A 922,746-nucleotide genomic window follows, 5' to 3' on the forward strand; every position below is an offset into this window, starting at 1 on the left:
GAACGAAATGCCGTCGATGACGCTGATGATGTCGGCGATCTTCTTGGACGAGGCTTCGATGCCGGCCATGGTGCCCACGACCTTGCTCACGATCTCGCCGCCTTGCGAGGCCACGCTTGCCGCACCGATCGCCAGCTGATTGGCCTGGCGTGCATGCTCGGCATTCTGGCGAACGGTGGAGGTGAGCTCTTCCATCGAAGCGGCGGTTTCTTCCAGGTTGGCCGCTTGCTGTTCGGTACGGTGCGACAGGTCCTGATTGCCGGCGGCGATTTCGCTGGCAGCCGAATTGATGGAGATTGCCGAGTGCTGAATGCGCCCGACGATTTCCGCCAGCTGCGCGGCGGTGGTGTTGGCGTCATCACGCATCTGTGCGAACACGCCATTGAACTCGCCGCTCATGCGCGCCGTGAGGTCGCCTGCGGCGATGGACTGCAGCAATGCAGACAGCGATTGCAGGTTGCCGTCGGCGGTGGACATCAGGTGATTGAGGCTGGTGACCATGGTACGGAAATCATGCTGGAAGCGCTCGGTGTCGCCACGCACGCTGAAGTCCCCGGCTGCCGCTGCCGAAGCCAGGCGGCTGATTTCCTGATTGATCGCCTGCAGATTCTGTTTGACCTGATTCATCGTCTCGGTCACCACCGCCTTCTCGCCCGGCAGCCGATCCATCTCATCGGAGAGATCGCCGATGGCGTAGCGCCCGATGATCTGTGTCAGGCGCATCGTCATGGCGATATGCGAACTGGCCAGGGCATTGGCATCGCGCACCATGTGACCGAACTCGCCAGGAAATGCATTTTCGTCCATGCGATAGCTGATCTCGCCAGCATCGTGCCGGCGTGCCATTTCCAGCTGCGCGGCGATGACGCCTTGCAGGCGATCGCGGATGCGATAGACCGCACTGGCCAACTGCACGGTTTCGTCCTTGCCGGTGACCTTGATATCGACATCGAGTACGCCGCGCGACAACTGCTCGACGGCGGCAACTGCCCGCTGGATCGAGCGTGAAATCGCGTTCCCCAGGAGCATCGCGATGCTCACGCCCGCCAGCGCGATCAACCCCAACGCGATCGCCGACAAGGTGATGGCGCGTGTGTTGGTGGCCTGTTGCTGCTGATAGCGCAGCTTGGCAGAGGCGGCCAGTTCGTCACGCAAGGTGGCAAGCCCGGCAAAGGTGGCGTTGGCGTTGTCCTTGACCTGGGTCCGATTGACTTCGGCGCCGCCGGCGATATCGCCTGCTTCGATCAACTCGATCTGGCGCTGCATCCCCGCTTGCATCAGCGCATAGCTTGCCGTGATCTTTTGCAGCTGGGCGGTGTGCTCGGCTTCCTGGCTCAGCAACTGCTTGAGTTCCACGATGCTGGCCGCGACTTGCGTGAAGCGCGTTTGGTTTTCCTGCTTCCATTGAGTGATCAGCTCGGGCGTGCCGATGGCGATCATGCGCAGGATGTTGATATCCACCCGGGTCAGCTGACCGTCGATGCTGCTGGCAAGCGCAGAGCCGGTGAAGTCGCGATTGTAGAGCGTGCCGACATTGTTCTTGGAGGTGTGCAGGCTGTTCAGCAGGAACAGACACAGCAGGATGCTCGGAATCAGCGTTCCCAACAATGCCAATATAAATTTGCTCTTGATCGTGGGTAGCATGCTGGGACCTGGGGAAGAAGCGGAGGAGTGGGAGGAGCCGGCGAGTGACTGGCCTGCCCGAGCAACCTGAGGCGTTGTCGCCAACGTCGACCGGCTTGCCTGATTCGCTAGCGCTTGCCGAGGTGTCTCAATCCGTTATCGGCAGATTTCACGAAATCTTGACTCGATGACGAGCTGAGTAATCGCTCCGTCAGGCCGGGCATCGGTTTTAGTGGCGGCAAGTTCGCAGCTGAGATCTTTCATCGAGTCGAAAGCCGTCTCGCCTTCAAGGGAAAGCGATCTTGCCAATGCACTGTCGGCAGCGCTCGGTGATGAAAAGCATCGCTTCGGAGATTCGCGCAACGCCTCCGCCATACGGTTCAGTAATGTCTTGGCGAATCTTGCGCGCAGCCGGTACAAACCCGTGCATTGCGGATAGCCTGTGCATCTTGAAAGGGATTGCGTGCGGAAATGACGGAGCAGTTGACCGAGCAATGGATGACGGCAGTGACCGATGCGCTGAGCGAATTGCAGGCATCAAGAGTCGCGCAAGGGGCGATGCTGGAAGCAATGCTTGCTTCGCATCCCGAACCGGCCTTGCTCAGACTGTGCTGGGATCGCCTGGCGGCATCGCTGATTGCCACAGTGGCGCACCGCAAAGCGTCGTCGACAGTGGAAAAACCCATTGAGTCGCACACGTTGGAGCAACTCGCCTTCTGGAACGAGCGGCTCACCCGGTGCTTCCCGACTGCTTAGGCGGCGGCTACTGCACGTCGGCCCTGATCGAGGCAATGCGCATCGAAGCGCACGTGCCCATCGCTGGAGACCTCGCACATCGCCATCCACTGCCTGGCGTGATCATGCGCGGCAACGCGGTCGGCGAACGCATCGCCCGGCACACGGTATCGCTGCAAGGTAATGCCGCCGGATTTGCTGAGCAGCAGTTCAGCCGAAAACTGCCCTTGGCCGGGCGTGACATGCGCGGTGAGCTGATAGTCGCCCACGTGCCGAATCGATGACATTCCCAATCGTGATCCTCCTTGACCTTGGTTAATTAGCGCTTTTGGCGTCCATGCCTGCGGGCCGACGCCGATGGTCCATCAGCCTGCAGGCCGCCGATTCTGCCAGAAAACCACTCGCATCGCTGTCAGGAACCAGGAGCGGGGCCGTAAGGGAATTCCTTCACTACAACAACGGCACCCGCTTGGCGAAGCGCTGCGCGCCGACCAGTGCCCAGGCGTGGTCGCTGATCTTGTTGGTCGCGATCACGCAACAGCCGCTGTCGAGACAGTCGTTCCAGTTGTCTTCGCTATTGGCTAGATACGCACGGATGATGACCTCGGGTCTGCCGACACAGGCCTTGAATGTCTTCATCCATTGATCGCGATCAGAATGGAAGATGTGGAAGTTGAAAAAGACCCGGTGAGGATCCGAGGGATTCTCGTCGGCATCGGTGTCTTTGTCGGCGAAGCATAGCCGCGATTTCGGCGCGGTTTCCGCATAGGTCTGCTTGTCCTGCTTGTTGCCGGTCACGCAGACAAGAAACGTGTTCTTCAAGTCTTCAATGAAGGGCCAGCCATTCCTTTCGGCGCCAAGTGCCAGCGTCTCTTGTGACCCCATCAGTTCGCCAGGTGTATAGATGCGCGGCAGCCTGTCCTTGAGATACGCATCCAGTTGATCAGGGAAGTCTTTGGTCGCAGTGTGTTTGAGGTCCAGGTGCAAGGTGATCACGTCGTGGCCGTCATTTTCTTTCGACCACACCGCCAGGTCGCTCAAAAAGCCGGAGAGCTGACGGTAGTGCTTATCGTAGGAACCCTTGTGGCCAACCGACCAATCCAGACCATCGTCGGATTGGGCAATATCCAGTTCCAACCCGCCACACCCGCAGTCGTAGTGATTTTTCGGGTTCCAGGTGATCTGCTCGCGCAGGGTTTCGTCGCGCTGATAACTGTTGTGCGAGGCCTTCATGGAGACTTCGTTGTAACGCAACCGGCCGATGCTCACATCCACCAGGGTGACGTCGATCCGTCTCAGATCGGCGTCGCCGGGCGAGCTGCGATGGCCCACTGCCGCAATCTGCAGAGTGGCCGTTTTCGATGTGCCGGCCAGGCCGCTGCCGTCCTGCGGGTCCTTGATGCTGTTGATGTTGAGCGTCGCGATGACAGTGGAGGTCGCGCTATCGATGAGGTCGATGTCCAACTCACCATGGTGGGCGGTCTTGGCCTTCACGGTATAGGTCTGTTTCGAGTCTGCTTCGATGGTTTTGCCATCGATGGAGTCGCCGTCGCCTTCCACCCAGTAATCCCGGGTTACGTGGGTGACGATGGTGTAGCTGGTGCGGTTGTCGATTGTGACCTTGGCCGGGCTGGACATGGGAATCTCCACCGTGACGCTGGGACGGTCGACTCTACGCATGAATCGGCCTCGATGTCGGGTGCTGGCTTTTGGTAATCGATCGCTAGAAGACGCCTGTTTAGGCATACATCGAAATGACATCGATTGCAGAAAGTAACTTCCTGAAGAACCCCGATAGCACGCTTCGTGATTTCCTTGCCCATGGTCAGGAACCTCCTGATTGAGCGCATCGCCGATGGTGGTCATAGTTATGGCCATGATCGAGCGAGCACCATGACCACGACACATCCTCAACTCATCGGCGCACTTCTCAAGGGCATGCGCCGCGCCGAGTCCGCACACGCCGCATCGGTTGCTTACAGCGCCGGCATCGCCAGGCAGATGAATAGCGGCTACGGCACGCCGGCCGATGCGGGCAGGGTGCTGGAGATGTTTGCGCTCGACCCGGAACAGATTCGAGAGCTGGGCCTGGTGGGGGTGGAGGAGCTGGGCGAGACGGTGTGCCACGCCTGGTCGATCAATGCCGGGGAGCCGGAGCGGGTGATGCAGTGGTTTTCCGCGCCCAGGGTCGAGTTCGTGGGCAAGCACTGCAGCGAGTTGATCCGCGCCGGGCGGATCGGGCCGGTGCTGAGCATGGCCCGGGAGCATGCCCTGCTGCGCCCTCGCTGACCGCTTCCAGACTCGCGTAGGCCACAGCGCTTTACGCTAGCCGGCGCAACGGCAATACTCGTTGATCCGCCCAACCTCAGTTTTGCCAATGCGCCAGGTTCCGCCTGCTTCACCCTCCGCCGCCGCCAAAGCCCAATTGCTGGAAGAGCTGCGTAAGCTCGAACAGGAAGAAGCCCAGCTGAAATATGCCCAGACGCTGGAAGCCTTCGACCAGGTCGTCGAAGTGCTGACCCAGTTTGGTGGCCGCTTCAACGCAAAACAGAAAAGCCAGATCGCGTCCCTCGCAATGACCGGCAAGTCCAAGGGCCCGCTATCGTCCACCGGCGAAGTCGTGGCCAAGTACTGGATTCCGCATTCCGGCGAGACCTGGTCCGGACGTGGCCGTACCCCGCGCGCCTTCAAGGCCTGGGAAGGCACCAGTTCGTACAAGGAATGGAAAGCCAATCATCCGGACAAGCGGTTTCCGCTCTATCCAGGTTGAAGGTCTGTTCCAGCTTGAGCGCTGCTTGGTTTGTCTGTTTGTTCGATAAAAGCTTTTGTTAGCTGTTGCAATGATTGATTAAAGTTTGCTGCGCCGATCTTGAGCTGCTTTGTTTAAAAGTGTTCAAAGAGAGCGGATCACCGATATTCTCGCGTGCCTTGATCAGGCTTCCGTCACCGTATCAGCGAGGCTGAACATGGATAAAAAAACGTAGAAATAGGTTTGTTGGCCGCTCTGAACGTCCTCCATTTTGATCCAGGCATCTTTGATATAGCGGGTTTTTAAAGCGCACAAAAAAGCTCGCTGTCTGCAAGATATCAGCAGACAGCGAGCGTGTGTCACCTCTTGAACAACGTTACTGGTCGCTCTTGCACTCGAATACCGACACGCTGCGTGGCGGAGCCAGGAACTCGCTGGCGCCGGCCGGCATCATGTCCACTTCCAACGCTTCGTCGGTGGAGAGCACCAGCTTCCAGTGCACCGGTTCATCGGACGAGGGCAGGGTGAAGGTCACCCCTTCGTGGTAGGCATTGATGACGATCAGCAAGGTGTCGTCGTTGGCCAGTTCCTTGACGCCCGAGGTCTGCGCCTTGCCTTCCAGCAGCAGGCCCACCGAGCGTGCACCGGCATCGGTCCAATGCGCGTCGTCCATCTCGGTGCCGCCGGGATTGAGCCAGGTCAGATCGCGCAGGCCGGCCTCTTCGTTGTACTGGCCGTTGAGAAAGCGGCCGCGCGACAGGATCGGGTAGCGCTTGCGCAAACCGGTGAGCGCCTTGACGAATTCGGTCAAACGGCCATCGGTCGGGTCGTTTTCCCAATCCAGCCAGGTGATCTCGTTGTCCTGGCAATAGGTGTTGTTGTTGCCGCCTTGCGACTGTGCGCGCTCGTCGCCGCTCAGCAGCATCGGCGTGCCTTGCGAGAGCAGCAAGGTGGCGAGCAGGTTTTTCATCTGCCGCTCGCGAATCTGCAGGATCTCGGCGTTGTCGGTCTCGCCTTCTTCGCCGTAGTTGCACGAGCCATCGTTGGACGAGCCGTCGCGGTTGTCCTCGCCGTTGGCGATGTTGTGCTTCTCGTTGTAGCTCACCAGATCGCGCAGGGTGAAACCGTCATGCGCAGTGATGAAGTTGACCGACGCCCACGGGCGGCGACCGCGCCGATCGAACAGATCGGCCGAACCGGTAAAGCGGGTGGCAAACTCGGCGAGCTTGCCCTCTTCGCCCTTCCAGAACTCGCGCGCATTGTCGCGGAATTTGTCGTTCCACTCCGACCAACCTGGCGGGAAATGACCCACCTGATAGCCACCGGGGCCGCAATCCCACGGCTCGGCAATCAACTTCACTTCCGTGAGCAACGGGTCCTGGTTGCAGGCATCCAGGAAGCCGCCACGCTGATCGAAGCCGCTCGGCTCGCGCCCCAGGATGGTCGCCAGGTCGAAGCGGAATCCGTCCACATGCATCTCGCCGGCCCAATAGCGCAGCGAGTCGTTGACCATCTGGATCACCCGCGAATTGCTCAGATTCAGCGTGTTACCGGTGCCGGTGTCGTTGATGTAATAACGCTTGTCTTCGGCAAGGCGATAGTAACTGGCGTTGTCGATGCCCTTGAACGACAGCGTCGGGCCCAGCTCGCTGCCTTCGGCGGTGTGGTTGTAGACCACGTCCAGAATGACTTCCAGACCCTGCTTGTGCATGGCCTTGACCATGACGCGGAATTCATCGCGGTGGCCGCTGGAGAGATAACGCGACTTCAGCGCAAAAAAGCCGATGGTGTTGTAGCCCCAGTAGTTGCGCAGGTCCTTGTCCAGCAGATGCTGGTCGTCCAGATACGCATGCACCGGCAACAACTCGACGGCAGTGACGCCAAGGTCCTTGATGTACTGCAGCACCTGCGGCTGCGCCAGGCCGGCAAACGTACCGCGCACCGCCTCCGGCACCTGCGGGTTGCGCATGGTGTAACCGCGCACGTGGGTCTCGTAGATCACCGTTTCGTTCCACGGCTTGAGCAGACGTGCGTCGTCTTCCCAGTCGTAGGTGTCTTCGACCACCACGCACTTGGGCATGAAGGGCGCACTGTCGCGCTCGTCGAAGCTCAGGTCGCCATCCGGGTGACCCACGGTGTAGCCGTAGAGTTCGTCCGCCCAGATCAGATCGCCATCTAGCTCGCGCGCATAGGGATCCATCAGCAACTTGTTGTGGTTGAAGCGATGCCCCTCGGTCGGCTCGTACGGGCCATGCACGCGGTAGCCGTAGCGCTGGCCCGGTTTGACGTCGGGCAGATAGCCGTGCCAGATCTCGTTGGTGTATTCGGGCAGATCGACCCGCGTCTCGGTGCCCTGTTCGTCGAACAGACACAGCTCCACGCGCGTGGCATGCGCAGAAAACAGCGCGAAATTGGTGCCTGTTCCATCGAAGAGCGTGCCACGCGGGAACGGGCGCCCCTGGCGGATGCGGGAGGGGTTGGCATAGGCCGCGCTTGCTGGACGTCGCATTGAGAGTCTCGGGTGCGCCGGCATGCCGGCATTAGGGGACTCAAGCATTGCGGTTTTGCCTGTGCAAAACGCGTCACGGCCACAGGGGCACGGCGTGAGGGCAGCATGCGGCAGCCGCTGCGCTCGCCTTATTCACTGCGCAGCGCGGCTGGACGTGGGCGTGCCCACGCAACGCTACGCCGAGATGAGTCGAGCAGCACTGGCGTCGGTGCTAGTTGACGCATTCGGCACAGACATAGGCATAGATAGGGTGCATGCGCGCAGCATCTAGCGCAACGCATGTGTGCATTGCTTGAGCGCCGCGCGGCCGCCCTGCTAGCATCCAGACCACTGAGGTTGCGCAACACCTGCGTCGCTTCAACAGCGTTGCCGAGCAGCTTTCGCCTTCCCCTCCTCGGGCCGTCGCACACCAGTTGGATCGAAGCGTGCAGGGCAGGGTTGCAGCCCGCACGCGCGATCGACCGGCAGACGTACGGACTTGGGTCACTTCGTCACTAGACTCCGACCATGTCCAGGCCGCGCCGCGCACCCTCCGCGATGAAAATCGCCATCCTTTCCCGCAACAGCAAGCTGTATTCGACCCGCCGGCTCATCGAGGCCGGGCGCAAGCGTGGGCACACGGTGCGCATTCTCGACCCGCTGCGCTGCTACATGCGTATCGCCGCCGATGGCTTCAGCCTGCACTACAAGGGCAAGCCGATCACCGGATTCGACGCGGTGATTCCGCGCATTGGCGCCTCGGTCACGCGCTATGCCACTGCGGTGTTGCGCCAGCTCGAATTCATGGGCAGCTACACGCCCAATCCCTCCGACGCCATCCTGCGCTCGCGCGACAAGTTGCGCGCGCATCAACTGCTGGCCGCCCAGGGCATCGATATGCCAGTGACGGTGTTCGGCGACAACCCGGACGACACCCAGGACCTGCTCTCCATGCTCGGCCCGCCGCCGCACGTGGTGAAGTTGAACGAGGGCACCCAGGGCGCCGGGGTGATCCTTACCGAGAAGGCCAGCGCCTCGCGCGGCGTAGTCGAAGCCTTGCGTGGGCTGTATGCCAACTTCATCGTGCAGGAATTCATCGGCGAGGCCGAGGGCGCCGACCTGCGCTGCTTCGTGGTCGGCGACCGGGTGGTCGCCTCCATGCGTCGCCAGGCCGCCGAAGGTGACTTCCGCTCCAACCTGCACCTGGGCGGCACCGCCGCAGTGGCCGAAGCCACGCCGCAGGAGCAGGAGGTGGCGGTGCGCTCGGCGCGCGCGCTGGGTTTGGCGGTGGCCGGCGTGGACCTGATCCGCTCCAACCGCGGCCCGCTGGTGCTGGAGGTCAATTCCACCCCCGGCCTGGAAGGCGTGGAAGGCGTCTGTGGCGTGGATGTGGCCGCCGCAATCATCGAGCACTTGGAGCAGACGGCCCGTTGATCGGGGATTTAACATTTTTATCAAAAAAATAACGAAACCCTAATCCTTGCCCCGCTAGCCTCTCCCGACCGTAGCTCCGCTCTCGGCAGTGACGGTGATCGGGATGCATTTTTAGCCCGGGTGCTTAGCGGCACCTGGGCCTTTTTGTGATGGCTCACTTGCTCCGCCCATGAATTCGCGTCACAGTCGGGAGTGTTAAATAGTCCAAATGACAAGGAATTAGCATGTCCATGCGCAACGTTCTGCACTTGGTGGCACTGATGGCTGTTGTCTCCACTGCACAAGCGGCAACCTCTACTGCAGTCGATGTGAAAAAACCTTTTGCAGAGCAGGCCAAGGAAATTCGCAGGGAGTTGAGCAGTGGCACTAAATATTCCGAAATTAGTCAGGAAGACAGCGCCAAAGTGCTCGGGGCTCTTACTCGTATCGAAATTGCGGTCGCTGAGCAAGGTGGTGTAGAGACGCTTACGCCAGACCGAAAAGTGGCGGTATACAACGAGCAGGAGCTCGTTAACACAATTCTCACAAGGGCGGGCGAGGAAAGCCGTTTGATTTGCCAGCGCGAAAAGGCGACAGGCTCTCATCGCAGCAGCACAGTCTGCCAAACTGTCGCTGAGCGTCGTCGCTCCCGAGATCAAGGTGAGCGCGATTTGACTACAGCTCAGCGTGTGCCAAAGATTATTGATTCAAACCGCTAGTTCATCCCGACTTTCGAGCATTGAGGCTTAAGTGCGCATTCTAGTAATTGAAGACAACAGCGATATCGCCGCCAATCTTGGCGACTATCTGGAAGACCGCGGCCACACGGTGGATTTCGCCGCCGACGGCGTCACTGGCCTGCATCTGGCCGTGGTGCACGAGTTCGACGCCATCGTGCTCGATCTCAACCTGCCCGGCATGGATGGCATCGAGGTGTGTCGCAAGCTGCGCAACGAAGCGCGCAAGCAGACGCCGGTGCTGATGCTCACCGCGCGCGATTCGCTGGACAACAAGCTGGCCGGCTTCGACTCCGGCGCCGACGACTACCTGATCAAGCCGTTCGCGCTGCAGGAAGTGGAAGTGCGGCTCAACGCGCTGTCGCGTCGTGGCAAGGGCGTGCACACCCGTGTGCTGGAAACCGGCGATCTGGAATACAACCTGGACACCCTGGAAGTGCGCCGCCGCGGCAAGCTGCTGCAGCTCAACCCCACCGCGTTGAAGATCCTGCAGTCGCTGATGGAAGCCTCGCCGGCCGTGGTCACCCGCCAGGAGCTGGAGACCCGCGTCTGGGGCGAAGAACTGCCCGATTCAGACTCGCTACGCGTGCATATCCACGGCCTGCGCGCGGTGGTCGACAAGCCGTTCGACGTGCCGATGATCCAGACCCGTCACGGCATCGGTTATCGCATCGCCTCGCCCGATGCCTGAAAGCAATAACGGCGCGCGGCCCGCCCGCAGGCGTGGCCGCTACCGGCGGCGCCTGCGCAGCCGCATCATCCTGTCGTTCGTGCTGTTGGGCTTTTGCCTGACCACGCTGTTCGCCTTCGCCACCAACTGGGCGCGCTCGCGCGTGGAAAACCAGTTGGTCGAAGACGTGATGAACCGCAATATCGACGCCTTTGCGCAGCGGTTCTATTCCGACCCGTTGCGTAACCCCGATCTGCCGGTACAGCAGATGCGTGGGCGGGTGGTCAAAAGCGACAAATTCGAAGCGCTGCGCCTGGAGCAACCCGAGTGGTACCAGCTGCCCGACGGCATCCACACCATCTCCGGCGTGGACGAGGGCGGCAACGCGTATTCGTACAAACTGGCCGTACGCAAGACGCCGAGCGAGTGGTTCTTCCTCGCCTACGATATGACCCAGACCCTCAAGGGCGAGATTCAGCTCAAGCGCACGCTGATGCTCTCGGTGTTGGTATTCAGCGGGTTTTCGTTGGTGATCGGCTGGTGGTCCGCCTCCAAGGTGATGCGCCCGGTGTCCGATCTGGCCGCGCGCTTGCGTGCCTACCGCGGCGGTACCAGCGAGCCCAAGCCGTTGGCCGCGCACTTCCCCGATGACGAAGTGGGCCAGCTCGCAGAAGCCCTGGACGATTACTCGGCCCGCCTCACCGAAGTGGTGCAGCGCGACCGCGAATTCAACGCCGACGTCAGCCACGAACTGCGTACCCCGCTGGCGGTGATTCGCGGCGCCACCGAACTGCTGCTCAGCAAACCCAATCTCGACGAAAAGATGCTGCAACGCCTGCAGCGCATCCAGCGCGCCGAACTGCAGTGCAGCGACCTGATCGGCTCGCTGCTGCTGCTCTCGCGCAACGAACGCGGGCAGGGCAGCAGCAATGTCGCCAAGGTGGCCGAACAACTGATCGACGCGCACCGTGCCCAGCTCGGCGGCAAACCGCTGGAACTGCTGTTGGAAGGCGAACGCGATCTGGTCATCGACGCACCCGAATCCGCATTGTCGGTGGCGCTAGGCAACCTGATCGGCAACGCGGTCAAATACACCCAGGACGGCCAGGTGCGTGTGCGCGTGCTCAGCGATGCAGTAGAGGTGATCGACTCCGGCCCCGGCCTGAGCGAAGAAGACGCCGCCAAACTGTTCCAGCGCGGCTACCGCGGCACCCACGCCGGCCACTCGCAAGGCGGCGGCATCGGCCTATCGATCGTCAGCCGGCTGTGCGATCTGTACGGCTGGCGCGTCAGCGTGCGCCCAGGCCAGGAGCGCGGCGTCATCGCAACACTAGCTTTCCATCGCTAACCAAACACCCGCGCTTTTGTAGGAGCGCACTCGTGCGCGAGGGCTTGACGCATAACGCCCTCCCCACGACAGCGCCTCCAGAGAATAACCGCACCCAAAACACAGCTCAGCGCTCTACCACCGTCACAACCAACTCGCCCTCGCGCGCAGTGATTTGCAGCTTGCAACCAACCGCAAGCCCCAACTGCTCCAGCCACAGCCCACGCAAGCGCACGCTGGGAATCCGCTGGCTGTGCGGCCGGCCAGGCTCCGCCTCGTAGAACGCATAGCCCACCGTGCAGCGCGTGGGCGTGCGAGCCTTGCGCGGTGGGCGCGGCGGCAGATCGTCCACGCGGCGCCTGGGGCGACGGTCGAAGTCGAGGTTGTCCACATCGAACGTGGGCGACGGAACCAGCCGCACGGGCTGTGCATCGATCGCGCGCTCAGGCGGCTTGGCGCTAGCGGTGCGTTTGGCATCCGGCTTGGACCGCTTCGAGGTTGGAGGCTGCGCCCGGCTCATCGCCTCACCTCCGCCAGGACCATGGAGCGACGATGCTCACTCACCTGCAAGATCGATACATTTGCCGTGACAACGCCTCCTTCGAAGAACAGGCACCGTCGCCGGCCGGCGACGGGATGTCGGGAGGTTAGAAACCGCTCATAGCCGGCGGGCGTATTTCTCCCGAAGGAGTGTTGTATTAGCCGCCCTCTCGACGCAGGTATCGCGTCGGCTTGCGCCTGCAGGCAGGCACAAAAACCCCACCGGTTTGACGGAGATGGGTGCCGCTATGCACGGAGTTTCTACGCTCCTTGAGGCAGGGGTTGCTACTGGTCGTTTGCAATGTCAATTGCAGGGAAGTAAATCAGGCAAAATGTGACTTTCCTGATTCGGCATTCGAATGCATCACGCTATTAGTGGCGCATGCCACATGTACCGGCAGGCCTGCTGTGCAGGAATATTGGATTCCATGCATTGCATCCAAATCATTTTTCACCGATGTGATGGTGGCCGTGCAGCCGTGGCGCATATCGCATACGGGAGTATCAAACGTTAGTTCTCGATTCGATGGATTTGAAGCGCCGCTCTGTAAGTCGCATCCAGCCGTTGCGCGTGCTGCGCCAACTGGTCCGTATTGCCTTCATTGCGTGCTACATCATCGGCAATGGCCAGCCGTTGTGCGCGAGAGCTTTGTGCTGCAATCATCTGATCGGCAAGGGCTGACGTACTGCCGTCGCGTTGCATCAGGCGGGCGTGTTGAAGCGCAACCGGTACATCGACGACCAGGATGCGGTCGAGCCAGGGATAGGTCGCCCGTGCCCCTGCTTCAGCGAGTAATGGAATTGCCACGATAGCGTAGGGATGATTAGCCGCTTTCGCCGCGCGCTGCAGTTCGGTGCGAATGGCAGGATGGGTGATCGCTTCGAGCGCTTTCCGCTCGGCTGGATCCGCGAAGACGATTTTGCGTAAGGCTTGCCGATCCAGCGTGCCATCCGGCAACAAAATGCCTTGGCCAAAGCGGTTTGTGATGGCATCAAGTATGAGCCCAGGCGCCACCACCTGCCGCGCAACCATATCGGCATCGATCACCGGCACGCCCAGCTTCTCGAACTCGGCAGCGAGGGCGCTCTTGCCGGAGGCGATGCCGCCAGTGAGGCCGACGATGAAGTCGCTCATCGCCGTGCCCCGGTCAACGCAGGCCTGCGAAGTGCAGGTAGCCGTCCACCAGATCGTTGCCCCAGAAGAACACCACCCAGCCGGCAATGGCCAAGTAGGGGCCGAACGGGATCGGGGTGGCACGGTCGCGGCCCTTGGCCACCAGCCAGATCGAGCCAAGGATGGCGCCGACCAGCGAGGAGATCAGAATGATCGGCAGGATGCCTTTCAGCCCGCACCACGCGCCGAGTGCGGCAAGTAGCTTGAAGTCGCCATGGCCCATGCCTTCCTTGCCGGTGAGCTGCTTGAACAGCCACCACACAGTCCACAGTGAGACATAGCCGACCGCCGCCCCCAGCAGGGCGGGTTTGGCCGGCATGTAAAGGTTGTCCATCGAGCCGACCAAGCCCAGCCACATCAGCGGCAAGGTCAGCTGGTCCGGCAGCAGCTTGTGGCGCAGGTCGATACCGGACATCGCCACCAGGAAGCAACTCAGCACGATCGCGCCAAAGCCCTGCCAGCCAAAGCCGAAACGCCAGACGCTGGCCACGCACAGGATCGAGGTCAGCAACTCGACCAATGGGTATTGGATGGAGATCGGCTTGCCGCTGTAGCGCGACTTGCCGCGCAGCATCAGCCAGCTGAAGAGCGGGATGTTCTCCCACCACCTGAGCTTGTCGCCGGTCACCGGATCGTGCGACGGCTCCACCACGATCCCCGGCGGCGGCGGCTCATAGATGTCCGGCAGCTCCAGGATCTCGCGCGCATCGCGCCGCCACTGCCACTCCATACGCTTGGGCAAGCGCAGGATTACCACGTTAAGGAAGCTGCCGATCAGCAGTCCCAGTCCGGCCGCGGCGGGAAAGCCGAGACCGGGATGCTGGTCGAGAAATGCCATTTGTTTGTCAGACCACCGAAGCGAGTTTGAAGATGGGCAGGTACATGCCGATCACCATGCCGCCAACAATGGTACCAATGAACACCATGATGAGCGGCTCCAGCAGACTGCTGAGAGCATCCACGGCGTTGTTGACTTCCTGCTCGTAATACTCAGCGACCTTGAACAGCATCGCGTCCAAGGCGCCGGCTTCTTCGCCGATGCCGGTCATCTGAATCACCATGTGCGGGAAGATGTTGACCTGCTTCATTGCCGTGTTGACGGGGTAGCCGACGGAGACGTCATCTCGCATGCGTAGCACAGCTTCTTCGTACACCATGTTGCCGGTAGCGCCGGCAACGATGCCAAGCGCTTCCACCAATGGCACGCCGGCTTTGAACGTTACTGCAGTAGTTCTGGCAAAGCGGGCGATCGCGCTGTTGTGCATGATCTGGCCGATTACGGGTACCTTCAGGATCAAGCGATCCATGGCGTGCTGCATTCTCGGCGAGCGCTTGTAGGCGAAGATGAATCCCACTACAGAACCGACGCTGACTATCAGAATCAACCACCACCATGAGACCATGAAACGCGACATTGCGACGATCATCTGGGTAAATGCCGGAAGCTCTGCGCCGAATCCTCTGAACACGTCCTCGAACTGCGGAACCACCCAAATCAGCAGAATGGAGCTCACGAGAAGAGCGACTACAACGACCATGGTCGGGTAGAAAAGGGCTTTTTTGATCTTGCCCTTCAACGCCTCTATGTTCTCTTTGTAGCTGGCAACGGTGTCCAGCACGGTTTCCAGCACACCGGCACCTTCGCCGGCCCTGACAAGGTTGCGGTAGAGTTCGTCGAACTGGACTGGATGCTTGCTGATCGCCTCGTAAAGCGATGAGCCTCCCTCGATGTCGGTGCGGATGGTGTTGACCATCTTCTTCATCCGAGGGTTTTTATGGCCCCCGCCAATGATTTCCAGCGATGAAACGATAGGGACGCCAGACTTCATCATGGTTGCCATCTGACGACTAAAAAAAGCGATGTCCTTCGGGGAGATTTTGCTCCCAGCTGCGCCAAATAGTGATTTTGGCCTTGGCTTGACTACGCTAGGCACGATGCCTTGGCGGCGCAATTCGGCGCGCAACATATTCGCGTTCTTGGCGGGCTGTTCACCCTTCATCTTGATGCCGCGCTTGTCGACCCCCTCCCAGACAAACGGCTGCAGCTCGCTGGTGCTGCGGGCCACGGGGTCTTTCTTAATTGCACTACGGCTGACAGACATACAGGCTCCCCAGCCACGCCATCCCCAGGCGGGCTATCTGTGCCGAATGGTAGCTGGTTCTGGGGTCGCATGGCATCCCGTCTTCCAGGTCATCATCGACCCCCCATCTGCCAGAGTCGGTCATAAAGTGACGCTGTGTGTCGCATTTCCGGTCCGCTCTCAGATTTCGGTCACGGGGGTTCCATTCCTGAGGACTGCTGCCATCATTGCGCCGGAGATTGCTGGGGAGCGTTGGTAAGATGTTGGCATGCAATTTGCTTGATTCTAACTGCGCAGGCGCCTGCCTTGCTCAAATGTTGATGTCTGCCAGCCTCCGGCCCAGTGTCTACACTTTTATCTACCTCTAGGGGATTTATTCATGAAGAAGCAGCAAGGCTTTACCCTCATCGAATTGATGATCGTCGTTGCGATCATCGCAATCCTGGCAGCCATCGCGCTTCCGGCTTATCAGGACTACGTTGCACGTGCACAGGTCTCCGAGGCCATGACGCTAAGCTCTGGCGCAAAGACGGCTGTTACCGAGTACTACGCTGACAAGGGTGCTTTTCCGACTACCAATGCCATGGCCGGTCTCGCATCCGCGTCCTCAATCAATGGTAAGTACGTCGCCAGTGTTGGCGTCGGTACTCTTGGTGCGATTACCGCGACTCTGAAAGGCTCCGGCTCTGTTAGCGCCAAGGTGGCCGGCAAGACTTTTGTGTTGAGCCCGAGTGATTCTGGTGGTTCCATCATCTGGGATTGCAAGACAAACGGCACCATTGCCGCCAACTACCGTCCGTCCTCCTGCCGTTAATTGCAGGATAAATGTAGCTGTAAAAAAGGGCCGCCTAGCGGCCCTTTTCTTTTGGACGAGCCGAAGAGAGGGGATCGTGGCAGAAGCTCAAAGTCGTTCGCGTATTCGCTGGCTAGTTGCACTGGCCGTCCTGTCGCTACCTTTGCTTGGCTGGTTGATACTGGCACCCGGACTCGGCGGCGGGTTCCTGTTCGACGATCAGCCCAATTTAGTCGACGATCCTGATTGGAAGCTGGACCATCTTTCATGGTCTGCTCTCACTCAATTATTCGGTACCGGGATTGCCAGTAAATTTGGCAGGCCTCTGGCCTTGCTGAGTTTCGCTCTTAATCATGTGTTTACCGGGATGGACCCTGTTCCCCTGAAGGCAACAGGTCTGGCCATCCATCTGTTCAACGGATGCCTAGTGCTTCTGCTCGTCCGAAGACTGATCGCCATAGCGACCTCTTGGGGCGACAAGGTGGCATTGGGTGCCGCATGGGTGCTGGCATTCGCCTGGATGGTCCACCCGATACAAGTGTCAAGCGCCCTCTACATTATTCAGCGAATGGAGGTTGGCGCGGCATCGGGCATTTTGCTCTCCTTGCTGAGCTACCTGCGTGCGCGAAGCGCAATGCGCGAAGGTGCCCTGGCTTGGCCTTGGTGGGCGAGTTTTGTCATATCAGCAATTGTTGGATTTGGTTTTAAAGAAACAGCTCTGTTGGTCCCTGGCTATACATTGATGCTGGAACTCTTCCTGTTGCGTTTTTCCGCTGCCAGCGTACTGCAACGACGGGTTCTGATCATCGTCTACAGCATCGGTTCGCTCCTGTGTGCAGTGGTGTTTTTCGGATGGGTACTGCCCACTGCCCTAGCACCGGCTACCTATTCGGCGCGCGACTTCACTTTGCCGGAGCGGCTGTATAGCCAATTGTCCGTACTGGTGCTTTATCTGCGGCAGATGGTGTTGCCATGGCCCGAGAGCTTGTGGTTTTACTATGATAACTATCCTGGCTCGGAAGGATTGCTACACCCAGCAACTACGTTATTGCACGCATTGCTTTTATTGTCATTTGCGATGTTCGGATGCCTGGTTCGTCGTCGTTGGCCGATGACCGCTCTTGGGATTGGATGGTTTTTTACCTCCCATGCACTAACAAGCAATGTCATGCCGCTCGAACTGGTGTTCGAGCATCGAAACTATCTCGCATTGCTGGCAGTACTGCTTGCGCTTGTGCAGCCGCTTCATGCCATGTTGGCGCGGTTCACCAGTGAAGCACGCGTCGTCATGCTCGCGGTACCGCTGGCATACATTGCCGGTATGGGTTTCATGCAGGCGGTAAGCTGGAGTACGCCGCTTGGCCTCGCATTGACATTGACCACCCGTAATCCTGATTCTGCCCGTGCTGGCTATGAATACGGCAGGACTTTGATTGGGCTCGCTGATAACAATAAAAGTTCGCCGGCGTGGGGGTTGGCGATCAAGGAATTCGAGCATGCGGCTGCGCTGCCTAAATCATCACCGCTTCCCGATCAAGCTCTGATCATCCTGGGAAGCCAAGCAGGAGGGAGGATTTCTGACGACGTCTGGCGCCGATTTAGTGACAAACTGCTGAGACGTGTAGCGGGCCCACAAGAGCTCAGTGCGCTTGAAGGTGTTGTTGAGTGCCGGATCGCAGGTCATTGCAAGTTTGGCAACGAGCAGAACCTGTTCACGCTTTTGGCTAAGATGAGCCAGCGCAATCCCAATTCCTCTCGACTACGTGCGATGTATGCGAACTACGCATTCAATGTGGTCGGAGACCGCAGACTGGCAATGAGAATGATACGGGAGGCCGTGGCAATCGACCCGTCGGATGTCGCTTATCAAAGTGGACTGGTCAGGATAGGGTTGGCATCAAACTTGCTTTCAGTTGATGAGGCTGAGGAGGCGTTGGCTCAGTTGCGCAAAGCCAGCATTCGGGGAACCTACGAAGAGGACATCGCGCAACTGCAGCAATGGCTGTATGCAAAGCAATCAAATTAAAGGAAATTAATGTGAACCAGCGCGGCTTTACGTTGATCGAATTGATGATTGTTGTGGCGATTATCGCAATTCTTGCTGCAATCGCGTTGCCGGCGTATCAGGATTATGTAGCGCGTGGCCAAGTAGCTGAAGGTTTATCGCTGTCTAGCGGTGCCAAGGAAGCCATAGCCACCTACTACTCTGATCATGGTGATTTCCCCTCGGGAAATCTGGCGGCCGGCATGGCTGCACCGGCCTCTGTCAATGGAAAATTTGTTCGTTCGGTAAGTGTTGGTACACGCGGAAAGATTGAGGTTGAATTTTCGGAATCGGCCAGTTCCAAGATTGCCCATCAGGTTCTGACGCTTGCAGCTACGGACTCCAATGGCAGCATCACTTGGAGTTGTGGCGGGCTTGAGGCAAAGTATCTCCCTTCATCCTGCCGTTAGAGTTACAGCCCTGTTATCCATCAAGCGGAGCAGTAGCTGTTGTGTTGTTTCCGAGCGCTCCCGCCAACTCTTAATGGAGGTAAATTGCGTGCGTACGGGAACTTGCAAGTACTGAATCAGAGCCTGGGCAAGAAGTATTGGGCTGCCTGGTGGGTATGTTAGACCGTCACTATGCGGCAGTAGCATGGGTACGTCGCCTACCGCCGCTGCGACTATGGGCACGCCGCAGGCCATCGACTCGTAAAGTTTCATTGGGAAGCAGTATCGGCCGAAACCAGAGTCGAGGTTGCATACAATCGAGGCATCTAGACTGTTGATTAATACAGGTATTTGCTGCGGCGGCATTATACCCATATCGATAATGCGTGGGTGCCGGTAGCGTCCTGGTGTTGCATCACGGGGGCCTGCAAAGACCAGGTGCAGATCCGGAAAGGTGTCCGCCAGGTGCAAGAAAGCTTGAAACATGTCGTCAATGCCGCGGCTGGCGTCGATCGCGCCCGCACATCCAACCAGCTTTGCATCCACCGGAAGCCCAAGCCGCTCTCGGCACTCGCGCCGATCTATGGGGTGAAAGAGTTCCATATTCACTCCGTTGCCGATCACGCTGACCAGTCCGCCGGGAGCCAGTGTGTTGCGCAAGTGTGCCGCTAGTGTTTCGCTGACAACGCTGAGGGCTGATGCTTGGCGGCAGGCTTGATGAAACGCATGCGTGACGCCCGGAATGCGGCTCAGACCAAAGTAGTCGTAGTTGTCGTATAGATCTAGCACCAGAGGTACTTTGAGATATTGGGCGATGCGCATACCGAGAATGCACTGAAGTGCGTCTGAGCTGGCCCAGACTACGTCCGGGGAGGCCGCTCTACGCATCTGTCTGACTGCATTTGCAATGCACAGAGGTCCAAATGGTACTGCATTGATCGATTGCCAGTTCACCCCTTCAGGGGAAACATCGCAACGGCGTGGCCGGTGTCGATAGCTCACGGTGAGCCCGCTTACCAAGTGGCCCAGCCGGGCTAGTCCCTCTGGGATTTCATATAGTCGCCCATAGCGGTCATCCAAAAGATCACGCGAGGTGTATTGGCGCTTGCAGACAATAAGTACATGCATGAGTAAAGCGGTCCGGACTATGTTGCAATAGACGCTACGATGATTGGACGCTTGAGGTCCGACGCTACTTGAATCAGGATCTAATGATGAATTTTCTCAAAATACTGCGTAAGGTTGGGATGAGACTGCGTCTTGGCCGGGAGCCAAGTGTAGTCCAGGTCCTGTTACGCAGGATATTTCGCGTAGCGAAAGGTCGGCAGGAGGTCAAGGACTTTGATGGAGGTCTGATCATCGAGCTGGACCTGTCGGAGCACATGCAGCGACGTATCTTCTGGATGGGATATTACAATCTCCGTCTGGTTGCACTGCTGAATCGTGTTCTGGCACCAGGCATGGTGGTTGTTGATGTCGGTGCGAACATCGGTGAAGTCAGCCTGGTCTGTGCAAATCGTGTGGGCCCGGAGGGCCGGGTGATTGCCTTCGAGCCAGTCGATGCGATTGCTGAAGAGTTGAGGCGTAACATTCGTCGTAATCGATTGGAGTCCGTAGTCCAGATACGTAAGCAGGGCTTGGCTGACTTGGCAGGCCAATTTACGATGTATGAATCGTATGGCCAATCTGCTGCCAGTGATTGTAACCGCGGACTTGGCAGTCTCCATGGAGATCCGCGAAAGGATCGCGTGCTCGGTGCAGTTGAGGTGGTCACGCTCGACGCAGTCGTAGAGCATTTAAAGCTTCAGCGCCTGGACCTTTTGAAGGTGGACATAGAGGGGGGAGAATTGTCCTGTCTGAGGGGGGGCTTGCGTACATTGCGACGTTTTCGTCCCGTCATTGTCGTGGAGGTTCAGGAGCAGGCTGCTATGGCCGCAGGATATCGAGGTCGCGACATTCTTGACCTATTGACGCCCTTGGGCTATTGCTTTCACAGATTAGAGGAAGAAGGAAAAATCGTTCGAATCAGTGCGGAGAGTCTGGGTGATTACCAAGACGTCGTCTGTATCGCGGGAGCAGAAGATGCTTCAGTGCTGGCCCGTCAATGATCTCCCTACTACTCAGCCGTGTTGAGGCCGGAGGCCTGGAACGGGTTCAGTTCAATCTGTGGGAGGAGTTGCAAAGGCGCGGGATTGCGGTCGAAATGGTGGCGGGTCGCACGATGATTGAGCGACAGGGCTCACCAGCTGTTCAGTACATAGCACCTAGAGGCACTTGGCAGTTCATATGGCGTGTACTTGTATGGATGCGCCAAACCCAGCCTGAAATACTTGTCACGACCTCTAGCGACGTCGCGGTGTGGATGCTGCTATGGCGACGTTGGCTGTCTACTCGCACAGCGGTAGTTATTACCCAGCATCAAGCAGTTTCCGGTCCTCTCAATAGTGCTGTTGGGCTACGCAGGATGAAGCTGCGATTCTTGCGTCAAGCGATGCGTCGACTGCTGCCGTCGGCCGATGCGATCATTGCGGTTTCTGCGGCGGTTGCCGCCGATATGTGCAAGGAGCTTAGTCTTCCGCCAGTAAAGATCAGAGTCATCCATAATCCGGTTGTACAGACCGAGAGTGCCGGCGCGTTCAACACGGATCATCGCCGGCCCAGTAATTGGCCGTATCCCCAAGATGACGTGCCGACTTTGATATTTGTTGGCCGGCTTTCCGTGGAAAAACGTCTTGATCTTTTATTGGATGCCTTCCTTCAGGTCCGAGCCGCTCGTAACGTGCGCTTGATCGTTTTGGGGGATGGCCCTATGCGCGAAACGTTTGCACAATGGATCCAACAGTACGATATTGTGGCTGTCTGTCGAATGTTGGGTCATGTTGAGGATGTGCTTCCATGGATACAGCATAGCAATGTGCTTGCATTGACATCGGATTACGAGGGATTCGGAAACGTCCTTGTAGAAGCCATGCTGTGCGGCACGCAGATCGTTGCGACCGATTGTCCGAGTGGGCCCAGTGAGGTGCTGCAGGCTGGTGTCTACGGTCAGCTTGTTCCGGTGGGGGATGCGCTGGCAGTTGCTGCCGCGGTACTACGCAGTTTGAACGGAAGCTTTTTAGTAGATCCGCAAGCGTTGCGGCGCCGTGCTTCTGAATTTACCGTTAAACGCGCAACGGATGCCTACATTGAAGTCTTCAATGAGGCAATATCCTGCCATCATTCGAACTGGCGGCGCTGAGTGATAGGGTCAGCCAACCAGCAGTAGCCATGGCCGCTTCTGCAATAATAATCATTGCAATAGCTCCGGTCAGGCCGTATTGCGGGACTAGGATCGTACAGAGAACAGACATCGCAAGGAGGCCCCCACCTTCGATGAAGGTCTTGCGCAGCTTCAAGCCACGTCCCACTAATGCCTGGCAAGCGATCTGCCGCAGGCTGTAGGCAAGAATGAAGAAGCCCATCCAGCGTAATGCTGGGACTGCGTTAGCGAATTCGAAACCAAGCAAATAAGGCAGCAGTGCCGCGCTCCACCACAACAGGGCTATGATGAAAGTAGAGTAAGCGCCGGCTACGACAAGCATGGCAAATAACAAACGACGGACTCTTCCGTTGTCCCCATGCGCGCGGAACAGCCGGGGCATTGCAGCCATCACCATTGCGTCCAATGGCATTGCCGCGACTGATGCGAGGCGGTAACAGGCTGCGTACAAGCCTGCCGTGGTGTCACCACCTGCATGAAGTACGAAAGACTTGTCTAGCGTCGTTACCGATGTAGCCGACGTCCAGCTCACCGCGTGCCCGACTCCGTGGTAAAGGTCATTACAATCCACCTGCATTGGATGCCATTGAGGGGTGAGCAATCTCTTGACAGCTATCAAAGCAACTGCAGCACCGCAGATTGATGCTACTAGGTGAAGCAGTAGATAGTGATCAAGGTCGCGATCAATCGGTAGGACGCCGAACATGGCTATGGCGGTCAAACGGAAAAACGCTGTGATGGCCGGTAGTGCCGCTGCCCAACCCATGCGTTCGTTTGCCGAAAACGCAAAGGCAGCATTAGTAATGTAGGGAGTTGTGAGGATCTCGGAGGAAGCGATCAATGCAACTTCGAGCAAAGAGATCGAATCACTGGTCGATGTTGACGAGAACAGCAGCAACGCCAGCGCCAGCGGAAGCGAGGACAGCGCGCACAGCACCCGCGTCTGTTTCCAGTAGCGCCCGAAGCGCGAGCGATCAGATGCGCTGTACTGATACATCAGCATGCCACTGCCCAGGCCGACCAGTCCAGCCAATGCCGAAGCTATGCCGACGATGCCTGAAAAAACGCCGTAATTTTGCGCGCCCAAAGTGCGCGCGGCCACAACGATCCAGCCGGCTAGGCAAATCAATCGCACTCCCTGCCACAACATCACTTTGAGCGACGTCCGAGCCAACGAACCTGCGGGTAGTGACAATTTCATGCGCGCGCCTCCCCGTGCGGGAGGTCGGAGATGAGTGACGCCAGTTGTGCCGCATAGCCTGCCGCGACCACCTCATGATCGAAGCGCGCTATTAATAAAGGGCGCAGCCTTTCTACCCACATCCGGCCGGCCTCTGGATTATCAAGTAGGGCATTTACCTGCGCGGCAAGCGAGACCGGGTCACCGGGCTCTGCAACATAAGGCGGCCATCGCCCGTTGTGCAATTCTTGTATGGCCGGCAAGCGAGTGGTCACCACAGGGCAACCGCAGCCGAGTGCTTCGACCATAACCAATCCCAATCCTTCCTGGTCGCCTGAGCCCGCCTGCACGAACGGAGTAATCAACATGCTGCTGCGCCTGTAAAGCTCCGGAAGCGCGGTTTGCGACATGGGGCCTAGAAAATGCACATTAGCCTGAAGGCGCAGCCTGTCGACCTGCCGCTGGCATCGCGTCAATTCAGGGCCGAAACCGACGATGTTGAGCGTCGTTCCTGGATGGCGTTCAAGAATTTTCGGGAGCGCATCAAGTAGATGAGTCAGCCCCTTCTTTTCGACCAGCCGACCGACGAACAGCAATTCATTGCGCGATCGTGGGCTCTGCGAGTCGGGCGTGAACCGATGTTGCAGATCCACACCCATAGGGGCGACGGTAAGCGCGTCTGCGTGCGCTCCAAGCGCCAACATGGGCTCAAGCATTGCGCTGCTGACAACGGAAGTGGCCTGCATCCGACGAATGGTGAACCGCTTGAGCCACATCGGCAGGCGGCCACGCAGGGCGAAGAGATCGGCACCATGCGAAGTCACCAGCGTCGGTGGTGTACGCGCACCGATGAGCTGCAGCAGCGCGATCATCCATGCCTGGGGCAGGATCCAATGTGCATGGATCACATCCGGTCGGACTAAGCGCAGCAGGCGCTGGAGCGCCCACAGGTGCCCGAGCAGGAAGGTGGGGAGCAGCAGCGCGGTCCAGGGGCGGTGCCGAAGGTTGCTCACGATACCGCCGCCATTAACCAGCCTTTCCCATCGCTCTGGTGCGTAGCCGTACCGCACGATGTCAACGCCATCCATCCGTTCTTGCGGAAGTGCTCCCTTCGAATGGGGGCACAGCACGACGACGTCGAAACGTGCGGTCAAACGCTGGCTCAGCTCATGCACGAAACCGGGTTCAGGATCGGCCTGCCAACGGGGGTACGTTGAAGCTAGGACCAGCAGTTTGGGGCGACACTTGGCTGCGCGGTTTGCAGCCGAATCGTTCATTCCTTCGTCCGTCCATCCCGCGCTGCGAGATACGTCAGTCCCGTGATTTGCTCGGAAATCAATCCGATCAAGAAAATGATCACTGATGCGCTGAACAATAGCGCGCTCATGTTGGTGAACCGGTGCATGGTGGCAAAGGTGTAACCGTAGTACCCCATGCCGATAACAAAGAAACCCGCAGCAATTGGCGCAAACAGCTTTAGTGGCGAATATAACGTGGCGATCTTGAAAATGATCAATAGGAAACGGATGCCATCCTTGATCGGGCGAATATGGCTACCGTTGCCAACGCGCTTGGCGACAGGAATTGGCACATAGGCCACCGGATAGGCGCTGCGGAAAAACGCCATTGTGCTGGTGGTCGGATAGCTGAATCCATTGGGCAGCAAATGAAGAAACTGGCGAAACCGATTCGCGCGCGCGGCACGGAAGCCTGAGGTAAGATCCTGAATCCTGAATCCAGTCATGCGGCTGGCCAGCCAGTTGTAAAAACGATTGGCCATGCCACGATGGACGTTGGCCTGACTACTGCTGTCACGTGCACCTACCGCCATATCATAGCCCTCGGAAAGCTTGCCAAGCAGGGCCTGGATGTGAAATGGGTCGTGCTGACCGTCGGCGTCCATGAACACCAGAATATCGCCGCTAGCAGCGCGGGCACCGCGCTTGATCGAAGCCCCGTTTCCCATGGAATAAGGGATGGAGAGCACAGTGACTCCTTGGTCGCGGCCGATCTGGGCTGTGGCGTCGGTCGAGCCATCGTCAACGACGATGATTTCCGCATGCGGATAAAGCTGACGTAAGGCTGGCAGAGTGAGAAGTAGGCCCTCGGCTTCGTTCTTGGCCGGCAAGATGATGCTGATACGTTCCACAGTATTTCCCCAATTTCCCCGGCACAATGGTAACCCGAGGTCAGTAGCGTTGGGGGGGGCTGGGCAACTTTGCGCGTTCCTCAGGATCCAGCCCAGCCCCCTTTGCAGTAGTCTTTAACCCTAAGATGGGGAGCCAGCAATCAAATGAATGCCTTAGTAACTGCCAATCTTGTCGGAATCACCGGCATCGCGCGTCGGTTGGTTCAGGACGGCGCACTTGAAGAAGCTATTGCTCGGTCTGCCATGGACCAAGCTGCGGCAGCGAAGATCCCGCTGCCTCAATGGTTTGCAGAAAGGAAATTAGTCAGCGCGGCTCAACTTGCAGCAGCTAACGCCGTCGAGTTTGGCATGCCCTTGATGGATGTGTCCGTGTTCGACGCCGGCCAGAACGCGGTTAAACTGGTCAGTGAAGAGTTGCTCCAAAAGTACCAGGTGCTGCCCCTGTTCAAGCGCGGCAACCGGTTGTTCGTGGGGGTGAGCAACCCGACCCAGACCAGGGCGCTGGACGACATCAAGTTCCACACCAATCTTGTGGTCGAGCCGATCTTGGTCGATGAAGACCAGATCCGTCGCACCTTGGAGCAGTGGCAGGCAAGCAATGCTTCCCTCGGGTCTTCGTTAGGTGACGACGACGACGAGATGGGGGACCTGGACGTCTCGGCCGGGGACGAGGACATGGGCGCCGGTGGGGATTCCGGGGTCGATGCCAAGGGCGACGACACGCCGGTGGTGAAGTTTGTCAACAAGGTACTGGTGGATGCGATCCGGCGGGGAGCCTCCGACATCCATTTCGAGCCGTATGAAGACGATTACCGGGTGCGGTTGCGGATCGACGGGCTACTGAAGAACGTGGCCAAGGCGCCGGTGAAGTTGAGCCAGCGCATTGCGGCGCGCCTGAAGGTGATGTCGCAGCTGGACATCGCTGAGAAGCGGGTGCCACAGGACGGGCGTATCAAGCTCAACCTGTCCAAGACCAAGCAGATCGACTTCCGTGTCAGCACCTTGCCGACCCTGTTCGGTGAGAAGGTGGTGCTGCGTATTCTGGACGCCAGTGCGGCCAAGCTGGGGATCGAGAAGCTGGGCTACGAGGCGGATCAGCAAAAGCTGTTCCTGGATGCGATCCACAAGCCCTATGGCATGGTGCTGGTGACCGGGCCGACCGGTTCGGGTAAGACGGTGTCGTTGTATACGGCGCTGGGCATCCTCAACGATGAGACGCGCAATATCTCCACGGCCGAGGATCCGGTCGAAATCCGCTTACCTGGTGTCAATCAGGTGCAGCAGAACGTCAAGCGCGGCATGACCTTCGCGGCGGCGTTGCGCTCGTTCCTGCGCCAGGATCCGGACATCATCATGGTCGGCGAAATCCGCGACCTGGAGACGGCCGAGATTGCGATCAAGGCGGCGCAGACCGGTCACATGGTGTTGTCGACGCTGCATACCAACGATGCGCCGCAGACCATCGCGCGTCTGATGAACATGGGCATTGCGCCGTACAACATCACTTCGTCGGTGACCTTGGTTATTGCGCAGCGTCTGGCACGGCGTTTGTGCAACAACTGCAAGCGCAAATCGACCTTGCCGGAGCATGCGTTGCTGGCGGAAGGGTTCACTGCGGAGCAGCTCGCTGCGGGTATCGAGCTGTACGAGGCGGTCGGCTGCGACGAGTGCACCGAAGGTTATAAGGGCCGTACCGGTATCTACCAGGTGATGCCGATGACCGACGAGATCGGTGCGATCGTGCTGGAAGGCGGCAACGCGATGCAGATCGCCGAGGCGGCGCAGAGGATCGGCATCCGCGACCTGCGTCAGTCGGCGCTGGTCAAGGCCGCGCACGGGGTGACCAGCCTGGCCGAGATCAATCGGGTGACGAAGGACTGAGCGCAGATGCAGCGGTACCGCTGCTGCGCGTGCTTAACCGACGTGCCGGAGACGATTTTAGGTTAATGCCGTGTCATTGGATCAGCAGTGCCATCGGCAGCACGACCGGCAGTGTGGGCAGTCGCACATTTGACTCTGTAGATGTCTTGAATTCGACAATGTCACATTGACAGGCCTACGCCATAGGGCAGTTTGTGAGTGAGCGATCACAAATAACTTCCTGCTGACCTTTTTTGCATTGACAGTAGCTAAGCTGCGTTCAAATAATTCTTTCGATAGCAACTGTTTTTACAAGTCATTTTTGCTGATCTGAGGTTTCTTCGACTGGCGTGGTCCTGAAGGAGTTGCGTAATGATTAGGCTGAAAGTCTGTAGTTTCGTCGCCCTGGTGTGCGGATTGGCCTGTTTTGGTTCGGTGAATGCTGCGGTTCAAACCATTACGGCCAGTGCTCGCAATGGTGGTTCAACACAAGGGAATGCGATAGCGTCAACGTTATCCGTTGTGACCTGCACGCAGGCAACAGGTGGGGGACAAGCAGGCACATTTTGCTCGGTGCAAGCTCCAGGGTGGAATGGCGTCCTGTCAGTAGGTGAGTCTATAGGTACCAATGCACCAGGCAATGTCGTCCTCAATTGCATCGGTTCCTACGCAGCGAGTGGTGGTGGTCTGAACTGCGCAGCAAGGATTGATGACACCACATGCTCACCGGAGCAAACGATCTTTGGCTCTGCACGTAATGGCAGCTCGTTCCGCGGCTTGGCTCCCGTCAAATCTGCAGCCATCATCCAGTGCACTCAGGCGTCGGGCAGCGTTACAGGTACCACCTGCGGCATACAGTCCCCGGGCTACAGTGGAAGTCTGACTCCTGGTCAGTCAGTTGCGTCAAATGGCCCGGGAACCGTGTCGCTATCGTGCGGTGGGCAATATTCGGCAAATGGTGGAGGCTTGTCCTGCTCTGCTCAGGTGAGCCAAGTTTGTCCTTGATCCATGAGTGGAGCTTTCTGTAGGCGCCCTCAAGATGGTTGATCCGACAACGTTATTTTCATCCACTACGAATGCAGGGCGTAGTTCATAGGAGCTCAGGGCTCGGTGGGCCTGAGCTCCAATCCTGGAATTCTGCCGATATCAACTGGATCCCACGATATGGCCCGCGCGCCAGTGGTTGATCGATGTTCTTGCTCGGTTGAGCAGGAGCCTACTAGCCTGCATCAACGGCTCGATAGTGTTTCCCGCTGAGTAGTCTGCAGCGGCTCGTTCGTGTCACGTGCAAGAGACTCAAAGCGTTTCGCGCCCGAGATTCACGTGAGGGTGTTGTGGTACACCTGCTCGTCTTGTAGCCCTAGCTGCGGAATCGTTCGGAAGCAGGCGTAGCAATAAAGCAGCAGCTACTCCATCCCCAACTTCTTGAGCTTGTAACGAAGCGCACGAAACGTGATGCCCAGCTGCGCGGCGGTTCTGGTCTTGTTCCAGCGGTTTTCTTCCAGCGCTTTCTGGATCGCGGCGCGCTCGAGTTGCTCGATGTAAGAGGGCAGGGCGGCCGAGGCGGGGTCGATGTCGACCACCGCTTCGCGCGGTTCGATGGCGGCGCTGCCGGGGCTGGCGGCGAGGCGGTGGCCGCCGTGGGCGGGCAGGCGCAGGTCGCTGGCGCTGATCTGGTCGTCTTCGGCCAGGGCTAAGGCGCGTTCTAGGATGTTTTCCAGTTCGCGCACGTTGCCGGGGAAGCCGTATGTGTCCAGCGCGTCGAGCGCGGATTGGGTCAGTAGCGGAATCGGGCGGCCGTGGCTGCGTGCCAGGCGCGCAATGATGGCCGCGGCCAGTTGCGGCAGGTCGCCACTGCGTTCGCGCAGTGGGGGGACGCGCAGTTCGATCACGTTGATGCGGTAGTACAAGTCGTGGCGGAAACGGCCGTCGGAGACCAGGTCACCGAGGTCCTTGTGGGTGGCCGAGAGGATGCGCACATCCACCAGCGATTCAGTGGAGGCGCCGACCGGGCGCACCGATTTCTCTTGGATGGCGCGCAGCAGTTTGACCTGCATCTGCAGCGGTAATTCGGCCACTTCGTCCAGGAACAGCGTGCCGCCATGCGCGGCCTGAAACAGGCCGGGCTTGTCGGCATGCGCGCCGGTGAAGCTGCCTTTCTTGTGGCCGAAGAATTCGCTCTCCATCAGTTCGGCGGGAATGGCGCCGCAGTTCACCGGCACGAACGGACCGGCCGCGCGTGCGCCTTGTTCATGGATGGTGCGCGCGACCAACTCCTTGCCCACGCCCGATTCGCCGACGATATAGACCGGCGCCTGGCTGCGCGCGACCTTGCCGATGGTGGCGCGCAGGCTTTCCATCGCGCTGGAGTCGCCGAGCAGGCGGCTGGCCTGTTCCGGCGGTGGCGGTGGCGGGGCGGGGCGGTCGCGGTTGTTCAATTCCAGCGCATGCTTGACCAGGCCGCGCAGCACGCTGATGTCCACCGGCTTGCTGACGAAGTCGAACGCGCCGGCCTTCAGCGCTTCCACCGCCAGGTCCATGCTGCCGAACGCGGTGATCATCGCCACCGGGGTCTGCGGATATTGCTTTGAGATTTCGGTGACCAGTTCGATGCCGTTGCCGTCTGGCAGGCGCATGTCGGTCAGGCACAGGTCGTAGGGGTTGTTGGCCAGCAGCTCGCGCGCTTCGGCCAGGTTGGCAGCGGTGCTGATGCGCAGGCCCATCCGGCCCAGGGTGAGAACAAGCAACTCGCGGATATCACGCTCGTCATCGACAACCAGGGCACTTTTGGGTTCGCTCATGGTGCGCACGATAGCCCAGCGCGATGACGGACGACAATTGTCGTCGGGGTTTGGACCCACGCAGAGCCACCACACACGTCCGTCCATCAATGCGTCGCGCCATCACCTTGGATCCGCGTTGCAGACACTGCAGGGCAGCAATCACTCACTTCCCAAGCAAGCCATTGGGCCCCTGCAACAGGATCCGGAAACACGCGCCGCCGCCCGGCACCGAGACGTAATCCAGTTGCGCCTGGTTGGCGCGGCACAGCTCCTGGGCGATGTACAGGCCGAGCCCGGTGCCATGTTCTGAGGTGGTGTAGAACGGGCGGAACAGTTGTGCGGCCACCGTCTCCGGAATGCCGGGCCCGCGGTCGATGACATCGATCACCGCCATGCGCTCCAGGCGCTCCACGCGCAGCTTGACCCGCGCCGGTTCGTCCATGACCCGGCCGTACTTGAGTGCGTTGTGCACCAGTGCGGTCAGGATCTGGTGCAGATGCTTGGGGTCGACCAGCGCATGCACCGAGGCGCCCTGGATGCTGGCCTCCAGGATGTCGGTTTCCATCGACAGGGTCTGCCGGTACTCGACCACGAAGCGGCGCACGAATGCGGCCAGGTCCAGATTGTCCGGGTTGGCGCGCTCGCGTCGGGCCAGCGCGAGCACGCTTTCGACGATGCCGTTGGTGCGTTGGCATTGCTGGTGGATGATCTGCAGCAGGCGGCGGTCGGCATCGCCGATGTCCGGGGATTCTTCCAGCAGTTGCGAGGCGTAGCTGATTGCGGCGAGCGGGTTGCGGATTTCGTGCGCCAGGCTGGCCGAGAAGCGTCCCATTGCCGACAAGGTGAGCGATTCGGCGCGCCGCGACACCACCGTGGCGTCGTCCAGAAAAATCAGTACCAGGTCGCTGTCGGCGAGCAGGCGCACGAAGCGCGGCTGCACTTCCGGGCGGTCGGCGCCCAGTTGTAGTGGGGCCTCTTCCTCGCGCCAGCCGCTGCGCCAGCGTTGCAGGCGGCGCGCCAGTTCCGGGGTGAGTGCGGCCAGCGACAGGTCGGCCGGGGCGTTGCGCTGGTCGCCATCGCCCAGCAGCGCCAGCGCCGCTTCGTTGGCCAGGGTGATGTGGTTGTGCGTATCGACCACCAGCACGCCGGTGCGCATGCGGCGGATGATCAGTTCATTGATTTCGTAGAGATTGGCCACCTGCGCGCCGCGTTCTTCCGCCAGCACCTGGTTGCGGCGCGCGCGCGAGCCGATCTGTTCGCAGATGAAGGCCACCGCGACGTAGCTGGTGGCGAACATGGCCAGTTCGGCCACCGGGCGGGCAGCGCCGCCGCCTTCGAGCAGGGTCCACAGGTATTCCAGCACGATGGCGCCGCTGGCGAGCACCGCGATGCTCATGCCGTAGCGCAGGCGCAGCAGCAGCGAGGCGGCGGCGACATTGAACAGCAACATCATCGCGATGCCGGCGCTGGCGCCGGGCAGGGCGTGCGTGGCCAGGGTGGCGGCAAGGATGTCGGCCAGTACCGAACAGAACACGGTGGTGGTCAGGCGGCGCTCGCTGCGGCCCCAGAACAGCAGCGGCACGGCCATGCAGAGATAACCGATCGCGACCCCTGCTGCCAGCCGCGGGTAGCGCGGCTCGGGGATGGCATCGGACAAGGGGCTGAACACCAGTGCGGCGATCAGGCCCGCCACCAGCACCCGGTACAGCGAAAAAAAGTACAGCTCGCGCTGCGGCGCTGACTGGAACCGGTCGATAAGCGATGCGCTGGATGGCAAACCGATTCCCCCGCTGGAACGAGCCGCGAGTATAGGCAGGTGCGCGGTGTGCGCAGCACGTGTGCACACTGCGGTGCTGCGTGCAAGCGCTGCAATCGGGCCGGCACGATCGCCGAATTTTGCGCCGCACGGCGCGGTCAGCCACAATAGGCGGCCCGTTCGCGTCTCTTGACGTGCCGCCCTGGCGGTCTGCGTTGCACGCAGCGGTCGTTTCCTTTTCCCACGGTGACGCATGAATTTCCACGAATACCAGTCAAAACAGCTGCTTGCCGAGTACGGCATTCCCGTCCCGGCCGGTAAGGTCGCGGCTACTCCGGACGAAGCGGTCGAAGCCGCCAATTCCCTGGGCAAGGGCCCCTGGATGGTGAAAGCGCAGATCCATGCGGGCGGCCGCGGCAAGGCTGGCGGCGTCAAGTTCTGCAAGACCACCGACGATGTGAAGGCCGCAGCAGCCAAGATGCTCGGCACCAAGATGTCCACCTATCAGACCGCCGGCGTCGAGCTGCCGATCAACCTGGTGCTGGTGACCACCGCCGGTGAGATCGTCAAGGAGCTGTACCTGTCGGTGCTGGTCGACCGTGGCACCAAGACCATCACCTACATCGCTTCTTCGGAAGGCGGCGTGGAAATCGAGCAGGTCGCTGCCGAAACCCCGGAACTGATCCACGCGCTCAACGTCGATTTCGTCGAAGGCGTGCAGGGCTACCACGGTCGCGATTTCGGCTTCAAGCTCGGCCTGACCGCCAAGCAGGCCGGCCAGTTCGCCAGCATCATGGTGAACCTGTACAAGCTGTTCAACGAAAAGGATCTGGCGCTGGTTGAAATCAACCCGCTGGCGATCCTGGACGACGGCAACCTGTATGCGCTGGACGGCAAGTTCGACAGCGACGACAACGCCGCGTTCCGTCAGAAGCAGTTGGTCGCCATGCGCGACAAGACGCAGGAAGACGAGACCGAAGTGACCGCGTCCGAGCTGGACATCAACTACGTCACCATGGACGGCAACATCGGTTGCATGGTCAACGGCGCAGGCCTGGCCATGGCCACCATGGACGTGATCAAGCTCAACGGCGGCGAGCCGGCGAACTTCCTGGACGTGGGCGGCGGTGCCAACAAGCAGCGCGTCATCGAGGCGTTCAAGCTGATCCTGTCCTCGGACAAGGTCGAAGGCATCTTCGTCAACATCTTCGGCGGCATCGTTCGCTGCGACATGATTGCCGAGGGCATCATCGCCGCGGTCAAGGAAGTGGGCGTCAAGGTTCCGGTCGTGGTGCGCCTGGAAGGCACCAATGTGGAAGAAGGCAAGCAGCTGCTGCGCGATAGCGGCATGGCCATCATCCCGGCCGACAACATCAACGACGGTGCCAAGAAAGTCGTTGAAGCTGTCAAGAACGCCGCCTGATTCACGACACCGAAGGAACTATCCATGTCCGTTTTGATTAACAAGAACACCAAGGTGATCGTGCAGGGCTTCACCGGCCAGCAGGGCACCTTCCACGCCACTCAGATGATCGAGTACGGCACCCAGGTCGTCGGCGGCGTGACGCCGGGCAAGGGCGGCACCACGCATATCGACCTGCCGGTGTTCAACACCGTGGCCGACGCTGTGTCTGCCACCGGCGCTGACGCGTCGGTGATCTACGTGCCGCCGCCGTATGCGGCCGATGCGATCCTGGAAGCGGCTGCGGCCGGCATCAAGGTCATCGTGTGCATCACCGAGGGCATCCCGGTGCTGGACATGCTGCGCGTCAAGAACGTGCTGACCCGTGCCCATCCGGACACCGTGCTGATCGGGCCGAACTGCCCCGGCGTGATCACCCCGGGCGAGTGCAAGATCGGCATCATGCCGGGCCACATCCACAAGCCGGGCAAGATCGGCATCGTGTCGCGTTCGGGCACCCTGACCTATGAAGCGGTCAAGCAGACCACCGAAGTGGGCCTGGGCCAGAGCACCTGCATCGGGATCGGTGGCGACCCGATCAACGGCCTGAACTTCGTCGACTGCCTCAAGCTGTTCAACGAAGACCCGCAGACCGAAGGCATCATCATGGTCGGCGAGATCGGCGGCGACGCCGAGGAAGCCGGTGCCGAGTACATCAAGCAGTTCGTGAAGAAGCCGGTCGTCGGCTTCATCGCCGGTGCCTCGGCTCCGGCCGGCAAGCGCATGGGCCATGCCGGTGCGATCGCATCGGGCGGCAAGGGCACGGCCGAAGGCAAGTTCGCGGCGATGGAAGCTGCTGGCGTCAAGACCGTCCGTTCGCCGGGCGATCTGGGTGCGGCGATTGCTGCGCTGGTGAAGTAAGAAACACGCATCGCGCGCAAGCGTGTGAGTGTGAAAGAGGCCACCTTCGGGTGGCCTTTTTTATGGTGGCGATATTGGATTGCCACATCCGATGGCTAATTGCCGCGTTGTGGCAGCGTCTTCGTGGCCGCCGTCGCCTGTTGTGGCTTATCGGCTAATTCGCTTGGCTTGCAGCGTTCGATTTAGAGGGCGTGCTGCTGCGCCGTCTGCTCAAGCAATACATCCACGAACGCGCGCACCTTTGCCGGTCGAAAGCGCGTTGCCGGGAACACCGCGTGGATGCCGCCGGACGGCAACTGCCACTGCGGCAGCACATGCAGCAAGCGACCGGCGGCCAGATCGTCGGCGACCACATAATCCGGCAGTACCGAGATTCCCGCGCCTTGGCATACCGCTTCGCGTACGGCGAGGGTGGCGTCGAGAAAGATGCCGGGCTGCACGTCCACACTCTGCGGCGCGTGCGTGGCATGCGCGAAGTGCCAGCGCTGATGATCGCGCAAGGCCGTGTTGGCGACGAACGGCAGTGCGGCGATGTCCTGCGGCGCGGTGAGCCCGGCCAGTTGTGCGGTCATCGTGGAAGGCGCGACCAGCAACTGCCGGAACGCACCGATCTTGCGTGCCTGCAGGCTGCTTTCGGCCAGCCAGCCCACGCGGATCGCAAGCTCGATGTTGGCCGTCATCAGGTCCAGGGTCTGGTCGCTGAGGATCGCATCGACCTTGCAGCCCGGGTAGCGCCGGGTGAAGGCCGCGATGGCCGGCACCACCACGCGTACGCCGTAGTCCAGCGGTGCGGTGAGCCTGAGCAGGCCGGACGGTTCGGCGGCGGTGTCGGTCAGTGCATCGAAGGCATCGTCGGTATCGCGCAGGATCGCCGCGCAGCGCTGATAGAACGCCTGCCCGAGTTCGGTGGTGCGCACCTTGCGGGTCGTGCGTACCAACAACGAGGTGCGGCATTCGCGTTCCAGGCGGGCGACCTGCTGGCTGACCACCGCCTTGGTGATGCCCAGGCGCTCGGCCGCTGCCGTAAACGAGCCGGTTTCCACCACAGCGACGAAATACGCCAGCCGGCGCAGATGACCCAGGCCACCGGGGCCGGACTCGGTTCGATTGTGTGTTGTTGGCATACGGTATGTTTATTGCGGATGGATTTAAGAGTCAACGGAAGCGGCCTAGGATGCATCCATCGCCACTGGATGCCGCTGCCATGTCCACCACTGTTCACTACCTCTATGACCCGCTGTGCGGCTGGTGCTACGGCGCGACGGCCGTGGTCTCGGCGTTGCAGGCGCGGGCCGATGTCACCCTGGAATTGCTGCCCGCCGGCCTGTTCCTGGGCGCTGGCGCCAGGGCAATGGACGACACCTTCGCCGGCTATGCCTGGTCCAACGATCAGCGCATTGCGCAGCTGACCGGCCAGGTTTTCAGCGAGCAGTATCGTCAGCGCGTGCTCGGCGATCGTCAGCAGCGCTTCGACAGCGGCCTGGCGACGCTGGCGCTGACGGCGGTGGCGCGCATCGACCCCTCGCGCGAGTTGCAGCTGCTCGGTGCCATCCAGCAGGCGCGTTATGTGGAGGGCGATGATGTGACTGCGTTGGGTACGCTGATTGGCCTGCTGGAATCGCTTGGTTTAGTGCAGGCGGCGGAGCAGATCGCCGCGCCGGATGCGCAGCTGCTTGCGCTGACGCAGGCGCGTATCGACAAGGCGCAGTCACTGCAGCAGGAGTTCGGTGCGCGTGGCGTCCCGACCTTGGTTGCGCAGTCGTCCGGTGCGCGCTGGTTATTGGATGTTGGGGCGGGTTATGGGAACCCCGATTTAGTCCTGCGGCAGTTGGATGCTGGGCATTTTTAGGCGGCTGGGTGACTGGTTTCTCGTTGCGGGGTTGGCTGTCTCGCAGCGGACCTTCACCCACACACGTCTCCAGTGAATGGGCTGTCTCCCGCCGCACCATCACCCCAACCCCCGCTCCGCGCCAGTGGCGCGGGCGCACCAAGGCACACGCGCCAGTGGCACGTAAGCCGTGCCCTGGTGCCCCGGCGGGAGAGGGGCTCTCGCTCCCTTCTCCCATCGGGAGAAGGTGGCGCGTAGCGCCGGATGAGGGTACGGGCGCACGTGCTGCGCCGGCCCAGGCGTTGCTTTGTACGCGCGCTGATCAACGCAATCCCAGCCTATTCCAACTCAACTTCCAATCCATCACTTTTCAAGAGGCCCCAACCAATGCCAACCCGACGAGACGTCATCAAAACCCTGGCTGTTGCGAGTGTCGCGACGGCCGTCCTTGGAGCGAATACCGCCATGGCTGCACAGACCACACTGACCTATCATCATTTCCCCGCCGGCGAACATGGGTTCTTCCGCGCGCCGGTGCTGATTTCAGGCGCACGCGATGCAGTGCTGATCGATGGCGGCTTTACGCTGCCCGACGGCAAGGCGCTGGCCGAGGCGATCCGCGCCAGCGGCAAGACGCTGACCACCATCTACATCAGCCAGAGCGACCCGGACTATTACTTCAGCCTGGCGCCGATCAAGGCCGCCTTCCCCAAGGCGCGCGTCATCGCCGCCTCGGCCACCATCGCGGCGATCAAGGGCAATGTCGAAAAGAAGCTGGCCACCTGGGGCCCGCAGCTGAAGGAAAACGGCCCGCAGACCCTGGCCGACATCGTGATGCCGGAGGTCTTCGACGGCCATACGCTCACCCTGGAAGACCACGCACTGGAGATCGTCGATGCCGACGGTCTGGCCAATCGACGCTACGTGTGGGTGCCGGCGCTCAAGGCGATCGTCGGTGGCGTGCTGGTGTTCTCCGGCACGCATGTGTGGACGGCCGACACGCGCGGTGCCGAAGGGCGTGCCGCCTGGCGCAAGACGCTGGACAGCATGGCGGCGCGGCAGCCATCGGTCGTCGTGCCCGGGCACATGGTGCCGGGCGCGCCAATCGATGTATCGGCCATCACCTATACGCGCGACTATCTGCTGGCCTTCGAGGAAGAGCTGGCCAGGCACAGCAATAGTGCCGACCTGATCAAGGCCATGACCGCGCGCTATCCCGCTGCCGGTATGGCCGTGGCATTGCAGATCGGTGCCAAGGTCGCCACCGGCGAGATGCAGTGGGGCTGATGCAATGACGACGCCGCTGGAGATCATCCGCAACACCTACGAAAACGCGCCGGCAGAAAACGCCAGGCACCTACGCGCTGCGTTAGCGGCCGATGCGCACTGGACCGAAGCGGCCGGGTTCCCGTATGCGGGCACCTACGTTGGCGCGGACGCCATCTTCGCCAATGTCTTCGCGCGGCTGGCAACCGAGTGGGAGGGGTATCAAGCGAAGGTGCATACCTACCTGGCCGATGGCGAGTGGGTGGCTGTGTTCGGTGTGTACTCCGGGCGTTATCGCAAGACCGGCAACACCATGCAGGCCGCGTTTGCGCATCTGTACCGCTTTCAGGACAGCAAGATCGTGCGGATGGAGCAGGTAGTGGATAGCGCGATGGTGGTACGGGCACTGCAGGCGGACTGAGCCCGTTGCTGCTGTGTGCCGAACGCGCAGCATCGGTGCGCGTTCGGTTTTTGGGATTAGCCATTGCAGGACCGGCACACCGTGGTGAGCCATTATCGGTTCGGTGTGCGCGGCGCGCGCAGCATCCGCCATGCCCGCGTCGCGCTGCGCATTCCGTAACGCGGCCCCACATCTACCCGACAGTGCGCACCGTCTGATTGAGTGATTGCTGCTGGATGCAACGCAGGTCGCGCTATGCGGCGTGCTACGCGCACACGCATGGAATGCGGCCGAGGTCATCACCGGCTCGCCGGTCGCTGGGTCGTTCTGGTCGTCGAAGCGCGTCACTATTTGGGTGCGGCTTACCGAAACGCACTGGCGCAGCGGCGGACCGCGGCAGGTTCGCGCGCTTCTGGAATAATGCAGGCTTGGCGGCAACGCCGATCTGCATCTCGGGCTCTTGCGGGATGCGGCACAGCCACGCTTCTCCAGTTGCATCCGCATAGGCCTTCCCATGTCCCAGACGCTTCGCATCGCCATGGCGCAGTTCGACTTCCCGGTCGGCGCCGTGGCGCGCAATACCGATCGCATCATCGAGTTCATCGCGGCAGCGCGCGACGAGTTCGGGGCAGATATCGTGCTGTTTCCCGAGCTGGCGATCAGCGGCTACCCACCGGAAGATCTGCTGCTGCGGCCCGGTTTTCTGGCGCATTGCGAAGAAGCGCTGGCACGCATCGCTGCCAACACGCGCGGGATCGTCGCGGTGGTCGGCTGGCCGCAGAGTGCCGGCAGCGTGGTCTACAACGCGGCCAGCGTGTTGCGCGACGGGCGCATCGCGGCGACCTACCGCAAGCGCGAGTTGCCCAACTACGCGGTGTTCGACGAGCGCCGCTATTTCGACGTGGATCCGGATGGCGACAACTGCGTGGTCACGGTCAAGGGCGTGCAAGTGGGCGTGGTGATCTGCGAGGACCTGTGGTTCGCCGAGCCCTTGGCCAAGACCGTGCAGGCTGGCGCCGAGCTGGTGCTGGTGCCCAATGCTTCGCCGTACGAGCGCGGCAAGCACGCGCAGCGCGATGCCTTGCTGGCCGAGCGCACCCGCGAGAGCGGGGCGGCGATTGCCTATCTCAACGTGGTCGGCGGGCAGGACGCGCTGGTGTTCGACGGCGCATCGGTGGTGGCCGATGCAGACGGCACCGTGCATCCGGCCGCTGCGGCCTTCGTCGACCAGTGGCTGGTGGTGGATTACGCCGCCGGCGAACGCAGCTTCACCCCGGTGGTGTGGGTGGACGATGGCGACGAGAGCATGGACGCGCTGGCCTGGCGCGCGGTGGTGCGTGGGCTGCAGGACTATTGCCGCAAGAACGGCTTCAGCAAGGTGTGGCTGGGTTTGTCTGGCGGCATCGATTCGGCGCTGGTGCTGGCGATGGCGGTCGATGCGCTGGGGGGCGACAACGTCACTGCGGTGCGGCTGCCGTCGCGCTACACCGCCAATCTCTCCAACGATCTGGCCGACGAGCAATGCCGCGCGTTGGGCGTCAAGCTGGAAACCATCGCGATCGAGCCGGCATTCGAAGGCCTGCTCGCCGCACTCGGCCCACTGTTCGAAGGCACCCAGCCGGACATCACCGAAGAAAACCTGCAGTCGCGCAGCCGCGGGGTGATCCTGATGGCGTTGTCCAACAAGTTCGGCGGGCTGCTGCTGACCACCGGCAACAAGAGCGAGTACGCGGTGGGTTACGCCACCATCTACGGAGACATGTGCGGCGGCTACGCCCCGCTCAAGGACCTGTACAAGACCGAAGTGTTCGGCCTGGCCAAGTGGCGCAATACCGTGGGCGGCGCGCCGGTGATCCCGCCGGCAGTGATTTCGCGCCCGCCCTCGGCCGAGTTGCGCGACAACCAGACCGATCAGGATTCGCTGCCGCCCTACGACGTGCTCGACGGGATCCTGTACCGCTACGTCGATCAGGAGCAGTCGCGCGACGACATCGTTGCGGCCGGCTATGCCGCCGATACGGTCGAACACGTGCTGCGGTTGGTGCGGCTCAACGAATGGAAGCGCCATCAGTCTGCGCCCGGGCCGAAGGTGTCGCGGCGCGCCTTCGGTCGCGAGCGGCGTTACCCGATCACCAATGGCTACTCCGGTCAGTAGCCCGATTGGCTTATTCCGGTCAGTAGCCGGGCGCGCCGGCTGCCGCTGCGGTGGCCGGCGGTTGCGCGAAGCGGGTGAGCAGGTCCAGGGTCGGCTTGGGCCGCGCCAGGTCGTACATCAGGCCGAAGTGGCCTTCGGCGCCCTGGATCGTGGTCTGGTCCAGCAATTCGTACACGTTCACTTCGGACACCACATCGGCATAGTTGGTTCGCACGTTGCTTAGCAACTGCGCCAGGCTGTCGTAGCAACCGCGGTCGCCTTGCGCCCCGCCGGTGGTATTGCCGGTGTAGATCTCCGCGCAGTTCAGCTCGTTGAAGAACACCGGCGTGTTATACGTTTGCGCGGCAGTGCGCAGCTGGCCCAGATACAACTCGGTCCAGTAGCCGGCGTCGCGGTGGAAGGCGTAGTAGTGGAAGCTGATGTGGTCGAAGTTGAAGCCGGCCGCCTTGGCCTTGGCCAGAAACCACAACGAGCCATTGCGATCGCCCGGGCAACGCGCGTTGGCGCTGCGGTCGTCGCTGTTGCAGGCGGTGATGTTGATGGTGAAGCGCAGGCCCGCGCCCAGTTCGTTGGAGGCCTGGCGCATGCCCAGATACATCGTGGTCATTGCGGCGATGCGGGCATCGGCCTCGGCGCGCACCAAATCCTGTTCGTTGCCGATCTCCCAGACCTTGATGTCGGCCGCATAGCGACGCGCCAGTTGATAGCCGATCTCGCGCGACATCGGGTAGACCATCGGGCGCAGCGTGATGCCGTACTGACGCGCCAGCGGGACCAGGGCGTCCAGCGTTGCGTAATCGCGCGGGTCCACATCGAATCGGTAGCTGCGCAGGTTGCGCGCGGCCAGCAGTTTGAAGCGTGCCTCGGCCTGGGCCATGGGGTAGCCGGGGCGATTGTCGTGGGCGTTGACGCCGTAGACGATGGGCGCCGCAGTGGCAGTCGCGGTCAGTGTCGCCAGCAACAGCATGAGCATCAATGGGACGATGGAGCGAGACATGCGGCCTCCTTGGCTGGCACCTGTGGGGGAGTCGGATCTTCTTCGAGGCGAGTATAGGCAGCACGTGCGGGCGGTTCGGTGATCTGGCGCCAGGTCTGGTGACGTGCTCGCAAGTGCCGCAGGCGGGCTGCGAGAACGCGCGGGGTGCCGGCGCGAAGCTACGTCATGCTGGGCGGTCGGTTGCCCGGTGGATCAGACGTGACCGTGGTCTGGCACTGCAAGGGCCTGCGGCAATCGGCACGCCGCCGTCGCAAGCGTGCTGCTGCATCTGCAATGACGCAATAAAAAAGGGGCCTTGCGGCCCCTTTGGGTATTCAGCTGCGTCCGCTGTCTCAGTCGCGACTCATCTGCGAGTTGCGCTCGCCGCTGGCAGCGGATTTCTCGCCAGCGAACGGGTTGAGCTTGCGGATGGCCCACGGGTACTTCGGCCAGTTGCCGGTCAGCCACGGATGCTGCGGGCTGTTGAGTTCCAGCACGCGGCGCGCGTCGGCGGCCAGGGTCTTGTTGCCCAGATGCGTGTAGGCCTCGGCCAGCACCGCGACCGCGTCGTACTGGTAGGCGCTCTGCGGATAGGTTTCCAGCAGGTAATTGGCACGACCAGCCGCCGAGACCCAGGCATTGCGGCGCAGGTAGTACAGCGCGTTGTCCAGCTCATGCTGGGCGAACACGTCGCGCAGTTCGATCATTCGCTTGCGCGCATCCGGCGCGTAACGGCTGTTCGGATAGCGGTCGGTGACGGTATTGAAGTCGTTGTAGGCCTGCTGCGGCGAGGACAGATCGCGACGGCTCGGGTCCAGCGACCACACGCGGCGCAGGAACACCGTGTCGCGGTTGCTGTTGGCCAGACCACGCAGGTAATACAGATACGAGATGTTGCGATGGGTCGGGTAGGTACGGATAAAGCGGTCGACGCTGGAGACGGTGTCGTCGTGCTTGCCGGCCTTGTACTGCGCATACGCAGTCTCGATCATCGCCTGCTCGGTGTACGGGCCGTACGGGTACTGGGCGATCAGGCGCTTGTAGCTGGCTTCGGCGCCGGCCCAGTTGCCTTTCTCCATCAGACCGTGGCTCTTGCCGTACAGCTGCTCGACCGGCATGCCCTCGTCGGGATTCTTGTTCTTGGCGCCGCGGTGGCAACCGGTGACGACGAACGCCATCACCAGCATGAGGGCAATCAGGCGCGCAGGCGCGGAAAACGTGGACCGTCGGATCATGGGTCTGGGCAGGACGCATCAGGAAAACGAGAGCGCGATGATAGCCTAGTGGCCTGTCCGGCGACTGACTCCCGCCGCCCGGACCCCAAATTCCCGCTTTTGCCTGAGTGCCTGTGTCCATGTCCGACCCATCTGCCGAACCCCTCGACCCGTCCATCCGCCAGGCCATCGTGCCCGACAACGCCGCAGGGCGCCGTTTCGACGCGGTGCTGGCCGAGCTGTTCCCCGAATTCTCGCGCTCGCGGCTGTCGGAGTGGATCAAATCCGGCGATGCGCTGCTGAACGGCGAAATGGCGCGTCCGCGCGACACCTTGCGCGGCGGCGAGAGCGTGCAGGTGCAGGTGGTGTTGGAAATCCAGACCCATTCCGAGCCGCAGGACATCCCGCTGAGCGTGTTGTACGAAGACGACCAGGTGCTGGTGATCGACAAGCCGGCCGGGCTGGTGGTCCACCCGGGCGCCGGCAACCCGGACGGCACCCTGGTCAATGCGCTGCTGTTCCGCGACCCGGCGCTTGCGGCCGTGCCGCGTGCCGGCGTGGTGCATCGTCTGGACAAGGACACCAGCGGCGTGATGGTGGTGGCGCGCACCGTGCAGGCGCAGACCGCGCTGGTGGAGCAGCTGTCCGCGCGCGATGTGCATCGCCAGTATCTGGCGGTGGTGGTGGGCGCGCTGGTCTCCGGCGGCACCGCCAATGCGCCGATCGACCGCCACCCGCGCGATCGCCTGAAGATGGCGGTGCGCGACGACGGCCGCGATGCGGTCACCCATTACCGCCTGCGCGAGCGCTTCCGTGCGCACACCGCGCTGGAATGCCGCCTGGAAACCGGGCGTACCCATCAGATTCGCGTGCATATGGCGCATCTGAAATCGCCGATCGTCGGCGACCCGCTGTACGGCGGCGCGCTCAAGTTGCCCAAGGGCGCCAGCGACGAATTGGTGCATGAATTGCGCACCTTCAAGCGCCAGGCGTTGCATGCCGAAACCCTGGAATTCCTGCATCCGGTCAGCGGCGAGCCGGTGCGCGCCAGCGCGCCGGTGCCGGTGGATCTGCAGCGGTTGATGACCGCGTTGCGCGAAGACAGCGTGCGCGCCGCCGAGCAGGCACGCCGCTAAGGTGGCAGCCGTCGCGCCGTTCGTGTTGCCGGCCAACTGGCCGGCACCGCCGCGCATCCACGCACTGACCACGCTGCGTTACGGCCTGGGCGAATCGCAGGCGCCGTTCGACACACTCAACCTCGGCAATCGCAATGCTGCCGACGGCGACGTGCCGGAACGGGTGGAGCGCAACCGAGCGCTGCTGGTCGAGGCGCTGGCACTGCCCAGCACGCCGCACTGGCTGCGCCAGGTGCATGGGGTGGAGGTGGTGCGCTTCGCTGCGCCGCCGGTTGCGACCGGCGAGCCGATCAGTGCCGCGGACGATGTCGCGCCGGGTGCGCGGGAAGCGGTTGCCGATGCTTCGGTGACCGACGTGCCCGGCGTGGTGCTGGCGATCCTCACCGCCGATTGCTTGCCGGTCGTGCTCGCCGCCGGCGATGGCAGCGAAGTCGCCGCCGCACATGCGGGTTGGCGCGGGTTGGCCGACGGCATGCTGGAGCGCAGCGTGGCGGCCATGCGCACGCCGCCGCAGCACATGGTAGCGTGGTTGGGGCCGGCGGCGGGGCCGCAGGTGTACGAAATCGGGCAGGACGTGTTCGACGCCTTCGTCGCGCACGATGCGCAGGCGCAGAGCGCGTTTGTTGCCACGCGCCCAGGGCATTGGTTGATGGATCTGTATGCCTTGGCGCGTCAGCGCCTGCAGCAGGCCGGTGTGCCGGCTGGCGCCATCCATGGTGGTGGGTTGTGCACCATTTCCGACCCGCAACGCTTCTTCTCGCATCGTCGCGATCGCTGCAGCGGGCGCATGGCCACGCTGGCCTGGATCGCGCCCTGAGCGTGCCGTTGTTCGTGCTGGGGCAGGGCGCGTTCGCGCAGCTGCCTGTGCCTGTGCCTATGCCGGTGCGTGCGCTGCATTCTGTGCAGCAACGGCAGACCTTTGCCGGTAGGGCGCAGATCCAGCGCGGTCGCCATCTGTTGGTGCCAGTGCTGGCGTTGCTGAGCCGGTTGCCGCGCAGCGGCGAAGTGGAGGTCGAAGTGGAATTTCTTGCCGACGCGAATGGCGAGCGCTGGCATCGCTGTTTTGACGGCCTGCCGATGCATTCGCGCTTGTGGCGGCACGGCAACGGCTTGCGCGAACATCTGGGCGCGGTGCGCTTCGAATTCGCGCTGCACACCGATACGCAGTCGCTGTGCTGGCAGGCCACCCGTGTGTGGGCGTTCGGCTGGATTCCGCTGCCTGCGCGCTGGTTCGAGCAGGTGCGTTGCCGCGAGCATGCCGACGCTGGCCGCTATGGATTTCTGGTCGACGTGCACCTGCCGCTGGTCGGCCCGTTCATTCGCTACGAGGGTTGGCTTGAACCGCGTTGATCCACCGCTCGTTGAAGTGCCTCACGTGGAGCTGCCTCACTCGGAGCCTTCTCACTCGGAGCCGCCTCGGGTGGAGCCGCCCTGCGGTAAGCCAGGCCAGGCGCCCGCGACCATCGTCTTCGATGGCGTGTGTCTGCTGTGCAATGGCTGGGTCAAATTTCTGCTGCGTCACGATCGGCGTGGGCGTTATCGCTTTGCCGCGATGCAGGGCCAGGCCGGACGCGCGTTGTTGTTGCAGCACGGTCTGGATCCGGACGACCCGCTGTCGTTTCTACTGGTGGATGCCAGCGGTGCGTGGACCGACAGCGATGCGATCGTGCGGGTCCTGGCTGGCTTAGGCGGCATCTGGCGGCTGGCCACTGTGTTGCGTGTGGTGCCCAGCGGCGTGCGCGACATCGGCTATCGCCTAATCGCACGCAATCGCTATCGCTGGTTCGGTCGCACCGAGCATTGCATGTTGCCAAGCCCCGAGCAGCGTGCACGGTTTCTTGATTAGCGCTTATCTCAGCGAGCGAGCTCCGCGTAGGAGCGCACTTGTGCGCGATGGGCGTTACCGGTAACGCCCATCGCGCCCAGGTGCGCTCCTACGGTGATTCCGTGACGGCCGCTTACGCCGCCGCGTTTCCAAAACTTGCACGCACTACGTTTGCGTTGCCGTTATGGGCAGGCTGCAGGCGGAAAATCGACACCGCATCGGCCAGCTCCACTGCCTGTTCTTCCAGGCTGCGTGCAGCGGCGGTGGCTTCTTCCACCAGCGCGGCGTTGCGTTGGGTGACTTCGTCCAATTGCGCGACCGTGCGGTTGACCTGTTCGATGCCGCTGGATTGCTCGGCGCTGGCGGCGGTGATCTCGCTCATGATGTCGGTGACGTGCTTCACCGAGCCGACGATCTCGCGCATGGTCGCGCCGGCGCGGTGCACCAGGCCCGAGCCCAGTTCGACCTTGTCGGTGGAGTCGGCGATCAGCGTCTTGATCTCCTTGGCCGCATCGGCCGAGCGCCTCGCCAACGCGCGCACTTCCGAGGCGACCACGGCGAAACCACGGCCTTGCTCGCCCGCGCGTGCGGCTTCCACTGCGGCGTTGAGCGCCAGGATATTGGTCTGGAAGGCGATGCCGTCGATGACGCCGATGATCTCGCCGATCTTGCGCGAGGCGGTGCTGATCTGGCTCATGGTGGACACCACATCGTCCATCACCTTGCCCCCGCTCTGCGCCACTTCGCCGGTGCCCACTACCAGACGATTGGCCTGCAGCGCGCTTTCCGCATTCTGCTTCACGGTGGAGGTGAGTTCTTCCATGGAGCTTGCGGTTTCTTCGAGGTTGGCGGCCTGCTGCTCGGTGCGTTCGGACAGGTCGGTGTTGCCGGCAGCGATTTCCACCGCGGCCTGGCGAATGGTGTCGGAGGCAACCTGGATACCGCCGATGATTTCGGTCAGACGGAGTACGGTCTGGTTGGTGTCGTCGCGCAGGCGCGCAAAGATGCCGTGCGCATCGCCCTCCACACGCTGGGTGAGGTCGCCTTCGGCCATGGCGCCGATCACGCGTGCCAACGCGGCCAGGTGGGTTTCCACCGAGTCGTAGATGCGGTTGATGCCCTGGGCCAGCGACAGCAGCACACCGTCCATGCCGTCCATCTGCATGCGCCGGCTGAAATCGCCGACGGCGGCGGCATCGATGATCTGGATCAGCGCCTGCTCGGCATTGACCTGCGCGGTGACGTCCATCCACTGCGCGATGGTGCCCAGCTTGGTGCCGTCGGCGGCAATGATGGGGCTGTAGACGAAGTCGATCTGGCGGCCGAAGAATGGCGCGCGCACCGCTTTGGAAGCGGTCAATGCGCGCATGCGGTCGATCGCCGCCTGGCTGTCCGGATAGATGTCGCCGATGCTGCCGCCGACGAAGCCTTCGGCATGGAAGCTGGGGCGGAAACTCTGCACATCCGGCTCGATCAGCTTGAGCATCGCGAGCAATTTGCGATTGGCGAACAGCACCTGGCCGTCGTCGTCGGCGATGCGGATCATGGTGTCCAGATCGTCCAGCGCCTTGATCACGAACTGGCCATGGCGCAGGCCTTGTTCCATCACGTCGATGCGGATGGCCAGCTTGTCCTGGGTCGCCTGCAGCGCATGCAGCAACGGCGCAAGCTCGCCGGATGCGTTGCGCAGCTCCACGCGCTGAAAGCGCTCATCGCCCATCGCCGCGACCACGCCGATTGCCTGCTGCAACTGTGCGCTGGTGCGACGGCGCGACCACCACCATAGCCCTGTACTGGCGATGCCCACCACCAGCAGTGCCGGCAACATCCGTCCCAGCCCGCTCCAAAAACCACCGGGCACCAACGTGGCGGCGTAGAGCGTCAGCAGTACCAGCAGCCCGATGTGCGCAGCGGCGGGAAGCCAGGCCATTCCGGTGGCACGCGCAAGGCTCCTGCCGGCAGATGGGCGGGGGACAGCGGTGGCATCGTGTGAAGGCAACATAGGCTGGGTCCGACTAGGTGATCTGGGATGGGTCTGCGTCCGGCAGGAAATACGCTGCATTGGGGGTATCGGCGGCTGAGCCCGAATCATGACGGCGTGAAATTGCCGTTCGTCGGAATGTGGGCGCTAAGCGGACGAAATCGCCGATGTGATTGATTTGGAAGCGGTTTCAGTGCGGTTTGGTACGTGATGGAATGGTTGTGCGGCGTCGGGATCTGAGTTTTTAAATGTAAATTTCGAGTGAAATATCATGGGCTGATTAACGCCGGAATCGTGTCTGCGGCGGGCGTCTTAGAAGCGCGCGCACGCCTCCCATCAGCCGCGACACTCGCAACCGCTCTTACGATTCCCACTTCCAATCCCCACAAAAAAACCGACCGTCTCGCGACGGTCGGTTCAATCTGTTGCACTCACTAACGCAGTGTCGGCCGATTACTTGGCCGGCGTGGCCTGCGCATCGTCCGGCAATGCCCAGGCGATGACGCTGTCGCCGGACTTGGTTTCCATGCGGTCGTGTCCACCCACGGCGGCCACGATGTACTGCTTGCCGTCGATGGTGTAACTCAGCGGGGCTGCCTGCGGGCCGGCCGGCACGCGGGTCTCCCAGACCTGCTTGCCGGTGCGGGTGTCAAAGCCGCGCATGAAGTCGTCCAGGGTCGCGCCGATGAAGGTCACGCCACCAGCCGTGGCGAGCGAGCCGCTGTTGTTGGGCGTGCCGATTTCGAACTTGGTCTTGGACGGGATGCCCATCGGGCCCTGGTCGTAGCCGGTGCCCAGCGGACGGCGCCAGATCACCTGCTGCGTGCGCAAATCCACGCCGGAGATGTAGCCCCATGGCGGTGCCACGCACGGCGTGTTGAGCGGCGACATCCACGGCTCCTTGCGGGCGCCGTAGGCCAGGCCCTTCTGCGCCATGTAGCCGGGGGTCTTGCTCTTGCCGTCGAACACCGAGACCACGCCCAGCTCGTTCATTTTCTCGCGGGTATAGACCTGCAAGGTGTACGGCAGGCGATTGCTGTTCATCACCATGATGCCGCGCTGCAGATCGACCGAGACGCCGCCCCAGTTGATGCCGCCGTGGTTGCCGGTGAACGCCAGCGAGCCTTGCAGGGTCGGCGGGGTGAACATGCCTTCGTAGCGCAGCTGTTTGAACTGGATACGGCAAGCCAGCTGGTCGAACGGGGTCATGCCCCAGGCATCGGATTCGATGATGGTTTCGTACTCGCGGCTCGGCGCGCCCACGGTATTGGGCATGCCCGGCGAGATCGGCTGCGTGGCAGCGGTAAAGTCGCCGTGATCGGTCCCTTGCGGCACGGCGATCTGCTTGACCGGCATGATCGGCTCGCCGGTGGCGCGGTCCAGCACGAACACCTGGCCGGACTTGGTGGCCTGGATCACCGCAGGACGGGTACCGCCGCCAGCGACCGGCCAATCGACCAGATTCGGCTGCGGGCCGATGTCGTAATCCCACAGGTCGTGGTTGACGGTGCGGAAGTGCCAACGCTCCTTGCCGGTGGCCGCGTCCACGGCGACCAGCGAGGCGGTGTATTCCTCATCCTGCGGCGTGCGGCCCTTGCCGAAGAAATCGCCCGAGGCATTGCCGGTGGGTAGATAGACCAGGCCCAGCTCGTCGTCGGCAGACATCAGCGACCACACGTTCGGGGTCGAGCGGGTATAGGTCTGGCCGGCCGGCGGCTCGGCGGTGATCGCCGGGTTGCCCAGGTCCCAGGCCCAACGCAGCTGGCCGATGAGTGCATCGAAGCCACGCACCACGCCCGAGGGCGCATCGCCTTCCTGGCCGTCGCGCACCTGGCCGGTGGGCTGGATCACCACACCGCGCATCACCACAGGCGGCGAGGTCGGGCCGACGAAGCCCGGCTTGGTGTTGCCGGTGCCGGCATTGAGATCGACAAAGCCGTTGTTGCCGAAGCTGGTGCACAGCTTGCCGGTCTGCGCGTCCAGCGCGCCGAGGCGGCCGTCGACCATCGGCCAGAAGATCCGGGTCGGGCACTCCGCGGTGCCTTCCGGCGCCTGGTAGTACGACACGCCACGGCAGGTGGTGGCGGCAACGCCGGCCATCGCCTTCGGGTTGGTCTGCGGGTCGAAGCGCCAGCGCTCCTTGCCGTTGGCCGCTTCCACCGCGATCACTTTCTGGGTCGGGGTGCAGATGTAGAGCAGGTCGCCGACCTTGAGCGGGGTGTTCTGGAAGGCGTAGCCCAGCTTGGAGCCGGCCGGCTTGAGATCGCCGGTATGGAATTCCCAGGCCACCTTCAGGTCCTTGGCGTTTTCCGGGGTGATCTGCGCGCCGGGGGTGTAATGGTTGGACAGGTTGGAGCCGGCGTACGACGTCCAGTTGCTGGCATCGTGGTTAGCCGCGACGTTGCCGTCCGGGCTGGGCACGTTGGCGCGGCTGAACGGCGTTGCGTTCTCGGCCGGCAGCTTGGAGGCATCGGCCAGTTCGACATTGCGCGGTACCAGCAACGGCCACAGGATCAGCGCTGCGCCCAGGATCGGCAGCACGCCGGTCACCAGCACATAGCTCAGACCCGACAATGGCTGCATGCGCCGACGCGCCACGCCCCAGAACGGCAGCAGCACCAGGCCGAGCACCGACATCATGGCCAGACGCGGGACCAGGCCCCAGCCATCCAGGCCCACTTCCCACAGCGCCCACGCGATGGTGGCCGCCAGCGTGGCGCCAAACAGCCACAGGCCGGCACGCTTGCCCAGCGCCAGCAAGACGCCAGCCAGGAACAGGCCGATGCCTGCCAACAGGTAGTACCAGGAACCGCCAACGGCAACCAGGCGGCCGCCTTCGTAGGCGAGCACCGCACCGAGCACGGCGATCACCACCGCATAGGCCACCAGCAACCAGGTGCCTAGCCCACGTTTTGAGGATTGATCAGTCATTTTGAGATGTCAGGAAGGACCCAGGCACCAGCAAACGGTGGCGAGTCGTGGAGGGAGAAAGATCACAGGCTGGCAAAGGGCGGCCCCGATCTAAAGAACAACGCCCTAAACAAGAACGTCAGGATATGAACGCGCAGCCCCTCCCAGGGTCCTCAGCGCTAATCATGTGAATATTTTAGACCGCAAATACCCGCGTGTCCGTGACGGAATGAGAACCAGCGTTCCAACCTGTGTGGATGGAGTGCTGAAAATGCTCAAATCGGAAGGAATAGAGTGCTGTTGGTGCCAGACGGTCTTGGTGGCATTCGTGTGCGGCGACGAATGCATGATGCTGCCATAGCTCTATTTCGCTATTGACTCGATCGGCTGAGCGAGGATTCGGGATTCGGGAATGGAGATTCGTAGAGCTGAGGATTTTTCACTCTTACGTGCACACGTACCCTCATCCGCCCTTCGGGCACCTTCTCCCGATGGGAGAAGGGATGCGCCAGTGCGCGACGCATCTGTGTGCTGGTAGCGCGTGTGCGCTGGTCGCTCGGGAAACCAGATTCAAATATCGGCCAGTGCCTGCAAATACCGCTGGCGCCAGTGATTGATGTTGTTCTTGCGCAGGTGATCCATCATTGCCCGCCAGCGCTCGATGCGCGTGGCCAACGGCATGCTCGCCGCAGTCGCAATCGCATCGGCTACGCCATCCAGATCGTGCGGATTGACCAGCAGCGCTTCTTTCATTTCATCGGCTGCGCCGGCCAACAGCGACAGCACCAGCACGCCCGGATTTTCCGGATCCTGCGCCGCCACGAATTCCTTGGCGACCAGATTCATGCCATCGCGCAACGGCGTGACCAACCCCACCGAAGCGGCGCGATAGAAACCGGTCAACGTGGCATGGCTGAAGTTCTGATTGACGTAGCGCAGCGGCGTCCAATCCGGCTCTGCATGGCCACCGTTGATGTGGCCTGCGATCTGCTCCAGCTGCCCGCGCAACTGGCGATACTCGTTGACGTCGCCGCGCGACACCGGCGCGATCTGCAGATAGGTCAGGCTGCCGGATTGCTCCGGATAGCGCTCCAGATAGCGCTCGAATCCCTGGAAGCGTTCCGGCAGGCCTTTGGAATAATCCAGACGATCGACACCGATCGCCAGCTGACGGCCGCGCAGACTTTCGCGCAGATCACGCACCGCCTGCTTGCCAACCGAGGCCTTTGCCTGGTTGGCGATCAACTCGGTATCGATGCCGATCGGGAAGGAGGCGGCGCTGAAACGGCGCCCGCCAGGGCCCTCGACGATGTCGCCTTCGAGAATGCGCCCACCGCCGAACAGACGCACGTACGCCTTGAAGCGCTCCGCGTCGCGCTGGGTCTGAAAGCCGACCAGGTCGTACGCATAGAAGGTGCTGAACAAACGCGCGTGATCGGGCATGGCCTGCATCAGGTCGGCCGAGGGCATCGGCACGTGCAGGAAGAAGCCCATCTTGCAGCCCACACCCAGCTCGCGCAGCATCGCGCCCAGCGGAATCATGTGGTAATCGTGGATCCACAGCGTGTCGCTGTCTTTCAGCAACGGCGCCAGTTTTTCCGCGAACAGCCGATTGACGCGCATGTAGCCTTCGCGCGTGGCGCGGTCGTAATCGACCAGGTCCAGGCGGAAGTGCAGCAGCGGCCACAGGGTGCGATTGGCGAAGCCGTTGTAGTACGAATCGATGTCGCGTTTGTTGAGGTCCATGGTGACGAACTTGATGTCGCCATCGGTCTGCTCATGCATGCCGCCGCTGTCGCCGCGCACGGTCTTGCCGCTCCAGCCGAACCACACCCCACCACGCTCCTTGAGCGCGGCCAACAAGCCAACCGCCAGGCCGCCCGCACGGTTTTCGCCGGGCACTGCAACGCGGTTGGATACCACCACCAAACGACTCATGACGCCTCCTGCCAGCTCCGCGACAAGCGCATTGCTGCAATGATCAAACCCACATGCGAATAGGTCTGGGGGAAATTCCCCCAGGCTTCGCCGTCTTCAAACGATAGATCCTCGGACAGCAAGCCGAGGTGATTGCGGCGCGAGAGAATGCGCTCGAACAGTTCACGTGCCTCGTCCTTGCGACCGATCGCGGCCAGCGCGTCGATGTACCAGAACGTGCAGATGGTGAAGCTGGTTTCCGGCGCACCGAAGTCATCCGGTGCGATGTAGCGATACAGCGCATCGCCATGCTTGAGCACGCGACCGACGGCTTCCACGGTGCGCACGAAGCGGCTGTCGTCGTTGCCCACGATGCCGATATCGGCCAGCAACAACAGCGAGGCATCCAGGCGGTGACCACCGAGCGTGTCGGTGAAATGGCCGTGTTCGTCGCTCCAGGCTTCCGTCAGCACGCGCTCGCGAATGCTGTCGGCACGTTCGCTCCAATACACGCTGCGCTCCGGCAGCACCAGGCGGTCGGCGATCTTGGACAGGCGATCGCAGGCGGCCCAGCACATTGCAGCGGTGTAGGTATGCACTTCGGCGCGGCCGCGGAATTCCCACAGGCCGGCATCGGGGACGTTGTGCAGCGCGAATGCGCGCTCGCCCAGCGGCTCCAGGCGACGGAAAGTATCCGCATCGCCCTGATCCTTCAGACGCAGATCGAAGAACAGCTGCGTCGAAGCCAGCACCACGCTGCCATATACATCGTGCTGCTTTTGAATCCAGGCCAGGTTGCCGCGTCGCACCGGGCCCATGCCGCGGTAGCCGTCCATGGTGTCGACTTCGTGCTCTTCCAGCTGCGATTCGAAACCGATGCCGTATAGCGGCTGCAAGGTGCCATCGCTGGTGGCGATGTTGAAGATATAGCCGATGAATTGCTCCATCGTGCGCGTGGCGCCCAGGCGATTGAGCGCGCGCACCACGAAGGCGGCATCGCGCAGCCAGCAATAGCGGTAGTCCCAGTTGCGTGGGGTATTGGGCGCTTCCGGAATCGAGGTGGTCATCGCCGCGATGATGGCGCCGCTGTCTTCGTACTGGCACAACTTGAGTGTGATCGCGCTGCGGATCACCGCCTCTTGCCAATCGAGTGGAATCGACAGATAGCGCACCCATTCGCGCCAGTATTCTTCGGTGCGTTCCTGCGCTTCCTGCACGTAACCGGTGAGCGAGCGGGTGAGCGATTCGTCCACGCCCAACACCAGATTGACCGGGTGGCTGAGCACGAACGGCAAGCCATCGCGCACGAAGCGCACCGGTACATCGGTGGTCAGGCGCAGGGTGAATTCCGGCAGTACCCAACGGATGTGATTGCTGCCCCAGGTGGTTTCCGGGGTGCGGCCGCCCCAGTCGGCCAACGGGCGTGCGCGCACCACGATGCGTGGATTGCCAGCCAGCGGGCGGATTTGCCGGATGATGCTCACCGGCCGATAGAAACGCCCGTTGTTGCGCCAGCGCGGCGCGAAGTCGATCACTTCCACTTCGCCGCCGTGGATGTCGCGCAACACGGTGCGCAGCACGGCGGTGTTGGGCAGGTAATGCTGCTCGCTACTTTCGAAGTCCTCCAGCTCAACGGCAAAGTCGCCGCCTTCGCCCTTGGGCGAGAGCAGCGAACAGAACGCCGGGTCGCCATCGAAAGCCGGCAGGCAACTCCACACCACACGTGCCTGCCGATCGACCAATGCACCGAAACTGCAGTTGCCGATGACGCCCAGATCCAGGTTTGGCTCGGTCATGGAGTGCGAACGATCCTTTTTGAAGAGAAGAGGGGAAGGCGCGCGGCTCTCAGGCTGGGCGCGCGTTGCGTTGCAACCACGCATGCACATCGGCAGTGCCAGCGACGCGGAAGCGCGCGCTGGTCTGCGCGCGATCGCCGACCAGCACGCTCCAGCCGCCGAGGCGATTGGCAGCTTCGAAGCCGAATTCATCGGTGAGGTCGTCGCCGACGAACACCGGTGTGCGGCCGGCGAATGCGCCGTGCTGCATCAGTTGTTCGACCGCCAGGCCCTTGTTGCTGCCTTCGGGAACGAATTCCACGACGTGGTCGCCAGGCTGCAGGCGATAGCCGGAAAGTTGTGCGATTTCCTGTTGCGCGAAGGCCAGCACATCTGGGCCGGCGAGCGGCTGTGCGCGCCAATGCAGCGCAACGCTGACGCCTTTGTCTTCGACCAGCACGCCGGGGTGTTGATGCGTGAGTGCGGCGGCGCGCTGATGCAAGCCGTGCAGCCATTCGGAGGTGTCTTGCGGCATCGCGGCGCGTGCGGCGATATCGCTGCGTAGCTCATGGCCGTGCAGGCCGGCAGCCGGGAGCAGCAGCGGCGCGAACAAGGCGTCCAGTTGCGATAGCGGTCGCCCGCTGACCAGTGCGACTGCACCATTGAGGCGATCGCTCAAACGCCCGATGGCCTCGCGGACCTCGGGCAAGAGCCGCACAGCCTCGGGGCTGTCGGCAAAGTCGATGAGGGTACCGTCCACGTCCAGAAACAATGCGCAGGCATCGTCCAGCAATGGCGGCAACGGAAGGGGGGAATACACGTCTGCCATCACGCTAGTGTGCGCAAAGCGGTGTGATATTCAGGTTATGCAGTAGCGGGTGCGGTCCCTTCTCCCCTCGGGAGAAGGTGCCCCGCAGGGGCGGATGAGGGTACGAGCGAAGCCTCGTGCAGTTGGAACGCCACGAGGGCTTCGCTCCGTACCCTCACCCCAACCCCTCTCCCGTAGGAGAGGGGCTAAAGCAGCCTATCTGAGGAAGAGAGGTTTTAAGCTCTGCGCTGTTGCTCAGAAGCTATACCGCACCCGCCCATACCAATACGCGCCATTGCTGCCGATCGGCGAGAGCACGTCGTAGGGCAGGTTGCCGAAGTAGGCGATGTCGTCGATGGAGCGGTCCGAGTAGTTGTCCAGGATGTTCTGGCCGCCGATCGCCAGCGTCCACTGCGTCCCCAGGTGGTACTCGGCTTCCAGATCCAGCTGCCACTCGGCGCCGTAGGTCTGGCGTGGCACGAAGCCGCCGCCGAAATCGAACACGCGGGTGGCGCTGCCGTAGCGATTGACGCGCGTCTGCAGGTTCCAGTGCTCGTTGTTCCAGTTGGCTGCCAGGGCCGCGCGTGTGCGTGGCGCGGCATCGGTGAGCGTGTTGCTCTCTTCCACCCCGAACAGCACGTAGTCCGGGTTCAGTGCCAGCAGCTGCGCCGGGGTGCCGATGACGTTTTTCAATTCGGTCTTGGCGTAGCTGTAGGTGCCGGTCAGCAGCAGGTCGCCGCCGAAGGCGTACTGGCGCCAGTTGCCGACCAGCTCGGCGCCGCGGGTGCGGGTGTCGGCGGCGTTGAGGAAGTAGCTGGCGCTCTGCACGCCGGTGACGCCGAAGTTCTGCTGCACGAAGTCGGTCAGCGTGTCGCCGGTGATGTCTTCGGACAGCGCGATGCGGTCGTCGATGTCGATCTGGAAGAAGTCCAGCGACAGGTCGAAGTGATCGCCCAGCTTGCTGGTGAAACCCAGGCTGTAATTGAGCGACTTTTCCGGCTTCAGGTCGGTGGCGCCGAGCGCGCGTGCGATCGGGTTGTTGACCGACAGCAGGCGGCCCTGGGTCAGGCGACCGGCGGCGTCGTAGCCGGTGGAGGTGGCCTCGTAGCCGATCTGGCTGAGCGAGGGGGCACGCACGTTGTTGGAGATCGCGCCACGCAGCGCGAACGCCGGTGCGAACGCATAACGCGCCGCCAGCTTGCCGGTCCATTGGCTGCCGAAATCCTGGTAATGCTCGTAGCGGCCGGCCAGGTCGGTGGAGAACTTGTCGCCGAACTGGCTCGACACGTTGGCGTAGGCGCTGGCCACATTGCGGGACAGATCGGCCTCGTCCTGCGGGGTGAGGCCGCCGCCGGCCTGCGAGCCGGTGGGACGATCGGTGAACGGGCCGGCCGCATAGCTGGCCGGGTCGCCAGCGTGGGTGCGGTATTGCTCGCGGCGGAATTCGGCACCGGTGCCGAAGGTGTGGGTGGCGCCGGCGGCATCGAACACGCGGGTAAGATCCAGATTGCCCACGGTCTGCGCGAAGGCGAAATCGCCGGTCTTGAAGCGGGTGGTGCTGCCGGGGCCGAGCGAGGCATTGAGCGAGTTGCGCAACCGGTAGGTGAAGTCGTTGCGGCCGTAGTTGACGCTGGCGTCGTAGTCCCAGTTGCCCAATTGCCCACGGGCGCCGGCGACGATCTGCAGATCGCGATTCTCGCCTTCGGAAATCGGGCGGTAGCCGTTGGGGTAGATCTCGCGCCAGTTGGCGCTGCCATCCGGGTAGCGGAAATAATTGGCGCCTTCGGTGTCGCGCTGGTTGTAGGTGCCGAAGGCGTAGAACTCGCCGTTGGCGCTGAAGGGAATTTTGGTGTTGAGCCAGGCGTTCAGGCCTTTGGTGGCGCCGTCGCCGAGCACGTAATTGCGCTGGCCGGCCAGCGCCAGATTGGCTGGGGTCTGTTCTTCGAACGAGGGAATCTGGTCGAAGCCGGCGCGGTTGGTGGCCTCGCGATTCTTCAGCTCCAGGCCCACCTTGAAAAAGCCGCCGTCATCGCCGAGCAGGCTGCCGACCTTGGCGCTGGCGTAGCTGGTCTGGCCATCGGTGACGCGGCGATTGATCGGCTCCACATCGGTGTTGTAGGCGCCGAAGCTGGCTTCCAGCTCGCCGCGCTCGGGGTTGTCGTCCAGGATCACGTTGATGACGCCGGCGATCGCGTCCGAGCCGTATTGCGCACCGGCACCGTCGCGTAGCACTTCGATGCGCTTGATCGCATTGATCGGGATGGAATTGAAATCCACCGGCGTGGTGCCCTTGCCGATCTTGCTGTCGGTATTGACCAGCGCCGAGGTATGCCGGCGCTTGCCGTTGACCAGCACCAGCACCTGATCGGGCGAGAGCCCGCGCAGCTGCGCAGCGCGGATGTGATCGGCGCCGCCGGAGTTGGACTGGCGCGGGAAGTTGAACGAGGGCAGCAACGCCTGCAGCGCGCTGCCTAGCTCGCCATTGACCACGCCGGCCTTGCGGATGTCTTCGGCGGTGAGCACGTCCACCGGCACGGTCGATTCCAGTACGGTGCGGTCGCTGGCACGGGTGCCGGTGACGATCACCGTGTCCAGCGTGGGGGCGCCGGGGGCGGCCTGCTGGGCCTGTGCGTTGGCGCTCAACACGGCTGCCACGGCCAGGCCGATAGCCGAAAGGGTGGGGCGGGTCATTTCTCTCTCCTGCGACTGCAACTGCAAACGCGCCGCGCGGTCGGCATCCGGCCGGGCAGGGGCGCAAAGGGGTTCGGATCGTCCACATTCATCCGGATAGAGAGATGTTATCGCGTTGTTCAGACGCGTGCGAGATGGCACAGTGCGCGCACGCCGGCATCAGCTGATGCCCGGCCTGCATGAGCCTGCCCAATACGCGTTGTAAAAATATCCGTTGTGGAGAAGTCGATGAAGTTGCTGCCGTCCTGCTTGCTTGCCGCCATGTTGGCGTTGTCCGCCTGTGCCACCACTCCCGGCGGCGCGCCGGGCTCGACCACTGCCAGCCTGCAAGGCGATGCGGCGCGGCCGGCGACCGCCCGCGGCTGGGTACGCAGCGAGCTGTACTTTGGCGTGGGCGAGGAAACCGGCCCGGCCGATCGCCCGCAAACCCGCACCATCGACGAGACCCAGTGGCGCGCGTTCCTGGACAAGGAAGTGACGCCGCGCTTCCCGGATGGGCTGACCGTGTTCGACGCCTACGGCCAGTGGCTGTTCCGCGGCGCCAAGGAGCCGAACCGGCTGGGCACCAAGGTGCTGGTGATCCTGCACGAGGACACCCCGCAGCGGCGCAACGATATCGAGGCGATCCGCCTGGCCTGGAAGCAGGCCACCGGTCACCAGTCGGTGCTGTGGTCGCGGCAGGCGGTTGAGGTGTCGTTCTGAGTCTGCTGACCATGCGCCTTGAATCTCTGCGCCGAATGCGTGTGAGGGCTGCGCGCGCGCTGTTATTCGCCGCGCTTGGCGGGCTGTCGTTCGCGTCCTTGGCACGCGACACCAGCGTGCAGGTGCAGATCGACGCGCACACGCGTGCCACCGCCACACTGGTCGGCGCACGCCTGCAGGTGGTGTTTAGCCCAGGCGGCAAGGAGCAATGGTTCGACGCGAACGTGGACGACGGCGAAGGCGGCACGGGCGTGGACAGCGACGACTACAACTTCGATGGGCACCCAGATCTTGCGGTGTCGGCAATGCTCGGCCAGGTCAACGAGGCGGTGCTGGTGTTTGTGTTCGATCCGGCGCAACGCCGCTTTCGTGCACTGACCGTGCCCACGCGCCCGGCGGTGCAATGCGAAGGTTTCTTCAATCTGACGCCCGACAAGCAGCAGCGCAGCTTGACGAGCTCCTGCCGCAGCGGGCCGATGTGGTACGCCGACGTCTATCGCTACGCCGCCGATGGGCGGCTGTATGTGGCCAGGACGCAGCAGCCGATCGCCTCGCCCGACATCCAGACCTTGCTGGATCCAGGCACCGACGATGGCATGCCGCTCTCGGTGTGGCCGCGTTATGACGCGCGCGGGGCGAAGGTTTCAAGCGAGATCGGCACGACGCTGGAGGCACCGATGCCGGTGCAGCTGCGTGTGCAGGTGGCGCGCCTGCCGCTGTACGCCACGCCTAATTCGACCAGCACCAAGCGCTATCTGGTGCAGGGCGATCGGGCCGACGCGCTGGATGTCAGCGCTGATGCCACGCGCGTGCAGGTGCGCTATCGCAGTGCCGGCCGCAGCGACAGCGTCGGCTGGATCGAGGTCGCTGCAGCGATGCAGGAGCGGACGCAGTAGCGCTTATGGGCGGCAGCGTGCCGGCAAGCGCCGGACGGGCGCACCCTTGCATCGACCAGCGCAACGACACGCTCTGATCCATCGCGCCGCTGTCGCGCATGCGGGGCAGCGGCTACCATCGGGCGATCCCCACGCTTCCTGGCTCCCATGTCGGCCTCTTCCTCGCGTACTGCGGCATCGCCGCGCTGGTTCGTCGCCGGCGACCTCAATGGCTTCTTCGGCCTGGTCGTCGACAATCTCTCCATCCTTGGCTTCATCGCGATGGCGCTCATCGGGATATTCCAGTTTCCCGCTGACGTGATATTCGAACGCATGTTTCCTGGCACCGCGTTCGGCGTGCTGGTTGGCAATTTGCTCTACACCTTGATGGCGCGGCGGCTGGCCGCACGCAGCGGACGCGACGACGTCACCGCGATGCCGCTGGGCCTGGATGCGCCCACCAGCATCGGCATGGCGCTGCTGGTGCTCGGCCCGGCGTTCGTCGGCTTCAAGGCGCAGGGGTTGGACCCGCAGGCGGCCGCCATTGCCACCTGGAAACTCGGCATGGCCTCGCTGGTGGTGATGGGCCTGCTCAAGCTGGTGCTGTCGTTTGCTGGCGAGGCGGTCACGCGCGCGCTGCCGCGGGCGGCGCTGCTCGGTTCGATCGCGGGCATTGCGTTGGTGCTGATGGGCTTGCTGCCGCTGCTGGAAACGCTGCGTTCGCCAGTGGCCGGCTTTGTCACCTTGGGCCTGCTGTTGTACGTGCTGCTGGCCAAGGGCCGGTTGCCGACCAAGTTGCCGGGTGTGCTGGTCGCCTTCGTCATCGGCACCGCGTTGTATTACGGGCTGGGACTGGCCGGACTGGGTGCGCCGGGTTTTGCCGTGCCGGACTGGGCGACGCCCAAGATCGTGTTGCCGCTGCCGAACCTGGGCTTTATCGAAGGACTGCCGGCCACGGTGGCGTACCTGCCGTTGCTGCTGCCGTTCGGTCTGTTGATGGTGGTGGGTGGCATTAATGTCAGCGAGAGCGCACGCGCTGCGGGCGATGACTACCGCACCCGCGACATTCTGTTGGTGGAAGCCTTCGCCACCCTGGTCGCAGGCGTGTGCGGCGGCGTGGCGCAGACCACGCCGTACATCGGCCAGCCTGCGTACAAGCATATGGGCGCGCGTTCGGGCTATACGTTGCTGACCGGGTTGTTCGTCGGCATCGGCGGCATGCTGGGTGTGATCAGCGGGCTGGTGCAATGGGTGCCGCTGGCGGTGCTGGCACCGATCATCGTGTACGTGTCGATCGACATCACCACGCAAGCGTTTCAGGCCACGCCCAGGCATCACGCGGGCGCGATGGTGTTGGGCTTTCTGCCTTCGGTGGCGTACCTGCTGACCATCAAGGCGCCTGGCTGGATCCCGCCGGAGCAACTGGTCGCACTCACCACCAAACTCGATGGTCACGGCTTGCCGGAGTTGGCGGTGATCTTCGCGCTGGGCAATGGTTTCATCATCACCGCGATGCTGTGGATCGCAGCCGTGGCGGCGATGATCGACGGCCGGCTGCGACGTGGCGCGGTGTTTTTGTTGGTGGCCGCTGGCCTGACGTTGTTCGGCCTGATCCATTCGGTGGACCCGCGCGGCGGCATCTATCTACCGTGGTCGCTGCAAGGCCTGGCGCGGGTGATCAGCTGGCAGTTCGTCGGCGCCTATGTCGCGCTGGCGGTGACGTTGTTGCTGCTGTCGCTGCTGCCTGCACGCAAGGAGGCGTTGCAATGAACTATCGCTCGGCCGCGGTGCGGATAGTGGTTGGTGGTGCCCTGTTGCTGGGTGCAAGCGGTGCCTGGGCGGCCTCGTTCGATTGCAAGCAGGCGAGCACTGCGGTCGAAAAACGGCTGTGTGCGGTGCCGGCGCTCGGTGATCTGGACGATCAGCTGGACGAGTCCTATCGGGCGCTGGTGGAGACCACGCCGCGCAGTTCGGTGGCGAGCGTGCGCGATCAGCAACGGGCGTGGCTGCGGCAGCGCAATGCCTGCGCGCAGGACGCCAAGCTGGACGACTGCCTGCAGCGCTCATTGAAGGCCAGAGCCGATGTGCTGGCCAAGGCGCTGACTGCGCAGCAACAGGCACTGGATCGCATCATTGCCAGCATTCCCACGGCGCCTGCCGACGCGGCGCGCCAGTTGCAGGGCTACGACACGCCGCTGGCCTCGGCGTGGCTGGCTTACTTGCATCAGTTCGTGCCTGCGGCGGGGGTGGATGCGGCGCTGGCCAATGCGCGGTTCGAGAGTGCGCGCAAGGCATTGCGCAAGGTCGACACGTTTGCGGCCTCGTTGCTCGACGATGTGGATGGCATGCCTGCCATGCAGGCACCAGAACGCGTCTTGACGTTGCTACGCTTGTGGATCGAGCGCGACGACAGCGATCAGCGTCCTTACGTGCATTGCTTCATCTTCGCTGCGGTGGGTGAGCCGGCATACGACGCATTTGGCTCGCTGTATGGGTCGACACGCGACGGGTTTGCGCCGATCTGCAAGCCGCCGGGCGGTCTGTTTGCATTGGCCAGCTGGAAGCAGCTGGATGCGGGCTTTGCCGGGTTGATCGAGGCATTGAGCAAGGATGCCGGCACCATTCGCTACGCCAGTTACGCCGAGTGGAAAATCATCGCGCTACGCGCGTCGGTGTCGCCGTTGTTGTATCTGACGCCTGCACTGCGCAAGAGCTACGGCGACGATCCGGACAAGGCGATTGCGGCCTGGAGCGGGGAAGACAGCGAGTGGCCGGCGGCGCAACGCAAGGCCGTGCGCGCGTTGCTGCCGAAGGTGCGTGCCGATACGGCAGCGTGGCTGATGCGCGAGAAGCGCCTGCCTGCGAAACAGGCCGATCAGGTCGCCGCCGCCATCGTGGCGGCTTGGGTGAATGCGCGGTTGGATTTCGCAAGCTGAGCGCGGCGGGCACACCTACTTCGCGGGTATGAGACGGCTGGCGTTGTTGCTTGATGCGGCAACGCCAGGCGTCCTTGTCCGAGACTAGGTAATGTGGATAAGCCGAAGCCTGCGGTCTGCGGCTTGGCTGCAGGGCCCTTGCCCGCCCACCATCGCGGGACACGCCGCAAGTACGTCCATGTAGGCTCTTACGCGGCATCCATGCCGCGTAAGGTCCCGCGACGGTGGGCGGGCAAGGACCAATCGAGATGGTCGGTTTGCATGGTTGCGAGCGATGCATCAGTGCGTTGTTTGGATAACGGTGTGTCCGGTCATCTTCCCAACGCAAGTCGAGCATCGGGAATGCTTTTACCTGGGCCACCGACCAAAGTGCTGGAGCGGTGAGGGCACCGCGCGCTCGATCGACTCAGCTTTTGACTGCATCCACATGACACGACAATTCGATAACTTGGTTGTCTTGAGTGGTTGGACAGCGCGGATAGATTCAGGTGTAGAGCGGCTGATCTGCAGCTTGGCTGCAGGGCCCTTGCCCGCCCACCATCGCGGGACACGCCGCAAGTACGTCCGTGTAGGCTCTTACGCGGCATCCATGCCGCGTAAGGTCCCGCGACGGTGGGCGGGCAAGGACCAGTCGAGTTGATCGGTGTGTATGGTTTTAAACAAAGCAACCGATCAACTCTCTGGTGCGGTGTCCTCGCCGATTGCGGGACCGTGTGGCGGCATGGATGCCGCCGCCGAGCCCCCAGGGATGGGTTCACGGCGTGTCCCGCGAGCGGTGAGGGCACCGCGCCCTCGACCGACTAAATCGATGGAACCACGGCGCCATCTCATGGTCACACCATGGATGTTGTCGATGTAAGGAGTTTCACGATGCAATCGAAGTCTTCGCGTTGGCCGTGGCTGCTGGCGGTGCCAGTGGTGGCCGGTGCCGCCTGGTGGCTGTTTGGCGGGTCATCCACTCCGCCGGGCGCGTTGCCTGCGCCGATCAGCCAGACCGCAAGCGCCGTGGCAGCCGCTGTGACCCCCGCGCCGCCTCTGCCGGCCGGGCCACGGCATCCGGTGCAGGCGCCCTCGGTCGATGCCGCCGACGCTGCGATTCCTGCGCTGGCACAGAGCGATGCGGCTGCCTGGCAGGCATTGCTGGACCTGGTGCAGGACGATGGCGCGTTGTCGATCGTGGTGCGCAAGCATCTGATCGAGCGTGTTGTGGTAATGATCGACAATCTGACCCAGCCCAGCATCAGCCGTCGTGTCTCGGTGCTGCAGCCGGTGCCCGGTGAGTTGCAGGTCTTCGACGCCGCTGGCGCTGTTGTGATCGATCAGGCCAATGCGGTGCGTTATGCGCCTTACGTGGCGGCATTCACCCAGGTGGATGCGCAGGCGTTGGTGCGCAGTTATGTGCGCTTCTACCCGCTGTTTCAACAGGCATATGCTGATCTCGGCGCACCGGATCGTTACTTCAACGACCGCGTGATCGATGTGATCGATCATCTGTTACGCACGCCGGATCCGGCTCAACCGATCAAGGTGGTGCGCGACGAACGTGGTCGCTATCGCTTTGTCGATCCTGCGCTGGAAGCGCTGTCGGTTGGGCAAAAAGCCGTGTTGCGGCTGGGGCCGACGCAGGCCGCTGCGGTGAAGGTGCAGTTGCAGCGAATTCGTACGTCATTGCTGCAGGGACGTTGAGGCGGCTTGCGATCGACGCAAGGATGACGCCGCACTGAGTGCGGCCTTGCATGCTGCAGTGGCATGCATCCGGTGTCGGCATCGGAGCAGGTAATTTCTGTGCCACGTGCGTCGCGATGCAGGAGACGCAGCCGTATCGATTACGCCGCATCCAGCTCCGGATAGTGGCGAAAAATGCCATTGGTGTTGAACGCTACACGTCGCTCGGATGCGAGATAGGCGGCAATCCGCGGACGCTCGGCCACGTGCTGCTGCAAGGCCTTGAGGCCGGGCAGATCGGTCGACAGCGTTGCCATGCGCTTGGGAAACATGTATTCCAGCCCGCTGATCAGCTGAAACAGCGACAGATCCACATACGAGTGCGTGCCCAGTACGTGGATGCCGCCGGCCTGCTGCAGCACCTGCTCGAAGTAGCCCAGGAATTTGGGCAGGCGGTTGTCGCGCAGATCCTTGGCACGCTTGGCCGCTTCGGCTTTCTGGTCTTCGTAATACAGCCCGGTGGCGATCGGATGATGGGTGTCGTGCACTTCGGCCGCCAGGTCGGTGATGGTCAGCTGCAATTGCAATGCCTGGATGCGTAGTGCATCCGATTCCGGTACCAGCTTCAGCTGCGGCCCAATGAAATGCAGGATCGCTGCGACCTGCGCAACCACCGTGCCGCCGGCCTTGAGGAAGGGTGGTGCGAACGGCTGGGCGCCGGCTTGGTGACCTTCCAGAAAGGCATTCATCACGTCATCGCCTTCCACGCGCGCCACGTCGGTGTAGTCGGCGCCGGCATCTTCCAGTGCGAGGCGGACGAATTCGCCGCGGCCTTGCAGGCCGGTCCAGTAGTAGAGCTGATAGTGCATGCGCTGCTCCGCGGTTGATGGCGGTGCAGCGTAGAAAACACACGGCTAGGCGGGCGTGATCGATGCGTCATCGAGCTGTGACTCGGCGCCGTCGTGTGCTTGCGCCAGCAACCAGGCCAGCTTGCGCGCGCGCGGTTGCTGCTTGAGCTGCCACTCTGCGCGCGAGGCGGCGGCGCGGTCCGCATACGGGTGGCTGGCAAGCACTTCCAGTGGTGGATTTGCGCGTGTGTAGCGCGCGCCGGTGCCACGCAGATGCGCCTGGAAGCGCCGCTCCAGATCGTTGGTAATGCCGGCGTAATAGCTGCCGTTGCGACACAGCAGCAGGTAGAGGTGCCAGGGCTTGGGTGCATCCATCAACCCATTATCGCCACTTGACTCGATGTTGTGCATCGGTGGTCTTCGAGCGCGCTTGGCGCCGGCTATCCGCACGCACTGCGGTGCGTGAGTGAATAACCACCTAAACATTGGTTATTTGACGCTCGCGGCAGCTGCAAACAGCATGCGCTATTGCATTGCACTGCCTTCTCGGCCTGCGCTGCGCCCTGTTCGCCGTGCGTGCACGGCGCTCTCGAACAAACGAAATCCACAAGCGCTGCGACAAGACAGCCGACGCCACGAAAGGACATACATGCCCGCGCGACACCGGACCCCTGCAAGGATCTTTGCTGCTACGAGATGGTTGGCTAAGCCGCAGGTGTTGGCATGGAGTCTGGCGTGGGCATGTACGCCGGTGCTGGCCGATGAAGTGGGCGAGGCGGCTGCAACGCCGGACCGCGCCGCGCAGACCTTGGGCGCGGTGACGGTGACCGCCACACGCCGCGAAACCACCTTGCAGCAAGTGCCGGTGGCCGTGTCGGTGGTGCAGGGCGAAACGCTGGAGCGCGAAAACCGCAACAGCGTGGCCGACCTGCCGGCGCTGGTGCCCAGCCTGACCTTTCGCACCGGCGCCTCCAACAAGGACACCTCGTTGTTCCTGCGTGGCGTGGGTACCATCTCCACCTCGCCAGGCGTCGAGCCCAGCGTGGCCACGGTCATCGACGGTGTGGTGCTGGGGCGGCCGGGCCAGGCGACGCTGGATCTGCTCGATGTCGAACGTATCGAAGTCCTGCGCGGGCCGCAGGGCACCTTGTTCGGCAAGAACGCCTCGGCCGGCGTGCTCAATATCGTCAGCAAGCCGGCGCCGGATGTGTTCGGCGGCTATGTGGATTACGCGTACTTCGGTGGCGGCGACGAAGACCGTGTGCGTGCCAGCCTGGGCGGCACGCTGGTGCCGGAGGTGCTCAAGGCCAGCGTATCGGCGTTGTGGGCCGAGTACGGCGGCAATGTGCGCAATGTGGCCGACGGCCAGACCGTCAATGGTTACCAGCGCTCCGGTGCGCGGCTGCGGCTGGATCTCACCCCGAACCCGAGCTTGAACGCGACGCTGCTCGCCGACTACCTGCAGTCGCGCAGCGATGCGCCCAGCGGTGTAGTGGTGGCCAGCACGCGTGCGGACTTCGCTGCGGCGCTTGCGCCAGTCACTGCCAGCGCCGACAACCGGCAGATCAACAGCGATTACCGCACGCATCTGGACGACATCAACAAGGGCGCCTCGCTGCAGCTGGATCAGCACATCGGCGAGGCGCTGCTCACCTCGATCAGCGCATGGCGGCAATGGGATAACACCCAGTTCCAGGATGGCGATCGCACTGCGCAACGCAGCGTGGCGTTTCCGTCCTCGCACGACCGTGGCGATCTGGGTTACACACAGTATTCGCAGGAAGTGCGCATCCAGACCCCGCGCGACCGTGCAGTGGAAGCGGTCGCCGGGCTGTATTACCTGCACGCGCGCAACGACGAAACCTATCGCCGCACCGTGACGACGCCCACCGCCAGCAACGTGGGTATGGCCGATTACGGCACGCGTGCAGAAACGTATGCGGCGTTCGGCGAAGCGACCTGGCATTGGCGGCCGGATCTGCGTGCGTTGCTGGGCGCGCGCTTCACCCGCGACACGCTCGACTATCAACATCGGCGCGTGTCCAGCTCCGCAGCCGCAGTCACCGGTATCCAGCCCTCCACGGCGAGCAGTGGCAGCACTGCAGAAAACGGCGTGTCGGGTCGCGCCGGCCTGCAATACGATTTCGATGCGCAGACCACCGGCTACCTCACCTATTCGCGCGGCTACAAGGGCCCTGCCTACAACGTGTTTTTCAACATGCAGCCGCGCGATACGCCGGCGCTGAAGCCGGAAACCTCCAATGCCTGGGAACTCGGCTTGAAGGCGCGTGCGCTGGACGATCGCCTCAGCGCCAACGTGGCGTTGTTCCATACCGAGTACGCCAACTATCAGGCCAACTTTTTCGACACCGTGGCCGGGCAGGTGGTGACACGCTTGATCAACGCCGGGCAGGTGCGCACGCAAGGCCTGGAACTGGATCTGGAGTATCGGCCCACCGAGCGGCTCAGCCTGGCCGCATCGCTGGCCTACACGCAGGCGCGCATCCAGCGGTTTGCCTGCCCCGCCGCAGCAGCGGCCAACTGCAATGTCGATGGCAGGCCGCTGCCGTTTTCACCGGACTGGAAAGGCAATCTGCGCGCCGGTTACCGGGTACCGTTACGCGGCAGCCTGGCGCTGGAATTCAACGGCGATGTGAGCTGGCAGGACAGTCTGCAGTACGACCTCAGCCAGACCCCGCAGACCATCCAGGGCCCGTATGCGATCTGGAACGCCAGCATCGCGCTGGCCGACGATGTGCATGGCTGGCGTGTGGCAGTGCTTGGCCGCAACCTGGGCGATCGTTCGTATGCGCCGCTGCTGGCCAATGCCACCGGCAATGTATACCGGCTGGTGCCGCGCGACGATCAGCGCTATGTCGGGCTGCAGTTGCACAAGGATTTTTGACGATGCCGGTGATGTGTTTCGACAGTGATTTAAGCAATGCAGGCGCGACGCAGGGTGGGCTGCGATGAGCGCTGCACGACAGCTTTCGCTCGGGGCATTCCTGATGGCCACCGGCCATCATGTGGCCGCATGGCGGCATCCGCACGCCAGTGCCGATCCGCTGGTGTTCGATCATTACCGGCAGATGGTGCGCATCGCCGAGGCCGCCAAGTTCGATGCGGTGTTCGTCGCCGACAGCCTGGCTGCGGCCGGCGGCCCGGTGGCATCGCGGATGGCGCGCTCCAGCCTGTTCGAGCCGCTCACGTTGCTGAGCGCGTTGGCGGTGGTGAGCGAGCGCATCGGGTTGATCGCCACCATGACCACCAGCTACAACGAGCCGTATCACGTGGCACGCAAGTTCGCCTCGCTGGATCATCTGTCCGGTGGGCGTGCCGGCTGGAATCTGGTCACCTCCGATGCCGCCGACGAGGCGCTGAATTTCAACCGCGATGCGCATTACGTGCATGCCGAGCGCTATGCGCGGGCGCGCGAATTTCAGCAAGTGGTCACAGGGCTATGGGACAGCTGGGACGACGATGCCTTCATCGCCGACACTGCCGCTGGCATGCACTACGATCCCGCACGGCTGCACGTGCTTGACCATCGCGGCCCGCATTTTCAGGTGCGCGGTCCGCTCAATATCGCGCGGGCGCCGCAGGGGCATCCGGTGCTGGTGCAGGCCGGCTCGTCCGAGCCAGGGCGTGCGCTGGCCGCCGAAACGGCCGAGGTGGTGTTCACCGCGCAGTCGTCACTTTCCAAGGCGCAGGCGTTCTACGCCGACATCAAGGGGCGGCTGGAACAATTCGGGCGCTCGCGCGATGCATTGAAGGTGATGCCAGGCGTGTTCATCGTGGTTGGGCAAAGCCAGGCCGAAGCGCAGGAAAAGTTCGAGCAGTTTCAGGAACTGGTGGAGCCTGACGTCGGCATCGCACTGCTGTCGCGCATGTTGGGCAACTTCGACCTGTCCGGCTATCCACCCGATGGCCCGTTGCCGGAGTTGCCGCTCACCGAAACCGGCCAGCGCAGTCGCCAGCAGTTGTTCACCGAGTTGGCCGGGCAGGAGCAGTTGAGCATTGCCCAGCTCGGTCGGCGCATCGCGGGCGGGCGCGGGCATTACAGCCTGATCGGCACACCGACGCAGATTGCCGATGAGTTGCAGACCTGGTTCGAGCAAGACGCGGCCGATGGTTTCAACGTGCTGGTGCCGCATCTGCCCGGCGGCCTGGCCGATGTTGCCAATCACGTGGTGCCGGAGCTGCAGCGACGCGGGCTGTTCCGGCGTGACTATGCAGGGCGCACGTTGCGCGATCATCTGGGGCTGGCACGCCCCGCCAATCGCTTCAGCGCACGCTGATCTACCGGACATTCTGATGACCTATCTCGCACATCCCGATCGTTACGACCGTCTCGCCTACCGCCGTGTCGGCCGCAGCGGCCTTGTCCTGCCTGCGCTGTCGCTGGGCCTGTGGCACAACTTCGGCGACAGCACGCCGATCGACACGCAGCGCGCCTTGCTGCGCACCGCGTTCGATCTGGGCATCACCCATTTCGATCTGGCCAACAACTACGGCCCGCCGTATGGCAGCGCGGAAATCAACTTCGGCCGTTTGCTGCGCGAGGATTTCAAGCCGTATCGCGACGAGTTGATCATCTCGACCAAGGCCGGCTGGGACATGTGGCCAGGCCCGTACGGGCAGGGCGGCAGTTCGCGCAAGTACCTGCTTTCCAGCCTGGATCAGAGCCTGCAGCGGCTGGGCGTGGACTACGTGGACATCTTCTACTCGCACCGCTTCGATGCGGACACACCGTTGGAAGAAACCGCCGGCGCATTGGCCAGCGCGGTACAGCAGGGCAAGGCTTTGTACGTGGGCGTGTCGTCGTACTCGGCGGCGCGCACGCGCGAGATCGCCGCGCTGCTGCGCGAGTGGAAGGTGCCACTGTTGATCCATCAGCCGGCCTACAACCTGTTCAATCGCTGGGCCGAGCAGGAGTTGTTCGATGCCACGGACGAGGTGGGTGCCGGCGTGATCGCGTTCACCCCGTTGGCGCAGGGCTTGTTGACCGGCAAGTACCTCAATGGCGTGCCCAGCGATGCGCGGGTGAATCGTCCGGGTGGGCAGTCGCTGCGGCCGGAACATCTATCCGAGGACAATCTGCAGCGCGCACGCGGGCTGGATGCGATCGCACAGCGGCGGGGGCAGAGCCTGGCGCAGTTGGCGTTGGCCTGGGTGCTGCGCGATCCGCGCGTGAGCTCGGCCTTGCTGGGTGCCAGCCGCCCGGAGCAGTTGATCGAAAACGTCGCGGCCTTGCAGTCGCCTGCGTTCAGTGCCGACGAGTTGGCCGAGATCGATCGCTTTGCGGTCGAGGGTGGCGTCAACCTCTGGGAAAAACCGTCCACCGATTGGCAATGAGGAGGAGTTCGATGCGCTACCGCTTTTTGTTTGTTGCGTTGCTGTTGTCCAGCATCGCGTGGCTGCAACCCGCATGGGCGGCCGAGCCAGCGCAGTTGCGTATCGGCTATCAAAAAGCGGTGTCGAGCCTGGTGCTGGCCAAGCAGCATCGTTTGCTGGAACAACGCTTCCCGCGCACCAAAATTACCTGGATCGAGTTTCCTGCCGGGCCGCAATTGCTGGAAGCCTTGAACGTGGGCAGCATCGATCTGGGCGGTGCCGGCGATATTCCGCCGTTGTTCGCGCAGGCTGCCGGTGCCGATCTGCTCTACGTGGGCTGGGTGCCGCCTACGCCCAAGGCCGAGACCATTCTGGTGCCGGCCAAGAGCACGCTGCGGCGCGTGGCCGATCTCAAAGGCAAGCGGGTTGCGTTTCAGAAAGGGTCGAGTGCGCACAACCTGCTGCTGCGGCTGTTGGCCAAGTCGGGCCTGAGCATGCGCGACATCACGCCGCTGTATCTGTCACCGGCCAATGCACGTGCAGCCTTCGCTGCAGGGCAGGTGGATGCCTGGGCGATCTGGGACCCGTGGTATTCGGCCTTGACGCTGGATGGCAGTGCGCGCCTGCTCGCCAACGGCGAAGGGCTTGGATTGACCGGCGGCTTCTTTCTCTCTTCGCGGCGCTATGCCACCGCGTGGGGCCCGTTCGTGCAGCAGGTGATGGGGCAGCTCAATCAGGCTGACGGACTATTGGAACGCGATCGCGCCGGCAGCATTCGCGTGCTGGCGCAGGAGAGCGGGCTGCCGCCTGCGGTGGTCGAGCGCACGCTGGCCCATCGCCCGCCGGCCAGCGTGCAACCGCTCAGCGCCGAGGTCATCAAGGCGCAGCAGGCCACCGCCGATCTGTTCTACGCGCAGCGCCTGTTGCCCAAGCGGGTGTTGGTGGCACCGGCGGTGTGGCGCGCGCCAGCGGTTGCCGTTGCATCGCCGGCGGGCAAACAGGCGGCGGGCAAGTGATGCGCGGGACCAGAGATGCAAACGGGATCGGGATCGGGTGCCGGGTCCCCGGAAACGTGCACATACGCGCTGTCGTTTTGATGCGTCGCTACACCATCAAGGTGCCGCGATGAGCAACGGCTCGCGTCGTTTTGGCAACGCGCTGGTGCCTTGGCTATTGCCTTTGGCCTTGTTGCTGGCGTGGCAAATCGCCGCCTCCGGTGGCTGGTTGCCGCAGCGGATTCTTCCTGCGCCGGACGCGGTGCTGCGTGCAGCCATCACGCTCGTGCAAACCGGCGAGTTGTGGCAACACCTGGCGATCAGCGGCTGGCGCGCGGCAGTGGGCCTGGCGATCGGCGGCAGCATTGGCTTCGCGCTGGGCCTGCTCACAGGCGTGTCGCGCGTGGCCGAGCGCCTGCTCGACAGCGCCTTGCAGATGCTGCGCAACGTGCCGCATCTGGCGCTGATTCCGCTGGTGATCCTGTGGTTCGGCATCGACGAGGGCGCCAAGTTGTTTCTGGTGGCGCTGGGCACCTTCTTCCCGATCTATCTCAATACCTATCACGGCATCCGCAGCGTGGACCCGGCACTGATCGAGATGGCGCGCAATTACGGCTTGCGTGGCCCGCAGCTGTTTGTCGATGTGTTGTTGCCGGGTGCGTTGCCGTCGATTCTGGTCGGGTTGCGCTTTGCGTTGGGCCTGATGTGGCTGACCTTGATCGTGGCCGAGACGATTTCCGCAAGTTCCGGCATCGGCTATCTGGCGACGAACGCGCGCGAATTTCTGCAGACCGACATCGTGGTGGTGGCCATCTTGTTGTACGCATTGCTCGGCAAGCTGGCCGATCTGGCTGCACGCGGATTGGAAGCCTGGTGGTTGGGCTGGCACCCGGCGCAGCAACAGCGTGCGGAGCTGCGCCGATGAGCGCGGTCGAGACCGGCCTGCCGCTGACCTTGCGCGGTATCGGCAAGCGTTATGGCGATGCCGAGGTGTTGCGCGGCATCGATCTGGACATCGCGCCCGGTGCCAGCGTGGCAATTGTCGGGCGCAGCGGCTGCGGCAAGAGCACCTTGCTGCGCGTGATCGCCGGGCTGGAAGCGGCCGATACCGGCACGGTCGCCAGCGGGCACGCGCCGTTGGCTGCGCAGCGCGATGCGGTGCGCCTGATGTTTCAGGATGCGCGGCTGCTGCCGTGGAAGCGGGTGATCGACAACGTGGCGCTCGGCCTGGGCCGTGCCGGGCGTGCCCAGGCGCAGGCCGCACTGGACGCGGTGGGGCTGGGCACGCGCGGCGGCGATTGGCCGGCGACGCTGTCGGGCGGTCAACGCCAGCGCGTGGCCCTGGCGCGTGCGCTAGTGCATCGGCCGCGGCTGTTGCTGCTGGACGAACCGCTGGGTGCGCTGGATGCGTTGACGCGCATCGAGATGCAGCAGCTGATCGTGCAGCTGTGGCGGCAGCATGGTTTCACCCTGGTGCTGGTCACCCATGACGTGGCCGAGGCGAGCGCGCTGGCCGATCGCATCGTGCTGATCGAGCACGGCCGGGTCGGCCTGGATATGCAAGTGCCGGTGCCGCATCCGCGTGTACCAGGCGCACCGGCGCTGGCGGCGATCCAGGCGCAGGTGTTGTCGCGTCTGCTGGGGACGGCGCAGCTGCCGGCGCCAGCGGCCACGGAGAACGCCGAGGACGCCAAGGATGTCGATGCGCGGCAGGGCGCTGCGCCGCACGCCACTGTGCCACTGCGGCGGATCGTCTAGCGGGCTGGTCGTCGGCCCGAGTCTGTCTAAGCCAACGCCTACGCCAATGCGCAAGGCAAACCCGTTTCTCCAACATCGTGCAGCCCCACACCAAGCAACGTGAGCCGGCCCTGATGCCCCTCATCTGCACTTGCCGCACCCGCTAAACCTTGAAACCCCGCACAGCAGCCGCATCTGCACGGTATCGCCGGAGACACCGGCCACCAGTTCAGAGGATTTCCCCATGCGGATGGACAAGCTCACCTCGCGGTTCCAGCAGGCGCTGGCCGACGCGCAGTCGCTGGCCGTGGGCCGCGACCACAACATCATCGAACCGGTGCACGTGCTCGCCGCGTTGCTCGACCAGAGTGGCGGTAGCACGCGCCCGCTGCTGTCGCAGGCCGGCGTCAACGTGCCATTGCTACGCGAGCGGCTGGGCGAGGCACTGGATACGCTGCCCAAGGTGTCGGGGCAGGAAGGTAACCTGTCGATCGGCAACGATCTCAACCGCCTGCTCAACCAGACCGACAAACTGGCCCAGCAACATGGCGATGCCTTTATCGCCAGCGAGTGGTTCGTGCTGGCCGCGGCCGACGATGCCAGCCCGCTGGGCGTGGCCTTGCGCGCGGCCGGTGGCGACAAGAAAAAGATCGAGGTTGCCATCGACAAGCTGCGCGGCGGCGAAACCGTGCAATCGGAAAATGCCGAAGAGCAGCGCCAGGCGCTGGAAAAATACACCATCGACCTCACCGCGCGTGCGGAGAGCGGCAAGCTCGATCCGGTGATCGGCCGCGACGAAGAAATCCGCCGCACCATCCAAGTCTTGCAGCGGCGCACCAAGAACAACCCGGTGCTGATCGGCGAACCCGGCGTGGGCAAGACCGCCATTGTCGAGGGCCTGGCCCAGCGCATCATCAATGGCGAAGTGCCCGAAGGCCTGCGCGGCAAGCGTGTGCTGTCGCTGGACATGGGCGCGCTGATCGCCGGCGCAAAGTTCCGCGGCGAGTTCGAAGAACGGCTGAAGGCGGTGCTCAGCGACCTGTCCAAGAACGAAGGCCAGATCATCCTGTTCATCGACGAGCTGCACACCATGGTCGGCGCGGGCAAGGCCGATGGCGCGATGGACGCGGGCAACATGCTCAAGCCGGCGCTGGCGCGTGGCGAGCTGCATTGCATCGGCGCCACCACGCTGGACGAATACCGCAAGTACATCGAAAAAGACGCGGCGCTGGAGCGGCGTTTCCAGAAGGTGTTCGTGGGCGAACCGACGGTGGAAGACACCATCGCGATCCTGCGCGGCCTGAAGGAGCGCTATGCCGTGCATCACGGCGTGGAGATCACCGACCCGGCGATCGTGGCCGCCGCCACGCTGTCCAACCGCTACATCACCGACCGCCAGCTGCCGGACAAGGCCATCGATTTGATGGACGAGGCGGCATCGCGCATCCGCATGGAGATCGACTCCAAGCCGGAGGAACTCGACCGCCTGGAGCGCCGCCTGATCCAGCTCAAGATCCAGCGCGAGATGCTGAAGAAGGAAAAGGACGACGCCTCGCGTCAGCGCCTGGCCGATCTGGAAACCGACATCGACAAGCTCGAGCGCGAGTTCTACGACCTCAACGAGTTGTGGAAATCCGAGAAGGCTGCGCTGCAGGGCACCACCAAGGTCAAGGAGCAGATCGAGCACGCCAAGCTGGAACTGGAGGCCGCGCAACGGCGCCAGGACTACGCCAAGATGAGCGAGATCCAGTACGGCGTATTGCCGCAACTGGAAAAGCAGATGGCGCTGGCCAACGAGGTTGAACATCACGACTTCAAGCTGGTGCAGGACCGTGTCACCGCCGAGGAAATCGCCGAGGTGGTGTCGCGCTGGACCGGCATTCCGGTCAACAAGATGCTCGAAGGCGAGCGCGACAAATTGTTGCGTATGGAAGACGAACTGCATCACCGCGTGGTCGGCCAGAACGAGGCGATCAAGGTGGTCTCCGATGCTGTGCGTCGTTCGCGCGCGGGCCTGTCCGACCCCAATCGTCCTAGCGGCTCGTTCCTGTTCCTGGGACCGACCGGCGTGGGCAAGACCGAGTTGTGCAAGGCGCTGGCGGACTTCCTGTTCGACAGCACCGAAGCGATGATCCGCATCGACATGAGCGAGTTCATGGAGAAGCATTCGGTCTCGCGGTTGATCGGTGCACCTCCGGGTTATGTGGGCTACGAAGAAGGCGGCTATCTCACCGAGGCAGTGCGTCGGCGCCCGTATTCGCTGATCCTGCTGGACGAAGTGGAGAAGGCGCATGCCGATGTCTTCAACATCCTGCTGCAGGTGCTCGACGATGGACGCCTCACCGATGGCCAGGGCCGCACCGTGGACTTCCGCAACACCGTGATCGTGATGACCTCCAACCTGGGCTCGCACCAGATCCAGGAGCTGTCCGGCGACGGTAGCGCCGAGGCCTATACGCAGATGAAGGCCGCGGTGATGGGCGTGGTGCAGGCGCATTTCCGCCCGGAGTTCATTAACCGGCTCGACGACATCGTGGTGTTTCATCCGCTGGATAAGGCACAGATCAAGTCGATTGCGCGCATCCAGTTGCATGGGCTGGAGAAGCGTTTGTCCGAGCGCGGCCTCAAGCTGGATCTGGACGATGCTGCGCTGGAATTGCTGGGTAATGTCGGCTTCGACCCGGTGTATGGCGCACGCCCGCTCAAGCGCGCGATCCAGTCGCAGGTGGAGAACCCGCTGGCGCAGCAGATCCTCTCGGGGCATTACCTCAGCGGCGATACCGTGCGCGTGCGTGTCGAGGGTGGGCGTCTGGCATTCACCAAGGGCTGATGTTTGGCGGTACTTGTGTGCCGCATCGGTAGTCAAGGTTGAAAGGTAACCAACGGGCACTGCGCAGGCAGTGCCCGTTTGCGTGATATGGATGGCGCATGCTGGGCATCGTTGCGCTCACAACGCGGCGGCATAAGCTCATTACCGCTCGTCTGCAATCGCAGGCGCATGCCCGGCTATGGTCGGCACTCTGTCCGAGAGCGAGCCGCGCCATGACCGATCCGCAGTGGAAGCCTGAAACCATCGCCGTGCACGGCGGCTACACGCCCGACCCGACCACGCGTGCGGTGGCGGTGCCGATCTACCAGACCGTGGCCTTCGCGTTCGACGATACCCAGCACGGCGCGGACCTGTTCGACCTCAAGGTGCAGGGCAATATCTATAGCCGCATCATGAATCCGACCAACGATGTGCTGGAGCAACGCGTGGCTGCGCTGGAAGGCGGCATCGGCGCGTTGGCGCTGGCGTCCGGGCAGGCGGCGGTGACGTATGCGATCCAGACCATTGCCGAGGCTGGCGACAATATCGTCTCCTCCAGTGCGTTGTATGGCGGCACCTACAATCTGTTCGCGCATACATTTCCGCAGTTCGGCATCAGCACGCGCTTTGCCGATTATCGCGATCCGCAGGCGTTTGCCGGCTTGATCGATGAACGTACCAAGGCGGTGTTCGTGGAGTCGATTGGCAATCCGCGCGGCAATATCACCGATATCGAAGCCGTGGCCGCGGTGGCGCATGCGCATGGGGTGCCGTTGATCGTGGACAACACCGTGGCCACACCTTCGTTGTTGCGGCCGATCGAGTTCGGCGCCGACATCGTGGTGCATTCGCTGACCAAGTATCTGGGTGGCCATGGCAACAGCATCGGCGGGGCGATCGTGGACAGCGGGCGCTTCCCCTGGGCGGCGCACAAGCAGCGGTTCCCGCGCCTCAACGAGCCGGATGTGAGCTATCACGGTGTGGTCTATACCGAAGCGTTGGGTGATGCGGCGTATATCGGTCGTGCGCGCGTGGTGCCGCTGCGCAACACCGGTGCGGCACTATCGCCGTTCAATGCGTTTTTGATCCTGCAAGGCATCGAAACGCTGCCGTTGCGGATGGAGCGCATCAACGCGAATACGCTGGCGATTGCGACGTATCTGCAGGGGCATGCGCGGGTTGCGTGGGTCAACTATGCCGCGCTGCCGGATCATCCCGAGCATGCGTTGGCGCAGAAGTATCTGGGCGGGCATGGCTCGGGTGTGTTGACCTTCGGCCTGCCCGGTGGACGCGCGGCAGGCGCGCGGTTTCTGGATGCGCTGCAGTTGTTTACGCGGCTGGTGAATATCGGCGATGCGAAGTCGCTGGCGACGCATCCGGCATCAACCACGCATCGGCAGTTGGGCCCGGCCGAGTTGGAACATGCCGGGGTGAGTGAAGACACCGTGCGGCTGTCGATCGGCATCGAACACATCGACGATCTGCTAGCGGATCTGGAGCAGGCGCTGCAGGGGGCGTGAGGTGTCGATAGCCGTTTGAGGGTACGCGTTCTCCGGGCACCGCCAAGCACGCGGTCTGTTCTGGCTTCGGTCAGGACGTCAGCGCGGCCGGGTATTGGCTCCTCGGCTCGGTCAGATGTCCTGTCTGACTCGCCGCCGCGGCACATCCCTGTGCCGCTCTCCGCCAATCCCCGGCCACGCTGCCGCCTCGGTACATCGCTTCCATGACCTAGAATTCTTGAACAAGCCGATGAAGCGTGGCTTGAAGCCCCTCTCCCGTCGGGGCGAGGAGGAACAGCTTGCGCGCCATGGGCGCGTGCCTTGGAGCGCCCGCGCCGCAAGCGCGGGCCGGGGCGCTGAGCGGGGGTTGGGGTGAGGGTACGGGTTCTCCGGGCACCGCCAAGCACGCTGTCTGTCTGTGACTATGTCTCTGGCTTCGGTCAGGGCGTCAGCGCGGCCGGGGATTGGCTCCTCGGCTCGGTCAGACATCCTGTCTGACTCGCCGCCGCGGCACATCCGTGTGCCGCTCTCCGCCAATCCCCGGCCACGCTGCCGCCTCGGTACGTCGCCTCCATGACCCAGAAATCTTGAACAAGCCAATGAAGCGTGGGTAGAAGCCCCTTTTCCCGCCGGTGACAGCTAGCCCCTCTCCCGTCGGGAGAGGGGTTGGGGTGAGGGTACGGGGCGAAGCCCACTCACACTTACTACGTCAAGCTCAGCGCCGCACTTGGCTAAAAGTTGCATGCACTTTCTTCAGACATGGCATGAGGCTTCGCCCGTACCCTCATCCGCCCCTTCGGGGCACCTTCTCCCGATGGGAGAAGGACAGCTTTAGCCCCTCTCCGTCGGGAGAGGGGTTGGGGTGAGGGTACGGTTGACCAAATATTTCTCAGTAGCCGCACTCTCATCCGGCGTTGCGTGCCACCTTCGCCGGGCGGGAGAAGGGATTGGGGATTCACCATCCAGGCGCGTGGCGACGCGCTGCTCTTGGCCGGTTGCCGGAGACCGCTGAGGCCCCAGCCAATCCTGCTACCATGCGCGCCCCTGAGGTGACTGCTGCTTTACCGGTGGTTTAAACGGGAATCCGGTGCGCGCATCGCCTTGGCGAGTTGCAATTCCGGAGCTGCCCCCGCAACGGTGGGCGAGGTCAGATGCCGCATTACGCCACTGTGCAGTCGCATGGGAAGGCGCGGCATCGGGGGCGCAGGCCTCCACTCGCGAGCCCGGAGACCGGCCTTGAGGAATTGACCCGGCACGCGGTGGGCGTGGCCTTGATCGTCTGGCGCTGCGGCCTCGGGCGCCTGGCCCGTTGCTGTTTGCCGCCCCATTGCCCCCGCGCGGGTAGGCGCGGTTCCAGGAGCAGCAGTCGATGTCCCGTTCTTCCGTTTCGCCGCGCCGCGCGGTGTTGGCCGTGTGCCTGTCGTTGTGTGTGGTCAATGTGGTCCATGCCGAAGCCGCCATCGATCTCGACCAGGTCGTGGTCACTGCTTCGCGCACCGCGCAGACACAGGACCAGACGCTGGCGCCGGTCACCGTGATCGACCGAGCGCAGATCGAGCGTCGCCAGGTGAACTCGCTGCAGGATCTGCTGCGTGGCGAAGCCGGCGTGTCGCTGGCCAATAACGGTGGCCCAGGCAAGCCGACCTCGCTGTTCCTGCGCGGCACTGAGTCCGACCAGGTGGTGGTGTTGATCGACGGCGTGCGCATCGGTTCGGCCACCTCGGGCGGCGCGGCGCTGCAGGACCTGCCGATCGAACAGATCGAACGCATCGAAATCGTGCGTGGCCCGTTCTCCAGTTTGTATGGTTCCGAAGCGCTGGGCGGTGTCGTCCAGATCTTTACCCGCCGCCCTCAGGGAAGCTTCGTGCCCACCTTCAGCGCGGCGGCCGGCAGCGACAACGCGCGCCGCTACAGTGCAGGTGTGGCCGGGCGCAGTCAGGGCGATCTGAGCGAGCGCGGCGGCTGGTATTCGGCCAACGCGGTGCATGACGAGACCGATGGCATCAACGCCTATCTGGACACCAGCTCCAGCGACTACGATCCGGATCGCGATGGCTATCGCAACGATTCGCTGAGCGTGCAGGGCGGCTGGCGCTTCAATCGCCAGTGGGATGCGGACGTGCACGCCTTGCGCGCGCAGAGTCGCAACGAATACGACGGCTCGGCCTTCGGCGGTAACCTGTCCAAGGGCGTGCAGCAGGCGGTCGGCGGCCGCGTGCGGTATGCGCCGACCGATGCGCTCAAGCTCACTGCCAGCGTCGGCAGCAGTTCCGATTTGAGCGATGCGTATTACGAAGGCGCGTATCTGTCCACCTACGACACCCGCCGCAAGCAAGGTTCGTTGCAGGCCGATATCGATGCCGGCGCTGGCCTGCTGACGGTCGGCTTCGACTGGCAGCGCGATGCCATCGCCAGCAGCGACAATTACAATTCCGATAGCCGCATCGACCGCGCCGCATTCGCGCAGTGGCAGCAGAGCTTCGGCACGCAGTCGTTGCAGGCCAGCCTGCGTCGCAATGACAACAGCCAATTCGGCGGCAAGACCACCGGTAGCCTGTTGTGGGGCTGGGATTTCGCCGAGCACCTGCGCCTGACCGCCAGCTACGGCACCGCGTTCAAGGCACCGACCTTCAACGAGTTGTATTACCCCGATTTCGGCAATCCGTTGCTGGGGCCGGAGACCTCCAAGAGCGCCGAGCTCGGTCTGCGCGGCAACTACGACTGGGGCACCTGGACGCTGAGCGCGTTCCAGACCCGCATCGACGATTTGATCGCCTACGACGCGTCGTTGGTGGATGCGGCGCATCCGTTCGGGCAGCCGAACAATATCGATCAGGCGCGCATCCGCGGCGTGGAAGCCGGTTACGACACCGAGCTGGCCGGCTGGACCGTGCGCAGCGCGTTGACCTGGTTGCAGCCGGAAGCAGATGGCAGCGTCAATCAAGGCAACTGGTTGCCGCGGCGCGCGCGGCAGAGCGGGCGTATCGATGCGGACCGCAGCTTCGGTGTGTTCGGCGTCGGTGCCAGCCTGTTCGGGTCCGGCAAGCGTTTCGACGATCTGGCCAACACCGAGCGCCTGGCCGGTTACGGTCTGCTGGATCTGCGCGTGAGTTATGCAGTGAATGCGGAGTGGAAGGTGGCGCTCACTGCCAACAATGTGTTCGATCGCCAGTACGAAACCGCACGCTGGTACGCGCAGCCGGGGCGCAATTATCTGCTGACGCTGCGTTATCAAGCAGCGCAGTAAGCGCGGCGATCACACCGGCCGTGCTCACCGTCGGGCGAGTCATACTGCAGCCCTACAAGCAATTGCATCGCGTGCACGGGCGGCTTGCATTGAACGACGCGGCGGTGAGCGGCTACGCGATCCACTGCGGCATCAGCACGGGCGCTGCGTTGACGCGGCCATTGCTGCAACAGGACGACGGCCGCGCCATTGGACGATGAGATGCGCGCACGCATCGCGCATCACCGCAGCCAATGCCCGCCACATTGGCCGTGCGTGGAAGAACCCATCGCGTTGGCTGCCAGCTTGCAGGCACTGGCCGCGCCCGACCGCTGCGTGCTGGTGGATTGCCTCACGCTGTGGCTGAGCAGCCTGCTGGGCGACCCGGATGCCGGCGTATTCGTGCTCGAGCGTTAAGCCTTGCTCGGCACCCTGCCGCAGTTGCCGGGGCAGATCGTGCTGGTCGGCAACGCGGTCGGGCAGGGCATCGTGCCGTTGGGTGAACCGACGCGCCGGTGTGTCGACCAGGCCGGTCTGCTGCATCAGGCATTGGCGGTACAGTGCGAGCGCGTGGTGTTTGTCGTGGCCGGCTTGCCGATGGTGCTGAAAGGAGACGCGGTGTGAGTATCGATTGGATCCAGGGTGCCTGTGCGGTGCCGGATGCACGTGTGCGGGCAGCGGCGCTGGCCCGGCAGGGACAACTGACCAAGCCGCCTGGTGCGCTGGGTCGGCTGGAGCATCTGGCCGTGCAACTGGCGGCCTGGCAGCGCAATGAATCCCCCACCGTGCAGCGGATCTGGATTGCGGTGTATGCCGCCGACCACGGCGTCGCGGCCGAGGGCGTGTCTGCGTTTCCGCAGGCGGTCACCGGCGAGATGGTGCGCAATTTCGCCCGCGGTGGCGCCGCCATCGCAGTGCTGGCGCGCGAGCTCGGCGCACGCCTGGAAGTGGTGAATCTGGGCGTGGTCAACGACCCGGGCGAGTTGCCGCGGGTGCGTCGTGCCTGGATCGCGCCGTCCAGCGCCAACATCTGCGAGCAGCCGGCGATGACATCCACCCAGTTGCGCGATGCCCTTGCCGCAGGCGTCGAAAGCATTGCGCAGGCAAGGAGTTGCGATACGCAGCTGTTTGTCGGCGGTGAAATGGGCATCGGCAACACCACTGCTGCCGCCGCGCTGGGCTGCGCGCTGCTGTCGCAGTTTCCGCAGGCCATGGCCGGCGCCGGTACCGGGCTGGATGCCGAAGGCATCGCGCACAAGGCGACCGTGATCACCCGCGCGCTGGCCCTGCATGCCGATGCCTCCACGCCGCTGGAGCGGTTGCGCCGGCTAGGCGGTTTCGAGATTGCCGCCCTGGTCGGTGCCTATATCGCGGCCGCGCAGGCCGGGATTCCGGTGCTGGTGGATGGCTTTATCAGTACCGCCGCGGCGTTGGTCGCCACCCATCTCAATGGCGGCGTGCGCGAATGGCTGTTGTTCGGGCACCGCTCGCAGGAGCGCGGCCATGCCGCGTTGCTGCGCGCGCTGGATGCCGAACCCTTGCTGCAACTGGACCTGCGCCTGGGCGAAGCCAGCGGCGCAGCGGTCGCCATTCCGCTGTTGCGTCACGCTTGCGCACTGCACAACGGCATGGCCACCTTCGCCGAAGCCGGCGTGTCCGACGGCTGAATGCGCAGATCAGCATGTTGCGACACGGCGAGACCGGCCAGCGCAGCATCGCGGGTAGCTCGACGACCCACTTACCGCGTTGGGCTGGCAGCAGCTGCGCACGGCCACCGCCGAGGCGTCTGCGATGTGGTGGTCGCCTCCACGCTGCAGCGCTGCGCATTGTTCGCCACCGAATTGGCAAACGCGCGGTGTGCCGCCTGGCTGCAGTGCAGCCGATTGCGCCGCCCCCACTGCGCAAGATCGGGACCGCGCGTCACGCCGATCTGCGCGATGCTGGGGCCGCCAACAAGGAATCGTCCATGCCAGCAGCCTCCGTGAGTTTCAATCGGCAACGCAGCGTCGAGCGCGTTGTGGCACATCTGCAGGCCAGCATTCGCGCTGGTGAGCCGCTGCCGGATCTGGCCGCACTGGCGGCGGTGGCGCAGCAATCGCCGCATCATTTCCATCGGGTCTATCGCGCGCTGGCGGGCGAAACCCTGGGGCAGACCATCGCGCGGCTGCGTTTGAGTTATGCGTTGCATCTGTTGGGCGAGCAGGCGAGCTCGGTGACCGAGGTGGCGCTGGCGGTGGGCTATCAGACCCCGCAGGCGCTGGCACGCGCGTTCCGTGCCGTGTTGCAGGCCAGCCCGAGTAGCCTGCGCAATACACCGTCGCTGCGCGCACAGAAACTGCAGCAACTGGCCGTGCCCTCGATGCCGTCGCAGCTGTCCGGCGCACCGTTGCAGGTGATGGTGCAAGTGCTCGATCCGCTGCAAGTGGTGGTGCTACGCCAGCGCGGCGCGTTCGACGATCTGGACCGTGGTTTCGGCCGCATCGCTGCCTGGGCCGAGCGGATCGGTGCAATCGAGCAGCTGCAGTCGCTGATCGGCCTGCCGCTCAGCGACCACCGCGATGTGCCGGCGCACCTGCATCTGTTCGAATGCGGCATGGCCTTCGACGCCGCACTGTCGCCGCCGGCGCCGTTGCACCTGCGCCAGCTCCACGGTGGCGCGCACGCGGTGCTGCGTCATGTAGGGTCGTATGCAGGTATCGAAGACGCGCTCGACCGCGTGCTCGCGCAGTGGCTACCCGACAGCGGCTACGCGCTACGCGATGCGCCGCTGCATTACCTCTACCTGGACGATCCGGAAGCAGTGGCAGAGGGCAAGCTGCGTGCAGACATCCGGGTGCCGGTGCGGCTTTCCACGGAAGCGGATGCGGATGCAGTTGTCTGAGCCGCCACCGGCAAAAACATCATCTGCGGCGGTGGATGCATCAGGAACTGCTGATGCGAAATATTCCACGCATACGCACCGGCCAGCGGGAAGGCCAGGCAGTCGCCCGGCGCCAGGGTCGCGATAGGCTGGTCGCGTGCCAGCACGTCCTTGGGCGTGCACAGCTGCCCGACCAGCGTCACCGGCATGTCGCGCAGCACTGGGGCACGCGCGCCACGCAACACACGGAACGGGTGATCGTGACCTTGTGCGGCCGGAGTGCGGAAGTGATGGGTGCCGCCGCGGGCGATCGCAAACCAGGCGCCGTGGCTGCGCTTGAGGTCCAGCACTTCCATCAGATACCAGCCGCAGCTGGCACTGACATAGCGCCCCGGCTCCAACCGCAGACGCAGTGCGTCGCCATGTTCGCTTAGCAACGCAGGCAAGCCGGCGCAGAAGCCGGCCCAATCGAACGACGATTCCGGCGCCAGATAATCCACACCGAAGCCACCGCCTGCATTCACCCGCAACGGGCCAAGCCCGTAGCGTTGCCGCCACTGCTGCACGGTGCGCAGATAGGCAGCGATCAGGTGCAGCTGCGCGCCGGCATCGCGCTGGTGCGACATCAGATGGAAATGGAACCCTTCCAGGCGCAGCGAGGGGCTCGCACGCAGCCGATGGATCGCCGCATCCAGATCGTCCGGGTCCAGGCCGAACGGCGAGGGTTGCCCGCCCATCATCAGACGCGTGCTCTGCGCCCCGGGCACGGCGATGTTCATGCGCAGGAACACCGGTACGCAGCGGCCCGCCTGCGCCGCGATGACGGCCAGGCGTTCCAGTTCGCCCAGGCTTTCCACGTGCACGGTGCAATCGGGCAGCGCAGCGGCCTGGGCAAGTTCGCTATCGAGCTTGCCGGGTCCGCCGAACAACAACGCGGCCTGCGGTTGTTGCTGATGCAGCCAGGTGAGTTCGCCGCCGGAGGCCGCTTCGAAGCCATCCATGTGCGGGGCGAGCGTGCGCAGGATCGGCGGCTCCGCATTGGCTTTTGCCGCGTAGAACAGCTCGCACCCGGCCGGCAATTGCGCGCGCATCCATGCCGCATGCGCGTGCAGTGTGGCCAGGTCGTAGACGTAGGCGCAGAGCGGGCCATCGCTGTGTTCGCGCAGGTGTGGCAACGCCTCCATCACTGCGGCGGTATCGATGTGCAGGCTCATGCCGCCACCTGGCGCGCGGTCGCGACGCGTGGAATGGGATTGGGCAGCGCGGTGTAATCGGATTGTCGATCCGCGCGTTGCCACAGCCGCGTGCCCAGATTGTTCTTGCCGGGCAACGGCGCGCCGTCGATCAGGCCTTGCAGCGCGGCCTGCGCACCATGACGTTGCTGCCAGCGTGCGGCGAGCTCGCCCACGCACTGCCACAGGCGCGCTTCCAGCGCGGCATCGCCTTCGGTGAGATGGAAGATCGCCTCGGCCAGGTTATTGACCAGCGCGCAATACGCCACACGATTCCAGCCCTGTTCCGGCGTGTAGTACAGCGATTGCCGTGCGCGCTCGCCCACGCCCTGCAAACGCGTGGCGGGCCAGTGGTGTGCGAGCAGCTTGGTGCCTTCCAGATCGCGGATCCATACCCGTGTCGGCCAGCCATCGGCGAAGCCGATCACGGTGTTCTGCAAGTGCGGTTCCAACGCGATGCCGTGCTGGAACAAGGCACTCCACACACCATCCAGCAACAAGCCGGCATAGGCGCGGAACCACAGCAACGTGGCGGTGTGGCGATCCATCTGCGCGCTGCCCAAGGCCTGCAACTTCGCCGCACACACGCTGTTGCCCTGCGCATCGCAGGTGAACAACGCGGCGGCCACCTGCGGCTGCCAACGCGCACGTTGCGCGGCAGGAAGGGTCTGCCGATACAGGATGCCGAAGCTCTCCGATAGCGCGCGTGCCGCAAGCGGATCGGCATCGTGCAGTGCCGGGTCCACCTGCCCGATCTCCAGCGAGGTGGCCGCAGGCTCCAGCATCACATCGAAGCCGGGGACCTGCACCGCCAACGCACGCCAGCTCGGCGCCAGCAGCTCGGTGAGGGCGACCGCACTTTCCAGCTCGTACCAGGCGTTCTTGCGCACGCAGTTGGTCAGCCGCACATGCACCGAGCACTTGAGGAAATAATCCAGCTCCGGGTGATACAGCGTGCGCACCGAGGAGGTTGGCCGCAGTGCATCGCCCAGCATGCCGACCGGCTCGATCACGCCGCGCGCTTGCAAGGTGCGCAGCAGCGGGTCGTCGAGCAGCCGCTGCGCTTCCCACGGATGGCAGGGATACAGGTCCTCGCTGCCGGACAGCTGCCGCAAGGTGGCACGTACATCGCGGCCCTGCATGCGCAAGAGCCGTGGGTCGATGCGGAACCAGAACAGCTGGAACGCCGCACGCGCTTCCGGCGCGCAGGCCATTACCTGCGCAAGATCGATGCCTTCGCGACTCTTAGGCGTGGGATGCAAGGCATGCCCCCACAGCATCGATTGCTCGGCATCGATCATCGCCTCACCAGTCGGCAAGGTGCCTTGTGCCTGTCGCAACAACGCAGCAGTGATCGCCACGCTGTTGGCGCTTTGCGCGAGCAGTTCCGGATTGACCGCCTGCGTGCTGCCCAGCGCCTGCAGCAGGCAACGCGCCAAGGCATGCGCATCCAGGCTCTGCCACGGTTGGCCGGCGCTCTTGAGAAACGGCGTGGAGGCGAAGCGGCAGCGGCCCAGGCGATCGGCATAGGCAATGCGCACGCACAGCGCGCCGGTGTCGCCCAGATCGATGCGTAGCCAGCGCTGCTCGGCCACGCGCGGGCCGGGGCGATCCAGCCCGCGATAATCGAAGTCCACTGCGCGTTGCGGAATCGCGAATTCGCGCAGGTAGCAGTTCAACCAGCAGGTGCAGGCCTGCGCGTCGGCCATGCTGTCGTACCAGGGGTCATGCATCGTGTGCGGCGACATCGGCGGATCTCCTCGAAGGGAAGCGCACCAGAACGGTGAGCGCAGCGGCCGCCGCAGCCAGCGCGGCAGCCAGGAAAGGGGTGGCAGGGCCGGCCGCCTGGGCCAGCGCGCCGGCAGCGGCACCGGCGAACACGCCGGCCCATTTGCCGCAGGCATCGAAGCGGCCGAACAAGCGCCCGGCGCCGTGCCCGCTGGCGACCATGGCCAGGCTGCGGTTGAGCCCACGCAGGCCGAACAACATGCCGAACCCGAACAGCACACGCGCAACTGCCAGTGCGACGGGATCGTGCAACAACGCCTGCCACACGCAGGCCACGGCGAACACCACCAGGCCGGGCACCAGCCACGCCTCGCCATCGCCGCGACGCCACCACGGCAGCACCACCAGATAGACCAGATGCGGCAGGCTGTAGAGCAGGCCGGCCAGCGCGTCGTGGCCGGCGCCGCGCGCCAGCGCATACGGGATGAAGTAGGGGAAGGTCACCACCATCGCGAAGCAGAACAGGAATTGCGCGATCAACAGTGCAGGCCACAGTGGGTTGGTCGTTGTGGTTGTCTGTGGTGAGGCCGACTGCGCCGACTCAGCTGCGTGCCTGGACGGTGTCGACGTCGCAGTGGAAGCTGTCGGCCGCACCGCAGGCCGATCGGCCGGCAAACACCAGGTCAGCGCGAACGCCAGCAGCGGCAACAGCGCGAGCGCGCGATACAGCGACTGCGCCGGGCCAAGCGCCAATGCCAGGCCCAACAACGCAGGCGCGCTGACCATCGCCAGGCGCGCCGAATACTGCGTCCAGTCGAGCGCACGCGCCAACGGGCCGGCCTGCGGCTGGCTGGCCAGATACGCATTTGCCGCCGCCAGCGAGCCGCCGCAGGTGCCTTGCACGATCAGCCCGAGTACCAGCCAGGTCAGCGACGGTGCGAAGCCGGCGATCGCAAAGCCCACTGCCAGCCCCAGTTGCGCACGCAACAGCGAACGCTTGCGTCCATAGCGGTCGGCCAAGCGCCCCCAGGTACTCGCCGTCAACGCCGTACACAGCGTCGGTAACACGTACAGCACGCCGCTCCAGCCAACCGCGGCCGACGGCGCCAGTTCGGCCAGCACCTGCGGCAGAAACAGCGGCATGCCCAACGCGGTGAAGGCGGCCAGGTAGTGCGCCGCCAGCACCGGGCCCAGAACACGCTTCATCGCTGAGCGCCCGCCTGCCGACGCAGCGTGTGTTGCGCGCCAGCGAATGCCTCGCCGAAGGGATTAGGCGCGCTATTGCCGTAGAACTTGTTGATGTCGCGCGCACCGGTGAGCTGTTTGCTGAGCAGGCTGCCGGCGCTGAGCAAGTACTTCACCGGCAGCCGCGGCGCGGCCAGCAAGCGGCGCGCGGGGCTGGTGTCGATGCCATCGACATCCAGCTGCGCCAGCGTCAAGGCGAACTGCGTCTGCAACTGCGTGTACAGCGGCGCACGCAGCGCGGGCTGCCATTCGGCCAGGCCTTCCAGCACCGCCTGCAGATCCAGTTGCAGCACGATGGTGCAGAACATCTGCGCCAGGGCGTGCGGATCGTCCACCGCGATACGCGCATCGTGCAGCGTGCCCAGTGTGTCGAGATCCGGCAGCTGCGCGCGCAGCTGCGGCATCGCGATGCGCGCGGCGTCGTTGTCCTTCATCAGCAGCCGCGTCGCCTGGCCATCGGCGTAGACCAGTACGCTGTTCTGCTGATTGGCTTCCAGCGCGATGCCGTAGCGCAGCCACAGGCGCAGATGCACCGCCAGCATCAGCTCGGTGTACTCGCGCCACCAGCCGAGCACATCGCCCTGCGCAAAGCGCTCGGCCAGATGGATCGCCATCGGCCGGCCATCCGGCAACAGCGCGCACAGCGCAGCAACCGGCACCAACGTGGCGTCGTCCAGCGGCGGATAACGCCGCACCAGATAGGCCAGATGACGCGTCTCACCCACGTGCCCGCCATGCGATTCGTCCACGAACACGCAGCGGCCGCGCAGTGCCGGGTCCAGCGCATCGATGCGGCGCAACGCCCGCTCCAGCCAGTGGCCGTCGTACAGCGTGGAGGGCTTGATCAAACGCAGATTGAGCGCGCCCAGCGTGCGCATCGGGATCGGCAACTTGAAATGCAGCTGCGGATGCAGCAGCGGCACCAGCGTGCGCACCGACAGGGTAGGGCGTACCTCCAGCCAGGCCTGCGGTGCACGCAAGCTGCCTGCAGGCAGCGCGAAGCCGTCCTGCTCCAGCCGCGCCCACACCAGCGGATGCACCGGCCAGGCGATGTGCGTGTCGGCCAGTTCGGGCGGCAAACCCAGCGTGGCGAAGTCCGGCCACAGCTCGGCCGGTAACGCGCTGGTACAGGTGACCTGCGCACGCGGAATCGCCAGCCAGCGCAGCGTAAAGGTGGGCGCGAATTCGGGCGCGTAATCGCGCAGTTCCGATGCATCCAGCCCGGCCTTGGCGCGTGCGGTCGGATAGAACGGATGGTCGCGATAGCTCGCCAGTTGATCGCAGCGATACGCGCGCTCGGCCGCATCTTCATGCTGCAGCGCGTTGAGTAGCGCAGGTGCCTGTGCATCGTAGGCCTGACGCGCCAGGCCGAGGTGGGCGGCGGCGCACTCGGCTTCTTCGGCATAGGCGCGATGCAACTGCTGCGTGTCCATGTCGAGCTGCGCGCTCATGCGTTGCAGCCATGTCTGCGCACCGCGTTCGACATGCACACCGTCAGCACGTTGCACAATCCAGCTATCGCCACAGGCGCTGATGTCCTGCAGGTAGCCCTGCCGGTGGATCGGCAACCACACCGTGCCATCGGGCAGGTGCGCGATGCGCCACCAGCCTTCCACCGGGCTGGGGTCGGTCCATGCCGCCAGCAGCGTTGCATCAGGTGTTGCGGCACTGCCACGCGTGGCGATCCCGCGCAGGTCTTCGCGCAGGCAGGCATCGATGATGCGGGTGGCGATATAGCGTTGGTCCGCTGTACTGCTCATGCGCGCAGCTCCGCGCTGTCGATCCGCCATTGCAAGCCCGCTTCGGCATGCACCACCGCCTGCTCCAGCGCCTGCGCATCGCTGGCCAGCGCGCTCAGCACACCCAGGTAATCCTTGTTGGAATGGCTCAGCCGGATGCGTTCGCCCGGCGCGCGCATGCGCCGGTACTGCACATCGCTGTGCGCAGTGTGATGGCGGCGGTCTTCGCTGGCGGCCACCAACTCGCCGTCCTGTTCGGCGACGTAGTAACGCAGCAAGGCATGTGCGCGATCGCTTCGTAGCTGCGGCAGCGGCAGGCCCAGATGCGGCGCCAGCGCGGCGTTGAACCACTGCTTGCCGAACATGCTGTCGAGCAGGAATTCCCGGCGGTCGCCGATGCTGCGGTAGTTGATCTCCACCAGCACCGGGCCATCGGCGGTGAGGATGAATTCGCTATGGCATAGCCCGAAACCGACACCAAAACTGCGCAGCTGCTCCAGCGCCTGCGCAATCACCGGCGTGTCCACGCGAGCATCCCACTGCGCTTCGCATTCCACAAAATGCGGAGGTGGCGACAGCCGCACCTTGAAGCCGCCCAGCGCCTGCAGCGTGTGGCCGTCGCCCAGCGTTTCCAGCGTAAATAGCGTCCCTTCCAGCATGCCTTCCAGCAACACGGTGCGCTGCGGATGGCGCTGCCACACATCGTCCAGATAGGCCTGCAATTGCACGGCATCGGCGCAGTGGCGCACGTCCAGGCTGGCGACGCCTTCGCGCGGCTTGGCGACCACCGGCCACGCAATGTCGGCCGGCAACGCTGCGCCCGGCGCCAGCGTGCAGAACCACGGCGATGGCAGTCCGCGCGCGCGCAAACGCTGACGCATCGCCGCCTTGTTCTTGGCCGCGTAGCACACCTGCCAATCCTTGCCCGGCAGGCCCAGACCGGCAGCGACCAGCGCAGTGCTGGTCTGCAGATGATCGCTGTTGCTGAACACTGCGCGCGGCGACACATCGGCGTCGTGCAGCACATCCAGCACGCCGAGCGGATTGAACACATCGCATTCGATCACCCGCTGCGGTGCTTGTGCCGGGTGCTCGCGGAAATAGCTGAGGTGATCGAGTCGGTGATCGGTCAGCAGCCACACCGGCAGGCCCAGCGCGTGCGCGGCAGGCAGAAAGCCTTCGGTGATGGCCGGATGGCAGACATGGGTGAGGATCACCAACGGTGCAGCGGATGTCGCAGTCATGGCAGCTCTCGATTCAACAGGACGGTGGAAAAACCGGTACTGAAACGGGCTGCCTGACGCCGCGGGGCGTTGGGTGGCCTGCGATGCGTTGATCGCATGCCGCATGCTGCGGCGGTGGTGCGTGCGTCATGCACGCCGTGTTGTCTGCGGCGCTCGCCAGCGCGACCGCCGTTGCCCAAAGGCGCGACCGAGGCCCCTGTGCATCGGTCGTTTGCAGCAGTTAATTACTGGCGCAGGTTTAAAACGTGTATTCCAGCCCGGCGGTCACGGTGCGCGATGGCGCTGCCTGGCGGCCCCACGGGCTGGTATCCACACCACGGAACCAGTACTGCCGATCGAACAGGTTGTTGATCGCCAGCGATGCGCTGAATTTTTGTCCATCGCGTTCGAACAAGGTATGGCTTACCTGCGTGTTCCACACCATGTAGGCCGGCAACTGGCCCACCGAGGCGATTGCGTTCTCTTGCACGGTATTCGCCGCATCGCTGTAGGCCTTGCTGAAGTAGTAGCTCGACAGTGCGACAGTGGTGTGACCGAGCGTGTAGTTGCCGCCCAGCGTGATCTGGTTGCGTGAGGTGTAAGGCACGCGGAAGCCGCGAAACGCGCCCGATTCCTGGCTGGCATCCAGATACGCATAGCCGGCGTTGAGGGTGAGCGCACGCAGATTTTCCGGGCTCCATTGCAGCTCCAGCTCGCCGCCTTGATGGCGGGTCTTGCCGAGGTTGCGGAACACACGCGTGGTGTTGTCCAGCTGGATCTGCTGATCGAAATCGATCAGATAGCCACCCAACTGGATGCGGGTGCGATCGTTGGGCTGATAGCGCGTACCGGCTTCGTAGTTCCAGGCCAGTTCGGCATCCAGATTGTTGCCGAAGATGATCTGGGTGACCTGCGGCGCACGCATCGAGCGTTGCCCATCGGCATAGAAGAACCACTGTGCGTTGGCCTGGAAACCGACCGTCAGACCCGGCAACACATCGCGGGTCTGGTTGAGCGTGCTAACGCCGGTAGCCCGATTGAAATAGCGCGAATCCAGCCGCTCGTAACGCAGGCCCGGGGTGATGGTGAAACGTTCGTCGGGAAGGGTGATCGCGTTGCTGACGTAAGCGGCCAAGGCGCGATCTTCGAACTGCCAATCGCGCACGCTGGTGAACAGGCCATCGCGCAGGCGCAGATTGCCGACCAGAAAATCGATGTCTTCGTGCACGGCGCGCACACCGGCGGTCCACTGCTGACGCACGCCACCGGCATCGCCCATGCTCCAGCTCAGACGTGGCTCGCTGCCGACCACGCGGAAGTCGCGCGGTGCGGTCTGGCGCAGTTGCGGCGGCAGGTCCGAACGCCAGGTTTCGGTGGCGGCCTGACGCATGCCGACGATGAAGTTGCGGCTGCTGCGTGCGCTGAAGTTGGTCCAATCCAGGCGCACATCCTTCATCGGGCCCCAATCGCCCAGCAACTGCTCATAGCTCAAGGAGGCACGCGTGGTGCGGCCGTTGAAGCTGTCCAGCGGGCGCGTGGATTGACGCGGGTCGCGCCGGTAATCGTCCGGGCTGAGCGCACCGGCCAGATCCATGTCGACCAGATAACGCTGCACGCTGGCCTTGAGCAACTTGGTGTCGTCCAGCCACCACTCCGCACGCACGCGCAGATTGCTGATATCGGTATCGCTGTGCGCGCGCCAATACTCGCCATAGGTGCGATTGGCATCGATCTGCATGCCGAAGTTGTCGGTGAGATAACCACCGCTGCTGAGCGCGCTGTCCTGCAGAAACTGGCCCTGGCCGCCGGCGGTGATCTTGTGCGCCAGCGTGGTGCTCCACGCACTGGGGATGTCCTTGCTGACCAGATTGATCACCCCGCCCACGTTGTTCGGCCCGTACTGCACGGCCGCACCGCCGCGCACGATATCGATGCGGTCGATCTGATTCAGCCCCACCGGAAACAGCGACAGACTGGTCTGCCCATACGGCGCCAATGCCAGCGGAATGCCGTCTTCCAGCACCTGCACACGGCCACTGCGGCTTTCGTACAGGCCGCGCAGCATCAGCTGCGGCAACGCGCCGGTGCCGGTTTCGTCGAAGATCTTGATGCCCGGCACGCGTTGCAGCGCATCGTCCAGCGAGCGGTTGCCACCGTTGCGCAGCTGTTCGCGATCGATCACCTGGCGGCTGCCGGCATACCGCTGCACATCGTCGGGTTTGGAACGCCCGAGCAGGCTGCCCTGCACCTGGATCGCATCCAATGCGCGGATCGGCGTTTGCGCATCGGCGGCATCGGCATCCGGCGACTCGATGGCGAACGCCACCTGCGGCAGGGTCACAGTGATCGCAGCGATGGCGATGGCCAGGGCGTGGAAACGGAACGTCGACATCTACGGCGTGCTCCTGCAGGCGGGTGGTGAAGTGGGTATGGCGAATGTGGCCAGGTGGCTGCGCAGTGCACGTTGCATCAGTGCGCGGTCTTCGCCGGCAAGCAGCCAGCGCAGATCGGGCTGTTGCAGCCAGTGCGCGCGTTGCGCATCGGTGCGCGGATTGGGGCAGAACGGCACCTCGGCAGCAACGCATTGCGCATGCAGTTGCAGCAGCAGTTCCCACACCTGTGGATGGGTCGGTTGCGGGCCCAGGCCCAGATCCAGCGCAAGATCCAGTGCGCCTTCCATCACCAGCGCCACGCCGGGCACGGCAAGCATCTCGGGCAGCGCAGCAACACCGGCCGCGCTTTCGATCATCGGCACGATGCGGATATCGCGATTGGCTTGTGCGATGTAGCTGGGCAGATCGAGGTTGCCAAAGCCGGTGACACGCCCGCCGGTGATACCGCGCCGGCCCAGCGGCGGAAACCGCGCCGCAGCGATGGCGGAGGCCAGTTGTGCCGCTGATTCGGCGCGCGGAATCACGATCCCGCGTGCGCCGGCATCGAGCACGCGACCGATCAGTTTTTCGTCCACCTCCGGCACGCGCACCCAGGCCTCACAGCCGGACAGCTCGCATGCGCGGATGGCGTGTTCCAGCTCGTCCGGCGCGCGCAGCACATGCTCCAGATCCAGCACCACAAAGCCATAGCCGATGCGGCCCAGCAGCTCGCACAGCTGCACGCTTGGCAACGCATTGAGAACGCCAACCGCAAACGTCATGGATGAGGCCGCCAAGGAAACGGGCGCTCATCCTGCTCTTGATGGGAATGATTATCAAGTGTGTCTGGAGGGCAGTTCGTGGTGCCCTGGTCGCAGTTTGATCAAGGCGCTGCCGCAGACCTTTCCGTACTGAACAAGCTGCGGGCAACAAAAAACCCGCAGGTAGCGCCGGCGGGTTTTTTGTTTCGTGCGGTGTTGCCTGATGCTGCGCTGCAGCTTACGAGGCCGGAACGCGCAACGCCCGATACGGTGGGGTCGACATCACCATTTCGGCCAGCGAGTAGGCTAGTTCGCGTTCGGCCAGCACCGCGCCGTCGGCGCCGTGAGCGAGTAGATGCTTGACCTCGGCATCGCTGTGCGCACGCGCCAGCAGCGTGAGCGAGGGATTGATCGCACGCAGCTTGGCCAGCGCTTCGCCGGCTTCGAGCGGCTGCGGGATCGCAAGAATCGCGATCTTGGCGTGCTCCGGGCGCGCCTCGGCCAACACGCGGTCGGCCGCCGCGCTGCCACGGATGCCGGGGATGCCGGCCGCATGCGCCTTGGCCACATGATCGCCGTTGTCGTCGATCACCAGCACCGGCACGCCACGGCTACGCAACAACTGCGCCAGCGCGCTGCCCACGCGCCCGTAGCCGATCACGATGGCATGGCCGTCCAGCTGCAATGGCGGGCCGGGCGGCAGCTCCGGCTCCACCGTGGCGGGCGCGTCCTGCGCCTGCCTGGCCTGCCAGCGGTCCAGCCACGAGAACAGGAACGGGTTGGCGATGATCGACAGCAGCGCGCCGGCCAGGATCAGGTCGCGCCCGGTTTCGGGCAGGATCGCCAGCTGCACGCCCAGCCCGGCCAGGATGAAAGAGAACTCGCCGATCTGCGCCAGGCTGGTGGAAATGGTCAGCGCGGTACCGGTGGGGTGGCCGAACGCACGCACGATCACAAACGCGGCCAGCGACTTGCCCAAGGTCACGGTCAGGAACGTGGCCAGCACCTGCCACGGATGCTCGACCAGGATCATCGGGTCGAACAACATGCCCACCGAGACGAAGAACAGCACCGCGAACGCATCGCGCAACGGCAGCGAATCGCTGGCGGCCTTGTGGCTGAGCTCGGATTCCTTGAGCAACATGCCGGCGAAGAATGCGCCCAGGGCGAACGACACGCCGAACAGGGTGGCCGACACGAACGCCACGCCCAGCGCGATGCCGAGCACCGCCAAGGTGAACAACTCGCGCGAACCGGTGGCAGCGACTTTTTCCAGCGACCACGGAATCACCCGGCGCCCGATCACCAGCATCACCGCCACGAACGCCACCATCTTGAACAGCGTCAAACCGAGCGCGGCCAGCAGCGAGGTGGATTCGCCGTCATGCGCGGCAGCTGGCGCGCCGGTGCCGAGCACCTCGGCCAATGCCGGCAACATCACCAGCGCGATCACCATCACCAGGTCTTCGACGATCAACCAGCCCACCGCGATGCGGCCGCGCTGGGTTTCCAGCAGGCGGCGTTCTTCCAATGCGCGCAACAGCACCACGGTACTGGCCACCGACAGCGCCAGACCGAACACCAGGCCATGCATCAACGGCCAGCCCATGCTCCAGGCCAATGCCCAGCCCAGCAGCGTGGCGACCACGATCTGCGCCAGCGCACCGGGGATCGCGATCCACTTCACTTCCATCAGATCGTCGAGCGAGAAGTGCAGGCCCACGCCGAACATCAGCAGCATCACACCCAGCTCGGACAGCTGGTTGGCCATGGTCTGGTCGGCCACGAAGCCGGGCGTGAATGGCCCGACGCACACGCCTGCCAGCAGATAGCCGACCAGCGGCGAGAGCTTCACTTTCTGTGCGAGCGTGCCCAGCACGAAAGCGACCGCGAGGCCGACGGCGATGATGTCGATGAGGCTGGTGTCGTGATGCATTCCAATCCGTTGTGAGGTTGTCCAAGAATAGCGAGGGCGACCCAGCCAACGGCACTGCGCCGGGCATCGCCTGCGGGCATTGTGTGGTCATGGCTGGAGTCCGGCGAGGGGAACAGGACCGCGTTGCAGGTCCGGTTGGCCGGACGCCCATAGTACACAGCGCTTGATTAACGCGATGCGACACGTGGCGCATGCATGCAAACGGATGCACGCGTTGGGCGCGGCATGTGGACTGCATGAGCGTGCGTGCGCCAGTGCGACAGCGAGATGCACTGCACAGACAGGCAACGCGGAATCAACTTTGACGACAAGGCTTCGCGCCTGGGCAAGGCACGTGCGCGATGTGGGTCGACAATTGCCGCTGACAAATTGCCTCTGACAATCAGCGATTCCCTGTTGAAGAGCCTGCGTTCTTCATCAGGTCCAAGTCCTTATCGCCCCAGCCCCCATCGCCCATCTGCGGATGGTGATGCCATACGAGCCAGGCCATGCACCTCAGCGATTTCGCAACACCCGTCTTTCGGCACGATCCTTATCCGACCTACGCACGCTTGCGTGCCGAAGGGCCGCTGGTGCAGGTGGCCGAAAGGCGACTGATGTCCGGCCACTACAAGGTCGTGGACAGCCTGCTCAGCGATCGCCGGGTGGGCCGCGATTATCTGGAAAGCATCCGCCTGCGCTACGGCGAGGCAGCGGTGCAAATGCCGCTATTTCAGGGCCTGAGCCGCATGTTTCTGCTGCTCAACCCGCCCGTGCACACCCAGTTGCGCGGATTGATGACACAGGCCTTCGGTGCGCGGCAGATGGACTCCATGCGCGAAGTCGCCCGCGACACCGCCGCCGGCTTGATCGAGACGTTTCAAGCCAGGGGCCACTGCGATCTGCTGACCGAGTTCGCGTTTCCGCTGCCGATCGCCATCATTTGCCGGATGCTGGACATCGATGCAGCCGATGTTACCGTGCTGAGTCACGCGACCAGCGCGCTGGCAAAAGTCTTCGATCCCATGATGACGCCTGTGGAATTGGAGGCCACCAGCGCTGCCTTCATCCAGCTGGAAACCTATTTCAACGCCGTGATCGAGCAACGTCGCAACAATGGCGGCGAGGATCTGATTTCGCGTTTCATCCAGGCCGAAGACGAAGGCCGCCGCTTGAGCGATGAGGAGATCGTCTCCAATGTGATCCTGCTGTTTTTCGCCGGCCACGAAACCACCTCCAACATGATCTGCAATGCGCTGGTCGCCTTGCACCGGCATCCGCAGCAACTGCGCCTGCTGCAGGAAAACCCGAGCCTGATGCCGAATGCAGTGCTCGAATGCCTGCGCTACGACAGCTCGGTGCAGATCGCCACGCGCACCGCGTTGCAGGATTTCGAGATCGATGGGGTGGCCGTCTCCAAGGGCACGATGTTGTATCTGATGCTGGGCGCGGCCAACCACGACACGCTGCAATTCACCGACCCGCAGGTGCTGGATATCCGGCGCCAGCAGGGCCGCGCGCTGTCGTTCGGTGGTGGCATCCACCACTGTCTGGGCAATCGGCTGGCGCTGATCGAAATGGAAGCCGCGCTTGCCGCATTGCTCGAGCATCTGCCGGCACTTCGCCTGCCGCAGCTCGACGCGTTGAGCTGGAACGACCGCGCCAACCTGCGTGGTGTGGATGCGCTGCTTGCCTGCTGGTGAGGTGAGCGGCCAAGAGTAGCCAACGAAACCTCTTGGCCGCTGTATCGATAACGGTAACGTGTTGGCCCACGCGCCTTTGTTGACGCGTGGAGTGATGTCGGGAATTGCAATGACTCGACCGGATCGAAAGGAACTGATCAAACCGCCCCTCATCGTATTGCCGCGCACCGCTCTCAACCGTATACACCGACCATCGCGACTGGTCCTTGCCCGCCCACCGTCGCGGGACCTTACGCGGCATTGATGCCGCGTAAGAGCTTACAAGGACGTACTTGCAGCGTGTCCCGCGACGGTGGGCGGGCAAGGACCCTGCAGCCAAGCCGCAGATCATCCGCTCTAAAACCGACGTACTCGCACCGTTCCATCACCTCTCAAGCCGAACCAGATCCGAGCTTCAGCGTCGCTTGAATGTTCCCAAGCCGAGCTGGTCGAGGGCGCGATGCCCTCACCGCTCGCGGGACACGCCGCAAGTACGTCCATGTAGGCTCTTACGCGGCATCCATGCCGCGTAAGGTCCCGCAATCGGTGAGGGCATCGCACCTGCCAACTTGGTCGGGTGCTGGTGGTAACTGCACTGCCGGCCGTGCCTATCAGGCGGTGAGTGCAGTCTTTTTGTTGGCCGCTCTTGGCGATGCACTGTGCGCCATCAATACGGAGTTCAACGGGACAAACATCATTGCGGCAGATGGCTAAGAGGCGCTGGATGTTGCGATGCCCACAACGACAAACACCGCCGAGCGATCGGCGGTGTTTGCGTGATAGATGCGCTGATCGGGACTTTCGATCAGCACTTTACGATCAAGCGTCGCTACTCAGAACCGGTAGGTAACCCGGCCATACCAGTAGCGCCCGTTGAAACCGAATGGCGACAACGACGAATACTGCAGGCCGCCGGCGCGGTCGTCATAGGCGGTGTTCAATTGCGCCTTGGTCGGATACTGGTTGGTGAGGTTGTCCGCGCCCACGGTGAAGGTAAACGCGTTCCAGGTCTGGCTGGCGGCCAGATTTAACAACCAGCGCGCGTCGTAGGTCTGGTCCTGGCTGCCATCGACCGGGTCGCTGATGCGCTTGATCGATCCGTAGCGGGTGGCGTTGAAATTGAGCCCGAATCCGCCGAAGGTCCAGTCCGCCGCCGCCATGTACTTGGTGCGTGGCGTGGCGTCGGTGAGCAGGCCCTGGCTGGCGCGGCCGAAGTTGGGGTTGGTCAACTCCAGGATGGTGGTCTTGTTGTAGTTGGCGCTGGCACTGAGATTGAGCTTGCCGTAGTTACCCAGATCGGCCAGGTAGCTGTTGATCCAGTCCACGCCACGGGTGCGGCTGGTGGCGCCGTTGACGAAGAACTGCACCGCCGCCACCTGGCCGATCGGCTGCGCCAGCTGCAACTGGTCCGAATACAGAATCTGGTCCCAGATGCGGATCTGGTAGACGTCCAGGCTGGAGGTGAAGTTGGCGGTCGGCTGCCACACACCGCCCAGACCGTAGTTGGTGGATTTTTCCGGACTCAGCGGTTGTGCGCCCAGCGCCACGGCAACCGGATCGGAGGTGCGATAGGTGCCCACCTGCACCAGCTCGCCGTCCTGGATCAGCGTCACCACCGAGGCATAGTTCTGCTGCGCCAGCGAGGGCGCACGGAAGCCGTTGGAGATGGTGCCGCGCAGCGAGAAGGTATCGCTGAAGGCATAGCGCGCCGACAACTTGCCCGAGCGCGTGGAGCCGGCGTCGCTGTAGTTTTCATAGCGCCCGGCGATACCGCCGGAGAGCTTGTCGGTGATGTCCGCTTCCAGGTTGGCGTAGACCGCGTTGCTGTGGCGCCCGAACTTGCCGGCCACCGACGGCTCCAACCCCGAGAATACCTGTGCACCGCCCGGATAGGGCGCGCCGGTGTCGGGGTTGATGGTATTGGGGTCGAAGAAGTACGACTCCGGCGAACCGGCGCTGATCTGGTAACGGTCCTGGCGGTGCTCGGCGCCGAAGGCCACATTGACCGGATACGCCAGGCCCCAGTCGAACGCCTTGCTGACGTCCAGATTGACCGTGCCCTGCTCGGTTTCGAAGCCGCCGGAATTGAAGTTGGTCGGCGAGCTGCCGGTGCTCCAGAAAAGATTGGTGTTGATGCTGTTGAGGATGTTGAAGGTCATGTCGTTCTTGCCGTAAACGGCCGACAGGTCCCAGTTCCACTCGCTTTCGGTGCTGCCCTTGATGCCCAGCACCGCCGAGCGATCGTTGGTGGGGTTGTAGATCTGCGGCAGAAAGCCATTCGGGTAGATCGCCTGCACATTGCGCGCGGTGTTGTCGGCAGCGCGGTAGTAACCGTTGGAGGTGACTTCGCGGCGGCTCATGCTGAGGTGGCCGTATAGCTCCAGGTTCGGCGAGAACTCGTAACCGAAGGCGGCCAGCCCCTGATAGAAGTTGGAGGCCGGGTCGCCATGGCGCTGATACGGCACACCGCCCGGATTGGGCGTGCCCGGCACGGTGGTGGCGCGGTTGGTGTTCTCGCCGCGGTTGGTGCTCATGGTGTTCTGGTAGTTCCAGGACAGCCGCACCCAGCCTGGTGCCGTATCACCGCCGGTGCCGCCGAAAGGCATGCCGACCGAGCCGTCGATGCCGTTCTGCTCGCCATCGCCCTTGTCCATGATGCCGCCGTTGATCGACACGGTATTGCTGCCGGTATCGGCGCCATGTTTGAGCACGATGTTGACCACACCGGCGATCGCATCGGAGCCGTATTGCGCCGAGGCGCCATCACGCAGCACTTCGATGCGCGCGATCGCCGACATCGGCAGCGAGTTCAAATCCGCCGGTGCCGAACCACGGCCCACGTACGGGTTGTAATTGATCAACGACGAGGTGTGATAGCGCTTGCCATCCACCAGCACCAGCACCGCATCCGGCGACAGGCCGCGCAGGGTGGCCGGGCGCGCGGCATCGTTGCCGTCAGAGATCGCCGGACGCGGGAAGTTCAGCGACGGCAGCAATTTGCCCAGCGCGCTGGCGATATCGGTGGCGCCGGTGGCCTGCAGCGATTGCTCGGTGATGATGTCGATCGGCGATTCGGATTCGGCCACCGTGCGATCGCTCACGCGCGTGCCGGTGACGATCAGGGTATCCAGGGTTTTCTGCGGCTGGGTCGATTGCGACTGCGCACTGGCGGCGAACGTGCAGACGGTGAGTGCGACCGAAATCGCAAGCGAAAGTGCGTTGGAGGTGTGCATGGAATGAAGGCTCAAAGGGGATGAAGGACGCAGGAAGGAAATGCGCGTGTTGCTCGGGGGAGTGCGACTGCGTACTGCGTGGCCCGTCGTGCTTGCGCGCCAGATGTGTTCCGCGTGGCGGAGACGGCGTGTGCAGCAATGACGTCGGCCGGTGACGCAGCCATGCTGCTGCGTTGCGCATCCTTGCTGAAGAAGAGCGTTGATCTCCCCCTCGCGCATCGATGCGAGAGGGGAGCGATGCTGCGGCGTTACCTGCAGCGCCCCAGCGCTGCGTGGTGTGTGGTGTGTTTTGCGAGGTAGGACAAGCGCTGGCCGTTGCCGACCAGCGCGCAGCGCTTTACCACTTGTAGCTCACGTTGGCGTACACCAGCGCACCGTTGAAGCCGAACGGCGAGGAACCGCTGTAGGGCAGGTAGGTGCGCGTGCCGAGGCCGGCCTGCTGACGGTCCGGATATTCGTTGAGCACGTTGTCGCCGCCGATGGTGAAGTTCCAGCTGTCCAGCTTGTAGGACGCGGCCAGGTCCAGCGTCCACTTGGCCGCATAGGTCTGGTCGCTGCCGGCGTTGGTGCCGAAGGTGGTGAACTCGCCCCAGCGCGTGGCGGTGCCGGTGAACGACCAGTTGCCCGGTGCCCAGGTGCCGCCCAGGAAGAACTTGTCGCGCGGCGTGCCTTCGGTGATGCGACCGATTTCGGCACGGCCGATGCGCACCGCGTTCGGATCGATCGCCACCAGCGCTGCCGGGTTGTCGGCGATCTTCTCCACTTCGGTCTTGTTGTAGTTGTAGCCGGAAGTCAGCTCCACGCTGCTGCCGTCCAGATTCCAGCGATAGGTGCCGACCACATCCACGCCCTGGGTCTTGGTGTCGACCGCATTGGTGAAGTAACGCCCGCCACCGATGCCCGGGAAGCCGTTGGCCTGCAGATAATTGCGCGCCGCGGTCGAGGTGAGGTTCTCCGACAGCACAATGCGGTCATCGATATCGATGCGATACGCATCGACGGTGACGTACAGATTTTCCACCGGCTGCAACACCACGCCCAGGCCGTAGTTCTTGGATTCCTCGGCCTTCAACGGCTCGGCGCCGAGCGCGATCGCTGCGGCATTGTCGGTACGGAAGGTGCCGATCTCGAACGGAATCGCCGTCACCGTGCCGTTGGGCTGGGCCACGTTGAGGAACTGCGTGGCGATCGATTGGAAGTTCTGCTGCTGCAACGACGGCGCGCGGAAGCCGGTGGAGGCGGTGGCGCGCAGCGCGACCTTCTCGGTGAAGGCATAACGCAACGACAGCTTGCCGGTGGCGGTGTCGCCGAAGTCGCTGTACTTCTCGTAGCGCCCGGCCAGACCGGCCGACAGCTTTTCGGTCAGATCCGCTTCCAGGTCCACGTAGGCGGAGTGGCTGTTGCGGTTGTAATAGCCCGAGTCGGAGATCTTGAAGCCAGGAAACACCTGCGCGCCTGGGATCAGCGAGCCGTTGGCCGAGGGAATGCCGCCATTGGCCGAGGATGCCGCATCGCCGGGCGACTGGTTGAACTTCTCGCCGCGCCATTCCGCACCGAAGGCCAGCGTGACCGGGTAGGCCAGGCCCCAATCGAGCGTCTTGGTGAAGTCGGCATTGAGCACGTTCTGGGTGACTTCCAGCGTACCGGCGTGGAAGTCGGTAGGGCTGGCCAGCCCCAGGCTGTTGTTCAAGCTGTTGCGCACATCGAAGGTGAGATTGTTCTGGCCGTAGTTGTAGCTCAGATCGATGTTCAAACCGCCTTCGGTGGAGGTCTTCAACCCGCCCACCCACGACACGTCCTTGCTGACGTTGTAGATCTGCGGCAGGAAGCCATCCGGATAGATTTCCGGGCGGTTGCGGTTGTCGCCGGCAAAGCGGAAGTAACCGTTGGACAGCACTTCGCGACGGCTGACCATGCCGAACGAGTAGAAGGTGAGGTAATCGGTGGGGCTGTATTCGCCATTGAACGACACCGCGCCCTGGTCGATGTCCGGGTCGCCGTAGCGCTGCTCCACGCGGCCCTGGAACGGCAACGCGCGGTTGGTCTGATCCGAATGCCCGGCCTGCGCGGCCAGATGCACCTTGCCGGTGCCGGCGAAGCTGAAGCCTGCATCGCCGGACAGCTGGTACTGCTCGCCGTCGCCGGCGCTGTACTTGCCGTAGCGGCCGCTGATGCTGCCACCTTCGCCGCTGCCCTTGAGCACGATGTTGATCACACCGGCGATGGCGTCCGAGCCGTATTGCGCCGAGGCGCCGTCGCGTAGCACTTCGATGCGCTCCACGGCAGCGATCGGAATGGTATTGAGATCGGCCGGCGAAGAACCTCGGCCCTGGGTGTCGTTGAGATTGATCAGCGCGGTGGTGTGGTAACGCTTGCCGTTGACCAGCACCAGCACCTGATCGGGCGACAGGCCGCGCAGCTGCGCCGGGCGCACCGCGTCCGAGCCGTCGGAGATGGCCGGGCGCGGGAAATTCAACGAGGGGATCGCGCGTGACAGCGCGGTAGCCAGCTCGGTGGTGCCGGTCGATTCCAATGCCTGCGGCGAGATGATGTCGATCGGCGATGCCGATTCGGCCACGGTGCGATCGGCCACGCGCGTGCCGGTCACGATCAAGGTATCGAGGGTTTTCTGGGTGGGAGCCTGTGACTGCGCGGATGCGCTTGAAGCGGAAAACGACAGTGCAAGAACAACGGCAACTGCGAGTGGACTGGTCTTGCAATTCATGCGGTGACAACTCCGAGTGGGGAACGGATGCATCGCAGGGGGCCCCCTCCCGGGCCGCGTCCGTTGCGGCAGCTGCGGTGCGTTCCCAACCATTAACCACGTGTAACCACATGTCAAATTTTGGTTATGTTGCGCGTGCAACCGTCATCGAGGATGTGCTAATGGCATCGTTGTCATCGTGCACCAAAGTGATGCGTTGCTTGCACCAGAGCTGCTGTGGCACGGCCTTGCTTGCACCATCTTGGACATCGATACCAGTTATGAAACTTCTGCATCAGAACGTGATTTACCCCGCATGAGTGCGGTATTGCGCAGGAGAACGAGACGGCCGCGCCGGTGTCGCGCTCGGACTCACGCATACGTGTGTGGCGGTATGTCTCACGTGGCTGCTGATTGGAAGCAGCGTCGTTGCACTCGCGGCCAACGCAACAACCGCTGCTGCCATGTCTTGAAACGCACACGCCCCGGACTGGCCGGGGCGTGTGGTCAAGCCTCAGACTGTGCAGCCGCAGAACTTACCAGCGGTAGTTGATGCGCCCGTACACGTACGCACCGTTGAAACCGAACGGCGACAGATTGCTGTACGGGAACTGCCCGCTGGTGGAATTGGCGAAGTTGTTCTCGTCCGGATATTCGTCCAGCAGATTGTCCGCACCCAGCGTCAGCGTCCAGCGGTCGACCTTGTAGCTGGCCGATGCATCCACCACCCACTTGGCGCCAAAGGTCTGGTCGTTGATCGCCGCGGCCGGACGGGTGCTGTATTTGCCATAGCGCGTCGCACCCAATGCCAGCGTCCAGTGCTCCAGATTCCAGCTACCGTTGATCAGGAATTTGTCGCGCGGGAAGCCTTCTTCGATGCGACCACGCTCGGTGCGGTCGATGCGTTCCAGGCTCAGTCCGTTGGCCGACAGCGCGGCCGGGTTGGCCGCCACGTTGCGGACTTCGGTTTCCGAATAGTTGTAGCCGGCGGTCAGGTCCACGCTGCTGGCGGCCAGCTGCCAGCGGTAGCTGCCGACCACGTCCACACCGCGCGTGCGCGTATCCACCGCATTGGTGAAGTAGCGCCCGCCGTTGATGCCGAAGATGCCCTGCGCTTCGAGCAGATTACGCACGCCTGTGCCGGTGAGGTTGGACGACAGCACGATGCGGTCGTCCACATCGATCTGGTACGCATCCACGGTGAGGTAGAGCGCATCGGTCGGCTGCAACACCAGGCCCAGGCTGTAGGACAGCGAGGTTTCCGCATCCAGCGGCTCAGACCCAAGCGCACGCGCCACGGTGCTGTCGGCGGGGAAGGTGCGGATCTCGAACGGGTTCGGATTGCCGGCCAGGAAGGTGGTGCTGGTGGACTGGAAATACTGCTGCGCCAGCGACGGCGCGCGGAAGCCGGACGACACCGTGCCGCGCAGCGCGATCTTGTCGGTGAAGGCATAGCGCCCGGACAACTTGCCCGAGGCCTGGCTGCCGAAATCGTTGAAGTCCTCGTAGCGCCCGGCCAGACCGGCGGAGAACTTGTCGGTGAAATCGGCTTCCAGATCTGCGTACAGCGCGTAGCTGTCACGCGAATACTGCCCGGACACGCTCGGCGCGAATCCGCCGAAACCCTGTGCACCGCCGGCCAGCGTGCCGGACTGGAAATACGAGCCCACTTCGCCCGGCGACTGGTTCCACTTTTCGTTGCGGTATTCGGCACCGAAGGCCACCGTCACCGGATACGCCAGGCCCCAGTCGAAACCGCGCCTGACGTCCAGGTTGACGATGTTCTGCGTGGTCTCCAACGCGCCATCGTAGAACGAGGTGGGCGAGGTCGGGCCCAGGCTCACGTTGAGCGTGTTGCGGGTGTGGAAATCGATCTTGTTGTAGCCGTAGTTGTAGCTGGCATCCCAATCCCAACCGCTGGCGGTGGAACCGCGCACGCCGGCCACCAGCGAGCGGTCCTTGGCGTAGGTCTGGATTTCCGGCAGGAAGCCCTGCGGATAGACCGACAGGATGTTCTGGGTGGTGCTGCCCGGCGCGCGGAAGAACGCGAACGAGGTGATGTCGCGGTTGCTGGCGGTGGCGAACGCATAGCCGGTGATGCTGTCGCTGAAGGCGAATTCGGTATTGGCCGACACCGCCTGCGCGTTGACGTCCGGGTCGCCGATCTTGAACGCCTTCTGGCCGACGGCCGGCTGCGAGGCGCTGGGTGCGCCGGCATACCCACGCGCACGGTCGGTGGGGTCCTGCTGATTGAGCTGGGCCGCCACATGCAGCCAGCCGCGATCGCCGCCATAGGCCACGCCGGTATCGCCGGACAGCTCGTAGTTGCTGCCGTCGCCGGCCGAGTACTGGCCGAAGCCGGCCTGCAGGCTGCCGCCCTTTTCAGCGCCCTTGAGCACGATATTGATCACGCCGGCGATGGCATCGGAGCCGTATTGCGCCGAGGCGCCGTCGCGCAGCACTTCCACCCGCGCGATGGCCGCGACCGGAATGGTGTTCAGATCCACCGCTGCCGCGCCACGCCCGATGGTGCCGTTGAGATTAAGCAGCGAAGAGGTGTGGCGGCGCTTGCCGTTGACCAGCACCAGCACCTGATCCGGCGACAGGCCGCGCAACTGCGCAGGACGGATCGCACTGGTGCCATCGCTCAACGCCGGCCGCGGGAAGTTCAGCGAGGGCAGCGCACGCGCCAGCGCGGTGGCCAGTTCGGAGGTGCCGGTGGCCTGCAGCGATTCGGCGCTGATGATGTCGATCGGCGACTGCGATTCGGCCACGGTGCGGTCGGACACGCGGGTGCCGGTGACGATGACCGTATCCAGCGTATTCGCGGGCGCATCAGCTGGGGCTGTGGCCGGCGCGGTGGTCTGGGCGAGGGCGGGGGAGGCGAGCAGCGCCGCAACGACGGCGGCTGCGAGCGTGGACAACGGGTAATTCATGACAACTCCGAAACATGGGTCCAAGCAGGACCGGCAAGACTGGGCAGGGTCTGGGCGCAAAAAGCCAATCGCGAATGAAGCCAGCGGCCAGCCTGAAGGCGCTAATTATTCGTTAACGCTAGAATGGCGTCGCAGGAATGCTGCTCATCTGCTCATTCCTTTTCGTTCTATCGGACTGTCCATCAATGATTTCCCTGCGCAACTTCTCCATGCGACGCGGCGAGCGTCTGCTGTTGTCCAACGTCGACCTGACCATGCATGCCGGCTACCGCGTCGGTGTGGTGGGCCGTAATGGCACCGGCAAGTCGAGCCTGTTCGCTGCGGTGAAGGGCGAACTGGAAGCGGACAAGGGCGATGTCGACCTGCCCGGCAAGGTGCGCACCGCCAGCGTTTCGCAGGAAACCCCCTCGCTGCCCGATCCGGCGCTGTCGTTCGTGCTCGGTGGCGACATCGAGGTGTCGGCCATCCTGCAGGAAGAGGCGGCGGCCACCGCGCGCGAGGACTGGGAAGCGGTCGCCAACGCGCACCAGAAGATGGCGGAGCTTGGCGCCTACGACGCCGAGGCACGTGCCGGCAAGTTGCTGCACGGCCTGGGCTTCCCGGCCGAGACCCATCACCGCGCGGTGTCCTCGTTCTCCGGTGGCTGGCGCGTGCGGTTGAATCTGGCGCGCGCGCTGATGATGCCCAGCGACCTGTTGCTGCTCGACGAACCGACCAACCACTTGGACATGGACGCAGTGCTGTGGCTGGAGCAATGGCTGCTCAAGTACCCGGGCACCTTGCTGCTGATTTCGCATGACCGCGAGTTCCTCGACAACGTGGCCACCCACACGCTGCATCTGCATGGCGGCACCGCCAAGTTGTACGTCGGCGGCTATACCGATTTCGAACGCCAGCGCATCGAACACCTGCGCCAGCAGCAGATCGCGCACGAAAAGGGCCAGGCTGAGCGCGCGCATCTGCAGAGCTTCATCGACCGCTTCAAGGCGCAGGCCAGCAAGGCCAGCCAGGCGCAAAGCCGCATGAAGCGGCTGGCCAAGATGGCCGGTACCGAAGCGGTGCGCGCCGAGCGCGAATTCCGCATCGAATTCGCACAGCCGAATCGGCTGCCGTTTTCGCTGATCCGGCTGAATCATCTGGATGCCGGCTACGGCGCGGATTCGGTGATCCTGCACGATGTCGGGTTCGGGTTGGAGGCGGGTGACCGTATCGGCTTGCTCGGTCCCAACGGTGCGGGTAAGACCACGCTGGTCAAGACCTTGGTGGGTGAGTTGGAGCCGTTGTCTGGCGAACGCAGCGCGCATCCGGATCTGCGCATCGGCTACTTCGCCCAGCACACGGTGGAGTCGCTGCACGAAGGCCAGTCGCCGATGGACCACTTCCGCGAGCTATCGCCGGACGGTTCCAATCAGGCGTTCCGCGACTTCCTGGGCAAGTGGAACTTCGCCGGCGACCGCGCCTTCGAAGTGGTGGATGGTTTCTCCGGCGGCGAGCGTGCGCGTCTGGCGTTGGCGTTGATCGCCTGGCAGCAGCCGAACGTGCTGCTGCTCGACGAACCGACCAACCACTTGGACCTGGAAATGCGCGAGGCGCTGGCCGAGGCGCTGAGCGATTTCGAAGGCGCCATCGTGATGGTCTCGCATGACCGCCATCTGATCGGCCTGGTCTGCGACAGCTTCTGGCGCGTGGCCGATGGCGTGGTCGAACCGTTCGCCGGCGACCTGGACGAATACGCCGCCTGGCTGCGCAGCCGCCCGGCCGCGCAAGGCACCAAGCAGAAGCTGGCCGAGGTCGCCCCGACCCCGCCACCGCCGACCAAACCGCTACCGCCGAAGAAGGTCGTCAATCCGCACAAGCTGGCCAGCGCCGAGAAGCGTGTGGGCGAGCTGGAAGCGGCATTGGCGGAACTGGACCGGCAACTGGCAAATCCGGCCAACTACCCCGACAGCGAGAAGATGGCCGTGCTGGGCCGCGATCGCGAGGCCACCGCGCAGTTGTTGGCGGCCGCGGAAGCAGCGTGGATGGAGCTGATCGACGGCGCTGCCTGATCGCGCGCTGCGGCTGCAGCCATGCCCGCAGGCTGATCCTGCCAGCCAGTTTGTCGCGCCGTCATGCAGTCCGCGCGAGCGTGCAGCGCTTGGCAACGCCAAGCGCTTCTCCTCATTGAATGAGCAGCCGCAGCATGGACCGGACCGGTGACCAGTATGGCCTGGCGGTGCGATGACGCGATCAGCGTGCCCGCAGCCGCGCTAGCAAAGCGCTGCTGGCATACCCGTCCTGCGGCAACTGTTGGCTGCGCTGGAATGCACGGATTCCCTGGCGAGTTCGCGCCCCCAGCGCACCGTCGACGCCGCCCACGTCGAATCCCTTGTCGGTCAGCCGCTGCTGCAGCTCGGTGATCTCTGCCACGCGATTAAGCGGCGGATCGTCTTTTGGCCAGGGCTGCTCGACCCCGGCTCCACCCGCATAGCCATCGGCCAGCAGACCGACCGCCAGCGCATAGGCGGTGGAATTGTTGTAACGCAGAATGCTGCGGAAATTGTCGAACACCAGGAAAGCCGGGCCGCGATACCCTGCGGGCAAAAGTACCGATGCCTGTTCCTGGGCCAGTGCGGGTGCAATCGGCTTGCTGCCACACACCACACCCTGGCGCAGCCATTGGGCAACGGTTTTCTTGATCGTCAGGTCGGCCTGCGCGTAGTCGAAGCCGGCTGGCAGATGCACTTCCTGGCCCCAGGGAACAGCGCTGCTCCAGTTGCTCTGCTTGAGGTAATTCGCGGCAGAGCCCAAGGCATCCGCACTGGAATTCCACACATCGCGTTTGTGGTCCCCATCGTCGTCGACGGCGTAGTCACGGTAGGTGCTCGGGATGAATTGCGTCTGTCCCATGGCGCCGGCCCATGAGCCCACAAACTGCGATCGATCGACGCCTTTTTCCGTCTGCAGGATCTGCAACGCCGCAAGCAATTGCGTATTTCCATACTTGATGCGCCGACCCTCATGCGCCAGCGTCGCCAGCGAACGGATCACGTAGCGGTCGCCGATCTGTTTGCCGTACTCGCTTTCCATGCTCCAGATGGCTGTCAGGATGCCCGGATCCACACCGTATTGCTGCTGCAACTTTTGAAAGAGGGCGCGCTGGCTGATCAGCAGTTGCTGTCCTTCCTGGATGGCGGACGGTGTGACACGGTCGTCGAGATAATCCCAGAGATAGCGGGTGAATTCGGGCTGCTGCTGATCCAGTGCCTGCACCGATGGATCGGGTGTGACGCCAGCGAATGCGGTGTCTAGCGTGGTTGTTTCAATGCCGGCAGCAAGCGCACGCTGGCGGAAGTCGACCAACCATTGTTCGAAGCTGGGCGTGGGCGCGGGATCTTGCTGGGCAGCGGCGTTCGTTGCGGGAGACGAGGTTGTTCCCGGGGCAGTGGCTTGCGCTGTTGCGTTGGCGGCAGCAACACATGCGCCGATACATAGCGAGAAACGAAGAAGGTGCGAAGGCGTGATCATGGGCCTGCCCGATGCGGGATGGGAGCCCAACGTAGCCCTCAGTTTCTGGGAATAAAACTATTGCAGCTATTCGTTTTCATCACTTCTTTCATCTCTAAAACAAGCGGCCAACAGCGAATGTGTCGGCGTGCCGCCTTTGGCGCCGGCCCAGAGGGAACAGGCGCCACTGGACTGCTCATGCGGAAATGGTCTGCGCTAGCCAGCGGTGAAAGCTGAGCGCGGCGGCTCCGGCCGGCCGCGAACGCAGATGGGTGAGCCAATAGCGTCCAGCGTCGATCCTGATCGGGAACGGGCACACCAGGCGCCCTGCATCCAGATCCTGGCGAAACATCGGCAACGGCAACAACGCCACCCCGGCACCTGCCGCCGCGGCGCTGGCCAATGTCAGCGACGAATCGAACATCGCACCGCGCGCTGCGACCTCGGCTGCACCCGCCGCGCGAAACCACTGCGGCCACTCGTCCAGTCGATACGAGCGCAGCAACTGCACCTGCGCCAGATCGGCCGGCGTGCGCAACGCGCGCGCCATTGCCGGCGCGCAGACCGGTGCAAACGGCGCCTCCATCAGCGCATGGGCGATCTGCCCGTGCCAGTCGCCGTCGCCGAAACGGATCGCCAGATCCAGCCCTTCGCCAGCCAGATCGACGCGGTTGTTGTGGGTCGACAGACGCAGCTCGATCTCCGGATGCGCCGCATGAAAGGCATCCACGCGCGGCAGCAACCAGCCGGTGGCGAAGGTGCCGACCACACCGACACTGAGCACCTCGCGATAGCGGCCATCGGCAAAGCGCTCAAGGGTGGCAGCGATGCGGTCGAAGGCCTCGCCCAGCACCGGCGCCAACGCCGCGCCCTCGTCGGTGAGCGCCACGCCGCGTGGCAGGCGGTGGAACAGGCTGGTGCCCAGCTGCTGCTCCAGCGCCTTGATCTGGTGGCTGAGTGCGGCCTGGCTCACGCACAGCTCGCCGGCCGCGCGGGTCAGGTTCTGATGACGCGCAGCGGCCTCGAAAGCGCGCAGGGCATTGAGCGGGAGGCGGGGCCGGGGCATACGTAGAGATTAGTTCAATTCATGCCTGGAATCGAAACATCGCGATGGTCGGCTGCTTCGCCTGCATCGATACTGCGGGCTCTCCCAATGAGGTGGCCCCATGTTGAACCGACGGCAGTTCCTGTCCGTGACCGGTGCGAGTGTGTTGCTTGCGGCGTCCAAATCCGCATGGCCGCTCTCCCAGGTGGCGACATTGCACGAGCCAACGGGCGATCTGCTGCGGGCACGCTGGGCCGAGATCGAACGCGGCACCGGTGGCCGCCTGGGTATCGGCCTGCTCGACAGCGCCACCGGCAAGCGCGTCGGGCAGCGCGAAGATGAGCGCTTTCCGATGTGCAGCACCTTCAAATTTGTATTGGCTGCGGCAGTATTACAGCGGGTGGACCAGGGCAAGCTGACACTGGCGCAACGGGTCAAGATCCGTGCCTCGGACATGCTGTCGCATGCGCCGGTGACCGAGCGCCATGTCGGCGGTTCGCTGAGTGTCGGCGAGCTGTGCCGGGCCACGATGATCTACAGCGACAACCCGGCCGCAAACCTGTTGTTCCCGCTGGTCGGCGATCCGCAAGGCCTGACTGCTTTCCTGCGCGGCATCGGCGATACCCAGACCCGCAGCGACCGTCACGAGCCGGAAATGAATCGGTTCGCCCAGGACGACCCGCGCGACACCACCACCCCGGCCGCGATGGCTTTAACGCTGCGCACGCTGCTGCTCGGCGATGCCTTGCAACCGGCCTCGCGCAAGCAACTGAGTGACTGGATGATCGACAACCGCACCGGCGATACCTGCCTGCGCGCGGGCCTGCCGCGCAGCTGGAAGATCGGCGACAAGACCGGCAGCAACGGCACCGACACCCGCAACGACATCGCCATCCTCTGGCCACCGAAGGGCAGGGCACCACTGCTGCTCACCACATACTTGAATGGCGCCAGCGTCGACAGCGATGCGCGCGATGCGGCGTTAAAAGCAGTGGCGCAGGCAGTGGCGAGCTACGTGTCTGCTTGATGCGTGCGCGGCGGGCTCTGGAGCGGCCCGCTTCACAACGCGATCGAATCGCCGCTCTGCAAGCCGCGAACCAGCGTGGTCGGCTGTTGGAGGTCGACTCAGTGTCTGCAGCGGACTGCAGTTGCAGCACTCCGCCTCAAGGCCATGTCTGCAAGCAGCGCGGCGGGCGTTTTTTCGACGCCAGTGACTAAGAGCGGCTAACAAAACCTAGCGAGCGAGCGCCTGAAAGTGAGTGCAGTGGTTTTGTCGGCCGCATCTTGGTGGATGCAGTCAAAAGTCCAGATCAAACGCTGCGTGGGTCGAGGGTGCGGTGGCCTCACCGCTCGCGGGACACGCCGCAAGTACGTCCATGTAGGCTCGGTGGCGGCATCCATGCCGTCACACGGTCCCGCAATCGGTGAGGACACCGCACCAGAGAGTTGATCGGTTGCTTGTTTAAAACCATGCATAACGACCATCTTGACTGGTCCTTGCCCGCCTACCGTCGCGGGACCTTACGCGGCATGGATGCCGCGTAAGAGCCTACACGGACGTACTTGCGGCGTGTCCTGCGATGGTGGGCGGGCAAGGGCCCTGCAGCCAGGCAGCAGATCAGCCGGCCTGCAGTGGACTGGCGTAAAGTAGTTTTGTTAGCCGCTCTAAGTCCTGATCAAGCGCGATGCCGATACTCAAAGTGCGCGAAAGCCTGTCGGCCGACAGGCGTCGAAGAGATCATGGCCGCAGTGGAGGATCTCGACATCGACGGTCTGGCCAATCCGGCTATCCACTCAAGCCACAGCATCGAGCACTCAAGATCCCGGCGCATCGGCCAATTCGGTCTGATACAACTGTGCCGGCCCACCCATCGCCGGATCGCTCACGCTATCGGCGCCGGTTTCGACGCGACCTGCCAGGCGTTGACGCGCACCGTCCTGCTCCAGCCATAGGTCGTACCAGCCGCCGCTTGCTGCGGCCTTCCAGCTGCGTCGCTGGGTGGTGCCCGGCGCCACGGTCAGTTGCTCGCGTGGCTGCGCAATCGCATAGGCCGCTGGTTGCAACGCCACCTGCACTGCGGTGGTGCCGGGATTGTGCAGCAAGAGCGACAACGCGGCTGGATCGTTGGCGTCCTGCGTGATATCGGCCACCAGCAGCGCAGCACTAAGATCGCCGCGATAGTGACGATGGAAGCCATTGGGGCCGAGCAACCACAGATCGTAGCGACCGTCGTAGGTGCTCCAGCTGCCTTCCAACGTGGCGCCGTTGCCGAGCGTGTAGCGACGCGGAATCGCCGCCAGGTCGTAGCGGTCGTAGATGTGCAGCACGACCGCAGCACGGCTGTTGGACATGCGCAGTACCACGTCGCCGCGCTCCTGCACATAAGTCAGTTGCACAGTCGGGCGATACGGCACTGCGCGCGAACGCCGTATACCGAATGGCTGCTGCGGCGCTTGCAACGAAACAGGCAGCGGCGGCAACGTGTGCTCACGCATCGCCGCCGCGCGCGCTGCAGCGGCGCTGACATCTGGCAATGCAGCGACGAACGGGCGCGCATCCGCGGTACTAAAATCGAATGCGGTGGTGAGATCGCCGCAGACTGCACGCCGCCATGGCGTGATCTCCGGCGCCGGCACGCCGAAGCGGCGTTCCAGCAGGCGCAATACCGAGGTGTGGTCGTACACCTGCGAATCCACCCAGCCGCCGCGGCTCCATGGCGAGATCACGTACAGCGGCACACGCGGGCCCAGTCCATAGGGGCGGCCACGCAGTTCCGGTAGATCCACTTTTTGCTCGCCGGGTGCTGGCTGACGGTGGTATTCGTCGTCGGTGGCAATGCTGGATGCACCAGCAAAACCGGCGGCCGCACGCGGATCCGGCGACGGTGGCGCCGGCGGCGGCATGTGATCGAAAAAGCCGTCGTTCTCGTCGAACATCAACAGCAGTGCGGTGCGGCTCCATACCTTTGGATCGGCGGTCAGCGCATCCAGCACGCGTGCGGTGTAGGCCGCGCCTTGCGCAGGGCTGGAGGGATCCGGATGTTCGCTGCCGGCGGCATCGGCAATGATGAAACTCACCGATGGCAGTTGCCCGCCAAGCACATCGGCACGTAATTGCTCCACATCGCGCGTGCTCACGCCACGCGCGCGCAGTTGCGTATCGTGCCCCGGCGCAGCACTGAACGCCTGCCGAAACGGCGCGAAGCCTGCCAGCGGGTTGTCGGTGAAGTTGTCGCGCATGTCCTGATAGATCTGCCAGGACACACCCGCTTTCTGAAGATGTTCGACGTACGTCGTCCAGCGATACGGCTCGGCGAAACCGCCCAGCTCCGGGAAGTTGTCGTGCGAGTTACCGATCACCGGCCCACCGGCGCGCGCCTGCGGGTCGTTGCCGCCGCTCCACAAAAATACGCGATTGGAGTTGGTGCCGGTCTGGATCGAGGCGTGGTACGCATCGCAGATGGTGAAGGCGTCGGCGAGCGCGTACTGAAACGGAATATCCGCGCGCCGGTAATAGCCCAGCGCATGGTTGTGCTTGACGGCGGCCCAGTGCCCGAGCCGGCCGTGGTCCCAGGCGCGTTGCGCATCCACCCAGCTATGCGGGGTTCCTTGCACGCGCATGAAGCCGAACTGCGCCGCAGTATCCAGCGCAAACGGCGTCAGCCACTGGCTGCCATCTTCGCTGGGCTGCAGCCACACCGTGCGTGCAGGCGCACCTGGCAGTGGTGGAGCAGGAATCGGAAAACGATCGCCGAACCCGCGCACGCCGGGCAGCGCGCCGAAATAATGATCGAAGGCGCGGTTTTCCTGCATCAGGATCACCACATGCTGCAGGTCTTCCAACGTGCCGCTGCGACGGTCCGGCGCGATGGCCGCGGCGCGCGCGATGCTGGGCAATAACGCGGCCGCAGCACCGGCGAGTCCGGTCTGCAACACGCGGCGGCGGGGAAGATCGATCATCGTGTCACCTGGTTGGCGCGCCAATCCTGTCTGCGCTGGAGCGGGTCGAGCGTACCCAACTTGTCAGCGCGTGTGTTCTCTTGCCTGCCTGCAAAACTGCCGGTCATGTCCCTTTGCACTTGTGCAGGAGGCGAGGCAGGGAGCGGATCGGGTAGCGTGCCTTTAGCCGACCCGATCCCTGCACGTCGCAAAAACCATCACGCGCAGATCGGCAATACGCCGTCTACGCTAGAGATCCAGCGTCAACGTCAGCCCGACCGTGCGCGGTGCGCCGATAAACGCGCTGTCGCTGCCGTCCACACCTTCCAGATAACGCTTGTCGGTGAGGTTGCTGACATTGAGCGCCAGTTGCAGGCCCTGCAGCTGCGACGTCAGTTGCGACAGTTCCACGCCCAGATTGGCATCGAAGGTGGTCACGCCATCGAGTGCGGCGCGATTGGAGGCATCCAGATAGCGCTTGCCCAGATAGCGCCCGGACACACCGAAGCGCCATGCCTGTCCGCGCCAGTCGGCTGACAGGACCAAGGTGTTGCGCGGTTGGCCGATCACCTGCGCACCGGGCGTGATCTCCAGCGCAGCATCGCGCGCGGCATCGCCGCTGCCCAGGTAATCGGCCTTGTTATAGGTGTAGGCACCGTTGATGCGCCAGCCGTTGTCCCAGCCATAGCCCAGCGCTGCCTCCACACCGCGTGCATGCACGCCGCCGAAGTTTTCGTACACGCCATCGGTCTCGCCCAGGTAATCGATGCCGGTGACGAAGTTGGCCGGCACATACACGATGCGGTTATCGAAACGGATGTCGTACAGCGTCACGCTGCCGGTCAACGGCCAGCGGCTGATGCGCAGGCCAAGCTCGAAGTTGTCCGCGGTTTCCGGCTGCACGCGGCTCAGCGCGACCGGGTCGGTTTCGCCGAGCACACCGGACGGAATCGCGGCGAAATTCTGCGAGTAACCGGCAAACGCTTCCAACCCTTGAACCGGGGTGGTCCAGGTCAGGCCGGCCGACAGTAGCGGGTCGGAGTGCGAATCCGATTCAACATGCTGCGCATCGCCGATTCGGCGGTCGCGGGTCTGGTCGACGAAGAACTGCTTGACGCCCACCCGCCATGCAAATGCGCCATAGCGCATCACGTCTTCCACGTAATACATCTGCTCGTCGGTCTGGTATGCGTCCTTGAACTGCACCCAGTACGGCTGATGATCGAAGCTGATATTGGTGCCCACATTGAGCAGGCGATGCCAGTCGCGGGTGACGCTACGGTCGTAACGTTCCAGCCACGCACCGGCACGCACGGTGTTGTCGATGGCGCCCAGATCCGCGCGCCATTCCACATCCGCCATCGCGCCGGCACGGTGGTTGTCGTAGTGGCTGTGGCGATACGACTGCACCGGCACCGAGCCGGCCGGGTAGCAGGCCGGGTTGGATTCGGCCGGTACTGCATCGCTGCCCGCGCAACCGGCCAGCATCGTCGCGGCGGCGCCGCCCGGAGTGAGGTAATACAGCTTGCCCAGGTCGCTGCCGGCATACACGGTGTTGCCGCCACGCGCTTCCGATTCCGGCGCGCCGGCACCGTCGTTGGTGACGTCCACCAGGTACGGCGGAATCCAGTCGCCACGGCCTTGCATGCGGTGCGCGTAGCCGGTCAGCGTGGTCTTGAAGCCGTTGCCGCCATCGAAGGCGCCGCGCAGATAGCCAAACGTATTCTTGCGCAAGGCGCGTGAGCCGGAGCGGTAGTTCTGGTCCAGATACGGAATGCCGGTGAGCGTGCCGGTCAACAGATCGTGCTCGGGATCGCGTGCGAACTGCTCCGGCGTCACGCTGGTGTATTCGGATTCGTCGGCATCGTCGTACGACAGATAGCCGCTGAGCGTCCACTTGTTCAAGGTGCTGACGAATTTGCCGGCCAGGTGATCGCGGGTGGTGTGGCCGCTGCCATCGATCCAGTCGTCGTTGCGTGCGGACGAGCCGCTGACCCAGGCTCGCGTGTTGCCGCCGAGCACCCCGGTGTCGTAGCGCGCGTAATACTTGCGCCCCTGGTTGTCGCCGATGCCGCCGATCACGCGCACGCGCTGTGTTTCCAGCGGCTCGCCGGTGAGGTAATTCAAGGTGCCGCCCAGCGCCTCATTGGAGCGCGATGCAATGTCGGCGGTGCCCTGGCTGACTTCCACCGTTTCCAGATCCGGCATGTCGATGAAACGGTTGGCCTTGGAGCCGCCGCCATACGCCGAGCCGCCGTTGGGCACGCCGTCGATCGTGGTGCCGATCTGCTGCGTATCGCGATTGCTGACAAAGCCACGCATGCTGATCTGGGTACCCCAGTCCGACGAGCCGAACGCATCGGCTTCGGTCACCACCACGCCGGGCAGTTCGTTGAGCGCATCGTTGACGCTGCCGAGCACGAACTGGCGGTCCAGCATTTCCTTGCTGACGGTGGTCTTGGAATAGGTCATCGCCTGGCCCACCACCTGCACCTGATCCAGCGTGGACAACTGTTCGCCAGTGTTGTTCGGTTCGGCCGCGGCCGGGCCAGACGCTGCGCCATCCGGGACCTGCTGTGCGTAGGCGGGCAGGGTGAGCGGAACCAGCAGCAGCGCGAGCGTGGCCGGATGGCGCATGCGCGATGAAGACGTCGAATCCATTGCAATCCAACAAGCAGGGAGGGAGTCTGCAAAGACTCCCGCACTTGCGTTGCGTGATGATGACCGCGCTACAGGTGGGGCCGCGATCACGGGTAGATGGGTAAAACCTCACTGCCAGGACGACGACGATCTGGCGGTGTTTGGATATTCCAGGTCAGGTTGGTTTCAAAACACCCCGAATGTCGTGCGGCAGCGTGGTCTATTCACTCCAAGACGATAAATTTGGAATCGTTGCGCCTTTGTAGATGCAGTCAAGGGCTTAGATCAAAGGCATGGCTAGTCGAGTGCGCGGTGCCCTCACCGCTTGCGGGACACGCCGTGAATCCGTCCCTGGAGGCTCGGTGGCGGCATCCATGCCGCCACACGGTCCCGCAATCGGCGAGGACACCGCGCCAGAGAGTTAGTCGGTAGCTGGTTAAAAAGGCTGGCCTTCTCGCGAGTTGCCTTGGCTTGCCAATGCTGATCGCATAACTGCATGTGAACTAGCGAGCTAGAAGCACGCGATGCACTGCTTGCACCATGCACACCGACACTCTCGACTGGTCCTTGCCCGCTCACCGTCGCGGGACCTTACGCGGCATGGATGCCGCGTAAGAGCCTACATGGATGTACTTGCGGCGTGTCCCGCGATGGTGGGCGGGCAAGGGCCCTGCAGCGAAGTCGCGGACCAGCGGTTGACCTGCAGCCAAGCGGCAGATCCTCGGCTCTGCAATAGACCGACGCGACGTAGTTAATTTAACCACTTCTAGTGTGAGGCGCCGCTTCGGTCTGCTGCGTTTCCGGCATCAATTCCAGTGCCGATGGCGTCGTACGCAGCATCGGGCGGAAGGAGATCGGATGGGTGCGGCGGCGCGTGAAGCGCAGCAAGCGCGCCAGGGTGAAGCCGGCCAGTGCCAGCAGCATCACAGCGAAGTACACCGGCAGTGCTGCCGGGCCGAATTTCTGCATCGCGCCGCCGGCCAGGGCCGGGCCGATCGCCGCGCCCACGCCATGCACCAGCAACAAACTGCTGCAGCCGGAGAGCAGATCTTCGCGCGGCAGATAATCGAGCATGTGCGCCACCGCAAACGGATACAGCGAGAATGCCAGCCCGCCATACACGAAGAACAACACGAACAGCATGGTGGTCTGCGCCTGCACCATCGGCACCGCGGCGGCAATCGCAATGCCGGCCGCCAGCACACTGACCGTGACCAGCCCGATGCGCCGGTCATGGCCATCGCTGATGCGCCCGATCGGCCACTGCAATACCGCGCCGCCAATGATGGCGGTGAGCATGAACATCGCTACGCCATCGGCATCCAGCCCGATGCGGTTGGCGTACACCGGCAACAAGCCCCAGAACGCGCCCATTGCCAAGCCCGACAACCCCGCGCCAATGGTCGCCACCGGCGCCAATGCGTAGAGCGTTTTCAGGCGCAAACGCGAGACGTGCGGCACCTCGGGCGGAATCAATCGCGTGGTCATCACCGGCATGACCGCCGCGCAAATCAGGATCGCCGTCAGCGTGAACATCGCCGGCGCAGTTGCATCGCCGGCCGTGAGCAGGATCTGGTCCAGCGCCAACGCGGACAGATTGATCGCCATGTACACCGAAAACACCCGGCTGCGTCGGCGCGCATCCGGCTCGGCGTTGAGCCAGCTTTCGATCACCGTGTACAGGCCGACCAAGGCCGCGCCGGTGACCAATCGCAGCAATCCCCAGCCCCAGGCGTTCAACCAGATCGGATGCAGCAGCACCGCAATGGCGGCCAATGCCGCATAAAAAGCAAACGCACGGATATGCCCGATGCGGCGAATCAGTGGCGGCGCGAAGAAGGTGCCGAGAAAGAAGCCGGCAAAATACCCGGACATGATCAGGCCCAGCGCACGCGCATCGAAGCCGGCCTGACCACCGCGCACGGCAAGCAAGGTGCCGAGCAGCCCGCTGCCGGTCAGCAACAGGGCCACGCCCAGCAATCCAGCAATAAGGCGGTCAGTCGCAACATGGATGCGGCTCTTGTGGGGGAAAAGGCGCGTCGATCACGTGTTCGAGTGTAGCAGGCCGCTGTGTGGCGGCCTGATCGAAACGTGTGGTGCAGGCTGATTCAATTGGCTCCTCTACGACTCCCGACAGTCGCCGGTAGTCGTCAAGTCGGCGCAACGTGCCAGTTGTCTGCGCGCTGCAGGACAAACGCTGTATTCCGCGCAATCTCGCTGGCCTGACAACGACTCGTCTTGTTTGCTCGAGACTTCGGTATGCGCAGTTGGCGTTTGCATCTGCAGGCGGCAACCGCAGCCTTGAACGTGCGCGGTCAGCGTGCAGCTGTGACAAAGCGACGATTGATCGATGCCTGTCGCCCGCAACCAGCTCCCGCGTGCCCGCCGCGCAGACGGTTGCTGCACCTGCTTGCCCGCATACGACTAGAATCTGCGCCCCTGCATCATCATCAGCTGATCCTGCCATGCCCATCTACGGTTTCCAGTGCACCACCTGCGGTCACGCTTTCGACCGCCTGCAGAAGATGGCCGATCCCGATCCGCAGACCTGCCCGGCCTGCGCGGCGGCCACGATCAAGCGCCAGATCACCGCGCCCTCGTTCCGCCTGTCCGGTAGCGGCTGGTACGAAACCGACTTCAAGTCGGCAGGCGAGAAGAAGAAAAACCTCACCGAGAGCAGCAGCGGTGGCGAAGCCAAGCCGGCCGCAGCCGCCGAGAGCAAACCCGCCGCCAAGCCTGCGTCCAAGCCAGCATCCGATCCGGCATGATCCACGGCCGCACGCGCAAGCCGGAGAGCGGCCCGACGCTGAGAACAGCGCTCGCTCACCGCGTTTCGTTGGCCACTCCGGGGTTGGCCGTGCTGATGCTGGTCGCCGCCGTGACCGGATGCGCCACTTCTTCCAGGTCCAAGTCCACGTCTGCGACGTCGCCCACACCGATGAGCGCCGTACCCGCCGAGCGCTTCCTTGCTGCGCTCGCCACGCACTGCGGACAAGCCTTCGCCGGCCGCGTCCTCGTCGATACCCCGGTCTCCGCAACGCCAAGCGCGTTCGCCGGCAAGCCACTGGTGATGCATGTGCGCGGCTGCGACGACCCTGCGCATGAGTTGCGCGTGCCGTTCCATGTGGGCGACGACCACTCGCGCACCTGGGTACTGACGCGCACCGGCACCGGCCTGCGCCTCAAGCACGATCATCGCCATGCCGACGGCAGCGCGCACGCACTGACCCAATACGGCGGCGCTACCATCGATGCAGGCAGCGCGAACCGGCAGGAATTCCCGGTCGATGCCGAATCCATCGCGCTATTCAAACGCCTTGGCTCGACCGCTTCGCTGAGTAATACCTGGGCGATGGAAATCCAGCCCGGCCGCAGCGTCGTCTACGAATTGAGTCGTCCAGGCGGGCGGCTGTTCCGGGTCGAATTCGATCTCACCCAGCCGGCCGCATTACCACCCGCGCCTTGGGGAGGTTGAACCGGTCGATTGGCCGGGCAGTCGGCATCGTTCGAGTTTCAGAGCCCGCGTCTCCGGCCGAAAACCTGATCAGACAGAGTCGCAGTAGCGCAAGCTTCCGCCGGGAACGCGTGTTATCCGCCAATGCGATCGATGACAGGTTGAATGCGCAGGCCGATCCCGCTCCAGGACTGGCCCGCGCACGCATTGCTTCAACGCGCAGTCTCTCAACGCGCCTCGAACCGCGCCCGGCAACCGTCATTCACCCACACCGTCGCGCGGCGCTCGTCGTAGCCCCAGCTGCGGCCCTCTTCGCAGCGGGTGTCGGACAACTGGCGGGTCAGCACCGGGCGGCCGTTGCGGCCATCCCAGGCGCAGGTGCGCAGGCGGCGGTCGTCGCTGGCGCAGCTGATGGCGTAATCGTTACGCGGGCGGTCGTCGCGGCCGCCGTAGCCGCCATCGCCACGGTCCCAACCGCCGCCGCGCGCTTGCGCAAACTCGCCCCGGCAGCCGTCGTCCACCCAGATCCGACCCCCGTCCTGGCGCCAGTTGCGGCCTTCCACGCAGGGCGTGTTGGAGAGCTGGCGCACCAGCATGGCGCGGCGCCAACCGGTATCGCAGATCTTCTGGCGCTGGTCGTTGCTCTCGCAGCGCACCGTGCCGGCCACCCCGCCAGCGCCGCCGCCGTTGTTGCCGCCCCAGCCGCCGCTCCCGTTGCGGCCATCCACAAAGCGCGCGCGGCAGCCGTTGTCCACCCACACGCGGCCGCGGTCGCTGCCCCAGTTGCGGCCTTCGATGCAGCGCGTGCCGGAGATGTTCTCGACCAGCACCGCGCGGCCGCGGAACGGCGTGTCGCACTCGCGGCGGCGGTTGTCGTTGCTGGAGCAGGTGATGCTGGGGCCGTTCCAGCCACGGTCCTGCGCGGCGGCAGGGGCGCTGGCGAGCAGGCCGGTCAGGGAGATCAGGCCGAAGCCGGAGAGCAGCAGGGCAGTGCGCAGCATCGTGTCGTCCTTGGTGCGGGAGGGGCGTTGCGCCTATTCAGCCGGGCGGCGACTTAAGCGACCATGAGCGCCCGCGCATTTGCTCCTGTCGCCCGCCGGCCCCAGAATATCCGGCTCTCCGGCGCTGTCCTGCGTCGGGTTTTCAGCGGAGCTTTCGATGCGTACCCACTTCTGCGGCCTGGTCGACGAGACCATGATCGGCCAAACCGTCACTCTCGCCGGCTGGACCGACGTGGCCCGCAACCTGGGCGGCGTGTGCTTCATCGACCTGCGCGACCACGAAGGCATCGTGCAGGTGACGGTGGAACCGGAGAACGCCGAGGTGTTCCCGGTCGCCGCCAGCCTCGGCTACGAAGACGTGCTGCAGGTCGAAGGCGTGGTGCGTGCGCGACATGCGGTCAACGACAAGCTGCGCAGCGGCAAGGTCGAAGTGATCGCCACCCGCATCACCATCCTCAACAAGGCTGCGCCGCTGCCGTTCCACGCGCACGAAAATCCGGGCGAAGAAACCCGCCTGAAATACCGCTATCTGGACCTGCGCCGTCCGGAAATGCAGCGCATGCAGCGCACCCGCATCAAGCTGGTGCAGGCGCTGCGCCGGCATCTGGATGCGCGCGATTTCCAGGATATCGAAACCCCGATCCTGACCAAGGCCACTCCGGAAGGCGCACGCGACTTCCTGGTGCCGGCGCGCATGCATCCGGGCGAGTTCTACGCCTTGCCGCAGAGCCCGCAGCTGTTCAAGCAGATCCTGATGGTGGCCGGCTTCGACCGTTACTACCAGATCGCGCGCTGCTTCCGCGACGAAGCGCTGCGCGCCGACCGCCAGCTGGAATTCACCCAGCTCGACATGGAATTCGCCTTCGTGCGCGAGCGCGACGTGCAGGATTTTGTCGAAGACATGATCCGCGCCATCTTCAAGGAAGTGGTGGACGTCGAGTTGGCCGCGCAGTTCCCGCGCATGACCTGGGCCGAGGCGATGCGTCGCTACGGCTCGGACAAGCCGGACCTGCGCATCGCGCTGGAATTGGTCGATGTGGCCGAGCTGGTCAAGTCCAGTGAATTCCCGGTGTTCACCGCCGCCGCCAACGATGCCGACGGCCGCGTGGCCGCGCTGCGTATCCCCGGCGGTGCCGCGCTGTCGCGCAAGCAGATCGACGAATACGCCGCGCACGCCGCCAAGTACGGCGCCAAGGGCCTGGCCTACATCAAGCTGTCGGAAACCGGCGAAGTCAGCTCGCCGATCGCCAAGTTCTTCAGCGAAGAGGCCTTCGCCGCGCTGCTCGCGCACGTCGGTGCCGGCAACGGCGACATCGTGTTCTTCGGTGCCGGCGGCTACAACACCGTGTCCGATTTCATGGGTGCATTGCGTCTGAAGGCCGGCAAGGATTTCAAGCTGGTCGCCGACACCTGGGCGCCGCTGTGGGTCACCGACTTCCCGATGTTCGAATGGGACGAGGAGGCGCAGCGCTATGTGGCCCTGCATCACCCCTTCACCGCGCCGGCGGTGGACGATATCGCCGACCTGCGCGCCAATGCCCGCACGGCCGTGTCGCGCGGTTACGACATGGTGCTCAACGGCAATGAAATCGGCGGCGGCTCGATCCGTATCCACCGCCCGGACATGCAGAGCGCGGTGTTCGAGTTGCTCGGCATCGGCGCCGAGGAAGCGCGTGCCAAGTTCGGCTTCCTGCTGGATGCGCTGAACTACGGCGCACCGCCGCACGGCGGCATCGCCTTCGGCATCGACCGCATCGCTGCATTGATGGCCGGCACCGAATCGATCCGCGACGTGATCCCGTTCCCCAAGACCACTGGCGCGCAGGATCTGATGACCGACGCCCCGTCGCCGATCCCGGCCGAGCAACTGGCCGAAGTGCACGTGCAGGTGCGTCCGAAGCAGGTCTGACCTGCGCTAGCAGATGGCCATGCCGCGTGCGTGGTCATCTGTACAAGGCGCCCAGCGCAGCCAGCGCTGCGCGCTTTGGTGGAACCGTCAGCGCCAGGGCTGGGTGTTGCGCACGGGGCACCGCCGTCCAACCGCCGCCTATCACCGGCGGCAGTGTGTCCTGCAGGTCCGTCCCAAGCGCGCCTGAGCTCCGCAAGTAGATAGCCATCCCTCGCAGTGCTTATCTTTCCTGCGCGGTGCCATGCGGAGCCGGTCGTGCGCGCTTGGTTGAACCCGTCAGCGCCCATGCCGAATCCTGCACACGCGGAATCCACGCATCGCAGATGCTTTCCCGATTCCCGATTCCCGATTCCCCAATCCCCAATCCCCAATCCCCAATCCCCAATCCCCAATCCCCAATCCCGCTTGCGGTAGCGCATCTGCATGCGAGAAGCTGCCATGTCCACCTGGCACGAGAGGCCCCGCATGACCCGCATCCGCCGCGCCACACCGGACGATGCCGAAGCGTTATCGCTGCTGGCCGCACAGACCTTTACCGAAACCTTCGGGCATCTGTATCCGGAAGAAGACCTGCGCGGTTTTCTCGAAGAGACCTACGCGGTCGAGCGCGCGCGCATCGTGCTGGCGCATCCGGACTATGCGATCTGGCTGCTGGAGATGGACAACCTGCTGGTCGGCCATGCCGCCGCCGGCCCGTGCGGGCTGCCGCATGAAGACGTACGCCCGGGCGATGGGGAGCTCAAGCGGCTGTATCTGTTGAAGGACTACCAGAACAGCGGCTGGGGCAGCCGCCTGTTCGAAACCACGCTGGAATGGCTGGAACGCAACGGCCCACGCACGCTGTGGATCGGCGTGTGGTCGGAAAATTTCGGCGCGCAACGCTTCTACGCCCGCTACGGATTCGAAAAAGTCGGCGAGTACGACTTCCCGGTCGGCAAGATTGTCGATCGCGAGCACATCCTGCGCCGCAAGCCGATCGTCGCGGCCGACTGAGTGCATGCAGGCGCCGTCCGCAGCAGCCCGGCGATCGCGCGCCACGTTCTGGAAACCGCGCTGATGCCCAGCAGCTCCTCCGCATTTCCAGCTGCATCCAGACGCACCGCCCGCACTGCACCGACCACCGCAACCGCCGACGTACTGCTGGTGCACGGCATCTGGAATACCGCGCACTGGCTGCTGCCGCTCGCGCGCCGACTGCGTGCAGAGGGTCTGGCGCCGGCGCTGTTCGGCTACGCCAGCGTGCTTGGCGGTCCCGCACAGGCGGTGCCGCGGCTGATCGAACGCCTGCAGACGACCGGCGCGTAACTACTGGTTTGTCACAGCCTGGGCGGGCTGATGGCGTTGCAGGCTCTGCGCGCCGCGCCCGAGCTGCCGGTGCGCCGCGTGGTCTGCCTGGGCTCGCCGTTGTGCGGCAGCGCCGCCGCGCGCGGCCTGGCCCAACGTGGCGGGCTGTGGGCGTTGGGGCGGAGTGCGGGCTTGCTGCAGCAGGGGTTTGTGCAATGGGAGGGCGAGGCCGAGATTGGTCAGGTCGCCGGCAATGTCGCGCGCGGGGTCGGGCGCTGGCTGGCGCCGCTGGACGGCGGCTCGGACGGCACCGTGGCGCTGGCCGAAACCCGCCTGCCCGGGCTGCGCGACCATTGCGTGGTGCCGGCCAGCCATAGCGGTCTGTTGCGCTCACCCGAGGCCGCGCAGCAGGCGCTGAGCTTCCTGCGGACCGGCCGATTTCGCCACTGAGTTCGCCACTGAACGCTGCCGCCCCGGTGCGGGCGAGCAATCAGGTAAAATCCGCGCCCTGTCATCCAAGCCAGTCTGGAACCACCCATGGGTAGAGGCCCCTCGATCGAAGGCCGCAAGAACGCCTCCGACGCCAAACGCGGCAAGATGTTCACCAAGATCATTCGCGAGATCAGCGTGGCTGCACGCGGCGGTGGCGGTGATCCGGCAAACAATCCGCGCCTGCGCGTGGCGGTGGACAAGGGCTTGTCGTCGAACATGTCCAAGGACGTGATTGAACGCGCCATCAAAAAAGCCACCGGCGAGCTGGAAGGTGTGGAATACGAAGAAGTGCGCTACGAGGGCTATGCCCCCGGCGGCGTTGCAGTGATCGTGGACTGCCTCACCGATAACCGCGTGCGCGCGGTGGCCGATGTGCGCCATGCCTTCAGCAAATGCGGCGGCAACATGGGCACCGACGGCTCGGTGGCCTTCATGTTCAAGCGCCTGGGCGTGCTCAGCTTTGCTGCCGGCACCGACGAAGACACCCTCACCGACGCGGCGATCGAAGCCGGCGCCGACGACGTGGTGGTGTACCCGGAAGACGGCGCCATCGACGTGCTGACCGCCCCGGACGCCTTTGCCCAGGTCAAGCAGGCACTCGCCGCCGCCGGCCTGGAGCCGGTGCATGCGGAAATCACCTTCCGCGCCGAAAACGACATCGCCGTCGACGGCGACACCGCCCTGCAGGTCCGCAAGCTGCTCGACATGCTCGAAGACCTGGACGACGTGCAGGACGTGTATTCGAACGTCGATCAAGCGGCGCTCGGCGCCTGATGATGGCCGGGATGGCGGGATTCGTGATTCGGGATTTGCAACAGCAACGCGATCGCCGCACTGCAGGTGCATCCCCAATCCCAAATCCCAAATCTCCACTCCCGGCCCCTCGATGACCCGCATCCTGGGCATCGACCCCGGCTCCCAGCGCACTGGGGTTGGCGTCATCGACATCGACGAGAGCGGTCGCAGCCGGCATGTCTATCACGCGCCACTGGTACTGCTGGGCGAGGGCGACTTTGCGCAGCGGCTCAAGCGCCTGCTGCACGGGCTGGGCGAGGTGATCGACACCTACCAGCCGCAGGAAGTGGCGATCGAGAAGGTCTTCATGGGCAAGAGTGCCGACTCGGCGCTCAAGCTCGGCCACGCGCGCGGCGCGGCGATCTGCGCGGTGGTGCTACGCGACCTGCCGGTACACGAGTACGCTGCCACCGAGATCAAGCTGGCGCTGGTCGGCAAGGGCGGGGCGGACAAGGTGCAGGTCCAGCACATGGTCGGCATCATGCTCAACCTGAAAGGCAAGCTGCAGCCCGACGCCGCCGACGCACTGGCAGTTGCCATCACCCACGCCCACGTGCGCGCTACCGCGCAGCGCCTGGGCGTCAATACCCAACAGGCCTGGAGCCGCAAGAAATGAGAATCGGGAATCGGGAATCGGGAATCGGGAATTGCAAACGCAGGGTCCAGAGCAGCACGCGCTCTTGCGATTCCCCATTCCCGACTCCCGATTCCCGGCACCGCCAAGGCGGTGCCCAATGATCGGCCGCCTGCGCGGGATCCTGGCCTACAAGCAGCCGCCATGGCTGGTGATCGATGTCGGTGGGGTGGGCTACGAGCTGGAGGCGCCGATGAGCACCTTCTACGACCTGCCCGATGTCGGCCGCGACGTGATTCTGTTCACCCACTACGCGCAGAAGGAAGACAGCGTTTCGCTTTACGGCTTCTTGCGCGAAGGCGAGCGGCGGCTGTTCCGCGACGTGCAGAAGGTCACCGGCATCGGCGCCAAGATCGCGCTGGCGGTGTTGTCCGGGGTCACCGTGGACGAATTCGCCCGCCTGATCACCAGCGGCGACATCACCGCGCTGACCCGCATCCCCGGCATCGGCAAGAAGACCGCCGAGCGCATGGTGGTGGAGCTGCGCGACCGCGCCGCCGATTTCAGCAGTGGCGCGCCGATCACCGGCCAGCTCGGCCCGGATGCGGTGTCCGAAGCCACGGTGGCGTTGCAGCAACTGGGTTACAAGCCGGCCGAGGCCGCACGCATGGCACGCGAGGCCGGGGCAGAAGGCGACGAAGTCGCCACGGTCATCCGCAAGGCCCTCCAGGCCGCACTGCGTTAAGGGCGACTAGCAAAACGACTGCGCGGTCGCCAGGCGGGCGCGGCCGGTGCTCGGAATCGGCATGTACCACTCGTACACTGCGGCTCCTGCGCGCCGCCCGCACCCAGCTGCCCCCCCCCCGCTCGCTACGTTTTTAGTTACTCAACGCCGCGCCGTCTTCCTCTCCTTCACGCCACTTGGCGATACCCTGCCCACTTCATGTCACAGACCCCCACTTCCGCAGCTGGCCACGGCCATGCGCCTGCCAATAGCCATATGGCCTTGGTCATCGGCGCCATCGGCGTCGTCTTCGGCGACATCGGCACCAGTCCGCTGTACACCCTCAAGGAGGCGTTCTCGCCGCATTACGGGCTGACCAGCGATCACGACACCGTGCTGGGCGTGCTGTCGCTGGCGTTCTGGGCGCTGATGGTCACGGTGACGCTCAAGTACGTCACCATCATCATGCGCGCCGACAACGAGGGCGAGGGCGGCATCATGGCGCTGATGGCGCTGACCCAGCGCACCATGCGCAACGGGTCGCGCTCGGCGTATGTGGTCGGCATCCTGGGCATCTTCGGCGCCTCGCTGTTCTTCGGCGATGGCGTGATCACCCCGGCCATCTCGGTGATGGGCGCGGTGGAGGGCCTGGAAATCGCTGCGCCCAGCCTGCATCCCTTCATCGTGCCGATCACCGTGGTGGTGCTGCTGGTGGTGTTCATGGTGCAGCGTTTCGGTACCGAAAAGGTCGGCAAGGTGTTCGGTCCGATCACCTGCCTGTGGTTTCTGTCGCTGGGGGCGATCGGTATCTGGAACATCGTCGATGCGCCGGAAGTGATGAAGGCCTTCAACCCGTGGTGGGCGATCCGCTTCTTCATGCAGCACGGCTGGCACGGTGTCTTCATTCTCGGTGCGGTGGTGCTGGCAGTGACCGGCGGCGAAGCCTTGTACGCGGACATGGGCCATTTCGGCGCCAAGCCGATCCGCCACGGCTGGTATTTCTTCGTACTGCCGATGCTGCTGCTCAATTACCTGGGGCAGGGCGCGCTGGTGCTCAACCACCCGTCCGCGCTGAAGAACCCGTTCTTCGAAGCGGTGCCGAGCTGGGCGCTGTATCCGATGATCATCCTGGCCACGCTGGCGGCGGTGATCGCCTCGCAGGCGGTGATCACCGGTGCGTATTCGGTGGCGCGTCAGGCGATGCAGCTGGGCTACATCCCGCGCATGCTGATCAAGCACACCTCGCGCACCACCATCGGTCAGATCTACGTGCCCGGCATCAACTGGCTGTTGATGGTGATGGTGATCGCGCTGGTGCTGATCTTCCGCAGCTCCACCAATCTGGCCGTGGCCTACGGCATCTCGGTGTCGATGACGATGCTGATCGACACCTTGCTGCTGGCGCTGGTGGCGCGCTCGCTGTGGCCGCGCTGGCGCAACTGGGTGCTGCCGCTGTGCGTGGTGTTCTTCATCATCGAACTGGCCTTTGTCATCGCCAACGGCGCCAAGCTGCTGCAGGGCGCCTGGTTCCCGCTGGCGCTGGGCATCGTGGTGTTCACCCTGATGCGCACCTGGCGCCGCGGCCGCGCGCTGCTGCGCGAGGAAATCCGCAAGGACGGCATCCGCATCGACAGCTTCCTGCCGGGCCTGATGCTGGCGCCGCCGGCGCGCGTGCCGGGCATGGCGGTGTTCCTCACCGCCGACCCGATGGTCGTGCCGCATGCGCTGATGCACAACCTCAAGCACAACAAGGTGCTGCACGAGCGCAACATCTTCCTCAACGTCGATACCTTGCCTATCCCGTATGCGCCGGCCGACAAGCGCCTGCAGATCGAATCGATCGGCGACGAGTTCTATCGCGTCTACGTGCGCTTCGGCTTCATGGAAACCCCCGACGTGCCGCTGGCATTGATGCGTTCCTGCGACCAGGGCGGCATCCATTTCGACCCGATGGACACCACCTTCTTCGCCAGCCGCGAGACCATCGTGGCCAGCGCCAACCGCGGCATGCCGATCTGGCGCGACAAGTTGTTTGCGCTGATGCATCGCAACGCCGCGCCGGCGACAGGGTTCTTCCGCATCCCCGGCAACCGCCTGGTGGAGCTGGGCGCGCAGGTGGAGATCTGAGCCGCCTGCGGTGGCCGGGATTCGGGACTGGAGAGTCTGGACTAGCAAGAGCGTAGCGCCGGAGGCGCCTCGCAGCCCATACTAGTGGGCTGCAAATCCCGAATAACGAATCCCCAATCCCGGCTCTCAATGGACCGCATCATCGCCAGCAGTGCCACCCGGGAAGACGATGCCGCCGATGCGAGCATCCGCCCCAAGCGACTTGCCGATTATCTCGGCCAGCAGCCGGTGCGCGAGCAGATGGATATCTACATCCAGGCGGCCAAGGCGCGCGGCGAAGCGATGGATCACGTGTTGATCTTCGGCCCGCCGGGCTTGGGCAAGACCACGCTCAGTCACGTCATCGCCAACGAACTCGGGGTGAGCCTGCGTTCGACTTCCGGCCCGGTGATCGAAAAAGCCGGTGATCTGGCCGCGCTGCTGACCAACCTGCAGCCGCACGATGTGTTGTTCATCGACGAGATCCACCGGCTCTCGCCAGTGGTGGAAGAAGTGCTGTATCCGGCGATGGAAGATTTCCAGATCGACATCATGATCGGCGACGGCCCGGCCGCGCGCTCGATCAAGATCGACCTGCCGCCGTTCACCCTGATCGGCGCCACCACCCGAGCCGGCCTGCTGACCGCGCCCTTGCGCGACCGCTTCGGCATCGTGCAACGGCTGGAGTTCTATTCGCCGGAAGAGCTGACCCGCATCGTGATCCGCTCTGCCGCAATCCTGGGCATCGACTGCACGCCCGATGGCGCCGCCGAGATCGCGCGCCGCGCGCGCGGCACCCCGCGCATCGCCAACCGGCTGCTGCGGCGGGTGCGCGACTTCGCCCAGGTCAAGGCGTCCGGTCATATCGATTTGCCGGTGGCGCAGGCAGCGATGCAGATGCTCAAGGTCGACCCGGAAGGCTTCGACGAGCTCGACCGGCGCATGCTGCGGGTGATCGTCGATCATTTCGACGGCGGCCCGGTCGGGGTCGAATCGCTGGCCGCCTCGTTGTCGGAAGAACGCGGCACGCTGGAAGACGTGATCGAGCCCTACCTGATCCAGCAGGGCTTTCTGATCCGCACCGCGCGCGGGCGCATGGCCACCAACAAGGCCTATCGCCACCTCGGGCTCAAGCCCAAGGCCGCGCCGGCACCGGACCTGTTCGTGGAGGACGAGGATGTCGGTTGATCCCCGATTCAGTTGGCCGACACGCGTGTATTGGGAAGATACCGACGCCGGTGGGGTGGTCTACCACGCGCGCTACGTCGCTTTCATGGAACGGGCGCGCACGGAATGGATGCGCGCACTCGGTTATGAGCAGGAACGCCTGCGCCAGCAGCACGATCTGGTGTTCGCGGTCCGCTCGATGCAACTGGATTTCCTCAAGCCGGCCCGGCTCGACGACGCGCTGTCGGTGTCGGCGGTCCTGATCAGATGTAAACGTGCCAGCCTGCTGTTCGCGCAGTCGGTGCGTCGCGAGGGCGAAGTGCTGCTGACCGCGCAGGTGCGCATTGCCGCACTCAGCGCCAGCGACTTCCGCCCGCGCGGCATGGACGATGCGCTATACGACGTGTTGAAAGCTTTAGAAACCACAGAATCAGAAGACTGAGGAACAAACGGATGTCGATTGCATTGCTCCTGGCCCTGCAGGACACGGTAGTGGAAGCACTACCGCAGGACGTTGCCGCCGCTGCGGCACAGACCGCCAGCGTGGCGCACAACAGCGGCATCAACTATGTCGAGTTGATCCTGCGGGCGAGCATCCCGGTCAAGATCATCGTGCTGCTGCTGCTGATCGGTTCGTTCATCAGCTGGGTGATCATTTTCCGCAAGGCGCGCGCCTTCAAGCAGGCCAACCGCGAGGCGGACGAGTTCGAAAACCGCTTCTGGTCCGGCGCCGATCTGGCCAAGCTGTACGCCTCGGCCACCGATCGCAACCGCACCGTCGGCGGCCTGGAGTCGATGTTCGAAAGCGGCTTCCGCGAATTTTCGCGCCTGCGCGATCGCCGCCGTCTGGATGGCCGGGTGCAGCTGGAAGGCGCACAGCGCGCCATGCGCACCGCCTTCACCCGCGAAGTCGACCAGCTCGAGCGCAATCTCGAATTGCTGGCCAACATCGGCTCCACCGCGCCGTATGTCGGTCTGGTGGGCACCGTGTTCGGCATCATGGTGACCATGCACGACATGGTCAGCAGCGGCGAACAGGCCGGTATCGCTGCGGTTGCACCGGGTATCTCCGAAGCCTTGTTCGCCACTGCCATCGGCCTGTTCGTGGCGATTCCGGCAGTGTGGGCCTACAACCGCTTCACCACCCGCGTGGAACGGCTGTCGGTGCGTTACGAAACCTTCGCCGACGAGTTCAGCTCGATCCTGCAGCGCCAGGCCGGCGCCGACGAGTGATGCCGCTCCCTCGCAAGAGCCGGCTTGCATGCGAGTGCCTCGCAGACGCCCGCACCTTCGTGTGCGGGGACAGGATGGGCGAGTCCCTCGGAGCAGTCCGCACATGCATGTGCGAGGGATTAATTAGGAACGTGTCGCGATGATTTCCAGTATTTCCCGCCGTAAGAAGCGCAAGCTCAAATCCGACATCAACGTCGTGCCGTACATCGACGTGATGCTGGTGCTGTTGATCATCTTCATGGTGACCGCGCCGCTGTTGACCCTGAGCACCGACGTCAATCTGCCGAGCTCGCGCGCCAAGGCGTTGGAGAGCAAGCAGGATCCGATCGTGGTGGTGGTGGCCGCCGATGGCCAGCTCGCACTGCAGTTGCCCAAGGGCAAGCCGCAGGCAATGGACGTGGCCGCGCTGCAGGCGCAGCTGGCCGCCATCGTGGCGCAGGACAAGGAGGCCCGCGTGGTGGTGGCCGGCGATCGCGCCGCCCCCTATCAAAAGATCATGGATGCCATCGACGTGCTCAAGCAGGCCAAGGTCGAAAAGGTTGGCCTGATTTCCGACTCCGGCGGTGCTGCAGGCAGCGATGCACGCTGACGCACTCCCCACGCAGACCGCGCGCGAGGATGGCTGGTTGCGACCAGTCGTGCTGGCCTTGGTCGTGCACGTCCTGGTCGCGCTGGTGTTCATCGCCGGCTGGCTGTGGTCACCCGAGCGTTCGGTCGAGCCGGCCGCTGGCGATCCCAGCATGGAAGCCTCGCTGGACGTGTCCGCAGCCGAAGCGCGCGTTGCGCGGCAGGCGTTGAAGGCGACCCCGGTGGAGACGCCACCGCCACCGCCCGCACCGGTGCCCGAACCCGCGCCGGAAGAAAGCGTGCCGCCACCGCAGCCGATCCCCGAGCCGCGCCCGCAGGATGCGCCCACGCCGCAACAGGCGCAGGCCCAGGAGCGCGTGGCCCAGCCGGACAAGGTCGATCAGGAGCGTGTCGATGCGCTTGCGCTATCGGCGGAAAAGGCCAAGCAGGAGCAGGAAGCCAAGCGCCGTCAGGAGCAGATCGACCTCACCGAGCGCAAACGCCAGGAAGAGGCCGAGCAGAAGCTGCGCCTGGCCAAGCAGCAGGAAGAGGCCGACGCCAAGAAGAAGCAGGCTGCCGCACAGCAGGCCGAAGACGCCGAACGCCAAAAGAAGATCGCCGATATCCGCCGGCAGCGCGAACAGGCCACCAAGGAAGCCGCACTGGCCGAACAGAAGCTGCGCCAGGTGGCCGCCGCACGTGCGCAACAGGCGTCTTCGGCCGCCGCTGCCACTGCCCAACCGACTGCAGGGCAGGGCGGCACCAACACCGACCTGTCGGCCAAGTACGCCGCCGCCATCCAGCAGAAGGTGTTGGGGCAGTGGGTGCGCCCGCCGTCGGTGCCGCCGGGTCAGAAATGCACCATCAACATCCGCCAGTTGCCGGGCGGGCAGGTGATGGAAGCCAAGGTTGCGCCGGGCTGCCCGTACGACGAGGCGGGTCAGCGCTCGATCGAGGCCGCCGTGTTGAGCGCGCAGCCGCTGCCGTATCGCGGCTATGAATCGGTGTTCCAGCGCAATCTGACCTTTGTATTCACTGCGCAGGATCAGTAACGGCCGGTCTGGACGACCGGTCGGTTGGCAATACAGAGGTGTCGTGCTGTCTGCGGCCACTCGCTCCACTTTCACGCTGTCTCGTTCACGATTGCGAGTATGTTCACTCGTTGATTGGTATCTCTTGCACACTTTTCCTGCCCGATCCGAGCCGTCCATGAAAAAACCGCTGCGTTGGTTAGCTGCCCTGACCGCTTTGTTGCTTCCGCTGAGTGCCTTCGCGCAGCAGCAGGGGCTCACTATCGATATCGTCGGCGGTAGCGCTTCGGCTACGCCGATCGCTGTCATCCCGATGGCTTACCAAGGCTCCGGCACCGCGCCGCAGACCGATGTGGCGGCCGTGGTTGGCGCCGATCTTGACCGCTCCGGTCAGTTCCGGACCTTGCCGGCCGCGCAGATCGTCGAAAAGCCGACCCGTGGGACCGAGGTGCAGTTCCAGACCTGGCGCACGCTCAAGCAGAACTACATCGTGGTCGGCCGCGTGATGGATGCCGGCGAAGGCGCTTACCGCGTCGAGTACGAACTGTTCGACGTGGCCAAGGGCGAGCGCCTGCTTGGCCTGGCGATGACCGCACGCGCCAATGCGATGCGCGATGTATCGCATCAGATGGCCGATGCGATCTACGAAAAGATCACTGGTGTGCGCGGGGCGTTCTGGACCCGCATTGCCTATGTCACTGCCAGCGGTAGCGGCGGTTCGATGCGTTTTGCGCTGATGGTGGCCGATTCCGATGGCTACAACCCGCAAACCATCGTGCGTTCGGCCGAGCCGTTGCTCTCGCCGAACTGGAGCCCGGACGGCAAGAAGCTGGCCTATGTGAGCTTCGAGCGCGGCAATTCCTCGATCTATCTGCAGGACATCTCCACCGGTGCGCGTGAACTGGTCTCCAGCTTCCGCGGCATCAATGGTGCGCCCTCGTTCTCGCCCGATGGCCGTCGCCTTGCGCTGGCGCTGTCGCGCAGCGGCAACCCGGAGATCTACGTGATGGATCTGGGCAGTAAGCAGCTGACCCAGCTGACCAACCACTTCGGCATCGATACCGAGCCGACCTGGGCGCCGGATGGCGGCAGCATCTACTTCACCTCCGATCGCGGCGGTCGCCCGCAGATTTATCAGGTGGCTGCAAGCGGCGGCAGCGCCAACCGCGTGACTTTCCAGGGCAATTACAACGCCACTGCCAGCGTCTCGTTCGACGGCAAGAAGGTCGCCGTGGCGCAGGGCAGCGGCAATACCTACCGTATCGCCATGATGGATCGCAGCCTGGGTTCGCCCAGCTGGAGCACGATTTCGCCGGGTTCGCTGGACGAGTCGCCGAGCTTCGCGCCTAACGCCAGCATGATTCTGTATGCCGCTCGCGAGGGTGGCCGGGGCGTGCTTTATGCCGTCTCTTCCGACGCTCGGGTACGCCAGCGTCTGGTCCTGGCCGATGGTGATGTAAGAGAACCTGCATGGGGGCCTTACCGAACCGCGCATTAATGTTAATATTTCGCTGCGTTAAACCCCATTGGCCCAGGAGCCACCATAGGTATCCCATGAACAAGTCCACCCGCGTCTTGCTTGTCTCCCTGCTGTCTGTTGCCGTGCTGGCTGGTTGTTCGAAAAAGGTGAAGGAAACTCCGCCTACTCCGACCGACACCACCACCGGTTCCTCCGTTCCCACCGGCCCGGCAACCTCAGGCCTGTACGGCCCGGGCGACCTGGATACCGATGCCTGCCTGCGCCAGCGCGTTGTCTACTTCGATCTGGATCAGGACTCCCTGAAGCCGGAATTCCAGGCCATCATGGCTTGCCACGCCAAGTACCTGCGTGACCGTCCTTCCTCGCGCATCACCCTGCAGGGTAATGCCGACGAGCGCGGCTCGCGTGAGTACAACATGGGCCTGGGCGAGCGTCGCGGCAATGCCGTGTCGTCGTCGCTGCAGGCTGCTGGCGGTTCCGCCAGCCAGCTGACCGTCGTCAGCTACGGTGAAGAGCGTCCGGTCTGCACCGAAACCAGCGAAAGCTGCTGGTCGCAGAACCGTCGCGTCGAAATCGTGTACACGGCTCAGTAATAAGCGATGCGCTTTCGAGTGACATCTCTGTTCGTCGCGGCGGCCCTTGTGGTCGCCGCGCCGGCTTACGCGCAGCGAGCCAGTCTCGCTGATCGTGTTGCCGTTCTCGAGCAGCAGCAGGCCAACAGTCAGGCCAACAACGATCTTCTCAATCAGCTACAGCAGGCGCGTTCTGACCTGCAGGGATTGCGAGCGACGGTGGAACAGCTGCAGCACGACAACGAACAACTCAAACAACAGTCCAAGGACCAGTATCTAGACCTGGACGGGCGTCTGAATCGGTTGGAAGGGGCAGGTGGTGCAACGCCGCCATTGCCACCGGCTACCGGCAGCGTCACCCCAGCCCCAGCCCCGGCTCCGGCCGCGCGGCCTGCAGCGGCGGCAACTTCCGAGAAGCCGCCCAGTGTGCATGGCGACTCCGGCACGCTGACCGCCAGTAACGAAGAACGCACGGCTTACAACGTGGCGTTCGATGCGTTGAAGAACGGCAAGTACGACGATGCGTCGCAACTGTTCCTGAGCTTTCTGGAGCTCTATCCGAACGGCGTCTACACCCCCAATGCGTTGTATTGGCTGGGCGAAAGCTATTACGCCACCCGAAATTTTCAGCTGGCCGAGGCGCAGTTTCGCGATCTCGTCGGCCGCTATCCCACGCATGACAAGGCCGCTGGCGGCTTGTTGAAGCTCGGCCTGTCGCAGTATGGCGAAGGCAAGAACGACGAAGCCCAGCAGACCTTGCAGCAAGTTGTCTCGCAGTATCCCGGCTCCGATGCGGCGCGTGTCGCCCAGGAACGCCTGCAGTCCATCCGTCTCGGCCAGCAACTGCGCTGAGCCCGCGCGTCGGTGCCTTTGGGCGCGGCGCATACTTTGCCTATGAACGCCGCCGCCGTCCCCAGCGAGATCGTCCAATCGCCATTGCCGCGATTGAAGATCACCGAAATCTTTTTGTCGTTGCAAGGCGAGGCCGAGGCCGCCGGTTGGCCGACCGTATTCGTGCGCCTGACCGGCTGCCCGTTGCGCTGCCACTACTGCGACACCGCTTACGCCTTCCATGGCGGTGAGTGGCACGATATCGATGCGATCGTCGCCGAGGTTTCCAGCCACGGCGTGCGCCACGTCTGCGTGACCGGCGGCGAGCCGTTGGCGCAGAAGCGCTGCCTGGTGCTGCTGCAGAAACTCTGCGACGCCGGCTTTGATGTCTCGCTGGAGACGTCCGGTGCATTGGACGTGTCGGCCGTGGATCCACGCGTCTCGCGTGTGGTCGACATCAAGACGCCCGCCTCCGGCGAAGAACAACGCAACCGCTGGGACAACTTGCCATTACTGACCGCGCGCGACCAGATCAAGTTCGTGATCTGCAGCCGCGCTGATTACGAATGGTCGCGCGAGATTGTCGCCACACATGCGCTGGACCGTCGTTGCACGGTGTGGTTTTCGCCCAGTAAAAGCGAAGTGACGCCTCGGCAGCTGGCAGACTGGATCGTTGCCGATCGTCTGCCAGTGCGGTTCCAGATGCAGTTGCACAAGTTGCTGTGGAACGACGAGCCAGGGCGCTGACGCCCGATTGCCAGGCGCTGCTTGCTAATAAGAGCCTCTGACAAAGCTATTGCGCAGACGTGAGGCGGGCACGGCGGTTGCTCGGAATCGTACTCGTTGCACTCCGGTTGCAGTGCCGTGACCACCGCTCGCTACGTTTTGTCAGCCGCTGCAAGCAATCGCCCGCGTTTCTACGCTGCGATCTTGTTCAATGCGTCCACTGCATCGGCCGGAAGTTTCAGCTCGGCTGCAACTAGATTCGCGCGCAGATGCGCCACCGACGACGTCCCTGGGATCAGCAGGATGTTGGGTGAGCGCTGCAGCAGCCATGCCAGTGCCACCTGCATCGGGGTTGCGGCCAGGCGCTCGGCAACAGCGGCAAGCGTGGACGATTGCAACGGCGAGAAACCGCCAAGCGGGAAGAACGGCACGTAGGCGATGCCGTCGCGCGCGAGCGCGTCGATAATTTCATCGTCGTGTCGATGCGCGATGTTGTACATGTTCTGCACACAGACGATGTCGGTGATGGCGCGCGCCTCGGCCACCTGCGTTGCAGTGACGTTGCTGATGCCGATGTGCCGCACCAGGCCATCGCGCTGCAGGTTGACCAAGGTCTCCAACTGCTCGGCAATGGAGCCTTCTGCCGGCTCCTGGGCCTTGAACATCACGCGCAGGTTGACCACATCCAGCACGTCCAGGCCCAGGTTGCGCAAGTTGTCGTGCACGGCCTTGACCAGCTCCTGCGATGAGTAAGCCGGCAGCCACGCTCCATCCGTGCCACGCGCTCCACCGATCTTGGTGACGATGGTCAGATCGTGCGGATACGGATGCAGTGCTTCGCGGATCAGCTGATTGGTGATGTGCGGCCCGTAGAAATCGCTGGTATCGATATGGTTGACGCCCAGCGCAATGGCTTCGCGCAGCACCGCCAACGCCGCATCGCGATCCTTGGGCGGGCCGAACACACCAGGCCCGGCAAGCTGCATTGCGCCGTAGCCAACGCGGGTGACCTGACGGTCACCAAGGAGAAACGTTCCGGCTTTGTCGATGTTGGTCATGGCGTTGCGCTCGCGTGTCGTTGAGCCAACAACGATAGGAAACGTGGCGCGGCTTGTGAATTCGCGTTTGATGTGGCCCTGGCTGATCGCTGCCGAGGCTTGCACTGCATGGGCGCAGGGGCGTCGATTGAGATATTTATGCGGCCGGAGGTGCTGGTGTTTCAGGTTTTGATGGCTTCAGTGTGGTGTTCTAAGCTGGAATGGCGAGAAATCTCTTCCTAGCAATTAGCAACCGTTATCACTTTTCAATGCGACGAGAGCCGTCCTCGGGGCCGCTTGTCGGCTCATCTAGTAGGCCCTCCCTGACTTGGATCACCCATGCCACGCGCCAGCTCCTGTTGCTGTGTCAACTCTTTCTGCTGCGCGATGGCCTGATTGGCTGCTAGTAGCTTTTGGTCCGAATGCTCTACCGGGGTATTGATGGCTTCATCAAGCTGCACATGCGCACGCTTGTGAGCTGGGTCGTCCTGCCGGCCTTGCACAGCGAAGAGATTGCCGTTCTTGCCCATCACGACCAGGTCTACGCGGTTCAGCTCATTTCCCGCTAGCGAATAGTCGGGCTTCTCCGGATATGCTTCGCGGTTGTCCTTGCAGGCAGCCAACAGGCTCCGGCTGACTCGCTCGCTCATGTCGTCGTAGGGCTTGCCTACACTCTCGTCGATCTTGCGCACGCCGCTACGAATCTGCTCAAGCATGTCGTGATTGGGATGGCCCGTGTCGTCTGGACTCAAGGGACCAACCGCCGCCGGAGAAGACGGCGTACCTGGGGCAGCCGGCACCACTGGCACGTAGGTATGGTTGTGCGCAGGATTCACGCTTCCGTCCTGCGTGTGGTCGAACTGGTGCAAGGTTGCCGGTGTGGTGGTGCTGTCGTAGTAAGGCCGTGGCGTTTTGTTGATGCCTAGATCCAGACCCTCGTTTTCGATCAGATGCTCGCTTAGCCCCAGGCCTGCCATATCGATGGTCACCCTGGGTCTGGCACCTTGGTACAGCACATTGGCCCGATCCTCAGCTCGGACGATCTGCTCCACCGCCCAGGCTCCGTAGTAGTTAGCGTAGTCGGCAGTGGGCTGGAGATTGCCGGCCTGGTCTACGTGCTCGCCAAGTCCAACGGGGCGCTGGCCAGGCTGCGCATAGACCGGTGAAGGCCGATCGAAGTAGTGCTGGCCCATCGCGGCAACGTTGCCTGAGGTCTGCGAAAGGCTACCGTCCTGATTGAATGCCAGGCCAGGTCTTGTAATGGCCTTGGGAATGGCGGATGTGGGATCTCGCTCAATGAAGTCCTCCGTTCTGCTGGTAGTCGTGGTCAACATCAAGTCCACGCCGTTGGCATTTGGATTGCCCTGCCTTTTCAAGCTCAGCAGTGCATTCCATCCAGCGATTTCTGCTTTTGCTTCGTCCTCGCGCCCAGCTTGTATGTAGGCGCGCAATTCGTTGGTGTAATCGTGTACTGGGCCTTTTACCTTCGCCTGATTTCCAATGTCAGACAAGAATGTAGAAGTGGCTTGGCTCTTTGCTGCGTGATTGAAACTGTGCTGGATCTCATGTCCCAACACGAAGGTCGTGGAATCCGCGTTGAAGCTCCCGCCAGGATTGGCAGCAGTTCTGGTCTGCAAGCCGATAGGCGGCAAGTTCATTATTTTTTGATTGCCGTCGTATGTTCCGCCGGCAGCTTGGCCAGGACCAACGAATCCGAAGCCCTCAAGGTTTGCACGCTTCGGATTGTGCGTATCTGACGCGTCGATCGTAGTCGCAGCCTTCTTGATTTCATCTGCCAGGAAGGGCGAGTTGTTGATGCTGGACTGAAGATTGCTGACCATATCCTGTGTAACAGGATGACTGGTACGCGCCGCATCTTGGTAGGTGCTGTGGGCAAATGCGACCGACATCTGCTGGATCTGCAGGGTGCCCCTCAGGTCACTGCTCGCAGTCGTTCCAGAGGGTGGCAAGCTTGCCAACGGCAGCGTGACGACTCCGCTTTGGATGTCATAGGTCCCCGCTAGATTTGGCGTACTGCCATTAACCGATTGCAAGGCAAAACCTCGCAAGTTTCCAGCCTGTGCCTGCTGATCAAACTGCGCCAACAGAGCAGGATCCGCTTTGAGCGCATTGCGTAATTGCACAAGCTGATCTTGCGTCACACCCTGCTGCTGCCCGAACTGGGCAAGCGCTGCTTCGAGTTGGGGGCCAGGGCTTGCCATATGCTTGCTCTTCCTTGATTAGCCTAGAGTGCTAATGGATTTGACACAGAGCCGAGTAGCGGATCCTGCAACCACGTTTTGCGGAACGATAGAAACAACAATGTCTCCGCCCACCTGATTTGCTGCAGCTTTCACATAGTGAATATCTTCCAGCTGACCGATCGGGCCATGTGTCGGCGCACTGACAAAACCCATGCGCTTGAGCGATTTATCGTAATAGTCGAAGTCGAGGCTGCAGACGGCAGTCATATCGGCGAAACGGTCTGCAGTGTTGACGAATGTCAACTTGACCCCTTTCGAGTTAGAAGGCGACTCAGGAAAGTAATCAAATACATACCGCCAACCGCCTCCCAGATCACTGCTCGGGAACCCGACGCCTGGTGCGCCTGGCTCAAGCTTCAGGGAGATGTGCATCACCTTCCGAATTCTGTCTAGGCTTATCTCGTCTCGAGAATTCAGTCCTTCAATCATCGCTAGAAGCCGCTTGCCGATCTCCTCGGCACTGAGCGTGGGATTGCTGACCGTCTCGGCTTCATGCGTAGTCATGGTGGTGTGTTCCTTCGGAGGCGGCTGCATGGAGCCAGCCTGGGTATGCGCGCAAGCACAGAGGGTAGTTCCGCAGAGGGCGGCGATGATTAAAAATGGGGCGGCTCTGGTGGACCTCATTGACGCATTCCGTGCGGGTGACGAACGGAACTTAGCCAAGGCCACATGAACGGCCGGTTAAGTTTTGTAACGGTCATTGGGTTGATTCGAGTGTCAAGACTGGTCCGTTATCACGCAAGAGAGCAAGGGCAGGAACTTGCTCTCAACGTGCTATGTTGAGTACTCAAGCAATTTGTCATCCACTAGGCGTCGACGCCACCTGCTGCAAGCGGGTTTTGGATAAATGCACAGATAGATAAAACGATTGGAGAGGAGCATGAAGACTCTAATTTGGCTTCAATAGATTAGGCTTGAGATTTTTCTGGTGGCCTCCTGTGAAAGCGTTGTTGCTAGCAAAAACTGGTTTTACCCAGTATTCGCTAACAACGAGTGGCGTGATTTGATAGCTTTTATTTAAATTCGATTGGGTTGGTGCATTATTTGTGCTCTTGAAGAAATTTCTAACTTTAGATCTGCGCGCATACCTTATGACTGTAAGCCAGCAAACAGTTTAAAGTGGATGCGCACATATCTGGCCTCGTTATGAGCGTTCGTCCATTGCGGAGAAAATTTCTCCAAGCTCAATAGGCAGGAATTGCGACCATTCAGCGATGACCTCGGATAATGGACCCTTCAGTGCGTTATCTCCGGATTTATTGCGCGTTATCGCACTTGTGAGAGGGAATTTTTGCCTGACAAGTTGTTCATACTCATGCCCGTTGTGCATCAGGAATTTATATGGATATTTAATATTAAAGCCATTTTCCAGTAATGCCTCGCTTAATTCACCTTCACCTAGTCCAGTAGTTGCAAGGAAGTTATCTACAAGAGTTTGACATTCCGTATTCGTCAAAAACTGTATATCAGTATACTGACTTCGCCCGCTAACACCGAATTCAGCAAAGGTCGCTACTTTGAATCTAACTAAAGCAAATACCATATACAACGGATCTAGTAGGTAGCTCTCGATAGAATAGCGTTTGCCCTTGCCAATTACTAAGAGTGAATTTCGCGTTGTGTTGACCCCATCAAAATCAATGATACCCCAGACTTGGTCATTGCCTGCTCCTCTAAGCTTGTTAACAATGCTTATTACATCAGTACAATTTGATGATCCGCTATGAGGCTCAATGAAAATTGGCTGATAGGAGTATTCGTATTTACGGTTCAGGGCCTCGAAAAGAATCTCGTAATTAATCACGTCGTATCTGCTTTCGACAAATATTTGACGTCTCTTCTCGTATGAAACGCGCAAAAATCCTATGCCTTCCGTGAGGATCGATACAGCTCTCCCGTTACTGATCATTACTGGCAACTTAGTGTCACGGTTCATTTCAAATAGAGAATTATCTGGCGCCATGGCTGCGGTTGTAGGTGAGTGCGTTGTCATCACCACCTTTACGCCTGCGCCCTTTACGATAGTTTCGCTGATCGTATCAATGAGAAGTTTTGAGAATTGCGGGTGCAAGGGTGCATCTGGCTCGTCTATAAGAAGCAACTCTGGGCGGCTTCCTTCTTCTTTGGTGTTGTAGATGGCAAGTGCAAGAGACATCAACACCTTTTCGCCAGAGGAAAGGTCATTGACTGAGATGCTTGTTCCGGTCGACGCGTCCTCAAGTTTCAGAGTGAATGGAAGGTCAGCACTGCTGAGCGGAGGGTGTGGAAATTGGTAAGGCAGACCAGCTCTATTCAAGACCTGATTGATCAAGTCCCAGGGGGCAGGTCCGTGTTTTGTTACGAATTCATCATCGCTGAGAAATGAGTTGCCCTCGGTGTACCCCTCGGATACTAAGAACTTTTTTAGCTTATTTTCCCGCCACCTGAGCTGATATCCTTTAAATATCATGGCGCATTGCGAGAAGAATAGGTTGCCGCCGGAGTTTTCCGAGTAACTTATATTGTCATAGATATCAGTCTCCGTAATTTTTCCGAAGGTCTTGCCGGTTTTTTTAAGGACGGTTCTCAGCACTGCATCCCGCGCAGGATTAACTCCAAAATGCGGGTTGATAAAATCACGAAAAATGTCTTGAAAATCGTCTGCAGAACGGCCTTGGGAACGTACGACATTCAAAATATTCTGTGTCTCATTCCACCACTGGCTCGCCTGCCCGGTAATTTGTGCGGACTCACATCGCTCATCGACCTGTGGATTTAGACCGTTATAGGGCACGTGAATAATAGATGTACAGATCACGTTGCTTATGGTTACCTGCCCAATATGAGGATGAGCCATAGCTTCAAGTAGGTGTGACTTTCCAGATCCATTTCGTCCTGTCATGATGCTGAAATCGGGAAGATCGAACTCCAGTTCAGAAGGAATTGACTTGTGTTTTTGGAGAGTTTTTATTTTCACTTTCGCTCCATCCTTGATTATTTTAGTATTTTCTATACATGAATTGCTCAACAGCTGGATTGGACGCCAAAATTGTAAGGGTTCATCAGCTCGACCTGTACCTCCCAAATGCACTGTGTTCGTTGATTTTTCAAAATTTTTTGGTCGGCTCGACTATGTGATGGATTGGTATTAACTATAAGGATCTCTCCGCTACGGTGTCATCCACTTTCGATCAGATGCGGCCGTGTCGAGCTCAAGTAATCTATCAACTCAATGAGTAGCTAGCGACTTTCATCCAACCTTGTGCAACTACCTGCGAACGTATCAAGCGCGAGACCATCCGTCTTACAGATCGCACCGGCTCATTCGGTGGACTTGAAATCGGCAGTTGCTTGCCAGTCGGTGGACAGCAGAACTGGCGAACTTTCCATGATCGCGCGCATTCGGTCAGCCTTAGATATCTCTACTTCAGGTGTGAGCGTTTGACGCCGATAAAATCGGCATGAGTTGCGCGACACTGCTACACGGATGCCTCCGAAGAGGTAGGGGAAAAGGGTTGTGACCGGGTGCAGGTCGCTGCTGGCGTAGGGCAGATCAGTTAGAAGCACGTTGAACGAGCTCGCTTCTAGCCTTTGCAGGACAGTCTGAGCCTCGCGCTGCGACGGGTGGTTTTCGTTGACATGCCACGGGATCGGAGCGAGTATCCGGTCGTCGCCGCACAATCAGCGACCGGGATTGGCGTCCCGAATCAAAAGGCGCACCAGCGCCCATCGACCGATGCATGGCGCTTTTTTGTTGCCCGCATCGTCGCGGGCGCATGCCGGCCAGCTTTATGGCGGGCGGTGCGCGGGGGCCGCAAGGCTCACCGGTTCCTTTTGGCCGGCACGCCAACCGCGTACCGTCCGCCACCCCGATTGGCGTCTGGGTGGCGGATTCCAAAACACAAAAGGAATCCAGCATGTCTTACGACACCCAAGAAATGCTCGCGTTTGCGGCGCGTCAGGTCGCCCATCATTTCGATCTGACCGCCATCGTCTTCGAATGGAACGAAGCCGCTTCGCTCAACGTGACGCCGAGCCTCGAAGGCATTGGCAAGCCCATCCAAGTCCTCACGCCTGCCGATGTGGATGTAACGATCGTTGCCGTTTATGGCTCGTTTGCGGAGGCTCAGCGATGAGCGCCAATAAGCAATTCCGCGTCTGCGCGGGCGTCGTCCTCAGCTTCGAGATAATGCAGGGCTACTTGCTGGCGATGCTGCATTCGGACGCGCAGCAAGAAATGGCACCCGTCCTGATCGCCTGCGAGGCGACCGGTCTTGAAGAGGTCTTGCTGGGCGGCGATGCGCAGAGCGTCGTACTGGGGAGGTTGCATGTCTGCATGCGTGTCGATTCTGCGCTTGAAGTCCTCACTTGGTTGCGCAAGCAAGCACGGGCCAGCGGAGGCGCACGACGAACATGAAGGGTGCAATCGCTTATCCAGTAGATGCGGACCACGTGATTCTGTGTGGCCCTGGGCAGGCCTCGGTCGAAAACACGGCTGCGTCCGCCGAGCCATATGACCTGCAAGATGACGCAATGTGATCTGTAAGGGTGTGCCGGAGGTGCAGGCACCACACCAGCCGGCGCATGCCATCCGACTTCGTGGCCGTGGGGCATGCTCCGCGGCTACTCATCTTCCCGGTAATTTTTCTAAAGGCACAAAAAAAGCGCCTTAGGCGCTCTTCAAGTGACTGATTTGATTGGTGGGCCGTGATGGATTCGAACCATCGACCAAAAGATTAAAAGTCTTCTGCTCTACCGACTGAGCTAACGGCCCACTGTCCCGGCAGTGCGCCGGGGTGCGCATTCTACCCTACACCGGCGTCAAGACGAAATGGCGTAGTGGGTGGGGTCCGCGACGCCGGCGTCGGCGAAACCGGCAGCACGCAGGCGGCAGGCGTCGCAGTGGCCGCAGGCGCGTCCGTCGGCGTCGGCGCGGTAGCAGGACACGGTCAGGCCGAAGTCCACGCCCAGGCGCACGCCTTCGCGGACGATATCGGCCTTGCTGAGGAACTGCAGTGGTGCATGCACGCGCAGGCCGGCGCCTTCCACGCCTGCCTTGGTGGCCAGGTTGGCCAGCACTTCGAAGGCGCGGACGAACTCGGGCCGGCAGTCGGGATAGCCCGAATAGTCCACCGCGTTGACGCCGCAGAACAGGTCGTTGGCGCCGATCACCTCGGCCCAGCCCAGCGCGAGCGACAGCATGATGGTGTTGCGCGCAGGCACGTAGGTAACCGGAATGCCGTCGCCGCCGGCATCGGGCACGTCGATGTCGGCGGTGAGCGCCGAGCCGCCGATGCTGCGCAGGTCCACGTCGACCACCTTGTGGGCGATGACGCCTTGCGCGGTGGCCACACGTGCGGCCGCGTCCAGTTCGGAAGTGTGGCGCTGGCCGTAGCGCACGCTTAGGGCGTGCACGGCAAAGCCCTGTTCCTGCGCGAGCGCGACGACGGCGGCGGAATCCATGCCACCGGACAAGAGGACTACGGCTTTTTTCATGACGGAATCAGGCTGTAACAACGGAAGCGGAGAGGCTAGCAGGGTCGGCGTTGCACGGCGACAGCGCGCTATTGCCGCATGGTCCTGCCAAGGAGTTCTGGCATCCGGTCGAGGCCTAGGGTTTGAATGTCTTGAGCGCTTGTTTATTGACGCTATGCCGCTGCGAGAGATAGTGCATGGCTCTCTGCACGCCGCATCGTTACACCGCCCAGCCAGTGAACGTTGCAGTGGCGGCCGCATGATTTTTTGTTCACGGTTACCGGTTTATTGTGCGGATCGAATCCGGAGTCCATGACGTGATGGCCGACCAGCAGGAAGACGCCGCGAAATCGCGTATCTACAAGGCGCTGTTACAAGCGACCCCGGACCTTCTGTACGTGTTCGACATCCAGCATCGTTTTATCTACGCCAACGAGGCATTGTTGACGATGTGGGGGATGCGCTGGGAAGAGGCGCACCTCAAGACCTGCCTTGAAATTGGCTACGAGCCCTGGCACGCGGCGATGCACGATACCGAAATCGAGCAGGTGAAGGCGACCGGCCAGCCGCTGCGAGGCGAGGTGCCGTTTCCGCATACCACCAAGGGCCTGCGTGTGTACGAGTACATCTTTACACCGGTCTTTGGGCCTGATGGGGAGGTGGAGGCGATCGCTGGCGCCACGCGTGACATCACTGAACACAAACAGCATGAGCAGCACCTGCAGTTGCTGATCAACGAGCTCAATCATCGCGTCAACAATTCGCTGATCATGGTGCAGTCGCTGGCTCGCCAGTCGTTCAATAACGCGACCAGCCTTGCGGATGCGCAAGAAAAGATCGATGCGCGTCTGCTGGCGCTCTCCAGAGCCCATGACACGCTTACCCGCGAGAACTGGGTCAGTGCCGATATCCTCGAGCTGACCCGCGATGCTGCCGCACTATATGAATCGCACGATGGCGTGCGCTTCGCGCTGCAGGGCCAATCATGCCGGCTCGATCCTCGGCGGGCGTTGGCGCTATCGATGGCGCTGCACGAGCTGTGTACCAATGCGCTCAAGCACGGCGCCCTGTCTGTTCCGGAAGGCAGCGTGCTGATCGCGTGGGAACGCAGAATGCAGGATGCAGACGCGCAGCTCGAACTGATCTGGCAGGAACGCGGCGGGCCGGCTGTCCGCCCACCAACGCGCAAAGGCTTCGGCTCCCGATTGCTGGAACGTGGTTTGAAGCACGACCTCAAGGGCGATGTCGAACTCGTTTTCGACCCTGCGGGTGTTTCGTTCCGTGTCTGTATGCCGCTGCCGGCCGAGCTGGTCGAGGCGCACACGTGACCGGGCGCGTCTTGTTGGTCGAAGACGAGTCCGTGGTTGCCATGCTGCTGGAAGACTGCTTGATCGAACTGGGATACGAGATCGCGGCGACGGTGGGTGACGTGGATGCCGGGCTTGAGGAAGTGAAGAAGGGGAATCTTGATCTGGCGCTGCTGGACGTTAATCTCGGCGGCAGCTATTCCTTTCCGATCGCCGAGGAACTGGATGCCCGCGGAGTGCCGTATATTTTTGTGACTGGTTATTCTGTGGGTGGCATCCCCGAGAAATTCCAGCATCGGCACGGTTTGCAGAAGCCCTTCCACTTGCGTGATCTGCAGGCCGCATTGGCGCTGCCGCAGCAGACAAGCGCCGGCTAGTCCGCGCTTTTGCATAATTGTCGAGGCCAGCCAAAGCGAGTGAATAACGCTTTGCCGGATTGAGGCATCGTGCGGATGCACGCTACGGCAAAAGCTACTGCCTGCCGCCAAGCAAACTGGCAGCTGCCGCCTTACTCAGTGCCTGACTGAGATGGTGCAAGGCGCTTGAGCGCACTGCCGCGCATTGCCAGTACAGCGGCACATCGAGCCAGCGCGTGGGATCGATGATGACCACCTGCTTGTTCTGGACTGCCGGAGTGACCATCGAGTCCGGGGCCAGACACCATCCAAGTCCACGCGCGGCAGCTTCGATGAAGCCGGTGGAGGTGGGGAGATAGTGCACCGGTGGCGCCACCTGCGCGCGCGTGATGCGGCGGACGAAGCGGGCTTGTAGCGTGTCTTTTCGGTTGAAGACCAGCATCGGCGCACGCGTCAGCGCCGTAGCGTTGAAACCCTGCGCGAAATACCTTGCAACGAAGTCGGCCGATGCGATGGCGTGGTAACGCATCACACCCAATGCGTCGACATTGCAGCCTTGCAGCGGCTTGCGCTCCGAGGTGACGGCGCCAAGCACGGTGCCGGCACGTAACAATTCCAGGGTGTGGTCCTGGTCGTCCACATGGACGTCGAAGAGAAACCCATGCGTTTGATGCAAGGACGCCAGTGCAGCCAGGAACCAGGTCTGCAGTGAATCGTCGTTGACGGCGATGGCAATGCTGCGTGGATGTCCAGCTGCGTGGTCGCCGGGCAGGAAGTCGGCCATTGCCTCGGCTTCGAGTACCTGCATCGGTCTTACCCGACGTAACAGGCGTTCACCCGCCGGGGTAGGGCGGCAGGGTGCTTTTCGGATCACCAGCAACTGGCCAAGCCGGTCTTCGAGTGCCTTGATGCGCTGCGAGATGGCCGAGGGAGTGACCGACAGCCGATACGCAGCAGCATCGAAGCTGCCTTCTTCCAGCACGGCCGCGAACGCCGCCAGCTGTGGATGCAGCAGATCCATGGCATCTCTTCACTGGATTAGAAGTTCTAACTAGCCTACAGAATATTTAGTTTTCCTGAATCGCTTGCTGCCATCACGATGCAGGCCTGGTCTCGGGAGATGCATATGATCCTTCAGGCAGCAGCGGCCGGCTTGATCGCTGGCGCAGGTCTCATCATTGCGATCGGGGCACAAAATGCGTTTGTGTTACGGCAGGGGCTCAAGCGTCAGCATGTGGGCCTGATCGTGCTGATCTGCGCAGCCGGCGATATCGCGCTGATCGTGCTGGGTGTCGCCGGGATTGGTGCGTTGGTGAAGCAATGGCCGGGCGTGCTGCAAGTTCTTCGCTATGCCGGCGCTGCGTTCCTGGCGGCGTACGGAATCCTGGCTGCACGCAGGGCCTGGCATGGCAAGGGAGCACTGGCACCGGCAGCAGGCGGCGCGCAATCCTGGCAGCGCGCCATGCTGACCTGTCTGGCATTCACGTTTCTCAATCCGCACGTCTATCTCGACACGATGGTGCTGCTGGGCAGCGTGTCTGCGCGCTATCCAGGCCAGCTGCGCTGGGCGTTTGCGTCGGGTGCGTGCCTTGCCAGTGTTACCTGGTTCTCCAGCTTGGGATATGGCGCGCGTTTGCTGCAGCCGGCCTTTCGTGATCCGCGCGCATGGCGCGTCCTGGACGCATTGATCGCGGTGTTCATGCTGGTGCTGTGCGCCTTGTTGCTGCTGCCATCGCATGCTGCGCTACTCTGACGCCCCCCTATGACTGGAGTCACTGTCATGCCGCCGTTGCGCATTACCACCGACACGTCCGAGCTCGATGTGCCGATGATCCACCGCTATCTGTCGCAGCACACCACGTGGGCCAGGGACATCCCGTTGTCGCTGCTGCAGCGCTCCATCGCCAATTCACTGTGCTTTGGCGGGTTTGTGGAGCGCGTGCAGGTGGCGTTCGCGCGGGTGGTTTCCGATTACGCAACCGTTGCATATCTGGGCGATGTCTTCGTGCTGCCCGAGCATCAAGGCAAGGGCTATAGCAAGCTGCTGATGGATGCGGTCATGGCACACCCCGAGCTGCAGGGATTGCGCCGTTTCAGCCTGGCCACCAGCGATGCGCACGGGTTATACGCGCGCTACGGGTTTACGTCACCGTTGTATCCACAGTCGCTGATGGAGCGTTACATCCCCGGGATATATACCCGCGACCGCGCCTAGCAACTGATCAGGCCTGCAGTTGTGGACGTGATCTGCGTGGCCGCGGTTTAAACGGTCGGAAACAACGAAAAGCGCCTTGCCAGACGCTTTTCGTAGACGACATTCCGAGGGCGGATCTATGCAAGCCTCAACCAGTGCCGTCAGTGGAACCACGCCGACGACGCTGTTGAGGGCAGCGCTGGGTTCACCGCCAATTCCTCAGGCGCTACGGACCTTGTTCAACAGATGCGCGACCGGTGCTGCCGCGCGCGTCTGTGCCTGGCTTGTCTGCCGTGCATCGATCTTGAAGATCGCCACCGCGTCGGTGAGCTGCACAGCCTGTTCTTCCATCGAGCGTGCGGCGGCCGTGGCTTCTTCCACCAGCGCGGCGTTTTGCTGGGTGGCCTCGTCCATATGCGTGATGGTCTGGTTAACCTGCTCGATGCCGGCGGACTGCTCCTGCGAGGCCGCAGAGATCTCGCTCATGATGTCGGTCACGCGTTGCACGCTGGCCACCACATCGCCCATGGTCTTGCCGGCGCTGTGCACCAACGCCGAGCCTTCGGCCACACGCTGCACCGAATCGTCGATAAGGCTCTTGATTTCCTTGGCCGCGCCAGACGAACGCTGTGCGAGCGTGCGCACCTCCGACGCCACTACTGCAAAGCCGCGTCCCTGTTCCCCGGCACGCGCGGCTTCCACCGCGGCGTTTAAGGCAAGGATGTTGGTCTGGAATGCGATGCCATCGATGACGCTGATGATGTCGGCAATCTTTTTGGACGAGGCTTCGATACCGGTCATGGTCTGGACGACCTTGCCCACCACCTCGCCGCCTTGCGAGGCCACGCGTGCGGCGCCGATCGCGAGCTGATTGGCCTCGCGTGCGCTCTCTGCATTCTGTTTGACGGTGGACGTCAGCTCTTCCATCGAAGCAGCAGTCTCTTCCAGGTTGGCCGCTTGTTGCTCGGTGCGTTGCGACAGGTCCTGATTGCCGGCAGCGATTTCGCTGGCAGCCGAGTTGATCGAGACCGCCGATTGCTGGATGTTGCCGACGATCTGCGCCAACTGGCTGGCGGTGGCGTTGGCATCGTCGCGCATCTGTGCAAACACGCCGCGGAACTCGCCACTCATGCGCGCGGTGAGATCGCCGGCGGCGATCGACTGCAGCAACGACGATAGCGACTGCAGATTGCCATCGGCGGTGGACATCAGATGATTGAGGCTTTCCACCATGATGCGGAAATCGAACTGGAAACGCTCGACATCGCCACGGGCTGTGAAGTCGCCATTGGCGGCCGACTGTGCAAGGTGCTTGATCTCGTGATTCATCGCCGACAGGTTGAGCTTGACCTGCGACATGGTGTCGCTGAAAGCGGCTTTTTCGCCCGGCAGTGGCTGCATGTCTTCGGAGAGTTCGCCGATGGCGTAACGCCCCATGATGCGGGCCAGATCGTTTTGCACCGCCACATGCGAGGCGACCAGCAAATTAGTGTCGTTGGCCATGCGCCCGTAATCGCCGGGGAATGCCGAGGCATCGATGCGGAAACTGATCTGGCCATTGTCGTGATGCTTGGCCATATCGGTCTGCGCGGCGATCAGGTTGCGCAGCTGCAACTGCATCTTGTCCATTGCCTGCAACAGGCGGCCGGTTTCATCGGTGGCGGTGGTGTGCACGTCGTTCTGCAGATTGCCGGCTGCAATGGCCTCGGCAGTGCGGGTGGCCTGGCTGAGCGGCATGGTCAGGCTGCGCGTGATCATCCACGCAAGCAGGGCGCTGATGGCCAACGCGGCAATGCCGCCACTGGCGAGCGTGACCTTGCCGCGATGCATCGATGCCACCGCTGCGGCATAGGCCTGTTTGCTGAGGCGGCTTTCCAGTGCTGCGTTGGCGCGAATGGCGGCTTGTTGTTCATTCATCGCCACAGCGGCGGCGCCTTGCAACAGCGCCTGCGCCTCCTGGTTCTGATCATGAATGCCGTATTCGAGAATCTGGTTGTTGTACTTGACCGAGATGTCGCGTTTTTCCTGCACCAGCTTGAGCGCGTTCTTTTCGCCGTCGGTGCTTGGCATGGCTGCCAGTGCATCGTGCGCGGCTTTATAACGGGCGCGGTTGCTTTCGATCATCTCCATTGCGCTGCGGTTGGCAGCATCGCCAGACACCATGACGATATCGCGCAGACCGATCGCCACGTTGGTGTTGGCGTCCAGCATGTCGGTGGAGAGTCTGATCCGCTCCATGTTGTTGTTGACGATGGTGTCCAACTCGAGGCGGGCGGTGGACATGGTGACCAGGCCGGTTGCCACAAGCAGGCCGGACAATAAGATCAAGATGCCGAAGGCCACGCCCAAGCGGCGGCCGACATTGAGGTGTTGCAGATATTGGTTCATCACCGCATCCAGGTTGTGCAGCTGAAGGGCTCAGTGAATGCGGGGTGCATCCACTCAAGCGTCTTGCCCAGCTAGCGGCCTGAGAGTGAGGAGCTAAAGGCTTGTATTCGGAAATACTTATGACGTATTCATGACGTGGAAGAAATTTCCCGACAGCTGTCCGCCGCTACCTGACATCCCACCAAAAACGCCTTGTTTAATGCGTCATTGCTGGATCGAAGCGTGCCAATGGCAGGACGATTCTCCGACGTTTTACCGACGCACTGAAGTGGATAACGCAGCGCGCACAGCCAACGATTGGAACTGACGAATGGTCGAGTTCGCTGACGTGTGCGGTATGGGCGGATGAGAACCGCAAGATTGCTGCGAATGCATCAATGCCGCGAGCGATTCGGTTGATGCTGGGCAGCAGTACAGCCTGCCCGTGCACATCGCGAGCCGGCCTGCGCCGGCTACTTTTTAGCTAGCCATTGATCCATCGCGCCGTCGCGCGCAGCAAGCATGGCGCGATGGGTGTTGTCTTGCGCTCAACTCTCCAGCGCGGCAAGGACGTTGGCGTAAAGCTGTTCGGCATCGGCCTCGTTGTTGAAGCGTGCGAAGACCTCGTCGCCGGAGATCAGGCCGACCCGTACCGAGTGGCAATACGAACCGAAGCTCTCGCCGGCGTTGAACGGGTCGTTGACGACGGAGATATGGGCAAGGCGGATCCAGGTTGTGCCGAATTTGATGAACATCTTCAATCTCCTATGTGAGCGCTCAGTTTCCCACTTTGTCGTGCGCCGCAGAAGCGCGATGGCAGCGACGTGACGGGCGAAGCTTGTATGGGGACCCAAGCGACGGCGCTGCTTCGTGGGTGTTCACAGGGGACGCCGACGGACCGCCAGGTGTTGGCAGAGCCTCAACGCCGCGCCAGTGAGGCCAACCTCGCGCATCCACGGACCCAGCACGTACACTGCCGTCCCCTGATGCTGAGCTCGTCCGATGTCCGAACCGATCCGTCTCGACAAATGCGTTGCCGCGCTGTTCGGCTGCTCGCGTGGCGAGGCTCAGCAGTACATCGAAGGCGGCTGGGTCAGCGTGGACGGTGTGGTGGTCGAGGAGCCGCAGACATTGGCTACTGCGCCGCAGGTGACGCTGGCAGCCGATGCGGTGCTGGAGCCTGCCGAGCCAGCCACGTTGCTGCTGCACAAGCCTGCCGGAATGACGGCCGAGGCCGCGTTGGGGTTGGCCGCGCCGGCCGCGCGCAGCAGTCTGGATCAGGCCAACGTACGCGTGCTGAAACGGCATTTCCTGCGTCTGAGCGCGCCGTTGCCGCTGGAGGATGAGGCCAGCGGTTTGCTGGTCCTGAGTCAGGATGGCCGCGTGCTCCGCAGGCTCAGCGCCGATGCAACCCCCATCGAGCAGGAATTCCTGGTGGAAGTCAGCGGCGAGCTGCGCCCCTACGGCATGGCACGGCTTGCGCACGGCCTGGTCTATCAGCAGCGCAGCCTGTCGCCGTGCAAGGTGAGTTGGCAGAACGAAGAGCGGCTGCGCTTTGCGATCAAACATGTGCAGCCCGGGCAACTGCGCTTCATGTGCAAGGAAGTCGGGCTGGACGTGGTAAGCATCCGGCGCTTGCGCGTGGGCCGCATCTCGCTGGGCAAACTGGCGATCGGCGAATGGCGCTACCTGCCGGCGGGCGAGCGTTTTTGAGTGTGCCGCTGGCGTTCAACGCTGGCGGCAACCTGCAGGCAATGCGACGAGTCGCTGCCTTCGAACCGGTGCCCGGGTCGCTTACTTCTTGTTGCGCTTCTTCTTGGCACGCGTCACCAGCCAGAAAACCACGCCGATGATCGCAACGACCAAGATGATGAAAGCCGGTGACAGAAACGAGTTGTCGCCCATGGGGATCTCCTGAGTTCTTTGGCAGCAAAGCGCTGCATTCGAACCAGCCTAGCGAGCGGCGTGCTTGATCGCGTGAAATACGACGTATGCGTGGTTCAAATGTTCTTTGCACGTTGCATTCGTCAGGCGTCATGCGATGGACGTTCGGTGTATTGGTGTCGAAGCGCAATGTCTGGCGCAGATCGTGCAAGCAGACCCTGCAGCGTTTGGCTGACTGAGCGGCTTTTGCAGGCGGGCGATGGCGCCGCATCCTTGGCACAAACGTGTGTTGATCAATCCCCGTGGCCGGCGCATGGCGCGACGGCTGGCATTTCATACCGGGATTGTGGGCCGCCGTCCAGTGGCGGCCGCCGCCGTCAGGCCACCGGGGTGGGAAGCACCCGGTGTTTGGCCATCACGCTGCGGATGGCGGTCAGCAATTGCTCGGGGGTGTAAGGCTTTTCCAGGAAGGCCACGCCGTCGGGCAGGATCTCTTCCACGTACTCCACCGCCAGGCCGGAGGTGAGCAATACCGGAAGCTTGTATGGCGCCTGCGCGGTCTTGACCGCCAGATCCACGCCGGTCAGGCCGCCCGGGAAGTGGATATCGGAAAACAGCACATCGATGCGCGGGTCACTTTCGATCAGGGTCAGCGCTTCTTCGACCGAGCCTGCACTGCGGCAGGTGAACCCATAGCTCTCCAGCACAAGGCAGCTGAGTTGTCGGGTGCCATCGCCGTCTTCGACGACGAAGACAACTGGCCGTTCCTTGTTCTGTGACATGAGCGCGTCTCGTAAGGCAAGCCGCATTCTCAGCGATGCAGGGGTGAACCCTCCGTCAACGCAGACGGGGCCGTATGGTTACCAGCCGAACGGGCCGGGACCGTAGCCGCCAGGCCCATAACGCGGGCCGAAAATCGGGCCTTCGCCTCGCCCGACACTGATGCTGACGCCAATCTGGTGCGCCTTGCCGTCGTCGTCGTAATAGGTCTTGCAAGAATTCAGATTGACCGCCTGCCAGTTGCTGTTGCCGCCGCGGCTGGCATAGCCCATGCCGGTTTCGACTGCGCCATGCAGCTTGCCCTGGCATTGCTCGGCGCGTTCGGCGGCGATAGCGGCGGCACTGGGCCGGCTCAACGCAGGCTGGGGACCGCTTTTGTCGCCGTAAAAGGTGCCTGGCGGATCGGTGGGGACCTCGGGATCGGAGCGGTACTGCACCGGTGCCTGTGGAATGCTCAGATCGAGCGAGCGCGCCGTGACCGGCTCGGCACTGCCGTCGCCGGCCTGGGCGAGCGCGCCGCCAGCGGCAAACAGAGTGGCCAGGAGAAGCAGGCTGCGTTTCATCGATTGGACTCTACATGAGGGACTGACAGCGCGTGCCAGATCGCCTTGTGAAACTAGCAACGGCTGATTGAATGCGCGCTGTCGATCTTGCGGATTTTTGTGCCAGCGTTGGTATGCCGATGACACACGCCGTTGCATCAGCCTTGTTCGCGCACGATCTCGATCAGCTGCGCCCCGTAGCGGGCCAGTTTGCCGCCACCGATGCCGCCGATATGCGATAGCGCATCGATGCTGGTTGGCCGTTGTTCGGCGATGTTGCGCAGCGTGCTGTCGTGGAAGATCACAAATGCCGGCACGTTCTGTTCCTTGGCCAGCTCTGCGCGCAAGCCGCGCAAGGCGTTGAACAACACCAGATCCTGCGGTTGCACCGGCAGGCCGGTGCGTTGCGTGCCACGCTCACGCTCGCGTCCGGCAGCCGGGTTCTCGCGGCGCATCATCACCTGTCGCTCGCCCTTGAGTACCTGGCGGCTGGCATCTGTAAGCCGCAGACCGCCATGGCCTTCGCTGTCGACCTCCAGCAGGCTGGCGGCCACCAACTGGCGGAACACGCCGCGCCAGGTGCGCTCGTCCAGATCGCGGCCGATGCCGTAGGTGCTCAACTGGTCGTGGCCGAGCTGCTTGATGCGCTCGTTCTCGCTGCCGCGCAGGATGTCGAGCAGGTGGCCCACACCGAAACGCTGCCCGCTGCGGTACACGCAACTGAGCGCTTTTTGCGAAGCCACCGTGGCATCCCAGGCGGCCGCCGGGGTGAGGCAGTTGTCGCAATTGCCGCAGGGCTTGGGATAGGTCTCGCCGAAGCCGGCCAGCAGCACTTGGCGACGGCATTGCATCGATTCGCAATAGCCCAGCAGGTGATCGAGCTTGGCGCGCTCCAGGCGCTTGCGCTCTTCGGCCGCTTCGCCCTGTTCGATCATCTGCTTGAGCAGCACCATGTCGCCCAGGCCGTAGCAGAGCCAGGCCTCGGCCGGGTCGCCATCGCGGCCGGCGCGGCCGGTTTCCTGGTAGTAGCCTTCCAGCGATTTGGGCAGATCCACATGCGCCACGAAGCGCACGTCGGGCTTGTCGATGCCCATGCCGAAGGCGATGGTGGCGGTCATGATGATGCCGTCTTCGCGCAGGAAGCGGCGCTGGTTTTCCGCCCGCACCTCGGCCGGCAAACCGGCGTGGTAGGGCAGGGCGTTGAAGCCTTGCGCACACAGCTGCTGCGCGGTTTCTTCGACCTTGCGCCGCGACATGGCGTAGACGATGCCGGCCGAGCCGCGATGGCGGCCCAGGAACTCCTGCAGCTGCTTGCGCGCGTTGTCCTTCTGCACCACGGTGTAGCGGATGTTGGGGCGGTCGAAGGAGCTGACGAAGTGGCGCGCGTCGACCAGATCCAGACGCTCGGCGATCTCGCGCTGGGTCGGCGGGTCGGCGGTGGCGGTCAAGGCCATGCGCGGAATGTGCGGCCAGCGCTCGTGCAGCACGGTGAGCTGGCGGTATTCGGGGCGGAAGTCGTGACCCCACTGCGAGACGCAATGCGCCTCGTCGATGGCGAACAGCGCGATGCGGCTGCGCTCCAGCAACGACAGGAAGCGTGGCGTCAGCAAGCGCTCTGGCGCGACGTAAAGCAGATCCAGATCGCCCGAGAGCAAGGCGCGCTCGACCCGCTGGGTGTTTTCCGCATCCAGCGTGGAATTGAGGAATTCGGCGCGCACGCCGAGCTGGCGCAAGGCGTCGACCTGATCCTGCATCAATGCGATCAGCGGCGAGACCACAATGCCGATGCCATCGCGTAGCAGCGCAGGCACCTGGTAGCACAACGACTTGCCGCCACCGGTGGGCATCAGCACCAGGGCATCGTTACCCGCGGCGACGTGTTCGACAATGGCCTGTTGAGGACCGCGGAAGTCGTCGTAACCGAAGACGCGGCTGAGCAGTTCGTGGGCGGGGGAAGACATCCGTCTAGGATACCGCGCGGGTCACGTCTTGGCCGGTGTCATGCCGGCGTTGTTGCGTAATGCGGTGTCGGGGATCGCCGCGATGTGGTGGGTGTGCCTACGAGTGCTGATGCGGACGTTGCTGGATATGGGTCGTGTGGCGTGGAAAACGGCCGGTGGCCGAGCGTTGCTTAAGGCTACTAGAGCTTCGCTCCGTACCCTCACCCCAACCCCTCTCCCGAGGGGAGAGGGGCTTTGTGTCCCGCGCCTGACAATGCCGGCGCGTGGAGAGAGGTGCTTACTGCAGTAGTGACCGCAGCATCCACGCGTACTTTTCGTGGGTCTGCAGGCGCTGGGTCAGCAGGTCCACGGTCGGGTCGTCGCCGGCGTCGTCGGCGGTGCCTAGCACCTTACGTGCGGTGCGGCAGACCGCTTCGTTGCCGCTGACCAGCTGGCGCACCATCTCGCGCCAGTCGGCGCTATCGCTCAGGCCCTGTTCTTCCGGGATCGAAGTCAAAGCGACGAACTCGCTGTAGGAGCCCGGCGCGTTGTAGCCCAGGGCACGGATGCGCTCGGCCACTTCGTCCAGTGCGGCCCACTGCTCGGTGTACTGGGTTTCGAACATGGTGTGCAGCGAGTTGAACATCGACCCGGTGACGTTCCAATGGAAGTTGTGGGTTTTCAGATACAAGGTGAAGGCGTCAGCCATGTAGCGGGCCAGACCGTCGGAGATCTTCTTGCGATCGCCGTCCTTGATCCCGATATCGATGTGTGGGGCCGATGCGGCGGCAACCGGTAAGGCGTCTGGTCCGTCAATGATGACGACGGGCTTGTTGGCGTTCTTTTTCTTGGACATGGGAATGGTCCTCCTGAGGGAACAGATATCGGGTCACAATAGTCACTCTAAAGGATCACTCGTCATTCAATCTTTCACATTTTTTCATCAATGAGCGCTATCGATACCGACCTGGCCACCACCTTGCGCGAGGGCCGTAGCGCCGTCGATGGCGGCATGAGCCGCGACCGGGGCCGCTTGCTCGGCCTGTGGTCGCGCTGGCAAGGCAAACCCGGCAACGTGCAGCTGCGCCAGGCCTTCGAGCAGGCGCTGGCGGCGTCGCAGGCGCAGCGCAAGGCCCGCGCCGAGCAGCAGCCCGCCATCACGCTGGACACGCAACTGCCGATCGCGCGCGAAGCCGAGCGGATCATCGCGTTGATTCGCGATCATCAAGTGGTGGTCATTGCCGGCGAAACCGGCTCGGGCAAGACCACCCAGCTGCCCAAGCTGTGTCTGGCGGCCGGGCGGGGCGCCGCAGGCATGATCGGCTGCACCCAGCCGCGCCGGATCGCCGCACGTGCGGTGGCCGCACGCGTGGCCGAGGAGTTGAAGACGCCGTTGGGCACCACGGTGGGTTTCCAGGTGCGCTTCACCGACCGGGTTGGTGAAGACTCGCGGATCAAGTTCATGACCGACGGCATCCTGCTGGCGGAGATCGCCAGCGACCGTTGGTTGTCGGCCTACGACACCATCATCGTGGACGAGGCGCACGAGCGCAGTCTCAACATCGATTTTTTGCTTGGCTATCTCAAGCAGTTGCTGGTCAAGCGCCCCGATCTGAAGTTGATCGTGACTTCGGCCACCATCGACACCGAGCGTTTCGCGCAGCATTTCAACGATGCGCCGGTGATCAGTGTGGAAGGACGCACGTTCCCGGTCGAGGTGCGCTATCGCCCGCTCGAAGGTGATGCGGGCGATAGTGGTGACGGCGAGCAAGGCAACGGCCGCGATGGCGAGCGCACCGTCAACGATGCGATCGTGGCGGCGATCGACGAAATCACCCGCATCGACCCGCGCGGCGACGTGCTGATGTTCCTGCCCGGCGAGCGCGAAATCCGTGATGCGCATCAATCGCTGGAACGGCGCAAATATCGCGAGACCGAAGTGGTGCCGTTATACGCGCGGCTGTCTGCGCAGGATCAGGACCGTGTGTTCAATCCGGGCCCGCGTCGCCGCCTGGTGCTGGCCACCAACGTGGCCGAGACCTCGCTGACGGTGCCGCGCATCCGCTATGTGGTGGACCCCGGGTTTGCGCGCATCAAGCGCTATAGCCCGCGGCAGAAGCTGGACCGTTTGCATATCGAGCCGATCTCGCAGGCCAGCGCCAACCAGCGCATGGGCCGTTGCGGGCGCATCGCCGAGGGCATCTGCTACCGCCTGTATGCCGAAGCCGACTTTGCCGCCCGGCCAGCGTTTACCGACCCGGAAATCCGGCGCGCGTCGTTGTCGGGCGTGATCCTGCGCATGCTGCAACTGGGTCTCGGGCGGATCGAGGATTTCCCGTTTCTGGAAGCGCCGGACGAGCGTGCAGTTGCCGACGGCTGGCAGCAGTTGCTGGAGCTGGGCGCGATCGATGGCGAGCGCCGCCTGACCGCGACCGGCCGCCAGATGGCGCGCCTGCCGGTGGACGTCAAACTCGCGCGCATGCTGGTGGCCGCACAGCAGCACGGCTGCCTGCGCGAGATGATCGTCATCGCTTCATTCCTGGGAATCCAGGATCCGCGCGAGCGCCCGCCCGAAGCGCGCGAGGCAGCCGACAACGCGCATGCGCTGTTTGCCGATGCGCGCTCGGAATTCGTCGGCATCCTGCGCTTGTGGGAAGCGTACCGACAGGTGCACGAAGAGCTCACCCAGTCCAAGTTGCGCGATTGGTGCAATCGACATTTTCTGGGCTTTTTGCGCATGCGCGAGTGGCGCGAACTGCATCGGCAGTTACGCTTGCTGTGCGAAGAACTCGGTTGGAGCGAAGAGCCAGCCGGGGCGATGATGGCGCCGCTACTGGCCGGTGCCAGCGCACCGCCGCGCGAGGATGGGCACAACGCCAACCGGCCCACGCGCGGGCAGCTGCATCGCGCCGCGCGTCTGGCGCGCGAAGGCAAGCCGGAGCCAAGTGCGGCACCTGCACGCACCACCTCTGCAGCTGCGAACAAGCAGGCCGAAGCCGCCGAGGTGTCGGCGCGCACCAGCGAGCGCGAACGCGCCGCGGCGTATCAGGCACTGCACCGCGCGCTGTTGGCCGGCCTGCCGACGCAGATCGGCCATCGCACCGAAAAAGGCGATTTTCTCGCCGCACGGCAACGCCGGTTCGTGCCGTTCCCCGGCTCGGCGTTGGCGCGCAAACCGCCGCCGTGGATTCTGGCCGCCACGCTGCTGGACACGCAAAAAGTCTGGGGCATGACCAACGCCGCGATCGAGCCGGATTGGGCGATCGCCGAGCTGGGGCATCTGCTGGCGCGCAAGCATTTCGACCCGCATTGGTCGCGTGCGCAGGGGCAGGTGGTCGCCTCCGAGCAGATCAGCCTGTTCGGGCTGGTGCTGGCGCCGAAAAAGCCGGTGCATTTCGGCAAGATCGACCCGGCCGCCGCGCACGATCTGTTCGTGCGTCAGGGCCTGGTGACGGGCGAAATCAATACGCGCGCGGCGTTCGTGGCCGACAACCTCAAGGTGCTGGAGCAGGCGCGCGAAGAAGAAGCTAAGTTGCGTCGCGCCGGCATCGTGGCCGACGAAGAGTGGCAGGCACGTTGGTATCTGGATCGCATTCCGTCCGAACTGCATTCGGCCAGTGGCCTGGATGCGTGGTGGAAAACCTTGCCGCCTGACAAACGCCGCAGCCTGCATTGGTCGTTGAACGATCTGCTGCCGGGCGAAGGCAGCGAGGCCGATCGCTTCCCGAAGTATTTCCCCCTTGGCGATGCGCGGCTGCCGTTGCATTACCGCTTCGAGCCGGGGGCCATCGATGACGGCGTCACCCTGGATGTGCCGTTGCATCTGCTCAATGCGCTGGATCCAACGCGGCTGTCGTGGCTGGCGCCTGGCTTTGTTGCCGACAAGGCATCGGCATTGATTCGTAGCCTGCCCAAGGCGCAGCGCCGTAACTATGTGCCGGCGCCGGATTTCGGGCGCGCGTTCTACGAGGCCTACAGCATTGCGTCGGCCGACGATATCCGTGGCGAGCTGGCGCGCTTTCTGAGCAAGGCCACCGGCACGCAGGTGGCGGCGCTGGATTTCGACGAAGAGGCGCTGGACACGCATCTGCTGATGAACCTGCGCCTGCGCGATGACGACGGCAAGGTGCTGGCCGAGTCGCGCGATCTGGACGGGTTGCGCGCACGGTTCGGCGAGCGTGCGGGGCAGGCGTTTGCCGCGCGTGCCGGCCGCGCGCTGGCTGCGGAGGGCTTGCGCGATTTCCCGGCCACCCCGATCCCCGAACAGGTGTCGGGCGAGGCCGGTGTGCCGGCATATCCGGCGTTGGTGGATCAGGGCGAAGACGCAGCGCTGCGCATCTTTGCCGACCGCAACGAAGCGGCGCAGGCGCATCCGCGCGGCGTGCGCCGGCTGCTGGAAATCGCGCTTGCCGACAAGATCAAGCAGGCGCGCAAGCAATTGCCGGTGTCGCCCAAAACCGGGTTGTTGTACGCGGCAATCGAGTCGCAGGAGCGGCTGCGCGGCGATCTGGTCGATGCCGCGCTCAATGCGGTGTTGGCCGAAGGTTTGGGCGCGATTCGCGACGCGGGTGCCTTTGCGCAACGCCGTGACGATGCGATCAAGCGCTTGTTCGGCGAGGCGATGGAGCGGTTGACACTGGCCGAAAGCATTCTCGGTGCCGTGGCCGAACTCAAGCCCTTGCTGGAAGCGCCGTTGATGGGCTGGGCGCGGGGCAATCTGGACGATATGGAGCAGCAGTTGCGCGCGTTGGTGCATGCCGGCTTCCTGCGCGAGACCCCGGCCGAGGCGCTGGCCAACTACCCGCGTTATCTCAAGGCGATGATCCTGCGCACCGAGCGCGCCAAACGCGATCCGGCTCGCGACCAGACCCGCATGCTCGAACTCAAACCATTTGTGGATGCGTTGGGCGATGCCGCCGCACGCGGTTTGCAGCAGCGCCCGGAGTGGGAGTCGCTGCGCTGGGATCTGGAAGAGTTGCGTGTCTCGGTGTTCGCGCAGGAGCTGGGCGCCAAGTCGGGCGTGTCTGCGAAAAAGTTGTCGCAGCGGGTGGCTGCGTTGCGCGCTTGAATGGTGCCGGATGCGCCAGGGTCGAGGTGATCACCAGACGCGCTGATCCATGCGGATCGACATCCACTGGCCGCTCCGACAGATCGCATCGGAGCGGCCAGCGCATGCAGCCACATGACGCCTCTAAAAAACCTGCTGAGCGCTTGTCAGACAGGTGCGAGCGGCATACCTGGAGCCCGCCGCGTGGGTTGGTCCATGCTGCCCGGGCGCAGCTTGCTGACGCTGCGCGCGGGCTTTGGTCATACCCTCAGAACTTCACATGCAGGCTCGCCATATAGCGGCGCCCGCTCTTGTAGCGGCCAGCCAGGTGTTGCTTGTCGCCGAGATACTGCAGGTATTCCTCGTCCAGTAGGTTCTGTGCATCGATCTGCAGCGACCAGTTCGGGCTGAATGCATAGCCGACACTCGCGCCCAGTTCGGCGTAGTCATCCACGCTCGCCGGTGCCGCACCGGCCACGTAGCCGCCGGCCAGGTAGCTATCGCGCCAGTTGTAGGTCAGCCGTGCATTGAGCGGGCCTTTCTCGTAGTACGGACTGAAGGCAACGCTGTTACGCGACTGGTAAGGCAGCGCATCGCCGGTGTTGTTTTCGCCATTGGCGTAGGTGTAGTTGGCGGTCAGGCCAAAGCCGCTGTCGCCGAACGGTTGCTGGAACGCGATGTTGAAGCCCTTGACCTTGCCGTCGCCGGCATTGCGCGGTCGCTGGATGCTGTAATCGCAATAGCCATCTGCGCTGCAGCCATTGCTGCCGACCAGTTGCGCCCAGCTCTGCGGTGCGGTGTCACGCAGCGCATTGTATTGGCGCTCCACGCTGGCGCTGGTGTCGATGTAGTTGTCGATCTTCTTGTAGAACACCGACCACGCCACCACCGACTGCTGTGCGAAGTAGTACTCGGCCGATAGATTGAAGTTCCATGATTCGTACGGCGACAGCTCCGCATTGCCGCCGCTGCCGGTCAGCGTGGTGTCGTTGAGGAAGGTGTTGTTGACCATCTGGTTGTACGGTGCCCAGGCGATCACCTTGGCCGCAGCGAAGCGAAACACCCAGTCGTCTGCAGCCTCGTAGGCCAGCGTGAGCGAAGGCAGCAGAAAGTCTTCCTTGCGGGTGCGGGTCTGCCACAGGCTGTCGGCATTCAGCAGCGACGGCGTGCCGCTGTAGACAAAGCCGCTGCCTTCGGTCTTGGAGTCCACATAGCGCAGCCCGAGATTGCCGCGCAAACCGCCGCCGGAGAAATTCAGCTGTGCGTACGCCGCGTTATTGGTCTGCTGCAGCGCCCAGGTGTTGTTGAGATAACTGGACGGGTCCGGCGCGCCGTAGTCGACCGGGCTGTTGCGGATCCAGTTCAGCACATTGTTGCGACCTGCCTGCACATGCTGCCCATGATCGGGATAGAAGTCCTGCAGATCGGTCAGCCCGATCGTGCCCACATCGGCCAGCGTGCCCGGCGTGACGCCGCCATAGACATTGAGTTCGAATCGTTCCTCGTGCTTGCCGTGGCGCACGCCCAGCAGCAACTGATTGAACACGCTGTCGAACTGCACAGCGAGATCCAATTGACCATAGGTGTCCTTGCTTTCGGTCGAAAAGATGCCGTTATTGCCGAACCAGCCACCTGCCGAGCCCCAATTGGCCGGGTCGCGCGCGCGCGCCGGATCGTCGAAGCGAATACCACGCTGCGTATCCCAACTGAAGCCGCCGTTGTAGAACGGCTCGATGAAGTATTGCGAGAGGTCCTTGTTCTCCGACTTGCTCTGGCCGAGCTGCCCGCTCAGGCCCCAGCCATCGCCGCGAAACGCGCCGCGCAGGTCCAGGCCCTTAGTGGTCACCTCCGATTCGCGCACGTTGTTGTCATAGATCACCGTGCCGCCGAGCGGGTCGGCATTGGCGCTGGAATGCCCGCTGGTCACCACCCCGTTGCGCAGCCCCCCGAGTTGGTCCACTGCCGCCACCGTGCCGGGATTCCAGGTCAGAAAGCTGTACATCGACTGGTTGTAGTTGTCGAAGTTCTCGTTGATGTACAGGCCGCTGAGGTTGAACTCCAGCGCATCGCTGGGCTTGAGTTGCAGGTTGACCACCGCGCTGTCGCGTTCGCGATCCTGCTGAAACCAGGCCGCATTGATCGAATTGGGCACGTCCGCGTCGGCGGGGACACTGCCTGCCGCATTGGCGAAGCTGCTGGCCGGTGCGTAGCCGAACACTTCCATGCCGCGGCGGTCGACGCGTTCTTCGTAATGCTGCGCCGACACCGCGATACCGAAGGTGTCGGCGGCGTTTTTCCAGCTGTAGAGCAGTGCCGCATTCGGTTTGCCCTGGCTGGCTTGCGCGCTGTAGCTGTAGCCGATGGAGGCAGCGACCTCGTTGACCTCCAGATCGAGCGGTTGCCGTGTGTGCATCAACACGGTGCCGCCCAGGCTGCCTTCGGTCAGACGCGCTTCGGAGGATTTGAGAATTTCCACACGCCCCAGGATCTGCGGTGCCAGCAAGGTGTAATCGAAACCGCGGCTGGGTTGCTCGCCATACAACCAGATCGCCTGCGCCACCGGATGCCCGTCCAGGAACGACAGATTGAGGCTGGGGTCGGTGCCGTCGATGCTGACCCGTTCGCCCTGGCCAAAGCGGCGGTCCAGGGTCACGCCGGGAATCTGCGACAGCGCTTCGGCCACATTGGTGCTGGGAAACTTGCCGATGTCTTCGGCGGTGATCGCTTCGGAAATACCGGTGTTGTTGCGTTTGGTGTCGAGCGATTTTTCCAGGCTCGCGCGGATGCCGACGACTTGCACGGCGTCCAGGTCGGTGGCTTGCGGGTCACCGTTGTCCTGGGCTTGCGCCGCGAATGCCAGCGACAATGCGATCGCGCTGGACAGCAGGGTGGTGCTGTATTTCATGATGTCTCTCCTCATCACGCACAGGGATGGACGGCGAGCGACAGCTCGCCGGATGCGGGTCTTGATGTCGCGCGTTTTGCGGGGAGCACAAACGCGTGGTGGATCGCTTACGACACGTGGACGTGTTGTTGCAGATACCAGTTGGCCGCGCCGAGCACGCCCAGCTGCCCGTGCTCGACCAGCTTGACCGGGATGCGCTCGAGCAGCGCACGCATGTTTCCCTTGGCTAAAAAACGTTCGCGAAAAGTGCTGTTGGCCAGAAACTGCCCGATCGTCGGCAGGATCCCGCCGGCCAGATAGATGCCGCCGGCAGCGCCGTAGGCCAGCGCCATATCGCCGACCGCGCTGCCCAGCAATGCGCAGAAGCTGTGCAGGCAGTCGCGCGCCACCGCATCGTCTTCGTGCAGGGCTGCATGCGTGATCGCAGCAGGCAGGCGATGGCGTGGCGGCACCGCGTGCAGTTCGCACACGGCGTTGTAGAGATTGAGCAGGCCGGGGCCGGACAACACATGCTCAAGGGGCAGATAGGGCTGGCCGCGCAGCAGAATCCGCAGCAGTTGCAGCTCCCTGTCGTCGGTGCTGGCCAACGCGACCTGGCCGGCCTCGGTGGCGAGCACGATCGGACGAGGCTTGGCATCGATCCACACTGCAGCACCAAGCCCGGTGCCGGGACCGACCACCAGGATCGGACCGGCGGCGCGCGCATGCCGTGGCGTCGGCCCGCTGAGCTGCAGCACGGCGCGTTGTTGCATCTGTGGCGCAGCGTAGGCAACCGCTTCGAAATCGTTGACCAGATGCACGCTGCGCACTGCAAGCGCGTGACGTATCTGGCTGGGCGAAATTGTCCACGGCAAGTTGTTGCTGATGAAGCTGCCATCGTCCAGCGCAATACCGGCACTGGCGATCACCACCGCATCGACGCCGCGCACCTGCTGCAGAAAGTCGCCGAGGATCGCCTCCAGACTGGCGTGCTCGCTGCCGCGATAAGTGCGGTAGTGCGACACCTCGATCTCTGCGTTGCCCGCATACGCCACGTGGCCGACACGCACATGCGTGCCACCGACATCGGCAGCGATGAAGCCGGTGGCAGCGGGGCAAGTGGGCAAGACAGCAGTGTGAGCAGAACGCGAGGTCGCAGCCACATTCAATCCTCAAAGGTTCGCCGAGCGTCCGATGCCGTCGGCGAGTACGGGCCTGTGTAGGAGTTGGTGACAACGATGTCAATGGATCAGTCGGGTTGGATCGATCTTGTTGGCGCACTCAAGCGCTAAACAGGCGGTCTTGGACGTGTCTGTGCGGACTTCAATGCGCAAACAGGACAGGCGCTCCCAGCGTGGGCAGCGCCTGTTTGTCGGTGGACTGTATTTGTAGCCGAAGCCTATTTGGACAAGACGGCGCTGTCGGCTGCCAGCGTGTGCGATCGCTCGACAGTCTGGGCCGCAGTAGCGGTGGTCGTGACGCCCGGCAAGGTGCTGCAGGCGCTATCGTCGGTTCCATACGCCGACCACGCGCGCTTGGTTGCGGCGTAGTCGCCAGTCAGCCCCGCTTACTTGACCCGACGCACCTTGGCAGGCGTGTTGTAGCCCTCAATCTGCAGATACCACACGCCGACCAGGCCGGGCTTGATCTTGACCTTGGGCGCATCCTTGCGAACGCCGGCCAAGCTGGCGGCGTCGGTCTGCTCCCAGTCCTGACCATTGGCCAGGGTGTATACGCGACCCTTGGAGAAGCCCTTGAACTCGCCAACGATCGTGCTTTCGATCGGCTCCTTGCTGCCGAAATCGAAGAAGCCGCGGTTCTTGACGATCACTTCCTGGCGGCCGGCTTCCTTGGCTTGTTCGACCACCACGGCCGCTTCCTTGGCGACCTTGCCTTGCAGCCAGTCGTTGAGCGCGGCCAACTCGCTGGCATTGAGCTTGTCCAGGCCGGCTGCCTTGAACTGCTCGGCGCTCATCTGCGACTGTAGATCGCCCTGCACGGCGCGCTGCGCCAGGGCCGGGAGAGCGGTCAACGCGAAGGTCAGGCCGACCAGCAGGGGAATGCGGCGCGCGAGCGACATGGAGGCGATCCGGAAGACGAAGAGGCCGTTAGTGTAGACGCTGGCGCGCATCGTGCAGCTTGGCCTACGGCGCGCGCTGGTGGTGTTTGCCTCCACAAGCTACAGGCCCTTTCGCACCGCATCGAGAGATTGCAGGCAGATGCGCAGAAAGGCCCAAGCTGCTGCTGTGAATTACTCCTCGTCTACCGTCGCTACGGTCGCGCGCGCAGCACGTTCGGGACGGCGGTAGACAAACTCAGGTGCGGGCGCGGCGGCCTCGCGTTCGGCGGTGGCGCGCACCTCGGCGTGCACCGGCGATCGTTCGCACACGGGGTCCAGCGTGGCGGCATCGCCGGCCAGCGCCAGGGCCTGGCAGCGGCAGCCGCCCCAGTCGATCTCGCGCTTGGGGCAGCCCTGGCACACCTCCGGCATCCACGCCGTGCCGCGGAAGCGCACGAACGCCTCGCCGTTGTTCCAGATGTCGGCCAGCGAGCGCTCGCGCAGATTGTCGAAGCGCATGCCCTCGATGGTTTCGGCCGCGTGGCAGGGCAGTACATCGCCACGCGGGGAAATATTGACGAAGCGCTGGCCCCAGCCGCCCATGCAGGGTTTGGGTTGGCGCGCGTAATAGTCGGGCGTGACGAAGTCGATCGCCAGGCGGTCGCCGAGCTCGCGGCGTGCGGTTTCCACTGCCGTAATCGTGGCCATCAGTTGCTCGCGGCTGGGCATCAGCGCGGCGCGATTGCGCAGGCCCCAACCGTAATACTGGGTGTGAGCCACTTCGATACGCTCGGCTTGCCATTCCAGCGCCAGCGCAATCATGCCCGGCACGCGCTCGGCGTTATGACGGTGCAGTACCGCGTTGAGCGTCAGCGGCAGGCCACGCGCACGCACGGCGGCAGCGAACTCGCGCTTTTTCGACAGACTGTTGCGATAGCCGGCGATGCGATCGGCACCGGCCGGGTCGACGTCCTGCACGCTCAGTTGCACGTGTTCCAGTCCGGCAGCCTTCAATTGGTCCAGCATCGGCTCGCCGCCGGCCACGCCGGAGGTGATCAGATTGCTGTACAGCCCGAGCGCGCGCGCATGCGCCACCAGCTCGGGCAGGTCCTTGCGCAGCATCGGCTCACCGCCGGAAAAGTGTGCCTGCAGCACGCCCATGTCGGCAGCCTGCTGCAGCAGCAAGCGCCAGCCGGCGGTGTCCATTTCCTCTCGCAGCGCCGCCAATGCGATCGGGTTGGAGCAATACGGGCAGGCCAACGGGCAGCGATGGGTCAGCTCCAGCAGCACCGACAGTGGCGGCGGGGCGATGCTCATGGCCGCAGCAAACGCTTCTGATGCAGGGTGTTGGTGAGTTCGATCACATCGACCTCGATGTCTGCCGCGTCGGCATCGAATTCGGCAGCCAGTTCCTGCGCGATCTGCGCCAGCGAACGCACGCCGTCGTAGCGCTGCGCCACCACCAGCGCGATCTCGTCCAGCTCGACCACGCGTTCTGGTGCCAGCAGCACCCACTGATCGCGTGCGCGGTCGTGCTGCAGGCGTACGCCCGCGCGCAGGGCTGGCTGGCTGTCGCGGGTGATGCTGCTCACGCAGCGGCCCGGCTGGCGTCGCGGTCGGGCACGAACGCATCCGGCCACACGATGCCCGGGGTGACGTAAGCCACGTGCAAGGCATCCAGCTGCGCCCACAATACCGAGCACTTGAAATGCAACGCGGCCTTGACCAGTTCCTGCTTCTCGACGGTATCGGCGTGCTGCTTGACGTAGTCGAGTGCGAAATCCGAATCGCGCGGCGCCTCGGTCAGGCGATGCTCGAAGTAGGCCAGCGCCTCGGGCGAGACGAAGTCGTAATGCTTGAGCATGCCGGCCACGCGCCGGCCGATGATGTTGGGGGCAAACAACTCGGTGAGCGAAGAGGCGATCGCTTCGAGCAGGCTTTTTTCGCGCACGAACTGCAGGTAGGCCTGCACGGCGAAACGGGTGCCGGGCAGTAGCGCACGGCCGGACTCAACCAGTGCGCGATCCAGGCCCAGCGCATCGGTCAGGTGCAGCCAGCGCGCGATGCCTCCATCGCTGGGACTGTTGCCATCGTGATCGAGAATGCGTTGACGCCAGATCCGACGCAGCGCCGGGTCTTCCATGCGCGCCAGAATCGCGGCGTCTTTCAATGGAATGCAGCGCTGGTACTCGAAGCGATTCAGCGCCCAGGCCTGGACCTGGCCGCGATCGAGCTTGCCGTCGTGCAGCAGCGCGTGGAACGGGTGCTGGTCGTGGTACAGACGGGCGCCGATGGCGCGCAGATCCGCTTCCAGTTGGTCCGGGGTGAGCAGGGCGGTCACAGGGTGATCTCCAGGCCGTCGTGCGCGACCTCCCAGCCGCTGGCACGCGCGCTGGCGTACTCCGGCGAGTGGGTGTCGAGCACGGGATTGGTGGTGTTGAGATGGATGAAGATCTTGCGCGCCACATCCAGCGGGGCGAAGGCGGCGATGGTGCCGTCGGGGCCGTCGATGCTCATGTGACCCATGCGCTGGCCGGTTTTCTGGCTGATGCCCAGTTGCACCATCTCGTCGTCGCGCCACAGCGTGCCGTCGAAGAACACCAGTTCGGCGCCTTGCAGGCGCGCACGCAACGCATCGGTCATTGCCGCGCAGCCGGGGATGTAATGCACGCGGTGCTGGCCATCGTCGATGGTGAGCCCGAGGGTTTCTTCGTTGGAGCCGGCCAGATCGCCGCCGCTGCGCGATTCCATGAACAATGGCACCTTGCCGGGCACCGAGAATGGTGTGAGTTGCAGGCCCAGCAGCGACACCGGTGTGTCCAGCGCAAACGGCTGGCGCTCCACGTAGGCAGGATTGACCGCGTCGAAGATGGGGTTTTGCGACAGCAGATCCAGTACGCGGTTGCTGGCATGCAGCGAGAACGCCTGGCTTTCGCGCATCGACAGCAATCCGGCGATATGGTCGATCTCGCCGCTGGTCAGCAGCACTGCTTCGATCGGCGAATGGCGCAGGCCGTGCTGCGGCCAAAGCGCAGGCGTTGCGAGAACTTGTTGACGGAAATCGGGTGAGGCGTTGATCAGCACCCAGCGCTCGCCATCGGCGCTGACGGCGATGCTGGCCTGTGTACGACGTTGGGCACCGTCAGCTTGTTGCCATGCCCGCTGACTCGCGGGGGTGTGGCAATTCCACTGCGGGTGCCCACCGCCGGCCGCCGATCCCAGAACGATGATGCGCATGGAGAACTGTTACCTATCTGCCGGCGACTGCCGGTCATGCATCGGGAGGAAGGGCGGCAGGTGAGCTCAGAATTCGCCGGAGACGTAGCAGTTGATCTCGGCGCCACAATTGACTTCACGAACGACAGGCTTCTTCCAGGTCTTCATCGGCTACCTCGCAGTTGGTTGGAATGACGTCGCCGCAGCACTGGGCAGCGACGACGCCAAGGGAGCATAGGCAGCCGGTTTGGCTGAATTGTAAAGGGCATGTAAAAAGCCGCCGATGAAGCTGATTTCATGGACGCAACGGCATCGGATTCCGCACAGAGCGGTTGCGAATCAAGGCGTTGGCGGGTGAACCGGGCATAAGCGCGAAGGCATCGGATTTCTGTGACTGCGCTGCGATTGCGCGTTGTGGAGAAGGTGACGCGCACGTTACCGTAGCTGTCAGACCATTGTTGTTGCCCACGCCCGTGTCCACCGCTGTGACCAGTTCCTCATTCGACCGCCTGCATGCCGTGCTGCAGCGTCCTGCTGTCGCGTCGATCGCGCCTGCCTTGCGCGACGCATTGGCGCAGGCCTGGCAGAACGTGCCGTCAGCGCAAGCCGAGGCCGTGCCGTGGGCGCTGCTTGCCGACACGCTGGATGCGCTGGCGCTGCTGGCGGCCGATGAGGCCACCTTGATTGCTGCATTGCTGTTCGATCTGCACGCATTGCGCGGCGTGGTCGCGAGCCTGCCATGGCAACCGGCCGAACGGCGTGTGGTGGTCGAAGGTTTGCTCGATGGGCTGGACGCGGCCGACCAGGTCTGGGCCCTGCATGCCGGGCGCGAGGCCGGGCGCAACAGCGAAGGCTTGCGGCGGCTGCTGCTGTCCATCATCCACGACCTGCGGGTGGTGCCGATCCTGTTGGCGCGGCAGCTGGCGCGCATGCGCGTGGCCGACCGCCTGAGCGAAGAACAACGCCGCGCGCTTGCCCAGCTCACTCGCGACATCCACGCCCCGCTGGCCAACCGGCTGGGCATCTGGCAGGTGAAGTGGGAGCTGGAAGACCTGGCGTTCCGGCATCTGGAGCCTGAGACCTACCGCCGCATCGCCCGCGAGGTGGACGAAACCCGCGTCGCGCGCGAGCGCTATCTCGAAACGGTCAAGCGCACCTTGTCGACGACGCTGGCCCAGCAGGGCCTGCGTGCGGAAGTGAGCGGGCGGCCCAAACACATCTACAGCATCTGGCGGAAGATGCAGAAAAAGCGCCTGTCGTTCGACCAGCTATACGACATCCGCGCGGTGCGGGTGATGGTCGACGACGTGGCCGCCTGTTACGCCGCGCTGGGTGCGGTGCACTCGCTGTGGGCACCGGTGCCGAGCGAGTTCGACGACTATATCGCCCGGCCCAAGGCCAACGACTATCGCTCGCTGCACACGGCAGTGCTGGGCCCGGAAGGGCGCACGATCGAAATCCAGATCCGTACCCACGAGATGCACGCGCAGGCCGAACTCGGGGTTGCGGCGCATTGGAAGTACAAAGAGGGCGGCAAGGGCGCCGAGAAGGCGTTCGACCGCAAGATCCTGTGGATGCGCCAACTGCTGGAGCAGGTGCAGGAGGGCGATCACGGCGAACTGGCCGGCGCGCTGGATGCCGAGCTGATCGAAGACCGCGTGTATGCGCTGACGCCCAAGGGCGAGGTGATCGATCTGCCGCAAGGCGCCACGCCGCTGGATTTTGCGTATCACGTGCACACCATGGTGGGGCATCGCTGCCGCGGCGCGCGCGTCAACGACCGCATCGTGCCGCTGACCTACCGGCTGCGCAGCGGCGACCGCGTGGAGATCATGACCGCCAAGGAAGCCGACCCGCGCCGCGACTGGTTGCTGGCGTCCAACGGATTCCTGGCCAGCGGGCGCTCGCGCGATAAGGTGCGCGCGTGGTTCCACAAGCTTGACCGCGCGCGCAACGTGCACGCGGGCAAGGAGTTGCTGGATCGCGAGCTCAAGCGCCTGGGCCTGCAGCACTCCGATCTGAGTGTGGCGACGCGTAAATTCCACGCCGAAAACATCGACGATCTGTATATCCAGGTGGCGCTGGGCGATACCGGGCCCAACCAGGTCAGCCGTGCCTTGCTGGAAGCCGAGCGCGCCGCCTCGCAGCCTGCAGTACCGGCGCCGCCACGGCCCACCGCGCGGCGCGAAGGCCTGGGCAAATCCAAGTTCACCGTGCAGGGCGTGGGCAATCTGCTGGTGCAGCTGGCGCGTTGCTGCCAGCCGGTGGCGGGCGAGCCGATCGCCGGCTATCTGACCCGTGGCCGCGGCATCACCGTGCATCGTACCGATTGCGCGGCGCTGTCGCGTCTGGCTGCCGCGCATCCGCAGCGCGTGCTGCCGGTGGAGTGGGGCCAGGCCGGCAGCGGCTACGAAGTGGATGTGCAGGTGCGCGCGGTCGACCGACGCTGGCTGCTCAAGGACATCACCAACCTGATCGCGCAGGAAGACGCGCATGTGCTGGAGATCAACAGCGACAACGTGCGCGACACCGGCCGCGCGCAACTGCGTTTGCGTTTGAAGGTCAGCGATTACGACCAGCTGTCCGGCTTGCTTGGCAAGCTGGACGCCTTGCCCGGGGTGAGCGAGGTGCGGCGACTCGGCTAGGCGCGCCGCACACCTCGCCAGCGCCAATCGATTTGAAACAGCTGGCACACACAGCAAGCAAGGTGTGCTTGCCTGACGAATCCCGAATCCCGAATCCCGAATCCCGAATCCCGAATCCCGAAGCGCACATCGTCTTCGCAGCGGCCGGCTACCATAGCGGGGTGAACGCGTCCCCGTCAGGTCGCGCCAAGGATGGACGCCACCGCATGCTCCCGCTTCCGCGCTGGGCCAGATCGCCCCGCCTCTGGGCGCCGTTGCGCAGCCGTGCGCTATGGCGCGTGGCATTGGTGCTTTGCGCATGCCTGCTGTTGACCACGATCGTAGTGCGCAAGCCGCTGGCCGATTGGCTGTGGCCTGATACGCGTATCCAGCAGCTGCTGCAACGGGGCAATGCGGCCTTGTCACGCGGCCAACTCAGTGCAGCCGATGGCAATGGCGCGCGCGAACTGTTTGCTGCCGCGCTCGCCTTGGACAGCGACCGCAGCGAAGCCCGTGCCGGACTGGCGCGCACCGGTGCCGCCGCAGTGGTGCAGGCGCGTGCGGCAATCGCGGCCGGGGACGCCGCCGGAGCGCAACGCACACTGGCGCTGGCGACTGCGCTGGAAGTGCCGCAAGCGCAGATCGCGCCAGTCACGCTGCGCTTGCGCGCGCTGCAGGCACGTCGCGCCGGGTTGGATGCCTTGTTCGCGCAGGCCGTGGCCGCGCAGCAACAAGGACGCCTGGATGGCACACCGGACAGTGCATTGCCGTTGTACCAGCGCATCCTGACCCTGGCGCCGGACCGCACCGATGCCTTGGAAGGGCGCGAAGACGCCTTGACCGATCTGCTGGCGCAGGCCCGCCATGCACTGGCGCGCGACGCGCTCGGCGATGCTGGGATGTTGCTGGCCGCTGCCAAGCGCTACGACGCCGGGCATGCCGATGTACCGCTGACCGAAGGCCACTACCACCGCGTGCTGGAGCAGCGCCGTCAACGCGCGGAAGGCTTGTTGCGGCGTGGTCGCCTGGCGCCGGCCGCACGCGATTTCAACGCCGTGCTGGCGGCCGAGCCAGACGACGCCGCAGCGCGTCGCGGGCTCGATCAGGTCGCGAGCGAATACGCCGCGCAGGCCAGCCGGCAGGCGGCGGATTTCCACTTCGACGCTGCGCTGCAATCGCTGCAGGAGGCGCGCGCCCTGGTGCCGGGCGCTGCATCGATCGCGCAGGCAGAACAGGCGATTGCGCGCGCACGCGATGCACAACGCAGTCCCGAAACCGGCTTGTCGCGTGGTGCACGTGAGCGCCGTCTGCGCGCGCTGCTGCAACGGGTGACAGATGCCGAAGCGCAGCAGCAATGGATGACCCCGCCCGGCGCCAGTGCCTACGACGCGGTGCGTGCAGCGCAGGCGCTGGCACCGCGCGATCCGCGCGTGCTGCAGGCCGCTGCGCGGGTGGCGCCGGCGAGCCAGCGCTGTTTCGAGGACGAGTTGCGCAACAACCGTCTGCGTGCCGCGCGCGGTTGTCTGGATGCGTGGCAGGCACTGACGCCGAACGGCGAGGCGCTGATCGGCGCGCGCCGACGTCTGGCCCAGCGCTGGATTGCGGTGGGCAGCGAGCGCCTGGGGCAGGAGGATGCGGCGTTCGCGCGGCGCGCGCAGGACGAGGCGCGTCAGCTGGATCCGGGGCTGCCGGAATTGATCGAGTTCACGCGCCGGGTCAAGGCGGTAGCTGAGCAGCGTTGAGGTGGAGGCCGCTTTTGACGGCGCTTCCTTGAGCGCGATGCCTGAGCGGCGCGCGGGGAATGGCGGCTCTGGCCACCAACTCCCGCTACGTGCCCGGCCCACGCTGGCAGCGCGGGTGTACCAAGGCACGCACGCCAGTGGCAGGCAACTCAAGCCTCGATAAACAACGCGCGTACCGTGCTACGCGCGGCATCCAGCGAAAAATGCTGCGCCACGTTGCGCAAGCCGTTGTCGGCCAGGCGCTGCCACAGCGCTGCATCCTGATGCAGGCGCACGATCGCAGCGGCGAATGCGTCGGCGTTATCTGCAACGCATACATCTTCGCCATCGCGCAGATGCATGCCTTCCACGGCGCAGGTAGTGCCGACCACTGGCTGCCCATGCGCCATGCTCAGATTGATCTTGCCCTTGACGCCGGCGCCGAAGCGCAATGGCGCCACCGCGATGCGCGCAGTGTCCATATACGGCACCAGATCCGGCACATGTCCGTGCAATTGCACGCCCGGGCACTCGGCGGCCAAGAGCTTCAGTGCCTCCGGCATATCCGCACCGATGCAGTGGAAGATTACGTCCGGCAACTGCGCACGCACCTGCGGGAAGATCGCGCTGATGAACCATTGCACCGCATCCACATTAGGCGGATGCCGGAAGCCGCCGACGAACACCAGGTCGCGACGTTGCGCGAAGGGATGACCGCTACCGGCCACTTCATGCAGATTGGAGAGCAGGGCGGTGCGGATCTGTGGCGCGTCCGCCTGCAACTGCGCCTGTTCGGCCGCCGAGACCAGCAAGGTGACGTCGGTGGCGGCCATGATCTCCAGTTCGCGCAGGCGAGTGCGCTCTGCCGCGCGCAGCAGATTGGCATCGCCAGCCAACTCCCCACCGCGGCGTTCGCGCAGGTAATGCAGATCGACGGTGTCGAACAGGGTGCGCGCCTGTGGTGCGTATTGTTTGAGCAACGGTAGGCAGGCATGCGCAACGTGATGGCGTACCAGCAGCACCACCGCAAAGCGCGCGCCATGTGTGCGTAGCCAGCTGCCGATGCCCTCCAGAAACGGCGCGTACCAGACTTCCACACCCAGTTGCTGCAGTGCCTGCGTATGTCGCCCGGCGTGTTCGCGGCGGGTGGGCACGAACACCACATGCGCGCCTTCTTCGCACAGCAGGCGGATCAGATTGAACTGCCGCAACGAGCCGGAATCGCGGTCCGGCTGCGGCACGCTCTCGTCCAGGATCAGTACCTGACGTTGGCCGCGATGCAGCAGCGCAGGCGCAGGCACCGTGCCGACCGGCAACTGCATTGCCAGCGCCTGCTGCCATTTTTCGGCGAACACGGCTTGATTGCGGACCTGATACGCCTTCACCCCGGTGCGAGTGTCGGTGCCGTTGCTGGTGCCTTCGTCATGCACCACCACACTGGCCGGCTGCACCAGCACCCGATACCCGGCCGCACGCACCGCAAACGCCAGATCGGTGTCTTCGTAGTACGCAGGCATGTAACGGCGATCCAGCCCGCCTAGCGTCTGCAGCAACGCGCGTGGCAGCGCAATTGCGGCGCCCGAGCAGTAGTCCATCGCACGCACATACGCGTAACGCGGATCGTCGGCCGATTCGAAGCGGCCGTAGCTCCAGGCGCTGCCATCGGCGAACACCACGCCGCCGGACTCCTGCAGGCGTCCGTCCGGATACACCAGTTGCGCGCCCACCAGACCGGCGCTGGGATGCTGCGCAAACGTGTTGATCAGCCGATCCAGCCAACCGGGTTGCGGAATGGTGTCGTTGTTGAGCAGCACCACGAAATCGCCACGCGCCAGCGCGATGCCGTCGTTGCAGGCGGCGATGAAACCGCCATTGCTGGTGCGCCGGTGGTAGTGCAGGCCCTGTACCTGCGTCAGCTGCGCTTCGGTGGCATCGCTGCTGCCGTCGTCCACCACCACAATTTCCACATCCAGCTGCGGTGGATGTGCGGCCAGCGCGCGCAAACAGGCAAGCGTGTGTGCGATGTGGTTGTAGACCGGAATCACCAACGTCACGCGCGGCGCGGCGCTATGCGGCACCGCAAACGCGGCAAAGGGTGCGGGGCCCGGCAACCACAGCGGCGTGCCGAGCGCGACCGGCGGCGCCTGCGTGTGCACGCGAATGCGCTGCCAGGTGGCGCGCCAGCCGCGTGTGCGCATGCTCGCCACGCTGCGGTGGATCAGCCCAAGCACGCGATTGAACAGATAGCGTGCATCGGCCAGGGACATCGACATCGCGTTGAAACTCCAGCTTAAGTCAAAGGGTCCGGCTGACCACAACCACCACAGCGCTGCGCTAGACTCGCCGGACTCTACATTCTCGCATCCCTGTGCCCCGACGCCACGACGACCACGACGCTCCCGACGATTTCGAGGACGACACCAACGAGCAAGGCTCCCGCTGGCAACGCAGGCTGATTGTCTGGGCCTTTGCGGCATTCGCGCTGGCGCTTGGTTTTCTGATTCCCTACACGGTGTATCTGAACAAGCAGGTCACCCAGCGTTTCGGCGAGCTGCGTTGGCAGATCCCGACCCGCGTGTACGGGCGGCCATTGGTGCTGGTGCCCGGCGATGCGCTGGATGCGGCCACCTTGAAGACCGAGCTGGATGCAGCCTCGTACCGTGACGATGGTCAAGCCAAACTGGCCGGCACCTATCAGCAGGACGGCAGTCGCTTCACCATCGCCAGCCGCGGCTATATCGATGTGGACGGGCGCGTGCCCGCGAAGCGCGTGGAAGTCAGCCTCTCCGGTGGGCGTGTGGCCAGCCTGCGCGATGCCGGCGACCGCAAGGCGCTGAAGAGTGCGCGCCTGGATCCGGCGCGCATCGCCACGCTGTACGGGCAGAAGCAGGAAGAGCGCCGCCTGGTGCGCATGGAAGAAGTGCCCGAGCTGCTGGTCACCGGCCTGCAGGCGGTCGAGGACCGCGACTTCAACAGCCACCACGGCATCGACCTGAGCGGCATGGTGCGTGCGGCCTGGATCATGGCGCGCTCCGGCGGCCAGGTGCGGCAGGGCGCCAGCACCTTGACCCAGCAGCTGGCACGCAGCGGCCTGCTCGGCATCGGCAAGGAACAGACGATTACCCGCAAGTTCAACGAAATTCTGTATGCCGTGATCATGGAGGCGCGTTACGACAAGCGCACCATCCTGGAGGCCTATCTCAATCAGGTGTATCTGGGACAGCGCGGCGGGCAGGCGATCCACGGCGTGTCCTCCGGTGCGGAGCTGTGGTTCGGCCGCGAGCTCAACTCGATGACCACCGAGCAGATCGCGCTGCTGATCGGGTTGGTCAAGGGGCCGTCGTATTACGACCCGCGGCGTAACCCGGAGCGTGCGCTGGATCGACGCAATTTCGTGCTGGGCAAACTGCACGAAAACAACCTGATCGACGCGGCCGAGTACAAGCGCGCACTGGCCGAACCGTTGGGCGTGCCCAAGGAACCCGGTCTGGTCGCCGCCAATCGCTTCCCGGCCTACGTGGATCTGGTGCGGCGCCAGCTGGCGCACGATTACCCGGAAGGCGTGCTGCAAGGCGCCGGCATGAGCGTGCTCACCGGCATGTCGCCGTCCGCGCAGGCGTACGCCGAAGGCGCGGTGACCGGCACCATCAAGCGGCTGGACAACAAGAAGCGCCCGCCGCTGCAGGCCGGCCTGGTGCTCACCGATGTGCATAACGGCGATGTGCTGGCGGTGGTCGGCAGCCGCGATGTGGCCAAGCCCGGCTTCAATCGCGCCGTCGAAGCACAGCGGCAGGTTGGCTCGTTGCTCAAGCCGTTCGTGTATTTGCTGGCATTGGCCTCGCCGGATCGCTGGGCGTTGTCCAGCTGGGTCGACGATGCACCGGTGACGGTGCAGCTCAGCCGTGGCAAGACCTGGTCGCCGGGCAATTCCGACAACCGCAGTCACGGCACGGTGCGGCTGATCGATGCGCTGGCGCATTCCTACAACCAGGCCACGGTACGCGTGGGCATGCAGGTCGGCCCGGAGCGCATCGCGCAGCTGATCCAGGTGCTGGCCGGCATCAAGGCCGACACCAATCCCTCGCTGATCCTGGGTGCCACCGATCAGAGTCCGTACGGCATGGCCCAGCTGTATCAGTTCCTGGCCGCCGGTGGCGAGATCCAGCCGCTGCATGCGGTGCGCGGCGTGCTCGACCCGCAGGGCAAGCTGCTCAAGCGCTACGACAAGACCCCGGCCCCGGCGCAGGAAGGTGATTCGGTGGCTGCCAACCTGATCAGCATCGCCTTGCAGCAAGTGGTGAGCGGCGGTACCGCGCGGCAACTGCTGGGCGATGGCCTGGGCCGGCTGTCGCCGGCCGGCAAGACCGGGACCTCCAACGACGGCCGCGACAGCTGGTATGCCGGCTATACCGGCGACCACCTGGCGGTGATCTGGATGGGCAACGATCAGAACGAGCAGACCGGCCTGTACGGTGCCACCGGCGCGATGCGGGTGTGGTCGAGCATCTTCGCGCGGCTGCCGAGTGCGCCGTTGAAGGTCAGCGGCAAGGGCCTGGATTGGCAGTGGGTGGATGCGGCCGGCACCGGCGTGACCGACCCCGGTTGCCCGGGCGCGCGCCAGTTCCCGTTCGTGGTCGGGTTCACGCCGGCCTACGCCCCGTGTGCCGGCAATGCACCGTCGATCGAAGGCGCGCCCGGCGATCCTGAAGCGCCTGCCGAACAATCCGGCGGGGGTGGCTGGCGCCGCTTCTTCGGTCTGGACAAAAAGCCGGAAGAACCCGCGCAAGCGCCTGCCTCGCCCCCGCCCGCGCATTGAATTGGAGTGACCTCATGAACCGACTGCACCGCCTCCTTGCCCTTTTCGGCGTGCTTGCCGCGCTGTCTGCCTGCGTCAGTGCGCCGCCCGCGCCGCCGCCGCCGACACCTGTGGACCCGACCACCCCGACACAGCGGCTGTTGCTGATCGAACGCGAGGCCGGCGTCGACGACACCGAACTGTCGGTGCAGCCGCTGCGCGACCCGCAGGTGGACGATCTGCGCGAGACCGCCAAGGCCAAGCGCCAGGCTGGCGATCTCGCCGGCGCCGCTGCGGCGCTGGATCAGGCGTTGGGTCTGGTCGCCGGCGACCCGGCGGTGCTGCAGGAGCGTGCGGAAGTTTCCGTGCTGCAGGCCGATTGGCCGGCCGCCGAGCGCTTTGCCAAACAGGCCATCGAACTGGGTTCCAAGACCGGCCCGCTGTGCCGTCGTCACTGGGCCACCATCGAGCAGTCGCGGATTGCTCGTGGCGAAAAAGAAAATGCCGCCTCGGCCAAGGTGCAGATTGCCGGGTGCACGGTGCCTGGTGTGAAGCGGTACTGATTGCAGTAATCAAGCCGGCTGCGCTCACCGCCAGGCGGGCGCGGTCGGCGCTTGGTGCAGCTGGTGTCACTGGCGCGCATCGGTGGTTGGAAAGCTGCCCCCTGCTGATGTGAATGCTGCTCGCTGCGTTATGCAGGCCGTCTGAGGTGATGCAGGCACGGGAGGGTGGCTGTTGCTGGCGCAATGGCGCTAGTCCGCACTCCATAAAGCGCAATCCAGGCAGCATCACTGCACACGCGCTAGGCTGTCTCGCTTCTGTATCCCGTCTCTGTTCGGTCTCATGTCCCAACTTGCCACTGCCAGCATCGAGGCGCTCAGCGAGGGCGGGGCGCTTGCGCGTCAGCTCGATGCGTTTGCGCCGCGTGCCGCGCAGTTGCGCCTGACCGGCGCCATCGCCGAGGCGTTCGAGCAGCGCGATGTGCTGTTGGCAGAGGCCGGCACCGGGACCGGCAAGACCTACGCCTATCTGGTGCCGGTGCTGCTGTCCGGGCTCAAGACCATCATCTCGACCGGCACCCGCGCGCTGCAGGACCAGTTGTTCCATCGCGATCTGCCGCGCGTACGTGCCGCGTTGGGCATTGGCCTGCGCAGCGCACTGCTGAAAGGGCGCGCGAATTATCTGTGCAAGTACCGCACCCAACAGGCGCGCGGCGAACCGCGTCTTTCTACGCCCGAACAGGTCTCGCAGTTCCATCGCATCGTTGCCTGGAGCGGGCGTACCCAGTTCGGCGACATGGCCGAGATGGAAGCCCTGCCGGACGACTCGCCACTGCTGCCGCTGGTGACTTCCACGGTCGACAACTGCCTGGGCACCGAATGCCCGTTTTACAGCGAGTGTTTTGTGGTGCAGGCGCGTCAGCGCGCGCAGGCCGCCGATCTGGTGGTGGTCAATCATCATCTGCTGCTGGCCGATCTGGCGCTCAAGCAGGAAGGCTTCGGCGAGATCCTGCCCGGCGCGCAGGCCTTCGTCATCGACGAAGCGCATCAGCTGCCGGAACTGGCGGCGAACTTCTTTGGTGAAAGTTTCGGCATGCGGCCCTGGCAGGAGCTGGCCCGCGATTGCATGGTCGAAGCGCGACTGGTGGCCGGCGCGCAGGCAAGCTTGCAGGAACCGATTCTCGCCCTGGACGAAGCGTTGCGCGGCCTGCGCTCAGGCATGGAAGGCCTGCCGCCACGCGGCACCCAATGGCGCGCGCTGGCCAAGCCGCAGGTGCGCGAGGGCTTCGATGCAGTGCTGTCGTCGCTGGCGCGGTTGGGCGAGGCCTTGCTGCCGTTGCGCGAGGCATCGCCCGGGTTCGATGGCTGCTCTGCACGCGCGCAGGAAGCGCTCGCGCGGCTGTCGCGGTGGCTGGGCGAAGACGCGCCGGTGCTGGATTTTGCGCAGGAATTGCCAGACACCGTCGACAACGATGTGCTGTGGTACGAGCTGAGCCCGCGCGGTTTCCGCTGCCAACGCACGCCGCTGGATGTCTCCGGCCCGCTGCGCGAACACCGCGAAAAATCGCACGCGGCGTGGGTGTTCACCTCGGCCACGTTGGCGGTGGGCGGCGAGTTTGACCACATCGCGCAGCGCCTGGGCTTGAGCGATCCGGTGACCTTGCTGCAGCCCAGTCCCTTCGATTGGGCGCGCCAGGCGCTGTGCTATCTGCCGCCGCATCTGCCCGATCCGGCAGCGCGCGGCTTCGGGACGGCGCTGATCGCCGCGCTGACGCCGGTGCTGGAAGCCTCCAATGGCCGCGCATTCCTGTTGTTCGCTTCGCACCGCGCGCTGCGCGAAGCGGCCGAAGCATTGCGCGGTGCGCCGTGGCCGTTGTTCGTGCAAGGCGAAGCGCCGCGCGCCACGTTACTGCAGCGTTTCCGCACTTCCGGCAACGGCGTGCTGCTGGGGTCGGCCAGCTTCCGCGAGGGCGTGGATGTGGTCGGCGATGCCTTGAGCGTGGTGGTGATCGACAAGCTGCCGTTTGCCGCGCCCGACGACCCGGTGTTCGAAGCGCGCCTGGATGCGATCCGCCGCGAGGGCGGCAACCCGTTCCGCGACGAGCAATTGCCGCAAGCGGTGATCGCGCTGAAGCAGGGCGTGGGCCGGCTGATTCGCAGCGAGACCGATCGCGGCGTGCTGGTGCTGTGCGACCCGCGGCTGTTGAACAAGGGCTACGGCCGCACCTTCATGAACTCGCTGCCGCCGTTTGCGCGCACCCGCGAGATCGGCGATGTGCGCGCGTTTTTTGGCGTCGCCGAGCCGGTGGGCGACAATGTCGTGCTCGCGTTGCCGTTCGGCGACGCGTGAGCTTCCCCTTCCTGCCTGCGGTCCTGTCATGAAAGTCCTCGCATTCGAGACCTCCACCGAAGCCTGTTCCGTCGCGCTGCATGTGGATGGCCGCGTGCTTGAGCGCTTCGAACTGGCGCCGCGCCGCCACGCCGAGCTGGCGCTGCCGTGGGCCGAGCAACTGCTGGCCGACGCAGGCATCGCGCGCCGCCAGCTGGATGCGATTGCGGTCGGCCGTGGCCCCGGTGCCTTCACCGGTGTGCGCCTGGCGATCGGCATCGCGCAAGGCATCGCCCTGGGCCTTGATGTACCGGTGCTGGCCGTCTCTACGCTGCAAGTATTGGCCTTGCGCGCACCCGCCGATGCGACACAGGTACTGGCCTGCATCGATGCGCGCATGGGCGAGGTGTATGCCGGCGTGTTCGAGCGCCGCGGCGACACGCTGCTGGAACTGGCGCCGGAAGTGGTCTGTGCACCGGACGCCTTGGTTCTGCCGAATACGCTTCAACGTTTTGCCGGTGTGGGCACCGGATTCGCCGCTGCCGAGGCACTGCTGCAACAGCGATTCTCAGCGCAGCTGACCAGCGTCGATGCAGCCGCGCTCCCGCACGCCGCCGATCTGCTCACGCTCGCCGTGCCGGCGCTGCTGCGTGGCGAAGGCGTGGCACCGGAGCGGGTCGAACCAGCCTATCTGCGCGACAACGTTGCGCTGACCCTGGTCGAGCAGCAGGCCGCACGCGCTGCAAAGGCAGCCGGCGCCGCGCCGTGACGACAATGGATCCCCAGCGCGCACGTTTCCGCGGCTGCCTACTGGGCCTGGCGGTGGGCGATGCGCTCGGCACCACGCTCGAATTCTGCGCGCCGGGCAGTTTCACGCCGATCGACGACATGCGCGGCGGCGGCCCGTTCGCACTGCGCGCCGGGCAATGGACCGACGACACCTCGATGGCCTTGTGTCTGGCGCACAGCCTGCTATATCGGCAGGGATTCGACGCGGCCGACCAGATGAATCGCTATTGCAACTGGTACCAGCACGGTTACCTCAGCAGCACCGGCGCCTGTTTCGATATCGGTGGCACCGTGCGGCAGGCGCTGGAGCGCTATCTGGATGGCGGCCCGGCCTTCAGTGGCAGTGCCGATCCGCGCTCGGCCGGCAATGGCTCGTTGATGCGGTTGGCGCCGGTGGCCATGTATTACGCGCACCACCCCGGCGAATTGGGCGAGCGCGCCGCCGACAGCTCGCGCACCACGCATGCCGCTGCCGAGGCAGTGGATGCCTGCAGGTTGTTCGCGTTCCAATTGCGTGCAGCGCTGCTCGGCCGCACGCGGCAGGCGGTGCTGCAGACGCCGTGCGCGGCATTGTCGACACCGGCAGTGCGCGCGCTGGCAACGCGCGATCATGCGGCCGTTTCGGCAGCGCAGATCCGTGGCACGGGCTACGTAGTCGATTCGCTGTCGGCGGCGTTGTGGTGCTTTGCCACCACCGACACCTTTGCCGATGCGGTGCTGCGTGCGGCCAATCTTGGCGACGATGCCGACACCACGGCGGCCATCTGCGGACAGCTGGCCGGTGCGTTCTATGGCATCGACGGAATTCCCGTCGCCTGGCGCGAGCGTGTGCAGGATGCGGGCGAGATCGTGGCGTTGGCCGATCAGCTGTATGCAGCTGCGGTGGTCGGGTAACGGTATGGGCAGCGCAGCTGTCTAACGCAGTCCGCTGAAGCAAGCCGTAGAAAAACGCGTTTCGATCAAACGCGAAACACCTCAGCGATCGTCGTGCAGCTCGCCGCCGGGCAAAAACAACCATGTGCGCGTGACCTGCAGGATATCCACATCGTCCTTGGTGTTGGGTAGCGGCGGGAACGGTTGCGCCAGCTGCACCACGCGCAGCGCCGCGGCATCCAGCGCCGGGGTGCCGCTGGAGATCAGCACGCGGCTGCTTTCCACGCTGCCGTCGCGGCGTACGCCCACGCTGATGACCACCTTGCCGCCGAGTCGGCGCCGGCGCGCTTCATCCGGGTAATTGAGATTGCCGACGCGCTCGGCGCGGTCCACCCACGCACGCAGATAGTTGGCGTACGCATATTCGCGCGTGCTGGCCGAGACGAACTTGCGATTGGGACGCTTGGCGTATTGCTCCGAGCGCAGATGCACCTCTGCCGCGAGCCGGGCCATTTCCGCGTCGCGCTGCACGCGTTGCGCGTCGGCCGGGGTGAGTGGGTCGGTCTGCGGATTCGGTTGCGGGGTCGGCACGGTCTGCTCGCCGCGGCGACTGGCGACCACGCGCGTCTGCGTTGGCTCGGGCGCCTGCACCGTGGTGGCGCGCTGCGCCTGCGCTGCCAGCCCACTGCGGTCCTGCGGCACCACGCCGGGCTGGCTGTCGCGTGGGCGCTGCGCGGTGGCGTGATTGCCGCCGCCCTGCTGATTGGCCTGGGCCAGGAAATCGGCCTGCTTGGGCGTCAGCGGGGTGCTGGTCTGGCTGAAGATCACATCCAGCGTCGGCACCAGCGGCGCGTCTTCGCTGACCGCAAAGCCCACGCCCAGGATCAGCACGCCGTGCAGCAGCAACGAGATCACCAGCGTCGTGGTCAGCCGCCGGCGCTCGTCCATGGGGGCCGGCAGTGCTGCAACCGCGCTCATTGCGCAGCGCCGGCCTCGATCGCGTCGAACAGCAGCCCGGCGATGTTCAAACCGAACTGCGCATCCAGCTCGCGCACGCAGGTCGGGCTGGTGACGTTGACCTCGGTCAGGTAATCGCCGATCACATCCAGGCCGACGAAGCGCATGCCGCGGCGGCGCATTTCCGGGCCGACCTGCGCGGCGATCCAGCGGTCGCGCTCGGACAGCGGCCGGCCTTCGCCACGTCCGCCGGCGGCCAGGTTGCCGCGGAATTCATCGCCCTGCGGAATCCGCGCCAGGCAGTAGTCCACCGGCACGCCATCCACCAGCAGGATGCGCTTGTCGCCAGCGGTGATGTCGGGGATGAAGCGCTGCGCAAGGGTCAGGTTGCGGTTGCCGTCGGTCAACGTCTCCAGGATCACGTTGAGGTTGGGATCGCCGGTGCCGCTGCGGAAGATCGAGCGCCCGCCCATACCGTCCAGCGGCTTGAGCACGGCTTGCCCATGTTCCAGCACGAAGGCCTTCAGCGCCGCCGCATCGCGGCTGACCAGCGTCGGCGGGCAGCATTGCGGAAACAGCAGCGCAGCCAGCTTCTCGTTGTAATCGCGCAGACCCTGCGGGTCGTTGACCACCTGCGCGCCAGCGCGCTGGGCGACGCTCAGCACCTGGGTGTCGTAGATGAACTCCGCATCCACCGGCGGGTCCTTGCGCATCAGCACCACCTGGCCGGGACCGAACGCCAGCTCGGCGAATTCCCCCAGCGTGAACCAGCTGGCGGTGTCTTCGCGCACGCTCAGGGGTGCGACCTGCGCCACCGCGCGTCCGTCGCGCAGGCTGAGTCCGCCGGGGCGCACATACTGCAAACGGTGGCCACGGCGCTGGGCTTCCAGCAACATGGCGAAGGTAGTGTCTTTGGCGATTTTGATGGAGGCGATGGGATCCATCACCACAACGACGTCGAGCGACATGGGACTAAACCTTTCGAACAGACTGCCGATGGTAACTTCAAGCGGTGGGCGATGGCGCGCCTGGCGGGTCGTAGTGCGCGACTAGCCGGTCTTGACGCACCCAGACGCGGTCGGAACGTCCGCCTGGCGGGGCCCCGGCAATGCGCCCTTGACAGTCAATGCGGGTCTTGGGATATACATGCAGTTTCGTAGCGACGACGGAAAGGAAGAAGCGTTGCACGTCCGGGGATATTTGCATGAGTGAACACATTGCTGCGGGTGGGGAACTCGCAGGACTGAAGGTGATGGTCATCGACGATTCGAAGACTATTCGCCGCACCGCCGAAACGCTGCTCAAGCGAGAAGGGTGTGAAGTAGTGACAGCAACGGATGGTTTCGAGGCACTGGCCAAAATTGCAGACCAGCAACCTCAGATCATTTTTGTCGACATCATGATGCCGCGCCTGGATGGGTACCAGACGTGCGCGTTGATCAAGGGCAACCAGCTCTTCAAGTCGACGCCGGTGATCATGTTGTCGTCCAAGGATGGCCTGTTCGACAAGGCACGCGGCCGCATCGTCGGCTCCGAGCAATATCTGACCAAGCCATTCACCCGTGAAGAATTACTGAGCGCGATTCGCACGTACGTCCACGCCTGACCAGGGGGAAAGGCAACATGGCTCGAATTATATTGATCGAGGACTCGCCCACCGACCGGGCAGTCTTCAGTCAATGGCTGGAAAAAGCAGGCCATACGGTCGTCGCCACCGACAACGCCGAAGCGGGACTTGAGCTGATTCGCAGCCAGGCGCCCGATCTGGTGTTGATGGATGTGGTGCTGCCCGGCATGAGCGGCTTCCAGGCAACGCGTGCACTTGCACGCGACCAGGCCACCAAGGACATCCCCGTGCTGCTGGTCAGCACCAAGGGCATGGAAACCGACAAGGCCTGGGGTTTGCGACAAGGTGCCAGCGACTACATCGTCAAGCCACCGCGCGAAGACGATCTGATCGCCCGCATCAAACAACTGGTGCGTTGATGCGTTCTCCATTCGACATTCTTGAAGACTACGAGCGTCGTAGTCTCGCGCACGCCACCGCGCTGCCGGAACGCCAGTTCTCGGCCGATATCTGGCGAGGCGTCGGGTATCGCGTCGGTACCCGGCGCCTGGTCTCGGATTTCCGCGAAGTGGCGGAAATCGTGCCGATGCCGCCGGTCACCCCGGTGCCGGGTGCACAGCCCTGGCTGCTGGGCGTGGGCAACCTGCGCGGCAATCTGTTTCCGGTGATCGATCTGAAGCAGTTCCTGGAGGGCCGGCGCACGGTGCTGCAGGAAGGCCAGCGTGTGCTGATCATGCGCCAGAGCGGTGGCGACGTCGCACTGACCATCGATGAGTTGTACGGCCAGCGCAGCTTCGAGCAGGTCCAGGCGGTCGAACCCGGCGAGTTGGCGCAAGGCCGCTACGCCCATTTCATTGAACGTGCCTTTCGCAACGAGACGCAGGACTGGGGTGTGTTCTCCCTGGCGTTGCTGTCACGCACTCCTGAATTCCGGCAGGCCGCGGCCTAAGCCGCGACCCCGCCACGTCATACAGATCGAGGTCGAACCATGAGTACCGCCCCGGACGCCCGCAAGACCAACAAGCTCGGCAGCGTCAGCACCAGCTTCTGGCTTGGCTTGCTGGTGTTGTCGATGATCGTGTTTGGCGCCAACACCGGCGTGGCCACCTGGCAGGGCAGCCGCCTTGCCGGCGCCGGCACCGGTGCGGCCGATCTGCAGGTGCTGTCGCAGCAGCTGGCCAACCAGGGCCGCGAAGCGGTCTCCGGTGATGCGAAGGCATTTGCCACGTTCAAGGAGACCAAGAGCCGCATCGACAGCACGGTCAGCGAACTGGATGGCCGTTACGGCCAGGAAGGCTCGGTGGCCAGCTCAATGGCGCAGCTCAAGGCGACCTGGGTGCCGCTGAGCAAGAACGCCGATCAGATCATCGCCAGCGAACCGGCGGTGCTCGGTCTGGCCGGCAACGCCGAGCGCTTCTCCGGCAGCGTGCCGCAGTTGCAGGCGCAGTTGAACGAAGTGGTGCGCGCGATGACGGTCAGCGGCGCGCCGGCCTCGCAGATCTACAACACGCTGCAGCAGGTGGTGGTCGCCGGCACCATGGCGCGTCGGGTCACCGAAATGCGCGCCGGTGGCGCCAATGCGGCGGCCTCCGGCGATGCGCTGGCCCGCGACTCGGTGGTGTTCACGCAGATGCTCGAAGGCCTGCGCACCGGCAACGACGAACTGGGCATCGCTGCGGTGCGCAACCCGGCCGCGCTGTCGGCGCTGGAGCAGTCGCAGGCGCAGTGGACGACGATGAAGAAGGACATCGACGCCATCCTCGCCACCTCGCGCAATCTGTTCGCCGCGCAGTCCTCCGCTGCCGCCCTGACCGTCGGTTCGAACAAGATGCTCGACGACAGCAAGAAGCTGTTCGACGCGTTCTCGGCGTTCGGGTCGGTGCGCGACACGCGCCTGTTCCCGAATTTCTGGCTGGGTGTGGTGTCCGGCCTGGTGGCGTTGCTGGCCATCATCGGTTTCGTCTGGAGCTCGGTGCGGGTGCGCTCGCGCGAGCAGGACGTGCGCTACCAGGCGCAGGTGGAATTCAACAGCCGCAACCAGCAGGCGATCATGCGGTTGCTGGACGAAATCAGCTCGCTCGGTGAGGGCGACCTGACCGTCAAGGCCTCGGTGACCGAGGACATGACCGGCGCGATCGCAGACGCCATCAACTACGCCGTGGACGAGCTGCGCCACCTGGTGACCACGATCAACGACACCTCGGCGAAAGTGGCCGTGTCGACCCAGGAAACCCAGGCCACGGCGATGCAGCTGGCCGACGCGGCCGGCCAGCAGGCCAACCAGATCACCACTGCCTCCGAGCGCATCAGCGAAATCGCCGCCAGCATCGAACAGGTCTCGCGCAACTCCACCGAGTCGGCCGAAGTGGCGCAGCGCTCGGTGGTGATCGCCGCCGAAGGTGCCGGCGTGGTGCGCGAGACGATCCAGGGCATGGACCAGATCCGCGACCAGATCCAGGAAACCTCCAAGCGCATCAAACGGTTGGGCGAATCCTCGCAGGAGATCGGCTCGATCGTGGAACTGATCAACGACATTTCCGAGCAGACCAACATCCTGGCGCTCAACGCCGCGGTGCAGGCGGCCTCGGCGGGCGAAGCCGGTCGCGGTTTTGCCGTGGTGGCCGACGAAGTGCAGCGTCTGGCAGAACGCACCTCCGGCGCGACCCGGCGGATCGAAGGCCTGGTGCAGACCATTCAGGCCGATACCAACGAAGCGGTCAGCTCGATGGAGCAGACCACCTCCGAAGTGGTATCCGGTGCACGCCTGGCCGAAGACGCCGGTACCGCGTTGACCGAAATCGAGCGCGTGTCCAACGCACTGAATAATTTGATCAAGAACATCTCCATCGCCGCGCACCAGCAGTCGGCCGCAGCGACGGATATCACACAGACCATGGGCGTGATCCGTCAGATCACCAGCCAGACATCGCAGGGTGCGGAGAAGACAGCCAAATCGATCGGCAACCTGGCCGAGCTCGCTGCCGACCTGCGCCGTTCGGTCGCCGACTTCAAGCTGCCGGCGTGACCACGACGCGCAACGGGAAAGGATCACAGCAGATGGCGCGTAGTCGCGTTACGTCGATGCAGGAACAGACCGGTCGCCGCGTGAGCGGTGTGTCGGTCGTAGGCAGGGGGCTGCAATGAGTGCGCTTCGCGATGCGATGAGTCACGCCGCGCTGGGCTGGGTCAAGCCGGAGTTGGACGAGACGTTGCGCCAGGCGCGCAACGAGATCGAGTATTTTGCCGAAGAACCGTCCGACACCAGTCGGATGCGCTTCTGCGCCGGCTATCTGCACCAGGTGCAGGGCACGCTGCGCATGGTGGAGTTGTACGCCCCGGCCATGGTGGCCGAGGAGCTCGAACTGCTGGCCCAGGCCGTGCAGGTGGGCGAGGTGGCCGACCGCGACGAAGCCTGCGCCATGCTGATGCGCGGCACCGTGTTGCTGCCCGATTATCTGGAGCGCCTGCAGAACGGCCATCGCGATATTCCGATCGTGCTGCTGCCGTTGCTCAATGAGATCCGTGCCACGCGTGGTCAACCGGGCCTCAACGAGAGCGTGCTGTTCGCGTTCGATCCGCAGGCCGGTGTCGCCACCGAAGCCGAACTGGATCACGCGCGCGGCAGCCTGAGCGGGCGCAATCGCGAGTTGCTCGACACCGTCGGCAACGCAGTCAAGGAAGAATTGCTGCGCGTCAAAGACGCGTTGGATCTGCACCTGCGGACCGGCGGCGACATTGCCGAGCTGCAGACCCAGGTCAAGGATCTCGGCAGCGTTGCCGACACCCTGGGCATGATGGGCCTGGGCGTGGCGCGCAACGTGGTCGTACAGCAGCGCGATGCGCTGGCACGCGTGGTCGACGGCCATGTGCAGATGGACGAAGGCGTGCTGCTGGATATTGCCGGCGCGCTGCTCTATGTGGATGCCTCGCTGGACGACCAGGTCGCCAGTCTGGGCGCCGACTTCAGCGAAAACGAAGACGGCAGCAGCGGCGCCACCTCCGCAGAAGTGCGGCGCACGGTGGACGTGCTGGCACAGGAAGCGATCGCCAATTTCGGTGCGGCGCGCGAGCATTTCGTCGCCTTCATCGAAACCAATTGGGATCACGCGCGTCTGAGCAATGTGCCGCATCTGCTGGGCGAAGTCGGCGGTGCCTTGCGCATCCTCGAATTGCCGCAGGCGGCCGATTATCTGGAAGGTGTGCGTCGTTACGTCGATCTGGAATTGATCGGCAAGCAGCGCGTGCCCAGCGGGCGTCAGCTGGACACGCTGGCCGATGCGATGGCCAGCCTGGAGTACTACCTGGAAGCCCTGCGCGAGCGCCGTCCCGGCCGCGAAGAGATTCTGGACATCACCCGCAACAGCCTGGAAACGCTGCGCTATTGGCCGCTGCCGTCGGGCCAGCCGTCCGAATTGCCGGTGGGTGCCGACCAGCCGGGCGACGTGGTCGAGCCGCAGCCATCCGCCGCCGCGTTCGCACCGCTTGCCGCTGCGCCGGGCGTTGCGGCCGCCAACGATACTGCGCCTACGCCTTCGCTGGAATGGGCCAACGAAACCGTGACCGAGGCGCCGTTCGCGGCCAGCGTGGTGCACGACACCGGCGCTGCCGCCACCGATACGGTGTTCTCGTTCGACCCGGTTGCTGCCGAAGAAACCGTGTCCGGTCAGGCGCATGTGCCGTTTACGGTCGCGCCGCTGGACCTGTCCGACGATGGCGCGCAGGCGCCCGGCGACTGGCAGCTGGAAACCACCGAGCAAACCGCCCCAATCGCCACCTCCGCGTTCGACCCGGTGTCGGCCGAGCAGGACGGCACGGTGCCGGCCGAGCTTGCGCAGGTCAGTTACACGGTGGATCTGAGCGCGCTGGAGCAGGACGACATCGCAACGCCGGTGGTTGCCGAGCAGGGGCCGCTGCAGATCGAGCAGATCGATCTGCCGGGCGATGCGGATCAGACCGAAGTACCTTTGGACTTCATCGCCGAGGCCGAGGCCAACCCCCGCCGCGCGCAGACCAGCATCGACGATGCGTTCTCGCCGCCGCCGTTGCCGCCACTGCCGCCGCAGGAACCGGACAACCCGTTCGTCGACGCCGAGCCAGAGCCGCAGGCTCCGCCGGTGGAAGACACCGCAGAGTCGAGCCCGCCGCGCGTGCAGCAGGCAGTGGTCAGCGAGTTCGAACTGGACGACGCATCGGCCGCGTTCCTGGCCCAGCTCGACGCTGCCGCTGCGCAGTTCGACGTGAATCGTCCGCAGGCGCCGTTGACGACCAAGACCACTTCCTACGCTGCCGCCGACACCCACGCAGAGCCAGACACTGCGCAAACAGCGCCGGTGCAGACGCCGAGCGAATCCGTGCAGGGCACTGCGGACGCCGGCATCTTTGGCGGCTTCGGCGACAGCGATATCGATGACGATATCCGCGACGTGTTCCTGGAAGAGTTCGACGAAGAACTGGTCAATCTGGGCCAACTGTTGCCGGTGTGGCGCGCCGCCCCGAACAGCCCCGAAACCATGCGTCCGATCCGCCGCGTCTTCCACACCTTGAAGGGCAGTGGTCGGCTGGTCGGCGCGCATGTGCTGGGCGAGTTCAGCTGGAAGATCGAGAGCATGCTCAACCGCGTGCTCGACAACTCGCGGCCGGCCAGCCCGGCGGTCGTGGCGATGGTGCAACTTGCGTATGACGTGTTGCCGCAATTCAATGCGGCGCTGCGCGACCAGGGCCGCATCAGTGCAGATCTGCCTGAAATCCAGGCCGTTGCCGAGCGCGTTGCCGCCGGCGAAGAACTCTATTACGTGCCTGCGCCGGCGACGCCAGCGACGGCTGGTGTTGCAGATGTCGCAGCCATTCCAGACATTCCGGCCATTGCAGGCGTGCTGCCCGCAACCGGCGGCACACCCGCGTCGGTAGACAGCGTGCTGCGCGAAATTCTGGAAGCAGAAGTCGCCACCCACCTGGAAACCGTCAACGCCTGGCTGCAGGCCACGCAGGTCGAGCCGCAGCTTGTCAGCGAAGAAGTGCTGCGTGCCGTGCACACGATGAGTGGCGCGTTCGCGATGACCGACGTGCCGGAAATCACCTTGGTGACCACGCCGGCCGAAAGTTACGTCAAGCGTCTGCTCGCCGCCTCGGTGACGCCATCGGCCGACGGCATCGATGCCATCAAGGCGACCGCTGCCGCGATCGCCACCACCGTCACTGCGTTGCGCGCCGATGCGCCGCTGATTCCATCGTTTGCGCCATTGACCGAGCGCCTGCGCGCGTTGGCGGATACGCTGCCGGAAGCGCAGTGGCCACCGCAGGTGTTCCTGGAGGAGTTGGACGATCTCGACGCGACCAGCGACGAGGCAATCAGCAACGACACGGCGGTCGAGCTGACCGGCATGCAGGATCTGTCGCAGTATCTGGATGCGAGCGCATTGTCGTCGCATCCGGCTGATACCGCCGCGCCCACCCCTGTTGCCGATGAGGCGACGCAGGATGCCGATGCGCAGGCCGCTGTCGATGCCGATGCACCGATCGCGGTCGACGAGCTGGCCGAAGCGGAAGCCGAAGACACCTCGGCGCTCGCGTTGGAAGCGCCTGCGCCAAGCGAAGCACACGAGACCGCCGATGTTGTGTCGGCAGAGCAGGGTGTTGCATCGGCAGAGCAGAGTGGTGATGTGGCCGAGACCGCGCATGCAGTGAGCGATGATGCGTTCGCATCTGCCGCCGAGTCGGAGCAGGTCGTTGACGCGTGGCAAGGCGATGTTGCGCAGCACGAGCGCATAGACGAAAGCGCATCGCACACTGCCGAAGCGCACGCCCCTCCGGCCGATGAGCCGGTGGTCGAAGCCGACGCCTGGGATGCGACCGAACTGCAGCACGCTCCGATTGCCGACACGGCGTCGCATGACGACGAAACACGCGATGTGCCGGAAGCGACCGAGCACGTTGCGGTGGACGAGTTGGCCGACGCAGAAGCTGCGTTGGGTGATGCGCAAACGCTTGTTGCGCCGGACGCTGAGCTGGCAGATGCCGAGCGCGCAGAGGCAGAACATGTAGAGGGCGAGCAGCAGGCGCTGACTGAGCACGCGGCCGTGCATGACCAGCACGATCAGCACGCCCAGCTCGATGGCGACGCACCGGCGCAGGATGCCGGCGCGCACTTGGTCGACGGCACACCGTCTGCTGACCAAGCGCCTGTCGAGACCATCGAAGCGTTGCAAGCGGTACACGATGAGGCCCCGGTGGCCGATGAGATGCCTGCATCGATGGCCGAAGACTGGACGCCGGAAACCGCAGCGCTGGACAGCGTATCGACCGATCAGGACGAACAGGTTGCCGCAGCGCATGACGATGCTGCCGTGGCCACGGAAGACAGCGCGGAGCAGCCTGCTGACGAGCGAGTGCAGCAGAGCGATGCAGCGTTGCCGCACGATGCTGCCGCGCAAGATGGCGAACAGCTTAGTTCGGAAGACAGAGCACAGCTGGGCGAGCAGACCTATTCGGAACAACACGCCCAGTCTGGCGAACAGGTGCACTCGGAAGAGCTCGCGCCTTCGTATGAGCATGCGGAAGCTGAAACGCATGTTCACTCCGACGCGCAGACGGACGATCAGGCGCGTTCGGAAGAACACGCCCACTCGAACGAACAAGTGCTGTCGGACGCACAGGCGCACGAGCATGCTGCCGAAGAACATGCTGGAGAAGTCGAGCAAACTGCCGAAGTCTTACCCGAGCACACCATCGAGTCGGTGCAGGCTTTCGAGATGGCGCAGGTGGCCGATCAAGTCGAAGAGACCGGCGATCCGCAGTCCGAGATCGCACCGGAGCTGTATGCCAATGCGACTGCAGATGTCGATGCGGATGCCGACAAGGACGGCAACACCGATGCCGACGCTCGACACAGCGACGAACACGTAAAGCGCGACACGACCGTGGCAACGGATCATGTCGAACCCACTGAGTACTTGGATCACACTCAACAAGCCGAACACATCGAGCACATCGAACCGGCCAGCGAAGAGTCGGCTAGCGAACCAGACGCCAGCGAGCAGGAAGACCCCACAGCCGCAACCTTCAGCGCGCCGGTGGAAGAAGCCGCACCGGCCGACACCACCGCCAACGATGCCGGCGCTGCCTTCGATATCGGCCAGCTCAACTTCGATCAGCTCGATGGCGAATTGGTCGACATCTTCGTCGAGGAAGGCCGCGACCTGCTGGACCATTGCGATGGTCTGATCGCCCGCATGCGCGAAGTGCCAGAAGACCGCGATGTCCTCAACGGACTGCAGCGCGATCTGCACACGCTCAAGGGCGGCGCGCGCATGGCCGGCATCAACGCCATCGGCGACCTCGGTCATGCGATCGAATCGCTGCTCGAAGCGGTGGCGGCCAACCGCACTGACATCGATCGCGATGACGTGCGCCTGTTCGAACGTGGTTTCGACCGGTTGCATCAGTTGTTGACCCGCACCGGCATGCACCGCGCAGTGGCGATGCCGACCGACCTGGTGGAAGCCTTCGAAACCCGTACCCGCGGCCGCAATGCTGCACCGCCCAGCGACGCCGATGTGCGTGCGATCGCCAAGGCGTCGGTGGAACCGGCACCGCTGTCGGCGCCGATTCCGGTCGAGGGCCAGGTCGAGGAAGAACTGATGCCGCGCGCGCAGCAGGAACAGGTGCGCGTGCGTGCCGACCTGCTCGACCGGCTGGTGAATCACGCCGGCGAAGTGGCGATCTACCGCTCGCGGCTGGAACAGCAGATGGGCGCCTTCCGTGGCGCCATGGGCGAACTGGATCGCACCAACGCCCGTCTGCGCGACCAGTTGCGGCGTCTGGATCTGGAAACCGAAGCGCAGATCGTGGCGCGTTATCAGCGCGAGCAGGACCACGGCGACCGCACCTTCGATCCGCTGGAACTGGACCGCTTCTCCACCCTGCAGCAGCTCAGCCGCGCGCTGAACGAATCGGCGGCCGACTTGGGCGGTTTGCAGGGCGTGCTGGAAGATCTCTCGCGTCAGTACGACGGCCTGCTGCAACAGCAGTCGCGCGTCAGCTCCGAGCTGCAGGACGGCCTGATGCGCGCGCGCATGGTGCCGTTCGACGGACTGGTGCCGCGTCTGCGCCGTGTGGTGCGCCAGGCGGCCACCGATACCGGAAAGCAGGTGCATCTGGTGCTGGAAGGCACCCAGGGCGAACTCGATCGCAACGTGCTCGATCGCATGGTCGCGCCGTTGGAACACATGCTGCGCAACTCGGTGGCGCATGGTCTGGAAACGCCGGAACAACGGCGCGATGCGGGCAAGCCGGAAGAAGGCAGCATCGCGATCCGTCTGCGCCGCGAAGGCTCGGAAATCGTGCTGGAAGTGGCCGACGACGGCGCCGGGCTGGACCGCGAGGCGATCCGTCGCCGCGGCGAGCAGCGTGGCCTGATCGAGCCGGGCCAGGAGCTCAGCGAGGTCGAACTCGATGGCCTGATCTTCGCCTCCGGGTTCAGTACCTCCGAGCAGGTCAGTCAGCTGGCCGGCCGTGGCGTGGGCATGGACGTGGTGCGCAACGAAGTGCGTCAGCTCGGCGGCTCGGTGGATATCCACTCGGTGCGCGGCCAGGGCGTCACCTTCACCCTGCGCCTGCCGCAGACGCTGGCGGTTACCCAGGCGGTATTCGTGCGGATCGGCGAAACCACCTTCGCGGTGCCGGTGGGTTCGGTCAGCGGTATCGGCCGCATCTCGCGCAGCCGTTACGAATCGGGCGAGGGCGGTTACCACTACGCCGGCGAGGAGTACGTGCTGCACGATCTCGGCTCGCTGGTCGGCCAGCCGGTTGCGCGTGCCGATGGCCAGGCGCAGGTGCCGTTGTTGCTGGTGCGTGCGGGCGACCTGCGCGCGGCGGTGGCGATCGATCAGGTGCTGGGCAACCGCGAAATCGTGGTCAAGCCGGTGGGTCTGCAGATCGCCTCGGTGCCGGGTATCTACGGCGCCACCATCACCGGCGATGGCCGCGTGGTGGTAATCCTGGACGTGGCGCCGCTGGTACGTCGTTACCTCAGCCAGCCGGCGCGTCCGGCGCTGGAAACGCCGGCCGAAGCGCAGCGCCAGGTGCCGTTGGTGATGGTGGTGGACGATTCGCTGACCATGCGCAAGGTCACCAGCCGCGTGCTGGAACGTCACAACCTGGACGTCACCACCGCCCGCGACGGCGTCGAGGCGCTGGAACTGCTCGAAGAGCGCGTGCCCGACCTGATGCTGCTGGATATCGAAATGCCGCGCATGGACGGCTACGAGCTGGCCACTGCGATGCGTGCCGACCCGCGCTTCAAGGCGGTGCCGATCGTGATGATCACCTCGCGCAGTGGCGAGAAGCATCGCCAGCGTGCCTTCGAGATCGGTGTGCAACGTTATCTGGGCAAGCCCTACCAAGAGTTGGATCTGATGCGAAACGTGTATGACCTGCTGGGGATCGCCCGTGTCCGAGAATAATGGCGCAATGGGAACGCCGGTCGCCCTGCTGGGCCGGCCCGGTCCGGCGCGCGAGCGCCTGCGTGAAGCGCTCGGTCTGGCCGGCGCGCAGGTGGTGCTGGAAGACGATCCCTCTGCGGTGGACGTGCAGATGCTGCGCGATGCCGAGCCGGTGGCGGTGCTGGTCGCGCTGGAGCCGTCGATCGAAGACGCACTCGAAGCGCTGGAGCCGGCCTTCAACATGCCGGGCGTTACGGTGATCTTCGACGAGGCCGAGCTGACCGTGCGCCGCGAGGGCTGGGAAGCGCAGCGCTGGGTACGCCATCTAGCCGCCAAGTTGCACGGCCATGCCGACGTGTTGCCGCCGGGTACCGAGAGCGAACCGTCGCTGCAGCCCGAGCCGGGCCTGGAACTGGCACCGCGGCAGCATTCGGATCTGCAGCTCGATCAACATCTGGAAGCAGCCGCGCAGATCTTCGAACGCATTCCTGGCGATGGATTTTTCACGCGTTCCGGCAGCACTGATGCCGCTGCGGTTGTTGACGACAAACCTGGCCTATCGCTGGGCGATTCCAGCACCTGGGGCCTGGTCGATGAGGTCGCCGTGGTGGTGCGCCCGCGTGCCGAGCTGGACGTGGCGGCGCTGTCGACCGGCGGTTTGTCGCTGGTGGAGCTGGACCACACTGGCGAGACCACCGGTGCGGTGCTGGTGATGGCCGGTATCGGTGGCCCGGATGCGATCCGTCGGCTGCTGGGCGCGTTGCCGCCGCAGTTTCCGCGCGCCGTGCTGGTGCGCATGACGCTGGACGGTGGGCAGTACGGCAACCTGGTGCGGCAGATGGGGCGCGTGTCTGCGCTGCCGGTCGAACTGGCTGAAGTCGGCCAGGTGATCGTGGCCGGCAAGGTGTATGTACTGCCCGAAGAAGTCGGTGTGCAGCAGCATGCGGGCGCCCTGGCCTTTATCGCGCACACCGATCCTGCCGCGCTGGTGGCCGCGTTGCCGCCGGCCGACAGTGCGGTGCTGATGCTCAGCGGTGCCAACGAGGCGCTGGTGGATGCGTCGCTGGCACTGGCGGAACAGGGCGGTTGGTTGGCGGGTCAGTCCGCCGACGGTTGCTACGACCCGGCTGCGGCAGCGCGTCTGGCACGCCAAGGCATTTTGACCGGCGACCCTGCGCAATTGGCGCAGGCGTTGGCACAGCGCTGGCCGGCGTAAGCCGGGCGCTTCCTCTCAGATCGGAACATGTGCGATGAGCTATGCCAACAATGACGAAATCCGCGGCGTCCTGATCCAGGCCGGACAGGAGCGCGTGCTGCTGCCGAATGCCACTGTGGCAGAGGTGATGTCGCGGGTAGCGGTCGAGCCGATGGCCGACATGCCGCGCTGGGTGGTTGGGCGCATCGACTGGTACGGCTGGAAAGTGCCGTTGCTGTCGTTCGCGCGCCTCAGCGGCATGGGCGAAGAGCCCGCCGCAGTCAACAACAAGGTGATCGTGCTGAAGGCGCTCGGTGGCGATCCGGCGCTGCCGTATTTCGCGCTGCTCACCGCCTCGTTCCCGCAGCTGATCTCGGTGCCGCGCGACGGCCTGCTGGCCGACGCCTCCGAAGACGCGCTACCCGACGGCGTGCACATGCGTGTGCTGCTGGGCGAGCAGAGCGCACTGCTGCCGAACCTGGATGCGATCGAAGCGCAGGTTGCGCAGGCGCTTGCGGCGGTTGCTGCTTAAGCGCGGCTGGCTAGACGACTACGCGGCGGCATCTGTACTACTCGCACTGTCATGAGCCTTCCCGTCTTCGCGCCAGTTGATCATGCAGACGGTGTGGTGCTGTGCGATCTGGCGGTGGTCGATCCGGCGGCGATGGCCGAGTACCACACCCGTAACCGCGAACATCTCGCCGGTGCCATGCCAATGCGGCCGCCTGCGTTCTACACCACCGACGGCTGGCGGCGGCTGAGTATCGCTTATCGCACCGCGGTGCCCGGCGAGCGCGAGTTGCAACTGGTGTTGTTGCGCGATGCACAGGTGATCGGCACGGTCGGCTTCACCCAGATCCAGCGTGGCGCCTTCCAGGGCTGCCATCTGGGCTACGGCCTGGATGCGCAGCAGCAGGGACGCGGGTTGATCCAGTGGGCGGCCACACAGGGCATCGCCTTCGCATTCGGCCCGCTTGGCCTGCATCGAGTGATGGCGCAATACGTCCCCGACAATCTGCGCAGTGCGCGTGTGCTGCAACGCCTGGGTTTTCAGATCGAAGGTTATGCGCAGCGTTATCTGCAATTGAACGGCGTCTGGCGCGACCATGTGTTGACCAGCAAATTGCGCGATGACGACCAGGCTGTTGGCGCTTAGAGCGGCTAACAAAACTACTTCACGCCAGTCCACTGCAGGCCGGCTGATCTACTGCCTGCCTGCAGGGCCCTTGCCCGCCCACCATCGCAGGACACGCTGCAAGTACGTCCTTGTAAGCTCTTACGCGGCATCCATGCCGCGTAAGGTCCCGCGACGGTGGGCGGGCAAGGACCAGTCGAGATGGTCGTTATGCATGGTTTTAAACACAGCAACCGATCAACTCTCTGTGCGGTGCCCTCGCCGATTGCGGGACCGTGTGGCGGCATGGATGCCGCCACCGAGCCCCCAGGGACGGGTTCACGGCGTGTCCCGCGAGCGGTGAGGGCACCGCGCATTCGACCCACTCAGCGTTTGATCTGCGCTTTTTTGACTGCATCCACCAAGATGCGGCCGACAAAATCGCTGCACTCACTGACAGGCGCTCGCTCGCTAGGTTTTGTTAGCCGCTGTTAGTGCCTGTGGTGTACGCGTTGAGTTGCTGATGCGCGCGGTCGATTTGCTTAGCGTTTATTCGCGATGTGCTGTGCAGCGCCTGACGTTTGAGAGACGACTGATCCACAAAAGGTCAGGGCTTACACAACTGCGCGCGTTGCCCAGTGGCGCTACCTTGCGTTGATGTCTGCGTTGATCGCAGCATTGTGCTGAAAGGGGGCGCCCTTATTGCGCAGTGTCGAATGGTTCAAGGCGTAGCTGGTCAGCGGCCAGATGCGTGTCTTGCACGATATCCACCTGCGTCGACCAGCCGCGTTGCTTGAGTTGATCGCGCAGTTGAGTGGCCCAGCTCTGCACCTCAGGCGCATCCGCTGTGGCGGCCCGGAGGCGGATCTGGGCAGGCGTTCGATCGACCGACAGTGCGTAACGCGCAAGCCAGTCGCGTGGTGAAGTGGAAATCGGTAGCGGACCGGCCTTGGGGGGCATGCTACCTTTTGCCTGGTAGACCGTTGCGTCCGGCGCGGCTGCGCTTGCGGCTGGTTTGGATGATGGAGATGCATCGCGATAGGCATCGAGGTGCAGTCTGGGTGCATTGCGCACGCGCAGCGGAGCAGCCTGGCCTGCGACAGGCGCAGCGCGGGAGATCAGTGGTGTGTCTGCTGCATACGCGTTTGTCTGTGCCCGCTCGACCAGAGAGGTTTGCGCTGGCGGCGATGCAGGTGCCGATGCCGCGTTTGCTGCAATTGATGCGGGTGCGGGTGTGCTGCGATCTGCGGTTGCGGCAAGCGAGCCGCTGACGAACGCATCGGCCGGGCTTGCGGCGATGGGAGCGGGCGGCGGGGGCGCTGCTGGTGCCTGCGCGTCGATGGATTGCGCATCAACATCTGGCGCGGGTTCGGCGACGCTCATGGCTGCAAGTGCAGGCGCAGCAGCAGGTGCCGCAGCAGGAGGTGCAGGTGCGGGTGCGGGTGCGGCAGCAGGAGTGGGCGATGGCGCACTGACTGATTCCGAAGCGACGACCCGGGCTGGCGATGGCAGCGCGGGCGGCAGTGACGACTGCGATGGTCGTGGCGTTGTGGAAGGCGCCGCCGCATTGGGTGCCTCGGCATACGTCGGTGCCGGCAGTGCAGGCATGTCGGATGTGCTGTCTGCTGTGCGATCCACCTGGTGGGCGTCGCGCGTTGCCTGTTGAGTCTTTTGCGGTTCTGCCCATGCCGTATCAGGCGTCGTAGCCGTCGGCAGCTCCAGCGTGGGTTGACTGGCCTGCCACTGCAGGCCAATGCCAACGGCCAGGGTGATCGATGCAGCAAAGGCGAGCGTCGGCATCCAGCGCGGGCGCCGGCTGCTGCGCCGGGAGGCGGCTGCGTGGCTGGTTTGAGTAGAGGTTGCGCTTGATTGGAGTACTGGCAGTGTTGATGCCTGAGCCTGAGCAGCAGACGCATACGCAGACGCAATTTCAGGCGCAGATGGGGCGCGCGATGCAGCTCCAGATGTATCCACCGCTTCATTCGAAGAAGCCGACAGATCCGCAGCTATCGACGCATCTTTAGCTAGAGATAAATTCGCAGCCATCGAAGTATCTTTAGCTATCAATACCTCTGCAGCCACCGACACATCTGCAGCGGAGGGCACATCCACACTCGGCCGCATAGCTGCCTTGTCAGTGCGCGCTTGCTGCTCGATCCACGCACGCGCAGATGCGCTCAACACCGTCCCCAATGCCTGATCGGCACGCTCGCCCTGCGCAAGACGCGCCTGCATGGCAGCGCGCTGTGCTGCCTGCGCGTGTTCGGCTTGCGCTGCGGCGGCGGCAAACACGGCTGCCATCGTGGAGGGTGCTTCGAATTGCAATCCGTCCTGTGCTGGAGTCGCTGCATTGCGTTCGGCATCGGCAGTGCGCGCGGCCTGCGCAAACCATGCATCCATGGACGCAGGCGGTGCATGCGACGGCAGGGCACGCAGCAGTGCGGCAAGGCCATCGCTGCCCGCGAGAAAGCGGTCGAATGCGCTACTCATTGCGTCGCATCCAGGCTCAGGCGCAGTTTTGCGAACGCATAGCGCAGCCGGCTCTTGACGGTCTCGAAGCCTTCGCCGATCACCTGGGCGATTTCTTCCATGCTGAGTTCGGCAAAGAAGCGCAGCACCACCACTTCGCGCTGTGCGTCGGGCAATGCCATCACTGCGGCGCGCACGCGATGTTGCTGCTGGCCGAGCACGGCCAACTGCTCGGTGCTCAAGTCGTCGTCTGGCAGCTGCAGATGCGCATCGTCCAGCGCAACCGAGGTGGTGTGATATGCGCTGCGGCGGATGTCGATCCAGCCGTTGCGCGCGATCTGAAACAGGAAACTGATGAACGTCGCCTGCCCGGGTCGATAGTCGCTGCAGCGTGTCATCAGCTTGACCCAGGTCTTCTGCGCGAGATCTTCCGCTTCGCTCAGGTTGCCTTCGCACAACCAGGCCAAAAAATTGAACAGGGCGCGGTTGTGGCGCGTGAACAACTCGGTGGCCGGTTGTTCGACAAACCCATTGGCGACGAGGAGCATGAGCTCCTCGTCGGGAAGGTGCGCAAGATCGGCAGGTTGCATGCGCGCAGTATAGGCAAGCGCCGCGTGCATCAGTCGGTGTTGGCGAGTGGCCGGGTGCTCAGGGTGTCGGCCTGCTGCACCATGCGCAGAAAATCGGCGCGGTAGCCGAAGTGGTCGCTGCCCAGGCTGCCGGCAGCCAAGGCGCGTACCTGCGGATAATCCCAGCCACGCAACTGACTGCCGCCACGCAGGCGCTGGCCGAACCCGGCCACTGCGGCGGAAAAGCGGAAAGCATCGCTGGTGGCGTTCAAGGCGCGGCGTTGCTCGCTGCGGACCACCGTGTCGAGCAGCTGGCTACGCTGTGCGTCGGGCAGTTTGTAGCGCAATTTGACGTGCGCCAGTTCGTTGTCCACCGCACGCTGCTGTCGAGGCGCGGTGGTGGTGGCATAGCGTAGCGGGTCCACCGATGCGTGGCCGTCGGTCGGAGTGATTTCATACAACGCGGTGACGGTGTGGCCTGCGCCGATCTCGCCTGCATCGACCTGGTCGTTGTTGAAATCCTCGCGTTGCAAGGCACGGTTTTCGTAGCCGATCAGGCGATATTCCTTGACCGTGTCGGGATTGAATTCGACCTGGATCTTGACGTCTCGGGCGATCGTGGCCAGCGTCGCGCCCAGCTCGTGGGTGAGTACCTTGCGTGCTTCCAGCGGCGAGTCGATGTAGGCGTAGGCACCGTCGCCGGCATCGGCCAGCTGCTCCATCAAGGTGTCGTTGTAGTTGCCTGTGCCGAAGCCGAGCGTGGACAACGCCACACCGGAGCGCCGCTGCTCGGCGACCATGCCCTTGAGCTGATCGAAGTCGGTGACGCCGACATTGAAGTCGCCGTCGGTGGCGAGCAGGATGCGGTTGATGCCGCCGCGCAGATAGCCTTGCTGTGCCGCCTTGTAGGCCAGTTCGATGCCGCTGGCACCGGCAGTGGAACCGCCCGACTGCAGGGCGTCGATCGCTTCGATGATGCGGCCTTGCTGGTCGCCGGGCGTGGGCGGCAGTACGACCGCGGTGTTGCCGGCGTAGGTCACCAGGGTGATGCGATCTTTCGCACGCAACTGGCGCACCAGCAGCTTGAGCGAGGACTGCAGCAGCGGCAGTTTGTCGGGCGATTCCATCGAGCCGGAGACATCGACCAGAAACACCAGGTTGGCCGGCGGCAAATCGGCAGTGGCGATAGCGCGACCGGCGATGCCGACGCGCAGCAGCAGGCTGTCGTTGTTCCAGGGGGTGGGCGCCAGTTCGGTGCGCACCGCGAAGGGTTTGCCGTCGGCCGGTGCGGGATCGTCGTAGCGGAAGTAGTTGATCAGTTCTTCCACGCGCACTGCGTCGACCGGCGGCAGCGTGCCCGCACTCAGGAATCGACGCACATTGCTGTAGCTGCCGGTGTCCACGTCGATGCTGAAGGTGGACACCGGATTCGCCGCGGTCTGCACGATCGGGTTGTCGCTCAGCGTTTGATAGGTTTCGCGGTTGTCGGCGGGTGCCGGCAGGATCGGCGGCATCGGCATGAGGTTGTCGAGCATTGGGCGACGCGCGACCAGTTTGGCGGCCGGTGCGCGTTGTGTAGCGGAGGCTTCAAGTGCGATGGGTGCCGCTGGCATCGGCATCGGCGATGGCATCGCTGATGGCGATACCGATGGTAATGACAATACCGGTGGTGGGCTCGGCACAGGCGGCTGCTGCATGGGGTATGCGTGGACAGGCGCTGCGAGATTGCCCTCGATCTGCGGCGTTGTCGAAGCGGTGGGGTGTGACGGCTGCGCGGTTGCAGGCAGCGTGGCGGTGCGCGAGCTGTCGTTGTTCGGCTCGGTCGGCTCGTGCGAGCAGGCGCTCAGCAGTAAGGCGAGCGCAAGAAGGCTGTGACGTGGCATGGGAATCCTTTGCGTGGCGAAGAGGGGATGGGTGAACAACGTGACAGCCCGAGGTCGCCGTGCACTGCGCCTCTGTTGAGTAAACGGGCCAGTGCGGCGAATGGGGTTAAGTGAGTCGAAGATTTTTTCGGTCGCTGGTGGGTGCTGCTGTTTGCAGCGCCAGCGGGGGGAGATTCTTCCCTTCTCCCATCGGGAGAAGGTGGCGCGTAGCGCCGGATGAGGGTACGGCTGGGCAGGGCGCTGTCGGTCGCCCCGTACCCTCACCCCAACCCCCGCTCCGCGCCCCGGCCCGCGCCAGCAGCGCGGGCGCTCCAAGGCACGCGCGCCAGTGGCGCGCAAGCCGTGCCTTCTCGCCCCGCAGGAGAGGGGCTTTGCAGCCATTACCGTGCGTTATGCGCGGATCCGCATTGCTGGGCGCCGCAATACGGTTTATCCGTACGCGGCGCTGCCGCATGATGGAAGGCTGCCGCCGCGCGGTGTGGCTGCCTGTTTCCTTCATGGAGTTCCCGGATGATCCAACGTCGTCACTTCCTCAAGAGCGCCACGCTTGGTGCGATCGCTTCCGGCCTGGCCGGGTGGGGCGCGCGTGCGCAGGCGGCGGTCGGTGCCAGTACGCCAGGCCGCGTTGCGGTGTTGCCGCGCGGCGCGGCGCGGGTGATTTCCACCTGGGATTTCGGTATCGCCGCCAACCAGGAGGCCTGGAAAATTCTCAGTACCGGCGGCATCGCACTGGATGCGGTGGAAGCCGGCGTGCGCGTGCCCGAAGCGGACCCGAGCAATCCCACCGTGGGGCTGGGTGGTTACCCGGATCGCGATGGGCGGGTGACGCTGGATGCCTGCATCATGGATCACCTGGGCAATTGCGGTTCGGTGGCGGCACTGGAAGATGTGGTGCATGCGATCTCAGTAGCGCGCGCGGTGATGGAGAAAACCCCGCATGTGATGCTGGTTGGCGATGGTGCGCGGCAGTTCGCGTTGGAGCAGGGCTTTCCAAAGACCAAGCTGCTCACGCCGAGTTCGGAAGCGGCGTGGAAGGAGTGGTTGAAGACGTCGAAATATTCGCCGGAAGCCAACATCGAAAATCGCGCCTGGCGCGATGCCAAATTGCCGGGAGGCAAGGACAATCACGACACTATCGGCATGCTGGCGCTGGATGCGCACGGCAATCTGTCCGGTGCGTGCACCACCAGCGGCATGGCGTGGAAGATGCACGGCCGGGTCGGCGACAGCCCGATCATCGGTGCGGGCCTGTATGTGGACAACGAGGTCGGTGGTGCGACCTCGACCGGCGTTGGCGAAGAAGTGATCCGCAATGTCGGTAGTTTCGCGGTGGTGGAAATGATGCGCCAAGGCAAGTCGCCGGCCGATGCCTGCCGCGAGGTCGTCATGCGGCTGATACGGCGCAAGCCCGAGCTCACTCGCACGCTGCAGGTGGGATTTCTGGCGATGAACAAGCGGGGCGAAGTGGGTGCATTCGCGATCCAGAAGGGTTTCAGCTACGCGGTCTGCGATGCGCAGCGGCAGGATCTGCTGGTGCCCGGTGAAAGCCACTACACCACTGAGCCTGCGGCATGAGCGCGTTGGGGCTGGAAGTGGCTGCCGATTCGGTGGGTTCGGCATTGGCTGCGCAGGAGGGCGGTGCGATGCGGGTCGAGCTCTGCGGGGGGCTGGATGGCGGCGGGCTGACGCCGTCGTTCGGCACGCTGGCGGTGGTGCGTGAGCGACTGCAGATTCCGCTGTATGTGTTGATCCGTCCGCGCGTGGGCGATTTCGTCTTCGATGCGTCAGAGGTCGAGGTGATGCGGCGCGATGTGGAGCTGTGTGTGCGGCTGGGCTGCGATGGCGTGGTGTTGGGCGCGCTGGATCCGCATGGGCAGGTCGACATACCCACGATGCGGGTGTTGATCGAGGCGGCGGGATCGCTGGGTGTGACCTTCCATCGTGCGATCGATGTCAGTGCCGATCCGGGGCGCGCGCTTGAAGATGCGATCACGCTGGGTTGCGAGCGAGTGCTGACGTCGGGTGCGCGTGCGAGCGCGCTTGAAGGTGTGGACACCATTGCGGCACTGGTGCGTCAGGCCGGCGATCGGATCAGCGTGATGCCGGGCGCTGGTGTGTCCGAAAACAATGTACTTACGCTGCGTGCCAAGACCGGTGCGCGCGAGTTTCATGCCTCTTCACGTGGGCCGGTTGCGGCGCAGGTGCATGCGCGGCATGCGTATATCACCGATCTGGGCGGCGATTACCAGCGTACCGATGTGGCACGTGTGCGGCGGATAGTGGGGTTGTTGCAGGGGGCATGAGTTTGGAAGCTGCTCAGTTGCAGAGCGGATGATCTGTGGGTTTGCTGCAGGGCCCTTGCCCGCCCACCATCGCGGGACACGCCGCAAGTACATCCCTGTAGGCTCTTACGCGGCATCCATGCCGCGTAAGGTCCCGCGACGGTGAGCAGGCAAGGACCAGTCGAGGTGGTCGGGGTGCACGGTCAAGAGCAGTGCGTGACGTGCATTTTGGATAATGGTGTGCCAATCCAAATGCCGATGCGCCTGGCACGAAAGCAGCTTTTCACGCGACCACCGACCAACTTCCTGGTGCGGTGCCCTCGCCGATTGCGGGACCGTGTGGCGGCATGGATGCCGCCACCGAGCCTACATGGACGTACTTGCGGCGTGTCCCGCGAGCGGTGAGGGCACCGCGCCCCGACCTATTCCTGACTATGCAGCAGTGGCTATGGCGTCGTGCTATCCGCGTTGCCGCCAAGTCGCGCCGGATCGATCACCACATGCTTGATGCGCTGCCGCTTCCAGGTGTAGCTGATGTGCACCAAACCATCGCGGGTCTGGATCACGGCAGGATAGGAAAACTCGTCTTTTTCGCTGTTTTCCAGTGTCAGTACGCGCTGCCAGTGCACGCAATCAGTCGATAGCGCGACCGCAAGCGTGCCGCGGCCGTCCCACCAGTCCTTGCCGGCGATGCCGGGGTTGTAGACCAGCAGGGCGCGGCCGTCGCGCAGCATCACGGCGTCGGTGCCGGAGTTGGGGTTTTCTACGTCCAGCAATTGCATCGGTTGCCAGTGCAGGCCGCCATCATTGGAGAACGTACTGAAAAGCTTGTTCTGCTGGCTCCGGCCCAATATCTGCACGCGGCCATCTGCATGCAGCAACACGCTGGGCTGGATCGCGCCGATCACTGTCGGATCATTGAGCGGCATGCCGCGTTGCCAATGTGCGCCGTCGTCGTCGCTCCATTCCAGATGCGCGCGCCAGCCACGGTCTTCGCTGCTGCTGGGTGCGAGGATGCGGCCGTTCGGCAATTGCACTGGCTTGTTCTTGATCGGCCCGAGAATGCCGTTTGGCAGGCGCTGCGGTGGCGACCAATGCGCACCGTCATCGGTCGATGTAATGCGCAGGCCCCACCAGTCGCGCGGATTCGGGCCGAGCTTGTAGTACAGCTGCACCGGCCCGGTGCGGGACTGAAACAGCACCGGGTTCCAGGCCGGTAGGGCGGCACCATCTACGCCTGCGTGCGCGCCGTCGGCGATGCGGCGCGGGGTTTGCCAGTGCTGCGGGCCGCGTTGGGCGAGCCAGATACCGACATCGGCCGCACCTTCGTGCGTGCCGCCGAACCAGGCCGCCAGCAGCGTGCCGTCGCGGGTTTCCAATAGCGTGGAGGCGTGCGCTTGCGGCGTCGGTGCCGGGTCGGCAATGAACTCGCTGAGCACGATCGGTGAGGGCGGCGGCATGGGCGATTTGGCTTGAACTGCGTAGGCAGCAAGGCTCGCAACAAGGCAGGTCAGCAGGCGTGACAGCGGCATTGTGGTCCAGTCCTGTGTAGGTTTTAAAGATACCTATTTATCATCTATTAAATACCATGTGCTCTGGTCAACCCAGGCGGCCGTGGTCGCCGACCACTGCGAGGACCCGCGATGTCGTCACACCCGCTCTCCCCATTGCGCTGACTGGCCGCACTTGGCCTGACCGCGTTGACCCTGCCTACCGCCATCGCGCAGAACTTCGCTGCGCCTGTGACGTGCATTGCGTAGTGGTGTTGTGGGGATTCAGTCGCACGCGCGCGGGCCGTTATCGAGATGACACGGTGTGCGTGGGCTGCTGCATGGTCAGCGCACCGCGCGCAGTAGGCAGGTGCGGTTGGCTTCCAGCGCAGATCGGTCTGCAAACGCGCATGCCGTGTATCCGTCCACTCAGGAGCGCGTACATGGCTTTTCCAACCGCAGTCAACGATCACATCACCGATGTCGTCACGCAGACCAACGTCAAGGTGATCGGCGAAGCGCCTGCAATGGCGATGGGTACGATCTACCAGAGCATGGCGCATGCGACCGGCACCCTGTTTCAGAACGCGGCGCAACAACAGCAATACACCTTGGCGCAGGCAGCAACCACGCAGGGCGTGATGCAGATCTATAGCCTCGATACGACCGCCTCGGCGGCGGATGTCGAGAAGGTCGCGCAAGCGGGCGTCGCCGACAATTTGACCAGTCTGCTCACCGTGCTCAATGCATTCAACGGCGGCAAGTAATGGCGATTGGCGACAGCTGCAGTGCTGTCGCCAATGTTGCTGTTGCTGACGCGAGCGCGTCGTCTCGCTCAGGCCGCGTCGTCGTCGCGCGCTTGCGGCGGCAGCAGGATCTGCGGCTGTTTGGCCGAGTGGGTCTGGCACAGGAACGTCATCAGGTGCGCCGCTTCGGTGCTGCCGATCGGCTGGCTGGGCGCGGGCTTGCTGTGGACGTGTTCGGCAAAGGCGTGCTGGGTCTGCTCCGGAACCGCGGAGACAGGGTCTTGCGTAACGGTGGACGACGACATGAAACGCTCCTGGAACTCACCAACCGACCGTCGCTCGATGGAACGACGGGAATGCGCCACTGCCTTCCACAACGGCGTGAGCCGGTGATCTTGCCTGGAATGCCATCCGTTCGATACAACAATTGGTAGCAGACGCTGCGCAGGCGGCGGACGTCCAGATAACGGCGGGCGCGCGGCAGTCTGAAGTCCCGGCAGTCCCAGGAGTGCTATTCGGGTTGCCTGGCAGTTGGTTTTACCGCCTGCCAGCTGGCCCGCAGCTCATCAGACACCCGCACAACGCGCACTGCTCTCAACCATGCACACCGACCATCTTGACTGGTCCTTGCCCGCCTACCGTCGCGGGACCTTATGCGGCATGGATGCCGCAGAAGAGCCTACACGGACGTACTTGCGGCGTGTCCTGCGATGGTAGGCGGGCAAGGACCCCGCAGCCAGGCCGCAGATCAGCGGCTCTGCAACCGACGCATTCACACCATCCAACCCTCCCAAGACAACCGAGATCTCACAGTCTTGAAAGTAGCCGACACAACGTAGCGAACCGTCGGCAGCTGGGGATGGACGGCGCACTTGGAGCGACATGTACGGGTGGTACACGCCGCACCGAGCAACCGCCGCGCCTGTCCACGGCCGTCACGTAGTTTCGAGAGCTGCTCTTATTCCTTCGGCGTAATCCACACCTGCTGCTGCAAGCCGCGCACGCTGGGCTTGGCGGTGTTGTCCAGATCGAACACCACCACGGCGTTGTCGCCCTTGCGCTGGAACGGGGCCGGGAAATACAGCGCACGTTGCGGGCCGATGGCCCAGTGGCGGCCGAGGTTGACGCCGTTGGCCCATGTCACGCCCTTGCCGAAGGCGCGCATGTCCAGATAGGTATCGGTGGGTGTGCCGATGCGCAGGGTGCCGCGATGGAAGGCCGGGCCGTCGACGTGATTGCGGGTCCAGCCGCGCAGGCTGTCGGGCGAGCGCATCGGTAGCGGGAAGGCCTGCCAGCCGGTCAGTTGCCGGTTGTCCAGCAGCACCGGGTCGACCAGGCCGGCGCGGCCGTCGGCCATGCGCGGGCCGTAGTTGATGCGGCCGCTGTTTTCCACCAGCACATCGAGCGTGTGTTCGCCGGCCGGAATATCCACGTTGGTGGAGACCTGCTGCAGGCGACGTTCGACGCTGCCGACCGGCTTCTTGTCCAGATACACGCGCGCCACATCGCGCACCTCGCCCAGGTACAGCGCGCCCTTGCGCGGGCCGGTGACGGTGGTGCGGTAGAGGATGTAGCCGTAATCCTGGCCGAAGTGCTCCATCGGCTGCGGGGTGTCGATGGCGATCGGCGCGGGCAGGTTGTCCCACAGCGAGGCCGATTCGCGCAGTTGGGTTTCCGGCAGGGCGGCGATGGCGATCGGCGCCGGCAATGCAGGCGGTTGCACGCCGGTGACGCGGGTGATGGCATCGCGCATCAATGCGAACTTGGGCGTGGGGCGACCGGCCTCGTCGAGGATGGCGTCGTAGTCGTAGCTGGTGGTTTGCGGGGCGTAATGGTCGCTGGGATTGCCCTGGAAATTGGCACCATTCATGAAGCCGAAACTGGTGCCGCCGATGAACATGTAGAGATTGGCCGAATGGCCCTGGCGCAGGATCCACTCCAGTTCTTCGGTCTGTTGCTTGGCATCGGTGCTGGCGTGCGGCTTGCCCCAGTGATCGAACCAGCCTGCCCAGTATTCGCCGACCATGCGCGGTTGGTCGGGGCGGAACTTGATCAGTTTGTCGAAGGCGCTCTTGGCTTCGCCTGGCGCAAAATTCACTACCGCCAAGGTATCCGGCAAGGTGCCGTTGGCGAGCATGTCGGCGCCGTCGGAAGTAAACAGCAGCGCGTCGTCGAAACCAGCCTTGACGTACATGGCGCGGTTGTCGACCATATAGGCATGGTCGTCGTCGTAGGAGCCGTATTCGTTCTCGACCTGCACGGCGATGATCGGCCCGCCGTTGTGGTTGAGCAGCGGATGCACCTGTTTGGACACGGCATCCAGATAGGCCTGGCTGGCAGCGAGAAAGCGCGGGTCGCGGCTGCGCACGCGGATATTGTCCTTGCCGAACAACCACGCGGGGTAGCCGCCGGCTTCCCACTCGGCGCAGGTGTAGGGGCCGGGGCGCAGGATCACGTTGAGGCCTTGCGCGGCGGCTTCGCGCACGAATGCGGCCACATCGTTGTTGCCGGCAAAATCGAACTGACCTTGTTGCGGTTCGACCAGATTCCAGAACACGTAGGTCTCCACCGTGTTCAAGCCCAGTGCGCGTGCCTTTTGCAGGCGGTCCTTCCAGTATTCGTGCGGAATGCGCTGGAAATGGATGGCGCCGGAGAGAATCTGATACGGCTTGCCGTCGCGCACGAACTGCGTGCCTTGGGTGCCGAAGCTGGGCCAGGTGTCGGTAGTAGCGGCAATCGCGGTGACGGGAAGTGCGAACGCGAGGGCCAGAACGAGCGGTGCAAGGGTGGTGCGCAACATGGGAAATTCTCGGCGGTGACGAGTGACTTGTAACGAGTAAGAACGAGCATCAACCAAACGAAGGCGGCAGATCTTCCTTGTTCGCACCGAAGGACGGATTCGGCTTGGCACCCATGGTGAATTCCAGCGTGCCGCCAGCAGCCAGATCGGCATGGCGCATCCAGCTGCGGTTGATCGGTTTGCCGTTCCAGGTCAGCGATTGCACGTATACGTTTTGCGCGCTGCTGTTGTTGGCCACGATGCGCAAGGTGCGGCCGTTGCCGACATCCAGTTCTGCGCGCTTGAACAGCGGGCTGCCGAGGATGTAGTTGCCGCTGACCGGATCCACCGCATACAACCCCAGCGCACTGAGCACGAACCATGCGCTCATCTGACCGCAGTCTTCATTGCCGGACAGGCCATTGCGCGCGTCGTGGTATTGCTCGCGCAGCAGCCGGCGCACCATCGCCTGGGTCTTGTACGGTTGGCCGGCGTAGGCGAACAGATACGCCACGTGATGGCTGGGTTCGTTGCCGTGCGCGTACTGGCCGACCAGACCGTCGATATCCGGCGGTGCATCGGCAGGCAGTTCGGAGCTGGTGGAAAACAGTTCGTCGAGTTTGGCGACGAAGCCGTCGCGGCCGCCGTACAGGTCCATGTAGCCGTACAGGTCGTGCTGGTTGAGGAAGGTGGCCTGCCAGGCATTGGATTCGGTGAAATCGCGCCATTGGGTGAGGTGGCCCATGCCGCGCGGGTCGAACGGTGTGGCCCAGCTGCCGTCTTCCAGCCGCGCCTGCACGAAGCCACTGTCGCGATTGAACACGTGGCGGTAGTTACGCGAGCGCTCGCGCAGTGCGCGTGCATCGTCGGGGGCACCGGCGGCCTGCGCCAGATGTGCACAGGCCCAGTCGTCGTAGGCGTATTCCAGCGTGCGGCTGACCGCTTCGTCCACCTTGTCGGCGGGGATGTAACCGAGCTTGCGGTAGTACGCCAGGCCGTGGGTGGTGTCGTCCATCGCGCGCTTGCGGTACGCCGGCCAGGCGGCTTTGTAGTCGATGCCGGTGAAGCCCTTGGCATGCGCTTCGGCCAGCACCACCGCCGAGTGGTAGCCGATCATGCAGCCGGTTTCCACGCCTTGTAGCGGCCAGATGCCCACGCCGTCCGGGCATTCGTTGGCGCCGCGCACCAGGCATTGCACCAGGTCCGGCACGCGCTCGGGCTGCACCAGGGTGAGCAGCGGGTGCGCGGCGCGGTAGGTGTCCCACAGCGAGTAGGTGCTGTAGTTGTGATAGCACTTGGGCGCGGTGTGGATCTGCAGATCCATGCCGCGGTAACGGCCATCCACGTCGCTGAAGAGCGTGGGTGCGAGCAGGCTGTGATACAGGCCGGTGTAGAAGATGCGGCGTTGCGCGTCGTCGTCGCTGTCGATACGGACGCGTGCGAGTTCCTTTTCCCAGGCGGCTACGGCTTGCGCGTGCACGCGTGCGAAGTCGAAGTCCGGCAGTTCGGCGTCCAGGTTGGCCAGCGCGTTGTCGGCGCTCACCGCCGAGATGCCGACCTTGATCAGCAGCGGCGCGTCTGCTGCATCCGGGTAATGCAGTGCGGCCTTGAGATGCAAGCCATCGGCGCTGCGCGTGCCTGCGGCCAGCGGCTGGTCTTCGTTGTACAGCTGCACGTGTTTGAACGGCCGTGACAGGCGCATGGCGAAATAGATGTAGCGGCCCTGCGCCCATTGATAGACGCGCCGGCCACCGGTGAGGGTGCGTTCGTCCACCACGCGCAGCTGTGCGTCGGTGATGCGGGTGGGGATGCCGGGTTTGTCCTGCATGCCATGGCACAGGTCCAGCAGCACGTGCGCCGGCTTGCCCTTGGGGAAGTGATAGCGATGCAGGCCGGCGCGCGCGGTGGCGGTGAGTTCGGCATGCACGCCGCTGTCCTTGAGCCGCACGCGGTAGTAACCGGGGGATGCGGCTTCATCGGCATGGTCGTAGCGCGAGCGGTAGCCGCTGTCCGGTGCGTCGAGCGCGCCGGGCACCAGCTTCACCTCGCCGGTGGCGGGCACCAGCAGGAAATCCAGCATGTCGCCGATGCCGGTGCCGGACAGATGCGTGTGCGAGAAGCCCATGATCGAGCCGTCGGACTCGTGATAGCCGGAGCACGAATCCCACACGGCGTTGTAGGTGTCCGGGCTCAGTTGCACCATGCCGAACGGCAGCGTCGCGCCGGGGAAGGTGTGGCCATGGCCCCCTGTGCCGATGAAGACATCGACGTGACGGGTGAGGTCGGCGCGGGTGCGCGCATCGGCCGGCAGTGCGTAGTTGCCGGCGCGTGCGCGGGCGAGGCCGGTTGCCAGAGCACCGCTACCGAACAGTGCCGCTGCGATGGCGCCTTGGAGAAAACCGCGTCGTGTTGCCATGTGGTGTGGTCTCTGATGTCACGAGGTGGGTGCGCCGTACCCTCATCCGCCCTTCGGGCACCTTCTCCCGGCGGGAGAAGGGAAGCGTCGAACGCTGTGCCCTTCCGGTGGGGAATCAGGCGCTGCGCAGCAGCTGTGGTTTGCGTTGGTGCAGGTCGATGATCAGTTCGCCGAACAAGGTGTTGGCCCAGGCGAACCAGTCGCGGGTGAAGGTGCTCGGGTTGTCCTTGTCGAAGGCTTCGTGCATGAAGCCGGTGCCGGCATGGGTGGTTTTCAGCCACTGCAGGCACTGGCGCAGTTGTGCGTCGTCGTCGCTGACCAGCGCGTACTGGATGATCGACATCGGCCAGATCGTGCCCATGCCGCTGTGCGGGCTGCCGACGCCTTCGGCTGCAGTGCCGCGCGAGAAATACGGGTTGCGTTCGCTCCAGGCCAGCTGGCGGGTGCGCAGGAACACCGGGTCGGCGCGGTCGCAGCAGCCCAGGTAGGCCAGGCTGAGCAGGCCGGGGGCGTTGGCGTCGTCGATGAACAGCTGGTTGCCGTAACCGTCCACTTCGAATGCCCAGTACGCCTGCCCATCGGCGTCGCGTTGCTGACCAAACTTGCGTGTCGCCGCTTCCACTTCATCGGCCAGTGCGGTGCAGTCGGCGGCAAACTCGGTATCGCGGTGCAAGGCCGTGCTCATCGTCGCCAGCTGACGCAGCGAGGCCACCGCGAACAGGTTGGCCGGCACGAACAGCGGATACACGCAGGCATCGTCGGAGGGGCGGAACATCGAGTGGATCATGCCGTTGGGTTTGGTCGGCTGGCCGTAGCCTTCCAGCACCAGGGTTTCGGTCGCCAGCGGCGAGGGCCGCTGGAACACGTACGGGCCGCGATTCTCTTTGCGCTGCTGCTCGCGGAAGGTCTTGACCACCACGTGCATCGCCGCGCGCCAGTCGTCGTCGAACGGGGCGGCATCGCCGGTGGCGCGCCAGTATTCGTGCGCGATGCGGATCGGGTAGCACAGCGAATCGATTTCCCATTTGCGCTCGCCCACACCGGGCTTCATCTCGGTGATGTCGTTGAGCGACCACTTCAGGCGCTGGGTCTGGCCATCGGGCAGAAATGCATTGGCATACGGGTCGAGCCGGATGCACGCGGCCTGGCGCTGGATCAGGCCATGGAACATGCGCCGCAAGGCGTGGTCGCGCCTGGCCAGCGGCACATACGGGTGCACCTGCGCGGAGGAGTCGCGCAGCCACATCGCGTGGATGTCGCCGGTGATGACGAAGGTGTCCGGCTTGCCGTTGCGGGTGCCGGTTTCCACCGTGGTGTCTAGCGTGTTGGGGTAGCAGTTTTCGAACAGCCAGGCCAATTCCGGGTCTGCGATGCGCGACTTGATCTGCACGATCTGCTGCTCGACCGCCTTGCTGACGAAGCGGCGCTGCGCCTTGGGCGGGCGCTTGCTGACGAAGTTGCCGGCGGCCGTGGAGGTACCGGCGGCGGGCGCGGCGGCGAAGGCGGGCAGTGCGCCGGCCAGCAGGCCGGCGCCCGCGCTGGCGCCCAGCAACTGAAGGATGTCGCGGCGGGTGTGCATGACCTGGAGGCTCCTTGGATTCTGCAAGCGGTCTGCACAGCGGCACCTCCGCATCAGCGGCGTTGCGCGCCGGACCGACGATGAGACCTATGCAGGACCAATTCCCGATGACCATACAACGTGTGCGCCGAATGTGCATAGTGCGTTCGCACAATTCGGCGCCGTATGCGTGGGTTGCGGCCAACAGCCGACACGGCTCCCCATCAACCAGCCGCATGCGCACGCCAATGCGCCGGCCCCGCGCAGTGGCCATCGTCGTGCTCATGCCCGAACAGCTCATCCAGCATGCGTCGCGACGGGCTCCACTCGCCGATCGCCGGGTGGATCAGCATCGCCTTGCAGGCGTCCAGATGGCTGCCGCTGAGCGCTGCCTCGATCGCGGCATGTTCGTAGGCCTTGAACGAGCGCACCAGGCCTTGCACCGCGCTGGGCAGCGGCGCGGCCGGGATCGGCACGATGCGGTCGCGGTCGATGTCGGCTGCGATTTCCACGATGTCGTCGTCGGCCAGCTCGGCCATCGCGCCCTGGTTGCGCACATTGACCACGTGCCGGCTGGGGCGGGCGCCGGTCAGCGCGCTCATCACGTCCACCGCGATGCGGTGATAGCCGGTGCTGGCGCGGAACGGGTCCGGCTGCGGCGCCAGGTCCGGGGCGAAGGCCGAGCCGGCCTCGGCCTCCAGCTTCATGTACGAGCCGGAGCGCTGCGCCAGATAGGCCGCATAGGTCTGCACCGCACCGGTGGTGTCGCCGGCGTCCAGGCGGCTGCGCAGGTCGGCGATCAGGCTGCGGTTGAGCCGCTCGATCTCGCCGCCGCGGCTGGCCCCGCTGGCGCGCTGGTTGTCCAGGGCGCGGCGGCGTTCGTAGAAGAAATACAGGTACTCGGTGGGGATCAAGCGCAGCGCACGCAGCATGTCGAAGTCGAACAACGGCGCCAGGTAGAGCTGCCGCAGGATGGCGTCGTCGGCCAGCACGCGATCGATGATGTCCACGCCGCGCAGGCGCACCGCGCGGATCCAGCCCAGGTGGTTGAGGCCGACGTACTCGCACTCCACATCTTCTGCCGGCTCGCCGAGTGCGCGCGCGATGTTGTGGAACAGCTCCACCGGCGTGTCGCAGATGCCGACCACGCGGGCGCGGGTGTGTGCGCTGATGGCCTGGGTGATCAGCCCGGCCGGGTTGGTGAAGCTGACCAGCCAGGCATCCGGGCTCAGGCGTTCGATCATGCGCGCCTGTTCGATCGCTACCGGCACCGTGCGTAGCGCCTTGGCCACGCCGCCGGGGCCGGTGGTTTCCTGGCCGGAATAACCGTGGCCGATGATGGTTTTCTCATCGGAGGCGCGCTGCGCGATACCGCCCACGCGGATGCTGTTTAGCACGAAATGCGCGCCTTCGATTGCCGCTTCCAGCGATGGCGCGGCGTGCACCTGCAACGCGCCGCCGGACTCGGCGACGATGGCGCGGCCCATCGCCACCATCAGCGCCAGGCGCTCCTGGTCGGGGTCGTACAGTACGATCTCGCGCGCGCCGAGGGCTTCGGCGGCTTCGTTGACGCCGTACACCACCAACGGTGTACGCACGCCGCCGCCGCCGATCAGGGTCAGTTTGCGATTGTCGACAGAACTGCTCATAGAACGTCCTCGTGTGTGGGGGGAGATAAAAGAAAAAGGCCGTCGAGCGCGCCGAGTGCGCTGCAGCAGGCGGCGCCGGCATGGCAGCCGTGCTGTGCGCTTTCGTCCAGCGTCAGGCCGCGCAGCTGGGCCGCCAGAAAGCCGGCATCGAACGCATCGCCGGCGCCGGTGGTGTCGCGCACCGGTACGATGGGCGCGGCGATCGGGCGTGCGCCGTTGTTGTCGATCACCATGGCGCCCGCAGCGCCGCGCTTGATCACCGTCTGGCGCAGGCCGAGCGCACGTGCCCAGGCCAGGCAGGCATCGGCGCTGTCGCCGCATCCCATCAGCGCAGCTTCCTTCTGGTTGGGCAGCAACCAGGTCACCGCGCGGCAGGTGGCGTGGTTGGCCGGGTCGGTAAGCCATGCCGGGCTGAAGCCGACGTCGAGCGAGGTGGTGCAGCCGGCGCGTGCAAGGCGCGGCAACAACGTGGTCGCCAATGTGGCTGGCAACGGCATCGCAAAATGCACATGCGCGGCCGCGCACAGTGTGGCGATGATGTCCTCGCGCACTAGTAGTGCATCTAGTTCGGCATTGGCGCCGAGATAGGTGAAGAACGAACGGTCGTCCTGGAGCGACACGCTGGTGGTCACGCCAGTGCCGGCGGTCGAGTCGATCAAACCATCGGCCGAGACACCGAACTCGCCCAAACGCTGTGCGAACACCGGGCGGTCCGGCACACCGATCGCACCGAGTACGCGCACATTGCAGCCCAGCCGCGCCAGCGCGCAGGCGGTGATGATCGTGCCGCCGCCCAGCTCCCGCGTGTAATGGCGCGCCAGCGCTTCTTCGCCCGGCGTAGGCCAGCGATCGAAGCCGCTGAAGATGTGGTCCAGATAGACCTCGCCGACCACTACGAGTTGCGCAGTGTTCATTGCAGCTGGAACGGCCATGCGCGCTGCCTCCGTGCCTGGATCAGATACAACACGCTGCCCACGCACAGCGCCACCACGGCTGCGAGCAGGCGGCGTCCCGGGCTGGTCGCCAGCAGATAGAGCCAGCCGAGCACGCTGATCAACAGCGGCCACGGATACAGCGGCATCGCAAAGGCACGGCGGCGTCGCTTGCGTCGCAACAGCACCACCGCCAGACATTGCGCCAGAAACTGAAACAGGATCTGGATGATCATCAAGGTGGCGATCAGGTCGTCCAGCGACAGCAGGCAGGCCAGTGCCGAGGTCGCGCCAACGAACAGTAACGACACGGTGGGAAATCCGCCGCGCGGATGCAGCCGTGCGAACACACCGAAGAACTGCCCGGCCGCCGCGGCTGCATACGGCACCCGCGAATAACCCAACTGCACCACCAGCGCCGAGCCCCAACTGGCGACGACGATCAGCGCCACCGCCACGGTGCTGCCGATGGGGCCGTAGATGGCCTGCATGAAATCGGCCATCACCGCTTTGGATTGTGCTGCCTGCTGCCAGGGCAGCACACCGAGCAAGGTGATGTTGAGGCCCAGGTACAGCAGCGCCACGATCGGGATCGAGATCAGCACCGCGCGTGGAATCGTGCGCCGCGGCTTGCGGATTTCCCCACCCAGCATGCACACGTTGTTGTAGCCGCCGTAGTCGTAGACCGCGATCAACGCCACCGCACCAAAGCCCAGCCAGAAGCCATGCGGCGACGCGGGGCGCGCGTGCAAGAACGCCGATGCAATGCCGAAATCGAAATGCAGCACGCCGCTGAGAATGATCCACACGCAGGCGCCGATCACCACCGCACTGACCAGCAGCGACAGCACTTGCACCGAGCGCACCTTGCGATAGAGCAGCAAGGTATTGAACGCGCACAGCGCCATCGCGATCGCGGTGAGCTGGGTATGGCCCAGCCCCGGCATCAGGAACGCCAGGTATTGCACGCAGCCCACCGCCGCAGAACCCACTGACAGCGGTGCGGTCAGCAGGGTTTGCCACAGATACAGAAAGCCGAACAAGCGCCCCCAACGTTCGCGGCCGTAAGCCTCGCGCAGATAGTGATACGGCCCGCCCGAGCGCGGAATCGCCGCGCCCAACTCGGCCCACACCAACCCGTCGCATAGACACAACAGTGCGCCTGCGACCCAACCGACCAGCACCGCCGGCCCGGCCAGCGCCGACAGCGCCAGCGGAATGGTGATGAACGGCCCGATGCCGATCATGTTGAGCAGGTTGGCCGACAGCGCGCTCCAGAAACCGAGCGTGCGCGGCGGTGCCGAGGCCTGTGGATTCGCTGGCAACACGGTGGGTGCGGTCAGCATGCGTTTGGCTCTGCATGCGCGACTGCCGCTGATGTGTTCGCAGTACGTGTCGCAATGCGTGTCGATGTCAGCCCGTCAGCGCAGTGAATCGCGGTGGGTTGCAGCTGATGCAGATCCAGCACCAGCACTGCGTTGTTGCCCTGCTTCAACCACGCGCCCGGGCAGAACAGACATTGCTGCGGGCCGATCTCCCAGTAACGCCCCAGCAGCCGTCCGTTGATCCACAGATAGCCTTTGCGCCACTGGCTCATGTCGACGTAGATGTCGCCGACCGTTTCCAGCGCGATGTCGGCCGCGAAGAACAGGCCGGGCCGTGTGGGTGGTGCCTGCAGCGGGCGTAGCGTGGGTGCGTTGTCGCCATCCAGCGGCAAGCCATGTACCTGCCAGTTGCGCAGCTCCTTGCCATCGAGCCGCACCGGGCCGAGCAATCCCTTGGCATCGCCCAGGGACGGGCCGAAATTGATATGCCCGAAGCTGTCGACCAGCACCTCCAGCGTCCGCTCATTGGATGTAGCGCTTGGAAGTGGCAGCTTTGGCGTGCTGTTGAGGCGCGCATGTTGCACGCGCGAGACATGCCCGATCTCGTCACCGTCGAGTTGCACCACGGCGTAGTCGTGCACCTGCCCGAGATCCAGCTGCGTGCCGGCCGCGATGCGGCGCCGGTACACCACCAGCCCCAGGTTCTGCTTGAGCAGGGTCTGGTTGTCGGTTGGCCGCTCAGCGTGTACGGGGCCGACACTCAAGTTATCCCAGAGTGCGGCGACCGGACGTGCAAGGACCGATGCAAAGCGCGCGCGCGGTGGCGCGCCCGGGATCGATGGCAGCGCGGTGCTGGTGTGCTGGGCGATGATCTTGCGCAGCGCCATGTACGCAGGCGTGGCGCGGCCGCCTTCGTCGATCGGTGCGCTGTAGTCGTAGCTGGTCAGTGCGGGCTGGAAGTGAGAGCCGTCGTCGTCGGCATTGGCACCGGCGCTCAAACCGAAATTGCTGCCGCCGTGCACCACGTAGAGATTGAACGAGTATCCGGCGGCCATCAGCTGTTGCAGCATCGGCGCGTAATCGCGCTGCGCAAACGCGTCTTCGCCCCAGTGTGTCAGCCAACCGGGATAACCTTCGGCCACCCACGCCGGTGCATCGCCTGCGATCTGTTTTGCTTCCTGCAGTTCAGCCAGATCGGCGCCATCCAGTCCCAGCGCGGCGTCGGGCAGATAGGCCTTGCGCCGGCGCAGATCCTTCATGCCTTCGGCCAATGAGAACGGACCATCGATACCGTGCTGGCGCCACAGCGCGGCCAATGCCTGCAGATAGCCCACATCGCTGCCCTGCATGCTGTATTCGTTTTCGATCTGCAGCATCAGCACCGGCCCGCCGGCGCTGGCCATCAGCGGTGCGATACGCGGCGCCACGGCGGCGATGTAGCGCTGCACTGCTGCCATGTAGCGGGCATCGTTACCGTCGCGCAGGCGCATGCCCGGCTCACGCAACAGATACGGTGGCAGCCCGCCCAGCGTCCACTCGGCGCACACGTACGGGCCGGGTCGCAGATACACCCACAGCCCTTCCTGCTGGCACAGCCGGATGAAGGCAACGAAATCGCGTTCGCCGGTGTCGAAATCGAAGTGCCCCGGCTCGCGTTCGTACGCATTCCACATCAGATACAGCGCGATGGTGTTCAAGCCCATCGCCTTGGCCATGCGGATGCGCTGCAGCCAATCCACACGGGCGATGCGCAGCGGATGCATCTCGCCGCTGCGCAATTGCCACGGTTGCTGATCCAGCACGAACTGGCCGCGTTCGAATCCAAACGTATGCGGGCGGCCGTCCGGCACCGGCGCATGCAGCGACGACAGCACCGCCGGCGCGGCCGCAAGGCCGAAGGGCGCGAGCAGGCCGAACGTACACAGGCTTCTGCGTTTCATCGCTTCTCCAGGGAAATGGAAGGAGTCGTCGCACTGCGCAGCGAGTGGCAGTGAAAGGCGGCGCGTAGTGCGGCGGCGTTAGAACGCGTACTTGACCGTGAACAACGCAGTACTGCCGGCATCGACGATGTCGGAGATCGCCAGATTGTTGCGGCCCACATGCGCCCAGTAGCTGTATTCCTTGGTCAGGTTGGAGATCGACAGATCCATGCTCAGGCCGTTGTCGAAGCGGTAGCCGGTGTGCAGATCCACGCGCCGAGTCGGGCGCGCCCACAGGTCGTTCCACGGTGCGCCTTCATGCAGGAAGTCGTAGCCCAGCAGGTACGAGCTGCTGAAGTGGTAGCTCAGGTTCAACGAGAACCCGTTGTGCTCGTAGAACAGTTCCAGATTGGCCATCGCCGACGGCGCAGATTGCATGTGCTCATTGTCGAAACCATCCAGCCCAAGGTCGGCACGCGCATGCTGGCGGGTGGCGTTGGCGCTCACGCCCAGGCCGTCGAACGGCGCGGGCAGATCCTGAAACTTCTGCCGCGCGCTGAGTTCCACACCGTAGATCTTGCCGTCGCCGCCATTGGTGGGCATGTGGTACAGCACCGTGCCGCTGCCGCTGGTGTTGCCATTGGCCTGGGCCGAGCCGGCGTCGTAGATGTAGTTGCGCAGTTGCTTGTAGAAGCCGGCCAGCGAAAAGAACCCGCCGCGTTCGGTGGACCATTCGCCGGACAGATCCAGGTTGGTCGATTCGATCGGCTTCAGATCGGGGTTGCCTTGCGTGATCGTGGTAACGCCGTTGGAGATGTCGATCTGGCTGCCGCCGCCTAGTTGCACGAAGGCCGGGCGCGTGTAGCTGGTCCACAACGATGCGCGATATGCGGTGCGCAGATCCGGCCGCCAGGTCAAAAACACGCTAGGCAACGGTTCGTTGTAGGAAGTGCTGTTGTGATCGAAGTAGCCCACGATCTCGTTGCCGTCGGCATCCACCGGACTTACCCAGAAGGTGTTATCGATGGCGGTGTGCTCGAAGCGCACGCCGGGCACGATATCCAGGTTGCCCACGGTAAACGTCGCGGTGGCGTAGGCCGCGCTGACGGCCTCGGTGCCGCGCATGGTGTTGCAGTTGTAGTTGTTGACGTAGAACGCGCTGCCGCAGGTGTCCAGGTCATCGTCGGTGAGGTGCTGGGCGATCACACCGGCCACCGCCGCTTCGCTCACGCGCGGCGTGTTCCAGTCGTATTTACCGGGGAAAATCGAGGCATAGGTGCCGGTGAAGATGCCCAGATCGCCCAGCGTGGTGGTGCCGTCCACGCCGCCGGTATACCAGTCGCGATTGGTGTAGCGGCGGCTGCTCTTGCTGTACTTCACCCCGAGCTGCACTGACCGCAGCGCGCCATCTTCGAAGTCGTAGCGGGTATCGAAGCGCGCGCCGCCTTTTTTCTGGCCGGAGTAAATCTTGGTCTGCTCGCCATAGCTGCTGGCAAACAACGCCGGGATGTTGTTGACCTGCGCCAGCAGTGCGGGTGTGAGCTGTGGATAGGGGAACGCACCGCCGCCATAGCGCACGAACGTGTTGCCGGAATAGGCGTAGTTGTCCTGAGTGAACTTGTCTTCGCGCCCGTCGATTTCGACATGGTCGGGTCGGTCGTTGTTGCCAAAGCTGTAGAACAGGTTGGGCATGAAGGTCCAACCGCCTGCGGTCTTTTTTGCGCCGATCTGGAAGGTGGCCAGGTCGGCGATTTCCGGGTTGGTCTCGTACCAGAAGCGTGAAGCGATGCGGCCGATGTTCGGTGTAAACACGCCCGGCGTACCGGTCGGCACGTAGCTCACATCCTGCGGCAGCAGCTGCACGAAGGTGGTGCCTTGCTCGGTCTTGGCATAGGCGTAGGTCATGCGCGCGTACAGCGACAGGCTGTCGTCCACATGCCAGTCGAACGAGGCATTGCCGCCGTAGCGGCGCTCCCAACCGGCAGCGATGCCCACATTCATGCCGGTACTGGTGAGGTTGTGCTGCGGATCGAAACCGGCGGCGTTGCGGCCATCGGCATCGGTGTTCAAGTATTCCCACGAGCCGTCGTTGAGCGCGCTGGTGGCGGCGGCCACTTCGCTGTTGGTGGTGGTGCGGTAGTCGTAATACGCGCTGGCATACACGCCAAACTGTTGCGCATCGCCGAACTTGTGCTGGAACTCGCCGCCGAAGCCGCCGCCCAGGCCGTCGCCGCCGTAATCGCGCGCACGGCTTTCCACCCGGCCGCTGCCGGTGATGCTGCCGCTGGTGGTGTCCTTGTAGTCGTAGGCGGTGGGCGTGCGGAAATCCAGCGTGCCGCCGATCGCATCGCCGTCCATGTCGGCAGTGGAGGTCTTGTTGGCGACGATGGTCTGCAGGCCGCTCGGCGGCAACAGGCTGAGCTGCACGCTGCGGCTGTACGGCATGCCTTGCGCCACGGTGACGCCGTCGATCATGTTGACGTTGTATTCGGAGGGCAGCCCGCGCACCGAGGCGAACATGCCTTCGCCGCGCGCTGCACCATCGATACCGCCGAAGTAGCCCGAGCCGGTGCTGGTGATGTTGATGCCGGCGATCAGGCCGAGCGCTTCGGCCACGTTGTGCACGGCGGTGCGTTGCAGGTCGTTGGCCGACAGCACGTCCACCGTGTTGGCGGCGTTGATCTTCAGGTCGCTGGCGTCGTAGCGGTTGCTCACCACGCTGACTGCCTTCAGTTGCTTGACCTCCTCCAGCGCGATGGCCACCGATGCGGTGCCGCTGTCGCCGACCTGGATACTGGTTTCGGCTGCGCTGAAGCCTGGGTAGTCCAGATTCAGTGCGTACTGCCCGGCAGGCACATCGCGGATGACGAAGTGCCCGCGCGCATCCGCGACCGCGCTGTAGGCGGTACCGGCGATGCGCACCTTCGCATTGGCTGCGGGTTTGCCGCTGCTGCTTTCTTTCAGGTCTCCCTCCACGGTGCCGGCCATTGCGGCCGCGGCCGAGGCCATGCCGGTCACGGTCAGGATTGCCACGATCCATTGCTTGCCGTTCGTACGCTCGCGCTTTTCCACGTGCCACCTCGCCAGATGCTGGGCAACGTTGCCGATGGCAACGCCCTCCGATGCCTTGCTCTTGGGCAGACGGTCTGCACGGCGATGTGCGCGCACGGCATGGCACAGCACGCGATCAACGCGTGTGCGAGTTACCGAACGGGATTGCGCCGGAGCGTCTGCCAGCTTGGACAGCTATGCAGGCGTCAGTGGCGAGGCGGGGAGTACCCGGCGATGCACTTGGAGCGCGAGCGCATCGCGCTCAATTTGTAATGCTTGGTCATGACGGCTGCACCAGCGTGACGGCAGCGTGGCATGCGTGAGTGCGATGCACTGCAAGAGCTGCAACACGCAAGCGCTGGTCGGTACGACGATGCTGCATCCAACCATCTCCCAGTGCAGGTGCTGCGTGGAAACGCTGTTGCCATCAAGGTGAGTCGAGCGCATCGCCGATGGCGCGTGTTGCCGACTGAGGTCAGTGATAGACCTCGTTTTCCCGTCTGTCAAGCAGGTGTGAAGTGTGTGCGGAGATCATCGTATTGCCTGCGGATAGATCACCAATTCGATATGGCACAGGCGCGATGCAAGTGGTTTGCGATGCACCGCAACACGCGCGCGTAACGCAACAGGCGCCGGCCATGACAGCCGACGCCTGTTGATGTGCTGCAGTCGAACTTCTTACTTCGGCAACGGTGAACGCCCCGAAATCGAAAACGCCGCCGCCTCGCCAACCGCGCCGGTCCCCGGCTGGCCACCACCGACAAACAGCGTGTAATCGCCGGCTTCCACCGCACGCTGTCCGGTGCGATCCACATCGCTCAGGGCGCGCGCATCCAGGGTAAAGGTGAGCGTGCGCTGCTCACCTGGTTTTAGATGCACGCGTTGAAAGCCGACCAGGCTGCGCAAGGGAGATTGCGGGCGATCCGGATACTGCAGATACACCTGCGCCACTTCATCGCCGGCGCGCGTGCCGGTGTTGCGCACCGTGGTGGTCACCTGCAAGGTGCTGCCGGCTTGCAGCGTTGTGGTGGACAACTTAGGCGCTGCGTAGGCAAAGCTGCTGTAGCTCAAGCCGTAGCCGAACGGAAACAGCGGCTCGCCCTTGAAGTAGCGATAGGTGCGGCCCTTCATGTCGTAGCTGACGTAAGGCGGCAGGTCCTTGGTGGAGCGATAGAACGTCACCGGCAGGCGCCCGCCGGGGTTGTCGTCGCCGGCCAGCATGCGCGCGATCGCGGTGCCGCCGGACTGCCCCGGGTACCACGCCGCCACGATTGCGTCGGCATGCGTCTTGGCCCAGTTCAAGGCCACCGCACTGCCGCTCATCAACACCACCACCAGCGGCTTGCCGGAAGCCTTTGCCCGTTCGAGCAGCGCTTGCTGCGGGGCGGGCAGGGCGATGTCGTTGCGGTCGCCGCCGTCGAAGCCAGGCACGTCGATGCGCAGTTCTTCGCCTTCCACATCCGGCGACAGGCCGACGAAGGCCACCACCGCATCGGCCTGCGCCACCGCCTGTTCGGCTTCGGCCAACTGCGCGGCGGCCGGTGCCAGCCACTCCAGACGCAGGCCCTGGTCCTGGCCGCGATGCTCCATTTCCAGACGGATCTTGCGCGGGCGGGTGTCGTCGAAATGCAGCACGGTCTCCACGCTGCGGCCATCGGCGTTGTGCATGCCGGCCGGCACGTGCTTGTCTTCGGCATTGCCGGCGACCACCAGCTTGTCGTCGATGTACAGCCGAACCGGATCGTGGCCGGCGCAGTCGAAACAGCGCGCCACCCGCACCGCCAGCGTGTAATCGCCCGCGCTCGGCGGCATCAACTCGCCGCTCCAGCGCACTGCATAGCGATCGGCCGGCACGCCCTTGGCCGGGCTGACCTGGTCCCAGTTGAAGCTGATGACGCGGTCCTGTCGCACTACGCGCGCCGCACCTTCCATGTCCACATTGTCGAAATATTCGCCACGCAATCCCGGCTTGCCATCGCTGCGCAGCGCGGTTTCCGGAATCATGCCGGGCACGCCCGCCGCCAGCGGTGCACCTTGTGCGTAACTCACCTGCTGCGCGCCGAAGCGCTGGCGCAGGCCGAGCAACGGGGTGACCGGCGTGGACGAGGTGCCTTGATAATTGGCTTCCAATGCCGCCAACGCATCGGCATTCGGGCCGATCACTGCCAGCCGCGTGCCATCCTTCAACGGTAGGGTGTTGGCCTCGTTCTTGAGCAGCACGATCGATTCGGCAGCGGCTCTCAGCGCCAGCGCACGGTTGGCCGTGTTGTCGATATCCTTGGCACCGAGCTTTGCATACGGATCCTTGCGCGGCGCTTCCAGCTCGCCCAGGCGATAGCGCGCGGCAAACAGGCGCACCAGCGATTGGTCGAGCAAGGCTTCGTCCACTTCGCCGCGTTCGATCGCCGTGCCGAGTTCGCGATAGGCATGCCCGCAGTTGAGATCGTGCCCGGCCTTGAGCGATGCGGCCGACGATCCGGCATTGTCGGGGCGGAAGTAATGGAACTGGGTCATGTCGTCCACCGCATCACAGTCGGACACCACAAAGCCCTTGAAGCCCCAATCGCCACGCACGCGGCCGTTGAGCAACCAGTCGGCCGCGCAGGCCGGGGTGCCGTGCAGCGAGTTGTACGCACACATCACCGAGCCGGCCTGGCCGTCGATCAATGCGGCGCGGAAGGCGGGCGTATAGGTCGCTTCCACATCGCGTGGGGACACGTCCACATCGAAGCTGTGCCGGCCGGGCTCCGGCCCACTGTGCACGGCAATGTGCTTGGGCGTGGCGATGGTGCGCGGGTGATCCAGATCGTCGCCCTGCAGCCCGCGAATGAAGCCCACTGCCAACTGCCCGGTGAGGAAGGGATCCTCGCCGTAGGTCTCCATGCCACGGCCCCAGCGCGGGTCGCGGAAGATGTTGATGTTGGGCGACCAGATGGTCAGGCCCGCATAACGCTTGTGGTCCTTGCCCGGGCCGCCGGCCTGATTGAACTTGGCACGCGCCTCGGTGGAGACCACCGTGCCTACCTGCTGCATCAGCTGCGTATTCCAGCTGGCGGCCAGGCCGATCGCCTGCGGAAACACCGTGGCGTAGCCATTACGCGCAATGCCGTGCAGGCCCTCGCTCCACCATTCGTAGGCGGGGATGCCCAGGCGTGGAATCGCCGGTGCATCGTTCATCGCCTGCGCGACTTTTTCCTCTCGGCTCATTTGCGCCACCAACGCGGCGGCGCGTTGTTCCGGCGCTTCATTGGTTGATTTTGCGGCAAATGCCGGCGCGCCAATCAGCGGCAGGCCCAGACCCAGACTCAGCGCAACGGCCAGGCGGCATGGAAATACGGACAACGACATCGATTCACTCCTGCGCCACGGTACTGGCCGTCACGCGTTGTTCTTGGATTGCCCGCAGTGACATTGCGGGCAGCGGTGATTGCTGAGCTGTTGCTGGATCGTGGGCGATAGGCGTTGCAGCACGCAGACGATGCGCAACGCGCTGTCTTCGCGGATAGCGCAGCGCCCTGATGTGAGCGCTGCGCCATCATTTGACGCCTTCTCCGAGCGGCTTACTTCGTCTCGGCAGGCTCTGGCGGTGCACCGGCCAGCGTGCTCGCAAGGTCGCGCACCTGCAGCGTGGACTGCAACTGCGCCAGCGCAGCTTTGCTGCTCACGTGCACGGTCAACGGCTCGCCCGGCAACAGGTCGAAGGCGTTGTCCGACAACGTGGCATCCACATCGCCGAACGACAGCCACACCTCGCGCGCCAGCGTAGGGCTGGACAGCGTCAGTGCATAGCCATCGCCATCGGCGCGCCACTGGCTGTCGATCTTCGCGCTCGGCAAGGCCACTTGTTTGGCGGGTGCGAAGAACACCACTTCGCGCGACAACAGCGTCTCGCCGTCCAACAATTCGAACACCGCATAGCTGCGCTTAGGATCGGCGCTGCCGAGCAATTGCTTGTCGCTGAAGTTGCCCACCTGCAGGCTGCTCAGCGGCTTGACCGTGGTCTTTTCTTCGCGCTTGCTCAGCAGCTTGCCATCCATGCTCATGACGCGCATGCGCCAGCGTGCGGCCAGCGGGGTGGTGCGGTCGGACACCAGTGACACCTCGGTCTGGCCCTTGTCGTTACGCAATGCGGCAATCAGTTCGGGCGCATAGAAGCGGCGTGCGTGGTAGTGCAGCGCCTTCCAGCGGCCGTAGTAATCCACGCTGGACCACGACGCACCGGGCCACACATCGTTGAGCTGCCAGTAGAGCGAACCCATCGATTGCGGGCGCGAGGCACGCAGATGCGAGGCGGCCAGGTTGATGCCTTCGGCCTGCATCAGCTGGCTCAAATAGACGAAGCTCTCGAAGTCCTTGGGCTCGCCGAATTCGCGCCGGATGTACAGCATCAGCCGCTTGTTGCCGTTGCCCTTGTCGAACTTCTGATGCACGCGCATCACCGGCGATTCCGGATCCATGTCGCCGGGCTCGGCGAAGGCACGCACGGTGCGCATGTCCGGGAACGACTGCAGGCCGTATTCGGACATGAAGCGCGGGGTGACGTTGAGGTATTCGGTGACCGGCAGTGCAGGGCCGCCCCACACCTTCCAATAATGCATGTCGCCATCGTTGGCCTGATCGGCGGCGCCGTCGAAATTGGTGCCCGGCGAGGTGGACCAGTACGGCACGTCGCTGTCGTAGGTGGCCACCACTTCGCGGAACACGGTGCCGAACAAGGTGGTCATGCCGCGCTCGATGCGGGTGCGTTCTTCCGGGTCCACCGACTGCTTGAACTTGACACGGTCGCCCCAGTTTTCCCAGCCGGTCTGCACTTCGTTGTTGCCGCACCAGAGAACAATACTGGGATGGTCGCGCAGCCGCTTGACCTGTTCGATCGCCTCCTGCCGGGTGTTCTCGCGGAACTCCACGTCGTACGGCGGTACCGCGCCACCGAACATGAAGTCCTGCCAGATCATGATGCCCAGCTCGTCGGCCACCTCGTAAAAATGGTCGTCTTGGTAATGCCCGCCGCCCCACATGCGCAGCATGTTCATGTTGGCATCGCGCGCGTCCTGCAAGGTGCTGCGCATGCGCTCGGGGCTCACGCGCGCGGGGAACGCATCCAGCGGAATCAGGTTGGCGCCCTTGGCGAAGATCGGGATGCCGTTGATCACGATCTCCATGCTCTTGCCGAACTTGTCCTTTTCGCGACGCAACTCCACCGAACGCAGGCCGGTGATGCGCTTGATCTGCTGGCTGTCGCCATCGGCATCGCGCACGCTGGCCACGAAGGTGTAGCGGTCCTGCGCACCATAGCCGGCCGGAAACCAGCGCTTGGGTTTGGCGATGCGCACCGGCAAATCGATACGGTTCTGGCCCGGGTCGACCACCGCCTGCTGGGTGAACTGGCCGACACTCTTCCCATCCGGCCCAAGCACATCCAGCGTCACCTGCACCGGCCCGCTACGGCCGGCCTGCAGTTCCAGCTGCGCCTGCAGTTGCGCACTCTCGGCGTCCACACGTTGCTGGGCGATATGCAGCCCATCCACGCGCACCGCATCCCAGGCTTCCACGCGCACGTCTTTCCAGATGCCGGCATTGACCATGCGCGGGCCCCAATCCCAACCGAAGTTGTACGGCGCCTTGCGCACGTAGGTGGAGCTATGCCGCGACTCGGGCTCGTCGCCGAATGCCGAATCGTAGGCACCCGGCAGCGCGTACGGCTGCTTGGCCAACCACGGCTGGATCTTCTTGATCGGCGAGAACAGCTTGACCTCGAGCAGGTTGTCGCCGCGCTTGAGCAGGGATTTCGCATCCACCCGCCACTGCCGGAACATGTTGTCGGCGCTGAGCAGCGGCTTGCCGTTGAGGGTGACCTCGGCAAAGGTATCCAGGCCATCGAACACCAGTTCGACATGCTCGCGTTTGAGCGTGGCCGCATCAACGTTGAAGCGTGTTTGATACTGCCAATCGCTCAGGCCCGCCCACTGGATCTTGCCTTCGTTATCGCGATAGAACGGGTCCGGCACGATCTTGGCGGCGATCAGATCGGTCTGCACCGCGCCCGGCACCTGCGCCGGCAACCATGCCGCTGCTTTCGGATAGGTCTTGGCCTGTTCCTGACCCGGCACCAGCCGCACCTGCCAGCCGGTGTCCAGGGTCGTTGCCGTGGGCGGCGCGGCCCAGGCCTGCGAGATAGCGAAGGCCAGGGCAAGCCCGAGACGGGCGGGGGCGGGGACGAAACGATGACGGGACAGGGGCATGGGTGACTCTCCTTGGATGGATCAGCGCGTGGCGGCGGGGGGCGCCTGCGCGGTGGTTTCAATCAATTGGACGCTGCCGATGGCATACAACGGGCCGCGAATCGGTGCGGTGAAACGCAGACACAGATCATGGACGCCGGTGCGTGCAGGCAATGGGGTTTCCAGGGTGAGCTGCTCGCCCACGGTGTCGCCCTGGGGCAGACGTACGCTGGCCAGCAGTTCGCCCTCGCAGCCTTGTCGCACTTCCAGCTCACCGCCGCGCGATTTGGCCGGGTACTGCACGACCTTGGATTGTTCATGGGCCAGACCGAAGTTGTTCGGCAGACGTGCGGCCTCGACCCTGATCGCACCGATGCCGTCCAGGCGCGCCTGCGGATAGAGGCGGCAGGCATGGAACAGATCGACGCTGTAGACCGGCGTATCGGCAGCGGTCATCTCCGGTAGCAGCGGCAAGCGCAGGCCGAGTGCCCCTGTTTCGACGCAATCGCGCAGGCCTTGCGTATCCACGCGCAACAACCCGGCACGATCGAAGCTGCGGCTGCGCGTGGCGGCCAGCGCCGTGCCATCGGATTCGAATGCAGTGGCCTTGACCGTGGTCGGCAGCTGGATCGTAAACGGCGCCTCATAGCGCGGCGATGCCGGCGTGGGATCGCTGCCGTCGGTGCTGTAGTGCAGCGTACCTGCGCCAGTCTGGGTGCGGAGCGCCACCTTGGCCGGGCCACCGGCCAGCACCGGGTTGGGGCCGGATTCCAGCGCGATATCGGCGGCGAATGCACCGTCGCTGTAGTCGATGCCCAGCGCCTTGTAGCGCTGCAATTGCGCCGGCAGGCGCGCCAGAAAACCCTTCCAGTTGCGCGCAGCCACCGGCGACCACGTCACTTCCGCAACGGCAGACAGGCGTGGGAACAGCGCGTGATCGATATGCCACTTCGATGGAATGTATTCGGACCACAACGCGCCCTGCGCACCGAGGACATGCGTGGCCTGCTCGGCGCTGAGTTCTTTTGGTACCGGGTCGAACGCGTAGACCTTCGATAGCGGCAGGATCGTCAGGCGGCCGTTGGGCTCGTCGCTGCGCGTGGTCTGCAGATTGTCCAGATACAGCCAGTCGCCTGGTGCAAGCACTACATCGTGACCTTGCTTTGCCGCCACCACCGCGCCTTCGACGCCGCGCCACGACATCACCGATGCACTGGCCGGCACGCCGCCTTCCAGAATTTCATCCCAGCCGATCATGCGCCGGCCGTGCTGGGTGAGGTACTGCGCCAGCTGTTCGTTGAACCAGCCTTGCATCGCGTGCGCATCCTTGACCCCGAGCTTGCGCATCTGCGCGCGCACCGCAGGCGAGGCTTCCCATTGGTCCTTGACCGCCTCATCGCCACCGATGTGGATATACGCCGACGGGAACAATGTCAGCACTTCATCCAGCACGTTGGTGATGAAGCTCAGGCTGCGCTCGCTGGTGTTGAACAGATACGGGTTGACGCCCCAGTTCACACCGACCTGCGTGCGCTGGCCGGGCACGCCCACCTCTTCCGGATACGCCGCCACTGCGGCCTGCGCATGCCCGGGCATGTCCAGCTCGGGCAGCACGGTGATGTGCAGACGCGCCGCATAGGCAACGATCTCGCTGATCTGTTCCTGCGTATAGAAACCGCCGTAACGCTCGGGTGTGCCGTGCCGGCCGGCACCAGGCGGGGTGCGCCATGCACCGACCTCGGTGAGCTTGGGATAGCGCTTGATCTCGATACGCCAGCCCTGGTCGTCGGTGAGATGCCAATGCAGCACATTGAGCTTGTGCGCGGCCATCGCATCCAGCACATGCTTGACCGTGGCCACGTCATGGAAATGGCGGGCCACATCCAGATGCTGACCACGCCAGCTGAAACGCGGCCAATCGCGGATCGCCACCGACGGCACCTCGACCTCGCCCTTGCGCGCGTCCGGTGTCATCAGTTGCCAGGCGCTGATCGCACCATAGAACAGGCCGGCACCATCGCGTGCGGCAATGCGGATGCCCTTGGCATCCACGTCCAGGCTATAGCCTTCCTTGTGCGCCACCGGTGCCTGCGGTGTGCGCTCCAGGCGGATGCTGTGCGGCGAGGCGTTGTTTTCAGTGCGCACTTCCAGGGTAAGGCCGCGCGTGCGCTGCAGCAGGCTGGCCAGCGTCTCAGCGCTGCGGCGTACTTCGGCGTTGCCGGTGGGAATCGAGATCACCGTGCCGGTGCCGACGCGAAAGCTGCCACTGCCGCGCCTGGCTTCGGCCGGGGCGGGAATCAGGGGCAGCGGTGCATTGGTCGCAGGCAGTGTCGAGGCGCTGCCGGGACTGGCCGCAGCCGGCGTGCTCGCTGCATCGCGTTGGCCGCAACCAGCCACCACCATCGCGGCAAACGCCAGCGCAAGCAGGCGCGACGACTGCATGCGCAACGACCGCATGCTCGATGATGGCTTGCGCAGCGACAGCAGTCGCGATAACGACAAGTGCAAGCCAGGTGCGGAGTTCGACTTCATGCAATCACATCCCGATGTGGCGGCGAGAACACGGCAGCCACGCACAGTAGCAAAGCCATGCCGGATGACGCAGGGACTGGCGCACGCTTCGTTGGGGTGCGCGCAGTGTGCAAGGGGTGTTGTAGAACGGCGAATGCACATCGCAAGCAGCAACAAAACGGGCGCGGGCGGTGCCGGAATCGTCGGTCTCTCCCGATTCAAGCACCGAGCCGCGCCCGCCAGGTCGTGCAACGTTGCGACAACGCGCTTAGCGCTGCGCGCTCGGCAACTCGTCCCACACCTTCGGGTCTTCGGCGCCCAGCACCCAGCAGCTGAAACCTTCCAGACCATACTGCTTCACCATGTCGTAGCGCGCCTTGAAGCTGCGCGCATCCGGGCGGAACACCCACTCGCGCATATCGTCGCGATAGAAGTAGAACCACGATTCCTGCTCGACCGGATCCCACTGCACGGTGGCGTTCTGTTCGATCGCCAGCGGAAACGATTCGTCGGCATCGATGTAGGTGGCCGCGATGTTCGACGCTTCGGTGCCGTCTTCCTTCACCGGGTTGCCGGTGTACCAGCGGTAGCCGTAGGTGGCGATGCCGAGCGAAAGCTTCTCTTTCGGCACCTGGGTGATGGCGTAATCCAGATGCTTCTTCATCCACACCATGCCATCCACCGGGCCGGGCGTGGTCCAGCGGGTGTGCTGGTCGTAGGTCATGATGCTGACCAGATCCGCGGCCTGGCCCAGCGCCTTGAGGTCATACGCGCCGCGCCAGTATTCCCACATCCACTTGGAGAACTGGCCGCCTTCGGCATGGCCTGGCGCATTCGGCACCACCGCCACCGACATCTTGAAACCGGCCTTGTGCAGCGCATCGGCGGTCTGCTTGACCATCAGCGTGTAGGCGTCGCGGTCGGTCCAGGCGATGTTTTCGAAATCGAACTGAAAGCCGTAGTACTTGTTTTGCTTGCCGTGGATCAGCAGCGACTCGATCATGCGCTTCTTGGCTGCTTCGTCGTGCATCAGCTTGTGGAAGCCGTCGCGGCCGGTGGTCATCGACAGGATCGGCATCACCCGCAGCTTGTTCTGCTTGGCGATGTCGTAGAGGTAAGTGTTGGGGGTGCCGTTGACCAGGCCGTTCTGGTCCACACCGTACCAGGTCGGCACCACCACATCGATCTTGTCGACGTTGGCGATGAACGAGTTGGTCGATTTCTGCGTGTTCATCAGATAGAACAACGCCGTGGGGTTTTTGGCCAAGGCAGGCGCGCAGGCAAACGCCAGCGCGAGCAGTATCCAGGTCAATCGCTTGCTCATGAAAACAGCATCCGTCAGGGAGTGGAGGAAGAAAGGTCGATGCGGAAAACGTAGGCGTGTTCGCCCACCGGCTTGGCAGGCAGGCTCAGATGCAGGCCGTCGGCTTGCTGCTCGAACGGCACCTTCTTGCCGTTGGCCAGCAGCGTCACGCTGCGCACGCCATCGGTGGGGGTGAGCGAGCGGATCACCGCCTTGCCGCCGGCCGGCCAACCGAGTTCGATCGCATACAGCGCGCCATCGCGCGTGGTGAAACGGAAATCTTCGGCGGTATACGGCTTGGTCTTGACGTCCTGGAAGGTGCCGCCCACCACTTCAGTCGGGCCTTCGCCATACACGCGCCACGGCTTGCTGTCGTAGATCGCGCCGCCATTGGTCTTGAGCCACTTGCCGATCGCAAGCAGGATGCCGCGCTCGGTCTCGGGGATCGAACCATCCGCACGCGGGCCGATGTTGAGCATCAGGTTGCCGTTCTTGGCCACCACATCGGCCAGCATGTGGATGATGAAGGTCGGCGATTTGTAGGTGTCGTTTTCGATGTAACCCCACGACGCATTGCTCACCGAGGTATCGGTCTGCCAATGGGTGGGATGGATGCCGGTGAGCTGGCCGCGCTCGATATCCAGCGTGCCGGCGCCTTCCGGAAACGCGCCCAGCTTGTAGTTCACCACCACGCCGCGATCGGCCTCGGTCCGCGCCGCGCCCTGGTTGTAGTAATACGCCAGCATGGTCGGCAGGCTGCTGCGGAAGGTGGGGTGGGCGATCCACCAATCGAAATAGATCAGGTCCGGCTGATAGGTATCGATCAATTCGGTGGTGCGTGCCAACCAATCGTCCAGCCACGCCTGCGACACCGGCGTCCAGTCGTTGGCCACATCGGCATCGTCCTTGCCCGGCAAGCGCACCTGCGCCGGGCCGTACAGCGCCGCATAGCGCGGGTCGTTGACGTCCGAATCGAATTTACGCCCGCCGTCGAAGAACCAGTTGTGCTCGGCGCGATGCGAGGACAGCCCGAAGTGCAATCCCTGCGCGCTGATCGACTTTGACAACTCGCCCAGCAGATCGCGCCTGGGCCCCATCTTCACTGCGGTCCAATCGGAGAGCTTGGAGTCGTACAGCGCAAAGCCGTCATGGTGCTCGGCCACCGGCACCACATAACGTGCGCCGGACTCGCGGAACAGTTTGGCCCAGCCATTCGGGTCGAACTTGGGCGCGGTGAACTTGGGAATCAGATCCTTGTAGCCGGAACTCGCCTGCGGGCCATAGGTCGCCACGTGGTGCGCGAACTCCTTGGAACCTTGCAGATACATATTGCGCGAGTACCACTCACTGCCGAACGCCGGCACCGAGAACACGCCCCAATGGATGAAGATGCCGAACTTGGCGTTGTCGTACCACGCCGGCGATTGATAGGCCTTGAGTGCAGCCCAATCGGGACGGAACGGGCCCTTGCGTGCGCCTTGTTCTGCCTCATGCACCAGACGCTCGCGCTCGGGTGCGTACTTGGCGGTGGCGCTGAGCCACTGCTGGTCGATCTGTTCGGGGCTGAGCGTGGCGGCGGTCGGCGCAGTCGGCGATTGCGCGTGCAACGACAGCACCGGGCAGGCCACCAGCAGAGCGAGCGCGAGCGCGCGACTCCTGGGTGCAGCTCCGGCGTGGCGGCGGGATGGAGCCGCGTAGTGGCGGCTATCGGTCGTCATGGGAACTGCACTCCTGTAAGCGAAACGTGTTGGCAAGACGGCAACCGGCACGTGGATGGCGGAAGCGGGCCTGGCGATAGTCCTTCAAGCGCGAAGGGATATGGCCAGTGGCACTTCTGCATACAACCGATGGCCTGGCGCTGCAGGCGCAACGACAGGCAAAAAAAAGCGCGCCACCGTGGAGGGACGGTGGCGCGCCGGGACTACATCAGAACTTGAAGTTCAACTGGGCCTGGTAGCCGCGGCCGTTCTTGTAGAACGCCGTTGGCGTATCGCGCGTGTTGCTGAAGACCCGGTAGGTGGAATCCAGCAGATTGGTCGCGCCGAAGGTGATGCCCATGTAATCGGTGATCTGATACGAGGCGTTCAAATCCAGCTGCTTGTAGGCATCTGCAAAGTCACGCGACTGCAGGCGACCGATCTGGGTGAAGTACTTCGAGCGGTAGCTGTAGTTCACGCGCACCGTCCAGTCGCCGTGTTCCCAGTACGGAATCACGTTGTAGGTATCGCGCGACAGGTACGGCAGGTTCAAGCCGGAGCTGGAATCGGATTCGGCAAAGGTGTAGTTGGCCTGCAAGCCAAAACCCAGACCGAAGGTCTGCTGGTAGTTGACCGACACGCCGGTGACCTTGGCGTCCGACACGTTGACCGGCGTGGTGACCTGATACAGGCCGGCAATGGCCGGCGGTGCCGGATTCAGCTGCTGGCTGGTGGTGGTGCTGACGATGTAGGAGCTGATGTCGCGATAGAACACTTCACCGGACAACATGCTGGACGGGGCGAAATACCACTCGGCCGCCAGATCGTAGTTGGTGGATTCGTACGGCTTCAGATCCGGGTTGCCGCCGTTGGCAGTCAGATCGCCGGTACCGCTGTTGATGGTGAAGGTGCCGGCCAGATCGGCGTAGCGCGGACGCGCGATGACCTTGGCTGCCGAGAAGCGCAGCACGGTGTCGTCGGTGATGTCGTAGGCGATGTTGAAGCTCGGCAGCGCCTTGCGATAGTCGTTGGTCTCGGCAACACGGTCGAAGTTGGTGCCGCCATCGTTGCTCTGCCAGAACTCGGACTTGTCGGTGGTGTCGACCAGGCGCACACCCACGTTACCGCGCCACTGGCCGGATTCGAAGTTCAACTGCGTGTAGACGTTCTGGGTGATTTCCTTGACCTGGAACGAGGCGCCGAAATCGGTGCGGTACGGGCCCTGCGGCTGCGACAACAGATAGTTGCGCACCGAGTTCAGGCTGGCGGTCGGCCAGGTGGTCAGGTCGCCGCTGGCGCCGAGGCCGTCGTACAGGCTGCTCGGCGTGCTACCCGGATTGAACTGCGTCAGCGACACCGCGTCGGTGGAGTTGATGCGGTTGCCGCGTGCGTCCACGCCGTTGTTGTGGTTGATGTACTTGTAGCCAAACTGCAGCTTGGTGAACGGGCCCCACTCAAGATCGCGCGAGGCATCCCACTGGAAGTACTTTTCTTCGTCCTTGCTCTTCTGGTACGCGATACCGCCGGCCTGCATGATGCCGGTGTTGGTGCCGGGGACATTGCCCTGCTGGCCGGGAGCCAGGCCCGCCGGATTGCCGGGCAACACCCAGTTCGAGGCGCCGCCGTTGTCGTAGTTCACTGCGGTGTTCTGACCATCGAAGGCGTAGTTGTAACCGCCGTCCTGCATCAGGAACTTCATCAGGTATTCGGGGTTCTTGCCGCCGGTCGCTTCGGTGTTGCCGACCTGGGTGGTGAACACCCACTTTTCACCGGACCAGTCGTGACGCAGGTTCAGGCTCTTGGTGGTGACGGTGCTCTCACGGTAGTTGGCATCCAGCTGCGCGTACGGCTGGCCGGCTGCGCCATCGCTGACCGTGGCCGAGGTCACCACGCCGTTCTGCACATTGGCCTGGGTGACCTTCTGGAGGTCGTCGTTACAGGCCGGGCACACATAACGCGCCTGGCTGAAGTTGTTGTACTTGCCCTTGATGTACAGGCCGGTCAGGTTGAATTCGTTCTGCTCGTTCGGCTTCCACTGCAATGCGCCCTGCAGGCCGCTGCGCTCGCGGGTCTGCTGGAAGAACGCGCTGCTGATGCCGGCCGGCACGCGGGCGGTGGCCACATCGCTGCCGTCGCCGGTGATGGTGGCTGTCGGCGGAATGCCCAGGCCTCTATCGTTCCGGCCGGTGGTGTAACCGAAGTATTCGATACCGGCGCGCGCCAGGTCCTGCTTGTCATGCGTGGCGGAGATCAACGCGCCGAAGGTCTCGTCGTCGTTCTTCCAGCTCCACAGCGCCGAGCCGCGCGGATTGCCTTCTTCCGAACGGTCGTTGTAGTTGTAGCCGATCGAGCCGCGGATGGTGTTCTTGGGCAGGTCCAGCGGCTTGCGGGTATGCACGATCACGGTGCCGCCGATCGAGCCTTCGTCGATGCGTGCCTCGGGGGTCTTGTAGACCTCCATCAGGCCGATGATTTCCGGCGACAGCAGGGTGTAGTTGAAGGTACGGCCGCTGGTGTCGGTCGGGTTGCCGCCCCAATCGCCCGAGGCGATGGTCTGGCCGTTGAGCAGCACGCGGTTCAAGGCCGGGTCGGTACCGTTGATGCTGACCTTTTCGCCTTCGCCGAACTGGCGATCGACGCTGATGCCCGGCAGGTGCGACAGCGATTCGGCGGCGTTGATGTCCGGGAACTTGCCGATGTCTTCGGCGCTGATCGCATCGACGATCGAGTTGGCCGAGCGCTTGACCGCCTGGCTCTTCTCAAGCGAGGCGCGGTAGCCGGTGACGGTGATGGTGTCCAGCTCGGTGGTGGCCGAGGGCGCACTGGGAGTGGCCTGCTGTTCTTGTCCGGCAGCCATGGCAGAGCCGGAGCAGTACAGAGCGGCGGTGATACAGAGTGCTAACGTCGTGGTGCGGCTGTGCATGGCTAAACCTCATTGGTTAGTGCTTTGAGCGCGTCTGGCCCGTAGTGGGGCGCAACGCGCTCGGCGTGGCCGGCAAAACAACACGCCCTGACCGATCGCGGTGATTGCGCTGGCGCGCGTCGTGAGAAGCGGGTCCAGGCGATTCGCGTGGTAGAGGAGGTGTCCCCCGTGTGGTGAAGCGGTGTGGCGAATGCGACTTCAGCGAGTCGAACGTCGGGTGACGCACCACTCACGAATCCGGAATCGGCAGGCGAGGGAATGGCCCGATGTTCAGTCCCGAACAGTCCATGGCCCCTCCTGCCAGAACCCTGATTTGGATCGAGTCTCGCGTAGCGTTGACAGCGTTGTCAACACATCGTCACAGATCTCTGAAGTGCCTGCGATTGCGCTGCAATGCAGCAAATTTGCGACAGGGTTCCGTTTGCGCCGATGCAGTTGCGCAGCACGGCGTGAGAACGTGCGCATCGCGATTCGCTGTTTCTATGGTGAATTCGCAATGCAATGCGTCCCAACGCTGATTTGTGCGGAAATCGCTGCCACAGATGCGGATTTTTGGTGGATGATGAAATCAACAGCGCCCTGCATAAATCGTGATCGCGACGGTTGCGTTACAGGGCGATTGCTGACAACGTTGTCTACCCGTTACCGTTCGTCGGCTAACGGGACATGACACCGGCCCGCTGCCATTTATCAGGAGAACGCGTGAGCGCAAGCAGCCCAATGGACGCGGTGTCTTTTCCGCGCACCGAAACCTTCGTTGCCGCAGATGTGGGCGGGACGCATGTGCGCCTGGCGCTGGTGTGCGAAAGCATCGATCCACGCAAGCCGGTCACTGTGCTGGACTACCGCAAGTACCGCTGCGCCGATTACCCGGGACTGGCCGAGATCATGGCGGCATTCTTCGCGGAGCTTGGCTGTGCACCGGTGAAGCGTGGCGTCATCGCCAGCGCCGGGTACGCATTGGAAGACGGCAGCGTGATCACCGCCAATCTGCCGTGGGTGCTGGCACCGGGACAGATCCGCAGCCAGCTCGGCATGCAGGCCTTGCATCTGGTCAACGATTTCGAAGCGGTCGCCTATGCGGCCAATTACATGGTCGGCAATCAGGTCCTGCAGTTGTCTGGCCCGCCGCAAGGTGCAGCGGGTCCGGCGCTGATCCTGGGCCCAGGCACCGGGTTGGGCGCAGCGTTGTGGATTCCCAACGGCACCAACGCGGTGGTGTTGCCGACCGAAGCCGGCCACGCCGCACTCGCGGCAGCCAGCGATCTGGAAGTGGCGTTACTGCAGCAACTGCGCCGCGCACGCACGCACGTGGCTACCGAACATCTGCTTTCCGGCCCGGGCTTGTTGAATCTCTATACCGCGCTGGCCGCACTGCGCGGCGAGCCGGCCGTGCACGCCAGCCCGTCCGATGTCACCGCCGCCGCATTGGCCGGTAACGACACGTTGGCACGCGATGCCTTGCAGGCGTTCTGCGGTTTCATGGGGAGCGTGGTCGGCGACATGATCCTGCTGTACGGCGTGCGCAGCGGTGTGTATCTGGCTGGCGGCTTCCTGCCGCAGATCGCCGCCTTCATTGCCGAAAGCGACTTCGTCGCGCGCCTGCTCGACAAGGGCGCCTTGCGTCCGGCGCTGGAGCAGGTGCCGGTCAGCATCGTCGAACATGGCCAGCTCGGTGTGATCGGCGCGGCCAGCTGGTTTTTGCAGCACGGGCGCTGATTCGATCGAATTCCGCATTCCCGTAGGAGCGCCCTTGGGCGCGATGGGCATTGTCGATAACGCTTCATCGCGCCCAAGGGCGCTCCTACGATGTAGAGCGGGCATCAGATGACCCGCAGCATCGCCCTATAGATCCCCAAACCGCGACTGCAGCGCCGCAATCGCCGCAAGTCCTGCGGTTTCGGTGCGCAGAATGCGTGGACCCAATTGCAACCCGCTGAAACCAGCCTCGCCGAGGATTGCGCGGTCGCGCGGCGACCAGCCGCCTTCCGGCCCGATCGCCACGATCACAGCCTGTTGCGCGGCGACCGGCAGCGTGGCCAGGCGATGCTCGCCATGCGGGTCCAGCGTCAGCCGTAGCGCATGCGGGTCGCTGGCCTGCGCCGCGTCCTGAAGGCCCAGTGGCGCAGCGACCGTGGGCACGCGTGCACGCCCGGATTGCTCGCAGGCCGAGATCACCACGCTGCGCCAGTGCGCCACGCGTTTTTCCATCCGCGCCGGATCCAGCTTGACCTCGGTGCGCTCGGCGTTGACCGGCACGATCGCCGCAACCCCCAGCTCGGTTGCCTTCTGCAGGATCAGGTCCATCTTCTCGCCGCGTGCAATCCCCTGGATCAGCGTGATCGACAGCGGCGATTCGTTGCACAGCGGCTGCGCACGTTCCACCAGTGCGCGCGCCTCGCGCTTGCCTGCCAGCGTGATACGCGCGTGGTAGTCGCTGCCGTCGCCGTTGAACAGGATGCAGGCATCGCCCTCGCGCAGCCGCAGGACACGCAGCAGGTGATTGGCCGACTCTTCGGGCAGCGTCACCTCTTGATCGCAGTGCAGTGGTAGCGCGACATGCGAGCGGGTCAGGCGCATGCAACGGCCTCTTCGATGGCATGGCGGGTGGTGGTGGCCAGCAGCGCAAGCTGTGCTTCGTCCACGCAATACGGCGGCATCCAGTACAGCACATCGCCGAGCGGCCGCAGCACCACGCCCTTGTCGAGGGCTGCGCGATAGGCCTTCAGGCCCACCCGCGCCGCCGCCGGGAACGGCGTGCGTTTGTCGCCGCCCTGGGTGAGCTCGAACGCCACGATCATGCCGGCCTGGCGCACGTCCGCCACGGCCGGGTGTTCGCCGATCTGCGCGGCCAATGCGCTCATGCGCGCGGCCGTGTGCTGGTTGCGCGCAATCACATCGTCGTCTGCAAAAATCTGCAACGTGGCCAGCGCCGCCGCACAGGCCAGCGGATTGCCGGTGTAACTATGCGAATGCAGAAACGCACGTTCGCGCGAATCATCGAGAAAGGCGTCGTACAACTGCTGCGTGGCCAGCACCGCCGACAACGGCAGAAAGCCACCGGTCAATCCCTTGGACAGACACAGCAGGTCAGGCATGACACCGGCCTGCTCGCAGGCGAACAAGGTGCCGGTGCGGCCGAAGCCGGTGGCGATCTCGTCGGCGATCAAGAACGCGCCATGCGCATCGCACAGTTCGCGCGCACGCCGTAAGTAAGCCGGGTGATACATGCGCATGCCGCCTGCGCATTGCACGCGCGGCTCCAGGATCAGTGCGCAGATTTCGCCTGGCGATTGTTCAAACAACGCCTGCAACGCATCGGCGGCCTGCAGCGCATAGTCTTCTGCGCTCTGTCCGGGCTCGGCCAGATACGCATCCGGCGAAGGCGCAAAGATCGATTCCAGCAGCAGCGGCGCATACACGCGCCTGTACAGCGGAATGTCGCCGACCGACAGCGCGCCGATGGTCTCGCCGTGGTAGCCGTTTTCCAGCGCCACGAAGCGGGTGCGGCGATGCTCGCCGCGGTTGTGGAAATAATGGAAGGCCATCTTCAACGCCACTTCCACGCCGGCCGACCCGTTGTCGGCATAGAACACTTTGGACAATGGCGCGCGGCCGGCCTGACGTGGCGCAATCGCCAACAGGCGCTCGGCCAGTTGCACTGCCGGCGCGTGGGTGAAGCCGGCCAGCATCACCTGCTCCAGCTCGCCGGCCTGGCGCGCGATGGCCGCGCCGATGCGCGGTTCGGTGTGGCCGAACAGGTTGGTCCACCAACTGCTGACCGCATCCAGATAGTGGCGGCCGTCGTAACCGACCAGCCACGCACCGTCGCCACGCGCGATCGGCACCAGTGGAAGTGTGTGCGGGTGCTCGCGCATCTGCGTGCAGGGGTGCCACAGCACCTCAAGATCGCGTTGCCGCCAATGTTCGGCAGCTTGAGAGGCTGCCGGGTCTGCTAGGATTTCGGGCTCATGAACATGTCGATGCATACGCCTATTCTATCGGTCGCCCCCGCCCCTGCGTGTCACGCATGAGCCCGCGTCTGCCGACCATCCACAAGATCACCGATCTCGGTGACGGGCCGTTCCGTCGCCAGCAACTGGATCTGGAATTTTCCAACGGCGAGCGCCGCTTGTACGAACGCCAACTCAGCCAGGGCCACGGCGCGGTGGTGGTGGTGCCGATGCTGGATGCGCAGACCGTGCTGCTGGTGCGCGAGTACGCCGCCGGCGTGCATCGCTACGAGCTGGGTCTGGTCAAGGGCCGCATCGATGCCGGCGAGACGCCGGAGCAGGCGGCCGACCGCGAACTTAAGGAAGAAGCCGGTTACGGCGCGCGCCAGGTGCAGGTGCTGCGCGCGATGACGCTCGCTCCTACTTATATGAGTCACCAATCCTGGTTGGTGCTGGCACGCGATCTCTACCCCGAACGGCTGGTTGGCGACGAGCCCGAAGAGATGGAAGTGATTCCCTGGCCGATTGCCCGTCTGGACGACTTGATGCTGCGCGACGATTTCTCCGAAGGCCGTTCGCTGGCTGCCCTGTTCATTGCGCGCGAGTGGCTGGAGCGCAATCCATGATCCGCATTCCGATGGAACTGCGCGAAACCGTGATCGCCATCGCCCGCGAGGCGGGTGATGCGATCATGCAGGTATACGCGCAGGACTTCGCGGTGCAGATCAAGGACGACGCCAGTCCGCTGACCCAGGCCGACCTGGCCGCCAATCGCGTCATCGTCGATGCGCTGCGCCGGGTCACGCCGGACGTGCCGGTGCTGTCGGAAGAATCCGCGCATATCGCCTGGGAAGAACGCCAGTACTGGACCAGCTACTGGTTGGTCGACCCGCTCGACGGCACCCGCGAGTTCGTCAAGCGCAACGGTGAGTTCAGCGTCAACATCGCGTTGATCCACATGGGGGCGCCGGTGCTCGGCGTGGTGCAGGCGCCGGTCGATGGCCGGGTCTGGTACGCGGCGCGTGGCGAGAACGCCTACCGCCGCGATGGCCATCGCGACGAAATGCTGCAGACGCGCACGCCCGCCGCCACGCCATTGCGGGTAGCCGCCAGCCGCTCGCATCGCGACGCGCGCACCGCGGCCGCACTGGAGCGCATGGGCGAGATCGATGTGGTGGCGCAGGGCTCGTCGTTGAAGTTCTGCCGCATCGCCGAAGGCGATCTCGACGTCTATCCACGCTTCGGCCCCACGTCCGAGTGGGACACCGCTGCCGGCCAGTGTGTGCTGCATGCCGCCGGCGGCGTGTTGCTGGCGGGGGGCTCCGGCAAACCGTTCCGCTACAACCGCCGCGACACCTTGCTCAACGGTGATTTCATCGCGCTGGGCGATCCGAATCTGCCGTGGCGCAGTTGGCTGGTATGAGCGTCGCTATGCCCCAGACCCCGCCGACCGGCGACATCCAGCGCCTGCTGCAGTTGATGGCGCGTCTGCGTGATCGCGAGCACGGCTGTCCCTGGGATGTGGAGCAGACCTTCGCCAGCATTGCGCCGTACACGATCGAAGAAGCCTACGAAGTCGCCGACGCCATCGATCGCACCGACCTGCCGGGCTTGCGCGACGAGTTGGGCGACCTGCTGCTGCAGGTTGTCTTCCATGCACAGATGGCAGCAGAGCAGGGCGCATTCGACTTTGCCGACGTGGTCGCCACGCTCAGCGACAAGCTGGTGCGTCGCCACCCACATGTCTTCGCCGATCAACAGCTCGACGGCGCGCAGGCCGTGAGCGCCAACTGGGAGCAGATCAAGCGCGAAGAACGGCGTGCAGCCGGCCATCAGGACGACTCCGCACTTGCCGGCATCGCACGCGGCCTGCCGGAGTGGCAGCGCTCCACCAAGCTGCAGTCGCGCGCGGCGCGGGTCGGCTTCGATTGGCCCGGCCCGGCACCGGTGCTGGAAAAACTGCAGGAAGAAATCGAAGAGTTGCGCGTGGAGTTCGCACGCGGCCCGGTCGCCGACAACCAGGCACGGCTGGAAGACGAGCTTGGCGATGTGTTGTTCGTCTGCGCCAACCTGGCGCGGCACGCCAAGGTCGATGTGGGCGCCGCACTGCGCCATGCCAATCTCAAATTCGAGCGCCGCTTTCGCGCCATGGAAGCGCTCGCGCAGACCGCAGACACCAACCTGGCAGCACTGTCATTGGACCAACAGGAAGCGCTGTGGCAACAGGTCAAGCGCGGCGAGCGAGGCGAGGATCCGGCTGCTTTCGACCCGCTGGCCGCCGGCAAACCTGCCACCTATCAGTCAGTCGTCGGCGAGCAAGGTCTCGATGCCTCCGACCCGCATCAGGCAAACCGCGACCAGCAAGATTTGAACAAGCCAGATTTCGATAAGCCAGACCGCGCATGAATTCCGCACCGACCACGCTGTTGCTGTTCGCAGCCACCGCGGTCGCCGAACTGGTCGGTTGCTACCTTCCTTATCTATGGTTGCGCAAAGACGGCAGCATCTGGTTGTTGCTGCCGACCGCGTTGAGCCTCGCCATCTTCGTATGGTTATTGAGCCTGCATCCCGATGCCAGCGGGCGCGTGTATGCGGCCTATGGCGGCGTCTACATCGCCAGCGCCTTGTTGTGGTTGTGGTGGGTGGACCGGGTGACGCCGACGCGTTGGGATCTGTTGGGCGCCGCCTGCTGCCTGCTTGGCATGGCCATCATCATGTTTTCGCCGCGCAGCGTCTGATCGCGCGCATGGCGAGGTCGTGCGGCTGACGCAGCGCCACGCTGGCGACGCACCGAGCATCGCAACGTGCGGATGCAGCGACTCGATGGCAGCTCACAGGAGTGGCTACGCAAATTGCTGCGGCGCGGCGAACACGTCGTTCCCGCAAGCGCGGCCGGGCGGCGATAATGGTCCTCTTTCCCTTGGACCGGCGCGCATGACCCAGAAGACCATCCTCAACGACACCCATCGTGCGCTCGGCGCCAAGATGGTCGACTTCGGCGGTTGGGACATGCCGATCCATTACGGCTCGCAGCTGGACGAGCACCATCAGGTGCGTCGCGACGCCGGCATGTTCGACGTCAGCCACATGACCGTGGTCGATCTGCGCGGTGCGCGCGTGCGCGAATTTTTGCGCTACCTGCTGGCCAACTCGGTGGACAAGCTCAAGGTCTCCGGCAAGGCGCTGTACACCTGCATGCTCAATCCGCAGGGTGGGGTGATCGACGACCTGATCGTCTACTTCATGAGCGAAGAGTTCTTCCGCCTGGTGGTCAACGCCGCCACCCGCGAAAAGGATCTGCAGTGGATCGGCGAGCAGGCCGCGCGCTTCGATGTGCGCGTGGAAGAGCGCAGCGATTTCGCGATGATCGCCGTGCAAGGTCCCAACGCACGCGCCAAGGTCATCGAGCTGGTGGATCCTGCCGACAGCACTGCAGCCAGCAAGCTCGGCCGTTTCGCTGCACTGCAGACACATTCGCGCGATGGCATCGCACTGTTCCTCGCACGCACCGGCTACACCGGCGAAGATGGTTTCGAAATCGTGTTGCCGCAGGACGCGGCGGTCGCGTTCTGGAACGCGCTGCTCGCGCAAGGCGTCAAGCCGGCCGGTCTGGGCGCGCGCGATACCTTGCGTCTGGAGGCAGGCATGAATCTCTACGGGCAGGACATGGACGACGCGGTCACGCCTTATGAGGCTGCGTTGGCGTGGACGATCACATTGGACGAAGGCCGCGACTTCATCGGTCGCGCCGTGCTCGAAGCGCAAAAGGCGCAGGGCGCGCCGCGTCAACTTATTGGTGTGGTGATGGATGAGAAGGGCGTGCTGCGGCACGGCCAGAGCGTGTTCACCGCCAGCGGCGAAGGCGAGATCCTGTCCGGCACCTTCTCGCCCACGCTCGGCAAGGCGATCGCATTCGCGCGCGTGCCGGCCGGCAGCATCGACGACCTGCGCGTGGACATCCGCGGCAAGCAAGTGCCGTTGCGCGCGGTGAAGTTTCCGTTCGTGCGCGATGGCCAGGCACAGCCCGGCGTGCTCGGACAATGAGTCAAACGCTGCCAGGCGTGCAGACGGTCGGCAGCGCGCAACATCGGTAGCAACCAAGCAGTCCTGCGCGCGCGTGCACCTGTCTTGTCGCGCGGTCTAAACTAGCCACCTGTCCCTAACCCCAGTTTCCCCGGAGCATACATGAGCGAGATCCCTGGCGACCTCAAGTTCCTCAAATCCCACGAGTGGGCCCGCGTCGAAAACAGCGGCCGTGTGACCGTCGGTATCTCCGACCACGCGCAGGGCTTGCTGGGTGACCTGGTCTACGTCGAACTGCCGGGCGTCGGCGACACCGTGCAGGCCGGCAACGGCGCGGCAGTGGTGGAGTCGGTCAAGGCCGCCTCCGACGTCTACAGCCCGGTCAGCGGTACCGTCGTCGAGGTCAATAGCGCACTCAGCGACAAGCCGGAAACCATCAACGAAGACGCTTACGGCGACGGCTGGATCTTCGTGGTCGAACTCGACGACAAGGAAGAGCTCAACGATCTGCTGTCGCCGGACGACTATGCCGAGCTGCTGGAAGAAGACGCGCACTGATCGCGCCTGGCACATCGCAACCTCGGATGGCCGCTCCTGGAGCGGCCATTTTTTTTGCACGCTAGGCTGCGCCGGCGCGCCGGTATCGATTGCAGTGGCCAGCGAACTGCCGCGTTGCCGAGTTCTCGAACATGCCAGGTGCCGGTCTCCATCGCCGCGCTCGGCGGCCGAGCGAAAAACACCGCACGCGCCATGCACGCATCACCGCCACCGCGTCGAAGGATGTCCGCATGCAGGCGCGTCGGATTTCTGGCGTGAGCCAATCGTGAGGGCGCGGCGTGTGTGTGGTGAAAAAAACTGGCGCTCGCATGCGTCGATGGTCGATCGTTGGACGCGATGCAAGGCATGCATGCATGCATCGAGTCGTCCATGCAGACGCATGCAAGGCGATCGAAGTGCGCAATAAGTTTGCGCATTTGTGCTGATGCGACGCCCCAAGCGCAGTCGTTGGATAAAAAATTTTCAGCTGGCGGACAGGCGACGCGAGACATCACTGCCTTGCACCTTGCGACGCGTCCGTCATGCCGATCCAGTCGCTGCATTTTTGACCGCTTCAAAAAAACAGCACAAAAGAAGTGGTTTTCTGAAAACCCGATTGCACGAATGTGCGCGTCGCTCGCACGCGCATGCCAGTGCAAGGCCTGTCTGGATCACCTCGACGCGGCGCATTGCGATGGCTGGCTGAAAAAAAATTGCAAAAGAGTGTTGACAGTAAAAAAAAGCGTGATTAGGTTTCGCCCAGCAGACGTTGCTGCGAAAGAGAGTGAGCAGAATCGACATCAAGCCGACACGCTTGTTCCAGATGTCCACCGAAGCGCTATCCACGGTGGAGTCGGGTCCGCTTCTCTCCAAGAAAGCAGCAGTCGTTCCGATCACGCACCCGTGTCGCCGTTCGATGCGGGTGTTTCTGTATCCGTCCCGTCGCGCATCACCTGCGGATGGTTCCCGACGACGGCATGCCGTCGCGGGGTTTGGTTCAACTGGGCGTTTCACCTCCATAGTTCACTGACGAGGAGCCAATTACATGGCCACTAAAAAAGCTGCAAAAAAGAAACCCACCGCCAAGAAGGCAGTGAAGAAGACTGCCGCCAAGAAGGCAGTCAAGAAGGTCGCCAAGAAGGCAACCGCTAAGAAGGCAGTGAAGAAGGCTGCTACCAAGAAGGCCGTCAAGAAGACTGCCAAGAAGGCAACCGCCAAGAAAGCAGTGAAGAAGACTGCCAAGAAGGCAGCCAAGAAGGCAGTGAAGAAGACCGCAAAGAAGGCAGTGAAGAAGACTGCCAAGAAGGCGACCAAGAAGACGGCCGCCAAGAAAGCAGTCAAGAAGACCGCCAAGAAAGCAGCAGCTCCGAAGAAGGCGACCAAGAAGTCCGCCACCAAGAAGACTGCCGTAAAGAAGGTCGCCAAGAAGAAGCCGGCCGTTCGCAAGAAGAAGGCCGCTCCGGTCGCGCTGCCCGCAACTCCGGCGCCGCTGATCTGATCTGCAACACCCGATCGCCGTAAACATCGAGCTCTCTCCCCGACGCCCAGCGGGGAGGGAGCTTTTTTATTGGGTCGCTCTCAACAATCGCGAACGCCAAAAACAACAAAGGCGACCGAAGCCGCCTCTGTCTTGAATCGCTGCAAACGCCAACTCAGCGCGGCGATGCCACCGACTTGCCGGACGAGGCACCCTTGCCTGCAGGATCGGGACGCTCGGCCAGCATGTTCTCGCTGCCGAAGTCGCCATCCACATCGATGTCCAGCCAACGCTTGGCCGGCAGGCCGAGTGCGCGATCCAGGATGGTCGGCAGCATGCCCGACGGCAGACCGCTCTCGCCATTCCACATGATCGCGATGCCAAGGTCGCGCTCGGGCAGCAGCGCGACCAGGCCGCGATAGCCCTGCACCGCGCCGGCATGGAAGATGACTTGATGGCCGGCGTAATCGAACACGCGCCAGCCCAGCGCGTAGCTGGCAGCGTCCACACGCTCGTGGCGCCAACCCGAGCGCATCTCGCCCGGTGTGGAGATCAACGGCGCGTGCAGCGTCGCCAGCAGCGGCGCAGGCAGCACGTCGGTGCGGTGACCGGTGTGTGCGAGCAGCCACTGCGCCATGTCGCTGGCGCTGGCGTTGACGCCGGCAGCGGGCGCCAGGCGGTAGTAGGTCGGCTTGGGCGTCAGTGCCACCCAACCGCCGCGGCTGCGCACATGCGGGCGTGCCGCATGCGGGCTGGCCTGGATGCCGGCCAGGCCCATGCTCGCGTCATTCATGCCCAACGGCTTGAAGATGCGGCGCTCCACCGACTGCTCATAGAAACTGCCGGAAGCGGCGAACACCACATCGCCGACCAGGCTGAAGGCCACGTTCTGATACGCATAGCAATCGCCCGGCGCGCAGCGCAAGGGCGCAGCGGCGAGCTTGTGGCTGAGCGAGTAGTAGTCGACGTTGGATTCGATATCGCGGTCATAGGCGTTACGGGTCAGGCCAACGCGGTGGCTGAGCACCTCGGCAACGGTGAGCTGATGAGTGGCGACGTTATCGCTGAGCTGGAAGCCGGGCACGTAATCGACCACCTTGCTGTCCCAACGCAGCACGCCGTCGTTGACCAGCAGGCCGGCCATGGTGCTTGCGAACGCCTTGGACAGCGAAGCAAGACGGAACACGGTGTGGCCATCGACCGGCTGCGGATGATTGACGTCGGTGACGCCATAGCCGCGCGCGCTGAGCACCTTGCCGCCCTGCACGATCGCCATCGCAATGCCGGGCACGCGGTTGCCGTAGGTCAACTGATTGGCCATGGACTCAAACGCGGCCACATCGAAGCCGGCCGCCGGTGCCAGCACACTGCTGGCCGGGAGCGAGGCGCGATACTGCAGCGGAGCGGTGGGCGACTGTGCGGGGGTGGCCGGCTGCAGCGCTGAGGCAGCTGGCGCGGGCGTCTGCGCGGTGGAAGAGAGGGCCAGGGGCAATAACGCCCCGAGCAGCCCGATGGCCAACGGACGAAACCGTCGGGGCCTGCGCATTTCAGTCATGGTTGTCCCGCCTGTTCCACTGCCTCCGGCGATTCTAGCGCCGCGCTTCGCAATAGCACAAACTGCCAGAAGATGAATGGGCATCATATTGATCCTATTGATGATTTTAGGTTCAGAAATCGGGCGGCGCGGAGCGCTTCGAGTGCGCCTCGGCACTTATGCAGATGTGGCTGCAAGTGGCGTGCCGTCTGGATGCACGATCAGTCCGTTGTGTTCTGCACCGCGGCGCTGGTGGTGCTGCGCCGCATCGGCTAACTTGCGCGCTTCCTTCGCGGGTGCCGCCGCTGCCATGTCTACGCTGTCGGGCCCGTTTGTGCAGGCGATTTGTTCACCATGACCAGCCGATTTTCTTCGTCGCAGGCTGCGGCTGGCCGTTTGAGCGGCGCGTTGCGCAGCTCGCCGCCGCTGGCGTGGAGTTTTCTGTATTTCTTCTGCCTGCTCAGCGGGTATTACGTGCTGCGCCCGGTGCGCGAGGCGATGAGCGCCTCGGCGGATGTGGAAGCGATCTTTCCCACCGGCATGATCGCCTTCTTCGCCGCGCATGGCATGCCGCTCAAGGACTTCACCCTGCAGGTGCTGTTTACCTGCACCTTCCTGATCATGGTGTTGCTGCAGCCGGTCTACGGCGCATTGGTCAGCCGCTATCCGCGCCGGGTGTTCCTACCGGTGGTGTATGGCTTCTTCATCGCGACCCTGTTGCTGTTCTACGTGTTGTTCGACAGCGGCGTGCCCGGGCGCGGCATGGCGTTCTTTTTGTGGGTAACCGTCTTCAACCTGTTTGCGGTGGCGGTGTTCTGGAGCTTCATGGCCGACGTCTTCAGCAATGCCGAAGCGCGCAGTTACTACGGTTACATCGGTGCGGCCGGAACGCTGGGCGCGTTTCTCGGGCCGATCCTCACCCGCACCCTGGTCGAGCGCATCGGCATCGCGCATCTGATGCTGGTGTCGGCCGGGTTTCTGACGGTGTGCGTGGTCTGCGTGCTGCGTCTGCGCTTGTGGGCGGTTGCGCGCGAGCAGGAGCGACAGCTGAGCTCGGGCGAAGTGCCGATGGGCGGCGATGTGCTCGGCGGGCTCAAGTTGATCGTGCGCGAGCCGTTGCTGCGCTGGTTGGCCTTCATGGTGTTGTTCGGTGTGGGCGTCGGCACCTTGCTCTACAACGAGCAGGCAGCGCTGGTACGGCGTCTATACACAGACGCAGCGGCAGCCACCGCCTATTACGCGAGCATCGATCTGGCGATCAACGCGCTCACCCTGGTGCTGCAGTTGCTGGTGACGCGCGCGCTGTTGTCGCGTTTCGGTATCGCGCCGGCGCTGTTGATTCCGGGCGTGGCGATCACGCTTGGCTATGCCGTGCTGACGGCCTCGCCGTTGCCGATGATGATCGCGATCGTGCAGGTGATCACCCGCTCCAGCGAGTTCGCACTGGCCAAGCCGGCGCGCGAGACCTTATACACGCGCGTCGACCGGGAATGGCGTTACAAGGCCGGCGCGGCGATCGACACCGTGATCTACCGCGGTGGCGACCTCACCTTCGTGTGGGTGCACAAGCTGGTATCGGCATTCGGCTCCAGTGCCGTGTTCGGCGTCGGTCTGCTGGTGGCCTCGGGCATGACACTGGGCGCATTCGGTCTGCTGCGCGAGGCGCGCAAGCTGCCTGCCGAGCGCGATGCGCAGACCGCTAAGCAGGCGTCCGACTAAGAGGGGCTGGCAAAACTATTTGCAACCATCAGGCGGGCGCGACTGTTGCTGGGTACGGCGTGTACCACTGATACAGCTGGTTCTGAGAGCGCCGTGCATATCTGCCTGCTCATTACTCGCGACGTTTTGTCAGCCACTTCGAGGCAGCGAAATCTCTGTTGCCTTGGAGTAGTTGGACAGTGTTGATAGCTCACCTGCAGAACGGATGATCTCAGGGCTGGAGCGGCTGATCTGTTGATTGGCTGCAGGGCCCTTGCCCGCCCACCATCGCGGGACACGCCGCAAGTACGTCCATGTAGGCTCTTACGCGGCATCCATGCCGCGTAAGGTCCCGCGACGGTGGGCGGGCAAGGACCAATCAAGAGTGTCGGTGTGTAGGGTGCAAGCAGTGCATGACGTGCTTCCAATTCGCTAACTCTCATGTAGATGCGGCCTGCATTCAGCAGGCCGATGTAACCGGAGAGATGGCCCGCTTTTCACAAAGCTAGCGATCAGCTCCCTGGTGCGGTGTCCTCGCTGATTGCGGGACCGTGTGGCGGCATGGATGCCGCCACCGAGCCTACATGAACGTACTTGCGGCGTGTCCCGCGAACGGCGAGGGCATCGCGCCCTCGACCAACGCGGCTTGGGACCATCCAGATGACGCGAAGAGCGGCAACAAAATACTGCGCTCACCTTCAGGTTGGCGCGGTTTGTGTTCGGCGAGGTATGTAGCACCGGGGCACTCCGATCCTGAGCGCGCCCTACGTGCCACCGGTCGAGAGCTCGCGACCTTCTATCAGCCACTCAAGGAGCAGGCAGCAAGCCACTGCGCGGCTGTCAAACAGCGGCTGTCAAACATACGTAGCCGGTGCGCGCATGGCAGCGCTTTACTCGTACACGCAGGTCTTGCATCTCTTCCGCCCGTCTTGCGGCAGCATGAGGTTTGATCAGCTGCTTCGGACCGGATGACTGCAATCGCGACTATGCTGGCTGCCACGTTCATTACGCCAATCTGCCATGTCCCTGTTCGCCATCGTCGCCGGCCTGTGCATCGCCCTGCTGCACGTTTACATCCTGGTATTGGAAATGGTGCTGTGGACGCACCCGCTGGGCTTGAAGACTTTCCGCAATACGCTCGAGAAGGCTCAGGCCACCCGCGTGCTGGCAGCCAACCAGGGCCTCTACAACGGCTTCCTGGCCGCCGGTCTGTTGTGGGGCGCGTTGCAGGCCCGCACCGACGTGCTGAGCTTCTTCCTTGGCTGTGTGGTCGTGGCGGGTTGCTACGGCGCCTATAGCGTCAACCGTCGCATCTTCTTTGTGCAGGCGTTGCCCGCGCTGATTGCGTTGGCGTTGGTGTGGTTGCCGCGCTGAGGTTCTGCCGGCAGCGTCTTCGCTTCTCGTAGGAGCGGGCTTGCCCGCGATGAAGCATTACCGGTAACGCTTCATCGCGGGCAAGCCCGCTCCTACGAAGGTGCAGCCGCTGGGAACTGGTCGACAGACCAAGGCTGCTGGCAGCGTATTCGCGAGCTAGCCGGTCTCCACAAACAACGACGGCGGGCCGAAGCCCGCCGTCGTCTACTGTCACCTTGGCCTGCGCCTTACGCCGCTTCGCGCGGCTGCTGTGCCTGCGGCTTGTCGTAGTAGCTGGCCGCACGCAACTCATGCGGATCGAAGTCGTCGACGGTGATGGTATCCATCATGATCGCGCGCAACTCTTCCAGCTGCTTGCGCTCGTCGATGGTGATCACGCCTTCGGCCACGGCCTCATCCAGCTGCGCGGGGAAATCCAGTGCCTCAATGCCCTTGGTCTTGAGCGCCTTGAGGAACTTGCGTTCCACCGGTTCGGCCAGCACGGCCTTGGCCAGGTAGCTGGCGATACGGCCGCCGGGATTGTTGGCACACGGGGTCAGGAACACGCCCTGGCCCAAGCGATCGCGTGCCTCGTTCGGCGTCATCAAAATCGACGCCACGCGGTGCCCCAGGCGGTCGCCCGGCGCTTCGGCACGACGGCCCAGCGGGAAGATCAGAACCCACATCAGCCAGCCAACTGGGCGGATCGGGAAGTTACGCAGCGCGGCCGACAGCGCGGTTTCGATCTTGTGCACGCTGTCGTGGAACGCCCACGCCAGCAGCGGCTGATCGGCTGCCGGTGCGCCTTCGTCGTGATAGCGCTTGAGCATCGCGCTAGTCAGGTAGATGTGGCTCAGCACATCGCCCAGGCGACCGGACAGCGATTCCTTGAACTTGAGCTTGCCGCCCAGCATCAGCATCGACACGTCGGCCATCAGCGCCAGGTTGGCGGAATAGCGATCCAGCTTGCGGAAGAACCGACGCGTATACGCATCGCCCGGTGCAGCGCCGATACGTGCACCGGTCAGGCCGAACCAGAACGAGCGCACCGCATTGGAGATGCCGAAGCGGATGTGACCGAACAGGCTCTGATCGAAGTCTTCCAGACCGCGACGCGTATCCGGATCCTGCGCCGCCTTCATTTCCTTCATCACCCACGGGTGGCACAGGATTGCGCCCTGGCCGAAGATCAGCAGGCTGCGGGTCATGATGTTGGCGCCTTCCACGGTCACGCCGATCGGCGCCGACTGCCAGGCACGGCCGGCGAAGTTGCGCGGCCCCAGGATGATGCCCTTGCCGCCGATCACATCCATCATGTCGCTGACTACTTCGCGGCCCATGGTGGTGCAGTGGTACTTGGCGATCGCCGACGGCACGGATGGCACATCGCCACGGTCCACCGCCGCCGCAGTAGCCTGCGACAGCGCACTGATCGCGTAGGCCTTGCCGCCGATCCGTGCGAGCGCTTCTTCCACACCCTCGAAGCGGCCGATCGACAGACCGAACTGCTTGCGGATGCGCGCATACGCACCGGTCACCACCGCTGCGTATTTGCCGCCGCCGCTGGCCGTGGAGGGCAGGGTGATCGAACGCCCCACCGCCAGACACTCGTTGAGCATGTTCCAGCCCTTGCCGACCATGTCAACGCCACCGATCAACTGGCTGAGCGGGATGAACACCTCATTGCCACGGATCGGGCCGTTCTGGAAAGTAGAATTCAGCGGGAAATGCCGGCGGCCGATTTCCACTCCCGGCGTCTCGCGCGGCAACAGCGCCAGGGTGATGCCGATGTCCTTGTTATCGCCGATCAAGCCTTCCGGGTCATACATGCGGAACGCCAGGCCGATCAGCGACGCCACCGGTGCCAGAGTGATGTAACGCTTGTCGAAGGTGAGCTTGACGCCAAGCACGTTGGCGCCATTCCACTCGCCCTTGCAGACGATGCCGTAGTCCGGGATCGAGGTCGCATCGGAGCCGGCGAACGGGCCGGTCAGACCGAAACACGGCACTTCGGCGCCGATGGCCAGACGCGGCAGGTAATAGTCCTTCTGTTCCGGCGTGCCGTAATGCAGCAGCAACTCGCCCGGCCCGAGCGAATTGGGCACACCGACGGTGGAGCTGACCACGCTGGAGATCGAGGAGAGCTTCTGGATCACCTTGTGGTGCGCCAGCGCGCTGAAGCCCAGGCCGCCGTATTGCTTCGGAATGATCATGCCGAAGAATTTCTGCTTCTTGATGTAGTCCCACAGCTCTGGCGGCAGATCGGCATGGACGTGGGTGATCTCCCAGTCGTTGACCATCTTGCACAGCTCTTCGACCGGACCATCCAGAAACGCCTGCTCTTCGGCGGTCAGCTGCGGCTTGGGGTAGTTGAGCAGCTTCTGCCAATCCGGATCGCCGGTGAACAGCTCGCCTTCGAAGCCCACCGAGCCGGTTTCCAGCGCAATGCGCTCGGTCTGCGACAGCGGCGGCAGCACCTTGCGGAAGAAGCCCATCAGCGGCGTGGTCAGCAGCGGCTTGCGCAGGAACGGCAACAGCACCGGTGCCGACACCAGCACGACCAGCACGGCAGCGACGATGGTTGCGGTGAGATTGGCACCCAGCAACCAGCAGGCTACCAGCACACAGGCGCTCAGCGCGACCCACGTGGCAAGGCGCATGCGGTGGTAGGCAGCGATGCCCGCCGCCAGGATGACGAGGAGGAACGGTGCAACGATGCTCATGGTCTTGCTCCAGTGACATGCTCGGTAATGTTGGACGCTGCGATGGTGCCAACCGAGGGCAGTGCATCCAGATAATGCAACACGGTGGCGGTAAAGGTGGTGTTGTCGTCGCCGGCCAGCATGTGCGTGGCATCGGGCAACTGCACGTGCTGCGCATGCGGTGCGATCGACAGGAATTCGCTGATGGTGCCCGGCGTGACCAGATCGCTGCGCCCGCCGCTGATCAGCAGCATCGGGCAACGCACCTGGGACGCGGCGTCCAGCAATGCCTGCTGCTGCGTATGCGGATCCTGCCCCGCCAGTTCGTCGACCAGGCGCGGGTCCCAATGCCAGTGCCAACGCCCGTCGGCACGCTGCCGCAACAAGGCCTGCAACTGGTCTGCGGTCTTGCGCGGACGATGCGGCAAATATGCGGCAATCGCGTCTGCCGCGGCATCCAGCGATGCGAATCCGCCGGGATGCGCAGTCATGAACCTCAGGATGCGCTCCACGCCCCGCGTGTCCCAGCGTGGTGTGATGTCGACCAGCACGATCGCCCGAAACAAACCCGGCCAGCGCGCCTCTGCCAGCAGACCAAACAGCCCACCCATCGACGCGGCGACCAGCACCGGCGGCTCGGATTGCTCACCGGCGAGCACGATCAGATCGTCGGTGAATTGCGTGGCCGAGTAGGGCACCTCAGCATCGTTGACGCTGGAATCGCCATGCCCGCGTGCGTCGTATGACAGCGCCCGGTAGCCGGCTTCCGCCAAGGCGGTGGCCGTGCCTTCCCATGCGTATCGTGTCTGGCCGAATCCATGCGCGAACAGCACGGTCGGTGCGCGTTCTGCGCCCTGCGCCGACACCGCAAGCAACGTCTCACCAATACGGATGTTGGTGACAGACGTAATGCAGGCGAGGCTAGAGGAAGAGGTGACCATACCTAATGGTATGGATCTAGTGCGCTCACTGTCAATACTCAGTGGTATGGATGGTTAAGCCATTGAATCATGGCGGTTGTGCCTGCATTTCATGATGCATACTGCAACTGACTCTAGCGTATGGTTAAATCGTCACAATGAACGACATCACCGATTCCAGCCCCACCACGCCCCGCGCCAGTTCCGGTCGCGGTCAGCGCCTCAGCGCAGACGATTGGGCACAGGCCGCGCTGGACCTGATCGCCGAACAAGGTGTCGGTGCAGTCGCCGTAGAACCACTGGCGCGTCGACTCGGCGTCACCAAGGGCAGCTTCTACTGGCACTTTCCCTCGCGTGATGCGCTGCTGCAGGCAGCCCTCGAACGCTGGGAGATCTTCGAACAAAAAGAAGTGTTCGGCAGCCTGGAAGACGTCCCGGATCCCAGTGCACGCTTACGCGCGCTGTTCCAACTGGTCGCGCACGAAGTCAAACCGCATGTCATCTACAGCGAACTGCTCAAGGCACTCGACCACCCGGCCGTGCGCCCGGTTATCGACCGCGTCTCGCAACGCCGCCTCGACTACCTGATCGCCTCGTTCCGCCAGGCCGGCCTCACTCGCACCGACGCCCAACACCGCGCCCGCCTGGCCTATGCCGCCTATGTCGGCTTCCTGCAGCTGTCGCTGCAACTACAGCAACCCAAGCAGGCCCGCGAAGACTTCGAAGCCTATGTCGAGCATGTGATTCAGACGTTGATTCCCGGGTGAGCTAAACAGTAGATAGCGAGTTGCTCGCTTCTTGAAGCCCAGACATGACTACGGCCCCGATTGGGGCCGTAGTTACTTTATGCAGCTGGTTTTATCAGCTGTTTCGATCAGAAGCGCTGACGGTACTGCATGTACATATAGCGGCCCGGCACGTCGTACTGCGGGTCGAACCTGTTGGCCGACGTGCTGTACGAAACCGGCGGATCCTTGTCGAACGCGTTGTTTAAGCCAAGCGATACGGTCGCATTCCAAGGCGTGCTGTAACGGAACTGGATGTCGTGATACGTCGTCGCGCCAATGTGGTTGCGCGGTTCAGCACCATCGGCCGTGACACGATCAGGATCGGAGCAGTAAGCCTGCGCCAATGCCGCTGACAAGGGGCAGGACTCCGCCATACCGGACTTGTAACGCAGGCCCCAGTTGATACCGAAGTCACCCAACGACCAGTCGACATACAGGTTGGAACGGATGCGCCAGTAAGGATCCTGGTTCAGGTAACGACCCTGGAACTGTTCGAGTTCGGAATCGGCAGTTGCCTTGGTTTCCCAGCTCGACAGATAAGTCGAATCCCAGCTGATGGTGAACTGGCCGAATGCCGTTTCCGGCAAGCGGTAATTGATGGCCAGATCCCAACCTTCCACCTTGTACGACGACAAATTCAACAGTGGCATGTTGATGTTGGTGACGGTGTAAGCGCCATCGGCATAGTTCGGGTCGCGCGTGATGAGCGCGCAGTACTCGGCCTGCTCACCCGCACTGCCGCCATAGCACTTGTCCAGGATGAACTGGGATTCCGGACGTGTGATCGCGTTTTCGATCTCGATCTGCCACCAATCCAGGCTCACATTCAGGCCTTGCGCGAAGCTCGGACTGAACACAAAGCCCAGCGTGCGGCTGGTCGAAGTTTCAGGCTGCAGCTGATCGTTGGAGGTCCAGGTGAACGGCTCAAGGGTCTGCTTGGCACCATTGCCTGCACCAGGCTGCACGAAGTTCGCAGGCACGCCTGCCGCTGCACAGTTCTGCGCCACCACCGGGTTGCTCAGCTGGCCGGACTGGCTCGAGCACGGATCGGCGTAGGTCTCGAACGAATCGGAATTGCCTGCGAACAGATTGTTGATGCTCGGGGCACGGAAGCCTTCGCTGTAGTTACCGCGGATCATCAAGTCCTGAATCGGCTTCCAGCGGAAGCCGAACTTGTTGTTCACGGTATCGCCGAAGTTGCTGTAGTCCGAGTAGCGGGTCGCCAGGCTGAAGTCCAGCAACTGTGCACCCGGCAGATCGGCCAGAACCGGAACCGACAGTTCGAGGTAGAACTCGTCGAGGCTGTAGGAGCCGGCCGTCGGGCGCGCGCCATTGCCCGTACTCAGGCCTGCGGCAATGAAGGCGTCCGGATCGAACTGGCCACTTTCCTTACGGTATTCGTAGCCAGCAGCGAAGGCCAGCGGGCCTGCCGGCAGGTCTACGATATCGCCGCTGATGTTTGCGGTATAACCCTTCGATTCGACCATCGACGAATCATGCGCAGTGAAACTGGTGTAATCCAGCGCATCCTGAGTGATCGAGCCGCGGGGTCCCAGTGGATTGACCGGCACGCAGCCCGGAATCACGTCGCCGCCCGGACCGGAAACGCAGACCGGCACGCCATTGCGCAGCTCAGACGGCCCGTAGGCATTGTTTAGATTGGACAGGTTGAACAAGCCATAGGTCAGGACATTTTCATCCGACTTGTCGTAGCGATAGCCCACGTCCCAGTCGAAGCTGCGATCGGCAAATTCAAAGAAGCCTTCAAGGCCACCATAGAAGTGCCAGTTCTTCACATTCTGATTGAAAGAGCGGCCACCGGACTCGATGAAGCGACGATTGACGCCGGTCAGATCCTGACCAAACGGGTTGTAAAGACTATCTGCACTGAGCGTCAGGCCAGTGATTGGCATTGCTGCGAGCAGCTGCTCAGACTTGCGCTCGTTGTACATCGCCTCGGTGCGGAACGTCACGTTGTCGGTGAAGTTGAAGCTACCTTGGGCAAACAGCGAGGTGCGCTCCTGCGGAGTGAGCAGATAGTTGTCCGGTGCAGTGTTGTAACCGTGAACATTGGCAACGTACGGAGTTTCGACGCCATTGATCAGAATGTTGCGTGAGCCATTCCGGATATACGAACCCGGGAAGCCGGTGCCGCTCTGGCCGCTGAAGAACGGCGGGCCGCCGGCAGAGATCTCCCGATCGCCCGCCATCACCGACTCTTCCTGGACATAGGAAGCGCCGATCAACAGGCTTGCGCGATCGGTGGTGGTGCCGATGGTGAAGTCGTATGCCTGACGCTGGCCGTCGCCATCGCTGTACTGACCGACGTTGACGCCAGCTTCGGCGCCGTCGAAGTTCTTGCGGGTAATGATATTCACCACGCCGGCAATGGCGTCGGAACCGTAAATCGTGGAAGCGCCATCCTTCAGGATGTCAATGCGCTCGACCATCGCAGTCGGAATGGTGTTGAGGTCGACGCTGCCGTCCAGGCCGGTGGTCCAGCGGCGGCCGTTGACTAATACCAGCGTACGCGCGCTGCCCAGGTTACGCAGCGCAATGCCGGAACTGCCGTCGCCGCCGTTGTTGAAGGTGCGATTCAGGGCTGCGCCGTTGGCCGCGACACGCTGCAGCACATCTGCAACAGAGGTGACGCCCTGCTTATCGATGTCCTGGCGAGTCAACGTCAGAACCGGCTGCGAGGTTTCAACGTCTGCGCTCTTGATGCGCGAACCGGTCACTTCGATCTTGTCGAGGTTGGTGGTGCCGGCTTCCTGCGCGACGGCGGTACCGGTACCGGCCACGCCCACGACAAGCGCGAGGACAACTGCATCGCGCAGCTTGTTGGACTTGCAATTCATTAGCTCTCTCTCCAAGTGATCTTGGGTACTGCCAAGGGTTGTTTGCCTGTCGGGGGTTCCGAAAGAAGCGGATCCAAAACGTCAGGGTGAACCGATGGTATATGCGTTGCGCGAAGAATTAAAGTCCCGTTAACGAAAAAGAAGAAAGACGTGAAACGGAGATGCGCGGCAACATCCAGAACGAAAAACGCCACCGGCTACTAACCGGTGGCGTTCTGGGAAAGTACTTTTGAATCAGTAGCTTACAGGTCTTGTTCGTACCGAACGTACGGAATCGTGCCGTCGTTATTGCTTTCGTTGTTCGGGGCAAAGGGGTTCTTGCCGCGGGAGATGACATTTTCCGCGCCGACTGTCAACTGTCCGCTCCACGGGGTGCGCCAGGTCAGACCGAGGCCCAGGCCTTCCCATTTTTCCGGCTGGCCGGGAACGTCGACCACGCGGCCGATGACGTTGGCGCTGAAGGCACCATAGCCGCCGCCGACGCTAAGGGTCTTGGTGTCCCACTGGTCTGCGATGGCCCGGGAGACGTCTGCCAAGGGCACCAGCCGCGCGCGGGCATAGGTGCCGCCGATCGAGACGAAGCCTTCGCGGCCGATGTTCTTCTGGCCGAACACGGTCAGGTCGTTCTGTTCGACGCGGGTCAGCGGTGCCTTGCCGGCGCCGATCAGCCAGGCGGGCAAGGTGTCGCGGCCGGTGCCGGCGGTGACGCCAGCGCGGGCGCCAGCACGATTGAAACCCAGCGTGGCCGAGACCCGGCGCGATGCGGCAGCGCTGTCGTCTTCTTCGTCACCGATTCCGGCAAGCAGGCAATGGCTGGCCAGACCATTGATGTTGGTGCCGCGGCTGCTGTTGCAGATCAGGCCCAGCGAGTCGCCGGAGGTCAGGCCGAAGGCCGCATCCAGCGAATTGCGGCCGAAATGCCAGCGTGCGCCTGCCTTCTGCTCGCCGGTCGGCTCCAGATATAGAAAGGCTTCCACCTTGCCGCTGCCCTTGTTCCACACCGGCAGGATGGTGCTTTCGCGCAGCTGCTGGGAGGCGGCCGACTGCGCGTGCACACCCGTGGCTGCCGCAAGGGCAACCAGCAAAGCAAGCGGAAGGCGCAGGAGGTGTCGCATACCAGAGTTCAGACCCAGGAGGAGTTGTTAAGTTCCCGAGAGCGGGCGACGAGAATGCTAGGGTGTTTATGATTATTTAACAAGTGGGTGCGTTCCCCAGAAAGCACCCGTCAAACCTTTCTACTGCAACCTTTCCGGCGCTTCCAGCGAAGGTTGCGCTGCGCTGAAAAGTACGTCGAGGGCGGTCAACGGAAAGTGATACTCACGCCCGCAGAATTCGCAGCGCACCTCGACTTCGCCAGTCGCCTCCGCCGCTGCGCGGGCTTCTTCTTCGCCCAGGGACTGCAGCATCGAAGCGACCCGCTCGCGCGAGCAGGAGCAGCCGAAGCTGAGCGGCTTGTCGCCGAGCAACTGCGGCTCCTCTTCGTGGAACAGGCGGTGCAGCAGGTCTTCGCCAGCCACCGACAGCAGTTCCGGGGCACCCAGGGTGTCGAACAACGCGCCGATGCGGGTCCAGCCGTCGTTGTCGCCCTCGTCGCCGGGCAGTTTCTGCAGCAACAGGCCGGCCGCCTGGTCCGGGCCTGCGGCCAGCAACAGGCGGGTCGGCAACTGTTCGGACTGGTGGAAGTAGGTCTCGAAGGCTTCGGCCAGATCCGGGGCCTGCATGCCGACCAGGCTCTGGTAGCGCTGCGGTTCGCGCGGGTCCAGGCCGGGATTTTCGATGGTGATCGCGAGTAGTGCGGCCTCGCCCAGTTCGCGCAGGTCGGTGGGTGCATCGGCGCCATCGGCCAGTTGCACGATGCCGCGCAAGGTACCGGCCGCGGTGCATTCGGCGAACAAGGTGCGCAGTGTTTCATTGCCGCGCAGCTGTACCGACAGACGTCCGTCGACCTTGGTATGGCCGGTGAACAATGCCGCAGCCACCGCCGCTTCGCCGAGCAACTGGCGGGCGGCCGGCGGGTACTCGGCTGCGCCCTGGATGTCGTGCCAGGCCTGGGTCAGGCGCACGTGGACGCCGCGCACGCCGGCGGCAGGCAGCAGGAAACGGGAAAGCTGATCGTGATCGGTCATGGGAACATCGGACGTAAGGGACGCTAGTTGCCGGATAATGCGGCAGGCATCGGGATGATAGGTCGTAGCAAACAATGGGGACGGATGCATTGGATGGCAAGCAGGTAGCGCCACCGCGGCGCGCTCGGCGCTGGCTGCGCTGGGTGTTGGCGGCACCGTTGTTGTTCGCCGCCGCGAGCGTGTTGCAGGTGCTGGTGCTGCGGGTGGTCGATCCGCCGATCAGCAGCATGATGGTGGGGCGCTATCTGGAAGCCTGGGGCGAAGGCGACTGGAATTTTTCGCTGCATCAGCAATGGCGCGACTACGACAAGATTGCTGCCAGCCTGCCGATTTCGGTGGTGGCTGCGGAGGATCAGCAGTTCCCGGTACATCACGGTTTCGATCTGCAGGCCATCGAGAAGGCGCGCGATCACAATGCGCGCGGTGGGCGCGTGCGTGGGGCGAGCACGATCAGTCAGCAGGTCGCCAAGAACGTGTTCCTGTGGCAGGGCCGCAGTTGGGTGCGCAAGGGCCTGGAGGCTTGGTACACGGTGCTGATCGAGCTGTTGTGGCCGAAGCAGCGCATTCTGGAGATGTATCTCAACGTGGCCGAATTCGGCGATGGGGTGTATGGCGCGCAGGCCGCTGCCCGGCAGTTCTGGGGCAAGGACGCGGCAGGGTTGTCGCCGACCGAATCGGCGCGTCTGGCTGCGGTGCTGCCCTCGCCACGTCGCTATGACGCACGGCGCCCCGGGGCCTATGTGCAGCGGCGCACGGCATGGATCCAGCGGCAGGCGCGCCAGTTGGGCGGTCCTGCGTATCTGCAGGCGCCATGAGCATGAGCGCGTTCGAAACAGCGCAACTGCCGGCTGCAGCAGATCGCCTCACGGTGGTAATTGCTGCCTACAACGAAGAAACCAGCATTCCTTTGCTGCATCCGCGTCTGTGCGCGGTGCTCGCGGGATTGAGCGGATTGCACACGCACGTGCTGTATGTCGACGATGGCAGCACCGATGGCACCTGGACTGTGTTGCAGGCACTTGCCGAGGCCGATGCGCAGGTGAGTGCGGTGCGGTTGTCGCGCAATTTCGGCAAGGAAGTGGCCATTTCTGCGGGGCTGGATCATGTGTTACCCGGCGCGGTGGTGCTGCTCGATGCCGATGGGCAGGACCCGCCGGAGTTGATCCCGGAGTTCGTTGCGCTGTGGCGCGCCGGTTACGACAACATCTTCGGCACGCGGATTTTTCGCGAGGGCGAGAGCTGGTTGAAGCGCAGTGCGGCGCATGCGTTCTATCGGGTGATCCGGCAGTTGTCGCGCACGCCGATTCCGGCCGATACGGGGGATTTCCGGTTGTTGTCGCCGCGTGTGGTGCAGGCCTTGCAGCAGCTGCGCGAGCGCCACCGTTTCATGAAAGGCCTGTTCGGCTGGGTCGGGTTTCGTCAGGTGGCATTGCCGTACCGGCGTGCGCCGCGGCTGTCGGGGCGCAGCAAGTTCACGGTGTGGCGGTTGTGGAATTTCGCGCTGGATGGCATCACCAGTTTTTCCACGGTGCCGTTGCGCGCGGCGACCTATCTCGGTTTGCTGACCGCACTGGTGGCGTTCCTGTTCGGTGGCTGGGTGGTGATCAAGGCGGCCTTGCTGGGCGACCCGGTGGCGGGTTGGCCGACCATGATGTCGGTGATCCTGTTTCTGGGCGGGATCCAGCTGATTGCGTTGGGCTTGATCGGTGAATACCTGGGCCGGCTGTATGACGAGGCCAAGCAGCGCCCGCTGTATCTGGTCGATACCCACTGCGGCGCGGTGGGAGTAGTCTGCGATCACCAGACCAAGCGCGGAGCGGGCCATGCAGACCGTACGACAGCTGTTGGGGACCAAACAGGTTGAGGTGTTTGCGGTTGCGGCCGACGCCGCAGTGATCGAGGCGATCCGCTTGATGGCCGAGAAGGGCATCGGTGCGGTGTTGGTGATGGACGGGCCGCGCCTGATTGGCATCGTCTCCGAGCGCGATTACGCGCGCAAAGTGGTATTGCGCGATCGGGCCTCATCGACCACCAGCGTTGCCGAGATCATGAGCAACGAAGTGGTGACAGTATCGCCATCGGACACGGTAGACCGTTGCATGCAATTGATGACCGATGGACGCTTCCGGCATCTGCCGGTGGTCGAAAACGGCCGCGTGCACGGGGTGATTTCCATCGGCGATCTGGTCAAGGCAGTGATCGAGAACCAGCAGCGCGATATCGATCAGTTGCAGCGTTATATCGCCAGCTAACGCCGCGCTGGCTGAAGCCTTGCAGCCAAGAGTGGCTACAAATTTACTGCGCCCACCGTTAGGTTGGTGCGGCCGACTTTTTGGTTAAACACGACCACATTGCGAGGTGCGATGTTCTCAGCGCTTGCGGTACCTTGTGGCGGCATGAATGCCTTTACGGAGCTCCATGGATGGATGCATCGGGTGTTCCGGAAGCGGTGAGAGCATCACGCCCGCAATCCGCTTGGTTTGGGAACATTTATCGGTTTGGGAGCATTCAAACTGCGCTGAAGCTCTCGTCCGGCTTGCTAGGGGAATGAACGGTGCGGATGGCTCGGTTTTAGAGCGGATGATCTGCGGCTTGGCTGCAGGGCCCTTGCCCGCCCACCCTCGCGGGACACGCCGCAAGTACGTCCGTGTAGGCTCTTACGCGGCATCCATGCCGCGTAAGGTCCCGCGACGGTGGGCGGGCAAGGACCAGTCGAGATGGTCGGTGTGCGGCGTGGTCGAATAGTGCACGCCGCGCGTGCGACCGATGATGGTGCGGTCTGATCAGCTCAGTTCGATTCGACCGACGTCACTGCTATTTCCGATACTTCACTCGTCAGCGAAGGCGAGTGCGGCGAAGATTCTGCCGCACTGCATACAGCGCTCGAGCTGTTTTGTTAGCCACTTCAAGTCGCGCAGTTGGGCTACTTTGCGAACTTGCCGCCGCAGTCGCTGTCCTTGCCGGGGCCCGGTTCGAAGGTCGCGAGCAATGCTGCGGGCGGGGCGATCATGCCCAGGCCGACGGCAAGCGCGCCGCGCAGTCCCAATGCTTTGAAGTCCGGCCGGAAGCTGGGGTCTTTGAAGGTGCCGCCGATTCGCAGCGGCGAGCGCAGGCTCAGGATACTGCGGTCCTTCGGACGTGGACGAAGCAGCAGATCCAGCGTTTCGTCTTTGAGGCTGATGCTGCCTTCGCCAATGATGATGGTGTCGGTGCTATCGAAGGCCAGGGCGCGCGATTGCATCAGGCCGTCTTGCACACCGAAGTCGCCGAAAATGCAGCGCACCGGAATCTGACGATCCTTGGTGAACAGATATTTGAGCGACTCGGCAATGTCCAGGCCAGCCAGCTCCATGATCAGATTGCCCACATGACCACGGCCCATGCCAACGCCGATCGTGCCATCGGCGGTGCCGAGCATCGCGGCGATCGAGTTGCCGCGACCACGCAGATCGAATTCGCCACCGATGGCGCCCGAGGCTTGTTTTGCGAGCGCGGTGTCGGGGAATAGCTGATCCAGCCGAATCCCGCGAAGGCCGGCCTTGAGTTGCGTGGTGATCACTTCGTTGCGCGCATCCATGCGGATGGTGGAGCGGATATCGCCGCCGGCAACGCCGAAGTTGAGCGGATCTAGTTGCAACAGGCCGTCCTTCAACGTCAGCGAGGCATCCATGTCGTCCAGCGGCCACGATGGTGCGTTGATGCGCTGTGCGCGCCAACGCACCTGCGCATCCATCGCGCGCAGTTTGGACAAGTCATAGGGCGTGCTGGGCAACACACGCGCACTGGCGGCAAGTTGTGCAGCCTGTTTTTTCTGTTCGTCATTTGCCGATTCATTCGTGCCGGTCTTCGGTGGCGCACCGATGAAGCCGGCCAGATCGTCGAAATCCAGACGTTTCGACGCCAGATCTGCGCGCAGGAACGGACGCTTGTTGCGTAGATCCACTTCGGCAGTGCCGGCAAGATCGCTGTCGCCAGCGGTGCCGGTAAACTTTTCGTAGCGCCAGATCTCGCCGTTGCGGCGCAGATGTCCGTCGAGTTTGTACGGCGGCGTCGACGGCATGGCCACGCCGGTCAAGGGATACAGGTCCTGCATGTCCTGCCCACTGAGCGCCATCTGCAGATCGAAGACCTGGAACTGGAAGGGATTCGTCAGCGTGCCGCGGACGTGCGTACGGGTGGCGCCAGCGCTGCCGCGTAGATCGATGCGGAAGGGATGCTCGCTCTGGCTCAGCTCCAGCGGCGACGCGGTGTCGCCCTTGAGCGTGAAGGGGTAGCCCTTCCAGCGGCCTTTGCCGTCGATGCCGATCGGCGCTGCACGCTGATCGCTGCTGGGCGGTGCGAGACTGTTGATCGCCACATCCACATCCGAGCGGTTGGCGGCATCGATATATTGCAGCCGCCCGTTATGGACCAGCAGGCGCCCAAGCCGTGGCAGCGTGCCGTCGCCATCGTCCTGATCGAACACCCAGTTGCCCGGATGCGTGTCGTCGCCCGCTTCCAGCAGTACTTTCGGGTGATCCAGGCGAATTTCCGGCAAGCGCACATTGCCGCGCAGCAATGGCCACAACTCGACATCGATCTCGGCCGAATTCAGTTCGGCCATCGGGCCGCGCTTGGACCACTGCGCATTGGCCAGGCTCAGTCGGTTGCCACGCACGGTGGTAGTGCGGCCCAGTTTCACATCCAGATAGCCCAGATGAAATTCGCGACCGGTCTTGGCACTGACCACGCGCTCGACCGGGCCACGTAGCCAGTTCCACTCGAACAGCAGCACGAAGATCACCACAAGCACGGCGGCGATGCCGAACCCGATCAACCAGCGTCGACGACGTGATGTGCGGGGAGGGGGCGTAGCAGAGGTGTTGGTCACAGTGTTCACGCGGGCCATGGTTGGCGATGCCTCGTGCACGGCGCGCGAACGCGCCATCAATCGTCCATCACAGCACCTGCGCAGATCACACCACTTGCGCGATCACCGCGACAAAGTGGCAAGCACTGCCGGCAAGCACGAACAGATGCCAGATCGCATGGAAATAGCGTTGGGTGTCGCGCTGATAGAAATACGTACCCAAGGTATAGAAGAGCCCGCCGGCCAGTAGCCAGCACAGCGACCAGGTATCGACCGAGCGTAACAGGGGCTGGATCGCGACCAGGATCAACCAGCCCATCGCCAGATACAGCACCGTGGACAGCAAGCGAAAGCGTCCGGTGAAAAACAGTTTGAAGATCACCCCGGCGGCGGCAATCGTCCAGATGGCGGCGAACAATCCCCAACCCCAGGAGTCGCGCAGATTGATCAGCGTAAACGGCGTATAGGTGCCGGCGATCAATAGATAGATCGCGCAGTGATCCAGTATCTGCAGCCGTGCTTTGGCACCGGGATGCGGTATGGCATGGAACAAGGTAGAGGCGACGTAGAGCAGCACCAGGGTGGCGCTGAAGACGATGGAAGTGGCCAGCTGCCAGCCGTCGCCATAAATGGCGGCCAGCGTGATCAGCACCGAACCGCCGGCCAATGCGGCAATTGCGCCCAGGCCGTGGGTCACGGCACTGGCTATCTCGTCGCGCAGGTCGGTCGAGGGGGAGGCGTCTGCGTTCATGCCAAAAATGTACCGTAACTGCGAGCAATTCGCATCGCCAGCAGTTGCATTTTCATGCGTCGGTTCAAGCAGCGGTCAATCGATCGCCTTGGCATGCGCATGCTCGCGCGTTGCGGAAAAGCGCACGTCTGGTGCGCGTTCCTGGGCCAGCTGCAGATTCACCCGGGTCGGTGCCAGATAGACCAGCTGGCCGGCCGCATCGATGCCCAGATTGCCGGCATTTTTCTCGCGGAACTCTTCCAGCTTCTTCGGGTTGTCGCAATGCACCCAGCGCGCGGTGGTGACGCCCACCGGTTCGAAGATCGCATCCACGCCGTACTCGTCCTTGAGCCGGTAGGCCACCACGTCGAACTGCAGCACGCCCACCGCACCAAGAATCAGGTCGTTGCTCATCAGCGGGCGGAAAAACTGCGTGGCGCCTTCTTCGGACAGCTGCGCCAGACCCTTTTGCAGCTGCTTGAGCTTGAGCGGGTCGCGCAGGCGCGCGCGGCGGAACAGCTCCGGTGCGAAGTTGGGGATGCCGGTAAACGACAGCGATTCGCCCTCGGTAAAGGTGTCGCCGATGGAGATGGTGCCGTGATTATGGATACCGATGACATCGCCCGGCCAGGCTTCGGCAGCGATCTCGCGATCGGAGGCCATAAAGGTCAGCGCGTTGGCCAGCTTCACATCCTTGCCGCTGCGCACGTGCAGCGTTTTCATGCCGGCGGTGAACTTGCCCGAGCACACGCGCATGAAGGCGACGCGGTCGCGATGCTGCGGGTCCATGTTGGCCTGGATCTTGAAGACGAAGCCGCTGAGCTTGGCTTCGGTGGCCTCGACGCGACGGCCGGTGGTGTCGCGTGCCTGCGGCGGCGGTGCGTGTTCGATGAAGAAATCGAGCAGCGGTTGCACGCCGAAGTTGTTGACGCCCGAACCGAAGAACACCGGGGTCTGCTTGCCAGCGCGATACGCCTGCAGATCGAATGGATTGCTGGCACCTTGCACCAGTTCGAGCTCGTCGCGCAGCTCGGCCAGCATCTGCGTGCCGATCTTTTCGACCAGACCAGGCGCATCCACCGACGGGAAGATGGTCGAATCCTGGCGGGTGAAGTTGCGGCCCTGTTCGTACAGGTGCACCTCGCCGGTGATCAGATGCACCACGCCCTTCAGGCGCTGGCCCATTCCGATCGGCCAGGTCACCGGCGCGCACTGGATGCCGAGCACGGTTTCGACTTCATCCAGCAGATCGATCGGGTTCTTGCCCTCGCGATCGAGCTTGTTGATGAAGGTCATGATCGGCGTGTCGCGCAGCCGGCAGACTTCCATCAATTTGATGGTGCGTTCTTCCACGCCCTTGGCCACGTCGATGACCATCAGCGCCGAGTCCACCGCGGTAAGCACCCGATAGGTGTCCTCGCCGAAGTCGGCGTGGCCGGGGGTGTCGAGCAGGTTGATCACCTTGCCCTCGTACGGGAACTGCATCACCGAGGAGGTCACCGAGATGCCGCGCTCCTTTTCCAGCGCCATCCAGTCCGAGGTGGCATGGCGGGCGGCCTTGCGGCCTTTCACCGAGCCGGCCATCTGGATCGCACCGCCGAACAGCAACAGCTTTTCGGTCAGCGTGGTCTTGCCCGCATCGGGGTGGGAAATGATGGCGAAGGTGCGGCGGCGCGCGGCTTCGTTGGAGACGTCGGACATGGGCTGAGCGCGCCCGGTCGGACGCCTGCGGAAACTGAGGAAGCCGGTGATTATAGCGGCTTCGCTCCGGCACGCCTTTCATGACCGGGTCGAGCCAGTTGGCTCTGGCGACGCCACCATCCTGGCGCCTGCGGGTCAGGGCGCCGGCGATGGAAACTGCAGCTCGCCTTGCGGGCCCATCATCCGGAACGGCAGTGAGATCAGCTGCATCCCGGCATTGTGCTGAAGCGCGAAATGCAGGTGCGGGGCGGTGCTGAAACCGGTGTTGCCCGCGCTGCCCAGCCGCTCGCCGGTAGCCACGACCTGGCCGGCGCGCACTGCCACGCCATCGGGAGCCAGGTGCGCGTACACCGCCATGCTGCCGTCGGCATGCAGCACCCGCACCAGGTTGCCGCCGCCGGCCGCCGGACCATGCGGGCCGTCTTCGGTGCTGTCGCGCTGCACCTGCATGACCACGCCCTCACGCGCTGCCAGCACCGGCGTGCCGTGCGGCAGCGCGAAGTCCACCGCATACCAGTTGGGCGCATCGGTATGGCTGAAGTGCCCACCGAAGCCCTGGTCTACCTGCACCGGCACATCGCGGAATGGGAGTTGGTAGCGTACGGGCTGGGCGCGTGCCTGTGGGGCGCCGGGCACGATGTCGAGCTTGAGTCCAAGCCCGCCCAGGGTGCGCTGGTTGCTGGCCGGATACAGCCGGGCGAGCAGGCGGCGTTCGTGCGCGGCCAGTTCTACCGTCAACGGTAACTGCGGCACGGCGCGGTAATCCTCGCTGGGCGGTGCGCTCAGTCGCACCTGCGCAGGTCCGGCCAGCGGGTTGCCGACCCAGGCCAAATAGACTGGCGCCTGCCATTCGAGCTGCAGCAATGGGGCTGTGTCGCCGGCGTCGAGTACAGACGGGGTTGCCGAAGTTCCAGGCCCGGTTGCCGCCGCAGCGCCGGGCCAGTGCCAGCGCTGCTGGGCGCTGGCAGGTGCAGCGCAGGGCAGCATCAGGGTCATCGAGACCGATGCAAAGACGCGCAGGGCGGCGCGAGACACCTGGTGGGGCACGCGATTGGCTCGAACGGGAAAGACCTCAAGTATGCGGCCCATCACAGGGGGCAGTGGTATCGGATGAAAATATATCTTTCTATCCGCATGAAGAGATTGACATCGCAAAAAGGCGGTGGCATCTTAGCCTCACCATCGAGACCGGCGGAGGGACAGGCCCTTTGATGCCGGGGCAGCCAGCGGAGCGCGCAAGCGCCCGCGTTTGGTGCCAAATCCTGCGGGGACCTGCGCGTCCGCCGAAAGATGGTTCGATTTGTGCCTTGTGCACGTCGAACGCGAGCTCCCGCGAAGCTCGATGGCCGATCCACCCCGGATATCGCCATGAGCCTCGTGAATACAGCATCGCCTTCTACTACCGACTACGCCTATACGCCCGCCGCCACCGACGACGGCTCGATTGCCGTGCGCGGCGATCTTGTCATCGCGCTGCCGATGCGGCATGCCGGCATGCGCGAGCTGCGGTTGCGCTATGAGCTGGTTGGCGCGGCCAATGCGCCGGTGGTGTTCGTGGCGGGCGGAATTTCTGCGCACCGCCATCTGGCCGCCAGTGCGCTGTTTCCCGAGAAAGGCTGGGTGGATGGCCTGGTTGGCACGGGCCGCGCGCTGGATCCGGCATCGCGCCGGCTGTTGGCATTCGATTTTCTCGGTGCCGACGGCACGCTGGATGCGCCGATCGATACCGCCGACCAGGCCGATGCGATCGCCGCGCTGCTGGATGCATTGGGCATCGCGCGCCTGCACGGTTTTGTCGGTTATTCGTATGGCGCTTTGGTCGGTCTGCAATTCGCCACCCGCCATGCCGCCCGTGTCGGCACGTTGGTGGCAGTGAGCGGTGCGCATCGCGCGCATCCGTATGCCGCAGCGTGGCGCGCACTGCAGCGCCGCGCGGTGGCGCTAGGCCAGCTGCAATGCGCAGAACATCATGGGCTGGCGCTGGCACGGCAGTTCGCCATGCTCAGCTACCGCACGCCGGAAGAATTCAGCGAACGCTTCGACGCGCCGCCGGAAGTGATCAATGGCCGCGTGCGCGTGGCGGCCGAAGACTATCTGGACGCCGCTGGCGCGCAATACGTGGCGCGCACGCCGGTAAACGCGTATTTGCGGTTGTCCGAATCCATCGACCTGCATCGTATCGACCCCGCGCAAGTGCGTGTGCCCACCGTTGTCGTTGCGGTGGAGGGCGACCGCCTGGTGCCGCTGGCCGACCTGGTCACGCTGGTCGAAGGCTTGGGCCAGCGCGGCAGTCTGCGCGTGCTGCGCTCGCCGTATGGCCACGACGCCTTCTTGAAAGAAATCGATCGCATCGACGCGATCCTCACCACTGCCCTTCGCATCACCGGAGAAACCGCATGAGCTTTCGTGACCCCACCGACGCCCCTTGTACCGCTGCCACTGCCGCTGTCCGCGCCGGTATCGATCGCGACACTGCCTATGGCGCGGTAACGCCGCCGATCGTGCTGTCGTCGAACTTCTCCTTCGATGGTTTTGGCAACAAGCGCCAGTACGACTACACGCGCAGCGGCAATCCCACCCGCGATCTGCTCGGCGAAGCGCTGGCCGAACTGGAAGGTGGCGCCGGCGGGGTGATCACCTCCACCGGCATGGGCGCGATCAATCTGGTGCTCAATGCGCTGCTGCAGCCGGGCGATACGCTGGTGGTGCCGCACGATGCCTACGGCGGCAGCTGGCGCCTGTTCAATGCGCTGGCCAAGAAAGGCCACTTTGCGCTGATCACCGCCGACCTCACCGACCCGCGTTCGCTGGCCGATGCACTGGCGCATTCGCCCAAGCTGGTGCTGATCGAAACCCCTTCCAATCCGCTGCTGCGCATCACCGATCTGCGCTTCGTCATTGAGGCAGCGAAGAAGGTTGGCGCGTTGACGGTGGTGGACAACACCTTCCTGTCGCCGGCACTGCAGAAGCCGCTGGAGTTCGGTGCGGATCTGGTGCTGCATTCCACCACCAAGTACATCAACGGCCACAGCGATGTGGTGGGTGGTGCAGTGGTGGCGCGCGACGCGGAGCTGCATCAGCAGCTGGTGTGGTGGGCCAATGCACTGGGACTGACCGGTTCGCCGTTCGATGCCTTCCTCACCTTGCGCGGTTTGCGCACGCTGGATGCGCGTCTGCGCGTGCATCAGGAAAATGCCGACGCCATCGCTGCATTGCTAGATGGGCATGCGGTGGTCAATCAGGTGTATTTCCCCGGCTTGGCGACGCATCCGGGGCATGCCCTGGCGGCGCGCCAGCAGAAGGGCTTCGGCGCGATGATGAGCTTCGAGCTGGAAGGTGGCGAAGCGGCAGTGCGCGCGTTTGTCGATGGCTTGCGCTACTTCACGCTGGCCGAGTCGTTGGGCGGTGTGGAAAGCCTGATTGCGCATCCGGCATCGATGACGCATGCGGCGATGACGGCTGAGGCACGTGCTGCCGCAGGCATTTCCGATGGGTTGTTGCGGTTGTCGATCGGTATCGAGTCTGCAGAAGATCTGTTGATCGATCTACGCGCCGGCCTGGCACGTGCCGAAGCGACGCTGACCACCGCAAGCCGCAAACAGGTCGACGCGTGAGCACTGTGCTACCTGCTTCGCGTCGCGCTTCAGCGGCCGCGGTGACACCGACGCCACGTCTGGCCTTGCTGGGCACCGGCACCGTGGGGCGCGCGTTCGTGACGCGCTATACCGCGCTGCAGGAACGTCAATTGCGCCTGCCGCGCTTCGATTGGCTGGCCAATTCGCGCATTGCCCACGACTGCGGCACCAGTGCGGAACAGGCATTGCGGCAGGCCAATGCAGCGCCGCGCGGCCAGGCGGTGTTGCAGCCGTGGGCGGAAACCACTGCGCTGCGTGCCGGCGATGTGCTGGTGGACGCCACTGCCAGCGACGTGGTGGCCGATTGGCATGTGGAATGGTTGCTGCGTGGTGTGCATGTGGTCACCGCCAACAAGTTGGGCCAGGGCACCGCGTTGTCGCGTGCGCAGGCGCTGCACGCGGCGCGTCACGCTAGTGGTGCGCATTATGGCGATAGCGCGACGGTGGGCGCGGGATTGCCAGTGTTGAGTAGCGTGCGCGCGCTGGTGGCGGGCGGCGACCATATCCATTCGATCGAAGGCGTATTGTCCGGATCGCTGGCGTGGCTGTTTGATCGCTATGACGGCAGCGGCGCGTTTTCCGATTGCGTGCGCGAGGCGATGGCGGCCGGTTACACCGAGCCGGATCCGCGTATCGATCTGTCCGGCGAGGATGTGCGGCGCAAGTTGCTGATCCTTGCGCGTGCGGCGGGCTGGCAGCTGGAAGCCGAGCAGGTGCATGTGGAATCGCTGGTGCCCGCAAGCATTGCGCGGCTGCCGCTTGACGCCTTGGATGCGCAGCTGGGCGCGCTGGACGAGGTGGTGGGCGCGCGTTGGCAGCAGGCGCGTGCCGCAGGGCGTTGCCTGCGTTTCGTGGGGCGTGTGGATGCGCATGGCGCCAGCGTCGGCCTGCGCGAATTGGCGTTGGATCACCCGCTGGCCGGTGGTGCCGGCACCGATAACCGCGTTGCGATCAGCAGCGATCGCTATCGCGAGCAGCCGTTGTTGATCCAGGGCCCGGGCGCGGGTGCGGAAGTGACTGCGGCGGCGTTGCTGGATGATGTGCTGCGGATTGTGGCGGGTTGATCGAGTGATTGTCGTTGTTTGAAGCATCGCACAGGCCAAGCCTCTGGCTTGATCAGGTTGCAGCAGGCCAACTGCCTGGCAATCGTGTGCTGAGAGACGCGGCATCAGATACGCATCTGACGCGCATCCAGCCGCAGCTCGCATGTCAGCGAGCTGCGGCTTTCAGATCAGCGTAGGTCAGGTGACACCGTGCGACCGGCCCGCCGCTTACTGCGCAATCGCCTTCAATAACGCAGCATTGAAGCGCTTCGGGTCCTGCACCTGCGGCGAATGTCCGAGGTCGGCGAACTCGATCAGCTTCGCATTCGGAATCGTCTCGGCCGCACGTTTCCCCAGCTTGGTGTAATCGCCGACGCGTGCCTTGACCTCGGGGGGGGCGGTGTCCTTGCCGATCGCGGTGCGGTCCTTGAGGCCGATGAACAGCGTGGTCGGCACGGCGAGTTTGGGCAGTTCGTAGACCACCGGTTGGTTGAACACCATGTCGTAGGTCAGCGCCTGATTCCAGGCAACGGCCTGCTTGCCGTTGCCCAGCGACATGCCGGCCTGCATGCGCGCCCAGCGTTCGAACTCGGGCTTCCACTGGCCGGCGTAATAGACCTCCATCTGATACTTTTTGATGCGCTCGAAACTGATCTTCAGTTCGTTGTCGTACCAGGCATCGACGCTACGCCACGGGATGCCTTCGGCCTTCCAGTCTTCCAGGCCGATCGGGTCGACCAATGCCAACTGCTCGGTGGCCTTCGGATACATCAGCGCATAGCGGATGGCGAGCATGCCGCCCATCGAATGACCGACCACCACGGCACGTTCGATGCCCAACTTTTTCAGCAGCGCCTGTGTGTTGTCGGCCAGCTGCGCGAAAGAAAATTGATAAGCCGCCGGCTTGCTGGATTTGCAAAAACCCACCTGGTCCGGCGCGATAACGCGGTAGCCGGCGGTGCTCAACGCGGCAATGGTCTGCTCCCAGGTGGCAGCGCAGAAGTTCTTGCCATGCAGCAGCACGGCGGTGCGTCCGTTGGGCTTGCCGGTGGGTGTGACATCCAGGTACGCCATTTCCAGCGGCTGCTGTTGCGAAGTGAACGCGAAGGTCTTGACCGGATACGGGTACTCGAAGCCTTCCAGGCGCGGGCCATAGCTGGTTTCCTGCGCCATCAATGGGCCGCAGGCCAGGGCCAGGGCGAGAGTGCAGACAAGCTGTCGCATCGCGATCTCCGTGGGAATTCAGCCTTCGACAGTACACACGTGCATGTGGTGATCGCGTTCAACGTGGCAACCCGCGTGCGGGAACGCTTGCTGTGTCGGATCAGTTCGCTGCGTTTGATGTCTGTTGCGATGCGCCAGGCGCGCGGGGTGGCCGCAAATCTCTTATTGCAGCCGATGAGGCATGGCAGCTAACGCCTTGTCGCACTCAGGCACGCCTTCACGATCGCGCGCAGTTGCCTGCCAATGCAGCCGAGCAGGACCCGCCACCGCTTAGCATTCGATGACGTTCACTGCCAGGCCGCCGCGGCTGGTTTCCTTGTACTTGTCCTGCATGTCGCGGCCGGTGTCGCGCATGGTCTTGATGACCTTGTCCAGCGATACCTTGTGCTTGCCGTCGCCGCGCATGGCCATGCGGCTGGCATTGATCGCCTTCACCGCGCCCATCGCATTACGTTCGATGCACGGGATCTGCACCAGGCCGCCGATCGGATCGCAGGTGAGGCCAAGGTTGTGTTCCATGCCGATTTCCGCAGCGTTTTCGATCTGCCCCGGGTTGCCGCCGAGCGCGGCGACCAGGCCGCCTGCCGCCATCGAACACGCCACGCCCACTTCGCCCTGGCAACCGACTTCGGCACCGGAAATCGAGGCGTTTTCCTTGTAGAGAATGCCGATGGCCGCAGCGGTGAGCAGGAAGTCGAAGATGCGTTGCTCGGATGCGCCGGGGCAGAAGCGATCGAAGTAATGCAGCACCGAGGGAATGATGCCGGCCGCACCGTTGGTGGGTGCGGTAACGACGCGGCCGCCGGCGGCGTTTTCTTCGTTGACCGCGAGCGCGTAGAGATTGACCCAGTCCAGCGTGGTCAACGGATCGCGCATCGCCGCTTCCGGTTTGGACGACAGTTCGCGATACAGCGCCGGCGCGCGACGCGAGACGTTCAGGCCACCCGGTAGCGTGCCTTCCTGGCGAATGCCGCGTTCCACGCACGACTGCATCGCCGCCCACAGTTCGCGCAGGCCGGCGCGAATTTCGTCTTCGCTACGCCAGCTCTTTTCGTTTTCGAACATCAGTGCTGCGATGCTCAGACCGCTGCGTGCGCATTGCGCGAGCAGTTCGTCGCCACTGAGGAACGGGTAGGGCAGTGGCGTCTCGTCGGCCACGATACGGTCGTCGGCGGCATCGTCCTGGTTGACCACAAAACCGCCACCGACCGAGTAGTAATCGCGGGTGGCGATCACGGCGTCATTGGCGTCGTAGGCGGTGAAACGCATGCCATTGGTGTGGTACGGGAGCTTCTGCCGTTTGTTCATCGGCAGGTCGCGTTTTTCGTCGAAGGCGATGGTGTGCTGGCCCATCAAATTGATGCGCTTGCTGGCGCGGATGCGCTCGAGCGTGGCGGGGATGATGTCCGGGTCGATCAGGTTGGGGCGGTTACCTTCCAGGCCGAGTAGCACGGCCTTGTCGGTGCCATGGCCGCGGCCGGTCAGGGCCAGCGAGCCGAAGACCTCGGCGCGGATGCGCACCACGTCCTGCAGGCGTCCGGCGTCGAGCAACCAGCGATGCACGAAGCGTTCGGCCGCGCGCATCGGCCCCACGGTATGGGAGGAACTCGGACCGATGCCGATCTTGAACAGGTCGAACGTGCTGACAGCCATGCTTGCCGGAGAGGTGAGCGTAAAGGCGGCTATTCTAGTCTTTCGGCGATTGCGGCACGGCTGCAGCGCAGCATTGAGAGCTTTGCGATGGCTTTGATCCTGTACCAACGCGACGATTGCCACCTGTGCGACCAGGCCGTGGCGGTGCTGGCGCAGACGCGCGCGGGCGAATTCAGCAGCGTGTTCATCGATGGCGATGCGGCGCTTGAGTCTGCTTACGGCGAGCGCGTGCCGGTGCTGCGCGATGCGGTTGGGCGCGAGTTGGGGTGGCCGTTCGATAGCCGGCGTTTGCTGGAGTGGTTGAATTCCGGCACGCGCTGATGTGGCGCTCGTGGACCCGGTACGCGCCAGATTTTGGATTTAGAGCGGCTTAAAACGACTTCACGCCGGTCTGGTGCGGAGCGGATGATCTGGGCCTTCGCTGCAGGGCGGCCGATCTGCGGGTTTGCTGCAGGGCCCTTGCCCGCCCACCGTCGCGGGACACGCCGCAAGTACGTCCGTGTAGGCTCTTACGCGGCATCTATGCCGCGTAAGGTCCCGCGACGGTGGGCGGGCAAGGACCAGTCGAGATGGTCGGTGTGCATGCTTTTGAACAAAGCAACCGAACAACTTTCTGGTGCGGTGTCCTTGCCGCTTGCGGGACCGTGTGGCGGCATGGATGCCGCCACCGAGCCTACATGGACGTACTTGCGGCGTGTCCCGCGAGCGGTGAGGGCACCGCGCGCTCGACCAACTCAGCGTTTGACCCGGGCGTTTGACTGCATGTAACAAGATGCGGCTAACAAAATATTCTTGTCGGCCGCCCGTTCAAGGTGTCAGCCGCTTTGATTCAACGGCACCATTGCTGCTCGCAGGGCACGCCATCGTGGTCGCCGTCCATTTCGGTATTTGGGCAATGCTGCAACACGTAAGTGGCATCGTCGCAGGAGGTCATCTGCGAGCAGTGCGTGCGTCCGCCACAGCTGTATTGCGCGGTGGGCGCAGACGCAGGAGTTGCTACGGGCCGCGTTGGCGACGACATTTGCTCTAGTGCCGGTGCCGGGGTGAATACATCGATCAAGTAATCGCGCTGCTGATAGGCGAACGCCCCGCCACCGAGCACCAGCATCATGAGCAAGACCTTTCCAAGCCCGATCTGTCTTTTTGCCGGCGCCATGCGTGCCGTGTTGCGTCGCACAGGCGCGTCATGCTTGGGCGCACGCGCTCCGGCGCGCATCACGCGCACCGCTTGCTGTCGCCCATCCTTGCCTGGTTCGATCTCGAAGGAAATCAGCTCGCCGATACGCGGCGCATCTGCGCTTCTGGGAAACGCGGAAATATGCACGAACACCTCATCGCCCGGCTGAGCCGGGGTAATGAAGCCGAAGCCGCGATCGGGATTCCAGCGGGTCAACGTTCCGTGTGTGCGCATCGTCGGCGTCCTTTGGATGAGTGCCGAGTCTAACTGTCGCGCGGTGTCATCCAATCGCCAGACACAAAAAAACGGCGGACCCGACGAGGTAGTCCGCCGTTTAGTGGCCGCGTCCGGTTGCGGCCGGTGGCGTTACTTCGCCTTGAACACGACCTTGGTGCTGATCGCGGTTTCGTTGGGGATGGTCTTGGTGTCGGCCCAGTCGCCGCCGCCCACGCCGAAGTCCAGGCGCTTCACCACTGCCTTGCCGGCCAGCACCGGCTGTGCGCCGGGTGTCCAGGTGAAGGTCAGCGTGACCGGCTTGCTGATGCCGCGCAATTCCAGCGTGCCGTCGGCGGCGTACTGGTTGCCGCCGATTGCGCGGAACTTGTCGGCGCGGTAGCGCGCGGTGGCGAACTTGGCCACGTTGAAGAAGTCCGGCCCCTGCAGGGTCGAATCACGGTCGCCATTGCCGCTGACGGCACCTGCCAGCGGGATGCGCACGTCGAGCTTGGCACCGGCCAGATTGGCCGGATCGAAACTCAGCGTGGTGTCGAACCCGGGGAACTTGCCGGTGAAGACTTCGCCGTCGTACTTGCTGGCAAACACCAGCGACGAGCCGGGTGCCTGCACGTAATCGGCAGCGAGGACCGGGGCGGCAGCGAACGTGGCCACCAATGAGGCGGCGACCAGCAGGGGAGAGGCGAACAACCTGGACGACATGGGGAATCCTTTAGGTTTTGGAAGAGAGCCAACCGCGCGGCAACATCCGCACCAAGGTGGCGTCACGCTGGAACAGGTGGTGGTAGAGCGCAGCGCCGGCATGCGCCAGCACCACCGCAATCAACAACCAGAAGCCCCACTCGTGGATGAAATGCGCAATCACGCGCAGTTGTTCGTCCGGCGGGCTGAGCTTGGGGACGGCAAACAAGCCGAACCAACGGAACGGGCGCAGGCCGCTGGTGGAGTCGTACAGCCAGCCCGACAACGGCATGGCGAAGATCATGGCGTACAGCAGCCAGTGCGTGAGCCCGGCGATGCGTTCCTGCCAGCGCGGGGTACCGCTTACCGGCGGCGGTGCGCCTGCATAGATGCGCCAGCCCAGCCGCACGATCACCAATGCCAGCACGGTCAGACCCACCGACTTGTGCGCGGTGTAGACCCAGAAATATTTCGGGGTCTTGGGCAGGTTGCCCATGATCAGGCCAACCACGCCCAACGCCAGAATCAGCAGTGCGATCAGCCAATGCAGGGTCTGGCTGACACCGCCCCAACGTTCGATGTTCTTCAGGCTCATGCTCAGGATTCCGGGCTGGTGGCAGCGTCAGGGGCGGCGGGTATGTTCTGCGGTTGCGGTGCGTCGTCTTCGGCACGGCCTTCGCGCACGGCTTCCGCTTCGATGCGCAGTTCCACCGAGTCGCCGATCATCGACTTCCACGCGTCGATTCCGAACTCGGCACGGCTCAGCGTGGCGGTGGCCGAGAAACCGGCAGTGCGCCGGAACGGCGGCAGCGGATGGCGTTTGAGCGCGTTGAGGGTGACGTCCAGGGTGACCGGGCGGGTGACGCCGTGCAGGGTCAGGTTTCCGCTGACCTTGGCGTGGTCTTCGCCGCTGGCTTCGACGTGCGTGGAGACGAAATGCGCGTCGGGAAACCGCTCGGCGTCGAGCAGGTTGCGCGCCAGCGTGGCCTCGTTCCACTTGGCATCGCCCAGGTCGGCGCGGTGCAGCGGCACGTTGACATCCAGCCGTGCGGAGGCCCAGTCGTCCGGGTCGAACACCAGCGTGCCGCTACTTCCGGAAACGGTGCCCAACGCCTTGGAAAACCCGGCATGTTCGACTGCGAACAGCACCCGCGTGTGCACCGGATCCAGCGCGTAACGCACCGGCGCGGCGGTTGCGGCAAGGCTGGTCGCGACCAGGGCGGGAAGCAGCAACAGGCGGGCGAGGATTGTCATGGGCGGATTCTAGGCATTCCCGCTGCGCTCCGCTTGGCTTGCGCTCGCAACGATCCGTTGCGAGCATGCGGGCTGGACGTGGAAAGGATGCCCACATGCGTGCGCTCATCGTTGTGCTTGTCTTGCTGCTTGGCGCTTTGCCATGTGCGGCGAAGATTCCCGAGATTCCCCGTTTCCGCATTGTAGGGCCTAGCGATGGACTTCCATCGACCATGGTGGTTGCGATCCACCAGGATCGTGCCGGTTATCTGTGGCTTGGCACCCTGGATGGCCTGGTGCGTTACGACGGCGCGGGATTCAGGACCTGGAGACACGATCCGAACGACCCTGCGTCGTTGCCCTGCAATGCGGTCCAGGCGCTGCATATCGATGCGCTGGACAGGATATGGATCGGCTGCGGCAAGACGCTGAGCGTCATGGATGCCGGACGACGCCACTTTCGCCACTATCGCACTGCGGACTATCCTTTGCTGAAGGACGGCGAGATCTACAGCATCGCTGCGTTCGACGGCGATATCTGGGCAGGGACCACGTCCGGCGCGCTGGTCCGCATCGATGCTGGTGGGACGATGTCGTCGGTGGATCTGGGCGCGGTCGATGGCGATCTTGACCAGGCCATGATCATGAATCTTGCAGCGGACAACCGGCAGCGGCTGTGGATCGCAACCAGTAATGGACTGGCTTATTACGACGGGAAACATCTGCGTCGCGAATATGTCCCAGACGAGCCGAACCGGCAGTCGGCCATTTTCGGTCTGCAATGGACCGGCGACCGTCTGTGGCTGGGCAGCGAGTCTGGATTGCATGTCATGGGGTCCAACGATCAATGGCAGCCGCTTCCCTGGGGAACGATGTTCGGTAGCGGCAACGAGTTCTGGGGCGCAGTGGCTGCTCAGGACGGCGAGTTCTGGCTAGGGAGCGGACGCGGTCTATGGCGGACGCGTGGCGAGCGTCCACCGGTCCCTGCCTTCAGCGGTGAGGGTCCGTTGTCGCGCCGTAATGTGGTCGGTCTGCTGGGAGCGGCCGATGGGGGGCTTTGGGTTCCGATGCATGGCACTGGCCTGGGGTATTTGCCGGCGGATTGGAAGCGCAGTGCCGTGCTCAAGCCCGCCGTGCCGACCGGCGATGCCATTTATTGCAATCTGGCACCCGCCACACGGTCTGGTGGTTTGTGGCAGGTGGATACAGACGGTCGCTTGTTGCGCGTTGATCCGAGCACGGGCGACACGTTTCAGACAGGATTGCAGTCGCCGCATCTCAAGGGCATGGAGCTGGTGTCGGCGTTGGAGGATCGTCTGCAGCGTGTCTGGCTGGGCAATTTGAGCTTTGGTCTCTCGCGGATGGATCTGCGCACTGGTGAGTTCATCCACTGGCCGTCCGATGGTCCCGAACCGGCATCCGCGCTGTCGGCGCCGGACTGGATCATCGAGCAGGGCGACACGGTGTGGATGGCATTCCTCGACATGGTGCAGCAGCGCGATTTACGTAGCGGCCGCGTCTTGCAGCGCATCACTCAGCAGGACCTGCATGGCCTCAGCGACATCGCTGTACAGCAGCTTGAACAAGGCCCCGACGGGCGTGTCTGGGCTGCGGGCGAGGGCGGCATGTTTGCCTGGGACGACACCTCTCGCCGCTTTGTGCCGGTTGCAGGTCTCGAAGGAACCCCGATCCAGGCGTTTGCCAGCCAATCGCCGGAGACGGTGTGGGTATACCGGGCCACCGGTGCGGAACAATGGAAAAAAACCGCAACAGGCTGGACGCGTGTGCGCCACGTGGGCGAAGCCGACGGGCTGGCCGGATTCGACGCCTCTGCAATGCAGATCGACCCGCATGGCAGGGTCTGGATTTCCAGCTTGCGTGGGCTCTGGCGGATCGATCCCTCGGTGACGCCGGCACGGCTGCGCAATATCGGCACGCGCGATGGGTTGACCAGTCAGGAATTCGTCCAGCATTGCCTGCTGATGGCGGGCGACACCTTGATCGGGGCGACAAGCGATGGCTCCACCGTGTTGCTGGATACCGCAATGCCCGATATCGCACCGTTTGTGCCCGCATTGCAGTTGGAACATCTCAGCGTGCTGCGTAATGGTGCACGCATCGCGTTGCCGATGGATCGCCCGTTTCAGCTGGGTCCCGGGGACCGGCAGTTGCAGATCGTCAGTCGTCTGCTGTCGTATAGCGATCCGCTTTCCAATCGTTATCGCAGTTTCTTGAAAGGCTTCGATACGGAGTGGCAGACCTCGGGCAACGCGGGGATCCGCGAATTTGCCAGTTTGCCTGCCGGCAACTACGAGCTCGCGCTGCAGGGTGTAGACCCCTTGGGTAATCGCTCGCCAGTGCGCACCCTGCGATTTACGGTCAATCCACCCTGGTGGCGCAGCGACGTCGGTATCGCGCTGATCTGCCTGCTTGGATTGCTGCTGAGCGCATTGCTTGCCGCCGCCTATCGCCGGCGTGTGCGCATGCGTGCGCAATGGCAACTTGCGCAGCACAAACGCGAGCTTGCCGAGCAGGCGTCGCAGGCCAAGACGCGGTTTCTTGCGACATTGGGGCACGAGGTGCGTACGCCGATGACCGGTGTGCTGGGGATGAGCGAGTTGCTGCTGCAAACACCGTTGGATGGACGTCAGCAGGGCTACGCCAGCGCAATCCAGTCGGCGGGCAAGCATCTGCTGCGGCTGGTCAACGATGCGTTGGATCTGGCGCGGATCGAGGCCGGTAAGCTGCCATTGGATTACCGCGATTTCGATTTGCGCCAGCTGATCAGGCAAGTGGCCGAGCTGGTGCGCCCGACTGCCGAGCAGAAGCAGTTGGTCTTCGAGTGCGAGCTGGAGGATGCGTTGCCGCCGGCACTGCACGGCGATGCCAGCCGGGTGCAGCAGATCCTGCTCAATCTGTTGTTCAACGCGGTCAAGTTCACTGAGCGCGGCAGTGTGAGTTTGCGTGTCTCAGTGCTGCCGCAAGGCCACAAGCAAGGCATCCGGATGGAGGTGCGCGATACCGGCCCCGGCATGAGTGCAGAACAGCGCGGGCGCCTGTTCCAGCGCTTCGAGCAGGCCGAAGGCGCACTCACGCTTGCGCGGCATGGCGGCAGTGGCCTGGGGCTGGCGATCTGCCGCGAATTGGCAGCGGCCATGGGCGGTGAAGTGACAGTCAGCAGCGAACTGGGGCAGGGCGCGTGTTTCGTGGTCGAACTGCCGTTGCGCTGGGTGGCTGCGTTACCTGCAGTGACGCCGAATGTGGCACGCACAACGCCGCTTCACGATCAGGCGCCGCTGCAGCTGCTGCTGGTCGAAGACGACCCCACCGTGGCGCAAGTGATTGTCGGCCTGCTGCAGACGCGCGGGCATCAGGTCACGCATGTGTTGCATGGTCTTGCGGCACTGGCCGAGGTGAGTACGCGCAGCTTCGATGCCGGCCTGTGCGACCTGGACCTGCCCGGCATCGACGGCGCGGCACTGGTGGCGCAGTTGCGCGCGCGCGGCGTGCGTTTTCCGATCGTTGCGGTGACCGCACGCGCCGACGCCGATGCAGAACCGCAGGCAATGGCGGCCGGGTGCAATGGGTTCTTGCGCAAGCCGGTCACCGGCGACTTGCTTGCGCAGGTACTGGCGCGCGCGCTTGCTGACGCCAGCGACGCACAGGAAGACCCGGTTGCCGACTAGGGGCGGCCGTGGCCAAGCAGGTACAGTGCAGTCCCGCCAGGGAGCGCGCGCAAGCGTGCAGGTGGCGATGGGGACAAGGATGAAGATGAAGAAGGTGCTGCTGTCGTTGCTTGCGCTCTTGTTGCTGCTGATCGGTGTGGATGCGTTGGCGGTGAACCAGATCGAGACCCCGCGCATGCGCCGGTTCGGGCCGGTCGAAGGCCTGCCTTCGCGCATGGTGCTGGCCTTGGCGCAGGACCGGCAGGGTTATATCTGGGCGGCCACCAGCGACGGTCTGGCGCGCTATGACGGCATCGGCTTGCAGGTGTGGCGGCATGATCCGGCCGATCCGCGATCGATTCCCGGCAACCAGGTGGAAACGCTGCTTGTCGATGATCGCGACCGGGTCTGGATCGGTGCCAATGGCTCGCCGGTGGGCATGCTGGATGCAGGGCGCAAGGATTTCGCGCAGTTTCCCGAGATCACCGAAACCTGCGTGGGGCAGGTGTGGTCGTTGGCGCAGGCGCAAGGAGCGATCTGGATCGGCACCAGCGATGGTGGCTTGTGCCGGCGCGAAGAAAACGGCCGCATCACCGCATTTCATGCAACGCCCGATGCAGCGGACGGTTTACCCAGCGACACCATTCTGAGCATGGTGACCGACGCGCGCGGCCGGCTCTGGATTGCCACGGCCAGTGGTCTGGTGATGCGCGACGGCGAGCGCTTCGTCCGCATTGCGCCGACGCAATTGAGCACGGCCGTGCTCAAGCTGAGCAAGGATCCCGACGGTACGCTGTGGGTAGGCAGCAGCAAGGGTTTGTACCGCGTGACAACGGCAGGTGTGCTGGAGCCGGCGCCCTGGGCCGGGTCGGCCGCCGTGCGTGCCGGCACTGTGGTACACGATGTCCATGGCGGTTACTGGGTCGGCGCAGCCGATGGTTTTTTTCGAGTAGCACCCGGCGAAACTGCGCTGCGAGTGATGGAAGGCGATCGTGGTAGTGGGTTTCTTACCGCGCACAGCGGTGTGCTCGATGTCATGCAGGACCGCCAGGGCGGCCTGTGGCTAGGGATGATCTCGCAAGGTATGGCGTACCTGCCGCCGGATTGGCAGCGCTTCTCGACATTCTTCGAAACACTGGGAAAACCTCTGGAAAGCCTGTATCTGGTGAACGTTGCCGCAGATGGTGAACGTTTTCTGGTGACCACGGGCGAGGGGGTGTATCGGGTCAGCGAAGACGGTGCAGTAGTGCCGGTGGTGCATAGCGATGCGCTGGGTGGCGGTTCGGTGCAATCGGTGCTGCCGGCAGGCGATGGCAATCTGTGGATCGCAATGCGCGAGGGCATCACGCGCTATACCCCTGCCACGGGCGCGCGCCGCGACTTTCCTGTGGATGTCGGCACGCCCGATATCCACCGCGTGGAGCTGATGGCAGCCGGTATCGATGGCGAGTTCTGGCTATCGATCGTGCAGGGCGGCGTGCAGCGACGTGCGGCGGATGGACATGTGCTGGCGACATTCCGTTTCGGCGCCGATCTGGGCATGGACGACGACATGGTGCAGCAGTTGTTGGTGCGGCCGGATGGGAGTGCATGGGCGGCGACCGGCTATGGACTGTGGGTCTGGCAGGGCGAACGCTTTCGCAAAGTAATCGGCGATGGACATGAGGTCTACGCACTGGCTTTTGTATCGCCACACGAGTTCTGGGCGGGGCGCTCTGGCGCGTTGGAGCGCTACAGCTGGGATGGATCGCAGGCGCGGCTACTGGAGCGCATCGGGCGCGCGCAGGGGATTCCGGCAACGGACATCCGTGGCTTGGCATTGGGCGGTACAGACACGGTGTGGGCCACTACTTCACGTGGCCTGCTCGCCTATCGGCGCGGGCAGCCGCGGATCCACATGTTCGGCCAACGCGATGGCCTGCCCGACAGCGAATTCTCGATGCGTCCACCGGTCACCGGCCCCACTGGACAAGTATTGGCGCTGACCACCAGCGGCATCGTGCTGTTCGACCCATCGCGGCCGTTTTCCGCCGCGCCATCGGCACGGCTGGTGATCGAATCGGTGCAGGTGCGCCGTAACGATGCCGAGCGCTCGCAGCCGGTCTCTCACAAGGTGCCGATGGTGCTGCAGGCGCGCGATCGCGATCTGCGTATCAGTGCGCGATTGCTGTCGTTCGTCGATCCGGCCTCTGCGCATTATCGTTACCGCATCGACGGCTACGACGAACGCTGGGTGGAGCAGGGCGCTGGCGGCGAACGCGTGATTTCGCGCTTGCCGCCCGGCGACTACCGCATCGAAGTGCAGGCGCGTGCCGGCGAGGGCGACTGGGTCGCTGCACCGACGTTGCAGCTGGAAGTTCGCCCGCCGTGGTGGCTGAGCACACCGGCGCAGCTAGTGGCCGCGTTGCTGTGCGTGCTGCTGTCATGCCTGGGTGTGTGGGCCTGGCGGCGCCGCGTGCGGCGCCAGCAGGAATGGGTGCTGGCACAACAACGCCAACAGCTTGCCGAGCAGGCCTCGGTGGCCAAATCGAACTTTCTTGCCAACCTGGGACATGAAGTACGCACGCCGATGACCGGTGTGCTCGGCATGAGCGAACTGCTGCTGGCCACGCCACTGGATGCCAAGCAGCGCAGTCACGTCGACGCGATCCGCAAGGCCGGTGCGCATCTGCTGCGGTTGGTCAACGATGCACTGGATCTGGCGCGTATCGAAGCCGGCAAACTGGAGCTGGTGCAGCAGCCGTTCGACCCGGCGCAACTGACCCAGGAACTGGCCGATTTCATGCATCCGATCAGCGAAGCGCGCGGATTGCGCTTTCACTATCGCAATCAATTGCCTGCGCAGTTGGTCGTGCTGGGCGACGCGACGCGGGTACGCCAGATCCTGATCAATCTGCTCGGCAACGCGATCAAGTTTTCCGAACGCGGCGAGGTTTCTCTCACGGTCAGTCGGCATGGCGAGGTGCTGCGTTTCAAGGTGCGCGATTCCGGGCCGGGCATCGGCCCGGAGCAGCAGAAGCGCTTGTTTCAGCGATTCGAACAAGCCGATGGCGCGCGCACCAGCGCTCGCTACGGCGGCAGCGGCCTGGGGCTGGCGATCTGCCAGGAACTCACCGTGGCGATGAAGGGCGCGATCCGCGTGCGCAGCAGGCTCGGCGTCGGCACCCAGTTCAGCGTGGACCTGCCGTTGCCGATCGACCGCTCCGGCGTGCGCATCGCTTCTGGCGAGCTGGGCGCGGTGGCCGGTGAGTCGTTGCGCATCTTGCTGGTGGAAGACGACCCGACCGTGGCCGAGGTGATCTCCGGCCTGCTGATGGGCCGTGGGCATCGGGTGGTGCATGCCGCGCATGGGTTGGCGGCGCTGTCGGAGGCGGTCGATGGCGGTTTCGACATCGCGCTGCTGGATCTGGATCTCCCCGGCCTGGATGGATTTGCGCTGGCATCGCAACTGCGCCGGCTCGGGCATGGGTTCCCACTGCTCGCAGTCACCGCGCGTGCCGACGGCGATGCGGAGCGCCAGGCGCAGGCCGCAGGTTTCGATGGATTCCTGCGCAAGCCGGTCACCGCCGATATGTTGGTTGACGCGATTGCGGCGGCGCGGGTACGCGCCGATACGCAGCCGATGCCCTTGAGCGGTTGAGATAGCTGGCTAGTGGTAACTGTCTTAGACCAACCCCGCCGCTGCGCTTCAGAGTAAAAGCTCGAACACGACGCCTGTCCAATGACCTAGATTGCCAGGATCGCAGCTTCGCGTGTTGCCAGCATCGCGCCCGGTCCGCACTATGCGTTCAAAGGAAAAACAAGAAGGCATGCTGCAACCACGCTCTCCCTTCCGTCGCATGCTTGCGACCAATCTGATTGCGCGCTGCAGGCTGCTGCTGTGCCTGGTTCTGATATGCGGCTGGCCGACGTTGGTGCTGGGCGGTGTGCCGGCGTTGCCGCAGCCGCGTCAATTGACGGTGGCCGATGGGCTGCCATCCAACGTAGTGTATGGGTTCGACGAGGACGAAAACGGCTATCTGTGGTTGGCCAGTAGCGATGGGCTGGCCCGCTACGATGGCCGCAATTACCGCATCTGGCGCATCGAAGAAGGGCTGCGTGATAACCAGGTCTGGGCTGTCCACGTCGACAAGCGCAACCGTGTCTGGATCGGTACCGGCATGGCCGGTCTGGCCATGCTGGATTCCTCTCGTAGCGCCTTCACCTTCTACGATGGCGCGCGCTACCCGGAACTGCGTGGCGCGGCAATCTGGAATATCAAATCTACCGAAGATGGCAGCATCTGGTTCGGTACCGAAATAAACGGGCTGTATCGACTGCAACCGGATGGATTACTGGATCATTTCGTCCATCGCGCTGACGATCCGCGCAGTGTGCCCAATGACGCCATCTATCGACTCGAAGTGGACGCGAAGGGCACCTTGTGGGTTGGCACAGCCGATGGCGTTGCGCACTGGACCGGCAAGGATTTCGAACGGCAGGTCTTTCCGGATGGTACTGAGCAAATCATCACGCGGCTCACTGCAGATCGGGATGGCAGTGTCTGGATCGGCACCAGCGACGACAAGCTGTTTCGGCGTGACCCTAATGGCAGCTTGAGTCCGCATCCCTGGACCGCGCCTTCGCAATATCCGGTCCTTGGCGTATTACTACGGGATCAAGACGGCAGTTACTGGCTCGATACATTGGCCGGGCTAGGTCACGTGATCGACAAGGATGTGCGCAATGTGCCGTTGTATAGCCTCTCAGCGCATGGTCGCATCCGTCCCAATTGGGAGTCCGCTTATCAGGACCGCGAAGGCGGAGTGTGGTTTGCCAGCCCCAATGGTGGACTCTGGCATCTGCCGTCGAACTGGCGCCGTTTTGCAGTGGTATTCAACCTCATGGACGATGGCGGCCAGGGCGGAAATCTCGCAACGCAAGCTGCGGCCAAGTCACGGGATGGCCGGATGTGGCTTGTGGGCACGGCGGGCGTGCTTGAGCGCGTTGATCCGGGCATCGGCAAGATCGAGCGGGTGCTGGCGAGCTTCGGCACGGAGAGCTGGGCCAACAGTGTGCTGGAGGATCGCAAAGGCAGGGTCTGGGTTGGTCAATACGCCGAGCTGGCGCGTTTCGATCCGGCAAACGGCCAATTGCTGAGCTGGAAAGACGGCGCAAGCGGGGCGCGCTCCGAGAGTAAAGATGCCGCCTTAGATGCCTCGCAGGACATTTTGCAGCAGACCGGCGACGGACACATATGGATAAACACCGCAGTGGGGTTGCAGGAGCGCGACGAGGACGGGCATGTCATACGGACCGTGCTGCGTGGCAGTCACGGACTGTATCGCGATCAGGTCGTGCACGAACTACAGACCGGCCCGGAGGGAAACCTATGGCTTGCGACTAATCGCGGTTTGCTCCAGTGGAATGCGAGCAACGCGCGCTTCGAAACGATTTCGGGCGCACCCAATGAACAAATTTTCACTCTCCGCTTTAGCGATAATCAAGTCGCCTGGTTGGCCGGCCTGGGGAAACTGCACCGCTATCTGTTGAAAAATGGGGCGCTGCAGCACCTGGATACCGTCGGTGCCGAGCATGAGTTTCCGGCGCTGGCGCCGAATGGTTTGGTGATCGATCGCGATGGCGTGGCGTGGTTGTCCAGCATGCGCGGGCTGATTCGGGTGGATTCAGCGACCCATGGCGTGCGTGTATATGGCGTACATGACGGCTTGCCCAATCCGCAGTTTGCGCCACGCTCGTTGGTGCAATCTGCCAAGGGTTTGATCGTTGGAGCAACGCCGGACGGGCTAGTGATCTTTGACCCGGCTGAGCTGAAGCCGAGTGATCGCCGTGTACCGCTGGTGATTGAACGGGTGGGCCTGCGTCGCGGCGAGCGCGGGCTGGACCTCAGCCATATCCAGCCGCTGGTGGTCGAAGACGGCGATCGCGATCTGCACTTCGTTGCACGGCTGCTCAGTTTCGCCGACTCCGAATCCAACAGCTACCGCTTCCGTTTGAGCGGCTACGACCCGGACTGGATCGACGTTGGGCCGAGCGGCGAGCGGCTGTTTTCGCGGTTGCCCTCAGGGCATTACACGCTAGAAATACAGGGGCGCACTGCCGAAGGCATCTGGTCGGCGAGCCAGACGCTACGCTTTCAGGTGCTGCCGCCGTGGTGGCTGGCGCCCTGGGGACTGGTCTTTTTGGGTCTGCTCGCGCTATGCGTCATCGCCGCGGCGGTGCTGTGGTATCGCCATCGCCTGCGTCGCTTGAATGCCTGGCAATTGGCCGTGCACAAGCAGGAACTGGCTGAGCAAGCCTCGCTCGCCAAGACACGTTTCCTGGCCACGCTCGGCCACGAAGTACGCACGCCGATGACCGGCGTCCTTGGCATGAGCGAGCTGTTGCTCAAGACTTCGCTGGACAACAAACAGCGTAGCTACACCGAATCGATTCGCCGCGCCGGTGCGCATCTGTTGCGGCTGGTCAACGATGCGCTGGACCTGGCGCGGATCGAATCCGGGCGTCTTGAGCTGGATCTGCAGCCGTTCTCGGTACGCCAACTGATCGCGGAAGTCGAAGGCTTGATGTCACCGCTGGCGCAGGAGCGCAGGCTGCGTTTCAGCCTGGAAGTGGGCCTGCTCGGCGACATCACTGCCAGCGGCGATGTCACCCGTATCCGGCAGATTCTGCTCAATCTGCTCAGCAACGCGATCAAGTTCACCGAGCGCGGCGTGGTCGGTTTGAAGCTGACCACGCTGGGCTCGTATCAGGGCCTGCGTTTCGAGGTAGCCGATACCGGGCCGGGTATCAATGCCGAGCAAAAGGCACGTCTGTTCCAGCGTTTCGAACAAGGTGATGGCGCCAGGACCACCTCGCGCTACGGCGGCAGCGGCCTGGGCCTGGCGATCTGCCGGGAACTGGCGGTGGCGATGGGTGGGCATATCGAAGTGATCAGTCGCCTTGGCGCCGGCACGCGCTTCGTGGTCGATCTGCCGCTGCGTTGGGTCGCCTCGAATGCCACGCTCAGCAGTGAAGTGGAGCGTGCTCGTGCTGCAATCGATCCGCTGCGCATCCTGCTGGTGGAAGATGACCCCACCATCGCCGAGGTCATCGTCGGCCTGCTGCGTTCGCAAGGCCACTCGGTGGTGCATGCGGCACACGGGCTGGCCGCACTGACCGAGGCGGCCGACAACACTTTCGACCTTGCCTTGCTGGATCTGGATCTGCCGGGCCTGGATGGCTTCGCGCTGGCGCGTCAGCTGCGCGTGTTCGGCTACGACATGCCGCTGGTTGCAGTGACCGCGCGCTCTGATGAAGCCGCCGAGCCGACCGCCGAGCAAGCGGGATTCGACAGTTTCCTGCGCAAGCCACTCACCGGCGACATGCTTGCCGACACAATTGCCGAGGCGTTGCGAAGCGTGCGTCCGCGCGGGGACGGATAGAGCGGATGCCCAGTCAGTGGAGACAAGTGGTGTTCGGGCGTCGTGCGGCGCCTTCGTCGGGTAACGGGCAGCTTGAACAGCGATGCGTCGTGCCGGCGATCTTCCGGGGCGTCCGGGTCGTTTCGGCTGGACGCAGTCCTGTGCGCCGACTGCGGCAGACAGCGGATGGACCTGTGACGCTGCCGTATCGGTTGTGGGCATGGGAAAGATGAGCAGCAGTGGAGCTACAAGCGGGCCCGGGCTTGCCCGCACTGCGCTTGGCCCGCACTATGCGGCGACTTGTCGTGAAACGTGTCCAGTGCGCCTTTTTCTGTGTTTTTCCTATTGGTTGATTGCTGCGGTGGCGCTGCTTCCGTGCGTTACAGTGCGACCTGCACTTGCGACCCCGGGCGCGCTGCTCACGCCGGTACCCAGCCAGGTCACGGTCGCCGACGGGCTGCCGTCGGACACCATCAGTGAACTTGCCGAAGACAAGCAGGGCTATCTCTGGCTCGCCAGCGATGACGGACTAGCTAGATTTGATGGGCGCAACTATCGCATCTGGCGGATGGAAGACGGGCTGACCAGCAACGCGATCTGGACCATTTGCGTCGATGGCGACAATCGGGTGTGGATGGGTTTCGAGAATGGCGGTGCCGGCTTTCTGGACGCCAAAACACGCGCGTTCACACGCCTGCAGAATGCGCAATTCCCGGAGTTGGCCGAAATTACGGTGTGGGCGCTGGCACAGACTCCGAACGGCGACATCTGGCTTGGCACCGCTGCCCACGGACTGTACCGGTGGCGTCCCGATGGCAGCATGCAGCGATTTTCCAACGTGCCCGGCGACTCCGCCAGTCTGCCGTCCGACAGCGTGAACGGGTTCGAGGTCGCGCCCGACGGGACCTTGTGGATTGGAACCCCTGGAGGGCTGGCTCGCTGGGATGGTGCGCATTTCGAGCGAGTGCCGCTTCCTGGAACCACGCAAGCCGTCAATCGGTTGTACATGGAGCGCAGTGGCGACACGCTTTGGATCTCGGATATCGCAGGTGACGCGTTTAGCATAAACGCCAACGGCCAGGTCAGCCTTCAGCCATGGAAAAACGCGGCCAGCAAGCAGCGTGTCCTGGGTATCCTGCTGCATGATCGTGGCGGGCGTTACTGGCTGGACACTAACGGCGGCATCGCCCTGTCTTCTGCAGGAACCGACTTCAGCAGCGTGCCGATCTACAGCTTGTCGGCGCATGGTCTGGTCAGGCGAAACTGGATCACAGCTTACGAAGATCGGGAGGGCGGGCTGTGGTTTGCGGCGCTTGAAGGCGGTCTGTGGCACCTGCCTCCGCATTGGGACACCTTTGCGGTGCTTGCGCACTACAGCGATGATCCGCAGTCGCTGGCCAATCCCTCCGTGCTGTCGACAGCGCCTTCGTCTTCGGGCGGTGCCTGGTTAGCTGGTAGCCGGGGCGTGCTGGAATATCTCGATCCGACCACCGGCCAACTGCAGAAGCATCTGGCGAAAATCGACGGAGTTCGTCCGCCAGACTCCATGCTCGAAAGCAGGCGCGGGTTCGTCTGGATCGGGGTACAAGGATCGTTGGTCCGCTACGACCCGCGGACGCGACAAGTCAAACGCTGGCAACTGCGGGAAGATGTGGAACCCGATCCCGACGGTGCTGCGGACCGACCGAGTTGGATGGCAGAGGACGCGCAGGGCCGACTGTGGGTGACTGTGCTGGAGCATGGTCTTCAAATCCGGAACGAAGATGGACAGTTGCTTCGGACCATCGTCAATGGCAGTCATGGACTGGAAGCATTGACCATTCTGGACATACGCCTTGGTCCCGACGGTCAGATATGGCTGAGCAATAACGCCGGTCTAAGGCGCTGGGACCCCGCTGCCGACCGATTTATCCCCGTCGACGGTGCGCCGTCCGTGCCGACCTATCTCTTCCGGCTTGGCGAGGGCGGCGTGGTCTGGACCGGGTTGGCGGGCGAGATACGCCGATACCTGTGGGATGGAAAGCAGCTCAAGCACCTGGACACCGTTGGAAAAGATCAGGAGTTTCCGATGGTGGCGCCCAATGGAATGGTGGTCGATGCCAGGGGAGTGGCCTGGGTGTCCAGTCAGCGCGGCCTGATCCGGATCGATCCTGGCAGCAGATTGGTGCGTGTGTATGGGGTGCACGATGGGCTCCCCAATCAGCAGTTGCTAATCAACACACTGGTGCAGGCGGGCAGCGGGCAGATCGTTGGCGCTGCGCCTGACGGCGTCGTGGTGTTCGATCCGGCCACGATGCGACCCAGCACACGCAGGCCGCCATTGATTATCGAGCGAGTGGGCTTGCGGCGCGGGGAGCGTGGGCTGGATATCACCGGACAGGAGCCGCTCACAATGCAGGACGCCGATCGCGATCTTCACATCGTTGCGCGCCTGCTCAGCCTGGCTGATTCCGAGTCCAATAGTTACCGCTTCCGCCTCAGCGGCTACGACCCGGACTGGATCGACGTCGGGCCCAGTGGCGAGCGGCAGTTTTCGCGTTTGTCGCCGGGCCACTACACGCTGGAAATTCAAGGGCGCACCGCCGAGGGCATCTGGTCGGCGAGCCAAACGCTACGCTTTCAGGTGATGCCGCCGTGGTGGCTGGCGCCCTGGGGATTGGTCTTTTTGGGTCTGCTCGCGCTATGCGTCATTGCCGCGGCGGTGCTGTTGTATCGCCGTCGCCTGCGTCGCTTGAATGCCTGGCAATTGGCGGTGCACAAGCAGGAAATTGCCGAGCAGGCCTCGCTCGCCAAGACACGTTTCCTGGCCACGCTCGGCCACGAAGTACGCACACCGATGACCGGTGTGCTGGGCATGAGCGAGTTGTTGCTGAAGACCTCGTTGGACACCAAGCAGCGCAGCTATACCGAGTCGATCAGGCGTGCCGGCGCGCATTTGCTGCGGTTGGTCAACGATGCGCTGGATCTGGCGCGGATCGAATCCGGGCGCCTGGAACTGGATCTGGAGCCCTTTTCGGTGCGCCAATTGGTGGCGGAAGTGGAAGGCCTGATGGCGCCACTGGCGCAGGAGCGTGGTCTGCGTTTCAGCCTGGAAGTGGGCCTGCTCGGCGACATCACCGCCAGCGGCGATGTCACCCGTATCCGCCAGATTCTGCTCAATCTGCTCAGCAACGCGATCAAGTTCACCGAGCGCGGCGTTGTCGGGCTCAAGCTGACCACGCTTGGCTCGTATCAAGGTCTGCGTTTCGAGGTGGCCGATACCGGGCCGGGCATCAATGCCGAGCAAAAGGCGCGTCTGTTCCAGCGTTTCGAACAAGGCGACGGTGCCAGGACCACCTCGCGCTACGGTGGCAGCGGCCTGGGTCTGGCGATCTGCCAGGAACTGGCAATGGCGATGGGGGGGCATATCGAAGTGATCAGTCGCCTCGGCGCCGGCACGCGATTTGTCGTCGATCTACCGCTGCGCTGGGTCGCCTCCAACGCCACGCTCGGCGGCGAGGTAGCGCGTGCCGGTGGAGCAGTCGCCCCGCAGCGTATCCTGCTGGTGGAAGACGACCCCACCATCGCCGAGGTCATCGTTGGCCTGCTGCGTTCGCAAGGCCACTCGGTGGTGCACGCACCGCACGGGCTGGCCGCACTGACCGAAGCGGCCGACAACACCTTCGACCTGGCGTTGCTCGATCTGGATCTGCCGGGCCTGGATGGCTTTGCGCTGGCGCGGCAGTTGCGCGTGTTCGGCTACGACATGCCGCTGATTGCAGTCACCGCGCGCTCTGACGAAGCAGCCGAGCCTACTGCGGAGCAAGCCGGATTCGACAGCTTCCTGCGCAAGCCACTCACTGGCGACATGCTTGCCGACACCATTGCCGAGGCGTTGCGAAGCAAGCGGCCGCGCGAGGAGATTTAAAGCGACTATTAACTACTGCGCAGTTGCCAGGCCGGCACGGCCGGCACTCGGAATCGGCATGTACGCTTCTACACACCAGTCCCTCCGCACCATCCGCACTCACATCTGGCGACTGCTCGCAGCGTTTTGTCAGCCACTCGTTGGGCTGTGTGCTGCGGTTGAAATCGTGCGCGGCCATCCGCACGCGCATTGCGCCGGACGCTGCAGCACACGCATGGCTACTCGGCAACTTCTTCCACATGTTTGGGGTGCGGCCGCGTCTCGGCCAGCTGCCAGAAGATCAATGTCGACGACAAGGTGATGCCGCCGACGCACAGGAAGGTGGCATGCAGCGCTGCGGTGGCGCCATGGCTGTCGCCCAGATGCGTGTTGAACGCGGACAGCAGACTGCCCGCAGCCGCCGCGCCGAAGCCGGTGGCCAACATCATCACCATCGACAGCAAACTGTTGCCGGGGCTTGCCTGTTCGCGGTCCAGATCACGCAGGGTCACGGTATTCATGACGGTAAACTGCAGCGAATTCACCGCGCCAAAGCACGCCAGCTGCAGCAAGCGCAGCCAGAGCGGTTGACCGACATCGATCAAGGCGAAGCTGGCCATCGCCAGTCCCACCAATACGGTGTTGAGCATCAGGATGCGGCGGTAACCGAAGCGGCCCACCAACTTGACGGCGGCGCGTTTGGCGGCCATGCCGGCCAGCGCCACCGGCACCATCATCAGCCCCGCATGCATCGGGCTCATGCCCAGGCCCACCTGCAGCAACAAAGGAATCAGGAACGGCATCGAGCCGCTGCCCACGCGCGCAAACAGATTGCCCAAAATACCGATGCGAAAGCTGGCCACCTTGAACAAGGCCAGCGGAAACAACGCCGCTGGCGCGCTGGCCGCATGCAGCCAGTAACCGGCCAACGCGGCCAGCCCGCCGATCGCCAGCAGCATCACGAAGGCGTGGCGCAGGCCGAGTTCGGAGATGCCGTCCAAGGCCAACGACAGCGCCACCATGCCGAACGCCAGCATCAGATAGCCGATCAGATCGAAGCGTTTGCGCGCGTCGCCATAGTGATCCGGCATGATCTTCAGTGCAGCGATAAACCCGATCGCGCCGATCGGCAGATTGATCAAGAACACCCAGTGCCAGGAGGCGACTTCGACCAGATATCCGCCCAAGGTGGGGCCGATCAGCGGACCGATCAGTGCCGGAATCGCGATGAAGCTCATCGCACGCAGGAAGTCGGCGCGCGCCACCGTCTTGAGCACCGCCAGGCGGCCCACCGGCAGCAACATCGCGCCACCGATGCCCTGCACCACGCGTGCGGCCACCAGCTGCGGCAACTGCTGCGCGGCCGCGCACAGCAACGAGCCCAGCGTGAACACGATGATCGCAGCCAGGAAGGTACGCCGCGTACCGAAGCGGTCCGCAATCCAGCCCGATGCGGGAATGAACATCGCCACCGCCAACGCATAACTGAACACCACCGACTGCATCTGCAGCGGGCTTTCATGCAGGCTGCGCGCCATCGACGGCAACGCGGTGTTGACGATGGTCGCATCCAGCATCTGCATGAAGATCGCCAGCGACACCAGCCACAGCAACGGCTTGATGCTGTCGTAGGCACGTAAGACGGGAACGGGCTGAGACATGAGCATCGTCGTAGGGAGGACGACGCATTATCCCCGCGCCACTGTGCAGAAAGTCGCAACGGCATGCGGTACGCCGTTGCTTGAGTCCGTCGCAGCGATGTATCGCTGCATCGGCAACGAATGAGACGAACCTCACCCAATTGAATGTCAGGCCAGCCACATGTCACGAATCGTCGGGACAGGGCAGTGGCGGCGTGCTAATGCCCGATATGGCTTGCGACAAGCGGTTGATTCGCTGGCGAATCTCTTACGCCTCAAACGGGTCCAGCCAAGGCAAGCAAGGGTTTCCCTGCGTTGCGATGGATCGATCGAGCGGGAGGCGAGGGGAGCGTTGAATCTAAAGAGCGGAATTCATTTCTTGGAGCTTTGCCGACGGTCTGGTCAGGGATGGCGCGACTTGGGTATGGCCGCCTTCTGAGCGCGCCAGTGATCAGGTCGGAAACTCCATGGAAAAGCAGATCTTCAATGTGTTACAGCGCGCCTATCTCTCGGGAGATCCCTTGACGAAAATGCTCGGCAAAATCGCTGCGGAACTATCGCAGAGCGAGATATTGAATGGCGCGATATGCGAGTTCGTTGGAGTAGAGGGAAGCGATCCGCTTGATCCGGATCAGGCGAACAACCAGGCAACGATGAAGCGTTGTTTTCCCGTCCAGCACGTCAGGCAAGTGCTCGGCACGCTGCACGTGACCCTGGCCCACGGCGACATGACCATGCAAGCGATGACGCTGTGTCAGCAGGTCGCAAAGTGCTGTGCTTATCTGATCAAGCGCGATGCAGCGCGGAGGTTGGCGGAAGACCGGCTTGCTCGATCATTGATGCTGACGGGGGTTAGCGAAGACGTCTGGATGATCGATGCGTTCATCGAGCAGGCCGCAGACAGTCGCTTGCCAGTCATCGTGCGCGGCGAGTTCGGTACCGAGAAGGAGGAAGTGGCGGTTTTGCTGCATGCAACTGCGCCCTGGCGAGGGGGGGCGTTCGTTGCGGTCGACTGCGCCGCGCCCGACGACACGCCGGCAACATGGTTCGAGCGCGCAATGGCAGGAACGCTGTTCCTGCAGGGCGTGGACGAACTCGACGAAGCGCTACAGCGTCAGCTTGCTGGGCATCTTCGGGGTAGATACACACGATGGGCTGTGTCGGGCTGCGAGGCCTTGCCGCGGGTGATCGCCTCCACGACCGCCGATCTGTCGCGCCGCGTGCGTGCGGGGCGCTTCTCACGCGCGCTGCTGTCGCAACTGGATGTCCTGGCAATCGAGCTCGCGCCGTTGCGCAAGCGGCGGGCAGATATCGGCTTTCATGTCGAGCGCGTGCTGGATCGGCATGGCCTGGATCACGGTCAGGTGGTCACCGAAGTGCTGATGGACGCTTTGACCCACTACCCATGGCCGGAAAACCTCCAGGAGCTGGAGCGGGTGGTGCTGCGCCTGGCGGTCATGACCGCCGGCAGGCCGATCAGCAGCGCCGACATCCAGCGCCACGCACCGCGTCTGTTGGAAGGCCGGGCGCAAGAAGCGCAGCGCGATGCATGCGCCACGGTGTCGCAACAGGCGGATCCTCCGGCCGAGCCCACGCCGCCGGAAACGCCTGTCGACTGGATTGACGGCCTTCCGCATCGCCCCGGCCAACGTCTCGCCACCCTGCACGACGCACTGCGGCGCGCCCTGGTACATCTGGGCGACCATTATGCCGAGCCGCTGACCCTGGGCGAATTGGCCCGGCAGGCGCACGTCAGCCAGTCGCATCTGGGCTTCCTGTTCCGCGACGAACTCGGTACCCCGTTCAAACCGATGCTGCAGCAGCTCCGCATCGAAAAGGCCAAGGAGCTTTTGCAGCGGCAACCGAAGCTGCGCATCACCGAAGTTGCGCTGAAGGTGGGCTTCGGCGACCTGAGCCATTTCGAAAAGAGCTTCCGTAGGTTGGTGGGGGTTAGTCCGCGTGAGTTCCGGAATGCCGATAGAGCAGGTGGGATCGACTAGTCTTTAGACGTAAGGTCCTCAGGAACTTCGTGCTGGGTCCCTGGGATTGCCCAGCACGAAGTTCTGTATTCCGTGCAGTCGACGGCTTTACGCCCTCTGATTTGGCGAGGCAGACCTGGAGGAATCTTAAGTTGCTACTTGAAGGTGGCAGTCTGCATTCCGCCTCCGGGCGCGTATACCAGACTTACGATAAGCCCGTCGTGTGATTCGGGCCCGAGAGGCTGTACGTGTTGCCAACGATCAGATCGTCATTGGGATAGGGCGCGATTTGCGCTACGAGATACTGTATGGGATTGCCTGCCGGGACTTGTCTGCTATTGCCAGCCGCGATGGTGTTAAAGCCAGGCACTTCTTTCACGGCGGTAGCCATGATGCATGTCCTCCAGTGCTGTGAGGCAAGATGGGCGGCCTCGTTACGCTCTTGGGTGTGGATATCCTTTGCAAGAGTTGCGTCCACCGGATCAGCACAGCTGCCTCAGTCGTCTTCATTGTCTTCGTTCTGATTGGCCGTGCATGTGTCAATTATGTCTTGGACTGCTGATTTAAAGTTGCTAGGTAACGCTAGGTCCGTTGGGTAGATCGCGGCAGCCAGTGCATCGGGATTGTCGTCGCGAATGTTGAGCTCGCTGACCAATATGTCTAGTCCATTGCCGAGACTTTCTTCGATGTCCTGCGAGACCGGAGTCCTGCATACAGGGCAAGTTGGATTGGCGGCGTTTGCTAGCCATTGGCCAAGACAAAACGGATGCATTGGACTTTGAATTCCATTAAAGGCTCCCCCGTGTCCGCAAGCTAGAGATAATAGGGTTGCAGCAGGCCCAAAAATGAAGTCGCGCAGATAACACAGGTTGGCGGGTTTTCTGGATCTGGATTTTGTAGGGAATTCCAGTTTCTTATATTGGGCGTGTAAGGCATGATTCCTCCGGGAATATTTTGAAGCTCTGAAAGTCTAAAGTTGCTAATGCAGCGCTGTGTGGAAGGTTAATTTTTTGACTCGCGTGTGTTATGGGCTCTGAGAGATTCCTGAGGCGTTGCTGGGTATGAAGATGGTAAAAGCAACGAAATGCAGGGCAGTCGGCCTCATTGAGAGGGAAGTAATGCGCATATTGCATCGTGCTGTTTTGCCAATCGTGTGCGCACTACATAGTCTTCGGTCAGCGCGGCGGCTGCTTTTCTCTGTTCGTCCATATCAAGAAGGGATGCGTAGCGAATCGAAGGGCGAAAGGGATCGTTGCGAAATGGTGCTTCAGCGGCACTTGCTGTGGTGAGTGTTATAAAAGCAATAATCTTGCTGCTTCTGAAGATTACAAGCGTTACCTCGTAGCTGATGCCGCCTGTCCGTAGCGTATTGTGAGAATGAAATTTTATCGAAATGTCCTTGGTATCAACTAGTCTGTTCAGTTCTGCGGAGAGCTGGACAGGATCCAGGCTGATTAAGTCATCGTATTCAACTCTCACCACCGCAGCCATATCCACGCCTGTGAATTTTAGTTTCTTTACATCCATGTGCGTATCTTTTTTCAAGGATTCATACAGGGCGAGGTCATCACTGTAAGCCGTGGCGAGTGGCGGATTGCGAGGGAATGATATTGCAAGCATGTTAATAATTCTGAATAAATCAATCCTGGCGGTCTGGTCGAAGCGCGCCGCAGCGATCCGTTGACGTGTCGCACTAATGACTTGAGTGTTCAGGTCATGCACATATTCGGATTGTGCATTCACCGTGCGCAACCTTACATTATCCATTAGTTTGCGTATGAGTTCGGTTGGGGGGTCGGTAATCTGGGCTATTTTTGAGCCTGCCATTTCATTGACCATATTACGAAAATCCTGTTCCCTGCCCATCGATAGGTAGTGGGCGTAAATTTCTTCTATCCTCTCTTCGCGTCTTCGTCGTTTGTCTCTGTGTCGAGAGGTTTCATCGGCGATCTCGCAGAGCATGATGAGATTTTCGCGTAAATGGTAGCTTAGGCTGGGTAATGGTAAGTTTTGGATTTGATCAGTCTTTGGGAGTAATTGATGTCTACTTTCTATTTCGGCCCAGACAGAAATGGCTTCAATCGTATTTCGGCGTGGCAATGTGATGTCAAGAATTTCCATCAAGATCGGGCGCGACGTGAGCTCTTGTCTAGTTTCTGCAAGGGCAAGGCGGCCATTTTGCATTACGAGGGGATGTTGAACTAGGCGTTCAGTTGGCTTGAAGTGCCATGTGTAGCCAAGCCGATACAGTGCAAATGGCTTGATCGCATCGTTCAATAAAATGCTTGGAGGCTGTACCCCGTATGGGCTGCGCTGATCGCCGATATATGTGGTGAGTTGTCGGCCGATCTCGCGACGATCGTCGGTCCACAGGCCGAGGAGGTCGTGATCGAATATTTGGCGTATTGTCTGTATGCGGTCGCAGATTACCTCAAATTCTTTGTCAAGTGCGGCCGTGCCGTCTCCGTTCCTTGGTAAGTTATTTCCTTCAATCTGTATTCTTTCAATCTGCAGCAGTGGCGATTCGCCAGATGGCGCAAGCGCGAGCGCTACGTCGATGCCGGTCTTGCGCATTTCGTCCAGAACAATCTCTTCTATCTCGGCGTAAAATGCGTCCTGGGCCGCTCGTGGTAACCAGGGATTGACCACGATTTGCGTATCCCAATCAGAGTTTCCTAAGTGAAGTGGGTCAGAGCCATCGTCCTTGCATGCCTCAAAAGCATTGCCCCCTTTCAAATAGAACGCTACGAATTTACCAGGGCGCAGAAGATACTTTTCGGCTATCGAGCCTTGTCCATCCGAGTTGAGTTGGTTGATTTTTTCATCCAGCCTTACCAGGGCATTGAGTACCACATCGCGAACTCTAGGGAACTCGTTTGCGTCATTTATGAGTTTTGTGAGTTTCTGGCTAACTGCACGGCGCTCTTCGCGTTCCAGATTAGATTCTTTCATGTTGGACTTGCCTCAAAGTCAGAGCTGGGTTTTTCTCATGAAGCGCTTGGGTCCGCGGCAGTGGAGTAACTCAGGTCGATCTCCAGCCCATCGCACGGCGTACCCGGAAGCGACAGCACCGCATCCTGTTCGTATTGCCAGAGCGAAGCCTGGGAATAGCCGCAGCCTGCCGGGTCGGCGGCCTGGATGTGCAGGATGTCACCGGCATAGTGGTGACGCCCTGCCGTCGAGACGCGCCAGGCCCAGACCCGCGGGGATGGGCCGGGGCCGATGCGCGACAGCAATTCCACTGCGCGCGCGTGCGAGCAGTACAGCCCTGGCGAGTAGCCATACTCCACCAGCGCGGCGATCCACATGCGGATGTAGTCGATGGCTTCTTGGGGTGGGCTGCCGCCATCTTCCCAGTCGAGATAGACGACGGCGCCGTCGGGGAAGCCTTCCGCGCGTACCAATGCTGCGGCCTGTGCGCCGTCGATGCTGCCCTGTCGGGCGGTGACGTCGTGCGAACCCGGTCCGATTGTCTGCTGACCCAAGTAGACCGGCGCCAGGCCCCAGCCCTGCGCGGTCAACGCGTCGCGCTGGCCCATCCAGCCCGTATTGGCATGGCTTGGCGCCGGTGCCAGGTAGTAGCCGCACCATGCCAGGCCGGTCTCGTTCTTGAGCCAGTCGAGGGCGGGGAGTCCGGGGAATTGATCGGTGTCGAAGCCTGTGTAGAACGTCATGTCGGAATTCCTTCGGATCGGGCGTTGGCTGGGCCGGGTCGAGAATGGGCCGGAGCGAATGGGCTGCACTGCTGATCGACGTTGCGGCAGGGAATCGGGTGGCCGGTTCCCTAGAGAACCGGATGGTTCACCGCAAGAACCGGCATCACCGCAACGCCGAAGCGCATCGATCCGTCAGCTGGCTGTTCCGTCATCGGCGTTCGGATTCGTCGGCGACGTGGCCGCCATCGCCTGCTCGGTCTGCTGCTGTGCGGCGGCAACCGCAGCGGCAGCGGCTTGGTCGGCCTGCTGCAGTGCCTGGTTTGCGCTATCGGCAGCCTGGCCGTTGCCGGCCGCGGCGGTCGCTGCGGTTGCGGCCTGCATGGCCGCCTGCACTGCCCTATCGCTGGCCGCCATGGCCTGGTCGATCTGGGCTTGCGCCGCTTTTAGCGCGGCTTCGATCTGCGACGATCCTGGAGATTGCGCTGTGGTGGCTGGTGTCTGGTTCGGAGGCGTGGGCAGGGTATCGTCGGACATGATGGTGTCTCCTGAAATGGAAGTGGGATGGAGTGGGGCAACGGCATCGGTGCGCGATGGCTGGATCGGGACCGTAAGTGTTGCGGTCTCGGGCGGGCGCTGCGCTGCGAGCGTGCGCAGCATTTCACCCAGTGCGTGTTCGGCGTGGTTCATGGTCTGGCGTGCGGCCGCCAGGGCGGCTGCGAGTCCTGCGTGGACTGCGTCGCGAGCTGCGTCGGCGGCGCTGATCGCAGGCGGGGCCTGATCGGTGGCCGCGGGAAGCGAGCTCGATGCGTTCATTCCGAGGCCTCCGTCTCCGCAGCGGGCGGCGTGCTGTTGGGCGCGGGCGCCGCACCGAAATCGCGCAGCGAGATGACGCCGTTGTTGACCTGCAGCAGCGCAGCCAGGGCGTCGTTGTGCATGGAGAACATGCAGCTGCTGCCATCCTGGCCCAGCACCCCACGGCTGGGCCGGTTGGCCGCCAGGAATGCCTGTGCCGACTGCAGGTAGAGGCGGATCGCGTCGCCTGCCGCCTGGTCGTCGCCGTCGCCTCGGTAGCGTGTGTGCTGGACGATCTGCTGGGCCGCCAGCGATAGCCGCGCGAAGCCGATCTGGCGACCGCGTGCCAGCCATTCGGCAACGCTGCGTTCAACCTCGTTGGGCGAAGGCAGCCCCTGGACCTGTGGGCAATCCAGGGTGGTGAACAGCTGCGGCAACAGCGTCTGCAGTGCCGATGCTGCCGCATGCGCGCGTTCGTCCACAGCTGCGATCGTGGCGGTGCAGGCCAGATAGAAGCGGTAGTAATCGCAGAATTCCAGCGGCGTCCGCGCCTGCTCGATAGCGAATGCTGCTGCCTCCTGCTGCAGTGCCGGCGTCACGTTGGCTGGCGGCGCGTCTGCGGCCAGTTGGCGTAGCGCCAGGCTTTCTTCCAGGTCCAGCGACTGGAACACGCCGGCGCCATCGACCTTCAACTGTGTCAGCAGGCTGCGGCCTGCGGCCAGGTCGCTTGCGGTGTACAGGGCGTTGTCGCGAAAGATCCGCTGCAGCTGCGCCTTGACCACCGAACCGGTGTCGCCGGCTTCGGCTTGCGCCAGCGTGCCCAGGTCGGTCGGGCTCAAGGTCATCAGCTTGACCGGGCTGACCTTCAGCTCCAACTGTGGCAACAAGGCCAGGCGCGAGCCATGCAGGCCTTGCTGCACTTCGTCGAGCAAGCTGCTCTCGTCGGGAAAGTCGTAGCGCACACCGGGCGACTGGATCGCCCAGGCCAACCATTGCGTGCCTCCATCGATGAAGGCCAGGCACTGCCTGCCCAGCGTCGAGAGCATCGTGGGCATCGAGATCAGGCGGCCTGCGATCGAAACGGACATTGCGTGACTCCTTGTAAGTTCAACCAGCGGGGAAATTCTTCAGCACCAGCCCGGCCGCCGAACCGATCCTGGCAAAGTCGTCGGTGGCGCCCTGCATCAGCTCCTGCGCCTTGGTAAGTGCAGTGACGTACTTGTCATCCCCGGTGGCCAAGTACTGCGCCATCGCCACGCCGACCGCGGTGGTCGCGATCGTGGAGACATTGCGCAACGCGTCGGTGGCGTCCTGCACCGCGATGGCGGTCGACTGCGCCACCGATTGGTAGGCTTTGCCGGCTCCGCTGGTCAGCACGACCTGCGGGCTCATGGTCGCCAGCTGCACCTGGTTGATGACATCGATGACCTGCGCATTGACCTTTGTCGGTTCCATCTTGGTTCCCATGGAATGATCGGCCGCCTTTCAATGAGGCCTGGTGGTAGGGGGGGATGACCTCATCTCTGCAGACGGCCTAGGACTGAGCAGGCGGCGCAGGTGCAGGTGCAGGGATAGATGCAGATGCAGGTGCAGCAGGAGCAGCAGATGCAGATGCAGGAACAACAGGGGGTGTGCCAGCAGCTGCAGTTGCGGGTGAAGTTGCGGGTGCAGCAGCAGGAGCATCAGGAGTGGCAGCATCATCGGGGCCGGCGCCGGAGGCGGGAGGAGTAGCGGGCAGGGGCGGCGGTACGCTCAGTGCATGCACTTCCAAGAGGTCGGCGGTTGCGGTCGCGGCATCTGCCGAGGCGCCCTGCGCTTGCGTTTTCAGCACGTCGACGGCCACCTTGGCTTCCGCTGCTGCAGCGGCGATGAGTGCTGCAGGCGGGGGCGGTACGGGGGGCGGGCCGGGCAACGGCGCGACCGTCGGTGGTGGTCCGGGTGGTGCAGGCGGTGGTGGCGGCGGAACCGGGAACGGTGCCGAGATCATCTTGGCGCAGGCGGCGGTGATCGCTGCTGCATTGATCATGCCGGCGCCTTGCTGCCGGTTGACGGCGTTGTGCATCGCCATGCCCAGCGTCTCCAGCATCACGGCATCGAGCATGCCGAGCGCCTGTGCGGGTGCCTGACCGGTGGTCAGCGTCACGATGCTGCTCACCGCATCGACGACCTGGCTGTTCACGCTACTGTCGTCGATCATGACGAAGTCGCTCCCTTCTGGATGATTAAGGCAAGGATTTGAGTAAGGGCTGCATCGGCAAGCACCTGTCCGCGCTGCTGGTTGGCGACTGCGTTTTCCATTGCGAGGGCGATGGAATCCGACAGCGCCAGATAGGTCGCTCCCATTGCAAAGGCCGGTGCCTGCCCGATGGCCATCGCCGCACCTGTGGCGGCATTGCCCACCAGACTGGCAACGCTTGCGGCATGCGCGCTTGGCTCCATGACGGGGCATTGGCGTTGGCGTCCTAAGCCAACGACGGCCTGCGCTGTGCGACGCCAGCCGACGCCGAGAACATGACGGTGTTTTGTGGCGCGTGTTTGCACGCGTACTGCAAGGCCACGCCATCGGGCACGCGCTCGAGGAATGCAAAATTGCCGTGCGGCACGTCGATCACGCGGTCCAGCTTCTGGCGATAGATCAACGGCTGCGCTCCGGGAATCACAGGCAGGATGCCGTCGAACTCGACGTTGATCACCGCCTTTTGGTGAGGCGCGAACGTCGCCACAATGGTGCGGCCCCTGATCAGTCTCACTACGACGTCCAGGGTGTTGGACGTGGGAATATGGCGTAGTTGCAGCATGAGGCGTCCTTTCTCGATTCGACCAGCGAACTGCGTGGTAGTTACAAGGGCATCGCGTATCGAACCAGGCGCCGCCCGCGCTGTGGCAGCGGCGCCTGGCTGCCGATTACCGGAGCCCGGCGCTCAGGATTTCCCTGGTAGCGACGCCGTCGGACGCGGTGTCGATCGAATACAGCGTAGACACGCCCTGCGTCGTCGATGCCTGCATCGTCACGTAGGACTGCTGCTGGTTGTTGGTGGCGTTGTGCGCGGCGTTGGACAGCGCCTGGCTGGTGGCGACGAACAAGTTGCCCATTGCGATCGCCGGCGCATCGCCGAGGACCTTGGTGTTGACCTGAGAAACGGAATCGGTGATCTGGCTGTTGACGGCAGTCGGAAAGGCCATGGTGAAAACTCCTTGAGGTAGTGAAAGAACGAAGAGCCTGCGGCGTTAGCGGTTAGCCGAGCATCTTCTTGGTGGCGGCACCCGTGGCGCCGGTATCGAGCGAGTACAGCAGCGAAACGCCCATGGTGGTTGCTGCCTGTGCGGTGACATACATCTGTTGTTGCGCGAGTGTTGCGTTGTGGGCTGCGTTCGCCAGCGCCTGCGCGGTGGCCTGGTACAGATTGCCCATGGCTGCGGCAGGGGAGCTTCCCAGCACCTGCAGGTTTGCCTGGGTGACCGAGTCGGTGATCTGGTCGTTGACGGCGGTGGGAAATGCCATTGGCGAATGTCCTTGGCGTTAGCCGGGCCGTCAGACGCCCAGGATCTGCTTGGTGACGACGCCGGTGGTGGCGGTGTCGATGGAGTACAGCGTCGCCACGCCCATCGTGGTGGCCGATTGCGCAGTGACATAGCTCTGCTGTTGCGCGTTGGTTGCGTTGTGGGCGGCATTGGCCAACGCTTGCGCAGTTGCCTGATACAGATTGCCCATCGCGATCGCCGGTGCGTCGCCCAGAACCTTGGTATTTACTTGGGTAACGGAATCGGTGATCTGATTATTGACTGCGGTCGGAAATGCCATTGCTTGCTCCTTGTGTGCCAGAAATCACGATTGACTTAGCCCAGGCCCTTCACGCCAGTGCTCAGAATCTGCTTGGTCGCTACCCCGGTGGTGGCGGTATCGATGGAGTACAGGGTGGCGACACCCATCGTGGTTGAAGACTGCGCAGTGACATAACTCTGCTGTTGTGCGTTGGTCGCGTTATGGGCTGCATTGGCCAGCGCCTGTGCGGTGGCCTGGTACAGATTGCCCATGGCGATGGCCGGGGCATCGCCCAGCACCTTGGTATTGGCTTGTGTGACGGAGTCGGTGATCTGGTCGTTGACGGCGGTTGGAAATGCCATGCTTTTCTCCCTGTTTCTCGAATGAGTGAAGCGCTTGAACAAACGTGACGATGTCAAGGTTCGGCAGGCGGCCTGCCTGTCCGGAGATGTGTTGCAGTGGCACCGCATCACCGTGGAGAAACAGTAGATCTCCTTGGTCCGGAAAAATTGGTTTAAACGACGGCAATGCCGGGTTTATCGACGTGAAGCCCGATCCGCTTTAGAGCGGCATTCGTAGCGATGCGGCGATTTGGAACGCCGTGCGGGGAATTCATGGGTGAATCGCAACGGCGTTTGCATAAACCCGCTGCACAACATCAGTACCGTCCGATTATCTCAGCCCGGGCCCGATAGCTCGCGTCCGCTTGGTCGTGTGTGACGCCCGCCCTATCGCAACGACGTGTTTCCGTTGCGCGGTCAGACTGTGCTTGGCTGACGTGCGGAAGAGGAGAGGGTGCGCTGTCTACAAATGCTTGAAGGGCTATAGCGAGCTGACTTGCTGTCGCAGCGAGCCGGGCAGCGAGCTGTCCGCAACGGTGTGCGGTATCGCCTGGCGTGGGCTTATCGGCGGCGCTGCGTGCCAAGCGTGGGTGGCAATGACCAGCCGCCGCTCCGGTGGAGGTCGTATGCAGAGGCATGGCGCACCTGCTTCTAGTGCACGGCCTCCTGACGGTGCACGGCTTCGCCAAGCGTCTCGGCCTGAGCGATTGACAGAGAGAGTTCAACGACGTCTGCGTCGTATCGCATCGATGCAGGCAGGATGACAAGCTGACTGCTGCACGAAGTCGGTGGGATGCGCTTGGTTTAGGGCAACTCATTGCATCACCGTGCGACCGCCTGACGGGCGCGGCCGATGCTCGGCAGGCACACGCGGACAATGCAATTTCTCCGCGCCCATCTGACGGCCGCTGGTGACAACCTGCGGTCGCTCTTGAACACAATTCGCAGCAGATCCGCAGCTGCTGCGGATGCCCTTGCGAGATACTCTCACGGCAGTGCGCGCCGGGTTTGCCGGCGGTGCAGAGCGCCTGCTTGAGGGCGCTGCACGCCAAGGTCGGCAGGCAACTCGAGGTGCTCCGGCGGTCCCGCGCTGCATCCGCTCATGCACCAATCAGCAAAACGCCGCGCAGTTGATGAGCCGATCGCGTACGCGCGCTGCGTGGCGATCGACAGCACGTGCGGGTGCTGTCGATCGCGCGGCGCATTACCGCTTGCTCAGCGTCTGCACCGCTTCCACCAGCACGCCGACATGTTCGGGATTCATGTCCGGCGACATGCCGTGGCCGAGGTTGAAGACGTGGCCTTCGCGCGAGCCGCCGTTGCCTTGGGCGTAGCTGTCCAGGGTCTTGCCGACCTCGGCGCGGATCGCCTCGGGCGAGCCGTACAGGGTGGCCGGGTCCAGGTTGCCCTGCAGGGCGACGCGGCCGCCAGCGCGCTGTGCGGCGTCGGCCAGCGAGATGGTCCAGTCCACGCCCACCGCTTCGGCGCCGCTGGCGGCCAGTTCGCTCACGTAGGCGCCGTTGCCCTTGCCGAACAACACCAGCGGGGTGCGCTCGGCGCCGTCGCCACGCTCCAGCTCACGCGCGATGCGGGTGAGGTAGGGCAGCGAGAATTCGCGGTACATCGCCGGCGACAACACGCCGCCCCAGGTATCGAACACCTGCAGCGCCTGCGCACCCGCCGCGCGTTGTGCCGACAGGTAGGCGATCACGGCATCGGTGACGGTGCTGAGCAGGTGATGCAACACCTCCGGCGCGTTGAAGGCCATTGCCTTGATGCGCGCGTATTCCTTGCTGCCGCCGCCTTCGATCATGTAGCAGGCCAGCGTCCACGGGCTGCCGGAGAAACCGATCAGCGGCACCGCACCATCCAGCTCGTGGCGGATCAGGCGCACCGCATCCATCACGTAACGCAGCTCGGTTTCCATGTCCGGCACGCCCAGCCGATGGATCGCGGCCGCATCGCGTACCGGGTGGCGGAACTTGGGGCCTTCGCCTTCGACGAAGTACAGCTCCAGGCCCATCGCATCGGGAATTGTCAGGATGTCGGAGAACAGGATCGCCGCGTCCAGCGGAAAGCGCTGCAGCGGCTGCAGCGTCACTTCGCAGGCAATCTCGGGGTTCTTGGCCATGCCTAAAAAGCTGCCGGCGCGCGCGCGGGTGGCGCGGTATTCCGGCAGATACCGACCGGCCTGGCGCATCAGCCACACGGGCGTGCGGTCGACGGGCTGGCGGTTCAGGGCACGCAACAGGCGATCGTTCTTGAGCATGGTGTTCCTCAGCGCGGCGCGTCGGCGCCGCCGGTGATGAGTTGGAAGCCGCGTTTGAGGTGGGTGTCGCGTGCCTTGTCGAAGGCCCGGTCCGCCTCATCCTGCAGCAGATATTGGTCGCGTCGCAGCTGCGAGCGTCCACCGATCTCGCCGCTCTCGCGCAGCAGCTCCCAGCCACCGAACAGATCCGGTTGCAGGGTCAGCTGGACATAACGCAGCGGCGCATTGCCGCCGGGATCGTGTTGCAAGTGGATACGCATGGCGCCGATTGTAGCCGGGCGGTGCTGAAGGCTGGGAGCAGTGGGCGCGCCGGGTTGCTCCGCTTGCGAAGGGAGCGTTGGCAGGCAGTGCGTAGGAGCGCACCTGGGCGCGATGGGGATTTACCGACAAGGCCCTGTCGCGCCCGGGGGCGCTCCTACGAATGCGCCGGAGACTAGTGAGTGATGGCGTTGCTCAGCCCGCCAGAATCTCCAGCACCGCGGCCTCGTCCACATCGGGCACCACCTCGGCCTTGCCGATGCCGCGCCACAACACCAGGCGCAGGCGGCCGGCGATGTTCTTCTTGTCCAGACGCATGCGCCCCAGCAGCGCTTCCGGCGACAGGCCGGCCGGGATCTCGGTGGGCAGGTCGAAGTCGTGCAGCAGGGCGCGCAGCGCCTCGGTGTCCTGCGCAGTGCTCATGCCCAGCGCGGCCGAGAGCCGTGCGGCCAGCACCATGCCCACCGCCACGGCTTCGCCATGGTTGAGGTTGTCGTTGCCGGGCGCGCCGTAGCCTTGTTCGGTCTCGATCGCGTGGCCGAAGGTGTGGCCCAGGTTGAGCAGGGCGCGCTCGCCTTTTTCCAGCGGATCGCGCGCCACGATCTCGGCCTTGTGCTCGCAGCTGCGCGCAATGGCCTGGGCCAGCGCTGCGGCGTCGCTCTCCAGCAGCGCGCGGCGTTCGGCATGCAGCCACTGGAAGAACAACGGGTCGCGGATGGCGCCGTACTTGATCACCTCGGCCAGACCCGCACGTAGCTCGCGCGGTGGCAGGGTGCGCAGGGTGTCGGTGTCGGCAATGACTGCGCGCGGCGGATGAAACGCGCCGACCAGGTTCTTGCCCTGCGGGATATCCACCGCAGTCTTGCCGCCGACCGAGGAATCCACCATGGCCAGCAGGCTGGTGGGCAACTGCACGCAGTCCACCCCGCGCATCCAGCAGGCCGCTGCGAAGCCGGCCAGATCGCCGACCACGCCGCCGCCGAGTGCGAACACGCAGGCGTCGCGGGTGGCGCCCAACTCGGCCAGCGCGGCGATCGCAGCGCTGAAGTTATCCAGCGTCTTGGAGGCTTCGCCGGCGGCGATCACCAGCTCGCCGAGCTGCAGGTCCGGGCGCGCCTGCAACAGTGCGCTGCGCACCGCGGCTGCGTAATGCGGGGCCACCTGCGAGTCGCTGAGCAGCAGCACGTGGCGGCCGCGCACATGGCTGGCCAGGCGCGCGCCATCGGCCAGCAGGCCGGGCGCAATGGTGATGGTGTAGGGCTGCGCACCGTCGACATCGACGCTGCGCGAGGAACGGGGAAGTGTCATGCGGGGGTACTCGACATGCGCCATTGCGCGGCCAGGCGCAGCACCAGCTGCGCGGTGGCCTCGGCGGGGGAGAAATGATCGGTTTCCAGGCTGAGGTCGGCGACCTCCTGGTACAGCGGGGTGCGCTGCGCGGCCATCGCGTGCAGCACCTGCTCGCGGTCAGCGCGTTGCAACAGCGGGCGATTGCGGTCGCGCGCCAGCCGCGTCAACTGCGCCGGCACGCTCACATGCAGATAGACCACAAAGCCGCGCTCGCGGATGCGCTGGCGGTTGAGCGGATCCAGTACTGCGCCGCCACCGGTGGAAATCAACTTGTTGTCCTGCTCCAGCAGTGCCTGCAGGGTCTCGAGTTCGTGCTGGCGGAACCGCGCTTCGCCGTGCTGTTCGAAAATGGCGGGGATGCTCTTGCCCGCCTGCTCGACGATGGCCTGATCCACATCGACGAACTCCAGCCCGAAGCGCTCGGCCAGACGACGGCCGATGCAGCTTTTTCCGGCGCCCATCGGGCCGACCATCACGAGATTGGGAGCGGGGTTCATGCGCAGGGATCGTAGCATTCACGCCTGCGCGCCGGGCCGATTGACGCGGCCTGAAACCATTCGTGCGGTGTGACTTGCGACTGCGTGCCTCGGCATCGACACCTGCCGCCGCCGCAGGCAGACCGATGGCTGCGACAGTGCGGACATAGGCGAAGCACACGCGATGCGCCCACAATAGGCGCCAATCTTGCTGCCCACGCACCGTCATGACCGATCTGTACGCAGAAGCCCTTGCCACCTTCACCGCGTTGTATGCCGAGGCACAGAACAGCGCCGAACTGGAAGCCAGCGCGATGACCGTAGCCACCGCCAGCGTGGACGGCCGGCCTAGCGCGCGCACTGTGTTGCTCAAGGCCTTCGATGCGCGCGGCTTCGTGTTCTATACCCATCTGGACAGCGCCAAGGGCCGCGATCTGCAGACCCATCCGCAGGCGGCATTGCTGTTTCTGTGGCGCAGCCTGCGCGAGGCCGGCATCCAGGTGCGCATCGAAGGTGGCGTGCAGTTGGTGAGTGCGGACGAATCCGATGCCTATTTCGCCTCGCGCCCGCGCATGAGCCAGATCGGCGCCTGGGCCTCGCTGCAATCGCAGACGCTGGGCTCGCGCGAAGAGTTCGACGCGGCCATCGCCAAGGTCGAGGCCACGTTCGAGGGCCGCGAGGTGCCGCGCCCGGACGGCTGGGGCGGGTTCCGGGTGGTGCCGCAGGCGTTCGAGTTCTGGTACGGCGCCAAGTTTCGCCTGCATGAGCGCTGGCGCTACGAGGCCGATGCGGCCAGCCGCTGGAGCAAGCGGATGCTGTATCCGTGAGCGCGCCAGCCGGGTGGCGGGTGCGTGCGGCGGTCGGCGCCGATGCGCAGGCCTTGCTGGCCTTGCGCCTGGCCTTGTGGCCCGATGCCGATGATGGCGTTGCCGACGACAGCGTTGCCGAACTGCAGGCCGCGCTGGTGCAATCAGATGCCGGCCACCTGCTGGTGGTGGACGACGCGGATGCGGCGCTGGGGTTTGCCGAGGTGTCGGTGCGCCACGAGTACGTCAATGGCACCGAAAACACGCCGGTGGGCTTTCTGGAAGGGTGGTATGTGATTCCGGCCTGGCGCGGCCGCGGGCTCGGTCGTGCCCTGGTGGCGGCGGTCGCGTGGACGCGTGATCAGGGCTGCGCAGAGCTGGCCTCCGATGCGCGGCTGGAAGACAGCGGCGCCCAGGCGGCGCATGCGGCGTGTGGCTTCGAGCCAACTGAACGGGTGGTCTGCTTCCGCCTGCAGCTGGCCTGACCAGCTGACTTCCGGCCCTTTCTGCCGGTCGCGGACAGTCTGTAGTATGTCCGCCCATTGCATGAGCATTGCTGCATCACCGCAGCTGCTCGACCACCGCTGCATGACCAAAGGACAGGACATCGTATGACGCAGTACACCACTGTCGAATTGCACGGCCTGCTGGCCGAGCGCTACCGCGATCAGCCGATCGAGGTCGAGCTGATCGACGGGCTGGAACCGGCCATCAACCTCACCCTGGCCGACCACGGCGACATGCAGATCCAGGTCGCCGCCTCCGGCTCGCAGGTGTTCGTTTCCACGCTGCTGGCCAATGCCGACCAGGTCAGCGACCGCGCCGCCTTCAACGACGCCTGCCTGCGGCTCAATCCGCTTAATCCTTTATCCAACCTGGGCCTGGTGCAGGTCGACGGCAAGGACACCTATGTGGTCTTTGGCGAGCTGTCGGCGTCGTCCACACTCGACCAGATCGACGAGGAAATCCAGACCCTGGCGGCCAATACGCTGGATGCCGCCGAATCTCTCAAGCCGTACTTTTCTTAAAGGCGCGTTGTCATGAGTATCTTTTCAAAGCTGATCACGCTGCTGCGTGGCACTGCACACGAAACCGGCCAGAAGGCGGTCGACGCCAATGCGCTGCGCATCCTGGACCAGGAAATGCGCGATGCCGGCGCCCAGCTCACGCGTTCGCGCGAAGAGCTGACCAAGCTGATGGCACAGAGCAAGCTGGCCCAGCAGAAGATCGACGCGCGCGCCGGCAAGATGGCCGAATACACGCGTTATATCGAAGGTGCGCTGGCCAAGGGCGACGAATCGCTGGCCCACGATGTGGCGACCAAGCTCGCCGCGCTGGAAAGCGAGGACGCCGGCGACAAGGCCTCCAAGACCTCGCTGGACCAGTCGGTGGTGACGCTCAAGGCCACCATCCAGAAGACCGAAAACCAGCTGCGCGGCATGCGCCAGCAGATCGATACGGTCAAGGCCACCGACGCGGTGCAAAAGGCGCAGGCGGCGATTGCGGCGCGGCATTCCGGTGCCAGCAGCAAGATGGGCTCGGCGCTGGAATCGCTTGAGCGGATCAAGGCGCGTCAGGCCGAGACTTCCGCACGCATCGAATCGGCCGAAGAGCTCGAATCGTCCACCGGCGATGGCGATCTGAACCGGCGTCTGGCTGCGGCCGGGTTGATGGAAGGCGAGTCCAACGCCGCCGCGGTGCTGGCGCGCTTCAAGAAGCCGGCCCAGCTCGGCCACGACACCGCCAGCGGCACTGCGCCGTTGATCGGCCAGGTGCGCGACGTGCAGCAGGTTCCGCGCAGCGACAGCTGATCCACCGCACGGCACAGGACGCGCCATGATCATCGTCGGACGGTTGTTCCGGGTACTGCGGCGCCACGTGCGCCGCATCAGTTGGGGCATGGTGGCGCTGGCCCTGCTGGCGCACATGGGGCTGAGCTGGGCGCTGTTACGCATGGCTGGCGAGCACAAGCTCGTCGGCCTGGACGCGTTTCCGTACTACTACATGACCACCGCCACCACGATCGGCTACGGCGACCTGTCGCCGGGCTCGGTGGCCGGGCGCTATATCGCCGCGTTCGTGTTGATGCCGGGCGCGGTGGCGCTGTTTGCCACGGTGCTGGCCAAGACCAGCGGCGTGCTCATCACTTTCTGGAGGCGCCACTACATGGGCAAGATGGCTTACGCCGATCTGCGCGGGCACACCATTCTGATCGGCTGGCAGGGCGCCGCCTCCGCGCGTTTGCTGGAACTGTTGCTCTCGGACACCGCCACCGACGACGAAGGCGTGGTGCTGATCGCCGAGGGCGTGGCCGAGAACCCGATGCCAGACCACATGCGCTTCATCGCCGCCGAGTCGTATACGCACACGGACGTGTATCTGCGTGCGGGCATCGCGGGCGCGGCGCGGGTGATAGTCAATCCGCCATCCGACGATCAGACCCTGGCGGCAGTGTTCGCGCTGATGGCGCATGCGCCGCGTGCGCACATCGTGGCGCACTTCGATTCGGGCAGCGCCGCGCGGCTGGTCAATTGCCACTATCCGGCCATCGAATGCACCCGTCCGATGACCGCCGAGATCCTGGCGCGCGCTGCGCAGGATCCGGGCAGCGCGGCGATCACTGCCGAGCTGCTGTCGGTGGACGATGGCCCCACCCAGTTCAGTCTTGCGGTTCCGGCCGATGTAGGCCCGCTGGATTACCGCATCGTGGCGGCCGACTTCAGCCAGCGCGGCGCCTTGTTGCTGGGCCTGCGCGCGCCCGATGGTGCGTTGCGGTTGAACCCGCCCGCACACACCGCTGTGGCGGGCGGTGCCATGCTGTATTACCTGGCCGAGCAGCGCGTGCCCGTGCACGCCATCGCATGGCACGCCCTGCGCACTGCTGCCGTTCCCCATTCCCCATCGCCACAAGGTGCATGACGATGAGTTTTTTCAGCAAGTTGTTCGGTCAACCACAACCGCCCGCGGCGCCCACGTCCGGCACCGGCGCGATCGGCCACACGCTGCCGCTGGGCTTGCGTGTCGGTGGCCAGGTGGAGATCGACACCACCCTGTATCGCATGGCGCCGGAGGCCATGACCGCCGAGCTGCCGGGCGGCCATCAAGGCATCCCGTGCTATGGCCACGTCAATCTGGGCGATGGCTATTCCCTGCATCGTTTCTACCTGGACGACGATGCGTTCTTGCAGGTCACCACCGTGGGCGGCGATCTGGAAGCGATGAAGGCGTTTGTGTATTGCGAGACGGTCAATCCGCCCAGCAAGCAGGCGTTTCAGGAGTTCGTGATGCAGCATCCGCATCTGGGTGCGGCGCAGATCGACTACGCCGGCAAGCGCTGGGAGCGTGCCACCCAGTCCACCGATGATATGGCGCGGATTCCGCCGATCGCCTACGACGAAGTGCTGTACCGCTATCAGCCGCCGCGCCGCGATGGCGATCTGACCCACTACGCCATGCTCTACAGCCGCGACGTGCCGGAGCTGCAGCGTGAGGAATTCCTGCTGGTCACCGGCGAGGATTCCGGCCCCAACGAATTCTGCGTCACCTATGCGGTCGGCATCGATGTCACCGTCGCCGATCTGGATATCACCTGAGCGCGCGCGCTCGTCTTCCACTTACCTTGGTCCTGTCATGAACCCGATCAACCTGCAGAGTTTTCTCGCGTTTCTTTCCTACTTCGGCACCGGTCTGGGCGTGTTGATCGTCGCGGTGGTGCTGGTGACCCTGGTCACCCCGCACAAGGATTTCACCTTGCTGCGGCAGGGCAACGTGGCTGCGGCCACCGCACTGGCCGGCAACTTCATCGGTGTGGCATTGCCGCTGCATTCGGCCATCACCCATTCGGTGAGCCTGGTCGATGCGTTGATCTGGGGCGCGGTCGCCTGCGGGATCCAGATCGTGGCGTATCTGCTGGCCAACATGGTCGCCGGGCGCATCTCGCGGCAGATCACCGACAACGTCGCTGCGGCAGGCATCTTTTCGGCTGGCGTGTCGATCGCGGTCGGGCTGATCAATGCTGCGGCGATCACGCCGTAACGGAGTACAGGCATGAAGCGCTCACGCAATCTCAAGCTCACCTTGATGGCCGCCTTGCCGGCCGCCCTCGTCACCGGTTGTGGTTCCGAACCAGAGACAGGTGTGGTGCTGCAGTCGGCCTCCGACTGCTACCAGATCAAGCAGGAACAGACCGACATCCAGCAATGCCTCAAGGCTTACGACGAGGCGGTGGCCAAGCATCAGCAGGCCGCGCCGCGCTTCAATTCGCGCTACGAGTGCGATGCGCAGTTCGGCAGCTGCACCGAGGTGCCGGGGCAGACCCAGGGCCAGCACAGCTGGATTCCGCCGATGGGCGGGTTTCTGCTGGGCTATGCGCTGGGCAACATGAGCGGTGGCGGCGGCTACCGCTACGGCGGCGCGATGCCGCTGTATCGCGATTACCGCAGCGGCGGGTACTACAAGCCCAACGGCGATCTGGCCAGCAATCGTATCGGCACCGTGCGTGGGCGCAGTGGCGCCATCGACATGCCGTCGCGTGCGATCACCGTGTCGCGCTCGGGTTTCGGCTCCAGTGCGGCGGCGCGCAGTTCGTTCGGCAGCGGCGGGCGCAGCTCCGGATACGGCGGCTGACATGCAACGGATCGCAATCGCCGAACGCCCGGATTGGCGCGAACAGGCCGAGTCGCTCGGCTTCCATTTCCACACCATCGACGGCGAACCGTATTGGGACGAAAACGCGTATTACGCGTTCTCGCTGCGCCAGATCGAGGACGACATCGAGGCGCCCACCCAGGAACTGCACGATATGGCGATGCAGTTGGTGGACGAGGTGGTGGGCTCGGAACGGCTGATGACGCAGCTGGCGATTCCGCCGTTCTACTGGGACTGGATCGCCAACTCGTGGGAAGACCGCGACCCGCATCTGTACGGCCGCATGGATCTGGCCTACGCCGGCGACGGCCCGGCCAAGTTGTACGAACTCAATTACGACACGCCGACCTCGCTGTACGAATCGGCGTATTTCCAGTGGTTGTGGCTGGAGCAACAGATCGCCGCCGGCGTGCTGCCCAAGGGCACCGACCAGTACAACCTGATCCAGGATCTGCTGTGCGAAACACTGGGCGCGCTGGCGGTGGAGGGTGCAATCGGGCCGCAGATGCATTTTTCAGCGGTGCGCGATTCGCTGGAGGATCGCGCCACGGTGCGGTATCTGCGCGATTGCGCGCATCAGGTGGGCATCAGCACCGAGGAAGTGGCCATCGAAGACATCGGCCTGAGCGCCGATGGCTGGTTCACCGATGAGCAGGACCGGGTGATCCATACGCTGTTCAAGCTCTACCCGCTGGAATTCATGATGGAAGAGCGCTTCGGGCCGGCATTGATTGCCAACCGTGTGCGCCTGATCGAGCCGGCATGGAAATCGGTGCTGAGCAACAAGGGCATCCTGCCGCTGCTGTGGGAGCGGCATCAAGGCCATCCCAATCTGCTGCCTGCACGCTTTGCGCAAGCCGGCGAAGCGCCGACGGCAGGCTGGGTACGCAAGCCGCTGCTCTCGCGCGAGGGTGCCAATATCTCTCTGGTCACCGCACAGGGCGATGCTGCGCAGACCGATGGGCCGTATCTGGATGGGTCGGCGATTTTGCAGGCGCACCGTCCGTTGCCGGTGTTCGACGGGCGGCATGCGCTGGTGGGCAGTTGGGTGGTGGCCGATCGCCCCGCCGGGCTGGGCATGCGCGACGACGATGGCCCGATCACCCGCGACACCTCGCGCTTCGTACCGCACGTGATCGTGGATTGATGCAGTAGTGAGTGCGCATCGCCACCGCAAGGTGGCGGTGTTGCGATTGCCTCAGCTGTGACCGTTGGTGAGGTTTGCCGGCTACGTGGCTGCGCTCTGCGCAATGGTTCCGCCCTGCACAGCGCAGACAACGCGCTTCATCGCCTTACACACGCCTTGGTTGCGCGCAAGCCCTTCACTGCAGGCCGAGCAGCGCAGGTTTTCCACACCCCCTGTGGATGGAAGTTGCACAAGGCTGTGGACAAGTGAGCGCAGGCCGCGGCCTGCAACGCTGTCAAGATGGGTGGCGAAAAAATGACCAACTGCGCGCGGATGATTTTTTTCACTCTCGATCGGAGCGATCTCGGCAGGATCGGCAAAGTCGGTTGCACAGCCATCACACCCGCCGCGCCACGAAAAAGCTCGCCACCGCCAGCAGCCACGCCAACGCGAACACGCTCAGGTATGCGGCCAACGTCGAGGAGGCCAGCAGCGCGGCGAACAAGGCGCCGGCCAGCGCCAGCATGCCGGCCACCGCAATCGCTTCGCTCAACTGCAGAGCCGAACTGTGCGCGCCTTGTTGCGCCGGTGGCGACAACGACAACGTCAACACCGACAGACTCGGATACAGCAGGCCCATGCCCAGGCCTGCCAGCGCCCAGCCGGCAATCGCCACTGGCACCGGAATGAGCGGCCACACCGCGCCCGCGCTGATCACGATGCCCAGCGACATCAACAACGCACCGGTCTTGAGCAGGCGTGGGCGCGACCAACCGGCGCGGCTATGACCCTGATACCACGAGCCGCTGAACCACCCCAGCGCACCCACGCTGAGCGCCACGCCGGCCAGCAGCGGCGACAGGCCGCGTTCGCGCGACAGCAGCAACGGCAGAAACGCCTCGAACCCGAAGAAGGCCGCCGCCGCAATGCCGCGCAGCGCGATCACGCTGGGCAGCCCACGCGCAAGCCGCAGCGTGCCGCTCGGCAACAGGTGCCAGGCGCAGAACAGCGTCAGCAATAGCGCTGGCGTCATCGCAAGCAACGCCAGCATGCCGTGCAGCTGCCCGCCCAGATACACGCCGAGCACGCCCAAGGCCGCACCGATCGCCCAGCCGAACGCGGCGTTGGAGTCGGCGGACGGTTCGCCCGACCATGCGCGCCCGCGGATGGCCGGCCACAACATCAGCCCGGCCGGAATCGCCAGCAACGGCACCGACAGAAATACCCAGCGCCATCCCACATGCTGCACGATCAGCCCACTGATGCCGGGCCCGATCAACGAGGGCACCACCCAGCCGGCGGAAAACGCGGCAAACACGCGCGGCCGCAACGCTTCCGGATACAGGCGCCCGACGATGACGTACAGCGCCACCGAATACGCCCCGGCACCCAGGCCTTGCAGCAAGCGCCCTGCGATGAGTAGCGGCATGCTTGGCGCCAACCCGGCGATCAACAGCCCGATCACAAAGCACAGCAGTCCCGCACCCAATGCGCCGCCCGGGCCGCGCCGGTCGCTCCAGCGCCCGGCGGCGGTCATGCCGACCACGCTGGTCGCCAAGGTGCCGCCGAAGGCCAGCGCGTACAGCGGCAGCCCGTTCAATTCGCGCGCCACGGTCGGCATGGCGGCGGCAACCGCCAGCGATTCGAAGGCATTGAGCGATACCAGCGCGACCATGCCCAGCGTTGCGGCGCGATACGGCGCGGCGAGAATGGAAGTGGGTTGCGTGGCGCCCAGTGGCGTGGCGGGCGTGGTGATTGCGGTAGGCATGTCGGTGGGCATCGAAGATCCAGGAACGAGCGTGAGCACAGCCATGACATCGGTACTTGCACCGGTCATGGCCGCGCAGCATCCTGCCTCAACCAAGGTTGAGGTCAAGGCAATGCAGCGTGAGTTGTCCGTGGGCGAAGTGGCCAAGCGCAGTGGCGTGGCGGTGTCGGCATTGCATTTCTACGAGCGCAAGGGCTTGATCCGCAGCCTGCGTACCGCAGGCAACCAACGCCGTTATGCGCGCGATGTGTTGCGGCGGATTGCGGTGATCCGCGTGGCGCAGCGGCTTGGCGTGCCCTTGCAGCAGGTGCTGGAGGCATTCTCGGTGTTGCCGGAGCAGCGCACGCCCACACGTGCGGAGTGGGCGCGCATGTCGGCGCGCTGGCGCGGGCAACTGGATGCGCGCATTAGCGAACTACAGGCGCTGCGCGACCAGCTTACCGACTGCATCGGCTGCGGGTGTCTGTCGCTGCGCCGCTGCCGGCTGAGCAATCCGGGCGACACCCTGGGCCACGACGGTGAGGGGGCCTTGCGACTGGGCAGCTTGATTGCGGAATAAGAGTGGCTAACAAAACGTCGCGAGCGGGCGCCTGGCGGTGAGTCTGGTGTTGTCGGCCGCGTCTTGGTGGATGCCGTCAGAAGTCCAGGTCAAACGCTGAGTGGATCGAGGGCGCGGTGCCCTCGCCGCTCGCGGGACACGCCGCAAGTACGTCCATGTAGGCTCGGTGGCGGCATCCATGCCGCCACACGGTCCCGCAATCGGTGAGGACACCGCACCAGAGAGTGAGTCGGCTGCTTTGTTGAAAACATGCACACCGACCATCTCCCCTGGTCCTTGCCCGCCCACCATCGCGGGACCTTACGCGGCATGGATGCCGCGTAAGAGCCTACATGGACGTACTTGCGGCGTGTCCCGCGATGGTGGGCGGGCAGGGCCCCGCAGCCAATCAACAGACCAGCCGCTCTGCGGTAGTCAGGCATGGGTTAGTTTTGGTAGCCGCTCTCAGCATCACCGGCATGGCCGTCGCGTAGATCGTTCGAGCGGAGCGCTGCTGCCGCGGAATCGTGTAGCGCCATCCGGGACCAATGGCATTCCCGCGCGCGGCGAGGCGCGCCGTAGGATGGGAGTCCCCCACGCCGCAGGATTTTGCATGACCCCCACCGTGCGCCGATCGCTTACCGTTGCACTGTCACTGGCGTGCGTTGCCGCGCCCGCACTTGCCGCTCCCGCACCAGCCAGTTCCGCAACCGCAGCACCCGCTCCGGCCAGCCCTTTCGATCCGCTGGCCTTGTTTGCGCCACTGCAACTGCCCGATGCACCCAACGCCTACCGCAGCGGCAGCGGCGTACCCGGCCCGCTGTTCTGGCAGAACCGTGCGGATTACGACCTAAAGGCCAGCATCGACCCGGCGACCCACACGCTCACCGGCGAGGCGGCGATCCGCTACACCAACCGCAGCCCCGACACGCTGGGCGTGCTGTGGCTGCAGCTGGACCAGAACATCTACCGCGCCGATGCACGCGCTGCCGCCAGCCGGCCATCGCGCCGCACCCAGTTCACCGACGGCATGCAGATCGCCAGCATCGAGATCGACGATGGCGGGCGCCGCCAGCCGGCCCACTTCGTCGTCGACGACACCCGCCTGCGTGTGGACCTGCCGCAGCCGCTGGCCGGGCAGGGCAAGGCGCTGACCGTGCATATCCGCTACCGCTACACGATTCCCGGTACCTGGGGCGGGCGCACCGCGTTCAGTGCCAGCAAGCAGGGTGAGATCTACGAGATTGCGCAGTGGTATCCGCGCATGGCGGTGTACGACGATCTGCGCGGCTGGGACACGCAGCCGTATCTGGGCTCGGAGTTCTATCTGGAATACGGCAACTTCGACTACGCGGTGACCGTGCCGGAAGGCTTTCTGGTCGCCGGCTCCGGTGCGCTGACCAATCCGGCCGAGGTGCTCAGCCGCACCGAGCAGCAACGCCTGGAGCAGGCCCGCGGCAGCGATCGCACGGTGCTGATCCGCACGCCTGACGAGGTGACTGCACGTGCGGCCAAGCCGACGGGCAAGGGCACGCAGACCTGGCGCTTCCATATGGACAACACCCGTGACGTGGCGTTTGCTGCATCGCCTGCGTTCGTCTGGGATGCCGCACGCATCAAGCTGCCGGGTGGCAAACAATCGCTGGCAATGTCGGTGTATCCGCTGGAAGGCGTAGGCGCGGACAAGTGGAACCGCTCCACCGAATACGTCAAAGGTGCGATCGAACATTTCTCGCAGTGGTACCCGTATCCGTGGCCGGCCGCGATCAACCTGGGCGGGTACGGCGCGGGCATGGAGTATCCGGGCATCGTCTTCGATGGTTTCGAAGACAGCGGCAAGGAGTTGTTCTGGATCACCGCGCACGAGATCGGCCATACCTGGTTCCCGATGATCGTCGGCTCCAACGAGCGGCGGCATGCGTTCATGGATGAAGGCTTCAATACCTTTATCGACGTGTACGCATCGGATGCCTTCAACAAGGGCGAATACGCGCCCAAGCGCGATTCGGAATATGCGCCCAAGGGCGGAAACCCGGTCGACGAAATCCTGCCGTTGCTGGCCGACACCAGCGCGCCGACGCTGATGGACAACGCCGATTCCACCAGCGAGACCTACCGTCATTCGTTGACCTATTTCAAGGGCGCGTTGGGGTTGGTGCTGCTGCGCGAGCAGATCCTGGGGCCGGAACGCTTCGATCCGGCCTTTCGCAAGTACATCGCCACCTGGGCCTATAAACATCCCACACCGTCGGATTTCTTCCGGTTGATGGAAAGCGAGAGCGGCGAAGATCTGGCCTGGTGGTGGCGCGGTTGGTATCTCAACAACTGGCAACTGGATATGGGCATCAGCGAGGCGCATTACGTGGATCACGATCCTGCCAAGGGCGTACAACTCACACTGCGCAGCAGTCAGAAACTGGTGATGCCGGCCACCGTGCGCGTGGAGCTGGCCGACGGCAGCCACCTCGATCGTCGCGTGCCGGTGGAAACCTGGCTGCAGAACACCGCACCCACGCTGACGCTGCCGACCACACAGAAAGTGCTGCATGTGCGACTGGATCCGGATCACGTGTTGCCCGATGCACAGCGGGGCGACAACCAGTTGGACGTGATCGGCTAGCGGCGCCGATGCAATCGTCCGCGCTGCAAATGGCGCGGATGCGCGAAGTGCAGCACACGACAGACGCGTACCGAATAACGGCGCAATCGATTTCAGCGATTGCGCCGTTTTTTGTATCTGCTTGCATGGCCATCGAAGCCGCGCGTTGCTGTAACGGATGTGCTCGCATGGTTGCGCGATGGTGTTGCCTTGCAGCGTCAACAGTGCCGTTGTGCCGCGCTTGCGTCGTGCGATCGCAATAACACTTTGCGCAACTTCTGACAGCGGCGTTATGGCGATCATCGCCCCGGCCTGAAGCGCCAATATCAAAGCGCAATCACTGCAGCCGCTGCTGATAACGCTTACAGCCACGGCAGGTCTGCGTATGCCGTACGGGCTCAAGCGCGCGTGTTGTTGAGTGCCTGGATGTGTCACCGCGTGTTTGTTGCAACGCAGGGTGACAAGCACCGACACGCATGACTAGTCTGCGCCGCGTGGTAGCGCTATCACGCTTGATGGAGCGGTAGCAGCCGATTGAACGCCGTGGCACACAGGGGCTGCGGCGGCAATAGATCCAAGGGTAGGGAAGGCAGTCGCACGTGCTGTACAGATCGTCGCAGGCAGCGTCCGTCATGGACGTGGCACGCTCACGGTTGGCATCAGGGGGATCCGCCGTTGGTTCGATGCGGGGGATCAGATGACGTTCTGCAACGGAAGGTATGTCGCGTGCCATGCAAGGCGCGTGGCCAGACAATCGCCGCGTCGCATTCCGCGACTACGGCCGTGGGTGTTGGACTCCAAACCCGAGGATAGATCGATGCGTCGTACGTTGAGCAATTTCAAGTCCAAGGCCATGTTCACCTTCGTCGGTGGCCTGTTGGTCATCAATCCGGCCTTTGCGCAGGACGTTCCCGCGCCGCCAGTGCCGCCGCCGCAATCCAGCGCGCAAACCGCCACCACGCTCGATGCGGTCAACGTGACCGGCATTCGCAGCAGCCTGGATCAATCGATGGGCATCAAGCGCGATGCCGCAGGCGTGGTGGATGCGATCAGCGCCGAAGACATCGGCAAATTTCCCGATACCAATCTGGCCGAGTCGTTGCAACGCATCACCGGTATCTCGATCGAACGCCGCGATGGCGAAGGCGCGCAGGTCACCGCGCGCGGCTTCGGCCCGCAGTTCAATACGGTCACGCTCAACGGCCGGCTGATTCCCGGTGCCGACGCATTCGGCGCACCCGGCCAGACGCCGATCGGCGGCGTGGATGTGGGCACGCGCGCCTTCAACTTCGCCCAGCTCGCCTCCGAGGCCATCACCGGGATCGAGGTCTACAAGACCAGCCGCGCTACCGCGCCCAGCGGCGGGATCGGCGCGACCATCAACATCCAGACCGACAAGCCGTTCAATCACTCCGGTGTGGTGGCCAATGCCGGCGCCAAGATGGTGTCCGACCGTTCGCAGCCGTTCGGCGATTCGCTCACCCCGGAAGTGTCGGGCATTTTTAGCTACACCAATCCCGACAAGACCTTCGGTATCGGCTTGAGCGGCAGTTACCAGAAACGCCACGGCGGCTCGGTGCAGGCCACCGAAAACACCTGGAACATCCAGCGCTGGACCGGGACCGACCCGGCGCTGCGCCCGGATGCGGTGGTGACTAACGCACCGGCGATCGGCCAGTTGTACGGCATGCCCAACGACCTGCGTTATGCATTCGCCGACTTCCAGCGCGAGCGCACCAACGGCCAGGCAGTGGTGCAGTTCGCACCCAGCGACAGCCTGACCTTGACCCTGGATTACACCTATTCGTCCAACGAGATCCGCGAAGAGCGCGGCGAGCAGGGCATCTGGTTGCAACGCGCCAACAGCTTCACCGATCTGACCTTCGATACCGGCCAGGCGGTGGCAACGCCGATCTACCTGCGCGATGTGCCCAACGGTGCCAAGGACTTCGGCATGGAGCAACAGCGCAACGAGCAGAAGTACACGCTGGGTTCGCTGGGGTTCAATGCCGATTGGCAGGTGAGCGACCGCTTTCAGTTGTCGTTCGATGCGCATAACTCGAAAACCAAGAGCATGCCCAACGATCCGGTCACCGGCGGCAGTGCCACCTACTTCAGCTTCGCCGGCACCAACAACTGCGTCAACGGCCCGTCCTGCGGCGGTCAATGGGGGCAGGAGCTGTCGTTCAACAATTCCTTGCCGATCGGCGCACGCACCTGGTATCCCACCGCTGCCGATTCCCTGGCTGGCACCAACGGTGTGGTCAATCCGGACTTCACCCCCGCCGAGCTCGGCTCGCAGGTGCTGCGTATCTACTATCAATCGCAGGTGACCGAGATCAAGGAAGGGCGCATGGATGGCACCTTCGACTTCGACGACGGCCGCTTTCAGTTCGGCGTGAGCAGCGCCAACACCACCATGAACCGGCTCACCAGCGACACCAACTCCACGCTTGGCGACTGGAGTGTAGCCAATGCCGGCAACGAGCCCGGCATGCAGGCGTTGCTGCGGCCGGTGAGCATCACCGGCATGTTCAAGGACTTCAACGCCAACGGTGCGGCGCCCAATGCGTGGCGCGGCGATGCTGATCAGCTGGCCCTGTGGGGTGGCAGCCAGTACGGCGCCACCACCCGCTACAACCCGAACTACAGCGCCGACAATCAAGTGGAAGAGAAGACCCGCGCCGCCTACGTGCAGTTGGAACTGAAGGGCGATATCTCCGGCATGACCACCAACACACGGCTGGGCTTGCGTTACGAGCGCACCGATGTGGAATCCACGTCGCAGGTGGCCACGCCCACTGCGTTGCTCTGGCAGGCCAACAACGACTTCCAGTTGTTGCGCTCCACCGAGCTGCAGCCCTTCAGCGAAAAGACCAGCTACAACTACATCCTGCCCAATCTCGATTTCAGTATCGACATCACCGATCAGCTGAAAGGACGCGCCGCATTTGGCCAGACCATTGCGCGTGCGCCCTACAACAACCTGATCGCCGGGCCGACGCCGAATACACCGAGCGGTTCGATCCTGATCAACCCTTCAACCCGTGCCTCCGGCAGCTCGCAGAGCCCGACGCTGGATCCGCTGGAATCGGACAACCTGGATCTGGCGCTGGAATGGTATTTCGCCGACGCCAGCTATGTGTCTGCCACATTCTGGAACAAGCGCGTCAGCAACTTCATCGGCAACACGGTGTCGCGCGAATCCCTGTACGGATTGACTGATCCCACCTCGGGGCCGGACGCGCAATCGGCCCTTGCCTTCCTGCAGAGCGGTGCCTGCGCTGCGCAGGTTGGCGCCTCCGGTAACGACGTTGCGGGCGCCTGCTCGGCCAACGACACCTCGCTGTTCGCGGCGATGGCGTTGTTGCGTAACGCCGCGGCCACCGGTGGATTAGCTGCCTATAACGGCAGTTCCGCGCAGAGTCTGGCCCTGGAGAATGCCTACGACATCGTTGGCAATGCCTCCGACCCGCTGTATCAGTTCGATGTGTCGCGGCCGGTCAACCAGAACAAGGCCAACATCCATGGTTGGGAACTGGGCGGGCAGTACTTCTTCGACACCACTGGCTTCGGTATCTACGCCAACTACACCATCGTCGAAGGCGATGTGGGCTTCGACAACACCGTGATCGATCGCGACCAGTTCGCACTGCTCGGTTTGAGCGACACCGCCAACGCCATGCTGATGTACGAAAAGTACGGTTGGAGCGCACGTCTTGCCTGGAACTGGCGTGACGAGTATCTGATCGCGGCAAACCAGGATGGCGCCAACCGCAATCCTTACTACGTCGAGGCCTACCAGCAGTGGGACCTGAGCGTGAGCTACAGCTTCAGCAAGCAGCTGTCGGTAGGCTTTGAGGCGATCAACCTGACTGGCGAAGACGTGCGTTGGCACGGGCGTTCTGACAAGCAGATGATCCGCCTGATCGACCAGCAACCGCGTTACACGCTGGGTGTGCGTTATGCGTTTTGAGCGCGACTGACAAGCCGCTGCGCGCACCTCAGGTGCGCGCTGGCCAGTGTGCGGCGGGGTGGAAATGCCCGCGCGCATGCTGCTCAGAGCGCACCGTTCGTGCGCTCCGACGGCAGCGCATTGGAGTTGGTTGGCCGCTCCGTGCAGATGAGTAAGTCGTGATGTCTGCGCGGCCACTGATCCGGCTGGCGGCCGCGACCGCACTGCGAGGCTGGATGCCCAGACGCATCCGCTGCGATCGCAGACACGCAAACTGCCGCCATTACGATGGTGGCTGGGGCATCACCGCGACGCTGGTTGTGCAGGCCTGCCACCAATGCTGCTGTGCCGCTTGCCGGCTCCCTACTTTTTGGCAATGCTCGACTCCAGCTGGCACGGCATGTCGCTGCATGACCGACTCATATCCCCGTAATGCAGTGATCCATTGCGGATGACCGCTGGAGTTCTAGATGACGCGATACGCAGTGCTCAACAACGTGGCGCATCACGACATCCGCGTCATCCTGCGCTTTGGCGCCGAGTTCGGTGATGCGCTCGGCCTGGTGCCGGCCTTCGTCACCGAATTCGCCGAGCTTCAACGCGAATACCCGCTGTTTTTTCGCAAGGATCCTGCCACTGGCGCCTACCAGGCGGTGGCGCTGCTGGGCTTTGCACAGGACGAGAATCTGTTTCTGCAGGACGGGCGCTGGACTGCCAGTTACCTGCCGGGCATCGTCGCCAAGGGGCCGTTCCTGATTGGTTTCCAGGAGCAACGCATCGATGGCGCCCTGGTGCAGGAGCCGGTGATCCATATCGACCTGGAGCACCCGCGCGTCAGCCGCGACGAGGGCGAGGCGGTGTTTCTGCCGCAGGGCGGTCATAGCCCGTATCTGGAGCACATCGTCAGTGTGCTGCGTGGCATTCGCGACGGCGTGGACGCGGGCCAGGCGATGGCGGCCGCCTTCGATGCGCTGGGTCTGATCCAGCCGGTGCAGCTGGACGTGACGCTGGATGCCAACCACGCCACCCATCTGCAAGGTCTGTTCGCGATCGACCGCGAATGGCTTGCCGCGCTCGATGCGCAAGCGCTGCATCAACTGCATCAGGCCGGTTATCTGGAAGGCGCATTCTTGATGCTGGCATCGCTACATAACGTGCGTCGGCTGATGGCAGAGAAGCAACGCCGCCTGCAACACACGCAGGCCGCGCCCGCTGCTGAAGCGTATGCCTGAGCGCATGGCTGTGAGCGCCTCCATCATGTCTTCAATTGCCGCAATCGCGCCCATCGCAGAGCGTACAGACTGCCGACCTGACGCGCTGCCGCTTTCTGCGCTCTGCGCCGCCGCCGAACCAGTGGTATTGCGTGGCATCGCACGCGCCTGGTCACTGGTGCAAGCCGGGCTGCGCAGCCCTCACGAGGCGATGGCGGTGCTGCGCGCGCACGACAGCGGACATGCCTTGCAGTATTCCCATGGCGGCCCGGAAATCGCCAGCCGGCCGTTTTACACCGACGACTGCAGTGCGCTGAATTTCGATGTGCAGCGTGGCACGCTGAGCACCTTGCTGGAGGCCATCGCCGCGCATCGGGATGACCCACAGCCGCCTACGTATTATCTGGCGTCGTTGCCGGTCGACAACCACCTGCCCGACCTGCGTGCAAGCAACGATCTGGATTTCGCCGCCAGCGGCATCGCCGTGCAGCCCAGCATCTGGATCGGCAATCGCGTCATCGCTTCGTGTCATTACGACGCGCCCAACAACCTGGCCTGCTGCGCAGTGGGGCAGCGCCGCTTTACGCTGTTTCCGCCGGAGCAGGTGGCCAACCTGTATCCCGGTCCGCTGGATCCCACGCCGGGCGGGCAGGTAGTGAGCATGGTGGATATCGCCAACCCGGATCTGCAGCGTTATCCGCGATTTGCCGCTGCGCTGGCGCATGCGCGCACCACCGTGCTGGAACCAGGTGATGCGTTGTTCATTCCCAGCATGTGGTGGCACCACGTGCAATCGCTGCAGCCGTTCAATGTGCTGGTCAACTACTGGTGGAGCAGCGCACCCGCGCAGTTGCCGGCGCCGATGCCTGCGCTGTATCACGCGCTATGGGCGATTCGTGACCGGCCCGCGTCCGAAAAAGACGCCTGGCGCGCATTGTTCGATTACTACGTCTTCGGTCCCGCCGAGCGTGCTGGCGAACACCTGCCCGAACAGGCGCGACATGCGTTGGGCCCGATCGACCCGATCCTCGCGCGACAGCTGCGCGCGATGCTGATCGGCAAGCTCAACCGCTGATGGTCCATACCGCCCTAAATGCATCCCACAGGAGTGCGCAGTGATCCAGGCCCCGATTCGCAAGGTCGTTATCGTCGGTGGCGGCACTGCCGGCTGGATCGCTGCCTGCGCGCTGTCGCACCAGTTCCGCGAGCTGCTCGAGATCACCCTGGTCGAGTCCGAGCAGATCGGCACCGTGGGCGTGGGCGAGTCCACGGTGCCGCCGATCCGCACCTTTCATCGCTTCCTACAGATCGACGAGCAGGAGTTTCTGCGCGCAGTGGCCGGCACCTTCAAATTGTCGATCTCCTTCGAGCATTGGCGTCGCCAGGGCGAGCGCTATATCCATCCGTTCGGTATCACCGGGCAAAGCACGCTGGTGTGCGCCTTTCACCATCTATGGCTGGAAAGTCAGCGGCGTGGCATGCCTGGCACGTTCGGCGATTACTGTCTGGAAACCGTGGCCTCGCGCGTGGATCGCTTCGCACTGTTGCGCGAGCCTGCGGTCAATTACGCCTACCACCTCGACGCGGCGTTGTATGCCAAGTTTCTGCGCGCACGCAGCGAAGCGTTTGGCGTCAAGCGCATCGAAGGCAAGATTCAGCAAGTGACCCTGCAACCGGACAGCGGGGACGTCGCCACGCTGGTGCTGGAAGACGGGCAGGTCCTCGATGGCGATCTGTTCATCGATTGCAGCGGTTTTCGCGGCTTGCTGATCGAGCAGGCGTTGCACACCGGTTACGAAGACTGGAGCCACTGGTTGCCGTGCGACCGCGCGGTGGCGGTGCAGACAGAAGCCGCCGGTCCGCCAGTGCCATACACCCGCGCCATCGCGCACGAGGCCGGCTGGCGCTGGCATATCCCGCTGCAGCATCGTGTCGGCAACGGCCTGGTGTTTTCAAGCCGCCATCTGTCCGATGATGAAGCCCACGCCAAGCTGCTGCGTGACGCCGCTGCGCCTGCGCTCAAGGATCCCTGGCTGGTGCCGTTCCGCACCGGCCGCCGGCGCAAGGCCTGGAACAAGAACGTGGTATCGCTGGGTCTGGCCAGCGGCTTTATCGAACCGCTGGAATCCACCAGCATCCATCTCACCATCGCCGCGGTGGTGCGCCTGATCAACTTGTTCCCCGCAGAAGGCATCGCACCCTCGCAGGTGCAACTGTTCAACGACATCAGCCGCGCCGAAATGGAACACGTGCGCGACTTCATCATCCTGCATTACCACGCCACCCAGCGCGACGAACCGCTATGGCGCCAATGCCGCGAGATGGAACTGCCCGAATCGCTTGCCTTGCGCCTACGCGCCTGGCGCGAACGCGCGCATGCCTGGCAAGGCGCCGATGAATTGTTTCGCGTCGACTCCTGGACCCACGTGTTGATGGGGCAGGGCCTCATGCCCGAGCAGCATCACCCGCTGGCGCGCGCAGTGTCCGATCGCGATCTGCATCGCCTGCTGGACGGCATCGCGCAGCCGATCCAGCGCGCGGTGGAACAGATGCCATCGCAGCAGGCGTTTATCGATGCGTACTGCAAAGCTGGCGCAAGTGCGTGGGGCCTACGCAGCCCGGTGGTGGCGTAGTGTCCATCTGGCCAGCTACAACCGCATCAAATCCTTGCCGACCACGATCGGCCCGGCATAGTGCTTGCGCGCGCCCTCGCTCCACATCGCATCGGTGATCGTCGGGTCGCCGCCGGGGACGAAGTGATTGAGTACGAGCATTTTTGCGTTGGCCGCTGATGCGATCTTGCCCACTTCCTCGCTGGTGGAATGGCTCTTGAGCAGATGGTCGAGCAAGGTCGGCGCGTTGTCATTGGTCTTGAGCATCTTTTCCAGCGCGGGCAAATACATCACCTCGTGCACCAGGATGTCGGTGTCTTTCGCGAACTCGGCCAACGCGGGCAGATAGCGCGTATCGCCGGAGAACACCACCGTGCGGTCGCGCGCGGCGAAGCGGTACGCAAATGCAGGTTTGAGCGTGTAGTGATCCACCAGCGTGGCGGTGACGGTGACCTGGTCGTTCTGCAGCACCGTGCCGGGCTGGTCGAACTCGTGCACCTGGATCAGCTGCTTGAATGGCGGGCGGCCTTCTTCACGAATGCGCGCATCGATGTCGATGGCATTCATCTCGACAAACGCATCCACCATCCTTGCGATACCGGGTGGGCCATACAGATGCACCGGCGTCTGCAGCCCGCTTGCCCACGCCAGCCACACCACGTTGAGCAGGTCGGCATTGTGATCGGAGTGATGATGGGTGAGGAAGATGTCGCGTAGCGCAGGCAGGCGGATGCCGGCTTTGGCCAGTTGCTGCGCAACCCCATTGCCGCAATCGATCAGGTAGGGCTGCCCGTCGATGACCAGCGCATTGGCGGCCGCCGCGCGCAGCGGTGAGGGCGTCGGGCCGCCCTTGGTGCCGAGCAGGACCAGCACGCTGCCGTTGGCCGGGAACGGCGCTGGCGAGAGCGGATCCGATGACGAATCTACATCCTTCTGCCCGCCGCGGATTGCAGCACCGAGCTGGCTTGCCATGCTCAGCGTGCCCGCAGCCAGCGCGATGCGCAGCACCTCGCGACGGGAACGGCGTGTAGAAGGTGCGGGCATTGCGGCTCCTGTCGAAGCATGGAGTAAGTGTGCTGGGGCTGTATCAGACTAGCGCGAGCCCGTCAGGCGTGCGACGACGCAAGACAAGTCAGAGTGTTTGCGCAATGAACTCGCTCAGTGCAGGCGAACGATAGAAGCCCATGCATTGCGCAAAGATCCTGTTGAACGGGCCTAGCCGCGCTTCGTCCTTCATCGGTACTTCGGCGCGATAGAAGTCCGCCGTCTGCTCGGCGACATAGCGATGCAGGCGGTCGGTGGCGCCGGCCTTGGCATTGTCCAGCGCATAGGTCGTCAGCAGATACGAGCGATCGCGTAGCTGATCGGAAGCATATTTGCCGCTGCGCTCGTAGTTGTTGTCCAGGCACAGCTGCAGCGCGTATGCCTTGACCTCTTCGCGATTGGCGGGCTTGCCGGCTGCGCTGGCGGTGACCTGCAGCGACAAGGTCGCCAGTGCAAGTGCGGCGATGAGAGAGCGATTGCGTTGAACGGGCATGCCGATCCAGGTGAAGGACGAGCTGCCAAGTCTGCATCATCAAGCCGATGCAGATGAAGTGCTGTACGCCCGCCAAGTGCAGCTGCACGTGGCAGACGAGACACCGCCTGCCACGTGCAGCAACCGCTTACGGGCCGAAGTAGGTGGAGATGCTGGAATACACGTCCGAGAAGCGCGAGTAGTAGTCTGGATCGGTCTGCGCGCTGCAGAACGAGTAGCCGCCGTACAGGCCGCCGCGCAGCTGGTACGCACCACCGCTGGCGACGGTGAACAGGCCCGAGCCGGACGAGCCGCCTTCGGTCACGCCATCGTTCCACACCACGCGGTACAGCGGGCTCTTGCCATCGATGGAGGTGCTCAGCCCATTCACGCTGCCCAGCGAATACTTCTTGACGTCGCCGGCTGGGTGATGGATGCCGACAATCGCGGTACCGGTCGCACCGATCGCCGCGCTGTTCCAGGCCGCGTAGAACGCGCCGCTCGGCGGTGCGGTCTTCAGTTCCAGTAACGCGGTGTCACGGGTGGTATTGGCGTGACGCAGGAACGCACCGCCGGTCAATGTGGTCGCCTGCGAACTGGCGGTGTTGCCGTTGCAGCTGGCCGCATCGTAGAACCAGTAAGTCTGCAACGAGTTGGCAACGGTCTGCGTGCTGATGCAGTGCGCCGCAGTCCAGAATAGATTGCGCTTGGGCGAGTTGGTGTTGTTGAGCAACGTGCCGGTGCAGTAGAACGAGCCCTCGCTGGTGGTGAACACCATGCGTGCCACCGCTTTTGCCGCACTGGTGAAGCCGGCGGTGGGGTTGGCACGGCAGACGATATCGTTCTGGCAGGAATCGCTCTCGCCAATGGCAATGGTCATCATGTCGCGCGCGCTGGCGGTGGGGCTGATATCCAGATGCGACAGCTGCGGAATGCTCAGGCTGAAGTTCTCCGGATACTGGCCGGCCGGCAGCGAAAGTTCGACCAACAGGTTCTCGCCACTGACGGTCGGCGACCAGCCGATGTCGTTGCCGCTGGTAACGAAGCTTGCACCGGATTGCTCGAACACGCGGCCGTCGTCGCCGGCAAAGCGCAGCGTCACCTTGGACGGATCGCCCGGCGTTGCGCCGGTACCGCGCAGTGTCAGGGATGCACGCAAAGACGCCGCCTGTGCAGAGCTGACCTTCAGGGTTGCAACGCGCGAGCCATCATTGGCCATCTGCCAATCGAGCGTGCCCAGATTCACCAAAGGTTTGGCAACTGCGCGCGAAAAACCGATCTGCAACGGCTGCCCATGTTTGACCTGTGCAATGCGGCGCTCACGCACGCGACTGATCTCGGTGCTAGTGGGCGCAGTGAGTTGCACCACGCGCGTGGGCAGGATGCCACCACGCAGACTTGCCGATTGCAATGTTGCCGCGCCGAGCTTGGCCGCTTGCGGCGCAGTGCTCACCGGCGCTGCGTCCATCTCGGTCGGCGGCGCTGCCAGTGCGGAGCCGGAAAGGGCGGAAAACAGCGCCAGGTACAACGCATTCTTGCGATTCATGGGTAGTCCTTACTCGTCAGGGAACGACAGGCTGCGGCGGGGGCCGCAGCGTGCGGGCGCCATCAGTGGCGCCGAACGAGACTAGCGAATGTTTACATCTGAATATGTGCTGAAAATCTCGTTCAGAGGTCGGCAATCGATAAAAATATGATCGCTTTCGGGAGCGTCGCTCCGTTTCATCACGCACGCACCGTGTGACGCGACGCGCCTGAAAAGGTGTTATCGACCTGGTGGCGTAAACGAGGCATGCGGAAGCATCCAGCGCGGCGCGGCGCGGCAGCGCAAGGCAAATAGCATGCAGACCCATGCGCGCTGCACGACCCGATGCTCAAGGTCGATTGCCGACGAGCAACTGCACAGCAACGCATTGCTGCACAGCGACACCGGCAGCAGCGCTTATTCCAACGCGTCGCTGGCGCGAAACTCGGTGGAACGACCGCTGACTTTCAGGAATGCCAACACCAACAGACCCACCGCCATCCACGCGGTGCCGCCGAGTTGCGCGTGCCGGTCGGCATTGATCAACACGTAGCCCAGGATCACGATGCCGATCAACGGCGTCGCACCATGCAATAGCAGGCTGCGGCCGTGCCCACGGAAGTGCCACAGCACCGCAACGTGCAACAGAATAAAAGCGGTGAGCGCGCCGACGTTGCACAACGAGGACAGCAGCGCGATCTGGCCAACGAATACTTCGCCCAGCACCATGCTCAAACCCGCCACCAGCAGGATGGCGCGCTGCGGCACGCCGGTACGCGGATGGATGTAGCGCAAGAACCCCGGCAGCTGACGGTCTCGCGCCATGGCGAACAACAGGCGCGAGGTGGCCGCCTGTGCAACCAGTGAATTGGCAATCGCAGCGCTGATCGCCACCGTCAGCGCGATGACGATCTGCAGCCACGGCCCGGCAATAAGCCGCCCGATCTCGAAGAACGCATCGTTGGAGGCCTGTGCGTTGGGGTAGCGCTGCAGGTTCGGCTGCAGCAGCGCCGCCAGCCAGGTCTGCAGCACGAACAGGCCGGCCACCATCAGCAGCGCCATCAAGGTGGCGCGCCCGACCACACGGTTACCGCCACGGGTTTCTTCCGACAGCGTGGAGATCGCGTCGAAGCCCAGAAACGACACCACCGCCACCGACAACGCACTGAAGATCAGTTGCGGCGAAAACGCCTGCGGGTTGTAGAACGGACGCAGGTTCCAGTGCGCACCGTTGACGCCGCGCTGGATCGCCAGGCTCGCCAGCACCACAAACACCGCCAGCACCAGCAACTGCGCATACAGAAAGAAACGATTGGCCCGCGCAGTGGTTTCGATACCGCGCAGATTGACAACGGTATTGAGCACCACGAAAAACGCGATCCACGCCGGCTGCGGTACCGCCGGCAACACGTTGTGCATCGCATTGGCGCCAACCACGTACAGCAGCGTCGGTACCAATAGATAGTCGAGCAGAATCGCCCAGCCGGCGAGAAACCCCGTGCCGCTGCTCAATCCGCGCCCCACGTACGCATACACCGAACCGGCCACCGGAAACGCTTGCGACATCTGCTGGTAGCTCAAGGCGGTGAACAGCATCGCCACGAAGCCGACCAGGTAGGTCAGCGGCACCATCCCGGCGCTGATATCGAATACGCCACCGAAGATGGAGAACGGCGCGGTCGGCACCATGAACACCAGCCCGTAGATCAGCAGATCCTTGAGCGTGAGCTGTCGCTTGAGCTCCTGGGTGTAGCCAAAGCGTTCCAGCGTGGCCGCGTCGTCGCGGCGTGGTGTGTCGGTCATGCAGGTATCCGCTGAGAGGAAGGCCGGGTCGCACGACAGGCGCGGTGGGGCGCTTGTCCGTGAATGCTGCGTTGCAGCTAGCTGACCGGCATTGTGACGATAATGTGGCCGGCAAGCCCATCCATTGGTAAAAGTGCTAGGTTTTCCATGCTGGATGTCGTCCAGCGGCACCTGCTGTCATCGAAGGACCCACCATGTTCGACACGCTGGCCAGCCTGGGCCGAGATTTGCAGGCGCTGCATACGCTCAATGCCTGCCTGGATCGAGTGTTTCGCGACGTCTGTGCGTTTGGTTTCAAGTCGCTGGTCTACGACTACGCGCCTGTTCCGCTGAGTATGGAGGGCGCGCTGATCACGCCATCGGTGTTCATGCAGCGCAACGCGCCGGGCGATATGCGGCACGTCTGGTGCGAGCATGGTTACTACCAACATGACCCTGTTCAGCAGCGTGCGACGCGGCGCATGACGCCATTCGTGTGGTCGTACCGTACCGACGGCAATCAGGAAGGTGTGGAATATGTTGGCGGCCAGCATCGGCAGGTGACGCGTTATCTGTGCGATAGCGGCATGGGAACCGGTGTCACCGTGCCCCTGCATTTGCCTGGCGGTGCATTCGCGACCTTCAGTGGCGCGGTCGATGCGGTTGCGGCCGAGGCACCACGGCTGGCCGAAGCGCAGCTGTCGCCCTTCTTGTTACTGGCACACGCGTTTCAGGCCCGCGCGCAGGAACTGCTGGATCCGCAGGAACGCCGCTGTCACCACATCGCATTGACCCGCCGCGAGCGCGAGTGCCTGCAGTACTCGGCCAAAGGGCTGACCGCCAAAAGCATCGCGGCCGCGCTCAATCGCTCTACCGCCACGGTGAATCTGCATCTGAACTCGGCCGCACGCAAACTGGGCGCGCGTAATCGCGTCGAGGCAGTGGTGCGCGGGATGCATTATCGATTGCTGGAACCTTAAACCAAGCCTGCGGCTATCGATCACAGCGTGCGATCGGCGGGCTGGATGCGTCGCCCGGTGCACACACTATGGCGCGCGCAACCGCGCATCTGAAACTGCTGCGAACCTGAGAGTTTTACCAGTTAGCGTGCGCGGGCCGGGTCGCTAGGCTGAGCGCTCACTATTGCCGTAGGCAGGCGCAGGTCATGCAGTCCACTGAGGGTTACGTCGAATTCCGTGGGTACCGTACCTGGTACCGCATCACCGGCGACCTGCGCAGTGACGCCTGCCCGCTGATCGTCCTGCACGGCGGCCCCGGCTGCACCCACGACTATGTGGACAGCTTCAAGGACCTGGCTGCCAATGGCCGCGCGGTCATCCATTACGACCAACTCGGCAACGGCAAGTCCACCCATCTTCCCAATGCCGACCCCGGCTTCTGGACGGTGGGGCTGTTTCTGGATGAGCTACAGACCCTGATCACCCAGCTTGGGCTGTCGCAGTACGCGTTGCTGGGGCAATCCTGGGGCGGGATGCTGGCGGCCGAACATGCGGTGCGCCGGCCGGCCGGTCTGCGTGCGTTGGTGATCGCCAACTCGCCGGCATCGATGGGCTTGTGGCGCGCTGCCGCATTGCGCTTGCGTGCGCGTCTGCCGGAAGACATCCAGGCGGCACTGGACGCACACGAAGCCGCCGGCACGCTGGAGCATCCGGCCTACCGCGCCGCAAGCCAGGTGTTCTACGCGCAGCATGTGTGCCGGCTGCTGCCGTGGCCTGCGGAAGTGGCGCGCACCTTCGCCGCCATCGATGCCGACCCCACCGTCTACCACGCGATGAACGGCCCGACCGAATTCCACGTGGTGGGGAGCCTGCGCAATTGGAGCATCATCGAACGTCTGCATCGCATCACCGCACCTGCGCTGGTGTTATCGGGCAAATACGATGAAGCCACGCCGGAAACCGTCGAGCCCTACGCACGCCTGATTCCGGACGCGCAGTGGCATGTGTTCGCCAATTCCAGCCATATGCCGCACGTGGAAGAACGCGCTGCCTGCATGCGGCTGGTCGGCAACTTCCTCGACGACCACACGCCGTGGCCCGGCGAGCAGCTGGTGCATGCGTCGGCGCTGGCCAGCCGCGCGGTGTGAGCTGATGGTGTGCGGGTGCGTGTGAGTAAGTGCTCGCGAGCTTCTCTCCGCGCTGCGGTCGAACACCGTCTGATGCATGACACTGTCGTGCTGAAGCAACGCGGCCTTGTCGATTGAGGCGGCGTGCACCGCCAGCGTTCGCCCACTGTGGCGATTGATTTTCAGATGCACTCACGCATCGCCTCCAGCAAAGTAGCGCGCCATCGCTCCCTATCTGCAAGCATATTTGTGCAGTAGCGCTCTGCGGCTGCACATCGATGTCGCCAACAACTTCGCCAACACATTCGACAACGTGCGGTCGTGTGCGGCTTCCTACGTGCATCACTACGTTGTGCGTGCGCAAGCGTGAGAAACGCATTTGCCGGTACCACGCGTAGTCGAACACGCGTGTGAGCAACCACAGCATCGGCATGCGTTTGCATACATAGAAAAAACATCGCGCACATCACCGCAGTGTCCTGTCCTGCGTGTCTCTCGCTGTCTCTTTTGCATGTCCTGCGAGGAGAACACAGTGCTGCGTCAAAGTTTCAGAGATGGATAATTGTTTTATGTTTTAAACCGCGCGAAGAATGCGGCCCCCACGCACCGCTTTGCCACCGTCGATGCAATCGCGCCGACGCCACGCATCGCTTTTCGATTTCATTTGGGAGAGGCTGCATGATCATCAAGACACTCACTGGCGCACTCGCGCTTGCACTGTCCGCTTGCGCCGCGAGTGCCATCGCCGGCCCGGTCGGGTACGGTGCCGCCACCACTGGCGGCGGCAACAAGACCCCGGTCAACGTCGCCACCTTCGAAGCGATGCAGGCCGCCATTGACAGCTATTCCGGCAGTGGCGGGCTGGTGCTCAATTACACCGGCAAGTTCGACTTCAGCACCATCAAGGACGTCTGCGCGCAGTGGAAGTTGCCGGCCAAGACCGTGCAGATTAAGAACAAGAGCGATGTCACCATCAAGGGCGCGAATGGCTCGGCGGCCAACTTCGGTGTGTGGGTGGTGGGCAACGCCAACAACATCATCATCCAGAACATGACCATCGGCTTGCTGCAAGGCGGCGAAGATGCGGATTCGATTTCGTTGGAAGGCAATTCCAGCGGCTCACCGTCCAAAATCTGGGTCGATCACAACACCGTGTTCGCCTCGTTGACCAAGTGCTCCGGTGCCGGCGATGCCTCCTTCGATGGCGGCATCGACATGAAGAAGGGCGTGCACCACGTCACCGTGTCCTACAACCACGTCTACAACTATCAAAAGGTCGCGCTCAATGGATTCAGCGACAGCGACACCAAGAACTCGGCCGCGCGCACCACCTATCATCACAACCGCTTCGAGAATGTCGAGTCGCGCGTGCCACTGCAGCGGCGCGGGCTGAGCCATATCTACAACAACTACTTCAACAACGTCACCACCTCCGGCATCAACGTGCGCATGGGCGGCGTGGCGAAGATCGAATCCAACTACTTCGAGAACATCAAGAACCCGGTGACCTCGCGCGACAGCAGCGAGATCGGCTACTGGGACCTGATCAACAACTACGTCGGCAGCGGCATCACCTGGGGCACGCCGGATGGCAGCAAGCCCTACGCCAACGCCACCAACTGGATCACCACCAAGGTGTTCCCGGAACCGCTGGGCTACACCTACAGCATCACCCCGGCCGCGCAGGTCAAGGCCAAGGTGATCGCCACTGCAGGTGCGGGCAAGAACCTGGCGGAATGATCGGCCACAAGACGTTGCAGTGACACCGATCCCCGGCTTGCCGGGGATCTTTGTGTGCGGCATGCAGCGTGCGGCGGATTTGCCCACCAGCTGCGTGCAGTGAAGCGGGTCTGGAGCGTGTCACGCACCTGGAGGCCAGTGCGAACGACCTGCTGATACGATGAGGCAAGGCGCGATTGCCTGGCTTGTCCACTCTTTCGCCAGGCCCGCGTCAAGAGGCGCGGCAGGCGCCGCGACGCGGTATCGTGTCGCGATTCCATCTCTTCAAGCCCGTCCATGCCGCTTCCGACCGATCCCGTTGCTGAGAACGCTCCGTCCGCCGCGCCCGCGTTGCGCCATGCGCTGAAACCGCGGCAATTGATGATGATGGGCCTGGGCACGGCGATCGGTGCCGGGCTGTTTCTGGGCTCGGGCGTGGGCATCCACGCGGCGGGGCCGGCGGTACTGGTGTCGTATCTGATCGCCGGGGCCCTGGTGATCATCGTGATGAATGCGCTGGGCGAAATGGCCGCGTCCAAGCCGACCAGCGGCGCGTTTTCGGTGTATGCGGCCGATGCGATGGGGCCGACCGCCGGTGCGACGGTGGGCTGGTTGTGGTGGCTGCAGATCGTGGTGGTGATCGCCGCCGAAGCGGTCGGCGCGGCAGGCTTGCTCGCTTCGGTGTGGCCGGCGTTGCCGGTGCCCCTGCTGGCGGTGGTGTTCATGGCGACCTTCACGGCGATCAATCTGCTGGGTGTGCGCAACTTCGGCGAGTTCGAATTCTGGTTCGCCATCCTCAAGGTCGTTGCGATCGTGGTGTTCCTGCTGATCGGCGTGGCCTTGCTGGCAGGCTGGTTGCCGGGTGTGGTGTCGCCGAGGCTGTCCAACTTCACCCAGCACGGCGGATTCGCCCCGAAAGGTCTGGTTGGCGTCGGCTCGGCGTTGCTGGTGGTGGTGTTCGCCTTCGGTGGCACCGAGATCGTGGCGGTGGCCGCCGCGGAAACCGCCGATCCGGGCCGCAGCCTGGCACGCACCATTCGCACCGTGGCCTGGCGCATCCTGGTGTTCTACATCGGCTCGATCAGCGTGATCGTGGCGGTGGTGCCGTGGACCAGCGCGGCGCTCAGCTCGCCGTTTGCCGCGGTGCTGGAAGTGGCGCGCATCCCCGGCGCGGCCACCGCCATCACCCTGGTCGCCGTGGTGGCCTTGTTGTCGGCGCTCAACGCCAATCTGTATGGCGCCTCGCGGATGATCTTTTCGCTGGCGCAACGCGGCGAAGCGCCGCGCCTGCTCGGCAGGACCAGCGGCGAGCAGGTGCCGCTGGTGGCGGTGATCGCCAGCGTGTTGTTCGGCTTCGCGGCGGCGGCGCTGGAATTGCTGTATCCCAACAAGGTGTTGCCGATGCTGCTCAACATCGTCGGCGCCACCTGCCTGCTGGTGTGGACGATCTCGTTGCTGTCGCAGCTGATCCTGCGCGCACGCGCCGACCGCGCCGGCATCACGTTGCCGTTCCGTATGCGTGGGTATCCGTTTCTGACCCTGCTGGCGCTGGCGATCCTGGCGGTGATCTTCGTGCTGCTGGCCTCGTCGGCAGACACCCGTGCGCAGTTCCTGTCGATGGTCGGTTTGACTGCGGTCATTGCGGTGGTCAGCGAAGTGGCGCGACGCGTCCGTGGCCGGACGTGACCATCCGGGTCCACGTGCGGAGCGCATGATCGTGCCGCAGCGGAAACAGGCCGCAGTGCGCTCGTGCACACCGTCGAAACGAGAAACACGCTAGCAATCTTGCGGTTTGCTTGCTGTCAGACAGGCGATCTTCTGGATCTGCTGATCCAGTTCAGTTACTGTCCTTTGGCAGCTGCTGTTCGTTCCACCAAGTTGATTAAGAGAATATCGACTTAATAATCACTAACGATAAAAACGCATTGTTTTAGAGTGGCTAACAAAACGTAGCCGCCTAGTAGTTTTGATGCCCGCTCTTTTTCTTTGATTTTTTCAGGAGTCATCGCCGGGGTTCGTGCATGAGTGCCGTTTCGTCCGAGGATTTTGCTGCCTTGCCTGCCGCCCACACGCTGGAAGAAGTGCATGCGCTGGCCTATCCAGTCGACACACATCTGGACTCCCTGTATCTGTCGCGCGTGGCCGGTTACGATTTCTGGAAGGGCGACTGGAAAGCGCATCGACGCTCGCTGATCATCTGGCTGATGTTCAAAACCTCGCCGAGAGGTCGCAATCAACCGCTGATGCACCACGTGAGTGGCCCGGACTTTCTCGCGGGCGGTTACGGAGGTGCGTGTTTCAGCGCCCACGCGCTATGGGAAAACCTGATCGGCGCGCCTTTTCTCGATCCCTGGAAGCACTGGGTGGATCACCAGCACTATGTCGAGGCGGTGGTGGCGGCAAGCAACGGTCGGATGCGGCTGGCACGCAGCGCCGCTGAGCTACGCGCGATTCGGGCCGAGGGTCTTTGCTGCGCCATCCTGTCGCTGGAAGGCGCGCATATGCTTGGTCCACGCGGCATCCGCACCCAGGCGCTGCGATTGGAGCGCCTGGGCATCGCTGCCAAGGCCGGGGCCGCCTATGTGACGCTCAATCATTTCAGCCATACCGACATTTCCCAGTCCGGCTATGCGCCGCTCAATCCGTGGCGCGGGATCGAGGGCGCGGGGCTGTCGGAGTTCGGCAGGGAGGTCGTGGAGCGCTGTATCGAGGTGGGACTGCTGGTGGATCTTTCGCATACGTCGAGCCAGGGAATACTCGATGCGTGCGCCATTTGCGCGCGCCGCAACGTACCGGCCTTCGCCTCGCATGGCGCATCGCGCAGCATCACCCGTGGTGCGCAGACGCGGCCGTCGCGCCATCTCGACCGCGGGCTCGACGACGCGGCCATCCGCGCCATCGTGCAGACCGGCGGCTGCATCAGCGTGATTCTGGCGCCGTACTTTCTGCAGCATTCCTATCTGGCGGACGGCAAGCCGAACATGGATGCCGATCTGGCGTTTGTCATCGGCTATTACGAAGCCTTCGCCCGACAGATCGCCGACATGGGGATTGTCGAAGATCCGTGGAAACACTTGAGTTTCGGCAGCGATTTCGATGGCGGCATTTCCAGCTTGCCGACCGGGATGCGCAGCGGTGCGGATCTGCCCAGGCTCACGCAGGCGATGATGGATGCCGGCTGGCCCACCCAACGCATCGTCGATGTGTATAGCGGCAATTTCCTGCGGGTCTGGGAGCGGACGCGGCCGTAGCGTTTTCCAGCACACCTGCATTCGGATGGGAGAGTGAGAGGGTAGGTCTGCGGTGTTGCGTGCCTTACGGTAACGGCCGTCGGGATGCGGCGGCGCTGCCAGCGTCGTCGGCAGGCACCTGCGCGCGGTTGCTGTCGACGGTCGGCTCGACTGCGCTCAGTGCGCTGGTCAGCGACGTGGCGGCTTGCTGCAACAGCCTCGCTCCGATCCCATTCGCGCCCAGGAAATCCGTGCTGCATCGCACGCCAGGCGTAGCATCGCGTTGCAGCGCAAGCGCGGCAATTTGCCGCAGATGCGACGCCGTGTCGCATCGGGAACGAGCACGACCGTCCTTATGATGATCCCGTAGCGCAGACGTTGCGATCGAACACCGCACTGTCTTGTGGCGATTGACCTGCCGTCTGCGCGCGGATGCTTCCTCACTTTCCAGGAGGGCTCTCCATGGATGCCTTGCTGTTATCGCGAATCCAGTTCGGGTTCGTCATCGCGTTTCACGTGCTGTTTCCGGCATTCACCATCGGGCTGTCCAGCCTGCTGGCCTTTCTGGAATGGCGCTGGCTGCGCACCCGCCTGCCGGTGTGGCGCGAGCTGTATTTCTTCTGGCAGAAGATCTTCGCGGTGTCGTTCGGCATGGGGGTGGTCAGCGGTATCGTGATGGCCTTCCAGTTCGGCGCCAACTGGCCGGAGTTGAGCCGGATCGCCGGCAGCGTGATCGGCCCGTTGCTTAGCTACGAGGTGCTCACCGCGTTCTTTCTGGAAGCCAGTTTCCTGGGCGTGATGATGTTCGGCTGGGGGCGTATCTCCGAACGCCTGCACTTCTTCGCCACCTGCATGGTAGCGCTGGGCACGATGTTTTCCACATTTTGGATCCTGTCGTCCAACAGCTGGCTGCAGACCCCGGCCGGGTATGAAGTGGTCGACGGCATCGTGCATCCGCAGGACTGGCTGCAGATCATTTTCAACCCGTCGTTCCCGTACCGGCTGACGCACATGGCGCTGGGCTCGTTCATCACCACCTGCTTTGTGGTGGGTGCGGTGGGTGCGTGGTACCTGCATCGCGGAGTGCATCGTGAGTCCGGCCTGCGCATGCTCAAGCTGGCGGTGGCCTTCGCGGCGATCACCGTGCCGCTGCAGATCTTCGTCGGCGACATGCATGGCTTGAACACGCTCAAGCACCAGCCGATGAAGATCGCGGCGATCGAAGCGCATTGGCATGACGAAGCGCAGGGCAAGGGTTTCCCGCTGGTGCTGTTTGCGCTGCCCAATGCGCAGGCAGAGCATAACGATTACGAGGTGGCGATTCCGCGCCTGGGCAGTGTGCTCCTGACCCACAGCCTGGACGGCAGCATCGCGCCATTGACTTCGGTGCCGGCGGCCGATCGCCCGCCGGTGACCCCGGTGTTCTTCGCCTTCCGCATCATGGTGGGGATCGGCTCGTTGATGTTGCTGGTGGCCTGGGTGTCGGCGTTCGCGTGGTGGCGCGGCAAGTTGCTGCAGTGGCGCTGGCTGCTGGCGACCTGGCGCTGGATGTTGCCGAGCGGCTTTATCGCGCTGGTGTCGGGCTGGTTCGTCACCGAGATGGGGCGGCAGCCGTACGTGGTCTATGGGCTGTTGCGTACCGCCGACGCGGTGGGCCCGCAGTCGACGCTGATGACCGCGATCTCGCTGACGGTGTACGTCGCCGGTTATGCGTTCGTGTTCGGCTGGGGCATCTGGTACCTGGTCAAGATCGGCAAGATCGGGCCGACCCCGCACGACGCGCCGCAGCTGGACCACGGGGAGCACACGCCTGCACGGCCGCTGTCGGCGGCCGATGAACCGATCGACGGAGCCGCATGATGGACATGACGAGTGTTTTGCCGGTGGCGTGGTTCGCGGTGATCGGCTTCGGGGTGCTGATGTACGTGGTGCTGGATGGCTTCGTGCTCGGCATCGGCATCCTGGCGCCGTTTCGCAAGGACGAGGCGCAACTGGATCTGATGATGAATACCGCCGCGCCGATCTGGGACGGCAACGAAACCTGGCTGGTGTTGGGCGGGGCAGGGCTGCTGGCCGCGTTTCCCAAGGCGTATGCGGTGATTCTGTCGGCGCTGTATCTGCCGGTGTTGTTGATGGTGATGGCGCTGGTGTTCCGCGGGGTGGCGTTCGAGTTCCGCTTCAAGGCGCAGCGCTCGCGGCGATTGTGGAGCAATGCCTTTGCCGCCGGCTCGATCCTGACCACCTTTGCGCAAGGGGTGATCCTGGGCGCGCTGGTGCAGGGCTTGCCGATCGAGAACGACCGCTATGTCGGAGGCATCTGGGGCTGGTTCAGTCCGTTCGCGATGCTCACCGGTGCGGCGCTGGTGTTCGGCTATGCCTTGCTCGGCAGCACCTGGCTGATCCTCAAGACCGAAGGCCATGTGCAACAGCTCGCGCGTCAGTTGAGCCGGCCGCTGACCATCAGCGTGTTGATCTTTATCGGCCTGGTCAGCGCCTGGCTGCCGTCGCTGCAATCGCATGTGATGGAGCGCTGGTTCAGCGGCTCGCATTATCTGTGGCTGATGCCGGTGCCGGTGCTGGTCGCCCTCGTGGGGTTCGCGCTCTGGCGTTCGACCGAGGCGGGGCGGCCGGATACGCCGCCGTTTCTGTTGGCGATGGGCTTGTTCGTACTCGGTTTTACGGGCCTGGTGCTGGGCATGTGGCCGTATCTGGTGCCGCCGGTCTACACGATCTGGCAGGCCGCTGCGCCGCCGTCTTCGCAGATGTTCGCACTGGTCGGCCTGGTGGTGTTACTGCCGCTGATCCTGGGCTACACGGTGTGGTCGTATCGCGTGTTCCGCGGCAAGGTCACGGCGGACACCGGGTATCACCATTGATGGCTGGAAGGTGCGGCGTTACTGCGCCGTGTCTCCGGATCGGGCTGAAACGGAAACGCAGTGCGTATGGCAGCGGTGGGAGCGCAGACAGCCTTCGCTCGATGAGCAATCCGCTCACGCTCAGCGCAGGCGCTGTTTGAACATCCATTCCCACATCGCCTGGTCGGCGTAGGTGGCATCCCAGGCGTTGTGGTTGCCCTCGGGATATTCGCTGTAACGCACATTGGCGCCGATGCCTTTGGCGGCGCGATACAGCGCACGGTCGTCGTGCGGCGGTACCGAATCGTCCCTGGCGCCATGAAACATCCAGATCGGCACGTGCTTGAGCTGGGTGACCGCGGCGGTGTACGGGTCGGCTTCCTTTGCCACCAGGCTGACGTACAGCGTGCGGCGCTCATCGCGCGGTGCCTTGAGCGCGCCGCAGATCGGCACGATCGCCGCGAAACGCTGCGGCTGCATCAGCCCGATTTCCCACGCGCCGTAGCCGCCCATCGAGATGCCGGTGAGGTAGGTGCGCTGCGGGTCGGCAGCGAACTCGGCGCTGGTCGCGTCCAATGCAGCGATCGCCATGCGTGCATTGATGCCCAGCCACTCTTCGTCGTCGGGCACCTGCGGCAGCACCACCAACGCGGGAAACTCGGCCGTGTGTTCGCTCAGGTAAGGGCCAACGCCCACTTCGGCCTGATCGCGCCCGTTGTCGCCGCGCTCGCCCGAGCCATGCAGAAACAGCACGATGGGCAGCGGCTGCGGCATCTTCGAGGCCGGCACGAATACCTGATAGCGGTACAGCCGTCCTTCGATCTCCAGCGTGCGGGTGACGAAGTGGCCACGGCGCGCATCGTGGTGGCGCTCACCCATGCTGGAACAGCCTGCAAGCACCAGCGCGAAGACCACAAGAACAAGGCAGCGACGAATCACGCAGCACTCCTGACCGAACCGATGACATGCCCGCAGTATCGCCGCACGCAGGTGCGCTGGCATGCCGCGGTGCGGCGATTTTGTGTTGCAGTGTCATCCCAACGTGCACAGCACGCGCTACGGCAGCAGAATCAGCGTGGCCAGGCCGAGGAAACTCAAGAAGCCCATCACATCGGTCAGCGTGGTCAGAATCACGCCGCCGGCCAGCGCCGGGTCGAAGCCCAGGCGTTTCAACGTCACCGGCACCAGCACCCCGCCGAACGCTGCGGTGAGCATGTTCAAGGTCAGCGCAGTGCCGATCACCAGCGACAGCATCGGTTGTTGGAACCAGGCCAGCACGATCAGCCCCAGGCTCACGCCCAGCACCACACCGTTGATCAGCGCCACGGTCAGCTCTTTCTTGAGCAGCGTCATCACGTTGGACGAGCCGATCTGGCCCAACGCCAGGCCGCGCACCATCAGCGCCAACACCTGCGTGCCGGCGTTGCCGCCCATGCCGGCCACGATCGGCATCAGCGCCGCCAGCGCCACCAGTTTTTCGATGGTGCCTTCGAACTTGCTGACCACGCTGGAGGCCAGAAACGCAGTGCACAGGTTGATGCCCAGCCAGATCAGGCGGCGGCGGAACGCACGCCGCGCCGGGCTGAACATGTCCTCGTCTTCGTCCAGACCGGCCGCGCTCATGGCCTGGTGCTCGGCCTGCTCGCGGATGATGTCGACCACGTCATCGATGGTGATGCGGCCGAGCAGGATGTTGTTGTCGTCCACCACCGGCGCGGAGATCCAGTCGTGATCCGAAAAGCGCCGTGCGACCTCGTCGGAGCCATCGCCCACATCGATCGCCGGTTGTTCGTCGTCGATCAGGCGATTGACCGGTGTGTTGTCCTCATGCGTGACCAACGCGGCCAGCGACACGCGGCCCAGGTATTGATGGCGCCGGCTCACCACGTACAGATGATCGGTGTGGTCGGGCAGCTCGCCGCGCAGGCGCAAGTAACGCAGCACCACATCCACATTGACGTCGGCGCGCACCGTCACCACGTCCGGGTTCATCAATCGCCCGGCGGTGTACTCCGGGTACGACAGCACCTGTTCGAGCCGCTCGCGGTTCTCGCGGTCCATCGACTTGAGCACTTCGTCGATGACGGTGTCGGGCAGGTCTTCGACCAGATTGGCCAGATCGTCGATGTCGAGGTCTTCGACCGCGGCCACGATCTCGTCGGTGTCCATGTCGGCTAGCAGGCTTTCGCGCACTTCGTCGCCGACATGCAGCAGCACTTCGCCGTCGTCTTCCGGGTCGACCAGTCCCCACACCACTTCGCGCTTGCCGGGCGGCAGCGACTCGAGCAGGTTGCCGATCTCCGCCGGCGCCAGCGTATTGACCAGCCGGCGTACCGGCCCAAGGCGCCCGCTATCCAGTGCGTCGGACAGCAATCGGAGCTGGCGCGCGGTCTTGTCGTGGCGGACGGCTTCGGCCATGCGCAGCTCCCTTGAAAAGTAGACACGTCCCTAGTGCAGGACGCGGTGCTGAGTCAGCACGGCATTATCGCTTGCGCATGGTGACGAAACATACAGTGCCGCGCGCAACGCGCTGGAACATCGCCTGCGCGATGCAGCCGCCAAGCCGGAGCGGCTGAAAAAAACCTGGCGAGCGGTCGTCAGCTGGAGAAGGGGCGGCGCGCTCGGAGCCGGCGTCTATCCGCGATACATGAGGATGCCGAGTATCGGCTGCACCCGTCTGGCGGTAAGCGCAGCAGGTTTGCTGGTGCTCTCAGCGCAGCAAACCCTGCGCAACGGCCGCCAACCACTTCTCGATGCCCTTGCGGTCGCGTGCGCGCAGCAGTTTTTCGCCCTGCACGCGCAACTCGCCCAGGTGGATGTCGCGCACTGCACGGCGCACTTCCAGCAACGTGGCCGGATGCAGGCTGAACTCGGTGAGCCCCAACGCCAGCAACATCGGCACGAAGCGTGGGTCGCCGGCAATCTCGCCGCACACCGCCACCGGTTTGCCATACGCGCGCCCGGTGGCGATCACCTGCGCGATCAAGCGCAGCACCGCCGGATGCAATGGCGAATACAACTCGCCCAAGGCCTCGTTGTTGCGATCCACTGCCAGCAGGTACTGCACCAGATCGTTGGTGCCGATCGACAAAAAATCGATATCGTCGATAAAGCAGTCCAGCGCCAGGGCCGCAGCCGGCACCTCGATCATCGCACCCAGCGGAATGTGCTCGGCGATCTCGTGGCCTTGTTCGCGCAATTGCATGGCCAGCTTCTTGATCTGCCGCCGCAGCAGCTGGATTTCCTCGCGGCCACTGACCATCGGCACCAGAATGCGCACCGGCCCGTAGCCGGAGGCACGCAGGATCGCGCGCAATTGCGCCTGCGCTACCGCAGGGCGGGCCAGCGACAGCCGCACGCCGCGCAAGCCCAGCGCCGGGTTGTCTTCGTCGCTCAGGGTCAGGCCGGTGCGGTCGGCCTTGTCGGCGCCCAGATCCAGCGTGCGGATGGTGACCGGGCGGCCACTCATGCCCAGCACGGTGTCGCGATAGGTGTGGAACTGTTCCTCTTCGTCGGGCAACTCGTTGCGCTGCAGAAACAGGAATTCGGTGCGATACAGGCCAAGGCCGCTGGCGCCGAGCGCATGCGCTTTTGCCACGTCTTCCAGCGATTCGGCATTGGCCAGCAGCGTGATATCGACATTGTCGCGCGTGCGCGTGGGTTTGGAACGCAGCCGACCCAGCTCGCGCTGTTCCTTGGCCAGCGCGCGCAGACGCTCGCGGTAGTCGCGCAGATGTTCGGGTTTGGGATCGACGATCACCTGGCCCGAACCGGCATCGACGATCAAGACATCGCCATCGTCGATGCGCTGCAGCGCATCGCTCACGCCCACCACCAACGGCAGATGCAGGCTGCGCGCCAGGATCGCGCTGTGCGACAGCGTATTGCCGGCGGTGGTGACGATGCCGACCACGCCCTGCGATTGCAGCTGCGCCAGTTCGGACGGCGCCACGTTGTCGCAGACCAGGATCTCGCCGGCCACGCCCTTGAGGTCGGGCGCGCGCTTGTGCAAGAACGCGTGGATGCGGCCGATCACATGATCCAGATCGTCCATACGGCTTTTGAGGTACGCATCCTCCATGCCGTCGAACACCGCCGCCAGCCGGTCGCGCTGCACGCGCAAGGCGTAGTCGGCGCTGTAGCGGTGGGTGCGGATCAATTCGTCCAGACCTTGCAGCAGCTCCGGGTCGTCGAGCAGCAATGCATGCAGCTCGAGGAATTCGCCGACCTCGCGCGCCAGCGCGCCATGCAGGCGGTCGCGCAGTTGCTGCATTTCGGTGCGCGCCGCTTCGATGGCCACATGCAGGCGCTGCAGCTGCGTTTCCACCTGGTTGGCGGGCACGCGCTGCTCGGCGATTTCCAGCATGTGGCTCTGGCGCACGCGTGCGCGCCCGAGTGCGTTGCCGCGCGAGGCACCGTGTCCGCGCAAGCGCAGACTCATGCGCGGCCTTGGCGCAGCCGCGTGGTGTCCGTGTGCACCGCAGCGAGGTGGCGCATGCTCAGCTGTCCTCGTCGAAGCGACGCTCGAACAGGTCCACCAGCGCCTGCAAGGCCTCGGCTTCGTCCTCGCCATCCAGGCGCACCACCACGCTGGTGCCTTGGCCGGCGGCCAGCAACATCACGCCCATGATGCTCTTGGCATTCACCTCGCGGCCCTTGGCCGCCAGGGTGGCGTTGCTGCGATAGGACGACAGCGTCTGCACCAGCTTGGCGGTTGCCCGCGCATGCAGTCCGAGTCGGTTGGAAACTATGAGTTCGCGTTCAAGCATCGTCGATGATCGCTCCGTTGCGGGTGCCTGCCGCCGCGGTGGCGGGCAGCTCCTGCAAACCTTGTTCGGGGTAGTTCATCACCCGCAGCAGCATCGGCAGGCTCAGCGCGGACACCCGGCGAACCGGCGTGCCCAGCTTGGCCAACCGGTTGGCGAGATTGCTGGGGCTGGCGCCATACAGGTCGGTCATGACCAGCACGCCGTCGCCACTGTCGACCCGACGCATCGCAGATGACGCCTGGGGCAGCAAGGCGTCCAGGTCTGCATCCAGCGGTACATCGAATGCTTCGGTCTTCAGCGGCAAATGCCGCAACAGCCCCGTCGCCACGTTCAATAACGCCGCGCCGATGCCGGGATGAGTAATGAGGAGAATGCCACAGGCCATGCCGAAACGTTAACAGGTCGGCATGACTGCGCGATAGCGTTTGCCGGCACCGATGTGTTGCGAGATGAATAGCCGTTTAGGCGAGCGCTGCAGTTCGCCTCTGTTGGGCAGCAGCATCGGAATGTATTGGGAAGTTGCAGCGACGACCTAATTTTTGCAGACCTCGCAGAACTGCAAGGCACCGCTTTAACGAATCCCCAATTCCAAATCCCGAATCCCGAAAAAACTCAATCCTGCTCGCGATGAAACGTCGCCACTTCCGGCCAACCTTGTTCGCGTGCATGCCGCGCCATGCGCTCGGCCAGATACACCGAGCGGTGCTTGCCGCCGGTGCAGCCGAAGGCGATGGTCACGTAGCTGCGGGTGTCGTTGCGCAGCCGCGGCAGCCAGGTATCGAGCAGGTCCACGATCTGCGCGCTGTAGCGCACCACATCGGGCTCCTTGTCCAGATACTCGCGCACGCCGGCATCGCGGCCGGTGAGCGGGCGCAGCTCCGGGTCCCAATGCGGATTGGGCAACACGCGCGCATCGAATACGAAATCGGCCTCGGCCGGTACGCCGCGTTTGTAGGCGAAGGATTCGAACAGCAGCGAGAGCCGGTCGCTGGTGCCGAGCGCGAACTCGGTGACCACGCGGCGACGCAGCTGGTGCACGTTGAGCGCGCTGGTGTCGATGATGGCATCGGCCTGCGCGCGCAGCGGTTCGGTCAACTGACGCTCGCGGGTGATCGCTTCCGGCAACGCCAGGCCGAGGTGGCTGAGCGGATGGCGGCGGCGGGTGTCGGCATAGCGCTTGATCAGCGCTTCGTCGCTGGCTTCGAAAAACAGCAGCCGTGCTTCGATGCCGTATTCCTGCGCGGCCTGGCGCCATTGCGCCAATTGGGTGAGATCGCTGCGGCTGCGCACATCGATGCCTACCGCAAGTCGCTGATCGCCGAGCGGGTTGCCACGCAGCCGGCTGCGCACGAAATCCGGCAGCAGCTCCACCGGCAGATTGTCCGAGCAGTAGTAGTCCAGATCTTCGAAGGTCTTCAATGCGACCGATTTGCCCGAGCCGGACAGCCCGCTCACGATCATCAACGTGGAGGGCGCGGTACTCATGGCGTGCGTCGCTCCAGCAGGTTGCTATGGCGGGCGATGAACATCGCCGCCGGGTCGATGCCCTTGGTGCGCAGGATATGCAGCCGCGTCGCTGCCTCGGTCAGCACCGCCAGGTTGCGGCCGGGCATCACCGGCAGGGTGATCAGCGGTACGTCCAGATCCAGCACGTGACGGCTGCCGGAATCGCCGGTCAGACGCTCGTAACCGGACGGCGTGGGCTCGGTCATCGGGCGGGTCAGGTGCACGATCAGGCGCAGGTACTTGTTCTTCTTCACCGCGGTGTCGCCGAACATGTCGCGCACATTCAACACGCCCAGACCGCGCACTTCCAGCAGGTCCTGCAGCAATTCAGGGCAGGTGCCATCGAGCACATCGGGGGCGATCTGGGTGAACTCCGGCGCGTCATCGGCCACCAGGCGGTGGCCGCGGCTGAGCAGTTCCAGCGCCAGCTCGCTCTTGCCCGACCCCGCCTCGCCGGTGATCAGCACGCCGATCGAATAGATCTCCATGAACACGCCATGCAGCGTGACCCGTGGCGCCAGCGTGCGCGCCAGGTGGTAGGACAGATGATTGAGCAGTTCGTGGCCGCGCTTGGGCGAGATCCACAATGGCGTGCCGGATTCGTCCGCGGCCGCGCGCAGGTCTTCCGGGCACGACTGATTCTTGCTGAGCGCCAGCGCCAGCGGCTGCACCTGGATGATCTTCTCGATCGTCTCCCAGCGCTGGCGTGCATCCAGCGAGTCCAGCCAGGCCAGCTCTTCGGTGCCCAGGATCTGCACCTTGTTGGGGTAGATCACATTGAGGTAGCCGGCCAGCGACGGACGCCGCGCATTGTTGCTGCCGGCTTCGATCTCGCGGTGTTCGCCTTTCTGGCCGGCCACCCAGCGCAGCGCCAGCTTGTCGCGCTGCTGGTCGAACAGTTCGCGTGCGGTGATGCTGGTATTCATGCGGCGCTGGCCTGTGGTGGCGGCGCGTCGATGAGCAACGCCATCAAGGCGTCCGCATTGGGTGCGGCGCGCAATTGCAGACGAAATTCCGCATCCGAGAAGCGCTCGGCCAGTTCCGACAGCAGCATCAGATGTTGATGGGTGTAATGCGCAGGCACCGCCATCGCGAAGATCAGGTCCACCGGTTCATCGCCGCCGAAGGCCACCGGCGTATCCAGCCGCAGCAGCGCGCCGCGTGGCTCGGTGAGGTTGGGGCAGCGCCCATGCGGAATGGCGATGCCGTGGCCGATGGCGGTGCTGCCCAGCGCCTCGCGTTCGCACAGGTTGGCGTAGAGCTCGTCGGCGCCGGCCTGACGACAGGACAGCAGATCGGCAGCGGTATGCAGGACAGTGTCGCGATCGGCGGCCGGCGACACCACGGTGCGCACGGCCGCCATCAGATCGGTTAAAGGCATGAGGGCATCAAGCGAGAAGCGTCATGCGAGATTGTCGCGCACCTCGCGTGCGTGGTGGTTACATTTCTTTTCTTTGTGCTTGAGCACCAGGCGGTCGAGCTTGTCGACCAACAGGTCGATGGCCGCATACATGGTGGAGCCGCTGGCATCTGCGTGCAGGGTGCGACCGGGAAGGTTGACGGTGGCGACCACATGGTGGTCTGGCTTGCGAACGGCCAGCTGCGTTCGAACTTCACAGTGCTGGTCGAAATGGCGCTGCAGTCGCTGCAGCTTGCTTGCCACGTACTCCCGCAGGGCGGGGGTCACTTCAAGCTGGTGGCCATACGTCTCGATACGCATCGGATACCTCCATTGGTCGGTGGGCCAATGAACCTTTCCGGTGGTCCGACAAACCCGGCACAGGCCGGCGTTGCGGTGGTTGCAACGTCAGGCGATGCGCACGCGTTCGTGGGAGGCGGAAATGTTCATGGCTTCACGATACTTCGCAACGGTGCGCCGCGCTACAGGTACGCCGGAAGTTTTCAGCAGATCTGCCAACTTGGCATCGGATAACGGCTTGCGCGGGTTTTCCGCATCGATCAGGCGCCGGATCATCGCCTGAATGGCGGTGCTGGAGGCCTCGCCGCCGCTGTCGGTGTCGATGCCGGAGGCGAAGAACGAGCGCAGCGCAATGGTGCCGCGCGGGGTGCGCACGTATTTGCGCGCGATCGCGCGGGAAATGGTCGATTCGTGCAGGCCGAGCTCGCCGGCGATCTCGCGCAGGGTCAACGGACGCAAGGCCTGCGCGCCGAATTCCAGAAACCCGGACTGGTGCTTCAGCAAACAGCGCACCACCCGCAGCAGGGTTTCGCCGCGCGCTTCCAGGCTCTTGAGCAGCCAGCGCGCCTCCTGCAGCTGCCCACGCAGATAGCCGGCATCTGACTCGCCACAGCTGCGGATCAGGTTCTCGTAGCCGCGGTGGATGGTGACCTTGGGCTGCGCGCGGCCGGCCAGCGAGGCCCGCCACACGCCGCGCTGGCGCCAGATCACGCAGTCCGGCACCACGTAGGTGTCCTGCGACAGGTCGCCGATCTGCTTGCCCGGGCGCGGGTCCAGCGAGCGCACCAGTTGCACCGCCTGGTCCACGTCGGCGGTGGAGCGCTTGAGTTCGTGGGCCAGCCCGGCCACACCGCTGCGCGGCAGACGCTCCAGCGGGCCGGCGACGATCTGCAATGCCAACTCGCGTCCTGGCGTGGCGGGGTCGAGCACGGCCAGTTGCAGCGCAAGACATTCGCCCAGCGTGCGCGCACCCACGCCCACCGGGTCGAAGCGCTGGATCTGGTGCAGCACGGTGAGCACTTCGGCCTCGTCCACCGCTGCGCCGAGCGCGAGCGTTTCGAGAATGGCCGACAGCGGTTCGCGCAGGTAGCCGTCTTCGTCCAGCGCGTCGATCAGCATTGCGCCGATCTGGCGGTCGCGTGGCGACAGTGGCGACAGATGCAGCTGCCACAGCAGGTGATCGGCCAGTGTTTCCGACTCGGCCACCCGCTCGGCGGCATCGCCGGACTCGTCATCGTCGAAGCTGCCGCCGCTGCCCGAGCCGGTCCACTGCAGTTCGTCCTGCGACCAGTCGTCGTCGCGCTCTGCAGGCGTGGGGTCTTCGCGTGGGGTGTCGTCGGTGGAGGAAGCCGACGACGATGCGATCGGTGATTCGCTGGCCGCGTGCGCGGCCTCGTCGGCCCACTCCAGCAGCGGATTGGTCTCCACCGCTTCGGCGATTTCCAGTTCCAGCTCGGTGGTGGACATCTGCAATAGCTTGATCGCCTGACGCAATTGCGGCGTCATGACCAACTGTTGTCCTAGCGATGTCTGAAGCCGGGCTTTCATGCAGGCACTGACTGAGAAAATCGATGGCGCGGCGACGCGCTCAAAGGCGGAAAGTTTCCCCCAGATACACGCGACGGACGTCGGGATTGGCTAGCAATGCATCTGGTGCCCCCTGCGCCAGCACGCCCCCCTCAGCGAGAATATACGCGCGATCGCAGATTCCCAAGGTTTCGCGCACGTTGTGATCGGTGATCAACACGCCGATGCCGCGTTCCTTGAGGTGGATGATGATGCGCTGGATCTCGCCGACCGAAATCGGATCCACGCCGGCAAAGGGTTCGTCGAGCAGCATCATGCGCGGCTTGGCGGCCAACGCGCGCGCGATTTCGCAACGGCGCCGCTCACCACCGGACAGGCTGGCGCCCAACTGGTCGGACACATGGGTGATCTGCAGTTCTTCCAGCAGCGAGGTCAGTTCCTTCTCGCGCCCCGCACTGTCCAGGTCTTCTCGCAGCTCCAGCACCAGGCGGATGTTGTCGGCCACGGTGAGCTTGCGGAAGATCGAGGGCTCCTGCGGCAGATAACCGACGCCCAGTTTGGCGCGCGCGTACATCGGCTCGGCGGTGAGGTCGCGGCCGTCCAGCTCGATACGCCCGGCATCGGCCTCGACCAGGCCGACGATCATGTAGAAGCAGGTGGTCTTGCCGGCGCCGTTGGGGCCGAGCAGGCCGACCACTTCGCCGGCCTCGAGCGTGAGGCCGAATTCCTTGACCACTTCGCGTTGCTTGTACTTCTTGCGCAGACCGGTGGCGACCAGCATTACTTCTTCCCCTGCGGCTTGGCCGCGGCGGGCTTGGCGGCAGGTGCCGGAGCAGGCGTCGCCGCCGCAGGCGCCGCATTCTTCGGCTGGATGATGGTGCGCACGCGGCTGCCGTCGCCGCCGCTCTGCATGTTGCCGGTCTTGGTGTTGTAGACCATGCGCTGGCCGGCGTTGGTGCCCTTGGGCGAGTCGACCTTGTAATTGCCGGTCAGCACGATGACTTCGTTGGCAACCTGGTATTCGATGTTGTCGGCCTGGCCGTTCATCATCGCGCCGTCGTCCATCTGCTGCTTGAGCGTGGCCTGCTTGCCGACCAGCACCACACGGTCGGTCTGGCCGTTTTTCTGAAAGATATCGGCGGTGTCGGCGTGGATTTCCAGCGTGCCCTGGGTGATCACCACATTGCCGCTGAAGCGACACTTGCCGCTGTCGTCGAGCATGTTGCAATCGTTGGCGTTGGAATCGATCGCCATCGGCTGATTGCGGTCGCTGGTCTTGGCCATCGCAAGGGCGGGCAGCAGCAGCGCGGCAAACGCCAGTTTAGCGGGCAGCATTCGGTTCATAGCGGGTCTTGACCTGAGAAAGGAGCTTGTACTGGCGTGATTTGAGGTCGGCCTCGAAGCCGACCCCGCTCTGCATGATACCCGGCCGGCTCATGCTCACCGGGGCGGCGGTCTTGGCGAGGTTCTGCTGCGGGAACACGTCCAGGCTCTGGGTGCGGAACGTGGTCGGCGGCGTCGCGCCGGTGGTGGGGCTGTCGCCGGAGACATCGCCACGCAGGCGTAGTTCGTCGCCCTTGGGGCTGATCCAGCCGGTCTTGGAACGTAGCGTCCACGGTTGGTTGGCGTTGTCGGGCAGCAGAAACACGGGCGTGGTGATGTCCGAGGTCTGGTCTGCGCGGTTGCGGTGCATTTCCGGCGCACGCAGCGTCATCGATTCCTTGCCGGTTTGCTTGTCCAGCGCAATCAGTTCGAAATCGCGCAACACGTAATCGGCGCGCGAATCGTCGACCGCCGCCGCGACCGGGCGGGCGCGCTGTTGCCATGCCGACCAGCCGGAGATCACGGCGGCGACGAACAGCACCACGCCCAGGGTGGTGCGCCAGTTCCAGCTCATGCGGAAAACCTTTCGATGATGCTCTCGACCTGGCCTTGCGCAGCCAGCACCACATCGCAGACTTCACGCGCGGCACCTTCGCCGCCACGGGCCTGGGTGTGCCACTGCACGCGCTCGGCGATCCACGGATGCGCGTTGGCGGGTGCCACCGGCAGGCCGACCGCCAGCAAGGCGGGCAGGTCGGGCAGGTCGTCGCCCATGAACAACACCTGGTCCAGCGACAGGCCGTGCTCCTGGCACAGGGCCAGCACCGCCAGGCGTTTGTTCTTGACCCCGATCTGCACATGCAGGCCCAGATCCTGGCCGCGCTTTTCCGCCGACAGGCTGGCGCGCGCGGTGATCAGCGCGACATGGATGCCGGCGTGGTCGAGCTGCTTGAGCCCCTGGCCGTCCAGCACGTTGAAGGATTTGCTCTCGTTACCGGCGTGGTCGTAATACAGGCGGCCGTCGGTCAGAGTGCCGTCGACGTCGAAACAGGCCAGACGGACGCGCGCGGCGCGGTCGATCAGCTCGGCGGGCAGGTGCTGCAGTGGGGAATAGGGCATCGGCACGAATCGGTAAGAACGGGATTCCAACGTTTGAAACTGAACCTGTTAAACCACCTTGGCGCGCAACAGGTCGTGAATGTTCAATGCGCCGACCGCGCGCTGCTGCGCATCGACCACGATCAAACCGTTGATCTTGTAATCCTCCATCAGCCGCGCGGCCTCGGCGGCCAGCTGGTCGGCGCCGATGGTGCGGGGGTTGCGCGTCATCACCTGCGCAATGCCGGCGCTGCGCACGTCGATGTCGCTGTCCAGCGCGCGGCGCAGGTCGCCGTCGGTGAACAGACCGATCAGCCGCCCCTCGTTGTCCACCACCGCGGTCATGCCCAGCCGCTTGCGGCTCATTTCCATCAGTGCCTCGCTCAGGCTGGCGTCCTCGCGCACGCGCGGCAGGTCATCGCCGCTGTGCATCACATCGGTGATATGCAGCAGCAGGCGCCGGCCCAGGCTGCCGGCCGGATGCGAGCGCGCAAAGTCATCGGCGGTGAAGCCGCGCGCATCGAGCAGCGCCACGGCCAGCGCATCGCCCATCGCCAGCGAGGCGGTGGTGCTGGAGGTGGGCGCCAGATGTAGCGGGCAGGCTTCGGCGGAGACGCTCACGTCCAGATGCACATCGGCAGCCTGGGCCAGCGAAGAGCTCGGCCGGCCGGTCATGGCGATGATCGGGTTGCCCTGGCGCTTGAGCACCGGCAGCAGCATGCGCACTTCGTCGGATTCGCCCGAGTACGACAGCGCCAGCACGATGTCGGCCTCGGTGATCATGCCCAGGTCGCCGTGCCCGGCCTCGCCGGGATGCACGAAGAACGCCGGGGTGCCGGTAGAGGCCAGGGTGGCGGCGATCTTGCGCGCGATATGCCCGGACTTGCCCATGCCGGTGGCCACCACGCGCCCACGCGAGGCCAGTACCAGCCGGCAGGCCGCGGCGAAGTCGCTGCCGATCCGCGCGCCTACGCCGGCCAGCGCCTCGCGCTCGATCTCCAGCACACGCTGGCCACTGGCGACCAGGCTGGCGTCGCTGACGGTGGCGGTGGGCAGGTGCGAGACGGCCATGCGGGACTCGGGTGAAGAGTAGAATGTGCGCTCATTTTATGAGGAAACGCCCTTTGGACGCCGAAACCATCCGTAAACTCATCGAATCCGGCTTGCCCGAAGCCCGCGTCGACGTGCACGGCGACGACGGCGTGCACTTCGAGGCGACCGTGATCAGCCCCGCATTCGCCGGCAAGGCGCCGTTGGCGCGCCACCGCATGGTCTACGCGACCCTGGGCGAGTTGATGGGCGGGGCGATCCATGCGCTGCAGCTCAAGACGCTGACCCCCGACGAAGGCTGAGCGTTTGTCGGGTCTTGGCTGGTCGGGCTGCTCATCCGCCTCGATCGCAAGCGCCCGACAGGCTCCCGGCGACCCATCTCATTCCCCCCGACATCCTTTTCAGATTCCCTGAGATCCCATGGCAAAAATCGTAGTGACCGGCGGCCAAGCGCTGCACGGTGAGGTCAATATTTCCGGCGCCAAGAACGCGGTGCTGCCAATCCTGTGCGCGACCCTGCTGGCCGATGCGCCGGTGGAGATCAGCAACGTGCCACACCTGCACGATGTGATCACCACGGTGAAGCTGCTCAGCGAGCTCGGCGCCGAGGTCACCATCGACGAAGGCACGCTGGCCAAGGGCCGCTCGATCCTGGTCGACCCGCGTTCGGTCACCCATCAGGTCGCGCCCTACGAGCTGGTCAAGACCATGCGCGCCTCGATCCTGGTGCTCGGTCCGCTGCTGGCGCGTTACGGCAACGCCGAAGTGTCGCTGCCTGGCGGCTGCGCGATCGGCTCGCGTCCGGTCGACCAGCACATCAAGGGTCTGCAGGCGCTGGGTGCGGACATCAACGTGGAAAACGGCTACATCAAGGCCACCAGCAATGGGCGTCTGAAGGGTGCGCGCTACGTGTTCGACATGGTCAGCGTCACCGGCACCGAGAACGTGCTGATGGCTGCGGTGCTGGCCGAAGGCACCACGGTGCTGGAGAACGCAGCGATGGAGCCGGAAGTCACCGACCTGGCCGACTGCCTGATCGCGCTCGGTGCGCAGATCGAAGGCGCCGGCACGCCGCGCATCGTGGTGCAGGGCGTCGAGCGCCTGGGTGGCGGGCACCACGCGGTGCTGCCGGATCGTATCGAAACCGGCACCTTCCTGGTCGCCGCAGCGATGACTGGCGGCAGCGTCACCGTGCGTCGCGCGCGTCCGGATACCCTGGATGCGGTGCTGGACAAGCTCACCGAAGCCGGCGCGACGATCACCACCACCGCCGACAGCATCACGCTGGACATGCATGGCAAGCGCCCGCGCGCAGTGAGTCTGACCACTGCGCCGTACCCGGCGTTTCCGACCGACATGCAGGCGCAATTCATGGCGCTCAACTGCGTGGCCGACGGTGTGGGCGTGATCAACGAAACCATCTTCGAAAACCGCTTCATGCACGTCAACGAACTGCTGCGGCTGGGCGCGGATATCCAGGTCGAAGGCCACACTGCGATCGTGCGCGGCGCCGAACGCCTCAGCGGCGCGCCGGTGATGGCAACCGATCTGCGCGCGTCGGCGTCGTTGATCCTGGCCGGTCTGGTCGCCGACGGCGACACCACCATCGATCGCATCTACCACCTGGACCGTGGTTACGAAAACATCGAGGAGAAGCTGGGGGCGCTGGGCGCGACCATCCAGCGCACCGCATGATCCTGCGCGGACGCTTCACCACCCGCCGCAAGGTGCTGCTCGGCGTGATCGTGCTGATCCTGGCGTGGCTGGCCTACGCCTGGTCGGTGGGCATGGCGATCACCCAAGGCGTCGAGTTCAAGGACATGGACTGGAACAACGACGGCACTGCCAGCCGTGATGAGATTGCGCAGTCGTTCTACGCGGTGGCGGTCAAGAAGACCGTCGAAGGAAAGCGCCATTGCGACCTGTTCTACTGGCGCAGCACCGATGCGCAGATCCGTGTGGATTGCCGCACGGTGTTTAGTACTGGCGATGACAAGGCTGCGGCCAAGCCCTAAGGCGTGACTAGGTCGGCGCGGATGGATCACTTTTGCAGCAAGTGATAGGTCCGTGCGGATAGACCACTTGTGGAGCTGCTGATCTGGGACTTCGTTGCAGGGTCCTTGCCCGCCCACCCTCGCAGGACACGCCGCAAGTACGTCCGTGTAGGCTCTTACGCGGCATCCATGCCGCGTAAGGTCCCGCGACGGTGGGCGGACAAGGACCAGTCGAGAGGGGCGGTGTGCATGGTGCAAGCAATGCACGATGCATGTTGTTCGGATAACGGTGAGTTTGGTCAGCTTCCAACGCAAGCCGAGCAACCAACAAGCTTTTAAGAAAGCAACCGACTAACTCTCTGGTGCGGTGAGGGCACCGCACGCTCGACTAACTTGGCTTTTGACCTAAGCATTTGACTGCATCTATGACGACGCGCCGACTCGAAAGATTGGTTGGCTTTGAGTAGTTGGACAATGCGAATAGATCGCTTCTAGAGCAGATGATCTGCGGCTTTGCTGCAGGGCCCTCGCCCTCCCACCATCGCGGGACACGCCGCAAGTACGTCCGTGTAGGCTCTTACGCGGCATCCATGCCGCGTAAGGTCCCGCGACGGTGGGCAGGCAAGGCCCGTCGAGATGGTCGGTGTGCAAGATGCAAGCAATGCATGAGGTGCTTCTAATTCGCCAACTCTCATGTAGTTGCGACCCGCAGCAGCAAGCCAATGCAACTAACGAGATGGCCCGCTTTTCACCGAGCTACCGACCAACTCTCTGGTGCGGTGTCCTTACCGATTGCGGGACCGTGTGGCGGCATGGATGCCTCCACCGAGCCCCCAGGGAAGGGTTCACGGCGTGTCCCGCGAGCGGTGAGGGCACCGCGCCCTCGACTCAGCAAGCGTTTGACTGCACTAAACGACTCTACCAACTGCACTAAACAACTTTACGACCGGAACTACGCTGGCAACTAAGCCTCTGGTCGAAGGTTTGGCGCGCTCAGCGCAGCGCCTTGATGGTCAGGTCCAGTGCGTCCTGGCCCTTTTCCTTCTGCAGCAAACGTGCCGGGACCGGCAGGTCCTTGACCACCCAGGCGATCAGTTCCTTGTCGCCGTCCACGCGCGACACCTTGGTCGCCTGTTCCTGTTTGCCGTTGACGGTGATGGTTTCCTTGCCGACAACCTTGTAGCTCATCGGCTTGATGCGGCCTTCGTCCACCATGCGGTAGTTGAGCGGCTTGCCGGCGGCCAGGTCGCGGGTGATCGCCAGGTTGATCAGCAACGCGTCCATGTCGCCCGGCTGCAGTTTGACCGGGCCGCGACGGTCCGGCTTGATGTCGCCGCCCCAGGTCGCCTGGCTGGTCTTCCAGTCGTAATTGGCAGTGACGTTGCGGCGCTTGACCATCATCGACGAGGTGTCGTTGCTGCTGACCGGGCGCAGTTGACCGTTGCTCTCTTCGAACACGGTGCTCTGGGTCAGATTGGCCAGCTGGTTCTGGATGGTGAGCGTGTAGCGCCACTGCTTGTCGCCGGCCGCGGCCAGGGTCATGGTGCCGTTGGCCTGCATGCCCATGTAGTTGGCCGAATAATCGGCCTGGAACGGCTGCACGGCGAGTGCGGGCAGGCTGGCCGCGGCCAGTGCGGCAGCGGCAATCAGCGAAGATGTGCGGGAAATGGATTTCATGGCTCAGGCTCCTTGGTATTCGACCAGGCGCAGATCGACCTGATCCTCACCTTTGTCACGTTGCAGGATGCGCACCGGCGTAGGAACCCCGTTGGCGATCCAGAGGATGGTTTCGTTGTCGCCGCTGTTGACGCGGTACACGCGCAACGCGTCGTAGCTCAGATCGCCGACCTGCACCACTTCGGTGGCATCGGCGACCTTGTAATCGTATTTGCGCACCCGGCCGACATCGACGTAGCGATAGCTCAGGCTGCGCCCGGGTTGCGCGTCGCGCATTAGCGACAGGTTCAACGACAGCGCGCTCTGGTCGCCACGCTGCAGCGGAATCGGCTGTTGGCGCTCTTTCTTCAGATCACCGTCCCACTGCGCGCTGGCGGTCTGCCAGTTGTAGACGCCGGTGACCTTCTTGCCGAAGAACATCGCCTTGCGCACGGTGCTCTGGCTCAGCGGCACATAGGTGTCGCCATCGACCTGGAACACGGTGCTCTGTTCCAGGTTCAACCCCAGGATGCTGGCAAAACCCTTGCGGCCGCGCACCGACATGTCGATGCGCCACTGGCTGCCCTCGCCGTGGCTGACCTGCATGGTGGCATCGCCGGCTTCCTTGCCGCGATAAAACGCCTGGTAGGTCGCAACGAAGGGTTGCAGTGGCGGTGGCGTCCAGGTGCTGGCAGGCAGTGCAGCTGCAGAGGCCGGCGCAGCCGGCGGTGCCGCAACCGGGGCAGGAGCAGGAGTAGCTGGCGCAGGCACGGCAGGGGCCTGTTGCGCACGGCCGGTACCGGCTTGGGCGAGCAGGGCGGTGGTCAACAGCGCGGCGGCGATCGGGATGACGTTCATGCGCTGAGAGCGGGGCACGGGGCCCGCGAGGATGTCCGAGGAAGGATGAGGAGGGCGTATCCGCATTCAGGCGAGTGCGGTGTCATCGGACTCTAGTCGCAGTGGCGTAAACAGGCACTGACCGTCGATGTGGACGCTATCGCCGTGCACCGCCACGCGCCCGCTGGCGAGCAGGTTCAGCGTGGCCAGCAGCAACGGGTGTTCGCGCGCGAGCACGCGGGCGGCCAGCTGCTCGGCGGTGTCGTCGGGTAGCACCGGCACGCGCGCCTGTGCGATCACCGTGCCGGCATCCAGTTCCGGCACCACCAGGTGCACGCTGGCGCCATGCTCGGCATCGCCGGCCTCCAGTGCACGGGCGTGGGTGTGCAGGCCGCGGTACTTGGGCAGCAGCGAGGGGTGGATATTGAGCATGCGCCCGGCGAAGCGACGCACCAACGGCTCGCCGAGGATGCGCATGTAACCGGCGCAGATCACCCAATCCGGCTGCGCGGCGGCGATGGCATCGCCCAACGCGGCATCGAAGGCAGCGCGGTCGGCGAAGTCGCGCGGGCTGGCGCTCCAGCGCCGTTCCTCGCCCACCTTCTGCAGGACCGGCGCCTGCGGGCGATCGGAAAATACCCCGACCACCTCTGCCTGCAGGCGGCCGCAGGCGATCGCATCGAGGATGGCTTGCAGATTGCTGCCGCGGCCGGAAGCCAGCACGGCCAGACGCAGACTCATTCGGTCGGATTCGCTGATGTCATGGGGGCAGTGCGTGTCACGCTGCAGCGGCGGTCGGAGCGAACAAGGTCTTGACCTGCGGGCGCAGCAGCACCACCAGGGTAAACACGCCGACGACGGTGCCGAACGGCATGAAGGAGCAGGAAATGCCGGCCACAATCAGGCACAGCAGATGCCGTCTGCGCTGGGTAATGCAGCGGCCCGCGTAGGCCATGAACGCCGCCAGCGTCAGGCCGCAGCCAATGAACACAGCCGCGAACGCCACGAAGAACCAGCCGAACAATCGCGGATCCATTGATGGTGCGTCCGCATTGGCATTTGTCATGGGCAGGTGCCCGGTGATGATTGCAATGCCCATGAATAGATGGATCAACGGGAAAAGCGAAAACAGGGCAGTGATGGCGGCCAGCACATAGTGAAAGATCGACAGCAGTTTCAGATGCTGGAGATCGTCAGCGCTGGCCGATGCCGGCAGTGCGCGTGGGGAAGCGTCCATGCAGCTCTCCTCGATCAACCGATCCGCACGCGCTCGTCGCCCTGTGCCGGGACCACCTGGCCGATGCGCCAATGCGCCAGCGACTGCGCATCCAGCGCCTGCTCCAGCGCGGCGGCCTGCTCGGGCGCGGCGATCAGCACGAAGCCGATGCCGCAGTTGAAGGTGCGCCACATTTCGGCATCGGCCACCGCGCCTTCGCGCTGCAGCCAGGCGAATACCGGCGGCAACGTCCAGGCCTTGGCGTCGATGTCCAGGCCCAGACCATCGGGAATCACCCGGATGATGTTTTCGGTCAGCCCGCCGCCAGTGATGTGCGCCATGGCGTGGATCGTCGGGCCGTGCGACTTGAGCAGCGCCAGGATCGGCTTGACGTACAGCGCGGTCGGCGCCATCAGCGCATCGATCAGCTTGACGCCATCCTCCAACACCAGCTCGGCCGGGGCGCCGGCGCGCTCGTAGATCTTGCGGATCAGCGAATAGCCGTTGGAATGCGGGCCCGAAGAGGCAATGCCGATCAGCACGTCGCCTGCGCGCACCTGCGCGCCATCCAGCAACTGCGATTTTTCCACCGCGCCCACGGTGAAGCCGGCCAGGTCGTATTCGCCCGGCGGATACATGTCAGGCATCTCGGCGGTTTCGCCACCGATCAGCGCGCAACCGGACAACTCGCAGCCGCGCGCAATGCCGCCGACCACGGCCGCGGCGGTGTCCACATCCAGCTTGCCGGTGGCGAAGTAGTCCAGAAAGAACAGCGGCTCGGCGCCCTGCACCAGCACGTCGTTGACGCACATGCCGACCAGGTCAATGCCGATGGTGTCGTGCCGGCCCAGCTGCTGCGCCAGCTTGAGCTTGGTGCCGACGCCATCGGTGCCGGACACCAGCACCGGCTCCTTGTACTTGCCCGACAGGTCGAACAAGGCGCCAAAACCGCCCAGGCCACCCATCACCTCCGGCCGGAAGCTGCGCTTGACCAGCGGCTTGATGCGTTCGACCAACGCGTTGCCGGCATCGATGTCGACACCTGCCTCACGGTAGGTCATGGGCGAGGGATTGGAAGGCGTTGGGCTGGTCACGGGCGGGGAGGGCTCGGCTGTAAAGGCGGCGATTTTAGCAGCCACGTTGGCGCTGGCGTCCCATTCGGGCAACAATTCACCCGGATACGCTTAAGTCATGGAACCGTCGATGCGCCGCAGTCTCGCTTTCTTTCTCGCCCTCGTGGTCGCCGCGCCCGTGCTGCCGGCCTTCGCACAGGCCGATCTGCGCACCGAAGGCGATGTCGCCAAGGCGCAAAGTGCCTACGATGCCGAAGTGCCGGTCAACAGCCAGAGCGAGTCCGATCGCCCTGGCGCCCTGGCGCGCGCGCTGGGCGCGGTACTGGGCAAGGTCTCCGGCGACCGCGGCGCGATGAGTCGCCCCGGGGTGTCGCAGGCGTTGCGCAATGCGCCCAACTACGTCGAACACTACGACTACCGCCAGGATCAGGGCACCTCGCGCACCGGCGCGCCGACCTTCCGTACCACCCTGGTGGCGCGCTTCCGGCAAACCGATGTGGACAGTCTGATCGCGGCGCTGGGGTTGCCGGTGTGGCCGCTGCCGCGTCCCAAGCCGGTGCTGTGGTTGGCCATCGACGACGGCAGCGGCCCGCGTCTGGTCAGCGTGACCCAGGCCAATGCCGCGCGCAGCGTGCTGGACCGGGCCATCGAGCGTGGCTACCGGCTCGGCCTGCCAAGTGGCGCGGCCGCCGAGCAGGCACTGGCTGGCGCGATTTGGCGTAAGGACACCGCTGCGGTGTCGCGCGCATCGGCCAAATACAGCCCGCCGATGCAGCTGATCGGCAAGCTCTACCGCACCGACGCCGGTTGGACTGCCGACTGGGTGTTCGTCGACAACGGCAACGTGCTGTCCAGCTGGACCAGCAACGACGGCGACGCGCGACGCGCGATGGCCGCCGGTGCCGACGGTGCGGCTGATGCCTTGGTCAAGCGCTATGCCAAGCGGGTGGACTCGGGCGTGCCCGGCGTCTATCGCGCGGTGATCACCGGTATCACCAGCGCCGACGATTACTTGCGTGTCTCGGCCGCGCTGCAGGGCGTGTCGGTGGTGCGCAGCATCCGCCCGGTCAGCGCCAACGGCGACCGCATGGAAGTGGATCTGGAATTGCTCACGGGCATTTCCGGCCTCAACCGTATGCTCGGCGACAACAGCCCGTTGGTACCAGTGTCGGTACCGACCGAGGGCCCGATCATTCTCGAAAACGAGCACGCCGAGTACCGCCTCAAATGACTTTGACTCCCGAAGCCGAAATTGCCCTGTTCCTGCGCCGCCTCAAATGGGTGGCGGTGATTGTCGGCGTGCTGTGGGTGGTCTCGCTGCTGTCGCCGATCCTGACGCCGTTCGTGCTGGCGTTGCTGCTGGCCTGGCTGGGCGACCCGCTGGTGGATCGCATCGAGCGTGCCGGACGCTCGCGCAACATGGCGGTGTCGTTGGTGTTCGTGCTGGCGCTGCTGCTGTTCGTGCTGGCGCTGATGATTCTGGTGCCGATGATCGAGCGCCAGATCATGACCTTGATCGACGCGCTGCCGCAGATGCGCACCTGGGCGATCAGTACCGCGATTCCGTGGCTGGAAGCCAAGACCGGCGTGGAGCTGATGGGCTGGCTGGACCCGGAGCGTCTGATCGACTGGATCCGCAGCCATTGGGAGCAGGCCGGCGGCGCCGCAAAGACGTTCTTCGGTTACGTACAGCGCTCGGGCTTTGCGATGGTGACCTGGGTGATCAACCTGGCGCTGCTGCCGATCCTGGCGTTCTACTTCCTGCGCGACTGGGACCGCCTGGTCGAGCGCGTGGCAGCGGTCATCCCGCGTGCCTACATCGGCACCGTGAGCCGGTTGGCGCTCGAATCCAACGACGTGCTCGGCGGCTTCATCCGCGGCCAGTTCCTGGTGATGCTGGCGCTGGGCGTGATCTACGCCACCGGCCTGTCCATCATCGGGCTCAATCTGGGGCTGCTGATCGGCATCATTGCCGGCTTCATCAGCTTCATTCCGTATCTGGGCGCCACCACCGGCATCGTGCTCGCCTTGCTGGCGGCCGTGGTACAGGCACAGGGTCTGGATCTGAAGTTGCTGATCGGCGTGGGCGTGGTGTTCACGGTCGGCCAGTTGCTGGAAAGCTATGTGCTGACCCCGCGTATCGTCGGCGACAAGATCGGCCTGCATCCGGTGGCGGTGATCTTCGCAGTGATGGCGGGCGGCCAGTTGTTTGGTTTCCTCGGCATGCTGCTGGCGCTGCCGGTGGCAGCGGTGGCCAACGTGCTGCTGCGCTACGCACATGAGCAGTACACCCACAGCGATCTGTACGCAGGCGAGCGCGCCGGCATCGTGCTGCAATCGGGTACTACCGAGCGCAGCGTGATCGTCGAACCCGGCAAGGACGCAGATCGGTTGTGAGTGTTCCGCAATTGCCACTGGCGTTGCGCGCGCCGCCCGATCAGCGCTTCGATAGTTACATCGCCGCGCCCGAGGGGTTACTCGCGCAATTGCAGGCCTTGGCTGCGGGGCAGGTGAGCGACTGGCTGTATCTGGCTGGCCCCGCCGGCACCGGCAAGACGCATCTGGCACTGTCGCTGTGCGCGGCGGCCGAGCAGGCCGGCCGCGCTTCTGCCTATCTGCCGCTGCATGCGGCGGCAGGTCGATTGCGCGATGCGCTCGAAGCACTGGAAGGGCGTAGCCTGGTCGTGCTGGATGGTCTGGACACCATTGCCGGGCAGCGCGACGACGAAGTGGCCTTGTTCGATTTCCACAACCGAGCGCGCTCTGCCGGTACGACGCTGCTGTACACCGCGCGGCAGATGCCCGATGGCCTGGCGTTGGTACTGCCGGATCTGCGCTCGCGGCTGTCGCAATGCATCCGCATTAGCCTGCCTGTGCTCGACGATGCGGGGCGTGCTGCGGTGTTGCGCGATCGTGCGCAACGGCGCGGGCTGGCATTGGACGAAGCGGCAATCGACTGGCTGCTGACCCATAGCGAACGCGAACTGGCCGGGCTGGTGGCCTTGCTGGATCGGCTGGATCGCGAATCGCTGGCTGCCAAGCGCCGTATCACGGTGCCGTTTTTGCGGCGGGTGCTTGAGGATCGTGGGTCTTAGAGCGGCTGAGAAACGACTGCGTTTACCGCGTGTTCCGAGGGGTGCTGAACGCTACTGATAGATCAGTTTCAGAGCGGCTGATCTGGTGTTTGGCTGCAGGGCCCTTGCCCGCTCACCATCGCGGGACACGCCGCAAGTACGTCCATGTAGGCTCTTACGCGGCATCCATGCCGCGTAAGGTCCCGCGACGGTGAGCGGGCAAGGGCCAGTCGAGATGGTCGGTACGCATGGTTGCAAGCAAGGCATGACGGGTGCTGTTTGAATAATGCCGCGTCCGATCAGCTTCGCAACGCAACGAGATCAACAGGCAGGCTTTCAACAAAGTAACCGGCTCACTTTCTGGTGCGGTGTCCTCGCCGCTTGCGGGACCGTGTGGCGGCATGGATGCCGCCACCGAGCCTCCACGGACGGATTCACGGCGTGTCCCGCAAGCGGCGAGGGCACCGCGCACTCGACTGACCATGCTTTTGACTTACAACGTTTGAATGTATCTAAACAACATAAGTCGATATCTTTGTTGCTGTGAGCTGATTGAACGGTATTGATGCGTCGGTTGCAGAGCGCTTGATCTGCGGTTTGTCTGCAAGGCCCTTGCCCGGCCACCATCTCGGGACACGCCGCAAGTACGTCCATGTAGGCTCTTACGCGGCATCCATGCCGCGTAAGGGCCCGCGACGGTGGGCGGGCAAGGGCCAGTCGAGATGGTCGGTGCGCATGGTTGCAAGCAAGGCATGGCGGGTGCTGTTTGAATAATGCCGCGTCCGATCAGCTTCGCAACGCAACGAGATCAACAGGCAGCCTTCCAAGAGAGTAACCGACTCACTTTCTGGTGCGGTGTCCTCGCCGATTGCGGGACCGTGTGGCGGCATGGATGCCGCCACCGAGCCTCCACGGACGGATTCACGGCGTGTCCCGTGAGCGGCGAGGGCACCGCGCACTCGACCGACTAGGCTGTTGGCCCAAGCATTCGACTGCATTTAAACGCCGCGACGACTTGAAATCTCGGCGGCCAACACGTTGCCGCCATGGATACAGCCTTCAAGAGGTTTTGTCAGCCACTCTCGATTACGGATTTTTGCAGCTGTATGGTGCGATCAGCTGCCGTCGTGCAGCAGTTGCGCATCCAGTTCCGCCAACCGCTGCGGTGTGCCCACATCGGTCCAGCGCCCCGGATGGTGGATGCCGTCGATCAAGCCTGCCGCCATCTGCGCGCGCAGGATCGGTGCCAGCGCAAACCGCGGTGCTGTGCCGGTCTGCTCTGGTAGCTGGCCGATGACCGATTGCCAATCGCGTAGCAGCGCAGGCCGATAGACACCGATGCCGGCGTAAGTGTGGGTTGCAGGCAGATCGGCGCTGACCTTGCCATCAGCCTGCAACGCGAAATCCGCTCGCGCCGCATACGCAGGTTGATCGACCAGCACCAGTTGCGCCAGTCCTGCCGGCGCGCTCGACAGCCGCGCGAAATCGAAGTCGGTCCAGATATCGCCATTGACCAACAGAAACGGGGCATCGCCCAGCAACGGCAACGCATGCAGCATGCCGCCACCTGTCTCCAGCGGTGTGGCGCCCTCGTAGGAATAGGTCAGGCGCAGCCCGAACGCACTGCCGTCGCCCAGCACTTGCGGAAATTGCTCGGCCAACCACGAGGTATTGATCACTACCTCGTCCACGCCCAGCGCGGCCAGCTTGCGCAGATGCCAGACGATCAGCGGCGTGCCGCCGACCTTCAACAACGGCTTGGGCGTGCGTTCGGTGAGCGGCCGCATGCGCTCGCCAAATCCGGCCGCGAAGATCAGGGCCTTCATGCGCCGGCCTGCGTGGAGCGCGCCGCCAAGGCAGGTTTGACCCGGTCTTCCAGTAGCCCGATCAGCGGCGCCAGTTCGCTGTAGCGCGGCAGCACGTCGTCCAGATAGGCGATGAAGCGCGGCACGTTATCCAGATACCAATGCTTGCCGTCGCGATGGCTCAGGCGCGAGAAGATGCCCAGATTCTTCAGGTGCCGCTGCACGCCCATCCAGTCCGCATCGCGCAGGAAGTGCGCCAGCGGCGGCACCGGTAATCCGGCCGCTAGGGCACGTGCGTGATAGCGCTGCAGCCAACTATCCACGCGTGCGATCGGCCAACTCACCGAGGTGTCCTTGAACAGACTGATCGGGTCGTAGGCGATCGGGCCGATCACGCAGTCCTGAAAATCCAGCACCGCCGGTCCATTGCTGACCGGCATCAGATTGCGCGGCATGAAATCGCGATGGGTGAACACGCGCGGCTGCGCCAGTGCGTTGTCCATCAAACGGCGCTGCACCAGTTGCAGTTGCTCGGTGTGCTCGCAGCCCAGCTGCAGCCCCAGATGGCGACCGAGAAACCATTCTTCGAACAGGCCGGCATCGCGTTGCAGCAGCGCCTCGCCGAATACACCGCTGTCGGCGGGCGGTGGAATGCGCTGCAGCAGCAACAACTGATCGATCGCGTCATCCAGCAATACATCGGCATTGGCGTCGGTCAGTACCTGCGCCAGCGTCGGTACGCCCAGGTCCTCCAACAGCAAGAATCCGGTTTCAAGATCTTGCGCAAGCACTAGCGGCACGCGCACGCCGTGCTCGCCGAGCAGTGCATGCATGCGCAACCACGGCGCCACATTTTCCAGCTCGGGTGGCGCATCCATCAGGATGCGATCCATGCCGCTCCCTTGGGTGCGCCAATAACTGCGAAATCCCGCATCGACCGACGCACGTTGCAGGGTGGCCTGCGAATCATCCAGCGTGTGCCGCGCCCATTGCAGACGGAGCGCATCGCGCGCGGTATCGGGAAGCAACGATGACGTCATGAGTAAATGCTGTGTCGTGAAGTGAGGCGCCGCCACGTCAGAGTGGCGGCGGGTCGATCAACGCTTGCTGCCGCTGAACAGCCGCAGCAGTGCCAGGATCGCGATCGCACCCAGCAACGCGCCGAGGAAACCGGCCGGTTCGCCTGCGTGGTACCAGCCCATGTAGCGCCCGAACCAGCTGGCCACCACTGCACCGGCGATGCCCAGCACGATGGTCAGCAGGCAACCCAGGCGCTGCGTGCCCGGCGTAATGAAACGGGCCAGCAGCCCGACCACGAAGCCGACCAGAATGATGTAAAGCCAGCTGTCGCTACCGAAGAGATTGTTCATTGCAGGCACTGAGGTAAGTGGGATCGGCAGACTAGCACTTCACTAAGCGCAAGCCCCTCTCCCACTAGCACTTCCATCAGTCAACGCAGGCCAATGGCATGCATCGGTTAAACCGCCAACTCAGCAGCAGCCATGCCCGCCATGACGGGTGCCGCTGTCGGCGGCCACCGGCGAGCCGCTGGTCTCGCCGCGCAGGCAGGCGGCGTGATGCTCGGCAATCACCTTGGCCACGCAGGCAGTCACGCGCTTGCCCATCGGGATGTGCAGGAACTCGTTCGGGCCATGTGCATTGGAATGCGGGCCGAGCACGCCGGTGATCATGAACTGCGCGCCGGGGAACTTCTCGCCCAGCATGCCCATGAACGGGATCGAGCCGCCTTCGCCCATGTACATGGCCGGCTTGTCGAAGAACGCCAGGCTGGCGTCGTCGATGGCTTTTTCCAGCCACGGCGCCATCTCGGGCGCATTCCAGCCGGACGATGCCTTTTCCAGTTCCAGGGTCACCTGCGCGCCGTTGGGCGGGTCGCGCAGCAGCGCTTCCTTGAGCAGTTCGCCACAGGTTTTGCCGTCGGCAGTCGGCGGCAGACGCAACGACAGCTTCACAGCGGTTTGCGGGCGCAGCACATTGCCGGCCGAAGCCAGCGGCGGCATGCCGTCCACACCGGTGATCGACAGCGCAGGGCGCCAGGTGCGATTCAACACCAGCTCGGTGAGGTCGTCATGCATCGGCACCAGGCCATCGACCATCGGGAATTTGTCGAAGATGGCCGTATCCAGTGTCGCCGCCGCGGCCTTGGCTTGCGTGAGTCGTTCGGTCGGCACCTCCACATGCAGGCCTTCCAGCAGGATGCGGCCGCTGGCTTCGTCCTCGATGCGCGAGAGTAGCTGGCGCAGCAAGCGGAAGCTGGACGGCACCACGCCGGAGGCATCGCCCGAGTGCACGCCTTCCTCCAGCACCTTCACGCTCAGGTTGCCGCCGGTCAGCCCGCGCAGCGAGGTGGTGCACCACAGCTGCTCATAGTTGCCGCAGCCCGAATCCAGGCACACCACCAGCGACGGCTTGCCGATGCGCTCGGCAAGGTGGTCCACGTAGGCCGGCAGATCGTAGCTGCCGGATTCCTCGCAGGCTTCGATCAGCACCACGCAACGCGCATGCGGCAGCCCCTGGGTGCGCAGCGCCAGCACCGCCGCCAGCGAACCGAAGATCGCGTAGCCATCATCGGCGCCACCGCGGCCGTACAGCTTGTCGTCGCGCAGCACCGGCTCCCACGGGCCGAGGTCGGCGTCCCAGCCGGTCATTTCCGGCTGCTTGTCCAGGTGGCCGTACAGCAGCACGGTGTCGTCGCCCGATTCGGCGCCGGTGGCCGGAATTTCGATGAAGATCAACGGCGTGCGGCCTTCCAGGCGCACCACCTCGACCTGCATGCCGTCGATCGCCTGCGCCCGCGCCCAGGTTTCCATCAGGGTGACCGCCCGCTCCATGTAGCCGTGCGCGACCCAATCGGTGTCGAACATCGGCGACTTGTTAGGGATGCGGATGTAATCGACCAATTGCGGGACGATCTCCCGATCCCACGTGTCGCTGATGAATTGGTCGATCTTGGCGCTGTCCATGAAGACTCCGAATGCGTGAAGTAACGGCACATTCTACGCCGGGGCCTGATGGTCGCCTTTGCGAGGGGAGGGGGTAGGTATTTCCCTACAAGGCGGCGCGCAGTTCACCTGCTGTGTGAAAAGTTCGTTGGCGATAGGATTGCTGCATGTGGCGCGGGACACTGGCTCCGCCGGCAGGAATGCTGGCTAGGACCATCACCCAAGCCACAAGGAGCGTTGCAATGAAGTCATTTACCGTAGTCCTGAAGTCCCTGCTACTGGCGTTGTTGTTGTCCTCGAATGCGTATGCACTCGACAAGGTCGATATCAACACCGCGTCTGCTGAGGAATTGGACAAAGTGCTGACGAATGTCGGGCGATCAAAAGCCGAGGCAATCGTCGAGCACCGTCAGGCAAACGGTCCCTTCAAAAGTGCCGAGGAACTGGCACTGGTCAAGGGCATCGGACTCAAGACGGTCGAACGGAATCGAGACCTGATCGAAGTAGGAGCCACGATGGCTCCCGCCAAGAAGGCTGCCAAGGGGGCGGCGGTGAAACCGGTGGGACGGCGTTAAGGGGAAGGGATCCGAGATACGGTTCGACGCGAGGATGCGTGGCCGCAACCTAACTGGACAGGATGTCCGGGGGATGGCTGGAAGCCGACAAGGACGTGGAATCGCCCGGTGTTGCACTTGGATGTGCAGCCGGGCGTTTTTCGTTTTGGGGGCGCATGAGTTGCGAGCGTACACATGCGTAGGTGACTGCAGGGAAGTGGCGGTTGCAGCATGCGGCGCTAGTCAGAGCGTGAAGCGTAAGTCACAGCATCTAGCGTGAGGTATAGGTCGCTGTGCGTGTACTGCTCATGCGCATAACGCAGCGGCACGTTGGTCACACATGACGGCCTCAGCGCAACGCTTGGGGCACAATGCGCCAATGCAGCTGACAGACCTGAGCAGCCGGGTAATTCCGGCCACCGACTACCGGCGCGAGCGATGGCGCAATCAACTGGGCTGGACGCGCGAGATCCTGCGCCTCGGCGATGCCGACGCGTGGTCGCTGCGCTTGTCGATCGCCGAGATCGAGCAGGATGCGGCGTTTTCTGCTTTCCCAGGCATCGATCGCGAATTGGTGTTGTTGCATGGCAATGGCATGCGGCTACGGTTTGGCGATGCTGCGAGTGTCACCGGCACTGGCAGTAGCAACAGTAGTAATGGCAGTGGCAATGAAAGCGATGGCGGCGGTAGCAACGACGGCAGCGGCGCGGACCACGGCGGCCATGATGTAGGCGCCGACGGCGGCACCGATGCGCCCGGCAGTAGTTATCGCAGCTGCGACTTGCTGCCGCCCTACCAACGCGTCCGATTCGCTGGCGAAGAAGCGGTCAGCGCAACGCTGCTCGACGGGCCGACCCAGGATTTCAACCTGATGTGGCGGCGCGATGTGCTGAAGGCTGAGCTGCTGCATCGTCCGCTGGTCGGCACCATGCTGTTCTTTGCAGATCCGGGCAGCGCCTGGGCGCTGCATCTGCTCGCCGGTCAGGCCAGCTTTGGACGCGATAGCGGCTTGCCGCCTTTGGTGGCCGGAGATACTGCCTGGCTGAGCGCCTCCTCGCGCACCCGCTATGTGCTCGATGGCGGTGGTGAGTTGCTGGCTATCCGGGTGAGTCCGGTTTAGTTGTCGGTCGTGCGTGCGATCACGCAGTGTCCGTGTATTGATCGAGTTCTGGTTTGAGAGCGGCTGATAAAACTACTTCAGGCCGGTCTATTGCAGAGCAGCTGATTTGCCGCTTGGCTGAAGGGCCCTTGCCCGCCCACCATCGCGGGACACGCCGCAAGTACGTCCGTGTAGGTCCTTACGCGGCATCCATGCCGCGTAAGGTCCCGCGACGGTGGGCGGGCAAGGACCTGTCGAGATGCTCGGTGTGCATGGCTATTTGAAATGCCGCTTGGTGTGGAAGTGATTGGACAGTGCGGATAGATCAGTTGCAGAGCGGTTGATCTTCACTTGGTTGCAGGGCCCTTGCCCACCCACCGTCGCGGGACACGCCGCAAGTACGTCCGTGTAGGCCCTTACGCGGCATCCATGCCGCGTAAGGGCCCGCGACGGTGGGCGGGCAAGGACCAGTCGAGTTGATCGGTGTGCATAGCTTTCAATAAAACAGTCAGCAGACTTTCTGGTGCGGTGTCCTCGCCGATTGCGGGACCGTGTGGCGGCATGGATGCCGCCACCGAGCCCCCAGGGACGGGTTCACGGCGTGTCCCGCGAGCGGCGAGGGCACCGCGCCCTCGATCAACCAGACTTTGACGTTTTGTTAGCCGCCTTAGTGCCAACCAACGCTACTCGCGATTCCGGGCAGCATCCATTCTGGACATCTAGGACATCGACGGATACTCCGTCGGTAGCCGTTCGTCAGGTGGTGTTAGCCACCTTCAATACACGTCGCGGCGATAGCGCCCTTTGCGCAGCAGGTCTTGTCTGACATCGGTGCCGAGAATTGACTCAAGCGTCTGGTCGACTTCGGGTGCCATGCCGCGCAGGCTGCCGCAGACGTAGATGCAGGCGCCTTGATCGACCCACAGACGTAGGTGGTCTGCGGAAGCGGCCAGTGCGTGTTGTACGTAGCGCACTGACTGTTGTTGATCGCGCGAGTACACCAGATCCAGACGGTCGATCCAGCCATCGCGTTGCCACTGCTGCAGCTCGTCGGCATAGAGCGCGTCGTGGGCGGCATTGCGTTCGCCGAACAGCAGCCAGTTGCGACGTGCGCCGGCTGCGATACGGGCGCGTAGATGGGCGCGCAGTCCGGCGATGCCAGTGCCGTTGCCGATCAGCAACATTGGTTGCTCGGGTGCAGGCGGGTGGAAACCGGAGTTGCTGCGCAGGCGCAGCGCGATGGGCGCGCCGATCGGTGCATGGATGCAGAGCCAACCACTACCCAGACCCAGGCTGCCGTCGGCGTGCCGGTGCTCGCGCACCAGCAGTTCGACGTGGCCTTCTTCGGGAATGGATGCGAGCGAATAGTCGCGATGGGGCAGGGCGGCAAGGCGGCGCACCAATGCATCTGCGTCTAGCGATGAAGTTGTGCTTGTAGCTGCACCTGTATCAGTGGCTGTGACTGTGTCAGTACCTGGGCCGATTTTGACTTTGGCATCGGCATCGGCATCGGTGCCAGCACCAGCACTTGGGCCGGGGCCGGCAATGGCACCCACATCGACATCGACATCGACATCGACGGGAAGTTGCGCGCCGCTGAGCCAGTCGCGCAGCGTGCGGCCGTCGATGTGTTGTGCGCCATCGCGTTGGTTGCGCTGCAGCCAGGACTCCACCGCGCTCGGTGCGTTATGCGGCGCGATTTCTGCGATATCGCCTGCGCTCCATTGCGGCAATGGCCCGTCGCACGGCGTCAGGCGAAGGCGGTAAATCGGTGCGCCCGCACTGCCTGGATTGACGTGGACACGCTCGCGTAGCTGCAAGGCGGTGTAGGCCGGCAGGCTCCAGTCGGGTTGTGTCGCAAGCGCTGGCGCCAGCTCTGCCAGACGCCGTTGCCATTGCTGCAAGGCGCGCGGGTCGGCATTGTCGACCTCGATGCGTTGGAACAAACGGGTGGCGCCGCGTGCCTGCAGGCGATCGTCGATGCGTCGGCCAAATGCGCAAAATTGCGTATAGCCACGGTCACCCAGCGCCAGCACGGCGTACTGCACGGCCATCAGATCCTGCGCATCACCGGCCAGCCAATCGTGCTCGGCTGCTTGCGCATGATCGGGTGCATCGCCTTCGCCGGTGGTGCTGACGATGCACAGCAGCCGCGGCACACGTGTGAGTTGATCGACATCGACGGCGTCCAGTGGCAGTGCGTGCGCGCCGATGCCTGCCGACTGCAGCGCGGCCACGCTGCGTTCGGCCAGTTCACGCGCAAATCCGGTCTGGCTTGCCCAGACGATCAGCACGCCGCTGGCGTCTGCGCGCTCTGCACGGACGCGCCGGCGCGCGCGCAACAGCACGACCGCGCACAGGCCCAGGTAGAGCGTCAGCCCAAGACCTGCCAACTGCCAGCGATGCGGTGTCGGTGCGCTCCACCATGCACCAGCATGCAAGCCGCCCAGCCAGCCGACGATGGCTGCAAGAGCAAGCAGAACCAACCCGTTGCCAAGCCACACGCGGAGGTTATTGGCGGTCATGACGCAGCCAACTGTTGCTCGAAGGCCGGACTCATGGATTCAAGCAGAACGCCGTCCTTGCGCGTAAGAAAACGCGCGGCCAACGCTGCAGTGCGCGCATAGGCAAGCCCGGCATCGGCGCCAAGCACGGTCATCGCAGTGGCCCAGGCATCGGCCTGCATCGCATTGCGTGCGAGCACGGTGACTGCTGCGGGCGCATGCGGAACGGGCGCGCCGATGCGTGGGTCGAAGGTGTGCGCATAGCGGGTGCTGCCGTCATCGAAGCGGTGCCAACGATCACCGGACGTGGCGACCGCCAGTCCGTCCAGCGACAGCACACGTGGCGGCAATGCAGCACCGGCGTCTTCGTCGGGTGCGGATTCGACCAGCACGCGCCAGGCACTGCCATCGGGCTTGCGTCCATAGCCGAACAGTTCGCCGCCCACTTCGATCAATGCGCTGTCGATGTCGGCCCGCAGCAGCGCGCGATGCACGCAGTCCACACCGAATCCCTTTGCAATGCCGGATAGATCCAGCGCCAGTGCGCCAGGCTGCAGCACGCGCATGCCGTCCAGTTGCAGACGTTGCCAGCCGCAGCGCGCGCTAGCCAAGGCGATCTGATCGGCTGCAGGCACTTGCCGTCGCCCGCCCGAGGCACCGAAGCCCCATAGCTCGACCATCGGGCCGACTGTGGGGTCGAAGGCACCATCGCTGGCTTGTGCGATCTGCAGTGCTGCGCTCAGCACTGCATGAAATTCATCAGGTAGGGTCTGCCACTGACCAGCGGCAGCGCGGTTGTAGCGGCTGATGTCCGAATCCGCTTCCCAGGTGCTCATCTGCGCGACCACCCGATCGAGCGCGGCCTGGATGCAGGCATGCAACGGGTGCAGGTCGCGCCCGCGCGGCGCGATCAGCTTCACGCTCCAGGTGGTGCCCATACTGCGGCCGCCGAGAGTGGCGATGGCGTGGTCGGCGGAAGACGATGCAGGCATGGAGAAATCTTATGAAGGCAGTGCGGCAGGATGCACGCTGCGTGCAATCCTGCCGCGTGCGTGCGGATTACTGCGGCAGCACTTCCAGCGTGGCGACGTAACCCAGACGACGCTGTTTGGCTTGCGGCAGCGAGGTTTTCTTGTCTTCGGTGGTGGTTTCCAGCCAGTACATACCGGCTTCCGGCCAGGTCACGCTGAAGCCGCCCTTGGCATCGGTCTTCAGCTTGATCTCGTTCTGCGCATCGCGATAGCGGGTGCCGCCGCGCACGATTTCGATCTCCAGCCCGGCTGCCGGCTTGCCATCCAGTTGCAGCGTGAACTGCGCCGCCTCGCCGACGACCAGATCGTTGGGATGGGTCACCGGGATCAACTCGATGCCCTTGCCGCTGGGCTTGAATGCCTTGGTGGTAGGGGCACCGCGGGTGACGAAGGTTTCCACGCGATTGAAGGACTGCGAGACCTGCAAATCCTGCGCGTTCTTCGGCACCTCGGTGGCGAAGCGGGCTTCGTCGCCGCGCCAGCGCTTGGGCTTGCCGTCTTCTTTCCAGTTGGCGAACAGGCCGGCGTTGACGATGCTGAGCTTGTAGGTGCCGGGCTGGGTGAGTTGCAGGTCGAACACGCTGCGGTACTTGCCGGTGGCCGGATTTTCCGGCTTGAGCGCGCTGCCATCCGGCGCGGTGATGCTCAAGTTATCCAGGCGCAGCGGCACGTGATTGAAGTAGAACAGGTCGTTGGAGACCGCTGCATCCACCGTGATCCACGGCGCTTCACCGGCGATGACGGTCTGCGACGGCAGCAACCAGGCCTTGTGGGCGAGTGCACTGACGGGCAGTGCGGCGAGCATGGCGATCAGGACGAGAGAACGTTTCATGACAACTCCTTGAAGGACGATGAGGACGATGAATCACGTGTCTGATCAGCGCGAGGGTGCGGCGCTGCGTGGATGCGTGGGAAGCGATATGTCTTTGCCAAAGCGATGAAGCGCGCGTGCGCCGTTACTTGCAGCGCACGCTCCGTGCGGCTGCCAACAACAGCGCAACGCTCAGGGCTTTGCCACCAGGCTGACGGCACCGAGCTCGCTGCTGCCGCTGGCCTTTGCGGTTTGCGAAGTCGTCGCCGGCCAGGTGAAAGGCACCTTGACCAACTCGCGTCCGCCCACTTCGCGCGCGGCTTCCACCACCAGCGTGTACTGGCCGGCCGGCAGCGACTTCAACGCGCCCTTGGTATCGGAGAACGACAGCGCGTGTGCGCCGGCAGGCCGGGTCGGGCCGGTGACGCCGTCGACCGGCACATCCAGGGTACGACCGCTCTTGCGCCACCATTGGCGCAGGTCCGGCAGCCACTTGGTGCCGTGGCCTTCGGCGGTGTCCTTGGATTGATACCAGACCGCCAGATTGGCAGCGACTTTCTGGTCTGCACCTTCCAGCCAGATCGCCACATACGGGCGGTGATATTCGGCGACGTTGAGCTTGGGGATTTCGACATTGATGTCGAGCGTGGCCGCATACGCCGGCATGGCGAGCAGGCCGCTCAGGGCGATGGTCAGGGTGGCGCGCATGGTCGTCTCCGGTGGGAAAAAGTCAGTGGATCAACAGCAGGGCGAGTAGCAGCGGAATCAGCAGACCCAGGCCGACCAGCGGCCAGGTCATCCGGCGCTGGCGCGCATGCAGGTGCAGCAGGAACAGCCCGGTGATGCAGAACACCAGGCAGGCGATGGCGAACACGTCGATGAACCAGCCCCAGGCCGGCCCCGCATTGCGTCCCTTGTGCAGATCGTTGAGATAGGCGATTGCACCACGTCCGGTGCGTTCGTACTCGATCGCACCGGTGCTGCGGTCAAGGCTCAACCACGCATCGCCACCTGGCCGTGGCAACGCGAGATACACCTCGTCGGCCGACCATTCGCCGCTGCGTGTGCCGACGCTGATATCCAGTTCGCGCCCCAGCCATTGCGCCACCCGCGGCGGCAGCGGTGCATTGCCTTCCTGCCGATCGCCCAAGGTTTTCAGAAGCGCAGGCGGCAGCGTGAGCGTGCGCTGCTCGGTCGAAGGGCTGGCTTCGATGCGCGCGGCGTGATTCAAGGTCAGCCCGGTGAGGGTAAACAGCAGCATGCCGATCAGGCACAGCGCCGAACTGATCCAGTGCCATTGATGCAGCATGCGCAGCCAGAAACCGCGACGTTGCTGGGTGGTGGCAATGGTGTCGTTGGAGGTCGACATGCTGCGCTCAGGCCGCATTCGCTGCGGTGGATACCTGCAGCAGCACTTGCCGTGCAGCGATTTCGCTCAGCAATGCCTGCAAGCGTGGATGGCGCGCACTCGCCAGCAGCGGTGTGAGTTGTTGCAGAAAGCCGGCATGCCCGCCTGCGATCGCACGCCGCATCCAGTGCTCGGCCTGATCGAGGTCGCCACCATCTGCCAGCAAGGTGGCGTAACTGGCCTGGCCGCGGAAATCGCCTGCTTCGGCGGAACGGCGATACCAGTCGCGCGCAGCGATTGGATCGGCATCGCAGGCCAGTCCTTCATCCAGATAACGCGCCAGAAAGTTCATCGATCTAGCATGCCCGCGCTCGGCAGCAGTGCGATACAGCGCCAACGCCTGCGCGTGGTCCTGCGCCACGCCACGGCCGGAGCCGTACAGATGCGCGAGGTTGTACATGCCCCAATCCAGCCCGTGCTCGGCGGCGCGGCGATACCACAGCGCGGCCAATACGATATTGCACGCGGTGCCGAAGCCGAGTTCGTGGCAACGCCCCAACTGATTCATCGCTTCCGCATGCCATGCATTGGCGGCGACTTCGTACCACAGCATCGCCATGGCCGGATCGGCCGCGACGCCGCGGCCTTCGGCATAGATCTGCGCGAGCAGCAGTTGTGCTTCCACGTCCTGGCGCGCAGCGGCCTTGCGCAGCAGTGCAAGCGCTTGATCGGGTTGCGTGCGCAGCAGGTCGATCAGCTGCGCGGTATCCAGTGCGGGCTCAGACATCGGCCCATTGCCGCAACAGGTTGTGATACACGCCAGTGAGCTGGATCAGCGAGGGATGGCCGGGGGTGTCTTGCGTCAGCCGGCGGATCGAGACATCCAGCTCGAACAACAGGCGGCGCTGCGCATCGTCGCGCAGCATGCTTTGGGTCCAGAAAAAACACGCCACGCGGGTGCCGCGGGTCACCGGCATCACCCGATGCAGGCTGGTGCCGGGATAGATCACCAGATGCCCGGCCGGTAGCTTCACCGATTGCGTGCCGTAGGTGTCTTCGATTACCAGCTCGCCGCCGTCGTAGCTGTCCGGGTCGCTAAGAAACAACGTGGCGGAAACGTCGGTGCGCACAGGGTCTGCGCCGCCGCGGCTGCGGTCGTAGCGGATTGCATTGTCGACGTGATACCCGAACGATTGCCCGCCGCTGTAGCGATTGAACAATGGCGGATAGATGCGCCGTGGTAACACCGCCGAAAAGAACGTGCTGCTGCGCGCCAGCGCCTCCAGCACCAGCGCGCTGGCGGCGCGCGCAATGGCGCTGTCTTCGGGCAGTTGCGCGTTGTCCTTGGCCTGCGCGGATTGATGTCCGGCGGTGATGCGGCCGTCTGCCCAGTCGGCCGCGTCCAGCCGCGCACGCAACTCGCTGAGTTGCGCGGGAGTGAGGACATCGGGAATGGGCAGCAACATGCGCAGATCTCCACGTCGCCCGCACTGTGCGGGCGATGTGCCGGAGGCTTAGAAACTAAAGGTGGCGCTCAACACCGCCGAGCGACCATCGCCCGGCAGCGCCCAGCCATTGCCGGCAGTGACAGTGCCTGCCGCGTTGACGGTGAGGTTGTTGCGGATGCTGGTGTAGTACTCCTCGTCGAACAGGTTGTTGACGTTCAACTGCAGGCTGAGCCAGTCGTTGACGCGCAGGCCGACCATCGCGCGGTGCACCCAGTAATCGTCGGTCTTGACGTAGCCGGCCGCCGACGAATTATTCGGATAGAAGCCGCCTTGGTAGGTGACGCCGTAGCCGAAGGTCCATTGGTTGAGCTGATAGGTGGTCCAGATGTTGCCGGCATTGCGCGGCGTCTGCACCAGCTCGCGCCCGGCGATGGGATCGCCGGTGAGGCTTTCGGTGCGGTTGGACACGCTCTGCAGCACTTCGCTATCGAGGAAGGTGTAGTTGGCGAAGATCGACCAGCGCTCGGTCAGGTAGCCGGCCGCGCCCAGGGCGATGCCGTCCACACGGGCCTTGCCGTCAAGCACCTGCTCGGGGATCAGCGGGTCGCCGCTGTTGACCTTGTAGTTTTCGCGCTCGTTGCGGAACACCGCCGCGGTGAGCGCCAGACGCTCGTTCAACACGTCCCACTTGCCGCCCAGTTCGATGTTGACCGCGCTTTCCGGCTCGACATTGCAGTTGGCGCCCGCCGTGGCGGTGGCGATCGGCGTGCAGGAGCCGTTGACCGAGGCCTTGGACGGCGTCTTGCTGTTGGCGTAGGACAGATACAGGCTGGCGTTCTCGACCGGCTTGAACACCAGACCGGCGCGATACGAGAACAGGTCCTCTTCGCTGCCGGCCGGGAAGCCCGGGGTCACACCGGTGACATTGCCGGCGGCGTTGACGGTGTAGGTGGTGCTGTCGCCTTCGTTGTGCTCATAGCGGCCGCCCAGGTTGAGCATCCACTGCTCGTTGAACTGCAGCGTGTCGAACAGATACACCGCCTGATTGGTCAGGCTGCCCTTGCTGCGACCGGTGCGGAAGTAGTTCTGCGGGCCGGTCCAGATGTTGTACGGATTGTCGAACGACTGCAGCGGATAGGTGATGCCGGTAGTGGAGCCATCGGCGTTGCGGAAGATCGAACCGCTATTGAGTTCGAAGTCTTCCTTGCTGAAGGCGATGCCTGCGACCAGGCGATGCTCGATCGCGCCGGTATGCAGGGTGGCGGTCAGATCGGTCTGGCTGTGCGCGATGAAATTTTCGGTCTCACGCACCAGGCCGCGCGGGCCGCTGTTGGGGTTCCAGGTGGCCGGTGGCTGGCCGACGCAGGCGCGGCCGGTGTAGGCGTTGGTGTTGTTGGGCAGGCACCAGGTGCCTTCCGGCGCAGTCGCGCTGGTGGTCTGATCCACGCGCTGCACGCGCGCCAGGCTGCGCAGTTTGACGTTGTCGTCGAAGTCCATTTCCAGCACGCCGGTCAGCATGTCCACGTCGATCTCCTGACGCGCCACGTTGCGGTAGCCGTAGTAGGTCTCGCGGTCCACACCCGGCAGCGGGCCGTTGTTGAACGGGCTCAGCGCGAACGGCACGCCGTACTGCGGCAGGTTGTTGTCGTGCTGGTGCAGGTAGCTCAGCGTAAAGCGCGTATCCGAGCCCAGGCCGAACGCCACCGACGGCGCAAAGCCCCAGCGGTGACGGAATTCTTCATCGCGGCCCGGCACGTCCTGGGTATGGCCCATCGCGTTCAAGCGCACGGCGGTGCCGTTTTCGAAGTCGTAATTGCTGTCGGCAGTGAGCCGGCCGTAGCGGTCGCTGCCGCCACCAACGACGACATTGGTGAAGTCGCCCTGGCCGGCGGTCTTGGTGACCAGATTGATGTTGCCGCCGACCGAACCGGCGCCGGACATGGCGGAGTTGGCGCCGTTGATCAGCTCCACCGCTTCCAGGTTGAAGGTGTCGCTGCGGCTGTACTGCGCGCTGTCGCGCACGCCGTCGGTGGTGATGTCGCTGCTGGCGGTGAAGCCGCGCAGGTTGATGCTGTCGCCATAGCCGCCGCCGCCTTCGCCCGCGCCGAAGGTGATGCCGGGCAGGGTGCTCAGCACGTCGCGCAGCGACAGCAGGTTCTGCTGGTCCATGGTCTGCTTGGTGACCACGGTGATCGTCTGCGGCGTGTCGCGCAGGGCCTCGGTGTACTTGGGCGAGGATGGCTTTTGCGCGCGTTCCTGCTGCACCCGGATGGCATCCAGATCGACCGCGCCCGGAGGCGCCGGCGCATCGCCAGGCTGGGCGAAGGCAGGAGCGGACAGCGTCAGCAGCACGGCCGAGGTGAGCGGGGAAATCCTGGGAGTCATGAGGCGTCTCGAAGAGGAAAGCGAGGCTCCGGCCTGGCGATGGCTCGGCGGATGCGGGGATGGGGTGAGGATTGAAAAAGGTGGATCGACAGTGCGCGCCGGCTAGCCCGATGCGATGTGCTGGCATGACCCGATGTCGCATACGTCAAGGCGCCGCGCGGAAGGGCGCAGGCGGGGCGAACGCAGGAGAAAACGGTCTGGCAGAGCTGGGCGCATGGGATCGCAGGGCAGGCCAGTTGTTAAGAAGGCCTGAAGGGCTGCGATCTTAAATGCAAATCATTCTTCTTTGCAATCTTTGTTGTTGGCCGACGTCGCGCGGTTGTGGCAGAAAGGTTTGTGCGCTATTTCAATTGGCGGACCGAACTACTTCATGAAGGTTTGCTGCAAGGGCCGCTGATCTGCTGTTTGGCTGCAGGGCCCTTGCCCACCCACCATCGCGGGACACGCTGCAAGTACGTCCTTGTAAGCTCTTACGCGGCATCCATGCCGCGTAAGGTCCCGCGACGGTGGGCGGGCAAGGACCAGTCGAGGTGGTCGGTGTGCATGTTTTCAAGCAACCAGCAATCTGTCTGGTGCGGTGTCCTTGCCGCTTGCGGGACCGTGTGGCGGCATGGATGCCGCCACCGAGCCCCAGGGACGGGTTCACGGCGTGTCCCGCGAGCGGCGAGGGCACCGCGCGCTCGACTCACTAGGCTTTTTAACCTTGGCTTCTACGGGCAAAGCCACGATCACAGCCACAGCCGACCTGCCGCACTCACTGATCTAATCGCTCTCAGCGGTCGTCGCGTGCCCAGATGCCGCCGTGTTCGCGCTTGACCGGAAATTTGGGCACGGCGGTGTAGGCGGGTGCGCACAACGGGCGGCCGTCGCGGATATCGAAGCGGGCGCTGTGCAGCAGGCATTCGATGGTGCCGGCCGCTGGGTCGAAAGCCCCAGGCGACAGCTCGTAGTCTTCGTGGCTGCAGCGGTCTTCCAGCGCATACAGCTCGCCGTCGAGGTTGAAAACCACGATCGGGGCGTCTGTCACCTCATCCCAGACGGTCTGCAACTCGCCGGGCAGCAGCGCCTCGCTGGCGCAGACGAAGGTCCAGGTCTCGCTCACAGCGCTGCGCCGCCGAGCGGTTTTTCCAGTACCTCGAAGCGCAGGTCCTGGCGCAGCGGCACGCCGAAACGCACGTCGCCATACGGAAACGGCTTGGTGATGCCGGTGCGGCGATAGCCGCGTCGCTCGTAAAAGGCGATCAGCTCATCGCGGATGTCGATCACCGTCATGCGCATCACCGGCAGCTGCCACTCGTTGAAAGCGATGCGTTCGGCTTCGGCCAGCAGCGTCTTGCCGAGCCCGCTGCCCTGCAGCGAAGGATCGACGGCAAACATGCCGAAGTAGCCGGCGCCGTGGTCGTCGGCGATATGTGCGCAGGCCAGCAGCCACCCGTCCTGTTCGACCAGCAGCACCAGGCTGCGGTCACGCAACAGGTCTTCGCGCAGCACGGCGGGATCGATCCGCGCGCCGTCGAGGAAGTCGGCTTCGGTGGTCCAGCCAACGCGGCTGACATCGCCGCGATAGGCCGAAGTCACCAGCGAAACGAGGGCGTCGATATCGTCGACGGTGGCGGTGCGGAAAGTGGTGGTCTGCATGGGGAGCAGTTTAGCGAGAATCGGGGATTGGTGATTTGGGATTGGCTGGAGCTTGCTCGTTGCGCTTAGAGATGCACTACATGCTTCTCCGGTACGCGAAATCCACTGAGTTGCACACCGTCAGTCAACGCAGAAACGATCGATCCGGGATCGAGCCCCTCTCCCATCGGGAGAGGGGTTGGGGTGAGGGTACGGAGCGAAGCTGCAGTGGAGCAGGATTACACGAGGCTTCGCACGTACCCTCATCCGTCCCTTCGGGGCACCTTCTCCCGGTGGGAGAAGGAACTGCGATGTCTTGGAGCTCGAAGGGTTCAGTACTTACGAATCACGAATCACCAGCTAAAAATCCCGCATCACAATCCCGAATTACCAATCCCCACTCCCGGCCCCACATTCACCCCAGCAACGTCCGCACCTTCTTCAACGCAGCAACAAAACGCTCGATCTCGTCGTGCGTGTTGTAGAACGCCAGCGAGGCGCGGCAAGTGGCGGCAACGCCGTAGTACTGCAGCAATGGATGCGCGCAATGCTGGCCCGAGCGGATGGCGATGCCTTCCAGGTCGAGCAGGGTGGCCAGATCATGTGCATGCGCGCCTTCGACCAGGAACGACACCACTGCGGCCTTGTCCGGCGTGGTGCCGAAAATGCGCAGGCCCTCGATACGCTGCAGTTCTTCGGTGAAGTGTGCGAGCAACTCGGTTTCGCGTGCTTCCACGTGCGCCAGCCCGACCGACTCCAGGTAATCCACTGCCGAGCCCAGGCCGATGAAACCGGCGATGTTGGGCGTGCCGGCTTCGAACTTGTGCGGGGCATCGTTGAACACCGTGCCCTCGAAGCTGACTTCCTTGATCATCTCGCCGCCGCCTAAAAACGGCGGCATTGCCTGCAAGTGTTCGCGACGTGCCCACAGCGCGCCGGTGCCGGTCGGCCCGCACATCTTGTGGCCGGTGATGGCGTAGAAATCGCAACCGATGCCGGCCACGTCGATACGCCGATGCGGCGCGGCTTGCGAGCCGTCTACCACGGTGACGATGCCGCGCTTGCGCGCCTCGCGGCAGATCTCGCGCACCGGGTTGACCGTGCCCAGCACATTGGACACGTGCGTGATCGCCAGCAGCTTGATCTCCGGCGTCATCGCCTTGCGCAAGGCATCCAGATCCAGCGCGCCGTCTGGGGTGATCTCGGCCACGCGGATGGTCGCACCGGTGCGTTGCGCCACCAGTTGCCACGGCACGATGTTGGCGTGGTGCTCCATGCGCGAAATCAGGATCACATCGCCGGCGCCCAAACGTGGCAGCGCCCAGGAATAAGCGACCAGATTGATCGCAAAGGTCGTCCCGCTGCACAGCACCAGCTCGTCGGCGCGCACATTGAGAAAACGTGCGAGCTTGCTGCGCGCGCCTTCGAACGCATCGGTGGCTTCGGTGCCCAGCGCATGCACCGCGCGGCTCACATTGGCGTTTTGACGACGATAGAACTCGTCGGTCGCGGCAATCACCTGCAGCGGCTTCTGGCCGGTGTTGGCGTTGTCGAAATAGATCAGCGGCTTGCCGTGCACCTGCCGCATCAACAACGGGAAATCCGAGCGCACGCGCTCCCAATCCGGCGCGGCCAGTTGCGGGACGGCGGGCGCGTTCATGCCACGCCTGCCGAGGTCAGTGCGCGGTCCAGCTGCAACGCCAGTACCGCAGTCAGCGCGGTGGGCAGCACACGCAGCGGTTCGTGGCAGAACGCGGCGCTCAGCAACCGCTGTGCATCAGCCTGCGGCAGACCGCGCGAGCGCAAATAGAACAAGGCGTTGTCGTCGAGCTGACCGACGGTGGCACCGTGCGCGGCCTGCACTTCTTCGGCATCGATCACCAGCACCGGCTGGGTGTCGATCTCGGCATTGGCCGACAGCAGCAGATTCTTGTTCGACAGCCGCGCGTCGCTGCCGTCGGCACCGGGACGAATGTGGATGCCGCCATGAAACACCACCCGGCTGCGATCGGCGCCCACGCCGCGCCAGACCAGCTCGCAGCTGGTATCGCGTGCAATGTGCTGGATACCCAGACGCGTATCGACATGGCGGCGGCCGTTGCCGAGCAGTACGCCATTGGCGGTGAGCTGCGCGTTGTCGCCTTCCAGGCGCACGTTGAGCTCGTGCCGCGACAGGTTGGCGCCCAGTTCCAGATCCACGCGCTGGTAGCGCGCATTGCGCGCCAGCACGGCATCGGTACGCAACAACGAGGTGGCGTGCGCACTGTCGGCCTGCACGCGCGCATGCGACAACACCGCATCCTGGGCCAGATGCACATGCATCAGGCTGTTATCCAGATGCGCGGCATCGCCGACATGCAGGTGATGCTCGACCACGTTCAGCGCAGCGCCGGCACGTAGTTCGATCAAGTGGCGGTGGTGCCAGGACAGGTCGTGCTCGCCGGCCACGCTGATGAAGACCAGCTGCAGCGGAATATCGATCTGCGTGCCTTCCTGCACGCGCACCAGCACGCCTTCGTCGGCAAGCGCGGCATTCAGACGGGCGAAGATTTCATCGCTGCCTTCGAAACGGCGACCGAGCAGCTGCTGCGCGTCATCGCTGGCAGCCAGCGAGGCAGACAAGGTCTCCAGCTGCACGCCGTCGGGCAGCGTGGACAGGTCGCTCAGTGCGTCAGACGGGCGCCCGTTGACGAACACCAGCCGTGGCGAGGCGATATCGTCCAGCACGGAGGCATCGACCAGCGTCGGTACCAAGGGCGCCGTCTGAAAACTGCGCCGCTCCAGCTGCCGCAGCGAGGTGTATTTCCAGGCTTCGGCGCGCGGGCCGGGCAGGCCGGTCTGCAGCGCGGCATCGAGTTCGGCACGCCGTACATCGTTGCCGCAGAAACCGCGTGCGAGGGATTCCAGCAGGGCGCTCATCAGGCAGCCGCCTCGGGCACCACGCGGTCCTTGAGGAAGTGGTAGCCGTGTTTTTCCAGCTCCAGCGCCAGTTCCGGGCCGCCGCTCTGCACGATGCGGCCTTCGGCCAGCACATGCACCACGTCCGGGGTGATGTAGTCGAGCAGGCGCTGATAATGGGTGATCACCAGGAACGAACGCTCCGGCGAGCGCAGCGCGTTGACGCCGTCGGCCACGCTCTTGAGTGCGTCGATATCCAGGCCCGAATCGGTTTCGTCCAGGATGGCGAGCTTGGGCTCGAGCACGGCCAGCTGGAAGATCTCGTTGCGCTTCTTTTCGCCACCCGAGAAGCCTTCGTTGACGCCGCGATGCAGCAGCTCGTCCTTCAGATGCAGTACCGCCAGTTTCTGGCGCACCAGCTTGAGGAACTGCATCGAATCCAGCTCTTCTTCGCCACGCGCCTTGCGCTGCGCGTTGAGCGCGGCACGCAGGAAATAGGTGTTGTTGACGCCGGCGATTTCCACCGGGTACTGGAAGGCCAGGAACAGGCCGGCGGCGGCACGTTCTTCCGGCGGAAGGTCGAGCAGGTCCTTGCCTTCGAACTGCACGCTGCCTGCGCTGACTTCGTAGCCATCGCGCCCGGCGAGCACATTGCCCAGCGTGGATTTGCCCGCGCCGTTGGGCCCCATGATGGCGTGCACCTGGCCCGGCTTGATGTCCAGCGACAGGCCTTTGAGGATTTCTTTGCCGGCGATGCTGGCGTGGAGATTGTTGATCTTGAGCATATTCGTATCCAGTGATTGAGCCCCTCTCCCGCCGGGAGAGGGGTTGGGGTGAGGGTTCGTGCGAAGCAGCGTGCTGTTTGGGTGCACTTGGCTTCGCCCGTACCCTCATCCGGCGCTGCGCGCCACCTTCTCCCGAGGGGAGAAGGGGAAAGGTGTCAGCCGACGCTGCCTTCTAAGGAAACTTCCAGCAGTTTCTTGGCTTCCACTGCAAATTCCATCGGCAGTTCGCGGAACACCTGCTTGCAGAAACCGTCGACGATCAGCGACACCGCATCTTCCTGGCTGATGCCGCGCGCGCGGCAGTAGAACAACTGGTCGTCGCTGATCTTGGAGGTGGTGGCCTCGTGCTCGACGGTGGCGCCGGGATTCTTCACCTCGATGTACGGGAAGGTATGCGCGCCGCACTGCTTGCCGATCAACAGCGAATCGCACTGGGTGTAGTTGCGCGCGCCATCGGCGTTGCGATCCACCTTGACCAGACCACGATAGGTGTTCTGGCCACGCCCGGCGCTGATGCCCTTGCTGACGATCTTGCTCTTGGTGCGCTTGCCGATGTGGATCATCTTGGTGCCGGTATCGGCCTGCTGACGATGATGGGTGAGTGCCACCGAATGGAATTCGCCCACCGAGTCGTCGCCCAGCAGCACGCAGGACGGATACTTCCAGGTGATCGCCGAGCCGGTTTCGACCTGGGTCCAGGTGACCTTGCTGCGGTCGCCACGGCATTCGGCACGCTTGGTGACGAAGTTGTAGATGCCGCCAACGCCGTTTTCATCGCCCGGGTACCAGTTCTGCACGGTCGAATACTTGATCTCGGCGTCTTCCAGCGTCACCAGCTCGACCACCGCTGCATGCAGCTGGTTTTCGTCGCGCATCGGCGCGGTGCAGCCTTCCAGATACGACACATACGCCTTATCCTCGCACACGATCAAGGTGCGCTCGAACTGGCCGGTATGGCCGGCATTGATGCGGAAATAGGTGCTCAGTTCCATCGGGCAGCGCACGCCTTTCGGGATGAACACGAAGCTGCCATCGGAGAACACCGCCGAGTTGAGCGCGGCGAAATAGTTGTCGCCAACCGGCACCACGCTACCCAGATACTGTTTGACGATCTCCGGATGTTCCTTGATGGCTTCGGACATCGAGCAGAAGATCACGCCCTTTTCGGCCAGTTCCTTGCGGAACGTGGTGCCGACCGAGACCGAATCGAATACTGCATCCACCGCCACGCCGGCCAGCCGGGCACGCTCGTGCAACGGCACGCCAAGCTTGTCGTAGGTATCGAGCAGTTCCTTCGGCACGTCGTCCAGCGAGGCGTACTTCGGGCCCTTGGGCGCGGAGTAATAGCTCAACGCCTGGAAATCGATCGGGGAGATCTGCAACTTCGCCCATTCCGGCATCGGCATCTTCAGCCAATGCCGATACGCCTCAAGACGCCAGTCGGTCATCCATTGCGGCTCTTCTTTCTTGGCCGACAAGGCACGGATGACGTCTTCGTCCAGGCCGGGCGGGAGCGAGTCCGATTCGATGTCGGTGATGAAGCCTGCGTCGTAACGTCGGCCCAGCCGTTCGATAATCTCGGCGTTCTGCGGGGGAGCAAGTTCGGTGGCCATCGGGCTGCCTACAGGTCAGGTGGTCGCGACGCGTGCGGCGATGGAACGCCGACTGCCGTCGCCAGGGAGAGAGAGGGGCTGCAACATCTGTGCGAGCGTGACGCGACGCAATGCATCGCCGACCACGTCGTTGATCAAACGCCAGTTGGAGCGCACGCCGCATGTCTGCGCGATGCCGCACTGGCCGTGGTCCTGGCTGCATTCGGTGATCGCCAGCGGGCCTTCCATTGCCTCGACGATTTCAACGAGTGTGATCTCGCTGGCCGCGCGCGCAAGCCGGTAGCCGCCATGCACGCCGCGCAAACCTTCGACCAGGCCCGCTTGCGACAACGGTTTGAGAATCTTGCTCACGGTCGGTGCTTCCAGGCCGGCCTGCTCGGCCAGCTCGCTCGCGCTGAGCACCTGATCGCCGCGTGCAGCCAGTACGGTCAGCACGACGGTGGCGTAATCGGTGAGTTTGGTGACGCGCAACATGAGAAGGCCAGGTAAATCCTAAAGCGGACCGAAATTGTACTCTTTCGAGCGGGGCAGGGCCAACCGCGCGGTTCAGCCGCCGGCAAGCGTTGGACGTTGCCGTTGGCAATGCGCTTGTGCTTGGCGCATCGCCGCGCTGCGGTCACAATGAGCGGCCCCATCACTGGACCCCGTTCATGTCGCGCAAAGTTGCCGCCCGCAAGTCACGTATCCACGGCAATGGCATGTTCGCCCTCGCCGCGCTCCGCAAGGGCGAGCGCATCATTCAATACAAAGGGCGCCTGCGCACGCATGCGGAAGTGGATGCCGATGACACCGGCGATGTGGAAAGTGGCCACACCTTCCTGTTCACGCTCAGCGACGACTACGTGCTGGATGCCAACTACGAAGGCAACGTGGCACGTTGGATCAACCACAGCTGCAAGCCCAATTGCGAAGCGGTGATCGAAGAGGCCGAAGGCGACGATCGCAGCAAGGACAAAATCTTCATCGAGGCCAAGCGTGCGATCAAGGCCGGCGAAGAGCTCACCTATAACTACGGCATCACGCTGGCCGAGCGCCACACACCGCGTTTGAAGAAGATCTGGGAATGCCGCTGCGGCTCCAAGAACTGCACCGGCACGATGCTGCAGCCCAAGCGCTGAGCACGCGCGTACCGGCATCGCGATGATGCGATGCGCACTCTCTTTGAGGAGTGCGCAACCGGGAATGCGCAATACGCGGGTTCGACCTGCATGCTGACGCAGTCGATTCACTTGTTAGTGGATCGCTTCCAACAACAGCATTGCCGTCTTACCAGACGTCTTTCGCAACAAAGGCCCGGCGATCGATGCGCCGGGCCTTTGTGTGTGTGTGCAACGCCTGTCGCGCAGTGGCACCGGTCAGCGAGCCCCGCGCTGGCGCAGCGCGGATCGTCTACTTGCCGGAAAGCGCTGTCGCCGGCACCAGTTGCTCGATGTTCTGATTGAAGTTCACCGCCACTCGTCCGTTCTGGATGCCCACCGACTCCACCTGCACATTGCCCATCACCGCCGCGATGGCCGGGTCGATGCGATAGATCGGCTCCTTGCGCGCGTAATCGGCCAGCCAGGCATTGAGCAACTGGCGGGTGCTGTGATCAAGCTTGGCGCCGGCATTGGCAGGGCGGAAGTCATCGATGGTGGGTTGATCAAGATAAAAGCCTTGCTTGGCCACGTCGTAGCGCAGCGCACTGGTCAAGGTCACGTTGCCGACCGGTGCCGGCGCGCCGCCTGCGGTGGCCAGGGCCAGATCAAAGGCCATCTTGAGCCGGTCGCCCGGCGGCAGCGACAGCGCCGGATTGCTGACCGTCATTTCGACCAAACCACCCAGTGCGTCATGCGTCTGCGGGAAGCGGCCACCCAGGAATTGCTGCAGATCGCTGCCCTGCACGCTGATTTGGTGCCCCTGGATCTGCGGCGTGGCCCAGGCACTGCTGATGGGCATTGCCAGGGCAAGAGCGAGCATGGATCCGGCAAGCGAACGCAGTTTCATCGGGTGACTCCGGTGGCAGATGACATCACCTTAGTCTGCGCCGGTGAACCACGGGTTAGCGCAGCACCGGCTGCAGCGTCGCCGAATAGATCTCCCATGTGTCGCTGCCGGCACGGGGTTGGAGTCGATACGCACCGACCAGACGCTGCGTGCCGGCGGTGGTGCGCACGGTCAGTTGCACCGGTACTTCGATCAGCTTGGGCGGATGCTGCTGGTCCAAGGCAATGGGTGGGTCGTTGTTGATGCGCATCGATTGGATATTGGTGATGCCGCGTAGCGCTGCGTCATCCGGCACCGGTGAGGGACGACCGCCGGTCCACAGCGCATCGGCATCCGCGCGTGCCGTACCGGGCAGTGCGCCCAGATACCGATGCACGGTGGCGCTTGCTTTGGCGAAGTTGCTGCGCGCTGTGGCGTCGTTGGGGTCCGGTGCCGGCACCAGTGGTGCAGGCGCTCCAGCGTTGGTGACTGTGCCTGGAGTGCCTGTCACAGCCTCGGTTGGCGACGAGGGCGCAGCAACAGGCGTGCGTTTGTCTTCGGTGCGCTGACAACTGCAGCCAGCGATTGCAGCGGCAAATACCACGATTCCAGCCCAGCGCATGGCGCGTCCCCATCCCCGATGCGCGCAGTGTAACGGTCCGCGCAATGCGGCGATGCAGGCCTCAAGCGCCTGGCGTTGGGTGCACGCGCTGCAGGCGCTCCAGCAGCAGTTGCAGCTTCGGTCGCAATACATCCAACGCATCGCTGGGCTGCGCGCGCGGGCGGGCGGCCAGATCTTCCAGCAGCTGCGAGCCGACTGTCAGCGCGGCGCATTCGTCGCTGCTCAGGTCGCGGCGCAGGTGCAACTCTTCGAGCAGCCGCATCCAGTCGGCGCGCGAGCGCTGTTCGAACTCGATGGTGCAGCGGTCGTCGCAGGGGCGGCCATCGCTTTCGATGGGCGTGACCGTAATGCGATAGCGTTTTCGGGGCATGGAGATGGCGTCGTTGCTGGGCTGTCTCCACCATAGGCGCAGCGTGCGGTGGCCTCGATAGGGCAGGCCATGACGCAGTGTTCCAACATGTTCACTGTGCCGGCTGTGGTGCGGGTTTGCGCAGCAGCGGCAGCGGATCGTACGCACCGTTGCGCCCATAGACCCCATAGTGAAGATGCGGCGGCGTGCCGCGCGCGTTGCCGGTGGTGCCGACCATGCCCAGCGGTGTGCCGGGCTCGACCACATCGCCCACCTCCAAGCCTGCGGCCCAGTCGTCCAGATGCGCATAGTAATGCCGCTGCATGGCCGGCCCCAGCACCCAGACCTGCTTGCCGCCCAGGCCTTGATCGCGAATGGCGCTGACCACGCCGCGGGTTGCAGACAGCACCGGCGTGCCGCGTGGCGCGAAGATATCTACACCGGCATGGCTGCGATCGCGGCCACGCGGCGCGCCGAAGGTATCGGCGATGCGGCGCGCCTGCACGCCTTCGACCGGGATCTGCAGAGACGTCGGCGGCGGCATCCGTGACAGCTCCCAGCTGGTGCGCAGCTGCTCGGCGATCGGCAACTGCCAGGCCCAGCGTGCGGCGACACCCAAGGCGCACAGCAGGGCGACCGACACCAGCAGGCGGCGCACGCGGCGTGCGGGGCTGCGGGCGGTGGACGGCGGTGTAGTCGATGGAGGGTGGGGCGATGGATCGGTCACATGCACCTGCTGGGTTGCGAATCAGCACGCAGGGTAGGCAAGCGGCGATGAGCGGCATGTGGGTAATCACGCATGCGGTATCGCGCGCGCAAAAAAAAAGACGGCCCGCAGGCCGCCTTCGTTACACCGGATGCGTGCTCGATTAGAGCGCGGCATCCTTCAACTTCTTCAGCAAGCGAGCCTTGACCTTGAAGCTGGCCGGCTTTGCGGCAAAGGTCTGCTCTTCCTTAGTGAAGGGGTTGATGCCCTTGCGCTTGGGCTTGGCCGGCACATGGACGCTGGTCAGCTTCAGCATGCCCGGCAGAGTGAACGAGCCGGCGCCCTTTTTGCTCAGCGAGGAATGTGCAACGGATTCCAGCGTCGCCAGAACGGCGCGGACGTCCTTCGGAGCCAGCTGGGTGGATTCGGCGATGTGCGCGACCAGGCCGGTCTTGCTCAGTGCTTCCTTGATCGGCTTCGGCGCGGCGGACTTGGCAGCGGCGGCCTTCGCCGGCTTTGCGGTCTTGGTGGCGGCGACCTTTTTCACTGCCTTTTTGGGGGCAGCCTTCTTAGCGGCGGTTTTTGCCATGAGTTATGTATTCCGTATTCGTAGGTGGTGTTGGGTCTGCCGACCCAGTCGGCAACGCGAAATGTAGGGCAACTGCTGCGCGCCGCCAATAGGCAAACGATGAAACAACGCGAAAAAAGCGTCTTTCGACGGGGATTCGTTCACCAGCGGCAGAAAACGCGTACGAAACGCATTGTCGAGTCGGTTGCGATGTGCGCGTTGACGAAGCGTCTGACGCAGAGCAGCAGGTCTTCAGCGCGAGCTTGCATGCATGATCGAGCCGGCGATCTGGTGTTGGGTGTTGCCGAAATCTGCGGCTGGCTGATGGCGTTGGTCGGCATGGCCAGCGCGGATGGATCGCCGTTATGCAGGATCTCTGTAGTGCCGACAGATCGACTGCATACCTGCGATCAGCTTTGGTTGCGAGGAAATCCTGCGCTTCTTCGATAGTGGATTCGCTAATCGTTGGCGGCCGACAGGCTACGGCCGCGCTCGGTGGCTGCGGCGATTGCGCTTGCGGTGAGCGCTTCGAAGCCGCCGGCCTGGAATGCCTCGATCGCAGCCTGCGTGGTGCCGTTGGGCGAGGTCACGCGGTGGCGGAGCTGCTCCGGTGCTTCGCCGGATTCTGTCAGCATGCGCGCGGCGCCAAGCAGGGTTTGCAGCACCAGCGTGCGTGCGGTGTCGGCGGGCAGACCCTGCGCTTGCGCAGCAGCCTCCATCGCTTCGGCCAGCAGAAAGACATAGGCCGGGCCGCTGCCGGAGACGGCGGTCACCGCGTCCATCTGCGCTTCGTCGTCGATCCACACGGTGACGCCGGCGCTGTCCAGCAAGCGGGTCGCCTGCACGCGTTGCGCGTCGGAAACGCGCGCAGTGGCGTACAGCCCGGTGACGCCGGCGCCGAGCAGGGCGGGCGTGTTGGGCATTGCGCGCACTACTGCCACGTCACCGCCCGACCAGCGCTGCAGTTGCGTTGCAGTGATGCCGGCAGCGATGGACAGCAGCAGCGGCTGCTGCGCCTGCGCAAGGTCGGCCAGCTGTGCGCACACCGAAGGCAGCACTTGCGGTTTGACTGCCAATACCCAGATGGCCGCGCCGTCCACAGCAGTGCGGGCGTCTTCCACGGCGTGCACGCCGAAGTCGCGCGATAACGCCTCGCGCAATTCGGCAATCGGCTCGGCCACGCGGATGCTGGTTGCGGGCACGCCTTGCCGGATCAGCCCGGCAATCAGGCTGCGCGCCATGTTGCCGCCACCGACGAACGCGGTGATTGCAGCGTTGGTATGCGAAGACGCGGACGAAGAGGGCAGAGTCATTGCAGCACCTTGGTCAGAAAGATCAGTGGTCGGCACGCGAGGCCGATCAGGACGCGGCGGCCGGCGACGAGGCGCGTTCGCCAAACAACGCGGTGCCGACACGCACCATGGTGGCACCGGCCGCGATCGCTTCGGCGAAATCCGAACTCATGCCCATCGACAAGGTATCCACCTGCGGATAGCGGCCCTTGAGGTCTTCGAATAGCGCCTGCATGCGCGTAAACGCAGCCGCGCGCCGTGCCTGCTCGGGAAACGGCGCGGGAATCGCCATCAGCCCGCGCAACTGCAGACGCGGTTGCAGCGCGATGTCACGGGCCAGCGCATCGATCGCCTCCGGCGCGCAACCGTGCTTGCTGTCCTCGTCGTCGATATTGACCTGGATCAGCACGTTCAACGGCGCGCGATCGTCCGGGCGGTAGCGCGCCAGCAGCGGGATCAGTTTGGCGCGGTCCACGGTCTGTATCCAGTCGAAGCAGTGGCTGGCCAGTTCGGCCTTGTTGGATTGCAGGTGGCCGATCAGATGCCATTCCAATCCCAGCGCATGCAGTTCGGCGATCTTGGCCTGCGCCTCCTGCACATAGTTTTCGCCGAACGCCTGCTGGCCTTGCGCCGCCAGCGCCTGGATTGCGCCGGCGGACTGGGTCTTGGAGACCGCCAGTAGCCGGGCGGGACGCCCAGCGGCGTTTTCCGATGCGACTCGGATGCGGTCGAGAATCTGCTGCAGCGACGAGGCCGGCACGTGGCGCCCTTGGCTTGAGGGAGGGCCGCCTATAGTGAGGCCAGCGCCCTGGTCCTTCCAGCAGGTGGTGCATTCGGGGCAGCGCATGGGCGCCGATGTCCGGTCTGTTGGCCACCGGACATCGGTTTGCCGCACGCGATCTATGCAGGTGCCGGGTCAGTTGTAGTACCAGGCCTTGCCGAGATTCTGGTTGAAGTTCTTGTCGATGAAAGGAACGTTGGCTGCACCGAAGTTTGTATAGGTCAATGCATCCTTTACCCATTGATCCATCGATTCCCATGCGATCAGCGGCTGCATGCCACCGACGGGGTTGTAGGGCCCGATGAACATCTCATGGTTGGTCGGCCAGGTACTGCCGTAGACCACCTTGGGGTGATTGTCGCGCAGGCTGGCAGCGGGATTGCGCAGGTAGGAGTAGTTGCCATGTGCCGAGTAGGAAAGGGCATACACCGTCGGCCGCGGCACCGATGGATTGTTGATCCAGACGACGATGCTTTCCCAATCATGGCGATGTCCCAAACCACTGGATGGCGAGTCTTTCGGGAAGTACCAGCTGTACATGATGGCCCAGACGCCCCGGTACCAGCCCGAGCGCACGTAGACCTGGCCGGGACTGTGGCTGCAGCCGCCATTGGACGCCCCGGTGGGCTTCAAACCCTTGCTGGGATGCCCCCATTGGTCGACTGCAGGAAACGGCACGCAGCCGTTGTGCACGAACAGGTACGGTCGGTAATCCCAGTCGCGCTGGCCGATCGGGCCTGCGGGAACCTTCTCGGGGATGGGTTTGATGTCGTCGTGGTTCCAGGCTTCGTTCGCATGTGTGACAAAAGGGCAAAGCAAAGCGACGACGCTGGCGATCAGCAGCGATTTCATGGTGTTTCACTCATTGGGGAGGGCGCTGCAACGGATGCAGGAGCGGTCGCCAACGTGTGCCACGGGCTGTACATGTGCCGGCCCCGGGGCAACGCGTCATCGTTCAGTCCGCTCCGCCTGCGCCATTGTGCGCAGCCGGATTGCGTCACGATGTTGTGTGGATGACAGCTTGAATTTCAGGCATAACTGCGCGGCCGGACGGTGCGTTTGCGCACAATCGGCGTGTAGCTGGATCGCGCTGCGTCGTACGGCGATCGGCGCTTGGCCGGCGCTTGCGCAAGCTGGAGATGATTGCGGGGTCTCGAGAACCGGCCTCGCAGCTTTACCGTTCATGCCGGCATGGCAGCCGGCGCGACGATTGCTGGGCGTAGGCAGGTTCTGCCGTGAATCTGGCGGGCTGGGCTGGCCGCAGTGGACGCCGGCAGCAGGCGGCCAGTTCGTTGCAATGAAACCGATGCGCGGGCTCTTCCAGGGCGGGGGCAGAACGCTATACTGCCGCTCGGGGAGTACCTTCCAATCGCAGCCTAGGGGAAAAGCAGCGCATGGATATCGCTGAACTATTGGCGTTTTCTGTCAAAAATAAGGCATCGGACCTGCATCTGTCGGCCGGCTTGCCGCCGATGATCCGTGTCGATGGCGATGTCCGTCGCATCAATATTCCGGCGTTGGACCACAAGCAGGTGCATGCGCTGGTGTACGACATCATGTCGGACAAGCAGCGCCGCGATTACGAGGAATTCCTCGAGGTCGATTTCTCGTTCGAGATTCCCTCGCTGGCGCGCTTCCGCGTCAATGCGTTCAACCAGAACCGTGGCGCCGGTGCGGTGTTCCGCACCATTCCCTCCGAAGTGCTGACGTTGGAAGACCTGGGCTGCCCGCCGATCTTCCGCCAGCTGATCGACCAGCCGCAGGGGCTGATCCTGGTCACCGGGCCGACCGGTTCGGGCAAATCGACCACGCTGGCCGGCATGATCGACTACATCAACAAGAACGAATACGGCCACATCCTCACGGTCGAGGATCCGATCGAATTCGTGCACACCTCGCAGAAGTGCCTGATCAACCAGCGCGAAGTGCACCGCGACACGCACGGCTTCAACGAGGCGCTGCGCTCGGCCTTGCGCGAAGACCCGGACATCATTCTGGTCGGCGAATTGCGCGATCTGGAAACCATCCGCCTGGCGCTGACCGCTGCGGAAACCGGCCATCTGGTGTTCGGTACCCTGCACACCAGCTCGGCGGCCAAGACCATCGACCGTATCGTCGACGTGTTCCCGGCCGGCGAAAAGCCGATGGTGCGCTCGATGCTGTCCGAATCCCTGCGCGCGGTGATCTCGCAGGCACTATTGAAGAAGGTCGGCGGCGGACGCACCGCCGCCTGGGAAATCATGGTCGGCACCCCGGCGATCCGTAACCTGATCCGCGAGGACAAGGTGGCGCAGATGTATTCGTCGATCCAGACCGGCCAGCAATACGGCATGCAGACGCTGGATCAGCACCTGCAGGACCTGGTCAAGCGCAGCCTGATCACGCGCAACCAGGCGCGCGAGTACGCCAAGGACAAGCGGATATTCGAGTAGCCGGGATTCGGGATTCGGGATTCGCAATGGCGATCTCCCGGACCGGACCCCGCTCTTGCGAATCCCGAATCTCCCATCCCGAATCCCTGCTCCAAAGGAGCACGCCATGAGCACTATCGACTTCACCTCGTTCCTCAAGCTGATGGCGCACCAGAAGGCGTCGGATCTGTTCATCACTTCGGGCATGCCGCCGGCGATCAAGGTCAATGGCAAGATCAGCCCGATCACCCAGACACCGCTGACGGCGCAACAAAGTCGCGATCTTGTGTTGAACGTGATGACGCCATCGCAGCGCGAAGAATTCGAAAAGACGCACGAGTGCAACTTCGCCATCGGCGTGTCAGGGGTCGGGCGTTTTCGTGTGAGCTGCTTCTATCAGCGCAACCAGGTCGGCATGGTGCTGCGCCGGATCGAAACGCGCATCCCCACGGTGGAAGAATTGAGCCTGCCGCCGGTGATCAAGACGCTGGCGATGACCAAGCGCGGCATCATCATTTTCGTCGGCGCCACCGGTACCGGTAAGTCGACATCGCTGGCGGCGATGATCGGTTACCGCAACCAGAATTCCACCGGGCACATCATCACCATCGAAGATCCGATCGAATTTGTGCACAAGCACGAAGGCTGCATCATCACCCAGCGCGAAGTCGGCATCGATACCGACAGCTGGGAAAATGCGCTGAAAAATACCCTGCGCCAGGCGCCGGACGTGATCATGATCGGCGAGGTACGTACCCGCGAAGGCATGGACCACGCGGTGGCATTCGCCGAAACCGGCCATCTGGTGCTGTGCACCCTGCACGCCAACAACGCCAACCAGGCGATGGACCGCATCATCAACTTCTTCCCGGAAGATCGCCGCAATCAACTGCTGATGGATCTGTCGCTCAATCTCAAGGGTGTGGTCGCGCAGCAATTGATTCCGACTCCGGACGGGCGCAGCCGCCGCGTGGCGATGGAGATCATGCTGGGCACCCCGCTGGTGCAGGATTACATCCGCGACGGCGAGATCCACAAGCTCAAGGAGATCATGAAGGAGTCCACCAACCTGGGCATGCGTACCTTCGATCAGAGCCTGTTCGAGCTGTATCAGGCCGGCGAAATCAGCTACGAAGACGCGCTGCGTTACGCCGACTCCCAGAACGAAGTGCGCCTGCGCATCAAGCTCTCGCAGGGCGGCGACGCCAAGACCCTGGCGCAGGGGATGGATGGTGTGGAGATTGCCGAGGTTCGGTGAGTCGCGCAGGACCGCTGCGCCATGGTGCATTCCGGTGCATGGTCGTGGCGTAGCACGCTGAAGAAATTCACCTGCACAAGGTTGCCGGAACTTGGCGCGTCATCTCTGCACGCAGGCGTCTGCTGCAAAAAGACAGGGTAAAGACCGCGCTGTGGTCGATGAACATGCAGCGCAGCAGTGCGCGCCTGCGGTGACGTTTCAGATGTAACCAGGCGGGCCGATAGTGTCTAATATCGCACCCCATTGCAGTGCCCGAACCTGTGAGCCTTCCCGATTCCGATCTGCGTCCGGAGCAAGAACCGCTGCCCGATGACGGCGCTGTGGTCACCTCCGGCCCGTTGACGCCGCCGCCGGATTCGGCCGGCACCGCGGCCGACGATCATGCCTATCACCACTCGGTGGCCGAAGACGCGCAAGGCATGGTGCTGGCGACGCTGGTGGCCTCGTTGGGCCTGGCGATCTTCGCCAAGGGCGGCTTGATGATCGGTGGCATGGCCGGTGTCGCATTCCTGCTGCATTACGCGTTGCACTGGAATTTCGGTCTGGTGTTCGTGCTGGTCAATTTGCCGTTCTATTGGCTGAGCGTGCGCCGCATGGGCTGGGAATTCACCTTGAAGACCTTCGCCGCAGTGGGTGCCTGCGGTGCGCTCACCGACCTGATACCGCGCTGGGCCGAGTACGCGCATATCAGCACGCTGTTTTCGGCCATCGTCGGCGGTGCGCTGGCGGGCCTGGGCATCCTGTTTTTCATCCGCCATCGCGGCAGTTTGGGCGGCATCGGCATCCTGGCGGTGTACCTGCAGCGCGAGCGCGGCTGGAGCGCGGGCAAGGTGCAGATGAGTTTCGATGCGATGCTGATGCTGGTGGCCTTCACCATCCTCACCCCGGACAAGGTGCTGTATTCGGCGCTGGGTGCGTTGATGCTGAGTTTGGTGCTGATGTTCAACCATCGCCCGCACCGCTATATGGGCGTGTGACTCAGGCGATGGCTGGCGTGCCGCTGGCGCAACCGTGCTAGGCAACTGCATGCTATGCATCCCGGGCGGCATGTAATCCATCGGCACTGCCACGTATGCTGCATGCCTCTATCTGCCGGCATGCGCTCGATCCTCGTGCCGCTACGCGTTTTCGCTCAGCATCCACGGCGGCGACAGTGCCTGGATATGCGCAAACACCGGGCAATCTTCATGATGCGCGCCAGGTAGGTAACCCAGGCTCATCAGAAATTCGCCGGTGATTTCGCCGCCGGTGAAGCGAAAGGTCTTCTTGAACAGCTTGATCCAGTCTGGCTTGGCGAGCGGATGCTGTGCATCCAGCCAGTGCGCGAAGCTGCCGTGCGAGGCGCGCAGCGTCTGGATGACCTGCGCGTTATGGATCGCCGCCAGCACCTTGAGCCGGTTGCGGATGATGCCGGCATCGCCCATCAGCCGGGCGATCTCCGTCTCGCCGTACGCGGCAACCGTGTCTACATCGAAACCGTCGTAGGCGCGCTGGAAATTGCTGCGCTTGCGCAGGATGGTTTCCCAGCTCAATCCGGCCTGATTGATTTCCAGCACCAGCCGCTCGAACAGCTCGCGTTCGTCGCGCTGCGGGAAGCCGTATTCGTACGCGTGATAGTGGCCGTGGACCGGATGGCCTGGGGCGATGCTGCAATAGCCGCTCATGGGGGTGCCTGTGATGTGCGCCTGGTGGTGGGCCGGCGCGATGGAAAGATGGGTCAAACCGTGTGAATACAGCGCCGTCCAGCGCCAAGTCTGGATGGACAAGCTAGCAGCGCACACTGCGTCGCACGAGTCCGGGGTTGCATCGCCAGCGACAACCTGAACGCGCAGGTCAGAAACGGCACCGGCACCGCGTTCGCAGTCCGGTCCATCGTCAGCATCGGCCGCCCACAGCGCCAGGCAAGCGCCAAGTATGGCAGCGGCTCTGCGCGCGGCGGAGCGAACGGCTAGAATGCGGCCATGTCCGTTTTGCCCACGCCTCTGGCCAACCAACTGCTGATTGCGCTTCCGGCGCTGTCCGACCCCACCTTTTCGCGCAGCGTCGCGCTGATCTGTCAGCACGACGAGAACGGCGCGATGGGCGTGCTGGTCAATCGGCCCTCCGAATACACGCTGGGCGAAGTCCTGTCGCAAATGGGCATCGACACCGTCGACGAGCACCTGCGCGAGCAGATCGTGCTCAGCGGCGGGCCGGTGCATCCGGAGCGCGGCTTCGTCATTCACGACGATGCGCGCGAATGGGATTCCTGCCTGGAAGTGGGGCAGGGCGTGTTCCTGACCACCTCGCGCGATATTCTCGAAGCCATGGCGGCCGGCGACGGCCCGCGCAATGCGCTGGTGGCGCTGGGCTGTGCCGGCTGGGGCGCGGGGCAGCTCGAGTTCGAACTGGGCGAGAACAGTTGGCTCACCGCGCCGTCGGATGCCAACGTGCTGTTCGCCACCGCGCTGGAAGATCGCTGGCAGACTGCTGCCGGGCGCATCGGCGTGGATCTGTTCCGGCTGACGGATTATTCCGGGCATGCCTGAGGCGGGCGCGATCCGCCCGGATGGCACGGTGCTGGGCTTCGACGTAGGGTCGCGCCGCATTGGTGTGGCCGTTGGCACCGCGCTCGGTGCCGGCGCGCGCGCGGTCGCCGTCATCAACGTGCATGCCACCGGTCCCGACTGGGCCGCGCTGGATCGTGTGCACAAGGAATGGCGGCCCGACGGCCTGGTGATCGGCGACCCGCTCACCCTTGACGATAAAGACCAACCCGCGCGTAAGCGTGCGCACGCCTTCGCCCGCCAACTGCGCGAGCGCTATGCGCTGCCGGTAGTGTTGATCGATGAGCGCTCCAGTTCGGTCGAAGCCGCGCAGCGTTTCGCGCGCGAGCGCGCCGATGGACGCAAGCGTCGCCGCGATGCCGAAGCGCTGGACGCGATGGCGGCCGCGGTCATTGTCGAACGCTGGTTGGCCGCGCCCGACCAAGCCACTCTTCTTTCCTGATATTTCCCGACCTGCGATGACCACCATGCAACTCGATTCGGACGGACGCCTGCGCCACCTGCTCACCCTGGAAGGACTGCCGCGCACCACGCTGCTGCAACTGCTCGATCGTGCCGGCCAGATTCGCGATGCCGCGGTAGGCCGCGTCGGCAAGCGCAGCGTGCTGGCCGGGACTGCGGTGTGCACATTGTTTTTTGAACCCTCAACGCGCACGCGCAGCTCGTTTCATCTGGCCGCGCAGCGGTTGGGTGCAGACGTGCTCAATTTCGATGCCTCCACTTCGTCCACCCGCAAGGGCGAGACCGCGCGCGACACCTTGAAGAATCTCGAGGCGATGGGCGTGCGTGGCTTCGTGGTGCGCCATCCCGACGACGGTGCGGTGGAAGCGCTGGCCGAGGCTGCAGGCGAGGGCACTGCATTGATCAATGCCGGCGACGGACGCAGCTCGCATCCCACCCAGGGCCTGCTCGACATGCTCACCCTGCGCCAGGCCAAGGGCACCGATTTTTCCAAGCTCAAGGTGGTAATTGTCGGCGACGTGAAGCACTCGCGTGTAGCGCGTTCGGACCTGCACGCGTTGCGCACCCTGGGCGTCGGCGAGATTCGTGTATGTGGTCCGGCCAGCCTGCTGCCCGACGACGACATGCTGGACGGCTGCTTGGTCGGCGAAGATTTCGACGCGATGCTCGAAGGCGTCGATGCGCTGATGATGCTGCGCCTGCAACGCGAGCGCATGGAAGAAGGCCTGGTGCCGTCGCTGGAGCAATACCACACCGATTACGGGCTCACCCGCGCGCGACTGGCGCGTGCCGGCCGCGATGCCGTCGTGCTGCATCCAGGCCCGATCAACCGTGGCGTGGAAATCACCGACGAGGTCGCCGACGGCGCGCAATCGTGCGTGCTGCGCCAGGTCGCCAACGGCGTCGCCGTGCGCATGGCCGTGCTGGAAACCTTGCTCGGCTAAGCAAACGCAGCAACGCGACCGCGTAGCCATAGTGCGCGGTCGTTGTTCGGATAGGCATCGCAAGCACCTAGAACCTTGCTGCCAAGATCGCGCAGCGCGCTTCGCCTTTGCGAATCCCCAATCCCCAATCCCAAATCCCAAATCCCGGCACCAAGCCGTAACACCCACTGGCCTATCGTGGCAGCTCCTTTCATCGCAGGAGATCGCAATGGGTATTTCACGTCACGCCACCGCTCACTGGGAAGGCGACCTCAAGACCGGCAAGGGCCAGCTCAGCACGCCACAGAGTGGGTTGCTGGAAAACACGCGTTATGCCTTCAGCAGCCGCTTCGGCGACGAGAAGGGCACCAATCCGGAAGAACTCATCGCGGCCGCACATGCCGGCTGCTTCACCATGGCGTTGTCGGCACAGCTGACCGAGGCCGGCTTTCCGCCGACCTCGCTGGATACGCGCGCCGACGTGGATCTGTCGATGGAGGGCGGCCCGCAGCTGTCGCAGATCCGGCTCAAGCTCAAGGCCGTGGTGCCAGGGATCGATGAAGCCAAGTTCCGCGAACTGGCCGATGTCGCCAAGAAGAATTGCCCGGTGTCCAAGGCGCTGAGCGCAGTGCCGATCAGCCTGGAAACCGAATTTTCCAGCTGATGCATACAGGGCTGCGCTGCGCCGGTGTTGCATGCCGGCGCACGCAGCTGGCGGCAACCTGAATAGGGCTTTGCAGGGCCGGTCAGGTTCAGGGCGGTTTCACTGGCGCAGGCCGAGCATCGGCAGCGTGTCCTCCCTGTAGAAGTGCCGCGATGAAAACTCTTGTGCTTGGTGCTCTGGTGATGGGTCTGGCGGTTGCGGGCAACGCAACGGCGCAGCGCTATGACAGCGGCTACCGCGATGGCGGTCGTAGTGGGTATGAGGACGGTCGTTACGAATACGCACGCGTGGTGCGTGTCGATCCGATCATCGTGACCGATTCGTATAACGAACGCAGCAGCGAACGCTGCTACAACCGTCCTTCCAACGGCTACTACACCAGCAACGATGGCTACTATCGCGATGGTGGTGGTTATGGCCAATCGGGCGTGTCCAATCGCGGTGTGGCCAGCGTGATCGGCGGTATCGCCGGTGCGGTGCTTGGCAGCCAGGTTGGCGGCGGCAATGGCCGCTTGGTTGGTACTGCGGTCGGCACCATGGCCGGTGTTGCGGCAGGCCGCTCGATCTACGAGGCCAACAATCGCAATTATCAAGGCAACGTCAGCGTGTGCGAGCCGGTCTCCTACCGTCGCGAGAGCGACCGTGTGGAAGGTTACGATGTGACCTACGAATACGCCGGCCGTACCTATCACACGCGTAGCGACTACAACCCTGGCGATCGCATCCGTGTGCGTGTGGACGTGCGTCCTGACTGATCGGTGCGAGAAGGCGTAGCGTGTGTCGATTGACGGACGCTGCATTGTCGAAAACAAAAACGCTGCGATCGTTCGCAGCGTTTTTTATTGCGCAAACCACAGTGCGCATGCAATGCCGTGTGCGATGACTCGATCAAGCAATCAAACAATCAAGCCCAATCCAGCGTCCCGCGAATCACCGTCTGCACCTGGCCGCCAGACCACACATCGCCGTCGGCATCGATGCGCAATTCCAGCAAGGCATCGAAGCCGATTTCACGGCCCTGGCTGACCACATAGCGTCGCGCCTTGCCCGGCAGTGCCTGGCGGCTGTCCAGCCATGCGGCGAGCACCGCATTGGCTGCGCCGGAAGCCGCATCTTCGAAGCGGCGGCCGTTGCCGACGAAGGCGCGGACGGCGAGGTCGTAGGCGCCCGGCGCGGCGGCGCGGGCGTAAGCGAACACGCCCATGCTGCCGGTGGATTCGGCCAGCGCAGCGATCGCCTCCCACTCCGGTTGCAGGCCACGCAGCGCGGCCTCGCTGGCCAGCTCCACCACCCACCAGGTGCGGCCGCCGTCCATCAGTGCAGGCGGCAGTCTGCCGAGCGGCCAGTCACGCAAGGCATCGCGCAGGCGCGGGTCGTCGGCCTCCACCTGCTCGGCCACGCGCGCGCGCGGGGTGCGGATGGCGATGCTGCGGTGATCGTCGATCTGCTCCACGCGTAGTGGTAGCTGGCCGGCGATGCCGTCCTGGATCAGCACGCCATCGTGCGGCGCGGCCAGGCCGGCCTCCAGCACCGCATGCGCGGTGCCGACGCTGGGGTGGCCGGCAAACGGCACCTCTTTTTGCGGCGAAAACATCCGCAGCCGATAACTGCTGTGCGCATCCGGTGCCGCAAACACGAAGGTGGTTTCCGGCAGCTTGGTCCAGCGTGCGATGGCCTGCATCGCCGCATCGTCCAGGCCTTCGGCATCGAGCACCACGGCCAGCGGATTGCCGCTGCCGGGGCGGGCGGAGAACACATCCAGTTGCAGGAAACGGCGGGTGGTCATGGTGGCTGATCTGCGGACAGGGCGCGGCAGCTTACCAATCGATACGACCGTCGATCACTTGTCGCGTCGTTCCGCCAATCCACACTTCGCCTTCGTCATCGACGTCGATGTGGACGCGCCCATCGCGGCCGACCTCGCGGCCCTGGCTGGCGACATAGCGCGACCCGGTGCCCGGCAAGCGACCTTCGCCGTGCAGGCGCGCGGCGATGCAGGCGTTGGCGCTGCCGGTGACCGGATCTTCCGGAACGCCATCACCGGGGCAAAATGCGCGCACGACCAGGTCGGCGTCGCCATGGGTATCCGGCGCGTAGACGACCAGCCCGGTGGCTGCGCTTGCCTGGCTCAGACGGGTGATGGCGGCCAGATCGGGCAGCGCCTGGCGTACCGCCTGTGCATCCGCTAATTCCAGCAGCCACCAGTTGGGGCCATTGTTCCAGAGTGCAGCCGGGCGATCGGCCGCGTGCAGGCCAATGCATGCTTCGTGCAACGCTGCGGCATGCACTTCGCCGGTCTCGATCGCCCGCGCACGCGGTGCCCGCAGCCGCACCAGCAGTGCGCCATGCCGGTCGATCACCTGCACCGGCAGCACGCCCGCACCGCATTGCTGGCGCATCCGGCCATCCGGCTTGAACGCGACCAGCCCGTGCGTTGCCGCCGCCCATGCCGCACCCACGCTGGGGTGGCCGGCGAACGGCAGCTCGGCGCGTGGCGTGAAGATGCGGATGTGGTAGTCCGCATCGGGCGCGCTGACTGGCAGGAAAAAGATCGTCTCCGACATGTTCAGCCACGCGGCAATCTGCTGCATCTGCTCTGACGACAAGGCGTCTGCCTCGAGGACCACGCCCAACGGATTGCCGTTGCCGTGTTGGCCGCCGAAGACATCCAGTTGCAGGTAGCGGTACTTGCTCATGGGGGGGAATTCCGGTCGAGGGAATGCGCGGCGATGGTTGCAGCGCAAACCGTTACGGCAGTGGAAGCAGCGCTCGGCGTGCTGTGATCGCACCCGGGGTCATGCGGGCGATATTGGCAGTAGAATCGGAGGTTCCGCCCGGCGTACCGGGCATCTTTCCCCCATTCTAAACGCCTATCTCAATGTCAGCTCCCCACACTACCGATCGTTGGATCGTCCTCAAGTTCGGCGGCACCTCGGTGTCGCGTCGTCATCGCTGGGACACGATTGGAACACTGGCGAGCAAACGGGCGAACGAGACCGGCGGCCGCGTGCTGGTGGTGGTGTCTGCGCTGTCGGGCGTGACTAACGAACTCACCGCGATTGCCGATGGCGCCGCCGACAGCGCACAGCGCGTGGCCGCGCTGGAGCAGCGTCATCGCGAATTCCTGGCCGATCTGGAACTGGACGCCGATGCGGTACTGGGCGAGCGACTCGCCGCGCTGCATGCCTTGCTGGGCGATGCGCGCGCGGCAACGCGCACGCTGGACTGGCAGGCTGAGGTGCTGGGGCAGGGCGAGTTGCTGTCCTCCACCATCGGCGCGGCGTATCTGCACGCCAATGGCCTGGACATGGGCTGGCTGGATGCGCGCCAGTGGCTGTCGGCGTTGCCGGCGCAGCCCAATCAAAGCGAATGGTCCAAGCGTTTGTCGGTGTCGTGCCAGTGGCAATCCGATGCCGATTGGCGTGCGCGTTTCGATGCGCAGCCCACGCGTTTGTTGATCACCCAAGGCTTCATTTCGCGGCACGCCGATGGCGGCACCGCGATTCTGGGGCGTGGCGGTTCGGATACTTCGGCGGCGTATTTCGGTGCGCTGCTTGGCGCCAGCCGGGTGGAAATCTGGACCGACGTGCCCGGCATGTTCAGCGCCAATCCGAAGGAAGTGCCGGATGCGCGGCTGCTGACCCGCCTGGACTATTACGAGGCGCAGGAAATCGCCACCACCGGCGCCAAGGTGCTGCATCCGCGCTCGATCAAACCATGCCGCGATTCCGGCGTGCCGATGGCGATTCTGGACACCGAGCGCCCCGATCTACCGGGCACCAGTATCGACGGCAATGCCGAGCCGGTGTTGGGCGTCAAGGCGATCAGCCGCCGCAACGGGATCGTGCTGGTGTCGATGGAAGGCATCGGCATGTGGCAGCAGGTCGGCTTCCTGGCCGATGTATTCACGCTGTTCAAGAAGCATGGTTTGTCGGTGGATTTGATCGGTTCGGCCGAGACCAATGTCACCGTGTCGCTGGATCCGTCCGAGAACCTGGTCAACACCGATGTGCTGGCGGCGCTGTCGGCCGATCTGTCGCAGATCTGCAAGGTCAAGATCATTGTGCCGTGTGCTGCGATCACCCTGGTCGGGCGCGGCATGCGCTCGCTGCTGCACAAGCTGTCGGACGTGTGGGCCACGTTCGGGCAGGAGCGCGTGCACATGATTTCGCAGTCGTCCAACGACCTAAATCTGACCTTCGTCATCGACGAAGCCGATGCCGATGGCCTGCTGCCGATCCTGCATGCGGAGTTGATCGACAGCGGCGCGATGCCGGTGAGCGAAGGCGAAGTGTTCGGCCCGCGTTGGCGCGAGATCATCGGCTCGGTGCGCCCGCGGCCCACACCGTGGTGGCATGCCGAGCGCGCGCATCTGTTGTCGCTGTCAAAAGCCGGCACGCCACGCTATGTGTATCATCTGCCCACCGTGCGTGCGCGGGCGCATGCACTGGCGCAGATTGCTGCAGTGGACCAGCGCTATTACGCGATCAAGGCCAATGCGCATCCGGCGATCTTGATGGCGCTGGAGCAGGCCGGTTTCGGGCTGGAATGCGTTTCGCACGGCGAGCTGCGCCGCGTGTTCGACACCTTGCCCGAGCTGTCGCCGCGGCGTGTGTTGTTCACGCCGAGCTTTGCGCCCAAGGCCGAATACGAAGCCGGCTTTGCGCTGGGCGTGACCGTGACCGTGGACAATGTCGAAGCGCTGCAGCGCTGGCCGGAGGTGTTCCGCGGCCGCAACGTGTGGTTGCGCATCGACCTGGGGCATGGCGACGGGCATCACGAGAAGGTCAACACCGGCGGCAAGGCGTCCAAGTTCGGGTTGTCGTCCACGCGGGTGGATGAGTTCGTGGAAGTGGCGCGCACGCTCGAGGTCACCATCACCGGTGTGCATGCGCACCTGGGCAGCGGTGTGGAAACCGGCGAGCACTGGCGGATGATGTACGACGAACTGGCCGGCTTTGCGCGCCGCATTGGCACGGTGGAAACCATCGACATCGGCGGCGGCCTGCCGATTCCGTATAGCGCCGAAGACGAGCCGTTCGATCTGGATGTCTGGGCCAAGGGATTGGCCGAGGTCAAGGCCGTGCATCCGGGCTATCGGCTGGCGATCGAGCCGGGGCGTTATCTGGTGGCCGAAGCCGGCGTGTTGCTGGCGCAGGTGACCCAGGTGATCGAAAAGGACGGCGTGCAGCGCGTGGGTCTGGATGCGGGCATGAACACGCTGATTCGCCCTGCGCTGTACGACGCCTGGCACGACATCGAAAACCTCAGCCAGCTGGACGCGCCTGCCGATGGCGCATTCGATATCGTCGGTCCGATCTGCGAATCCTCCGATGTGTTCGGCAAGCGTCGTCGTCTGCCTGCCGCCACCGCGCCGGGCGATGTGATGCTGGTGGCCGATAGCGGTGCCTACGGGTATTCGATGGCCAGCACCTACAACCAGCGCGAATTGCCGCGCGAAGAGGTGATCGATGCGCCCGCAGGCTGAGTTCATCGCGCTCAGCACGCTGGCCGGTGGTGTTGCGATGATGTTCGCCACCGCGCTCCAACAACTGAGCTTTGGCATGCTGTGGTCCGATACGTTCAAATGGGCGCTGCCCGCGCTGGTCGCCGCCGGTATCGGTGCGTGGTTGGCCTTGCGTTGGCAACGTCGAGGCGATGCGCCGGTTCCCACGCGTCGCAGTGGTGGAATGGCGGTGCGCACGGTGCTGTTGAGTGCGCTGAGCTATGTGCCGGCGGTGGCGCTGTATCTTGCAATTGCCTTCGCGGTGTCTGGCGGTGCAACGGCCGGACGTCTGGATGTGCTGTTGCTGGCGGTGCTGTTCGGGTGCCTGCCCCTGCTGTGGGCCGCGGTGCCGTTTTCCATGATTGAATATGTCCTGTGCCGACGTTATCTGCGTCGCGTACGTGTTCCTGCAGGTAGTCCATGAGCGCTTTCGACAAACACCAGATTTCCACCTTTCGTTTCGTGCGTTGCGCACTGGATGCGCAGACCGGCGTGGCGACGCTGGTGTATGCCTTCGATCAAGGCCCGGAGCTGGTCGAGACCGTCGCGGTGCCGGGCGCACCGTTCGCGCTGGACGGTGCGCACGCCACTGCCGTGCAGCAGGCGCTGCGCATCCTGCATCTCATCGCGGGCGTGAGTTACTTCAAGGCTGCCGTGCCGCCGACCATCCAGATCGATGAGTATGCGATCGATGCCGACACCGCTGCGCTGGTGGAGAGCGTCTATCTGCATGGATTGGGCGAGTTCGCCTATCGCAATGGCTTGAACCTGCACGGCAAGATCAACTTTCCGGTCGGCACACAAACTGCTGGCGATGCGCCTGCGATCGGCCTGCGCGAGCATGCCTTGGTCGCCATCGGTGGCGGCAAGGATTCGCTGGTCAGTATCGAAGCGCTGCGGCATGCCGGCATCGAGCAGACCGTGAGCTGGATCGGTGGCTCGCAGCTGATCCGCGCCTGCGCCGAGCGCACCGGTTTACCGGTGCTCAATATCGGCCGCGTGCTGGCATCGGAGCTGTTCGAACTCAATCGCCAGGGCGCGTGGAACGGGCATATTCCGGTCACTGCGGTGAACTCGGCGATTCTTGTGCTGGCTGCGTTGCTCAACGGCGTGGATCAGGTGGTGTTTTCCAACGAGCGTTCGGCCAGTTATGGCAGCCAGATTCCCGGCACCGGCGAGGTCAATCATCAGTGGTCCAAGGGCTGGGCGTTCGAGCAGGCGTTCGGCGATTACGTGCAGCGGCATGTTGCGGCGGATCTGCGTTATTACTCGTTGCTGCGGCCGTTGTCGGAGTTGGCGGTGGCGCGTCAGTTCGCCAAGACCGACCACTACGACGCGCATTTTTCCAGCTGCAACCGCAACTTCCACATCATGGGCGAGCGCCCGGTGCATCGCTGGTGCGGGGTGTGCCCCAAGTGCCATTTCGTGTTTCTGGCGTTGGCCCCGTTCATGCCGAAGACGCGCCTGGTCAATATCTTCGGTCGCAATCTGCTCGACGATCCCGCACAGGCTGGCGGCTACGATGCGCTGCTGGAATTCCAGGATCACAAGCCGTTCGAATGCGTCGGCGAAGGCCGCGAATCGCGCGCGGCAATGGCGGTGCTGGCCAGCCGTGCCGAGTGGAAGGAAGACGCGTTGGTGATGCGCTTCAGCCGTGAGATACAGCCGCAACTGGACCAGCAGGAGCTGCAGCTGGAGCCGTTGATGGCCATCGATGGCGAGCACCGTATTCCGTCGGCGCTGTGGGAGCGCGTGCGTGCGAATTTCGCAGCTTGAGGGCAGGGCGGTTGCGTTATGGGGCTGGGGGCGCGAAGGACGCGCGGCGTATCACGCGCTGCGCGCCGTGCTCCCCACGCAATCGCTGACGGTGTTCTGCAACGCCGAAGAAGCGCGCGAGCTCGATGCGCTGGCCGACCCCGCGTTGCATGTAGAAACCGATGCCAGCGCGCAGGCGCTGGGCCGGTTCGAGGTTGTGGTGAAGTCGCCCGGTATCAGCCCGTATGGCGCGCAAGCGCAAACTGCGGCAGCCGAGTACGGCACGCAGTTCATCGGCGGCACCGCATTGTGGTTCGCCGAACACGCGCAGCCTGATGGCAGCGTGCCCGGCGCCATCTGCGTCACCGGCACCAAAGGCAAGAGCACCACCACCGCATTGCTGGCGCATCTGCTGCGCGCGGCCGGGCACCGCACCGCCTTGGTCGGCAACATCGGTCAGCCGCTGCTGGAAGTGTTGGCGCCACAGCCGCCACCGGTGTATTGGGCGATCGAGTTGTCCAGTTACCAGACCGGCGAAGTCGGGCGCAGCGGCGCGCGTCCGGAACTGGCGCTGGTGTTGAACCTGTTTCCCGAGCATCTGGACTGGCATGGCGACGAGGCGCGCTACGTGCGCGACAAGCTGTCGCTGGTGATCGAAGGCCGCCCGCGCATCGCCTTGCTCAACGCCACCGACCCGCATCTTGTCGGTTTGCAACTGCCCGACAGCGACGTGCGCTGGTTCAACCATCCCGATGGCTGGCATCTGCGCGGCGATGTGGTCTATCGCGGCGAACAGGCCATCTTCGATACCGCCGACGTACCGCTGCCGGGCGAACACAATCGGCGCAATCTGTGTGCAGTGTTGGCTGCCGTGGAAGCGCTGGGTCTGGACGCTGCAGCACTGGCGCCGGCCGCACTGACGTTTCGCCCATTGCCGAACCGCCTGCAGTTGCTTGGCAGCGTGGATGGCGTCAGCTACGTCAACGACTCGATCAGCACTACGCCGCATGCCTCGTTGGCGGCGCTGACGTGTTTTGTGCAGCGTCGCGTGGCCTTGTTGGTCGGTGGACACGATCGCGGGCTTGATTGGCATGAGTTTGCCGAACAGATGGCGCAGCACGCGCCGCTGGAAATCGTGACCATGGGAGCCAACGGGCCGCGTATCCATGCGCTGCTGGCCCCGTTGGCGGAAGCCGGTCGCTTCGGTTTGCATGCTGCCAACGATCTGGAGCACGCCATGCAGTTGGCGCGCGATGCGCTGGGCGAGCAGGGCGGGGTGGTGTTGCTGTCGCCGGGTGCGCCCAGCTTCGGCGCGTATCGCGATTACGTCGCGCGCGGCCGGCACTTCGCGCAGTTGGCGGGGTTCGACCCGGCCGTGATCAGTGCGATTCCTGGATTGGGTGTGCAGTAGGTTTTATCGGCACCGATCAGGTGCCGATCAGCGCATCACAACATTCGCACCAGGCGCGGTTTCGTCCATCCGCTTCACTCTGGCGAGTGCGTTGGCGCCGTGTGCCTGTAGGGCCTGCGCGCAGCCAACTACGCATTCCCTGCGCTAGAAGATTTCTTCAACGAAGGCGTTGGCGACCGGTGCGGCGCCAACGCCGCTCGATCAATGCGTGCGTTCCACGGCGTAACGCGCCAGGCCGCGGAGTGCGGCAACCGCAGAGCTGGCTGGCAAGCCGTCCAATGCCTGTTCGGCAGCGGCGGCATATTCGGCGGCACGTTGACGGCTGTAGTCCAAACCACCGGTGGCATGAATCGCCGCCAGCACTTCGGGCATTGCGCCGGCATCGCCTTGTTCGACGATCTGGCGCAGGCGCTCCCTGGTGGTCGCATCCGAGTGCGCCATGGCGTGGATCAGCGGCAAGGTGGCCTTGCCCTCGGCCAGATCGTCGCCCAGGTTCTTGCCCAGGTCGCTGGCGTCGGCGGCATAGTCGAGCACGTCGTCGGCGATCTGGAAGGCAAAACCCAACTGCATGCCGTAGTCGTACAGGCGTTGCTGCACGCCGGCATTCGCGCCCGAGGCCAGTGCGCCCAGGCGCGTGCCGGCCGCGAACAACACCGCGGTCTTGCGCTCGATCACGCGCAGATAGGCAGCTTCGTCGGTGTCAGGGTTGTGCACGTGCAACAGCTGCAACACCTCGCCCTCGGCGATGCGGTTGGTGGTGTCGGCCAGGATCTGCATGACTTCCATGCGGTCCAGCTCGACCATCAGCTGGAAGCTGCGCGAATACAGAAAATCCCCCACCAATACGCTGGGCGCATTGCCCCACAGCGCGTTGGCGGTGCTGCGGCCACGGCGCAGATCCGATTCGTCCACCACATCGTCGTGCAGCAGCGTGGAGGTGTGGATGAACTCGACGATCGCCGCCAGCTGATGGTGTTGCGGGCCGGAGCCGCCGGCGGCGTGGCCGGCCAGCATCACCAGCATCGGACGCAGGCGTTTGCCGCCGGCGGAGATGATGTGATCGGCAATCTGGTTGATCAGCACGACGTCCGACGCCAGACGACGGCGGATCAACGCATCCACCGCAGCCATGTCGGGCGCGGCGAGGGACTGGATCTGGGGCAGGCCCAGAACGGTGGGGAGGTCTTCGGCGATGGTCATGCGCAGGCGTTCGTGATGTACGTGGATTATAGGTGCCTGGGCCAGATCCGTCCCGCCGGCGCTGTCGCCGGCCTTCACATCGGTCGCAAACCCTTGTGGCGCTTGATGCCGGCATGGCTCGGAGATGCCGGATCCCGACCTGTCCGCGCGGTATTCCCCGGCCCGCAGGTGCGCCAACGCGCCGGTGTCGGGCGCGGGGAGTGCGGTAACATTGGCGCCAAGACATTCACCGCCGCGCCCCATTGGCGCCGGCGCACCATCTCGGAACTATCTATGGCCCGCGGCATCAACAAAGTCATCCTCGTCGGCAACCTCGGCAACGATCCCGACACCAAGTACACCCAGGCCGGCATGGCGATCACCCGCGTGAGCCTGGCCACGACCAGCATGCGCAAGGACCGCGAAGGCAACAACCAGGAGCGCACCGAGTGGCACCGCGTGGTGTTCTTCGGAAAGCTGGGCGAAATCGCCGGTGAGTACCTGCGCAAGGGCTCGCAGGTGTACGTCGAAGGCGAGTTGCGCTACGACAAGTACACCGGCCAGGACGGCGTGGAAAAGTACAGCACCGACATCGTCGCCAACGAGATGCAGATGCTCGGCGGCCGTGGTGAGGGTGGCGGTGGCGGCGGCATGGGCGGCGATCGTCCGCAGCGCGCGCAGGCGCCGCGCCAGCAGCAAGGTGGCGGCGGTGGCGGTCAGGGCGGCGGTCAGGATTACGCCCCGCGCCGTCAGCAGCCGGCCCAGCAGCAGTCCGCGCCGCCGATGGACGACTTTGCGGATGACGATATCCCGTTCTGAGGAATACAACGCTCTTGGGCGCATTATGGGACTCGAGCGTGTCAGCTAACATGTAGGGTGACACCCCGTAAACATTGGCCAAACGATGTTCCGAAGGAGAAAAGATTTTCGTCTTTGGCTATCTGACGCTGGCAATAAGCAGATGCCGCAGCGCTGGCGTGAATTCCGCGCGATCGCCTGCCAGCAAACAGGCATGTTGTAAACTCGAGGTTTCCAGCTTCTGCGGTGTCTAGGAGTTCGCTTGAGATCCGTAATTTCGGGCGAACTTAAGCAGGGGTGTCACATACCAGTACACGATGGGGGCGCTTCTCGTTATAGAGGCGCCGCAAATTTTTGAGCTTGCTCCGTGTCTCGTTCATCGACAAGAACCATTTCTCCTGAGACGCTTCCTGCCGCAGGCGTCCGTTGAAGCTTGCTGCTAAAGCGTTATCGTCAGCGTAAGGCGCCGGTAGAAATTCAGTGCCCCCTGTTCTCATATGCTCAGCGATTAAATACGTTGTCGGCAACTTACCTTTGGCGCGCAGGCGATTTGCTTGACGTGCTTACCGCGGGAGCACAGGCGCTGTTTGAGTGCGCGTACCATTGGTTTGTAACGCATGCCCACCGATACCTGCATGTACAGTCGGCGCACAGCTGCGCTCAGGCTGCGCGAGAGATGCATGCCTTGCCCTGATGCTTGCCCGAGTCCTGCAGTCGTGGGTTGAGGTCGGCAAAGGAAGTTACCGCGCCTGCATCGGCAAAGCCCTCCACTTAGCATAGCTCGGCAAACAATAAGACGTCGCTGGTAATACCATGCCGTTGATGCTGATCAAAAACCTGCGCTGCTAAAGCAAATCCGGGTCCTGTTCGACGTGATCGTCGATGGCCTGTTCAATCTCGGCAACCCGAGTTTGCAGATGCGCCACGAGATTCTGGATGGAGTGCTGCACATCTGCCGGTGCAACTTCCTGGCGGTTGCGTTCCATCTGCAGAATCAGGGATGTATAGCATCCGGACATCAAATGCTTGAGCTTACGATTTTCCTCTTGCCACAGCTGGAATGTGCTTGAGCTCAGACGTCCCAAGTCAACCAAACTTCTTGCGCCACGCTAGCCTCCGCTATGCCATGTCCAGCGGGATTCGCCAACCACAATTCCCAGTTCGGCTTGCGTTAGCGCATCAGCAATTTGCCTCTTGGTAGAGCTTGGTGGCTTCTTCATCGCTTGACGCTTTTAGTGACGATGAGAGGGGCGGGCATGCCGGCGACGTCTCTCGCTATGACAAAATCTTCAGTGGATAGCGTATGTTCAACGGTCTGTCGTACCGTGGATCTAGATGGCAAGCTTGAGAGCGGTTGATGGAGGTAGTTCTATCTTCTACCTGACTAAGTCACATGAACACATTTCATGTATGCACTCTCTGTGTCACGCAACATCGCTAGAATTTTCTATTCATGAGTAATTGTGATGCCTGTCTCAATACCAGAGTGCGCTATTCGCTGCCGTGTTGAGTTACCATCCAGGGGAAGACGGAAACTTGGAGCCGCGCCTGCGCATGCGTACTGCGATGTCCGTTGGTAAAAAGAAGGTATGGAGAACCCAGAACGATGTTGCGCGTTTTGTGAATATCATAAATTGTTCAGGGCGACCCGTCTGGAGTTTTCCGCATTTAAGTGAGGGTAACCACGTCGTTTAGTTCCACCTGGGTGATTGCATCTAAACGCGCTAGCGATATTGATCGCTGCGGCTCGGCTAGGGAAAGAGATTCAGCTAGGGAAAGGCTGGGGAACCGATGTGAGGCAATACCCACTACTACTGCGATTCACCCTGTTTATAGCCATTCCGTTGCTGATATTGGCAGTTTTGGGTGCTTTGATTGTTAGGTCCAGCCTGCCTCAGCAGAGCGGAACTCTCACCCTGCCTGGATTGCGAGCGCCGGTAGACATACACCGCGACGAATCAGGTGTCACCAGTATTTCTGCTGACAACGACCGCGACGCTTTTTTCGCTCTTGGCTATGCACATGCGCAAGATCGGATGTGGCAGCTCGAACTGCAACGGCGCATTGCCAGCGGTCGCTTGAGCGAAGTCTTCGGAAAGGACAGTATCGATCAAGATATCTGGTTCCGAACGTTGGGGTTGCGACGCTCGGCTCATGATGCGTGGAAAGCATTGAGTCCCCAGGCGCAGGATTCGTTACAGGCCTATGCAGACGGCATCAACGCTTGGCTGGCAGGAAATCCCAGCCTACCTTTGGAATTCTTAACGCTGGGAATCGAACCCGAACCATGGTCGGTGTACGACTCGCTGGCGTGGATCAAAGTGTTCGCGCTCAATCTTGGCGGCAATTATCGTCAGGAGGTTGAGCACATGCTGGCTCGGCAAATGCTCGATCAGCATAAGTTCGCCACGCTATACCCGAACCTTCAAGCGGAGCCGTCGGTACAGTCCCCGCTTGCGATTGCGTCGGTTGAAGCATCGCTGCAACGCATGGCAGGCTTCCAAGAACGTCTGGAGCGCGATTTCGGTCTCGGTGGGCGCTATGTAGGTAGCAATGCCTGGGCCGTGTCAGGGCGTCTGACCGGTAACGCTGGAGCAATGCTGGCGAACGATCCTCACCTGGGGTTACAGATGCCCTCGCTCTGGTACATGGCGGCAATCAAGGGCGACCGCATCGACGCACGCGGTGCGACCATCGTGGGGTTGCCAATGGTGATCTTTGGCCGAAATCAGCATATCGCCTGGGGTGGCACCAATTCCATGGCGGATGTGCAGGACCTGTACTTCGAGCAAGCAGACCCCAGCGATACGAATCGCTATCGTACCGAAAAAGGTTGGGAAAACTTCAGCAGCACGACCGAGCTGATCGCAATACGGCAGGATTTTCCTGCAATCCTCAGTCCCAAGCTGCGGCCGCTGCGTATCCAGGTCCGCAGCACGCGTCACGGCCCGGTGGTGAGCGACCTGTTCAAGGTGTTCGACTATCCAGTGTCGATGCGGTGGACTGCCCTCGACGCTGACGATACCTCCTACGAAGCATTTTATCGGCTCAACTACGCGGAGGATTGGGACGGCTTCCGCCAAGCGCTCGCGCCGCTGGTTGCGCCTGCATTAAACCTGCTCTACGCCGACGGTTCAGGCAACATCGGCCTCCTTACAGCAGGGCGCATCCCGATCCGCCCTGCGGGTGGGGGTGAGGTACCCGTCCCCGGCTGGGGTGGGCACCATGCATGGAGCGGATTCATCGATCCAGATGCAATGCCGCGTCGCTATAACCCGGCCAGCGGCGTACTAGTGTCGGCGAACGAAAAATTCTTCGGATCTGATTATCCGTATCCGTTCAACGGCGAATGGGCTCCACCAGATCGTTCACTTCGGATCGAACGCCTGCTGCTCGCCCTGAAAGACAAGCACGAACCACTGACGCCGCAGGCCATGGGTCGTATTCAGAAAGACACAGTAAGTGAGCCGGCGCGTCGGCTACTAGCCCGCATGCTGCGCCTGCAGCCCTCAAACGATCAGCAGCGCAGGGCGTTCTCGCTTCTGCGCGCCTGGAACGGAGACATGTCGCGTAGTAGCCAGGCGGCCAGCATCTTCAATGCCTGGGTACATACCCTCCGTCGCGAGTTAATGGCCGACGAGCTGCGCGGAAACTGGAATCAGGAAGTGCAGAATCGTTATGTCAAGAGCGTTGCTGGCGACGTCAACCTCGATACTTTGGGGGCAATGCTAGTGGATGGACCCGACAGCTGGTGTCAGAGCCTGGAGACGCCGGAACCCGATACTTGCGACGATGTACTCGACAGCTCGCTCAACGATGCCCTGTGGGAGCTTCTGAAGATGACCGGCGATTCTTCCATGGACAATTGGAAGTGGGGAGAGTTGCACGCTATGGTTTACAAGCACACTCCCTTCAGCAATATCAACGTGCTGCGCAGCGTGTTCGAGCGCAGAATAGCTAATGGTGGTTCGCCGGATACCATCAACGTGGCGTCTTACCGCTATGATCGTTCCGGGCAGTTTACTCAGGATTTTGGTGCCGGTTTTCGTCAGGTTATGGCGCTGGGTGACAAGGATGAGATGCACTTTTACATGAACTCGACCGGCCAATCGGGAAACATCGCAAGTACCCATTACGACGACATGGTCGAGCCTTTCCGAGATGGGGTGTTGCGTGCCTGGCCGCACTCCCATGCGGGTGAGGTACTCCATCTGACGCCGGCGCTATCCGGTAACTCGGAGGCCGCACGATGAAGTTGCTGGGCACCTTCGCCAAGCGTGCACCGAATCGTGTCTTTCTCTCCATCCTGCTGGGAGCCTTGGCTGGGGTTTGCTACGCGCTGATCATCCCGCTGGTGCTTAATGCCATCGATCCGAGTAAGGATCAGTTCGCCAAAGTCGATCCGGACATCGCGGTGTTCCTCATATGGCAGGTGTCCAATTACCGTTATGCCGTTCTGTTTACTCTGGTTTGCGTGCTCATATTGATCGCACGCACAGCTTCCCAGGTCATTCTCACGCGCATTTCGATGGATGTGACCACTGATTTGCGTACCCGGATGTACCGCCGGATTTCCAGCGCACCGATCGCCGAACTTGAACGCGTCGGCATGCCGCGATTGATCGCATCGATCACCGCCGATGTTCCGGTGATCATCGCCGGGGCTCGCTTGCTGCCCGAGTTGCTGACCAATGGCGTCACCTTGGTCGGTATGCTCGGTTTTTTGTTGTACTTGAATTCGGGCGTATTCTGGTTTGTCCTGGGCTGCATCGGTTTCGGCATCGTGACGTATCAGTTGCCGATGATGATCGGGCGCCGCTATCTGGTTCGCGCGCGGCGCAATCTCGACGACCTGCATGAGTCAATTCGTGGCCTGGTCCACGGCGCCAAGGAACTGAAGCTCAATCGCGACAAGCGCGTGGATTACTTCGAACGGGTCCTGGCATACAACGAGACGCGTGTTAGAGAAACGGCAAAAACCGGCCACTCGATCATGGGCGTGGCGGTGAACTACGGCGGACTGATTGTTTTCTTCGTGATCGGTGCAGTCAGCTTCGTGTTCGTCAACCATCACGCGATTGATAGCCAGGAACTAAGCGGGGTGATTATGGCACTGCTCTATGTTACCGGCCCCGTGGGTGCACTCCTCAATTTCGTTCCGCAGTTCGCTACGGCACAGATCGCTTTGAAGCGCTTCAATGCGTTATTCGACCGCATTCCCGAGGAGTCTATTGACCATGCCGCCCCTAAGCGCAGTGGCTGGTCGAGCCTGCGATTGGAAAGCGCAACCTACCATTACCCAGATCGTGGCGAAGACAGGGGTTTCACGGTTGGTCCTTTGGATCTGGAAATCCGCCGCGGTGAGATTACCTTCATTGTGGGCGGTAACGGATCGGGAAAATCTACGCTGAGCAAGCTCATCACGTTGCATTACCTGCCCGATAGCGGTAGCGTGTACTTCGACACCGAGCGCGTAGACCGGGACAACATTTCTGGTTTTCGCTGCGGTATTTCCGCAATCTATTCCGACTACTTTCTGTTCGACCGTCCTTTGGGGGTTGATCTGGAGCAGGCGCGTCCGGAGATAGATGACTATCTGCGCGAATTTTCACTTGATCACAAGGTGCGTTTCGAGAATGGACGCTTCTCCACGCTAGCGTTGTCGGATGGGCAGAAGCGTCGCCTCGCACTAGTAGTGGCGATGATCGAGAACGCCGAAATGTATCTATTCGACGAATGGGCCGCTGATCAAGACCCTGCGTTCAAGAACGTTTTCTATAACCGCATCCTGCCAGAACTGAAGGCACGCGGCAAAGCGGTGGTTGCGATTTCGCACGACGACCGCTATTTCCACCTAGCCGATCAACTGATCGTGATGCGCGAGGGCCTCGTCATTCCCGACGAGGCTCTCGCGCGCACTTGGGCGTACGAATCGTTGCTGGCCGAGCGATAAGGGAGACAGGATCGTCTTATGAGAAGAGCCGAAATCGCTGCATTTCCACTGACCCTTGCGCAGTCGGATATCTATCTCGACCAGCAGCGTTTTCCTGCCGATCCGGTCTATAACATCGGTGGCTATATCAGCCTGCAAGAAATCGACCTGGCGCGGCTGCGCGAGGCGCATCGACTACTTGTTCGCGACAACGACGCCTTCGGTCTACGCATGCGAGCCGGTCGCGAAGGAGTACTGCAGTACGTATCAGCACAGCGAAATGCTGAATTGCCCGAGATCGACTTCTCTGCATTCGTCGATCCCGAGAGTCAAGCGAAGGAATGGATGCAAGAGCGCTTTCAGCGCGTGTTCGACCTGCACGATAGCGAGCTATACCTGGCTTGCGTGCTGCGGATCTCTGCGCGGCAGCACTGGTATTGTGTGATTGCGCATCACTTGATCATTGATGGGTGGGGTTTTGCCAATCTTGCGCGCTGCCTGGCAGGGCATTATCGCCGCGAAGTCCAGGCGTTGTCGCTGACATGGCGTGATATGGCAGAAGAGGACCAGGTCTATCTGGCGAACGGACGCTATGCCGCGGACCAGGATTACTGGCAGGCGCGCATAGGTGCAGTGCCGGTTCCGTTGCTGCAGCCATATCATAGGCGGCGTTTTGAACCCGGACGAGCGACGCCTAGCGGCCGTGAAACAATCGTCGTACAGGTCGCAGACTATGCTCGCTTGGCAGATCTGGCTGCGCACTATCGCGTGGGACTGCCGCAACTATTGCTCGGCGCGTTCGCGGTGTGCGTTGCACGCCTAGCTGACAGCGAGGAGGCGGTGATCGGCCTACCGGTGCACAATCGGCGTGGGCATGCGCAGAAGCAGGCCATTGGCGTATTCACGGGAATGATTCCCCTAGCGTTCAACCTGCCGGGTGAAAGCAGCTTCGCTGCACTGCTGCAGGTGATCACAGAACGACAGCGTAGTGATTATCGTCGCCAGCGCTATCCAATCGGGCACCTCGGCCGCGATCTTGGCGTTGCCGGTAGCGGGCGTCATTTGTTCGACGCTAGTTTTAACTATCTGAAGCTCGACAGCCGCTTTCAGGTGGGCGAACGAAGCGCCGAGATCTATTACCTTAGTCACGGCTATAGCCAAACCCCGTTGACGCTTACAGTGTGGGAATACGGGCATTTGCAGCCGATCGAATTCCATTTTGACCACAACTTGGCATACCTTGATGCGGTTGAGGCTCGCATGTTCGCTGCACGTTTCCAGACAGTGCTGCAGCAACTGATCGAAACGCCAGGGATTACTCTGGACGACGTTGCCGCGATGCCCGAAGACGAGGCGGCGAGTTGCGTGCGCCTGGCGCTCGGGCCGTGTGCGAGGACTCCGGCTTTAGCTTACGCCCACCAACTGTTTCGTGCTCAGGCATTGCGTCGACCCGAGGCGATCGCGGTGGTCGACGACCATCGTCGCGTGTCTTACGGCGAGCTTGAGGGGCGTGCCAATCGTTTGGCCCGGACGCTGCGCGAATATGGTGTGGGTCCAGACGATCGAGTTGCGTTGTGCGGTGAGCGTGACTGGAGCTTGATACTGGGTGTACTAGGCATTCTTAAGGCCGGCGGTGCCTATCTGCCAATCGATCCGTCCCAGCCAGATACACGTATTGCTGCGATACTGGCGGATGCCAATCCCGTGCTTTGCCTGACCAATACGGTGCTCTCCGGGCGCATCGCCAACTTGGGCAGCACGCCGGTGCTGGCGTTGGAGGCGTTCATCGACGAGCGTGTGCAGGATGCGGGCGAAGGGTTGGATCCTGAAGCGATCGGCTTGCGTCCCGGGCATCTGGCCTACGTGATCTATACATCTGGTTCGAGTGGAACACCCAAGGGCGTAATGCTAGAGCACGCCGGCTTGGCGCATCTAACACAGTCCCTTCAAGACACCTACGAACTCGGCGTGGACGATCGAGTGCTGCAGTTCTCCTCGATCGCCTTCGATGCTGCGACCTGGGACTGGGGCCGTGCATTCGCTGCAGGGGCAACCCTGTACATTTGTCCGGAGCACACGCGCAGTTCCGGTGAAGGCTTAGGGCGCTATCTTCTCCAACAAGGCATCACCCATGCCTTGATTCCTCCGGCGGTCCTCGCTCATCTCGACATCCGGCCAGAGTACGCGTTGCGTTCGCTGATCATCGGCGGCGACGTGTGCGAAGCACGACTTGCAGACGCGTGGTCGCGCAAGTGCCGGCTGTTCAACGCCTACGGTCCGACAGAGGCGACCGTGGTCGTCTGCCAAACGGAGTTGACCCCGGAAGCGCCGGTGACGATCGGTTCGGCGCTACCGGGCTACGTATTGCACGTGGTTGATCGTGCCGGTCGTCTTGCGGCGATGGGCGCGCAGGGCGAACTGTGGATTGCCGGACCAGGCTTGGCGCGTGGCTACCTCGGGCGCCCGGACCTGACCGCGGCAAGCTTTGTCGAAGGCTGCGGCGCATTAGCCGGGCAGCGCTGGTATCGCAGCGGTGACCGTGTCCGGCGCAATAGCGACGGTGCGCTTGAGTTTCTTGGTCGCGTCGACGCACAGGTCAAGATCCGTGGTTTGCGTATTGAACCGGGCGAGATCGAGGCCGCCTTGCATCAATGTGCGGAGCTGTTATCGGCCTTCGTAGGCACGGTGGGCGAGGGCGCAGATAAGCGTCTGGTGGCCTGGGTCGTCCCCGTCGCCGATAACGGTCTGGACCATGCTGCGTTGTTCGCGACACTACGGGAGTTCCTGCGGCGCGATCTGCCCGAGTACATGATTCCGGCTGCATGGGTGCGGTTGGCCCGGATGCCGCTGAACACCAGTGGCAAGGTCGATCGGAATGCACTGCCGATGCCCGTCGCGACCGATGCCGAGCCGGAGAGTGCGCCCGTCACTGAAGTGCAACGACGCATCGCCGGATTGTGGGGCGAGATCCTGGGAATTGCCCACGTGGACATCGACAGTGATTTCTTCGCGCTAGGTGGACATTCGTTGCTGGCCTCGCGTCTGGCGGTTGCGTTCACGGAGGAGTTCGGGCGTAGCTGGACACTGCGCGACGTATTCGAACATCGCACCATCCACGATCAGGCAATTTACCTGGAGCGGACTGCGGTGGCATCCGAGCCCATCATGCCAGCGCCCGCCGGCATGTCGCCACCATTGTCGTTCCAGCAGCGGCGATTGTGGCTGACCGACCGCATCGAAGGTGCCGGCGCGCACTACAACATTCCGGCAGCCCTGCGCTTGCTGGGTGAGTTGAATCGCAGCGCCCTGGCCGTAGCTTTAGAGACCGTGGTTCAGCGCCATGCTGTGCTGCGCACGATCTACGCCGAACGCGATGGCGAACCTGTTCAAGTGACGCTGGCGCGGACGGTCGTGCCGCGCATCGTCGATGCTTCCTCCATTCCGGAACATGCGCGCAACGAGGCGTCGCTTGCATATTGGCGAACCGAGGCTTCGACGCCGTTCGACCTTGCCGCCGAACTGCCACTGCGCGTGGTCCTGGTGGTGTTCGCGCCACATGACCACACCTTGCTGCTGACCATCCATCACATCGCTGCAGATGGCCGGTCGATCGAGATCTTGGCGCGCGAGTTTGGTGCCGCCTATGCCGCGGCAGCGCGAGGTGATGATCCCGGCATGGCCTTGCGAGCGCCGACTGTGCAGTACGCCGACTATGCCGTCTGGCAGCGGAGAACGATTACCGACGAAGTGCTGGCACCGTCGCTGGATTTCTGGCGCAGTGCCTTGAATGGTGCGCCAGCATTGCATGCGCTTCCGTTGGATCGGCTGCGTGCGCCGCAGGCTGAGGCATTCGGTCGTCATTTCCTCACCCGCATCGCGCAGCCGTCCGCCGCAGCGCTGCACGCATTGGCACAGGGTCAAGGCGCGACCTTCTTCATGGCACTGCGCGCCATGCTGGGTGCGTTGTTGTGGCGATGGAGCGGAGAGACCGATCTGCTCATCGGCGTGCCCGTTGCCGGCCGCGACCGGCCAGAGACCGAGCCTCTGATCGGCTTTTTCGTCAATACGCTGGCGCTGCGCAGCGATGTATCTGGCGATCCGACTTTCATGCAGCTGCTGGCGAGAAGCAAGACGGAAGTGCTGTCCGCCTTCTCACACCAAGCGCTGCCGTTCGACCGCCTGGTTCACGAGGTGGCGCCGGCACGGGTTCCGGGCGCTTCGCCGCTCTACCAGATCATGTTGTCTTTCGGCACCGAGTCGATTCCGGCGTTCGACCTCCCCGGCGTACAGGTGCTGCGGTACGAGGCAGATGCGCAGCTCATTCCGTTGAACGTCGATCTCGACATCTCTGTCGAGCGCGACGGAGATAGCTATACGGTCCGTTGGCACTATCGCGCCGAGTTGTTCGATGCGGTCAGCATGGAACGTCTAGCCAGTGCCTTCCATCGGCTGTTGGACGCGGTCGTGGCACATCCGCAACAACGTATCAGCGCATTGCCGTTGCTCGGCGCCGACGATTCGGCCTTGCTCGACGCCTGGGAGGGCAGTGGGTATGTCATCGCCGATGGCGAATGGGCGCACGAGCGCATTGCCGCGTGCGCCACGCGTGCCGGTGCGCATCCTGCGTTGATCGATGGCGATGTAATGCTCGATTACGCCACGGTGGAGGCTCAGGCCAACCGCCTGGCGCAATGGTTGCGTGCCCGCGGTATCGGCGAAGGCGCCTGCGTTGGTGTGTGTCTGGCGCGCGGCTGGCGCCAGCCGCTGGCCGCCCTGGCGGTGCTGAAGGCAGGCGCGGCCTATGTGCCGCTGGATCCGGCGTATCCGCAAGCGCGCCTGCGTGATGCGGTCGAGGATGCTGGCATCGCGTTGGTACTGAGTACGTCTGATCTTGCGGCTGAGCTTGCCTTTGATGGTGTGGAGACGACGACGCTGGATGCGCCAGCGTTCATGGCGGAACTGGAGGCGATGGCGGCGCATGCGCCGCAGGTGGTGGTGACCGACGCGACGCCTGCGTATGTGATCTTCACCTCCGGCTCCACCGGCCGGCCCAAGGGTGTGGTCATCGGCCATGGCGCGCTTGCCGCGTATCTGGATGGACTGCAGGCGCAGTGCAATATCGTGCCCGCTGACAGGTTGCTGCAGTTCGCCTCGTTCGGCTTCGACGTCTATGTCGAGGAGTGTTTCATGGCCCTATGCCATGGTGCGACGCTAGTGCTGCGCGACGAGGAGACGATCACCGATGGCGAGCGCTTCTGGTCCTGGGTCGTGCGCAAGCGCATCAGCGTACTGAATTTGCCGACCGCGTTCTGGCACGCGCTCACGGAGACGATGTCGCCCGACGTGGCGCGCATGGCCGCGGGTGTGCGCTTGTGCACGATAGGCGGCGAGGCGGTGCAAGCTGCGAACGTGCTGCGCTGGAATGCGACCATGCCGCCTACGCTGCGACTCCTGAATGGGTATGGCCCCACCGAAGCGACGGTGACCGCCACGACGGCGGACCTGGACTCTCTGGATCCTGCCTGCGTAGCGGTGCCGATCGGACGTCCGCTGCCACATGTGCGCTGTCGGGTGGTGGGAGTCGCGAGCGAACGGGTACCGATCGGCGTGGCCGGCGAGTTGTATCTGGGCGGCGCGAGTCTGGCGCTCGGCTATCTGGGACGCGAGGCGCTCACCGCCGAGCGTTTCGTACATCTGGACGGTGAGCGGTGGTACCGCACAGGCGACCGGGTGCGCTGGCGCAACGACGGGCAGCTGGAGTTTCTGGGTCGACTGGACGACCAGGTGAAGCTGCGCGGTTTCCGGATCGAACTCGGAGAAATCCGCCTTCGTCTGGAAGCGCAGGCCGAGATCGCGTCGGCGTTCGTGCAGGTGATCGAGCACGGCGGCGAGTGCCGCCTGGCGGCATGGGTGGTGCCCAGCGCGCCGGTGGCTGACACTGCCTCGCTCGCGGCCCAATTGAGGCTGCGCCTTGGCGAAAGCTTGCCGGGCTACATGGTGCCCTGGCAGATCGTGCCGATCGATGCATTCCCATTGACGCCCAGCGGCAAGATCGACGCGCGCGGATTGCCGGAACTGGTGGTGGAACAGGCCGACTTTGTTGCGCCGTCCACCGGCACCGAGCGGGTGGTCGCGGAAATCTGGCGCGAGTTGCTCGATTGCGGACCGGTCGGCGTCGACGATGATTTCTTCGAACTTGGCGGACATTCGCTGTTGGCGATGCGCCTGGTTGGCCAGCTTGGCCGGGCACTGCATAAGCGTGTCACTTTGCGCGCGCTGTTTGAACATCCCAGCGTGCGCCGTCTGGCGGCCTGGTTGGACACGACTGCGACGGCCGAGGTCGATAGCATCGGTCCGGTCGAACGTTCCGGTAGGCTGCCGCTGTCTTCGGCGCAAGAACAGCTCTGGTTCCTGGCCCAGTTGACTCCCGATTCGACGGCTTACCACATGTCCGCCGTCTTGCGTCTGCATGGTGCGCTGAGTTGCGATGCGCTACGGGCGGCGTTCGTGGCGGTAGTTGCGCGGCACGAGGTGTTGCGCACTGCGTTCGTCGATGTCGACGGTGTTCCGATGCAGGAAATCCGTTGCGACGCGGGCTCGGCCTTGTGCTGGAATGAAATCGCCGCCGCCGATTCCCTCGCGCTTGAGGCGGCGGGGCGCGCCAATCACAACACATCTTTCGATCTCGGTCGCGATCCACTGATCCGCGTTTGCCTGATCCGCGAAGCGGGCGATCGGCATGTGCTGCTGGTGACCGTGCACCACATCGTGTTCGACGGTTGGTCGATGGCCGTGCTGATGGATGAGGTGGCGGTTTTCTACACGGCACTACGCGAAGGACGCGCGGTGTCGCTGCCGCCATTGCCGATCCAGTACGTCGACTTTGCCGTCTGGCAACGCGCGCAAGCGGATACGGCGCATGATGCCTGCGCGGACTATTGGAGGCGTGCGCTCGACGGCGCTCCACGGTTGCTGGAATTGCCGACCGATCGTCCGCGGCCGGTGCAACAGGTGTTGGCCGGCGACAGCGTGCCCGTCTTTCTGGACGCCGAAATAACGGCTGCGTTAAAAGTGTTGGGGGCGCGTCACGGCGTCACCTTGTTCTCCACCTTGCTGGCGGGCTGGGCTGCGCTGATGGTTCGCCTGAGCGGTCAGGAAGATCTGGTGCTCGGTATCGCCAGCGCCAACCGCGAGCGTCAAGAACTCCAAGGCTTGATCGGATTTTTTGTCAATTCGCTGGCACTGCGCTTCGATGCTTCGGGGAGTCCCACGGTTGCGCAATGGCTCGAACACACGCAGGCGCGCGTGATGGAGGCACAGGCACAACAGGAGCTGCCGTTTGATCGCGTGGTCCGGCTGGTCACGCCCACGCGAAGCCTGACCCAAAGCCCTGTGTTCCAGGCCTTCTTCGCCTGGCAGGACGGCGATATTGCCGACCTGGTCCTACCGGGGTTGCGGATAGAACCGATGACGAGCAGCGCGGGTGGGGGGGAGACCAAGTTCGATCTCTCGATGGCATTGCATGAAACTGCATCGGGTGGTGTCGACGGCGTGCTGGAATATGCCACGGCCCTGTTCGACCGTGAGACAGTGCAGCGTTTTGTGGCGTCCTGGCGGACCTTGCTGTGCGCGATGGCGAGCGATGACGCCCTGGAATTGGCCGCGCTTCCGCTGTTGGGCGACGAGCAGCGCCTGCGCTTGTTGCGCGATTGGTCGGGGGAGATGCTGCCCTACCCGAACGAGGAAAGACTCGAGCAATGCTTCGACCGTATTGCTGCATCGACACCGGATGCAATTGCGATCGTCGACGGTGACTGCACGTGGTGCTATGCCGAACTCGCTACGCGCGCGCGCGCGCTGGCCGAGCGCTTGCGTGCGCACGGAGTCAGATCGGGCGATCGGGTGGCAATCCAATCGCCGCGTTCGGCACTCCTGGTATCGGCACAGCTCGCCGCGCTGTACTGCGGTGCGATCTACGTGCCACTGGACTCGAATGCCCCGAGGGCGCGGCGCGATTTCATCCTGGAAGATAGCGCGGCCTGCGTGTTGCTTGTGCCGACTGCCGAAGCGACCGAGTTTGAACTGTCTCCACTGGTCCATGCATCGCAAGCAATGCCGGACGAGGGGATCGATGCGATCGCCTATGTGATGTACACCTCCGGTTCCACTGGCAGACCGAAAGGTGTGGCGGTGTCGCACAGAGGCATCCGTCGCCTGGTTGTCGGCAGCGGTTACGGAGATTTCAGTGCATCGGACCGCGTGGCTTTTGCCGCAAACCCGGCGTTCGATGCGAGCACGCTGGAAGTGTGGATGCCACTGTGCAATGGCGGTCGCCTTGTAATCGTCGATCAAGACACGCTGTTGGAGCCGCTACGGCTGGCCGCGTTGCTTGAGTACGAAGAGGTGACCGTTTTGTGGATGACGGTCGGCCTGTTCAACCATTACGCTGACCAAATCGGTGCGGCATTGGGGCGGTTGCGCGTATTGATGATCGGTGGCGATGCATTGGATTCCGCGGTCGTCTCGCGCTTCCTGGCCTCGCGTCCCCAAGCTCGCCTGCTCAACGGCTACGGTCCGACCGAGACCACGACGTTCGCACTGACACATTCCATCACTGCGGCCTCGCCAGGACAGCGTATCCCTATCGGACGGCCAATCCGCAACACCCGTGTCTATGTGCTGGATGCGCGGCGTGAACCGGTGCCGGTGGGCGCGGTGGGCGAACTCTACATCGGCGGCGACGGTGTGGCTGCCGGTTATCTTAATCTTCCCGAGCTGACTGCCGAACGCTTCCTGCCCGATCCCTTCGCCGCAAGCGGGCGCATGTATCGTAGTGGCGATCGGGTGCGCTGGCGCAACGATGGCACTCTCGAGTTTCTTGGGCGCGCGGATCGGCAGGTCAAGATCCGTGGCTTCCGCGTCGAACTGGGCGAGATCGAAGCATGTCTGCGCGAGCATCCCGGAGTGCGGGGAGCAATGGTGGTTGCGCAGCCTGAGTCGAGCGGACGTGCGCTGACGGGTTACGTCATACTCGATGCGTCGCTGCCGCATGGCGATGCGGTAGCGACGCTGCGCGGATATCTTGCCGACCGCGTGCCGGACTACATGCTGCCAGAGGCCTTCGTCGCACTCGAGTGCTTCCCACTTACCGCCAACGGCAAGGTCGACCTGCGTATGCTGCCGCAGCCGATGGATGCCAACGACGGCATTCACGTTCCGCCGGCGACCCCGACCGAGCAGGTACTGGCCGAGATCTGGCAGCGCCTGCTCGGTCGCGAACGGATCAGTGCCAGCGATGGCTTCTTCGCGCTAGGCGGCCATTCCCTGCTGGCCACGCGTGTTGCGGCTGAGATCGGGCGCCGTACTGGCGTGAAAACGCCGGTGCGCATGTTGTTCGAGCTTCCGGAATTGCGTGCACTCGCCACCTGGCTCGATGGGCAGGTGGCGACGGGCGATGCGCCGATCGCGCGGGCAGACCGCTCCGGTATGCTGCCGCTGTCCTCCGCGCAAGAGCGGCTGTGGTTTCTGGCGCAGGTCGAGCCGGAATCGATCGCGTATCACGTTCCATTGGGGCTTCGCTTGCGCGGCGAACTGGATCGTTCGGCGTTGCGCGCGGCGCTAGAGCGCGTCGTGGCAAGGCATGACGCGTTGCGTACTGTGTTCATCGATATCGAGGGTACGCCTGCGCAGGTGGTGACCGCGTCCGCGCCTGCTGCGTTCGAGTGGGAGTATTTCGACGTCCGTGATACAGGCGACGCTACCGCGTGCCTGGTCGCCTCTACTCGGAAAGCCTTCGATCTTGCCCGCGGACCGCTGTTGCGTGCCTGTGTGGTACGCGAGGCGGATGCATGTTATGCATTGCGGGTGACGGTGCACCACATCGTCTTCGATGGCTGGTCTGTCGGCTTGCTGATCGACGAGATTGCGACGCAGTACGTGGCCCTGCGCGCAGGCGATGCGGACCCCTTGCCACCGCTGTCGGTCCAATATGCCGACTACGCGGCGTGGCAGCGCTCCCAACTGGAAAGGCCGGAACAGCTCGCACATGCAGAGTATTGGCGCCATACGCTCGCTGGCGCGCCCGGCCTGCTGGAATTGCCGACCGACAGGCCGCGCCCTGCGCAACAGTCCTCTACCGGGCAGACTTTGCCTTTCATCTTCGATACCGGGCTGACGTCCGCGCTGAAGGCGTTGAGCAAGCGCTGCGGCACCACTTTGTTCACCGTCCTGTTGGCTAGTTGGACGGCATTGATGGCGCGCCTGAGCGGGCAGCAGGACCTAGTGCTCGGCATCGCCAGCGCGAATCGCGGGCGCGAGGACATCCAAGGTCTGATCGGACTGTTCGTCAACTCGATGGCGCTGCGCTTCGATGTCTCCGGCACACCGATGGTTGCGACCTGGATCGAGCAGGTGCGCATGCGCCTGCTCGATGCCCAGGCACATCAGGATCTGCCGTTTGATCGCGTGGTCGAGTTGGCCGCACCCATGCGTAGTTTGGCGTACAGCCCGCTCTTCCAGGTCTTCTTCGCCTGGGAGGACAGCAACGCAACCGATGTATCCCTGCCTGGACTTCGTGTCGAAGCGCTGACCGACGATGTGGGTGGGGAGGCCATGTTCGATCTGAGCGCGGCATTGGGCGAAGTCGATGGCAGCGTTGTTGGCGTCCTGGAGTATGCGACCGCGCTGTTTGATCGGTCGACAATCGAACGCATCGTGGTGATGTGGCGTGGCCTAGCGCGCGCCATGGCCGAGGACGAGGGCTGTGCGTTGTTGGCGTTGCCGCTGCTGAACGAAGCGGACATCAGCTTGCTCGACGCCTGGGAGGGCAGTGGGTATGTCATCGCCGATGGCGAATGGGCGCACGAGCGCATTGCCGCGTGCGCCACGCGTGCCGGTGCGCATCCTGCGTTGGTCGATGGCGATGTAATGCTCGATTACGCCACGGTGGAGGCTCAGGCCAACCGCCTGGCGCAATGGTTGCGTGCCCGCGGTATCGGCGAAGGCGCCTGCGTTGGTGTGTGTCTGGCGCGCGGCTGGCGCCAGCCGCTGGCCGCCCTGGCGGTGCTGAAGGCAGGCGCGGCCTATGTGCCGCTGGATCCGGCGTATCCGCAAGCGCGCCTGCGTGATGCGGTCGAGGATGCTGGCATCGCGTTGGTACTGAGTACGTCTGATCTTGCGGCTGAGCTTGCCTTTGATGGTGTGGAGACGACGACGCTGGATGCGCCAGCGTTCATGGCGGAACTGGAGGCGATGGCGGCGCATGCGCCGCAGGTGGTGGTGACCGGCGCGACGCCTGCGTATGTGATCTTCACCTCCGGCTCCACCGGCCGGCCCAAGGGTGTGGTCATCGGCCATGGCGCGCTTGCCGCGTATCTGGATGGACTGCAGGCGCAGTGCAATATCGTGCCCGCTGACAGGTTGCTGCAGTTCGCCTCGTTCGGCTTTGATGCGTATGTCGAAGAGTGCTTCATGGCGTTGTGCCATGGTGCGACGCTAGTGCTGCGCGACGAGGAGACGATCACCGATGGCGAGCGCTTCTGGTCCTGGGTTGTGCGCAAGCGCATCAGCGTACTGAATCTGCCGACCGCCTTCTGGCATGTGCTGGTGGAGACGCTGCCGCCTGCAGTGGCGGCCATGGGAGCGGGTGTGCGCCTTTGCGTGATCGGTGGCGAGGCGGCGCAGCCGGCAAGGGTACTGCGCTGGAATGCGGCCATGCCACCTGCACTGCGGCTATTGAATACCTACGGCCCCACCGAAGCGACGGTGACCGCCACGACGGCGGACCTGGACTCTCTGGATCTTGCCTGCGTAGCGGTGCCGATCGGACGTCCGCTGCCACATGTGCGCTGTCGGGTGGTGGGAGTCGCGAGCGAACGGGTACCGATCGGCGTGGCCGGCGAGTTGTATCTGGGCGGCGCGAGTCTGGCGCTCGGCTATCTGGGACGCGAGGCGCTCACCGCCGAGCGTTTCGTACATCTGGACGGTGAGCGGTGGTACCGCACAGGCGACCGGGTGCGCTGGCGCAACGACGGGCAACTGGAGTTTCTGGGTCGACTGGACGACCAGGTGAAGCTGCGCGGTTTCCGGATCGAGCTGGGCGAGATCGAGAGCCGTCTGCACGCCGAGGCATCGGTACGTGAGGCGGTGGTGGTGGTGCGGGGCGAGCAGGCGCAGGCGCGTCTGGTGGCGTACGTGACGCCGTCCGAGGAGGTGGTGGCTGACGGCTGGATCGCCCAATTGAAGGGCGCGTTGGCCGAGGTGCTACCGGGCTACATGCAGCCGTCGGCGTACGTGGTGCTGGAGGCGCTGCCGCTGACGGTCAACGGGAAAGTGGACAAGAGCGCGCTGCCGGAGCCGGAGCCTGAGCACGGCGAGACGGTGGCGCCGGAGACAGACACCGAGCGGGCACTGGCGCAGATCTGGGAGCGGGTGCTGCAGGTCGGTCCGGTCGGGGCGCAGGCCAACTTTTTCGCGCTGGGCGGGCACTCGTTGCTGGCCACGCGGATCGTGAGCGAGATCGCGCGGGTGCTGGGCAAGTCGGTGCCGGTGCGTGCGCTGTTCGAGCAGGCGACGCTGCGGGAGTTGGCGGTGTACGTGGACCGGCAGGTTGTCAGTGGCTATGCGCCGATCCCGACGGTGGCGCGCGACGGCGCGCTGCCGTTGTCGTTTGCGCAGCAGCGGCTGTGGTTCATCGACCGGCTGGAAGGGGGCAGTACGCAGTACAACATGCCGGTTGCGTTACGGCTGCGTGGTGCGCTGTCGGTGGAGGCGTTGGGCCAGGCGCTGTCGGGTCTGCTGGCCCGGCATGAGGTGCTGCGCACGGTATATCGGGAGGTGGACGGCACGCCGTGGCAGGTGATCGTGGCCGATGCACAGGTGCCGCTGGTGGTAGAGGATTTGAGCGCGCTGCCCGCAGCCGACCAGGAGGCAGCGGTGCAGGCACGGGTGCAGCGGGAGGCGGGACAGCGCTTTGACCTGGCGCATGAGCCGATGCTGCGGTGTCGGGTGCTGCGGCTTGGGCCACAGGAGCATGCGGTGCTGTTCACGCTGCACCACATTGCCAGTGACGGTTGGTCGATGGGGGTGTTGGTACGTGAGTTTGTGGCGCTGTATGCGAGCGCGCTGCGCGCAGAGGCGGCGGCGCTGGCGCCGCTGCCGGTGCAGTACGCGGACTATGCGGCGTGGCAGCGCGAGCGCTTGCAGGGGGCGGGGCTGGAGGCGTCGCTGGGCTATTGGCGGGAGCGGTTGCAGGGACTGCCGGCGGTGCATGGCCTGCCGCTGGATCGGCCGCGCCCGGCGCGGCAGGCATACGCTTCGGACTCGGTGAATCGACTGCTGCCGCCTGCGCTGCTGCAAGCGTGCAAGGATTTTGCTGCTGCCCATGGCGCCACACTTTTCATGGTGCTGGAAGCAGCGCTGGCGGCACTAATCGCGCGCTGGAGCGGAGAGCGCGACATCGCCATCGGCACGCCGATCTCCGGACGCGTCCGCCAGGAACTTGAACCGCTGATCGGCTTCTTCATCAACACGCTGGTTCTGCGCAATGATCTGTCCGGTGATCCCGATTTCCATACGCTGCTCGCGCGGACCCAGCGCTCCGCGCTTGAAGCTTATGCACACGAAATCCCGTTCGAATTGATCGTCGACGACCTCAGGCCCGAACGTAGCTTGGCCTACAACCCGCTTTGTCAGATCAAATTTATGCTGCAGCACGGAGCGGCGGAAGCATTGATGCTTCCCGACGCTGAAGTTGAAGTGATTGATGACAGCTCCGGCACCATTCGCTTTGACTTCGATCTCAACGCTTTCGACACCGACGACGGACTGCAGCTGCACTGGAGCTACCAAACAGCGCTGTTCGATCGTGAGACGGTCAAGCGCATGGCAAGCGGCTACGAGTCGTTGCTGGCGGCCCTCTTGCGCGAGCCGGGCAAGCCGTTCAACCAGCTCGCCGTGCAAGATGAAACCGTACACGAGGAATTGCTGGCACAGGGCCGCGGCCCGTCCAGCACGCGTTACCGCGAGCAGCCGCTGATTCGTCAACTGCAGGCGCAGGCGGCGGCGACGCCGGAGGCGGTGGCGGTGCGGTGCGGTGCGCAGCAGTTGACGTACCGCGAGCTGGACCGTGCCTCCAACCGGCTGGCGCAGGCGCTGGCCGAGCAGGGCATCGGCGTGGGGGCGCGGGTGGGGGTGGCGCTGGAGCGTTCGTTGCCGCTGCTGGTGGCGCTGCTGGGAGTGATGAAGAGCGGCGCGGCCTACGTGCCGGTGGACCCACGGCAGGCGCCGGCACGTACGCAGGCGATCCTGCGCGACGCTGAGGCGCTGGTGCTCCTGCTCGACAGCGGCGGTGGGGTTTCGGTTGCCGGGTTGGATACGGTGTTCATGGACGGGGCGGAGCAGGGGGCGTGGCTGTCGGCCTATCCGGACCAAGCGCCGGCGGTAGAGATAACGGCCGAGCACAGCGCGTACGTGCTGTACACCTCCGGCTCGACGGGCATGCCCAAGGGCGTGGAGGTGCTGCAGCGCGGCCTGGCCGATTACTGCGCCTTTGCGCGGGGAAACTACTACGCCGGGCATTTGGCCGGTGCGCTGGTGGCGACCTCGCCGGCGTTCGATCTGACGGTGCCGAGCCTGTATGTGCCATTGCTGGTGGGCGGCTGCGTGGAGCTGCTGCCGGGCGAGGAGGCGGTGTCTGGGCTGGCCGCGGCGCTGGAGGCGGCGACGGCCCCGGCGTGGTTGCTGCGGCTGACGCCCTCGCACGTGCAGGGGCTGCTGGCGCTGTCGGATGCGCAGCCGCGGCTGGGCGCGCACGTGTTCGTGGTGGGCGGAGAGGCGTTTCCGGCGGAGCTGGCGCACACGTTGCGGGCGAAGTATCCGCAGGCGCGGATCTACAACCACTACGGGCCGACCGAGGCGGTGGTGGGAAGCAGCTGGTACGAGGTGAGTGACCAGGTGCAGGCAAGCGGCATGCTGCCGATCGGCCGTGCGATGGAGAACACGGCGCTGTACGTGCTGGACGCGCGGATGGAATTGCAGCCGCCGGGCGTGGCGGGTGAGCTGTACATCGGCGGATGGGGAGTGGCGAAGGGGTACGTGAAGCGGGAGGCGTTGACGGCCGAGCGCTTCGTGGCGAGCCCGTTCGAGGCTGGGGAACGGTTGTACCGCACAGGCGACCGGGTGCGCTGGCGTAACGACGGGCAACTGGAGTTTCTGGGTCGACTGGACGACCAGGTGAAGCTGCGCGGGTTCCGGATCGAGCTGGGCGAGATCGAGAGCCGTCTGCACGCCGAGGCATCGGTACGTGAGGCGGTGGTGGTGGTGCGGGGCGAGCAGGCGCAGGCGCGTCTGGTGGCGTACGTGACGCCGTCCGAGGAGGTGGTGGCTGAGGGCTGGATCGCCCAATTGAAGGGCGCGTTGGCCGAGGTGCTACCGGGCTACATGCAGCCGTCGGCGTACGTGGTGCTGGAGGCGCTGCCGCTGACGGTCAACGGGAAAGTGGACAAGAGCGCGCTGCCGGAGCCGGAGCCTGAGCACGGCGAGACGGTGGCGCCGGAGACAGACACCGAGCGGGCACTGGCGCAGATCTGGGAGCGGGTGCTGCAGGTCGGTCCGGTCGGGGCGCAGGCCAACTTCTTCGCGCTGGGCGGGCACTCGTTGCTGGCCACGCGGATCGTGAGCGAGATCGCGCGGGTGCTGGGCAAGTCGGTGCCGGTGCGTGCGCTGTTCGAGCAGGCGACGCTGCGGGAGTTGGCGGTGTACGTGGACCGGCAGGTGGCCAGTGGCTATGCGCCGATCCCGACGGTGGCGCGCGATGGCGCGCTGCCGTTGTCGTTTGCGCAGCAGCGGCTGTGGTTCATCGACCGGCTGGAAGGGGGCAGTACGCAGTACAACATGCCGGTTGCGCTACGGCTGCGTGGTGCGCTGTCGGTGGAGGCGCTGGGTCAGGCGCTGTCGGGTCTGCTGGCCCGGCATGAGGTGCTGCGCACGGTATATCGGGAGGTGGACGGCACGCCGTGGCAGGTGATCGTGGCCGATGCACAGGTGCCGCTGGTGGTAGAGGATTTGAGCGCGCTGCCCGCAGCCGACCAGGAGGCAGCGGTGCAGGCACGGGTGCAGCGGGAGGCGGGACAGCGCTTTGACCTGGCGCATGAGCCGATGCTGCGGTGTCGGGTGCTGCGGCTTGGGCCACAGGAGCATGCGGTGCTGTTCACGCTGCACCACATTGCCAGTGACGGTTGGTCGATGGGGGTGTTGGTACGTGAGTTTGTGGCGCTGTATGCAAGCGCGCTGCGCGCAGAGGCGGCGGCGCTGGCGCCGCTGTCGGTGCAGTACGCGGACTATGCGGCGTGGCAGCGCGAGCGCTTGCAGGGGGCGGGGCTGGAGGCGTCGCTGGGCTATTGGCGGGAGCGGTTGCAGGGACTGCCGGCGGTGCATGGCCTGCCGCTGGATCGGCCGCGCCCGGCGCGGCAGGACTTTGCCGGTGGCCGGATCGAGCAGGGCATCGCGGTGGCGACGCTGGCCGGCCTGCAGGCGCTGGCGCAACGGCACGATGCGAGCTTGTTCATGGTGCTGGAAGCAGCACTGGCGTGGTTGTTGGCGCGCTGGAGCGGGGAAGGAGACATCGTCATTGGTACGCCGATCGCCGGTCGGGTGCACCAGGACGTGGAGCCGTTGATCGGGTTTTTCGTGAACACGCTGGTGCTACGCACGCAGCTGAGCGGGGAGGAGACATTCGAAAGTTTGCTGGCGAGCACGCGACAACGCGTGCTGGAGGCGTACACGCACCAGGAGATCCCGTTTGAGATGCTGGTGGACGAGCTCAAGCCGGTACGCAGCCTGAGCCATGCGCCGTTGTTCCAGGTGTTGCTGTCGATGCGCAACAACGCGCAGGTGGCGTTGGCGTTGCCCGGGCTGGACGTGTCTTCGCTGGGCGAGGGTTACGAGCAGGCCAAGTTCGACCTGCAGCTAGCGGTACAGGAGACCGACGAGGGACTGCGGCTGACGTGGGGGTATGCCAGTGGGTTGTTTGAGGCGGCAAGCATCGAGCGGCTGGCGCGTGCGTATGCACAGCTGTTGGTGCAGATCGTCGAGCGTCCCGAGGCGACGCTGGCGACGCTGCCGCTGATTGAAGAGCAGGAGCGCACGGCACTTGCGAAGCGTAACGCCGACAAGCGCCCTTTCCCGGCTCGCGGTTTCCACCGGCTGTTTGCAGGTCAGGCTGTAGCGACGCCTGACGCGCTCGCCGTCCGCTGTGGCGAGTCGCAATTGACGTATCGCGAACTAGACGATGCTTCCAGCCGATTGGCGCACGATCTTCGCAATGTGGGTGTGGAAAGCGGTGCACTGGTCGCCCTGTGCCTGGAGCGCGGTGTCGATCTGCCGGTAGCGATTCTCGGCGTGCTGAAGGCCGGCGCGGCGTGGTTGCCGTTGGATCCAACCTATCCCGATGCGCATCTGCAGTACGTGCTGGAGGACAGCGGAACATCGCTCGTGCTTGGACACGCTGCAACAGCCGAGCGTCTGTCGGCGCTTGGCGTGCCGGCGCGGATGCTGGATGCATCCGACATCTCGCACTGGCCGCAGAGCGCTCCCGAGATTCCGGACGAGTTGCCGGCCGATCTGGCCTATGCGATCTATACCTCAGGCAGCACTGGCCGCCCCAAGGGCGCGCTGATCGAACACCGGTCGCTGTCAAACCTGGCGATGAATCTCGGCCCCGACGGTATCGCCGATGGCATCTTTCACGGCTGTTGGGCATTGATCGGCTCGCATGCCTTCGACGGTTCGATCAAGGGATTGTTGCAGTTGGCATGGGGTGGATCCTTGCTAATCGTGCCCGATGCCGTGAAAACCGATCCGGCGATGCTGCGCGCACTCTTGCAATCGCAACAGGTGGACCTGATGGATTGCACGCCGTCGTTACTGGAGTCTTGGCTTGCGGCGGGTCTCGAGGATTGCCTACCGAACATCGTGATCGGCGGCGAGGCAATTACTTCCAGGTTGTGGCACGAGCTGATTGCTTGGCAATCGCGTACAGGGCGCGTGGCGATCAACGTTTACGGTCCGACGGAATGTTGCGTGGATGCGACTTGGAGTCTGGTCCAGGGAGAGGCTCCGACAATCGGCCGCAATCTAATCAACGTCGAGTGCCGCGTGCTGTCGTCTGCTGGCATGCAGCAGCCGATCGGCGTATCCGGTGAACTGTGCATCGGCGGAGTCGGGGTGGGGCGTGGCTATCATCGTCGTCCGGCGCTCACCGCCGAGCGTTTCGTACATCTGGACGGTGAGCGGTGGTACCGCACAGGCGACCGGGTGCGCTGGCGTAACGACGGGCAACTGGAGTTTCTGGGTCGACTGGACGACCAGGTGAAGCTGCGCGGTTTCCGGATCGAGCTGGGCGAGATCGAGAGCCGTCTGCACGCCGAGGCATCGGTACGTGAGGCGGTGGTGGTGGTGCGGGGCGAGCAGGCGCAGGCGCGTCTGGTGGCGTACGTGACGCCGTCCGAGGAGGTGGTGGCTGAGGGCTGGATCGCCCAATTGAAGGGCGCGTTGGCCGAGGTGCTACCGGGCTACATGCAGCCGTCGGCGTACGTGGTGCTGGAGGCGCTGCCGCTGACGGTCAACGGGAAAGTGGACAAGAGCGCGCTGCCGGAGCCGGAGCCTGAGCACGGCGAGACGGTGGCGCCGGAGACAGACACCGAGCGGGCACTGGCGCAGATCTGGGAGCGGGTGCTGCAGGTCGGTCCGGTGGGAGCGCAGGCCAACTTCTTCGCGCTGGGCGGGCACTCGTTGCTGGCCACGCGGATCGTGAGCGAGATCGCGCGGGTGCTGGGCAAGTCGGTGCCGGTGCGTGCGCTGTTCGAGCAGGCGACGCTGCGGGAGTTGGCGGTGTACGTGGACCGGCAGGTGGCCAGTGGCTATGCGCCGATCCCGACGGTGGCGCGCGATGGCGCGCTGCCGTTGTCGTTTGCGCAGCAGCGGCTGTGGTTCATCGACCGGCTGGAAGGGGGCAGTACGCAGTACAACATGCCGGTTGCGCTACGGCTGCGTGGTGCGCTGTCGGTGGAGGCGCTGGGTCAGGCGCTGTCGGGTCTGCTGGCCCGGCATGAGGTGCTGCGCACGGTATATCGGGAGGTGGACGGCACGCCGTGGCAGGTGATCGTGGCCGATGCACAGGTGCCGCTGGTGGTAGAGGATTTGAGCGCGCTGCCCGCAGCCGACCAGGAGGCAGCGGTGCAGGCACGGGTGCAGCGGGAGGCGGGACAGCGCTTTGACCTGGCGCATGAGCCGATGCTGCGGTGTCGGGTGCTGCGGCTTGGGCCACAGGAGCATGCGGTGCTGTTCACGCTGCACCACATTGCCAGTGACGGTTGGTCGATGGGGGTGTTGGTACGTGAGTTTGTGGCGCTGTATGCAAGCGCGCTGCGCGCAGAGGCGGCGGCGCTGGCGCCGCTGTCGGTGCAGTACGCGGACTATGCGGCGTGGCAGCGCGAGCGCTTGCAGGGGGCGGGGCTGGAGGCGTCGCTGGGCTATTGGCGGGAGCGGTTGCAGGGACTGCCGGCGGTGCATGGCCTGCCGCTGGATCGGCCGCGCCCGGCGCGGCAGGACTTTGCCGGTGGCCGGATCGAGCAGGGCATCGCGGTGGCGACGCTGGCCGGCCTGCAGGCGCTGGCGCAACGGCACGATGCGAGCTTGTTCATGGTGCTGGAAGCAGCACTGGCGTGGTTGTTGGCGCGCTGGAGCGGGGAAGGAGACATCGTCATTGGTACGCCGATCGCCGGTCGGGTGCACCAGGACGTGGAGCCGTTGATCGGGTTTTTCGTGAACACGCTGGTGCTACGCACGCAGCTGAGCGGGGAGGAGACATTCGAAAGTTTGCTGGCGAGCACGCGACAACGCGTGCTGGAGGCGTACACGCACCAGGAGATCCCGTTTGAGATGCTGGTGGACGAGCTCAAGCCGGTACGCAGCCTGAGCCATGCGCCGTTGTTCCAGGTGTTGCTGTCGATGCGCAACAACGCGCAGGTGGCGTTGGCGTTGCCCGGGCTGGACGTGTCTTCGCTGGGCGAGGGTTACGAGCAGGCCAAGTTCGACCTGCAGCTAGCGGTACAGGAGACCGACGAGGGACTGCGGCTGACGTGGGGGTATGCCAGTGGGTTGTTTGAGGCGGCAAGCATCGAGCGGCTGGCGCGTGCGTATGCACAGCTGTTGGTGCAGATCGTCGAGCGTCCCGAGGCGACGCTGGCGACGCTGTCCTGGCAGGATGCGCCCGCGCAGGCGCAGGTGCTGGCACAGGGCCGCGGCCCGTCCAGCACGCGTTACCGCGAGCAGCCGCTGATTCGTCAGCTGCAGGCGCAGGCGGCGGCGACGCCGGAGGCGGTGGCGGTACGGTGCGGTGCGCAGCAGTTGACGTACCGCGAGCTGGACCGTGCCTCCAACCGGCTGGCGCAGGCGCTGGCCGAGCAGGGCATCGGCGTGGGGGCGCGGGTGGGAGTGGCGCTGGAGCGTTCGTTGCCGCTGCTGGTGGCGCTGCTGGGAGTGATGAAGAGCGGCGCGGCCTACGTGCCGGTAGATGCCCAGCAGGCACCGGCGCGCTTGCTGGCGATCCTGGACGATGCCGAGGTGGGCCTCGTCCTGGGTATGCCGTCGGCGTTGACGGCGACGGCGATCCGTGGTCTGTCCATGGACGGAGCGGAGCAGGGGGCGTGGCTGTCGGCCTATCCGGACCAGGCGCCGGCGGTAGAGATAACGGCCGAGCACAGCGCGTACGTGCTGTACACCTCCGGCTCGACGGGCATGCCCAAGGGCGTGGAGGTGCTGCAGCGCGGCCTGGCCGATTACTGCGCCTTTGCGCGGGGAAACTACTACGCCGGGCATTTGGCCGGTGCGCTGGTGGCGACCTCGCCGGCGTTCGATCTGACGGTGCCGAGCCTGTATGTGCCATTGCTGGTGGGCGGCTGCGTGGAGCTGCTGCCGGGCGAGGAGGCGGTGTCTGGGCTGGCCGCGGCGCTGGAGGCGGCGACGGCCCCGGCGTGGTTGCTGCGGCTGACGCCCTCGCACGTGCAGGGGCTGCTGGCGCTGTCGGATGCGCAGCCGCGGCTGGGCGCGCACGTGTTCGTGGTGGGCGGAGAGGCGTTTCCGGCGGAGCTGGCGCACACGTTGCGGGCGAAGTATCCGCAGGCGCGGATCTACAACCACTACGGGCCGACCGAGGCGGTGGTGGGAAGCAGCTGGTACGAGGTGAGTGACCAGGTGCAGGCAAGCGGCATGCTGCCGATCGGCCGTGCGATGGAGAACACGGCGCTGTACGTGCTGGACGCGCGGATGGAATTGCAGCCGCCGGGCGTGGCGGGTGAGCTGTACATCGGCGGATGGGGAGTGGCGAAGGGGTACGTGAAGCGGGAGGCGTTGACGGCCGAGCGCTTCGTGGCGAGCCCGTTCGAGGCTGGGGAACGGTTGTACCGCACAGGCGACCGGGTGCGCTGGCGTAACGACGGGCAGCTGGAGTTTCTGGGTCGACTGGACGACCAGGTGAAGCTGCGCGGGTTCCGGATCGAGCTGGGCGAGATCGAGAGCCGTCTGCACGCCGAGGCATCGGTACGTGAGGCGGTGGTGGTGGTGCGGGGCGAGCAGGCGCAGGCGCGTCTGGTGGCGTACGTGACGCCGTCCGAGGAGGTGGTGGCTGAGGGCTGGATCGCCCAATTGAAGGGCGCGTTGGCCGAGGTGCTACCGGGCTACATGCAGCCGTCGGCGTACGTGGTGCTGGAGGCGCTGCCGCTGACGGTCAACGGGAAAGTGGACAAGAGCGCGCTGCCGGAGCCGGAGCCTGAGCACGGCGAGACGGTGGCGCCGGAGACAGACACCGAGCGGGCACTGGCGCAGATCTGGAGCGAAGTCCTCGGATACGAAGACATCAGCGTCACCGCCAGCTTTTTCGACCTCGGCGGCCATTCGTTGCTAGCGACACGACTGATCAATGCGGTTCAGCGGCGCATGGAGATTGAAGTGTCAATCCGCCTGCTTTTCGAGCGTTCCGACATCCGCAGCGTGGCCGCATTGATCGATGCAGAACGGTTGCGCAAGAGCAATCGCGAAAGGGTGATGGAACAAAGCAACCATGTGGAAACGGAGTGGTGATATGACGATCCTGACCGTTGTCCGGACCTTGAACGAGCTTGGTATCTTCCCCTACCTGGAAGACGGCAAGCTCAAGACTCGCTCCGACGCCCCAATTTCCGATTCGGAAACCGTGGCGCTGATCCGCGCCCACCGCGATGAACTGATCGGCTTCCTGGCCGGAACAGAGGGAGAGATCAGGCAAACGACGCCGATCGTGCCGATTGCCGACCGTGCAGCGCCTACGCCGCTGTCCTTCGCCCAGCAGCGGCTATGGTTCATCCATCAGCTTGAGGGGGGAAGTTCCCAGTACAACATCAATATCAATCTGGTGCTGCGCGGTGCGCTGGACATGGAGGCGCTGCGCCGCACGATCGACACGATCGTCGCCAGACACGAAACCCTGCGCACCCGCTTCATCCAGGACGACAAAGGCGAGGTCTTGCAATTACCCGCTGCCGCAGGCCCGGTACCGGTGCCCCTGGTGGAGCTGGATGCCTTGCCAGAACAGGCACGCTGGGAGGCGGTAGCCGAACACAGTCGCGCCGAGTCAGCATGCAGTTTCGACCTCGGCGATCCGCTACTGCTGCGAGTGATGGTGCTGCGCGTGAGCAGCGACGAATATGTGGTGCTGTTCGTAACCCACCACATTGCATCCGACGGCTGGTCGAAAGATGTGCTGGTTGATGAATTCTGCCGACTGTATGCCGCCTTTCATGCTCATGGCGAGAATCCGCTGCCGCCACTGCCGATCCAGTACCGGGATTACGCCGCATGGCAGCGCGAGAAATTGACAGGACAAGCGCTGGAGACGCAACTGTCGTGGTGGATGGCGCGGCTAGCTGGACTGCCTCCGGTGCATGCGTTGCCGCTGTCGTGGCCAAGGCCGGCGCAGCAGCGCTTCGAAGGTGGCATGCTGCGCATGCAGGTGCCGGAAGCGACCGTGCACCAAGCGCGCGCCTGGTGCATTACAAGAGGCATGACGCCTTTCGTGCTGATGCATGCCGCATTCGCGCTGCTGCTGGGGAGGATGGGCGGCGAATACGATGTGGCGGTAGGCACGCCCGTCTCCGGGCGCGTGCATCCGGACCTCGAACATCTGGTTGGCTTCTTCATCAACACGCTAGTGCTACGCACCCGCATCGATCCGGCGCAGGACTTCCACAGCTACGTCAACGCCAGCAAGCGCGACGTTCTTGACGCTTTCAGCCGGCAGACCATGCCGTTCGAGTTATTGGTCGACGCGATCAATCCCGAGCGCAGTCTCAGCTACAGCCCGCTGTTCCAACTATTGTTCTCTTACCACAGCGGCGTAGCGCGTGACATCGTCTTGCCGGATCTGCAAGTCGACTCACTGGAGCAGGCAGACAGCACCAACCAGTTCGACATGGAATTCAACGTCGCCGACGACGGCGACCGCATGCAACTGGGCATTTCCTACAACACGACACTGTTCGACGCAGGCATGATCGCGCAGCTGGCATCGAATTTCTGCGTGCTCCTCGCCGCGGGGCTGCAGACGCCTGGTTGCGCGGTGGCGGATCTGCCTTTGCTGGATGACGCCCAGCGCTTGCGCATGCTCGAGCGCAACCATACAGACGTGGTCCCGATGCACACCGGATGCGTCCACGCCTGCCTGTCCGCAATGGCCGCCGCCCGCCCCGATCTACCGGCGGTGGTCGCTGCCGACGGGGAACTGGATTTACTGACGCTGGAGTGCGTAGCCAACCGCCTTGCGCATTATCTAGTCGAACGCGGCGTGCGGCCGGGCGACCGGGTCGGCATCTGCCTGCGACGGTCGCTCGATCTGCCCGTGGCACTGCTCGCGGTGCTCAAGGCTGGCGGCGCCTACGTGCCGATGGCGCCGGAAACGCCCGAGAGCCGGCTGTTGCACATGATCGAGGACGCCAGCATCCAACTGGTGCTTACGCACTCGGAACTGTGGGACGCGCTGTACTTTGGCGACAGCGAGGCGATACCGATGGACCTAGTCGGGCCCATGCTGGAAGCGCAGCCTGAGAGCCCGCCCGATGTGCCGGTCGATGCGAACGCCGTCGCCTATGTCTTGTACACCTCAGGTTCGACCGGACAGCCCAAGGGCGTCGCGGTACCGCATCGTGCGCTGATGAACTATCTGGACTATGCCGCACGCCAGTACTTTAGTGGCGACATCGGCGGTGGCGTGGTCGCGACGCCGTTCGCATTCGACGCCACGGTGACGACCCTGATCGCACCATGGTTTGCCGGCTTGCCTAGCTGCCTGCTTGACGACGAGGCCGAGCTTTCCCTGGAGCAACTTCTGGAGTACGCGACGCGTTCGCAACCGATGCTCTTCAAGCTGACTCCGGCGCATCTGGACGCGCTTGCCCACCTGTCGCGGCAGCCGGTCTCGAATACACGCCACGTGCTGGTGGTCGGCGGCGAACAATTGGCGGTACGCGTGCTCGAGCGTTTCCGCGCGCGGGTGCTGCCGAACGCGGTCGTGGCGAACGAATACGGACCGACCGAGACGACTGTTGGCTGCAGCATCTTCCTTTCGCAACCGCACGAGGACATCGCAGGCACCGAGGCGGTACCGATCGGCCGCCCGATCCAGAACACCATGCTCTACGTGCTTGACGCGCACGGGCAACCGGTGCCGGATGGTGTCATTGGCGAGCTGTACATCGCTGGCGCTGGCGTCGCCGATGGCTATCTGAATCAGGATGCATTGACCTGTGCGACATTTGTGCCCAATCCGTTCTCCGGCGAGGGCCGGATGTACCGCAGCGGCGATATGGTGCGCTGGAGGCGCGACGGCGAACTGGAGTTCATCGGTCGCGCGGATGGCCAGGTCAAGCTCAACGGTTTTCGCATCGAGCCGGGCGAGATCGAGGCCAACTTGCTCGCACATGCCGCAGTGGAGAGCGCCTGCGTGATGGTGCATGCCGACAACGCGGGCACGAAGCGGCTTGTTGCCTATGTAGTGCCCAGCGAGGCGGGACCTGCCGGTGGGCAAGACGAAAGCGAGCTCGAGCGCTGGCGTTATCGATACGTCCATGATCTGCGCGCGGCTGCGCGCGGCAGCCTGCCGGACTACATGTTGCCGGCGGCCTATGTGCTGCTGGGCGCGCTGCCGCTGACAGCAAACGGAAAGGTGGACCGCACCGGGCTGCCCGCGCCGGTCGGCGAAGATTTCGAAAAAGAGGCCTTCGCCGCCGCGAGGACCTCGACTGAAATGGTCTTACTGGAGACCTGGCGACGTCTGCTTCAACTGGATACGATCGGTATCGACGACCACTTCTTCCGTATCGGCGGACATTCGTTACTGGCCACACGCGTGGTCGGCGAGATCGCCGAACGCTTGCGTCGGCGCGTGCCGGTACGCAGCATGTTCGAATATCCGACCGTGCGCGAATTGGCCGCGCACATCGATGCGCAATCGGATGCGGACTATCTGCCGATCGAACGTGTTCCGCATCACGGCGTCCTTCCGCTTTCTTACGGGCAACAGCGGCTCTGGTTCATCGACCAGTTCGGCGGTGGCAGCCGTCAGTACCATATCTCGTCGGCGTTACGCCTGACCGGCGCGCTCGACCGCGATGCCTTGCAAGGCGCGCTGGATGCAATCGTCGCTCGCCACGAAACGTTGCGCAGTCGGTTCGTGGCGGTCGCGGGAGTGGCTTCGCAGATCGTCGATCCTCCGATGCCGGTGCGGTTGCGTACGTTCGATCTAGCGAAGGTGCCGCAGGACTTGCGCGAGGCGCAGATGACGAAGCTTGTCGCCGACGAAGTTTCGGTGCCTTTCGACCTTGCGACCGACCCGATGCTGCGTGTGCTACTGGTGCGGATGGCCGAGGACGAGCATGTCTTGGGTCTGACCATGCACCACATTGCCTCGGACGGCTGGTCCACCGGGGTGCTGGTCCGCGACTTCGCCCGCTTGTATGCAGGACTGCGCAACGGCGCCAGCGTCGCCCTGCCGCCGCTGGCAATCCAATACGGCGACTTTGTGTATTGGCAGCGGCGTGTGCTGTCGCCGGAGGCATTGAGGCCCCAGCTGGCTTATTGGAAGCAACAGCTTGGCGATTTGCCCCGTGTTCACGGATTTCCGATGGATCGTGCGCGACCCTCGGTTCAGGACTACGCTGGTGCAGCGGTGGAGCGCCGGGTCAATGCGGTGCTGTCGCAGACACTGAATGAACTATGCATCCGTCAGAACGCCAGCATGTTCATGCTGCTGCGGGCCGCGTTTGCCTTGCTGATCTCGCGTTGGAGCGGAGAACACGACATCGCGATCGCCTCCCCGTCGGCGGGGCGCACCCGCCGCGAGCTGGAACCGTTGGTGGGCTTTTTCATCAACAGCCTGATCCTGCGCACCGACCTGTCCGGTAATGACTGCTTCCGTGGACTACTCGATCAAGTGCGGCGTTCCACGCTCGACGCGTTCGCACACCAAGCGGTGCCGTTCGACATGCTGGTCGATGAGCTCAAGCCCGAGCGCAGCCTCAATCATGCACCTTTGGCCCAGATCAGCTTCACATTGCACAATCTGGAGGACGCGCGGCTGGAATTGCCGGGGTTGGCGCTGTCGCACGTCGACGATGGCGATCCGGTGGCGCGCTTCGACATCGAATTGCACGTGTTCGAAATCGACGGAGAACTGCATACGCGCTGGATCTACGCCACCAGTCTGTTCGATGCCGGCAGCATCGAGCGCCTGGCCGACAGCTTTGCTGTATTGCTCGATAGCATTGCGCAGGCGCCGGACCAACCGGTCATGACGCTGCCGCTGCTGCCACCGCCAGACGTCGCGAACCTCGAAGCGTGGTCGGGGCCGGAAGTGGAAGCATTGCCCCCGGGTTGCGCGCACCACCTGTTCGAGGCTCACGCCGCACAGACTCCGCAGGCCCTGGCGGTAGCGTCGGAGGGCCAACGCCTTTGCTATGCGGAATTGAACACTGCTGCCAACCAAGTAGCGCATTGGCTGCGGGGGCAGGGCGTGGGCCGTGGCCACCAAGTCGGCCTATGCGTAGAACGTTCGCCAGAAATGCTGGTCGGATTGCTCGGCATCCTCAAGGCTGGTGCCGCCTACGTACCAATGGATCCCGCCTATCCGCAGGAGCGGCTAGAAGCGATGCTGAGCACTGCTGGCGTGGAACTGGTGCTGACTCAGCAATGCGTCCTTGAGACCTTGCCACTCCTCGGCGAGCGCACGGTGCTGCCACTGGATGGGCAGTTCCGTAAGCTGTTGCTCTCCGGCTGCAGCGGTGACAATCCGACCGCGGAGGAGGTCGATGTCGAAGCGGATGACGCGGCCTATACCATATTCACGTCCGGATCCACCGGCGTACCCAAGGGGGTTCTCATCGCCCATCGCGGCATGGTCAACCTTGCCGCCTACCAGCGGCAGGCGTTCGCTCTGGACACGGACAGCCGCGTGATGACCTTTGCTTCCATCTGCTTCGACGGCGCGGTCTTCGAGTGGCTGATGGCGCTAGCCAGCGGCGGCAGCCTGCATATCTGCCGCGACGACGACCGCAAGTCGGCTCAACGCTTGGCCGCGTTCTTGGTTTCCGAGCGGATCACCCACGGCTGGATCCCGCCGGCGCTGCTGGCGCAGGTGCCAATGGACCGCGACTACGCGCTGCGGGTGCTGATCGTTGCCGGCGAGGCCTGCGAGGAAGGTCTGGCATGGCGCTGGGCAGAGCGCTGCCACGTGGTGAATTCCTACGGGCCCTCCGAGGCTACCGTGGCCGCCACGCACGCCGATGTATTACCGGGCAGGCCGATCATGCTTGGCCGCGCGCTTCCTAATGTGGAACTACGGGTCGTCAACGCGGTCGGCCAGCCGCAACCGGTAGGGGTCGCGGGAGAACTGTGGCTCGGCGGTACGGGCTTGGCGATCGGCTATCTGGGGCTGCCCGCGCTGAGCGCCGAACGCTTCGTTCCGAATCCCGATGGCGAGGGCCGACTCTACCGCACCGGCGATCTCGTACGCTGGAACAGCGCTGGCGAGCTTCAGTTTCTCGGCCGTGTCGACGATCAGGTCAAGGTCCGCGGTTTTCGCATCGAGCTTGGCGAAGTCGAAACCCATCTGCTTGCGCACTTCAGTGTGCGCGAAGCGGTGGCAGTGGTGCGGGAGGACACCGGCGATCCCCGCCTCGCGGCGTACGTGGTCTGCGACCAGGACATCGGCAGCGACGAGGAGGCGCTGCTGGCCAGGACATTGCGTGAGCACATGAAGGCACGCGTACCGGATTACATGGTGCCGTCGGCCTTCGTGCTGCTGACCGCCATCCCGCTGACCAGCAACGGCAAGGTCGATAAGCGACGGCTACCAAAGCCCGATTACGAGGCGCAACAGGTCTACGTGGCACCAAGCGGTGAGGTCGAGATCCGTCTGGCAGAGATTTGGCAGCAGGTGCTGCGCGTCGAGCAGATCGGCGTAAACGACAACTTCTTCGAGATCGGTGGAGATTCGATCCTGTCGATCCAGGTTGTGTCTCGCGCCAAGCAGGCCGGTATCGCAATCACCACCAAGCAGCTCTTTAAGGCACAGAGCGTGGCCGAACTCGCCAAGCTGGCGGCTACAAATGACGTGTCGCTGGTGAGCGCGCCGCAGGAGTCTGTACAGGGCGACTTGCCGCTGCTGCCCATCCATCGCCTGTTCCTGGACGCCGAATCGCGCGATCCCCAGCATTACAACCAAGCCGTGTTGTTGATGACGCCACGGGATCATGCGATGGACGTCTTGCCGACCGTGGTGGAGGCGTTGTATCGCCGCCACGACGCGCTGCGCCTACGCTTCCGCCAAGAGGCGGGCCAGTGGCGGGCAGCGCATTCGCCGCTGGATGCCGTAATGATCGCCGACAGCTGCATCGTCGAGCCGCTGCCCGAGGCTGGCGCCGATTTTGAGGAGCGCCTTGCAGCGCGATGCACACATTGGCAACGCGCATTCGATCTCGCCGCTGGTCCACTGCTGCGCGCAGTGCATTTCCAGTCGCACGACATCCGCCCGGGACGACTGCTCCTGATCGTGCATCACATCGTCGTCGACGGTGTGTCGTGGCGCATCCTCCTTTCCGATCTCGAACGAGCCTATGAGCAATGCCGTGCCGGACAAGCCGTCATGCTCGATGCTAAGACGTCGTCGTTCCAGCAGTGGAGCGAGGCGATGTCGCACTACGCGACATCGCAGGCGCTGCATGCCGAGCGCGGATTCTGGCTGAGCCAAGCCAAGGTTGCGGCACCGCTGTTGCCTGTAGACCGCCGCATCGACGGTTTCGGTCAGATCGCTAGCACCCGTACGCTAGCGATCGGGCTGGATGAAGAACACACGCAAGCCCTGCTGCAGCATTGCAACGCGGCCTACCGCACCCGAATCAACGAGCTGCTGTTGGCCGGCGTCTATCTGGGCATGCGCGCCTGGACAGGGGAGACCACGTTGCGCATCCGTCTGGAAGGCCACGGTCGCGAGTCCTTGTTCGACCATCTTGACACCACCTCGACGGTGGGCTGGTTCACCAGTGTCTATCCACTGACTCTGAGCGTGCTGCAGACGGAGATTGGTGCCACGATCAAGGTGATCAAGGAGCAGTATCGGGCCATTCCGAACAATGGCATTGGCTATGGCGCACTTCGCTATCTCGCACGCGACGCGGAATTGACTGCCTCCGACACGCATGTGCCCGAGCTTGAGTTCAACTATCTCGGCCAGTTTGACAATGTATTGAACCATGACACCGTATTCCAGCCTGCGATCGAAAGCGTCGGCGAGAAGATCTCCGGCCGCCGCTGCCGCATGCACCAGATCGGCTTGTCCGGAAAGGTATTCGGCGGATGCCTGAGCTTCGTGCTGGACTACAGCGACCAACAGTACGACGAGGCCACCATGCAGCGGCTAGCCGACTTGATCTCGGCAGGCTGGACGCGCGTGATCGCCCATTGCCTGCGGAGCGACGCTTCCGGTTTTACTCCCTCCGATTTTCCGTTGGCCAGCGTCGGTCAGGATCGGCTCGATGCCTGGAACAGGCGCTACCCATCGCTCACACGGCTCTATCCGGCTACGCCGATGCAGGCTGGGTTGCACTTCGAGAGCCAGATCGACCCGTCGACCTATGTAGTACAAACGTCGTTGACGTTCCACGGCGTACTGGACGCAGCCGCGTTTCGCCGCGCTTGGCAGGGCGTGGTAAACCGCCATGACATCCTGCGTACCGCTCTGGTTGATGACGAGGAGACGTTGTACCAGGCGGTGTCCGCGCAGGCCGAGCTGCCATGGCACGAAGAGGACTGGCGATCGCTTCCGATACGTGAGCGGGAGGCGCGGTTGGAGGCCTACCACCTGCGCGACCGCGAGCAGGGACTGGATTTCGAGCAAGCACCGCTGATGCGCGTGGCGATGTTCCGCATGGCTGACGACTGCACGCACGTCCTGTGGACGACCCACCATGCGATCGTCGATGGCTGGAGCAGCCCGTTGATCCAGCGCGATGTGATCGCCTTGTACAGGGCCGAAGTGGCGGGCTATGCGGCTGCGCTGCCCAATCCGCAACCCTATGAGCGCTACATTGAGTGGCTGCAGCATCAGGACGATGCGTCCGCACGTATGCATTGGCAAGCGATGCTGGGCGAGGTCGAGGTGCGCGCGCCGCTCTCGGCGCTCCGCCATGATCTCGATGGTGACCCCGCTCCACGCGAGTACCTGCTTGAACTCGGTCAGCCCGAGACCGCTGCATTGCATCGTCTCGCGCAGCGCTGCAGAGTCACGCCCAACACGGTCGTCCAATGGGCCTGGGCGTATTTGCTGCATCGCTACAGTGGCGCTGCACAGGTGGTGTTCGGCGCCACCATCTCCGGCCGCAGCCCGGAGGTTGCCGGCATCGAGGAGATGGTCGGCCTATTCATCAACACGGTGCCGGTGTCGGTCGCATTCTCGCCGGGCCTAGCCCTGGCCGATGCGTTGCACACCCTGCAGCACGATTTCCAAGCTTGCAGCGACCACGGCCATCTGCCGTTGGCGGATATCCAGCGCCTGTCGGGGGTGCCGGCGGGCATGCCGTTGTTCGACAGCCTGCTGGTGTTCGAGAACCTCGCGATCAATGTCGGGGCAGAGGCAGAGGCGATGAGTCCAGCGCTGCAAGTGGAGTTTTCCGCGAGTCAGCGCCGCACGCAGTACACCATGACCCTGATCGCCACGTTGGACGAGCGCTTGCGCGTGCGCATGGGCTACCGCGCCGACCAGCTCGACGATGCAACCGTGACGCGTCTGGCAGGACACTTCGCGTCGGTGCTTTCATCGCTGCCGGCGCTAGCGTCCGATTCCACGGCGGCGCCCTCGTTGCTGGATGCACAGGAGCGTCGCTTACTAACGGCATGGCAAGCACCCGTGCGTGCATACGCTCAGAACGCGACTATCCACGGGCTCTTCGAAGCCCGCGCGGATCGCCATCCCGATGCCGTCGCGCTGATCCATGGCGAGCAGCAGATGCGTTACGGAGAACTGGAGTGCAGTGCCAACCGTGTAGCGCAGGATCTGGCGTCGCGCGGCATCGGACGCGGCCAGGCGGTTGCGCTTTTCGTGGACCGCAGCCCGAGCTATGTGGTTGGCTTGCTTGGCATCCTCAAGTCCGGCGCCGCCTATCTGCCTATCGACATCGACGCTCCGGCCGCACGCATCGCGGCAATGCTGCGCGGCAGCGATGTGCGCTGCGTGCTGACGCTGCCTGCGCTGACGGGCGACAGTGTGCTCGACGGAATCGAGGTGATGCTGCTCGACTCGGAACCGGCGTCTTCGGATCGACCCGCGGGACGCTTGGACGCAGGAGTGGATATCGACGATCTCGCCTTCGTCATGCATACCTCCGGGTCAACTGGCGAGCCGAAGGGCGTGCAGTTGAGCCATCGCACCATCGTCAACCTGATGGCATCGATGGCGGCGCGCTATCCATCACTCGCGGAGCCATCGCCGAGCCTGCAGTTTGCCTCGATCGGTTTTGATATGTCGCTCTACGAGGTGGCCGGCGCCTTGTTCAGTGGCGGCCCGTTGGTACTGCTCGGGGATGACGATCGTCTCGACACGCGGCGGTTGCTGGAAACCATGCGCAGCGAACGTGTTGCGCGCGCATACCTGCCCACGGCGATGATCGAGCATTTCGCGCAGACTGCGCTTGAGGTCGGAATCGAGCTGCCTGATCTGAAGTGGCTGCAGGTTGCAGGTGAGCAGCTGGTTGTCTCGAACGCGCTGCGTGTCTGGGCTACTCGCAGCGGCTGCACGCTGCTCAACCTGTATGGTCCCACCGAGAGCCATGTGGTCAGCGAGCATGCGCTCGACGGCAATCCCGCTGCCTGGCCGTCGCTGCCGCCGATCGGCCTGCCAATCGACAACGTCGTGCTTCAGATTGTAGATGCTGCGGGACAACCGGCGCCGATTGGCGTGGTGGGCGAACTCTATATCGGTGGCGATGGTCTTGCCCGCGGCTATGTCGGCCGCGCCGATCTGACCGCCGAGCGCTTCGTCACGCTGCCGATCGATGACGGTCAGGTCCGGCGCTTTTATCGCAGCGGCGATCTTGCGCGCTGGCGCGCCGATGGTCGCATCCAGTACATGGGCCGCGCCGATCGGCAGGTTAAGGTGCGCGGCTTCCGCATCGAGCCAGCCGAGATCGAAGCGCGACTTTGCGACCACCCCAGCGTATCCAACGCGCTGGTGATCCCGGTCGGCGACGGCGCAGATCGCCGGCTTGTGGCTTATGTTGCCGTAGGCGATGCGGAGCAAGCCACGTTGGTGGCGGAAGTGCGTGCACTTCTGCAATGTCATCTTCCGCACTTCATGATGCCATCTGCCTTTATGGTGGTGCCTGTGCTGCCGTTGACGGCTAATGGCAAGGTGGATCGTCGTGCATTGCCGGTGCCCGAGGGGATCGCAGACCAGGCCCGTGTAGAGCCTGCGACCGACACGGAGCGCCGGCTTGCTGCGATCTGGGAGCAGTTGCTCGGCGTGCAGGCGGTCGGTGCGACGGATCGGTTCTTCGAACTGGGCGGACATTCTCTGCTGGCAATGCGAATGCTGTCGAAGGTGGCGTTGGAGTTCGGCTTCACCCTGAAGATCAAGGATGTATTCGCCTACCAGAGCGTGGCGCTGCTAGCGCAGCTGATTGATGCCCTGACCGCTGGTCTGGCCGATGCGAGTGCGAACGAACCCGAGCGCGATGACGAAGCGCTCGAAGAAACGGAGTGGTGACACGGATGGGTATCGCTGAACTATTGCACCTCTTGCGCGAGAACAGGATCGCCATTTCGGCGACGGATGGGCGGCTCAAGACGGCAGCGCCAAAGGGGGCAATCACCGCCGAACTCGCCGAACTGATCCGCAATCATCGCGTGCAGTTGCTCGAGTTCGTGGAGCGCGCGGCCGAGCAGAACGGCCCCGCTGAGAGGATTGAGCCAGCACCCGCGCTGGACGCCTATCCGCTGTCCTTTCCGCAGCAGCGACTTTGGTTCATCGATCGCTTGCAGGGCGGAAGCGCCGAGTACAACATTCCGGTCGCTCTGCGCATGACGGGGCAGTTGGACGTCGGCGCGCTGCAGCGCGCCCTGGACACCGTCGTGGTCCGCCATGCGGTATTGCGCACCCGTTTCGAGGAACGCGCTGGCCAACCCCTGCAGGTGATTGACCCGCCTCGCGGTCTCGCTATCGCGATGCTTGATCTTTCGCTGCTGGATTCCGAACAGCGCGAGCGTCGCATCCATGCACTGGCCGAGGAGGAAGTCGATCGCAGCTTCCTGCTCGATACCGATCCGATGCTGCGTTGCGTCCTCATCCATGAGGCGAGTGATCGCCACGTCGTATTGTTCACCATGCATCACATCGCCAGCGACGGCTGGTCGATGGGAGTGCTGGTTCGCGAGTTTGCCGCGTTGTATGCGGCCTACCGCGACGGCGGCGAGCACGAGTTGCCGCCGCTTCCGGTTCAGTACGTCGATTACGCCTACTGGCAGCGCCGCGTGCGCGGTGAAGCCGCTTTCGAGCGGGACCTGGAGTATTGGCGGCGCCGCTTGGCGGGTGCGCCAGCGCTACATGCATTGCCGTTGGACCGGCCGCGCCCGACGCAGCAGAGTTCCTCCGCGCAGCGCCTGTCGGCCAGGATCGCACCCGCCGAGGCAGCGGCGCTCCGTGGGCTGGCGCGGCATTGCGATGCAACCTTGTTTATGGTGCTGCAGACGGCGCTGGCGCTGCTGGTCGCACGTTGGAGTGGAACCCACGACGTCGTGATCGGCACGCCTGTGTCGGGGCGTCCGTATCAGCAAGTCGAGCCGTTGATCGGCTTCTTTATCAACACCATCGCATGCCGCATCGACGTTTCCGGTGACCCCACGGGCGAGGCGTTGATCGGGCGCGTGCGAAACGCAGTGTTGGAGGATTTCACCCATCAGCAGTTGCCTTTCGACCTATTGATTGACGCGCTCAGGCCGGAGCGCAGCCTTGCCCACAATCCGATCTGTCAGATCAAGTTGGTGCTGCAGAACCACCAGAGCACGGCGCTGGACCTGCCGGGACTGACGCTGGAGCCGGTTGCGCGCGGTTTGGAGCGCGTGCGTTTCGACCTCGATCTTACCGTCAGTGAATCCGAGGAGAGTCTGCATCTGAGCTGGACTTGGAAAGAAGACTTGTTCGACCGCAGCAGCATCGAGCGTATGGCGCACGCCTATGCTGGAGTACTGCGGCAGATCGCCGAACGCCCGGAATCGCAGGTATCGATGCTGTCCTGGCAGGATGCGCCCGCGCAGGCGCAGGTGCTGGCACAGGGCCGCGGCCCGTCCAGCACGCGTTACCGCGAGCAGCCGCTGATTCGTCAGCTGCAGGCGCAGGCGGCGGCGACGCCGGAGGCGGTGGCGGTGCGGTGCGGTGCGCAGCAGTTGACGTACCGCGAGCTGGACCGTGCCTCCAACCGGCTGGCGCAGGCGCTGGCCGAGCAGGGCATCGGCGTGGGGGCGCGGGTGGGGGTGGCGCTGGAGCGTTCGTTGCCGCTGCTGGTGGCGCTGCTGGGAGTGATGAAGAGCGGCGCGGCCTACGTGCCGGTGGACCCACGGCAGGCGCCGGCACGTACGCAGGCGATCCTGCGCGACGCTGAGGCGCTGGTGCTCCTGCTCGACAGCGGCGGTGGGGTTTCGGTTGCCGGGTTGGATACGGTGTTCATGGACGGGGCGGAGCAGGGGGCGTGGCTGTCGGCCTATCCGGACCAGGCGCCGGCGGTAGAGATAACGGCCGAGCACAGCGCGTACGTGCTGTACACCTCCGGCTCGACGGGCATGCCCAAGGGCGTGGAGGTGCTGCAGCGCGGCCTGGCCGATTACTGCGCCTTTGCGCGGGGAAACTACTACGCCGGGCATTTGGCCGGTGCGCTGGTGGCGACCTCGCCGGCGTTCGATCTGACGGTGCCGAGCCTGTATGTGCCATTGCTGGTGGGCGGCTGCGTGGAGCTGCTGCCGGGCGAGGAGGCGGTGTCTGGGCTGGCCGCGGCGCTGGAGGCGGCGACGGCCCCGGCGTGGTTGCTGCGGCTGACGCCCTCGCACGTGCAGGGGCTGCTGGCGCTGTCGGATGCGCAGCCGCGGCTGGGCGCGCACGTGTTCGTGGTGGGCGGAGAGGCGTTTCCGGCGGAGCTGGCGCACACGTTGCGGGCGAAGTATCCGCAGGCGCGGATCTACAACCACTACGGGCCGACCGAGGCGGTGGTGGGAAGCAGCTGGTACGAGGTGAGTGACCAGGTGCAGGCAAGCGGCATGCTGCCGATCGGCCGTGCGATGGAGAACACGGCGCTGTACGTGCTGGACGCGCGGATGGAATTGCAGCCGCCGGGCGTGGCGGGTGAGCTGTACATCGGCGGATGGGGAGTGGCGAAGGGGTACGTGAAGCGGGAGGCGTTGACGGCCGAGCGCTTCGTGGCGAGCCCGTTCGAGGCTGGGGAACGGTTGTACCGCACAGGCGACCGGGTGCGCTGGCGTAACGACGGGCAACTGGAGTTTCTGGGTCGACTGGACGACCAGGTGAAGCTGCGCGGGTTCCGGATCGAGCTGGGCGAGATCGAGAGCCGTCTGCACGCCGAGGCATCGGTACGTGAGGCGGTGGTGGTGGTGCGGGGCGAGCAGGCGCAGGCGCGTCTGGTGGCGTACGTGACGCCGTCCGAGGAGGTGGTGGCTGAGGGCTGGATCGCCCAATTGAAGGGCGCGTTGGCCGAGGTGCTACCGGGCTACATGCAGCCGTCGGCGTACGTGGTGCTGGAGGCGCTGCCGCTGACGGTCAACGGGAAAGTGGACAAGAGCGCGCTGCCGGAGCCGGAGCCTGAGCACGGCGAGACGGTGGCGCCGGAGACAGACACCGAGCGGGCACTGGCGCAGATCTGGGAGCGGGTGCTGCAGGTCGGTCCGGTGGGAGCGCAGGCCAACTTCTTCGCGCTGGGCGGGCACTCGTTGCTGGCCACGCGGATCGTGAGCGAGATCGCGCGGGTGCTGGGCAAGTCGGTGCCGGTGCGTGCGCTGTTCGAGCAGGCGACGCTGCGGGAGTTGGCGGTGTACGTGGACCGGCAGGTGGCCAGTGGCTATGCGCCGATCCCGACGGTGGCGCGCGATGGCGCGCTGCCGTTGTCGTTTGCGCAGCAGCGGCTGTGGTTCATCGACCGGCTGGAAGGGGGCAGTACGCAGTACAACATGCCGGTTGCGCTACGGCTGCGTGGTGCGCTGTCGGTGGAGGCGCTGGGTCAGGCGCTGTCGGGTCTGCTGGCCCGGCATGAGGTGCTGCGCACGGTATATCGGGAGGTGGACGGCACGCCGTGGCAGGTGATCGTGGCCGATGCACAGGTGCCGCTGGTGGTAGAGGATTTGAGCGCGCTGCCCGCAGCCGACCAGGAGGCAGCGGTGCAGGCACGGGTGCAGCGGGAGGCGGGACAGCGCTTTGACCTGGCGCATGAGCCGATGCTGCGGTGTCGGGTGCTGCGGCTTGGGCCACAGGAGCATGCGGTGCTGTTCACGCTGCACCACATTGCCAGTGACGGTTGGTCGATGGGGGTGTTGGTACGTGAGTTTGTGGCGCTGTATGCAAGCGCGCTGCGCGCAGAGGCGGCGGCGCTGGCGCCGCTGTCGGTGCAGTACGCGGACTATGCGGCGTGGCAGCGCGAGCGCTTGCAGGGGGCGGGGCTGGAGGCGTCGCTGGGCTATTGGCGGGAGCGGTTGCAGGGACTGCCGGCGGTGCATGGCCTGCCGCTGGATCGGCCGCGCCCGGCGCGGCAGGACTTTGCCGGTGGCCGGATCGAGCAGGGCATCGCGGTGGCGACGCTGGCCGGCCTGCAGGCGCTGGCGCAACGGCACGATGCGAGCTTGTTCATGGTGCTGGAAGCAGCACTGGCGTGGTTGTTGGCGCGCTGGAGCGGGGAAGGAGACATCGTCATTGGTACGCCGATCGCCGGTCGGGTGCACCAGGACGTGGAGCCGTTGATCGGGTTTTTCGTGAACACGCTGGTGCTACGCACGCAGCTGAGCGGGGAGGAGACATTCGAAAGTTTGCTGGCGAGCACGCGACAACGCGTGCTGGAGGCGTACACGCACCAGGAGATCCCGTTTGAGATGCTGGTGGACGAGCTCAAGCCGGTACGCAGCCTGAGCCATGCGCCGTTGTTCCAGGTGTTGCTGTCGATGCGCAACAACGCGCAGGTGGCGTTGGCGTTGCCCGGGCTGGACGTGTCTTCGCTGGGCGAGGGTTACGAGCAGGCCAAGTTCGACCTGCAGCTAGCGGTACAGGAGACCGACGAGGGACTGCGGCTGACGTGGGGGTATGCCAGTGGGTTGTTTGAGGCGGCAAGCATCGAGCGGCTGGCGCGTGCGTATGCACAGCTGTTGGTGCAGATCGTCGAGCGTCCCGAGGCGACGCTGGCGACGCTGTCCTGGCAGGATGCGCCCGCGCAGGCGCAGGTGCTGGCACAGGGCCGCGGCCCGTCCAGCACGCGTTACCGCGAGCAGCCGCTGATTCGTCAGCTGCAGGCGCAGGCGGCGGCGACGCCGGAGGCGGTGGCGGTACGGTGCGGTGCGCAGCAGTTGACGTACCGCGAGCTGGACCGTGCCTCCAACCGGCTGGCGCAGGCGCTGGCCGAGCAGGGCATCGGCGTGGGGGCGCGGGTGGGAGTGGCGCTGGAGCGTTCGTTGCCGCTGCTGGTGGCGCTGCTGGGAGTGATGAAGAGCGGCGCGGCCTACGTGCCGGTAGATGCCCAGCAGGCACCGGCGCGCTTGCTGGCGATCCTGGACGATGCCGAGGTGGGCCTCGTCCTGGGTATGCCGTCGGCGTTGACGGCGACGGCGATCCGTGGTCTGTCCATGGACGGAGCGGAGCAGGGGGCGTGGCTGTCGGCCTATCCGGACCAGGCGCCGGCGGTAGAGATAACGGCCGAGCACAGCGCGTACGTGCTGTACACCTCCGGCTCGACGGGCATGCCCAAGGGCGTGGAGGTGCTGCAGCGCGGCCTGGCCGATTACTGCGCCTTTGCGCGGGGAAACTACTACGCCGGGCATTTGGCCGGTGCGCTGGTGGCGACCTCGCCGGCGTTCGATCTGACGGTGCCGAGCCTGTATGTGCCATTGCTGGTGGGCGGCTGCGTGGAGCTGCTGCCGGGCGAGGAGGCGGTGTCTGGGCTGGCCGCGGCGCTGGAGGCGGCGACGGCCCCGGCGTGGTTGCTGCGGCTGACGCCCTCGCACGTGCAGGGGCTGCTGGCGCTGTCGGATGCGCAGCCGCGGCTGGGCGCGCACGTGTTCGTGGTGGGCGGAGAGGCGTTTCCGGCGGAGCTGGCGCACACGTTGCGGGCGAAGTATCCGCAGGCGCGGATCTACAACCACTACGGGCCGACCGAGGCGGTGGTGGGAAGCAGCTGGTACGAGGTGAGTGACCAGGTGCAGGCAAGCGGCATGCTGCCGATCGGCCGTGCGATGGAGAACACGGCGCTGTACGTGCTGGACGCGCGGATGGAATTGCAGCCGCCGGGCGTGGCGGGTGAGCTGTACATCGGCGGATGGGGAGTGGCGAAGGGGTACGTGAAGCGGGAGGCGTTGACGGCCGAGCGCTTCGTGGCGAGCCCGTTCGAGGCTGGGGAACGGTTGTACCGCACAGGCGACCGGGTGCGCTGGCGTAACGACGGGCAGCTGGAGTTTCTGGGTCGACTGGACGACCAGGTGAAGCTGCGCGGGTTCCGGATCGAGCTGGGCGAGATCGAGAGCCGTCTGCACGCCGAGGCATCGGTACGTGAGGCGGTGGTGGTGGTGCGGGGCGAGCAGGCGCAGGCGCGTCTGGTGGCGTACGTGACGCCGTCCGAGGAGGTGGTGGCTGAGGGCTGGATCGCCCAATTGAAGGGCGCGTTGGCCGAGGTGCTACCGGGCTACATGCAGCCGTCGGCGTACGTGGTGCTGGAGGCGCTGCCGCTGACGGTCAACGGAAAGGTGGACAAGAGCGCGCTGCCGGAGCCGGAGCCTGAGCATGGCGAGACGGTGGCGCCGGAGACAGACACCGAGCGGGCACTGGCGCAGATCTGGAAACAGGTCCTGCACCTGTCGAGTATCGGTGTGCACGACAATTTCTTCGAGATCGGCGGCGATTCGATCCTGTCCATCCAGATCGTTGCGCGCGCCAATCAGGCCGGGATCCGCATCACCACCCGTCAGTTGTTCGAGGCGCAGACCATCGCGCAACTGGCGCGTTGCGCCGAACAGTCGGTCGGGCGCGCGACGCAAGCGCCACAGGGCGCTGTACAAGGTGATCTGGCTCTGTTGCCTGTCCAAAGGCAGTTCCTCGCCGAGGGCGGCCCTGGGGTGCACCATTACAACCAGGCCCTGCTGCTGCGCGTGCCGCACGCAATGGAAACGGATGATCTGCGTTGCATGATCGAGGCACTGTATTGGCGCCATGACGCACTGCGCCTGCGCTTTTACGAGCGCAATGGCGAATGGCATGCCGATCATGCTCCGCTTGATGGCGAGACCATCCTACGTGCCTGCGTACTCGAAACGCTGCCGGAGCGCGCAGAGGACGTGGCCGCCCATATCGAGGAACGCTGTACCTACTGGCAGTCCGCTTTCGATCTGGGCGATGGTCCGCTGTTTCGCGCTGTCCATTTCCGCGGCGCAAGTACGGCGCGGCTGCTGTTGGTGGCGCACCATATCGTCATCGACGGCGTCTCCTGGCGCATCCTGCTGTCGGACCTGGAACACGCCTATCGCCAGATCGGACGCGGCGAACCGATCGCGCTTGCGCCCAAGACAGCGTCCCTGCAGCAATGGGGGCAGGCGCTGGCCACCTACGCGCGCAGCGATGCACTTGTCGCCGAACGCGACTACTGGCTCTCCCAATGCCAGCACTCCATCGCGCCCTTGCCGAGCGACCACCAAGCAAGCGGCAACGGTTCGGTGGCCAGCGCCCAGTACGCGCGGCTGGGGCTCTCCAGCGATAAAACGCATGCGCTGCTCACCAAATGCAACGCCGCCTACCGCACCCAGATCAATGAGCTTCTGCTCGCAGCGGTCACCTTGGGTGTGCGCCGCTGGACCGGTGCAGCAGGCGTGCGCGTAGCACTAGAAGGTCACGGACGCAGCGGCCTCTTCGAACATATCGATACCACCCAGACAGTGGGCTGGTTCACCACCCACTACCCGTTGGCATTGTGGTCCGAGCATGCCGAGGTTGGTGCAACCATCAAGGCGGTGAAGGAACTATACCGTTCGGTTCCGCACCAGGGCATCGGTTACGGTGTGCTGCGACACGTGGCCCAAGACGCCGAACTGATTGCTGCCGAGGCGGGCAAGCAGCCGGAGTTGACGTTCAACTACCTCGGTCAGACAGAGCAGGCAATTGCAAGGGAACGGTTTTTCGAAGCTGCCGACGAGTCGATGGGGCGCACGGCTAGCGCGTTGCGTGAGAGGCGTCATCCGCTGACCTTGCGCGGCATGGTCTCGGACGGGCAGTTGAGCTTCACCCTGGAATACAGCAGCGAGCGCTACGAGGCGGCAACCATCGCTTCGTTTGCAAACCATATCGAGCAGGCATTGCGCGAGATTGTGGCCCATTGTGCGGACATGGAGCATGCCGAGTACACGCCGTCCGATTTCCCGCTGGCGCAAGTCACGCAGGTGCAGCTCGACACGCTGCAGGCGACGTATCCGCAGATATTGCGATTGTATCCGGCCACTCCGATGCAGCAGGGCCTGCTTTTCCATACCAAGCTCGATCCATCGGCCTATGTCGCGCAGACGTTTCCGGTGCTCCGGGGAAAACTAGATCTGTTCCGGTTCCGCGCAGCCTGGCAAGCGCTGGTGGATCGACACGATGTGTTCCGTACTGCGTTCGTCGGCGAGGACGAGCGGCTGCTGCAGCTGGTGTCTTCGCACGCTACGTTGCCTTGGCACGAAGATGATTGGCGCGACCTGTCCGCCGAGGAGCAGGAGGCACGCTTCGAGGCATACCGCGAACTCGACCGGGCACGCAGTTTCGACTTCCGACAGGCGCCCTTAATACGGTGCGCACTGTTTCGGATCGGCACGGATCGCTATCGCCTGCTGTGGACTCACCACCATATGCTCTCTGACGGTTGGTCGCTGCCGATCCTGTACAAGGAGGTGATGACGCTTTATCAAGGGCTTCTGGACGGCAACCAGTCGCCCCTCGCCCCCGCACCAGCCTACGAATGCTACGTCGAGTGGCTGTCGCGGCAGGACCACGATGCGGCCGTAGGATTCTGGCAAGAGCAACTGCGTACGGTGGAAGCGCCGACGCCATTGGCCATCGACCGCCTGCCTGTGGACGATGATAGCGGTCAGCGCGAGCGCAGCCTGACCTTGGAGGACGCAGTCAGCGAACGCCTGTTCGCGCTTGCCCGTAAACAACGCATCACCCTGAATACCGTCGTACAGCTGGCGTGGGCCTGCGTGTTGAAACGCTACAGTGGCGAGGACGATATTGTGTTCGGCGCGACGATCTCCGGCCGGCCGGCCGAGGTCGCTGGCGTGGAGACCATGGTTGGCCTGTTCATCAACAGCATTCCGGTACGCGTATCGCTGGGCGAGCCGCAGTCAGTGCGCGATGCGTTGGCGACACTGCAGGCACGCTTCGAAGCAGCGACGGCATACGGCTATCTCTCGCTGGCGGAGATCCAGCGGCAATCAGGGGTCGCCGCCGGTATACCTTTATTCGACAGTTTGGTGGTAATCGGCAACTATCCGATCGAGGCAGCGATGGAAACGCAGTCCGGCGATGCCGGACTCAGCGTGGAGAGCAAGGGCCGCCGCGAGGAAACTGGATACCGCCTGGCGTTCAACATCAATTTGCGTCAACGCATCCATCTGCAGTGCGCCTACCGCGCCGAATACTTCACCGACGCAGCCATCGACAGGATGCTGCTGCATTTTCGCGAAGTGCTGGTCAGGATGCCGGATGCACTCGACGAGGATGTACGCAGCCTGGATCCAATGACGGACGCTGAGCGGGCCGAACGTGTTGCGTGGAACCTGCGTCCCGCCGATTACCCTCGCGACATATGCGTCCATACATTGTTCGAAGAGCGCGCGGCATCGCACCCCGGGGCAGTAGCTGCAACCTTCGGCGAGGATACGGTGTGCTATGGCGAGCTAAACCGTGTCGCCAACCGCGTCGCGCACTATCTGCGCGCGAAAGGCGTACGCGCGGACACGCTGGTGGGCCTGTGCGTGGAGCGCTCGGTGGAAATGCTGATCGGCATGCTCGGCATCCTCAAAGCAGGTGGCGCCTACGTGCCGCTGGATCCGGACTATCCAGAGGACCGCATCGCCTTCATGCTTGAGGATTCCGGAGTCGACATCGTGCTGGTCACCAGTGACCTGATGCAGGCTCTGCCGGTATTTGACGACCATACCGTGCTGCCGCTCGATGCCGGACTGCGCGACGCGTTGTTGGCTGACTGTTCCGACAACAATCCCATTCTCGGGGCGGAGGCCGTACACGGCCGATCATTGGCGTACATGATCTACACCTCAGGTTCGACGGGAACCCCCAAAGGCGCGTTGATCGAGCATCGGAACGTCGTGCGCCTAGTGTGCCGTCCGGATTACGTGACGCTCGATGCGAGCGGGGTGATGGCGCAGGCGTCCAACAGCTCGTTCGATGCTGCCACGTTCGAGATATGGGGCGCACTAGCCAACGGCATGCGCCTGCATCATGTGCCTAAGGAGGCGTTGCTCGATCCACATGCGCTGTCGGGCATCCTGGCGCGGTCCGGCATCACCATGATGTTCGTCACCACGGCAATTCTCAACCAGATGTCGCTCGTGAACCCGGCCGGGTTCGCGCCTTTGCGCTGCTTGCTGTTCGGCGGCGAGGGCGTGGATGTGGAAGCGGTGGGGCGGATCATTGATGCTGGCAAGCCCGAGCGCCTGATGCACGTCTATGGCCCGACCGAAAACACCACTTTCAGTACCGCCTACGAAATTCGAGAGCGCCGCGGCGACACCTATCCGATCGGCGTCGCGATCTCCGGTAGCGCCCAGTACGTGCTCGGACGCGATCAGCGTCCGGTGCCGTGCGGGGTGATCGGCGAGCTCTACCTTGGAGGTGATGGCGTCGGCCGCGGCTACCATTGCCGCCCCGACCTGAGCGCTGAACGTTTCCTCGTCGGACCCGAGTCCGATGCAGAGCGGCGCTACAGGACCGGCGACCTGGTCCGTCAACTGCCGGATGGCAACGTGGTCTTCGTCGGCCGTGTCGACGACCAGGTGAAGGTGCGCGGGTTCCGCATCGAGTTGGGCGAGATCCAGACGCGCCTGCGGGCTCACGACGCCGTCAAGGATGTCGTGGTGGTGGCTCAGCGCAGCAGCGAGACCACGCGGCTGGTGGCCTACGTCGTCACCGCTGGATGCGAGCCGGTGAACGAGCTGCTGCTGGCGAAAGAACTGCGTGCCTACCTCAAGCGGCTGTTGCCGGACTACATGGTGCCGGCGGCCTTCGTGGCAATGGATCAATTGCCGCTTAACCGCAACGGCAAGGTCGACAGGGAACGCCTGCCGGAGCCCGATTACCAGTCTCAGTACAGCTATTTGGCACCACGCACGGAAGCCGAGCGGACCCTGGCGGCGATCTGGCAGCAGGTGCTACGCGTCGAACAGATCAGCGTGCAGGACAACTTCTTCGAGATCGGTGGCGATTCGATCCTGCTGATTCAGGTGGTGTCGCGCGCCAACCATGCCGGATTGCACATTAGTACCCGGCAGTTGTTCCAAAACCAGACCATTGCCGAGCTGGCACTGGCCATGGAGGCCGAGGAACCTCAGGTGACCGAAATGCCGCAGGCGCCGGCGGATGGTGCCATGCCGTTGCTGCCGGTGCAGCGGATGTTCCTCGAGGGCGAAGCGCTCGACCGCCACCACTTCAACCAAGCGCTCTTGCTGGAAACACCGGCGGACTTCGACGAGACGACGCTAAGCGCGGTACTCGAAGCGCTGTATCTTCGCCACGATGCGTTGCGCTTGCGCTTTGTGCAGCGTACTGACGACTGGCAGGCCGTACATGCGCCGTTCGATCCTGCGATGGTGCGGGAAAGCATGGTGATTGAGTTGCCGGTGAGGGATGTTCCAAGGGCGGCCCATGTATCCGCGCGTTGCGCTGAGTGGCAGCGTCGCTTCCATCTCTCCAACGGCCCACTGCTGCGCGCGGTGTACTTTCCGCCTGAGCACGCCGGTGAGGCGGGTCGCCTGCTGCTAGCCGCGCACCATATCGTGGTGGATGGCGTCTCCTGGCGCATCCTGCTCACCGACCTGGAGTTGGGCTACGAACAACACGCGCGTGGCGATGTCGTGGCGTTGCCGCCCAAGACCTCCTCGTTGCAGCAATGGGGACAGGCATTGAGCGAATACGCATGCAGCGAAACGCTGCTGCGCGAACGCGATTATTGGCTGGCGAATGCCCGCGGCGGCGAACTGGCCCCCGACAAGGCCGGCCTGGAGTTCCCCAGCCCAGGTGCGATCTCGACCACCCGCAGTGTTGTCTTTGGACTGTCCCGCGAGGACACCCGCGCATTGCACCAGCAATGCAACGCCGCCTACCGCACGCGCATCAACGAGCTGCTGCTCGCCGCAGTGTACCTGGGCATGCGCCGCTGGAACGGGCAGCGCGAACTGCGCCTGCGTCTGGAAGGTCATGGCCGAGAAGCGCTGTTCGACGAGCTAGACCTCACCCAGACCGTCGGTTGGTTCACCAGTGTCTTCCCCGTTGTGCTTGAAGCCGACGGCGACGGCGTTGCAGATGCGATCAAGGCGGTGAAGGAACGCTACCGCTCCATCCCCCGCAATGGGATCGGCTATGGAGTGTTGCGTTATCTTGCAAGGGATGTGGCGCTACGCGAGGCTGCTGGCGCAGAGACCGACGCGTTGATGTTCAATTATCTGGGGCACTTCGACCAAGTGCTTAACGAAGCAAGTCACTTCAGCCCCGCACGCGAGTCCATCGGCCCGCAGACCAGCCTGGGGCGACAACGATCTGCACTACTTGCGCTCAGCGGCAAGACCTTTGCCGGGCAATTGCAGTTCACCTTGTCCTACAGCGTCGAACGCCACGAGGATGCCTCCATGCGTGCGCTCGCTGCGTGTATGGAACAGGCGCTGATGGATGTGACAGGCCATTGCCAGCGTCCCGATGCCGGTGCATGGACGCCGTCGGACTTCCCGCTGGCTCAGGTTGACCAGACGCGCCTGGATTCCTTGCACGAGCGTCATCCTGATCTGCTGCGGCTGTATCCGGCCACGCCGATGCAGGCAGGCATGATGTACGAAAGCCTGCTCGACGCCTCGGCGTATGTCGTACAGAATTTCCCCGTGCTGCGCGGCACCCTGGATCTCGCCGCGTTCCGGCATGCGTGGCAGGAAGTGGTGACGCGCCACGATGCGTTCCGCACGGGCTTCGTTGGCGGCACCGACGATCTACACCAAGTGGTGTTGGCTGCCGCGCAACTGCCGTGGCACGAGGAAGACTGGCAAGACCTGCCCTCATCCGACCAGCGCATCCGCTTCGAAACCTACCGGCAGGAGGACCGATGCCGAGGCTTCGACTTCGAAAGTCCACCCTTGATGCGGATTGCGCTGTTCCGTCTAGGCCACGACCGCTACCAGCTGCTGTGGTCGCTGCACCACATTCTGCTCGACGGCTGGTGTCTGCCGCTGGTCTACCGCGACGTCATTGAATTTTACCGCGCACATATAGAAGCCAGGCCTTTCCAACTGCCCGCACCCCCTCCTTACGAGCGATACATCGCGTGGCTGTTGGCTTCGGATGTGCAACGTGCTCGCGATCACTGGCACGGCATGCTCAAGGAGTTCGACGCGCCGACGCCGCTGGCGGTCGACCGCCTGCCGGTCGGGAGCGGCCAAGGTCAACGCGAATACGTGCTCGAACTGGACGAAGAACATGCGCAAACGCTGCAGGCGTACGCCAAGTCGCATCGCACCACGGTCAACACCATGCTGCAATGGGCGTGGGCGTATCTGCTACACCGCTACAGCGCCGAGCCGGAGGTAGTGTTCGGCGCCACCATTTCCGGGCGCGCCGGACAGGTGCCGGGGGTGGAAGAAATGATCGGGCTGTTCATCAATACCATCCCGGTAAAGGTGGCGTTCGAGACCGGGCGAACGATCAGCGAGTCGCTCGCGGCCTTGCATGCCGACTTCCAGCTCGGCAATGAATACGGCTATCTGTCGCTGCCCGAGATCCGTCGCCAGTCACGCATCAAGCCTGGTGTGCAGCTGTTCGACAGTCTGCTGGTGTTCGAAAACTATCCGCTCGACGCGGTAATGGGCGACGCCGCCGGGTCCGCTGAGGCACAGCTCGACATTGAGGAACCAGGCACCAGCGAGGCGACCACATTCAAGCTGACACTCATCGCGGCGCATGCCCGAACGTTGCGGGTGAAGTTCGGCTATCGCGCAGAACGCTTCAACGACGCGGCGATCGCACGCATGGCCGGGCACCTGGGCCAGATCCTGTTGCAGATGACCGAGCCAGACTGCACGCCGGCAAGTATCGGCCTGCTGACGTCCGATGAGCGTACGCAACTGGCAGCGTGGAATGCGACAGCCGCGCCGTATCCCGAGGCGGCTTGTATCCATGAGCTGATTGAAGCGCAGGTAGAACGTAGTCCGCTCGCGGTCGCTGTGGAGTTCGGCGATGACAGCATCACCTATGCTGAACTCAATCTGCGGGCCAATCGCCTCGCCCATGCGCTGCTGGCAGAGGGTGTCGGACCGGATCAAATCGTTGGCATCTGCATGCTTCGCTCTGTCGATCTGGCCGTCGCCATCCTCGGCGTGCTCAAGGCCGGTGGCGCTTACCTGCCGCTGGATCCCAACTTCCCCAGGTCCCGCCTGGACTACATGCTGCGTGATTCAGACGCACGCGTGGTAATCACTTCCAACGGTCTGGAGCAGGTGCTGCCTGTTGGTACCGAGACGATTCTCGCGCTCGATGCCGAACACTTGCAGATCCCGCTCAACGCGCAGCCCGCGCACAATCCCGAGACACGCAGTCGAGGCCTGGGGCCCGGCCGGCTGGCCTATGCGATCTACACCTCCGGCTCCACCGGCGAGCCGAAAGGCGTACTGAATGAGCACGGGGCGCTGGTCAATCGGTTGCATTGGATGCAAGCGGCCTATGCGCTTGACGCGAGCGACCGAGTACTGCAGAAGACTCCGTATAGCTTCGATGTCTCGGTCTGGGAGTTTCTGTGGCCGTTGATGGCTGGCGCGCGACTGGTGATGCTGGCGCCGGACGCGCACGCCGATCCCGGTGCCGTATGCGCGGCGATCTGCAAGTACGGTATCACCACGTTGCACTTCGTGCCTTCGATGCTGAGCACCTTGCTGGTCAGTTCGGACTGGGCTGCCTGCGACAGTGTGCGTCGGGTAATTTGCAGTGGCGAGGCGCTTGGATCGGAACTGGCCACCCGCTTTTTCGCCACCGGCACGTGCGCCCAGTTGCACAATCTTTACGGGCCGACAGAAGCCGCTATCGATGTGAGTTTTTGGGAATGCCGCCCGGAGCACGACGCCACCATCGTGCCGATAGGGCGGCCCATCCAGAACGTCCAGTTGCACGTGCTCGGTGCGGCCGGGCAGCCTCAGCCGGTCGGCGTCCCGGGCGAGTTGCATATCGGCGGCGTCGGCCTGGCGCGCGGTTATTGCAACAAGCCGGAACTGACCCGCGAACAGTTCGTTCCCGACACGACCAGCGCCATCGCTGGGGCACGTCTCTACCGCACGGGGGATCTTGCGCGCTGGCTACCCGATGGCACGCTCGATTTCCTTGGACGCATTGACCATCAGGTCAAGATCCGTGGGCTGAGAATAGAGCTGGGCGAAATCGAAGCGGTTCTGTGCAGGCAGGACGATGTCAACGACGCGGTGGTGACAGTGCGCGGTGGGGGAGAGGACGTGTCGCTGGTTGCCTACGTCGGCACCCCTGCGTTACGCGAATCGCAAGACGGATCGGCGATTGCGGAACGGCTTCGTACCGTATTGCGTGCGGCCTTGCCCGAGTACATGGTGCCCGCCGCGTTCGTTGTCCTCGAACGCCTGCCACTGAACGCGAATGGAAAAATCGATCGCAAGGCCCTGCCCGAGCCAGGAATGGCGCCAGGCCATGTCTGGACAAGCGCGCAGACGCCCACGGAGGAAACGATTGCCGGGATATGGCGGATGCTGCTGCGCCTGGACGACATTGACGTGCTTACCGGTTTCTTTGAACTCGGCGGGCACTCGCTGCTTGCCGTGCGGATGATCGGCGAGGTACGGGAGCGTTTCGCCATCCACATCGCCATCCGGGATGTGTTCGAGCGCACCACCATCCGGGCGCTGGCCGACTTCGTGGACGAACAGTTGCGTCGCGAAGCGCTTCGGCGTGACTTGACGCTCGATCTCGCCGACAGCGGCGACCAGGAGTTCATCGAACTATGAGCGTAATCGACGTGTTACAGGAGTGCCGCGACGCGGGCATTCGCATTGCCGCCAGAGATGGCAAATTGCTGGTGGGCGATGCGCAGAGTCGGCTGAGTCCAGAGTTGCGCCGACGGCTCGCCGAGCACAAGAGCGCAATCCTGGACTACCTCCACGCAGCGTCATCGGCACCGGCATCGCGCATCGTCCACCATCAGGACGCCACGGAGCATCCATTGTCCTACGCGCAAAGGCGACTGTGGTTCCTGCACCAGCTCGATCCCGGGAGTGTGGAGTACAACCTGTCGCTGGCGTTTCGCGTACGCGGCGTCCTCGATACAGACGCGCTGCGCGCTGCGCTGGACGCTATCGTGAAACGCCATGCTGTTCTGCGCACCGCCTTCGTGGAACGTGACGGCGAACCTGTGCAGGTGGTGCATCCGCATCGCCCATTGCAGGTGAGGATGCGTGACGTGTCGGCATTGGCACCCGACGTGGCTCAACGCGAGGCGCTACGCCTCGCGCGCGAGGAGGCAGGCACTCCGTTCGATCTTCTCGGCCAGACCCCGATGCTGCGCTGCGCGCTGTTGCGCATCGCGGACCAGGAGCATGCGGTCGTACTGACGATGCATCACATCGCCACCGACGGGTGGTCGATGGGTGTACTGGTGCGGGAGTTCATGGCGCACTACGCCGCAGCCGCCGAAGGTCGCGGCGCGGCGTTGCCCTCGCTGGCGATCCAGTATGGCGACTACGCGCGTTGGCAACATGCCGAGCGCGAAAGCGGCGCGCTACGACAGTCGTTGGACTATTGGGTCGCACGTCTAGTCGGTATTCCCGAAGTTCACGACCTGCCGTTGGACCATCCGCGCCCGCCCAGGCAGCGCTTCACCGCGCAGCGCCACAATCAGTTGCTCGACCGCGCCGGTCTGGATGCGGTCAAACGCCTGGCCAATGCGACCGGTGCGACCCTGTTCATGGTGCTGCAATCGGCGTTCGCCCACCTCCTGTCGCGCTGGAGCGGTCAGCGCGATATCGTCATCGGCACACCGACCGCTGGACGCGACCAGACTGAAACCGCGCCGCTGATCGGCTTTTTCAACAATACGGTGCTCTGCCGCTTCGATGTCGATCTGGCTGCCGACGCACGAGCGTTAATCGCGCATGGCCGGGCTGTCGCACTGGATGCCTTTACCCACCAGCAGGTTCCATTCGATCTGCTGGTTGAAACCTTCTGTCCGCAGCGCAGTCTTGCCTACAATCCACTGTGCCAGATCAAGTTTGTACTGCAGAACCATGACGGCGGCGCCCTGGAACTGCCGGGATTGCATTTCGAACCGCTGGCGGCCGGCGGCGAGCACGTACACTTCGATCTCGATCTAACCGCGACCGAGAGCGACGACGGGCTGCACCTGGGATGGACATTCAAGGACGAGTTGTTCGAGCACGATAGCATCGAGCGCATGGCTGCTGCCTACGTGCGGTTGCTGCATGCGATGTGTAGCGAGCCGCAACGAGCGCTGGCTGGGGTCGCGCTGGTCGATGAGGCTCAGACGCGAGAGCTGTTCGCACTGGGACGTGGCCCGAGCTTGGGGCATGGGCGGCAGGAGCCACTGGTGCGCGCCTTCGAGCGCACCGCCCAGGCCTTCCCCCAGCACATCGCCGTGCGCTGCGGCGAGCGCGCCATCACCTACCGCGAACTCGACCTACGGGCGAATCGTCTAGCGCAGGCCCTGATCGAGCAAGGCGTTGGTTCAGGCGACCGCATCGGGATCTTTCTCGGACGCTCTATCGACCTGGTAATCGGACTGCTCGCAACGCACAAGTCGGGTGCTGCCTACGTGCCGCTCGATGGGCGGCAGAGCGCCGCGCAGTTGCAACGCATTCTCACCGATGCGGGGGTGCGTGTCGCCTTGCACCATAGCGCGCATCCGCTGCACGCCGCTGGCGTCGATACCGTGTTCATGGATGGTGCCGACAACGATCCACGTTGGTTCGAGGGCTACCCCAACGTTCGGCCAGGCACGGATCCCGGGCTCGACGACAGTGCCTATGTCATCTATACCTCGGGCTCGACCGGCACGCCCAAGGGCGTCGAAGTCGCCCATCGTGGAATGGTCGATTACTGCGCGTTCGCACGCCAGAGCTACTACTCCGCCGCGCTGGCGGGATCGCTTGTGGTCACCTCGCCGGCATTCGACCTGACCGTGCCGGCGCTGTTCGTGCCACTGCTGGTCGGTGGCACGGTCGATCTGATGGACGAGGGAGACGATCTGACCGCGCTGGCCGTTCGACTCGCTGCCGCCAACTGCGGCAATGCCCTGCTGCGGCTGACGCCCTCGCACGTGCAGGGTCTGCTGCATTTGCTTGACGAGACCGCACTACCGCAGGCGCACGTCTTCGTGATCGGTGGCGAACGCTTCCCGGTGGAGACCGCGCATGCATTGCAGGCGCGCTTTCCTGCGGCCCAGGTGTACAACCACTATGGACCAACCGAAACCGTGGTCGGCTGCAGCTGGTACGACGTCAGCGCCAACCTGGCATCGCTAGGACGGACAGTTCCGATCGGTCGGCCGATGCACAACACCGTCCTATATGTGTTGGATGCCAGGTTGCTCCCGGTACCGCTGGGCGTTGCGGGAGAGCTCTATATCGGCGGCGCCGGTGTTGCCCGTGGTTACCTGGGGCAGCCTGCGCTGACCGCTGAGCGCTTCTTGGAAGATCCATTTCGGGCGGGCGAGCGCATTTACCGAAGCGGGGATCGGGTGCGCTGGGGTCCTGATGGGCAACTGGAGTTCCTCGGGCGGGCCGACGACCAGATCAAGCTGCGCGGCTTCCGCATCGAGCTCGGCGAGATCGAGCACCACCTCGCCACGGCGCCAGGGGTGCGGCGCGCCGTCGTACGGCTGGTCGGCGAGGGCGACCAAGCGCGTCTGGTCGGCTATGTCGAACCGGCATTCGACGCGGCCGGCATCGCCGGACTACGCGCAGCGTTGGCCAAGATGCTGCCGGCGTACATGTTGCCTGCGGCGATCCTGGGTTTGGACGCGCTGCCGCTGACGGTCAATGGCAAGATTGACCGCCACGCCTTGCCCGTGCCGCAACTGGACGATGACGCCGCCCAGTGCGATGCGCCTGCGACCGAGACCGAGCGACGCTTGGCTGCGTTGTGGCAGCGCATCCTGAAGCGGGAGTGCGTGCACCGCAGCGCCAATTTCTTCGCGATGGGCGGCCACTCGCTGCTCGCCACGCGCCTAGTGGGCGACATCGGACGCGAGTTCGGCAAGCCCTTGCCTGTGCGTGCAGTGTTCGAGCACACGACCTTGCATGAACTCGCGGCCCACCTCGACACGCGAGCAGACGAGGCGGAGCGAGGCATTCCGGTGGCGGATCGCGCCGGATCGCTGCCGTTGTCATTCGCACAGCAGCGGCTGTGGTTCATCGATCGCCTAGAAGGCGGCAGCGCGCAGTTCAACATGCCAAGTGCGCTGCGTCTGCAGGGCGCGTTTGAGTCGGCGCTGTTCCAGCGCGCCTTGAATGCCTTGCTCGAGCGTCATGAGATCCTGCGCACCGTCTATGCCGATTGCGAGGATGGCGCGATTCAGGTGGTTCGTGCGTCATCGCAGCTGCCGATCGCATCGCACGACCTGCGCGAGCTGGCGGGCATCGCGCGCGCGGAGCGCGTGCAGGCGCTGAGGCGCGAGGAAGCCTTTCGGCCGTTCGATCTGACGGGCGATCCCGTGCTGCGTTGCGCATTGCTGCGACTGCGCGATGAGGAAACGGTGGTGCTGCTGACCGTGCATCACATTGCATCCGACGGTTGGTCCAATGGCGTACTGGTCCGAGAGCTCGTGGAACTCTACGACGCCCTTCGCGCTGGCCGCATGCCCGCGTTGGCGCCGCTTCCCGTGCAGTACGCCGACTACGCGCTGTGGCAACGCCGTCGCCTGCAGGGCGAGGTCTTGCAGACGGAACTGGCGTACTGGCGGCAGCGCCTGGCCGGCATCCCTTGGGTCCACAGCCTGCCGCTGGATCGGCCGCGTCCCGCCCAGCAGGATTTTTCTGGCAACGTCTATCTGCAAATCCTCGACGCCAGCCAGACGACGGCCGTGCGCGCGTTCTGCGCCGAGCGCGGTATCACCTTGTTCGTGTTGATGCGTGCACTTTTTTCGATGCTGATCGGGCGTGCCAGTCGCGAACAGGACATCGTGCTGGGAACTCCAGTGGCCGGGCGCGTGCATCGCGACCTCGAGGGCATGATCGGCCTGTTCGTGAATACGCTGGTGCTACGCACCGACCTTGGCGGAAATCCACGTTTTGACGAGTTGCTAGAACACTGCCGGCGTGATTCGCTCGAAGCGTACGCGCACCAGGAAATCCCGTTCGAGAACCTGGTCGAAGAACTCAAGCCCCCGCGCAGCCTGAGCTACAACCCGCTTGTGCAGATTCTGCTCAACGTGTTCGAGTCGGTACAGGAAGACCAGCTGGCTGTGGAGGGCATCGAGATGAGTGGGGTGGGTTCGGAGACGCCCGAATCGCTGTCCAAGGCGGACATGACCCTGTACGTCCGTCACTTCGACGGACAGTTGCTGCTGAAGTGGTCCTATCGCGCTTCTTTGTTCGAGGCTGCCAGCGTGAGGCGCCTGGCGTCTGGATTCGGTGAGCTGCTGCGGCAGGCGATTGCCGTCCCGCAGGCGCGCATCCTGGATTACGCGCTGCTCCCAGAGAATGAGCGACATTCCATTGTCGCGCAGGCGTTGCCAGAGCGACGCCGCTACGACGATGCGCGCCTGCACGAACGCGTCCAGGCCAAGGCCGCTACAACACCTGAAGCGACCGCATTGATCCACCACCAGGAACGGATCGATTACCTCACCCTCGACGCCCGCGCCCGCGCCTTGGCGGCACAGCTGCACGCGCGTGGCGTCACGCCAGGGGAGACCGTCGGCATCCTCGCCGACCGCAGTATCGACTACGCGGTTGCCGTGCTTGCTTGTCTCAACGTCGGTGCGGTGTATCTGCCACTGGCAGCGGACCTGCCTCAGGCGCGGATCGCCTACATGCTGCGCGACGCCGATGTCCGTGTCTTGCTCGTCGAGCCACGATTGCGCGAGCGCGCCGACGGTGTCGCCCAAGTGATCTTGCTGGGGACCGATAGCGGCCTGGGTCCGGCGGCGACGCCGACGTTGCCGCGTCCGCGTGCGGGCGATGGCTCGCACCTTTTGTTCACCTCGGGGTCCACCGGCCAGCCCAAACGCGTGCTCGGCACGCACGGGGCATTGGTCAATCGTGTGGAGTGGATGCTCGAGACGTTCCCGTTCGCGGATGACGAGGTTTGTTGCCTGATCACCAGCACGGCATTCGTTCGCGCCGTGTGGGAGCTCGCCGTGCCATTGGCCGCCGGTCGCCCGTCTTTGATCGTTGATGCGCAGACGGTTTCCGATTTGGCCGCGTTTGCGCGCCTGCTCGCAGAGCACCGCGTAACCCGCATCGTCACTGCACCCTCGCTGGCGCGAGCGCTGACCGAGCTACCTGATGCGGCGACGCTGCTAGTGGGACTGCGCTATTGGTTCGTCAGCGGTGAGCCGCTCCGCCCCGGTGTCGCCAAGCGGATACGCGCGGTGGTGCCCGGCGCGGTGCTGTGCAACCTGTATGGATCGACAGAAACGATGTCGGACGTCAGCTTTCATATTGTTGGCGACGACCAGCTGCGCGGCAGCATCCCCATTGGCAGGCCGATCGCCAACAGTGCCCTGCTGATCCTGGATGAATGTCTGCGCCCTGTGCCGCCGGGGATGCCCGGCGAGATTTGCGTCGCCGGCGAAAACCTAGCGCTCGGCTATCCCGGACGCATAGAGCTGACCGCGGAGAAGTTCGTTCGTCACGGCCTCGGCGGGGCATTCGGCGAGCGGCTCTATCGCACCGGCGACCTCGGACGCGTGCTCGCCGACGGTGCCATCGAATGCCTGGGGCGACTCGACCATCAGGTCAAACTGCGCGGCTTCCGTATCGAACTGGGCGAGGTCGAGGCTAGCCTGTTGCGCAGCGGGCGCGTCAAGGACGCGGTAGCGATGGTCCTGGGCGGGGAGGAGGGGAGTCTGGTTGCCTATCTGCTTGCGGAAAGCGGCCAGGACGATGTGGTGGCCGCGGTACGCGCAGAACTGCGCGATTGGCTGCCTGACTATATGCAACCCAGCACGTACGTGGTCATGGAGCGGTTCCCGTTGACCGCGAACGGCAAGGTCGACCGCCGTGCACTGCCGGAGCCGACACCGGGCACGAACGCCCATTCCCCTGCCGGAACGCCGACCGAGGCGACCGTTGCCGCAGTGTGGCGCGAGTTGCTCAAGCTCGACAGGGTGGGGATCGAAGCCAATTTCTTCGAGATTGGCGGCCACTCGCTGCTGGCGACGCGGATGGCGAGCGCCTTGGCCTCAAAAACCGGCAAAGCGGTTTCGGTGCGGATGGTGTTCGAGGCGCCGGTACTGGCGGATCTCGCGCGGCGTATCGATGCACACGCCGAGGCCGCCCAGTTGCCGATTCCACGTGCAGCTCGCGAAGGTGGATTGCCAATGTCGCTTGCGCAGCAACGGCTGTGGTTCGTCAGTCGCTTCGCGGGCGGTGCACAGTACAACCTGCCGACGTCGATGCGGATCGCTGGCGCGCTGGACAAGACGGCGCTGCGAAGCGCGCTCGATGCGCTGGTCGCACGCCACGAAGTGCTGCGGACCACCTACGCAGAGCGCAATGGGAACGCGGTACAGATCGTGCATCCGCCGGCGCCGTTTCCCATCACGCTGGTCGATCTGTCACATCTCGAGGGCGACTCTCAGGCCGCAGAGCTGCAGCGCCTGAGCCGCGAAGAGGCGCGGATGCCGTTCGATCTCGCCACCGGTCCAGTGCTGCGCTGCACTTTAGTCGCGCTCGCGTCGCAAGAACACGCGTTGTTATTCACCGTGCACCACATCGCCTCCGACGGCTGGTCGAAGGGACTGTTGGTACGCGAGTTCGTCGCGGCCTATGCGGGCCAGGCGCAGGGCGTGGCGAGTAGTTTTCCGGCGCTGGAGATCCAGTACGCAGACTACGCTGCATGGCAGCGCTCTCCAGAGCAGGCGAGTGTCATCGCCCGTGACCTCGAGTACTGGAAGAAGCAACTGGCGAATCCACCACAGGTGCATGCATTGCCGCTCGATCGGCTACGGCCCGTACGCCAGGACTATCGCGCCGGGAAAGTGGTGAGCCGCTTGCAGAGGCCCGGACTTGAGCGCCTGCGTCGCCTCGCTTTGGATTACGACGCGACGCTGTTCATGGCGCTACAAGCGGGCTTGGCCCTGCTGGTCGGTCGATGGAGCGGTGAGACGGACGTGGTGATCGGCGCGCCGGTCGCCGGCCGCACGCGGCGCGAACTTGAGCCACTGATCGGCTTTTTCATCAACAGCCTCGCGCTGCGATTCGATCTTTCGGGCAATCCTGACGTGCGCACATTGCTCGCACGGACGCGTCGCACGGTACTCGATGCGTTCGCGCACCAGAACGCATCCTTCGAGATGCTGGTGGAGACGTTGCAGCCAGAGCGCCACCTCAGCCACGGACCGCTATTCCAGGTGGTGCTGGCGTTGCAGAACCATGAGCGCGAGACGCTCAGCCTACCGGGCCTGGCAATCACTGCAATGTCCAACGATACGCACAGCATCGACTTGGACCTGCATGTGGCCGTAACCGAGGACGAGCACGGCCTGCAGTTCCGCTGGCTGTACGCGACTAGCCTGTTTGATGCTGCGACGGTCGAGCGCATGGCCGAAAGCTATCTGGCCTTACTTGCGGCGATGGCCGAGACCCCTGAGCAACCGATAATGGCACTGCCGCTGCTGCCTGCCGGCGATCGTGCGGCAATCGAGCAATGGGCTTGCCCGCAGCGGCAGGAACTGCCCTGTCTTTGCGCCCACGCCCTGTTCGAACAGCATGCCTCTGCCACCCCCCAGGCGATTGCCATAACCTGCGATGGTGAAAGTCTCAGCTATGGCGCACTGAATGCTCAGGCCAACCGCGTAGCACACTGGCTCCGTAGTGAGGGCGTAGGGCCAGGGCAACTGGTCGGCCTCTGCGCCGAGCGCTCGCTGGACATGATCGTCGGCCTGCTCGGAATCCTGAAGTCTGGCGCGGCTTACCTGCCGGTGGACCCGGCATATCCGCAAGAACGGGTCGAGGCGATGCTCGCCGACGGCGGCGTGGAACACGTACTTGCACATGCGAGCGTGCTGGACGCGTTGGCGGTTCTGGCCGAGCGCACCCTGCTACTGCTAGATGCCGAGCTGCGCACGTCAATGCTTGCTGCATACCCGGAGACTAATCCGGATGCTGATCACCTCGATCCAGCGCAGGCGGCCTATGCCGTGTTTACGTCCGGGTCGACCGGGACGCCGAAGGGCGTGCTTAATACCCATCGTGGACTGGTCAACCTGGCCTTTTACCAACAGCAGGCACTGGAGGTCGGGCCTGGCAGCCGTGTGCTGGCGTTCGGCTCGATCAGTTTCGATGGCGGCGTGTTCGATTGGCTAATGGCGCTTGCCCACGGCGGCAGCCTGCACATCTGCAACGAGGACGATCGACACTCGGTGCAACGGCTATCGACCCTGTTGGTGCGCGAGCGCATTACCCATGCGGCCATTCCGCCGGCGTTGCTCGCGCAGATGCCGCTAGAGCGGGATTACGCGCTGCGCTTGCTAATCATTGCCGGCGAAACCTGCGACGAATCCCTGGCTTGGCGTTGGGCCGAACGCTGCCGCGTCGTCAATTCCTACGGCCCCTCGGAGGCGGCCGTGGCCGCCACCCATGCAGACATCGTGGCGCAGTCGCAAGTCACCCTTGGCCAAGCACTGCCCAATGTCGAGTTGCGGATATTGAATGCATGCGGACAGCCGCAGCCGGTGGGTGTCTCTGGCGAGCTGTACCTGGGCGGCGCTGGTCTGGCGCTTGGCTATCTCGGCCGTCCTGAGCTGACCGCTGAGCGCTTTGTTGTTCATCCGGACAACGGCGAACGCCGGCTCTATCGCACCGGCGATCTGGTTCGCTGGCTGCCGGGAGGCAAACTGCAATTCCTCGGCCGTGCCGACGACCAGGTCAAGATTCGCGGCTTCCGCGTGGAGTTGAGCGAGATCGTGCAGCACCTGCTCGCGCATGCGCAGGTACGCGAAGCGGTCGCCATCGTACGCACTGAAACAGGCGACCCGCGCCTGGTCGCCTATGTTGTGCCCGCCGTCGCCAGCTGGCCCCATGCCATGCGCGAGTTGCGCGAGCACCTGCGCGAGCGCGTCCCGGACTATTTGATGCCGTCGGCCATCGTGGCCATCGACGCGCTGCCGCTGAATCGCAACGGCAAGGTGGACAGGACGGCGCTGCCGCAGCCTGACTACGCCATGGAGCAAGCGTTCGTCGCCCCTGTCGGCGATACCGAGCAACGCTTGGCGGCGATCTGGCAGCGAGTGCTCAAGCAGGAACGAATCAGCGCCGGGACCAATTTCTTCGAGATGGGTGGCCATTCGCTGCTCGCTACCCAGGTCATCAGTCATGTCGCCGAGGAATTCGGTCGCGACATCCCGATCCGCGTCCTGTTCGAACACCCCACCATCGCCGGCTTGGCGCGCCGCATCGACGAGGTCGCAGGCTCCAGCACGGCGCCCGCTATCGTAGCGGTGGACCGTAGCCGCCCGTTACCGCTCTCCTTTTCGCAGCAGCGCCTCTGGTTCATTGATCGGATGGGCGGCGGCAGCGCGCAGTACAACATGCGTTTCGGCGTCCGCCTGGCCGGAAGGCTAGACGCCCTGGCCGTGCGCAAGACGATCCAGGTCATCGTCGAACGCCATGAGATCCTGCGTACCACCTTTGCCATCCAGGATGGCGAGTCGGTGCAGGTCGTACATCCGGCACTTGCCCAAGCGATTGTCCAGCACGACCTGTCGAACCTGGCAACAGACGAGCGTGAGGCGGCTCTGGACAGGATCGTGCGTGCAGAAGCCGCGCATGTCTTCGATCTCACCTCAGACCCGATGCTGCGTTGCACGCTGGTGCATCTGCAGCAAGACGAGCACGCGCTCCTGCTGTCCACGCACCACATAGCTTCCGATGGCTGGTCGATGAACGTGCTGGGCAGCGAGTTCGCTGCATTGTACGAGGCATTCAGCAGCAGCCGCAGCGCGGTATTGCCGTCGCTGCGGATCCAGTATGGCGACTACGCCAGTTGGCAGCGCACCGTCCTGGAAGGCGGTGGTGGCTTGCAGATCCAACTGGAGTTCTGGCGTGACGCCCTGACCAACTTGCCGCCGGTACATGGGCTGCGGCTGGACAAGCCGCGGCCAGCGCTGCAACAATTTGAAGGCGACTACGTCGCCAGACGCCTGGATATCGACTCGTTGCACCGTCTGAAGCAACTTGCACTGGGCAACCAGGCCAGCCTGTTCATGGTGCTGCAGGCGGCGCTGGCTGTGCTGATCGGGCGTTGGAGCGGCGAGGCCGATATCGTGATCGGCACGCCGGTCGCCGGACGGACGCAGAAATTGCTCGAACCGATGATCGGCTTCTTCGTCAACAGCTTGGTGCTACGCACCGACCTGTCAGGCGACCCAAGCTTTATCGAAGTGCTGCGCCGCACGCGCACGGCGACCCTGGACGCCTTCGCACATCAGCAGGTGCCGTTCGAAATGCTGGTGGAAGCGCTGCGCCCGGAGCGCTCCTTGAGCCATTCGCCGCTGTACCAGATCAGCTTCACCTTGCACAATCACCAGGAAGGGCAGTTTGCCCTGCCCGGATTCGACCTGCGTCCGCTGCGCGGCGACGTGCAGCAGTGCCGCAACGATCTCGAGTTGCACATGACCGAGACCGAGGCTGGCATCCACATTCGCTGGGTGTACGCGACCAGCCTGTTCGAGCGTGGCACGATCGAGCGCATGGCCGACGCCTTTCAGGTCCTGGTCGCCCATTTGCTCGACCAGCCCGGCCTTGCGGTGAACGCGTTGCCGCTGCTTACCGATGACGCACGCGATGCCCTGCTGCCGGAACTCCGCGGCGTGTCGCGAGGCGGTCAGGCGGACCGGTTGTTACATCGTTTGTTCGAGGCACGCGCGGCCGATCGACCTGACGCGGTTGCAGTGACGTTTGGCGATTCACATTGGAGCTACGGCGAACTCAACCGCCGTGCAAACCGAGTCGCCCATGCGCTGATCGCGATGGGAGTGAAGCCCGATGACCGCGTTGCTCTGTGCGTAGCGCGTGGCCCCCACCTGCTGGCCGGTGTGCTTGCCATTCTCAAGGCAGGCGGCGGCTACGTGCCACTAGATCCCGCCTATCCGCAGGAGCGATTGCACTGGATGATGCTGGACAGCACGCCGGTGGCATTGCTCGCTGCCCACGGACTAGCGCATGCATCGCTGCCGCCCGGTATGGCGCGGCTAGATCTTGATGACGAAACCGAACTTGCTCGCCATGCCGAACACAACCCGGACGTGCCCGATCTTGATGCAGAACATTTGGCCTACGTGATCTATACCTCGGGGTCCACCGGGACGCCCAAAGGCGTCCAGGTCGAACATCGTCAAGTGTTCCGCCTACTCGCTGCGGCCGAGGGCGATCTCGACTTGGATGAAAGCCAGACCTGGACCTTGTTCCATTCCTTCGCGTTCGATTTCTCGGTCTGGGAAATTTGGGGCGCGCTGGCGTATGGAGGACGTTTGGTTGTGGTGTCTGGCGAGTGTGTGCAGTCGCCGGAAGATTTCTATGCCCTGCTGTGCCGTGAACGCGTCACGGTGTTGAACCAGACCCCGAGCGCATTCCGTCAGCTGATCCTCGCCCAAGCGCGCAGCGCGCAAGCGCATTGCCTACGCACGGTGATCTTTGGCGGCGAAGCGCTGGATCCGAAGATGCTCGGCACCTGGGCGGAACGCAACGACGTCGGCCGCACCAGGCTGGTCAACATGTACGGGATCACCGAAACCACGGTGCATGTCACCATTCGTATACTTGGCCTGGATGACATCTTCGGTTGCGGCAGCAGCGTCATAGGGCGGCCGCTCCCTGGCATGTCCATCTACATCCTCAATCCGCTGATGCAACCGAACCCGGTCGGTGTAGTCGGAGAAATTTACGTGGGCGGCAGTGGTGTCGCGCGAGGCTATCTGAATCGCAAGGAATTGACCGAGCTACGGTTTGTCGACAACCCTTTCGACGCTACCGGCGGGGGTGGGCGGCTGTATCGCAGCGGCGACCTGGCAAGATGGACCGCGCAGGGCGACATCGAATACCTCGGTCGCAACGATTTCCAAGTAAAGATCCGTGGTTTCCGCATTGAGTTGGGGGAAGTCGAAGCACGTCTGGCGCGTTTGCCGGGGGTGCGCGAGGTGGCCGTACTGGCGCGAGAGGATGAGCCCGGAGAAAAACGCCTGATTGCATACCTTGTCACCGAAGCCGATGCTTGCGTCGATATCTCCGCGCTGCGGCAGACGTTGATAGAAGAGCTACCAGACTATATGGTACCGAAGGCATACGTTGCGCTTGCCGCACTTCCGCTGACAGCGAATGGAAAGCTTGATCGGCATGCCTTGCCAGTACCGGATCGTGCTGACGTCACATTGCGTGACTACGCGGATCCGGTGACCGACACGGAACGCGTGATCTCGAACCTATGGACAGACCTGATGAGCGTGCCTCGTGTCAGTCGTTTCGACGATTTTTTCGAGTTGGGAGGACATTCAGTTCTCGCGATCAAGCTCATGGCGACGTTGTCTGAGCGATTTGATGCAAGGCTTCACATCCGTGACTTGTTCCGCCATCCGGTTCTTGTCGATTTGGCAAGGCATGTGGACGACATCGTGATCGGCGGCAGCACTGACTGGCATCCATTGGTGCCTTTGGATGCCTCGCCTGGCGTCCGCCCGCTGTACTGCTTCCCCGCCGCCGGCCTTACGGCAGTTGCGTACCGGCCGTTAGCTAAGGCGCTGCAGGGGCGCTTGGCGCTCCATGTGCTTGATCCATGCGGTACGGATGGCCGGCTGCCTCCGAGTCGTTCCATGCATGAGACGGTGGAGCTGAACCTACGAGCGTTGCTGACCTGCCAGCCGCAGGGGCCCTACCTGTTTGCGGGCCATTCCTACGGTGGCGCCGTCGCCTTTGAGGTCGCTCGTGTGCTGGAGATGCGCGGTCACCAAGTGCAACTGGCGCTCATCGACAGTGCGATCTACCTGCGCGATTCGCAACGCTCAGAACGATCACTCAGCGGTCGCCTGATACGCATGCTCGGGGCTGACGCGGAGGGCTCGCAGTCGTTGGAGAGCTTGGACGATGAGCAGGCCTTGCGTGCTTTTTTCGCAGAACGCCTGCAACGTCAAGGGCTCAGCGCTGGCTCGCAGGTAGAAGCCTCGGTCGGGTTAATGGACGTTTTCAGGACCCAGCTGGCCATCCACCGCAACTACCGGCCAACCGGGCGATTCGGTGGGCAGGTCATATCGATTCTTGCCCGTGACGGCGCGATCGCAAGCTTATCGCCGAACAATCTGGCCGGTCACTACAGCGTATGCCTGAGCACGGATGTCGAGGTGCACCTTGCTGATGGCGGGCATCTGTCGATGCTGTCGAACGGCAACGCATTCGGCCTGGCGGACTTGATCGCCGGTCAGTTGACAGCTGGCGGCATTGATCGGGAGTGACCTGCATAAGTTTTGAATGAATGCCCACTCCGATGCCACCTGAAACGTCGTGCAAATACGGCGGCATCGGAACTTAAAGGGAGTTTTTTTACTTCCACACGCGTCGCCATTCCAGGCAGCCAACTACCAGGTCAATCACGAGTATGGATATTGCAAGAAACTCCGGCGGTGCCAAGAAATGGTTTCGCAATCGCTGGGTATGGGGAGCCGTCGTCGCGCTGGTGGTGATCGTGTTTCTCACACGTACCGGTTTCGGCAGTGCTTCTTACGTGGTAGACAAGGATGATGTCGTCATAGGCACGGTGCAACGCGGCGACTTCTCCGTGCAGGTGCGCGGTATCGGCGTGCTGATGCCTAAGGACATCCACCTTCTTGCCGCGAACGTGGATGGCCTGGTCGAGCGCATCAACGTCGAGGCTGGCGGGATCGTAAAAAAGGGAGACGTCGTGGTCATCCTGAGCAATCCGCGTCTGAACGAGCAGCTGCTGCAGGCGCAGTGGGAAATCGACGCGCAAGTAAAGCAGAACCGCGCGGCGGAGTCGACGTTGCGCTCCCAGCTGGCCGACCTACGATCGGAGGCCAAGAATGCGGAGCTGGACTACCTTAGCGTCAAGGTCAAGTACGACGCCGAAAAGCAGCTTGTCGAGCAAAAGATCGTGTCCCGCATCACAGCTGAGCAATCCAGAATCGTGATGGAGCAAAACCACCACAAGATTGATGCCCAGAAGGAACGCGTAAGGCGCATGGAGGATAGCTTGTCGGCGACGACCGAGGCCAACGTCGCTGTGGTTTCCAAACTTGAAAAATCCAAAAACCTGATCCAGCAGCAGATCGATGACCTGACCATTCGCGCCGGCATTGACGGTGTGGTGCAGCAAATGTCACTACAGCTGGGGCAGCGCGTGACCGCTGGCACGCAGGCCGGCCAAATCGCCCGTCAGGACGATCTGGTTGCTTTGCTCGACGTCCAGGATTTCCAGGTCAACGATGTCGCACTCGGACAATCTGTCCTTGTGGACACCCGCACCAGCAAAATTCCCGGACGCGTCACGCGCATCGCACCCTCTGCGACGAACGGGGTGGTCAAGGTCGAAGTCGTGTTGACTGGCAAGATGCCGCCGGAGGCGCGTCCTGACCTGAGCGTCGAAGGCATTATCGACATCGAGAAGAAGCATAATGCGCTGTTCGTCGAGCGGCCACCTTTTGCCAAAAGCCAGGGCAACGTCGAGCTATACCGCCTGGACGGCAATGCGGCCAGTCGCGGTTCCGTGCAGTTCGGACGTGCCTCCACACGCTATATTGAAGTGCTGAGCGGATTGCAGGCAGGCGATCAGGTCATCGTATCCGACTCGTCGGCCTGGAGCAGTTATGACAAAGTCTCGGTCAAGTAGGTGGCATCGGACATGTCTGACAGCGAACCGCTCATCCAGCTGCAGGGGCTGCGCAAATCCTTCTTTACCGACGAGGTGGAGACGCGCGCATTAGACCGCATCGACCTCATTGTCAGACGAGGTGAATACGTGGCGTTCTCCGGACCCTCTGGCTGCGGCAAGTCCACCTTGCTTTCGCTGCTGGGCCTGCTCGATGCGCCGACCGCCGGGCGCTACGTGCTCGGTGAGCACGACGTTTCCACCATCGGCCGCGACGAACGTGCGCGTATCCGCAACCGCGAAATCGGATTCGTGTTTCAGTCGTTTAATCTGATAAGCGACATGACCGTGGCGGAGAATGTCGCCTTGCCGCTGTCATATCGACGCGATCTCGGTGCCCAGGACGTCGCAGCGATGGTGGCACATGCGTTGGATCGGGTCGACATGTCACATCGCGCCAAGCATTTTCCCTCGCAGCTTTCGGGCGGCCAGCAGCAGCGTGTGGCGGTGGCGCGCGCAGTCGTCGCCAGTCCGCTGCTGATTCTGGCGGACGAGCCGACTGGCAATCTAGATTCGAAGAATGCGGAGACGGTGACAGAACTTTTGGAGGGGCTGCACGCGGAAGGCTCAACGATCTGCCTGGTCACCCACAATCCCGGGTACGCCGCACGTGCAAGCCGCCAGGTCGATCTCCTGGATGGACGTCTCCTCTCCGATTCGTCGGCACGCGTGGTCGGGTGAGGATCGGAATGTCTTTTCTATCCGACCTGCGCTATGCCTCGCGTCTTTTGCTGAAGACGCCGCAGTTCACGCTGTTGACCATCCTTGTGCTCGCCGGAGGCCTGGCGATCAGTATCTATACCTACTCGGTGTTGAATACGATGATGTACAAGGCGCTGCCAGTACCGGCCAGCGACTCCATGGTCCGAATACTCGGCAAGAAGGACGGCCGTACCGCATTGATCGACGGATTTGAACTGGCACAACTGCGCCATACCCGCTCGGTCGATGGGATTGCCGCGTACCAGACCGGTCGTTCGGTGATCAGCGAGCTCGATGCCAGCCGCAGCGTCAAGGCAACCTCCGCGGAGTGGAGCATCTTTCAGTTCGCGCGCACGCGGCCTGTCCTGGGACGCGGTTTTTTGCCCGAGGATGCCGTGTCTGGTGCCGAACCGGTAGCGGTAATCGGACACAAGATGTGGCGCTCGATATACGGCGCCGATCCGGATATCGTGGACAAGGTGGTGCAGATCAACGGGCGCGCGACGCGCATCGTCGGAGTGATGCCGAAGGGCTTCTTGTTTCCGATCAGTTCAGAGATCTGGCTGCCGCTCACGCAGCGCGAACTTAATCCGACCACGTACGGAATCTCCTCGTTCAGTGTCTACGGGCGTTTGCTCTCGAAGGTCTCGCGCAAGGAGGCCGAGGCAGAACTGACCACGCTGCTGCATGCGGCCTATCAGAACTATCCGCGTCGGGAAGACAGCGATTCGCTCCTCGACGACATCCGCGTGGACACCTTTCAGTCTGCGCAAACGGGTCCGGAGGGCACCTTCGTCTTCGCCGTGCTGAATGTGGTTTCCATTTTTATTTTGTTGCTGGCTTGCGTCAACGTGGGCAACATGCTGCTGGCACGTACCAATGAGCGTATCCGCGAAATCGCTGTGCGCGTCGCACTGGGCGCGCCGCGCACGCGGCTTGTGCTGCAGATGATGATGGAAAGCACCTTGATCTGCGTGGTCGGGGGCCTATTGGCTCTGGCGCTTGCGGGCTGGGCACTGAATGCGAGCAATCAGTTCCTCGCCTCGACGTTCCAGGGCGATCTGCCGTTTTGGTGGAACTGGGGTCTGGACACCGGGGCGGTTCTGTCAGCGTTGAGCTTCGTATGCTTGGCCATTGTCCTGGTCTCAGTGATTCCTACCTGGAGCGCGACTACCATCAATTCCAGTGCGTTGTTGCGTGACGGCACCCGTGGCTCGCAGGGAAAGCGCAGCGGACGCGTGTCGCGGATTTTAGTGATCGTAGAGATCGTGCTGATTTCTGTGGTGATGGTGATCGGCAGCGTAATGGCGATCGTCGCCTATCGCGCTGCGCGTATCGATTTCGGCATCGACACGACCAATCTGCTGAACATGCCTGTCGAGCTGACCGGGGAGTCCTACAATACCCCGCAGAAGCAGCTTCAATTCTACGAGCGACTGATCGCCGATCTGCGCCACAATCCAGAGATCGAAACCGCCGCAGTATTGCAGGAAGTCGGACAAGTGCGTTTCGGGGTAGATGGCACCGAGTATCCGCGCGAAAGCGACTATCCCAAGGCGACGTTAGTGGTTGCCTCGGAAGCTCGGCAGCCGATTGGTGTCCGTCTGATCGAAGGGCGATACTTCGACAGCCGCGACAGCGGGATCGGATTGAAGACCGTGGTAGTGAGCGCCAGCGCGGCCAAGGCGCAGTGGCCGATGTCGGGCGCATTGGGTCAACGTGTGCGTATCATGCAAGAAGGTCTTGAGCCAGTCGACCGCATCGTGATCGGCGTGGTTAGCGATGCCCGTCGCGGTGACCTGCTGAAGACTACATCAAGCAGCTTCGCATCACTCTACGTCCCGCTGCCTCAGGTGCCGCTCGCGGAGGCGGCCGTGCTGATCCGGCACCACGGCAACGTCGATGCGGCGCGCAGCGCGATCTACAGGACCGTCGCCGGCATTGATCACTACATGGCTCCAGCCAGAATCACCAGCTACGAGGAAGTGCTGCGTCAGCTGACGCTGATGGCCACTACGATGACGGACTTGTTCGTTCGTTGTGGTCTCTTCGCCATGCTGCTGGCGATGACAGGCATTTACGGATTGAGCAGCAATGCCGTGGTGCAGCGTACCAACGAGATCGGCCTGCGCCGCGCCATCGGTGCGCGTGACCGCGACATCATCGTGCTGTTCCTGAAACAGGGGGCGCGCCAACTTGGAGTGGGCCTAGCCATCAGCCTGCTGCTCTCCGCAGCGATCCTTCTTGCGGTTTCGAGATTCGTGACGGTGGGGCCGTGGGTGCTGGTGTCGATCGGGCTGGGCGTTGCTGCGTGTGTCTCCGCATTGGTATTGATAGCGATCTTCATCGCCACGCGTCGCGCCGTGCTGTACGAACCAGGAGCGGCACTACGTTACGAATGACAGCGCCACAGGCGTCGTGGGCGCAGTTGGGGGAGCCGTGATTTGCGGCGGACAATCAAGAAGGGACGGCACCGGCCAGGTCCGGGCGCTTTTAGGGAGAAAAGGCGATGACGAGGTTGGCGGGTATCGGAGTTGAAGATTTACAGGATGTGCAGGGCACACCGCTGCTCTTGAACGTGGATGGCGAAGGTGTGCGAGCGACGGACTGGGCCGCGGAGAACTGCGAACACGTGGAACGGCTTCTACTGGAGAATGGCGCGCTACTGATACGGGGGTTGAAGTTCGTAGGCAGCCAGCAATTTGGCACCGCGCTTTCGACGCTGTTCGGCGAAGACTTGATCCAATATGTCTACAGATCCACGCCGAGGACCGAATTGCGCGGCAACGTCTACACCGCGACCGAATATCATCCGGACCAGATCATTCCCCAGCACAACGAGAATTCGTATTCGAACCGATGGGCGATGCGTGTCGGCTTTCTTTGCACTGTCCCTTCGCAGACCGGAGGCGCCACGCCGATTTGCGACAGTCGAAAGGTCTATGCGCAGGTTCCTGACGCGATACGCGATCGTTTTGAACGCAATGGGGTTATGTACGTGCGTAACTACTCCGAAATCGACGTGCCGTGGATGGATGTGTTCCAGACCACTGATCGGTCGGATGTAGAGACCTTCTGCAAGGCCAATCAGCTGGAGTTCGAGTGGCTGGAGGGCGGTCTGCGCACCTGTCAGGTCAACCAAGCCTCGGCCTTCCATCCGGACAACGGCGACAAGGTCTGGTTCAACCAGGCGCACTTGTTTCACATCACCAATCTGGAGCCGGAAATCCGCGACGCACTGCTGAGCACGATGGGCGAACGAGGTCTGCCACGCAATACCTATTATGGTGATGGAGCCCCAATCGATGTGGGCACCCTCGACGCGGTGCGCGCAGCTTACGAGCGCAACACGCTTCGTTTCGATTGGCAGCGCAATGATCTACTGCTACTGGACAACATGCTTTATTCGCATGGCCGCGAGACCTACTCCGGCAACCGGCAGGTGTTGGTGGGGATGGCGCGTCTGCACGGCGCCAAGAGCGATCAGGCCAGCGGGGCCGTGTTGTGAAGCATCCATGGTTCATCCGTTTTCCTGCCGGGGCGCGCGCGCCGATGCGTCTGCTCTGCTTTCCTTACGCCGGCGGCCATGCGCATCTGTTCCGGGGCTGGTCGCCGCGGTTGCCCCCGTCGGTGCAGGTCATTGGGATCCAGGCACCGGGAAAAGGCGCACGTGTGTTGGAGGCTCCGCTCGCCTCGCTCGACGCTCTAGTGGACGATCTGATTGAGGCGATCGGCCCTGTGCTGGAGGAAGGTCCGTTTTGTTTCTTCGGCCACAGCAATGGCGCGCTGGTGGCGTTTCAGTTGGCGAGCCGCCTGCAATCGCTAGGCTGGCCGCTTCCCGAGCGCTTGCTGCTGTCCGCCAGTCCGGCACCCTGGACGCGAGTTTTCACCCGGCCGTACTCGGCCATGGGTGAGGCCGAGTTCAAGCAGGTCCTGCGCGAGCTCGATGGCACGCCGGTTGCGCTTTTCGACGATAACGAACTGTTCGAGCTGATGCTGCCAGGGCTTCGCGCGGACTTCGCAATGGCCGAGAGCTATCGCCACACGCCGGAGCCGATGCTGCAGATGCCGGTCACTGTCTTCTACGGCATGGAGGACGGAATCGAACAGGAGAGACTCCAGGCCTGGCAGGATCGCGTATCTGGTCCTGTCGAGTTTCAGGCGATCGCCGGCGGGCATTTTTTCATCCATACCCACGAAGAGGTGCTCGTGCGCGAAGTGATGATGCGCCTGGGGCATTACCCGGACGCTTGGGGTAGAGCGATCGCCTGACTACGGTTGCGGACCGACTACACATTCGGCCGGTGTCACCGGCCTCCGGCATTCATAGGGAAGCGAGAGATGAGCAACGACACCCAGTTGTATCTACGAGAAGACGTGTATTTCGAGCCGCTAGTCAATCAGTGGTATGCGTGGCCATACCTGCTGCCGCCGGTGACCGGTGCGCGTCACATGGTCAATACGCATCGTCGGATCATGAGCTCGTTCGTGAAGAACTATAAGCTGCACATCATGGCGGTGAATCAGCCAGGCATGGCTGGTGCTGAGTTCCTGGACTGCAACGAAGATCAGGTCGATGACATCAAAGCATTGGTCGCCCGCATCGACGAACAACACGCGGACCTGGTGGCGCTATCCGATGCAGTTCGCCAGCTCGACGAACTGCTGCGCCTGCATACTAGCGGCGAATCAATCGAGCACCTATATGCGCAGATACCTGAGCCGTTGCAGGGCTATGTCGAGATTTTCATGGACCTCGAACATCATCCTTCGTACCGCCTGCTGGAAAGCCTGTTGTACAAAAGCCCGTTCTACAAGACGTCATTGCAGAGCGTCGCATTCGGCATCCTTGGCGAGCGGGGGGGTAGGCCGTTCGTGCTGAGTACCCCACGGCTGCCTACCGCCGACAGCCTGCAGCTGGAGGTGGACTATAACGATCCGCTGCTGGATGCGGTGTTTTCGGCGCGGACGCAGCCGATAGCAGAATCCTCGCTGGATGCGTTGTTCGCCGGCAAGAACATTTCCGGTGGACTGCCGTATCGCAGCCTGTTTACCCAAACGCCTCCAACGCAGTATAACCAGCCCGTGGAATCCGGGGTTCGTCTACAATATCTCGGGCATGCCGGATTCTTGCTGCAGACCTCGCAGGTGTCGATTGTCGTGGATCCAGTCATCGCCTCGCGTGGGGCGGACTTCTCTGACGAGGTCATTAGTTTCAGTCAGCTGCCGGATCACATTGATTACATCTGCATCACGCATAATCATCAGGATCATGCGAATCTAGAGTCGCTGCTGCAGCTTCGGCACAAGATCGGAAAAGTTCTGGTGCCAAAGAACAACGGCGGCACGCTGTCGGATCCATCGCTGCGCCTGCTGCTGAAACAGTTCGGTTTTGATGTTGTCGAAATGGACGACATGGACGAGTTGCCGGTCCCAGGCGGGCGAATCGTCAGCGTGCCTTTCCTGGGCGAGCACGGCGATCTCAATGTGCGCTCCAAGACCGCCTGGTTCTACGAGTTGCTCGGCAAGAAAATATTTATGGGGGCCGACTCGTCTAACCTCGATTCAAACATGTACCGCCATATTGGCCGTTGGCTCGGCGAGGTGGACGTGATGGCAATCGGCATGGAATGCGTTGGAGCTCCCTATACCTGGCTGTACGGTGCGCTGCACACTAAGCTTGTTAGTAAGAAAATCAAAGAGTCGCGCCGTCTCAACGGATCTGGTTTCGAACAGGCTTACAGCATTGCCGAAATCTTCAAGCCATCGCAGATTTATCTTTATGCTTTGGGTATGGAGCCGTGGTACAAGTATTTTATGGGGCTAGATTACGATGAGTCTTCCGAGCAAATCGTGCAAACCGGAAAGATGCTTGACGTATGTCGAGAAAAAAATATCGAAGCGGAGCGTCTGTACGGGAAAATGACCTTGGAAATGGCTAAGGATTAGTAATTGGATGCTGCCGGCCGGGAGTAAATCATGAGCTACTCAGTCAGCTTGTGCTGGCCGAAAGCTGACTGCCTAGGCCGGCAGCGATTGATGAGTAATCGATATGGAGTGGGTCCATTAACCGCAGTGGAGTTGATGTAATTTCAGTATGGAAGTGGGTTTTTAATGTTTTTGCATTTTGTTGGCAAAGGCTCGCTGAGCTTGGTAGCAACTATTTTCTAATGCACCGAGTTATACTGAGGCCTAGGCCGACGTCCGGTTCCGCCCATTTTGCTTGGCGCGATACAGCGCCGAGTCAGCGTCGTGCACGAAGGCATCCGGGCTGCGTGGCGCTTCGCCCGGCTCGAACGTCGCTGCGCCGACGCTGACGGTGACGTGCGCGCTGGTCGGGCTGGACATGTGCATCAGGCTGAGCGCGGCGACGGCGCTGCGGATCGCATCGGCCAGTCGCAGTGCGCCGGCGGCATCTGTCTGCGGCAGGATCATGCCGAACTCTTCGCCACCGTAGCGCGCGGCAATGTCTTCGCTGCGCCGTGAGCAGCCGGCAATCGCGCCCGCGATCAGGCGCAGGCAGGCGTCGCCATTTACATGGCCGTAGGTGTCGTTGTAGAGCTTGAAATGATCGACATCGATCATCAGCACCGACAAGGGCGCTTGTCGATGCACCGCCTGCTGCAAGGCGCGCGAGAGCCGGTGATCGAACGCCCGCCGGTTGGCAATGCCGGTGAGCGCATCTATCCAGGCTTCGGAACTGAGTTTGTCCTCGTTGCGATGCATGCGGCGCAATTGCAGATCCAGCCAGATGCCGACGCCCAACAGCAACACGCACCCCAAGGTGGCGATCACGATCCGCTGGCGCGCGGATTGCCGCCAATTGGCCAATGCATCATCGACCGCGACGCCGGTCAAGACGGTCAATGGATACGCCTGCGCTGGCGCGAAACTGGAAATGCGCTCCACGCCGTCGATCGGCGAACGATAGGTGGCAGTGGCGTGCCTGCGCGCGCGCATGGTGACGTAGATCGAGGTGCCGGCGATCGAGGTGCCGATCACGCCCGGCTTGTCGGGCCGGCGCACCAGCACGATGCCATCGTCATTGGTCATGCCGATGGTGCCGTTCGGGCCGACTTCGAAGGTGCTGTAGTAGTTCTGGAAATACTTCAGTTGCAGCGTGACCAGGACCACACCTGCAAATTCGCCGCCGGGCGTGTTGAGGCGCCGGCTCAACGTGAGCACCCAGCTGCCATCGGAGCGGCTCTGGACCGGCGGTCCGACCAGCGACAAGGCATCGCGATGGTCGCGGTGGTATTTGAAATAGGCACGATCGGCGTTGCTGTGTGTCCTGGGCGTGCTGTCCAGTGACGAACTCACCCAGCTGCCGTCGGCTGCGTAGATGAAGATGCCATGCAGTCGGTCCGAGCGATGCGCCTCATGCACCAGGAAGTCATGCATGACCAGTCGCGCACCTGCCGAGCTTTGGTCGTGCTCCACCCGCGACACCAGCCCGGACAGCACGGCATCGGCGATCGTCAGGGTGTCGCTGGCATGCTGCGCCAGCGAATTTGCAAGATTCAACGATTGCGCTTCGGCGGCGCGCAGCGCGCTCGCACGCTCTTCATGGATGGACCAGTACTCCGAACCAAGCAGCAGCAGGCACGAAATGCTCAGCACAAAGTGCAACGCAATGCGTTGTGCACGTTGCCGCCGCCGCTTGCTGGTCGATGTCACGGAAGTTACCTGTCTGGATAGCAGGGCAGAGTGCAACTGCTGTGCCAGCCTAGCGGTTGGCGTCGCGTGGAATTGCTTGCACCCCATGACGCCGTGCCGATCTGTGATTGATGCCTCATGCGCCGCGAGGAAACGCACTGGCGTGCGACGGCGCCCCCTGTCCAGCCTGGCTGCTGCCACCGCGCTCGACGCTGCGACAAAACACGACAATGGACAGCAGAGCCAAAAGCCAGCTCGACTGCGTGCGGCTAACGCCCGGCGTGTTATCCCGAGCGTCGATCACAGCAAGGAGCGCCGCATGCGCGCCATTCGTTTAGCTCATCCTGCAGGTTTGAATGCATTACATGCCGTTGCGCTGCCCGACCCCGGGCAGCCGGCACGCGGTCAGATCAGAGTGCACCTTCACGCAAGCTCGCTGAATTTCCATGACTTGGGCGTGGTGTCGGGGCAGATGCCGACCGCTGACGGCCGCATCCCAATGTCCGATGGTGCTGGCGTGGTCGATGCCGTCGGGCCTGAGGTGGATGAATTCGCCGTCGGCGACCGTGTAGTATCCACCTTCTTCCCCGAGTGGCTGGATGGCGAGCCGTTGCAAGCGGGCTTTGCCACCACGCCCGGCGATGGCGTGGACGGGTATGCGCGCTCTGCGGTCGTGGCCGCCGCGCATGCGTTCACGCACGCCCCAAACGGCTACAGCCATGCCGAGGCGGCCACCTTGACCACGGCTGGCGTCACGGCATGGCGCGCGCTGGTGGTCAATGGCGGACTCAAGGCCGGCGATAGCGTGCTGGTGCTCGGAACCGGCGGTGTGTCGATCTTTGCATTGCAGTTCGCCAAGGCGATGGGCGCCACCGTCATTGCGACATCGTCGTCTGACGAAAAACTGGACAAGGCGCGTGCGTTGGGCGCAGACCACGTCATCAACTATCTGCAGCACGCCGAGTGGTCGGCGCAGGTGCTGGAGATCACCAACGGACGCGGCGTGGACCACGTGGTCGAGGTCGGTGGGCCGGGCACGTTGGCGCAATCGATCCGCGCCGGGCGGGTGGGCGGGCATATCGCCTTGATCGGCGTGTTGACCGGTGCCGCCGGTCCGGTGCCGACTGCAGAAATGATGGGCCAACAGCAGCGCCTGCAAGGGCTAGTGGTCGGCAGCCGCACGCATCAGCAGCAACTGGTGCGTGCGCTGGACGCCTTGCCGCTGCGGCCGGTGATCGATCGCGCCTTCGCGCTCGAGGATCTCGCCGACGCCTTCGCGTTGCAGCAGGCGGGCGGCCATCTGGGCAAGATCGTGCTGGAGTTCTAGGAGCGGCTTGCGAACTACTGCGCTCACCGCCAGGCGGGCGCGGGCGCTGCGCGGAATCGGCGTGTACTACTCGGACACTCCGTGTCCTCCACGCTGTCAACGCCCGACTGACGACTGCTCGCTACGTGTCGGTAGCCGCTACAGGTCGATAGTTCGCATCCGGATGTTCCCAACGCAGTGCACCCGAATGCGCCAGGCGATCAGGGTGAAGCGTAGACACGAAAACGCGTGTGCTGCGTAGATGCTCTGGTCGTCGCAGCCACACAGCTGACAGGGATGAGGTCATCCTTGTCAGCGCACAGAAAGATGTCGGATCACTGCAGAAGCTGCGACACGCTGTGCACACATACGCACACACACGCTGCTCGTGCGCCTCGACCGACGCGCACCGCATTCCAAAAATGATGAGCGCGCTTCATAGGCGCATGCAGTCCATGCCGCCAATGCGTGGCTGGAGCGGCTCTAGAATCGGAGCACACCGCCGATTCGCACCTGCACACACTCGCCGCATGCTCACGCGCTTGTGACCGGCCACGCTTCACATTATTTAAGAACTGAATAAGCCAGCATTGTTGGAGATGCCAGCCATGAGAGACATCAAGATGACCCGTCGCGAGGTACTGATCGCTGGCACGGCGTCGGCAGCCAGCGTTGCCGCAACCCAGTCGATGGCGGCGACTGCCGCCAATGCGATGTCGCAGCGTCAAGCGGTCGAACCGGCCAATGCGTCGAGCCAGGTTGCGTTCGAGGTCAACGGCAAGCCGGTGACATTGACGTTGGATAATCGCACCACGTTGCTGGATGCCTTGCGCGAGCACTTGCACCTGACCGGCACCAAGAAGGGCTGCGACCACGGCCAATGCGGTGCGTGTACGGTCATCGTCGATGGGCAGCGCATGAACTCCTGCCTGTCGCTGGCCGTCATGCATCAGGGCGGCAAGATCACCACCATCGAAGGGTTGGGAACGCCCGGCAAGCTGCATCCGATGCAGGCCGCGTTCGTCAAACACGATGGCTACCAGTGCGGCTACTGCACGCCGGGCCAGATCTGTTCGGCGATGGCGGTGCTGGACGAAGTCAAGCGCGGCATTCCCAGCCACGTCACTGAAGATCTCACCGGCAAGACCAGGCTCACCACTCCCGAACTGCAGGAACGCATGAGCGGCAATATCTGCCGCTGTGGTGCCTATTCCAACATTATCGACGCGATCAACGATGTTGCCGGAGACCGCGCATGAAGGCCTTTAGCTACGAGCGCGCCACTTCGCCAGCCGATGCAGCAGCCAAGGCTGCGCGTCAGCCGGGCGCCAAGTTCATCGCAGGCGGTACGAACCTGCTGGATCTGATGAAGCTGCAGATCGAAACCCCCTCGCACCTGATCGATGTCAATGGCCTGAGCCTGGACACGATCGACGCTACGCCGGAGGGTGGCCTGCGGATCGGCGCATTGGTACGCAATACCGATCTGGCCGCAGATGCGCGCGTGCGCCGCGATTACGCGCTGTTGTCGCGTGCCTTGCTGGCAGGCGCTTCGGGGCAGTTGCGCAACCGTGCGACCACTGCCGGCAATCTGCTGCAGCGTACGCGTTGCCCGTATTTTTACGACACCAATCAGCCGTGCAACAAGCGCCTGCCTGGCAGCGGCTGCGCGGCGATCGGCGGTTTCAACCGTCAGCTTGCAGTGATCGGTGTCAGCGAAGACTGCATCGCCACCCATCCAAGCGACATGGCGATTGCGATGCGCGTGCTGGATGCGGTGGTGGAAACAGTACGCCCCGATGGGCAGACGCGTGCGGTGCCGTTGTCCGAGTTCTATCGCGCGCCCGGCAAGACACCGCATCTGGAAACCGTACTGGAACGCGGCGAGCTGATCACCGCGGTGAGCTTGCCCAAGCCGATTGGCGGGACGCATGTCTATCGCAAGGTGCGCGACCGCGCGTCGTATGCGTTTGCATTGGTGTCGGTTGCAGCAGTCGTGCAGCGCGACGGCAGCGCACGTGTGGGTGTGGGTGGCGTTGCGCATAAACCCTGGCGCAGCGAAGCCGCCGAAGCGCAGTCGCGCCAAGGTGCGCGTGCCATCGCCTCTGTGCTGCTCGATGGCGCACAGCCGACCGAACACAATGCATTCAAGCTGCCGCTGGTGGAGCGCACCTTGACCGCGATCCTGGCCGACACGAGGGCCTGATATGAAATTCGACACTCCCGCCGGTACCAATCCCATCGATCAACTCAAGGTTGTCGGCAAGCCTGTCGATCGCATCGATGGTCCGCTCAAGACCACCGGCCAGGCGCCGTATGCGTACGAACACCACGACCTGCCTGCTCGCGCGGCCTACGGCCATGTCATCGGTGCAGGCATCTCCAAAGGCACCATCCGCAGCATCGATCTGAGCGCTGCACGCAATGCACCCGGCGTGCTGGGCATCGTCACTGCGCAGAACGCCGGCAAGCTGGACAAAGGCAAATACAACACGGCCAAGTTGCTGGGCGGGCCGGAGATTCAGCACTACCACCAGGCTATCGCCGTGGTGGTTGCCGAGACTTTCGAACAGGCGCGTGCCGCAGGCCAGCTGATCAAGGTCGACTACGGTCGCCATGTTGGCGCCTACGATCTGGAAAAAGCACGCGATGGCGCCAAGGTCACCAAGGAAGGCGGCGCGCCGAATAGTGCAGTCGGTAACTTCGCCGGCGCCTTCGCAGCCGCACCGGTGCAGCTGGATGCCGAATACACCACGCCCGACCATTCGCACGCGATGATGGAGCCGCATGCATCGATCGCACAGTGGGAAGGCGACAAGCTCAGCGTCTGGACCTCCAATCAGATGATCAACTGGAGCGCCGGCGATCTGGCGAAAACGCTGAATATTCCGCGCGAAAACGTGCGCCTGATGTCGCCGTATATCGGTGGTGGCTTCGGTGGAAAATTATTCCTGCGCGCCGATGCGGTGCTGGCCTCGTTGGCTGCACGCCAGGTGGGGCGCCCGGTCAAGGTGATGTTGCCGCGGCCGCTGATCTTCAACAACACCACGCATCGCCCGGCCACCCTGCAGCACATCCGTATCGGTGCGCAGCGCGATGGCAAGATCACTGCGATTGCGCATGAAACCTGGTCCGGCGATTTGCCTGAGGGCGGTGCCGAGAACGCCGCTGCGCAGACGCAGTTGCTGTATGCCGGTGCCAATCGCCTGATCGCCACGCGTCTGGCCGTGCTGGATCTGCCGGAAGGCAACGCCATGCGTGCGCCCGGCGAAGCACCGGGCTTGATGGCGCTGGAAGTGGCCATGGACGAAATGGCCGAAAAGCTCGACATGGATCCGGTCACGTTCCGCATCGTCAACGACACCCAGGTGGATCCGGAAAACCCGCAGCGTCCGTTCTCGCAGCGGCAGTTGGTCAAGTGTCTGGAAGACGGCGCCAAGCGGTTCGAGTGGTCCAAGCGCAAGGCCAAGCCGGCCAGCACCCGTGATGGTCGCTGGTTGGTTGGCATGGGGGTGGCAGCCGCATTCCGTAATTCACCGGCGATGACCTCCGGGGCGCGCATGCGTCTGGAGCAGGGCGGGCGCGTGGTGGTGGAAACCGACATGACCGATATCGGCACCGGCTCCTACACCATCATTGCGCAGACCGCTGCGGAAATGATGGGCGTGCCGCTGGATTGGGTGGACGTGCGACTGGGCGATTCCAGCTTCCCGGCATCGGCCGGCTCCGGCGGTCAGTGGGGCGCCAACAGCTCGACGGCCGGCGTGTATGCAGCGTCGGTGAAGCTGCGCGAAGCCGTTGCCAAGCAACTCGGTCTGGACCCGGCCAAGGCCGAATTCGCCGACAGCCATGTACGCGCAGGCGGCAAGCGCATCGCGCTGGGTGATGCGGCGGCCAACGGTGCGTTGGTGGTGGAAGACAAGATCGAGTTCGGTGATTTGTCCAAGACGCATCAGCTCTCCACGTTCGGCGCGCACTTTGTCGAAGTCGGCGTGGATATCGCCACTGCAGAGGTACGCATCCGGCGCATGCTCGCGGTGTGCGCCGCCGGACGCATCCTCAACCCCAAATCGGCGCGCAGCCAGGTGATTGGCGGCATGACCATGGGCGCAGGCGCCGCCTTGATGGAAGAGCTGGCGGTCGACAAGCGACTGGGCTTTTTCGTCAATCACGACCTGGCGGGTTATGAAGTGCCGGTGCATGCGGACATCCCGCATCAGGAAGTGATCTTTCTCGAAGAAAGCGACCCGATGTCCTCGCCGATGAAGGCCAAGGGCGTGGGCGAGTTGGGCATCTGTGGCGTCGCTGCGGCCATCGCCAATGCGGTCTACAACGCCACCGGCGTGCGCGTGCGCGATTATCCGGTCACGCTCGACAAGCTGCTGCCGCACATGCCCGAGTTGCTGCGCGCGTGAGTGCATTGGTGGCCCCGGTCGCGCATGCGCCGCCGGCCGAGCCGGCGTGGCCGGCATGGCCGAGCTATGCGTTGCACGACGATTTGCTGCCGACGCTCACCGCCTGGCATCGGGCAGGGCAGCGGGTGGCGATCGCCACGCTGATCGACGTGCAAGGCTCGTCGCCGCGCCCGTTGGGCAGCGAGATGGCGATCAGCGCAGACGGCCGGGTGGCCGGTTACGTCTCCGGCGGGTGCGTGGAAGCGGCGGTGGCGCACGAAGCCATCGCGGCACTGCGCGACGGCCAGCCGCGTTGGCTCGATTATGGCGAGGGCAGCGAGGTGCTCGACATCCAGCTCAGCTGTGGCGGACGCATCGGTGTGCTGGTCTGGACGGTACCGGATCTGGGCGAGCATCTGGCGCGCTGGCGCAATGCGCGTCAGCATCGCCGCGCGTTCCACGTCGCGCTGGATCGAGAGTCCGGCGCAGTGCGTTATCCGGCAAATACGCAGGATGTGCGTGCCAGCGAATTTCTGCGCACGCATCGGCCGCCATTGCGATTGATATTGGTCGGCGCCGATCCTGCGCTGCTGGTGTTGGTGACCCTGGCCAGCCAGATGGGCATCGAGCTGCGCGTGCTGCGACCGCATGGTCCCAGCGAACCACCGCCTGGCCTGGCCCCGGAACACTACGATCGCCGCGCGTTGAGCGAGGCGTTGCAGGATCTGGTGCTGGATGCAGACAGCGCGTTGTACAGCCTGGCCCACGACAGCGATATCGATCTGCAGGTCGCGCATCGTGGGCTCGCATCCAATGTTGCCTGTATCGGCATTCTGGGTAGCCGGCACAAACGCGAAGCGCGTCTGCAGGCACTGCGTGCGCTCGGCCACGACGATGCAGCGTTGGCCCGGTTACGACTGCCTGCCGGCTGGCGCATGGGGCGCTCGTCGCCGCACACCATCGCGCTCGGCATCATCGCCGAGGCCACGCAGGCGGTCGCCGATCTGCAGGATGCTGCGGTGGGAAGTGGTGGGTTGGCTGGTGGTATTGCAGCGCGAAGCGCGTAAGGCGACAGGCCGCCGCGCTAGATCAGTGCACGGATGCTCAACATTGACGGTTGCTTGAAAAGGCAGAAGCACCGAGTGTTAGTCAGGCACGGGGCTGCTTTAATTTGAATTATTTCTAATATGTATTATTTGGCATTGGTTGGTTTGGCGGCGTCGTCCCCGGCGCGCGCATTCCTTGCCAACAAGTGCCGCAGACACGCGCCACGTAGTCACCCCGCACGCACATTCGGATCTCTACGCTGAGCGCATCTCCACTACGCGCGACGTCGCCATGACCGTATTTTCTGATCACGATGACGACGCATCTCGCGACGCTGACCAAGGTCTGTCGCGTGCAAGCAGGGCACCCATTTGCAGTGGGCAGATAAGCCGTTCACGACGCGATTCACAGCCGATACCGCGAGGTTCTTCGCCACGCACGACGGCATCGAGCGCATGAGCAGCGATCATGCTGCACTGATACTCGCCGCAGGCGCCGGCCGTCGTCTGGGCCGGGTAAAACAATTGCTGATGCGCGATGGCGAGCCACTGTTGCGTCGCTTCGCGCGTCTCGCGCTGCAGACCTCACCGCGCCGTTGCGTGGTGGTGCTGGGCGCAGAGGCCGATGCACTGACCGATGTCCTGCAAGGTCTGGAGGTGGAAGTGCTGCGGCACGGCGACTGGTCTGCAGGCATGGGCTCCAGCCTGGCCGCGCTACGGCACTACGTGCAGGACGACACAACGCTGCGGCGCAGCCTGATCCTGGGCTGCGACCAACCCGCGCTGGACGCACCGCATCTGCGTGCGCTACTCGAAGAGGCCGGTCATGCAGCCTCGGGGTGCGCCACCAGCGGCTACGCCGGGGTACGTGGCATCCCCGCAGTGGTGACGCATGCCGCGTGGGCAGATGTGCCGTTGCAGGCCGATAGCGGCCTGCGCGGCCTGTTCGCCAGCCTGGACGTGCAGACGCTGGGCTGTGTGAGCGCACCGGCACTTGCCCTGGACGTGGACACGCCCGCCGACCTGGCAGCCGCACAACAGCGTGGCTGGGTGGACGCGGACTGAGACGCCATGACGGGTCTCGGTCCGCGCGATGCGGCAGCCTGAGCGTCAGAGGCCTGACGTACTCACGACCACAAGACGATCGCTTCCCGGATCACCAGGACATAACCCACCACCAGCGCGGACTTGACCGGAAACTGGAACTTCCTGAGCAGATGCATGCAACTCCTCCCCCGAGGCACTTCCCAAGCGCGATTGACCTCCCCGCTGCCACCGTCCGCGCTACCTGACGGCTGCTCGCGACGTCTGTTCGCCGCTCGGGATCGACTGTAGCGCTGCGCCTGACCGGTGTCATGTAAGAATTTTCCTACCGCACTGCCAGTGTCCACCCGACGGTATTCCCATAATCGAAAGAACATTCTGGCTATGCCGGACGCGGGGCCCTTGGCCACTCTCCCGCGGCCCCTTGAGTAAGGGCACGTCGGCATGCTGATGGGAGAACGCGTTCCCACGCGCAGCGCGCTGCGATAGCTCGCACGCGTTACGCACCATCGTTCGATCGCTGCACGCACCGGCCGGAGGCCTGATGGACGAGTCCCGCTACGTTGTACGCATCCATCCCGAGCAAGGCGGCTGGTGGGTCACCCGGCCGCAGTGGTCGCCGCTGCGTTATCTGCGCGAGCAGGGCGCGTTGGAAAACGCCGAGGTGATGGCCAGACTGCATTGCCTGACCACTGGCCAGCCCAGCGGCGTGGTGTTGAAGACCGCCGAGGGCGAACGCGTGGTGCGGCGGTATGGCTGAGAGCGTCTGACAAACATCTAGAACGACCTCTGTTCGCTTTACATCTGCGACATCGGCGATTGGCTTTCCCGCACAGCCCGCGAATCATCTCTGCGGCAAGCTCGTAGTGACGATGCTGATGTCAACATCGATAGCAGGGTGTGCGTAGAGGCCCGGGTCGGCTAGATTCATGCCATCGGCCGCTGTTGGTCGATCCGCGCATTGGCGGCCACTTTCTGGATGTCCGCCCGTAGTGAATGTCGCCGGTTCTGCGCTGATCCAAAACGATATCGTCGTCTTCGGCTTGATTGCCGCCACCTTGGGGGCGGTGTTCTGGACCTCCTCGCGCGAGCGCGGCCCGTGGCGGAGTTTCTATGCCGTGGTGCCGGCCTTGTTGCTGTGCTATCTGCTGCCGGGCATCTACAACACCGTCGGCCTGATCGACGGTGCCAACACCCGTCTGTACAACCCGATCGCCCGCGACGTGCTGCTGCCGGCGGCGCTGATCCTGCTTACGCTAAGTATCGACCTGCGCGCAATCCTGGGGCTGGGGCCAAAGCTGGTCGCCATGTACCTGGGCGCGTCGCTGAGCATCATGCTGGGTGCGGTGGTCGCGTTCTGGGTGATGCGCTGGTTGCATCCGGCCACCGTGGCGGGCGATACCTGGGCCGGCATGGCCGCGCTGGCCGGCAGCTGGATCGGCGGCGGCGCCAACATGCTGGCAATGCGCGAAGTCTTCGATGTGGATGCCACCACCTTCGGCCAGTTTGCGGTGGTCGATGTCGGTGTCGGGTATGTGTGGATGGCGGTGCTGATCTTCCTGGCCGGGCGCGCGCGCAACATCGATGCGCGTAGCGGCGCCGATACCCGGGCGCTGGATGCCTTGCAGGAGCGCATGGCGCGCTTCCAGGCCGAACACGCGCGCATTCCCACGCTGGCCGATTTGATGGTGATCGTGGCGGTGGCGTTCGGCGGCGTCGGCCTGGCGCATGCGCTGGCCAATCCGCTCGCGGCATGGTGCAAGGCCAACCTGAGCTGGGCCAGCCAGTTCAGTCTGGACACCCCGTTCGTCTGGGTGGTGGTGCTGGCGACCAGCCTGGGCTTGCTGCTGAGCTTCACCCGCGCCCGTACGCTGGAAGGGGCTGGCGCCTCCAAAATCGGCACGCTGCTGCTGTACTTCCTGATCGCCTGCATCGGCATGCAGATGGATCTGCTGGCGCTGCTGGACCGGCCATGGCTGTTCCTGCTCGGGCTGATCTGGATCGCTGTGCATATCGCGCTGCTGTGGGGTCTGGGCCGGTTGCTGCGGGTGCCGTTCTTCTATTTCGCAATCGGCTCGCAATCCAACATCGGTGGCCCGGCGTCGGCGCCGGTGGTCGCTGCGGCCTTCCACCCGGCACTGGCGCCGGTTGGTGTGCTGCTCGGCACGATGGGCTATGCCACCGGCACCTATCTGGCCTATCTGGTTGGGATTACCTTGCGCGCGATGGCGGGCGCGGGCTGAGCCGGGCACTGGCGCGCGCCAGTGCCCGGAGACTGGCAACGACGACTACTGGATCAGGCGGCGATGCTCTTCCTGCTGCGGGGAGGGCGGCTGCGATTGAAATTGCGCCTGCTGCTGGTTGTGTTGCTGCAGCTGGCCGACATTGCCTTGCGCCGGTTCGTTGGCCGCCGCCGCGGTCTGCACCTGGCTGCGCAGATGGGTCGGGTCGTCCATGCGGCCTTGCACCGCGAACAGGCTGTCGCCTTCGCGGCTGGGGACCAGGTGATCGATCCGCTGTAGGCCATCGCTGCTTGCGCGCGCGGCCACGCTGGCGGCCGTGTTGAGAAACGCGGTGTCGTCGCGCAGCCCCAGTCGCTCGCGCTGGCTGTCCAGCTGCACCACTGCGTCGTTGAATAGCTGGCTGCCGGTGTGCAGGGTCGTGCCCTGCGCCTGCCTCGGCGACTGCATGTCCTGCGCCTTGATCACCGAGTCCATGCCGTGCAGGTCCATGCGGTGCATCAACATCATCCCTGGCACCAGGCGTCGCCCGAACGACAACGGGTCCGGCTCCGGAAGCTCGATCTGATGGCCGGCCGCATTGGGCATCGCCCACTTCAACGGGATGCTGTCTTCCTGCAGATGGGTGAGGATCTCGTTCTTGACGTGATAGCCGCGGATCAATTCGCTGCCGGCGTACTCCTTGGCCGCCGATGCATCCAGACCTTGCCGCTCCAGCGTGCGGTCGTTGACGCCTGCGGCGTTGTAGGTCACGGCGGGAATGTCGTTGACCATCGCCGATGCCGCCGCCAGACCGCCGCCGAGCGAGTGACCGGTGATCACCACCTGGTCGCCAAATGCCTGCCTGGCCTGGCTGCCGAGTTGAATTGCGGAGGCGTACTGCGCATCGTCGAAGCCCAGGCCCTGGCCGATGTTGTGCTTCCAGTCCTTGCCTTCGTCGGTGCCGCAAAAGCCGAGCACCACGTTGCCTTGATCATTGAGGTAGAACGCGGCATCGAAACCGCTTTTAGCATCGTGCAGCAAACTGGGGTCGATACCTGCCCGTTGCAGCGTGCTGTCGTCCATGCGCGTCCAGCCATTGGGCAGGTGCGTAAAAGTTTCAGCGCTGCCTTCGCGTCGCTGCGAGGCAGTCGCGTAGAGGTCTTGCAGCACTGCCGGAAACTGTTGGTCTTCAGGGCGTGGCTGTTGTCCGCGGATCGACTCTGCGAACGGAGTGGAGGAATCAATGGGATTTGACGGGCTCATGCGCGGCTCCTTGCGTTCGTCGTGCGAAAAGCCCGCTTAGCGGCTGCTTTCCACGGGAATGTTGTGCGCGCTCAACCATGCGCGTACGTCCGACCTGACCTGCTGGCCCGCGGCATTGAGCAGGCGATCCGGGGTGGTGAAGAAATACGCCTGGAAGGTTTTCTGCTGCGCGTTGCGCAGCGTGGGGTCCACACCAGCCTTGAGCAATTGCAGCACTGCAGGACTTGCCGCGCCGCTCTGTGCGGCCAGATGCAGCACGCTGTTGCCGGTGTGGTCGACACGCTGCACATCGGCGCCCGCCTCGATCAACAGGCCGATCTGCGCATCGCGCTTGCTCTGCACGGCGCGGAACAACGGCGTCCAGCCGGCACGCGCGCTAACTACATCGATCGGCGCCTTGTGCTGCAGCAGCACCTTCAGATACTCCGGGTCCTGCGCCATCGCGGCCATGTGTACGACCGTTTCCTGGTCCATGCCCGGCAATGAGGGATCTGCGCCGGCGTCGAGCAATGCGGCCAGTGCGCGTGGTTGTTCGTTCCAGATCGCCCACTCCAGCAAGGTGACGTTCTGATCGCCGTGTGCGGCAAGATCGACAGTGAGGGCGAGTGCACTAATTCGGGCGACGTCACCATGCGCGATGGCCTTGGCGATGTCGGTCAGACTGGGGTCGCGGAAGGCGACGGTGTGATCCTGCAGCGTAGCTGACATGGTGGTTTGCTCCTTGGCACCGGGCGAGGCGGTGCATGAGACCGCGAGAAACGAGGTCGCAAGAACGAGCAGGGCAGGGAATCGCGGTTGCATCGAAATCTCCTTCTCCTGATCGCATTCCTGATGACGCTGCGTGAAGTCCTTCCGCAGCGGGGCCGATCCTACCAGCTGCCTGAAGGACGCGCGGTAAGATTGTGTGACATGCGCCGGCGCTGCGGATTTCACTTGTTCAGCCCGCTTGCCGCTGCTCGTTGGTCTGTGCATCACGACGGGCATCTCGCACGCGTACAACCGGCCACAGCCAACGGTCACAACCCGGCCGGCATAATGGCGCTTTGCGAGCAGATGGGTGCAATGGTCTACGACTTACTGATCAGCGATTGCGATGGTGTGCTTGTCGACAGCGAGATACTGGCCGACCAAGTGATGCGTGAGGCACTGGCAACATTCGTGCCTGCCGAGGCATTGGAGCATTTGCTGGGGACCACGTTCGGGCAGACCACGCATGAGGTGTTGTTGCGGGTGCAGGAGCATTTCTCGGTGCAGTTGCCAGAGACGTTGCTGGCACAGATTCAGGCGCGCAGCGAAGCCTTGATCAAGGCGCAGGTGCAGCCGATTGCCGGCGCACGTGCCGCGCTGGAACAGATCCCGTTGCCGCTGGCGGTAGCCTCCAACAGCCGCCGCCACAATGTGATCGCCTCGGTCGAACGCGTCGGGCTCACCGCACGCGCGGCAGGCAATATCTTCAGTGCCGATATGGTGGAGCGGCCCAAGCCGGCGCCGGATGTCTATCTGCTGGCCGCCCGCACACTGGGCGTGGCGCCGCAGCGCTGTCTGGTGATCGAAGACAGCCCTACCGGCGCAACCGCCGCATTGGCGGCGGGCATGCAGGTACTGGGCTTTACCGGTGCCAGCCATATTCCGCAAGGGCACGGCGACACCCTGCGACGGATCGGCGTGCTGGAGGTGTTCGACGATATGCGCGATCTGCCTGCGTTGTTCGAGCGGCTCGCGCAAAAGCGCGCTGGCTGAGGATGTCGAGTCGTCGCTTGGTTTGGCTGCAGTCAAATGCGTTAGATCAAGAGCCTGGTTAGTCGAGCGCGCGGTGCCCTCACCGCTTGCGGGACACGCCGCAAGTACGTCCATGTAGGCTCGGTGGCGGCATCCATGCCGCCACACGGTCCCGCAAGCGGCGAGGACACCGCACCAGAGAGTTGGTCGGTAGCTAGGTGAAAAGCGGGCCATCTCGCTAGTTGCATTGGCTTACTGGTGCGGGTCGCAACAACAGGAGAGTTAGCGAATTAGAAGCGCCTCATGCATTGCTTGCACCCTGCACACCGACCATCTCGACTGGTCCTTGCCCGCCCACCGTCGCGGGACCTTACGCGGCATGGATGCCGCGTAAGAGCCTACATGGACGTACTTGCGGCGTGTCCCGCGACGGTGGGCGGGCAAGGGCCCTGCAGCCAAGCCACAGATCAGCCTGTCAGCTTGCGGCGTTTCCCGCGATGGTGAGCGGGCAAGGGCCCTGCAGCAAATTCGCAGATCAACCGCGCTGCAACCAATCTACCGAAATGTCCAATCGCGTAAAGAAAACCGCGATCTCGCGTCCACATCAACGCAACAGGGCGCGATTCGCATCGCGCCCTGTTGCGTTTCTACTTCTTGATCAACTGATCACCGATCAACAGCAACGAAACCCGCTCTTGCCGCCGTACCGCGCGTCCTGGCGCTCGCGGAAGAAGGCCGGGTAGTCCATCACCGGTTTGTCGGGATGTTTTTCCAGCATGTGGCGCACGTAGTTGTCGTAATCGGGAATGCCGCAGCACAGGCGTGCGGTCTGGATCAGGCGTCGCCAGATGCGGCGATGCACCTGGTATTGGCTGGCAAGTACGAGTTGGGTGCCCATTACAGGTCCGCCATCTGGTGTGGCTGCAGCGCCACGTACGGGGTTTCGCGATCGCTGCGTTGCGGGTTGCGGCGCGCAATCACGATGGTCTTGACCGCGTAGATCAGGATCGAGCCCACCACGAACAGGAACAGCACCGTCAGCCCGGTGTTGACGTAGGCGTTGGTGACGATCTGCTGCATCTGCGCCACCGTCTTGGCCGGCGCGGTGATGGTGTTGCTGGCGATCGCGTCCTGATACTTGTGCGCCTGCGCCAGGAAACCCTGCGCCGGGTTGCTGTCGAAGATCTTGATCAGCCCTGCATACGTGGTGCAGATCAGCAACCACAGCGCCGGCACGATGGTGACCCAGGCGTAGCGGTCGCGCTTCATCTTGAACAACACTACCGTGCCCAGCATCAGCGCGATCCCGGCCAGCATCTGGTTGGAAATGCCGAACAACGGCCACAAGGTCTGGATGCCGCCGAACGGATCGATCACGCCGGTGTAAAGCAGATACCCCCACAGCGCCACGCACCCGGCGGTGGCGATAATGTTGGCGGTCCACGACTCGGTCTTCTTCAATGCCGGGATGAAGTTGCCCAGCAGGTCCTGCAGCATGAAGCGGCCCGCGCGCGTACCCGCATCCACCGCGGTGAGGATGAACAGCGCTTCGAACAGGATGGCGAAGTGGTACCAGAACGCCATGGTGTCTTCGCCCGGCAGCAGCTGGTGCAGGATCTGCGCGATACCCACGGCCAGTGTGGGCGCACCACCGGCGCGTGCCAGGATGCTGTGCTCGCCGATGTCCTTTGCGGTGGCTTCCAAAATCTCGGGAGTGATCGCAAAGCCCCATTCGGAGACTTTGGCCGCCACCGCCACGGTATCGCTGCCGACCAGCGAAGCAGGGCTGTTCATCGCGAAGTAGATGCCCGGCTCGATGATCGATGCGGCCACCAGCGCCATCACCGCCACAAACGATTCCATCAACATGCCGCCATAGCCGATGTAGCGCATATGGCCTTCGTTGGCGAGCAGCTTGGGCGTGGTGCCCGAGGCGATCAACGCGTGGAAGCCGGAGACTGCGCCACACGCAATCGTGATGAACAGGAACGGGAAGATGCCGCCCTTCCACACCGGGCCATCGCCGGTGGAGGCGAACTGGGTCAGGGCCGGCATCTTGAGGTCCGGCATGACCACCAGGATGCCTATCGCCAGCGCCAGGATCGTGCCGATCTTGAGGAAGGTGGACAGATAATCGCGCGGGGCCAGCAGCAGCCACACCGGCAACACCGAGGCGACGAAGCCATAGCCGATCAGCATCCAGGTGATCTGCTTGGCGGTGAAGGTGAAGGCCGGGCCCCAGCTCGGGTCGGCGGCAACCTTGCCGCCCAGCCAGATTGCGCCCAGCAACAGGATCAGCCCGACCACCGAAATCTCGCCGATCTTGCCGACCCGGATGTAGCGCATGTACACGCCCATCATCAGCGCGATCGGCATCGTGGCGATCACCGTGAACATGCCCCACGGGCTTTCCGCCAATGCCTTGACCACCACCATCGCCAGCACCGCCAGGATGATGATCATGATCAGGAAGGCGCCGAACAAGGCAATGGTGCCGGGCACCTGGCCCATTTCCTCGCGCACCAGATCGCCCAGCGAGCGGCCGTTGCGGCGGCTGGACAGAAACAGCACCACGAAGTCCTGCACTGCGCCGGCAAACACCACGCCGACCACCAGCCACAGCAGCCCGGGCAGGTAGCCCATCTGTGCGGCAAGCACCGGGCCGACCAAGGGCCCGGCGCCGGCAATCGCGGCGAAGTGGTGGCCAAACAGCACATGCTTGTTGGTGGGCACGTAGTCCAGGCCGTCGTTGTTGCTCACTGCCGGCGTGGCGCGGGTGATATCCAGCTGCATCACCTTGTCGGCGATGAACAGACTGTAGAACCGGTAGGCGATCAGATAGATCGAGACGGCGGCAACCACGATCCACAACGCGTTGATATGTTCGCCGCGCCTTAGCGCCACGGTACCCAGACAGAATGCGGCCAGCAGCGCCAGCGCGCCCCAGGCCAACTTCGAGAACCCTTTCATGCATGCCCCTCAGGAACGATTCACTTAAGGGTCACCCCCTGCCTGCCTGTGGTCAATGGCGCCGTTCCGGGCCGGGGTAAAACTTTAGTTGTAGAGCGTCTTGGCTGCACTGGGCGATCGCGACGTGGCAGCCAGGCGCAGCAGCCGGACGCGGCAGCCAGGCAATAGAACGATCGGTTGCGCCGGCCGCGGTTGGGACGCCTGTCGCGCGCATCCATCATGTGAGGCTATTCAATCCGCACAGGGAGAGTTCGATGAGCGCCACCTCCACCACCGCAGCAGTCCAAGTGCTGCGCACGATTCGCGGCATGCCCACCTCCGACGGAGCCGGGGTCAAGCTGACCCGCGTGATCGGCACCCAGCAGCTGCCGGACCTGGACCCGTTTCTGATGCTGGACGAGTTCGGCACCGACAAGGCCGAAGACTATCTGGCCGGGTTTCCCAGCCACCCGCATCGCGGCTTCGAGACGGTGACCTACATGCTTGACGGACGCATGCGGCACAAGGACAACCACGGCAACGAGGGCCTGCTGACCCCGGGCAGCGTGCAGTGGATGACCGCCGGGCGCGGGCTGATCCATTCGGAAATGCCCGAGCAGGAGTCCGGGCGCATGCGCGGCTTCCAGCTGTGGGTGAACCTGCCGGCGCGCGACAAGATGACCGAGCCCAAGTATCAGGAATACGCACCGGAGAGCATTCCGGTGGCGCAGCCGGCGCCCGGTGTGACGGTCAAGGTGATCGCCGGAACCGTCGGCGAGGTGCGCGGGCCGATCGTGCAACCCGCCACCGACCCGCTGTATCTGGATATCGCACTCGCGCCGAACGTCAGCTGGGATTACGTGCTGCCCAGCGGGCACAACGCATTCGCGTATGCCTTCGAAGGCGCGGTGACGGTGGGCGAGGGCGATGCTTCGCGCGCGCTGCCGGCACAGGAACTGGCGGTGCTGGGCGGTGGCGAGCGTTTGACGCTGCACGCCGGTGCCGAGGGTGCGCAGCTGATCCTGGTCGCGGGCCGCCCGCTCAACGAGCCGGTGATGCGGCACGGCCCGTTCGTGATGAATACCAAGCAGGAATTGATGCAGGCCTTCGTCGATTTTCAGGAGGGTCGGTTTTGAACCGGCCCGCTCGAGCCCCCGTGGGAGAGCGTCATGAGTGACAGACCCGTCAGCGTCAGCACCGGCGCAGTGCCGTACACCGTTAGCATCCACGACGGTCGGCATACCTGGAGCGGCGACACCCAGCCGGCCAACGGCGGCGCCGACGCCGGGCCGGATCCCGAGTCGCAGGTGTTGGGCGCGTTGGGGGCCTGCACTGCGATCACGGTGTCGATGGTGGCGGCGCGCAAGCAGTGGCCGCTGACGGCGGTGCACGTGCATCTGCATTACACCCAGCGCGGCGCTGCGGGCACGGTGATCACGCGTGAGATCGTGCTCGACGGTGCGCTGGATGAGGATCAGCGCACGCGCTTGATGGAAGTGGCCGACAAGTGCCCCATCCATCGGCTGCTGACAGGGCAGGTGCTGATCGACAGCCAACTGCAGCTGCGGACCGAAGCAGGTGACGCCGCAAGGTAAGCGTGCCGAAATGCCGCGCGGCTGTCGCAAGGATGCAGGCGCGGAGTGCGCCTTAGGCCAGCAAGATCGCTTGCAGGCAGGTGCGATAGAAGCGACCAGCAAGGGGCCGGGCAAACCGGCCTGCCGCAACTTCCTCAATGCGGCATGAGGAGGCAGCGCTGCGAAGCGAGGTGCGTCAGCGCTGCAACGCCAGGCTGGCCGGCTGCAGATCCATGTTCTGCACCAGCGACTGCATCAAGGCCAGCTCTTCGGTATTGGCGCCGTCGATCCACAGCTGCGCGTAGCGCTTCTTGCCCAGCTCGACCACGGTGACGCGGCGCGATTCCATGCCCGGCAGCTGACGGCCGCCCAGATCGAGCTTGTACCAGTAAAAGTCTTCCTGCTGGATCTGGCCTTTTTCCGCGCGTCGGTCGCGTGCCAGCGTCATTGCCGGGTCGCGGGTGGTGAGCATGACGCCCACGACCTGGCGACCGTCGGCCGTCACGGCCTTGCAGACCAGATAGTCGGCGCCTGCGAGTTCGTTCCATTGCAGGCCAGAGGCCGGCGGCAGTGGCGGGCAGACCGGCGAGGTTTGTGCGTAAGCGGTGGCGGTGGCCAACAGCAAGCTCAGGCCGACAAGGCAGGATGCGGACTTCATTCAAGTGTTCCCCGGCGATGGATGACTGCGCAGGGGCGATGCCTTCCAGCGTGTCGTCGTAACAGCCCGTGCGCTCCCCGCCCGGCTGTGACTCGCACGCAACATGCCCCCGACCTAGAGCGACATCACTACCACAGTTTTGTCTGCAAGCTCAAGCGTGGTCGCAAACATGGCTGGAATTGGCTGTGCGCAGGGGCACTCGCGCTTCGGGATCGATTCGAGACTTGGCGCATCGCCGCGCCCGCATCGCTGTCTTCAGGGATAATTGACCGGCTTGGGCGCCGGGGTCTCCGGCAATGGAATGAATTCCTTGTCGTCGCCGGGAATGCTGCCGAAACGACCGGCCTGCCAGTCGTCTTTGGCCTGCTCGATGCGCTCCTTGGAGCTGGACACGAAGTTCCACCACAGGTGACGCGGGCCATCCAACGGCTCGCCGCCGAGCAACATCGCCTTGACCGGTGTCTTGGCACGCAGCCGTCCGCGCGCGCCGGGCGAGGGGATAATCAGATGGCGGGCAGGAACATCCGCGCCATCCAGTTGCGCATCGCCTTCGAGAATGTAGAGCGCGCGTTCGAGGTGGCCGGTGTCCAGGTCGATTTCGGCATCGGCCTGCAGATCGATCGCCACGTTGAGCGTGTCGCTGAAGACCTTGACCGGCGATTCTTCGCCGTAGGCACGCCCGGCGATCACGCGCAGCAAGGCGCCAGCGCGGCGTTGTTGCGGCAAGCTGGCGGCGGCATGGTGGTAGAACGCCGGTGCGGTTTCTTCGGCCGAGCGCGGCAGCGCGACCCAGGTCTGCATGCCGTGCAACGTATGCTCGCGGGCGCGCTCGGGGCCGGGCGTGCGTTCGGAATGGGCGATGCCGCGGCCGGCGGTCATCCAGTTGACGTCGCCGGCGCGGATCACCTGATCGGAGCCGAGCGTGTCGCGGTGGCCGATCTCGCCGGACCACAGGAAGGTGACCGTGGCCAGGCCGATATGCGGATGCGGGCGCACGTCGATGCCGTGATCCGGTTCCAGCACGGCCGGGCCCATCTGGTCGACGAACACGAACGGGCCGATGCTGCGCGCCTGGAGGGTGGGCACGGCGCGGCGAACTTCCAGCCCGCCGATGTCATGGACGCGTGGAGCGATGATCGTATTCATGGCGGCGGCTCGTGGCGATCGAAGGAGAGCGCAAGCTTCGCACGCGCGCGCGATGGCGGCCGAGTGGCTGGGCAAGACGGTACGTTCCGCGTTGTTGCCTGCGCCGGCGGTCAGCCCAGCAGGTCGCCTTGCACGTCGGACATGACCTCGCCGCGCCGCGAGGCCAGCCGGTCGGCCAGACGCGTGGGCTCGGGCAGGCGATACGCGCGCAGCGTGCGCAGTGTCCACGCGAGCGCGCCCTGCATGGAGACACGATGCCCGGGCGAGACGATCAGCGGGTTGCAGCGCGGCTTGCTGCGCAGCGCCCAGCCGATCTGCGCGCCGCCGAGCAGTATCGGGCTGTGCTCGCCGCGCTCGGGTCCGGGTTCGGTAAAACTGCCGGCCAGGCGCTGCTTGGCCACACCGATGCAGGGCAGCCCGGTCACCACGCCGAAATGCGCTGCGATGCCCAGCTTGCGTGGATGCGCAATGCCCTGGCCGTCAATAAAGACCAGATCCGGCGTGCGCGAGAGCAACGCCAGTGCCTGCAGCAACGCAGGCAGTTCGCGGAAACTGAGCAGGCCGGGCACATACGGCATCGAGGTGGGCAAGCGCGCTACATGCGTTTCCAGCGGCAGCAGGGTGTGCGCATCCAGCAGCACCGCTGCGGCGCGCGTGGTCTGGCCATCGTCTTCGAAGCCGACGTCGAAACCGGCCAGCACCTGCGGTGCCGTACTGACTTGATCCTGTAACACCACGCGCTGTGCCAGTTGCTGTTGCAACTGTCTTGCCTGGAGGATGCTGCCGTCCCAACCGGCAAAGACGGGAGTGTTCGTCGCTTGCATGGTCACAGCATCGCGCGCCGCACGTGGCGATCTCGTGCACGCCAGCGATGCGCTGGCTGCCGCTACAATCGCAGACTGATCGGCCCCCATCGGAGAACCTGAGTGACCCGCAAACTCGTACTGCTGCGCCATGGCCAGAGCCAATGGAATCTGGACAACCGTTTCACCGGCTGGGTGGATGTGGAACTCACCGAGCAGGGCCGCCAGGAAGCCGCCACCGCCGGCAAGCTGATGAAGGACGAGGGCCTGCAGTTCGATGTGGCCCACACCTCGGTGCTCAAACGCGCCATCCACACGTTGCAGGGCGCATTGAAGGAACTCGATCAGGACTGGCTGCCGGTGTCCAAGAGCTGGCGCCTCAACGAGCGTCATTACGGCGGCTTGCAAGGCTTGGACAAGGCCGAAACCGCCGCCAAGCACGGCGAGGAACAGGTCAAGATCTGGCGCCGTTCCTACGACATTCCGCCGCCGGCGATGGACGTCAACGATCCGGGTCATCCATGTCACGACCGCCGTTACGCCACGCTGGATCGCAACGCATTGCCGGGCACCGAATCACTGGCGACCACGCTGGTGCGCGTGCTGCCGTACTGGCATGACGCGATCGCGCCGCAGTTGAAGGCCGGGCAGACCGTGCTGGTGACCGCGCACGGCAACTCGCTGCGCGCGCTGTACAAGTACCTCAATGACGTCTCCAACGAGCAGATCCTGGAGCTCAACATCCCGACCGGCATTCCGTTGTTGTTCGAACTGGACGACGAGCTGCAGGTGCAGAGCTTCCGCTACCTGGGCGACCCGGAAGCGGCCAAGCGCGCTGCCGAAGCGGTGGCAAACCAGGGCAAGGCGAAGTAAGCACGGCGTTCGCTGGCTGCGCTGCGTGCAGTGCGCGTAGCGCGTCGCGGGTTTCACACCGCGCGGTCGTGTGACGCGTGCGGGTTTGTAACGTGAGCGGTGCCGCTTCGTGGATCGAACAGGCACCGCATGCGTGTGTTCTTGCAGGGGAGACATGATGTCCGGCAAACGTAAAACGCAGCAGATGAGTCCCACCTATTGCCGCGCGTATCTGGTGACGTTGGGGCTGCTGTTGGCCGGTGGGGGCGGTGCGTTCGGCGTGCTGGCCAATGGCCGTGTGTCCGGTCCGGCGATGGGGGTGGCGCTGCTGATCTGCGTGGTTGGGGTGTTGCTGCTGGCGTTCGGGCTGTTTGGGCCGTCGCGGCAGATGGAATCCTGGGCCGATGCGGCCTCTGGGCATGAGGTCGCGCTGGTGCTGATGGTATTGGCGTATCCGGTGTATCTGTTGATGGCACCGTTTTACGCACGCAAGTAACTGCACTCAATGGCGCGTCATGCGCCGGAAGGCAGCGTTCGATCAGTTGACGACAGCACGTCATGAGCGCCCGGTTGGATGGCGCATAGATGATTTTTCCCCAGAGCGCGATCTCTGACGTCAGGGCGTCGTGGTGTCGCTGCAATGACTTGCGTGGTTGTCTTTCGGACGATCGCCTACTTTTCGACTGCGCATGACGCGGTCTTGTGCCTTGGAGAATTCAATGATGTTGAGCAAGTTCGCCCCGCTATCGCTTGCGGTGGCCATCGCGGTGATGCTGTCGGCGTGTGGCAAATCCGATGACGCTGCAAAGCCGGCGTTTACTGCGCCACAGGCCGCGCCGACCAGGGTGGATGTGTCCAAGCTTGATGCGCCGATCGTGGCGTTCGGCATCAACGATCTGGATCCGGCCATCAACGCGTGCCAGGACCTCAACGGATTCGTCAACGCCAAGTGGCTCAAGGCCAACCCGGTGCCGCCCGATCGCACCAGCTGGGGCAGTTTCGAAGTGCTGGCCGAGCGCTCCTTGACCATCCAGCACGCGCTGGTGGAGCAACTGGCGCGCGGCAATCTGTCGGCCGGTTCGGTGGATGCCAAGATCGCCGACCTGTGGCGCACCGGCTCGGACGAAGCGGCGATCGACAAGGCCGGCATCACGCCGCTGCAGCCACAGTTGAAGGCCATCGACGCGCTGACCGATGCGCCGGCCATCGCCGCGTGGTTGCGCGACAGCTATGCCAAGGGCCAGGGCTTCATGTTCTCGTTCGGCGCCAATGCCGATTACAAGCATTCCGAGCAGATGATCGCCTACGCCGGGCAGGGCGGTCTGGGTCTGCCCGAGAAGGGCTATTACACCGATCCGGCGCAGGCCAGGATCCGTGAGCACTACGTGGCCTACATCGCACGCGTGCTGGAATTGTCCGGCGTTGCGCCAGCGCAGGCGGCCACCCAGGCCAAGGCGGTGATGGCGTTCGAAACGCGCCTGGCCAACGCCTCGCTGTCGCGCATCGAACTGCGCGACCCGGCCAAGCGCTACAACCCGGTCGATGTGGCCGGCGCCAATGCAGTGACGCCGCACTTCGATTGGCAGGCGTTTTTCACTGAGCTCAATGTGCCGGCCGCCACGTTCTCGTTGAGCCAGCCGGGCTACTTCGCCGAGCTCGATGCAATGCTGGCCGATACGCCGGTGGATACGTGGAAGGCGTACCTGCGCTTCCACAGCGTGGATGAGGCGGCGCCGTATCTGGCCAAACCGTTCGAGCAGGCCAACTTCGATTTCTATGCCAAGACGCTGCGTGGTCAAAAAGACATGCTGCCGCGCTGGAAGCGCACCTTGAACGCGGTCAACGAGGCGATGGGCGAGGCATTGGGTCAGCTTTATGTGCAATCTGCGTTCTCTGCCGAGTCGAGGGAGCAGATGCAGCAGCTGGTGCAGAACCTGTCCGTTGCGCTCAAGGCGCGGCTGGAAAAACTCGACTGGATGAGCGCGGAAACCAAGCAACGCGCGCTGGAAAAATGGGCCAGCTTCACGCCCAAGATCGGCTATCCGGATCAGTGGCGCGATTGGTCGGGCCTGGAAACCCGTGGCGATGGGTTTCTGGCCAATATGCAGGCCGCGCAGGCGTTCAACTATCGCTACATGCTGGACAAGATCGGCAAGCCGGTCGACAAGCGCGAGTGGCATATGACCCCGCAAACGGTGAACGCGTACTACAACGCCACCCGCAACGAGATCGTGTTTCCGGCGGCGATTTTGCAGCCGCCGTTCTTCGATCCCAAGGCCGACCCGGCATTGAACTATGGCGGCATCGGCGCAGTGATCGGGCACGAGATGATGCATGGCTACGACGATTCGGGCAGCCAGTTCGATGCCAAGGGCAACTTCGATACCTGGTGGACCGATGCGGACCGCAAGCTGTTTACCCAACGCACCGATCAGCTGGTGGCGCAGTTCGATGGCTACGAGGCGATCCCTGGCGTCAACGTCAAAGGCAAGCTGACCTTGGGCGAAAACATCGGCGACCTCGGTGGCCTGACCGTGGCCTTCGATGCCTTGCAGATGGCGTTGAAGGAACAGCCGGACGCCAACAAACAGATCGATGGCTATACGCAGGATCAGCGCTTCTTCATGAACTGGGCCACGGTGTGGCGCCGCAACTTCACCGATGGCGAATTGCGCGTGCGCTTGAACACCGACCCGCATGCGCCGGCCAATTTCCGCGCCAATGGTGCGCCGTCGAACATGCCGGCGTTTGCGCAGGCATTCCAGTGCAAGCCTGGCGATGCGATGGTGCGTGGAGACAAGGATCGCGTCGCGATCTGGTAAGCGTGATTGCATCCGGCGAGCACTGTTGCGGCAGCGCTCGCCGGAAACCCGCTGTTTTTGCGGGGTTTGTCGAGCTCGCTTGTGCGCTTGCGTCTGCACATCGACATGCGTGTGCAGCGTCTAGACTGCCGCGCTCTGCAATACGGGGCCGGCAGTGACAAAGCGACACATCTTCAAATGGATCGGCATCGGGGCGCTGGTGCTCGTGCTGGGTAGCGTGCTGTCGCTATACGGTTACGGCCGCTTTGCCGATCGCCAGCGTGGCCCGGCGAGTCATGCGTTGCCAGCCACCGCATTGGCAACGCCGATCGATCAAGTCGTCGCGCCGCTGCAGCAGGCGCATGCCGATCAAACCGGCATGGTGATCCTGCCCGACAATATCGATGCGTTCGCGGTGCGCGCGCTCACCGCGCGTGCGGCCGGGCGCAGCCTGGATCTGCAGTACTACATCTGGCATGCCGATTTCACCGGCAACCTGCTGCATAACGAACTGTTGCACGCGGCCGATCGCGGCGTGCGCGTGCGCCTGCTGCTGGACGACATGAACATCCACGGCAGCGATTCGGTGCTGGCAGCACTCGATAGTCATCCGCTAATCGAGATCCGCTTGTTCAATCCCACCCGTGCGCGCGAAGGCACATTGATGCGCGGGGTGGAGATGGTGCTGCGCATGTTCAGCATCAACCGACGCATGCACAACAAGGCCTGGATCGCCGATGGCCGCATCGCGGTGGTGGGTGGCCGCAATGTGGGCGACGAGTATTTCGATGCGGCGCGCGACACCAATTTCATGGACATGGACGCGGCGGTGATGGGGCCGGCAGTGGGCCAGGCCGAGCAGGTGTTCGATGCGTACTGGAATAGCCCCAATGCCTTGCCCCTGGCCGCACTGGTGACAGCAGAACCGCAGGCATTGGATGCGTTGCGCGGCAGTCTGGATGCTGGCCTGGAATCGGCACGCGCGCATCCCTACGTGGAGCGGCTGCGTCAATCGCCCAGCGTGCAGGCGTTGACGCAGGGCGAGCGCAAGGTGCATTGGCTGGATCGGGCGCGCATCGTCTCCGATCCGCCGGAAAAGGCCGAGGGTGCGCCGCCGCAGGCAGACTGGATGACGCCGACCTTGATCGGCGAGATGGCGCACGCGCAGCGCGAATTGAAAGTGATTTCGCCGTATTTCGTGCCGGGTGAAGAAGGCATGCGCTGGATCGGCGAGTTGCGTCGGCGCAATGTGCGCGTCAGCGTGTTGACCAACTCCCTGGCTGCCAATGATGTCGTGGCGGTGCACAGCGGTTACGCCGATTACCGCATGCCCTTGCTCACGCAAGGCGTGCGCCTGCACGAGCTCAAGCCGATGGGCAAGCCGGACGGCAGCCTGTTCGGGTCTAGCGGTGCCAGCCTGCATACCAAGGCATTTGTGGTGGACGACAGCAGTGGCTTTATCGGTTCGTTCAACCTCGACCCGCGCTCGATGAACCTCAATACCGAGATGGGTTTGCTGTTCGACGACCGTGCGGTCAGCGCGGAACTGGAGCAGGTGTACAACCGCAAGATCAGCGCGCCCTTGAGTTATCGCGTGACCCTGGACCAGGGCGAGCTGCGCTGGCACGACGATGCGGCGCAGCCGCCCGAGGTGTGGTCGCAAGAGCCGGCAGCGAGCGTGTGGCGGCGTGGCGCAGCGACGGTGATGGGTTGGTTGCCGTTGGAGTCGCAGCTGTAACGCACTGCTCTTCGCGCAGCGCGCTACTGCAGCTGCGTCACGATCTCGCGCGCCATCGCGCCCAGCGGCAGAATGCGGTCGGCGCCGCCGCGCTTGATCGCTTCCTTGGGCATGCCGAACACGATGCTGGTGTGTTCGTCCTGTGCCACGGTGCGTGCGCCGGCCTGACGCATTTCCAGCAGGCCGGCAGCGCCATCGTCGCCCATGCCGGTCATGATGATGCCCAGTGCATTGCTGCCGGCGGCGCGTGCGGCCGAGCGAAACAGCACATCCACCGAGGGACGATGGCGGTTGACCGGCGGGCCTTCCATGACCTCGACGAAGTACTGCGCGCCACTGCGGCGCAGCAGCAGGTGCTTGCCGCCGGGTGCGATCAAGGCCCGGCCCGGCATTACCCGATCGTTGTTGGCGGCCTCTTTCACTGCGATCTGGCACAAACCATTCAGGCGTGCAGCAAAGGCGGCGGTGAATTTTTCCGGCATGTGCTGCACGATCACGATGCCGGGGCAGACACGCGGCAACGCGGTCAGCACTTCTTCCAGCGCTTGGGTGCCGCCGGTGGAGGTGCCGATGGCGACGATGCGCTCGGTGGTCTGCGCCAGCGCGCGCCCGCTCTGCGCCGGCAGAATCACATCGGCGGTGTGTTTGACCTCCGCTTCCAGCGGCGCCGCAGTGACACGCGCGGCCAGCCGCTTGACGTTGGCGCGTGCGGCGCTGCGCACGGTGTTGACCAGTTCGTCGGCCGAATCGGTGAGGAATTGCTTGAGCCCCAGTCGCGGCTTGGTCACCACCGCCACCGCGCCGGCGGCCAGCGCATCCATCGTGACGCGCGCGCCTTTTTCGGTGAGCGTGGAGCAGATCACCACCGGGGTGGGCCGCTCGCTCATGATCTTGCGCAGGAAGGTGATGCCGTCCATGCGCGGCATTTCCACATCCAGCACGATCACGTCCGGCCATTGCTTGCGCATCTTCTCGATCGCCAGCAGCGGGTCGGCCGCAGTCGAGATGACCTCGATGTCGGTCGCGTCGTTGAGCACGCTCACCAGCACCTGGCGCACCACCGCCGAGTCGTCGACGACCATGGCCTTGATGGTCTTGGTGTTGGCAGCCGGGCTGGCGGCGGGGCGGTTGAAGGCTGTCGACACGGGCGATCCTTGGCTCAAGCCTTGCGGAAAATCGAGGGTGCCACCTGGACCAGATCGATGTCGAGTTCGCTCAGGCTTTCCGAATGGCCGATGCAGAAATGCCCGCCCGATTTGAGATTGGACAGCACGCGCAGGATCACCTCGCGCTTGGTCTGGCCATTGAAATAGATCATGACGTTGCGCAGGAAGATCGCATCGAAGCTGCCCAGCGCCGGCAACGCGGTATTGAGGTTGGCGTGCACGAACTTCACCCGATCGCGCAGCCGGCGTTCCACCAGCAAGGTGCCGTCGTATTCGCCCTGGCCACGCAGACAATAGCGTTTGAGATAGGGCTGCGGAATGCCGTCGATGCGTTGCAAGGCGTAATGCCCGGTGCGTGCCTTGGCCAGCACGCGGGTGCTGATGTCGCTGCCGACCACCTCGAACGGGCGGCCTTGCAAGGTGTCGTCCAGCACCATCGCCATGCTGTAGGCCTCTTCGCCGCTGGAGCTGGCTGCGCTCCAGCACCGGAACGGCAGACCGCCACGATGGTCGCCGGCCAGCTTGCGCAGCAGCTCGAAGTGCTTGGGCTCGCGAAAAAAATAGGTTTCGTTGGTGGTCAGCAGGTCGATCGCGGTCTGGATCTCGGCGCGGTCCTGCCGGCTTTCCAGCAACTGCAGGTACTGCGTGTAGTTGCTGAACTGATGTTCGCGCAGGCGCTTGCCCAGGCGGCCGCACAACATGGCTTTTTTGCCGGAGGAAATGCTGATGCCAGCCGCTTCGAAGATGAAGCGCTGGAAGCGGCCGAATTCCTGTTCGGTGATGGCGGTGGCGGTGCTCATGGCTCAGGCGACATCCGCATCGCTGGCCAGCGCGCTGTCGCTCAGGCGCGCGATGCGCACGGCGTGTTCGCGCCACCATTCCGACAGCATCGGCCCGGGCATCGGCGAGCCCATCAGATAGCCTTGCGCCAGATCGCAGCCGAGCTCGCGCAGCAGGCGCCAGTCCTCGGGTGTTTCCACGCCTTCGGCCACGGCGGTGAGTTCAAGCCGGTGCGCCAGTTCCAATGTGGATTCGAGCACGGTGCGCTGGCTGCGGCTGCGATGCGCGGCATGCACGAAGCTGCGATCCAGTTTGAGTTCGGTGAACGGAATACTGGCCAGGCGCTGCAGCGAGGAGAAACCGGTGCCGTAATCGTCGATCGACAGACCGAAGCCATGCAGACGCAGTCGTGCCAGCATGCTCAAGGCATTGGCCGGCTCCACGATGGCGCTTTCGGTGAGTTCCAGCACCAGATCGGCCGGGCTCAGGCCGTTGTCGCTCAGCTTGGCGCACAGCTGTTCGAGAAAATCCTGCTCGCTGAGCAGGTTGGGCGACAGGTTCAATGCCAGCGTCAGCTGGAATCCTTCTGCACGCCAGTCCACCAATTGCGCAATCGCCTTGTCGATCACCTGCTGGGTCAATGCATGGATCAAGCCTTCGCGTTCGGCCAGCGGAATGAAGCGGTCCGGCCCGATCATGTCGCCTTGCGGGCGGCGCCAGCGCGCGAGCGCTTCCACACCGCGCAGCCGGCCATCCTTGAGATCGAGTTTGGGTTGGTAGGCCACACGAATTTCGCCGCGGCGCATCGCACGGTCCAGGCGCGACGCGGCCGCGCCACCGCTGGACATCAGCGGCGACATCGCCGCCGGTGCAAACGCCGCTGCGCCAGCCGCGGGCTCGGGTTCGCACTCCAGCACAGTGGCCAGATCCTGCAGATGCATCGGTTTTTCGATACCGCCGAGCACGCGTACGCCGGCGCTGCGGCTGAGCTGCATCACCGCATCGATCAAGGCGCCACCGCGTTGCGACACCACGATCACCGGCACGCTGTACTTGCCGCGCGCCAGTGCGTCGAGCAACTGCACGCCATCCATGCCGGGCATTTCCAGATCGATCAGCAGCAGCGATGGCGCGATGGCGCTGCTCAACCAGGCCAGCGCAGCGTGGCCATCCACCGCGCCGTCGACCGCAACGGCGCCGAGTTGGCGGCACAGCGCCATCGCATGTTCGCGCTGGACCACGCTGTCGTCGACGACCAACACCGGGCCGTCCAGCGCGCAGCTGCAGGAGAGAAGGGTGGGGCGCATGGGAGTCCTTGCGTGCATGCGGAGCATGTCAGGCCGCCAGCTCGGCGACAGGAAGCTGGGCGAGGGTGTCGTTGCTCAGCACGGCATCGGCATCGAGCAGGATCACGAAGCGCTCGCCGATCTTGGCCATGGCCTGGATGAAATCGCGGGCGATGCCGGCGCCGAAGCTGGGTGCGCCGGCGATGTCGTCGGGCGCGATGTCCAGTACTTCGCTGACCGCATCCACCAGCAGGCCGAGCACTTGGTGCGTACCGCCATGGGCGATCTCCACGATCACGATGCAGCTGCGCTTGGTGATTGCGCTGGCGCTGCGGCCGAAGCGTTGCTGCAGATCCACCACCGGCACCACCGCGCCACGCAGGTTGATCACCCCGCGCAGGGCCGGCGGCATCATCGGCACGTCGGTGGGCGCGCGGTACTCGATGATTTCCTTGATGCCGAGAATGCCCAGACCGAACATCTCCGTGCCCAGCAGAAAGGTCAGGTATTGCTGTGGTGCCGCCGAGGACGGCGCACTGGTGGTGTGGGCTGCGCTGTGCGATTGCATCGTCGGTTCCTCAGAAGCTGGCGAACTGCGATTCGTCGATCGCATCGGCGGTGGCAGCCACTGCGCTGATCTGGCGCACGTTGGTGCGCCGCGGTGGCGCGCTGAGCGCGGTGCTGTTGCTGTGCGGCGCGATCCGGCGCGGGCCCGGCTTGCTGCTGCCTGAAGCCACGGTACGGCCGCCATTGCCGAGCCGGAAGAAGCCCATCAGTTGCTGCAGCTGCTCGGCCTGCGCGCTCATTTCCTCCGAGGTTGCCGCCAGTTCTTCGGCATTGGCCGCAGCCGACTGCGTGGTCTGGTTCAACTGGCCGACCGCGGTGTTGATCTGGCTGACGCCGGCGGTCTGTTCTTCGGAGGCGGCGGCGATTTCCTGCACCAGATCGGAGGTGCGGCGGATCGAGGGCACCATCTCGCCGAGTACGCGGCCGGCGCTTTCGGCCAGCTCCACGCTGGAACCGGCCACCTCGCCGATCTCCTGCGCGGCGATCTGGCTGCGCTCGGCCAGCTTGCGCACTTCTGCCGCGACCACTGCAAAGCCCTTGCCGTGTTCGCCGGCACGCGCGGCCTCGATGGCGGCGTTGAGCGCCAGCAGATTGGTCTGGTAGGCGATATCGTCGATGATGCCGATCTTCTTGGCGATGTCCTTCATCGCCACCACCGTGGCGCGCACAGTGTCGCCGCCGTCTGCGGCTTCGCTGGCGGCCTTGGCGGCCATGCTGTCGGTGACGCGCGCGTTCTCGGTGTTCTGTGCGATGGAGGCGGTCATCTGTTCCAGCGAGGCGCTGGTTTCTTCCACCCCGGCCGCTTGCTCGCTGGCGGCCTGTGCAAGCGCCTGCGCAGTGGCGCTGACCTGTTCGGAAGCGCTGGCCAGATTCTCGGCGTTGCGGTTGACCTCATCGACGATCTCGGTCAGCCGGCTCATGGTGGTGTTGACGTAGCGCTGCATGTCGGCGAACGCGCCTTCGTAGCGGCCTTCCACGGTGTGGGTGAGATCGCCCTCGGCCATCGCGCCCATCACCTGGATGACTTCGGAGATGCTGCGCAGGTTGCCGCGCGCACGCTCCACGGTGTCGTTGATGAAGGCCTTCTTGCCCGGCAGCTGCGCCAGCGGTGCGTCGAAGTTGCCGCGACCGAATTCGGCCACCACGCCCATCGCCAGTTTCTTCACCGCGATATGCGCACCCACCATCTGATTGATGCCGGTGGCCATGCTGCGGAAGTCGCCGTCGAAACCGCTGCTGTCGATGACCACATCGATATCGCCGGCTTCGTGTTCGGCCGACATGTGGTTGATCTCGCGGATCAAGCCGGTGAGGCTGCCGCGCACCTGTTCCAGGGTGTCGTTGATGAAGCGCTTCTTGCCCGGCAGCAGCGGCAGCTGCGCGGTGAAGTTGCCGCGGCCGAACTCGGCCACGCAGGCGATGGCCTGCTTCTTGACTGCGATGTGGCTGGCCACCATCGCATTGATGCCTTCGGCCATGCGGCGGAAATCGCCGGTGAAGCGTTGCGTGTCGATGACCACATCGATGTCGCCGGCATCGTGCTCGCTCGCCATGCGGTTGACCTCGGCGACCATGCCGGTGAGGTTGCCGCGGATCTGGTCGACGATCTCGTTGATGAAGGCCTTCTTGCCCGGCAGGCGCTCCAGCTCGGCGGAGAAGTTGCCGCGCCCGAACTCGGCCACGCAGGCCATGGCCTGTTTCTTCACCGCGATGTGGTTGGCGACCATGCGGTTGATGCCTTCGCCCATCGTGCGGAAGTCGCCATCGAAGCGTGCCACGTCGATGCGGACATCGATCTCGCCGGCGTCGTGTTCCTGCGAGACGCGGTTGATCTCGTCGTTGACATGGCGAATGCTGCTTTGCACCTTGCGCAGCGCGCGCAAGACCTCACAAGCCTGCTCATCGCGCACCTGCGGCATGGCCACATCGAAGTTGCCGCGCGCGAATGCGTCCAGCGTGGTGGTGGCGATACTCAGCGAGTCGTTGGCGATGCGGATCGACCAGGCCAGCAACGCGCCGCTGACGAGGGCGGCCACCACGCTGGCGGCGAGCAGGGCGCCGTGCGACAGCGTCAGCGCAAAGCCGGCCACGACCACGACGACGGGCAGAACAAGGGCGAGGGCGGCGGTAAACCACAACTGGGTTGCGATCGGGAGACGGTGTGACATGGCGGCAGCTTCCTGGGGTCAGGGAACAACGAATAACGCGGTGATGTGGGGAGTGATGGTGTAAACGCTCAGGCCGCCAGGGCGTCCTGGTTGGGATGCAATTGCTGGAGCAGGCTGGGCACATCCAGAATCAGCGCGACATCGCCGCTGCCCAGGATGCTGGAGCCACTGATGCCTTTGACCTGTGCGAAGACCTTGGACAACGGCTTGATCACGGTTTGCCATTCGCCCAGCAGCGTGTCCACGACCAGGCCGAAGCGCTGCGCGCCCTGGCGGATCACCACGATGCTTTCGCGTGCAGGGGTCTTGCCGCCGAGCGCGAATAGTTCACGCAGGCGCACATACGGCAGCACGCTGCCGCGCAGATCGATGTAGTCGCTGGCGTAGTCGGGCGTGAACTCCACGCATTCCTCCACCACATCCAGCGGCACCACGAACACCGATTTGCCGACACCGACCTGGAAGCCGTTGATGATGGCCAGCGTCAGCGGCAGCCGCACCGAAATGGTGGTGCCCACGCCGGCGGTGCTGTCGATCTCCACAGTGCCGCGCAGCGCGGTGATGTTGCGCTTGACCACGTCCATGCCGACGCCGCGCCCGGACAGGTTGGTGACCTTTTCGGCAGTGGAAAAGCCCGGCTCGAAGATCATCGCGAACACGTCGCGGTCGCTGAGCTGGCGGCCGGCCTCGATCAGGCCGCGTTCCAGCGCCTTGGCCAGGATGCTGTCGCGGTTCAAGCCGCCGCCGTCGTCGGTGATCTGGATAACGATGCTGCCGGAGTCGTGATAGGCGTTGAGGCCCACGGTGCCGCGTGCGGGCTTGCCGTGGGCCACGCGCACGTCGGCCGGTTCGATGCCGTGGTCCATCGCATTGCGCACCAGATGGGTGAGCGGGTCGCCGATCTTTTCCACCACCGACTTGTCCAGCTCGGTGTCTTCGCCGGCCACCACCAGCGCGATGTCCTTGCCGAGTTCGCGTGCCACGTCGTGCACCACGCGCTGGAAGCGGCCGAAGGTGCCGCCGATCTTGACCATGCGCAGTTGCAGGGCGCTCTCGCGTACGTCTTCCACCAGGCCGGCCAGGATCGAGGCCGATTCCAGCAACTGGGCGTCGCCGGTGCGCTGCGCGTTGGCGTTGGTGCCGGCCACCGCGATGATGAGTTCGCCGACCAGATCGATCATGCGATCGAGTTTGTCGGCGTCCACACGGATCGAGCGCGCCTCGGCGTTGCGTGAAGCACCTTCCTGGGGGGCGCGGGCCGGCGTTGCAGCCGAGGTTGAATTCGGAACCGCAGCGAGCGTGCTGGCGACGGGTGCAAGCGCTGCAGGCTCGATGACGAGAAGGGCGGCCGCCTCGGTCGGTGCCGGCACCGAGGTGATCTCCAGATCGCAATCCTCGCGCACGAACTCGAACACTTCTTCGATCGCGGCGCGGTCGGCATCGCTGCGCAACAGGATCTGGAAACCGAGATAGTTGGCTTCCGGATCGAGCGCTTCGAAGCTCGGCAATTGGCTGTAATCGGTGCTGACCGATTCGACCGAACCCAGGCCGCGCAGATTGCGAATCAGCTTGAGCGGCGAGTTGCCGAAGCGCAGTGCATCGGCAAACAGCGTCAACGAAATACGCCAGTAACCACTTTGTTTTTCAGGTGTGCCGAGCTGGATGGCTGCCTCAGTGACGCCGCACACGCTGCCTTGCAGATAGGTCTGCAACTGCGCGAGCAACGGCTCGGCCTCGGTCGCCAATGCGGCCGCGTCGGCGTGGCTTGGATCGGCCGCGGTTTCCACCAAGGCGTGGATGTGGTCGCAGCACACCAGCAGCAGCGCGATCAGTTCCGAACTCAGCGTCAGTGCTTCCTCGCGCACCAGATCCAGCACGCTTTCTAGCACATGGGTGAAGCCGACCAGCTGCGGCAGATCGAACAACCCGCCCGAGCCCTTGATGGTATGCGCCGCGCGAAAGATCGCGTTGACCGCATCGGGCGAAGACTCGCCACGCTCGGCTTCGAGCAGATGGCGTTCCATGTCTTCGAGCAGATCCCGGCTCTCGGCCAGAAAGGTCTGCATCAGCTGGTTCATGTCCATGCGCGTGTTACCTGTCCGTTAGTGAATGCGTTCGCCGAGGCACGCGACCGCATGCGGGTACAGCGCTTCGAGCAGGCCGAGCAGTTCGATCACATCGACCACCGCACGGCTGGAATCGGTGAGCGAAAACGGCCGCCCATCGGCCTGGATCGCCTGCTTGGTGGCCAGCAGCAACTGCAGGCCGGTGGTGTCGATCTCGCTGACCGCAGCGAGGTCCAGATGCAATCCACCCGGGTGCAGCAATGCCGGCTGCAAGAGCGGCTTGAGTTCTGCAGCGCGACGGATCGTCATCTCGCCTTCCAGGGCGAGTGTCAGCGGCGCGGGTAGAGCGGACAGTGGCGTGTTCATTGATGCCTCAAGCGATGCGATGGCGCACGGATGCGCGCCATGACGCGGAAGAAGGTCGCTCCGGCGTGGGCTTGCGTGGGCAGCTCTGCACACGGGGACATGCCGGTCTATGCAGGTATCGGCGCGCGGCAGGAATATTTAGGCAAAATTCAGCGCGGTGACGGATTTGAGAAATCCATCACTGCCTGGGCATTAATTGCTCAGGTTTGTCGCAAGCAGGCTCGGGAGTCGAATGTCCCGGACAGTCCTGCAGGACAGATAGCCGCATTTCGGTCGAATTCTTTAATGCATGCGGGATGGGTGTTCTGCAGTGTCACTGCAGAAAATGCGCATTAGAAAGGCCACACGTGTCGTGGGGCGGTATCGCAGAGTGCGATGGGTTTTAGTGAAAATGCCGCATCGAGTTCGATGATCTTTGCGCAGCGATTGCAACGTGATCGACGCGTCCTTGCGTCGTCTATTGTCGAGATCGGTGCGCCAAGCAAACGCAACCGATGAAGCAGGCCTTTTATCTCGGCGCCAGCATCGTCAACAAGCCACGTGCCGCATTGAAACGATCCGCACCTTCCGGCAGCGGCAGCTTGATGCGCAGCTTGTCCGGGCCGTCCATGGTGTAGATCTTGGGCTGCTTCTGGATCATCTGGATCACCGCGACCGGGTCGATCGACGGCTTGGCCTCGAATACCAGACGGCCGCCGTTTTCGCCCAGATCCAGCTTGCGCACACCCAGCGCGTTGGCCTGCAGCTTGAGCTCGGCAATGGCGAACAGATGCTTGACCGGATCCGGCAGCAGGCCGAAGCGGTCGATCATCTCCACCTGCAACTCGCGCAGGGCATCGCTGTTGCGCGCACTGGAGATGCGCTTGTACAGCGTCAGCCGGGTGTGCACATCGGGCAGATAATCTGCGGGAATCAACGAGGCCACATGCAGCTCGACCTCGGCACCGCGCACTTCGTCGCCGGCATCCAGATCGGGCAGGTTGCCCTGGCGAATGCTGCGCACTGCGCGTTCCAGCAACTCGGTGTACAGGCTGAAGCCGACCTCGGCCATCTGCCCGCTCTGGTCCTCGCCCAGCAGCTCGCCGGCGCCGCGGATTTCCAGATCGTGCGTGGCCAACGTGAAGCCGGCGCCGAGCTCGTCCATCGAGGCGATCGCTTCCAGACGCTTCTCGGCATCGGCGGTGATCGAGCGACGGTCCGGCACCACCAGATACGCGTAAGCGCGGTGATGCGAACGACCGACGCGGCCGCGCAACTGATGCAACTGGGCCAGGCCGAAGCGATCGGCGCGGTTGATGATGATGGTGTTGGCGTTGGGAATGTCGATGCCCGATTCGATGATCGTGGTCGACAGCAACACATTGAAGCGCTGCTTCTGGAAATCCAGCATCACCCGTTCCAGCTCGCGCTCGGGCATCTGCCCGTGCGCGATGCCGATGCGCGCCTCCGGTACCAGTTCGGACAAGTCGCGCTGCATGCGCACGATGCTTTCCACATCGTTGTGCAGGAAATACAGCTGCCCGCCGCGGCTGAGCTCGCGCTGAAATGCCTCGCGCAACAACGCGTTGTCCCAGGCAGTGATGAAGGTCTGCACCGCCAGCCGGTTCGGCGGCGGGGTGGCGATGATCGACAGATCGCGCAAACCGGCCATGGCCATGTTGAGCGTGCGCGGAATCGGCGTGGCAGTGAGCGTGAGCAGATGCACGTTGGCGCGCATCGCCTTGAGCGCTTCCTTCTGCCGCACGCCGAAGCGCTGTTCTTCGTCGACGACGACCAGGCCCAGATCCTTGAACTTCACATCCGGCTGCAGCAAACGATGGGTGCCGATGATGACGTCGATATCGCCGCTGGCGACCTTCTCCAGCTCGGCCTTGATTTCCTTGGTGCTCTTGAAGCGCGAGAGCACTTCCACCTTCATCGGGTAATCGGCGAAGCGGTCGCGGAAATTGCGGTAATGCTGCTCGGCCAGCAACGTGGTCGGCACCAAGACGGCAACCTGCTTGCCGGCGCTGGCGGCGGCGAATGCGGCGCGCACGGCCACCTCGGTCTTGCCGAAGCCCACATCGCCGCAGACCACGCGGTCCATCGGCTGGCTGCTGCCCAGATCGCGCAACGTGGCATCGATGGCGGCCAACTGATCGGGGGTTTCTTCAAAGGGAAAGCCGGCCGCGAACGGCTCGTACATCGCGCGGTCCACCTGCAAGGCCAGACCGGCACGTGCACGTCGGCGGGCCTGGATTTCCAGCAACTCGGCCGCCACGTCGCGCACCTTTTCGGCCGCCTTGCGCTTGGCCTTGGTCCATTGCTCGCCGCCCAGCGAATGCAGCGGCGCGGTCTCGGCCGAGGCACCGGAATAACGGCTGATCAGATGCAGTTGCGCCACCGGCACATACAGCCGGTCGCCCTTGGCGTATTCGATTTCCAGGAACTCACCGGGCATGCCGCCGGCATCGAGCACGATCAGCCCGCGGTAGCGGCCCACACCGTGGTCTTCGTGCACGATCGGCGCGCCTTCGGACAGCTCGCCCAGATCGCGGATGATCGCTTCCGGCTCGCGGCCCACACGTCGCGTGCGACGCGGCTGGTTGGCCCGCTCGGGAAACAGCTGGCGCTCGGTCAGCACCGCAATCTGCGGGTTGTCCAGCGCAAAGCCGTCTTCCAGCGGCGCCACGGTAATACCGAAGCGCAGCTTGGGCACGGCCAGGAAGGCGGGCAGGTCGGCCACCACCTCCGGCTTCAATTGCGCCGCCGCCAGCACTTCCATCAATGCTTCGCGGCGACCGGCCGAATCCGATGCCACCAGCACGCGGCCCGGGTAGTGGCTCAGGAACGAGGCCAGCGCCTGACCTGCAGGTGCGTCTTTTGCCGCCACCGGCAGCGGCGGCAACGGTTGGTCGCCAAGGGCGACGGCCTCGTCGATACGCGGATGGTCGCTGGCCCAGACTTCGATGCGGGCCAGCTTGTTGAGCCGCTCGCGCAATGCATCCGGCGATTGATACAGCTCGTCCGGCGTCAGCAGCGGGCGCTCCACATCGTGGCGGCGCTGTTCGTAGCGGTCCTGCGCCTGCGCCCAGAACGTGTCGGCCGCGTTGGACACGCCGGTGGCGATCAACGGCAGCGTGCGCTTGTCCAGATAATCGAACAAGGTGGCGGTCTTGCTGAAGAACATCGGCAGGTAATACTCGACGCCCGACGGCGCCAGACCCGATTTCAGATCCTGATACAGCGCGCTGCGCCGGGTATCCACATCGAAACGTTCGCGCAGGCAGGCCAGCACGCGTTCGATGCTGGCATCGTCCATCGGCACTTCGCGGCCGGGCAGCAATTTGACGGCATCGACCTTGTCCAGCGAGCGCTGCGATTCCGGGTCGAAGGCGCGGATCGAGTCGATATCCTCGTCCAGCAGCTCCACGCGCAACGGCGTGGCTTCGCCCATCGGAAACACGTCCAGCAAGCCGCCGCGCACCGCAAAATCGCCCGGGTCCATCACCTGCGGCACGTTGCGGTAGCCGGCGCTTTCCAGGCGGCGTTTTTCCGCATCCAGATCCAGCCGCTGCCCGACCTTCAGATCGAAGCTGCCGCCGACGATGTAGCTCAGCGGCGCCAGCTGCTGCATCAGTGTCTGCACCGGCACGATCACCACACCACGGGTCAGTGTGGGCAGACGGTGCAGCGCAGCCAAACGCTGGCTAATGATTTCCGGGTGCGGACTGAACTGGTCGTAGGGCAGGGTCTCCCAATCGGGAAACGGAACCACCGACAAGCTGGCGTGCTCGCCAAGCAGGGCATGCAGATCCGATTCGATCTGGTGCGCGCTCTGGTTATCGCGTGCGATCACCAGCAGCGGGCCGGCATGCGCCTCGGCGGCGCGCGCGATCGACCAGGCCAGCGCAGTCGGCGAAGACGGGGCGCGCCAATAGGCACGAAGCTGGCCGGACTTGGGCAGCGGCGGAGAGGGGAAGGTGGTTGGCGACGGCATCAGCCGGCAATTTTACCAGAGCGCCCGCTGCGACCGGTCCATCCGGTGTGAAAGCGGGCGTTGGGCCGCTTGCTTACATGGGCGCCGCAGGGTCTAGTGGTACGTAACGATTTGCTGGTACCAGGCAAACCCCAGTTAGTCGAGGGCGCGGTGTCCTCACCGCTTGCGGGACACGCCGTGAATCCGTCCGTGGAGGCTCAGTGGCGGCATCCATGCCGCCACATGGTCCCGCAATCGGTGAGGACACCGCACCAGGCAGTCAGTCGGTTGTTTCATTAAAAGCCTGTCCGTTGCTTGGCTTGTTTTGTGAAGCTGAGCGGACGCGCCGTTATCCAATCAACGCAGGTCATGCATTGCTTGCACCCTGCACACCGACCGTCTCCACTGGTCCTTGCCCGCCCACCATCGCGGGACCTTACGCGGCATGGATGCCGCGTAAGAGCCTACATGGACGTACTTGCGGCGTGTCCCGCGATGGTGGGCGGGCAAGGGCCCTGCAACCAAGTAACAGATCAGCCGCTCTGAGCGGAATCCCGAATCCCGAATCCCGGCGAATCAGGCATCCAGCTCCAACACCATGCGCACCAGCTCCGGCGAATCCGGATGCGGCTGCGGCTTGAAGCCCAGCGACTCGGCCAACTGCAGCATCGGCACGTTGCTTTGCAGCACATCGCCGAACAGGCAGTCCAGATACTTGCGCCGCGCCCACTTGACCAGCTTGCGCATCAGCTGCCGCCCCAGACCCTGGCCGGCGACGAAGCTGCTGACCAGAATGGTGTACTCGGCCTGGCGGGTGCCCGGCACCAGCGCTGCGCGCGCGACTGCGCCAACCAGCGCCTCGCCCGGCGGCAACTGCTCGGCGGCGACCAGCACGATCTCGCTCTTGGGATTGGGATGGGTCAGGCGCTGCACCATCTCCGGCGTGATTTCGGCGGAGGAGCGCACGAAGCGCTCGCGGATTTCCTCCGGTCCCAACAAGCTGAAAGCCCCCTGCAGCGGCGGACCGTCCTCAGGACGGATCGGTCGGAGCAGAAGGGTGCGGCCATTGGGCAGACTGAAGTTTTCATGCCAGGGAGGCATGCGATTGCGAATGGCCATGACCGGTGTTCCTTGAAGATCGGAAGATTCTGGCACCAGCCCAGCGCACAACCGTGAATGAATCCGGTGCGCCGCTGGGGGCCGTTTGGAGGGTGGCAGTGCTTCCCACATCACTGTACCGAGCGATACCGTGATCCAGTCGTGAGTATGCAGCTGCGGTTGCCGGCGCGTATGGCGCCCGGCCCCGATGACTCAGGCGTCCTGGCGCAGCCATTCCAGCCGCGTCGAGGCACCGGCCTCGCCGAGGTGCTTCTTCAGCACCGGCAGCGCAGGCGCCAGCACCTGGTCGAACTGCCACGGCGCGTTGACGATCAGCAGCCCGCTGCCGGTCAGGCGCAGCGGCGAGTCGTCCGGGCGCACCTGCAGCTCGGCCACCAGCACCGACTTGGCCGGCAGCGTGGCGGCCTTGCGCATGAACGGCTGCAGGCTGCGGCGCAGCTTGATCGGGTACCACACCATGCACATCGCCTGCGGCCAGCGCGCCAGGGTTTCGCGCACGCTGTGGATGACCTGCGGGTACTCGGCCTCCTGCGACTCGTACGGCGGGTCGATCAGCACCAGCCCGCGGCCGATTTTGGTCTCGCCGGCGCGCGGCGGCACGAAGGCGCGAATCGCCTCATAGCCATCGCCGGCATGCACGCGCACGCGGCTGTCCTTGGCGAACAGGCGCTTGAGCGCCTCGGCCTCTTCCGGCTGTAACTCGCAGAACGCCATGCGGTCCTGCTCGCGCAACGCTTGTGCGGCCAGCAACGGCGAGCCGGGGTAGTGGTTGATCTGGATGCCAGCGGTGGGCCGCGCCGGCTTCTGGCCGGGTGTGGACGGGCGGGCGACGGTCTGGTTGTCGGCCTGCACCGCGCGCAGATAGCGTTCGACCACCTCGGGCAGGGTCGACTCGGCCATCAGCCGCATCACCCCGGCATCGGCCTCGTTGGTCTTGCGGCTTTCTTCGCCACCGAGCTGGTAGCGCCCGCGCCCGGCGTGGGTATCGAGCACGAAGAACGGCGTGTCCTTGCGCTTGAGGGTGTCGATCAGCGCCAGCAAGGCGATGTGCTTGAGCACGTCGGCATGGTTGCCGGCATGGAAGGCGTGGCGATAGTTCATCGCGGCAGTGTACGGGCCGCGCCAGCATGCGGCTATGCTGCGCGCCATGTCCGAGTCCCCCGCCCGCGTGCTCGTCGTCGAAGACGAAGCCGCCATTGCCGATACCGTGCTGTACGCGCTGCGCAGCGAAGGCTATGCGCCCGAGCATTGCCTGCTGGGTCGCGATGCGTTGGCGCGGCTGCGCGCCGACCCGGCCGATGTGGTGGTGCTGGACGTGGGCCTGCCGGACATCAACGGCTTCGAGGTGTGCCGCACGCTGCGCAGTTTCAGCGACGTGCCGGTGATCTTCCTGACCGCGCGCAACGACGAGATCGACCGCGTACTCGGGTTCGAACTGGGTGCCGACGACTACATGGCCAAGCCGTTCTCCCCGCGCGAGCTGGTGGCGCGGGTGCGCGCGCGGCTGCGTCGCCGCAATGTGGCCGCAGTCGCGGAGGCGGGCTGGCAGCCGCATGGCGCGTTTGCGATCGATCGCGAGGGCAGCCGCATCCGCTACGGCGAGGCGCTGCTGCCGCTGACCCGCTATGAGTACGCGCTGCTGTCGGCATTGTTGCAGCGCCCCGGCGCGATCCTCAGCCGCGCGCAGCTGATGGACCGCGGCTGGGATGCCAGCGCCGACAGTGCCGACCGCACCGTCGATACCCATATCAAGACGCTGCGCGGCAAGCTGCGCCAGGCCGGCGTGCCGGCCGACCCGATCCGCACCCACCGTGGCCTTGGCTACGCGCTGGAGCTGTAGGCATGGCCGCGTGCAGGCGTCGCGTTGTTCTCCAGGCCGGGGTCTGACATGCGGCTCGGTCTCAAGCTGTTCCTGGGCTTCTTTCTGATCGTCGGGCTGGCCGCGTTCTTCGTGATGCGGGTGTTCGTCAACGAGGTCAAACCGGGTGTGCGCCAGGCGATGGAATCCACGCTGGTGGATGCGGCCAATGTGCTGGCGGAAATGGCCAGCGGCGAATTGGCCGGCGGCACCATCGCCACCGGCAGCTTTGCGCGCAACGTGGCGCAGGCGCAGCGGCGCGATCCCAAAGCCTGGGTATGGCGGTTCCGCAAGAACGATGTGGCGTATCGCGTCACCGTGACCGATGCGCGCGGCGTGGTGGTATTCGATTCGCTGGGCCGCGACGTGGGCCGCGACAACTCGCGCTGGAACGATGTCTATCGCACCTTGCGCGGCGAATACGGCGCGCGTTCCAGCCCCGAGGTCGATGGCGACCCGACCGCCACGGTGATGCATGTGGCCGCACCGATCTATGCACCCAACGATCCAGGCAAATTGATCGGCGTGCTGACGCTGGCCCAGCCCAATCGCAGCATCGACCCGTTTATCGAAGCCAGCCAGCGCAATATTTTGCAGCGCGGGGCCTGGTTGATCGGTATTTCCGCATTGATCGGGATCTTGATGACATGGTGGCTGATGCGCGGCATCGGCCGGCTCAATCGTTACGCGCAGGCGGTGAGTGCGGGCGTGCCGGTGCCGCCGCCGGAACCGCGCGGCGATGAAATCGGCGACCTTGGCCAGGCGCTGGAAAGCATGCGGCGCAAGCTGGAAGGCAAGGCCTACGTGGAGCAGTACGTGCAGTCGCTGACGCACGAAATGAAGAGCCCGCTGGCAGCGATCCGCGGTGCTTCCGAGTTGTTGAGCGAGCCATTGCCGGAAACCGACCGCCAGCATTTTGTGGCCAGCATCCGTGCGCAGGAGCTGCGCCTGACCGAGACCATCGACAAGCTGCTGGCACTGGCCGAGGTGGAGCAGCACGGTTGGTTGCAAAAGCGCGAGCGCATCGCGGTGGCTGGCTTGCTGCAGGCAGCAGTGGATGCGGTTCTGCCACGCGCGACAGCGGCCGGCGTGCGGGTGGAGATCGATATCGCATCTGATGCAGCGCACGAGCACTACGTGCTCGGCGACGGGTTTCTGCTGCGCCAGGCGCTGATCAATCTGCTGGAAAACGCCATCGCGTTTTCGCCGGAAGGCAGCACCGTGCACTTGCGCACGCAGGTGCACGCTGAAAAATTGCAGGTGTCGGTGCAAGACCGCGGCAGCGGAGTGCCGGATTACGCGCTGGAGCGGGTGTTCGAGCGTTTCTATTCGCTGGCCCGCCCGCAGACCGGGCAACGCAGTTCCGGGCTCGGCTTGCCGTTCGTGCGGGAAGTTGCGCGCCTGCATGGCGGCGAAGTAGCGCTGGGCAATCGCGAGGGCGGCGGCGCGGTGGCGACGTTGCGGCTGCCAGCTGGCTGATCTGCGGCCTGGCTGCAGGGCCCTTGCCCGCCCACCGTCGCGGGACACGCCGCAAGTACGTCCGTGTAGGCTCTTACGCGGCATCCATGCCGCGTAAGGTCCCGCGACGGTGGGCGGGCAAGGACCAGTGGAGATGGTCGGTGTGCATGTTTTCAACAAAGCAGCCGACTAACTTTTCTGGTGCGGTGTCCTCACCGCTTGCGGGACCGTGTGGCGGCATGGATGCCGCCACCGAGCCCCCAGGGATGGGTTTACGGCGTGTCCCGCGAGCGGTGAGGGCACCGCGCCCTCGATGCTGCAGGGCCTTGCCCGCCCACCATCGCGGGACACGCTGCAAGTACGTCCGTGTAGGCTCTTACGCGGCATCCATGCCGCGTAAGGTCCCGCGACGGTGGGCAGGCAAGGACCAGTCGAGATGGTCGGTGTGCATGGCTTTCAACAAAGCACCCAGCAAACTGGCTGGCGCCGTGTCCTGTTCTCAATAAAGCAATCAGCAACCTGTCTGGTGCGGTGTCCTCGCCGATTGCGGGACCGTGTGGCGGCATGGATGCCGCCACCGAGCCTCCAGGGATGGATTCACGGCGTGTCCCGCGAGCGGTGAGGGCACCGCGCCCTCGACCCAGGCGAGCGCTTGCCAGTTTTTGTTAGCCCCTCTAATTGCAGCAAGACACGACGATTCGCCGGCTGATTGCCCACTTCACATTCGCTTCAAATTCGCCTCAAACCCTCCACACCCGCGCATCGCACCCTGGCCACCTCCCAGAATGAGGATGGCCGATGAAATCCCTGAAACTGTTGTTGCGGTTCGCCACCATCGGCGGGCTGATCCTGCTGCTGCTGATTCCGTTGCTGTTGATCCGCGGCGCCGTGCAGGACCGCGCCCGCTACCGCGACGAGGCGGTGGAGCGGGTGGCGCAGAGCAAGGCCGGCGAGCAGCAGTTCATCGCGCCGGTGCGGGTGCTGCCGTATACCGAGGACGTGCAGGTCACCGAGCCGGACGAGCAGGGCAACCAGCGCAAGGTGTGGCGCAAACGCGAAGGCGCGCTGCTGCAGACGCCGCGCAGCCTGAAACTCAGCGGCGAGATGGTGCCCTCGGTGCGCGAAGTGGGCCTGTATCGGGTGCAGGTGTATTCCTGGAAAGCGACCCTGCATGCCGAGTACGCACCGTTTGACTACGTCGCCGCGCCGACCCGCGTGTATGGCCAGCCACACCTGGCGGTGGGCATTTCCGATGTGCGCGGGCTGGTGGGCACACCGCGCCTGCAGGTGGATGGACGCACGCTGGCACTGGAAAGCGGCGCAGGCGCATTGGCCGATCGCTCGGCAGGGATCCATGCCCAACTGAGCCTGCTGGCCGACCCGGTCGCCGGCCGCGTGCAGGACGGCAACGTGGTGGATATGCAGTTCGTGCTGGACGGCACGCGCCGGCTTGCCATCGCACCGATCGCCGACAATAACGAGATCGCCTTGCGCTCCAGCTGGCAACACCCGTCCTTCGGCGGCCGCTTCCTGCCGAACGCGCCGAGCATCGGGCCGAAGGGCTTCGATGCCAGCTGGTCGCTGTCGTCGCTGGCCACCGGTGCGCAGACCCAGTTGCAGTCCAGCCAATCGTCGCTGGATACGCTGGAAGTGCGCCTGGTCGACCCGGTGGACGTGTATACCCAGGCCGACCGCGCCAGCAAGTACGGCATCCTGTTCGTGGTGCTGACGTTTGTGGCGTTCGTGTTGTTCGAGTTGATCAAGCGCTTACCGATTCACCCGCTGCAATACCTGCTGGTCGGTCTGGCGTTGGCAATCTTCTTCCTGTTACTGCTGAGCCTTTCCGAGCACATCGCGTTCTGGCAGGCGTATCTGGTGTCTGCCGCGGCGTGTATCGGTCTGCAGTTCTTCTATCTGTCTGGGGTATTGCGCAGCTGGGCGCGCGCGGCGGGGTTTTCGGTGATGCTCACCGCATTGTATGGAGTGCTCTACAGCCTGCTGGTCTCCGAAGACAACGCGCTGCTGATGGGATCGTTGCTGCTGTTCGGTATCCTGGCCAGCATCATGTGGGTCACCCGCAAGCTCGATTGGTACGAGCTTGGCAACAGCCTGCGCTGAGGCCGGCATGCTCGCTCACGCACAGGTACACCGGCGGGCGCAGCGTTTGCTGCCCGCCGGGATCGACACGGTGGCGCTGCTTCCCGCAGCGCCACTGCAACGCTGGGAATGTTCGCCGTTGTCGGCGTTGCCGCTCGGCCGTGAGGGACGTGGCGGGGTGGTCGGCCTGCGTCTGCATGCAGCCACCGCACAGGCGCTGCGCACGGGCGGAGCCGGTTTTTTGCAGGCGGCGCAGCAGCACAAGGCGCCGCCTGGCACGGCGCCGACGCGCAGCTACGGGCCATGGCAGCGGTTGAACAACGGCAGCTATTGGACTCGCAGTACCGATGCACTGCTCGGGGTGCTGCTGGCCGCCGAAGAAGCGGCGGTGTGGCTGCTATGGCAGCAACCCGATGCGGCGGGTCCGGGCAACGGCCGTTGGCTGCGGTGAGGCGCGATGTGGCAGGCGGGTCAGGCTCGCTTACCATGCAGGTATGACTGGTTCCTCCCTGATCGTCGAAACGGTGCGCGGCACGGACGTGTTGCCGCATCTGGATGCGGTAGCGCAGCTGCGCATCGCGGTGTTCCGCGCATGGCCGTATCTGTACGAGGGCGATGCCGATTACGAACGCGGTTATCTGGCTGCGTATGCGGCCTCGCCAGACAGCGTGTTCGTGCTGGCACGCGATGGCGATGCGGTGATCGGTGCCTCTACCGGTTTGCCGTTGCTCGACGACAGCGAGGCCTTCCACGTGCCATTTCGCGTGGCCGGCATCGACCCCGCCAGCGTGTTCTATTTTGGCGAGTCGGTGTTGCTGCCGGCGTATCGCGGGCAGGGGATCGGTCACGCATTTTTCGACCGACGTGAAGCACATGCACGCACTTTGGGCCGATTCGCGCTCACTGCGTTTTGCTCTGTGGAGCGCGCACTCGACGATCCGCGCAAGCCGGCCGACTACCGCCCCAACGATGTGTTCTGGCGCAAGCGTGGCTATGTACCGCAACCGGGCATGCGCGTGCAGCTGGCGTGGGCAGAGTTGCAACATGGCGAGATCGACCACAGTTTGAGCGTATGGACGCGTGCGGTGTCGTCATGATTGCCAACGAGCGCCTCGCCACGTCGTACCTTCCGATCAATCGCAACAAGGCCACCAGATGAAAATCGCCGTCGCCAAATATCCGATCGGCAAACCCGCCGATTTCGCTGCGTTCGCCGCGCGTCAATCCGAGTTGGTGAGTGAGGCCGCCGCTGCCGGCGCACGTGTGCTGGTACTGCCGGAATATCTGGCGCTGGAGTTGGGCGCAACCTTCGGCACGCAGGTTTCTGCCGGTTTGCCGGAGTCGCTGGCGGCGATCCAGGTGCTGCGTGCGCCGTGGCTGGAGCTGTTTTCCGGATTGGCGCGCCAGCATCAGGTACATCTGATTGCCGGCAGCTTTCTGCTGGATTTGGGCCAGGGCCGCTACCGCAATCGCAGCGACTGGTTCACGCCCGACGGCCTGCATGGCTGGCAGGACAAACTGCAGCTCACCGGCTTCGAAAAGGCCACCGGGCTGATCGATCCCGGCGATGCGCTGAAGGTGTTCGAGCTGGATGGCGTGCGCGCAGCCATTGCCATCTGCTACGACAGCGAATTTCCGCTGCCGGTGCGTGCGCAGTACGAAGCAGGTGCGCGGCTGTTGATCGTGCCCAGTTGCACCGACACCGCCGCCGGGGCGATGCGGGTGCGCATCGGCTGCCTGGCGCGCGCGCTGGAAAATCGTGTGTTCGTGGCGCAATCGGTCACCGCCGGCGAGGCGCCGTGGAGCCCGGCACTGGACATCAATACCGGCGAGGCGGCGGTGTTCGCGCCGATGGATGTCGGCTTCCCGGCCGATGGCGTGCTGGCACAAACGCACGGCGATACGGTGTGGGCCTATGCGGAGCTGGACTTCGACGCCTTCGAAGCCAGCCGCGCACACGCGCAGGTTGCCAACGACCGCGATTGGCACGGGCAGTTGGCCGCTCACGTAGCGCGTGCCAAGCTGGCCGCGTTCGACTGACCTATCACCCACCAGGTTCCCATGGCCAAGAAAACCCTGATTCCGCACAGCGTCCGTCTCGAATTCGCGCCCGGTGCGCTGGTGCACAGCAATCTGTCCGGCGCGGCCTTCACCGACGACTGGCTGTGGGTGGCTGGCGACGAAGCCTGCGCGGTGGATCGGCTGCGCAAGCTCGATCCCGTGCAGCGCGAGACGCTGCGCTTCGGTGAAGGGCAGAGCTTTGCGCTGGCCGAGTTGCTGGATCTGCCGGGCGAGGCGGCCGAGGAGGCGGATCTGGAAGGCATGGCGCTGTCGGATGGATTTCTGTGGGTGATCGGCTCGCATGGGCTCAAGCGCAAGAACGCCAAACGCAGCCGCGACGATGCCGAAAACGCCAAGCGCCTGACCAAGCTCAAACTCGATGCCAACCGTCGCCTGCTGGCCTGTCTGCCGATCGAACGCGATGCCGACGGCACCCCGCGACTGGTGCGCGAAGCCGCCGACGGCCGTCGCGCGCTGCGACTCAAGGGCGATGCCAAGCACAACCAGCTCACCGACCTGCTGGCCGACGACCCGCATTTCGGCCCATTTCTGAAGATCCCGGGCAAGGACAACGGCTTCGATATCGAAGGCATCGTGGTGGACGGCGAACGGCTGCTGCTGGGCCTGCGTGGGCCGGTGCTGCGCGGCTGGTCGGCAATGCTGGAGATCCGGGTCGAGGCGCATGGCGACCATCTGCGCCTGGCGCCGCTGGACGAAGACGGCACGCTGTTGCGCAAGCACTTCCTGCAACTGGGCGGGCTGGGCATCCGCGACCTGCATTATTCCGGCGACGATCTGTACCTGTTGGCCGGGCCGACCATGGTGCTGAACGGCGAAATCCGCCTGTTCAAATGGCCGGACGCGCGCGCGGCGCTGGCCGCCAACCAGGCGCCGGTGCGCTTTCAGCACGACCTGCTGGAATCGGCGGTGTTGCCGCATGGCACCGACAGCGACCGTGCCGAGGCGATCTGCAACCTGCCCAAACACTTGGCCGGCAACACGCCCAGCTGGCTGGTGCTGTACGACGCACCAGGCCCGGCGCGCAGTGGTGGCGATTGCGTGGTCTACGGCGACCTGCTGCGCAACCGCTGAGCCGCAAGCGGGCAGGTCTGCGCTGCGCAAGGTAAAATCGGCCGACACCCGTTTCGCCGAGCGCTCCATGACCTGCCGCACCCGTTTTGCCCCCAGCCCCACCGGTTACCTGCACATCGGCGGCGCCCGCACCGCCCTGTATTGCTGGCTGGAGGCACGCCACCGCGGCGGGCAGTTCGTGCTGCGCATCGAAGATACCGACCGTGAGCGCAGCACTCAGGAGGCGATCGACGCCATCCTGGAGGCAATGGAGTGGCTGGGCCTGGGCTACGACGAAGGCCCGATCTACCAGACCCAGCGCGTGGCCCGCTATCAGGAGGTCGCCGAGCAGCTGCTGGCGCAGGGCAAGGCCTATTACGCCTACGAAACCCGCGTCGAGCTCGACGCCATGCGCGAAGCCGCGATGGCCAAACAGGAAAAACCGCGCTACAACGGCGCCGCGCGCGAGCAGAACCTGCCGTACCGCGATGACCCCAACCGGGTGATCCGCTTCAAAAATCCGCAAGCCGGCACGGTGGTGTTCGACGACCTGATCAAGGGCCGTATCGAGATCGCCAACAGCGAGCTCGACGACATGGTGATCTTCCGCCCGGACGGTTTCCCCACCTACAACTTCGCGGTGGTGGTGGACGACTGGGACATGGGCATCACCGAGGTGATCCGCGGCGACGACCACATCAATAACACCCCCCGCCAGATCAACATCTATGAGGCGCTGGGCGCACCGGTGCCCAAGTTCGCGCACATGCCGATGATCCTGGACGAGCAGGGCGCCAAGCTGTCCAAGCGCACCGGCGCGGCCGACGTGATGCAGTACAGGGACGCCGGCTATCTGCCGCATGCGTTGATCAATTATCTGGCGCGTCTGGGCTGGTCGCACGGCGACCAGGAGTTGTTCACCCAGCAGGAATTGCTCGACCTGTTCGACGTCAAGGACGTCAATTCCAAGGCTGCGCGGCTGGACATGGCCAAGCTGGGCTGGGTCAATCAGCATTACCTCAAAACCGACGACCCGGCCAGCATCGCCCCGCAGCTGGAATACCAGCTGGCCAAGCTCGGCATCGATGTCGCCGCCGGCCCGGCCGCCGCCGATGTGGTGGTGGCGCTACGCGAGCGCGTGCAGACCTTGAAGGAAATGGCCGAAAAAGCCGTGGTCTGGTACCAGCCGCTGGAAACCTATGACGAAGCCGCAGTGATCAAGCACCTGAAGCTGGGCGCCGAAGTACCGCTGGGCAAGGCACGCGAACTGCTGGCCGGCGTCAGCGAATGGAGTGTGGAAAACGTTTCGGCCGCGCTGCACGATGCGGCGGCCGCGCTGGAGCTGGGCATGGGCAAGGTCGCCCAGCCCCTGCGCGTGGCCATCACCGGCACCCAGGTCAGCCCGGATATTTCGCAGACGGTGTACCTGGCCGGCCGCGAGGGCGCCTTGAAACGCATCGATGCGGCACTCATCAAGATAGGAGCGGGCTGACCGCCGGAGCCTGTGATGAAAACCAACGAACACGCCTGCACTGCACCGCATCACCACGTCGACGACGCCAACGGCTTCGTGCGCGCGGTAGAGCGTGCGTGCACCGAGCGCGGCCTGCGGCTGACGCCGATCCGCGCGAATGTGCTGCGGCTGATCGCCGATGCCGGCAAGCCGGTCAAGGCCTACGAGCTGCTGGACTGGGTGCGCGAAGGCAAGGGCGTCGGCGCCGACGCGCCGCCCACGGTGTACCGCGCGCTGGATTTTCTGATGGCCAATGGCTTCGTGCACAAGCTCGAATCGGTCAACGCCTTCGTCGCCTGCCACCACCCCAACAGCGCCCAGCACTCGGTGCCGTTCCTGATCTGCGACCGCTGCCATAGCGCGGTGGAGCTGGAAGACCGCGACGTGGTCTCGCAACTGGAAGCCCGCGCCAAGGCACTGGGTTTTCAGCCGCAGGCGCAGACGCTGGAAGTGCATGGCTTGTGCGCCAAGTGCGCGGTGGCCGAGTAAGGATCGCCAGGCAAACGCAGGGCGGTTCACTTAGAGCGGCTAACAAAACCTAGCGAGCGCCGGTCAGTGAGTGCAGTGATTTTGTCGGCGGTCTCTTGGTGGATGCAGTCAGAAGTCCAGATCAAACGCTGCGTGGGTCGAGGGCGCGGTGCCCTCACCGCTTGCGGGACACGCCGCAAGTACGTCCATGTAGGCTCGGTGGCGGCATCCATGCCGCCACACGGTCCCGCAAGCGGCGAGGACACCGCACCAGAAAGTTTGTAGGTTGCTTTGTTGAAAGCCTGCATACCGACCATCTTGATTGGTCCTTGCCCGCCCACCGTCGCGGGACCTTACGCGGCATGGATGCCGCGTAAGAGCCTACATGGACGTACTTGCGGCGTGTCCCGCGACGGTGGGCGGGCAAGAGCCCTGCAACCAGGCAGCAGATCCGCCGGCCTGTGCAGTAGGCTGGCGTGAAGTAGTTCTATTAGCCCCTTAGTTGCAGGCAGTGCGCAGACGCAGCACCACCGCGCATCACGCCGCAGAGGTGTTCTTGCATCCATAGCCCGCCAGAAACAGCTCCACTGCGCGCTGCGTCGCATCGCGGAGATACTCCGGTGAGGGATCCTTGAGCGCGCCGAACAGGCAGGGCATCAGGGTTTCGGCTTCGAGCAGGGCGGCGAACTGGTGGGCGGCAAGCAGGGTGTCGTCGCAGCGGAGCAGGCCGCAGTCCACTTGGGTCTGCAGGTATTCGGCGAAGCGCTGCATGCCTTCTTGTTGACCGGCGCTGAAAAACAGCGCGCCGACGTCTGATCTGCCGGATACCCCGATGATGGTCTGCCAACTGGTGATGTTGGGCGTTGCGCACAAGAAGGTGAGCACGTCCTCGCCGAACCGTTGCAGGGCCTCGGCAACGGGGCCGCTGCTTTGTGAAAGCGCACTCAGCAGCGGGTCGAAATAGCGGTCGGACATGTCCTTGGCAAACGCCACGAACAGCTCTTCCTTGGACGGGAAGTAGCCGTACAACGTGCGCTTGGAGCCGCCCACGCGGGCGGCGATCTGCGACATCGAGGCGCCTTCAAAGCCCAGCTCGAGGAAGACCTCGCTGGCCGCCTGCACGATGGCGTCGCGTTTTTCTTCGGTTCTGACCCGCATCAATTCACTCCACTTTTGAACTTTAAGTATACCGACTGGGCAGGAATGCTTGACGGCTACGGATGAGCTTATTAGGATACCAAACCGTACCGTTTAGATTTAATCCTCATGCGTCCCGTCGGAGACCTTCTCGTGCGTCCTCATGCTTCGTTTCGCCTGCCTGTGCTTGCCGCTGCCGTTGCCGCCACCGTTCTGCTGAGTGCCTGCGGCAGTCCGCCGGGAGGTCCGCCGCCGGCTGAGGGCATGCCTGAGATGGGCGTGCTGACCGTCAAACCGCAGCCGGTGACGCTCACCACCGAACTGCCCGGACGCACTGTTCCCTACCTGATCGCCGAAGTTCGCCCGCAGGTGGGCGGCATCGTGCAGACACGTCAGTTCGCCGAGGGCGGCGACGTCAAGGCCGGGCAAACGCTGTACCAGATCGACCCGGCGACCTATCGCGCCAGTTACGCCAGCGCCCAGGCCACCCTGGCCAAGGCGCAGGCCAATCTGCGCACCGCCAGACTCAAGGCCCAGCGCTACACCGAGCTGGTGCAGATCAAGGCGGTCAGCCAGCAGGAGGGCGACGACACCGACGCTGCGCTGGGCCAGGCCGAGGCCGATGTGGCGGCCGGCAAGGCCAGCGTGGAGACCGCGCGCATCAACCTGGCGTTCGCGCGCATGGATGCACCGATCTCCGGTCGCATCGGCCGCTCCAGCGTGACCCCCGGTGCGTTGGTGACCGCCAACCAGGCCACCGCGCTGACCACCATCCAGCAACTGGATCCAATCTATATCGACGTCACCCAGCCCAGCGCGGCGTTATTGCGGCTCAGGCAGGCGATGGCGCGCGGCGATCTGGAAAAGGCCGGCGACGATGCAGCCAAGGTGTCGCTGCTGCTGGAAGACGGCAGCACCTATCCGCTGCAGGGCCAGCTGGCGTTCTCCGATGTCACCGTCGACCAGAACACCGGCTCGATTACCTTGCGCGCGGTGTTCCCGAACCCGAATGCGGAGTTGTTGCCGGGCATGTACGTGCGTGCGGTGCTGCAGGAGGGCATCAAGGAGCAGGGCGTGCTGGTGCCGCAGCAGGCGGTCTCGCGCAACGGCGCCGGCAAGCCGACCGCGTTCGTGGTCGGTGCCGATCACAAGCTGCAATTGCGTGTACTGGAAACCGACCGCGAAGTCGGCGACCAGTGGCTGGTGCGCAGTGGCCTGAAGACCGGCGAGCAGGTGGTGGTCGAAGGCGTCTCGCGCGCCCGCGACGGCATCGAGGTCAAGACCGCGCCGTGGCAGCCCAAGGGCAAGCCCGCGACTGGTGGTGGTCATGCAGCCGGCACCCCTTCCGCCCCGACCGCACCGCGTGCGGCCAACTGAGGCGGGATCACACGTCATGGCACGTTTCTTTATCGATCGTCCGATCTTCGCCTGGGTGTTGGCCATCATCGTGATGCTGGCCGGCATCCTGTCCATCGCCACACTGCCGATTGCGCAGTACCCCAGCATCGCACCGCCCGCCGTCGCCATCACCGCCAACTACCCGGGCGCCTCGGCGCAGACCCTGGAAGACACCGTCACCCAGGTCATCGAGCAGAAGATGAAGGGGCTGGACCACCTCAGCTACATGGCCTCCACCAGCGAATCCAGCGGTGCGGTGACCATCACCCTGACCTTCGACAACGGCACCGATCCGGACACCGCGCAGGTGCAGGTGCAGAACAAGTTGTCGCTGGCCACCCCGTTGTTGCCGCAGGAAGTGCAGCAGCAAGGTGTGACGGTGACCAAGTCGGCCACCAACTTCCTCAACGTGCTGGCCTTCACTTCCGAAGACGGCAGCATGAGCGATTCGGACCTGTCCGACTACGTGGCGGCCAACGTGCAGGAAACCATCAGCCGCGTCGAAGGCGTGGGCGACACCACCTTGTTCGGCTCGCAGTACGCCATGCGGGTGTGGATGGACCCCAACAAGTTGAATAATTTCAGCCTGACCCCGGTGGATGTGCGCACCGCGATCCAGGCGCAGAACGCGCAGGTCTCGGCGGGCCAGCTGGGTGCGTTGCCGGCGGTGGCCAATCAGCAACTCAATGCCACCATCACCGCGCAAACCCGGCTCAAGACGGCCGAGCAGTTCGAAAACATCCTGCTGCGCACGCAGTCCGATGGCGCGCAGGTGCGGCTGCGCGATGTGGCGCGCATCGAACTGGGCAGCGAGAGTTACAACACGGTGGGCCGCTACAACGGCAAGCCGGCGGCCGGTCTGGCGATCAAGCTGGCCACCGGTGCGAATGCACTGGATACCGTGCGCGCCATCGACAAAAGCCTGGAAGAGCAGGAGAAGTTTTTCCCGCCCGGCATGAAGGTGCAAAAGCCGTACGACACCACGCCGTTCGTGCGGATCTCCATCGAGCAGGTGGTGCACACGCTGATCGAAGCGGTGGTGCTGGTGTTCCTGGTGATGTATCTGTTTCTGCAGAACTTCCGCGCGACCTTGATCCCCACCATTGCGGTGCCGGTGGTGTTGCTGGGGACGTTCGGTGTGCTGGCGGTGTTCGGTTTCACCATCAATACCCTGACCATGTTCGCGATGGTGCTGGCGATCGGTTTGCTGGTGGACGATGCGATCGTGGTGGTGGAAAACGTCGAGCGCGTGATGGGCGAAGAACACCTCTCGCCAAAGGAAGCCACGCGTAAATCGATGGATCAGATCTCTGGTGCGCTGGTGGGCGTGGCGTTGGTGCTGGCCGCGGTGTTCGTGCCGATGGCGTTCTTCGGTGGCTCCACCGGTGTGATCTATCGGCAGTTCTCGATCACGATTGTCTCGGCCATGACCTTGTCGGTGCTGGTGGCGATGATCCTGACTCCGGCCTTGTGCGCGACCTTGCTCAAGCCGGTGGAAAAAGGCCATGGCCTGGCCACTACCGGTTTCTTCGGTTGGTTCAACCGCGTGTTCGATCGTGGCAACAACCGTTACCAGGGCGTGGTGCGTCACATGCTGGGCAAGGGTTGGGGGTACATGCTTGCCTATGCCGCGCTGCTGGCGTTGGTGGTGTTCGGCTTCATGAAATTGCCGGTGGGGTTTTTGCCGGACGAAGACCAGGGCACGCTGTTCGTGCTGGTGCAGTTGCCGCCCGGTGCCACCGATGCGCGCACCGGTGAGGTGCTCAAGCAGGTGGAACATCACTTTCTGGTGGACCAGAAGGATTCGGTCGCTGGCGTGTTCGCCGTCTCTGGTTTCAGTTTTGCCGGTAGCGGCCAGAATACCGGCCTGGCTTTCGTCAAGCTGCGGCCGTGGGACGAGCGGACCGGCAAGGGTCAGAGCGTCACCGATGTCGCGGCCAAGGCCGGTGCCTTCTTCGCCGGCATCCGCGATGCCAGGGTGTTCGCGTTCGCACCGCCGGCGGTGTCCGAGTTGGGCAATGCCACCGGTTTCGACCTGATGCTGCAGGACCGCGCCAATCTCGGTCATGAAGCCTTGATGCAGGCGCGCAATCAATTGTTGGGCGAGCTGTCGCAGGACAAGCGCCTGGTGGCGGTACGCCCGAACGGGCAGGAAGACACGCCCGAGTTCAAGCTGGAGATCGATTCGCACAAGGCGCAGGCCATGGGCGTGTCGATCGCCGACATCAACAACACCTTCTCCAGCGCGTGGGGCAGTACCTACGTCAACGACTTCATCGACAAGGGGCGCGTCAAGAAGGTGATGCTGCAGGCCGATGCGGTGTACCGCATGAATCCGCAGGACATCGACCGCTGGTTCGTGCGCAACAGCGCCGGCACCATGGTGCCGTTCAACGCCTTCGCCACCGCCAGCTGGCAATCGGGCTCGCCGCGGTTGGAGCGTTACAACAGCGTGCCGTCGGTGGAAATCCTGGGCATGGCGCTGCCCGGCGCGGCATCCAGTGGCGAGGCGATGCAGATCGTGGAAGCGGCGGCGGCCAAATTGCCGCCGGGCATCGGCTTCGAGTGGACCGGGTTGTCGCGGCAGGAAAAATCCTCGACCGGCCAGACCGGCCTGTTGTACGGCCTGTCGATCCTGATCGTGTTCCTGTGTCTGGCCGCGTTGTACGAAAGCTGGGCGATTCCGTTCTCGGTGATTCTGGTAGTGCCGCTGGGTGTGTTCGGCACGCTGCTGGGCGCGATGCTGACCTGGAAAATGAACGATGTGTACTTCCAGGTTGGCCTGCTCACCACGATTGGTCTTGCATCGAAAAACGCGATCCTGATCGTGGAGTTCGCCAAGGAGCTGCATGAAAGCGGCAAGAGCCTGATCGACTCGGCATTGGAAGCGGCGCGCATGCGCTTGCGGCCAATCCTGATGACATCGCTGGCCTTCATCCTGGGCGTGGTGCCGTTGGTGCTCGGCAGTGGTGCCGGTGCAGGCGCGCAGCATGCGTTGGGCACCGCTGTGATCGGCGGCATGTTGTCCGGCACGATCCTGGCGATCTTGTTCGTGCCGTTGTTCTTTGTGCTGGTGATGGGCCTGTTCAAGCGCCGACCACAGCCCACTTCGCCCGCCCCACAGCCGACAGGACACTGAGATGACCCCGATTCGCATGACATTGACCGCGATCGCGGTGGCCAGCGTGCTGTCCGGTTGCACGCTGATGCCGCGCTATGCGCGGCCCGACGCGCCAGTGCCGGAGCGCTTTGCCGGCACCGATATCACGATTGCTTCGAACGCCACCGACGCCGCCAACACCGTCGCCAACAGCACCGGCACCCACGAGGCGACGGACATTGCCAACATCGGCTGGCGGCAGGTGTTCACCGACCCCGCGCTACAGCAGGTGATCGCGTTGGCGTTGGAGAACAATCGCGATCTGCGCGTGGCCGCGCTCAACATCGAGGTGGCACGTGCGCAGTACCGAGTGGAGCGCGCTGCGCTACTGCCTTCGGTGCAGGGCACCGGCACTTCCAACAACGCGCGCACACCGTCGGAGCTGGCGATTCCGGGCCAGCCGCAGGTGTTTCGCACCTATAGCGCCAACATCGGCGTCAGTGCGTACGAGCTGGATCTGTTCGGGCGCGTGCGCAGCCTGAAGGAACAGGCACTGCAGCAGTTTCTGTCCACCGCCGAGGCCCGCCGCAGCACGCACATCAGCCTGGTGGCCGAAGTGGCCACCGCCTATCTGACACTGGCGGCCGATCAGCAGTTGCTGCAACTGGCGCAGTCCACCTTGAGCAGCCAGAGCGATAGTTATCGCCTGCAGCAACGCAGCTTCGAGTTGGGCGTTGCCTCGCAGCTCACCTTGCGCCAGGCACAGACCACGGTGGAAACCGCACGCGTGGATGTGGAGCGTTACACCGCGCAGGTGGCGCAGGATCGCAATGCCCTGGTGCTGCTGGTGGGCACGCAGGTGCCGGTGGAGCTGTTGCCGCGTGCCTTGCCCGATGGCGCCAGCGTGGGCGGCAATGTGCTGGCCAGCGTGCCGGCAGGATTGCCGTCGCAGTTGCTGCAACGCCGCCCGGACATTCTGGAGGCCGAGCGCAACTTGCGGGCGGCCAATGCCAATATCGGTGCGGCGCGTGCAGCGTTCTTTCCCAGCATCAGCCTGACTGCATCGCAGGGCTCGTCCACCAGCAGTCTGTCCAACCTGTTCGATTCCGGTACCCGCGCCTGGAGTTTCGTGCCCACGCTGACGTTGCCGATCTTCAACGCCGGGCGTAACCGCGCCAACCTGGACATGGCCAAGGCCAATCGCGCTATCGAAGTGGCGCAATACGAAAAGGCGATCCAGAGCGCGTTCCGCGAAGTGTCCGATGCGCTGGCGCAGCGCGAGACCCTGGGCCGGCAATTGCAGGCGCAACAGGCGCTGGTGGATGCCACTGCCGACAGCTACAGGCTGTCGCAGGCGCGCTTCGAACGCGGCGTGGACAGCTATCTGCAGGCGCTGGATGCGCAGCGTTCACTGTACAGCGCGCAGCAGACCCTGATCACCACGCAGCTGTCGCGCTTCACCAATCTGGCGACGTTCTACAAGGCGATGGGCGGCGGCTGGCTGCAATCGGCCGAGCCCACTGTCACTGTGGCCACCACCGCGACAGGTCAGCCCAATGGCTGAGGCGGACGTTGATGCCGCGCCTGCACGCCAGCCCAGGCGCGCGCCACACGACAAACGTGGCGCGATTCTGGCGGCGGCGCGGCAGCTATTTCCGCGCCTGGGGTTCGACAAGACCAGCATGGACACCATCGCCGAGCGTGCGATGGTGTCCAAGGCCACGGTGTATGCGCATTTCGCGTCCAAGGAGGTGCTGTTCCGCACTACGCTGGAAGCGCTGGCGCATGCATCGCCCAACCGATGGGACGCGTTATTGGAGATGCAGGCGCCGTTGGAGCAGCGCCTGGCGGCGGTCGCCAAGGCGGTGCTGCGGATCTCCACCAGCGGCGCGCTGGACGATGCGGCGTATGGTCTGGTGCGGCCGCCGTTGTTACCCAGCCAGATGCGCGAAGAGATGTGGACGCTGTCCTTCGAGCGCTACGACAACATGATGCGCGCGCTGCTGGCGCGCGAAGTGGAGCGGGGCAGCCTGATCATCGATAATCTGCCCGATGCCTCGGTGCATTTTTTCGGCTTGATGACCGGCTTGCCTGCAAATGCGGCGATGCGTGGCGATGGCGTGGATGCGGATTTTGTGCAGCAGGAGCGCTATGTGAGCGGCGCGGTTGCGCTGTTCTTGCGTGCGTATCGGCCGGATGTTGCGCGCACGGTGGGCACAACCAAGCGCGAAATGCCGAGCGGGTTCTAGGCGCGATGGAACCGCGCTTGCGGGTTGTTTGCGTGTGTCTGTCGCGTTTGTATGCGCCCATCACTCGCTTCATGACACGCATGCCGACCACTGCGTTGATGAAGCGCGCTCATAACCGTTAGCGCCAGCCGCTGTGCAATGTGCGCGTGGCGCGGGATTACGGTGTGGCATCGGTGCTGCAGCGGTGTTGCCGCCTGCGGCCGACTCATCCAATGCGGCGGTGTGCCGCGGGAGTAAACGATGCAAACACGACAGTTGGGAAACAGCGGGCTACAGGTGTCCGCATTGGGCCTGGGTTGCATGGGCCTGAGCTACGGCTACGGGCCGGCGACTGCGCGCAAGGACGCCATTGCGCTGCTGCATGCGGCGGTGGAGCAGGGCGTGACCTTCTTCGACACTGCCGAAGCCTACGGGCCCTTCGTCAACGAGGAACTGTTGGGCGAGGCATTGGCCGCGCATCGCGACCAGGTGGTGATTGCGACCAAGTTCGGTTTCAAGAACGGACATGCCGATGCCGGTCTCGACAGCCGCCCCGAACGGATTCGTGCGGTGGCCGAGGCCAGCCTTGCACGCTTGAAGACAGACCGTATCGATCTGTTCTATCAACATCGCGTGGACCCGGCGGTGCCGATCGAAGAGGTCGCCGGGACCGTCAAGGACTTGATCGCCGAAGGCAAGGTCAAACACTTCGGCCTCTCCGAAGCCGGTGCCGACACCATTCGTCGCGCGCACGCGGTGCAACCGGTGACCGCGTTGCAAAGCGAATACTCGCTGTGGTGGCGCGAGCCGGAGGCCAGCGTGCTGCCGACGCTGGAAGAACTCGGGATCGGGTTTGTGCCGTTCAGCCCACTCGGCAAGGGATTTTTGACTGGCGCCATCAACGCCGAGACGCAATTTTCCGACGACGATTTCCGCAATCAGGTACCGCGCTTTGCGGCCGAAGCGCGGCAGGCCAATCAGGCGCTGGTCGAGCGCATCCAGGCCATCGCGGCAGACAAAGATGCAACGCCGGCACAGGTCGCATTGGCGTGGCTGCTGTCGCGCAAGCCGTGGATCGTGCCGATTCCCGGCACCACCAAGCTGCATCGACTCGAAGAGAATCTGGGCGGCGCTGCTGTGACGTTGAGCGGCGAGGATCTTGCGCGGATCCAGCAGGCATTGGATGCGGTAGCGATTGTCGGCGAGCGGTATAGCCCGGAGCGGCAGAAGCTGGTTGGTAAGTAGTAGAGCGGCTGATCTGCTTCTTGGCTGCAGGGCCCTTGCCCGCCCACCATCGCGGGACACGCTGCAAGTACGTCCTTGTAAGCTCTTACGCGGCATCCATGCCGCGTAAGGTCCCGCGACGGTGGGCGGGCAAGGACCAGTCGAGGTGGTCGGTGCATGGCTTTCAACAAAGCAGCCAGGAAACTCTCTGGTGCGGTGTCCTTGCCGCTTGCGGGATCGTGTGGCGGCATGGATGCCGCCACCGAGCCCCCAGGGATGGGTTTACGGCGTGTCCCGCGAGCGGCGAGGGCACCGTGCGCTCGACTAACCAGGCTGTTGAGTATTCGGCTACATCCAAACGACGCGACGACGCGAAGTCTCGGTTGTCTTGGAGTGATTGAGCAGTGCGGATAAATCAGGTGTAGAGCGGCTGATCTGCGGCGTGGCTGCAGAGTCATGCCTGCGCACCATCGCAGGACACGCCGTAAGTACGTCCTTGTCTCCAGGGCGGCATCCATGGCGCCCCCGACGCCCGCGTCAACGCACCAGATCATGCCGCAGCGCATCGATCACCACCTTGAGTGCGCTCGAGGATTGGCGGCGGCTTGGGTAGTACGCGTAATAGCCGTCGAACAGGTCGCACCAGTCCTCCAGCACACGCCGCAGCTGACCGGCGGCGATGTGCTCCAGCACCATGGTTTCCGGCAGAAACGCCAGTCCACCGCCAGCCAGTGCGGCGCGCAGGATCGCGCTGCTGCCGTTGAAGGTCCATTGCCCATCCACGCGGACTTTGACTTCGCGGCCGTCTTTTTCGAAGTCCCAGGGCAGCAGGCCACCGTGCGTGGGCAGGCGCAAACCGATGCAGTTGTGCTGCGCCAGGTCGGCCGGAACTGCCGGGATGGTGTGATGCACGAAGTAGCTCGGCACCGCCACCACCGCCATGCGCTGCATCGGGCTGATCGGCACCGCGATCATGTCCTTGGCGACCTGGTCGCCCAAGCGGATGCCGATGTCGTAGCGTTCGGCGACGATATCGGCCAGCCCATAATCGACGGTGACCTCGATCTTGAGGTCGGGATACTCGGGTAGCACCTTCGATAATGCGGGCCAGATGTAGGCATCGGCCGCGTGGCCGGCGGTGGTGATACGGATGGTGCCGGCGGGTTTGTCACGGAATTCGGTCAGTGCCGACAGTTCGTCGTCGATCTCTTCCAGGCGCGGTGCCACGGTCTCGAACAAGCGTGCACCTGCTTCGGTCATCGACACGCTGCGTGTGGTGCGGGTCAGTAGACGGATACCCAGGCGCGTTTCGAGTGCGCGCACGGTATGGCTCAACGCCGACTGCGAGACGCCCAATTGCGCGGCGGCACGGGTGAAGCTGCCTTCGCGCGCCACGGTGACGAAGACCTGCAGATCGTTGAGATTTTCCCGCGCCATTGGTTGCGAATGCCGACTGCGGCGCATGCGATTCATGCCGCTGCATCATGCGCGATGCTGCGTGATGGCTCCAAATTCGAGATGTTTTTGCAGCATTGATGCGCTGTGTTTCTAGGTGCATGCGCTGCCGCTTGGGTAGTGCCGGTGCGCGTGCGCGCTACAGTGCAGGCACTTGGATCGAGGAGCACTGCCATGAATCTGTCTGCAACTGCGATGTCGCTGTCGATGATGGCTGCCGTCACGCCCGGTGGTGAAGAGCAACAACCGATCAGGGTGAGCAAGGCCGGTAGCGCCGCATCTGCAGCCGGCCCGGCCGACTATTTCACCGGCAAAGTACGCATTGATGCGCCCTTCCAGACCGAGGCGCCGGCGCGGGTGGGCGGCGCCACGGTGACTTTCGAGCCGGGTGCGCGCACCGCCTGGCACACCCATCCGTTGGGCCAGACCCTGATCGTGACCGCCGGTGCCGGGCGTGTGCAGGAATGGGGCAAGCCGGCGCAGCAGATCCGCCCGGGCGACATCGTGTGGATTCCGCCGGGCGTCAAGCACTGGCATGGCGCCAACGCGACGGTGGCGATGTCGCATATCGCCATTGCCGAAGCGCAGGACGGCTCGCCGGTGACCTGGCTGGAGCAGGTCAGCGAGGCACAGTACGCGGCCGACGGTTGACTTCCAGACACGCAGTCGTAGCGACGGACATCCAAGGCGCTCACGCATGCGCCGTATCATGGAGCCCTGTTTCCGTGACCGTGTCGCCCATGCCCGCAAAACGTTCGACCATCCCCGCACCGACGAGCCCAGCCGACTGGAAGGCGATCGAAGCTGCCGCCAGCGCCGAACTCGCCCGCCGGACCGAGCAAGCGCATCAGCAGATCCTGGGAGTGTTGACCACGCACGGGCATCTGCTCAGCGACGCGCAGCGGCGCAGCCTGCACAAGCGGTTATTGCGCGCAGGGCGCTGAGGCAGCCGCCTGTTGCAACGTCCACCATAACGGTGGACGCGTCGGCTACGCGTCGCCCTCACGCGCTGGGCCAGCGCTGCCCAACATCGCGGCAAGCCGCTCGGCGATGGTCGCCTTCAAGCCGGCGTCGAGCGGTGTCGAAGACAAGGACTCGTAGACCCACAGGCCATCGGCCGCCAGCCGGGCGATGAAGTCGTCAACTGCGGCCTGATCGTCGCCGTCGGTGGGCACCGGTGGCGCCCAGCGCTGCAATACGTCCGACCACGGCGCGGCCTGCGCGGCGTCGGTGGCCGATTCCAGCATGAACTGCAGCTCGGCCCGCGTTGCGCTTTGCGCGCAGGCGCGCGCATACGCCATGTGCCGCTGCGATGCGCTCAGCGCTTCGGCGGGCCGGCCGGCAATGTGCTGCATGCTCGCCTCCCAGTTGCCGGCCAGGTGCGCATGGATCGCAGTGAGCAGCGCCTCGCGCGAGGGAAAGTGGTACAGCATTCCGCCACGCGTCAATCCTGCCTCGTTGGCAACCGACTCGAAGGTGACCGCGGTGACGCCATCGCGGTTGATGACGCGCATGGCGGCATCGAGGAGCTTGGAGCGATTGCTTGGTCTCATCGAATCAGTGGGACGCCAGTGAGGTTGCAGAGCCCGGTCCATACCGGCGCAAAAGCACGCCGGTGACGACGGCGCCGATCGACAGCGCTGCGGCAATCACGTAAAGCACGCTGATGTACGCCGCATCGTAAGCGCTGGCCGCAGCATGTGCCAGATCGCTGCGACCGCGCGCATCGGCCAACGCCAGCGCCTGCGATACGCCAGCGCGGGCGACCTCGCCGATGCCTGCCGGGATGTCCAGCCACGCGCTGTAGAGCGCAGCGACCAGGCTGCCGAGCAATGCGACCGCAAACAGGTTGCCGAATTCGTAAGAGACCTCTTCGACCGAGGAGGCCATGCCGGCGCGGTGGGCAGGCACATTGCCGATGATGGCACTGGAGGCCGCCGACATCGCCGCACCCGCGCCGATGCCTGCAATCAGCAGGCCGCTCACGATCCAGCTCATGCCATGCGCGAACCCTGCGGCAATGACCGCCACACCGATCGCGCCCAGCGCCAGGCCGCCGCTGATCAACCGGCGCAGGCCGATCCTGTGCAGGTAGGCGCCCCCGAGCAGCGCACTCGGCAAGCTGCCGAGCGCCGCGGCGGAGACCAGCACGCCGGCGTCGAGCGGGCTGAATCCGGCGACGAGCTGGAAGCGCTGGGTGGTGAGCAATTGCAGGCCGCCGATGGCGAACATCGCAAACCCCGCCGCCAGCGTGCCGGAGAGAAAGGCCGGATTGCGGAAGATGGAGAACTCCAGCATCGGGTAGGGCAACTGCGCCTGACGGCGGACGAACAGCGCGGCAGAGACCACGGCAATGACCAGCGCCATCGCTGCCTGCATCCATGATGGCGGTGCGTGGGCGATCGCCTTGATGGCGAACACCAGGCCGGACAGCGCACCCAGCGCCAGCAACGAGGACAGCAGATCCCATTGCTTGGACAGGTCGCGCTGGCCGTGCGGGGCGAACACCAGCGTGCCGCACACCGCCAGCAGCACGACCGGTACGTTGATCAGGAACACCGACCCCCACCAGAAGTGCTCCAGCAGCAGCCCGCCGATGATGGGGCCGAGCGCGCTGCCGACGATCGACAGGCAGCCCCAGATGGCGATGGCCAAGTTGCGCTCGCGCTCGTCTTCGAACGCGTGCCGGATCAGCGCCAGGGTGGCGGGCATCATCGCCGCCGCGCCGACCGCCAGCACACCGCGCGCGCCGATCAGCAGTTCGGCGGTGGGTGCGAACGCGGCCAGCAACGATGCGACACCGAAGATCGCCAGGCCGATCAGGAACATGCGGCGGTGACCGATGCGATCCCCGAGCGTGCCGGAGCCCAGCAGCAGGCCGGCCATCACCAGCGGATACGCGTTGATGACCCATAGCGCCTGCGCGGCAGAGGCGCCGAGTTCACGACTGAGCGTGGGCAAGGCCGTGTAAAGCACCGAATTGTCGAGGGTGATCAGCAGCAGGCCGCTGGCGACCGTCAGGAGCAGCAGCCAGCGGTTCGGCGTGGGTGAATGCATGACATCCCCTGCAGGTTGATCGGATCGTAACTATACATTACGTATTGTATAGTTATTCCGGCAGGAGCTGCTGCCGCGTTGCCCCAATTCAGCTAATCATGGAGTGCCGATGTCGTCTGCCAAACAGTTCGTCCATAGCCCTTACGTGCCGTTCGACCCGAGCGTGCGTCTCTACAGCGCCGCCTTCGGGCATCTCAGCCCATGGGAATACGCGGGGTGGAAACGCGAGACGCTGGCCTGGAAAGAGGGCGTCTACCTGCATGGCGGATTGAATCCCGCATCGCCGTATCGTCTGTCGGGGCCGGGCGCTTTGGGCTTGTTGGCCGACGCCTGCATCAACGATTTCAGCAAGTTTTCGATCGGCGCTTCCAAGCATGCGGTCATGTGCAACGCGCACGGCAACGTGATGTCCGATGGCATCGTGATGCGCCTGGCCGACGAGCAGTTCGTCGCGTTCTTTCTCAATCCGTACATCGACTACCTGGTGGCATCGGGGCGTTATGACGTGCGCGGTGAGGATCTGTCCGGACAGCTGTTTCTGTTTCAGGTCGCCGGTCCGAAATCCTTGGCCGTGCTGGAAAAAGTCACCGGCGAATCGTTGCGGGATATCGACTTCCTCTGGCACCGCCCCAGCCATATCCACCTCACCAACGGCGATCCACCTGCGCAGGTGCGGATCTTCCGACTCGGGGTCGCACGCACGCTGGCATATGAAGTGCACGGCCCGTTCGAGATGGCCCAACAGGTCTATCAGGCGATCGCCGACGCGGGCGAGGAATTCGGGCTCGAACGGCTCGGCCTGCAGGCGTACGGAATGAATCACACCGAAGGCGGATTCGCGCAGTCATTCATCCATTTTCTGCCCGCATGGACGCAGGATCCGGCGTTCATGGCCTACCTCGATGGGCGCTACGCATCGGCGTTTGACGGGCTGCCCGGCAGCGCGGGACCCGATGGCCCACTGCGCTACGCCAACCCGGTGGAGCTGGGCTGGGGGCACATGATCACCTTCGATCATCGCTTCGTCGGCAGCGACGCGCTGCAGAACATCAAACGCGCACCCCGGCGGAAAATGGTCACGCTGGAATGGTCGCAAGACGATGTCGTGGCGTTGCTGGCTTCGCAGTACGCGCGCGGCAGCGATGGCCAGTTCATGCAGTTTCCGGCCAATCCGATCTGGGACGGAGAAAGCATGTCGCTGGTGGCGGCCGACGACGTGGTCGTGGGTGACACGCGTGTGGGAATCTCCAGCGGCCGCATCTTCAGCTACTACTACGGGGTGATGCTGTCGCTGGCCTTGCTGGAGATCGACGTGGCCGAGATCGGGCACCAGGTCGAGGTGGTCTGGGGCGATCCGGGTACCCATCAAAGGCGCATCCGTGCCACGGTGGCGCGCTATCCGTATCTCGATGTGCCCAAGAACCAGGACGTGGACGTTTCCAGGTTGTAGGCCGGCAACCCCGCAGTGCCGAGCTGCCGGCCAACCAGTGGAGCAAGCGCACGGTATGGTCGTGCGGCAACGCGTGCCCGCAGCAGCAGGCACGCGTTGCCGATGTTGGTGAAGAGCGGCCCCATGCGTGTCGGGGCCGCTCCACACAAGCATGGTCTGCGCCTTCAGCGCAGCCGTGGGACGGCCTGAATCACGTGCAGGACCGCCTCGCTGACGCCACCGCCACGACGCACCCTCGGTAAGGCCGCAAGGGCTTCGGGTACGGAGGGATAACCAATCATGCCAGTGCCGTCCTGCGCGGCCTCCAGTACCGTGCCGTTGGTCTGCCGTGCCAGCCGGGCAATGGCATCGGCATCGCTCGCATAGACTTCCAGGCGTGGCGATGCAACGACCGGCTGGCCATTGCGTTGATTGACCGCCACCATCAACGCGGCCTCATCGGCAGTGCCAGCAGGGCTGCTAGCCGCGTTACGCGCTGCCTGGCCGAGCGTGAGCACATACGGGCCGACGCGTGCGGGTATCCCGACATTGCCCGCAGCGCTGGCGCGGCGCGCGCCGGGCGTGCCGAGTGCCTCGTTGCGCGGGCCTGCCTGCGCCCGGCGTTGAATCCTGGCGCCGGGGACAAGCCTGAAGTCGGTGTCGCCGATACTGAAACGTTGCCCGGTGGCGGCGCGCTGAAATTCCAGCCGTTCGGCTTGTTGCGCTGCTGCGGGCACGCTGGCGAGCATGCAGAGGAAGAGGGTCGTGCCGAGAATGAGCTTCATGTCAATGTCCCAGGATGCGCAGTTTGAAACCCGTCAATCGGGCGGAAACGTCCGAGCCGGTCATGTCCGTCACTTCCAATGTCCACGCGCCGGCAACGTTCTCATCGAGGAACGCATTGCTGGTGGAGAGTGGAATATCGAAGCCGGTTCCCTGTGTGATCGGGTCGAGCGCCTGGAACGGCGTCAGCACGTGGCTACGCGTTCCGCTGGGTGAAATCAGCACCACACGCAGGTTGGTCGGCGTCTTGTGGGTGGTCTGCATCGACCATTGCACGGTGTCGACCTTGAGCGTGTCGCCCAGACGCAGTTGCAGTGTGGCCGGCGCGTCGGGCCCACCGATAACCGAGCTGCCTGCACGAGCGGCCTTCCAGCCCAGATCGCGTTGCGCCGGTAACGGTTTGAAGGAATACGCCCGATAGACCGCCTCGGCCGCGTCGACAAGGCCGAACCCGTACCAATTGCTGAAGGTGTGGCCGGCGGCGTTGGTGATCCAGCCCGGCTCAATCACGCTATCTCGGTAACGGACCACCGGTTGCGCCGGATCGATCTGGCGCGCGCTGGTGGCCAGGATGTATTTGAGGTCGCGCGCGCTGAGCGAAGGGTTGGCTTGCAGGATCAGGGCGACCACGCCGGCCACCGTGGGCGCTGCCGACGAGGTGCCATTCATGGTGGCGGTGTAGTTGCAGGATGCATCGATCGACGAACTGCTGGTATCCAGGGCATTGAGCGGTGGGGAATTCGGATCGTTCCTGTTGTCACCGACCGCGCAGCCGGTCAAATCGGTGGTGACGATGGCGGGGTCGTACAAAACGGCTTGCGGAAAATCACCAAAAAACCGGCGTTGCAAGCCGAATTCGCCGCCAAAGCCGCTGACCCACAATGCCGCGCCGGCAGAGGAGTAAGACGATCGAACGCCTTTTGCATTGACCGCGCCAGCCATGATGATCAAGGGTTGGTTGCTGACCGGGTCGGTCGCCGGAGTGGAGCAGGTCACCTGCAACGATGCAGCCAACGCAGTGCATTGCTCGACGTCATTGCCCTGGGCATCCGGGATGGTGAAACTCTGGAACGTGTTGCCGCCTGATTGAATGTACAACCCGCCCTTGCCGCCTCTGCCGCTGCGCATCAGCCGCTCCAGCGAGCGCTCGGCCGCAGGAGACACGGTCGGGTAGAACGTCAGGTCGGCGCCAAAGCTGTTGTTGAAAACCTGCACATCGCGCGCTTCGGCAGCGTTGCCCCACGACGCACGCAGATTGGTATCGAAGTCGGTGGGGCTTTCTTCGGAAGACAGAATATTGAAGCCTTTCAGCCGTGCGCCGGGAGCAACGCCGCGGCCACCGATGCCGTTCCAGCCGACCGCTGCCATGATGCCGCCGACCATCGTGCCGTGCGAATCGCCGTTGCGTGGCGTCGGGTCGTTGGACCCGTCGACAAAATTCTTTGAACCACCGGGCACCACGTTGGCAAGCAGGTCGGGATGGCGCAGCTCCAGCCCGTCATCGACAACGGCCATGGTGACGCCTTGACCGCGCATGCCCAGCGTATGCAGCGGCTCGACATTCAGATCGATTCCTGCGGTGGGGCGCGTATCTGCAATCACCGTTTGCCCATTGTTGAGCAGATGCCATTGATAGCGAAACAAGGGGTCGCCTGCTTCCGGCGGTCTTGGTTGCGCCAGCGGCGATGCAGTGGTTTGAGCCACCGCAGGTGCGATGGGCGTGATGCCGCACAGGGCCAGCAACATGGCGGAAAGCAGCCGTTGCCGTTGTGGGAGAGAAGTCATCAAGAGGGTACCTTTGAGTGGTGAGCGAGGATGTTGTGGTGTACGCGGAGATGGCGCCGCTGACAGCGCGCCAAAGGCCACGGCCGCAGGCGTGTGCCTGCGGCCGTTGAACTCACATCGGTTGCATGACCGCCTGCATCACCACCAGCGATGCCTGCGCGATGCCGCTGCTGCCTTGCAGGCTAGCCACCGCTCGCTGCGCCTGCTCGATTGAGGGATAGGTGATGACTGCGCTGCCATCCACCGTCGAGGCGTAGGCAATGCTTCCACCGGTCGTGCGGGCCAGCGACGTGGCGGTGGCTGGCGTGGTGCCGGTCAGCTTCAGCTGCGGTCTGACCAGCACCACACGTCCGGTGCGCTCGTTCACAGCAGCTGCCAGCGAGCGTTCGGTGGTGGAGACGCCAGCGCTGCGCGCAGCGCCAGCGGTGTTGTCCAGCACCACGGCATACGGCCCGATGCGTGCGGCAACCTTGCCGCTGGCCACTGCAGGTGTGGCGCTTGCGCGCGACTTGCCGGGGACCGGCGCAGATCGTTCGGCATCGTCAGGCGGCAAGTTTTCGGCGACCACCGAACCCGGCAGCATGCGAAAACTATCCGCACCGGATTTAAAGCGCTCGCCGGTGGCAGCGGCGCTGAGCGCATTGGCATCCAGGTACTGCGCGGCTTGCGCCAGGCCGGACGCCGCACCACACGCAAGCAACAACGAAACAACAAGAGTGGTCTTCATGTCAGTGCCCCACGATGCGAAGTTTGAACGTCTTGAGTGCAGCAGTGGTCCTGGGCTCGCTCATGTCGGTGACTTCCAGCGTCCACACGCCCTGCGAGGTTTCGTCCAGAAACGCGTTGCTGGAGGTAAGGTCGATATAGAACCCGGTCTTGGCATAGGCATCGGCATCCAGCGCCGAGAACGGCGTGAGCACATAGCTGCGTGTGCCACTGGGCGATACCAGCACCACCCGCAGATTGCTGGGCGTCAGATGCGCGGTTTCCAGCGACAGTTGCACCGACTCGACCTTCATTGCCTGCTTGATGCGAATCCGCTGCGTGGCCGGCCGCGCCGGCCCACCGATCTGGCTGCCTGCATTGCCGGACTTGACCCAGCGTGTGTCGCGCATCGGCGTCAGTGGCGTGAAGTTGCTGGCCTTGTAAACGGCCGCCGCGGCATCGGCCAACCCGAAGCCATACCAGTTACTGAAGCGATGCCCGGCGGCATTGGTGATCCAGCCCGGATCGATCACGCTGCCCTGATAGGCCACACGTGGTTGCCACGGATCGATCTGCCGCGCGGTGGTGGCCAGGATGTACTTGACGTCGCGCGCGCTCAGGCTGGAATTGGCACTGAGGATCAACGCGGCCACACCGGAGACAGTAGGCGCCGCTGCCGAGGTGCCATTCATGATGCCGCTGTAATTGCACGATGCATCGATCCTGGAGGAGCTACTGTCCAGTGCGTTCAATACCGCCGCGGGATTGTCGACGTTGTAGCCTGCCTGGCAGCCGCTCAGATCGGTGGAGACGATGGCCGGGTCGTAAGCGAACGGCGCGGTATCCGCCGGGAAGATCTGCGCTGCGTTGGGATAGAACTTGCGTTGTCGCCCGAACTCGCCACCCAGACCGGATACCCATAACGCAGAGCCCGACGACGAATACGAGGCGCGTTGCCCCTTGGCATTGACGCTGGCAACGACAATGGTGCCCGGCAGGTTGGCCAGCGGATCGATGTTGGCCAGGGCGCAACCGACATTCAATGTGCGCGATAGCTCGCTGCAGATGTTGACGGGCGTTCCGCTCTGGTCCGGCACGCGCAGGCGCCTGAAGCTGTTGCCCGCAGACTTGACGTAGATGCCGCCAAGACCGCCGCGGGTCGATCGCATCAAGGTTTCCCAGGACTGCTGATCCTCCACCGGAAAATCGAAGTAGATCGGCGCGACCATTCCCCAGCTATTGTTGAATACATCGATGTTGCGCGCCTCGGGTCCATCGCCCCATGCATAACGCACGCTGGCATTGGAGTTGGACGACGCCCGCCCCAGGAAATCGAAGCCGGCAAGCAGTGCTTCCGGTGCGACGCCGCGCCCACCGCGGCCGTTCCAGCCGACCGCACCGATGATGCCGGCCACCAACGTGCCATGCGCTTTCTCGGGATCGATGGGAGTTGTGTCGTGCGATCCGTCTTCGAAATTGTGCGAGCCATTCGGCAGGATATTGTCGGCCAGATCTTCGTGGCGCAGTTCCAGACCGTCATCCACCACGCCAACCCGCACGCCGCGGCCGCGAATGTCGATGGCATGCAGGAGATCTACATCCATATCCACGCCAGGGACCGGGCGGCTGTCGCCGATCACGGCCTGTCCCTGGTTGGAGATGTGCCATTGATAGCGCAGCAGCGGGTCGCCTGCGTTGGCCCGGGCAGCGGTCGCCGGCTGTGCGGCAAGCGCAGCGATTGGTGGGCTGCCGATCAGCACGGCGCCGATCAGCAGTGCGAGGTGTCGCCTGTGAAAAAGGTTCATTCCGTTTGATTCCGGTCAAAGGGTAGGCACGGTCAAAGCGACACAGTTCCCCGTCCGGTCGATCAGGCGATCGGCCAGTGCAACTGCTTCAACACATTCGGGCCGTGCCTATCGAGCCCGAATCGGCAGAATCAGTAGACGTTGAAAAGTGAATTCACGCGGCAATGGCCGCGTTGAGGAAACCCGATCAGGCAACGCCGAAGGCATGCGCCTGGCAGTACGGGCAAGTCGTCAGTACCAGGTCGGGTTGGATGCAGCGTGCAAGAGAAGAATGCCAACAGCCAGCAACAGGGTCCATGTCCGTGTATCCCGAAAGAGCCAGTGAAACGCATCCGTCCGAAACGCTGGATGGATGCGACCAGGTCGTCCGTCGGCTCCCCTGTGCGCGTCCGCGCAACCGACGCTGGCGATGCGCATGCATCGGCAGCGATCCGATTAAAGATTGGTCAATTCTTGTTCGCAAGCCAGGCACCAGGTGACATGCACGTGACCCGCTGCGCAGTTTATGCAAGGCATGCCGACTCACGCACGCAATGCGAAGTTTTTGGCACGAGATTGGTCGCTATATTTTGCGATCTATCCGGAATCTATTGATAGAAAGCATCACGACGCGCGAATCTGCTTCGCATTTGGATCGACGCGCTACGCCGATCGCGAAGGTAATGCGCCCTGGTCGCAGCATGCACGCATCAGCTGCGTCGCTGCTGTAGTGCTTTATGAATAACGGCCGCTGCTACCTGCGTCGCCATGCATGCATCTCGCACCGTTCAGCGCTGCGCACGTGCACGTACCTCCAACATGACAACGTCAGTTGCCAGCAAGACGAATGCAGGCGCCGATGCCGCGCGTGGCGTGGCGAGGCGTCAGCGCCTGCACTTCTCGATTGCACCACCTACCAGCGATACGCCACAGACATCTGGTACTGCCGCCCGGCAATCGGCCGGCCCATGAACACGCCGCCGGTCGCCGCGCCTTGCACGCGCACATTGCCTTCGGTCAGGCCCAGCGTATCGGTGATATTGCTGCCGCTGGCAGTCACTTCCCAATGCTCGCCCACATGCAGGTTGGCGCCGATATCCAGCATGTCGTAGGACGGCAGGCGCTGGCTGTTGGCCAGATCCGCAAAGCGCTCGCCCACGTAGGAATAGGTGGCAAACAGCTTGAGATCGCCGAACGGCAGCATCCAGTAATAGCTGGGCGTGATGCGGAACTGGCGCTTGGGCTGGCGCATCACCTGGTTGCCGGTGAAGTTCTGATAATCCCGGTACTTGGCATCCAGCCAGACGCCGGTACCGGCCAGCTCGAAACCGCCGAACGGGCGGACTGCCGCTTCCACTTCCATGCCGTAGGCGCGCGAATCGCCGACTGCGGTGAAGTTGGTCCCATCTGCCAGAAACGCCTGGAACGGCGAGTTCTTGAAGGTGTTGTAGAACGCGGTCAGGTACAGGTCGTAGCTGCTGGCACCGGACTTGAGCCCGAGTTCGTACTGATCCACTTCCTGCACGCGATTCTGGCCATCGCGCAGATTGTCGAAGCCGGGAAACTTCACCCCCGAGTTGACCCGCGCGAACAGGCTGTTATGCGTATCGAGCGTGAAGTTCAGCCCCGCCGTCCAGGAGAACGCCTCATCGTCCTGGTCGATGCGGCGCGTGCTGGCCAGGGCGAGCGAGGTGGCGTTGTCGTACAGCGTGTCCGGGTTGCCGTCCAGATCGACGGTGGCGGTGTCGTGCACATCGCCGGTGACGCTCTGGCGTTCGTAGCGGGCGCCCAGGTCCAGGCGCAGCCGCGCGTTGAGCTCCCATTCGTCGGCGACGAAGGCGGCGATGTTCTCGCCATCGTAGTTGGCGCGCAGGTTGAAGAACGCGGTGCTGGTGAAACCCTGGCGCGTGGCTTGTTGCCCATTGTCCAGAGCGAGATCGATACGCCGCGCATTGTTCTGCGCGGTGAGCAACATGGTGTTGCCCAGATACCAGGTGTCGGCCGAGGAATACTTGGCGTAGTACGCGCCCACAGTGAGCGTATTGCCGGCAAACAATTCGCGGCTCAGGCGCAAGTCGTTGGTGAAGGAGTTCAGGCGCTTGTCCACCGACCACCAGCCGGCTTCGAGCACCTGCTGATTCGGGTCGACCGCGCCACCGCCGTTGGTGAAGCTGCCGCTGCCGGTGGTGCCGTAGCTTGCGATGAAATCGCTTAGGCGCTGCGGTGCGTCGCCGGTGAACAGCGCATAGGTCGGCGCGCTGCCGCTCATCACGTTGAAGCGATCGGCAATGGTCCATGCGCCGGTTTCCCAGTTCAATTCGCCGCCGAACACATCGATATTGACGCCGCGTCCGTCGGCCAGATCGCGTCGGATGGTCTGTCCATTCGGCCCGACCAGCAGATCGACATTGCGGAAGTCGCGGCCGAGCAGGGTGCCAGTCTGCGCATTCAAGCCGGGGAAGCTGGACAGGTCGTTGCCGTTGTTGCGCGATAGCAGTGGAATGGCGGTATAGAAGGCGTTGTTGTCGTCGGTATGCCGCGCGTACAACGACACTTCGCCGCTGTCCCAGCGCTTGCTCAAGGTGGCGCTGAACTGGCCGCCCTTGTCGGCGGAGAACTGCGGGTCGCGCACGCCATCGGTCTCGCGAAAGAAACCGCCCACGCTGTAATACCAACCGTTGCCCATCGGCCCGCTATTGAACACGTCGATGCGGCGCAGGTCGTTGTTGCCACCGGTCAGGCGCACGCTGCCTTCGGGTTCGTCCTGGCCTTTTTTCTGGATGAAATTGACCGTCAGCCCCGGCTGCCCGTTGGAGAAAATCGGGCTGGAACCGCCACGCAACACTTCCATGCGCTCGACCGTATCGTCGACGCGGAACAAGGTGGAATTTTCCAGAAACGACAAGGTCGGTGGTGGAAACAGCGGCGAGCCATCCAGTTGCATGGTCACGAACGGCGCATCGCCTTCCGATGGCATGCCGCGCACGAAGATGTTGGCGCCGGTGCCGCCGCCGCTGGGCTCGGCCCACACGCCCGGCACGATCTTCAACAAGTCTGCAGTGCTCTGCGGCACGGCCTGCTGGATCTGTTCTGCGCTGGCGGTGGTGATCGAAAAGCTGGCATCGCGCTTGGCCAGGCCTTTGAAGCGAGCCGTGCCGCTGACGATCACCGCATCCAATGTGGTGGCGTCGCTGCGCGGTTCTGCTGTCGAGGTTTGCGCATGCACAGCGGGCGCAAGCAGTGCGCTAATGGCCAGTGACAAGGCATAGCGGGGCATCGATGACGACATGAAAGCTCTCCTTAGGAAGCGTCGCAACTGGCAGCGATGCGTGCAGTCGCGCGCGCTCTGCCAACAAAGTGACCGGCAGCACATCACAGCGCCGGTAGCGCAACGCGGTAACGCACGTTGCGTTGCTGTTCTAACGGAGTTGCCAGCAAAAGCTGTTGTGCGCCGCGTCAACACATGCCCGCGCGCGCTTGCCGCGCTTCACGCCGCGGCGCGTACCGGTGCCGCTTCCCGAATCGGCAGATTGATCAGTGCGGCGACCACCGCCAGCACCATGTCGGCGTACCACATCCAGCTGTAATCGCCGAAGCGCTCCAGCGCTAGCCCACCCAGCCACGCGCCGAAGAAACCGCCCACCTGATGCGACAACAAGGTCAGGCCGAACAACGTTCCCAGATAGCGCGGGCCGAACAGCTTGCCGATCAATCCTGCCGTTGGCGGCACCGTGCCCAACCAGGTAAAGCCCAGTGCCGCGGCGAACAGGTAGAAGGTCAGTGGCGTTGGCGGCGCAATCAGGTACAGGCCGATCAACACCGCGCGACTGGCGTACAACGCGCACAGCAACCACTTCATGCGGATGCGTTCGCCCAGTTTGCCGGCGACCAGGCTGCCGGCCACGTTGAACAAGCCGATCAGTGCGATCGATGCTGCAGACACGCTGGCAGGCAGACCGCACAGTGCGATTTCGCCGGGCAGGTGCGTGACCAGAAACGCGATGTGTACCCCGCAGGTAAAAAAGCCCAGATGCAGGCACCAGTAACTGCGATCGCGTACTGCCAGGCGCAACTGCGCACGCAAACCGATGTCGTCGTTTGCGACCGTACTGCGCGTGCCTGGCGGCGATGATCGGCGTCGCAGCGGCCAGGCCAGCGGCAAGGTCAACAACGAGATCACCGCCAGCCCGGTCATCGCCCTGGCCCAGCCGGCTGCGCCGAGCATCAACTGCACCAGCGGCGCAAACACGAACTGCCCGAGCGAGCCGCCGGCATTGATCAGCCCGGCCGCGAACGAACGCCGCTCCGGCGCAATACGACCGGCGGTGGCACCGATCAGCACCGAAAAACTGCCTGCGCCCGCACCGGCGGCAGCCAGGATGCCGAGCGAGACGATCAGCCCCCATTCGCTGGCCATCCACGGGCTCAGCCCCAAGCCCAGCGACAACAACACGCCGCCGAACAGCAGCACCGGCAACGGGCCGCGCTCGTCGGCAATCGCTCCGAACACCGGTTGCACCGCGCCCCAGACCAATTGCCCCACCGCCAGCGCGAAGCTGATCGACGCGATGCCGATCCCGGTCTGGCGATGGATCGGCTCTACGAACAAGCCGGTGGTCTGGCGCGCGCCCATCGTCAGCATCAGCATCGCCGAGGCGGTGAGCAGCAAGCCCCACTGCGCGCTCGCACGCGCTGTCACCGGGGCGCTCATGCGGCCGTCTCCAGCAATGCATCCAGGCGTTCCAGCGTTGCATGCAACTGTGCGGTCGGTGCCGCACCGAACAGCGCCTCGAGCTGTTCCTGCGCCGCCAGCCAGTGCGGTCGTGCGCGCACCAGCAACCCACGGCCGCTGCGGCTCAGCACCAGCAATTTCTGCCGGGCATCCTCGCCACGCTGGGTCTTGATCCATCCGGCCGCCAGCAACGGTTTGAGGTTGCGGGTGAGGGTGGTGCGGTCCATACCCAGCGTGTGTGCCAGCGCGCCCAGCGATTGCGCCGCATCCAGCCTGCGCAGGATCGAGTACTCGTTGAGACTCAGACCCACCGGCGCCAACGCGCGGTCGTACAGTTGGGAGGTACGCCGTGCAGCACGGCGCAGATGAAAGCAGGTACAGCCGCTGAGCTTGGACATGGGATGCCTCCACAGTGGCAAGCAGAATGCGTGTATATGCACCTATTGGTAAGTTTTAGTTGGAAGTTTCAGAATGCTGTCGCCATCCATGCGAGCGCTGGCCGCTGTCGATGGCTTGCGGTCTCCAGCCGTGTCGCTTGGTTGTGCGTGAGAGTCCCTGTGCTGCGAGCAGTGCATTCGCCTGACAGTCGAGCCTGCAAGGCCGGCCTCGGCCGCTGAGCAGGTCGCAGCGGCACGATGCGCCTTCCGGTACGCGATGCAGTGTTGGCGCAGCGATCGGATAGGCAACGCCAAAAAAGAGGCCGCCCGAAGGCGGCCTCGCTTATGACGGCAGGAGAGAGGGTACCGTCAGAAGAACATCCGCACGCCGAACGAGGCACTGCGGCCAGGCAGCATCACATCGTCCTTGAGGAAGGAGGTGTGCACGCGTGCGTCCTGATTGGTCAGGTTGTTGCCATCCAGAAACACTTCCCACGCATTGCTGCCGCGGTCCACGTGGTAGGCCACATGCGCATCGACGAACGTATAGCCGTCGGTCGCGGTTTCGTTCACCGCGATCTTGTCCTGCTTCATGGTGCGGGTGGCACCGAGCGAGGCACGCCACTGATCGGCATTCCAGCGCATCTGCGCGCCGACACGGCCCGGCGCGATACGCGGCAGGTTGCCGCCATCGTTCAGGCGCGCGCGCACGGTGTCGCCGAACACGCGCAGATCCCACGCGCCGGTGTCGTTGTTGGCCAGATGGAAGGTGGCCTCGCCTTCGAAACCGTGGAAGATCGCATCGGCCTGCGTCCACTGGCGGATCGGCAGGAAGTCGTTGTCTTCCTCATTGAACCACTGGTTGCCGGTGTCGACGATGTAGACGAAGTCGTTGTAGCGGTTGTAGTACGCGGCGACCTTGGCATCCACCCATTCGTTCTGGAAGTTCAGGCCCAGCTCGGCCTGGTTGGCCTTTTCGGTCTTCAGATTCGCATCGCCGATCTCGAAGGCCAGCGTGGCGATATGCGGGCCGTTGGCGAACAGCTCTTCTTCGGCCGGCGCGCGTTCGGCGTGGTCGAGGTTGGCGGTCAAGCGCCATTGTTCGTTGAAGCGGAAACCGCCGCTGAGCGAGAAACTGGTCGGGGTGAAGTCGCGGTCTACGCCGATGTCGGTCTGGTACTTGACCTTGTCCACGCGTGCGCCGAGTTCCGCGGTAACGCGATCCCAGCTATTGCGCGCAACGCCGAACACGCCGAGCGAACGGGTGTCGGTCTTGGGCACGAAGGATTCTTCGCCCACGGCCTGGAAGGTGGTGTCGCTGCCCTGCAGGCCGAACGCGGTCTGCCAGCCGCCGCTGAAGGTGAAGGAGGCTTCCACGCGGCCTTCGTTGGCCCGCTTGGTGAACACGGTGCCGACTTCTTCGCCTTCGAACTCGGTGTGCGCGTAATCGGTGTGGCCGAAGCTGTAACGCAACGCGCTGCCTTCGCCCCACGGATCGGTCAGCCCGCCCTTGAGGTCGTAGCGGTCCTGCTGCAGCTTCAACGACACGCCGCGCTCGCCGATCGACAGATCGCCCGGCTCGCCGGGATTGCCGTAGTTGTCGCGGAAGCGCGACGCCGAGAGGCCGACAAAGCCCCAATCGCCCGACAGCGACGCGCCGATCGAGCCCACCTTGGAGTCGATCCAGGAATTGGCCTGGCGCCCTTGCGGGGTGTCGTAATCGTTCTGGTTGCGGTACACGCCGTCGGCATGGATCGACAGCCCGCTGCCATTGCCGGCATCGACGCGGAACATATCGGTATTGCCGTCCTTGTCGCCGCCGTCGAAGCGCACTTCGGCACGGCCGCTGAAGCCGTCCACCGGGGTTTCGGCAATGCGTCCGTCGACCACGTTGACCACGCCGCCGATCGCGCCGGAGCCGTACAGCAGGGTGGACGGGCCCTTGAGCACTTCGATCTGGTTGGCCAGGAACGGCTCGATCGCCGGCGAGTGGTCCTGGCTGACCGTGGACACGTCCTGAGTGGACAGGCCATCGCGCAGCACCGCCACGCGCGGGCCATCCAGGCCACGGATGATTGGCCGGCCGACGCCGGGGCCGAAGTTGGAACTCTGCACGCCGGGCAGGCTGGACACGGTTTCGCCCAGGCTCTCGCTACGCACTTCGTCCAGACGCTCGCCGGCCAGCACTTCGACCGGGCGGCTCAACTCGCCGGCCGCATCGCGCAGCGGGCTGGCGGTGACGACCACCTTGTCCAGGTCCTTGATATGGCGGCCGCTGGAAGGGGTGGCGTCGTGGCGCGTGTCCGAACTGGGCGGGGTCTGCGGGTCGGCCGGGGCCGGCGCGTCCTCGGCCATGGCCAGGGCGGGGGTCAGCAGGCTGGTCAGGGCCAGCGTGAGCGTGGAGCGGCGAAACGAGGAAGCGAGGCGAGGATGCATGGCGGGCCGGACTCTGTGATTGTTACTTTATATCAATGATAAGGCGCAGCTTGGCTGCTGGGCCGACGGCGAGATCTGCGGCTGCACAGTGCAGTGGCGCGGATCCGGGAGCGAGTAAGCTCTGGAACAAGCAAGATGTTATATTATTCCACGTCGCCGCGAACACCTGCTGGAAGTCATGCCTCTACCGTCCCTTCGCCATGTGCTCGACCGCTTCGGTGCGACCGGTTCGCTGCTGTGTGCCGTGCATTGCGCCGTGCTGCCGTTGGTGCTGGCACTGGCGCCGTCGTTAGGCCTGTCGTTCTGGCTGGGCGATGGTGTCGAGCTGGCGATCGTGGTGTTCGTGAGCCTGCTGGGCCTTTTCAGCCTGGTCCTGGGCTATCGCCGGCACAAGGCGCTGCATGCGCTGGCGCTGCTGCTGCCGGGGTTGCTGCTGCTGTGGGCCGGCCTGCTGTACGACCCGCTGCACCACGCGGCGATCCCGCATGCGGTGGTGATGACGCTGGGCGGTGCGCTGGTCGGTATCGCCCATCTGGTCAATCTGCGTCTGAACCACGGGCATGCCCACGTTCACGACGCCAGCTGCGCACACTAGCCCAGGCTGCGCTGGCCGGGGCCGTCGTGGTAGGCTTGCCGGCCTTGCGCGAGGGCGCCGCCGGCGTAAACCTCGCCAGACCCCGTGTTCAGCGCGGGGATTTTGTATTCAGTATTCACATTCAGGAGTCGACGAACATGGGTAAGGGTGACCGCAAGACCGCCAAGGGCAAGCGCTACAATTCCAGCTACGGCAATTCGCGCTCGCACGCGGTGAGCAAGGTTGTCGTGGGTGCAGCTTCCCCGGTTGCCAAGAAGGGCGTGGTCAAGGCCCCGGCCAAGAAGGCTGTAGCCAAGAAGACCGTCGCCAAGGCCGGCTGATTCCTAGCCCGCTTCGCGACACCAGAACGCGGCGCTTGCGCCGCGTTTTTTTATGTCCGAGGTCAGCGCAAACGCGCGCGTTATTGCTAGCGCGTCGTTTCCGCAGCCGGCGGTTGGCTGGCCGCCGCCGGCGCCAGCAACTGTTCGGCCAGTCCGCGATAGATTGGCGTCTTGCACACCAGCCCGGACACCGCACGCGCAATCAGCACGGTGGCCAGGATCGGCAGCAGCATCTGGCTGGTGTCGGTGAGTTCCAGCGAGATCACCGCCGAGGTCAGCGGTGCCTGGGTCACGCCGGTCAGATAGGCGCACATGCCCAGCAGCACGAAGGTGCGCGGGTCCACGCCCGGCATCAGCACCGACAGGTTGTGGCCGATGCCGGCGCCCACCGCCAGCGCCGGCGAGAACAAGCCGCCCGGGATGCCTGCCAGGTACGAGACCAGATTGGCCACCAGCTTCATCAGCCCGAATTCGTGGCCGACCACCGCATGCCCCTGCACCAGACTGCGCGCCTGCTCGTAGCCGGTGCCGAACGCGCCTTGCCCGAACACCAGCGCCAGGCCGACCAGGGCCAGGCCGCACAGCGCGGCCAGCAGCACCGGATGGCGCTGGCGCAGCGTTGCCAGCCAGCGCGGCTTGCCACTGACGCTGGCCAGCACCAGGCGCGCAAACACCCCGCCGAGCAGACCGGCCACGCCGCCGCACAGCGCGATCGCCAACCACGCCTGACCCAGCGGCAACGCCACCGCCACCTTGCCGAAATAGGTGTAGTTGCCCAACATGCCCAGCGACACCACGCCACCGACGATCACCGCCGTGAGCAGGGTGCCGGAGAAGCGGTGCTCGAAACGCCCGCTCAGTTCTTCGATCGCAAACACCACGCCGGCCAGTGGCGTGTTGAACGCCGCCGCGATACCGGCCGCGCCGCCGGCAAGCAGAAAATGCGAGAGCTCGCGCGGATCGTGAAACCCGAACCAACGCCCGAATACATGCATCAGGCTCGCGCCGACATGCACGGTGGGACCTTCGCGGCCCACCGAGGCGCCACCGAACAGCGACAAGGTGGTCAAGGCGAGCTTGCCGATCGACACGCGCAGCGACAGATTGGTTTCGCGAAACGCCGGATCGTTATGTTCCAGCGCAGCGATGACCTGCGGGATGCCGCTACCGCGCGTGGGTCGCATCGCGCCGGAGGTGAGCCAGGCCAGCAAGGCGAAGATGCCCGGCGTCAGCAGCAGCGCCCACCAGATCGAATGCGCGGTGATGCGCTGAAACAACTGGAAGGCCGCATCGCTGGCCTTGGCGAACACGATCGCCACCAGTGCCACCGCAATGGCGCCACCCCACAGTGCAGCGCGACGACGCCAGCCTTCGCTGGATAACAACGGCCGCAGCCGGCGCGGCGAGGGATCGGAAGCAGACATGCCGCTATTGTCGCATCGGCGCGCCGATGCTGCGACGCGTCACTCAGCGTGCGTCGGCCGGCGGCACGCGCAAGGCCGGCAACAAGGTGGCGGGATTGCCATCGTTGGGCGCGGCGGGAATTCCCAATAGCCGCGTCATCAGGGAATACACATCGACATTATCGAAACCCGGCAAGGTCTTGCCCTGCGCCAGATCCGGGCCTTGCGCCAGGAACACCGCGCGCATCGACGGCAGCGCCGGATCGAAGCCGTGCGAGCCGCGCATCTGACCGGGCACGCGCTTGGCCAGCTTGTCCGGAAACAGTGCGTCCCAGCCTTCGTGCATCTGGCACACGATCGGCGGAATGCGCGGGTGCGTGCCGTACTGCCAGCGTGCGGGCAGCGCTGCCTTGCGCCAGCAGTCGTACTGCGCATGCGCACCGAGCAGGGTGGCTTCGGCGCGCGCCTGCTGCCCGGGCACGGGATCGAAGCTGATCACCTGGCCTTCGGTGATTGCAGTGGCGATGGTGGGCGGCGCCAGGTCTTCCACGCTGAGCGCATGCCCGGGCGGCACCTCGGCCATGCCGTGGTCGGAGACCACGATGATGTTGGTGCGGCTGCGCGTGCCGTTGCGCTGCATGCCGGCCAGCAGGCGGCCGATTGCGCCATCCACCGCGCGCACGCTGTCGGCGTACTCGCGCGACTCTGGGCCATGGTCATGGCCGGCTTCGTCCACGTGTTCGAAATACAGCGTGACCAGGCGATTGGTTGCGGCGCCTGATGCGTCCAGCCAGCCCAACACCTCGTCCACGCGCGCATCCAGACCGGTGCCTTCTTCGTAGTGGCGCCAGCGCGTGGGGCGCACGCCTGCGATCGCCGCCTCGCTGCCTGGCCACGACCAGGTCGCTGCATGCATACCGTTGTTTTCGGCACCCACCCAGATCGGTTCACCGCCCCACCAGCGTGCATCGCCCACGGCGTCGGGCTTGCTCAGCCAGAAGCTGCCGAGCACCGGGTCGCGCATGCTGTTGTGCACGATGCCGTGGTGGTCCGGGCGCAGGCCGGTGACCAGCGTGTAGTGATTGGGAAAGGTCAGCGATGGATACGACGGGGTCATCCAGCGCGCACGCACGCCGTCGTGCGCGAGCTGCGACAGGTTGGGCGTGATGCCGCGATCGAGCATGTCGGCACGCAGGCCGTCGATGGAAATCAGCAGCAAGGGATGCGGCGTGCTGGATGGCGCTTCTGCCGATGCCGGTTCGCTGGAGACGGCCGGTGGCGCGCTGCGCGGCATAGTGCTGGTACAGGCCGTGAGCAGCGCAAACGCGGTGGCGGCAAACACAAAACGTCGATCGATCATCGCGCCAGTTTACGGCGCGGCAATGACTTCGCGAAGTCAGCGCACCTTGGTTGCAGAGCGTTCGGCGAACAGGTCGTCGGCAGGTGCGCTCTGGCGCGGCGACCAGCCTTCCAGCTGCAACAATGCCTGCTTGGTTGGCAGGCCGCCGCCGAAGCCGGTCAATGCACCGTTGGCGCCGATCACGCGATGGCAGGGCAGCACGATCGGCAGCGGATTGCGGCCATTGGCGGCGCCGACTGCGCGGCTGGCGGCCGGCCGTCCTACTGCTTGTGCAAGTTGCGCATAGCTCCAGGTCTGCCCGAACGGAATCTGCGCCAGCGTGTGCCAGACCTGCAGCTGAAACGGCGTGCCGGTTGGTGCCAATGGCAGATCGAAACTGCGCCGCCCGCCGTACAGATAGTCGAGCAATTGCTCGCGTGCCTCGCGTACCAAGGGTGCATCGGGATCATGCAACCAACGCGCGCGGCCGAGCGCGTCGTAGCGATTCTGCGCGAACAGGATGTGGTGCACGCCGGCGTGATCGGCGGCCACGCTGAGTGCGCCGATCGGCGAGGGGAAGGTGTCGTAATACAACGTGCTCATGAACGGGTGTCCTTGCGATCGACGGCGAGATGCCACAGGTGCAATACGGCGTAGGCGCGCCACGGCCGCCACGCCTGCGAGCGGGTTTCGGTGGCGCGTTCGCTCAGCCGCTCCGGCGTGCCGAGCACCTGTTGCAGGATCAGGTCGCCGGCCGGAAACGCATCCGGATGCGATAGCGCACGCATGGCGATGTACTGCGCGGTCCACGGCCCGATGCCGGGCAACGCAGTGCAGGCGGCGACGAACTCGGGCAGGCGCTGGCCGGCGCCGAAATGCAGCCGGCCTTGCGCGCATGCCGATGCCAATGCACGCAGCGTGGCGGCACGTGCACGTGGCAGGCCGAGTTGCTCCAGCGGCGCCTCGGCCAGCTGCTCCGGCGTGGGAAAGATACGATCCAGCCCGGGTGGCATGTCGACATGATGGCCGCCATGGCGCTCGACCAGCCGCGCCGCCAGCGTCGCCGCACCGGCCACGCTGATCTGCTGGCCCAGTACCGCGCGCACCGCCACTTCAAAGCCGTCCCAGCCGCCCGGCACGCGCAGGCCGGGGCGGCGCGCGATCGCGTCGGCCAGCAACGGCTCGGACGCCAGCGTGGCGTGCACCGCCTGCAGATCCGCATCCAGATCGAACAACCGGCGCACCCGGCGCACGATCTGCGGAATCTGACGCGGGTCGGTCGCACCAATGCGCAGCAACAATTCCGTACGCTGCGGCGCCGCGCTGACGTCGATCAGCGTCGCGTTGCCCGGCGTGCCGATCACGCGTCGGTAGCCGCTGGCGTCGACCTGCTCGATGCCGGGAATCGCACGCCGCTGCAGAAACGCCAGCATCGCGGGTAGATCCAGCGGCGGCCGATAGCCGAGTCGCAAGGTCAGTTCGCCACCCGGCACCTCGGCACGCTGCTTGCGCAACGCCGATGGCGGCATGCCGCAGCCATCCAGAAACGCCGCGTTGAAGCGCCGCAGGCTGTTGAAGCCGGCCGCCAGTGCGACCTCGGTGACCGGCAATGCGGTTTCGGTCAGCAGTTGCTTGGCCAGCAGCAGCCGGCGCGTGCCATGCACCTGGATCGGCGTGGCGCCGAGCTGCTGCACGAACTGACGCTGCAACTGGCGCGCACTCAAGCCCACCGCATCGGCCAGCGTCTGCACCGGCTGCTCCTGCAGGGCGCCTTCGACAATCATCGCCAACGCACGCTGCACGCTTTCTTCGCCCAGATGCTGCTGCGCCTGCGGCGACAGTTCCGGCCGGCAGCGCAGGCATGGCCGGTAGCCGGCCGCACTGGCCGCTGCCGCAGTTGCGTAGTAACTGATATTGCCCGGTTTGGGCGGCGGCGCCGGACATACTGGCCGGCAGTAGATACCGGTGCTGCGCACTGCGGTGAAGAACAACCCGTCGAAGCGTGCATCGCGCGCCAAGCGGGCGCGGTCGCATTGAATTCGGTCGGGCGTGGCAGTCTGCATGGCGCCAGTCTATGCGCTCGTTCCGACCACGGCTGGCCGTTTTCGGACAGCGTTGCGCAGGGCATGCGTGTTCATGGCAGGGTCAAACGGTTGGCCCATTCAGCCATAGACTGAGGGTGATCTCGGTCGCGGTCTGTGTCCTACCTCATGCTGAAACTGCTCTGTCTCTCTCTTTGCTGCGTGCTGGCGCTGTCTGGTTGCGATCGCACCGGCACCTCTGCCGATGCGGCCATTGCGCAGCAGAACGGCGCGGGGCAGGCCGGCGATGGCGACCATATGGTCTCGGTGGATACGCCCGAGCCGGTGGCGCCGCCGCCGCGCCCGCGCGCGCAAACGGGCGAAGCGGGGTGGCCGCAGGCAGAGCTGGACGCGGGCAAGGCCTGGATCAGCTGCGCCACCGATTACAGCAGCGAAGCCGGCGATGGCACGCTGCTGCCGGCGCTGGATCGCGCCAGTGTGGAAGCGGCGCTGGCGCCGTGTCGCGACACCGGGCTGCTGCGGGTGCGTTACGCCGGCAAGATCAACGCCGGCTTCGCTGCCTTGGTGTGGCGGCTGGCAGCAGTGGCCGAGCAACTGCAGCTACCGCATCGCATCCTGGATCTGGATTCCAGCGGCGGGCAGGTGGAAGCGGCGATCCGCGCCGGCGATACGATCGGCGAATCCAACTGGACCATCTGGGTGCGCGAAGGCTCGATCTGCCACAGCGCCTGCGTGTTCGTGCTGGCTGCCGGCGACAACCGGTTGGTGGCCGGCAAGATCGGCATCCATCGCATGATGCGGATCAGTTCCAAGGCCACCTCGCGCGCGGAACTCAATCGCGAATTGCGCGAGGTCTACGGCAACGTCAAGGATTATCTGGAGCGCAACGGCGTGGCGGTGGCAGTGGCCGATCTGATGATGACCGTGCCCAACCGCAGCCTGCGCCTGCTCACGATGGACGAGCTGCGCGAGTACGGCCTGGATGGCACCAACGCGGTGCAGGACGATCTGGAGCGCATCCGCCAGATGCGCAAGTGCGGCGACGCCTTCGTGCGGCGCAAGGATGCGTTTCTGGTCGCCTTCGATCAGAAATGCAAGAGCGAGGGCGCCGATCTGGAGGCGGTCAACGCCTGCGGCCTGGCCTTGAAGCAGCGCTTCGGTTTCCCCGATGCCACCTGCCCGGAAGAAAGCCCGCTGGCCGAAACCGATGCTGCGGCGCTGCCGGCAACCTCCGACCCGGCGGAGGCGGCGGAGGCGGCGGACGCGGCTGCGGGCGACACCCAGCTCGCCACGCCGGCCACGGCACCAGCACCGGCCGCTGCCGAATCGGTCTCCGAGCCGGCGCCGGCCCCTGTTCATAGCGAAGGCTGAGCTTCACGCCTACCGCACCGGCCGCTGCCTATCTTCGCGGAACACAACGGAGCCGGGGGGCAACATGATCGGGAAGACGAAAGGGGTGATGCTGGCGTATCTGCCATCGGCCCTGCTGGTGCTGGGCGGGTTCGGAATTGCTGAGCTCCTGCAGATGATCGCCGCAGCCAAACAAGTGCAATGGCCGGCCACGCTGGCGGTCTGGCTGAGTCTGGTCGCGTTGATTGCAGCCACTGCGCGTGCGCTGTGGATCAGCTGGCGACTATGGCGGCCGCGCAGCGTTGCGACGGTCCCGCCGAGCGGAGACGCCTGACGCTGCCGGTCATGCAGTGAAACTTGTTGCCGGCACGCCTGATGTCGATGCGCCATGGCGCTGCTCGCTCAACGTCATAGACGCAACACGCACTAGACTGCCGCTCCGGGCGCACCCAGCGTGCGACTGTTCTCTCTCCATCGATATACGCACAAGGTCATCTACCCAATGTTCCGTCCCCGTTTGCTTGCTGTGCTGGTGTTGGCTCCGTCGCTTGCCTTCGCACAACACCCTCAGACCGGCGCCCGTCCGGCCGCCGCACCGGTTGCTGGCGGAACAACGGCCGCCGGAACAACCGCAGGCACGCCTGCAGTCACTACCGCGCAGCAGGCGCAGCTGGTCAAGCAAAACACCGAGATGACCCAGGCCGCATTGCGTGTGGCGCAGATGGTCGATACCAACCAGGTCGCACCGCTATGGGATGGCGCCTCCACGGTGGCCAAGACGGCGGTCAAGCGCGATGTGTTCGTCAGCCAGATCGGTGCCGAGCGCGCGCGCCTGGGCGCAGTGGTCGGCCGCGGGCAGGGCTCGGTGACACGGGTCAAGTACGGCCCCGGCGCGCAGGTGCCGGAAGGCTTGTACATCAATGTCAGCTTCCCGACCCGGTTTGCCAAGGCGCAGCAGCCGGTGCGCGAGCTGGTGTCGTTCCGGCTGGACGAGGACAAGACCTGGCGGCTTGCCGGCTACAGCCTGCGCGCGTCGATCAAGTGATGCCGCGGCCAACTGGAGACTCTAAGTGGAACTGACGATCGAACTAAAGATGCTGGGCTGGGCGATGGTGCTCGGCCTGGTGCAATTGCTGGCCGCCTCGGCCAGCATGACCGCCCAGCGCGGCACCAAGTGGAACGCCAGCGCGCGCGATGGCGAGACCAAGCCGTTGACCGGCGTTGCGGCGCGGCTGGACCGCGCCTTCCGCAACTATCAGGAAACCTTTCCGATCTTCGCTGCTGCGGTGCTGGCGGTGAGCGTTGCCGGACGCACCAACGCAGAGACCGCGCTCGCTGTGCAGCTGTATCTGTGGGCGCGGGTGGCCTATGTGCCGGTGTATGCAGCAGGCATCCCTTATCTGCGGAGTGCGATCTGGGTGGTGTCGTTCTGGGGCATCGTCAAGTTGGTGCGGGCACTGTTGGGCTGGTGATGTGCCGCAGGTTGCGTTCACGCAGACCGCTGAGGAGTTGCTGACGGAACGTTGCGAGTCGTCTGGCCGCTGCAGCGATGTCGCCGGCGGCTTTCAGTCTCCTTGATCCTGATCAAAGGGCCGCCAACCCCGCTGCCGCTAAACTAGGCATATCGGTGGTGGCGGAGCGCAGCATGCAATCGGTGGATATCGCGGTCATTGGCGCGGGGCCGGTGGGCCTGAGCTTTGCGCGGTCGTTGGCCGGCAGTGGTATGTCGGTGGTGTTGGTCGACCAGCAACCGCGCGAGCAACTCGCCGATCCTGCCTTCGACGGACGCGAGATCGCGTTGACGCACGCCTCGCGTGCGCTGTTGGAACAACTGGGGATCTGGCAGCAGTTTCCCGGCGACGCGATCTCGCCGCTGCGCGATGCACGCGTCATGGATGGGCATTCGCAGTTCGCATTGACCTTTGCGGCCTCCGCACGCAGCGCTGGCGATCTGGGTTGGCTGGTGCCGAATCATCTGATCCGTCGCGCCGCCTGGCAGGCCGTGCAGGCACAACCTGCGCTGCAGATCCGTTGCGATTGCACGCTGCAGGCCGTGCAGCAGTGTGGCGACCGCGTGGTGCTGCAATTATCCGATGGGGAAACGCTGTCGGCGCGCCTGTTGGTGGCGGCCGACAGTCGATTTTCCAGCACCCGGCGCCTGCTTGGTATCGGCGCGCAGCTGCGCGATTTCGGCAAGAGCATGCTGGTGTGCCGCATGCGGCATGCGCTGCCGCACCGGCACGCGGCATGGGAGTGGTTCGGCTATGGCAAGACGCTTGCGTTACTGCCGCTGCAGGGCAATCGCGCCGGCGCAGTGCTGACGCTGCCGCCGCGCCAGATAGAAGCCTTGCTGGCGATGAATGAGGCGGACTTCAGCGCGGCGGTGACCGAGGCATTCGAACATCGGCTTGGCCCGATGCAGCAGGACGGCAGCCGGCATGCATATCCGCTGGTGGCGGCGTACGCGCAGCGTTTTGTGGCTGAGCGTGCCGCACTGATCGGCGATGCGGCAGTGGGCATGCACCCGGTCACTGCGCACGGCTTCAACTTCGGCTTGCAGAGCCAGGCACGCCTGGCCGAGCGCGTGCGTGCCGCTGCAGGTGCCGGGCGCGATATCGGCGCCGCGTCGCTGTTGCACGGCTACGAGCGCGCGCATCGGCTGGCAACGCGACCGCTGTACGAAGCGACCAATGCACTGGCCGCGCTGTATACCGACGATCGTGCGCCGGCCCGCTTGTTGCGACGTGGCGCCTTGCGTGCGGCGCATGCAGTCGCACCGTTCAAACAGGCGATTGCGGCGCATTTGACGCAGCGGAGCGTTTGACGCGTTGAAGTGATCGCGGTGGAAGCAGAACCTGCCGCGCCACGTTGGTGCATCGCTGGGCGAGGTTGTTTTGCGATGCCTCTCAATGCGTGATCGGACAGTGGTGTCAGGCGATCATCAGGCTGTCGCTATGTAGGCGTCACGCATTACGCAAGGGGGGCACCGCGCTGCGAGATTGCGTTGCAAGGGTTCGCAATTCGTGAGCGGACACCATGATCGGCCGATCATTCGGGGTTGCCCGTGATGCACTCATGCTCACTGCCGCCAAACAGACTGCAATCAGGCAGCTGCGCCCACCCGCGCAAGAATCGCATCGATCGCCGTCCGCGCATCGCCGCTGCGCAAGGCTTCTTCCAACAGGGGAATCACCCAGGCGCAGCCGGCTTTGGTCACATCTGCGCGCCAGTCGCCACGCCAGCCTTCCAGCTCGTGCAAGCCCAGCATGCTGCAACCGCCACGCTCGGCGTGGCCACCACGAATCGACTGCTCGAACCAGAACGGCGTCGCCGAATCGGCATCGATCGAAAAAATATAGACATCGTGGTCCGGATCTTCTGCCGAGGGCGCGATATTGCGCCAGCTGACCTGCACCACCTTCATTCTGCCGGCTCCGCATCGGGGTCCAACGCCAGCACGCGGATTTCCACATCGTCCAGTTGCACCAGTTGGCCGGGGCGGATCTTGGCGGTCTTGCGCAGTTCCTGCACGCCATCGACGCTGACCGCGCCGCTGGCGACGATCGCCTTGCCCTGGCCGCCGCTGTCGGCAATGCCGGCCAGCTTGAGCAGTTGGTTGAGTTCGATGTACTCGCCGTCCAGGTCGAATTCCAGGAATTGCATGGTGCGCTCGCTAACAGGAAGGTCGCGATTATCCGCCTGTCGCAGGCGACAACACCACTGCGGCAAGGTGAAGGGCGGCAGCTGGATCGATACGTCACCACGCAAGCGCTTTGGCAGCATCCAATGCGCTGCGATTCGCGTGTGGCGCCAGTGAGTTATTCGCGTCGAAAGCGCGCAATTTCGTCCAGCATGCTTTGGGCGCGGATGACGCCAGGACCGGCATGCGCGTTGTCGATGCGTTCCAGCCACGGGTGCTTCGCGCGCTGCAGTCGCCGGTAGCCGAGCCAGGTGCCAATGGCGCCGACCACGCCCATCAGCACATTGATCAGCAGCCAGCCGTGCGGCAGCGTCAGGCCGGTGAGCTCGCGCCAGAGGCTGTCCGCCACTGCGACCCACAGCACCCAGAACGCGATGCCCAGCCACGGCGCCGCCCGCGTGCGCCAGCGCCGCAGTTGCGCGAGCGCCTGCTGTGTCTGCAGCAGCGGTCCGGCGAAATCCAGTTGCGACAGCAGTTGCAGTTGGCGTAGCGCGGAGATTGCCAGCGCCACACTCCACGCCTGCAGCAGCACGCCGCCGATGATCGCCGCAGCCTGGTCCGCGTGGGCAAGCCAACTGCGTGCGATCACGATGTTCAGCGCGACGGCGCACAGCAACTGCGCAATCTGGCTCGCCCATAGCGGTCGCAGGCTGGCGCGCGCTGCGTGGCCGCGCACCTCGCCGATCAGTTGGCCGGTAAGTGCGGTTTGCCGATCCAGGCGGTGGTGCACTGCGTGCCAGGCGCGTTGCATGTCGTCGAGTTCCATGTGCTGCTCCTCTTGTGGGTCGGGTGGGTCAGAGTTCGGCGCGGATGCGCGCTTTCAGACGGCTGAGTTTCGTGGCGACGTTGGTCTCGCTGATGCCGAGCACCTCGCCGATCTCGCGGTAGCTGTGGTCGTCCAGGTACAGCAGCACCAGTGCGCGCTCCAGCCGCGGCAGTTGCGCGATGAAGCGGTAGAGCGCGGCGATCTGCTGCTCGTGCGCCGGGTCGCGCGCCAGTGGATCGGCGATGCTGTCGGCCACCGCCTCCAGCGGCACCGGGTCGTGCGCAGCCCGGCTGCGGCCGCGCAGATCGCTGATCGCCACGTTCAATGCGATGCGGTACATCCAGGTGGAAAAACGCCGGTTTGGGTCGTAGCCAGGAAACGCGCGCCATAACTGCACGGTGATGTCTTGCGCCAGCTCGGCGCGGTCGTCCGGGTTCCAGCAATAGCTGGCCGCGACCTTCACGACGATGCCGCGGTGATGCTGCAGCAAGGCGTTGAAGCGGGTGTGCAGGTCTGTTTCCAGGGACATGGCTCCGGCCGCGCAAGTGGATAAGAAGGTTCGAAGAGATGATTCGCCAGACGGGGCAAATCCTCACAACCTGAACGGACTGTTATGAAAATTTCGACAGCAGGGGGCCTGAAGGCGCACAATATGCTGCTTTGCGCTTGCCGGATCCGTGCGGCGCCTCCGGAGTTACCAATGACCCAAGAATCTTCCGCGCCGCTGCTGTTTGCAGACCTCGGCCTCTCGGACGCTGTGATGAAAGCCGTTGCCAACGTTGGCTACGAGTCGCCGTCGCCGATCCAGGCTGCCACCATTCCCGCGCTGCTTGCCGGCCGCGACGTCCTCGGCCAGGCGCAGACCGGTACCGGCAAGACCGCCGCGTTCGCGCTGCCGGTGCTGTCCAACGCCAATCTGAACCAGCTCAAGCCGCAGGCGCTGGTGCTGGCCCCGACCCGCGAGCTGGCCATCCAGGTCGCCGAGGCCTTCCAGAAATATGCCGAAGCCATTCCCGGCTTCCGCGTGCTGCCGGTCTACGGCGGCCAGCCCTACGCCCAGCAGCTGAGCGCGCTCAAGCGCGGCGTGCATGTGGTGGTGGGCACTCCCGGCCGCGTGATCGATCACCTGGATCGCGGCACCCTGGATCTGTCCCAGCTCAAGACGCTGGTGCTGGACGAAGCCGACGAAATGCTGCGCATGGGCTTCATCGACGACGTCGAAGCCGTACTGAAGAAGCTGCCGGAAAAGCGCCAGGTGGCGCTGTTCTCCGCGACCATGCCGCCGGCCATCCGCCGGATCGCGCAGACCTATCTGAAGGACCCGGCCGAAGTCACCATCGCGGCCAAGACCACCACCTCGGCCAACATCCGCCAGCGCTATTGGTGGGTGAGCGGCTTGCACAAGCTGGATGCGCTGACCCGCATTCTCGAGGTCGAGCCGTTCGACGGCATGATCATCTTCGCGCGCACCAAGGCCGGTACCGAAGAACTGGCGCAGAAGCTGCAGGCGCGCGGTCTGGCTGCTGCCGCCATCAACGGCGACATGCAGCAGGCCGCCCGCGAGAAGACCATTGCCCAGCTCAAGGACGGCAAGCTGGACATCCTGGTTGCCACCGACGTGGCGGCACGCGGTCTGGACGTGGAGCGCGTCAGCCACGTGCTGAACTACGACATTCCATACGACACTGAAAGCTATGTGCACCGCATCGGCCGTACCGGCCGTGCCGGCCGCACCGGCGATGCGATCCTGTTCGTCACCCCGCGTGAGAAGGGCATGCTGCGTTCGATCGAGCGCGCGACCCGTCAGCCGATCGAAGAAATGCAGCTGCCCAGCGTGGATGCGGTCAACGACACTCGCGTGGCGCGTTTCATGACCCGCATCACCGAGACCTTGGCCGGCGGCCAGATCGAGATGTATCGCGATCTGCTGCAGCGCTACGAGAGCGAGAACAACGTGCCGGCGATCGATATCGCCGCGGCAATGGCCAAGTTGCTGCAGGGCGATTCGCCGTTCCTGCTGACCCCGCCGGTGCGTGGCGCACGCGAGGAGTTCGCACCGCAGCGCAACGAGCGTGCCGATCGCGGTGACCGTGGCGAGCGTCCGCGCTTCGAGCCGAAGTTCGAGCGTGGCCCGCGTGCCGATGGCGAACGCGCTGCGCGTCCGCCGCGTGCCGAGCGCCCTGCGTTTGGCGGTGACGGCGCTGGCGCCGAGCGTCCGCGTCGCGACCCGGTCGCCCCGCGTGGCGAGCCGGAGGTCGGCATGGAGAGCTACCGCATCGAAGTGGGCCACACCCACGGCGTGAAGCCGGCCAACATCGTCGGCGCGATCGCCAACGAAGCGGGCCTGGAAAGCCGCTACATCGGCCGTATCGACATCCAGGACGATTATTCGATTCTGGATCTGCCGGCCGACATGCCGCGCGAATTGCTGACCCACCTGAAGAAGGTCTGGGTGTCCGGCCAGCAGCTCAACATGCGCAAGCTGGAAGAGGGTGAGGCTGCGGCGTCGCCATCCAAGCCGCGCTTCCCGCGTAGCGGCAAGCCGGCCGGTCGCCCCAATGGGCCGAACCGTCCGATGGACCGTGCCGGTGCGCCGCATCGCAAGGGTCCGCCCAAGACGCGCGGCGAGTAAGCGCAGCTGACAAACCGGCTGCGTGCGGCCGCCCGGTCCACGTAGTCGGCGTTCGGAACCGGTATGTGTATTGACGCATACCGGATCACGCGTCTGGTTCTGCAGTCGTTGCCCATCGCGAACCACCCTTTGTTAGTCATGCTAAGTCCGTGAGGCAGTTGTGCTCGCCGGGTGCGTATTGCCATACAGACTCGGTCGTTGCGGCCGCTACTGCCTTCAGGCGCCCACTGGGCGCCTGAATCGCATTGGGCAGCGGCGGGGGGACGAGGATGGCGATGGCGCAGGCGGCACGCGGCAAAAGCGGTGGTCGGACCATGCACGTGATGCGCGGCTGGCTGACACTTCCCTTGGCATTGCTGATCGGTGTGGCTGTCGGCATGGCGATGCTCTCGGCGCTGATGATCGAGGTCCAGTCCGGCGCCACCGCCTGGATCGTCGGCCAAAGCCATTGGTCCAACGCCCAGCAGGAGTCGGTGTACTGGTTGGAGCGCTATCTGGTGAGCGGCGATCCGGCCGACCTGCAGGCCGCCTGTCGCGCACTGGAGGTGCCACTGGGCGATCGTGCGGCGCGTCAGGCGGTCGAACAGCCGGTGATCGACTGGGACGCGGTGTACGCCGGTCTCGCCGCAGGGCGCAATGCCCGCCAGGACATGCCGCAAATGGTGCGACTGTACCGCTACGGCCAGGTGTTTCCGTACCTGAGCGAGGCGATCGCGCTGTGGAAACACACCGATGCCGACATCCTGCAGCTGAGCGTACTGGCCGACAGGGCGGCCTCGGCGCAAGCCACCAGCCGGCCGGACCCGCGCGCGCTGCAGAACCTGCGCGAGGACCTGCATCTGCTGGATGCGCGCATGCGCGGCGATGCCGAAAAATTTCAGGCCTTGCTGATCCGCTGCGCGCGACTGCTGCACGATGTGATGGTGTTCTGCAGCGTGGCCACCTTGCTGCTGGTGCTGACCACCTGCGTGCTGGCGATGCGCCGCATCCGCGATTATCTGCTCTCGCACGAGGGCCGCTTCCGCACTGCGTTTCAGCAGGCGGCGCTGGGCATGGTCAAGTTCGACCTGCGCGGTCGCGTGCTCGATGCAAACACCTCGATGGCCAACATCCTGCGCTACCGGCCCGAGGAACTGCAGGCCTGCACGCTGGCCGAGGTGATGCACCCGGACGATATCGCGCTGGACAGCCGCGGCATGATCGATTGGCCCAGATTGATGCAGTCCGGCGAACTGCGCTTTCTGCGCGCCGACGGCGGGGTGATGTGGGGGCGCTGGAGCGCCTCGCTGGTGGAGCCGGGCCCGGAAGAACCGACGCTGGTGCTGGCGGTGATCGAAGATGTCTCGCATGCGCACGAGCTGGCCGACGAAGTGTCTTTCCACGCGCGCCACGATGCCTTGACCGGCTTGATCAATCGCCATGAGATCGAACGCCGGCTGCTGCGCCTGATCGAACCACCGCATTCGCCGCAGCTATGCCACGCGCTGTGCTTTGTGGACCTGGATCATTTCAAACTGGTCAACGACACCTTCGGGCATGCAGTCGGCGACAAGTTCCTGTGCCATTTCGCCGATGTGATCACCATGCAGCTTCGCCCGGGCGATTGGCTGGGGCGGCTGGGTGGCGACGAGTTCGCGATCCTGCTGGCCAATACCGATCTGCTGCAGGCGCAGGCCCTGCTTACCCATATGCACGGCGTGCTCGGGCAGCCGTGGAGCCATCAGGGCGGCAAGCCGCTGACGCCCAGTTGCAGTTTCGGCGTGGTGGAAATCCGCCAGGGCGCCAGTGATCTCAACGCCTTGATGACCGCCGCCGATCTGGCCTGTTATGCGGCCAAGGAAGAAGGGCGTAACCGCATTCGCTGTTTCGACGAAAACGATCTGGCGCTGGCGCGGCGCCGCCACGACGGTGGCTGGATCAGCGCGGTGCAGCAGTCCATCGCCGAACAGCGTTTGCTGCTGTATGCGCAGAAAATCCAGGTGCTGAGCGATCCGGGACGCCTGCAGTACGAAGTGCTGGTGCGCATGCGCGCGCGCGACGGCCGCGTGCTGAGCCCGGGCGAATTCCTGCCGGCGGTGGAGCGCTATGGCCTGGGTCGCATGGTCGATGTGCATGTGCTGGAAACCTTGTGCGCACAATTGGCGGCCAACCCGCTGCATGTGGCGAGACTGGATCTGTGCCATGTGAATCTGTCGGCGCAATCGATCGCGCAGCCGGATTTTCTCGACTTCGTGTGCGCGCTGTTCGAGCGCTACCCCACGCTGGTGCCCAAGCTGTGCATGGAGATCACCGAGACCGCAGTCATCGGCAATCTGGAACAGGCGCAGCGCTTCGTGCAGAGCGTGCGGGCGCATGGGTGCCATGTGGCGCTGGACGATTTCGGCAGCGGTCTGGCCTCGTTCGGCTATCTCAAACAGTTCACCGTGGACGTGCTGAAAATCGATTGCGGCTTCGTGCGCAATTACGCGCACGACGCGGTGGATCGCGCCGCAGTGCATTCGATCGCGCAGGTCGGCCTGGCGCTGGGGATCGAAGTGGTGGCCGAAGGGGTGGAGTCGGAGGCCGATATCGCCGGCCTGCGCGAGGCCGGCGTGGGCCAGGTGCAGGGTTTCAGTCTGCATCGCCCATGCCCGCTGGACGAGCTGGTGCAGGCCTCCCTGCCGTTGATGGCGGTGCCTGGATAGCGGCAACGGCTCACGATTGCCGATAAATCGCCGATAATCGGCAGATGACAACTCGACTCAACAAATACATCGCCGAAACCGGCTTCTGCTCCCGCCGTGAGGCCGATCGGCTGATCGGCGAACGCCGCGTCACCGTCAATGGCGTGCCTGCCGGCACCGGTGCAGTGGTGGGCGAGGAAGACAGCGTGCTGGTGGACGGCCAGCCGCTACGCACCCGTGCTGCCAGCAAGCCCGGTGGCCGCAAGCATGTCTATATCGCGCTCAACAAGCCGGTCGGCATCACCTGCACCACCGAGAGCTCGGTCAAGGGCAATATCGTCGAATTCGTCGGCCACGAGCAGCGCATCTTCCCGGTCGGCCGGCTCGACAAGGAGTCCGAGGGGCTGATCCTGATGACCAGTAACGGCAACATCGTCAACGAGATCCTGCGTGCGGAAAATCGCCACCAGAAGGAATATCTGGTGGCGGTCAACAAGCCGGTCACCGACGAATTCCTGCGTGGCATGGCACGTGGCGTGCGCATCCACAACGAGACCACGTTGCCGTGCCGCACCGCGCGCATCGCCAAGTTCGGCTTCCGCATTGTGCTGGAGCAGGGCTTGAATCGGCAGATCCGCCTGATGGCCTCCGAATTCGGCTACCGCGTCACCCAGCTGCGTCGGGTGCGCATCGACAACATCAAGCTGGCCGCGCTCAAGCCGGGGCAGTGGCGCAACCTCAGCGATGCGGAACTGCGCGGCTTGCTGCCGCAACGCACCGAGTGGTGACGCCGCAAGGCATGGGCTGAACGGAAGCGACACGGTGTCTCGGGTGGTCCGGCGCACCCCGATAGTCGAGCTTGACGCGCTCGGTCATACTTTCGCCGCAAATAGCCAGCTGGGGAGCGGGCAGGTGATCAAACCGGAATTGCCGGACAACGAGGCCGAGCGGCTTGCAGCGCTACGCCAGTACGAGGTGCTGGATTCGCCGCCTGAGCGCGCGTTCGACGATCTCACCATGATCGCGTCCACGCTGTGCGAGACGCAGATGGCGGCCGTGGTGTTGGTGGACGAAGACCGCCAGTGGTTCAAGTCTGCGCATGGCGCGCCACGCGGCGAAGCGCCGCGCGACATCTCGTTCTGTGCGCACGCGATCCTGCGCCCGGATGAAGTGTTGATGGTGGACGACACCTTGCTCGACCCGCGTTTCCACGACAACCCGATGGTGACAGGCACTTCGGCGGTGCGCTTCTACGCCGGCGCGCCGCTGGTCACCAGCGGGGGCATGGCGCTCGGTTCGCTATGCGTGTTCGACCAGACCCCGGCGCATCTGCGCGATGAGCAGCGGCAAGCTTTGCAGGCGTTATCGCGCCAGGCCTCGTATCTGCTGGAATTGCGCCTGGCCGGCAAGCGCCTGCGTCAGCAGTTGCATGAGCGCGAATGGTACGAGCAGCAGATGGCCGGTTATTACGCGCAGATGGATGCGTTGAACGCGGACCTGGTCGAACAGACCCGTACCGATCCATTGACTGGCTTGCCCAACCGGCGTGCCTTTGCGGCTGCCTTGGCGGCGGCGACCGAGCAGACGCGTGCGGCAGGCCAGCCGTTGTCGGTGGCGTTGCTGGACGTGGACCACTTCAAGACCGTCAACGACGTGCACGGCCACGACCAGGGCGATGTGGTGCTGCGTGAGCTCTCGGCGTTGCTGCGCGCGCATGTCGCCGGTGCCGGCACCATCGCGCGTTACGGCGGCGAGGAATTCGTGTTGCTGCTACCCAATGTGGATCTGCTGCAGGCGCGCGTGCAATGCGAATATCTGCGCCAGAGCGTGGCGGTGATGACGATCGCGCTGCCGGTGACGGTAAGCATCGGCGTGGCAACGCTGCATCCGCAGGAAAACGTGGAAGCGGTGATCAAGCGCGCCGACCAGGCCTTGTATGCGGCCAAGCGCGGCGGGCGCGATCAGGTTGTGGCGTTGGGGTAGGGCGGTGCTGCTGCGCGCGCCGATGCTTCATCGATAATGCCTGTCGCGGCCTGGGCCGCTCCTACGATGGCGTTCGATGGAATTTGGCAATGCTCCATTGCGCTGCGCAGTCACTCGACGATGTTCTTCGCTTCGGCGGTGCCGAGCAGTTCCGGGTGCACGATCTTGCGCCGGCGTTCCAGCATGGGATGCAGGAACACCGCGCCGAGAATGATCGCCACGCCCAGATAGAACTGCAGGGTCAGCTCGCGCTGTTCGCCCAGCAGCGCGATTGCCAGCACGATGGCGTAGACCGGTTCCAGGTTGGTCACCAGCTGCACCGAGTAGGCGCTGAGATGGCGCAAGGCCACCAGTGCCAGTGCAAACGGCAGCAAGGTGCAGGCCAGCGACAGCACGAGCAGCAGCACGCCATCGTGCAGGCTGGGAATAATCAGCAGATTGCCATGCAACGACGGCAACAGCAGCGGCATTGCCGGTGCCAGCAAGGTCAAGGTCAACGTGCCGGCGCCGAGTTCCAAGGCAGTGACGGTGAGCGGGTCGGCATGCGTCACCATGCGCTTGTTGAGCGAGCCGAATAACCCGACAAATACAGCCGAAATAGCGCCAACCACCACGCCGGCACGCATGCCATCCGGCACGCCGCCGACCACCAGCGCCACGCCCGGCAACACCGCCAGCCCGAACAGCAATTCGCGCGGGCGGAACGGCCGCTGCGTCACCCACGGCTCGATCACTGCGGTAAATACCGGCGCCAGCGCAATGCAGGTCGCTGCCACGGATGCATTGGCCAACTTGATCGCGCCGTAGAAGGTCAACCAATGCAACGCCACCAGTGCGCCGATGCCGCAATAGCCCAGCACCACCCGCCCGGACAAGCCGCGCAGTCCGCGCCAGACGCGCGGCAACAGTGCCAGCGCCACCACCACGATCAACATCCGCCACCACACCAACGGCAACGCCGGCAGCGTGATCAGCTTGCCCAGGATCGCGGTGATGCCCCAGAGCAGGACGCAGAAATGGATTTGCAGTTGCGCCTTGCGCAGATCGTTCGTGGGCATGCGCCATTGTCGCCTAATTCGTCATGCCGCCAAACACGCGCCGGTTGCGCGCCAACCACGTCGAGCGGCCATGCACGCGGGTTGCCGACGGCGGCACGCGCTGGCGGGGCTAGCGCGAACCCAGCGTCTGCAGCAACGCCATCGCAGCAGCGGGATTACGCTCTTTCGCGGCACTGATGAAGAACACGAACACCTCGCGCGGTGTGGCTTTGGCTTGAGGCTCGGCATCAATGTGCGGTAGATCCGCCGGATCCTCGCCACGCCGCCAGGCCTGGATACGCTCGGCCCAGCGCGCCAACGCCGGCGCCGGATAACCTGTAGTGAGACGCGCCTGGCTGCGCATCAAGCGCGCATAGACAAAATCGGTGGACAGATCGGCAAAGGATGGATGCTCCTGCGAATCGGTGAACACCGTGGCCACGCCGTGGCGGCGCACCAATGCCAGTAGCGAGGCGTCCACCGCGTCGTGGTCGCGGATTTCCAGCACGTGCCGCAGCACGCGCTTGCCGGCGCGTTTGGGTAGCAGCGACAGAAAACCATCCAGGTCATCGGCCTGCAGGCGATGCCCCTGCTCGAACTGCCACACCAACGGGCCGAGCGTGGCGCCGAGCTCGGCAATGCCACCGATGAAGTCTTCCACCTGCGCCTTGGTGCCCGCCAGCTTGCGCGATTGGGTGATACGGCGCGGGGCCTTGGCGGAGAACACGAATCCCGGCGGCACCTCATCGCGCCACTTCGCGTACGTCGCCGGCTTTTGCGCGCCGTAGTAAGTGCCGTTGATTTCGATCGCAGTGACGTGGCGGCTGGCGTATTCCAGCTCGCGCCGTTGCACCAACCCTTGTGGATAGAACATGCCGGCACGCCACGGCGCATACACCCAACCGCCAATGCCGACATGGATGCCATCGAGCGCGGGCGGGGGTGCATCAAATAGGTCGGTCATGGCGGGCTCCACAGTGGCGTAATGACAGCCACGTGTGCCCCAGCTGCGGGCAGATCGAGGCATGCCTGGCTGGATGATAGCGTCGCTGGGCGTGCAGGGATGAAGGCCCAGCGGCCAGGGGCTGCTGGGCGCGCATGTGGCATGCACGGGTGATCAAGTTGGTCGGGTGACGTCATGCATCGTTGTGGCCATTCAAAAAAACGGCGCCGCGCACTTGCAAGGCGTAAGCGCCGCAGCCACACCTTCTGCCTTCCAGCCGACCATCGGCTTACACGGACGCTGCCATGCCGCTACCATCGGATATCGCCGCTTGAGATCGCACCGATGACCTGGACCACGCCCGATCTGTGTGACCGCTTCCCCGAGGTGCATGTCGCCGAGCCGCTGTTCCGCCACTTCGGTGGGCGTGCGGCGTTTTCCGGGCCAATTGCGACGGTACGCTGCTTCGCGACAACTCGCGCGTGCGCGAATTCGCCGCCACGCCTGGCGATGGGCGGGTGCTGGTGGTGGACGGGCAGGGCTCGTTGAAGCACGCGTTGCTGGGCGACCAGATCGCCGCGCAGGCGGTGGCCAATGGCTGGGCCGGCGTGTTGATCCATGGCTGCGTGCGCGATGTGGAGATTCTCGCCACGCTGCCGTTGGGCGTGTTGGCGTTGGGCGCCTGCCCGCGCCGCACCGAACGGCGCGATCTGGGCGAGGTGGAGGTGCCGGTGAATTTCGCCGGGGTGGCGTTCGTACCCGGTCATTGGCTGTACGCCGATGCCAACGGCGTGTTGGTGGCAGCGCTGCCGCTGTCGTTGGACAGTGCCGGCGGACCGATTTGATCGAGAAAATAAGGATGTGGCAGTGACCTTGAACCGATGGCTGAGTGGAGGCGTGCTGATGCTGGCAGGCGTGATGACGACAACGCAGGCAGCCGAGCTGCCCGCCGGCATGCAGCAGTTCGATGCGCAGATGGAGCGCGTGCGCAAACAGTTCGATGTGCCCGGGATTGCGGTGGCCATCGTCAAGGATGGACAGGTGGTACTGGAGCGCGGCTACGGCGTGCGCGAGATCGGCAAGCCCGCGCCGGTGCAGGCCGATACCTTGTTCGCCATCGCATCCAACACCAAGGCATTTACGGCGGCCTCGCTGTCGATGCTGGCCGACGAGGGCAAGCTGTCGCTGGACGACAAGGTCATCGATCATTTGCCGTGGTTTCGCATGTCCGATCCGTATGTCAGCGGCGAGATGCGCGTGCGCGATCTGCTTGCGCACCGCAGTGGGTTGAGTCTGGGTGCGGGCGATTTGCTGTTCTGGCCGACCACCAGCTACAGCACCGAAGAAGTCGTGCAGCGCTTGGCCAAGGTGCCGTTGAAAGGCGGTTTTCGCGACCGCTACGCCTACGACAACATTCTTTACGCAGTCGCGCAAAAGGTGATCGAGCAAGTTTCCGGGCAGAGCTATGCGGCGTTTCTGCAGCAACGCATCTTCGCGCCGGTCGGCATGCGTGGGACGCGCTTCAATGCCGACCATCTGCAGCCCGGCGACAACGCGGCGGTGGGTCATGCCAAATACGACTTCACCGAGTTGCGCACGGTTGCGCCGTTGACCTGGTCCAATAACTCCGGTGCCGGCGGTATCTATTCCAGCGCGCACGACATGGCGCTGTGGATGAAGTTGCAACTGGCCGCTGGCGCGTTGCCCGATGGCACCGCGTTGTTCAGTGTCAAGCGGCAGCAGGACATGTGGTCGATGATCACGCCGATTGCGATCGCCGAGCCGGCGGTACCGGAGCTGGCCGCCGCGCGCCCCAATTTTGCCGGCTACGGTGAAGGCTGGAGCCTGAGCGATTATCGCGGGCATCGGCTGGTATGGCACACCGGTGGCTGGCCGGGCATGGTGTCGCGGCTGACCCTGGTGCCCGATCAACACCTGGGCGTGGTGGTGCTGACCAATCAGGAAGTCGGTGCCGCGTTCAATGCTGTGACCTTGCAGGTGCTGGATGCGTTCTTGCAGGTGCCGGCCACCGACTGGACGGCTGCCTATGCCAAGGCGGTGGACAAAGCCGACAGCGATGCGGACACAAGCTGGAAGAAGCATCTGGATGCACGCGCGGCGCGCTCCACGCCGTCGTTGCCGCTGCGCAGTTACGCAGCGACCTATCGCGACCCGTGGTACGGCGATGTGGTGATTCGCCAGGACGGCAAGCGCTTGCGTCTGCAGTTTTCCAAGACCGCGCAGCTGATCGGCACGCTGGAGCACTGGCAGCACGATAGCTTCGTCGTGCGCTGGGACGACCGCAGTTTGAATGCCGATGCCTTCGTCAATTTCGCATTGACTCCGGATGGCGCGGTGCGCGAAATGCGCATGGAGGCGATCTCGCCGTTGACCGATTTCAGCTTCGATTTCCAGGACCTGGTGTTGACGCCGGTTGCAGAAGGGCAGCCGACGCAGAAGTGATGCGCCGTTGGTTGCGAAGGCGGGCACAGTCACTGCACGGAGCGTGTAGTGGCTGGCGGCCACGGCAGCCTGGGCGCATCGTCCAGTGCTACCCCCAACCGACTGCATGGCAGTGGGATCGCCATCTGCTCTGCAGCACGGGCGTCAGCAAGGCATTGATCACGGCGCGTGTGGGCAACCGAGCTCGGCGCGCATACACCACGTCGCTTGGCTTGCCGGTGCAGCACAGCCCTGCCGACCCCGGGCGATGCCTGCGTGACAGCTGCATGATGGCTATCGCCCGCTGGCACGGCTCGATATGATCCGCGCACCCTCAAAGATGTTGCCTTGCGCATGACCACTCCGCAGATGTCGGTGTATTTCTTCTTGCAGGCTGCAGTGATCCTGCTGATCTGCCGTCTGGTGGGTTTGTTGGCCAAGCGGGTGGGGCAGCCGCAAGTGGTGGGCGAGATGATTGCCGGCGTGGCGTTGGGCCCTTCGTTGTTCGGCATGTTGCTGCCGGATGTGCAGGCGGCGCTGTTTCCCAAGCAGACCCTGGACGTGCTCTACGTGCTGGCCCAGTTCGGCGTGGGGCTGTACATGTTCCTGGTCGGTACCGACTTCCGCAGCGATCATTTCCGCGCGCGCTATCGCAGCGCGATGAGCGTGTCGTTAGCCGGGATCGCGGTGCCGTTCGCGCTGGCCTTTGCGATGTGTCCGTGGCTGATCAACGTGGATGGCTTGTTTTCGGAAAAAGCCAAGTTGACGGAAGCTTCGCTGTTTTTAGGCGCTGCCATTGCCATTACCGCCTTCCCGATGCTGGCGCGCATCATCCACGAGCGCGGTCTGACCAACAGCCCGTTGGGCACGCTGGCGTTGACGGCCGGCGCGTTCGACGATGCGGCGGCGTGGTGCATTCTGGCGATCGTGCTGGCCAGTTTCGGCGGCAGTTGGGGAGGCGCGTATCTGGCCATCGGTGGTGGCGTGGCCTACGCGTTGTTCATGATTTTTGTCGGCCGCCATCTGCTGCGGCGGCTCGAGAATTACGTGGTGGCGGACCAGCCGCTGAGCAACGGCGTGTTGGCGGTGATCCTGATGCTGTTCTGCCTCAGCGCCTGGGCGATGGATGCGATCGGCATCCATGCAGTGTTTGGCGGCTTCCTGCTCGGCGTTTGCCTGCCCAGGGGCGCGTTGACCGAAAAACTGCGCGAGATGATGCAGCCGTTCGTGGTGGTGTTCCTGCTGCCGATGTTCTTCACCTATTCCGGTCTCAAGACCCAGCTCAGCGTGCTGCTGCAGCCGCAGATCATGCTGGCCGGCGTGGCGATTCTGGCGGCATCGTTCATTGGCAAGGGATTGGCCTGCTGGGCCGCTGCACGGATCACCGGCGAGAACAATCGCGATGCGATGGCGATCGGGTCGCTGATGAATGCACGCGGTTTGATGGAGCTGATCATCATCAATATTGGCTTGCAGGCCGGCGTGATCGAACAAGGCCTGTTCTCGGTGCTGGTGCTGATGGCGATCCTGTCCACGCTGATGGCCACGCCGCTGTTCAACTGGATCATGCGCCGCCATGCGCACGTGACCGATGCGGTGCCGAGTCTGCAGCAGCGCTGAGGTTGCTTCGCAGATTTTGTAGATGCAGGGACAAACTGGCGTCGGGCTACGGTGGAATTACTTGATGCCGCCACGCCACGCTGCGAGGTACTGAAAGCGCGTCTGCCATCTGCGTGCGCTTGCTTGCGTCCTTGCATGCGTCATCGATATTGGCCACCTGCAATTGGGCGGCTGCAAGTATGCAGCGATGCAGTCGGTGGCGCATCGCTGCATACTTGCACTGCAAACAGGTAGCCAAGACACGATGAGCAAGGCCAAAAAAAAGAAAGCCGCACAGCAGGTGGTGCAAACGCCTGTGCCGATCTATCAGTTGCATCTCGCCCTGGTGGGCAGCACGCCGCTGGTGTGGCGCCGATTGCTGGTGGCCGGGTCGCTGCGCCTGGCGACGCTGCATCGCGTGCTGCAGCCGGCGATGGGCTGGAACGGCGCGCATCCGTACGAGTTCGACCTGGGTGGCGGCCGCTACGGCGAGTCCGGGCTGGATGTTCCCGACCGCCCACGGCTCAAGCATGCGGCACGCGTCACGTTGGAAAGCGCGGTGGGCGAGCTGGAGTGGTTCGATTATTTCTACGGCAGCGGCGCGGGCTGGCAGCATCGTCTGCAGGTGGAGGCGATCCTGCCGCCGGATGCAGGCCTGCGTGGCGCCCGTTGCGTGGACGGCGCCAATGCCTGCCCGCCGGAAAACAGCGAAGGTATCGAGCACTACCTGGAGTTTCTGCAGATCATCGCCGACCCAGGCCATGCGCAACACGTGCAAGTGCTGGCGACGCTGGGTGGACGCTTCGATCCGGCGCATTTCGATCTGGACGAGGTCAACCGGTTGCTTGCGCGCATCCGCGACTAAGCGCGGCTGACGACACCTGAACGCCACTGCGGCTTGACGCGCGATCGGCTAGCCTGACGTCCCGGTGTCAGTGACGTGGTTGCAATGTTCCGCTGGTTCGAATCCCTGATCGATGTCTTCCCGCCGATCGAGCGGGAAATGCCGCCACGTAGCGTATGGCGGTTCTATCTGCATTATCTGCGGCCGTTGTGGCCGATCCTGCTGGCTACGCTGATCGCCGGGTTGCTGCTGGCGCTGGTGGAAGTGGCGATGTTCGACTTCCTCGGTCGCATCGTCGACATGCTCGCCGAGCGGCCGGGGCCGGCGTTCTTCCGTCGCCATGCCGGCGAACTGGTGTGGATGGCGCTGATCACGCTGGTGGCGCGGCCGTTGTTCACCGGCCTGCATAACCTGCTGGTCAATCAGGCGATCGTGCCGGGCCTGAGCAACCGCTCGCGTTGGCTGATGCATAACTACGTGGTGCGGCAAAGCCTGGGCTTTTTCCATAACGATTTTGCCGGGCGCATCGCCAATCGCGTGATGCAGACCGGCACCTCGCTGCGCGAATCGGCGGTGCAGATGGTGGACGCGCTCTGGTACATCGTGGTCTATACCGGCAGCGCATTGTGGCTGTTTGCGCAGGCCGATCCATGGTTGATGCTGCCGTTGTCGCTCTGGCTGGTGGTGTACGTGGCGCTGATGGCGTTCTTCGTGCCGCGCATGAAGGCGCGTGCGTGGATCGCATCGGATGCACGCTCCAAGGCGACCGGGCGCATCGTCGATGGCTACACCAATATATCCACGCTCAAGCTGTTTGCACATGCCGGCCGCGAGCAGGCGTATGTGCGCGATGCGATCGATGAGTTGACGGTCAAGCATCGCGGCCAGACGCGCGTGACCACCGTCATGGATACCGCCATTGCGGTGGCCAATGGCTTTCTGATCGTAGGCACCTGCGGGCTGGCGTTGTGGCTGTGGAACCGCGGCCAGATCAGCGTGGGCGCGATCACGCTGGCGACCGGCCTGGTGATCCGCATCCACAACATGTCCGGCTGGATCATGTGGACTGTCAACGGCATCTTCGAAGATATCGGCAGCGTGCAGGACGGCATGCAGACCATCTCGCAGCCGGTGCTGGTGCAGGACGTGCCCGATGCAGTGCCGCTGCAGGTGACGCAGGGACAGGTGCAGTTCGAGCACATCCATTTCCATTACGGCAAACGCGGCGGCGTGATTGCCGGGCTGGATCTGCAGGTGCGTGCGGGCGAGAAGATCGGCCTGGTCGGGCCGTCCGGTGCCGGCAAATCGACGCTGGTCAACGTGCTGCTGCGGCTGTACGACCTGGAGCAGGGACGCATCCTGATCGATGGGCAGGACATCGCGCAGGTGACGCAGGAAAGCCTGCGCGGGCAGATCGGCCTGGTCACGCAGGACACCTCGTTGTTGCATCGTTCGATCCGCGACAACCTGTTGTACGGGCGACCGCAGGCCACCGAAGCGCAGATGCTGGAGGCTGTGCGCAAGGCGCGCGCGGAAGGTTTTATCGACACTCTGGTGGATGGCGAGGGCCGGCGTGGCTTCGATGCCTATGTGGGCGAGCGCGGGGTCAAGCTGTCGGGCGGTCAACGGCAGCGCATCGCGATTGCGCGCGTGTTGCTGAAGGACGCGCCGATCCTGATTCTGGACGAAGCCACCTCTGCACTGGATTCGGAAGTGGAAGCGGCGATCCAGGACAGTCTGGACGCGTTGATGGGCAACAAGACCGTCATCGCAATTGCGCACCGGCTTTCGACCATCGCGCGCATGGACCGGCTGGTGGTGATGGATGCGGGACGCATCGTCGAAACCGGCACGCATGCGGAATTGATCGCGCAGGGCGGGCTGTATGCGCGGCTGTGGGCGCGGCAGACGGGAGGGTTTGTTGCGGCGGATGGGTGATGTAGTTGGTTGGTAGATTGCTTAAAACGCGCAACAACGGCACTGGCAAGCCCCTCTCCCGTCGGGAGAGGGGTTGGGGTGAGGGTACGGAGCGTAGCCACTCGCTAGTTGGACTACACGAAGCTTCGCCCGTACCCTCATCCGCCCCTGCGGGGCACCTTCTCCCGAGGGGAGAAGGGATGCAGGCAGCTCTTCATTAAGCCCCTCTCCCGTCGGGAGAGGGGTTGGGGTGAGGGTACGGGGCGTAGCCACTGGCCAGTTGGGCCACACGAAGCTTCGCCTTACCCTCATCCGCCCCTGCGGGGCACCTTCTCCCGACGGGAGAAGGGACTACTCACTCGATCGGCTGATCCAGCATCAACTCGCGTGCAAAGCGCACCGGTGGGGCGCCATACGACAGCATCTGGTCGTGGTAGGCCTTCAGGTTGAATTTGTCGCCCAGCTTGTCCTGCACCGCCTTGCGCGTATCCAGATGTTCCTGCACGCCGACGAAATAGGTCGGCAATTGTGCGGACGACAACTGCGCACGCACCCACTTGCCCGAGGCTTCGCTCTCTTGCTGGAAGGTGTCGTGGGTCATCAGGTGCATCGCCTTGTCGCGCTCCCAGCCGTCCACATGCACGCCCTGGTCGAGGATGGCGTTGGCAATGGTGCGCAGGTAGAACTTGAGCTGCACCAGGTGGAATAACGGGTCGTTATCCAGATACCCCTGTTCCTGCATCATGCGCTCGGTATACACCGCCCAACCTTCGGCGAACATGCCCGAGCGCAGTACTGCGCGTAGCGTGGAGGGGAATTTGCCCGAATGCCAGCCTTCCAGGTAATGGCCAGGGGTGCCTTCGTGAATGCTAAGCAGGTGGATCATGCGGCTGTTGTACTCGCGCAGGAAGGAATCGACCTGCTTCTCGTTCCAGTCGTCGGGAATCGGCGACACCGCATAAAACGTCTTGAGATTCTTGTCGAGCGGGCCGGGCGAATCGCAATACGCCACCGCCACGCCGCGCTGGAATTCCGGCATCAGGATGATGTCCACCGGCGAATCGGGCAGTGTCATCAAATCTTTCTGACGCACGAACTCGGTGGACTGCGCCAGTGCAGCCTTGGCAGCGTCCACCACCTTGTCGCGTGCCGGCTTGTCGGCATAGGCCAGTTCCAGCGCCGCTTCGATCGCGGCCTGCTGCTGATCGTCGCTGGGGGCAGCGGGCAGTTTCGGTACGCCTGGTTTGTCCTTGAGCACCGTGCGGGCGATGCCGTACATCTGGCTGCGCACACGCTTGAGTTCGGATTCGGCACGCTGCTTGATGTCGGCACGCGACAGCGACGACAGCAGCGCGAATTTCAGCTTCTGATCGTAAATCTGCGCGCCGACGCGGAAATCGCCCTTGGCATTGGGCACCAGCACGGTGTCCAGCCAGGTCTGCTGCTCGGCCACGGCCTTGCGCAGCTTGTCGATGGCCGCCTGCGCGCGCGCGGCTTCGATCGGGCCGAGCTGGCCGATATTGGGCGCGATGAAGGTATCGACGATGCTGAGGATGCCCTTGTTCTGCTTGGCCACCGTCTCGGCGTGGATCTTCGGCACGCGGGCCGGGTCCAGGTTTTCGCGCGCCTGCGCAAAGATGCCGGGAATCTTCTCCATGCGCTGGGTGGCCGAGGTCAGCCGCTCGGGTAGCGGCGCGAACTCGCGCGCCATCAGGCCGTACAGCGCACTGCCGGCCAGGCCGTTGTAGACCTGCGGGTCCCAGGCCCAGCTCTGCAGCACCTCGGTGTTCCAGATTTCCGATTGCAGCTGGTTGCGCAGGATCGCGGCATCGACCTGGTTCTCGCGCGACAGCTTGGCCACCTCGATGGCATCCAGCTCGGCCAGCAGTTGTTTGCCCGCATCCAGGCTGTGCTGACGGCCGGCGGTGCTCAGGTCGTCGATCTGCGTGTCGAAGCGGTGATCGCCGGTCTGGGTAGCGGTGACCGGCGACAGCTGCATCCAGGTGTCGAGTGCACGCTTGGACAGTGCGGCAAAGCGCGCGTCCGGCGTCTGCGCCTCCTGGGTGCTGGCATCACTGGTGCCGGCGCGCGGCGATTCGGGCTGCTGCTGGCAGGCGCTGAGGCCGGCGAGCAGGGCGAGGACGAGCAGGCGTTGACGCATGGTGGATTCCGATCGAAGCAATCCGCCAGCATAGGCATGTGCGCGCTTGTCCGCATCCGCCATTGGTTTAGAGTGGCCTGATTCCAAGGAGGATCACCATGCACTACGCCGGTAGCTGTCATTGCGGACGCATCGCGTTCGATCTTCAGACCGATGCGCCGATCACCGAGGCGTACGACTGCAATTGTTCGCTGTGCCGTCGCCGCGGCGGCCTGCTGTGGTTCGGGACGCGCACGCAACTGCGTCTGCAGAGTGAGCCGGAGGCGCTGGGAACCTACCGCTTCAATCAACATCATCTCGACCATCATCATTGCCCGCACTGCGGCATTGCCCCGTTCAGCGAGGGCATGAATCCCCGAACCGGCGAGGCCAGTGTGGCGGTCAATGTGCGCTGCCTTCCCACTCTGGATCTGTCCGCGTTGCGGGTACATGCGGTCGATGGAGCCAGCCGATGAGGCGCGGCGTGCAGCGTTACGCGGTCGGCTTGCTGCTGGGCTGGGCACTGAGTGGATGTGCGCGACACTCGGCGGACATGGCCGCAGACGGTGGCGCTCCAGCGCCGGCGCCGCCCGCCGCGCAGGGCAACGCATTGGCGTATGAGCACGATGTGCGCATCGAGCTGCCCGCCGACCAGATCGGCCAACGCATCGTGGCGGTGCGCAATGCCTGCCAGGCGGCGCAGTTCGGCGACTGCGCGTTGCTGGCGGTCGAACAAACGGGTGGTCGCGACCCCAGCGGCAGCGTCAGCGTGCGGCTGGCGCCAGATGGCATCGAGCCGATGGTGCAACTGGCCGGCCAGCACGGCGATGTCGCTGCGCGCAGCACGCGCGCCGAGGACCTGGCGCAGCAGATCGCCGACACCGGCCTGGCGCAGGCGCGTTTGCAGAAAGAACACGCACGCCTGCTCGAACTGCAGCAACGCCGCGATCTGGCTGTGACCGATCTGCTGGCATTGTCCAAGCGCCTGGCCGAAATCGAAGCCGAGGCGCAACAGACTCAGCAAGAAGCGGCGCAGCAACAACGCCGTGTGCGCACGCAACTGCTCACGCTCAACTTCCGCAGCACCGGTGGCGAGCAGGGCAGGGGCGAGATTGCCGAAGCGGGCGCTGAGTTCGGCCAGGTGTTCGCGTCCAGCGTGGCGTTCGTGATTCGCGCGGTTGCGGCATTGCTGCCGGTCGTGGTGGTCGCGGTGATTGCCGGCTGGTTGCTGCTGCAGGCCTGGCGCTGGCGCGCGCGGCGGCGCCGCATTGCGCGGTGACGTCGAGAAGCTGCCGGGCTCAGCGCAGTATTTTCGGTCTAGTGGTCAAGCTGGTCGGCGATGCTGCACTAGCTTGCACGTGCTCGGCTTTATTTAGAAAGCGAGAGTGCGTGCGCGCGCCGCCTGCCTGACGCAGGCGGCATTGCAGCGAACGCTGTGATGCAACCCGCTGAGCGACGACCGCGCGTGCGCCATGGCCGCGCAGTCGTCGCTGCGGCGCGCTCAGCCTTCGTCGACTTCGTACTCGACAAACACATCCAGCTGCAGCGCCAGTTCCTGCACGGCGTCGCGCACCTTCTGCGCGGTGGCTTCGTTGCCGGCTTCCACTTCGAACTCGTGGCTGCCCGGACCTTCGTCGTCGGACAGACCGGCCGAGCTGGAATCGTCGTCGTCCAGATGCGGCATCAGATCGTCCACTTCTTCCACGTGCTCGATGCCTTCGATGCTTTGCAGCAGATTGGCAATGGCACGCGCGTCGTCGTCGGTGCCGGTGATACGCATGCGAAGAGTTGGCATGGGAATGTCCTAGGGGTTGGGGAGCTAAAGCCTAGGCATCGACAGGAAAAAACGAGGTGATGGTGCGCGTTAGATGTTCCATCGACTGTGTAGCCCAACGAGCGCTTTCCCCGCTCGACATGAAGCCCCTCTCCTGTGGGGTGCCAAGGCAATGCTTGTGCGCCACTGACGCGCGCGTCTTCAGATCCCCCGGCGCAACCAAAAAGCCCCTCTCCTGCGGGAGAGGGGTTGGGGTGAGGGTACGGGGCGAAGCCACACTTGCACTCAAACTCTGCCAGGCTTCGCTCGTACCCTCATCCGCCCCTTCGGGGCACCTTCTCCCGGAGGGAGAAGGGACAGCCGCTCCAGACTTCGCTGCTGCTTCGGGCACCTTCTCCCACGAAGGAGGCAATGTCCCGGAGGCAGAAGGAATGCTCGCGCCGTGTTGTATGCAAAGACGATTCCTGCGCGACCTCATTCCGACGCCGACGCTTTGCGCGATCGTCGACCCATACGCGGCTCACTCAAGGTCTCGCTTTCCGGCAACGCTACCAGCTCGGCCGGCAGCGCCGGCATCGGCGTGCGTTCGTCCAGTGCTTCGCGTTTGAGCCAGTCGATAAAGGCCGTCGCTGCAGGGCTGGGGACGCGATGGCTGGGGTGCACGATGTAGTAGGCGTAGCGTGCCTTGAGGGTGGGGCCTGGCAGGCGCACCAGCTCGTAACGCTGCAGATACGGTTGCGCGATGTGCTTGCGCGCCAGCACTGCACCCAGGCCATAGACTGCGGCGCGCATGGCGTCGGTGCTGTCGTTGAAGGTGTGCATCGGCGGCAACGTGGTGCCGCGCACCTGCGCGGCGCGGAACCAGTCGCGCCAGCCTTGCGGCGACATGTCGCTCAGCAGCGGCAATTGCGCGATCTGCGCCGGCGTACGCAGTGCGGCGACCTCCGGCAAGGACGGCGACGCAACCGGAAACAGCTCGTCGTCCATCAGATGATGCGAGGTCAACCCGGGCCATGCGCCCTGGCCATAGCGAATGCCCAGATCCGGGCCGCCTTCTTCGAAGCGCGAAAACGCCGCGTCCGATTGCAGGTCCATGCGGATATGCGGGTGCGCGCGACAAAAGCGCGGCAGCCGCGGCAACAGCCAGCAATACGATAGCGAACGCAGTGTGGTCACGCGCAGCGGGATGGCGTCTTCGCGTGGATGCAGGTTGCCGGCCACCGCGGCGATCTCGGCCAGCGCAGCACTGGCGGCATCGGCCAGTTGACGCCCCTCGGCGGTGAGCTTGACCCCGCGCGGCAGCCGCTGGAACAAGGTTGCGCCCAGCAGTGCTTCGAGCTTGCGTACGTGGTGGCTGACCGCACTGGCGGTGAGGTGCAGTTCTTCGGCGGCATGCGCGAAGTTCTGGTGGCGCGCAGCGGCGACAAACACGCCCAGCGCAGGTAACAGAGTCGGACGCAGATTCATCGAGGCATGAGTGAGATTTGTGGCTCGCCTCGATACTACGCGCTTGTCGTGCCTGCGGTTGCAACCGATGCTGCATTACCCCTTAGCGATGATCGTGCCATGTCCGTTTGCCTGCCTGGTGTTGTTTCCTGCGGTTTCAGCACACCACAGCAGCGTCAGGAGGCACGTTCATGAGTGCGCAACCGTCGACACAGCCGGGAGCGGTAACACGCGAATGGCGCACCCCGCTGGAACTGGGTTTCCTCGGCATCGTCTGGGGCTGCTCGTTCCTGTTCATGCGCGTGGCCGCGCCGAAGTTCGGCACGGTGGTGCTGGTGGAAATTCGCCTGGCGCTGGGTGCGTTGGTGTTGTTGCCGTTTCTGTGGCTGGCGCGCGAGCGCTTCCCCTTGCAGCGCTGGCCGATGCTGGCAGCGATCGGCGTGCTCAACTCGGCATTGCCGTTTTTGTTGTTCGCCTGGGGTGCGCAACACGCGCCGGCTGCGGTCGGTGCGATCTGCAATGCGATGACGGTGTTGTTCACCGCATTGATCGCGTTTCTGTTTTTCGGCGAGAAGATCGGCACGCGTCGCGCGCTGGCGTTGCTGATCGGTTTCATCGGCGTGCTGGTGTTGGCCACCGGCAAGTCGGCTGGATTGAGCGTGGGGCCTGCGGCGCTGGCTGGCGCCACCGCGTCGCTGCTGTACGGCATCGGCTACAACCTGGTGAAGCGCCATATGGGCGATCTGCCACCGGCCGCATCGGCGGCATCCACGCTGGGCTGCAGCGCCTTGCTGCTGGCACCGCTGGCGTGGTGGCAGTGGCCGACCACGCCGGTGCCGGCGGTGGCCTGGGCCTGCGCCACCGCACTCGGTGTGGTGTGCACCGGGTTGGCGTTTTTGATGTATTACCGGTTGATCCAGCGCATCGGCCCGGCGCGCGCCTCCACGGTGACCTATCTGGTGCCGGTGTTCGGCGCATTACTGGCGTGGTCGCTGCTGGGCGAGCCGTTGACCTGGACCATGCTGGTGGCCGCGGTGCTGATCCTGGGCAGCGTGGCCTTCAGTCAGCGCGCCCGCTGAGCGAGCACGCTAAGCGTGCGCGCAGGTCTGAAAATGTCTGAGCCTGGCTATGCTTTCCCGAATCCCGAATCCCGAATCCCGAATCCCGAATCCCGAATCCCGAATCCCGAATCCCGAATCAGCCGGCCGCCGGCGGCGCGCGCACCGGCAACGGCACATTGCACAGATCGATATGTCCGGCAGGGCGCTTGTAGAAATCGTCCTTGCGATTGCGGCGCGCTTCGGCCACATCGCGGAAGGTCTGGCTATCGGTGCGCAATAACTGCAATGGCGTGCGCTCGGGCAGCGGCACTTCGCTGGCCAGGCGAATGGCGCGGATCGGTGCGCGTTGCGCAGGGTCTTCGTAGAAACCCATCGGGTCCGGGCCGCGCGGCGTCACGCTCAATAATTCCATGCCTTTGACCACGCGGCCGACCACGGTGATGTTGCGGTCCAGCTGGCGCGGCGATTGCCCGGTGACCACATACAACTCGGCGCCGATGCTGCTGTCTTCGTCGTTGTTGCGGCCGGCGCCCAACGTGCCGTAGCAATGCGCCAGCCAGGTCTTGCCACTGGCGCTGTCGCGCCCAACCGGAAAGCCATCGACAAAGCCGACCTGCGGCGCCCAGCCATCGCTGTCGGGCAGGCGCTGAAAATCCAGGCCCTGCGATGCGCGTTCGAATTCGGCCGGCAGATGCGTCTTCGCCGAGCCCAGCGATTTGGCCTTGGCCGGGGTTTCGCCATCCGGGTCGCCGAACTGCACCACGAAGTTGTCCTGCGAGCGATAGATGGTCAGCCCGTCCCAGAAGCGCTCGTGCGCCAGGGTGTGGATGTTGCCCACATGCGCGGGCGCAAATTGCGGTGCCAATTCGATGATCACCCGGCCTCCGTCCAGTTCCATGTACAGCGTGCGGTCCGGGTCGAGCACACGCCATGCGCTGGCCGGCGAGCTGTCCAGAATCTGTTGCGGGCTGCGATAGGCCGCATTGGCGGCAGCGGGCAACAACAACGCGAGCAGGCAGGCGGAAGCTAAGGTGCGCAGGAGCATGAAGGCAGCCAAGCGGAGAAGGTGACTGATTCTTGCCGACCACGCGCCAAGACGCAAAGCACGTGCGCCACACAGCACGACGCCGGCAAGTGTGCCGGCGTCGTGTCATCGATCGATTGCCTACTGCAATTGCGGATTGAAAGCTGCAGGCTGACAGCGACATCTCAACGCTGCATGCCGGGTGATGCACGCTTACGAATTACGCACGTGCGGGCTGGTGTGGTGATCGGTCGCGATGTGGTCGTTGCGGAACAGCGGGACCAGCTGCCACAACGCAGAGACGCCGACCAGCGTGTAAACCACACGCGACAGCAGCGCGTCCTGCCCGCCAAACAGCGTGGCGACCAGATCCAACTGGAACAGGCCGACCAGGCCCCAGTTGATGCCGCCGATGATAAGAAGCACCAGGGTGATGACGTTGATCGCTTTCATGCAGGCAGTCCATGTGGGTTGAGAGCCCTCAGAATCTGCAGGCAGTGCGCAACAGCTCGTGAGCGTGCGCGCTGCGATGACGGTGTTGCGCACGCCACGATCACATCGCGCGGACGCGCCTGGAACCGGTACGTGTGTTTGCGCCAGCCAGTGATGCGGTGGATGCGCGCTTCAGCGTGCAGGTTTGCGCTTGACGTACAACTGCTTGCGCACCCGCGCGACCACCTCGCCCGCACGGTTGTGCACGTCGTTTTCGAACCAGCGCAGATGTTTTTCGCCGCTGGCCGTGGCCTGACGCAATTCGGCGAGCATGCTGTCGTCGATGACGAAATCCGCGCTCACCGTGCCGCGCCCAGGTTTGACGAACTCGATGCTGCCGGCCTTGTCCCAGACGTAGTAGTCGCGCCCCAGGTTCTGCATGGTCAGCAGCATCCAGAACGGGTCGGTCATTGCGAACAGGCTGCCGCCGAAATGGGTGCCGACGTAGTTGCGATTCCACGGGCGCTGGCGCAGCTCCACGCGTGCATAGCGGTAATCGGCCGACAGCACGGTGACGTGGATGCCGGCGAACAGATACGGCGGCCACAGGTTGATGCCGAGCTTGAACAGTGAAGCGCGCATGCGGACCTGGTTCCATGGCGAGGGCAGGTACGTAGCATAACATTCGCATGCGTATGGAGCGTGCCATAGGTCAACATCGAAGCGGTCGTGTCCGTGCTGCGAGCCGGTCCAGACGGCGCGTCATCGCCGGCCGAGCAGTCGCGCGCTGTGCCTCGCCGCTTGGTGCACACCCGGGCAAGGGCCCGCCGTTGCGGGGCAGCCTTCGTAGGAGCGGACCTGGCCGCGACGGCGCGCTACCCGGGAACACCTTATCGGCGACTGGCGGGTAACGCCTCGTCGCGGCCGGGTCCGCTCCTACGTATCCATGTGGCGCCGCAGCGCCATCGGCTGTCAGAACACCAACGACGACATCTTGCGGCGATAGCGGCCGACCAGGTCTTCGTCCTCGATCACGCGGAATGCATCGATCAGGCTGCGGCGCGGCAGGTTGTCGTCGAAGGCGCGGTCCTGCCGCAGCATTTCCAGAAACTGCTCCAGCGCGGCTTCATCGTTGCCGTCGAGCAGATGGCGCACGCCGAGCAGATGGCGCGCACGCAGGTCGGCGCCGTTGGCGGCCACGGCGGCCTGCAGCGCGTCCGCATCCGGCGCGTCTTTCAGGACGTTGGCAAAGCTCAGCCGCGCCTTGGCACGCACCGCGCGGTCGTCGGTGGCCAGGTTGGCGGGCAGGGCGTCGATCAGCTGCTCGGCCTCGGCGGTGTCGCCGGTCTTGAGCAGTGCCAGCGCCAGGTCAAGCTTCAACTCGTCCTTGTCCGGCTCGGCGGCGATCGCCTCGCGCAGCGCGGCGGCCTGGTCCTGCGGGTCGAGCGGCGCCGGCGGGAGTTCTTCGACCACCTGCGCTTCGGCCGGCAGCACACCATGCTGGGTCAGGAATTCACGGATCTGGCCTTCCGGCATCGCGCCGGGGAAACCATCCACCAGCTCGCCGCCCTTGACCAGGAAGACCGTCGGCACCGAGCGGATCTGGAACGCGGCGGCGATCTGCTGTTCCTTGTCCACATCGACCTTGGCCAGCTCGAACGCACCGTTGTAGTCGGCGGCGAGCTTTTCCAGGATCGGCGTCAGCGACTTGCACGGGCCGCACCAGGTGGCCCAGAAATCCACCAATACCGGTGTCGTCAACGATTTCTGCAGGACCTCGGTCTCGAAGGTGTCGGTGGTGGCATCGAATACGTGCGGCTTGTCGGACATGGGCTTCCTGAAAAGATGACGGCAACAGTGGGACGTAATGGTGGCAAACCCGGCCGACACAAGGCTGGCCGGGATCGGGCCAGCCGGCGGTTATCGCCAGGCCGGTCATGACGAGGCGGGCCGAGGCCGGTGACGACCAGGCCGCCAGCAAACGGGCCGGCCGATATCAGGCCAGCCGGGATCAGACAAGGGGTTCACGCCACGCGCCCCCGGCACCACAATGCCGCGTCATGGCGGCGCAACCTGCGCCCCGCGTTGGAGCAAGACGAATGGCGAGCATCGATGGCACGCAGCGCTACCTGGGCCTGATCGCGGCAACCGTGTTCGTGCTAGCGGTGGCCGGCTTCGGGCTGGCATTGCCCGGCTATCTGCAGGCCAGCCACCCGGTGGCGTTATTGGGCGCAGACGGCGTTCCGCACGCGCTGGGCTTCAATCTGCTGGCGTTCGCGTTGGTGGGTGGGTTGGGCATGGCCACCGGCATCAGTCTGCTGGCGCGCATGCCGGCCAAGTCCGGCTGGAGCCTGCGCGTGGGCGGGCAGTTGATCGTGCTGGCAGGTTTGGCGTTCCTGGGCATGGGTCTGCTGCCGCTGGATCCCACCGACCTGGATGGCCGCGCCAGCCAGGCCCACGCCACCGCCTGGCTGCTATGGGCGGTGGCGTTCGTGCCGGCCATGCTGTTGATCGCCGCCGCGCTGCTCAACCAGTCCGATACCCGCGCGCTGGCGTTGCTGAGTCTGGGCGCCGGGCTGCTGGTGGCGGTGCTGGCATTCGGGCCGCCGGGGTTGCTGCGCCAGGCAATCGCCCAGCGTGTGGCGTTCCTGGCCTGGGTAGGCTGGCTGGCCGTTGCCGGCTGGAGCTGGCCGGCCAAACCCGCCTTCTGACGCGCGCGTTTGGAGCGCCTGCTGCACTGCGGTACCCTGTGCCGCTTTGCACCGCCCGAGCATCCGCTCCCAATGTCCACCGTCGAACCGAACGTCTACGACCCGCAGCAGGTCGAAACCTCCGCCCAGCAGTTCTGGGATGCCACCCGCGCCTTTCAGGTCGATGAGAACTCGGACAAACCGAAGTTCTATTGCCTGTCGATGCTGCCGTACCCGTCCGGTGCGCTGCATATGGGCCATGTGCGCAACTACACCATTTCCGATGTGGTCAGCCGCTACAAGCGCATGACCGGCCACAACGTGATGCAGCCGATGGGCTGGGATGCGTTCGGGTTGCCGGCGGAAAACGCCGCGATCAAGAACAAGACCGCGCCGGCCAAGTGGACCTACGCCAACATCGAACACATGCGGGGGCAGCTCAAGTCGCTGGGCTATGCGATTGACTGGTCGCGCGAGTTCGCCACCTGCTCGCCGGACTATTACGTGCACGAGCAGCGCATGTTCACCCGGCTGATGCGCAAGGGCCTGGCCTATCGCCGCAATGCGGTGGTGAACTGGGACCCGATCGATCAGACCGTGCTGGCCAACGAGCAGGTGATCGACGGCCGCGGCTGGCGCTCCGGCGCATTGGTGGAAAAACGCGAGATTCCGCAGTGGTTCCTGCGCATCACCGATTACGCGCAGGAACTGCTCGACGGCCTGGACCAGTTGGACGGCTGGCCGGATTCGGTCAAGACCATGCAGCGCAACTGGATCGGCCGCTCGGAAGGGCTGGAGATCCAGTTCGACGTGCGCGACACCAATGGCGCTGCGCTGGATCCGCTGCGCGTGTTCACCACCCGCCCGGACACGCTGATGGGCGTGACCTTCGTGTCGATCGCCGCCGAGCACCCGCTGGCGCTGCATGCGGCCAAATCCAACCCGGAACTGGCCGCGCTGCTGGAAACGCTCAAGCACGGCGGCGTCTCCGAAGCCGAACTGGAAACCCAGGAAAAACGCGGCATGGCCACCGGCCTGACCGCAGTACATCCGATCAGCGGCGAGCAGGTGCCGGTGTGGGTGGCCAACTTCGTGTTGATGGGCTACGGCACCGGTGCGGTGATGGCCGTGCCCGGCCATGACCAGCGCGATTTCGAATTCGCCAACAAGTACGCCCTGCCGATCGTGCAGGTGGTCAAGCTGCGCGAGCCGCGCAATGAAGATGAGCAGACCTGGGACGCTACCCAGTGGCGCGACTGGTACACCGACAAGAGCCGCGAACTGGAGCTGATCAATTCGGCCGAATTCGACGGGCTGGATTTCGGCGGCGCTTTCGAAGCCTTGGCCGAGCGCTTCGAGCGCAAGGGCCAGGGCCAGCGTCGGGTCAATTACCGCCTGCGCGACTGGGGCGTGAGCCGCCAGCGTTACTGGGGCTGCCCGATTCCGGTGATCTATTGCGCCAAGTGCGGCGCGGTGCCGGTGCCGGAAGACCAACTGCCGGTGGTGCTGCCGGAGAACGTGGAGTTTGCCGGTACCGGTTCGCCGATCAAGACCGACCCCACCTGGCGCCAAACCACCTGCCCGGACTGCGGCGGCCCGGCCGAGCGCGAGACCGACACCTTCGACACCTTCATGGAGTCGAGCTGGTACGTGGCGCGTTACACCAGCCCCAACGCACGCGACATGGTCGACCGCCGCGCCAACTACTGGATGCCGGCCGACCTGTATGTGGGCGGCATCGAGCACGCGATCCTGCACCTGATGTACTTCCGCTTCTATCACAAGCTCATGCGCGACGCGCGGCTGGTGGACAGCGACGAGCCGGTGACCAACCTGCTGACCCAGGGCATGGTCATCGCCGACACGTTCTATCGCGACGCCGACAACGGCGGCAAGGACTGGATCAACCCGGCCGATGTCGAGATCCAGCGCGATGAGCGCGGCCGCGTCACCGGCGCGGTGCTGATCGCCGATGGCCAGCCGGTGCACATCGGTGGCACCGAGAAGATGTCCAAATCCAAAAACAACGGCGTGGACCCGCAGTCGATGGTGGCCAAGTACGGCGCCGACACCGTGCGCCTGTTCTCGATGTTCGCCGCACCGCCGGAGCAGTCGCTGGAATGGAACGAGGCCGGCGTCGACGGCATGGCGCGCTTCATGCGCCGGCTTTGGGTGCAGGTGCACAAGCATGTAGGCGAGGGCGCTGCAGCCGCGTTGGACGTCGCCGCGTTGAGTGCCGAGCAGAAGGCGATCCGCCGCAAGACCCACGAAACCATCGGCAAGGTCAGCGACGACTACGGCCGCCGCCACAGCTTCAATACCGCCATTGCCGCGGTGATGGAGCTCTCCAACGCGCTGGCCAAGTTCGACGACGCCAGCGACCAGGGCAGGGCGGTGCGTCAGGAAGCGCTGGAAGCGATGGTGCTGCTGCTCAACCCGATCACCCCGCACGCCAGCCACGCGCTGTGGCAGGTGCTGGGCCGTGGCGAAACGTTGCTGGAAGATGTGGCGTTTCCGCAGGTCGATGCCGCCGCGCTGGTGCGCGACGCGCTGACCCTGGCGGTGCAGATCAACGGCAAGCTGCGCGGCACGATCGAAGTCGCCGCCGACACCGGACGCGAGCAACTCGAAGCGCTGGCGCAGGCCGAGCCGAACGCGGCCAAGTTCCTGGAAGGGATGAGTGTGCGCAAGATCATCATCGTGCCCGGCAAGATCGTGAACATCGTGGCGGGGTGATGGGTTCTGATTGGTCGGGTCGCAGGCGCCGTTCCGGGGAGTTCGCCGGATCGGCGTGGCGGCGCGTAGGTTAGGTTGATGCGGCGGTTTCAGGTAATTCCTGCACTGGCGCAGGCAAGGGGGCTGCGGTCGTTCTTGTCGATTCATTTCACTGGCGCGTGGCGACGCGTTTGTCATTACCGGCCGCCGCAGTTTTACTGCGGCGCTCTCAAGCCCCATTCACGCGGTGTCGGTCAGGCTAGCCGCCTGTTGCCGCCGCCGGGGCGCTCATCCAGACTGTGCCCATGATTCGATTTCCTACTGCCTTCGCTGCGTCCCTCGTGCTCGTCTCGAGCCTCACCGCCTGCGGCTTCCATCTGCGCAATTCGCTGGCGTTGCCGCCGGACACGCCAGCGGTAAAGGTGCAGTCTGCAGTGCAGTACAGCGAGCTGGCCAAGTTGCTGCGGCGTGGCCTCAAGGCTGCCGGCGCCACCCTGGCCGACGAAGACGCCAAGACCGGCTTTGCGCAGGTGCAGGTGTTGTCCGAGCGCTGGGGCGATCTGCCGATCGCCATCGACAGCCAGGGCCGTGCGCAGGAATACAGCCTGCGCTACGCCGCCATCTTCACCGTCACCACCGCCAATGGCGCGGTGCTGGTGCCGCAGCAGGTGATCGAGCTCTCGCGCGACTACGTGTCGCCGCCGGTAGACGCCACCGGTACCGCGACCGAGCGCGAGATCCTTGCCGACGAATTGCGCAAGGACATGTCGGCCTCGATCCTGCGTCGCATCGACAGCGTGGTGCGCGCACGCGTGCAGCGTGGCGAGACGCTGGAAAGCACGCCGACCGCGCCGCTGCCGCAGGCTCCCACGCCGCCAGTGCAGCCGACCACGCCTGAGTCGAGCGTGCCGGCGGCGTTGCCGCCTGCGTCGAACAACTAAGCATCGCGCGCGCTCGCAGTCATGGAACTCCGCCCCGAGCAGCTTGCCGGCCAGTCCAACCAGCCGTTGCAGCCGGTCTATCTGATCGCCGGCCCCGAGACGCTGCGCGTGCTGGAGGCGGCCGATGCGGTGCGCGCCCGAGCGCGCGCCGAAGGCATTGGCGAACGCGAAGTCTTCGACGCCGATGGCCGCGAGTTCGACTGGAACCAGCTGGATGCGACCTTCAACGCGCCCAGCCTGTTCAGTCCGCGCCGGCTGGTGGAAATACGCCTGCCCAGCGGCAAGCCGGGCAAGGACGGTGCCGATGTCATCACCCGCTTCTGCGCCAATCCGCCGCCGGACGTGGTGTTGCTGATCACCGCCAACGATTGGAGCAAGGCGCACCAGGGCAAGTGGGCCGATGCGGTCGGCCGCATCGGCACCATTTCAGTGGCCTGGGCGATCAAGCCGCACGAATTGTCCGACTGGATCGAGCGCCGCCTGCGCAGCCACGGCCTGCGTGCGGACGCTGCCGCGGTGCAGCGCCTGAGCGAGCGGGTGGAAGGCAATCTGCTCGCCGCCGCGCAGGAAATCGACAAGCTGGTACTACTGGCCGACGGCAAGGTGCTGGACCTGGAGGCGATGGAGTCACTGGTCGCCGATGCCGCCCGCTACGACGTGTTCCGGCTGGCCGAAACCACCTTCTCCGGGCAGCCGGCCGCAGTGATCCGCATGCTTGCCGGCCTGCGCGCCGAAGGCGAAGCAGTGGCCGCACTGATGCCGATCCTGATCAAGGAGTTGCTGCGTACCGCATCGCTGGCGAAAGTGCAGGCAAATGGCGGCAACCTCGCTGCCGAAATGAAGGCGCAAGGGCTGTGGGAATCGCGCCAGGCCCCGTTCAAGCGCGCGCTGCAACGGCACCCCGAACCGCGCCGTTGGGAACGCTTCGTCGCCGAAGCCGGGCTGGTCGATCGCATGGCCAAAGGCCGCGCCGACGGCGATGCCTGGGTCGGCCTGGAACGCCTGCTGGTGGCCGTGGCCGAAGCGCGTGCGGTGAGATTGCTGGTGTGAAAGCGGTGGATGTGGGGACTGCAGGCCAGAAGGTGGAGACCGGGACCCTGAAGGCTCAGAACAGCGCAATCCCGAACCACGATGTGCAGACAACTGCCACTGAGGCCGTCGCTGTTCCCATCTCCCCAGACGCCGATCCCCAGTCCGCAGCGCTGGAACCTTGCTCTGCCGAATCCCCAATCCTCAATCCCCAATCCCAGCTCCACCTCTACTACGGCGGCACCTTCGACCCGATCCACCTGGGCCATCTGGCCATCGCCTGCGCCGCGCGCGACGAACTGGGCGCGCTCGTGCATCTGGTGCCAGCCGCCGACCCGCCGCATCGCCCCGCACCCGGCGCCACCGCCGCGCAGCGCGCACGCATGCTGGAACTGGCGCTCGCCGACACGCCCGGGCTGGTGCTGGACACCCGCGAGTTACGCCGCGCGAGCCAGGGCGGCGCACCGTCCTATACCGTCGATACCTTGCGCGAACTGCGCGCCGAACTCGGCCCTGCGACGCCGATCGCCTGGTTGCTGGGCGCCGATGCTTTTGTCGGCCTGAGCAGCTGGCATCGGTGGGAGGCGCTGTTCGAGCTGGCGCATTTCGTCGTTGCCGAGCGTCCAGGCGTCCCGCTGGAGCTGGCCGATGTGCCGCAGCTTGCCCAGGCAGTGCAGGGCAGATGGGCTGCCAGCGCCGGCGAACTGGGCACCACCCCGGCCGGCCGCCTGTGGCGGTTGCATCAACCGTTGCGCGGCGAATCGGCCAGCGCGGTGCGTTCGCGCATCGCCACCGGCGGCGACTGGCAGGCGCTGGTGCCGCCGTCGGTGGCAGCGTTTATCGCGCGCGAAAGCCTTTACGGCAGCGCGCAGCCGTTTAGCTGAACACGCATCCGGCCGGACCGGCCTATAATTCACACTAATTCCATCGAGTTGCCCGCTTTGACCACCCAAGCCCAAGTCATCAAGACCTCCATTCCGAACCCGCCGCCGTCCGTGCCGGCCCTGTTGGCCACCGTGCGCGAGGCCGTGGAGGAGCTGAAAGCCAAGGACGTGGTCGAAATCGATGTGCGCGGCAAGTCCAGCGTCTGCGATTACATGGTGGTCGCCTCGGGTACCTCGACCCGCCACGTCAAGTCGATCGCCGAAGAAGTGGTCAAGTTCGCCAAGCGTCTGGACGTGATGCCGCTGGGCGTGGAAGGCGAGCGCGAAGCCGAATGGGTGCTGGTCGACCTGGGTGATGTGGTGGTGCACGTGATGCTGCCGCGCGTGCGCGAGTTCTACGCGTTGGAGCGCCTGTGGACCGTAGGCGACCAGCGTCCGGACGATGTGGATGCCGACCCCGAGGCGTAACTGACCCACGGCATGGCGAGAAAATCCCAAGCCCAGACGGAGACACCTGCCTCGCCGGCGCTGCAGCAACTGCGCAGCCTGCCGGCGCAGGCCGCCGCGCAGCCGTTGTCGCCGGCGCGCAAACGCTTCGATCGCTTGCTGCGCGATCTGGAGCGTCATCGCAACGAACTGCAGGCCTGGCAAACGGCGCTCACGCGTTGGCGCGAGCGCTATCACACCGAGCTGCAGCCCTTGCTCGATCATCGGCGCGCGGCCGATGTGGCGCTGGTCGAAGAACTCGATCGCGCGCATGCCACGGTCAAGCTGAGCAAGGCCGACCGTGCGTTTCTGTCAGAGCTGCTGTGCGATATCGCCGGCCCGCTGATCGAAGCGGGACATGAAGCATTGCGGCCGATCTACGATCGCCACAGTGTCATGGGCTACGACCAGGAAGTCTCCGAATCCGATGCACTGATGAAGCAGATTCTCGGCCAGGCCTATGGGCTGGATGCCGACGAACTGGACGGCATCGACTCGCCCGAAGAACTCTTCGAACGCGTCAGCGAGCGTATCGAGCAGGAACACGCGCAACAACAACAGCGCAACACCCAGCGCCGCAAGCGTGCCGAGAAGAAAGCGGTTGCCGGGAATGCCGAGCCGCCACCGTTGCGCGAGTTGTATCGCAAGCTGGCCGGCAATCTGCATCCGGACCGCGCCAAGGACCCCGACGACCACGCCTCGCGCACCATCCTGATGCAACGGCTCAATGCGGCTTACAAGGCCGGCGATCTGCTCGGCCTGCTCGAACTGCAGGCCGAGATCGGCCTGCTGGACGCGCAAGGTGTGGATGCGATGAGCGCGGCGCGGCTGCAGGACTACAACCGTGAACTGGACCGGCAGTGCAAGGAATTGCAACAGCAGGTGCAGGAGCAGTCGGACAACTTTTGCGCAGAATATGCTCTGGACCTGCCGTCGCGGCTCAAGCCCGAGCGACTGGGTAAATTGATGGCCCAACTCAAGCGTGACGTCGAAGACGATCTGATGGAAGCGCGGCAGGGCCTGCGCGAACTTGCCGACCCGCAATCGCTCAAGCGCTGGCTGAAATTGCAGCGTGCCATGTCGAGCGCGCAAGACGCGCCCTGGTTCTGATCACGGGACTGAGCGTGGTTTTCAGGTTGCACGCAGGCCACTGCTGGTGAGCGCGCGTGCTGTGCGCAGTCTCGGTCGGAGACGCTGCCCGTTGTGCAGATGAGACGAGTGCATGCACGGCACTGTGCCGGCTGCCGGGTCGATGCCACTGCCGAACGGACGCTTGTCCGTTCGGCAGCGGTGGCCTGGGCTAATTTCTTATATAGGCCGGCTTATAAAACCGGCCTATAAAAGGCCTGCTCCCGATTGCAGGCCCACGACAGCATGCTCACAACGGCTCGCTCACAACGGCCCGCGTTCCCACGGCCCGGTGATCGCCAGCGTGATGCCCGGCGTCTGGATGTTGACGAACAAGGTGCGCGCCAGCGGGTCCCAGCAGGCGCCGCAGAACTCGGTGTCGCGGTAATCGCCTTCGGCAATGGTCTTGCCGGCATCGGCGATCTGTTGCGAGGTCAGCTGCACGTTGTTCTTGGCCAGATAGAACGATTCGCCGCCACGGGTGAGCCCGAGCAGGCGCGCGCCGGGACCGTATTCGTCCGGACTCTCCCCGCCGTCTTCGCACAGCACCACGCCACCGCGCGCGCTGACGGTGACGTTGTCCGGGTTGTGCGCGGCCAACTGGTTGCCGCTGACGAACAGTGCACTCAAGCGTTGCGTAAACAGATCCAGCACCCATACCGCGCCGTTGCCGTAACCGCGGCGGCCCTGTGCATCCACGCCGGTGCTGGTATCGACGATGAAGAGCTTGCCGTAGCTGTACCAGATGCCTTCGCCACGGCTCATGCGCAGCGCGCCATCGGCCCACGCCTGCGCAAACGGCCCGCTCAGGGTGTCGTTGGCGCCGATGTCGGGGAAGCCGGCCGGTGCAGCGATGCCATCCAGATCGGGCTCGGAAATATCCACCCATTCCAGCTGGAACTGCTGGCCGATGCTGGCGACGGTGAGGTCGGCATTGCGCCGCCCACGCACGCGTGCGGCCTGCAGCCGGCCGCCATTTTCCAGTGAGCCATTGCGGCCGCGGCGGTCGTTGGGGACGAAGCGATACAGGCCGGCCTTGTTGCGATCGTCTTCGGTGAGATAGACGATGCCGGTGCGCGGATCGATCGCCACCGCTTCATGGCTGAAGCGGCCCAGCCCGACCAGCGGGCGGCCGGTGGTGCGCTGGCTGTCCGGGTCCACTTCGAACACGTAGCCGTGCTTGCGGCCGGTGCTGGACACCGCATTGGTCTTGATCTCCTCGCAGCTCAACCAGGTGCCCCACGGGGTGGGGCCGCCGGCGCAGTTGACCAGCGTGCCGCCCAGGCTCGGCTCCAGGCTGCCCCAACCGCGGCGACCGTAGCTCAAGGTGGTGGTGCCGCCACCGGCCAGTTGGGTGCCGCTGACGATGCCGGTGTCGTACATCGCTGGTGCGCGGAACGGGGTGGTCACGCCGCGCTCGTGGTTGCGGATGAGCACATATTCCAGACCGCGCAGCGGGTCGCTGCCGGGGCGCCAGTCGGGCCGACGCAGGCCGACCACGGCCATGCCGTCGTGACGGTCGGGGCAGGGCTGGCCGTCGTCCATGCGATCGCCGCTCCAGCCGAACGAGCGGTAGCTGAAACCGCGCGGCAGCTGCAGTAGCGGCAGCCCGGTGCTCTGGTCGGCGACCGGGGCGAGCGGGCCATAACGGCTGGGGACGGGCGCCAGCTGCAGCGGCGGGGAAGTGCTGGTGGCGGCCTGGGCCTGGCGCGATTGCAGCGCGCTCAAGCTGCCAAGCGCACCGGCGGCCATCACTGCGGCGCTGCCCTTGAGCACCTGGCGGCGGGCGGGATCGAAAATCGGCATCGAACGACTCCTGCTGGCTGGGTAGTGCGCCGACGCTAGATGCCCGCTGTAACCGCACCATGACACCGCTGTGATCGACCTGGTTCCGATGCCCGGGCTGTGACGCGGATATCATGTCGCGATGAAATGCCGACTCATCGCTACCGGCGAGCGCGCACCGGCCTGGGTGGCGCAGGGCTTTGCCGAATATCAGAAACGTCTTTCGCACTGGATGCCATTGGAGCTGGTCGAGATCGAACCCGGCCTGCGCGGCAAGGGCCGCGACGCGCAACGCGCCACCGACGACGAAGGCCGCCGCGTGCTTGCCGCGCTGCCCAAGAACGCCTACGTGGTTGCGCTCGATATCCCGGGTCGCCCGCTAAGTTCGGAGCAGCTCGCTCAACGCATGGAGCACTGGCGCGGGCAGGGCCGCGATCTGGCGTTTCTGATCGGCGGCCCCGAAGGTCACTCCGCCGATGTGCTGAAAACCGCCAGCGAGAGCTGGTCGATCGGCCCGTTGACCCTGCCGCACATGCTGGTGCGCCTGATCGTTGCCGAGCAGCTGTATCGCGCTGCGGCGATGTTGGCCAATCATCCGTATCACCGCGCGTGAGTGGTGAGCAAGGTTTTGCGGTGTGCCAATAGCCGCTGCTGTTGCCTGTCGTGGTGACCCGCCGGTCACCGCTGCATTGATCGTGTGTGCTGCTGACATTGCATCGCGAGCACTCGTCAGGAGGCTGTGCCCGACAATTGGAAATCCATTGCACGAGCACCTGCTCCCCGAGCGCTTCCATGCCGGTCTGATGTGCGCACTGCTTGAATGCGGCGACTCGAAGGCCGAGTCGCCGCAATCCAGACTCACTCAATTCAACGAAAAACTCACCGGTACCAAGCCGTAGGCCTGCACGGCCTGGCCATTCTGCATCGCCGGCTGGAAACGCCAGCTGCGCAGCACCTGGCTACGCGCCGCCAGATCGAGTGCGCGATGACCGCTGCTGGTCTGCACGCTCACCTCGGTCGGGCGCCCATCGGTACCGACCAACACGCGTAGCAGCACGGTGCCTTGTTGTCCTGCACGTAATGCGGCCACCGGGTAACCCGGCGCCGGTGAGCTCAGATACTGCAGCTGGCCTGCCTCGACCGGGCCGCTGGGTGCGGCAATGGCCGGAGCGGTGTCAGTCACAGCGTCGGAGACAGCGGGCAAGGCAAGCGCTGCGCTGTCCACCAACGGTGCCTGATTCACCACTGGTGTTTGCACCTGTACCTGCACCGGCACGGTGGTCGGCGGTGTCTGCGTCGCCTGTGGCTTGAACTTCACTTCGATTGGGAACACCGCTGGCGGCGCGGGTGGCGTTGGGATCGTCATCGGCATGACCCAACGTTCTTTCGGCGTGGACTGCTGCGGAATCGCCCGGTACGAGAGCGGAATCAACAACAACCCACCGGCCAGCAAATGCAACGCCACGGCCGTGCTCATCGCCAGAACGCGCGAGCTGTCGATGCCTGTGGATCGGGAAGAAACCTGCGATTGCGTGAGAACCATCATCCACCTCCTCAACGGAACTGCGGAACGGACCAGCGCGACCCGGACGCACACCACCATCCGGTGACGTAGGTTTACCGCGACCTTTGTGTGGACACAAGTGATTTCGCAGCGTCGACGATGGCTCGCCGATTGACTCCGGGCGTATCGATTCGGGCTGCTTGGCTGGTGCGGCAGACTCGCGTACGACGACAGGCCATTGCAGGTGACACGCCAAGGCGAGGCACCAGAATTTCCGGCTTTCCCAATAAAAACTGCCCTCAGGAGAGGGCAGTCAGAGAAATCAATTCAAGCTCGATTGCGATCCGGTCAACGCCCCAATTCGAACGTCACATCCAGGTTGATCGACAGCGTGCTCTCGCCAGGAGCGACCGGGGTGTCCATCTCGACCTTGGCCGAGCGCATCGAGGCGGCCATCATCATCGGGCGCACGCCGCCACCGCTGCGGCCTTCGGAGATGCTGACGATGCGGCGCACCTTCAGGCCGAGCGACTTGGCGTAGGTGTCGGCGCGGGCCTGGGCCTTCTTCAGTGCGGCCACGCGTGCTTCGTCGTAGACCGGCTCGGGCTGGTCGATCGAGAAGCTGGGGCCATTGATGTCGTTGGCGCCCTGGGCGACCAGGGCGTCGAGCACCTTGCCCAGGCGGGTGATGTCGCGGACCTTGAGGTTGACCGTGTTGCTGGCCTGGTAGCCGTTGATCTTGGGCGCTTCGTTTTCTTTGTAGGTGTACTGCGGGCTGAGATTGATGCCGCTGGTCTGCACATCCTTGTCGGCGATGCCGGCGGCCTTGACGGCGGCCAGCACCTTGTTCATCTGCTCGGCGTTCTGGCGCATGGCGGCGTTGCCGTCGGCAGCCTGGGTGACTACGCCGGCAGACAGCGTGGCGATGTCCGGCACGCGCTTGGCTTCCGCTTCGGCCGACACGTTGAGCAAGGTGCCGTCGTTGGGAATGGTGTAACTCGACGCAGGTTGAGCATGGGCGGTCATGGCGGTTCCGGCAGCGATCGAGAGGGCCAGCAACAACGGCTTGAAGGTGGTACGCATGAGATCTCCTTGTCTGTCTGCAGAGCGTGTTGTGAGTTCGATGAACATGTTGTGAGTCGAACGCGACCACTGTGTCCCATGCAAGCAAGCGGGCGAGCATGGGCAACAGGTATGCTGGAAGGATGCTTTATCTCGCCTCCCGGTCGCCGCGCCGACAAGAACTCCTGCAACGCCTGGATGTGCCGTTCCAGACCTTGCAACTGGACGTGCCCGAGCTGCGCGCGCCCGACGAATCGCCCGCGCACTACGTGCAACGCGTTGCGCTGGACAAGGCGCGCGCCGGGCTGGCGCAGGTGCAGGCCAGCGACCCCGATGCGATCGTGCTGGGCTCCGATACCGAGGTGGTGTTGGGCGAGCGGGTATTCGGCAAGCCGGTCGATGTGGCCGATGCGATCGCGATGTTGAGCTTGCTGTCAGGGCGCACCCACCAGGTACTCACAGCGGTGGTTCTAGTCTGCGCACAACGCGCCCCGGCGCAGGCGTTGGTGGTATCGGAGGTCACGTTCGACACGCTCGATGCTGCGCAGATCGCTGCCTATGCGGCCTGCGGCGAGCCGATGGGCAAGGCCGGTGCGTACGCGATCCAGGGACGCGCCGAACGTTTTATCAGCCATCTGTCCGGTAGCTATTCCGGCGTGATGGGATTGCCCTTATTTCACACCTCGCAGTTGCTCACAGCCTTCGGAGCGCATTGATGTCGGAAGAGATTTTGGTCAACGTCACCCCGCGCGAGACCCGCGTGGCGGTGATCGAGAACGGCATGCTGCAGGAACTGCATATCGAGCGCGGTTGGCGCCGTGGCGTGGTCGGCAATATCTACAAGGGCAAGGTGCAGCGGGTGATGCCCGGCATGCAGGCGGCGTTCGTGGAACTGGGCCTGGAGCGCGCCGCGTTCCTGCACGCCAACGACGTGATCCGCCCGGCGCCGGCACCGGCCAGCGTGGTCGATACCGAAGAAACCCCGATTCCGCCGCCGCCGGCGGCCTCGGTGCCGATCGTGGAGCTGCTGCGCGACGGCCAGGACATCGTGGTGCAGGTGGTCAAGGACCCGATCGGCACCAAGGGCGCGCGGCTGACCACCCAGATCAGCATTCCCTCGCGCTATCTGGTGCTGCTGCCGCAGTCCAAGATCGTCGGGGTGTCGGCGCGGATCGAAGACGAGGCCGAGCGGCTGCGCCTGAAGACCATCGTCAGCGAGGTCTCGGCCCAGCACGGCGGCTTCGGCTACATCATCCGCACCAATGCCGAAGGCCAGCCGGCCGAGGCGCTGGCCGAGGACATCGCCTATCTGTCGCGGGTCTGGAACGTGGTGGAGCGGCGCGGTCGCGAAGCGCCGCCGTGCAGCATCATCTATGAAGACCTGAGCCTGCCGCTGCGTGCGGTGCGCGACCTGATCCGCCGCGACGTGGAGAAGGTCAAGGTCGATTCCAACGAAACCTTCGTGCAGTTGCAGGCGTTCGTGGCCAAGTACATGCCGGTGCTGGCCGAGCGGCTGGAGCTGTACACCGGCGACCGGCCGATCTTCGACCTCTACGGGGTCGAGGACGAGATCGGGCGCGCGCTGAACAAGCAGGTGCCGCTCAAGTCCGGTGGCTATCTGGTGATCGACCAGACCGAGGCGATGACCACCATCGACGTCAACACCGGTTCGTTCGTCGGCCAGCGCAATCTCGAAGAAACCGTGTTCCGCACCAACCTGGAGGCCGCGCAGGCGGTGGCGCGGCAGCTGCGGCTGCGCAACCTGGGCGGGATCATCATCATCGACTTCATCGACATGGACGACGCCGAGCATCGCCGCCAGGTACTGCGCACGCTGGAAAAGGCGCTGGCACGCGATCACGCCAAGACCACCGTGTACGAATTCTCGCCGCTGGGGCTAGTTGAAATGACCCGCAAGCGCACCGTCGAAAGCCTGGAGCGGCAGCTGTCGGAAACCTGCGGCCAGTGCAGCGGGCGCGGCACCATCAAGACCGCCGAGACGGTGACCTACGAGATCTTCCGCGAGATCACCCGTGCGGTGCGCCAGTTCGACGCGGCGCGGCTGCTGGTGATTGCCTCGTCCAAAGTGGTGGCCCGCATCACCGACGAAGAATCGGCGGCCGTGGCCGAGCTGGAGGAGTTCCTGGGCAAGAGCATCCGCTTCCAGTCCGACGACCAGTATCTGCAGGAGCAGTTCGATGTGGTGTTGCTGTGAGTTCGGGATTGGGGCGTCGGGATTCGGGATTGGTCAAAGCCGGCTCTGGTAGCGTGGCTTGGTCCGATAATGGCGCTTGAAGGCACCGTGCGCTGCCTGCTTTGACGAATCCCCAATCTCCAATGCCCAATCTCCGCCCCTGATGCCCACCCCGCTGCGCCGCCGTCTGCGTCTGTTTCGCCGCTATGCGATCACCGCCACCGCACTCGTGCTGGTGGCGATCGCATTGTTGGTGGGTGCGGCCAGCCAGGCGTTGCCGCTTGCCGAGCAGCGGCCGCAGCAGATCGCCGCGTGGTTGAGTCAGCGCGCCGGCCAGCCCATTGCCTTCGATCGCCTGCAGACCGAGTGGACCCGACGCGGTCCGCTGTTGCGGCTGGATGGGTTGCGGATCGGTCCGCATGGCGAAGTGCGCGTGGGCCAGGCCGAAATCCTGCTGGCGATGTACGCCGGCCTGTTGCCCGGCCATTCGCTGACCGAAGTCCGCCTGCGTGGTCTGGCACTGACGCTGCAGCGTAGCGATGACGGCGTGTGGTCGGTGCAGGGCTTGCCGGCCGCGCGGCGTGCCGACCCCTTGGAAGCCTTGCGTCGCCTCGGCGAAATCCAGGTAGCCGAGGCGCGTTTGCATGTGACCGCACCTTCGATCGGGCTGGACACCACCTTGCCGCGCATCGACCTGCGTCTGCGTGTCAGCGGTTCGACGGTGAAAGTCGGCAGCCACGCCTGGATCGATGTGCAGCGCGCACCGTTGACCACCGTGCTGGAGTTTGATCGCAACAGCGGCGACGGCAGCGCTTACGCGCAGGCCGACCCCGCAGATCTGGCCGCGTGGGCCTCGTTGCTGCACGTCGGCGGCATGCGCGTGGATGGCGGCGGCGGACGGCTGCACGCGTGGGCACAACTGCGCGCGCGCCGCATCACCGGTGTCACCGTGGATGCCGATCTTCAACAGGTGCGCTTGTCCGGTGCCGCGTTGCCGGATGAAACCGCACGCCGCACGCTGGTGTGGGAGCGGCTGCAGGCACGCGCGCGCTGGCAGACCATCGAAGGCGGCTGGCGGTTGGATGCGCCGCTGCTGCGGCTGGGCCAGGCGGCCAAATTGCAGCAGTTGGATGGGCTGAGCATCGCTGGCGGGCGCCATTACGCGGTGGTCGGCAAACATGTGGATGTCTCCGGTCTGATCGCAGCGGCGGCCTTGAGCGACCACCTGTCGCCCACCTTGCGGCGCTGGTTGAGTTTGTCCAAACCGCAGTTGCGCGTGACCGACCTGCAGGTTGCAGGCGAGCAGGGCGGTGCACTGCGCGCGCAGGGCCGGATCGACGAATTGGCGTTTCTACCGGTGGGCAACGCGCCAGGCATCAGCGGTTTGCGCGGGCAGATCGATGGCGATGCGCAGGCGGTCGAGCTGGATACCGCGCCCGATGCCACGGTGCGTTTCGACTGGCCGACCGGCTTCGGGGTGGTGCATGAGATCCAGCTGGCCGGCAAGCTCGTCGGCTGGCGCGACGGCGCCGGTTGGCAGGTCGCCACGCCGGCCTTGCGGGTGCAGGCCAAGGACTACGGCGCCAATGTGCGCGGCGGGCTGTGGTTCCAGAACGATGGCAGCCGCCCGCGCATCCAGTTGGCCACGCAACTGGACGATGTCGCCTTGCCGGTGGCGCGCAAATTCTGGATCCGCTCGAAGATGAGCAAGCCCGCCATCGACTGGCTGGACAAGGCGGTGGCCGGCGGCGTGATCACCGGCGGCACCGGCCTGGTCAGTGGCGATCTGGACGACTGGCCGTTCGAAGGCAATGACGGGCGCTTCGAAGCGTTCGGCCATATTCGCGACGGCGTGATCCCCTTCAATCCCGAGTGGCCGGCGATGGAGCAGGTGCAGGCCGATCTGAGCTTCCTCGGTAACGGCTTCTCCCTGCAGGGAAGTGGCGAGCTGGCTGGCGCGCCGATCACCCGGCTTGAGGCCGGGATTCCCAATTTCGCCACCTCCGAACTCTACGTGCGCGCCTCCACCCAGGCCGACGCCACGCAGCTGCTGAGCATGCTGCGCAAAAGTCCGTTGGAGCGTCGCTACGGCGACACATTGCGCAATCTCACGGTGTCGGGCCCGGCAACGGTGAGCTTCGATCTGCTGCGCCCGTTACGCAGCAAGGGTGTGGGCGGGCATCTGCAGGGCACGGTGGCGCTGCAGGGCGCCAAGCTGGCCGACGCGCGCTGGAATCTGGTCTTCGACCAGGTCAGCGGCCAGGCCGACTACCGCGACACCGGCTTTGCCGCCGAGCGTTTGAGCGTGCAGCACCAGGGCCGCAGTGGCGAGTTGTCCTTGCGTGCCGGCGGCTTCGTGCAGGACCCGAAGCAGGCGTTCGAAGCGCGCTTTGCCGCCACCCTGGATGCCAAGGAATTGTTCGACCGGGCGCCGCAGATGGAATGGCTGCGCCCGTACGTGCACGGCAGCGCGCCCTGGCAGGTGGGCGTTGATGTGCCGCTGCCGCCGCCGGGCCAGACCGATGCGAAGGCGATGTTGAGCCTGCGCTCGGACCTGGTCGGCACCACCCTGGATCTGCCCGCGCCGCTGGACAAGGCGGCCACGCAGCCGTTGGACACCCAGGTCAAGGTGGCCTTGCCGGTCGGCGATGGCGATATCGATGTGGCGTTCGGCAAGCTGGTGGCGCTCAAGGCCAGCAGCCAGGGCAACCAGACCGGCGTGCGCGTGGTGATGGGCACCGACACGGTCAGCGAGCGCCCACCGGCCAACGGGTTGATCGTCACCGGCCGCACCGCCTCGCTGGATGCGATCGACTGGATCAGCCTGGCGCGCGGCAGCAGCGAGCCGGAGATGCCGCCGCTGCCGGGCCAGCCGGAGACCAAAAAAAGCACGGTGCCGCTGCAGCAGGTGGACGTGCAGGCAGACAGGCTGCTGATGATCGGCGGCGTGTTCCCGCAGACCCGGCTGCGGCTGCGGCCTACCCGCGACGCGGTGGCGGTGACACTGGACGGGCCGTCCCTGGCCGGCCAGCTCACGGTGCCCAATGCCGACGGTGCCGCCGTGCAGGGCAAGCTGCGCACCGTGCACTGGCAGCCGGTGGTGGCGGCTGCCGAACCGGCCGCGCCCGAGCCGGGCGACCCGCTGGCCGGCGCCTTGCCCGAGCCGGCGCGCCGCGCGGTGGCCGAGTTCGACCCGGTGTCGATTCCGCCGTTGTCGCTGGATATCGATGACTTGCAGGTCGGCAAGATGACCCTGGGCGCGGCCATTTTGCGCAGCAGCCGGCTCAGCGACGGCATGCAGGTGGATCAGCTGCAACTGCGCTCCAACGACCAGAGCATTGGTCTGACCGGCGCCTGGCGCGGCAAGGGCGAATCCGCCAGCACCCGGCTATCGGCGCGCGTGGACAGCCGCAATCTCGGCAATCTGCTGCAAAACCTCACCCTGGGCGGTCAGCTGCGCGGTGGCGAAGGCCAGCTTGAGCTCAACGCCGGCTGGCAGGGCTCGCCGACCGGCTTTGCGCTCGGTTCGCTGGACGGCGATCTCAAGATCGACGTACGCAACGGCCAATTGCTGGAAGTGGATCCCGGCGCCGGCCGTGTGCTCGGCCTGCTCAGCGTGGCGCAGTTGCCGCGCCGGCTGATGTTCGACTTCCGCGACTTCTTCTCCAAGGGGCTGGCGTTCAACAAGCTGGCCGGCGAGGTGCGCTTCGGCGATGGTTTTGCGCGCACCGACGCCATCCGCATCGAAGGCCCGGCCGCCGACATCGCAATCCGCGGGCTGACCGACCTGCGTGCGCAGACCTTCGACCAGACCGTGGACGTGAATCCCAAGGCCGGCAATCTGCTGGCCGTGGTCGGCGCCGTGGCCGGTGGCCCGGTCGGCGCGGCGGTGGGCGCGGCCGCCAATGCGGTGTTGAGCAAGCCGCTGGGCGCGATCGGTGCCAAGACCTATCACGTCACCGGGCCGTGGAAGGAGCCGCAGGTGGACGTGGTGGAACGCGAAGCGCGCGAGCGTGCGCCAAGCAAACCGAGTTCTTCAAGTGCGCCAGGTGCCAGTTCCAGCAAGCCTGGTGCAGCGCCGCGCTGAGGCGCCTAAGTATGCGGTGCCCAGCGGGTTAGTCGAATGCGCCTAGCCCGCCGAGCGCAATGCTTCCATTCAGTCCGCACACCGCACACCGTCGCGCTGAGGCGTTGAAGCGCCCGCCGGGCACATCGAATACACCTAGCGCTTCCAGCCAGCTCTGCACGTGGCGAGCCGCGCCCAGACGCTGACGTGCTCAGTCTGCTGGCGTCCCGTTATCCGCCTCGTCTTCGCTGGCAGCACGCGCGAACATCGGCAGGCGCAGCCGCGAACGGTGGCCCGGCGCCGGCGCTTGATCCGCGCCAGCCACGCCACGGAAATAGCCGTGCTGCCATTTCTCGCGTGCGGCGGCCGATTGCGCATCCGGCAATGCATCCAGAAACCGCGTGCGGCTGTGGGTCCAGTCCGCATGCTGCCGTGCCAGTTCCGGCGCCTCGGACAGCGGCTGCCACTGCGGTTGCACTTGCTCGATCAGCCGGCGTGGCAGCGGAAATAGATGGCAGAACGGCTCGCCGGCGTCGAAGCGCACCCGCCCGGGCCGGGTGAACTTCCAGTTCATGGTGAAGGTGTACGGGCTCCAGTCGGTTTCGACCATGCCGCTCAAGGCACCGATGCCGTCCTTGGGCCGGTTCAATGGCCCGGTGACGAACAGATCGATGCCTTCTTCGGTGCGGAACAGGCAGGGCACGTGGAAGGTCAGCACGCCGTAGCCGAAGTGGCTGATCGCCGGTGATGCGCTGCCGGCATCGGCAACGATCTGGATGGCGTCCAGGCCATCGCCGCCGTTCCAGCTGGCCGCGAAACCGGCCTGGCACAGCAGCTCCCAGCCATGCGCATTGGCGATCGCCAGCGGCAGGCAACGGTAGGCATAGCGCTGGTCGGTGGCGTCCATCCAGTCGCGCTCGTGCGGGGCGGGGCGGATGTCCAGTGTGTGGCCATCCAGGACATGGGCAGTGAGCTTCATGCGCGGGCGTCGGCAGGGCAGCGGGCCTGCGATGATAGCCGCGCCGCACGTTCAGCCGAACGACTTGTCTCCCCGGCGTGCGGGCCCCATCCTGATCGCATGACCGATAACGCTCTCACTCTGGCCGAAACCCGGCTGCTGCTTCCTTCCGGCCTGGACACCGGCCATCTCGACCGCACCTTCGGCGCCCTGTTGGGCCCGGGCATCGACTTCGGCGACCTGTATTTCCAGCATTCGCGACGCGAGAGCTGGAGCGTGGAAGACGGCATCGTCAAGGACGGTGCGCATTCCATCGAACAAGGCGTGGGCGTGCGTGCGATTTCCGGCGAAAAGACCGGCTTCGCCTACTCCGACGACATCCAGCGCGAGGCGCTGCTGGAAGCGGCGCAGTCGGCACGTGCGATCTCGCGCGACGGCGGTGCGCAATCCACTCGCACGCTGGTGCGCGGCAGTGGCCGTGCGCTGTACCCGGCCACCGACCCGATCGACGACATGGACAGCGCGACCAAGGTCGAGTTGTTGCGTCGCATCGACCAGTACGTGCGCGCGGCCGACCCGCGCGTCAAACAGGTGATGGTGAGCCTGTCCGGTGGCGTGGACACGGTACTGATCGCGCGCAGCGACGGCGTGCTGGCTGCCGATGTGCGCCCGCTGGTGCGCATGAACGTGCAGGTGATCGTCGAACACGGCGGGCGCCGCGAATCCGGCTATTCCGGCGGCGGCGGGCGTTACGGCTATGCCGAGCTGTTCGCCGACGGCCGCCCGGAAGGCTTTGCGCGCGAAGCGCTGCGCCAGGCCCTGGTCAATCTGGATGCGATTCCGGCACCGGCCGGCGTGATGCAGGTGGTGCTCGGCCCGGGCTGGCCCGGCGTGCTGCTGCACGAGGCAGTCGGCCACGGCCTGGAAGGCGACTTCAACCGCAAGGGCACCAGCGTCTACGCCGGCCGCATCGGCGAGCGCGTGGCCTCGCCGGGTGTGACCATCGTCGACGACGGCACCCTCGACGGGCGTCGCGGCTCGCTCAACATCGATGACGAAGGCACGCCCACCCAGTGCACCACGCTGATCGAAGACGGCGTGCTGGTCGGCTACATGCAGGACACCCATAACGCGCGCCTGATGGGCGTGGCGCCGACCGGCAACGGCCGCCGCGAGTCGTTTGCGCACCTGACCATGCCGCGCATGACCAACACCTACATGCGCGCCGGGCAGCACGATCCGCAGGAGATGATCCGCTCGGTCAAGAAGGGCATCTATGCGGTCAACTTCGGCGGCGGCCAGGTCGACATCACCAGCGGCAAGTACGTGTTCTCGGCCACCGAGGCCTACCTGATCGAAGACGGCAAGGTCACCGCGTCGGTGAAGGGCGCCACGCTGATCGGCAACGGACCGGAGACCATGCAGAAGGTGCGCATGATCGGCAATGACCTGGCGCTGGACGAAGGCGTGGGCGTGTGCGGCAAGGACGGGCAGAGCGTGCCGGTCGGCGTCGGCCAGCCCTCGCTGCTGATCGACGGCATCACCGTTGGCGGAACGCAGGCCTGAGATGCGGGGATTCGGGAATGGGGATTCGGGAATCGCAACAGCGGGGGCGGCGGGGCGTGATGCGTCCCGCCTGGGTCGTTCCTTAGTCCTCGGTCCACGTTTCTTCGCTGTCGGCGTCGTCGCTCTCGTCGAGATCGATGTTGTTGCCGGCATCCACTTCTTCGCCCGCCTGCGTGGACAACTCGCGCAGCACCTGGAACAGCTCGCGGTAGGCGCGCGGCGGCTTGTTCTTGGCCCGCTCGCTGATGGCGTTGCGCACCAGCTGACGCAGTTGCTGGCGGTCGGCAGCCGGGTAGGCTTCCAGCAATTCGGCCAGCGCCACATCGCTCTCGGCCAGCAGCCGCTCGCGCCAACGCTCGACGCGGTGGATCGCAGCCACTTCGCGGCGCGCGGTGTCGCTGTTGGCATCCAGCGCATCGCGCAGCGCGTTCAGCGTGGTGTCGTCCTCGCGGCGCATGTGCTTGGCCAGAAACGCCAGCTGCCGCTTGTGCGCGATATGCGAGGTGATGCGCTTGCTCTCTTCGATATGCGGAATCAGCGATTCGGGCACCGGCAACTTGGCCAGCTGCGCCGGGGTGAGCGCCACCAGCTTTTCGCCCAGGTCGAAAATTTCCAGCGCCTCGCGCCGTTGCTGGCTGCGGCTGGCGCCGCGAAATTCACCGGTATCTTCGTCGCGTCCGCGCATTGCCACTACATCCCGAAACTTGGTTGATAAAAACTCCGGCCTTGAACGGCCGGGCGCCGGCGGAACACTCCGCACTGAATTCAGACACTCCGGCCAACGATGGCCGAGCTTTTGCGGAAGGATCCGCGTTCCTAAGGATAAAGCATTGAACGCACTCTCCTCCGAAACACGTGTCCACGACGACAGCCTGCAGCGTCTTGACGCGCTCACCGACATCTCGCAGCGCCTGATCGAGCGCGCCCGTGCCGCCGGCGCCACCCAGGCCGAAGTGAGCTGCAGCGAAGAGCGCGGGCTGGACGTCAATGTGCGGCTGGGTGACGTGGAAACGGTGGAATCCACCCGCGACCGCGGTATCGCGGTCACCGTCTACTTCGGCAAGCGCAAGGGCAGCGCCAGCACCGCCGACCTGCAGGATTCCAGCCTGGAATCCACCGTCGCCCAGGCCTGCGCGATCGCCCGCTACACCGAGGACGACGTGGCCGCCGGCCTGGCCGATCCGGAACTGATGGCGCGCGAGTTCCCCGAACTGGACAGCTGGCACCCGTGGGCGCTGGACGCCGACACCGCGGTGGATCTGGCGCTGGCCTGCGAAACCGCCGGGCGCGATGCCGATGCGAGGATCAGCAATTCCGATGGCGCCTCGGCCAGCACCGGGCTCAGCCTGTCGGTGTATGCCAACTCGCATGGCTTCATCGGCCGCGAGCGCGGCACCCACCATTCGATCAGCTGCGCGCTGATCGCCGGGCAGGGCGACGGTATGCAGCGCGATGGCTGGTACAGCAGCGCGCTGGCGCGCGAAGACCTGGAAGCGCCCGAGGCGATCGGCCGCCATGCTGCCGAGCGCACCCTGGCGCGGCTGCAACCGCGTTCGCTCCCCACCGGGCAGCTGCCGGTGCTGTTTGCGCCGGAAGTGGCGCGCTCGCTGGTCGGCCATCTGCTCGGCGCGGTCTCCGGTGGCGCGCTGTATCGGCGTGCCAGCTTCCTGCTCGACAGTGTCGGTACCAAGCTGTTTCCGGACTGGTTCAACATCGAAGAACTGCCGCATCTGCGCCGCGGGCTGCGCTCGGCCGCCTTCGATGGCGAGGGCGTGGCGACGCGGCGTTCGGCGCTGATCACCGATGGCGTGCTGCAGCGCTATGTACTCGGCAGCTATTCGGCACGCAAGCTGGGCCTGCAGACCACCGCCAACGCCGGCGGCGTGCACAACTTGCAGGTCACTGCGAATGCGGGCGATCTGGCCTCGATGATGTCCGGCATGTCGCGCGGTCTGCTGGTCACCGAACTGATGGGCAACGGGGTCAATCCAGTGACCGGCGATTACTCGCGCGGCGCCGGTGGTTTCTGGATCGAGAACGGCGTGATCGCCTATCCGGTCGATGGCCTGACCATCGCCGGCAACCTGCGCGAGATGTTCGCCGGCATCGAGGCGGTAGGCAACGATGTGGATCCGCGTTCGCACGTCAAGATCGGTGCGGTGCTGCTCAACCGCATGACAGTGGCAGGCGACAGCTGAGCGCGCCGGTCGCGACGACTGTGCTCACCGCTCCCGGCCACTGCCGCGGAGCATCGCGAACGAGACCATGTCTTCCCGCACTGGTGGCTGGCTGACGGGTTGCTATAGTCCGCCGCACCACAACCATGCATGGGGAGACATGATGAGCGACTTCGAGTCACACGCTGCACCGCCGCCACCGCCGATCGGCACCAGCTCGCCGTCGGAGGAGCGCACCTTGGCGCTTGCCGCGCATCTGCTCGGCATCCTGACGTCCTTCATCGGCGCGCTGGTGATCTGGCTGATCAGTAAGGACGCCAGCCCGTCCAAGCCGTTTGCCACCGACCAGGCCAAGGAAGCGTTGAACTTCCAGATCACCGTGATCATCGCCTATGTGGCTGCGGTGATCCTGACCATCGTGTCGTTCGGCATTCTGTTCTTTGTGCCGACGCTGGTGTGGATCGCCAATCTGGTGCTGTGCATCCTGGCCGCGGTCAAGGCCAACAACGGCGAGCACTACCGCTATCCGTTCACGCTGCGCCTGATCAAGTAACCGGTCGCGATGCGAAAGACAAAGGCCCGGCATCGCTGCCGGGCCTTTGGCGTTTCAGACGACTGCTGGATCAGTTCTGCGCCGGGGTGTTCTCGGCGAAGTACTCGTGGCTGTCGGCGTTGGTGATCGCCTGGGCCGGGTTGCTGATCGCCAGGCTACGCGCGCCGGACTGGCCGTAAACGCGGTCCTGCGTGCCGGCCACCACGGTGAAGTGGCTGGTCTCGTGCACCAGCGTGCCGGCCTTGGAGTCGGTGCCGGTTGTCGACGCACTCCAGAACGCGTTGCACACATGGATCTCGTACGGCTGGTTCGGATAGACGTAGGCGAAAGCGTCTGCCAGATCCGCTTCGCAGCTGCAGTTGATCGTCAGCTGGCCGTTGTTCTGGTCCAGCGCGTTGTCGATGTTGACGAAGTTCGAGCTGACCCGGCTGTAGCGCGATGCATTGTAGGCGCCGAACCAGGTGGTGTAACGCGCGCCGGTGCTGCCGCCGTTGAGGTAGGTGCGCGCGTTCTGCGAGTAGTTGCGCGCGGCAGTGACGGCACTGGCGGCCTGGTTGGTGCGGGTGGTGCTGCAGTTGAGGTAGTTGATGCCGTTGACCACGGCGGTCGGGCCGACTGCGAGCTGGCGCTGCACGCCACGCCGTGCGCCGTCCAGCCAGACGGTGAGCGGGGTGCTGGTGGCCACGGCCGGCTCGCCGTTGGCCGCTTTCATCAGGCTGCCGTCGGACAGTGAGGCGTATTGCAGCGACGAGCGGACCTGGATGGTGTAGTTGCCGCTGGTGGACAGATCGTAGGCGCCCGCCAGATCGACCTCGCCCTGCACGCTCTGGCCGGGCTTGAGGATGGTGAAGTCGGCCGCCTTGGGCAGGCCGCGCTTGACCAGGCGCCCGGTGTAGTTCACTGGCGTACCATCGCGGCTGACGTCCAGAATGCCGTTATCCAGTGACTTCAGCGGCAGCTGGTAGGTCGGGACGCGCGCGATCTGGCTGCCGTTGTTGGTAACGGTGACGGCGATCTTGCCTTGGTGCCGCCCAGCCTGATCGGCGACCGGCGCCAGTTCGATGGTCAACGGAACCGGGCCGCGCACGGACTGCGCCTGCGCCGATCCGAGCACGCCGACAACGGCCAACGTGCCTGCTGCAAACGATGCGAGAAAAACATTCTTCACCAGCAACTCTCCATGTGATCGGGGGATGTCCGCTGAACGCGGGCAGACCAACCTAGGCAGGGCGAGCGGGCACGACAAGACAATCGATTAGTGCTGTTTTTGGCCTGCTGATGGCGCTGGAATGGCAAATATGGACAGCGATGGCGACAATTTGGCTCAAAGTTGTGCGTCCATCCACATTTTTAACGCGTACCGCATAAATTCCCTTGTGAAAATCTATGAAAAGAGAATTTACGTTTTGTGACGCAGAACCCCGGTTAGTCGAGGGCGCTCCACGCCTCCACCGTGCGCTGGCGCACGGTGTGCGCAGAAGGCGGCTCAATCGTGGGATAGATGCATGCATCGCTGCCGCTGGGGAGCGACCACGCAGCGACGTCCGCGTTTGATTGGGTGGGCCGGTTGTATAGCTGGGTGGTCGTTCTGAGCGTCGCGCTAGTGCGCGCGGTCCACCGCAAACCGGCCCAGTGTCGCCAGCGTTTCGCCGGGCTGGCCGTAGGGCTGCAGGATGTCGTGCATGCGCGTGGCCAGCTCTGCCAATTTGGCCTTGGCGCCGTCCATCCCGAGCAGGGCGGGATAGGTGGATTTGGATTGCGCAGCGTCCTTGCCGGCGGTCTTGCCCAGCTGCGCCGAGCTCGATTCCACATCCAGGATGTCGTCGCGCACCTGGAACGCCAGGCCCAGCGCATCGGCAAAGGCGTCCAGGCGCTGCTGGTCGGCAGGCGCGGCGCCACCGGTCAACGCGCCCATGCGCACCGCCGCGCGGATCAGCGCGCCGGTCTTGAGTGCGTGCATGCGTTCCAGGTCGCTTAGCGATTGCAGTTGGCCGGTGGCATCGATATCCAGTGCCTGGCCTCCGCACATGCCGGCAGCGCCTGCAGCGCTGGCCAGGCTCTGCAGCCAGCCGACCCGCAGGTCGGCACTCACCGATGCCGCAGCCAATAGTTCGAACGCGCGCGTCTGCAGCGCATCGCCGGCCAGAATCGCCGTGGCCTCATCGAAGGCGATATGTACGGTGGGCTGGCCGCGGCGCAGCGCGTCGTCGTCCATTGCGGGTAGATCGTCGTGCACCAGCGAATAGGCATGGATCAGCTCCACCGCCACGGCAGGGGTGTCCAGGCTGTCTTCGTCGGCGCCGAACAGCGCGCCGGTCGCATACACCAGCAACGGACGCATGCGCTTGCCGCCGCCCAGTACCGCATGCCGCATGGCGGCGTGAAGGCGTTGCGGGGCAAGCGCTTGGCTTGGCAGGCACGCCTCCAGACTGCGTTCGGTGCGGGCGATCCAATGATCGAACAACGCCGAACTCACCTCAGCCGCCGTCCGGCGACGGCGGTTCGAAGGTTTCGGCCAGATCGGGGCGGGCGGGGTCGGTCAGCATGCGGACGCGCAGTTCGGCGTGTTCCAGTGCCTGCTGGCAATCGCGGTACAAGCCGATGCCGCGCTCATAGGCCATGAGCGATTGCTCCAGGCTCTGATCGCCGACTTCCATCTTCTGCACCAGTTGCTCGAGTTCTTCCAGCGACTGTTCGAAGCGGGCAACCGGGGATGTTTCGTTCAAGGACTTCTTGGCCATCGGTAAAGTGTGCGGCGCGCGCGCAGGCGGGTCAATTCGCAGCTGTGTTGCTGTGCCATCGCAACGCTGCGTTATTGGCCTGCAGCCAGTCGTTCAATGCGGCCGAGATGATGCGATCGCCGGCTGCGAGTACCTGGTCGCCGTCCCACAGGATCGGCAGGCGTTCGCGTTCCCAGGGTGGTAGATCCAGTTCTTGCAGCAGGTGCTTGAGGCGATGCGAGTGCGCACGTTGCGGCAACACGATGCGCTCGCCACCGTGGCGTGCGCGCACCAGCAGCGGTTGCGCGAAGCGCAGGCCGGGTGTGCCGTGTAACTGCAACTGCGCGCCATCGGGCAGCTGCAGCGCCGCCTGGCCATCCCAGTGCGTCTGCCACTGCGGCGGGCATGCGGTGTGTGGGCGAAGTAAATACAGACACTGGCGCCAGCGACGCACTTCGACCTGTTGCCAGGCAAAGCGCGCTTGCCGGTCCGGTGCGTGGTTGTCGATTTCCTGTTCCAGCGCGGTGATGCCATGTGCGGGCAGCGGCGGGGCGTGTGCCGCACTCACCCAGGCGCGTAGCAGGCGCGGCCGACGTGTCGCCGGCTGCGCACGCAACCGCTGCAGATCCAGCGCGCCGGTTGCGGTCAGCATGCCGGACAGCAGCGCGATGTCCTCTTGCAGCAGCAACGCGCTGGCATCGGCGCTCAGGTGCGCACTGCGCGCCAACGCCTCGGCGGCCTGTGGCCAGCGTTGCTGCAGCAGAGGCATGAGCTGGGTGCGCAGGAAGTTGCGGTCGTACCGTGTGTCGGCATTGCTGGGGTCTTCGATCCATTCCAGCCCATGTGCCTGCGCATAGGCCAGCAAGTCGGTGCGTGCATGGTGCAGCAGTGGACGCCACAGCGTGCCGCCTGCGAATGGACGCTGCGCGCGCATGGCAGCCAAGCCGTCCGGGCCGGAAGCGCGCAGGGCGCGCAGCAGGAAGGTTTCGGCCTGGTCGTCACGATGGTGCGCCAGCGTTAGCCATTCGCCGGGCGTAAGTGTTTCGGCAAACGCGGCGTGGCGCGCATGGCGTGCGTCCGCTTCCAGACCCAGGCCGCTGTCGCGCTCGACCTGGACGCGCGCGATCTGCAAGGGAATCTGCAATGCATCGCATTGGCGCTGGCAATGCGCAGCCCATGCATCGGCGTCGGCGTGCAAGCCGTGATGCACGTGCACCGCGCGCAAGCCGATGTCGCGATAGCGCGGCGCGGCTGCCAGCAGCTGCAGCAACACGCTCGAATCCATGCCGCCGCTGTAGGCGACAAGGACCGGGCCCGGCGGCGTCGCAGGCAGTGCCAGGGCAGTCATCTGTGCATGCCGATCAAGACAGCGCTGCGGCACGGTGCTACCGGTAGCGGATTGCCACCGCCTGCCAATCGCAACGGCGCAGCGCTGCACATCAACGCTTGGTCGCAGTCTCGAACGCCGCCGATGCCGGCAACTCCACCGGCACGCCGGCGCTGTCGCAGGTGCCGGCCTTGCACAGGCGCTCGCGCAGGCGCGGGGTGGCCTGCACGATGACGTGGTAGATCACGTTCTCTTCCAGCGTGCCGCGGAACGCCGCGCTGCCCGGGCCGGTGGCCCAGATGCCGACGTCTTCGCCACCATGGCTTTCGGACTTGGTCGGCACCAGCGATTCCTGCATGTAGCTGGGGGCTTCGGTGTCGACGTGGGTCAGATCCGGGCGTCCGGAAGCCGGCTCGCTGCTGCTGGGTTCGTGCGGATACTTCTTCGGTCCGGCCGGTTGCGCGTTGCTGGCGCCGGTGTGGCCGGGGCCGTTGGCGTAGCTCAGTGTGGTGTAGGGCTGGCCGGCCAGGTCGGTGGCCAGCTGGGTGCGGTCGCCTTCTTCGCCGCCGGTGCCGCGCACCTTGCCCAGGATCGGATTGCCGCGCACCGGGTAGCCGACGAAGTTGAGCGTATGCGAGTGGTCGGCGGTGACGATGATCAGCGTGTCCGGCGGTGCGGTCTGCACGGCGGTGCGCACTGCATCGGACAGCGACACGGTTTCGTCGAGCGCGCGGTAGGCATTGCCGGCATGGTTGGCATGATCGATGCGGCCGCCTTCGACCATCAGCACAAAGCCGTTCGGGTCGCGCGACAGCGACTGGATCGCGGTGCGGGTCATCTCGGTCAGGCTCGGCTCGCCCTGCGGTGTGCGATTGCGGTCGTGATCGAACTGCATGTGATCCGGTTCGAACAGGCCCAGCAGCGCGGGCGCGCCGGCCGCCGCCTTCAATTGCTGCTCGTTCCAGACATAGGCGCCCTGCGGGTGTGCCTGCTTCCATTCGGCGACCAGATCGCGGCCGTCCAGGCGCAGGCCCACCTTGTCGTCGTATTCCGGATCGCGCTCCTGCACGGTCTGGAACTGGCTGCGTCCGCCGCCCAGCACCACTTGCGGGCCGCGTCCGAAGCGCGCGGTGGACAGCAGTTGCTGAGCGATGTCCTGGCAGCCGGCAGTGCGTGCGGATTCGGGCAGGTCGGCGTCGTTTTCCCAGTTGCGGTCCGGCGAATGCGCGTAGGTGGCCGCCGGGGTGGCGTGGGTCAGCCGGGTGGTGGTGACGATGCCGGTCGCCATGTCGGCGCTGTCGGCCAGTTGCAGCCAGCTCAGCAAGCCCTTGCCCAGGCTGTCGGCGCAGTCGTTGCGGTTGCCACTGCTGACGCCGATCGAGCCCATATGCGTTTTCACGCCAGTGGTGATCGCGGTCATGGTGCCGGCCGAATCGGGCGTCTGCGAATCGGTGTTGTAGGTCTTGCTGAAGGCGGTGGCCGGGAATTGTTCCCACGACAGCAGGTTCTCTTCACCGGGCCCGCCCTTGCGCTGGCCATCCAGAATGCGCGCGGCGGCCACCGTGGTCAGGCTCATGCCATCGCCCAGGAACAGGATCACGTTGCGCGCACGCCCGGCCATGGCGCCATTGCCGGCTGCGCGCGCGGCGCCCGAGCGGTACCACCATTGCGGCGTCTCGCCGGCGGGATGCGTCACCTGCGGCACCTCCACGCGCACGGCGGCAGGCGCGGACGCACTGGTGCCGGTGGTGGAAGCGCAGGCGGCGACACACAAGGTGGTCAGGGCGGCGAGGGCAGGCAGGCGGTAACGCATCGGCATCGAACTCGTGACTGAATCAGCGCGCATTATGCCGGGATGCCTGGTGTCACACAGATGACACACCGCTGTTCCAGTCGTGGTCTCGCGGCCAGCGCGGGCCTGAGCTATCGTGCATGCACTCTCCCCCCGGATGATTCGACGCATGACATTGGTCTCGGCCTGGTTGCGCATTCCGTTCTGGCAACGCGTGGTGGCCGGCTTCGTGCTGGGTGCGATCGCCGGAGCGGCCATGGGCCCTGCAGCCGATGTGTGGTTCGGCCCACTCGGCGATCTGTACGTCACCCTGATCAAGATGATCGCGATCCCGCTGGTGTTCTTCGCGGTGATCAATGCGATCTCGTCGCTGCACGGGCAAAAATCCGTCGCCGCACTTGGCGGGCGTACCTTTCTGTGGTTTGTCATCACCGCCGCGCTGGCGGTGGGCGTGGGCCTGGCAGTGGGCACGCTCATGCAACCCGGCGCCGGCCATTTCAGTTTGAGCGTGGATTCGGCCTGGAAGCCGCGCGATGTGCCCAGCCCGATCAAGGTGCTGCTGGATGTGGTGCCCTCCAACCCGTTCTACGCGTTGACCGGCATCGGCACCAAGACCAATGCGGCCGGCGAGACGGTCTTGGCGGCCGGGCGTGGTTCGATCCTGCCGGTGATCTTCTTCGCCGCGCTGCTGGGCTTTGCGATGGTCAAGCTCGGCGAGCGGGTGGCCGAGGCGCGCAAGCTCACCGCGCAACTGAGCGACATCATGATCCAGGTCACCCGCTTCGTGCTGGAGATGACCCCGCTCGGCACTTTCGGCCTGATCGCCAGTCTGGTGGGTAGCTACGGCTTTGCAAAGCTGTTGCCGTTCGGCAATTTCGTGCTGGCGCTGTATGTGGCCTGCGCGATCCACATCGTGGTGGTCTACAGCAGCTTGTTGCTGTTGCATGGATTGAATCCTTGGAAGTTCTTCCGTGGTGCGGCGCCGGGCATGCAGGTGGCATTCGTCAGTTCATCGAGTTTTGCCGCGATGCCAGTGGCGATGCGCTCGATCACGCATAACCTGGGCGTCAGCAAGGATTACGCTGCGTTCGCGGTGCCGCTGGGTGCCAGCATCAAGATGGATGGCTGCGGCGCGATTTTTCCGGCCTTGTGCGCGGTGTTCATTGCGCAATACACCGGCGTGCCACTGACCGCCAATCAGTATTTCGTGGTGTTGATCGCTTCGGTACTCGGCAGCTTCGGCACGGCCGGCGTGCCGGGCACTGCGGTGATCATGGCCACGGTGGTGCTCAGTGCGGCCAACCTGCCGCTGGAAGTGATCGGCTATCTGTATGCGATCGACCGCATCCTCGACATGATGCGCACCATGACCAACGTGACCGGGCAGATGCTGGTACCGGTGCTGGTGGCCAAGGAAACCGGTCTGCTCGACAGGGCGGTCTACGAGTCGGCATCGACCAATGTGGGGCTGGAAGATCCGCTGACCGATCGCGCCAGCTCGCAGCGCTGACCGCGACCGACCGATGAGTGTTGGATTTCCCGCGCTGCGCGATCGGCTGCAGCAATTGTCCGAGCTGGAGAGCATCGACGGCGTGTTCGTGCAGCGCTCGTTGGCCGATGATCCGTTCGAACAGCAGTATCTGGAGATTCGGCGCAAGGAAGGCCGGCTCTACACCGATGCGCAGGTGCGTAGCCTGCCAAGGCCCAGCGGCAAGCTCGGCACGACGCTGGAATGGCGGGTGCGCGCGCTGTCCAGCGCGTTGCTGGTGCAGCATCTACAGGCGCGTGCGGGTGAGGGCGCCATTCTCGAACTGGGTTGCGGCAACGGCTGGTTGTCGCAGTTGCTGGCGCAATCGCTGCAACGCGACGTCTGCGGTATCGACGTCAATCGCACCGAACTGACCCAGGCCGCACGCGTATTCGGCCACGACCAGCGGCTGAGTTTCATCGCCGCCGACATCCAGACCCTGGCACTGCCACGTGATCTTTTCGACGTCATCGTGCTGCCGGCCTGCATCCAGTATTTCGCCGATCCTGCCGCGTTGGTCACCCGTTTGCTCGCCCAACTGCGCGAAGGCGGCGAACTGCACATCCTCGACAGCCCGCTGTACGCAGATCCGCAACGCGCCAGCGAAAGCGCCGCGCGCAGCCTGCGCTATTTCACCGAGCTGGGTGTGCCCGCACTGGCCGAGCACTACCATCAACACACTTACGTCACGTTCGATCGGTTTGCAGTGCAATTGCTATTCGACCCGCGACGGCCGAGTGCGCGCCTGCGGCGGATGTTCAAGTTGAAACAGCTGCATTTCCCTTGGTTGTGTTTGCGCAAGCAGGACAACATTGAAGCGATACGCGGTTGATCGAATACACGCGGAACGTCGAATGTCCCTGCGCGCTTCTGTCGCACCTGCATGGCACACTGCCAGCTCATCCATTGACGAGGGCGGGCGGTGATTGGCGAACAGCGTGATCTGACATTTCGTTTTCTGGCCGAACCCAGCGACGTCAACTTCGGCGGCAAGGTGCATGGCGGCGTGGTGATGAAGTGGATCGACCAGGTGGGCTTTGCCGCAGCCAGTGGCTGGAGCGGGCATTACTGCGTCACCGTGGCGGTGGGCGGCATTCGCTTCGTGGCGCCGGTGCGGATCGGGGATCTGGTCGCGGTGTCGGCCAAGCTGGTCTACACCGGGCGCACCAGCATGCATTTCGCCATCGATGTGCGTGCGCGCAGCCCCATGGGCGGCGACTCGCGGTTGTGCACGCATTGCATCATCGTGTTCGTGGCGATGGATCCGGACGGGATCACACCGGTGGCAGTGCCCTCGTGGCAGCCGGACACGCCTGAGGATCAGCGTCTGGCCGAATATGCGCTCAAGGTAATGGAACTGAGCAAGGGCATCGAGGACACCATGTCGCATTACAAGGCGGATGCTGCGCACTGACCGAGTGGCTGCGCACCCGGTGACCCACGCAGGATCCACGTGCTTGCGCGGCGCTGCGGTCGATTGGTTCACTGCGGTTGAAGCACGAACCTAAAAAAACCACTGCCACGAAAAAGGCCGCGGGATCGCCGCGGCCTTCGTCTGTCACGCAGTGGATCAGGTGCCGAGAATCACAGCACCCGACGCGCCTGGATGAACTTTTCGCTCCAGTAACCGCTGGCCAGCGAATCCACGCGCACGTCCTTGCCGCGGCTGGGCGCATGCAGGAACTTGCCGTCGCCGACCACCAGGCCTACATGGTCGATGCGGCCACGCCGGCCGAAGAACACCAGATCGCCCGCCTTGAGCGCGGAGGGGTCCTTGATCAGTTCGGCCGATTCGTCGCGGGCGATGTCGCGCGAGACGCGCGGCAGGTCGATGCCCAGGGCGGTCTTGAACACATAGCCGACCAGGCCGCTGCAATCGAAGCCTTCGGTGGACTCGCCGCCCCAGACGTACGGGGTGCCGAGCAGGGCCATGGCGCGCTGCAGGATCACTTGGACACGGCTGTCGGCCACGGCGTTCTGGGCGGCGTTGGCCGCGCTCTGCGAAACGTCGTAATTGGCCAACAGGCGGCTGAGGTCGCCGGCGAACATCGCCGAACGGTCCATCAGCGGAATGGCGTCATTGGCGGCCAGATGCGGAAGCAGGGCGGCCAGGGTTGCGGTGGCAGCGGCGTCGGCGCGGCTGCGGGTTGCGGCTTTCTCGGCGGCGACGGCGCTGTCTGGCGTAGTCGTCTGCGGAACGGATGAAGAATTGTTGGCGGTCTGTGCCAGAGCGGGAAGGGCTGCGAGCCAAAGAGCGGTGGCGCACAGCAGGCGGAGCGGTTTCCGGGGCGGAAGCGGTGCGGCGCCAGGATTGATCTGTTCGTCGTTCGTCACGCGGGAATCACATTTCTGCTGTCGATGCGCGATGATGCCTTGGTGAAAGAATCGTTACGTTCAAAAAAGGTTAAATTTCCGTTCTTTGACTTGTGATGCGCGTCACGTTTCAATGTAAAACACGCTTTGAACCTGAATAATGGTCACGCCAGTAGGCTCCGTCCAGGAAATCCAAGCGGACTGTACCGCCGGTGCTGGGGGCATGCACAAAGCGGCCTTCACCGACATAAATGCCGACATGTGTGACGTTGCCGCTGGAGCCGAAAAACACCAGATCGCCAGTCGCCAGCTTTTCGGGCGAAATTCTGGGTCCCTGGATGGCGGCCAGCTCGCGCGAGGTGCGTGGTAGCGCCAACGCCAATACATCCTTGTAGACATAGGCGACCAGGCCGCTGCAGTCGAAACCGGTTTCCGGCGTGTTGCCGCCAAACAGGTAAGGCGTGCCGACCAGGCCCAAGGCGCGCATCAGGATGTTGTTGGCGGCGGCCGGGTCTGCCGGCAGTACCTGCGGCCATACGCGCGCAGTCGGCGGTGGGGCGGCAGCCGGGCGACGCACCGGGGTCTGTGCGCAACCGCCCAACAGCACGAGCAGGCCCAGCAATACACTGGCCACGACACGACGGGTGTGAGCGGCAAAAACTGGCGTGATAGGCATGGAGCCGGGATAATGGTCGGTTCGAACAGGTCGCCATGATGGCGGCGCACCCGGCGGCCGACAAGCCGTCCTCCACCGTCTGCCACCGGGCAGCCCATTCAGAGCCAGGCATGAAGATCGAAAAAGACAGCGTCGTCCGCTTCCACTACACCGTTTCGGAGATCGGCCAGGAGCCGATCGAGAGCTCCAAGGAACGTGACCCGTTGGCGATCATGATCGGCCACGGCAACATCATTCCGGGCCTGGAAGCGGCCATGATGGACAAGGAAGCCGGCGAGAGCTTCGGCGTGGACGTCAAGGCCACCGAGGCCTACGGCGAATACCGCGAAGGCCTAAGCCAGCGCGTGCCCAAGAAGCACTTCGGCGCCACCAAGCTGGCACCGGGTACCCAGGTGATGCTGCAGACCAACTTCGGCCCGCGCGCAGTGACGGTGCAGAAGGTCGGCATGAGTGTGGTCGATGTGGATCTCAACCACCCGATGGCCGGCAAGGATCTGCACTTCGATGTGGAAATCATCGACGTGCGTGAAGCCACCCAGGAAGAGCGCGACCACGGACATGTGCATGGCGAAGGCGGCCATCACCACTGAGCGTGGTGATCGAAACGCGTGCGCAGCCGTCAGGCGGGCGTGGTCGGCGCTCCAAATCGGCATGTGTTACGCGTACACGCCGATTTCCGGACGCCTTCCGCTTTCAGCTGACGAGCGCTTGCGACGTTTTGCCAGCCAGGCTGGATGACCTCTGTATGTTGAACGGCCCGCCACCTTGGCGGGCTGTTTGCATTTTGTCGTGCACACCACGCTCCGAGCCTTGATGACACCACGCGATTTTCTGCAACCCATTGCCGCAACTGAGCGCATCGTCGTGCTGGATGTGCTGCGCGGCTTTGCGCTGCTGGGCATCCTGCTGATGAATATCGAAGCCTTCGTCGGCCCGCTCGATCTGGCGCTCACCGGCGTGGATCCGCACTGGCATGGCATCGATCGTGTTGCCGATGCGCTGGTCTACTTCTTCGTGCAGGGCAAGTTCTACACCTTGTTCGCGTTGTTGTTCGGCATGGGCTTTGCGGTAATGGCGCAGCGCGCCGAGCAGGCCGGGCGCGGGTTTTTCGGCACGTATCTGCGGCGGACCCTTGGATTGCTGGCGATCGGGCTGGCCCATGCATTGCTGCTGTGGTCCGGCGATATTCTGGTGACCTACGCCTTGCTGGCGTTGCTGTTGCTGACCACCCGCTCGGTGCCAACGGTGACGCTGCCGTGGGTTGCGGCGCTGGTGTACTGCTGCGCGCCTGGCTTGATGCTGCTGTACGGCGCGGCAGGGACGTTGACGCAGGCCGATCCGGCAGCTGCGATGGAGTGGAAGGCGGCGATGACCGATGCGGCGCAGCAGGCGGTCGCGAACGTGCAGGCGCAGCGCGCCGCGTACGGCAGCGGCACGTACCTGCAAGCGACGCTGCAGCGCTGGCATGACCTGCAGGAAGCGATGACCGGGCTGAGCATCAATGGCCCTGCGATGCTTGGCATGTTTCTGTTGGGCAGCTGGTTTGTGCGCAGCGGCGCGATCGCCGCGCCCGAGCGCTTTCCGCGACTGTTTCGCACGTTGCGTTATGGTGTGTTGCCGCTCGGGCTGGGCGTGATGCTGGTGAGTTATGCGTTGGAGCCGTGGATGGATCCGGCGCGACTGGACTTGCGTGTGTCGGGCGCCTTCGCCTTGTCGTTGATCGCCGGGCCGCTGATGAGCCTGGGGTATGCGGCATGGGTGGTGCGGCTTGCACCGCGCCTGGCGTGGCTCGCACCGGCCGGGCGCATGGCATTGACCAACTACCTGCTGCAGTCGTTGCTGTGCACATGGGTGTTCTACGGTTACGGGCTTGGTTATTTCGAGCAGTTGCCGCGCATGTGGCAGCTGCCGTTTGCGCTGGGGTTGTTCGCGCTGCAGGTGGTGCTGAGTCGGCTGTGGCTGCGCTGGTTCCGCTTCGGGCCGATGGAGTGGCTGTGGCGTAGCGTGACCTATCTGCGCGTGCCGCCGATGCGACATGGCAGCGCGCGCCTGGAGTGACACGTGTCGTAGCACGCGTATTGCTGCGGGTTGCGCGGCATTGCACTGTGCGCAGTTGCCAGGCCAGGCACGCAGGCCAGCACGCAGTGGTGGGCAGGATCGTGACGCATTGCTCGTCGCTGCCATGACGACTGGATCGCCGGTGACGGGTTGGATTGCGCCCGATTGCAGCCGATAGACAAACCATACGCGACCTGCCGTCCGTCCTCACGTCTGGCTCGCGGCAGGGCATGGCATGCTCGCCATCAGCATGAGCACTGCAAGCGAACAACTGATGGCCGATCTGATCACGGGCCGCGCACCTGCGCTGGACCTGCCTGTTTACCGCGCGGAGCGATTCGCATGAGCGCCCGTTACGACTACGACGTGGTGATCCTGGGCGGCGGTTCCGGTGGATTGGCGGCGGCATTTCGCGCGGCAAAACACGGCGCCCGCGTGGCGATCATGGAGCCGAACGAGTTGGGTGGCACCTGCGTCAATCTGGGGTGCGTGCCGAAGAAGGCGATGTGGTTGGCAGCCGATCTGGCCGGAAAAATCGCACTGGCCAGCGCGCTCGGTTTCGATGTGCCGCGGCCGACATTGGCGTGGCAGGAACTGGTCACGCATCGGCAGGGCTACATCGCCAACATCCATGCCAGTTATCGGCGCCGGCTCGATGAGGATGGCGTGGTCATGATTCCGCAACGCGGCGTGTTGCAGGACCGGCACACCCTCATGGGCAGCGACGGCGTGCCGGTGACCGCCGAGCACATCGTGATCGCCACCGGTGCGCATCCACTGCGCCCGGATGTGGACGGTGCCGAGCACGGCGAAGTGTCCGACGATTTCTTCAATCTCTGTCACGCGCCCGCACAGGTGGCGATTGTCGGTGGCGGCTATATCGCGGTGGAAATCGCCGGCTTGCTGCAGGCGCTGGGTAGCCGCGTGCATCTGTTCGTGCAAGGCGAGCGGCTGCTGGAGCGTTTCGATGCCGAACTGACCCTGCAGCTGGCCGACAACCTGCGCCATCTCGGCGTGCGCCTGCATTTCGGATTTTGTACCACCGGCCTGGAGCGCGATGCCGACGGCGGGCTGCGTGTGCATGGGCACCCGGCGCATACGAGCGAGCAGGGCAATGATGTCTTCGACAAGGTGTTTTTTGCCGTGGGTCGACGCGCCAATACCGCAGGGCTGGGTCTGGAGGCGGTTGGTATCGCGCTGGGCGAGAAAGGCGAAATCGTGGTGGACGAGGATCAAACCACCAGCGTGCCGAATATTCATGCGATCGGCGATGTCGGCGGCAAGGTCGGGCTGACGCCGGTGGCGATCACGGCCGGTCGCAAGCTGATGGATCGCTTGTTCGGCAATCAGCCGGATGCGCGCATGGATTACGAAGGCGTGCCGAGCGTGGTGTTCTCGCATCCGCCGCTCGGGCACGTTGGACTGACCGAAGAGCAGGCGCGCGCGCGTTACCACGGTGCGGTGCGCGTCTACCGCAGCAACTTCCGCCCGATGCTGCATGCGCTGGCCGATTCACCCCAGCGCAGCCTGTTCAAACTGGTGTGCGTGGGCGAGGAAGAGCGCGTGGTCGGCGTGCACCTGCTGGGCGAGAGTGCGGACGAAATGCTGCAGGGGTTTGCGGTGGCAGTGAAGATGGGCGCGACCAAGCGCGATTTCGACGAGACCGTGGCGATTCATCCCACCTCGTCCGAAGAGATTGTGTTGATGCATTGAGGTGGTGGTTGCGGCAGCTGTTGCTGTCGTAGCTGCGCGGACGAGAGCAGCAACTCAAAGCCCCTCTCCCCCCGGGAGAGGGGTTGGGGTGAGGGTCGGTAAAAGCGATGCATCGATCAACCTGGAGCTGGTGTTCAATGTCGGCAGTACCTCTTTCGGCATTGCGTAGCGTTTGACTGCTTTGCTTGTTCAGCCGTGCGTGGCTGCGCTCGTACCCTCACCCCAACCCCTCTCCCGGCGGGAGAGGGGCTCTAGATCCTTAAAGTGGCATCCTTGCGTGATGTCCAAGCCTCGCCAAGCCAGTCCTCGTCCGTCTGCCAAACCAGCTGCGCGTTCCGCGTCCAATGGTGCGGCGCTCTCCAGCGAGCAGGCACGACTGCGCATTTTTGAAGTGATCCGTGCGATTCCTTCCGGCCAGATTGCCGGTTACGGCGAAGTCGCTCTGCGTGCCGGCCTTCCCGGTCGGGCGCGGCTGGTGGCGCGCGTACTCAGCGGCAACGACGATCCGCAGCTGCCCTGGCATCGTGTGCTGCGCAGCGATGGCCGGATCGCGTTGCCGGAAGACTCGTCTGGCTACCGCGAGCAATGTCGGCGCCTGCGTGCCGAGGGCGTTGCGGTGGAGCAGGGGCGGGTGCGGCGTGCCAGTGCCGCGCAAACCCTGGATGCGGCTGTGTGGGGGCCTTCATAAGCCTGCCGTTATGATGGTTGGCATTCCGAAGGATGCCGCCATGCCACAACTGCCGCCCGTCACCAAAGCGTTATTGATCGCCAATATCGGCTTGTTCCTGTTGCAGTGGGCATTGGGCGACCTGGGCGCCGGTGTGCTGCCCTCCGATGCGGCGTTGTCGTCGCTGATGTTGTGGCCGATTTCCAACGGCTTCGATGCGTTCTCGCCCGGCGCCAGCTTCATGCCGTGGCAGTTGCTGACCTATGCGTTTCTGCATGGCGGTTTCAACCATCTGTTCTTCAACATGCTGGCGCTTTTCATGTTCGGCGCGGCGTTGGAACAGACCTGGGGCCAGAAGCGCTTTCTGACCTATTACCTGGTGTGTGTGGCCGGTGCCGGCGTGTGCCAGTTGCTGATGGCCTGGTTCACCCAGAGTGGCGCACCGGTGGTGGGTGCCTCGGGCGGGGTATTTGGCCTGTTGCTGGCCTACGGCATGTTGTTTCCCAACCAGCGGGTGATGCTGCTGTTTCCGCCGATCCCGATGAAGGCGCGCACCTTCGTGATCGTGTTCGGTGCGATCGAACTGTTTCTGGGCGCAACCGGCTGGCAGCCGGGCGTGGCGCACTTCGCGCATCTGGGCGGCATGCTGTTCGGTTGGCTGATGATTCGTTACTGGCGTGGCCAATCGCCGTTCGGCGGCAGCGGCGGCAAGGGTGGTAAAGGTGGTCGCAAGCCGCCGTTGCGCGTGGTGCGTTGAGAGAGTGGCGGCGTATCAGATAGACGCTGATCGGTAGGAGCGGCCTTGGCCGCGATGAGGCGTTATCGGTAACGCCTCATCGCGGCCAGGGCCGCTCCTACGAAGAGCAGGGCGTGGTTCTTCGGGATGGAAGAACGCGCGAGACAGACAAAACGAGACAGACAAAAAAAGAGCGCGGAATCCGCGCTCTTTTTTTATTGCCAGTGACTGCGTGTTGGTTGCCAGTGACTGCCTGGCGCTGAAATCAGCGCCAGATCTTCAACTGCTCGGTATCCACACGCTGCATCGGCTGGCCCGGCTTGCAGGTGAACGCTGCACCGAACTCGGGCAAGTTGGACAGCGGGCCGTTGGTGCGCCACTGGCCCGGTGCACGGATGTCGGCGCTTGCACGCTGCACCGCTTCGTTCGGCGACAGCTGCTGTGCCCACAGGCCGGCCCAGGCAGTGAAGAACGCCTGCTTGTCGGCCTCGGTGGCGGCCGTCTGGGCCTTGCTGAAGGCCTGCCAGGCCAGTTCGATGCCGGCCAGGTCGGCCAGGTTTTCTTCGGCGGTCTGCGCGCCGTTGACCTTGACGTTGGGCACGCCCGGGTACGGATAAGCGGCGAACTGATTGGCCACCTTGCCGGTCAGCAACGTCCAGCTGGTCTTCTCGGCCGGCGTCCACCAGCTGCGCAACTCGCCCTTGGCATCCACCAGCGAGCCCTTGGCGTCGATGGCACGGGTGATTTCGTGTGCCACCAGCGCGCCGTAGGCGCCGTACTGCGCGGCCGGGGTGCTGCCGGCGGTCAGCACCGGTGCCTGCAAAACGGCGGCGGTGATAATCAGACGGTTCTGCGCGATGTCGTAGGCCACTGCCGGCTGCTGCGGAAGCACGTCCCAACGGCGGTCGGCGTTGCCCTTGCCGATGCGCTTCATTTCTTCGCGGTGACGCCAGGTCGAGGCGATCAGCATGTTGCCGCCGAAGCTGCCGCGGCCCATCGGCTGCACGGTGTAGTCAAGGTCACGACGCGGTGCGCCGACCTCGATCTTCATCGCCGACAGTTTGGCCTTGGCTTCGGCGATCACCTCGCCGTTGCCCCAGCCGGTGCGCTCCAGCGCGGCCAGCTGTGCATCGCGCACCTGGTCGGCAATGGCTTCGGCCTGACGGCGGGTGTCGCTGCTCAGGTAACGCGCCACGTATTCGCGACCGAGCATCGGGCCGGCGGCGATATTGATCGCGTCCAGCACCTGCTGCCAGCGCTGCGGCGGCAATGCATCGCCACGCAGCAGACGGCCGCGGAACTGGTATTCGGCATCGTGGAAGCTCTTGGACAGATACGGCGCCATCGCATCGCCCACGCGCCAGCGCAGGTAGGCCTTCCACTGGTCCGGCTTGATGCTGACGATCATGCTGTCGAGCTGCTTGAACATGGCCGGGTCGGCCATCGACACCAGATCGTCCTTGACGCCCTGCGCTTCCAGAAAGTCGGCCAGGCGCAGGTTCTTGTACTGCTTGGTCAGCTCCTTGGTGGCGATCGGGGCGTAGTTGTTGAACGGGTTGTTGATGCCCTGCACCGACTGCGCGCTGCGTGCCAGCGCGGTTTCGATCTGCAGCACCGACGCCGCATCGGCTTCGAGGCGGTCGGCCGGGGTGCCGGTCAGCGCCAGCATCTGCTTGACGTAGCTGCGGTAGCGGCCCATCAGCGCCTGGGTGTCGGCATCGGTGCGGGTGTAGAACGCCGGATCGGGCAGGCCCATGCCGCCTTGCATGAAGTAACCGATGTGGCGATCCAGCGCCTTCAGATCCACGTCCGGGCCGAAGTTGAAGCCGACCGGGATACCGACCTGATGCAGCGCGGCGATGGAAGCGGGCACATCCTTGGCCTTCTTGATCGCGTCGATGCGCGCCAGCAAGGGGGCGATGGGGTTGGAGCCGTCCTTTTCGACCGAGGCTTCGTCCAGGCCGCTGGCCCAGAAGTCGCCGAGCAGCTTCTGCACGTTGCCTTGCGGGGTCTTCATCGAGGCGTCCAGCAATTCGCGCTGCTGCTGCAGGGCGCGCTCGGACAACTGGCCCAGTGCGGTGACGGCGCCGGTCTGCGGCAGCGGATTGGCCTTGAGCCAGCCGGCATTGGCGTAATCGTAGAAATCGGTACACGCCGCCGAGACGGCCGGGGCCTTGGGAGCGGCCTTCTTCTTGCGCGCGGCGTCGGCGTCGGGGGCGGACAGCAGCGTGATCAGGCTGAAGCCAAGAGCGAGGGCAAGCGGACGAATGGTGGGCATCGAGAAGAAGGGTGGCCAGATTGAAGTCGGCGGAGTTTAGCAAGGCTGCGCGTCGTGCAGGCGGGCGCGAGCTGCCGTTTGTCCTCGGTGCCGGCCGCTTGCATGAACGCGACAGGCCCGCGTGGGCGGGCCTGTGCGTATTGCCGTCGTGTTGGAAGCGCTTGCAGGTAGTGACTAGCGCGGCGCCTACCAGATCACCACGCGGTCTTTCTCAGGCCGCACCATCGCATCGCCAGGCTTGCACGCAAACGCGGTGGCGAATTGCGGCATGTTGGAGGGTGCGGCGATGGCGCGCAGATTGTCCGGTGAGTGGGGGTCGCTCGCGAGGTAGACCAACTGTTGCTGCTCGCGTGTGAGCCCACGCCAGTTACGCGCAAAGCCCAGGAAAAACCGCTGCTCGGGGCTGTACCCGTCAATATTCGCAACGCGCTCAGGGTGCTGACGCAGTGCGGTTTGCAGCGCGTCGTAGGCAATGTTGATACCGCCCAGGTCGGCGATGTTTTCACCCAGAGTGAGTCTGCCGTTGACATGCATTTTGGGGTGACTTGGCAAGGGAACATACGCATCGAACTGCTTCACCAAGCCGTCGGCACGCTGCTCGAATGCCTTGCGATCCTGCGCAGTCCACCAATTGACGTTGTTGCCCGCGCCATCGAACTGGCTGCCTTGATCGTCGAAGCCATGCGTGGCCTCGTGCCCGATGATCGCGCCGATGGCGCCGTAGTTCAGGGCATCGTCGGCGTTGGCGTCGAAGAACGGCGGTTGCAGGATGCCGGCCGGGAAATTGATGGTGTTGGTACTCGGGCTGTAGTACGCGTTGACCGTCTGCGGAGGCATCGACCACCGCTTGCGATCGGTGGGTTTGCCGATCTGGGCAATGTCGTAGTGATAGTTGAACTTGGCCGCCGCCTGCAGATTGCGGTAGTAGGCCCCGGGAACGATCTCCAGCCCCGACCAGTCACGCCAGGTGTCCGGATAGCCGATCTTGGGCAGGAAGGCCTCCCACTTTGCAAGCGCCTTTGTTTTGGTCTCGTTGCTCATCCAGTCGACGTTTCCGATGCGCGTCTTGAGCGCGGCGCGGACGTTGTCGACCAATTCGGCCGCGCGTTGCTTGGCTTCGGGCGTGAAGACTTTGGCGACGTAGAGCTGGCCAAGGCCTTCGCCCATGGCTTCGTCGACCGCGCGCAGGACGCGTTTCCAACGTGGGCGTTGCTCCGGTTGTCCGGACAGGGCCTTGCCATAGAAGGCGAAGTTGTTGTCGACGAATGCCTTGCTGAGCTGTTTGGATGCCTCGTCGATGGTGTGGAAGCGCAGGTAGGCCTGCCACTGTGCAATTGGTGCACTGGCCAATTGATGGTCGAACGCTGCGAAGAAACGCGGTTGCGACAACGAGAAGCCGGCGCCGACATCCACGCCTTGCGCGGCAAAGAAGTCTTTCCATGAAAAGTGCGGGGTGAGCTTGTCTGCCTCGGCAACGCTGACGAAGTGATATTGGTTCTTGGGTTGGCGTGCATCGGTTGGCGCCAGCGACGCGGCAGCCAGTTGCGATTCCAGTGCCATCACGTCCTTCGCCTGCGCCTCGGCCGCGTCGGCATCGCTACCGGTGAGCTCGAACGACTTGGCGATATAGGCCAGATAGGCCTCACGGATGGGAGCGTATTCGGCAGTGGTGTAGTAATCCTTGGTCGGCAGGCCCAGGCCGCCTTCGTTGGCAAAGGCGATTTGCCGATCTGCCTTGTGGAAGTCTTCGCTTGCGCCGAACTCGAAGACCTTGCCATCGCCCTCCGCATAGCGGCTGGTGATGTACGCGGCGACATCCTTGGCGGATTTCAGCGCGCCAATGGCCTCCAGCTGCGGGCGGATCGGCTGGTCTCCCGCCGCTTCGATGGCGGCTTCGTCCATCCCCGAGGCGTAAAGCAGACCAAGTTTGCGTGCAAGCGGGTCGGCTTGCTTGTCTGCCTGCTTGGCGGCGCTTTCAACAATCTCTCGCTGCGTGACCAGGCTCTTTTCCGTCAGTTCGTCGAACACGCCCCAACTGGTGCGGTCGGCCGGAATCGGATTGGCTTTGGCCCACTTGGCGTTGACGAACGTATCCAGGTTATTGCAGGCGCTTGTTGCCGTGTCCAGCTCGTTGATGTCGAACGAGGATTTGGTTGTGGCGGTGGCGGCGGTTGCCGATGCGCGCGTCGGCGCAGCCGTTTGCGCGGGTGTGCTGCTGTCGTCGGCTTCGCGCTTGCAGCTCGCCAGGGCTACAACCAGTGCCAGAGCGAGCGTAGAGGTCTTGATCGGTGACATGGAAGCCCAGTCGCATGAAAGGACACCGAGCATAAGCGCGTGCGTCTTTGCGAGAGCACGCGTTGAGCTTTGTTGAGGCTTGGTGTTTATGCTCTCGATGGCTGAGTGACGAACTCACGCTTCAAGCATGGATAGATGCGCAGGCGATGCGTTTGTGTGTGCGCAAAAATCCCATCGAAAACGAAGTGGCTGCTGCATGCGAGTGCCTGCTGCCTGCGTTGCGGAAACAATCTCGCGCAGTCCGCTCGCGTCGCGAACGTGCGTTGCGGAAATGCCCAAAAAACGGGCGACGATCAACCGATCGCCGCCCGCGTTGGTTACCGCTTTCTTGCGATTACGATTACCAGATCACAACCTGCTTATCGCCCTGACGTACCATCGCATCGCCGGCCTTGCACGAGAACGCGGCGGCGAAGGCCGGCATGTTCGACGGCGCACCGATGGCGCGGAAGTTGGCCGGCGCGTGCGGGTCGGTCTTCAGGCGCACCACCAGTTCTTCCGGGGTGAAGTTGCGGCGCCACACCGTGGCCCAGTTGAGGAAGAAGCGCTGATCGCGGGTGATACCGTCGCTCTTGGGATCGTCCTTGCCGGCGGTGGCGGTCTTCATCGCGTCATAGGCGGTGTTGAGGCCGCCCAGGTCGGCGATGTTCTCGCCCAGGGTCAGGTCGCCCTTGACCTTGTCGCCAGCGGGGGTTCGATAGCCGTCGAACTGCGCGACCAGCTTGCCGGTGCGCGCCTTGAACGCGTCCAGATCCTTCTGCGTCCACCAGCCCGGATCGGCGATGAAGTTGCCATCGGCACCAAAGCGGCTGCCCTGGTCGTCGTAACCATGCGTCATCTCATGGCCGATCACCGCGCCGATACCGCCGTAGTTCATTTCCTCTGGTGCATTCGGGTCGAAGAACGGCGGCTGCAGGATCGCGGCCGGGAACACGATCTCGTTCTGCAGCGGGTTGTAGTACGCATTGACCGTCTGCGGGCTCATGCCCCATTCGGTCTTGTCCACTGGCTTGCCGATCTTGGACAGGTTCCATTTGTAGTTGTATTCGGACGCGGCCATCACGTTGCCGAGGTAGCTGTCACGGCTGGTGTTCAAGCCATTCCACTCGCGCCACTTTTCCGGGTAGCCGATCTTGGGCGTGAAGCTTTCCCACTTGGCGATCGCCTTGGTCTTGGTCTCCGGGCTCATCCAGTCGAGCTTTTCGATGCGGGCTTTCAGCGCGGTGCGCAGATTGGTCACCAGCGTTTCCATCTTGGCCTTGGAATCGGCCGGGAACGCGACCTTGACGTACATCTGGCCCAGCGCTTCGCCGGTCTGGCCGTTGATGGTCGCCAGCACGCGCTTCCAGCGCGGCTTGATTTCCTTCTGGCCGCGCAGGGTCTTGTTGTAGAACGCGAAGTTCTCATCGACGAACGGCTGGCTCAGGAACGGCGAGGCGCCATCGACGGTGTGGAAGCGCAGGTAGGCGCGCCAGATCGCCGGGTCGGTGTCGGCGATCATCTTGCTCACTTCCTGATGGAAGGCCGGGATCGCCAGCGAGAACATCTCCGGCGTGGTCACGCCCTGCGACTTGAAGAACTCGGTCCACGACCAGTTCGGAGTCAGCTTGTCGGCCTCGGCCGGCGAGATCGGGTTGTAGGCCAGCGAGGCATCGCGCGATAGCTGGGTGCTGGTCTTGGAGACCTTGGCCAGACGGCTTTCGAACGCGACGACCTGCTTGGCCTGCGCGGCGGCATCGGCCGCAGCCACGCCGGACAGCTCCAGCACCTTGGCCACGTGCGCCTGGTAGGCCTCCAGCTTGGCCTTGTTGGTGGCGCTGGTGTAGTACTCCGGATCCGGCAAACCCAGGCCGCCCTGCATGGCGTAAGCGATGTTCTGGCTGGACTTCTTGAAGTCCGCCTCGGCGCCGAAGCTGAAGAGTTCGTTGTTGCCCTTGGCCGCGCTGCTGCGCAGATAGTCGACCAGCTTGGCCTGGTCGCTGATGGCATCGATCGCGGCCAGCTCCGGCTTCAGCGGCTCGATACCCTGGGCGTTGATCTTTGCTTCGTCCATGCCGGTCGACCACAGGTCGCCGACGATTTTTTCCACGCCGCTGGCGCTGGTGTCGGCCGCAGCCTGTTCGACCAGCTGCTGCTGGATCGCATTGGAGCGCTCGTCGAGCATTTCGAACGCGCCCCAGCTGGTGCGATCGCTCGGCACCGGGTTGGCGGCCAGGAACTTGGCGTTGGCGTAGGCGTTGAGATCGGTACAGGCGTTGCCATTGGCATCCAGGTCCGCCGCGGTGAACTGGTTCACCGGTGGCAGCTTGCTCTGGTCCAGGGTCAGCGTCTTGGGTGCAGCGGGCGTGGTTGCCGCCGTGTCGGCCGCGGGGGCGGCAGGCGCGGCGTCTTCAGACTTCTTGCAAGCGCTCAGCGCGGTGGCCACGGCCAGGGTCAACGTCAATAAATGAGGTGTTCGAATCACAAAGGGCTCCAGAAGCAGCGGATTGGGAAGCCCCGTTGCCAGGGCCGTGGCCGGCACTCTACGCCTCGCCAGCCGGATGGCATGGTGTCGAAGGTCATGGGTGCGGCGTGTGTAGATGCGCTGGGCTGACGGCTGTTTGGCATGCGGCTGCTGGATGGCAGCGTGGCGTACGTGCCGTGATGCGCTAGATAGGGAGCCTGCGGCCTTCTCATCATGCGTCGCGTGGTTGTTTGGTTCATGTTCTCGGCAGACATGGACCATGTCGGTGATGGTGAGCGCACATCGGTGGCGATGGTCGCGACTGTGCGAATGGCCGACCCAAGCAAGCGATGCTATATACGAGCGCATGCCCACCGCCTCCGAACCTTTGGACGCACTGATCATCGGCGCCGGCCACAACGGCCTGGTGTGCGCTGCATATCTGGCCAAGGCAGGCAAGCGCGTGCTGGTACTGGAAGCGCGCGATGTGGTCGGCGGCGCAGCAGTCACCGAAGAATTTCATCCCGGATTTCGCAATTCAGTGGCGGCGTATACGGTGTCGTTGCTGCAGCCCAAGGTCATCACCGATCTTGCTTTGGAGCGACATGGCCTGCGCGTGGTTGCGCGCCGCATCAACAACTTTCTGCCGCTGCCGGATGGTGAGTATCTGCTGGCCGGTGCTGGGCGCACCGCTGCGGAAGTCGCCAAATTCTCCGCACGCGATGCCGCTGCATTGCCTGCCTATGAAGCGCGGCTGGAGCAACTGGCCGATGTCTTGCGTGCGCTGGCATTACAGCCGCCGCCCGATGTCACTGATGGGGGCTGGCTGCAAGCGTTGCCGCAGTTGTGGCGAGCGGGAAAGGTGGGGCTGCAGCTGCAGGGCTTGTCGCTTACGTTACGTCAGGATCTGCTCGATTTATTCACGATTTCCGCAGCCGAGTATCTGGATCGCTGGTTCGAAAGCGCACCAATCAAGGCGTTATTTGGCTTCGACGGCATCGTCGGCAATTACGCCAGCCCGTACACGCCGGGTACCGCCTACGTGTTGTTGCATCACGTGTTCGGGCAAAGCAACGGCGTCAAGGGTGCCTGGGGCCATGCCATCGGTGGCATGGGCGCCATTACGCAGGCAATGGCCGCCAGTGCGCGCGAAGCTGGTGCGCAGATGCGTACCGGCTGTGCGGTGGATCGCGTGCTGGTAGAGCAGGGGCGTGCAGTCGGTGTCCTCACCGCTCACGGAGAGACCATTCGAGCGCGTGCAGTGATTGCCAACGTCAATCCGAAACTGCTGTATCAACGCCTGATGCGTCCAGAAGATGTCCCTGTGCCCACACACGAACGCATGGCGCATTACCGCTGTGGATCGGGCACGTTCCGCATGAACGTGGCGCTTTCTCGCCTGCCGGAATTTACCGCATTGCCAGGTGCGGGCGACCATCTCACCGCCGGCATCATTCTCGCGCCGAGTCTGGATTACATGGACCGTGCCTGGCAGGACGCGCGCGCATCCGGATGGTCGCGCGAGCCGGTGGTCGAACTGCTGATTCCCAGCACCTTGGACGACAGCCTGGCGCCGCCTGGGCAGCATGTGGCCAGCCTGTTCTGCCAACACGTGGCACCTCAACTTCCCGATGGTCGGCACTGGGACGATCATCGGGAAGAAGTCGCCGATTTGATGATTGCAACGTTGGAGCGCTACGCGCCAGGATTCGCCGCATCGGTGCTGGGCCGGCAGATCCTCAGCCCCCTCGATCTGGAACGCATCTTCGGCCTGATCGGCGGCGACATCTTCCACGGCGCACTCAGCCTCAATCAACTCTTCAGCGCACGCCCGCTGCTGGGGCAGGGCGGCTACCGAGGCGCAGTGCCGGGCTTATATCTGTGCGGCTCCGGAACCCACCCCGGTGGCGGGGTCACCGGCGCACCTGGACATAATGCTGCGCGGGTGATTTTGGGTGGTTGAGTTGCACTGCTCCTACAAGAGCAAAAAAGCCTCCGAATAATCGAGGCTGAGAGTCGGTCCGATTCAATCGCCGGAAGCGTCATTGCGACGCTTCCGGCATCTGGCTTGATCAGAAGTCGTACGAGGCCGTCAGACGCACGAAACGTGGCGGGTTGTAGTTGAAGTTCTGCCGAGCTGCATCGTAAAGACCGATACCGTAGGTGTTGGAAACAACAAAGGGCGAATCACCTTCGTACACGCCATCCACGCGAGTAGCCGCCCGATCGTTGAGGACATTGAACACCTGCACGCCGAAGGCAAGCTTGTGATCGGCAAAGGCGGGTCGGTAGGTCAGTCCCAGGTCGAGATTCTTCAACCAGGGCGTCCGACCTGCATCACCCGGACTGGACGGCTGCCCGCCGCAGTAGTGGTAGGACGATCCGTAGCCAATCGGATCGTAGTCGACCTCTGCGGCATCCGGCCCGCCATAGAAGCCAAGGCAGGAAATCGGCGTGCCGGACATGACGCGCAGAGTTGCTGAGGCCATCCATTCCGGATTTATCTGATATGCCCCAAATGCCTTGAGCTGATGACGACGGTCATTGGCAAGGCTGCCACCGGCGTAATACATAAGCTCAGCCGAATCCCAGTCCTGCGTCTTGGACACATCTGCTTGACCCAAGTCAGACTTCACTTGGCCCTCGGTATTGCCGTAGCTATGCGACCAGGTGTAATCGACGCGGCCGTACCACTTTTCATCGAAGGGATGCTCCACGAACAGGTCAACCGATACATAGCTGCGCTTGGCCTTATCGGTGAATCCCCAGTCCGACTGCGACATGCCGACCTGCGTGTATCCGGATCCATCCGAATTGGGCAGGTTGTATGTATTGGTTTTGCCAGGATTGAACATCACGCAGCCGGGAATGGTCACTGAACTGGAATCGCCACCGCTAGCGTCGATCTTGTCAGCCATACGGCCGGTATCGCAGACGTCGTCGATGGCCGCCTGCAGCTTGCGATACGTTACCTTGGCACCCGAATTCCAGCTTTCACCAAGCGTTTTCTCGAATCCTAAAATCAATTCATCCTGATATTGGGATTTCAGGTCGGTCGGTGCGAAGGAATTCGGGTCTGGTGCCTGGCCGAACTCGCCGTTGCTAGATACTGGCCCAGGGCCGATGGGGCGCAGGCCGGTCGGTTCGCCGTTTGCATCAATGCCTGTATAGGCGAAGTATTCGTCGGTGTAGGTCGACGCTGACGCACCGCGGATAGCAACTTGGTTTGGCAAAGCAAGATAATAGCGGCCGAGATTGGCGAAGACCTTCAACGAGGAATCACCGAAAACGTCCCAGCTAGCACCGAAGCGCGGCGCCCACTGGTCACCACTATCGACGTAGGCAACATGGTCGCTGTTGAAGTTGGTGAACTTGTCGTTACGGATGCCCAGTGTCAACAGCCAGTGGTCGTTGACCTGCCAGCGATCTTCCAGATAGTAAGCTTTTTGCTCCACCGCCATGCTAGTTGTGGTGGTGAAAATACGTTGCTGAGCATAATAGCCATTCGTGCCCGGACCTGTCGCACCAACGCCGAGCGTACCGCGGACGGGGCTCACTTCGTCTATCGCGCGGCCGTAAATCCACTGATAACCAGGACCAGTCGTGCGTACGCCTTCGTCATAGGCGTTGAAATACATGTTGTCCACGCCAGCAGTCAGATCGTGATCGCCCAGTCGGTAGCTTAACTCAAGGCGTAGATTGCGCGTTTTATTGATTGGATCATCGGCTTTGGATCGATTGGTGGCCTGCCCATTTGAAATGGGTGTGCCGCCATTGACTGCCGGATTTTGCAAGTTAAGTCCGGCGATAAATGGGAGTGGTGAGCTCAGGTTGTTAAATTGTGGATTGTGTTGAGTGCTTCGTCCCCAGGTTGCATTTAATGTCAAATCTTCAGTGATATAGCCTGTATACTTGAAGATGTCGTAGGTATCTTTCATCTTATAAATATCTGCGAGAAGCCCAGATGGTCCCTGGTCGGTCCGGGTTTCATAATCGTAGATGCTGTAATAGCCAGACCTGCGATCCGTGTTCTCGATTCTGGTGTATTCAAGAATATTATTGTCGTTAATATTCCAGTCCAGTTTCCCGTAAAATTTTGGGGAGCTGTATTCGTAGTGATTTCGGCCCTGGTCGTCGTCGACTGTAGACACGTTGGTTGCTGCGCCGTCTGTTTTGTCGGTTTCGCCCGCGACAAAAATAAACAAGCGGTCTTCGATCAGTGGGCCTCCTGCGTAAGCGCTGTAAACTGTGCGACTTTGGACATCGTCCTTGCTGCTACGGTAGATCGTGCCCGGAAGCTCAGGATCCTCGTACCGATAGCGAGGATTGGCATTCAATGTATTGCTAGGGAACCATACATCACCTCGCGAACTACTGAGTGACTTTGGCTCCCAAACTGCTTGAGCACCGAAATGCCACTCGTTTGTTCCGCGCTTGCCAAGCTGGTTAATCACGCCGCCGGTGGAACGGCCGTATTTAGCGCTATAACCGCCCGTATAGGTTTCCTGCTGGTCGATGGCGCCGTAGGGCAGGCTGACGCCACCCAAGTTGCTGAGCGGATTGCTGACGTTGAAACCGTTGATGTAATAGGCATTTTCAGTGACGCCTGAGCCGCCGAAAGACACGACGGAGCGCGAGCCGTTGTTGAATGCGCCGGCACCTGAAACAGCACCGGGAGCAAGCAGCGCGATCGCTTCGGCACTACGGCCCAGTGGAAGGGTTGCAAGCTGTTGAGACGTGATCACCGAGCGCGAGCTGGTGGAGCTGACATCGATCTTCGGCGCATTGGCGGCCGTCACAGTGATCGCGCCGAGCGTCGTTGCGTCGGTGCTGCCGCTGGCAGTTGCGCCAGCAAACGACACCTCTGTGCCGGACCCTACGCGCAGCTGCACATTTTTGCGGGTATCGACGACCTGATCGCCGCGCTTGAGGGTGACGGTATAGGCGCCCACCGGCAACGAGCCGAGGTTGTAACGGCCATTGGCGTCGATGGTGATCGTGCGGCTGAGGCCGGTGTCGCTCTGCACGACGATGGTGCTGCCCGCTTCCGAGGGAGCGCTACCGTAGATGCTGCCGGTCGTGCTTTGTGCGTAGACCGCACCGTTGGCGAGACACGCGCCGAGCACAACAGCCAGAGCGGTGCGCTTGAGGGCGTGGCGACGAAATTGATTGCTCATTCCTAACCTTTCAACTGGGTATCGGGAGAAGTGGCGGTCATCGAAGAGTCAGATGGCCTTAACCCGAACGTAATGAATCTGTGGGCTGAGTCGCAAGCCTTTTGAATGATTCGTTAATGAAAAGGGCGAGATCCGCATCGAATATGCGGATCTGCGCACAAATTGCCTGGCATGCGAATACCGCCCGGCTTGAGTCACGCTAGTATTCATTTTTGTCAGTGCGCGCGATGCGGCGTGACATCGAGCGGCTCAACCGAACGCTACCTTGCCGCCATATCAGTAACTGATTGTCGCGTGTTGCTGGTTTCATCTGAAACATGAAGTCAAAAAAGACCCCGTCAAACGGGGTCTTTTCGATGCATCGCCAACAGGCCTCAGAACCGGACTGTCGTGCCCAGGTAAAAGAACCGCCCGACGTTGTCATACAGCGCAGAATTGAAATCCGAGCCGAAGTAGTTGCGCGGCGGGTCCTTGTCGAAGGCGTTGTCGATGCCCAGGTAGACGTCGATCTTCGAGCCGGGGAACTGATAGCCGAACTGGAAGTTGTGGTACGTGTACGAGCCGTTCTTGATCGGGCTGGCCGAGCCCGGGTTGCTGTTGTAGCTCTCCGGGGTCACGCGCAGATTGCCGTCCACGTAGTTCATGTCCCACGACGCGCGCCATTCGTTCCAGTTGTACTTGGTCTGGAACTGCGCGCGCCAGCGCGGGTCGGTCACGTATGTCACGTACTCGTCGTACTCGGCCGGGAAGTCCTGGAACACCCATTCGCGCGACTGGATCAGGCGCGTGCCGACGAAGCGCAGCACCGTATTGCCTTGGCCAATCTGGAAGCGGTAGTCCATTTCCAGATCCACGCCCACACGCCGCGAGCGTGACAGGTTTTCGTTGAGCGCCTGCCAGCCGATGATGCTGTGCTCGGGATAGATGCGTCCCTGCGGGTCGGTGAATCCACCCAGCGGGGCGCGCTGCACGAAGCCGCAGAAGCTGTTGTCGATGCCGCCCGGATTGTCCACGCAGCGCGTCACGTTGGTCTCTGCAGTCACCGTGCCGATCGCGTCCTGCAAGTCGATGCGCCAGTAGTCGATCGACATGCCGAAGCCTTCGAAGAACTCCGGTTGCCAGACCAGACCATACGACAGACTGCGCGCGCGTTCCGGCTTCAACTCTGGATTGCCGCCGCTCACACCCGGGCGGGTGGCGGTGTAGGTGTCGATCCAACCGACCGGCACGCCCAGCGCGCTGCAGTTGGCCTGGCGCAATGCCACGTCGCCAGCGGTACCAGGACGATTGGAATTGGTCGGCAGGTAGTTGCAAGGATCGTTGATGGTCGCGAAGTTCTCGCTCTGCGAGTCGTACAACTCGCCGATGCTGGGTGCACGCACCGCCTGTGCCACGGTGCCGCGCAGACGCAGCGACGGGATGATGGTCCAGTCCAGGCCCACGTTCCAGGTCTTGGTCGAGCCGATGCTGTCGTAGTCCGAATAGCGCCCTGCCACATCCAGCGCCAGTCGATCCACGCCCGGCAGGCCGGCCAGCAATGGAATGGTGCTTTCGACGAAGATTTCCTTGACGGTGTACTCGCCGCCGCTGTTGGGGATGGCGTTGAGGAAGGTCACGCCCGAGGCTGCCAACGGATCGGTGATTTCCTCGCTCTGCTCCTTGCGGTATTCCACGCCACCGGCAAAACCGATGTCGCCGGCCGGCAGCGACAATAGGTTGCTGTTGGCCACCGATGCGCTGAACACGGTTTGCTGGATCTTGGCCTGCGCGCGCGCGGTAGTGTTGAACCATGCGGCGGCTTCCGGCGTGACCGCGCCATTGCCGAACACGCTGAAAGGCACGCAGCCTTCGCGTGCCAGCGCCGAATAGACGCGGTTAGTATTGGGGTTGATCGCGTTCGGATCCAGCGTGGTGCGGCAGACGATGTTGCCGCTGGCATCGCGCGCGGCATCGATACCGGCCTGCCAGCGCTCGTTGATGCGGTTGTTGAGGTTCAGACGGTCGACCGTGGTCTTGCCGTAGTTGGCAGACACGTCGTAGGTCCAGTTATCGGTGAAGTTACCTTCCGCACCGAGCACCGCGCGATAGGTCTTGCGCTCGATGTTCTCGCCGCGACGACCGGCATCGACGTTGAAGCGGTTCATCAGGATCTGCGTGGCACCGCGCGAATCCATCAGCGCACCGAGTTCGGGACTGACATACGGATTCTGGCGACGCACGCGCAGCGAACTGTCGAACGCCGGCTGGCCGAAGAATTCCGAATCGGTCTCGCTGTACTTGCCTTCGAAGAACAGGCGATGGTTCTCGCTGATCTCGAAGTTGATCATGGTGTTGACGCTCTTGCGATCGAAGCCGGGCTGCAGGTCGGCCACCGCGTTCAGATCGGCGAAATCGCAGTCCACACACGAGGTGTTGCTCACTACCGTGCCGTTGTAGCGATTGCGGCGGAAGCTGCCGTCGTCGTTGAACAGGTAGCGGTTGCCGTAGCTGGCCGGGTTGCGGAAATCGAACGTGCCCAGGTTGAAGGTGCCGCCGTAGGACGTGGAATGGTTGCCGCCCGGGCCGCTGAGTACGTTCTGCGGATTGCTCTCGCTCGGAGGGCGGGTGGGATCGAAATTGGGGTTCTGCACCGACACCAGGTACTCGCGACCGATGGCGCGGTTGCCGCGGCCGAAGCGGTCCTGCTTGCTGTATTCGCCAGACACCGCGATGTTGCCGCGGCCCTCCGCAAAGTCGGTGCCTGCCGAGAAGCTGGCAAAGGAGCGGTTGTAGTTGCCCTCATCGGCCAGGCCGGTCTGCGCGCGCGTCTCGAACCCGGTGAAGTTCTTCTTGAGGATGAAGTTGACCACGCCGGCCACTGCGTCGGCGCCGTACACGGCCGAGGCGCCACCGGTGATGACTTCGACGCGTTCGACCCATTCCACCGGGATCGTGTTGACGTCCACGGCGGTCGAGCCCGGGCTGGAACCCACGTGGCGACGCCCGTTGACCAGCACCAGGGTGCGATCCACGCCCATGCCGCGCAGGTCGAGCAGGCCCAGACCGGCGGTCCCGATGAAGCGGGTGGAATTGCCCAGCGTGTAGCTCGGCGCCAGCGCAGGCATGCGTGCCATCAGGTCGCTGATGGTGGTCGCGCCGGTGGCGCGGATTTCTTCGGCGCTGATCGCCGTGACCGGCGAGGGCGTCACAAAGCCGGTACGCGCGATGCGCGAGCCGGTGACGGTGACCTTGTCCAGATCGGTGGTGCCGGGCGCGACACCGTTTTCTGATTGCGCTGCAGCCTGTCCGGCAGAAGCGGCCAGTACGGCAAATAATGCGGTGCTCAAACGATGGCGGTGTGCGTGTTGCGGAAGACGACTCGACATGACCTTGCAGATTCCTCGCTGGGGTTTGGCGAAACAGCCGTGCTCGCTGAGCGGCGGCTGAACTTGATCCCGAACGTAACAATTCCTTAAGAGTGTGTCTATATTTGTGAAATATGTCTTTGCTTGACACATTCGTATCGGCTTGTGTGAATTTCTTCAGCGAAGTCGCCAGGGCGGATGTGTCTGGACGAGCCGGTACACTGACCACCTCCATGGCGCAGTACCCGGCGGCGTTTTTCGTCGCTGCCGCTGCGCCCACGACGAATTCAGGTAGGCAATGACGACGATGTTGGAAGGTGTTGCGAGCGCGGAGATCGACTCCGCGCAGGTGTGCCGCGCATGACCGGCGAGCGCAGAATCCCCGCGCATGCGGTACAGGGCGCGCTGGCGCCGCATCCGCGGATTCGCAATGTGATCGCGGTCGGCTCCGGCAAGGGTGGTGTGGGCAAGTCCACCACGGCGGTGAATCTGGCGCTGGCCTTGCGTCAGCAGGGCGCGCGCGTCGGTGTGCTGGACGCGGACATCTACGGGCCGAGCGTGCCGGCGATGCTTGGGTTGAGCGGGCGGCCGGACAGCCCGGACAACAAGTCGATCGAGCCGCTGCGCGCATTCGGCATCGAAGCGATGTCGATCGGCTTGCTGGTCGACCAGGACACGCCGATGATCTGGCGCGGGCCGATGGCGACCTCGGCGTTGACCCAGCTGTTCAACGACACGCTGTGGGATGACCTGGACTACCTGCTGATCGACCTGCCGCCAGGAACCGGCGACATCCAGCTGACGCTGTCGCAGAAGATTCCGGTGGCCGGCGCGGTGATCGTCACCACGCCGCAGGACATCGCCACGCTGGATGCGCGCAAGGCCTTGAAGATGTTCGAAAAGGTGGAGGTGCCAGTGCTGGGCATCGTCGAAAACATGGCAGTGCACACCTGTTCCAGTTGCGGCCACCGTGAGCATCTGTTCGGCGAAGGCGGCGGCGAACGCATGGCGGCGCAGTACGGCGTGCCCTTGCTGGGGTCGTTGCCGTTGGAGATTGCGATCCGCGAGCAGGGCGATGCCGGCCAGCCGATTGTCGTTGCCGCGCCCGAGTCGGCAGCAGCCAAGGCCTATCTGGCCGCCGCTGCGCGCCTGACCGAAGAGCTGGGCAAGCGCCCGCGCGCCAGCATTCCGATTTCGGCCTCGTTGCTGTAGCGCGCGGGTCGGCCAGCAGTGCCGGCCGCTTGTTAGAATTCGCCGTCTTCGCGCGGGCCGCTGGGCCCGTCGCCTTCCGTCTTCAAGGAACATCACATGAGCATCAAGAGCGACCGCTGGATCAGGCGCATGGCCGAGCAGCAGGCGATGATCGAGCCGTTCGAACCCGGCCAGATCAAGCACGACGCCGCCGGCCAGCGCATCGTCAGCTACGGCACCTCCAGCTACGGCTACGACGTGCGCTGCTCGCGCGAGTTCAAGATCTTCACCAACATCAACTCGACGATCGTCGACCCGAAGCACTTCGATCCGGGCAGCTTTGTCGATATCGAATCCGATGTCTGCATCATCCCGCCGAACAGCTTCGCGCTGGCCCGCACGGTCGAGTACTTCCGCATCCCGCGCGACACCCTGGTGGTGTGCCTGGGCAAAAGCACCTACGCGCGCTGCGGCATCATCGTCAACGTGACCCCGCTGGAGCCGGAGTGGGAAGGCCACGTGACCCTGGAATTCAGCAACACCACGCCGCTGCCGGCGCGCATCTACGCCAACGAAGGCGTGGCGCAGATGCTGTTCTTCCAGTCCGACGAAGTCTGCGAGACCTCGTACAAGGACCGCGGCGGCAAGTATCAGGGCCAGACCGGCGTGACCCTGCCGCGCACCTGATGCGGTAGTGCGGCCGTGACCTTGCGTCAGCAGGTCGCGGTCACGCGCTCCCAGTAACGCATCAGTTGGCGCACGCCAGCGGCGATCAGCAACGCCGGCCACCAGGTCGACACAAGGTTGCCAAGATCGAAACGAGCCAGCCCTAGGTTGTCCAGCAGGAATAAGCTGCCCAACGTGATCAGAAACAGTGCAGGAATCAGGCGGTAGCGCATGGCGATGTCCTCGGTAGGTGTGAGGCCATGCTGCGCGCGACGCGCGCGCCGATCAGGTGCCGGAAGTCAACAATTGCGGATGACAAAGGTCATGTCGAAGGCCGCGAGGTCATGACTGCATTGGTGGCCATGTCGCCTGCGGTTGATCGCTGGCCATCAGGTCGTCGACATTTTCAGGGATGCTGGAACCCTGGTTTCTAAGGTTGCAGTTGGCTAGCGCATGAGGCTTCGCGCGTACCCTCATCCGCCCCTTCGGGGCACCTTCTCCCGATGGGAGAAGGGATTTCGGCGCTCTGATTACGCGCGGGGCTGATCGACTGCTCACCCCATTCCCAATTCCCGGCTACTTGCCTCGCCCAAACAGCATGCCAACGCCGCAAGCGACCAATGCCGCCGGCCACCACGTGGCGATCAGCCGGCCAAGGCTGACATTGGTCCAGCCCAGGTTATTGGCCAGAAACAGCAGGCCGACGAGGATCAGGATCAGCGCGGCGACGACATTGGATTTCATGCGGAAGGGTGGTTGAAAGACGGGCGCCTATCGTAGCCGTTGCGCCCACGCAGCGACACGCTGTCGCAACGCATCGGGCGCGAAACGTTGCGCGCTGCCGCTGCCCCACACCGGGCCAGGCCAGGCCGCATCGCCCGGATGCCGGCCGACCAGATGCACGTGCAGCTGCCGCACGATGTTGCCCAGCGCGCCGATATTGAGCTTGGTCACCTCGGGCTCGACGCGCAGCAGCTGCGAGAGCTGATTGATCTCGGCCAGCAACAGGCGTTGCTGACTACCCTCCAGATCGATCCATTCGCTGACCTCGGCCACCCGCGGCACCAGCACGATCCACGGGAAGCGGCTGTCGTCCATCAGCCGCACCTGCGACAGCGGTCCGTCGGCGACGAATACGCTGTCGGCCGCAAGCCGCGGATCTAGCTGGAAGTCGTTCGCTCCTGAGCTGCTTGGGGCAGATTCGCTTGCCGCGGTCCCGCTCATCCCAGATGCGCTTCGAAGAAGCCCAGGGTGCGCTCCAACGCGCGCTCGGCGCTGTCGGCGTCGTAGTGGGTGGGATCGATGCTGCGGTTGAAGGCGTGGCCGGTCGGATACACGAAGGTTTCCATCTGCGGCAGCTTCTCGCGGTGGGCCTGGATCGCGTCGGGCGGAATGCTGGTATCGCGCTCGCCGAAGTGGAACATCACCGGCGCCTTCGGAGTTTCGTCCAGCAGCTGGGTGTTGCGGCCGCCGTAGTAGCTGACCGAGGGCAGGCCCAGGCGGATTGCCGACAGCAGCGCCACCGAGCCGCCCCAGCAATAGCCCACGGTGCCGACCTTGCCGGCGCGGCTGAGCAGGGTGGCGGCGGATTTGACCACCTCCACCGCGCGCTCCAGGCCGACCGCATTGGCCAGCGCCAGACCGCGTTGCAGGCTTTCCTGGTCGTAGGGCAGCTGCACATCCTTTTCTTCCAGATCGAAGAAGGCCGGCGCCAGCACTTCGTAGCCGCGTGCGGCGTAGTCATCGGCCACCGCGCGGATATGTTCATTGACTCCGAAGATCTCCTGGATCACCACCAGGCCGCCGCGCGGGCTGGTGGTCGGAGTGGCGTGCCAGGCGGCGACCTGGCCGTCGGGGGTGTCGAGCGTGGTCCAGTGACCCATGGGAATTCCTGATGTGCAGCGAGGGAGGCGCGCATTATCGACCGGACTGGCATCGTGAAAAGTGAGGGTTTCGCAAAGCCGGCCGGGCTGGCGAGGCCCGGCGGTTCAGAGCGTTGCCCGCACGCCGCTATAATTGCCGCACTCAGGCCCCAGGCCGCTCCGTTCCCCAGGCTCCTGCTTCCATGTCCCAGCTGAACCCCAAAGTCGGCTTCGTCAGCCTTGGCTGGCCTAAAGTTAGTTGAAATAGACTTTGATGTTGATGCGGTTTATATGGGTACTGGCTTCGACAGGATGCGCAGGTGGCCGTTGCCGATTAAGAAGTTGCGGTACGACTTAACGGCCGCATCGAAGGCCGCAGCAGCGATCTCTTGGCCAACTGCTATAACGCGCCCATCCTGATCGACAACCGCAAGCCTCGCTGGTCTACCGTCAGCGGTCTGGACGCTCAATCCCTCATGACTCAACGCACTGACAATCACCGCCGCGTTAGCCGTATCCGTAATGCACTCGCTGCCGGCCTGCCGTTGGAGGTTCTGCTTCATCGCCCCGTACCCCCTGTCAGTCGTAGACCCATCTGCACCACGTTGCTGGCTGCAGGACGGGGCTGACGCGCTGCGCGGATCCCATTGCCGCGTCGCCACTCGGCGATGGCCAGCTCGAAGCTGGGATGCTTCTGCGTGCGCCCACAGGTGCACTCCACGAAGTGCCCGCCACCAGACTCAGGACGGCGAAGGTCGATGATGTGGCGTGCGGTGTGGCCGTTCCTACAGTCCGGCAGTGGTGTGTCGTGGTCGACCTGACGTTGCGTCACGGCGCCTCCCCGTGCAATGCGCGTTCGGCATCCCGCAGATGCTGCACTGTGTTGGAGTCGATCCGGTCCAATGCCTGAGCAATGGTGTAGCCCATTTCGGCCAGCCAATCGTGGCGATTAAGCACCAGAGCGGCAGTGAGCGCCTCCCCGGTGGACAGGGGGCCAGGCTCTCCCAAACGCGCTGCGGCGCGAGCAACCTCAATCGTGCGCTGCAGGTTCATGGCTGTGTCCTCCATGCGGCACCGAGCTGGGCACGTGCTTCCTCGACACGCATGAGGCGCAAGCCCCAGCGCACCGACCAGCTGCGGGCCTGCTGCTCGTTGCAGGTCAGGATCAGTTGGCCGACAGGCTCAAGGCGATCAGCCCGGAAAGTGAACAAGACGTCCTCAAGCTCGATGACCTTCTGCAGGCCGAGTTCCTGACACAGCGCCTCGGCATTAAGTGATTTTGCGCTGCCTTGCGGGCCAAAAAGGATGACGGACTCAGCCATGAGCAGTCTCCCGCCGCACAGCCATGCGGGTGCGGCGACGCAGACGCTGCGGCACCTGTCCAACAGCAAGGCCGGTCTGCGTGAGGCGTGGACGGCGCGAGGCGAACAGCCTGTAGAGCAGCGCGCCGCCGGCGGCCGGCGCCAGGATCATCGCCAAAGCGAGCAACTCAACCATGCGCCACCTCCTGCGCTGCCTGGGCCACAGCAACGGCGGCAGCGGCGGTCGGTCGGCGCGGCAGCATGTTGGCCAGGTCGAAGGGGAAGTCCAGGCCGTCCATGAACTCGGCCAACTCTGTGCTGATCCGGTCTTCCAGCGTCGTCCATAAGCGAGGCCCGTCGATGAGCTTCCAGCCGGTGCCAGTGCCACGCCGCCGCTCCCAGGACTGGCGAGCCTCGCGAAGCGGTCCCATGTTCAGGGTGGCAGTAACCACGACTGCACCATGCGAGACGTGCATGGTGATGATCGCTGAGCAGTCGCCTGTGCCGCGATCGTAGGTGGCGACGGCTGGCGTGCTAGCCTCCGCGCCGGGGCCGGTGTCCAAAGTCAGCGGACGTGCTGCTGTGGCTGGATGTGTTCCAGTTTGCTGTTGCATATCGACTCTCCTGAGTTGCGTTGGTGGAGGGCCTAGGGGCGGTGTTGGAGCACCGCCCGCCGGACCCGCTGAACGGTTAGAGCAAATCGTTGGGGGCAGTCGAGGTTTCCTCCTGCCCGGGGTGAATGCGTTGCGCGTGAAGAACGACTTCGAGCAACGCCTCGCGCACGTAGTCCGCTACGGCAGCCGTGCTGTCGGCCGTTATTCCTGTTTGACTCACCAGGTCGTTATTGAGTGCGGCAAGCAGCGTCACGGCGTAGTACGCGCGCCAGAGACTGTCGTGCTGGGCCTCGCTGATCGTGTAGTCGGCCTCGCCGGCCTTGAAGTGGGGCGGGTCGATGTGATCCATCAGCCGACCTCCTGCAGAGGCATACGGTCGAGGATCCAGTCCTGCAGTGCGGTGGCCTCAGCTTCCGGCATCACCACGTGTAACGAACCGATGACCAGGCCAGTGCCGTCATCGACAAGAAACAACGCGCTCGGCTCGTCGATCGCGCTGCAGGCGAACATCACCGGTGGGCGATCATGCAGGCCGTCGGCGTAGAGCTCGGCCAACACGTCGGTCGCCCGGATCTGCAGGAGCAGGTAGACGCCGGGAGCCATGCGCAGCACCTTGTGCAGGTCGCGGCGGCTCACTGGCGCACCTCGGCCAGGTCGGCATTTGTGCTGGAAATGGCGGCCTCGACATCGGCCAAGGTCAGCGCCTCGGGCGCTTTGCCCATGGCCTGCAGCTTCGCCTGCAGGCCGAGCCAGGCGGTGTGGTTCCAATCGAGGGTGTCGGCGATCAGGCCGAAGTAATGGGCGATCTGACGCGCGGCATTGGCCGGCGCTTCTTGAGCGTCGTAGGTCATGGTGCAGGCTCCGTTGTAGTTGGAGTCCGCCACGACGCTGTCAAACGAGGTGGCGGACGGTGCGCGGTTGACAGACCGGTCAACGGAACCGGCAGGCCCGAAGGCCTCCGCACACCGCCCGCCATAGAACTGGCCGGCAAACGCCCGCGACTGCACAGCGAGCGAAAAAAAAGCGCCGTGCATCGGTCGATGGGCGCTGGTGCGCCGTTGATTCAGGCTGTCAAACCCGGTCGCCGATTGTGCGGCGACGGAGTAATGGTTGCTCCGCTCCCGGGGTGATGTCAACGAAAATTTCCTGAAATTTCCAACATGAGGAAACGCGGTCATTTGGCGAACACCCAGCACTTAACGGTGGTACCGACGCCGGTCAGGTCGTCCTTGAGGACAGCGCTGTTGACGGCTACGTTCGCGCCGATGAATTTGTGCCGGCGCGAGTCCCCAAGCAGTGCGCGCAGCACCTTGAGATCGGGCACGGACTGACTGAACTGCGCGGCCCGCGCAGCGAAGTGATTGAGGTTGATCGCAATCCTCTGCGCGTCGCGGCTGTGGTTGACGACGGCTTTACCGTGGCCGGTGGCTTCGAGGTATTCGTAGACCTCCCAGAACTCATTGACCATCGCGTGGTCTGCGCTGATCGACTTCTGCCGTTCCAGAGCCATGTCCAACAGCGCGAGCCGTGTCTGCTCGACGATGTCGTCAGAGATAGCGATGACCAGGCGCATGCAGTCGAACAGCGCCAGCATCTGCGCGTGGTTCTTGATGACGCGTTCCAGACGCAGATCCTGCTGCCCGCGTAGCTTGGCCTCGAACACCTTCACCCGCTCGGCGAACAGATCAAGGATGGCGCGCTCCTGACGGACAGCACGCACAAGGAAATGGCTGACTTCTTCGACCTGCAGTGCGTTGAGGTTGTCGGCCGCAATGCGGCTTTCGGTGGTGACCTGCGGGCGTTTGAAGTGCAGCTTCACGATGCGCGTGAGGATCGCTTCGCTGGCGTCCACCGCAGCGTTCTGGGTGATCACGATCGTGCCGCGAAACGGCGGCTCGTAGGTCTCGTTGCCGCCATTGCGCACGCCGCGTGTTGCCAGCGTGCCGCCACCGAAGAAGTCCTTCAGCTCATCCCACTCGAACGTCTTGGAATGCGCTTTGTCTGGCTCGCTGCGGTCGGCTTCCAGCAGGACGACGGGCATGCCGGACACCTGGCCCATGGCGCGTGCACGGCCGGCCTTGGACGACTTGGCCGGGTCGAAGCCCTCGTAGTCCGAGCGGCCCAGCAGCTTCCACAGAAACGTCAGCAGCGTGGTCTTGCCGGCGCCGGCTTCACCGGTGGCTTCGAGGAACGGAAAGCTCTTATGCCCAGCGCGGATCTGCTCGGCGAACAACGAGCCAAACCAGAACGTCATGGCGACCATGCCGTGCGTGCCGAAGCACTGCCACAGCCATGGCAGCCAATCCACGCGGAACGCCTCGGCGTCGCGCTGAATCTCCAGACGGATGGACTTCTGCGTGGTCTTCAAGCGCAGCTTGTCGAACTCGAAGTAGTCCTCTTCATTGGCAGTCACCAGCTCGCCGTCGCGCACGGCCATATCGCCGAGCAGGTAGGCGCGGTGTTCCTTGCTGTAGCCCACGAAGTCGATGGCGTCGACCGTCTTGATTGCCTCGGTCTGTTCCTCGATCAGGCGGTCCAGCTGGTGGCCGGTACCGGTGAACATGGCGCCGGCGGCCAGGGAGATCAGACGCTTCTTGAACTCTGAGGCGCTAGCGACATGGCCACCTGTAAAGGTGCCCTTTACGCTGGGGCCGTCGTGCGGAAAATCGACGCGGAAGTAGTACCAGCTTTCGTCGGTGACCTCCTGCCGCTGGAAATACAGCGCCTCCGGGTAGCAGTTGGCGATCTTCTGCACGGAACATGCAGCGCGTTTGATCTTCCTCAGATCCTCGGCAGCAACCTCGTCGCCGTCGTCGGCATCGATGTCGCCCAGCTTCTCTTTACGCAGTTTGTCGAAGCGCTGCGTGTCGAAGTCGAACCAGTACAGGCGGGAGCGGTACTCCAGCCAGAAGTCGTTGCGGCCGTCGTGCTCGAACATCAGCAGGCCTTTGTCCACCGCCGTGCGCGCTACGAGCAGGTCGCCCTGGTAGCGGGCTTCCTTGACGTCGTTGTCCCATTGCTTGGCATCATCGGACGCGATAGCGCGCAGATGCAGGTCGTTCCAGTCGGTTTTCTTGCCATCGCGCTGGACGATCTGCGCTGCCCGCGAGTCAAAGCCCAGCGCCGCTGCGCGCTTGATGTGCTTGTGCGTGTACGCACGGGCGCCCGGCTCGTTGTCCAGTGCCCACACGAGCGTCGGAAGGTCGGCCATGCGTGCCTTGGCGAGCTCGCGCAGTGATTCTTCCGGAAATGCGTTGGAGGACATGGCCGATACCGCGCACATGCCGTGCTGCAGGAGCGCAATCGCATCAAAAATGCCCTCAACGATCCACACCTCGCGTGCCGTCTGCATGGCTGTCAGCGCGGCAGGAGCAGCCCACCAACCCCCCGCATAGCTCTGGCCTGGCGCAAAGCGCGCCTTCTGCTTGCCAAAGCGGTGCGGGCGGTCGATCAGGCGCTCCCACCAGCCGCCCTTGACGAGCGCAAAGCGCACCGTTGCGGTGCCGGCGGTGATCTTCCGGTCGTAGTGGCTGTCCTGGGTATAGAGGCCTTTCAGCGGTGCCAGGTCAAAGCCACGAGAGAACTGCAGGTAGGCATCGGCCGCAGCGTTGGGAGCCGCAGCCGTTGGCTGGAAGCGCTTGGACCAGTCGTCGAACAAGTCGTCGTACAGATCCTTGACGTGCAGCTCGCGCCCGCACTTGGATTGGCGGCCGCACTTCACCACCCAAGGCTTGAGATGGTTGGTGTAAAGCTCTTTCTTGCCGCACGACGGGCACTTGCCGCCGCGCATGTACTCGGTACCACTACGGTGCTTGAGTCCGTAATCCCGTTCCAGCCGGGACAGCACCTGTTGCCGCAGATCCTCTTGCATCGAATTTCCTTAGACGCCGAGCCAGCGCCGAGGCGCGAGCGGAGCTGTGGCATTGTCAATCACGACGTAAGCGCCGCCCGAACGGCGGTGTGCGTCAACGGCGGCAGCGAGCAGGCGTGCCTCTTCGTGTTTGGCGTGCGGCGCGATGCGCTGCGGCAGATTGCTGGCCGCATCAACGAATCGCGGCTCCTGTGCGGTGAACCAGCTGTTGGAATGCCTCACGAGCCGGCCTCGGTATTCTCGGGGTGGAGATGGAACAACGCGGTGGCGGCATCGGTCATCGCCACAAGGCGCTCGTCGAAGGCGTCAGAGGTGGCCAGGCCTTCTCGCATGAGTGCGGCAACCGCAACTGCGCCGAAGCGCTGATCTGTGTCTGGCGCGGCAGTGCGGCCGATGTAACCGTGTTCGGTCTTCACAAGGCCGCCGTGCATGAGTGCAACTTCCAGGCAAAGCTTCGCCGTGGGCGGCAATGCCGCCCAATCAATGGTCTTTCGCATTAGGGGTGCCTCAGAGGTGAGGGAAGAACTGCTCGCCGCCTACGGGCAGCAGATCCAGCTGACGGTCGCCGAGCGACTCGCGGTACGCCTGTAGCGCCTGGGCGCGTTGGAGCGCCGGTGTTGGTGGAAGCTCACTGTGTGCGGTAGGCACGCCGCTGGGGCTGGCAATACCGGTCAACTCCGAATGGCCTGTATACGTCGCACCACACATCGGGTTCTCGCACACGTAGGAGTCATGCCGCAGGAATTTATGTGCGAGGACGCTGGTGCGTTTGATGAGCCTCGCGCTACACGCCTCGCAGCGGAAGACGATTTTTTTCCGGCCGAACATGCTCACCCCCTAGAGCGCTTGGAAGTTTGGACTTTTGCGGCATAATTCGGCGGTGCTTTGAGACCGAGTGCAATTGCAGCTGTGTGCGCATCGCCGTACTTGCCTTGCGAGCGGCCTCGGAGCAGATCGTCGACAACAGTGCGATTCACCCCAAGTTGCCGGGCGAATCCAGAGACCGTGATGCCGTTGGACACCAACCATTCCCGCGCCTGTGCTGTGGTTCGAGGGTGGAACTGCTGATGAGCTTGCGCTTTGCGGGGCATCGGTGGCGGTCGCCTGTGGTTTTGGAAATTGTTGGTGTTAACACCAACTTTGTCAATATGAGGAAAAACCTTAGTGACTGTAGGGAAACGCCTGAAGGAAGAACGGAAGCGCCTGCGCCTTACGCAGCAGGAGATGGCCGACGCTTGTGGCATCTCGAAGTGGGCACAGCTTTACTTCGAAAAGGACCAGAACATGCCAGGTGGAGCCTACCTATTGGCCGCGCATGCTCGCGGCGTAGACATCATGTATGTGCTTCTGGAACAGCGGGTGGAATTGGATCCGTCCGAGGCTGCGTTGGTGGCTGCGTTCCGCGCTGCTTCGCATGAGGTGCGCACTGCGATGCTGTCCGATCTTGGATCAGCAGGCGAGGGGGCTGAGAAAGTTGCGCCTGTCGTGACGTTCAACGACAACAGCCACGTGTCTCAAATGCTGAACACGACAGGTGCGATCGATCAGAGATACATGCAGATCAACATGGGCGGCCGTAAAAAAAAGAAGTCTTGATCAACGTCCAGATAGGACAGCTGGTCCTCGCAAAAGAGAGCGTTATCGGCAGCGGCTGGCGGACTTTGAGCAGCTAGAGTTCCAATTCAATCGCGCGCATAAAAAAAGCCACCGGAGCGATTCCGGCGGCTTTTCAAGGTGTCGGCGCTTAGCTCCTTGCGATCGAACCATCGTCTTCCTGACGATGCGAGGTGGCCTGACATCCGGATGAACTTCTCAGCTATTGGACTCAGGGTTCCGGGATGTTGTCAGGGATCTCTCCCTTGCCCCTATCAAACTTGTAGGATTGCAACTGCCACTCACCCAGGCCCGAAGGAATGTCCTGAAGACCCCAGACATATATCCAAGTTTCGTAGCCGCCATTTGGATATGTCTGCGTAACTTCGATGGTTTCACCCGGGATGCCCGACGCAGGAAGCGGAACGGGTGGGCCGCCGGGGCCGTCAGCCGCTGTCGCCATCGACCGCGCATTCACCGGCCCTGAGCGCTTCACCGTGATAGTTCCGCCCTTCAGAAGCGGCTGATACTCCGGCGAGCGCTTGCTGATCCAGTCACGTATTACACCTACTTCAGGTGCGGTGGGACCGTAGACCTTTTGCGTAGTCAAAACAGTTGTGACTTTCGCTTCCTTGGCATCTGCTGAACTTATTCCAGCGGAAGCAAGCATAGCTGCTGTCAAAGCCAGGCTCAGAACTCCAATCTTCATACATGCATCTCCTTGTGCAGCCCCCTGTAAGTTTTGAATATCACAGCTCGTTTGCCACCTCAAGTCGGCATCGCTGATCTTGTCGTAAATCTATGAACTGGATTCCAGTTGAAGAGAGCTTGAAAAGCCGGTTGATCCGTCGATGACGTGCGTTACTTTGGCAATCAGCCAGCGTTGCTCATCAATTTCTTTTTTAAAGCCGCTCGCCGTCAGCCACTGCTCTGGGAATAGATCCGCCCGCCCGATCGCCAGCGTGTAATCGAACTTCGCCACTCCGCGCTTCACCCGTTCCAGCTCCGCATGCGCATGCTGGCGTGCCGTCGCCTCATCTGCATACGACTCGCGCAGGCGCTTTGCATTGTCGTCAGTGCCCACCAGCACCGACTGCCGCCGCGCCTTGCCTTTGTCCACCCAGTACGCGCGCACGCCGGTGTAGGCATCACGGTCGGCGACTGAGTAACGGTGCTGGTCGCCGTCGCGCCGCGTCAGGGTGACGGTCGGCAGCGGCTTGCCGGTTGCAGTGGTGCCAGCGCCAATCGGCGCAAAGACCAACGCACCTGCCTTCACTGTTGCCACCGCATCAAAGCGCTGTCCCAGGCGGGTGAGCAGATTCATATCGCTCTCGTTGGCCTGGTCGAGATGGGGCAGCTTGGTACGCGCCAGCGCGTCGGCCACGCGCGGCGTCAGTCCATGCTCGCCAGCGAGCGTGTTGAGCACGGTGCCCAGGGTGGTGTTGTGCCAGCTGCGCTCGCGGCGTGTGCGCATGTCCGCAGTCAGATCCGCACTACGCGCGCGCACGGTGATGATGTCCGGCGCACCTCTGTATTCCACCTCGTCCACGATGAAGGTGCCTTTGTCGACCAGGCCGGTGGCTTTCCAGCCCAGTGCTACGGCCAGGCGCACGCCGCGTTTGGGCAGCGCCATCGTGCCGTCGTGATCGTGGATCCGCAGATCCAGCTGGTCGGCTTCGCCGCCACGGCATTCGGTGAGGGTGAGATCGAGCAGGCGCGGTGCGATGCGCTCGGTGAGGTCGGTGCCATCGAGCACGACGCGCCACTGCGGAATCGGGTAGCTCATGCGGCGGTCGCCTCCGGCGCAACGTCGTCGGTGCGACGCAGGCTCAGTTGGAACTCGACCCGGCGTGGCGTGCCATCCGGGAAGAACAGCGAGGCCGTCTCGTTGACCGACAGCAACACATACGGCCCATACACCCAGCCAGTGCCATCGACCAGCGGCAGCGGCTCGCCGGCGGCTGCGAGTCTGCGCAGCGTGGTCAGCGATCCACGCGAGCCGGTCAGGTCCGGCGCGATCAGGCCTGATAGCTCGATGGTTTCATCGCCTGGCCCTAGGAACTGGCTGGCCGCTCGCGCGCCGACGCGATCGCTGGTGGCGTGGCGCCAACTCATCTGCCGCTGCAGCTGTAGATACGCGGCGCTATCGAGGGCAAACACAAACGTGCCGTAGGACATCATCATCGGGGTGGATCCTCAGTCGTCGCGCAGGCTGGAACGGCGGGTGGCCGCTGTGCGCCGGTCGCGGTCTTCGAGCTGGCGGGCGACTTCGCGCGCCAGTGCAGTCGCATCCATGCCCGGTGCGGCATGGACGTGGATGACGTAGCTGTTGCCGCCTGCAGGCGCGCTGGCGGCGCGCGTAGGCGCCGACAGCGACGCCCGGCTATCGATCGCCGCCACAGGTGCTGTGGCCGTCGCCAGGGCCAGGCCGGCGCCCACCGCACGCATCCGGTTGCCAAGCGCCATGACGGCCTGCACCGGCGCGCCCTGGCCGCGCTGCAGTCCCACGGTGAGGCCCTGCATGGTGAAGTCGCCCAGCTGGGCGAACACGCGCGAGGGGCTGTGGATGCCCAGCAGGCCCTTGAAGCGATCGACCACACCGGTGCCGACGCTGGCGATCGCGTTACTGGCGGCGCCGAGCTTGGAGCGGATGCCCTGGACAAGGCCGCTGATCATGTCGGCGCCGGCCTGCAGCATCCGGGCGGGCCAGTTGGCCAGCTGCAGGTTGATGCCGGCCCACAGCTGCAACAGCCCTTGGCGGATGCGATCGCCGTTACCGGTGAACACGCCCACGATCAGCGACCAGGCGCCCTGGACCGTTTGCCATACGCCGCCGAGGATTTGCTTGATCACCGGCAGGACGAACGCAAACGGCTGGAGCAAGCCGCTGATCATGTCCGCACCGGCCTGCAGCATCCGCGCCGGCCAGTTAGCCAGCTGCTGGTTGATGCCGGCCCACAGCTGCAGCAGCCCCTGGCGGATGCGATCGCCGTTGCCGGTGAACACGCCCACGATCAGCGACCACGTGCCCTGGACGGTTTGCCACACGCCGCCGAGGATCTGCTTGATGACCGGCAGCACGAACACAAACGCCTGCACCAGCCAGCCGATCGCCTTGACGGCCAGCTGCAGCTGGGTGACCAGCACCGCGCCAATGATCTGCCCGAAGCCGCGACCGGCCTGCGTTGCACCGTGTAACTGCGCGGTGGTGGCCTCGAACGGCGTCAGCAGCTGCTTGACCCACGCCCAGGCCTGGCCCATCGCAGCGGCCACGGTGTCCCACACCGGCGCCAGTGGCGCGAGCGCCGCCTGCAGCTCTGCCAGCACCGGCGCGGCCACATCGACGATGCCTTGCCACACGCCGATGGCGAACGCCTTGATCGGCCCCCAGTACTTCCACACCAGCAGCGCCACCGCAGCGACGGCCGCGCCGATCGCCAGCACCGGCAGGCTGACGCCGCCGAGCAGCGGCAGCAGCAGGCGGGCGCCATTGGCGAGCATCGGCAGCACGCGGCCGCCCAACGCCAGCCCTTGCCGCAGCAGCGCACCAAAGCCGCCACCGCCCGACAGCAGCGCCACAGCGCCGTGGATCTGCGAAAACGCCATCGCGGCCACGCCGCCGGCCACCAGTGGACCGCCCAGGATCGTGACCAGCGCGGCGCCGGCGATCGCCGTCTTGGCGATCGCGCCCACCAGCACCGGATTGGCGCGGATCCACGTCGTGACCTGGCCGACCACCGCAGCCGTGCGCTCGGTCAGTTGCTTGAACTGCGGGAGCAGCGTCTGGCCGATCGATTGCGACACCACCACAGCGGTGTTCTTCAGCAGCTGCAGCGAGTTGGCCGAGGTGGCCACCCGCGATGCGTACTCGGCCGACATCGAGCCGCCATAGCGCTGCGCGTCGGCCACCTTGGCGAAGTTGCCCTGCAGCAGCTCCAGATTGGTCAGCAGCGGTGCGATCGCACCGATCGACTCGCGGCCGAACAGCTGCGTCATCGTCGCGGCTTGCTCGGCCTTGGGCAGTGCGCGCAGCTTCTGCAGCACCGACATGATGGCGCCGCCTGCATCCTTCTGCATGACCTCGGCCATGGCGGTGGCCTTGATGCCCAGCTTATCGAAGGCCTCGCGTTGGCTCTTGGTGGCCGACTCGCCCGAGGCCAGGGTGAGCAGCATGTTCTTGATGCCGGTGGCCGAGACTTCCGACTCGATGCCCATGCCGGCAACCGTGGCGCCCAGCGCGGCCAGTGGCCCGCTCTGAAGGCCGGCGACCTCGCCCAGGGCACCAATGCGGTTCACCACCGCGCTGATCTTGTTGACGCTGGCAGGGCCGGTGTTGCCGAGGTAGTTGATCTTGTCGGCCAGCACGACGACTTCGGCCTGGCCCATGCGAAACGCCGTGCGCCAGGTCGCCATGGTCTGGCCGGCGTCCTCGGCGCTGCTGTCGAAGGCCACGCCCATCTTGGCCGCGTCCTCGGCGAAGCGGACCAGCTCCTGGCGCGGGATGGCCGCCTGGCCGGCGGCGGCGACAATCTTGGCAATCTCGGCCGGCAGCATCGGCAAACGCATCGAGAGGTTTTCGACATCGCGGCCCATCTGCAAAAACTGCTGCGGCGTCTTGAAGTCCACGACCTTGCGCACGTCGGCCATCGCCGACTCGAACTCCATCGCATCGCTGATCGGCAGCGCCGACGCACGCAAGGCGCGCTGGCCGGCGAACGCCATGCCGGCGCCGTAGGCGCTCGCCTGCAGGCCGGCGCTCTGGATGCGAGCGCTGCGCCGCTGTGCGGCATCGATCGCCGCCAGGCGCTGCTGCTGGGCGCGCATGGCGGTGTTGGTGTTCTCGATCTCGCCGCGCAAACGGCGCTCATGCGTGACCAGCTCGCGCGTGCTGATTCCGGCCGTTTCGAGGCGACCACGCAGGCGCTGCAGGCCGGCCTCCTGCGCGCCGTGTGCGGTCTTGAGTTCGCGTGCGGTGCGCACGGCGCGTTCGAACTCGGCATTCATGGCGGCGGTGGGCGTGCCGGTGGCTTTGATCTGCTGGGCAAGCGTGCGCACCGATTGCCGCTGCGCATCGAGCGCGGTCTTGGCACGCTGTGCCAACGCCACCTGTTCGCGATACGCGCCGATGTCGCGGTGCTGGCTGTTGAGTTGGCGCAACGCGTCGCGCTGATTGCGCAGTGCGGAAGCAACGCCACGGCTGCCATTGAGCACGCGGCGGAACGGGCCGGTGGCGCGATCGACGGCGGCCAGGATGACCTGCAGGCGCAGATTGTCGGAGGCCGCCATTTAGGCGGCCTTGTTCGTTGGGTGGCGCATCATTCGGCTCCGCTTCGCAGGCGGGCACGCTCGCGCCACGCCGTGAGTTCGTGCAGCGACCAGCAATCCATTTCAGACGGCGGCCAGTGGAAGATGGCCGCGATATCGGCCATCGCATCCTCTACGCAGTTGGGAAGTCCGTCTCCCTCATCGCCTTCGGCAAGAAAAAAACCACGGCCTCCTGGCCGACCGCCACCAGGTCGGCCGGATCCATCGCATTGACGTCTGCGGTGGTCAGCGCTGGCGAAGAGATACGCGGCAACAGGGTCGCCAACGCGGTGACATCCATCTGCAGCAGATCGGCGAGCTTGAGGCCGCGCAACTCACCAGCGCCGGGCTTGCGCACCTTGAGCTCGGTGATGGTCTGCTCGCCGCGCACGATCGGCTGGTCGAGAGGAATGGCTGGGGAAAAGGTCGGGGTCATCGGAAGGTCTCAGGGCGGAGGCCTGGCGGCGCCAGGCCGGAAGGGTCAGGCGCCGATGGCGCGGCGATGCGGGGCGAGCAGATCCACGCCGTTGACGATCTCAATCATGTTCATCAGATCGATCTCGATCACGGTGGAGCCGTTGATCATCAGCTTGTAATAGCTGGCGGAGGTCTTGACGGAGAATTCGGTGTCGTCGCCGGACTTACCGGTACCGGGATCAATCTCTTTGTGACGGCCGCGCACCACAAATTCGACGGCATCCACCGCGCCGCTGTCGTCGCGCTGGTAGGCGCCGGCAAAGCGCAGCTGCACGGCGTTGTGCGTGGTGGCGCCGTACTGATTCAGCACGCTGCGCATCAGGCCGCCGCACTTCCATTCGAGCTCGATCTTCTCCTGGCCGAAGTCGATGTCGACCGGGCCATTCATACCGCCGCCGCGATATTCCTCCATCTTGCGGGACAGCGTGGGCAGCTTCACTTCGACCACCTGGCCGAGATAGCTCTCACCGTTGTTGAACAGGTTGAGCGCTTTGAGTTTCTTGGGCAAAGCCATGCGTTTCTCCGGGAATCTAAGGCGGGTGCGTTACGCGTTGACGCGTTCGGCGAAGTCGGCCAGGTAGCTGGTCGTGATCTTCTGGTACAGCTGCAGGTTTTCCAGCGGCGGTACTGGCGTGTAGTCGTAGTCGATGCGCAGCGCGCCATCGGCGAGCGTGGTGGCGCTGTTGACGGTGCCGTCGAACCAGGCGGTGGCATCGATCAGGTAGCCGGACGCTTTCAGGTCGCGGAACTTGGCGTTGATGTCTTCGACGATGTCTTTGACCAGCGAGGGATGCATCGGCTTGTCGACGTAGAACGCCACGCCCTCGGCGATGGTGTCGGCCAGGACCTGGGCGGTACGCGTGGCCGTCTCGAAGGCAAACATGTTGTCCTCCGCGCACGTGCGCGAACCCCAGAAGCGTTGCCCGTTGAAGTTGACCAACGTGGTGATATCGCCCTCGTTGAGCACACCCGCATCGGTGGCCGGATCCTGCAGATCCCAGTGCACGTCCTCGGAAATGCCGGTGACTCCTGCCACGGGCACATTGGATAGGCTCTTGTGCCAGCCTTGTTCGGTGTCAATCTTGGCGCGCAGGCCGAGCGCACGTGCAGTGGCATACGCCGCTGTCGTGGTGCTGGTAGCGGTGTCGAAGGCCATGAAGTCGGGCCAGATCAGCATCAACTCGCGATCCCCGAACTTTCCACGGTAGGTGATGGCCTCAGCTACGGTTTCGGCGACTGGCCGCACATAGGCCATGGCGCGCAGCTTCTTGGCGATGGTCGCCAGCGCCTTGGCCACCGGTAGCGTGTCCAGGCCCGGCGCGCCCAGGATGCGCGGACGCACGCCCAACTGTGCTTGCGCCGCGAGCAGCGCATACAGGCCGGTATAGCCGCTGGACTTGGCCTCGCCGATGACGTTGGACGAGGTCTTGTCCGCGTCTTCGCCTTCGGCCACACGCACGACCACGGTCACCGGATTGGTCTGGTCGGCGATGCCCCGCAGGGAGTCGCGCAAGGTGCCTTTGGTGCCGGCACTGGTAATGGCACTCAGCACGTCGGTGACCAGCACGGCCTTGTCGAGCGGAAAGATCTTCTCGTCCGCATCGGACGCCGTAGCGACCAGGCCGACAATGGCAGTGGAGACGGTGCGGATGACGCGCGCACCTGCGCTGACTTCGATGACGCGAACGCCGTGGTGGTAGACAGTAGACATAGGTTCCTCGATCAGGACGAGCGGAAGCGGAGCGGGATGGTCATGCGCGAGCGCGCATTGGCGGGAGCAACGTCGGTGCGTTCGCCCTCAATCGTCAGCACGAAGCTGCCAGGCGTATCGCCGATGACCAGGGTGACGCGGGTCAGGCGCAGGCGCGGCTCCCAGCGCATTAACGCGGTGGCCGTAGCGCCGTAGAGCAGCGTGCGGGTGGCGCCGTTGAACGGCTGGTCGATCAGTTCGGGCAGCAGCGAGCCGAAGTCGCGGCGCTGCTCGCGCGTGCCGATGGGCGTGGTCAGAATGCAGGCGATCGATTGGGCCAGGTGCTGCTCGCCCTCGATCACACGGCCGGTGGTGGCATCAACGCCGATCACTGCGGGCCACCGCTGAGTGCGCTGCCGGCCGTCACGCCGGTGGTCTTGTGGTTCTTGAGGCTGATCCCGCCGCCGATGACATCGGTGGTCGCCTTCGCGATACCGGTGATGGTCGCATCACCATTGAGCATCGTCTTGCCGTTGACGGTCAGCGGGCCATTGAGCGTGATGCCGCCATCGGCAGTAATGGACGCGGTGCCGCCGCTGGGTAGCGTGGCCTGCAGCGCATGCGCCTCGGTGTCGTAATGGATCTGCGCGCCATCGGCAAAGCGCAGCACGTGGAGCGTGTCGGACGCGGCAGGCGCTGCGAATTGGTCGGAGTACAGGCCCCGTAGCACCACGCCATCGGCCAGGTCGCCAGCCGGCGACAGCACCACGACTTGTTCGCCGATCGCCGGCGCCGACCAGATGATGGTGGTGCCGGCCAGGGTGACCACCCAGGGCAGATAGTCGGTCAGCATCTCGCCGACCTGCACGCGGCATCGCGCGGTGGCGAGATTCACCTCGGCGACGGTGCCGAGGCGAATGGCGTTACTCAGTGCGGAGGATGCGTTGCCCATGCAGTCATGGTCGTCGCGCGCGTGCAGGATGACACCGCAGTTGTGCTGTAGCTGCGTGATCTACGCAGCGCAGCGGTGCTACAAATTCGCAGGCGGCTCCGGTGCGATGACTTCGCGCTGGGTGAACTGCGCGTCGAAGTAGTACAGCCCGTCACCGCGATTGAAGTACATGCCAGGCTCGCACACGGTCTTGTCTTGGAGTGCGCGGAACTCGAAACCGTCAATGGTGAAGCCGCTATCGGAAACGATGATGTTGACCACCACGTCGGTCCCGGTTTGGATCATCGCGTAACGTCCAATCGTCATCTCAGCACCACTCAATGAAAACGAAGCCGGGGCACCCGGTGGAACCATCCTTGCCAAACGTGCTTGCCGTGGAGCCATTGGAAACGCCGCCCCCACCGCCACCGCCAGCGCCAAAGCCGAAGCCTTTACGACTTGCGGATGTGGTTTCGCCTGCACTCCGTCCGCCAGGTCCGCCGCCGCCGAATGCACAGGAGCCACCGGTACCTGCCGGGCCATAGGGTGCGTTGACTGAGATCGATGCCGAATCGCCGCCGGCTGGGTAGCCGTCTCCACCGGTTGCACCGCCGACCTGCGTTGCACCAACGAGACCGCCGCCGCCACCCTGACCTGCAGCCAGGGTGATGAGATTGCCGATGACGGTTGCTCCGCCTGCACTGCCGGCTACGCCGTTTGTCCCGTCCGTCCTTGAGCCTGCGCCAGCGGATCCACCGGCTCCGATGACGATTGGAACAGTGGCGCCAGGCGCGACCGCGAAGCGCACGCGCTGAATCGATTGCCCAGCGCCACCACCGCCGCCACCGGTCGCGGTGTAGGTGCCTGACCCCAGAACTTTCTCGGCACGCGTTGCACCGCCACCGCCGCCACCGCCGCCTGCACAGGCGCTGACATAGATCGCCGTCACTCCCGCCGGGACAACGAAGGTGCCCGATGCCTCAAAGCGCGCACAACCACTGCGGCTGTCGATCGCGGCTTTTAACGCGTCCGGTGTGACGGCGCGTTGCGGGTCCGTGCCTGCAATGGCCTCCGCGCGCGTGGAAAGTTCGACGATGCCTTCCTTCTCGGTGGTCGCGGCCGGGTTGGTGAAGTTGGCATTGCCGAACGTCACCGAAGACACGGTGACCCCAGAAAACAGGATGTCGGCCGACATCAGCAGGTCGGAGGCGGCGGCCTTTTCCATGATCAGCTCGGGCTGGGAATAGCTGCCCAGTAGCGTGCCATTCTCCAAATACAGCCCAAAACCACGCACCTCATAGGTTGCCCGGCTCGTGTCGCTGACAGTGACGTGGATGGTTGTGGAAGAAGTCGTGCCGCCGGAGATGCTGGAGAGCGTCAGGTGCTGGCCTGGTACTGCCTTCAGGTCTTCCGTTGCAGCGAATGCCGCCGCCGTGAAACCGATGCTGGCCACCTTGGTAGAAGTGGTGCCGTTCTTCTCGGCGTTGATCAGCGCCGCACGACCTGCGGTGGTGAGAACCAGTTGTAATGCCATGGCTTATCCCTGCGCCGTCATCGACAGACGGCGGTAGTTGATGATGCGAATACCAGTCACCAGCGAGAAGTTGCCGGTGGTCTGCAGCCCCTGCACGAAGCCGAAGTGCGAGCGAACGGGCTTGGTGCGCTCAACCTCGGCGATGACCTCATCGACAAATCGAGCGCTCGCAGCCCGCCCATCGGATCCATTGAGCGTGAGCGTCAGCTCGAAGGTGTGCGGCTGGCCGCGTGGCTGCTGCTGCCACCACTCGCGGATGGTCACCGCCCCCCCGAACGAGGCAACCACCATGCGGACGCTGTTGGCTGTGCCCTTGCGGCGCTGGATCGCCATGGCGCTGCGTAAGCGCGAGCGCTTGACCGCATCGCTCCAGTCGGCCTTCCAGTCATCGACAGAGAGCGTCCACGCCAGCCACGGCAGATGGCCGGCCGGGCACGTGTCCGGATTCCACAGATCCGGGTATGGCAGCGGGATCGCTTCCAGACGCGCCGCAACGGCGGCAAGGGCGCGCTCCATAGGCGTGGCGTTGGGCGGCAGCGGGGAGTTACTCATCGATGCCGGCGTGCACGATGTCGATCGCGGTGCAGTAAGCAGCCTGCGTCCGGCTGATCCGAATGTCGGCTGCCGGCGAGTCCAGCTCCACGCGCTGCACGCCATCTGCGAATAGCTTTGCCTTGATAGCCGACTCGGGTACGTCGCGACCGATGCGGTGTGCCTCGTCCAGATACGCCTGCAGGCTGCGCATCGCCTCGCGCATGACCACCGCCGAGTCGGGGCCAGCGTAGGTGTAGATGCGCCCACGAATGGCATACGGGACGATCTGCGCGCTCTGGACGGTGACATCGTCGGTCAGCGGGCGCACGTCGTCGTTGGTGAGGATGGCAGCGACCTCGTCCAACAATGCCTGGGGAGCCTTGCCGTTGCCCGTGCGCGATTGGACGGTGACCAGCACTTGCCCAGGTGCGGGGCTGGTGGCACTGGCGTCCATGACATCGGCCGCCGCGCTGAGCGCGTGATAGATGTACGCGCCCTCGGGCCCTGCCACGCTGAAGCCCTCGGGCGCCAGCTGGATGCGGCGGCGGAAGTCCACGTCCGACTCATGGGTCGGTGCAATGCCGTTCTCCGGCCGCCCCGGATCGAGCACCAGGCGCGCGACGCCAAACAATGCGCCTAGGTGATCGAGGTTGGTGCCTGTGGCGAAGGCCAGCATGGTCTGCTGCGCCTTGTCGTTGGCACGCTGGCGGATCAGCAGCTCCCGAGCCGCGAACAGCTGCAGGATTTTGTAGACCGGATCCGCCTCGGTAAGCGCGGAAAACTCCGGCATTAGCCGACGAAACTGAGCGAGCGCCTGGGCGAACATCGTCTCAAAGTCCAGAGCTTCAATCAGGTCGGGCGCTTGCAGCCTTGATAGATCAACTGCTGTAAAAGAGGCCATGGGAAGAACACTAGAAAGCTTGGAACAATGCTCTCCGGCTACCGTGCTTTTCCCCATGGCAATAGCGTGTATATCGATGCATTACAGAATAACCTGACCCTTTACGCTACGAACACCAATTGCCAATTACATACTAAGCTGCAACCTCTTCTACTGATGTGGTGCCGGTGGTCTGCGAGCTTGCCCGCTTGAGCGCATGGTCCACATTGTCGAGCTGGTCCATGTCTTTGAACCAACTCGCACCCCATTTCGACTTGAGTCCGCGCGCGGTGAGAGATGAGCGGATACGCCGTGCAACCGACAACAATCCCGCCTCGCTGATCCCAGGAAGATAGATGGCGAACTCTCCTGGAGATAGATGCGCAAGTCCATCTTGAGGGCGCGTTGCCGCTTGTAAAAGCTCTGTAGCAACTTCAATTTCTCTTCTTGTACCCGCATCATTTCCTGCACTGCTGACGTCCAGATCAAAAAGCAAAATCCCGCCCTGCTCGTTGCGATGATGCTCTGCTGCACTCTGCAATAGCGCTTGAAACGCATTTAGATCGTAGAGTCCAGTGAGTACATCCACGGTTTGCACTTCCGGTGCAGACGTGAGAGGTTGATTTTCTAGCAGATGCTGCGCCCACGAACTTGCCAGCATGCGGCCAAAGGTCTCCGCCACTGGTAAGAAGTGCTCGAGTTCGTTATCAGCGATATGGGTGTCAATGCCGCAGAGCATGCCTTCCATCTTGCCTGGAACTTTGATTGGAACGCCAAGATAGCTGGCAATTCCTAGCTCGATAGCAAGTGGCGCTTGGGCAAGGTGATCGATCTTCCCTAGATCTGGGGCACACTGAGGCCCTCCCATGCTAATAACCCTTCTGCACACCGACTCAGACCAAGTCAAAAATTGATCGACTTTCAAACCAAAATTGGCATCTGTGCATGCGCGGATGATCCAGTAGTCGTTTTTGACTTCTGCAAAAATCCAAGTTTTTAGTGGGGTAAGCCGCGCTAGGCAATCTAAGAGATCACCAATCGTCTCACTGGTAGATGTGAACGGAAGCTGGGTTTTGAGCGAGCCTGGCATGGAAAGGACTCCTTGAGTATTCCTCTTATCGGCAGCGCAAGCGCTGTCTATAGGGATGATTATCCTTCCTTCCGAACTAACCACTATCACTAATTCACATGCTGCGCAGGTGCGCTCCAGTCAGCCACGATCAAATGCAACAGGGAAGCACGCAGATTTTTTTAAGGGATCTCGCTTGCTCGTGTAAACGGCACTGTCCGCATAGGCAAAAATTCTTCCACTGCAGCTATCAGCTTCGGCAATGTGTACGGTTTAGGCAGAAAGCTCGTCGAGGGTGGCAGTGTGGACGGATGCAACCGTCCTGAGGTCAAGACGGCAGGTATCTGCAGCCCATCGTCTCTCAGCTTCCGAATCAGCGTAAGCCCGTCCAACGCGCCAGGCATCTGCACATCCGACACAATCACGCACACGGTGGGCTGTTCCTTCAGGCATTGCAGCGCTTCTTCCGCGTTGCCTGCTGCTACCACTGTAAAGCCTACGCTTTCAAGCATTAGCTGGGTAACTTGTCGGACTAACGGCTCGTCTTCCACGATCAAAATTAATGATTCAGCCTTCTGGAGCATCGATATGTGGCAACTTGAACTTCGTCTGTTGATCAGTATGGGGGGCAGCCCCAAAATATCCTTAACGTCCCCTACACATGTCCAGACCGGGCCAAATGACGAAAGACTGGTTCCAGCACGTTGTCGAGCTATCGGGTGACTCGATCAAAGAGCTTTCACTCGAGGGGATCATCACCTTTGTGAACTCACACGGTCTCGAGAGAGTTGCTGTTGAGAACAAGGAATATGTGCTCAACCGTCACTGGACGTCACAGTGGCCAGACCATGTGCACCCTCAAATTGAAGAGGCTTTGGCTGCAGGCAGGCGTGGAGAGCCAGCGCAATTCGAAGCTGAATGCACCACTCCGCGAGGTGTGGACCGGCATTGGCTTGTGTCTACAACTCCGCTGAAGGACGAGTTCGGCAACGTCACGTCGCTACTGGCTGTGAATCGGGACATCACAGAAGGGCGGCTTGCCCAAGCGGCGCTGGTGACCTTGAAGAATGCGTTGCAAGGTCGATTGATTGATGTGAAAGATGGTAATACTGATGCGTTTGGTGAGCAGCTCCAAAAGACCAGTAATGCCGCGCTGATCAGACTGTCCAGCGCGTTCTCGAATGCTGAAGCGCGCGCGGATGAGCTGGATATTGCCCGTGCCGCGCAGCGGTTGGCAGAGTCTGCGGCCAAGCAGGCGCAGAAAGGCGATGCGATCGGACAGCTTCTTGCGGGCATGGTGCATGACCTGAACAACGTACTTCAGGCAGCGTCTGGCGCAATTGAGTTGGTGCGGGCGCGTAATGAACTCGTGCTGCGGGATCATTCGTTGCTGGGCATTGCACTGAATGCGCTCACTCATGGCACCACGATGTCAAAACGTTTGTTGGGGTTTGCAAGCCATCACCCTTATGCACCGGAAATGACCAATTTGTGTGAGTTGGCAACAAATCTACTGCCTCTTCTCCAGCAGGCGGCCGGTTCGGGTGTCCAGCTGGAATGTCATCCTGATAATGCAAAATCTACCGTACTGGTCGATCCCAACACGCTGGAGCGTGCCCTGATGAATTTGGTGATCAATGCACGGGATGCTTCTCCCAACGGGGGGGCGATTTCTGTCGTGGTGACGAAGACGACTTGCTTGGACAGCGATGTAGATCAGCAACGTCGCGCCGGTAATTACGTAACCATTTCGGTCGTTGACCAAGGTGAGGGGATTGCTCCGGAGGTCCGTGATCGCTTGTTCGAGGCGTATTTCACGACCAAACCCAGCGGCAAGGGAACCGGGCTGGGGCTTGCGCAAGTATACGGGGCGGTTCGGCAGGCCAATGGGTTTATTGAAGTGATCTCCCAAGTAGGTCATGGCTCAACGTTCACAATGGCCTTCCCCGAGATTTAAAGGCGGATGCGAGGCTATCTCCGCATCTGAGTTGCAATCACCAGTCACTAGAGCGTCGCTAAGTGTTGCGTTAGCAAGCTGTTGATGAGAGTTCTCTCCTGAACAGTGAAGCCAAGAAGTACACGTTTTTCATAGAGCGACCTTGGGCCGTTCAGGCGAACCCGCTCGGTGAGTCCTTCCTGATGCACGCGGGCAATCCTCGATACGCGCCCCACGAATCCCACGCTCACAGCGTTGGGGCTGGCGCTGACCTTGAAGAACTTGGCCTGCCGCAGCTTGGCGAACATCTTCGCGCGTTTGACGCGCCCGGCCTTCTGCCGCAGCTGCTGCTTGCGCGGGGCGTACGGCGTGCCATCGGGCGCCTGCTGTTTGCCGATGCGCTGGCTCTGTGAGCGCCTCAGTTCCGTTCCGATCTTGCGGGCCAGCGTGCGGCGTTCGCCCGGCTGCAGGCGGGCCAGAAGCGGCGCGGCCCAATTCTCCAGCGCGGTCAGCTCATCCATGGATCGATCACGGGTTCGGGCGCATGGGCCATGTCGTAGCCGCCGCCGTCCTTCGCGGTGACCACGACACGCTCGGTCAGTGGCAACTTGATCGACAGATCCACTGCATCGTTGGCGAGGATGTCGGCCTCGAAGGCAATCTCGCCACGGCGCGCCGAGTTGGACAGCAGCTCGGATTGATTGACCTGCACCCATTCCAGCAGCGGCAGCATCACGCTGTCCGGATGGCCGGCATAGTCGGTCAGGATCAGGTTGAGCGTGTACTGGTACTCGAACGACAGCCCGGGCTGGAACGTGCTGATCAGGCTGCCGGCGTCGATAAACACCAGCAGCCGGTCGGCATCGCGTGCCAGATCCGGCAAGGCCGCCACCAGATGCGCGCGCAGGCTGGCGGGCTTGATCATGGCACCGGCTCCGGCACGTGCAGATCGATCCAGTCCTGCAGCGCGGTCAGTTGCGTGGCGGTGGCGTGGCAGCTGGTGTAGTTGTCGGCGACGGTACCGGCAATGCCAGAGAGCGTAATGCCGGCGGCCGGCGCATCAGGATCTCCGGTGGGCGACCCGGCAGGCTGGCCCGTGGCGGCGGCGTCGTGCAGCCGCACAAAGCCAGCAGGGATAGCGCAAGCAGCGTCGGCTTTCTGGGTGACATAGATCGGGACCTCGCGGGTGATGGTGGCGCCGGCCTCGCGCACGATGTGCACGCGGTCGACGTACTCGACAACGACCTTTATGGAACTCTTTGCGCTGTCGCGCTCGGCGATAGCGGCAGCTTTTGCGTCTAGAGCTTGCTTGCGTTCGCGTTGCGCGGTGTTGACGCGCTGCTCTTGCCACACGCAGCCACCAACGAGCACTGCAATCAGCGCCAGCAGGATGACCAGGCGCGTGACCATCAGCTCACGCCCAGGATCTGCAGGGCGCGCTGCGTGCGCGTGACGCGATCGCTGTGGCCTTCGGGCAAGCGCTTGGCACGCACGTTGCCCAAGTTGATCTTGCGGCCCAGGCCAAGCACGTCGCCCGTATCGGCCAGCACGTTGAGGCCGTTGTCGTGCCAGTACGCCGCCGCTCCCAGTGCGCTTGGCTCAACCTGCAGCAGCAGATCCGGCTGTTCTTCCACCGGCAGGCCAATCAGCTCACCGATGCGGCGGTAGTTGCCACGGAACGTGTGCTGCATCGGGCCACGGCCCCGGTAGCGGTGACCGTCGCCGCTGGCGGTGTTGCCGTTGCCCAGGCGGTCGGCGTAGACGAAGTTGGCCAGGCCGACCGGATTGCGCAGGAACTTGGGCGCCTGGGCCGGTGTGATGCGCGTGCCGAACACTTCCAACAGCCGAGCGCTGGTGGTGTAGGTCAGCCCTTCTTCCATGCGCGACAGGCTCAGGCTTTCGTGGCCGACCTGACCGAGCCAGTGCGCAGCGCGGCGCTTGGTGGTGATGCCAAAGCGGTTGGCGGCGGCGAGCAGTGGGCCGTGCCAGCGCTGAGCGCGTTGCGGCGAGCACTGCATGATCGAGGCGAGCTGGGTATCGGTGAACATCAATCGACCTTCAGGATGCGCGCCACATTGCCCTGGGCGCGGTAGGTGAGTACCGCCAGCACGATCAACGTGCCCAGGTGCCAGAGACTGACTTGCGAGCCGGCGCCGGCCAGCAGGATGTGCAGCGCCTGGCCGCCGGTGCTGGCGATCAGCAACCACGCGCACCAGCCCGCGCCGCGTCGATGGCGCGCATCGACGGGCCGGTGGTAGGTAAGCAGGCGGACGCAGATGGCGAGCGAGGCCATCAACGTCAGGACGGTGACCAGGCTATGCACTGGGCGGACCTCCACGACGTAGGAAGGAAAAGTCGAAGGACTTGCTCTTTTCGATCAGGCCCAGCGTGACGGTGATCGCGCACGCCGCGCTGGCGAAGGCGGCCACGCCACTGGACTTGATCGGCAACCAGCGCAGGATTTCCGGCGCCAGCTGGTAGCCGGCGATCACGCTCACCGGGAAATAGATCAGCCGCGCTAACAGCGGTTGCTTGGCGGCGGACACCACGAACAGCGCGCCGCCGGCGAAGGCGCCGATCAGCGCATCGCCGTCGATGCCAGGCAGCACGGAGGCAAGGCCCACACCGGTGGCGATCAAAAAGCCGCTCGATACGGAGGTGGGTTCGGTCATCGGATCAGTCCCATAGCTGCACAAGCGGCGTCATCGCCGCTGTGGTGGTGGTTACCTCGGGCAACTCCACCGGCGTGCCGTGCGGGAGCACGGCGCCCAGTTCGGCCAGGCCGGGATTGAGGAGATAGGTGCGCTCGACCAGGCCGGCCGTGCTGCCCAGGTGGCGCCAGCACAGCAGGTCGACGGTGTCGCCTTGCATGGCGTGCACGCGCATCAGATGAGCTCCACCGTGCTGCGCGGTAGGTTCTGCAGATCGCGCACCGCCCAACGCTGGTCGCGGCGCAACTCGGTGATGCTGGGCGACAAGTCATCGGCGCGCTGGTTGGCGCTGTCGGTGGCGTCGAAGCTGCGGTAACGCTCGGCCACCTCGACGGCAGTGGCACACGCGACGGCGCGCAGGTACAGCTGTACGCGACGCGAGAGGCCATCGACGGTGGTGCTGGGCACGTCGGCCAACGCCGCGTAGCCGGTCGCCTGCTGCTTATCCGCCCAGGCCTGCAGTTCGTCGTTAACCGCCAACATGGCGGCGACGATGGCCTGACGCAGACGCGGATCGGTGACGGTGCCATCCAGGCGCATGCTCGCCCGCACAGTCGCCGGTGCGATCGCCGGCCAGAACGGCGCATTGGCGATCGCATCAGGCGTGGCGCTGGTGGTGCCGGTGGCAGTGAATCCGCTCATGGATGGCTCGGAAGGGATCGCCGGTGGTCGGGGCGTCACCGCAGCGAAGACGTGCTGTGGATCGGCCCCGAGCCGGCGAGGGTTGCGGGGACGCTCGGTTATGCGCTGGTGCCCGCAGGCTCAGCGCTGAACTTCTTCAAGAGCCGCTCGGCGCGCTCCAGATCCTTCTTGCCGCCGCAGCTGCCATGCAGTGCGATGGCGCGCTGCAGGTCGGAGACAGCGGCAGCGGCGATGGGCTGCGCCTGGTCGGCAGGCGTCTCATCGGTGATGCCCGCAAGCGTTGCGCGGGCCAGTGCCAGGTGCAGCTTGGCGCGCACCTCATCAGGCATGTCCTGCTCTGCAGTCAGCGCGGCGGTGTCGGCCAGGACGGCCTCATCGAAGCTCTGACCGGTCTTCTGTGCAGACAGCGCCGCCTCGGCGATCTCTTCGGCCAGCACACAGCCCACGGTGCGGGAGAAGCGGTCAGGCATCTGCAGGCAGTGCTTGAGCACGTAGGCACCTAGCTCCAGCGCGCCGGCATAGTCGCCGGCATCAATGCGCCACACCATGCACGTCATCACGATCTCGTCCTGCGCGCCCTGGCCGCCGGCCAGCACGCCGGCCAGATACGGCACGTAGGTCGGCAGCAGCTGCACCTTGAGCGCCGCCTTGCCTTGGGTGGACTGGATCTGCTTCAGCCGCAGGCGATCGCTCTGCAGCTGCGCCATATGCTGCTCGTAGGCGGTTGCACCGGCCATCAGCTGGTGCGGAGCGCGCTGCGCCGCTTCCAGCTCGGCGAGCACGCGGCTGTGGTGACGCTTGGCGGGACTGTCGGCCATGGCTTAGGCCTCGATCTCGATGTGCTCAACCACGCAGCCCAGGCCGTAGTCTTCGACCACGTAAGCATCGTTGGAGGACTCGTAGTTCTCGATGCGATCGCGTGCGGGCACTTCCTGGATGTAACGGCGACGGCCGCCGGTCTGGTAGTAGATCGACAGGTTCGCAAGCGAAGTGACCATCAACGCGCCGTCCGGCAGGTACGGCACCTCGGCCACCTGCAGGCCGCCGACGCGGCGCTGGCTCAAGATCAGGTCGGTAGCGATTTTCTCGCTGGCCGGCTGGTCCTTGTTGACCATCGGGAAATACTTGTCGTGCATCAGGTCGCGGCCCAGCACCACCACCAGGCTCGGATCCTTGCGGTGCCACGGATCCAGCAGGTTGCTCACCACGTCAAAGACCAGCGCGTCGAGGTTGCGGTAGTCCGCGCCATCGCCGGCGCCGATGACCATCTTGCCCGCCGTCTTGCCGCTCGCCAGCACGCGCTGGGCAGCATTGGTGCGGTACTGCTGCAGCCAGCCGATGTTGACGTCTTCCAGCAGCGGGAATGCGGCGCGGTCGGTGTCGGCAGCGGCGTGCGTGCCGTTGAAGCCGATCTGCAGACGGTCCAGCGCCTGACGCTTGACGATGGCATCGCGCAGGCGCGCCTGGAAGTCCGGGAATTTGGCCCAGGCATCGAGCAGCGCATACGGGATGGCGGTGTCGAAGTCGGTCTTCTTGGCGACGTACTCGTTCTTGTCGAGCGCGGCGACGTTGCGCGGGGTGCGGGTCTTGCCGGCGCCGGTGTCGGTGCGGCTGGCAATGCTGCCAGTGACGCCGATGCCCACCTTTTGGCCGGACAATTCGTCCACCGGGATGATGTTGATCTTGGACAGGAACTCGCTGGATTCCTGCATGCGCGTTTCCAGCTTCTGCTGCACGGTCGGATCGACGGCGAAGGAATGGAACGCGGAAGTGATGCCATTGAGCTTGGCGATCTGCTCGGCGAACTGATTGAACTGCAGGCGGGTGGCGTTTTGCATGGTGGCTCCGAAGATGTGGCGCTGGCGGCGTGTGCGTGTGGTGGTGTGGGGTCAGCAGTCGGTCAACACAGCCGCGCCGCCGCCGGTGACCACCGGGCGTGCGGGCTGTGCAGGGTCCGGCTGTTGCGACAGCGACTCGCGCAGCTGCGCCAGGTCGTTCGCCAGCTGCGCGTGCTTGGCCTTCTGCTCGGCGTGTTCGGTCTGCAGGCGGTTGAAGCGTTCGTCCTGGCCGCGCACGTGCTCGGCGATCTCTTCGACACCTTCGCCAAGCTCTGCGAACTGCGCGGCGGTGATGCTGGTGGCGCCCTCGCTCTTGAGCGCGGTGCGGATCCTGCTGAGCAGATTGGCGACCGGACCTTCGCTGACCTCGCTAAATTCCAGCGCGGTTTCCTCGGCGACGGTGAACAGGTTGCCCGGTGACTGCTTGCGATCGGCCAGCGGATTGGCGTCGGGGTTTTGGCTGGCGAAGCTCAGCATGGAGGTGCCCAGGCTCGCCGGCGAATCGGTCACGGCCAGGCCGACCAAATACGCCTTGCCGGTATTGGCGAACTTCTCCTGCACCTCGATGCTGGTGTAGAGCTTCTGCTTGGACTTGTTGATGGTGATCAGGTCAGGGGTCGGCTCGATCTGTGCGAACAGCGCCAGACGCTTGGTGCCGTCGATCTCCACCTCTTCGGCCTTGACGGCGGTGACGTCGCCATACGCACGGAACGGCGAGTCCGGCAGCAGGCTGCGCATGTGCTCGATCCAGATGCGGGCGTTGTAGGTCTCGCGGTTGTAGGTGGCGGCCATGTCGTCGATCCAGCTGCGCTGAATCGTGCGGCCATCGGTGGTGGCGCCTTCGACGGCCACGCGGAACCAGTTGGAACGGAACTTCTTGGTCTTACCCGACATGGGTGTCCTCTGCGCTGGATGCGTTTGCGATGACCCATGGTCAAACGCGACGCACAGCGCAGCAACGAAACCACCATGTAAACAAGGCGATTACGCGTCGTTCAACTGTCCGGATTAAGAGGTGGGCCGCACCCTGGTCGGCATGCAAAGTGTTGCCACCCAGCTCCCGATGGACACCCGCAGACAGGCCAAGTTCCTGTACTGGATGGGATGGCGCGTGACCGAAATTGCGCAGGCCATCGGCGAGAACGAGAAGACTGTACACAGCTGGAAGTCGCGTGACGAGTGGGATCGCGCAGACAACGTTGAGCGCATCGGTGGTGCGCTCGAAGCGCGCCTGGTCGTGCTGATCATGAAGCCGGAAAAGTCCGGCGGCGACTTCAAGGAAATCGATCTGCTACATCGGCAGCTGGAGCGCCAGGCGCGCATCCAACGCTACCAGGGCGGCGGCAACGAAGCTGACTTGAATCCGGCTGTTGCCAATCGCAATGCGGGTCCGAAGAAGAAGCCCAAGCGCAACGAGTTCACCGAAGAACAGGTCGAGCAACTCACCACCGCGTTCGTCGACGGCTGCTTCGACTATCAGCGCGATTGGTACCGGGCCAGCAACGAGCGCACCCGCATCATCCTCAAGTCGCGCCAGATCGGCGCAACGTTCTACTTCGCCCGCGAGGCGCTGATCGATGCGCTCACCACCGGGCGCAATCAGATCTTCCTCAGCGCCTCCAAGGCGCAGGCGCATCTGTTCCGCGGCTACATGCAGCAGTTCGTGCGCGAGACGATCGACGAGCCGCTTTCCGGCGGCGATAGCATCGTGTTTCCCAACGGTGCGGAGCTGTTCTTCCTCGGCACCAATGCGCGCACGGCGCAGGGCTATCACGGCAATTTCTACTTCGACGAATTCTTCTGGACCTACGGCTTCAACGAGTTGAACAAGGTCGCCAGCGGCATGGCGATGCACAAGAAGTGGCGCAAGACCTACTTCAGCACGCCATCGAGCATGGCGCACGAGGCCTACACGTTCTGGACGGGCGAGCGCCGCAACAAGGGCAAGCCGGCCGCGCAGCGGATCCAGATCGATGTCTCGCATGACGCGCTAGCCGGCGGGCGCCGCTGCCAGGACCGCGCCTGGCGGCAGATCGTCAATATCCTCGACGCCCAGCGCCGCGGCTGCGACCTGTTCGACATCGACGAGCTGCGCGAGGAATACAGCCCGGACGCCTTCGCCAACCTGTTGATGTGCGAGTTCGTCGACGACGGCGCCAGCATCTTCCCGTTGGCGATGCTGCAGCCGTGCATGGTCGACAGCTGGGTGGAGTGGGGTCAGGACTACAAGCCCTTTGCCGCGCGCCCCTACGGCGATCGCGCGGTATGGATCGGCTACGATCCGGCAGAGACCGGCGACACCGCAGGCCTGGTCGTTGTGGCGCCACCGCAGCAGCCGGGCGGCAAGTTCCGGCTGCTGGAACGGATCCAGTTCCGGGGCATGGACTTTGCCAAGCAAGCCGCCGAGATCGAGCGCATTACGCGCCGGTACTGGGTGACCTACATCGGCATCGACACCACCGGCATGGGCAGCGGCGTGGCGCAGCTGGTGAAGCAGTTCTTCCCGAATCTGGTCACCTTCAGCTACTCGCCCGAGGTCAAAACCCGCCTGGTGCTCAAGGCCTTCGACGTCATCCACAACGGCCGGCTGGAGTTCGACGCCGGCTGGACCGACGTGGCCCAGTCGTTGATGGCCATCCGCAAGACGATGACGGCCAGCGGCCGGCAATCCACCTTCACTGCTGGCCGCTCGGAAGAGACCGGCCACGCGGACCTGGCGTGGGCACTGTTCCACGCGCTGCAGAACGAACCGCTGGAAGGGCGCACCGCGCGCAACTCCGGCTTCATGGAGATCTCTTGATGTTGACCGACCAGCTGCCCGCGACCGCGCCTGCAGCGCCAGCAGTGCCCGCACGCACCGAGGCGTTCACCTTTGGCGACCCCACGCCGGTGCTCGATGGGCGCGGGGTGCTGGACTATCTGGAGTGCTGGCAGAACGGGCGTTGGTACGAGCCGCCGGTGGCGTTGGATGGCCTGTCCAAGACCACGCGCAGCAATCCGTTCCTGCAGTCCGGGCTGATCTTCAAGCGCAACATGCTGGCGCGCACCTTCAAGCCGCACCGGCTGCTGACGCGCGAGGCCTTCGAGCAGCTGTCGCTGGACTGGATCACGCTGGGCAATGGCTACCTTGAGCGCCGCCGTAATCGCATGGGTGGTGCGCTGTCGCTGGCCGCGCCGTTGTCCAAATACATGCGGCGTGGCGTCACCGATGGCGAGTACTTCCAGGTGCGCACCTGGCACGACGAGCACGCCTTCGAGCCGGGTAGCGTGTTCCAGCTGCGCGAGGCCGATGTCGATCAGGAGCTCTACGGCCTGCCTGAGTGGATGCCGGCGATGCAGTCGGCGCTGCTCAACGAGTCGGCCACGTTGTTCCGCCGCAAGTACTACAACAACGGCTCGCACGCCGGTTTCATCCTGTACCTGACCGACCCGCAGCAGAGCCAGGAGGACGTCGACGCGCTCCGCAATGCCATGAAGGGCGCCAAGGGGCCAGGCAACTTCCGCAACCTGTTCCTGTACTCGCCGGGCGGCAACAAGGACGGCCTGAAGCTGATCCCGGTCAGCGAAGTGGCGGCCAAGGACGAGTTCAGCGGCATCAAGGGCATCACCCGCGACGACATGCTGGCCGCGCTGCGCATCCCGCCGCAGCTCATGGGCATAGTGCCGCAGAACGCTGGCGGCTTCGGGTCGATCCGTGAGGCCGCTGCCGTCTGGGCCGCTAACGAGCTGGAACCGCTGCAGGCGCGCATGCTGAAGATCAACGACTGGGTGGGCGATGAGGTGATCGCCTTCGCCCCCTACGCGCCGCCAGCGGCCGCGTAATCCTTTCCCACTGCAAGACCACGCAATGCTCAAGAACCTCCGTTGTGGCGAATGCGCCCGCCTGCTGTGCAAGGCCGGCGCCTTCGATGAAATTCAGATCAAGTGCCCGCGTTGCGGCACGCTCAATCACCTGAAGGCCGAGAGCCTCACCTCCGATCGCCGCGAGCGAATCCAAGAAGGCTCTCACCATGAAAAACCAGCTGCTCCAGGGCGACGCCCTGACCATCCTGCCCACGCTCGAAGCGAATTCGTTCGACGCGCTGATCACTGATCCGCCCTATGCGAGCGGCGGCCTGACTGCCGCTGCCCGTGCGCGGTCGCCCTCGACAAAGTATTGCCGGGATGGCGGACATGCCGACTTCGTTGGTGACGAACGCGACCAACGCTCGCACTTGCAATGGATGCACCTTTGGTTGTCCGAATGCGCGCGCGTGCTCAAGGATGGCGCGCCGGTGCTGCTGTTCACCGACTGGCGGCAGCTGCCATTGACCACTGACGCGCTGCAGATCGCCGGATTCACCTGGCGCGGCATCACCGTCTGGGACAAGACCGAAGGCGTGCGGCCGCAGTTGGGCCGGTTCCGGAACCAGGCCGAATACATCGTGTGGGGCAGCAAAGGCAACATGCCGCTGGATCGCCGCGCGCCGGTGTTGCCTGGTGTCATCCGTGAGCCAGTGCGAAAAGCCGACAAGCACCACCTGACCGGCAAGCCGACAGAGTTGATGCGGCAGCTGGTGCGAATCTGCGAGAGCGGCGGCCGGGTCCTCGATCCGTTCGCCGGCAGCGGCACGACGCTGGTCGCTGCGCAGTTGGAGGGCCTGGAGTCGGTAGGGATCGAGATGACCAGCCACTACGCGGCCCTGACCCGCGATCGCCTGGCGCACGCCTGAACCTGCATCCCAAGGCACCCACTACGAGCCGCCCGTCAGGGCGGCTTTTTCATGCGTCGCTTCCAGGGAAGATGTTCGGTTGTGCGTAGAAGCGCCGTTCCATTTCTTCCAACTTTGCAACGCTTTCACGTAGTTGCGGGCTCAGATCATGCGCGCCAGGTGCCGGGGCTGGTCGGCCGACGTGATTCCTGAGCGCAGCTGCCAGCGTTGACGCCTGTATGCCAAGTTTCCCGTACTGCAGTCTTAGCTGTAAGAACCCAGAATCGGGATCTTGTCCAGCTTCGAAAGCGATTAGCTCCTTGGCTTGCCTGTATGCGGTTGGCAACGCGAAAACCCGATCAAGGAGGTCGAACGGCAACGATTTCCAATTGACGTCGAGGGCGCGCATGTCAAGAGCCGGTGCACTGACCGTACTCTCCTGAAACCCTCTTGAGTCAGGGTATCCCACATCAGCCGCCACATCGGCGCAACGGCTCGCGAAGGCGTTGAGTTCACTTGCTACGGTGATAGCCAGGTAGACCAGATCCTCTTCCTTCTGCTTACTCTCCCGTCGCCACGCGACTATCGCTTGGAAGAGTCCACCAATGATCACGCCGATTAAACCGAATGCGCCGGTCAGTAGTTGGGGGTAGAGCTTTGGGTCCATGCGTCACACCAATTCACTTGTCGGTCTATCAGACCTCAGGGTGCTAATGCTACCGGGCGTGGCGCGCGCAATCGTCGCCCCGCCACGCCTGCGGTCTTCATGCATGGTTTTCGCTGCACCCTTGCAGGGTGGCAGTAGGCCGCGCTGCTGCTGCCTATCCGCGTGGTTCAAGGGGGCCTCTCTTCCCTGCGGATCCCTGCGCGCCCTGGGGGCTTTGCGTGGGCACGCGCCTGCATTCCGTGGCTACGCCTCCCGGTGCATTTCGGCAAATGACCATCGGAACCAGGTAATCGGTAATCGGCGACCTGAAACAGGGTCTAAGCGGTTGATGGAAAAGGGAAATTACAGATTACCTTTTGGGGTGATTTAAGGTAATCAACCTCCCATAAAAAAGTTATGTGATTGAAATTAAAGAGTATTTTTTGGGAGGTTGATTACCTCTCCAAAAGGTAATCCCATTACCTCCCAATTACCCTTTAATTACCTTTGATATTGTTAAATAAGCTATTGATACGTAAGGAGTTTGTAGCGTTCCTTGGCGCGGATTACCTAAATTACTTTGTTCCGATGGTCATCCCGAAAATTTCCCATTAGGGGCCTGTAAGGGGGCTCCAACTACCGCCTTGCGCCCACGCTTGAGCACTCGCGCACTGACCGCCCGCCTCGCGTGATTGGCAACGCCTGCAGGGTGCCGCAGAAGTTCGAACTAGACCGAGATGCCTGAGTCAGGCCTGCTGGCGCGCCGTCAGCACGTGGCGCGCGGAAGATCTGCCAGTGAGGTAGTGAAGCGTCCCGACAAGAGCTCTTGCCGCGAAGCCCAAGATGGAGAGTTCTGCCACCCGCTTGCACCGAGGCCGGCCGTACCCCGACCGAAGCGTCGGTTGATAGCGTCCAAGGCGCTCATCAGCTTCTCGTCGCCGATGCGAGCCGGAGTGAATAGGTCGCCCTGCAGGTCTTCAGGCTTGGCTAGATCCATCAGGCACACGCCGGCCTTCTTGTAGGCGAAGCCTTCTCGCATGAAGCCCTGGAACAGCCGGCGTACAGTCGTGAGCACGATGCGGCTGTCAGAAGTGGCGGAGGCGAGTGGGGCGGTGCGTGATGGGTTGTGCTGAGGTACGCCCGGCTTGAACGAATCCGTTTCGGCAAAGATGCCAATCGCGCTCGACGTCAATCCGCGAGCGCGCCGCTTTTCGGTGGCACGCATGGCGAAGGTGGCCAGCGCCTCTGACATATCTTGCGGGTCGCTTACTCATGTCCCGAACGATCGGCTGACCATGATTTGCTGGCGGTCTGGCTCGACCTCCTCAAGCTCGAGGCAGGCGTGACCCTGCAGCTCGCGCTGCGTGCGCGCCATCACCACTCCGAACTCCGTGAGCAGGTCGTCTGCAGCTGCACCCCGCAGATCCGCTGCCGTATACACACCGCGTGCCTGCAGCCTGGTGCTCCAGCGCCTACCAACGCCCCAGAGGTCGCCAACTGACGTGGCCCGCAGCACGGCATCGAGCTCGCTTGCACTGAGCGCTGCCAAGTCACAGACGCCAGCTAGATCGGCCGGGTAGCTGCCCGGTTTGCGCGCCGCATCCTTGGCGACCCGGTTGGCCAACTTGGCCAGGGTCTTCGTCGGCGCGATGCCGATGCAGTTCGGGATGCCAGTCCATTGGTGAACGCGCTTGCGTAGGTCGACCGCGAGCTGCCGGCGATCGCGGATCCCGGCCAGGTCAAGGAACGACTCGTCAATGGAGTACACCTCCACACGCGGCGCGGCTTGGCGAAGGATCACGCCGATGCGCGAGGCGATGTCGCCGTACAGACCGAAGTTTGCGGAGCGCAACGCCAGCCGCCGGCGGATCTGCGTGGGCACCTTGTGGATGGGCTGTCCCATCGTCACGCCCAGCGCCTTGGCCTCGTCCGATCGCGCAATGGCGCAGCCATCGTTGTTGCTCAGCACGACCAACGGCCTGCCGCGCAGCTCGGGCTGGAACACCCGCTCGCAGCTGGCGTAGAAGTTGTTGCCGTCGATCAACGCGAACATCAGCGGCCAGCGCGGGAATGAGCGCGCGTGACCTGGCGGACCACGCCCACGACCGCGAACACCTCAACCTCTGTGCCTGGCGCCAGGACGATCGGCGCGCAATGCGGGCTGCGGCTATGCAGCTCGATGTGGTCAGACGCGACCTGCAGGATCTTGCAGACCGGCTGATTGCCGTCCCAGATGGCCAGCACCATGTCGCCATTGATCGGACTCACTGAACGATCCACCACAAGGATGTCCCCGTCGCAGACGCCGGCCAAGATCATGCTCCAGCCCTCGGCGCGGTAGAGGAACGTGGCCGGCGGGTTGCGGATCAACACCCGGTTCAGATCAAGCTCATCGTCCTGAAAATCCTCAGCGGGCGAGGGGAACCCCAACCGGATCCGGAGTGCGCTGACAGGCAGGCCTAGCGGCGCCGGGTCGGGGCAGGCAGGCCCCAGCAGGCGGGCGTAGGTATGGGGTGGCGGCAGGCACAACATAGCGTGAACTCTCGCGAGACGATGTCTCACATCTCGAGACGGCCAGCCAAGTTAGCAAAATTACTAACAACCGAGTCAGGCCTCCCTAGAGCGGGTGATGAACCTTTAAGAATGGACGCCGCATCGTTGCGCGTGAGGGCGGTGAAGACGGCGACGGCCCGGGCTAGCAGGTGTTGACGGCAGGTGCCTGCTATGCAGAGCGTTTCTTACTGTGTCGCATCTGCAACAGCGACAACTTTCGGGCCATGTCGCCTTTTCCCGCGAGGGTCGAAGAAGATCCGCCGCCTTGCGGCGTTAGGCACGCTATCGGTCACGCAAGCCGGTGCCGCCACTTGATTTAGACTTTGTTGCCTCAGATTAATCTGACACCTCTAGGCGCGCTTTTCCTATGGGGTCAGAAAAATCCTAGGAGCACACTGCATAAGGGGGCGTTAGATCCATCGGAGCTTGGAAGCATAACTCGGTTGGATTTCGCGGTTTAAGAAAGCTTTCAAGGCTATTCAATAGCGATCCCGGAGTAACGATCGTCGCAGAAGCGCGGACGCCTTTCAGGATTTTATCAAAGATTATTCAAAGGGAATTTTACAGTATGAGATGTATCTCTTATCAAAAGGCGCTTCTCCTCTCCGTCGCTGTTGGTGCACTGTTGGCTGCGCCAACCACCCTTGCTTTCAGCGTTCCACAACATTTGCAGATTACAATGGAATCGGCCGGCACTATCCAGGCCCTGATTTATGGAAAAAGCCAGGTGATGAGCTTGGCAGCCATCGAGCAGATTCAGGAAGGGAATGAAACAACCGATGACATTCTCAAGCGGAATGCTGCACTGTTCCATCCGGAGTGGCACTTCACCAACGAGCAATTCGCAGCGGCCTCCGCCTCGATCCTTCGTGATAAGGCCGAGATCATCGCAAACTTGCCCAAGGCCGGCAGCAATCTGCCTGGCGACCCAGCGTTAGCAAGAAAGCGCCTCGGGCGTGCGCTGCATACCATCCAAGATTTTTATTCCCATGGTAATTATGTAGAGCAGGGCAATTCCGCCATTAAAGCAGAACTCGGGGTATCGGTTCTGCCCAATCCAAGTGCCGCCGCCGATCAGTGCCTAGATCCGAACACGCTGATGAATGGCACGGGATCGAGTGTCACCACGGCTTACTTCGTTGGGGAACTGACGGACTTCCTGCCGGGCTTTCCGGGTGCACGAGGTTGCAGGACTGACCTCATGCCCAAGAACAAGTGCTTCCACGGTAACTACACGCCTACCTGCCAGGGCATCAACAAGGATCTCGATGCCGCCGGCGCGGCTGAGGAAGGGGTCACCATGAACCCTAATCACCCCGAAGCGCGCCGCCTAGCGGTGGAAGCAAGCAAAGTCTTCTTGAAGAATCTGGTGGCCGATCTCGCTGGAAACGACCGCGCGCTTGCAGCTTTGTTTGACGTGAAAGGCTCGCTGGGCTTCTTGATCGATACCACCACCAGCATGAGCCCGAGCATTGCTGGCGTCACCTCCACGGTCGAAAAGATCATCGCCGATGTCCAACAAGACGCCGATCTCGCCCCTGATAGCTATGTTCTGACGACGTTTGGTGACCCCTACGTTGACGCCCCCGTGTTCACTAGCGATCCCCAGGAGCTCCTAGGCGCGCTGCGGTCCATCTCGCTGCATGGTGGCGGAACGGATTGTCCCGAACTGACCAATACCGGCCTGCTCGCCGCCTTGAACGCGTCGTCGCCGATGTCGCAGTTGTACGTGTTCACTGATGCTACTTCCAAGGATCAGCAGAAGCAGAGCGAAGCGATCGCGGTCGCTCGGGCGAAGGGCATCAAGGTGACCTACGCGTTGACCGGAAGCTGCTCCCCTATAGACCCGTCCTACATCCGCGTCGCCAACGAAACGGGTGGTCAGGTGTTCCGATTGACGCCCTCGCAGATGCCACGCACCGCCCCGTTGATCGTATCGCGCTTGGGAAGTGGCTTGCAGTCGATCGCCATCAAGACCGGGGTGGCGGCCACCAGCAGCCCAGGGACTGAGATTGCGGTTGATTCGGGCATGCGTGTCCTGTCGATCAGCGTGACTACACCGGCCAATAACTCAGGCGCGTCCTACGCGGTCCAGATCCGCAAGCCCAACGGTGCGTTGCTGCAGGCAACCGATGTTGGCGCTTCCATCAACGCCATCGAATCGGGCACGATCGCGGTCCAGCAAGCGCCCGAGCCGGGAATTTGGCGGGTGTTTGTCACCGGCTCCGGACCATATGAGCTGGCGGCTTCCGGTAAAAGCAAGGTGGAGCTTCTGAAGTTTGGATTTGTCCAGGGCAGCGGAGACATCCATGGCGGCTACAGTCCGATTGCGGGTCAACCGCGTGCGGGGGAAAGTGCTCTGGCAGAGGCCAAGCTCGTGGGCGCTACCAGTGGCGTTACCTGGAACCTGATCAACGAGTCCGGTAGCGATCTCGGAGCGGTCTCGCTCACCAGCAACTTTGTGCATGACGGGGACCGATCTGCGGTCATGGGGCTGATCTCCCCGCCCAATGTTGCTTTCCGGCTGGTCGCAACGGGCCTGGACAGCACGGGAACGCGGTTCACCCGCGTCCACCCCACTCTGTTCAAAGGACAGTCCATCGAGCTGGAAACCGTAGAGGTCCTTTCGCAGGATGCGGTGAGGGGCGAGGTCACCAAGGTCCCGTTCAGGATCAAGAACCATGGGGCAGCCGCTACGTTTGCCCTCTCTTCCAGTGCAACCGGCAACGTCACCGCTGCGTCCAGCGTGAGCGAGATTGCGGTCGCTGCGGGAGGCGAGGCGACCTTCGACGTTGCCGCGCAGGTTCCTGCTGCCGCCCCAGAGGGCACCAGCGTGGAGGTGACCGTTTCGGCCACCAGCAAGGCCGACACAAAGATCTCCAATACGGCTTCTGCAACCTTGGACGTGGTGGAGAGCATTCCGCTGCTGACCGACGGCCAGAGGGTCGCCTTGGCCGGCGTAGATGGCGAATCTAAGCTGTACCGGATGATCGTGCCCGCTGGCGCCAAAGTGCTTAGCTTCATCACCTACGGTGGCACTGGCGATGTTTCTGTCTACGCCAGCCAGTCCACGCGGCCAACGCCAACGGACTACCAGCAGAAGTCGACGCGGCCAGGCAATTCCGAAACGGTCCGGTTTATGGCGCCTGCCCCTGGGACATACTATGTTCTTGTCAAGGGCGCCAAAGCGTTCTCAACCACCCTGATGGCGACATGGGCCAACTGAGTGACATAGGTGCCGACTGGAGCCGGATATGGCTCCAGTCGGATTCAACAATTCTGCATCAATCGGGCCGAGCTAATGGTTGCGTCTTCGTTTGACGTCGTTGCTGGCCAGTTGGCACTTGCATCCTGGTTTATCGCGTTCGCCCTGGTGCTGCTGGGTTGGACCCGCAGGATTCGGGGGCATGTTGGGCGCGCGATCAAATACAGTGCCATAGTAAGCTTGGTTGCCGGGCTGGCATTGGCGTACTTGCTACCGTCGTCCAGCTACATTTTGAAATTTACGGTGATGCTTGCGCTCTCGATCTACATGGGCGCCGTCGGGCTGAAATACGGGCCTCGCAGGAGCGCATGGGGTGGTTTGCTAGCGGCAATCCTCGGCTACCCCGTCGTGGCGTTCCAATATGTGCTGATGGAAATGGCCAGGTAATTTCCTGCCCACTAACGCACAATTCCTGTGCGCATAAGCGCGCTTGAAATGAAACGGCATCGACAGCAGTAGCGCGTCTCAGACCACTATGGCTGACGTGTGATGGCCGGGGCAGATCCCAACCCCGCTCAGCGTGACACCGACCCAAGGGAGGCCTCACTTTGGGACGTAGCCTCCGCGATACCAGGTGGCAGCGGGATTTGTACCGTGTCGATCTCCTCGCCAGCCTTCCAACCTCCGGTTTGCCGATCAATGTGCAGCAGTCGGGCGCCGCCACGCTTTGCCATAAGCAAGAGGTCAATGGTGCCCTTCCACGACCGCGAGTGTTCGGGTTTTCTGCCTCGATGGAACACCACGATTCGGTCGAAAGTGTCGGCTACCAGTTGGCGGGCCTTAATGCGCGCGTCATGGTCAAGTGCCTCGACTCCTTCGACTAGGCCTGCCCACGCCTTTGCGGCCGCTGGTTCTGGAGACAGGGCGACAGCTGCCAGCTCGTGTTCCAGTGCTTGCACCCGCCTCTGCTGCTCTGCCAACTCGAACTCAAGCTCGCGGGCGCGGCGCAAGAATGCGGCCGGGGCCTGACCAGCATCGGAAGCCAGCAGGGCATCGGTGATCTTATCTATGCGAGCCGTGGTATCCGAGACCTGTACACGAGCGATAGTTAGCTGGCCGGCAATACCGTCGGCGCGATTCCCGGAATCGAGAAGCCTAGACAGATTCATTTGGTCTGCGCAGAACGTTACCAAGGCATGCTCTATCGGGACTACGCTACAGCTGCCGGCGACCGGGCAGCCTCCTCCCTGAGAGTTACTCACGCAGATCAGACGCCGGTGTCCGTTCTGGGGGCGTCCATCCTCCCGACGGCCACGGGTCATCAAATTCTGAGACACCATCGCTGCCCCGCAGTACCCGCAGAATGCAATCCGCATCCCGGTGATAAGTCCAGGAATTTCACCGGTGCCCTTGCGGCGTGAACGTTGTGCCGTCAGGTGCTGCAGGTCGGCGAACTCTGCCGGTGAAAGTAGGGGAGGGTAGTAGCCAGCCAGTCGGTACTCCTGCCCGTCGACCTCCAGCACCTTTTCCCCGATCAAGGCCCTATTTCGCACGATTCGGTATAGCTGCTGGGAAGGGTTGCCTCCGTTTGTGATCTGCAAACCCCTATCAGCCAGGGTTCTCATGATCCGAACAGCACCGTGCCCCTCGCGGAACATGCTTACCGCAGTGCGCACCGCTTCCCCGCGCTCCGGCACAATTTCAAAGGCTTGGCCAACTAAGCGGAGCCAATGCGGATCTTTGCCATTGCGCACGAGTCCGTGCCACGTGCCGGCTATCCAGCCCTGGCACTGACGATGAATCGCTGCTCGCACCCTTTTGCTTTTGGTATCTGATTCCTCGTGGGCACGGATCATGACCAGGAGGCTGTACACCAGATCCATCGGCTGGGCCTTGAGTCCCTCGCGGTTGTACTCCCGTCCGTCGCTAGCGGTTACGACGGTGATGCCGGCGTTGATGATCTGCGCTAGTTGCGCTTGAGCTTGGATAGGCTCCGCGCGGCTGAGACGGTCCAGCCCTTCAACCACCAACACGGATCCTGCAGGGATGCGCGTGTCATCGATCGCCTGCAGGAACAAGCCCAGGGCGCCACGTGTGACGTGGCGCTGGTGATACGCCGATAGTCCTGCGTCCTGCATTGATAGCTCTGAATCCAGCGTCATGCCGTGCTCCGCCGCCCAGCGTCTCGCATATTCCATCTGTCGATCGGCGCTGCTGCCGGCGGCCTGCTTCGGATCGCTGAATCGCAAGTAGCTGTAAACTTTGGCCTTTGTAGCCATAGAGCCAGGTGTCGCCGTGTCGGATAGCAGAAGTATAGGGTTCATATCGTTAGGCTGCCCGAAGGCGCTCGTCGATTCCGAACGCATCCTCACCCAGCTGCGCGTGGAGGGTTACGACATCGTGCCCAGTTACGACGCCGCCGACGTGGTGGTGGTCAACACCTGCGGCTTCATCGATTCGGCGGTGACCGAGTCGCTGGATGCGATCGGCGAGGCGATGAACGCCAACGGCAAGGTGATCGTCACCGGCTGCCTGGGCAAGCGCCCGGAGCAGATCCGCGAGGCCTATCCGCAGGTGCTGGCGGTGTCCGGCCCGCAGGACTACCAGAGCGTGATGGAAGCGGTGCATGCGGCATTGCCGCCGCGCCACGACCCGTTCGTGGATCTGGTGCCGGACTACGGCATCAAGCTGACGCCGCGTCATTATGCGTACTTGAAGATTTCCGAAGGCTGCAATCACCGTTGCAGCTTCTGCATCATCCCCTCCATGCGCGGCGATCTGGCCTCGCGCCCGGTCGATGAGGTACTGCGCGAAGCAGAGCGCTTGGTGCGCGGCGGGGTCAAGGAATTGCTGGTGGTCTCGCAGGACACCTCGGCCTATGGCGTGGACCTGAAGTACGCCGAGCGCCCGTGGCGCGACCGCATGTATCAGACCCGCATGAAGGCGCTATGCGAAGGTTTGTCGGAGCTGGGCGTGTGGACGCGCCTGCATTACGTCTATCCGTACCCGCACGTGGACGATGTGATTCCGCTGATGGCCGAAGGCAAGCTGCTGCCGTATCTGGACATCCCGTTCCAGCACGCCAGCCCGCGCATCCTCAAGCTGATGAAGCGGCCGGGCGCGGTGGAGAAGACACTCGAGCGTGTGCAGCGTTGGAAGGCGATGTGCCCGGAGATCACCGTACGCTCGACCTTTATCGTCGGCTTCCCCGGCGAGACCGATGCCGAGTTCGAATCGCTGCTGGATTTCCTGGATCAGGCGCAGTTGGATCGCGTCGGTGCGTTCGCGTATTCGCCGGTGGAAGGCGCCAGCGCCAACGCGTTGCCGGATCCGGTGCCGGAAGAGCTCAAGCAGGAGCGGCTGGCGCGTTTCATGGCCAAGCAGGCGGAGATTTCCGCCGCGCGGCTGGAGGCCAAGATCGGCAGCGTGCAGCAATGCCTGGTCGACCTGATCGAAGACGATATCGCCGTGGCGCGCTCACGCGCGGACGCACCGGAAATCGATGGTCTTGTGCATATCCAGAACGGCGGCGAGCTTGGATTGAAGATCGGCGATCTGGTCGATGTGGAGATCACCGACAGCGATGAGCACGATCTGTTTGGCGATGCATTACCGGCCAATGCCCCGATCCAGCAAGGACGGTCGTTGAATCTGCAGATGGTGTAACCGGTCAGGTGTCGGGACACCGCGGTCCGTAGGAGCGCACTTGTGCGCGAAGAGGCGTTATCGATAACGCCCTGTCGCGCACAAGTGCGCTCCTACAGGTCAGCAGATTCGCGCGGCTACTGGCTCGCGTAACCCACCGACACCACGACGAAGGTGTGCTTGCCCGACGGTAGCTGCGCTTCGAATTCATCATCCACGCGTTTTTTCAGCAATGCGCGCGCCAGCGGCGAATCGATGCTGATCCAGCCGCGTCCGGCGTCGGTTTCGTCCGGGCCGACGATGCGGTAGTGCAGCAGGTCGCCGCTGTCGGCGTCTTCCAGCTCGACCTGCGCGCCGAAGAACACCGCGCGCGGATCGGTCGGCGCGGTATCCACCACGCGCAGCGCTTCCAGCCGTTTGCTCAGATAACGTACGCGGCGGTCGATCTCGCCGAGCTGCTTCTTGCGATAGGTGTATTCGGCATTCTCCGAGCGGTCGCCTTCTGCGGCGGCTGCAGCCAGCGCGCGCACCACCTCTGGCCGACGCACGCGCCACAGATCTTCCAGCTCGGCCTTGAGCCGGGCATGGCCTTCGGGCGTGATCAGCGCAGTGCTTTTTTCGGCAGGCGGGCGCCAGCGGCTCATGGGCGGTGTGTCGGACGGCGGGGACGCGATGCTAGCGCGCATGACCTGCTTGCGCATCTGCCGCCGCACAGCGAAGCTTTGCGTTCTCGGACACGGACGCCGTCATGCTACTGATGCCGCTGCACAAAACCTGGTCGCGCCAGAACATTCCTTGGGTGACGCTGCTGCTGGTGCTGATCAATGCGGCGGTCTACCTGGGCTATCAGCGCAAGGACGACGCTTTGGTCGAAAATGCGGTGCGCTATTACGTCGACTCGGGGCTGGGTGCGTTGGAGGCGCAAGCCCATGTGCGCTATCTGGAGCAAACCCGCGACGCCAAGCTCCGCGCCGCGCGCAAAGCCAAATTGGACAGCGTGCCCACACGCCAACGCATTGCGTATCTGGCGCATCTGACGATGAACGATGTGGCGTTCGCGCAGGCATTGCGCAGCGGCACGCTGTTCAAGGACGAGGAGCGTTTGCGCGAATGGCGCGTATTGCGTGCGCCCTACGACGCGCGCCTTTCCAAGGTATTTACGCTGCGCCATCTGCAGCGTAGCTCGGAGTGGTCGCCGGCACGGATGCTGACGGCGACATTTCTGCATGGCAGTTTCGATCATCTGCTGGGCAACATGCTGTTCCTGCTGGCGCTTGGCACCTTGCTGGAAGGGGCGATCGGCAGCGGCTGGTTTCTGCTGCTGTATCTGCTCGGCGGGTTCGGCGCCAGCGCGGCCAGCCTGTGGTGGCGCTGGGGCGAGCCGGGCGGCGGGTTGGGCGCATCCGGTGCGATCGCGGCATTGATGGGCGCGTTCTGCGTGGTCTGGGGGCGGCGCAAAGTACGGTTTTTCTACTGGTTTTTCGTGGTATTCAACTATGTGCGTGGCCCGGCGATTCTGCTGTTGCCGCTGTGGTTGGGCTGGGAGCTGTACAGCCTGTTGTCGAGCGACAATGCCGCGGTCGCCTTCGAGGCGCATGCCGGTGGGTTGGTCAGTGGCGCGCTGCTCGGTGCCTTGCTGGTGCTGTTGCGGCGCACCCGACCTGCCTTCATGGAAGAGGGCGATGCCGTGCTGGTGGACGATCGCTGGGAGCGCGCGCAGCGGCATCTGGGACGCATGGAAAACGTCGAGGCCGAACGCTTACTAGCCGAGTTGGCCGGCGAGCAGTCGCACAATTTGGAGGTGGCACTGGCGCGTTATCGCACCGCGCGCAATGCAGGCCATCGCCAGGACAGCTTGCGGCATGCGCAGACGCTGTTACAGCTGCAGACGCATCACGCCGAGCAGACGCGCATCCAGCTGGCGGTCGCTGCCGAGTTGAGCAAGGCCAAGATTGATTGCGCGCTGCCGGCACGGCTGGCCTTGATCGGTGCGTGCATGCGCAATGGGTTGCTGGCCGACGCCGAGCGGCTGTTGAAAGAATGCGAACTCAGTGCGTCGCGCGCGGAGTTGGCGCAGCACTGGTTCGTGCTGGCCTTGCGCCACGGCGAGTTGCAGGACGGCGCGCAACGTACGCGCTTGTTGCGGCTGGTGCTGGAGCAGTTTCCGGAGCAAGGCCAAGCCAACAAGGCGCGCTTTCTGCTCGACAGTGGGTGAGCCGGTTCGGTTTGCTGGCTTGCTGTGACAAACCGACCATTAGCGCCTATCGATTGCAGAGCGGGTGATCTGCGGTTTGGCTGCAGGGCCCTTGCCCGCCCACCGTCGCGGGACACGCCGCAAGTACGTCCATGTAGGCTCTTACGCGGCATTCATGCCGCGTAAGGTCCCGCGACGGTGGGCGGGCAAGGACCAGTCGGGATGGTTGGTATGCATGGTCTTAAACAAAGCAACCGATCAACTCTCTGGTGCGGTGTCCTCACCGATTGCGGGACCGTGTGGCGGCATGGATGCCGCCACCGAGCCTCCAGGGATGGATTCACGGCGTGTCCCGCGAGCGGTGAGGGCACCGCGCCCTCGGTGATGCGGGTTTGCTGCAGGGCCCTTGGCCGCATGGTCGCGAGCAGTACACGCCGCGAGACTGTCCGATGACGGAAGATCCGATTAGCTCCGTCAAAAAATTTGCCAGCCACTCAAGCCGGTTGAATCGCCACCGCTTTCAGCGCAGCTTGCAGCTTCGCGCGTAGTGCATCGTTTTCGCACTGATCAAGGGCGTTTCGCAGCACTGCACGCGCCTGGTCGTCGCGGCCGAAACGTTCGGCCAGCAGCAACCCTGCGTCGAGCGACCACGTTGGCAGCATCACGTCGCGCGGCCATGCGCCGATGGCAGCTAGCAGGCCGTCGGTCGCCAGCTGGAATTGCCCGGCCATCTTGGCGCGCTCGGCCAGCAGCGTGGCTTGCTCAGGCGTCAGCGGTGTAAATGCGGGATTGCTGTCCAATGCTTCGCGCTGCAAGGCGAGTGCGCGGCGCTCCTGTTTTTCCTGCAGCAAGCGATTGATGTAGTGGCGCGTGTGTTCGTGCAGTTCGTCGTTGCGATGATGTTGCCGTAGCAGACGCTGATACAGCTCATGCACGGCAAGGCTCACTGCGCGTGATCGCACCGCGCCGCGTAACGCTTGAAAGGCTTCGTCGGCATGTCCGTCGCGCAGGTACTGCTCTGCTTCGTCTAGCAGGCGTTGATCCGGGTCTTCGCGCTCGACTGCCGCGCCACTGCTGGGCACATAGCCGAGTTCTTCGTGGTACTGGTACACCAGATAGCCCATCAGATGGAAGCTGGCGAACAGGCTCCAGATCGAGGCAATCACAACGGTCGCTTCCCGTACGACCGGCGGCAGATATTTCACCGCAATGAACACCGCTGCCGTGCCGCTGCCCTGGATCACATACAGCAGGCCGTATGCGGCCAGGTACGGCCAGCCGATGCGCAGCGCCATGTCGATCGACACTGCCGGGTTGAGCGCACGGCGCAGGCTGCCGTCGATGGCCAGCGCAATCATCATGCCTGGCAGCAATAGCTGCACCACCAGATACGCAATGGTCAGGCCGGGCTTGCCGGCCAGTACGCCGGCCGCACCGATGACGATGCCCAGCGCAAGCGCCAGCAGAATCAGCCTGAGTACGGCGCTATCGAACGTGTTGTAGCCGAGTCGCGGTGCGTCGGCTTGCCCATCTGCGCTGTGGCGCAGGATGTCGAAGGCATAGGTGTAGGTCGCCATGCCCAGCACGCCGGCGATCAGCAGTTTCAGGATGCCTGGCAACACCAGCAGTGCGCTGCACAGGGTCAGCGCAATCAGCGCGTACAGCGCAGAGCCGCGTAGCGGGTAGGTGGCGATGGCGGGAATACGGGTCCAGAACGGTGCTGGCGCGGCCTGCGCCGCAACCCTGCGTGCGCGAAAACGGTCTTCCATGACGCTCCCCAAGCGTGTGATGTGAAGGGATTGTGCGGTGGTGCGCGTCGCCGTGCAATTGGGATGTAACGGCGCCTGCCTGTTGAGCCCGGTGATACACGGCAGCGGGTGGGGCTTGGCGCGTAGCCGCATGTGGAACGACACGAACTACGCAAGGTCGGGCGTCGGTATCGACGGTTCAGTGGGCCGTGCGCTATCGAAGAAAGCGTCTGGCTCAAGGAGCACGTGATGGCAATTAGAGGGTTTGCAAAGTGGTGCCGGCGTTGCGTATGGATATGTGGTCGCGACACATTGCCAGTCGCGCGAGTAATGCCGACGTCGCGGTCCTGCGGTTCGTTATCCTGGTGACGTACGCACTTCCGTGCTTCAGTCGACCGTGCCGCGTCGCGGTCTGAATGACCGGCAGCGTGGAGTCATTTGCCTAGTACGTACTGATCGCAAAGCAGGTCTTTACATGTCGATATGCGACACGTGCAGTACTTCAGTAGATGACGTAATGCTCCGGATCTTGGTCATCGGTAGACTGTCGACCCGCCGCAGTCATTGCGGATCTTTCGAGCGACCAGACGCGCCAACGTTCGTGGCACTACCGTCGCCCGCATCACAAGGAGTGTCGCTTGAATCCATCCGCCACCGGCAACCCGCAGGTTCGCATTCGCAGCATCGATGTGCTGTCGGACAATTGGTATGTGCTGCGCAAGGTCACCTTTGATTTTCAGCGCAAGGACGGCCGCTGGCAGACCCTGTCGCGCGAGGCCTACGACCGCGGCAATGGCGCCACGATCCTGCTCTACAGTCGCGCCAAGCAGACGGTGATGCTGACCCGCCAGTTCCGCCTGCCGACGCTACTCAACGGCAATGCGGACGGCATGCTGATCGAAGCCTGCGCCGGCTTGCTTGACCAGGACGATGCGCTGACCTGCATCCGCAAGGAAACCGAAGAAGAGACCGGCTATCGCATCGACAACGTGCGCAAGGTGTTCGAGGCGTTCATGAGCCCTGGCTCAGTTACTGAGCGCCTGTACTTTTTCGTCGGCGAATACTTCGATGGCGACAAGGTCAGTGACGGCGGCGGTGTCGAAGAAGACGGCGAAGAGATCGAGGTGCTGGAACTGTCGCTCGATACAGCGCTGGCGATGATCGGCTCAGGCGACATCGCCGATGCCAAGACCATCATGTTGCTGCAGTACGCCAAGTTGCATGGTGTGTTGACTTAACTCGAACATAAGCTTCATTGGAGCACGGGCGTTGCTAGTCGGCGGGAGGTGTCGCGTCGGAGTCTTTGCAATGACCGCAAAATTGCCCGTCTTGCGCGTCAGTGCTCATAGTCGGTAGAAGCAGAACTATAGACAGCCAATCCATTGAAAAAGACTGGCCTTTCTTTGCCACAGTCCTTCGCGCAAACCAAGGCGTGCCGTTGTCAGCGCACCCTTCTAAGCACCTTGTCGTCGTATTCCGGTGATCTGCCGCTGTGGCAGTTATGGCCGTCTTGAGCGAGAACGTAAATGGGATGCTTGTGGTCCGAGGGGAGAGGATCCTCTTCGACGGCAAACCCGTAGATGTTCGGTCCGACCATCGGATCGTGGACGTCTATGAAGTTGAGCACCAGACAGCTACCGCTCGCCTCGTCTAGGTCCCAGGCACCGGTAATCGTCCGGGGTGGGCCGTTCAGTTGGTTGCCAGCGATGCAGGTGGTTTTTAACGTGTAACGCTGCATGTTTCTGCTGGGAGTCGGCATCGAAAGAAAAAGCTCTGCGCGGACAGTCTGGCAGTCTTGCGTGTAGGAGGCGAGTTGCCCTGTGTAGGTGCCGGTCAGTACCTGCTGCCGCTTTAGAGGCCAAAGATCACTCCGATCTTTCTGTTCAGCTGAGGCCGTGCTGACGACGACAAGCACGAGGGCGATCGTGCAGGCCAGCAGGGTCTTCTTGGCATCCTTGCTCATGGTGCTTCCTCCTTAATGTCTGGGTTCAACGCTTCCCACCAAAAATACTACCGAAGAGGCCGCGCACGATCTGCTGGCCGATCTTGTTGCCCACCGTGCGCGAGGTCTGCTTGGCCATCGCTTCGAGCATGCCCTGGCGGCGGCTGGTGCCGAAGACGGCGTCCTTGACCGCCTTGCCGAAGCCGCTGTCTTGCGCGTCGTCATCCTCGCGGGTGCGCGCCGGTGGTGCGGCGTTGTGCTCGGCCATCTGTTCGACGCGGCGTGCCAATAGTTCGGCGGCCGATTCGCGGTTGATCGCGGTGTCGTAGCGGGTGCCGACCGGGCTGGCGGCGCGCACCTGCGCGCGTTCGGTCTCGCTGATGGTGCCCATGCGGCAGCGCGGTGGGGCGATCAGGGTCTGCTGCACCGGCGCGGGCACGCCCTTGCCTTGCAGCGGCGACACCAGCGCCTCGCCGGTGCCCAGGCCGGAGATCGCGGTTGCCACGTCGAGCTTGGGATTGGCGACGAAGGTCTGCGCCGCGGTCTTGACCGCTTTCTGATCGCGCGGGGTGTAGGCACGCAGCGCGTGCTGCACGCGATTGCCGAGCTGGCCAAGGATGTTGTCCGGAATATCGTCGGGAAACTGCGAGCAGAAGTACACGCCCACGCCCTTGGAACGGATCAGCCGCACCACCTGTTCGATACGCTGCACCAGCGCGGCGGGCGCGTCGTCGAACAGCAGATGCGCTTCGTCGAACACGAACACCAGTTTGGGCTGTTCCAGGTCGCCCACCTCGGGCAAACGCTCGAACAGTTCCGACAGCAGCCACAGCAAAAAGGTGGAATACAGCTTCGGCTTGAGCACCAGTTGGTTGGCCGCCAGGATGCCGATCACGCCGCGGCCGTCCGGTGCCACGCGCATCATTTCGGCCAATTCGAGTGCGGGTTCGCCAAAGAACTGCTCGCCGCCGTCCTGCGCCAGACGCAGCAAGGAGCGCTGGATCGCGGCCACCGATTGGCTGGAGACCAGCCCGTAACTGGTGGACAGCTCCTTGCGTTCTTCCACCACCAACGCCAGCAGCGCGCGTAGGTCGTCCAGATCCAGCAACAGCAGTCCACGGTCGTCGGCCAGCTTGAACACGATGTCCAGCACACCGGACTGGGTGTCGTTGAGTTCCAGAATGCGCGCGAGCAGGGTGGGGCCCATTTCGCTGACGGTGGTGCGCACCGGGTGGCCGAGCTTGCCGTACAGATCCCAGAACACCACCGGGTTGGCGGCCGGCGCGTAATCGGTGATGCCTACTTCCGTGGCGCGCTGCAACACGCCGGCTGCGCCGTCGCCGACAATCGCCAGACCGGCCACGTCGCCTTTCACGTCGGCCAGGAACACCGGCACGCCCAGCCGCGAGAAGCCTTCGGCCAGGGTCATCAAGGTGACGGTCTTGCCGGTACCGGTGGCGCCGGCGACCAGGCCGTGGCGGTTGCCGAAGCGTCCTTCCAGCATCACCGCGATGTCGTCGGTGACGCCTTTGCCGAGCAGGAACGAGGCCATTGCGCAGATCCGGTGGTGAAAACGCGATTCTATCTGGCAATGCTCGCTGGCAATCCCGGTGGGGCATCGTGGTGGCACAGCGAGTCCGCATGCTGGCGCGAGACGTCAAAGAGCCATGCCGCCGGGCAACTCGCAGGAGCAACGGGCGCGACTCACGGGAACCAGCCAGCAGCCATTCCAACCACTTAATCCATCGATCAATCTAACGGGCCACTGACCCTGCCGGCGGTGCCGCCTTGCCCCGGTGTCGCCCCGGCGGCTACCCTGCCTGCCTTTCCGCTGTACTGCCTACGATGCCGCTCGCTCATTTTGCTTTGCGCCCATGGCCGGTTCTGGCACTGGTGGCGCTGATGTCTGTCGTCCCCGCTGCCCATGCCATCTCCAAACGCGACACGGAGAAAGCCGCCGTGCTCGATACCCGCATGGCCGCCGCCGAAAAGCGCTACCGCGACGCGCTGGTGCTGGTGAACAACTCCGACCCCAAGGGCACTGCCGAAGGCGATGCCGCGTTGGAGGACATGGAAGACGTCATCGACGCCTGCATCAAGCAGCGCGGCTGCCTGGTCGCTAATCAGCTGGCCACCTACAAGCGCCTGCTGAAGGCGCGCGCCGACGCCGAGGCCCCGGCCGCCGAAGATCCGGAAGACGACGACAGCTTGCTGCAGGCCGACCCGGACCACCTCGGCCCGGCGAACAACGGCGTGCCAGAAGCCGCACGTGCGGCCACGCTGCTCAACGACCAGCGCCACGATTTCGACAAGATGGTGCAGTACAACCCGGCCGTGCAGGCCGGTATCCGCCGCTGGCTGACCGACATGCGCCCGGCGCTGCTGACCAGCTATGAGAACTACAGCAACCTGCGCGGGGTGATGTGGCCGGAATGGCAGAAGCGCGGCCTGCCCGAGGCGCTGCTGTTCGGCATCATGGCCAAGGAATCCAACGGCAAGGTGCACGCCAGTTCGCGTGCCGGTGCGGCCGGGCTGATGCAGTTCATGCCGGCCACCGGGCGTCGCTTCGGGCTGGGCCCGGACGGCACCGGCTTCGACACGCGTTTCGATGCGCGCAGCGCCGCCGAAGCCAGTGCCGCGTATCTCAACGAGCGCATGGCCGGGCTCAACCGCAACATCGAATTGGCGCTGGCCGCCTATAACGGTGGCGAAGGCCGCGCCGCGCGCGTGTTCTCGCAGAGCGGCGGGCGCGGGTTCTGGGAGCAGGACGTGTACAACCAGTTCCCGGCCGAAACCAAGGACTACGTGCCGATGGTGATCGCCGCAGCATGGATCTTCCTGCACCCACGCCAGTACGGCGTGGACTTCGCCAAGCTCGATGCGCAGCCGGCCACGCTGAAGCTGGCCAAGTCCACCACCATCTATGAGCTGACCATCTGCCTGGGCAGCATGGGCACGCGCGACGGCTACATGCGTGCGCTGCGCAACCTCAACCCGCGCTACGAATCCGATGGCTGGATTCCGGCCGGCACCGTCATCAACGCCACCAACCGCATCGCCAGCCTGTACACGCGCTACTGCGTCAACGGCCCGCGTGCGGATCTGGCGCGCACGCTGATCACCGCCGACCTCAACAGCGCGATCGTGCGCAGCAGCAGCGCCCCCGAGTACATGCCAAGCGTGGCGGTGGGCGACGTCAGCCCGATGCCCGGCGTGCCGACCACCGTGGCCACCGGCCAGCCGGTCGTCGCCAAGCCCAAGGCCAAGCAGGCGCGCAGCTACACCGTCGCCAAGGGCGACACGCTCGGTCGCGTCGCGCAGAAGTACCAGTGCGAGATCAAGGAGCTGGCCAAGGCCAATCGCTTGAAAGCGCCGGGCTATGCGCTCAAGCCGGGGCAGAGCATCAAGCTGGCCGGCTGCGATCGCTGACCAGCGCGGGCGATATCGCGTCGGCGAGTCGCATCGGTGCCGGTCCCCGCATGGGCGCCGGGCCGGCGCCCGTAGGAGCTGACCTGGCCGCGACGAAGCGGTCCCGGTCCTTCAGGCGAATGCGGGAGCGCTCCTACATCGGAGGCTGGTTGCCAAAGACGCGTGCGCTCCAAGCCTCGCTGCGAACACGCTGTCGCGGTCGGGCCCGCTCCTACAACGGCGTCGCTGCACGCCAGCATCGCTTGTTGCATTGGGTGTAAAGCGCGCTGGCGCGAGGCGTTATCGAGCCCGTCCAATCACGGGAAGGCTCGCCCCTGCAAAGGCGCCTTCACTTGCGCACCGAGGCGGGCAACCGCAGGCGCGCAGCTGTGATCAGCTCAGCTGGCGATGTGCGAGCGCTTGCCCCAGACGCACCGCTGTCTCTGCAGCAAGCCCGCTATCAAGCTTGGCCACACCCGGCGGCAGCAACACGATCACGGTAGATCCGTAGTTGAAGCGAGCCATTTCCGCAAACCGCTCCAGCACGATGCCCTTGCCGCGATAATCCTTGCGCGTGATGCGATCGCCATAGCGCGGAATCTCCACGCCGCTCCACACCGTCTCCACGCCCGATACCAGCAGCGCGCCCACCATCACCGAGGCCATCGGGCCGAAGTCGGTATCGAAGTGGCACACCAGGCGCTCGTTGCGGGCGAACAGGCGCGGCACGTTGCGTACCGCATCCGGGCCCACGCTGAACAAACGGCCGGGCACGTGCACGGTTTCGCGCAAGGTGCCGGTCCACGGCATATGCACGCGGTGGTAGTCCTTGGGCGAGAGATAGACGGTGGCGAACAGCCCGTCGTTGAACGGCAGCGCTACCTCGGCATCGCCCAGCAGTTCGGCAGCGGTAAACGACTGCCCCTTGGCCTGGAAAATGCGGCCGTTCTCGATCGGGCCAAGCTGGCTGATACGGCCATCGGCCGGCATCAGCACGGCTGCGGGGTCGGCATCGGGCACGCGTGCGCCCGGCTTCAAGGCACGGGTGAAGAACGCATTGAAGGTGGGGTAGGCGCGCGGATCCGGCTCCAATGCCTCGCTCAGGTCCACGCCGAACTTGCGCGTCACCGTGTCGATCAACCATTGCTTGGTGGACGGCGTATCCGAATAGGCCAGCGCGCGCGCCATAGAGGACAGCAACCGATGCGGCAGCACGTAGGTCAGGGAAGTGACGAGACTCACGGAGCGGTTACCTTGGTCAGCTGTTGGAGGTCGGCGGCGATCGCCTTCGGGTCGAGCGGGGGACGGATCAGGCCGGCCAGGCGGCCTTGCGGGTCGAGCACGGCGATGCCTGCCGAGTGATCCATGCTGTAGTCGTTGGGATTCTGTGCAAAGCCCTTGCCCGGCACCTTCTGGAACACGAAGCCCAGCGCGGTGGCGAAGCGCTCCAGCGACGGCACATCGGCGGTGGCCGCCAGCGTGTCTTTGTGGAACGCATGCGCATACTCGCCAAGGCGAGCCGGCGGATCGCGCTGCGGGTCTACCGACACGAACAGCACGCGCGGGCGCAGGCCATCCGGAATGCTTGCCCACTGCTGCTGTGCCACCGCCAGATCGGTCAAGGTGGTGGGGCAGACGTCCGGGCAGAAGGTGAAGCCGAGGAATACCAGCGTCCAATGCCCTTTCAGCTCACCGGGCACCAGCTGGGTACCATCGGACTGGCGCAGGCTGAACTGCGGCAGGGTGCGTGGCTGCGGATAGAAGGTGATGGTCTTGGTGGGCGGCCACGGCGAGCTGGGCGCGGCGCCGAGGAACTTCTGGCCCAGCAACAGCCCCAGGCCGGCGGCCAGCGCCACCAGCAGCACGATGCCGGTATTGCGATTGAACATGGCGGTTTCCACTGCAACGGACGCTCATGATACCGATCCGACCTCTATAATCGTGGGCCGATTCCTCTTTAGTTGTTGCCATGACTGCCGCCGCGGCCGACGAACTGCACACCATCATCGACCTGATCCGCTACGGCACCAGCCGTTTCAATGCAGCCGGTCTGACCTTCGGCCACAGCTACGACAATGCGCTGGACGAGGCCACCCAGCTGGTGCTGCACAGCCTGCATCTGCCGCACGATCTCGGCCCGGCCTACGGCCAGGCGCGTCTGCTGCGCTCGGAAAAAGAGCAGGTACTGGGCTTGTTCGAACGCCGCATCAGCGAGCGCGTGCCGGCGGCGTATCTGACTGGCGAGGCCTGGTTTGCCGGCCTGAGTTTCAAGAGCGATGCGCGCGCATTGGTGCCGCGCTCGCCGATCGCCGAGCTGATCGAAGCCGGCTTCGAGCCCTGGCTGGGCGGCCGCGAAGTCACCCGTGCGCTGGACCTGTGCACCGGCTCGGGCTGTATCGCGATCGCCATGGGCCACTACAACCCGCAGTGGGACGTGGACGGCGTGGACATCAGCGACGACGCGCTGGCACTGGCGGCCGAAAACAAGGCACGCCTGCACGCCGACAACGTCACTTTGCTCAAATCGGACCTGTTTACCGGGCTGGGCGGTCGCCAGTACGACCTGATCGTCACCAATCCGCCGTACGTCACCAACGACGAAACCGACGCACTGCCGCAGGAGTATTCCTACGAGCCGGAGCTGGGCTTGCGTGCCGGCGACGATGGCCTGGACCTGGTGCTGAAGATCCTGCGCGATGCGCCGCAGCACCTGAGCGAAGACGGTTTGCTGATCTGCGAAGTGGGCGAATCAGAGCAGCATCTGATCAAGCTGCTGCCGGAAGTGGATTTTGCCTGGGTCGAATTCAAGGTCGGGCAAATGGGCATCTTTGCGGTGGAATGCCGCGAATTGATCGCGCATGCTGCGCGCATCACCGAGTTGGCCAGTGCACGTTGAGTCGTCCACACCGCGGCCGCAGCTGAGCGATCTCCTGTTGCTGGTGCCGGTGTCCATCTTCGGTGTGGGCATTCCGCTCGGCTTGCTCGACGTGGTGTATCGCTTGTTCGACCCGATGTACGGCGGCCCCTCGCCACAGCGCTGGTTGAGCGCGGCGGCGGAGATTGGTTTTGGCCTGATGGCGTTTTTCGGCCTGGTGTCGGCATGGATCGTGGTAGTCAGTTCGGATGCGGCCTTGCGCGCGCATCGGCGCCGCACGCTGATCGTGGCACTCGGCCTGCTGGTCGGAATCGGCGTTGCGCTGTACCTGCTTGCCGATTGGCTGCTTAGCGGGCGTGACGAGCTGGATGTGTTTGTGCTGGTGTTCAGCGGCTTGTTGGCAGTGGCGCCGATGCTGGTGGCGGCACGTCACCTGCCGCGCATCCTGCGCGCCGCGCCACCTGCTGCATTGTTGAGAGGATGCCGTCATGGGCAGTAACAGTTTTGGTCGCTTGTTGACGGTCAGCACCTTCGGTGAATCGCATGGTCCGGCGATCGGCTGCGTCATCGACGGCTGCCCTCCGGGCCTGGAGATCGCGCCGGAAGAATTCACCCACGATCTGCAGCGGCGTGCCAGCGGCAAGAGCCGGCACACCTCGGCCCGCCGTGAAGCCGACGCCATCGAGATCCTGTCCGGCGTCTACGAAGGCCGCACCACCGGCACGCCGATCGGGCTGCTGATCCGCAACACCGATCAGCGCAGCAAGGACTACAGCAACATCGCCCAGCAGTTCCGCCCCGGGCATGCGGACTACACCTATTGGCAGAAGTACGGCATCCGTGACCCGCGTGGCGGCGGGCGTTCGTCCGCGCGCGAGACCACCATGCGTGTGGCCGCCGGCGTCATTGCCAAGAAGTGGCTCAAGCAGCGCTACGGCGTGCTGGTGCGCGGCTTTTTATCGCAGCTGGGCGAGATCCGCCCGACCGGTTTCGACTGGAATGCGGTCGAAGACAATCCGTTCTTCTGGCCGCATGCCGAGCAGGTGCCGGAGCTGGAAACCTACATGGATGCGCTGCGCAAATCCGGCGATTCGGTCGGCGCGCGCGTGGACGTGGTGGCCGGCGGCGTGCCGCCGGGCTGGGGCGAGCCGATCTACGGCAAGCTCGATGCCGAACTCGCCGCCGCGCTGATGAGCATCAATGCGGTCAAGGGCGTGGAGATCGGCGATGGCTTTGCCAGCGCTGCGCAGAAGGGCACCGAACACCGTGATCTGATCACCCCGGAAGGCTTTCTCAGCAACCATGCCGGCGGCATCCTGGGCGGCATTTCCACCGGCCAGGCGATCACCGCTTCGATGGTGCTCAAGCCGACCTCGAGCCTGCGCCTGCCTGGCGCGACCGTGGATGCGGAAGGCGCAGTGGTGGATGTGATCACCACCGGGCGCCATGACCCCTGTGTGGGCATTCGCGCCACCCCGATCGCCGAGGCGATGATGGCGTTGGTGTTGATGGATCAGGCATTGCGTCATCGCGCCCAGTGCGGCGATGTCGGCGAAGTGTCGCCGCGTATTCCCGGTCAACTCGATGTCTGAGTCGCGGCGCGCCAAGGTGTGGGTCAGCCAGCCCCTGTTCGACGATGTCGTCGCGCAGTTGGGCGAGCATTTCGAGCTGATCACCACCGAGCGCGTCACTGCCTATTCGCCGGCCGATCTGGCTGCGCAGCTGGCATCGCTGGATGGTGCGTTGATTACCCTCAACGAGCGTATCGGTGCGGCAGAAATCGCATCCGCACCGCAGCTGCGCGCCATCGCCAACGTCGGTGTGGGTTACAACAATCTGGATCTCGACGCGCTGAGTGCGGCCGGTATCCTGGCCAGCAATACGCCGGACGTGCTGACCGAAACCACTGCCGATCTCGGCTTTGCATTGCTGATGGCCACCGCGCGTCGCATCACCGAATCCGAGCGCTGGCTACGCGACGGGCAGTGGGGGCAGTGGTCGTTCAAGACCATGCTCGGCGCCGATATCCACGGCAGCACGCTCGGTATTCTGGGCATGGGCCGGATCGGGCAGGGCATCGCCCGCCGCGGTGCGCACGGTTTCGGCATGCGCGTGCTGTATCACAACCGTAGCCAGTTGCCGGCCGAGACCGAACAAACGCTTGGCGCGCAGTATGTGGATTTCGATACCTTGCTGGCGCAGTCCGATCACTTGGTCCTGGTGCTGCCGTACACCAAGGCCTCGCACCACATCATCGATGCCGCAGCGCTGGGCAAGATGCGCGCCACCGCCACGCTGGTGAACATCGCGCGCGGTGGCCTGGTCGATGAAATCGCGTTGGCCGATGCGCTCGCCAATGGGCGGCTGGCCGGTGCCGGCCTGGATGTCTACGAAGGCGAACCTGCAGTACGCCCCGAGTTGCTGGCCTTGCGCAACGTGGTGCTCACCCCGCATATCGGCAGTGCCAGCCTGGACACGCGCCGCGCCATGGTGCAGCTGGCGGTGGACAACCTGATCGCCGCGCTGGGCCAAGGCCCCAACGCCGGGCATCCGCCCAGTGCACTCAATGCCGATGCGGTGGCCGCTGCCAAACAGGGCGGCGCGCGCGTGGGCGCCAGCGATGGCGAAGCGATCAAAACCGGCACGGCCAAAACCACCACGACCAAACGATAGGGAACCTCCGCGGCCAGCTTTGGAGGTTCCCCGAACCCACTGCGCAAGCGCGTTCCCCTCTTTCCTCTTTCGATAAAGACAATCTCATGAGCAACGAAAACCGTCGTTTCAACGTCGCGGTCGTGGGCGCCACCGGCGCTGTCGGCGAGACCATGCTGAGCATCCTGGCCGAGCGCAATTTCCCGATCGCCACCCTGTACGCGCTGGCGTCGTCGCGTTCGGCCGGCGGGCAGGTGGAGTTCAACGGCGGCAAGGTCGATGTGCTGGATCTGGCCGGCTTCGATCCCACCGGCGTGGACATCGCGCTGTTCTCCGCAGGCGGCAGCGTCTCCAAGGAATACGGCCCCAAGTTTGCCGCTGCCGGCGCGGTGGTGATCGATAATTCCTCCGCCTTCCGTTACGACGACGATGTGCCGCTGGTGGTGTCGGAGGTCAATCCCGAAGCGCTCAAGCAGCGCCCGCGCGGCATCATCGCCAACCCCAATTGCTCGACCATGCAGATGCTGGTCGCGCTCGGCCCGATCCACCGCAAGTACGGCATCGAGCGCATCAACGTGGCGACCTACCAGTCGGTCTCCGGTGGCGGGCGGTCGGCGATGGAAGAGCTGGGCAAGCAGACCAGCGAACTGCTGGGCTTCCAGCAGATCGAACCGCAGCGTTTCCCGGTGCAGATCGCCTTCAATCTGATCCCGCACATCGACGACTTCCAGGACAACGGCTACACCAAGGAAGAGATGAAGCTGGTCTGGGAGACCCGCAAGATCCTGGGCGACGAGTCGATCATGGTGAATCCCACTGCGGTGCGTGTCCCGGTGTTCTACGGTCACTCCGAAGCGGTGGCGATCGAAACCCGCGACAAGATCACTGCTGTGGAGGCGCGCGCGTTGCTGGAGGCTTCGCCGGGCGTGGAAGTCGTCGACGAGCACAAGCCCGGTGGCTACCCAACCCCGGTCACGCACGCCTCCGGCAAGGACGCGGTATTCGTCGGCCGTATCCGTGAGGACCTGTCGCATCCGCGCGGTCTGAATCTGTGGATCGTCTCGGACAACATCCGCAAGGGCGCCGCGCTCAACGCCGTGCAGCTGGCCGAGCTGGTCGCACAGGAAGGCTAAAGCACGGTCGTTCGGTAGGAGCGCGCTGGCGCGCGATGAAGCTTTCCCCGTGAAGCCTCATCGCGCACCAGTGCGCTCCTACCAGATGCACTGCCGATGGCCTGCTGCATGGATGCCGCATCGCGACGGCATGTGCACCCCGCGCGAGGTGGCCGACTTTTTCGCTCATTCAGCGGCTATATTGATGCCCATGAAACATAGGGGCGGGGGCGCGATGCGTCCGATACAAGCGATAGGTGCGTTGCTGCTGATGGTCTGCAGTGGCGCCGCCATGGCGTTAGGGTTGGGCGATATCCGGGTGCTGTCCAAGCCTGGGCAACCGCTGGTGGCCGAGATTCCGGTCATCTCCAATGAACCGGGCGAACTCGACAACGCCCGTGTGGCGCTGGCATCGGCGACCACCTTCGCGCGGGTTGGTCTGGAGCGCCCGCAGGGATTGGTGAGCAGCCTGCAGTTCCAGTTCGCCCAGGACGCGCGCGGGCGTGCGGTGATCCGCGTGACCAGCAGCCAGGTCGTCGATCAGCCGGCGATCAACTTCCTGATCGAAGTGGAGTGGGGCCAGGGTCGGCTGGTGCGCGAGTATTCCGCGCTGGTCGATGCGCCCAACACTGCGGCTGCGATCGCCGGGCCGGCCATCGAGGCACCGCGCGCCGGTGCCAACAATACGATCCCCCGCCAGTCCCCGGTGTCGGCTGCCGCAGGCGCCGATCAAAACACTGCCGCTACCGCTCCAACTGCACGCCGCAGTGCAAGCGCTGCCGCTGCCGCGCAGGCCGGCGATGCATTGCCGGCGGTGCGCTCCGGCCAGACCTTGTCGGAAATCGCCGCCGCCGTGGCGCGCTCCAGCGGGCATTCGCTGGATCAGACCATGCTGGCGTTGTTGCGGACCAACCCCGAGGCCTTCATCGGCGGAAATATCAATCGCCTGAAGCAGGGCGCAGTGCTGCGGACGCCGCAGGAAGAGGCGCTGGCACAGGTCGGTGCGGCCGAAGCGGCGGTGATGGTGCGCGAGCAGGCTGCGCAGTGGCGGCAGGCGCGTTCGGCGATTCCGCAGCCGGCCGAAGCCGGCGCGGCTGCCGCAACACCGCCCACATCCGCAGCACCTGCTGCGCCCACCACTGCGGGGGCCGGCGCGCGGCTCGAGATCGCCCCGGCAGTGGCGATTCAGACCAACACCGCCGGCGCCACGTCCGGCACCAGTGCCGAAGGCGAGGGCGAGATGGCGGCCAACCAACAGTTGCAACAGGCCAAGGAAGACATCGCCACCCGCGATGCCGAATTGCAGGATCTGCGCACACGCGTGGCCGATCTGGAAAAGCTCAAGCAGCAACAGCAAGCCTTGATCGCAATGAAGAACACCGATCTGGCCGCCGCGCAGAAGCGCCTGTCGGAGACGCCAGCTGCGGCTGATCAGGGCGGCGGTTTCCCGCTGTGGTTGATCGGCGGGCTGGTGTTGATCGTTGCGGCCGTGGTCGCATGGCTGGCTGCGCGTCGCCGCAAACCCTCGCCGCTGCCGCCGTTGCCGCGTCGCCAGTTCGACTTCGTGCCTGTGGGTGCTGCGGCCGAGACGGAAGAGCCGCAGGATGCCGAGCTCGCCACGCAGCCCAGCGAATACGACGTGGTGCATGAGACCGAATTCGAGCAGGCCAATCTGCGCGAGGACGAGCGCGCTTACGACGCGCAGCAGCCGCTGTCGGAGGTGTTGCGCCGCGAGCCGCTGCTGTCTGAGCCAGCGCCAGCGCCGGTCGTGGTCACCAGCGAGGATTGGCGGTCGTTGCGTGCAACGCCGCCGGCTCCGGCCCCGGTGGCTGTGCCGGAGTACGTCGAGCCTGAGCCTGCGCCGGAACTGGAGCCGGAACTGGAGCCGGAGCCGGAGCCGGAGCCGGAGCACGCAATCAGCGATCTTCCGCCAGTCGCGCCGTCTGCAGCGGTTGCCACCCAGGACAGCCTGGATTTCGCGCAATCTCCCATTGCTCCCGCCGCGCCTGACGCACAGACGTACAGGGAGTTCACGTCCGCAGGCCGCGATCGGCTGGAGCTGGCAGTGGCCTATATGGATCTGGGCGACAAGGACACCGCGCGCGGCCTGTTGCTGGAAGTCGCCGCCACCGGCGATGAGGCCACCCGTGCCGAAGCGGCCGAATTGCTGGAGCAGCTGACATGAGCCCGGCCATGGACAGCCTTGCTGTAGACAAGCGTGCCGCACGCGAGCGTCGCATCGACTACGTGGAGTTCGCCTCGATCGATCCGGACGCCAGCCGCGCGTTTTTCGAACAGGTCTTCGGCTGGCAATTTCAGGCCTATGGCCCGGATTACCTGGCCTTCAACGACGGGCGCCTGGACGGTGGTTTCTACCGTGTCACTGCGCTGGCAGCGGCCGAAGCGGGTCCGCTGGTAGTGCTGTATGCCGACGACCTGGTACCAGTGATCGAGCGCATACGTGCTGCCGGTGGCGAGATCCTCAGGCCGGTGTTCGGCTTCCCGGGCGGCAGCAGATTTCATTTCCGCGAGCCCGGTGGCACGACGCTGGCGGTGTGGTCCGAGCGCGCCGCCGCGCAGGGCGACTGACAAACCACTGCGCTCAGCGTCAGGTGCGCGCGGTCGGTGCCCGGTGCGGTATCGCCACTCGTCACACTGCGGTGCTTGCGCGCTGTTTGCGCCTCACTGACGATCGCTCACGACGCTTTGCCGGCCGCGCTTGGTCCGCACACTCAATCGATTCAACAACAGGCAGGTTCCGATGCGTTACGCGCTGGGCGTGGAGTACGACGGCAGCGAGTTTCAAGGCTGGCAGCAATTGGGTGAGCACGGCGGGCCGACGGTGCAGGCCAGGTTGCAGGCGGCCCTGTCGTCGGTCGCCGATGCTCCGGTACAGGTGATCTGCGCAGGCCGCACCGATGCCGGCGTCCACGGCGAATGCCAGGTGGTGCATTTCGACAGCGACGCACGCCGCGACCCGCGCAGCTGGACGTTGGGTACCACCGCGCGGCTGCCGCCCTCGATCGCGGTGCGCTGGTGCGTGCCGGCGGCGGCCGACTTCCATGCGCGGTTTTCCGCACGTGCCCGCCGTTATCGTTATCGCCTGCTCAATCGGCAGATACGCCCCGCGCTGTATCGGCAGACCTTGAGCTGGGAGCGGCGCCCGCTGGATGCAGATGCCATGCACACAGCGGCGCAGGCCTTGTTGGGCGAGAACGACTTCAACGCATTTCGCAGTGTGCAATGCCAGGCGCCGCACGCACGCCGCAACCTGCAGGCCATCAGCGTGCAGCGGATTGGCGAAGTGGTGGAGATGCAGGTCCAGGCCAATGCATTCCTTCATCACATGGTGCGGAATATTGTTGGCTCGCTGATCCTGGTCGGAACCGGAGAAAAACCGGTCGACTGGATCGCGACATTGCTGGCCGGACGCGACCGCTCTGTGGCCGGGCCGACGGCGCCGCCACAAGGCCTGGTGTTTGTCGGGCCGTTGTATCCCGCAGAGTGGCATCTGCCTGCTGAGGTCACCCAATGAATCGATCGCTGTACCGCACCCGTATCAAGTTCTGTGGCATGACCCGCGCCGGTGATATTCGACTGGCAGGCGAGCTGGGTGTGGACGCGGTAGGTTTCATTTTTGCGCACGGCAGCCCGCGCCGCGTGGCACCGGCCGAGGCGCGCGCGATGCGTCAGGCCACCGCGCCGATGGTCGATGTGGTGGCGCTGTTCCGCAACAATTCCAAGGAAGAAGTGCGCGAGGTGGTGCGTACCGTACGCCCGACCTTGCTGCAGTTCCATGGCGAAGAAGACGACGCGTTCTGCCGTAGTTTCAATCTTCCCTATCTCAAGGCAGTGCCGATGGGCAGCACCGGCGTCAATGGCGAGGACGCCAACGCGCGCACCTTGCAGCTGGCCTATCCCAATACAGCCGGTTTCCTGTTCGACAGCCATGCGCCCGGCGCAGGTGGCGGCACCGGCAAGACCTTCGATTGGTCGCGGTTGCCGACCGGCCTGCATCGCCCGTTCCTGCTGGCCGGCGGCATCACGGCCGACAACGTGTTCGACGCCATCGTGGCGACGCTGCCGTGGGGCGTGGACGTGTCCAGCGGCGTGGAGCTGGCGCCCGGCATCAAGGACGGCCACATGATGCGCAAGTTCGTCGAAGAAGTGCGCCGGGCCGATTGCCACGAGATGTCGTGAGTTTTGGGATTGGGGAATTGAGATTAGGGATTAGGCAAGCGGAGCTCGGGCTTGTGCCGCTGTTTTGGAGCGCTTGTCGCCGCTACACATTGCTCTTGGTCGCTCGGCTTTCCGGCTAACCATCGCGCAGCCGCTTGCTTCTTGAACGACGCGGTTGCTTGATGGCTGCACTTAGCCGTGCGCGATATCTATTGCAGGTGTCTGCACCTGATCTTCAGTCAATGCACCGCGTAGCCAACCAGCAAGCCGCTCGATCCGCGGATCTGGATTGCGCTTTGCGGCGCACAGCACCCAGCGCCCGCGCGTTGGCGTGAATCCCCAGGGTGCCAGCAGGCGGCCGGCGGCCAGATCCGCTGCAACCAACGGTTGCGGTGCGATTGCGACCCCCAGACCGGCGGCAGCGGCTTCCAGTAAATAGACCAGGTGTTCGAACTCGGTCCCGAAGTGCAGCGCCTCGGGTGCCACACCATGTGCCTGCGCCCATTCCGGCCAGGCCTGCGGGCGCGAGCGCGTGTGCAGCAAGGCGTGATCGAGCAGGGCGGCAGGGTCGTTTCCGTCGAGCTGCGTCGTGGATGCAAGCTGCGGGCTCAGCACCGGGCCGATCCATTCCACGCCCAGCTCGTGCACCTGCCACTCGCCGGGCCACGGCGGGGTGTCCAGCAGCAGCGCCGCATCCAGGCCATCCAGGTCCGGGCCTGGCGCTTGTTCGCCGGCCGACAGATGCAGGCGCACATCGGGCAGGTCCTGCTGCAGCCGGCCCAGGTGCGGGATGACCCAGCGCGCCAGCAGACTGCCCGAACAGCCCAGCACCAGCGGCGTCTCGCTGCCAGGGCGCCTTAACAGCCCAGCCCAGGTCTCGCCGATCAAGGCGAAGCCTTCCCCGGTCGCATCGCGCAAACGCGTGCCCGCTGCCGTCAATACCAGGCCGCGGCCCTGGCGGGTGAACAGGGCAGTTCCAAGTGACTGCTCCAGGGTGCGCACATGCCGGCTGATGGCGCCATGGGTGACGTGTAGTTCCTGCGCAGCCCGGCTGACGCTCTGCAGGCGCGCGGCAGATTCGAAGGCGCGCAAGGCTGCCAGCGGCGGAAGCGGGTAACTCATTGTGTGAGTCCAGGTCACAGGTTGCGGCAATCTTATCGATTTATCGCACCGGCTGGCTGCGCTAAAGTGCGTGCTTCTCGTATGACCGCATTGCTGCAGAGGATTCCCATGTCGGCCCAGCCCATCAGTGACTTTTACGCCTATCCGGACGCTGCCGGCCACTTTGGCAAATTCGGCGGCCGGTTCGTCGCCGAGACCTTGATCGGCCCCTTGCAGGAACTGTCCGCAGCCTACGACCAGGCGCGCCAGGACCCGGCCTTCATCACCGAGTACGACAAGGATCTCAAGCATTACGTCGGCCGCCCCAGCCCGATCTATCACGCCGAGCGCCTGAGCCGCGAAGTGGGCGGGGCGCAGATCCTGCTCAAGCGCGAAGACCTGAATCACACCGGCGCGCACAAGATCAACAACACCATCGGCCAGGCCTTGCTGGCCAGCCGCATGGGCAAGACCCGCATCATCGCCGAGACTGGCGCCGGCCAGCATGGCGTGGCCAGTGCCACGGTCGCCGCGCGGCTGGGCCTGGAGTGCGTGGTCTACATGGGCGCCACCGATATCGAGCGGCAGAAGATCAATGTCTACCGCATGAAGCTGCTCGGCGCCACGGTGATCCCGGTGACCTCCGGCTCGGCCACGCTCAAGGACGCGCTCAACGAAGCGATGCGCGACTGGGTCACCAATGTGCAGGACACCTTCTACATCATCGGCACCGTCGCCGGCCCGGATCCGTATCCGCGCATGGTGCGCGACTTCAACGCGATTGTCGGCCGCGAAGCGCGCGCGCAGATGCTGGAAGACTACGGCCGTCTGCCGGATGCGCTCAGTGCCTGCGTCGGCGGCGGCAGCAATGCGATCGGCTTGTTCCATGCCTTCCTCAACGACCCGGGCGTCAAGATCTATGGCGCCGAAGCGGCCGGTGACGGTATCGCCACCGGTCGCCATGCCGCCTCGATCGCGGCCGGTCGCCCCGGTGTGCTGCATGGCAACCGCACCTATGTGATCTGCGACGACGATGGCCAGATCACCGAAACCCATTCGATCTCCGCTGGCCTGGATTACCCGGGCGTCGGCCCGGAGCATTCGTTCCTGTCCGACAGCGGTCGCGCGGTCTACCAGGGCATCACCGACGACGAGGCGATGGCCGCATTCCATCTGCTGGCGCATACCGAAGGCATTCTGGCCGCGCTCGAGTCCAGCCATGCGGTGGCGCAGTCGATCAAGCTCGCGCGCGAGATGCCCAAGGACGCATTGATCCTGTGCAACCTGTCCGGCCGTGGCGACAAGGACGTGCACACCATCGCCGCGCGCGAAGGCGTGCAAGTCTGATGCCGCTGCGGCGTGTCACCGTGACCGCGCTAGCCGACCAGCCAGGCGAACAGGACCTGCTGTTCGCCTGGCTCGACCGCTGGGCGCCGCAGATCCGCACGTGTTCGGAAAATACCGGCTGCGGCTGCTGCCTGGACAGTTTCGACGTCGAGGTGGACGCGCAAGCGTTGACCGAACTGCCCGCAGCCATGTACCAGGACATCCATTGATGCGGTCGTACCGCAGCTAACTTCTTCAAGGTCTTTCAATGCGTCGTATCGACGAAACCTTCCAACGTTTGCGTGCCGATGGCCGCAAGGCGCTCATCCCCTTCATCACCGCCGGCGATCCCTCGCTGGAAGCCACCGTGCCGGTGATGCACGCGCTGGTGCGCGCCGGTGCCGACGTGATCGAACTCGGTGTGCCGTTTTCCGACCCGATGGCCGACGGCCCCACCATCCAACGCAGCTCCGAGCGCGCGCTGGGCCGTGGCGCCGGCCTGGCCTATGTGCTGGAAGCGGTGCACGAATTCCGCCGCGAAGACCCCACCACCCCGGTGGTGCTGATGGGCTACCTCAACCCGATCGAGATCCACGGCACCCGGCGCTTTGCCGAAGCCGCCGTCGCCGCCGGCGTGGATGGCTTGCTCTTGGTGGATCTGCCACCCGAAGAGGCCGCCGAGACCCGCGCCATCTTCACCGAGGTGGGCCTGGCCCTGATCGCGCTTGCCTCGCCGACCACCAGCGAGCAGCGCCTGGACATGCTGTGCAGCAGCGCCCAGGGGTATCTGTATTACGTCAGCTTCGCCGGCGTCACTGGCGCTTCGAATCTGCTCGACACCACCGCGGCGGGCGATCGCCTGCGCCAGCTGCGCCTGCGTGCCGGCGCCCCGGTGGTGGCCGGTTTTGGCATCAAGGACGCCGCCAGCGCCGCCGCAATGGCCGTGGATGCCGACGGCGTGGTGGTCGGCAGCGCCCTGGTCGCCGCCCTGGCCGAAGCCCCCGATGTCCGCACCGCCCGCGAATACGCCGAAGCGTTCCTAACCCCGCTCCGCCAGGCACTGGATCATCCCTGAAACCAGCCCAAAGCCCCTCTCGCGTCGATGCACGTGGCTTCGCCCGCACCCTCACCCCAACCCCCGCTCCGCGCCCCGGCCCGCGCTTGCGGCGCGGGCGCTCCAAGGCACGCGCGCCAGTGGCGCGCAAGCCGTGCCTTCTCGCCCCGCAGGAGAGGGGCTTTGATCCTTCTCCCGTCGGGAGAAGGTGCCCCGCAGGGGCGGATGAGGGTACGGACGAAGCCACGTGCATCCCAACCACAGGTGCACGCCAACCAGAGTAAGGCGCAGCACAACAAACCGACCTTCACTCCAAACACCCGCGCAACCACCTAGAACCAAGCTCGCAGCTAGTCCTCCGAACTGCCACCAATCCCCACATTCATCCCCCGCGCTACCTCGCCTTTCCCGCAGCGCGTTAGACTTACGCCCCTCTGCGGCCCGTAAGGCCGCCCTGCATGGATTGTCATACACGCATGAGCTGGCTCAGCAAATTGATGCCCTCCGGCATCCGCACCGAGAACACCCCGGCCAAGAAGCGCAGCGTCCCCGAGGGCCTGTGGGAAAAGTGCAGCAATTGCGGCAGCGCGCTGTACGGGCCCGAACTCGAGGAGAACCTGGAGGTGTGTCCGAAATGCGACCACCACATGGCGATCCGCGCCCGCGCGCGCCTGGCCGCACTGTTCGATGTGGATGCCCCGACCACCGAAATCGCCGCCCAGCTGGGCCCGGTCGACGTGCTCAAGTTCAAGGACCAGAAGCGCTACGGCGAGCGCATCAAGGCCAGCCAGAAGGCCAGCGGCGAGTACGACGCATTGATCGCCATGCGTGGCACGCTCAAGGGCAACCCCCTGGTCGCCGCCGCATTCGATTTCGCCTTCATGGGTGGCTCGATGGGCTCGGTGGTCGGCGAGCGTTTTGCGCGTGCCGCCGAAGTGGCGCTGGAAGTGGGCTGCCCGTTCGTGTGCTTCTCCGCCAGTGGCGGCGCGCGCATGCAGGAAGGCCTGTTCTCGCTGATGCAGATGGCCAAGACCTCCGCTGCGCTCGGCCGCTTGCGCGAAGCGGGCCTGCCGTACATCTCGGTGCTGACCCATCCCACCACCGGTGGCGTGTCGGCCTCGTTCGCGATGCTGGGCGACATCAACATCGCCGAGCCGCATGCCTTGATCGGCTTCGCCGGCCCGCGCGTGATCGAACAGACCGTGCGCGAAACGTTGCCGGAGGGCTTCCAGCGCTCGGAGTTCCTGCTCGACCATGGTGCCATCGATCAGATCTGCGACCGCCGCGACATGCGCGACCGCCTCGCCGATCTGACCGCGATGATGATGCGTCAGCCGCATCCGCAAGAGGCGGTGGCGTGAGGTTGGTATTCCTGCTGGCGGTCCCCGGGAAAAGCGTGGTCTGCGACCTGTGGACTTCCGTCGATGGCTGCTCCTTCCAGGCCCCTGCTCCTTGGCCGCAGGTCCCGACGCTTCCGGTCCCGGCTCCATGAGCGCCCGCAAGTATTTCGGCACCGACGGCATCCGCGGTCGGGTCGGGCAGGGCGTGATCTCGGCCGATTTCGTGCTACGGCTGGGCAATGCGCTCGGCCGCGTGCTCACCGCCGGGCGCAGTAAGCGCCCGCTGGTGCTGATCGGCAAGGACACCCGCATTTCCGGCTATATGTTCGAAGCTGCCTTGGAAGCCGGCCTGGTTGCCGCAGGTGCCGACGTGCAGTTGATCGGCCCGATGCCGACCCCGGCCATCGCGTTCCTGACCAACACGCTGCGCGCCGATGCCGGCGTGGTGATCAGTGCCTCGCACAATCCGCATTACGACAACGGCATCAAGTTCTTTTCCGCCGAAGGCGAAAAGCTCGACGACGCCACCGAAGCGGCGATCGAAGCCGCGCTCGACGAGCCGTTCCACACCGTGGAATCGGAGCGTCTGGGCAAGGCGATCCGCACCCGCGATGCGATCGGCCGTTACATCGAATTCTGCAAGGCCAGCGTGGCGCGCGGCTTCACCCTGCATGGCTTGCGGATGGTGCTGGATTGCGCGCACGGGGCCACGTATCACATCGCGCCGATGCTGTTCCGCGAGCTGGGTGCGGACGTGGTGGTCATCGGTGCCGCACCTGACGGACTCAATATCAATGACGGCGTCGGCTCCACGCATATCGACAATCTCGCCGCCAAGGTGCGCGAGAGCGGTGCGCAGTTGGGCATCGCCTTCGATGGCGACGGTGATCGCGTGCTGATGGCCGACGACCAGGGCAACCCGGTCGATGGCGACGATCTGCTCTACGTGCTTGCGCGTTCCTGGCAGGCCAGCGGCCGGCTCACCGGCACCGTGGTCGGCACGCTGATGACCAACTACGGCCTGGAACAGGCGTTGGCTGGATTGAACATCCCGTTCCAGCGCGCCAAGGTCGGTGACCGTTACGTGCACCAGGCGTTGGTGGAAGGCAGCGGCACCCTGGGTGGCGAAACCTCCGGCCATCTGCTGTGCCTGGACCGCGCCACCACCGGCGATGGCATCGTCAGTGCGCTGCAGGTCCTCGAGGCCCTGGGGCGCGATGGACAGAGCCTGCGCCAGGCCTTGAGCAGCCTGAGCAAGGTGCCGCAGAAAACAATCAACGTGCGTCTGGATGGCGGCGCTGCCAAGGCGATTGTGGAAGCCGCTGGCGTGCAGCAGGCGCTGCAGCAGGCGCAAGCCGCCGTGCAGGGGCGTGGCCGCGCGTTTCTGCGTCCCTCCGGCACCGAGCCGGTGGTGCGCGTGACGGTGGAAGCCGACGACGCTGGCCTGATGCAGGACACGCTGGACCGACTCTCGGGTGCCGTGCGTGACGCGGCGTGAGTCGCTGATCATTGGCGTGTGCGTGGTCTTTGCCAAGGCCGCGACGTTCTACCTGTTGTATCGCCTGCTGTCCTGAACAGCAGGCCTTCCTTTTGACTCCTCGACTTCGACTGCAGATATCCGTATGAGCGCCCGCATCCCGACCCTGGACATCACCCGTTTCGACAGCGACCGCGACGCCTTTGTCGCCGAGCTCGGTGCGGCCTATCGGCAGTGGGGCTTTGCCGGCATCCGCAATCACGGTATTGCGCAAGCCGACATCGATGGCGCCTACGAGGTGTTCAAGGCGTTCTTCGCGCTGCCTGAAGAGGTGAAGCAGCGCTACCACGTCAAAGGCAGTGGCGGCGCGCGTGGCTACACCGCGTTCGGTGTGGAAACGGCCAAGGATTCCAAGCATTTCGATCTGAAGGAGTTCTGGCATATCGGCCGCGAGATTCCGGACGATTCGCCATATCGCGAGGTGATGACGCCGAACCTGTGGCCCGAAGAAGTGCCCGGTTTCCGCGAGCGCGGTTACCGCCTGTACCAGCAGCTCGATCACCTGGGCTCGCGCGTGCTGTCGGCGCTGGCGCTGCATATCGGCCTGCCGCAGGACTATTTCGTTGACAAGACCAACAACGGTAATTCGATCCTGCGGCCGATCCACTACCCGCCGATCACCAGCGACGACATCCCCAACGTGCGTGCCGGCGCGCATGGCGACATCAACTTCATCACCTTGCTGGTCGGTGCCAGCGCGGCCGGTCTGGAGGTGCGTTCCAACGATGGCGAGTGGGTGCCATTCACAGCGGATGCCGACACCATCGTGGTCAATATCGGCGACATGCTGCAACGCCTGACCAACCATGTGTACCCGTCCACCATCCATCGCGTGGTCAATCCGCCGGGCGAAGCAGCGCGCAAGCCGCGTTATTCGGTGCCGTTCTTCCTGCACCCGAATCCGGACTTTCTGATCGACGTGCTGCCTTCGTGCATCACTGCCGAAAACCCGAGCCGCTATCCCGAGTCGATCACCGCACACGGCTTCCTGGAAGAGCGTCTGCGCGAGATCAAGCTGAAGTAATCCAGCACGCGGTCCCTATCAGCGCGCGCAGCGAATAGCCGCGCTCGCAACACGGGTAATGACCGACAACACAGTTCTGTTCAAAAAATTCCGCTCGCGTCTGGTTAAAGCTTGCGTTCACCTCAGCCGATAACTCAGTCTGATCGCTAGCGCGACGTCGGATTCGCCTGGCGCCCGCTGCCGATTGCACTAGGTTTGGGGGGCGCATGCGGACGCAGTGGTTCAAACGGATAGGTGTGGGTTCGGTGTTGCTGGCGTACTGCGCCGCAAGCGCCGTGGTGGCAACGCCGGTCAGCGTGACCGTGGCCGATGCCAACGGCATGTTGGTCGATGCGGTGGTCAGTCTGGAGCCGGCGCGTCCGGCGCCACCCACTGCTTCCAAAACCGCGGAAATGGATCAGGTCAATTCGCAGTTCGTGCCCGCCGTCCTGGCGGTGCGCACTGGCACCTTGGTGCGCTTTCCGAATAACGATCAGATCCGCCATCAGGTCTATTCTTTTTCGCCTGCCAAGCGTTTCGAATTGCCGCTGTTTCAGGGTACCAAGGCCACGCCGATCCGCTTCGATCAGGCGGGCCTGGTGACGATTGGCTGCAATATCCACGACTGGATGCTTGGCTATATCGTGGTGCTGGAGACGCCGTATTTCGGCAAGACCGGCAGCGACGGCCGCGTGCAACTGGATGCACCGGCAGGCGCATACACGCTGCGGGTGTGGCATCCGCGCATCAAGGGTGCCGTGGCCACCGAGCCGTTGCTGCTTGCGCGCGATGCAGTGCAGCGTCGCGTGACCCTGCAGACCACCGGCGCCGCGCCGATGGCGGCACCACCGGATGAGCGCGTGCGCGCGCTGCAGGACAAATTCCGTCGCGCCGACCCGAAGAAGCCGCATCCATGAAGTCAATGCGTTTGCATACCCGTATCGCGGCCTTGGTGGTCCTGGTCGTGCTCGCCACGCAAGTGCTGACCTTCATCGCAGTGCAGGTCGCCACCGAGCGCAGCGTCAAGGCGCAACTGGGCGAAGAGCTGCAGATCGGTGAGCGCGTCTGGCAACGCATCAATGTGCGCCGCGACGAGCAGTTGCTGCAGTCGGCTTCGGTGCTGGCCGACGATTTCGGTTTCCGTGCGGCAGTGGCCAGTGGCGATGTGCCGACCATGCAGTCGGCATTGCGTAACCATGCCGCGCGCATGTCGGCGCAGACCGCGGTGCTGTTGTCGCCGGATGGCGAGTTCCTGACCGGGCTGGCGGATCTGCCGCAAGCCGAGCAATTGCGCGCCGTGCAGGCCCTGCTGCAGCAGGCGCAGCGCGACGGGCACGCGGTCGGGGTGGTGGCACTGGATCAACGCATCGTGCGGCTGGCGGTGGTGCAGGTGCTGGCGCCGAACCGGGTGGGCTGGATCGCGATCGGCAACGAGTCCGGCGATGGGCTTGCGCAGGACTTTCGCACCACCACCGGGCTGGATGCGACGTTTTTTACCGATGGCCCGCCGGTGCGCGTGCTTGCCTCCACCCTGGAGCCGGCTGCGCGCGCCGAGTTCCCGCAGCAGCTTCCCGCCGCCGAAGCGGGGCAGGGCGAAGCGATCCCGCTGACGCTGGCCGACGCGCGTTACCTGGTCAAACTGCAATCGATCCAGGGCGACAGTCATGTGCGGGTCGCTTTGCAGGCCTCGCTGGATCGTGCGGTCGCACCGTATCGCATCCTCAAGCTGCGCATTCTGTTGTTGGCCGGTCTGGCCACGGCCGCCGCACTCGGTGTGGCGATTTTTCTCGCGCGCAGCGTCAGCAAGCCGGTCGCGCAGTTGGTGCAGGCAGCACGACGCATCCAGCGCGGCGATTACCACACCGCGGTGCAGGTGCCGCCCGGACGTGAACTGGCCGAGCTGGCCGACAGCTTCGGGCGCATGCAGCAGCAGATCGCCAGCCGCGAGCAGCACATCCTGCATCAGGCGCGCCACGATGCCTTGACCGGCCTGCCCAATCGCATCTGGCTGCTGGAGCGGCTGCAACAGGTGGTCGACCAGACCTTGGCCTCCGGCGGTACGGCCGCCGTGCTGATCCTGGATCTGGAGCGCTTCAAGGAACTCAACGACAGCCTGGGGCACGACTTCGCCGATCAGGTGCTGGTCGAAGCAGGGCGCCGCCTTGCCGAGGTCGTGCAGGAGCCCAATGTGGTCGGGCGGCTGGGCAGCGACGAATTCATGGTGGTGGTGGCGCAGGCCGATATGACCAGCGTGCAGCAGGATGCGCAGCGATTGCTGCTGCAGCTGCGTCGCCCACTGGCGTTGCCGCAGGCGCGCATCCAGCTGGAAGCCAGCATCGGCATCGCCTTGATCCCCGAACACGGCGCCGATCCGGATACCTTGCTGAGACGCGCCGATATCGCACGTCGCCAGGGCGGCAATGTCATCACCATCGGCGCCAGCAGCGTGTATCGCCTGGGCCAGGACGAGCAGCATCTGCGCCGTCTAAGGCTCACTGGCGATCTGCGCCAGGCGATTGCCAGCAACGAATTGACCTTGCGCTTCCAGCCCAAGATCTGCCTGCGCAGCGATCGCGTCGAACAGGTCGAGGTGCTGGTGCGCTGGCATCACCCGGTGCTGGGGCCGATTGGCCCGGACGAGTTCATTCCGCTCGCCGAGCATTCCGGGGTAATCCACCCGCTGACCCGCTATGTGCTGGACGAGGCGCTGCGGTGCCAGGCGCAATGGCGCAGCCAGGGCCTGGAGTTGGGCATGGCGATCAATCTTTCCGCGTTGGATCTGTCCGACCCCGGCCTGCCGGATTATGTGCGCGGTCGTCTGGAGCATCACGCGGTGGCGGCCGAGCGGGTCACGCTGGAATTGACCGAAAGCGCCTTGATGCGCGACGTCGAATTCGCGCTGCACATGCTGCATCAGCTGCGCAGCGTCGGCGTGCGCCTGTCCATCGACGACTTCGGCACCGGCTATTCCTCGCTGGCGCAGCTCAAGCGCATGCCGGTCAACGAATTGAAGATCGACAAGAGTTTTGTCATGCAATTGGCCGAAGGCACCGACGATGCGTTCATCGTGCGCAGCACGATCGATCTGGGGCATAACCTTGGATTGAGCGTGATCGCCGAAGGCGTGGAAAACGCCACGGCGCTCGGGCTGCTGCGCAGTTATGGCTGCGACATGGTGCAGGGCTATCTGTACGCGCCGCCGCTGGAAGAAGTGCCGTTTGTGGCCTGGTGCATGCGTCAACTCGATCTGGGTCAACGCGATCTGGTGCCGGCCGCGCAAGCAGGAGCGCAACGATGAGCAAGTGGGTGCGCGCTGCATGGTCTGCTGCAGTGTTGGGTTGTTTGGCGCTCACGCCGACACTGGCGATTGCTGGAGAAGGGCGTCTGCTTGCCACCGGCGGTGTGTCGATGATCGAAGGCAGCAGTGGCGGCGGCATCGTGCCGTGGGCCACGCTGTCGGGCTACGGCACGCGCGATGAACTTGCCACCGTCGTGTTCGCCACCCACGTGGACAGCGGCGATTACCGATTGGATGTGCAGGGCGCCGCGCTCACTGTCGGCAACCGGCTGGAGTTGTCGCTCGCGCGGCAACGCCTGGATCTGGGCACATTGCAGGACCGATTGGGCTTGCCGTGGAATGCGCTGGGTCAGGACGTGTTCGGCGCAAAGCTGCGCCTGCATGGCGACCTCGTGTACGGGAGCGCGCCGCAAGTCAGTTTGGGCGTGCAGTACAAGCGTTTGCGCAACGGCACGCTGCCCCTGGCGATCGGTGCGCGCGACGACCACGGCACCGATGTGTACGTCAGTGCCAGCCGGCTGTTTCTGCAAGGCGTTGGCGGTTATCAGCTGTTGCTCAACGGTACCCTGCGCGCCACCCGCGCTAATCAGACCGGCTTGCTCGGCTTCGGCGGCGATCGTCGCAACAGCTACCGGCTGGTGGGTGAGGCCAGCGCTGCGGTGATGCTGTCGCCCTCCCTGGCAGTGGGCGTGGAATACCGAGACAAACCCGACAACCTGGGCTTCGCGCGCGAACAGGCTTGGGCAGACGCATTCGTCGCCTGGTTTCCCAGCAAGCATGTCTCGTTCACCGCGGCCTGGGCAGACCTTGGCGACATCGCCACGCTTACCGATCAACGCGGTCCCTATCTTTCCTTGCAGGTGGCGTTCTGATGAACCGATGGCTGCGCTGCTGCCTGCTTTGCGTGCTCGGCCTGGTGAGCGCCTGCGCCACCACGCAACCGCGCCAGACGCTCTACGACGAACTCGGCGGGCAAGCCGGGATCGAAGCGCTGGTGGAAACCATGCTCTCGCGCATTGCCGACGATCAACGCATCGTCGATAAATTCGCGCGCGTCAACATCGTCATGCTCAACGAGCGTCTGGTGCAGAAGTTCTGCCACGTCAGCGATGGGCCATGCCCGGATACCGCCAAGTCGATGAAGCAGGCGCATGCGCATCTGGCCATTCGCGAAGGCGACTTCAATGCCTTGGTTGAGGATCTGAACTGGGCGATGGATCAGCGCAAGATTCCGCGCCGCACGCAGAATCGCTTGCTCGCACGACTGGCGGCAATGCACGGCGACATCGTCAATCACTGACATCCCGTTTGGGCATGGTCATGCAGTCGTGCAGAGCCGTACGCACCTACGCTGATCCACCGCCCAGTCGCCTCAATCCAGCGGGCGCACCCGATGCGATCCGCGCGCCATCAGGCGCAATGCAAGCGCGTGCGGCAGCAATCGTAACCCGGCATTGGCCAGGCGATAGCGCCAGCCCGGCACTGCCAGTACCTGTCCGCGCTCCAGTGCTTCGATGCCGTATTCGGCCACGGCATCGGCCTGCAGCCACGCCCAGCGGGGCAGGGTGGACATCGCCTCGCGTGTGCCGGTGATGTCGTGAAATTCCGACCACGCAAAGCCCGGGCACAGCGCGCAGACCTTCACCGCGCAATCGGCGTTCTCCAGCGCCAGCGATTCGCTGAAGCGCAGCAGGAAGCTCTTGCTCGCCGCGTATAGCGTTTGCCCGTCGGCGCTCGGCGTCAGCGCCGCAAACGAGGCCACGTTGAGAATGCGACCCTGGCCACTGGCGCGGATCATCGGCAACAGCCGCCAGGTCAGCTCGCACACCGCGCCCACCATCACCTGCAGAAAACGCGCATGCGTGGCCCAGTCGTTGTGCAGATAGCGGCCCGGCACGCCGTAGCCGGCGTTGTTGATCAAGGTGCCTACCGTCCAGCCATTGCGCTGGATCTGCGCAACCAGCGCCTCTACCGCTGCGGGGTCGGCCAGATCGGCCGGCAACACGTGGACCTGTACCAACGCGCTCAACTCGGCGGCCAGTGCCTCCAGCCTGTCCACCCGGCGTGCAGTCAGGATCAACGGCACGCCGCGCCTGGCGTAGGCGCGGGCAATCTCGCGGCCGATGCCGCTGGAGGCGCCGGTGACCAGCGCGAAGACAGGCGAAACAGACATGGCAGGTTCCTGCTGAAGAGGGGATGGGACAGGCAATGGACAGAAGTGTGCCGGCTGCCGACAGGGCATGGGCTATTCTGTCGCCTGTCTTCCACTCAGGAACCTGCGCCTGATGCGTCGAAAACTCGTTGCCGGAAATTGGAAGCTGCATGGCAGCCGCGCCTTCGCCACCGAACTGGTGGCCCAGATTGCCGCGCACATGCCCCTGGAGGGTGTCGATGTCGTCATCCTGCCGCCACTGCCTTACCTCGGCGATCTGATCGAGGATTTCGAGGAGCATCACCTGTGCTTCGGTGCGCAGGACGTCAGCAGTAACGAGAAGGGCGCCTACACCGGCGAGGTCTCGGCCACGATGCTGGTCGATGTCGGCGCCGAGTACGGCATAGTCGGCCACTCCGAACGTCGCCAGTACCATCAAGAGAGCAGTGAGCTGGTGGCGCGTAAATTCGCGGCCGCCATGCATGCCGGGTTGATCCCGGTGCTGTGCGTCGGCGAATCGTTGGAGCAGCGCGAAGCGGGCCAGACCGAGGCGGTGCTGCGCGCACAGCTTGAGCCGGTGCTGGCCCTTGTCGGCAGCGAAGGCTTTGCGCGTGCCGTGCTTGCGTATGAACCGATCTGGGCCATTGGTACCGGCCGCACTGCCAGCCCGGAGCAGGCCCAGGCTGTGCACGCCTTCCTGCGTGGCGAAGTCGCAAAGGCGGATGCTAGAATTGCCGATTCGCTGCCCATCGTGTACGGGGGCAGTGTCAAGCCCGACAACGCCAACGAGCTGTTCGCACAGCCCGATGTCGACGGCGGGCTGGTCGGAGGCGCATCACTGGTCGCCGAAGATTTCCTGGCCATCGCACGCGCGGCGGCCGCTTGATTAACCCATTAAGTTTTGTCCGGGGACGGATTTCGAAATGCTGATGTTGATCCTCAATGTGGTCTACGTGCTGGTCGCGCTGGCGATGATTGCGCTGATCCTGATGCAGCGTGGCGCGGGTGCGGCAGCGGGCTCCGGTTTCGGTGCTGGTGCCTCGGGCACCGTGTTTGGTTCGCAGGGTGCGTCGAACTTCCTGTCCAAGTCGACCAAATGGCTGGCGGTGGTGTTTTTCAGCATCAGCCTGTTCATGGCGTGGTACGCGACCCATGGCGCGCGTCCCACCGATCAGAATCTTGGCGTGATGTCGCAGTCGGCCACCCCGGCACCGGCCGCCGCCGGCGAGCTGACTCAGCCGTTGCCGCAGGCACCAGCCGCGGGCGCAGTGCCGACCGCTCCGTCGCAGCCGTCGCCTGCGGCTGTTCCGGCCGCAGCGCCAGCGCAGTCCGCACCGGCGCAACAAGCGCCTGCGGCACGCGAAGAAAACGCTTCAGAACCAGCACAAAAACGCTGAAGCCGGTTACAATACGCTGCGCACTGGGATGCCCAGCGGCGCAACGTATGCCCAGGTGGCGGAATTGGTAGACGCACTACCTTGAGGTGGTAGCGATTTAGGTCGTAGGGGTTCGAGTCCCCTCTTGGGCACCATTGTTTGGCTGCAGTTCCTGCGCATCGTGGCGGTGCCACGCGCGGGTCCTGCTTATACCCCATGCCGGCACGCGGCGCGTGCGGGCAAAGGCAAGAGAGAATCGCTGTGCTGGCCGAATATTTGCCGAGTCTGCTGTTTCTGATCGTCGCCACCGGTATCGGCATCACATTGATGTTGATCGGCCGGTTCCTCGGTCCGCGTAGCCCCGATGCACGCAAGCTCTCGCCGTACGAGTGTGGCTTCGAGGCATTCGAAGACGCGCGCATGAAGTTCGACGTGCGCTACTACCTGATCGCGATCCAGTTCATCGTGTTCGATCTGGAAATCATCTTCATCGTGCCGTGGACGCAGGTGTTCATGGAGATCGGCGCACGCTCGCTGGTCACCATGGGGCTGTTCGTCGGCATGTTGTTCCTCGGTTTTATCTACGTCTGGAAGAAGGGAGCGTTGGAATGGGAGTGATTCAGACCCTTGATCGTCTGATGACCAATCCGATGCCGGAAGGTCGGTTGGACGACATCCTGCGCCCGGAAGGCGAGAACCCGCTGCTCGAAAAGGGCTACGTGACCACCAGCGTCGATGCGCTGTTGAATTGGGCGCGTACCGGTTCGATGTGGCCGATGACCTTCGGTCTGGCCTGCTGCGCAGTCGAGATGATGCATGCCGGCGCGGCGCGTCTGGACCTGGACCGTTACGGCGTGGTGTTTCGCCCGTCGCCACGCCAGTCCGACGTGATGATCGTGGCCGGCACGCTGGTCAACAAGATGGCCCCGGCGCTGCGCAAGGTCTACGACCAGATGCCGGATCCCAAGTGGGTCATCTCGATGGGCAGCTGCGCCAACGGCGGCGGCTACTATCACTATTCGTATTCGGTGGTGCGCGGTTGCGACCGCATCGTGCCGGTGGACATCTATGTCCCGGGCTGCCCGCCGACCGCCGAGGCGCTGGTCTACGGCATCTTGCAGCTGCAGAAGAAGATCTGGCGTACCCAGACGATCGCGCGCTGATACCCGTCTTCTTCTACCGAGAGCAGCCAAGCCCCCATGGCAGAGCAAGCATCCTCCTTCACTGACCGACTTGCGGCACGTTTCGCCGGTGCGCAGATTGCCGTGGCCTTGCCGCGCGGCGAAGTGACGCTGGAAGTCGCTGCGGCCGATTGGCACGCCACCTGTGTGGCCTTGCGCGACGAACTCGGTTTCGAGCAGTTGAGCGACCTGTGCGGCGTCGATCACCTGGGCTATGGCAGCGACGAGTGGGATACCGCGGACGTGTCGTCGCAGGGTTTCAGTCGTGGTGTCGAAGGCAAGGCGGTCGGTCGTTTCGCCTGGGGTGAATTTCCCAGCCAGGAAAGCTCCGATGGCGCCCACCCGCAGCACATGCCCAAGCAGCGTTTTGCGGTCGTCGCGCAGCTGATTTCCTATCAGCACAACCAGCGTCTGCGCGTGCGTTGCTATGCCCCGGACGAGCAGGTGCCGGTGGTGGCCTCGTTGACCGATATCTGGCCGGGCGTGAACTGGTTCGAGCGCGAAGCCTTCGACCTGTTCGGCATCGTGTTCGACGGTCACCCGGATCTGCGTCGCATCCTGACCGACTACGGATTCGTCGGCCATCCGTTCCGCAAGGATTTCCCGCTGATCGGCAACGTCGAAGTGCGTTACGACGAAGAGAAAAAGCGCGTGGTGTACGAGCCGGTGACCTCGGTCGAGCCACGCGTCGGTGTGCCGCGCGTGATTCGCGACGATGCCCGTTATGAGACTGCCGCTGGTGAAGTGGGCAAGTCGGAGACTGCCAAGTGAGTGAGTTCCACCAGGCGACTGCCGCCTTCGCTAGCAATCCTGTCGAAAGCAAGCAGGAAATCCGCAATTACACGATGAACTTCGGCCCGCAGCATCCTGCGGCGCACGGCGTGTTGCGCTTGATCCTGGAAATGGACGGCGAAACCGTGGTGCGTGCCGATCCGCATATCGGCCTGCTGCACCGTGGCACCGAGAAGCTGGCCGAGTCCAAGCCGTTCAACCAGTCGGTTCCGTACATGGATCGCCTGGATTACGTGTCGATGATGTGCAACGAGCATGCTTACGTGCGCGCGATCGAGTCCCTGATGGGAATCGAAGTGCCCGAGCGTGCGCAGTACATCCGCACGATGTTCGACGAAATCACCCGCATCAAGAACCACCTGATGTGGCTGGGCTCCAACGCGCTCGACCTGGGTGCGATGGCGGTGATGCTGTATGCGTTCCGCGAGCGCGAAGAGTTGATGGACGTCTACGAGGCGGTCAGTGGCGCGCGCATGCACGCCGCCTACTATCGCCCCGGTGGCGTGTATCGCGATTTGCCCGATCGCATGCCCAAGTACAAGGAATCGCGTTGGCACAAGGGCGGGGCGCTGAAGAAGCTCAACGCCGCGCGCGAAGGCTCGATGCTGGATTTCCTCGAGGACTTCACCAATACCTTCCCGTCGCGCGTTGACGAATACGAAACGCTGCTGACCGATAACCGTATCTGGAAGCAGCGCACCGTCGATGTCGGCATCATCAGCCCGGATCTGGCACGTGCCTGGGGCATGACCGGCCCGATGCTGCGTGGCTCCGGTATCGAGTGGGATCTGCGCAAGAAGCAGCCGTATGCCAAGTACGACGCGGTGGATTTCGATATCCCGGTCGGCACCAACGGCGACTGCTACGACCGCTATCTGGTCCGTGTTGCCGAGATGCGCGAATCCAACCGCATCATCAAGCAGTGCGTGACCTGGCTGAAGGCCAATCCAGGCCCGGTCATGGTCACCAATTTCAAGGTCGCTCCGCCAAGCCGCGAAGGCATGAAGGACGACATGGAAGCGCTGATCCATCACTTCAAGCTGTTCAGTGAAGGCTATTGCGTGCCGGCCGGCGAGACCTATTGCGCCGTCGAAGCACCCAAGGGCGAGTTCGGCTGCTACCTGATGTCCGATGGCGCCAACAAGCCATTCCGCCTGCATCTGCGCGCGCCGGGCTTTGCGCATCTGTCCTCGATGGACGCGGTGGTGCGTGGCTATTTGCTGGCCGACGTCGTGGCGATGATCGGTACTTACGATTTGGTTTTCGGTGAGGTTGACCGATGAAGGCGACGGGTAATTTCGAAGCGGCGCGCGACGTCGATCCGCAGGTAGTGCTGAGCGACAAGACGCGCGCGCACATCGATCATTGGCTGAGCAAGTTTCCGCCCGACCGTAAGCGTTCGGCGGTGCTGCAGGGTCTGCATGCTGCGCAAGAGCAGAACCAGGGCTGGCTCACCGATGAGTTGATCGTCGGCGTGGCCAAGTATCTGGAACTGCCGCCGGTGTGGGCCTACGAGGTCGCCAGCTTCTACTCGATGTTCGAGACCGAGAAGGTCGGCCGCCACAACGTGGCGTTCTGCACCAACATCAGCTGCTGGCTCAACGGTGCCGAGGATCTGCTGGCGCACGCCGAGAAGAAACTGGGTTGCAAGCTGGGGCAGTCGACGGCCGATGGCCGGGTCTACCTCAAGCGCGAAGAAGAGTGCCTGGCGGCCTGCTCTGCAGCGCCGATGATGGTCATCAACGGCCATTACCACGAGCACCTGACGAAAGAGAAGGTCGACGCGCTGCTGGACGGGCTGGAGTAAGACATGGCACATCATCACGCACCCTCAGGCCCGGTCGGTCCGGCGCCGTTGCCGCATCAGGTCGTCTACACGACGCTGCACTACGACACCCCGTGGTCCTACGAGAGCTATCTCAAGACCGGCGGCTACGCCGCACTGCGCAAGATCCTCGAAGAGAAGATCGCGCCGGCCGACGTCATCGAGATGGTCAAGGCCTCCAATCTGCGTGGCCGTGGCGGCGCGGGCTTCCCGACCGGCTTGAAGTGGTCGTTCATGCCCAAGGGCACGATGCAGAAATACATCCTGTGCAACTCGGACGAATCCGAGCCAGGCACCTGCAAGGACCGCGACATCCTGCGTTACAACCCGCATTCGGTGGTGGAGGGCATGGCGATCGCCTGCTACGCCACCGGCTCGACCGTGGGCTACAACTACCTGCGTGGCGAGTTCCATCACGAGCCGTTCGAGAACTTCGAACTGGCGCTGGCCGATGCGTATGCCAACGGCTGGTTGGGCAAGAACATTCTCGGCAGCGGCGTGGATATCGATATCTACGGTGCGTTGGGTGCTGGCGCCTACATCTGCGGCGAAGAAACCGCGCTGATGGAATCGCTGGAAGGCAAGAAGGGCCAGCCGCGTTACAAGCCGCCGTTCCCGGCGAACTTCGGCCTGTATGGCAAGCCGACCACCATCAACAACACCGAGACCTACGCGTCGGTGCCGGCGATCATTCGCAACGGGCCGGAGTGGTTTCTGGGGTTGAGCAAGACCAAGAACGGCGGCCCGAAGATCTTCTCGGTGTCCGGCTGCGTCCAGAAGGGCGGCAATTTCGAAGTGCCGCTCGGTACCACCTTCGACGAACTGCTGGAAATGGCCGGTGGCCTGCGTCCGGGCCGCACCCTCAAGGGCGTGGTGCCTGGCGGCGTGTCGATGCCGGTGCTGAAGGCCGACCAGGTCGCTGGCCTGCAGATGGATTACGACACCTTGCGTGCATTGGGGACCGGTCTGGGTTCGGGCGCGATCGTGGTGTTGGACGACAGCGTCTGCTGCGTGCGTTTTGCCTGCCGCATCTCGCAGTTCTTCCATAAGGAATCCTGCGGTCAGTGCACCCCGTGCCGCGAAGGCACCGGCTGGATGCACCGCGTGCTGGAGCGCATCGTTGCCGGCAAGGCCACGATGGAAGACCTGCACCAGTTGCGCACCGTTGCCGGCCAGATCGAAGGGCACACCATCTGTGCGTTCGGCGAAGCCGCGGCGTGGCCGATTCAAGGCTTCCTGCGCCAGTTCTGGGACGAGTTCGAGTACTACATCGTCAACGGTCGTTCGATCGTCGACACGCATGTCGGAGTGGCCGCATGAGCGCCCAACCAGTGAACCCGAACGTGCCGCCGGATCACGTTACCGTCGAGATCGACGGGCAGAGTCTGGTGGTGCCGAAGGGTTCGATGATCATCCAGGCGGCCGACAAGGCCGGCATCCCGATCCCGCGCTTCTGCTATCACGAGAAGCTGCCGATCGCGGCCAACTGCCGCATGTGCCTGGTGGACGTCGAAAAATCCCCGAAGCCGTCGCCTGCCTGCGCCACGCCGGTGATGGACGGCATGAAGGTCACCACGCGTAGCGAAAAGGCGCTGAAGTACCAGCGCAGCGTGATGGAATTTTTGCTGATCAATCACCCGCTGGACTGTCCGATCTGCGATCAGGGCGGTGAGTGCGAGTTGCAGGACGTTTCGCTCGGTTACGGCCGTTCGGTCAGCCGCTTCAACGAGCGTAAGCGCGTGGTGCCCGACGAAGACATCGGTCCGCTGGTCGCCACCGAAATGACCCGCTGCATCCAGTGCACTCGTTGCGTGCGCTTCACTGCGGACATCGCCGGCACCTACGAGTTGGGTGGCATGTATCGCGGTGAAAACCTGCAGATCGGCACCTACGACGGCAAGCCGCTGACCACCGAAATTTCCGGCAATGTCATCGACGTCTGCCCGGTCGGCGCGCTGACCAACAAGGTGTTCCAGTTCCGTGCCCGCCCGTGGGAGCTGATGGCGCGCGAATCGCTCGGCTATCACGATGCGATGGGCTCAAACCTGTTCCTGCACGTGCGTCGCGGCGAAGTGCTGCGTACCGTGCCGCGCGAGAACGAGGCGGTCAACGAGTGCTGGCTGTCCGATCGCGATCGTTACTCGCATCAGGGCCTGTACGCTGACGACCGTGCGGTCAAGCCGCTGAAGAAGGTCAACGGTGAGTGGACCGAGGTGAGCTGGGCCGAAGGGCTGGCTGCCGCCACGCAAATCCTGCGTGACAACGCTGGAGATCAGCTCGGCGTACTGGTGCATCCGTCCACCTCCAACGAGGAAGGCGCGCTGCTGGCCCGTCTGGCCGAAGGGCTGGGCAGCGGCAATCTGGATCACCGTCTGCTCAACCGCGATTTCTCCGATGCTGCGGTGGCCGAAGCGTTTGCCACGCCGTTGGCCGAGATCGAGCAGGCCGATGTGGTGGTGCTGTTCGGCACCAACGTGCGTCACGAACTGCCGCTGCTGCATGCGCGTCTGCGCAAGGCCAACATCCAGAACGGAACCAAGATCCATTCGGTCAACCCGGTCGATTTCGATTTTGCCTTTGCCCAGGCGAGCCGCACCGTGGTCGCGCCGTCGCAGCTGGCTGGCGCGCTGGACGATGCGGCATTGCGCGATGCGGTCAAGGGCGCCACGCGTGCCGTGATCGTGGTTGGTGCGCTGGCTGAAAATCATCCGCAGGCTGCCGCATTGCGTGCTGCTGCACGCGACTTGGCTACTGCAACCGGCGCTTCGCTGTGCCGTATTCCGCAGGGAGCCAATGCTGTCGGTTTGGTCTCGCAAGGTGTACTGCCGAGCGCACGCGATGTCACCGGCATGTTGACGCAGCCGCGTCAGGCGTATGTGCTGTATGGCATCGAGCCGGGTCTGGATTTTGCCGACGCCGCCGCTGCTCGAAGCGCGCTTGCTGGTGCCAAGGTCGTTGCCTTCAGCCAGTTCGCCTGTGCTTCCACGCGCGATGTGGCCGATGTGATTCTGCCGATCGGCGCATTGCCGGAAATCGATGCCTCGCTGACCAATCTCGATGGTCGCGTGCAGACTGCACGTGCTGCCGGCCGCTTGCCGGTGGAAGCGCGCGAAGGTTGGCGCGTGTTGCGCGCACTTGGTGGTGAGCTGGGTCTGGCCGGTTTCGAATTCATCGATCTGGTCGGCCTGCGTGCCGGCCTGCAGAACCGCAGCGTGACGCCTGCAACCTCCGCACAGCCAGTGGCTGCGAGCGAGGGGCTGGAAGTGGCCGCGACCGCTGCGATCTATCGCACCGACGCAGTGGTACGCCGTGCCGCTGCACTGCAATCGCATCCGCTCAACATCGCGCCGTGTGTAGCGATGCATCCAGAGCAGGCAGCGCAGTTGCAGATTGGCGCAGGTCAGATGGTCAAAGTCGGCACCGATGCCGGTAAGGCAACGCTGCCGGTGGTGCTGGACAAGCGCGTCGCACCGGGGACGGTGTGGATCGAATCCGGCCATGGCGCGACCGCGCCGCTTGGTGCCGGTCGGGTAACGGTGGTGGCTGCATGAACGAATTGCTGTTGAATCTGGTCAATCCCTTGCACCAGTGGTTCGTCGGACTGGGCGATGGCGGCGTGGTGTTGTGGACCGTGCTGAAGATCCTGCTGATCGCGGTGCCGGTAATCGTGGCAGTGGCGTTCTTTGTGGTCTGGGAGCGCAAGCTGATCGGTTGGATGCACGTACGCCACGGGCCGATGTACGTGGGCATGGGCATCTTTCAGGCCTTTGCCGACGTGTTCAAACTCCTGTTCAAGGAGATCGTGCAGCCGAGCAGCGCGCACAAGGCGATGTTCATCATCGCGCCGCTGCTAACGCTGGCGCCGGCCTTCGCGGCCTGGTCGGTGGTGCCGTTCGATGCGCAGCTGGTGCTGTCCAACGCTAACGTCGGCTTGCTGTATCTGCTCGCGATGACCTCGCTGGGCGTGTACGGCATCATCCTGGCCGGCTGGGCCTCCAACTCCAAATACGCGTTTCTGGGTGCGATGCGCTCGGCCGCGCAGGTAGTCAGCTACGAAATCGCGATGGGCTTTGCGCTGGTCGGCGTGATGATCGCGTCGGGCAGCGTCAACCTGAGTCAGATCGTGTTTGCGCAGGGCGGGAGCTCGGGCGTAGGCGATTGGTTCCTGATCCCGCTGTTCCCGTTGTTCATCGTGTACTGGGTGTCCGGCGTCGCCGAAACCAATCGCGCGCCGTTCGACGTGGTGGAAGGCGAATCGGAAATCGTTGCCGGCCACATGGTGGAGTATTCAGGCGGTGCGTTCGCGCTGTTCTTCCTGGCCGAATACGCCAACATGATCCTGGTCAGCTTCCTGATCTCGATCTTCTTCCTTGGCGGTTGGTTGAGCCCATGGCCGCAGGCCTGGGGCAATCCGGATATCTCGCCGTGGATCGATTGGCTGTGGAAGGGCGGTTGGCCGTGGCTGTTGATGAAGGTGTTTTTCTTCGCCAGCGCTTACATCTGGTTCCGTGCCAGCTTCCCGCGCTACCGCTATGACCAGATCATGCGTCTTGGCTGGAAGGTGTTCATTCCGCTGACGATCGTGTGGATCGCAGTAACGGCGTTGATGGTGTTTTACGGCGTGATCCAGAAGGGCGTGTAATTGATGAACAAGATCACCCATTACTTCAAAAGCTTGCTGCTGCTCGAACTGCTCGGAGGCTTGTGGCTGACGTTGAAATACACGTTCAAGCCCAAGTACACCGTGCTGTATCCGATGGAGAAGTTCCCGCAGTCGCCGCGCTTCCGTGGCGTGCATGCGCTACGCCGTTATCCCAACGGCGAAGAGCGTTGCATCGCCTGCAAGCTGTGCGAAGCGGTGTGCCCGGCGCTGGCAATCACCATCGACTCGGCCAAGCGCGAGGACGGTTCGCGTCGTACCACCCGCTACGACATCGATTTGTTCAAGTGCATCTTCTGCGGCTTCTGCGAAGAAAGCTGCCCGGTGGATTCGATCGTCGAGACGCACCTGCTCGAGTATCACTTCGAGAAGCGTGGCGAAAATATCCTTAATAAGCCGCAGCTGCTGGCGATCGGAGACCGGTTCGAAACCGAGATCGCCGAGCGTCGCGCTGCCGATGCCGCCTTCCGTTGAGGTCATGATGGACTGGGTCAAAATTGCTTTCTACGCGTTCTCCGCCGTCGCGGTTGTCTCTGCGGGTGCGGTGATCAGCGTGCGCAATCCGGTGTACGCCGTGTTGTGCCTGATCCTCACCTTCTTTTCGATGGCGTGCATCTGGTTGCTGGTCGGCGCCGAGTTCCTTGGCGTGACGCTGGTGCTGGTCTACGTCGGTGCGGTGATGGTGCTGTTCCTGTTCGTGGTGATGATGCTGGACATCGACACCAGCCGCCTGCGCGAGGGTTGGGTCAAGTACATGCCGGTCGGTGTCATCGTGGCGGTCGCCATGTTCGCGCAGATGGTCACCCTGATCGGTGTCAAGGCGCGCAGCGCCACGCCGTTCCCGGCCGACAATGCTGCTGCGCAGGCTGCCGACGTGTCGAATCTGACCTGGTTGGCCAAGAGCCTGTACACCGAGTTCTTGCTGCCATTCGAATTTGCCGCAGTGATCCTGACCGTGGCCGTGGTGGCCGCAGTGATGCTGACCTTGCGCAAGCGCACCGGCATCAAGCTGCAGAACGCTGGTGATCAATCGCGGGTGAAGGCGGGTGACCGCCTGCGCATGGTCAAAATGGCGGTTGAAAAGCCGGTACAGGTCGCGCCGAAGCTCGATGCGGCTGACGGACAGGAGGCGAAGTCTTGATTACCTTGGGCCACCTGCTTGGACTGGGCGCGGTGCTGTTCTGCATCTCGCTGGCCGGCATCTTCCTCAACCGCAAGAACGTCATCGTGTTGCTGATGTCGATCGAGTTGATGCTGTTGTCGGTCAACGTCAACTTCATTGCGTTCTCCCGCGAGCTCGGCGATCCCGCAGGCCAGTTGTTCGTGTTCTTCATCCTGACCGTTGCCGCTGCGGAGGCTGCGATCGGCCTTGCGATCCTGGTGACTCTGTTCCGCACGCGCCGCACGATCAATGTGGCCGAAGTCGATACGTTGAAGGGCTGACCTGTAGATGGAAATCACTCTCTCCAAGAGTCTGTTGATTGCGGTGGTGCTTGCACCGCTGGTCGGCAGCATCATCGCCGGCCTGTTCGGTCGCCAGGTAGGGCGCAAGGGCGCGCAATACGTCACCATCCTGGGTGTGGCGGTCAGCTGCGTGCTGTCGTGTCTGACGCTGTACCAACTGGTGGAGCAGGGCGCCAGCCCGTTCAACCAGAACCTGTACACCTTCTTCGACGTCGGTAACTACTCGGCGCATGTCGGCTTCATGGTCGACCGCCTGACCGCGATGATGATGGTGGTGGTGACCTTCGTGTCGCTGCTGGTGCACATCTACACCATCGGCTACATGGAAGAAGACCCGGGCTACCAGCGCTTCTTCAGCTACATCTCGTTGTTCACCTTCTCCATGCTGACGCTGGTGATGAGCAACAACTTCCTGCAGCTGTTCTTCGGCTGGGAAGCGGTGGGCCTGGTGTCCTACCTGCTGATCGGTTTCTGGTTCAAGCGCCCGACTGCGGTGTTTGCCAACATGAAGGCGTTCCTGGTCAATCGCGTCGGCGACTTCGGCTTCATTCTCGGCATTGCCGGTGTGCTGCTGTGGTTCGGTTCGCTGGATTACTCCACCGTGTTTGCCAACGCGACCACCATGGCCGGTGCCAAGGTGCAGCTGTTCGCGGGCCACGAGTGGAGCGTGATGACGCTGATCTGCATCTGCCTGTTCATCGGTGCGATGGGCAAGTCGGCGCAGGTGCCGCTGCACGTGTGGCTGCCGGACTCGATGGAAGGACCGACGCCGATTTCGGCACTGATCCATGCCGCGACGATGGTGACCGCCGGCATCTTCATGGTCGCGCGCATGTCGCCGTTGTTCGAGCTGTCGGAAACCGCACTCAACTTCATCCTGTTCATCGGTGCGACCACGGCCTTCTTCACCGGCCTGATCGGCATCGTGCAGAACGACATCAAGCGCGTGGTTGCGTATTCCACGCTGTCCCAGCTCGGATACATGACCGTGGCGCTGGGCGTGTCTGCCTACTCGGCGGCCGTGTTCCATCTGATGACGCATGCCTTCTTCAAGGCGCTGCTGTTCCTGGCAGCCGGCTCGGTCATCATCGGCATGCACCACGAGCAGGACATGCGCAAGATGGGCGGCCTGCGCAAATACATGAAGGTGACCTACTGGACCAGCGTGATCGGTACGTTGGCACTGGTCGGGACGCCGTTCTTCTCCGGCTTTTACTCGAAGGACACCATCATCGAGGCAGCTGCGCATCATGCCCACGAGTCGCATAGCTGGATCGCGACCTATGGCTACTGGGCGGTGCTCGGCGGCGTGCTGGTCACCAGCTTCTACAGCTTCCGTCTGCTGTTCCTGACCTTCCACGGCAAGGAGCGCTTCCGCGACGCCCATGCGCACGATGCCCATGGACACCACGACAGCGCACACACCGACGCCGAAGCACAGGTCCACGCGCACGATAGTCATGCGCACGACGCCCATGCACACGATACGCATGGCCACGATGACCACGGTCATGGCCATCACGGTGCCCATGAGCCGCACGAATCCAAGTGGGTGGTGACGCTGCCGCTGATCCTGCTGGCGATCCCTTCGGTGGCGATCGGCTTCTTCACCATCGGCCCGATGTTGTTTGGCACCGATTGGCAAGGTCACCATGCGGCGCATGCCATCAAGGGGCAGGCGGTCTCGTTCTTCACCGGCATCGTCGATTTCTACGATCCGGCACGCGACACCGTCGGTGCACTGGCCGAAGAGTTCCATGGTCCGGTGGCCTTCGCGCTGCACGGCATGATGGCTGCGCCGTTCTTCCTGACTGTTGCCGGTCTGCTGCTGGCTGCTCTGTTCTATCTCTGGAAGCCGGAGCTGACCACCAAGTCGCGCAAGGCGTTCGCGCCGGTCGTGTGGCTGCTGGAAAACAAGTACGGTTTCGACAAGCTCTGGATCAATGGCTTCGCCGGTGGCGGCGTGGTCCTTGGCAAGGCGTCACGTGCCATCGATACCCATGTGGTCGACGGTGTCGTCGTCAATGGTTCTGCCCGACTGATCGACCTGGCTGCAAATCTGCTGCGTCGCACGCAATCCGGTTTCCTCTATCACTACGCCTTCGCAATGATCATCGGTTTGATCGCCTTGTTGGCGGTACTGATGCATTTCTGGCGTTGACCTGTACGGAATAAGAAAACGTGTCGAACTGGCCTTTACTGTCTATCTTGATCTGGCTGCCGATTATCGGTGGCGCCCTGATCCTTGCGTTGCGCAACGCCGAGACTGCCCGCTGGGCATCGCTGGCGGTGGCGGTGGCGACCTTTGTGCTGAGTCTGCCGCTGCTGGGCTACGACACGGCTAATGACGCCTTGCAATTCGTCGAACTGCACGCCTGGATCCCGGCCTACAACATCGGCTACAACCTGGGCGTGGATGGCATCGCGGTCGCGTTGATCGTGCTGACCACACTGGTGACGGTGCTCGCCCTGATCGGCGCCTGGCGCTCGATCGACAAGCGCGTCAATCAGTACGTTGCGGCGTTCCTGATCCTGGAAGGCGTCACGCTGGGCATCTTCGCTGCCACCGACGCGATGCTGTTCTACGTCTTCTTCGAAGCCATGCTGATCCCGATGTTCCTGATCATCGGTGTCTGGGGCGGCCCACGGCGTATCTATGCGGCGATGAAGTTCTTCCTGTACACCTTCCTCGGCTCGGTGCTGATGCTGGTGGGCCTGGTCTACCTGTATCTGAAGGGCGGCAGCTTCCAGCTTGCCGACCTGTACGCGCTGCAGCTGACCGCCAAGGAGCAGACCTGGATCTTCTTCGCGTTCCTGATCGCCTTCGCGGTCAAGGTGCCGATGTTCCCGGTGCATACCTGGTTGCCCGATGCGCACGTCGAGGCCCCGACCGCCGGTTCGGTAATCCTGGCCGCGATCGCGCTGAAGATCGGTGGCTACGGCTTCCTGCGCTTCAACCTGCCGATCGTGCCGGACGCCAGCCATGAGTTCGCCTGGTTGGTGATCACGCTGTCGCTGATCGCGGTGATCTACGTCGGCCTGGTGGCGTTGGTACAGGACGACATGAAGAAGTTGGTGGCGTATTCGTCCATCGCGCACATGGGCTTCGTCACTCTCGGCACCTTTATCGCCTTCACCCTGGTGCGCGACTACGGCAGCACCGACGCCGCACGCCTGGGCCTGCAGGGCGCAATGGTGCAGATGATTTCGCATGGTTTCGTGTCCGGTGCGATGTTCTCCTGCATCGGCGTGCTCTACGACCGCATGCATACCCGCCGCATCGCCGATTACGGCGGCGTGGTCAACGTGATGCCGTGGTTTGCCACCTTCGCCATGCTGTTCTTCATGGCCAATGCCGGCCTGCCGGGTACCAGCGGTTTCGTCGGCGAGTTCATGGTGATCCTGGCCAGCTTCCAGAAGCACCCGCTGATCGCCTTCGGCGCGGCCACCACCTTGGTGATCACTGCGGCTTACACCTTGTGGCTCTACAAGCGCGTGTTCTTCGGTGAAGTGGCCAACGCACACGTGGCCGAGTTGAAGGACATCAATGGCCGTGAGGCATTCGTGCTGGGGGTGTTCGCCGCTGGCGTGCTGGCCCTGGGCCTGTATCCGAAGCCGCTGACCGATCTGATGGAACCATCGATCGCCAAGCTGGCTACCCAGATTGCCGCGACCAAGCTGTAACTGCTTGCCGTACGTACCGATTTTCAGGATTTGATGATGACCACGCCAACGCTCGCGCCGTTGACCACCGCTGACCTGGCTCCGCTCGCACCGGAGCTGGTGCTGATCGGCGGCGCCTTTGCTCTGTTGATGCTCGATCTGTTTATGAGCCAGCGGCACAAGGTCTGGACCCACCTGTTCTCCGTGGCCGTGTTGGCCGTGGTGTTCGCGTTGCTGGCGACCGGAACGGGCGGGCAGGGCGAAGCCTTCCACGGCATGTTCGTCCGAGACACCGCCGCCGATGTCATGAAGACGGTGATCGTGCTGGTCAGCGGGTTGAGCCTGGTTTATGGCTGGACCTACCTGCGCGAGCGCAATCTCTATCAGGGCGAAATCCCGGTACTGGTGTTGTTCGCCACCGCCGGCATGATGCTGCTGGCCTCGGCAGGCAGCCTGCTGATGGTGTATCTGGGTCTGGAACTGCTGGCCCTGTGCTCGTACGCCCTGGTCGCGTCCAATCGCGATAACGGCCTGGCCACCGAAGCGGCGATGAAGTATTTCGTGCTTGGTTCGCTGGCGTCGGGTCTGTTGCTGTACGGCATGTCGCTGGTCTACGGCGCTACCGGCACGTTGAGCCTGGCGGGTATCCATGACGCCATCGAAGGCTCCAACGAGCGCACGCTGCTGCTGACCGGCACCATCTTCATGATCGCCGGCGTGGCCTTCAAGCTGGGTGCGGCGCCGTTCCACATGTGGCTGCCCGACGTCTATCAGGGTGCGCCCGCACCGATCGCGTTGTTCATCAGTTCCGCGCCCAAGTTGGCTGCCTTTGGTATGGCCTATCGGCTGCTCGAAGTCGGCATGGGTCCGTTGTCGCCGCAGTGGCATCTGATGATCGGCGGCCTGTCGGCACTGTCGCTGGTGATCGGCAACCTGATGGCGATTGCGCAGACCAATCTCAAACGCATGCTCGCGTATTCGACTGTCTCGCATATCGGCTTCCTGCTGATGGGCGTGGCCGGTGGCGGCGAAGAAGGCTATGCCGCGGCGATGTTCTACGCAGTGAGCTACACCATCATGTCGACCGCTGCGTTCGGCGCCATCATCGCGTTGTCGCGTAACGGGTTTGAAGCCGAGAACATCGACGACTTCAAGGGGCTCAACGCACGCAATCCATGGAGGGCCGGCCTGGTGCTGTGCATCATGGCTTCGCTTGCAGGTATCCCGCCGTTCCTCGGCTTCTGGACCAAGCTGGCCGTGTTGGGCGCCGCGGTGAAGGGCGATATGTTGTGGCTGGCGTTGGTGGGCGTGCTCTGCGCGGTGATCGGTGCGTACTACTATCTGCGCGTCATCAAGGTCATGTACTTCGATGAGCCGGTGGGTGAGCCGTTGCCGGCCAACAACGACCGCGTGCTTGGTACCGTCCTCGGCGTCAACGCACTCGCACTGTTGGCACTCGGTCTGGCCTGGAGCCCGATCATGGTGTGGTGCCAGCGCGCATTTGCGGGCCTTGCGTAAGACTTACGTGCCTGCATACCGTTGTGGGCGCGTGCGTCAGGCGCGCCTTTGACGCGTTACTGAAATAAAGTCGTGATTGCTGTTTCGTTTTTGTTGCAATGCGGTTATCATTTGCCGCGACGTTGAAGACCTCCAAGGTTTTCAATCGATGAAAAACTAGGGCTTGCAATTGCCGCTCAAGTTCTTCATAATTCCGCTTCTGCTGCGGGGTGGAGCAGTCTGGCAGCTCGTCGGGCTCATAACCCGAAGGTCGCAGGTTCAAATCCTGCCCCCGCTACCAAGTTTGAATTGCTGCTTTAACGCAGTTTGCCTTAGGGCAGCAGTTCATGTTCTTGGATCGCAAAGACGCATGTTCCCGTCTTTGCGCCGACCCTGAGAGGTCGGGCTTTTTTCACGCAAGGGGCCCATCGGGCCCCTTGTTTTTTCCGGAACCGGAAAGTTTGCTGCCGGTTGCCGGGGTTCTACTGGCAATCATTTGATCAGGGCAGTCTGTGAGCGAAAAAGCGACCGAAATCGCGAATCTGCTGAGTCCAACGGTTGAGTCCTTGGGCTTGGAACTACTGGGTGTGGAATATCTTCCCGCTCCAGGTGGCGCCACGTTGCGTCTGTATATCGATGTGCCGCTGGCCGAACAGCCCGAGCGTATGGTCAACGTCGATGACTGCGAGCGCGTGAGCCGCGAAGTCTCGGCCCAGCTCGACGTCGAAGATCCGATCACTGGCAACTACACGCTTGAAGTGTCTTCGCCGGGTGTGGACCGCCCCTTGTTTACGTTGGAACAGTTCGCACGTCATGCCGGCGAGTCCGCAAAGATCGTGCTGAAGCTGGCGCAGGATGGTCGGCGCCGCTTTCAGGGCAAGATCCTGCGGATCGAGGCTGAGACCGACGCCGTGGTGTTCGCCATCGATGGCAAGGACGTGCAGATCGGCTTCGACAACATCGACAAGGCGCGCATCCTGCCGGATTGGGTCGCTTTGGGCCTGGCGCCGCAAAAGCCGAATAAGCCCGGCCCGAAAAAACCCGGGCACGAGAAGAAGAAACCATCCAACGAGTCGGCGGCTGGCAAGCCGCGCGCGGAGTGACTAAATGAGCAAGGAACTTTTGCTGGTAGTGGATGCGGTGGCCAACGAAAAGGGCGTGCCGCGCGAAGTGATCTTCGATGCGATCGAGGCCGCGTTGGCTTCCGCAGCGAAGAAGCGCTATCCCGACCAGGACGTGCTGGCGCGCGTGACCATCGATCACAAGGACGGTAACTACGAAACCTACCGTCGTTGGGAAGTGGTTGCCGACGATGTGGTGATGGAGTCGCCGGATCGCCAGGTGCGTCTGATGGATGCCATCGACGAAGCCGACGGCGTGGATGTGGGCGACTACATCGAAGAACAGATCGAAAACCCGGATTTCGGCCGTATCGCCGCGCAGGCTGCCAAGCAGGTGATCGTGCAGCGTGTGCGCGAAGCCGAACGTCAGCAGGTTGTGGACGCTTGGAAGGATCGCGTCGGCGAGTTGATCACCGGTGTGGTCAAGCGTGCCGAGCGCGGCAATATCTTTGTCGATCTGGGCGGCAATGCCGAAGCCTTCATTCCGAAGGACAAGGGCATCCCGCGCGATGTGCTGCGTCCGGGCGACCGCGTACGCGGCTATCTGGCCGAAGTGCGCTCCGAACCACGTGGCCCGCAGCTTTTCATCAGCCGCGCCGCGCCGGAATTCATGATCGAGCTGTTCAAGCTCGAAGTGCCGGAAGTGGGCCAGGGCCTGGTCGAGATCAAGGCCTGCGCCCGCGACCCGGGCGACCGCGCCAAGATCGCCGTGATCGCGCACGACACCCGCACCGACCCGATCGGCGCATGCATCGGTATGCGCGGTTCGCGCGTGCAGGCGGTGTCCAACGAGCTCAATGGCGAGCGCGTGGACATCGTGTTGTGGAACGAGAACCCCGCCAACTTCGTCATCAATGCGATGGCGCCGGCCGAAGTGCAGTCGATCATCGTCGATGAAGACAAGCATTCGATGGACCTGGCTGTGGCAGAAGATCGCCTGGCCCAGGCGATCGGCAAGGGCGGCCAGAACGTACGTCTGGCCAGCCGCCTGACCGGTTGGCAGCTCAACGTGATGACCGCCGACCAGGTGGCCGCCAAGTCCGAAGCCGAACAGACCTCCGCGCGCCAGTTGTTCATGGATCGCCTGGAAGTGGACGAAGAAATCGCAGCGATTCTGGTGACCGAAGGTTTCAATACGGTCGAAGAAATCGCCTACGTGCCGGTCGGCGAGTTGCTGGCGGTGGAAGGCTTCGACGAAGACATCGTCGAAGAGTTGCGTGCCCGTGCCCGCGATGCGCTGCTCAACGCCGCGCTGGCCGAGGAAGAAGGCCTGGAAGGAACTCAGCCCACCGAGGACCTGCTGGCGCTGGAGGGGATGGACGAGGAAACGGCCTTTGCTCTGGCCGAGCACGGCGTGCGCACCAGCGAGGACTTGTCCGACCTGGCAGCGGACGAGATCGTCGACTTCGGCATCGAGGGCTTGACCCAGGAGCGCGCCGCAGCGCTGATCCTGGCAGCCCGCGCCGAGGAGATCGCCCGTTTGGAGCGCGGCGAATGAGCCGGCAATGAACCGCGCCCTGACCCCATCAGGGCTTAGAATCAGCGCTTCCCTTGCTCTGGGCGAGGGGGCGCCAACCAGATCATAGGATCCGAATGTCGCAGCAAACCACCATCCGCAAGCTTGCCGAACTGGTCAATACGCCGGTCGATAAACTGCTGGTTCAACTGGCCGAGGCCGGAATGAAGTTCAGCGGTCCCGACCAGGTCGTGACCAGCACCGAGAAGATGAAACTGCTTGGCTTCCTGCGTCGCACGCATGGCAAGGCCGAGACGCCTGCCGAAGCGGCAACCGAAGCAGCCAAGAAGATCACGCTCAATCGGCGCAAGCTGCAGGAAGTCACGGTCAGCGCCGGCCGCACCAAGACCACGGTCAACGTGGAAGTGCGGCAGAAGCGCACCTACGTGAAGTCCGAAAATGAAGGCAGCGGCCGTGCCGCGCCGATGACGCCGGACGAAGAGCGCGCTGACATCCTGGCCAAGCTGGCCGCATCGCGTCAGCGCAACCTCGACGAGCAGCAGGCGCTGGCCGAAAGCGACCGCGTGCGCGACGAAGCGATTCAGCGCAAGCGCGATGAAGAGCAGGCCGCGAAGGACCGTATCGAAGCCGAGCGCAAGGCTGCCGAGGAAGCCGCTGCGGCTGCCAGTGCGCCGGCGCCGGTTGCCGCCGCGCCTACGCCGTCTTCCGCTCCTGCAGCACGTGCGCCGTCGTCGCCGTCTTCTGCACCGCGTCCGGCCCGTCCGGCTGGCGCATCGCCCGCCTCGCGTCCGGCCACGCCGGCACGTCCGGACGATCGCAATAATGCGGCCAAGCACAAGACGCGCGGTTCGCACGTCATGGTGGCCGGCGTCGAAGACGACGATGCGACCAAGCGCTTTGCCGGGCAGTTGCATCTGTCCGCTGCCGATCGCGCGCGTCGTTCCAATGTGCGTAGCAAGCCGACCGGTCGTCCGGGTTCGTCTTCTTCGCGCCGTGGCAACGACAGCGGGCGGGGCGGCAATCAGGGCAACAGCGGCCCGCACGGGTTTGAGCGTCCGACCGCACCGGTGGTGCGTGAAGTGGCGATCGGCGAAACGATCACTGTGGCCGATCTGGCGCAGAAGCTCGCGCTCAAGGGCGGCGATGTGGTCAAGGCGTTGTTCAAGATGGGCGTCATGGCGACCATCACCCAGAGCATCGACCATGACACCGCGTCGCTGGTGACCGAAGAACTCGGCCACAAGGCCACGCGTGCCGACAATGCCGACTTCGAGGATGCGCTGCTGGCGCACGCCGAAGGTGCCGAAGGCGATGCCGTGCAGCGTCCGCCGGTGGTGACCATCATGGGTCACGTCGATCACGGCAAGACCTCGCTGCTGGATTACATCCGTCGCACCAAGATCGCCTCGGGCGAAGCCGGTGGCATCACCCAGCACATCGGTGCGTATCACGTCGAAACCGGTCGTGGCGTCATCAGCTTCCTGGATACGCCCGGCCATGCCGCGTTTACCTCGATGCGTGCACGTGGCGCCAAGATCACCGATATCGTGGTGCTGGTCGTCGCTGCCGATGACGGCGTGATGCCGCAGACCAAGGAAGCGGTGGCGCACGCCAGGGCGGCGGGCGTTCCGTTGATCGTGGCGGTGAACAAGATCGACAAGGCCGGCGCGGATCCGCTGCGGGTCAAGAACGAATTGCTGGCCGAAAACGTGGTGGCCGAAGACTTCGGCGGCGACACCCAGTTCATCGAAGTGTCGGCCAAGCTCGGTACCGGCGTGGACACGCTGCTGGATGCCATCTCGCTGCAGGCGGAAGTGCTGGAGCTGAAGGCGCTGTCGGAAGGCCGCGCCAGCGGTACCGTCATCGAGTCGTCGCTGGACAAGGGCCGCGGCCCGGTTGCCACGGTGCTGGTGCAGCAGGGCGCGCTGAAGAAGGGCGATTACCTGGTCTGCGGCATCCAGTACGGCCGTGTGCGTGCGTTGTTCGACGAGACCGGTCATCAGCCAGCTTCGGCGGGCCCGTCGATCCCGGTGCAGGTGCTCGGCTTGTCCGGCGTGCCGGAAGCCGGCGACGACTTCGTGGTCGTCGACGACGAGCGTCTGGCCAAGGACGTGGCGCAGCAGCGCGAAACCAAGCGTCGCGAGTCGCGTCTGGTGGCTTCGGCAACCAACCGCATGGAAGACATCCTGGCGCAAATGGGCAAGGGCGAAGGTCAGCAGGTGTTGAACCTGGTGATCAAGGCCGACGTGCAGGGTTCTGTGGAAGCGCTCAAGCAGTCGCTGGTGGCGTTGTCCAACGACGACATCCGCATCAACGTGATCCACTCCGGCGTGGGCGGCATCACCGAGTCCGATGCGAATTCGGCCGCCGCTTCCAAGGCGACGATGATCGGCTTCAACGTGCGTGCGGATGCATCGGCACGCAAGATCGTCGAATCCAATGGCGTGGATCTGCGTTACTTCTCGATCATCTATGACGTGATCGATCAGGTGAAGCAGGTCGCCTCCGGTCTGCTCGGCGTGGAAATCCGCGAAGAGATCATCGGTATCGCGCAGGTCCGCGACGTGTTCCGCAGCTCCAAGTTCGGCGCGGTTGCAGGCTGCATGATCATCGAAGGCGTGGTGAAGCGCAGCAAGCCGATCCGCGTGCTCCGCGACAGCGTCGTGGTGTTCGAGGGCGAGCTGGAATCGCTGCGTCGCTTCAAGGAAAACGTCGAGGAAGTGCGCAACGGTACCGAGTGCGGTATCGGCGTGAAGGCCTACAACGATGTCAAGGCCGGCGATCAGATCGAGTGCTTCGAGCGTATCGAAGTCGCGCGTACGCTGTAACGGCTGCGGCTGTCATGGCGACCGGGGCCTGCGGGCTCCGGAGTCGGCAAGCTGGAGTCGGTAACGCCCGATTTTTGGACAGCACGTTTTGCAAGGCGAGGGCGGCATGGCCGCCCACGTTCGTTTTTGGCTTCGGTGCCATCTGGCCCTCCGAATCAACCAGGTCCACGACCATGCCAACCAAATCATTCCATCGCACCGACCGCGTCTCGGCGCAGGTGCGTCGCGACCTCGGCACGATCGTGCACGCGGCCGTGCGCGATCACGGCCTGCCATCGGTCAGTGTGTCCGATGTCGAAGTCACCCGTGACCTTGCGCATGCCAAGGTGTTCGTCACCGCGCTGCAGCAGGAGCGCTCGGTCGAAGCGGTCAAGGGGCTCAAGGAAATCGCCGGTCAGCTGCGCACGCAGTTGGCGCGTGCGATGAAGCTGCGCCACGTGCCCGAACTGCACTTTCATTACGACGATTCGGTCGATCGCGGCGAGCGCATCGACAACCTGTTGCGTGACCTGGACGATATCGGCCCCGAGGCCGCCTCCAGCGACGAAGACGCCGAGCAGCGCTGAGCGCTGTCTGGGACGGCCGCCTCTTTCTACGCGGCCCTGATTTCAACGGGCGCGCATGGCGCCCGATTCGAGCACTGATCTTTTGAAACCCCGCATCGTCTATCGCCCGTTGCACGGCATCCTGTTGCTCGACAAGCCGGCTGGAGTCAGCTCCAACACCGCATTGCAGTCCGCACGCCGTTTGCTGCGCGCCGAAAAGGGCGGCCACACCGGCAGCCTGGATCCGCTAGCCACCGGCTTGTTGCCGTTGTGTCTGGGCGAGGCCACCAAGATCGCCGGCGTGTTGCTTGGTTCGGCCAAGGCCTACGACGCCGAGGTGGTGCTGGGCGTCACCACCGATACCGACGATGCCGATGGCGAACCGCTGCGTGAGCGTGCGGTGCCCGAGTTGAGCGAAGACGCCCTGCGTGCGGCGCTGGCGCCATTTGTCGGCCGTATCGCCCAGCAGGCACCGATCTACTCGGCCCTCAAGCAGGGCGGCGAGCCGCTATACGCAAAGGCACGCCGCGGCGAGATCATCGAGGCACCGGTGCGCGAAGTCGATGTGCATGTGATCGAACTGATCGGATATGCCGCGCCACGACTGCAACTGCGCGTGACCTGCGGTTCGGGCACGTATATCCGCAGCCTGGCGCGCGATCTGGGCGAGCTGCTTGGCTGCGGCGCGCATATAGCATCGTTGCGTCGGCTCTGGGTCGAGCCGTTCCGCACCCCGCAGATGATCACGCTGGAAGCGCTGTCTGCGGCGCTGGACGCCGGTACCGATGCGCAGGAATTGTTGCTGCCGATCCGGGCCGGATTGGCCGATTTTGCGCGGATCACCCTGGACCAGGCACACACGGCCCGTTTTCGCATGGGTCAGCGCTTGCGCGATGCCGCATTTCCGGATGGGCAGGTGGCCGTGTTCGGACCGGACGGAATCCCCTTAGGTCTAGGCCTGGTGGACATGGAAGGGCGGTTGTCGCCTCAGCGCTTGTTCAATGGACTGAACGAAGCCCAGGCTTGTTAAGTTTTAGTCAACTTGTCCCCGGGCTCGCACGACGTTACAATTTCGCGGCCCTGTTCGGGGCACCTCCAGCGCCAAGCGCGCTCATCCCAAGCAAACGGCGAGTCCGGCGGTGCGTCATGCACGTTCCTGTCGACCACGCATCTATCGAGAAAACACATGTCCGTCGACACCCAGAAAGTTATTGAAGACAACAAGCGCAGCGCCCAGGACACCGGCTCCCCGGAAGTGCAGGTCGCTCTGCTGACCGCCCGCATCGAGCTGCTGAGCGGTCACTTCAAGACCCACAAGAAAGATCACCACAGCCGTCGTGGTCTGCTGCAGATGGTCAACCGTCGCCGCAGCCTGCTCGACTACTTGAAGAAGAAGGACAGCGAGCGTTACAAGTCGCTGATCGAAAAGCTCGGCCTGCGCCGCTAATCGAGTCCTACCACCGCGGTGCAGCGATGCGCCGCGGTTTTGTTTTGGTCGTTCGCATTCCGTTATTTGCACCAAGTAATTCATGGGCCGGAGCCTCCCGGCCGCCCGTTCTCGGCATGGGTCGACGACGGTCCAACGAAGACAGCAACACCTAAGGAAAAAACCTCCGTGGCAAAAATCACCAAAACCTTCCAGTACGGCAAGCACACCGTCACCCTGGAGACGGGCGAAATCGCTCGCCAGGCAGGCGGCGCCGTCATCGTCAAGTTCGACGACACCGTACTGCTGGTCACCGCCGTCGCCGCGAAGAGTGCGCGCGAAGGGCAGGACTTCTTCCCCCTGACGGTTGATTATCAGGAGAAGTTCTATGCCGGCGGCCGCATCCCGGGCGGCTTCTTCAAGCGCGAAGGACGTGCGACCGAGAAGGAAACGCTGATCTCGCGCCTGATCGACCGTCCGATCCGTCCGCTGTTCCCGGAGGACTACAAGAACGAAGTACAGATCATCGCCACGGTGATGTCGATGAACCCGGACATCGACGGCGATATCGCCGCGCTGATCGGCGCATCGGCCGCACTGTCGCTGGCCGGTACCCCCTTCAACGGCCCGATCGGCGCCGCCAAGGTGGGCTACAAGAACGGTGAGTACATCCTCAACCCGACCATCTCCGAGCTGAAGGATTCGCAGCTGGAGCTGGTGGTTGCCGGTACCGCCAATGCGGTGCTGATGGTGGAGTCGGAAGCGGCGCTGCTGTCTGAAGAAGTGATGCTGGGCGCGGTCACCTTCGGCCATCGCGAGCTGCAGAAGGTCATCAACGTCATCAACGAGCTGACCGTCGAAGCCGGCACCAAGCCCAGCACCTGGGTTGCGCCTGCCAAGAACACCGCGCTGATCAATGCACTGAAGGAAGCGGTCGGCGCGCAGCTGTCCGGCGCCTTCCAGGTGCGCGACAAGCTGCAGCGTCGCGACGCGATCTCCGCGATCAAGAAGGACGTGCTCGAGTCGCTGGCCGGCCGGGTTGCTTCGGAAGGTTGGAGCAGTGCCGAGCTGTCGAAGGAATTCGGCGAGCTCGAATACCACACCATGCGCGACTCGGTCCTGGAGACCAAGGTGCGTATCGACGGCCGTGCACTGGATACCGTGCGTCCGATCTCGGTGCAGGCCGGCATCCTGCCGCGTACCCACGGCTCGGCGCTGTTCACCCGCGGCGAGACGCAGGCGATCGTGGTCACCACGCTGGGCACCGCCCGCGATGGTCAGGTGATCGACGCGGTCAGCGGCGAGTACAAGGAAAACTTCCTGTTCCATTACAACTTCCCTCCGTACTCGGTGGGCGAGTGTGGTCGTTTCGGGGCGCCGAAGCGTCGCGAAATCGGTCACGGCCGTCTGGCCAAGCGCGGCGTGCTCGCGGTGATGCCGAGCCTGGAAGAATTCCCGTACACCATCCGCGTTGTCTCGGAAATCACCGAGTCCAACGGTTCTTCGTCGATGGCGTCGGTGTGCGGCAGCTCGCTGGCGCTGATGGATGCCGGCGTGCCGGTCAAGGCACCGGTGGCGGGTATCGCCATGGGGCTGGTGAAGGAAGACGACCGCTTCGTGGTGCTGTCCGACATCCTGGGTGACGAAGATCACCTGGGCGACATGGACTTCAAGGTGGCCGGTACTGCCGAAGGCGTGTCCGCGCTGCAGATGGACATCAAGATCGAAGGCATCACCGAAGAGATCATGAAGCAGGCATTGCAGCAGGCCAAGGCTGGCCGTCTGTACATCCTGGGCGAGATGTCCAAGGCGCTGACCACCCCGCGTCTGGAGCTGAGCGACTACGCGCCGCGTCTGCTGACCATCAAGATCCACCCGGACAAGATCCGCGAAGTGATCGGCAAGGGTGGCTCGACCATCCAGGCGATCACCAAGGAAACCGGTACGCAGATCGACATCCAGGACGATGGCACTATCATCATCGCCTCGGTGAATGCGATTGCCGCGCAAGCTGCGAAGTCGCGCATCGAGCAGATCACCTCGGACGTGGAGCCGGGCCGCATCTACGAGGGCAAGGTCGCCAAGATCATGGACTTCGGTGCGTTCGTCACCATCCTGCCGGGCAAGGACGGCCTGGTGCACGTCTCGCAGATTTCCAGCGAGCGCGTGGAGAAGGTCGGCGACAAGCTGAAGGAAGGCGATCTGGTCCGCGTCAAGGTGCTGGAAGTGGACAAGCAGGGCCGCATCCGTTTGTCGATCAAGGCAGTGGAAGAAGGCGAGGGCGTGCCGGCTTCGGCCGAGTAATCGCTGCGGGCTAATGCATCACTTGGGTGATGCATGACGAAAAAGCGGGCTTCGGCCCGCTTTTTTGTTGTCCGATAGCAATGCTTTCCTTCTCCCTCCGGGAGAAGGTGCCCCGCAGGGGCGGATGAGGGTACGAGCGAAGCCTCGTGCAGTTCGAACGACGCGAGGGCTTCGCCTCGTACCCTCACCCCAACCCCTCTCCCGGCGGGAGAGGGGCTCTGATCCTTCTTACCCAGGCTGCTGCGTCGGCGCAGGTTGCGCTTCGGGACGTGGCGGTACGACACGCGGAAAACCCGGCGGCATCGGTTGATCTGCGGGCACAACGGAAGGCGCGGGCAACGGCTCACTCGGTGGTGGCGCGGTCATTACCGCATCAGGACGCAGCTTCAACAAGGCAGCCCAGTCGCGTCGATTGAAATCGCACAGTTCTTCATGCGCTGGCGTGCATTCGCTGGCGATGCCCAGGCTGTCTTCGTTCTGGTCCTGAGCCGTGTCGGACTGCGGCGTCGGCAACACCACGCGGCCAGCGCGATCCAGCGGCATCTTGCGCATCATCACCGTGTTGAACACATTGCCGCCGATCAGATACAGCGTGCGGTCGCCACCGACGTTGGCAGCTATCACCACATCGCAATGCGATTGCCACGGCATCGGTGCACTACCGCCAAGCGCGGCCTTGAGGCCGGCATAGCCGAGCGACACATTGCGTCCGCGCAGCAGGCAGAGCATATCGCCAGGGGCGGGTTTTTCCACCGCAGGATCGGTGAACTGGTACGGGCCGCTGGCGCCGTCGTTATAGGCGCTGCGGATGTAGTCCAGATGGCGCGCGGAACGGTGGAAGCCGCTCAGGCCGGCTTGCGTCATCACCCATGAAATGAAGGCCGCCGACCAGGGATTGTCGACCACAAACGCGCGGCACTCGCTGGCGGTATAGCGCGTGCCATCCAGCGCTGCGCAACTGGATGCGCCGGGGCGACCGCCCATCGATGCCAGCGTGCCGCTGTCGCGCCAGTAGCCTGCGACGCGTTGCCATGCGACCACGCCATGGTCGGCGAGATAGCCCGATTCGGCTTCGGTTACGCCAAGACTGGCCAGGCGACCTTTGGTATCGATGAAGGGGTGTTGCCACAAGCGGTGTTCGTTGCAGGCGCTGCGCACGATGGCGATCGCTGCAGGGCTGGTGCCGAACCGTGGCGGCATATCGCACACTTCCGCAGCAGCCGCGTTGCCGCCCCATCCTGCCAGCAACACGCAGATCCACGGCCAAGGTTTTACAGTCATCGCAGATCCAGTACTGAACAATCGCAGCAGGCTGACAGAGCTGCCTGCGGGCACACGTGAAATCTAGTGTGGGGGCGGGCCGAGTTTGAGCGACAGATCCACCGCCTGCACGTGCTTGGTGAGGCCGCCGATGGAAATGCAGTCCACGCCATCGTTGGCAATCGCGGCAATGCCGGCCAGATCCACGCTGCCGGACACTTCGAGCGGAATGCGTTGTTCCAGTGGTAGGGCGGCAACGATACGCACGGCTTCGCGGCGCATTGCCGGGTCGAAGTCGTCGATCAGGATGCGCGTGCAGCCCACCCGCAATGCTTCGCGTAGTTGCTCCAGCGTTTCCACTTCGACCACCAGCGGCAACTGCGGTTGCTGCGAACGTGCGGCATGCACGGCGGCGCTCAACGAGCCGGCGGCGCGGATATGGTTTTCCTTGAGCATCACCGTATCGAACAAGCCGATGCGGTGATTGTCGCCACCGCCGCAGCGCACTGCGTATTTCTGCGCGGCGCGCAGCCCCGGTAGCGTTTTGCGGGTGTCCAGGATGCGCGTGCCGGTGCCGGCCACCGCAGCGACGTACGCAGCGGTCGTGGTCGCGGTAGCCGAGAGCGTCTGCATGAAATTGAGCGAGGTGCGCTCGGCGCTGACCAGGCTGTGGCTGCGGCCATGCAGGAAGGCCAGCACGGTGCCGGCACGCACGTGCTGGCCTTCGTGCACCTGCCAGTCGATGCGCACCTGGGGGTCGAGCGCACGATGCGTGGCGTCGAACCAGGGGCGCCCGGCGATTACCGCATCTTGCTTGCACAGCAGATACGCGCTGTCTGCCTGATCGGGCAACAGCGCAGCGGTGACATCGCCAGTGCCGATGTCCTCGGCCAGCGCGCGTGCCACATCGGCATCCACCAGCGCGGCGGGGGGCGCCTTCGGCACGGTCGTGCGCGCGGAAGAACTCACTTTTCGGGGAAGTCGGCGATCTGCGCAGTGCCGATGGCTTCCTCGGCCAGCAGCACCGGAATGCCGTCGTCGACGCGGAAGATCTGCTTGCGGTCGCGGGTGATCAGCGCCTCGCGCAGCGGCTGTGCCTGCACGGTGCCGTCGGCACGCTGCAGGTTTCCGCCAGCGATGGCGGTGTTGAGTGCCTCCAGGCCCTTGCCGTCGAGCAGCGAAAGCGGTTGGCGGGTGTCGGGCGAGCACAGCAGGTCGAGCAGTTTGCGATCCATCGAAGTCTTGTCTTGCGTGGAGATTGGCTAGAATACGTCTTTACCGCAGGGCAGGGCCATGACCTCCAACCACTCCGCGCCGCTGGTCGGCATCGTGATGGGCTCCCGTTCGGATTGGGAAACCATGCAACACGCAGCTCAAAAGCTCGATGCGTTGGGCGTGCCTTACGAAGTCAAGGTGGTTTCCGCGCACCGCACCCCCGATGTGTTGTTCACCTATGCCGAGCAGGCGGGCGAACGCGGCCTGCGTGCGATCATCGCTGGTGCTGGTGGCGCAGCGCACCTGCCGGGCATGTTGGCGGCCAAGACGGCGGTGCCGGTGCTGGGTGTGCCGGTGCAGTCCAAGGCGCTCAACGGCATGGATTCGTTGCTGTCCATCGTGCAGATGCCGGCCGGGATTCCGGTTGCCACGTTTGCCATCGGCAATGCCGGTGCAGCCAATGCCGCATTGTTTGCGGCGGCGATGCTGGCACCCGAGCAGGCGCAGATCGGCCTGGCATTGGCGCAGTTTCGTACCAAGCAGACCGACGATGTGATGGCCAGCGACGATCCGCGCCAATGACCACGGTTGGCATTCTGGGTGGCGGCCAACTGGCACGCATGCTGGTGTTGGCCGGCGCGCCGTTGGGGCTGCGCTTTGCGGTGTTCGACCCGGCAGCAGATGCCTGTGCAGGGCAGGTGGCACCGCTGCAGGTCGGCGCATTCGACCAGACTGCTGCGCTTGCCGCATTCGCAGCGCAGGTGGATGTGATCACCTTCGATTTCGAAAACGTGCCGGCCGCCAGCGCGCAGCAATTGGCCGCGCAGGTGCCGGTGTTTCCAAGTGCTGCCGCATTGGCGGTGGCGCAGGACCGGCTCAGCGAAAAAACCTTGTTCCGCGAGCTTGGCATTCCGGTGCCCGAGTTCGCCGCGATCGACGACCGTGCGGGACTCGATGCGGCATTGCTGCGCATCGGTACGCCCTGTGTTCTCAAGACGCGCCGCTTCGGCTACGACGGCAAGGGCCAGTTCCGCATCAGGACGCTGGCCGATGCCGATGCCGCATGGGACGCTCTCGGTGCGCAGGCGGCGAAAGTAGGGCTGATCGTGGAAGCCTTCGTGCCGTTCCAGCGCGAAGTCAGCGTGGTGGCGGTACGCGGCCGCGATGGCGAGTTCCGCGCCTGGCCGCTGACCGAGAACTGGCATGTGGACGGCGTGCTGTCGGCCAGTCTTGCGCCTGCAACTGTGGATGCCGAGTTGCAGGCGGTAGCCGAGGCGCATGCGCGCGCGATCGCCGAGCGCCTGGACTACGTGGGCGTGTTCGCGCTGGAACTCTTTGTGCGCGATGGCGAACTGCTCGCCAACGAGATGGCGCCGCGCGTGCACAACTCCGGCCATTGGACCACTGAAGGCGCAGAGACCTCGCAATTCGAAAATCATGTGCGTGCGGTGCTTGGTTTACCGCTCGGCAGCACCGCAATGCGCGGTTACGCCTGCATGCTCAACTGGCTGGGTGCGATGCCGGACGCGGTTGCGTTTCTTGCAGTGCCCGGTGGGCATTGGCACGATTACGGAAAGGAGGCGCGCGTCGGTCGCAAGGTTGGCCATGCGACGCTGCGCGCCGATACGCCGCCGCTGCTTGCGCGCGCACTGGTCAATGCGGGCAGTGCCTTGCAGCGTGAAACGCAGGTTGGACCGGTGGTTGCACGCTTAAGCGAAGCGTGATCTTCAAGGCGTATGAGGGGTGACGCAGTGATGTAGAGGCAAAACGCGCGACTCGTACTTAAGCCTTGTCGCGCAACTCGATAGCCGCCACGCGCGGCTCTGCAGCAGTCGGTCGATCTATTCACCGCGACCACAACTACTCATCGCTGAGCCAAACTGCATGGCTAGCCTAACCGGCTAGCCACAAACTCCCAGTTGATCAGCTTCCAGAACGCGTCCAGGTAGTGCGCGCGATCCTGCTGATAATCCAGGTAGTACGCGTGTTCCCACAGGTCGCAGACGAGCAGTGGCGTGTCCGGCCCGGTCAGCGGCGTGGACGCATTGGGCGTGGCAACGACCGCCAAGGCGCCGTCCGGGCGCTGCACCAGCCACACCCAGCCCGAGCCGAACGTACCCAGCGCGACACGGTTGAATTCCTGTTTGAAGTGCGCGAAGTCGCCGAACGATGTGGCGATGCTGTCGGCCAGCCGGCCGAGTGGTTCGCCGCCGCCGCGTGGGCGCAGGCATTGCCAGTAGAAATTGTGGTTCCACACTTGCGCGGCCAGATGAAACAACGTGCCTTGCGCCCGCGCGATGATCTCTTCCAGCGTCAGCTCGGCGAACTCGCTGCCTTCGATGCGCGCATTGAGCCGTTCGACCTCGCTGCGATGACAGATGCCGTGGTGCGCCTCCAATGTTGCGGATGAGAGATGCGGCTCCAGAGCGGCGCGGGAGTAGGGCAGTGCAGCGTGTTCGATCGGCATGATGGCAAGGGCAGCGAAGGGAGTGCGGCGACAGGTCGCGCTGAAGGCTTACAATGCGCGCCTTTGCGGAAGTCTATCCGACCCGGCGGTCGGGCCTGCCGCTCCCAGTCAGGAGAGTCCAATGCCGGTGATGGAACGGATCCAGGCCGAAGTCGAACAACACTCGATCGTGTTGTTCATGAAAGGCACCCCGCAGTTCCCGATGTGCGGGTTTTCCAGTCGCGCAGTGCAGGCATTGGTCGCTGCCGGCGCCGACCAGCTGCGCACAGTCAACGTGCTGGAAGAACCCGAAGTGCGCGCAAATCTGCCGCGCTATTCCAACTGGCCGACCTTCCCGCAATTGTTTATCCACGGCGAGCTGATCGGTGGCTGCGACATCACGCTGGAACTGTTCGAAGCCGGCGAGCTCAAGCGCATCGTCAGTGAGGCCTATCAGCCGTGAGTGCGTTGCAGGGCCAGCCCGAGGCGGCTGCGCTGGCTGAGCGCGTGGTGCTGATTACCGGTGCCGCCGGCGGCCTGGGCGCTGCCGCTGCACAGGCCTGCGCATCTTCCGGTGCGACGGTGGTGCTGCTCGGTCGCAAGTTGCGCCCGCTGGAGCGGGTCTACGATGCGGTCGCCAGGCTGGGTCCGGAGCCGTTGCTGTATCCGCTGGATCTGGCCGGCGCTACGCCAGACGATTACATCGCACTTGCGCAACGTCTGCAGTCAGAACTGGGTGGTTTGCATGGCCTGCTGCACTGCGCCGCCGACTTCGCCGGCTTGACCCCGGCCGAACTCGCCGCCCCTGCAGACTTCGCACGCAACCTGCATATCAACCTCACTGCGCGCGCCTGGTTGACCCATGCCTGCCTGCCACTGCTGCGCCAGCAGGACGACGCAGCAGTGGTTTTCGTTGTGGACGATCCGGCGCGCGTTGGCCAGGCCTATTGGGGCGCTTATGGCGCTGCCCAGCATGCACAGCGTGGCCTGCTCGCCAGCCTGCATCACGAAACCGTCGCTGGCCCGGTCCGCATCAGCGGACTGCAGCCCGGGCCGATGCGCACTGCCTTGCGCGCACGTGCTTTCACCCATCAGGAAGATAGCGAGGCGGTCGACCCCGTGCGCTATGCGTCCGCCTGCGTCACCTTGCTGTCCATGGCGGGCGCTGCGCACCGTGGTGCGATCTGGAGTCCTTCCGTATGACCATCCTGTCGGCAGCCTTGCTGCTATTCCTGATTCTCGACCCGCTGGGCAATATCCCGGTGTTTCTCAGCGTGCTCAAGCCGCTGCCGCCGAAGCGCCAGCGCTTCGTGCTCGCGCGCGAGTTGCTGATCGCCCTGTTCGTGCTGATGGCGTTCCTGTGGGGCGGCAAGTACGCGCTGGAGCTGATGCATCTGCGCCAGGAATCGGTGGCGATCGCCGGCGGCATCGTACTGTTCCTGATCGGCATCCGCATGATCTTCCCGCGCCCGGAAGGCCTGATGGGCGAAATCCCCGATGGCGAACCCTTCATCGTGCCGCTGGCGATCCCGCTGGTGGCCGGCCCGTCCGGCATGGCCGCAGTGATGCTGATGGGCAGCAACGAACCAACGCGGCTATGGGATTGGAGCCTGGCGCTGATGATTGCCTGGATCGGTGCATCCACCATCCTGGCCTCGGCCCCGCTGTTGTACAAACTGCTCGGTCATCGTGCACTGACCGCGATCGAGCGACTGATGGGCATGCTGCTGGTGGCCATTTCGGTGCAGATGTTCTTGGACGGGTTGGGCACTTACTTCAAGTTGCCGGTGTCGATTTAGGGCGAGCTGGGGCAGGGCACTCGGCGTGCGTGGATGAGGTTGGTGCGGCCGGCGGTTGACTGGAGCTCAAGCGCAAGACTGATCCGGTGTACTAACTGTCTCCCACTCTACGATTTGCGAGCAGCTTGATCTGGGATGTTGCTCATTCGGCCCGGCTCGGCTACAGGCTTAGCGATGAGCGGTCTGCGCCGTGGCATGGCTCCGCATCAACCTGGTAGACGGTTTCACATCGCATCCGATGCGTAAAGCGGCGCTCATCCAACATCGCACGCATCACGTGCGCGCTTCATTCAAGACCCACGTCTCGCTCCCTCTGCGACTTTGCACAATATGGCGTTTGCGCCTTCACATGCGAAGTTCATGTTGCACTGCGCGAAGTTTGTCACGCCGCCGTCACAATCAGGCCTTAGCGTGTTAATCTGTTGTTAACCGTTGCGGCAGCAACCAGCCGCGCGGCGAGGGACCCCAGATCATCGGCAGCCCATCCCCGGGAACGGTTGGGCTGACTGCGCCTTTTTGTCACTGCCCAACCTGTATCGAGGCTACCGAAATGACCCACCCCCGTTGTCTTCGCATGTCCAAGCTGACGCTTGGCCTTGTTGCCGCACTTGCCGCTGCCCCCGTATTTGCCCAGAGCACCTCTGCCGGCGTCGCTGGCGTGGTCACCAGCAGCGCTGGCCAGCCGGTGCCGAATGCCGAAGTGACGATCACCCACGTCGAATCGGGCACCGTCAGCCGCGCCACCACCGATGCCAGCGGACGCTACAACGCGCGCGGCTTGCGTGTGGGTGGTCCGTACACCATCACCATCGCCGCTTCCGGCGCAGGCAACACGATACGTGAAGGCGTGTATTTGAACCTGGACAAGGTCAATCAGGTCGATGCAGCCCTGGGCGGAGATCTGGCCACGCTGGGCACGGTGCAGGCGATCGCCAGCAACTACGGTTCGGCGATCTTCAGCGCCAACAAAATGGGCACCGGCACCAATGTGACCCGTGAAGAAATCGAATCGCTGCCGTCGATCAACCGCAACCTGCAGGACTACGTACGTCTGGATCCACGCGTCGCGCAGACCGACAAGGCGCGTAACGAAATCTCCATCGCAGGCCAGAATCCGCGCTACAACGCGATCCGCGTCGACGGCATCAGCACCAACGACGCCTTCGGCCTGGAATCCAACAGCCTGCCAACCCCGCGCCAGCCGTTCTCGATGGACGTCATCGATGAAATCTCCGTGGACGTGGCCAATTACGACGTCACGATCAGTGGCGGCACCGGTGGCGTGATCAATGCGGTCACTAAGTCGGGCACCAACGAATTCCACGGTTCGGTCTATGGCACCTATCGCGAGAACGATTGGTCTGGCAAGAATCAGAACGACATCCGTCCGCAGCTATTTGATCGCGAGTCGACCTACGGTCTGACCCTGGGTGGTCCGATCGTCAAGGACAAGCTGTTCTTTTTCGCAAACTACGAAAAGTACAAGGGCAAAGGTGTTTTCACCGGTAACAGCGGCTTTGGCCCGACAGGTTCTGGCGCAAGCAATACGGTAAACATCACCCAGGCGCAGGTCGACGAGATCGCCGATATTTCGCGCAATGTGTACGGTTTTGATCCCGGAACCTTGACGTTGCCTGCATTGGATTCCGACTCCGAGGAAAAGGGCTTCAAGCTCGACTGGAACATCAGCGACAAGCACCGAGGCTCGTTTCGTTACGGCAAGTCCGAGCAGAGTACCGCCAATCTCAATGGTTTCAGCACCAGTTCCTTGGCTCTGAACTCGTTCCATTACGCTCGCGATTTTGAGTTGGAGACCTATACCGCTCAGTTATTCAGCGACTGGACCGAGACCTTCTCCACAGAGGCCAAGGTGTCTTATCGCGACTACTCGGCTGTGCGTACTGCAGCGTCGCAGCTGCCGGCCATCAATGTTCGCGTGGGCGCAAACTCGGTGAACCTCGGTACCGAAGCAAATACTCAGGCCAACGAGTTGCGCACCGAAACATGGAACGCTTTTTTCGCTGGCAACTTGTTCCTCAACGATCACACGGTGAAGTTCGGCTTCGACTACGAAGACAACGATATTTTTAACCTGTTTGGTCCGCGCGTTTTCGGTTCCTACAACTTTGATTCGATCGCTGCTTACCGCGCCAATCGTCCTGTGTCTTACCGGTATTCGTCTTCGAACACCGGTAATATTGATGACATCGCAGCCAAGTGGGGCCTGCGCAACCTCGGCCTGTTTGTTCAGGACACCTGGGCAGTCAACAACAACCTGACGTTGACCTTCGGCCTGCGCTACGACAAACAGATGGTTCCGGACAGCCCGCAGTTCAATCAAGCCGCGTTCAACGCCTTCGGCGTGCGTAACGACGCCACGCTCGATGGTAATGATCTTTGGCAGCCGCGCTTTGGCTTCAATTACACGTTCGATGCCGAGCGTCCCACTCAGTTACGTGGTGGTGTTGGTCTGTTCCAGGGTGCTGCCGCATCTGTGTGGCTGTCCAATCCATTCTCCAACACCGGTCTGGCTTATACGGACTACAATTTCCGCAACGCGAACGAGATTGCCACTGGCGGTATTCGCTTCACTCCGGATATTAACAACCAGCCCACCGGTACCGGCGGAGCGACCCAATCGGTCGACTTTGTCGACAAGGGTCTTGGGCAGCCATCGGTGTGGAAAGCCAACTTGGCATTCGATACCGAATTGCCGTGGTACGGCATTATCGGTTCGTTGGAAGGCGTGGTTACTAAGGTCAATGAGGCTATCTACTACCAGCAACTCAATCTTGGTGCCCCGACTGCGGTTGGTCAGGATGGTCGTCAGATCTACTGGAACGCAGTTGGTCGCAACCGTGCGAGCTGGGATAGCTTGGGCCGCTTCACTGGCAACGCGCTGACACGTGCCAACAGCAATCAGGGCTTCAACGATGCAATCATTGCGCGTCCAACAGACCAGGGCGGTACGCAGAGCTTCACCGTCGGTTTGAATAAACCTTTCAACGACAGCGACTGGTCGTGGAGCCTGGCTTACACGTACTCGAACGCGAAGGAAGTGAGCGGCCTGACTAGCTCTACGTCGGGCTCGCAGCTGTTGAATGTAGCGACCTTCCAGGCGAATGAAGAGGTCAACGCTACTTCCGCTTACGAGATCAAGGACAGCATCCTCGGTACACTACAGTGGAAGCACAACTTCTTCGGTGACTACGCCACCAAGCTTGGTCTAATTTATCAGGGGCGTAGCGGTCGTCCGTATAGCTATACGTTCGATAACGATGCCAATGGTGATGGCCGCGCCAATGACCTGCTCTACATTCCGAATGGCCGTGGCGATGTGCTGTTCGGAAGTGCGGCTGAAGAGAATGCCTTCTGGAGCTACGTCAACAACGACAAGTATCTGTCTTCGCACCAGGGACAGTTGGCCGGTCGTAATGCCGTTCGCAACTCCTGGGTGAATCAGTTCGATCTGCATCTCGAGCAGGAACTGCCTGGCTTCTTCGATGGCAACAAGGCGCAGATCTGGGTCGATGTCATGAACGTGGGCAACCTGCTCAATAAGAAGTGGGGTCGCGTCGACGAGTACGGGTTCCCAGGCTTCAAGGGCGTTGTTGAGTACGGCGGTATCGATGCTGCAACCGGCAAATATGTCTACCGCTTCAACGAACCGGACTTGTCCACCGTCTACGACGACAAGGGCATCTCCCGTTGGGCGCTGCAGTTGGGCTTCCGCTACCAGTTCTAAAGCTGGCTAGAGTGTCGAAGTCTGCAAAAACGGCCGGGTTCTCCCGGCCGTTTTCTTTTGGGTGGGTGAGTACGCTAAAGTTCTGAGATACGACAGGAGCAAGCTATGGAACTCAGCAGTACGGCAGCACGGGCGCTGCCGGTGGTGGATGCGCGGATTTATCCGCGTGGCGGTCTGGATGTGTTGTCCAAGGCGGAAGTGGCGCGCTTGCGCGATGCCTCCAGTGGCGGCATGCACGAGCTGTTGCGTCGGTGTGCGCTAGCAGTGCTCACCAGCGGCAGCGCTTCGGACGACCCGCGCGCCGCGCGCGATCTGTATCCGGATTTCGACATCCAGGTGAACCAGCAGGATCGCGGCATCCGCATCGATCTGAGCAATGCGCCAGCGATGGCGTTTGTCGATGGCGAGATCATCCGAGGTGTGGCTGAGCTGCTGTTCGCCGTCGTGCGCGATCTGGCCTACATGGCGATCGAGCTCGAAGCGCAGCGCGCCGATCTCGATACCAGCGAGGGCATCACCAACGCCGTGTTCGGCCAGCTGCGCAACGCACGCATCCTGCAGCCGTCCGACCCCAATCTGGTCGTGTGCTGGGGTGGCCATTCCATCTCGCGCGACGAATATCTCTATACCAAGCAGGTGGGCTACGAGCTCGGCTTGCGCGGCCTGGATATCTGCACCGGCTGTGGCCCGGGCGCGATGAAGGGCCCGATGAAGGGCGCCACCATCGCCCACGCCAAACAGCGCAAGCACCACACCCGCTATATCGGCGTCACCGAGCCGGGCATCATCGCGGCCGAGTCGCCGAATCCGATCGTCAACCACCTGGTGATCATGCCGGACATCGAGAAGCGCCTTGAGGCCTTCGTTCGGATCGGTCACGGCATCCTGGTGTTTCCCGGTGGCGTCGGCACGGCGGAGGAAATCCTCTATCTGCTCGGCATCCTGTTGCGCGAAGAGAACGCTGATTTGCCGTTCCCGCTGATCCTGACCGGCCCGACCATTGCCGCGCCGTATTTCGAGCAGATCGACCGCTTCATCCGCCTCACCCTGGGCGAAGCTGTCGCTTCGCGCTACGAGATCATCGTCGGCGACCCGGTCGCGGTGGCGCGTCGCATGGCCGAAGGCATCCATGAGGTGCGCGCGCACCGCAAGGACCAGAAGGATTCGTACTACTTCAACTGGTCGGTGCACATCCCGCTCGAATACCAGCAACCGTTCGAACCCAGCCACGAGGCCATGGCCGCCCTGGACCTGCACCACGGCCGCCCCGCACCCGCGCTGGCCGCGGACCTGCGCCGCGCCTTCTCCGGCATCGTCGCCGGCAACGTCAAGGAAGACGGCATGCGTCGCATCGAAGAGTTCGGCCCCTTCGAGATCCACGGCGACCCGGACATCATGCAGGCGCTGGATGAGCTCCTGCGCGGATTTGTCGAGCAGCGCCGGATGAAGATCTCGGGGGATTACCGGCCTTGTTATCGGGTTGTGACCTGAAATCGTCTCATGACCAAGGTAAATGGATGGTCGCGAAGTAACGACCATCCTTTATGGTGGTGTGGACTCTTCCAATTCCATTTGTCAATTGTTCTACGCGACTGCGTACCGCATTCAATCCGATACGGTGGCCGTTGCTGCTGACCGGCAGTGCATTTGGCAAACTGTTGGTAATTTGAATCTGCAATTGGTTGTTGGTTGCGGTGACGCATAACGTGACAGTGCCCCCTTCGGTCGCCGGTTCGACACCGTGGCGTATGGCATTCTCGGTCAGTGTCTGGATGCAGAGTGTCGGCACCAGCACTATTGGCAATGGTGTCGGCAGTTGCCACTCTACTTGTAGGCGTGTGCCGAGTCGTAGTTGCTCTATTTCTAAGTAGCGTCTCGTCAGGGAGAGCTCCTGCTCAAGGAGCATTTGGCTAGGGCCGGCAAGTGCTGCGCGAAAAAGATCCGATAAATCCAGCAGCAGGCGCTCGGCAGCCTCCGGGCGCTGATGCACCAGTGCGGCTCCTGTATTTAAAGTATTGAACAGGAAATGCGGATGAATTCGTGCTTGTAAGGCATCTAGTTCAGCCTGTTTTGCGCGAACCGCCATCTGCTGAGTTCTCCAGTGGTTTTGAAATGCCAGCAGGCCCAGCAGTCCGACCGTAAGCGCAATTCCGTTGACCTGTAGCCAAAACCCCCACCAGCTGCCACCGAGAAGACTAAGCAAGTTGCCAAAGACGGCCCAGACAATGATGCAGGCGACTCCGGCTACTGCAACTAGTGTAGCTAGCGACAGATTCGCGATTGTGTTCGGCCGCAATGGGCGCAGTTGACGTCGCAAGACATGGAGTGTTGCAAGCGTCAATATACTTATCCACTGAATCAACAGTGAGGTCAGCCCAAAATAGATCCATCGACTTTCCCGGATTCCTGGAGCCAGCGTGAGTACTGCAGCCAGCATTTCCCCGGTCAGAATCACGTACGCGATCACACGTGGCTGTAAGAGCAAGTCTAGAGGGGCAATGACGGCGGAGGCAGTTGAAGCTGAGGAATTCAGCATGCTGTTCACTTGGCGGGAGAGTGGATGGCGACTAGTCGGCCGTTCGCACTGGCAGTCTAACCGCCTGTCGGTAGTCGCTGGTGCCCGCATGAGCTTGACTCTACCGTACTAGACGTCAATATGGGGATGGGGATCTCCGATGCATCTTCCTGGTTTTCGCCGCCCGTCTCCGGGCCGCGTGTTGAAGGCAAGCGGATTTACGCTGTTAGAGCTGCTTGTGACCGTTGCGGTCTTGGCCATCTTGGCGGCAATAGCAGCGCCGAGCTTCAGTGCGCTTATTAACAGCAGCCGCTTGACAACTCAAGCTAATTCCATGGTTGCGTCGCTGCAGCATGCTCGCTCCGAATCAATTCGACTCAACCGCAAGGTGAGCCTTTGTGCGTCGAGTGACGGAGTGAATTGTTCCGGGACCACGACCTGGAGTCGCTGGATTACTCGGGTGGATAATGATGGCGAGGTACTGAGCGACGTCTCCGGAACTGCAAAAGTTAAGGTGGTAGCTGATGTATCTGCAGTGACATTCAGCTCCGATGGCCTGGCGCGAGCAGCGGGTGGAATGCTCTCCACGGCAGCTATTACCCTATGCATCGATGCGGCACGTCCTGTAGAGAATGCTCGCGTTGTCAGCTTAATAAGCGGCGCTCGTGTGCTGATAAAGAAAAAGGCTGAGAATTGTCAATGATTATTTCGAGTGCAAATAGAGGCGCGTCAGGCCGGTCTGTGCAGAACGCCAGAGGGCATTCGGGTACCACACTTATCGAAGTGATGATCTCCGTGCTGGTCATGGCGATTGGTCTGCTTGGCATCGCGGCAATGCAGGCTGCGGCGTTACGTAACAGCCAAAGTTCGCTAGAGCGCAGTCAGGCGGTGATTTCAACCTACACCGTGCTGGATGCAATGCGCGCAAACCGTCAGGCGGCGCTTGCCGGGGCATACAACACTGCTGGATTTTTGTGTACAACCGACGGGAGTGGTTCGCTGGCCGCTCTCGATCAGGCGGCATGGATAAAAAGCTGGCGTGCCACGCTTGGAGTTGATGGTACGCCAGACACAGATGTGTGCGGCAAGATTGAGTGTGCCACGGATATCTGTAAAGTTTCTCTTCGTTGGAATGACAGTCGGTCTACCAACGCGACTGCGAGTGGCAAAGCGCAAGGCAGCACTGCAGAAGTGTTTGCCACGAAGGTGCAACTATGAGTGCGAGTTCAATGAGGAATGCCAACGAGTCAGGCTTTAGCTTGATCGAGTTGATGGTGGCAATGTTTCTCGGGCTTCTCGTGGTGGGCGCCGCAATCGGGATCTTTCTCTCAAATAGCAGGACATACCGTGCCACAGAGAGTCTTGGCAGGGTTCAGGAGGGCGTACGCACCGCATTCGAATTGATGGCGCGCGATGTGCGCGAAGCGGCAGGCAATCCGTGCGTCAATAATTTGCCTATTTCGAATGTATTGAATAACTCCACTGCAAGCTGGTGGAGCAACCTTAATCGATGGGGCGATGCATTTCAGGGGTACTCTTCAAGTCAGGCCACCGCCGATCTTGTCACTGGCACAGCGGTAGCGCAGCGTGTTGCCTCCACCGAGGCTGTTCAGCTCTTTGCCGCAGATGAGAATGTCACTACGATCACCGCCCATGACACCGCAACCGGTAAGTTTTCTGTCAATGTTGCTGGTCACGGAATTTCTGCGGGTGACTTGGCGGTCGTGTGTAATGCACGACAAGCTTCGGTCTTTCAAGTCTCTTCCGTGAGCGGAAAAGATATCTTCCATGGGCTGGCAGGAACCCCTGGTAACTGCACCCTGGGCTTGGGTGTGCCTTTGGATTGCGGGACCGGAACAAAGTTTGCGTACACGGCTCCCAATTCGGTCTTGGTGAGGCTGCATGCATCGCGGTGGTATATCGGGAATGGCGCCGATGGGCCAGCCCTTTATCAGCAGGTTGCGACAGCAAATGGAACAGTTACCACACAAGAAGTCGCACAGGGCGTAAAAAATCTCAGCTTGCTCTATCTTGTGAATGGAAAAGCTAGCTATCAGGCCGCTAGCGCTCTAGGTGCGAGCGATTGGGAAAATGTAACGGCAGCGCGCATCACATTGAGTATTTCAAATGCTGAAGGGTCAGTAGGTGCCGAGGGCGGAATTGAGCGCCAGTTGATTCACATCGTCAGTCTACGGAATCGTAATCCATGAAGAGGAGTGTCCATCCCACAGTCCCTCAGCATGGGGCGTCGCTGATTGTCGTTTTGATCCTGCTGTTGCTGATGACTCTGCTTGGCCTAGCTGTGTTGCGTACGACCACGCTGGAAGAGCGTATGAGCGCAAATCTCTATGATCGTAGTCTGGGTTTTCAGGCGGCCGAATCCGCATTGCGACAAGGTGAAGCGCTTGCAAATGCCACTGCGGTCAGCTCTGTGCCATCGAGCGGCTGTGCTAACGGAATATGCGGTACTCCTGTCGCCGCAGATGCAGATCGGTGGCTGGATACCAGCTTCAACGGGTGGCGAAATGCTAGAAATAATCTTGGTGAAGACGCAATTCCAACGCCAAATGCTCGTTACATTATCGAGTACATGGGCGAAGCGCCGACATGGCCGGGCTGCGACCGCAAGTTTCCGCTGGATGGACAATGCCTTGCGCCGCGCTTCCGAATTACCGCAATTGCCAATGCAGACGGTCGAGCAACAGTGATGTTGCAAACAAACTATATCGTTCAATAAGGGGGCGTCATGTCAGCTATTCAATCCGGACGCCAGCCTGTTTCCATTTGGCGGCGCTTGTTCGCACGAGCCACGCCGGTCGCGTGTGCCTATTTTGCGACGCTGCTCGCGATTCCCGTAAACGCGGGTATCACACTGCCAACATCGCCGCTAACAACGGCCGCTCGCGTACCGCCTAACCTTCTTTTTGTTCTCGATGATTCGGGATCAATGCAGTGGCGCTATATGTATAATCCGGACATCGCAAGTATGAGCGGGGGCGGTGTCGCGAGCGCGCCAACAGGCGATAATACGACGAGAGATAATACTTATTTGACGACAGATGTCAATGTAAACGCAATTTATGATCAAAATTATGTAACAAACACGATATACTACAATCCAAATGCGGATTATAAGCCGTGGGTAGATTCGACTGGTGCGCCGTTAACTGGCGGAACGACCATGGAATCCGCTTACAGTAATGCTCTTTTTGTGCAAAATACTGCGGCAAATACGGTAAGTTCAACGGTGGATTTAAGTGCGTCGACCCAGACGTTCTATATGCCTAAAGCTGATGCTACTGATCTGTCGGATGTCAGGCAGTATTATCGCTATCAAATTTTGACGAATGACAAGGTCGTGCGGAGTGAGCGTCTCGAAGGCGTAGTTACCACATCTCCAAATAGCGGCGTGCTGGTTAGCGGTTTGAGGGGTAATCGTGACAGCAACACTTATTACTCTGTGACCGTGCCGGCCAATGCGAGTAATTTGGTTATAAGCATAAGTAGTGCCGCGTCTTGTAGTAGATTTTCGAGATGCGCCGATTTGTACGTTAGCCGGAATGCACAGGCGAGACCGATTTCAGCCGATTGTAGTAAAACAAGTGAGGGAAATTCGGAGACTTGCAGTTTTGCTACCCCGGAAGCAGGTACGTACAGTGTTTTGGTATACGGGGGCTCAAGCTATTCGGGTGTCTCAGTCCAGTATGGTTACGATATCATCACCAATAATAACGGTGAGCAGTCAGCAGGCTGTGACACGACGACGTCGGGGTGGGGATGGCGGAATTGCACATACGCAAGGCCCACTGGTCGTGACGATGCAGCTGAGCGATCAAATTTCGCCATCTGGTACTCCTATTACCGTACACGGACGAAGACCGCAAAAGGCGGTGCGGCGGCTGCGTTCAATGGACTTGGATCGGATGTTCGCGTTGGCTTCAGGACCATTTGGGGCCGTAACGGAGATGATGCGACTGGAAATTGGCCGACGCAGTCGGTTCCAATTCCCGTGACGTACAATCAAGGTCTATTTGATAACCCTAGCGGAGCTTCTGGCGCAAATAACAACCGCGCACGCTGGTTTAATCGTCTTTTTGGTGCCAAGGCTGAAGATGGTACGCCGCTTCGTAGTGCGCTGAATAATGCCGGTCTATATTACTCCAGTGATGGCAGGAACGGTCCATATGGGCCAGAAACAGGCTCGAATCAACTTCAGTGTCGTCAAAATTTTACGATCTTGACAACTGATGGGTACTGGAACGGGGATGATAATTTTAGTTCCGGTGGAAATCAGGACGGAACTGATGGCGCTGCTATTGCGAGGCCGGATCCCAATGCCCCTACCTATACCTACAAAGCTGCTGCGCCGTATAGCGATGGTTCCTCGAACACGCTCGCGGACGTCGCGATGCGTTATTGGAAGCAAGATCTGCGTACGGACATGAGTAACATAGTGCCAACCACGGCAGCCGACCCCGGCTTCTGGCAGCATATGGTGACTTTCGGTATTTCAATTGGATTAAAGGGGCGGCTTAATCCGAACACCGATCTTCCTGGCCTCACTGATGGGACGCGCTCTTGGGGGGCGCCGACCGCAAATAATGTCACGACTATCGATGATCTATGGCATGCCTCGGTGAACGGGCGCGGTAGATTCGTTGCTGCAAGCGACCCAGATGAGTTTACTCGTGGTTTGCGGGCAGCATTGGATGCAGTCGTACAGCGGACCGGCTCGTTCTCAAACATTTCCGCAAATTCAACATCGGTCAATGCAGATACCCGTCTCTATCAAGCCACTTACGTATCCGGTGTTTGGTCGGGTGAGTTGGCGTCGTATGCAATTACCAATGGTCGAATTGCGACCGCAGCGAGCTGGACCGCGTCTCAAAATATTCCTGTGAATAATAGGAAGGTTTTTACTTCGGATGGAGCGGCCGGGCTTGCGTTTCCCGCCTCGGCTACTACCCAGCAAGTTGCGGATCTGACTAGGACAGGGGTAAGTAATTATCCCGTAACAGGGACGGACAACGCGGCATACCTCGGAGGTAATCGCTCGCTTGAACTACAAAACCAAGGGACCTTGCGCAACCGGGTTCATCTTCTTGGTGACGTGGTCAGTTCTTCTCCGGCATATGTCAAAGATACCGATACGCTATATGTGGGTGCTAATGATGGCATGTTGCATGCTTTCAACGCTGCAAATGGTGTCGAGCTGTTTGGCTTTATCCCCAATAGTATCAACTGGGTTGATCTGGGATCGCTGAGTCGGCCGGATTATGGTCATCGCTTCTTTGTCGATGGCCCGATTATCGTTTCCGACCGTACTCAGACTCCGAATAAGAACCTCTTGGTTGGCGCGCTGGGGAAGGGGGGGAAGGGTATTTTTTCTCTCGACGTTACGAATCCGGCCACCTTTGGCGTGAGTAATTTCAAGTGGGAAGTCGGAAGGAATGACGCTGATATGGGGCTTGTACAAGGCAAGCCTTTCATAGCCAGACTCAATGATGGTAGCACGGCTGTTGTCGTCAGTAATGGCGTCAATAGTACCAATGGCCGTGCCGTTCTTTTCTTGTATGACATTAATACGGGTGCTCTCATCAAAAAAATCGATACCAACGTTGGCTCTGTTGTGACCGATAGTCCGGATTCAAATGGGTTATCAGAGCCGGTCGGTTGGGATTCCGACGGTAGCGGTACGGTGGATTATGTGTATGCAGGAGACTTACTCGGGAACGTTTGGAAGTTCGATTTGTCCGCAGCGAGAACCACCTCATGGGGCGTTTCCGGGAGCGCGCCGATCTTCAGCGCCACCTACACGGGATCGAACCCCGCTGTGCGGCAGCCAATCACCGGCGGTATTACGATTGCCATGCATCCCACGACATTTAAGACCTGGATATTTTTTGGTACCGGTCGGCTGATGACGACGGGTGATATGACCAGCAGAGCTGTTCAGAGCATCTATGGATTTGTAGAGGACGGGACGGTCAAGCGTCGTTCTGGCGACGGGGTAAACTTGACATCCCGTAGTTTGGTTCTTGTCGACGGAACGAGCCGCTCGTTTGAGGCGAACTCAGCTTTGCCCTCCACTTCCAAGGGTTGGTATGTCGATCTACTCACCCCTCCTAGTCAGTCGGCTGAGGGGGAGCGGGTAATCAGTGGTGCCCAGCTCCGACGTGACGTTCTTACTTTTTCAAGTGCCATACCGACAGCGAGCGCTTGCACGCCTGACGGAACAGGGTATTTGAACTCACTGGACGCATTTACTGGCACTAGCACCAGGATTTCATACTTCGATGTCAATGGTAACGGCAGCTTCAATGACGACGTGTTGACTGCCGGCGATGGAAGCAAGATCCCGATTGGCTCTGTCAATCTCGGAGTTGGCATGACCACACAGGCTAGCTTGCTACAGGGGGTGGCAGCTGTCGGTGGCTCATCAGGTGGATCTGCGACCGTAAATGTTCAAGAGGTTCGCAATGTGGGCCGCGTTTCTTGGCGAGAAGTAAAGAGAGGGGATTGATCAATGTCTGTATGTCGCGAAATGAACTCGTTCGGTGTGGGGCAGAGACACTTCTCTGCACAGAAAGGTTTCACATTGCTGGAATTGATGATCGTGGTGGCAATCGTGGCTATCCTGGCCGCAATTGCTACGGCCAGTTATAGTCAATATGTGGTCAAGTCACGGCGTGCGGCGGCGGCTAGCTGTTTGCTGGAGCGAGCGCAGTTAATGGAGCGGTACTACACTACGCGGCTTACTTATGTAGGTGCCGCAGCTCCCGCTGCCTGCGAGGGGCTGACGAATTTCTACGGGGTTCAATTCTCGGGCGATCCCACTGCTCGAGCATATGTAATTCAAGCTGTGCCGACTACGCGTCAGGTGGACGCTAAATGTGGGACGCTTAGCATCGATCAGCGCGGGACGCGTGGAGCAACCGGAACCGATGGGCCTAGCAAGTGCTGGTAACGCGTAGCAGCAGCAATCGAGCGTCTAGTTCGGTAGTTTGCTTGGAACAAGCTATATGCACGAGGTCATCAGGTCGGCTGGTTGCCTTTAATCATAGCCAGCATCATGGTCGGCCATTGACCGAGTTGGTCGTTGCCTCCTGAGTTCTATGGAGTTGCCTAGCAATTCGGCATTGTGAATCCTCAACCGATGCGGCGAATGCAACTTTTGAAAGCGGAACAGTGCGTGGGGCGGATAATATGGGTCGAGCCATGAGCGCGGGGTCGACCCAGCTCTCGCGATAATGCGCGAACACGCATTGCGTTACCAAGGTATTTGACGTCTCTTGGTCTGCTGAAGACTTTGCAGGCCTGCCGGGAGCGGGACTAGTTGTCGGTAAGTTTTGATCCGGCGCCGTGACCGATTTGCGCGTTGTATGGATTTGGGCAACGACACAGGGTAGTGAAATTTGCTCTCTTACTACGCATGAACGCACAAAAGCCGCGACAATGCGCGGCCTCTGTGTGTTCTGATCTTGGCGCCCGAAGTTGGACTCGAACCAACGACCCCCTGATTAACAGTCAAGTGCTCTAACCGGCTGAGCTATTCGGGCGGGGAGGCAAATTATAGGGAGTCTCCGCTGCGTCCGCAAGTCCTATCTCAAATTTTTTCAGGCTGGGCAGTCCGTGGGCGAGGTTGGCCGACTGGAGCGCACTCTGCCGCCCATATTTATGATGATGCGGCCTTTGAGGCTGCTTCCGCTGCAGATGTAGAAGGTTGCGTTGCTGGCTACCGTTCTCCCACTGGATAGATACCGGATTCGCTCTCTGCCCTTAGACGTCGATAGGCGCGTACGGTCAGCATTACGTGTCTCGTAGCCAAAGATGATGTCGCTGTCTCTGTCCGGTAATCGATTGCCATCCGGATCCAGGTAGATCAGCCACCCTTGGCTCCAGTCGTGGGTGTCCGCGCACTGCCGATCGTTCCCAAGTGGACACATCAACGCATCGACCCCGTGTGTAATGGCTGCTGACCTTGTCATTGCCAAGTGACTTGACACATCGAGCATCAGTGCTCTGGTGATTTGAGCGTCGCGCAACGCTATCAATGATGGTGTCGCGATGGCACCAAGCACTGCCATTGATAGCAACACAGCGATCATTTCAATCATACCGATGCCGTTCTGGTTGCAATGCAGCCTCATGTTCCAGTGCTCTGAAGATTCGTTGATCCAGAATGGCGCTTTGCGAAGAAAGCGTCACTGCCGTGACTCCGATGTTTTTGTAGGAAAAGTGCAAACGAAGCCGTCATCTCACGGTCGCTATACTTGAAAGTCGATGTGAGGGCACCGCTCCATGACCGACCGTTTCCAGCTCGTATCCCCGTACTCCCCAGCCGGCGACCAGCCGGCAGCCATCGACAAGCTGGTGGCCAACTTCGAAGCAGGCCTGGCCAAGCAGACCTTGTTGGGCGTGACTGGCTCGGGTAAGACGTACACCATCGCCAATGTGATTGAGCAGGTACAGAAGCCGACCCTGGTGATGGCCCCGAACAAGACGTTGGCGGCGCAGTTGTACGGCGAGTTCAAGTCGTTCTTTCCGAACAACGCGGTGGAGTACTTCGTCAGCTACTACGACTACTACCAGCCCGAGGCCTATGTGCCGTCGTCGGATACCTTCATCGAGAAGGACAGTTCGATCAACGAGCACATCGAGCAGATGCGGTTGTCCGCCACCAAGACCTTGCTGTCGCGGCGCGATTCGTTGGTGGTGGCTACGGTCTCGGCGATCTACGGTCTGGGCGCGCCGGAAGACTATTTGTCGCTGCGCTTGATCCTCTCAGTTGGTGAGCACATCGATCAGCGCAAGTTGATCCGTCATCTCAGCGATCTGCAGTACACGCGCAACGAATTCGAGCTGACGCGCGGCGCGTTCCGCGTGCGTGGCGAAGTGCTCGATGTCTTCCCGGCCGAGTCGGACACCGAGGCATTGCGTATTGAGTTGTTCGACGGCGACATCGAGCAGCTGACCTTGTTCGATCCGCTCACCGGCGAAACATTGCGCAAGTTGCAGCGCTACACCGTGTATCCCAAGACGCATTACGCGACTACGCGCGAGCGTACGCTCAGTGCGGTGGATACGATCAAGGAGGAGCTCAAGGAACGGCTGGAGCAGTTGTATTCGCAGAACAAGCTGGTCGAGGCGCAGCGCCTGGCGCAGCGCACCCAGTTCGACCTCGAGATGATGGCTGAAGTCGGCTTCTGCAACGGCATCGAAAACTACTCGCGGCATCTCACCGGCAAAGCGCCTGGCGAACCGCCGCCGACGTTGTTCGACTACTTGCCGCCGGATGCGCTGCTGGTCATCGACGAGTCGCATGTGACCATTCCGCAGATCGGCGCGATGTATAAGGGCGATCGTTCGCGCAAGGAAACGCTGGTGGAATTCGGCTTCCGTCTTCCGTCCGCGCTGGATAACCGGCCGCTGCGTTTCGAAGAGTGGGAGGCGCGCTCGCCGCGCAGCATCTACGTGTCGGCCACACCGGGTCCATACGAACTGCGTGAGTCTGCAGGCGAGATCACCGAGCTGGTGGTGCGCCCGACCGGCCTGATCGACCCGGTGGTCGAGATCCGCCCGGTCGGCACGCAGGTCGACGACCTGATGTCCGAGATCCATGAGCGCATCAAGCTCGGCGATCGCGTGTTGGTGACCACGCTAACCAAGCGCATGTCCGAGAACCTCACCGAATACCTGGGCGAGCACGGCATTCGGGTGCGCTACCTGCATTCGGATATCGACACCGTGGAGCGGGTGGAGATCATCCGCGATCTGCGCCTTGGCAAATTCGACGTGCTGGTCGGCATCAATCTGCTGCGCGAAGGTCTGGACATGCCGGAAGTATCGCTGGTGGCTATCCTGGATGCCGACAAGGAGGGCTTCCTGCGTTCGACTGGTTCGTTGATCCAGACGATCGGGCGCGCCGCGCGCAACCTGCGTGGCAAGGCCATCCTGTATGCCGACAAGATGACGCGTTCGATGCAGGCGGCGATCGACGAAACCGACCGTCGTCGCGAGAAGCAGGTCGAGTACAACCTCGAACATGGCATCACGCCGAAATCCGTGCAGCGCCCGATCTCCGACATCATGGAAGGCGCGCGCGAGGATGCCGCCGAGAAGAAAGCCGGCAAGGGTCGTTCGAAGTCACGTCAGATCGCCGAAGACACTGTCGACTACCGCGCGATGGGGCCGGCCCAGATTGCCGGCAAGCTCAAGAGCCTGGAGCAGAAGATGTACCAGCACGCCAAGGATCTGGAGTTCGAGGCGGCAGCGCAGATTCGCGACCAGATCCAGAAATTGAAGGCGGCGAGCCTGGCGTAGGGCGGGGCAGGGTGCTCACGTGCAGGGAGGGCTTGTGGCCCGCGAAACCCTGCGCTAGAATGCGCGCCCTGCACAGCGCAATGCTGACGCAGGAAACGGGCGGTTAGCTCAGCGGTAGAGCACTACCTTGACATGGTAGGGGTCACAGGTTCGAACCCTGTACCGCCCACCACTCCAAGTCCGGATGCACGGCGACTTGAGTGGTTTGAACACGATCATCTTGCTGCGATCTCAATATAGCCATCGGCACGCGCCGTGTGCATAAGGCTGGTCTGCGGATCTGTCAGCGTTGTTGAAACCGCTTTCTCCATCACACGTCTTGCTTTAGCATCGCTTCCGCGCTGACGAAAGGAAGGCTGGCAATGGACGAGTATCAGCACACCGTGCTGACCAGAGGGGGATACCGTGTGGTGGCAATCACCCGGGAAGAAATCTACGCGCCTGACACGGTGGTGGCATATGCCGTTGTGACAGACGCCGGCACCCGGATAACGCCGGATCTCTCCCTGGATCAAGCCAAGGTCTGGATCGACTCGCTGGTCGAGAGCGAAAGCGGCGGGCGCAAGTCCGATCTGATCGATCACAAGCCGGTTGTCCGTCGCTAGACGTCCGTCGAGATGTAAGCCTAAGGAGTAGGGTCGCGTGTCCAAAGCTAAAATAATTGCAATCGCCACTGCGGTGACGTTGCTCGTTGGATATGCCCTGTCCGGGTATCTGACATTGCTGCTGTTGCGACTCGATACCGGGTTGTATTCCTGGGACACCTACTACCGCTACGTCAGCGCGTTGGGGTTGCCGGAAGTGGCGCCTTACGCGACCAAGATCAAGATGTCGGGCGTGCTCGGTTTTGGTCTGCCGGGGATCGTCTGGGCCATTACGGTTGTGCTTGTGCTCAAGCCAAAGCCACGTGCGCTGCATGGTGACGCGCGCTTTGCCGGAGCCGCAGATCTTTCCAAGCACGGGTTGTTCAAGCCGAGCGGTAATGGAATTGTCGTCGGCAAGTTCAACGGCAAGCTGGTGCGACTGAGCGGGCAGCAATTTGTGATTCTTGCCGCGCCCACGCGCTCCGGCAAGGGCGTTGGTGTGGTCATCCCCAATCTGCTCGAATATCAGGAATCGATCGTTGTCCTGGACATCAAGCAGGAAAACTTCGATCTGACCAGTGGCTGGCGCGCCAGTCAGGGGCATGAGGTCTTCCTGTTCAATCCGTTCGCTGAAGATCGCCGAACGCATCGCTGGAACCCGCTGACCTACGTCTCCAATGATCCGGCGTTCCGCGTCTCGGATCTGATGAGCATTGCGGCGATGTTGTATCCGGACGGGTCGGACGACCAGAAGTTCTGGGTCAGCCAGGCGCGCAACGCGTTCATGGCGTTCGCGCTGTACCTGTTCGAAAACCAGGATGAGGAACTGTCACTTGGCTTCCCTGGTGGCGCAGGTGCGCCCACGCTCGGCGGCATTTATCGGCTGTCGTCCGGAGATGGCACAGACCTGAAGAAATATCTGAAGTCACTCTCCGAGCGCAGATTCCTTAGCAGCAACGCACGCTCGGCGTTTGCCAACATGCTGTCACAAGCCGATGAGACCTTTGCATCGATCATGGGCACCTTGAAAGAGCCGCTCAACGCATGGATCAACCCCGTACTGGATGCGGCAACCAGTGCTGACGACTTCATGCTGACCGATCTTCGCAAGAAGAAGATGACCATCTACATCGGCATCCAGCCCAACAAGCTGGCCGAGAGCAGGCTCATCATCAACCTGCTCTTCAGCCAGATCATCAACCTCAACACGCGGGAGCTTCCGAAGTCCAATCCGGAACTCAAGTACCAGTGCTTGTTGTTGATGGACGAATTCACCTCAATCGGCAAAGTCGACATCATCGCGACCGCGGTCGCGTACATGGCGGGGTACAACCTCAGGCTGCTGCCGATCATCCAGAGCATGGCGCAGCTGGATGCGACATACGGTAAAGACCTGTCGCGCACCATCATCACCAACCACGCGCTGCAGATCCTGTACGCGCCGCGCGAGCAGCAGGACGCGAACGACTACTCGGAGATGCTGGGTTACACGACGATCAAGAAGAAAAACATCACCCGGGGCCGAGAGACGACCCGTAGTGTTTCCGAAGAGCGGCGTGCACTGATGCTTCCCCAGGAGCTCAAGGCAATGGGCAACGAGAAAGAAGTGTTCCTGTATGAAGGTATTCCGCATCCTGTGAAGTGCGACAAGATCCGCTACTACGAAGATCGTTACTTCACTGCGCGACTGCTGCCCAAGACGGACGTGAAAACGCTTTCCATTAGAGTGTGATATCCATCACTTTTCAGGTGCATGTGTGGATGGGTAATTCTTGACTCATGTGTCCGTTAAGGGCAAAGTTACCCGAAATTCCTGCATTGTTGATTTTTTGTTAAGGGGCGGCGCCGGACGGGGTCGTATAGGAGTAAGGCTATGGATGGTTATTCTGTGTGCTCATCTTTGTCTACGCGTATGCGCTGCACTGCTTCGCCCGCTTGGGCGGGTCATGTGCGCCTCGCGTTTCCAACCGGTTTCTCAAAGCCCTCATAGCTCCGCCACTGTTAGGTGCGCGGGGCCGCAGTGCTGCCCATCATCAAGCCCGAAATTTCCTGAGTTGGAGAAGTCAGAGTGAATCCGATGTATGTGTCCAAGCTGTCATTGGTGTTAGCGGCTGCCATGTTGGCTGGCGCCTGCGCGACCAAGCCTGCTCCTGACTTTGGCGGGCGCTGGAAGCACGTCAATCACTTTGACGAGGCCCCGACCGAAATTCCGCTCTACACCTCCTACACGTATCAGGCCACGCCGATGGATGGCACGCTGAAGACGATGCTTGAGCGTTGGGCCGCAGACTCCAACATGCAGTTGTCCTACAACTTGCCGTCGGACTACACCCTGATCGCACCAGTTTCGAATATCAGCACCACCAGCGTGCAGCAGGCCGCCACTGAGCTCAGTGCTGTGTACGCGGCGCAAGGAGTCTCGGTATCAGTGTCTGCCAACAAGCTGCTCGTGCAGCCCGTAGCGGTATCAACCGGATCCAAGCTTTAAGGACGGGTCGACTGATGCGATGCACCTGTGGCATCACATTTACAAGGACGTCCATGCCTCCCAGATGCCCGCAACCCATCGCGGCAACAGTTTCAGGCCTGACAAGGCCCCACGGTGACGGATCTAGACATGTTGCGTAAGAAGGTCAGTGAGAAAGATGGATCTGCCCAAGTCGGTGCAGCCGTCCAGAAGGCGGTTAATTACGAGGTGAGCATCGCTGATCTTGCGCGCCGCAGTGAAAAGCGTGCTTGGATTGTGGCGACTTTGTCGATGGTCGTGACGGTCATGACTGCGGGCGGCTATTACTACATGCTGCCGTTGAAGGAGAAAGTGCCCTATCTGGTTATGGCAGACGCCTATTCGGGCACAAGCACTATCGCCAAGCTTGAAGCGAATTTTGGTGGGCGGACGATCACGACGAGTGAGGCCTTGGCGCGCAGCAATATCGCACGCTTCATCATTGCCCGCGAATCGTTCGATTTGTCGATCATCGGTCAACGTGACTGGAATACCGTGTCAGCAATGGGCACGACAAATGTTGTAAACGAATATCGCGCACTGCATTCCTCAAACAATCCTCTACGGCCGTTGAATATATACGGCAAGCTTCGTGCAGTGCGCGTCAATATCCTGAGTATCACGCTGATTGGCGGGAAAGGGCAACCTTACAAAGGTGCGACCGTGCGCTTCCAGCGAACCGTATATGACAAGAATTCAACGCTCTCCACGCTGCTCGATAACAAAATTGCGACCATGGGATTCGTCTATCAGGACAATCTGGAGATGAGTGATAGCCTGCGTGTCGAAAATCCCCTTGGATTTCGGGTGACAGATTATCGGGTCGATAACGACTACTCCTCGCTGCCAGCAGCGCCTGCGGCTGGTGCCGTCATCAACGCGCAGCCTCAAGCAGCGGCACAGCAGCCTGGCACGGGCGTTGTCGATCCGAATGCGGCAAATGTCTCTGGTGCAGTCCCGCAAGGCGGCGTTCCGCTCCAGCAAGGAGCCTTGCCGCAGGGTGGCGTGCCGCAACAGCAAGCACAGCCAGCGTTTCCCGATCAGATGCAGCCACCGGGTCAGCCTGCGATTCAACCCCAAGGGACGCCGAATAATGTCAATGGAGCAAGCGGTCGATGAAACTCTTTAATCGGTACAGGGCTGCGTTATTTTCAGCACTGCCACTTGCACTATGTGCTTTTTCAGCAGCGGCGCAGGTGGTTCAGGAATACGAATATGCGCCTGATCGTATCTATCAGGTGCGTACGGGTCTGGGGATTACCACTCAGGTCGAGCTAAGCCCGAATGAGAAAATCCTGGACTACAGCACCGGGTTCACTGGTGGCTGGGAACTCACTCGGCGTGAGAATGTATTTTATCTGAAACCCAAAAACGTCGACGTCGACACGAACATGATGATTCGTACGGCGACGCATTCCTATATTCTTGAGCTCAAGGTGGTTGCAACAGATTGGCAGCGCCTCGAGCAGGCGAAGCAGGCGGGTGTTCAATACAAAGTTGTGTTTACCTACCCGAAAGACACGAGCTTCAACAACGTGGAAGATGCAGACACATCGAAGAAAGGTCCACTGTTGAACGCAAAGATTCTGAAGGATCGTCGTTACTACTATGATTATGATTACTCCACGCGTACCAAGAAATCCTGGTTGATTCCAAGCCGGGTGTACGATGATGGCAAGTTTACTTACATCAACATGGATTTGACGCGTTTTCCGACTGGGAATTTCCCTGCGGTATTCGCTCGAGAGAAAGAACATGCCGAGGATTTTCTCGTCAATACGACGGTGGAAGGCAATACCCTGATTGTGCATGGGACCTATCCTTTCCTGGTGGTTCGCCACGGCGATAACGTCCTCGGTCTGCGAAGGAACAAGCAAAAGTGAACTCGAATATTCCAAACAGCCCAGACGATCACTCCCCGGCAAACCGCGGGGAAGAGCCGCGAAACGGCGAGTACGATGAGCGCAACAACCCGTACTTTGCACGTCAACAGGCAGGTGCCACGCCTGACCTGGATGCTAATGAGCCGGTGCTGCGCTCCAGCGACATCAAGCGGCTGAACCGTAAGGCGCTCGTGTTTCTGGCTGCCATCGCCGCTCTGCTGATTCTCGTCATCTTCTGGCTAGCAACGCAAAGTGGGGACGATTCGGCACCGCCGAAGCCGCGAGCTGAGACTGTTGTGGCGCCTGCGCTACCGCAAAATATGACTGCGCCCGTCGAAGAGGCACCCGTGCCTCTCGCGCAGCAGCCGAGTCTGCCGCCACTGCCGCCGATGCCGACTGTTGATAGCGAAGAGGCCGGTTCTGCGCCGGAACGTCAGCGCGGTCCTACATTGTTGGAGCGCCGAATCCTCGCCGAATCCGCTGCGAACGGCGCAGGCATGCCTGGGCAACCTGGTCCGCCAGCTGCGCCCGGAGAGGATGACACTGCTGTCACACTGGCGAAGCCGATCAGCAACCCAGATGGTTTATTGGTGCGCGGTACCTACATACGCTGCATTCTCGAGACCCGGATCATTTCCGATTTCGGTGGCTATACATCGTGCATCGTGACCGAGCCGGTGTACTCCATCAACGGGCATAACCTGCTGCTGCCGAAGGGTTCCAAGATGCTTGGTCAGTATGGCGCCGGAGAGCCAACGACACGGCGCCTGCAGGTGGTCTGGGATCGGGTTACCACGCCGACCGGGCTGGATGTCACGCTCGTGGGGCCTGGTATTGATACGTTGGGCAGCGCTGGCCATCCAGGCAACTACAACGCCCATTGGGGCAACAAGATTGCATCGGCGCTGTTCATCAGTCTGCTGAGCGATGCCTTCAAATATGCGGCTGCCGAATATGGTCCAGAAACGACCACGATCGGTGTCGGCAGCGGGATCGTCACTCAGCAGCCTTTTGAAAGTAATACCGCCCGCAGCATGCAGCAGCTTGCCGAGCAGGCTGTCGAAAAGTCTGGGCGCCGTCCGGCAACCTTGACGATCAATCAGGGCACCGTGTTGAACGTTTATGTTGCCAAGGACGTCGATTTCTCGGCGGTCCTGCCGAAGTGAATGACATGGCTGCCATGACGATCGATGATTCCCCGACAGCGCGCATTTCGAACGACTTCCTGGATTACCAGTACTCAGTGCTGGGAATCTTGGATTACCTGAATTCGCCTGACGTGACCGAAATTTGCATCAATCGTCCGGGTGAGTTGTATCTTGAGACCATTCATGGGTGGCAGCGGGTTGATGTGCCGTCCCTCACCTACGACCGTGCTCGGCAGTTTTGTACGGCGGTCGTCAACGAGAGCAATACCGGGCAACGTATTACTGACGCCGACCCGGTGGTGTCACTGACTTTTCCGACCGGGCAGCGCGCGCAGTTCGTGATGCCGCCGGCATGTGATGCCGGCAAGGTATCCATCACGATCCGGCTTCCTTCCAAGCACACCAAGTCGCTGGAGCAATACAAACACGACGGTTTTTTCGACGAGGTGCTGGAACAGTCTGCGGATGTCAGCGACCATGATCAGGAGTTGCTGGAGTTACGCCGCAAGCGTGACTATGCCGAGTTCTTTAAAAAGTGCGTGCTGTACAAGAAGAATGTGGTTGTGGCTGGGGCTACAGGCAGCGGCAAGACCACCTTCATGAAGGCGTTGGTCAATCATATTCCGAACCAAGAGCGCCTGGTGACCATTGAGGACGCTAGAGAGCTTTTTATCAGTCAGCCTAATTCCGTGCACCTGCTGTACTCGAAGGGCGGGCAGAGCGCCAGCAACGTGACTGCCAAGAGTTGCATGGAGGCGTGTCTGCGCATGAAGCCGGATCGCATCATCCTGGCCGAGTTGCGCGGTGACGAGTCGTTCTACTTCATCCGTAACTGCGCTTCGGGACATCCGGGTTCCATCACCAGTTGCCACGCCGGTAGTGTCGAGCAGACCTGGGACCAGTTGGCCTTGATGGTGAAGGCATCGAACGAAGGCTCTGGTCTGGAGTTCGAGGTGATCAAGCGTTTGCTGAGAATGACCATCGACATCGTGGTTCATATCAAGGCGCACGCGGGACGGCGGTTCATCACAGGCATCGACTTCGATCCTCTGAGAACCTTGCGCGGCGGTTGAGAGGTAAATTTTTTGGTTGGGGCTGGTTTGGTTTTGCAAGGAGTAATGACATGTTGCCTGGCATGGAACTGATGGGGTGCACTGGACTTGCTGTTCCTGGCGAGGTAATGCAGCACGTTGTCCGTGTCGAGTCATCGCGCAATCCGTATGCCATCGGTGTGGTTGGCGGGCGGTTAGTGCGTGAGCCACGGGGTTTGGCTGAAGCAGTGGCTACTGCCAAGATGCTGGAGCAGAAAGGCTACAACTTCTCCCTCGGACTAGGCCAGGTCAATCGCTACAACCTGCAGAAGTACGGGCTCACCAGTTATGAGATGGCATTCGACAAATGCCCCAATCTTGTCGCTGCTTCAAGGATTTTAGCGGAGTGCCATTCGCGCTCAGGCGCTAATTGGGGCAAGTCGTTCAGCTGTTACTACTCCGGCAACTTCGAGACCGGTTTCAAACATGGTTATGTCCAAAAGATCTATGCATCCATTCGTCAGTCGGTAGCATCCTCTGGACCCGAGCCCATTGCGGTCGTGCCGACCCGCCAGGTGCAGTTGCGGCCTGCCAATCCGCTCAAGCAGGCGGCCGCCGAATTGGCAGATGCGATCGTCGCGCGTCGTATTCAGGATCTATCCGGGGCGGGCAACACGGTGGCTTCACCGTCTGGGCCTATGCTATCGGTACCGTCAGCACCTTACTCTCTGCCGAGCCGGGCCACCCCTGTGGCTCCTGCGGCGGAGAACGAGTTGTATGTGATAAAGCCGACAGGCCAGGGGCGTGGGGTGGCGTTGCCCGCCGTCGCACCTCAGGCCTCGACGCAGACTGATCTACCCGCAAATCCCGTCTCAATGCCGCGTGCACCACAGGCGGTTCCGCAAGTAGATAGCGCATTTGTTTTTTAGGATGGAAAATCGCCAAGGATATGGCTGCTGGACCCCCTCTGTTCCCAAGGAGTTAGACATGAAGTTTGAAATCGACAAGAAGACAATGACAGATGCCAAGATGGTTGGCACTCAGGCAGTGAAGGCACTGCTGTTCACCTCGTTGTTGCTGGTGGCTGGCGGCGCTGGTGCGACGGATGACCTCGGCGGCACGGATACCCGGGTCTGCGGATTCCTGAACAATGTGACCAAGCTGCTGAACATGGGCTCGATCGCCGTAGTCACCATCGCCGTCATCGTCGCAGGCTATCAGATTGCTTTCGCGCACAAGCGCATCTCCGAGGTTTCCCCGATCCTTATCGGTGGTGTTCTGATTGGCGCAGCTGGCCAGATCGCCAACATGATTCTTCAGAACAAGGAGGGTGGTGAAGGGAACAGTTGCGAGGGAGTCAGCGCGTTGATGCAGATCGTTCAGCATTATGCATAAAGACGTCCTCTTCCGCGGCTGCACCCGCCCGGCGATGTTTCTGGGGGTGCCTTACATCCCCTTCTTCATCGGTGCCGGCGGTGGCCTGCTGCTGGGGATGTACATCAATCTCTGGTACCTGTTCACCATCCCCGTCATCATCTTTGCCATGCAACAGATGGCCAAGCGTGACGAGATGATTTTCAGGTTGCTCGGATTGCGGCTGCTGTTCCGGATGCGTGCTCGAAACCTTCAGCGTTATTCTGGAATGTGGGTGTTCAGCCCAAACGAATATCGCAAGACCCCCCCTGGTAAATCGCGATAGTCACGTGAACCGTCAACCAACCCCGCGCGCGAAATCGGCGCGGGGTTGGTGTTTTCCGATAGTCCTTGGTGTGATGCTTTTCTCTTAACTTGGTAAGACCATGTTTAGTCCAGACAGTCCGATCGGCGAATTTGTTTCCATTTCGACACACGTTGCACCGTCCGTCGTCAAGACGACCGGAGGCGACTATCTGTTGATCTGGCATCTGGCTGGCTTGCCCTTCGTTGGGCGTGACGAGTTCGAGCTCGAGCAGCGGCACAACACGTTTAATCGGTTGCTGCAAACCTTGCGTGCACCCGATTTCGCGAATATTGCGTTCTGGGTTCACGACGTTCGCCGTCGTCGGAAAATTGGGACTGGCGGGCGCTTCAAGCAATCCTTCAATCAGACGCTGTCTGACGAGTATTACGCAGCGCTATCCTCGCAAAAAATCATGCAAAACGAGTTGTACTTCAGCATGATCTATCGTCCCGTCGTTACCGGACGACGTCTGGTCGAGAAGTCTGTCAATCCAGACAAGATCAGGGCTGAGGAAGAGCAGGCCATCTCCAAGATCGTCGAATTAGCCACGAACGTTGAAGCAGTGCTGAAGGACTATTCGCCTTACCGCCTTGGCATGTATGAAGCCAAGAATGGCGTCGTGTTCTCCGAGACATTGGAGTTCCTCGGCTACTTGCTCAACCGGATCGACGAGCCCGTCCCGGTGTTGCAAGCGCCGGTTCCGGCGTATCTACCTGTCAGTAAGCACATGTTTGCCAACAAGACCGGCGATTTTGTCATTCGCACGCCGGATGGCATCAATCATTTCGGTGCGATCCTCAACGTCAAGGAATATGCCGACGGAACCTATCCCGGCATTCTCAATGGCCTGAAGTATCTTGATTTCGAATACGTGATGACGCATTCGTTCAGCCCGGTCGGGCGCCACGATGCCTTGAAGGTATTGGAACGCACCAAGGGAATGATGATTTCGTCGGGCGACAAGTCGTCCAGCCAGATCCGCGACCTGGACCTGGCGATGGACGACGTGGCCTCCGGTAACTTCGTATTGGGCGAATATCACTTTACCTTGGCAGTCTATGCCGATAGCCAGGAGAAGTTGGCCAGGCAGATCGCGACGACACGTGCCGAATTGTCCAACGCCGGCTTCGTGTCCGCCAAGGAAGATCTGGCAATCGCTTCTTCGTTCTATGCGCAACTGCCGGGCAACTGGCGCTTCCGCACGCGCATCGCCAACCTGAGTTCGCTCAACTTTCTCGGTTTGTCGCCGCTGCACAACTTCGCCCAGGGCAAGCAGCACAACAACCCATGGGGCGACTGCGTCACCACGTTGCAGACCACTAACGGGCAGCCGTATTACTTCAACTTCCACGCCACGCATCCGGCCGAGAATTCCCTTGGCGAGAAGGCGATCGGCAACACGATGGTCATCGGCAAGTCCGGTACCGGCAAGACGGCGTTGATCAACTTTCTGCTGAGCCAGGTACAGAAGTTCGATCCGATCCCGACCATTTTCTTCTTCGACAAGGACCGCGGCGCGGAGATCTTCGTGCGTGCGTGCGGCGGCAATTATCTGGCGCTGGAAAATGGCGTACCGACCGGCTTCAACCCGTTCCAGTGCGAGCGCAATGAAGCCAACACGCAGTTCCTCGCCGAATTGATCAAGGTGCTGGGCGGCAAGCCCGAGTACAGCGCCCGCGAGGAAGAAGACATTTATCGTGCGGTGGAGGGCATGCTGGATACGCCCATGCACCTGCGCAGCATGAGCAATTTCCGCAAGAGCCTGCCCAACATGGGCGACGACGGGTTGTATGCGCGTCTGCGCCGCTGGACGGCGGGTAACTCGCTGGGCTGGGTGTTCGACAACCCCGTCGATACCATCGACCTGACGCGCGCCTCGATCATCGGCTTCGACTACACCGACGTGATCGACAACGCCGAAGTGCGGGTGCCGGTGATCAATTACCTGCTGCACCGCCTGGAAGCGTTGATCGACGGCCGGCCGCTGATCTACGTAATGGACGAGTTCTGGAAGATCCTCGATGGCAAGGGGGGCCTGAAGGAATTCGCCAAGAACAAGCAGAAGACCATCCGTAAGCAGAACGGTCTGGGCATCTTCGCCACGCAGAGCCCGGAAGATGCCCTGGCCAGCGATATCGCTGCGGCGCTGATCGAGCAGACCGCCACGATGGTGCTGCTGCCCAACCCCAACGCCAGTCGCGACGATTACATCGAAGGCCTCAAGCTGACCGATGCCGAGTACCAGGTAGTGGTCTCGCTGGACGAGCGCTCGCGTTGTTTCCTGGTCAAGCAAGGCCATGCCTCGGCGGTGTGCCAGCTCAACCTGCGCGGGATGGACGATGCGCTGTCGGTGATTTCGTCCTCAACCGACAATATCGAGATCATGCATCAGATCTTGGCCGGTAAGGCCGCTAAGTTAGGTGTGAGCGTTGACCAACTGACACCGGAGCAGTGGTTGGAGGACTTCTATGCCAACCGCAAGGGCTCTGGGAAGCGCAAGTCTGTTAAAGACAAGGAGGTCGAAGATGCGTAAATCCAATATCCGTGAACAAACTCACCCGGCAATGTATCCATCTGTGTCACAGGAGGCGAAGAACACCATGACAACCAAGTTCAGACATTTTTCTCGGATGTTCACGGGACTGGTGCTGCTCTGCATGGCCGGAGCCGCCAGTGCGCAGTGGGAAGTCGTCGATAAGACGCTGAACGAAAAGGCCGAAGCAATTCGCAAGAACCAGACCATCAAGAATGGTGATGGCAAAGAATCCAGCGGCAAGGAAGTGGAGAAGCCCAAGGAAAAGATCGAGAAGATTCCCGATGATCAGGGTGTGGCGGCGTGTGCGGCTTCAACGAAGGGAACGCCTGTGTCCGACTCGCAGAAAGAATCGTGCGAGTTGATTCAACGCACGCTGAACTCGCAATACAACTACGTGGTGGCCATGTACGAGATCAGTACCAAGCGCCTTGAACGCTTGCGCACGATCGAGGATGAGCGCAAGAAGATCGGCGACCAGAAGATCGGTGAGTTGGAGAGCAACACCAACAAGCTGCTGGCGCTGAAGGCGATGATGGATATCGACCGCCAGCAGATGGAATCGGCAATGTTCGCCTATGACAAGCGCATTGCCTACCTGACTGGGCAACAGACAGCTGCGGCCAAGGCGGCAATGGCCGGCAAGGAACCACCAAAAAGCAATCGTTGGAGCTGGGTTCCGGACTGGGTACCCGACGATTTGTTGAACCTGGGTAAGACGGTCGCCGCCGGCGCGGCGATGAAAGTTGCATTCGAGGGCATCAAAAGCGACAAGCCCGATGGGTACAAGCCGTTGATGATCGATGAGAGTAAGTAATGCGCACTCACTGTGGTGGACGCGTGTATTGCAATGGACTCAACTCGGGCAGCATGCCCCACGGCGCAGCCGTCTCAGTGGATGTGATGACTTATGAATATCAGTGATTTCCTGACGAATATCGCCCAATACGAATTTTTTCGTCTGATCAATGATTACCTTCGCGACGAAATCTCGATTTTTCAGTGGGAGTTGTTGCAGCGCACGACGGCCTGGGTCGGTATGGTGTCATTGACGGTGTTGACGCTTTGGATCTTCATCCAGGGCTACCGCATCGTGACCGGCCAGTCGCGCGAGGCGGCGATGGGCTTGGTAGTGACGGCGCTGCGGGCAGCATTGATTATCGGTTTGGCGACGAGCATGGCCAAGGGCTCGCCGCAACTGTATTGGACCCTGACCGACGGAATTAGCTCGGCGATCACCAAGACGGTAACAGGGGACTCAGATAGCCCCTACAAGTCGATCGATCAGAACTTGATGCTGATGCAGATGGTGTTGACAGGTCTGGACCAGATCAAGACGGGCGGAGATGAAGAAAGCGAGGACTCCAAGAATCGCGCACGTTGGTTTACGGGCATCGGCATGGCAGGGCCTGGCGTGGTTGCAGGCTCGATGCTGTTGCTGAACAAGCTGGCGATGGCGCTGGTGGTGGGCTTCGGACCCCTGTTCATCCTGTGCCTGCTGTTCCAGGCGACGAAGTCGCTGTTCAGCAAATGGCTGTTATACGGATTAGGCACAATGTTCTCGTTGTCGGTGCTGACCTTCACTGTGAGCTTGGCGACCAAGGTGGTTGGAGCGGTGGGTGTGGCGTTTCTGACGAAGTGGGCACTCAACAACGGCAACGGTGAAGGCATCAGCAGCATGGCGCTGCAGCAGGGAGGACTGGGCTTGGTGTTGACGACCTTGATTCTTACAGCTCCACCGATGGCAGCAGCCTTTTTCCAGGGCACGCTGGGCCAGTTCACGGCGTACTCGGCGCTGGGGCAGTTGGATAAGGCAAGTCAGGACGGTAGTGGTGGTAGGTCGCAGACGCCAGCTGCGCCGTCTAGGGATTCTAGACAGGAGAATTCCAAAGACACTACCCTAAATCCTAACGTTGTACGTTCTGAAACACCTTCGCAAGATTCAAATATCGGTAATCGTGGTTTGGCGCAGAAATAAATAATATCCAATCTGAGAGTTGGTGAAAGTATGAATCGTATTCTTATCATTTGTGTTGCTTATTTATTTTTATCTTTCACAGTTTCTGCTCAAACGGCATGTCCAGTTGGTGTAGCGCCCGGAAGTCCACAGTGTGGATCTGACTCTGGTACTTCGAGGGGAGATGCTCCATTACCTCCACCTAGACCGACTGGCGAATGGATTAAAACTTGGGGCGCAATAGCAAGTGCGAGCTCCACGGGAGAGGTTGGAACTACCGTCGGAAAACTATCTGAAACTGAAGCAAGAGATGCGGCTCTTCACCAGTGCGCTTCAGGTGGAGCAAGGGACTGTAAGGTTAACTTGGTATATCGCAATCAATGTGCTGCTTTAACTGCTTCTCAACGGACGGGAAGTTTTTTTCAAAGTGCTGCTGATGAGCGTACTGCTACTAATCTTGCAATGAAAAGCTGTAAGGATAGCGATGGTGGCTCTTGTAGAATTGCTTACTCAGAGTGCACTGAGCCAAAATTCAGAAAGTTCTAACATGATCCAATATTTAAGAATTATTGATTTGAGTTGGAAGATTTTCTATGATAGAGCGTGCATTAGCAAAAGCTGTGGTGGGGGCGCTGTGCTTAGCTTGCGTCGTCTCGATCACAGCCTGCAGTCCTAGCAATGCTCCGTCCGCAGAGGCTGGTGGAGCGAAATTACTCACTGAAGATCAAGTTGAAAAAAAGCCTGAATCCTCGCCGCAAAAGGACTTGAAAATGCCATCCGCTGTTAATGCCAAGTTGAATGACCAAGGCGAAATCAGCGCAAAGATCAATGATATCTCTGTGCTTATCAAGGCCCAGGACTGCAACGAGGATAGTCCAGGTATCATGCTTTGTAATCGCTCGCCGGTTGTAGAGGTAACTTTCCCAGGTGTTAAGTCGATTGCGGTAGAGCCAGAAGCGTTGTATCTGGATGGCAATTCAGCGCTTTACCATGGCCCCTTGGACGAGAGCTACAAGAAGAATCGTCATTCCATTATCTTGACTGACATCAATGGCGATGGGCATGAAGATTTAGTGGTCTGGTCTGGGAAGGAAGGCAACTACGGTGGTCCTTCTTACAGCATCTATCTTTTCAATGCCGCCGAGCAGCGCCTGGTGTTCAATCAGTCGCTTTCCGATATTACGGTGATGGCAAACGGCCTATTTTCCGTGAAAGGGAATGTGCTGACGTCTAGCTCGGGAGATGGCTGCTGCCTCCATGTGTTCGATACCTACGAGCTCAAGGAGAACGAGGCCGTGCTGGTTGAGCGCGTAACCGAAGATACGAACGATCCCGCGACCCCCAAGACGCGGACTGAGCGGCTTCAAAACGGTGAAATGAAGGAGGTGGCTAACTGATAACGGACTGGTCATCCGATAGCGAGTACATGCAACGCATCTTCGGAGGATTTGAACGGCCGACGATGCAACAACAAATTCTAATGACATGCACGTACGGAGAATACTATGAGTGATGGACGTGGTCGTAGCACCGAAGGCTTTGGTGTGGATCGGGAATCTTCCGTTAGGTTGATCGTCAAAACCGCGCTTGAGAACGGTGTGACCGACCCAAAGCAGATATCGTACATGCTGGCGACGGCCCAGCATGAGACACGTAACTTTCAAGCACCCGAAGAAGATTTCGGGCGTAGCCAAGCGCGTAAGCTTGGATATAGCGGCGGCGAAGAATTCTATGGCCGTGGCTACGTGCATCTCACACACGACTACAACTATGCGAAATTTGACAAGCTGTTGGGTCTCAACGGCGAAATGGTCCGTAACCCGGATCTAGCCAAAGACCCGGAAATCGCCGCCAAGGTGTTAGTTGTGGGCATGCGCGACGGCTTGTTTACCGGCAAGCCTCTTGATCGATACATCGATAGCGACAGTCACGACGTCTACAACGCCAGGCGTGTAGTGAATGGCGTTACGCCCAGCAAGCCTTGGAGTATCGAGGCAGCCAAGGACTGCCAAAAGCATGCGGAAAGCTGGGAACGCAAAGTCCCCGATTTAATTGAAAGCGTCAAGCGCGATGGTGTCCATCTCAAAGCCAGTGTGGCGCCTAGCGTAGCCTCCCATCACGCTGCGAAATCAAACGACAGCCTGCTAGAACAAGGCGAGCGCGGCGAATCAGTGAAGCAGTTGCAAGGCCAACTGGTCCAACTTGGTGCCACCGGCCGTGACGGCAAACCCTTGCAGCCAGACGGCGACTTCGGCGCCAACACCAAACATGCCATCGAGCAGTTCCAGCGTGAGCATGGTTTGCAGGTAGATGGTGTCGTTGGTCAGCGGACGCAGGCCGCATTGGGTCAGGCAGTGACGCAGCACACAGCTAAGCAGGCCGAGCAGTCAGCGACACAATCTGCACCGACGGCACCGGCCGCCGCTACCTTGTTGTCTGACCCGCGTCACCCAGACAACGCCATGTACAACGGTGCGGTCAGCAAGTTGGAAGCCCTTGGCGAGCGGGGCGGTTTTGCTACCCGCAAAGAACTCGAGCAGGCATCTGGCCAAATGGTGTTCGAGAGCAAGGTTGCGGGCTTGCAGCGGATCGATCACATTCTCCCCAACAAGAGCGGCGATGGGTTTTTTGCGGTACAGGGCGAGTTAGGCGATCCGGCGATGCGCCGCGTCTATGTCGATCGCACACAGGCAGAGAACCAGCCCCTGGAGCACAGCACACGGCAGGTAGCAGAGGAAACTCAGCGCCAGGCGACGCAGGTACAGGCACAACAACAAGCTGCTTCCCCGTCGATGTCGATCTAAACAGGGCACAGGCCGATATCTGTGCGCTCTGATTGATGTGGCAACCGGGGTCGTCACGATGACCTCGGTTTTCTCTTGCGGCATTTTGGCTCGATGCTGTAGATATTCATTCGTGGCTATTCGCCTTGCGACCGGCCAGTCGCGCGAGGCGGCGATGGGCTTGGTGGTGACGGCGCTACGCGCGTCGCTGATCATTGGATTGGCGACGAGCATGGCCAACGGCTCGCCGCAACTCTATTGGGCCCTGACCGACGGGATCAGCTCGGCGATCACCAAGACAGTGACAGGGGATTCGGAGAGCCCCTACGAGGCGATCGACCAGAATCTGATGCTGATGCAGATGGCGTTGACAGGTCTGGACCAGATCAAGACGGGCGGGGATGAAGAAAGCGAGGATTCCAAGAATCGCGCCCGTTGGTTTACGGGCATCGGCATGGCAGGGCCTGGAGTGGTTGCAGGCTCGATGCTGCTGCTGAACAAGCTGGCGATGGCGCTGGTGGTTGGCTTCGGACCACTGTTCATCCTGTGCCTGCTGTTTCAGGCCACGAAGTCGTTGTTCAGCAAATGGCTGTTATACGGATTAGGCACCATGTTCTCGTTGTCGGTACTGACCTTCACAGTGAGCTTGGCAACCAAGGTGGTTGGAGCGGTGGGTGTGGCGTTTCTTACGAAGTGGGCACTCAACAACGGCAGCGGTGAAGGCATCAGCAGCATGGCGCTGCAGCAAGGAGGATTGGGCTTGGTCTTGACGACGTTGATCATCACGGCACCGCCGATGGAGGCGGCCTTCTTCCAGGGCACGCTGGGCCAGTTCACGGCGTACTCGGCGCTGGGGCAGTTGGATCGGGCGAGCCAGGATAGTAGTGGTGGACGGCCGCAGACGCCGGCCGCGCCTGCTAGAGAATCACAAGATACTCCTACTCAGAATGCACGTGGAATGAATACTGTTAAATCTTCTGACGGTACCTCTCAAGAGCCTGACACAGGTAGTCGCGGTCTTGCACAAAAGTGATTTGATACCCTTTAGATGACTTGGTGAATAAATGATTACTATCCGCTGGGCTTCTTTTATTTTACTGGCTAGTTTAATTTCTGCTTCCGCATTTGCTCAAACAGCTTGTCCGGCAGGTGTGGCTCCCGGTAGTCCGCAATGTGGACCTGATTCTGGTACGTCAAGAGGCGATATTCCCGCCCCTCCCCCGAAGCCAACGGGCGAGTGGATTAAGACATGGGGGGCCATCGCCGGCTCCGATTCCACAGGAGAGGCGGGGACTGCTGTAGGGCAGTTGTCAGAAAATGAGGCGAAGGAGGCTGCGGTTCGTCGCTGTGCCATAAATGGATCAGGTGATTGCAAAATAAATTTGGTTTATCGCAATCAATGTGCTGCTTTGGTTTCCACGCAGTCAGATAGTTTTTACCAAGGGTCTGCTACTAAAGAGCGCGCTATTGATCTGGCAATGCGGAGTTGTAAGAAAAGTAATGGTGGCGAATGCAAAGTTTTGTATTCTGAATGTTCTGAGCCAATATTCAGAAAATATTAATTGATTATTAAAGCTTTACTTATATAATTACTTCTTTTAAATGCAGGGCTTGGTTAATCATGAAATTTCTTGCCGATAAATTGCCTGTTGTTAAGAGGAATTCATCTTTGGCAAGATTTTCTAATTTGCCAACTTTCTTTTTATTAGCGCTCCTTGCTGCCGGATGCTCTCCCCAAAGCGGTGGGCTTCAAGAAGAGGTCGACTCACCAAAAGGTGCTTCGGTTGCGAATGCTTTGGGGGGATCCAAGAGCGAGTCTGCCGGAGCAAGTGACCATGTTCCTCCAAATTCTGAGGAGCTTAGATCGATCGTCAAGGAAATAATGGATTCAGCTTACGGCGCCAATAATTTTGACGCGTCGCGTAGTTGCTGGAAATATTCATTTCAAGCAGGCAGTGAATCGCTGGATTACTGCATGATTGGTGCTGTCTCCAAGGTTTCCAGCGATGCCGATGGGGTCAAGGTCTACGTGCAGTCGCACAGCGATCCGCAGGCTGAGATCTATTCACAAGTTGACCCTGGCTTGGAAGGGTTATTTTTTGTTGGGCTGGATGCTGACAAGAAGGTGACAGTGCTTGCCTCGAAGCCGGCAATCGATATGGGGCAGGCTGGGGATTGCGGTTGTCTCGATGCCAAGGTGATTCAGGTCGGGCCTGCTCGGTATGGCTGGTTGTCGACCACCGGCGGCGTTTGGCAAGGGGTGCAAGTGACGCGTTACTCACTTCAGGTTCCCGTGGGTAGCGAGATTCGTGACGTTTCGGGCATTCCGCGCGTCAGCGAGAACACCCCGGACGAAAGCATCGATCTCAACGTCAAGAGCGATGGGAAAGTGGTTGCCGGCATGTATCCACTGGAAATTACACGCAAGCGTGGCGACAATGTGCTGAAAACACGGTTGGTGTCTTACGATGAAGTGAAAGGAATCTACCCCTGGAGTCCTTGAGTCAACGCATGAATTCTGATTAAGGAGAATGTCGCATGGCAAGGATCGACGATAGATGGGCTGAGCATCGGAAAGAGCTTGAAGATGCGGCGCATGCCGCGGGCATCGACCCGCGTGTGATGGTCAAGATTGCCGGGTTTGAATCTGGATTCAATCCGGAAGCGCGGCCGGTTGCGATTACGCATCCTGAGAACAACACGCTCAAGCAGTTCGACGGGACGATGGCGATCTCGTCAGCGTACGGGTATGGCCAATTTCTCAATGGCACCTGGCAACAGATGATCAACACCTACGGTGAAAAGTATGGTGTTGAAAACGCTGCCGATCTTACTCGCACGCAGGCGAATGCGCCCGAGCTTCGTCAAGATACGCGTCTACAGGCTGCGATGTTGGCTGAGTTCACACGTGAGAATATCGTTCGCGCTGCAGAGTATGGTGGCAAGGATGTAGCAGCAAATGTCTATGCAATGCATAACCTTGGCACAGGTGACGGTCCCAAGTTTTTACAGGCAGTGCACGACAATCCAGATGGAAAAGTAAACAGTGTGCTGAGTGCGGCTGTTATCAAGGGCAATTCTTCCCTTTATGGGGATGGCAACATCACCAATGCCCAGGCATATGCGGCGATGGGCCGCAAGATGGACCAATATGCGGTCTATGCGGACAGTGTAGGTAATAGCCTGTCAGATCGTACGCCGACAGAAACCATTCAAAGAACTGCGGTCAAGCAGTCGGGCGAGGGTGCTCCTTCCAGGCATCATGCTGGTTTTTCATCCCATGACGGCCATCTCGAGCAAGGCGAGCGGGGCCAGTCCGTCAAGCAATTGCAAAGCCAGCTCGCCCAACTCGGCGCCACAGGCCGCGACGGCAAGCCGTTGCAAGCCGATGGTGACTTTGGTGGAAACACTAAGCATGCCGTGGAGCACTTCCAGCGCGAGCATGGCTTGCAGGTGGATGGTGTGGTCGGTCAACGCACTCACGCCGCATTGGGCCAGGCGCTGTCGCAGCACACGGCCAAACACGCCGAGCAGTCAGCACCGCAAGCTGCACCGGTCGGCATCCCTCTGCTGTCCGATCCGCGCCATCCAGACAATGCGATTTACAACGGCGCAGTGAGCAAGCTGGAAGCACTTGGCGAGCGTGGCGGTTTTGCCAACCGGCAAGAACTCCAGCAAGCGGCCGGCCAGATCGTGTTCGAGGCCAAGGTCAGCTGTATGCAACGCATTGACCATGTGGTTCCCAACAAGAGCGGAGACGGCTTCTTCGCGGTACAAGGCGAGATGACCGACCCGGCGATGCAACGGGTCTTTGTGGATCGCGCGCAGGCGCAGAATCAGCCGTTGGAACACAGCAGCCGGCAAGCGGTTGAAGAAAGTCAGCGTCAGTCACAGCAAACACAAGTACAAGAAGCCGATACGCGCAGCCGAACGCTCTAGCTAGAACTTGCTCCGGCTTATCCGATGGCCTTGGCTTTGCCAAGGCCATCGTCTTTTTGGCTCTTCTGTTCGCTCATTGAGCGCGTAGAGCGGTCGCTGTCGAGACGTTTTGCATATGTCTATGTTCCAATCATTCATTATTATTAATTTTTAAGCGTTGTCTGACTTTACGGTGCCGACAGTCAGGGGAAGCTGGCTATGTCGACTCCCCGTAAAATTGATCCATCCATAACTATAGGTCTCCGGCATCCTGCCACGCACCCGCCGGCCACGTGCCGGCATGCGCAACGCCCGGCTGATTGGTTTACCATTCGCTTCTAAGACCACTTGCGAGAAGGTGGCCCGCGCCCCGCGCCGGCCCAGCGTGCGACATGAGCACTACCACTGCCCACTGCTGATTCCGGCCGCGCCAGTTCGCACGGCGCCCGCACGGCGTTCTTTCTGCACCACCGCTCGCCGCATCCCTATCCGAGCCTGTCCCGCAGTGGGCAGGTCTCCCTTGCAGCCGTCGCGCTGCAGCCAGCACAGACCTCATTCTTGCCCATGATCAACATCACGCTCCCCGACGGCAGCCGCCGTGAATTCGAATCCCCCGTCTCGGTGATGCAGGTCGCCCAGTCGATCGGCGCCGGCCTGGCCAAGGCCACCATCGCCGGCCAGGTGGACGGCCAACTGGTCGATGCCAGCGACGTTATCGACCACGACGCCAGCTTGCGCATCATCACCGCCAAGGACGCCGAAGGCGTGGAGATCATCCGCCACTCCTGCGCGCATCTGGTCGGGCATGCGGTCAAGCAGCTGTACCCGGAGGTCAAGATGGTGATCGGTCCGGTCATCGCCGAAGGCTTCTATTACGACATCTACAGCGAACGCCCGTTCACGCCGGACGACATGGCCGCGATCGAGCAGCGCATGCAGGAATTGATCGCGCAGGACTACGAGGTGATCAAGAAGGTCACCCCGCGTGCCGAGGTGATCGAGGTGTTCGCCCGGCGCGGCGAGGAATACAAGCTGCGTCTGATCGAGGACATGTCCGACGACATCACCGCGATGGGCCTGTACTACCACCAGGAATACGTGGACATGTGCCGTGGCCCGCACGTGCCCAATACGCGCTTCCTCAAGGCGTTCAAGCTGACCCGCATCTCCGGTGCCTACTGGCGCGGCGATGCCAAGAACGAGCAGCTGCAGCGCATCTACGGCACCGCCTGGGCCGACAAGAAGCAGCTGGACGCCTACATCCTGCGTATGGAAGAAGCCGACAAGCGTGACCATCGCCGCATAGGCAAGCAGCAGGACCTGTTCCATCTGCAGGAAGAGGCGCCCGGCCTGGTGTTCTGGCATCCCAAGGGCTGGTCGCTGTGGCAGGTGGTCGAGCAATACATGCGCAAGGTCTATCGCGACAGCGGCTACGGCGAAGTGCGTTGCCCGCAGATCCTGGACGTGTCGCTGTGGCAGAAGTCCGGTCACTGGGACAACTACCAGGACGCGATGTTCTTCACCGAGTCGGAGAAGCGCACCTACGCGGTCAAGCCGATGAACTGCCCTGGCCACGTGCAGGTGTTCAACCAGGGCCTGCACAGCTACCGCGACCTGCCGATCCGCTACGGCGAGTTCGGTGCGTGCCACCGCAACGAGCCCTCCGGCGCGCTGCACGGCATCCTGCGCGTGCGCGGTTTCACCCAGGACGACGGGCATGTGTTCTGCCTGGAATCGCAGATCGAAGCCGAAGTCACTGCCTTCCATCAGCAGGCGCTGGCGGTCTACACCGCGTTCGGCTTCGACGACATCGAGATCAAGATCGCGCTGCGCCCGGAAAAGCGCCTGGGCGACGACGTCACCTGGGACAAGGCTGAAGCCGCGCTGCGCAGCGCGTTGGGCGTGTGCGGGGTGGAGTGGCAGGAGCTACCGGGCGAGGGCGCCTTCTATGGCCCAAAGATCGAATACCACCTCAAGGACGCCATCGGCCGCACCTGGCAGCTGGGCACCATGCAGGTCGATTTCATGATGCCCGGCCGCCTTGGCGCCGAGTACGTGGATGAGCACAGCCAGAAAAAGCACCCGGTCATGCTGCACCGGGCGATCGTCGGTTCGATGGAGCGTTTCATCGGCATTTTGATCGAACACCACGCCGGCGCCTTCCCCTCCTGGCTCGCCCCGGTCCAGGTCGTTGTCGCAAATATCACCGATGCTCAGGCAGACTATGTGGACTCGGTTCGGAAAACCCTTGCAAATCAAGGCTTCCGTGTAAACGCCGATTTGCGTAACGAGAAGATCGGATATAAGATTCGCGAGCATACGCTGCAACGCGTGCCCTATCTGCTCGTGGTCGGTGACCGCGAGAAGGAAAACGGCGCCGTCGCCGTGCGGACACGTTCGGGAGAAGACCTCGGGACCATGACGGTCTCGGCCTTCGTCGAACGTCTGCAGGCAGAGCAGGCAGCGTGAGCCAACCCCGGCCGGTCTGGATGATCCGGATGCGCCGGTTCGATTCCCCTGGGAGATTGCAATATCAGTACCCCTGACAACAAACAGAACCGCAAGAACCAAGAAATCCGCGTGCCGCGCGTCCGCGTGATCGGCAGTGACGGAGAGATGGTCGGCGTGTTGTCGCGCGACGAAGCGCTCGCCAAGGCCGAGGAAGAAGGCCTGGATCTGGTCGAAATCCAGCCGCAGGCCGATCCGCCGGTCTGCAAGATCATGGATTTCGGCAAGTTCAAGTTCGAGCAGCAGAAAAAGGCCAACGAGGCCAAGAAGAAGACCAAGCAGGTCGAGATCAAGGAACTCAAGTTCCGTCCGGTCACGGACGAGGGCGACTACCAGATCAAGCTGCGCAACATGCGTCGCTTCCTGGAAGAGGGCGACAAGGTCAAGGTCAACATCCGCTTCCGTGGCCGCGAAATGAGCCACCAGGAGCTGGGTCGCGAAATGGCGTCCCGGATCGAGGCCGATCTTGGCGAAGACATCGTCATCGAGTCGCGTCCGCGCCTGGAAGGGCGGCAGATGGTCATGATGATCGCGCCCAAGAAGAAGATCTGATCCCGCGTTGCGGCCGGCCCCGGCGGGGTCGGTCGCAGTGCAGACAGCAGCGATTTGCAAGAATTCCCGGCAACGGGCATACTGCGCGGCCCGGTTTTACCGTGGCGCCGCGCAAGCGGTACAGGACCTGTCCGGATCGTGTTCGATCAAGGACTTACAAGCAGGCAAGGGCAAGGATGGAAAGCGTGGTCGCAAGACTGCCGCCCGGGTCAGTGACAAAACACCATCAAGGACATTGCAATGCCCAAGATCAAGACCAACCGGGCGGCGGCCAAGCGTTTCCGCAAGACCGCCTCCGGCAAGTACAAGTGCGGCCACGCAAACCGTAGCCATATCCTCACGAAGAAAGCGACCAAGCGGAAGCGCAACTTGCGGCAGACGAACCACGTCCGTCCCGAGGACGCAGGCCGTCTCGATCGTATGCTTCCCTATCTCTGAGGACTGAACCATGGCACGAGTAAAGCGTGGTGTGCAGGCGCGCCGCCGCCACAAGAAAATTCTGAATCTGGCGAAGGGCTACTACAACGCCCGTCGTAAGGTCTTCCGCGTTGCCAAGCAGGCGGTCATCAAGGCACAGCAGTACGCCTACATTGGCCGTAAGCAGAAGAAGCGCGTGTTCCGTGCGCTTTGGATCACCCGCATCAATGCGGCTGCCCGCATCAATGGTCTGAGCTACAGCCGTTTCATGAATGGCATGCTCAAGGCTGGCATCACCCTGGACCGCAAGGTGCTGGCTGATATCGCCGTGCACGACGCCGCCGGCTTTGCCGCGCTGGCTGAGAAGGCAAAGGGCGCGCTGGCGGCGTAAATGCAGGTCCCTCGCAGGAGCCCGCACGTCGTTGGTGCGAGTCCTTCGCAAGAGCCCGCACATCCATGTGCGGACTGTTGAAGGGGTAGATCGTCTCAAGCAGCCGCACACTCGTGTGCCTGCTTTTGGTGATGAAACGCAGATATGCAGGGGGAAGGGCGCGAGTCCTTCCCCTTTTGCGTTTTAAATAGCCGGCATCTCTAAATTTGGATGGTTGGCAAGAGTCATGTGGTAATGCGTTCCGGTGCATCCGGAAACACCGTTCGGCTGAGCAGTTGAGGCGCGAGTGCAATGAGTGAGATTCAATCCCTGACCGAGCGCGCGTTGGCAGATGTCGCCGCCGCACAGACGCCGGACCAACTGGAAGCCTTGCGCGTTGCATTGCTGGGCAAGAGCGGAAGCATCACCGCCCAGCTCAAGCAGCTCGGCACGCTGCCGGCCGATCAACGCAAGGCCGCTGGCGAAGCGATCAATCTGTCGCGCGACGCGCTGACCGCTGCACTGTCAGAGCGCAAACACACGCTGGAAAACGCTGCACTGGACGCACGTCTGGCTGGCGAGCGCATCGATGTCACCTTGCCGGGTCGTCGCAGCGAGCGCGGTGGATTGCACCCGGTCACGCGCACGCTTGAGCGCATCGTCGAGATCTTTGCACGCTTGGGGTATGAGCTGTCCGATGGTCCTGAGATCGAGGACGACTGGCATAACTTCGAAGCTTTGAATTTTCCGCCGCACCATCCGGCGCGCGCGATGCACGACACGTTTTATTTCGGCGATGGCCGCCTGTTGCGCACTCATACCTCCGGTGTGCAGGTGCGTTACATGGATGCGCACAAGCCGCCGCTGCGCATGATCGCGGCCGGCAAGGTGTATCGCTCCGATTCGGACCAGACCCATTCGCCGATGTTCCATCAGGTGGAAGGCCTGCTGGTGGACGAGCATTCCAACTTCGCCGACCTCAAGGGCACCTTGTCCGAGTTTGTGCGTGCGTTCTTCGAGCGCGATTTCGAAATGCGTTTCCGCCCCAGCTATTTCCCGTTCGTGGAGCCGGGTGCGGAAGTGGACATCGCCTGGCAGCAGCCCGATGGCAGCACGCGCTGGCTGGAAGTGCTGGGTTGCGGCATGGTGCACCCGAACGTGCTGCGCAGCGTGGGCATCGATCCGGAGCGCTATACCGGCTTCGCGTTCGGCCTGGGCGTCGAGCGCTTTGCGATGCTGCGCTATGGCGTCAACGACCTGCGCGCGTTCTTCGAGAACGATGTGCGTTTCCTCAGGCAGTTCGCCTGACGGCGAAGATTGGGGATTCGGGATTGGGGATTTGCAACGGCGCCCCCGTCCCGCCCTCGTCGACTGTTTTTTACGAATCTCAAATCCCGAATCTCAAATCCCGGCTCCTCATGAAATTCTCTGAAAATTGGCTGCGCAGCCACGTTCCCATCCAGGCCAGCCGCGACGAACTTGCCGCGACGCTGACGGCGATCGGTCTGGAGGTCGAAGAGGTCACGCCATTGGGCGAGGCCTTGGGTCAAGTGGTGGTGGCGCGCATCGTCGAGGCGGTGCGTCATCCGGAGGCCGATCGTCTGCAGGTCTGCAGCGTCGACGCAGGGCAGGGCGAGTTGCTGCAGATCGTGTGTGGCGCGCCCAATGCGCGTGCCGGTCTAGTGGCGCCGTTGGCGCTGGTCGGTGCGCAGATCGGTGCGCTGACCATCACCGCCGCCAAGCTGCGCGGTGTGGCGTCCAACGGCATGTTGTGTTCGGCCAAGGAGCTGGGTCTGGATAGCGACGCGTCCGGCCTGTTCGAGCTGCCGGACGATGCGCCAGTGGGTCAGGCCTTGGCCGAGTATCTGGGGCTGCCCGATGCCAGCATCGAGATCAAGCTCACGCCCAATCGCGCCGATTGTTTCAGTGTGCGTGGCATCGCCTTCGATGTGGCCGCAGCGTGCGCCAGCGAAGTGGCGGCCTTCGATGCGGGCGCGGTGGCGCCGGTGTCGACGCGTACCCTGTCAGTGGAGCTGGAGGCCGGCAACGAGGCGCCGCGTTACTGCGGTCGCGTGATCGAAGGCATCGACCCGGCGGCAAAAACGCCGGTGTGGTTGGCCGAGCGGCTGCGTCGCTGTGGCGTGCGTCCGGTGTCGCTGCTGGTGGATATCACCCAGTACGTGATGCTGGAGCTCGGCCAGCCAATGCATGCGTTCGACCTGGACACGCTGCAGGGGCCGATCGGTGTGCGGCGTTCGCGCAGTGGCGAGCAGCTCGCGCTGCTGGATGGGCGTCAGGTCACCTTGGACGATAGCTTTCTGACCATCACCGATGCAGGCCGGCCGGTTGCGCTGGCCGGTCTGATGGGCGGGTTGGAGACGCGTGTCACCGAGGCCACGCGCAATGTATTTCTGGAATCGGCGTATTTCGATCCGGCCGCGATCATGGGCCGTGGCCGCAAGCTCGGGTTGCATACCGATGCCGGTCATCGCTTCGAGCGTGGTGTGGATCCGGCATTGCCGCCACAGGCGATCGAAGTGGCGACACGGCTGGTGCTGGAGCTGGCCGGTGGGACGCCGGGCCCGGTCGTACATGCGCAATTGCCGCAGCATCTGCCGCAGCCTGCGCGCATCCTGCTGCGGCGTGCGCGGATTGCGCGCGTGCTCGGCATCCAGATCGACGATGCCGAGGTTGTGCGCATTCTCACTGCGCTCGGTATGCAGCTCGACGCGGTGGCCGAAGGTTGGCAGGTGATGGCGCCGAGCCGTCGCTTCGATATCGCCATCGAAGAAGATCTGATCGAAGAGTTGGCGCGTATCCACGGCTACGACCGTGTGCCGACCACGCTGCCCGGTGGCGCAAGCCGGATCGCGATGCCGAGCGAAACCCAGCTGGACGAACTCAGCGTGCGTCGCCAGCTGGTGGCGCGCGAGCTGCAGGAAACCATCAACTACGCATTTGTCGATGCGAACCTGTTGGAGCGCTGGCAGCTGACCGATGGTCTGGTGCCGCTGGCCAATCCGCTCAGTGCGGAACTTGCAATCATGCGTCCGCGCTTGTTGCCGGGTCTGGTGGCGACGCTGGGCCGCAACGCCGCCCGCCAGGCCGGGCGGGTGCGCCTGTTCGAGCTGGGCAAGGTATTCACCGCGTCCGCCGAGACCGGTGCCGCGCCGCAGGAAGCGCAGCACGTCGCCGCAGCAGTCTGTGGCGATGCCTTGGCGCTGCAGTGGGGCGAGTCTGCACGCAAAGTGGATTTCCACGATCTGAAGGGCGATCTGGTGGCGCTGGCTGCGGCCAGTGGCGCGGTGCTGGATTTCCAGCCTTCCACGCAGGCATTCGGGCATCCGGGGCGGTCGGCCGATATTCATCGCGATGGCGTGCACATCGGCTGGATCGGGCAGGTGCATCCGCGTCTTGCCAAGCAGTTGGAGATCGACATGGACGTGATCGCGTTCGAGCTGCAGCTGGCGCCGCTGGTGCAGCGTGCGCTGCCGCGTGCCGGCGAGCTGTCGCGGTTCCCCTCGGTGCGTCGCGATCTGGCCTTCCTGGTGCCGGAAGAGGTGAGCTGGGCGGCGCTGTCTGCCAGTGTGCGCACCACGGTTGGCCCGTTGTTGCGCGAGGTGCAGCTGTTCGATCGCTATGTCGGGCAGGGGGTCGAGCCAGGTTTCAAGAGTCTGGCTATGGGCTTGATTTTGCAGGATAACTCGCGCACTCTCACCGACCGGGACGTCGACGCAGTCGTTGCCGATGTGGTGGCCGTGATCGAGCGCGAGCACCGCGCCCGGATTCGGAGTTGAGGCGGTAACCAGGGGATTGGCATGGCATTGACGAAAGCAGAGATGGCCGAGCGTCTGTTCGACGAGGTCGGTCTGAACAAGCGCGAGGCAAAGGAATTTGTCGACGCCTTCTTCGATGTGCTGCGCGATGCGCTGGAGCAGGGCCGTCAGGTGAAGTTGTCCGGTTTCGGCAACTTCGATCTGCGGCGCAAGAATCAACGGCCCGGTCGCAATCCCAAGACCGGCGAGGAAATTCCGATTTCGGCCCGCACGGTGGTGACCTTCCGTCCTGGCCAGAAGCTCAAGGAGCGGGTGGAGGCTTATGCTGGATCCGGGCAGTAATCGCGAGCTACCGCCGATCCCGGCCAAGCGCTACTTCACCATCGGCGAGGTCAGCGAGTTGTGCGATGTCAAACCGCATGTGCTGCGCTATTGGGAAACCGAATTTCCGAGCCTGGAGCCGGTCAAGCGGCGCGGCAATCGGCGCTATTACCAGCGTCACGACGTGCTGATGGTGCGCCAGATCCGCGGCCTGCTGTACGAACAGGGCTACACCATCGGTGGTGCACGTCTGCGCCTGGAAGGCGATGGCGCCAAGAGCGAGTCGGCGTTGAGCAACCAGATCATCAAGCAGGTGCGTATGGAGCTGGAAGAAGTGTTGCAGCTGCTGCGCCGCTAGGAAATTGTGTCGCAAAGCCGCTATAATCGCAGGCCGTCCTTGTGACGGAGTGCAGCATCTTCGGGGTATAGCGCAGCCTGGTAGCGCACTAGTCTGGGGGACTAGTGGTCGTCGGTTCAAATCCGGCTACCCCGACCAAACACAAAGCCCATGTCTTCTGGACATGGGCTTTTTTGTTGCGACGCAGCATGTGGATTTGGGGCTTCGGGGAAAGGTGCTGCATATGCAGAACGGCATAGTGCGCTGCAGCAGGAAAAGGGCCGAAGAGCCCGCTTTACACGGTCCCGCCTGCTGTGGACCTGGATCACAGAGCGGTGCTAAGTATCCGAAAATCCTCCAGATCATTAGCGCGTGATTAGTAACTGGATCACGTTTTGTTAACGTCACAACGACGAACTTGAATCAATAGGCCAACGCCGTCAAAAAAATGGCGTGCAGCGTCTTGCGATGTTTTCTTTCTATGCCATAGTGCAGTGCAACACGTCACACCTGTCGTGATCCCGATGTCATACGGGATGAATTTCTCTGTCGTACGTTCGTGCTGGCGTGTTGGCCGGTTGAATGCTGCGCGGGTTCCTGTCCCACCAATCAAGGCAGCCAGCTACACGCATGAAAAGACTGATCGAACGATTCTGCCAAGGCCTCAGCCTGGCGTTGATCTGCTCGATGACACTGGGCGCTTGCAGCACCGGTCCGAAGATGGCGGACTCTCTGCCGCTCCCGGATCCGCTTGCGATGTCCGCAGTGCAGCCAGAGTATCGACTGGCGCCGGGTGACTTGCTGTTGGTCAAGGTATTTCAAGTCGATGATCTGGAGCGGCAGGTCCGCATCGATCAGAACGGTCACATCTCGCTGCCACTGATCGGCGATGTCAAGGCCACCGGCCTGGGCGTTGGCGAGCTGGAAAAACTGGTCGCAGAACGCTACGCCGCCGGATATCTGCAGCAGCCGCAAGTGTCGGTGTTCGTGGAGGAATCCAACGGCCGCCGGGTCACGGTCACTGGTGCGGTGGACGCGCCCGGGATCTACCCGGTGATCGGCTCCAACCTGACCTTGCAGCAAGCGATTGCGCAGGCAAAGGGTGTCAGTACGGTGGCCAGCCGCGGCAATGTCATTGTCTTCCGCATCGTCAATGGGCAAAAAATGATCGCTAGATTCGACCTGACCGAGATCGAGAAGGGTGCCAATCCCGACCCGGAGATCTACGGCGGCGACATCGTTGTGGTGTATCGCTCGGACGCACGCATCTGGCTGCGCACCATGCTTGAACTGACCCCCTTGGTAATGGTGTGGCGCGCTTACCGATGAGTATGAATTCCGAAAATCGTTCCTCTTCTTCTCATCGTCACGGCCATCTCGAGCTGGCGGATGTGGGTTTGCTCGACTACTGGCGTGCGCTGGTCTCGCAGCGCTGGTTGATCATCGGGGTCACGCTGTTCGCAGTGCTGCTGGCCTTCGGCATCACGCTGTTGATGCCGGAGAAGTACCGCGCCACCAGCACGCTGCAGATCGAGCGTGATTCGCTCAACGTGGTGAACGTCGACAATCTGATGCCCGTGGAATCGCCGCAGGATCGCGACTTCTACCAGACCCAGTACCAGTTGCTGCAGAGCCGTTCGTTGGCGCGTGCAGTGATCCGCGAAGCCAAGCTGGATCAGGAGCCGGCGTTCAAGGCGCAGGTCGACGAGGCACTGGAGAAGGCTGCGGCCAAGAATCCGGAAGCCGGCAAGTCGGTCGATTCGCGCCAGGCGATCGTCGAGCGCACCTTGACCGACACGCTGCTGGCCGGATTGGTGGTCGAGCCGATCCTCAATTCGCGCCTGGTCTACGTCAACTACGACTCGCCGGATCCGGTGCTGGCCGCCAAAATCGCCAACACCTATACCAAGGTCTTCATCGTCAGCACGCAAGAGCGCCGGATGAACGCGTCCTCGTTCGCGACCAAGTTCCTGTCCGAACGTCTGGAGCAGTTGCGCGGCAAGGTCGAAGACTCGGAAAAGACGCTGGTCTCTTATTCGACCCAGGAGCAGATCGTGTCGATGGGCGATGACAAGCCATCGCTTGCGGCGCAGAACCTGGGCGATCTCAACGCGATGCTTGCCTCTGCACAGGACACGCGCATCAAGGCCGAGGCGGCATGGCGTCAGGTCAGCACCGGCGACAGCATGTCGTTGCCGCAGGTGCTGGGCAATCCGTTGATCCAGAGCCTGCGCGGTGAGCAGATCCGCTTGAACACCGAGTACCAGCAGAAGCTGTCGACCTTCAAGCCCGACTATCCGGAAATGCGACGCCTGAAGGCGCAGATCGAAGAGTCGCGCCGTCAGATCAATGGCGAGGTCATCAACATCCGTCAATCGTTGAAGGCCGCCTACGACGCCTCGGTGCAGCAGGAGCGTTTGCTCAACGAGCGCATTGCCGGTCTGCGCAGCAACGAGCTGGATCTGCAGAGTCGCAGCATCCAATACAACATGCTCAAGCGCGACGTCGATACCAACCGTCAGCTCTACGATGCGCTCCTGCAGCGTTACAAAGAGATCGGTGTTGCAAGCAACGTGGGCGCCAACAACGTGACCATCGTCGATACCGCAGACGTGCCTACGTCGAAGACTTCACCGAAACTCAAATTGAACCTCGCCTTAGGCTTCATCTTTGGCGTATTCCTTGGTGTGGCTGTGGCCCTTGTGCGCTACTTCCTGCGAGGCAATGGGCCGGAGACGCGGTTGAACTGACATCGTGATGTTGCAAAACGGTGGTTAATTTAAGTGACAACTGATTCAGCGTGGAAAAAGTCGGATCCCGTAAGTTTCGGGATCCCTCGTTTGAAAGTTTGTCTCTGTTGAAACAAAGGGCTGTCGTGCGATCTGGGGTCGGTAGGTATTACCGCGGTGATCGTACGACGGAGATGATTGAAAACTCGCGTGCGTTTCGTATGTTCCCCCGCATGCGCCGTATCGAGTTTGGAGGACATCCCCATGCTTTTGGCAGACTTGAGTAGCGCGACCTACACCACATCCTCGCCGCGATTGTTGTCCAAGTATTCGGCTGCAGCCGACCTGGTTTTGCGCGTCTTCGACCTGACCATGGTCGTGGTCTCCGGACTGATTGCGTATCGCATCGTGTTCGGCTCCTGGGTGCCGGCGGCGCCGTATCGGGTCGCGATCGCCACCACCTTGCTGTATTCGGTGATCTGCTTTGCGCTGTTCCCGCTGTATCGCAGCTGGCGCGGTCGCGGGTTGTTGAGCGAGTTGTTGGTCCTGGGTGGTGCGTTCGGTGGTGTGTTCGCGTTGTTCGCCGTGCACGCGCTGATCGTGCAGGTGGGCGAGCAGGTCTCGCGCGGCTGGATCGGCTTGTGGTTCGTCGGTGGTCTGGCTTCGTTGGTGGCGGCACGCACGGTACTGCGCGGCTTCCTGAACCATCTGCGTACGCAAGGCGTGGATGTGCAGCGTGTGGTGGTGGTCGGTCTGCGCCATCCGGTGATGAAGATCAATCACTACCTCAGCCGCAATCCCTGGGTCGGCATGAATCTGGTCGGCTACTTCCGTACGCCGTACGACATCGCCGTGACCGAGCAGCGGCAGTCGTTGCCGTGCCTGGGTGACCCGGACGCGTTGATCGAGTATCTGAAGGACAACCAGGTCGAACAGGTGTGGATCTCGTTGCCGCTGGGCGAGCGCGATCACATCAAGCAGTTGCTGCAGCGTCTGGATCGTTATCCGATCAACGTGAAGCTGGTGCCGGATCTGTTCGACTTCGGTCTGTTGAATCAGTCTGGCGAGCAGATCGGCAATGTGCCGGTGATCAATCTGCGTCAGGGCGGTGTGGATCGCGACAATTACTTTGTGGTCGCCAAGGCGCTGCAGGACAAGATCCTGGCCGTGATCGCGCTGATGGGCCTGTGGCCGTTGATGGCGGCGATTGCGGTGGGCGTCAAGATGAGTTCGCCGGGTCCGGTGTTCTTCCGTCAGCGTCGTCACGGCCTGGGTGGTCGCGAGTTCTACATGTTCAAGTTCCGCTCGATGCGCGTGCATGACGATCACGGCACCACCATCCAGCAGGCGACCAAGAACGACACCCGCATCACGCGCTTCGGCTCGTTCCTGCGTCGCAGCAGCCTGGATGAGTTGCCGCAGATCTTCAACGTGCTGGGCGGCAGCATGTCGATCGTGGGCCCGCGTCCGCACGCCGCGCAGCACAATACGCACTACGAAAAGCTGATCAACCATTACATGCAGCGGCACTACGTCAAGCCGGGCATCACCGGTTGGGCGCAGGTGAACGGTTTCCGTGGCGAAACCCCGGAACTGCGCACGATGAAGAAGCGTATCCAGTACGACCTGGACTACATCCGTCGTTGGTCGCTGTGGCTGGATATCCGCATCATCGTGCTGACCGCGGTGCGTGTGTTCGGACAGAAGACCGCGTACTGATGATGGTGGGTAGTGTGCGACCTGGCGCGTCCAGCGCCGCGGGCGGCTGCATCGCAGCCGCCCCTTTCAAGCAGGCGTCTGCATGCTGATCCAAATGAGCGAAGAGACCCGCGTTCGCTGGCATAACCTGCTGATCGAACTGACGCTGTTGGTGGGCGTGGGTTACAACCTGGTGCTGGCGCTGATCAACGCGAACGTGTTCACGGTGCGTCCGGTGATCACCTATGCAGTCGAGTTCATTATCTACGCCGCGTGCTTCCTGCTTGGCCTGGGCTCGATGAGCCGCAAGCGCATCGCGTTGATCATCAGCGGGTTGGGGCTGATCGTCACCTTGATGTTCGTGCGCTTTCTGGTGAACTGGCAGATCGATCCCAAATTTTTCCGTGATGCCCTGGTGGTGTTTGCGTTTGTCGTGCTGGGTTCGGCCTATACCGGGTCGGTGCCCAAGCTGTTCGTGCGCATGACGATCATCGTCTCGCTGGTTGCCGCCTTCGAGCTGGCGATGCCAAGCGCCTACGGCGATCTGGTCAATCCGAAGAGCTTCTTCGTCAATGCGCGTGGCATGAGCGCGGAAGGCTTCTGGAACGAAGACAGCAATCTGTTCGTCAGCGCCACGCGGCCGGGCGAGCGTAACTTCCTGCCGGGCTCCAACCTGCCGCGCGCCTCCTCGATGTTCATCGAGCCGGTGACGATGGGCAACTACATCTGCTTCTTCACCGCAATCGTGTTGGTGTTCTGGCGTTGGATGCGGCCGTCGATGCTGATTCTGTCGGTCGGTTTGATCGGTTTCATGATCGTTGCCTCCGATGGACGGCTCGCGGCGGGCACCTGTGTGCTGATGGTGTTGCTGTCGCCGCTATTGAAACGCCTGGATCAGCGACTGGCGTTCCTGGTGTTTCTGGTGGTGATCATGACCGCGTGGTTGCTGGTGTGGATCACCGGGATCACCGCCTATCAGGACAACACGATGGGGCGGATATTCTTCACCGTGTATTCGATGAACAACCTGTCGTTCGAGTCCTGGATGGGCCTGGATTTTGCGCAGGCGTATCGCTACTTCGACAGTGGTATTGCCTACTTCATCGCATCGCAGTCGATCGTCGGCGTGCTGGCGTTTCTGTTGTCCTATTCGTTCCTGCTGCTGATGCCGAGCAAGGAAGGACAGCTGTTCAAGAACCTGGCAATCTTTGCGTTCGCGCTGAGTCTGCTGGTGTCCAACGGCTACTTTTCGATCAAGACCTCGGCGCTGTGGTGGTTCGTGTGCGGCTGCATGTGGCACATGCTGCCGACCTGGTCTGCTGCAACGACGGCTAAGGTGAGCAAGCAGGATCCAACCGACGATGGCGGGCAGCTGCCATTGCCTGCGGGAGGGGCGCGATGAATCTGGCGGCGACGCAGGCACAGCAGCCGGTCTTGCCGACTGCCGGCGCACACGTCGCCACCCCGCAACGCGGTCGCGACTTGCGTATCGACGCCGCCAAGGCGATCGCGATTTTGCTGGTGGTGTTTTGCCACGCCAAGGGCGTGCCGCACGGCATGACCTTGTTCGCCTACAGCTTCCATGTGCCGCTGTTTTTTCTGGTCTCCGGCTGGCTGGCCTCCGGGTACGCCTCGCGCGCTACCGGGCTGTCGCAGACCTTCAGCAAGCAGGCGCGCAGCTTGTTGTTGCCGTATGTGGTGTTCTATCTGCTTGGCTATGCGTACTGGCTGTTGACGCGCAATATCGGCGAAAAAGCGGCACGCTGGGGCAGTCACCCGTGGTGGGAGCCGATCGTGGCGATGTTCACCGGAATCGGCCCGGATCTGTACGTGCAGCCTCCGCTGTGGTTTCTGCCGGTGATGCTGGTGACGGTGGTTGGCTACGTGCTGCTGCGCCGCTGGCTGTCGCCGGTGGTGATTGCGGTGGCGTCGCTGGTCGTGGCCTGGTTCTGGATGCACTGGTTCCCGGCACAGGGTGTGCGGATTTTTTTCGGGCTGGATGTGCTACCGGTGTCGCTGTGCTTCTATGCACTTGGCGCCTTGCTGATCCACCTCTCGCCGCACCTGCCGAAATCGTTGGTTGGGAGCGTGCTTGCGACGGTGGTGCTGGGGATTGCGGTTGCCTGGCTGGCTGATGTCAACGGCCGGATCGACGTCAACATGCTGGAATTCGGCCGCAATCATGCGCTGTTTCTGCTGAGTGCAGTGCTTGGGTCGCTGATGGTGATCTGCGCCGCGCGGTTGGTGCAAGGCTGGGCATGGGTGCAGTGGATCGGGCGCAATACGTTGTTGATCCTGTGCACGCACATGCTGGTGTTTTTTGTGCTTTCCGGTGTTGCGGCACTGGCTGGTGGATTCGGTACCTCGCGTCCGGGGCTTGGCTGGGCGTTGTTCGTCACCATCTTCGCGTTGGCCGCATGCGTGCCGCTGCGCTGGTTCCTGATGCGTTTCGCGCCGTGGACATTGGGTGCCCGCCCGGTGGCGGCATGACCGGCACCGCGCCATGACGACCGCGCCGTATTCCACTGCAGCCAGGCACGACAGCTCGGGGGCCAGGGCCGCGCCAGCACCGGCGTTGACCCGCGATTGGCAGATCGATGCAGCAAAAGCGCTGGCCATCGTCCTGGTGGTGTTGGGGCATGCCAGCGGCATGCCGGCGGCCTACAAGCTGTTCGCCTATAGCTTTCACGTCCCGTTGTTTTTTGTGCTGTCCGGCTGGGTGGGCGAGCGCTTCGGCCGCCGTGCAATGACGGTGGCGACGATCAAGAAGTTGGCGCGCACGCTGCTCCTTCCCTACCTTGCGTTCTTTCTGGTTGCCTACGCTTGCTGGATGTTGATGGGAGTGACCAGCCGCGCGGCGCATCCATCGCACAGCCTGCCGTGGTGGGACCCGTTTATGGGTCTGTTCTGGGCCAACGGCGCAAGCCTGTATGTGCTTCCGGCGTTGTGGTTTTTGCCGGCGCTGTTTGTCACCACGCTCGCCTACATTGCATTGCGCGCGCGCTTGAGTACGACGGTGCTGGCTGCAACCTGCCTGCCGCTTGCATTGGCATGGGCCGGCTGGTTCCCGTCGCTGCAGCTGCGGCTTCCGTTTGCGTTGGACGTGTTGCCGGTCGCGTTGTTCTTCATTGCCGTTGGCGGCTGGCTATCGCGCTACGCCGATGCGCTGCGATCGCTTGGCGCCATGGCGTGGGCATTGGCACTCCCGGTGCTGGCAGCAGCCTGGTGGTGGTTGGCGGCATGGAACGGGCAAGTAGATGTGAACAATCTGCAGTTCGGGCAGTCCGCTGCGGTGTTTTTGCTGGTCAGCCTGCTGGGCACGGCGATGACCTTGTGCGTTGCCTACTTCGTTCGGCAATGGCGTTGGCTGCAGTGGATTGGCGCCAACACCTTGCTGATTCTGTGCACGCATACGCTGGTGTTTCTGGTACTCACCAGCGTGGTGGCACGCACCGGTGTGATCGCACCCAGCATGATCGGGACACCTGCATGGGCGATGAGTTTGTGCACGGTGGCGATTGTTGCCAGTGTGCCGATGCGTGCAGTGTTGGTGCGCATTGCGCCGTGGATGTTGGGGTTGAAAGGTAAATGACGAGCTTCCAGAATCATCAGCCGTCGCAACACGCCGTTGCGCGTTGCGGGCACAGGAGATTGGCGTAATGAAAGTGGTGCATGTTGTCCGCCAATTCCATCCTTCGATCGGAGGCATGGAGGAAGTCGTTCTCAATGTGGCCCGTCAACATCAGGCCAACAGTGACGATACGGTGGAGATCGTGACGTTGGACCGGGTGTTCACCGATCCAGGCGCGCAACTTGCTGCGCAGGAAACGCATCAGGGCCTGCCGATCCGGCGCATCGGTTACCGCGGTTCGTCGCGCTACCCGTTTGCGCCATCGGTGCTCGGTGCGATTCGCTCGGCGGATCTGGTGCACCTGCATGGCATCGATTTCTTCTACGACTATCTTGCGCTGACCAAGCCGCTGCATGGCAAGCCGATGGTGGTGTCCACGCATGGCGGGTTTTTCCATACCGCTTACGCCTCGCGTATGAAGCAGTTGTGGTTTCAGACGCTGACCCGCACTTCTGCGCTGGCGTATGCGCGGGTGATCGCTACCAGCGAGAACGATGGCGATCTGTTCGCCAAGGTGGTGTCGCCGGCGCGCTTGCGGGTGATCGAGAACGGCGTCGACGTGGAGAAGTACGCAGGGCAGGGTGCAACGACGCCCGGGCGCACGATGCTGTATTTCGGGCGCTGGTCGGTGAACAAGGGGTTGATCGAAACCCTGGAGTTGCTCCAGGCCGCGCTCAAGCGCGACCCGCAGTGGCGGCTGATCATCGCCGGCCGCGAGTACGATTTGAACGAGGCCGATCTGCGCAAGGCGATCGCCGAGCGTGGTCTACAGGACAAGGTGCAGCTGAGCATGTCGCCTTCGCAGGAGCAGTTGCGGGCGTTGATGCACCAAGCGCAGTTCTTCGTGTGCCTGTCGCGGCATGAAGGGTTCGGCATTGCGGCGGTCGAGGCGATGAGTGCGGGCCTGATTCCGATCCTCAGCGATATCCCGCCGTTCGTGCGTCTTGCCGGCGAGTCCGGTCAGGGCGTGATCGTCAATCGCGACAGGCTCGAGATAGCGGCCGATCAGGTGCAGGCGCTTGCGCTGCAGTCGGATGCGGATTTCGATACGCGTCGCGCCGCATCCATGGCGTATGTGAGCCGCTACGACTGGAAGCACGTGGTGGGGCGCTATATCGACGAATACCACACCGCGCTGGGCACGCGCCGCGCGCAGGAGGCGGTGCGATGAGTGCGCTTGCGTCTGCCTCGCTGACGCGTGCGGCCACGCAGCCGCAGGTCACCGTGCTGTTCTCCACCGAGAAGCCCAACGCCAACACCAATCCGTATCTGACCCAGCTCTACGCTTCGTTGCCGGATGCGGTGCAACCGCGCTTCTTCTCGATGCGCGATGCATTGTTGTCGCGTTACGACGTACTGCATCTGCATTGGCCGGAATATCTGCTGCGTCATCCGAGTGCTGCCGGCACGTTGGCCAAGCAGGTGTGTGCGGCGCTGTTGTTGCTCAAGCTGCAACTGACCGGCACGCCGGTGGTGCGTACCTTGCACAACCTGGCGCCGCACGAAGATCGCGGTTGGCGTGAGCGCAACCTGTTGCGGTGGATCGACCGTTTGACGCGTCGCTGGATCCGCATCAATGCGACCACGCCGCCGCGGCCGCCGTTCACCGACACCATCCTGCATGGCCATTACCGCGACTGGTTCGCGACCATGCAGCAGGGCAGTACGGTGCCGGGGCGGCTGCTGCACTTCGGTTTGATTCGTCCGTACAAGGGTGTGGAAACGCTGCTGGATGTGATGCGCGAAGTAGGCGATCCGCGCTTGAATCTACGCATCGTCGGCAACCCCGCCACGCCGCAGATGCGCACGCTGGTGGAGGATGCCTGCGCGCAGGATCCACGTGTCACCGCGCTGCTGGCCTATGTCGAAGAGCCGGTGTTGGCGCGCGAAGTCAGCCAGGCCGAGCTGGTGGTGTTGCCGTATCGGCAGATGCACAACTCCGGCACGCTGCTGCTGGCGTTGTCGCTGGCGCGTCCGGTGCTGGCACCGTGGAGCGAGTCGAATGCGGCCATTGCCGAGGAAGTCGGCCCGGGCTGGGTGTTTCTCTATGAAGGCGACTTCGATGCAGCGCTGCTGACCGGCATGCTGGACAAGGTACGCGCCGCGCCACGCGGCCCGGCACCGGATCTTTCGCAACGTGATTGGCCACGGATCGGGCAGTTGCACTACCGCACCTACCTGGAAGCGCTCGGCAAGGATGGAGACGCCGCGCTGTGACCGCAGAGATCCCAACGATGACATCCCCCACGCCGCCCCCACCACGCAGCCTCGGTTCGCGTGCCGCCGGTGGCGCAGCGGTGACCATGATCGGCCAGTCCGCCAAGATGGTCGTGCAGTTCGGCGGCATCATTTTGCTGGCGCGGTTGCTGACGCCTTACGACTACGGCCTGATGGCGATGGTCACCGCGATCGTCGGTGCAGCCGAGATCCTGCGCGATTTCGGTCTGTCCGCCGCTGCCGTGCAAGCCAAGCATGTCAGCCGCGAACAACGCGACAACCTGTTCTGGATCAACAGCGGTATCGGCTTGTCGCTATCGGTGGTGGTGTATGCCTCTGCCCACCTGATCGCCAATTTCTACAAAGAGCCGGCGCTGGTGATGATCTCGCAGGCGCTGGCGGTGACCTTCCTGATCAACGGCATGACCACGCAGTACCGCGCGCATCTGAGCCGTGGCCTGCGCTTCGGGCAGGTGGCGTTGAGTGATGTCGGTTCGCAGGTGCTGGGCTTGGTTGCAGCTGTTGCTGCGGCATTGCTCGGTTGGGGTTATTGGGCGCTGGTGGTGCAGCAAGTGGTGCAAGCCAGTGTCAATTTCTTGATCGCCGCGAGTTGCTCACGTTGGTTGCCACGCGGCTACCAACGTGCAGCGCCGATGCGCGATTTCATGAGCTTCGGCTGGAATCTGATGGCCGCGCAGTTACTGGGATATGCCAGCCGCAATGTCGGCCAGGTCATCATCGGTTGGCGCACCGGCCCGGACGCACTGGGCCTGTACAACCGCGCCTTCCAATTGCTGATGATGCCGTTGAACCAGATCAACGCGCCGGCGACCAGCGTGGCGTTGCCGGTGTTGTCGCAGCTGCAGGACGACCGCGAGCGCTTCAACGCTTTCCTGCTGCGTGGGCAGACAGTGATGGTGCATTTGATCTTTGCACTGTTCGCCTTTTCCTGTGCGCTGGCGATGCCGTTGATCGTGCTGGTGCTTGGCGAGCAGTGGCGCGATGCGGTGCCGTTGTTTCAGGTGTTGACCCTGGGTGGAATTTTCCAGACCGCGTCCTACGCCACCTATTGGGTCTTCCTGTCCAAGGGATTGATGCGCCAGCAGCTGATTTACTCGCTGGTCGGGCGCATCGTGCTGATTGGTTGCATCTTTGCCGGCTCGCGCTGGGGCGCGATGGGCGTGGCGATCGGCTATTCGTTCGGGCTGCTATTGATCTGGCCGTTGTCGCTGGTCTGGATTGGCAAGATTTCCGACGCGCCAGTGCGCTCGCTGTTCACCAACGCCTTGCGCCCGATGGTGGCCTACGGTGTGGCCGGTGGCTGCGCGTACTACGTCTCCGTCGTGGCCGGTGGCCCGTTGTGGCAACAGCTCGCCGCTGGGGCAGGGGCGATGGCAGCCGTCTGTCTGCTAGCCCTGGCGATCTGGCCGGCGTTCCGCCGCGATGTGCTGTCCATCGTCAACATCCGCAAATTACTGACCCAGGCCAAGGCACGCCGATGAGATCGACACTGTCCTCGCCTGCGTTTGTGCATGCTCTTTTCCACTCATCCATAGGACACGGCCCATGAGCGAGACACCCGCCGCCGCTACCGGCATTGCCCGGCCTTGCTATCTGGTCTTGTCCGCACACGATTACCGCACGCCGCGCCGCGCCAATATCCACTTCATCACCGATCAACTGGCGTTGCGCGGGACGACGCGATTCTTCTCGCTGCGTTACAGCAGGCTCTCGCGCATGAAGGGCGACATGCGCCTGCCGCTGGACGAAACGGCGAACACTGTCGTCTCGCACAAGGGGGTCGACTGCTATCTATGGCGCACCACGGTGCATCCGTTCAATACGCGCCGCGCGTGGCTACGTGCGGTTGAGGATGCGATGTTTCGCTGGTATGCCGCGCATCCACCGCGTCAGTTGCTTGACTGGATGCGCGAGGCGGACGTGATCGTGTTCGAGAGTGGCATTGCAGTTGCCTTCATTGAGCTCGCCAAGCGCATCAATCCTGCGGCCAAGCTGGTCTATCGCGCATCCGATGCATTGAGCACGATCAATGTCGCTTCCTACATCGAGCGCGAGTTCGACCGTGTTGCGCCAACGCTCGATGTGATCGCGCTGGTGTCGCCAGCGATGGCCGAGGAAGTGGCAAGCCGCGACAACGTCTATCACGTCGGTCATGGGGTAGATCACAACCTGGACCAGCTGGGCGACCCATCGCCGTATGGCGAGGGCATCCACGCGGTGGCGGTGGGGTCGATGTTGTTCGATCCGGAATTCTTCGTTGTCGCCAGCAAGGCCTTTCCGCACGTCACCTTCCATGTGATCGGCTCGGGCATGGGGCGTCATCCTGGTTACGGCGACAACGTGACGGTCTATGGCGAAATGAAACACGTCGAGACCATCGGCTACATCAAGCACGCCCGTTTCGGTATCGCGCCTTATGCATCCGAGCAGGTGCCGATCTATCTGGCCGACAGCTCGATGAAGCTATTGCAGTACGATTTTTTCGGGCTGCCGGCAGTCTGCCCGAACGTCGTCGTCGGGCCCTATCAGTCGCGTTTCGGCTACACTCCGGGCGACGCTGATTCGATCATTGCGGCAATCGGGCTGGCACTGGAAGCACCGCACGTGCGCTATCGCCAGTGCCTGAATTGGTCCGATACCACCGATCGCGTGCTCAATCCCGGTGCGTATCCAGAGACCCGGTTGTACCCGCACAACACCGGCGCAGCCGCGCGCACCTCTGTGGAGGCTGCGCTCTCGCATTGATGCGGCGCGCTCATTCGTTTTTTAAAGGAGATCCCTCACGATGGCCAACGCTTTACTGCAGAAGTGGATAGAACATGCCGAACGTCGTGCATTGTTCTGGTGGCAGCCGAAAAACGCTGGCGTCAACATGGGGGATCACCTGTCCAAGGTGATCGTTTCCTGCGTGCTGTCCTTGCAGGACAAAACGCTGATTGAAAAGCGCGATCTCAGCAAGAAATTGATCGCGATCGGTTCGGTGCTGCACTTCGCCAAAGATGGCGATACCGTCTGGGGCAGTGGCATCAACGGCAAGATTCCGGCCGAACGCAACACCTTCAGTACACTCGATGTGCGTGCAGTGCGTGGGCCGAAGACGCGCAAATTCTTGATGGAGCGCGGCATCGCGGTGCCCGAGGTCTATGGCGACCCCGGTCTGCTGACGCCGATGTTCTTTCCCGTCGATGCGCTTGGCGCGGTAAACAAGCGTCCGTTCGCCATCGTTCCGCACTTCAACGAGCCGGTCGAAAAATACAGCGCGTATGCCGACCATCTGGTGTTTCCCAACGTCAAGCCTGCAACCTTCATGAGCGCATTGCTGGGCGCCGAGTTGGTGATCAGCAGCTCGCTGCACGGGCTGATTCTGGCCGAAGCGTACGGGATCCCGGCGGTGTATCTGGACTGGGGCAACGGCGAAGACCGCTTCAAGTACGACGACTACTACAACGGCACCGGACGTACGCAGTGGCATTCGGGCAATAGCGTGGAAGAGTGCCTGGATCTGGGCGGCAATGGCGAGTTCGACCTGGCGAGTTTGCAGGCCGGATTGCTGGCCGCATTCCCTTACGACCTTTGGTGATTCGATGATGCAGGGCCAGCGCGTGGAAACCGAAACGAAGACTGCCGCCAATGGCGCGCCACCCCAAGGCGTGGTGATTCCGCTTGGCGGGTTTCCGGTGTTGTCCACGACGCAAGAGGCCTTTGCGCTGGAGTTGTTCCATGCGCTGGCGGCGCAGCAGCGGCGTCGGGTGTTCTTTGCCAACACCAATTTCATCGTGCAATGCCAGGCGTTGCGCATGCGGATGCGCGAGCCCAGCGTGCGCATCGTCAATGACGGGATCGGGATGGATCTGGCCGCGCGGCTGATCCATGGCCGCCGCTTTGCCGGCAATCTCAATGGCACCGATCTGATTCCGTATCTGTGCCGCGGGGCGGCGCATCCGCTCAAGTTCTTCCTGCTGGGCGGGCGCCCCGGCGTGGGCAAGACCGCGGCCGCCACGCTGACCGGCACGCTGGGGCAGCAGGTGGTGGGCATGTGCGATGGCTACGGCGAGTTTGCCGCGGCGGGCGAGGGCCTGGCCGAGCGCATCAACCGCTCCGGCGCCGATGTGCTGCTGGTGGCTTTCGGAAATCCGCTGCAGGAGCGCTGGATTCTCGATCACAGCCAGGCGCTGACGGTGCCGCTGGTGTTCGGTGTTGGCGCATTGCTGGACTTCCTGTCCGGTACCGCCAAGCGTGCGCCCGAGTGGGTGCAGCGTCTGCACATGGAATGGATGTATCGGCTGCTCCACGAGCCGCGCCGTCTGCTCAAGCGCTATAGCTGGGATCTGCTGGTGTTTTTCCGCACCTGTCTGCGCGCGGGCAAGCATCTGCCGTGATGCATGGCGGCGCGCGCTGTCTTAGCATGCAGGGATGCATCCAACCGCCGCTGACCTGATTCGCTCGCTCGACCTCGCCCCGCATCCGGAAGGTGGGCACTTCCGTCGTGTCTACGCGTCTGCTCGTCAGATCACCGATGGCGGGCACACGCGTCCCGCGCTGACCGCGATCCGCTTTCTGCTCAGTGCCGGCGAATGCAGCGCCTGGCATCGCGTGGACGCCGAGGAAAGCTGGCATTGGCAGCAAGGCGATGCGCTGGAGCTGCTGATCTACGACGAGGCCAGCGGGCAGTTGCAACGCCTGACCCTGGATGCGGCCGAGCGCGGTGAGCCGATGCACGTGGTGCCGGCCGGCTGTTGGCAGGCAGCACGCTCGCTTGGCGATTTCACCCTGGTGGGTTGCACGGTCTCGCCCGGGTTCGTGTGGGAAGGGTTCGCGCTGCTCGACGATGCCTCGCCGCTGGCCGCGCAGTTGGCAGCCCTGGTCCCGCGCTGAGCCACGGTTGCGCCTGCCATGCCGAACGCTTCCCTAACGCGGCGGTGGCGGGCTTGGCGTAATGTCCGCGTCTCACACAGGGGCGACATGTGATGCGAGGCAAGGGGGCGGTGTGGGGAGTCGGATTGATGCTGGTGTCGCTGCTGGCGGCGGCCAGTGATAGCACAACGCCGAAAGTGGCTGCGCCATCGCCACCGGCGGTGGTCGATCTGGAAGCGATGGTGGTGCGCGGCGTGCAACCCGGCCCTGGCTTGTGGAAGGTCAGCAAGGGCGATCATGTGTTGTGGATCCTGGGCACCTTGTCGCCATTGCCGAAGCGGCTGCAGTGGCAGTCGACCGAGGTGGAAACGATCATCGGGCAGTCCCAGCAGGTCCTGATGGCGCCGACCGTGCAGATTGATGCGGACATGGGATTTTTCGGCAAGCTGACCTTGCTGCCGTCCGCGATGAAGGCGATGAAGAACGAAGACGGCCGCGAACTACGCGAGGTATTGCCGCCCGATCTGTATGCCCGTTGGAGCCTGGCCAAGGCACGCTATATCGGTGGCGATCGGGGTGTGGAGCGCAAGCGCCCGATGCTGGCCGCCGGTGAGTTGTATCAGGCGGCGATCAAGCGCTCTGGCCTTGCCCGTTCGCCGGTGATCTGGTCGGTGGTGGAGCGTGCCGCCAAGCGCGCAGGTATCAAGCCAACCCCCACAGCGCTGGACTACAAGATCAAGGACCCGCGCCAGGCCATCAAGGATTTCCGTGCCGGCGGCATGGACGATACCGCGTGCTTTCGCAGCATTCTGGTGACAGTGGAGCGCGATCTGCCCACGATGGTCGAGCGCGCCAACGCATGGTCGGTGGGCGATATCGAAGCGCTGCGCCAGCTGCCGCGCGAAGATCCGCAGGCCGCCTGCATGAGCGCGATGGCCAGCTCCGGTGCGGCCAGGGCGCGTGGTATCGACGATCTCGAACGCCGCATGCGCGAGCACTGGCTGAGCATCGCCACCACGGCGTTGCAACGCAATCGCAGTACCTTCGCGGTGCTGCCGATCAGCCGGCTGATGGCGCCGGATGGATATCTCGCACGGCTGCAGGCGATGGGATATGCGGTGGAGGCGCCGTAAGCGCAGCAGGTTCGGTGGCCGCTCCTTAGGCTTGATCGGCCGCGCCATGGTCTTATTCGTTTGAAGGCGATGCGCAGCGTGCGATCGATCGAGTCGGCCAACGCCAGCCACGTTATGCTGCGCGCCTTGTCCAATGAGACCTCCGCGTTGAACGCATTGCCGCTGCGCATTCTGGGCACCGGGCGCCATGTCCCCGCGACGGAGGTGACCTCGCAACAATTGGACGCGCGCTGGCAGTTGCCGGCGGGCACCACGTTCGCGCGCTCGGGCGTGGCCACGCGCCATTACGTGGGCGAGGGCGAGACCGCATCGTCGATGGGCGCCGCCGCCGCGACCCAGGCGCTGGCCAGCGCCGGCATCGAGTCCGGCCACATCGATTGCCTGATCTCGGCCTGCAGCGTCATGGAGCAGCCGATTCCCTGCCAGGCGGTATTGATCCAGCGCGCGCTTGGCCTGGGCGATTCGGGCATTCCCGCGTTCGACGTCAATGCGACCTGTCTGAGTTTTCTGGTGGCATTGGATATGGCCGCCAATGCGTTGGCGCTCGGGCGCTACCAGCGCGTGTTGATCGTCTCCAGCGAGGTGGCATCGGGCGGGCTGGATGCATCGGCGCCGGCTACGGCCGGGTTGTTTGGCGATGGTGCGGCTGCGGTGATCGTGGGACGCAGCGCTGCGGAAGACGGCTCGGCCTTGCTGTCCAGCCGCCTGTGCAGTTATGGCAAGGGCGCCGATCTGTGCCGTATTCGCGGCGGCGGCACGCGCTATCCGCGTGGCGAAGAAAGCGCCCCCGATGCCTCGCGCACCTTCAGCATGGATGGGCGCGGTGCCTATCGCTTCGCGGCGCGCTACCTGCCTGCCTTCTGGGAGCAATTGCTGCGCGAGGCCGGCACCACCACGGAGGCGTTGCGCTGCCTGGTCCCGCATCAGGCCTCCGGCGGCGGTCTGGATCATGTGGTGCAGGCCTTGGGGCTGCGCGCCGATCAGGTGATTCGCATCCTGCATGCCACCGGCAATCAGGTCGCCGCATCGTTGCCGCACGCCTTGCATCACGCGCGGATCGAGCAGCGTTTGCAACGCGGCGATCTGTTCGCACTGCTCGGCACCGGCGCCGGGCTGGCGATCGGCGGCATGGTATTGCGGTACTAGGACGTGTGCTCACTTCCCGAACAGGTCGTGTCCTGATGCCGCCGCGCGTGTCGCTGGAGTTGCTGCGCATCGGCCACTGTCGCCACTGCGAGCGCATGGTGCGTGCGGACGGGCACTGGCATGCAGTGGAGTTCCCGGCATTGAGCGTGCTGATTCGGCATCCGCAGCGTGGGGCGCTGCTGTACGACACCGGCTATGCCGCGCATTTCTTTCGCGCCACCGATCCCTGGCCCGAGCGCCTGTACCGCTTGACCACGCCGGTGAGCTTGCCCGCGCACGAAACGCTGGGCGCACAGTTGGCACGTCGCGGCGTGCAGCTGGAGGAGATTGCCTGGTGCCTGATTTCGCACTTCCATGCCGACCATGTGGGTGGTCTGCGCGACCTGCCGAATGCGCGCTTCATCTGCCTGCGTGCGGACTACCAACAGCTGCGCAGGTGTTCGCGCATTGGCGGCCTGCGGCGTGCCTTGTTGCCGCAGCTAATGCCCGAGGATTTCGATTCGCGACTGCAGTTTGCCGAGCAAGCGCCGTTGCGTGCCCTGGCCGGTGCCTGGCAAGGTCTTGGCGCGGCCTACGATCTGTTCGAAGACGGCAGCGTGCTGGCGGTGCCGTTGCCCGGACACGTGCCTGGGCAGATGGGCCTGTGGTTACGCGATCAGCACGACCGCGAGGTGTTGCTGTGTGCCGACGCGGTGTGGTCGTCGGCGACGTGGGCAACGCTGCAGTGGCCAGCATGGCCCACGCGTTTATTGATGCACGATTGGGCAGCGTTTCAACGCACCGTGCAGCAGTTGCACGGGCTGTCGCAAGCGCATCCCGAGTTGGCGATCCTGCCTTCGCACTGCCAGCCCAGCCTTGATCGTTATCAACCGGAGTGGCGATGAGCCTGCGCATTCTCGTGACCGGTGCTTCCGGTTTTGTTGGTGGTTCGTTCCTGCGGCGTTTCCAGGGCCAGCCGGGTGTGGAGATCCATGGCATCGGTCGCCGCGCCAGCGATCTACCCAACTACCATCGCATCGATCTGAGCCGCCCGTTCTCGCTGCAGTGGCAGCCGGATGTGGTGATTCATGCAGCGGCACTGGCATCGCCATGGGGCACGCGTGCGCAGTTCCAGCTGCATAACGTAGAGGCCACCGCCAACGTCATCGAGTTCTGCACGCGCAATGGCTGCCCGCGTCTGCTGTATGTGTCGTCGAGTTCGGTGTTCTATCGCGAGGCGCATCAATACGACCTCACCGAGGACAGCCCGATCGGGCCGGCATTCGTCAATACCTACGCGCAGACCAAATATCTTGGCGAAACCTTGCTCGATCAATATCCAGGCGAGAAATCCGTGCTGCGCCCACGCGCGGTCTTCGGGCCGGGAGATACGGTGCTGTTCCCGCGCGTGATCGCCGCTGCGCGCAAAGGCGCGTTGCCACGCTTTGTCGGCCAGACCCAGCCGGTGATCGGCGATCTGATCTATATCGATACGCTGTGCGATTACCTCTATCGCGCGGCCACCGCGCCGCACTTGCAGCCGGCCTACAACCTCACCAACGCACAGCCGGTGGATCTGCAGCAGCTGCTAATGGACTTGCTGACGCGCCTGCAGCTGCCGTTGCCGCAGCGCGAGGTACGTATCGCCACTGCGTTGCGCATGGCCAGCGTGGTGGAAGCGGCCTACCGCCTGCTGCGACTGCGCGGCGAACCGCCGATCACCCGCTTCGGTGTTGGCGCATTTGCCTACTCCAAGACCTTCGATCCACGACGCACGCTTGCCGATCTCGGGCAACCCAGCGTTGGCCTGGAAGAAGGTATCGAGGCGTTCGTACGTTGGCAGGCGGCGCAATGGACGTAGCCGCACTGGCGTTGGCAGCGGCCTATCTGGCGGTGCTGGTGGTCAAGACGGCTGCGGTGCTGTGGGTCGTGCGCGGCGCACGCGCGCGGCCATCGAGCGATGCCGCTGCAACCCAGGCCGAGGTGGCGATATTGCAGCCCATCCTCGGCGGCGACGCGCATTTGCAGCAGGTGCTTGCCGCCAACCTACAGGCACTGCCGGATGCACACTTCATCTGGCTGCTGGATGCGGAGGATCGTGCAGGAAACACGGTTGCCGATGCATTGGTGATGCTGTATCCGCAGCGACGCATCGAGCGTGTGCTGGTGCCTCCGGCGCCACCTGGCATCAATCCGAAAGCATGGAAACTCGATTACGCGCTGCCGCATGTGCGCGCACCGATCAGCCTGATCCTCGACGACGATGCGCAGCTGAGCAACAGCGCGCTTGCCCGGTTGTTGCAGGATCTGACCCACGCCGATGTCGTCACTGCGCTGCCGTATTACCAGGACAGCGCAACGCTGGCTGGCCGCCTGCTGTCGCAGTTCGTCAACAACAATGCGGCGCTCGCCTATCTGGGCTGGCTGCCGTTCGCCGCGCCGCTGACCATCAATGGCATGTGCTATGCCGCCCGCACCGAACAACTGCGCGCCTGGGGCGGTTTTGCCGCGTTGCTGGAGCAGCTGACCGACGATCTGGCGTTCGCAACACTGGTGCGTGAGCGCGGTGGGCGCGTGTGCCAATCCACCGCGCCGGTGGCGATGCGCACTGCGATGCCGGATCTGGCCAGTTACGCACGCCAGATGCATCGGTGGATGTTGTTCGCGCTGATCCTGCTGCGCCATCAGACGTTGGGCATACGCAGCGCAATTTTCGTACTGCAGGGGCTGCCGCCGCTATTGCTGATGGGCTTGCTGCTGTGTGTTTGCGTGCAGCCAACATGGCTGGCCATCGCATGTGCGCTGACTACGTTGCTACTGCGTGCCTTGCTGCTGTGTCTGGTGCAATGGCGCGTCAGCGGAGCGATTCGTCACCGGCCATTGCTGTCGATTTGCGCCGAAGTTCTACAGCCGCTGCATCTGCTGCATGCAGCTGTGGTGCGCACGATCCGCTGGCGCACGCGCCGTTACCGCGTATTGCCGGATGGGTGTTTCCGTGCCGATTGACAGCGCTACGCTGCAGATCGCCTTCCTTACTGGGCAAAGCGATCCACAGCGCTGCGCATTGAGCATCGAACAGCAGCACTTCTTGCAGCAGCTGCAAGGCCGGGGCCGGCAACTGATCGACTGCAATTATCCGTATCGCCCTGATAGCGCTGCGCATCGATGCATGCCGCTCTGGCGCGCCAGTCTCTCCAACGCGCGGCAGTACCTGGCCGCACGCGCCGCACGTATCGTGGACGCCGATCGCATGCGTGTCATGGCGCTATTGGAGCAGGCGCCGATCACGGTAGTGCTGGCTGGCAGCTGCGGCCTGCAGTTACTCACCGCGCTGCAGCTTCCGCAGGCACTGCGTACGCGTCTGGCAGTGTTCGCCTACGGTCCGGTCTGTAACGCACCTGCCTCGTTCGCACAGTTGCGCGTGTTGCAAGGGCAGCGTGATTGGATCTCGCGCACGCTGTTCGGTGCTGCGATCGATCTGAGGCCCGCGTGCGGGCACATGGACTACTTGCGTAATGCGGCGGTGCTCGCCGATTGCCAGGCGTTCGTCGCGACGGTCGAACACGCCGTGCAAGGGGAGGGTAGATGCGCATCGATCTGATCGCGCCGCCATATAGCGGGCACCTGCATCCGATCCTTGCGATCGCCCGTCAGCTGGCGCCGCATCACCAGGTGCGGGTCATCAGCACGCCAGCGGCGCAGGCGCGCATCCGTGCATGTGGGCTGAGCGCAGTCAGTGTGCTGGATGCGCAAGCCGACCGGCTGTTGCTGGAGATCGCCAACCCACCGCACGCGGTGGGCCACAACCCGTTGCGCTTGCTTCGACAACTGCGCAATGCGCTTGGGTTGATGGCGCGGATGGGGGATGTGCTGAAAGCGCGCTGGCGCGAGCGCAGGCCGGACCTGGTGATCGTCGATTTCACCTTGCCCAGCGCAGGACTGGCGGCGCAGGCAATGGACATCGCATGGTGGACCAGCATGCCGTCGCCGTGCGTGATCGAAACAGTCGACGGGCCTCCGGCGTATTTCGGCGGTCTGCTGCCGGCGACCACAGTAACGCAGCGGATCTGGCATGCGATCGCGCGGCGTTTGACGCGTGGATTCAAACGAAGCGTGCATGCCTGTTATCGGCGCCAGATGCATGCCTGCGGATTGTCGGCGATGTATCGCAGCGATCGTAGCGAGGCGGTGTATTCGCCGCAGTGCATCCTGGCATTGGGTCTGCCGTCGTTCGAGTTGGCGCAGCGCTGGCCTGCGGCGGTGCGCTTCGTCGGGCCGCAGCTGTGTACGCCGCCATCGGCAGTTGCGTCGCCTGAGTTCGTCGCTGGGCAGCGGCATGTGCTGGTGACGCTGGGTACGCATCTGCACTGGGTCAAACACCGCATGGATGCGGTGCTGCGCGCGCTGGCGCCGCAGTTCCCGGAAGTGATCTTTCATTTCAGCGATGGCGATACCGCAGCGCCGCAGCAGCAGGCGCACGGCAACTATCAACGTCTGCCGTATGTCGACTATGCGCAGCACCTGCATCGCTACGCGCTGGTGGTGCACCACGGCGGCGCCGGCATTCTGTACGCCTGCCTCGCTGCCGGCTTGCCATCGATCGTGTATCCGCTGGACTACGATCAGTTCGACCACGCCGCACGCCTGCAGGTCGCCGGAGCAGCCTGGTGGTTGCGCGCGCTGGACGAATTGCCGGCACTGTTGCGCGAGGCGCTTGACGCCGCTGAGGTGCCGTCAGGCGTGCGTCGATTGCAAACGGAACTGCACGCCATCGATGCGCAGGCACGCATCGTGCGGTTGGTGAATGCGTTTGCGCAGACCGGTGTGGTGCCGCAGGTCTGATGCATCGCCACGCGAGATCGTCGCGCATTGCGTCAGCGCAGCCGCGTCAACACGACGCTTGGGTCGCGGTTGATACGGGCAGGCGAATCTCCAATCGCCTGCCGGGACTGAACATCCAAGAGCGGCTCACAAAACTGCCAAGTGTGCGCAGCCGGCTGATCTGCAGCTTGGTTGCAGGGCCCTTGCCCGCCCACCCGCGCGGGACAAGCCGCAAGTACGTCCTTGTAGGCGCTTAGGCGGCATCCATGCCGCGTAAGAGCCCGCGCCGGTTGGCGGGCAAGGGCCAGTCGAGAGGGTCGGTGTGCGTGGTTGCGGGCAGTACGCGCGGCGCGACTGTCCGATGCGGTCATGCTCGGCTCCTGTCGATCCGAGCAATGGCATTGCCATTGCCGACATCGCTCCAGTGTCCAACAAAGGCGAGTGCGACCATCACGTTGTCGCCATCGATAAAGGCGTTCGAGAGGTTTTGTTAGCCCCCCCAAGTCGCTCTACTGACCGCGAGCCTCAGCCCGCAGCAGCATTCAACGAAGGCGTCTTGCTGACCATCAGCTGCGGCCAGCGCTTGAGCACGGCGGCACGGATACCGGCCTGATCGATGCCAGCGTCGGTCAGCAGGTCTTCGCGGCTGGCGTGGTGCTGGAAGCTGTCGGGCAGGCCCAGGTGCAGTATCGGCATGGTGATCGCTTCGGCATTGAGCAGCTCTGCCACACCCGAACCTGCGCCACCGGCGACGACGTTGTCTTCGATGGTGACGAAGCCTTCGTGGCTCTTGGCCAGCTCCAGCAGCATGACTTTGTCGAGCGGTTTGACGAAGCGCATGTTGACCACGGTCAGGCCGAGTTCGCGCCCGACCGCTTCTGCCGCATCCACGCTCGCACCGAAGCCCAGCAGGGCGATGCGTGCGCCGCTGTGACGCAGCTGCGCCTTGCCGATCGGCAACGTGGTGAGCGATATGTCGAGCGCACTGCCTGGGCCTGTGCCACGCGGGTAGCGCACAGCTGCCGGGCCTTCGTAGCGCACGCCAGTGGTCAGCATCTGGCGGCACTCGGCTTCGTCGGCCGGCGCCATCACCACCATGTGCGGCACGCAGCGCAGGAAGCTCAGATCCAGATTGCCGGCATGGGTGGCGCCATCCGGGCCGACCACGCCGCCGCGGTCGATCGCGAACAGCACGTCGAGCTTCTGCACCGCCACGTCGTGCACCAGCTGGTCGTAGCCGCGCTGCAGGAAGGTGGAGTAGATCGCCACCACCGGTTTTGCGCCCTGGGTCGCCATGCCGGCGGCCAGGGTTACCGCATGTTGCTCCGCAATCGCCACGTCGAAATAACGCTGCGGATATTCCTTGCTGAAACGCACCAGGCCCGAGCCTTCGCGCATCGCCGGGGTGATCACCAACAGCGTCGGCTCGGCGGCGGCCATGTCGCAGACCCAGTCGCTGAAGACATCGGTATAGGTCGGCTTCTTGGCGCCGGCCTTGGCAATCAGCCCTTTGCTCGGATCGAACGGACCCACCGCGTGGTAACCGATCTGGTCGCCTTCGGCCAGCTCGTAGCCCTTGCCCTTGGTGGTGATGACGTGCAGCAACTGCGGGCCCTTGAGCGTCTGCAAAGTCTTCAGTGCGCCAACCAGGCTGGGCAGGTCGTGGCCGTCGATCGGGCCGGTGTAGTGGAAGCCCATTTCCTCGAACAGCGTGGAGGGCACGAACATGCCTTTCCAGTGTTCTTCCCAGCGCCGCACGAAGCGCGCGGTGGGGTTGTTCTTCTTGTCGCCGAGGATCTTCTTGCCGCCCTCGCGGATCGCGTTGAGCGTGCGGCTGCCGCTGGCACGGCCCAGCATCTTGGTCAGCCCGCCGACCGCTTCGGAGATCGACATGCGGTTGTCGTTGAGGATCACCAGCAGGTTCGGTTCCGGGTCCATGCCGCCTGCGTGGTTGAGCGCCTCGTAGACCATGCCGGCAGTCATCGCGCCGTCGCCGATCACCGCCACGACCTTGCGCTCGTCGCCGTTGCGCTGCGCGGCGATCGCCATGCCGAGCGCGGCCGAGATCGAGGTCGACGAATGGCCGACGCCGAAGGTGTCGTAGATGCTTTCTTCGCGCTTGGGAAACGGCGCCACGCCGTCCTTCTGCTTGACCGTGTGGATCTGGTCGCGACGGCCGGTGAGGATCTTGTGCGGGTAGGTCTGATGGCCCACGTCCCACACCAGCTGATCGACCGGGGTCTGATACAGGTAGTGCAGGGCGACGGTGAGTTCGATCACACCCAGGCCCGCCGCGAAGTGCCCGCCGCTCTTGCCCACCGACTCGATGAGGTAGGAACGCAGTTCTTCGGCGATCGCCGTGAGGTCGGCCTCGTCGAAGCGACGCAGATCGTCGGGGGTCTGGATGCGCGACAGGCGCGGATAGCGGGTGGAATCGATCATCATCGTGTCAATGTTCTGAAGCCATATTGTCCTCCCCATGCGAAGGCCCGGCAAGCAAACCGGTTCAGCTGTCAGCGGGAAGTGATGGCTGCGCTCGCCGCCATTGCTTGCGGGCGCATTGTACGCCTGCGCATGCGGCAATCTGCCGCACCCGGTTGGACGCGCAGATGCATGCTGGGCGCGCGAATGCCAGACGCTGGGAGTTCGTGACTGGAACGACAGTGTGCTGGTCAGCGGGCAGGATGGATGCCCGGCTTTGCGTGTGCCCATTACTGCGTCATCGCTCAGGCGTGGACCCAGGTCCACTTAGTCGCTCTTGTTGAGCCCGAACACCTGCAAGCCCGTGCGATCTGCGCGGGGATGGATGACACGCGCTACAGCGACAGCTTGGAGCGCTTGGGCAACTGCGCGCGCAGGAACGCCATCTGATCGGAGAGGATATTGCGGTTGGAGAGGATCAGATGTTCGATCCAGCTCGGGCGATACGGCACCGCCAGCAGCGGCATATGCGCCTGCTGTGGCGTGCGGTTGGCCTTGCGCGAGTTGCACTGGAAGCACGCAGTGACCACGTTCTCCCAGGTATCGCGACCGCCCTTGGACACCGGCATGACATGGTCGCGGGTCAGTTGCGGGCGGCTGAAGTGCTGGCCGCAATACAGGCACAGCTGCGCATCGCGTGCGAACAACGCGGTGTTGCTGAGCGTGGGGGTCGGGTCCAGTGCGCGCGAGCGTGCGTGACCACGCGCGGCGATGATGGGATGCAATTCCAGCACGCTGCGCTCGCCGGTCAGCCGCGAGATGCCGCCATGGATTTGCATGCACGGTTCGCCCAGCGTCCAGGAGACCGCGCCGCGTGCGTACAGACAGGCGGCGTCTTGCCAGTTGATCCAGTCCAGCACCCGGCCGTGCGCATCGAGCGAGAGTAGGCGCAATGCGGGAAGTTGCTGAAACGCAGCGACAGAGCTGCCCGCGACCGGGGCATCGAAGCCGCCGGGGACGATCACACCACGTGCGTGAGTGTCTGTCTCCATCGGGAAAACAGCTTATACCCGATCGTTGACAGTTTGTGTATCGCAGCGATCAGCCTTCGCCGAACAGCTCCGCTTCCAGCGTCATCAAGGGGGCGGCGCCACTGCGGATGGTGGCGGCATGGGTCAGCGTGCGTGGCAGCACGCGCGCGAAGTAGAAGCGTGCGGTCTCGCGCTTGGCGCGCTTGAAGTCCTCGCTGTGCGCGGAGGCATCGGCAGCGGCCACGCTGCGCGCCCACCAGTAGGCCAGCACCACGTAGCCGGAATAGAACAGATAGTCGTAGCTGGCGGCGCCGAGTTCGTCGGGGTTGCGGGCGGCGCGATCGAGCACGTCGCGGGTCAGCATCGCCCACTCGCTGGCTTTGTCGCGCAGCGGCTTGATGAACTCGGCCAGCGCCGCGTTGCCTTGCTGCGCATTGGCGAAGGTTTCCACATCGGCCAGGAACAGCTTCAAGCCCGCAGCCTGGCTGGCGGCGGTCTTGCGGCCGATCAGGTCCAGCGCCTGGATGCCGGTGGTGCCTTCGTAGATGGTGGTGATGCGGGCGTCGCGGGCCAGTTGCTCCATGCCGTATTCGCGGATGTAGCCATGGCCGCCAAAACACTGCAGCGCGTGGTAGGTGTTCTCGATCGACCACTCGGTCTGGCAGGCCTTGGAGATCGGGGTGAGGAAGCTCACCAGCGTCTCGGCATCGGCGCGTTCCTGTTCGGTGGCGCCGTGGTGGCTGATGTCGACCAGGCTGGCCGCGTGCAGCGCCAGCAGGCGGCTGCCTTCGGTCAGCGACTTGATGGTCAGCAGCATGCGGCGCACGTCCGGGTGCACGATGATCGGGTCGGCCGGCTTGTCGGGGAACTTGGCACCGCTGAGCGCGCGCGATTGCAGGCGCTCGCGGCTGTAACGCAGCGCATTTTGATACGCGCGCTCGGACAGGCCGATGCCCTGCAGCCCCACGCTCAGGCGCGCGGTATTCATCATCGTAAACATCGCCTGCAAGCCCTTGTGCGGCTGGCCGACCAGATACCCCTGTGCGCCTTCGAAATTCATCACGCAGGTCACCGAGCCCTTGATGCCCATCTTGTGCTCAATCGAGCCGCAATGCAGCGCGTTGCGCTCGCCCACGGTGCCGTCGCGGTCCACCTTGAACTTGGGAGTGACGAACAGTGAGATGCCTTTTGCGCCGGCCGGTGCATCGGGCAGTTTGGCCAGCACCAAATGCACGATGTTGTCGGTGAGGTCGTGCTCGCCGGCGGTGATGAAGATCTTGGTGCCGGTGATGGCGTAGCTGCCGTCGGCGTTGGGCTCGGCGCGGGTCTTGAGCAGGCCCAGGTCGGTGCCGCAATGCGGCTCGGTCAGGCACATGGTGCCGGTCCAGCGGCCGTCGATCAGCGGTTTGAGAAAGACGTCCTGCTGCCAGGTTTCGCCGTGCTGGCGCAGCGCTTCCATCGCGCCGTGCGAGAGCAGCGGGAAGTTGCCCCAGGCCAGGTTGGCAGCGTTGATCATCTCGCTCAACGGCACGCCCAGCGTATGCGGCATGCCTTGACCACCGAACTGCGTCTCGGCGGTGAGGCCGTTCCAGCCGCCTTCCACGAACTGGTTGTACGCCGCGCGGAAGCCGGGCGGGGTAGTCACCGCGTGGGTGCTCTTGTCGAATGCGCAGCCGATCTCGTCGCCGATGCTGTTGAGCGGCGCCAGCACCTGCGAGGTGAAGCGACCGGCTTCTTCGAGCACGGCGTCAATGATGTCGGTGCTGGCATCGGTGTAACCGAGCCGGGCGAACAGGGCTTGCGCACCGAGCACGTCGTGCAGGGCGAAGCGGAAATCGGTCAGCGGGGCGGTGTAGCTGCTCATGCGGAGTCCTTCAAACGAGTGCGGGAAGGCGTGCGCGTCAGCGCAGCACGCCGTTGAGGCCGGGGGCCGGGCTGAGCGTATTGCGCGACTCGACGGTGAAATCGCGCTGCTTCTTGTCCTGCGGGGTCGCCCATACCGTGCCCTTGAGCGTGTACGGCAGCGAGCGGCCGCTGGCGAGCACGTCGGCGACGGTGAGGCGGCCCAGCGAGGTCGGCTGCAGGGTGACAGTCACCACGTCGGCGGTCTCCGGGCCGATCGAAATACCCACGGCCTGGTCGAGCTTGCCGGCCAGCTGGTCGCCGGCGGAGATTTCCAGCGCCACGCGCTCGAACTGCATCGGGATGCTGCTGTAGTTCTGCAGCCGCAGGTCCACCGACCAGGCGCCATCCGGGCGCACGGTCAGCTGCTGGATGCGGGCGGCCGGCTCGGAGACGCGGCGCACCGCGCCGCCGCAGGCGCTCAGCAGCAGGGCGCAGGTCAGCGACACAATCACAAGGCGATAGGCACGACGCATGTACTCGGATCCTTGGCTGGGTAAGGCGGCGCCAAGAATACTACGCAGTACGGTTGCTGCCTTGCTGCCTTGCTGCGTGCACGGTGCAGAGGGCGTGCGGTCAGAGCGCTGCACTCACAGCAATGGCGCAGCCACGATCAGCGGCGACAGGTCGTAGCCCATCTGCGTGGCCTGAAGCTTGAGTTGCTCGAACTGCGCGCGCTGCATCTGTGGCGAGCGCGACAGGATCCACAGGTACTTGCGATCCGGCTCGCCGACCACCGCCCATTGGTAGTCCGGGTCGAGCGCGATTACCCAATAGTCGGCCCACACCAGCGGCAGCCAGCTCAGCCATTCCGGAGCGAAGCGCACCTGCAACTGGCCGGGGTGCCCGGCGACCGGCCGCGCCACACCCTCAGCCTGGGTCAGGGCGCCATCGGCGGTGCGGCAGCCGTTGCGCACGCCGATCAAGCCATCGTCGCGCAAGGTGTAGCTGGCGGTGATATCGCTGCGGCACTTCTTCTGGAACGACACCGGCAGGTGCGCGATCTCGTGCCACTGCCCGGCGTAGCGGGAGATGTCCAGCTGCGGCACCGCGCGTATCGGCTGTTGGGCAACAGCGATCAGTGGCAGCAGCAAAGCGAACGACAGCAGCAGGCGGGGCAGGCGCATGACAATCTCCTCAGGACGCGCGCAGGCTAGGCCATGCCACCCGCCGCGCGGCGTGAACCGGCGCAAGAAACCCGGCTGCCGGCACCGGCCCGCAACAAAGTTGCGCGCAAGGCTTGCCCAAACTGCGCCTGCTCGCTATGATGCGCGTCCTCGCAACGCAGGCATCGCGTTGCAGGTAGTGGCCGAGTAGCTCAGTTGGTAGAGCAGGGGATTGAAAATCCCCGTGTCGGCGGTTCGATTCCGTCCTCGGCCACCATTTCCAAGCCTTCATTCGCAAGGCTTTCCGGCAATCGCCGGGTTTTCAGACTCTTGCTTGTGTTTCATTTGAGCCAGACCTGCATACAGATTGGCGGGCGGTTTTGTCGTGTCTGTCGATGAGTGCTTTGACGATAAGGCTGTGTTGCGAGCCGTCTTTGCAAATCGGCTCGAATGACGCTGCAAGTTGCCGTCGCAGTCAATCTGCGCGGGCGTCTTGCTCGGTCTCGTGATGAGCGCTTTGCTTCCACGTCGTCTTCAACTGCGCGTGGCGATACTTGCGGGCATGGCGCACAAGACACTTCGACGCACGTTGATTCACGGGTATTGCGGTGAGTTCCGCGTGGAGACGTTGGAAAGCCAGGCGCCTGGCGCGACGTTGTGGCTCTCGACCGCGTTCGTCTACCACCGTGACCGCGCGTCACCAGTGGCCACGATCGAGGGCGCCGGGCAGGGCGAGTATCGCGGCGATGCGCGTGAGCAGGCGCTGCGCGTTGGCTCCTGCCTGGCGGAGTTTCTGGATCCGAAGGAATACCGGGTTCGCGAGACCTAGCGCCGCCACAATGCTGTTTGAGTTGTTGGCTGTGCGCAGGTGGTGCTCAGTCGCCTGTGGCGCTGCAGCGCGTGGTACTCCGCAACGCATCACCGGTCGAGGAGCCTGCATGGCCGGGTATCCTTGTAGCCTTGATCGGACGAAGGAACGGCAATGACGAAACACCACTGGTGGTTGGCAATGGCACTGGCCGCGGCCGTGCCGTGTGGCGCGTCCACGCTGCCTGCCAATGCGTCAAAGTTGCTGCCTGCCGGGCAGACGGTGATCGGCGTTGCCACTGCGGATCTGACTGGAGACGGCCGGCAGGATTATGTGGTGGCCCTGCGCGTCGCGTCTGAAGGCACCTTGGATGCGCTGCGCTCCAGCGGGCGTGCTGCGCCTGCACGTACCTTGCTGGTGTTGGTGGCGAACGCGGACGGTGGCTTTGTCGAAGCCGGGCGCAATACGCGGGTGATCTTCAAGGCCGACGAAGGCGGCCAGTGCGATCCGTTTCTGGATGGCGAAGAAGGCTTGGTGGCGAAGGGCGCGTATTTCACCGTGCAGAATGGCGTGTCGTGCGGGCAGCATTGGACCGACTACATCACCTTCCGCTACGACCGTGCGCGCGGTGGGTTCTTTTTCCACAAGCGTGTGACGGAGAGCTGGGAAATGAATACCGATGACAGGCCTGACGCCGATGCGATGCGGATGAGCGAGCACACCGAGATCAAGGCCGATCCGCGCAAGCCGGCGTCGCTGTCGGCGTACACGCCGACGCCGTGATGGCATAGCGCTGCGATCAACCGCCTGTCGGCCTCCAGTTGTCCATGTTGCGCCGATAGACGAACAGACGCGGTGCCTTGGCCACCTGCACAGAGGCCTGGCGATCGCCGGCAATCAGCGAAAACCCGATGTCTGCGAGCATGCGCGATAGCGCATTGGCATTACCGCGGCCCGGGTCGCTGATGACGATCTCGCACGAGGGCTTGGCAAGCGCGGGGATGAGTTTTGCCAGCATGGTGGCGTGGCGGGTTTCGTAAAGCACGTCGCTGGCGATGATCATGTCGAACTGGCCCATGTTCGGCGCGCCGGTGTCCCAGTCCAGGCGCCGGTACGGCACCGATTCCAGCGAATTGAGCGCAGCGTTGTAGGCCAGAAACACTTCGGCCAGCGGGTGGTGATCGCTGGCGACGACGTCGGCGCCGCGCCTGCGCAGCACCAGACTCGCCAGCCCCAAGCCGCAACCGAGTTCGAGGATGCGTCTGCCCTCGATCGGGCGCGTGGCCATCGCTTCGGCCAGCAGTTGCCCGGCCGGCCACACCTGGCCGAACAGACTCCACTGCGCGGACGAAATGCCCGCGTCAGCTGCGCTTTCATCGGGATCGGCGTACTGCTGCTTGTCGGCCAGTGCGCGAATGACGTAGGTCAGCTGCCCGAAGGTCAACTCGTGAATCTGGGTCTGGTAGCCCGGCATGGCGATATCGCATGGGTCGCCAGACGAAGGCACTGGCGCGGAAAAGAATGCGCGCAACGGTGCCAGAACGGCCGGACGCGGCGCAGGAGCTGCTTGGTGCCCGCGCATGCTACGGCAAAACCTTGCCGATGCACGTCTGCGGACGTCTAGGCATGGCAGCGTGTGGCACCACGCTTGGCTGGCTTGCAGCAAGCGACCATGTCTGCGATGGCTCACAGCTGCGCGCTTGCATGCAAGCCGGCGCTGGCGGTTATGGTCGCCGGATTGCGGACGACAAGGTGGCAGCGATGAAGAACTGGGTGTTCCTAGCGGTGGCAATCTGCGCAGAAGTCACCGCGACCTCGGCGCTCAAATCCAGCGAAGGCTTCACGCGCTTGTGGCCATCGCTGCTGACGGTGCTGGGCTATGGCATTTCGTTTTATTTTCTTGGGCTCACATTGCGTGTCATCCCGGTCGGCATCGCCTACGCCCTGTGGTCGGGCGCGGGCATCGTGCTGATTTCGCTGGTGGCGTGGGCACTCCATGGGCAACGGCTGGATGCACCGGCGATGCTGGGTATGGGGTTGATCGCGGCTGGGGCAGTGGTGATCAATGTGTTTTCCAAGGTTGCGCCACACTAGCCTGCACGGGCGAACGCTGCCTTAGTGGCAAAACGTACGCAGCGCATGTGAGGAGTCAACTAACCGCCTCCAACTAGACTCCGGTCATGAACATTGCCCTGCGCAGAAGATGCACTTGAACGATCCCGGTCACGGAGCGCCATGTGCGCCCCACATCAGCGGATCTCGCGGTCCTCCTGTCGAGAAGCAACGCTCGGATATCTTTTTTGCCGCGGTGGAAACCACGCGGATGCCGATGACGGTGACCGACCCGCATTTGCTGGACAACCCCATCGTGTTTGCCAATCGCGCATTTCTGGAAATGACCGGGTATTCGTCGGAAGAGGTCATTGGCCACAATTGCCGTTTTCTGCAAGGGCCGGACACCGACCCGGCCAACGTCAACGAGGTTCGCGATTCCATCGCCAACCGTCGCGCATTCGCCACCGAAGTGATGAATTACCGCAAGGACGGTTCTTCGTTCTGGAATGCGCTATTCGTCTCGCCGGTGTTCGATGACAAGGGCGAGCTGGTGTATTTCTTCGGTTCGCAGCTGGATGTGAGCCGTCGCCGCGATGCCGAGGATGCCTTGCGTCAGGCGCAGAAGATGGAAGCGCTGGGTCAATTGACCGGCGGTATCGCGCACGATTTCAATAATCTGCTGCAGGTGATGTCCGGCCATCTGGAAGTGATCCAGATGATGGCCGCAGATGGCGGTGGCAATGCCAAACGCATTGCGTTCAGTGCCGAGCAGGCGGCCGCTGCTGCGGCCAAGGCGGCCACATTGACCCAGCAACTGCTCGCATTTTCGCGCAAGCAGAAGTTGCGCGGCGGCGTGGTGAATCTCAACGGTCTGGTGTCGGGCATGAACAACATGGCCGAGCGTACGCTGGGCGGCGACATCAGCCTGCGGCAGTCGCTGGAAGAGGGGCTGTGGAATTGCCAGATCGACACCACCCAGGCCGAGATGGCGCTGCTGAATGTGTTGATCAACGCGCGCGATGCGATGGCCTATGCCGAGCGCAAGGAAGTCACGGTAAAGACGCAGAATGTGGAGATCACCAGCCACGAGCTGGCGACCTATCACCAGTTGGCACCGGGCCGGTATGTGAGCATCGCGGTGTGCGACACCGGCTCGGGCATGCCGCCGGACATCGCCAGCCGGGTGATGGAGCCGTTCTTCACCACCAAGGAAGAAGGCCAGGGCACCGGGCTGGGGTTGTCGATGGTGTACGGCTTCGTCAAGCAGTCTGGCGGCACCGTGCGCATCCTTAGCGAAGTGGGCGAGGGCACCACGGTACGGCTGTACTTCCCGGCATCCAGCGAGTATGCGGAGGACATGCAGGCGGTCGAACAGCGCGTGATCGACCAGGGCGGTAGCGAGAACATCCTGATCGTGGAAGACAAGCCGGACGTGGCGGTGGTTGCCAAGCTCTTTCTGGAAGGTGCCGGCTACCGTGTCCTGTGCGCATCCAGCGGACGCGAAGCAATCGCAGTGCTGGAGCTGCATCCGGAGGTGGATGCGTTGTTCACCGATCTGATCATGCCGGGCGGCATGAATGGTGTGGTGCTCGCACGCGAGGCCTGCCGCATGCTGCCTAAGATCAAGATTCTGCTCACCACCGGCTACGCCGATGCCGGCATCCAGCGCACCGACGTGGATGGCGCGGAGTTCGGCGTGGTCAACAAGCCGTATACGCAGAAGGAATTGCTCAAGCGTATCCGCTTGTTGCTGGACGGGCCTGTTGGTGTCTGTTGAGCGGTGTTTGCCGAGGCAATGCAGATGCCTGGTTGAAAAATGTCGCAGCCAAGAGCGACTAATAGAACGGAGCGAGCGGTCAAAACAGTAGCAAGCGGTCGCCTGGCGGTGAGCGTAGTGGTTTTGTTGGCCGCCTCTTGTTGGATGCAGCCCAGCTCAAACGCTGAGTCGGTCGAGGGCGCGATGCCCTCACCGCTCGCGGGACACGCCGCAAGTACGTCCATGTAGGCTCGGTGGCGGCATCCATGCCGCCACACGGTCCCGCAATCGGTGAGGGCACCGCACCAGAAAGTGAGTCGGTTGCTTTGTTGAAAGCCTGCCTGTTAATCACATTGCATTTGGGAGCTGTAGGACACGCCGTCATCCAAACAACTTGCCTCTTACCTCATGCATTGCTTGCACCACGCACACCGACCATCTCCACTGGTCCTTGCCCGCCCACCGTCGCGGGACCTTACGCGGCATGGATGCCGCGTAAGAGCCTACATGGATGTACTTGCGGCGTGTCCCGCGAGGGTGGGCGGGCAAGGACCCTGCAGCCAAGCCGCAGATCATCCGCTCTGCAATAAACCAGCGTGAAGTCGTTTTATCAGCCGCTCTAAATCAGTGTTGCATGAGTCGGCAGGCTGCGCGCCCGCCTGGTAGTGAGCGCAATGGTGCCCGATGGACGCGCTTACTCTTCGCTCATCGGCGCGACATAGCCATCCGGCTTGTCGGCGTTGCGCTCGAACAGGAACTTCTGCAATTCGGCTTCGAGAAACGCGCGGTGCTTGGGGTCGCGTGGAGAGAGCCGGTTTTCGTTGATCAGAATGGTCTGATGCGCCAGCCATGCCTGCCATGCGGTCTTGCCGATGTGTGCGAACACACGCTGGCCGAGTTCGCCGGGATACGGCACAAAATCCAGGCCGTCGGTGTCGCATTGCTGGTACTGGCAGAACACGGTGCGTGACATGCAAATTCCCTTGGATGCGCGCTCAACGTGCGCGCTTGGAGTGTGAGTGCGCCTTACAGAGCGTCGAGCAGTTTGCGGATCGGCGCCGGCAGGCCCAGCGCTGCGAGATCGGCGCGGGCCACCCAGCGCAGATCGTCATTGTCGCGCACCGCTGTACGCAGCGCGACCTTGCGGATGCGCAACGGCTGCAGATGCAGGCGGTAGTGGCTGAAGGTGTGCACGATCAGCGGCATCTCATCGGCGCGCTCGTAATCACCTTGGATATGGTTGGCGAACCATGCGCGCATGCCGCTGTCGGTCTCGGCCTGTGGCAATGTCCACAGCGAAGCCCAGATACCGGTTGGCGGGCGGCGTTGCAGCAGGATCTGCTTGTCTGCGTTTTCCAGCAGCAGCGCGGTGGCTTCGCGCTCCGGTAGTTGTTTGCCGGGCTTGGGCGTAGGCAATGCTTCCACCAGGCCCTCTCGGCGCGCCACGCAATCGTCCTGCAACGGACACAGTACGCAGGCCGGTTTTGCGCGTGTGCATAGCGTGGCGCCGAAATCCATTTGCGCTTGCGTGTAATCGGCCAAGCGGCCCGCTGGAACATGCGCGACATGTGCAGTGGCCAACTGCCAGAGCTGCTTTTCGATCACCGGCAAGCCGGGGTAGCCGGCAATGCCATGGAAGCGCGTCATCACGCGTTTGACGTTGCCGTCCATGATGGCAAAGCGGTCGTTCCAGGCCTGGCTGAGGATGGCGCCCGCCGTGCTGCGGCCGATGCCGGGCAGCGCGAGCAGCGCATCGAAATCACGTGGCAACTCGCCGTCGTGCAAGGCGACGCATTGCTTGGCGGCCGCATGCAGGTTGCGTGCGCGTGCGTAGTAGCCCAGCCCGGCCCAATGCGCCATCACGGTGTCGTTGTCGGCCGCAGCCAGGTCGGCCAGGGTCGGGAAGCTGGCGACGAACTTCAGGAAGTACGGAATGACCACCGCGACCTGGGTCTGCTGCAGCATGATTTCCGACAACCACACGCGGTACGGTGCGCGCGGATGCTGCCAGGGCAGATCGTGACGACCGTGGCCGTCGAACCAGTGCAGCAGGCGGTGGACGAAAGCGTCAGCGGTGGGCGTGGCGTGGTCGGCTGGCATGGGCTCTGCTGGCGATGACTTCATAACGGCGGCAGACGCATGCAAGCGTCTGCCGATCAGCTGCCCAATGCTTCCGGCAGCAACGCATCGACGAAGGCGACCGGGTCGAACACGCGCAGATCTTCCGGGCGCTCGCCGATGCCGGCAAAGCGGATCGGAATACCGAACTCGCGCGCCAGTGCGAACACCACGCCGCCCTTGGCGGTGCCGTCGAGCTTGGTGACCACCAGGCCGGTGACGCCGACGGCGGCATGGAACTGGCGCAGCTGCGAAATGGCGTTCTGGCCGGTGGTGCCGTCGATGACCATCAGCACTTCGTGCGGTGCGGCGGCGTCGATCTTGCCGAGCACACGGCGGATCTTGCCGAGCTCGTTCATCAGCCCGGTCTGGGTGTGCAGGCGGCCGGCGGTGTCGGCGATCAACACTTCGGTGCCGCGCGCCTTGGCGGCCTGCAGCGCGTCGAACGCCACCGAGGCGGCATCGGCGTTTTGCCCCTGCGCGATCACGGCCACGCCGTTGCGGTCGCCCCAGGCCTGCAATTGCGCCACCGCAGCGGCGCGGAAGGTGTCGCCGGCGGCCAGCATCAGGCTGTTGCCTTCGTCCTTGAAGCGCTTGGCGAGCTTGCCGATGGTGGTGGTCTTGCCGACGCCGTTGACGCCGACGGTGAGGATCACGAACGGCTTGACCGAGCGATCGATGACCAATGGTTTGGAGACCGGCTGCAGCAGCGCGATGAGATCGGCGCGCAGCGCCTTGAACATCGCCTGCGCATCGACGAACTCGCGCGACTTCATGCGCTTGCGCAGGCCTTCGACCAATGCGGTGGTCGCGCCGATACCGACGTCGGCGGTGATCAGTGCGGTCTCGATCTCGTCGAGCAGATCGTCGTCGAGCTTGGGGTTGCGCGAGAACAAACCGCCGAAGCTGCGCGCGAAAGTGCTGTTGCGCAGACGATCGCGCCAGCCCGGCTTGCCGGCCGGGGCTGCGGGTAGCGCATCGCGCTGGCCGAGGATGCTGTCGTTGTCCTGTGTGGCCGGCAGCGGGGTGCTGACGACGACCGGTGGGGTGACGACGGGCGTGGCGACGGTGGGGGTTACGGCAACGGCCGGAGCTGCAGACGTCGGTGCGGCGGCAGGCGGTGCAACGACGGCTGGTGTTGCAGCCGGCGGGGCGGCAGGTGCCGCAGTCGTCGATGGTGCGGCAGGTGCAAGCGCAGGAGTAGCAGTCTGCGACGGCGCTGCAGGCTGCGCGGGTGCAGCAGCAGGCAGCACCGGCGCGGTGTGTGGCTGCGCGACAACCGGCGCCACCACCACTGGAGTGGGGGCAGTAGGCGTGACAGGCGGTTTGGGATCAGGCAGTGCCTGCAATGCCGAAGGCGCGGGCGTTGCCGGCGGGGCAGGCGCGGTGGGCACTGCGGCGATGCTCTGCGCCTGACCGGTACGCGCGGCGATATCTTGTGCAAGCTGTTCGGCCGGAGCGGCAGCGGGCGTGGGAGTCGCCGGCTCAGCCTGTGCGGGAGCAGGTGTGGCAAGCGGCGCAGCAACCGGCACCGCTGCTGGCGTGCCGCTCGGCGCAGCAGCTGGCATGGCCTCAACCGGCGAAACCGGGGGGGCGGCAGAAGGTGCGGTCGGAAATGCGGCTGCCAGTTCTTCCAGGCTGTAGCGCGAGGTACGCGCGCTGTCGGGCGTGGTTGGCTTGTTGCGGCGAAAGAAGCTGGCCATTGGCAACGCAGTTGGGGGAAACCCGGAATTCTACCATCCGGGCCCTGGCTCGCCTTGACGCGACCTTCAGCGCCGCCTCATCCGGGGCAGCACCCGGCGCGCTGCATGGTCGCCGCAGGGACCGTGCAAACCGCATTGCAATGGCAACCCCAATCCTGCCGAATTCGGCATTTGTGCCAGCCGTATGTCAGCGCCGGTTTTTTGCTTACAACTGACCCTTGAGCGCGCGGTAATCGCGCGGCGTCATGCCGACCGTGGCCTTGAATTGACGTGCGAACGCGCTCTGGTCGGCAAAGCCACAACGTTGCCCGATGCTGGCGATGCTGTCGTCGCCGTACAGCAGCCGCATCGCCGATTCGATGCGCAACTTGGTCAGCAGTTGCTGCGGCGTCACCTGGAATACGCGGCGGAAATGCCGCTCCAGCTGCGCCACCGACAAGCCGGCCAGGTCGGCCAGACTCTGCACGCGCAGGTTGTCGCCGAAGTTGGCCTGCATGTGCTCCATCACCTGGCTCAATCGTTCGTAGGCCGAGTGGCGGCTGTCGGGCTGGCCCAGATCGCGCGAAATGCCCACGATGCCGATCACTTCGTCGGCTTCGCACAGCGGGCGCTTGAAAGTCAGGCACCAGCCGGGCAGGCGATTGGGGTACAGATGCACCTCCAACTGATTGTCGATGAGCTCGCCGCACAGCACGCGGCGGTCCTGCATCATGTAGCTTCCGCCCAGCGGCAGCGGGAACACTTCCAGCGGCGAGCGGCCAATGATTTCGCTGCGCAGCTTGCGTCCCAGCCGGCGCACGAGCGTAAGGTTGCAGTGGGTGTAGCGGCCCTGCCCATCCTTGATGAAGAACACCACGTCCGGCAGTGCGTCGAACAGCGTCTGCATTTCCAGCGCGGGAAGGTTGAGGTCCATCGGCGTCATGGTGGCGGTCACGATTGACGGCTGCACGAAAGGCGCGGCCCAGCAATGATCCTAGCGCAAACGCGGGGCTGTGAACCGGGTTGTCGATTGTGCAGATTTCCGCATTTGCAACTCGCATTGGACGCTAGTCGCCTGCCAGCCCGCAGTGGGAGCATGAGCCATGCACACCATCGACGTCATCGACTCCCATACGGCCGGCGAACCTACCCGCGTGGTCCTCTCCGGCTTCCCCGATCTGGGCGATGGCGATCTGGCGCAGTGTCGCGAGCGCTTTCGCAGCGAGTTCGATCAGTGGCGCAGCGCGATCGCCTGCGAACCACGCGGCTCGGACACCATGGTCGGCGCCTTGTTGCTGCCGGCGCGCGACCCCAGCGCCTGCACCGGGGTGATCTTCTTCAACAACGTCGGCTACCTGGGTATGTGCGGACACGGCACTATCGGAGTGGTGCGCACGCTGGCCACGCTGGGGCGCATCGCGCCGGGCCAGCACCGCATCGAAACCCCGGTCGGCACGGTCGGCGTGGAGCTGGCTGAAGACGGCACGGTGTCGGTGGACAATGTCGAGAGTTATCGCTTTGCGACCGGCGTGGAGGTGGTCGTGCCCGGTCACGGCTGCGTGCGCGGCGATGTGGCCTGGGGCGGCAACTGGTTTTTCATCACCGAGCAGGCGCCGTGTGTGCTGGATCTGGCGCATCAGCGCGAACTGACCGCTTATACCGAAGCGATCCGGCTGGCCTTGGAAGCGGCGGGCATCACCGGTGACGCCGGTGGCGAGATCGACCATATCGAAGTCAATGGCCCTGCGCCCGATGGCAGCGGCCTGGCACGTAATTTCGTGCTGTGCCCGGGCCTGGCCTACGACCGCTCGCCGTGCGGCACTGGCACCAGCGCCAAACTGGCCTGTCTGGCCGCCGACGGCAAGCTGGGCGAGGGCGAGCATTGGGTGCAGCAAGGCATCCTTGGTAGCACGTTCGAAGGCAGTTATCGGTTGAGTGGGCGTGGCATTGCGCCGCGCATCAGCGGGCATGCCTACATCACCGCGCGCTCGCAGTTGTCGATCGACCCGGCCGACCCGTTCGCCTGGGGCATCGTGGCCTGATGCACCAGCCGCCGCGCGCGCAGGGAAGTGCCGGCGCAGCGCCTGCTGCGTCAGCCGCCGTGTCCGCGGCCGCGCAGACCGGTGATGCGGCGGCGGCACACTCAGCTGCACGACCAGACACGCACACATCGCCCACAGCTGCGTCCACGCGACGCAGCTACGACCTGATCGTGGTGGGCGCAGGCATTGTCGGCGCGGCCTGCGCCGAGGCGGCGGCTGGCGAAGGCCTGCGCGTGGCAATCGTCGAGCCGGGGCCGATCGGCGGCGGTTCCACCGCTGCGGCGATGGGGCACCTGGTGGCGATGGACGACGACCCGGCCGAGTTGGCGTTGTCGGCGTACTCGTTACGGCTGTGGGAGCGGTTTGCGCAACTGAGCGAGGCCGAATTCAGCCGCTGCGGCACGCTGTGGGTGGCGCGCGATGCACGCGAGCTGGCGGCGGTTCCGGCCAAGATCGCGCGTTTGGCGGCGGCCGATCTGCATGCCGAAGCCATCGACGCGACGCAGTTGTACGCGCTGGAACCGCAACTGGTGCCGGGCCTGGCAGGCGGCATGCGCGTGCCCGGTGAGGCCGTGGTGTATCCGCCGCGGGTGGCGCGGCATCTGGTGAGCCTGGCCTGCAAGGCGGGCGCGCAGCTGTTTGCTGGCCGCAAGGTGGAGCAGTTGCAGGCGCATGGGGTGCGTCTGGACGACGGCCAGCTGTTGGCCGGCCCGGTGCTGGTGGCCAGCGGTGTGGCCTTGCCGCAGTTGCTGCCCGAGCTGGCACTGCGCCCACGCAAGGGCCATCTGGTCATCACCGATCGGCATCCGGGCTTGATCCGGCATCAGTTGCTGGAGTTGGGCTACGCGGATTCGGCGCATGGCGCCGACGACACCAGCGTGGCGTTCAATGTGCAGCCGCGACCGACCGGGCAGATCCTGATCGGCTCTTCGCGCCAGTTCGGCGAGCACGATCGCGCGCTGTCGATGCCGGTGCTGCAGCAGATGCTGCAACGTGCGTTCGCCTATCTGCCGGTGTTGCGCGAGTTGCAGGCGATCCGGGTATGGACCGGGTTGCGCCCGGCCACACCGGACGGGCGGCCGTATCTGGGGGCGGTGCCCGGCCGGCGCGATGTGTGGGTGGCCGCCGGTCACGAGGGGCTGGGTGTCACCACGGCGCTGGGGAGCGCACGGGTGATCGTGGACAGCCTGCTCGGGCGCACGCCTGCGATCGACCCGGCGCCTTATGCACCGGCGCGCGCCGTGCACGGTGCGGCCGCATGAGCGCGACAGTGCGTCTGCACGTGGATGCGCAACTGGTCGAAGTGCCGGCTGGCGCCAGCGTTGCCGCGGCGGTGGCGCTGGCGACGCTGCAGTTTCGGCAATCGTGCAGCGGCCAGCCGCGCGCGCCGTTGTGTGGCATGGGCGTGTGTTTCGAATGCAGGGTGCGTATCGACGGCATCGGCCAGCAACGCGCCTGCCTGGTGGATGCGCGCGACGGCATGCAGGTACGCACCGATGGCTGAGCGCGTGCAGCATTTCGATGTGTTGGTGATCGGTGCCGGCCCGGCCGGCCTGGCGGCGGCGCAGGCGGCGGCCAGTCACGGCGTGCGCGTGGGCGTTGTCGACATGCAACCGCGTGCCGGTGGGCAGGTCTGGCGCAGCGATGTGCAGCACGGCGCGCCGGCCGATGCGCGCGCGCTGTTGCAACAGGTGCAGGGCGATGCATCGATCACGCTGCTGACGCGCACGCAGATTCTGTTGGCGCAGCCGGGTTGGCTGTTGGCCGATGGCCCGGACGGCACGCTGCAACTGCATTACGCCGCGCTGGTGCTGGCCACCGGCGCGCGCGAATTGCTGCTGCCATTCCCGGGCTGGACCTTGCCCGGCGTGACCGGCGCCGGCGCGGCGCAGGCGCTGGCCAAACAGGGGTGGCCGCTGGCTGGCAAGCGCGTGGTCGTCGCTGGCAGCGGCCCGTTGCTGCTGGCCAGTGCGGCCACCTTGCAACGGCATGGCGCACAGGTGCTTGGCATCCACGAACAAACTTCTGCAGCTGCGTTGCGGCAGTTCGCATTGCAGTTGTGGCGCTGGCCGGGCAAGGCGGCGCAGGCGGTGTCGTTGCGCTTGCAGTTGCGCGCGGTGGCGTATCGCGCCGGCAGCTTTGTCGTATCCGCACACGGCGACACGCAACTGCGCGAAATCGAAATCGAAGGGCCTGCCGGTCGTACGCGTATCGCTTGCGATCAACTGGCCGTTGGCTATGGCCTGGTGCCCAATACCGAACTCGCGCAACTGCTGGGGTGTCAGCTAGAAGCCTGCGGCGCGCATCAGCAAGTACGCGTGGATGCGTTGCTACGCACCAGTGTCACCCAGGTCTTTGCTGCGGGCGAAGCCTGCGGCATCGGCGGGCGCGATTGCGCGCTGATCGAAGGCGCGATGGCCGGGCATATGGCTGCCGATGCGCCGGACGCCGCGCTGCGCTTGCAGCCGCAGCGGCGTGCTGCGCGTGCGTTCGCGCAGTTATTGCAGCAGCAGTTCGCACTGAATCCACGCATCCGCACGCTGGCGCAGCCCGACACGCTGGTGTGCCGCTGCGAAGACGTGCCGCTGGCTGCGTTGGACAACTTCAACGATGCACGCGATGCCAAGCTCGCTTCGCGCTGCGGCATGGGCGCTTGCCAGGGCCGCATTTGCGGTACTGCGCTGGCCGAACTGGGGCGCTGCCCGCCCGAGCTTTCCACCGACGCCGGCCGCCGGCCGCCGTTGTTCCCGGTCCGCCTCGCGGCGCTGGCCGACCCGTTCACTTCCGACTCGCAAGGGAATCATCCATGAGCATTGCTGCGTTCTGGCACGGCGTGTTGCCGGCCATCACCACCCCGTTCACCGCCTCCGGTGAGATCGATCACGACTTCCTGGCCAAGCACGCCAATCAGTTGGTGGACGCCGATTGCACCGCGATCGTACCGCTGGGCTCGCTGGGCGAAGCCGCCACCCTGAGCGTGGACGATAAGCTGGCCGTGCTCAAGACGCTGATCACCGCGTTGAACGGCCGCGTGCCGGTGGTGCCGGGCATCGCCAGCCTGGCGACCGGTGAAGCGGTGGCGCTGGCAAAAGCGGCCAAGGAACTCGGTTGCGGCGGGTTGATGGTGTTGCCGCCATACGTGTATTCCACCGATTGGCGCGAGATGGGCGCACATGTGCGCGCGGTGATCGCCGCGACCGATCTGCCGGTGATCCTGTACAACAACCCGGTGGCCTACAAGACCGATTTCGGCCCGGCGCAGATCGCCGAGCTGGCGGCCGAATTCCCCAATCTGCAGGCAGTGAAGGAATCCTCGGGCGATGTGCGCCGCTTCGCCGCGTTGCAGGAGTTGCTGGGCGAACGTCTGGCGCTGCTGGTCGGCATGGACGATGCCATCGTCGAAGGCCTGAGCATGGGCGCCAAGGGCTGGATCGCCGGCCTGGTCAATGCGTACCCGAAGGAATCGGTGCGCCTGTTCGAACTCGCGCGCGATGGCGGGTATCCGGCGGCCAAGGAACTCTACGACTGGTTCCTGCCACTGCTGCGCCTGGATACCGTGCCCAAGTTCGTGCAGTTGATCAAACTGGTGCAGGAAAAAGTGGGCATCGGCAGCGAGCGCGTGCGCGCGCCGCGCCTGGTGGTCGACGGTGCCGAGCGTGAGGCGGCGCTCAAGGTCATCGATCATGCGATCGCCACTGCGCCGACATTGTCCTGACGATGATGTCTTGCTGCACGCGATTGGCTGAGCGCCGCGCACGGAGTCACGCGCTGATGTGGCGGCCGGTGTAGCGAGACGTGTGTCGATGAGGATGTCGCATCGCTGCGGCATCCTTATCGCTCCTGGTCGGCCGCTGCCGCACGGTGCGCAGGGTCCGTCCTCATGCAACTGTTCCATGCAACCGAAGGTGCCGCAATGAACGACACGATCCACTCCATCCCCTTGCAGCAGGCCGAGGTATTGCTGGCCGGCCAGTGGCAAGCCAGCCGCGATGCGACCGGCAGCTTCCGTGCAGCCGACCCGACCACCGGCGAGGCGATCGGGCCGCAATTCCCGGTCAGCGGTGCGGACGACATCGAGACGGCGATTGCGGCGGCGCAAGCGGTTGCAGCAGAGCTTGCGGCAGCGCCGGTCGAACAGATTGCGGCGTTTCTGGACGCCTATGCCGACGCGCTGGACGCCGATGCCGACACGCTGGTGGCGCTTGCGCATGCTGAAACCGCATTGCCGGCGCCCACGCGCTTGCGCGGCAACGAACTGCCGCGTACCAGCGGTCAATTGCGCCAGGCCGCACAAGCGGTGCGCAGTTTTAGCTGGACCCAACCCATCATCGATACCGCTGCCGATCTGCGTTCGCATCTGGCGCCGCTGGGCAAGCCGGTATTGGTGTTTGGCCCGAACAATTTCCCGTTCGCTTTCAATGCGATTGCCGGCAGCGATTTCGCCTCGGCCATTGCCGCGCGCAACCCGGTGATCGCCAAGGCGCACCCGCTGCATCCGGCCACCAGCCAGCGCATGGCGCAGCTTGCGCACGCAGCGTTGATTGCGGCGGGCCTGCCGGCTGCAGCGGTGCAGTTGCTGTATCACTTCGACAACGCGATAGGTGTGCGACTGGCCGGCGATGCCCGGCTGGGGGCGATCGGCTTCACCGGTAGCCGCGCAGGCGGGCTTGCGCTGAAGGCCGCCGCCGACGCGGCCGGCGTGCCGTTTTATGCAGAGCTCTCCAGCGTCAACCCGGTGTTCCTGTTGCCGGGTGCGCTAGTCGAACGCGGTGCCGCCTTGGCGCAGGAATTCTTTTCCTCGTGCACCTTGGGTAGCGGCCAGTTCTGCACCAATCCCGGTGTGGTGGTGGTGCCGCACGGCGAAGCGGGCGATGCGTTCGTTGCCGCGACCACGGCGCATTTCGACGCCGCCATGCCGATGGTGCTGTTTTCCAGTTCAGGCGTGGAAGGCGTGCAACGCGGCGTGGCGGCCTTGCGCGCTGCCGGCGCCGCGCTGCTTGCCGGGGGGCATACCGGCGAAGACGGGTATCGCTATGCGCCAACCTTGTTGAATGTGGATGCGCAGGCATTCATCGCAAACCCGCAGGCGCTGCAGACCGAGGCCTTCGGCCCGGTGAGCCTGCTGGTGCGTACGCGCGACGTTGCGCAGATGCAACAGGTTGCCGCCGCATTCGAAGGCAATCTCACCGGCACCTTGTATCGCGCGGCCGATGGCAGCGACGATGCGGCCTGGCAGGCCATAGCACCGGTGCTGCGTGCGCGGGTGGGGCGGTTGATCAACAGCAAGATGCCGACCGGCGTTGCAGTAAGCGCGGCGCAAAATCATGGCGGGCCGTTCCCCAGCACCGGGCATCCGGGGTTCACCGCGGTGGGCATGCCCGGTTCGATTCGCCGTTTTGCTGCCTTGCATAGCTACGACGCGGTGCCGGACGCCTTGCTGCCGGCCGAGTTGCGTCAGCGCAATCCGGGCGGTGTCGCACGTCTGGTGGATGGGCAGTGGAGCACTGCAGATCTCGGAGCGGGCACATGAGCAGCCAGATCGGCGGGGTGTCGTTGGAACAGGCACGCGCGCAACTGACGCCGTGGACGCAACGCGCCGCGCCGATCGCCGCCGACGAATACCAACAGCGCATCGAACGCGCACGCCGCCTGATGCGCGCGCACGGCGTGGATGCGCTGTTGATCGGCGCCGGCACTTCGCTGCGTTATTTCACCGGCGTGCCGTGGGGTGCAAGCGAGCGTCTGGTCGCGCTGCTGCTCACGCTGGATGGCGACCCGGTGTTGATCTGCCCCGCGTTCGAAGAAGGCTCGCTGGATGCGGTGCTGAATATTCCAGTTGCCAAGTATCTGTGGGAAGAACACGAGGACCCGTACGCGCTGGCGGTGCAGGCCATGGACGAACGCCACGCGCATGCATTGGCGCTGGATCCAGGGATTGCGTTTGCCGTGCACACCGGCCTGCGCGCGCATTTGGGCACGGCGATCCGCGATGCCGGGGCCATTATCGATGGCTGCCGCATGTGCAAGTCGCCGGCCGAGCTGGCGCTGATGCAGCAGGCCTGCGACATGACCTTGCTGGTGCAGCGGCTGGCGGCCGGCATCGCGCAGGAAGGCATCGGGACCGATCAACTGGTGCGCTTCATCGACGAGGCGCATCGCGCGCTGGGCGCGGACAACGGCTCCACCTTCTGCATCGTGCAGTTCGGCCATGCCACCTCGTTCCCGCACGGGATTCCCGGTGTGCAGCATCTGCGCGAAGGCGAGCTGGTGCTGATCGACACCGGCTGCACCGTGCAGGGCTATCACTCCGATATCACCCGCACCTGGATCTACGGCGCTCCCAACGCTGCACAACAGCGCATCTGGGACCTGGAGCAGGCGGCGCAGGCGGCGGCGTTTGCGGCGATACGCCCAGGCATCGCCTGCGAAGCAGTGGACCAGGCGGCGCGCAAGGTACTAGAGGCGGCAGGGCTTGGCCCCGACTATCGCTTGCCCGGCCTGCCGCATCGCACCGGTCACGGCTGCGGGTTGGCGATTCATGAGGCGCCGTATCTGGTGCGCGGCAACGCGCAGCCGCTGCAGCCGGGCATGTGCGCCAGCAACGAGCCGATGATCGTAGTGCCCGGCGAGTTCGGCGTGCGCCTGGAAGACCATTTTTATGTCACCGATGCTGGCGCGCAGTGGTTTACGCCGCCATCGCTGGCGATCGACCAACCGTTTGCGTGAGCCTGCACGGGCCAACGCATCCGTAGGAGCGCGCTTGCGCGCGATGGGCGTTACCGAGAAAGCCGCTCGCGCGCAAGCGCGCTCCTACCGCCGTCCTCGCATCTTGGAGTAACCGCATGAACCACCTGCGTCCTGTAGCCATCGGCCTGCTGGCCGCCGCATTGTTCACTGCCTGCAAGCCGGCGCCGCCCGCAGCGGAGACAGCGGCTGCGGCCACTTCCGCGCCGAGCAGCGAGCAGGCCGCCAAGGCCTTCGACGCGCTGCTGGACAAACAATGGCAGTACCAGCTGCAGCACAACCCGGAGTTCGCCAGCATCATCGGCGACAAACGTTACAACGATCGTTGGAGCGACTACTCGCTTGAGGCCGTGCAGGCCGAGCGCAGCGCCACTGCCGAGCTGCTCAAGCAGTTTGAGGCGATCGACAGCAAGACGCTGGACGAACAACGCCAGCTCAGCCTGCAGATGATGCTCGGCCAATTACGCGACAAGCTGGAAGGCATCGAGCTGAAGACCTATGCGATGCCGCTGGAGCCGATCGGCGGCATCCAGTTGGGGTTGGCTGGCTATGGCGATGCGTTTCCGTTCGAAAACGCCAAGGATTATCAGGACTACATCAAGCGCCTGCAGACGATTCCAACGGTGATCGATCAGGTGATCGCGGTGTCGCGGCAGGGTGCTAAAGAGGGCCTCACCCAGCCGCGTTATCTGCTGGAGCGCCTGCCCGAGCAGATCGACAAGATCGCCGCGCTGACCGGCGAGCAAAGCCCGTTCGCCTCGCCGCTGAAAAAACTCGACGCCGCCGTGCCGGCCGACCAGCGCGACGCGCTACGCAAGCAACTGCTCGCCGCGATCGAGCAGCAGGTGCGCCCGGCCTACGCCAAGCTGGCCGCCTTCGTGCGCGATGAATACGCCGCGCAAGGGCGCGCACAGGAAGGTGTGTGGTCGCTGCCCGATGGCGAACGCCGCTATCGCTACGCCATCCATACCCAGACCACCACCGATATGGCGCCGGAGGAGATCCATCAGATCGGTTTGAAGGAAGTCGCGCGCATCGAGGGCGAGATGACGGTAATTGCCAAGGCGCAGGGCTTTGCGGATCTGGCCAGTTTCCGCAAGGCGGTGGAGACCGACAAACGCCACTTCGCCACCTCCAGCGAGCAGATCCTGCAGCAGTACCGCCAGTACATCGCCGCGATGCAGCCGGAACTGCCCAAGCTGTTCGGCCACCTGCCGAAAACACCGCTGGACGTACAGGCGATGCCGGCATTCCGGCGCAGCGCACCCGGCGCCGAATATTGGCAGAGCAATCCGGAAGGCACCAAACCGGCGATCGTGAAGGTCAACACCAGCGACTTCGCCAGCCGCACCTTGATCAATATCGAAACCACCGCGTATCACGAGGGCGTGCCGGGCCATCACCTGCAGATCTCGCTTGCGCAGACGCTGCCGTTGCCGCCGTTCCGCCAGCAGGCCGGCTACAACGCCTACATCGAAGGCTGGGCGCTGTATGCCGAACGGCTGGGCAAGGAGATCGGCTTCTTCAAGGACCCGTACAACGATTACGGTCGCCTCTCCGGCGAGTTGTTGCGGGCCAATCGGCTGGTGCTCGACACCGGCGTGCATTACAAGCACTGGAACCGCCAGCAGATGGTGGAGTTCTTCCACGCGCATCCTTCCGACGACGAGCCCAGCATCCAGTCCGAAACCGACCGCTATATCGTCTGGCCGGGCCAGGCACTGGGTTACAAGTTGGGGCAGCTGCAGATTCTTGCGCTGCGTGCGGAAGCCGAAAAAGAACTCGGCGCTCGCTTCGACGTGCGTGCCTTCCATGATGCGGTGCTCGGCGGCGGCGCGATGCCGCTGGCGATGTTGCAGCAACGCGTGCGGCAGTGGATTGCACAGACCAAAGCTGCGCCGGAGGCACGCGGATGAAGACGAGCAGCGTTTTACGCGCGAGCGCATTGAGTGTGTTGATTGCCGCAAGCGTGAGTGGCGTTGCCGCGACCGCCCAGGCCGCCGAGCCGGTCGCCGCCACGCAGAACACCGCCACGCAGAACGCGGCAGCCGCACGCTTCAAAGCGCTGTACACGCGCGAATGGCGCTGGCGCCAGGCACAGTTGTCAGGCGCGGTGGATGAAGACAATCAGGCTACGCAAGACAAGCAGTCCGACCATCTGCCCAAGGTCGATGTGGCCACGCAAAACCAGCGCACCGCGTACTGGCAACAGGCCTTGAAGGAACTGGATGCGATTCCGTCGGCGCAGTTGCCGGCCGAAGATCAGGTGAGTTATCAGGTGTATCGGCAGCAGTTGCTGGTGCTGCTGGATCAGCAGCATTTCCGCGCCTGGGAAATGCCGTTCAACAGCGACTCGGCATTCTGGAGCGATCTGGGTTTCAGCGCCGAGGCCAAGTTGCGCACGCGCGAGGACTACCAGCGCTATCTGAAGATGCTGGCCGATATCCCTCGCTATTTCGCCGAGCACACCGACAATATGCGTGCCGGCCTGGCGCGTGGTTTCAGCCAGCCCAAGGTGACACTGACCGGACGCGACCAATCCATTGCCGATGTGGCGCAAGCCAAGGGCGAGGCCAATCCGTTCTATGCGCCGTTCAAGCAGATGCCGGCGACGCTGCCGGCCGATGTACAGGCGCAATTGCGGCAACAAGCAGTGCAGACGATCGATGCGCAGGTGCTACCGGCCTACGCCAAGCTGCTGGACTTCATCCGCAACGAGTACCAGCCGCGCGCACGCACCATGCTGGCCGGCGAGGCATTGCCGGATGGCCAGGCCTACTACCGCGCGCAGATCCGCGAGTTCACCACGCTCGAGTTGAGCCCCGATCAAATCCACCAGATCGGCCTGCAGGAAGTGGCCAAGCTGCGCACGCAGATGGATGAGACCATCGTCGCCAGCGGCTTCAAACCGCCGGCCGGGCAGGCGGTGTTTCCTGCGTTCCTGCATTTCCTGCGCAGCGACCCGCAGTTCTATGCCAAGACGCCGGAAGAATTGCTCAAGCAGGCCGCATGGATCGCCAAGCGCGTGGATGCCAAGGTGGGCGATTACATCGGCCGGCTGCCGCGCCGACGCTTTGCGATCGAGCCGGTGCCGCCGGAATTGGCGCCGTTCTATACCGGCGGCCGTGGCGGTCCCGGCATTTATCTGGTCAACACCTACAACCTGCCATCGCGGCCGTTGTACAACCTGACCGCATTGACGTTGCACGAGTCATCGCCCGGCCACGCACTGCAAATGCCGCTGGCGGCAGAAGCGCAAGGTCTACCGGAGTTCCGCCGCTATGGGTTCATCTCCGTCTATGGCGAGGGCTGGGCGCTGTATTCGGAGTATCTGGGCCAGGAAATGGGCATGTACGACACGCCCTATGATCGCTTCGGTTATCTGACCTACCAGATGTGGCGCGCCTGCCGTTTGGTGATCGACACCGGCATCCACCACAAGGGCTGGACGCGTGCGCAGGCGCAGGCCTATCTGCGCGACAACACTGCCTTGAGCGAGCACGAAGTCACCACCGAGGTGGATCGCTATATCGCCTGGCCGGGGCAGGCGTTGTCGTACTACCTGGGCGAGTTGAAAATTCTTGAGTTGCGTCGCAAGGCCGAAGCTGCCTTGGGCGAGACATTCGACCTGCGCCATTTCCATGACGCGGTGCTGCAGACCGGCTCGGTGCCGTTGCCGGTGCTGGAGGCGCGCATCGACCGGTTCATTGCCGACGGTGGTGTCTCGCCGTATGCCGCCGAAGACGCTGCCGAGTCACCGGCGGCAGATGCCAAGGCGGCTGCCAGCGACTGATCCACGCAACACCAGCCGACGTTTTTCGCAACAGCAACCGCGCTTTCCACTCTTCGGGGCGACGAATGACCACACACGGTGCGACCACGCAAGGCAAGTTTCACAAGCGACTCAGCCTGACCGACCTGACCTTTATCGGGCTTGGTTCGATCTTCGGCTCGGGCTGGCTGTTTTCGGCCAGCCATGTCTCTTCCATCGCCGGGCCGGCTGGCATCCTGTCGTGGATACTCGGTGGCATCGCGGTGCTGCTGTTGGGGCTGGTGTATTGCGAACTAGGCGCGGCATTACCGCGTGCCGGCGGGGTGGTGCGCTACCCGGAGTATTCGCATGGCGCCTTGCTTGGTTCGTTGACCGGCTTCATCACCTTGATCGCGTTTTCCAGCCTGATCGCGATCGAAGTGGAAGCCGCGCGCCAATATGCGGCGGCGTGGTTTCCCGTGCTCAATCAGGCCAACGGCTCGCACCCAAGCATCTGGGGTTGGTTGGTACAGCTGGCCTTGCTGCTGCTGTTTTTCCTGCTCAACTATTTCAGCGTCAAGACCTTTGCGCTGGCCAACAACATCGTCAGCGTGTTCAAGTTTCTGGTGCCGATCCTGGTGATCGTGCTGCTGATGAAGCACTTCAATCCGGGCAATCTCACCGTGCACGGGTTTGCGCCCTCGGGCATGGCCGGGGTGGAAGCGGCGATCTCGGCTGGCGGCATCATCTTCGCCTACCTGGGCTTGACGCCGATCGTGTCGGTGGCCAGCGAGGTACGCGACCCGCAGCGCAATATTCCGATCGCCTTGATCCTGTCGGTGGCCTTGTCCACGGTGATCTATGTGCTGCTGCAGCTGGCGTTTCTGGGCAGCATTCCGGCTGCGCAATTGGCGCCGGGGTGGAGCGGTATCGACAAGGTGTTTGCACTGCCGTATCACGACATCGCGCTGGCCTTGGGCATGGCGTGGTTGGCTGCCTTGGTGATCTGCGATGCGATGGTGTCGCCCAGCGGCACTGGCAATATCTACATGAATGCCACCCCGCGCGTGGTGTACGGCTGGGCGCGTAGCGGCGGGTTCTTGCCGGTGCTAACGCGGGTGGATCCGCAATCGGGCATTCCGCGTCCGGCGTTGTGGTTGAGCCTGGGCCTGTCGATCTTCTGGACGTTGCCGTTCCCCTCGTGGGAGACCTTGATCGGCGTGGTCTCGGCCGCGCTGGTGCTGAGCTATGCGGTGGCGCCGGTCACCGTGGCCGCGTTGCGCCGCAGCGCGCCGGATTTGCCGCGGCCGTTCCGCGTGCGTGGTTTTGCGGTGCTGGGGCCGTTGTCGTTCATTGTCGCCGCCTTGATCATCTACTGGTCCACCTGGCCCACCTTGTCGTGGTTGCTCGGTCTGCAGGTGCTCGCGTTCGTGCTGTACGTGCTGTATCGCTTGCCCTCACGCGAGGGCCGTGCACGCTTGCTGCGGCAGGTGCGTGCATCGCTGTGGTTGATCGTGTTCTTCGTGCTGGTGATGGCGGTGTCGTGGGCCGGTACGTTCGGTGGCCATGGCTGGATCGCGCATCCCTTCGATACCTTGAGCGTGGCGGTGATTGCGTTCTTCATTTACCACTGGGGCGCGCGTAGCGGCTTGCGCAACGATGAGCTGGCGCTGGAGGAGGACGATGGCGAGTGAGCTGCGCAGTGATACGCGTGTGTCGCACTGGTTGCGTGGCTGCTTGAATGGGTTGGCTGCGTGCATCGTGTTGCTATCAACTGCTGCGCAAGCGGCGCCAAGCGTGGCCGATTACCAACGCTCGCTGGGGTTGCGCGCGCAATGGAGTACGTTGACCGAGAACGTGGCGTGGCCCGCGCAATGGAAGGACAACGGCGCGTTTTACTACCGCAAGACGGTGCCTGGCGGGTTCGCCTTTGTCAGGATGGACGTTGCCACGCTGCAGAAAAAACCGGCCTTTGATCAACTGCGCGTGGCGCAGGCATTGCAGGCGGCGACCGGTAAGACCTACACGGCACTGCAGTTGCCGTTCGAGCGCTTTGCGTATGCACAAGACGGCGAGGGTGACGCCGTTGCGATCCGCTTCGAGCTTGGCGAAGAGATCTGGCGTTGCACGCTGACGAGCTACCGCTGCGCACGCGATGATGCCGGCACGCAGGCACGTCCACGCGGCTTCGGTGTGGTGCGCGACCCTGGAGTGCCAGCCGACAACACGCCACGTCGTTCGCCCGATGGCCGTTGGGAAGCGCTGGGCGATGGCTGGAATCTGCTCCTGCGTCGCGTTTCCGATGGGCAGCTGACCCGGCTCAGCACCGATGGTCGTGCAGAGGATTATTTCGATCCGGAGAGCATCGCCTGGTCGCCGGATTCGCAGCGACTGGCGGTGTATCGCGTGCGTCCCGGCCTTGCCCGCCGCGTGACCCGTGTGGAGGCTGCGCCTGCAGGTGGCGGCCAGCCGGTCTTGCGCACCCAGCTATATCCCAAGCCGGGCGACGCGGTGGATGTGGAGCGGCCGGTGGTGTTTGCGCTGGATGGCACGCGGGCCGATGTCGACACGGCGCTGTTCAATCAGCCTTACCAACTGTCGCCGCTGCAATGGCGTGCCGACGGCCGCAGCGTGACGTTCGAGTATGTGCAGCGCGGCTTCCAGCGCATGCGTGTGATCGCGGTGGATGCCGCCACGGGGCGCGCACATGTGGCGGTCGGCGAGGATGCACCCACCTTCGTCTATGCCGACCGCAGTTTTCGTCACGATGTGGACGCGCACGGCAATGAAGTTCTGTGGATTTCCGAGCGTGACGGCTGGCGGCATCTGTATCTGTACGACGGCCGCAACAGCACGATCATCGAGCAGATCACCCAGGGGCCGTGGATCGTGCGCGATGTGCTGCGTGTGGACGATGCGCAGCGGCGCATCTGGTTCACCGCCAGCGGCATGGATGCCGGTAAGGACCCGTACTACCGGCAGCTCTACAGCGTGGATTTCGACGGCCGCCAGTTGACCCGGCTGACCCACGCCGACGCCGATCACGATGTGACCATTGCAGAAGACGGCCAGCATTACGTCGATGTCTACTCGCGCCCGGATCTGCCGCCGGTGATGGAACTGCACGCCATCGATGGCGGACTGCTGCAGCAAGTGGAACAGGGCAACATCGACAAGTTGCTGGCAGCCGGCTGGCGCGCACCGGAGACCTTCGTGGCCAAGGGCCGCGATGGGCGCACCGACATCTGGGGCATGGTGGTGCGCCCGCGCGATTACGATCCCAGCAAGAAATATCCGGTGATCGAGAACATCTACGCCGGACCGCACGACTCCTTCGTGCCCAAGACATTCTGGCCGTTCGGCTATCACTCCGGTGGCGACAAGCAGATCGGCATGCAGGCGCAGGCCGATCTGGGCTTTATCGTGGTGATGATCGACGGCATGGGCACCGCCAATCGCTCCAAAGCATTTCATGATGTAGCGTGGAAAAACCTTGGCGATTCCGGCTTTCCCGATCGCATCGCCTGGCATCGTGCGTTGGCCGCAAAAGATCCGTCCTACGATATCGGCCGGGTCGGCATCTATGGCGCTTCGGCCGGCGGGCAGAGCACGTTGGGCGCGTTGGAACGCCATCCGGAGTTCTACAAGGTGGGCGTAGCGTTTGCCGGTTGCTACGACAATCGCATGGACAAGATCAGCTGGAACGAGCAGTGGATGGGTTGGCCGGTGGATGCCAGCTATACGCAGGCCTCGGGCGTTGTCAACGCAGCCAAGTTGCAAGGCGATCTGCTGCTGATCGTCGGCGAGCAGGACAGCAACGTGGATCCGGCCTCCACCGCGCAGGTGGTCGATGTGTTGATCAAGAGCGGCAAGGACTTCGACCTGCTCAACGTGCCTGGCGGCGAGCATTCGGTGGGCCGGTCCAGCGGGCCGATCGACTATGTGCAGCGCCGCCAGTACGACTTCTTCGTGCGCCATCTGCGCCATGAACTCACACCGCATTGGAACTCACTAACGTCGGAGGCCCGATGATGTGTTTGTTTGCCCGAAAAATGGCGCAACCGCGCGGCCGTATCGCAGGCCTGCTGTGGTCGCTCGCGGTGTTGGCCGGTAGCGCGCCGCTGCTGGCCAATGCAGAAGACCTGCCGCGCTTCGTTACCCAAAATGGCCGCCATGCGGTGTTCGTCGATGGCGCGCCCTACACCATACTGGCTGCGCAGCTGCACAACTCCAGCGCCTGGCCGGCCGTGCTGCCCAAGGCGCTGGACGAAGTAGTGGCGCTGCATGCCAACACGGTGGAAGCACCGGTGTATTGGGAGCAGTTCGAGCCGGCGCCGGGGCGCTTCGATACCACCAACGTGGATGCCTTGATTGCCGGCGCGCGCAAGCGTGGTCTGCGTGTGGCGTTGTTGTGGTTCGGCAGCTGGAAGAATGGCCAGATGCACTACGTGCCGGAGTGGATCAAGCGCGACGAGGCCACCTACCCGCGGATGCGCGATGCCAATGGCGAACCGGTGGATGTGTTGTCACCGCATGTGGCCGCCAACGTACAGGCCGATGCGCGTGCGTTCACCGCGTTGATGCAGCACCTGCGCAAGGTCGATGGCGAGCGCCACACGGTGATCCTGGTGCAGGTGGAAAACGAGCCTGGTGCGATCGGCACTGTGCGCGATCATGGCCCGGCCGGTGAGGCGGCGTTCGCGCAGCCCGTGCCTGCCGCAATCGCGCAAGCGCTGGGTAAACCGCAGGGCAGCTGGCAGCAGCTGTTCGGTGCCGAAGCCGCCGAGGCCTTCAATGCGCATGCCACCGCGGCGTATATCGAACAGGTGGCTGCGGCCGGCAAGCGCGCCTATCCGCTGCCGCTCTACGTCAACACCTGGCTGCGCTACAAGGGCAAACGCTATCCAGGGCTGGACTACCCGTCCGGTGGTGCGACGGTGAACATGTTCGCGCTGTGGCGCGCGGCCACGCCGTCGATCGACTTCATCGGCACCGATATCTATACCAACGACTACAACGAGTACACCAAGGTCATCGGCCAGTACGCGCGGCCGAACAATCCGGCCTGGGTCTCGGAGACCGGCTTCGAAGCGGCCACGGCGCCGTATCTGTTCCATGTGCTGGGGCAGGGCGGGATCGGTTTTTCGGTGTTCGGCATGGATGGCAACCAGGACAGCGACGCCAACCGCGCCGCGATCGCTGCGCATGCGGCCAACTTCAAGTTGCTGGCGCCGTTGCAGCGGATCCTGGCCCAGGCGGCCTTCTACGGCCGGCTGCAGGCGGTGGCCGAACAGCCCGGCGCGCCGCAACGCACGCTGCGCTTCGGCGACTGGGAGGCCAAGGTGTCGTTCGGTGCGCCGATGTGGGGCGATGCGCCGGCGATCCTGCCGGGCAACGACGACCACGCAGGGCGGCTGCTGGTGGCGCAGCTGGGGCCGGAGGAGTTCCTGGTCACCGGCATGGCCGCGCGCATTGAATTTTTCCGCGAGGCGGCCGATACCCGTCATGGACAACTGTTGCGGGTGGAGCAGGGGCGGTATGTGGACGGGCGCTGGCAGGTCGAAAGACAGCTCAACGGCGACCAGACCGACTACGGGCTCAACTTCGGTCGTGTGGATGCGGCGGGCGAGGTGCCTGTGGTGCTGCGTGTGCGGGTCGGCACGTATTGAGCGTGCGTGAGGTGACTGCGCAGCCGTGTGGCGGGTCTGGTCGGAGTCGGTGAGTGCTAGACCTGGATTGCAGTTTCTGTCCGCCGGTTGTCCTCACGTAAGGAACGCTTGCCACGCGGCTTGGATGGCGTAAGAGCGACAGCAGCACAGCGCGTTTGCCAGCAACGATTGTGCTGATTGGTCGGTAAACAAACATCATCGGTTTTTTCTCAGTTTCTGCACCGGAGCCACCATGAGCATCAGTCCCATCGCCAGTTCCGGAATGCAGGTCGCCGCGCTGCGTCAGCAGGTGGCCGCCAGCAATGTGGCCCGCCAGTCGGTAGACGGCAGTCCGCGTCAGGCCGTTGCGGCCAGCACGCAAGCCAATGGTGGAGTGGCGGCCAGCGTGGTCGATGCCAGCTCCGATCCTTCTGCGCCAGCCACTGATCTGGTCGAAGGGCTATCGGCACGCAACGATTTCCAGGCCAACGCCACTGCGCTACGGCGCTCCGACGAGATGTTGGGCAGCTTGTTGGACGTATTGAGCTGAGAGCTCGGAGTGGACGAAGGCCGTTGTCGATCTAATGCACGGCTGTCCGTTTGATGCGGTGCTTGGCGACACTTGTCTGCCACTTCACTGCAGGGCCCTTGCCCGTCCACCATCGCAGGACACGCCGCAAGTACGTCCGTGTAGGCTCTTACGCGGCATCCATGCCGCGTAAGGTCCCGCGACGGTGGGCGGGCAAGGACCAGTCGAGAGTGTCGGTATGCATGGTTGCAAGCAGTGCAGGACGCATTTTTTTGGTGACTGCGCATCCGATCAGCATTGCAACGCACACCAAATAACAGCAGGCTTTCAACGAAGCGACCTACAAACTTTCTGGTGCGGTGTCCTCACCGATTGCGGGACCGTGTGGCGGCATGGATGCCGCCACCGAGCCTACACGGACGTACTTGCGGCGTGTCCCGCGAGCGGTGAGGGCACTGCGCCCTGGACTGACTAGGCTCCTGACTTGGAGCGTCATGCTGAAGTCGTTGTACTCACTTCCCGTCACTTCTCGTCACTGCCCGTCAGTGCCTAATACCTGCTCCGCATCGACGATATCCACGCCCTGCAGTTGTCCTAGCCAGTTGTCGAACCAGGGCTTGTGCATGGCGCCGACCACTGCCAGCACGCGCGCGCCAGGTTGTTCGGCAAAACTGGCGCGCACGTTCGAGACCATGCGCAGATTGCGAATTTCCCAGCCGGACATGTAGCGGTAGCCGTAGCGTTGTGGCGAGCCCTCGCTCAATGCCGCGCGAAAATCCACTGCGATGGCCAACTGCTGGCTGGCCGGCAGGTTGATCGCGCGATAGAGCTCCAGCAATTTGCCTTCGCTGGCCAGTTGGTCTTCGCGCTCACGCATGGCGTTGGCACGCGGTGCGGCCTTGTCCCACGCTGCCTGGATGGCCTTGCCGTACGCGGCAGGGTCGCCCAGGTCCACGTTGTCGCCGGTGTGGTCGTCGGCCGGGTAGACGCGTTGCAAGCCGAGCCTTGCGGCCAGTCGCGCCGCGATCTGGTCACTCTCGTTCGGGCGAGTTTCCATGGCGCGCAGTCGCGTCACCAGCGCCGCATCCAGACCATCGCCGCTGCGCTGTTCGGCCTGCGCAAGCTGCAACCATTGCACCAGCGCAGACGACGGATCGCCGGAGGCCAGAAACAGCGCGGCCAGGTGTCGACGCTGTGCCGGTGTGGGCGCGCTCGGCAAGGTGCCGAGCGCTGCGCGTACCTGGCCTAGCGCGGTGGGAACATCCAGTCCGGTGGCACGTGCCGCGTCGCTGGTGTCGGGGCAATAGGTCGCACTGTCTTCGGGTAAATAGACTGCAGGATGGCGTCGCATCAGATCGCAGGTTTCTCCCGAAAGATTCTCTACGGTGATGATGGTCGGCTTGTAGGCGGCCAGCCGGTCCATCAACGGTTGCAAGCGCGCCGCACCGATGTCGCTGCCCTTGGGCAACTGTAACAAGTGCACGCTGCCTAGGACCAGTATCTGGGTGCGTGGGGCGGCCATCTCGGCATCCAGCTGCGACAGATCGACCTGCGCGTGTGCGATGCAGGGCGCGATCAAGGCCAGCCACAGCAAGTAACGCGCTGAACGTTTCAACAGCTTGGCGGAGTGCGCACTGGTGTCAACAACCCGTGCTGCCGCGCGGGCAATGTGCGAGATGCGAGGTGGCTGTGGCTGCATGACGTTCCTTGTGTACGGGTTATGGCTGCGCGGCTGTCTGGCGACGATGCAGCTTGGGTCTGTGCCGCAGTGTGGCGGTCACCGCACACTCGGGCGTGGCCGAAAAGTCACTTGGCCAAATGGCAGGGGCGACAAGCAGGCGCTGCACGTGGCTGCTATGGCAGCGCGCCAGCCGGTGCAGCCGACATCCTGCGTGTTTGAGCAATGCTGGCAGGCGCGCACCGTCGGGTACGCCGAGTCCGGCGTTGGCATCCCGTCCGTCCGACGCACGGAAGCCGCCGTTGTCGCCATCGCCGCTGTCGCGGAAGGCATCGGGTTGGCCAGACAGGTGCTGCACCACAACGCTGGGTTGGCTGCGATTGCAGCGAGATCCGTGCCAATCACGCAGCCCACGCCGGCAGGGCGGCGCTGGTGCCGCCATTACCGCCGGTTGTGTATAAAACTGCAGACAGCAGGCTCGGCATCGCAGCAGGCACAACTGTGAGTCGATCGATGCCCGCTTGTGTGCAGATTTCCGCACAGGTGCCGGACACGTGCCACAAGACGCCGGGCGCGTTGTCCCGCACGATGGGGCAGAGATCACTTCGGGGCGCAACGATGGACCGTAGAACGTTTTTGCGTCAGGGCATGGCAGCGACCGCGGTGGTGGGTGCAGGTGCTGCGATCGCAATGCCGGGGACACTGCAAACGCCGACGACGCTGCCACCACCGGCCCTGCCACGCCTGGAACCACTCCCCTCCGCCGCGCATGTCGGCAGCACGCTGTGCCGCTTTCGGCATCTGCAGCAGGACTGGACCGTCTACGAGCATCTCGACAACCCGCAGGGCCAGCTGACGCTGTGGACCGAGGCCGGCATGCTGCGCCTGGACAAACGCACCGAGCCTGCCTATCCGGCCGAGGGCAAGCCGTACTTCGGCATGTCGCTGGCGGAGGTGGCGATGGCCGAGGCGGATCTGCTTGCCGACCGCCTGCTGCGCGATGGCGACCCGGACGAGGCGCAGGTGCGCGATGTCGCGCCGCCACCGGCCTCGCTGCTCGACCCCAAGGACAACGGTGGGCGCTGGCCGTGGACCACGTTTGTCGGCACGCGCGAAAGCCTGGACACCATGCCGATCCTGCCCAATGGCCGCAGCCGCACCTCGCGCCCTGAACAGGCGTTTGCCGAGTTGGGCGAAGAAGCCCTGATCAAGCGCCGCGAGGAAGGCATGCTGGGCGGGTGGATGCCGGCAGTGCGCAAGGTGATGCGCCGCGAGGGCGGGGCCGATGCCTGGTACGACGTACTGGTCTTTGCCGACGTGCGTGCCAGCGATCGCTTCGTGGTGCAGACCTGGCATCGCACGATGCATGTGCGCGGCGGCGAGATCGTTGGCGTGCATTACACGCACAGCTATCCCGCGTTCGCGCCTTCGCGAAAAGAGGCCACCGCCGAACAGTTCTACGCCGCGTTGATCGATTTCGCCGCGTACTGGCAGCAGGCCCTGGATGGTACGGTGCAGGCGCAGCTGCCCGATGCCAGCTGGAACGACATGGCGCAGTTCGCCTTCGTGCGTGAGCTGGTGGTGCGGCCCGGTGGCGATTACCCCAAGTACGGCGCGGTGGAGCGCGACTACTACGGCAACGAGTACGACGGTTTCCAGGACACCTTCACCAGTTCGTTCTACGCCAATCTGGAATGGGGCCGCTTCGCGCAGGCTGCGGCGGTGCTGGACAATTATTTCGACGCCTTCGTGCAGGACGATGGCCTGCCGAACATGCGCGGGCCGGAGGTCGGGCAGTTCGGGCTGACCCTGTCGCTGCTGGCGCGCTATCTGCGCTATACCGGCGATGCGGCGCGGCTGCGCCGCTTGCTGCCCAAGATCGCCGCCACCGCGCAGCTGCTGTGCGAGCTGCACGACCAGGCGCTGGCATTACCGCGCAACGCGCATGGCCATGGCCTGCTGCACGGCTGGAACGAATCCGATGCCTGTCTGTTTCCGGATCCGTCGCTGTGGTGGAAACCGTATTACGCCAATAGCGCACTGACGATTCGCGGTTGGGAAGACATCGCGCAGGTCTGGAGCACGCTCGGTGGCGATGCCGGTTTGGCCAACCAATGGCAGCGCCGTGCCAAACAATTGCGCACGCGGTTGGAAGCCAGCCTGCGTGCCAATGTGCGCCGCGATGTATCGCCGCCCTATGTCGGCCCATTGCCTGGCGCCAAACTCACCTTTCGCCAATCGCTACTGCAGGAAAAACCCAGCGAGCAGCAATGGCCGCACCGCGCCTACGCTGAACTGTTGCAGGCCGATGTGTTGCCGGACGAGTTGGCTCACCTGGTGATCGATTGCCTGCGCGGCCATGGTGGCACCAGCATTGGCGTGGTGGCCAATATCGCGCCGCCGGAGCCGGGTAGCCGCGATCTGCTTGGATTCATTTCCTACGGTTATGCACAACAGCTGCTGCGGCTGGATCGCATCGAAGAGTACCTGTTGTTCGTCTATGCGCACCGCTACCAGGTGCATACGCGCGGCAGCTGGACAGCGGGCGAAGTCAGCGGTATCACCGGCGGCATGCCGTTGTTCTGCATTCCCGCGCAGATGACCATCCCGCTGCTGCTGCGCTGGATGCTGGTCAGCGACGATAGCGCCGGCGAGCAGTTATTTCTTGCGCGTGCGCTTCCGCGTGCCTGGTTGGGCAGCGGTGCAACAGTCGGTATCACCGCAGCGCCGACGCGTTGGGGCAAGGTCACGCTGACGCTGCGTACGGATGTCGATGCGCGCCGTATCGATGCACAGGTGCAACTGCCGGAGCAGGCCCCCAAGCGCACCTGGCTGACCTTGCGTGCGCCACAAGGCACGCGGCTGGAGCGTGTGCTCGTGGACGGCAAGCCTGCACGCCTGCAAGGCCCACATGCGGATCGCGTGGCGTTGTCTGGCAGCGCTGCCGTGGTGAAGGTGCAGGCGTGGTACGTGTGACGCACCGTGCCGCAGTGCCGGAATCGGCACGCGGCGCGCGCTGGGTACAGCGTGGCGTCGGTGGCGTCGATCGCGGGATCTTGTGCGCTCGGTAAGCTGGTTGCTTTCCATGTCAGCTGCGCTGATCGCGCCACGGTGTTGGCCGTGATGTCGACATGTCGACACAAGCACGTGAATTTCCGCATGGCTGCCGGATAAATTCGTCAAGACGGCGCCGAGGCGTTGCCGCAAGATTTTTTGACGTGATCTGTCATCGATTGGTCACGTGCTCTCAGGGGGAGAGCAGCGTCGTCGTCTTGCTTGGATAGTTGCCGCTTCGTGCGGCAACTCACTGGTGTCGTGTTTGTCGCGATCGATCTCTCATCTTGCGCTGTCGCAGTGCGGCTTGGCCGTGCGCGCAGGTTGGCCGTTGTCCCCACGAAAGCACAAGGAATTCCGATGTCGCCCAGCCGCTCCGCCTTTCTGTCGCAACCCCTTGTTTCCACGCGTCATCCGTTGGTCAAGGCAATTATCCTGGTCTTGTCCATCGTTGCAGTGCCGGCAGGCGCACAGCAGCGCACACCCGACGACGACGCCACCCAGACCCTGGATCAGATCAACGTCACCGGTACCCATCTGCGCCGCGTGGATGTAGAGACGGCCAGCCCGGTCATCGTGGTCGACCGGCAGCGCATCGAAGACAGCGGCAAGAGCACGCTTGGCCAGTTGCTGCAGCAATTGCCGGCGATGGCCGGCTTCATGCCGGGCCCGGCGCTCAACTCCGGCTTCAGCCATGGCCGCGCGCTGGTGTCGCTGCGCAATCTGGGGCCCGAACGCACCCTGGTGCTGGTCAACGGTCATCGCATGGCCGGTCCTGCTAGCAGCGTGGCCTCGGCGCCGGGCGTGGACGTCAACGCGATTCCGGCATCGATGGTGGAGCGGGTGGAAGTGCTCACCGATGGAGCCTCGTCGGTGTATGGCTCCGATGCGATCGGCGGCGTGGTCAACATCATTCTCAAGGACAAGTACGACGGTTTTGCCGCCACGGTCGATTACGCACAGAGCACGCATGGCGATGCCAACAGCCGCACGCTGGGGGTGGAATGGGGCAAGACCTGGGAGCGCGGCGGGCTGATTCTCGGGCTCAGTCGCAATTCGATGAACCCGGTGTTCAACCGCGATCGCGGCTACGCGGCCAAGGCAGTGGAATATCTCGACGGCCAGGTCAGCGAAATCCGTGGCGGCAACACGCGCGCGTTCTTGAACGACGGGCGCGTGCTCACACCCGCAGAGGGCGTTGCACCTGGCGCTGTAGGTGAAGACGCGTTTCGCCCTTATCAACGCGCGACCGACAGCTACAACGTCTACGATGCGCAGTATCTGATCACACCGATCGAGCGCACCAATGCCTCGTTGCACGGCAGTTTCGAGTTCACTCCGAACGTGCAGGGCTACATGGACGTGTTCTGGACCCGCAGCAAGACCACTTCGCGGCTGGATGCGTTCGGCATGGAGATGCAGGGTGCGGCCGACAATTACTACAACCCGTTCGGCGATCAATTGGACCGCTATCTGTTGCGCTCCACGCAAGCCAATACGCGCGTCTACACTGCGACGATGTTCCAGACCAACATCGTGGCCGGGCTGCGCGGGCGCGTGGAAGGCACCAGTTGGCAATGGGATGCCGCAGCCGGCTATGCGCGCTACAAGGACACCTTGGTGCGCACCGGGTTTTCGATCACCTCTGCGTTGAACAACGCGGTGGGTGCCTCGTTCCTTGACAGCGATGGGGTGGTCAAGTGCGGTGCGCCGGGTGCGGTGATTGCCGGCTGCACGCCGATCAATATCTTCAACCCCAACGACCCTGCCACCATCGCCGCATTGCGCGGCACCCAGCGGCCGGTGGATCTGATCGACGAGAGCCAGATGCGCTTTGTCGATATCAGCGCCAACGGCGATCTGTTCAAACTGCCGGCCGGAACGGTACAGGCCGCCGTCGGCCTGGTCTATCGCACCAACAAGTTTGCGCAAGGCACCAGCAGCGAGGTGGCGGCTGCCGATGCCGACGGCAATTGCGACTACAACGATGGCTGCATCCTCAAGCAGGGGCGCGACGAATCGGTACGCGAGGCGTATGCAGAACTGCTGGTGCCGCTATTGAAGGAGGTACCGTTTGCCAACAGTCTGAATCTCAATCTCGGTTCGCGCTATTCCAAGTACGACGCCTGGGGCGCCACCACCAACAGCAAGGTCGGCATCGAATGGCGGCCGATCGCCAACCTGCTGGTGCGCGCGACCGGCTCGCAGGTCTTTCGCGCACCGGCGCTGGGGGATCTGTATGGCTCGCCGTACACGGCTGTGGTGGATAACACCGGCGATTTCCAGGACCCTTGCGAGGGCCTCACAGGCGCGCCCAATCCGGCCTGCGCGAACGTGCCCAACGATGGCAGCTTCCGCAACACTGCGCAGTTCGATGTGGTGACGTCGGGTGCGAACAACGTTGGTTTTCAGCTCAAGCCCGAGCGCGGTCGCTCCTACAACGTCGGCCTCGTCTACGACCCGGATCGGATGCCTGGCTTGTCGCTCAACGTGGACAGCTGGCGCGTGGTGCTGGACGACATGCTGTCCGGTGTGGGCCTGCAGCAGGTGGTCAACGATTGCTTCGAGGGACGCGACGCCGCGTTCTGCCCGTTGATTCAGCGCGATGCGGCTGGCCAGCTGACCCGCGTGTCGGTGCCGTTTTCCTACAATAGCGGCAAGGTGGATATCCGCGGCTACGATGCCGGCATTCACTACACGCTGGCCGAGACCGCGTGGGGCGATTTCTCTGCCGGTCTGGACGCGACCTTCTTCTCCAGCTTTCGTTTTGCCGGCGAAACGCATAACTATGTTGGCGAAAATTCCAGTTGGGGCAACATGCCGCGCTGGCGTGCGGTGGCCAATCTGGCCTGGGACAATGGGCCGTGGCACGCAAGCTGGACTACCCGCTATCTGGGCCGTACCGTCAACGGAAGCGCGTACGACGATTTTTGCGCCGACACCGAAGCCGATGGTAGCTGCCGTTACTTTCCGATCGGGTCAGTGGTCTATCACAACGCCTCGCTGAGCCGGAAAATCGCGTCGCTGCATAGCACGCTCGCGCTGGGCGTGGATAACCTCGCTAATCGCGCGCCGCCGCGGTTCTACAGCTACTCCAATGCGGCCAACACCGATGCCACCACCTACGACACCTTGGGCCGTTACTTCTGGAGCAGAGTGCGGGTGGAGTTTTGAAGTGCCGTTGCAGGTGCTGACCGCATGGGCTGGCACTTTTCAAGGAGTCTGCGCGTGCGCAGATCTCGCGTGATGTCGTTCCTGGATCGGCACCCGCGCTGGCCGCGCCTGGTGCAGCGTTCCGGTGCGGCCGCGCTGCTCTGGGGGTGCGCGTTCTTGAGCGTGCCGTCGACAATCGCCCATGACGTGCAGGATGCTCCGATTGCGGCGACCAACGCCGCCATCGGCGAGCCACGTTTTCGCGGGCTCGCACATCCGGTGCCTGACAGCGGTGTGGCTTTCGCGCCTGGCGGACAACTGGCAAGGATCTATGCCGCCGATATCGCACACGGGGCAGGGCAGGCGCCGGGCAAGGATTTCTGGATCGACCGCATGCTGGCGCGCGACGGCGAGGGCGGTGGGGCAGGCGATAACAACCAGTGGTTGTTGACACGTGGCCGCGCCGCTTATCTGGCCGATCACCAACCTGCGCAACCCGGCTTCGTCGGCCAGGTGGCGTACTGGCATGCCACCGACTACGACGCGCTGCTGCGGATCCAGTCCATGCAGGGTACCCAGCCGGTGCAGTGGAAGGAGGACGCCACGCAGCGACGGCAAACGCCCAGTTATTTCAGCAGCGTGTACGACGATGCCGGCGTAGGCGTGCGCATGCGGCTGGTGAAATACATCACCGAACAGAATGTCGCAGTGGCCAGTCTCACCTTTTCCAGCCTTGATGGCGCAGCGCATGCACTATCGGTGCAGGCGCTTTCGCCGATGGCGCAGCATGCAGACGGCAATGAATTGACCGGCGCCTTCGCTGCCTACAACGCAATCACCACGGTGTTTCCACGCATGTCTGGCGATGGCTTTCAGGTGCAAGGCAAGCGCCTGGTGCGTGAGGTGGCCGTGCCCGCCACCGGCGAGACTGCTGCAGTGAAAGTGCAGTTGGGCCTGCTCACGCACGAATTGCCCGAAGCGCGCGCCGAGTACCTGCGCATCGCCGCGCAGTCGCCACAGCAGGCCTACCAGGCACATGTCGCCAGCTACAACCGCTGGTGGGTGGACAACCTGCCGTATCTGGACACGCCCGACGAGAACATCACCAAGAGCCTGTTCTATCGCTGGTGGGTGCTGCGCTTCAATTTTCTCGATGCCAACGTGCCGGGCAACGACTACCAGTTTCCGGTCGCCATCGAAGGCGTGCTTGGTTACAACAACGCGATTGTGCTGACCACCGGCATGTTTCTGGATGACCTGAAGTATCTGCGCGATCCGCTGTATGCCTACGGCAGTTGGCTCAGTGCAGGCGAGACCGCCGGCGGCGGCAAGTACACCGACAACCCCGGCTCGCCGGAACACTGGTCCAACTCCTATGCGCAATACATCACTGCTTCGGCGTGGCGGTCGATGCAGTTGCATGGCGGGCCGGCCGCACTCGCGCAAAAACTGGCGCGTTATGGCAGCGGCGATGTGGATGGCGTCCTGGCCGCTTACGATCTCAATCACAACAGCTTGATCGAGTACGACTGGGCCGCGATGACCGGCAACGACGCCGATGCGGTGTCGTTCGATTGGGCCAAGCAGCACGGGCAGATCCGCATGGATCGCACCGAAAGCGCCTATGTCTATGCCAACGCGCAGGCCGCCGCGCAGGCTGCGTTGCTGGCCGGCGACACCGCGACGGCGCAGCGCATGCAGGCCACCGCGCGCCGCATCCGCAAGGCGGTGGTCGAGGTGCTGTGGCAGGACCACAGCGACTCTGCCGACTCGGTGGGCCTGCACGGCGATCTGCTCAAGCACCGCCAGGCCAGCGGGCCGCGCTTACCGGTGGACTGGAAGGAGACCAATAACTATTACCCCTTCAGCGTGGGCTTGATGCCCAAGCAGGGCGAGCCCGACTATGACCCCAAATATGTGCGCGCACTGCGCCTGTTCGCCGATGCGGCGCAGTACCCGCTGTTTCCGTTCTATACCGCCAACCAGGTCGATCTGCAGGCGCGCAGCAGCGGCGCCGATGCCGGCAGCAACAACTTTTCGACCATCAACGCCACTGTCGCGTTCCGTCTGTTAGGCGAGGCGCTGCGCGATTACCCCAGCCCGTTTCTGAGCGCGCAGAGTTACCGCACATTGCTGTACTGGAACGCGTGGGCGCCCTACATCGACGGCGACAACCGCTACCCGGACCAGAACGAATTCTGGGCCAAGGGCAGTGCAGGCAACGGCGGCAAGATCGGCTACCGCTCATGGATCCACCACACCCAGTTGGGTGCGACCAACTTCAGCATGATCGAGGATGCGATGGGCTTGCGTCCGCGCAGCGACGAGAGGATCGAGCTGTATCCGATCGATATCGGCTGGGCGTATTTTGCCGCCGAACATCTGCGCTATCGCGATCGCAACCTGAGCATCGTCTGGGACCGCACCGGCACCCATTACGGCGGCAAGGTGGGCAAGGGATATAGCGTGTATCTGGATGGACGGCTGGCGTTTCGCGTCGACCGGCTGGCACACGTGATCTACGACCCGGCGAGCGGCAAGGTGAGTGCAGCCCCGGATGCGGTCAATCGCAATGGCGTGGCGCAGGTGCTCGACGCACATCCCCTGCAACTGGCTGCAATGTCGCAGGTGCGCTTTGCGAGCACCTCGCGCACCGCGCAGATCCTGGCCAAGGCCGGTGTGGATGTGACATTGCCCACCACTGCCAGCCGCAATCTGGCCGAAGGCGCCGCTGTCACCGCCAGCTTTGCCGCGCCCGGATTTGCGGCAGCTGCAGCGGTGGATGGCAGCACCGCCAGCACGCCGTTCTGGGGCACGGCCGGCTCGCCGTTGGCTAGCGACTGGATTGCGCTGGACTTGGGCCAAGCACGGCAAGTGGATCAGCTGGTGCTGTATTTCTATCGCAGCTCTTCGCCCGCTGGTGAGCAACACGGTTTTGCGTCTGGCACCCTTCCTGGTTACGCCGCGCCGTGGATCTATGCCGTGCAGTACCAGGACGGCGCCGGCAACTGGAAGCGCGTTCCTGGGCAGGTGCGCGATACACCGTTTGCGCAGGGCAATCGCAACCGCGTGCGCTTTCCGCCGATCCGTGCCCATGCGCTGCGTGTAGTGGTGACCCACGCCGGCAGTGCGCGCACCGGCATCAAGGAAATTCAGGTCTTCGACAGCGGTATGCCCGCACCTGCACTCGCCGGCAATGCGCCGCCGCAGGTGCAGGCGTGGCAGCTGGACGATCCCGGTTCCGATGGCAGCGTGGTGGTGGATGGCGGCGTGGGCGATGACGGCTTGCCCAACGGTGCGCTGCAAGTGCACTGGCAGACACAGCACGCGCCCGACGGCGGTGAAGCGCTGTTTGCGGATGCTGCCGCACTGCGTACGGCGGTGCGCTTCACCCGCGCAGGGCGCTATACGCTGCGGCTGCTGGCCAACGATGGCGCGCTCGCCGGTCATGCCGATGTGCAGGTGGATGCGCCCGAATCGCCGGCACTGCAGCAGGTGCCGTTACAGGGCATGGCCACTGCCAGCGCTGAGGTCACCAGCGCGCATCACCGCGTGGAGGCGCTCAACGACGGCTTCATTCCCGCTGCCGAAAGTGTGCCTGGCAATGCGCGTCGCTGGGGCAGTTATGGCCGCGCGCAACCTGCATCGGTCTGGTTGCAGTACCAGTGGCCACGGCCGGTGCGTGTCTCGTCCAGCACGCTGTCGGTGTGGGACGATCAGCCCGACGGCGGCGTGGCACCGCCCTCCAGCTGGAAGCTGCAGTTCCTGCGCGACGGGCGCTGGCAGGACATCGTGGCCAAGGGCGGTTACCCCATTGCCGGCGGCGGCGTGTCGAGCACGGCGACTTTTGCGCCCATCGTGACAACCGGGCTGCGTGCAGTGCTGACCACGCAAACGACGACGACCGGGCATGCGGCAGTCGGCGTGGACGAATGGCAGGTGTTTTCCGAACTGCCCAGCCAGCTCGAGACGATCGACCTGCGCACTGCGCCCGGGCAGCTGCCCTCGCTGCCACAGGAAATCACCGCGTTCTTCGCCGACGGCAGCGTGTTGCCGGTTGCGGTGCAGTGGGCACAATTACCTGCGGATCGTCTCAGCGGGGAGGGCGCAGTGGAGCTACAAGGTTTGGTGGAAGGCGCGATTCCGATCAAGGCCAGCGTCTGGTTGCGCGCCACGCCGCCGGGACAGATCACCAACGTGCAGGCGTTGCCAGTGGTGAGCGCGATGGCTGGGCATGCGCCGACGCTGCCGGGGTTTGTCAGCGTGCAGTACAACGACGGTTCGCGCGAACGGCTACCGGTGCAATGGCCAGCGCTGGCACCTGCGCGCTACGCGCACCCCGGCGAGATCGCATTGACCGGTACGGCCCAGGGGCGAGCGCCCACCGGGCAGGTGTCGGTTCCGCTGACGGTGCAGATCAAGACCGCCACTCCATGACGCGCATCCTCACTCGCGTGTTTGCGCTGGCATGTGCAGTGTCGCTGGCCAGTGTTCCAGCATGCGCCGCAACGCCAACGCCAACGCCAACGCCAACGCCAACGCCAACGTCAACGTCGCCGACGACGACGCAGACGCAGACGCAGACGCAAGGCAAGCGCCTGCACGCAACCGGCAACCCGATCCTGGCCGATGGCAGCACCTATTCGGCCGACCCGGCGCCGCTGGTCGCCGACGGCAAGCTGTACATCCTGGCCGGGCGCGATACCGCCGCGCCCAACCAGAACGCATTCGTCATGCCGGGTTGGCAGATGTTCGTCAGCAGCGACCCGGGCAGCGGGCAATGGATGCATTACCGCGATCTTCTGCGCCCGCAGCAGGTGTTCGCCTGGGCAGAGAAGCGCTACGCCTACGCCGCGCAGATCGTGCAGGGGCCGGATGGGCGCTATTACCTGTATGCGCCGGTGCAGCAGCGCAATTCGCCGAACCCTGATCCGTTCGCCATCGGCGTGGCGGTGGCCGACAGCCCGCTCGGCCCCTGGACCGATGCGCATCCGCAAGGACCGGTGGTGTCGCAGTCGGTGCCAGGCACCAACGCCATCCAGAACATCGACCCGACCGTGCTGGTGGACGAGGATGGGCGGGTGTATCTGTACTGGGGCACCTTCGGCGCGTTGTACGGTGTGGAACTGCAGCGCGACATGGTCAGCTTCAAGGGCACGCCGGTGCGGGTGGAGACGCTGGTCGGCTATTTCGAAGCGCCCTGGCTGTTCAAGCGCAACGGCAGCTATTACCTGGCGTATGCGGCCAACAATGCCGGCCGCGATTCCGCCTGCACGCCCACGCTGTATCACGCGTGCATCGCCTATGCGAGCGCGCCGACTGCGCTGGGGCCGTGGACCTATCGCGGCATCGTGCTGCCGCCGGTGTCCTCGACCACCTCGCATCCCGGCATCGTGGCCTTCAACCAGCAGTGGTATCTGGTCTATCACACCGCCGATGTGCGCGGTGGCGGGCATTTTCGCCGCAGCGTGGCGATCGATCGCCTGGAGTGGGACGACAGCACGCAACCGGCCAGCATTCGCACCGTCACCCCGACCCGGCGCCCGCAGCCGCCCGCACCGCCGCAGCGCAATCAGGCGCCTGTCGCCTACGCCACCTCGTCCAACGGCCCGGACATTCCGCCGCAGTACTGGATGGCCGCGCTCAACGACGGCATCGTCAAGGCCAATCCGCTGCCGCCGCAACTATGGGGAAGCTGGACGCCGGACAATCCGCCGCAGCAGTGGATTCAATACAGCTGGTCACAGCCGGTGACCCTGGACCGCACCCGCATCGTGTTCTGGGCCGATCAGCCGGCCGGTGCGCAGATCGGCGTGGCGCCGCCTGCGCGTTGGCATCTGGAATTTCGCCAGGGCGGGCAATGGCATCCGGTGCAGCCGACCGACAGCTACGGCACGCGCGTCGATCGCTACGAAGCGGTGTCGTTTGTGCCAGTGACCACGCGCTGCGTACGCGTGGTGCTGGAGGCCTCCGGCGCCGGAACCCACCACGCCGCGCTGGCGGTGCAGGAATGGGAAGTGTTGGCGCCGCAGCCGCAGCGTCTGCCTGCAGCGAGCGCTGCCGACAGTACACACTGCGATGCGCCATAACGCGGCTGAAAAAGCGCTGGCGCCCACGCTGCGGCTGGATGCTGGCGACGCTACGCAATCGTCGGCGTGCAGGCAGCCCAATCAGGGTGTGCCCGACTCGGGCAATCACCGCATTGCATCAACCACGCTGTCTCATCTCGACTTGCATGACAGATGTTGATCGTGACCACGCTCCATTCCCGGATAAACGCATGAAGCCAACGCTGCACCACACACAGACCTCCCGATGGCACACCATCGCAGCGTGGTGCCTGAGCATCGCGCTCTGCGCGCTATCGGCAAGCGCAGTGGCTGCATCGGTCGCAGCCACGCCCACGCCCACACCGGCGCAGTACGCGCAGGCTATCGGCTTGTCCGATCACTACGCGTCCTTGGTCGACCAGCAACCGACGGCGCCAGTCTGGATCGATGCGGTACGCTTCCTGTATCGGCGCGGTGTTGCACGCACCAACCAGGCGCCGGCCATCGAGTACCGCCTGGTGGATGCCGCCAGTGGCCGCAATACGCTGGCCTTCGATCATGCGAGGTTGGCGGCGGCGTTGACGCAGGCGGGTGCGCAGGACATTGATGCAACGCAACTGCATCTGGAGGACCCCACGCTGCAACAGCAACGCCTGGGCTTTCAGCTGGCGAAGCTGGGCTGGCAATGCGATCTGGCGCGCTACCGCTGCGAACATGTGCCCGAACGCGATGTGCCGGCCGAGACGATGGACATGCGTCTGCCGTTCAAGCAGGGCGAACGCGAGGCCAAGGTGTCGCCGGATGGCCGCTGGCGCGCCTGGGTGGAGCACGCCAATCTGGTCATCGCGCCGGTGGCCGGTGGCGAGCGAAGCGTGCTCAGTCGTGATGGTCGTGCCGATGATTACTACGCGCTCGACAGCATCCAGTGGTCGCCGGATTCGCAGCATCTGGCCGCGTATCGGGTCAAGGTGCCACCGCCGCGCATGGTCTATTACATCGAATCCGCACCGGCCGATCAGGTGCAACCCAAGTTGCACCAACAGGTCTATCCCAAGCCCGGCGATGTGTTGCCGGTGATGCAGCCGGTGTCGTTCGATATCGCCACGCGTGCGGCGCATCCGGTGGCGATGACCTTGCTGCCCAATGCCTTCAGCTTGAGCGAGATGGTCTGGTGGAAGGACAGCCGCGGCTTCACCTTCGAATACAACGCGCGCGGCCATCAGCTGTATCGGGTCATCGAAGTGGACGCACGTACGGCCGCCGCACGCACCTTGATCGAAGAAACCTCGCCCACCTTTATCGAATACTCCGAACTCAGTGGCGACCACGAGAACGGCGGCAAGCACGCGCGGCGCGATCTGGCCGATGGCAGGCAGATCCTGTGGGCATCCGAACGCGATGGCTGGGAGCATGTGTATCTGTACGACGGCCGCAGCGGCGAGGTGATTCGCCAGGTCACCCGCGGCGATTGGGTGGTACGCAAGCTCGATTACCTCGACGAGGCTGCAGGGCAGCTGTATTTCACCGCCTCCGGCAGGCAGCCCGGCGAAGACCCGTACTACCGCCACGCCTATCGCATCGGCCTGGATGGCAACGGACTCACTGCATTGACGCCAACCGCCGCCGACCATCAGGTCAGTTACTCGCCGGATGGAAAGTGGTTGCTGGACCTTTACTCGCGCGTGGATCTTGGGCCGGTGCTGGAGTTGCGGCGCAGCGTCGATGGCAGCCTGGCGCGCACGGTGGAGCGTACCGATCTGAGTCGTCTGCAGGCCGCTGGCTGGCAGCCGCCGTTGCCGTTCCATACCACCGGGCGCGATGGCAAGACCGAGATCTGGGGCGTGATCCAGCGCCCGCAGCAACTGAATCCGCAGCAGCGCTACCGCGTGATCGAATACATTTACGCCGGCCCGCAGGGCTCGTTCGTGCCGAAGAGTTTCACCACGCGCGTACCGGCGCTGACCGGGCTGGGCTTTGCGGTCGCGCAGATCGATGGCATGGGCACCAACAATCGCGCGCGCGCCTTCCACGATGTGGCCTGGCGCAATCTCAAGGATGCCGGTTTGCCGGATCGTATTGCCTGGCATAAGGCCGCCGCCGCGCAATATCCGTGGTACGACATCGCCGGCGGTGTCGGTGTGTACGGCACCTCGGCAGGCGGCCAGAACGCGCTGGGGGCGTTGCTGTTTCATCCGGAATTCTATGTGGCGGGCGTGGCCAACTCCGGTTGCCACGACAACCGCATGGACAAGATCTGGTGGAACGAACAATGGATGGGCTGGCCGGTGGGGCCGTGGTACGCCGAATCGTCGAATGTGGAAAACGCAGCACGGCTGCAAGGCCATCTGCTGCTGGTCACCGGCGACATGGACATGAATGTCGACCCGGCCAGCACCTTCCAGGTCGCCGATCGCCTGATCAAGGCCGGCAAGGACTTCGACCTGCTGGTGGTGCCTGGCGGCGATCACGGTGCCGGCGGCGATTACGGCAAACGCCGTCTGCTGGATTTCTTCATGCGCTGGATGCAGCAATCGCCAACGCCGCAATGGAATCGTAACCCGGCAACGCCGACGACGCAGGCACCGTGATGGATGCGCTTTGCGTGCCACGGCACGCTGCCTGATCGCGCACTGTGTGCCCTGGTTGAGTGAGCAGTGTGCGCAGGAGAATGCGCATTGCTCGCTGTCATTTTTACCGGCGCGCCCAAACATCAGTACAGGTAGCGACAAGCGATACGTCAACGCAGCTGCTTCAAAAACTGCCGCGTAACGGCACACCCAACTGTGGACTGGACTGCCAACACAACGCCAACCGATGATCGTTCAGATGCGAACCATGCTGTTTTCCGCATGCGTGGTCGCCAAATGCGACAAGACGTGGCGCGTGCGCACAGGCACATTGTGACCAGCTGATGAAACTGGAGCGCATGGGCGACTCCAGTGCGGAATGACCTCTTTAGATAACGCGCGTCGTTGCGCGGCCTCAGCTGGTCGCGCGCATCGCAGGTTGTCTGCGTGTCCACTGTATGGCCGTCGCCAAAGATGTCGCTGCGACGCGCCGCTGCCACTTGTCTCCACCCGCGCTGGTACACGCCGGCACGGGCGCGTGTTGCCCGCCGTTTGTTTGTCGTTTGAATCAGGAGCCCCGCATGCCGATGTTGCTGTTGCCTTTCTCACGGACCACCGTTGCCAGTGTGCGGCCCGTGCCGAGCATGCTTGCCACTGCGCTGTTGCTGGCGCTTTCGGCAACTGCAGCCGCACCCGTGTCTGCGCAGCAAGCAGGCAGCAGCGGCGATGCGCCCCAAACGCTCGATAGTGTGGTCGTCACCGGCTCGCGCCTGCGCCGCGTGGATACCGAAACCGCCAACCCGGTGATCACCGTCAGCCAGGAACAGATTGCCGCCACCGGCAAGGCCACCGTCGGCGATCTGCTGCAGGAGCTGCCATCGATCGCCGGCAACGCCACCAACCCGTATACCAACAACGGCGGCGGCACCGGCGCCTCGGCGATTTCGCTGCGCGGCTTGGGCGATAAGCGCACGCTGGTGCTGGTCAACGGTATCCGGCTCGCCTACAACGACGTCAACGCGATTCCGGCCAGCATGATCGAGCGCATCGAAGTGCTCAGCAATGGCGCCTCTGCGGTGTATGGCTCCGATGCCATCGGTGGGGTGGTCAATTTCATCCTGCGCAGCCAGTTCGACGGCGTGCAGTTCAGCAGCGACTTCGGCACCAGCAGCGAGAGCGATGGCAACCGACGCAACTTCGCCTTGACCACCGGCAAGACCTGGGAACGCGGCAGCCTGATCGGCGGCCTGTCGTACCACAACATCGACCCGGTCTCGGCAGCGGCGCGCGACTATTCCAAGGACGCGCTGGCATTGACCAACGGGCAACCGGTGAAGCAGGGCTCGTCTGCCACGCCCACCGGCACGGTCAATTTCAACGATGGCTCGGAACAATCGAATCAACTTGCGCAGGCCAACGGTTGCGGGCGCGTCACGCTCAACAGCGGCGTCAGCGGTCGCGCTGGCCCTGGCGCTTTCCATTGTTACAACGCCAGCGCCGACTCCTACAACTACCAGCCGTTCAATCTGTTGCAGACCCCGCAAAAGCGCACCAATGCCTTTTTGCTAGGCACCTATCGCTTTACCGACAATGTCGAAGGCTACGTCAACACCTGGTTCAGTAAAACCGAATCCGCCTCGATCATCGCGCCGATTCCGATCTTCTCCAACGGCGACAACATCCTGGTCTCGTCGCAGAGTTACTACAACCCGTTCGGGGTGAACTTCGGCACCGATCGCAGCACCGGCACCTCCTACAACGACCTCAATACGCGCGCCACCGTGCTGGGCAATCGCAGCTATCAATACAACACCTACAACTTCCAGATCAGCCCCGGGTTGCGCGGTCACTTCGGCCACAGCTCCTGGCAGTGGGACGCCAACTTCAATTACGGCAAGGTCAAACAGAAATCGATCAACAACGGTTTTCTCGACTATGCAACGTTCAATCAGGCGATCGGCCCGTCTTTCCTGGACAGCGATGGTGTGGTCAAGTGCGGCAGTGCGGGCGCAGCGATTGCCGGCTGTACTCCGCTGAACTTCTTCAACCTCAACGACAGCAGCAACCTCGCCACGTTGCAGGGCATGGTGGTCAACCCGATCGTGACCAGCGTGTACACCGTCAAGCAATTCGAGGCCAATGCCAACGGTTCGTTGTTCGATTTGCCGGCCGGCACCGTCAGCCTGGCGACCGGCATCTCCTATCGCAAGGAGCGCTCGACCACTGCCTCCGATGCGCTGTGGACTGGCGATGAAGACGGCCTGTGCGGTGTGATCGAATTCTGCGCATCCACCTTGAGCGGCAGTTTCGACGTCAAGGAAGCCTATGCCGAAGCCCTGTTCCCGCTGCTCAAGGACTTGCCCGGCATCAACGCGTTGAACATCACGCTGGGCACGCGTTTTTCCGACTTCAGCTCGGTCGGCAGCAAGACCAATAGCAAGGTGTCGCTGGAATATCGCCCGATCGAAAATCTGTTGCTGCGCGGCACTGTTTCGCAGGTGTTCCGCGCGCCCAACATCAACGAGTTGTATGCCGGCGTGGCCGGCGATGCGGCCACCGTCAACGACCCGTGCAACGGTTACACCGGCGGCAACAGCGTGGCCTGCGCAAACGTGCCGACCAACGGCAGCTATCAGCAATCCGATGGTCAGGTGTCGGGCAAGGTGTCCGGCGCGGTGGTGGCCGGTTATCAACTCAAGCCGGAGACCGGCAAGTCCTACGATGTGGGGCTGGTCTACGACCCGCAGTGGATCGATGGCCTGTCGCTGAGCGCGGACTGGTGGCGCATCGATCTGGAAGACACCATCACCACGGTGTCGGCGCAGACCGTACTCAATCAATGTTTTGCCAACTCGGCTAGTTCCTTCTGCGCGCTGATCCATCGCAACGGCAACGGCACCATCAATTACATCGCCGAGCCCACCGTCAACCTGGGCAAGCTCTGGGCCAAGGGCATGGATTTCAATCTGACCTATCGCCTGCCATCCACGCCTTGGGGCAATGTCACTGCAGGGCTCAATGGCACCTATCTCACCCGTTACGACGTGCTGCCCGATACCACCGATCCCAGCTCGGTCACCATCCACAACGTGGGCCGCTACACCCAGGCCTACGGCAATTTCCCGCGCTGGCGTGCGCTGGGGACCGTGAATTGGGCGTTGGACGATTGGAGCGCCACCTGGCGCATCCGTTATGTGGGCAATACCGCCATCGGTAATTCGGATCCGGACCAGAGCCTGTCGGCCGATTCCAGTGAGCCGACGGTGGTGCGCAAGATCGGCGCCTACGTCTACAACAACCTGCAGTTCGGTTATAACGTGGAGCCCTGGCATACGCGCTTTGAAGTGGGCGTGGACAATATCGCCAACAAGCAACCACCGTTGTATTACTCCAACAACGTGGGTAACGCCAACACCGATGTGGCGACCTACGATCTGCTTGGTCGGTTCTATTGGGCACGTGCGACGGTGAAGTTCTGATCGCCGCCGCTTCGTCGCTGCGGTTTCAATACACTGGTGCGCGCCACCCGATCCGGTCGGGCGCGCGCAGGCGGTGCCACGCAATCGCTTCTCTGGCGGCTTCTGCCAGTGTGGCTTGTAACGGCGCGCGCAGTCTGCGCGCACCGACAGGAGCTAAGCTGATCCTATGACCGATGTCTTCGTTACCGAGCACACCACCGACCACGCGCTGAGCTTGTCGCGGCGGCGCTTTCTGGCCTGGAGCAGTCTGGCGGTTGCTGCGGGTTTTCTGCGATTTCCTGCGCAGGCCAACGCCGCACAACCGGGCAGTATCCGCGCGGTACCGTTGGCGCAGGTCAGGCTGACGCCGTCGTTGTTCCTGGATGCGCTGCAGACCAATCGACGCTATCTGATGCGGCTGGAGCCGGACCGGCTGCTGCACAACTTCGTGCTGTACGCCGGCCTCGACCCCAAGGCGCCGGCGTATGGCGGCTGGGAAGCGGACACCATCGCCGGACATACGCTGGGGCACTATCTCAGCGCATTGGCCTTGATGCATGCGCAGACCGGCGATGCGCAATGCCGCACGCGTGCGCGTTATCTGGTCGCAGAGCTCGCACGCTGCCAGGCGCATGCAGGCGATGGTTACGTGGCCGGATTCACGCGCAAGAACGCCGCAGGCAAGATCGAAAGCGGCCGCGCCGTGTTCGATGAACTGAAAAAAGGCAAGATCGACCCGGCGCCGTTCTATCTCAATGGCAGCTGGGCACCGCTGTACACCTGGCACAAGCTGTTCGCCGGCCTGCTCGACGTGCATGCGCATTGCGACAACGCGCAGGCGCTGCAGGTCGCGGTTAGTCTTGCCGACTATCTGCAAGCGGTGTTTTCCGCACTCGACGATGCGCAGTTGCAGAAGGTGCTGTCGTGCGAATTCGGGGGCCTCAACGAATCCTTCGTCGAGCTGCATGTGCGCACCGGCGATGCGCAGTGGCTGGCGTTGGCGCAACGCCTGCATCACCACGCCGTGCTCGATCCGCTCATCGCCCAGCGCGACGAACTGGTGCATCAGCACTCCAATACCAACATCCCCAAGCTGATCGGCCTGGCACGCGAATACGAAGTGACCGGCGATGCCGCCTCGGGCGCGGCGGCGCGCTTCTTCTGGCACACCGTCACCGATCACCACACCTACGTGATCGGCGGCAATGGCGACCGCGAATATTTCCAGCAGCCCGACAGCACTTCGAAGTTTCTCACCGAGCAGACCTGCGAGCACTGCGCCAGCTACAACATGCTCAAGCTCACCCGCCATCTGTACCAGTGGGGCCCGCAGGCAGAGTTTTTCGACTATTACGAGCGCACGCTGCTCAACCACGTGATGGCGCAGCAGCATCCACGCACCGGCATGTTCACCTACATGACACCGATGCTGGCCGGCGAAGCGCGCGGCTGGTCGTCGCCGTTCGACGATTTCTGGTGCTGCGTCGGTAGCGGCATGGAGGCGCATGCCCAGTTCGGCGATTCCATCTATTGGCAGGACGGGCAGGACGTTTACGTCAACCTCTACGTGCCCTCCAGCGTGCGCGATGCCGCCGGGCTGGACATGACCCTGCGCAGCACGATGCCGGAGCAGGGCAGCGCATCGCTCCGCGTCGATGCCGCGCCGGCCGATCAACGCACGCTCGCACTGCGCGTGCCCGGCTGGGCGCAGTCGCCGGTGTTGCAGCTCAATGGCCAGCCTGTCGATGCTGCCGTCAGCGAGGGCTATCTCCGTATCACCCGCGTCTGGCGCGCTGGCGACACGCTCAACTTGTCGTTCGAGATGCCACTGCGCCTGGAAGCCGCAGCGGACGACCCGGCCTGGGTCTCGGTGCTGCGGGGGCCGCTGGTCTTGGCTGCGGACCTGGGCGATGCGGCAAAACCCTGGTCGGGCAAGACCCCGGCATTGATCGGCGGCGATGAGGTCTTGCAGCGTTTGCAACCGGTGGCTGGCCAGACCGCGTTCGACTACAGCGACGGCGCCCAGCACTGGCGGTTCTCCCCGTTCTACGCCCAGTTCGACCGCCGCAGCGCGCTCTATCTGGAACACCGTGATACCGCCGCATGGCAGCAGCGCCAGACTGAGCAGGCCACAGCAGAAGCAAAACAACGCGCGCTCGACACACGCGCACTGGATCGCATCGCCCTAGGCGATGAAACTTCCGAGAAAGCCCACAGCCTGCAAAGCGAAAGCTCCTACGCACTCAGCTACCGCCGCCGCGCGGGCCGCGACGCCCGCACCGGCGGCTTCATCGCCTTCACCCTGCGCAACACCAGCAAAGCCAGCATCCTGCGCCTACGCTACTGGGGCGACGAAACCCGCCGCCGCTTCCGCATCCTCGCCGACGGCGAACTCGTCGCCAACGAACGCCTGGACGGCAACCGCGGCCTGGATTTCGTCGATGTGGATTACGCATTGCCGGCAGCCGTAGCCGGACGCGCCACCCTGCAGATCCGCATCGAACCTGAAACCGGCTACTCAGCCGGGCCTGCGTTTGGGTGTTGGGTGTTGGAGTCGGCGTGAGCGCAGGCGCGAGTGTCGTAGCGAACACATCTTAATCATATGACGGGCCCTTACGAGACATCGAAAAGCAGTAAAGTAGTAAGGATTTATTCATACCCCTTAAAGCCTAGAACTTTCGCGTCCTTTTTGTCTAGCGTATATTCTCCGCCGCCGCCTATGATTCCTAAGCGCTTATTAACTAAAAAGACGACTATTATTTTTGAGGGCGTTTGGGAAATTCCCATCGAATAAGAGTCGAGGTCTCGCAGCAAAGAGTAATCGCCGCTGGGAGGATACATTGCTATTATTCGAGTTTGAAAATCTTTGCTTGCTGCTTCAATTGCTTTAATGATTTCTGCACTATTAGGTTCCGCGCTAGAAGTGCTAACGAAGAATAGCGATAAAAATAGCATAAAGGATTTGAATTTCATAATTGCCATCCGAAAGCATTGCTGAGAAATTCCAAAAGCCTATTGTTGTTGCCGTCGCATCCGCAGCCGGAGCTCGGAATTGCCTCAGGGAGATCACTGTAAGGCGAGCCTGAAGTGGAAAATCTCAATAACTTGCCCGAGGGCGTTCCTAAGTAGGCCGCATCCCCATAGGGTATTCTTGTGTCAGCCTTTGAGAACGCTTCTCCCAAATAGCCCGGAGTTACATCTCCGTGTGTGTGGTACGCGCCAGTTGCTCCATCTGGCCGCGGGCCAGGGTTCACTGAAGATGTCAGACCGCGTCGTGGCGCCGTGTAACTATAGTACCCGTTCGGTTTTTGATACACCCAGCCACCGTATTCCAAATCTTCTCTTATCGATGCCGGTAGGATGTCCTTAAGCGCCTGAGCTGCTGCCAAATTTTCTGTCCTGTAACAATCACCTGGAAGCAGGCCAAATTTGTCCGACCAACGGAATGGACTTGAGAGGCTATAAACGTAAGTGCCGATCCCTCCGTTAAATCCAATCGGATCACTCTGTCCATACCGTCCGGTAGCAGTGTCGTAGTCCCGGAAGTAGTTCTGATTCAACCCGCTCGCCGCGTCAAACCGCTGCCCCGGAAAGCGCATATCCAACACCAGCGCTGCACCATCTCCATCAGTATCCTGATTCGGTGCGGTGTTACCGAAGGCTTCGCCCTTCAAGCTCCACGTCCACACGGCCACATCGCGGGTTGGGTCGATCACCACGCGTGGGCTGCCCAGGTGGTCGGGTTCGATGTAGTGCAGCGTGTTGGCATTGGCCAGCAGGCCGACCGGTAGATCGTCCAGCCAGATCGCCTGTTGCTTGGGCGCGCCGTTGCTGTCGTAGTCGCCTAGCCAATGGCCGGCTTCGTCATAGAGCGTGTAGGTATTGGTGGTGCCGAGGAAGCGGCGCACCTGCTCGCCACGGCCGTTGTAACGGTAGTTCATCACCAGCGCGCCTGCACGCTTGGCCATGCTCATGCGGCCGGATGCATCGTAGGAGAACTCCCTCGCTTTGCCGCCGATCGTCAGCGTATTTCCCGCTTTGTCGTAAGTGCGCGCCACGCTTGCTACCGCACTCAGGCGATGATTGGTCGCCGGATAGGTGTAGACCTGTGTCACGCCGCCGAACTTGGCGCTGAGGCGATTGCCGGTGGCGTCATAGCTATAGCCGTCGATGACTGTTCCAGTGGTACCGTCCGTGAGGGCGGTGAGGCGGCCAAGGGTGTCGTAGCCCAGGCCGATCTCTGGTGTGGGATTGCCTGCTGGGGTGAGCGCGGTGAGATTGCCGACAGGATCGAAGCCGAAGCCCACTTCCAGTCCGCCCGGGCGGGTGTCCCGGATAGCCTGTGGGCGATAGTCCAGATCGTACTGGCGGGCGAGGGTGCGGCCATTGCCGTAGGTCCAGCCGGCGGCCGGGCCGAACGGATAGTAGCTGGCGTTGCTCAGCAGTACCTGGCGGCTGCCACCGGCCGGGGTAACGCCAACTTCGGTGGTCTGGCCTTGCGCGTTGCGCAGGTAATCGACCACCGCGCCATCCGGATAGGTCATGCGCCGCAGCTGCCCTCCGACCGTGTAGTCGTAACGCAGCACTAGTACTTTGCCGTTGCTGGTCTGCACCTTGCGGGTAACATCGCCAAACGCGTTGTAGCAATATTCGGTGGTGCCACTGGCATCGCTCATGCGCGACAGGCGGCCGACAACAAACGCTTCGCCGGCCGCACAGACCGTCGGCACAACGTCGTAGGCGTAACTGATATCCAGGCCGTCGGTTGGCTTTGGATAGGTCAGCTTGGTGAGGCGATTGAGCGCGTCATAGCCGTAAGTCGTGATAACCCCACGCGCATCGGTCTGAGTGGCGCGGTTGCCGGCGCTGTCGTAGGTGTAAGCGGTGACGCCGGTATCTGGACTGGCCAGTTTTGTCAGGTCGCCAAACCCGTTGTACTCGTACGTGGTGCCCAATCCCTTTGGATCGCTGACCTTGGCCAGGTTGCCTTGGTAGTCGTAAGTAAATTTGGTTTCGGCCTTGATGCCGCTGGCGTCCTGCAAGCTGCGTGCGAGCCTGTTCAGCGGGTCATACTCGCTCAGCGTGGCGGTACCCAACGCGTCATTCACTGCGATGGTGTTGCCTTTTGCATCGTAAGCGAAATCGGTCGGATCACTTGCAGCCGTTGCCTGCGTCTTGAGTTGTCCAAGCTGGTTGTAGACGCGTGATAACGTACGCTTCAGCGTTCCGGCGACATCTCGGGTGTCTTCCTTGATCTGGTTGCCGGCGTTATCCAAGGTGTAATGCACCGTGTTACCGGCATTGTCGGCGACATCGGTCAGGCGATGCGCACCGTCATATGTGAAGGTAGTGAATCCGCCGTCAGGTTGCGTGACTTGCTTGATCAGGCCCGTGGGCCAGTAATCGATGCGTGTGATACGGTCGTCCAGGTCGCTCGCTGGATCGGCTCCGCGCACTTTGGTCGCGGTCAGCCAGCCGCGACGGTGGTAGCTGTAGTCGGTGATGTTGCCGTTTGCATCTTTGATGGAAAGCGGACGACCTGCGCCATCGTAGGCGAGATACTCAGTCACCTGTCCAAGTGCATTGGTGGCTTTCCAAAGATCGCCTTTGCGGTGCGGACAGGTTGTGGGCGCTCCAGCGCACGAACTATCGTCGCTTCCGTAGTAGGTGTAGGCAGTCGTATCCGGTACATCCATACGCGCACTATCGGACAGTGTGATTAGCCCCAGGATGGGGCAGCTACCCGCATCGAGAGCTGCTTGTTCGCAGTATTCATTGCGTGAGGTTCTCACTACACCGGTGACAGCGTCTGTTTGTGTCCGAGCAATTTGCTGGCCACGTCCATTGTAGGTAAGAACGGTGGACTGGCGTAACTTGCCTTTGGGGTCGTAAATCCTGTGTTCGAGCAGTGTGTTTTTGGCGACATCGCGGACGAACTCCTCGCGTTGTTGCTGTGCGGCACCCGCAGCCTTGACGATTGCGGATAGATATGTCGGCTGGTACTCGTACTTCGTGACGGTTCCCGCGCGATCGGTTTTCGATTGCAAGCGTCCGTCGGCTAGGTAAGTATTTTTGTCGTTTCCAGCTTCACTGGCGAGGTTCTCCAGCGATCGATACAGGCCGGATCCTGCACTGAATATCTTCTTTTCGCCAAGTGCATAGGTCACGCTTGTTGTCGTTGAGCTATCGTAGCTAAGCGAGACGGCGTCCACCTGTTCGCTTCCGGACTCCAAAGCACTACCAATGACGCGGCCATTGGGCTCGTAATTGAACGTGCCGTAGCGACGCCCATCTTCCGATGTGATGCCGGTGAGGTGATGTATCAATTTAGGGTCGGCAAGACCTTGCTCGTGATAGTGATAGCGCTTTACGCTGCCATCGCCATAATCTGCTGCGGTAAGATTTGAGTCGCGATCATAGTCATAACTGATCAGGCTTCCATCGGGAAGTGTGATGGATCGTAGGCGATCAAGTGCGTAGTTGAATTGGATCTTTCTGCCGGACGCGTCGGTCGCCGATGTCAATTGTTCTTCGATGTAAGAGAGTGTGACGTCATTAGAGGGGGTTGCCGGATTTCGTACGGATAGCAGCGCACCGTCGCGGTTGAAGTCCCGAATCTCACCAGAAGCCTCAAAGAGGCGATACTGCGCCTCTGGCGTATTCAGATAAATCATAATGCGATTCGAGTTTGCTCCTCGATAGATGTTTCCATCTACTTTGACGAAGTTTTCGTAGTTCCCCTCCGCATCGATCAAGACGGGGGAGTACGTGTCTGTTGAGACCAGATAGTCGCTATAGCTATGCGACCAGCCAACCGCAAAAGGGTTGTCGCGGTCGCGGAATTGAGCGAGTGAGTGGTAGTACCTGGAAAAGGGTCTCCCCGCGAACATGAAGTCGGTTTCGGTCCGCGTCTTGTCGCCAGTGGTGGGGTGACAGGGGTTTGCGGTGGAGCAACTCGATATCTGGCCCGCTCTGGCGGACATGAACGAGAAATCCGCGCTCGATCCGCACATCAGCGCTTGCGGAAGCTCGCTCTCGGTCCAGCCGCCGCCGAAGTTGGGGGAAAGTCCGGACTCACACGAAATCAGGCGTCTCTTGTAGATCGACCAATTGAGCTTTCCCTTCGTCACCGTGCCATTGGATGCGGTGCAAGTGGTCTCGCTGCTAAAGTCTTTTTGACCGTAGCGGATGGCATTCCCGCTCAAGCCGAGGTTGGTGGTGTTGTAGTCGCGGGTTGTTTTTCCGAGGTCGAGGCTGCATCCACTTTTGATGCGAGTACGAAGATGCGCTAACGCAGCGCTAATCAGTTCGCCCTCGTTCGTGCAATATGTCGAATAATTTGGATCCTGCGGCGCGGCACAGCCTGGATTGCCCTGGCCGTGGACACCCATGTCAACCGTATAAATCGGATCGGCAATTTGTTTCGCTGGACGATCCAGAACGTCGTAACGTAGCGAAAGCTGCCCCGTAAGCGGATTGGTCACAGAGGTGAATGTGTGTTGGAGATACTGTCCGACGCCGGCATATCGCGTGCTGGCCGCCAACGCCGCCAGTGCCTCCACTTGCGTCGGATAGCATCCTCCCGATACGCAAAATTCAGCAGGCGGCAACGCCTGTGCCAAGACTGGCTCGATAGGAGCTGATGCAATATAGGTAGCTGTGCAAAGTACAACTCTGAGCAGCACAGTCGGCACTTTGCAAAGACGTGTGTGCGACGAACGTAATGCAGAATCAGTTTCCTGAGAAACGCTGTCCATGCAATCTTCCTTTGATATGAGCCTTTAGATCTCCTGTCGGCTTGGCCGACGGGAGCACTTCCTGTTTGACGCTACATCCATGCAGTCGCGTGCGAGCCTACGCCTTCATCACCATGGCGTCCAGCGCTTGGCGCCCGAATAGCAGCGGCTTGTCGAAACTGCCACGCTCAGTGACGAGGCTCAGTTCTGATAAGGATTAGCGGGGGAGGACGCCCTTTGCTATGGAGATTGCTGTAGACACTCAAATACAAAGACCGGCGATGACGCCGGTCTTTGTGTGTTTACCCCACCGCCACAACGGATTTAGGCAGACAACTCCAGCAGCAACTTGTTCAACCGCTTCACATACCCAGCCGGGTCCTTGAGGCTGTCGCCTGCCGCCAGCGCCGCCTGGTCGAACAGCACCCGGCTCAAATCGCCAAACCGGTCCATATCCTGCTCCGCATCCAGCTTTTCGATCAGCGGGTGGGCCGGGTTGAATTCGAACACCGGCTTGGTTTCCGGCACGGCCTGGCCGCTGGCTTCCAGCAGCTGACGCATCTGCAGACCCAGGTCGCCCTGGCCGATGGCAAGGATGGCCGGGGAATCGGTCAGGCGGTGCGAGACACGTACTTCGGCCACGTCGTCGCCGAGCGCGGCCTTGATGCGCGAGGCCAGGCCTTCCTTGGATTTGGCGACTTCTTCCTGTGCCTTCTTGTCTTCTTCCGAATCCAGCTTGCCCAGGTCCAGGTCGCCGCGTGCCACGTCCACGAACGACTTGCCGTCGAACTCGGTGAGGTAGCTCATCAGCCACTCGTCGATGCGGTCAGTGAGCAGCAGCACTTCGATGCCCTTCTTGCGGAACACTTCCAGATGCGGGCTGTCCTTGATCTGCGCGTAGCTTTCGCCGGTGAGGTAGTACAGCTTGTCCTGGCCTTCGGTCAGGCGACCGACATAATCGGCCAGGCCCACGCTTTGTGCGCCAGTGGTGTCGTGCGTGGAAGAGAACCGCAGCAGACCGGCGATTTTCTCGCGGTTGGCGTAATCCTCCGCCGGGCCTTCCTTCAAGGCCTGGCCGAAGTTGCGCCAGAACGTCACATACTCTTCCGGCTTGTCCTTGGCCAGTTTCTCCAGCATGTCCAGCGCACGCTTGGTCAGCGCGGACTTCATCGAATCCACCACCGGGCCCGATTGCAGAATCTCACGCGAGACATTGAGCGACAGGTCCGACGAATCCACCACGCCCTTGATGAAACGCAGGTACAGCGGCAGGAACTGCTCGGCCTGATCCAGCACGAACACGCGCTGCACATACAACTTCAGGCCCTTGGCCGAATCGCGGTGATACAGGTCGAACGGCGCGCGGCCGGGCACGAACAGCAGCGAGGTGTAATCCAGCTTGCCCTCGACCTTGTTATGGCTCCACGCCAGCGGGTTGCCCGCATCGTGCGCAACGTGCTTGTAGAATTCCTGATATTCCTGCTCGCTGATCTCGCTCTTGGGGCGCGTCCACAGCGCGCTGGCGCGATTGACCGCTTCCCACTGCGGCTCTGCCGGCGCATCGGCGTCTTCGCCGTGATGCTCCTTGCGCATTTCGATCGGCAGGCCGATGTGGTCGGAATACTTCTTGAGGATGCCGCGCAGCGTCCAGCCGTCGGCGAAGCTGTCTTCGCCTTCTTTCAGCTGCAGCACGATGCGGGTGCCTCGCTCGGGCTTGTCGATACTGGCGATTTCGAACTCGCCTTCGCCACGCGAGGACCAATGCACGCCTTCGTTGGCGGGCAGGCCGGCGCGACGCGAATACACGTCGACCTGGTCGGCGACGATGAAGGCGCTATAGAAACCCACGCCGAACTGACCGATCAGGTTGGCGTCCTTCTTCTGGTCGCCGCTCAGATGCTTGAGGAAGTCGGCGGTGCCGGACTTGGCGATGGTGCCCAGATGCGAGACCGCATCTTCGCGGCTCATGCCGATGCCGTTGTCGTCGATGGTGACGGTGCGCGCGTCCTTGTCGTAGTCCACGCGGATGCGCAATTCGCCGCCGCCTTCCAGCAGTTCCGGCTTCACCAGTGCTTCGAAACGCAGCTTGTCGGCAGCGTCGGCGGCATTGGACACCAGCTCTCGCAGGAAGATTTCCTTGTTCGAGTACAACGAGTGGATCATCAGCTGCAGCAGCTGCTTGACCTCGGTCTGGAAGCCAAGCGTCTGCTTGTCGGTATCAACGGTCATTGGGGTCGTGCTCCGTGGTGGTCCAGGCCGCAGTGCGGCCGATGGCCTGGGGGATGAGGTCGCACGGGGATTTTTTCAAGGCAAGCCGATGGATCCGGCATTGTCGGCGCACTGCGACACCAGCGGCGCCAGCGCTGGGCAGCGCTATCATGGCGGCCCGTTTGCCTCGCCTTGCTCCATGCCGCCACGCGTCCTGCCACTATCCCGCGCTTGCTGTCCTCCATCAGGAACGTTGCGATGAGCCGCCCCGCACGGCCGGCGCCGCGTGGCGCGGAAGGGCAGGTGCGCATCGTCGGCGGGCGCTGGCGCAACACCAAGCTGGCGGTGCCGGATCTGCCGGGCCTGCGCCCGAGCAGCGACCGGGTCCGCGAAACGGTATTCAACTGGCTGATGCCGCGCCTGCCTGGTGCGCGCGTGCTGGACCTGTTCGCCGGTTCCGGTGCGCTGGGTCTGGAAGCGGTGTCGCGCGGCGCTGCACATGCGACCCTGATCGAGCGCGACCCTGGCCTGGTGCAGCGGCTGCGCGAGCACGTGGCCAGGCTGGATGCGGCCGATCAGGTGCAGGTGCTGCAGGAAGACGCGCTGCGCTGGCTGGAGCGCGTGCCGGGGGCGCAGGCCAGCATCGTGTTCGTCGACCCGCCGTTTGCCGCCGGCCTGTGGCCGAGCGTGCTGGAACGCCTGCCCGCGCACCTCACACCGGATGCCTGGCTGTATCTGGAAGGCCCGGCCGAACTACCGCCGCAGGTGCCGGCCGGCTGGCATCTGCACCGCGAAGGCGCCACCCAGCAGGTGCGCTATGCGCTGTATCGCCGGGCCGCTGCTACACTGAACAGCGACCCGACCCCGGTAGTTTCCGTATGAGCGTGGCCAACAGCCGCACTGCTGTCTATCCCGGTACCTTCGACCCGATCACCAATGGTCATATCGACCTGGTGAATCGCGCCGCGCCGTTGTTCGAGCGGGTGGTGGTTGGTGTTGCCTACAGCCCGTCCAAGGGGCCGGCGCTGCCGCTGGAGCGCCGCGTCGAGCTCGCTCAGGAAGCCTTGGCCGCACATGCCAATGTGGAAGTACGCGGCTTCGATACGCTGCTGGCCCACTTCGTGCGCGACATGGGCGCCGGTGTGCTGCTGCGCGGTCTGCGCGCGGTGTCCGACTTCGAATACGAATTCCAGATGGCCAGCATGAACCGCCATCTGATCCCGGAGGTGGAGACGCTGTTTCTCACCCCGGCCGAGCAATACAGCTTCATTTCGTCCTCGCTGGTGCGCGAAATCGCGCGGCTGGGCGGGGACGTGTCCGGTTTCGTTCCGGCTTCGGTCGTCGAGGCCTTGCGGCAGGTGCGGCAATCCCGCGCGCAGGCCTGATTCTCTAGCAGTCACATCACCACATGCTTTTCAAAGGGAGGAGTTTCATGAAACACACAATGCGCGCGCTGGTGCTCGCTTCGATCGCCGCTCTGGCCGTCACCGCCTGCAAGAAGGAAGAGCCGGCACCGACCGCCGCCGCCGCCCCGGCTGCGCTGACCGCACCGGCCAAGGACGACAACGCCGGCTGGAAGAAGTACCTGCAGGAAGTGGTTGGCCAGAACCTGGGCACCACCACCAACAGCCCGTTCCTGTACTACTTGCCGCCGGAGTCCGATGCCGAGTTCGCCGGCAGCTACGAGCGTCAGCTGGAAAGCGTCAAGACCGCGCTTGCCCGTGGCGTGCAGCCGGGCAACATGCTGGCGTTCGGTTCGTCCGCTTCGACCAAGATGGCCGACCTGATCGATGCGGCGTTCAAGGACGTGGCACCGGACTCGATGAAGGGTGTGCGCGTGCTGTTCATCGGCAACGCTGCCGACAACGCGCGCGTGCAGACCATCGTCCAGCCCAAGGGCGCGGAATACATCTTCGTTGAAGCCAAGTAACGCCGTACCAGGCCGGATGCGCGGGAGGGCGCATCCGGCCACCGTGTGCAGATCCAGCAGCCTGCTGCTGGATCTGCATGCCACCGGAGCCGGCCATGTCAGCTCGGTGTCCGACAGCGCCCATGGCGTTGTCCGTTTGCTGGCCTGCGCTGCCTGCGCCCGCCTGCGGCAGTACGTTGCGTTCCAGCGCCTGCGGTTGAATCGCGCCGCGTCACATCGCATGGTGGCGTCGATATGTCGCTGAAGATCAACGAGCTCTGCGTCAACTGCGATGTCTGCGAGCCCGCGTGCCCGAATCAGGCCATCTCGATGGGCGAAACCATCTACGTCATCGACCCGGCACGCTGCACCGAGTGCGTAGGGCATTTCGATGAGGCGCAATGCGTGGTGGTGTGCCCGGTCGAATGCATCGACCCGGATCCGGCCATCCCGGAAACCCATGATCAATTGCTGGCCAAGCTGATGCAGCTGCAGCGCGATCATCCAGAATTGTACGAACAGGAGCCTCCCGCCCCGTGAGCATTTTTTCCCGACGTTGTTCTGCGCGCGGCCTGTTGCTGCTGGCGTTTGTGCTGGCACCGCCGGCGTGGTCCGCCGATGGCGCCAAACCTGCGGCGGCCGCCACATCGCCGGTGGCAGGGCATCCGCCCGGTGCGGCGATTGCCAGCGGTCATGCCCTGGCTACCGATGCCGGCCTGCAGATCCTGCGCGAGGGCGGCAATGCCTTTGATGCGGCCATCGCGGTGTCGTCCACGCTGGCGGTGGTCGAGCCGATCAGCTCGGGGCTGGGCGGCGGCGGCTTCTTCCTGCTGCACGATGCCAAAACCGGCAAGGACGTGATGCTGGATGCGCGCGAAACCGCGCCGGAGTCGGCGACGCCCGAGCAATTCTTGAACAAGCAAGGCGAGCTGGACCGCGACCGCTCGGTCAACGGCGCGTGGTCGGCGGGTATTCCGGGCCTGCCTGCGGCGCTGGTGGAGCTGGCTGCCAAGCACGGCCGTTTGCCGCTGAAGCAGTCGCTGGCGCCGTCCATCCGCATCGCCAGCGAGGGCTTCCCGGTGTACGCGCGCATGGCAAAGGGCTATGCCTCGCGGCGCGAGGTGATGGAGCGTTATCCAGGGACGCGTGAGGTGTATCTGCGCGGCGGAAAGCCCATTGCGGAGGGCGACATCTTCAAGCAGCCCGAGCTGGCACACACCTTGAAGCTGCTGGGCGACAACGGCTTCGACGGTTTCTACAAGGGCGAAACCGCCAAGAAACTGCTGGCCGGCGTCAAGCAGGCCGGCGGTCAGTGGAAGGCCGCCGAGCTGTCCGGCTATCGGGTGAAGGAGCGCGCGCCGATCCAGTTCGATTACCGCGGCTGGAAGATCACCACCGCGCCGCCGCCGTCCTCCGGCGGGATCGCACTCGCTGCGATGCTGCAGATTCTGGAAGGCTGGGATCTGGACAAGCTAGACGACGCGCATCGCACCCATCTGGTGGTGGAAGCGATGCGCCGCGCCTACCGCGACCGCACCTTCTTCCTCGGCGACCCGGATTTTGTCGCCGTGCCGCAGCGCGTGCTGACCAGCAAGGATTACGCGCAAGGCCTGCGTGCCACCATCAATCCGGAAAAGGCCACCCCCAGCGATCTGCTGTCGGGCAATCCCACGCCGCTGGAAGACGACGAGACCACGCATTTCTCCATCATCGATGGCGAAGGCAACCGCGTCGGCGCCACCCAGACCGTCAACCTGCTGTACGGCTCCGGCCTGATCCCCAAGGGCACCGGCGTGCTGCTCAACGACGAGATGGACGACTTCGCGCTCAAGCCGGGCACGCCCAATGCCTTCGGCGTGATGGGCTATGCCGCCAACGCGCCCAAGCCGGGCAAGCGCATGCTCAGCTCGATGACGCCGACCTTCATGGAATCGGCCGACAAGGTCGCGGTGATCGGCACCCCGGGCGGCAGCCGCATCATCACCATGGTGCTGCTCGGCATCCTGGGCTACGACGCCGGCCTGGACGCGCAGCAGGTCAGCGCCTTGCCGCGTTATCACCACCAGTGGCTGCCGGACGTGATCGAGGCCGAGAGCAACGCGTTCTCGCCGCAGACCGCCAAGGCGCTGCAAGCGATGGGCCACGCGCTCGAGCTACCCGGCGATACCGCCGCCGGCGGCCGCGGTTCCAGCCATGTGTGGGGCAACCTGCAGACGGTGGAATGGGACAAGCGCAGCAACGTGCTCAGTGGCGGTAGCGACCCGCGTAATCCGGTGGGCAAGGCGCAAGTGCAACTGGCGACGCCGGCGCGTTGAGTGCGGCCATGTCCTGTACTCGCATTGCGAAGGACGTAATACGCATGTCGGTGCCTGCATAGTGACGCAGGGTGGGCCACGGCCCACCCTGCGCTGCCCGCAACAGCTTGGCAGCGGCGCATGCGCCAACACTGGCGCGATCGCCGCATGCGATCAGTTGAGCTTGAAGTAGGTTCCGTTGTGCTGTGCGTCGTAGCAGGTGGCGCCTTGCAGGCGTTTGTCGTTGGTGTTGCCGGGTGACTGTGGATACACATGGCACGCCAGATACTGAGCCGGGTTGCCGGTGAAACGGAGCGTGAAGTGTTGCTTGTCATCGGTCGCACTGGTGTGGACCCCGCCATTGGCCAGGATCGTGACCTCGCATGTGGCCTGCGGCGCGGTTTCGCACTGGTGCAATAGCGTCTGCAACGGTCCTGTGATGTTGGTGTACATGCCGGAGATCCAATTGTTGAGGGTCTGGTTGGCATTGGCGTTCCATTGCTTGGTCGCCAGCGCGGTCTGACTCAGGGTCAGCAGACCCATCGACAGCATTGCGGCGAGGCATCTCCCTATGCGCGGACGCCGCCGCATGCTGCACGGCCTCGAGCCAGTGCGGGTGGAATGGGAGAGGCGTGTGATCGGCTGGGTAGTCATCTGTGATCCTTGGATGATGAGGAAGGCCATGCCCTGGCCACTCGGGATGGCGAGTGCGCGGCAGGTCGATGCGGTGCGGTGATACATGGCATCGCCGCACCGCCAAGGTAGATCGATGCTGCTGGAAAGAATTGGCGGAAATGACGGCAATTGCCGGGCTTTCAACGTGAAGTCGCTGCCTGCGGTGAGCGGTTTGCAGCGTTTCCGCGGAAGGGCCGACCAACCCGGTGGAATTGCTGATACCGCACTGCGCGCATCGGCAGCCGGTCGCAGAATCGGAGCAGATCGCGGCCTGCACTGCGGTAGGGTGATGGTGCATGGCTGGGCAACCGATGGCACGCCCCGGCCAATGTCGGCAAGGTGTGCTTGTCGCTGCTATGCAATGCCGCCACCATTGGAGCATGAATCCTTTCCACGCCATCCCGACCGTCGTTCTCGCGCTTGCTTCTGCAGGCTGTTCCGCCCAGACCGCGGATGACCCTTCCGTTGGCCGCATCCACGTCAATCAGCTCGGTTATCTGCCCGGCTCTGCCAAGCTTGCAGTGGTCGGGTTGCCGCAAGGCGCGGCAACCGGCGCTGACCGTTTCATAGTGGAAGACGCGCAAGGGCGCCGCGTACTGCAGGGCACTTTGCAACCTGCCGCGCAGTGGTCGCCGGCCGGCCAGCAGGCGCGGGTGGCGGATTTTTCCGGCGTGCGTACAGCAGGCACGTATCGCTTGAAAATCGACGGGCTGCCGGCGTCCGATCCGTTCCCGATCGCGGCCGGCGCGTATCAGCCGGTGCTCGATGCATCGCTGAAGGCGTTCTATTTCAACCGCGCCAGCACTGCGCTGCCGGCGCAGTTCGCCGGGCGCTATGCGCGTGCGGCCGGGCACCCGGATGCGCAGGTGTGCATCCACCCTTCCGCGGCATCGGCCACGCGCCCGGCCGACAGCGTGATCAGTGCGCCCAAGGGCTGGTACGACGCTGGCGACTACAACAAGTACATCGTCAACTCCGGCATCAGCACCTACACCTTGCTGGCGGCCTACGAGCAGTATCCGGCGCTGTTCAAGGCGCAGGCGCTAACCATCCCCAATGACGCGCCCGGCGTGCCCGGCATCCTGCAGGAGACCTGGTGGAATCTGGAGTGGATGCTGGCCATGCAGGACCCGGCCGATGGCGGCGTGTACCACAAGCTCACCGACAAGCAGTTCGATGGGTTGGTGATGCCCGAGCAAGCCAAGCAACAACGCTATGTGGTGATGAAGGCCACTGCGGCCACACTGGATTTCGCTGCGGTGATGGCGGCGGCCAGTCGCGTGTATGCACCGTTCGAGAAGCAGTATCCGGGTGTGTCCGCACGCATGTTGAAAGCCGCGCGCAGTGCCTGGGCGTGGGCGCAGCAGCACCCGGATGTGATCTATCGCCAGCCTGATGACGTGCGCACCGGCGGCTACGATGACGCGCAGGTGGACGACGAATTCGCCTGGGCCGCGGCGGAGTTGTATGTGAGCACGCGCGAGGATGGCTTCTACGACGCGATGATCGCGCGCAATGTGCCGGCCAGTGTGCCGGGCTGGAGCAATGTCGGCGGGCTGGCCTGGATGTCGCTGGCCGAGCATCGCGACCAACTCACCCCGCATGCCGACCGTGCACGCATCGCGCGTGAGATCACCGGTTTGGCGCAGCGTCTTGCCGATGAGTGGCAGTCCTCTCCCTGGCGTCTGGCGATGACGGACACCGACTTCGTGTGGGGCAGTAATGCGGTGGTGCTCAACCGCGCGATGATGTTGATGCAGGGCTACCGGCTGACCCGGCAGCGGCCATTTCTGGATGCCGCACAGTCGCAGCTGGATTACATCCTGGGGCGCAATCCGCTGGGGATGTCGTTCGTTACCGGGGTAGGGCAGCGCACGCCGATGCATATCCACCATCGCCCTTCCGAAGCCGACGGCATCGACGCCCCGGTGCCGGGTTGGCTGGCCGGTGGTCCGCAACCGGGGCAGCAGGATGCCAAGGACTGCAAGGTTGCGTATCCCTCAAAACTGCCGGCGTTGTCGTATCTGGATAACGCCTGCAGTTATGCCAGCAACGAGGTGGCGATCAACTGGAATGCGCCGCTGGTGTATGTGAGTGCTGCGATTGAGGCGTCTACGCGGTGAGGCGGGCGTTTTTCAACGCAATGCCCGATGCCGCGGCTGTTCCTTCTCCCACCGGGAGAAGGTGGCGCGCAGCGCCGGATGAGGGTACGGCGTCGGCAGGAACACCGACACACCGTACCCTCACCCCAACCCCTCTCCCGGGGGGAGAGGGGCTTTAGCTCACTCCACCCGCGTACCAAAAATCCGGTCGCCTGCATCGCCCAGGCCGGGCAGGATGTAGCCCTTCTCGTTGAGGTGATCGTCGATCGCGGCGGTGTACACCTCCACATCCGGATGCACCGCTTCCAGCGCTTTCAGGCCTTCCGGTGCGGCCACTAAAAAGATGCCCTTGATGCGGCGTGCGCCGGCGCGCTTGAGCATGTCGATGGTGGCGATCAGGGTGCCGCCGGTGGCCAGCATCGGGTCCAGGATCAATGCGTCGCGTTCTTCCAGGCGGCCGGTGAGGCGTTCGAAGTAGGGCACCGGCTGCAGGGTTTCTTCGTCGCGCTGCAGGCCGACCACGCTCACGCGCGCTGCCGGGATCAGCGCCATCACGCCGGGCAACATACCCAGACCTGCGCGCAGGATCGGTACCAGGGTGATTTTTGCGCCGGCAATCCGCTGCACGGTGACCGGCCCGGCCCAGCCGGGTTGCACGTGCGATTCGGTGTCCAGATTGGCGGTGGCCTCGTAGGCCAGCAACGTGCCCAGCTCGGTGACCAGTTCGCGGAAGCCCTTGGTGCTCAAGGCGGCATCGCGCAGCAGACCGATCTTGTGTTGAACGAGGGGGTGGCGAACTTCGACGATTTTCATGGGCAGCGACAGGCGGGAGAGACCCACAGTGTGCCGCAGCCGGCGGCAGCGTCGCCACACATTGCGCGTGATCGCGCTTGCAGATGTCATGTCAGTGAAACGTCGTAGACATAGTGTGCCCACCCATTCTTAACCAATTGGGGAAGCACCCGTGCTCAACAAGACTCCGCTCTGCCTGGCGATCACGCTGACGTTGGCTGCGGCCACGTGGAGCCCGCTGGCGCTGGCGGCCGAGGGTGCTGCTGCTGGCGGCGCAGCAAGCGCCGCGGCCATCGATCTGGAGCGGCTGGAAGTGCGCCCGCAAACGGAATCGCAGGTACGCGCGGTCGATCTCAAACGCAGTTCCGATGCCATCCAGGATGCGGTCGCGTCCGATGCGATGGGCCGCTACCCCGACAAGAATGTTGCAGAATCCTTGCAGCGCCTGCCCGGCGTCAGCGTGACGCGCGATCAGGGCGAGGGCCGCTTCGTGGTGATCCGCGGTCTGGATTCGGCGCTCAACAGCGTCACCATCGACGGCATGACCATGGGCACGCCGGAAGACGGCACGCGCTCGGCGCCGCTGGACGTGATTCCCTCCGATTCCACCGAGCGCCTCAAGGTGGTCAAGTCGCCAACGCCTGACATGCCGGGCGATTCCATCGGCGGCGCAATTCAAGTCGAGTCCACCTCCGCATTCGATCGCGATGGCCGCACCTTGCGCGGCTCGGTTGAAGGCAGCCACCAGTCGCTGTCGGGCAAGACCAGCCCGAAGGGCGCGTTCAACTACAGCGATATCTTCGATGGCACCTTCGGTGTGGCAGTGGGTGTGAACTACCAGGACCGCGAATTCGAATCCGACAACACCGAAGTGGCCTACGACAGTTTCGATGGCGGTGCGGCCGACGATCTGTTTGCCGGTGAAGTGCAGCGCCGCAAATACTTCATCGAACGTACCCGCATGGGCGCGAACCTCAATCTGGACTGGCGCCCGGACGAAGACAACCGCTATTACTTGCGCACGCTGTACAGCCGTTTCGACGATGCCGAAACGCGTCAGCGCACCATCTTCGGTCTGAGCGATGGCGAGGTCAGCGCCAATGGCGATGGCACCTACAACGTGGCCGATCTGCCGGCCGATTCGATCTCCAAGCGCGTGCGCTATCGCACCAAGAAGGAAGACACCATGGCCTTGAGCATGGGCGGCGAAAATCGCCTCAGCGCGGCCACCGTGGATTACAAGGTGGGCTACACCAAGACCACCGAGCGCGTGAACGATGAAATGGAAGCGCGCTTCAACTATGACGGCGACGATCTGTCGGCCACGGTCGATCAGAACAGCGGGATTCCGCGCCTGGGCTTCTCCGACAACGGCTGGCAGAGCAACGACGACTTCGTGTTCGACCGCTTCGTGCTTTCGCCCAAGCGGGTGGACGACAGCGAGCGCAGCGCGCAGGTCAACGTGCGCTTCGATGGCGAGCATTCCAGCCTGAAGATGGGCGTGCTCGGTCGCTGGCGCGAGCGCGATGTCAATGTGGACGAACGCGAGCTGCGTCGCGGCCCGGCGATCGACCTGAGCGACTGGACCACCGCCGCACCGGAACACCGTGGAGGCACCTTGGGCGAAAGCATCGGCTCGGATGGCATGCGCCGTTACTGGAATACCTCCGGCAATCTGTACAGCGCACGTCCGCAGGATGTCGGCGGCAATCAGCAGGTCTCGCTGCAGGACGACTACAGCGCCACCGAAGATGTGTTTGCGACGTACGCAATGGGCACCTGGGACATCGGGGCGCTGCGCATGATTGCCGGCGTGCGTGTGGAGAACACCCAGTTCAATGCCACCGGCAATCAGGTGGACGTGGCAGAAGACGGCCGCTCGGCCACGGTGACACCACGCGAAGCGTCCAGCAGCTACACCAACGTGCTGCCGGGCCTGCACCTGCGCTACGACACCGGCAACGACTGGGTGCTGCGGTTTGCGGCCAACAAGACCTTATCGCGCCCCTCGTTCGGTGATGTGTCGCCGCGCGTGAGCATCAATCGCGGCGATGAGGAAGTGAGCATCGGCAATCCCGATCTCAATCCTTACCGTTCCACCAATCTGGATCTGTCGTTCGAGAAATACATCGGCAGCACCGGCCTGATCTCGTTGGGCGTGTTCAACAAATCGATCGACGATTACATCGTGCAGACGATCAGCACCAACGATGCGGAATTCCCGGATTTGCAGGTCACGCGCTCAATCAATGGCGACACCGCAAAAGTGCGCGGCGCCGAGTTCAATTGGCAGCAGACCCTGGACTTCCTGCCGGAAGGCTGGAATGGCCTGTTGGTCGGTGCCAGCGCCACCGTGCTGGACAGCGATTTCGATCCCGGCCTGAGCGACCGCGCCGGTGAGGACTTCACCTTGCCGCGTTCGTCCAAGCGGATCTACAGCGGCCATCTGGGTTATGAAAAATATGGCTTCAGTGCGCGTGTGGCAGCGGTATATCGCAGCGAATACCTGGACACCATCGGCGCCAGCCGCGCATACGATATCTATGTCGCCCCGCACACACAGCTGGATTTCAGCATGAACTATCAATTCAACAGCCACGTCAGCCTGTATCTGGAAGCGCAGAACCTGCTGGACGAGCCGCTGGAGCTGTACCAGGGCGTGCCCACACGCACGCTGCAGAACGAAGAATACGGCCGCACCTATGCGCTTGGCCTGAAGGTGGCACTGTGATCGCAACGCGCACGCGGCTCTACACCACGTTACTCCACACCACACTGCTCGCTACCGCACTGGCACTGACGGCTTGCGCCAGCGCGCCGGTCGACCGCGAAGCCGACGAGGCACTGCTGAAAGACCCGTTGCTCAGCGAGGCCAGGGTGGCGCACGAAGTGGTGCCGGAAGCCTTCATCACCACTTCCACGCCGTCCGACAATCTGGACTCACCCGCCAGCTGGAGTGCGCCCGATGGCAGCCGCTGGCTGATCGCCACTGCCAAGGCCACGCATGCGTTGGTGGTATTCGATGGCGACAGCGGCAAGCGCCTGCGCGTGGTCGGCGGCAAGGGCAAGGCCCTGGGCAAGCTGGATCGCCCGAACGGGATCTCGGTGGTCGACGATCTGCTGTTTGTGGTCGAGCGCGACAACCGCCGTGTGCAGGTGTTCTCGCTGCCGGACTTCAAGCCGTTGACCGCCTTCGGCCAGGACGAACTGCGCGAGCCTTACGGGCTGTGGGTGCGCAAGCACGATGGCGGCTACGAGGTGGTGGTCAGCGACAACTACATGTCGCCGGCCAACAAGGATCTGCCGCCGCCGGTGGCCGACCTCGGTCAGCGCTTCCGGCGTTATCAATTGAACAACGCAGGGCAGGGCTGGCAATCGCAGCTGACCCAGAGCTTTGGCGATACCACCGAAGCGGGTGCGGTGCGGATTGCCGAATCGGTGTTCGGCGATGAAGCCAATGCGCGCTTGATGATTGCCGAAGAAGACGTGGCCGTGGGCACGCAGCTACGCGAGTACGGCATGGACGGGCGTTATCGCGGGCGCAATGTCGGCACCGGCCTGTTCAAGGCGCAGGCCGAGGGCATGACCTTGCTGGCGTGCAGCGACGGCAGCGGCTACTGGATCGCCACCGATCAGTTCAAGGACCGCAGCGTGTTTCAGGTGTTCGATCGCCAGAGCCTGGCGCATGTGGGCGCATTCGCCGGCCGGGTGACCGCCAATACCGACGGCGTGTGGCTGGATCAACGCGGCGATGCACGCTTCCCCGGTGGCGTGTTCTATGCCTTGCATGACGACCAGGCGGTGGCCGCATTCGATTGGCGCGATATCGCACGCACGCTGCGCTTGAAAGAATGCGCCCCATGAGCGCTGGGCGTGCGTCGGTATACGCGCTGCTCTCGCTCATCGCGATCAGCAGCGCTCAATCGTTTGCCGCCGAGCGGGCTGCCGAACCGAATACGCAGGTGCCGGCGGGCTCCACCCACTATGTCGCCGACGGCTTTCCGGACCGCATCGTCGCCACGCCCGCGCAGGATGCGGCGACCGGCTTCGCGGTGGCCTGGCGTACCGATGCCAGCGTCAACCAACCGTGGCTGGAACTGGTCGTCGCCGGCGACTCGCCCGACGTGGGTACGCCGCGCCGTATTCGCGCCAGCACCGCCTCGCTGAGCAGCGAAAACGGCAGTTCGCATCACCACCGCGCCGATATCGATGGATTGAAGCCGGACACGCTGTACGCCTACCGCGTGCAGGGCAACAGCACCTGGGGCGCATGGAATCATTTCCGCACCGCCGCCACGGCCGCCACCCCGCTGACGCTGCTGTATTTCGGCGATACCCAGAACAAGAATCTCAGCCTGGTCTCGCGGGTGATCCGCCAGGCCTGGCGCAGCGCACCGGATGCGCGGCTGGCGCTGTTCGCCGGCGATCTGGTCAGCGGCAAGGACGGCCAGGACGACAACGAGTGGGCCGAATGGTTCGAAGCCGGACGTTGGTTGCTGGAAGGCACCGCAGTGGCGCCGGCGCCGGGCAATCATGAGTATCACGAAGAGGGCGAAGACACCCCGCAGGCGACGCGCACGCTCGGCAGCCATTGGCCGGTGACCTTCGCCTTGCCGCGCAACGGGCCGTCGGCCACCGCGCGCACCAGCTACTGGTTCGACTACCAGGGCGTGCGCATCGCCGTGCTCGACGGTACCTCCGTGCTGGATCTGGGCACCGGCCCGGCGCAGGCGCAGTGGCTGGACACCGTATTGGCCGACAATCCGCATCCGTGGTCGATCGTGCTGATCCACCAACCGTTCTTCTCGCCGCGCGCCGATCGCGAGAACGAAAAGCTGGTCGAGCAGGTGCTGCCGGTGATCCGTCGCCACAAGGTCGATCTGGTGCTGCAGGGCCACGACCACACCTACGGCCGGCGTGGCGATGAGGCCGGGCAGGCGACGCCGGTGTTCGTGGTGTCGGTGGCCGGGCCCAAGCAGTACCGGCTCTCGGACATGGCCCGCAAGACCATGCGCCCGGTCGGCGAAGATACCCAGCTGTATCAGGTGCTTCGCATCGACAACCAGAAGTTGCTCTACGAGTCGCGCACCGCCACCGGACGTCTTTACGATGCCTTCGAGCTCAAGCGCGATACGACCGGGGCCAAGCGGTTGATCGAACACGAAGTAGGGCGCATCGCCCCGCGCGATTGCCCACGCAGTGCAACGCTCAAGGGACGGGCGGATCGCTGCTGGGAATGAAGGCGCTCTAACGAATTCGAAGGAGTTGGGGCGGATCGGCGTACTGTGTTAGGAAGATGTGAGGAAACTTCGCTGATGCATTGATTTTTCCAATGGTTACCTCGTATGCCAATTGAAAAATGTGAGTTACATCACACAAAAAATGGGCATAGGGTGTGGTTAGCCGGATCTCCATCCGGGTAGCCGGGTGTCAGGTCGGCGCTGGATGGAGGTGTTGGTGCCCCCAGCCCCCGAGAAACCACCATGATTCCCCATGTGTTTCATCTGACCGCGCCGACCAAGCAATTGCAGTGGGAAGAACGCAGGATCCAGGCCCGTCTGCAGCGGCTCTTGCCAGACTGGGTCTGCTACGTCTGGGATGATGCGGACAATTCGGAACTGATGCGTCGCGCGTTCCCGGAATTCGCCGACCGTTACGAGGCGATCCGCTTCGGCGTGATGAAGGCCGACATCGCCCGCTGCGCCTATATGCACGCGCACGGCGGCTTTTATTTCGACACCGACTACAAGCTGCTGCAGCCGCTGGGCGCCGACCTGTTGGTACAGCAATGCGTGCTGCCGATCGAGGATGGCGCGCTAGGCAACGATCAGTTCAAGATCGGCAATGCCGTATTCGGTTCCCAGGCAGGGCATCCTTTGTGGCGCGCCTTTATCGAGCACATCTTCAATGTGCATGCGCCGGAGACGCTGGAAGATCACCGGCAGATTCCGATGATCTCCGGCCCGCGCGGGCTGACGCGCTTCTACAACGCGTATGGCGAGCAATTCTCCGGCATCGTGTTCCCGCCGCGCGATGCATTCCATCCGGACCGTACCTGGTTCGGGCTAGGTCACCGCGGCGGCAAGATCGCGGTCGGCTCGCATCTGTGCTGGGCATCGTGGCGCGGCAAGTCGACGCGCCGGGCGGTGACCAATTACCTGCGTCGCAAGCTGAGCGCAGTACCGATCTGATTGCTGCGTATGGCCATGCAGATCTGTTGAACGGATCTGCATGGCGGCACCGGGATGATTCCCGCTGCGGCACTCAACGCGGCGTTTTGTGCGGTTCACGCTGGTGAAGGGCGCTTGCGCAAGCGCCCTTCGCATCGTGCTTGCTATGTCACAAATCTCGCGCCGTCAGCGCGGCAGCTCACAGAACTTCCGCGTTTCAGGCGTTGAGAGATGTGCAGCCTCAGGCGGCCTCGGCCTGCACCTGGCGCGGGCCTTCCTTGAGCGCACGCGCGATCAAGCCGACCAATAGATCGAGCTCGTCTTCGTCCATGGCGAAGTGCGGCGTGAAGCGCAGCGAATTCTCGCCGCCGTGGATCACGTTGACACCGCGGTGGCGCAGCCATTCCTCGGTGGAACCGGCGCCGTAACACTTGAACTGCGGTGCCAGTTCGCAGGAAAACAGCAAGCCGGTGCCCTGCACCTTGGTGATCAAGCCGCCCAACTCGGACTGCAAGGCTTCCAGCTTGGCGATCGCCTGCGCGCCGCGGCTACGGATGTTGGCGCGCACCTGCGGAGTGAACAACGCCAGCGTGGCGCAGGCCACATCGAGCGCGCGCGGATTGGTGGTCATGGTGTTGCCGTAGGTGCCCTTGCGATACACCTGTGCGGCGTGTTCGGTCACGGCCAGCACCGAGAGCGGGTATTGCGCGGCATTGAGTGCCTTGGAATAGGTTTCCAGATCCGGCGGGTCGAGCTGCTCGAAGCCGGGGTAGTCCACCACCGACAGCACGCCGTGCGCGCGCAGGCCGGCCTGGATCGAATCCACCAGCAGCAGGCTGCCGTGCAGGCGGGTCAACTCGCGCGCAGCGGCGTAGAACGCGGCCGGCAATGCGCGCCCCGGGTCGCCTTCGCCCATCACCGGCTCCAGGAACACCGCCTCGATGAACCAGTGATTGCGCTCAGCCTCCTCGAACGCGCGCTGCAGCGCCGCCACGTCGTAGGGCGCGATTGCGATCACCGAGTCTTCGTCGCGGTAGCTGGCCAGATACTTGGTGTAAGTCTTGCGGCTGGAATCGGAATACAGGCCGGGGCGATCGGTACGGCCATGGAAGCTGCCCTTGACCACCACGCGCTTGATGGTGGCACCGGCATGCCGCGCGCCCGGGTCGGTGTGCAACTTGGCGTTGGTGTCGACGATGCGTGCGGCCAGGCCGACCGCTTCGGAGCCGGAGTTGAGACACATGAAACGCGCAAACGGACAGCCGCCACGCGTATGCCCGATCTCCGCGCGCAATGCGCGGTCCAACCGGCGCTGCGCCAGGCTGGGCGTCATCACGTTGGCCATCACCTGCGGGCGTGCCATGGCCTCGAGTACCGGCGCGGGCGTGTGGCCGAAGCCGAGCATGCCGTAGCCGCCGGCGTCGTACAGCACCGCACCCTTGAGCGTGACCACCCACGGGCCGCGCGCGGCCAGCGCTACATACGGGGTCACCGCATCGTCGGCATAGAAATTGATGAAGCCGTCCTGCACCGCGCCGATCTGCGCGTCTTCGTCCAGGTCCAGCAGGTCGGCGACCTCCTCGCGCACCAGCGCGTATTCGGCGGCGGCCGCATCGATGGCCTGGGCGAGATCGTCGTGGGTGCTGGCCAGGCGCACGATGCTGGCATCGTCCAGGCCATCGGTCAGGCGGCGGCCGGCATGGGCACGCAGCGGGGCGAGTGGGGCAAGGACGGACATGGCGCATCTCCTACAAGGTGGCGTTCCCTTTCTATTATCGGCAGAAGATCGGCGTTTGGCAGCGTGAATCCGGGCAGGAAGTCAGGTATTTTCGTCGAATCGACGAATCATTTAGGCAAAAGTGAAGATCACTCCCTCCGACGAACGCCTGCTGTCGCTGTTGCGCGAGGACGCGCGCGCCTCCACCGCGCAGATCGCGCGCCGGCTCGGGCTGTCGCGCACGACCGTGCAAAGCCGTATCGAAAAACTCGAACGCGACGGCGTGATCAGCGGCTACACCGTGCGCACCCACGACGCCTACGAACAGGGCCGCATCCGCGCGCATATCCTGATCACCGTGCTGCCCAAGAAGATGCCGGCAGTGGTCAAGGCACTGCGTGACATCCCCGAGGTGCGCCTGCTGCACTCGGTCAGCGGCGCCTACGACCTGATCGCCCTGGGCGTGGTCGGCGGCGTCAACGAAATGGACGTGCTCACCGACGCCATCGGCGCCATTGACGGGGTGGAGCGCACGACCACGTCGATCATTCTGTCGACGAAGTTTGAGCGGTGAGGGGGAGTCAGGAGTGGGGATTAGAAAATCGGGATTGGGATCTGGGATGGAATAGTGAGCAATGAATCGGCGGCGAGCAAAGCCCCTCTCCCCTCGGGAGAG

709 protein-coding genes, 7 tRNA genes, 5 other RNA genes, 10 pseudogenes and 2 riboswitches (1 of these 733 only partly in view) are annotated in these 922,746 nt (G+C 63.6%); of the genes and pseudogenes, 407 read left to right on the top strand and 324 right to left on the bottom strand.

Going from position 1 to position 922,746, the window contains the following annotated elements; translation table 11 throughout:
- Positions 1-1,644, bottom strand: partial view of a methyl-accepting chemotaxis protein gene (locus AC1PLU_RS05495; protein WP_481107924.1) — the 5' portion only. It extends 603 nt beyond the left edge of the window; 1,644 of the gene's 2,247 nt are visible here — the first part of the coding sequence; it begins with the start codon at positions 1,642-1,644; its stop codon lies beyond the left edge, outside the window.
- A 450-nt stretch (positions 1,645-2,094) separates the two neighbouring features.
- Here AC1PLU_RS05495 and AC1PLU_RS05500 point away from each other — a divergent pair, with 450 nt between their 5' ends.
- Positions 2,095-2,379, top strand: a complete 285-nt coding sequence (locus AC1PLU_RS05500) for a hypothetical protein (RefSeq protein ID WP_481107925.1) — start codon at positions 2,095-2,097, stop codon at positions 2,377-2,379.
- Here AC1PLU_RS05500 and AC1PLU_RS05505 read toward each other — a convergent pair.
- Both AC1PLU_RS05505 and AC1PLU_RS05510 read right to left on the bottom strand, forming a co-directional pair.
- Entirely contained in the window at positions 2,376-2,645 is a 270-nt protein-coding gene (locus AC1PLU_RS05505) for a hypothetical protein (RefSeq protein ID WP_481107926.1), read from the bottom strand. The genes AC1PLU_RS05500 and AC1PLU_RS05505 overlap by 4 nt on opposite strands.
- Positions 2,646-2,808: 163 nt before the next feature.
- Entirely contained in the window at positions 2,809-3,996 is a 1,188-nt protein-coding gene (locus AC1PLU_RS05510; protein ID WP_481107927.1) for a PI-PLC domain-containing protein, read from the bottom strand.
- A gap of 255 nt (positions 3,997-4,251) precedes the next feature.
- Here AC1PLU_RS05510 and AC1PLU_RS05515 point away from each other — a divergent pair, with 255 nt between their 5' ends.
- Positions 4,252-4,647 (top strand): hypothetical protein, encoded by a 396-nt coding sequence (locus tag AC1PLU_RS05515; RefSeq protein ID WP_023904916.1) that lies wholly within the window; start codon positions 4,252-4,254, stop codon positions 4,645-4,647.
- An 88-nt stretch (positions 4,648-4,735) separates the two neighbouring features.
- Positions 4,736-5,128: an H-NS histone family protein gene (locus AC1PLU_RS05520; protein WP_055824272.1), complete on the top strand. Its 393-nt coding sequence runs from the start codon at positions 4,736-4,738 to the stop codon at positions 5,126-5,128.
- A 355-nt stretch (positions 5,129-5,483) separates the two neighbouring features.
- Here AC1PLU_RS05520 and glgX read toward each other — a convergent pair whose 3' ends face one another.
- Positions 5,484-7,616 (bottom strand): glycogen debranching protein GlgX, encoded by a 2,133-nt coding sequence (gene glgX, locus AC1PLU_RS05525; RefSeq protein ID WP_481107928.1) that lies wholly within the window; start codon positions 7,614-7,616, stop codon positions 5,484-5,486.
- A 537-nt stretch (positions 7,617-8,153) separates the two neighbouring features.
- On the opposite strand from glgX, the gene rimK reads away from it, so the two are divergent.
- The 4 genes from rimK to AC1PLU_RS05545 all read left to right on the top strand — a co-directional run bounded on the left by rimK (position 8,154) and on the right by AC1PLU_RS05545 (position 11,763).
- Complete coding sequence (gene rimK / locus AC1PLU_RS05530) at positions 8,154-9,029, top strand: 30S ribosomal protein S6--L-glutamate ligase (protein ID WP_074058087.1); 876 nt, start codon at positions 8,154-8,156, stop codon at positions 9,027-9,029.
- Between the two features lie 224 nt (positions 9,030-9,253).
- Entirely contained in the window at positions 9,254-9,727 is a 474-nt protein-coding gene (locus AC1PLU_RS05535) for a hypothetical protein (protein ID WP_481107929.1), read from the top strand.
- 31 nt (positions 9,728-9,758) lie between these two features.
- On the top strand, positions 9,759-10,436 hold the full coding sequence (locus AC1PLU_RS05540; RefSeq protein WP_006448355.1) for a response regulator transcription factor: 678 nt from the start codon (positions 9,759-9,761) through the stop codon (positions 10,434-10,436).
- Positions 10,429-11,763, top strand: coding sequence for a sensor histidine kinase (locus AC1PLU_RS05545; protein ID WP_023904912.1), 1,335 nt, complete (start codon positions 10,429-10,431; stop codon positions 11,761-11,763). Before AC1PLU_RS05540 ends, AC1PLU_RS05545 begins: the two co-directional genes overlap by 8 nt.
- A gap of 106 nt (positions 11,764-11,869) precedes the next feature.
- Here AC1PLU_RS05545 and AC1PLU_RS05550 read toward each other — a convergent pair whose 3' ends face one another.
- The 4 genes from AC1PLU_RS05550 to AC1PLU_RS05565 all read right to left on the bottom strand — a co-directional run bounded on the left by AC1PLU_RS05550 (position 11,870) and on the right by AC1PLU_RS05565 (position 15,558).
- The gene (locus tag AC1PLU_RS05550; protein ID WP_481107930.1) at positions 11,870-12,262 is read right to left on the bottom strand and encodes a SymE family type I addiction module toxin; all 393 of its coding nucleotides are present in this window, start codon (positions 12,260-12,262) and stop codon (positions 11,870-11,872) included.
- A gap of 531 nt (positions 12,263-12,793) precedes the next feature.
- Complete coding sequence (coaE, locus tag AC1PLU_RS05555) at positions 12,794-13,417, bottom strand: dephospho-CoA kinase (RefSeq protein ID WP_481107931.1); 624 nt, start codon at positions 13,415-13,417, stop codon at positions 12,794-12,796.
- Positions 13,418-13,430: 13 nt separating this feature from the next.
- Complete coding sequence (locus AC1PLU_RS05560) at positions 13,431-14,294, bottom strand: prepilin peptidase (RefSeq protein WP_481107932.1); 864 nt, start codon at positions 14,292-14,294, stop codon at positions 13,431-13,433.
- A 7-nt stretch (positions 14,295-14,301) separates the two neighbouring features.
- A complete protein-coding gene (locus AC1PLU_RS05565) occupies positions 14,302-15,558 on the bottom strand; it encodes a type II secretion system F family protein (RefSeq protein WP_481107933.1) in 1,257 nt (418 codons plus the stop codon).
- Positions 15,559-15,916: 358 nt separating this feature from the next.
- Here AC1PLU_RS05565 and AC1PLU_RS05570 point away from each other — a divergent pair, with 358 nt between their 5' ends.
- From AC1PLU_RS05570 to AC1PLU_RS05580, 3 genes are all read left to right on the top strand, one after another.
- Positions 15,917-16,351: a pilin gene (locus AC1PLU_RS05570; RefSeq protein ID WP_481107934.1), complete on the top strand. Its 435-nt coding sequence runs from the start codon at positions 15,917-15,919 to the stop codon at positions 16,349-16,351.
- Between the two features lie 76 nt (positions 16,352-16,427).
- Positions 16,428-18,356 carry a tetratricopeptide repeat protein gene (locus tag AC1PLU_RS05575; protein ID WP_481107935.1) on the top strand — a complete coding sequence of 643 codons (1,929 nt, stop codon included), beginning with the start codon at positions 16,428-16,430 and terminating at the stop codon, positions 18,354-18,356.
- A complete protein-coding gene (locus tag AC1PLU_RS05580) occupies positions 18,329-18,784 on the top strand; it encodes a pilin (protein ID WP_481107936.1) in 456 nt (151 codons plus the stop codon). Before AC1PLU_RS05575 ends, AC1PLU_RS05580 begins: the two co-directional genes overlap by 28 nt.
- On the opposite strand, the gene AC1PLU_RS05585 is transcribed toward AC1PLU_RS05580, so the two are convergent.
- The gene (locus AC1PLU_RS05585) at positions 18,770-19,891 is read right to left on the bottom strand and encodes a glycosyltransferase (RefSeq protein WP_481107937.1); all 1,122 of its coding nucleotides are present in this window, start codon (positions 19,889-19,891) and stop codon (positions 18,770-18,772) included. The two genes, AC1PLU_RS05580 and AC1PLU_RS05585, sit on opposite strands and share 15 nt — an antisense overlap.
- Before the next feature lie 86 nt (positions 19,892-19,977).
- Here AC1PLU_RS05585 and AC1PLU_RS05590 point away from each other — a divergent pair, with 86 nt between their 5' ends.
- On the top strand, positions 19,978-20,871 hold the full coding sequence (locus AC1PLU_RS05590; RefSeq protein ID WP_481107938.1) for an FkbM family methyltransferase: 894 nt from the start codon (positions 19,978-19,980) through the stop codon (positions 20,869-20,871).
- Positions 20,868-22,001 (top strand): glycosyltransferase, encoded by a 1,134-nt coding sequence (locus tag AC1PLU_RS05595; RefSeq protein WP_481107939.1) that lies wholly within the window; start codon positions 20,868-20,870, stop codon positions 21,999-22,001. The genes AC1PLU_RS05590 and AC1PLU_RS05595 overlap by 4 nt, the downstream gene beginning before the upstream one ends.
- On the opposite strand, the gene AC1PLU_RS05600 is transcribed toward AC1PLU_RS05595, so the two are convergent.
- The 3 genes from AC1PLU_RS05600 to AC1PLU_RS05610 are packed head-to-tail and all read right to left on the bottom strand — an operon-like array spanning position 21,958 to position 25,351.
- Entirely contained in the window at positions 21,958-23,223 is a 1,266-nt protein-coding gene (locus AC1PLU_RS05600; RefSeq protein ID WP_481107940.1) for a lipopolysaccharide biosynthesis protein, read from the bottom strand. The genes AC1PLU_RS05595 and AC1PLU_RS05600 overlap by 44 nt on opposite strands.
- The gene (locus AC1PLU_RS05605) at positions 23,220-24,479 is read right to left on the bottom strand and encodes a glycosyltransferase family 4 protein (RefSeq protein WP_481107941.1); all 1,260 of its coding nucleotides are present in this window, start codon (positions 24,477-24,479) and stop codon (positions 23,220-23,222) included. Before AC1PLU_RS05605 ends, AC1PLU_RS05600 begins: the two co-directional genes overlap by 4 nt.
- Positions 24,476-25,351, bottom strand: coding sequence for a glycosyltransferase family 2 protein (locus tag AC1PLU_RS05610; protein ID WP_481107942.1), 876 nt, complete (start codon positions 25,349-25,351; stop codon positions 24,476-24,478). Before AC1PLU_RS05610 ends, AC1PLU_RS05605 begins: the two co-directional genes overlap by 4 nt.
- A 144-nt stretch (positions 25,352-25,495) precedes the next feature.
- Here AC1PLU_RS05610 and pilB point away from each other — a divergent pair, with 144 nt between their 5' ends.
- Entirely contained in the window at positions 25,496-27,232 is a 1,737-nt protein-coding gene (gene pilB, locus AC1PLU_RS05615) for a type IV-A pilus assembly ATPase PilB (RefSeq protein WP_481107943.1), read from the top strand.
- Between the two features lie 1,385 nt (positions 27,233-28,617).
- Here pilB and AC1PLU_RS05620 read toward each other — a convergent pair.
- Complete coding sequence (locus tag AC1PLU_RS05620; protein WP_074058079.1) at positions 28,618-30,012, bottom strand: sigma-54-dependent transcriptional regulator; 1,395 nt, start codon at positions 30,010-30,012, stop codon at positions 28,618-28,620.
- Between the two features lie 145 nt (positions 30,013-30,157).
- A complete protein-coding gene (locus AC1PLU_RS05625; RefSeq protein WP_006448368.1) occupies positions 30,158-31,771 on the bottom strand; it encodes a sensor histidine kinase in 1,614 nt (537 codons plus the stop codon).
- A 232-nt stretch (positions 31,772-32,003) separates the two neighbouring features.
- Here AC1PLU_RS05625 and sucC point away from each other — a divergent pair, with 232 nt between their 5' ends.
- Together sucC and sucD are read left to right on the top strand one after the other, a co-directional pair.
- The gene (gene sucC / locus AC1PLU_RS05630) at positions 32,004-33,173 is read left to right on the top strand and encodes an ADP-forming succinate--CoA ligase subunit beta (RefSeq protein WP_006450728.1); all 1,170 of its coding nucleotides are present in this window, start codon (positions 32,004-32,006) and stop codon (positions 33,171-33,173) included.
- A gap of 24 nt (positions 33,174-33,197) precedes the next feature.
- Positions 33,198-34,073 (top strand): succinate--CoA ligase subunit alpha, encoded by an 876-nt coding sequence (gene sucD / locus AC1PLU_RS05635; protein ID WP_006450729.1) that lies wholly within the window; start codon positions 33,198-33,200, stop codon positions 34,071-34,073.
- A gap of 182 nt (positions 34,074-34,255) precedes the next feature.
- On the opposite strand, the gene AC1PLU_RS05640 is transcribed toward sucD, so the two are convergent.
- Complete coding sequence (locus AC1PLU_RS05640) at positions 34,256-35,197, bottom strand: LysR family transcriptional regulator (RefSeq protein WP_481107944.1); 942 nt, start codon at positions 35,195-35,197, stop codon at positions 34,256-34,258.
- 80 nt (positions 35,198-35,277) lie between these two features.
- Between AC1PLU_RS05640 and AC1PLU_RS05645 the strand changes: the two genes are divergently transcribed.
- The 4 genes from AC1PLU_RS05645 (at position 35,278) to AC1PLU_RS05660 (ending at position 39,722) form a co-directional block, all read left to right on the top strand.
- Complete coding sequence (locus AC1PLU_RS05645) at positions 35,278-35,922, top strand: DsbA family protein (protein ID WP_481107945.1); 645 nt, start codon at positions 35,278-35,280, stop codon at positions 35,920-35,922.
- A gap of 444 nt (positions 35,923-36,366) precedes the next feature.
- Complete coding sequence (locus AC1PLU_RS05650; RefSeq protein ID WP_481107946.1) at positions 36,367-37,188, top strand: MBL fold metallo-hydrolase; 822 nt, start codon at positions 36,367-36,369, stop codon at positions 37,186-37,188.
- A 4-nt stretch (positions 37,189-37,192) separates the two neighbouring features.
- Positions 37,193-37,588 (top strand): nuclear transport factor 2 family protein, encoded by a 396-nt coding sequence (locus AC1PLU_RS05655; protein WP_481107947.1) that lies wholly within the window; start codon positions 37,193-37,195, stop codon positions 37,586-37,588.
- Positions 37,589-38,081: 493 nt separating this feature from the next.
- Entirely contained in the window at positions 38,082-39,722 is a 1,641-nt protein-coding gene (locus tag AC1PLU_RS05660; protein ID WP_481107948.1) for an NAD+ synthase, read from the top strand.
- A gap of 19 nt (positions 39,723-39,741) precedes the next feature.
- On the opposite strand, the gene AC1PLU_RS05665 is transcribed toward AC1PLU_RS05660, so the two are convergent.
- Together AC1PLU_RS05665 and AC1PLU_RS05670 are read right to left on the bottom strand one after the other, a co-directional pair.
- On the bottom strand, positions 39,742-40,719 hold the full coding sequence (locus tag AC1PLU_RS05665; RefSeq protein WP_481107949.1) for a hypothetical protein: 978 nt from the start codon (positions 40,717-40,719) through the stop codon (positions 39,742-39,744).
- 332 nt (positions 40,720-41,051) lie between these two features.
- Positions 41,052-41,933 carry an outer membrane protein assembly factor BamD gene (locus AC1PLU_RS05670; protein WP_006450711.1) on the bottom strand — a complete coding sequence of 294 codons (882 nt, stop codon included), beginning with the start codon at positions 41,931-41,933 and terminating at the stop codon, positions 41,052-41,054.
- A gap of 119 nt (positions 41,934-42,052) precedes the next feature.
- On the opposite strand from AC1PLU_RS05670, the gene rluD reads away from it, so the two are divergent.
- The 4 genes from rluD (at position 42,053) to AC1PLU_RS05690 (ending at position 44,894) form a co-directional block, all read left to right on the top strand.
- Positions 42,053-43,048, top strand: coding sequence for a 23S rRNA pseudouridine(1911/1915/1917) synthase RluD (rluD, locus tag AC1PLU_RS05675; protein ID WP_006450712.1), 996 nt, complete (start codon positions 42,053-42,055; stop codon positions 43,046-43,048).
- A gap of 1 nt (position 43,049) precedes the next feature.
- Complete coding sequence (gene pgeF, locus AC1PLU_RS05680) at positions 43,050-43,865, top strand: peptidoglycan editing factor PgeF (RefSeq protein WP_481095595.1); 816 nt, start codon at positions 43,050-43,052, stop codon at positions 43,863-43,865.
- Positions 43,866-43,867: 2 nt separating this feature from the next.
- Complete coding sequence (locus AC1PLU_RS05685; protein ID WP_481095596.1) at positions 43,868-44,398, top strand: DUF4166 domain-containing protein; 531 nt, start codon at positions 43,868-43,870, stop codon at positions 44,396-44,398.
- Between the two features lie 70 nt (positions 44,399-44,468).
- Positions 44,469-44,894, top strand: coding sequence for a thiol-disulfide oxidoreductase DCC family protein (locus AC1PLU_RS05690; RefSeq protein WP_481095597.1), 426 nt, complete (start codon positions 44,469-44,471; stop codon positions 44,892-44,894).
- 112 nt (positions 44,895-45,006) lie between these two features.
- On the opposite strand, the gene AC1PLU_RS05695 is transcribed toward AC1PLU_RS05690, so the two are convergent.
- The 6 genes from AC1PLU_RS05695 to AC1PLU_RS05720 all read right to left on the bottom strand — a co-directional run bounded on the left by AC1PLU_RS05695 (position 45,007) and on the right by AC1PLU_RS05720 (position 56,955).
- Complete coding sequence (locus AC1PLU_RS05695; protein ID WP_481095598.1) at positions 45,007-46,875, bottom strand: methyl-accepting chemotaxis protein; 1,869 nt, start codon at positions 46,873-46,875, stop codon at positions 45,007-45,009.
- 432 nt (positions 46,876-47,307) lie between these two features.
- Entirely contained in the window at positions 47,308-49,746 is a 2,439-nt protein-coding gene (locus tag AC1PLU_RS05700; RefSeq protein ID WP_481108471.1) for a glucose/quinate/shikimate family membrane-bound PQQ-dependent dehydrogenase, read from the bottom strand.
- A gap of 588 nt (positions 49,747-50,334) precedes the next feature.
- Positions 50,335-51,702, bottom strand: a complete 1,368-nt coding sequence (otsA, locus tag AC1PLU_RS05705) for an alpha,alpha-trehalose-phosphate synthase (UDP-forming) (protein WP_023904889.1) — start codon at positions 51,700-51,702, stop codon at positions 50,335-50,337.
- Positions 51,699-53,477: a glycoside hydrolase family 15 protein gene (locus AC1PLU_RS05710; protein WP_255085836.1), complete on the bottom strand. Its 1,779-nt coding sequence runs from the start codon at positions 53,475-53,477 to the stop codon at positions 51,699-51,701. The genes otsA and AC1PLU_RS05710 overlap by 4 nt, the downstream gene beginning before the upstream one ends.
- A 49-nt stretch (positions 53,478-53,526) precedes the next feature.
- Positions 53,527-54,285: a trehalose-phosphatase gene (otsB, locus tag AC1PLU_RS05715; RefSeq protein WP_481095599.1), complete on the bottom strand. Its 759-nt coding sequence runs from the start codon at positions 54,283-54,285 to the stop codon at positions 53,527-53,529.
- A gap of 234 nt (positions 54,286-54,519) precedes the next feature.
- The gene (locus tag AC1PLU_RS05720) at positions 54,520-56,955 is read right to left on the bottom strand and encodes a TonB-dependent receptor plug domain-containing protein (RefSeq protein WP_481107950.1); all 2,436 of its coding nucleotides are present in this window, start codon (positions 56,953-56,955) and stop codon (positions 54,520-54,522) included.
- A 228-nt stretch (positions 56,956-57,183) separates the two neighbouring features.
- Here AC1PLU_RS05720 and AC1PLU_RS05725 point away from each other — a divergent pair, with 228 nt between their 5' ends.
- The 5 genes from AC1PLU_RS05725 to AC1PLU_RS05745 all read left to right on the top strand — a co-directional run bounded on the left by AC1PLU_RS05725 (position 57,184) and on the right by AC1PLU_RS05745 (position 63,154).
- Positions 57,184-57,657 carry a DUF3574 domain-containing protein gene (locus tag AC1PLU_RS05725; protein WP_170118597.1) on the top strand — a complete coding sequence of 158 codons (474 nt, stop codon included), beginning with the start codon at positions 57,184-57,186 and terminating at the stop codon, positions 57,655-57,657.
- An 11-nt stretch (positions 57,658-57,668) separates the two neighbouring features.
- Complete coding sequence (locus tag AC1PLU_RS05730) at positions 57,669-58,553, top strand: FG-GAP repeat protein (RefSeq protein WP_481095601.1); 885 nt, start codon at positions 57,669-57,671, stop codon at positions 58,551-58,553.
- A 147-nt stretch (positions 58,554-58,700) separates the two neighbouring features.
- Positions 58,701-60,302 (top strand): hypothetical protein, encoded by a 1,602-nt coding sequence (locus tag AC1PLU_RS05735; protein ID WP_481095602.1) that lies wholly within the window; start codon positions 58,701-58,703, stop codon positions 60,300-60,302.
- The gene (locus AC1PLU_RS05740; RefSeq protein WP_481095603.1) at positions 60,299-61,468 is read left to right on the top strand and encodes a lysozyme inhibitor LprI family protein; all 1,170 of its coding nucleotides are present in this window, start codon (positions 60,299-60,301) and stop codon (positions 61,466-61,468) included. Before AC1PLU_RS05735 ends, AC1PLU_RS05740 begins: the two co-directional genes overlap by 4 nt.
- Positions 61,469-62,338: 870 nt before the next feature.
- Positions 62,339-63,154 (top strand): DUF3014 domain-containing protein, encoded by an 816-nt coding sequence (locus tag AC1PLU_RS05745; protein WP_481094381.1) that lies wholly within the window; start codon positions 62,339-62,341, stop codon positions 63,152-63,154.
- Between the two features lie 140 nt (positions 63,155-63,294).
- Here AC1PLU_RS05745 and AC1PLU_RS05750 read toward each other — a convergent pair whose 3' ends face one another.
- Together AC1PLU_RS05750 and AC1PLU_RS05755 are read right to left on the bottom strand one after the other, a co-directional pair.
- A complete protein-coding gene (locus tag AC1PLU_RS05750) occupies positions 63,295-64,002 on the bottom strand; it encodes a glutathione S-transferase (RefSeq protein WP_481094380.1) in 708 nt (235 codons plus the stop codon).
- A 45-nt stretch (positions 64,003-64,047) separates the two neighbouring features.
- Positions 64,048-64,356 carry a GIY-YIG nuclease family protein gene (locus tag AC1PLU_RS05755; protein WP_481094392.1) on the bottom strand — a complete coding sequence of 103 codons (309 nt, stop codon included), beginning with the start codon at positions 64,354-64,356 and terminating at the stop codon, positions 64,048-64,050.
- Between the two features lie 274 nt (positions 64,357-64,630).
- On the opposite strand from AC1PLU_RS05755, the gene AC1PLU_RS05760 reads away from it, so the two are divergent.
- The 13 genes and pseudogenes from AC1PLU_RS05760 to AC1PLU_RS05820 all read left to right on the top strand — a co-directional run bounded on the left by AC1PLU_RS05760 (position 64,631) and on the right by AC1PLU_RS05820 (position 82,462).
- Positions 64,631-66,886 (top strand): TonB-dependent receptor, encoded by a 2,256-nt coding sequence (locus AC1PLU_RS05760; RefSeq protein WP_481107951.1) that lies wholly within the window; start codon positions 64,631-64,633, stop codon positions 66,884-66,886.
- 64 nt (positions 66,887-66,950) lie between these two features.
- Positions 66,951-68,279: an LLM class flavin-dependent oxidoreductase gene (locus tag AC1PLU_RS05765; protein WP_481094378.1), complete on the top strand. Its 1,329-nt coding sequence runs from the start codon at positions 66,951-66,953 to the stop codon at positions 68,277-68,279.
- Positions 68,280-68,295: 16 nt separating this feature from the next.
- A complete protein-coding gene (gene mgrA, locus AC1PLU_RS05770; protein ID WP_481094377.1) occupies positions 68,296-69,336 on the top strand; it encodes an L-glyceraldehyde 3-phosphate reductase in 1,041 nt (346 codons plus the stop codon).
- 11 nt (positions 69,337-69,347) lie between these two features.
- Positions 69,348-70,331 carry an aliphatic sulfonate ABC transporter substrate-binding protein gene (locus tag AC1PLU_RS05775; protein ID WP_481094376.1) on the top strand — a complete coding sequence of 328 codons (984 nt, stop codon included), beginning with the start codon at positions 69,348-69,350 and terminating at the stop codon, positions 70,329-70,331.
- 109 nt (positions 70,332-70,440) lie between these two features.
- Positions 70,441-71,235, top strand: coding sequence for an aliphatic sulfonate ABC transporter permease SsuC (gene ssuC / locus AC1PLU_RS05780; protein ID WP_481094375.1), 795 nt, complete (start codon positions 70,441-70,443; stop codon positions 71,233-71,235).
- Positions 71,232-72,068 carry an ATP-binding cassette domain-containing protein gene (locus AC1PLU_RS05785; RefSeq protein WP_481094374.1) on the top strand — a complete coding sequence of 279 codons (837 nt, stop codon included), beginning with the start codon at positions 71,232-71,234 and terminating at the stop codon, positions 72,066-72,068. Before ssuC ends, AC1PLU_RS05785 begins: the two co-directional genes overlap by 4 nt.
- A gap of 223 nt (positions 72,069-72,291) precedes the next feature.
- A complete protein-coding gene (clpB, locus tag AC1PLU_RS05790; protein WP_046932802.1) occupies positions 72,292-74,877 on the top strand; it encodes an ATP-dependent chaperone ClpB in 2,586 nt (861 codons plus the stop codon).
- 212 nt (positions 74,878-75,089) lie between these two features.
- Positions 75,090-76,376 (top strand): O-acetylhomoserine aminocarboxypropyltransferase/cysteine synthase family protein, encoded by a 1,287-nt coding sequence (locus AC1PLU_RS05795; RefSeq protein WP_176338893.1) that lies wholly within the window; start codon positions 75,090-75,092, stop codon positions 76,374-76,376.
- A 1,009-nt stretch (positions 76,377-77,385) separates the two neighbouring features.
- Positions 77,386-77,608, top strand: a riboswitch (cobalamin riboswitch).
- Between the two features lie 116 nt (positions 77,609-77,724).
- Positions 77,725-79,602: a TonB-dependent vitamin B12 receptor gene (gene btuB / locus AC1PLU_RS05800; protein ID WP_481107952.1), complete on the top strand. Its 1,878-nt coding sequence runs from the start codon at positions 77,725-77,727 to the stop codon at positions 79,600-79,602.
- Between the two features lie 177 nt (positions 79,603-79,779).
- Positions 79,780-80,205 (top strand): annotated as a pseudogene (locus AC1PLU_RS05805) (bifunctional adenosylcobinamide kinase/adenosylcobinamide-phosphate guanylyltransferase); the annotation flags it as partial.
- On the top strand, positions 80,202-81,248 hold the full coding sequence (cobT, locus tag AC1PLU_RS05810; protein ID WP_481107953.1) for a nicotinate-nucleotide--dimethylbenzimidazole phosphoribosyltransferase: 1,047 nt from the start codon (positions 80,202-80,204) through the stop codon (positions 81,246-81,248). The pseudogene AC1PLU_RS05805 and the gene cobT, both read left to right, overlap by 4 nt.
- Positions 81,245-81,488, top strand: a pseudogene (locus tag AC1PLU_RS05815) (histidine phosphatase family protein); the annotation flags it as partial. The gene cobT and the pseudogene AC1PLU_RS05815, both read left to right, overlap by 4 nt.
- A 59-nt stretch (positions 81,489-81,547) precedes the next feature.
- Positions 81,548-82,462, top strand: a complete 915-nt coding sequence (locus tag AC1PLU_RS05820) for an AraC family transcriptional regulator (protein WP_481107954.1) — start codon at positions 81,548-81,550, stop codon at positions 82,460-82,462.
- Here the strand turns inward: AC1PLU_RS05820 and AC1PLU_RS05825 are convergent.
- The 8 genes from AC1PLU_RS05825 to ybaL all read right to left on the bottom strand — a co-directional run bounded on the left by AC1PLU_RS05825 (position 82,360) and on the right by ybaL (position 94,677).
- Positions 82,360-83,655, bottom strand: coding sequence for a type III PLP-dependent enzyme (locus AC1PLU_RS05825; protein WP_481107955.1), 1,296 nt, complete (start codon positions 83,653-83,655; stop codon positions 82,360-82,362). The two genes, AC1PLU_RS05820 and AC1PLU_RS05825, sit on opposite strands and share 103 nt — an antisense overlap.
- Positions 83,652-85,421, bottom strand: coding sequence for an IucA/IucC family protein (locus tag AC1PLU_RS05830; protein WP_481107956.1), 1,770 nt, complete (start codon positions 85,419-85,421; stop codon positions 83,652-83,654). The genes AC1PLU_RS05825 and AC1PLU_RS05830 overlap by 4 nt, the downstream gene beginning before the upstream one ends.
- Positions 85,399-86,607, bottom strand: a complete 1,209-nt coding sequence (locus AC1PLU_RS05835) for an MFS transporter (protein ID WP_481107957.1) — start codon at positions 86,605-86,607, stop codon at positions 85,399-85,401. Before AC1PLU_RS05835 ends, AC1PLU_RS05830 begins: the two co-directional genes overlap by 23 nt.
- Positions 86,604-88,406: an IucA/IucC family protein gene (locus AC1PLU_RS05840; protein WP_481107958.1), complete on the bottom strand. Its 1,803-nt coding sequence runs from the start codon at positions 88,404-88,406 to the stop codon at positions 86,604-86,606. The genes AC1PLU_RS05835 and AC1PLU_RS05840 overlap by 4 nt, the downstream gene beginning before the upstream one ends.
- Positions 88,403-89,629: an ATP-grasp domain-containing protein gene (locus tag AC1PLU_RS05845; protein WP_481107959.1), complete on the bottom strand. Its 1,227-nt coding sequence runs from the start codon at positions 89,627-89,629 to the stop codon at positions 88,403-88,405. Before AC1PLU_RS05845 ends, AC1PLU_RS05840 begins: the two co-directional genes overlap by 4 nt.
- Before the next feature lie 238 nt (positions 89,630-89,867).
- Positions 89,868-92,000 carry a TonB-dependent receptor family protein gene (locus AC1PLU_RS05850; protein ID WP_481107960.1) on the bottom strand — a complete coding sequence of 711 codons (2,133 nt, stop codon included), beginning with the start codon at positions 91,998-92,000 and terminating at the stop codon, positions 89,868-89,870.
- The gene (locus AC1PLU_RS05855) at positions 92,001-92,762 is read right to left on the bottom strand and encodes an HpcH/HpaI aldolase family protein (RefSeq protein WP_481094365.1); all 762 of its coding nucleotides are present in this window, start codon (positions 92,760-92,762) and stop codon (positions 92,001-92,003) included.
- 217 nt (positions 92,763-92,979) lie between these two features.
- Complete coding sequence (gene ybaL, locus AC1PLU_RS05860) at positions 92,980-94,677, bottom strand: YbaL family putative K(+) efflux transporter (protein ID WP_255085824.1); 1,698 nt, start codon at positions 94,675-94,677, stop codon at positions 92,980-92,982.
- 488 nt (positions 94,678-95,165) lie between these two features.
- Here ybaL and AC1PLU_RS05865 point away from each other — a divergent pair, with 488 nt between their 5' ends.
- Positions 95,166-96,359, top strand: a complete 1,194-nt coding sequence (locus AC1PLU_RS05865; protein ID WP_481107961.1) for a cytochrome P450 — start codon at positions 95,166-95,168, stop codon at positions 96,357-96,359.
- A gap of 812 nt (positions 96,360-97,171) precedes the next feature.
- On the opposite strand, the gene AC1PLU_RS05870 is transcribed toward AC1PLU_RS05865, so the two are convergent.
- The 3 genes from AC1PLU_RS05870 to AC1PLU_RS05880 form a co-directional block, all read right to left on the bottom strand.
- Positions 97,172-99,571 carry a TonB-dependent receptor plug domain-containing protein gene (locus tag AC1PLU_RS05870; protein WP_115040769.1) on the bottom strand — a complete coding sequence of 800 codons (2,400 nt, stop codon included), beginning with the start codon at positions 99,569-99,571 and terminating at the stop codon, positions 97,172-97,174.
- A 337-nt stretch (positions 99,572-99,908) separates the two neighbouring features.
- Positions 99,909-102,296 carry a TonB-dependent receptor plug domain-containing protein gene (locus AC1PLU_RS05875; RefSeq protein ID WP_481107962.1) on the bottom strand — a complete coding sequence of 796 codons (2,388 nt, stop codon included), beginning with the start codon at positions 102,294-102,296 and terminating at the stop codon, positions 99,909-99,911.
- Positions 102,297-102,811: 515 nt separating this feature from the next.
- A complete protein-coding gene (locus AC1PLU_RS05880) occupies positions 102,812-105,211 on the bottom strand; it encodes a TonB-dependent receptor plug domain-containing protein (protein WP_481107963.1) in 2,400 nt (799 codons plus the stop codon).
- A gap of 185 nt (positions 105,212-105,396) precedes the next feature.
- Here AC1PLU_RS05880 and AC1PLU_RS05885 point away from each other — a divergent pair, with 185 nt between their 5' ends.
- On the top strand, positions 105,397-107,259 hold the full coding sequence (locus AC1PLU_RS05885; protein WP_043889381.1) for an ABC-F family ATP-binding cassette domain-containing protein: 1,863 nt from the start codon (positions 105,397-105,399) through the stop codon (positions 107,257-107,259).
- Between the two features lie 181 nt (positions 107,260-107,440).
- Here AC1PLU_RS05885 and AC1PLU_RS05890 read toward each other — a convergent pair whose 3' ends face one another.
- Positions 107,441-108,718: a lytic murein transglycosylase gene (locus AC1PLU_RS05890; RefSeq protein WP_481107964.1), complete on the bottom strand. Its 1,278-nt coding sequence runs from the start codon at positions 108,716-108,718 to the stop codon at positions 107,441-107,443.
- A 175-nt stretch (positions 108,719-108,893) separates the two neighbouring features.
- The gene (ampR, locus tag AC1PLU_RS05895) at positions 108,894-109,763 is read right to left on the bottom strand and encodes a LysR family transcriptional regulator AmpR (protein WP_481107965.1); all 870 of its coding nucleotides are present in this window, start codon (positions 109,761-109,763) and stop codon (positions 108,894-108,896) included.
- Between the two features lie 100 nt (positions 109,764-109,863).
- Between ampR and bla the strand changes: the two genes are divergently transcribed.
- Positions 109,864-110,769, top strand: coding sequence for a class A beta-lactamase (bla, locus tag AC1PLU_RS05900; RefSeq protein ID WP_481107966.1), 906 nt, complete (start codon positions 109,864-109,866; stop codon positions 110,767-110,769).
- A 788-nt stretch (positions 110,770-111,557) separates the two neighbouring features.
- Here bla and AC1PLU_RS05905 read toward each other — a convergent pair.
- The 3 genes and pseudogenes from AC1PLU_RS05905 to AC1PLU_RS05915 all read right to left on the bottom strand — a co-directional run bounded on the left by AC1PLU_RS05905 (position 111,558) and on the right by AC1PLU_RS05915 (position 118,330).
- Positions 111,558-113,702: a phosphocholine-specific phospholipase C gene (locus AC1PLU_RS05905; protein ID WP_481107967.1), complete on the bottom strand. Its 2,145-nt coding sequence runs from the start codon at positions 113,700-113,702 to the stop codon at positions 111,558-111,560.
- A 228-nt stretch (positions 113,703-113,930) separates the two neighbouring features.
- Positions 113,931-116,342 (bottom strand): TonB-dependent receptor domain-containing protein, encoded by a 2,412-nt coding sequence (locus tag AC1PLU_RS05910; RefSeq protein WP_481107968.1) that lies wholly within the window; start codon positions 116,340-116,342, stop codon positions 113,931-113,933.
- A gap of 735 nt (positions 116,343-117,077) precedes the next feature.
- Positions 117,078-118,330: pseudogene (locus AC1PLU_RS05915) on the bottom strand (MFS transporter).
- Between the two features lie 456 nt (positions 118,331-118,786).
- On the opposite strand from AC1PLU_RS05915, the gene AC1PLU_RS05920 reads away from it, so the two are divergent.
- Positions 118,787-119,089, top strand: a complete 303-nt coding sequence (locus tag AC1PLU_RS05920) for an FmdB family zinc ribbon protein (protein ID WP_006451727.1) — start codon at positions 118,787-118,789, stop codon at positions 119,087-119,089.
- A gap of 170 nt (positions 119,090-119,259) precedes the next feature.
- On the top strand, positions 119,260-119,796 hold the full coding sequence (locus AC1PLU_RS05925; RefSeq protein ID WP_481107969.1) for a hypothetical protein: 537 nt from the start codon (positions 119,260-119,262) through the stop codon (positions 119,794-119,796).
- Positions 119,797-120,002: 206 nt separating this feature from the next.
- Here AC1PLU_RS05925 and AC1PLU_RS05930 read toward each other — a convergent pair whose 3' ends face one another.
- Positions 120,003-120,776 carry a DUF3011 domain-containing protein gene (locus tag AC1PLU_RS05930; protein ID WP_481107970.1) on the bottom strand — a complete coding sequence of 258 codons (774 nt, stop codon included), beginning with the start codon at positions 120,774-120,776 and terminating at the stop codon, positions 120,003-120,005.
- A 157-nt stretch (positions 120,777-120,933) separates the two neighbouring features.
- Between AC1PLU_RS05930 and aspS the strand changes: the two genes are divergently transcribed.
- From aspS to queE, 17 genes and pseudogenes are all read left to right on the top strand, one after another.
- Entirely contained in the window at positions 120,934-122,685 is a 1,752-nt protein-coding gene (gene aspS / locus AC1PLU_RS05935; RefSeq protein ID WP_255085815.1) for an aspartate--tRNA ligase, read from the top strand.
- A 465-nt stretch (positions 122,686-123,150) separates the two neighbouring features.
- Positions 123,151-123,678, top strand: coding sequence for a GNAT family N-acetyltransferase (locus AC1PLU_RS05940; protein WP_016904140.1), 528 nt, complete (start codon positions 123,151-123,153; stop codon positions 123,676-123,678).
- Positions 123,679-123,741: 63 nt separating this feature from the next.
- Positions 123,742-124,419, top strand: a pseudogene (locus AC1PLU_RS05945) (esterase/lipase family protein).
- An 87-nt stretch (positions 124,420-124,506) separates the two neighbouring features.
- Positions 124,507-125,235, top strand: coding sequence for a YebC/PmpR family DNA-binding transcriptional regulator (locus AC1PLU_RS05950; RefSeq protein WP_006451885.1), 729 nt, complete (start codon positions 124,507-124,509; stop codon positions 125,233-125,235).
- A gap of 112 nt (positions 125,236-125,347) precedes the next feature.
- Complete coding sequence (gene ruvC, locus AC1PLU_RS05955) at positions 125,348-125,872, top strand: crossover junction endodeoxyribonuclease RuvC (protein WP_176338920.1); 525 nt, start codon at positions 125,348-125,350, stop codon at positions 125,870-125,872.
- A 118-nt stretch (positions 125,873-125,990) separates the two neighbouring features.
- On the top strand, positions 125,991-126,575 hold the full coding sequence (gene ruvA, locus AC1PLU_RS05960; protein WP_006450983.1) for a Holliday junction branch migration protein RuvA: 585 nt from the start codon (positions 125,991-125,993) through the stop codon (positions 126,573-126,575).
- Positions 126,576-126,636: 61 nt separating this feature from the next.
- Positions 126,637-126,714, top strand: a non-coding RNA gene (locus AC1PLU_RS05965) — sX9 sRNA.
- 59 nt (positions 126,715-126,773) lie between these two features.
- Positions 126,774-128,681, top strand: coding sequence for a potassium transporter Kup (locus AC1PLU_RS05970; protein ID WP_047127030.1), 1,908 nt, complete (start codon positions 126,774-126,776; stop codon positions 128,679-128,681).
- 129 nt (positions 128,682-128,810) lie between these two features.
- Positions 128,811-129,848: a Holliday junction branch migration DNA helicase RuvB gene (ruvB, locus tag AC1PLU_RS05975; RefSeq protein ID WP_006452374.1), complete on the top strand. Its 1,038-nt coding sequence runs from the start codon at positions 128,811-128,813 to the stop codon at positions 129,846-129,848.
- Positions 129,838-130,269 carry a tol-pal system-associated acyl-CoA thioesterase gene (ybgC, locus tag AC1PLU_RS05980; protein WP_481107971.1) on the top strand — a complete coding sequence of 144 codons (432 nt, stop codon included), beginning with the start codon at positions 129,838-129,840 and terminating at the stop codon, positions 130,267-130,269. Before ruvB ends, ybgC begins: the two co-directional genes overlap by 11 nt.
- Positions 130,270-130,280: 11 nt before the next feature.
- Positions 130,281-131,060: a protein TolQ gene (gene tolQ / locus AC1PLU_RS05985; RefSeq protein ID WP_006452376.1), complete on the top strand. Its 780-nt coding sequence runs from the start codon at positions 130,281-130,283 to the stop codon at positions 131,058-131,060.
- A gap of 139 nt (positions 131,061-131,199) precedes the next feature.
- The gene (gene tolR, locus AC1PLU_RS05990; RefSeq protein WP_006452377.1) at positions 131,200-131,649 is read left to right on the top strand and encodes a protein TolR; all 450 of its coding nucleotides are present in this window, start codon (positions 131,200-131,202) and stop codon (positions 131,647-131,649) included.
- On the top strand, positions 131,639-132,679 hold the full coding sequence (tolA, locus tag AC1PLU_RS05995) for a cell envelope integrity protein TolA (protein ID WP_006452378.1): 1,041 nt from the start codon (positions 131,639-131,641) through the stop codon (positions 132,677-132,679). The genes tolR and tolA overlap by 11 nt, the downstream gene beginning before the upstream one ends.
- 157 nt (positions 132,680-132,836) lie before the next feature.
- Positions 132,837-134,156 (top strand): Tol-Pal system beta propeller repeat protein TolB, encoded by a 1,320-nt coding sequence (gene tolB, locus AC1PLU_RS06000; protein ID WP_006452379.1) that lies wholly within the window; start codon positions 132,837-132,839, stop codon positions 134,154-134,156.
- A 56-nt stretch (positions 134,157-134,212) separates the two neighbouring features.
- On the top strand, positions 134,213-134,731 hold the full coding sequence (gene pal / locus AC1PLU_RS06005; protein ID WP_268214407.1) for a peptidoglycan-associated lipoprotein Pal: 519 nt from the start codon (positions 134,213-134,215) through the stop codon (positions 134,729-134,731).
- A 6-nt stretch (positions 134,732-134,737) separates the two neighbouring features.
- On the top strand, positions 134,738-135,562 hold the full coding sequence (gene ybgF, locus AC1PLU_RS06010; protein WP_006452381.1) for a tol-pal system protein YbgF: 825 nt from the start codon (positions 134,738-134,740) through the stop codon (positions 135,560-135,562).
- Positions 135,563-135,604: 42 nt separating this feature from the next.
- The gene (gene queE, locus AC1PLU_RS06015; protein WP_481107972.1) at positions 135,605-136,288 is read left to right on the top strand and encodes a 7-carboxy-7-deazaguanine synthase QueE; all 684 of its coding nucleotides are present in this window, start codon (positions 135,605-135,607) and stop codon (positions 136,286-136,288) included.
- A 170-nt stretch (positions 136,289-136,458) separates the two neighbouring features.
- On the opposite strand, the gene AC1PLU_RS06020 is transcribed toward queE, so the two are convergent.
- From AC1PLU_RS06020 to AC1PLU_RS06035, 4 genes are all read right to left on the bottom strand, one after another.
- Positions 136,459-137,325 (bottom strand): aldo/keto reductase family oxidoreductase, encoded by an 867-nt coding sequence (locus AC1PLU_RS06020; protein WP_481107973.1) that lies wholly within the window; start codon positions 137,323-137,325, stop codon positions 136,459-136,461.
- A gap of 284 nt (positions 137,326-137,609) precedes the next feature.
- On the bottom strand, positions 137,610-139,466 hold the full coding sequence (locus tag AC1PLU_RS06025) for an XVIPCD domain-containing protein (protein WP_481108472.1): 1,857 nt from the start codon (positions 139,464-139,466) through the stop codon (positions 137,610-137,612).
- A gap of 78 nt (positions 139,467-139,544) precedes the next feature.
- Positions 139,545-140,192, bottom strand: a complete 648-nt coding sequence (locus tag AC1PLU_RS06030) for a hypothetical protein (RefSeq protein ID WP_481107974.1) — start codon at positions 140,190-140,192, stop codon at positions 139,545-139,547.
- A gap of 520 nt (positions 140,193-140,712) precedes the next feature.
- Positions 140,713-142,524, bottom strand: coding sequence for an AAA family ATPase (locus AC1PLU_RS06035; RefSeq protein ID WP_481107975.1), 1,812 nt, complete (start codon positions 142,522-142,524; stop codon positions 140,713-140,715).
- A 940-nt stretch (positions 142,525-143,464) separates the two neighbouring features.
- Here AC1PLU_RS06035 and AC1PLU_RS06040 point away from each other — a divergent pair.
- A complete protein-coding gene (locus AC1PLU_RS06040; protein WP_481107976.1) occupies positions 143,465-143,683 on the top strand; it encodes a hypothetical protein in 219 nt (72 codons plus the stop codon).
- Positions 143,680-143,964, top strand: a complete 285-nt coding sequence (locus AC1PLU_RS06045; protein ID WP_481107977.1) for a hypothetical protein — start codon at positions 143,680-143,682, stop codon at positions 143,962-143,964. Before AC1PLU_RS06040 ends, AC1PLU_RS06045 begins: the two co-directional genes overlap by 4 nt.
- A gap of 281 nt (positions 143,965-144,245) precedes the next feature.
- On the opposite strand, the gene AC1PLU_RS06050 is transcribed toward AC1PLU_RS06045, so the two are convergent.
- Both AC1PLU_RS06050 and queC read right to left on the bottom strand, forming a co-directional pair.
- Positions 144,246-144,321, bottom strand: a tRNA-Lys gene (locus tag AC1PLU_RS06050).
- A 47-nt stretch (positions 144,322-144,368) separates the two neighbouring features.
- The gene (queC, locus tag AC1PLU_RS06055) at positions 144,369-145,043 is read right to left on the bottom strand and encodes a 7-cyano-7-deazaguanine synthase QueC (protein WP_481107978.1); all 675 of its coding nucleotides are present in this window, start codon (positions 145,041-145,043) and stop codon (positions 144,369-144,371) included.
- Between the two features lie 299 nt (positions 145,044-145,342).
- Between queC and AC1PLU_RS06060 the strand changes: the two genes are divergently transcribed.
- Both AC1PLU_RS06060 and AC1PLU_RS06065 read left to right on the top strand, forming a co-directional pair.
- Positions 145,343-146,350 (top strand): sensor histidine kinase, encoded by a 1,008-nt coding sequence (locus AC1PLU_RS06060; protein ID WP_115040750.1) that lies wholly within the window; start codon positions 145,343-145,345, stop codon positions 146,348-146,350.
- Entirely contained in the window at positions 146,347-146,706 is a 360-nt protein-coding gene (locus tag AC1PLU_RS06065; RefSeq protein WP_481107979.1) for a response regulator, read from the top strand. Before AC1PLU_RS06060 ends, AC1PLU_RS06065 begins: the two co-directional genes overlap by 4 nt.
- A 94-nt stretch (positions 146,707-146,800) precedes the next feature.
- Here AC1PLU_RS06065 and AC1PLU_RS06070 read toward each other — a convergent pair whose 3' ends face one another.
- Positions 146,801-147,706, bottom strand: coding sequence for a LysR family transcriptional regulator ArgP (locus AC1PLU_RS06070; RefSeq protein ID WP_481107980.1), 906 nt, complete (start codon positions 147,704-147,706; stop codon positions 146,801-146,803).
- 105 nt (positions 147,707-147,811) lie between these two features.
- On the opposite strand from AC1PLU_RS06070, the gene AC1PLU_RS06075 reads away from it, so the two are divergent.
- Together AC1PLU_RS06075 and AC1PLU_RS06080 are read left to right on the top strand one after the other, a co-directional pair.
- The gene (locus AC1PLU_RS06075) at positions 147,812-148,438 is read left to right on the top strand and encodes a LysE/ArgO family amino acid transporter (protein WP_115040957.1); all 627 of its coding nucleotides are present in this window, start codon (positions 147,812-147,814) and stop codon (positions 148,436-148,438) included.
- Positions 148,439-148,465: 27 nt separating this feature from the next.
- The gene (locus AC1PLU_RS06080; RefSeq protein WP_043907168.1) at positions 148,466-148,900 is read left to right on the top strand and encodes a GNAT family N-acetyltransferase; all 435 of its coding nucleotides are present in this window, start codon (positions 148,466-148,468) and stop codon (positions 148,898-148,900) included.
- A 198-nt stretch (positions 148,901-149,098) separates the two neighbouring features.
- On the opposite strand, the gene AC1PLU_RS06085 is transcribed toward AC1PLU_RS06080, so the two are convergent.
- Positions 149,099-151,267: a methyl-accepting chemotaxis protein gene (locus AC1PLU_RS06085; protein WP_481107981.1), complete on the bottom strand. Its 2,169-nt coding sequence runs from the start codon at positions 151,265-151,267 to the stop codon at positions 149,099-149,101.
- 527 nt (positions 151,268-151,794) lie between these two features.
- Entirely contained in the window at positions 151,795-152,001 is a 207-nt protein-coding gene (locus tag AC1PLU_RS06090; protein ID WP_481107982.1) for a hypothetical protein, read from the bottom strand.
- A 247-nt stretch (positions 152,002-152,248) separates the two neighbouring features.
- Between AC1PLU_RS06090 and AC1PLU_RS06095 the strand changes: the two genes are divergently transcribed.
- The gene (locus tag AC1PLU_RS06095) at positions 152,249-152,959 is read left to right on the top strand and encodes an rRNA pseudouridine synthase (protein ID WP_481107983.1); all 711 of its coding nucleotides are present in this window, start codon (positions 152,249-152,251) and stop codon (positions 152,957-152,959) included.
- 548 nt (positions 152,960-153,507) lie between these two features.
- On the opposite strand, the gene AC1PLU_RS06100 is transcribed toward AC1PLU_RS06095, so the two are convergent.
- The 4 genes from AC1PLU_RS06100 to AC1PLU_RS06115 all read right to left on the bottom strand — a co-directional run bounded on the left by AC1PLU_RS06100 (position 153,508) and on the right by AC1PLU_RS06115 (position 157,248).
- On the bottom strand, positions 153,508-153,912 hold the full coding sequence (locus AC1PLU_RS06100; RefSeq protein WP_043910889.1) for a response regulator: 405 nt from the start codon (positions 153,910-153,912) through the stop codon (positions 153,508-153,510).
- Positions 153,913-153,990: 78 nt separating this feature from the next.
- The gene (locus tag AC1PLU_RS06105) at positions 153,991-154,473 is read right to left on the bottom strand and encodes a hypothetical protein (RefSeq protein ID WP_023904796.1); all 483 of its coding nucleotides are present in this window, start codon (positions 154,471-154,473) and stop codon (positions 153,991-153,993) included.
- 137 nt (positions 154,474-154,610) lie between these two features.
- Positions 154,611-156,413, bottom strand: a complete 1,803-nt coding sequence (gene recQ, locus AC1PLU_RS06110) for a DNA helicase RecQ (RefSeq protein ID WP_023904795.1) — start codon at positions 156,411-156,413, stop codon at positions 154,611-154,613.
- A gap of 277 nt (positions 156,414-156,690) precedes the next feature.
- Positions 156,691-157,248, bottom strand: a complete 558-nt coding sequence (locus AC1PLU_RS06115) for a Dps family protein (RefSeq protein ID WP_006452768.1) — start codon at positions 157,246-157,248, stop codon at positions 156,691-156,693.
- A 90-nt stretch (positions 157,249-157,338) separates the two neighbouring features.
- Here AC1PLU_RS06115 and hrpA point away from each other — a divergent pair, with 90 nt between their 5' ends.
- Complete coding sequence (hrpA, locus tag AC1PLU_RS06120) at positions 157,339-161,460, top strand: ATP-dependent RNA helicase HrpA (RefSeq protein WP_481107984.1); 4,122 nt, start codon at positions 157,339-157,341, stop codon at positions 161,458-161,460.
- A 247-nt stretch (positions 161,461-161,707) separates the two neighbouring features.
- Here the strand turns inward: hrpA and AC1PLU_RS06125 are convergent, their stop codons facing one another.
- From AC1PLU_RS06125 to pqqA, 8 genes are all read right to left on the bottom strand, one after another.
- On the bottom strand, positions 161,708-164,344 hold the full coding sequence (locus AC1PLU_RS06125; RefSeq protein ID WP_481107985.1) for a TonB-dependent receptor: 2,637 nt from the start codon (positions 164,342-164,344) through the stop codon (positions 161,708-161,710).
- A 107-nt stretch (positions 164,345-164,451) separates the two neighbouring features.
- Entirely contained in the window at positions 164,452-165,486 is a 1,035-nt protein-coding gene (locus AC1PLU_RS06130) for a glucokinase family protein (RefSeq protein ID WP_481094334.1), read from the bottom strand.
- A gap of 404 nt (positions 165,487-165,890) precedes the next feature.
- Positions 165,891-166,403, bottom strand: coding sequence for a hypothetical protein (locus AC1PLU_RS06135; protein ID WP_176338939.1), 513 nt, complete (start codon positions 166,401-166,403; stop codon positions 165,891-165,893).
- Between the two features lie 171 nt (positions 166,404-166,574).
- The gene (gene pqqE / locus AC1PLU_RS06140; protein WP_481107986.1) at positions 166,575-167,699 is read right to left on the bottom strand and encodes a pyrroloquinoline quinone biosynthesis protein PqqE; all 1,125 of its coding nucleotides are present in this window, start codon (positions 167,697-167,699) and stop codon (positions 166,575-166,577) included.
- The gene (pqqD, locus tag AC1PLU_RS06145; RefSeq protein ID WP_481094332.1) at positions 167,696-167,974 is read right to left on the bottom strand and encodes a pyrroloquinoline quinone biosynthesis peptide chaperone PqqD; all 279 of its coding nucleotides are present in this window, start codon (positions 167,972-167,974) and stop codon (positions 167,696-167,698) included. The genes pqqE and pqqD overlap by 4 nt, the downstream gene beginning before the upstream one ends.
- Positions 167,971-168,723 carry a pyrroloquinoline-quinone synthase PqqC gene (gene pqqC / locus AC1PLU_RS06150; RefSeq protein WP_481094331.1) on the bottom strand — a complete coding sequence of 251 codons (753 nt, stop codon included), beginning with the start codon at positions 168,721-168,723 and terminating at the stop codon, positions 167,971-167,973. The genes pqqD and pqqC overlap by 4 nt, the downstream gene beginning before the upstream one ends.
- A complete protein-coding gene (pqqB, locus tag AC1PLU_RS06155) occupies positions 168,720-169,619 on the bottom strand; it encodes a pyrroloquinoline quinone biosynthesis protein PqqB (protein ID WP_481094330.1) in 900 nt (299 codons plus the stop codon). Before pqqB ends, pqqC begins: the two co-directional genes overlap by 4 nt.
- A 66-nt stretch (positions 169,620-169,685) precedes the next feature.
- Positions 169,686-169,766, bottom strand: a complete 81-nt coding sequence (gene pqqA / locus AC1PLU_RS06160; protein ID WP_002812057.1) for a pyrroloquinoline quinone precursor peptide PqqA — start codon at positions 169,764-169,766, stop codon at positions 169,686-169,688.
- A gap of 290 nt (positions 169,767-170,056) precedes the next feature.
- On the opposite strand from pqqA, the gene AC1PLU_RS06165 reads away from it, so the two are divergent.
- A complete protein-coding gene (locus AC1PLU_RS06165) occupies positions 170,057-172,243 on the top strand; it encodes a RelA/SpoT family protein (RefSeq protein WP_481094329.1) in 2,187 nt (728 codons plus the stop codon).
- Positions 172,244-172,449: 206 nt separating this feature from the next.
- Positions 172,450-173,964, top strand: coding sequence for a hypothetical protein (locus AC1PLU_RS06170; RefSeq protein ID WP_481107987.1), 1,515 nt, complete (start codon positions 172,450-172,452; stop codon positions 173,962-173,964).
- A gap of 149 nt (positions 173,965-174,113) precedes the next feature.
- Here the strand turns inward: AC1PLU_RS06170 and AC1PLU_RS06175 are convergent, their stop codons facing one another.
- Positions 174,114-176,216, bottom strand: coding sequence for a glycosyltransferase (locus tag AC1PLU_RS06175; RefSeq protein ID WP_481107988.1), 2,103 nt, complete (start codon positions 176,214-176,216; stop codon positions 174,114-174,116).
- Positions 176,217-176,311: 95 nt separating this feature from the next.
- Between AC1PLU_RS06175 and mrcB the strand changes: the two genes are divergently transcribed.
- The 5 genes from mrcB (at position 176,312) to AC1PLU_RS06200 (ending at position 183,250) form a co-directional block, all read left to right on the top strand.
- Positions 176,312-178,759, top strand: coding sequence for a penicillin-binding protein 1B (gene mrcB / locus AC1PLU_RS06180; protein ID WP_481107989.1), 2,448 nt, complete (start codon positions 176,312-176,314; stop codon positions 178,757-178,759).
- Between the two features lie 14 nt (positions 178,760-178,773).
- The gene (locus AC1PLU_RS06185; protein ID WP_317062125.1) at positions 178,774-179,301 is read left to right on the top strand and encodes a hypothetical protein; all 528 of its coding nucleotides are present in this window, start codon (positions 178,774-178,776) and stop codon (positions 179,299-179,301) included.
- A gap of 280 nt (positions 179,302-179,581) precedes the next feature.
- On the top strand, positions 179,582-181,588 hold the full coding sequence (yoaA, locus tag AC1PLU_RS06190; protein WP_481107990.1) for a DNA repair helicase YoaA: 2,007 nt from the start codon (positions 179,582-179,584) through the stop codon (positions 181,586-181,588).
- 28 nt (positions 181,589-181,616) lie between these two features.
- Positions 181,617-182,336 (top strand): tRNA (adenosine(37)-N6)-threonylcarbamoyltransferase complex dimerization subunit type 1 TsaB, encoded by a 720-nt coding sequence (gene tsaB / locus AC1PLU_RS06195; RefSeq protein ID WP_481107991.1) that lies wholly within the window; start codon positions 181,617-181,619, stop codon positions 182,334-182,336.
- Positions 182,337-182,341: 5 nt separating this feature from the next.
- Complete coding sequence (locus tag AC1PLU_RS06200) at positions 182,342-183,250, top strand: ADP-ribosylglycohydrolase family protein (RefSeq protein ID WP_481107992.1); 909 nt, start codon at positions 182,342-182,344, stop codon at positions 183,248-183,250.
- A gap of 81 nt (positions 183,251-183,331) precedes the next feature.
- On the opposite strand, the gene AC1PLU_RS06205 is transcribed toward AC1PLU_RS06200, so the two are convergent.
- Both AC1PLU_RS06205 and gshB read right to left on the bottom strand, forming a co-directional pair.
- Positions 183,332-184,207, bottom strand: a complete 876-nt coding sequence (locus AC1PLU_RS06205) for an energy transducer TonB (protein ID WP_481107993.1) — start codon at positions 184,205-184,207, stop codon at positions 183,332-183,334.
- Positions 184,204-185,154 carry a glutathione synthase gene (gene gshB / locus AC1PLU_RS06210; protein WP_115040730.1) on the bottom strand — a complete coding sequence of 317 codons (951 nt, stop codon included), beginning with the start codon at positions 185,152-185,154 and terminating at the stop codon, positions 184,204-184,206. The genes AC1PLU_RS06205 and gshB overlap by 4 nt, the downstream gene beginning before the upstream one ends.
- A gap of 236 nt (positions 185,155-185,390) precedes the next feature.
- Here gshB and pilG point away from each other — a divergent pair, with 236 nt between their 5' ends.
- From pilG to AC1PLU_RS06250, 8 genes are all read left to right on the top strand, one after another.
- Positions 185,391-185,792, top strand: a complete 402-nt coding sequence (pilG, locus tag AC1PLU_RS06215; protein ID WP_023904776.1) for a twitching motility response regulator PilG — start codon at positions 185,391-185,393, stop codon at positions 185,790-185,792.
- Positions 185,793-185,809: 17 nt separating this feature from the next.
- Positions 185,810-186,172: a response regulator gene (locus tag AC1PLU_RS06220; protein ID WP_006450735.1), complete on the top strand. Its 363-nt coding sequence runs from the start codon at positions 185,810-185,812 to the stop codon at positions 186,170-186,172.
- Positions 186,172-186,702, top strand: coding sequence for a chemotaxis protein CheW (locus tag AC1PLU_RS06225; RefSeq protein WP_006450736.1), 531 nt, complete (start codon positions 186,172-186,174; stop codon positions 186,700-186,702). The genes AC1PLU_RS06220 and AC1PLU_RS06225 overlap by 1 nt, the downstream gene beginning before the upstream one ends.
- A gap of 39 nt (positions 186,703-186,741) precedes the next feature.
- Positions 186,742-188,778 (top strand): methyl-accepting chemotaxis protein, encoded by a 2,037-nt coding sequence (locus AC1PLU_RS06230; RefSeq protein WP_481094320.1) that lies wholly within the window; start codon positions 186,742-186,744, stop codon positions 188,776-188,778.
- 115 nt (positions 188,779-188,893) lie between these two features.
- Positions 188,894-196,213: a hybrid sensor histidine kinase/response regulator gene (locus AC1PLU_RS06235; protein ID WP_481107994.1), complete on the top strand. Its 7,320-nt coding sequence runs from the start codon at positions 188,894-188,896 to the stop codon at positions 196,211-196,213.
- Positions 196,214-196,220: 7 nt separating this feature from the next.
- Complete coding sequence (locus tag AC1PLU_RS06240) at positions 196,221-197,408, top strand: chemotaxis protein CheB (protein ID WP_481108473.1); 1,188 nt, start codon at positions 196,221-196,223, stop codon at positions 197,406-197,408.
- A gap of 34 nt (positions 197,409-197,442) precedes the next feature.
- Positions 197,443-197,919 (top strand): chemotaxis protein CheW, encoded by a 477-nt coding sequence (locus AC1PLU_RS06245; RefSeq protein ID WP_006450740.1) that lies wholly within the window; start codon positions 197,443-197,445, stop codon positions 197,917-197,919.
- A 51-nt stretch (positions 197,920-197,970) separates the two neighbouring features.
- Positions 197,971-198,543, top strand: a complete 573-nt coding sequence (locus tag AC1PLU_RS06250) for a GNAT family N-acetyltransferase (protein ID WP_481094318.1) — start codon at positions 197,971-197,973, stop codon at positions 198,541-198,543.
- A gap of 657 nt (positions 198,544-199,200) precedes the next feature.
- Here the strand turns inward: AC1PLU_RS06250 and AC1PLU_RS06255 are convergent.
- The 3 genes from AC1PLU_RS06255 to AC1PLU_RS06265 form a co-directional block, all read right to left on the bottom strand.
- A complete protein-coding gene (locus AC1PLU_RS06255; RefSeq protein ID WP_481094317.1) occupies positions 199,201-199,461 on the bottom strand; it encodes a hypothetical protein in 261 nt (86 codons plus the stop codon).
- Between the two features lie 1,526 nt (positions 199,462-200,987).
- Positions 200,988-201,560: a sigma-70 family RNA polymerase sigma factor gene (locus tag AC1PLU_RS06260; protein WP_176338955.1), complete on the bottom strand. Its 573-nt coding sequence runs from the start codon at positions 201,558-201,560 to the stop codon at positions 200,988-200,990.
- A gap of 29 nt (positions 201,561-201,589) precedes the next feature.
- Entirely contained in the window at positions 201,590-203,074 is a 1,485-nt protein-coding gene (locus AC1PLU_RS06265; RefSeq protein WP_481107995.1) for a vWA domain-containing protein, read from the bottom strand.
- A 61-nt stretch (positions 203,075-203,135) separates the two neighbouring features.
- Here AC1PLU_RS06265 and AC1PLU_RS06270 point away from each other — a divergent pair, with 61 nt between their 5' ends.
- From AC1PLU_RS06270 to AC1PLU_RS06280, 3 genes are all read left to right on the top strand, one after another.
- On the top strand, positions 203,136-203,414 hold the full coding sequence (locus tag AC1PLU_RS06270) for a hypothetical protein (protein ID WP_233403019.1): 279 nt from the start codon (positions 203,136-203,138) through the stop codon (positions 203,412-203,414).
- Positions 203,415-203,932: 518 nt separating this feature from the next.
- Positions 203,933-204,997 (top strand): glycosylasparaginase, encoded by a 1,065-nt coding sequence (locus AC1PLU_RS06275; RefSeq protein ID WP_481107996.1) that lies wholly within the window; start codon positions 203,933-203,935, stop codon positions 204,995-204,997.
- Positions 204,994-205,725, top strand: a complete 732-nt coding sequence (locus AC1PLU_RS06280) for a copper homeostasis protein CutC (protein WP_481107997.1) — start codon at positions 204,994-204,996, stop codon at positions 205,723-205,725. Before AC1PLU_RS06275 ends, AC1PLU_RS06280 begins: the two co-directional genes overlap by 4 nt.
- Before the next feature lie 425 nt (positions 205,726-206,150).
- Here AC1PLU_RS06280 and AC1PLU_RS06285 read toward each other — a convergent pair whose 3' ends face one another.
- Entirely contained in the window at positions 206,151-207,236 is a 1,086-nt protein-coding gene (locus tag AC1PLU_RS06285; protein ID WP_481094314.1) for a sialidase family protein, read from the bottom strand.
- A 401-nt stretch (positions 207,237-207,637) separates the two neighbouring features.
- Between AC1PLU_RS06285 and AC1PLU_RS06290 the strand changes: the two genes are divergently transcribed.
- Positions 207,638-207,961, top strand: coding sequence for a RebB family R body protein (locus AC1PLU_RS06290; RefSeq protein ID WP_481094313.1), 324 nt, complete (start codon positions 207,638-207,640; stop codon positions 207,959-207,961).
- A 68-nt stretch (positions 207,962-208,029) separates the two neighbouring features.
- Here AC1PLU_RS06290 and AC1PLU_RS06295 read toward each other — a convergent pair whose 3' ends face one another.
- The 16 genes from AC1PLU_RS06295 to AC1PLU_RS06370 all read right to left on the bottom strand — a co-directional run bounded on the left by AC1PLU_RS06295 (position 208,030) and on the right by AC1PLU_RS06370 (position 238,224).
- Positions 208,030-208,245, bottom strand: coding sequence for a hypothetical protein (locus AC1PLU_RS06295; RefSeq protein WP_016904393.1), 216 nt, complete (start codon positions 208,243-208,245; stop codon positions 208,030-208,032).
- A gap of 518 nt (positions 208,246-208,763) precedes the next feature.
- Positions 208,764-208,839, bottom strand: a non-coding RNA gene (locus tag AC1PLU_RS06300) — sX9 sRNA.
- Positions 208,840-208,898: 59 nt separating this feature from the next.
- Positions 208,899-210,740: a glycoside hydrolase family 35 protein gene (locus tag AC1PLU_RS06305; RefSeq protein ID WP_481107998.1), complete on the bottom strand. Its 1,842-nt coding sequence runs from the start codon at positions 210,738-210,740 to the stop codon at positions 208,899-208,901.
- Between the two features lie 49 nt (positions 210,741-210,789).
- The gene (locus tag AC1PLU_RS06310) at positions 210,790-213,135 is read right to left on the bottom strand and encodes a GH92 family glycosyl hydrolase (RefSeq protein WP_481094311.1); all 2,346 of its coding nucleotides are present in this window, start codon (positions 213,133-213,135) and stop codon (positions 210,790-210,792) included.
- 115 nt (positions 213,136-213,250) lie between these two features.
- Positions 213,251-214,714: a glycoside hydrolase family 125 protein gene (locus AC1PLU_RS06315; protein WP_481107999.1), complete on the bottom strand. Its 1,464-nt coding sequence runs from the start codon at positions 214,712-214,714 to the stop codon at positions 213,251-213,253.
- A gap of 203 nt (positions 214,715-214,917) precedes the next feature.
- Positions 214,918-216,342: a 6-phospho-beta-glucosidase gene (locus AC1PLU_RS06320; protein ID WP_481108000.1), complete on the bottom strand. Its 1,425-nt coding sequence runs from the start codon at positions 216,340-216,342 to the stop codon at positions 214,918-214,920.
- The gene (locus AC1PLU_RS06325) at positions 216,339-217,256 is read right to left on the bottom strand and encodes a carbohydrate kinase family protein (protein ID WP_481108474.1); all 918 of its coding nucleotides are present in this window, start codon (positions 217,254-217,256) and stop codon (positions 216,339-216,341) included. Before AC1PLU_RS06325 ends, AC1PLU_RS06320 begins: the two co-directional genes overlap by 4 nt.
- The gene (locus tag AC1PLU_RS06330) at positions 217,253-218,620 is read right to left on the bottom strand and encodes an APC family permease (RefSeq protein WP_481108001.1); all 1,368 of its coding nucleotides are present in this window, start codon (positions 218,618-218,620) and stop codon (positions 217,253-217,255) included. The genes AC1PLU_RS06325 and AC1PLU_RS06330 overlap by 4 nt, the downstream gene beginning before the upstream one ends.
- Entirely contained in the window at positions 218,614-220,539 is a 1,926-nt protein-coding gene (locus tag AC1PLU_RS06335) for a beta-galactosidase (RefSeq protein ID WP_481108002.1), read from the bottom strand. Before AC1PLU_RS06335 ends, AC1PLU_RS06330 begins: the two co-directional genes overlap by 7 nt.
- A 78-nt stretch (positions 220,540-220,617) precedes the next feature.
- A complete protein-coding gene (locus AC1PLU_RS06340) occupies positions 220,618-223,506 on the bottom strand; it encodes a TonB-dependent receptor (protein ID WP_481108475.1) in 2,889 nt (962 codons plus the stop codon).
- A 741-nt stretch (positions 223,507-224,247) separates the two neighbouring features.
- A complete protein-coding gene (locus AC1PLU_RS06345; RefSeq protein ID WP_481108003.1) occupies positions 224,248-226,917 on the bottom strand; it encodes a glycoside hydrolase family 3 C-terminal domain-containing protein in 2,670 nt (889 codons plus the stop codon).
- Positions 226,918-227,129: 212 nt separating this feature from the next.
- Positions 227,130-229,811, bottom strand: a complete 2,682-nt coding sequence (locus tag AC1PLU_RS06350) for a beta-mannosidase (RefSeq protein ID WP_481108004.1) — start codon at positions 229,809-229,811, stop codon at positions 227,130-227,132.
- Between the two features lie 21 nt (positions 229,812-229,832).
- Positions 229,833-232,232: a family 20 glycosylhydrolase gene (locus AC1PLU_RS06355; RefSeq protein ID WP_481108005.1), complete on the bottom strand. Its 2,400-nt coding sequence runs from the start codon at positions 232,230-232,232 to the stop codon at positions 229,833-229,835.
- Between the two features lie 337 nt (positions 232,233-232,569).
- Positions 232,570-233,625 (bottom strand): glycosyl hydrolase family 18 protein, encoded by a 1,056-nt coding sequence (locus AC1PLU_RS06360; RefSeq protein ID WP_104591529.1) that lies wholly within the window; start codon positions 233,623-233,625, stop codon positions 232,570-232,572.
- 14 nt (positions 233,626-233,639) lie between these two features.
- Positions 233,640-235,322, bottom strand: a complete 1,683-nt coding sequence (locus AC1PLU_RS06365) for an alpha-L-fucosidase (protein ID WP_481108006.1) — start codon at positions 235,320-235,322, stop codon at positions 233,640-233,642.
- A gap of 208 nt (positions 235,323-235,530) precedes the next feature.
- Positions 235,531-238,224: a TonB-dependent receptor gene (locus AC1PLU_RS06370; RefSeq protein WP_481108007.1), complete on the bottom strand. Its 2,694-nt coding sequence runs from the start codon at positions 238,222-238,224 to the stop codon at positions 235,531-235,533.
- 720 nt (positions 238,225-238,944) lie between these two features.
- Here AC1PLU_RS06370 and AC1PLU_RS06375 point away from each other — a divergent pair.
- On the top strand, positions 238,945-239,943 hold the full coding sequence (locus AC1PLU_RS06375) for a glucokinase family protein (protein WP_481108476.1): 999 nt from the start codon (positions 238,945-238,947) through the stop codon (positions 239,941-239,943).
- Between the two features lie 126 nt (positions 239,944-240,069).
- On the opposite strand, the gene AC1PLU_RS06380 is transcribed toward AC1PLU_RS06375, so the two are convergent.
- Positions 240,070-240,804 (bottom strand): 16S rRNA (uracil(1498)-N(3))-methyltransferase, encoded by a 735-nt coding sequence (locus AC1PLU_RS06380; protein WP_481094301.1) that lies wholly within the window; start codon positions 240,802-240,804, stop codon positions 240,070-240,072.
- The gene (bioA, locus tag AC1PLU_RS06385) at positions 240,795-242,213 is read right to left on the bottom strand and encodes an adenosylmethionine--8-amino-7-oxononanoate transaminase (RefSeq protein WP_481108008.1); all 1,419 of its coding nucleotides are present in this window, start codon (positions 242,211-242,213) and stop codon (positions 240,795-240,797) included. The genes AC1PLU_RS06380 and bioA overlap by 10 nt, the downstream gene beginning before the upstream one ends.
- 41 nt (positions 242,214-242,254) lie before the next feature.
- Between bioA and nudE the strand changes: the two genes are divergently transcribed.
- The 7 genes from nudE to AC1PLU_RS06420 all read left to right on the top strand — a co-directional run bounded on the left by nudE (position 242,255) and on the right by AC1PLU_RS06420 (position 248,235).
- Positions 242,255-242,803 carry an ADP compounds hydrolase NudE gene (gene nudE / locus AC1PLU_RS06390; protein ID WP_043889357.1) on the top strand — a complete coding sequence of 183 codons (549 nt, stop codon included), beginning with the start codon at positions 242,255-242,257 and terminating at the stop codon, positions 242,801-242,803.
- Positions 242,800-243,600 carry a 3'(2'),5'-bisphosphate nucleotidase CysQ gene (cysQ, locus tag AC1PLU_RS06395; RefSeq protein WP_006451451.1) on the top strand — a complete coding sequence of 267 codons (801 nt, stop codon included), beginning with the start codon at positions 242,800-242,802 and terminating at the stop codon, positions 243,598-243,600. Before nudE ends, cysQ begins: the two co-directional genes overlap by 4 nt.
- Before the next feature lie 8 nt (positions 243,601-243,608).
- The gene (gene mazG, locus AC1PLU_RS06400) at positions 243,609-244,583 is read left to right on the top strand and encodes a nucleoside triphosphate pyrophosphohydrolase (RefSeq protein ID WP_481108009.1); all 975 of its coding nucleotides are present in this window, start codon (positions 243,609-243,611) and stop codon (positions 244,581-244,583) included.
- Complete coding sequence (locus AC1PLU_RS06405) at positions 244,580-244,915, top strand: YnfA family protein (RefSeq protein ID WP_481108010.1); 336 nt, start codon at positions 244,580-244,582, stop codon at positions 244,913-244,915. Before mazG ends, AC1PLU_RS06405 begins: the two co-directional genes overlap by 4 nt.
- A 196-nt stretch (positions 244,916-245,111) precedes the next feature.
- On the top strand, positions 245,112-246,221 hold the full coding sequence (gene gcvT, locus AC1PLU_RS06410) for a glycine cleavage system aminomethyltransferase GcvT (RefSeq protein ID WP_481108011.1): 1,110 nt from the start codon (positions 245,112-245,114) through the stop codon (positions 246,219-246,221).
- A gap of 141 nt (positions 246,222-246,362) precedes the next feature.
- Positions 246,363-246,758: a glycine cleavage system protein GcvH gene (gene gcvH / locus AC1PLU_RS06415; protein ID WP_023904736.1), complete on the top strand. Its 396-nt coding sequence runs from the start codon at positions 246,363-246,365 to the stop codon at positions 246,756-246,758.
- Positions 246,759-247,782: 1,024 nt separating this feature from the next.
- Entirely contained in the window at positions 247,783-248,235 is a 453-nt protein-coding gene (locus tag AC1PLU_RS06420; protein ID WP_481108012.1) for a hypothetical protein, read from the top strand.
- A 154-nt stretch (positions 248,236-248,389) separates the two neighbouring features.
- On the opposite strand, the gene AC1PLU_RS06425 is transcribed toward AC1PLU_RS06420, so the two are convergent.
- The gene (locus AC1PLU_RS06425; protein ID WP_481108013.1) at positions 248,390-249,769 is read right to left on the bottom strand and encodes a serine hydrolase domain-containing protein; all 1,380 of its coding nucleotides are present in this window, start codon (positions 249,767-249,769) and stop codon (positions 248,390-248,392) included.
- A gap of 333 nt (positions 249,770-250,102) precedes the next feature.
- Here AC1PLU_RS06425 and AC1PLU_RS06430 point away from each other — a divergent pair, with 333 nt between their 5' ends.
- Positions 250,103-251,467: an NTP/NDP exchange transporter gene (locus AC1PLU_RS06430; protein WP_481108014.1), complete on the top strand. Its 1,365-nt coding sequence runs from the start codon at positions 250,103-250,105 to the stop codon at positions 251,465-251,467.
- 999 nt (positions 251,468-252,466) lie between these two features.
- Positions 252,467-252,820 carry a DUF1304 domain-containing protein gene (locus AC1PLU_RS06435; protein ID WP_481108015.1) on the top strand — a complete coding sequence of 118 codons (354 nt, stop codon included), beginning with the start codon at positions 252,467-252,469 and terminating at the stop codon, positions 252,818-252,820.
- A gap of 227 nt (positions 252,821-253,047) precedes the next feature.
- Here AC1PLU_RS06435 and AC1PLU_RS06440 read toward each other — a convergent pair whose 3' ends face one another.
- Both AC1PLU_RS06440 and AC1PLU_RS06445 read right to left on the bottom strand, forming a co-directional pair.
- Positions 253,048-255,522, bottom strand: a complete 2,475-nt coding sequence (locus AC1PLU_RS06440; RefSeq protein ID WP_115040654.1) for an acyl-CoA dehydrogenase — start codon at positions 255,520-255,522, stop codon at positions 253,048-253,050.
- On the bottom strand, positions 255,519-256,442 hold the full coding sequence (locus AC1PLU_RS06445; protein WP_481108016.1) for an alpha/beta fold hydrolase: 924 nt from the start codon (positions 256,440-256,442) through the stop codon (positions 255,519-255,521). The genes AC1PLU_RS06440 and AC1PLU_RS06445 overlap by 4 nt, the downstream gene beginning before the upstream one ends.
- A gap of 137 nt (positions 256,443-256,579) precedes the next feature.
- On the opposite strand from AC1PLU_RS06445, the gene AC1PLU_RS06450 reads away from it, so the two are divergent.
- A complete protein-coding gene (locus AC1PLU_RS06450; protein WP_481094293.1) occupies positions 256,580-257,188 on the top strand; it encodes a TetR/AcrR family transcriptional regulator in 609 nt (202 codons plus the stop codon).
- 107 nt (positions 257,189-257,295) lie between these two features.
- Here the strand turns inward: AC1PLU_RS06450 and AC1PLU_RS06455 are convergent, their stop codons facing one another.
- The 3 genes from AC1PLU_RS06455 to hslO all read right to left on the bottom strand — a co-directional run bounded on the left by AC1PLU_RS06455 (position 257,296) and on the right by hslO (position 262,193).
- The gene (locus tag AC1PLU_RS06455; protein WP_043889354.1) at positions 257,296-260,067 is read right to left on the bottom strand and encodes a TonB-dependent receptor; all 2,772 of its coding nucleotides are present in this window, start codon (positions 260,065-260,067) and stop codon (positions 257,296-257,298) included.
- A 242-nt stretch (positions 260,068-260,309) separates the two neighbouring features.
- On the bottom strand, positions 260,310-261,149 hold the full coding sequence (locus AC1PLU_RS06460; protein ID WP_481108477.1) for an XOO1806 family protein: 840 nt from the start codon (positions 261,147-261,149) through the stop codon (positions 260,310-260,312).
- A gap of 153 nt (positions 261,150-261,302) precedes the next feature.
- Entirely contained in the window at positions 261,303-262,193 is an 891-nt protein-coding gene (hslO, locus tag AC1PLU_RS06465) for an Hsp33 family molecular chaperone HslO (protein WP_481094292.1), read from the bottom strand.
- Between the two features lie 74 nt (positions 262,194-262,267).
- Here hslO and mtgA point away from each other — a divergent pair, with 74 nt between their 5' ends.
- The 3 genes from mtgA to AC1PLU_RS06480 are packed head-to-tail and all read left to right on the top strand — an operon-like array spanning position 262,268 to position 264,445.
- Positions 262,268-263,008, top strand: coding sequence for a monofunctional biosynthetic peptidoglycan transglycosylase (gene mtgA / locus AC1PLU_RS06470; protein WP_481094291.1), 741 nt, complete (start codon positions 262,268-262,270; stop codon positions 263,006-263,008).
- Between the two features lie 2 nt (positions 263,009-263,010).
- A complete protein-coding gene (locus AC1PLU_RS06475; protein WP_481094290.1) occupies positions 263,011-264,057 on the top strand; it encodes a glycosyltransferase family 2 protein in 1,047 nt (348 codons plus the stop codon).
- The gene (locus AC1PLU_RS06480) at positions 264,017-264,445 is read left to right on the top strand and encodes a CBS domain-containing protein (RefSeq protein ID WP_104549838.1); all 429 of its coding nucleotides are present in this window, start codon (positions 264,017-264,019) and stop codon (positions 264,443-264,445) included. Before AC1PLU_RS06475 ends, AC1PLU_RS06480 begins: the two co-directional genes overlap by 41 nt.
- A 671-nt stretch (positions 264,446-265,116) precedes the next feature.
- Here the strand turns inward: AC1PLU_RS06480 and AC1PLU_RS06485 are convergent.
- From AC1PLU_RS06485 to AC1PLU_RS06500, 4 genes are all read right to left on the bottom strand, one after another.
- Positions 265,117-267,081: an AsmA family protein gene (locus AC1PLU_RS06485; RefSeq protein WP_481094384.1), complete on the bottom strand. Its 1,965-nt coding sequence runs from the start codon at positions 267,079-267,081 to the stop codon at positions 265,117-265,119.
- 67 nt (positions 267,082-267,148) lie between these two features.
- Positions 267,149-267,793, bottom strand: a complete 645-nt coding sequence (trhA, locus tag AC1PLU_RS06490; protein WP_023904694.1) for a PAQR family membrane homeostasis protein TrhA — start codon at positions 267,791-267,793, stop codon at positions 267,149-267,151.
- Between the two features lie 75 nt (positions 267,794-267,868).
- Positions 267,869-269,473, bottom strand: coding sequence for a peptide chain release factor 3 (locus tag AC1PLU_RS06495; protein ID WP_115040646.1), 1,605 nt, complete (start codon positions 269,471-269,473; stop codon positions 267,869-267,871).
- Between the two features lie 135 nt (positions 269,474-269,608).
- The gene (locus tag AC1PLU_RS06500) at positions 269,609-270,520 is read right to left on the bottom strand and encodes a M23 family metallopeptidase (RefSeq protein WP_481094289.1); all 912 of its coding nucleotides are present in this window, start codon (positions 270,518-270,520) and stop codon (positions 269,609-269,611) included.
- 129 nt (positions 270,521-270,649) lie between these two features.
- Positions 270,650-270,770, top strand: a riboswitch (SAM riboswitch).
- Between the two features lie 71 nt (positions 270,771-270,841).
- On the opposite strand from AC1PLU_RS06500, the gene metX reads away from it, so the two are divergent.
- The 3 genes from metX to AC1PLU_RS06515 are packed head-to-tail and all read left to right on the top strand — an operon-like array spanning position 270,842 to position 274,172.
- Positions 270,842-271,873, top strand: coding sequence for a homoserine O-succinyltransferase MetX (gene metX / locus AC1PLU_RS06505; protein WP_481094288.1), 1,032 nt, complete (start codon positions 270,842-270,844; stop codon positions 271,871-271,873).
- A complete protein-coding gene (locus AC1PLU_RS06510; RefSeq protein ID WP_481094287.1) occupies positions 271,870-273,087 on the top strand; it encodes an O-succinylhomoserine (thiol)-lyase in 1,218 nt (405 codons plus the stop codon). The genes metX and AC1PLU_RS06510 overlap by 4 nt, the downstream gene beginning before the upstream one ends.
- Positions 273,084-274,172, top strand: a complete 1,089-nt coding sequence (locus AC1PLU_RS06515; RefSeq protein WP_481094286.1) for a homoserine dehydrogenase family protein — start codon at positions 273,084-273,086, stop codon at positions 274,170-274,172. Before AC1PLU_RS06510 ends, AC1PLU_RS06515 begins: the two co-directional genes overlap by 4 nt.
- Before the next feature lie 207 nt (positions 274,173-274,379).
- On the opposite strand, the gene AC1PLU_RS06520 is transcribed toward AC1PLU_RS06515, so the two are convergent.
- Positions 274,380-275,375 (bottom strand): alpha/beta fold hydrolase, encoded by a 996-nt coding sequence (locus AC1PLU_RS06520; protein WP_481108017.1) that lies wholly within the window; start codon positions 275,373-275,375, stop codon positions 274,380-274,382.
- Positions 275,376-275,645: 270 nt separating this feature from the next.
- Complete coding sequence (locus AC1PLU_RS06525) at positions 275,646-277,028, bottom strand: L-serine ammonia-lyase (RefSeq protein WP_023904687.1); 1,383 nt, start codon at positions 277,026-277,028, stop codon at positions 275,646-275,648.
- An 87-nt stretch (positions 277,029-277,115) separates the two neighbouring features.
- Between AC1PLU_RS06525 and AC1PLU_RS06530 the strand changes: the two genes are divergently transcribed.
- Positions 277,116-277,349 carry a glutaredoxin family protein gene (locus AC1PLU_RS06530; RefSeq protein ID WP_481094284.1) on the top strand — a complete coding sequence of 78 codons (234 nt, stop codon included), beginning with the start codon at positions 277,116-277,118 and terminating at the stop codon, positions 277,347-277,349.
- Positions 277,350-277,857: 508 nt separating this feature from the next.
- Here the strand turns inward: AC1PLU_RS06530 and AC1PLU_RS06535 are convergent.
- The 4 genes from AC1PLU_RS06535 to AC1PLU_RS06550 form a co-directional block, all read right to left on the bottom strand.
- Complete coding sequence (locus tag AC1PLU_RS06535) at positions 277,858-278,439, bottom strand: cold shock domain-containing protein (RefSeq protein WP_481094283.1); 582 nt, start codon at positions 278,437-278,439, stop codon at positions 277,858-277,860.
- A gap of 132 nt (positions 278,440-278,571) precedes the next feature.
- A complete protein-coding gene (locus tag AC1PLU_RS06540; RefSeq protein WP_481094282.1) occupies positions 278,572-279,141 on the bottom strand; it encodes a YceI family protein in 570 nt (189 codons plus the stop codon).
- 10 nt (positions 279,142-279,151) lie between these two features.
- Positions 279,152-279,715, bottom strand: coding sequence for a cytochrome b (locus AC1PLU_RS06545; RefSeq protein WP_481094281.1), 564 nt, complete (start codon positions 279,713-279,715; stop codon positions 279,152-279,154).
- A gap of 2 nt (positions 279,716-279,717) precedes the next feature.
- Positions 279,718-280,374, bottom strand: coding sequence for a YceI family protein (locus AC1PLU_RS06550; protein ID WP_481094280.1), 657 nt, complete (start codon positions 280,372-280,374; stop codon positions 279,718-279,720).
- 95 nt (positions 280,375-280,469) lie between these two features.
- On the opposite strand from AC1PLU_RS06550, the gene AC1PLU_RS06555 reads away from it, so the two are divergent.
- From AC1PLU_RS06555 to AC1PLU_RS06575, 5 genes are all read left to right on the top strand, one after another.
- A complete protein-coding gene (locus AC1PLU_RS06555; protein WP_481094279.1) occupies positions 280,470-284,039 on the top strand; it encodes a sensor histidine kinase in 3,570 nt (1,189 codons plus the stop codon).
- A 79-nt stretch (positions 284,040-284,118) separates the two neighbouring features.
- Positions 284,119-287,658 carry a sensor histidine kinase gene (locus tag AC1PLU_RS06560; RefSeq protein WP_481094278.1) on the top strand — a complete coding sequence of 1,180 codons (3,540 nt, stop codon included), beginning with the start codon at positions 284,119-284,121 and terminating at the stop codon, positions 287,656-287,658.
- A gap of 199 nt (positions 287,659-287,857) precedes the next feature.
- The gene (locus AC1PLU_RS06565; protein ID WP_481108478.1) at positions 287,858-291,442 is read left to right on the top strand and encodes a hybrid sensor histidine kinase/response regulator; all 3,585 of its coding nucleotides are present in this window, start codon (positions 287,858-287,860) and stop codon (positions 291,440-291,442) included.
- A gap of 199 nt (positions 291,443-291,641) precedes the next feature.
- Positions 291,642-295,328: a hybrid sensor histidine kinase/response regulator gene (locus AC1PLU_RS06570; protein WP_481108018.1), complete on the top strand. Its 3,687-nt coding sequence runs from the start codon at positions 291,642-291,644 to the stop codon at positions 295,326-295,328.
- A gap of 58 nt (positions 295,329-295,386) precedes the next feature.
- Positions 295,387-295,463: non-coding RNA, sX9 sRNA (locus tag AC1PLU_RS06575), on the top strand.
- An 83-nt stretch (positions 295,464-295,546) separates the two neighbouring features.
- Here AC1PLU_RS06575 and mdtD read toward each other — a convergent pair.
- Positions 295,547-296,968, bottom strand: coding sequence for a multidrug transporter subunit MdtD (gene mdtD / locus AC1PLU_RS06580; RefSeq protein ID WP_481108019.1), 1,422 nt, complete (start codon positions 296,966-296,968; stop codon positions 295,547-295,549).
- Positions 296,969-297,414: 446 nt separating this feature from the next.
- Between mdtD and AC1PLU_RS06585 the strand changes: the two genes are divergently transcribed.
- Entirely contained in the window at positions 297,415-298,947 is a 1,533-nt protein-coding gene (locus tag AC1PLU_RS06585; RefSeq protein ID WP_481108020.1) for a helix-turn-helix domain-containing protein, read from the top strand.
- Positions 298,948-300,027: 1,080 nt separating this feature from the next.
- Here AC1PLU_RS06585 and AC1PLU_RS06590 read toward each other — a convergent pair.
- From AC1PLU_RS06590 to AC1PLU_RS06665, 16 genes are all read right to left on the bottom strand, one after another.
- The gene (locus tag AC1PLU_RS06590) at positions 300,028-301,878 is read right to left on the bottom strand and encodes a hypothetical protein (RefSeq protein WP_481108021.1); all 1,851 of its coding nucleotides are present in this window, start codon (positions 301,876-301,878) and stop codon (positions 300,028-300,030) included.
- Positions 301,879-301,913: 35 nt separating this feature from the next.
- On the bottom strand, positions 301,914-302,600 hold the full coding sequence (locus AC1PLU_RS06595) for a glycoside hydrolase domain-containing protein (RefSeq protein WP_481108022.1): 687 nt from the start codon (positions 302,598-302,600) through the stop codon (positions 301,914-301,916).
- A 174-nt stretch (positions 302,601-302,774) separates the two neighbouring features.
- Positions 302,775-303,116, bottom strand: coding sequence for a hypothetical protein (locus AC1PLU_RS06600; RefSeq protein WP_481108023.1), 342 nt, complete (start codon positions 303,114-303,116; stop codon positions 302,775-302,777).
- A 275-nt stretch (positions 303,117-303,391) separates the two neighbouring features.
- The gene (locus tag AC1PLU_RS06605) at positions 303,392-304,462 is read right to left on the bottom strand and encodes a hypothetical protein (RefSeq protein ID WP_481108024.1); all 1,071 of its coding nucleotides are present in this window, start codon (positions 304,460-304,462) and stop codon (positions 303,392-303,394) included.
- Between the two features lie 19 nt (positions 304,463-304,481).
- Complete coding sequence (locus AC1PLU_RS06610; RefSeq protein ID WP_115040715.1) at positions 304,482-304,829, bottom strand: hypothetical protein; 348 nt, start codon at positions 304,827-304,829, stop codon at positions 304,482-304,484.
- Positions 304,830-304,908: 79 nt separating this feature from the next.
- The gene (locus AC1PLU_RS06615; RefSeq protein WP_481094268.1) at positions 304,909-305,571 is read right to left on the bottom strand and encodes a RebB family R body protein; all 663 of its coding nucleotides are present in this window, start codon (positions 305,569-305,571) and stop codon (positions 304,909-304,911) included.
- A complete protein-coding gene (locus AC1PLU_RS06620; protein WP_043931546.1) occupies positions 305,568-305,747 on the bottom strand; it encodes a RebB family R body protein in 180 nt (59 codons plus the stop codon). Before AC1PLU_RS06620 ends, AC1PLU_RS06615 begins: the two co-directional genes overlap by 4 nt.
- 89 nt (positions 305,748-305,836) lie before the next feature.
- On the bottom strand, positions 305,837-306,172 hold the full coding sequence (locus AC1PLU_RS06625; RefSeq protein WP_317062860.1) for a hypothetical protein: 336 nt from the start codon (positions 306,170-306,172) through the stop codon (positions 305,837-305,839).
- Between the two features lie 106 nt (positions 306,173-306,278).
- Positions 306,279-306,557 carry a RebB family R body protein gene (locus AC1PLU_RS06630; protein WP_022973268.1) on the bottom strand — a complete coding sequence of 93 codons (279 nt, stop codon included), beginning with the start codon at positions 306,555-306,557 and terminating at the stop codon, positions 306,279-306,281.
- Between the two features lie 52 nt (positions 306,558-306,609).
- Positions 306,610-306,876 (bottom strand): RebB family R body protein, encoded by a 267-nt coding sequence (locus AC1PLU_RS06635; RefSeq protein WP_317062861.1) that lies wholly within the window; start codon positions 306,874-306,876, stop codon positions 306,610-306,612.
- 30 nt (positions 306,877-306,906) lie between these two features.
- Positions 306,907-307,176, bottom strand: a complete 270-nt coding sequence (locus AC1PLU_RS06640; protein WP_022973269.1) for a RebB family R body protein — start codon at positions 307,174-307,176, stop codon at positions 306,907-306,909.
- A gap of 35 nt (positions 307,177-307,211) precedes the next feature.
- A complete protein-coding gene (locus AC1PLU_RS06645; RefSeq protein WP_115040621.1) occupies positions 307,212-307,499 on the bottom strand; it encodes a RebB family R body protein in 288 nt (95 codons plus the stop codon).
- A 1,183-nt stretch (positions 307,500-308,682) separates the two neighbouring features.
- Positions 308,683-309,747, bottom strand: coding sequence for a uroporphyrinogen decarboxylase (hemE, locus tag AC1PLU_RS06650; protein ID WP_481108025.1), 1,065 nt, complete (start codon positions 309,745-309,747; stop codon positions 308,683-308,685).
- A gap of 8 nt (positions 309,748-309,755) precedes the next feature.
- Positions 309,756-310,007: a WGR domain-containing protein gene (locus tag AC1PLU_RS06655; protein WP_006449079.1), complete on the bottom strand. Its 252-nt coding sequence runs from the start codon at positions 310,005-310,007 to the stop codon at positions 309,756-309,758.
- A 193-nt stretch (positions 310,008-310,200) separates the two neighbouring features.
- Complete coding sequence (aroB, locus tag AC1PLU_RS06660) at positions 310,201-311,313, bottom strand: 3-dehydroquinate synthase (RefSeq protein ID WP_268214491.1); 1,113 nt, start codon at positions 311,311-311,313, stop codon at positions 310,201-310,203.
- Positions 311,310-311,852 carry a shikimate kinase gene (locus tag AC1PLU_RS06665; protein WP_043889342.1) on the bottom strand — a complete coding sequence of 181 codons (543 nt, stop codon included), beginning with the start codon at positions 311,850-311,852 and terminating at the stop codon, positions 311,310-311,312. Before AC1PLU_RS06665 ends, aroB begins: the two co-directional genes overlap by 4 nt.
- A gap of 206 nt (positions 311,853-312,058) precedes the next feature.
- On the opposite strand from AC1PLU_RS06665, the gene pdxH reads away from it, so the two are divergent.
- The 9 genes from pdxH to AC1PLU_RS06710 all read left to right on the top strand — a co-directional run bounded on the left by pdxH (position 312,059) and on the right by AC1PLU_RS06710 (position 318,431).
- Complete coding sequence (pdxH, locus tag AC1PLU_RS06670) at positions 312,059-312,658, top strand: pyridoxamine 5'-phosphate oxidase (RefSeq protein ID WP_238601871.1); 600 nt, start codon at positions 312,059-312,061, stop codon at positions 312,656-312,658.
- Positions 312,655-313,122, top strand: coding sequence for an aminoglycoside 6'-N-acetyltransferase (gene aac(6') / locus AC1PLU_RS06675; protein WP_481108026.1), 468 nt, complete (start codon positions 312,655-312,657; stop codon positions 313,120-313,122). The genes pdxH and aac(6') overlap by 4 nt, the downstream gene beginning before the upstream one ends.
- A 126-nt stretch (positions 313,123-313,248) precedes the next feature.
- On the top strand, positions 313,249-313,665 hold the full coding sequence (locus AC1PLU_RS06680) for a YjfI family protein (protein ID WP_481108027.1): 417 nt from the start codon (positions 313,249-313,251) through the stop codon (positions 313,663-313,665).
- Between the two features lie 12 nt (positions 313,666-313,677).
- Positions 313,678-314,448: a PspA/IM30 family protein gene (locus AC1PLU_RS06685; RefSeq protein WP_481108028.1), complete on the top strand. Its 771-nt coding sequence runs from the start codon at positions 313,678-313,680 to the stop codon at positions 314,446-314,448.
- Positions 314,449-314,473: 25 nt separating this feature from the next.
- Complete coding sequence (locus AC1PLU_RS06690) at positions 314,474-315,556, top strand: potassium channel family protein (RefSeq protein ID WP_481108029.1); 1,083 nt, start codon at positions 314,474-314,476, stop codon at positions 315,554-315,556.
- On the top strand, positions 315,553-316,230 hold the full coding sequence (locus AC1PLU_RS06695) for a YjfK family protein (protein ID WP_481108030.1): 678 nt from the start codon (positions 315,553-315,555) through the stop codon (positions 316,228-316,230). Before AC1PLU_RS06690 ends, AC1PLU_RS06695 begins: the two co-directional genes overlap by 4 nt.
- 37 nt (positions 316,231-316,267) lie before the next feature.
- On the top strand, positions 316,268-316,672 hold the full coding sequence (locus tag AC1PLU_RS06700; protein ID WP_481108031.1) for a DUF350 domain-containing protein: 405 nt from the start codon (positions 316,268-316,270) through the stop codon (positions 316,670-316,672).
- 12 nt (positions 316,673-316,684) lie between these two features.
- Positions 316,685-317,263: a DUF1190 domain-containing protein gene (locus tag AC1PLU_RS06705; protein WP_006449069.1), complete on the top strand. Its 579-nt coding sequence runs from the start codon at positions 316,685-316,687 to the stop codon at positions 317,261-317,263.
- 1 nt (position 317,264) lies between these two features.
- Complete coding sequence (locus AC1PLU_RS06710) at positions 317,265-318,431, top strand: glutathionylspermidine synthase family protein (RefSeq protein WP_481108032.1); 1,167 nt, start codon at positions 317,265-317,267, stop codon at positions 318,429-318,431.
- A gap of 376 nt (positions 318,432-318,807) precedes the next feature.
- Here the strand turns inward: AC1PLU_RS06710 and AC1PLU_RS06715 are convergent, their stop codons facing one another.
- Positions 318,808-320,178, bottom strand: a complete 1,371-nt coding sequence (locus tag AC1PLU_RS06715) for an MFS transporter (protein WP_481108479.1) — start codon at positions 320,176-320,178, stop codon at positions 318,808-318,810.
- 112 nt (positions 320,179-320,290) lie between these two features.
- On the opposite strand from AC1PLU_RS06715, the gene soxR reads away from it, so the two are divergent.
- From soxR to AC1PLU_RS06745, 6 genes are all read left to right on the top strand, one after another.
- Complete coding sequence (soxR, locus tag AC1PLU_RS06720; RefSeq protein WP_043889844.1) at positions 320,291-320,737, top strand: redox-sensitive transcriptional activator SoxR; 447 nt, start codon at positions 320,291-320,293, stop codon at positions 320,735-320,737.
- A gap of 592 nt (positions 320,738-321,329) precedes the next feature.
- Positions 321,330-323,336, top strand: coding sequence for a M1 family metallopeptidase (locus tag AC1PLU_RS06725; RefSeq protein ID WP_481108033.1), 2,007 nt, complete (start codon positions 321,330-321,332; stop codon positions 323,334-323,336).
- A gap of 796 nt (positions 323,337-324,132) precedes the next feature.
- On the top strand, positions 324,133-327,291 hold the full coding sequence (locus tag AC1PLU_RS06730; protein ID WP_481108034.1) for a TonB-dependent receptor: 3,159 nt from the start codon (positions 324,133-324,135) through the stop codon (positions 327,289-327,291).
- 449 nt (positions 327,292-327,740) lie between these two features.
- The gene (locus tag AC1PLU_RS06735; RefSeq protein ID WP_481108035.1) at positions 327,741-328,502 is read left to right on the top strand and encodes a SapC family protein; all 762 of its coding nucleotides are present in this window, start codon (positions 327,741-327,743) and stop codon (positions 328,500-328,502) included.
- Positions 328,503-328,527: 25 nt separating this feature from the next.
- Positions 328,528-329,556 (top strand): cupin-like domain-containing protein, encoded by a 1,029-nt coding sequence (locus AC1PLU_RS06740; protein ID WP_481108036.1) that lies wholly within the window; start codon positions 328,528-328,530, stop codon positions 329,554-329,556.
- Positions 329,557-329,596: 40 nt separating this feature from the next.
- Positions 329,597-331,114, top strand: coding sequence for a tryptophan halogenase family protein (locus tag AC1PLU_RS06745; protein ID WP_481108037.1), 1,518 nt, complete (start codon positions 329,597-329,599; stop codon positions 331,112-331,114).
- A gap of 15 nt (positions 331,115-331,129) precedes the next feature.
- On the opposite strand, the gene AC1PLU_RS06750 is transcribed toward AC1PLU_RS06745, so the two are convergent.
- The 4 genes from AC1PLU_RS06750 to AC1PLU_RS06765 all read right to left on the bottom strand — a co-directional run bounded on the left by AC1PLU_RS06750 (position 331,130) and on the right by AC1PLU_RS06765 (position 335,937).
- The gene (locus AC1PLU_RS06750; RefSeq protein ID WP_481108038.1) at positions 331,130-332,137 is read right to left on the bottom strand and encodes an MBL fold metallo-hydrolase; all 1,008 of its coding nucleotides are present in this window, start codon (positions 332,135-332,137) and stop codon (positions 331,130-331,132) included.
- Between the two features lie 88 nt (positions 332,138-332,225).
- Positions 332,226-332,630 carry a hypothetical protein gene (locus AC1PLU_RS06755; protein ID WP_481108039.1) on the bottom strand — a complete coding sequence of 135 codons (405 nt, stop codon included), beginning with the start codon at positions 332,628-332,630 and terminating at the stop codon, positions 332,226-332,228.
- Positions 332,631-332,757: 127 nt separating this feature from the next.
- Positions 332,758-334,155, bottom strand: coding sequence for a trypsin-like serine peptidase (locus AC1PLU_RS06760; RefSeq protein WP_481108040.1), 1,398 nt, complete (start codon positions 334,153-334,155; stop codon positions 332,758-332,760).
- Positions 334,156-334,551: 396 nt separating this feature from the next.
- Complete coding sequence (locus AC1PLU_RS06765; RefSeq protein WP_481108041.1) at positions 334,552-335,937, bottom strand: APC family permease; 1,386 nt, start codon at positions 335,935-335,937, stop codon at positions 334,552-334,554.
- A gap of 194 nt (positions 335,938-336,131) precedes the next feature.
- Here AC1PLU_RS06765 and AC1PLU_RS06770 point away from each other — a divergent pair, with 194 nt between their 5' ends.
- From AC1PLU_RS06770 to cydB, 7 genes are all read left to right on the top strand, one after another.
- A complete protein-coding gene (locus tag AC1PLU_RS06770; RefSeq protein ID WP_006449226.1) occupies positions 336,132-336,896 on the top strand; it encodes a LuxR family transcriptional regulator in 765 nt (254 codons plus the stop codon).
- 185 nt (positions 336,897-337,081) lie between these two features.
- The gene (locus AC1PLU_RS06775; RefSeq protein WP_481108042.1) at positions 337,082-338,023 is read left to right on the top strand and encodes a proline iminopeptidase-family hydrolase; all 942 of its coding nucleotides are present in this window, start codon (positions 337,082-337,084) and stop codon (positions 338,021-338,023) included.
- A gap of 657 nt (positions 338,024-338,680) precedes the next feature.
- Positions 338,681-339,742: a pectate lyase family protein gene (locus tag AC1PLU_RS06780; RefSeq protein ID WP_481108043.1), complete on the top strand. Its 1,062-nt coding sequence runs from the start codon at positions 338,681-338,683 to the stop codon at positions 339,740-339,742.
- Between the two features lie 276 nt (positions 339,743-340,018).
- Positions 340,019-341,407, top strand: a complete 1,389-nt coding sequence (locus AC1PLU_RS06785; RefSeq protein WP_481108044.1) for an amino acid permease — start codon at positions 340,019-340,021, stop codon at positions 341,405-341,407.
- Positions 341,408-341,742: 335 nt separating this feature from the next.
- The gene (locus tag AC1PLU_RS06790; RefSeq protein ID WP_481108045.1) at positions 341,743-342,972 is read left to right on the top strand and encodes a membrane dipeptidase; all 1,230 of its coding nucleotides are present in this window, start codon (positions 341,743-341,745) and stop codon (positions 342,970-342,972) included.
- Between the two features lie 441 nt (positions 342,973-343,413).
- Positions 343,414-344,811: a cytochrome ubiquinol oxidase subunit I gene (locus AC1PLU_RS06795; RefSeq protein ID WP_481108046.1), complete on the top strand. Its 1,398-nt coding sequence runs from the start codon at positions 343,414-343,416 to the stop codon at positions 344,809-344,811.
- A complete protein-coding gene (gene cydB / locus AC1PLU_RS06800; RefSeq protein WP_481108480.1) occupies positions 344,811-345,827 on the top strand; it encodes a cytochrome d ubiquinol oxidase subunit II in 1,017 nt (338 codons plus the stop codon). Before AC1PLU_RS06795 ends, cydB begins: the two co-directional genes overlap by 1 nt.
- A 120-nt stretch (positions 345,828-345,947) precedes the next feature.
- Here cydB and AC1PLU_RS06805 read toward each other — a convergent pair whose 3' ends face one another.
- The 15 genes from AC1PLU_RS06805 to AC1PLU_RS06875 all read right to left on the bottom strand — a co-directional run bounded on the left by AC1PLU_RS06805 (position 345,948) and on the right by AC1PLU_RS06875 (position 358,799).
- Entirely contained in the window at positions 345,948-346,808 is an 861-nt protein-coding gene (locus tag AC1PLU_RS06805) for a carboxylesterase family protein (RefSeq protein WP_481108047.1), read from the bottom strand.
- Positions 346,809-346,862: 54 nt separating this feature from the next.
- Positions 346,863-348,224 carry a magnesium transporter gene (gene mgtE / locus AC1PLU_RS06810; protein WP_023904639.1) on the bottom strand — a complete coding sequence of 454 codons (1,362 nt, stop codon included), beginning with the start codon at positions 348,222-348,224 and terminating at the stop codon, positions 346,863-346,865.
- 292 nt (positions 348,225-348,516) lie between these two features.
- Positions 348,517-350,247: a phosphoenolpyruvate--protein phosphotransferase gene (ptsP, locus tag AC1PLU_RS06815; protein WP_481108048.1), complete on the bottom strand. Its 1,731-nt coding sequence runs from the start codon at positions 350,245-350,247 to the stop codon at positions 348,517-348,519.
- A gap of 58 nt (positions 350,248-350,305) precedes the next feature.
- Complete coding sequence (locus AC1PLU_RS06820) at positions 350,306-350,575, bottom strand: HPr family phosphocarrier protein (RefSeq protein ID WP_005913389.1); 270 nt, start codon at positions 350,573-350,575, stop codon at positions 350,306-350,308.
- Positions 350,568-350,960, bottom strand: a complete 393-nt coding sequence (locus AC1PLU_RS06825; protein ID WP_006451266.1) for a PTS sugar transporter subunit IIA — start codon at positions 350,958-350,960, stop codon at positions 350,568-350,570. The genes AC1PLU_RS06820 and AC1PLU_RS06825 overlap by 8 nt, the downstream gene beginning before the upstream one ends.
- 227 nt (positions 350,961-351,187) lie before the next feature.
- The gene (rapZ, locus tag AC1PLU_RS06830) at positions 351,188-352,060 is read right to left on the bottom strand and encodes an RNase adapter RapZ (protein ID WP_023904637.1); all 873 of its coding nucleotides are present in this window, start codon (positions 352,058-352,060) and stop codon (positions 351,188-351,190) included.
- Positions 352,057-353,007 carry an HPr(Ser) kinase/phosphatase gene (gene hprK, locus AC1PLU_RS06835; RefSeq protein ID WP_006451268.1) on the bottom strand — a complete coding sequence of 317 codons (951 nt, stop codon included), beginning with the start codon at positions 353,005-353,007 and terminating at the stop codon, positions 352,057-352,059. The genes rapZ and hprK overlap by 4 nt, the downstream gene beginning before the upstream one ends.
- Positions 353,004-353,462, bottom strand: a complete 459-nt coding sequence (locus tag AC1PLU_RS06840; RefSeq protein WP_104550256.1) for a PTS sugar transporter subunit IIA — start codon at positions 353,460-353,462, stop codon at positions 353,004-353,006. Before AC1PLU_RS06840 ends, hprK begins: the two co-directional genes overlap by 4 nt.
- A gap of 21 nt (positions 353,463-353,483) precedes the next feature.
- Positions 353,484-353,801 (bottom strand): ribosome hibernation-promoting factor, HPF/YfiA family, encoded by a 318-nt coding sequence (hpf, locus tag AC1PLU_RS06845; RefSeq protein WP_006451270.1) that lies wholly within the window; start codon positions 353,799-353,801, stop codon positions 353,484-353,486.
- An 87-nt stretch (positions 353,802-353,888) separates the two neighbouring features.
- Positions 353,889-355,328, bottom strand: coding sequence for an RNA polymerase factor sigma-54 (locus tag AC1PLU_RS06850; RefSeq protein WP_481108049.1), 1,440 nt, complete (start codon positions 355,326-355,328; stop codon positions 353,889-353,891).
- Between the two features lie 40 nt (positions 355,329-355,368).
- Positions 355,369-356,088, bottom strand: coding sequence for an LPS export ABC transporter ATP-binding protein (gene lptB / locus AC1PLU_RS06855; RefSeq protein WP_023904635.1), 720 nt, complete (start codon positions 356,086-356,088; stop codon positions 355,369-355,371).
- Positions 356,088-356,651, bottom strand: coding sequence for a lipopolysaccharide transport periplasmic protein LptA (gene lptA, locus AC1PLU_RS06860; RefSeq protein WP_104550254.1), 564 nt, complete (start codon positions 356,649-356,651; stop codon positions 356,088-356,090). Before lptA ends, lptB begins: the two co-directional genes overlap by 1 nt.
- Positions 356,629-357,204, bottom strand: coding sequence for an LPS export ABC transporter periplasmic protein LptC (gene lptC, locus AC1PLU_RS06865; protein WP_481108050.1), 576 nt, complete (start codon positions 357,202-357,204; stop codon positions 356,629-356,631). The genes lptA and lptC overlap by 23 nt, the downstream gene beginning before the upstream one ends.
- Positions 357,201-357,749 (bottom strand): HAD hydrolase family protein, encoded by a 549-nt coding sequence (locus tag AC1PLU_RS06870; protein ID WP_115040597.1) that lies wholly within the window; start codon positions 357,747-357,749, stop codon positions 357,201-357,203. The genes lptC and AC1PLU_RS06870 overlap by 4 nt, the downstream gene beginning before the upstream one ends.
- Positions 357,750-357,797: 48 nt before the next feature.
- Positions 357,798-358,799, bottom strand: a complete 1,002-nt coding sequence (locus AC1PLU_RS06875; protein WP_168959300.1) for a KpsF/GutQ family sugar-phosphate isomerase — start codon at positions 358,797-358,799, stop codon at positions 357,798-357,800.
- Positions 358,800-358,852: 53 nt separating this feature from the next.
- Here AC1PLU_RS06875 and AC1PLU_RS06880 point away from each other — a divergent pair, with 53 nt between their 5' ends.
- The 3 genes from AC1PLU_RS06880 (at position 358,853) to AC1PLU_RS06890 (ending at position 360,793) form a co-directional block, all read left to right on the top strand.
- Positions 358,853-359,080: a BolA family protein gene (locus tag AC1PLU_RS06880; RefSeq protein WP_016905061.1), complete on the top strand. Its 228-nt coding sequence runs from the start codon at positions 358,853-358,855 to the stop codon at positions 359,078-359,080.
- Between the two features lie 118 nt (positions 359,081-359,198).
- Positions 359,199-360,473, top strand: coding sequence for a UDP-N-acetylglucosamine 1-carboxyvinyltransferase (gene murA / locus AC1PLU_RS06885; protein WP_074057366.1), 1,275 nt, complete (start codon positions 359,199-359,201; stop codon positions 360,471-360,473).
- Positions 360,470-360,793, top strand: coding sequence for a hypothetical protein (locus tag AC1PLU_RS06890; protein ID WP_006449248.1), 324 nt, complete (start codon positions 360,470-360,472; stop codon positions 360,791-360,793). Before murA ends, AC1PLU_RS06890 begins: the two co-directional genes overlap by 4 nt.
- 972 nt (positions 360,794-361,765) lie before the next feature.
- Here the strand turns inward: AC1PLU_RS06890 and AC1PLU_RS06895 are convergent.
- The 5 genes from AC1PLU_RS06895 to purM form a co-directional block, all read right to left on the bottom strand.
- Positions 361,766-362,449, bottom strand: a complete 684-nt coding sequence (locus tag AC1PLU_RS06895; protein ID WP_481108051.1) for a DUF3108 domain-containing protein — start codon at positions 362,447-362,449, stop codon at positions 361,766-361,768.
- Positions 362,450-362,452: 3 nt separating this feature from the next.
- Entirely contained in the window at positions 362,453-363,286 is an 834-nt protein-coding gene (locus AC1PLU_RS06900) for a DUF3108 domain-containing protein (RefSeq protein WP_268214524.1), read from the bottom strand.
- A 66-nt stretch (positions 363,287-363,352) separates the two neighbouring features.
- On the bottom strand, positions 363,353-364,006 hold the full coding sequence (gene purN / locus AC1PLU_RS06905) for a phosphoribosylglycinamide formyltransferase (RefSeq protein ID WP_481108052.1): 654 nt from the start codon (positions 364,004-364,006) through the stop codon (positions 363,353-363,355).
- A 37-nt stretch (positions 364,007-364,043) separates the two neighbouring features.
- Positions 364,044-364,502, bottom strand: a complete 459-nt coding sequence (locus tag AC1PLU_RS06910) for a hypothetical protein (protein WP_481108053.1) — start codon at positions 364,500-364,502, stop codon at positions 364,044-364,046.
- 14 nt (positions 364,503-364,516) lie between these two features.
- Positions 364,517-365,650, bottom strand: a complete 1,134-nt coding sequence (gene purM / locus AC1PLU_RS06915; RefSeq protein WP_481108054.1) for a phosphoribosylformylglycinamidine cyclo-ligase — start codon at positions 365,648-365,650, stop codon at positions 364,517-364,519.
- A gap of 22 nt (positions 365,651-365,672) precedes the next feature.
- Between purM and AC1PLU_RS06920 the strand changes: the two genes are divergently transcribed.
- The 3 genes from AC1PLU_RS06920 to hda are packed head-to-tail and all read left to right on the top strand — an operon-like array spanning position 365,673 to position 368,649.
- Positions 365,673-366,785 (top strand): DUF2066 domain-containing protein, encoded by a 1,113-nt coding sequence (locus AC1PLU_RS06920; RefSeq protein ID WP_255085704.1) that lies wholly within the window; start codon positions 365,673-365,675, stop codon positions 366,783-366,785.
- Positions 366,782-367,951: an AI-2E family transporter gene (locus tag AC1PLU_RS06925; RefSeq protein WP_023904621.1), complete on the top strand. Its 1,170-nt coding sequence runs from the start codon at positions 366,782-366,784 to the stop codon at positions 367,949-367,951. Before AC1PLU_RS06920 ends, AC1PLU_RS06925 begins: the two co-directional genes overlap by 4 nt.
- Entirely contained in the window at positions 367,948-368,649 is a 702-nt protein-coding gene (gene hda, locus AC1PLU_RS06930; protein ID WP_481108055.1) for a DnaA regulatory inactivator Hda, read from the top strand. The genes AC1PLU_RS06925 and hda overlap by 4 nt, the downstream gene beginning before the upstream one ends.
- Positions 368,650-369,743: 1,094 nt before the next feature.
- Here the strand turns inward: hda and murU are convergent.
- The 4 genes from murU to AC1PLU_RS06950 all read right to left on the bottom strand — a co-directional run bounded on the left by murU (position 369,744) and on the right by AC1PLU_RS06950 (position 373,417).
- Positions 369,744-370,454 (bottom strand): N-acetylmuramate alpha-1-phosphate uridylyltransferase MurU, encoded by a 711-nt coding sequence (murU, locus tag AC1PLU_RS06935; RefSeq protein WP_481108056.1) that lies wholly within the window; start codon positions 370,452-370,454, stop codon positions 369,744-369,746.
- Entirely contained in the window at positions 370,451-371,473 is a 1,023-nt protein-coding gene (locus AC1PLU_RS06940; RefSeq protein ID WP_481108057.1) for an aminoglycoside phosphotransferase family protein, read from the bottom strand. The genes murU and AC1PLU_RS06940 overlap by 4 nt, the downstream gene beginning before the upstream one ends.
- Before the next feature lie 57 nt (positions 371,474-371,530).
- The gene (locus AC1PLU_RS06945; RefSeq protein ID WP_006452367.1) at positions 371,531-371,803 is read right to left on the bottom strand and encodes a GlsB/YeaQ/YmgE family stress response membrane protein; all 273 of its coding nucleotides are present in this window, start codon (positions 371,801-371,803) and stop codon (positions 371,531-371,533) included.
- A gap of 120 nt (positions 371,804-371,923) precedes the next feature.
- Positions 371,924-373,417: a M20 family metallopeptidase gene (locus AC1PLU_RS06950; protein ID WP_481108058.1), complete on the bottom strand. Its 1,494-nt coding sequence runs from the start codon at positions 373,415-373,417 to the stop codon at positions 371,924-371,926.
- A gap of 179 nt (positions 373,418-373,596) precedes the next feature.
- Here AC1PLU_RS06950 and AC1PLU_RS06955 point away from each other — a divergent pair, with 179 nt between their 5' ends.
- Both AC1PLU_RS06955 and AC1PLU_RS06960 read left to right on the top strand, forming a co-directional pair.
- Positions 373,597-373,971: a ComEA family DNA-binding protein gene (locus tag AC1PLU_RS06955; RefSeq protein ID WP_006452365.1), complete on the top strand. Its 375-nt coding sequence runs from the start codon at positions 373,597-373,599 to the stop codon at positions 373,969-373,971.
- Between the two features lie 358 nt (positions 373,972-374,329).
- On the top strand, positions 374,330-375,070 hold the full coding sequence (locus AC1PLU_RS06960) for a HutD/Ves family protein (protein WP_481095277.1): 741 nt from the start codon (positions 374,330-374,332) through the stop codon (positions 375,068-375,070).
- A gap of 755 nt (positions 375,071-375,825) precedes the next feature.
- Here the strand turns inward: AC1PLU_RS06960 and AC1PLU_RS06965 are convergent.
- The 8 genes from AC1PLU_RS06965 to AC1PLU_RS07000 all read right to left on the bottom strand — a co-directional run bounded on the left by AC1PLU_RS06965 (position 375,826) and on the right by AC1PLU_RS07000 (position 384,576).
- Positions 375,826-377,574 carry a flavodoxin domain-containing protein gene (locus AC1PLU_RS06965; RefSeq protein ID WP_481108059.1) on the bottom strand — a complete coding sequence of 583 codons (1,749 nt, stop codon included), beginning with the start codon at positions 377,572-377,574 and terminating at the stop codon, positions 375,826-375,828.
- Positions 377,571-378,545, bottom strand: a complete 975-nt coding sequence (locus AC1PLU_RS06970; RefSeq protein ID WP_481108060.1) for an FAD:protein FMN transferase — start codon at positions 378,543-378,545, stop codon at positions 377,571-377,573. Before AC1PLU_RS06970 ends, AC1PLU_RS06965 begins: the two co-directional genes overlap by 4 nt.
- A gap of 67 nt (positions 378,546-378,612) precedes the next feature.
- Positions 378,613-379,416: a DUF4198 domain-containing protein gene (locus AC1PLU_RS06975; RefSeq protein WP_481108061.1), complete on the bottom strand. Its 804-nt coding sequence runs from the start codon at positions 379,414-379,416 to the stop codon at positions 378,613-378,615.
- Positions 379,417-379,587: 171 nt separating this feature from the next.
- On the bottom strand, positions 379,588-380,103 hold the full coding sequence (locus tag AC1PLU_RS06980) for a DUF2271 domain-containing protein (protein WP_104551644.1): 516 nt from the start codon (positions 380,101-380,103) through the stop codon (positions 379,588-379,590).
- 22 nt (positions 380,104-380,125) lie between these two features.
- On the bottom strand, positions 380,126-380,764 hold the full coding sequence (locus AC1PLU_RS06985; RefSeq protein WP_115040710.1) for a PepSY-associated TM helix domain-containing protein: 639 nt from the start codon (positions 380,762-380,764) through the stop codon (positions 380,126-380,128).
- Between the two features lie 7 nt (positions 380,765-380,771).
- Positions 380,772-381,530, bottom strand: coding sequence for a tetratricopeptide repeat protein (locus AC1PLU_RS06990; protein WP_481108062.1), 759 nt, complete (start codon positions 381,528-381,530; stop codon positions 380,772-380,774).
- Positions 381,523-382,209 (bottom strand): Fe2+-dependent dioxygenase, encoded by a 687-nt coding sequence (locus tag AC1PLU_RS06995; protein WP_481108063.1) that lies wholly within the window; start codon positions 382,207-382,209, stop codon positions 381,523-381,525. Before AC1PLU_RS06995 ends, AC1PLU_RS06990 begins: the two co-directional genes overlap by 8 nt.
- A gap of 48 nt (positions 382,210-382,257) precedes the next feature.
- Positions 382,258-384,576 carry a TonB-dependent receptor gene (locus AC1PLU_RS07000; protein WP_168958914.1) on the bottom strand — a complete coding sequence of 773 codons (2,319 nt, stop codon included), beginning with the start codon at positions 384,574-384,576 and terminating at the stop codon, positions 382,258-382,260.
- Between the two features lie 494 nt (positions 384,577-385,070).
- On the opposite strand from AC1PLU_RS07000, the pseudogene AC1PLU_RS07005 reads away from it, so the two are divergent.
- Positions 385,071-385,261 (top strand): annotated as a pseudogene (locus tag AC1PLU_RS07005) (hypothetical protein); the annotation flags it as partial.
- Positions 385,262-385,348: 87 nt separating this feature from the next.
- Here AC1PLU_RS07005 and AC1PLU_RS07010 read toward each other — a convergent pair.
- The 7 genes from AC1PLU_RS07010 to AC1PLU_RS07040 all read right to left on the bottom strand — a co-directional run bounded on the left by AC1PLU_RS07010 (position 385,349) and on the right by AC1PLU_RS07040 (position 391,963).
- Positions 385,349-385,678 carry a non-heme iron oxygenase ferredoxin subunit gene (locus tag AC1PLU_RS07010; protein ID WP_115040578.1) on the bottom strand — a complete coding sequence of 110 codons (330 nt, stop codon included), beginning with the start codon at positions 385,676-385,678 and terminating at the stop codon, positions 385,349-385,351.
- The gene (locus tag AC1PLU_RS07015; RefSeq protein ID WP_481095285.1) at positions 385,675-386,214 is read right to left on the bottom strand and encodes a GNAT family N-acetyltransferase; all 540 of its coding nucleotides are present in this window, start codon (positions 386,212-386,214) and stop codon (positions 385,675-385,677) included. The genes AC1PLU_RS07010 and AC1PLU_RS07015 overlap by 4 nt, the downstream gene beginning before the upstream one ends.
- 394 nt (positions 386,215-386,608) lie before the next feature.
- Entirely contained in the window at positions 386,609-387,853 is a 1,245-nt protein-coding gene (locus AC1PLU_RS07020; RefSeq protein WP_481095286.1) for a cysteine desulfurase, read from the bottom strand.
- Positions 387,850-389,112, bottom strand: a complete 1,263-nt coding sequence (gene sufD / locus AC1PLU_RS07025; protein ID WP_481095287.1) for a Fe-S cluster assembly protein SufD — start codon at positions 389,110-389,112, stop codon at positions 387,850-387,852. The genes AC1PLU_RS07020 and sufD overlap by 4 nt, the downstream gene beginning before the upstream one ends.
- Positions 389,112-389,876: a Fe-S cluster assembly ATPase SufC gene (sufC, locus tag AC1PLU_RS07030; RefSeq protein WP_006448897.1), complete on the bottom strand. Its 765-nt coding sequence runs from the start codon at positions 389,874-389,876 to the stop codon at positions 389,112-389,114. Before sufC ends, sufD begins: the two co-directional genes overlap by 1 nt.
- A 155-nt stretch (positions 389,877-390,031) precedes the next feature.
- Positions 390,032-391,489 carry a Fe-S cluster assembly protein SufB gene (gene sufB / locus AC1PLU_RS07035; protein WP_006448896.1) on the bottom strand — a complete coding sequence of 486 codons (1,458 nt, stop codon included), beginning with the start codon at positions 391,487-391,489 and terminating at the stop codon, positions 390,032-390,034.
- A gap of 15 nt (positions 391,490-391,504) precedes the next feature.
- Positions 391,505-391,963, bottom strand: a complete 459-nt coding sequence (locus tag AC1PLU_RS07040) for an SUF system Fe-S cluster assembly regulator (protein ID WP_481095288.1) — start codon at positions 391,961-391,963, stop codon at positions 391,505-391,507.
- Between the two features lie 176 nt (positions 391,964-392,139).
- On the opposite strand from AC1PLU_RS07040, the gene AC1PLU_RS07045 reads away from it, so the two are divergent.
- Positions 392,140-392,607: an SET domain-containing protein gene (locus AC1PLU_RS07045; RefSeq protein ID WP_006448894.1), complete on the top strand. Its 468-nt coding sequence runs from the start codon at positions 392,140-392,142 to the stop codon at positions 392,605-392,607.
- Between the two features lie 271 nt (positions 392,608-392,878).
- Here AC1PLU_RS07045 and AC1PLU_RS07050 read toward each other — a convergent pair whose 3' ends face one another.
- From AC1PLU_RS07050 to AC1PLU_RS07085, 8 genes are all read right to left on the bottom strand, one after another.
- Positions 392,879-393,475 (bottom strand): YceB family lipoprotein, encoded by a 597-nt coding sequence (locus AC1PLU_RS07050; protein ID WP_481095289.1) that lies wholly within the window; start codon positions 393,473-393,475, stop codon positions 392,879-392,881.
- A gap of 55 nt (positions 393,476-393,530) precedes the next feature.
- Entirely contained in the window at positions 393,531-394,076 is a 546-nt protein-coding gene (locus AC1PLU_RS07055) for a hypothetical protein (RefSeq protein WP_481108064.1), read from the bottom strand.
- A 61-nt stretch (positions 394,077-394,137) separates the two neighbouring features.
- Entirely contained in the window at positions 394,138-394,446 is a 309-nt protein-coding gene (locus AC1PLU_RS07060) for a DUF3861 family protein (protein WP_006448891.1), read from the bottom strand.
- 91 nt (positions 394,447-394,537) lie between these two features.
- Positions 394,538-395,158 carry a M23 family metallopeptidase gene (locus tag AC1PLU_RS07065; RefSeq protein WP_481095290.1) on the bottom strand — a complete coding sequence of 207 codons (621 nt, stop codon included), beginning with the start codon at positions 395,156-395,158 and terminating at the stop codon, positions 394,538-394,540.
- A gap of 136 nt (positions 395,159-395,294) precedes the next feature.
- Complete coding sequence (locus AC1PLU_RS07070; protein ID WP_043889331.1) at positions 395,295-395,720, bottom strand: HU family DNA-binding protein; 426 nt, start codon at positions 395,718-395,720, stop codon at positions 395,295-395,297.
- A 437-nt stretch (positions 395,721-396,157) separates the two neighbouring features.
- Complete coding sequence (gene proC / locus AC1PLU_RS07075) at positions 396,158-397,012, bottom strand: pyrroline-5-carboxylate reductase (RefSeq protein ID WP_481095291.1); 855 nt, start codon at positions 397,010-397,012, stop codon at positions 396,158-396,160.
- A 46-nt stretch (positions 397,013-397,058) separates the two neighbouring features.
- Positions 397,059-397,751 carry a YggS family pyridoxal phosphate-dependent enzyme gene (locus AC1PLU_RS07080; RefSeq protein WP_481095292.1) on the bottom strand — a complete coding sequence of 231 codons (693 nt, stop codon included), beginning with the start codon at positions 397,749-397,751 and terminating at the stop codon, positions 397,059-397,061.
- A 156-nt stretch (positions 397,752-397,907) separates the two neighbouring features.
- Positions 397,908-398,624, bottom strand: coding sequence for an NPP1 family protein (locus AC1PLU_RS07085; RefSeq protein WP_115040571.1), 717 nt, complete (start codon positions 398,622-398,624; stop codon positions 397,908-397,910).
- A 542-nt stretch (positions 398,625-399,166) separates the two neighbouring features.
- Between AC1PLU_RS07085 and AC1PLU_RS07090 the strand changes: the two genes are divergently transcribed.
- The 3 genes from AC1PLU_RS07090 (at position 399,167) to AC1PLU_RS07100 (ending at position 402,418) form a co-directional block, all read left to right on the top strand.
- On the top strand, positions 399,167-400,204 hold the full coding sequence (locus tag AC1PLU_RS07090; protein ID WP_006448885.1) for a type IV pilus twitching motility protein PilT: 1,038 nt from the start codon (positions 399,167-399,169) through the stop codon (positions 400,202-400,204).
- Between the two features lie 106 nt (positions 400,205-400,310).
- Positions 400,311-401,441 carry a PilT/PilU family type 4a pilus ATPase gene (locus AC1PLU_RS07095; RefSeq protein WP_006448884.1) on the top strand — a complete coding sequence of 377 codons (1,131 nt, stop codon included), beginning with the start codon at positions 400,311-400,313 and terminating at the stop codon, positions 401,439-401,441.
- Positions 401,442-401,743: 302 nt separating this feature from the next.
- Entirely contained in the window at positions 401,744-402,418 is a 675-nt protein-coding gene (locus AC1PLU_RS07100; RefSeq protein WP_043889842.1) for a YitT family protein, read from the top strand.
- 141 nt (positions 402,419-402,559) lie between these two features.
- On the opposite strand, the gene AC1PLU_RS07105 is transcribed toward AC1PLU_RS07100, so the two are convergent.
- Entirely contained in the window at positions 402,560-403,105 is a 546-nt protein-coding gene (locus tag AC1PLU_RS07105; RefSeq protein WP_115040570.1) for a DNA-3-methyladenine glycosylase I, read from the bottom strand.
- A gap of 297 nt (positions 403,106-403,402) precedes the next feature.
- Here AC1PLU_RS07105 and AC1PLU_RS07110 point away from each other — a divergent pair, with 297 nt between their 5' ends.
- The 5 genes from AC1PLU_RS07110 to AC1PLU_RS07130 all read left to right on the top strand — a co-directional run bounded on the left by AC1PLU_RS07110 (position 403,403) and on the right by AC1PLU_RS07130 (position 406,791).
- A complete protein-coding gene (locus AC1PLU_RS07110) occupies positions 403,403-403,969 on the top strand; it encodes a YqgE/AlgH family protein (RefSeq protein ID WP_006448880.1) in 567 nt (188 codons plus the stop codon).
- The gene (gene ruvX, locus AC1PLU_RS07115) at positions 403,962-404,429 is read left to right on the top strand and encodes a Holliday junction resolvase RuvX (protein ID WP_481095293.1); all 468 of its coding nucleotides are present in this window, start codon (positions 403,962-403,964) and stop codon (positions 404,427-404,429) included. Before AC1PLU_RS07110 ends, ruvX begins: the two co-directional genes overlap by 8 nt.
- A gap of 16 nt (positions 404,430-404,445) precedes the next feature.
- Positions 404,446-405,393 (top strand): aspartate carbamoyltransferase catalytic subunit, encoded by a 948-nt coding sequence (locus tag AC1PLU_RS07120; RefSeq protein ID WP_481095294.1) that lies wholly within the window; start codon positions 404,446-404,448, stop codon positions 405,391-405,393.
- A gap of 208 nt (positions 405,394-405,601) precedes the next feature.
- Positions 405,602-406,036: an OsmC family protein gene (locus AC1PLU_RS07125; RefSeq protein WP_006448877.1), complete on the top strand. Its 435-nt coding sequence runs from the start codon at positions 405,602-405,604 to the stop codon at positions 406,034-406,036.
- Between the two features lie 152 nt (positions 406,037-406,188).
- Entirely contained in the window at positions 406,189-406,791 is a 603-nt protein-coding gene (locus AC1PLU_RS07130; protein WP_074057700.1) for a glycine zipper 2TM domain-containing protein, read from the top strand.
- Positions 406,792-406,940: 149 nt separating this feature from the next.
- On the opposite strand, the gene AC1PLU_RS07135 is transcribed toward AC1PLU_RS07130, so the two are convergent.
- Positions 406,941-407,822, bottom strand: a complete 882-nt coding sequence (locus tag AC1PLU_RS07135) for a PhzF family phenazine biosynthesis protein (RefSeq protein WP_481095295.1) — start codon at positions 407,820-407,822, stop codon at positions 406,941-406,943.
- A gap of 31 nt (positions 407,823-407,853) precedes the next feature.
- Complete coding sequence (locus tag AC1PLU_RS07140; protein WP_481095296.1) at positions 407,854-408,732, bottom strand: PhzF family phenazine biosynthesis protein; 879 nt, start codon at positions 408,730-408,732, stop codon at positions 407,854-407,856.
- A gap of 182 nt (positions 408,733-408,914) precedes the next feature.
- Here AC1PLU_RS07140 and AC1PLU_RS07145 point away from each other — a divergent pair, with 182 nt between their 5' ends.
- Genes AC1PLU_RS07145 through murD form a run of 4 tightly spaced genes read left to right on the top strand, consistent with a single transcriptional unit; the run spans position 408,915 to position 414,708 of the window.
- Complete coding sequence (locus AC1PLU_RS07145) at positions 408,915-411,524, top strand: bifunctional aspartate kinase/diaminopimelate decarboxylase (RefSeq protein WP_481095297.1); 2,610 nt, start codon at positions 408,915-408,917, stop codon at positions 411,522-411,524.
- On the top strand, positions 411,508-411,966 hold the full coding sequence (locus AC1PLU_RS07150) for a hypothetical protein (protein WP_104551994.1): 459 nt from the start codon (positions 411,508-411,510) through the stop codon (positions 411,964-411,966). Before AC1PLU_RS07145 ends, AC1PLU_RS07150 begins: the two co-directional genes overlap by 17 nt.
- The gene (gene murL, locus AC1PLU_RS07155) at positions 411,963-413,318 is read left to right on the top strand and encodes a UDP-N-acetyl-alpha-D-muramoyl-L-alanyl-L-glutamate epimerase (protein WP_481095298.1); all 1,356 of its coding nucleotides are present in this window, start codon (positions 411,963-411,965) and stop codon (positions 413,316-413,318) included. The genes AC1PLU_RS07150 and murL overlap by 4 nt, the downstream gene beginning before the upstream one ends.
- Positions 413,299-414,708, top strand: a complete 1,410-nt coding sequence (gene murD / locus AC1PLU_RS07160) for a UDP-N-acetylmuramoyl-L-alanine--D-glutamate ligase (RefSeq protein WP_481108065.1) — start codon at positions 413,299-413,301, stop codon at positions 414,706-414,708. The genes murL and murD overlap by 20 nt, the downstream gene beginning before the upstream one ends.
- 201 nt (positions 414,709-414,909) lie before the next feature.
- Here the strand turns inward: murD and AC1PLU_RS07165 are convergent, their stop codons facing one another.
- Positions 414,910-415,908, bottom strand: coding sequence for a polyprenyl synthetase family protein (locus tag AC1PLU_RS07165; RefSeq protein WP_481095300.1), 999 nt, complete (start codon positions 415,906-415,908; stop codon positions 414,910-414,912).
- A gap of 273 nt (positions 415,909-416,181) precedes the next feature.
- Here AC1PLU_RS07165 and ssb point away from each other — a divergent pair, with 273 nt between their 5' ends.
- Positions 416,182-416,706, top strand: a complete 525-nt coding sequence (gene ssb / locus AC1PLU_RS07170) for a single-stranded DNA-binding protein (RefSeq protein WP_168958897.1) — start codon at positions 416,182-416,184, stop codon at positions 416,704-416,706.
- Between the two features lie 266 nt (positions 416,707-416,972).
- Here the strand turns inward: ssb and AC1PLU_RS07175 are convergent, their stop codons facing one another.
- Positions 416,973-417,182: an integrase core domain-containing protein gene (locus AC1PLU_RS07175; protein ID WP_481095301.1), complete on the bottom strand. Its 210-nt coding sequence runs from the start codon at positions 417,180-417,182 to the stop codon at positions 416,973-416,975.
- Positions 417,183-417,530: 348 nt separating this feature from the next.
- The gene (locus AC1PLU_RS07180; protein ID WP_481095302.1) at positions 417,531-417,671 is read right to left on the bottom strand and encodes a hypothetical protein; all 141 of its coding nucleotides are present in this window, start codon (positions 417,669-417,671) and stop codon (positions 417,531-417,533) included.
- Between the two features lie 807 nt (positions 417,672-418,478).
- Here AC1PLU_RS07180 and AC1PLU_RS07185 point away from each other — a divergent pair.
- From AC1PLU_RS07185 to AC1PLU_RS07240, 12 genes are all read left to right on the top strand, one after another.
- Complete coding sequence (locus AC1PLU_RS07185) at positions 418,479-420,938, top strand: penicillin acylase family protein (protein WP_481095303.1); 2,460 nt, start codon at positions 418,479-418,481, stop codon at positions 420,936-420,938.
- Positions 420,935-422,638: a cyclic peptide export ABC transporter gene (locus AC1PLU_RS07190; RefSeq protein WP_481095304.1), complete on the top strand. Its 1,704-nt coding sequence runs from the start codon at positions 420,935-420,937 to the stop codon at positions 422,636-422,638. The genes AC1PLU_RS07185 and AC1PLU_RS07190 overlap by 4 nt, the downstream gene beginning before the upstream one ends.
- A gap of 18 nt (positions 422,639-422,656) precedes the next feature.
- A complete protein-coding gene (locus AC1PLU_RS07195) occupies positions 422,657-444,754 on the top strand; it encodes a non-ribosomal peptide synthase/polyketide synthase (protein ID WP_481108066.1) in 22,098 nt (7,365 codons plus the stop codon).
- 1 nt (position 444,755) lies between these two features.
- A complete protein-coding gene (locus AC1PLU_RS07200; RefSeq protein WP_481108067.1) occupies positions 444,756-455,957 on the top strand; it encodes an amino acid adenylation domain-containing protein in 11,202 nt (3,733 codons plus the stop codon).
- 5 nt (positions 455,958-455,962) lie between these two features.
- Positions 455,963-471,709 (top strand): non-ribosomal peptide synthase/polyketide synthase, encoded by a 15,747-nt coding sequence (locus AC1PLU_RS07205; protein ID WP_481108068.1) that lies wholly within the window; start codon positions 455,963-455,965, stop codon positions 471,707-471,709.
- Positions 471,706-485,382, top strand: a complete 13,677-nt coding sequence (locus tag AC1PLU_RS07210; RefSeq protein WP_481108069.1) for an amino acid adenylation domain-containing protein — start codon at positions 471,706-471,708, stop codon at positions 485,380-485,382. Before AC1PLU_RS07205 ends, AC1PLU_RS07210 begins: the two co-directional genes overlap by 4 nt.
- 143 nt (positions 485,383-485,525) lie before the next feature.
- On the top strand, positions 485,526-486,773 hold the full coding sequence (locus AC1PLU_RS07215) for an efflux RND transporter periplasmic adaptor subunit (RefSeq protein ID WP_481108070.1): 1,248 nt from the start codon (positions 485,526-485,528) through the stop codon (positions 486,771-486,773).
- A gap of 12 nt (positions 486,774-486,785) precedes the next feature.
- On the top strand, positions 486,786-487,493 hold the full coding sequence (locus tag AC1PLU_RS07220) for an ABC transporter ATP-binding protein (RefSeq protein WP_481095310.1): 708 nt from the start codon (positions 486,786-486,788) through the stop codon (positions 487,491-487,493).
- Positions 487,494-487,501: 8 nt separating this feature from the next.
- Positions 487,502-489,916 (top strand): ABC transporter permease, encoded by a 2,415-nt coding sequence (locus AC1PLU_RS07225; RefSeq protein WP_481095311.1) that lies wholly within the window; start codon positions 487,502-487,504, stop codon positions 489,914-489,916.
- A gap of 107 nt (positions 489,917-490,023) precedes the next feature.
- The gene (locus AC1PLU_RS07230) at positions 490,024-491,022 is read left to right on the top strand and encodes a TauD/TfdA family dioxygenase (RefSeq protein WP_481095312.1); all 999 of its coding nucleotides are present in this window, start codon (positions 490,024-490,026) and stop codon (positions 491,020-491,022) included.
- On the top strand, positions 491,019-491,786 hold the full coding sequence (locus tag AC1PLU_RS07235; RefSeq protein ID WP_481095313.1) for a thioesterase II family protein: 768 nt from the start codon (positions 491,019-491,021) through the stop codon (positions 491,784-491,786). Before AC1PLU_RS07230 ends, AC1PLU_RS07235 begins: the two co-directional genes overlap by 4 nt.
- Before the next feature lie 69 nt (positions 491,787-491,855).
- A complete protein-coding gene (locus tag AC1PLU_RS07240) occupies positions 491,856-493,463 on the top strand; it encodes an MBL fold metallo-hydrolase (protein ID WP_481108071.1) in 1,608 nt (535 codons plus the stop codon).
- Positions 493,464-493,706: 243 nt separating this feature from the next.
- Here AC1PLU_RS07240 and AC1PLU_RS07245 read toward each other — a convergent pair whose 3' ends face one another.
- Positions 493,707-495,191 (bottom strand): sensor domain-containing diguanylate cyclase, encoded by a 1,485-nt coding sequence (locus AC1PLU_RS07245; RefSeq protein ID WP_481095315.1) that lies wholly within the window; start codon positions 495,189-495,191, stop codon positions 493,707-493,709.
- 298 nt (positions 495,192-495,489) lie between these two features.
- Here AC1PLU_RS07245 and AC1PLU_RS07250 point away from each other — a divergent pair, with 298 nt between their 5' ends.
- From AC1PLU_RS07250 to AC1PLU_RS07290, 9 genes are all read left to right on the top strand, one after another.
- Positions 495,490-496,497 (top strand): zinc-dependent alcohol dehydrogenase family protein, encoded by a 1,008-nt coding sequence (locus AC1PLU_RS07250; protein ID WP_481095316.1) that lies wholly within the window; start codon positions 495,490-495,492, stop codon positions 496,495-496,497.
- Between the two features lie 61 nt (positions 496,498-496,558).
- A non-coding RNA gene (locus AC1PLU_RS07255) (sX9 sRNA) lies at positions 496,559-496,634 on the top strand.
- 450 nt (positions 496,635-497,084) lie between these two features.
- Positions 497,085-497,735 carry an aldehyde dehydrogenase iron-sulfur subunit PaoA gene (gene paoA / locus AC1PLU_RS07260; RefSeq protein ID WP_481108481.1) on the top strand — a complete coding sequence of 217 codons (651 nt, stop codon included), beginning with the start codon at positions 497,085-497,087 and terminating at the stop codon, positions 497,733-497,735.
- Entirely contained in the window at positions 497,732-498,682 is a 951-nt protein-coding gene (locus AC1PLU_RS07265) for an FAD binding domain-containing protein (RefSeq protein ID WP_115040557.1), read from the top strand. The genes paoA and AC1PLU_RS07265 overlap by 4 nt, the downstream gene beginning before the upstream one ends.
- Before the next feature lies 1 nt (position 498,683).
- Entirely contained in the window at positions 498,684-500,891 is a 2,208-nt protein-coding gene (gene paoC / locus AC1PLU_RS07270; protein ID WP_115040556.1) for an aldehyde oxidoreductase molybdenum-binding subunit PaoC, read from the top strand.
- Positions 500,888-501,937 (top strand): XdhC family protein, encoded by a 1,050-nt coding sequence (locus tag AC1PLU_RS07275; protein ID WP_481108072.1) that lies wholly within the window; start codon positions 500,888-500,890, stop codon positions 501,935-501,937. Before paoC ends, AC1PLU_RS07275 begins: the two co-directional genes overlap by 4 nt.
- A gap of 435 nt (positions 501,938-502,372) precedes the next feature.
- Positions 502,373-502,981: a nucleotidyltransferase family protein gene (locus AC1PLU_RS07280; protein ID WP_481108073.1), complete on the top strand. Its 609-nt coding sequence runs from the start codon at positions 502,373-502,375 to the stop codon at positions 502,979-502,981.
- 523 nt (positions 502,982-503,504) lie between these two features.
- On the top strand, positions 503,505-503,720 hold the full coding sequence (locus AC1PLU_RS07285; RefSeq protein ID WP_006448858.1) for a hypothetical protein: 216 nt from the start codon (positions 503,505-503,507) through the stop codon (positions 503,718-503,720).
- A 232-nt stretch (positions 503,721-503,952) separates the two neighbouring features.
- Entirely contained in the window at positions 503,953-505,203 is a 1,251-nt protein-coding gene (locus AC1PLU_RS07290) for a DUF819 family protein (RefSeq protein ID WP_268214565.1), read from the top strand.
- 45 nt (positions 505,204-505,248) lie between these two features.
- On the opposite strand, the gene AC1PLU_RS07295 is transcribed toward AC1PLU_RS07290, so the two are convergent.
- Positions 505,249-506,445, bottom strand: a complete 1,197-nt coding sequence (locus AC1PLU_RS07295; protein ID WP_481108074.1) for a Tle-like phospholipase domain-containing protein — start codon at positions 506,443-506,445, stop codon at positions 505,249-505,251.
- 36 nt (positions 506,446-506,481) lie between these two features.
- On the bottom strand, positions 506,482-507,246 hold the full coding sequence (locus AC1PLU_RS07300) for an ankyrin repeat domain-containing protein (RefSeq protein WP_481108075.1): 765 nt from the start codon (positions 507,244-507,246) through the stop codon (positions 506,482-506,484).
- Positions 507,247-507,480: 234 nt separating this feature from the next.
- On the opposite strand from AC1PLU_RS07300, the gene AC1PLU_RS07305 reads away from it, so the two are divergent.
- Positions 507,481-508,185, top strand: a complete 705-nt coding sequence (locus AC1PLU_RS07305) for an HAD family hydrolase (protein ID WP_162498363.1) — start codon at positions 507,481-507,483, stop codon at positions 508,183-508,185.
- Positions 508,186-508,837: 652 nt separating this feature from the next.
- On the opposite strand, the gene AC1PLU_RS07310 is transcribed toward AC1PLU_RS07305, so the two are convergent.
- The gene (locus AC1PLU_RS07310) at positions 508,838-509,062 is read right to left on the bottom strand and encodes a YbdD/YjiX family protein (protein WP_005926176.1); all 225 of its coding nucleotides are present in this window, start codon (positions 509,060-509,062) and stop codon (positions 508,838-508,840) included.
- Positions 509,062-511,134: a carbon starvation CstA family protein gene (locus AC1PLU_RS07315; RefSeq protein ID WP_168958884.1), complete on the bottom strand. Its 2,073-nt coding sequence runs from the start codon at positions 511,132-511,134 to the stop codon at positions 509,062-509,064. The genes AC1PLU_RS07310 and AC1PLU_RS07315 overlap by 1 nt, the downstream gene beginning before the upstream one ends.
- A 254-nt stretch (positions 511,135-511,388) precedes the next feature.
- On the opposite strand from AC1PLU_RS07315, the gene AC1PLU_RS07320 reads away from it, so the two are divergent.
- Positions 511,389-512,249 (top strand): pirin family protein, encoded by an 861-nt coding sequence (locus AC1PLU_RS07320; RefSeq protein ID WP_481108076.1) that lies wholly within the window; start codon positions 511,389-511,391, stop codon positions 512,247-512,249.
- Between the two features lie 33 nt (positions 512,250-512,282).
- Positions 512,283-512,708: an OsmC family protein gene (locus tag AC1PLU_RS07325; RefSeq protein ID WP_481095324.1), complete on the top strand. Its 426-nt coding sequence runs from the start codon at positions 512,283-512,285 to the stop codon at positions 512,706-512,708.
- 175 nt (positions 512,709-512,883) lie between these two features.
- Here AC1PLU_RS07325 and AC1PLU_RS07330 read toward each other — a convergent pair whose 3' ends face one another.
- The 3 genes from AC1PLU_RS07330 to nfi form a co-directional block, all read right to left on the bottom strand.
- On the bottom strand, positions 512,884-513,345 hold the full coding sequence (locus AC1PLU_RS07330) for a hypothetical protein (protein ID WP_481108077.1): 462 nt from the start codon (positions 513,343-513,345) through the stop codon (positions 512,884-512,886).
- A 255-nt stretch (positions 513,346-513,600) separates the two neighbouring features.
- On the bottom strand, positions 513,601-514,491 hold the full coding sequence (locus tag AC1PLU_RS07335; protein WP_481108078.1) for a pirin family protein: 891 nt from the start codon (positions 514,489-514,491) through the stop codon (positions 513,601-513,603).
- A 110-nt stretch (positions 514,492-514,601) separates the two neighbouring features.
- Complete coding sequence (gene nfi / locus AC1PLU_RS07340) at positions 514,602-515,447, bottom strand: deoxyribonuclease V (protein WP_481108079.1); 846 nt, start codon at positions 515,445-515,447, stop codon at positions 514,602-514,604.
- Between nfi and gpmA the strand changes: the two genes are divergently transcribed.
- From gpmA to AC1PLU_RS07360, 4 genes are all read left to right on the top strand, one after another.
- Positions 515,418-516,167 carry a 2,3-diphosphoglycerate-dependent phosphoglycerate mutase gene (gpmA, locus tag AC1PLU_RS07345; protein ID WP_023904571.1) on the top strand — a complete coding sequence of 250 codons (750 nt, stop codon included), beginning with the start codon at positions 515,418-515,420 and terminating at the stop codon, positions 516,165-516,167. The genes nfi and gpmA overlap by 30 nt on opposite strands.
- Positions 516,168-516,324: 157 nt before the next feature.
- A complete protein-coding gene (locus AC1PLU_RS07350; RefSeq protein ID WP_481108080.1) occupies positions 516,325-516,642 on the top strand; it encodes a hypothetical protein in 318 nt (105 codons plus the stop codon).
- 223 nt (positions 516,643-516,865) lie between these two features.
- Positions 516,866-518,968: a M13 family metallopeptidase gene (locus AC1PLU_RS07355; protein ID WP_481108081.1), complete on the top strand. Its 2,103-nt coding sequence runs from the start codon at positions 516,866-516,868 to the stop codon at positions 518,966-518,968.
- Positions 518,969-519,122: 154 nt separating this feature from the next.
- Positions 519,123-520,685 (top strand): phospholipase D family protein, encoded by a 1,563-nt coding sequence (locus tag AC1PLU_RS07360; protein WP_481108082.1) that lies wholly within the window; start codon positions 519,123-519,125, stop codon positions 520,683-520,685.
- Positions 520,686-520,708: 23 nt separating this feature from the next.
- Here AC1PLU_RS07360 and AC1PLU_RS07365 read toward each other — a convergent pair whose 3' ends face one another.
- The 7 genes from AC1PLU_RS07365 to AC1PLU_RS07395 all read right to left on the bottom strand — a co-directional run bounded on the left by AC1PLU_RS07365 (position 520,709) and on the right by AC1PLU_RS07395 (position 529,084).
- Positions 520,709-521,848: a protein-glutamate methylesterase/protein-glutamine glutaminase gene (locus AC1PLU_RS07365; RefSeq protein WP_481108083.1), complete on the bottom strand. Its 1,140-nt coding sequence runs from the start codon at positions 521,846-521,848 to the stop codon at positions 520,709-520,711.
- Complete coding sequence (locus tag AC1PLU_RS07370; RefSeq protein WP_481095330.1) at positions 521,845-522,651, bottom strand: CheR family methyltransferase; 807 nt, start codon at positions 522,649-522,651, stop codon at positions 521,845-521,847. The genes AC1PLU_RS07365 and AC1PLU_RS07370 overlap by 4 nt, the downstream gene beginning before the upstream one ends.
- Before the next feature lie 3 nt (positions 522,652-522,654).
- Positions 522,655-523,938, bottom strand: coding sequence for an EAL domain-containing response regulator (locus AC1PLU_RS07375; RefSeq protein ID WP_176341458.1), 1,284 nt, complete (start codon positions 523,936-523,938; stop codon positions 522,655-522,657).
- Positions 523,939-523,966: 28 nt separating this feature from the next.
- The gene (locus AC1PLU_RS07380) at positions 523,967-524,485 is read right to left on the bottom strand and encodes a chemotaxis protein CheW (RefSeq protein ID WP_481108084.1); all 519 of its coding nucleotides are present in this window, start codon (positions 524,483-524,485) and stop codon (positions 523,967-523,969) included.
- Between the two features lie 10 nt (positions 524,486-524,495).
- Positions 524,496-526,652, bottom strand: coding sequence for a methyl-accepting chemotaxis protein (locus AC1PLU_RS07385; protein WP_481108085.1), 2,157 nt, complete (start codon positions 526,650-526,652; stop codon positions 524,496-524,498).
- A 68-nt stretch (positions 526,653-526,720) separates the two neighbouring features.
- On the bottom strand, positions 526,721-528,736 hold the full coding sequence (locus AC1PLU_RS07390) for a chemotaxis protein CheA (RefSeq protein WP_481108086.1): 2,016 nt from the start codon (positions 528,734-528,736) through the stop codon (positions 526,721-526,723).
- 18 nt (positions 528,737-528,754) lie between these two features.
- A complete protein-coding gene (locus AC1PLU_RS07395; RefSeq protein WP_006451387.1) occupies positions 528,755-529,084 on the bottom strand; it encodes an STAS domain-containing protein in 330 nt (109 codons plus the stop codon).
- A 39-nt stretch (positions 529,085-529,123) separates the two neighbouring features.
- Here AC1PLU_RS07395 and AC1PLU_RS07400 point away from each other — a divergent pair, with 39 nt between their 5' ends.
- Positions 529,124-529,420, top strand: a complete 297-nt coding sequence (locus tag AC1PLU_RS07400; RefSeq protein ID WP_481095334.1) for a hypothetical protein — start codon at positions 529,124-529,126, stop codon at positions 529,418-529,420.
- Positions 529,421-529,592: 172 nt separating this feature from the next.
- Here AC1PLU_RS07400 and mfd read toward each other — a convergent pair whose 3' ends face one another.
- The 3 genes from mfd to AC1PLU_RS07415 form a co-directional block, all read right to left on the bottom strand.
- Entirely contained in the window at positions 529,593-533,063 is a 3,471-nt protein-coding gene (mfd, locus tag AC1PLU_RS07405; protein ID WP_481095335.1) for a transcription-repair coupling factor, read from the bottom strand.
- 555 nt (positions 533,064-533,618) lie between these two features.
- Positions 533,619-534,161, bottom strand: a complete 543-nt coding sequence (locus AC1PLU_RS07410; protein WP_006450344.1) for a GNAT family N-acetyltransferase — start codon at positions 534,159-534,161, stop codon at positions 533,619-533,621.
- Positions 534,162-534,353: 192 nt separating this feature from the next.
- A complete protein-coding gene (locus AC1PLU_RS07415; protein ID WP_043889774.1) occupies positions 534,354-535,262 on the bottom strand; it encodes a 23S rRNA (adenine(2030)-N(6))-methyltransferase RlmJ in 909 nt (302 codons plus the stop codon).
- Positions 535,263-535,296: 34 nt separating this feature from the next.
- On the opposite strand from AC1PLU_RS07415, the gene creB reads away from it, so the two are divergent.
- The 9 genes from creB (at position 535,297) to AC1PLU_RS07460 (ending at position 544,708) form a co-directional block, all read left to right on the top strand.
- Complete coding sequence (gene creB / locus AC1PLU_RS07420) at positions 535,297-536,001, top strand: two-component system response regulator CreB (protein WP_181110756.1); 705 nt, start codon at positions 535,297-535,299, stop codon at positions 535,999-536,001.
- Between the two features lie 48 nt (positions 536,002-536,049).
- A complete protein-coding gene (gene creC / locus AC1PLU_RS07425) occupies positions 536,050-537,498 on the top strand; it encodes a two-component system sensor histidine kinase CreC (RefSeq protein WP_481108087.1) in 1,449 nt (482 codons plus the stop codon).
- A gap of 777 nt (positions 537,499-538,275) precedes the next feature.
- Positions 538,276-539,595 carry a cell envelope integrity protein CreD gene (creD, locus tag AC1PLU_RS07430; RefSeq protein WP_481095337.1) on the top strand — a complete coding sequence of 440 codons (1,320 nt, stop codon included), beginning with the start codon at positions 538,276-538,278 and terminating at the stop codon, positions 539,593-539,595.
- Between the two features lie 7 nt (positions 539,596-539,602).
- On the top strand, positions 539,603-540,025 hold the full coding sequence (locus tag AC1PLU_RS07435) for a hypothetical protein (protein ID WP_481108088.1): 423 nt from the start codon (positions 539,603-539,605) through the stop codon (positions 540,023-540,025).
- Between the two features lie 43 nt (positions 540,026-540,068).
- On the top strand, positions 540,069-540,671 hold the full coding sequence (locus AC1PLU_RS07440; RefSeq protein WP_481095339.1) for a GNAT family N-acetyltransferase: 603 nt from the start codon (positions 540,069-540,071) through the stop codon (positions 540,669-540,671).
- Between the two features lie 58 nt (positions 540,672-540,729).
- Positions 540,730-541,614, top strand: a complete 885-nt coding sequence (locus AC1PLU_RS07445; protein ID WP_481095340.1) for a carbon-nitrogen hydrolase family protein — start codon at positions 540,730-540,732, stop codon at positions 541,612-541,614.
- Positions 541,615-541,635: 21 nt separating this feature from the next.
- The gene (locus tag AC1PLU_RS07450) at positions 541,636-542,727 is read left to right on the top strand and encodes a DUF3616 domain-containing protein (protein ID WP_481108089.1); all 1,092 of its coding nucleotides are present in this window, start codon (positions 541,636-541,638) and stop codon (positions 542,725-542,727) included.
- A 67-nt stretch (positions 542,728-542,794) separates the two neighbouring features.
- Positions 542,795-544,198 carry a glutamate--tRNA ligase gene (gene gltX, locus AC1PLU_RS07455; protein WP_481108090.1) on the top strand — a complete coding sequence of 468 codons (1,404 nt, stop codon included), beginning with the start codon at positions 542,795-542,797 and terminating at the stop codon, positions 544,196-544,198.
- Between the two features lie 15 nt (positions 544,199-544,213).
- The gene (locus tag AC1PLU_RS07460; protein ID WP_023904546.1) at positions 544,214-544,708 is read left to right on the top strand and encodes a transcriptional repressor; all 495 of its coding nucleotides are present in this window, start codon (positions 544,214-544,216) and stop codon (positions 544,706-544,708) included.
- A 516-nt stretch (positions 544,709-545,224) separates the two neighbouring features.
- Here the strand turns inward: AC1PLU_RS07460 and AC1PLU_RS07465 are convergent.
- On the bottom strand, positions 545,225-545,845 hold the full coding sequence (locus AC1PLU_RS07465; RefSeq protein ID WP_481108091.1) for a TetR/AcrR family transcriptional regulator: 621 nt from the start codon (positions 545,843-545,845) through the stop codon (positions 545,225-545,227).
- A 132-nt stretch (positions 545,846-545,977) separates the two neighbouring features.
- Between AC1PLU_RS07465 and AC1PLU_RS07470 the strand changes: the two genes are divergently transcribed.
- From AC1PLU_RS07470 to AC1PLU_RS07490, 5 genes are all read left to right on the top strand, one after another.
- A complete protein-coding gene (locus AC1PLU_RS07470; protein WP_481108092.1) occupies positions 545,978-547,201 on the top strand; it encodes an efflux RND transporter periplasmic adaptor subunit in 1,224 nt (407 codons plus the stop codon).
- Positions 547,202-547,217: 16 nt separating this feature from the next.
- On the top strand, positions 547,218-550,361 hold the full coding sequence (locus tag AC1PLU_RS07475) for an efflux RND transporter permease subunit (RefSeq protein ID WP_481108093.1): 3,144 nt from the start codon (positions 547,218-547,220) through the stop codon (positions 550,359-550,361).
- A 1-nt stretch (position 550,362) separates the two neighbouring features.
- Positions 550,363-551,886 carry an efflux transporter outer membrane subunit gene (locus AC1PLU_RS07480; RefSeq protein WP_481108094.1) on the top strand — a complete coding sequence of 508 codons (1,524 nt, stop codon included), beginning with the start codon at positions 550,363-550,365 and terminating at the stop codon, positions 551,884-551,886.
- Positions 551,879-552,571 (top strand): TetR/AcrR family transcriptional regulator, encoded by a 693-nt coding sequence (locus AC1PLU_RS07485; RefSeq protein WP_481108095.1) that lies wholly within the window; start codon positions 551,879-551,881, stop codon positions 552,569-552,571. The genes AC1PLU_RS07480 and AC1PLU_RS07485 overlap by 8 nt, the downstream gene beginning before the upstream one ends.
- A 240-nt stretch (positions 552,572-552,811) precedes the next feature.
- A complete protein-coding gene (locus tag AC1PLU_RS07490) occupies positions 552,812-553,795 on the top strand; it encodes an aldo/keto reductase (protein WP_481108096.1) in 984 nt (327 codons plus the stop codon).
- Positions 553,796-554,311: 516 nt separating this feature from the next.
- Here the strand turns inward: AC1PLU_RS07490 and AC1PLU_RS07495 are convergent.
- Positions 554,312-555,211, bottom strand: coding sequence for a LysR family transcriptional regulator (locus tag AC1PLU_RS07495; RefSeq protein ID WP_055827392.1), 900 nt, complete (start codon positions 555,209-555,211; stop codon positions 554,312-554,314).
- A 192-nt stretch (positions 555,212-555,403) separates the two neighbouring features.
- On the opposite strand from AC1PLU_RS07495, the gene AC1PLU_RS07500 reads away from it, so the two are divergent.
- Positions 555,404-555,880, top strand: a complete 477-nt coding sequence (locus AC1PLU_RS07500; protein ID WP_481108097.1) for a (R)-mandelonitrile lyase — start codon at positions 555,404-555,406, stop codon at positions 555,878-555,880.
- A gap of 89 nt (positions 555,881-555,969) precedes the next feature.
- Positions 555,970-556,173, top strand: a complete 204-nt coding sequence (locus tag AC1PLU_RS07505; RefSeq protein WP_055827398.1) for a hypothetical protein — start codon at positions 555,970-555,972, stop codon at positions 556,171-556,173.
- 45 nt (positions 556,174-556,218) lie between these two features.
- Here the strand turns inward: AC1PLU_RS07505 and AC1PLU_RS07510 are convergent, their stop codons facing one another.
- Positions 556,219-556,743 (bottom strand): TetR/AcrR family transcriptional regulator, encoded by a 525-nt coding sequence (locus AC1PLU_RS07510; RefSeq protein ID WP_481108098.1) that lies wholly within the window; start codon positions 556,741-556,743, stop codon positions 556,219-556,221.
- A gap of 43 nt (positions 556,744-556,786) precedes the next feature.
- Positions 556,787-558,286, bottom strand: a complete 1,500-nt coding sequence (locus AC1PLU_RS07515; RefSeq protein WP_481108099.1) for an MFS transporter — start codon at positions 558,284-558,286, stop codon at positions 556,787-556,789.
- Between the two features lie 109 nt (positions 558,287-558,395).
- Between AC1PLU_RS07515 and AC1PLU_RS07520 the strand changes: the two genes are divergently transcribed.
- A complete protein-coding gene (locus tag AC1PLU_RS07520; RefSeq protein WP_481108100.1) occupies positions 558,396-559,736 on the top strand; it encodes a hypothetical protein in 1,341 nt (446 codons plus the stop codon).
- A 164-nt stretch (positions 559,737-559,900) separates the two neighbouring features.
- Here the strand turns inward: AC1PLU_RS07520 and AC1PLU_RS07525 are convergent, their stop codons facing one another.
- The 8 genes from AC1PLU_RS07525 to AC1PLU_RS07560 all read right to left on the bottom strand — a co-directional run bounded on the left by AC1PLU_RS07525 (position 559,901) and on the right by AC1PLU_RS07560 (position 572,317).
- Positions 559,901-560,500, bottom strand: coding sequence for a hypothetical protein (locus AC1PLU_RS07525; RefSeq protein WP_481108101.1), 600 nt, complete (start codon positions 560,498-560,500; stop codon positions 559,901-559,903).
- A 1-nt stretch (position 560,501) separates the two neighbouring features.
- Positions 560,502-562,244, bottom strand: coding sequence for a S8 family peptidase (locus AC1PLU_RS07530; protein WP_481108482.1), 1,743 nt, complete (start codon positions 562,242-562,244; stop codon positions 560,502-560,504).
- A gap of 151 nt (positions 562,245-562,395) precedes the next feature.
- The gene (locus tag AC1PLU_RS07535; protein ID WP_481108102.1) at positions 562,396-563,010 is read right to left on the bottom strand and encodes a hypothetical protein; all 615 of its coding nucleotides are present in this window, start codon (positions 563,008-563,010) and stop codon (positions 562,396-562,398) included.
- A gap of 1 nt (position 563,011) precedes the next feature.
- On the bottom strand, positions 563,012-564,760 hold the full coding sequence (locus tag AC1PLU_RS07540; RefSeq protein WP_481108483.1) for a S8 family peptidase: 1,749 nt from the start codon (positions 564,758-564,760) through the stop codon (positions 563,012-563,014).
- Positions 564,761-565,685: 925 nt separating this feature from the next.
- The gene (locus AC1PLU_RS07545) at positions 565,686-568,061 is read right to left on the bottom strand and encodes a TonB-dependent receptor (protein ID WP_481108103.1); all 2,376 of its coding nucleotides are present in this window, start codon (positions 568,059-568,061) and stop codon (positions 565,686-565,688) included.
- Positions 568,062-568,259: 198 nt separating this feature from the next.
- Entirely contained in the window at positions 568,260-569,483 is a 1,224-nt protein-coding gene (locus tag AC1PLU_RS07550; protein WP_481108104.1) for an MFS transporter, read from the bottom strand.
- The gene (locus AC1PLU_RS07555) at positions 569,480-569,902 is read right to left on the bottom strand and encodes a MarR family winged helix-turn-helix transcriptional regulator (RefSeq protein ID WP_481108105.1); all 423 of its coding nucleotides are present in this window, start codon (positions 569,900-569,902) and stop codon (positions 569,480-569,482) included. The genes AC1PLU_RS07550 and AC1PLU_RS07555 overlap by 4 nt, the downstream gene beginning before the upstream one ends.
- 348 nt (positions 569,903-570,250) lie before the next feature.
- Positions 570,251-572,317 (bottom strand): TonB-dependent receptor, encoded by a 2,067-nt coding sequence (locus tag AC1PLU_RS07560; protein WP_268214611.1) that lies wholly within the window; start codon positions 572,315-572,317, stop codon positions 570,251-570,253.
- A 178-nt stretch (positions 572,318-572,495) separates the two neighbouring features.
- Here AC1PLU_RS07560 and AC1PLU_RS07565 point away from each other — a divergent pair, with 178 nt between their 5' ends.
- Positions 572,496-572,912: a MerC domain-containing protein gene (locus AC1PLU_RS07565; RefSeq protein ID WP_006450151.1), complete on the top strand. Its 417-nt coding sequence runs from the start codon at positions 572,496-572,498 to the stop codon at positions 572,910-572,912.
- 137 nt (positions 572,913-573,049) lie between these two features.
- A complete protein-coding gene (locus AC1PLU_RS07570; RefSeq protein WP_006450150.1) occupies positions 573,050-573,232 on the top strand; it encodes a 30S ribosomal protein THX in 183 nt (60 codons plus the stop codon).
- Between the two features lie 86 nt (positions 573,233-573,318).
- On the opposite strand, the gene AC1PLU_RS07575 is transcribed toward AC1PLU_RS07570, so the two are convergent.
- From AC1PLU_RS07575 to AC1PLU_RS07590, 4 genes are read right to left on the bottom strand one after another with little or no spacing between them, the layout of a single operon-like run.
- Positions 573,319-574,656, bottom strand: a complete 1,338-nt coding sequence (locus AC1PLU_RS07575; protein ID WP_481108106.1) for a chloride channel protein — start codon at positions 574,654-574,656, stop codon at positions 573,319-573,321.
- A gap of 43 nt (positions 574,657-574,699) precedes the next feature.
- Entirely contained in the window at positions 574,700-575,995 is a 1,296-nt protein-coding gene (locus AC1PLU_RS07580) for an alkaline phosphatase family protein (protein ID WP_481108107.1), read from the bottom strand.
- A 36-nt stretch (positions 575,996-576,031) separates the two neighbouring features.
- Positions 576,032-576,577, bottom strand: a complete 546-nt coding sequence (locus tag AC1PLU_RS07585) for a methylated-DNA--[protein]-cysteine S-methyltransferase (protein ID WP_481108108.1) — start codon at positions 576,575-576,577, stop codon at positions 576,032-576,034.
- The gene (locus tag AC1PLU_RS07590) at positions 576,574-578,037 is read right to left on the bottom strand and encodes a DNA-3-methyladenine glycosylase 2 family protein (protein WP_481108109.1); all 1,464 of its coding nucleotides are present in this window, start codon (positions 578,035-578,037) and stop codon (positions 576,574-576,576) included. Before AC1PLU_RS07590 ends, AC1PLU_RS07585 begins: the two co-directional genes overlap by 4 nt.
- Before the next feature lie 147 nt (positions 578,038-578,184).
- Here AC1PLU_RS07590 and AC1PLU_RS07595 point away from each other — a divergent pair, with 147 nt between their 5' ends.
- The 5 genes from AC1PLU_RS07595 to ubiM all read left to right on the top strand — a co-directional run bounded on the left by AC1PLU_RS07595 (position 578,185) and on the right by ubiM (position 582,190).
- Positions 578,185-579,387: a COG3904 family protein gene (locus AC1PLU_RS07595; protein ID WP_481108110.1), complete on the top strand. Its 1,203-nt coding sequence runs from the start codon at positions 578,185-578,187 to the stop codon at positions 579,385-579,387.
- A gap of 64 nt (positions 579,388-579,451) precedes the next feature.
- The gene (locus AC1PLU_RS07600; protein WP_023904514.1) at positions 579,452-579,700 is read left to right on the top strand and encodes a hypothetical protein; all 249 of its coding nucleotides are present in this window, start codon (positions 579,452-579,454) and stop codon (positions 579,698-579,700) included.
- 168 nt (positions 579,701-579,868) lie between these two features.
- Positions 579,869-580,411 (top strand): DUF4019 domain-containing protein, encoded by a 543-nt coding sequence (locus AC1PLU_RS07605; protein WP_115040511.1) that lies wholly within the window; start codon positions 579,869-579,871, stop codon positions 580,409-580,411.
- Between the two features lie 25 nt (positions 580,412-580,436).
- On the top strand, positions 580,437-580,838 hold the full coding sequence (locus AC1PLU_RS07610) for an MAPEG family protein (protein WP_104549685.1): 402 nt from the start codon (positions 580,437-580,439) through the stop codon (positions 580,836-580,838).
- A gap of 173 nt (positions 580,839-581,011) precedes the next feature.
- Positions 581,012-582,190, top strand: coding sequence for a 5-demethoxyubiquinol-8 5-hydroxylase UbiM (gene ubiM / locus AC1PLU_RS07615; RefSeq protein WP_481108111.1), 1,179 nt, complete (start codon positions 581,012-581,014; stop codon positions 582,188-582,190).
- 279 nt (positions 582,191-582,469) lie between these two features.
- Here ubiM and AC1PLU_RS07620 read toward each other — a convergent pair whose 3' ends face one another.
- The 4 genes from AC1PLU_RS07620 to AC1PLU_RS07635 all read right to left on the bottom strand — a co-directional run bounded on the left by AC1PLU_RS07620 (position 582,470) and on the right by AC1PLU_RS07635 (position 584,361).
- Positions 582,470-582,790, bottom strand: coding sequence for a hypothetical protein (locus AC1PLU_RS07620; RefSeq protein WP_481108112.1), 321 nt, complete (start codon positions 582,788-582,790; stop codon positions 582,470-582,472).
- Positions 582,787-583,029, bottom strand: coding sequence for an RNA-binding S4 domain-containing protein (locus AC1PLU_RS07625; protein WP_042598248.1), 243 nt, complete (start codon positions 583,027-583,029; stop codon positions 582,787-582,789). Before AC1PLU_RS07625 ends, AC1PLU_RS07620 begins: the two co-directional genes overlap by 4 nt.
- A gap of 155 nt (positions 583,030-583,184) precedes the next feature.
- On the bottom strand, positions 583,185-583,832 hold the full coding sequence (locus tag AC1PLU_RS07630) for a hypothetical protein (protein WP_481108113.1): 648 nt from the start codon (positions 583,830-583,832) through the stop codon (positions 583,185-583,187).
- 28 nt (positions 583,833-583,860) lie between these two features.
- Complete coding sequence (locus AC1PLU_RS07635; RefSeq protein ID WP_115040507.1) at positions 583,861-584,361, bottom strand: RNA polymerase sigma factor; 501 nt, start codon at positions 584,359-584,361, stop codon at positions 583,861-583,863.
- A 171-nt stretch (positions 584,362-584,532) separates the two neighbouring features.
- Between AC1PLU_RS07635 and AC1PLU_RS07640 the strand changes: the two genes are divergently transcribed.
- The 4 genes from AC1PLU_RS07640 (at position 584,533) to AC1PLU_RS07655 (ending at position 591,110) form a co-directional block, all read left to right on the top strand.
- Positions 584,533-586,464, top strand: coding sequence for a DEAD/DEAH box helicase (locus tag AC1PLU_RS07640; RefSeq protein WP_481108114.1), 1,932 nt, complete (start codon positions 584,533-584,535; stop codon positions 586,462-586,464).
- A 275-nt stretch (positions 586,465-586,739) separates the two neighbouring features.
- On the top strand, positions 586,740-589,148 hold the full coding sequence (locus tag AC1PLU_RS07645) for a putative bifunctional diguanylate cyclase/phosphodiesterase (protein ID WP_481108115.1): 2,409 nt from the start codon (positions 586,740-586,742) through the stop codon (positions 589,146-589,148).
- A gap of 44 nt (positions 589,149-589,192) precedes the next feature.
- Entirely contained in the window at positions 589,193-589,915 is a 723-nt protein-coding gene (locus AC1PLU_RS07650) for a pseudouridine synthase (protein ID WP_104549680.1), read from the top strand.
- Between the two features lie 61 nt (positions 589,916-589,976).
- Positions 589,977-591,110, top strand: a complete 1,134-nt coding sequence (locus tag AC1PLU_RS07655) for a GGDEF domain-containing protein (protein WP_183086795.1) — start codon at positions 589,977-589,979, stop codon at positions 591,108-591,110.
- Between the two features lie 110 nt (positions 591,111-591,220).
- On the opposite strand, the gene AC1PLU_RS07660 is transcribed toward AC1PLU_RS07655, so the two are convergent.
- On the bottom strand, positions 591,221-592,168 hold the full coding sequence (locus tag AC1PLU_RS07660) for a DMT family transporter (protein ID WP_168957785.1): 948 nt from the start codon (positions 592,166-592,168) through the stop codon (positions 591,221-591,223).
- A 109-nt stretch (positions 592,169-592,277) separates the two neighbouring features.
- The gene (locus AC1PLU_RS07665) at positions 592,278-593,111 is read right to left on the bottom strand and encodes a DUF72 domain-containing protein (protein WP_481108116.1); all 834 of its coding nucleotides are present in this window, start codon (positions 593,109-593,111) and stop codon (positions 592,278-592,280) included.
- Positions 593,112-593,435: 324 nt separating this feature from the next.
- On the opposite strand from AC1PLU_RS07665, the pseudogene rraA reads away from it, so the two are divergent.
- From rraA to AC1PLU_RS07690, 5 genes and pseudogenes are all read left to right on the top strand, one after another.
- Positions 593,436-593,935: pseudogene (gene rraA / locus AC1PLU_RS07670) on the top strand (ribonuclease E activity regulator RraA).
- Positions 593,936-593,957: 22 nt separating this feature from the next.
- Positions 593,958-595,553: a serine hydrolase gene (locus AC1PLU_RS07675; RefSeq protein ID WP_481108117.1), complete on the top strand. Its 1,596-nt coding sequence runs from the start codon at positions 593,958-593,960 to the stop codon at positions 595,551-595,553.
- Positions 595,554-595,886: 333 nt separating this feature from the next.
- Entirely contained in the window at positions 595,887-597,152 is a 1,266-nt protein-coding gene (locus tag AC1PLU_RS07680) for a cation:proton antiporter (protein WP_043889313.1), read from the top strand.
- A 244-nt stretch (positions 597,153-597,396) separates the two neighbouring features.
- On the top strand, positions 597,397-597,996 hold the full coding sequence (locus AC1PLU_RS07685) for a plasmid pRiA4b ORF-3 family protein (protein WP_481108118.1): 600 nt from the start codon (positions 597,397-597,399) through the stop codon (positions 597,994-597,996).
- Positions 597,997-598,080: 84 nt separating this feature from the next.
- Positions 598,081-599,913 (top strand): ABC transporter ATP-binding protein, encoded by a 1,833-nt coding sequence (locus tag AC1PLU_RS07690; RefSeq protein ID WP_481108119.1) that lies wholly within the window; start codon positions 598,081-598,083, stop codon positions 599,911-599,913.
- Between the two features lie 334 nt (positions 599,914-600,247).
- On the opposite strand, the gene AC1PLU_RS07695 is transcribed toward AC1PLU_RS07690, so the two are convergent.
- The gene (locus AC1PLU_RS07695) at positions 600,248-602,053 is read right to left on the bottom strand and encodes a DUF885 domain-containing protein (protein WP_481108120.1); all 1,806 of its coding nucleotides are present in this window, start codon (positions 602,051-602,053) and stop codon (positions 600,248-600,250) included.
- 98 nt (positions 602,054-602,151) lie between these two features.
- Here AC1PLU_RS07695 and AC1PLU_RS07700 point away from each other — a divergent pair, with 98 nt between their 5' ends.
- Both AC1PLU_RS07700 and AC1PLU_RS07705 read left to right on the top strand, forming a co-directional pair.
- Complete coding sequence (locus tag AC1PLU_RS07700; protein ID WP_481108121.1) at positions 602,152-602,508, top strand: GFA family protein; 357 nt, start codon at positions 602,152-602,154, stop codon at positions 602,506-602,508.
- Positions 602,505-603,311, top strand: coding sequence for a DUF4349 domain-containing protein (locus AC1PLU_RS07705; RefSeq protein ID WP_481108122.1), 807 nt, complete (start codon positions 602,505-602,507; stop codon positions 603,309-603,311). Before AC1PLU_RS07700 ends, AC1PLU_RS07705 begins: the two co-directional genes overlap by 4 nt.
- Positions 603,312-603,533: 222 nt before the next feature.
- Here AC1PLU_RS07705 and AC1PLU_RS07710 read toward each other — a convergent pair whose 3' ends face one another.
- Both AC1PLU_RS07710 and AC1PLU_RS07715 read right to left on the bottom strand, forming a co-directional pair.
- Complete coding sequence (locus AC1PLU_RS07710; RefSeq protein ID WP_023903350.1) at positions 603,534-603,827, bottom strand: hypothetical protein; 294 nt, start codon at positions 603,825-603,827, stop codon at positions 603,534-603,536.
- A gap of 453 nt (positions 603,828-604,280) precedes the next feature.
- On the bottom strand, positions 604,281-605,273 hold the full coding sequence (locus AC1PLU_RS07715) for a LysR substrate-binding domain-containing protein (protein WP_481108123.1): 993 nt from the start codon (positions 605,271-605,273) through the stop codon (positions 604,281-604,283).
- Positions 605,274-605,443: 170 nt separating this feature from the next.
- Between AC1PLU_RS07715 and AC1PLU_RS07720 the strand changes: the two genes are divergently transcribed.
- A complete protein-coding gene (locus AC1PLU_RS07720; protein WP_115040495.1) occupies positions 605,444-606,331 on the top strand; it encodes a DMT family transporter in 888 nt (295 codons plus the stop codon).
- 118 nt (positions 606,332-606,449) lie between these two features.
- On the opposite strand, the gene AC1PLU_RS07725 is transcribed toward AC1PLU_RS07720, so the two are convergent.
- From AC1PLU_RS07725 to trxA, 4 genes are all read right to left on the bottom strand, one after another.
- The gene (locus tag AC1PLU_RS07725) at positions 606,450-607,358 is read right to left on the bottom strand and encodes a peptidylprolyl isomerase (protein WP_043889074.1); all 909 of its coding nucleotides are present in this window, start codon (positions 607,356-607,358) and stop codon (positions 606,450-606,452) included.
- Positions 607,359-607,550: 192 nt separating this feature from the next.
- The gene (locus AC1PLU_RS07730; protein WP_481108124.1) at positions 607,551-607,790 is read right to left on the bottom strand and encodes a DUF378 domain-containing protein; all 240 of its coding nucleotides are present in this window, start codon (positions 607,788-607,790) and stop codon (positions 607,551-607,553) included.
- A 171-nt stretch (positions 607,791-607,961) separates the two neighbouring features.
- Entirely contained in the window at positions 607,962-608,411 is a 450-nt protein-coding gene (locus AC1PLU_RS07735) for a DUF4442 domain-containing protein (protein ID WP_481108125.1), read from the bottom strand.
- 330 nt (positions 608,412-608,741) lie between these two features.
- Positions 608,742-609,599: a thioredoxin gene (gene trxA, locus AC1PLU_RS07740; RefSeq protein ID WP_115040492.1), complete on the bottom strand. Its 858-nt coding sequence runs from the start codon at positions 609,597-609,599 to the stop codon at positions 608,742-608,744.
- A 269-nt stretch (positions 609,600-609,868) separates the two neighbouring features.
- Between trxA and AC1PLU_RS07745 the strand changes: the two genes are divergently transcribed.
- From AC1PLU_RS07745 to AC1PLU_RS07775, 7 genes are all read left to right on the top strand, one after another.
- On the top strand, positions 609,869-610,480 hold the full coding sequence (locus AC1PLU_RS07745; protein WP_023903359.1) for a DUF998 domain-containing protein: 612 nt from the start codon (positions 609,869-609,871) through the stop codon (positions 610,478-610,480).
- A gap of 72 nt (positions 610,481-610,552) precedes the next feature.
- Complete coding sequence (gene leuS / locus AC1PLU_RS07750) at positions 610,553-613,195, top strand: leucine--tRNA ligase (protein ID WP_481108126.1); 2,643 nt, start codon at positions 610,553-610,555, stop codon at positions 613,193-613,195.
- A gap of 284 nt (positions 613,196-613,479) precedes the next feature.
- Positions 613,480-614,115 carry an LPS-assembly lipoprotein LptE gene (locus AC1PLU_RS07755; protein ID WP_023903361.1) on the top strand — a complete coding sequence of 212 codons (636 nt, stop codon included), beginning with the start codon at positions 613,480-613,482 and terminating at the stop codon, positions 614,113-614,115.
- Positions 614,116-614,136: 21 nt separating this feature from the next.
- Positions 614,137-615,165, top strand: a complete 1,029-nt coding sequence (gene holA, locus AC1PLU_RS07760) for a DNA polymerase III subunit delta (RefSeq protein WP_023903362.1) — start codon at positions 614,137-614,139, stop codon at positions 615,163-615,165.
- Between the two features lie 152 nt (positions 615,166-615,317).
- Positions 615,318-616,028, top strand: coding sequence for a nicotinate-nucleotide adenylyltransferase (nadD, locus tag AC1PLU_RS07765; protein ID WP_481108484.1), 711 nt, complete (start codon positions 615,318-615,320; stop codon positions 616,026-616,028).
- 57 nt (positions 616,029-616,085) lie between these two features.
- Positions 616,086-616,496, top strand: a complete 411-nt coding sequence (rsfS, locus tag AC1PLU_RS07770; protein WP_023903364.1) for a ribosome silencing factor — start codon at positions 616,086-616,088, stop codon at positions 616,494-616,496.
- Positions 616,497-616,508: 12 nt separating this feature from the next.
- On the top strand, positions 616,509-617,624 hold the full coding sequence (locus AC1PLU_RS07775; protein WP_481108127.1) for a J domain-containing protein: 1,116 nt from the start codon (positions 616,509-616,511) through the stop codon (positions 617,622-617,624).
- Between the two features lie 282 nt (positions 617,625-617,906).
- On the opposite strand, the gene AC1PLU_RS07780 is transcribed toward AC1PLU_RS07775, so the two are convergent.
- Entirely contained in the window at positions 617,907-619,448 is a 1,542-nt protein-coding gene (locus tag AC1PLU_RS07780; protein WP_481108128.1) for an alkaline phosphatase PhoX, read from the bottom strand.
- A 121-nt stretch (positions 619,449-619,569) separates the two neighbouring features.
- Between AC1PLU_RS07780 and rlmH the strand changes: the two genes are divergently transcribed.
- Entirely contained in the window at positions 619,570-620,040 is a 471-nt protein-coding gene (gene rlmH / locus AC1PLU_RS07785) for a 23S rRNA (pseudouridine(1915)-N(3))-methyltransferase RlmH (RefSeq protein WP_168957765.1), read from the top strand.
- A 249-nt stretch (positions 620,041-620,289) separates the two neighbouring features.
- Here the strand turns inward: rlmH and AC1PLU_RS07790 are convergent, their stop codons facing one another.
- On the bottom strand, positions 620,290-620,973 hold the full coding sequence (locus AC1PLU_RS07790) for an energy transducer TonB (protein ID WP_481108129.1): 684 nt from the start codon (positions 620,971-620,973) through the stop codon (positions 620,290-620,292).
- A gap of 306 nt (positions 620,974-621,279) precedes the next feature.
- Positions 621,280-622,014 carry an SIMPL domain-containing protein gene (locus tag AC1PLU_RS07795; protein WP_006449949.1) on the bottom strand — a complete coding sequence of 245 codons (735 nt, stop codon included), beginning with the start codon at positions 622,012-622,014 and terminating at the stop codon, positions 621,280-621,282.
- 122 nt (positions 622,015-622,136) lie between these two features.
- On the opposite strand from AC1PLU_RS07795, the gene AC1PLU_RS07800 reads away from it, so the two are divergent.
- From AC1PLU_RS07800 to AC1PLU_RS07810, 3 genes are all read left to right on the top strand, one after another.
- Positions 622,137-622,709 (top strand): Maf-like protein, encoded by a 573-nt coding sequence (locus AC1PLU_RS07800; RefSeq protein ID WP_006449950.1) that lies wholly within the window; start codon positions 622,137-622,139, stop codon positions 622,707-622,709.
- Positions 622,709-624,208, top strand: a complete 1,500-nt coding sequence (gene rng / locus AC1PLU_RS07805; protein ID WP_006449951.1) for a ribonuclease G — start codon at positions 622,709-622,711, stop codon at positions 624,206-624,208. The genes AC1PLU_RS07800 and rng overlap by 1 nt, the downstream gene beginning before the upstream one ends.
- 142 nt (positions 624,209-624,350) lie before the next feature.
- Positions 624,351-628,274 carry a YhdP family protein gene (locus AC1PLU_RS07810; RefSeq protein ID WP_481108130.1) on the top strand — a complete coding sequence of 1,308 codons (3,924 nt, stop codon included), beginning with the start codon at positions 624,351-624,353 and terminating at the stop codon, positions 628,272-628,274.
- Between the two features lie 190 nt (positions 628,275-628,464).
- Here AC1PLU_RS07810 and AC1PLU_RS07815 read toward each other — a convergent pair whose 3' ends face one another.
- Complete coding sequence (locus AC1PLU_RS07815) at positions 628,465-629,232, bottom strand: DUF6065 family protein (protein WP_481108131.1); 768 nt, start codon at positions 629,230-629,232, stop codon at positions 628,465-628,467.
- Between the two features lie 99 nt (positions 629,233-629,331).
- Here AC1PLU_RS07815 and tldD point away from each other — a divergent pair, with 99 nt between their 5' ends.
- Positions 629,332-630,777, top strand: coding sequence for a metalloprotease TldD (tldD, locus tag AC1PLU_RS07820; protein ID WP_481108132.1), 1,446 nt, complete (start codon positions 629,332-629,334; stop codon positions 630,775-630,777).
- Positions 630,778-630,859: 82 nt separating this feature from the next.
- Here tldD and yjgA read toward each other — a convergent pair whose 3' ends face one another.
- Entirely contained in the window at positions 630,860-631,462 is a 603-nt protein-coding gene (gene yjgA, locus AC1PLU_RS07825; protein WP_481108133.1) for a ribosome biogenesis factor YjgA, read from the bottom strand.
- 145 nt (positions 631,463-631,607) lie between these two features.
- Here yjgA and pmbA point away from each other — a divergent pair, with 145 nt between their 5' ends.
- Together pmbA and AC1PLU_RS07835 are read left to right on the top strand one after the other, a co-directional pair.
- Positions 631,608-632,975, top strand: coding sequence for a metalloprotease PmbA (gene pmbA, locus AC1PLU_RS07830; RefSeq protein WP_481108134.1), 1,368 nt, complete (start codon positions 631,608-631,610; stop codon positions 632,973-632,975).
- A 67-nt stretch (positions 632,976-633,042) separates the two neighbouring features.
- Positions 633,043-633,507 (top strand): DUF4870 domain-containing protein, encoded by a 465-nt coding sequence (locus tag AC1PLU_RS07835; protein ID WP_170118405.1) that lies wholly within the window; start codon positions 633,043-633,045, stop codon positions 633,505-633,507.
- A 70-nt stretch (positions 633,508-633,577) separates the two neighbouring features.
- Here the strand turns inward: AC1PLU_RS07835 and AC1PLU_RS07840 are convergent, their stop codons facing one another.
- The 5 genes from AC1PLU_RS07840 to AC1PLU_RS07860 form a co-directional block, all read right to left on the bottom strand.
- The gene (locus AC1PLU_RS07840) at positions 633,578-634,675 is read right to left on the bottom strand and encodes a M35 family metalloendopeptidase (protein WP_255085555.1); all 1,098 of its coding nucleotides are present in this window, start codon (positions 634,673-634,675) and stop codon (positions 633,578-633,580) included.
- Between the two features lie 432 nt (positions 634,676-635,107).
- Positions 635,108-635,983: a polyprenyl synthetase family protein gene (locus tag AC1PLU_RS07845; RefSeq protein WP_481108135.1), complete on the bottom strand. Its 876-nt coding sequence runs from the start codon at positions 635,981-635,983 to the stop codon at positions 635,108-635,110.
- A gap of 1 nt (position 635,984) precedes the next feature.
- Positions 635,985-636,248, bottom strand: coding sequence for an exodeoxyribonuclease VII small subunit (locus AC1PLU_RS07850; RefSeq protein ID WP_481108136.1), 264 nt, complete (start codon positions 636,246-636,248; stop codon positions 635,985-635,987).
- A 31-nt stretch (positions 636,249-636,279) separates the two neighbouring features.
- On the bottom strand, positions 636,280-637,575 hold the full coding sequence (gene tilS, locus AC1PLU_RS07855; protein ID WP_481108137.1) for a tRNA lysidine(34) synthetase TilS: 1,296 nt from the start codon (positions 637,573-637,575) through the stop codon (positions 636,280-636,282).
- 91 nt (positions 637,576-637,666) lie between these two features.
- Entirely contained in the window at positions 637,667-639,373 is a 1,707-nt protein-coding gene (locus tag AC1PLU_RS07860; protein WP_481108138.1) for an alkaline phosphatase, read from the bottom strand.
- A 142-nt stretch (positions 639,374-639,515) separates the two neighbouring features.
- Between AC1PLU_RS07860 and AC1PLU_RS07865 the strand changes: the two genes are divergently transcribed.
- The 3 genes from AC1PLU_RS07865 to AC1PLU_RS07875 all read left to right on the top strand — a co-directional run bounded on the left by AC1PLU_RS07865 (position 639,516) and on the right by AC1PLU_RS07875 (position 642,288).
- Positions 639,516-640,856, top strand: coding sequence for a dicarboxylate/amino acid:cation symporter (locus AC1PLU_RS07865; protein WP_481108139.1), 1,341 nt, complete (start codon positions 639,516-639,518; stop codon positions 640,854-640,856).
- A gap of 13 nt (positions 640,857-640,869) precedes the next feature.
- Positions 640,870-641,706 carry a class I SAM-dependent methyltransferase gene (locus AC1PLU_RS07870; protein ID WP_481108140.1) on the top strand — a complete coding sequence of 279 codons (837 nt, stop codon included), beginning with the start codon at positions 640,870-640,872 and terminating at the stop codon, positions 641,704-641,706.
- A 90-nt stretch (positions 641,707-641,796) separates the two neighbouring features.
- Positions 641,797-642,288 carry an acyl-CoA thioesterase gene (locus tag AC1PLU_RS07875; RefSeq protein ID WP_006449965.1) on the top strand — a complete coding sequence of 164 codons (492 nt, stop codon included), beginning with the start codon at positions 641,797-641,799 and terminating at the stop codon, positions 642,286-642,288.
- Between the two features lie 170 nt (positions 642,289-642,458).
- On the opposite strand, the gene AC1PLU_RS07880 is transcribed toward AC1PLU_RS07875, so the two are convergent.
- Positions 642,459-643,208, bottom strand: a complete 750-nt coding sequence (locus AC1PLU_RS07880) for a C40 family peptidase (protein ID WP_481108141.1) — start codon at positions 643,206-643,208, stop codon at positions 642,459-642,461.
- A gap of 109 nt (positions 643,209-643,317) precedes the next feature.
- A pseudogene (locus AC1PLU_RS07885) lies at positions 643,318-643,975 on the bottom strand (C40 family peptidase).
- Between AC1PLU_RS07885 and AC1PLU_RS07890 the strand changes: the two are divergent.
- The 7 genes and pseudogenes from AC1PLU_RS07890 (at position 643,974) to AC1PLU_RS07920 (ending at position 649,058) form a co-directional block, all read left to right on the top strand.
- Positions 643,974-644,453, top strand: coding sequence for an FKBP-type peptidyl-prolyl cis-trans isomerase (locus AC1PLU_RS07890; protein WP_006449968.1), 480 nt, complete (start codon positions 643,974-643,976; stop codon positions 644,451-644,453). The pseudogene AC1PLU_RS07885 and the gene AC1PLU_RS07890 overlap by 2 nt on opposite strands.
- Positions 644,454-644,514: 61 nt before the next feature.
- Positions 644,515-644,590, top strand: a non-coding RNA gene (locus tag AC1PLU_RS07895) — sX9 sRNA.
- A gap of 86 nt (positions 644,591-644,676) precedes the next feature.
- A complete protein-coding gene (locus AC1PLU_RS07900; RefSeq protein ID WP_481108142.1) occupies positions 644,677-645,921 on the top strand; it encodes a DUF418 domain-containing protein in 1,245 nt (414 codons plus the stop codon).
- 205 nt (positions 645,922-646,126) lie between these two features.
- Positions 646,127-646,267 (top strand): annotated as a pseudogene (locus AC1PLU_RS07905) (amino acid dehydrogenase); the annotation flags it as partial.
- Positions 646,264-647,634 carry a glutathione-disulfide reductase gene (gene gorA, locus AC1PLU_RS07910; RefSeq protein ID WP_481108143.1) on the top strand — a complete coding sequence of 457 codons (1,371 nt, stop codon included), beginning with the start codon at positions 646,264-646,266 and terminating at the stop codon, positions 647,632-647,634. The pseudogene AC1PLU_RS07905 and the gene gorA, both read left to right, overlap by 4 nt.
- 280 nt (positions 647,635-647,914) lie before the next feature.
- Positions 647,915-648,322, top strand: a complete 408-nt coding sequence (locus AC1PLU_RS07915; protein ID WP_481108144.1) for an MGMT family protein — start codon at positions 647,915-647,917, stop codon at positions 648,320-648,322.
- A 40-nt stretch (positions 648,323-648,362) separates the two neighbouring features.
- Positions 648,363-649,058, top strand: a complete 696-nt coding sequence (locus AC1PLU_RS07920) for a rhomboid family intramembrane serine protease (protein WP_043889734.1) — start codon at positions 648,363-648,365, stop codon at positions 649,056-649,058.
- 244 nt (positions 649,059-649,302) lie between these two features.
- On the opposite strand, the gene AC1PLU_RS07925 is transcribed toward AC1PLU_RS07920, so the two are convergent.
- The 3 genes from AC1PLU_RS07925 to AC1PLU_RS07935 all read right to left on the bottom strand — a co-directional run bounded on the left by AC1PLU_RS07925 (position 649,303) and on the right by AC1PLU_RS07935 (position 656,053).
- On the bottom strand, positions 649,303-651,315 hold the full coding sequence (locus AC1PLU_RS07925) for a M13 family metallopeptidase (RefSeq protein WP_481108145.1): 2,013 nt from the start codon (positions 651,313-651,315) through the stop codon (positions 649,303-649,305).
- 186 nt (positions 651,316-651,501) lie between these two features.
- Positions 651,502-653,610: a M13 family metallopeptidase gene (locus tag AC1PLU_RS07930; RefSeq protein WP_481108146.1), complete on the bottom strand. Its 2,109-nt coding sequence runs from the start codon at positions 653,608-653,610 to the stop codon at positions 651,502-651,504.
- A gap of 340 nt (positions 653,611-653,950) precedes the next feature.
- Positions 653,951-656,053 carry a M13 family metallopeptidase gene (locus AC1PLU_RS07935; protein ID WP_481108485.1) on the bottom strand — a complete coding sequence of 701 codons (2,103 nt, stop codon included), beginning with the start codon at positions 656,051-656,053 and terminating at the stop codon, positions 653,951-653,953.
- Positions 656,054-656,420: 367 nt separating this feature from the next.
- On the opposite strand from AC1PLU_RS07935, the gene AC1PLU_RS07940 reads away from it, so the two are divergent.
- Entirely contained in the window at positions 656,421-658,016 is a 1,596-nt protein-coding gene (locus AC1PLU_RS07940; protein ID WP_481108486.1) for a phytoene desaturase family protein, read from the top strand.
- A 109-nt stretch (positions 658,017-658,125) separates the two neighbouring features.
- Here AC1PLU_RS07940 and AC1PLU_RS07945 read toward each other — a convergent pair whose 3' ends face one another.
- Together AC1PLU_RS07945 and AC1PLU_RS07950 are read right to left on the bottom strand one after the other, a co-directional pair.
- Complete coding sequence (locus tag AC1PLU_RS07945; RefSeq protein ID WP_481108147.1) at positions 658,126-661,230, bottom strand: TonB-dependent receptor; 3,105 nt, start codon at positions 661,228-661,230, stop codon at positions 658,126-658,128.
- A 374-nt stretch (positions 661,231-661,604) separates the two neighbouring features.
- Positions 661,605-664,595 (bottom strand): TonB-dependent receptor plug domain-containing protein, encoded by a 2,991-nt coding sequence (locus AC1PLU_RS07950; RefSeq protein ID WP_481108148.1) that lies wholly within the window; start codon positions 664,593-664,595, stop codon positions 661,605-661,607.
- Positions 664,596-664,934: 339 nt separating this feature from the next.
- On the opposite strand from AC1PLU_RS07950, the gene apbC reads away from it, so the two are divergent.
- Together apbC and dcd are read left to right on the top strand one after the other, a co-directional pair.
- A complete protein-coding gene (gene apbC, locus AC1PLU_RS07955) occupies positions 664,935-665,786 on the top strand; it encodes an iron-sulfur cluster carrier protein ApbC (protein ID WP_055827655.1) in 852 nt (283 codons plus the stop codon).
- Positions 665,787-665,882: 96 nt separating this feature from the next.
- A complete protein-coding gene (gene dcd, locus AC1PLU_RS07960; RefSeq protein ID WP_481094524.1) occupies positions 665,883-666,452 on the top strand; it encodes a dCTP deaminase in 570 nt (189 codons plus the stop codon).
- A 26-nt stretch (positions 666,453-666,478) separates the two neighbouring features.
- Here the strand turns inward: dcd and AC1PLU_RS07965 are convergent, their stop codons facing one another.
- The 17 genes from AC1PLU_RS07965 to AC1PLU_RS08045 form a co-directional block, all read right to left on the bottom strand.
- Positions 666,479-666,664 (bottom strand): LiaI-LiaF-like domain-containing protein, encoded by a 186-nt coding sequence (locus AC1PLU_RS07965; protein WP_481094525.1) that lies wholly within the window; start codon positions 666,662-666,664, stop codon positions 666,479-666,481.
- A gap of 343 nt (positions 666,665-667,007) precedes the next feature.
- Complete coding sequence (locus AC1PLU_RS07970; protein ID WP_006452352.1) at positions 667,008-667,175, bottom strand: LiaI-LiaF-like domain-containing protein; 168 nt, start codon at positions 667,173-667,175, stop codon at positions 667,008-667,010.
- A gap of 27 nt (positions 667,176-667,202) precedes the next feature.
- Positions 667,203-667,655, bottom strand: coding sequence for an HIT family protein (locus AC1PLU_RS07975; RefSeq protein ID WP_481094526.1), 453 nt, complete (start codon positions 667,653-667,655; stop codon positions 667,203-667,205).
- Entirely contained in the window at positions 667,652-668,314 is a 663-nt protein-coding gene (locus tag AC1PLU_RS07980) for a dienelactone hydrolase family protein (protein WP_481108149.1), read from the bottom strand. The genes AC1PLU_RS07975 and AC1PLU_RS07980 overlap by 4 nt, the downstream gene beginning before the upstream one ends.
- A gap of 266 nt (positions 668,315-668,580) precedes the next feature.
- The gene (locus AC1PLU_RS07985) at positions 668,581-668,856 is read right to left on the bottom strand and encodes a hypothetical protein (protein ID WP_481108150.1); all 276 of its coding nucleotides are present in this window, start codon (positions 668,854-668,856) and stop codon (positions 668,581-668,583) included.
- 265 nt (positions 668,857-669,121) lie between these two features.
- A complete protein-coding gene (locus AC1PLU_RS07990) occupies positions 669,122-669,346 on the bottom strand; it encodes a hypothetical protein (RefSeq protein WP_033480229.1) in 225 nt (74 codons plus the stop codon).
- On the bottom strand, positions 669,343-669,615 hold the full coding sequence (locus AC1PLU_RS07995; protein WP_005929538.1) for a hypothetical protein: 273 nt from the start codon (positions 669,613-669,615) through the stop codon (positions 669,343-669,345). The genes AC1PLU_RS07990 and AC1PLU_RS07995 overlap by 4 nt, the downstream gene beginning before the upstream one ends.
- The gene (locus AC1PLU_RS08000) at positions 669,608-669,790 is read right to left on the bottom strand and encodes a hypothetical protein (RefSeq protein WP_033480226.1); all 183 of its coding nucleotides are present in this window, start codon (positions 669,788-669,790) and stop codon (positions 669,608-669,610) included. Before AC1PLU_RS08000 ends, AC1PLU_RS07995 begins: the two co-directional genes overlap by 8 nt.
- The gene (locus AC1PLU_RS08005; RefSeq protein WP_050550574.1) at positions 669,783-670,208 is read right to left on the bottom strand and encodes a hypothetical protein; all 426 of its coding nucleotides are present in this window, start codon (positions 670,206-670,208) and stop codon (positions 669,783-669,785) included. Before AC1PLU_RS08005 ends, AC1PLU_RS08000 begins: the two co-directional genes overlap by 8 nt.
- A gap of 76 nt (positions 670,209-670,284) precedes the next feature.
- Positions 670,285-670,557 (bottom strand): hypothetical protein, encoded by a 273-nt coding sequence (locus AC1PLU_RS08010; RefSeq protein WP_005929529.1) that lies wholly within the window; start codon positions 670,555-670,557, stop codon positions 670,285-670,287.
- The gene (locus tag AC1PLU_RS08015; RefSeq protein WP_481108151.1) at positions 670,557-670,844 is read right to left on the bottom strand and encodes a hypothetical protein; all 288 of its coding nucleotides are present in this window, start codon (positions 670,842-670,844) and stop codon (positions 670,557-670,559) included. Before AC1PLU_RS08015 ends, AC1PLU_RS08010 begins: the two co-directional genes overlap by 1 nt.
- Complete coding sequence (locus tag AC1PLU_RS08020) at positions 670,841-671,059, bottom strand: hypothetical protein (protein WP_026007204.1); 219 nt, start codon at positions 671,057-671,059, stop codon at positions 670,841-670,843. The genes AC1PLU_RS08015 and AC1PLU_RS08020 overlap by 4 nt, the downstream gene beginning before the upstream one ends.
- Before the next feature lie 323 nt (positions 671,060-671,382).
- Complete coding sequence (locus AC1PLU_RS08025) at positions 671,383-674,079, bottom strand: toprim domain-containing protein (protein ID WP_481108152.1); 2,697 nt, start codon at positions 674,077-674,079, stop codon at positions 671,383-671,385.
- Between the two features lie 9 nt (positions 674,080-674,088).
- Entirely contained in the window at positions 674,089-674,301 is a 213-nt protein-coding gene (locus tag AC1PLU_RS08030; protein ID WP_005929517.1) for a hypothetical protein, read from the bottom strand.
- On the bottom strand, positions 674,298-674,576 hold the full coding sequence (locus tag AC1PLU_RS08035; RefSeq protein WP_228333799.1) for a hypothetical protein: 279 nt from the start codon (positions 674,574-674,576) through the stop codon (positions 674,298-674,300). The genes AC1PLU_RS08030 and AC1PLU_RS08035 overlap by 4 nt, the downstream gene beginning before the upstream one ends.
- A 10-nt stretch (positions 674,577-674,586) precedes the next feature.
- The gene (locus AC1PLU_RS08040; protein WP_029820451.1) at positions 674,587-674,907 is read right to left on the bottom strand and encodes an ogr/Delta-like zinc finger family protein; all 321 of its coding nucleotides are present in this window, start codon (positions 674,905-674,907) and stop codon (positions 674,587-674,589) included.
- A 2-nt stretch (positions 674,908-674,909) separates the two neighbouring features.
- A complete protein-coding gene (locus tag AC1PLU_RS08045; protein WP_319607800.1) occupies positions 674,910-675,323 on the bottom strand; it encodes a helix-turn-helix domain-containing protein in 414 nt (137 codons plus the stop codon).
- Here AC1PLU_RS08045 and AC1PLU_RS08050 point away from each other — a divergent pair.
- On the top strand, positions 675,244-675,675 hold the full coding sequence (locus tag AC1PLU_RS08050; protein WP_033480222.1) for a helix-turn-helix domain-containing protein: 432 nt from the start codon (positions 675,244-675,246) through the stop codon (positions 675,673-675,675). The two genes, AC1PLU_RS08045 and AC1PLU_RS08050, sit on opposite strands and share 80 nt — an antisense overlap.
- Before the next feature lie 229 nt (positions 675,676-675,904).
- Here AC1PLU_RS08050 and AC1PLU_RS08055 read toward each other — a convergent pair whose 3' ends face one another.
- The 16 genes from AC1PLU_RS08055 to AC1PLU_RS08130 all read right to left on the bottom strand — a co-directional run bounded on the left by AC1PLU_RS08055 (position 675,905) and on the right by AC1PLU_RS08130 (position 688,675).
- On the bottom strand, positions 675,905-676,381 hold the full coding sequence (locus tag AC1PLU_RS08055) for a hypothetical protein (protein ID WP_139369496.1): 477 nt from the start codon (positions 676,379-676,381) through the stop codon (positions 675,905-675,907).
- Between the two features lie 90 nt (positions 676,382-676,471).
- On the bottom strand, positions 676,472-677,458 hold the full coding sequence (locus AC1PLU_RS08060; protein ID WP_481108153.1) for a phage late control D family protein: 987 nt from the start codon (positions 677,456-677,458) through the stop codon (positions 676,472-676,474).
- On the bottom strand, positions 677,455-677,856 hold the full coding sequence (locus tag AC1PLU_RS08065) for a phage tail protein (RefSeq protein WP_481108154.1): 402 nt from the start codon (positions 677,854-677,856) through the stop codon (positions 677,455-677,457). The genes AC1PLU_RS08060 and AC1PLU_RS08065 overlap by 4 nt, the downstream gene beginning before the upstream one ends.
- A 12-nt stretch (positions 677,857-677,868) precedes the next feature.
- Complete coding sequence (locus tag AC1PLU_RS08070; protein WP_481108155.1) at positions 677,869-680,958, bottom strand: phage tail tape measure protein; 3,090 nt, start codon at positions 680,956-680,958, stop codon at positions 677,869-677,871.
- A 29-nt stretch (positions 680,959-680,987) separates the two neighbouring features.
- A complete protein-coding gene (locus tag AC1PLU_RS08075; protein WP_481108156.1) occupies positions 680,988-681,101 on the bottom strand; it encodes a GpE family phage tail protein in 114 nt (37 codons plus the stop codon).
- 8 nt (positions 681,102-681,109) lie between these two features.
- On the bottom strand, positions 681,110-681,412 hold the full coding sequence (locus AC1PLU_RS08080) for a phage tail assembly protein (protein ID WP_057672078.1): 303 nt from the start codon (positions 681,410-681,412) through the stop codon (positions 681,110-681,112).
- Between the two features lie 45 nt (positions 681,413-681,457).
- Positions 681,458-681,967: a phage major tail tube protein gene (locus AC1PLU_RS08085; RefSeq protein ID WP_481108157.1), complete on the bottom strand. Its 510-nt coding sequence runs from the start codon at positions 681,965-681,967 to the stop codon at positions 681,458-681,460.
- Positions 681,968-681,997: 30 nt separating this feature from the next.
- Complete coding sequence (locus AC1PLU_RS08090) at positions 681,998-683,164, bottom strand: phage tail sheath protein (RefSeq protein WP_481108158.1); 1,167 nt, start codon at positions 683,162-683,164, stop codon at positions 681,998-682,000.
- A gap of 11 nt (positions 683,165-683,175) precedes the next feature.
- Positions 683,176-683,535 carry a GPW/gp25 family protein gene (locus tag AC1PLU_RS08095; RefSeq protein WP_274341105.1) on the bottom strand — a complete coding sequence of 120 codons (360 nt, stop codon included), beginning with the start codon at positions 683,533-683,535 and terminating at the stop codon, positions 683,176-683,178.
- Positions 683,532-684,095: a phage baseplate assembly protein V gene (locus AC1PLU_RS08100; protein ID WP_481108159.1), complete on the bottom strand. Its 564-nt coding sequence runs from the start codon at positions 684,093-684,095 to the stop codon at positions 683,532-683,534. Before AC1PLU_RS08100 ends, AC1PLU_RS08095 begins: the two co-directional genes overlap by 4 nt.
- 78 nt (positions 684,096-684,173) lie before the next feature.
- Positions 684,174-684,380 carry a hypothetical protein gene (locus tag AC1PLU_RS08105; RefSeq protein ID WP_228438417.1) on the bottom strand — a complete coding sequence of 69 codons (207 nt, stop codon included), beginning with the start codon at positions 684,378-684,380 and terminating at the stop codon, positions 684,174-684,176.
- Between the two features lie 22 nt (positions 684,381-684,402).
- Positions 684,403-685,608, bottom strand: coding sequence for a glycine-rich domain-containing protein (locus AC1PLU_RS08110; RefSeq protein WP_481108160.1), 1,206 nt, complete (start codon positions 685,606-685,608; stop codon positions 684,403-684,405).
- Positions 685,609-685,611: 3 nt separating this feature from the next.
- The gene (locus AC1PLU_RS08115; RefSeq protein ID WP_449369231.1) at positions 685,612-686,160 is read right to left on the bottom strand and encodes a phage tail protein I; all 549 of its coding nucleotides are present in this window, start codon (positions 686,158-686,160) and stop codon (positions 685,612-685,614) included.
- Positions 686,153-687,043, bottom strand: a complete 891-nt coding sequence (locus tag AC1PLU_RS08120) for a baseplate assembly protein (RefSeq protein WP_481108487.1) — start codon at positions 687,041-687,043, stop codon at positions 686,153-686,155. The genes AC1PLU_RS08115 and AC1PLU_RS08120 overlap by 8 nt, the downstream gene beginning before the upstream one ends.
- 133 nt (positions 687,044-687,176) lie before the next feature.
- Positions 687,177-688,112 (bottom strand): sensor domain-containing diguanylate cyclase, encoded by a 936-nt coding sequence (locus AC1PLU_RS08125; RefSeq protein ID WP_481108161.1) that lies wholly within the window; start codon positions 688,110-688,112, stop codon positions 687,177-687,179.
- A 161-nt stretch (positions 688,113-688,273) separates the two neighbouring features.
- Complete coding sequence (locus tag AC1PLU_RS08130) at positions 688,274-688,675, bottom strand: response regulator (protein WP_481108162.1); 402 nt, start codon at positions 688,673-688,675, stop codon at positions 688,274-688,276.
- A gap of 95 nt (positions 688,676-688,770) precedes the next feature.
- Between AC1PLU_RS08130 and AC1PLU_RS08135 the strand changes: the two genes are divergently transcribed.
- Positions 688,771-690,048 carry a two-component system sensor histidine kinase NtrB gene (locus tag AC1PLU_RS08135; protein WP_481108163.1) on the top strand — a complete coding sequence of 426 codons (1,278 nt, stop codon included), beginning with the start codon at positions 688,771-688,773 and terminating at the stop codon, positions 690,046-690,048.
- Positions 690,049-690,095: 47 nt separating this feature from the next.
- Here the strand turns inward: AC1PLU_RS08135 and AC1PLU_RS08140 are convergent, their stop codons facing one another.
- The 11 genes from AC1PLU_RS08140 to AC1PLU_RS08190 form a co-directional block, all read right to left on the bottom strand.
- Positions 690,096-690,548 (bottom strand): phage virion morphogenesis protein, encoded by a 453-nt coding sequence (locus tag AC1PLU_RS08140; RefSeq protein ID WP_481108164.1) that lies wholly within the window; start codon positions 690,546-690,548, stop codon positions 690,096-690,098.
- Positions 690,536-690,952, bottom strand: coding sequence for a phage tail protein (locus AC1PLU_RS08145; RefSeq protein ID WP_481108165.1), 417 nt, complete (start codon positions 690,950-690,952; stop codon positions 690,536-690,538). Before AC1PLU_RS08145 ends, AC1PLU_RS08140 begins: the two co-directional genes overlap by 13 nt.
- Positions 690,949-691,437: a hypothetical protein gene (locus AC1PLU_RS08150; protein ID WP_481108166.1), complete on the bottom strand. Its 489-nt coding sequence runs from the start codon at positions 691,435-691,437 to the stop codon at positions 690,949-690,951. Before AC1PLU_RS08150 ends, AC1PLU_RS08145 begins: the two co-directional genes overlap by 4 nt.
- Positions 691,437-692,075, bottom strand: a complete 639-nt coding sequence (locus AC1PLU_RS08155; protein WP_164923337.1) for a glycoside hydrolase family 19 protein — start codon at positions 692,073-692,075, stop codon at positions 691,437-691,439. The genes AC1PLU_RS08150 and AC1PLU_RS08155 overlap by 1 nt, the downstream gene beginning before the upstream one ends.
- The gene (locus tag AC1PLU_RS08160; protein WP_005922189.1) at positions 692,075-692,350 is read right to left on the bottom strand and encodes a phage holin family protein; all 276 of its coding nucleotides are present in this window, start codon (positions 692,348-692,350) and stop codon (positions 692,075-692,077) included. Before AC1PLU_RS08160 ends, AC1PLU_RS08155 begins: the two co-directional genes overlap by 1 nt.
- Positions 692,343-692,699 (bottom strand): phage holin family protein, encoded by a 357-nt coding sequence (locus AC1PLU_RS08165; protein ID WP_005929454.1) that lies wholly within the window; start codon positions 692,697-692,699, stop codon positions 692,343-692,345. Before AC1PLU_RS08165 ends, AC1PLU_RS08160 begins: the two co-directional genes overlap by 8 nt.
- A gap of 4 nt (positions 692,700-692,703) precedes the next feature.
- Entirely contained in the window at positions 692,704-692,913 is a 210-nt protein-coding gene (locus tag AC1PLU_RS08170) for a tail protein X (protein ID WP_005917735.1), read from the bottom strand.
- Positions 692,913-693,380, bottom strand: coding sequence for a head completion/stabilization protein (locus tag AC1PLU_RS08175; protein WP_481108167.1), 468 nt, complete (start codon positions 693,378-693,380; stop codon positions 692,913-692,915). Before AC1PLU_RS08175 ends, AC1PLU_RS08170 begins: the two co-directional genes overlap by 1 nt.
- A 98-nt stretch (positions 693,381-693,478) precedes the next feature.
- Positions 693,479-694,198 (bottom strand): phage terminase small subunit, encoded by a 720-nt coding sequence (gpM, locus tag AC1PLU_RS08180; RefSeq protein WP_481108168.1) that lies wholly within the window; start codon positions 694,196-694,198, stop codon positions 693,479-693,481.
- Between the two features lie 3 nt (positions 694,199-694,201).
- Positions 694,202-695,218: a phage major capsid protein, P2 family gene (locus AC1PLU_RS08185; protein WP_116921669.1), complete on the bottom strand. Its 1,017-nt coding sequence runs from the start codon at positions 695,216-695,218 to the stop codon at positions 694,202-694,204.
- A gap of 51 nt (positions 695,219-695,269) precedes the next feature.
- A complete protein-coding gene (locus tag AC1PLU_RS08190; protein WP_481108169.1) occupies positions 695,270-696,112 on the bottom strand; it encodes a GPO family capsid scaffolding protein in 843 nt (280 codons plus the stop codon).
- A 142-nt stretch (positions 696,113-696,254) separates the two neighbouring features.
- On the opposite strand from AC1PLU_RS08190, the gene AC1PLU_RS08195 reads away from it, so the two are divergent.
- From AC1PLU_RS08195 to AC1PLU_RS08210, 4 genes are read left to right on the top strand one after another with little or no spacing between them, the layout of a single operon-like run.
- Positions 696,255-698,018 (top strand): terminase ATPase subunit family protein, encoded by a 1,764-nt coding sequence (locus tag AC1PLU_RS08195; protein ID WP_481108488.1) that lies wholly within the window; start codon positions 696,255-696,257, stop codon positions 698,016-698,018.
- Complete coding sequence (locus AC1PLU_RS08200) at positions 698,018-699,040, top strand: phage portal protein (protein ID WP_481106852.1); 1,023 nt, start codon at positions 698,018-698,020, stop codon at positions 699,038-699,040. The genes AC1PLU_RS08195 and AC1PLU_RS08200 overlap by 1 nt, the downstream gene beginning before the upstream one ends.
- Positions 699,041-699,065: 25 nt before the next feature.
- Positions 699,066-699,311, top strand: a complete 246-nt coding sequence (locus tag AC1PLU_RS08205; RefSeq protein WP_078560558.1) for a Com family DNA-binding transcriptional regulator — start codon at positions 699,066-699,068, stop codon at positions 699,309-699,311.
- Complete coding sequence (locus AC1PLU_RS08210) at positions 699,229-699,930, top strand: DNA-methyltransferase (RefSeq protein ID WP_046341921.1); 702 nt, start codon at positions 699,229-699,231, stop codon at positions 699,928-699,930. The genes AC1PLU_RS08205 and AC1PLU_RS08210 overlap by 83 nt, the downstream gene beginning before the upstream one ends.
- A gap of 49 nt (positions 699,931-699,979) precedes the next feature.
- On the opposite strand, the gene AC1PLU_RS08215 is transcribed toward AC1PLU_RS08210, so the two are convergent.
- The 3 genes and pseudogenes from AC1PLU_RS08215 to AC1PLU_RS08225 form a co-directional block, all read right to left on the bottom strand.
- Positions 699,980-700,576, bottom strand: a complete 597-nt coding sequence (locus tag AC1PLU_RS08215; protein ID WP_046341922.1) for a hypothetical protein — start codon at positions 700,574-700,576, stop codon at positions 699,980-699,982.
- 745 nt (positions 700,577-701,321) lie between these two features.
- Positions 701,322-702,608 (bottom strand): annotated as a pseudogene (locus AC1PLU_RS08220) (Y-family DNA polymerase).
- Positions 702,608-703,087, bottom strand: a complete 480-nt coding sequence (locus AC1PLU_RS08225) for a LexA family protein (RefSeq protein ID WP_481108170.1) — start codon at positions 703,085-703,087, stop codon at positions 702,608-702,610. The pseudogene AC1PLU_RS08220 and the gene AC1PLU_RS08225 overlap by 1 nt, the downstream one beginning before the upstream one ends.
- A 700-nt stretch (positions 703,088-703,787) precedes the next feature.
- Between AC1PLU_RS08225 and AC1PLU_RS08230 the strand changes: the two genes are divergently transcribed.
- Both AC1PLU_RS08230 and AC1PLU_RS08235 read left to right on the top strand, forming a co-directional pair.
- Positions 703,788-706,334, top strand: coding sequence for a pre-peptidase C-terminal domain-containing protein (locus tag AC1PLU_RS08230; protein ID WP_481108171.1), 2,547 nt, complete (start codon positions 703,788-703,790; stop codon positions 706,332-706,334).
- A gap of 75 nt (positions 706,335-706,409) precedes the next feature.
- A complete protein-coding gene (locus AC1PLU_RS08235; protein ID WP_481108172.1) occupies positions 706,410-706,760 on the top strand; it encodes a hypothetical protein in 351 nt (116 codons plus the stop codon).
- 128 nt (positions 706,761-706,888) lie between these two features.
- On the opposite strand, the gene AC1PLU_RS08240 is transcribed toward AC1PLU_RS08235, so the two are convergent.
- Positions 706,889-708,637, bottom strand: coding sequence for a recombinase family protein (locus tag AC1PLU_RS08240; protein ID WP_481108173.1), 1,749 nt, complete (start codon positions 708,635-708,637; stop codon positions 706,889-706,891).
- Here AC1PLU_RS08240 and rimO point away from each other — a divergent pair.
- Positions 708,609-709,979 (top strand): 30S ribosomal protein S12 methylthiotransferase RimO, encoded by a 1,371-nt coding sequence (rimO, locus tag AC1PLU_RS08245; protein ID WP_268214688.1) that lies wholly within the window; start codon positions 708,609-708,611, stop codon positions 709,977-709,979. The two genes, AC1PLU_RS08240 and rimO, sit on opposite strands and share 29 nt — an antisense overlap.
- Before the next feature lie 116 nt (positions 709,980-710,095).
- On the opposite strand, the gene greB is transcribed toward rimO, so the two are convergent.
- The gene (gene greB / locus AC1PLU_RS08250; protein ID WP_481108174.1) at positions 710,096-710,602 is read right to left on the bottom strand and encodes a transcription elongation factor GreB; all 507 of its coding nucleotides are present in this window, start codon (positions 710,600-710,602) and stop codon (positions 710,096-710,098) included.
- A gap of 104 nt (positions 710,603-710,706) precedes the next feature.
- Here greB and AC1PLU_RS08255 point away from each other — a divergent pair, with 104 nt between their 5' ends.
- On the top strand, positions 710,707-712,173 hold the full coding sequence (locus tag AC1PLU_RS08255) for a rhomboid family intramembrane serine protease (protein ID WP_481108175.1): 1,467 nt from the start codon (positions 710,707-710,709) through the stop codon (positions 712,171-712,173).
- Positions 712,174-712,646: 473 nt separating this feature from the next.
- Here AC1PLU_RS08255 and AC1PLU_RS08260 read toward each other — a convergent pair whose 3' ends face one another.
- Complete coding sequence (locus AC1PLU_RS08260) at positions 712,647-713,921, bottom strand: hypothetical protein (protein ID WP_481108176.1); 1,275 nt, start codon at positions 713,919-713,921, stop codon at positions 712,647-712,649.
- Positions 713,922-714,538: 617 nt separating this feature from the next.
- Between AC1PLU_RS08260 and nudK the strand changes: the two genes are divergently transcribed.
- Positions 714,539-715,138, top strand: coding sequence for a GDP-mannose pyrophosphatase NudK (gene nudK / locus AC1PLU_RS08265; RefSeq protein ID WP_481094530.1), 600 nt, complete (start codon positions 714,539-714,541; stop codon positions 715,136-715,138).
- A gap of 203 nt (positions 715,139-715,341) precedes the next feature.
- On the opposite strand, the gene AC1PLU_RS08270 is transcribed toward nudK, so the two are convergent.
- The gene (locus tag AC1PLU_RS08270) at positions 715,342-715,863 is read right to left on the bottom strand and encodes a hypothetical protein (RefSeq protein ID WP_481094531.1); all 522 of its coding nucleotides are present in this window, start codon (positions 715,861-715,863) and stop codon (positions 715,342-715,344) included.
- Between the two features lie 25 nt (positions 715,864-715,888).
- On the bottom strand, positions 715,889-717,394 hold the full coding sequence (locus tag AC1PLU_RS08275; protein WP_481108177.1) for a helicase HerA-like domain-containing protein: 1,506 nt from the start codon (positions 717,392-717,394) through the stop codon (positions 715,889-715,891).
- A 293-nt stretch (positions 717,395-717,687) separates the two neighbouring features.
- On the opposite strand from AC1PLU_RS08275, the gene AC1PLU_RS08280 reads away from it, so the two are divergent.
- Positions 717,688-719,271 (top strand): transglycosylase SLT domain-containing protein, encoded by a 1,584-nt coding sequence (locus AC1PLU_RS08280; protein ID WP_481108178.1) that lies wholly within the window; start codon positions 717,688-717,690, stop codon positions 719,269-719,271.
- Between the two features lie 372 nt (positions 719,272-719,643).
- Here the strand turns inward: AC1PLU_RS08280 and asd are convergent, their stop codons facing one another.
- Both asd and AC1PLU_RS08290 read right to left on the bottom strand, forming a co-directional pair.
- Positions 719,644-720,492, bottom strand: a complete 849-nt coding sequence (gene asd, locus AC1PLU_RS08285; RefSeq protein ID WP_481108179.1) for an archaetidylserine decarboxylase — start codon at positions 720,490-720,492, stop codon at positions 719,644-719,646.
- Positions 720,489-721,139, bottom strand: coding sequence for an SCO family protein (locus tag AC1PLU_RS08290; RefSeq protein WP_104551453.1), 651 nt, complete (start codon positions 721,137-721,139; stop codon positions 720,489-720,491). Before AC1PLU_RS08290 ends, asd begins: the two co-directional genes overlap by 4 nt.
- A gap of 80 nt (positions 721,140-721,219) precedes the next feature.
- Here AC1PLU_RS08290 and prmB point away from each other — a divergent pair, with 80 nt between their 5' ends.
- The 9 genes from prmB to AC1PLU_RS08335 all read left to right on the top strand — a co-directional run bounded on the left by prmB (position 721,220) and on the right by AC1PLU_RS08335 (position 730,089).
- Positions 721,220-722,146: a 50S ribosomal protein L3 N(5)-glutamine methyltransferase gene (prmB, locus tag AC1PLU_RS08295; protein WP_006450475.1), complete on the top strand. Its 927-nt coding sequence runs from the start codon at positions 721,220-721,222 to the stop codon at positions 722,144-722,146.
- Positions 722,109-722,624 carry a hypothetical protein gene (locus tag AC1PLU_RS08300; protein WP_481108180.1) on the top strand — a complete coding sequence of 172 codons (516 nt, stop codon included), beginning with the start codon at positions 722,109-722,111 and terminating at the stop codon, positions 722,622-722,624. The genes prmB and AC1PLU_RS08300 overlap by 38 nt, the downstream gene beginning before the upstream one ends.
- Complete coding sequence (gene aroC, locus AC1PLU_RS08305; protein ID WP_255085521.1) at positions 722,614-723,717, top strand: chorismate synthase; 1,104 nt, start codon at positions 722,614-722,616, stop codon at positions 723,715-723,717. The genes AC1PLU_RS08300 and aroC overlap by 11 nt, the downstream gene beginning before the upstream one ends.
- Positions 723,710-724,798 carry a 2-hydroxyacid dehydrogenase gene (locus tag AC1PLU_RS08310; protein WP_481108181.1) on the top strand — a complete coding sequence of 363 codons (1,089 nt, stop codon included), beginning with the start codon at positions 723,710-723,712 and terminating at the stop codon, positions 724,796-724,798. The genes aroC and AC1PLU_RS08310 overlap by 8 nt, the downstream gene beginning before the upstream one ends.
- A gap of 86 nt (positions 724,799-724,884) precedes the next feature.
- Positions 724,885-725,910, top strand: coding sequence for an aspartate-semialdehyde dehydrogenase (locus tag AC1PLU_RS08315; RefSeq protein WP_481108182.1), 1,026 nt, complete (start codon positions 724,885-724,887; stop codon positions 725,908-725,910).
- Between the two features lie 214 nt (positions 725,911-726,124).
- Positions 726,125-728,074 (top strand): motility hub landmark protein FimV, encoded by a 1,950-nt coding sequence (locus AC1PLU_RS08320; protein WP_481108183.1) that lies wholly within the window; start codon positions 726,125-726,127, stop codon positions 728,072-728,074.
- Positions 728,071-728,478 (top strand): VOC family protein, encoded by a 408-nt coding sequence (locus tag AC1PLU_RS08325; RefSeq protein WP_180315141.1) that lies wholly within the window; start codon positions 728,071-728,073, stop codon positions 728,476-728,478. The genes AC1PLU_RS08320 and AC1PLU_RS08325 overlap by 4 nt, the downstream gene beginning before the upstream one ends.
- Before the next feature lie 172 nt (positions 728,479-728,650).
- Positions 728,651-729,424 carry a tRNA pseudouridine(38-40) synthase TruA gene (gene truA, locus AC1PLU_RS08330; protein ID WP_023904476.1) on the top strand — a complete coding sequence of 258 codons (774 nt, stop codon included), beginning with the start codon at positions 728,651-728,653 and terminating at the stop codon, positions 729,422-729,424.
- Complete coding sequence (locus tag AC1PLU_RS08335; protein ID WP_168957723.1) at positions 729,421-730,089, top strand: phosphoribosylanthranilate isomerase; 669 nt, start codon at positions 729,421-729,423, stop codon at positions 730,087-730,089. The genes truA and AC1PLU_RS08335 overlap by 4 nt, the downstream gene beginning before the upstream one ends.
- Before the next feature lie 171 nt (positions 730,090-730,260).
- Here AC1PLU_RS08335 and AC1PLU_RS08340 read toward each other — a convergent pair whose 3' ends face one another.
- On the bottom strand, positions 730,261-731,190 hold the full coding sequence (locus tag AC1PLU_RS08340) for a LysR family transcriptional regulator (RefSeq protein WP_481108184.1): 930 nt from the start codon (positions 731,188-731,190) through the stop codon (positions 730,261-730,263).
- A gap of 108 nt (positions 731,191-731,298) precedes the next feature.
- Between AC1PLU_RS08340 and trpB the strand changes: the two genes are divergently transcribed.
- The 10 genes from trpB (at position 731,299) to AC1PLU_RS08390 (ending at position 742,027) form a co-directional block, all read left to right on the top strand.
- Positions 731,299-732,516, top strand: coding sequence for a tryptophan synthase subunit beta (gene trpB / locus AC1PLU_RS08345; protein ID WP_481108185.1), 1,218 nt, complete (start codon positions 731,299-731,301; stop codon positions 732,514-732,516).
- A complete protein-coding gene (locus AC1PLU_RS08350; RefSeq protein WP_023904473.1) occupies positions 732,516-732,725 on the top strand; it encodes a hypothetical protein in 210 nt (69 codons plus the stop codon). The genes trpB and AC1PLU_RS08350 overlap by 1 nt, the downstream gene beginning before the upstream one ends.
- 38 nt (positions 732,726-732,763) lie before the next feature.
- Positions 732,764-733,570 carry a tryptophan synthase subunit alpha gene (trpA, locus tag AC1PLU_RS08355; RefSeq protein ID WP_046933005.1) on the top strand — a complete coding sequence of 269 codons (807 nt, stop codon included), beginning with the start codon at positions 732,764-732,766 and terminating at the stop codon, positions 733,568-733,570.
- A 455-nt stretch (positions 733,571-734,025) separates the two neighbouring features.
- Positions 734,026-734,910, top strand: a complete 885-nt coding sequence (accD, locus tag AC1PLU_RS08360; RefSeq protein WP_006450578.1) for an acetyl-CoA carboxylase, carboxyltransferase subunit beta — start codon at positions 734,026-734,028, stop codon at positions 734,908-734,910.
- Positions 734,911-735,037: 127 nt separating this feature from the next.
- Positions 735,038-736,387, top strand: coding sequence for a phosphoglucosamine mutase (gene glmM, locus AC1PLU_RS08365; RefSeq protein ID WP_481094543.1), 1,350 nt, complete (start codon positions 735,038-735,040; stop codon positions 736,385-736,387).
- Positions 736,388-736,511: 124 nt separating this feature from the next.
- Positions 736,512-737,450, top strand: coding sequence for an isopenicillin N synthase family dioxygenase (locus AC1PLU_RS08370; RefSeq protein WP_481108186.1), 939 nt, complete (start codon positions 736,512-736,514; stop codon positions 737,448-737,450).
- A 206-nt stretch (positions 737,451-737,656) separates the two neighbouring features.
- The gene (locus AC1PLU_RS08375) at positions 737,657-738,346 is read left to right on the top strand and encodes a methylamine utilization protein (protein WP_481108187.1); all 690 of its coding nucleotides are present in this window, start codon (positions 737,657-737,659) and stop codon (positions 738,344-738,346) included.
- Complete coding sequence (locus AC1PLU_RS08380; protein ID WP_481108188.1) at positions 738,343-740,727, top strand: putative bifunctional diguanylate cyclase/phosphodiesterase; 2,385 nt, start codon at positions 738,343-738,345, stop codon at positions 740,725-740,727. The genes AC1PLU_RS08375 and AC1PLU_RS08380 overlap by 4 nt, the downstream gene beginning before the upstream one ends.
- On the top strand, positions 740,724-741,599 hold the full coding sequence (locus AC1PLU_RS08385) for a DUF3034 family protein (RefSeq protein WP_481108189.1): 876 nt from the start codon (positions 740,724-740,726) through the stop codon (positions 741,597-741,599). Before AC1PLU_RS08380 ends, AC1PLU_RS08385 begins: the two co-directional genes overlap by 4 nt.
- Positions 741,599-742,027: a group I truncated hemoglobin gene (locus AC1PLU_RS08390; protein ID WP_268214709.1), complete on the top strand. Its 429-nt coding sequence runs from the start codon at positions 741,599-741,601 to the stop codon at positions 742,025-742,027. The genes AC1PLU_RS08385 and AC1PLU_RS08390 overlap by 1 nt, the downstream gene beginning before the upstream one ends.
- 72 nt (positions 742,028-742,099) lie before the next feature.
- Here the strand turns inward: AC1PLU_RS08390 and AC1PLU_RS08395 are convergent, their stop codons facing one another.
- Positions 742,100-742,900 carry an SDR family NAD(P)-dependent oxidoreductase gene (locus tag AC1PLU_RS08395; RefSeq protein WP_481108190.1) on the bottom strand — a complete coding sequence of 267 codons (801 nt, stop codon included), beginning with the start codon at positions 742,898-742,900 and terminating at the stop codon, positions 742,100-742,102.
- A 112-nt stretch (positions 742,901-743,012) separates the two neighbouring features.
- Here AC1PLU_RS08395 and tpiA point away from each other — a divergent pair, with 112 nt between their 5' ends.
- The 25 genes from tpiA (at position 743,013) to pnp (ending at position 769,038) form a co-directional block, all read left to right on the top strand.
- Positions 743,013-743,765 carry a triose-phosphate isomerase gene (gene tpiA, locus AC1PLU_RS08400; protein WP_481108191.1) on the top strand — a complete coding sequence of 251 codons (753 nt, stop codon included), beginning with the start codon at positions 743,013-743,015 and terminating at the stop codon, positions 743,763-743,765.
- A gap of 37 nt (positions 743,766-743,802) precedes the next feature.
- Positions 743,803-744,276: a preprotein translocase subunit SecG gene (gene secG / locus AC1PLU_RS08405; RefSeq protein ID WP_023904461.1), complete on the top strand. Its 474-nt coding sequence runs from the start codon at positions 743,803-743,805 to the stop codon at positions 744,274-744,276.
- Between the two features lie 49 nt (positions 744,277-744,325).
- A tRNA-Leu gene (locus tag AC1PLU_RS08410) sits at positions 744,326-744,410 on the top strand.
- A 106-nt stretch (positions 744,411-744,516) separates the two neighbouring features.
- Positions 744,517-744,873, top strand: a complete 357-nt coding sequence (locus tag AC1PLU_RS08415) for an NADH-quinone oxidoreductase subunit A (RefSeq protein WP_006450567.1) — start codon at positions 744,517-744,519, stop codon at positions 744,871-744,873.
- Complete coding sequence (locus AC1PLU_RS08420) at positions 744,864-745,418, top strand: NuoB/complex I 20 kDa subunit family protein (RefSeq protein ID WP_006450566.1); 555 nt, start codon at positions 744,864-744,866, stop codon at positions 745,416-745,418. Before AC1PLU_RS08415 ends, AC1PLU_RS08420 begins: the two co-directional genes overlap by 10 nt.
- Before the next feature lie 36 nt (positions 745,419-745,454).
- Positions 745,455-746,207 carry an NADH-quinone oxidoreductase subunit C gene (locus AC1PLU_RS08425; protein ID WP_481108192.1) on the top strand — a complete coding sequence of 251 codons (753 nt, stop codon included), beginning with the start codon at positions 745,455-745,457 and terminating at the stop codon, positions 746,205-746,207.
- Complete coding sequence (locus AC1PLU_RS08430) at positions 746,204-747,511, top strand: NADH-quinone oxidoreductase subunit D (RefSeq protein ID WP_023904458.1); 1,308 nt, start codon at positions 746,204-746,206, stop codon at positions 747,509-747,511. Before AC1PLU_RS08425 ends, AC1PLU_RS08430 begins: the two co-directional genes overlap by 4 nt.
- On the top strand, positions 747,508-748,035 hold the full coding sequence (gene nuoE, locus AC1PLU_RS08435; RefSeq protein ID WP_011037655.1) for an NADH-quinone oxidoreductase subunit NuoE: 528 nt from the start codon (positions 747,508-747,510) through the stop codon (positions 748,033-748,035). The genes AC1PLU_RS08430 and nuoE overlap by 4 nt, the downstream gene beginning before the upstream one ends.
- Before the next feature lie 3 nt (positions 748,036-748,038).
- On the top strand, positions 748,039-749,373 hold the full coding sequence (gene nuoF, locus AC1PLU_RS08440) for an NADH-quinone oxidoreductase subunit NuoF (RefSeq protein WP_023904457.1): 1,335 nt from the start codon (positions 748,039-748,041) through the stop codon (positions 749,371-749,373).
- A complete protein-coding gene (nuoG, locus tag AC1PLU_RS08445) occupies positions 749,370-751,604 on the top strand; it encodes an NADH-quinone oxidoreductase subunit NuoG (RefSeq protein ID WP_481108193.1) in 2,235 nt (744 codons plus the stop codon). The genes nuoF and nuoG overlap by 4 nt, the downstream gene beginning before the upstream one ends.
- The gene (nuoH, locus tag AC1PLU_RS08450; RefSeq protein ID WP_168957709.1) at positions 751,601-752,695 is read left to right on the top strand and encodes an NADH-quinone oxidoreductase subunit NuoH; all 1,095 of its coding nucleotides are present in this window, start codon (positions 751,601-751,603) and stop codon (positions 752,693-752,695) included. The genes nuoG and nuoH overlap by 4 nt, the downstream gene beginning before the upstream one ends.
- Before the next feature lie 3 nt (positions 752,696-752,698).
- On the top strand, positions 752,699-753,187 hold the full coding sequence (nuoI, locus tag AC1PLU_RS08455; RefSeq protein WP_006450559.1) for an NADH-quinone oxidoreductase subunit NuoI: 489 nt from the start codon (positions 752,699-752,701) through the stop codon (positions 753,185-753,187).
- 4 nt (positions 753,188-753,191) lie between these two features.
- Entirely contained in the window at positions 753,192-753,854 is a 663-nt protein-coding gene (locus AC1PLU_RS08460; protein ID WP_172839317.1) for an NADH-quinone oxidoreductase subunit J, read from the top strand.
- Positions 753,851-754,156 (top strand): NADH-quinone oxidoreductase subunit NuoK, encoded by a 306-nt coding sequence (gene nuoK / locus AC1PLU_RS08465; protein ID WP_006450557.1) that lies wholly within the window; start codon positions 753,851-753,853, stop codon positions 754,154-754,156. The genes AC1PLU_RS08460 and nuoK overlap by 4 nt, the downstream gene beginning before the upstream one ends.
- 7 nt (positions 754,157-754,163) lie before the next feature.
- A complete protein-coding gene (nuoL, locus tag AC1PLU_RS08470) occupies positions 754,164-756,338 on the top strand; it encodes an NADH-quinone oxidoreductase subunit L (RefSeq protein ID WP_481108194.1) in 2,175 nt (724 codons plus the stop codon).
- A gap of 20 nt (positions 756,339-756,358) precedes the next feature.
- Positions 756,359-757,861 carry an NADH-quinone oxidoreductase subunit M gene (locus tag AC1PLU_RS08475; RefSeq protein ID WP_023904453.1) on the top strand — a complete coding sequence of 501 codons (1,503 nt, stop codon included), beginning with the start codon at positions 756,359-756,361 and terminating at the stop codon, positions 757,859-757,861.
- A gap of 36 nt (positions 757,862-757,897) precedes the next feature.
- Entirely contained in the window at positions 757,898-759,358 is a 1,461-nt protein-coding gene (nuoN, locus tag AC1PLU_RS08480; RefSeq protein WP_481108195.1) for an NADH-quinone oxidoreductase subunit NuoN, read from the top strand.
- 203 nt (positions 759,359-759,561) lie between these two features.
- Positions 759,562-759,638, top strand: a tRNA-Met gene (locus tag AC1PLU_RS08485).
- 211 nt (positions 759,639-759,849) lie between these two features.
- The gene (gene rimP / locus AC1PLU_RS08490) at positions 759,850-760,440 is read left to right on the top strand and encodes a ribosome maturation factor RimP (RefSeq protein ID WP_481108196.1); all 591 of its coding nucleotides are present in this window, start codon (positions 759,850-759,852) and stop codon (positions 760,438-760,440) included.
- A gap of 4 nt (positions 760,441-760,444) precedes the next feature.
- Positions 760,445-761,956 (top strand): transcription termination factor NusA, encoded by a 1,512-nt coding sequence (nusA, locus tag AC1PLU_RS08495; RefSeq protein WP_006450552.1) that lies wholly within the window; start codon positions 760,445-760,447, stop codon positions 761,954-761,956.
- Positions 761,957-762,051: 95 nt separating this feature from the next.
- Entirely contained in the window at positions 762,052-764,763 is a 2,712-nt protein-coding gene (infB, locus tag AC1PLU_RS08500; protein ID WP_481108197.1) for a translation initiation factor IF-2, read from the top strand.
- 173 nt (positions 764,764-764,936) lie between these two features.
- Positions 764,937-765,329 (top strand): 30S ribosome-binding factor RbfA, encoded by a 393-nt coding sequence (gene rbfA, locus AC1PLU_RS08505; protein ID WP_006450550.1) that lies wholly within the window; start codon positions 764,937-764,939, stop codon positions 765,327-765,329.
- Positions 765,330-765,411: 82 nt separating this feature from the next.
- Entirely contained in the window at positions 765,412-766,338 is a 927-nt protein-coding gene (gene truB, locus AC1PLU_RS08510) for a tRNA pseudouridine(55) synthase TruB (RefSeq protein WP_481108198.1), read from the top strand.
- Positions 766,339-766,494: 156 nt separating this feature from the next.
- On the top strand, positions 766,495-766,755 hold the full coding sequence (gene rpsO, locus AC1PLU_RS08515; RefSeq protein WP_006450548.1) for a 30S ribosomal protein S15: 261 nt from the start codon (positions 766,495-766,497) through the stop codon (positions 766,753-766,755).
- A gap of 168 nt (positions 766,756-766,923) precedes the next feature.
- Positions 766,924-769,038, top strand: coding sequence for a polyribonucleotide nucleotidyltransferase (gene pnp / locus AC1PLU_RS08520; protein WP_006450547.1), 2,115 nt, complete (start codon positions 766,924-766,926; stop codon positions 769,036-769,038).
- Positions 769,039-769,266: 228 nt separating this feature from the next.
- On the opposite strand, the gene AC1PLU_RS08525 is transcribed toward pnp, so the two are convergent.
- The 3 genes from AC1PLU_RS08525 to AC1PLU_RS08535 form a co-directional block, all read right to left on the bottom strand.
- Positions 769,267-770,319 (bottom strand): DUF2272 domain-containing protein, encoded by a 1,053-nt coding sequence (locus tag AC1PLU_RS08525; RefSeq protein ID WP_481108199.1) that lies wholly within the window; start codon positions 770,317-770,319, stop codon positions 769,267-769,269.
- A 63-nt stretch (positions 770,320-770,382) separates the two neighbouring features.
- Complete coding sequence (nadC, locus tag AC1PLU_RS08530; RefSeq protein WP_481108200.1) at positions 770,383-771,267, bottom strand: carboxylating nicotinate-nucleotide diphosphorylase; 885 nt, start codon at positions 771,265-771,267, stop codon at positions 770,383-770,385.
- Positions 771,264-771,533 (bottom strand): Trm112 family protein, encoded by a 270-nt coding sequence (locus AC1PLU_RS08535; RefSeq protein WP_023904445.1) that lies wholly within the window; start codon positions 771,531-771,533, stop codon positions 771,264-771,266. Before AC1PLU_RS08535 ends, nadC begins: the two co-directional genes overlap by 4 nt.
- Before the next feature lie 58 nt (positions 771,534-771,591).
- Between AC1PLU_RS08535 and purE the strand changes: the two genes are divergently transcribed.
- On the top strand, positions 771,592-772,095 hold the full coding sequence (gene purE, locus AC1PLU_RS08540; protein ID WP_115040433.1) for a 5-(carboxyamino)imidazole ribonucleotide mutase: 504 nt from the start codon (positions 771,592-771,594) through the stop codon (positions 772,093-772,095).
- Positions 772,092-773,237 (top strand): 5-(carboxyamino)imidazole ribonucleotide synthase, encoded by a 1,146-nt coding sequence (locus tag AC1PLU_RS08545; RefSeq protein WP_481108201.1) that lies wholly within the window; start codon positions 772,092-772,094, stop codon positions 773,235-773,237. The genes purE and AC1PLU_RS08545 overlap by 4 nt, the downstream gene beginning before the upstream one ends.
- A 164-nt stretch (positions 773,238-773,401) precedes the next feature.
- Here AC1PLU_RS08545 and AC1PLU_RS08550 read toward each other — a convergent pair whose 3' ends face one another.
- Entirely contained in the window at positions 773,402-773,980 is a 579-nt protein-coding gene (locus AC1PLU_RS08550) for a superoxide dismutase (RefSeq protein ID WP_481108202.1), read from the bottom strand.
- Positions 773,981-774,101: 121 nt separating this feature from the next.
- Between AC1PLU_RS08550 and grxD the strand changes: the two genes are divergently transcribed.
- The 5 genes from grxD to ppnN all read left to right on the top strand — a co-directional run bounded on the left by grxD (position 774,102) and on the right by ppnN (position 780,994).
- A complete protein-coding gene (gene grxD, locus AC1PLU_RS08555; RefSeq protein ID WP_481108203.1) occupies positions 774,102-774,422 on the top strand; it encodes a Grx4 family monothiol glutaredoxin in 321 nt (106 codons plus the stop codon).
- The gene (locus AC1PLU_RS08560) at positions 774,419-775,162 is read left to right on the top strand and encodes an SDR family NAD(P)-dependent oxidoreductase (protein WP_481108204.1); all 744 of its coding nucleotides are present in this window, start codon (positions 774,419-774,421) and stop codon (positions 775,160-775,162) included. Before grxD ends, AC1PLU_RS08560 begins: the two co-directional genes overlap by 4 nt.
- Positions 775,159-775,758 (top strand): YhgN family NAAT transporter, encoded by a 600-nt coding sequence (locus AC1PLU_RS08565; RefSeq protein WP_006450537.1) that lies wholly within the window; start codon positions 775,159-775,161, stop codon positions 775,756-775,758. Before AC1PLU_RS08560 ends, AC1PLU_RS08565 begins: the two co-directional genes overlap by 4 nt.
- A gap of 550 nt (positions 775,759-776,308) precedes the next feature.
- Positions 776,309-779,503, top strand: coding sequence for a TonB-dependent receptor (locus tag AC1PLU_RS08570; RefSeq protein ID WP_481108205.1), 3,195 nt, complete (start codon positions 776,309-776,311; stop codon positions 779,501-779,503).
- Positions 779,504-779,608: 105 nt separating this feature from the next.
- Complete coding sequence (gene ppnN / locus AC1PLU_RS08575) at positions 779,609-780,994, top strand: nucleotide 5'-monophosphate nucleosidase PpnN (RefSeq protein WP_115040428.1); 1,386 nt, start codon at positions 779,609-779,611, stop codon at positions 780,992-780,994.
- A 7-nt stretch (positions 780,995-781,001) separates the two neighbouring features.
- Here ppnN and AC1PLU_RS08580 read toward each other — a convergent pair whose 3' ends face one another.
- Entirely contained in the window at positions 781,002-782,039 is a 1,038-nt protein-coding gene (locus AC1PLU_RS08580) for a sensor histidine kinase (RefSeq protein ID WP_481094559.1), read from the bottom strand.
- Positions 782,040-782,178: 139 nt separating this feature from the next.
- Here AC1PLU_RS08580 and AC1PLU_RS08585 point away from each other — a divergent pair, with 139 nt between their 5' ends.
- The 6 genes from AC1PLU_RS08585 (at position 782,179) to AC1PLU_RS08610 (ending at position 788,985) form a co-directional block, all read left to right on the top strand.
- The gene (locus AC1PLU_RS08585) at positions 782,179-782,721 is read left to right on the top strand and encodes a GspH/FimT family pseudopilin (RefSeq protein WP_481108206.1); all 543 of its coding nucleotides are present in this window, start codon (positions 782,179-782,181) and stop codon (positions 782,719-782,721) included.
- The gene (pilV, locus tag AC1PLU_RS08590; RefSeq protein WP_481108207.1) at positions 782,718-783,236 is read left to right on the top strand and encodes a type IV pilus modification protein PilV; all 519 of its coding nucleotides are present in this window, start codon (positions 782,718-782,720) and stop codon (positions 783,234-783,236) included. Before AC1PLU_RS08585 ends, pilV begins: the two co-directional genes overlap by 4 nt.
- An 11-nt stretch (positions 783,237-783,247) precedes the next feature.
- Complete coding sequence (locus AC1PLU_RS08595) at positions 783,248-784,228, top strand: PilW family protein (protein ID WP_481108208.1); 981 nt, start codon at positions 783,248-783,250, stop codon at positions 784,226-784,228.
- Positions 784,225-784,755, top strand: a complete 531-nt coding sequence (locus AC1PLU_RS08600) for a pilus assembly PilX family protein (RefSeq protein WP_481108209.1) — start codon at positions 784,225-784,227, stop codon at positions 784,753-784,755. The genes AC1PLU_RS08595 and AC1PLU_RS08600 overlap by 4 nt, the downstream gene beginning before the upstream one ends.
- A gap of 9 nt (positions 784,756-784,764) precedes the next feature.
- Positions 784,765-788,541: a PilC/PilY family type IV pilus protein gene (locus AC1PLU_RS08605; RefSeq protein WP_481108210.1), complete on the top strand. Its 3,777-nt coding sequence runs from the start codon at positions 784,765-784,767 to the stop codon at positions 788,539-788,541.
- A gap of 87 nt (positions 788,542-788,628) precedes the next feature.
- On the top strand, positions 788,629-788,985 hold the full coding sequence (locus AC1PLU_RS08610) for a type IV pilin protein (RefSeq protein WP_481108489.1): 357 nt from the start codon (positions 788,629-788,631) through the stop codon (positions 788,983-788,985).
- A 515-nt stretch (positions 788,986-789,500) separates the two neighbouring features.
- On the opposite strand, the gene AC1PLU_RS08615 is transcribed toward AC1PLU_RS08610, so the two are convergent.
- Positions 789,501-789,577: transfer RNA gene (locus tag AC1PLU_RS08615), tRNA-Asn, on the bottom strand.
- A gap of 57 nt (positions 789,578-789,634) precedes the next feature.
- Positions 789,635-790,168: a GspH/FimT family pseudopilin gene (locus AC1PLU_RS08620; RefSeq protein ID WP_481094566.1), complete on the bottom strand. Its 534-nt coding sequence runs from the start codon at positions 790,166-790,168 to the stop codon at positions 789,635-789,637.
- A 151-nt stretch (positions 790,169-790,319) separates the two neighbouring features.
- Here AC1PLU_RS08620 and uvrB point away from each other — a divergent pair, with 151 nt between their 5' ends.
- The 51 genes from uvrB to AC1PLU_RS08875 all read left to right on the top strand — a co-directional run bounded on the left by uvrB (position 790,320) and on the right by AC1PLU_RS08875 (position 842,935).
- Positions 790,320-792,341 (top strand): excinuclease ABC subunit UvrB, encoded by a 2,022-nt coding sequence (uvrB, locus tag AC1PLU_RS08625; protein ID WP_115040422.1) that lies wholly within the window; start codon positions 790,320-790,322, stop codon positions 792,339-792,341.
- A 97-nt stretch (positions 792,342-792,438) separates the two neighbouring features.
- Positions 792,439-792,513, top strand: a tRNA-Val gene (locus tag AC1PLU_RS08630).
- Positions 792,514-792,703: 190 nt separating this feature from the next.
- Positions 792,704-792,946 (top strand): hypothetical protein, encoded by a 243-nt coding sequence (locus tag AC1PLU_RS08635; protein WP_115040421.1) that lies wholly within the window; start codon positions 792,704-792,706, stop codon positions 792,944-792,946.
- A gap of 37 nt (positions 792,947-792,983) precedes the next feature.
- On the top strand, positions 792,984-794,657 hold the full coding sequence (locus AC1PLU_RS08640) for a type IV secretory system conjugative DNA transfer family protein (RefSeq protein WP_481108211.1): 1,674 nt from the start codon (positions 792,984-792,986) through the stop codon (positions 794,655-794,657).
- Positions 794,658-795,002: 345 nt separating this feature from the next.
- Entirely contained in the window at positions 795,003-795,413 is a 411-nt protein-coding gene (locus tag AC1PLU_RS08645; protein ID WP_006449256.1) for a TcpQ domain-containing protein, read from the top strand.
- 129 nt (positions 795,414-795,542) lie between these two features.
- The gene (locus AC1PLU_RS08650; protein ID WP_043889824.1) at positions 795,543-796,550 is read left to right on the top strand and encodes a VirB8/TrbF family protein; all 1,008 of its coding nucleotides are present in this window, start codon (positions 795,543-795,545) and stop codon (positions 796,548-796,550) included.
- Positions 796,547-797,314, top strand: coding sequence for a TrbG/VirB9 family P-type conjugative transfer protein (locus tag AC1PLU_RS08655; RefSeq protein ID WP_006449258.1), 768 nt, complete (start codon positions 796,547-796,549; stop codon positions 797,312-797,314). Before AC1PLU_RS08650 ends, AC1PLU_RS08655 begins: the two co-directional genes overlap by 4 nt.
- On the top strand, positions 797,311-798,480 hold the full coding sequence (locus tag AC1PLU_RS08660; protein ID WP_481108212.1) for a TrbI/VirB10 family protein: 1,170 nt from the start codon (positions 797,311-797,313) through the stop codon (positions 798,478-798,480). Before AC1PLU_RS08655 ends, AC1PLU_RS08660 begins: the two co-directional genes overlap by 4 nt.
- Positions 798,481-798,485: 5 nt before the next feature.
- Entirely contained in the window at positions 798,486-799,535 is a 1,050-nt protein-coding gene (virB11, locus tag AC1PLU_RS08665) for a P-type DNA transfer ATPase VirB11 (protein WP_174705872.1), read from the top strand.
- 62 nt (positions 799,536-799,597) lie between these two features.
- Positions 799,598-800,422 (top strand): lytic transglycosylase domain-containing protein, encoded by an 825-nt coding sequence (locus AC1PLU_RS08670; RefSeq protein WP_481108490.1) that lies wholly within the window; start codon positions 799,598-799,600, stop codon positions 800,420-800,422.
- 58 nt (positions 800,423-800,480) lie between these two features.
- On the top strand, positions 800,481-800,888 hold the full coding sequence (locus AC1PLU_RS08675) for a TrbC/VirB2 family protein (protein ID WP_115040417.1): 408 nt from the start codon (positions 800,481-800,483) through the stop codon (positions 800,886-800,888).
- Positions 800,881-801,192, top strand: a complete 312-nt coding sequence (locus AC1PLU_RS08680; protein ID WP_115040416.1) for a VirB3 family type IV secretion system protein — start codon at positions 800,881-800,883, stop codon at positions 801,190-801,192. Before AC1PLU_RS08675 ends, AC1PLU_RS08680 begins: the two co-directional genes overlap by 8 nt.
- Before the next feature lie 100 nt (positions 801,193-801,292).
- Positions 801,293-803,746 carry a VirB4 family type IV secretion/conjugal transfer ATPase gene (locus tag AC1PLU_RS08685; RefSeq protein WP_481108213.1) on the top strand — a complete coding sequence of 818 codons (2,454 nt, stop codon included), beginning with the start codon at positions 801,293-801,295 and terminating at the stop codon, positions 803,744-803,746.
- Complete coding sequence (locus AC1PLU_RS08690) at positions 803,739-804,563, top strand: hypothetical protein (protein ID WP_481108214.1); 825 nt, start codon at positions 803,739-803,741, stop codon at positions 804,561-804,563. The genes AC1PLU_RS08685 and AC1PLU_RS08690 overlap by 8 nt, the downstream gene beginning before the upstream one ends.
- 93 nt (positions 804,564-804,656) lie before the next feature.
- Complete coding sequence (locus AC1PLU_RS08695; RefSeq protein WP_481108215.1) at positions 804,657-805,724, top strand: TrbL/VirB6 family protein; 1,068 nt, start codon at positions 804,657-804,659, stop codon at positions 805,722-805,724.
- A gap of 30 nt (positions 805,725-805,754) precedes the next feature.
- Positions 805,755-806,249: a DUF4189 domain-containing protein gene (locus tag AC1PLU_RS08700; protein ID WP_481108216.1), complete on the top strand. Its 495-nt coding sequence runs from the start codon at positions 805,755-805,757 to the stop codon at positions 806,247-806,249.
- Positions 806,250-806,296: 47 nt separating this feature from the next.
- Positions 806,297-807,100: an XAC2610-related protein gene (locus AC1PLU_RS08705; RefSeq protein WP_481108217.1), complete on the top strand. Its 804-nt coding sequence runs from the start codon at positions 806,297-806,299 to the stop codon at positions 807,098-807,100.
- A 108-nt stretch (positions 807,101-807,208) separates the two neighbouring features.
- On the top strand, positions 807,209-808,507 hold the full coding sequence (locus AC1PLU_RS08710) for an XVIPCD domain-containing protein (RefSeq protein ID WP_481108218.1): 1,299 nt from the start codon (positions 807,209-807,211) through the stop codon (positions 808,505-808,507).
- Between the two features lie 154 nt (positions 808,508-808,661).
- Entirely contained in the window at positions 808,662-809,519 is an 858-nt protein-coding gene (locus tag AC1PLU_RS08715; RefSeq protein WP_481108491.1) for a TrbL/VirB6 family protein, read from the top strand.
- A 31-nt stretch (positions 809,520-809,550) separates the two neighbouring features.
- The gene (locus AC1PLU_RS08720; protein ID WP_481108219.1) at positions 809,551-810,048 is read left to right on the top strand and encodes a DUF4189 domain-containing protein; all 498 of its coding nucleotides are present in this window, start codon (positions 809,551-809,553) and stop codon (positions 810,046-810,048) included.
- 59 nt (positions 810,049-810,107) lie between these two features.
- Positions 810,108-810,989, top strand: coding sequence for a hypothetical protein (locus AC1PLU_RS08725; protein ID WP_481108220.1), 882 nt, complete (start codon positions 810,108-810,110; stop codon positions 810,987-810,989).
- Positions 810,990-811,024: 35 nt separating this feature from the next.
- Complete coding sequence (locus AC1PLU_RS08730; RefSeq protein WP_481108221.1) at positions 811,025-812,425, top strand: XVIPCD domain-containing protein; 1,401 nt, start codon at positions 811,025-811,027, stop codon at positions 812,423-812,425.
- 543 nt (positions 812,426-812,968) lie between these two features.
- The gene (gene thrS / locus AC1PLU_RS08735; protein ID WP_481108222.1) at positions 812,969-814,873 is read left to right on the top strand and encodes a threonine--tRNA ligase; all 1,905 of its coding nucleotides are present in this window, start codon (positions 812,969-812,971) and stop codon (positions 814,871-814,873) included.
- A 48-nt stretch (positions 814,874-814,921) separates the two neighbouring features.
- On the top strand, positions 814,922-815,464 hold the full coding sequence (infC, locus tag AC1PLU_RS08740) for a translation initiation factor IF-3 (RefSeq protein ID WP_080639730.1): 543 nt from the start codon (positions 814,922-814,924) through the stop codon (positions 815,462-815,464).
- Positions 815,465-815,704: 240 nt separating this feature from the next.
- Positions 815,705-815,902 (top strand): 50S ribosomal protein L35, encoded by a 198-nt coding sequence (rpmI, locus tag AC1PLU_RS08745; RefSeq protein ID WP_006449141.1) that lies wholly within the window; start codon positions 815,705-815,707, stop codon positions 815,900-815,902.
- 10 nt (positions 815,903-815,912) lie between these two features.
- Positions 815,913-816,272 carry a 50S ribosomal protein L20 gene (gene rplT / locus AC1PLU_RS08750; RefSeq protein WP_006449140.1) on the top strand — a complete coding sequence of 120 codons (360 nt, stop codon included), beginning with the start codon at positions 815,913-815,915 and terminating at the stop codon, positions 816,270-816,272.
- 291 nt (positions 816,273-816,563) lie between these two features.
- Complete coding sequence (gene pheS / locus AC1PLU_RS08755) at positions 816,564-817,559, top strand: phenylalanine--tRNA ligase subunit alpha (RefSeq protein ID WP_016903312.1); 996 nt, start codon at positions 816,564-816,566, stop codon at positions 817,557-817,559.
- Between the two features lie 110 nt (positions 817,560-817,669).
- Positions 817,670-820,048 (top strand): phenylalanine--tRNA ligase subunit beta, encoded by a 2,379-nt coding sequence (pheT, locus tag AC1PLU_RS08760; protein ID WP_481108223.1) that lies wholly within the window; start codon positions 817,670-817,672, stop codon positions 820,046-820,048.
- 21 nt (positions 820,049-820,069) lie between these two features.
- Complete coding sequence (locus tag AC1PLU_RS08765) at positions 820,070-820,369, top strand: integration host factor subunit alpha (RefSeq protein ID WP_002811076.1); 300 nt, start codon at positions 820,070-820,072, stop codon at positions 820,367-820,369.
- Complete coding sequence (locus AC1PLU_RS08770; protein WP_005995911.1) at positions 820,350-820,706, top strand: MerR family transcriptional regulator; 357 nt, start codon at positions 820,350-820,352, stop codon at positions 820,704-820,706. The genes AC1PLU_RS08765 and AC1PLU_RS08770 overlap by 20 nt, the downstream gene beginning before the upstream one ends.
- Positions 820,707-820,767: 61 nt before the next feature.
- Positions 820,768-820,844, top strand: a tRNA-Pro gene (locus tag AC1PLU_RS08775).
- A 471-nt stretch (positions 820,845-821,315) separates the two neighbouring features.
- Entirely contained in the window at positions 821,316-822,014 is a 699-nt protein-coding gene (locus AC1PLU_RS08780) for a polysaccharide biosynthesis/export family protein (protein WP_006449137.1), read from the top strand.
- On the top strand, positions 821,996-823,435 hold the full coding sequence (locus AC1PLU_RS08785; RefSeq protein WP_074057171.1) for a GumC family protein: 1,440 nt from the start codon (positions 821,996-821,998) through the stop codon (positions 823,433-823,435). The genes AC1PLU_RS08780 and AC1PLU_RS08785 overlap by 19 nt, the downstream gene beginning before the upstream one ends.
- 243 nt (positions 823,436-823,678) lie before the next feature.
- Positions 823,679-825,133, top strand: coding sequence for an undecaprenyl-phosphate glucose phosphotransferase (locus AC1PLU_RS08790; RefSeq protein WP_023904402.1), 1,455 nt, complete (start codon positions 823,679-823,681; stop codon positions 825,131-825,133).
- Between the two features lie 94 nt (positions 825,134-825,227).
- Entirely contained in the window at positions 825,228-826,514 is a 1,287-nt protein-coding gene (locus tag AC1PLU_RS08795; protein ID WP_268214753.1) for a polysaccharide biosynthesis protein GumE, read from the top strand.
- Positions 826,511-827,602: an acyltransferase family protein gene (locus AC1PLU_RS08800; RefSeq protein ID WP_481094578.1), complete on the top strand. Its 1,092-nt coding sequence runs from the start codon at positions 826,511-826,513 to the stop codon at positions 827,600-827,602. Before AC1PLU_RS08795 ends, AC1PLU_RS08800 begins: the two co-directional genes overlap by 4 nt.
- Before the next feature lie 13 nt (positions 827,603-827,615).
- On the top strand, positions 827,616-828,704 hold the full coding sequence (locus tag AC1PLU_RS08805) for an acyltransferase family protein (RefSeq protein WP_268214755.1): 1,089 nt from the start codon (positions 827,616-827,618) through the stop codon (positions 828,702-828,704).
- Positions 828,705-828,771: 67 nt separating this feature from the next.
- Positions 828,772-829,914 carry a glycosyltransferase family 4 protein gene (locus tag AC1PLU_RS08810; protein ID WP_268214756.1) on the top strand — a complete coding sequence of 381 codons (1,143 nt, stop codon included), beginning with the start codon at positions 828,772-828,774 and terminating at the stop codon, positions 829,912-829,914.
- Positions 829,911-830,960 (top strand): glycosyltransferase, encoded by a 1,050-nt coding sequence (locus tag AC1PLU_RS08815; protein WP_023904396.1) that lies wholly within the window; start codon positions 829,911-829,913, stop codon positions 830,958-830,960. Before AC1PLU_RS08810 ends, AC1PLU_RS08815 begins: the two co-directional genes overlap by 4 nt.
- A gap of 17 nt (positions 830,961-830,977) precedes the next feature.
- The gene (locus AC1PLU_RS08820) at positions 830,978-832,462 is read left to right on the top strand and encodes a lipopolysaccharide biosynthesis protein (RefSeq protein ID WP_481094580.1); all 1,485 of its coding nucleotides are present in this window, start codon (positions 830,978-830,980) and stop codon (positions 832,460-832,462) included.
- A 64-nt stretch (positions 832,463-832,526) separates the two neighbouring features.
- Positions 832,527-833,726, top strand: coding sequence for a GumK N-terminal domain-containing glycosyltransferase (locus tag AC1PLU_RS08825; RefSeq protein WP_481108224.1), 1,200 nt, complete (start codon positions 832,527-832,529; stop codon positions 833,724-833,726).
- Positions 833,727-833,766: 40 nt separating this feature from the next.
- Positions 833,767-834,561, top strand: a complete 795-nt coding sequence (locus tag AC1PLU_RS08830) for a polysaccharide pyruvyl transferase family protein (protein ID WP_481094582.1) — start codon at positions 833,767-833,769, stop codon at positions 834,559-834,561.
- 4 nt (positions 834,562-834,565) lie between these two features.
- Positions 834,566-835,360 carry a WecB/TagA/CpsF family glycosyltransferase gene (locus AC1PLU_RS08835; RefSeq protein ID WP_481094583.1) on the top strand — a complete coding sequence of 265 codons (795 nt, stop codon included), beginning with the start codon at positions 834,566-834,568 and terminating at the stop codon, positions 835,358-835,360.
- A gap of 34 nt (positions 835,361-835,394) precedes the next feature.
- Complete coding sequence (locus AC1PLU_RS08840; protein ID WP_481094584.1) at positions 835,395-835,856, top strand: cupin domain-containing protein; 462 nt, start codon at positions 835,395-835,397, stop codon at positions 835,854-835,856.
- A gap of 92 nt (positions 835,857-835,948) precedes the next feature.
- Positions 835,949-836,968, top strand: coding sequence for a TraB/GumN family protein (locus AC1PLU_RS08845; RefSeq protein WP_481094585.1), 1,020 nt, complete (start codon positions 835,949-835,951; stop codon positions 836,966-836,968).
- A 114-nt stretch (positions 836,969-837,082) separates the two neighbouring features.
- Positions 837,083-838,114, top strand: coding sequence for a 3-oxoacyl-[acyl-carrier-protein] synthase III C-terminal domain-containing protein (locus AC1PLU_RS08850; RefSeq protein ID WP_481094649.1), 1,032 nt, complete (start codon positions 837,083-837,085; stop codon positions 838,112-838,114).
- 35 nt (positions 838,115-838,149) lie between these two features.
- A complete protein-coding gene (locus tag AC1PLU_RS08855; protein ID WP_481094586.1) occupies positions 838,150-838,998 on the top strand; it encodes an MBL fold metallo-hydrolase in 849 nt (282 codons plus the stop codon).
- Positions 838,995-839,954, top strand: a complete 960-nt coding sequence (locus AC1PLU_RS08860) for an NAD-dependent epimerase/dehydratase family protein (protein ID WP_481094587.1) — start codon at positions 838,995-838,997, stop codon at positions 839,952-839,954. Before AC1PLU_RS08855 ends, AC1PLU_RS08860 begins: the two co-directional genes overlap by 4 nt.
- On the top strand, positions 839,945-841,099 hold the full coding sequence (locus tag AC1PLU_RS08865) for a glycosyltransferase family 21 protein (RefSeq protein ID WP_481094588.1): 1,155 nt from the start codon (positions 839,945-839,947) through the stop codon (positions 841,097-841,099). Before AC1PLU_RS08860 ends, AC1PLU_RS08865 begins: the two co-directional genes overlap by 10 nt.
- A complete protein-coding gene (locus AC1PLU_RS08870; RefSeq protein WP_481094589.1) occupies positions 841,077-841,694 on the top strand; it encodes a hypothetical protein in 618 nt (205 codons plus the stop codon). The genes AC1PLU_RS08865 and AC1PLU_RS08870 overlap by 23 nt, the downstream gene beginning before the upstream one ends.
- Positions 841,679-842,935: a glycosyltransferase gene (locus tag AC1PLU_RS08875; RefSeq protein ID WP_481094590.1), complete on the top strand. Its 1,257-nt coding sequence runs from the start codon at positions 841,679-841,681 to the stop codon at positions 842,933-842,935. The genes AC1PLU_RS08870 and AC1PLU_RS08875 overlap by 16 nt, the downstream gene beginning before the upstream one ends.
- A 504-nt stretch (positions 842,936-843,439) precedes the next feature.
- Here AC1PLU_RS08875 and dxs read toward each other — a convergent pair.
- From dxs to AC1PLU_RS08900, 5 genes are all read right to left on the bottom strand, one after another.
- Positions 843,440-845,356, bottom strand: coding sequence for a 1-deoxy-D-xylulose-5-phosphate synthase (gene dxs, locus AC1PLU_RS08880; protein WP_481108492.1), 1,917 nt, complete (start codon positions 845,354-845,356; stop codon positions 843,440-843,442).
- A gap of 374 nt (positions 845,357-845,730) precedes the next feature.
- Positions 845,731-846,387 (bottom strand): HNH endonuclease, encoded by a 657-nt coding sequence (locus AC1PLU_RS08885; RefSeq protein WP_023904381.1) that lies wholly within the window; start codon positions 846,385-846,387, stop codon positions 845,731-845,733.
- 49 nt (positions 846,388-846,436) lie between these two features.
- Positions 846,437-848,230 carry an acyl-CoA dehydrogenase C-terminal domain-containing protein gene (locus tag AC1PLU_RS08890; protein WP_481094592.1) on the bottom strand — a complete coding sequence of 598 codons (1,794 nt, stop codon included), beginning with the start codon at positions 848,228-848,230 and terminating at the stop codon, positions 846,437-846,439.
- 37 nt (positions 848,231-848,267) lie between these two features.
- Positions 848,268-848,744: an LEA/WHy family protein gene (locus AC1PLU_RS08895; RefSeq protein ID WP_023904379.1), complete on the bottom strand. Its 477-nt coding sequence runs from the start codon at positions 848,742-848,744 to the stop codon at positions 848,268-848,270.
- A 114-nt stretch (positions 848,745-848,858) separates the two neighbouring features.
- Positions 848,859-849,395 (bottom strand): lipocalin family protein, encoded by a 537-nt coding sequence (locus AC1PLU_RS08900; RefSeq protein WP_481108225.1) that lies wholly within the window; start codon positions 849,393-849,395, stop codon positions 848,859-848,861.
- Positions 849,396-849,575: 180 nt separating this feature from the next.
- Here AC1PLU_RS08900 and AC1PLU_RS08905 point away from each other — a divergent pair.
- From AC1PLU_RS08905 to AC1PLU_RS08915, 3 genes are all read left to right on the top strand, one after another.
- Positions 849,576-849,651: transfer RNA gene (locus tag AC1PLU_RS08905), tRNA-Phe, on the top strand.
- A 285-nt stretch (positions 849,652-849,936) separates the two neighbouring features.
- Positions 849,937-850,203 carry a hypothetical protein gene (locus AC1PLU_RS08910; protein WP_481108493.1) on the top strand — a complete coding sequence of 89 codons (267 nt, stop codon included), beginning with the start codon at positions 849,937-849,939 and terminating at the stop codon, positions 850,201-850,203.
- A 153-nt stretch (positions 850,204-850,356) separates the two neighbouring features.
- Positions 850,357-850,965 (top strand): hypothetical protein, encoded by a 609-nt coding sequence (locus AC1PLU_RS08915; RefSeq protein ID WP_481108226.1) that lies wholly within the window; start codon positions 850,357-850,359, stop codon positions 850,963-850,965.
- 16 nt (positions 850,966-850,981) lie between these two features.
- On the opposite strand, the gene AC1PLU_RS08920 is transcribed toward AC1PLU_RS08915, so the two are convergent.
- Positions 850,982-851,656, bottom strand: coding sequence for a class I SAM-dependent methyltransferase (locus tag AC1PLU_RS08920; RefSeq protein WP_481108227.1), 675 nt, complete (start codon positions 851,654-851,656; stop codon positions 850,982-850,984).
- Positions 851,657-851,943: 287 nt separating this feature from the next.
- Here AC1PLU_RS08920 and AC1PLU_RS08925 point away from each other — a divergent pair, with 287 nt between their 5' ends.
- Both AC1PLU_RS08925 and AC1PLU_RS08930 read left to right on the top strand, forming a co-directional pair.
- Positions 851,944-852,276: an SMR family transporter gene (locus AC1PLU_RS08925; protein ID WP_043889818.1), complete on the top strand. Its 333-nt coding sequence runs from the start codon at positions 851,944-851,946 to the stop codon at positions 852,274-852,276.
- A gap of 115 nt (positions 852,277-852,391) precedes the next feature.
- On the top strand, positions 852,392-854,014 hold the full coding sequence (locus tag AC1PLU_RS08930) for a hybrid sensor histidine kinase/response regulator (protein ID WP_481108228.1): 1,623 nt from the start codon (positions 852,392-852,394) through the stop codon (positions 854,012-854,014).
- 673 nt (positions 854,015-854,687) lie between these two features.
- Here AC1PLU_RS08930 and AC1PLU_RS08935 read toward each other — a convergent pair.
- The 4 genes from AC1PLU_RS08935 to AC1PLU_RS08950 form a co-directional block, all read right to left on the bottom strand.
- Complete coding sequence (locus AC1PLU_RS08935) at positions 854,688-854,966, bottom strand: oxidative damage protection protein (protein ID WP_481108229.1); 279 nt, start codon at positions 854,964-854,966, stop codon at positions 854,688-854,690.
- 53 nt (positions 854,967-855,019) lie between these two features.
- Positions 855,020-856,093, bottom strand: coding sequence for an A/G-specific adenine glycosylase (gene mutY, locus AC1PLU_RS08940; protein ID WP_481108230.1), 1,074 nt, complete (start codon positions 856,091-856,093; stop codon positions 855,020-855,022).
- Between the two features lie 56 nt (positions 856,094-856,149).
- A complete protein-coding gene (ftsY, locus tag AC1PLU_RS08945) occupies positions 856,150-857,814 on the bottom strand; it encodes a signal recognition particle-docking protein FtsY (protein WP_481108231.1) in 1,665 nt (554 codons plus the stop codon).
- Positions 857,815-858,019: 205 nt separating this feature from the next.
- Positions 858,020-858,736, bottom strand: coding sequence for an AraC family transcriptional regulator (locus tag AC1PLU_RS08950; RefSeq protein WP_006451835.1), 717 nt, complete (start codon positions 858,734-858,736; stop codon positions 858,020-858,022).
- Positions 858,737-858,896: 160 nt separating this feature from the next.
- Here AC1PLU_RS08950 and AC1PLU_RS08955 point away from each other — a divergent pair, with 160 nt between their 5' ends.
- The 13 genes from AC1PLU_RS08955 to AC1PLU_RS09015 all read left to right on the top strand — a co-directional run bounded on the left by AC1PLU_RS08955 (position 858,897) and on the right by AC1PLU_RS09015 (position 876,528).
- Positions 858,897-859,835, top strand: coding sequence for a proline racemase family protein (locus tag AC1PLU_RS08955; RefSeq protein ID WP_481094619.1), 939 nt, complete (start codon positions 858,897-858,899; stop codon positions 859,833-859,835).
- Positions 859,835-861,097, top strand: coding sequence for an NAD(P)/FAD-dependent oxidoreductase (locus tag AC1PLU_RS08960; protein WP_481108232.1), 1,263 nt, complete (start codon positions 859,835-859,837; stop codon positions 861,095-861,097). The genes AC1PLU_RS08955 and AC1PLU_RS08960 overlap by 1 nt, the downstream gene beginning before the upstream one ends.
- Positions 861,094-861,339 (top strand): 2Fe-2S iron-sulfur cluster-binding protein, encoded by a 246-nt coding sequence (locus AC1PLU_RS08965; RefSeq protein WP_055825951.1) that lies wholly within the window; start codon positions 861,094-861,096, stop codon positions 861,337-861,339. Before AC1PLU_RS08960 ends, AC1PLU_RS08965 begins: the two co-directional genes overlap by 4 nt.
- A complete protein-coding gene (locus AC1PLU_RS08970; protein WP_481108233.1) occupies positions 861,332-862,645 on the top strand; it encodes an FAD-dependent oxidoreductase in 1,314 nt (437 codons plus the stop codon). The genes AC1PLU_RS08965 and AC1PLU_RS08970 overlap by 8 nt, the downstream gene beginning before the upstream one ends.
- On the top strand, positions 862,642-863,550 hold the full coding sequence (locus AC1PLU_RS08975; RefSeq protein WP_481108234.1) for a dihydrodipicolinate synthase family protein: 909 nt from the start codon (positions 862,642-862,644) through the stop codon (positions 863,548-863,550). The genes AC1PLU_RS08970 and AC1PLU_RS08975 overlap by 4 nt, the downstream gene beginning before the upstream one ends.
- Positions 863,551-863,748: 198 nt before the next feature.
- Positions 863,749-865,365: an aldehyde dehydrogenase family protein gene (locus tag AC1PLU_RS08980; RefSeq protein WP_481108235.1), complete on the top strand. Its 1,617-nt coding sequence runs from the start codon at positions 863,749-863,751 to the stop codon at positions 865,363-865,365.
- Positions 865,362-866,561, top strand: a complete 1,200-nt coding sequence (locus AC1PLU_RS08985) for a M24 family metallopeptidase (RefSeq protein WP_481108236.1) — start codon at positions 865,362-865,364, stop codon at positions 866,559-866,561. Before AC1PLU_RS08980 ends, AC1PLU_RS08985 begins: the two co-directional genes overlap by 4 nt.
- A 116-nt stretch (positions 866,562-866,677) precedes the next feature.
- The gene (locus tag AC1PLU_RS08990; protein ID WP_481108237.1) at positions 866,678-868,495 is read left to right on the top strand and encodes a DUF885 domain-containing protein; all 1,818 of its coding nucleotides are present in this window, start codon (positions 866,678-866,680) and stop codon (positions 868,493-868,495) included.
- A complete protein-coding gene (locus AC1PLU_RS08995) occupies positions 868,492-870,372 on the top strand; it encodes a DUF885 domain-containing protein (protein WP_481108238.1) in 1,881 nt (626 codons plus the stop codon). Before AC1PLU_RS08990 ends, AC1PLU_RS08995 begins: the two co-directional genes overlap by 4 nt.
- Positions 870,373-870,437: 65 nt before the next feature.
- Positions 870,438-872,024 carry an APC family permease gene (locus AC1PLU_RS09000; protein ID WP_481108239.1) on the top strand — a complete coding sequence of 529 codons (1,587 nt, stop codon included), beginning with the start codon at positions 870,438-870,440 and terminating at the stop codon, positions 872,022-872,024.
- The gene (locus AC1PLU_RS09005) at positions 872,014-874,362 is read left to right on the top strand and encodes a S9 family peptidase (RefSeq protein WP_481108240.1); all 2,349 of its coding nucleotides are present in this window, start codon (positions 872,014-872,016) and stop codon (positions 874,360-874,362) included. Before AC1PLU_RS09000 ends, AC1PLU_RS09005 begins: the two co-directional genes overlap by 11 nt.
- Positions 874,362-875,999 (top strand): DUF5597 domain-containing protein, encoded by a 1,638-nt coding sequence (locus AC1PLU_RS09010; protein ID WP_481108494.1) that lies wholly within the window; start codon positions 874,362-874,364, stop codon positions 875,997-875,999. The genes AC1PLU_RS09005 and AC1PLU_RS09010 overlap by 1 nt, the downstream gene beginning before the upstream one ends.
- 232 nt (positions 876,000-876,231) lie before the next feature.
- Positions 876,232-876,528, top strand: a complete 297-nt coding sequence (locus AC1PLU_RS09015) for a flagellar basal body rod protein FlgC (RefSeq protein ID WP_481108241.1) — start codon at positions 876,232-876,234, stop codon at positions 876,526-876,528.
- Between the two features lie 511 nt (positions 876,529-877,039).
- Here the strand turns inward: AC1PLU_RS09015 and AC1PLU_RS09020 are convergent.
- Together AC1PLU_RS09020 and AC1PLU_RS09025 are read right to left on the bottom strand one after the other, a co-directional pair.
- Complete coding sequence (locus AC1PLU_RS09020) at positions 877,040-878,122, bottom strand: DUF5694 domain-containing protein (RefSeq protein ID WP_481108242.1); 1,083 nt, start codon at positions 878,120-878,122, stop codon at positions 877,040-877,042.
- Positions 878,123-878,402: 280 nt separating this feature from the next.
- Positions 878,403-878,625: pseudogene (locus AC1PLU_RS09025) on the bottom strand (peptidase S53); the annotation flags it as partial.
- 178 nt (positions 878,626-878,803) lie between these two features.
- Here AC1PLU_RS09025 and AC1PLU_RS09030 point away from each other — a divergent pair.
- The 7 genes from AC1PLU_RS09030 to AC1PLU_RS09060 all read left to right on the top strand — a co-directional run bounded on the left by AC1PLU_RS09030 (position 878,804) and on the right by AC1PLU_RS09060 (position 899,030).
- Positions 878,804-881,161: a glucosidase family protein gene (locus AC1PLU_RS09030; protein WP_481094630.1), complete on the top strand. Its 2,358-nt coding sequence runs from the start codon at positions 878,804-878,806 to the stop codon at positions 881,159-881,161.
- Positions 881,162-881,656: 495 nt separating this feature from the next.
- Positions 881,657-884,413, top strand: coding sequence for a TonB-dependent receptor plug domain-containing protein (locus AC1PLU_RS09035; RefSeq protein ID WP_481108495.1), 2,757 nt, complete (start codon positions 881,657-881,659; stop codon positions 884,411-884,413).
- A gap of 72 nt (positions 884,414-884,485) precedes the next feature.
- Entirely contained in the window at positions 884,486-888,829 is a 4,344-nt protein-coding gene (locus AC1PLU_RS09040) for an Ig-like domain-containing protein (RefSeq protein WP_481108496.1), read from the top strand.
- Complete coding sequence (locus AC1PLU_RS09045; protein WP_481108243.1) at positions 888,826-890,481, top strand: family 43 glycosylhydrolase; 1,656 nt, start codon at positions 888,826-888,828, stop codon at positions 890,479-890,481. Before AC1PLU_RS09040 ends, AC1PLU_RS09045 begins: the two co-directional genes overlap by 4 nt.
- A 191-nt stretch (positions 890,482-890,672) precedes the next feature.
- Positions 890,673-893,030 (top strand): S9 family peptidase, encoded by a 2,358-nt coding sequence (locus tag AC1PLU_RS09050; protein ID WP_481108244.1) that lies wholly within the window; start codon positions 890,673-890,675, stop codon positions 893,028-893,030.
- 560 nt (positions 893,031-893,590) lie between these two features.
- The gene (locus tag AC1PLU_RS09055; RefSeq protein WP_481108245.1) at positions 893,591-896,488 is read left to right on the top strand and encodes a TonB-dependent receptor plug domain-containing protein; all 2,898 of its coding nucleotides are present in this window, start codon (positions 893,591-893,593) and stop codon (positions 896,486-896,488) included.
- Positions 896,489-896,654: 166 nt separating this feature from the next.
- Entirely contained in the window at positions 896,655-899,030 is a 2,376-nt protein-coding gene (locus AC1PLU_RS09060) for a beta-L-arabinofuranosidase domain-containing protein (protein WP_481108246.1), read from the top strand.
- Between the two features lie 86 nt (positions 899,031-899,116).
- Here AC1PLU_RS09060 and AC1PLU_RS09065 read toward each other — a convergent pair whose 3' ends face one another.
- From AC1PLU_RS09065 to htpG, 3 genes are all read right to left on the bottom strand, one after another.
- Positions 899,117-899,440, bottom strand: coding sequence for a hypothetical protein (locus tag AC1PLU_RS09065; RefSeq protein ID WP_084217888.1), 324 nt, complete (start codon positions 899,438-899,440; stop codon positions 899,117-899,119).
- Positions 899,437-904,224, bottom strand: coding sequence for a DUF4329 domain-containing protein (locus tag AC1PLU_RS09070; protein ID WP_481108247.1), 4,788 nt, complete (start codon positions 904,222-904,224; stop codon positions 899,437-899,439). Before AC1PLU_RS09070 ends, AC1PLU_RS09065 begins: the two co-directional genes overlap by 4 nt.
- A 303-nt stretch (positions 904,225-904,527) precedes the next feature.
- Positions 904,528-906,432, bottom strand: coding sequence for a molecular chaperone HtpG (htpG, locus tag AC1PLU_RS09075; protein ID WP_176341166.1), 1,905 nt, complete (start codon positions 906,430-906,432; stop codon positions 904,528-904,530).
- Between the two features lie 237 nt (positions 906,433-906,669).
- Between htpG and rsmD the strand changes: the two genes are divergently transcribed.
- The 5 genes from rsmD (at position 906,670) to ggt (ending at position 910,635) form a co-directional block, all read left to right on the top strand.
- Positions 906,670-907,293, top strand: a complete 624-nt coding sequence (gene rsmD, locus AC1PLU_RS09080) for a 16S rRNA (guanine(966)-N(2))-methyltransferase RsmD (RefSeq protein WP_481108248.1) — start codon at positions 906,670-906,672, stop codon at positions 907,291-907,293.
- A complete protein-coding gene (coaD, locus tag AC1PLU_RS09085; protein WP_006448932.1) occupies positions 907,290-907,796 on the top strand; it encodes a pantetheine-phosphate adenylyltransferase in 507 nt (168 codons plus the stop codon). The genes rsmD and coaD overlap by 4 nt, the downstream gene beginning before the upstream one ends.
- Positions 907,797-907,843: 47 nt before the next feature.
- Positions 907,844-908,341 carry a hypothetical protein gene (locus AC1PLU_RS09090; protein ID WP_055825988.1) on the top strand — a complete coding sequence of 166 codons (498 nt, stop codon included), beginning with the start codon at positions 907,844-907,846 and terminating at the stop codon, positions 908,339-908,341.
- A gap of 234 nt (positions 908,342-908,575) precedes the next feature.
- On the top strand, positions 908,576-908,860 hold the full coding sequence (locus AC1PLU_RS09095; protein ID WP_003489796.1) for a YfhL family 4Fe-4S dicluster ferredoxin: 285 nt from the start codon (positions 908,576-908,578) through the stop codon (positions 908,858-908,860).
- Positions 908,857-910,635, top strand: a complete 1,779-nt coding sequence (gene ggt, locus AC1PLU_RS09100; protein WP_481108249.1) for a gamma-glutamyltransferase — start codon at positions 908,857-908,859, stop codon at positions 910,633-910,635. The genes AC1PLU_RS09095 and ggt overlap by 4 nt, the downstream gene beginning before the upstream one ends.
- A 153-nt stretch (positions 910,636-910,788) precedes the next feature.
- Here the strand turns inward: ggt and AC1PLU_RS09105 are convergent, their stop codons facing one another.
- The gene (locus AC1PLU_RS09105) at positions 910,789-911,433 is read right to left on the bottom strand and encodes a hypothetical protein (protein WP_481108250.1); all 645 of its coding nucleotides are present in this window, start codon (positions 911,431-911,433) and stop codon (positions 910,789-910,791) included.
- Between the two features lie 236 nt (positions 911,434-911,669).
- On the opposite strand from AC1PLU_RS09105, the gene AC1PLU_RS09110 reads away from it, so the two are divergent.
- The gene (locus tag AC1PLU_RS09110; RefSeq protein WP_481108251.1) at positions 911,670-913,412 is read left to right on the top strand and encodes a glycoside hydrolase family 9 protein; all 1,743 of its coding nucleotides are present in this window, start codon (positions 911,670-911,672) and stop codon (positions 913,410-913,412) included.
- A gap of 159 nt (positions 913,413-913,571) precedes the next feature.
- On the opposite strand, the gene upp is transcribed toward AC1PLU_RS09110, so the two are convergent.
- On the bottom strand, positions 913,572-914,204 hold the full coding sequence (gene upp, locus AC1PLU_RS09115; RefSeq protein ID WP_481108252.1) for a uracil phosphoribosyltransferase: 633 nt from the start codon (positions 914,202-914,204) through the stop codon (positions 913,572-913,574).
- A gap of 151 nt (positions 914,205-914,355) precedes the next feature.
- Here upp and AC1PLU_RS09120 point away from each other — a divergent pair, with 151 nt between their 5' ends.
- From AC1PLU_RS09120 to AC1PLU_RS09135, 4 genes are all read left to right on the top strand, one after another.
- Positions 914,356-916,914: a TonB-dependent receptor gene (locus tag AC1PLU_RS09120; RefSeq protein ID WP_481108253.1), complete on the top strand. Its 2,559-nt coding sequence runs from the start codon at positions 914,356-914,358 to the stop codon at positions 916,912-916,914.
- The gene (locus AC1PLU_RS09125; RefSeq protein WP_481108254.1) at positions 916,911-918,047 is read left to right on the top strand and encodes a phytase; all 1,137 of its coding nucleotides are present in this window, start codon (positions 916,911-916,913) and stop codon (positions 918,045-918,047) included. The genes AC1PLU_RS09120 and AC1PLU_RS09125 overlap by 4 nt, the downstream gene beginning before the upstream one ends.
- Entirely contained in the window at positions 918,044-919,423 is a 1,380-nt protein-coding gene (locus AC1PLU_RS09130; protein ID WP_481108255.1) for a purple acid phosphatase family protein, read from the top strand. Before AC1PLU_RS09125 ends, AC1PLU_RS09130 begins: the two co-directional genes overlap by 4 nt.
- Before the next feature lie 243 nt (positions 919,424-919,666).
- Positions 919,667-920,374, top strand: coding sequence for a glycosyltransferase family 32 protein (locus tag AC1PLU_RS09135; RefSeq protein ID WP_481108256.1), 708 nt, complete (start codon positions 919,667-919,669; stop codon positions 920,372-920,374).
- A gap of 220 nt (positions 920,375-920,594) precedes the next feature.
- On the opposite strand, the gene AC1PLU_RS09140 is transcribed toward AC1PLU_RS09135, so the two are convergent.
- Entirely contained in the window at positions 920,595-922,091 is a 1,497-nt protein-coding gene (locus AC1PLU_RS09140) for an aminotransferase class III-fold pyridoxal phosphate-dependent enzyme (RefSeq protein WP_481108257.1), read from the bottom strand.
- A 121-nt stretch (positions 922,092-922,212) separates the two neighbouring features.
- On the opposite strand from AC1PLU_RS09140, the gene AC1PLU_RS09145 reads away from it, so the two are divergent.
- Positions 922,213-922,644 (top strand): Lrp/AsnC family transcriptional regulator, encoded by a 432-nt coding sequence (locus tag AC1PLU_RS09145; RefSeq protein ID WP_006448917.1) that lies wholly within the window; start codon positions 922,213-922,215, stop codon positions 922,642-922,644.
- Positions 922,645-922,746 lie beyond the last annotated feature (102 nt).

This window comes from Xanthomonas sp. NCPPB 2933, from assembly GCF_056725225.1.

Coding starts and splice junctions, on each gene's coding strand:
- AC1PLU_RS06840 (WP_104550256.1), bottom strand. CDS start 353,462: ATGCCTTTAACCGATCTGATGGCGGCCGTGCGCACCGTGGTGTCGCCG.
- AC1PLU_RS06175 (WP_481107988.1), bottom strand. CDS start 176,216: ATGTCGATGTCCCTGGCCGATGCACGCTATCTGTTCAATCGCGTGCTT.
- AC1PLU_RS08595 (WP_481108208.1), top strand. CDS start 783,248: ATGAGGAATGCCAACGAGTCAGGCTTTAGCTTGATCGAGTTGATGGTG.
- AC1PLU_RS08710 (WP_481108218.1), top strand. CDS start 807,209: ATGAGTGATGGACGTGGTCGTAGCACCGAAGGCTTTGGTGTGGATCGG.
- AC1PLU_RS06625 (WP_317062860.1), bottom strand. CDS start 306,172: ATGCTGCAACTACGCCATATTCCCACGTCCAACACCCTGGACGTCGTA.
- AC1PLU_RS06690 (WP_481108029.1), top strand. CDS start 314,474: ATGATCATCGTCGGACGGTTGTTCCGGGTACTGCGGCGCCACGTGCGC.
- AC1PLU_RS08695 (WP_481108215.1), top strand. CDS start 804,657: ATGAATATCAGTGATTTCCTGACGAATATCGCCCAATACGAATTTTTT.
- AC1PLU_RS07530 (WP_481108482.1), bottom strand. CDS start 562,244: ATGTTGCTGGCCCTGTGCGGCATCACGCCCATCGCACCTGCGGTGGCT.
- paoC (WP_115040556.1), top strand. CDS start 498,684: ATGAAATTCGACACTCCCGCCGGTACCAATCCCATCGATCAACTCAAG.
- AC1PLU_RS07375 (WP_176341458.1), bottom strand. CDS start 523,938: ATGCGCCCCACCCTTCTCTCCTGCAGCTGCGCGCTGGACGGCCCGGTG.
- hemE (WP_481108025.1), bottom strand. CDS start 309,747: ATGCTCAAGAACGATCGCCTGTTGCGTGCCCTGAACCGCCAGCCCGTC.
- AC1PLU_RS07485 (WP_481108095.1), top strand. CDS start 551,879: ATGGCTGAGGCGGACGTTGATGCCGCGCCTGCACGCCAGCCCAGGCGC.
- AC1PLU_RS08670 (WP_481108490.1), top strand. CDS start 799,598: ATGGAACTGATGGGGTGCACTGGACTTGCTGTTCCTGGCGAGGTAATG.
- gpM (WP_481108168.1), bottom strand. CDS start 694,198: ATGGCCGACAGTCCCGCCAAGCGTCACCACAGCCGCGTGCTCGCCGAG.
- trpA (WP_046933005.1), top strand. CDS start 732,764: ATGCGTCGTATCGACGAAACCTTCCAACGTTTGCGTGCCGATGGCCGC.
- AC1PLU_RS06420 (WP_481108012.1), top strand. CDS start 247,783: ATGGCCACTAAAAAAGCTGCAAAAAAGAAACCCACCGCCAAGAAGGCA.
- AC1PLU_RS07520 (WP_481108100.1), top strand. CDS start 558,396: ATGTCGTCTGCCAAACAGTTCGTCCATAGCCCTTACGTGCCGTTCGAC.
- AC1PLU_RS07690 (WP_481108119.1), top strand. CDS start 598,081: ATGTTCCGCTGGTTCGAATCCCTGATCGATGTCTTCCCGCCGATCGAG.
- AC1PLU_RS07815 (WP_481108131.1), bottom strand. CDS start 629,232: ATGAAGCTCACTGCCCATGTCCTGGATGGCCACACACTGGACATCCGC.
- AC1PLU_RS07745 (WP_023903359.1), top strand. CDS start 609,869: ATGGCGAGCATCGATGGCACGCAGCGCTACCTGGGCCTGATCGCGGCA.
- AC1PLU_RS06975 (WP_481108061.1), bottom strand. CDS start 379,416: ATGAAACGTTCTCTCGTCCTGATCGCCATGCTCGCCGCACTGCCCGTC.
- AC1PLU_RS06440 (WP_115040654.1), bottom strand. CDS start 255,522: ATGAGCATCGTTGCACCGTTCCTCCTCGTCATCCTGGCGGCGGGCATC.
- AC1PLU_RS06020 (WP_481107973.1), bottom strand. CDS start 137,325: ATGACCAACATCGACAAAGCCGGAACGTTTCTCCTTGGTGACCGTCAG.
- AC1PLU_RS07660 (WP_168957785.1), bottom strand. CDS start 592,168: ATGCCCACGAACGATCTGCGCAAGGCGCAACTGCAAATCCATTTCTGC.
- AC1PLU_RS08060 (WP_481108153.1), bottom strand. CDS start 677,458: ATGAGCTACCCGATTCCGCAGTGGCGCGTCGTGCTCGATGGCACCGAC.
- AC1PLU_RS08255 (WP_481108175.1), top strand. CDS start 710,707: ATGCTACTGATGCCGCTGCACAAAACCTGGTCGCGCCAGAACATTCCT.
- hrpA (WP_481107984.1), top strand. CDS start 157,339: ATGAGCGCTATCGATACCGACCTGGCCACCACCTTGCGCGAGGGCCGT.
- ybgC (WP_481107971.1), top strand. CDS start 129,838: ATGTCGGTTGATCCCCGATTCAGTTGGCCGACACGCGTGTATTGGGAA.
- AC1PLU_RS06725 (WP_481108033.1), top strand. CDS start 321,330: ATGACCCCCACCGTGCGCCGATCGCTTACCGTTGCACTGTCACTGGCG.
- AC1PLU_RS08860 (WP_481094587.1), top strand. CDS start 838,995: ATGAGCCTGCGCATTCTCGTGACCGGTGCTTCCGGTTTTGTTGGTGGT.
- yoaA (WP_481107990.1), top strand. CDS start 179,582: ATGTCCCAACTTGCCACTGCCAGCATCGAGGCGCTCAGCGAGGGCGGG.
- AC1PLU_RS07060 (WP_006448891.1), bottom strand. CDS start 394,446: ATGCCCCGAAAACGCTATCGCATTACGGTCACGCCCATCGAAAGCGAT.
- AC1PLU_RS06990 (WP_481108062.1), bottom strand. CDS start 381,530: ATGTCTGAGCCCGCACTGGATACCGCGCAGCTGATCGACCTGCTGCGC.
- AC1PLU_RS09030 (WP_481094630.1), top strand. CDS start 878,804: ATGGACCGTAGAACGTTTTTGCGTCAGGGCATGGCAGCGACCGCGGTG.
- AC1PLU_RS07620 (WP_481108112.1), bottom strand. CDS start 582,790: ATGAAGGTGGTGCAGGTCAGCTGGCGCAATATCGCGCCCTCGGCAGAA.
- AC1PLU_RS06405 (WP_481108010.1), top strand. CDS start 244,580: ATGAATTCCGCACCGACCACGCTGTTGCTGTTCGCAGCCACCGCGGTC.
- AC1PLU_RS08730 (WP_481108221.1), top strand. CDS start 811,025: ATGGCAAGGATCGACGATAGATGGGCTGAGCATCGGAAAGAGCTTGAA.
- pilV (WP_481108207.1), top strand. CDS start 782,718: ATGATTATTTCGAGTGCAAATAGAGGCGCGTCAGGCCGGTCTGTGCAG.
- AC1PLU_RS06080 (WP_043907168.1), top strand. CDS start 148,466: ATGCCGCCGTTGCGCATTACCACCGACACGTCCGAGCTCGATGTGCCG.
- AC1PLU_RS08635 (WP_115040421.1), top strand. CDS start 792,704: ATGGACGAGTATCAGCACACCGTGCTGACCAGAGGGGGATACCGTGTG.
- AC1PLU_RS05750 (WP_481094380.1), bottom strand. CDS start 64,002: ATGCACTATCAGCTCTACTACTGGACCGGCCTGCAAGGCCGCGGCGAA.
- AC1PLU_RS09005 (WP_481108240.1), top strand. CDS start 872,014: ATGGCGAGTGAGCTGCGCAGTGATACGCGTGTGTCGCACTGGTTGCGT.
- AC1PLU_RS07585 (WP_481108108.1), bottom strand. CDS start 576,577: ATGAGCACGTTGTATTACGACACCTTCCCCTCGCCGATCGGCGCACTC.
- AC1PLU_RS06045 (WP_481107977.1), top strand. CDS start 143,680: ATGAGCGCCAATAAGCAATTCCGCGTCTGCGCGGGCGTCGTCCTCAGC.
- AC1PLU_RS07930 (WP_481108146.1), bottom strand. CDS start 653,610: ATGTCACCGATCAAGACCTCTACGCTCGCTCTGGCACTGGTTGTAGCC.
- AC1PLU_RS07975 (WP_481094526.1), bottom strand. CDS start 667,655: ATGAGCGGGACCGCGGCAAGCGAATCTGCCCCAAGCAGCTCAGGAGCG.
- AC1PLU_RS05765 (WP_481094378.1), top strand. CDS start 66,951: ATGAGCGCTGCACGACAGCTTTCGCTCGGGGCATTCCTGATGGCCACC.
- AC1PLU_RS06380 (WP_481094301.1), bottom strand. CDS start 240,804: ATGCGCCTGACCCGCTCGCATGTCGCGCTACCACTGCACTGCGATCAA.
- mdtD (WP_481108019.1), bottom strand. CDS start 296,968: ATGTCTCAGCCCGTTCCCGTCTTACGTGCCTACGACAGCATCAAGCCG.
- AC1PLU_RS08620 (WP_481094566.1), bottom strand. CDS start 790,168: ATGAGGCTGCATTGCAACCAGAACGGCATCGGTATGATTGAAATGATC.
- AC1PLU_RS05550 (WP_481107930.1), bottom strand. CDS start 12,262: ATGAGCCGGGCGCAGCCTCCAACCTCGAAGCGGTCCAAGCCGGATGCC.
- AC1PLU_RS07510 (WP_481108098.1), bottom strand. CDS start 556,743: ATGCGCGTCATCAACCGCGATGGCGTCACCGCGGTCACCTTCGAGTCG.
- AC1PLU_RS08915 (WP_481108226.1), top strand. CDS start 850,357: ATGACGAAACACCACTGGTGGTTGGCAATGGCACTGGCCGCGGCCGTG.
- AC1PLU_RS05785 (WP_481094374.1), top strand. CDS start 71,232: ATGAGCGCGGTCGAGACCGGCCTGCCGCTGACCTTGCGCGGTATCGGC.
- ssuC (WP_481094375.1), top strand. CDS start 70,441: ATGAGCAACGGCTCGCGTCGTTTTGGCAACGCGCTGGTGCCTTGGCTA.
- AC1PLU_RS07645 (WP_481108115.1), top strand. CDS start 586,740: ATGGCGCAGGCGGCACGCGGCAAAAGCGGTGGTCGGACCATGCACGTG.
- AC1PLU_RS08055 (WP_139369496.1), bottom strand. CDS start 676,381: ATGAAGATTGGAGTTCTGAGCCTGGCTTTGACAGCAGCTATGCTTGCT.
- AC1PLU_RS06305 (WP_481107998.1), bottom strand. CDS start 210,740: ATGTTGCGCACCACCCTTGCACCGCTCGTTCTGGCCCTCGCGTTCGCA.
- grxD (WP_481108203.1), top strand. CDS start 774,102: ATGCCGGTGATGGAACGGATCCAGGCCGAAGTCGAACAACACTCGATC.
- AC1PLU_RS07525 (WP_481108101.1), bottom strand. CDS start 560,500: ATGAAGCTCATTCTCGGCACGACCCTCTTCCTCTGCATGCTCGCCAGC.
- AC1PLU_RS07250 (WP_481095316.1), top strand. CDS start 495,490: ATGCGCGCCATTCGTTTAGCTCATCCTGCAGGTTTGAATGCATTACAT.
- AC1PLU_RS06070 (WP_481107980.1), bottom strand. CDS start 147,706: ATGGATCTGCTGCATCCACAGCTGGCGGCGTTCGCGGCCGTGCTGGAA.
- AC1PLU_RS06350 (WP_481108004.1), bottom strand. CDS start 229,811: ATGCCCCTGTCCCGTCATCGTTTCGTCCCCGCCCCCGCCCGTCTCGGG.
- AC1PLU_RS05840 (WP_481107958.1), bottom strand. CDS start 88,406: ATGAGCAGTACAGCGGACCAACGCTATATCGCCACCCGCATCATCGAT.
- AC1PLU_RS06615 (WP_481094268.1), bottom strand. CDS start 305,571: ATGATCGACGACAGTAGCGTGAACAGCCAGGTCGTCGATGCGGTGAGC.
- AC1PLU_RS06920 (WP_255085704.1), top strand. CDS start 365,673: ATGGAACCGTCGATGCGCCGCAGTCTCGCTTTCTTTCTCGCCCTCGTG.
- AC1PLU_RS07755 (WP_023903361.1), top strand. CDS start 613,480: ATGATTCGATTTCCTACTGCCTTCGCTGCGTCCCTCGTGCTCGTCTCG.
- AC1PLU_RS08190 (WP_481108169.1), bottom strand. CDS start 696,112: ATGTCGGGTAAGACCAAGAAGTTCCGTTCCAACTGGTTCCGCGTGGCC.
- AC1PLU_RS08965 (WP_055825951.1), top strand. CDS start 861,094: ATGAGCGCGACAGTGCGTCTGCACGTGGATGCGCAACTGGTCGAAGTG.
- aroC (WP_255085521.1), top strand. CDS start 722,614: ATGGGCAGTAACAGTTTTGGTCGCTTGTTGACGGTCAGCACCTTCGGT.
- AC1PLU_RS07295 (WP_481108074.1), bottom strand. CDS start 506,445: ATGAGCCCGTCAAATCCCATTGATTCCTCCACTCCGTTCGCAGAGTCG.
- AC1PLU_RS09110 (WP_481108251.1), top strand. CDS start 911,670: ATGAATCCTTTCCACGCCATCCCGACCGTCGTTCTCGCGCTTGCTTCT.
- AC1PLU_RS09095 (WP_003489796.1), top strand. CDS start 908,576: ATGTCGCTGAAGATCAACGAGCTCTGCGTCAACTGCGATGTCTGCGAG.
- btuB (WP_481107952.1), top strand. CDS start 77,725: ATGTCCCGTTCTTCCGTTTCGCCGCGCCGCGCGGTGTTGGCCGTGTGC.
- AC1PLU_RS06785 (WP_481108044.1), top strand. CDS start 340,019: ATGCCGCTTCCGACCGATCCCGTTGCTGAGAACGCTCCGTCCGCCGCG.
- AC1PLU_RS07695 (WP_481108120.1), bottom strand. CDS start 602,053: ATGCGTCAACGCCTGCTCGTCCTCGCCCTGCTCGCCGGCCTCAGCGCC.
- AC1PLU_RS07140 (WP_481095296.1), bottom strand. CDS start 408,732: ATGAGCAAGTACCGCTACCTGCAACTGGATGTCTTCGGCGGCCAACAC.
- paoA (WP_481108481.1), top strand. CDS start 497,085: ATGAGAGACATCAAGATGACCCGTCGCGAGGTACTGATCGCTGGCACG.
- AC1PLU_RS05870 (WP_115040769.1), bottom strand. CDS start 99,571: ATGCACACCTCCAACGCACTTTCGCTTGCGATTTCGGTCGCACTCACC.
- nusA (WP_006450552.1), top strand. CDS start 760,445: ATGAGCAAGGAACTTTTGCTGGTAGTGGATGCGGTGGCCAACGAAAAG.
- AC1PLU_RS07625 (WP_042598248.1), bottom strand. CDS start 583,029: ATGCAATTCCTGGAATTCGACCTGGACGGCGAGTACATCGAACTCAAC.
- AC1PLU_RS06255 (WP_481094317.1), bottom strand. CDS start 199,461: ATGCCCCCCAAGGCCGGTCCGCTACCGATTTCCACTTCACCACGCGAC.
- AC1PLU_RS08705 (WP_481108217.1), top strand. CDS start 806,297: ATGATAGAGCGTGCATTAGCAAAAGCTGTGGTGGGGGCGCTGTGCTTA.
- AC1PLU_RS08840 (WP_481094584.1), top strand. CDS start 835,395: ATGCATCCAACCGCCGCTGACCTGATTCGCTCGCTCGACCTCGCCCCG.
- AC1PLU_RS07860 (WP_481108138.1), bottom strand. CDS start 639,373: ATGCCGATGCGTTACCGCCTGCCTGCCCTCGCCGCCCTGACCACCTTG.
- sucD (WP_006450729.1), top strand. CDS start 33,198: ATGTCCGTTTTGATTAACAAGAACACCAAGGTGATCGTGCAGGGCTTC.
- AC1PLU_RS07915 (WP_481108144.1), top strand. CDS start 647,915: ATGTCCAAGCCTCGCCAAGCCAGTCCTCGTCCGTCTGCCAAACCAGCT.
- AC1PLU_RS07120 (WP_481095294.1), top strand. CDS start 404,446: ATGACCACCATGCAACTCGATTCGGACGGACGCCTGCGCCACCTGCTC.
- secG (WP_023904461.1), top strand. CDS start 743,803: ATGCTGATGTTGATCCTCAATGTGGTCTACGTGCTGGTCGCGCTGGCG.
- AC1PLU_RS07990 (WP_033480229.1), bottom strand. CDS start 669,346: ATGAACCTGCAGCGCACGATTGAGGTTGCTCGCGCCGCAGCGCGTTTG.
- AC1PLU_RS08725 (WP_481108220.1), top strand. CDS start 810,108: ATGAAATTTCTTGCCGATAAATTGCCTGTTGTTAAGAGGAATTCATCT.
- AC1PLU_RS07720 (WP_115040495.1), top strand. CDS start 605,444: ATGAGTGCGCAACCGTCGACACAGCCGGGAGCGGTAACACGCGAATGG.
- AC1PLU_RS08650 (WP_043889824.1), top strand. CDS start 795,543: ATGTTGCGTAAGAAGGTCAGTGAGAAAGATGGATCTGCCCAAGTCGGT.
- apbC (WP_055827655.1), top strand. CDS start 664,935: ATGACCGGCGAGCGCAGAATCCCCGCGCATGCGGTACAGGGCGCGCTG.
- AC1PLU_RS06790 (WP_481108045.1), top strand. CDS start 341,743: ATGAGTGCCGTTTCGTCCGAGGATTTTGCTGCCTTGCCTGCCGCCCAC.
- nuoI (WP_006450559.1), top strand. CDS start 752,699: ATGAACAAGATCACCCATTACTTCAAAAGCTTGCTGCTGCTCGAACTG.
- AC1PLU_RS07570 (WP_006450150.1), top strand. CDS start 573,050: ATGGGTAAGGGTGACCGCAAGACCGCCAAGGGCAAGCGCTACAATTCC.
- AC1PLU_RS06685 (WP_481108028.1), top strand. CDS start 313,678: ATGAGTATCTTTTCAAAGCTGATCACGCTGCTGCGTGGCACTGCACAC.
- AC1PLU_RS08195 (WP_481108488.1), top strand. CDS start 696,255: ATGCAAAGTGTTGCCACCCAGCTCCCGATGGACACCCGCAGACAGGCC.
- AC1PLU_RS05570 (WP_481107934.1), top strand. CDS start 15,917: ATGAAGAAGCAGCAAGGCTTTACCCTCATCGAATTGATGATCGTCGTT.
- AC1PLU_RS08420 (WP_006450566.1), top strand. CDS start 744,864: ATGGGAGTGATTCAGACCCTTGATCGTCTGATGACCAATCCGATGCCG.
- AC1PLU_RS06135 (WP_176338939.1), bottom strand. CDS start 166,403: ATGTCGCTCGCGCGCCGCATTCCCCTGCTGGTCGGCCTGACCTTCGCG.
- sufD (WP_481095287.1), bottom strand. CDS start 389,112: ATGAGCGCCCTGCTGGAATCCCTCGCACGCGGTTTCTGCGGCAACGAT.
- AC1PLU_RS06280 (WP_481107997.1), top strand. CDS start 204,994: ATGAGCGCGTTGGGGCTGGAAGTGGCTGCCGATTCGGTGGGTTCGGCA.
- AC1PLU_RS09060 (WP_481108246.1), top strand. CDS start 896,655: ATGACCGATGTCTTCGTTACCGAGCACACCACCGACCACGCGCTGAGC.
- AC1PLU_RS07335 (WP_481108078.1), bottom strand. CDS start 514,491: ATGAATACGATCATCGCTCCACGCGTCCATGACATCGGCGGGCTGGAA.
- AC1PLU_RS06345 (WP_481108003.1), bottom strand. CDS start 226,917: ATGTCGTTGTCCGTATTTCCATGCCGCCTGGCCGTTGCGCTGAGTCTG.
- AC1PLU_RS09040 (WP_481108496.1), top strand. CDS start 884,486: ATGTCGTTCCTGGATCGGCACCCGCGCTGGCCGCGCCTGGTGCAGCGT.
- AC1PLU_RS08685 (WP_481108213.1), top strand. CDS start 801,293: ATGTTTAGTCCAGACAGTCCGATCGGCGAATTTGTTTCCATTTCGACA.
- AC1PLU_RS05890 (WP_481107964.1), bottom strand. CDS start 108,718: ATGATCACGCCTTCGCACCTTCTTCGTTTCTCGCTATGTATCGGCGCA.
- AC1PLU_RS06965 (WP_481108059.1), bottom strand. CDS start 377,574: ATGACCGCCAATAACCTCCGCGTGTGGCTTGGCAACGGGTTGGTTCTG.
- AC1PLU_RS08205 (WP_078560558.1), top strand. CDS start 699,066: ATGCTCAAGAACCTCCGTTGTGGCGAATGCGCCCGCCTGCTGTGCAAG.
- AC1PLU_RS07790 (WP_481108129.1), bottom strand. CDS start 620,973: ATGATGGTTCTCACGCAATCGCAGGTTTCTTCCCGATCCACAGGCATC.
- AC1PLU_RS07500 (WP_481108097.1), top strand. CDS start 555,404: ATGAATCTGTCTGCAACTGCGATGTCGCTGTCGATGATGGCTGCCGTC.
- AC1PLU_RS05560 (WP_481107932.1), bottom strand. CDS start 14,294: ATGGCATTTCTCGACCAGCATCCCGGTCTCGGCTTTCCCGCCGCGGCC.
- aroB (WP_268214491.1), bottom strand. CDS start 311,313: ATGACACTTCCCCGTTCCTCGCGCAGCGTCGATGTCGACGGTGCGCAG.
- AC1PLU_RS05695 (WP_481095598.1), bottom strand. CDS start 46,875: ATGTTGCCTTCACACGATGCCACCGCTGTCCCCCGCCCATCTGCCGGC.
- greB (WP_481108174.1), bottom strand. CDS start 710,602: ATGAGCCGCTGGCGCCCGCCTGCCGAAAAAAGCACTGCGCTGATCACG.
- AC1PLU_RS06225 (WP_006450736.1), top strand. CDS start 186,172: ATGCGTTCTCCATTCGACATTCTTGAAGACTACGAGCGTCGTAGTCTC.
- AC1PLU_RS08025 (WP_481108152.1), bottom strand. CDS start 674,079: ATGCAAGAGGATCTGCGGCAACAGGTGCTGTCCCGGCTGGAACGGGAT.
- AC1PLU_RS08925 (WP_043889818.1), top strand. CDS start 851,944: ATGAAGAACTGGGTGTTCCTAGCGGTGGCAATCTGCGCAGAAGTCACC.
- AC1PLU_RS06365 (WP_481108006.1), bottom strand. CDS start 235,322: ATGACGACCGATAGCCGCCACTACGCGGCTCCATCCCGCCGCCACGCC.
- AC1PLU_RS06995 (WP_481108063.1), bottom strand. CDS start 382,209: ATGTTGCTGCCCATTCCCGATGTCCTCACTCCCGCGCAACTCAGCGAG.
- AC1PLU_RS08150 (WP_481108166.1), bottom strand. CDS start 691,437: ATGGTCACGCGCCTGGTCATCCTGCTGGCGCTGATTGCAGTGCTCGTT.
- AC1PLU_RS07400 (WP_481095334.1), top strand. CDS start 529,124: ATGACGCGGAAGAAGGTCGCTCCGGCGTGGGCTTGCGTGGGCAGCTCT.
- AC1PLU_RS07970 (WP_006452352.1), bottom strand. CDS start 667,175: ATGAAATCCAATGTCGTCGCCGCGCTGATCCTGATCCTCGTCGGCCTG.
- AC1PLU_RS08845 (WP_481094585.1), top strand. CDS start 835,949: ATGCGAGGCAAGGGGGCGGTGTGGGGAGTCGGATTGATGCTGGTGTCG.
- AC1PLU_RS06495 (WP_115040646.1), bottom strand. CDS start 269,473: ATGTCCGACGTCTCCAACGAAGCCGCGCGCCGCCGCACCTTCGCCATC.
- AC1PLU_RS08885 (WP_023904381.1), bottom strand. CDS start 846,387: ATGGAGACAGACACTCACGCACGTGGTGTGATCGTCCCCGGCGGCTTC.
- AC1PLU_RS06185 (WP_317062125.1), top strand. CDS start 178,774: ATGAACCGACTGCACCGCCTCCTTGCCCTTTTCGGCGTGCTTGCCGCG.
- AC1PLU_RS08765 (WP_002811076.1), top strand. CDS start 820,070: ATGGCATTGACGAAAGCAGAGATGGCCGAGCGTCTGTTCGACGAGGTC.
- ruvC (WP_176338920.1), top strand. CDS start 125,348: ATGACCCGCATCCTGGGCATCGACCCCGGCTCCCAGCGCACTGGGGTT.
- AC1PLU_RS06295 (WP_016904393.1), bottom strand. CDS start 208,245: ATGTCGTCGTCCACCGTTACGCAAGACCCTGTCTCCGCGGTTCCGGAG.
- AC1PLU_RS08795 (WP_268214753.1), top strand. CDS start 825,228: ATGAGCGAAGAGACCCGCGTTCGCTGGCATAACCTGCTGATCGAACTG.
- mfd (WP_481095335.1), bottom strand. CDS start 533,063: ATGCCGTCGCCAACCACCTTCCCCTCTCCGCCGCTGCCCAAGTCCGGC.
- rluD (WP_006450712.1), top strand. CDS start 42,053: ATGTCCGACCCATCTGCCGAACCCCTCGACCCGTCCATCCGCCAGGCC.
- AC1PLU_RS09140 (WP_481108257.1), bottom strand. CDS start 922,091: ATGTCCGTCCTTGCCCCACTCGCCCCGCTGCGTGCCCATGCCGGCCGC.
- AC1PLU_RS05710 (WP_255085836.1), bottom strand. CDS start 53,477: ATGACCGAGCCAAACCTGGATCTGGGCGTCATCGGCAACTGCAGTTTC.
- AC1PLU_RS06220 (WP_006450735.1), top strand. CDS start 185,810: ATGGCTCGAATTATATTGATCGAGGACTCGCCCACCGACCGGGCAGTC.
- AC1PLU_RS08800 (WP_481094578.1), top strand. CDS start 826,511: ATGAATCTGGCGGCGACGCAGGCACAGCAGCCGGTCTTGCCGACTGCC.
- AC1PLU_RS08790 (WP_023904402.1), top strand. CDS start 823,679: ATGCTTTTGGCAGACTTGAGTAGCGCGACCTACACCACATCCTCGCCG.
- AC1PLU_RS05600 (WP_481107940.1), bottom strand. CDS start 23,223: ATGAAATTGTCACTACCCGCAGGTTCGTTGGCTCGGACGTCGCTCAAA.
- AC1PLU_RS08380 (WP_481108188.1), top strand. CDS start 738,343: ATGAAGTCAATGCGTTTGCATACCCGTATCGCGGCCTTGGTGGTCCTG.
- AC1PLU_RS08010 (WP_005929529.1), bottom strand. CDS start 670,557: ATGGATCACATCGACCCGCCCCACTTCAAGGCCGGCGAGGCCGACTAC.
- AC1PLU_RS08070 (WP_481108155.1), bottom strand. CDS start 680,958: ATGGCGGCCTCCGACAATCTGCGCCTGCAGGTCATCCTGGCCGCCGTC.
- AC1PLU_RS08605 (WP_481108210.1), top strand. CDS start 784,765: ATGTCAGCTATTCAATCCGGACGCCAGCCTGTTTCCATTTGGCGGCGC.
- AC1PLU_RS08140 (WP_481108164.1), bottom strand. CDS start 690,548: ATGGATGAGCTGACCGCGCTGGAGAATTGGGCCGCGCCGCTTCTGGCC.
- AC1PLU_RS06275 (WP_481107996.1), top strand. CDS start 203,933: ATGATCCAACGTCGTCACTTCCTCAAGAGCGCCACGCTTGGTGCGATC.
- AC1PLU_RS06850 (WP_481108049.1), bottom strand. CDS start 355,328: ATGAAAGCCCGGCTTCAGACATCGCTAGGACAACAGTTGGTCATGACG.
- AC1PLU_RS05730 (WP_481095601.1), top strand. CDS start 57,669: ATGCGCCTTGAATCTCTGCGCCGAATGCGTGTGAGGGCTGCGCGCGCG.
- AC1PLU_RS07395 (WP_006451387.1), bottom strand. CDS start 529,084: ATGAACACGCCACTGTCCGCTCTACCCGCGCCGCTGACACTCGCCCTG.
- AC1PLU_RS07945 (WP_481108147.1), bottom strand. CDS start 661,230: ATGAGCAATCAATTTCGTCGCCACGCCCTCAAGCGCACCGCTCTGGCT.
- AC1PLU_RS06600 (WP_481108023.1), bottom strand. CDS start 303,116: ATGTCCGACGATACCCTGCCCACGCCTCCGAACCAGACACCAGCCACC.
- AC1PLU_RS06125 (WP_481107985.1), bottom strand. CDS start 164,344: ATGAAATACAGCACCACCCTGCTGTCCAGCGCGATCGCATTGTCGCTG.
- AC1PLU_RS08100 (WP_481108159.1), bottom strand. CDS start 684,095: ATGGGCAACGCATCCTCCGCACTGAGTAACGCCATTCGCCTCGGCACC.
- AC1PLU_RS05665 (WP_481107949.1), bottom strand. CDS start 40,719: ATGTCTCGCTCCATCGTCCCATTGATGCTCATGCTGTTGCTGGCGACA.
- AC1PLU_RS07020 (WP_481095286.1), bottom strand. CDS start 387,853: ATGAACGCGCCCGCCGTCCCGCAACTGGCCGCGCCGGATTGGGAGCGC.
- trpB (WP_481108185.1), top strand. CDS start 731,299: ATGTCGGCCCAGCCCATCAGTGACTTTTACGCCTATCCGGACGCTGCC.
- AC1PLU_RS08935 (WP_481108229.1), bottom strand. CDS start 854,966: ATGTCACGCACCGTGTTCTGCCAGTACCAGCAATGCGACACCGACGGC.
- AC1PLU_RS07195 (WP_481108066.1), top strand. CDS start 422,657: ATGAGAAGAGCCGAAATCGCTGCATTTCCACTGACCCTTGCGCAGTCG.
- nfi (WP_481108079.1), bottom strand. CDS start 515,447: ATGGCGCAGCAGTACGAGTTTGCGGGTCACTCAGGTTCTCCGATGGGG.
- AC1PLU_RS07595 (WP_481108110.1), top strand. CDS start 578,185: ATGCTGAAACTGCTCTGTCTCTCTCTTTGCTGCGTGCTGGCGCTGTCT.
- AC1PLU_RS06955 (WP_006452365.1), top strand. CDS start 373,597: ATGCTGGCTAGGACCATCACCCAAGCCACAAGGAGCGTTGCAATGAAG.
- AC1PLU_RS08390 (WP_268214709.1), top strand. CDS start 741,599: ATGAACCGATGGCTGCGCTGCTGCCTGCTTTGCGTGCTCGGCCTGGTG.
- rpmI (WP_006449141.1), top strand. CDS start 815,705: ATGCCCAAGATCAAGACCAACCGGGCGGCGGCCAAGCGTTTCCGCAAG.
- AC1PLU_RS06820 (WP_005913389.1), bottom strand. CDS start 350,575: ATGCTTGAACGCGAACTCATAGTTTCCAACCGACTCGGACTGCATGCG.
- AC1PLU_RS05510 (WP_481107927.1), bottom strand. CDS start 3,996: ATGTCCAGCCCGGCCAAGGTCACAATCGACAACCGCACCAGCTACACC.
- gltX (WP_481108090.1), top strand. CDS start 542,795: ATGACCTGCCGCACCCGTTTTGCCCCCAGCCCCACCGGTTACCTGCAC.
- AC1PLU_RS08690 (WP_481108214.1), top strand. CDS start 803,739: ATGCGTAAATCCAATATCCGTGAACAAACTCACCCGGCAATGTATCCA.
- AC1PLU_RS07890 (WP_006449968.1), top strand. CDS start 643,974: ATGAAGATCGAAAAAGACAGCGTCGTCCGCTTCCACTACACCGTTTCG.
- AC1PLU_RS06750 (WP_481108038.1), bottom strand. CDS start 332,137: ATGCCCGCACCTTCTACACGCCGTTCCCGTCGCGAGGTGCTGCGCATC.
- leuS (WP_481108126.1), top strand. CDS start 610,553: ATGTCCACCGTCGAACCGAACGTCTACGACCCGCAGCAGGTCGAAACC.
- AC1PLU_RS08955 (WP_481094619.1), top strand. CDS start 858,897: ATGCACACCATCGACGTCATCGACTCCCATACGGCCGGCGAACCTACC.
- AC1PLU_RS07305 (WP_162498363.1), top strand. CDS start 507,481: ATGGCGCTTTGCGAGCAGATGGGTGCAATGGTCTACGACTTACTGATC.
- AC1PLU_RS07515 (WP_481108099.1), bottom strand. CDS start 558,286: ATGCATTCACCCACGCCGAACCGCTGGCTGCTGCTCCTGACGGTCGCC.
- AC1PLU_RS06555 (WP_481094279.1), top strand. CDS start 280,470: ATGCGTGCGCTCATCGTTGTGCTTGTCTTGCTGCTTGGCGCTTTGCCA.
- AC1PLU_RS07800 (WP_006449950.1), top strand. CDS start 622,137: ATGCTTTATCTCGCCTCCCGGTCGCCGCGCCGACAAGAACTCCTGCAA.
- AC1PLU_RS05725 (WP_170118597.1), top strand. CDS start 57,184: ATGAAGTTGCTGCCGTCCTGCTTGCTTGCCGCCATGTTGGCGTTGTCC.
- AC1PLU_RS05520 (WP_055824272.1), top strand. CDS start 4,736: ATGCGCCAGGTTCCGCCTGCTTCACCCTCCGCCGCCGCCAAAGCCCAA.
- AC1PLU_RS06950 (WP_481108058.1), bottom strand. CDS start 373,417: ATGGACAGCGCCAAGATCGACCAATTCATCAGCGACACGTGGGATCGG.
- AC1PLU_RS08980 (WP_481108235.1), top strand. CDS start 863,749: ATGAACGACACGATCCACTCCATCCCCTTGCAGCAGGCCGAGGTATTG.
- AC1PLU_RS05735 (WP_481095602.1), top strand. CDS start 58,701: ATGTCGGCCTCTTCCTCGCGTACTGCGGCATCGCCGCGCTGGTTCGTC.
- AC1PLU_RS08115 (WP_449369231.1), bottom strand. CDS start 686,160: ATGAGTAACTCCCCGCTGCCGCCCAACGCCACGCCTATGGAGCGCGCC.
- AC1PLU_RS08350 (WP_023904473.1), top strand. CDS start 732,516: ATGCCGCTGCGGCGTGTCACCGTGACCGCGCTAGCCGACCAGCCAGGC.
- AC1PLU_RS08225 (WP_481108170.1), bottom strand. CDS start 703,087: ATGTTGTGCCTGCCGCCACCCCATACCTACGCCCGCCTGCTGGGGCCT.
- AC1PLU_RS06425 (WP_481108013.1), bottom strand. CDS start 249,769: ATGACTGAAATGCGCAGGCCCCGACGGTTTCGTCCGTTGGCCATCGGG.
- cydB (WP_481108480.1), top strand. CDS start 344,811: ATGGACATGACGAGTGTTTTGCCGGTGGCGTGGTTCGCGGTGATCGGC.
- AC1PLU_RS06900 (WP_268214524.1), bottom strand. CDS start 363,286: ATGAACGTCATCCCGATCGCCGCCGCGCTGTTGACCACCGCCCTGCTC.
- AC1PLU_RS08875 (WP_481094590.1), top strand. CDS start 841,679: ATGCGCATCGATCTGATCGCGCCGCCATATAGCGGGCACCTGCATCCG.
- AC1PLU_RS09050 (WP_481108244.1), top strand. CDS start 890,673: ATGAAGCCAACGCTGCACCACACACAGACCTCCCGATGGCACACCATC.
- ampR (WP_481107965.1), bottom strand. CDS start 109,763: ATGCCCCGGCCCCGCCTCCCGCTCAATGCCCTGCGCGCTTTCGAGGCC.
- aspS (WP_255085815.1), top strand. CDS start 120,934: ATGCGTACCCACTTCTGCGGCCTGGTCGACGAGACCATGATCGGCCAA.
- AC1PLU_RS06645 (WP_115040621.1), bottom strand. CDS start 307,499: ATGGCATTTCCAACCGCCGTCAACGACCAGATCACCGACTCCGTCACA.
- AC1PLU_RS07665 (WP_481108116.1), bottom strand. CDS start 593,111: ATGACCGACCTATTTGATGCACCCCCGCCCGCGCTCGATGGCATCCAT.
- AC1PLU_RS06770 (WP_006449226.1), top strand. CDS start 336,132: ATGTTCGACACGCTGGCCAGCCTGGGCCGAGATTTGCAGGCGCTGCAT.
- AC1PLU_RS06370 (WP_481108007.1), bottom strand. CDS start 238,224: ATGCACAGCCGCACCACGACGTTAGCACTCTGTATCACCGCCGCTCTG.
- AC1PLU_RS07555 (WP_481108105.1), bottom strand. CDS start 569,902: ATGTCCAAGCTCAGCGGCTGTACCTGCTTTCATCTGCGCCGTGCTGCA.
- nuoN (WP_481108195.1), top strand. CDS start 757,898: ATGACCACGCCAACGCTCGCGCCGTTGACCACCGCTGACCTGGCTCCG.
- tolA (WP_006452378.1), top strand. CDS start 131,639: ATGCACGCTGACGCACTCCCCACGCAGACCGCGCGCGAGGATGGCTGG.
- AC1PLU_RS06545 (WP_481094281.1), bottom strand. CDS start 279,715: ATGAGCCTGAAGAACATCGAACGTTGGGGCGGTGTCAGCCAGACCCTG.
- AC1PLU_RS06325 (WP_481108474.1), bottom strand. CDS start 217,256: ATGAACACTGCGCAACTCGTAGTGGTCGGCGAGGTCTATCTGGACCAC.
- AC1PLU_RS07940 (WP_481108486.1), top strand. CDS start 656,421: ATGCCCACCGCCTCCGAACCTTTGGACGCACTGATCATCGGCGCCGGC.
- AC1PLU_RS08320 (WP_481108183.1), top strand. CDS start 726,125: ATGCGTCCGATACAAGCGATAGGTGCGTTGCTGCTGATGGTCTGCAGT.
- AC1PLU_RS07370 (WP_481095330.1), bottom strand. CDS start 522,651: ATGAGCACCGCCACCGCCATCACCGAACAGGAATTCGGCCGCTTCCAG.
- upp (WP_481108252.1), bottom strand. CDS start 914,204: ATGAAAATCGTCGAAGTTCGCCACCCCCTCGTTCAACACAAGATCGGT.
- AC1PLU_RS07730 (WP_481108124.1), bottom strand. CDS start 607,790: ATGAAAGCGATCAACGTCATCACCCTGGTGCTTCTTATCATCGGCGGC.
- AC1PLU_RS06245 (WP_006450740.1), top strand. CDS start 197,443: ATGAGCTATGCCAACAATGACGAAATCCGCGGCGTCCTGATCCAGGCC.
- thrS (WP_481108222.1), top strand. CDS start 812,969: ATGATCAACATCACGCTCCCCGACGGCAGCCGCCGTGAATTCGAATCC.
- AC1PLU_RS08770 (WP_005995911.1), top strand. CDS start 820,350: ATGCTGGATCCGGGCAGTAATCGCGAGCTACCGCCGATCCCGGCCAAG.
- creD (WP_481095337.1), top strand. CDS start 538,276: ATGAAATCCCTGAAACTGTTGTTGCGGTTCGCCACCATCGGCGGGCTG.
- AC1PLU_RS05755 (WP_481094392.1), bottom strand. CDS start 64,356: ATGGATGCACCCAAGCCCTGGCACCTCTACCTGCTGCTGTGTCGCAAC.
- AC1PLU_RS06520 (WP_481108017.1), bottom strand. CDS start 275,375: ATGCGACAGCTTGTCTGCACTCTCGCCCTGGCCCTGGCCTGCGGCCCA.
- AC1PLU_RS07325 (WP_481095324.1), top strand. CDS start 512,283: ATGAGTGACAGACCCGTCAGCGTCAGCACCGGCGCAGTGCCGTACACC.
- tolR (WP_006452377.1), top strand. CDS start 131,200: ATGATTTCCAGTATTTCCCGCCGTAAGAAGCGCAAGCTCAAATCCGAC.
- pheT (WP_481108223.1), top strand. CDS start 817,670: ATGAAATTCTCTGAAAATTGGCTGCGCAGCCACGTTCCCATCCAGGCC.
- AC1PLU_RS06235 (WP_481107994.1), top strand. CDS start 188,894: ATGAGTGCGCTTCGCGATGCGATGAGTCACGCCGCGCTGGGCTGGGTC.
- AC1PLU_RS06200 (WP_481107992.1), top strand. CDS start 182,342: ATGGATCCCCAGCGCGCACGTTTCCGCGGCTGCCTACTGGGCCTGGCG.
- AC1PLU_RS06510 (WP_481094287.1), top strand. CDS start 271,870: ATGAGCTTTCGTGACCCCACCGACGCCCCTTGTACCGCTGCCACTGCC.
- AC1PLU_RS08170 (WP_005917735.1), bottom strand. CDS start 692,913: ATGCGCGTGCACGCCATGCAAGGCGACACCGTCGACCTGCTGTGCTGG.
- AC1PLU_RS07190 (WP_481095304.1), top strand. CDS start 420,935: ATGAAGTTGCTGGGCACCTTCGCCAAGCGTGCACCGAATCGTGTCTTT.
- AC1PLU_RS08105 (WP_228438417.1), bottom strand. CDS start 684,380: ATGATCCAAACCGGGACCGACGTGGTGGTCAACATCATCGTTTCCGAT.
- AC1PLU_RS07380 (WP_481108084.1), bottom strand. CDS start 524,485: ATGCAATCGCACAGCGCAGCCCACACCACCAGTGCGCCGTCCTCGGCG.
- trhA (WP_023904694.1), bottom strand. CDS start 267,793: ATGAACGCAGACGCCTCCCCCTCGACCGACCTGCGCGACGAGATAGCC.
- AC1PLU_RS07265 (WP_115040557.1), top strand. CDS start 497,732: ATGAAGGCCTTTAGCTACGAGCGCGCCACTTCGCCAGCCGATGCAGCA.
- AC1PLU_RS05925 (WP_481107969.1), top strand. CDS start 119,260: ATGAGCGCCGTACCCGCCGAGCGCTTCCTTGCTGCGCTCGCCACGCAC.
- AC1PLU_RS08370 (WP_481108186.1), top strand. CDS start 736,512: ATGAGCGCCCGCATCCCGACCCTGGACATCACCCGTTTCGACAGCGAC.
- AC1PLU_RS08200 (WP_481106852.1), top strand. CDS start 698,018: ATGTTGACCGACCAGCTGCCCGCGACCGCGCCTGCAGCGCCAGCAGTG.
- AC1PLU_RS07965 (WP_481094525.1), bottom strand. CDS start 666,664: ATGCGCTACCGCCTGATTCCTGCACTGTTTCTGATCACGTTGGGCAGC.
- AC1PLU_RS06595 (WP_481108022.1), bottom strand. CDS start 302,600: ATGACGTTCTACACAGGCTTCGACACCGATCAATTCCCCGGACTCCCC.
- AC1PLU_RS06060 (WP_115040750.1), top strand. CDS start 145,343: ATGGCCGACCAGCAGGAAGACGCCGCGAAATCGCGTATCTACAAGGCG.
- tilS (WP_481108137.1), bottom strand. CDS start 637,575: ATGACTGCCCTGGCACTGCCTGCGACGCCGCCGGGCCCGGTCCTTGTC.
- AC1PLU_RS07145 (WP_481095297.1), top strand. CDS start 408,915: ATGTCAGCTCCCCACACTACCGATCGTTGGATCGTCCTCAAGTTCGGC.
- AC1PLU_RS06985 (WP_115040710.1), bottom strand. CDS start 380,764: ATGTCGACCTCCAACGACACCATTGCCACCACCCAGCAACGTCGCGGT.
- AC1PLU_RS08125 (WP_481108161.1), bottom strand. CDS start 688,112: ATGCCAGGCTCGCTCAAAACCCAGCTTCCGTTCACATCTACCAGTGAG.
- AC1PLU_RS07715 (WP_481108123.1), bottom strand. CDS start 605,273: ATGAATCTGCGTCCGACTCTGTTACCTGCGCTGGGCGTGTTTGTCGCC.
- AC1PLU_RS06780 (WP_481108043.1), top strand. CDS start 338,681: ATGATCATCAAGACACTCACTGGCGCACTCGCGCTTGCACTGTCCGCT.
- lptB (WP_023904635.1), bottom strand. CDS start 356,088: ATGCTGGTCGCCACCGGTCTGCGCAAGAAGTACAAGCAACGCGAAGTG.
- AC1PLU_RS07415 (WP_043889774.1), bottom strand. CDS start 535,262: ATGAACTATCGCCACGCCTTCCATGCCGGCAACCATGCCGACGTGCTC.
- AC1PLU_RS08645 (WP_006449256.1), top strand. CDS start 795,003: ATGTATGTGTCCAAGCTGTCATTGGTGTTAGCGGCTGCCATGTTGGCT.
- AC1PLU_RS06315 (WP_481107999.1), bottom strand. CDS start 214,714: ATGCACACCCGCCGCGACATCCTTCAGTTGCTGGGCGCCAGCGCGGGC.
- rlmH (WP_168957765.1), top strand. CDS start 619,570: ATGAAATGCCGACTCATCGCTACCGGCGAGCGCGCACCGGCCTGGGTG.
- AC1PLU_RS07650 (WP_104549680.1), top strand. CDS start 589,193: ATGACAACTCGACTCAACAAATACATCGCCGAAACCGGCTTCTGCTCC.
- AC1PLU_RS06795 (WP_481108046.1), top strand. CDS start 343,414: ATGGATGCCTTGCTGTTATCGCGAATCCAGTTCGGGTTCGTCATCGCG.
- AC1PLU_RS07725 (WP_043889074.1), bottom strand. CDS start 607,358: ATGCTCCTGCGCACCTTAGCTTCCGCCTGCCTGCTCGCGTTGTTGTTG.
- AC1PLU_RS07475 (WP_481108093.1), top strand. CDS start 547,218: ATGGCACGTTTCTTTATCGATCGTCCGATCTTCGCCTGGGTGTTGGCC.
- AC1PLU_RS08550 (WP_481108202.1), bottom strand. CDS start 773,980: ATGCCGATCGAACACGCTGCACTGCCCTACTCCCGCGCCGCTCTGGAG.
- AC1PLU_RS07045 (WP_006448894.1), top strand. CDS start 392,140: ATGTCGCGCAAAGTTGCCGCCCGCAAGTCACGTATCCACGGCAATGGC.
- AC1PLU_RS06585 (WP_481108020.1), top strand. CDS start 297,415: ATGGAAAAGCAGATCTTCAATGTGTTACAGCGCGCCTATCTCTCGGGA.
- AC1PLU_RS05640 (WP_481107944.1), bottom strand. CDS start 35,197: ATGCCAACAACACACAATCGAACCGAGTCCGGCCCCGGTGGCCTGGGT.
- AC1PLU_RS08985 (WP_481108236.1), top strand. CDS start 865,362: ATGAGCAGCCAGATCGGCGGGGTGTCGTTGGAACAGGCACGCGCGCAA.
- AC1PLU_RS07505 (WP_055827398.1), top strand. CDS start 555,970: ATGCCCGCAAAACGTTCGACCATCCCCGCACCGACGAGCCCAGCCGAC.
- AC1PLU_RS06980 (WP_104551644.1), bottom strand. CDS start 380,103: ATGCGCGCCACCCTGACCATCGCCCTGAGCGGCCTGCTCGCCATGCCG.
- AC1PLU_RS05905 (WP_481107967.1), bottom strand. CDS start 113,702: ATGATCGATCTTCCCCGCCGCCGCGTGTTGCAGACCGGACTCGCCGGT.
- AC1PLU_RS08165 (WP_005929454.1), bottom strand. CDS start 692,699: ATGACCGAACCCACCTCCGTATCGAGCGGCTTTTTGATCGCCACCGGT.
- truA (WP_023904476.1), top strand. CDS start 728,651: ATGCGTTACGCGCTGGGCGTGGAGTACGACGGCAGCGAGTTTCAAGGC.
- AC1PLU_RS08230 (WP_481108171.1), top strand. CDS start 703,788: ATGGAATCGGCCGGCACTATCCAGGCCCTGATTTATGGAAAAAGCCAG.
- AC1PLU_RS05845 (WP_481107959.1), bottom strand. CDS start 89,629: ATGACTGCGACATCCGCTGCACCGTTGGTGATCCTCACCCATGTCTGC.
- AC1PLU_RS08570 (WP_481108205.1), top strand. CDS start 776,309: ATGACCCACCCCCGTTGTCTTCGCATGTCCAAGCTGACGCTTGGCCTT.
- AC1PLU_RS07465 (WP_481108091.1), bottom strand. CDS start 545,845: ATGCGGGTCAGAACCGAAGAAAAACGCGACGCCATCGTGCAGGCGGCC.
- AC1PLU_RS07105 (WP_115040570.1), bottom strand. CDS start 403,105: ATGAGCGGCTATTGCAGCATCGCCCCAGGCCATCCGGTCCACGGCCAC.
- AC1PLU_RS09130 (WP_481108255.1), top strand. CDS start 918,044: ATGAGCGCTGGGCGTGCGTCGGTATACGCGCTGCTCTCGCTCATCGCG.
- AC1PLU_RS08720 (WP_481108219.1), top strand. CDS start 809,551: ATGATTACTATCCGCTGGGCTTCTTTTATTTTACTGGCTAGTTTAATT.
- AC1PLU_RS08835 (WP_481094583.1), top strand. CDS start 834,566: ATGATGCAGGGCCAGCGCGTGGAAACCGAAACGAAGACTGCCGCCAAT.
- gshB (WP_115040730.1), bottom strand. CDS start 185,154: ATGTCGCTCGACGTCGTTGTGGTGATGGATCCCATCGCCTCCATCAAA.
- AC1PLU_RS08185 (WP_116921669.1), bottom strand. CDS start 695,218: ATGCAAAACGCCACCCGCCTGCAGTTCAATCAGTTCGCCGAGCAGATC.
- AC1PLU_RS06705 (WP_006449069.1), top strand. CDS start 316,685: ATGAAGCGCTCACGCAATCTCAAGCTCACCTTGATGGCCGCCTTGCCG.
- pilG (WP_023904776.1), top strand. CDS start 185,391: ATGAGTGAACACATTGCTGCGGGTGGGGAACTCGCAGGACTGAAGGTG.
- AC1PLU_RS06925 (WP_023904621.1), top strand. CDS start 366,782: ATGACTTTGACTCCCGAAGCCGAAATTGCCCTGTTCCTGCGCCGCCTC.
- AC1PLU_RS07460 (WP_023904546.1), top strand. CDS start 544,214: ATGAAAACCAACGAACACGCCTGCACTGCACCGCATCACCACGTCGAC.
- AC1PLU_RS07215 (WP_481108070.1), top strand. CDS start 485,526: ATGGATATTGCAAGAAACTCCGGCGGTGCCAAGAAATGGTTTCGCAAT.
- AC1PLU_RS08335 (WP_168957723.1), top strand. CDS start 729,421: ATGAATCGATCGCTGTACCGCACCCGTATCAAGTTCTGTGGCATGACC.
- AC1PLU_RS07095 (WP_006448884.1), top strand. CDS start 400,311: ATGAGCACTATCGACTTCACCTCGTTCCTCAAGCTGATGGCGCACCAG.
- ruvB (WP_006452374.1), top strand. CDS start 128,811: ATGGACCGCATCATCGCCAGCAGTGCCACCCGGGAAGACGATGCCGCC.
- AC1PLU_RS06040 (WP_481107976.1), top strand. CDS start 143,465: ATGTCTTACGACACCCAAGAAATGCTCGCGTTTGCGGCGCGTCAGGTC.
- AC1PLU_RS08035 (WP_228333799.1), bottom strand. CDS start 674,576: ATGCGAAAGACCATTGATTGGGCGGCATTGCCGCCCACGGCGAAGCTT.
- pqqE (WP_481107986.1), bottom strand. CDS start 167,699: ATGAGCATCGCCCCGCCGCCACTGTCGGTGCTGCTGGAGCTGACCCAT.
- AC1PLU_RS08920 (WP_481108227.1), bottom strand. CDS start 851,656: ATGCCGGGCTACCAGACCCAGATTCACGAGTTGACCTTCGGGCAGCTG.
- AC1PLU_RS07240 (WP_481108071.1), top strand. CDS start 491,856: ATGAGCAACGACACCCAGTTGTATCTACGAGAAGACGTGTATTTCGAG.
- AC1PLU_RS05590 (WP_481107938.1), top strand. CDS start 19,978: ATGAATTTTCTCAAAATACTGCGTAAGGTTGGGATGAGACTGCGTCTT.
- AC1PLU_RS08130 (WP_481108162.1), bottom strand. CDS start 688,675: ATGCTCCAGAAGGCTGAATCATTAATTTTGATCGTGGAAGACGAGCCG.
- AC1PLU_RS07150 (WP_104551994.1), top strand. CDS start 411,508: ATGCGCCCGCAGGCTGAGTTCATCGCGCTCAGCACGCTGGCCGGTGGT.
- AC1PLU_RS06870 (WP_115040597.1), bottom strand. CDS start 357,749: ATGCCCTATTCCCCACTGCAGCACCTGCCCGCCGAGCTGATCGACCGC.
- AC1PLU_RS07180 (WP_481095302.1), bottom strand. CDS start 417,671: ATGGAACGCAACCGCCAGGAAGTTGCACCGGCAGATGTGCAGCACTCC.
- AC1PLU_RS07000 (WP_168958914.1), bottom strand. CDS start 384,576: ATGACTCCCAGGATTTCCCCGCTCACCTCGGCCGTGCTGCTGACGCTG.
- trxA (WP_115040492.1), bottom strand. CDS start 609,599: ATGTCCGACAAGCCGCACGTATTCGATGCCACCACCGACACCTTCGAG.
- AC1PLU_RS07605 (WP_115040511.1), top strand. CDS start 579,869: ATGTTCCGTCCCCGTTTGCTTGCTGTGCTGGTGTTGGCTCCGTCGCTT.
- purE (WP_115040433.1), top strand. CDS start 771,592: ATGACCTCCAACCACTCCGCGCCGCTGGTCGGCATCGTGATGGGCTCC.
- pqqA (WP_002812057.1), bottom strand. CDS start 169,766: ATGAAGACCTGGAAGAAGCCTGTCGTTCGTGAAGTCAATTGTGGCGCC.
- AC1PLU_RS08910 (WP_481108493.1), top strand. CDS start 849,937: ATGGCGCACAAGACACTTCGACGCACGTTGATTCACGGGTATTGCGGT.
- AC1PLU_RS07230 (WP_481095312.1), top strand. CDS start 490,024: ATGACGAGGTTGGCGGGTATCGGAGTTGAAGATTTACAGGATGTGCAG.
- AC1PLU_RS07050 (WP_481095289.1), bottom strand. CDS start 393,475: ATGAAACTGCGTTCGCTTGCCGGATCCATGCTCGCTCTTGCCCTGGCA.
- AC1PLU_RS06375 (WP_481108476.1), top strand. CDS start 238,945: ATGGACGCGGTGTCTTTTCCGCGCACCGAAACCTTCGTTGCCGCAGAT.
- AC1PLU_RS06825 (WP_006451266.1), bottom strand. CDS start 350,960: ATGGCCTGTGGCATTCTCCTCATTACTCATCCCGGCATCGGCGCGGCG.
- tldD (WP_481108132.1), top strand. CDS start 629,332: ATGACCGATAACGCTCTCACTCTGGCCGAAACCCGGCTGCTGCTTCCT.
- murL (WP_481095298.1), top strand. CDS start 411,963: ATGAGCGCTTTCGACAAACACCAGATTTCCACCTTTCGTTTCGTGCGT.
- AC1PLU_RS05585 (WP_481107937.1), bottom strand. CDS start 19,891: ATGCATGTACTTATTGTCTGCAAGCGCCAATACACCTCGCGTGATCTT.
- AC1PLU_RS06430 (WP_481108014.1), top strand. CDS start 250,103: ATGACCAGCCGATTTTCTTCGTCGCAGGCTGCGGCTGGCCGTTTGAGC.
- AC1PLU_RS07435 (WP_481108088.1), top strand. CDS start 539,603: ATGCTCGCTCACGCACAGGTACACCGGCGGGCGCAGCGTTTGCTGCCC.
- AC1PLU_RS08325 (WP_180315141.1), top strand. CDS start 728,071: ATGAGCCCGGCCATGGACAGCCTTGCTGTAGACAAGCGTGCCGCACGC.
- AC1PLU_RS07700 (WP_481108121.1), top strand. CDS start 602,152: ATGCACTACGCCGGTAGCTGTCATTGCGGACGCATCGCGTTCGATCTT.
- pheS (WP_016903312.1), top strand. CDS start 816,564: ATGAGTGAGATTCAATCCCTGACCGAGCGCGCGTTGGCAGATGTCGCC.
- mutY (WP_481108230.1), bottom strand. CDS start 856,093: ATGCCAGCCGACCACGCCACGCCCACCGCTGACGCTTTCGTCCACCGC.
- AC1PLU_RS08215 (WP_046341922.1), bottom strand. CDS start 700,576: ATGGACCCAAAGCTCTACCCCCAACTACTGACCGGCGCATTCGGTTTA.
- bioA (WP_481108008.1), bottom strand. CDS start 242,213: ATGCATCGACATGTTCATGAGCCCGAAATCCTAGCAGACCCGGCAGCC.
- AC1PLU_RS08545 (WP_481108201.1), top strand. CDS start 772,092: ATGACCACGGTTGGCATTCTGGGTGGCGGCCAACTGGCACGCATGCTG.
- AC1PLU_RS07350 (WP_481108080.1), top strand. CDS start 516,325: ATGTCCGGCAAACGTAAAACGCAGCAGATGAGTCCCACCTATTGCCGC.
- AC1PLU_RS07385 (WP_481108085.1), bottom strand. CDS start 526,652: ATGTCACACCGTCTCCCGATCGCAACCCAGTTGTGGTTTACCGCCGCC.
- AC1PLU_RS07085 (WP_115040571.1), bottom strand. CDS start 398,624: ATGAAATCGCTGCTGATCGCCAGCGTCGTCGCTTTGCTTTGCCCTTTT.
- AC1PLU_RS07200 (WP_481108067.1), top strand. CDS start 444,756: ATGACGATCCTGACCGTTGTCCGGACCTTGAACGAGCTTGGTATCTTC.
- AC1PLU_RS08970 (WP_481108233.1), top strand. CDS start 861,332: ATGGCTGAGCGCGTGCAGCATTTCGATGTGTTGGTGATCGGTGCCGGC.
- AC1PLU_RS09015 (WP_481108241.1), top strand. CDS start 876,232: ATGAGCATCAGTCCCATCGCCAGTTCCGGAATGCAGGTCGCCGCGCTG.
- AC1PLU_RS06330 (WP_481108001.1), bottom strand. CDS start 218,620: ATGCTGACCGCACCCACCGTGTTGCCAGCGAATCCACAGGCCTCGGCA.
- AC1PLU_RS06310 (WP_481094311.1), bottom strand. CDS start 213,135: ATGGCAACACGACGCGGTTTTCTCCAAGGCGCCATCGCAGCGGCACTG.
- otsA (WP_023904889.1), bottom strand. CDS start 51,702: ATGAGTCGTTTGGTGGTGGTATCCAACCGCGTTGCAGTGCCCGGCGAA.
- AC1PLU_RS08780 (WP_006449137.1), top strand. CDS start 821,316: ATGAAAAGACTGATCGAACGATTCTGCCAAGGCCTCAGCCTGGCGTTG.
- nuoE (WP_011037655.1), top strand. CDS start 747,508: ATGAAGGCGACGGGTAATTTCGAAGCGGCGCGCGACGTCGATCCGCAG.
- dcd (WP_481094524.1), top strand. CDS start 665,883: ATGAGCATCAAGAGCGACCGCTGGATCAGGCGCATGGCCGAGCAGCAG.
- AC1PLU_RS07440 (WP_481095339.1), top strand. CDS start 540,069: ATGACTGGTTCCTCCCTGATCGTCGAAACGGTGCGCGGCACGGACGTG.
- gcvH (WP_023904736.1), top strand. CDS start 246,363: ATGAGCGAGATCCCTGGCGACCTCAAGTTCCTCAAATCCCACGAGTGG.
- AC1PLU_RS07995 (WP_005929538.1), bottom strand. CDS start 669,615: ATGGCTGAGTCCGTCATCCTTTTTGGCCCGCAAGGCAGCGCAAAATCA.
- AC1PLU_RS07040 (WP_481095288.1), bottom strand. CDS start 391,963: ATGTTGCGCGTCACCAAACTCACCGATTACGCCACCGTCGTGCTGACC.
- AC1PLU_RS08460 (WP_172839317.1), top strand. CDS start 753,192: ATGATGGACTGGGTCAAAATTGCTTTCTACGCGTTCTCCGCCGTCGCG.
- AC1PLU_RS06730 (WP_481108034.1), top strand. CDS start 324,133: ATGCGTCGTACGTTGAGCAATTTCAAGTCCAAGGCCATGTTCACCTTC.
- accD (WP_006450578.1), top strand. CDS start 734,026: ATGAGCTGGCTCAGCAAATTGATGCCCTCCGGCATCCGCACCGAGAAC.
- AC1PLU_RS07920 (WP_043889734.1), top strand. CDS start 648,363: ATGCCACAACTGCCGCCCGTCACCAAAGCGTTATTGATCGCCAATATC.
- prmB (WP_006450475.1), top strand. CDS start 721,220: ATGACTGCCGCCGCGGCCGACGAACTGCACACCATCATCGACCTGATC.
- AC1PLU_RS06450 (WP_481094293.1), top strand. CDS start 256,580: ATGAACGACATCACCGATTCCAGCCCCACCACGCCCCGCGCCAGTTCC.
- AC1PLU_RS07300 (WP_481108075.1), bottom strand. CDS start 507,246: ATGCAACCGCGATTCCCTGCCCTGCTCGTTCTTGCGACCTCGTTTCTC.
- nudE (WP_043889357.1), top strand. CDS start 242,255: ATGAGCCCGCGTCTGCCGACCATCCACAAGATCACCGATCTCGGTGAC.
- murU (WP_481108056.1), bottom strand. CDS start 370,454: ATGAAGGCCCTGATCTTCGCGGCCGGATTTGGCGAGCGCATGCGGCCG.
- glmM (WP_481094543.1), top strand. CDS start 735,038: ATGAGCGCCCGCAAGTATTTCGGCACCGACGGCATCCGCGGTCGGGTC.
- AC1PLU_RS06635 (WP_317062861.1), bottom strand. CDS start 306,876: ATGGCATTTCCCACCGCCGTCAACGACCAGATCACCGACTCGGTCACC.
- AC1PLU_RS07810 (WP_481108130.1), top strand. CDS start 624,351: ATGCCCACCCCGCTGCGCCGCCGTCTGCGTCTGTTTCGCCGCTATGCG.
- AC1PLU_RS07280 (WP_481108073.1), top strand. CDS start 502,373: ATGAGCAGCGATCATGCTGCACTGATACTCGCCGCAGGCGCCGGCCGT.
- AC1PLU_RS07900 (WP_481108142.1), top strand. CDS start 644,677: ATGACACCACGCGATTTTCTGCAACCCATTGCCGCAACTGAGCGCATC.
- AC1PLU_RS08065 (WP_481108154.1), bottom strand. CDS start 677,856: ATGATGATGTCCTACGGCACGTTTGTGTTTGCCCTCGATAGCGCCGCG.
- AC1PLU_RS06480 (WP_104549838.1), top strand. CDS start 264,017: ATGCAGACCGTACGACAGCTGTTGGGGACCAAACAGGTTGAGGTGTTT.
- AC1PLU_RS06205 (WP_481107993.1), bottom strand. CDS start 184,207: ATGAGCGCGGTTGCAGCACTGCCGGCCCCCATGGACGAGCGCCGGCGG.
- AC1PLU_RS06700 (WP_481108031.1), top strand. CDS start 316,268: ATGAACCCGATCAACCTGCAGAGTTTTCTCGCGTTTCTTTCCTACTTC.
- AC1PLU_RS09000 (WP_481108239.1), top strand. CDS start 870,438: ATGACCACACACGGTGCGACCACGCAAGGCAAGTTTCACAAGCGACTC.
- glgX (WP_481107928.1), bottom strand. CDS start 7,616: ATGCGACGTCCAGCAAGCGCGGCCTATGCCAACCCCTCCCGCATCCGC.
- AC1PLU_RS07175 (WP_481095301.1), bottom strand. CDS start 417,182: ATGAGAACAGGGGGCACTGAATTTCTACCGGCGCCTTACGCTGACGAT.
- AC1PLU_RS07130 (WP_074057700.1), top strand. CDS start 406,189: ATGAAAACTCTTGTGCTTGGTGCTCTGGTGATGGGTCTGGCGGTTGCG.
- pqqB (WP_481094330.1), bottom strand. CDS start 169,619: ATGCGCATCATCGTTCTGGGATCGGCGGCCGGCGGTGGGCACCCGCAG.
- AC1PLU_RS05545 (WP_023904912.1), top strand. CDS start 10,429: ATGCCTGAAAGCAATAACGGCGCGCGGCCCGCCCGCAGGCGTGGCCGC.
- AC1PLU_RS08850 (WP_481094649.1), top strand. CDS start 837,083: ATGCTGCGCGCCTTGTCCAATGAGACCTCCGCGTTGAACGCATTGCCG.
- rapZ (WP_023904637.1), bottom strand. CDS start 352,060: ATGAGTACCGCGCCCTCCACGTTGATGATCGTGAGCGGGCTGTCCGGC.
- recQ (WP_023904795.1), bottom strand. CDS start 156,413: ATGTCTTCCCCCGCCCACGAACTGCTCAGCCGCGTCTTCGGTTACGAC.
- AC1PLU_RS06540 (WP_481094282.1), bottom strand. CDS start 279,141: ATGTCGTCCAGGTTGTTCGCCTCTCCCCTGCTGGTCGCCGCCTCATTG.
- AC1PLU_RS06740 (WP_481108036.1), top strand. CDS start 328,528: ATGTCTTCAATTGCCGCAATCGCGCCCATCGCAGAGCGTACAGACTGC.
- AC1PLU_RS07410 (WP_006450344.1), bottom strand. CDS start 534,161: ATGGCCATTCGCAATCGCATGCCTCCCTGGCATGAAAACTTCAGTCTG.
- AC1PLU_RS05880 (WP_481107963.1), bottom strand. CDS start 105,211: ATGAATTACCCGTTGTCCACGCTCGCAGCCGCCGTCGTTGCGGCGCTG.
- AC1PLU_RS07635 (WP_115040507.1), bottom strand. CDS start 584,361: ATGTCCCTGGAAACAGACCTGCACACCCGCTTCAACGCCTTGCTGCAG.
- AC1PLU_RS08825 (WP_481108224.1), top strand. CDS start 832,527: ATGAGCGAGACACCCGCCGCCGCTACCGGCATTGCCCGGCCTTGCTAT.
- AC1PLU_RS05500 (WP_481107925.1), top strand. CDS start 2,095: ATGACGGAGCAGTTGACCGAGCAATGGATGACGGCAGTGACCGATGCG.
- AC1PLU_RS06335 (WP_481108002.1), bottom strand. CDS start 220,539: ATGAAACGCAGAAGCCTGTGTACGTTCGGCCTGCTCGCGCCCTTCGGC.
- AC1PLU_RS08675 (WP_115040417.1), top strand. CDS start 800,481: ATGAAGTTTGAAATCGACAAGAAGACAATGACAGATGCCAAGATGGTT.
- AC1PLU_RS06590 (WP_481108021.1), bottom strand. CDS start 301,878: ATGAAAGAATCTAATCTGGAACGCGAAGAGCGCCGTGCAGTTAGCCAG.
- hprK (WP_006451268.1), bottom strand. CDS start 353,007: ATGAATACCAGCATCACCGCACGCGAACTGTTCGACCAGCAGCGCGAC.
- AC1PLU_RS06485 (WP_481094384.1), bottom strand. CDS start 267,081: ATGGCCCGCGTGAACACTGTGACCAACACCTCTGCTACGCCCCCTCCC.
- AC1PLU_RS06630 (WP_022973268.1), bottom strand. CDS start 306,557: ATGGCCTTTCCGACTGCCGTCAACAGCCAGATCACCGATTCCGTTTCT.
- AC1PLU_RS06270 (WP_233403019.1), top strand. CDS start 203,136: ATGGGTGCCGCTGGCATCGGCATCGGCGATGGCATCGCTGATGGCGAT.
- AC1PLU_RS06760 (WP_481108040.1), bottom strand. CDS start 334,155: ATGAATCGCAAGAATGCGTTGTACCTGGCGCTGTTTTCCGCCCTTTCC.
- AC1PLU_RS08395 (WP_481108190.1), bottom strand. CDS start 742,900: ATGTCTGTTTCGCCTGTCTTCGCGCTGGTCACCGGCGCCTCCAGCGGC.
- AC1PLU_RS08810 (WP_268214756.1), top strand. CDS start 828,772: ATGAAAGTGGTGCATGTTGTCCGCCAATTCCATCCTTCGATCGGAGGC.
- AC1PLU_RS08300 (WP_481108180.1), top strand. CDS start 722,109: ATGCTGCGCGCATCACCGAGTTGGCCAGTGCACGTTGAGTCGTCCACA.
- AC1PLU_RS06680 (WP_481108027.1), top strand. CDS start 313,249: ATGACGCAGTACACCACTGTCGAATTGCACGGCCTGCTGGCCGAGCGC.
- AC1PLU_RS06550 (WP_481094280.1), bottom strand. CDS start 280,374: ATGACAATCCTCGCCCGCCTGTTGCTGCTTCCCGCCCTGGTCGCGACC.
- AC1PLU_RS08960 (WP_481108232.1), top strand. CDS start 859,835: ATGCACCAGCCGCCGCGCGCGCAGGGAAGTGCCGGCGCAGCGCCTGCT.
- AC1PLU_RS06610 (WP_115040715.1), bottom strand. CDS start 304,829: ATGGAACCGACAAAGGTCAATGCGCAGGTCATCGATGTCATCAACCAG.
- AC1PLU_RS05820 (WP_481107954.1), top strand. CDS start 81,548: ATGCCAGCAGCCTCCGTGAGTTTCAATCGGCAACGCAGCGTCGAGCGC.
- AC1PLU_RS05505 (WP_481107926.1), bottom strand. CDS start 2,645: ATGTCATCGATTCGGCACGTGGGCGACTATCAGCTCACCGCGCATGTC.
- AC1PLU_RS05650 (WP_481107946.1), top strand. CDS start 36,367: ATGGCTGCACAGACCACACTGACCTATCATCATTTCCCCGCCGGCGAA.
- AC1PLU_RS08175 (WP_481108167.1), bottom strand. CDS start 693,380: ATGAGCGGATTCACTGCCACCGGCACCACCAGCGCCACGCCTGATGCG.
- pal (WP_268214407.1), top strand. CDS start 134,213: ATGAACAAGTCCACCCGCGTCTTGCTTGTCTCCCTGCTGTCTGTTGCC.
- AC1PLU_RS07950 (WP_481108148.1), bottom strand. CDS start 664,595: ATGTCGAGTCGTCTTCCGCAACACGCACACCGCCATCGTTTGAGCACC.
- AC1PLU_RS05835 (WP_481107957.1), bottom strand. CDS start 86,607: ATGAAGCGTGTTCTGGGCCCGGTGCTGGCGGCGCACTACCTGGCCGCC.
- AC1PLU_RS07685 (WP_481108118.1), top strand. CDS start 597,397: ATGAGCAAGGCCAAAAAAAAGAAAGCCGCACAGCAGGTGGTGCAAACG.
- AC1PLU_RS05850 (WP_481107960.1), bottom strand. CDS start 92,000: ATGTCGACGTTCCGTTTCCACGCCCTGGCCATCGCCATCGCTGCGATC.
- AC1PLU_RS07220 (WP_481095310.1), top strand. CDS start 486,786: ATGTCTGACAGCGAACCGCTCATCCAGCTGCAGGGGCTGCGCAAATCC.
- murA (WP_074057366.1), top strand. CDS start 359,199: ATGGCAAAAATCGTAGTGACCGGCGGCCAAGCGCTGCACGGTGAGGTC.
- nuoG (WP_481108193.1), top strand. CDS start 749,370: ATGAGCGCCCAACCAGTGAACCCGAACGTGCCGCCGGATCACGTTACC.
- AC1PLU_RS05620 (WP_074058079.1), bottom strand. CDS start 30,012: ATGAGCGAACCCAAAAGTGCCCTGGTTGTCGATGACGAGCGTGATATC.
- AC1PLU_RS08260 (WP_481108176.1), bottom strand. CDS start 713,921: ATGGAAGACCGTTTTCGCGCACGCAGGGTTGCGGCGCAGGCCGCGCCA.
- AC1PLU_RS06075 (WP_115040957.1), top strand. CDS start 147,812: ATGATCCTTCAGGCAGCAGCGGCCGGCTTGATCGCTGGCGCAGGTCTC.
- AC1PLU_RS05670 (WP_006450711.1), bottom strand. CDS start 41,933: ATGATCCGACGGTCCACGTTTTCCGCGCCTGCGCGCCTGATTGCCCTC.
- AC1PLU_RS07055 (WP_481108064.1), bottom strand. CDS start 394,076: ATGCGCTGGGCTGGAATCGTGGTATTTGCCGCTGCAATCGCTGGCTGC.
- AC1PLU_RS08090 (WP_481108158.1), bottom strand. CDS start 683,164: ATGTCTACTGTCTACCACCACGGCGTTCGCGTCATCGAAGTCAGCGCA.
- sufB (WP_006448896.1), bottom strand. CDS start 391,489: ATGGCCACCGAACTTGCTCCCCCGCAGAACGCCGAGATTATCGAACGG.
- AC1PLU_RS05720 (WP_481107950.1), bottom strand. CDS start 56,955: ATGACCCGCCCCACCCTTTCGGCTATCGGCCTGGCCGTGGCAGCCGTG.
- AC1PLU_RS05830 (WP_481107956.1), bottom strand. CDS start 85,421: ATGTCGCCGCACACGATGCATGACCCCTGGTACGACAGCATGGCCGAC.
- AC1PLU_RS07225 (WP_481095311.1), top strand. CDS start 487,502: ATGTCTTTTCTATCCGACCTGCGCTATGCCTCGCGTCTTTTGCTGAAG.
- AC1PLU_RS05740 (WP_481095603.1), top strand. CDS start 60,299: ATGAACTATCGCTCGGCCGCGGTGCGGATAGTGGTTGGTGGTGCCCTG.
- AC1PLU_RS07320 (WP_481108076.1), top strand. CDS start 511,389: ATGAGCGCCACCTCCACCACCGCAGCAGTCCAAGTGCTGCGCACGATT.
- AC1PLU_RS05565 (WP_481107933.1), bottom strand. CDS start 15,558: ATGTCTGTCAGCCGTAGTGCAATTAAGAAAGACCCCGTGGCCCGCAGC.
- AC1PLU_RS08900 (WP_481108225.1), bottom strand. CDS start 849,395: ATGCGCCTGCCCCGCCTGCTGCTGTCGTTCGCTTTGCTGCTGCCACTG.
- ptsP (WP_481108048.1), bottom strand. CDS start 350,247: ATGAGTCTGCGCTTGCGCGGACACGGTGCCTCGCGCGGCAACGCACTC.
- AC1PLU_RS07545 (WP_481108103.1), bottom strand. CDS start 568,061: ATGTCGTCATCGATGCCCCGCTATGCCTTGTCACTGGCCATTAGCGCA.
- AC1PLU_RS07550 (WP_481108104.1), bottom strand. CDS start 569,483: ATGAGCGCCCCGGTGACAGCGCGTGCGAGCGCGCAGTGGGGCTTGCTG.
- AC1PLU_RS07495 (WP_055827392.1), bottom strand. CDS start 555,211: ATGGCGCGGGAAAATCTCAACGATCTGCAGGTCTTCGTCACCGTGGCG.
- AC1PLU_RS09010 (WP_481108494.1), top strand. CDS start 874,362: ATGTGTTTGTTTGCCCGAAAAATGGCGCAACCGCGCGGCCGTATCGCA.
- AC1PLU_RS06530 (WP_481094284.1), top strand. CDS start 277,116: ATGGCTTTGATCCTGTACCAACGCGACGATTGCCACCTGTGCGACCAG.
- AC1PLU_RS06085 (WP_481107981.1), bottom strand. CDS start 151,267: ATGAACCAATATCTGCAACACCTCAATGTCGGCCGCCGCTTGGGCGTG.
- AC1PLU_RS05940 (WP_016904140.1), top strand. CDS start 123,151: ATGACCCGCATCCGCCGCGCCACACCGGACGATGCCGAAGCGTTATCG.
- AC1PLU_RS06570 (WP_481108018.1), top strand. CDS start 291,642: ATGGGAAAGATGAGCAGCAGTGGAGCTACAAGCGGGCCCGGGCTTGCC.
- AC1PLU_RS07870 (WP_481108140.1), top strand. CDS start 640,870: ATGAGTGTTGGATTTCCCGCGCTGCGCGATCGGCTGCAGCAATTGTCC.
- AC1PLU_RS07775 (WP_481108127.1), top strand. CDS start 616,509: ATGGCGAGAAAATCCCAAGCCCAGACGGAGACACCTGCCTCGCCGGCG.
- AC1PLU_RS06890 (WP_006449248.1), top strand. CDS start 360,470: ATGATCCTGCGCGGACGCTTCACCACCCGCCGCAAGGTGCTGCTCGGC.
- AC1PLU_RS05645 (WP_481107945.1), top strand. CDS start 35,278: ATGTCCACCACTGTTCACTACCTCTATGACCCGCTGTGCGGCTGGTGC.
- AC1PLU_RS06560 (WP_481094278.1), top strand. CDS start 284,119: ATGAAGATGAAGAAGGTGCTGCTGTCGTTGCTTGCGCTCTTGTTGCTG.
- AC1PLU_RS06170 (WP_481107987.1), top strand. CDS start 172,450: ATGCTCCCGCTTCCGCGCTGGGCCAGATCGCCCCGCCTCTGGGCGCCG.
- AC1PLU_RS06665 (WP_043889342.1), bottom strand. CDS start 311,852: ATGAACCCCGCTCCCAATCTCGTGATGGTCGGCCCGATGGGCGCCGGA.
- AC1PLU_RS06970 (WP_481108060.1), bottom strand. CDS start 378,545: ATGCCTGCATCGTCTTCCGCCGACCACGCCATCGCCACTCTCGGCGGC.
- yjgA (WP_481108133.1), bottom strand. CDS start 631,462: ATGCGCGGACGCGACGAAGATACCGGTGAATTTCGCGGCGCCAGCCGC.
- AC1PLU_RS05760 (WP_481107951.1), top strand. CDS start 64,631: ATGCCCGCGCGACACCGGACCCCTGCAAGGATCTTTGCTGCTACGAGA.
- AC1PLU_RS06030 (WP_481107974.1), bottom strand. CDS start 140,192: ATGAGGTCCACCAGAGCCGCCCCATTTTTAATCATCGCCGCCCTCTGC.
- AC1PLU_RS06355 (WP_481108005.1), bottom strand. CDS start 232,232: ATGCAGTCGTCGCGCCTGCTTGCGCTGGCGTTTGCCGCGATGGTGGTG.
- AC1PLU_RS06290 (WP_481094313.1), top strand. CDS start 207,638: ATGGCTTTTCCAACCGCAGTCAACGATCACATCACCGATGTCGTCACG.
- AC1PLU_RS05795 (WP_176338893.1), top strand. CDS start 75,090: ATGACCGATCCGCAGTGGAAGCCTGAAACCATCGCCGTGCACGGCGGC.
- AC1PLU_RS06535 (WP_481094283.1), bottom strand. CDS start 278,439: ATGCGCACACACGGAACGTTGACCCGCTGGAATCCCGATCGCGGCTTC.
- creB (WP_181110756.1), top strand. CDS start 535,297: ATGCTGCGCGCCATGTCCGAGTCCCCCGCCCGCGTGCTCGTCGTCGAA.
- AC1PLU_RS05515 (WP_023904916.1), top strand. CDS start 4,252: ATGACCACGACACATCCTCAACTCATCGGCGCACTTCTCAAGGGCATG.
- gcvT (WP_481108011.1), top strand. CDS start 245,112: ATGACCCAGAAGACCATCCTCAACGACACCCATCGTGCGCTCGGCGCC.
- AC1PLU_RS05970 (WP_047127030.1), top strand. CDS start 126,774: ATGTCACAGACCCCCACTTCCGCAGCTGGCCACGGCCATGCGCCTGCC.
- AC1PLU_RS07205 (WP_481108068.1), top strand. CDS start 455,963: ATGGGTATCGCTGAACTATTGCACCTCTTGCGCGAGAACAGGATCGCC.
- AC1PLU_RS05875 (WP_481107962.1), bottom strand. CDS start 102,296: ATGAATTGCAAGACCAGTCCACTCGCAGTTGCCGTTGTTCTTGCACTG.
- AC1PLU_RS08680 (WP_115040416.1), top strand. CDS start 800,881: ATGCATAAAGACGTCCTCTTCCGCGGCTGCACCCGCCCGGCGATGTTT.
- AC1PLU_RS07480 (WP_481108094.1), top strand. CDS start 550,363: ATGACCCCGATTCGCATGACATTGACCGCGATCGCGGTGGCCAGCGTG.
- AC1PLU_RS09070 (WP_481108247.1), bottom strand. CDS start 904,224: ATGGACAGCGTTTCTCAGGAAACTGATTCTGCATTACGTTCGTCGCAC.
- queC (WP_481107978.1), bottom strand. CDS start 145,043: ATGAAAAAAGCCGTAGTCCTCTTGTCCGGTGGCATGGATTCCGCCGCC.
- soxR (WP_043889844.1), top strand. CDS start 320,291: ATGCAGCGTGAGTTGTCCGTGGGCGAAGTGGCCAAGCGCAGTGGCGTG.
- AC1PLU_RS08315 (WP_481108182.1), top strand. CDS start 724,885: ATGAGCAACGAAAACCGTCGTTTCAACGTCGCGGTCGTGGGCGCCACC.
- AC1PLU_RS07590 (WP_481108109.1), bottom strand. CDS start 578,037: ATGCAGACTGCCACGCCCGACCGAATTCAATGCGACCGCGCCCGCTTG.
- AC1PLU_RS09055 (WP_481108245.1), top strand. CDS start 893,591: ATGCCGATGTTGCTGTTGCCTTTCTCACGGACCACCGTTGCCAGTGTG.
- pdxH (WP_238601871.1), top strand. CDS start 312,059: ATGACCGATCTGTACGCAGAAGCCCTTGCCACCTTCACCGCGTTGTAT.
- bla (WP_481107966.1), top strand. CDS start 109,864: ATGTTGAACCGACGGCAGTTCCTGTCCGTGACCGGTGCGAGTGTGTTG.
- AC1PLU_RS08045 (WP_319607800.1), bottom strand. CDS start 675,323: ATGCCACAAGCGTCGGCCATCTCCTGCTGCGTAAGGCGCAGGCGCTTC.
- rng (WP_006449951.1), top strand. CDS start 622,709: ATGTCGGAAGAGATTTTGGTCAACGTCACCCCGCGCGAGACCCGCGTG.
- AC1PLU_RS08275 (WP_481108177.1), bottom strand. CDS start 717,394: ATGGCCTCGTTCCTGCTCGGCAAAGGCGTCACCGACGACATCGCGGTG.
- AC1PLU_RS07560 (WP_268214611.1), bottom strand. CDS start 572,317: ATGCATCCTCGCCTCGCTTCCTCGTTTCGCCGCTCCACGCTCACGCTG.
- AC1PLU_RS08890 (WP_481094592.1), bottom strand. CDS start 848,230: ATGAGCAGCTACACCGCCCCGCTGACCGATTTCCGCTTCGCCCTGCAC.
- AC1PLU_RS08085 (WP_481108157.1), bottom strand. CDS start 681,967: ATGGCTTTGCCCAAGAAACTCAAAGCGCTCAACCTGTTCAACAACGGT.
- AC1PLU_RS07310 (WP_005926176.1), bottom strand. CDS start 509,062: ATGGGCACCCAACTCGTACTTGCCAGCCAATACCAGGTGCATCGCCGC.
- AC1PLU_RS08375 (WP_481108187.1), top strand. CDS start 737,657: ATGCGGACGCAGTGGTTCAAACGGATAGGTGTGGGTTCGGTGTTGCTG.
- ubiM (WP_481108111.1), top strand. CDS start 581,012: ATGCAATCGGTGGATATCGCGGTCATTGGCGCGGGGCCGGTGGGCCTG.
- AC1PLU_RS06360 (WP_104591529.1), bottom strand. CDS start 233,625: ATGAGCAAGCGATTGACCTGGATACTGCTCGCGCTGGCGTTTGCCTGC.
- AC1PLU_RS08240 (WP_481108173.1), bottom strand. CDS start 708,637: ATGAACCCTATACTTCTGCTATCCGACACGGCGACACCTGGCTCTATG.
- AC1PLU_RS07580 (WP_481108107.1), bottom strand. CDS start 575,995: ATGATCGATCGACGTTTTGTGTTTGCCGCCACCGCGTTTGCGCTGCTC.
- AC1PLU_RS07925 (WP_481108145.1), bottom strand. CDS start 651,315: ATGCCCACCATTCGTCCGCTTGCCCTCGCTCTTGGCTTCAGCCTGATC.
- AC1PLU_RS06095 (WP_481107983.1), top strand. CDS start 152,249: ATGTCCGAACCGATCCGTCTCGACAAATGCGTTGCCGCGCTGTTCGGC.
- AC1PLU_RS07600 (WP_023904514.1), top strand. CDS start 579,452: ATGATCGGGAAGACGAAAGGGGTGATGCTGGCGTATCTGCCATCGGCC.
- AC1PLU_RS09065 (WP_084217888.1), bottom strand. CDS start 899,440: ATGAAATTCAAATCCTTTATGCTATTTTTATCGCTATTCTTCGTTAGC.
- AC1PLU_RS07315 (WP_168958884.1), bottom strand. CDS start 511,134: ATGAAAGGGTTCTCGAAGTTGGCCTGGGGCGCGCTGGCGCTGCTGGCC.
- infB (WP_481108197.1), top strand. CDS start 762,052: ATGTCGCAGCAAACCACCATCCGCAAGCTTGCCGAACTGGTCAATACG.
- AC1PLU_RS08870 (WP_481094589.1), top strand. CDS start 841,077: ATGGGTGTTTCCGTGCCGATTGACAGCGCTACGCTGCAGATCGCCTTC.
- AC1PLU_RS07795 (WP_006449949.1), bottom strand. CDS start 622,014: ATGCGTACCACCTTCAAGCCGTTGTTGCTGGCCCTCTCGATCGCTGCC.
- AC1PLU_RS08145 (WP_481108165.1), bottom strand. CDS start 690,952: ATGATCAAGCCCGCCAGCCTGCGCGCGCATCTGGTGGCGGCCTTGCCG.
- AC1PLU_RS05920 (WP_006451727.1), top strand. CDS start 118,787: ATGCCCATCTACGGTTTCCAGTGCACCACCTGCGGTCACGCTTTCGAC.
- ruvA (WP_006450983.1), top strand. CDS start 125,991: ATGATCGGCCGCCTGCGCGGGATCCTGGCCTACAAGCAGCCGCCATGG.
- nuoH (WP_168957709.1), top strand. CDS start 751,601: ATGAACGAATTGCTGTTGAATCTGGTCAATCCCTTGCACCAGTGGTTC.
- AC1PLU_RS07355 (WP_481108081.1), top strand. CDS start 516,866: ATGATGTTGAGCAAGTTCGCCCCGCTATCGCTTGCGGTGGCCATCGCG.
- AC1PLU_RS07705 (WP_481108122.1), top strand. CDS start 602,505: ATGAGGCGCGGCGTGCAGCGTTACGCGGTCGGCTTGCTGCTGGGCTGG.
- tpiA (WP_481108191.1), top strand. CDS start 743,013: ATGCGTCGAAAACTCGTTGCCGGAAATTGGAAGCTGCATGGCAGCCGC.
- AC1PLU_RS08600 (WP_481108209.1), top strand. CDS start 784,225: ATGAAGAGGAGTGTCCATCCCACAGTCCCTCAGCATGGGGCGTCGCTG.
- rsmD (WP_481108248.1), top strand. CDS start 906,670: ATGAGCCGCCCCGCACGGCCGGCGCCGCGTGGCGCGGAAGGGCAGGTG.
- AC1PLU_RS06265 (WP_481107995.1), bottom strand. CDS start 203,074: ATGCTCGACAACCTCATGCCGATGCCGCCGATCCTGCCGGCACCCGCC.
- AC1PLU_RS07680 (WP_043889313.1), top strand. CDS start 595,887: ATGACCACTCCGCAGATGTCGGTGTATTTCTTCTTGCAGGCTGCAGTG.
- cysQ (WP_006451451.1), top strand. CDS start 242,800: ATGATCCGCATTCCGATGGAACTGCGCGAAACCGTGATCGCCATCGCC.
- AC1PLU_RS06695 (WP_481108030.1), top strand. CDS start 315,553: ATGACGATGAGTTTTTTCAGCAAGTTGTTCGGTCAACCACAACCGCCC.
- AC1PLU_RS08075 (WP_481108156.1), bottom strand. CDS start 681,101: ATGGCCGATATCGCGGCCATCTTCCACTGGCCGCCGTCTGAAATGGAT.
- ruvX (WP_481095293.1), top strand. CDS start 403,962: ATGCCTGAGGCGGGCGCGATCCGCCCGGATGGCACGGTGCTGGGCTTC.
- AC1PLU_RS08385 (WP_481108189.1), top strand. CDS start 740,724: ATGAGCAAGTGGGTGCGCGCTGCATGGTCTGCTGCAGTGTTGGGTTGT.
- AC1PLU_RS07985 (WP_481108150.1), bottom strand. CDS start 668,856: ATGAAGCAGAACCTCCAACGGCAGGCCGGCAGCGAGTGCATTACGGAT.
- AC1PLU_RS08155 (WP_164923337.1), bottom strand. CDS start 692,075: ATGTTCACCGATACCCAGCTCGCCTCGATCATGCAGTGCTCGCCGCAA.
- AC1PLU_RS05605 (WP_481107941.1), bottom strand. CDS start 24,479: ATGAACGATTCGGCTGCAAACCGCGCAGCCAAGTGTCGCCCCAAACTG.
- uvrB (WP_115040422.1), top strand. CDS start 790,320: ATGACCGACCGTTTCCAGCTCGTATCCCCGTACTCCCCAGCCGGCGAC.
- AC1PLU_RS06445 (WP_481108016.1), bottom strand. CDS start 256,442: ATGGTCACCTCTTCCTCTAGCCTCGCCTGCATTACGTCTGTCACCAAC.
- AC1PLU_RS05775 (WP_481094376.1), top strand. CDS start 69,348: ATGCGCTACCGCTTTTTGTTTGTTGCGTTGCTGTTGTCCAGCATCGCG.
- AC1PLU_RS07135 (WP_481095295.1), bottom strand. CDS start 407,822: ATGACCACCCGCCGTTTCCTGCAACTGGATGTGTTCTCCGCCCGCCCC.
- lptA (WP_104550254.1), bottom strand. CDS start 356,651: ATGAACCGAATGCTGCCCGCTAAACTGGCGTTTGCCGCGCTGCTGCTG.
- AC1PLU_RS08005 (WP_050550574.1), bottom strand. CDS start 670,208: ATGCAACAGCAAACTGGAACACATCCAGCCACAGCAGCACGTCCGCTG.
- AC1PLU_RS08655 (WP_006449258.1), top strand. CDS start 796,547: ATGAAACTCTTTAATCGGTACAGGGCTGCGTTATTTTCAGCACTGCCA.
- AC1PLU_RS08280 (WP_481108178.1), top strand. CDS start 717,688: ATGCCGCTCGCTCATTTTGCTTTGCGCCCATGGCCGGTTCTGGCACTG.
- hslO (WP_481094292.1), bottom strand. CDS start 262,193: ATGACCGATCACGATCAGCTTTCCCGTTTCCTGCTGCCTGCCGCCGGC.
- AC1PLU_RS06960 (WP_481095277.1), top strand. CDS start 374,330: ATGCAGCTGACAGACCTGAGCAGCCGGGTAATTCCGGCCACCGACTAC.
- AC1PLU_RS08290 (WP_104551453.1), bottom strand. CDS start 721,139: ATGTTCAATCGCAATACCGGCATCGTGCTGCTGGTGGCGCTGGCCGCC.
- rimK (WP_074058087.1), top strand. CDS start 8,154: ATGAAAATCGCCATCCTTTCCCGCAACAGCAAGCTGTATTCGACCCGC.
- AC1PLU_RS05655 (WP_481107947.1), top strand. CDS start 37,193: ATGACGACGCCGCTGGAGATCATCCGCAACACCTACGAAAACGCGCCG.
- AC1PLU_RS07575 (WP_481108106.1), bottom strand. CDS start 574,656: ATGTCTGCTTCCGATCCCTCGCCGCGCCGGCTGCGGCCGTTGTTATCC.
- clpB (WP_046932802.1), top strand. CDS start 72,292: ATGCGGATGGACAAGCTCACCTCGCGGTTCCAGCAGGCGCTGGCCGAC.
- AC1PLU_RS06285 (WP_481094314.1), bottom strand. CDS start 207,236: ATGCCGCTGTCACGCCTGCTGACCTGCCTTGTTGCGAGCCTTGCTGCC.
- AC1PLU_RS08040 (WP_029820451.1), bottom strand. CDS start 674,907: ATGTTCGGCCGGAAAAAAATCGTCTTCCGCTGCGAGGCGTGTAGCGCG.
- AC1PLU_RS08805 (WP_268214755.1), top strand. CDS start 827,616: ATGACGACCGCGCCGTATTCCACTGCAGCCAGGCACGACAGCTCGGGG.
- AC1PLU_RS07630 (WP_481108113.1), bottom strand. CDS start 583,832: ATGGAACTCGACGACATGCAACGCGCCTGGCACGCAGTGCACCACCGC.
- AC1PLU_RS07210 (WP_481108069.1), top strand. CDS start 471,706: ATGAGCGTAATCGACGTGTTACAGGAGTGCCGCGACGCGGGCATTCGC.
- AC1PLU_RS07285 (WP_006448858.1), top strand. CDS start 503,505: ATGGACGAGTCCCGCTACGTTGTACGCATCCATCCCGAGCAAGGCGGC.
- AC1PLU_RS06715 (WP_481108479.1), bottom strand. CDS start 320,178: ATGCCTACCGCAATCACCACGCCCGCCACGCCACTGGGCGCCACGCAA.
- AC1PLU_RS07835 (WP_170118405.1), top strand. CDS start 633,043: ATGTCTTCCCGCACTGGTGGCTGGCTGACGGGTTGCTATAGTCCGCCG.
- AC1PLU_RS06640 (WP_022973269.1), bottom strand. CDS start 307,176: ATGGCATTTCCGACCGCAGTCAATAATCAGATCACCGATTCCGTTACC.
- AC1PLU_RS06455 (WP_043889354.1), bottom strand. CDS start 260,067: ATGAATTGCAAGTCCAACAAGCTGCGCGATGCAGTTGTCCTCGCGCTT.
- proC (WP_481095291.1), bottom strand. CDS start 397,012: ATGACTCTGCCCTCTTCGTCCGCGTCTTCGCATACCAACGCTGCAATC.
- AC1PLU_RS06735 (WP_481108035.1), top strand. CDS start 327,741: ATGACGCGATACGCAGTGCTCAACAACGTGGCGCATCACGACATCCGC.
- AC1PLU_RS08700 (WP_481108216.1), top strand. CDS start 805,755: ATGAATCGTATTCTTATCATTTGTGTTGCTTATTTATTTTTATCTTTC.
- AC1PLU_RS09090 (WP_055825988.1), top strand. CDS start 907,844: ATGAAACACACAATGCGCGCGCTGGTGCTCGCTTCGATCGCCGCTCTG.
- AC1PLU_RS06895 (WP_481108051.1), bottom strand. CDS start 362,449: ATGAAATCCATTTCCCGCACATCTTCGCTGATTGCCGCTGCCGCACTG.
- creC (WP_481108087.1), top strand. CDS start 536,050: ATGCGGCTCGGTCTCAAGCTGTTCCTGGGCTTCTTTCTGATCGTCGGG.
- AC1PLU_RS05825 (WP_481107955.1), bottom strand. CDS start 83,655: ATGAGCCTGCACATCGATACCGCCGCAGTGATGGAGGCGTTGCCACAC.
- AC1PLU_RS07780 (WP_481108128.1), bottom strand. CDS start 619,448: ATGCCGATTTTCGATCCCGCCCGCCGCCAGGTGCTCAAGGGCAGCGCC.
- AC1PLU_RS08820 (WP_481094580.1), top strand. CDS start 830,978: ATGACATCCCCCACGCCGCCCCCACCACGCAGCCTCGGTTCGCGTGCC.
- rbfA (WP_006450550.1), top strand. CDS start 764,937: ATGCCAACCAAATCATTCCATCGCACCGACCGCGTCTCGGCGCAGGTG.
- AC1PLU_RS07445 (WP_481095340.1), top strand. CDS start 540,730: ATGAAAATCGCCGTCGCCAAATATCCGATCGGCAAACCCGCCGATTTC.
- AC1PLU_RS08610 (WP_481108489.1), top strand. CDS start 788,629: ATGATCGTGGTGGCAATCGTGGCTATCCTGGCCGCAATTGCTACGGCC.
- lptC (WP_481108050.1), bottom strand. CDS start 357,204: ATGAGCTGGAACTGGCGCACCACCCTGGGCGTGGTGCTGTTCGTCGCC.
- AC1PLU_RS06100 (WP_043910889.1), bottom strand. CDS start 153,912: ATGTCACAGAACAAGGAACGGCCAGTTGTCTTCGTCGTCGAAGACGGC.
- AC1PLU_RS07535 (WP_481108102.1), bottom strand. CDS start 563,010: ATGAAGACCACTCTTGTTGTTTCGTTGTTGCTTGCGTGTGGTGCGGCG.
- sucC (WP_006450728.1), top strand. CDS start 32,004: ATGAATTTCCACGAATACCAGTCAAAACAGCTGCTTGCCGAGTACGGC.
- AC1PLU_RS08855 (WP_481094586.1), top strand. CDS start 838,150: ATGCCGCCGCGCGTGTCGCTGGAGTTGCTGCGCATCGGCCACTGTCGC.
- AC1PLU_RS07015 (WP_481095285.1), bottom strand. CDS start 386,214: ATGCAGACCACCACTTTCCGCACCGCCACCGTCGACGATATCGACGCC.
- AC1PLU_RS06320 (WP_481108000.1), bottom strand. CDS start 216,342: ATGAGCAGTTCTGTCGACAATCGCAAACTGACCCTGATCGGCGGCGGC.
- AC1PLU_RS07330 (WP_481108077.1), bottom strand. CDS start 513,345: ATGAAGTCCGCATCCTGCCTTGTCGGCCTGAGCTTGCTGTTGGCCACC.
- AC1PLU_RS08080 (WP_057672078.1), bottom strand. CDS start 681,412: ATGACCCCGACCTTTTCCCCAGCCATTCCTCTCGACCAGCCGATCGTG.
- AC1PLU_RS09045 (WP_481108243.1), top strand. CDS start 888,826: ATGACGCGCATCCTCACTCGCGTGTTTGCGCTGGCATGTGCAGTGTCG.
- AC1PLU_RS06940 (WP_481108057.1), bottom strand. CDS start 371,473: ATGACGTCATCGTTGCTTCCCGATACCGCGCGCGATGCGCTCCGTCTG.
- ybaL (WP_255085824.1), bottom strand. CDS start 94,677: ATGCATCACGACACCAGCCTCATCGACATCATCGCCGTCGGCCTCGCG.
- AC1PLU_RS05660 (WP_481107948.1), top strand. CDS start 38,082: ATGTCCCAGACGCTTCGCATCGCCATGGCGCAGTTCGACTTCCCGGTC.
- AC1PLU_RS05580 (WP_481107936.1), top strand. CDS start 18,329: ATGGCTGTATGCAAAGCAATCAAATTAAAGGAAATTAATGTGAACCAG.
- metX (WP_481094288.1), top strand. CDS start 270,842: ATGAGCCTCGTGAATACAGCATCGCCTTCTACTACCGACTACGCCTAT.
- AC1PLU_RS06875 (WP_168959300.1), bottom strand. CDS start 358,799: ATGGCCGTCTCGCACCTGCCCACCGCCACCGTCAGCGACGCCAGCCTG.
- AC1PLU_RS08715 (WP_481108491.1), top strand. CDS start 808,662: ATGGGCTTGGTGGTGACGGCGCTACGCGCGTCGCTGATCATTGGATTG.
- AC1PLU_RS06340 (WP_481108475.1), bottom strand. CDS start 223,506: ATGGCCGGCACCGTGGAGGGAGACCTGAAAGAAAGCAGCAGCGGCAAA.
- otsB (WP_481095599.1), bottom strand. CDS start 54,285: ATGGCAGACGTGTATTCCCCCCTTCCGTTGCCGCCATTGCTGGACGAT.
- AC1PLU_RS06755 (WP_481108039.1), bottom strand. CDS start 332,630: ATGCCCGTTCAACGCAATCGCTCTCTCATCGCCGCACTTGCACTGGCG.
- AC1PLU_RS06620 (WP_043931546.1), bottom strand. CDS start 305,747: ATGGCCATCGGGCAGGCACCGGCCTTTGCAATGGGAGCGACCTATCTG.
- htpG (WP_176341166.1), bottom strand. CDS start 906,432: ATGACCGTTGATACCGACAAGCAGACGCTTGGCTTCCAGACCGAGGTC.
- hpf (WP_006451270.1), bottom strand. CDS start 353,801: ATGCGTATCGAGACGTATGGCCACCAGCTTGAAGTGACCCCCGCCCTG.
- AC1PLU_RS06115 (WP_006452768.1), bottom strand. CDS start 157,248: ATGTCCAAGAAAAAGAACGCCAACAAGCCCGTCGTCATCATTGACGGA.
- AC1PLU_RS08235 (WP_481108172.1), top strand. CDS start 706,410: ATGGTTGCGTCTTCGTTTGACGTCGTTGCTGGCCAGTTGGCACTTGCA.
- AC1PLU_RS06250 (WP_481094318.1), top strand. CDS start 197,971: ATGAGCCTTCCCGTCTTCGCGCCAGTTGATCATGCAGACGGTGTGGTG.
- AC1PLU_RS08995 (WP_481108238.1), top strand. CDS start 868,492: ATGAAGACGAGCAGCGTTTTACGCGCGAGCGCATTGAGTGTGTTGATT.
- AC1PLU_RS07090 (WP_006448885.1), top strand. CDS start 399,167: ATGGATATCGCTGAACTATTGGCGTTTTCTGTCAAAAATAAGGCATCG.
- virB11 (WP_174705872.1), top strand. CDS start 798,486: ATGGCTGCCATGACGATCGATGATTCCCCGACAGCGCGCATTTCGAAC.
- AC1PLU_RS06565 (WP_481108478.1), top strand. CDS start 287,858: ATGCTTGCGACCAATCTGATTGCGCGCTGCAGGCTGCTGCTGTGCCTG.
- AC1PLU_RS09135 (WP_481108256.1), top strand. CDS start 919,667: ATGATTCCCCATGTGTTTCATCTGACCGCGCCGACCAAGCAATTGCAG.
- ybgF (WP_006452381.1), top strand. CDS start 134,738: ATGCGCTTTCGAGTGACATCTCTGTTCGTCGCGGCGGCCCTTGTGGTC.
- AC1PLU_RS08895 (WP_023904379.1), bottom strand. CDS start 848,744: ATGCGTCGTGCCTATCGCCTTGTGATTGTGTCGCTGACCTGCGCCCTG.
- AC1PLU_RS06260 (WP_176338955.1), bottom strand. CDS start 201,560: ATGCAACCTGCCGATCTTGCGCACCTTCCCGACGAGGAGCTCATGCTC.
- AC1PLU_RS08135 (WP_481108163.1), top strand. CDS start 688,771: ATGACGAAAGACTGGTTCCAGCACGTTGTCGAGCTATCGGGTGACTCG.
- AC1PLU_RS06655 (WP_006449079.1), bottom strand. CDS start 310,007: ATGCGTATCCACTTGCAACACGATCCCGGCGGCAATGCGCCGCTGCGT.
- ftsY (WP_481108231.1), bottom strand. CDS start 857,814: ATGGCCAGCTTCTTTCGCCGCAACAAGCCAACCACGCCCGACAGCGCG.
- AC1PLU_RS07640 (WP_481108114.1), top strand. CDS start 584,533: ATGACCCAAGAATCTTCCGCGCCGCTGCTGTTTGCAGACCTCGGCCTC.
- AC1PLU_RS07125 (WP_006448877.1), top strand. CDS start 405,602: ATGGGTATTTCACGTCACGCCACCGCTCACTGGGAAGGCGACCTCAAG.
- AC1PLU_RS08865 (WP_481094588.1), top strand. CDS start 839,945: ATGGACGTAGCCGCACTGGCGTTGGCAGCGGCCTATCTGGCGGTGCTG.
- AC1PLU_RS08310 (WP_481108181.1), top strand. CDS start 723,710: ATGTCTGAGTCGCGGCGCGCCAAGGTGTGGGTCAGCCAGCCCCTGTTC.
- AC1PLU_RS08990 (WP_481108237.1), top strand. CDS start 866,678: ATGAACCACCTGCGTCCTGTAGCCATCGGCCTGCTGGCCGCCGCATTG.
- AC1PLU_RS06525 (WP_023904687.1), bottom strand. CDS start 277,028: ATGGCTGTCAGCACGTTCGACCTGTTCAAGATCGGCATCGGTCCGAGT.
- AC1PLU_RS08270 (WP_481094531.1), bottom strand. CDS start 715,863: ATGAGCAAGGATGCCAAGAAGACCCTGCTGGCCTGCACGATCGCCCTC.
- AC1PLU_RS08535 (WP_023904445.1), bottom strand. CDS start 771,533: ATGGATCGCAAACTGCTCGACCTGCTGTGCTCGCCCGACACCCGCCAA.
- mgrA (WP_481094377.1), top strand. CDS start 68,296: ATGACCTATCTCGCACATCCCGATCGTTACGACCGTCTCGCCTACCGC.
- nuoL (WP_481108194.1), top strand. CDS start 754,164: ATGGAAATCACTCTCTCCAAGAGTCTGTTGATTGCGGTGGTGCTTGCA.
- pilB (WP_481107943.1), top strand. CDS start 25,496: ATGAATGCCTTAGTAACTGCCAATCTTGTCGGAATCACCGGCATCGCG.
- AC1PLU_RS06105 (WP_023904796.1), bottom strand. CDS start 154,473: ATGAAACGCAGCCTGCTTCTCCTGGCCACTCTGTTTGCCGCTGGCGGC.
- AC1PLU_RS05865 (WP_481107961.1), top strand. CDS start 95,166: ATGCACCTCAGCGATTTCGCAACACCCGTCTTTCGGCACGATCCTTAT.
- AC1PLU_RS05950 (WP_006451885.1), top strand. CDS start 124,507: ATGGGTAGAGGCCCCTCGATCGAAGGCCGCAAGAACGCCTCCGACGCC.
- AC1PLU_RS07865 (WP_481108139.1), top strand. CDS start 639,516: ATGACATTGGTCTCGGCCTGGTTGCGCATTCCGTTCTGGCAACGCGTG.
- tolB (WP_006452379.1), top strand. CDS start 132,837: ATGAAAAAACCGCTGCGTTGGTTAGCTGCCCTGACCGCTTTGTTGCTT.
- rplT (WP_006449140.1), top strand. CDS start 815,913: ATGGCACGAGTAAAGCGTGGTGTGCAGGCGCGCCGCCGCCACAAGAAA.
- AC1PLU_RS07710 (WP_023903350.1), bottom strand. CDS start 603,827: ATGCCAACTCTTCGCATGCGTATCACCGGCACCGACGACGACGCGCGT.
- AC1PLU_RS06090 (WP_481107982.1), bottom strand. CDS start 152,001: ATGTTCATCAAATTCGGCACAACCTGGATCCGCCTTGCCCATATCTCC.
- AC1PLU_RS05930 (WP_481107970.1), bottom strand. CDS start 120,776: ATGCTGCGCACTGCCCTGCTGCTCTCCGGCTTCGGCCTGATCTCCCTG.
- AC1PLU_RS05885 (WP_043889381.1), top strand. CDS start 105,397: ATGATTTCCCTGCGCAACTTCTCCATGCGACGCGGCGAGCGTCTGCTG.
- AC1PLU_RS07450 (WP_481108089.1), top strand. CDS start 541,636: ATGGCCAAGAAAACCCTGATTCCGCACAGCGTCCGTCTCGAATTCGCG.
- AC1PLU_RS08815 (WP_023904396.1), top strand. CDS start 829,911: ATGAGTGCGCTTGCGTCTGCCTCGCTGACGCGTGCGGCCACGCAGCCG.
- rpsO (WP_006450548.1), top strand. CDS start 766,495: ATGTCCGTCGACACCCAGAAAGTTATTGAAGACAACAAGCGCAGCGCC.
- AC1PLU_RS06605 (WP_481108024.1), bottom strand. CDS start 304,462: ATGTCCGTTTCGATCGCAGGCCGCCTGATCTCGATGCCCACGATGCTC.
- gorA (WP_481108143.1), top strand. CDS start 646,264: ATGAGCGCCCGTTACGACTACGACGTGGTGATCCTGGGCGGCGGTTCC.
- ppnN (WP_115040428.1), top strand. CDS start 779,609: ATGGAACTCAGCAGTACGGCAGCACGGGCGCTGCCGGTGGTGGATGCG.
- AC1PLU_RS07110 (WP_006448880.1), top strand. CDS start 403,403: ATGTCCGTTTTGCCCACGCCTCTGGCCAACCAACTGCTGATTGCGCTT.
- nuoF (WP_023904457.1), top strand. CDS start 748,039: ATGGCACATCATCACGCACCCTCAGGCCCGGTCGGTCCGGCGCCGTTG.
- dxs (WP_481108492.1), bottom strand. CDS start 845,356: ATGATCGATTCCACCCGCTATCCGCGCCTGTCGCGCATCCAGACCCCC.
- AC1PLU_RS06945 (WP_006452367.1), bottom strand. CDS start 371,803: ATGAACAATCTCTTCGGTAGCGACAGCTGGCTTTACATCATTCTGGTC.
- AC1PLU_RS08585 (WP_481108206.1), top strand. CDS start 782,179: ATGCATCTTCCTGGTTTTCGCCGCCCGTCTCCGGGCCGCGTGTTGAAG.
- AC1PLU_RS06475 (WP_481094290.1), top strand. CDS start 263,011: ATGAGCGCGTTCGAAACAGCGCAACTGCCGGCTGCAGCAGATCGCCTC.
- AC1PLU_RS08565 (WP_006450537.1), top strand. CDS start 775,159: ATGACCATCCTGTCGGCAGCCTTGCTGCTATTCCTGATTCTCGACCCG.
- queE (WP_481107972.1), top strand. CDS start 135,605: ATGAACGCCGCCGCCGTCCCCAGCGAGATCGTCCAATCGCCATTGCCG.
- holA (WP_023903362.1), top strand. CDS start 614,137: ATGGAACTCCGCCCCGAGCAGCTTGCCGGCCAGTCCAACCAGCCGTTG.
- AC1PLU_RS08120 (WP_481108487.1), bottom strand. CDS start 687,043: ATGGCCTCTTTTACAGCAGTTGATCTATCAAGGCTGCAAGCGCCCGAC.
- AC1PLU_RS08580 (WP_481094559.1), bottom strand. CDS start 782,039: ATGCTGAATTCCTCAGCTTCAACTGCCTCCGCCGTCATTGCCCCTCTA.
- AC1PLU_RS05855 (WP_481094365.1), bottom strand. CDS start 92,762: ATGACGTTTGCGGTTGGCGTTCTCAATGCGTTGCCAAGCGTGCAGCTG.
- mgtE (WP_023904639.1), bottom strand. CDS start 348,224: ATGGCCGAAGCCGTCCGCCACGACAAGACCGCGCGCCAGCTCCGATTG.
- AC1PLU_RS06435 (WP_481108015.1), top strand. CDS start 252,467: ATGTCCCTGTTCGCCATCGTCGCCGGCCTGTGCATCGCCCTGCTGCAC.
- AC1PLU_RS06230 (WP_481094320.1), top strand. CDS start 186,742: ATGAGTACCGCCCCGGACGCCCGCAAGACCAACAAGCTCGGCAGCGTC.
- AC1PLU_RS08975 (WP_481108234.1), top strand. CDS start 862,642: ATGAGCATTGCTGCGTTCTGGCACGGCGTGTTGCCGGCCATCACCACC.
- AC1PLU_RS08830 (WP_481094582.1), top strand. CDS start 833,767: ATGGCCAACGCTTTACTGCAGAAGTGGATAGAACATGCCGAACGTCGT.
- AC1PLU_RS06710 (WP_481108032.1), top strand. CDS start 317,265: ATGCAACGGATCGCAATCGCCGAACGCCCGGATTGGCGCGAACAGGCC.
- AC1PLU_RS05745 (WP_481094381.1), top strand. CDS start 62,339: ATGCAATCGAAGTCTTCGCGTTGGCCGTGGCTGCTGGCGGTGCCAGTG.
- AC1PLU_RS07735 (WP_481108125.1), bottom strand. CDS start 608,411: ATGCGCGCTTCACTGTTCAAGCTCGGCATCAACCTGTGGCCGCCGTAT.
- AC1PLU_RS07070 (WP_043889331.1), bottom strand. CDS start 395,720: ATGGCAAAAACCGCCGCTAAGAAGGCTGCCCCCAAAAAGGCAGTGAAA.
- AC1PLU_RS07565 (WP_006450151.1), top strand. CDS start 572,496: ATGCCTCTACCGTCCCTTCGCCATGTGCTCGACCGCTTCGGTGCGACC.
- AC1PLU_RS08425 (WP_481108192.1), top strand. CDS start 745,455: ATGGCAGAGCAAGCATCCTCCTTCACTGACCGACTTGCGGCACGTTTC.
- AC1PLU_RS06240 (WP_481108473.1), top strand. CDS start 196,221: ATGGGAACGCCGGTCGCCCTGCTGGGCCGGCCCGGTCCGGCGCGCGAG.
- AC1PLU_RS08950 (WP_006451835.1), bottom strand. CDS start 858,736: ATGACGCCGATGGACCTCAACCTTCCCGCGCTGGAAATGCAGACGCTG.
- AC1PLU_RS07165 (WP_481095300.1), bottom strand. CDS start 415,908: ATGACCATCGCCGAAGACCTCCCCACCGTTCTGGGCCTGCCCCAGATC.
- AC1PLU_RS05595 (WP_481107939.1), top strand. CDS start 20,868: ATGATCTCCCTACTACTCAGCCGTGTTGAGGCCGGAGGCCTGGAACGG.
- coaD (WP_006448932.1), top strand. CDS start 907,290: ATGAGCGTGGCCAACAGCCGCACTGCTGTCTATCCCGGTACCTTCGAC.
- mazG (WP_481108009.1), top strand. CDS start 243,609: ATGCCCCAGACCCCGCCGACCGGCGACATCCAGCGCCTGCTGCAGTTG.
- AC1PLU_RS08020 (WP_026007204.1), bottom strand. CDS start 671,059: ATGACCTACGACGCTCAAGAAGCGCCGGCCAATGCCGCGCGTCAGATC.
- AC1PLU_RS06765 (WP_481108041.1), bottom strand. CDS start 335,937: ATGACCGACACACCACGCCGCGACGACGCGGCCACGCTGGAACGCTTT.
- AC1PLU_RS08340 (WP_481108184.1), bottom strand. CDS start 731,190: ATGAGTTACCCGCTTCCGCCGCTGGCAGCCTTGCGCGCCTTCGAATCT.
- AC1PLU_RS07490 (WP_481108096.1), top strand. CDS start 552,812: ATGCAAACACGACAGTTGGGAAACAGCGGGCTACAGGTGTCCGCATTG.
- AC1PLU_RS05910 (WP_481107968.1), bottom strand. CDS start 116,342: ATGGATTCGACGTCTTCATCGCGCATGCGCCATCCGGCCACGCTCGCG.
- AC1PLU_RS06805 (WP_481108047.1), bottom strand. CDS start 346,808: ATGCCAGCGCACCTGCGTGCGGCGATACTGCGGGCATGTCATCGGTTC.
- sufC (WP_006448897.1), bottom strand. CDS start 389,876: ATGCTCAAGATCAACAATCTCCACGCCAGCATCGCCGGCAAAGAAATC.
- mtgA (WP_481094291.1), top strand. CDS start 262,268: ATGGGGACGGATGCATTGGATGGCAAGCAGGTAGCGCCACCGCGGCGC.
- tolQ (WP_006452376.1), top strand. CDS start 130,281: ATGTCGATTGCATTGCTCCTGGCCCTGCAGGACACGGTAGTGGAAGCA.
- AC1PLU_RS05535 (WP_481107929.1), top strand. CDS start 9,254: ATGTCCATGCGCAACGTTCTGCACTTGGTGGCACTGATGGCTGTTGTC.
- AC1PLU_RS08210 (WP_046341921.1), top strand. CDS start 699,229: ATGAAAAACCAGCTGCTCCAGGGCGACGCCCTGACCATCCTGCCCACG.
- AC1PLU_RS08000 (WP_033480226.1), bottom strand. CDS start 669,790: ATGGTTGAGTTGCTCGCTTTGGCGATGATCCTGGCGCCGGCCGCCGGC.
- AC1PLU_RS06775 (WP_481108042.1), top strand. CDS start 337,082: ATGCAGTCCACTGAGGGTTACGTCGAATTCCGTGGGTACCGTACCTGG.
- AC1PLU_RS08110 (WP_481108160.1), bottom strand. CDS start 685,608: ATGGCATTACAACTGGTTCTCACCACCGCAGGTCGTGCGGCGCTGATC.
- AC1PLU_RS07390 (WP_481108086.1), bottom strand. CDS start 528,736: ATGGACATGAACCAGCTGATGCAGACCTTTCTGGCCGAGAGCCGGGAT.
- AC1PLU_RS08525 (WP_481108199.1), bottom strand. CDS start 770,319: ATGACTGTAAAACCTTGGCCGTGGATCTGCGTGTTGCTGGCAGGATGG.
- AC1PLU_RS07850 (WP_481108136.1), bottom strand. CDS start 636,248: ATGGCCAAGAAGTCCTTGAACGAAACATCCCCGGTTGCCCGCTTCGAA.
- tsaB (WP_481107991.1), top strand. CDS start 181,617: ATGAAAGTCCTCGCATTCGAGACCTCCACCGAAGCCTGTTCCGTCGCG.
- purN (WP_481108052.1), bottom strand. CDS start 364,006: ATGAGTCTGCGTCTGGCCGTGCTGGCTTCCGGCCGCGGCAGCAATCTG.
- AC1PLU_RS06910 (WP_481108053.1), bottom strand. CDS start 364,502: ATGGACGCTTCCCCACGCGCACTGCCGGCATCGGCCAGCGCTGACGAT.
- AC1PLU_RS07980 (WP_481108149.1), bottom strand. CDS start 668,314: ATGGGTCACTGGACCACGCTCGACACCCCCGACGGCCAGGTCGCCGCC.
- ssb (WP_168958897.1), top strand. CDS start 416,182: ATGGCCCGCGGCATCAACAAAGTCATCCTCGTCGGCAACCTCGGCAAC.
- coaE (WP_481107931.1), bottom strand. CDS start 13,417: ATGAGCGACTTCATCGTCGGCCTCACTGGCGGCATCGCCTCCGGCAAG.